Genomic DNA, 922,746 nt, shown 5'->3' with positions numbered 1-922,746 from the left:
CGGTTCGATGATCCGCCGGAAGCCACCGGAGACCACACCACAGTGATAACCCAGACGCCGCAATGTCCGTATCGTGGTCCGAGCGCCGGGCATCAGCTCCAGCTGATCGGCGACCTCGTCGATCACCGTGGCGGGTAGACCCGCCAGCGTCGCGACCCGCTGCTCGAGCGATTCCGCGAAATCCAGCTCGCCGCGCATCGCGGCCTCGGTGATCGCGGCGACCTTGCCCTCCGCGCCGGCCTTGGCCGCCAGCATCTCGATGACCTCGCCCTGCACCAGCGTCGAGTCGACGTCGAACACGATCAGCCGTTTGGCCCGCCGCTCCAGGCTGTAGTCCTCGACGGCCACGTCGACGCCCTCGTTGGAGGACACCTTGTTCAGCGCGGTCCGCAGCGTGCCGTCGGCTCCCGGCGGCACCGAGACCCGCAGTTCCAGGCCGGTCACCGGATAGTCGGAGACACCACGGATGAGGTCGATGTTGACGTCGAGCGCCGCCACTTCGCGGGCGACCGCGCCGAACGCCCCCGCCGTGATCGGCCGGCCGAGCACGAAGATGGTGTGCGTCGAGGGCTCGCGGATGATCGGCACGGCCTCGCTGCGCTCGATCGTGACGTCGAGACCCACCGCGTGGATGGCATCCTCGACATCGTCACCCAGCACGATGCTTTCGGCGACTTCCGGCGGGCAGCACAGCAGCACACCGAGCGTCAGGCGTCCCCGGATGACCACCTGCTCGACGTTGAGCAGGTCGATTCCGTGCCCGGACAGCGCGTCAAACAGTGCCGACGTCACACCCGGTTGATCCACGCCGGTGACGGTGATCAACACCGACACCTTGGGTGGTGTGTTCACTCGCGATTGCCCCCGCGATGGGCCATTAGCTGCGGACGTTTACGTCGTCGAGCTTGGTGACGTCGTGGCCCTCTTTGCCATGGGATCGACCGACGTGCGACTCGGCGCGCATGCGTTCCACCATGTGCGGGTAGTGCAGCTCGAACGCGGGACGCTCCGAACGGATGCGGGGCAGCTCGATGAAGTTGTGCCGCGGCGGCGGGCAACTGGTCGCCCACTCCAGCGAGTTGCCGTAACCCCACGGGTCGTCGACGGTGACCACTTCGCCGTAGCGCCAGCTCTTGAACACGTTCCACACGAACGGGAACATCGACGCGCCCAGAATGAATGCACCCGCCGTCGAGACGATGTTGAGGCCCTGGAAGCCGTCGGTGGGCAGGTAGTCCGCGTAACGGCGCGGCATACCTTCGTCGCCCAGCCAGTGCTGCACCAGGAACGTGGTGTGGAAACCGATGAACGTCAGCCAGAAGTGCAGCTTGCCCAACCGCTCGTCGAGCAGCCGCCCGGTCATCTTCGGGAACCAGAAGTAAATTCCGGCGTAGGTGGCGAACACGATGGTGCCGAACAGCACGTAGTGGAAGTGCGCGACCACGAAGTAGCTGTCGGTGACGTGGAAGTCCAGCGGCGGGCTGGCCAGCAGCACCCCGGTGAGACCGCCCAGCAGGAAGGTGACCATGAAGCCGACCGAGAACAGCATCGGCGTCTCAAAGGTCAACTGGCCCTTCCACATTGTGCCGACCCAGTTGAAGAATTTGATCCCCGTCGGCACCGCGATCAGATACGTCATGAACGAGAAGAACGGCAGCAGAACGGCTCCGGTGGCGAACATGTGGTGCGCCCACACCGCGACCGACAGGGCGGCGATCGACAGCGTGGCGTAGACCAGCGTGGTGTAACCGAAGATCGGCTTGCGCGCGAAGACCGGGAAGATCTCCGAGACGATACCGAAGAACGGCAACGCGATGATGTATACCTCGGGGTGCCCGAAGAACCAGAACAGGTGCTGCCACAACAGAACTCCGCCGTTGGCCGAGTCGTAGATGTGGGCGCCCAGGTGACGGTCGGCGGCCAGGCCGAACAGCGCCGCGGTGAGCAGCGGGAAGGCGATCAGCACCAGGATCGAGGTCACCAGGATGTTCCAGGTGAAGATCGGCATCCGGAACATCGTCATCCCTGGGGCGCGCATGCAGACCACGGTGGTGATCATGTTGACCGCGCCGAGGATGGTGCCCAGACCGGCAACGGCCAGGCCCATGATCCACAGGTCACCACCGGCGCCGGGCGAGTGGATCGCGTCGGTCAGCGGCGTATAGGCCGTCCAGCCGAAGTCGGCGGCGCCGCCCGGTGTGATGAAACCGGCCATCGCGATCGTGGCACCGAACAAAAACAACCAGAACGAGAAGGCGTTCAGCCGCGGGAAGGCCACGTCGGGTGCGCCAATCTGTATCGGCAGCACCAGATTGGCGAAACCGAACACGATCGGGGTGGCATAGAACAGCAGCATGATCGTGCCGTGCATGGTGAACAGCTGGTTGAACTGTTCATTCGACAGGAACTGCAGACCCGGCGCGGCAAGTTCGGTGCGCATCAACAGCGCCAGCAGGCCGCCGATGAAGAAAAAGATGAAGCAGGTGACGCAGTACATGATGCCGATCAGCTTGTGATCGGTCGTGGTGATCAGCTTGTAGATCAGGTTCCCTTTGGGACCGATCCGGGCCGGGTACGGCCGAACGGCCTCGAGTTCTCCCAACGGGGGCGCTTCGGCTGTCAACAGCTCCTCCAAACATCCATCCCAGACAGGGGTTCCCCCGAATCTTAGCCCCCGATCACGCCGCAGGCAGGCCTGGTCCTACAAACTGTCGTAATTGGCTCATCGCAGGCGTCGGGCCGCCGCGGTAGACCGGTTCTCAGCTGGCCAGATGTTAGCGTCGAACGCGTGCAATCCGGCGGTAGGCGACCCACCCTGAGGCCCATCGAGGGACGCCTGGTGGCCGCCGCCGCGATCGCGGCGGCGGCGGTCGTGGCATGCAGCGGTTGCGGATCCGGGCAGTCCGGTTCCGCAGGGCCGTCGACGCGGTCGCTGGTGACGCCCACCACGCAAATCGCGGGCGCCGGGGTGCTGGGCAACGACCGCAGGCCCGACGAGTCGTGCGCACGTGACGCGGCACCGGCCGATTCGGGGCCGACAACCCGGCAGGCCCACAACGCCGCCGGCGTCACACCGGACTCGGTCCAGGTGCCCGCGGAGGCGCAGCGCATCGTGGTCCTCGCTGGCGATCAGCTCGACGCCCTGTGCGCGCTGGGCCTGCAAGCGCGAGTGGTCGCCGCGGCCCTCCCGGATGACTCGTCGAGTCAGCCGTCCTATCTGGGCGGCGCCGTGCACGCACTGCCCGGTGTCGGCACCCGCGGCAATCCCGACGTGCGCGGGATCGCCGCGCTGCACCCGGATCTGATCCTGGGCTCGGTTGCGCTCACGCCGAATACGTATCCGAAGCTCGCGGCGATCGCCCCGACGGTGTTCGCGGGGGCACCCGGTGCGGCCTGGGAGGACAACCTGCGTGTGGTCGGCGCCGCGACGGCGCGCAGTGGTGCCGTCGACGGGCTGATCAACGGCTTCACCCAACGGGCCGGCCAGATCGGCGCCTCCCACGACGCCGCTCACTTCCAGGCGTCCGTTGTCCAGCTGACCACCGATAGCCTGCGAATCTACGGCGCCAACAACTTCCCGGCCAGTGTGCTCAGCGCGGTCGGGGTCGACCGGCCGGCTTCCCAGCGGTTCACCGACAAGCCGTACATCGAGATCGGCGCCACCGATGCCGACTTGGCGAAGGCGCCGGACTTCTCGGCGGCCGAGGCCGACGTCATCTACATGTCGTGCGCCACCCGGGCCGCCGCGGACCGCGCCGCGACGATCCTGGACAGCGCCCCGTGGCGCAAACTATCCGCCAATCGCGACAACCGCGTTTACATCGTCAACGACGAGGTATGGCAGTCCGGTGAGGGCGTGATCGCCGCCCGCGGCATCGTGGATGACCTGCGCTTGGTCAACGCCGCGATCAATTAGCGGCGGGCGGTCCGACACGCACACATGGTCATAAGCTCATGTGTGGATCGACTCGATTGGCCTAAAACCGTTACCTTAGCTAATCTTTTCTAGGACGCAACCGAATCGAAGAGGGATTGCTATGAGCACTGTTTCCGCGTATGTCGCCACTTCGGCGACGGAACCGCTGACCAAGACCACCATCACCCGCCGCGATCCGGGCCCGCACGACGTCGTGATCGACATCAAGTTCGCGGGGATCTGCCACTCGGACATCCACACCGCCAAATCCGAATGGGGCGTGCCGAATTACCCCGTCGTCGTCGGCCACGAGATCGCCGGCGTGGTGACCGAAGTCGGCACCGAGGTGACCAAACACAAGGTGGGCGACCACGTCGGCGTGGGGTGCATGGTGAACTCCTGTGGTCAGTGCAGCAGCTGCGAGGCCGGGATCGAGCAGTACTGCAAGCGGGGCGCGACCTTCACCTACAACTCCACCGACAAGGACGGCAGTCCGACGATGGGCGGCTACAGCCAGGCGATCGTCGTCGACGAGAACTTCGTCCTACGCATCCCGAGCTCGCTACCGCTGGACAAGGCGGCACCGCTGCTGTGCGCGGGCGTCACGCTGTTCTCACCCCTGCGCCACTGGAAGGCCGGCAAGGGCACCCGCCTGGCGATCATCGGCCTGGGCGGACTTGGCCACATGGGCGTCAAGCTGGGCGCGGCCCTTGGCGCCGACGTCAGTGTGCTGTCGCAGTCGCTGAAGAAGATGGAAGACGGGCTGCGGCTGGGCGCCAGCAACTACTACGCGACCTCCGACCCCGACACCTTCAAAAAGTTGCGCGGCAGCTTCGACCTGATCCTCAACACCGTCTCGGCGAACCTGAGCCTCAACGACTATGTGAACCTGCTCGATGTTGACGGCACGCTCGTCGAGCTGGGCATCCCCGAGCACCCCATGGAGGTGGGCGCGTTCCCGCTGGCGCTGATGCGGCGCAGCCTGTCGGGCTCGAACATCGGCGGCATCGCGGAGACCCAGGAGATGCTCGACTTCTGCGCCGAACACGACGTGACCCCCGAAATCGAGGTCATCGAAGCGGACTACGTCAACGAGGCCTACGAGCGGGTGCTGGCCAGCGACGTGCGCTACCGCTTCGTCATCGACATTTCAACCTTGTGAGACGCCCTCTGCCACGTCGTCGCGCCGCCACCCGATCTCCTCAGCCGCCGCGGCGTGCTCGTCGTCGGGAGCAACCGTGCTGACGCTGATACCGGCCAGCGGCCAGCCGGCGGAGGCCAGCGTGGCGGCCACCCGCTGAATGTCCTCTTTGCCGGGTTCGTGGTGGGTCACCTTGGTGATGAACTCCTCGATCTCCTGGCGGCTGACCACGCCGTCAGCGCCCGGCCGCGACTCCGCGACCGCGATCTTGTGAGCCACCTCTTCGAGCTGCTCTTGGGTCAGGGGTGTGCTCCGCAGCAGTGCGAACAACGCCACCTGGTCCGGGCCGGGAACGCCTTGCGGGTAGCCCACATCCAGCCACCGGATCACTGACTTGAGAAATTTCGCGTGCTTGTGAGAGTGATGTTCCGACACCCCCTCAGTCTCAGGGTAGGGGCGCCGCCGTGGTGTCGGACCATGGCGACAATTCACATGCCGTTCACGACCTGAACATCTGGTGCTAAGAAATCCGCGGCACCGGATGCCCACGGGCCATCCGCGCGAAATCCGCTGTCTTTGCTGCTCCAGCGAATTGCGATGAGCGCGCCGATAACGGCCGGGGCCCGGCACGGAAGACACGAGCAAACTCCTCGTCATCCCGGTTCTCGCCTTTGCCACCTCCGCGACCGCGGGATGCACGATCGACTGCCCGCCGGCTCGGGGTCTGCGGCATCACCTGAGAGCCCTTCGCTCCCATCAGCTGTTCTCGTCGCGGCCGGCATGCGATGACTTTGACTACTTGCAGAAGTCATAGTGCCGTCGGATCATGCGCGCCCCCGCTCAGCAAGGAGAACACCGGTGACCCTGTGGCCAATGGTCCACGCCGAACGTGCCGCGCTCGTCGAGGACCTCGAGGTCCTCGATGCGGCCCAATGGACCCAACAGTCGCTGTGCGGCCGATGGAACGTCGAAGAAGTCGTCGCGCACCTCACTGCGGCCGCGAGTATTGGCCGACTGCGTTGGCTCAGCAGTGTCTTGGGCGCCCGGTTCGACTTCGACCTGCACAACCAGCGTCGCTTGGCCGAACACCGAGGCACGAACCCCAGTCGAACGTTGGCGGCATTCCGCCGCATCGTTACGAGCACCACGGCGCCGTCCGGGCACACGGCGGCATTTCTCGGCGAGGTCATCGTGCACTCACAAGACATCCGCCGGCCCCTCGGAATCGGCCGCATGCCCCCGATCGACGCGGTCACCCGGGTCGCGGAGTTCTACGCCGGCCGCGACTTCGCCGTTCCGAGCCGCAGCGCCATCAAGCACCTTCGCCTGGAAGCCACCGACGGCACCTTTGCGACGGGGAACGGCCCGTTGGTCAGCGGCACGACGCTCGCGTTGACCATGGCCATGGCCGGTCGCGGTGCCTTCTGCGACGACCTCGACGGTGACGGCGTCGCGCTGTTGCGCAGCCGGTGTGCCGGCGAATCGCACCCCTAGCGGCGGAGCCCTGCCGTGGCCTCACAACGTTTGTCACGACCCGGAGGCACGAAGCCGGGTGGCCACGACGTTGCAGCGTCGTAATTGACGCACCTCAACACTGCGCCATTGAGATTGGCGGTCTTCAGATCGGCTCCGTATAACGCAGTTTGATCCAGGATCGACCCCGCAAGATTGGCGTGATCCAGGTTGGCGCGGCTCAGATCGGTGCCTTCCACCTGGGTTTCCGTGAGATCGACAGCAGAGAGATCCGCCTTGCTGAGACGGGCGTAATTGAGACTCGCGCGGTGCAGATTCGAGTTATTGAGTACTGCCCCCTCAAGGTCGGCGTCGTCGAAGTTCGCGTTGGCCAACTGAAGTCCGCGAAGGTGCTGCCCTCGAAGATCAAGACCTCCGAATGGTCGCGGCCGATTGGGGTCAACGGCGGAATGCTCGCGGACGAATCGAAGATTTTCCAGCCGCAATGCCCGGTCCTCGCGAGCGTCGTCCAGCAGGGCCTGTCCCTTGATGGTTCCAACCGCCACGATCGCGCCGGTGACGAGCGCGACAACGGTCGGAATGACGAGTTCGCTGAACCACCAAGGCATTTCGTGGCGCTTACGCGCGCCGGCCGGCGGCGGATTCGGGGAAGGCACCTGGATCGCCGGAGATCGCGCGCGGCCGGCCACCCCGGGTCGTTTGCGCCGTGGTCTAGCGCATTCGCGGCATTGACCGTTAGGCGGTGGCGCTTGCCCTTGGCGATGTCGTACGCCAGCAGCCTGCGCCATGGGCGAAGGTTATCGTCGTGCGCCTAAAACCGCGCGAAATGTGGGCAACCGGCTGGTTGCCGATCAGCCGTTCTCCTCGCGCAGCGCTTGCATCGCCAGGTTGTTGATCAGTTGGCGGCCAACATCGGTGCGTAGCTGAGGAAGCAGCGCGGAGACGACACCGGCGGCAGTGAGCGCGAGGCGGACCAGACCGTCAGGCGCCGTGGCTGCGTCGAGGAGCACCTCATCCTCGGCGTAGGGATCTCCCGAATGCTGCGCCATGGCCATCCGGGCCACCAGCCGGTTGTCGAGGTCAAGCTCAACCTCGTCGGCGGCACACGCCAAGGTCAGGGTTTCGCCGATCTCCGCGACTTCTTCCGGTTCGCACAGCTGAGCCACCAGCTGCCACAGGATCGACACGGCAGCGCGGATCAGCTGCGGAAGCCGGTCAGCTGGAATGACGTCGTCGTCGATGATGACGCGCATGGCCGATTCGTCGCCGCGCTCGCCGTGCTGAATAAGCGCCAATGCGCGACGGAAGTCCGCCGCGCCCACCCCGTTCTCACTGCCACCCATCCCATACATCCTGCCCCGTCGCCGTGTCGCAGGAAGTGTTCCGGTCGTGGCAGCGCCGGGACAGCGTCAATCTGATTGCAAGCACACAGGTTTCGCAAGCAGTCGCTGAGGTACCTTAGAAGTCCCAGTCCTCGTCTTCGGTGTTGACGGCCTTGCCGATCACGTACGACGAGCCGGAGCCGGAGAAGAAGTCGTGGTTCTCGTCGGCGTTGGGCGACAGTGCCGAGAGGATCGCCGGGTTCACGTCCGTCTCGTCGCGTGGGAACAGCGCCTCGTAACCGAGGTTCATCAGCGCCTTGTTTGCGTTGTAGCGCAAGAACTTCTTGACGTCCTCGGTCAGCCCGACTTCGTCGTAGAGGTCCTGGGTGTACTCCACCTCGTTGTCGTAGAGCTCGAAGAGCAGTTCGTAGGTGTAGTCCTTGAGTTCGTTCCGCTTGTCTTCGTCGACCATCGCCAGACCGCGCTGGAACTTGTAGCCGATGTAGTAGCCGTGCACGGCCTCGTCGCGGATGATCAGCCGGATCATGTCGGCGGTGTTGGTCAGCTTGGCCCGGCTCGACCAGTACATGGGCAGGTAGAAGCCGGAGTAGAACAGGAAGCTTTCCAGCAGCGTGGAGGCCACCTTGCGCTTGAGCGGCTCCTCCCCCTTGTAGTACTCCATGACGATCTCGGCCTTGCGCTGCAGGTTGGGGTTCTCCTCCGACCAGCGGAAGGCGTCGTCGATCTCGGCCGTGGAGCACAGCGTGGAGAAAATCGAGCTGTAACTCTTGGCGTGCACCGACTCCATGAACGCGATGTTGGTGTAGACGGCCTGCTCGTGCGGCGTCAGCGCGTCGGGAATCAGGCTGACCGCCCCGACCGTGCCCTGGATGGTGTCCAGCAACGTCAGCCCGGTGAACACGCGCATCGTGAGCTGCTTCTCGTTGGCGGTCAGCGTTCCCCAGGATGGGATGTCATTGGACACCGGCACCTTCTCGGGTAACCAGAAGTTTCCGGTCAGCCGGTCCCAGACCTCGGCGTCCTTGTCGTCTTGCAGCCGGTTCCAGTTGATTGCCGAAGCGCGGTCGATCAGCTTCATGTTTTCAGTCACCAGAACCCCACTTCACAGGCCAATTTGGGCTGACGGCGTAGTTGCCGCACTCAGGCTCCAGACACTACCCCTGGGGTGCGACATGCCGGGCCAACACAACACGTTGTGTCCACGTGTCGCGGCATTTAGTCCAATCCGGCGTGGCGCAGCGTATGGGTGAGGCCGTCTTCCAGCGCGCTCAGCGCGATGTTGGTGAGGCGGCTCAGTTCGTCGATGTCGTCTCCACCCTTGCCCATCCAGGCTTCCAGCGAGGCAAACACCGCCGTGGCCAAACTGTGTGCCGCGATCTCGGCGATCATTGCGCCGTCGGCGGTGGGCGCCGACCGTTCGTGGATGAAGCGGCTGATCTCGTCGGCAACCTGATCGCGCATCCGCCGGATGTGCGTCGTGATGATCTCCTGGTCGAGGTCGCGGGACCGGATGGTCGCGGCCTCGCGAACCATCGCGAAGTCGAAAGGGAAGGCGTCCACGGCTTTTCGTACCGAAGCGGTGATGGGTTCCCCGTGCGGACGCCGCGCCAGCGCGCGAGCGAACCATTCGAAGCCGATGTCGTAGTCGGCGAAGATCACCGCGTGCTTGGACGGGAAGTGCCGGTAGAAGGTTCGCTCGGTCACCCCGACGTCGGCGGCGATGTCGGCAACGCTCGTTTGGTGGACGCCGTCGGCGACGAAGCGCTTCATCGCGGCTTGCAAGAGTGCCTGACGCGTGCGCTGACTACGAGACTCCACGCTGCCAGCATCCATTAAATGTCACCATTGACGCAACAATGTCAGATGTGACATTGTGCCTGTGTCGAGCGCTCAGCACCGGAGGAGACAGCATGGCCGACTACGACGCGATCATCATCGGAGCAGGTCACAACGGTTTGGTGGCGGCGAATGTGCTGGCCAAGGGCGGCGCGAAGGTGCTCGTCCTGGAACGCGCGCATTTCCTCGGCGGGATGGCCGCGACCCGCGAACTCTTCGACGGCTACAAGCACAGCGTCGGCGCCTGGGCGGTGCTGATCTGGCGCCAGGAGATGACCGAACGGCTGGAGCTGACCAATTGGGGCTTCGAGCTGATGGGTCAGTGGACGTCGACGTGCACGTTCGGCGACGCCGAGGACACCCCGTTCGTGATGTACAACGACCTGGAACGGATGGGACGTCATCTCCTCGAGGATCACGGCGCCGAGGTCGCCACGGGCCTCGGCGGATTGTTCGCCCACATCGGGCGCTTCGCACCGTATTTCGTCGACTCGGCGTTCGGGCCGCCGCTGGACATCATCGAGGTGATCGCCGCCCAGCCCACGGCCGCTGATCGCCACGACTTCGCCCAGATGTGGTACGGCAGCACGATGGACACTGTCCGCCGCTTCTTGGCGCCCGACCAAGGCCGTTGCATCCAGGGCTCGCTGGCCGCGATGTCCATCGACGCGTTCGACGGCGGACCGTGGACCCCGGGCTCGAATGCGTCGACGCTGTACCACTACCTGATCGGCGGCGGCAACGTCGAATACATCATGCCGCGCGGCGGCATCGGCGCACTGAGTACGGCGCTGTGCCGGCGCGCCGAGTCGCTGGGCGCAGAGGTGCAGCTCAAGCAGCACGTCAAGGAAATCCTGGTTGAGAGCGGTCGCGCCACCGGCGTTCAGTTACGCGATGGCACAACGATTTCCGCGGACGCCGTGCTGTCGTCGCTCGACCCGTACACCACGTTCGTCAATCTGGCCGGCGCACAGAACTTTCCGCCCGACTACATCCGCAAGATCAAAGAGATCAATTTCAACCTCGGCTACATCCAGGCCCATCTCACCATCGACCAAGCGCCCCAATGGATCGATCGTCTGCAGCCCTACATGCAGGACAACGGGCAATGGTGTCCGACGGTCGCCTACGCGCCATCGCCGGAATACATCAGCGATGCGTGGGAGCAGTACCGCAAGGGGCAGCTGCCCGATGCGCCACCCACCTACCTGTACATCCCCAGCATGGTCGACTCTTCGCTGGCGCCCGAAGGCAAGCACAGCGCAACGATTTTCACGCCCTACTTCCCCACCGGTCTGGACGCCGACGAAAACCGGAGCTGGAAAGAGCAATACGCCGACACCTGTGTGAATATCTTCGACACGTACGCGCCCGGGTTCGCCGAGTCCGTCACTAATCGTGTGGTGTTCTCCAACCGCTACTTCGGCAGCACTTTCAGCGCACACGCCGGCGACTACTCGCACGGCCTGCTGCAGCCCAACCAACTGTGGACCGGCCGCGTGGTCGAGGGAGCCGACAAGTTCGCCACCCCGGTCGACGGGCTCTACCTCTGCGGACAGTGCACCCATCCGGGTCCGGGAGTGACCGGCATCCCCGGGTGGAACGGCGCCGAGGCCGCGCTCAAGCACCTCAACGCACGCGTCGCGCGGGCGTAGGGCTTCGCGCCGAGATCGACACTGGCGCGACGACGATCGGCGTGTCGCCACGCTGCCGTCGATGTCGGCGGCCTCGACCCTTTTCCACGCACACCCGCGCCATGTACCATTTGGTACATGTTTAATGAAGACAGCATCGAGATCAACGCGGCGCCGCAGCTGGTATGGGATGTCTTCACCGATGTCGAGCACTGGCCCGACTGGACCGCTTCGGTGACCTCACTGACCGGACTGGATGGGCCCGCGCTCGCCGTCGGCAAACGGTTCGCGATCAAGCAGCCCGGCATGGCGAAACTGGTCTGGCGGGTCACCGAGCTCGACGCGGGCTCATCCTGGACGTGGGTGCAACACTCGCCCGGCTCGCTGGTGACCGCCCGCCACGATGTGGTCGCTGCGCCCGGCGGCCGCACCCTGGTACACCAGCAACTCGACCAGAGCGGTCCACTCGGCGCGCTTGTCGGGCGACTGATGGCCAAGAAGACCAGGCGCTTTCTCGAGCTGGAAGCCCAAGGACTCAAGGCCCGATCGGAACAGCTCAGCCGCGCCAATGGTTCGCACGCCTGACCTTGCGCGGCGCCGGCAGCTCCTCGACGCGCTGATCGACGAGTTCGCCGACGGCGGCATCGGCGACCGCTCACTGCGCGAGGTGGCCGCCGCCGTCGGTACCAGCCATCGAATGTTGCTGCACCACTTCGGGTCTCGCGATGATCTGCTGCTGGCGGTCGTCGAGGAGGTCGAGCACCGTCAGATGGGCCTGCTTTCCGAATTGCCCACGGATCCGGCCGAAGGCTTCGCCGCGATGTGGGCCGATCTGCACCGACCTGAGCTGCGTCGACTGGAACGACTCTTCTTCGAGTGCTACGCCCGCGCCGCCCAAGGCGAAAAGCCTTTCGCCCGAATGGTTCCCGATGCGGTCAACGATTGGCTGAGCGCGGTGGATGCCACCGCGGAAGGGGCGGCAGACCCTGCGATGGTGCGACTCGGACTGGCCGTCACCCGGGGGCTGCTGCTGGACCTGGCGGCGACCAACGACGATGCCGGTGTGGATGCGGCCGCGAACGCGTTCGTGAGCCTGCTGCGCCGCTGAACGAGCTCCGCCCGGAGCTACTTCGCTTTCGGCAGCACCGAGATGAGGGTGTCGACCAGTTCCTCGGCATTGGTGTGCCACTTGTCCAGGTCCATGTGTCCGCTCAGGTCCAAACCGGTGATGCCGTGGGCGCTGGTCAAAATAAGCGCTCCGTAGCGTCGCGCGTGCTGCGGACCGGTGATGCGACCCACGATCTCGAGAAACAGGTCCTGGGCGCGTTCGGCGACCCGGATCGCTTCGGTCGGGTCCCCCGCCGGTGGGGTGAACATCAGCCGGTACAGGTGCGGGCGGGTGCGGCCGATGTCGATCAGCGAAAGCAGACCGGAGCGTAACGACTCCTCGGGCGAGTCTGCGCCGTTGGCCAAAACCTCTAGTGCGTCGCCCAATTCGCTCAACGCGTTCGTGGCCAGCACCGCGAGCAGGGACTCCTTGTCGGCGAAGTGGCGATACGCTGCCGAGCGCGACACGCCACTGCGAGCGCCCACCTCGCGCAGCGTCACCGCCCCGACTCCACCGAGGTCGAGCAACACCCCGGCCGCCTCGATCAGCGCGCTGCGGGTAGCCGCGGCGCTCTCGGCTCGTGTCGTCACCCGCCGAGCATAAGCCGGCGCTTGAGTTGACATTGTCAACTCAACTGTTATTTTGAGATGACAGCGTCAACTCAAGCACCGCCATCGGACGGAGACCCGCCATGAATTCCACGAATCGCCCCGACCGTCAGGAGCTGATCGTCGTGAGCGGTGCTTCGACCGGCATGGGCGCGGCCGCAGCTAAAGAACTGGCCCGCAAGGGGTTTCACGTGCTCGCCGGGGTACGCCGCGAGGTGGACGCCGAGGCGCTAGTGGCCGACGGCCTCGAGGGGCTAGAGCCGCACATCCTCGACATCACCGTGGAATCGGACGTGGCCGCGATCGCCGACCGTGTTGCCCGCGATCCCCTGCACCGTCCCCTGCGCGCGCTGGTCAACAATGCCGGGATCGCGATCAATGCGCCGGTCGAAACGCTGCCACTTACCCAATGGCGCCAGCAGTTCGAGGTCAACCTGTTCGGTCACATCGCGATGACGCAGGCGCTGCTGCCGTCCCTGCTGATCAGCTCGGGCACCGTGGTGAACATCAGTTCCGTCGGCGGGAAGGTGGTCTTGCCGACCTATGGCGCCTACGCCGGCTCGAAGTTCGCCCTCGAGGCCGTCAGTGACGCGTTGCGCCGTGAGGTCGCGGAGCTCGGCATCAAGGTGGTTGTCGTCGAGCCCGGCGCGGTCAAGACCGAGATGGCTGAGCGTGGAATCGCCACGGCGGAGGGCCTGATGGCGGACCTGACCGCGGCCCAACGCGCCCGTTACGGCGATCTCGCCGAGGCCGTCACGGCACAAGCGCGATCGTTCAGCGACATCGGCGTTTCGAGCGAACACGCGGCAAAAGTGATCGCCAAGGCCGCGACCGCGTCTCGTCCCCGAACTCGCTACACGATCGGACGCGACGCCGCGATCCTGGTGCGAGTCAGCCGCGTGGTCTCCGACCGGGTCCTGGACCGCATCGTGCGCCAGAACCTTCGGTCCTTCGCCAAAAGCGCGCAGCCCAGCGAGAAGCCAAGCGCTGCAACGACTTCGGCCGACGCCTAGGCGATCAGCCCGATGCTTCAGTCGGCGGTGTGGACGATCAGGACGTCGGTCTTGGCCCTTCGGGACACTTCGGATGGGACTGATCCCAGCAGGCGCCCGGCGACGCTGGCGAGCCCGACATTGCCGATGACCAGTAGGTCGGCACTGACCTCCTCGGCTAGGTGCACCAGCGCGGTGATGGGGGCACCGACGACCGACTTCTCCTCCACGTTCTTGGCCCCGGCTTTGCGCGCGCGGACCGCGGCGTCCCGCAGGATCGCGTAGAAGGGGGCTTCACCCACCAACCGGTAGTCCTCGCCGTGGGTGCTCCCCGGCGGGATGGCGTAGCGGCCCTTTTCCACGGGGACGGGGGGATGGGCGGTCGCGACGATCAATTTCGCGCCGTAATCAGCAGCGATCGCGCCCGCGCGGTCCACCGCACGCAGCGACGACTCCGAGCCATCGGTTCCCACCACGACGGTCTGATAGGCGCTCATTTCCCTCCCAGTGTCCCAGACGAACGCGAATTGGTGAATAGCCTGGGGTTATGCCTACCCGGCGGGGCTCAGCCCTGCGCGGCCACCGCCGTGCGGTTGGCACGTGAGCCGGTGCGTACCCCGAGGAACTCATACTCGTCGGGCTTGACCGAGCGGGTCGCCCGCCAGTACTGCCAGGTGTAGCCGCCCCACAGCACGGTGTTCTTGCCGTGCTCGTCGAGGTACCAGCTGCTGCAACCGCCGCTGTTCCACACCGAGTCCTTCAGCATCTCCTGCAGCTCATCGTTGAACTTGTCCTGCGCGGCGCGCGTCGGTGCCAGCGCCTGGGCGCCGAATTTGTCGCACTTCTTTATCGCGTCGGCGACGTAGCGAATCTGGGACTCGATCATGAACACCACGGAATTGTGCCCCAGTCCGGTGTTGGGGCCGAGCAGGAAGAACAGGTTCGGCATCTCGGCGACGGTGATACCGCGATGCGCGCCGATGCCCTCCCGGTTCCAGCGGTCGACGAGATCCTCACCGTGGCGTCCCTTGATCTGGACGTAGGTGTAGGAGTCGGTGACGTGGAAGCCGGTGCCGTAGACGATGACGTCCGCTTTCCTCAGGGTTTCACCGCCGGTGCCGTCGGCCGTCACGATGCCGTCAGGCGTGATCCGGGAGATGCCGGCGGTGACCAGTTCGGTCTTCGGGTCGGCGACCGCGCCGTAATATGTCGACGAGTTCAGGATTCGCTTGCACCCGATGCGGTAATTCGGGATCAGCTTGCGGCGTAGTTCGCGATCCTTCACTGAGCGGCGAATGTTGTATTTGCAGTACGCCTCAATGAATTTCAGCAGGTTCGGCCGTTTGGTCATGCCGATGGCCAGCGCCTCTTGCCCCCAGTAGATGGCCAGCCGCACCAGCGCCCGCAGCCCGGGAACGTTCTGCATCGCCCGGCGCAGCGCCGGCGGAAGATCGGGGTTGGAGCGCGGGACCACCCACGGCGGAGTGCGTTGGTAGAGCTGCAGTTCGCCGACCTGCCCGACGATCTCCGGCACGATCTGGATCGCGCTGGCGCCGGTGCCGATCATCGCCACCCGCTTGCCGGTCAGCTCGACGCTGTGGTCCCACTGGGCGGAATGGAAAGCCGGACCGCGGAATTCGTCACGGCCCTCGATTTCCGGGATGGAAGGGATGTGCAGCGCGCCGGCACCCGAGATCAGGAACTGGGCGACGTATTCGCGTCCGTCGGTGGTGAATACATGCCAGCGGTGCTCGTCGTCGTCCCAGTGGGCGCGGTCGACCAGTGAATTGAACTCGACGTGGCGGCGCAGGTCGTACTTCTCGGTCACTCCCTTGAGGTAGTCCCAGATCTCGGGCTGATAGGAGAACGGGTTCTTCCAGTCCGGCTTGGGCTCGAAGGAGAACGAGTACAGGTGCGACGGGATGTCGCAGGCACAGCCGGGATAGCTGTTGTCGCGCCAGGTGCCGCCGACGTCGTCCGCTTTCTCCAGGATGACGAAGTCCACCCCCTGCTGCTGCAGCTTGATCGCCATCCCCAGGCCGGAGAACCCGGTCCCGATGATCAGCGCCCGGGTGTGCACCGGTTCATGTGCCGACGATGTCGGTTCGGCTTGTGTCAATGCATCGGTCACAGTGGATCGGTCCTTCTATTGGCCTGTCAGCTCACGCGTTAGCTGGCGCACCTCATGCGTACTCCACCAAGTCAACGCGAATACCCAGTACCCACGGTATCGGATACGACGAGTGTTGCCGATGGCCGAGGCGATGTCAACGCCGTCGCCGCTGCTCAGCTGGCCGCCGAATTACTTCGCACGGCGCTGTGGACCGGCTGGTCGGGGTCCACCGCGATACCCAGCGCCTCAGCGGTGCCGACGATGACCCCCATCATGATCGTGGTCAGATGGGCGACGAACTGGTCGCGCGGCATGCGTCGTGGGCTGTCGGGTTCGGGACCCAACCACCACTCGGTGGACGAGGCGGCCGATCCGAAGGCCGCATGCGCGGCCAGTTCGAACGCCGCGTGGTCGAGCTCCATGTCCTTGAGTTCGTTGTCGAACATATCGGCCATGGTCAACGTGATCTGACGCCCCTCGTTGAGGGTGCGCACCGTCGACTCGGTGGTCGCCCCGGAGCGCGCCGAAATGAAGACGCGCAGCACGTTGGGATGCTTGTCGACGAGAGTGACGTACTCGTCGACACTGCGCCGGACGATCTCCCGGGCCGAGTCGGTGGCCAGGTTGATCGACGGGAAGATCGCCGCCCACAGCATGTCACGCAGCTGCACACCGATCGCCTGGAACAGGTCGGACTTGTCGTGGAAATGGCGATAGATCTTCGGCTTGGCGGTGCCGGCCTCTTCGGCGATCTCCCGCACGCTCAGCTCGGGCCCCAGGCGGTCGATCGCGCGGAATGCCGCCTCGACGATTTCGCCGCGAACCTTCTTGCGGTGTTCACGCCAGCGTTCGCTGCGCGCGTCGACCTTCGCCCCCGGCTTCACGCTCGGGTGGGGTCTAGACGGTCGGGGCATTCTCACCACCTAAAGCACCTTACCCGTTGTAGGCGCTGACCTGCGCAGACTCCTCGTCAGGCATTACAGCATGCAGCTGACACACCCCTCGACCTCGGTTCCTTCCAAAGCCATCTGGCGTAGTCGGATGTAGTACAGCGTCTTGATTCCCTTGCGCCAGGCGTAGATCTGCGCCTTGTTGACATCACGGGTAGTAGCGGTGTCCTTGAAGAACAGCGTCAGACTCAGACCCTGGTCCACGTGCTGGGTGGCCGCCGCGTAGGTGTCGATGATCTTCTCGTAGCCGATCTCGTACGCGTCCTGGTAGTACTCCAGGTTGTCGTTGGTCAGATACGGCGCCGGGTAATAGACGCGGCCGATCTTGCCTTCCTTGCGGATCTCGATCTTGCTCGCCACCGGGTGGATCGAGCTGGTCGAGTGGTTGATGTAGGAGATCGATCCCGTCGGCGGGACGGCCTGCAGGTTCTGGTTGTAGATGCCGTGCTGCTGCACCGACTCCTTGAGCCGCTTCCAGTCATCCTGTGTCGGGATGCGAATGTCCGCCTTGGAGAAGAGGTTGCGAACAACTTCCGTTTCCGGTTCCCACGCCTGCTCGGTGTACTTGTCGAAGAACTCTCCCGACTTGTACTTGGAGCGCTCGAACCCGCCGAACGCCGTACCCCGTTCGATCGCAATGCGATTCGATGCCCGCAGCGCGTGATAGAGCACGGTGTAGAAGTACATGTTGGTGAAGTCGATGCCCTCTTCGGAGCCGTAGCGGATGCGCTCGCGGGCCAGGTAGCCGTGCAAGTTCATCTGCCCCAGGCCGATGGCGTGAGAGGCGTTGTTGCCCTGCTCAATCGAGGGCACCGACCAGATGTGCGTCTGGTCGCTCACCGCGGTCAGCGCACGGATCGCCACCTCAATGGTCTGCGCGAAGTCCGGCGAGTCCATGGCCTTGGCGATGTTCAGCGAACCGAGGTTGCACGAAATGTCCTTGCCCACTTTGGCATACGACAGGTCCTCGTTGAACAGCGACGGCGTGGAGACCTGCAGGATCTCCGAGCACAGGTTGGAGTGGGTGATCTTGCCCTCGATCGGGTTGGCCCGATTCACCGTGTCCTCGTACATGATGTACGGATAGCCCGACTCGAACTGCAGCTCGGCCAGCGTCTGGAAGAATTCGCGCGCCTTGATCTTCGTCTTGCGGATGCGCGCGTCGTCGACCATCTCGTAGTACTTCTCGGTGACCGAGATGTCGGCGAACGGCACCCCGTAGACCCGCTCGACGTCGTACGGCGAGAACAGGTACATGTCCTCGTTCTTCTTGGCCAACTCGAAGGTGATGTCCGGAATCACCACGCCGAGGCTCAGCGTCTTGATCCGGATCTTCTCGTCGGCGTTCTCGCGCTTGGTGTCCAGGAACCGGTAGATGTCGGGGTGGTGCGCGTGCAGGTACACGGCGCCGGCACCCTGACGCGCACCGAGTTGGTTGGCGTAGGAGAACGAGTCCTCGAGCAGCTTCATGATCGGGATGACGCCCGAGCTCTGGTTCTCGATGTTCTTGATGGGCGCGCCGTGTTCACGAATGTTGCTCAGCAACAACGCAACTCCGCCGCCGCGCTTGGACAGCTGCAGTGCGGAGTTGATGGAGCGCCCGATGGACTCCATGTTGTCTTCGATACGCAGCAAAAAGCAGCTCACCGGCTCGCCGCGCTGCTTCTTGCCCGAGTTGAGGAACGTCGGGGTGGCCGGCTGGAATCGGCCGTCGATGATCTCGTCGACCAGCTTCTCGGCCAGCGTGGTGTCACCGGAGGCCAGCGTCAGCGCGACCATGACGACGCGGTCCTCGAAGCGCTCCAGGTAGCGCTTGCCGTCGAACGTCTTCAGTGTGTACGAGGTGTAGTACTTGAACGCACCGAGAAAGGTCGGGAACCGGAACTTCTTGGCGTACGCCCGGTCCAGCAGCGTCTTGACGAAGTTGCGCGAATACTGGTCGAGCACCTCGCGCTCGTAGTAGTTCTCCTTGATCAGGTAGTCGAGCTTCTCGTCCTGATTGTGGAAGAACACCGTGTTCTGGTTGACGTGCTGCAGGAAGTACTGATGTGCGGCCTCGCGGTCCTTGTCGAACTGAATCTTGCCGTCGGCGTCGTACAGATTCAGCATCGCGTTGAGCGCGTGGTAGTCCGTCTCCCCCGGCAACGCGTGGGCTCCGGTGGTTACAGGCTCTGCAGTGACGGTTGGTGGCACGTCTGGTCCTTCCAGAATTCTTCCAAGCCCGCGCGAACGGCTTCCACGTCGTCCGGGGTACCCATCAGTTCGAAGCGGTAGAGGTAGGGAACGCCACACTTACGGGAAATCACGTTGCCCGCGTAGGCGAATTCGGCACCGAAGTTGTTGTTGCCCGCGGCGATGACGCCGCGGATCAACGACCTGTTGTGCTCGTTGTTCAAAAAGGCGATGACTTGCTTGGGGACGTAGCCACCGTTGTCGATGTCCGGCGTCGCCCGGCCGCCGCCGTACGTGGGCAATATCAATACGTACGGTTGGTCGACCTCGATACGACCATGCAGCGGGATGCGGGTGGCGGGAGCACCCAGCTTCTGAACGAAGCGGTGGGTGTTCTCCGACACCGAAGAGAAATAGACCAGTGACGATCGCAAGCCCGGCGCCGCCGGGCGCTGCGGGTCGTCACTCATCCGTCCCCGGTTGCGCCGCGTGATGTCCATGGCACCGCAACCTTCCTACTTGCTCATCTACTGCATTACGCGCTGAGTGCGGCTCCGGCGAGCGCCTTGATGCGATCGGGCCGGAAGCCGGACCAGTGCTCGTTTTCAGTCACCACCACGGGGGCCTGTAGGTAACCCAATGCCATCACGTAATCACGCGCCTCGGTGTTCAGGCTGATGTCGACCGTGTCATAGGTGATGCCCTGCTTGTCCAACGCCTTGTAGGTGGCGGTGCACTGCACACACGCGGGCTTTGTGTACACGGTGATGGTCATATTGGCTAGCCCTCCTCAGCGAAAGTCTTGACGTAAGTGCGGACGAGACCAAAGCACTGCACTGCTCTGACTACAAACCGCGACCGTTGCTCCACAGAAGCTCCCCTTGTTAAACGCTCGACTCGCGACGTTCATGCCGTGAAACTAGCGGTTCGCGCCGGAAGTGATCTGTAGCACATCGGTCCAGCAGACACTACATGTTGTGGCTCGGTATCAACAGAGATACGACATATTCTAATCACAAAGTTGAAATTCGCAGGTAGGGAGCCCCCTAACTCATCCGCACGGCGTGTCGCGACACACGACAGGATTCGCTGTTCGGTGCCCATGACGACTGGTCTACCACGCAGCACTGACAAGTCGCGCCTTGTCGACCGGGCGTCGATGCCGACCCGCCTCCTAGCAAAGGCCAGCAAACCTCTGCGAGCCACCGAAATGCGCTGCTGGCATCGACAGAGAAAGACCATGGCCGCCAGCTACGACCGGCGGCCATGGTCTTTGGCCGAATTCAGCCGACTTCGGCCGCGAGCTTGCCGACCACGTCGCGGACATTCGCCACCAGCTCGGCATGCTCGGCGGGAGCCTTCCCCTCCAAGGTGCCGAACGGCACCGAGAGTTTGATCGACTCCACCACCCGGGCGCCGGCGATGCCGAACGACTTGCGGGTCTCGTCGTGCCCCCAGACTCCGCCGTACTGTCCGAAGGATCCCCCGACCACTGCCAACGGCTTGCCCTTCAGGGCGCCGTTGCCGAACGGTCGAGAGAGCCAGTCGATGGCGTTCTTGACGACGGCCGGAATGCTGCCGTTGTACTCCGGCGTGACCACCAGGGCCGCATCCGCCTCGCCCGCCGCGGCACGCAGTGCATCCACCGAAGCCAACGGTGGCGCGTCGGTGTTCATGACGTCGTCGATCTCCTCGTTGTAAAACGGCAGGTCCGCCAGCCCCTCGAACACGGTGACGCTGACATCGTCGGGAGCCACATCGACCGCCAACTCGGCTATCTTGCGATTTATCGACGCCGCACGCAGGCTTCCTACTAAGGCCAAGACTTTGATCTCTGCCACTGTTCCGTTCCCTTCGGTTGTTGGTCTACATCCTTCCACGACTTAAGCGGACTATAGTCCGTTTTATTCCGACCGCGTTAAAGTACCGCGTTAAAGTGCAGTGGTGAGCGGAGTAGAGCGATTGGGTGAGTTGACCGTGTCGGCTCCGCGCGACCTGCCCCACGAGCGGGGGGACGCCGCGCGCAACCGCGAACTGCTGCTGCAGGCGGCCCGCAGTCTGGTCGCCAAGCGCGGCGCGGACGCGGTCACGATGGACGACGTCGCGGCAGCCGCCGGTGTCGGCAAGGGCACGCTGTTCCGCCGGTTCGGCAGCCGCGCCGGCCTGATGATGGTGCTGCTCGACGAGGACGAACGCGCCAGCCAGCAGGCATTCCTGTTCGGCCCGCCGCCGCTGGGGCCCGACGCGCCACCGATGGATCGCCTGGCGGCTTTCGGCCGGGACCGCCTGTGCTTTGTGCACACCCACCACGCGCTGCTGTCGGCGGCCAAGGGCGATCCGCTGACCCGCCACGTGGGGGCGGCGGCGGTGCAGCGCACCCATGTGCGGGTGCTGTTGCAGACGGCCGACACCAGCGGCGATCTCGACGTACAGACCGACGCGCTGCTGGCCCTGCTCGACGTGGATTATGTTGAGCATCAACTGAATTACGGCGGGCATACTCTCGAGACCCTGGGCGACGCGTGGGAGAGCCTGGCCCGCAAGCTGTGCGGGCGGTGACCTGACCGACATGGTCGCACCGATGTCGACCTGGGTCCTGCATGTCGATCTTGACCAGTTTCTGGCCTCGGTCGAGCTGCGCCGCCATCCCGAACTCACCGGCCTGCCCGTCATCGTCGGTGGCAGCGGCGATCCCACCGAACCGCGCAAGGTCGTCACCTGCGCCTCCTACGAGGCGCGTGAATTCGGGGTACATGCGGGCATGCCGCTGCGCACCGCCGCCCGGCGCTGCCCCGACGCCACCTTCCTACCGTCGGATCCGGCCGCCTACGACGCGGCCTCCGACCAGGTGATGGGCTTGCTGCGAGACTTGGGGCACCCGGTCGAGGTATGGGGCTGGGACGAGGCCTATCTGGCGGTGGCGGCCGCAGATCCCGCCGAAGTCGCGGAACAGATTCGCGCCGTTGTCTTTTCGGAAACCGGACTGTCTTGTTCGGTCGGCATCAGCGACAACAAACAGCGCGCGAAGGTGGCCACCGGCTTCGCGAAACCGGGCGGCGTGTTTACGCTGACCGACGCGAACTGGATGGACGTGATGGCCGATCGCCCGGTCGACGCGCTGTGGGGCGTGGGTCCCAAAACCACCAAAAAGCTCGCGGCGCTGGACATCACCACGGTGCGGGAGCTGGCCCATAGCGACGCCGAGCTGCTGACGGCGACGTTCGGGCCACGGACCGGCCTGTGGCTACTGTTGCTCGCCAAGGGTGGTGGCGACGCGGAGGTCAGCGCCGCGCCATGGGTCCCGCGCTCGCGCAGTCATGTCGTCACATTTCCGCACGATCTCACTGATCGCGCCGAAATGGATTCGGCTGTAACGGAATTGGCGAGGCAAGCTTTGGATGAAGTCGTGGCCTCGACTCGCGTGGTCACTCGGGTGGCGGTTACCGTGCGCACCGCGACGTTCTACACCCGCACCAAGATTCGCAAGCTGCCGGCACCCACCACCGATCCCGACGTCATCGTCGAAGCGGCCCTGCGGGTGCTGGATTTATTCGAGCTCGACCGTCCGGTCCGGTTACTCGGGGTGCGGCTCGAGTTGGTCATGCCGGCCTAGCCGGGCCGGGCTGGGCCGAAGTGCCCGCGTGAAGATGACGTTCACCTGGCGCATCGCCACGCTGTAGGGCCACCACGCCAGCCGTTTGAAGGCATAGAGCGCCCGAATGTCCTGCGACGTGTAGATCAGGTACCTGTTTTTCGCCACTCCGGCCAAGATCTTCTCCGCGGCGGTTTCCGGCGATACCGCATGGCCGCTGAAGCGGTCGATCCACCGGCTGACCTTGGGGTCTTGCCGATCGACACCGGCGATTTCGACGGTGTCGACCAGCGGCGTCTTCACCGCCCCGGGCACCACGACCGAGACCCCGATGCGGTGCCGGGCCAGGTCGAAGCGCAGCACCTCGGACAGGCCGCGTAATCCGTACTTGCTGGCGCTATAGGCGGCGTGCCACGGCAGCGCGACCAGCCCGGCCGCCGACGACACGTTGACCACATGCCCACCGCGGCGGGCCGCCACCATCTCGGGCACGAACGTCTCGATGACGTGGATCGGGCCCATCAGGTTGATCGCGACCATCTTGGTCCACTGCTCGTGGCTCAGCCGATCGACGGTCCCCCAGGCCGACACTCCGGCGATGTTCATTACCACGTCCATGCCCGGATATTCGGCGTGGACGTCGGCAGCGAACGCCGCGACCTGGTCGTAGTCGGCGATATCCAGCACCCGGTGCACCGGCACCCGTGCGCCCAGCGCGCGGGCGTCGGCCACGGTCTGGGCCAGCCCTTCGGCGTTGCGATCCGTCAGGAACAACTCGGCGCCGTGCGCCGCCAGCAGCAACGCGGTGGCCCGGCCGATGCCGCTGGCCGCGCCGGTGATCAGACTGCGCTTCCCCGCGAAATACCGCGCGGATCCCCTCGGCGCCATGAGGTGACGATACCGCCGGTAACGGCTTAGCCGCGTTATCCGCGGTCGCCACCCCACAAGGAGTTCAGCCACAACTGCTCAAGGAGCCGGACGCGGCGATCGAGATCGTCGTCGCGGCCGACAAAGATCGGGTCGCCGGTCAGCATCAGGGAGGTGGTCCCGATCAGGGTGCGCACCAGCGTCGGGATGTCGTCACTGATGGGATTGGCGGTCCCGGCCTTCATCTCCGCCTCGATGATCGCGACGATATCGCGCAGCACCACCTCGAGCTGCTGCTCGAGCATGCTTTGGATCTCGACGTCGGTGTAGCGGGCGGCATTGCACGCGGTCATTACCGGGTCGTTGTGCGCATAGACCGCGGCGGCGCTGCCCACCATCCGCTTGGCGAACTGCTCCGGTGACTCGTCGGGCTGGCGAGGAGCGAAAAACTGGGTGAGTTCTTCAAGCTCTTGGGTGGCCTCGGCCACGATCTGGGCGAGCACCGCGTACTTGGAGTCGAAGTAGAAGTAGAAGCCGGATCGGCCCACCCCGGCCCGAAGACTGATGGTGCTGACAGACAGCTCCGCAAAAGGCCGCTCCTGCAGCAATTCACGCACTGCGGCCATGATCGCCTGCCGGTGTTTGTCGCCGCGTCGCCGCGTCGCCGGCTCGCCCGGCTCCGCGTGGCTGCTCATCCCCTGACCTTGCACCACACCACTCCAAAAGCAAACTTGACAGGCGTCAACTTTGTCCCCAAGGATAAGTGGCAAGTGACGGATGTCACCAGGCCCGGATCCGCAAAGGAGCGTCCATGCCCGCCACTATCAGCACCCCGCACTACCTGCTCGACCAGGCAAAGCGCCGGTTCACGCCGTCGATCAACAATTTTCCCGGGATGGGGATGGTCGAACGCAAGCTTCTGAACACCGAATTCCCAGCGCGCAAGCTCGCCGACCCGCCACCGGGCAGCGGGCTCAAGCCCGCCATGGGTGACGCGGGGCTGCCGATTTTCGGGCACATTGTCGAGATGATGCGCGGCGGTCCGGATTACCTGCTGCACCTCTACCAAACCAAGGGTCCGGTTATCTTTGGCGACTCGCCGGTGCTCCCGGGCGTCTCCGCGCTCGGCCCGGACGCCGCGCAGGTGGTCTACTCCAACCGCAACAAGGATTTCTCGCAGCAGGGGTGGGTGCCGGTGATCGGGCCGTTCTTTCACCGCGGGCTGATGCTGCTCGACTTCGAAGAGCACATGTTCCACCGGCGGATCATGCAGGAGGCCTTTGTGCGCTCCCGGCTGGTCGGCTACGTCGAGCAAATGGACCAGGTGGTTTCGCAGACGATCGCCAACGACTGGGTGGCCAACGACGCCCGCTTCCTGCTCTACCCGGCGATGAAGGAGCTGACCCTCGATATCGCGTCGATGGTGTTCATGGGCCACGAGCCAGGTACCGACCACGAACTGGTGACCAAGGTCAACAAGGCATTTGCGGTGACCACCCGCGCGGGCAATGCGATCATCCGGACTCCGGTGCCGCCGTTCACCTGGTGGCGGGGACTGAAGGCGCGCGAACTGCTGGAGAATTACTTCCGCGAGCGGGTCAAGGAACAGCGAGCCATCCAAGGCGACGACCTGCTGTCGGTGTTGTGCCGCACCGAAGACGAGGACGGCAACAAATTCTCTGACGAAGACATCGTCAACCACATGATCTTTTTGATGATGGCCGCGCATGACACGTCGACGTCGACGGTGACGACGATGGCCTACAACCTGGCCACCCACCCCGAGTGGCAGCAGCGCTGCCGGGAGGAATCCGACCGCCTCGGCGACGGACCGCTCGGCATCGATTCGCTGGAGAAGCTGGAGTCACTGGACCTGGTGATGAACGAGTCGATCCGGCTGGTGACCCCGGTGCAGTGGGCGATGCGGCGAACGGTGCGCGACACCGAGCTGTTGGGCTACTACATCCCCGAGGGCACCAACGTCATCGCGTACCCGGGAATGAATCACCGGCTGCCCGAATTGTGGACGGATCCAATGAAATTCGATCCGGAACGGTTCACCGAGCCGCGCAACGAGCACAAGCAGCACCGCTACGCGTTTAGCCCTTTCGGCGGCGGCGCCCACAAGTGCATCGGGATGGTGTTCGGGCAGTTGGAAATCAAGACGATCCTTCATCGCCTGCTGCGCAGATACCGGCTGGAGCCGCCCCGCCCGGGTTACAAGTGCGAGTGGGACTACGGCGGCATGCCGGTGCCGAAAGACGGCATGCCAATTCTGTTGCGGCCGCTGTGAACTCGAATACCGGCGAGCTCAGGCCAGCAGCCGATTCGCGCACGCGATCAGCGCGCGTAGCGCCGACTGCGTCGCATCCTCGCAGAGGCCCATCGCCCACTCGGTACGGATGCCGTCGCTACCGCAGATGAACGTGACGGTGCACTCATCCGAACTCATCTGATGAAACTTCACTGTCTCGATGGCGATCCCGCGCTCATGCAACATCGCGGTGAGTCCGGCGATCGGCCCGCTCGCGGCAGCGGTCGACCTGCTGAGGCAATCGCCGACGGCGAGCATCGCCCGGAAGTTGCGGGCTTGCGGACCGAGCCGCCCGCCGGACCGGCCGGTGTCGGTGCACGCCCAGTGCCCTAGCCGCAGCGGGCCGGCGGTGTGGCCGTAGGTCGCAACGAAGCTGTCCCAGGTCATCGCGACGGCCTGTTCGCGCAGGCCGCGTGGCAAGGCGACCCCGAAGTGATCGCCGAACCACGCGTTGGCGTCGCGCTGGGGCGCCGGGGGGCTCGGAGAATCCGGTGCCGGAAGGGAGAGCGGCTTAGTAAAAGGCTTCGCAAGAGGCTGTGTAACAGGCATTGTGTCGATCTTCTCTGGTCAGCAGGAGCGACCGACGGTATAGCTTCCGACCCACAGCGGGGGGTCGGTCTGGATCAGACCCCGCTGCGGGTGCTGGCTACTACGGCACTCTTCAGAAGACGCACGAGCGCGACACTAGACGCCGTTTGTCGATAGTGCAAATTCCTTCAGCGCCGGGCGGAAGTTGGACTCCATGGCGCCGAATAGGTATACAAGTGTCGAATAGCGGTTATCCGAACATCTCTCGAGCCGCATGCGGCTACCAATCCCTCAGACGAAAGTCCCTCAGACGAAAGGCGCGACAATGAAGTCGGCGACAGTCGAGAAAGCACTTGATGCGGCGGCAGCGGCCATTGGGCTGATCGAAGTGCTGCTGGTGCCGACGAGATTCTCCTCGGCCTGGCAACAGGTAGCGGCAACGGAGAACCGATAGCGCTCCGAGTACTAGGTATGCCGGCGGCCGATAGCGGGAACCCCTCTCGCCTCGGCCGCCTGCGGCTACGCAACTGGGTTAACTGCATCGATTAAGATCGTTCAGCCTTTCATGATGCTCAATTGCGTTGCGCCAGTGCAGATGTGACAAAACACAATTTTTTAACCAAATCGTGAAAAAGATCACGAAATCCGGTTTACGCGTGTGTAACAAGGGGGTATGACGGAGAGGTCATTGTCCGCAACGACTACTTGTCCCCTCTCGGAAAGGCTCGACGATGAAGTCGAAGTATGCCAAGAAGACCTTCAGAGCAGTCGCCGCAGCGACTGGTGCGGTCGCTTTGTTACTAGTACCGACGGGGTGCTCTACAGCCGCCGGTGGCACCGGCTGCTCCCTCGTTTGCGTCTAGCCAAATGAGCTAAGCGCATGCCCGCTGCGGGGTGATCCCCCCCGGGCATTACGTGTCACCCCAATTCGTACGTTCACTCAGATGTGCATCGGTGACACGTCTTCACTTATTCATTGTTTGACATGTGTGTAACAGTGCACGAAAGGAACGGTTATGAAGGGAAAGAGCACCAAGAAATCCGTTAAGGCCGTTGCGGCCGCCGCAGGCGTAGCCGCGGTGCTGCTCCTGCCGGGCTGCTCAACAGCCGCGGGCGGCACGGGTGCGCCCGTGGTCGGCGGCGGCAGTGGCACCTGCATTCTGATCATCTGCATCTAACCGTTCGGGCAAGCGGCCGGCCAGGGACCTCGGTTCCTGGCGGGCCGCCTCTCGTTCAGCTGATCGGCCGGGCCGAGGAATTCAACCGCAGGTACGCCTGAATCGTCGTCCCGGTGCTCGCGGTGTGCGTGCGCACCAGATCCGAGATGGCGTTAACCAGAAACAGACCGCGGCTGGCCGGGCCGGTCGGGCCCGGGTCCAGACGTCCCACCAGCGGATCGTCGAGCCGCCCACTGTCGCGCGCCTCGCACACCAGATGGTCGTCGTCGCGCCAAAAGGCCAGCCGGCAGGCGCCGTCGGTGTACATCAGGCTATTGGTGGCCAGCTCGGTGGCGACCAGTTGCAGATCTTCGATGCCGTCCTGGGACAGTCCGACCCAACCCGCGTAGTTGACGGCGAACGACCGCGCCGGCCGCAGGTCGGCGGATTTCCTGACCATGTATGTGACGGCACCCGGGTTAGCGGGCAGCGGCTGATTGCACTGTGCCAGCACGTCATCCGGCGCGTAGTCGGCGCTGTGTTGCAGCGAACCGCATTTCCACAGCAACGGATGAGTCGCACGGGCCCCGGCCAGCACGTCCCCGTCCAGTCGTTCCGCGTCGTAGAGACACAGCGCGGTCAGCTGGCGACCTTCAAACGCACTGTTGACCAGCGCCTCATGCTGCATGCAGGCCAAAAATTCGTCCGCACGACGACCGGGCCAGAAAATTTGGCTGACAATGCGCGCGCGCCGGTCGGCGTTCTCCTCGACAAAGGCGCCCTCCAGCGCCAGAAACCGACTCGGGTTGCGGGCCGCCTCGACGATGTCGACCAGCTGCAGTCCGGCGGTCGAGCCCTCGCCACCCAGCGCCTCGCGTAGCAAACTCAGATAGTCGCCGGGCACCGCGACGAGTACCGGCTCGTCCATCGCCAAACCCTCGAGCACGAAGGCCACCACGGCGTCCAGGTACTCCCGTTGCGAGTAATAGAGGAGCGCGGAGTGAACGAAGCCTTGACACCCGTCCTCCGTGCCCCTGATCATCTCGGCGCTCCCGCTTTCCATTACCAATGCCAACCCCCTGCTGGACCGGCCGTCCTGTCACGTACCCCCGCGCCCCATTACTCATCCCAGTACCCCGCGCGCGCGTTCCCTATGCAGGAAAGTGATCACGAACCGGCCTCGGATAGTCCAGACGCTCGTCACAGCCACCAGGAGGCGGCGGCGTCGAGATGACGCCGAACGCGGTAGCGCGCCAAGCTGTCGTCGCCGGCCACGATCGCGTCGAGAATCCGCAGATGCGCGTGCTCGACGGCAACGACGTCGTCCCGCGCCGGCGGCTCCTGCCCGGTGCTGGACCAGTGCCGACGAAACAACTCCACGATGATCCGGAGGAACAGGTCCAACAGCGCGTTGCCGGCCAGTTGCGCCAGTCCGTGGTGGAACCGCGATTCCTCGGATGCCGCCTGGCGCACATCGTCAGCGGTGTCCGAGGTGGCGTCGAGCGCGGACCGATGGGTGTGCAGGAAGGCCACCACCTCAGGCTCGGCGCGCCGTTTGACGACCTTGGCGACGTTGTCGATCTCGATGACGTCCCGAACGCAACGCAGGTCTTCGCGGCTCGGCTTTCGGAATTGCAGGTACAGCGCGATGGTGTCGATGCTGGCTTGCGCATGGGGCTTCGTGACGACCAGCCCGCCGCCGGGTCCACGGCGCATCTGCGCGACCGAGTGATATTCGAGCAGCCGCACCGCTTCGCGCAACACCGCGCGGCTCACCCGGTAGCGCTCCAGCAAGGCGGTCTCGGTGCCGAAGACCGAACCGGCCTGCCAGCCGCCGGAGCCGATCTCGTCGCCGATGGTGGCCGCCAGCCCCTCGGCCAACTTGCCGCGTGGGACGTCCCCGTCGACGGGGTCGCGTCTGCGGCCGGTTCGCACGTCGCCGCCCGTGCGCGGGTGATGCTCTTGCAGCCAGGCGTTCACCGCTTCGACGTGTCGCTCGCTCAGCGTCATGGCGCGAGCGGAATCGCCTGCGGTGACAGCGGCAACGATTTCGGAGTGGTCGTGGTGCATATAGTCGAGCGCCTCGATGGCCTCGGTTGCCGACTCGGTCCGCGACCGCAGCGCATACCGGGTGGTAAGCCTCATTAGTACGTCGATAAACAGTTGCAGGACAGGGTTTTTCGACTGCTCCGCCAGCGCGATGTGGAATTCGTCTCGCGGCGGCGGAAGACCTGGCCGCCACTGTTCCTCCGCACGCAGCACCCCGCGCAACCGCTCGATGCCGGCTTCGTCGATCCGCTCCGCCGCGAGCGAGGCGGCCAACGGTTCGAGCACCAGCCGCGCGTTGAGCAGATCAGGGAGGGTGGTGCCGAGGTATTCGAGATAAATCACCACGGCCCGAGTCGCGGGCCCCGCATCGGGTTCACTGATCAGCAGCCCGCCGCCCGGTCCGCGACGCATCCGGGCCACCTGATGGTGCTCGACCAGGCGAACGGCCTCCCGCAGCACCGACCGACTCACCCCGTAGCGCTGTTGCAGCGCGTGTTCGGAGCCCAGCGATTCTCCGACGGGCCAGCCGCGGCGCACGATGTCCGCCTCGATGCGCCGGGCAATTGTCGAAGCCAGCTTTTTTGTCCCGCCCGCGGGCGGGGTGGAGCTTACCTGAACCTCAATACTGCTCTCCCACAGTCCTTCTCAACAGCTGAGCAGCATGCAACCCGCGACCGGACCCCCACCCACGGTAACGACGGCGACCTCGGGGCGCTGCGACACCTGCCGCTCCCCCGCATCTCCGCGCAACTGCAGACATCCTTCGTGTAGCGCCCAGTAGCCGTGCATGCGCCCCGCCGAGAGTTGACCGCCGTAAGTGTTCAGCGGCAATTGCCCGTCGCGGGCGATCCGCGTACCGCCCTCGACGAATGGGCCGGCCTCGCCGTCACCGCAAATCCCCAGGGCTTCCAGCCAGGCGATGGTGAGATAGGTGAAGCCGTCGTACAGCTGGGCGAGCGCCAGGTCGGTGGGTTTCAGATCGGTACGCGACCACATCTGCGCGGTCGCATCCGACATCGCCATCTTCGGGTAGTCGTCGCGGTGGAACCACCCACCGGCACCGTCGGACCCACCGATCGCCTCCACCCGCACCGGCCGGTTCGGACAGTCGGGCCCGTACTCGGCGTTCGACACCACTACCGCGATCGAGCCGTCGATGGGCACATCGCAGTCCAGCAGCCCGAACGGCGTCGACACCGGCCGCGCCCCCAGGTAGTCGGCCATCGTCATCGGCTCGCGGTACACCGCAAGCGGATTCAGCGCGGCGTTGCGCCTGCCGTTCAACGCCAACCAACCCAGCTGCTCCTTGGTGGTTCCGTACAGCTCCATGTGGCGACGACAGTTCAACGCCAACCAGTTCGCGGCGGAATATGCTTGGGCCGCAACCAGATCGTTGATGTCGTCCATCGCGCCGACAGCGGGTCGCTCTGCGCCCTCGGCCGTTTCGAACATCCGCGCCAGCGGCGGAGCGGGCGCGTTCTCCTGCTGCTTGACCGGCACCGTGCCGCCGAGCATTTGGATGGTCCGGTACACCACCACATGCCGGGCGCGTTTTTCGGACACCGCGCGGCACGCCGACATCACCGGACTCAAGAGTCCGCCGGTGCCGAAGCCGCTGCCGCAGTCGGCCGCCTCGATCCGCAGTTCGACATTCACCTCTTCGGCAGGCGTGTCACCCAACGTCGCGATTCCGTCGATGTCTGCCGGGTCCAAGCCGGCGTCGGCGATAGCGCCGCGCACCGCCTCCATAGTCAGATCCCGCCCCGGGATGCCGGTCCGGCGGCCGATGCGGGAAATGCCGATACCGGACACGATCGCGTCTTTCTCGAAATACGTCATCTGCACCGCCCGTCAGACCGAACCCGTCGCACGCATTAGAACGAATTGAGTGTACTGTATTGCCCGTGTCAGCCGAGTCGACATCACAGCTGCTCATCGAGCATTGCGACGATTGCTCGCGCTGGGTGCACCCCGCGGCCGGAGCATGCCGCGACTGTGGCGGGGCGCTGGTCGCCCGACCGATTTCCGGACAGGGCACGGTGTTTACCTACACGGTCAACCATCATCCGTACAACCCGGAGATCCCGGTCCCCTACGTGATCGCCATCGTCGAGCTGGCCGAACAAGCCGGGCTCCGCGTAGCCGCCAATATCGTTGACTGCGAACCGGATTCGGTGGCATGCGGGATGCCGGTCAGTATCCGGTCCGAGAAGGGCGCCGGTGGGGCGCCGTTGTTCGCGCCGGCCGCCGGCCGACCAGCGCCCGCGCCGGTCCGTTAGTTGATCAGCGGGTCGCGTGGCATGCCGAGAATCCGCTCGGCGATCTGATTTCGGGTGACTTCCGAGGTACCGCCGGCGATCGCCATGCCGCGCGCACCCATAATCAGCCGACCCGGCGCCGCGCCGGCCCCGTCGACCAGTGCGACCTCGGGTCCGGTCAGGGCGGCCATGATCGCGGCGCCCTCCACCATGTGCTCGGCGAGCTTCAGTTTGGTGACGTTGCCTTCCGGGCCCGGGCCCGCGCCTTCGACACTGCGGGCCACCCGACGCAGGTTGAGCAGACGCAGTGCGGTCTCGTTGGCAAGGTAAGACCCGACCCGAATATTGCTGCCCGCCAGCCGATCTGCGTGCTGCTGGGCCAGCTCTACCAGCGCGGTCGCCAACCCTTCATAGAACGAGCCGCTGCCGCCGATGCTGACCCGCTCGTTGCCAAGCGTCGCCCGCGCGACGGTCCACCCCGAGTTGGGCGTCCCGACGACGTCTTCGTCGGGAACGAACAGGTCGTTGAAGAACACCTCGTTGAAGTCCGAGCCTCCGGTGATCTGCCGCAGCGGCCGCACCTCGACCTCGGGCGCCTTCATATCGACGATCACCGTGGTGATGCCGGCGTGCTTGCGCGCATCCGGGTCGGTGCGCACCGTGGCCAGGCCGCGTGCGCAGTAGTGGGCCCCGCTGGTCCACACCTTTTGGCCGTTGATCTTCCAGCCGCCCTCGACCCTGGTGGCCTTGGTCTTGATGGACGCCGCATCCGAGCCGGCCTCGGGTTCGGAGAACAATTGGCACCAGATCTCATCTTTGCGCAACGCCTTCTCGACGAATCTTTCGATTTGCCAGTCAGTTCCGTGCTGGATCAGGGTGAGGATCACCCATCCGGTGATGCCGTAGTCCGGGCGCTTGATGCCGGCCGCGCGGAACTCTTCCTCGATCACCAGCTGCTCCACCGCGTCGGCGGCCAGGCCCCACGGCTTGGGCCAGTGCGGCATCACATAGCCGGTCGCGATCAGCTTGTCGCGCTGGGCCTGCTTGTCCAGGGCGGCCAGCTCGGCGGCGTCAGCGTGAATCCGGGTGCGCAGTTCCTCGGCCTCGGGCGGCAGATCCAGGCTGTTTTCCCGGACGGCGCCCGCCGCGGTGCGTTCGAACACGTCGGCGGCCGGCGTGTCACCACCGAACAGCGCCGACGTCACGAGCGCCCGACGCAGATGCAAATGGGCGTCGTGCTCCCAGGTGAAGCCGATGCCGCCGTGCACCTGAATGTTGAGTTCGGCATTGCGGGCATACGCCGGAAATGCCAGTGCCGCAGCAACTGCGGCGATCAGACGGAACTGCGCTTCGTCCTCTGACGCCGCACGCGAGGCGTCCCAGACCGCGGCCGTTGCCGACTCGACGGCAACGAGCATGTTCGCGCAATGGTGCTTCACCGCCTGGAAGGTGGCGATGGTGCGGCCGAACTGCTGGCGGACCTTGGCGTAGTCGACGGCGGCATCGACGCAGTCGGATGCTCCACCCACCGCCTCGGCGGCCAGCAATGTCCGCGTCCGGGCCAGCGCCGATTCCCGCGCCCCCGCAACGATGTCGTCGGAACTGACGCTGACGTTGTCCAGGCGGACACGTCCGGAACGCCGAGTCGGGTCGAGATTCTCGGGCACGTCGACCGATACACCGGCCCGCCCGCGGTCTAACAGCAGAACGTCGTCGCCGGCCGTGATCAGCAGCAGCTCGGCGAGTCCGGCGCCCAACACGACACCGGCTTCGCCGTCGGCGATACCGTCTTTGACTTGTACCCGGCCGTCCAGGCCGATCCCCGCGGTGACGCTCCCATCGATCAGGGCGGGCAGGAACCGTGACTTTTGTTCGGCTGTACCGTCTTTGGCGATCACCGCCGATGCGATCACCGTCGGCACGAACGGCCCGGGGGCGACCGCGCGGCCGAGCTCTTCGATCACCACCACGAGTTCGGGTAACCCGTAGCCTGACCCGCCGTGCTCCTCCTCGACGTGCAGGCCGAGCCAGCCGAGTTCGGCGATGTCGGGCCAGAATGTGGGCCGGCTCTCATCGGGGCTGTCCAGCAGCGCGCGCGCCGCGGGGCGCGCCTTCTGCGAAGTCAAGAAAGCGCGAGCGACCTCGGCGAGCTCGCGATGGTCGTCGGTAAGTGCGATACCCATGGGGGACCTCCTCGCGCCAGCACCCGCCCCGCACCGTCGCCGGGTGGTTAGCCGCCCCGCTCCGAGGGAGAACGGGGCGGCTGACTAAAGAGTGTACTTATTGCGCGTGGACCGGTTGCGGGCCCCTGTCGTGGGTCTCTACTTGGGCGCGAACCGCTGTCCCGCGTCCAGCCGCAGGCATTGGCCGTTGAGCATCGGGTTGTCCACGATGGCCGCCACCAACTTGGCGTACTCCTCGGGCCGGCCGAGGCGCTTCGGGAAAGCCGCGTCCTTGGTCAGCGCCGAAGCGAATTCGTCCGGAATGCCCTTGGTCAACCCGGTGGCAAACAGGCTCGGGGCGATACCGAGCACTCGGATGCCGACCGAGCCCAGGTCACGGGCCATCGTCAGGCACATCCCGGCAATCCCCGCTTTGGCGGCGGTGTAGGCGACCTGCCCGATCTGGCCTTCGAAGGCCGCAATCGAAGCGGTGTTGATGATGACGCCGCGCTCGCCGGTATCGGGGTCTTCAGGCTCGTTCTTGGCCATGTGTGCGGCGGCCAGCCGGCTGATGTTGAAGGTGGCGATCAGGTTGAGGTCGATGACGGATTGGAAAGATTCGAGGTCATGGGGTCCCGACTTGGTCAGCGTCCGCTTTGCGATACCGCCACCGGCAGTGGTGATGATGACGTGAAGTCCGCCGAGCTTGTCCACCGCGGTCTGCAATGTTTGCTCGGTGCCGGCGAAGTCGGTGACGTCGACCGGGAGGAAGGTACCGCCGATGCCCTCGGCAACAGTCTTCCCGTCGGAGCCCTCGCGGTCGAGCACCGCGACATCCGCGCCCCGTTCGTGCAGCAGCTCGGCGCTGGCACGACCCATGCCCGACGCGCCGCCGATGACGACGACCTTCTTCCCGTTGATCTCCATCCGGACGTCTCCTTTTTGGGTTGTCAGATCCTGCGCAATCTGTAACGTTACGTAGGAACGCTAGCGTGTCCGCTCTGCAGCGTTGTCACCGAGCCATGCCAAGCTGGCGATCGTGCTCCTTCTCGAGGTGGTAGCCACATCGGCTGACGTCGGCGCCACGTCGTCACGGCTGACCAAGGTCGCGCGCATCGCCGACCTGCTGACCCGGGCCGCAGCCGACCCCGAACTGATCACGATCGTCGTGTCGTGGCTCTCCGGCGAGTTGCCGCAGCGTCAGATCGGCGTGGGCTGGGCGTCGTTGCGGTCGCGACCGCCGGCGGCGGCCCAGCCGGAGCTCACCGTCAGCGGCGTGCACACCACCTTCACCGCGATCGGCGCCGTCTCGGGCAAGGGATCGCAGGTGCGCCGGGCCGAACTCCTCACGACGCTGCTGGCTGCCGCGACCGAATCCGAGCAGACGTTTCTGGTGCGCCTGCTCAGCGGCGAACTACGCCAGGGTGCACTCGTCGGGATCATGGCCGACGCGGTAGCCAAGGCCGCCGATATCCCGGCCGCCGCGGTGCAGCGTGCGGCGATGCTGGGCGGAGAGCTGCCCGCGGTGGCGGCGGCCGCCCTGTCCGGTGGAGCAGTGGCGCTGCAGGCATTCACGCTGAAAGTCGGCCAACCGGTCGGGCCGATGCTGGCGCAGACCGCCTCCAGTGTGGCCGATGCACTCGAACGTCACGGCGGCACAACGATCTTCGAGGCAAAGCTGGATGGCGCACGAGTGCAGATTCACCGCGCCGGCGACACGGTCACGGTCTACACCCGTAGCCTCGACGACATCACGGCCCGACTGCCTGAGGTCGTGGCGGCAACGCTGGCGCTGCCCGTCACCGACCTCATCGCCGACGGCGAAGCGATCGCGTTGCGGCCCGACAACCGGCCACACCGCTTCCAGGTCACCGCCTCCCGGTTCGGGCGGTCGGTCGACGTGGCTGCAGCCCAAGCGGCGCAACCGCTTTCGGTTTTCTTCTTCGACATCCTGCACTGCGACGGCGTCGATCTGCTCGACGCACCGACCACCGAGCGGCTGGCCGCCCTGGACGCGCTGGTACCGCCCCGGCACCGCGTCGACCGGCTGGCCACCTCGGACCCGGACGCCGCCGCAGCCTTCCTGGAGGCGACGCTGGCCGCCGGCCACGAAGGCGTGATGGCAAAGGCGCCGGGCGCACCCTACCTGGCCGGACGGCGCGGCGCGGGCTGGCTCAAGGTCAAGCCCGTCCACACGCTCGACCTGGTGGTGCTCGCCGTCGAATGGGGCTCGGGACGGCGAAGCGGCAAACTGTCCAATATCCATCTGGGCGCGCGCGATTCGACAACCGGCGAATTCATCATGGTGGGAAAGACTTTCAAGGGCATGACCGATGCCATGCTGGACTGGCAGACGGCGCGGTTCACTGAGCTCGCCGTCGGTGGCACGGACGGTTACGTCGTGCAACTGCGCCCCGAGCAGGTCGTCGAAGTTGCGCTCGACGGCGTGCAGAAATCGACGCGCTACCCGGGCGGGCTGGCACTGCGGTTTGCCCGGGTGGTGCGCTACCGCGACGACAAGAGCCCGGCCGAAGCCGATACCATCGACAACGTTCGTGCGCTGTACTGATTCTCCCCAGGCGACGCTCTCCTCGTCGTCGTAGGGTTTGACCGTGACTGTGCACGACAAAGATGTCAGCTACATCCGCACCGACGACGACTTGCCACCCGTTGCAATCGTCGACCGCTCCCCCATCAGCCCCCGGCACAAGATCGTCTTCGGGATCATCGCGGTGGTCGGTGCCATCGCCTGGGCGATCATCGCGTTCGTTCGCGGCGAGGCGGTGAACGCGGTCTGGATCGTGGTCGCGGCGATCTGCACGTACATCATCGGATTCCGGTTCTATGCCCGGTTGATCGAAATGAAGGTCGTCCGCCCGCGTGACGACCACGCCACCCCCGCCGAAGTTTTCGACGACGGCTCCGACTACGTGCCGACCGATCGGCGGGTTCTGTTCGGTCACCACTTCGCCGCGATCGCCGGGGCGGGGCCGCTCGTGGGTCCGGTGCTGGCCACCCAGATGGGCTACCTGCCCTGCAGTATCTGGATCGTCCTCGGCGCGGTATTCGCCGGCGCCGTGCAGGACTACCTGGTGCTCTGGCTTTCGACCCGGCGCCGGGGACGGTCCCTGGGCCAAATGGCGCGCGACGAGCTCGGCGCGACCAGCGGTGCCGCCGCGATCGTCGGCGTCCTGGCGATCATGGTGATCATCATCGCGGTGTTGGCGCTGGTGGTGGTGCGTGGTCTGGCCCAAAGCCCGTGGGGCGTGTTCTCCATCGCGATGACCATCCCGATCGCGATCTTCATGGGCTGCTACCTGCGGTTCCTGCGACCGGGGCGGGTGGGGGAGGTATCACTGATCGGCTTCGCGCTGCTAATCGCCGCCGTCGCATCCGGTAGCTGGGTCAGCGAAACCTCTTGGGGCGCATCGTGGTTTACCCTGTCCGCGGTCACAGTCTCCTGGTTGATCATCATCTATGGCTTCGTGGCCTCTGTGCTGCCGGTGTGGTTACTGCTCGCGCCGCGCGACTACTTGTCGACGTTCATGAAGGTCGGCGCGATCGCCTTGCTGGCCGTAGGCATCTTTATCGCGCACCCGCTCATGCAGGCACCGGCGGTCTCGCGGTTCGCATCCAGCGGCGACGGCCCGGTGTTTCCCGGCTCGCTGTTCCCGTTCCTGTTCATCACGATCGCGTGCGGCGCGCTGTCCGGATTTCACGCGCTGATCTCCTCGGGGACGACACCCAAGCTGCTGGAGAAGGAAGGCCAGATGCGCTTCATCGGCTACGGCGGCATGCTGACCGAGTCGTTCGTCGCCGTCATGGCGCTGATCAGCGCGTCGATCCTCGACCAGCACGTGTACTTCGCCCTCAACGCGCCGGCCGCACAGACCGGCGGCACCGCGGCCACGGCAGCGCACTACGTCAATGGACTCCACTTGTCGGGTGCTCCGGCGACCGCGGACCAGCTCACTCAAGCCGCCGCCGGCGTCGGTGAGAAGTCGATCGTGTCGCGCACCGGCGGAGCACCGACACTGGCGGTCGGCATGTCGGAGATCCTGTACCGGGTGTTCGGCGGCGCGGGTCTCAAGTCGTTCTGGTACCACTTCGCGATCATGTTCGAGGCGCTGTTCATCCTGACCGCCGTCGACGCGGGCACCCGGGTCGCGCGTTTCATGATGTCGGACGCACTCGGCAACCTGGGCGGTCCGCTGGCGAAGCTGCAGAATCCGAGCTGGCGCCCGGGGGTATGGGGCTGCAGCCTGGCTGTGACCGCGGCGTGGGGCGGCATCCTGCTGATGGGTGTGACCGATCCGCTCGGCGGCATCAACACGCTGTTCCCGCTGTTCGGTATCGCCAACCAGTTGCTCGCGGCGATCGCACTGACCGTCATCACCGTGATCGTCGTCAAGAAGGGCCTGCTGATGTGGGCGTGGATTCCGGGCGCCCCGCTGCTGTGGGACTTGACGGTCACGCTGACCGCATCGTGGCAGAAGATCTTCTCCGCCGATCCAGCGATCGGCTACTGGTCACAACACTCCCAGTATTCGGCCGCCAGGGACGCGGGCAAGACCGCCTTCGGCTCGGCCAAGAATGTCCATCAGCTCGACGACGTCATCAGGAATACCTTCATCCAGGGCACCCTGTCGATTCTTTTCGCGATCGTGGTGGTCATCGTATTGGTCGCCGGAATTGTCGTGACGCTCAAGGTAATTCGTGGTGGTGGCCGGCCGCTGACCGAGGATGACCCGATACCGTCAAAAATATTCGCGCCCTCCGGCCTGATTCCGACCGCCGCGGAACGGGAAGTGCAACGGCAATGGGATGCGCCGCCGGCATCGATGTCGAGCGGGCGCCACGCCGGACAAATCTAAAGCCCCGAAGATCGCTGCACCGCCCTAAGATTGTGCGGAATGAGAGTCGGTATCGACTTCGGCACCACCCACACTGTCGTCGCGCTCGTCGACCGGGGTAACTACCCGGTCGTCTCGTTCGACGGCGTCGATGCCTGGCCTTCGCTCATCGCCGCCAATGCGGCCGGGGAGCTGCGATTCGGCGTGGACGCGGCCGCGCTCCGCCACGATCGCCAATGGTCGGTGCTTCGATCGATCAAACGTCTGCTCAACGACGCCGGGCCACAGACCGAGGTGACGCTGGCGGGTCGCAGCTACCGGCTGACCGACCTTCTCACCGGCTTCCTGGCCCAGCTGAAGAGCGACCTTCTGCAGCGCTCGAACGGCTGCCTGACTGCGAGCGACACCGTCGAGGCGGCCATCAGCGTTCCCGCCAACGCCTCCAGCGCCCAGCGCCTGCTGACGCTGGATGCCTTCGTGGCAGCGGGCTTTCACGTCGTCGCGTTGCTCAACGAGCCTTCCGCCGCGAGCCTCGAATACGCCCATCGATACCGCTCCACCATCACCGCCAAACGTGAATACGTCCTCATCTACGACCTCGGCGGCGGCACCTTCGACGCGTCGCTGCTCAAGATGACCGGCCATTCGAACGAAGTCGTGATCAGCGAAGGCATCCAGCGTCTGGGCGGTGACGATTTCGACGAGGCGATTCTGCGACTTGTGCTGGACGGCGCGAACCTGCGCGGCGTGGATGCCGCCGCGCTCGACGTTCTTCGGGAGGAGTGCGCGGTTCGCAAGGAGGCCGTCGGGCCACAGACGCGCCGCTTCCTGGTGGACCTGACGGGGATCGACGACAAGGTCGATCAGCCACCGTTTTCGTGCGCCGTCGACGACGTCTACTCGGCATGTACGCCACTGGTCACACCGACGATCGACCTGCTCAACCGCATCCTGCACGACGGTGACAGGGACGTGGCGTGGTCGGAGGTCGCGGGTATTTACGTGGTGGGCGGGGCGGGCGGCTTTCCCCTCATCTCCCGGATGCTGCGCACCACCTTCGGCGAGAAGCGTGTGAAACGCTCGCCGCACCCCTTCGCGGCCACGGCCATTGGTCTGGCCGCCTTCCTCGACAAAGAGGCCGGTTTCGCCTTATCCGAACGCTTTTCGCGACACTTCGGCGTCTTTCGCGAGGCCGAGGCCGGTGCCGGCGTCGTCTTCGATCCGATCGTGCGCAAAGACGTCTCGCTGCCCGCCGATCAGGATGCCCCACTCATCGTCAAGCGGACCTACCGAGCCGCGCACAACATCGGGCATTTCCGCTTCGTGGAGTGCAGCCGCCTGGTCAATGGCCGCCCCGACGGCGACGTGACCCCGTACGATCCGGTCCTTTTCCCTTTCGACCCCGCCCTCCACGACCGCGACGACCTCGGGCGCCAGGCGGTCGGTAGGTGGACGGACGGGCCCGACGTCGAAGAGTGCTACGTCGTCGCGCCCAGCGGTGCGGTGGAAGTGACCCTCACGACGCAACCGGGCGGCTTCATGCGCACCTTCCGCCTGGAGCGTTGCGCTTCTACGGGGTAGTGACACGGCTTCATGACATCGCGGCGGCCGCCGGCATACGTTCTCGAAGTCGATGGAATGAGCCAGTTCGCCAAGGTCTTTCGCGTACGCGCGGTAGCCGGCCTCGTCGCCCCCGGCGCGCGCCAACAGCGCGCGCAACCGCAGCACCGAAAGCTCATTGAACACGTAGCCCGGATCGGTGGGCACCGCGGTCAGCCTATCGATGGCGCGCCAACCCCATCGAGACCTTCAGCCTCGCCGCGTGCGCAGCAAAAGCTCCCCCAACACCTCGGCCGACATGCCCCGAGGTCGCGTACGAGTCATCGAACCCATTGCGGCACAACCCCATCGCTGCGTCAAGATGACCGGCATCTGCGTGCACGCGGGCAAGGTGAGTGTCGATCGATGGAAGCATCCTCATGCTGAGCCGTTCTTGTGCGCTCAACTCCCGAACCGCCCCGGTATCGCGTAGGGCATCGTCGCCAACCGTGATGGCCCCGTCTGCGTGTCCGGCGTGGACGGGGATAACGTCGGAATTATGGAAGAGATAGATCTCGAAGCCCTGTCGACTCCCGAACATGGCTACACCGTCATCGACGACGATGACGACGACCCGATCTTGCTCGACCGGGAGGGCAATCACGTCCAGACGTGGCGCGAGCGATATCCCTATGAGCACCGGATGCCGCGCGACGAATACGAGCACTTGAAGCGGCGACTGCAAATCGAGCTGCTGAAGCTTCAAAACCACAGCAAGCGCACCGGGACAAGGCATTTGATCCTGTTCGAAGGTCGTGACGCGGCCGGCAAGGGCGGCACCATTCAGCGATTCATGGAACACCTCAATCCGCGTGGCGCGCGGGTCGTGGCGCTCGAAAAGCCGACTGAGCGCGAGCAGACGCAGTGGTATTTCCAGCGCTATATCAAGCACCTGCCATCCGGCGGGGAGATGGTGCTGTTCGATCGGTCGTGGTACAACAGGGCCGGTGTCGAAAGGGTAATGGGTTTCTGTTCACCCGATGAATACTCCGAATTCATCCAGCAGGCACCGCTTTTCGAAGGGATGTTGGTCGCCAACGGGATCAGCCTGACCAAACTGTGGTTCTCCGTTTCTCCCGCCGAACAGCGCACCCGCTTCGCCATTCGGCTGGTCGATCCCGTCCGGAACTGGAAGTTTTCACCGATGGACATGGAGTCGATAGATCGGTGGGAGGACTACACCGCGGCGAAGGAAGAAATGTTCAAAGCGACCGATACCGATATCGCGCCGTGGATCGTGGTGCGCAGCAATGACAAAAAGCGGGCTCGTATCAACGCGATGCGCTTCGTCCTCGCCAAATCGGACTACGACGACAAGGACCATGAGGTGGTGGGTGAGCCGGATCCGTTGATTGTGGGCCGCGCGTTGACCGACTGAGCTAGAAACAATTCCGGGTGCTGATTGCGCCACGACTGGAAGAGGACCGCCCACGCCCACCTGGCTCATCACCGGCTGCTCAACCGGACTCGGCCGCGCGCTCGCCGAAGCCGTCATCGAAGCCGGCCACGACGTCGTCGTTACCGCGCGCGACGTCGCAAAGGTCGCGGATTTGGCCGGCACCGCACCCGATCGGGTGCTGCCCGCCGCTCTGGACGTCACCAAGCCCGACCAGGTCGGCTCGGCCGTACAGCGGGCCCAAGAGCGGTTCGGCGGCGTCGATGTGCTGGTCAACAACGCCGGTTACGGTTATCGCGCCGCGGTCGAGGAAGGCGACGACGCCGCAGTCCGCACCCTGTTCGAGACCCATTTCTTTGGCGCCGTCGCCATGATCAAAGCCGTCCTCCCCGGCATGCGGGCGCGTCGCAGCGGCGCGATCGTCAACATCTCCTCGATCGGCGCGCAGGTGACGCCGGTCGGCTCGGGCTACTACGCCGCCGCCAAGGCAGCGCTCGAGGGGATGAGTGGCGCGCTTCGCGGAGAACTGGCCCCGCTCGGCATCTCGGTGACGGTCGTCGAACCGGGCGCGTTTCGCACCGACTTCGCCGGACGCTCGCTCCTCCAGTCGGCCGCTGTCATCGACGACTACGCTGGTACGGCCGGACAGCGTCGCAAGGAAAACGACACCATGCACGGCAATCAGGCCGGCGATCCGGCCAAAGCCGGCGCGGCGATCGTCACCGCCGTCGACTCCAGCGAGCCGCCCGCGTTCCTGCTGCTGGGGCCGGACGCCCTGGCCCTGTACCGCTACACCGCGGACGCCCGGGCGAGCGAAATCGCGAAATGGGAACAGCTGACGAGCGGCACCAACTTCGACTGAGCGTCAGCGCCGGTCGTCACCGGCGATGCGCTTCGCCAGCGCCCGCGACTGTTTGGCCACGTAGCCGATCAACGCGGGCCGGGTCAAAAGCCCATGGAAGTACAGTCCGTCCGCGGCGGGCACCGGCGCCGCATGAACAGGTACGCCATTGGAGGCGAGCACGCCCAGGTGTCCGACCAACGGCTCCAGCGCGGTCCGGTAACCCGTGGCCGCGATGACGGCATCAGGGTTGATTCTGTTGCCGTCGCCGAGAACTACGTCGCTCCCGTCGAACGCGCTCAGCGCTGGCACCACCTCGACCGCGCCCGTGCGGATGGCGTCGATCACCTCGGGGTCGACGATCGTCGGCGCGACGTGCAGCCGGTGCGCTCTGGCGAACGGTCCTTCGGTCGGCACCGGCAGACCGAAATCGCTGATTTCCCCGAACGCCTTGAGGCGCGCGACGGTGGCAATCCGGTCGGATAGCCGTGCGGGCAGATGGTAGAACGGGATCGAGAGCACGTCGTTGGGAAGGCCGGCAGGACCGTTGCGGGGCATGATGTTCGGCGGTGTGCGCACCGATAGCCAAACTTTGACGGCAGCGCCCGCGCTCAGATCGTGGGCGATTTCCATGCCCGAGGACCCCGACCCGACGACGAGTACTCGCTTGCCGGCGTAGGGCCCAGGATTGCGGTAGGCACACGAGTGCGATAACTCACCGGCGAAGCTGCCCGGCCAGTTCGGCATGACCGGTGTGTGCAGATAACCGGTGGCAACGACGACGTGTCGAGCCTCGATCTCGCCGTCGGATGTGTTCACCGACCATCCCGACGGAAGCCGGTCGATCCGCTTGACCTCGGTATTGACCCGCAGCTCGACCCCCTCCTCGCGAGCGTGCCTCTCAAAGTGGTCGACGACTTGGTCGCGGCTCGGATAGACGGGAGTGCCATGGGGATAACGCCGGCCGGGCAGATGCGAGAACTGCCGGCCGGTGTTCAGTTTGAGCCGGTCGTACCGCCCGCGCCACGCCGCGGCCACTTCGCCGGCCCGCTCGACGACGAGCGACGGGACGCCCAGCTCGCTAAGGCTCAGTGCCGCGGAGATTCCCGCCGGTCCCGAACCGACGATCACGACGCCGCGGTCGCCCATGGTACGGATCCTTTCGTCCGCTCGTCATGATTGACGAGCGCGCAGATCTTTGCGCAGAATCTTGCCCGTCGGCGATTTCGGAATCTTGGTGACAAACTCGACCTGACGAATTTTCTTGTAGGGCGCAACTTTTCGGGCGACGAAGTCGATGATCTCGCCTTTCGACAGTGCGGCGCCGCCCTTCCTGACCACGAACGCCTTCGGGATCTCCTCACCCGAAACGTTATGGATGACACCGACAACCGCCACGTCGGCAATACCCGGGTGCGTCAACAGCAGCGCCTCGAGTTCGGCGGGTGCGACCTGGTAGCCCTTGTACTTGATGAGCTCCTTAAGCCGGTCCACGATGTAGACGCAGCCCGCGGCGTCCACCCGTGCCAGATCGCCGGTATGGAGGAAGCCGTCGGCGTCGATGATCTCCGCGGTCGCGGCAGCGTTGCCTAGATAGCCCGCCATCACGTTAGGCCCGCGAAAGCACAGCTCGCCCGGATTACTGAAGCCCGAAGAGGGAACGGGTATTTCGCCCCCCGTTTCGGGGTCGACGATCTTGCTCTCCGAGTTCGGCACGGTCCACCCACATGAACTCACGGGAGCCTCGATGCCTGCCGGATGCCGGCCTTCCAGCGGAATCACGTGGCTGGCGGGACTTAGTTCGGTCATCCCGTATGCCTGCACGATGCGGCACCCGATTCGCTGCGTCACCGCCTTGGCCAGTTCTTCGTCCAGCGGCGCGGCCGCCGATGTGAGGGTGTGCAGGGAGGATAGGTCAAAGGAGTCGACCATCGGGTCTTTGGCCAACGCGACGGCCACCGGCGGTACGATGTAAGCCTGTGTGCAGCGGTACTTCTCGATGGCGGCCAGAAACTCGGAAAGGTTGAAGGCCGGCATGACGATCAGCCGAGCCCGGTTCCGCAGTGCGGCACATAGGAGCCCGGTGAGTCCGTAGCTGTGAAAGAAAGGAACCACCGCGACCAGTGTCTCATCGGGACTCACTCCTGACACTGGGTGCAATTGGGCTACGTTGGCGACGAGGTTGCGATGGGTCAGCATCACACCCTTGGGTTTCCCGGTGGTCCCCGAACTGTAGGGAAGCACCGCCACGTGTGTCGCCGGATCGAATTCGACCTCCGGACCGCCGCTGCCCGTGGGAATTACGAGATCCTCACCATCCAGAAGCAGCACGTCGTCGCTGGATAAGCCCACCGCCTTCGCTGCCTCCTCGGCCTGCGCTTGCAATCGTGCGGCCACGATCAACAGTCGTGCGCCCGAATCCTCTAACTGACGGACGATCTCGTCCACGGTAGACAAGATATTGATCGGCGTGGCCGTTGCACCCGCCCGCAGGATTCCATGCAAAGCGACCGCGAACGCCGCACTGTTGGGCGACAGCAGAGCCACCACATCGCCGACGCCGATTCGTCGTTGAGCCAGCGCGCAGGCGAAGGATTCGATGCGGGCGACCAGCGTGCGGTAGCTGACTTCGGTTTGGGTTGCGGTCTCGACAAGAGCGACGCGATCACCGTCGGCCTCGCCGAGGTCGCCGAACACGTAGTCGTACACCGAAGTCTCGGGGATGACCACGTCAGGAAACGGACTGACGAAATTCATGATTCCTCCGCATCAAGGATGGATTAGTCGCGGCCCGCGTCGATAACCTTGTCGGCCAGACCAATTGGGTTGGAGAAGACGACCTCGTGGCTGCCCGGCATTTGGACGAGTCGGTGCAACCCGAGCCGGCTGGACATTCGGGGATGCCACGCCCACTCGCCGGGCGGCATCACTGTGTCCTCGGTGCACACCAGGTAGCTTTTCGGCGTGTTCAAGGAATAGAACTTCTTCAGGTCTAGCGGTTCGACAAGCTGCTGGAACGGTTCGGACGACCGTTGGTCGTAGGCCCAGCGTGCCGTTTCCAGGTCCGCGTCGTTGATGAAGTTCTCCCGCCACAACTCAAAGGGCAGCGTCACGGTGTCGTCGGAAGACTCAGCTGCCAACCGCGCGAGTACGCCGCGCTGGACCGGCGGAAAAGCGTTCAGCATGCATTCGCCGTCGTTGAGGACGAATCCGCTGTAGAACACCAGTCGCCGAATGTGTTCCGGAATCGACTCGGCCACCTTGCTGATGATTGTGCCGCCGTAGCTGTGACCGACCAGCACGATGTCGGTCAGCCCGTTATCGGCGATGAAATCCACGATGGACCGCGTCGACTCGGCATGGGTCACGGCTTTGCACACCCCTCGTCCGTGACCAGCCACCGTCGGACCGAATGCTTCGTGGCCCAAGCTATTCAGGCGTTCGATAACGCGGTTCCAGGCCGAGCCGTCACGACATGCTCCGTGAACCAAGACGAAAGTCGACATGCTTTCCCCTCACACCAGTGGGGCGATGCGCTCGGGCACGCCCAGCAGTGATTTGCCGTAGATCTCATAATCGACATAAACATTCAGCGCCGCGTGCCGTGCCGCGACGTTGGCGTCGCGCCAATATTGCTGCATTGCACTGGAATCAGCGAAGCTGGCCGCCCCGTGGACGTCGATCAGGATCTGTATCGCCTCGAGCACCTGCCGGGCGGCGTGGCCACACTGCGCTCGCGCCTGGGCACGCAGCGGGTATCCCGCCTCGCCATTGACGATCTCACCCGCGTCCAGCGCGTCGGCGACCTCGTAGGCGTGCAGTCTGGCGGTCCGCAGCTTTAGTTTCGCCTCGGCGACCTGTATCTGCACGCCGGACGAGTCGCTTTTATGGACAAAGAATGTGTGGGCCAACGGTTTTGACGGAGCTGCCGCAATCACCAGGTCCACGGCCGCTTGACCGATGCCGAGCAACGGACCAACCAGATGAAGAGCGGCCACCGGAGCCAACGGAAGCTGATGTTCGGACTCACATCCCGACATCCGCCCGTTCGCCAGTTTGTCGAATGCGACCGCCCGATGCTCCGGCACGAAAACCTCTTCGGCCAAAAATGTTTGGCTTGCGGTGCCGCGCATGCCGGTGGTGTGCCAGGTATCACGCAGCCGCACCTCCGACGCCGGCACGAAGCACAGAAAGGACTCCACGTCGCCCTCGCCGCGACCGGGCACCGCGACACCGATTAATGCCCAGTCGGCATCCGGGGCCCCGGATGCATATGGCCAGCTTCCGCTGATCGAGAAGCCGCCATCGACGCGACGCGCCTTGCCGGGGGCGAGTCCGCCGGCGATCCGGGAGTCGGGCGCGCCGAAGATCTCAGCTTGAGCGTGCTCGGACCCATACCTTGCCACGATCGCGCCGGTAGCTCCGATGCTCACCAGCCACGCCGCCGATGCGTTTGCCTGGCCGAGAGTTTCGGTGATCTCGAGTACCGTCCGTTGCCGGGCATGGTGACCGCCGAATCGACGCGGTTTGAGCAAGCGGAAGAAGCCGGCGTCGGTCAGGGCATCAATCGCCTCGTTCGGCAGCCTGCGCATGGCTTCGCTTGCCAATGTGCTTTCGCGAAGCAGCGGTTGCAATCGCACCGCGTTAGCCAACAGCTCCTCATGGGCTATGGGACACTGCGCTGACGTTGGTGTCATCTCACTCCGATCGAAGTTTACGAAATCGGTTGTCGGGTAACGCTTTCACAGCGAGGCTAAAGCCGCTAGGGCCCCGATACCTCTTATCAGTACAGTTCGCGCAACGTTTGAGACACTTTGCTACGCGTGCTGAGGTTCGGCCTCTCGCGGAGGCCGGAAATCCGGGAACTCCCGATTTGCGAGGCCCGCGATCGCGGATGTCGACGATGTGACGTCTGCCACATAAGCGATCCGTACAGGCGCCCGCCGCGAATGCCGAGTAGTCCGGTCAAGCGGACTACGAAGCAGGAGAAGCGGAGTTCGAAATGGGCGAGAAGAGCGGACCGTCAATCGTTGCGGAACTCAAGACAACCGACGCCTTCCGGCAGGTCGCGAAATTCTTTCCGTGTCTGAAAACACTTGGCCCCGTGGACCGCCGCAAGCCGTTTACGCTGACCCAACGGGCCGGCACCGTCGGACCCATTACCGTTATTGACCTGGCCTTTAACGTCGATGCCTGCATCCACTGCGACCAGGACCGGGCGTTTTATCAAGTCAATATTCTTGCCTCCGGACAAATGGAGCTATTCCAGCGCGGTTCTTCGATAACCTATGCGCCCGGTCTCGCCACTATTTGCCTCCCAGAGGGGGAACTCATCGTTCCCCGATGGCAAGCGGGCTGCCGAATGATTTCGTTGCGAGTGGGCCGCAATGCGCTCGAGAACGCGCTCAGTGAGGCGCTCGGGCGCCCGTTGACTACACAGATCGAATTCAAGCCGTCCATGGCCACCACCAAAGGGCCCGCACGCAGCTGGATGCACATGTTCACCGTGTTCGCTCAAGAGCTCTTTCGGACTGACAGCGCCCTGACGCAACCACTGGTGGCGACGCCATTCGTGGACAGCATGCTGCATGCACTCTTACTGGCCGCGGATCACCCTTACCGGGACGCACTTGGGGAGCGAACCAAACTTGTTGCACCCCATACTATTCGGCCCGCAGTCGACATCATCGAGTCGGAGCCCCATCTCCCCTTGACGGTTGCTTCCCTGGCCGCTGAATGTCACGTCAGCTCCCGCGCCCTGCAGCAGAGTTTCGTTCGCCACATGGGCATGTCGCCGATGACCTACCTGCGGCAGGTGCGGTTGCGGCACGCACACCGGGAACTGCTCGAGTCCGATCCCTCGGTCGAAACCGTGGCCTCCATCGCCAAGCGCTGGGGTTACTCGAACCCTGGACGGTTCGCCGCCGCGCACGCGACCCGGTACGGGGAAACGCCGGCGGCCACACTACGTCGGTCGAGAGGGGCAACCCCCGTCTCGCGGCTCAGGACAGCGGCACCCGCTGCCACGGCGTAGCCGACGGCGCGCGCCGCCACGGCATAACCCCGGGGCGGGTCGTCCCAACCTACCGAGAATGGCTTCGCCTTTTTGGAGAGGGTTGTTCTCCAACTCCGAGAGACATATTACGATCGGTACGAATCGGCCGTATCGAACCGTTCGAACAATGATCGGAGCCAACATCGACGCCTGGATACTCGATGCGGTACGAACGCCCCGTGGGCGGGGCCGCCCGGATGGCGGACTGCACAACGTACATCCGCAGACTTTGTTCGCCACCTGCCTCACGGCGCTGGCCAAACGCATCGGCTTCGACCCGGCCGACGTCGACGACGTGATCGCCGGCAACGGCATTCTGTCCGGTGACCACGGCGACGACATCGCGCGGCTGTCGGTTCTATTGGCCGGCTGGCCCGAGAGCGTGCCGGGAATGACACTGAACCGCTTCTGCGGATCGGGTCAGCAAGCCGTCACCGCCGCCGCGTCCGCGATCGCGGCGGGCAGTGAGGATCTGGTGATCGCCGGTGGAGTCGAATCGATGTCCCGGTGGGACGTCACGGCCGGAATACCGACGATCGACGGCAACAACGCGGCCTTCCGCGCGCTTTATCCGACGGTGCCACAGGGTATTTCGGCTGACCTCATCGCGACCCTCGAAGGTTTCACCCGCGAGATCGTCGACACGTACGCCGCGCAAAGCCAGAACCGGGCCGCCGCCGCCATCGAAGAGGGAAGATTCGATCGCTCCCTGATCGAGGTCGCCACCCCCGACGGCGCGTTCGCCCGCGACGAACATCCGCGTCCCGGGACGTCGGCCGACACGCTGGCGCGCCTGCGCCCGGCCTTTGCGGCGATGGGAGCCGCATGTGTCGACGGCGAGCGCCACACATTCGACGAAATATGCCGTGAACGCTATCCCGGGATCGACCACGTCGAGCATGTTCACCACGCCGGCAACTCCTCCGGAGTAGTCGACGGCGCGGCGGCCGTGTTACTCGCCTCCCCGAACTGGGCGCAGGTCAACGGTGTAAAACCGCGTGGACAGGTCCGGTCCGCCGCCGCGATCGGCAGCGAGCCGATCATCATGCTCACCGCACCCGGCCCAGCGGCGCAGCGTTGTCTGAAGCGCGCCGGCATAACCGTGGCGGACATCGACCTGTGGGAGATCAACGAGGCATTCGCCGCCGTCCCGCTCAAGACGATTCGCGACCTCGACATCGATCCCGACCGGGTCAACGTCAACGGGGGCGCGATCGCCCTGGGCCATCCGATCGGCGCCACCGGCGCGATCTTGATCGGCACCATCCTCGACGAGCTCGAGCGCCGCGACCTGACAATCGGACTGGTGACCATGTGTACCGGCGGCGGCATGGGCACCGCGACGATCATCGAGCGGGTGTGACGATGCCGAGCACGCTCGACCTCGACCGGCCGTCCGACGGGGTCGTCGTCCTGCGTCTGAATCGTCCCGAACGACTCAACGCGATCAACGAGGTCATGCAAGCCGACTTGATCCAGGTTCTAGGCGATTTGGCCGGCGACGACTCGGTGCGTGCCATCGTTCTCACGGGAGCCGGTCGGGGCTTCTGCGCGGGGATCGACATGCGTGACTTCGGGCCCGGCATGCTCGAGGCCACCGCACCCGCACTGGACCGGATGCACTTCCAAGAGCGGATGGCGGCGCTGGCCGAGGCCCTGCGGGCGTTGCCTGCTCCCGTGATCGCCGCGGTCAACGGCCCGTGCGTCGGCGCCGGATTCGCGTTATGCCTCGCCTCCGACATTCGGATCTGTTCGGTGGCAGCATCCTTCGGTAACGCCGCGATCCTGCTCGGCTTGTCGGGTGCCGAGATGGGCATGAGCTACCACCTGCCCCGCATCGTCGGGACCAGTGTCGCCGCCGACTGGATGCTCACCGGCCGTACGGTATCGGCGGCCGAGGCCGACCGCCGCGGTCTGATCAGCGAGCTCGTCGAACCAGATCAGCTGACCGACCGCGCGGTCGAGTTGGCGTCGCTGATCGCCGACCTGCCGCCGCTGGGCGTGCAGCTGACCAAACGTGCGTTACAAGTCAACACCGATGCGGCGAACCTGTCCTCGGCGCTGGAACTGGAGAACCGTAATCAGGTGATCGCGCACGCCACCGAAGAAGCGGCCGCCCGCCGCCGGAAGTGGTCTTCGGGACAGGGCCGGTGAGCGGTCTGCTGAACGAGGTCCGCATCGTAATGATGGGGACCCGGGGCTGGCACCGTTCTGCGGAATGTTGTTGGGAGACTTGGGTGCCGACCTCATCCGTGTCGATCCGCCGGTACGCGTGGACGGTCACTCCCGATTGATTGCGCGGTCCGCCGTACGTGGTGGCGCAACGCAACTCGCACTGAGGAACGAAGGGATGAGAGATGTCGTGGGATTTCTCCACCGATCCGGAGTGGGCGCAACAACTGAAATGGGTCGAGGAGTTTGTACGCACCGAGTGCGAGCCGATCGACCTGATCGTCAAGGAGTCACACGACCTCAACGATCCGGTGCGTCAGGCGCTGATCCCACCACTGCAGGAGATTGTCAAGGACCGCGGGCTGTGGGCCACTCACCTCGGTCCACATCTGGGCGGTCCGGGCTACGGTCAGGTGAAGTTGGCTCTACTCAATGAAATTCTAGGCCGCTCGGAGTGCGCGCCCATCGTGTTCGGTTCGCAGGCACCCGATTCCGGTAACAGCGAGATCCTCGCGCACTACGGCACGCCCGAGCTGAAGGCGCGTTACCTCGAGCCGTTGCTGGATAACCGCATCGTGTCCTGCTTCTCGATGACGGAACCGCAGGGCGGCGCGGATCCGAAGGTGTTCACCACATCCGCGGTCCAAGACGGCGATCACTGGATCATCAACGGGGAGAAGTGGTTCTCGTCGTTTGCCTCGATGGCCTCGTTCATCATCGTGATGGCGATGACCGACCCCGACGCGCCTCCCTATCAGCGTTACTCGATGTTCGTCGTGCCCGGCGATACGCCCGGCATCAACGTGATGCGCGACGTCGGACTGGGGTACCAGCCCCTCGGCGGCGGCCGCGAAGGCTACGTCCGCTACGAGAACGTGCGGGTGCCGGCCGATCACATGCTGGGCCCGCGGGGTGGGGCTTTCGTCGTGGCGCAGACTCGCCTCGGCGGCGGTCGCATCCATCACGCGATGCGCACGGTCGGCTTGGTTCGCCGGATCTTCGACATGATCTGTGAGCGGGCCGTATCGCGCTACACCCAGGGCGAGGTGCTCTCCAACAAACAACTCGTGCAGGAGATGATCGCCGACTCGTGGATGGAGATAGAGGCGTTCCGGCTGCTGACCCTGCAAACCGCTTGGAAGATCGACCAATTCAACGACTACAAGGCGGTTCGTGCCGACATCTCCGCGGTCAAGGCGATGATGCAGAAGGTGCTGCATGACGTGTCGGCGCGAGCGCTTCAGCTACACGGATCGTTGGGCACCACGCATGAGATGCCGTTCGTGCAATACCTGGTGGAGTCCTTCGTGCTCGGCCTGGCCGACGGCCCAACCGAGGTGCACAAAGTGACGCTGGCCCGCATCCTGCTCAAAGACCGGCAGCCCGCCCCCGATCTGTTTCCCTCCGAACACCTGCTGCGGCTGCGCGCGGCCGCCGAGGCCAAATTCGCCGACAAGCTTGCGGGCATCTCCCGCGGCTAGCCCTCACACGGCGGTGGTCACACCGACGTAGGACAACACCACGTCGGACAGGTCGGTCACCCGGGTCAGCGTCGCGTAGGAACGGATGAACGACTGGCCGACGCAACCATCGATCTTGACATGGAAGTTGCTGATCATCACCCACGGATTGGCGCCCCTGAACTGCTTTTTGGTTACCGGTACCACGATCACGAAACCGGGCTTGAGTCCCACGTTGATCGAGCCGCCCACCGGGGCGGAAATCACCGGCAGGAGGTTTCCCGGTATGGGAAACGCGCCCGTGAAGCCGAGCGACGGTGTGAGGCCGGCGTTACCGCCCAGCTCGACGCCATTGGACGTGCTCATGTCGATTCCACAACCGATCTCGTAACCCACTTCGAGGAGGCCCTGCGCCGGTTCGGGGCCCCTGAGCGAACCGACGAATATTCCGCTCGAAAGGTATTCGCGAGACGACACGGCGGTGGTCAACGACGCCACGGGGACTTGCATCTCGTCCTTCGCGCCGAGGCCAAGGATCCAGCCGTCGGGTGTATCGACGGTTGCGGGAGGATTCGACGGCACCCGTCCGTCGTTCGAGGCCGTGGCGGCAACGGGTTCAGCCTCCGGATCGCCACCCGCCGTCGGAGCCATGGTCACAGATAAAGCGACGCACACGGCAAGTGCACGACGTACGACCAGGGCAATCGGCCTCACGGCAATAAGGTATGCGCCGCGATATTCGAGCAGCACAATTTGCTGGCCGCCCCGGCAAAGTTGTTGTGCGTTCGTAACTCATACGCGACGTGTGTGCGGCAGGTATTTCCCCGGCTAGAATTACGGGAGTGCTGCACCGTGAACGATGGAGAGGGCGGGCGATGACAAAACCTTCGTACGCTCGCGGACTGATTGCCGGTGCGATCAGTGTCGCGACCCTCGGATTCGGAGGCGGCGTGGCGCAGGCTGCACCGGACCCGACTCCCCCGCCGCAGCCCCCCACGCTCAACCAGTTGGAGACGATCGACGCTCCATCCATTTATACGAATCCGGCCGACCGAGGCCGTCCGCTGGAGAAGAACTGGGACGGTTTCGGGATGTATTGCCAAAATCTTTTCGTCCGGTGCGGGTAATCGCCGGCCGACTTAGCCGACGATGGATTGGGCACGTTTCAGCAGCCTCGGGATGGTTGCTGCCATGGCCTCTAATTCGTGCCGCGGAGGACTTCTACGGCGGTTGTGTTTGACGATCAGCGACCAGGTCGCCGCCGACTTGAAGCATGCCAGCGCCCTGAACCAGGCCAGGTCGACGACCTCGTGTCCCAGCTCGTGTTGGTACATCTCGGCGAGTTCGGTGATCGGCGGTGCGATACCGGACGGCACCGGAACGCGTTGGTAGGTCTGCGGATCGCAGTTGATCAGAAACCAGCCCGCATCGATGCGCGGATCACCGATCGTCCAGATCTCCCAATCGATCACCGCGTTGATGCTCGCTCCGGCGGCCATCAAGTTGCCCAGCCGGAAGTCGCCATGCACCACACTGGGGCCGATAGCGGTTGGCGCACCACGTAACAATGCGTCGCGGATTTCCTGCCAGCCGGGAACGAGCCCCGGGTCGACGGTCTGCAGCGTCTGGCACCAGCGCTCGACCTCCGAGACCGGGTCGACCAGGGGTTCCCCGGCCAGCCCGAGGTCGCTCGGCGACAGACTGTGCAGCGCGGCCATGGCCCGGCATGCGTTGCGGTAGCGCTCGGCCACCTCGGGTGACGGCGCGCAACCGTCGAACACCGGCTCGACGCAGTCACCGTCGATGTGGGACATCACGAATAGCGGAGGCACAAGCGGTGGATCTCCCACGTTCTCCCACAGCACCTCGGGCACTGGAACCCCAGTTGCGGCAAGCGCTTTGAGAATGCGCGCCTGCCGCAGCACGTCCCGGTGCGCGATCGGTTCGACACCCGGAGGAGCGAGCTTGATCACCACTGGCCTGCCGGATCGCACGCCCCGAAACGTGAAGCTGGAGGCACCTCCGGCCAGTGCCGTTACGTCCGTGACGTCGGCAGCCGCGAGTCGTTGTCGCAGCTCGTCGAGATCGACCTCGACCATCAGCCGGCGGGTTGAAACCAGCCGACGTCCGCGAGGAAGGGCTGGGTATGCGCGATGCGGCCGGTCAGGGTTTTCGGGTCTCCCGTACACAGCCGGAACACCGTCTCGGTGATCAGTTCGATGTCCTCGGTGTCCGTCTTGGCCAGGTCGAGGGTGCCCGCCCCGGGGGTCGCCACGGGATTGGACGGAGCGGCGGCGTTGACCGCGATGCCGTCGTCGTACAGTTCTGCGGCAAGGCTTTTGGTCAGCCGGTTCAGCGCGGCCTTGACTGTCCCGTAAATGCCGAAGCCCGCGGTTCGGTCGAACTCGGAGAACGGCGGGCCGGGCGGTAGGTCGCCGCCGACCGAGGTCAGGTTCACGATCCAGCCTCGCCCCCGGTCGCGCATCGCGGGAATTGCTAACTGGCTCAGATGCAATGGCCCGAGCACGTGCATCTCCATCATCAGTCGGGCGCGCCGCTCAGGGAAGCCGTCGAGGGACCGCAGGAAAGTAACGGCGGCGTTGTTCACCAGGATGTCCGGGGCCCCGACGGTGTCCACCACTTCGCCGAACAGCCGTTCGCGTTCCTCGGCTTGCGATAGATCTGCTTGGACGGCGACGGCCCGGCCTCCCGCGGCGACTATCTCGTCAACAGTCTCGCGCAGCGACCCGCGGTATTTGGGATCCGGGTCCATCGTGCGGGCGGTCAGCGCGACCGTGGCGCCTTGTGCGGCAAACCGTGCGGCAATCGCTTTGCCCAGACCTCGGCTGCTTCCGGTGACCAAGGCCACCATCCCGTCGCATCGCTCGTGAGCGCTCATCGTCGACCTCCTTGGGACGGTCCGTAAACGGAAACGGCTTCTCCTAACTAGAGAATGTCATTATCACCGATCGATCCGGGCTATGGGCACGACCCCCGGCCGGTGGCTCAAATCGTGGGGTTCATGTCGTTTTAGCCACTCCCGAGAGGGCAGCCACGGCCCTAACGTTTTGGCCATGCAGGCTGTTTCAACTCTCCCCGACACCTCCGTCGCGAAGGCCGCCATCCGGTTGGCGCAGTCGACCGAGTCGCCCCCAGTGTTCAACCACAGCGTGCGCAGTTACCTGTTCGGTCAGCTGATTGCCGCTCAGGAAGGAATGCGGCCAAGCGCCGACTACGACGCAGAAGCCTTGTTTTTGGGATGCGTACTCCACGATCTCGGCGCCGGCTCCGCCGCACCCGGCAAGGAGAGGTTCGAAGTTGAAGGCGCCGACCTCGCGGCGGCACTGCTCACCGAACACGGCTGCGAACGCGCGCTCGTGGACGGTGTCTGGGAGGCCATTGCGTTGCACACATCGATGGGCATCGCCGACCGCCGCGGAGCGCTGTGTCACCTCGTGCGCAGTGGCGTGGGAGTGGACTTCGGCCGCAATGCCGAATTCATCGACGACGAAATTGCCACCGCGATCCACGCTCGCTACCCACGGCTATCCATGGCGCGCAGGCTGCTGGATGCGATCGCCGCGCAGGCACAGCGCAACCCCGATGCCGCGCCACCCTATACATTCCCCTATCAAGTGCTGCGGGAGCGCCAAACCGACGGTGTCACCCTGCTTGAACTCGCGGCCTCGCAGGGCCGGTGGGGCGACTAAGTCCGCTTGGCGTCGACCGAGTCCGATTTAACGTCGACGCCAAGCGTCGATCGAATAGCGGCCTCCGCCAACGAAGACCAACAGGAAAAAGCCAAAGCAGAACAGTATCGCCGGCGTCCCGCCGTTGCCGGCCGGCGGAGCACCAATGGGCCATAGCTCATTGGGCTGATGCATCCAGAAATAGGCGACCGCCATGTGACCGGAAGCGATGAATGCGGCTGGGCGAGTGAATAATCCGACACCGACCAGAAGGCCCGCGACGAGTTCGATGAGTCCGGCGTACCAACCCGGCCACGCCCCGACCTCGGCTGGCGATGCCGTGCGGACGGGCCAGCCGAACAACAGCATCGAGCCATACCCGGCGAACAGGAATCCGTAGACCAACCGAAACAGGCTCAGCACGGTCGGCGTGTAGCCGGCCAGGCGGTGGTTGAGTTTTGTCGTCACAGAGCAACGGTACGGCCACCGACAGACGGGTGGTGTAGACACATCCGTATGCAAGGAGGCGCATTGACGTACCTGCTCCTGTTCAGCGCGATCATCGCGGAGGTGGTGTCGACCAGCCTGCTCAAGAGCACCGAAGGCTTCACTCGCCTGTGGCCGACCGTGATCTGTCTGGTCGGCTACGGCGCCTCTTTCGCGCTGCTGGCGTGGTCGATCCAGCGCGGTATGCAGACAGACGTCGCCTATGCGTTGTGGTCGGCGATCGGCACGGCGGCCATCGTGTTGATCGCCGTGCTGTTCCTGGGCTCTCCGATTTCCGTGGCGAAGGTCGTCGGCGTCGGACTGATCATCCTCGGCGTGGTCACGTTGAACCTGTCCGGTGCCCATTGACCCCGAGGATCGCGATCGATGTGCCCAGGTAGCACAACACCGTCAAAGCCGCCGGTGCCCGAGCCCCGCGAAATTCGGCGCACCGGCTTTTCCGTCTGCCCGCCGCGGGACGCCGGTTAGCGCCGCTGCGATGAGCGCGATGACTGCGTATGCGATCCGGCGATGGCGCCCACGCGACTCCACCGGCTGTCTGGAACAGCTACCTCCGCGTAGCGGGCCCCGACTTGGCATGACACTAATCCGGGGCAAGGTCCCACCTGGCGGATTCGATTCCAGCGCCGTCACCTGCGCGTTCGACCGTCCGGACCAGGACTCCAAGAATCCGTAGAGGCCAGGAAGAGAACCTTCCGCTACTAGTCACCCCACATCGGGAAACTGTGGAACAGGACACCGGATGATCAGGATTGCGAGTGTGGCCCGCGCCGCTGCCGTTACGGTGCTGACCGGTGCGGCCGCACTGGGGTTGGCGGTGGGCACAGCGCAGGGCGCTCCCGGCGCCGCCGCCCCTTCCGGCATCGGGGGCGTCCTCTACGGCGATCCGACTGCGGCCGCCCCCTTCTGGCGTTACCAGCACTACGACGACGACTGCGTCGAGATGGCGGTCGCCGATGTGGTGGGTGAACTGACCGGCACACAGCCGACCGAGCAGGAAATCGTCAAGCTGGCCGAGGCGACTCCCAGCAGCGTCCACCGCGGACCGATCTACACGAAGGCGACAAAGCACGGCGGTGGCGAGGGCACCTCGTTCGACGATGAGCCGCGACTGCTGGCGCACTACGGAATCCACGCGATGAGCATCGATAAGGCAAGCGGCGCAACCACCCACGTCCCGGCCAGCATGAAGGCGCTGGAACAGGATCTGGCCGACGGCCGCAAGGTCATCGCCGGAGTCAACTCGGAAATCATCTGGGGCGAGCCCGTCGAAGACAAAACCTCGGCCGGAGAACCCGAGGCAAACCACGCCGTGGTGGTGACGGGCGTCGATACCGCGCGCGGCATCGTGCATCTCAACGACAGCGGCAGCGAGAAGGGCCGCGATGAGCAGGTCCCGATCGATGTCTTCGTCCGGGCGTGGGACACCGGCGACGACCAGATGACGGTCACGAGCTAGGCACGCGAGTCCGTCAACGGCGTGCTGAGCAAACCGATCACCGCAAGACGTTAGAGCGGCGCGGGTCCGACCAGGATTTGCCGGATGACCGGTGCTGCCCAGCGGCTGAGTTCTTCGCGGCTGAGGTTGGCCACCGGTGGATTCTTCAGAACGTATCTGGTTGTGGCCAACCCGATCACGAACGCACCCATCAACCCGATCCGTTGAACGGGATGGTCCGGGGTCGCGGTGATCAATTTGGGGGCGACCTGCGTCGCGAACACTCGCCGGAGCGCGTCCGCCGCGATTGGGCTCGTCATCGCCGCGCGCAACAGCGCCACAAACGTCTCGTCTTCCTCCCACACCGCAAAGAACCTCGGCAGCAGCAGGTCGGCAATCTCGTCGGGATCGACATTCGACAATTCGGGTAGTTCGATCGCAAACTCCGCTGCCTCCGCGAACAATTCCTGCTTGCTCCCGAAGTAGCGGATCACGAGCGCCGCATCGACACCGACCTCGGCGGCGACGGCCCGCAAGGTTGTCCGCTCGTACCCTTCAGCCGCGAAACGGCTGCGCGCCGCCGCGAGGATGTCGGCACGGGTTTGGCCGGCGTTGCGGGGCCGGGTCGCAGTCATTACGACGGCGCCGGCCCCACCAGCAGCTGGCGAAAGACCGGCCCCGCCCAGCGGCTGAGTTCTTCGCGGCTGAGGCTTGCCACCGGTGGATTGGCGAGCACCGATCGGGTCGCGGCAAGCCCGATGACGAACGCGTCTGTCAGGGCGATCCGCTGCAGGTGATGATCCGGCGTGGCGCCCATCAGCGTCGGCGCGACGTGTTTGGCCAGTGTTTCGTTCAGGATGTCCGCCGCGACCCGGCTCGTCATCGCCGCCCGCAACAGCGCGAGGAACGATTGGTCGTCCTCCCACACCGCGAAATACCTCGGTAGCAGCATGCCCGCAATGTCGTCCGGATCGGCGCCGGAGAGGTCGGGCAGCTTGATCGCGAATTCGGTAGCGGTCGCGAACAAGTCCTGCTTACTACCGAAGTAACGGATCACCAGCGCCGCGTCTACACCAACGTCGTTCGCGATCGCCCGCAAAGTGGTGCGGTCAAAACCTTCCGTGGCGAAACGCCGGCGTGCCGCCGCGAGAATGTCGGCGCGTGTCTGGGCGGCATTACGAGGTCTTTGGGCGCTCATCCTCAAACTCTATGTCAGCCGCTGTTGACTTTACGAAGCGACCACGCGTACTGTCCAAGTCACCGAATGTTGACAAAAGTCACCGATCGTTGATATCGGAGATTTTGAACGGTGGGTGGTCCCATGGCTGGTGGCATTGGGCGGTCAAGCACCGCGATTCCTCGGACTGAGTGCAGCGCAGTCACTCGCCGGCATCGGGGTGGCCTGCTGTATCGCGTCGCACGGCTCGCGATCGTCGCGCCGCGGCGAACGCTCACCATCGCGGTGCTGTTGCTGATGGCCGCGGGCATCTTCGGCATCCCGGTCGCCAAGAGCCTGTCGGCTGGCGGATTTCAAGACCCATCATCGGAATCAGCCAGGGCTGCAACAATTCTCACTGAGAAGTTCGGCCAGGGCGACGTGCAATTGCTGTTCGTCGTATCCGCTCCGGACGGTGTCGCCAGTGCGGCGGCCCGCGCGGTCGGCACCGAGATCTCCGACCAGCTGAGCCGGTCGGCCCACGTGACCAGCGTGACCTCAGCGTGGACCGCGCCGCCGGCCGCGGCCGCTTCGATGATCAGCAGGGACGGCAGAGCGGGGTTGATCGTCGCGGGTATCAGTGGCGGAGAAAGCAATTCGCAGCGCTACGCCACCGCGTTGTCGGAGCAGATCGCACACGACCGCAACGGAGTCAGCGTTCGGGCAGGCGGGATCGCGATGGTCAACGCGCAGATCACCGAGCAAGCACAGCGGGATGTGCTGGTGATGGAGGCGATCGCGATTCCACTCAGCTTCCTGGTGTTGGTCTGGGTGTTCGGCGGTTTGTTCACGGCCGCGTTGCCGGTCGCCATCGGCGGAATGTCGATTCTCGGCGCGCTGGCGGTGCTGCGTTTGATCGCGTTCACCACCGACGTATCGATCTTCGCGCTCAACCTCAGTACCGCGCTGGGTTTGGCCCTGGCCATCGACTACACCTTGCTGATCGTCAGCCGCTTCCGCGACGAGATGGCCGCTGGCGCCAGCCGCGACGATGCGCTGGTACACACCATGGCGACCGCGGGGCGCACGGTGTTGTTCTCGGCCACCACGGTCGCGCTGTCGATGGCCGCAATGATCTTGTTCCCGATGCATTTCCTGAAGTCGTTCGCCTACGCGGGCATCGCTACGGTTGCGTTCACCGCGATCGCGGCGGTGGTGATGACGCCCGCGGCCATCGTATTGCTCGGAGACCGGTTGAATGCGTTGGATGTCCGCCGGCTGGTGCGTCGCATGCGTGGCCGTCCCGGACCGGTCAGTATTCCAGGACATGATGAGTTCTGGTACCGCTCAACAAAATTCGTCATCCGACACGCCCTTCCCGTCGGAGTAGCGGTCGTGGTGTTGCTCCTGCTGGTGGGCACGCCGTTCCTCGGGGTCCGATGGGGTTTTCCCGATGACCGGGTACTGCCGAACACCGCTTCGGCCCGCCAGGTTGGCGACCAGATGCGACGTGACTTCGCCGACGACTCGGCGACGGCCGTCAGTGTCGTCATTCCAGATGTCGACGGCGTTCCGCGCGACGAAATCGCAAGATACGCAGCCGATCTCTCGCGGGTGCCCGATGTGTCGGCGGTGTCGGCCCCGGTGGGCACATTCGTAGCCGGGGCGCTGGTTGGGCCGCCCACGGCGCCAACCGGCCAGGCGAAGGGCAGTGCATTTCTCACCGTCCGGACCACGGCACCGCTGTTCTCCGACAGTTCCGAAACCCAGCTGCGACGCCTGCACCGGGTGGCTTCCCCTGCCGCTAGGACCGTCGAGTTCGCTGGGATCGCGCAGACCAATTCCGACAGCGTCAACGCGATCACGTCGCACCTGCCGCTGGTGCTGACCCTGATCGCTGCGGTGACTTTCGTCCTCCTGTTCTTGCTGACCGGCAGCGTGGTGTTGCCACTGAAAGCTCTTGTACTTAACGTTCTTTCGCTGACAACCGCATTCGGGGCGATGGTGTGGATCTTCCAGGACCACCATCTCGGCGGCCTGGGCACCACTTCCACAGGAACGCTGGTGGCCAACATGCCAGTGCTGCTGTTCTGCATCGCTTTCGGCCTCTCCATGGACTACGAAGTCTTCGTCGTTTCCCGAATCCGGGAGTTCTGGCTCGCATCCGGGCCAACTCGTGCCGACCACGACGAGAGCGTCGCACTGGGCATAGCCCGCACCGGTCGGGTGGTCACTGCGGCGGCGCTGGTGATGTCGATCTCGTTCGCCGCATTGGTCGCCGCGCACGTGTCGTTCATGCGGATGTTCGGAGTTGGCCTCACGTTGGCGGTGATCGCGGACTCCACGCTGGTGCGCATGGTGCTGTTGCCCGCGTTCATGCACGCCCTAGGCACGTGGTGCTGGTGGGCCCCCAGGTGGCTGGTACGGCTGCACGGGCGTTTCGGGATCAGCGAGGGTCACACCGCCCAAATTTCAGAAGCGGCAATGGCGCCTGCACCGCACGCAGTTCAAGAAAGGTGAGGGACATGAGGGGACCATTGAGCGGCAAGAGTTTTCGTGCTCAGAAACCCGGCGGGGTGATCGCGGGCGTGCAAGGCGTGCTCCCCGAGCATCGCTACGCCCAAGGTGAAATCACCGAATCGCTTGCCGCACTTCCGGCGTTCCGGGGTTGCGGGGACGCACTGCGGAAACTCCACGCAAGTTCCAAGGTGAACAGTCGCTATCTGGCACTGCCCCTCGAGCAGTACGCCACACTGACCGACTTCGGCGACGCGAACAACATCTTCATCGAAAGAGCCGTCGAACTCGGTTCTGCGGCGGTGACGGCCGCGCTCGAGGAGGCGGGATTGCGGCCGCACGACGTCGACGTGGTCATGTCGACGACCGTCACCGGTCTCGCGGTCCCCTCGCTGGAGGCGCGCATCGCGACACGCATCGGGCTGCGTCCGGACGTGCGTCGCGTGCCGATGTTCGGACTGGGTTGCGTCGCCGGCGCCGCCGGGGTGGGCCGGCTCAACGACTACCTGCGCGGCGCACCCGACGACGTCGCAGTGCTGCTGTCCGTCGAGTTGTGCACCCTCACCTTCCCCGCCGCCAAGCCGTCCTTGGCAACCCTGGTCGGCACCGCGCTGTTCGGTGACGGGGCCGCGGCCGTGGTCGCGGTCGGCAAACGCCGCGCGCAGAAGATCGGTGCGGCAGGGCCCGACATCCTCGGATCGCGCAGTCACCTCTACCCGGACTCGCAGGCGACGATGGGGTGGAACATCGGTTCCTCCGGATTTGGACTCGTCCTCTCTCCGGACGTGCCGACGATCGTCGAGCGGTACCTCGCCGACGACGTGACAGGGTTCCTGGCTACGTACGGCATCGACATCTCGGAAGTCAGCGCGTGGGTAAGCCACCCGGGCGGCCCGAAGGTCATCGAGTCGATCGTTGCCTCACTCGGTTTGCCCGACGACGCACTCGAACTGACGTGGCGCTCGCTGAGCGAGGTCGGCAATCTCTCGTCGTCGTCGGTGTTGCACGTATTGCGCGACACCATCGCCAAGCAACCCCGCAGCGGCAGCCCGGGAGTCATGCTGGCGATGGGCCCCGGCTTCTGCTCGGAGCTCGTGATGTTGCGGTGGAAGTGATCCGCAATGACTTGGTATGTGCTGTTGATCGGCGCGGTCGTCGTGGAGCGGCTGGCCGAACTTGCCGAAGCCAAACGCAACCGCTCGTGGAGCCTGGCCCACGGTGGCCTCGAGTTCGGGGCTAGGCACTATCCGGCGATGATCGCCCTGCACACCGGCCTGCTGGTGGGCTGTTTGGCGGAGCCAATCGCGTTGCATCGCCCGTTCATTCCGGCGCTGGGTTGGCCGATGTTCGCGCTCGTGCTGACCGCCCAGGCACTGCGCTGGTGGTGCATCACCACGTTGAACCGCCAGTGGAACACCCGGGTGATCATCATCCCGGGCGCGGACCGAATCACCGGAGGCCCGTATCGGTTTGTGCCTCATCCTAATTACCTCGCGGTGATCACCGAAGGGATTGCGCTGCCGCTGGTCCACACCGCGTGGATCACCGCGTGCGCGTTCACGATTCTCAACGCGATGCTGTTGCGCGCACGGATCAAGGTCGAAAACGTCGCCCTGGCGAGGCTGACATGATCGATCTTCTGGTCGTCGGCGGCGGCCCCGCCGGGCTGGCCACCGCCGTGTACGGCGCCAAAGCCGGCCTGGAGGTCGTCGTCGTGGAGCGACGCAGCGGACCGATCGACAAGGCCTGCGGCGAGGGGCTGATGCCGCACACCCTGCGGCATTTGGAAAGCCTTGGCGTTCATCCGCACGGCAAGCCGTTCCGCGGAATCAGCTACCGCGACGGCAACCGGCACGTTGCGGCGCCGTTCAAACACGGCGCCGGGCGCGGCGTGCGCAGAACGGTGCTACATGGCGCCCTTCTCGACGTGGCCGTGACTGCGGGCGTGCGGATCTGCCACGACGAGGTCGGCGAGATAGGCCAAGACGCCACCTCGGTTCAGGCAGGGCCGTGGCGGGCCCGCTATCTCGCCGCAGCGGACGGATTGCACTCGCCCATCCGCCGATCGCTCGGCCTGGAACAACCGAGCCCGGGCCCGCGCCGCTGGGGCATCCGCCGGCATGTGCGGATCGCACCATGGTCGGATTACGTCGAGGTGCACTGGGCGCCGGGCGCCGAGGCCTACGTGACGCCGGTCGCCGATGACTGCGTGGGGGTCGCGCTGTTGAAGTCTCGTCGCGGCGGATTCGACGACCACCTCGACGAGTTCCCCGCGCTGCGCGACCGGATAGCAGGCCGGCCGCACGAACCGGATCGGGCTGCCGGGCCACTGCGCCAACGGGTTTCGAGCCGGACGGCCGGGCGTATTCTGCTCGTCGGCGATGCCGCGGGTTACGTTGACGCGCTCACCGGCGAAGGCCTCGGCCTGGCATTCGGTGGCGCGGAACTGCTGGTGGACTGCGTGGTCGCCGACCGCGCGGACAGCTACGACCGCCGGTGGCGCCAGATGACGCGGCGCTACCGCATGCTGACCGCGGCATTACTTCAGGCGAGCTCACATCCAACCTTGCGCTCGAGCATCGTGCCGGCCGCAGCGGCGATGCCGGCCGTCTTCGCCGGGGTCGTCAACATGCTCGCGCACTGAACCTCACGCGTCCCTCATGCGCTGTCGCCAGTGCGATTGTTTGCTGGCATTCTCAGGATCACGTGCCGCACCGCCCGCACGACGCGGGGAATGATTTGCTAATGGGATTACTGTCGAAAGTATCTGTATCCCAATGCTTTCAAGTCTTCCCATATGCTTCGTCGCCGAGAAGGGGAAGGTCGTGACGATCCGGGCGGCTCGGATCCACGGATACAAGGACCCGTTGTGTCTCGAGGAGATCCACGCCGACGACGACCACGGCGACGGTGGTGAACGTCCAACCGCGAGAAGGAATTTCGATCAGCGCGTACACAGCCCCGGCCGAGCCGACTGCGCCACGACGCCGAGTCCACCAGCCAGCCGCCGATGAACGGCCCCAGTGCTGTCGTCACTGCGGACATGCCGGCCCGGGTTCCCACCGCACGGCCCCGGTCGTCATCGATGATTGCGGCGTCGATCAACGGGAACCATTGCGGTCGCCCCGACACCTTGCACGAGCCGGGCAGCCGCACCCGAGCCGAGTACGGCCGCCGTGATGAGCCGGCGCACCGGCCGACGCCAATGTCACTTGGCGTGGCTTGATGACTCCACCGCCCGTCGGGTGACCCACAGCAGAGAATTCCGCGCGTTCTTCGTCTCCGCGGGCAACGCCGTTTCGTCGCCAGTACGTGGGCTTGCGTTCACGCCGCGGTCGTCATTTTCGCGCCTGGTGTGCAATCACCGCTGCCAAACTGACGAACTGCGCGGCGCCGGGCACATCGGTGCGATACTGCCACCATTCTCTAGGGAGTAGGACTCACCATGACCGATCTCGATCAGACCCCCTCCGACGGATTGTCCGTCACCCCGTCGCGGCCCGCCGACCTGGCCGAGCACTCTCGCACCGGGATGGGCGCCCCCGCGCTGCAGCGTGCGATCACCGATCACCTGCGCTACTCGATCGGCCGCCCGGCCGCGGCCCTGCGGCCCGAGCACTACTACCGGGCGCTGGCACTGGCTGTGCGCGATCGCATGCAGGACCGCCGGGTGGTGTCGACGCAGACCTCACTGGATCTCGGCAGCAAGGTGACCTGCTATCTGTCGGCGGAATTCCTGATGGGCCCGCAGCTGGGCAACAACCTGTTGAACCTGGGCTTAGAGGGCGCGGCGAAGTCCGCACTGGCCGCCATGGGCCAGAAGCTCGACGAGGTGCTGGCCTGCGAGGAAGAGCCGGGACTGGGCAACGGCGGCCTCGGCCGGCTCGCCGCGTGCTACCTGGACTCGCTGGCTACCCTCGAGCGCCCGGCGATCGGCTATGGCATCCGTTATGAATTCGGCATTTTTGACCAGGAGATCCACGACGGCTGGCAGGTCGAGCAGACTGACAACTGGCTGGATCGCGGAAACCCTTGGGAGATCGCCAAACCCGACGTCAGCTATCTGGTCAAGTGGGGCGGGCACGTCGAGCGCTACACCGACGACGCGGGGCGCGAGCGCGCCCGATGGGTCCCCGGGTTGATGCTCAAAGGCGTCGCCTACGACACGCCCATTCAAGGCTATGGCGTCAATACCTGCAACGTGCTCACGCTGTGGAGCGCGCGAGCGGTCAAGTCGTTTGCGTTGGATGCCTTCAACACCGGCGATTACTACAAGGCCGTCGAGGACGAGGTCACCTCGGAGACGGTCACCAAGGTGCTCTACCCCAACGACGAGCCGGAGGCCGGCAAGCGGCTGCGTCTGCTGCAGCAGCACTTCTTCGTGTCCTGCTCGCTGCAGCACGTGCTGCACATCATGGATGATCTTGCCGACGCCGGCATCAGGGAGCTTCCCCAGCGGTTCGCCTTGCAGCTCAACGACACTCATCCGTCGATCGGGGTTGCCGAGTTGATGCGGTTGCTGCTCGACGAGCGGCTGCTGGAGTGGGAAGAGGCGTGGGACATCACGGTCGCGACCTTCGCCTACACCAACCACACCCTGTTGCCGGAAGCGCTCGAGACGTGGCCGCTGGACATGTTCGGCCAGTCACTCCCCCGCCACCTGGAGATCATCTACGAGATCAACCGCCGGTTCCTCAACGAGGTGCGGACCCGCTTCCTCGGCGACGCGGACCGCGTCCGCCGGATGTCGCTGATTGGTGAGGACGGCACCAAGAACGTCCGGATGGCGCATCTGGCCACCGTCGGCAGCCACGCCATCAACGGTGTCGCCGCCCTCCACAGTGAACTGCTGAAAGAAAGTGTGCTCAAAGATTTCTTCGAGATGTGGCCGGAGCGGTTCAGCAACAAGACCAACGGTGTGACGCCGCGACGCTTCCTCGCGCTGTCCAACCCCGGGCTGCGGGCGCTACTGGACCGCACCATCGGGGACGGTTGGCTGACCGATCTGGGCAGGCTGCGCGGGCTGGAGCCCTTCGTCGACGACTCCTCCTTCCGGGAGCAGTGGCGCGATATCAAGCGCAACAACAAAGCACGCCTGGCCTCTTTCATCCGCGAGGCGACCGGTGTGGAGCTCAACCCGCAATGGATTTTCGACATCCAGGTCAAGCGCATTCACGAGTACAAACGCCAGCATCTCAACGTGCTGCACATCATCGCGCTGTACTACCGGCTCAAGCAGAATCCCCAGCTCTCAATTCCTCCGCGGGCCTTCATCTTTGGCGGCAAGGCAGCTCCCGGCTACTTCTTGGCAAAGCGGATCATCAAGCTGATCAACGCCGTCGGCGAGACGATCAACAACGATCCGGAGGTCAACAAGTTCCTGAAAGTCGCGTTCATCCCGAACTTCAACGTGCAGAATGCGCACCTGATCTATCCGGCCGCCAACGTGTCCGAGCAGATCTCCACCGCCGGCAAGGAAGCGTCGGGCACCGGCAACATGAAGTTCATGATCAACGGCGCCCTGACGGTCGGCACCCTCGATGGCGCCAACGTCGAGATTCGCGAGGAGGCTGGAGCGGAGAACTTCTTCCTGTTCGGCCTGACCGTCGACGAGGTCGAGGCGCTCAAGGCGACCGGCTACCGTCCGGCGGACTACATCGACAGCAACGATGAGCTGGGCGCGGTGCTGAATCTGATTGCCGACGGGACGTTTTCGCACGGCGACACCGAAGTGTTCAAGCCGCTGGTGGACAACCTGCGCTACGACGACCCCTTCCTGGTGTGCGCCGACTATGCCTCCTACGTGGAATGCCAAGCGCGCGTCAGCGCCGCGTGGCAGGACGGGGAGTCGTGGACCAAGATGTCGATCCTGAACACCGCACGCAGCGGCAAGTTCTCATCGGATCGGGCCATCGCAGAGTACTGCGACGACATCTGGAAGGTCTGGCCGCTAACGGTCAAAATCTGAGTCGTTCGAGCTAGGGGCGCGGGCGTCTAAAGTTTCGGGAGGCCGATTCTTGGCGACGCAACTGCTGTCGCAGCGCGATTGACGAAGTCGACGTCGGCGGGTGCGCTCCTGAGACTCGGCGCGCCCGTCGCCCCAGAATGCGGACACGTCCCGGCCGCGGCGTGCGTTGACTGCTCGCTGATGCCCCGCGGGTACGTCGCGGCAGGCGCGACATGCCGTAGAGGGACTAGCCGGTCTCTTTCGTGACGTAGACGCTGATGTAGCCCATCGGAATGCCGGTGCGCGTGGCGATGCATTCTCGCGCCACCAACTCGATCGTCGAGCGGCGTCCGGTGCGGGCCATCGCAGCGATCTCGGGGATCCGGACGAGCCACCCGTCGGTCTCGCGGGTGACTTCGATGTCGAAGCACTGACCGATCTTAGGGAAGGTCACACGTTGAGCGCTGCGCGGCGATTGTGCCCGTCGCAGAGTGGGCTGAATAAGCATCTGCTTTTCCTGAGTCGACAATGAGCCGCGCGCAAGAATAATCCGTATTAGGGCAAAACACCTAATCGGCCGAGGCCGACGGTGTCACGGCGGTGACCTCACGGTTGTGTGACCGTAATCAGTGCCGGCCGGGCAGATCTGCTACGCCGTCGGCGAGTCGCTGCAGCCGGTGCGCGGCGTCGTCTTTTCCAAAGAACCGTGGGTCTCAAGCGCGGAGCTGCTCGCGTCGACACGCATCGCACCGTCGCCGTGATACGTCCTGACCAACTTGGCGCCACCTGGGCAGTCGACCGGGATTTGATGGTGGTTAACGCCCACCCGATAACGCGCCGCGTCGCCGTGGGACACACTCGATGGTTGTCATTGGTAGCCCGGCAAATCCGGCACGCCGCTGGACGTCAGCCAACCACCGCCGTCGACGACCAGTACCGCTCCCGTCACGTACGACGCCGCGTCGCTGGCCAGGAACAGCACCGTATCGGCAACCTCGGTGGTCGAGCCGGGGCGCCGTAGCGGGTTTTGGATGGCGCGGTGTTGGTCGTCGCCCGCGATTCTCCGGACCCCCTCGGTCCCCGACATCGCACCGGGAGCAACGACATTGACTCGGACCCCGTCGGGCCCCCATTCGATCGCACAGGCACGGGTGAACGCATCAACACCGGCCTTGGCCGAGACGACGTGCGCTTGCAGAGCCATGCCGCGGTACTGGATCGCCGCGCTGATATTCACCACGGCGCCGCCGTGATCGCGCAGCCAAAGGTCGTACGCCGCTTTGGATACGTTGAACGTTCCCACTAGGTCGATGTCGACCACCGCTTTGAATCCGTTCGGGCTGAGGTCGCTGATCGGGACCGGAAAGTTACCGGCGGCATTGTTGACGACAACGTCGAGTCGACCGAAGGTGGACAGCAGTTCCTCGACGATGGTAGTGACCTCGTCGTGCCGGCGGACGTCGCAGACTCCGTAAACGGCCTCAATCCCCTCTTGCCGCAACGTCATAACGGCAGCTTGAAGATTGGGTTCCTTTCGGCTGCAGATCGCCACGCGAGCGCCGTGATTGCCCAATACCCGCGCGATCTCGAGACCGAGCCCGGTAGCCCCACCGGTTACCAGCGCCACCTTCCCGTGCAGGAGATCCGCCCGGAATGGGCTCGGGCGGCCGGTCATTGGGATTCCAGTTCGGAAATGAGGTCAGCCAGGACAAGGATCCGCTGAGCGTCGCGCACGTGCAGGCTTTCGATCATGCGGCCATCGACGGTGATGACACTGTTCCCCGCGGCCTCGGCCTGCTCGTATGCCGAGACGATCTTGCGCGCGTCGGCCAACTCCTTTTCCGATGGGCCGAACAATTCATTCGCCGGGCCGACCTGGGACGGATGGATCAGCGTCTTGCCGTCAAAACCCATCTCGCGGCCTTGCCGGGCCTCGGCCCGGAAACCGGCCTCGTCGGCGATGGTGTTGAATACGCCGTCCAAGATGGCCTTGCCCGCCGCCCTCGCGCCCAACACTGCAAGCGACAGCGCGGGCGCAACCGGCGCACGCCCGGGGACGTGCAGGCCGTGCAGATCGTTCACCAGGTCGTTGGTGCCGACCACCAGCACCGTCAGCCGATCGCTGGCCGCAGCGATCTCCTCGGCCCGCAAGATGGCCCGCGGCGTCTCGATCATGACCCACAGTTGCAACGAGGGCGGCGCATCGAGCACGTCCAGCGCGTCCGCCAGCGCTTGGACCTCGTTACCCGTCTCGACTTTCGGCACGAGTACCCCATCGGCGGCCGAACCCGCCACGGCGGCCAGGTCGTCGTCGTGCCAGTCGGTGCCTGCGCCGTTGATGCGCACCACAACCTCACGGGGTCGATAGCCATCCAAAGAGACCGCGTCGCACACCCTCGCTCTGGACTCGGCTTTGGCGTCGGGACCAACCGCATCCTCGAGGTCGAATATCAGCACGTCGGCGGGTAGCGATTTCCCCTTCTCGAGTGCTCGATCTTTATTGCCGGGCAGGTAGAGAGCGGATCGGCGCGGGCGCGGCGGCGGTGCCATGGGGCCAGCGTAAAGCTTTCGCCTCGCCCGGCCAGAAAGTGGTGCCAACTTGAGTTGCGGAATCGCCACGGTTTTGTTGCGCAGTACGCATCATTTTCGGACGCGCGAAATAGGACGGTGAGAAACCGGGTTTACAGGTTTATGCTGATATTCGCGGCGCAGTGCCGACCGAAAAGGTAGGTCGAAGCATGAGCACGGAAAAAATTAATCGCGGCATCCTTCTCACCATGGTGGCGCTGGTGACGATCGCCTACATCGCGTTGTACGAGCACGCCTCCGCCAACTTCAGGCTGTACGTGCCTTTCTGCGTTGCGGCGCTGGTGGGCCTGCTGATCCACGACGCGGTAAGCAGCCACAGGCCCCGGAGGCACTGAGCCGATACTGTTGAATGTGCCTACGCCATAGGCATTCGGCGCGATGTTCTAAGCCGGGCCATTCGGGCGCGCCAAGTCACAGCGAAAGCACCGGGGAAGCCTGGGAACCCTGGCAGCGTTAATCCTTGCGTGACTATGACGGGTTTTCACGAAGGTGAAGTAGCTACCCAACGCCGAGCCGGTGTCGAAACTCACGCAAAACGGCTCGAAAAAATGCTCGATGCGACCGGGCTGTCCAAAGGTGCCACGCAATTTCTCGCATCCCAACGGTTTGCCGCGTTGACCGGACGCGATCGAGCGGGCGTCCTGTGGACCTCGCCGTTGTCGGCCGAGCCCGGGTTTCTGCGCGGCGCCGACGACACACTGCAGATTCTGGCGGTGCCTCGCGAGGGGGATCCCCTACAGCGGATGCCGCTCGGCCAGCAGGTCGGGATGATCGCGATTGACTTCCCCACCCGGCGCAGAATGCGGATCAACGGTGTTCTCACCGATGCCGACACCATGGGCATGAGCGTGCAGGTGGACCAGGCCTACGGGAATTGTCCCCAGTACATCCACCGGCACCAGGTGGATGCCGCGGCGATCACCGCCCCGTCGGACAACCCCCGGCGCACAACATCTTTGACCGCTGCAGATCAAGCGATGATCGTGGCAGCGGACACGTTTTTCCTCGGTACCACCCACCCCACCCGAGGCAGCGATGCGTCGCACCGTGGCGGCCCGGCGGGATTTGTCCGGGTCGACTCTCCCGGCCGGTTATGGTGGCCGGATTACCCGGGCAACAACATGTTCAACAGCTTCGGCAACCTGGCAGTCGACGATGAGGCGGCCCTGTTATTCATCGACTTCGCAACCGGCGCCACGTTGCACTTGTCCGGTACCGCACGAGTGCGGTGGACGAGCCCGGGCGCGGACGGCGACGACGGCGGCGGCGTGGGTCGTCGCGTTGAGTTCTCGGTCGGCTCCGTCGTTGCGGTGTGACTAGGCGCTGACTGGATGAGCCGCGAGGTGTCCGAGGCGAATGTGTAGAGACCGACGGTCAGCGAATATCAAACGCCCGCATCGGCTTTCGCCGGTGACGTGTCGTGTTTGACTCGAGAAGCTAGTCGCCTCACGCCCACGCGCGAAGGCACGCTCGGTCGCCTTTCACGCCTTGGCCTTTCGTGGCGGACGCGGCACGAACCGCGGCACCCGGTCGATGACGCTCTGATAGCACGGCCGGCGTTGCAGGCTGCGCTCCTCCATCATCGGAATGCTGGCGCCGAGCAGCATCGCCAGCATCGCGACCGCCCCGAGGATCAGCCACCACCAGTCACTGGGCGCCGCCGCAATACCGAAGAACGCGATCGCGACCCAGAAGCTGAACTCACCGAAATAGTTCGGGTGCCGCGACCAGCTCCACAGGCCTCGGTCCATCGCCTCATCACCGCGCCGCTGCGCCACAAATCGGTGCATCTGCAGATCGGCGACAAATTCCAGCGCCACCGCGGCCAGGCCGACGACGAAGCCGACCCAGCTGAGCCACACCCAGCCCGGGCCGGGCCGGCTCACCGCGACGTATGCCGGAACCATGCCCAGAAAGACCTGCAGTGTGGGGATCAGATGGATGGCCACCAGGTCCGTCAGAATCTCCCAGCGCCCGGCCCGCTGCTTGAACATCGGGTAGCGCCAATCCTCGTGGTGCAGACCCGGAAACGCGTACACCCAGTTCGCGGTCAACCGCACCGCCCACAGCACCACCACGATCGCCAAGAGCCAGCACCGCAATACGTCGACCGCCGGCGCGACCTGGCTCCACCAATAAATCAACAGCAGCGGCGGAACAACACTCCAGTAGGCGTCGTAGAAACTGGAGTTGCGGTAGGCCCGGCTGAACGCGAAAACGACGAGAGTCGCCAGCACGTCGGCGATCAGGGTGTCGAGCCAGAGCTGGCCGGTATGCGGGCCCCATGTCAGCCACACTGCCGCCAGCGCGATGGCGATGAGGTACGCGGCGGTGACAAGCCACAGGGACCGGGTCTTGCTGACCGTCGTCATCCTCGGAGCCTAGCGAGACGGTGAATGTGATTGTGCTGGGCCGTGATGCGTGTCGCGGCCGCCGCGCGCCTACCGACCGAGGGCCTTGACTTCCATCTTCCGCCGTACGGTCCGCTAGTGAAGAGGCGTTGGGTCGCTTGCGGCGCCGGCGTCGACGCACTTACTTAACCAGCAAACTGCCGTATGCCCTCTTCGCGCAGCGCGCGATGCTTCCCAGGACATCCTTCTGCCTCGTCGAAGAAGGAATTCATATGGATTCCATAGATTTTTAAATTGGATATGTGCGGAGTGTCGACAGCTTCCTGCACGCTCGACGTAGCGAGCTTTGATGGGACCGCTTATAGCGTCTAATCGCCACCAATACTTGCTGTCAAACTCAGCCGAAATGCAATCCAAAAGTCTAAATTCATAGAGCCCTCATATTTTATATGGGGGCTCTATGTGCGCCCTGATTTAGGAGTGGCTGAACGATCGCTTGCTCCGCACATCACGATCGTCGCTCAGCCCCCGATGGCCTGCAATCGGTCCCTGCACTACTGGAGCCCAGTTGGATCTATCGTTTCTCGCGAACCTCTACTAATACTTAGCTCTGCTTGATATAGCATTTGAACTGCTTATATGCCCAATACTCGCACTGCTAACGCCTGTCGGCCGGCGCTTAGTGCTCCTGCGACGAGTTGGATCCGGTCGTGCGGCGGCGCCCAAGTCTTATCCGCCCTCACGCAGCGCGTGGGGTGAGGACGTTTGATCGCGCGGGGTGGGGTCGTCGACCGGCGCGGTCCGATAGCCACGAGTTCATATTTTTGATCGCGAGATTTTTATTCGCCGACCGTCGACCATTGAGCCGAGTTTTAGTTCCTGCTCGGGATGTCTGATATTCGAGTTCGCACCAGGTAGAGAGTTTTTTGTCCTCCGGATTACCCAAAGCGCCAACTAACGGCGCTGTCCTCCGAGAGCGGCCACGGCGTGGCACCGGTGGACGTCGATCGAAATTTTTCCCGGCACGACCGGATAGTTTCTCCATGCGAGGAGATGAGCCTGGTTACCAGCAAACCATCTCTTCGGTGCTGGCGAACGCAGGGTCGCTCAATGTTGACGTTCAGCGCTATCGGCGAAGTTACGAGCGGGCCGGTGGTGATCGCAGGCTGGGGCGGAGGAAGCCAGTGGATTTCGGAGCGTTACCGCCGGAGATCAACTCCGGAAAGATTTATTCGGGCCCCGGGTCGGCGCCGTTGCTGTCCGCCGCCGCTGCCTGGGATGCGTTGGCAGCCGAATTACATTCGACGGCAGCGTCTTACGGTTCGGTAATCTCGGAGCTGATAACCACCTGGCACGGGTCCTCGTCGACGGCGATGGTCGCCGCGGCGGCACCCTACATCGCGTGGCTTGACCGTAGCGCCGTGCAGGCCGAGCAGACGTCGGTTCAAGCCAGGGCGGCGGCGACCGCCTACGAGGCCGTTTTTGCGGCGACTGTCCCGCCGCCGGTGATCGCGGCCAACCGAGCGTTGTTGGCGTCGCTGATTGCGACCAATGTTCTGGGTCAGAACACTCCGACGATCGCGGCCACGGAGGGCCAGTACGCCGAGATGTGGGCCCAAGACGCCGCCGCGATGTACGCCTATGCCGCCTCCTCGGCGACCGCGACCAGGCTGGCCCCGTTCACCGCGGCACCAACGACCGCCGACGCGGATGGGGAGACCGACCAGTCGGCCGCGGTCACCTCCGCGCTCCAGTCATCGGCTGCCTCTGACGTGGAATCTGCACTGTCAGAGGCGGTCTCGCAGGCTCCCCTCGGCGTCCAAGGTCTCGCCGTTAACGCGAACGCGGTGACGGCGGCGGCTCAGCTCCCGCTGAGCCTGACGGACATCACCGGGATTCTGAAGACTTTCAACAGTGTGATGGGCACTGTCTCCGGACCGTACACCCCGCTCGGGGTGGCGAACTTGATGAAGAACTGGTACCAGATTGCCGTCAGCATCCCGAACCTGGGTGTCGGGATCCAGGGTATTGGGCCCTTACTTCACCCGAAGCCACTCATCGGCGTTTTGGCGCCGCTGCTGCACAGCGATCTGCTGAGCGGCTCGACTGCGCTGTCGAGTGCGGGGACGGTTTCGGCGACGGCGGGCCGTGCCGGCTTGGTGGGGTCGTTGTCGGTGCCGGCGAACTGGGCATCAGCCGTTCCCGCGATCCGGATGGCCGCCTCCGAGCTGCCGGAGACGATGCTCGAGGCCGCTCCCGCGATGGCCGTGAACGGCCAACAAGGCATGTTCGCGCCGACGGCTCTGTCGAGTCTGGCCGGCCGTGCCGTTGGCGCATCCGCCACGCGTGCCGTCGCGAAATCCACCGTTCGGGTGCCCGGTGCCGTGGCTGCCGACAACATCGCGACAACGTCCACCGTCATCGTCATACCGCCGAACGCGAAATAAGGGAGAGTGCGGCAATGGTTTTCAGCGATTTCGCAGCGCTACCACCGGAGGTGATCTCCACCCAGATCTATACGGGCCCGGGCGCGGGTCCGTTGCTGGCCGCCGCCGCGGCCTGGGAAGGGCTGGCCGTCGAGTTGCACTCCACCGCGGCCTCCTACGGTTCGGTGATTTCGGAGCTGGTCGGCGAATCGTGGCAGGGTCAGTCATCGGAGTTCATGGCGGCCGCGGCGGAACCGTACGTGGCGTGGATGTCGGCCACGGCGGGCCAAGCCGAGACGACTGCCGCCCAGGCCCGGGCCGCGGCCAGCGCCTACGAGGCTGCCCTCGCGGCCGCCGTGCCACCCGCGCTGGTCGCGGCGAATCGTAGCCAGTTGGCAGCACTGCTGGAGACGAACATCTTGGGGCAAAACGACGAGGCGATCGCGGCGACCGAAGACGAGTACGGCCAGATGTGGGCTCAAGACGTCGCCGCCATGTTCAGCTACGCCAGCGCATCGGAATCCGCCGGTGAGTTGGCCGCCTTCGAGGAGGCACCCACGACCACCAATGACACCGGTCAGGTGACCCAGGCAGCCGCGGCGGCCACGGCGGAGTCGCAGTCGTTGTCGTCGTGGCTGAAACAGCTCGAGGACTACATCACCTCGCTCACCGGTCAATACACCCAGTTTTGGCAGAGCCTGATCGGGGGGGCCACGGGGAGTACGGAGATAGCTCCCTTCTGGGAGACGCTGTATTCGGCTATGAGCCAAGTCGGCACTCAGGCGACGTGGACCAACGTCGTCAACGCCAGTTCCAGCCTGGGCATCTCGCAGTGGAAAAACTTCTTCATCTATGCGCCGTGGAGCGCCGCGATGTCGAAAACATCGTTGGGCGCCGGCCTGGCGTCTCCAGGGCATATTGCCGCGGCAGTCCCGGTCAAGCCCGTTTCGGCGGTATTGGGCAACGCGCCGACGGTGGGCAAGTTGTCGGTGCCGCCTAGCTGGGCAACCGCCACCCCGGCGATCAGACTGGCCTCCACCGCGCTACCGACCACCAGCGTGGCTGCGGCTGCCGCGGCGGATATCTCCGCTGGCCTGGTCAACGAGGCGACCTTGGGCAGTCTGGCGGGCGGCGCGCTGGGCGGCCCGGCGTCGCGCGTCGTCAGCTCAACGGGCATCCAGGCCCGCGCGATCACCGGCGAGCGCCGCACGGGGCCGGTCAAGCTCGACCGCATCATCGCCCAACTGCAGGAGATGCCCGACCAAGTACAGCACTGGAATGTCGACGAGGCCGGCCTCGATGACCTGGTCGTCAAACTCAGAACAACACCCGGCGTGCACGCCGTGCACGTGACAGACGGTGAGGAGATCGCGGTCGGCCAATCCGGATCCACGCTGGGATAATGCGTTGCGGCACAGCATCTTACATGCTGCAACAAATATGAGACGCATCGAGGGAGGATTTGTGAAACCGCTTTTCGCACTTCTGGGCATATTGCTAGGCGGGATTGTTATCGCGGCGCCCGCGCACGCCATACCTGGCGAGGATGAGGAGGCCACCGATGAGAACAATGAAGTCTTCATCGCTGATCTATCAAAGGTGGGGATCAGCTTCAAGGACCCTGACCAAGCGGTCGCGGCCGGGAAGGCGGTATGCGGCTTACTTTCTCGAGGCGTATCCGGTCTTCAGCTCCTGAACGACTTGCGGGACAACAACCCCGCACTGACGACCAACGGCGCTGCCCAGTTCGCGACGATATCGGCAAAGTCCTATTGCCCAAGACAACTCGACGGTTCTGCGGGATCAAGTGTCAAAGGTAGTGGCGGCGGCTGATCTACCAAATACCATCCGCAGCCTTGAAGAAGGGCCCGACGTATCAGCACAACTGACCCAAGCTCGTGAACTGGACTAGCAATGGATTTCGGCACTCTTCCACCCGAAAGTAGTTCCGGGCAAATGCATTCCGGCCCCGGACCGGGATCACTGGCGCATGCCGCTAAGGCTTGGGCTGCGCTAGCCGCCCATCTCAATGACGTGGCAGCGGGCTACAGGTCGCTCATCTCCACGCTGGCTCTGGGATGGCAAGGCGTTTCGGCAAGAGTGACACTTCAAGCCGTGGCGCCCTACATAGCGTGGCTTGACGTTACTGCCGCGCAGGCCCGGCACACTGCTATCCAGGCCAACGCGGCTGCGAGCGCCTATGGTTCGGCGCTTGCTGCGATGGTGGCACCCAACGTGATCGTGGCCAATCGATTGCAGCGTATCTCGTTGGCCGAGATGAACGACCTCGGCCAAATCAGTGTGGCCATCGCGGACATCGACGCTGACTACGAACGGATGTGGGTTCAAGACGCCGTCGCCATGTACGCGTACGCCCGTGCCTCGGCCGATGCCACGAAGCTGACGCCGTTCGGTTCGCCTCCGCTCAGCAGCGATCCGATTCAGCCTGCGCGCCAAGGTGCGCTGGCTGTCCAAACACGCCGTAACTGGCCGCTGATGGCGGCTCCCGAAATCACATCGGCCGGCTACCGAGTGATGTCGACTATTCCCTCGGCCCTTGGTTCGCTATCGAACTCACCGTTGACGACCTTGGCTGCGTCCTTGTCGTCGGTAACGGCGCCGCTTTCCAAATTGACTTCACTCACGGCACCAGCCAACTTCGCACTCAGTCACCTGAATTCCCTCAATAAGGCTGCGGCGTTGAGTGAGGCGGCGGCCATGTGGTCGCTTTGCCCCGGTCTGGGTCGCACCAACGATGTGGCGCCCCATGTCAGCTTCGGTAGCGGCGCATCAATCGGAGCCTTGTCGGTGCCTCGGGCGTGGGGTCAGTCGACACCGCGCCCAGAGGGGCTGGATCCGAAACCGGGTCAGGTCGACCGAAGCCAGTGAGCCGCCCACGGCGTCGTCATCGCAAGTGAGCGCAGGCGGTGACAGGCACGTGGCCCGGGTGGTCATGGTTACCGGCGACGGCCACGAGCGGCGGGAGACCAGGCAAGCGTCGCCATGCGTTCTGTCGCTGGACCTTCTCATCGTGCCGATCGTGACCTCATCTCGGGCGATCTGGTTGCTGGACGATCGTGGCCAGCAACTTCCGCAGTGGCGCGGTGGCGATGCCGATGGCGCCGTCGGCGATCCCATAGGGGATCACCAAGGTGTCGGCGTGAACGAGCGCGCCGCAGGAGTAGACGACGTTGGGCACGTAGCCGTCCTGTTCGTCCTGAACGGGGCTGAGCAGCGGGCGTCGTAGCCGGCCAAGCACCCGGGCCGGATCGTCGAGGTCAAGCAGAATCGCGCCGATGCTGTAGGTGCGCATGGGGCCGACACCGTGGGTGAGCACCAGCCACCCTGCGTCGGTTTCGATTGGCGGGCCGCAATTCCCGAGTTGCAGCGCTTCCCATGGCTCGGCGGGCTGCTGGCAGGGTGACGCGCTCGTCCAGACCGCCAGATGGTCGGCGAAGGCGACGGTGTTGGTCTCGCGGTCCGATCGCGACATGGCGGCGTAGCGACCGCGTATTCGTCGGGGAAACAAGGCTAAACCCTTGTTTGCCGCGGCTTTCCCGACGAGCGGCCCGGACGTGAAGGACTGGAAATCCTTGGTCTTGAGCAGTTGTTGGCTGATATGGGATCCGCTGTAGGCCGTGTAGGTGGCGTAGAAGGTGACCGAGCCGTCGTCGTCGACGAAGCGAACGAAGCGGGCGTCCTCCATACCCGCCTGCTCTGCCTCCATCGACGGCCACAGCACGCGTTCGGAAACCGTTACGTCGCTCTGGAATTCGACGGCGTAGAACCGCGCGGCGATCGTGCGGATCAGGGCGACCGCGCGCTCACCGTGTCCGCGAGTGCTCAGGTTGGCCCGGAGACTGTCAAGCCGCTCGTCGAGGTCGGATCGCGTGAAGCGGTCGCCGAGCGCATCGAAGACGTAGTTCGCGGCCTCGCCGGCATTGCCAATGCGACCGAGTTCGCCACGGAACACCGCGGCGTCGAGCAATGCGCCCGAGATGCTTCCGGTGGTCGCGAAGGGGACCGGCTCGTCGATCGTGGCCCGGCCCGCGGCGTCGACGACACCGGTGCGGAATCCGATGGACGAGCGGTGCCCTTCCCCGATCCCGCGTACGCTCATCACGAATCGCAGGCTGCCTGCCGCGGTGCCGGTCTGATCGGGGTGGGCCACAATGCTGGGGTTGCACAGCGCCGCCCCCTCGATGGCGTACTCGCTGGTAAAGGTCGCTCCCAGCAACAGTATTCGCGCATCAGAGAGCTGGATGTCGGGATCCAGGCGGTCGGCGAGCTCGTGGGCGTGTCGACGGAACGTGCCCGCGAGGTCACGGTGGCGTCCGTCGAAGCGGACGATGACGTCGTCCAAGGCCGAACGGACGTCTTCGTCGGTCAGCGCGAGGATGCGCTTGAGCACCACTCCCGCTCGTGACTCCTGCAGCTCGAAGCCCTCCTGGCCGGGCACGAAGAGCCTGGTGATCACCCGTCCCGGATTGGCCGCGACCCGGTGAGGTTCGCGGCTGACGAGCCCGGTCCGCATCAAAGTCATTGCAGGACCGGCGAAAAGCGTTGCGCGTGCTGCAGAGTGGAGATCACCGCGAGGGTCGATTCGGCACCCTGGTTGAGGTTGACGCACTCGGCGAGCAAGCCATCGAAACCAGCACCGGTCTCCGTGTCCCACATGAGCAATCCGGAGTCATTGGCGCCCTGGAACCAGGCGACGGCCGACCGGATCCCTTCCGGCCAGAGCGCCCGCGGATCGGCGGCTGCGGCGCGTGCGCAGGCGTCGGCGAGGGTGGCCACCTCGATCGGCTGCTGATCGAAGCCGGGACGGTCATCCTGCGGTCCCCGGCCGCCCCCGGGGGTGGGCGACAGGTGGCCGTCCATCGTCTCGTGGTCCAGCAGCCACTCCAGCAGATCCAGGCCGCGCTGTTTCAGGTCCTGATCGTCCAGCGCGACACCGGCGGCGATCATCGCTTCGGGGAGAATCGCATTCGCGTAGGTGAGCCTCGGCTCGGGCCATGGCCAGCCGGACTTGGTCTCGGGTCTCGCGACCGTGGCGGCGTAGTCGGTGAGGAGTCGCAGGCCCGCGGAATTACCGGGCTCGAAGCGGAGTAGTTCGGCGGCGCCGACGGCGGCGAATGCCATCGCCCGGGGCCACGGTGACCTGGCTTTGGCAGCGCGCTGGAACTGGATCACGGCCAGTCGGCGTACCAGGCTGACGTCGCTGTGGGCGGCGGCGGTGCCGAGCCCCCAGAGGCAGCGGCCCCAATGGTCGTTTGTGGTGGGCTCGTCGGTCCAATGTCCAGCCTGGTCCATCCGGTTGCGGCAGGGGCCGTTGTACGACTGGGCGTCGTTCAAGAACTGCAGGGCCTTGCGGGCGAGGCCGTTCACGGCGCCGGGTGCGTCGGGCTCGCGGGTGGTGACGGCGAGCACCCTGGCCATGTCGTCGGTGCAGTACCCGTGTTCACGGCGCGGCTCGGTCATGCACGCGTGCTCGAAGGTGGCGCGATGGTCCGTCATTCGCAGCAGGTGCGCGAACACCGGGGTGGGCGCGGCGCCGGTCACGTCAGCGCTGACGGAGTAGCCAGCAGCCGTTGCGCCACACCGACGTAGGCGTTGGCGACGACGGGCCAGGCGATCGCCGGGGCCAGTCCGCGGGCTTCGGCAGCCATGGACTCGGCGACGTGCGGATCGGTCAACAGCCGGCGCAGCGCTGAGAGCAGTGCGTCGGGATCGTCGTGAGGGACGACGATGCCCGCGCCGCTGCCGAGGAGCTCGACCGCGTGTGGGAAAGCGGTGGCGACGATCGGGCGGCCACTCGCGACGGAGTCGACCAGCACACCGGAGGTGACCTGGTCTTCCGAGTCGTAGGGCAGGACGACGACGCTAGCCGTCTGGAGGAAAGCAGTGAGCTCTTCGGGGGTGCGGTACACCGCGTCGAAAGACACCGAATCGGCGACGCCGAGGCGTTTCGCCTGCGCGACAAGTGCTTCGCGATACCTTTCCCCCTGCGCGACGAGGATCTTGGGGTGGGTGCGGCCGGCGATGATGTACCGAGGCGGGTTGGGCAGGTTCTTGAGCGAAGTCATGGCGTCGATGACCCGCTCGATACCCTTGCCCGGCCCGAGCAGACCCCAGGTCAACATGGTCGGCCGGTCGGGATGCTGCACGCCGTTGGTGCTGGGGAGTGCCGCGCCGTGCGGGATCATGGCGATCTTGTGGCGGTCGACGGCGAAGCCTGCGCATAGGCGTTGGTGGGCCACCTCCGACATCACGATCACTTGATCGGCCAATACCATCACCGATTCGAGCACCGAAAGTTGGTGTGGTGTCGGGTATTTGAGCACCGTGTGGACGACGACGATCGACGGGACGCGCAATCGGGCCATGATCTGCACGACCTCGTCTCCGTCGGGACCGCCATAGATGCCGTACTCGTGCTGGATGATGGCGACGTCGCTCTGGTTGAGGAGCTCGGAGGTTGCCGCTACGGACGAAGCCGAGCCGTTGACGAGCTCGCCGGCGACGTTGGGCTCCTCGGAGATGTCACCGTCGGCGATGCGCACGACATTGACGTTGGCGCCTCTGGCTGTCAGTCCGCCTGCGAGGGCGGCGCTGAAGGTCGCCAGGCCGCATGGCGTCGGCGAGTAGGTGCTGAGGATGCCGAAGCTTGGTATGTACGAAAAGTGTTGCATCCCAAAGGGAGCAATCAACGGCTGAAACAACGATGGAACATTCAAAATTATCCCGACTGAACGGTTAAAAACGGTGTGTCCGGAGTGAGCGGATGCTCGGGCAGATCAGCGTCAGAAGCTGAGCCATTCCGGATGGACTGGGCGTACCAGCACTCCTAACGCTACACCCTCGCCGGCCGAAAGCCGTGGTCGTGGGTGCGCTGAGGTCGAAGAAGTGCCGGTGTCCAAAAAGTGGAGCTAAGGGGATTCGAACCCCTGACCCCCACACTGCCAGTGTGGTGCGCTACCAACTGCGCCATAGCCCCAAGTCGTGCCAATCGAAGCTACACCACTGGCCACTGTCGTTCAAAGTTGCTGGTCAGGCGGCATCCAGGTCCGGCTCAGACGGTACGAAATCCGGCGCCGGATCGATCATCGTCCTTGTTTCCGGCGATACCGCCCAGCCGACGGCAGCGATCAGCAGCACGATCCCGCTGATGGTGAAGCCCCAGCCGAAGTTCAGCTGCTCGGCGACCCAACCAACCGCCAGTGACCCGACGATGGCGCCCAGGTCCGTCACCATCTGCACCGCCGCGACCGGAAGGCCCGCCCGGGCCTCACTGCCCAGGATGTCGGCGACCGCGGCCTGCAGCGGCGACATGAAGATGCCCGTCGTCGCACCGCTCACAAACGCCGCGACCGTAAACGCCGGCAGCGACGACACGAGGCCAAGCCAGACGGTCGCCAGCCCGGACGCCGTCAGGCCGATGATCAACAGCGTGCGCCGTCCCATCCGGTCAGATAGGTAGCCGCTGGGGACGACAGCCAGCGCATTACCGCCCGCGAACGCCGCGAGCACCCAGCCGATGACGCCGACGCTGCCACCCATCACGTCGGAGACGAACAGCGGGACCAGCGCGATGCGCAGCCCAAAGGCCGCCCAGCCCGTCGCAAAATTGGACAGCAGCGCCGACCGATACGCGCGGACCCGCAGCGCCTCCCGCATTGTCACCGTTGACCGGGTCGGCGGCGGCGGCGCGGCCAGCACCGAATTCCGCAGGCTGTAGAACAACACCACCGCCACACCGAGCAGCGCGACGCCGTAGACGACGAAAGGAGCGGTCAGCCCCCAGCCCGCCGCCAGGCCGCCGACCGCCGGCCCACCGACCGCGCCCACCATGAATGAGGTGGTGAACAGGCCCGCGATCCGCCCACGCGCGTCGGGTGGGCTGATGTGGATCATCAGTCCCAGCGCCGAGACATAAAACATTGTCGATCCGATGCCGCTGAGAATCCGGAAGACGAGCAATTGCCAATAAGTCTGGGAAAACGCACACGCGGCGGTGGACAATGCCACGATCAGCAAACCGCCGATGTAGATACGCCGCTCACCCAACCGCTGGGCCAGTAACCCGCTTACCGGTGCAAAGCACAGCCGACTCAACGAAAAGACGGTGACCAAGAAAGTCACCGCCTTGATGCTGACCCCGAAAGTTCGCGCAAACGTCGGTAGCGCCGGCGATACGACGCCGTAGCCCAGCGCGACCATGATGTTCGCCCAGCTGAGGATCCAAACTTCGCGCGGCAACTGAACGGAATCGGACCCGCGCCCCCCTGCGCGGGCACGACAGAGGGTAAAGGTCACCCGATGACTTTATTGACTACCTCGCGCGCGCTTTCTTGTACCTCGGCCAAATGCTCGGGCCCGTTGAAGGATTCGGCATAGATCTTGTAGACATCCTCGGTGCCCGAAGGCCGCGCAGCAAACCACGCATTGGCCGTTGTCACCTTCAATCCGCCCAACGCTGCGCCGTTCCCGGGGGCGGCGGTCAGCTTGGCGGTGATCGGCTCTCCCGCCAACTCCGTCGCCGTCACCTGGTCGGCCGACAATTTGGACAGCCGCGCCTTCTGCTCGCGGTCAGCTGGCGCGTCGACCCGGGCGTAGTACGGCGTGCCGTACTTGCCGGCCAACGCTTGATACCGCTGCGACGGCGTGGCACCGGTGACGGCCAGGATTTCGGAGGCCAGCAGAGCCAGGGTGATGCCGTCCTTGTCGGTGGTCCACACCGATCCGTCGCGCCGCAGGAACGACGCCCCCGCCGACTCCTCGCCACCGAACCCGATGGTGCCGCCGATCAGGCCGTCGACGAACCACTTGAACCCGACCGGCACCTCGACGAGTTTGCGGTCGATGCCCGCGACCACCCGGTCGATGATCGACGAGCTAACCGCGGTCTTACCGACTGCGATGCCGGCCGGCCAGGACGGCCGATGGGTGTAGAGGTAGTCGATGGCCGCGGCCAGATAATGATTGGGATTCATCAACCCCGCGTCGGGAGTGACGATGCCGTGGCGATCCGAGTCCGCGTCATTGCCGGTGGCGATCTGGTAGCGATCCCGGTTGGCGATCAGCCCAGCCATCGCGTTCGGGGAGCTGCAGTCCATCCGGATCTTGCCGTCGTGGTCGAGCGTCATGAATCGCCATGTCGCGTCGACCAGCGGATTGACCACCGTCAAGTCGAGGTTGTGCCGTTCGGCGATTGCGCCCCAGTAATCGACGCTCGCCCCGCCGAGCGGATCAGCGCCGATCCGCACCCCGGCCTTGCGGATCACATCGAGATCGACGACGTTCGGCAGGTCCGCGACATAGGCGTCCATGTAGTCGTGGCGCCGAGCCGTCCGCAGCGCGCGGGCTAACGGCACCCGCTTGACCCCGGACCCGCCGGCTCGCAGTATCTCGTTGGAGCGCTTGGCGATTGCGTTCGTCGCGTCGGTGTCCGCCGGGCCACCGTTGGGCGGGTTGTACTTGAAGCCGCCGTCGGGCGGCGGGTTGTGTGACGGCGTCACCACGATCCCGTCGGCCAGTGCTTCGGTGCGGCCGCGGTTGTAGGTGAGGATGGCGTGGCTGACCGCCGGCGTCGGCGTATACCGGTCGGCCGAGTCGATCATTGCGACGACGTCGTTGGCGGCCAGCACCTCCAGCGCCGTGACCCATGCCGGCTCGGAGAGACCGTGCGTATCCCGGCCGATGAACAACGGACCGGTGGTGCGGTGCGCTGCTCGATACTCGACGATGGCCTGGGTGATCGCCAAGATGTGGGCTTCGTTGAACGCACCACCCAGGGCCGAGCCGCGGTGGCCCGAGGTTCCGAAGGCCACCTGCTGGGCGACGTCGTCGGGGTCGGGTTGGATGGAGTAGTACGCCGTGACTAAATGGGGTAGATCGACGAGGTCTTCGGGCTCGGCCGGCTGACCGGCTCGCGGGTTGGCCATGTCTACAGATTGTGCCTGTGTCGGACGCGCCCGTCGCTCTACGCTGCGTAGCGCATTGGCAAACGAAAGGGAACCAACGAGTGGCGCAACCCGACTATCGCGAGTTAGCCGCGGTTTTCGCCGGCGGAGCACTGGGCTCGCTGGCCCGTGCCGGGCTGAGCACCCTCTTGGTCCCCGACCCCGCCGCGTGGCCCTGGTCGACGTTCACCGTCAATATCGTGGGCGCCTTCCTGGTGGGCTACTTCACCACCCGCCTGCTGGAACGGTTGCCGTTGTCGAGCTACCGACGGCCGCTGCTGGGTACTGGACTGTGCGGCGGCTTGACAACTTTTTCCACGATGCAGGTCGAGACGGTGAAGATGCTCGAACACGGCCACTGGACGCTGGCGGCGGCCTACACCGTCACCAGCATCCTGCTGGGGTTGCTGGCCGTGCATCTGGCCACCGCGTTGGTGCGCCGAGCGCGGGTGCGCTCATGACCGCGACGACGGTGTTGGTCTGGGTGGGCGTCGCGCTGATCGGCGGCATCGGCTCGGTGCTGCGTTTTCTGGTGGATCGCACGGTCACCCGCCGGATAGCGCGGCCGTTTCCGGTCGGCACGCTGGCGGTGAACATCAGCGGCGCAGCGTTGCTCGGATTCCTCGGCGGCCTGGCGTTGAGCAAGGACGCCGCCCTACTGACCGGCACCGCGTTCGTCGGCGCTTACACCACGTTCTCCACCTGGATGCTGGAGACGCAGCGGCTCGGCGAGGAACGCCGGATGTGGGCGGGAATCGCCAACGTCGTGCTCAGCGTCGTGCTAGGCATTGGCGCGGTAGTGCTCGGACAATGGCTGGCGGATCAGCTATGAACCAGCCCTGCTTGAAGTTGACCGCGTACTTCGGTGAGCGCCAACGCGCCGTCGGTGACGACGGGCGCTTTCTGGCCGATGCGATGTTCGATGTGTTCGGCGCCAACGACGTCGCGACCAGCGTGATGCTGCGCGGTATCGCCAGTTTCGGGGCGAGCCAGGAGCTGCGCACCGATGTGTCGTTGAGCCTGTCCGAGGATCCAGCGATCGCGATCGCCGCGGTCGACGTGGAGCCAAAGATCCGCTCCCTGGTCGACGACGTCGCCGCGTTGACCGGCCGCGGGCTGCTGACGCTGGAGCGGGCTCGACTCTTCACCCGGCAACGGGGCGCGGACGCGCTCGGTGACCTCGACGCACACAACGGAGACGCCGCGAAACTGACCGTGTATGTCGGTCGCCAAGAGCGCATCGCCGGGAAGGCGGCGTACTACGCGGTCTGCGATCTGCTGTATCGGCACGGATTTGCCGGTGCCATAGCGCTTCTCGGCGTCGACGGCACGGCCCATGGACAGCGCTGCCGGGCGCGGTTCTTCAGCCGCAATGCCAACGTCCCGATGATGATCATCGGCATCGGGTCGACTGAGCAAATCACCGCTGCCACAACGGAACTAGCCGAGATATTGGCCGAGCCGCTGCTGACGGTCGAACGGGTGCGATTGTGCAAACGCGACGGCGAGATGTTCGCCCGCCCTCAACAGCTGCCGATGACGGACGGCCACGGGCGCACCTTGTGGCAAAAGCTGATGGTGTACACCGCCGAAACCACCCGGCACGATCAGCTGCCGATCCATCGTGCACTCGTGCAGCGACTGCTGCATTCGGGCACAGCCCGCGGGGCGACGGTGCTGCGCGGCATGTGGGGATTTCACGGTGACCATAAACCCCACGGGGACAAGCTGTTTCAGCTCGCGCGAGGAGTCCCGGTGACAACGATCATCGTCGACACGCCGGAGTCGATCGCGCGCAGTTTCGATGTCGTCGACGAGCTGACCGGTCGCCACGGGCTGGTCACCAGTGAAATGGTTCCGGCAGTCTTGTCGCTCGACGAAACGCGACACGTCGGGGACATCTCACTGGCAGAGCATGACTACTGAGCCGAACCTGTTGGCGTACAATCGCTTAGCGGCGTGGATGACACGGCGGAATGAGGGCCTTGTCCTCATCGATCAGCTGGCCGATGATTCCGTGGTAATCAGTTTGCCGGGCAAGTATTTCGTCGGTGGGCAGGGTTGCAAACGAGTCGCGTCGCGCGTCGGTCACCAGCGCTAGCGCACTTGCGGAGAGCCCGGCGATGCGGTGCAGGTGCGGCGCGAGATCGGGCCCCGACGCCTGACGCGAGTAGGCGCCGAGCTGATCTGACCAGTCCTGGTACTTGTCCAGACCTGGGCCGCCGGGAGTAATCAGCGTGGAATCGAGCATGTCGGGATGCGCGTGGATGAAGCCCACCACCGCGTCGGCGGTGCGGCAGTCCCGGCTGGGCCGTGCCCGCAGATACACCCCGACAATTCCGCCGGCGACGGCAACGGCGACGACTACCGCAACGGCCAGCCGAAACCGCAGGCTTGGCGGCGGGGCGGTGGAATCGTGCGCGTCGGCCAGCGCGCAGAGCGCCTGCGGGCTGGAGTCGGCCGCCGAACGGAGTAGCTCGAGGTGTCCCGGTAGCCGGCGTGCTTTGTGCGAGGCCCACGCCAGTCGAGCCGCGATCCACAGGGCCAGCACACCCCAGGTCAGCCCGCCTCGTGCGTTGTTGCCGACGAATGCCAGAACCCCTGCCATTACCCACAGAACCGGCACGCACCATGCGAGCCTTTTCTGCCACCGCGGCACCCGACGCCGGTAAGCCATCGTGAGGTTCCCAATGCGGATGGCGGCCGCCAAAACCGGCGGATCGGAGGGAACCTTACCGCGGCGCAGCGCGTTGATCGCTTGCGAGCGTTGCGGCAGGGTCAGTCCGTCGACCGTCCGCGCATAGCTTTGCTGCATGGGACGCCGGGCAATGGTCATCAGCGCGGTTATGACGAAGCTGAATCCCAGCACCGACAGCACAGGCCAGGTCCAGCCAGAGGCCGCAAAGCCGGGGAACCCCAACACACAAATCGCGAATACCGTGACCGTGAACGTCGTCGCATTCACCAGCCAGAGCACCCACCATGGCGCCACCACAAGCCGAGCCCACATGGCTACTTACTTTCGCAGAGACAGATCAGATCTCGCGGGGCCGGGGGACGTCGTCGGGCGTGCGGGGCAACACATACAGCGCCATCCGCCGGTTGGACATCTCGTGCTCGCCGAGGAATACGAGCCCGCCACGCTCACAGAACTTGCGCGCCAACACGTTGCGATGGTCGGGATCGAGCATGATCCGGCGACACTGCGGATCCAGCGTGAACACGCTGACCAATAGATGCGGCAGCAAGTAGCTGACATGCCCCTGACTCATGTACTCCACATCGGCTACCGCGACGTGCAGGCCCAAGTCGTGGGGGTGATAATCATATCTCGTCGCGATGGAATCCTTTGCCGCCCTATAGAGTTCGAGGTATCCGTGGTCGACCCCGTCCAAGCTGGCCACGAAGGGGCGGGAGAAGCTGCTCTCGAGTTGCGCACGCAGGTAGCGGCGCCAGCGCTCGGGCGGCCAGGGATACTCCCACGATTCGGCCAGGTGCGGCCGGTTCATCCACTCGGAGATCAGCTCGGCGTCAGTGTCCGGGTCAGCGAGACGCAACCCGTACGGCTCGGGCAGTTGCGGTATCGGCGGCGGCGCGACATCCTGGACCTCGGCGCTGATGTCGGCGAGTTGCCGGGGCAGGATCACTTCTGGGTCATTCATGTCAACCGGGGAGCCTACCCCCATCGTTCGATGCCCTAGCTGCGATGCGTGATCCACCGATCGGCGAGCGCCGACACCCAGTTGCCCGCGGCCTCCGGGCGGTCAGGCGGCGCGTCCACAAGCACCAATTCGTCGACGCCTGACTCGGCGAGCTCATCAAAATCCTCAACCTTTGGACTCCGCAATGCCACGGCCACCCGCAGCTCACTACGGTCACGATCCAAGCCGGCGCAGAGTTCATCCAGCTTGTCGACGCAATTGTGCACCGCTGCCACGTCGTCGAGGTTGAACCCGTACCAACCGTCGCCCCAGCTAGCCGCGCGCCGCAGTGCCGCTTCGCTATTGCCCCCCAACATAATTGGGATGCGGCGATCACGAACCGGCTTGGGATTCACCCGGATCGAGTCGAAGCCGACGAACTTCCCGTCGAACGAGGCGACGTCGTCGCGCCACAACGTGCGCATCGCGGCAACATATTCGGCTGTGCGCGCCGCGCGATGCTCGAATGGCACTCCAAGCGCGGCGAATTCCTCCTTCGACCAGCCGACGCCCACACCGAGCGTCAGCCGTCCGCCACACAACCGGTCTAGGCTGGCAGCCTGCTTGGCCACCACCACCGGATTGTGCTCGGGCAGCAGTAAGACACCTGTCGCGAGGGTGATCCGCGACGACGCGGCCGCGGCGAAGGCCAGCGCGATCATCGGGTCAAGCCAATCCGCTTGTGCCGGAACGGCGATGGCACCGTCGTCGGAGTACGGGTAGCGCGAGGCGGATCGGTCTACCATGACAACGTGCTCACCCGCCCACAGAGTGGCGAAACCGCATTCGTCCGCGGACGCTGCGACGGCGTCGATCACCGCCCGGTCGGCGCCGGCCCCGATTCCTAAAGCGTGCAATCCGAGCTGCATCGCACGATCGTCTCACGCAGGGATTCAGCGGCCGTTGAGCAACTTCGCCAAGACCGCGGCGTGGCTTATATCCAGGTCGTGGGTGGCGCTGACGAGGGTCACGACACCGCGTCTGGTCAGCTTGCGCAGTTCGTCCAGCGAAGCCGCGACGCGAAACCCGTGCTGATCAGGGCACTGGGCGTTTGCGTGCGCCGAGTCGGGGTACGTGAGACCGAACGGCGCACAGCTCCGCGCCAATACGCCTCAACGCCCCGATCCGGAGGTAACCCGTGGCCGAGATGATGATTGAATCGCCCGACGAAGTTGTCGCATTCCTCAAAGCGCAACACAACCTGATCGAGGACATGTTCGACGAAGTGCTGCTGGCGTCGGACCCCGAAGCACGTGAGAAACCATTCGCTGCGTTACGTCAATTACTAGCCGTCCACGAAACGGCCGAGGAAATGGTGGTGCATCCTCGCGTGCGACGCGAGGATGGCGGCGATGCGGTGGTCGACGCTCGACTCGAAGAAGAACACGACGCCAAGGAAGTGCTGTCACAGATCGAACAGCTGGACACCACTTCGCAGCAATTCATCGATGAGCTCACCAAGCTGCGGCAAGCGGTCCTGGACCACGCCGAACATGAAGAGCTCGACGAATTCCCATATCTGGAAAAGGGACTCGAAACCGACGACCTCAAGCGAATGGGCACAGCGGTGCGAGCGGCTCAGGCGATCGCCCCGACCCATCCGCATCCTGGTGTGGAATCAGCGAAGCTGAATTTTGCTGTCGGGCCATTCGCGTCGATGCTTGACCGCGCTCGCGATTTCATTCGGCACGCCACCGGCTAGGAGTCGAGCGTCCGTAGTCTGGACGACGTGAGTGTTGCCTCGGAGATAAGCGTCCCCCTGCAAGACCGGTTCGCCCGCGAGTTGCCCGAGATGGCGGTCCGCTGGCAGTCCGAGACGACCCCGGACCCGCGGCCGCTCGTCCTCAACGAGTCGCTGGCGACCGCGCTCGGCCTCGACGCGGCCTGGTTGCGGAGCCCCGAGGGGCTGCGATTTCTCGTTGGCAACCTGCTGCCCCCCGGTGCCGTTCCGGTGGCGCAGGCCTACGCCGGGCATCAGTTCGGCGGGCTCGTCCCGCAGTTGGGCGACGGACGCGCGCTACTGCTGGGCGAGCTGTCCGACAGGCACGGACGCGTTCGCGACATTCACCTCAAAGGGTCGGGGCCGACGCCGTTCGCCCGCGGCGGCGACGGCCTCGCGGCGGTGGGCCCGATGCTGCGCGAATACCTGGTCAGCGAAGCCATGTATGCCCTGAATGTACCGACGACACGCTCCTTGGCCGTGGTCGCTACCGGGCGGCCGGTGCGGCGCGAGACCCTCCTGCCGGGCGCCGTGCTCGTCCGCGTCGCCAGCAGTCACCTGCGCGTCGGGAGCTTCCAGTACGCTGCCCTCACCGGCGACGTCGACCTGCTGCGGCGGCTCGCCGACTACGCGATCGCCCGCCACCATCCCAGCGCGGCGGAGGCCGAGCATCCGTACCGCGCCTTGTTCGAAGCGGTGGTCGCCGTCCAGGCGGCATTGATCGCCCGATGGATGCTGATCGGATTCGTCCATGGGGTGATGAACACCGACAACACCACGATCTCCGGCGAGACGATCGATTACGGCCCATGCGCATTCATGGAGGCCTACGACCCCGACACGGTCTTCAGTTCGATCGACCAATGGGGGCGCTACGCCTACGGCAACCAGCCCGCGATCGCCGGGTGGAACCTGGCCCGATTCGCCGAGGCTCTGCTTCCGTTGCTTTCCGACCACGTCGAGGAGGGAATCGCGTTCGCCCAAGACGCGTTTGGGGCATTCCACACCGAATACGACGCCACGTGGTCGTCCGGCATGCGCGCCAAACTCGGTTTGCCCGCGGCTGTCGAAGCCGGGTTTGTCACGTCGTTGGTCGACGAGTTGCAGCGCCTGCTCAAGGAGAGCCACGTCGACCACACCTCGTTCTTCCGCCACCTCGGCCGGGCGGCGCGAGGCGATGCCGAACCCGCGCGCAGTCTGTTCATCGACCTCGCCGGCTTCGACGACTGGATGTCGCGCTGGCGCTCGTCGGGTCCCGACGCCGAATCGATGGATCGCGCCAACCCGATCTACATTCCGCGTAACCACCTCATCGAGGAAGCCCTGGCCGCGGCGACAGCAGGCGACCTCGCTCCGGTTGAGCAGCTCCTTGACGCCGTGACCGCTCCCTATGACGAACGGCCGGGCCTCGAGCGCTACGCCAGGCCGGCCCCGGAGGATTTCGGCGTCTACCAAACCTTCTGCGGTACTTAGCTTTACGCTACCTTCGCGAACTTGCCTGCAGCCCATCCAAGTGGCGAAGCCGATTCGCCTCGCGGCTCGGTCGGCAGCTCCACCAGGACGTGCTCGACACCGATATCGCGTTAGCCGTCAACGGCTTTCGCCGTCAATTCAAACCCCCGCACTGCTATTCGGCCCGCGGACCGGGTGCCGGGCCTCAGCCCGCCGGCGTCTCCGTCGCTTTAGGCGCGCGCCGTGCCGCGCCCCATAATCCAACGCCGATTCCGACGACGGCACCGCCCAGACCGATCAGTTGTTGCGATCGCTTGAGCTCGCTGTGGACACTCAGCCCGCCCAGCAGGTCCGCCGCGTCGGCCCCGCCGGATGCCAGGAACCAGCCGCGAGTGTTCTTGCCGCGCAGCGCCGCCGACGCGAGCAGGCCGCCGATCAAAGCGTCGCGGTAGCCCATTGATCGCAGCAGTAGCCGCGCCGTCGGGGTCGGCTCCCCGGGGTCTCCCCAGAGCCGGTTTGCACCGAGCGGATCGACGAGGAAATGGACGCCTGAGGCAAGTCGGATACTGCCCGCGACAAGCGCGGCACGATCGATCGGCATGGCCGCAGCCTAACCGCCCCTTACCGAGCCGCGGTAATTTCGTTGGCCCCTGCGGCGACGGCGTGTTCGGCAAGACGGGCCGCGCCGGGAGCGCAGCTTTCAACGACCGCCCGCAACTCCTCTCCGGACAACCGAGTAGAGGCGCCGCTGAACCTCGGGTCGATGACACCGATGCCGTAATCGAGCCACTTCGGATTCGCTTCGACATCCAGGAAGCTTGCCAGCCGCGCCAAGGATGATCGGGTGTCAGTGACCAGGTCCAGGTAGGACAGCGGAAGGTAGCGGTCTGCGGGTAGGTTGGCGAGTTCGGCTTCGCCCGTGACGATCAGCTCGCTCCACATGCGGGCGAATCGGGTAATGGGCAGGTTCTGGCTCATCAAGTAGTCGACGTCGCAGGTCTCACCGACCAGGGAAGCGAGCTCGATCGGTATAGCCGTGGGATCCAGCCGCAGACCAGGGTGTCGACGCTCCGGGTCGAGATCGAGCAACTCCAGCGCGTCTTGAATGAGCGCCATCAAGCGAAATCCGGTGTGTTCGCTCATCGAGACCGCCGTATCCGGGCCGTTCCGGAATAGGTGCACGAATTTCGCATCCGGGAAAGTCTCGCGTAGCCACGGGACGCTGCTCAGCGACATGGCCGACCGCTCGACTACTACAGTCCCACCGAAATGTGTTGCGAGCCAAGCGAAGAGGCGTTCGAAGTGCAACCTCGATGTTTGTCGTGGCCACGTCGGGACCTCGGCAGCCAGTGCGTCGAACACTCCGTCGGGGTCCGGCGACAGGTGCGGCAGCGTCATCATCGAGATGGCGGGGATCCCGGTCGTGTTCGCATCGAACCGGGATCCCTGCAATCGCGGATAGATGAACTCCGGCATGGCCGAACCACCCCGGACCATCGAGTCGAAGATTGGGTGGGGCTCGGCCAGCATCCGCCAGAACTGTTCGCCCGACAGCGCATGATCGGCCGCCGACGAAGCGCGCACCGAAAGGTAGAACTCGTTGAGGCTGAGCACATCTGGATGCGCACTGAGGATTCGCGACAGCGCGGTCGATCCGCTTCGTCCCACCGTGACGATGAATGTCAGGCCGCGCGTGGGACGAACCGCATCCGCGCTGTGGGCGGTGACGTCGAAGGGACCGTCGACAGATACCAGGGGGGCGACCAGCGGCGCCGACTCGCGAGGTTGGCGCTGTTCGGGTTTGAACGTCAGGTATCGCTTGTACCGCCCTACGCTTCCCAGCAGATAGTCGAAGTCGACCACGGTCCGGCGGTGCGGCTCGCCGATTACCGCTCGCGCATCGGTCGTGTCGTACGTTCGGCTGTGCTCCAGGTAGGGAAAAAATCCGCTGGCCCACCGCAGGCGCCGTTCCAGCAGATTGGGGTTCTCGATAGGGCCCTCGACCAGCGTCACGGGGATCGGCGACACCGCGTTGAAGAGCTCGACCAGAGTCTGCACTGCGACGTCGTGGTGGTGAACGACGTGGTAGGTGCTCAGGCCGTCGGGTGCAAGACGCATCAGACGGACCATCTCGTCGGCGGCCTCGTCGGCCGGCATGTAGTTCAAATGGCCGTTGAAGTCGCCTCGCAGGCGCATTGACAGGCTGGTGCGCAATGGCCGTCCGGAGACCGAGAACAGGCGCATCCCGCTATCTGCCGACGTCGACAGGAAGGAAAGCGGATGCAACGGGAAATCCGGATGCGGCGCCCGCTCGACGATCAGGGCGCTCGGCCGAAGCACCACGACCCGGCGTCCAGTACGCCGCGCCCAGTTCCGCACGATCGACTCGGCCTCGAATTTGGACTGCTCGTAGTTGTTCTCGAAGCCTTTGTCGCCCCCTAACTCGGTCTCGTAGATGAGACCCGTGCGGCGCTTCCCAGCGACGAAGGCGGTTGACACATGGAAAAGATCCGGCTCCCGGGCCCCGGCCTCGGCGAGTTCGAGGATCCGGGTGGTCCCGCCGACATTGGTACGGCGAAGTTCGTCGAGGTCGGCGTCCAGCTCGATGCTGCCGGCGCAATGCAGGATCGCATCGACGCTGTCTGCGAGCTCCCGGAATCGCTGATCGGACAACCCCAGTTTGGGCGCGGCGAGGTCCACGGGCACGACGGCGAGCCTTTCGCGCAACTCCGCTTCGGCCCACACCTGCCCGTCCATGACCGCCAGTGGGAGGGCCTTCTGGATGCGGGTGATCGGGTCGGACTGCGGCCGGGTCAGCAGGGTGAACGTTTCGTCCCCACGCAGGAGTTCACCGAGGATGTGAACCCCGAGAAACCCGGTTGCGCCGGTGATCGCCCAATGCATTGACACCCGTCCTCGCGCGAATCCCACGCCGAAACAGCCCCTGATAACCCCCACGCGAACTTACTTGCCCATCACCGGCACCGCCATCTGACACCCAAACTTCAACCCGTTACCGCAGGTCATCGCCTTGGCGATCGCTAGCGAGCGCCGTACGTTACCGTCGGCTGTAATAAGTTTCGTGTCGTCGCCGATTCATCAATGAGAGACTTTGGAAACGTTGCCTGGATTCACCTGCTCTCGCGGCGGGCTGACTGCATCACCGGAGGAGACGAGCGATAGTGACAGCGGCTGCTGGCGCACCGGGGTGGAAGGCGTGGTCACAGGGGATCACGGCTGACGTGAACGCCGACAAGTTCTGCTGGCTGAGGACCGCGTGAGCGATCAACGGGTAGACGGCGAACGTCGCACGCCCTTCGTCGCGCGGACAATCCATCGGTTGTCCGTGCCCATCATCCTGGCGTGGCTGGCCCTCACCGTCATCGTGACGATGGCCGTCCCCTCGCTGGAGAAAGTGGAGCACGAGCGGTCGGTATCGCTGAGTCCAAGAGATGCGCCGTCGATCCACGCCATGCAGCGTTTGGGACAAGACTTTAAGGAATCCAGTTCCGACGCCTTGGCGATGATCGTCTTGGAGAGCCAGCAGCCACTTCGCGACGATGCACACCACTACTACAACCAATTGCTCCGTCAATTGGAAAGTGATCCGGAACATATCCAGCACATCCAGGATTTATGGGGAAACCCGGTCACCGCGAGCGGCGCACAGAGCGAGGACGGTAAAGCCGCATACGTCCAGTTGAAGCTCGCCGGCAACCAAGGCACGAGTCGGGCGAACGAATCAGCCGACGCGGTCCGCGACATCGTGGAGCGGACGCCCGCGCCGGCAGGGCTCAACGTCTATGTCACCGGCCCCGCACCGCTCATCTCGGACCTGAATCACAGCGGTCAGAAGACAATCCTCAAGGTCACGCTGGTCAGCCTCGCGGTGATCTTCATCATGCTGCTGCTCGTCTACCGATCCATTGCCACGGTCATTCTTCTGCTGCTGATGGTCGGAATCGAACTGCAGGTGGCGCGCCAGATCGTCGCTTTCCTTGGGAACAACGGCGCAATAAGTCTGTCGACTTTCGCCGTGAATCTGCTGATCACTCTCGGGATCGCGGCGGGAACCGACTACGGGATATTTTTCGTCGGCCGCTATCAAGAGGCACGACAGGCCGGCGAAGATGTGGAAACGGCCTTCTACACCACCTACCGAGGGGTCGCCAAGGTGGTCTTGGCGTCCGGCTTGACGATCGCCGGGTCGGTCTTCTGCCTCAGCTTCACCCGGATGCCCTATTTCCAGACCATCGGAGTCCCCTGCGCGGTGGGCATGCTTGTTGCGGTGGCGATTGCGCTCACGCTGGTCCCCGCCGTCCTTGCCATCGGCGGCAGATTCGGGCTGTTGGAGCCCAAGCGAAGGCTCACCGTGCGGCGCTGGCGTCGGATCGGCACGGCGGTTGTCCGTTGGCCGGGGCCCATTTTTGCCGCAGCGTGCGCGGTCACTCTTGTCGGCCTGCTGGCACTGCCGGGATACACGACCAACTACCACGACCGGGTGTATCTCCCCGACGACCTGCCGACTAATCAGGGATATGCGGCGGCAAATCGACACTTCCCGCTGGGCCGGATGTTGCCCGAGTTCGTATTGGTCGAAGCCGATCACGATATGCGCAATCCGTCTGATTTTCTGATCTTGGAGCGACTGGCCAAGGGCGTCCTCGCGGTTCCCGGCGTGTCCCGTGTGCAATCAGTGACCCGACCCTCGGGGACCGCGATGGCGCACACGACGATTCCATTCAGGTTCGGCGTGATGAACGCGAGCCAGCTGATAAACATGGAATACCAGAAAGCGCGTATGAACGACATGCTCGTCCAGGCCGATGAGCTAGCCAAGACGATCCAAATTACGACAACTCTTTATCACCTGATATTGCAGCTCAACGCGCTGACTCATGACCTGGCCCGTAACACGCATGACGTTCAGGCAATCACGACCGATATCCGAGATCAAATTTCGAACTTCGAGGATTTCTTGCGGCCGCTCCGCAGTTACTTCTACTGGGAGAAGCACTGTTACGACATTCCCGTCTGCTTCGCGATCAGGTCGCTGTTCGATTCGTTCGACGGTATCGACGAGCTCGACGACAAGCTGGCCGAACTGGTCGTGAACATCGACAAAATCGACGTGTTGATGCCGAAGCTGGCCGCCGAGCTTCCGATTCAGATCGACACCATGAAGAGCATGCGGACCATGATGCTCACCATGCATTCCACCATGAGTGGAATCATTGGCCAGGCTGACTCGCAGGGTAATATCTCGACGGAGATGGGCGAAGCTTTCGACGCCGCGAAGAATGACGACTCTTTCTACCTGCCGCCGGAGGTTTTCCAGAACCCGACCTTCCAGCGGGTTATGGGCCTGTTCTTGTCGCCGGATGGCAAAGCGGCGCGGATGACCATTTCGGATAGGGGCGATCCCGCCACTCCCGAAGGCATCGCGCGGGTCGAGCAGATTAAAAACGCGGCCGAGGAATCACTCAAGTCCACCCCCCTGGAGAACACCAACGTTTATGTCGGCGGCGTCTCGGCGACGTATAAAGACCTGCACGATGGCTCCCGATACGATCTGATGATCGCGGGACTTGCTGCCCTCTGCCTCATTTTCGCGATCATGCTGATGATCACACGCAGTTTCGTGGCGGCGATGGTGATCGTGGGCACGGTAGTGATTTCGCTGGGAGCATCTATCGGACTGTCCGTGCTGCTCTGGCAGCACATTATCGGGCTAGGGCTGGAATGGCTCGTGTTGCCGATGTCGGTCATCATTCTGTTGGCAGTGGGATCCGACTACAACCTGCTGCTCGTTTCCCGGATGAAAGAAGAACTCGGCGCCGGCATAAATACGGGGATTATTCGGGCGATGGGCGGTACCGGCAAGGTCGTCACGGCCGCGGGCTTGGTATTCGCAATGACCATGGCCTCGATGGTGGTCAGTGACCTGCGGGTGATCGGCCAAATAGGAACGACAATCGGTCTGGGCCTGCTGTTCGACACCTTGATCGTCCGCGCGTTCATGACGCCGTCGATCGCCGCACTGCTCGGGCGCTGGTTCTGGTGGCCGCTGCGCGTGCGACGGCGGCCGGCCAGTTTCCTGCTTCGTTCCGAGGGGTCCCGCCCGATGGTCCGCGCTCTGCTTGGCACTCGGGCGGCCGACTAACGCCCCGACTCGTCGTTTGCGGCCGCTACCATGGCCGTCATGTCCGAGCCGGTACCAGCTACCGACAAGACTGTCGGGCTCAACGGCAGCGAGACCGTCGCAGCGCCCACTTCCGCCGCAGCAGAGGCGGCCACTGCGACGAACTCGGCGGGTCTCGCATGGTCGCGCGACGACGACGTCGACACCCCAAGCAACGCGGCGAACCAGCGCCAATCATGGCGTGCCACCTGGCGCACCGCTGCTGTCCTGCTCGCGGCCGGGCTCGCGATTGCCGGTGCGATTGTCCTTGGCCGTTCCCTCTTGAGCACGCCTCCCAAAGCACCAGCGCCCGCACCCACCGCAACCCCGACCTCTAAATCCGGCCCGCCTCCCGCCGCATCGGGGACGGCTTCAGCAGCTGCCCCATCCTCGATTGTGTCGACACCAGACCAGGACAATAGGTACGTTCAGGCCCTCAACGACCGGGGAATCTCCTTCGCCAATCCCGACGCCGCCATCTACAACGGCAAGATGGTGTGCGAGAACATCCGCCTGGGCATGACGGTGCAGCAGATCATCGTGGAATTCCGGGCGAGCAATCCGGCGCTCAGCAACGATGCCGATGCGTACGTAACCATCTCCGTTCGCACCTATTGCCCGCAGAACAGCAACCTGGTGGGAAACGGTCCCTAGCGAGGTCGTTGCGCCAGCGCCAGCAGTTGGATAACCGCGACGCCGGCGAATCCGACACCCACTCCGATCGCCGCGGAGACCCCGGCGTTGAGCTCATCGCGGTTGGTAACACCGGCCACGTGAGCACCAAAAGGGTTGGACTAGAACGCTTCTGAAATGCGATATCGCATGCGCTATCGTATTTCCCAACGAAGTGGCCCCACGTTTCGCGATGCTGATGTGGCGAGTGTGACTGCGCCGGATGTCGCGCCTGCGAATCGTTTATCGCAAACGATTGGGCCAGCAAACGCGGCCGCGGTGATCGCCGCGACCGCCGGCTCGGGGCGGCGCACAACGAGCTCCGGTGATATGTTCCGGCCACGAGTCTGACCACCGGACATGGGCGACGCCGAAGGAGGACCGCCATCCGGACGAGCATCTGGTTTCGCTGGATGGCGAGGTACGGTGCGCCGCGCGCCTTCTTGGCGGTGCAAGCTCGCCGCGGGCAACCCTTGGCCCGGATACTGCTGGGCCGTGCCCGTGGAGATGAGATGTATGGCCTGATCGAAGAGATCAGGCGACAAGGCCGGCTGGTGCGAAGGCCGTTCGTGTGGGTGAGCGCCGACCACGAAATCTGCCGGATGGTGTTGCGCGACGACCGATTCGGAGTCACCAACCTAGTGAATGCCCCTCTCCCGCAGCCATTTCCGGCTTTGCTGGAGCGGACAGATCCGGGACTGCCCAATCCGGTGGAGCGTCCGGCGATGGTGATGTCAAATCCTCCCGATCACACCCGTTATCGGCGCCTATTCGCGCAGAGCTTCACACCACGGGCCATCGAGAGGCTCAACGCTCGAGTCGCAGAGATCACGACGGAACTGCTCGATGCTTTAGAGCGCAACCCGCGGCCCGACCTGGTCACCGACTTCGCTACAGAGCTGCCGGTGGCTGTGATCGCCGAGATCCTTGGGTTGCCCACCGATGCACGCCCGCAGGTGCGCGAATGGGGCTACAGCTTGGCCCCGTTGCTGGATTTCGGTACTGGCTGGAAGACGTTTCGCCATGCGGTCGAGCAACTGCGGGAAGTCGACCGCTACGCCGCCCAATTCATCGAACGCGCGCGCAACGGTGAGTCCGGGGACGACCCGTTCGGCCGCGTGGCCGCCGGCGACGAGCTGACCCATCGCGAATTCGCGGCGAACGCCGCACTTCTGGTCGGCGCCGGGTTCGAGACCACGGTGAACCTGATCGGCAACGGAATCGTCCTGCTGCTTGAGCATCCCCAGCAGCTGGCCCTGTTACGCGATGATCCGGGTTTGTGGCCGGCGGCGGTCGAGGAGATTCTGCGATTCGAAAGCCCGGTGCAGATGCTGGTGCGCACCGCACGCCGCGACGCCGAAATAGCCGGGGAGCGCATCCCCGCCGGTGCGATGTTTGTGCTGTTGATGAACGGCGCCAACCGCGATCCGGGCGTATTCACCGATGCCGGCCGGTTTGACATCACCAGGCCCAATGCGCGAGACCACCTGGCGTTCGGTTCAGGCATACATGGCTGCCTAGGGGCGGCCTTGGCCCGCATCGAGGGCGTTATCGCCCTGCGCACGTTGTTCGAGCGATTCCCGACTCTGACCCTGCGCGAGCAACCTCAACCACTCGAGGTGGTCACCTTGCACGGGTTCAAGCGTCTACCGGCCGAATTGCGAACGCGGCCGACCGGAGAAGCGGAGTCCGTCAGGTAGCGCCGGCCACGGAATGCCGGACAGATCTACGATGACGACGACGGCTGGGTAGTCAGTTCCCCTGCGTGTTGGGGGCAGTAGGCGTTCACCGCGATCGTGGTGAACTGCACTGGGCTATCCCCCTTGAAGGCCGGATTGCTCTCCTCCAGGTCCTTGATGACCTCGGCCTCGGGCATGCCCTCATCCATCAGTTTGCATTCGCTCTTGCCAACGCCGATGGCTACGCCCGGCGTCTGATAGGTGATGCCGGCGTTCTTCAGCGCTGACAGAAAGTTCGCATCCGAACCCGGATCGGCATGTGCCGGTGCAGCAACGGCGATGACGGCAATAAAACTCGCAAGCACGATAACCCCTCGCATCGCTTCATCCTCCTACAAGCGGGCGCCGCTGTCCTGCCGACCGTATCGAACGGCGGTGAGGCTGCCGGCCCGGGGGCGCCGCCGGTTTTTGGGATCGGTAGTCGCGGCCGACCTAGGTACTCATCGCAATCGCAAGGCCACCCAGGTAGCAATGTGCAGACAAATCGGGACGATTTAAAAGGAGTCCAGCCATGACCAGCCTCACCCGCTCAAGCCGCGGTTCACCAAGCGGTTGACACCCATCGTCGACGCCAGTCGCGGCTCGGCAGTGGGCCCCGGACCTCTTTACCTCCGATCATCGACGCACTGTAGCCCTGGACAACCCCCGAGCCGGCTAATTGAGTGCTTTATACGTCGTAGTAGAGCTCGAACTCGTACGGGGTCGGTCGCAAGTTGAACGGCGCAAGCTCGTAATCGCGCTTGTAGTTGATCCACGTCTGGATTAGGTCGGGGGTGAAAACGCTTCCTTCAGTAAGGTATTCACTGTCTTCTTCCAACCGGTCTATCACCGCCGCCAACTGGGTGGGAGCCTGTGGGATCTCCGCGGCCTCTTCCGGCGGCAGCTCGTAGAGGTCCTTGTCGACTGGGGGTGGCGGCTCGATCTTGTGCTTGATCCCGTCCAGCCCGGCCATCAACTGGGCCGCGAACGAAAGGTATGGGTTCCCTGACGAGTCGGGGCAGCGGAACTCCAGCCGCTTGGTCTTCGGGTTGGTCCCAGTGATCGGGATCCGCACGCATGCCGAGCGATTGCGCTGGCTGTAAACCAAATTGATCGGGGCCTCATAGCCGGGAACCAGCCGCTTGTAGGAGTTGACGGTGGGATTGGTGAAGGCCAGCAGCGACGGCGCGTGGTAGAGCAGGCCGCCGATGTAGTGCCGCGCCGTGTCCGACAGGCCGGCGTAGCCCGTCTCGTCGTACATCAACGGACTGCCGTCCTTCCACAACGACTGGTGGCAGTGCATGCCGGAACCGTTATCGCCGAACAGCGGCTTGGGCATGAACGTCACGGATTTACCTGCTTGCCAAGCGGTTTGCTTGACGATGTATTTGAACATCTGATGGTCGTCTGCTGCGTGCAGCAACGTATTGAATTTGTAGTTGATCTCGGCCTGCCCACCGCTGCCCACCTCGTGGTGCCCCTTTTCCAGTAGAAAGCCGGCGTTGGTCAGATGGGTGAGAATCTCATCGCGTAGGTCGACGTAGTGGTCGGTGGGGGCCACCGGGAAGTAGCCGCCCTTGGGGCGGACCTTGTAACCAAGGTTCGGGCTGCCGTCCGATTCGTTCGCTTCTCCGGTGTTCCACCACCCGGATGTCGCGTCCACCTTGTAGAACGAGCCGTTGGTGCGCGAGTCGAAGCTCACCGAGTCGAAGATGTAGAACTCGGCCTCCGGGCCGAAGTACGCGGTGTCGGCGATGCCGGAGCTGATCAAGTAGTTCTCCGCCTTGCGGGCGACATTGCGTGGGTCGCGCGAGTACACCTCGAAAGTGAATGGATCGTGCACGAAGAAGTTCACGTTGAGCGTCTTGCGGGCACGGAACGGGTCGATGGTCGCGGTTTCCGGATCGGGAAGCAGCATCATGTCGGACTCGTGAATCGATTGGAACCCGCGAATCGAGGAGCCGTCGAACGCCAATCCCTCCTCGAATACGGTCTCGTCAAAGGCGTAGATCGGAATTGTGAAGTGCTGCATGGTGCCCGGCAGGTCACAGAAGCGGACATCGACATACTCAACGTGCTCATCGTTGGCGAGCTTGAAGATGTCGTCGGGCGTCTTTTCGAACAATGAGTGCTCCTTTGCTTGGTGGCGCGACAGCGCTTTCTACGCCTCAAGTATTTCGGCTGCGTGACGAGCCCAAGTCGAACCTGTTGCGCCTCAAAAAGAGTTGCGGGACACCGCTGTTGACCTCCCGGGGCAGGTTCGTTCCAGTGGCACGTTTCGGCATTGTGGCCGATAGTCATATGAGCCAGCGGACGCTGGTGTCAGCACAGGTCGGAGTGCTCATGGCGCAGAACAGTCGCGACCGAACCTGTCGACAAACGAACGAAACGACGGCGCGAGATGGGTGAGGTCTTTCAATTCCATCGCGAAATCATCGTCAGCGGCGACGATCCGCTGTCGAGGACGATCGCCGAGGAACTACGGGGCGCGGGCGCACGGATAATCAAGATCAACACTGCCGCCGATCTCCTGGGCGCCGGGGTACATCGCGCGCGCGCCGTCGTCTGCGCTGGGCCCAATGACGCCGTGAATCTCGAAATTGCTTTACTGGCAAGGGAATATAGCCAGAACGTCCGGGTGGTGGCGCGCCTGGCCAACGACGTGTTACGCGAGGCGGTGACCGTCGTCAATGGCCCCGGTGCGATCCTGGACGTCGCCGAGCTCGCGGCGCCATCCCTCGTCGAGGCAGTGCTGTCGCGCAACGCGCATCAGTTCGACACGGCCGGTATCGAATTCGTCGTCTGGGGATCCGAGGCGCCGTACGAGGCAACGCTGCGCGAGATCCACGCCGACCTGGCCCCGGTGGCAGTGGTCCACGGCAAGAACTCACCTACGCCGGGCGAGGTGGTCCCATGTCCGGGACGGGATCTGCAGGTCTACGCCGGCGACTGGACCTCGATGATCGGCGTCAAAGATGAATTGCAAGCCCGCGGGATCACGGTGCCTCCCGCGACTGCGACGCGCTCTCGCCACTCCAGGGTCCGGCGTTTCATCGATGCCGTTCGTGCCATGCGCGACGACGTGAATCCGATGCTTTTCCCCTCGTTGGCATTCGCGGTGCTTGTAACGCTCGGCTCAACTGCCGTGGTGCGGTTCAGCTACCAACACCCGAAGATGTCGTGGATCGACGCCCTGTACTTCGCTTCAGAGACCCTGACGACGGTCGGCTTCGGCGATTTCAGCTTCGCCCAGCAATCCCCGGTGCTGCGAATGTTCGCCGTCGGAGTGATGTTCGGCGGCGTGATCGTGACCGCCCTCCCCGTCGCATTCCTCGCGGACTTGCTGCTGTCGCGCCGCTTTGTCCAAACTGCCGGGCTCCGTCGGGCACGCCATATGCGCGATCACATCGTCGTGATCGGACTGGGGTCGATTGGCGTGCGCGTCGTCAGTGATCTGACCGCTGCCGGATACGACGTCCTCGTCATCGAGCCGGACGAGAACAACCGCTTCCTGTCGACCGTGGCCGAACTCGATGTGCCGGTGATCTTTGGGGATTCGGCGATGCGCCAGACGCTGGAATCGGCGCGTGTCGATCGCGCCCGCGGAGTGGCGGTGGTGACAAAGGACGACATGGAGAACATCGAGACCGGGATCGTCCTGCTGGAGATCTTGGGATCAGATACCAAGGTGCCGATCGTGATGCGCGTTCAAGGCCGGGCGCTGGGCACTGCGGTGAATCGGCGGTTCGGTTTCGAGAACGTGCGCTCGATCGTCGACCTGGCGGCCCCTTGGTTCATCGGCGCGGCGATGGGCCTGCAGGTGCTCGGTACATTCTGGGTCGGGCAACGCTCCTTTATGGTCGGCGGAATGCTCGTGGCGGCGGGCAGCGAGCTGGACGGACTGCGAATGGTGGAACTGTCGACGCAAACTCGGGTCATCGCGATCACTCGGCCGGAGGGACCAATCAGGTTGCGCCCCCGCCGCGACGCCCGGCTGAAAGCCGGCGACACCGTCTACCTCATCGGCCCTTACCGGGAGTTGATCGCGACGCTGCGGAAAGGCCAGCCTCCGCCGCTAACCGCGATCAACGGTGAGCGCGCTGCAACACTGGCCGCGGCGCGTTCGGTGGGTGCGGCGCGTTCGGCACACAGGCCGGACGTACGCCCGCCAAGATGGGCACCCGACCAGCAGGCTTGAGTCGCGGCGCAAATATAGTCGGACGGTCGACGGTGCCTGCGGAGGCGTGTGAACATGCCCTTTGACAATCCGGATGGGTCGCGCGTTTCGGCTGCCGAACACGCGCATTCGCTCGTCGCCGCCGCGCGGAACGATCCGGCGGCGCGGCTGGCGCTACTTCGTCGGCTATACGAGGTGCCGCGTGGCGTGGACCGGGGTTATTTGCCCTACCGGCGCGCGGCGTCGGCGTTCATGGGGTGGCAGCTGCGCCGCGGCCTGCTCAACCCCCACGAGCATTCCTGCCCGGGCATCCCATGGTGGCGGGCGGTGAACGAGACCCTGTTGCGCGACACAGCCGAGGCCCGGGCGATCGCGTTCGGGTATTCGGGCGTGCCGAGTTCACCCGCGTCAGCACATATCTCGAATTCATCCGGCAACCAACCGCACGCAACTGGTACCGCGCACATAACGCCTCAATCGCCGCGGCCTATTTGGCCAACCAAGAACTCGCCCGTAGGGAGGCGCGGGTGGAACGGTTCTTTATCAACGTCGTCCTGATCCGCGTGCTCTACGCCCACGCCCTCGTGGCCGCGCCGCGACTGGCGCTGAGCTGGCTCGCACCGTTCGGGCGACCCCTCGGTGACCCTCGCTTGGGCATGACCGGGATCTTCTTGTCGCTGTCGCGCATCCTTCCGGACCGCTATCCGCTGGGCGACGACGTGGAAACGTACATCGCACTCGAGTACGACTTCGGTCACATGCTCGACGTCGGAGTCATCCAGCCCAGATGGGTTCTGCTCTATGACTGGTCCTCGGATGAGCTGAGCCACCCGACGCTTCGCGACCTCTTGACCGATGGCACCCCCAGTTACGCGTGGGATATCGAGGATGCCGAAATCTGGCGGTTCGAACCTGCTCTACTGGCCCGTGCCGCGCGTCGAATCATCCGACCTTGAGCTTCCAGCCCTTTTAACCGCGGTAGCTGCCCACCTTCGCGGCGTAGTCATCGAGCAATCGAAGCGATTCGTCGAGCGGCTGGGTGGGCAAGAGCAGCGCGAGCCGCTCGAAACCCAAACCCTCGGTGGCGCTCCAATAGTCGGGGTCGATCGGCGTGCCGAACATTGCGAGTGGAACGTCGCGCCCGCTGCCCTCACGCAGCTGATCAATGCGTTTAGTCAGAAGCTCCACAGGGAGCGCGTTGGATATCCAACCGGCGTCGTGGCGGATCACCCGCTTGACCGTGGCGTCAGAATTGCCGCCGATGAAGATCGGCGGGTGCGGTTTCTGAACCGGCTTGGGCCGCGCGTAAGAAGCATCGAAGTTGACGTACTTGCCGTGGTACTCAGCGGGTTCGGCCGTCCACAGCGCCTTGATGGCTTCGATGCGCTCATCGAGCAGAGCGCCGCGCGTCTTCGGGTCGGTGCCGTGATCGCGCAGCTCCTCGATGTTCCAGCCGGCGCCCACGCCAAACACGAAGCGGCCGCCGGAGATCAGATCGATACTGGCGGCTTCCTTGGCCGTGATGATCGGATCACGTTGTATCAGCAGGGCGATCCCGGTGAACAGCTCGATGGACGAGGTCACCGCTGCCGCCGCGGCCAGCGTCACAAACGGATCGAGGGTCCGGTAATAAATTGACGGCAGCTCGCCGCCCTGCGGGTAGGCGGACTCCCGGCTCGCCGGAATGTGTGTGTGTTCTGCAATGACCAGCGACGCGAAACCCCGCTCTTCGATCGCGCGTGCCAGCGAAATCGTGTCGATAGTGTCATCGTTAACGAACGTTGCGATCCCGAACTTCATGCTCACACCTTGCCTGCCGTCGTTGATCTACCGTCTCGCGGACTACTAACGTCTGCGGGCACGCCGCTAATTCCGGTGGGGCGTCGCCTCCTGCGGACGCGGCGCTGCCTGCGGTTGTCAAAGTAGCCACACTGGCGCGCTAGCGGAGAACGTGAACTTGTGCCCGCCTCCGAGCGACAGGCCTCGCGACGTGTCGGTTGTCGCTTGAGGCGGGGCAAATCGAACGCCCACCACGCAAGGGACTCAGGCGAGGATCACAGCGGTTCGCCAATGTCGGGGAGCAATGATATGTCCTCCGGCTGACCGTATCGGCAGAATAATGCCGCAGTCTCCCGAACATTTCTCTTAGCCCATTCAACATTGAAATCACTCAGCGCCTGGTACTCATACGCAAAGCGTTGTTCTCGGTCTCCTACCCGTTTGACCGCTTGGTTTGTGATCACGTCTTGGGTGTACCAGTAGAGAAGATCGTCGAGGCTGCCTACCCGGTCGAAACCCAACGTTCCTCGCTCGTAGAACGTGAAGTGATACGAGCCGTCATCGGCAATATAGATATTGAGGCCATCCTTTGTTAGGAGGCCGATAGGGATGGGTCGGACGCCGAGCCTTTCCGACAATCGGTTTATCGCAGCTTGCAGGTCCGCAGATTTATCTTCCAAGGGGCGGCCCATATTCGTCCAATATGCCCAACCTAACTAGCTCCCAAACGCTAGGTTTCACGCCGTCCGGCCCCAAGACCATGTATTGACGGGAGCCGGTCGACGGCGTCTGGCCGTAATACGGTTGCACTGGTCCTTCGACGACTTGCCAGCCCGGCGGAAGTGGCTTTCCGGTCACCATGTATCGGTTGTAGTCCCCGCCAACCGATTCTGGCGCCAGAGCGCGATCCGCGAAAGGGGTGCCATCGGGCGCAAGGTAGCGGCCGTGCGGGGATCCGAACCGGTCGATGATGGTGCCCTCGGGAAGGTGCGCGGGCTGCGGAACATAGCCTGATGGAAAACCATCATTCAAAGGGTAGCTGCGCAATTCTGGAGTCCCGAACTGAGATGCGAAGTCCTCCCACGGCATGCCGCCAGTGGGGTGCCAGCCGCGCACAACGGCCAAAGGCGCACCGCCCGCGGTGACAGTTTCTGCGGGAAGACCTGCTCTAACCGCTGCCCCTTCCCCACCGAAGAGCAGCCCGGGCAAGGCGATGGCGCCGTCGGCAGCTTTACCCCCCAAAAAGTAGGCCGGACTCGGCGAGTTCAACGCATTTTGCGCTTCCCCGATCGCTGCCCCCGCCGGGTTTAGGGCCGTCTCGACGGTGCCGCTGAGCATCTGCTGCCACGACTGGAATACGCCGGGTGCTCCCGGTCCTCCTACCCCAAGAAGGTTATGAATGCCCTGTTCGGTGGCAAACCAGCGGTCAGCGAAGCCTTCGCCGAATCCCGGCGGTGGCGGGGGCTTTGGCTCTGGCGCGATGTAAGGAGGAATTCCTCCCTCGTCGATCCACCGCTGAGCGCCGGCCACGAGGTCGTCTAGCTTTGCCTCGACCTGATCCGGCGGGACACCATCGGCAATCATGGCTCGGCGGGCTATCGCCCTAGCGTTCTCCATTTCTGCCGGGCTCGGCTGAGGCAGCGGGACGCCGCCGGCGGGCAAGAGCATGTCTCTCAACGTCCGCGGCTGGCCGCCAGCACCCGCAGGAGCCGACGGACCCTTCGGGGGAATCCCGCCCGGCCCGGCGGCCACGGGAGTCGGCGAACCCTTTGGCGGAACACCATCCTGCCCAGGATCGGCGGCGCCAGCCGGCAGCAGCATGTCTCGCCAAGTCTTTGGCTTGCCTCCTGGCACCGCGGGAGCCGATGGATCACTCGGAGGGACACCGGCCGGCGGAGCCTCTGCGGCGCCAGGTGGCATCAACATGTCTTTCCAGGTCTGCGGCTGCCCTTGCGGCGGTGCGGCACCGCCTGGGGATCCGGCGGCATCGAGCGGGACGGCACCGACGGCAGCGCCGATCGCGGTGGCAAGTTCGTGGTCGGCGGTGTGAGCGTGCACCTTGCAGGTGTTGAGCTCGCCCTGCAATATCTGCAGCTGGGTGGCGAGGTCGATTCGATTGGCGGGGATCCCGGCCGCACCGACGTCGATTCGCCAGTCGGGCGTGATGAACCACCCGTTAGCCTGGGCGGCTCGTTCGACGTCGTCCAGCTCACGCTTGCACGCGCTCACGTCGGCCTCGGCCCGCGACACCGCCGCCGCCACCTGCTTGGATTCCGCGCCGTCCGCCTCGATGTCGCGGCGGATCTTGCCCACGTCGCCGCGAAACGCGTCCCCGGCCTCACCTTGCCAGTCGGCGAGAACATTGTGGGCTTGTTGCAGGCTATCCCCCAAGTGCTGCAACGTATTAGCGCGTCCGCTGGCCGTCTCGAACACCGTGTGGATCGCGTTGAGATCCCAGCGCTTGACGTCCGCAGGAGTCAGCGACCCCACCCTTTACTCCTACTTCTGCACCGACTTGAGAGCGCGGGCCGAAGCGTCCTCGTTCTTGGCGTAACCGATCATCGCCTCGGCGACGTGCGTACCCAAACCGCCCACTACGAGCTTGTGTTGGCTGTGGCGGGCCTCCCACCGGGCCGCGACCTGAGCCAACGCCAGCTGCGAGGAGCCAATCCACCCCGGGGCAGCGTCGGCTAAGCCGTCCTCGTGGCCGACGAAGTCCACCGCGGCCTCACCGATCGCATTCAGCACCTGGTTGCTCGCCACGTGCAGCGCAACGAGATCGACATCCAATTCGTCAGCCACGATGCCCCCTCGGTCGCCGGTGCGGTGAAGCGTAGCTCGTTTTGTGGTGCCACGCCCTTCACCTCAGTCCGCCGTAGCCGCCACGACATTCGCCCGGCATTGCTTGTCGTTGCCCATCTCTATCATCGGCTCATGCATAGGGTGCCCTCGATCATCGCCGCCGCGGCCGGCTTGCGAGACCTCTCCACCCCATGAAAACGGCGTTCGCCTTTCTCCCGCTCTACTTCGGGCTGCTCCTTGGTTTCTTCGCGCATCGCGTCTCAGTGGGCCTAGCAGGAGCTGCTTGCGGCCTGCTTTTCGCGGCTTTGATACAACCGGCCTACCGTCGGTCGCGGCGGCGACTGCGGACGGATGCGGGCATCAGGGAGATTGACGCGATGGAGGGCGTGGAGTTTGAAGACTATGTCGCCACACGTATGCAGCGCGCAGGCTGGCGGGTCAGCTTCACCCCTGCCGTCGGCGACTACGGCGTCGACCTGATCGCGGAAAAGGACGGCCAGTATGCGGCGATCCAGTGCAAGCGGCACGGCAAAACGGTGGGTATCGCCGCCGTCCAGCAGGTGGTGGCGGGCGCGCGTCATCACGGGTGTACGCGAAGCATCGTGGTGAGCAATCAGGAGTTCACCGCTGCCGCAAAGCAATTGGCCTACACCCATGGTTGTCAATTGATTGGCCGCAAAGCTTTGCGAAGCTGGGTCCCCGCGCCCACGGGAAAGGCGGCGCTCCCGCAACGACGTTGGGGTAAACAAGTTCGGTCTCTGGCCGACCCGTGACCCTCGCACCTCCCGATACCGGCGGTAGCAGCACTATGATCCTAAGCGCCTGCGGGCGAGGACTGACTACGTCGGCGCGGGCCGAAAATAAGGAGAACGAACATAGTGACAGCCCTCGTCGCGGGCGCTGCCGGGTTCTTGGGTTCCCACCTGTGCGATCGTCTTCGTCGCGACGGCATCGAGGTTCTCGGGCTGGACAACCTCTACACCGGCAGGCACGAAAACATCGAGCACCTCGAGGAAGATCCGGGGTTCAACTTTGTCGAGCACGACATCATCCAGCCGATAGGCGTGGCCGCGACGGGCCCGCTGGACGTCATCTTCAACCTGGCTTGCCCGGGGTCCCCGCGCGCCTACCAGCGCGATCCCCTGTTCACCCTTGAGACGAACTTCGTCGGGACGAGAAACCTCCTCGAACTGGCGCGCGAGACGGGGGCCGTCATTCTGCAAGCTTCCACCAGCGAGATCTACGGGGATCCCACGATCCATCCCCAGGTCGAGAGTTACTGGGGCAACGCCAACTGCTTCGGCGTGCGGGGCTGCTACGAGGAGGGCAAACGAGTCGCGGAGACGCTGATGCTCGAGTATGCGCGTCGCTACGACGTCAGAATCAAGGTCGTCCGCATTTTCAATACGTACGGTCCGAGGATGGCACCGGAGGACGGCCGAATCATCTCCACATTTATCGTCCAGGCGCTGCGGGGAGAGTCGATCACCGTCTTCGGGGACGGCACCCAGACCCGTTCCTTTTGTTATGTAGACGATCTCGTTGACGGGCTCGTGAAGATGGCCGCGAGCGAACCCTCCTTCACAGGACCAGTTAACCTGGGCAGCCACGCCGAACATTCCGTCCTTGAGATCGCAAGAATTATCAAGGAGATGACCGGATCCTCCTCGTCGACCGTCTTCGAGGCCCTGCCGCCGGACGACCCGAGGAAGCGCAAGCCGGACATCGCACTCGCCGAGTCCAGGCTCGGCTGGCGTCCACGAATCCCTTTCGAAGTGGGGGCCGCCCGGACTATCGAGTACTTCCGAGCCTCACCAGCTGGCGCTTCTCACGGCACACTGTGAAGCCGCCGTTTGGCAATATGGCGTGTAGTCGCGGCTGAATCCGTTGAAGCTGCTCAGTCCCACGACGCCCGAACGGGAAGGCTTATGGCTCATCATCTCCATCACCGCGGCAGCCGATGAGATTTCTGCTGGCAAGTTTGGGAAGTCGGGGCGATATCGAGCCGTGCGCGACCATCGGTCGGGAGCTGCATCGTCGAGGTCATGACGTATGCATGGCGGTCCCGCCTAACTTTCTCGGCTTCGTCGAGTCGGTGGGGCTTACCGCGGTCGGCCACGGCCCGGACCAGGTCCTTCACAACGCGGAGATCGAGCGCAAATACGGCAAGACGCCGCATCCCACGACGGCGGCGTGGGAAGTCTTCACCCATCTCGCCCAACTCTGGCCGGAGTTGGGAGACTCACTGAAGTCGCTGGCAGACGGGGCCGACTTGCTCTTGACGGACGCCAGCGAACAAGGGCTGGCCGCAAACGTCGCGGAGTACTACGACATCCCGCAGGCCGCGCTGCACATCTTCCCACTAGAGCCGGAAAATGCGGGTCCGCTGGTCACCAACAACGCTGAAGCAGCCCAGCGCCGGGCGCTAGGTCTGCCCGAGTTAGCGGCCCCTCGGACGCGGCGCCCCCTGGAGATCCAGGCCTACGACGAACTATTCTTCCCCGGGCTGGCAGCGGAATGGAAGAAATACGACCTACGGCGGCCTTTCGTTGGTGGCTTGACGCTGGCGTTGCCGGCGGAGGCCGACGATGACGTCTCGTCGTGGATTGCCGCAGGGACGCCGCCGATCTACTTCGGCTTCGGCAGCAGCGTGCGACTTCCATCTGCTGCTGAGACCGTCGCGGTGATCGGCGCGGCGTGCGGGCAGTTAGGCGAGCGGGCCTTGATTTGCAGTGGTTCGAGTGATTTCACCAATGTCCCGCATTTCGACCACGTAAAGGTCGTGGGCACGGTGAATCACGCGGCCGTCTTCCCGGTTTGCCGCGCGGCCGTCCACCATGCCGGACCCGGCACCACGTTCGCAGGTATACGCGCCGGAATTCCTACGCTGGCCCTTTCGGTCTCGGTCGATCAGCCACTGTGGGCCAATGCGGTCACCCACCTTGGAGTCGGCTTTGGGCGGCCCTTCTTTGAGGCAACACTGGATACGCTGGTCGCCGACCTGCGCTCCATTCTTAATCCACAATGCGTCACTCGAACCCGTGAGGTCGCCGCCCAAATGGCCACTCCCGCCGAAAGTGCCACTGCTGCCGCCGATCTCCTCGAACATGCCGCCCGTCTCGGGCACGTTGACTGAACGGCGAAGGAGCGGGTCATGACCGATCCCTGGATCCTCTATACCGAGGAGATGGACCAGGTCGACGGCTGGTTCTATCAGGCCGACGTTGAGCTCTTCGGCAATTTGCTGGCTCTCCAGACAGCCGAGGACATCAGGGGCGACTTGCTGGAGATCGGCGCATACCAGGGCAAGTCCGCCATCTTGATGGGATACGGCCTCCGGGACGAGGAAGAACTGGTGATCTGCGATCTGTTCGGAGCCGTGATGGATCACGCCGACATCGCGCGGGCCCCGCGCCAGGAGTACTCGGGCCTGGAGCAGCAGCAATTCCTGACCAACTGGGATCGGTTCCATACTCGCCGGCCCACGCTGGAAGTCTGCGAATCATCAGAGCTCGATCTCAAAGACCGCATACTCCGCTTCAGCCACATCGACGGCTGTCACAGCTACCAGTGCGTTGCCAAGGACATCAGCCTCACCGTGACTCACACCGCCAAGCGGGGCGTGATCGCGCTGGACGACTATCGCGGCGTCCAAACCCCCGGCGTGGCCGCGGCCGTCTGGCAGGCAGTGGGCAATGGCTTGTTGTTTCCCTTCGCGGCGACGTACACGAAGATCTACGCCTGCACGTCGGCCGCTGATCAGAAGTACTGGTTGGAGCGGGTGCGCGATCAGCGCGACAACGTGTACTTTCCCGACTTCGAATTGCCGTCATACCGCAGCATCACGGCGGCGCAACTTCGCGACTCGACCGGTGAGCACTAACAGGCACACTGCCAGCATCAGAATGGGCCGGTCGAAGGCCTCGACCGTTTCTCCGACTACGTCCACGTCTTCATTGAGGGGCAACCGGCCTACCCTCGACCTCAGCGGGGTTGAATTTCTCTACGGCAGAGGGATTTCCATTCTTGCCACGCTCGACAGCGACTGCCGTATCACGAGAACTCGCTGGGCAACTGTAGCCAGCCCAGCTGTCAGAGGGCTCCTAGAATCCAGCGGCGAGCCGGTTTCGGCATTCGATCACGGTCGTGATTGTGACGCCATTGGGGCATTTATCCCTTGTTTAGCAACAGCTTTGAGAGCTGGGCGCTCGGATTCACCATAGGACACGGATCACCCAGGTCAGCTATGTGGGAGCCGACACCGATCACGAGTAGAGTGATCTCTGGTTGACAGTCCAGCCGGCCCGGAACACGTCGCCCCTTTAGCGCAGCGTGGGAGCTATCGCTCACAACCGGGGGATTCGGTATTTCCCTTTCGAAAGTTCACAATGCAAACGCGTCCGAAGCGGACTGTCAATCAACGCCCCATGGCTCGGGAGCCTGTCGGCCCGATGCCTTCGACAGCCTCGACGGTGGAACACCGGATGCCGCTGAACGGCGGTGCGATCTCATACACCCAGTCCGGAACCGGACCGGTGGTACTCCTCATCCATGGTTTGGGCGGCACCCGCCGCACCTGGCAGCCCTTGATCCCCGGCTTGGCGCGAACCCACACGGTGATCGCGCCCGATCTTCCTGGCCATGGCCTGTCCGACCCGCCAACTGGGGACTATTCGCTGGGCACGCATGCCTGCGCGATGCGCGACCTACTGCTCACGCTGGGCCATCCTCGGGCAGCCATCGTCGGCCATAGCCTAGGGGGCGGTGTCGCGCTTCAGGTCGCTTATCAATTTCCGCAACGCATCGAGCGCGTCGTCCTTATCAGCAGCGGTGGTCTTGGCGCCGAAGTCACACCCATGCTGCGGGCAGCTGCCCTACGCGGCGCGGACACCGTCATCGCTAGGCTCAGCACGATGCCGGCCCCGCTCGCCCAACGATTGTTCGGGTTCTTACCGACGTTGATCGGAAACTCGGACGCCCGCGTGCTCGCCGACGTGCTCCGCGGGTTGACGGACGACCAGCAACGACGAGCATTCCTGCACACGGCGCGCATCGTCATCCACCGGCGGGGGCTGGCGGTCGGAGCCGGCCACCAACTGGGTGTGCTGCGGGAGATCCCGCTGCTAGTCGCCTGGGGTATCAACGACAAAACCATCGCCCCGCGCCACCACCGTGCCTTCGCGAAACGTATCCCCCACGCCGTGACCGCGCAGATCTCAGACGCGGGGCACTATCCGCACGAGACCGCTCCGGCACAGCTGCTTTCTGCGATGCAAACCTTCCTGGCCGCGACCCAGCCGTCCCGTTGCGTCGAGAACAGGCGGGTACGGCTGCTTTCCTCCCCCGAGCCGGTTGACACCCGCCACCCTGCGAACCCGCCCAGGGATGCCCCTTCCTCCGACTATCGGGTGCGGCAGTGATGGCGATTGCAGACATCGCAGAGTACGCGCATCTGAGCGCCGCAGATGTCGAGGCCCTCGCCCTCCAACTGGACGGCATCCGCCTCGAGATCGAGGAATCGCGCGGCGCGAATGACAGGGCTTATATCCAGCGCACCATCGCTTTTCAGCGTTGTCTCGACCTCGCCGCCCGTATCGCGATCGGCACCAGCCCAACCAGGGCCGGGTGGATTTTGGGAACGGTCGCCCTGGCTGCGGCAAAGAGCATCGAGAACATGGAACTGGGCCACAATATCGGCCACGGCCAATGGGATTGGATGAACGACCCCGAAATCCACTCCACCACCTGGGAATGGGACATGGCGGGCCCGTCCTCACAATGGAGGTACTCCCACAACTACCGCCATCACATGTTCACAAACGTTGTCGGCGTCGACGACGATCTTGGGTACGGCGTTCTGCGGGTCACCCGCGACCAACAGTGGAAACCCAGCAATCTGATACAACCGCTGCGGCATCTGCTGCTGGCGATTGTTTTCGAATGGGGTATCGCGCTGCACGGCTTGTACTCTGAACGAGATCGCGCGCAGACTGACGCCGACAAATCCTCTTGTGCACGGGATTTGCGCAGGAAGATTGTGCGTCAGGCAGCCAAAGACTACGTGTTGTTCCCGGCATTCGGCGGCCGGCGCTGGCGGCGCGTGTTAGTCGGCAATATGCTGGCCAACCTGCTTCGCAACGTTTGGGCATATGCGGTGATCTGCTGCGGTCACTTCACCGACGGAGCCGAGACGTTCGCGCCTGAGACCCTGGAAGGTGAGACCAAGCCGCACTGGTATCTGCGACAAATGTTGGGCAGCGCCAATTTTCACGCTGGACCGGTGCTCGCGTTCATGAGTGGAAACCTCTGCTATCAGATCGAACACCATCTCTTCCCGGATCTGCCCAGCAATCGCTATGCGCAAATCGCAAGCCAGGTGCAGGCCGTCTGTGCCGCATACGACCTGCCCTACACCACCGGCTCGCTGCCCCGGCAATACCTGCAAGTCCTGCGCACGATCGTCAAACTGGCTGTCCCAGACTGGTTTTTACGCGCCACCTCCGATGAGGCTCCCGAGACCACGTCCGAGAAGCAATTTGGCCGCGAATTCTCGATGACCACCACCGCCTGAACTGTCGCGACCCAGCAGGACGCGTCCCGAGGCCCGCCCTTACAGCTGGTCGAGTCGAGGAAAAAGGGTTTCCTGCGCCAAGAGCTGGAGGGCGGCTGCGATCGGAATGGCGACAAGGGCTCCGACAATCCCGAGTAGCGAGCCACCGATCAAGGCGGCCACCACCGTCATGAGCGCCGATACCTTGACCGCTCGCCCGATGATCTTTGGCACCAACAGATAGTCCTCGGCGAGCCGGAACACCACGAAGAACACGGTGGTACCGATACACACCGGAAGCGACACGGTGAGCGCGACGGCGGCGACGACGACACCAGCGATGGTCGACCCGACGACCGGGATCAAGTCGAAGACCGCTACGAAGATACCCAGCAGCAGCGGGTAGGGAACCGAGAATGCCAACAGCCAGATGAAGGTGGCGACCCCGGCGATGATCGAGATCAACACGTTGCCAAGAACGTAGGCGCCCACCTTGGCGAAGACCTCGTCGCCGATGAGGATGGCGCGGGGTCGGCGGCTGTGCGGCACCAGCCGGTACAGGGTGGTTCGGATACGGGGCATGTCGACCAGGAAGTAGACCATCAGTACCGCGACGATGACGATGTCGGCAATTGCTTCGAATACGGCGGTTCCCGCCGTCACCACATCGTTGAGGATCGACCCACCCGAGCCGTTGACGGCGTCGGTGATCCGCTGCTGCAGATGGAAGCGGTCGTTGAGCCTGCCGACCGCCGAGGAGTGGTCTTGGGCCTGCTGAATGTATTGCGGCGCTTGGTGTATCAGCTCAGCCGCCTGTTGGGCGAGCGGCGGGATTGCGGCCCCGATGAAGGCACCCAACAGCACAAGAAAGATGATGAACACCAGCGTGGTCGCGGCCCACCGCGGCAGCTTGTGATTCACGAACCAGGAAGCGGCCGGTTCCAGACCGAGCGCGAGAAAGAATGCCACGCCGATGAGGATCAGTATCGAGGACATGGATTCCAGGACACGCACTGCCCCGTAGGTGACCGCGACCCCGGCGGCCGCTGCCATCCCGACGAAGAAGGGGGATCGCCGATCGAAGCGGCGCCCCGGCCGACCGAGGGGCTGCTCTTCGGAACTCATCTCGGCGGCCGTCGTCTCCGCCTGGGCGACGGGACCGTTTTGCTGGTGGGGTTGGGCGACCAGATCGCGATCTACCTCGGCGTCTCGCCCCTCGGTGATGAGGTCGTTGTCAACTCGAGCCATTTGACGCCTCCGCTAATCCGTCCGTGGAATAACTCCGCTTTCCCGTGTACCCGCTTCCCGAGCGGCGAACAGCTGAGTCTCGATCAGGTGCACATCCTCTGCTTGCGTTCCTTTTATCGGGGTATTCACCGACGGACGCAGGAAATTTCGGACGTCCGACAGCGTGGCTACCGAAACGTCTCCTTTTCAACGCCCACTTTCACCAGGAGAACGCATGCCCGCCCCCCGTAAACCCGACCAGTCCAGTCCAAAGCTGACCAGCCCGACCGGCGTCACCAACGGCCAGACGCCCGACGTCGATCCCCGCGCCCAGTCCGGTAAATACCTGACCACCGCGCAAGGCTTGCGGCTGCCCGACACCGATCACTCACTAAAGGGCGGGGACCGCGGTCCGACACTGCTGGAGGACTTTCACCTGCGGGAGAAGATCACCCACTTCGATCACGAGCGCATCCCGGAGCGCGTGGTGCACGCCCGCGGGGCCGCAGCGCACGGTGTGTTCGAGTCCTATGGCACCGCGAAGTCGGTCACCAAAGCGGGATTCCTCGGCAAGAAGGGCACGAAAACCGATGTCTTCACCCGGTTTTCCACCGTGCTGGGTTCGCGGGGTTCGGCCGACACGGTCCGTGACACCCGAGGGTTTGCCGTGAAGTTCTACACCGAGGAGGGCACCTTCGACCTGGTAGGCAACAACATGCCCGTTTTCTTCATTCAGGACGGCATCAAGTTCCCTGACATCATCCACGCCGCCAAGCCGCAACCGGATCGGGAAATCCCGCAGGCGCAGTCCGCGCATGACACGTTCTGGGACTTCGTGTCGCTGCATACCGAGGCTACTCACCACGTGTTGTGGAACATGAGCGATCGGGGCATCCCGCGGTCTTTCCGGACGATGGAGGGGTTCGGAGTGCACACCTTTCGCCTCGTCAACGCCACCGGAGAAACCAGCCTGGTGAAGTTCCACTGGAAACCGGTCGCCGGAGTGCATTCGTTGGTGTGGGAAGAAGCGCAGATCGCCGCCGGGTGCGACCCGGACTTTCACCGCCGCGACATGGCCGACGGCATCGAGGCGGGTGCATTCCTCGAATATGAGCTCGGCATCCAGGTGATGCCCGATGACGGCAGCGACAGCTTCGAAGGAATCGATCTGCTCGACCCGACGAAACTGGTACCCGAGGAACTCGCGCCGGTGCAGCTGATCGGGAAGATGACGTTAAATCGCAACCCCACCAACTACTTTGCCGAAACCGAGCAGGTCGCCTTCCACACCGGCAACCTGGTGCCAGGTATCGAACCGACCAACGACCCACTCATGCAGGCGAGGTTGTTCTCCTACCTGGACACCCAGATCACCCGGCTCGGCGGCCCGAACTTCGCGCAACTGCCGATCAACCGGCCGCACTGCCCGGTCAACGACATGCTGCGCGACGGGATGCACCAGAGCGCCATCCATACCGGGACGGCCGCCTATCACCCCAACAGCATCGACGGGGACGAGCCGCTGCTGGCCAGCGAGAAGGACGGCGGGTACGTGGCGACCCCCCGGGTTATCTACGGGGCAGCGGTGCGTTCGCAGCCGGCCTCCTTCGACGACCACTTCTCCCAGTCGACGATGTTCTACCGCAGTCTGAGCCCGATCGAACAAGCCCACGTGGTGGAGGCGTTCACCTTCGAATTGGGCAAGGTCTATGAGCAGGAGATCAAGGAACGCGAATTGCAGGTGCTGGCCAACGTGGACACCGATCTGTGCGAGCAGGTGGCCGAGGGCCTGGGTTTGCCGGCCCCGAAAGGCAAGCCCGCAAAGGACGTCATCGTTTCGCCGGCGTTGGTCCAAATACTTGCCGAGCCCGGACCGATCGATGGACGCAAGATTGGCGTCATCGCCGATGCAGGCTCCGATCTCGCCGGCGTGTCGAAGCTGGTGAAGGCGGCCGCCGGGCTCGGTGTCACCGCACTGGTGATCGCCCCCGTCGGTGGCGTCTTGAAGGCCGGTCGCCGTAACGTCACGGTGGACCGGACGCTGTTGACGACGCGGTCGATCGAGTACGACGCGCTCGTCGTAGCCGGCGGTACGACAGCGACCGCCGATATCAAGCTGGTTGTCCTGCTTCAGGAAGCGTTCCGGCACTGCAAGGTAATCGCGGCGTGGGGCGACGGCACCGCAGTCCTGCACGCGGCGGGGATCACTCCGGCGGACCCCGGGATAGAGATCGCCGACACAGTGGACACGGCCTTCACCGCCGCGCTGGCGGCCGGATTGGGACTACACCGCGCCTGGGACCGAGCCGGCCTGGTGATGGCCTCGGCCGCGCCCCCAGCCGGCTGAGCCAACCAGCGCGAACGCCCCCGCAGAATGCTTACACGACTTGATAATTCACTCCGGGTGCTTAGGAGGCACTAGACATGAAGGCAGTCACCTGGCACGGCAAGCGCGACGTTCGCGTAGAGACCGTGGCAGATCCGCTCATCGAAGAACCCACGGACGCGATCATCGAAATCACGTCCACTAACATCTGTGGCTCCGACCTGCACCTGTACGAAGTGCTCGGCGCCTTCATGAATCCCGGCGACATCCTGGGCCACGAACCGATGGGAATCGTGCGCGAAGTGGGTCGCGATGTGACGAACCTGGTGGCTGGCGACCGTGTCGTGATCCCGTTCCAGATCTCCTGCGGCAGTTGCTATATGTGCAACCAGCAGCTCTATACGCAGTGTGAGACCACGCAGGTCCGCGACCAAGGGATGGGTGCTGCTCTATTCGGATACTCCGAGCTCTACGGCGAGGTCCCCGGCGGACAGGCCGAACTGCTTCGGGTGCCGCAGGCTCAGTTCACCCACATCAAGGTGCCTGAGGGGCCGCCGGATTCGCGATACGTCTACCTTTCCGACGTCCTGCCGACCGCGTGGCAGGCCGTCGCCTACGCCGATATCCCTGACGGCGGGTCGGTCACCGTGCTCGGCCTCGGGCCGATCGGCGACATGGCTACACGCATCGCCGCGCACTTGGGTTACAACGTCATCGCGGTCGACCGAGTCACGGAACGATTGGCCCGAGCCGAGGCCCGCGGTTACCGGACCGTCAATCTGGAAGAGGCCGGCGACAAGCTCGGCGACCTGATCCGCGATCTCACCGACGGCCGCGGCACCGACTCGGTGATCGACGCCGTCGGGATGGAGGCGCACGGATCGCCGGTAGCCAAATTGGCCCAAGATGTCACGGGCCTGCTGCCCGACGCATTGGCAAAGCCGATGATGCAGAAGGCAGGCGTCGACCGCCTCGGTGCGTTGTACGCAGCGATCGACATCGTCCGCCGCGGCGGCACCATCTCCTTGAGCGGGGTGTACGGCGGAATGGCCGACCCGATGCCGATGCTCACCTTGTTCGACAAGCAGATTCAGTTGCGGATGGGTCAGGCCAACGTCAAGAAGTGGGTGGACGACATCATGCCGCTGCTGTCCGACGGTGACCCGCTGGGTGTCGACAGCTTCGCCAGCCACACCCTGCCCTTGGCCGAGGCGCCGCATGCCTACGACATCTTCCAGAAGAAGCAGGACGGCGCAGTCAAGATCATCCTCAAACCCTGAGGCGGGAAAAGCCTTCTGCTTTGGTCGAATACGCTCGCCCGGCGTTTGGCGGGAATAGATAAGGGGAAACCCAGATCGGGGCGCACAGTGCGTGACCGGCCAATACACAAACCGTAAGGGGTAGGCCAATGGGAGAGCACAACAGTGGACCAGAAGAAGGTATCAAGGGCGTCGTCGAGGGCGTCAAGGGCAAGGCCAAGGAAGTCGTCGGCTCGGTCACCGGTCGTGACGACATTCAGCGCGAGGGGCAGGCCCAGCAAGACAAGGCCGATGCACAGCGCGATGCCGCCAAGAAGGAAGCCGAAGCCGAGGGTGCCCGCGGTGCAGCCGAGGCCAGTGAGGCTCGCGAAAAGGCTGAGCAGAACTAGACGTTCACCAGATAAGGCCCAGCCCCTGCATAGGGGCTGGGCCTTATCTGTTTGCCTATTCTTGCTCGGGTACAAGCGCTCTGCGCGTTTCGCGGAGGAACCGCAGGGTATCAGGCAACGATGACTTCTCTATGGCTTACCGACCGAGTCGAACAACCTTGGGCTGTAAGCCAGCTCGACGACGGCCCCCGGTCCGCCGACGTCGTCGTCGTGGGCGCAGGCATTACTGGGCTGATGACTGCGGTTCTGTTAGCCCGCGCCGGCAAGGACGTGTTGGTGTTGGAGGCACGCACCGTGGGGGCATGCGCCACCGGAAACACCACCGCCAAGATCAGCCTGCTGCAGGGCAGCAACCTATCGAAGATCCTGGCCAAGCACGGTAAGGGCGTGGCCCGTGCTTACGTGGACGGCAATCGTGAAGGGCAGCAGTGGGTTCTCGACCACTGCGAGTCCCGGGGTGTGGCGGTGCAGCGCGAGGATGCCTACACCTACGCCCAGTCCGCGAAGGGCGTCGCGACCGCTCGGGCCGAACTGAAGGCATGCCAGACGGTCGGGCTGCCCGCGGTGTGGGAAGACGACGCCAAGGTGCCGTTTCCGTACTACGGCGGCGTGCGCCTGGCCGAGCAGGCGCAGTTCGATCCCATGTCATTCCTGGACACGTTGGTCGTCGAATTACTCAGTCGCGGCGGACGGTTGGTCGAGCACACCCGGGTGCGGCGGGTGTCCGGCCCCGGAAGCAGCCTCCGCGTACACGTCAACGACGCCGCGCAGCAGGAAGTCGAGATCAAAGCCCCGCAACTTGTGCTTGCCACCGGGATTCCAATCCTGGACCGTGGCGGTTATTTCGCGCGTGTGAAGCCAAGTCGCTCTTACTGCTTCGCTTTCAAGGTCCCGGGCGACATCACCCGGCCGATGATGATTTCCACCGACTCCCCCACGCGTTCAGTGCGCTACGCGCCAGTCGCGGACGGGGAGCGATTGATCGTGGGCGGCGCCGGCCACACCGTGGGGCGCGAAAAGAGCCCCTCCGACGCGCTGGCGGAATTGTTGTCGTGGGCGCGTGCACACTACCCGGGCGCGGTCCAGACCCATTTTTGGTCGGCGCAGGACTACACCCCCATCGATGATTTGCCCTATGTCGGCCCAATCTTGCCGAAAAACGAATCCATCTTCATCGCAACAGGTTTCAACAAATGGGGCATGACGAACGGCGCCGCGGCTGCGCTAGCGCTGTCGAGCCGGATACTGGGTGGTCGGATGGACTGGTCCAGCGCCTTTGCCAGCTGGAGCCCGCACGAACTGTCGGGCCTGCTGACCGCCGTCCAATCCAACCTCGAGGTCGGCTTCAACTTGACCAAGGGCTGGGTCACCCCGGCGGCACGCACGGGCCGGCGCGGACCCAATGAGGACGAGGGCGGCGTGGTGAGCGGACCACCATGGCATCTGGAAGCCAGATCCCAGGTCGATGGCACAGCGTATCGTGTTTCACCGGTATGCCCCCACCTTGGGGGAATCGTGAATTGGAACGACGCCGACATGTCGTGGGAATGCCCGCTGCACGGCTCGCGGTTCGCGCCCGATGGCACCCTGCTAGAAGGACCCGCCACCCGCGATTTGACCGCACACCCTGCTAAATAACGACGGGTCGATGTTGGTGCACGCGGGACATTTTCGAACGACGTAGGCGACCGAAGCCGCTAGCGTCGCCCCACCCGATTGGTGATGCGACGCCCGGTGACACCCAGGTAGATACCGATGAGGATGCACGCGAAAACGGTGCCGACCAGGAAGGGGATGATCTTGAACCCGCCATTTTGGTTGGAGTAGCCCAGTTTGTAGGACACCCAGGTTCCAAGAAAGGCCCCGAGCGCGCCCAGGATCACCGTTACGATGACGCCGATGTTCTGCTTGCCCGGCATGATGAGCCTGGCCAAGGCGCCGACGAGAAGTCCTAGGACGACGGCACCAACAATTGTCCCGATCATACTGAACTCCTCTGCTGGGTAGGTCGGCACTGAATAAGTAGGGGGATACCCGCTTTTGTCTTGCTAACCCTGGTGATTCGCGCTGAGGCGAGACTCAGGAAAAACTTGCCGAAATGCACGGACTAGCGCGTCCTTTTGCGCTTACGGGGTACCGCTACATCCATGACCGTAACTCGAGACATCGCCGCGAGCCGTCATCGCGTGTGGGACGTACTGGCCGACGGGTGGACGTACTCAGGCTGGGTCGTCGGCAATAGCCGAATCCGCGCCGTGGACTCGAACTGGCCCGCGCCCGGCACCCGCATTCTGCATTCCATCGGCACCTGGCCGGCGGTGATCGACGACGAGACGGTGGTAGAAGAGAGCATTCCCGGTGAAAAGCTGGTCCTGATAGCGAAGATCCGGCCGGCAGCGGAGGCCCGAATCACATTGCAACTCAGCGATCTTGCCGATGGTGGGTGCCGCGTCGCAATGAGCGAGATCGTGGTGAGTCGCCCACTGCGCTGGATCCCCGACAGCGTGCAGCTGCTCGGAGTGGCTCCCCGCAACCGGGAATGTACCTGGCGGTTGGCCAATATCGCCGAACAGCAGGTCCCCGAGGTCCTCGAATAGCGGTCGAATAGCGGTCCCGCTCACGGTGCTCGCGGAGTACGGGTTGCCACCGGTTAGCCCGACAAGACCACCAACCGGATGGCGATGTAGCGCAAAACCGCCGCGTCCGCGGTGCGGCGTGGAATATCTCGTGGTAGCCGACAGCGCATAGAACACCGCACGAATGCTTAACAGCACGCCGCTGACGGCGAGTAGTACGGTCGCCACTCAGCAATCCACACTCCAACCGACATCGTTGCGCCACGGGCTGAGGAATCGCCGGGTCAGGCCTATGAATTACTGCGCCGCAGCGTCGAGCTGGCCCTGGGTCGCCTGCAGCAACTCCTCCCAGGACTTCTCGAATTTCTCGACCCCTTCGTTCTCCAGCACCAGGAACACATCACGCAGGTCGATACCGACGGCCTCGAGATTGTCGAATACCGCTTGGGCGCGCTCGGATGTCCCGGTGACGCTATCGGTGGTGATGACTCCGTGATCGGCGACCGCGTCGATCGTCTTCTCCGGCATAGTGTTCACGGTGTTCGGGGCGATGAGTTCGGTGACGTAGAGAGTGTCGGAGTAGTCGGGGTTCTTCACCCCGGTCGACGCCCACAGCGGGCGCTGCACCCGGGCCCCATCGCCCTTGAGAGTTTCGTAGCGGTCGCCACCTTCAAACACCTCTTGGTACGCGGCATAGGCCAGTCGGGCGTTGGCCACCCCGGCTTGGCCGCGCAGAGCCGCAGCCTCATCGGTGCCGAGAGCTTCCAGACGACTGTCGATTTCGGTGTCCACCCGGGAGACGAAGAACGACGCGACGGAGTGGATGGTGGACAGGTCGTGTCCGACCGCCTTGGCGGCTTCCAAACCGGCTAGGTAGGCATCCATCACGAGCTTGTGCCGCTCGACCGAGAAGATCAGCGTGACGTTGACCGAGATGCCTTGGCCGATCACGGCGGTGATCGCGGATAGACCGTCTTCCATCGCGGGAATTTTGATGAAGAGGTTGGGCCTGTCGACGATCTTCCATAGCTCGACGGCTTGCGCGATCGTTTTGTCGGCGTCATGCGCGAGGCGCGGATCGACTTCGATTGATACTCGGCCGTCGGCACCGTCTGAGGCCTTCCACTGCGGCGTGAGCAGATCGCACGCGGCGCGCACGTCATCGGTGGTTACCGCGCGAATTGTGGCCTCGACGTCGGTGCCGCGCTTCGCCAGTTCAGCGACTTGAGCGTCATAGGCGTTGCCCTGGGACAGGGCTGCCTGGAAAATCGACGGATTGGTGGTAACGCCGACGACGCATTTCGTGTCGATCAACTCGCCGAGACTGCCGGACGACAATCGCTCTCGGGACAGGTCGTCCAGCCATACCGACACCCCGGCCGCGGATAGCGCGGCGAGGTTGGGGTTCTGAGTCATCTTCGTTGCGTGCCTTCCTGACGGCGAGAATTGTTGTGTCGCAGTTATTTCCGCTTCGACGAGCTATTGCACGCCACGGACTTCGGGACTAGTCGCGCACTCGGCGGGCCAACGTATTGGCGACTCCAGACAAAACCTGTCCAGGACGTTGTTGCTCGCCCTGTTGGGCACCGAGAACCACGATGGCGCCGGTCAGCGCCGGCAGCGCCCACTGCAGGTAACGCAGTTGATGTTGCGCCTTGGCGACATCGTCTGGGGTCGACGGCGACGGCTCGGTAGCACCTTCCGCAAAGTGTCCGTCGCCCTGGGCGGTCTTCGCTCCCAGAATGCCGCTGTACACCGTGGCGCCCAGCGCAGCACCGGTGAGCAGGATCTTGGCGACAGTGTTGGCGGTGACGCCGGACTGGTTCTTGGCGCGATGCCGGTTGGCGTACAGCACACCGCTGCCGCCAATCAGATGCGCGCCGATGGCAAGCGCGCTGACGGGCGCCCATTTCGCCCAGCCCACTGCAGCAACCCGGGCTCGATCCTTCGAATCACGAACCTCGCCCGCGGCGCCGTTCACACCGACGGCGCCCATAAGCGAGCCGCCGAACCAGGCGGCGGAGCCGAGATCGTGAAGAGACCGCACAACGGTATTACGTGATGACATCTGAAGTTCCTTTTGACTAGACAGGCTTCGGGAGCCGGATCGACTATCCCGTCGGGACACGGAGATTCCCGGACCAGCAGCGCTACTCGTTCGAACGAACTGCTACCAGGCAGGGATACACCACATCGGGAACCTTGAAACGCAGGATTCGGTGATACTTTTCCACCTCTGGGCCGGTCCCATCGCAACCCGCCGGCGGCTCGCCAAATATTCTAGCGCAGGCCAATGTTCAAAGCGTGGAGTGTTGCCAGGCCAGCGCCAAACCAAATCAGGCCGGCACCGGGTGCCGGGAAGGTGAAAAAGTCTAAGCACCAATGTTTCTCGATGGGGTTACTGCATGTGATCGGTGTCAGGACGGCGGATTGCTAACCGCCGAAAGGGCCTTCAGGAGCTGCTCACGCGCATTGGGTCACTGACAAGACGCGCGACGCGACCGATCATGCAGCACAAGCAGATTCGTTGATACGCGGCGATCGGGTTCCCCCGCCGACCACCGCACGTTGATCGACAACCTCGAGTCGTGCAACCGGATCGAGGTGGCAATAGGGGTGCTCATGGGTCTGCGCGGATGCCCGCAGACCGAAGCGCTCAGTGGATTCGCCACCGCGATCCACGAAACCGGGCTTAGCCCAGCCGAGCTCGCCAGCGCTCTGATCGATGTGGCCAGCGGTAATGACACCTCGCCGCACCGCGCACAGGTACAGCATCGGTGGCGCCATCTACTTGCGCTGAGAGGGTTTCCCGGCGGCTCGAACGTCCTCGCCACGGTAAACCATTCCGTCCGCGTGCGATACGGCCCGGAAAACGACGCCACAATCTGCTGAGACTTCACCGCCCGACGGGGCCTCGCGTCGACAGCAGTAAACCCGCACCCCCATGGGTAAGCGTCGCATGCGACGCGCCAGCCATCGCCTTCGCATCGCTTTCGCCGCTCGAATGAACTGCAGCCCTTGGTTCGCCGATTCTCGCCGGTCCCAGTCTTCTTCAGTTCGGTGTCCGAGGCACCCAGCCCGCTCCACGTTTCGCTTCACTCATGGTGGAGCCGCGGCGCCGTGGCGGGCCGTTTGCGTTGAGGTGCAACGCATTGCGTCACATGGCTCAGCGATCGATTCCTCCGTGCCCGGAACGGGCCAGCGCATTGCGGGGAAGGAGGAAACCCGGCAGCTGGAGCTTGCGGACGGCCCGGAGCGTCCCTGAAGGGATCACCCGTTTGAAAAAGACGCTGGCGTCGAAAGCGCCGCGGACTTCCTCGACATAGGAACTGGGAATCCCGAATCGGATCCGGCCCTGGCTGACGTCGACGAGGTCGGCCCGCCGAAAGGCCTCCACCAGCGGCGCGTAGGCCCGGCCTGGGCCGTAACGGAAAAGCCGATGATGCTGCGCAACCATCAGCGCCAGCTCGTCGGACCAATTCTGCCGGCCGGTCACTTCTAGCCATGCGTCCTGCGCCTCGATCGACGGCACTAAGTAGTCGAGTGTGTCGAACGCGGCCAGGTCATGAAACGCTGCGGCGACCGCAAGCTTATCGTCACGGTCGGGTGCGGAGGGAGCGAGCGCGCGGGCGAAGTTCACGACGCGGTACACGTGCGCTTTGTAGGCGTCATAACCCGCGTCGTCGCCCTGGGAGTACTGGCGGTGAGATTCTAGGATCTCATCGACCAGGGGCAGGCTGCGGAGTATCTCCGGCGGGATCACAGCACGAGCGTACGTCCGGAGCCGCTTCACATCCCGGGACCGGTGGTGATAGGACCGGGGTGTGACCCAACCACGACCGCTCACCATTCCGGCACTCCTGGCGCGGAGCGCCCGCCTGTTCGGCCAGGAAACCTATGCGGTCACACCAACCGAGCGGCTCACATACGAGCAGGCGGAGCAGCGCTCGGCGCACATCGCGCGCTGGTTACTCCGCGAAGGCATCGGCAAGGGCAGCCGCGTGGGACTGTTCTTCACCAATGGCGTGGAATGGATCAACTGGTGGCTTGCTGTGTCGCGGATCGGCGCTCTGGCTGTCCCCTTGAGCACGCTGTATACGCCCGCAGAGATCGCAAAAGTATTGAGACTGGCTGACATTGGGGTGTTGGTTGCCCCCGGCCAGGTACTCAAGATAGACGTCGCCGAACTATTCGAAGCCGCACTGCCGCAGCTATCCGATCAGCGAGCCGACTGCCTAGCCCTGCCCGCCGTACCGTATCTGCGCCGTATCGTCCTCACCGGCGATGCGGACCGGCGGTGGGCGACACGCTGGGATGCGGATACTGCCGCAGGTGTCACCAACGATGTGCTGGCCGCGGTAGAGGATGAGGTGTCCCCCGCCGATCTGGCCATCATGGTGCACACCTCGGGATCCACCGCGGACCCTAAGGGTGTCCTGCACACCCACGGGACGGTGGTCCGGCAGACCTCGACGTGGCCAAGCGCCGTACGAGCGATCACCGGGCCGGCATCCCCCACCAAAATCTTGTGCGCGATGCCGTTCTTCTGGATCGGCGGATTGCTCGCCGTCACTGGGGCGCTACATGAACCCCTCACGCTACTGGTTATGCCGCGGCTCGACGCCGCCACGGCGCTGGACCTGGTCGAGCGGGAACGGGGTACCGGGATCGTCGGATGGCCCGCTTTCACCCAGCGCTTGCGGGAGCACCCGACCTTCGCGAGCCGCGACCTCAGCAGCGCGCCGATGCTGCGCGACGGTCCGCTAGACCTCGCGATGATCAACGTGCCCGACGGATTCCCGGTGCACCGCACCATGTCTGAGACCGCAGGCGGTTTCGCCTTTACCGATATGAGCATCGTGGACGAACAGGGCGCACCGGTCCCCGATGGGGCCACCGGCGAGCTACTCGTCCGCGGAATCGGAGCAATGGTCGGCTACAACAAGCGCGAGCAGTGGGAAACCTTCGACGCTGACGGCTGGTACCACACCGGCGACCGCGTCTATCGCCGAGAAAATGACCCACGAGTGTTTTACGTCGGACGGACCAGCGAACTCATCAAATCGGCGGGCGCGAATGTCTCCCCGCTTGAGGTCGAGGCGGTCATCGAGAAATTCGACGACGTCGCACAGTGCGTTGTCGTCGGGATCGACGATCCCGAGCGAGGCGAGCAGGTGTGCGCCGTCGTCGTTGCCGCGAAAGCGACGATTGACATTTCTTCCCTGGCTGCGCGGGCGCAAAATGAGTTGTCTGCCTACAAGGTTCCCACGCGCTGGGCGATCACGACCAGTGACCAGATACCCACTTTGCCCAGCGGCAAGCTCAACCGAAAAGCATTGCGAGCAAAGCTGATCGACGGGTCACTGGACTGACTGCCCGCCTCCTGCCGACTTTCCTGGTCGCACACGCGGGGCGGAAAACCCCTATTGCAATTGTTGTCTAATCCCGTTCCGAAAGTTTGCTGAAGGTGCTATCTTGCTAACCGATAGAGTGCCCGACTGGCCTTCGCGAGGGAACATGCTCAACTCTCGGGTCCCATCCGGGGTACTCATCGCACTGGTCGGCTTTTGCATTGGTGTGACCAGTATTTCGCCGATATCGGCGTGTAGCGCGGGACCGGCGACGATGCGTGCGGCGACGTCGGCCACCACCGCCACTGGCGGCGTCCAAGGCAACCCGCCGGCATCGCCACCAACGATGAGAAAGTTCACCTCAATGACCCGTACGCAGACAACGGCGACACGAAGGTCAGCGTCGCCACGTTCATGACGGCGTGGAAGACCGGGCAGGAAACGATCATCGTTACCGAGCCGGCCGGCTGGCGCCCGCTGCATCGACCGTCCCCGGCGGCTACCAATTGCTCGGCGAGTAATCCTTGAGGAAGCGGCCATACAGATCTTCGCCGGACTCCCCGCGCACGATTGGGTCATACACCCGAGAGGCACCGTCAACGAGGTCGAGCGGGGCATGGAAACCCTCGTCGGCGAGTCGCAGCTTGGTCGGGTGTGGACGCTCGTCCGTGATCCAACCCGTATCGACAGCGGTCATGAGAATGCCGTCCTGCTCTAGCATTTCGGCGGCGCTGGTGCGGGTGAGCATGTTCAGTGCGGCCTTCGCCATGTTGGTGTGCGGATGCCCCGGGCCTTTATAGGCACGGCTGAACTGCCCCTCCATTGCCGACACATTCACGACGTATTTCCGGCGCGAGGGTGAAGCGGCCATCGCCGGGCGCAGGCGACTCACCAAAATAAATGGCGCGGTCTGGTTGCACAGCTGAACCTCGAGCAGTTCCATCGGATCCACCTCGTGCACGCGTTGGGTCCAACTGTTGATAGGCGCGGTATCAGGCAGCAGACCACCCGCGTCAATGGCGGTGCCCGCGGCGATGCGCTCCGGGGACGCGCTTCGGGCGACGAGGGCTAATTCAGATAGGGCGTGCGGAGTTTGGTGCTCTGCGAGGCTGCCGGCAAGTGCCGCGGGATGGGCGTCGCTGACGCGGTCAAACGTGATCACGTCGGCCAGTCCCGGCGCCGGGGTCCGCTCCGCCTCGACGAGCGCCGCGTAGGAGCCGGGGGCTCGGCGCACGGTCTGGGCGGCGTTATTGATCAGGATGTCCAGCGGGCCCTGCGCGGCCACGGTGTCCGCAAGCGCGACGACCTGAGCCGGGTCTCGCAGGTCGATGCCCACAACGCGCAGCCGGTGCAGCCAGTCGGCACTATCGGGCATCGTGGCGAAGCGCCGCACGGCGTCGTTCGGGAAACGGGTGGTGACGGTCGTGTGGGCACCGTCGCGGAGCAGTCGCAGCGCGATGTACATGCCGATCTTGGCGCGGCCACCGGTGAGCAGGGCGCTTCGACCGGTGAGGTCGGTGCGAGCGCCGCGCTTGGCGCGGTTGAGCGCGGCGCACTCCGGACAGAGTTGGTGGTAGAAGGCGTCGACCACGGTGTAATGGTTCTTGCAGATGTAGCAGGCGCGGGACCGGAGCAAGGTGCCTGCGGAGGCTCCCAGCGCGGTGGACACGAGGGGCAGTCCCTGGGTCTCGTCATCGATGCGACCGGGCGCGCCGGTCGCGGTAGCGGCGACAACGGCGCGGTCGGCGGCCGCGATTTCGTCGCGCTTGGCGTGGCGGCGGGCTTTCTTCACCGACTTGAATATGCCCGCGGTGGCCCGACGCACCGTGACGGCATCGGGATGGTCGGGCGGCAGCGACTCGATGTCTGCCAGCACCTGTAGGCATATGTCGAGCTTGTCTGGGTCGATCGCATTCACGTGGGAAGACTACGGCCTTACATCACACCGTCCGACGCGAACAGGCCAGGCCTTCCGGCGTGGCCTGTGACTCTGGGTGGAGCTGCCGGGAATCGAAGTCGACGCTCTACCCAGCAAAAGGTGTTCTGAACTGCCGGTTCGCTTTATTTCGGTCCCGTTCACTCCCACCCGTAACCTGCCGTTTTGCTTTGGGGACTTGCCAGCGTCAATTGCGCATTAGCGCTGCTGAGGCAGACGGTAGCGAGCGCGACGTGGTTAGCCAAGGAGGTCCGTGTTGGAGGTTGTCAGCGATCCAGTCGTGGAAGCGCTTCAACGACCACCCACGGGTGATGACGGAGGCTGTGGTGTCGGCCAATCACAAAGTCGAAGATCACACGACGACGTCACACACCACGTCCCCGGAATCGACTGCTTCGCTCTCCCCGCACACGGAAGCCCCATCGGAGTCGAGTACACCAGTCAGATACCGCGCCAACGCTATTGGTGTCGGATGATCGAAGACAATGCTGGTCGGTAGCTTCAGGCCGCTGATCGATTTAAGCCGGTTCCGGAATTCGACAGCGCCCAGCGAATCGAAGCCCAAATCCTTGAACTCCTGATCGGCACCAACCGCGTCCGCGGAGGTGTACCCCAGCACGGCGGCCGCGTGCGAACGCACGATGTCGAGCAGTTCGCGTTCCTGTTCGGGTGTGCTCATCGACGCGAGCCGCTGTCGAAGATTGGAAACGGATTCGACTGCGGCAGCGGTGCGCCGGGTGGCACGGATGAGACCGCGGAACATCGGTGGCAGTCCCGTGCCCGCCGGATCGGACCGGATGGCGGCGCGGCTGATCTGGGCCGACATCACGAACGAGCGTGCCTGCCAGAGCGCTGCATCGAACAGCGCGAGGCCGTCCTCAGAAGACATCGGGATAAATCCCATGCGAGACAGGCGGGCCCGATCGCGCTCGTAGAGATGCCCTGTCATCCCGGTGGCTTGTGCCCACCATCCCCATGCCAAAGAAACACCCGGCAGTCCCCGGTGTCGGCGATGCTGCGCGAGCCCATCGAGAAACGCGTTCGCTGCCGCGTAATTGGCCTGACCGAGGGAACCGAACAAGCTGGCAACCGAAGAAAACAAAATGAACGCCGAAAGGTCCTCGCCCGCGGTGAGTTCGTGCAGGTTCCACGCAGCATCGATCTTCGGCCGCAGCACCGCTTCCAGGTGGCGTTGTGTCTGAGCCCCGAACACCGCGTCATCGAGCACCCCGGCGGCGTGAATAACCGCGGTCAATGGATGTGCGGCAGGTAACCCGGCCAGGAGCGCCTGTAACGCATCCCGGTCTGCCGCGTCGCACGCCGTGATCTGTACCGATGCGCCGAGCTCAGTTAGTTCGGATTCGATCGCGGCAGCACCGTCGGCCGCCGGGCCGCGCCGGCTGATGAGCAATAGGTTGCGCACGCCATGGCGAGTCACCAAATGCCTCGCCAGCAGCGCACCAAGCACACCTGTGCCACCGGTAATCAACACCGTGCCTTCGGATTTCAGCGGCGTGGGCACGCTGAGGACCAGCTTGCCGACGTGACGCGCACGACTCAAGAATCGATAGGCATCCAATGCGTGTCGGATGTCCCACGAATGCGCCGGAAGGGGGTGCAGCTCGCCGCTCTCGAAAAGCTGCACGAGCTCGCCGAATATCTCCTGAGCGCGGTCGGGGCCGGCCTCGAAGACATCGAAAGCTCGATATTGGACGCCCGGATGCCGTGCGGCGATCTCGCCGGATGCTCGGATGTCGGCCTTGCCCATCTCGATAAATCGCCCGCCGCGCTGCAGAAGTCGCAGCCCTGCGTCGATAAATTCGCCTGTCAGCGAATTGAGTACGATGTCAAAGCCCACCCCGCCTGTCACCTCGGAAAATTTCTGCTCGAACTCAACCGTGCGCGAATTCGCGATGTGGTCATCGTCGAATCCCATGCTGCGCAGGCGTTCCCATTTGGCCGGGCTGGCCGTCGCGTACACCTCGAGGCCCCAACGCCGGGCCAGTTGCACCGCCGCCATACCAACCCCACCGGTCGCGGCGTGCACCAACACCCGCTGGCCCGCGCTGGCATGCGCGAGATCTGCCAATCCGTAGTACGCGGTGAGGAACACCGCCGGCACCGCCGCTGCTTGCGCGTAGGACCAGCCCGACGGGATCGGCGCGATCATCCGATGATCAGCGACGACAGCAGATCCCGCGCCGTAGAACATACCCATCACCCGATCGCCAGGGACGAATCGGACCACATCCTCGGCGACCTCGAGCACCACGCCGGAGCCTTCGCCGCCGACGTCGGCATCAGGGTCCGGGTATACACCCAGCGCAGTCAGGACATCCCGGAAGTTCACTCCAGTGCACCGCAGGCCGATGCGTATTTCGCCGGACTCCAGCCGGCGATCGGACTCGGGCCACGGGCGAATGAAGAGGTTCCGCGAATCCAGCGTGCCGTTGCCGAGGGTGCTGAGTCGCCAGGTGGCGTCCGCCTCAACGAGTTGCGCGCTCCCGACGCGCTCGTCGCAGAGCCGCGCCAGCCGCGGCGCAAAGCAGACGCCATCGCGGAGGGCGAGTTGTGACTCATCACGACTCATGGCTTCGCCGACCGCAACATCGGCGTGGGACCAGTCGTCGATATCGACCAACCATATTTGGTTGGGATTCTCGGCCTGTGCGGTCCGCAACAAGCCCCATACAGCGGCCTGGGCGAGATCGGCGACGTCTTCGGATGAGTCGATCGCGATCGCCCCGCAGGTGAGCACCACCAGTCGCGCGTCGTCGCCGCGGTTTTCGTTTGACAGCCAATTCTTAACTCGATGCAGCGCATGTGTCAGCGTCTGTCGCGCCCCCTCGGGCAGCGCTAGATCGGTTGCAAACGTTGCCAGGCAACGCAATACGGTTACGTTATCCGTAGCGATCTCTTCCGTGCCAGCCTTGGGCGTTGCGAGCGCGACCCAGTCAAGTGCATACAGTGCGTCATCGGCCGCAGTGCTCACGCGAAACTGACTGGGAGAAACACCTTTCAGGGCGAGCGAATCGATACGGCCGATCGAACCCCCCCGTGTGTCCATCACCGTCATTGAAATCCGGTCGTCTTGATCAAACGCGATCCGTGCCCGCACCTGCGTTGCTCCGATCACATCCAGTGAGACACCGCGCCATTCGAACGGCAGCTTCGCGACCTCCGGTGCCGCGAGGAGGCCGCCAACAAATGTTCCGTGCAGGACGGAATCGAGTAGTGCCGGATGCAAACCGAACCGGCTCGCGTCTGACCTCTGCTGCATCTGCTCCGGCAGCATCGCCTCGACGAAAACTTCGCCATTATGACGCCACGCCGCGCGTAAGCCGCGGAAAGTCGGTCCGTATTCGTATCCCCGGCCGGCCAGCGTTTGATACAGCTGGGAAATATCGATACGTTCCGCGCCGGCAGGCGGCCATTGTTCGATCTCCGCCTGGACGGTCGGCGCGGCGTCCGGGCCGAGCGCACCCTCGGCGTGGCGCGTCCACCGCCGGTCCACACCATCGTCGATTCGCGAGTAGATTCCGATCGGACGTTCGCCGGACTCAGTCCACTCACCGACGACCACTTGCACTGCTACACCGCCGTGTTCGCTGACGACCAACGGAGCCAGCAGAATGAGCTCATCCACCCGCGGGCTCCCCGCGCATTCGCCCGCCTGTAGGGCCATCTCGACCATGGCTGCACCCGGCACTAGCACCGTCCCGAACACCTTGTGGTCGGCGAGCCACGGGTGAGTCGCGAGCGACAGTCGACCGGTGAGAATAATTTCGTCTGAATCTGCCCGCGCCACAACGGCACCGAGTAGGGGGTGCTCCGCACCGGTGATGCCGAGACCGCTCACGTTGACGATTCCAGGCCCGGTGTCCATCCAGTAGCGCTTGTGTTCGAACGCATAAGTAGGCAGGTCGATGTGACCCGCACCAGTGTTTTGGAACATGCTCGCCCAGTTGGGCGATTTCCCGTTCACGTGGGCCTCGGCAGCGGAAAGTAAAACCCTCCGCATGCTGCCTTCATTGCGTCGAAGTGTCCCAACGACGGCGTGGTCGTCGTTGAAATCCTCCAATGATTCCTGGATCCCGATGGTCAGCACTGGATGCGGACTGCATTCAATGAAGGTGTCGAAGCCGTGCTTGTACGCCCACCGGACGGCTTGGTCGAATAACACCGGTTGGCGCAAATTAGTAAACCAATAGTCGCCATCGAGGCTTGACGTGTCCACCTCGGTGCCGCTGACCGACGAGATCAACGCGATATCGCAGCTTCGCGGCCGCAACCCTGAAAGCGCCTCGCTCAGGGTCTCCCGCAACTGATCGACCTGAGCCGAATGGGAGGCGTAATCGACGGGAATCCGCTTGGCCTGCACCTCGTCTCGTTCGCATGCGGCAATGAGCTCGTCCAACGCCGCTGCATCCCCGGCGACGACGGTCGAACACGGACCATTATGCGCGGCAACGGAAATCGATCCAGCCCAAGGTTCGACGAGCGTTAGAACCCGTTCAATCGGTTGTGCGATCGAGACCATGCCACCGGACCCCGCCATTACGGTGAGAGCCCTGCTACGCAATGTGACTACCTGCGCCGCGTCTCGCAACGAAAGGGCGCCTGCGACGTAGGCCGCCGCTATCTCACCCTGCGAATGGCCGATCACCGCATCCGGTTCGATCCCCTGCGCTCGCCATTGGGCCGCCAGCGACACCATCACCGCAAAGAGGACCGGCTGCACCACATCGACCCTGTCGAGGTCCGGAGCACCGGCGCCCTTGCACACAACCTCAAGCAGCGACCAATCGACAAACTCAGCGAAAACCTTGTCGCAGAGGCGCATCTGGTCGCCGAACGCTGGTGCGGAGTCCAAGAGTTCGACCGCCATGTCCGCCCATTGCGATCCCTGACCGGGGAAGACGAAGACGGTTCGGCCCGCGGCAGTGGCGTTTCCGGTTACCACGTTGGGCGCAGGCACGCTGCCGGCGATCGCCGTCAACCCACTCAACAACTCGTCACGGCCGGCTCCAACCGCAACCGCGCGGTGGCCGAATAATGCCCGGGTGGTAATCAGTGAGTACGCCACATCGACCGGATCCAGGTCGGGGTGCTGCTCGACGAAGGACCGTAACCGAGCCGCTTGATCAGCCAGTGCGGGCGCCGACTTCGCGGATAATATCCAGGGGACGATGACTGGACGCGGGGCCGAATTCTCGGTCGCGAACTCCGCTGGCGCCTGTTCGAGTATCACGTGAGCATTCGTTCCACTGATGCCGTACGACGACACACCGGCGCGCCGCGGCTCGTACGGCTGGTCTGGCCACGCGCGCGCGCTACCGACCACCTCGATCGTTCCAGACGACCAATCCACTTGGGGTGTAGGCGAATCCAAATTCAGCGTCGCAGGCACCACCCCGTGCCGAATCGACTCTATCGCCTTGATCATCCCGGCGATGCCTGACGCCTGCTGCGAATGACCGATGTTCGATTTGACCGAGCCGATCAGCAGTGGCCGCGCAGCCGAGTGCGCATTGCCGTATGTCGCCTGCAGGGCTCTGGCTTCGATCGGGTCGCCCACCTTGGTTCCTGTGCCATGCGCCTCGACCACGGCGACATCGCCGGCACCCAGGCCTGCGTCCGCCAGAGCTCGCCAGATCACCCTTTGCTGTGCCGAACCACTCGGGGCGGACAGCCCGTCGGAGGCTCCGTCCTGGCCGACGGCGCTACCCCGGATCAGCGCTATCACTGGGTAACCGAGGCTGCGCGCCCACGACAGCGTGGCCAACACCAGCACGCCGGCACCCTCGGCGACGCCGAACCCGTCCGCCGCCGCCGCGAATGGCTTGCATCGGCCGTCTTCGGCCAGCGCGCCATGCCGTCCAAGGCCGACGAGGATGCTCGGTGAGCACACCACGGTGGCCCCACCCGCCACCGCTAAGCGACATTCGGCCGACCGCAACGATTGCATCGCGAGGTGTACCGCGACCAGAGATGACGAGCAGGAGGTGTCGACCGTCACTGCTGGCCCCTCGAGCCCGAGCGTATACGCCACTCGACCCGATGCCACGCCGGTCGTGGTGCCTGTCGCGAGATAGCCGGCGAATCCCTCGGTTTCGTCGCAGATACGCGGGCCGTACTCCTGTCCGCCCACGCCGAAGAAAACCCCGGTATCGCTGCCGTGCAGTGAATTCGGGTCGATTCTAGACCGCTCCAGAGCCTCCCAGCTCGCCTCGAGCAGCAGTCGCTGCTGGGGGTCAATGGCTTCGGCTTCGCGCGGACCGATCCCGAAGAACGCCGGGTCGAAGTCACCTGCATCTGTGAGGAACGACCCTGCCCGGACATAGGTGGCGCGTGGTGCGTCGGGGTCCGGGCCAAACAGCGCGTCGAGATCCCATCCGCGGTCGGTCGGAAACTCCGAGTGCGCCTCGTGCTCCTCAATTAACAGCTGCCACAGATCGTCCGGCGAGTTGACGCCGCCCGGAAAGCGACAGCCCATCCCGAGAATCGCGATCGGTTCGGCGCCGTGCTCATGCCCATCGGTAAGGGGGTGGTTTGGCATGTCGCTCCGTTCGGTTCGGGATCGCTTCCATGACGCAGTGGGCCTGATTTTTCACAGCAGATTCGTCGGCGCCGGGCGCCTGATCGCCGTTCGGAATCACAGACTTCCGCGCGACGGGGATGAAGAAAGTCTGGCGCTTTCTCCGTTTAGGTTCTCTGGAAGTCGCCATACGTGCACACCTGCGCGAAGCTACTTGACGCAGCTTGCCGGGCCATGCCCTCGACTCGAGTTTCCCCGCCGTGAACTCGCGCCTAGTCTCGCAGCTCCGCGAAACTAAGCCAGATGCCCTGACAGTACCGTGCTCTGTTGACGTAAAGGTGGTTTCGGCGAACTCAACGCTATGACCAGCGAATACTTGGTGGAGCTGCTGGAAGTCGAACTCGGCCGAGGAACCACTTTGAACAGCGAAACTACCGACATCGAGTATGCGAAGCCCCCGGCACTACCTGGCCGCGACCTGCGGATACGTGAACGGCCGATGCTGACTGGCCAACGTTTCGTCATAGGATTGAAGAGAACAGCAAGTCGAGCCTGCGAATGACCGCATTCCCGGCGACCGATCACTCGACGAGCGCCGCTGGATCGGCTGCACGATAGACGGCCTGGCTCCTGCCTCGCCACTGAAACCCACGAACCAGCCAATTACCTCGGCTTGGTCGCCTCCCAGACGAAGCTCTCGTCCGACCGCATTCTTCGGTCCAACCCCCATTGCCGGCCTAAAGCTGTTTACGAAGATCTGAGACGGCCAGAGATGTTGATGAAAAGAAGACTGGCCAGAGCTTGTGGCTATGACCAGCACTATCTCAGCGGAGCTGCCGGGAATCGAAATCGATGCTCTGCCAGTCATTTTGGCCATTTGACTGCCGATTCTTTCCACCCCGGTCCGATTCGGTCCCGCTCGTTACCTGCGGCTTCGTTTTCGAGTTTTGACGGCGCCAAGACCGGGTTAGTGGCCGGCCTCGATGGCGGCGACGGTTGTGGCCGCATCGGTCCCACAGACGCTCCGGAGGTTCACTGTTCCCGCAGCGAGCACGTCTTGGATGCGACGCTTGAGGTCGCCGGAGGAGATGCGGGCGTAGAGGTTTGCACCCGGGCATGAGGTCGGGGCTAGGTCGCGGTGGCCGGCCAGAGTGTCGGTGGCGATGTGAAAGGTTTGGGTTGCCCACGCGAACGCGAGAGCGGCCGCATGGAGTTGGGCCTCCGAGACGACTTCCTGGTCGAAGTCTCCCTCGCAGAGAACCAGGAAGTGGCCCGTCGTGTCGTAGTCCGTCGCGGTGTCACCCGCGATCTGTGGCGTACGCAGTTCGTAGATGTTGCCGTCGCGGTCGATGCCGACGTGATACGCGATGTCGACCCATCCCTTTTGGTCTTGGTGGTAGCGCTGATCTTGGCGGAGACGACCCGGGGCGTTGCGGTTGTCGCTGAGGACGACGGCCTCGTGGTGCAGGGTCATGCGAGTAATGGTGTGAGGCCTGCCGCCGGGTCGGGCGGGACGAGCGCCCCAGGCATCTCGACACAACATGTCGGCCGACGCTGCGCCCACTGTGAGCGCGGGTGTGCGCGTTGGCGCAGGAGACGGAAGTGCGGTTGCGGTCCCCGGAGACGAGGGGCTTGCCCGGCTAGGGCCAGGGGCGGACTCGGTCGCAGATTCCGAGCACGCACTCACGATCGCTGCGGCCCCCGCGCCACCGGCCAGGCGGAGCAGCCTTCGACGGCTGATCGGCTCGGGGCCGGCGCTGCACCGGCCACGCGTGTCTGCATCCATGTGGAACACCATACGAAGCGCTGTGGCGGCTGGACGTGCTACAGCGAAACACAACTACCCAGCTAGCGACCTCGTCGATGTCAGCCCTGCCCCCGCTACCGTGCGCCTGGGCGTCGCGGCGCGACGCGTCAGCTCTCGCGGTCAGAGCAACCCCGGTGCCAGCGCATGTGAATCACTCGGTCAGGAGCGTCGTGAGCGGCCCAACTGGCGTACGGGGTGGGTCAGGGTGGTCGCGACGGTCTGCGCGAGAAAACCTGTGGCATCGAAGTATTCACGCCAGTGCGTGATCTTCCCGGCGCCGAAGGTCAGCATGCCGGCCACCGGAGCCGCGGCAATAAGCGTACCGTCGGCTCGTCGAAGGCGATCAACGCGCGCGGTGTGCACAACGTCGTTCTTACTGGCGATGCCGAGGATCTCGACGTCGATCGTCGCAAGCCCCAGGACCCGATGTGCGATGCGGAGAAAACGCACCGCCTGACCCGGTCCGGTGAGCTTTGGGATGGGACGTTGATCCCAGACACATTCAGCCGCAAGCAAATCGAATGACGCGCACATCGCGTCGAACGACTCCCCCCATGCGGCGAAGAACCCCAGTACCCGCAGCTCGTGCTGATCGGGTCGCGCATCAATCGTCGTGTTGGTGGACACGTGGCTATCTCCTGTCCGGTTTCCGGCAACCGTTTGCCGATGGTTGTGATCACCCCGTCGAGAACCCCGCGGACTCGGTCCTGACGATTTGGTCCTTGACGACGCGAAGGGCGCACGCATCCTCATCCTTCCTCAGCCGCAGAGGTGGTGGCCAACAGGGCGGGGAATCCAACGTCACGACTATTTAGTGCAGATTCAACGCGTGGGTGGCGCGGACGGCTGAACTCATCCCCAACCGGCTTCCTTACCCAGGATCGCTGGCGATCCGCCCGCTGTGGCTGAACCGGGCGGCGCGGCGCTGGATGCGGTGCATCTGTCCCCGGGTGCGGTGTGGCCGCCCGGCCAGGTGCATCGGGTCGGCGTAGAAGACCGTCTTCGTTATCTCGACGACTACCAGGTAGACGATCGTGAACAGGACCAGCGCGGCGAAGAACAGCCACGGCAGCGGAGTGAACCCGAGTTGGTGGGCCACAGGTGAGACAGTGAGTGCAACGCCGATGACGACGACCGCCAACGCGGCCAGTGTTAGCACCAGACCGGGTCTGCTGCGGACGAACGGCACCCGCCGGGTGCGGATCGCGAAGATGATCAGCGTCTGGGTGGCCAGCGACTCCACGAACCAGCCGGTGCGGAACTCCACCGGCCCGGCATGCAGCACGCCCAGCATCAATCCGAACGTCAGGAAGTCGAACAGCGAGCTGATCGGGCCGAACGTCAGCATGAACCGGCGGATGAACGCGATGTTCCAGTGCGACGGTGCGAGCAACTGCTCCTTGTCCACGCGGTCGGTGGGTATCGCCAACTGGGAGCTGTCATAGAGCAGGTTGTTCAGGAGGATCTGGCTGGGCAGCATCGGCAGAAACGTCAGCACGGCAGAGGCGGCGGCTGCGCTGAACATGTTTCCGAAATTGCTTGAGGTGCCCATTAGTACGTACTTGATCGTGTTGGCGAAGATGCGCCGACCCTCGGCCACACCCATCGCCAGCACACTCAGATCCTTCTCCAGCAGCACCACGTCAGCGGCGTCTTTGGCGACATCGGCGGCGGTGTCCACCGAGATCCCGACGTCGGCAGCGTGCAGGGCTAGCGCGTCGTTGACGCCGTCGCCCAGGAAGGCGACCGACCGTCCGGTGCGGCGCAACGAGACGATCAGCCGTGCCTTCTGTTCGGGCGAGATCCGGGCGAAGATGGTGTTGTCGCGCGCCGCTTCGTCGAATCTGGCGTCGTCGAGGGTGTCCATCGCGGTGCCGGTGATCGTGCCCTTGGAGGGCAAACCCAAATCGGCGCATACCTTTTCGGCGACCTTAGGATTGTCCCCGGTAGCCACCTTGAGTTCGATGCCCAGCGCCGCCAGTTGTGCCAGCGAATCGCGCGCCGCGGCCTTCGGCTCGTCTGCGAACACCAAGAAGCCATCCAGCATAAGGCCGCATTCGTCTTCGGCAGTGAGGGCGGTCAGCTCCGGCGCGGGCTTGCTGGCCACCGCCACCACACGGCGGCCGCTGGTGAACAGTGCGGCCAGCGTGCCCTGCGCCGCGTCGGGTAGCCCCTCGCATTTTTGCAGGACTTGCTCGGGTGCGCCCTTGACCACTAGCACGCGGCGGCCGGCGTCGTCGAGGAGTGCTGAGGTCGCGCGGCGGGCATGGTCGAACGGCAGTGTGGCGACTCGGCGGACGCTTGCTGTCAGCAGGCCCTCAGCGGCTGGAGACTCCCAGAGTGCGGTGTCCATCGCGTTGGCGCTGACACCGCCCGATGCCGCGTCGACGTCGGTGGCCAGCAGACCCGCGCGCAGCACCGCGTCATCCCGCGTACCGCCCGGGTCGACGGCGTCGACCAGGCTGATGCGGCCCTCGGTCAGGGTCCCCGTCTTGTCGGTGATCAATATGTCGATGTCGCCGAGATCCTCGATGCAGACCAGCCGTTTGACCAGGACCTTGAGCCGCGCCAGCCGCCGCGACCCGGTGGCCAGGCTGGTGCTCACCACCGCCGGCAGCAGCTGCGGCGTGATACCCACCGCGATCGCGAGCGCGAACAACACCGAGTCGATAACCGGCCGACGCAGCAAGAGGTTGGTGACCAGGATGAGTACGGTCAGTGCCAGCGCCACCCACAGCAGCAGGTAGGAGAAACGGCGCAGACCGGCCTGGAACTCTGTTTCGGGTTGCCGTTCGCCCAAGCCGGCGGCGATACGGCCGAACTCGGTGTTCGCACCGGTCGCGTACACAACACCCAGGCCCTCGCCGGCACTGACGATCGTGCCCATGAATGCCAGATCGGTCGAATCAGCCAGGCCCACATCGGCGTTGACCGGCGGTACCGACTTCTCCGAGGCCGATGACTCGCCGGACAGGATGCTTTCGTTGCATTCCAGGCCATTGACCTCGATGAGCCGCACGTCGGCGGGGACCGCTTCCCCCAAGGCGAGCCGGATCACATCGCCGGGCACCAAGGCAGTCACATCGACCTTCATGAAGTGCCCGTCGCGGCACACCACGGCCGTGTGGTGTACTCCCGAATGTAGTGCAGCAGAGGCGCGTTCGGCGCGGTACTCGTTGACGAAACCCAAGCCGATGCTGGCAGCCAGGATGATTCCGATGATGATCGCCTGTTTGCTGTCTCCGAGGAAGAACGACAACACGGCGGTGACCGCCAGAAGGCCCAACACCGCGCTGCGCAACTGGCGTCCCAGCACCGCAATCGCGCTCACCTGATGGGTGCGAACAGCATTAGGGCCGTCGCGCAGCAATCGGGCCGATGCCTCCGCGCGGGAAAGCCCGCCTTCCGACGTATCGAGCCACCGCAGCACCACAGCGACCGGTGCGGAGCCCACCCGGCCGGTGGTCAGCGCCGCGTGTTTGTCCTCAGTCGTTGTCACCGCGTGTCCTTGCTAGCGCTGATTCGATGCGCAGCGTGCTCTCGGCAGACGCTTCTGCCTCGACGCCCTCATTGCAGCCACCGCCTAATGGTGTCAGAGGACTCCGCTGATGCCCACGCCGGTCGAGTTCAGGGATCGGGTCAGCAAGACCTATGGCCGCAGGGCAGTTGGACTCACTGCTCGCTCAGATGCCACATCGCTGCGGCAAACCAGGCCGTCCCCGGTCTCGTCAGCGATGAGCACGCAGCTGTCGCGGAGATCGCATCCTTCGGCGACTGACGCGCGCTTACTTGCCGGTGAAACGGGGTTCGCGCTTAGCCGCGAAGGCGGCCAGCCCTTCCTTGGCGTCGTCGGAACGCATCACCTCGACGACCAAGCGCTGCTCGATCCTGCGGGCTTCCTCCTCGTCGATCCAGCCGCTGTTGATCACCGAGGCCTTGGCGTTGCGGATCGCCAGCGGGCCGTTGGCCGCAACGCGGGCCGCGAGTTGACGTGCCTTGTCCAACGATTGACCTGTCGGCACCACATGCCCTACCAAGCCGAAGTGGTAGGCCTCCGCGGCGGTGAGCGGTTCGCCGGTCAGAATCATCTCCATCGCCTTGGTATACGGGATCTGCCGCTTGAGCCGCACGGTCGAACCCGCCCCGGCGATCAACCCGAGCTTGGCCTCGGGCAGGCCGAAAACCGCGTGCTCTTCCGCGATTCGGATGTCGGTCTGCTGCAACATTTCACAGCCACCGCCCAGACATGGCCCGTTGACAGCGGCAATCAGCGGCTTGGCCAGCGAGCGGCTCAGCAGTAGACCCTCACTGATGATGCTGCCAACGGATTTGCCCTCCGGAACGAGCGCAGAGCCCTTGCCGCCCTTGGCTCCCCGGACCATCCACCCGTCGGCGAGGTCGCCCCCGACACAATAGGACGATCCCTCACCCGTGAGGATGGCGACGCGGATGCCATCGTCGGCGTCGATCTCGTCCCAGGCCTGCGCCATCAAAGTGATCATCTCCGGCGTCAGGGCGTTCTTGCGACGCGGGTTGTTCATCGTGAGCACGACGACGTCGCCGTCACGCTCCACCTTCAATTGCGGTTCGTACGCCTGCGATTCGTCGGCCACGTTAGCTCCTCCACCTTCCGGTCGACACCCATAACCAGGACGCCATCAGCCTTCACTATCTATCAAGGCTTCACAGGAAGGGGCGGGGCCTGCGGCCGCCTGGACGACAGCGCTGCAAGTGGCTGCGATCGGCGTGTTCCGGCGGCAGCGATGCACAGGCCGGCAACAAGGAAACATCCGATCGTGTACCAGAGGCTGCCGGTGGGATCACCGCTTGGTGTAACGCCATTGACGGCCCGGAAGTACTCCGGGAGCGACATCGTCCACAGAATGCTCATAACCGCGAGGTAGGCGGTGGCGTAGCCGAGGATCGCCGGGTTGGAATAGCGCGTAGCCTCTGAGTCGTCGTCGCGGCGCGACCGGAGCCACTGCTTGATCAGGATCACGGTGGCAACGACGGCGAGGGCGGCCAGTTCAATGCTGTAGGTGATCACCACCACGATCGTGCTGTGCGATAGCGCACCCGCGATTGTGGCGGGCAGCGGTAGCACCGCAGTGCCGATGGACGCCAGGACACCGATCGTGATGGTGCGCCACAGCAGCTGCGACCCGGAAAATGTTCTGCCGTCTTCAACTTGACGGCCGACGAAAAGTTGGACGAAAAGCGCCAGCGACATCGGCCACAGCGCGGCGAACACCACGACACTGGGGAGGGGCACCGAATCGAAGAACGGCTTGTTCATCGGGTTGTCCAGAGTCCATTCCCACCACCGCAGTTGTGGCCCAAGTTGGTCGAAGATCTCGTAGAACACATGGTGGACAAAGCCGACGCAGACCGCGCCGATCAATACGCCGTAGTGGCGGAAAACCCCGAGCATACGGACGATCTCGTAGGCCACGGTCGCCATCATCGGGTAGACGGCGACGATGTAGAGGGGCAGCCGACCCCACAGGAAATCGACGGTGAATACGTTGTGGGCAAACATTGTGTCGACGTGGCTGCTGATCCCGAAGTCAGCCGGGAAGTACAAGGGCGGTTCAATGATGAGCAGGTACGCGATCGCCCCGAACCACAGCACCAGATTTGTCGGATCGTGATGACGACGCAGCCGCACGATGGCGTAGACCAGCGCCAGCAACGCTCCGGCGATCACCGTGACTTCCAGCACCGGCAGAGTCCAGTTCTGCAACCCAAATGGATTGCGGAACTCGAGGAGGCCACCCGCGGTTTGACACGAAAAGCCAAGTCTTGCAGCAAGGTCGACGAACGTCGGTGCACATGGGTCGGACATAGCAATCCTCACGCGTTCTGTTTATCGGCTGCGGTATACCAGTGAGTGACGTCGTAGCCAGCGTCATAACGCCTGAACCATTCTTCGGCCAGGGCGGGTAGTTTCTCGTGTGCAGGTTTGTGACCAGGGATCTGGCTGCGCACGATGCCCGACATGGCGACAAGCTGTTTGCGCAGCGGCAGATGCTTGAAGGCGTTTTCGAACGGGCCGTCGTCGGGGACATCGACGAACGGCAGTCGTTGCATCAGTGCCTTTTTGCGGCGCTGCATCCCGAACATCGATAAGGCGTCGATCTTGCGCTCCTCGACCGGAATGTGCTTGTTGAACCCTTCGCAGGCTATGCGTAGGACCGACCAGACGTGTTTGAAGATCGACGGCGCCGCGCGCATCCGGTACCAGGGGTCGTCGACGATCGAGTCGTAGATGATTAGTGCCGAGCTGCGGTGCTCGACCTCCTCGACGAAGTGCCACAAGAACAGTGATGCGACTCGATCGTCCCCGACGGCGAACAGCGTGTCGTCATGATCGAGCATCAGTTTGAACGCTGGCGTGAATGTCGCCTCAAGGTCAGCGGTGTACGCGAGCCGGTATTGCAACGGCGTGTTGGCAGTCAGATCGTCGAACGCCGCGATCACCTCATCGAGCGTCTCTTTGAGCGCCGGATAGCTTTTGATCAATCCCTTCGCGTGTTGGCGGTGAGCCATCGAATGCTGACCCTCTTGCCGGACAAACGCTTGCGCTTCCTCTGCCACCGTCGGATCAGTGATCAACGGCATGGCCTCGGTGATCATGTGGCCGATCATCTTCTCAAAAGCGATCGCCAGGAACGAAACCGCGTTAGCCATGCTGGAAAAGGCCGGATTGTGCTCGTTCCACAGGAAAGGAACGTGATGGTCGGCGAACGCGAACCGCATCTTGCGCACGACGAGATCCGTCATCAGGTGCTCCTCACTGGTTTCCTGCCCGCCGCCCACAGCAGCAGCAGCAGCTGGAAATAGTTATCATACATCGATGGCATACGTTGTATGATTACTTCAATGTCGAGCCTTAGTCAATGGCGCAGGCGAACCGCCGCTTCTGTAGCGGTTATGCGGAGCCGATATCCTGCGGGAATGTTGGTGCTTGGAGTTGTCGACCGTGGCGCGTAGGCGCGGCTGGGACGGGCATCCTCCGCTCACCGATGAGGAAGCCTCTCAACGCATTGTGGCCACGGCGGTCAAGTTGATCGCCGAGACCGGCTCCGATGTCAGCCTCGCTGAGGTAGCCGAGTCCTTGGGGGTCATCCGGCAGACGGTGTACCGCTACTTTCCGACCGCCGAAGCGCTGATGCACGCAGCGGCGGTGGCCTCAGTCGACGGCTTTCTCGATCGGCTCACCGAAGCCGTGCGCGGTATCGGCGATCCAGCCGAGGCGATGACGGAAGGCGTGTTGTACGCGCTCGAACAGGTAACGCGCACACCGCATTTGGGTATCCTGCTGTCCGAACAGTACCGCAACTCCCATACGCCGAACCTGGCATCCGATGAAGCCCAGACTTTTGGGATGCGGATGATTACCCGCTTCGACGTCGACTGGGCGCGATACGGCTACGACCAGGCGGCACTGCGCGAACTGGTGGAATTTACCTTACGCACGATGCTCTCGTTCTTCGTCGCGCCCAACGACCCCCATCGGAGCCGAGAAGAACTGCGGCGCTTCATCAAACGGTGGCTGGGGGGCGCTATCTTGGCCCAGCAGCACGGCGGCGCCGCTCCTGTCGCCAACAAGCACTAGCGGCGTTGGCAGTTTCGAACGGTACCGTCGAGATTGCTCTCGCTCAACGCGAACCGCACCAGAGGACTTCGTGTCACACCTTGCCTTTGAGGAGCTCACCGACAACGAGCTGGGTGTAATACCAGGCAGTCTTGCCGATCGTCGGCGCGTCGATGGTACTGAAGATGGCATCGGCGATACCGAAGGGCATCATGCCCGGTATCGGCCCGCGCGCGTACTCGAGCATGAACGCCGCGTCTGGCACGGCATAACCCTTTGCTCTGCCTCCCGCCAAATAGGCCACATCCCCAGGCCCGTACACGCTTCGCTCGAATTGACCCTCCTCGTAGCACCACACCTCGCCGTCGATGATGAAGTCCCACACCTCACTGGCGTAGCGGCCTGAGTGGCCTTCGGTGCCGATCGGCGTGCCGAAAAAAATGAGGTATTCCGACAGTGAGGCGTGCAGCAGCTTCATCTGCCCCATCGCGCCGCCGGCATTGTTGAACACCCAGGGGATGTCGTCACGGATGTGACCGGGATACTCGCCTTTCAGCTCGGCGATGATCTGCGAAAAGGCCGCATCCTTGGTGTCCAGACCCGTTGCGTTCTTTGCGATCGCGTGCAGAGTCCCGGAATCAAATATCGCTCCCATGGTCAATGACGCTATCCTATCATACACATTCTGTCTATCGTGTATGATGACTCTCGCGGTGCTGATTGCTGGGCACCGGCCCTGCTGCCGCGCGGCATTGGATAAATAAACCTGGCCAGAACTTGTGCTCTTGCCTGTTGATCCTCTGTAGAGCTGCCGGGAGTCGAAACCGACGCTCTACCAGTCAATTTTGCGCCTGAAATGCAGTTTCGCTTTATTTCGATCAACCTCAGAAACTCTCGTCACCCCCGTTTGGCTTTCGAGTCTTGACGGCGTCAATACCAAGACCTTGGGAAGATCGCCCGTCATCGCCGGAGCGGCAGGCTGAGCTTCGATATCTTCTAACGATGGACGTGGGGCACGACAAAAACCCCGCACGCCCGGCGGCTGAGCCGCAGACTCCCGTGAAACCAGAGGGCCCGGGACGTCCCCGCGACCTCCGCCGCCGGGCAGCGGTGATCAGCGCGACGCGTGCGCAACTGACATCTCGGGGCTACGACGACGTCACGCTGTCGGGGATCGCCCGTCAAGCCGGTGTGTCGCGCCCTTTCGTCTATCAACATTGGGGAAGCAAGGTCGCGCTCGTTGAAGAAGCCATCTTCACGACACCCGACGAATACGTTCCCGTCGACGACGATGCGCCGTTCGCCGAGGCGCTCACCAAGCTCGTCACCGCAATGGTTCAAGTGCAATCCGACTCTGCTTACCTGGCAGGCCTGCCCGGTGTCGCTGCAGAACTTTACAACCGTGCTGATCTGGTCGAACAAATTGAATCCCGCTATATCGCGCCCATCCGCGCGGTGTATGTCCGACTCATCGAACGCGGGAAGGCCGAGGGCCTGGTCCGACCCGATGTCGACGGAAGTGCGCTGCTTGACACAGTCCGAGGCGCGGTCATGCTCCACACATTGATCAATACGGCGCTGAAGCCGAAGGATCTAGTCGAGCACTTGTGCTCGCTGATCCTGCACGGGATTACGGTGACGTCGTGATCCTTGCCGCCGCGTCCCAGCCCGGGGTAAATGGTGGGACTCAGCGGGCGTTGAACCGCACCGGCATTGCGGTGATTCCGTTGATCCAGCCGTGCCGCATCCGCCGAGGTGCTGCCGTCACCTCGATGTCGGGCAGGTGATCGGCGACAGCGTTGAGCATAATGCCGAGCTCTTTACGGGCAAGATTGGCACCAATGCAGTAGTGCGGACCAGTGCCACCAAAGCCCAGATGGGGGTTGGGATTTCGCAGTATGTCGAAGGTGAAGGCATCGCTGAACACGTCCTCGTCGTAGTTTGCCGAACCATAGAAAAGGCCGACTCGCTGGCCTTTCTTGACGGCAACCTCGCCTACGGTGGTGTCGCGTCGGGCGGTGCGCTGGAAAGCGTTGACGGGACTGGTCCAACGGATGATTTCGTCGACTGCGGTAGTCGGCCGGTCGCGTTTGTACAGCTCCCATTGGGCCGGATGGTTGAGCAACGCCAGCATGCCAGCTGAGGTGGCATTGCGCGTTGTCTCGTTGCCGGCAACGACGAGTAACAGCATGAAATAACCGAATTCGAGCTCCGTGAGTTGATCGCCCTCATCGTCGACTGACACCAACCGGCTGATGATGTCATCGGCGGGCTCGCGCTTTCGTCGCGCCGCGATTTCGTAGGAGTACCCCATCAGATCGACCATCGCGAGCTTGGCGTCATCCTCGCAGTCGGGGTCCTCCGCGGCCATGATCGTGTTCGACCAATGAAATAGCTTGGCATGATCGTCTTCGGGAAAACCAACGAGGTCGGCAATGGCCCTGAGGGGAAGTTTGTGCGCGATGTCCTCGACGAAATCGCCCTCCACTTTGACCGCGGCCGCGCTGACGATCTGTCGTGCCGATGCGGTCAGGCCGTCCTCGAGAGCCGCAACATTGCGAGGGGTGAATATGCGGGAGATCAGCTTACGCAGCCTGGTGTGTACCGGCGGATCGGAGTTGTGCATCATCACCTTCGCCGCTTCGATTTCTTCGATCGGAACGTCATTGGCATAGCGCATGATGCAGCCGTTGTCGTGTGAAGACCAGGTATCCGGATCACGCGAAATCTCGCGTATGTGAACGTGTTTGGAGATCACCCAAAACCCTCCATCGTGGAAGCCGCCACCCCTGTTCGCATCCTGCTCGTTCCACCACACCGGAGCGGTGCGCCTGAGAGTGGCGAACTCGCGGACCGGCAACCCTTGGGCCAACAATCCGGGATCGGTGAAGTCGAAGCCTTCTCCAAAGCCGGGGTCGGCTCCCAGCGTCGGTGACGTCATCATGTTTTCCCGCTCCTTTGACGGATGTGGGCGCCGCGATCAAATCGGGTCCCGTCCGAACGCACGTGTATTACCTTACAATGTGTAAGATAATACGGAGAGGCCTGTAGGGCCACGCCAGACGGGACACCATCACGTGAGCAAGGACGCACTGCAGGCGCTCTTTGACCTCAGCGGCCGCACGGCCATCATCACCGGCGGTACTCGCGGGATCGGATATGTCCTCGCTGAGGCGCTGGTAGCAGCCGGCGCCAATGTTGTTGTGGCCAGCCGTAAACCCGACGCCTGCACCGCGGCGGCTGACAAGCCGCGATCCTTTGGCGGCAGAGCACTCGGAGTCCCGACCCATCTCGGTGACATTGAGGCGATCAACCGGCTGGTCGTTGCCACCGTCGACGAATTCGGCGGTGTAGACATCGTCGTCAACAACGCCGCCAACCCGTTGGCATTGCCGCTGGGCGAGATCACTGCCGAAGCGTGGTCGAAATCCTTCTCGGTCAACCTTCAGGGCCCGGTTTTCCTGGTCCAGGCGGCGTTGCCTTACCTGCGCGAAAGTAAGTATCCCGCGATCCTCAACATGGTGTCCGCCGGCGCGTTCATTTTTTCGCCGGTGGTGTCGATGTACTCCGCGGCCAAGGCCGCCATGGTGTCGTTCACCCGCTCGATGGCCGCCGAGTTTGCGTCGCAAGGTATCCGTGTCAATGCGCTCGCTCCCGGATCCGTCGACACGGACATGGTGCGCGGCAATCCTCCCGAGTTCATCGACGCGATGAAAGCCTCGACGATTATGGGCCGGATCGCCGATCCAACCGAAATGATCGGCCCCGCACTGCTTCTGGTGTCAGATGCCGGCAGCTTTATAACCGGGCAGACCATCATCGCCGATGGCGGCATGGTCGCGCGCTAGAACCCCCGACAACCCGTGCCCGGACTGAACTTCGTGGAGACCAGCCTGTAACAGGAGGACCGCAATGCCGCCAATCATCAACTATGAGAACAAGACTGTTGTCGTCACCGGCGCGGCGACCGGAGTCGGTGCCGCCTTGGTGGACAAGCTTCGCTCCGCCGGCGCGGCGCACATCGTCGCCCTTGACGTAAAGACGTGCGGCGACGGCGTCGATCAAACCATCGCTGTCGACTTGTCCGATCCGACGGCTGTCGACGGGGCCATCGCCCGTCTTCCCGACACCGTCGATGTCTTATTCAACAACGCGGGGGTCGCTGCGACTCAACCGTTGCCGGTCGTGATGGGCGTCAATGTCTTCGCGCCGCGCCGCCTGATTTCCTCGGTGCAGCATCGGATGCCCCCGGGCAGCGCGGTGGTCAATACCGCGTCGACCGCCGGGGGCGGATACCTCGAACGGCTAACCCCGATTCTCGAACTGCTGGCACTCGAGGACTGGGACGATTCCTTGAACTGGGTCTCGGCACATCCCGAACTCACCCAGAATGCCTATGGCTTTTCCAAGGAGTGTGCCCAAGTAATCACACTGCTGTGGGCGACCCCGCTATCCGGCCGAGGCATCCGCGTTAACAGCGTGTGCCCCGGTCTGATCGACACACCGCTAATGGTCGATTTCAAAGCATCCATGGGCGCACCGATCCTGGACTGGATGATCAGCCAAAGCGGTCAACGTAAAGCAGCGCCAAGCGAAGTCGCCGATGCCCTGGTCTTTTTGGGCTCCGATGCGGCCACCTACATCAACGGGACCAATCTGCTCGTCGACAACGGATTTTCCGCGGCAATACTGACGAATCAGATCGACTACACGAGTATGCCCACTGTCGACGGGCTGATGAACGCAACGGCATGACTGCCGGCGCGTTGGTGCGGCCACCCGCCGCCGATGATGTCGATGTCCCCGGAACTCGGCCCCCGCAATCCAACTGTCCGCCAGACAACTCACGCCGTCGCGCCCATCGTGGCAGGGGGCGGCGAGGAAGGCACACCGCGCTATGAACGAGCCCGGCTCCTCCGAACAGGCTAGGCCCCGCGCGTCTCAGCGTGACCCCGACCAGCTGGCCGAAGACTTCCAGCGATGGCTGCGCACCCACCAGCCCGACGCAACGGTCACCGAGGCAACGGCGCCGTCGTCGAATGGGATGTTTAGTGAGACATTGATAGTCAGGGCGCGCTGGTGTGACCAGCAGCATCTGTTGGTGCCCCACTGCATTTCGGCGATCGGTTCACCCATCTCGCGTTTCACGAACACGAAGACGGCCGCCGTTGGCTACAGACCGCACAGATCCTCGAGCCCATTCCTTCCGAAGCGTCGCCATGCAGCACCGTAGGTGTGCGCGAATGCCGCGACATCAGTTACGAACTCCTGTGGGAACCGGGACGACGCGAGATCCGGGCTGCACACTTGTGGTTTCAGGATCCCATTGACGGCGAAACGCATATCGAGGTGGAAAAACTCTTCACCTTTCGCATGCGTGGTATCGGCTACTGGCATCCTTACTGGGGGCACGGGTCGAACCACGGACAACTCGAGACAGGCCGAGAATCAATACATCTTGACGATTTCGACCCAACTGACTTCGCCTCCATACACATACAGAATGGGGTCCGGGCCACAATGGGTGACCGCCGCGGCATCGGAGTGGTCGAACAAATCGCACTCGGTCCTCACCGTCCCACCGGGCTTACCGGCTTCCTCGACGGGTATGGGCGATGACATAGTCCGGCAGCGGCTGCAATGCGCGCGGCGCGGAGCGGCCAGGAGTCGCCACAGTTCGCCGAGTTGAACCGGTTTGGTCGGGGCAACCCCGGCAGACCACCGAGGCCCGGCGACAACGAAGCCTCACGATGAGTTGGATCGGAACATTGTCCGCACCGCGGACCCCGCATCGTTTATCTCGGGGACGCGCGGCGTTGGATGATGTTCGTCCAAAGGCGTCGAAGGCTGTCCAGACCCCCGGCAGTTGAACTCCATAAGGTGGCGTCGCCGACGAGGACATCGCCTGCGAAAACCCCTATCCCGGAGTGCAGCAGGGCATCGAAGGTAGACCGCCCGCCGTGGAGGAAGGGATGCGCTGGTGCCGTCGGGTCGATGCGCTGACGAGCGAGCACGTTCATTTTCAGGACGGCATCGCCGAGCCTCTCGAAGTGCGGCAGATGGGGATGGACATTGAAAGTGCTTACCCCGTCGAGAAACTTCAACCGGTCGAGCCCACTTTCGATTTCGATCGGCATCGGCGAACCATCCGGTCCCGCGGCGGGGCGCAGCCCGAATCGGTTCTCCACCGGGACACCGAGTCCGGCCAGCAGCGAGCGTCCGAAACCGCCAAAGCCCTGCTGCGGCGGGATGGTCTTGTCGCCGTGATGAAAGAACTCGGCCTCCTGGCGCTGCAACCGGTCAAGACCCGAAAGCCCTTCCGCGCGACCGATATCGTGATGCGGGGAAACGACCAACAGGTTGCCGGGTGTCGCCAGGAAAGCCCGCACGGCGCTCAACTCGGATTCCGCTGCTTCCTGGTCGGTACGCAGCGAATCGAAACTAATAATGATGAGTGTGTCGACAGTGTCGAGCAGGTCGTCGCCGAGCAGAACCAGCGTGCCGTCGTCCTCGACGCGCTCTGACTCACTTACCGACCGCCCGGTCTGGGCGCGGGCCTGCTCGACGAAGACGGCGAAGTTCTTCTTCAGGATATGGTCGAGGAATCCGGCCACGGTCTGGTCGAACCGACTCGGATCCGAGAGCTCTTCCAAGCGCGGATAAAGCATCCGCCGACTTTCGAACAACGCCGGAAACCGATTTTCGATAACGGTAAGCGGAGCACCGGTTTCTGCTGGGCGGCTCCACGCGTAGTAGACAGCGACTCGACGACCGGTCATATCAGAGAGCCCAGCATCTGTCTGCGTACTGCGTCTAGGGTCGGTGTCGGTACCACTAGGAGGATTCGCCGATGAAGTGCCGGTGCAATTCCTCTGTGAGGATTTGGATTTGGCGGGTCAATTCGGTGTTGGCTTTGAGCTCCAGTTCCTGAGCTTCAAAGTCGTGGTCGGCTTGGGCCTGTTGGAAGGCGGCTTGGCGATTCTGGCCGATCATGACAAACGTCGACAAGAAGATCGCTTCAAGCGATACCACCAGAGCCAGTATCGGCCACGAGTACTTTTCCAATATGAATATCCACACGGCGAAAATGACCGCGTGAATCCAGACGAAGTTCATCGAGCCGGCGAAAGCGGTGATGCGATCGGCCATCCGCAAGTGCAGTCTCTCGCTTCGTCTCTTCGCCTCTGCCAGCACGGCCGGATGGTGGATTTGACTATCGCGCGGCAACCGGTGCGGGACGAGTTGAGGGATGTGCCGATCGGCGTTGAAGCTCCGGGTTGTCATGTTCCGTCCTTCCGAGTCCACAGGGCTCATTCTGACCTCGCTTCGCGGCATCGGCATAGCCAAATTGCCCCGGTCGCCCGAGATGTGAGCGATCGCGAAACCAAGCAGTCTGTTACACAGCGCCATTCACTGAGAGTTAGCAAATCCGACGCCCAACACCAGCCGGCCGCAACCGGGACCTTGCGGCAGCGGTTCTCAGTCCCGGCCCCTGCCTCCAAACAGCTGCAAGAAGAACGAGAACACATTGAGCGCATCCAGGAAGATCGATGCGGCGATAAGCGGTGCCGAGTCCATATCCGTAGATCGCCGGAGCCTCTGGAAGTCGACCATGGTGAGACCCGCAAAAACGACGAGCCCGAGAATCGAATAGATCACCGCACCGCCGGGAATGTGGACGAAGATCAACACGACCCCGAACCCGATGAGGGCAAGTAACGCCCAGAAGCCGACACGGGCGATCCCAGACAGGTCGGTGCGAGTGGCGTAACCGAAGGCGCCGCAGCCGGCAACGAACAGGGCCGTCGCACCGCCTGCCTCCCACAGTGCCTGGGGGTCCGCCTCTGCGTAGTAGACCAGCGTCGGCGACATCCCGAGCCCCATCAGTAGTCCCACACCCAACAGCAGTGCCATGCTTAGACCCGCCGAGCTGCGGACGGCGAACCGCATGCCGATCAGGCAGATGAACGCCAGAATGAAGAACACGAACGCCAGGCCGTTACCGAGGTTTCGGCCCAGGTAGGCGCCGAGCGCGAAAAGTCCCGCGGTGGCAGCCACCAACCACATGACCTGACCGAAGAGAGTACGAGTGCGATTCTGCGCCCCGACCGCGCTGAATTCGGCTGTGCTCATGACATGTCCTTGCCAAGTCGGGAGAAAGGATTCGGTGCTGCGGTGTCTAGCATGCGCGAAGTCTTTCACCGCGGCGAGCCGACGTCGATGGCATAGGAGACAACGTCGGCACCTGATCGGTGGGCCTCCGAACATTGCCTAGTGTGATTCGAAACGCGCCTGTCGGCGCGGGCGATGACGTCCGGCCCGACGACGCGTCCCACACCGTCAATCGCGGGTCCATCAAAGGACTTTTAACACGCCGATCGCCGTCACGACATCCCTTTCGCCGCGTCATTCGCGAAGACGATATCGCCAACCCGACCTGGCCAACGTCGGAAGGCGGATTGTTCCGATCAAGCCGATCGTGATCCTTCTGCACAAATAGCCCGGCCGCATACCGTTCCGGGATGACGTCGAACGCGGGCAGCATCCTGACCCAGGTGCCGCGAGCCACACCTGCGACTTTCAAACAGGCCCTTTTCGTCGCAGTGACGGCCGGACTGGGCTACGGCTTCGACTCCTACGCGGTGAACATCTACGGCCTGGTGCTGCCGGACATCAAAAAGACGTTGCACATCACCGACGCCGAAGCCGGATATATAGGTTCGATCTTTCTGCTCGGCTACACGATCGGCACGATCGGGTTCGGATACGCCGCTGACAGGTGGGGGCGTAAAGCCACGCTCGGGGCGTCGATCCTGCTCTACGGCGTAACTACCGCACTAGCAGGACTCACGACGAACATCGCCGCCTTCACGGGCCTTCGCTTCCTCACCGGCGTGGGCGGTGCAGGGGAACTCGCGGTCGGCGCCCCATACACTGCTGAAGTTTGGCCGACGAAGACCCGCGCCCTCGGCGTCGGTGGTGTGATCTTCTCCTTCTTCTCGTTGGGTTACGTTCTCGCCGCAGCCGTTGCGCTGGCCCTGGTCCCCCATTTCGGTTGGCAATCGGCGTTCATCGTGGCGATTGTCCCGGCCATCGTGTTGTTCCTTGTCCGACGAGGCATCACAGAGTCGCACCGCTATGCCGACGTGCAGGCCAAAATCGTGAGCGGCGTTGCGAAGCCGCGGCTTTGGCAACTTCCCGGGGTGCGGCGACGCCTCATCTCCGGCTGGCTCATCTACACCGCCAACGCGGTTGGCTTCTGGGGCGTGTCGATTTTCTTGACGACCTACATTGTGAAGAGATTTCATGCATCGCCCATCGAGGCAATCCGCTACGCGCTGGTCTTCTTCCTGTTGCAGGTCGTTTTCGTCTACCTCGGGACCGCGCTCGCCGATTGGGTAGGTCGTCGGCCCTCGGCGATCCTTGCCGCGCTTATTGAGATTGCCTCAACGGTCCTGGCTGCCACCTCTTACTCGCTAAACAGGTATCTGATCTTCGGCGCGATTGCCATCGCCACGATCGGCTGGCTTTGGGGCGTTGGCGACGCCTACATCTCGGAGCTTTTCCCAACGGTCTTGCGCGGCACCGGTTTCGGAATCGCTGTTGGCGGCGGTCGTGTCGTCTCCATCGCCGCGCCGACCATCGTCGGCTGGGCGATTACGCGGTATGGGCTAGAGACCCCATACCTGGCACTGGCCGGCCTCTGGGCCTTGACGCTGGTCGGCTACCTGCTGGGCCCAGAGACGAAAGGCAGAGAACTTGAAGACCTAGCCGACGAGGCCCTCACGGAAGACCTCGTACCCGTCGAGACGAAGAGATAGCTGAGCTTCCTGCCGCTGAGCTGGCGGGAATCGAGACCGGCGGTCTACCAGACGTTTTGGCGTCTGAACTGCCGGTTCGTTACTTCTCGTTCCCATTCACCAGTCGTTACCCCAAAGTTTCGCTTCGAGTCTTGACGGCGCCAAGTCGGCACGCACATCAGGGACCTTCGACCTTCGATCCCGCGGCGGCGGTTGTCGCCGCGTTAGAGACTTATTTCCCTGGGGTAAGTGACATAAGCCACTACCCCTAGGGGGTATCACTGGACCATGCTGAATCGGATATGTAGCCATCTGCGCTGCAGTAGCGAAGAGGTAGGCATCGTCATGGCGGCGTCCGGGCAGATCACAAGTCTTACAGGGCCACGCTGGTGATCGTTGTGCTACTGATGGTTACCTTCGTCGCGAGCGCCTGGATCGCGCGCATCTGCCGGGCGGATCGCAACGAAACGGGCCACCGGTGGGCTATCCGATCTAGTGCCGTTGGCTACGGGCACGAGCCTGCGGCGGTGTCGGGCCCTCATCGTCGAGGCGGTTATCGCCCGGCAGCGGCTGACTGGGGAGATCGATGCCGAGACGTATCAGACCCGGATGAACGAACTGGTACGGCAAGGCATTTCGGGGCGCCGTCCAGAGCACGACGTCTAATTCGTGTCTGCTGTTGAGGAGTTCATGATGTCCGGTGTTGATGCTGGCGTTCTGGTGGGCGCGGCGTTGGCGATCGCTGGGTTGGCGTGGTATTTCTTTGCCCCGCGACGCCCCCAGGCCGCCGTGGTCAGCGACGGGGTGCAGCGCATCGAGGTGACGGTGCGTGGTGGGTATAGCCCCAACGTCATAGAGGTGCGCCGCGGCATTCCCGTGGAGGTCGAATTCGACCGGCAGGAAGCCGGCGATTGCAGCTCGCGGGTGGTCTTTCCCGACCTCAATTTGTCGGCGACCCTACCTGCGCACGAGCGCACCATCGTCAGGTTCACCCCAGAACAGCCGGGGTCATTCGGGTTTAGCTGCGGGATGAATATGATTCACGGCACTGTGGTCGTAAACCCCAATGGAACGGCCGCTGCATCTCTCGGAGCCGAAAGACCTGACACTGCAATTGGTTACACCCCTTCTGCGGGTGCTAGTGGGCCGACTGCCGCCGAGGTCGAAGCTCCGCAGGCAGCAGAAAGACACACGGAAATCGCCGACCTGACCCGCCGGGTCGTGATCGGCGCGGTACTCACCGTCCCGGTGCTGTATGCGGTGATGGCTCAACCGTTGGGCGCCCACTGGGTGCCGTCGGTCTTGCTCAACCATTGGCTGCAGCTGACGGTGATCACCCCGGTGATGTTTTACGTGGGCTGGCCGATCCACCGCACCGGTTGGCTGGCGCTGGCGCACCGCAGCGCCGACATGAACAGCCTCATCACGTTAGGCACGCTGGCGGCCTACACCTATAGCCTGCTGGTCACGGTCGCTTCCTGGGCCTTGCCGGCCGGACTGCGCGATGTGTATTTCGAGGCAGTCGGAGTGATCCTGACCCTAATTATGCTGGGCCGGCTACTAGAAGCCCGCGCGAAGGCCGGGACCGGCGAAGCCATCCGTGCCCTGCTTGGCTTGCGCGCCCGTACCGCCCGTGTCCTGCGCGACAATGCCCAAACCGAGATCCCCGTCGATGAGGTTATCGTCGGTGACGAAATCCTGATCCGTCCCGGGGAGAAAATCCCGGTCGACGCTACCGTGTTGTCCGGGCATTCCGCCGTTGACGAGTCGATGGTGACCGGGGAATCCATGCCGGTGGTCAAGCACGCCGGCGACGTGGTCATCGGCGCGACGGTCAACACCACCGGCTCGTTGCGGGTGCGTGCGGCTAAAGTCGGCGCGGACACCATGCTGGCGCAGATCATCCGTATGGTGCAGCAGGCACAGGCGTCGCGAGCTCCGATCCAGCGGTTGGCCGACGCGATCTCGGCCTACTTCGTGCCGGTCGTGATCGCCACTGCCATCGCCACTTTCGCGATCTGGTTCGTCGTCGGGCCGGCACCCACATTGACCCAGGCGTTGGTATCGGCGGTAGCGGTTCTTATCATCGCCTGCCCCTGCGCACTCGGTCTGGCGACCCCCCTGTCGATCATGGTCGGCACCGGCAAGGGTGCCCGCGCGGGCATTCTGATCCGTTCGGCCGAAGCGCTCGAGACCGCGCATAAGCTCGACACCATCGTGATGGACAAGACCGGCACTATCACCGCCGGTAAACCGGCTCTTACCGATGTCCGCGTGACCGGAGCGGTCACGGAGAGCGAACTGCTCATGCTGGTTGCGGCCGCCGAAGCCGACAGCGAACACCCCATCGCCAGTGCGGTGGTTACCGGCGCCCGCGATCGAAGCATCAACCTTCCCGCCGTGTCGGCGTTTGAGTCAGTTACCGGCAAGGGCGTCCGGGCCACCGTCGCGGGGCTTAGCGTACTTGTTGGCACCGCAACGTTGCTGGCCGAAAATGGTATCGACACAGCTGAACTCGAGCACATCGGCGCAGAATTAGCCGCCGCAGGAAAGACCCCGATTCTCGCCGCCGTCGACAGCCACCCGGCAGGGGTCTTCGCGGTCGCTGACACCGTCAAGGAGGAGTCCGCGGCGGCTATCGCCGCCCTGCACAAGTTGGGCCTGCAAGTCGTGATGATCACCGGAGACAACGCGCGCACCGCCGCCGCGATCGCTCGCCAGGTCGGGGTCGAACGGGTATTGGCCGAAGTCCTACCCCAGCACAAGGCCAGCGAGATCCGCCGGCTGCAAAGCGAGGGCCGAAGGGTCGGGATGGTCGGTGACGGCATCAACGACGCTCCCGCCCTCGCCCAAGCCGACGTCGGCCTGGCTATCGGCACCGGTACCGATGTCGCGATCGAAGCCGCCGATATCACGCTGATTTCGGGATCACTCGCCGGTGTGGTCACATCGATCCGGCTCTCGCGCGCCACCATGCGCAACATCCGGCAGAATCTCTTCTTTGCTCTGATTTACAACGCCATCGGCATCCCGCTCGCCGCGGGGGTCCTCTATCCGCTGCTCGGGCTGCGGCTCTCGCCGATGATCGCCGCCGGCGCCATGGCCCTGTCCTCACTCTCGGTCGTCGGCAACGCCAACCGCCTACGCCGCTACCGGATCCAGCCAACGCGCGGTGCCGAACCATCAACGATTGAAGCTCGGGCGGAAACCGTTGCCGCCCAACACCAACCCATCACTGACCAAACCCGAGGATGACAGCACATCGGTCGGCGCTCCCGATCAATGCGATCTAGGTGGACGACCACGAGTCTCAATCGAATTATCGATACGCAAGCATGCGGTTTGACCGCGCGACGCGACCGACGGTCCTTGGAACGCTAGCGATCACATACCCGCTTTGCACGCAGGTTAATTACTGATGCCACCCGCGAGTGTCGAAATACTCAGGCCCCCAACGCCATTGCCGGCCCGGGGGTAACCCACATTTTGTTGCCGTCAACCTGCGTTTCTCAGCGGAGCTGCCAGGAATCGAAACCGGCTCTCTACCAGGCAATGTGCCTTTCGAACTACCGGTTCGTTCTATTTCGTTCGAGTCCAGTACCTCCTCGATACCTGCGGTTTGTTTCGAGTCTTGACGGCATCAATTCTCACGATCAACTGCCCGGACTGGTAGAGCTGGTCGGGCTCGTCGCGCTGGTCGTGCTCGTAGCGCTGGTCGGGCTCGTAGGACTGGGCGCGCTCGTAGGAGTCGTCGGGGTCGCGGGACTTGTCGAAGCCGTCCGGCTTGTAGGAGTCGTCGGGGTCGGGGGACTTGTCGGAGTCGTCGGACTTGTAGGAGTCGCCGGCGTGGGACTCGCAAGGCCTGGGCCTTCGCCACACCAGTCCGCCACATCTTTCGGGTACTGCTCGAGCGGTGGAGGACAACGCTGCCCCGGCGGGAAATTGGCGCCGGCGTTGAGCAGATCACAGGGCACGTAGACCTGCTTGCCTTTCGGGGTGTTGGTCAAACACTTCGTCGGCGGATCGGCATGGCCGTCGGCAGGGACGATGACTACCACCGCCAATGCGGCGAGCACCCCGATAGCAAGGCGATAGATCATGAGCACTCCTTGATGCAGAGCCCCTGTCAGGATTGAACTCTCCTGACGGCCCAGCGGGGAGGGCGAAACCCACCCTAGCAGCGAAAATTCATACCAAACATCACTCTAGATGCCTGTGACCGTAAGCCGATGGTGGCCAGTGTGGGGACGTCCACGCGCGTCGCAATTAACGAGACCCTAGAAGACGTTATCGTCGTCGAGCTGCCGCACGTTGAGCTACGTGTGGAGGTCCAGTCGCAACTTTGCATCGGTGAAATAGCTACATGGCCGTCGCTCCACAGCACATCTTGACGAGAAAGAAAACCGGCCAGAGCCTGGGCTCTGGCCAGCCGGTTTTCGGTGGAGCTGCCGGGAATCGAACCCGCCTCAAAAAATCCCCTTGAGCTGCGGAAACATGGAATTTGTTTACGCGAAAGTACGCGCAGTGACGCCAAAATGACCTGTGGAAACGCGGAAGGTGTTGATGGCATCAACACCTTCCGCGCAATAGTTCCCGTTGGTCGACAAGGTGGCGGTGCGGGTATACGTGCGTTTGTCACTCCTCATTGGCCGGGCGCGTGCTGGTCTTCCACGACGGTTAGCTTGATCTGCGCGTCCATCTGAACCCTCGTCCCTGCCGATGGCGACTGAGTCGCGATCTTCCACCACGCGAACGGGATAGGGGCTTTGATGGTGTCGTTCATTACGTCGTGGCCATCAGGCGCAATGGCCGAGATATCAGTAAAGCAGGAGCTAGTCGAGTCGGTCATGGTGTACTCCATTGACCAGCCGGTCAATGGAGGCATCGGGATGGGCCAGTTGTACGTCTTCCTGCACGCCTCCTCGGCGGTAATGCCATTCGCCAGGGGCGCACATCCAAACGTCGTGGCCACCATCGCCGCCGCAATAACCACGATTTTCATCTCTCTCCTTGCCCGGCTCCTGCAATACGGCGATTCCAACAGTCATCATCATCGCCCTGTTCTTACCGCACCTCGCAAAACCGGGAGTTCCCATGGCGCAAGCGGCCGTCAACGACGGGCCTCACCGACTCCGGGCAGACGCGTTCGTCTTCGTGCTCGCTCGAAGTCAGTCTGCTCCGATGGAGAACATGGCCTCTAGATCCAGTCGTGAGTAAGCTTGGAACGCAACATGAGTTCGTGTCGTGACCACTCCGGGTAATTTAGCGATGCCATTGGGAATCACTTCGGCCACCTCGTCGAATTCTGCGACACGGACGATTGCTACCAGATCGAATTCCCCAGTCACCGAATAGACCTCGCTAACCCCTTTGAGGTCGCAGAGTTGTCGAGCTACTTCCGGGATCGCCTCTTGCCCACAGTCGATCAATACGAAGGCCGTGACCATTGCCATCACCTTTATTTCCTTTATTTCCTACCCGTGGACATGACCGGACAGGCCTGATCTATACATAGCCCGCATCGCGCGTGATCGCAGCAAGCAAACCCGTTGAACTGCTGACATCCGGAACGACAGGTCGGCCCACGACTGAGCTGGATGTCCACCCGTGGCCCCGGACAGCACCGAGCCAGCTGGGCCGTGAAAACATGGTCTGACTTTACTTCAATCGCCGAGGACAGGCGGCCGCCAATGCAACCGGATTCGTCTAACCGTTAGGTGTGCTTACGTTCTAGGTGTCGGCGCCAGTTGCCCGGTGGCTGCGAGGGCTGTGGTTACCAGAATCGGGCCCAATCTTGCGTCCATTGCCGTCGTAGACGTACCAGCCGCGCCCCGTCTTGCGCCCGAGTTGGCCGAGCGCAACGAGCTCAATCACGCTCTTTGATGGTGCGTCGCGAGGATTTCCGGATTCGGCGAATCGTGCACGCTTGGTGGAGTACCCGATGTCAATCCCCGTGAGATCCATGAGTTCGAAAGGCCCCATTGGGTAGCCGAGCGCCGTTCGGCATGCGGTGTCAATAGCTTCCACGGACGCGATGCCGCTCTCGTAGAGGAAGATCGCTTCGTCGCGGACGGCGCCAAGAATTCGGTTAGCAATAAAGCCGGGAATCTCCTTATGGAGGACGATGGGTGTTCTGCCTAAGCGGCGTACCAACGCCACCGCAGTTGCCGTGGTCCTGTGTGCTGTCTCAGGCCCTGTCACGATCTCGACGCCCTTCATCACCAACGCAGGATTGAAGAAGTGGACGTTACAGACAAGCTCGACACGCTCGGTGGCATCAGCGATCCTCGAGGGCACGAAGCCGGACGAATTACTGGCCAGGATCGCATGTTTGGGCGTTACTCGATCAAGCCGGGCGAATAGCGCTCGTTTGACATCGAGATCTTCTACCGCGGCTTCGATGACGAAGTCAGCGTCCGTGGCCAACCTGGCGAGATCGGTGCCGAAAGTTAGTCGTTGAAGGGCAGCATCTTCATCACTCTGATTGCGCGAGCCCTTGGCGACATCACGCGCACTGCGGTCGGTCAGCTCACGATATGCCGCCTCGAGCCGATGTTGGTCGATGTCATGGCATGCCACCGTGAACCCTGCGCGTGAACACAGCAGTGCGATCTGTGATCCCATTGCACCGGCACCGACAACAAGTACACGCTCAATATCCAAGTCCCGCTCTACTTTCCGGTGAAGCTAGGGGGCCGCTTTGCGAAAAAGGCCTCGACCCCCTCGCGTTTGTCGTCGCTGTTGTAAAGCAGTGCTTGCGCAAGTCTTTCCATCATGAGGCCACTGCGCGGATCAACGTCAATACTGGCGCGCACTACCAACTTGGCCAGACGTATGGCAAGCGGGCCTTTGGCCATGATGGTTGCTGCCGTCTCCTTGGCCGTTACCAGTAGGTCGGCATCAGGGACTACTCGCGAAACCAGACCTGTTCCCAATGCTTCGCCTGCGGATATGTTCCGGCCAGTAAGGATCATGTCCAGGGCCCGTCCGGGCCCGATGAGCCGGGCCAGCCTTTGTGTGCCACCAGCGCCGGGAAGGATCGCGAGGTTGGTTTCGGGGAGGCCGAAACGAGCAGTCTGCGCGGCGATCCTGATATCGCATGCCATTGCTAGCTCGCAGCCCCCACCGAGGGCATGGCCATTGATCGCCGCGATGGTCGGCTTGTTTAACGCCTCGATGTCATCAAACAATCGCTGCATGCGCGACTGCATCGCGGTCTCGCTGGTGTAGTCGCGCAGGCTCTCGATGTCAGCTCCGGCGGCAAAGGCACGGTCTCCTGCGCCAGTGAAGATTACCGCCCGGACCCGGTCATCCTCCCCGGCTAAAGTAACCACCGAACGCAGCTCGGCCTGCATGTTCGAGTTGATCGCGTTTCGAACATCGGGTCGGTTCATCATGACCACAGCGACGCCGTCGCAGTCTTTGACAATCAGATTTTCGTACATCGGTCTGGTCACCGCCCTATGCGGCCGCAAGGAGCACCGCGATGCCCTGGCCCACGCCTACACACATGGTGACCAGCGCGCGACGGAGTTGCCGGTCGCTCATCTCGGTCGCCGCGGTCAGCGCCAAGCGTGCGCCGCTGGCCCCAAGAGGTGCCCGAGTGCGATTGCCCCCCATTAGGATTAACGTGCTCGGCGTCGTCTGGGAGTCCAAGGCCACGCAGCACTGCTAGCGCCTGGGCGGCAAAGGCCTCATTTAGTTCGACGAAGTCGATGTCACCGATCTTTAGTCCAGAGCGGTCGAGCAATCTGAGTGTGGCGGGAATAGGGCCGATTCCCATCGTGCGTGGGGCCACGCCGCTGGCCGCCCCCGACGTAAGACGCGCCAAGGGATTCAAACCATACTTCGCGACACCGTCTTCGGAGGCAACCAGCATTACGGCAGCGCCGTCGTTGATCCCCGACGAGTTGGCCGCAGTGACGCTTCCTCCCGGGATGATGCTTGGCAGCTTGGCCAGCTTGCTCAGCGTAGTTTCACGTGGATGTTCGTCGGCTGCGACTCGCTGGGCATCGGCACCTTGTCGCGGAACCTCGATCGGCGCGATCTCTCGGTCGAGTCGTTTCGAGGCGACCGCATACGCGGTCCGCTGTTGGGACCGAAATGCGAAGGCATCTTGGTCTTCTCGTGAGATTCCGTATTCATCGGCGACAATCTGGGCCGTCTCAGGCATCGAGTCGACGCCGAACCGCTCTCGCATACGCGGATTGACGAATCTCCAACCGATGGTTGTGTCGTACTGCTCGGGGGCGCGCGCCCAGGCGATGCCGGCCTTCGGGGAGACAAACGGCGCCCGCGTCATGCTCTCCACGCCTCCCGCAATTACAAGATCAGCGTCTCCCGCGCGAATGCTGCGCGCGGCCTGGGTGATGGCGTCGAGCCCTGACCCGCATAGCCGATTAACTGTTGTACCGGGAACTTCTATAGGTAGATCGGCGAGCAGCACCGCCATGCGTGCGATATTGCGATTGTCTTCGCCTGCCTGATTTGCGCAGCCCAAGATGACCTCGTCCACGGCGCTCCAGTCGACGCCGGGCTCTAGTCGTACCAGCTCTGCCACTACGTGCGCGGCCAAGTCGTCGGGGCGAGTGCCTGCCAACGCCCCTCCGTATCGACCGAATGCGGTACGCACGCCGCGCACTAAGAACGCTTCAGGCATATTTCCGGGCCACCTGCAAATATATCGTCATATTGACGATCGTAACGTATCCGTGGCATTGTCGGGAAGGTGTCAAACGAAGGATCGGTGTCCCTGGTGACCGGTGCTGGTCGTGGAATCGGTCGCGCGGTAGCGATACGACTCAGTTCGCACGGCTGCCGCGTCGCGCTGACCTCGCGGACGAAGGAAGAACTGAAAGAGACGGCGCGTCTGTGTGCGGGCGAGGTGCTGGTACTACCAGCGGACATCACGTCGAACGCCGCCATCGATAAGGTATTCAGCGCAGTTGAAAGTTATTGGGGGGCAGTGGAAATCCTCATTGCAGCCGCAGGGGTGTCGGCAGCGGCACCACTTGTGAAGACCACCGACACACAATGGGATCAGATGCTGGACGTGAATCTCACGGCACCGTTTCGCTGCATCCGACGGGCTGCGCCAGCGATGATCGATCGTGGCTACGGACGGATCGTGGTGATCGCTTCCGTCGCCGCCAAGAAAGGTGATTCCTACGTCAGTGCTTATACCGCCAGCAAACACGGTCTGCTTGGAGTAGTGCGTACTGCCGCCGCCGAACTGGCTACCAAAGGAGTCACCGTCAACGCAGTGTGTCCTGGATACGTCGACACCCCCATGACTGAGCGCACCATCGCCAATATCGCACAGACAACCGGCCGCACAGTCGAGGACGCACGGGCGGCACTGCAAATGAAGCAACCCAATCGACGATTGGTGACGGTGGACGAGGTAGCCGACGCGGTGTGGCTGTGCGTTACCAACGCTGCCATCAACGGGCAGGGCATCACGGTCGACGGCGGAGGAGTTCAATCGTGACTGCGCACAACAGCTCCGGGAGTGCCGCATGAGTCTTGAGTTCATCAATCCACCCGAACTCGGCACACCGAAAGGTTTCTCGCACGCCGCGGTAGGTTCTGGGACGATCGTTTTTCTAGCGGGCCAGACCGCACTGGATGCATCCGGGCGCATCGTTGGTACGACCGTGGCAGAGCAGTTCGAGCGGGCCCTCGGCAACTTGCTCACGGCCCTTGCCGCTGCCGGAGGCACCCCCACCGATCTCGCGAGCTTGACTATCTACATCGTCAATATTGACGACTATCGGGCCAGTTCGCATGCAATCGGAGCCGTGTGGAAACAACTCGTTGGCCGCAGCTACCCACCGACAGCCGGTATTGGGGTGGCTCGTTTGTGGGACGCCGAAGCTCTTGTTGAGGTCCAAGGCATTGCCGTACTGCTTGATTAGCCGCCGGACCAAGGGGCGAAGTTCGCAGAAATATTGCGTAGTAGTGATTACCGCTCTTTATACGAAATATCAGCTTCAGCCCCAGAAGGGACGCGATGAGACCGTCGTTTACTGCCCACATCGACACCTTCTGTCGGGACAACATGCCGGCAAAGGAGCTGTGGCCCGAGCTGCTGTTCAACCTGCCGGGACTCCAATACCCTGCGCGATTGAATTGTGCCGTCGAGTTGCTGGACAAGGTCGCTGACCGTATCGGCGTTGACCACCCGTGTCTGCTGACGCCCGACGCGCCCCCGTGGACATACGGCGACTTGCGTCGCGTCTCGAACCAGGTCGCCGCGGTGTTGGTCGAGGACTACGGAATTGTCCCCGGTAATCGTGTTTTACTCCGCGGTCCCAACAACCCGTGGCTGGTGGCCTGCTGGTTCGCGATCATCAAGGCCGGGGCCGTCGCAGTCACCACGATGCCGATGCTGCGCGAAGTCGAACTAACTAAGATCGCCAATGCGGCCAGCGTCGATTTGGCGTTGTGCGACGCACGCTTCACTGAGGCCCTCACTGCGTCGGATGTCGCAGGCCTGCGAGTCGCCGAGTTCGGCGGCGACGCCGGCCTCACCACTGCGATCGAGAGCAAGGCCGCCGACTTCACGGCAGTCGACACCGCCGCGGACGATGTTGCGCTACTTGCGTTTACGTCAGGAACCACCGGTCGCCCAAAAGCCACGATGCACTTCCACCGCGACGTGTTAGCCGTCGCCGATACATTCTCAGCACACGTGCTCAAACCCGTCACTACTGACATCTTCACGGGTACTCCACCGGTGGCGTTTACCTTTGGTCTCGGCGGTCTCGTCGTTTTTCCGCTGCGCGTTGGCGCCGCAACGCTGCTTCTCGAAAAGGCAACACCAGACGAGCTCGCTGACCACATCGCCCAGCATGAGGTCACTATTTGCTTCACCGCGCCAACGGCGTACCGCGCAATGGTCGCCTCGGGCAACGCGCACAAGATATCGACGTTGCGCCGCGCGGTCGCCGCAGGCGAGCATCTTCCTGCCTCCACCTGGCACGCGGTCTTCGACGCGACCGGCGTTAAGCTCATTAATGGCATCGGAGCCACCGAGATGTTGCACATCTTCGTTGCCTCCCCCACTGACGAGATAAAGGTCGGCTCCACCGGCCGCGCTGTACCGGGCTACGTCGTCGCGGTCCTTGACGATCAAGGCAAACCACAGCCTCCGGGAACGCCCGGACAGCTCGCAGTCAAAGGGCCAACGGGATGTCGTTACCTCGCCGATGATCGACAAGGCGAATACGTTAAAAAGGGCTGGAACGTCACCGGCGACACTTTTATTCAGGACGCGGACGGCTACTTGTGGTATCAGGCACGCAGCGACGACATGATCGTCTCGTCCGGCTACAACATTGCCGCTCCCGAGGTCGAAGAAGCTTTGCTGACCCATCCTGATGTCAGCGAGTGCGCCGTGGCAGGCGTGCCTGATATCGACCGAGGGCAGCTCGTGACGGCGTTCGTTGTACTGCGTGAGGGGGTCGACCGCGGCGCGCGAGTCGCAACCGGACTGCAGGATTTTGTTAAGCAACGAATCGCACCATACAAATACCCACGTCGCGTCGTCTTCGTAGACGAATTGCCCAAAACGTCAAGCGGAAAGTTGCAGCGCTCCCGGTTACCGGGCGTCGCACGGGATGGCGCGAAGCCGATCTAGCTGCAGGTAGTGCTCGCCAGGTACCCACCCACGGGCAGCGGCGGGCGCACCTCCCACGAGGATATGCTGTTTTCTTGACGGCCGTTGTTTTTTAAGAATATGATTCAAGTGTAGGCGGTACTGAGTGGGAGCGAATGTGCGTATTGCGGTTATCGGCGGCGGTCCGGGCGGCCTGTACTTCTCGGCACTAGCCAAACAGCTAGGCCCCGACAACGAGATCACCGTGTGGGAACGCAACGCGCCCGACGACACTTTCGGGTTCGGGGTTGTTTTCTCCGACGAGACTCTCGGCGGAATCGAGCACGCAGACATCGAGATCTATCGGCGGATGGAGCAAGAATTCGCCCGCTGGGACGACATCGACGTGCACTTCAGGGGTGAAACGATCACCAGCGGGGGCCACCGCTTCGCGGCCATGAGCCGCAAGCGGCTCCTCCAGGTTCTACAGGAACGATGCGCCAGCCTCGGCGTCAGCGTGCATTTCTGCAGGGAAGCCCCGAGCGTGAGAATCCTTGCCGCGACGAGTGATTTAGTCGTAGCGTCCGATGGCGTCAACTCGACGGTGCGTTCGACATACGCTTCGTCGTTCGAGCCACGGCTGGACCGCGGTGCCTGCAAGTACATGTGGCTGGGGACAGACAAGGTATTCGACGCGTTCAAGTTCTACATTCGCGAAACGCCCTACGGCGTGATGCAGGCACACGGTTACCCATTCGATGCCACGGGCAGCACCTTCATCATCGAGATGAAAGAAGGCGTCTGGCGCGCAGCAGGATTCGACGTCTTCGCGACACACGATTTCGCGCCCGGCCAATCCGACGAGAAGTCCATCGACGTGATCAAGGACCTGTTCGCAGACGTTCTCGACGGCCACGAGGTGATGGCGAACAACTCCAAGTGGTTGAACTTCACGACCGTGCACACTGAGCACTGGCGCCACGACAACGTTGTCCTCCTCGGCGACGCCGCACACACCGCACACTTCTCCATCGGATCAGGCACCAAGCTCGCGATGGAGGATGCGCTGTCCCTGGCGGCCTGCGTGCACGAACACGACGACATTCCGGTGGCACTGGACGAGTACGAAACCGAGCGCAAGGCGGTTGTTCTGTCCACACAGCGCGCTGCCCGGGCAAGCCTCGAATGGTTTGAAAATCTCGGCCAGTACGTCGAGCAGCATCCTCAACAGTTCGCCTTCAACATCATGACCCGCAGTCGCCGGGTGACCTACGAGAATCTCCAGCTGCGTGATCCCGAATTCGTTGAACACGTGAATGATTGGTTTACTGCTCAGCACCTCTCCCATCAGGCCGACACGCCGCCCATGTTTCAGCCGTTCCAACTCGGTGATCTGCAGCTGGCCAACCGGGTGGTGGTGTCCCCGATGGATATGTACCGTGCCGAGGGCGGCATGCCTAACAAATTCCATCTGGTCCATCTCGGCGGCAAGGCGCTGGGCGGTGCCGGACTGGTCATGACGGAGATGGTCTGCGTGAGCGAAGCGGGCCGGATCACCCTCGGCTGCACTGGCATCTGGTCCGACGAACAAGCTTGGGCCTGGCGACAAATCACGGACTTCGTCCATGAGGATTCATTCTCGAAAGTCGGTATCCAACTTGGCCATTCCGGCCGCAAGGGCTCCACAAAGCTCATGTGGGATGGCATCGACCAGCCGCTCGACGAGGGCAACTGGGAGATCGTCGCCCCTTCGCCACTGCCATACAAGGCGGACGTGAATCAGGTGCCCCGGGAGCTGACCGAAGCGGACCTCGCCCAAATCACACAGGAATTCGTCGACGCGGCAAGGCGGTCCGACGAGGCTGGCTTCGATCTGCTCGAGCTGCACTGCGCGCACGGCTACCTGCTCTCGTCGTTCATTTCGCCGGTCACCAACCGCCGCACCGACCAGTACGGCGGCGACCTAGCCGGTCGGCTGCGCTACCCGCTCGACGTGTTCCGGGCGGTACGAAAGGTGTGGCCAGAGAACAAGCCGATGACCGTGCGCATTTCGGCAACTGACTGGGTCGACGGCGGAATCACGGGCGATGATGCAGTCCTCATCGCCCAAGCCTTCAAGGACGTCGGCGCCGCCGCCATCGACGTCTCGTCGGGCCAAGTAACACCCGACGAGACGCCAGCCTTCGGCCGCTCCTATCAGACCCCCTTCGCGGACAAGATCCGCAACAACGTGGACATACCCACGATCGCGGTCGGTGTGATCTCGTCGCACGACGATGTGAATTCCATCGTCCTCGCCGGGCGAGCCGACCTGTGTGCCCTTGGGCGAGTTCATCTTTACGACTCGAACTGGACACTGCACGCCGCGGCCGAACAAGGCTACAGAGGCTCTGGCGCCGAATGGCCCAACGCCTGGAAAGCCGGTCGACGCAGACCCCAGGCCGGCCGCACCGACGGCCCCAAGCCGCGCTTGGAACTGATCCGCGAGGGCGTGGCCGGCACCCGACATGAGCGGTGGCGGCCAGCCGAACAGGAAGGTCGATAACCGTGCTCAGCGCTGAGGAAAGCGCATACGCAGAGCGGGTACGTGAGTTGGCACAGCGGGAGTTGCTGCCACTGGTCGACAAGCGCGACGAAGGCAACGTGAATCGCGCGCTCCTCGCGAAGATGGGTAGCCGCGGGCTGCTTCGCGACTTGTTCGGCGGATTGGCCGAGGAGCCCCCGACCGTTGCGGCGGCGATGCGGCTGTGCCTGCTCCGCGAGACCATTGCCGGTGTCTCCACCGGGGCGGAGACCGCGCTTGCCCTCCAAGGTCTCGGTTCCTACCCGATCCTGCAGTCCGGCCGACGCGAGACGGTCGAACGGTGGATTCCCGGGGTGGTGCGCGGCACCACGGTCGCGGCGTTCGCACTAACCGAGCCCGAGGCTGGTTCTGACGCAGCCGCTCTCGCGCTGACCGCGGCCCCCGACGGCGATGGCTGGCGATTGCGCGGGGAGAAGATGTGGATCTCCAACGCGCCGGAAGCCGACGTCTACACCGTGTTCGCCCGAACAACGCCGGACGCGGGCGCCCGCGGCGTCACGGCGTTCGCCGTCGCCGGCAATGCTGACGGCCTGTCCGGCGAGCACCTCGACTTGCTTTCACCGCACCCAATCGGCCAGCTTCATTTCGACGATGTCCGCGTCGAACCAACCGACGTCCTCGGCGAGGTCGACGCAGGGTTCAAGGTGGCGATGCGCACCCTCGACCTGTTTCGCCCCAGCGTGGGTGCCTTCGCCGTAGGGATGGCACAGGCGGCTCTCGACGTCACCCTCGAACACGTCGCCAACCGACATGCGTACGGCGCACCACTGGCGGCTCAGCAGTCGATCGCGCACCGACTCGCTGACCTGGCCACCCAGCTGGAGGCCGCTCGGCTGCTCGTCTATACCGCCGCACGCGCCTATGACGCCGGTGCCTCCCGCAGCGAAATTACCCGGCGCGCAGCGATGGCCAAGCTATTCGCCACCGAGGCCGCGCAGATCATCGTCGACGAGTGCGTCCAACTCCACGGTGCGTACGCCCTGCGGCGTGGTCACCTACTGGAGCACCTCTATCGCGATGTCCGCGCTCCCCGCATCTACGAAGGCGCATCAGAAGTGCAGCGCTCCATCATCTCCCGCGAGTTGTTCAGAGAAAGGGCGACACCGTGACCCGGTTCAGAGCATCCGTCCCGCTGACGACAACCTGGAAACACTTCGACTTCGCAATCGAGGGCCCCGTTGCCACCGTGACGCTGCGTCGTCCCGAGAAGTTGAATCCACTCACGTTTGAGAGCTACGCAGACCTACGCGACCTTATCGCGGAACTACCGCACCATAGCGGCGTCAAGGTTCTGGTAATGCAGGGCAAGGGGCGCGCGTTCTGCGGTGGAGGCGACGTCAACGAAATCATCGGCGAGCTGATCACGATGAAGGCCGCCGAACTGATGCAGTTCACGAAAATGACCGGCGACGTCATCCGCGCCATGCGCGAATGTCCGATCTCCATCATCGTCAAAATTCAGGGCATCGCGGCAGGAGCGGGCGCGGTCATCTCACTGGCAGCGGACTTTCGGATCGTGGGCCGGTCGGGACGTTTTGCTTTCCTCTTCACCAAGGTCGGGCTCTCCGGAGGTGACATGGGCGCGGCCTACCTACTCCCCCGTGTCGTCGGCTTCGGCCGTGCCACCCAGCTTTTGATGCTGGGCGACACAATCGATGCTGAGACCGCCGACCGCTACGGGCTTGTCTCACAGCTTGTCGACGACGATCGGCTCGACGATACGGTGACCGCTCTGGCCCACAGGCTGGCCAGCGGCCCGAGTCTGGCGCTGTCGCAGACCAAGTCGTTGTTGACGCGCGAGCTGGAAATGTCGCTCTCGTCTTCGATGGAACTTGACGCGATGACCCAAGCACTGTTGATGACCACGGACGACCACGCCGAGTTCCACGCGGCATTCAACGCCCGCCGCCCACCAGCGTGGAAAGGACAGTGATGGACCCCCTCGATTTCCTGCAAAGCGACCACCTGCTCTCCGACGACGAGCGAACCATTGGCCAGACCGTAAGCGACTATGCGAAAGCCGAACTCGCGCCGTATATCTCGGACTGGTACGAGGCGGGCAAGATCCCGACCGAAATCGTTCCGGCCCTCGGAAAGCTTGGGCTGCTCGGCATGCATCTCACGGGCTACGGTTGCGCGAACACAACGGCCACCGCCTACGGCGTCGCATGCCGGGAACTCGAGGCAATCGACTCGGGACTGCGCAGTCTGGTTTCGGTCCAAGGTTCACTCGCCATGTTCGCTATCCACCGTTGGGGCACCGAGGATCACCGCCAAGAGTGGCTCCCGCGGATGGCGGCCGGCGAGGCTATCGGCTGCTTTGGACTGACTGAAGCCGGCGCGGGCAGCGACCCTAGCTCTATGCGCACCAACGCGAGGCTTGACGGTGACGATTGGATACTCAACGGCTCGAAGATGTGGATCACGAGCGGCACGATTGCGGATGTCGCGGTCGTGTGGGCGCAAACCAATCAGGGTATCCGTGGCTTCGTCGTACCAACCGATACGCCCGGCTTCGCAGCGCATGAGATCGGCCGCAAGCTGTCCCTGCGGGCATCCGTTACGGCCGAGCTTGCCCTTAGCGACGTCCGGCTGCCCTCCACGGCGGTCTTTCCGGAAGTCCGCGGCCTGAAGGGACCACTATCCTGCCTGAACGAGGCGCGGTACGGCATCCTGTGGGGTGCGGTCGGAGCCGCCAGGGCCTGTTATTGCGAGGCCCTCGAATACAGCCTCCTCCGAACACAATTCGGCAAATCGCTGGCCGGGTTCCAACTCACTCAACGCAAACTCGTCGACATGTCGATCGCAGTTTCCAACGCCGCTCTGACCGCCGTCCAACTTGGCCGGCTCAAGGACACGCACTGCATCACCCCTGAGCAGATCAGCCACGGCAAGCTCGCCAACGTTCGCTCCGCACTCGAAGTCGCCCGCACCGCACGCGCCGTGCTCGGTGCAGCCGGCATCACTCTCGACCACTCGGTGATGCGGCACATGAACAACCTGGAGACCGTCTCGACCTACGAGGGCACCGAGGAGATGCACACTCTCAGTATCGGGCGAGCGCTGACCGGCATCGCGGCATTCCGCTGACCGGCCTCAACTCAGGCAGGAGACGACTTGCGGTGACGAGGTTGCGGCGCATCGGTTCTGACACGTCTTCCGTGGATGACCTCCAGGGCGCGCTTCTGCGCCAAGGGGCGCAGTATTTTGTTCAACTCGCCGAACAACTCACCGGCCGCCTCACCATTCCATGCCGGTGGCAACAGCGATAGCGGCAGGCCAGGATCGCGGTACGGAAGCTGACGCCACTGCGTCAGCATCTGCACGTACGTTTGAAACGCTTCCTCTGAGCTGAACCCTTCGGCCGACGACCGATATAGTGCCGAGCGATAGCGCTGCAGGAACTCTGCGTACAACTCGGCGAGTTCTTCCAGGTTCCACCAAACGTGGACCTTTGATCGAAGGTCGCTGAACGCGAGGTATTCACCGCGGAAAATGTCGACGTACTCAAACAACCCTCTGCGTTGCAGGGCATGCCGCGTCTCGTCCGCAAGGTTTCCCGGCGCCAGCCACACGCCCGGCGCCACGGTGCCGAAGCCGAGTCGGGTGAGGCTCGATCGAAGAGAATGTCGTTTGTCGCGCTCGGATTCAGGCACGGAGAACACCACCACCACCCATCCGTCCTCGACGGTTGCTCTCCGGCGCTCGAAGATCCGCACGTCTCCCTCGGCGAGCACTTCCAACGTCGACGCGGAAACCGAGTAGCCCGCGACACCCCCATGGCGTTCGCTGAGAAGGACGCCGCGCCGCTTCAATCGGGAGACTGCCGATCGCGCGGCCTGACCATCACCGCCCAGATCACCGATGAGGGCGACCACAGAAGCCACCGACAGCCAGTTCCCCTCGGCGCGGGCGTAGAGGCCAAAAAGTGTGATGATCAACTGGGCGACGCGACCATCCCGGCCGCCACCGGTACGAGTCGATTGATCTCCTGCCGTCATATAAGCACCATACCGATACAGGCGACGTCACTTGCCGACGGATAGCAGACGGACTGGATCCGTAGAGCGCAGCCGTGGCACCCACCCTCTCAGCTCGTTGCTACGCGCGAACCCACTTAACCCATGAGCTAGAGCTGATACAGCAGCCCTTGCATGCATGTCACGGTGTGCATCGTCGTTGCCGCCTGGACGCAAGAAGACCATTGAGTCGCCCAGAGTGAGTGCGTCACAACAGGTCACGGGAGAGTCGGAGCCGCGCGCACCGCCTTGGCGAATCCATCGGGATTCTCCACGTGCGTAAGATGCCCGGCATCGGGGATGTCCACGAGACGAAGGTCGGGCCGACGGCGAGCGACATGATTCCGCAGATTTGCGAACCACGGAAAGCTTTCCGCACCAATCAACCACGTCAGCGGCACCGGTAAGTCAACAACAGCCCGGGCCGGCAAATATTCGGCAAAGGTGCTATACGGGTTGCCCCATTCGGCGAAAACTGGCCCGGAGTTTTTCAGAAGATACTCGCGTAGCTCGTCACCTGCTGCGTCATAGCCGTTTCCGCCGGAACGCAGGGATGTCGCAAACCTGTAAAATGCCTCTAAACCGACGACTCGACGACCCAGCACTTGACCTATCTTGAGGCGCAACGCGGTCCGCAAAGCCGGCATATTAGCGTAGCGAAGTCCATGAAAAGGTGGCTCGACAACGCACACGGCAGAGAACAGTTCTGGGTTGTCTACTGCCGCCACAAGCGTTATGTTGCCGCCCGCGCTCCAACCGACAACCTTCGCTGGCTGCTGCGCAACTTGTTTGAGCAAAACCGCGAGATCGCGAGCATGGATTCTGCTATCCCGAACCGGCCGATGGTGCGACCGTCCGTAGCCACGACGGTCGTAAGTGATCACCCTGTGGTCGCTCGCCAAGTCATCGACGACGCAGTCCCACGTGGAGTGATCCGTCGATGCGCCGTGGACGAGAACCAGTGGAGGCCCCTCGCCCGCGACTTGGTAGTGCAACGTAGCTCCCTGCGTGGCTAGATCAGGCATTCCGTCTCCTCGGTGCGGTTTGGGCGGGCGTGAGTCGTAGCTCAAAAGACGAAGCCGCGCGTCTTACCGGACCGACGCATGGCCCAATCCCTGACCGAGCCACCCGAACGAGCAGGTCGCCGCCGTCATCTCCTCCGCGGTTCAAATCATCGTCCACGACACCGCAGAGCGCGCTACACAGCAAGATGATTGCTCTCAATTGGACCGTTCCGTCGCGACGTAGGACGTGGCGTATCGGCCCCCCGAGGCTCGGGGAAGCGGAGAAACGCCGGAACCGACGAATGTCTGACCACGAGTTGAAGTATGCCACGTTTACGTTACGATCGTCAATATGACAGCATATTGCATGCCTGCCAAACCCTGGTACCCACACCCAGCGCGCCGCCGCATAGGTGTTCGTTCAGTCCAGCGCCTTAGCACGCAGATGAGCGCACCGCGGGTGGTGCATATCTTCCGAAGAAGTGGCGTCGCAGCTTTCATCTGCGATCAGAGGCGCCGTCCAAATCTGGTTCCGTTCAAGCGATGTTGTCGCGATCGGGGATTCGACGCACGTCGCTCGAGTAGACCCGAGGGACAACCGTGAGCACAGAAGAGTGCTCGGTGCGGTCGATCATCACCACCTCGTGGCGGCGCGTCGCGATGACCGGACTGCGTCCATCGGCGTCTGTCGCTGATACCGAAATCGAGGCGGTGGACCTGGGCAGCAGATTCATACTCGCCTCCCGACCAGTAGTCGATGAGATAGCTGCTGAGCTCGTGGGAAGCCCCTATGCGGTCCTGCTCGCGGACCGCAAGGGGACCTTGACCGACCTTCGGTATGGCCAAAAGCCCATCCAAACCTTGCTAGAAGCCGGGGGCGCTATAGCGGGCCGTATTTTTCGTGAGGAGGTTACGGGAACGAATTCCATTGCAACGGCCCTTGAGATACGAAAAGGCTTGGCGGTGCGCGGCGAGGAGCACTATATCGAGTCGCTGAAGAGATTCAGCTGTTACGGCGAACCGATTATTCACCCGGTAACTCAGCGCATCGAGGGTGTCTTGGACATCACGTGCCTGGAGGAACACGACAATCCGCTCATAGCATCGCTCGTCCGGCGTTCTGCCCGGCAGATTGGTGAGCGTCTACTGGATCAGACGTGTGAAGCCGAAAAGTGCGTATTTAGCACCTTTAGACAAACAACAGCACACGAGAGATCACGTCCAGTGATCGCGGTTGGCGAAGACATCTTCTTGGCCAACGCCGCTGCGATGCAGATAGTTGAAGCGACTGATCACGCGACGTTACGTGCTATATCTCTCGATTTCGTCGACAACACGGAATTGATCAGGCATATCCAGTTGTGTTCGGGCCAGAGGGTAATCGCTTCGATCAACCCGATTCCGGGCACCGACGCCGCGGTCTTCTCGCTCAGCCCGGAGCGGTCTGAGCCGGCCCAGTGGCCCCCGAACGGCCGACGCCTCGACCCGGCGTGGACACTTATCTCCGGGGAGCCTGGGTCCGGCAGGACCACCACGGCGCACCAGGTCGCCGATGCATCCGCATGCTGGTTCGAAGCGGGAGACATCTTCGACATCGGTGAGCATGAGTGGGCGCGCCGACTCTCTGAAGCAGTCCACGAAACCTATCGCTCAGTCGTGATAGAAGCGATTGACGTGCTTCCAGAACGGTTAATCGCCCGAGTGTCCGAGCGGCTGCGGTCCACCCCCACCCGTGTCATATTCACGAGCAGCCCACCGGCTGGCCTTGGCCCAGCGCATGCGGCATTAGCCGCCCAAAGCCACGACACGATCGAATTGGTTCCCCTCCGGCAACGGCGTGCGGAGATTCCTGCGTTGGCCCACAACATTCTGAAGGGCTTCCACAACGGCGCTCAGATGCGTTTCACACCAAAGGCTTTAGAGGCTTTGGCGGCTCACCACTGGCCGGGCAACTTTCACGAACTCAATGCAGTTATCACCAGGGTGGCACACGCGCGCCGCGCGGGCGACATTACCGTCGATGACTTGCCCGCGGCTTATCGCTGCGGACTTCGACGTCGGCTTAGCCCCATCGAGCAGGCCGAGCGCGACGCGATCGTACATGCTCTCCGCACGTCCTCCGGGAATAAGAAAGCTGCTGCACAGACCTTGGGTATCAGCCGCACAACACTTTACAAAGCAATTCGGTCATACGGAATCCTCACTCCCTCAATGTAAACCGGTACCCGCCCGGATGACGACAGCGCGGACCGCAAAGGCTCAAAGAACGACACGCTTCTTGTTGCGCGAAGTCTCAGGCAGCGTCTTGCTCGGCTGCTCGACAACCCATCGGCCCCATATCTCACGCGGGTCGGGTATTTGCCTGTCGAAGGGATGGGTCAATCGCGTTTAACCGCCGCGCGCTCTTGAAACCGGGGTGGTCAGTTCAGACCTAGCATCCCAATCGCAATATCCCGCATCTCAGCTTTGCGGATCTTCCCACTGACAGTCATCGGGAAGTCCTCGACGACGTGGACGTAACGGGGAATTTTATAGTGCGCTAGCTTGTCAGCGCAGAAGGCGCGCATGTCCTCAACCGTGAGGGGCGCGGCACCGTCTCTCATACGGATCCAAACCATTAGCTCCTCACCGTACTTTTTATCCGGGACACCGATCACCTGTGCGTCGAGGATGTCTGGATGGCTGTAGAGAAACTCCTCGATCTCACGCGGATAGATGTTCTCCCCACCGCGAATCACCATGTCCTTGATCCGGCCGATGATGCTGACGTAGCCATCGGCGTCCATGATCGCCAAATCGCCCGTATGCATCCACCGCGCCGAGTCGATCGCCTCCTCCGACCAATCCGGCCGCTCCCAATAACCGATCATCACGGAGTAACCGCGCGTACACAGTTCGCCCGGTCTACCGCGGAGCACTGGAAGATTTGTTTCTGGATCGACGATCTTGATCTCAAGGTGTGGATGCACTGTACCCACAGTGGAGACCCGGCGCTCGATGGAATCGAGCGCTCTAGTTTGCGTGGACACTGGCGAAGTCTCGGTCATCCCATAGCAAATGGTGATCTCGGCTATTCCCATCCGTTCGATGACTTGCCTCATCACCTCTGCGGGGCACGGTGACCCGGCCATGATGCCGGTCCGCAGGCTGGTCAGGTCCAGGTCGTGGCATGCTGGTTCGGCCAGCTCGGCGATAAACATCGTCGGTACTCCGTAAAGCGAAGTGCACCGCTCTAAGGACACGGCCTCCAGCGTGGCTCGGGGTTCGAAGGATGGGGCTGGCATTACCATGCACGCACCGTGGCTCGTAGCTGCGAGATTTCCCATCACCATACCGAAGCAGTGATAAAACGGAACCGGTATACAAATTCGGTCGGCCTCGGAATAGCCGCAGATCTCGCCCACAAAAAATCCGTTATTCAGGATGTTATGGTGAGTCAGCGTGGCACCCTTCGGGAATCCGGTTGTCCCCGATGTGTACTGAATGTTTATGGGATCGTCGGCGCATAAGGTATCCATTACCGCCGCCAACCGAAGCGAGTCGGATCGCTGACCCGTCTCAAGCAACTCATGCCAGTCATCAGTTTGCAAGAGCACAACACGCTTAAGGGCCTCGCATCGTGGACGAACCTCATTGATCATGGCAGCGTAGTTCGAGCTCTTAAACGCCTCGGCGGCGATCAGCATGGTGATACCGGCCTGGTTGAGTACGTACTCCAGCTCGCGTGGGCGATATGCAGGATTGATGTTGACCAGGATCGCTCCGATCTTTGCCGTGGCGTACTGGATCAGAGGCCACTCCGCGCAGTTGGGTGCCCAGATGCCCACCCGGTCGCCCTTAGCGATTTCCCATTGCAATAGACCCATCGCAAGTGTGTCGACGCTTGAAACGAACTCACGATAAGTCCAGCGGCGGCCGCTCCAGCACTCAACGAGAGCCTCGCGATCGGGGAATAGTCGGGCCGCTCGATCTAGATTCTGTCCGATCGTTTCATACAGAAGTGGGACGTTGGCCACGCCCGAGGCATAACTTAGCTCAGTTGTCACGGGTGATGACGCCCCGGATGTTCTTATCGTCTCGCGGGTCCTGGTAGCCGTCGAGGTCGAGTTGGACATTCTCGAAGGGCTTACGTGATTCGAAGAACACTGCCGCTTTCGTCTTCATTGTCTTGCTCCTTATCCTTCGCCGAGTCAGTGCGAACCCGGGGCCGGTACTGCGTGGCGAAAATGCAAGCCTGTCTGCGCGTGGCGTCAGCGATATGATGCTGGAGAATCAGTCAAGTCGGGTGTCTAATATCCGAACATTGACTCACCTGCCCGCGTAGGTACGCACTGTGGAGCGCAGTCCGATACGCACGTCGAGGCGAACACGCGAAGAAATTACTCATGCTGGTCAGGGCCGAACTAGCCCGGTATCGGTATGCCGTTGGCTCCCGGGGGGATGTCTTCGCCGGCTGCGGAGATGAAGATGTTCAGCAGCTCGGTGGCCCCACCCCGTCTACAACGCTGAGTCCTAAGGTGTCTCGCAGTTTTTGGCCACGTTTCCTACCCACGCCGACCCTCGGCTGTAATGTACATTCTGCCTCCGACGGTGCCGCTGGTCGGCCGCCACCTCGGCGTAATCGGATCGCGCTCGCGCGTCGTTCCGCTGTGAGAAGTTGGGCGTCGAGGGCGGTCTGGGTTATTGCGGCGGGTTAGCCGGTGGTGGGTAGACGCCGCGCAGGATCCAGGGCAACCAGCGGATGCCAAACTCGAGTTCGTCGCTGGCGTCGTAGTCGGGGCTGGGATCGGGCGCCACATTTTGGCCTGTCGTGTTGATTGCGTGCTGCGGCTGCCCGTAGACGGCCACCACGACCGTGCGGTCGGGGCTATTTTCTGACCACACCCCCATCTGGCTATTCGCACAGGTGGACATGATGGCGAAATCAGCTGGGTTGGAATACCACTGCTTGATTAGCTCGACGCCACTGATGGCCAATGCGGGATTGATCGCCACCGTTTCAGCGACCTTACCCGGGTAGCCGGCCGCATTGGCGCGGTCTTGCGGGTTGGAGCCGTCGGAGCCGACGTCACCGTCAAGGGCGCGGTTGTTCAACACATCTCTGCTGTGCCGCTGCGCAGCGAGTTGCAACTGGGGGTTGGGGCTAATGTCGTTAGTGCAACCTGCCTGGTGCTGCACAGTGAAGACGTTGGCGATCACACCGTCGTTGAGTCGCTTGTTGTTGAGTACGAGCGTGTTGATGTCACCGTCGGCGTGCGCGACTGGGGCGCTCAGCAGGGTCCCGGCGGCGACAATTAGCGCAGACAAGCCCACTAGGCGATACTGCATCTCATCTTCCTCCTTCTCAGCCGCCGGTTGTCGGCGGGCGATAGTGCGCCGCGGAGTTGCGGAGTTGCCAAATCAGCGCGGGGCAAAGCAGATTGACCGCATAGGAAACGAGATAGTTCGCCGCGAACTCGTCGCTGGGACCGACGTCGCGTTTCGTGGCATCCAGTATCTGGGCGTAGCTGTCGCCTCGACTGACCTCGTCGCAGATGCCGTGGCCATAGCCGAGCGCGTCGTTGTCGGGAAAGCTGTAGTGGCGTCGCACGGTGACGTCATAGAGGTATTCGACCTCTGGTGCCGGCGCGCCGTAGGCGCGTGGAGTAGCGCAGAAAGTAAGGGCCAGCGCGGCTGTGGCCACCGCGCAGGCAGTCGCTCTTACTCTGAAGTCGGGCGTCGGCCGTTCCACTTTCGGCCTCACACGGGGGTGAAATCTGAGATGAGCCATCGTTGGCCAATCTTGTCCAGGATTACTCGCACGCTGGATGCGGTGCTAGTCGGGGGATCCTCGCCGACGGCGACGGTCTGATTGACGAACGCGAGGACCACGGCATGGTTTTCGGTCGCTGATACCGACGCCGCGGCCGGGACCGTGGCTACCGCTGAAATGTGCTTTTGTTTTGCACCAGGGATCACGACTTGGTTGACCAATGATGTGTAGGAATCGCGGAATCGGCCGGTCAAATGGTCCCCGGCCAGTCCGAGATCCTTGTCGATGGTGTCGGCCTTGTAGGAGAGCATCGCAATCGTGCTGTCGGTGGCTGCTCGCACGGATTCGCTGCGGGCGAGCGTGCTGTCACGGGCCGAGCCGTCCTGCCATTTCAAGTAGCCGGCGGTCACGGCCCCCACCAACGCCAACGCGGGCAGTATTCCGTAGGCGAGCGTCCGCCACCAGCGACCACCTCGCCGCACTTGCACAGGTGGGATGTCTGGCTCCTGGACCTGACTCGCGGCCTCGGTGCTCTCGCTGTTGTGCTGCACGTCGAGTGTTATTACCGGCTCAGCAGTGAATTCCGGCGCCGAGTCATTGTCGATGACGTCGTTCGCACGACGCGGATTGGGCCACCTCATGGCACGAACTCGACGTTACAGACCTTGGCGACGTCGCCGACCTTCTGCACCGAGACACGCATCCGCCACAACCGCACCGGCTGCTCGGCCGCAGCCGCACTCGAGGTATGCACCGATACTGCTACCAACACCTGCGCCTGATCGCCTTGCTGGGATTCCAAGCCTGCTTCGGTGATTGTGCCGACCGTCTTGGACTGTGTCTTGTTGACAACGTCGATGAACGGTTGGGAACGTTTTTGGAATTCTTCGTAGAAAGCGCCCGTCGAGGAATCCAGGATGCGCTTGATGTCGGCGTCGACCTCGGTGTAGCTGATAGTGGTCAAATTCAGTGCGCCTTGGCGACCGACCTCAAGAAGCAGGCTGCGCTGCTGCTGGCTTTGATGGTCTTGATGTAGTCGAAATCCAAGCCAGCCGATCAGCCCCGCAACCAACACGACAGCCGTCGTCGAGAGCGTAAGCGCCAGGCGGAGTTTCGATCCAGACTTCTCGGCAGAGGCGGGAGATGTCGTGGCCGCGTCGTGTTCGTCGTCGAAGGCCTCATCGCCGTCGAGCTCGGTTCCCTCGAGATCTACGCCACTACCGTCTGGGTCGATCCGATCGGCCGGCGCCGACTCGGTCACCTCCGCGGCGGCGGTGTCAACATTGACTGCCATGTCTTCTCCTTCGGTGCCGTTTGAGCCAGATCCGATTGGGTGTATTGATGTCCATCCGGTCCGAGATAGGTGCCGGTCGCCGGGTCATACCCGGCAGCCGGTATCGCGGCCGGCGGCGGGCTGGGTCCGAGTACACCAGCCGGTGGTGGTGTGCCCGGCGGCGGCTGCGGGATGTCCTGGCCTGTGTAGGTGGCGTTGGGATCGCCCTTCCAGTTGTAACCGTCATTGAGTGGCACGTATGGCTCGTCGCTTTCACACAACTTCACGGTCGGGGCACGCTTACCGCGGCGGGTTTCGCAAGGCAGGTTCCGCGCGCCGCGAACATTGAAAATGGAGTCTTGGGGAACGCGGCAGTAGATCTGACCGGGCGGACGAGCGGGAGAATCGACCTCACTTGGCGACCGCATCTGTTGGGCCGGCAGATATCCCGTGGTGCACGGGGGCGGTAAGTTCAGATTCAAATTGAATGACAGGTACAGGCCGCGGTAGGCCTGCTTCGTGTCACGGTTGGCGAGTCCAGCGCCCTGCATCATCTGCACCCCTGCGGGGAAGAGCACCAGGACCTCCTCGAGGTTGGGTTGGTAGACGAGTGCCACGTCGGCGAGACTGACCAAGTTGGCCATGATGATCGGCAGGGTTGGCCGCAGTCGGTCGAGTAATTGGCGCAGTTGGTCCGCGGCGGCGGGCCCATCTTTCACAATGCCTCTCACGGAGTCATTTTGGGCTTGCAGCTGGCCAGTGATCTGAGCGAGATTGGAAGCCCATGCCTGGATCGAATCCGAGGTGTCGACTTGGGTATCGAGGATTGGCTTGGAGTGGTCGACAACTGTGGTGAGCGCGTCCAGGTTCTTGCGGGCATCGATGGCCAAGGCGGTGCTCGATTTCACAATGCGCGACAATTCAGGGCCGAGACCACCGAAGGCGGTAAAGGATTCATCGATGGCGGTTTTGAGGTTGGCGTGCGGAATTGCCAGTAGACCGGTATTCGTCGCGCGAAGCAAGTTATTGATATCGGGGGGAACCGTCGTTCGGTCAGCGGGTATCACGCTGCCGTCCTTGAGGTTTGGACCGCCGGCACGCCTTGGTATGAGTTCGACGAAGTTTTCGCCTGCCGCGGTTTGGCTGTGCACCTCGGCATCGAGGTCGGCGGGAATTTTAACGGCCGACCGCAGTGACAAGACGGCATCGACACCGTTTGGGGTGAGTTGAACTGCGTCGACACGGCCGACTTCGGTGCCGCGGTAAGTGACGTTGCTGTTGGGGTAGAGTCCAGCAGAAGTGTTGAGAGCCAGCGTAACTCGGTATTGCCCAATACCAAACAGCTGACCGGGCAGTCGGAGGTATCCGAACATGACGATGCCTCCAGCCAGCAATGTGATCACTGAGAAGAAGGCCAGTTGCACCTGGACTCGCTTATTGAGATGCACGTTAGGGCCCCTGGTCCCGGTGATATGGAACGGTCAGCGGGTTGGCTGCGGTGTAAGGGCTGGGCAATTGGCCGATGGTGCGGCCCCACTGCAGCTCCAGCTCGGTCAAGTTGCCTTCCCAGCGTGTCCCGGTGAATAACGCCGAATCGATGCGGCTGAGCGTTAAGTCAGCGATGACGGTGAGGTTGCCGTAGTCACCACGCATCCACTTGGTCAGAGTGTCCTTGGGGAAGGGGAATGTTGTGAGCAGCCCCAGCGAACGGGTGAGGGCGGGTCCGGCATTGGCCAGCGATTCAAGCACCGGGCCGAGATCCTTGAGTTCTGAAACCAGTGCTTCTTTGGTCTGGCGGATGGAATCCGCGGCGATCGCGTTGAACTTCCCTAATTGGTCGACGGCTTCGATGAGGTCGTCCCTGTCTTTGTTCAACACCGCTAGTGCTTCGGGCAGGGTGTCAAGCGCCTTGTCCACCACAGGTTTTTGTGCGCCGAACTGTCCGACTAGCCGATTGAGACTGTCGGTGGCGGCGATGATGTCAGTCGTTTGATGATTGGTGCGGCCGATGAACGTCTCAAGCTGGTCCATCAAACTTCGCAGGTTGTCCTCGCGGCCACCGAATGCGGTACTGAGCGCTTTGGTGATGTCTTGGACCTGACCCAGCCCACCGCCGTTGAGCAGCAGCGAGACCGCCGCCAGGGTCTGCTCGGTGGAAGGATAGGCGCCACCCTGAGATAACGGTATTAACGAACCCTGGTGCAGCCTACCTTCGGGTGGTGCGTTCGTCGGCCGTCCCAGTTCGATGTGCAGTGACCCAAGCAAGCCGGTTTGACCGACCGAGATCGTGGAATTTGCGGGCATGTTCACGCCACCGTTGAGCCTGATCGTCAGCAACGCGTGCCAGGCTTGCCGTTCGATTCGGGTGACTGTACCGACGTTGACGTCACCGACACGGACACGTGAGTTCTCTTGAATATTGTTCACGTCCGGCATCTGGGCCTGGATGGTGAAGGAGTCGGGCCCGCGGCCCTGGGTGCCAGGTAGGGGAAGTGAGTTCAGGCCGTGCCAGTCGCATGCCGACGCCAGTGGCATCAGGAGAGAAGCGGTCACGAATGCAACGACACGGTGTGCGCGGGAGGTCATCATGATCCGCTCCCGGCGGGCACCATCATGCCCGATAGACCTGCAGCCGGATCGGTCTGCCTGGGTGAATTGACGGGCAAAACCGGTCCGTTGGTTGTCGCGTCGGTGGCAGGTGGCTGCGGGCCATCCGCCGGCGGAGTTGCTGACCCGGCCGAACCGGGCAAAGCGTCTGGCTTTGCCTGTGGCGGAACATAATCCGGTCGCATCCAGTCTTCGCTGTAGGTCATTTCATTTGGTCGCGCGGCGGCGCCGACGAAGGGATTGAGACCTAGAGGCAGGAAGTTGTACTGGCGGTTCTTGACGATCGGTGCCAGATACTGCACGCACAGCTTCGACGATTGCTCGGCGTTCAATCGCGATGCGGCTTGTATTGCGCCGCATAGGAAGCTAATCGGGTCGCTGAAGTTGTTCAACGCAAGTAGCCCGCTGAGAGTGCCTTGGGCAGGTTGATAGACGTTGATGAGGTTACCCAGGTTGGTCGGCGCGATGTGGAGCGCTTGTTTGATGTCGTCGAGACTGTCGGTCAAGGCCCGCGATATCGAGGCGAGTTTCTCCGAGGTTGTGCCCAAACTGTTGCGGTTATCGGCAACGAATGAAGTCACCTGGTTCACAGCGGAGTTGAAGTCCTTGACGGCGTTGGCGACTTCGTTGGGGTCGTTGGCCAGGAGTGCGGTGACCGACGCTAGGTTGTCGTTCAGTTGACGCATCAGGGTGGTGCTGTCTTGGAGAGCCGAGACCAGTGTGGACAGGTTCCTGACGCTGGTGAACGTGTCATCGCTGTGGTCCCCGAGCGACGAAAGCGCCTCGGAGAGTTTGATGATGGCATCGCGGATTGCCGGACCTTGCCCGCGCAAATTGTCGGCGGTGGTGTTGATGAAGGCGCCTAATGTACTGACTCCGCCAGGCTCTGTGGGCTGGAGGGTTTTGGTGAGGCGTTCCAATTGTGCGCGAAAGTCGTCCCATTCCACGGGAACGGCAGTGCGGTCTTCGTTAATGACCGCGTGGTCTGCCAGGGTGGGGCCAGTGCGGTAGGGAGGGGTCAGCTGGATGGCACGGGCGGTCACCAGGGTTGGTGAGAGGATCACGGCCTTGGCGTCGGCCGGTACTTTGTACTTGTCATCGACCCAGAACGTGATTTTCACTTGTATGGGTTGCGGTTCGATTGCCTCAATCTTGCCCACGTTGACACCGCGGATCCGGACATCGTCGCCGACGAACAGGCCGTTGCTATTGACGAAATAGGCAACGATGTTAGTTCGCGTCTTCGTCACCTCACGTAACGAAATAAAGCCTCCGCCAACGACTATCGCCACGAGTATGACAGCGAGAGCCACTCGAATCATGGATTGCCGCCGTATCATCGGCCCGCCTCCCTAGACGAGACGGCGAATGGTGGGTCATTTGGACCGAGGACGTCCATCGGGAAAGGGTTCGGTACATCGAAGGATGCCTGCCCAGGTATGGGTGGCGCGGGTGGACCAGGTGGCGGGCCTCCCGGCGGCGGGACCGGCGGCGGTTGACGGTAGGGGTAGCAAGAAGGGCCGGGTAGCGGTACGCCGGGCAGACCACATAGCTGATCGCCAGGGTTGCCTGTAATGGCGTCAGGCAGTGTCCGATTCGGCTCCCCGCCTTGGCCGGTGCGCGGGTAGGGCATCGGCAGCGGTGGCGTGCCGGGCTGACCTGTTTGGGGATCGTGGCGCTGGGAGGGTGCGAGCACGTGAGGGTCCAAGCCGAGATCTGAGAACGCGGCATCCACGAAAGGCTGAATGAACTGACCAGGGAACAGGTTCGCGAGATAGGCTTTGAAGAACGGGCCGGACGACACCGATTCGCCCAGCGCCATAACGTAGTCGTTGAATCCCTTGATGGATTTTTGCACCTGAACCTTGCGGTCATCGATGATCGCCAGAACGCTATTTAGCTTGTCCAATGCTGGTTTCAACGAGTCGCGGTTTTCCGCAATGAGGCCTCGGATCTGCTGGGCCAGAGCAGAGATATTTCCCGAGAGGCGATCCAATGCCGCGCTTTGCGTACGCAGTTGTGCGAGAAGGGCATTGGTGTCATGGACGAGTCGCACAATTTGATCGGCGCGCTCGGCTAACACACCTGTGGCCTTCCGCGCGTTGGTGAGCAACGTGCGCAGCTGCGCATCGCGCTCATTGAGTGTCTGTGAGAAGCGCGCAACGCCGTCAACGGCGACTTTGAGCTGAGGCGGGGTGTCGTGCAGCGTGTCGCTCAATGTTTGCAACGACTTTGACAGCTGCTCGGTATTAAGGCCGCTGATGGTTGCGGTGAGATCGCCGAGCGCGTCAGGCAGCTGATACGGGGAGGTGGTGCGCTCGATCGGGATGACGCCGGACAGGCGGCCCTTTCCGCGCGGTGTAACGGTCAAGATCTTATTGCCCAGCACGCCGATGGTCTTGATCGCTGCTTCTGTCTGCTCACCAAGGCGGATGTCTTCGGCCACTGTAAATGCGACCAGCACTCCGTGGGCTTCGAGGCTGATGCTTTTCACCTGTCCAGCCCGAAAGCCCGACACTTGCACTGGAGAGCCGGTCGTCAATCCACCGAGTTCGTCGAAGTATGCCGAATAGGTTGTGCCTGAGGAGAAGAAGGGCAGCTTGCTGTAATTGAAGGCGCCGACGATCGCGGTGATCAGTAGCGTCACACCGATGACGCCGATGACAATGAGGTTGCGTTCCCGGAATGGTTTCATCGAGGGGTACACCTGCCCGTGTCCTGGCCGGCGACCTTTACGTAGACCGGTTGGCCACCTTTGCCATTGACCTTCAGCACCAGGTCGCATAGATAGAAGCTGAAGAAGTCGCCGCTGATTGCCTGGCGGCCTAGGACCTGGTAGGCGTCGGGCAACGTGTTAAGCAGGTTGTCGAAGTAGTCGCGATCGGCAAGCACGGTTCCGGCTGCGCGGTCGGTTTCGCCGACCACTTTCTGTAACGGCGGTCGTGCCTGGCTCAATAGACCCGCGAGGGAGGCCGCGCCCTCGTTGGAGTAGGCCAGCGCGGTACTGAGGTCTTGCTTGCGGCCCTCGAGTGCATGCACGAGTTCTGAAAGGGACTGCACCGCCTTACCGAACTTGTCGCTGCGGTCGCCGAACGAGCCGAGCACCGTATTGAGGTTGACAACAACCTGGCCAATCAGGGCGTCTCGATCGGCCAATGTGTTTGTCAGACTTGCGGTCTGGACCAGGATCGATCCGATCGTGGCGCCCTGGCCTTGGAATGCGGCGATGAGCTGACTCGTCAGCGCATTGACTTGAGCTGGGTCCAAGGCCCGAAATAGTGGCCGGAATCCGCCAATTAGGGCATCGAGATCTAGGGCAGGCGCCGTTCGATCCAGCGGAATCGTGGCGCCCGGGGGCATCTTCTTGGTTCCACCTGCCCCTTCCTCTAGCGCCAGGTATCGACCGCCAATGAGGTTGTCATATCGAATCACCGCTTTAGTGCCTTCGGTTAGCACCACGGACTCGTCGGCGGTGAATTCGACCAGTGCCGTAGCGTCGTCTCTGATGCTGATGTGCTTGACTTTGCCGACCTCGACGCCGGCGATGCGGACGAAGTTGCCGCCCGCCAGGCCTGACACTGAAGTAAAGACGGCGTTGTAACTCTTTTCGTCCTGGAGTCGCAGTTGCGCAAAGATCGCGAGAAGCCCAAATGCACCCAAGACGCACACGATCACGAAGATCGACAGACGCACCACCAAGCCTGACAGGTTACGTCGCATGGTAATTCACCTCCTTCGTTGATCGTTCGACGTGGACATGTGGCCTGGCCTGGATCAGGGCGGTGGTCGTTGATCGGGTGGTGCGGTCGGGATTTCCGACGACGCTGAAGGTGGAGGCGGCGGCGGCTCGAACGCGTAGGTCGGTTGGGCCTGTGCCGGGAACGGAGGGCTGAACGGCTCCGCCCCGGGAGGTGGCGGCCCGGGTTCGTGCGGGCTGCCGGGTGGGGGTGCTGGCGGCAAACCGGGATAGAGCGGGGTTCCGTCCGGGCCGTAGAGCGAGGCCCCGTAGGGAGGCGCCCCGGGGTAGGGGATGGGTCCCGGCGCCGGCCCACCTGGGTGACGGATGCTGGGTGGTTCGGGAATCCCTCGGGTGACCGGGAAATAGTTGGCCCAACCGGGGAATCCGATTCCAGGGTTCGGGCGGATATCTACGCCACTGCCATAGCCGGTGTTGGTGACGAGATAACGCACCGGCCAGTTCTTGGCGACGTCGGGCAACGAGCCACAGCCCGGCTTACCGCCGGGTCCGCCCTTGGCGGCTGTGATCGGCAGATTCTGCGGGTATCGGTACGGGTCGTCGCCGAGGAGCAATGCTGCATCCATGATGACCGACTTGCCGTTATACCCTCCCGCATAATCCAACAGGCCCTTGTCCAGGGTGGTCTGGGCGCCTACGAGTAGGCAGGTCAGTTCGGGGTTGTAATTCATCAAGAGGTCGGCCGTTGGCCGCAGGGAGTTGAACCCCTTGATGAAGTTGTCTTTGCTTGGGCCCAATACGTTGATGCCGCTTTCGGAAAAGCCCGCGACTCCAAGCAGTAACGCGTCGAGTTGGCTGGCCTGGTTGGTGATGGTCACGCTGGTGGTGCTGACCGCAGACAATGTCTTGAGGATGTCCTGAGCGGCTGCGCCGTAGGTGTCGCTGACAGCCCTAACAGCGCGCCAATCGTCGCGGATGGCGTCGGTGCGTGGATTTAACGCCAAGAGAACCTCGTTGGCATCGGTCGTGGCTTCTCCGATGCGCTCGCTCTGGCCTCGTACACCTTCAGCCAGCGCGGAAAGTACTGCGTTCAGTTTGGCCGGATCGATCTGCTTGATGAGATTGACGAGGTTCTCGAATGCCGTGTTCACCTCGACGGCAACGTTTTGGGCCTTTAGTACCGCCCCGGCCGACAGCCGTTGCACACTAGCCTGTTTGGGGTAGACGAGGTCAACGAACTTCGCGCCGAACAGCGACGTGGAGTCGATGCGTGCCTCGACGTTGGCTGGAATGTAATTGATTTGGTCGGGATCGATATCCAATCGAAGACTTACCTGATTCAAGCCCCCTGTGACGGTGGCTACCCTTCCCACCTCGACGCCGCGCATCTTCACCTTGGCGTACGGTTCCATGACAAGCCCGGAGCGGTCCGAAGTCAGAGTCACCGGTACCGATGGCGTGAAGGATTGGTTGAATGCCGCGAGGCACACCCCCACGGCGACCATCACCGCGACAACCAGCAAGGCTGCCAACGCCTCCGAGGGAATCCGGGGTCTGTCCCTGCGCTTCGCCACCGCGTCACCCCGAGAAGTGGAAAAGACCGGTCTGGCCATATATCGCCAGAGAAGCGAACAGAATCAACAACGCCGAGGCAACCAGAGACGTACGGGTAGCACGTCCGACGGCCTCGCCGACGCCGGCCGGTCCGCCGCTGGCGGTGAACCCATAATAGGTGTGTACCAACATGATTATTGCCGCTGCCACGATCGTGACGGCGAATGAACGAATTACATCACCGGGCACCAAGAACGTGTTGAAATAGTGGTTGTAGACACCGGCCGACTGGCCATATATGGCTGTGGTGCCCAATCTTGCTGCGCTGTAGGACATTATGAGCGCCACACTGTACAGCGGGACAACGACGATTACCCCAGCCGCCAACCGCGTCGATGCCAGGTAGGCGATCGGGCGGACACCCATGACTTCGATAGCGTCGATCTCTTCGTTGATGCGCATGGCGCCAAGTTGCGCGGTGGCACCGGCGCCGATCGTTGCAGCCAGCCCGATCGCTGCGGTGACGGGCGTAATCACCCGACTGTTCAGAAAGGCCGATGCAAAGCCGACCAGGGCTTCGAATCCGATCTGCGAGAACTGGTTGTAGCCTTGTGCGGCAACCAGTCCGCCAGTTGACATCGTGAGAAAGGCAACGACTGCAACCGTACCCCCGATCACGGCAAGTGCGCCCGTTCCCAGGCTCATCGCCGCAACCTGCCGTAGCAGTTCAGCTCTGTACTTCACGACGACGTCGGCGAGCGACGCGATGGTTTTCCCGTAGAACCTCGTCTGCTCGCCAAGTTGACACCAACGAGACCTCGCCCTGCTCAATCCGCGCTTTGCGCTCGGAAACAGCTGCGCGCCAATGACTTCAACGCTCATTTGACGACCTCGTATCCGATGGCAGTAGCCACAAGGTTGATAATGAACAACAGGACGAACGAAAACACCACGGTTTCATTGACCGCGTTGCCCACCCCCGCAGGCCCGTTGTGAACCGTCGTGCCCTGGTAACAGGCAACTAGGCCCGCTGTTAGTCCGAACAGCGTGGCCTTGATCATGGAGACCAATACATCGCTTATTCCGGTGATCCAGGTCATGCCAGCGACAAAGGCGCCGGGCGTAACGTGCTGGAAGAACACTGAAAAGAGGAACCCTCCTGTGAGCCCGGTCAGCGTCACCAGCGAGGACAGCAGCAACGACACGACGGTCGCGGCTAGCACCCGGGGAACCAGTAACGCCCTGACCGGGTCAATGCCCATGACACTCAGGGCATCGAGTTCTTCGCGGATTGTGCGTGCTCCCAGATCAGCGCACATCGCGGCGGCGCCGGCGCCCGCGATTACCAAAACCGTTACTAAGGGCCCAATCTGATTGACTGCGGCGGTTGCCGCACCACTGCCGCAATAATCGGCAGCGCCAACCTCTATCAGCAATACATTGAAGGCGAATACCGTGATGACGACGTAGGGAATCGACAGCATCAGTGCTGGGACCAACGACACCCGCGCCACAAACCACGTCTGGTCAAGGAATTCGCGCCAGGCGAACGGGGGACTGAGCATCCCGACGAAGATATCGAGACTGAAGGCGAAGAAGCCGCCGATGTTGCGTAGCGGGGTCAAAGCGACGGCGACGGTAGCGCCAGGTCGCCAGCCTGTTGATTCACGGAGTTGATTGAGGGACATCGGATTACGTGTCTTCTCGTAGGACTGGCGGGCCGCTGAGTCTGTATCCGGGCGAGGCGCCGTATTTGACGATGGCGGTCGTCACGAGCTGGCCATGTCAGCGTGCATCAAGCGGAATTCCCCTTCAGGATCTCCAGCAGGGGCTTTTCGGCACCGCCGCGGCGAGAACTAAGAATTTGGGGCGCTTGTGATCCGATTGCGTTGAGCACCAATGCATCCAAGTCACTACCCTGATTGCTGATCGTCGCGGTGATAGTGTCCGTGGCGTGAAGCGTTGACGGAACGTTCTGCGCTGCAATGCTGTACGCGGTGTGGATCCCATCGACGACTGGAAGTCCTGCCGAAGTCTCGACGTCTGGGGAGTGAGCGCAGCTCACACCTCGTTGGTTGAGGTAGTCGCGTGCCAAAACCACTACAGCGTCACCCGCCCGGGCCCCGCGGCCCGCATGACGGACGCCTGGGTCGTCATCTCGTCCCACCCTTCACTCATCCGCGCCGAACTACCGCGACATAAGGGTCGCATGGGCGGAGCCGACGCGTTTGTTCAACTTCTGGACACAGGTTGTGTCACTTGGCAGTCGACGCGGTCGCTGCGTGAATCACTACCCGGAGTGGATGTCATTGTGCGCGAGGAGATGTCGGCGCTAGCGCAGCCCGACGTACTACCGACAGGTGACGTTGATCTGGCGGAACTACCGCCGGTCGAACACGCTCCACTGAACGTGCAGGCGGTGCATCGGAACTGGCTGTTTGTCGCGTTACCCAAAAGAACATCGGTCGGCTGACACAAGCTCGAGGAAGCCTCGACGTTGGTGACATCGGTCGCCGCGCGGCTTAGCGTCACGGCGGCGCCAGGCCGACAGCGGCGCTCAGCATCGCCGGCACCGGCCACTGCCCGCGCAAGGCCAAAGGGTTGGGTTTCGATTTAGTTGCCGCCCACCTCGATGATCCGCCGCTTATCAGGCCATGTTGGTGCTGTTGCAGCTGCCCGACCGGAAGAGCTCCGCGGTGTGATGTGTCCAGAAGTTAGACATCTGCGCCTAGTTTAAGGGCGGTACTTTCGGATTTGCTGCAAGCCTGGTCGCGCGTTACAAGGGCATTTCGGTGGGAGGTGAACCTGCCAGTGGGGTCGGCGGGTCGACGAGACCGGTCGTCTTTTCGTTCTCGGCTTTGTTTGTTATCACTCATTTGTGACCGCATCCTGCGCCAAAGTCACCGAATGAGACTTGTTGTAGCTTAACACTTCCCGCGGATTTACATCATGTCCGGCCCGCCGCCTTGTCGACGGATGGAACCGGACTATGCCTGTATGACGCGCCCCGCCTTTACGGCGACCGTGGAGGTCCGGCATTACTGTGAAGGAAACGACATGAAGACGCAAGCTGCCATCTTGTGGGAGCGCGGGGGCCCGTGGAGCGTCGAGGAGATCGACCTGGATTCCCCGCGGCATGGCGAGGTGCTCGTCGAGTTGGGCGGCAGCGGGTTATGCCACTCCGACGAACATGTACGCACGGCCGACCTACCCTGGCCGTTGCCGATGATCGGCGGTCATGAAGGGGCTGGGACAGTCGTCCAGACCGGAACCGGTGTGGACAACCTGAAGGCCGGCGATCGTGTGATCTTCGGTTTCATCCCCGCCTGTGGCAGGTGTTCAGCTTGTTCGGCGGGGATGCAAAACCTCTGCGAGCTGGGCCAATTTCTGGGTACTGGAACGCAGATCAGCGATCACTCCAGCCGCCACCACGCGCGAGGAACCGACCTGGGGTTGATGTGTTTACTGGGAACATTCGCTCAGCACACCGTGGTCAGCGAAGCCAACTGCATCAAGATCGATGACGACATTGCCCTCGACGTGGCATGTCTGCTCGGCTGCGGCGTGGTGACCGGTTGGGGGTCGGCGGTATTTGCCGGTGGCGTACGGGCCGGTGACACCGCAGTCGTTATCGGTGTGGGTGGGATCGGCATCAATGCGGTCCAAGGGGCTGTATTCGCCGGAGCCCAGCACGTGATCGCTGTCGATCCTGTCGCGTTTAAGCGTGATAAGGCACTCGAATTCGGTGCGACACACGCAGTGAGCTCGAGCGACGAAGCGGCACTACTGGTCCAAGACCTCACCCACGGACTCGGCGCCAACGTGGTGGTGAATGCGACCGGGGTGGGCGAGGGCCAGCAAATCGGGCACAGTCTCGCGATGACCGCCAAACGGGGTACCGTCGTCGTCACCAATCTGCATCGCGCCACCGAGGAGGTCGTGTCCCTCAACGCATTGGATCTGGTGTTAGCCGAAAAGCGGCTTGTCGGTTCACTTTTCGGGAGCGCAAACCCACGCCTTCACATACCCAAGATGCTCAGCCTCTACCGCAGCGGCCACCTCAAGCTTAACGAATTGGCTACTCGCACTTACAAACTCGACGACATCAATACCGGCTACCAGGACATGCGTGCCGGTCGTAACCTGCGCGGCGTAATCAGCTTCTGACCATCGGCGGCCGGCTCCTTCGCCCGGCAGTGCCGCTTATGCAAGTCTCACAATGAAGGTGGCTTTTGTGGTTATTGAGTACGACTCGATGTTCATCGGCGGCCAGTGGCGGGCGCCGACATCAGATCGGCGGATCACTGTCATCGGCGCCAATGACGAATTGGTCTGTGGCTCTGTACCCGAAGCCCACGAGGAAGATGTCGACGCCGCAGTAAGTGCTGCCCGCGAGGCGGTGCACGATCGGGCAGGACGGGCGCACTGGCCGGGAGCAAAGCGCCACAAAGCGATCAGAGATGAAGAGCAGATATGACGACATTTCGGCAACGGTCAGCGTTACTTGGGGCGTTCTGCGTTGCCGCGCTAGCATTCGGATTCGGCGGGGTGGCGCTGGGCGCGGGAGCCGTCGGTAAGGCCGCCGCGGCGGGATACGAGACGTTGATGGTGCCCTCGGGTGCCATGGGCCGGTCGGTCCCGGTGGCCTTCCTGGGCGGTGGTCCGCACGCGGTGTACCTGCTGGACGCCTTCAACGCGGCCCCGGACGTGAGCAACTGGGTGACCGCGGGCGACGCGATGAACACACTGGGGGGCAAGGGCATCTCGGTGGTCGCCCCGGCCGGGGGCGCCTTCAGCATGTACACCAACTGGGAGCAGGACGGCAGCAAGCAGTGGGACACCTTCCTGTCCAGCGAGCTGCCGGACTGGCTGGCCGCCAATAAGGGCCTGGCCCCCGGCGGCCACGCCGCGGTGGGCGCCTCGCAGGGCGGCTACGCGGCGATGGCGCTGGCCGCCTTCCACCCGGACCGCTTTGGCTTCGCCGGTTCGCTGTCGGGCTTCCTGTACCCGTCGAGCACCAACTACAACGGCGCGATCCTGGCCGGGCTGCAGCAGTCCGGCGGCGTAGACGGCAACGGCATGTGGGGTGCTCCGCAGCTGGGCCGGTGGAAGTGGCACGACCCATACGTGCACGCCTCGCTGCTGGCGCAGAACAACACCCGGGTGTGGGTGTGGAGCCCGACGACGATGGATGCCAGTGATCCGGCCGCGATGATCGGCCAGGCCGGCGCGGCGATGGGCAGCTCGCGAGAGTTTTACGCGCAGTACCGCAGCGTCGGCGGGCACAATGGGCACTTCGACTTCCCCGGCGGCGGCGACAACGGTTGGGGCTCGTGGTCGGGACAGCTGAGCGCCATGTCGGGCGACATCGTCGGCGCCCTCCGCTAACCACGCGACACCGCTAGCAGACCCGACGGCGCAGCCGAACACCTATTAGATCGCCTTTGTCGGCGCTACGCTACCCAATGTCATTGTGGCCAAGGCAGTTTCGGATGGCAAAGTACTTGACACATCGCGGTCCGTCCCGGCGAGGCGGAACTGAGCATCGATCGATTGATTGTGGGGCGTCGCTATATCGTGCATGGCGCCACCCCGGAAGTCGTCGCCGACCTGGCGGGCACGACTCCGATAGCCGCGAACATCGACGCACGAACCGCGATTGCTCTACGCCTTGCGCGTAAATTCATTGCGCACCGCGACCGTCGAGCAGTCCAACCGGTGATGGTCGCAACCCTGGTCACCTCGTTTGGAGCGATGACCAACAAGGCCTCCCCTAGCCAGGATGTCTGCCCGTGGGGTGTGTCCGCTTTCCGAACACCACTACCGTCGAACACCAACCAGAATCGTCAGTGTCCGGGTGTAGAAATCAGGAGCCGACGATGAGCGTTGAGATGCGGTCGATCCGAGTTGACGTGACGGCGGATTTTGTGATGACCATCGACGGGCGCCCTGTGGTTTCGCACAACACCGAACCGGTGTTCAACCCCGCGACTCGCCAAGTGCTGACTACGGTTCCGTCGGCGACACGAGAGCAGTTGGATGAAGCCGTTGCCGCCGCAAAGAGAGCGTTTCCTTCGTGGGCCGCCACCGATCTGGCACATAGACAGGCGGCTGTATCAACGATTGGCGACCGGCTCGCCGAACACGCGAACGAATTCATGGCACTGCTTACCTTCGAACAGGGAAAGCCACGCCCGATGGCCGAGTGGGAGGTCTACGGGTCCATCGCGTGGTTCCGCGAAATCGCCAAGCAGTCGCTCCCCGAAGAAGTTATCGATGACACCGGCCAGCGACGAGTGATCAGCAGGCACACGCCGCTGGGGGTCGTCGCGGCGATTGTGCCGTGGAACTTCCCTATTTTGTTGGCCGTGTGGAAAATCGCGCCAGCCCTGGTCGCGGGCAACACCGTTATCGTCAAACCGTCACCGTTTACCCCGTTGTGCGACTTGAAGCTGGTCGAGATCGTTCAGGACCTGCTGCCGCCCGGCGTGCTCAGCGCGGTGTCCGGAGGCGATGAACTGGGTAAGTGGATGACGGCTCACGACGAAATCGCCAAGGTCGCGTTCACCGGCAGCACCGAGACGGGCAAGCAAGTCATGCGTTCGGCGGCGGGAACACTCAAGCGAATCACCCTGGAGTTGGGGGGCAACGACCCTGCAATTGTCCTTGGCGACGTGAACCCCGAAAAAATGGCGCCGCAACTGTTTTGGGCCGCGTTCCAGAACAATGCTCAGTTCTGCAATGCCGCCAAACGGATCTACATCCACGACAGCGTTTATGACGAGGTGCGTGATGCACTGGTCTCATACGCACAGACCGTGGTTGTCGGCGACGGCTCACGAGCCGAGACCCAACTCGGCCCGATACAAAACGAGCCGCAATACCGGAAGGTCGCCGAGTACTTCGAAGATTGCCGAGCCCATGGCTACACCTTTGCGCTCGGCGGCCACATCGATACCGCAGCTGCGGGATGGTTTGTCCCGGTCACGCTAGTCGACAACCCTCCGGAAGATTCGCGACTGGTTGCCGAGGAACCGTTCGGACCGATCGCGCCGCTGCTGAGATGGTCGGACGAGGCCGACGTGATACGCCGCGCCAACGACACGCCGTGGGGACTCGGTGCGAGCGTGTGGGGTAAGGACCTGGATGCCATCCAGCGGATTGCGCGGCAACTCGAGTCGGGAACAGTTTGGCTCAACGAAGTTCACCAGTACTCCCCCCATCAGGTCTTCGGAGGCCACAAGCAGTCTGGGATCGGCGCGGAGAATTCCCTACATGGGCTCGCCGAATACGCCAACCATCAAACGATCACGCTCAACAAAGTACCCGGGACGGTGTCGTAAAGGCCCCAGCGAGTCGGGCTCGTTACGCGCCGCGGGCAAGTGAATTTTGGAGCCTACTTACCAAAAGCCCTGGGAACAACGAACGGGTCTGCTGCACGAATAGGTGACAGCTTGACCTGACCTACCTGTTGGGTTCCAGTGGTGGTGGCTAACTGACGGCGGTGAGGGTGTCGTTGGCAAAGGATAGTTCGTACTCGATCGGGGTGCGATAGCCCAGCGCTGAATGGCGCCGGCGGCGGTTGTGGAAGATCTCGAGGTAATCGAAGATCGCGTTGGCCAGCTCGACGTGGGTCCTCCACTTCCGGCGGTCGAGCAGTTCGATCTGCATGGAGGACCAGAAGCTTTCCATCATGGCGTTGTCGAGTCCGTCGCCGACTGTGCCGAAGGATGGGACGAGTCCAGCGGCGCGGATCTTTTCACCGAAGACCCATGAGGTGAACTGGGTTCCATGATCGGCATGGACAATTCCACCAGCCGGTGGGCGGCGGTTGCGGATCGCCATGTCCAACGCGTTGACCACCAGCGTGGAATTAGCCCGCGAATCGATCGACCAGCCAACGATTCGCCGGCTGAACGCATCGAGGACCGCGCAGCAGTACAGCCATCCTTCCCGGGTGCGGTGTTGGGTGATGTCGGTGACGCACAACTCATTTGGGCGCAGACGGTGGAATTTGCGATTGACCAGATCATCAGCGGTGACCACCCCGCGCAACCGTTTGAGGCGTGTCGGTCCGGGCAGCCCGTAGATACCGGCCTGAGTCATCAGGACCGACACCGTGCGCGGGCACACCGTGATACCCATGCCCAGGGTGAGCTCGGCGTGGATACGGCGATACCCGTAGGTGCCCCGCGAGGCGACGTGGACTTCGCGGATCAGTCCGGTCAGCCATTGGCGGCGCAGCTGGGCCGGGGTGGTCGGTGTGCGCTTGTGCTTGTAGTAGTTCTGCCGTGTGATGCCAAGGACTTTGCAGCAGCGGTCCAACGGTGCCCCGGCGTCGACGAGTCGGTCGATCACCGGGTAGAGCCTTTTGGGCGGGGCTTGTCCTCACCCAAGAACTTGGCCGCCTGTCGCACGATGGACAGCTCGCTCTCCAATTCGTGGATCCGACGCCGAGCGGCCTGTAGCTCGGCCGATTCGCCCGTTGGGACGCCGGGGCGGACGCCGTGGTCGATGTCGTCTTGTTTGAGCCACTTCGACAGCGTGACGGATGGATACCCAGATCATGGGCGGTCTGGTTCTGTGGCTTGCCGGCCCGCACGAGCGCGCAATTCAGCTGGATAGGGACGAGGCACGTCTTTCAGCCTTTCGCAGAGGCTGTCAGTTAGTCACCAAATCTGGAACCCAATCCATGGGGCAGGTCAAAGCTGTCACCTATTCGTACAGCAGACCCATGCCATAGTGGGAGCACAAACGATGAATGTTGATGGAAAAGAAAACTGGCCAGAGCTTGTGACTCTGACCCGCAAACGAAAAAGGGCCGCATCTCTGCGGCCCCTTTCTGTGGAGCTGCCGGGAATCGAACCCGGGTCCTACGGCATTCCCTCAAGGCTTCTCCGTGCGCAGTCCGCTATGTCTCTACTCGGATCTCCTAGTCACGCGAACTAGCCAGGATGACGATCCCAGTCGCTGTGAGTGTCCCGATGAGTCCCGCGACCGAACTCATCGGTGGATCCCTCTAGCTGATGCCAGGGTCCGGGTCGAGGGAACTCCCGGTCTGACAGACACGCAGTCGCTTAGGCAGCGAGTGCGTAGTCGCGCTGATGTGAATCGGCGCTTATATGGTTGCAACGACGCTTACGGTGGTCTCTTGCCTGCACCGGCACGCTTCCCTTGATTCGATGCGCGAAGTCGAAACCGTTCAGCCCCTTGTCTGTGCTTCTTCGTGCATCCCCACCGATTATCGGCAGGACACTCCATTGTACGGCTCTGCCAACCAGCGGCAACGGAATTATCTTCCCGCGTCCAGGCTGCGGTCAGATCACGAAGTTCAGCCGCTCGACGATCCGGGCGGCGACATCCGTGTCACCACCGAATTCGACGGCCTGCGGCCGCGCCGGGCACATCGGACGCCCCCCGGCGAGCCTGGTGAACTGAAGTGCGTCCACTCGGACCGTCGCCGTCGGCTCCAACTCGCCGAAGTCCTCCACCACCTGAGCGCGCCCTTCGACGTTGACGCGGATGCTGCGGTCCAGCGGCCCGGTCAGGTCGAATTGGATGCGTGAACCGTCGGGCGCTTTGGCGAGTTTGCCGACAACGAAGCCCAATGTGGCCGCGATCTCGTCGAGCGACAGTCGCGTCGCAGCCCCCTCCAGCTCGGCATCGGATGAGGGCCGCCGCAGCGCCAGGCGGATGTCTTGCTCGTGCATCCAGCAGTCGAAGACCCGGATCCGCATGAAGCGTCCATAACTCTCTGGGCCTGCGGGTGTCAGAGTTTCGGCGTTCCAGTCTTGGATCGACATGTCCTGCAGGACCTTGCGCCGACGGTCCGTCACCGCGCGGTATCGCTCCAGAACATTGCTGCAAGATTGTCCGCCGAGGTGGCGCACCCAGCACTCGTTCATCGCCCCGATGTCGTTGTGCACATGGTCGAGCGCCTTGACGTCGATGTCCGGTTCGGGCGCGGCGATGCCCTCGAGGAACGACTCAGTGCCGATGATGTGCGACACCACACCCTGCACGTTCCATCCCGGCAGCGGCGTCGCCGCGCGCCACTGGTCCTCGGGCAACCCGGCGAGCAGCCCGTCAATGGAGTCCCACACCGCGAACAGGCCGTTCAGCACATCCGGTTTGTCGAGCGTGGTGACAGAACGCGCGGCCATGGTCGGATGCTAGGCCGATTATCGGCCCAGCGTTAGCCCCACTCGCGTCAGAATCAGGCCGGCGATCGTCAACATCACGGCTACCGCGGTCGACCAAGTCAATCCGCCGAACGCGGCAACGCAAACTCCAAGGCCGATCACTAGCAGCGCATGGACGAGGCGAGCAACGACGAAGCACCGCTCGCGTAACACGGACACCAGCACGGAGCGAGGTATGGCGTGCAGGACCCGACCGAGAATGAAGATCAGCGCCGCCGTGAGCAATCCGGTGGCCACCTGCAGCGTCACTGTCGGATGACCGTCGTCGTGGGTAAACCCGACGATTTGGATCAGGACCGCCAGCACCGTGGCGACGACCGTCAGCCGCCTCAGCATTTTCGCCAGCACCGCGCCGATATTCCTGCGGACCAGATCACCTAGCGCCGGGTCACTGCCCGCGGCACCGAGAAACCCGCGCAGAGCATGGCCAAATTTGCCGCGCTGCAGCCGATTAACGGCCATATTGTTCAGCGCCGCGGCATGGTTTGCGTCCAACGCCAGCGCCTGCCGGTAGGAGTCAGTCGATTCCCGGATGCGGCCCATGTCATGCAGGATCGAGCCCCGCAGGACGAGCCCGTCAGGACTCGCGGGGTCGAGCCGTAACGCCTCGTCGACGACCATCAGCGCCGAATGTAACTGCCTGGACTTTTGCAGCAATCGAGCGTAAACCCGATGTTGCAGAGGCTCATTCGGATGGGTTCGCACTCCCTGCCAGGCCATCCACAGCGCGTCACCGCAGCGATCTAGACCATCGAGCGACAACGCATATATCCGCATGGCCAACTCATGCTGCGGCGCGGCGGCCAATGCGGCGTAGGCGCTGCGGGAGGCGCCGTCGTAATTTTCAAGCAGGTATTCAGCGCGCGCATGTTGCGCCAATAAGCCTGGATCGCTTGGGTATTGCGCCAGGGAACGGCGCAAAACCTCACGACCGCGCTCGTAATTCTCGGTGTCGAAGTACGCCTCGGCGATGTGGATGGCTTGGTCGACACCGGACTCCGATGTCATCGTTGGTTACCGAATTTTCCTGCGCCGCAAATATTTTGCTAGATCGTCGTAGGTTCCGTCGTTGTTGCCGAATTCTACGATGTTGCGCGCGACCTCGAACCACGGCCCAGTGCTGGGACGGATCTGCGCCGTCGCTTCGTCGACATCGGCCATCGTCACTGGACGAACCTGCCCGCTGCGCATCGACGCCGCCATGGCCAGTTGCGTTGCACTGTCACACACATGGGCAAGGTCGGCGCCCGAGAAGCCGTCGGTACGCTTCGCGATCGATTTAGGGTCAATGCCCGCCACTGGGCGATCTTTGAGGTGCGAGCGCAGAATTCCTGCCCTAGCTTCGGCGTCGGGCAATCCCACGAAGATCATCCGGTCGAACCGGCCGGGCCGACGCAACGCCGGGTCGACATCCCAGGGTGCGTTCGTGGCACCGAGGACATACACCCCGTCATTGGTCGAAGTCGCCGAGTCCATTTCTTCCAGCAAGGTATTGACGACGGGACGCATCCCGGAGCTTCCACTCAACGCCGAGCGCCGGTGCCCCAGGGCATCCAGCTCGTCGAAGAACAGCACGCAGGGCGCATTACGGCGCGCACTGTCGAAAACCGAACGGATGCTGCGTTCGCTTTCTCCAAACCAATGGTGCAGAACGTCGGCGATTCCAACCTGATAGAAATTCGCCCCGAGTTCACCCGAAATGGCCTTGGCAATATACGTTTTGCCACACCCCGGCGGCCCGTACAGCAACAGACCACCGCGTGCCGAGACCTTATACGCCTTCATCAGCTCTGGATTGCGGATCGGGCCGAGCAGCGAAAGTTCAATCTGCCGTTTGACATCGGCCATACCCGCGACATCGTTAAGCCGTATCCCGCTGCGCGCCACGACGTCGAAGTCGCCTTCGTTGACGACATCGGCGGACGGTTCGACGAACGCGGGCTCGATGATGTCGGCGACTTGTCGTTCCGCGCTGGACCAGTCGAATTGCTCGTCGCCGGCGGCCCGCCCCGCCACCGGCGCTGCCCCGGCTGCCGCCTGCGAGGTCGCCGCAAGCGCCGTGCTGCAGCGCTGCACCAGACTCAGCGCGCTGGCGTTGCCGGCGTCTTGGCTCAACGCCGCACTGCAATGGCCCAGCGCTTCCGCGTAGCGCCCGCGGTCCGCCAGCAAGCCGGCCAGATGCAACCGCAACTCGACCACATCGGGGCTGCGTTCCACGGCAGCGGATAGCTCCCGAATAACCGGGTCTTCACCCAACGTCTTCTCCCGACCTTGTCCCGCCGGGACCATAGTAGGTCGCGTCGGAGATGTTAGTTGGCGGCGATCATCGCCACGGATCCCATGGCCATCACCATGCCGATCCCCTGCCAACGAGTGACTCGCTCGCGCAACACCATCATCGCCAGCACGACGGTCGCGGCCGGATACAGCGAAATCATGATGCTAGCCAACGACAGCAGCCAGGACTGCAGCGCAATCAACTGCGTCACCAGGGCACAGATGTCCAGTAGCGCGATGGCCAGCGCCAGCTTCATCGACTGCCCCCGTGGCAGCCGCAAGGTACGTCTGGACGCGGCCAGCACAGTGATAACCACTGAGGCCGACAGCCGCGCGAACATCAGTGGCCACAGCTTGGAGTCGTGTGGCGACTGATGCAGGAACACCAAGTCGAGCCCGAAGGCACACCCGGCCAAAATTGTGAGCCAGGCCACTTTTGGGGTGAAACGGAACTGCGTCTTGCCCTCGACCGAGGCCTCACGGCTGACCAGCATCACCGCGACGATCGCCAGCACGACGCCCGCCGACGCGGCTGGACCGGGTCTCTCTCCCAGGGCGACGCCGACTGCTACGGGTACGGCGGCGTTGAGCACGCCCGCCAATGGCGCGACCACCGAGATCGGGCCGGAGCCGAGCGCGGCATAGAACGCCCACATGCCGAACGCCTGACCGACGCCGTACAGGCAGCCCCAGAAGATGGCGCCGGAATGAATCGGGCCGCCCACAGCCAGCGCCAGCAGGCCCAGCGCCACCGCCTCGACTGGGTATGCGGCCAGCATCACGCGGAGCGCCGCCACCCGGCGGGCTGCCACGCCGCCCATAAAATCGCTGACCCCGTACGAGACGGCGGACAGCTGGGCGTAAGCGGCTCCGATCAGTTCATACCCTTTGCTCGGCGACCCAGTTCACGCAGTACTTCACGCTGGGCGTCTCGGCGCGCCATGTCCTGGCGCTTGTCATGTGCCTGCTTGCCTCGCGCTAGCGCGAGCTCGACCTTGACCTTGCCCTCGGAGAAATACAATGACAGTGGCATTAGCGTGAGGTTACCATCCTGTATCTTCCCGACCAGTCTGTCGATTTGTGCCCTATGTAACAACAGTTTTCGGTTTCGACGCGGCTCATGGTTTGTCCAGCTACCGTGGGCGTACTCGGGAATGTGCAGATTACGCAACCACACTTCGCCGTCGTCGACGGTTGCGAAAGCATCGGCCAAAGACGCATGTCCCTGCCGCAGGCTTTTCACCTCGGTACCCTGCAGGGCCACCCCGGCCTCGAAGACCTCTAGGACCGTATAGTTGTGCCGGGCCTTGCGGTTGGTGGCCACAATGTGTTTGCTGCCGCCCTTGCCGCCGCCGGCCTTGCCGCCACGGGACTTGTCCGCCACAGCTAACGCCGTACGTACAGGCGCAGTGTCGCGTATGCCGTCAGCCCGGCCATCGACACGCCGAGCAGGAACAGAATCGGCGAGATGTAGAGAATGTCGGCGTAGTCAACCCGCGCGATAAGATTGGCTTGGTAGAACTGGTTTAACGCGTTGTCCAGGAACAGCGCCCGCACCACGATCAAGCCGCCGATCGCGATCGCCACACCAAGCGCCGCCGCGAGCATGGCCTCCACCAGGAACGGCAGCTGGGTGTACCAGCGACTGGCCCCCACAAGCCGCATGATCCCGATCTCCGTACGCCGGGTATACGCCGCCACCTGAACCATGTTGGCAATCAACAGGATCGCACCGACAGCCTGCACCAATGCGACAGCGAACGCGACATTACTCAGGCCGTCCAGGACCGCGAAGAGCCGGTCGATCAGGTCTTTCTGATTGAGCACGGAGAGCACCCCGGGCTGGCCCTGCATCGCCAGGTCAAAGTCCTTGTGCTGCTCGGGATTGTTCAGCTTGACGATGAACGACGCGGGAAAAGAATCCTTGCCGGCAACATCCTTGTACTGCGGGAACTTTCGGATGGCGTCGTCGTAAGCGTCTTGACGATTAAGGAACCGAACCGATTTGACGTCCTCGCGGCCCTCGATCTTCGTCCGCAACGCCTTACACGGATTGGTGCTGCAGGCCGGATCGTTGGCGGAGACGTCTTCGGTGAGAAACACCTGCGTCTCGACGCGATCGAGGTAGATGGCGCGGGAGTGCTCCGCCAACCGAACCACCAGTAGACCGCCGCCGAACAGGCCGACCGAGATCGCCGTCGTCAGGATCATCGCGACCGTCATCGTGACATTGCGGCGAAGCCCGGTCAGGACTTCGTTGAGTAGGAAGCCGAAGCGCACTAGCGGTCCATCCCGTAGACGCCGCGCTGCTCGTCGCGAACGAGCCGGCCCAGCGACAGCTCTACGACGCGCTGCCGCATCGAGTCGACGATGTGGTGGTCGTGCGTCGCCATCAGCACCGTCGTCCCCGTGCGGTTGATCCGCTCCAACAGGTCCATGATGTCGTTGCTGGTGTCGGGGTCGAGGTTGCCGGTGGGCTCGTCGGCCAGCAGCACCAGCGGCCGGTTGACGAACGCACGCGCGATCGCAACCCGCTGCTGCTCACCACCCGACAACTCGGTCGGCAGGCGGTTGGCTTTGCCGGACAGGCCGACCGTCTCGAGCACGTCGGGCACGACCCGGTTGATCTGATCGGCGCGCTTGCCGATGACTTCCAGCGCGAAGGCGACGTTTTCGTACACGGTCTTTTGTTGCAGCAGACGAAAGTCCTGGAAGACGCAGCCGATCACCTGTCGCAACTTGGGCACATGCCGGCCGGGCAGCTTGTTGACGTGAAACTTCGAGACGCGCACGTCACCTGTCGTCGGCGACTCCGCTGCCAGCAGCAACCGCATGAACGTCGACTTACCCGAACCCGACGGGCCGATCAGGAAGACGAATTCACCCTTGTCGATTTTGACGTTCACGTCGTCCAACGCCGGACGCGCCGACGCTTTGTACTTCTTACTGACATGGTCAAGGGTGATCATCACGGCACGCCAGTGTAGCGGTGAATTTCGCTGAACCGCGAAGATCAGCGCGCCGGTGGCGCCGATGTGGGCAACGGACCCGGCCCCGGGATCGGTTGCTGAGGGGGTGGCGAAGTCGGGCTGGCGCTGGGCGGACAGAAGGGCGGCGGCAGCAGGCAGGGCAGCTGGAAAGGCGGCGGCGCAGTGGTCGTCGGAGGCGGTGGCGGCGCCGTGGTGGTCGGGATCGTCGGCGTTGTGCTGGTCGGGGTCGGGGTCGGGACGTAAGTGTTGGTCGGTGCCGGCGGCGCCACCCTGGTGCGCGGCACCCAGGTGTAGTTCGGGTCGGGCACGAAACCCGGCGGAACTACCTGCGGCGCGGACGGCTTCGGAGCCGGCTCCGGGCGGTTGGCGTCATAGACCCACCAGATGGCAAGGAAGGCGACGATCAACGCCACCGTCGAGGTGCGCATCCGGCCGCCGAATATATAGCTCGGCCAGCGACGGTCCTCGTCGCGGTGCTTCTCGAGGACGTTGAGTGTCAGCTTCACCGCTGCACCGACCCGTGCGCGATCTCCCGAGCCGCCTCGGCGGCCTGCGCGGCCGGGACCCCAGGGTCATCCTCGACGACGCTCACCGTCGCGTCGGCCGTCGTGACGATGCCGGCCCGGGCGAGTGCTCGCATCACCAACACCCGCAACTGCCGGCCCGCCTCGAACTGTTTGCCGGGCAGGGTGCGGGCCACCATGCGCAGCGTGACAGTGTCGACTTCGATGCTTTCCAAGCCCATCAGGGTGGGTGCGTCCAGCAACAGCTCACCCAGCAACGGGTTGTCCATGGCGTGGTCGCAGACCTCGTGCAAGACCTCGTTGACCCGGTTGAGGTCGGCGCTGGTCGGCACGGGGATGTCCACCACCGCCCGCGCCCAATCCTTGGAGAGGTTAATCGTCTTGACGATCTGCCCGTTGGGGATGGTGTACAACTCGCCGTCTGACGAACGCAGCCGGGTCACCCGCAATGTCACGTTCTCGACCGTGCCGCGCGCCTCGGCGTTAATCCCCGCGACGGTCAACGAGACTAGGTCACCGAAGCCGTACTGCTTCTCGACGATGATGAAAAATCCCGAGAGTAGATCTTTGACCAGCTGCTGAGCACCGAAACCCAGCGCCGCACCGACCACGGTGGCAGGCGCGACCAGACCGCCGACGGAGAAGTTCAGTACGTCGCTGATCTGGACGACGCCCCAGATCGCGATCAGCACGATCGACACCCACTGGATCACCGACGCCACCGCCTGCCGGTGCTTGGTTGCCTCCGAGCGGACCAGGGCATCGCTTTCGGCGAAGCCGACGTCAAGGTGCCGAGTGACCTGCTGGGCCACCCAGGTCACGAAACGAACCGCCAGCACCGACGCGATCAGCAACATGACGATGCGCAGACCCTGGTCGAGGATCCAGCCGCCGATCTGGCCATGCCAAAATCCGTGCCAGCGCTGTGTCGCCGACATTGCAATAAACGTTGTGTTAGTCGTCATCTTTTCGATTGCGCCACCGGATCCCCGCTTCCAGGAACCCGTCGATGTCTCCGTCCAGAACCGCGGCGGGGTTGCCCACCTCGTACTCGGTTCGCAGATCCTTGACCATCTGGTATGGGTGTAATACGTAGGAGCGCATCTGGTTACCCCAGGAGCTGCCGCCCTCGCCTTTCAAGGCGTCAAGCTCAGCACGCTCTTCTAAACGCTTGCGCTCCAATAACTTTGCCTGGAGCACTCGCATCGCCGAAACTTTGTTCTGCAATTGCGACTTCTCGTTCTGGCAAGTCACGACGATACCGGTTGGGATGTGGGTTAGACGAACCGCGGAGTCAGTGGTGTTCACCGACTGGCCGCCTGGACCGCTCGATCGGTAGACGTCCACGCGCACATCGCCTTCTGGGATATCGATGTGATCGGTGGTGGCCACCACCGGCAGCACCTCGACTTCGGCGAACGACGTCTGACGCCGGCTTTGGTTGTCGAACGGGCTGATCCGGACCAGCCGATGCGTGCCCTGTTCCACCGACAACGTGCCGTAGGCGAACGGTGCGTGCACGGCGAACGTGGCGCTCTTGATCCCCGCTTCCTCGGCGTAGGAGGTGTCGAATACCTCGACACCGTAATTGTGTTGCTCGGCCCACCGGATATACATGCGCATCAGCATCTCGGCCCAGTCCGCGGCGTCCACCCCGCCGGCGCCGGAGCGGATGGTGACGAGAGCCTCGCGCTCGTCGTACTCGCCCGACAGCAGGGTGCGCACCTCGGCGGCTTCGATGTCGGCTCGCAAGGCTTTCAGCTCGGTGTCCGCCTCGGCCAGCTCGTCAGCGCCGCCCTCCTCTGCAGCCAGCTCGTAGAGCACCGGTAGGTCGTCGACCCGCTGCCGCAACTGTTCGATGCGGCGCAGCTCGCCCTGGGTGTGCGACAACTCACTGGTCACCCGTTGCGCGTTGGCCTGGTCGTCCCACAGTTTGGGATCGGACGCCTCGTGTTCCAGCTTCTCGATGCGGCCGCGCAGACCGTCCACATCGAGCACCCTCTCCACCGTGGTCAGGGCGGAGTCGAGGGCGGCGATATCGGCTTGACGGTCGGGTTCCACAGCCGACAACGTTACCGGCGCGCTGATCGGCGACGAATGCTCAGGTCGCGACGTGCAGCACTTTAGCCATCTGCGGGCGTTCAGCGTCTAGCATCGAATCACCATCATGTGCGCCCGCGACTGCGAAGCCCAGCCCATTCTCAGCCTCTTGCGTCGCAGCAGGGCATGAACAGAAGGCTTGGGTATGCGTCCATTTCATGTCGCCATCGTCGGCTCCGGACCGTCGGGTTTTTTCGCCGCTGCGTCTTTGCTGAAGGCCGCCGATACCTCCGATGAGATCGACGTCAACGTCGACATGCTCGAGATGTTGCCGACGCCGTGGGGGCTGGTGCGCTCCGGCGTCGCGCCGGATCACCCCAAGATCAAGTCGATCAGCAAACAGTTCGAGAAAACCGCCGGCGATCCCCGCTTCCGGTTCTTCGGCAACGTGGTGGTCGGCGAGCACGTCGAGGCCGCCGAACTCGCTGAGCAGTACGACGCCGTGGTCTACGCGGTCGGGGCGCAATCCGATCGTTCCCTCAACATCGCGGGCGAGGAGCTGCCCGGCAGTGTCGCGGCCGTCGATTTCGTCGGCTGGTACAACGCGCACCCGAACTTCGAGCAGATCTCGCCCGACCTCTCGGGCGCCCGGGCCGTGGTCATCGGCAACGGCAACGTAGCACTCGACGTCGCACGCATTCTGATCACCGACCCAGACGCATTGGCAGCCACCGATATCGCCGACCACGCGCTGGAATCGCTGCGCCCACGCGGCGTGGAAGAAGTGGTGATCGTCGGCCGGCGCGGGCCCCTGCAGACCGCGTTCACCACGCTGGAGTTGCGTGAGCTCGCCGACCTGGAAGGGGTCGACATCATCGTCGATCCCGCACAGCTCGAGGGCATCAGCGACGAGGATGCGGAGGCCGCCGGCAAAACCACCAAGCAGAACATCAAGGTGCTGCGCGACTACGCCAACCGCGAACCCCGCCCGGGACACCGTCGGATGGTCTTCCGCTTCCTCACATCTCCGATCGAGATCAAAGGCGACGAGAGGGTCGAGTCAATCGTGCTCGGTCGCAACGAATTGGTCGCCGACGAGAGCGGGCGGGTGTCGGCCAAGGACACCGGGGAACGCGAGGAGCTACCGGTACAACTGGTCGTGCGCTCGGTCGGCTATCGCGGCCTGCCCACGCCGGGGCTGCCGTTCGACGAAAAGAGCGCGACCATCCCCAACACCGGCGGCCGGGTGCAAGGCCGCCGCAACGAATACGTGGTCGGATGGATCAAGCGGGGGCCGACCGGAGTCATCGGCACCAACAAAAAGGACTCCCAGGAAACCGTCGACACCCTGATCAACGATCTGACCGGCGCCGCGGAGCTGTCCGACTTCCCCGACGACCATGCCGACAAGTTGGCCGACTGGCTGGCCTCGCGTCAGCCGAAGCTGGTCACCTCGGCGCACTGGGACACCATCGATCGCCATGAGCGCACGGCCGGCGAGCCGCACGGACGTCCCCGCGTCAAACTGCCGAGCCTGGAGGAACTGCTCCGGATCAGCCACGGCTGACCGCGGGCCGGCCAGCCAATCGTGTTGGGGTCGAGCGGGACTCAGCTCCGGAAGACGATGAACCCCGCGCTGGCGAGCAGCAGGGCGATTCCCGCGGCGATCGCCCAGCCGGCGCCAGCAAGCCACCAAATGACGCCCAGCACCGCGAGCGCGGGCGACACTGCGAAGAGCACCAGGACCGGGTGCTGCCTGATCACTTCGAGCGCGCTTTTGGCCCGGATCCGCCCGACGTCCTTGCCCGCCATGAGTTCATGGTGCCACCTGCCGCTCACAATGCAAGCAGGGTCGCGATCTCCACTCGAGCGGGCGGGTTTCACGCAGGTGATTCGGGCGGGGCGAACTTCCAATTGTCGGGATTTTTCGGGGAATAGACCACTTGATGCAGCTGGCCCATGGTCGGCCACTGGTCGACGTCGACTGCCATTCGACAGTAGACGGGGTGCTCGTTGACGGTGGGCCCGTTGATGACGCCGGCGATGGTGACGTACTGTTCGCCGCTGGTGTCCGGTCGCGGACTCACCCCGGTCACCAACAACGTGCCGTCGAGAATCTCACCGCGCAGGCCGCGCGTGATGAACCGCTGGGCAAGAAATCCCCCCAGCACCGCGACGAGCAGTAGCAGCAGACCGAATTCCCACACGCCGCCATGGTAGGACGGTCGGAGCTACCGCGGTCTGGCGCCACTGGCGACAGCTGCCTGAGTGGACCTACGGCCCTACTCTCCCAGCCGGATTCGCCGTAGCGTCGACAACAACTGATACGCCAAGGATAAGGTGAGGTCGATGACTGACGAGCCCTCGGTAGTTTTGTCGGAAGACGAGAGTTGGCGCAGGTTGGGCGGCGTCGCCCTGGGCCGACTGGTGACCAGCTTCGCCGGTGAGCCCGAAATCTTCCCGGTGAACTATGCGGTGCAAGATCGAACGGTGCTATTTCGCACTGCCGAGGGCACCAAATTGTTTTCCGCCGTCGCGAACAGCGTTGTGGTGTTCGAGGCCGACGACCACGACGTCGCCCAAGGCTGGAGTGTCATCGTCCGGGGCCGCGCACGCCTGCTGCGTACCGCGGCGGAGATCGAGGAAGCCGAACGCGTCGAGCTGATGCCGTGGACCGCAACCGTCAAGAAGCATTTTGTCCGGGTGACCCCGACCGACATCACCGGACGCCACTTCACCTTTGGTCCGGAACCCGACCCGAACGCATCCTTTGCGTGACGGGCTCAGCCCGCGAGCAGCGCGTCGAGGTCCTGTGCGTCAGCGCCGGTCAGCCGCCGGTGCATCGCCTCCGTCGACATCGTTGCGCCAGGCGGTCAGCCAACGCACGAAATGCTTGGCGGACAGCGGATTACGCTGGTGCACGACCCCGCGAGCGATCAGCACCCTGCCGTAGAAACGCCGCAACAGTGCCTCGACGTCGACGCGATCTGCGTGCGCGTCGCAGGGCGGCGGGCGAGGGCCAAGAGTCCTTGCGCGCCCGTCGTGGTAGGACTGCTGGCATGAGTCAGAACGATCTCGCGTTGGCGATGACGCTCGCCGACCGCGCGGACATGCTGACTCGCGACCGGTTCGGTGCGCTGGACCTGCGGGTCGACACCAAACCGGACCTCACTCCGGTCACCGACGCCGACCGGGCGGTCGAAGCCGACCTGCGCGACGTCCTCGGGCGCGAGCGACCGAACGACAGCGTCGTCGGCGAGGAATTCGGCGGGACCACCACGTTCACCGGACGGCAATGGATCATCGACCCGATCGACGGCACCAAGAACTTCGTGCGCGGTGTACCGGTGTGGGCCAGCTTGATCGCATTGCTCGACGACGGCGTCCCCTCGGTCGGCGTCGTGACTGCACCGGCGCTGCAGCGCCGATGGTGGGCGTCGCGCGGCCAGGGCGCCTTCGTCTCGGTCGACGGCCGCCCACCGCGAATGCTGTCGGTTTCCTCAGTGGCACAACTAGATTCGGCTAGCCTTTCGTTTTCCAGCCTGTCCGGCTGGGCGCAGCGCGGTCTGCGCGACCGCTTCATCGACTTGACCGACGCGGTATGGCGGGTACGCGCCTACGGCGACTTCTTGTCGTACTGCCTCGTCGCCGAGGGAGCCGTCGATATCGCGGCCGAACCAGAGGTTTCGGCGTGGGACCTGGCCGCACTCGACATCCTGGTGCGCGAGGCGGGCGGGACGTTCACCGGCCTGGACGGCGTCGCGGGACCGCACCGCGGCGACGCCGTCGCGACAAACGGCCTGCTCCATGCGCGCGTGCTCGCAGCCTTGGTGTGAATTAGTTAACAGGCCCTCTTTATCTTACTCCGGAGTAAGATAGGCTTTCAGTCGCATCGCCCCAACTACCGAGGCTGCTGAAATGACGGACACTTTCTCCGGCTCAAATACTCCAAACCCGCGCGCCAAACGGCGCGGCCGCAAAACCGGCGTCGGGATGCAACCGCACAAACGCACCGGAATCGACATCACCCTGGCGCTCCTCACCCCGATCGTCGGCCAGGACTTCCTGGACAAATACCACCTGCGCGACCCGCTGAACCGGGGCCTGCGCTACGGGACCAAAACGATCTTCTCCACCGCCGGTGCCGCTTCCCGGCAGTTCAAGCGGGTCCAGAACCTGCGCAGCGGACCGACCCGGCTCAAGTCCAGCGGCAAGGACTTCTACGACCTGCGGCCCGACGACGAACAGAAGATGATCGTCGAGACCCTCGAGGACTTCGCCGAAGAGGTGCTGCGGCCCGCCGCGCACGATGCGGACGAGGCGGCGAGCTACCCGCCCGACCTGATCGCGAAGGCCGCGGAACTGGGCATCACCGCGATCAACATCCCCGAAGATTTCGAGGGCATCGCCGCGCATCGCTCGAGCGTGACCAACGTGCTGGTGGCCGAGGCGCTGGCCTACGGCGACATGGGTTTAGCGCTGCCCATCCTGGCCCCGGGCGGCGTGGCCTCCGCACTGACCCACTGGGGCAGCGCCGACCAGCAGGCCACCTATCTGCCCGAGTTCGCCGGCGAGAATGTCCCACAGGCCTGTGTGGCCATCGCCGAACCGCAACCGCTGTTCGACCCGACCCGGCTGAAGACCACCGCGGTACGCACGCCGAGCGGATACCGACTCGACGGCGTGAAGTCATTGGTCCCGGCCGCGGCCGACGCCGAGCTGTTCATCGTCGGCGCGCAACTCAACGGCAAGCCGGCATTGTTCATCGTTGAGTCGGATGCCAAAGGCCTTACCGTCAAAGCAGATCCGAGCATGGGTATCCGCGCCGCGGCCCTGGGTCAGCTCGAGCTGTCCGGGGTTTCGGTGCCGCCGAACGCCCGGCTGGGTGAGGACGACGCCACCGACGGCGACTACTCCGAAGCGATCGCGCTGTCCCGGCTGGGCTGGGCGGCGCTGGCGGTGGGCACCTCACACGCGGTCCTCGACTACGTCATCCCGTACGTAAAGGAACGCGAGGCATTCGGTGAGCCCGTCGCCCGCCGTCAAGCCGTGGCGTTCATGTGCGCCAACATCGCCATCGAGTTGGACGGGTTGCGGCTGATCACCTGGCGCGGTGCCGCACGGGCCGAACAGGGGCTTCCGTTCGTCCGCGAAGCGGCGCTGGCCAAGCGACTCGGCACCGACAAGGGCATGCAAATCGGACTGGACGGCGTGCAGCTGCTCGGCGGTCACGGCTACACGAAAGAACACCCCGTCGAGCGCTGGTACCGCGACCTGCGCGCCATCGGCGTCGCCGAGGGCGTCGTAGTCATCTAGCTCCGCACTAGCGAAAGATCAATCATGGCAATCAATCTGGAACTGCCCCGCAAGATGCAAGCGGTGATCGACAAGGCGCACCAGGGCGCCGCCGAAATGATGCGCCCGATCGCCCGCAAGTACGATGTCCACGAGCACGCCTACCCGGTGGAGCTGGACACCTTGGCCAGTCTGTTCTCCGGAGCCGCTGAATCCAACGCCGTGGGGCTCGCGGGAGCCGAGGCGTTCCGTAGCAGCGAGAGCAAGGAAGAAAATCGCAACGGCTCCAACATGGCGGCGGTGCTGCAGACGCTGGAGGCCAGCTGGGGCGACGCGGCGATGATGCTGTCGATACCCTATCAGGGCCTGGGCAACGCGGCGATCAGCGGCGTGGCCACCGACGAGCAGTTGAACCGGCTGGGCCGGGTCTGGGCCGCAATGGCCATCACCGAGCCGAGCTTCGGATCCGACTCGGCGGCCGTGTCCACAACTGCCAAGCTGGACGGCGACGAATACGTCATCAACGGCGAAAAGATCTTCGTCACAGCGGGTTCGCGGGCCACACACATCGTGGTGTGGGCAACGCTGGACAAGTCGCAAGGCCGCCCGGCGATCAAGTCGTTCATCGTGCCGCGCGAGCATCCCGGTGTCAGCGTCGAGCGGCTGGAGAACAAGCTCGGCATCAAAGGATCCGACACCGCGGTGATCCGGTTCGACAACGTGCGGATACCCAAGGACAACCTACTGGGAAATCCCGAAATCGAATCGGGCAAAGGATTTTCCGGCGTCATGGAGACGTTCGACAACACCCGGCCGGTGGTTGCGGGCATGGCCATCGGTATCGCCCGGGCCGCCTTGGAAGAGTTGCGCAAGATCTTGACCGCGGCCGGAGTGGAGATCGACTACGACAGGCCCGCGCACGCCCAATCCGCCGCCGCGGCCGAGTTCCTGCGGATGGAGGCGGACTGGGAGGCCAGCTACCAGCTGACCCTGCGCGCCGCGTGGCAGGCCGACAACAAAATCCCCAACTCCAAAGAGGCGTCGATGGCCAAGGCCAAGGCCGGCCGGGTGGGCACTGACATCACTCTGAAGGCAGTCGAATTAGCCGGCACCACAGGCTATTCGGAGCAGACGCTGTTGGAGAAGTGGGCGCGTGATTCGAAGATCATGGACATCTTCGAGGGCACCCAGCAGATTCAACAGCTGGTAGTCGCCCGGCGCCTGCTCGGCCTGTCGTCCGCCGAGCTCAAGTAGCGACTGGGGCCGGGGGGTCGACCTCGTCGTCGGGCCCGAGCAGATCGAGCTGCCACCACTGGACGTCGTGCCACGCGCCGAGTTTCCATCCGACGCGCCGGTAGTGACCCGCCGGCCGGAAGCCGAATGCCGCGTGCAGGGCATTGCTGGCCTCGTTGGGTTGCGCGATACCCGCGAATGCCCGCCGGAAGCCGCGCTCGGCCAGACGTTCTAGCAATTCGGCGTAGAGCATCCGGCCACCACCAGCGCGTCGCCGATCCTGCGCGAGGTAGACACTCGTCTCGACCGCCCACCGATAGGCCGCGCGCGGATTGAACTGGTGCGCATAGGCATAGCCGATGATGTCTCCGTCCGCCTCGAGCACCAACCATTCGTGCGTCGCGAGTGTTTCGACGATGCGCTCGGCCATGTCCCGCACCGTCGGCACGTCGGTCTCGAACGTGATTGCGGTGTCCAGCACGTACGGCCGGTAGATGTCGACACAAGCCGCGGCATCGGCCGCGGTCGCGCGTCGAACACCTGGCGGCATCAGGCAGCGATTGCGTTCAGCTGCTCGCGGGCGTCATCGAGCTCGATCGAGGCGACGTCCAGATTGTCCTCGAGATGCCCCAGCGAGGACGTGCCCGGGATCAGTAGCACATTGGGCGCCACGCTCAGGGTCCATGCCAACGCGACCTGCGCGGGCGTGCGCCCGAGTCGCTTGGCAAGTTCGCTTCGATGTCGCGGCGCAGGTCGGCCGGTTCGCTGACCGACAGCCAGGCACCGTCGTCATCGCGACGGCCGCCGACCTTGCTCACCAAAGCCAAGTTCTCCGGGTAGGGGTGCAGCGCCTCACGGATGAGCTCGTTGGCGACGTCGGGGCCGTAGAACTGGGCGGTGTCGATGTGGTCCACGCCGCGTTCGACGGCCCTGCGCAATACCGCGAGCGCCTCGTCCCGATCGCGCGGCGGCCCCATCACACCGGGACCAGGCAGTTGCATAGCCCCGAAGCCGATCCGGGCTACCGAAAAGCGACCGAGTGGAAAGGGATCCATACGGTGAGGTTAGCGTCGTTGTATGGACTCTTTTCACGCGCTGGTAGCCCGTCAAGACGGTGACGGGATCACCGCGTCTGTCGAGACGCTCGGCCCGTCCGACTTGCCGCCCGGTGACGTGACGATTCGGGTGCTGTTTTCCAGCGTCAACTACAAGGACGCGCTGGCGCTGACGCCGAAGGGCGGCGTCGTGCGCGACTACCCGATCGTCCCGGGGATCGACCTGACCGGCGAAGTCGTCGAGTCGCAGTCACCGGATTTCAGCGTCGGAGCCTTGGTGCTGGCCCACGGGTATCAGATCGGCACCGGCCACCACGGCGGCTACGCCGAATACGCACGGCTGCCGGCTGACCAGGTGGTGGCGCTCGGCGCGTTGAGTCCACACGAGGGTGCGGCGATCGGAACCGCCGGCTTCACCGCCGCGATGAGTGTGCAAGCGCTGATCGACTGGGGCATCACGTCCGACGCCGGACCCATCGTCGTCACCGGCGCCTCCGGCGGTGTCGGCTCGGTCAGCGTGGACCTGCTCGCGGCCGCTGGCTACCAGGTGGTCGCCTCCAGCGGCAAGGAGCAGGCCGCCGGGCTACTGAAAGAGCTTGGCGCCACTGAAGTTATCGGCCGGCTGCCCGCCGATCCCGACGCCAAGCCGCGGCCACTGAACAAGGCGCGTTGGGCAGGCGCGGTGGACTGCGTCGGGGGCGCGACGCTGGCCGACGTGCTCAGCACCGTCGACTACGGCGGGGCTGTGGCGGCCAGCGGCCTCACCGGCGGGCCCGCATTGCACACCACGGTGATGCCGTTCATCCTGCGCGGCGTCTCGCTGCTGGGCATGGACTCGGTGCTGATGCCGATCGACCGGCGCCGCAAGCTCTGGGCGTTGCTGGGCGACTCGTTGCGGCCGCGGCATCTGGACGCGGTCACCAGCGATGTCGACGTCAAAGACGTCGTCGGGGTATTGGACCAACTGCGCGCGGGCACATTCTCCGGCCGGGCAGTGGTACGCGTCGCCGGCGGATTCTGAGCTGGCAGTACGCTATTCGAGCGCCGGCCGGAGGATTCCGGCCCGATCAATGACGGAGGCAACATGCGCGCAGCACGGGTGACTCGCCTTGATGGCCCAGACGCCATCGAAGTGGGCGAGGTCGACGAACCCACCGGCGATGGGATCGTTGTGGAGGTGCACGCCGCCGGTGCCGCGTTCCCGGACGCGTTGCTGACCCGCGGCCTCTATCAATACCGGCCCGAGCCGCCGTTCGTGCTGGGAGCCGAGATCGCCGGGGTCGTCCGATCGGCGCCGGACGGCGCGCATGTGCAGCCCGGCGATCGGGTGGTCGGTCTGACGATGCTCAACGGGGGCATGGCCGAAGTTGCCGTGCTCTCACCCGACCGGGCGTTCAAGCTGCCGGACAACGTGAGCTTCGAGTCGGGCGCCGGCCTGTTGTTCAACGGCCTGACGATGTACTTCGCGCTGACGGTGCGCGGCCGACTGCAAAAGGGTGAAACCGTGCTGGTGCACGGCGCCGCCGGCGGGATCGGAACCTCGACGCTGCGGCTGGCGCCGGCGCTCGGGGCGTCCCGCACCATCGCGGTGGTCAGTACCGAGCAGAAGGCCCAGATCGCTACGGCGGCAGGCGCCACCGATGTGGTGCTGGCCGACGGCTTCAAGGACGCGGTGAAGGAATTGACCAACGGCCGCGGCGTCGACATGGTCGTGGACCCGGTCGGCGGTGATCGCTTCACCGACTCGCTGCGCTCACTGGTTCCGGGGGGACGGCTGCTCGTCGTCGGGTTCACCGGCGGTGAGATTCCCACCGTGAAGGTAAATCGACTGCTGCTCAACAACATTGACGTTGTCGGTGTCGGCTGGGGCGCCTGGACGGCAACACACCCCGGGGCGCTCGACGAACAGTGGGCCGGACTCGAGCGCCTGCTCAGCTCGGGCCAGCTGGCTGCGCCGCAGCCGGAGGTCTACCCGCTGGAGCAGGCCGCCGCCGCGGTCGCATCCATGGAGAATCGCACCGCCAAAGGAAAAGTCGTCCTGCGCGTCCGCGGTTAGCTTCCGGCGCGAGCGCACCGGACGCATGGGCTCTTGTATACGCCCAAAAGAAAAAGTAATGTCACTTTCGGTTTTGTAGCCAATTCCCGGGAGTAAACCCATGGAATCGTTCGTTCACCTGCGCAAAGGCAAGACACCGCATCGCCTGCACGCCGACCTCGACGGCCTCAAGGACGACGAGTTAGGCCGCGGCGGATTCGCCGGACGGACGGCCAACATCTACCGCCGCCACGACCCCACCGCTTACCGGGCGGCCGGACCGCTGCGCCCCGTCGACGTGTTGTCCGGCGAACTCAAACCCAGCGATGCCACCGACGCCAGCGGTGGTCCCTTGCTGATGTTCAGCAACGACGACTGTCGCATTCTGCTGAGCCGTCGCCACGAGCCGATGCCCTACTTCGCCCGCCACGTCGACGGCGATCTGCTCTGCTTCGTCCACCTAGGCACCGGGCTGCTGGAGACCGAGTTCGGCCCGTTGCGCTACCGGGACGGCGACTGGGTCTACATCCCGAAGGCGTGCACGTGGCGCCAGGTGCCGGATCGCGAGACCACGCTGCTGATGATCGAGGCCACCGACGAATTCCGGGTGCCGCCGCCCGGCCCGCTGGGCCGGCACTTCCCGTTCGACCCATCGCAGGCCACCATCCCCGAGCCGGCGCCGGTCGACGACGACGGCCGCGACGAGTACGAAGTGCGGCTCGTCCATGATGGCGGGCCGACAACGCTTATCTACCAACATAATCCGCTCGACGTCGAAGGGTGGCGCGGTGACAACTTCGCCTTCACCTTCAACATCGACGATTACAACGTCATCACCTCCGACAGTGTCCACTTGCCGCCGACGGTGCATCTGTTCATGCAGGCCACCGGCGTCTACGTAATGAACTTCCTGCCCAAGCCCGCCGAGGGCGTCGCCGGCACCGAACGCACACCCTGGTATCACCGCAACGTCGACTTCGACGAAATCGCGTTCTTCCACGGCGGCTCGCTCTACGGCATCCCGATGCCCCCGGGCCTGATTTCCCATGCGCCGCAAGGAGTTCACCACGGCGCACCGGAGAAGGCGCGCGAACGGGCGCGCCGCAAATTCGCCGAGCACTCGCGCGTCGACTGGCAGGTCATCGCCGTCGACACCCGCCGGAGACTGACCCCGTCACCCGAAGTACTGGCACACGACCTGGGACAACACTGAGATGCGGAGCACGCCAACTGTGAAACGAGCCGTCAAGCACGACTACGAACGGATCCCGTATCTGGTTGCCTTCCAGAACAATTCCGGCGTCCGCGACGTCTACGGCGGCTTGGCCGAGATCACCGTGCTGGAGAGCTATTTGCTCAAGCCGAAAGACAGGCCGTCGGACACCGTGCTGGTGTTCATGCACCCGATCGGCGGCGGCGCATACCTGCCGATGATCAACGCGTTGGCCCGGGCCGGCCACCACGTCATCTACTGCAACAGCCGGTTCCGCGGCACCGATTCGGCGCTGCTGATGGAGAAGGTGGTCGAAGATCTCGGCGAGTGCATCAAGGACGCCAAGAACCGGCTGGGCTACACCAAGGTCGTGCTGGCCGGATGGAGTGGCGGCGGCTCGTTGTCGCTGCTCTACCAGCAGCAGGCCCAGCACGCGACGATCACGTCGAGCCCCACCGGCGACGGCCCGGACCTGACCGCGCTGGAACTGCCCGCCGCCGACGGAATCACGCTGCTGGCCGCGCACATCAGCCGGCACGGCACGCTGACCGAATGGCTCGACGCGTCCATCCTCGACGAATCCGATCCCAGCAAGCGCGATCCCGAGCTGGATCTGTACAACCCCGACAACCCCAACCAACCGCCCTACACCGAGGAATTCCTGGCCCGGTACCGTCAAGCTCAAATCGACCGCAACCGCCGCATCACCGCATGGGCCAAAGAGAAGCTGGCTGAATTGACCGCCCAAGGCCGCCCTGACGACGAGTTCGGATTCGTCGTGCACGGCACCATGGCCGATCCCCGATGGCTGGATCCCACGGTGGATCCCAATGAGCGCACACCGGGAACCTGCTATCTGGGTGACCCTCAAGTGGTCAACATGAGCCCGGTCGGGCTGGCCCGCTTCTCGACGCTGCGCGGCTGGTTGTCGCAATGGAGCTATGACGAGGCCCGCGGCGACGGGGTGGACTGCGGGCGTGACATCGCGATTCCTGCGCTGGTGATCGGGAACCTGGCCGACGACGCCTGCACACCCAGCCACACCCGGCGGCTGTTCGAGGCGATCGGTCACCCCGACAAAGAGATACATGAAATCCCTGGTGCCACACACTATTACGCTGGCCCGGACCAGCGCGACAAGTTACGCAGAGCCGTCGACATCGTCACCGACTGGCTGATCCGGCACGATTTCGCGAGCGGCGTATGACCCCGCCGGCCGGACCACTGGACGGCATCCGGGTGCTCGAACTGGGCACCTTGATCGCGGGTCCGTTCGCCGGCCGCTTACTCGGTGACATGGGCGCGGAGGTCATCAAAGTGGAACCGCCGGGTGCCCCGGATCCGCTGCGCACGTGGGGCCAGGCTGAACACGACGGGCACCGCGTGTTCTGGACCGTGGCCGCGCGCAACAAGAAAGCCGTCACGCTGGACCTGCGGCGGCCGCAGGGCCGAGAGCTGTTCCTCGAGCTCGTCGAGAAGTCCGACATCGTCGTGGAGAACTTCCGTCCGGGCACGCTGGAGAAGTGGAACCTGGGCTACGACGTGCTCAGCGCGCGCAACGCGGGCATCATCCTGGTCCGGGTGTCCGGCTACGGGCAGACCGGGCCCGACGCGCACAACGCGGGCTACGCCTCGGTGGCCGAAGCCGCCAGTGGATTGCGGCACCTCAACGGTTTCCCCGGCGGACCGCCACCCCGGCTTGCGCTCTCGCTTGGCGACAGCCTGGCCGGCATGTTCGGCGCCCAGGGCGCGATGGCCGCACTGTACCGCCGCACCGTGACCGGGCGGGGGCAGGTGGTTGACGTGGCACTGACCGAATCATGTTTAGCCATCCAGGAATCCACAATTCCCGACTACGATGTCGGCGGCGTGGTGCGCGGACCGTCGGGTACCCGGCTGGAAGGCATCGCGCCGTCCAACATCTACCGCAGCGCCGACAATTCGTGGGTGGTGATTGCCGCCAACCAGGACACCGTGTTCGCCCGCCTGTGCACCGCGATGAGGCGCCCCGAGCTGGCCGGCGACGACCGGTTCGCCACCCACACCGCCCGCGGCCGCAACCAGGACGAACTCGACAAGATCATCGGTGCCTGGGCCGCGGACCGACAACCTGCGGACATCGTCGAAACCCTCAGCGCCGCAGGCGTGATCGCGGGCCCCATCAACACCGTCGCGGAGGTGGTCGATGACCCTCAACTGCGGGCGCGCGGGATGCTGGTCGAGCACTACGACGAACGCATCGAACGTAATGTCTTGGGGCCCGGCGTCGTTCCGGTGCTGTCGGAATCGCCGGGCAGCGTTCGTCACGCCGGACCGGCCTGCCCGGGACGACACAACAACGACGTGTACGCGGGGCTGCTCGGTAAGACCACCGCAGAGCTCGAGGCGTTGCGCAGCGAGGGAGTGCTATGACTCAGCACGTCGATATTCGTGAGGTGGCGCTGCGCGACGGGCTGCAGATCGAAAAGCCAATCCCGTTGTCGGCCAAGTTGGAACTGCTTGCGGCCGTGGCTGCCACCGGTGTGCGCGAGGTGGAGGCCACGGCGTTTGTGTCCCCGACGAAGGTGCCGTCGATGGCCGACGCCGCGGAACTCGCCGCTCAGCTGCATAACTACCCCGACATCGAGTTCTCCGCCCTGGTCGCCAGCCCCAACGGGGCCAGGCGCGCCGTTGCCGCGGGGCTGCGGTCGATCGAATACGTGGTGGCCGCCGACGACACGTTCAGCCAGGCCAACGTCGGGCGCACCAGCACCGAGGCCACCGACCAGATCGACGAGATCGTCGCCATCGCGCATGGCAGCGACGTCACCGTCGAGGTCGTCATCGCCACTGCATGGGACTCACCGTTCGAAGGCCCGACCCCGCCACAGCGGGTACTCGAGATCGCCGCGGCCGCCCGCGAACGCGGAGCCGACCGCCTGTCGATCGCCGACACCATCGGCACCACCACCCCGGGCCGGGTGAGTTCGCTGATCGCCCAACTGCGTCCGGTGATCGGCGACTTGCCGTTGGGCGCGCATTTCCACAACACCCGCGGCGCCGGGCTGGCCAGTGCGTATGCGGCGGTCAGCGCTGGAGTCACCCGGTTGGACGCCTCGGTCGGCGGACTGGGCGGTTGCCCGTTCGCGCCGGGCGCCACTGGCAACATCGCTACCGAGGATCTCGTCTACCTGCTGACCGACAGCGATATCGATGTCGATGTCGACCTGCAGGCCGCGATCGCCGCAGCCGGTGTCGCGAAATCAGCTGTCCGACATGATCTGCCGGGCGCACTGATGCGCGCCGGCGACCGGATCCGGAACTGATGGCAATGTCCGCCCCCGAATCGTCGCGGGCGCTGACATCCAAAGGCCGCCAGACCAGGGAGGCCATCGAGCAGGCGGCGCGAAAACTGTTTGCCGAACGTGGCTTTCACGGCGCCACACTGGCCGACATCACGTCCGCCGCGGGAAAATCGCCAGCGGTTTTCTACCGGTATTTCGCCGACAAGGAGGACCTGCTGGCCGCCCTGGCGGAGTCGTTCCTGCATGAGGTCGTGGCCCCGTACGGCCTGAGCCTGCACCTGCCGGACTCCCCCCCGCAGGCGGGTGTGGGTACCTCCCGCTCGCGGGCGAGTACCCCCACCCAGGACGACGCCTTCTTCACCTCGGTGGTCACCGGATATTGGAACATCTTCAAGCAGAACATCGGCATCATGATCGCTGTCGCCCAACTGGCCACCACCCAGCAGCGTTTCGCGGCCGTACAGAACGAGTTTCGGCGTTTCGGCATGGACATCGTGGCCGCGTCGGTCCGACGCGCACAGGAGCAGGGTTACGGCAGCGAGCTCAACCCACAACACACCGCGGCGGCCATCGCGCTGCTGTTCGAGAACTTCACCACCGTCTTCGTCGGGGAGTCGGGTCTGGGAATGGAGATCAGCGACGAGGACGCCATCGCGATCCTGTCTACGGTTTGGAAGAAGACCCTCTACGGCGCGTAACGAGAGATCATGAGGAAATAGCTGTGGATTTTACCCTCCCAGAACATCTTCCGGGCCTGCTGGCGGAGATGGATGCGTTCATCGAGGCCGACATCAAACCGTTGGAACGCGAGCACATCCAGTATTTCGACCAGCGTCGAGAGCACGCCCGCACCGATTGGGACAACGACGGCATCCCGACCGAAGAGTGGGAGGAGCTGCTCGCCGAGATGCGCCGGCGCGCCGACAAGGCGGGCTGGCTGCGCTACGGGTTGCCGGCCGCGCTGGGCGGACGCGACGGCAGCAACATCGACATGGCCGTGATCCGGGAACACCTGGCGCACAAGGGCATCGGCCTACACAACGACCTGCAGAATGAGTCATCGATCGTCGGGAACTTTCCCCAGGTGATCATGATGGAGCGCTTCGGCACCGATGAGCAGCGGCGCCTGTGGTCGGAGGCGCTGATCACCGGGGAGCGGTCCATGGCTTTCGGACTCACCGAGCCACAGCACGGCTCCGACGCGACCTGGCTGGAGACGCACGCCCAACGTGACGGCGACAGCTGGGTGATCAACGGTTCCAAGCGGTTCAACACCGGGGTGCACCGAGCCACCCACGATCTGATCTTCGCCCGCACCTCGGGCGAACCGGGCCAAGCCCGCGGTATCACCGCGTTTCTGGTCCCGACCGACACGCCCGGATTCACGGTCCCCTACTACTGGTGGACGTTCAACATGCCCACCGATCATGGTGAAGTCGAGTTGACCGATGTGCGAATCCCCGCCGACGCGGTGCTCGGTGAGGTCGGCCGCGGCCTGGAGGTTGCGCAAACGTTCTTGCACGAGAACCGGATCCGCCAAGCCGCGAGCAGCCTGGGCGCGGCGCAATACTGCATCGACCGGGCCGCCGAATATGCCGGCAAGCGCACGGTGTTCGGCAAGCCACTCTCAGTCAACCAGGCCGTGCAGTGGCCGCTGGCCGAGCTGCAGACCGAAGCGCAGATGGTGCGGCTGCTGGTGCAATACGCCGCCTGGCATTTGGATCGCAACCACCACATGGAGGTGTCGGACAAAGTGTCGATGGCGAACTATCGCGCCAACCGACTGGTCTGCGACGCCGCCGACCGCGCGATGCAAATCTACGGCGGCCTCGGCTACAGCCGTCATGAGCAGTTCGAGCACATCTACCGCCATCACCGCCGCTACCGGATCACCGAGGGCGCCGAGGAAATCCAGATTCGCCGAGTGGCGCAGCGGCTGTTCAAGTTCGGCAAGCAATGACCGACGCGAAAGAGCTGGCCCCCAAATTGGCCACGGTGCTGGCGCCGACTCTCGGCCCCGGCACCACGATCGAGAACCTGCGTGCCCTCACCGGTGGGGCCAGCCGCACCACCTGGGCGTTCGATGCGGTCGCCGGCGCCCAACGCCTCGCACTGATCCTGCGCACCGGGCCGCCCGACGACATCCACGCCAGCATGGAACTCGAAGCCCGGTCGCAGGCCGCCGCTGGGGCCGCCGGGGCACCGGTCCCCCATATCCTGGTCGCCGACGATTCGCCTGCCGTACTGGGCAATCCGTTTCTGGTCTGCGATGAGATCAAGGGCGAGACCATCGTCCGGCGCATTGCGCGCCAGCTCGACACCGCCGACGGGTACGCACGTCGAACCGAATTGCTCCGGCAATGCGCGCAGGCACTGGCCGCCATTCACCATGCCGACTCCGACATTCCGGGCCTGGCCTACCAGGACCAGCTCGTGGAATGGCGCGAGCGGCTGGACGCGATGAATGACACCACCGCCACCTTCGAATGGGCGTTTCGCTGGTTGGCCGCGCACCGGCCGCAATCGTCGACAAGGGTGCTGGTGCACGGGGACTACCGGATGGGGAACCTCATCGTCGATGGATCCGATCTGGCCGCCGTCCTCGACTGGGAGCTGGTACATCTGGGTGAGGCGTACGAAGACCTGGCCTGGTTCTGTATCCGCGCGTGGCGGTTCGGCGCTCCGGCCAGCCTCGACGCCGGTGGCCTCGGCAGCATCGAGGGCTTCGTGCGCGACTACGAGCAGGCCAGCGCCACGACCGTCGACCGGGTGACACTGCACTGGTGGCTGGTGCTGGCCACGCTGCGCTGGGGCGTCATCTGCCGCTATCAGGCGGAGCGGCATTTGAGTGGTCAATCGCGCTCGGTCGAACTGGCCACGATCGGTCGCCGCGTGAGTGAGACGGAGTGGGACATCCTCAACCTGCTCGAGGAAGCGCCCGGCGACGGTGCGCGCCGCGCGGCGGCGCGAGAAGAAGCCGGGCAATCGGAGCTGGGTTCATGATCGGCGCCTACGGCCGCCCGCTGGCAGCCGAACTCGTGGCCGCAGTCGCCGAATTCCTCGAAACCGACGTCCGGGAGGCGACCAGCGGCCAGGTCAATTTCCACTCCCGGGTGGCCGCCAACGCTTTACGGATCGTGGAGCGCGAACTGCTCGACGAGAGCGAGGCGGAATCGCGAGCCGCACTGGCCGGCTTGGGTTTCGCCGACGAGGAACAACTCGCCGCCGCCATCCGGGCCGGCAAACTCGACGAGCGCGCCGGGGACGTCCTCGCCGGCCTGCGGACGTTGGTACGCAATCGGTTGGCGGTTGCCCACCCCGGATACGACAACGAATAGGAGCCCTGCCATGCCCGCTGCTAGCGCTCAGCTCGTCGTCGACACGGCCGACCGGCTGTTCATGTCGATCGTCAACGGTGACAAGGCCGCGGTTGATCAGCTGTGGAGCGAGGACATCGCGGTGTGGCGGGTGGGCGCCGGCCGGGACGACGCCAAGGCCCGCGCGCTGCGAGTCGTCCACTGGTTCATCGATGTGACCACCGAGCGTCGTTATGAGATCCTCGATCGTCGGCTCTTCGACGACGGATCGATCAGCGGCTTCGTCCAGCAGCACGTCCTGTACGCCACCGGCCATACCGGCCAATCGATCTCTATGCGCGTTTGCATCGTGATCAGGGTGGGCACAAACGGCCTGATCGACCGGATCGACGAGTACTTCGACCCCGCCGAGATAGCGCCACTGATGAGGTGAGACGGACAATGACAACGCTGGAAACACTGCTGAACGATCCCGACCTGGCCGGGGTGTGGAACATCGTCCCCGACCGGTCGACCGTCAGCTTCAAGATCAAAAACATGTGGGGCCTGGTGAACGTCAAGGGCCGCTTCACCGAGTTCTCCGGCGACGGACAACTCACCGGGACGGGCGCCGTCTTCGGCCGCCTCGACATCCGCACGGCCTCGTTGAACACCGGCATCGGCCGTCGCGACGAGCATCTGCGCTCGGCGGACTTCTTCGATGTCGAGCGGTTTCCCGAGATCAGCGTCGTCGTCACCGCGGTGCAGCCGACCGAAGGCAAGGCGGCGGAGCTGCGCGCCGACTTCACCATCAAGGGCGTGACCGCGCCGCTACTGCTGCCCATCACGGTCACCGAGGCCGGCGACGGCTCGATCCAGATCTCGGGCGAAACCAAGATCGATCGATCCCAGTTCGACATCGGCTGGAACAAGTTCGGCGTGATCGCGCCGACGGCCACGGCGGCGGCGCAGGCCGTTTTCGTGCGGTCTGCCCGATAAAGTCGGTCGGGCCGCAGTAGCATCTGCACCGTGCCCGACGCCACGATCGCTCTGCGGATACTCGTCTACAGCGACAACCCCAACACCCGCGAAAAAGTGAAGCGGGCACTGGGCAAACGCCTGCACCCGGATCTGCCCGAGTTCAACTACGTCGAAGTGGCGACCGGCCCGATGGTGATCCGCACCATGGACGAGGGCGGCATCGACCTGGCCATCCTCGACGGCGAAGCGACGCCGACCGGCGGCATGGGAATCGCCAAACAGCTCAAAGACGAACTCGAGACTTGCCCACCGATCCTGGTGCTCACCGGCCGCCCCGACGACGCATGGCTGGCGAGCTGGTCGCGCGCCGAAGCCGCGGTGCCGCACCCGATCGATCCCATCGTGTTGGGTCGCACCGTGCTCGGGTTGCTCCGAGCCCCCGCCGCCTAGCCCGCTGTCGCCGCGCCCGGACGAATGTCGTGCCGGCGCCGCCCGAAATCCACCGGATGCCGATGCCACAGCAGCCGGGCATTCCCGGCTGCCCGCCAATCAGTCGTTGTCTGAGCTCGGCGAAGACCACAGCCGAGTGATTAGCATCACCCCGACCACCTGCCCCAGCCACCTCAACGCTATGTTGAAGATCACTGCGACGGGCTACAGACCCAGCCCGTCACAGCAGCCCGGTCGCCGCCTGGTCGCTATATAGGCGGCCCCACGACGGATCTTGGAGCGAGTTGAACGTCTACATACCCATCCTGGTGCTCGGCGCAATTGCCACCGCCTTTGCTGTCGGCTCGGTCGGGATCGCGAGCCTGGCCGGCCCGTCGCGCTACAACAAGTCGAAGATGGCGGCCTACGAATGCGGAATCGAGCCGACCGAAACGTCGGTGAGCGGTCCGCATGCGACGCCCGGGCAGCGGTTTCCGGTGAAGTATTACCTGACCGCAATGCTATTTATCGTCTTCGACATCGAAATCGTGTTCTTGTATCCCTGGGCAGTCAGCTACGACGCGCTGGGATTATTTGCTCTGGTCGAGATGGTGGTGTTCATGCTCACCGTCTTCGTGGCCTACGCCTACGTGTGGCGCCGCGGCGGCCTGACATGGGATTGAGGTAACTCGTGGGCCTGGAAGAACAGCTACCCGCCGGCATCCTGCTGGGGACTGTGGAAAAGATCGCCGGCTACGTCCGCAAGAACTCGCTGTGGCCGGCGACGTTCGGATTGGCGTGTTGCGCCATCGAGATGATGGCAACGGCCGGGCCACGGTTCGACATCGCCCGCTTTGGGATGGAGCGGTTCTCGGCGACGCCCCGCCAGGCCGACCTGATGATCGTGGCCGGGCGGGTCAGCCAGAAGATGGCCCCGGTGCTGCGCCAGATCTACGACCAAATGGCAGAACCGAAATGGGTGCTGGCCATGGGCGTCTGCGCATCGTCCGGCGGGATGTTCAACAACTATGCGATCGTTCAGGGCGTGGACCACGTGGTCCCGGTGGACATCTACCTCCCCGGCTGCCCGCCCCGTCCGGAGATGCTCTTGTACGCAATCCTCAAGCTGCACGAGAAGATTCAGGAAATGCCGCTGGGCGTCAACCGCGAGCACGCCGTCGCCGAAGCCGAGCAGGCGGCGCTGGGCGCGCGGCCCACCATCGAAATGCGTGGACTGCTGCGATGAGCTCGCCGGAGCAGGACCCGAAAGTTGCCGCCAGCGAAGTGGGCGGCGCCCTTCCATCGCCCGACCAAGAAGTGATCAACGTGCGCCGCGGCATGTTCGGCATTTCGGGGTCGGGTGACACCTCCGGCTACGGACGTCTGGTGCGCGAGGTCACGCTCCCGGGCAGCAGCCCCCGGCCGTACGGCGGTTACTTCGACGACGTGGTCGGCCGGCTGGCCGAGTCACTGAAGGCCGGCGACATCGAATTCGAAAACGCCATAGAGAAAGTCGTCGTCGACCGCAACGAACTGACGCTGCACGTGCGCCGCGAGGCGCTGGCCCAGGTGGCCCAACGCCTCCGCGACGAACCCGAACTGCGCTTCGAGATGTGCCTGGGTGTCAACGGCGTGCACTACCCGCACGAGACCGGCCGCGAATTGCACGCCGTCTACCCGTTGCAGTCGATCACGCACAATCGCCGCGTCCGGCTGGAAGTGTCTGCACCGGATGGAGATCCGCACATCCCGTCGTTGTTTGGGATCTACCCGACCAACGACTGGCACGAGCGCGAGACATATGACTTCTTCGGCATCATCTTCGACGGGCACCCGTCGCTGACCCGCATCGAGATGCCGGACGACTGGCATGGCCATCCGCAACGCAAGGATTACCCGCTCGGCGGCATTCCCGTCGAGTACAAGGGAGCACAGATACCCCCGCCCGACGAGCGGAGAGCGTACAACTGATGAGCACAATCACTGACTCGACGCACGAGGGCGGCGCCGAAACTGTCGTCGTCGCCGGTGGACAGGACTGGGGGCAGGTCGTCGAGGCCGCCCGCGCCGCGGATCCCGGTGAACGCATCGTCGTCAACATGGGACCCCAGCACCCGTCCACGCACGGAGTGTTGCGGCTGATCCTCGAGATCGAAGGCGAAACCGTCACCGAGGTCCGGTGCGGAATCGGCTACCTGCACACCGGAATCGAGAAGAACCTCGAATACCGCTACTGGACGCAGGGCGTCACCTTCGTAACCCGGATGGATTACCTCTCACCGTTTTTCAACGAGACCGCCTACTGCCTCGGAGTCGAGAAGCTGCTCGGCATCACCGATGAGATCCCGGAACGGGTCAACGTCATCCGGGTCATGATGATGGAGCTCAACCGGATCTCCTCGCATCTCGTCGCGCTGGCCACCGGCGGTATGGAACTGGGGGCCATGACGCCGATGTTCGTCGGCTTCCGGGGACGCGAGATCGTCCTCACCCTGTTCGAAAAGATCAGCGGTCTGCGAATGAACAGCGCCTATATTCGCCCGGGCGGGGTGGCGCAGGACCTACCCCCCAACGCCGAGGCCGACATTGTCGAAGGCCTCAAGGGGCTCCGGCAAGTGCTGCGCGAGATGGGCGATCTACTCAATGAAAACGCCATCTGGAAGGCGCGCACCGAGGACGTGGGCTACCTCGACTTGGCCGGATGCATGGCGCTGGGCATCACCGGCCCGATCCTGCGAGCCACCGGTCTACCGCACGACCTGCGCAAGAGTGAACCCTACTGCGGATACGAGAACTACGAATTCGACGTGATCACCGCTGACACCTGTGATGCGTACGGGCGCTACATCATTCGCGTCAAAGAAATGTGGGAGTCGATCAAGATCGTCGAGCAGTGTCTGGACAAGCTGAGGCCCGGACCGACCATGGTCGAGGACCGCAAGATCGCGTGGCCCGCCGATCTGAAAGTCGGCCCCGACGGCATGGGCAATTCGCCCGAGCACATCGCCAAGATCATGGGCGGCTCGATGGAAGCGTTGATCCACCACTTCAAGTTGGTCACCGAGGGTATCCGGGTCCCGGCCGGTCAGGTCTACAGCGCGGTGGAATCACCCCGCGGAGAACTTGGCGTGCACATGGTCAGCGACGGCGGAACCCGTCCTTACCGAGTGCATTATCGGGATCCGTCCTTCACCAATCTGCAGTCGGTCGCCGCGATGTGCGAAGGCGGAATGGTCGCGGATTTGATCACCGCGGTCGCCAGCATCGATCCGGTCATGGGCGGAGTCGACCGATGACCGCGGCGGTGGGAGGCTCGAATTCAAACAGCGGCGAGCGGGTGTTCATCCGGCTGGGACCGCCGCCCGAGGAACCCAACCAGTTCGTCGTTGAGGGTGCGCCACAGTCGTATTCACCGGAGGTCCGGGCCCGGCTGGAGGTCGACGCCAAGGAGATCATCGGCCGCTACCCCAACAAGCGTTCGGCGCTGTTGCCGTTGCTGCACTTGGTCCAATCGGAGGACTCCTACCTGACACCGGCGGGCCTGGAATTCTGTGGCGAGCAGCTCGGACTGACCGGCGCCGAGGTATCGGCGGTGGGCAGCTTCTACACGATGTACCGCCGCGGCCCCACCGGCGAGTATCTGGTCGGCGTCTGCACCAACACGCTGTGCGCGGTGATGGGCGGCGACGCGATATTCGACTCACTCAAAGAGCATCTCGGCATCGGCAACGACCAGACCGCCTCCGATGGGTCGGTCACCCTGCAGCACATCGAATGCAACGCCGCGTGCGACTTCGCGCCGGTGGTGATGGTCAACTGGGAGTTCTACGACAACCAGACGGTCGAATCGGCGCGCGACCTTGTCGACTCGCTGCGGTCCGGAAAACCCAACGCGCCCACCCGCGGTGCGCCACTGTGCAAGTTCCGCGAAACGTCACGCATCCTGGCCGGTCTCGCGGACGAGCGTCCCGACCAAGGTCAGGGCGGCGCCGGCGCGGCCACGCTGGCCGGACTTGAGGTGGCCAAGGAGCACGGCATGCAGGCGCCCGATCCGGGCGCCACGCCCACCGGGGAGACCGAGTAATGGCCGCCCCCACCGCCCCCGGCGAACAGGCGACGCCGTTGACCCCGGTGATCAGCCGGTACTGGGACGACCCCGAGTCGTACACCCTGGCCACTTATCGCCGCCACGACGGCTACCAGGCCTTGCAGAAGGCGCTGGCGATGGAGCCCGACGCGGTGATCGGCACCGTCAAAGACTCCGGGTTGCGCGGCCGCGGCGGCGCCGGCTTCTCGACCGGCACCAAGTGGTCGTTCATTCCGCAGGGCGACAGTGGTGCGGCCGCCAAACCGCACTACCTGGTGGTCAACGCCGACGAGTCCGAACCCGGTACGTGTAAAGACATTCCGCTGATGTTGGCGACGCCGCACGTGCTCGTCGAAGGCGTCATCATCGCCGCGTACGCGATTCGGGCCAGCCATGCGTTCATCTACGTGCGCGGTGAAGTCGTACCTGTGTTGCGCCGCTTGCAGAACGCGGTGGCCGAGGCCTACGCCGCCGGCTACCTGGGTCGCGACATCAACGGATCAGGCTTCGACCTCGAGCTGGTGGTGCACGCCGGCGCCGGCGCCTACATCTGCGGCGAGGAGACCGCACTGCTCGATTCCCTCGAGGGCCGGCGCGGCCAGCCCCGGCTGCGGCCGCCGTTCCCCGCCGTGGCCGGGCTTTACGGCTGCCCGACGGTGATCAACAATGTCGAGACCATCGCCAGTGTGCCGTCGATCATTCTCAACGGCGTCGACTGGTTCCGGTCGATGGGCACCGAGAAATCGCCTGGCTTCACGCTGTATTCGCTGTCCGGGCACGTGACCCGCCCCGGCCAATACGAAGCCCCGCTGGGCATCACGCTGCGCGAGTTACTCAATTACGCCGGTGGGGTGCGCGCCGGGCACCGCCTCAAGTTCTGGACGCCCGGCGGGTCGTCGACACCGCTGCTCACCGACGAACACCTCGACGTGCCATTGGATTACGAGGGCGTCGGCGCGGCCGGTTCGATGCTGGGCACCAAGGCGCTGGAGATCTTCGATGAGACCACCTGCGTGGTCCGCGCGGTTCAGCGGTGGACCGACTTCTACCGACACGAGTCGTGCGGCAAGTGCACGCCCTGCCGGGAAGGCACCTTCTGGCTCAGCCAGATCTACGAGCGTCTGGAAACCGGCAAAGGTACTACCGAAGATCTCGACAAGCTGTTGGACATCTCTGACGCGATACTCGGAAAGTCGTTCTGCGCGTTGGGCGATGGTGCGGCCAGCCCGGTGATGTCCTCGATCAAGCACTTCCGCGACGAGTACATCGCCCACGTCGAAGGAGGCGGCTGCCCGTTCGACCCACGAGACTCCATGCTTACGGCGAACGGAAAGGCGTGAACGCGCTCATGACACGCGCCGGTGACGATGCAGAGCAACAGAGCGATGTGGGGGCACCTCCCGCTCGCGGGGGAGAGGAGCGGCGCTCATGACAAGTGCGGCCAAGACCCAGACGGGTGACGAGACGACTCCGCCCGACATGGTCAAGCTGACCATCGACGGCACTGAAATCAGTGTTCCGAAGGGAACTCTGGTGATCCGCGCGGCGGAGTTGATGGGCATCCAAATCCCGCGGTTCTGTGATCACCCGCTGCTCGACCCGGTCGGCGCCTGCCGGCAGTGCATGGTCGAGGTCGAGGGTCAGCGCAAGCCGATGGCGTCGTGCACCATTGTCTGCACCGACGACATGGTGGTGCGCACCCAGCTCACCTCCGAGGCCGCCGACAAGGCCCAGCACGGCGTGATGGAACTGCTGCTGATCAATCATCCGCTGGACTGCCCGATGTGCGACAAGGGCGGTGAATGCCCGCTACAGAACCAGGCAATGTCCAACGGCCGCAGTGACTCTCGTTTCACTGACGACAAGCGGACGTTCGCCAAGCCGATCAACATCTCCTCGCAGGTGTTGCTGGACCGCGAGCGGTGCATCCTGTGTGCGCGCTGCACACGGTTCTCCGAGCAGATCGCCGGCGATCCGTTCATCGACATGCAGGAGCGCGGCGCCCTGCAGCAGGTCGGCATCTACGCCAACGAGCCGTTCGACTCGTACTTCTCGGGCAACACCGTGCAGATCTGCCCGGTCGGTGCCTTGACCGGCACCGCCTACCGATTCCGGGCCCGCCCCTTCGACCTGGTCTCCAGCCCCAGCGTGTGCGAGCACTGCGCCGGCGGCTGCGCCGAGCGCACCGACCACCGCCGCGGCAAGGTGCTGCGCCGCCTTGCCGGTGACGACCCCGAGGTCAACGAGGAGTGGAACTGCGACAAGGGCCGGTGGGCGTTCCGGTACGACACCCAGCCCGACGTGCTCACCACTCCCCTGGTCCGCGACCCCGACGGCACGTTGCAGCCGGCGTCCTGGGCGCACGCGATCGTGGCGGCCACCCGGGGATTCGAAGCCGCTCGCGGCAACGCCGGCGTCCTCGTCGGCGGCCGAGGCACCTGGGAAGACGCCTACGCCTACTCGAAGTTCGCGCGAATCGTGTTGGACACCAACGACATCGATTTTCGCGCCCGTCCCTACTCGGCCGAAGAGGCGGAGTTCCTGGCGGCGCGCGTCGCGGGCCTGCCGCTCACCGTCAGCTACTCGGATCTGGAGTCGGCGCCGGTGGTCGTGCTGGTCGGGTTCGAGCCCGAGGACGAGGCACCGATCGTGTTCCTGCGGCTGCGCAAGGCCGCTCGCAAGCACGGCGTGCCGATCTACGCGGTCGCCCCGTTCGCCACTCGCGCACTGAACAAGATGTCGGGCCGGTTGATCCAAACGGTTCCCGGCGCGGAACCGTCGACGCTGGACGGTCTGGCCACCGGGGAGGTGGGCGACCTGTTGTCCACCCCCGGAGCGGTCATCATGGTCGGCGAACGTCTGGCCACGGTGCCGGGTGGCTTGTCCGCGGCGGCCCGGCTCGCCGATGCCACCGGGGCCCGGTTGGCCTGGGTGCCGCGGCGCGCCGGGGAGCGTGGCGCGCTCGAGGCCGGCGCACTGCCCGGACTGCTGCCCGGCGGGCGTCTTGTCGCCGATGACACCGCCCGCGCAGAGGTCGCAGCGGCGTGGAATGTCGATGAATTGCCTTCTGCCGCTGGGCGTGACGTCGACGGCATTCTGGCCGCCGCGAAGGACGGCACCCTGGGTGCGCTGCTGGTCGGCGGCATCGAACCCGCCGACTTCGCCGATCCGGATGCCGTGCTGGCCGCGCTGGACGCCGCCCGTTTCGTGGTCAGCCTGGAGCTGCGGCGCAGCGAGGTCACCGAACGCGCCGACGTGGTGTTCCCCGTCGCGCCCACGACGCAGAAGGCCGGCGCATTCGTCAACTGGGAGGGCCGATTCCGCCCGTTCGAGCCCGCACTGCACGGCAGCACTCAACAGGCCGCTCAATCCGATCACCGGGTCCTCGACACGCTGGCCGACGAGATGGGTGTGTACCTCGGCATGACCAGCGTCTCAACAGCCCGCGAAGAAGCGTCGGCGCTAGGAAACTGGGACGGCGAGCGCGCAAGCGGCACAACCGTGCAAGCCCCGGAGCCCCAGCAGCCCGGCCAGGGCGAAGCCGTGCTCACCGGCTGGCGGATGATGCTCGACAGCGGCCGCGCGCAAGACGGCGAGCCGTATCTGGCGGGGACGGCACGCAAACCCGTGGTGCGGCTGTCGGCCGACACCGCGACCGAAATCGGCGCAGCGGAGGGCGACACGGTCACGGTCAGCACGTCGCGCGGATCAATCAGCCTGCCGCTGGCCATCACTGACATGCCCGACCGCGTGGTGTGGCTGCCGCTGAACTCGCCGGGCTCGGCGGTGCAGCGTGACCTCGGCGTCACCATCGGCAGCGTCGTGAAGATCGGAGTGGGCGAATGAGCGGCTTCGGGCATGACCCCTGGTGGCTGGTGCTCGGCAAGGCGCTGGCCATCTTCGTGTTCCTGATGCTGAACGTGCTGTTGGCGATCCTGCTCGAACGCAAGATCCTCGGCTGGATGCAGTTGCGGCCCGGCCCGAACCGGGCCGGCCCGTGGGGCGCCCTGCAGAGCCTGGCGGACGGGATCAAGCTAGCCCTCAAGGAAAGCATCACCCCGGTCGGCGTCGACAAGTTCGTTTACTTTGCGGCGCCGGTCTTTTCGACGATTCCAGCCTTCACCGCATTCGCGTTCATCCCGTTCGGTCCCGAGGTGTCGGTGTTCGGCCACCGCACGCCGTTGCAGCTGACCGATGTGCCGGTGGCGGTCCTCTTCATCCTCGGTCTCTCGGCGATCGGCGTGTACGGCATCGTGCTGGGCGGCTGGGCGTCAGGGTCCACCTATCCGCTGCTGGGCGGGGTGCGTTCCACTGCCCAAGTCATCTCCTACGAAGTGGCGATGGGCCTGTCGTTCGCGGCCGTCTTCCTGTTCGCCGGCACCATGTCGACGTCCGGAATCGTCGAGGCACAGAACGGCGTCTGGTACATATTCCTGCTGCTGCCGTCGTTCGTGATTTACCTGATCTCGATGGTGGGCGAAACCAACCGGGCTCCGTTCGATCTGCCGGAGGCCGAGGGCGAACTCGTCGCCGGCTTCCACACCGAGTACTCGTCGCTGAAGTTCGCGATGTTCATGCTCGCCGAATACGTCAACATGATGACGGTTTCGTCGCTTGCCTCGGTCATGTTCCTCGGCGGCTGGCACGCCCCGTGGCCGCTGAACATGTGGGATGGCGCCAACACCGGCTGGTGGCCGGTGCTCTGGTTCACCGCCAAGATGTGGACCTTCCTGTTCATCTACATGTGGCTGCGCGCCTCGTTGCCGCGGTTGCGTTACGACCAATTCATGGGCCTGGGCTGGAAATTACTGATCCCCGTGTCGCTGGTGTGGGTGATGATCGCCGCCGTCATCCGCTCGCTGCGCAATCAGGGCTACGCGCATTGGACTCCGCTCCTGGTCGGCTGCAGCGTCGTTGTCACGATCGCACTGGTGCTGACGCTGCGAAAACCATTCAGCCCCCCAAACAATCGCGCACTGGCGCGCGAGCTTCGCAAGCGTCGCGACGCCATACCGCCACCACCGGCATTCCCGACACCACCGGTGCCGAGCCGGGCCCTGACGTCATCAGTCGGTGCGAGCAAGGAGAAAGCACGTGGCTAAATTCCTCGACGCCGTGGCCGGATTCGGCGTGACCTTCGCGGCGATGTTCAAAAAGACTGTCACCGAGGAGTATCCGGAGAAACCGGGTCCGGTCGCCCCGCGTTACCACGGCCGTCATCAACTCAACCGATACCCCGACGGCCTGGAGAAGTGCATCGGCTGCGAGCTGTGCGCCTGGGCTTGCCCCGCCGACGCGATCTACGTCGAGGGCGCCGACAACACCGACGAGGCAAGGTTCTCACCGGGAGAGCGCTACGGCCGGGTCTATCAGATCAACTATCTGCGGTGCATCGGCTGCGGACTGTGCATCGAGGCCTGCCCCACCCGCGCATTGACGATGACCAACGACTACGAGATGGCCGACGACAACCGCGCGGACCTGATCTACGAAAAGAACCGGCTGCTGGCCCCGCTGCTGCAAGACATGCTCGCGCCGCCGCACCCGCGGGCGGAAGGCGCCACCGACAAGGACTACTACCAAGGCAACGTCACCGCGGATGGCTTGCGCGAGAACCAGCAGGCGGGAGATGCCCGGTGAGCACCGTGCTTGCCACCACATTGGCGACCGACGCCATCGTTCGCACCTCCACCGGCGAAGCGGTGGCCTTCTGGGTGCTGGGCGCCCTGGCCGTGATCGGCGCGATCGGGGTGGTCACGGCCGTCAACGCCGTGTACTCGGCGATGTTCCTGGCGATGACGATGATCATCCTGGCGATCTTCTACATGATCCAGGACGCAGTGTTCCTGGGCGTGGTTCAAGTCGTGGTCTATACCGGCGCGGTGATGATGCTGTTCCTATTCGTACTGATGCTGATCGGCGTGGACTCCGCGGAATCACTGAAGGAAACGCTGCGCGGACAGCGCGTCGCCGCGGTGATCACCGGAGTCGGGTTCGGCATTCTTCTGGTCGCAGCCATCGGCCATGTGACGACCGGGGGTTTCGTCGGACTGACCACCGCCAATGCCAACGGCAACGTCGAAGGCCTGGCGGCACTGATCTTTTCGCGTTACCTCTGGGCGTTCGAGCTGACCAGCGCGTTGCTGATCACGGCGGCGGTCGGGGCGATGGTGCTAGCGCACCGCGAGCGTTTCGAACGTCGCAAGACTCAGCGCGAACTTTCCGAGGAGCGGTTCCGAACCGGCGCGCGCGCGACGCCGCTGCCCAACCCGGGCGTCTACGCACGCCACAACGCGGTGGACGTGGCCGCGTTGCTGCCCGACGGCTCGTACTCGGACCTGTCGGTGTCGAGCATGTTGCGAACCCGCGGTGCGGACGGCAAGTCGACCCCCACCCCGCAAGCCATCAAAGGCGGAGCGTCATGAATCCGGCTAACTACCTTTACCTTTCGGCACTGCTGTTCACCATCGGGGCCGCGGGTGTGCTGCTGCGCCGCAACGCCATCGTGATGTTCATGTGCGTCGAGCTGATGCTCAACGCGGTCAACCTGGCGTTCGTCACCTTCGCGCGCATGCACGGCCACCTGGACGGACAGATGATCGCGTTCTTCACGATGGTGGTGGCCGCATGCGAGGTCGTCATCGGCCTGGCCATCATCATGACGATTTTCCGTGCCCGCAAATCAGCGTCGGTCGACGACGCGAACCTACTCAAAGGGTAGAAGAACGCCGCCGTGACAAACATCGCACACTTCACCTGGCTGCTCGTGGCACTACCGCTGGCGGGCGCCACAGTCTTGCTGTTCGGCGGCAGACGCACCGACGCGTGGGGACATTGGCTGGGCGTCGTCGCAGCACTGGGGGCATTCGGGGTGGGCACCGCGCTGCTGTCGGAGTTGCTGAGCCGAGACAGTGAGCACCGCGCCATCCACCAGACAGTGTTCACCTGGATTCCGGTCAACCAATTCCAGGTCGACTTCGGGCTGCAGATCGACCAGTTATCCGTGTGCTTCGTGCTGCTGATCTCCGGCGTTGGATCGCTCATCCACATCTACTCGGTCGCCTACATGGCCGAAGATCCGGACCGCCGAAGGTTTTTCGGATATCTCAACCTGTTCCTCGCTTCGATGCTGCTGCTCGTCGTCGCCGACAACTACCTGGTGCTCTACGTCGGTTGGGAAGGCGTCGGTCTGGCGTCCTACCTGCTGATCGGTTTCTGGTACCACAAGCCGTCGGCGGCCACGGCCGCCAAGAAGGCGTTCGTGATGAACCGGGTCGGCGACGCCGGCCTGGCCCTGGGCATGTTCTTGATGTTCAGCACGTTCGGGACCCTTTCGTATGCCGGAGTTTTCGCCGCCGCGCCGGCCGCCAGTCGCGGCGTACTGACGGCGATGGGGTTACTGCTGCTGCTGGGCGCCTGCGCCAAGTCCGCCCAGGTCCCGCTGCAAGCCTGGTTGGGTGACGCGATGGAAGGCCCGACCCCGGTGTCCGCTCTGATCCACGCCGCCACCATGGTGACCGCCGGTGTGTACCTGATCGTGCGGTCCAACCCGCTCTATAACCTCGCTCCCGGTGCCCAGCTCGGCGTGGTCCTCGTCGGCGCGGTCACGCTGCTGTTCGGGGCGTTCATCGGTTGCGCCAAGGACGACATCAAGCGTGCGCTAGCGGCGTCGACGATGAGCCAGATCGGCTACATGGTGCTGGCCGCGGGCCTCGGACCGGCCGGTTACGCGTTCGCGATCATGCACCTGCTCACGCACGGCTTCTTCAAGGCCGGACTGTTCCTCGGGTCGGGCTCGATCATTCACGCGATGCACGAAGAGCAGGACATGCGCCGTTACGGTGGGCTGCGCGCCGCCCTGCCCGTCACGTTCATCACCTTCGGGCTGGGTTATCTGGCAATCATCGGTGTGCCGCCGTTCGCGGGCTTCTATTCCAAGGACGCCATCATCGAGGCGGCGCTGGGCGTCGGCGGCGTGCGCGGCTACACGCTGGGCGGAGCCGCGCTGCTGGGCGCGGGCATCACCGCGTTCTACATGACCCGGGTGATGCTGATGACCTTCTTCGGCGAAAAGCGTTGGGCGCCAGGTAGTCACCCGCACGAAGCACCGGCCCTGATGTCCGGCCCGATGATTCTGCTCGCTTTTGGCTCGGTGTTCTCCGGCGGCCTATTCGCCATCGGGGGCACCCTGCCGCACTGGCTGGAACCGGTCGTCGGTGCGCACGAGGAAAGCACACACATCCTGCCGGCCTGGGTCAGCACCACGCTGGCACTGGCGGTGGTGGCGGTCGGAATCCTGGTGGCTTATCAGAAGTACGGCAGGTCGGAGATTCCGAGAGTGGCTCCCGTTCAGGTGTCGGCACTCACCACGGCCGCACGTAGAGACCTATACGGCGATGCCTTCAACGAGGAGGTATTCATGCGCCCTGGCGCGCAGTTGACCGACGCGCTGGTCGAAGTCGACAACGAGGGTGTGGACGGTTCGGTCAACGCCCTGGCCGCACTGGTGGGCCGAACCTCGAATCGCTTGCGGGGGCTGCAAACCGGCTTCGCCCGCTCCTACGCATTAGAGATGTTGGCGGGCGCCACCCTGCTGGTCGCGGCGATCCTGGCGGTACAACTGTGGTGAACGTTCCGTGGCTGAGCGTGCTGTGGCTGGTCCCGCTGGCGGGTTCCGTGCTCATCATCCTGTTGCCGCCGGGGATGCGGCAGTTCGCCAAGTGGACCGGCGTGGTGGTCAGCGTCCTGACGCTTGCGGTCGCGCTCGTCGTCGCGCTCGGATTCAAGACCGGCGGCGCCCCTTACCAATTCCTGGAGAAGCACCCCTGGATACCCGCGTTCGGCGCCGGCTACAACCTTGGCGTGGACGGGATCGCGGTGGTCCTGGTGCTGTTGACCGCCATTCTGATTCCGCTGTTATTGGTGGCGGGCTGGAACGACGGCGGTGAGGGCACCCGAGGTGTGCACGCCTACGTCGCCTTGACGCTGGCCATCGAGTCGATGGTGCTGATCTCGGTGATCGCACTCGACGTCTTGCTGTTCTATGTGTTCTTCGAGGCGATGCTGATCCCGATGTACTTCCTGATCGGTGGCTTCGGTAAGGGAACCGGGCGGTCGCGCGCCGCGGTGAAGTTCTTGCTGTACAACCTGTTCGGCGGCCTGATCATGCTGGCGGCGGTGATCGGGCTGTATGTCGTGACCGCGCAGCACGGTTCGGGTACCTTCGACTTCCGCGAAATCGTGACCGGCATCTCCTCGGGCCGATTCGCCGGCGTGGACCCGGCCGTGTTCAAGGCGCTGTTCCTGGGTTTCATGTTCGCGTTCGCCGTCAAGGCCCCGCTGTGGCCGTTCCATCGTTGGTTGCCCGACGCCGCCGTCGAGGCGACTCCCGCGACCGCGGTGTTGATCACCGCGGTGATGGACAAGGTAGGCACGTTCGGGATGCTGCGCTACTGCCTGCAGCTGTTCCCTGATGCGTCAACATTTTTCCGGCCGCTCATCGTGACGTTAGCCATCATCGGGGTGATCTACGGTGCGGTCGTCGCGATCGGGCAAACCGACATGATGCGCCTGATCGCCTATACCTCCATCTCACACTTCGGGTTCATCATCGCCGGCATTTTCGTGATGACGACCCAGGGGCAGAGCGGTTCGACGCTGTACATGCTCAACCATGGGCTGTCCACGGCGGCGGTGTTCCTGATCGCGGGATTCCTGGTGACACGACGCGGCAGCAGGTTGATCGCGGATTACGGCGGCGTCCAGAAGGTCGCGCCGATTCTGGCCGGCACCTTCCTGGTCTCGGCCATGGCCACCCTGTCACTGCCCGGCCTGGCACCGTTCATCAGTGAATTCCTGGTCCTGCTGGGCACTTTCAACCGGTACTGGCTGGCCGGTGCGTTCGGGGTGACCGCGTTGGTCCTGGCGGCGATCTACATGCTGTGGCTCTACCAGCGGGTGATGACCGGGCCGGTGGCCGAAGGCAACGAGAAGATCACTGATCTGCGGGCCCGGGAGCTGCTCGTCGTCGCACCGTTGATGGCGTTGCTATTCGTTCTCGGCGTCTATCCCAAGCCGGTGCTCGACATCATCAATCCCGCCGTGGACCACACCATGGTCACCATCGGCCAGCATGATCCCGCGCCGAGGGTGACCCATCCGGTTTTGGGGGCGACCCCCCGTACAGCCGAAGGACCGCACCAATGACCCTTCCCACCCCCAGCATCGAGTACTTCCTGCTGTGCCCGATGTTGATCGTCTTCGGCATCGCAGTGGTCGGCGTGCTGGCTGAAGCGTTCCTGCCCAGAAACATTCGCTACCTCTCGCAGGTAACGCTGGCCCTCGCTGGTTTGATCGCGGCATTCGTCGCCGACATCGCGGTCAGCCGTTCTCTTCCGGCATCAGGTCGCAGCGCGGTGCTGGGCGCGGTGGCCATCGACCGGCCGACGCTGTATCTGCAAGGCACCGTGGTGCTGGTGGCCGTCATGGCCGTCATCTTCATCGCCGAACGCAGCAACATCGCCCAGACCGCCAACAAGGTCGCCGTCGCGACGGGAGTACCCGGGCATTCTTCGGGATTGGATTCCTTTACCCCGCAGGCATCCGCGGTCCCCGGCAGTGACGCCGAGCGCGAGGCCGAGCGCGCCGGAGCCGCGCAGACCGAGCTCTTCCCGCTGCTGATGCTGTCCGTCGGCGGCATGATGGTGTTCCCGGCGGCCAACGACTTGCTGACGATGTTCGTCGCACTGGAAGTGCTGTCGCTGCCGCTGTATCTGATGTGTGGGCTGGCACGTCACCGCCGACTGCTCTCGCAGGAAGCGGCGATGAAGTACTTTCTGCTGGGCGCGTTCTCGTCGGCGTTCTTCCTCTACGGGGTGGCGTTGATCTACGGTGCGACCGGCACGCTGCTTCTGCCCGGTATCCGGGATGCGTTTGCGGCCCATGGCGATAGCTCGATGGCGTTGGTCGGCGTCGCGCTGTTGTCGGTCGGCCTGTTGTTCAAAGTGGGCGCGGTGCCGTTCCATTCGTGGATTCCCGACGTGTACCAGGGCGCGCCCACGCCGATCACCGGGTTCATGGCCGCGGCCACCAAGGTCGCGGCATTCGGCGCGCTACTGCGAGTCGTGTACGTCGCGTTGCCACCGCTGCACGAGCAGTGGCGTCCTGTGCTGTGGGCGATTTCAATCCTGACCATGGCCGTCGGTACCCTCACCGCCGTCAACCAGGTCGATGTCAAACGGATGCTGGCCTATTCGTCGGTCGCCCACGTCGGTTTCATCCTCACCGGTGTGATCGCCGACAACCAGGCGGGTCTTGCGGCGACATTGTTCTACCTCGTCGCCTACAGCTTCAGCACGGTCGGCGCGTTCGCCATCGTCGGTCTGATTCGCAACTCCGACGGCGTCGAGGACGCCACCCTGTCGCACTGGGCCGGGCTCGGGCAGCGTTCCCCCATTGTGGGCGTGATGCTTTCGATGTTTTTGCTGGCCTTCGCCGGTATCCCACTGACCAGTGGATTCATCAGCAAGCTCACGGTGTTCAAGGCCGCCGCCCAGGGCGGTGCGGTGCCGTTGATCATCGTCGGTGTGATCGCCAGCGGGGTCGCCGCCTACTTCTATGTACGCGTGATCGTGCTGATGTTCTTCACCGAACCGACCGATGACACGCCGCAGGTTGTGGCGCCGGGCATCCTGAGCAAGATCGCGATCGCGCTGTGCGCCGCGATCACCGTCGGCCTGGGAATCTTCCCGCAACCGCTGCTCGACCTCGCCGATCACGCCGCACAGTTCCTGCAGTAACGCCGTTACGTTTCCGACTCGCGGGTGCTCCCGCGATCAGGTCGGATGCCTTCTCACCAATCATGATCGCCGGCGCGTTGGTGTTGCCACCCGTGATGGACGGCATGACCGACGCGTCGGCGACTCGCAGTCCATCGATCCCACGCACCTTGAGATCTGGTGCTACCACGGCGTCATCGTCGACGCCCATACGGCAGGTTCCGACTTGATTATGGTAAGTGCCGACGGCGCGTCGCACGTATTCGCGGAGGTCGTCACGCGTACGCGCTGCCGGCCCCGGTGCAACCTCCGCAGACCGCCAGTCGCTGAACGCGGGACCGGCCCCGATCTCGCGGCAGAGCTCCACCGCATCGACCAGCGCCTCGAGGTCGTATGGTTCGGCCAGGACATTGGGATCACACCACGGTGCGGCCGCCGGATCGGTCGACGCCAGCCGAAGTGTGCCCCGCGATCGGGGACGAATGATGCCGGGCGCAATCGTGTATCCGTTGCGGGGCACGGGATAGCCCTCGGCCGGGTACACCGTGTGGATGAACAGCGGCTGCAGATCGGGACCCGGGCCCCGCCAATATGCGCTGCAGGTGAACAGTTGACACTCGAGCAGGTTGTGATGTGCTGGCTCCATCGGCCGAGACGCCTCGTAGACATTGCTCACCAGAAGATGGTCGTGCAGGTTCTCCCCCACCCCGGGAAGATCGACGGAGACCCGCACGCCCATTTCAGCGAGATGCTCGGCAGGTCCAATGCCACTGAGCAACAACAGCTTTGGCGATCCCAGCGTGCCCGCACTCAGTACCACTTCGCACTCAGCCGAGGCCTGAAGAATCTGCCCGTCCACGCAGTATTGCACTCCGACCGCGCGACCGCCGCGGATCATGACCTGGTGCACAAGTGCGCCCGTGGTGACGGTCAGTCGCGGATTCTCCAGCACCGGGCCCATGAAGCTCTGCCATGCGCTGGCCCGGCGTCCGTTGCGGGTGGTCACTTGGGTGAAACCGACGCCGACCTGGTTCGGGCCATTGAAATCGTCGACGACCCGGTGGCCCAAGGCCTTCGCGCCCTCGATGAAGGCAATCGACGTCGGATTCGGTCGAGTGATGCGCTCCACCGGTAACGGTCCGCCCGAACCGTGCCAGGGATTCGCGCCGTCCACGTAGTCCTCCGAACGCAGAAACAGACCGAATACGCTGTTGAAATCCCAACCCGTACAGCCGAGTTGAGCCCACTCGTTGTAGTCGCTACTGTGACCCCGGACGTAGATCTGGCCGTTGAGCGAGCTGCTGCCACCCAACACCTTCCCTCGCGGCCAATACAGGCGCCGATTGTTGGCGTGCCGTTGCGGGGCAGTCATGAACGCCCAGTCCGCAGCGCCGTGCAGGAGCGCGGGCCATCCGGAACTGGAATGGATATCGGGGTTGATGTCGGCAGCACCGGCCTCCAGCACATGCACCGAGTAGCCGCGGTCCAGCAACCGGCGCGCAACGACACTGCCCGACGCGCCCGCGCCCACCACGATGAAATCGGTCCTCTGTGGCCGGTGACTCACTGTGACATTCCCCCTGTACTACGACGTCGCGTTGCCTACATCGCGTGCCACCACATATTGCGCATACGCGGAGCGGGCGGCCAGGACAAAAATCCTTCCAGGTACGTAGAACGACCTACCCAACCAAGCAAAGCCAGCGGGAACTCACGATGACTCGTGGGGTTGTCACGCCGAATTGATGATCAGCCCAAAAACGGCCGGGTCGCCAACACATAGATCGCCAGCACCGCCAGCGGCGCCGCTAATGGTATCCACGGCAAGTGCAAAGGAAACGACATCGCCACCACGCCCACAAAAGTAAATCCCACGGCGCCAACGATTGTGGGCCAACTCACCATAGCGAGCGCGTCCGGCAACGCCGCCGCGTGGCGGGAGATCAGGTAGGCAGCCGCACATAGCCCTGAGAGCCCCACGTACACATGGGGCGGATCGATCATCACGATCATGGTCACGGACAGCAACACGGCGAGCGTTGCGGCCGGCCGCAACACGACCCCAACCCCTACCGCAACCAGCGCTCCGATCCCAAGGCCCACCGCCGGTCCGTGGGCGTCCACTGCGGCCAAGCCGACCATCAGCAGGCCGAATACCGTTGCCAGAGCATGGACCCCGAATCGCGCACCGGATGACATCGCTACCCCCGCAGCCTTCCCCGCACCCGGTGGCGGCGATCCGGGAGTACGCCCATCGACTGCTCCAGGGGTTGATCCTCCTGCCAGGAGACGATGTCAACACCGATGGTCGCCATATCTCGATACATTGCGGAGCGCTGCAACGCCCACAGCCGATCCACCAGCGGGTCCTGTTCACCTTCGAACGGTGAAACATCAAGGGTGTCAACGGCGATCACGACGTGACCGCGTCTGCGCAAATCGATCAGCGCCAGTGCGAATTCCGTGTCGAGCAGCGTGGAGAAAGCGACGACGATCGCCCCGGCTGGAACGGCTGCACGCGGTGCCAGTGTCCCGGTGTTGTTTTCGAATCGATCACCCGCGCCGAGTACGGTGTCGAGCACACGATAGAATTGACGCTGGCCGATGTCGGCGCCGAGCCACCGCGGGCGATTACCGCCGAGCGCGACGATCCCGGCGCGATCGCCGTAGCGCAGCGCCGTCTGCACCACCTGAGCCGCACCGCGCACCACCCGTTCGGCGGCATCGGTCGCCGGGCCCGCCGGCTGCCGATACCCGTCGATCAGTACCACCACGTCGGCGGCACGGTCGGTCAGCCGCTCCGTCACATGCAGCTGGCCGCGACGCGCGCTCACCGGCCAATTCACCGTCCGCAGTTGGTCACCCGGAACGTAGGAACGAATATCGGCGTATTCGACTCCCGGACCGATATGCCGGGTTAGGTGGGCTCCGAGGCGGTCGAGCAACTCGGTTCGCGGGATCGGCGTCGACTGCGGCGGCGTCAGCGGAAACACGATCACATCGGCGGCATCGACGATCGCCGTGCCGGTGAGCAGCCCACCGCGCGCGACGGCGTCGACTCGGGCCCGGACCGGGTATCGACCCCAGCGTTGCGCCATTCCAACAACGGTTTTCGTGTGCCGCGAATCCGGATCGAGATAGTCGAGCTGCATGCCCTCGACCGCGGGTACGGTGAGTTCGACTGCCCAGGCGCCAGGCACCCCGGCTTCCTTCGTCACCGAGAGCGTCACTCGCGCGTGCTCTCCTTCGAAGCAACGCTGCGACGCCGGTTCCCCATGCACTCCGATCTTCGGCACACGGTGTTGCCAGCTGATCGAACACAGCACGCCGAGCAATGGCGCCGCGAACGCAACGAGCTGCCAATGCGCGCCGATCACGGCCGCAACCAGCGCAATACCCGCGCAGGTCGCGATCGACCGCGTCAGTGGCGATGCGCGCCAGCGGAACTCGACTTCGCGGCCGTTCACGGCAAGCTCATCCGGCGCCTTCGCTGGTACGGGGTACCGGCAAGCGCCGCAACAGTTCTCCGACCACGTCGGCGCCCTGGATCTTGCGCACCCACATCTCCGGGCGCAGGGTGATCCGGTGTGCGACCGCCGCGATGGCGAGAGCCTTGACGTCCTCGGGGATCACATAGTCGCGACCAAGCAGCAATGCACGAGCACGAGCGAGTTGAACCAAATCGAGTTCGGCCCGCGGGCTGGCGCCGACGGAGACCTGTGGATGATGCCGGGTAGCGGTGGCCAGCGAGACCACGTAGTGCAAGACATCCTCGTGCACCGACACCTGCTCGACCGATTCACGCATCGCCAGCAGGTCGTCGCCGTGCACCACCTGATTCACCGTCGGTTCGGCCGAACCACGTTCGAGACGGCGCCGTAGCATCGAGGTCTCGTCGCGCTCGGAGAGGTATCGCAGTTCCAGCCGCATCGCGAATCGGTCCAGTTGCGCCTCCGGCAGCGGGTAGGTGCCCTCGTACTCGATAGGGTTGTCGGTCGCCAGAACGATGAAAGGCGTGGGCAGCTTGTGGGTTTCGCCGTCGATGCTGACCTGGCCTTCAGCCATCGCTTCGAGCAGCGCCGCCTGCGTCTTTGGCGGAGTGCGGTTGATCTCGTCGGCAAGCAGCAGGTTGGTGAAGATGGGGCCGGCGCGGAACGCGAAGCGGCCCGACTGCATGTCGTAGATCGTCGAACCGAGCAGGTCGGCCGGCAGCAGGTCGGGGGTGAACTGCACCCGGGTGAATCGCAGACCCAGTGCCGCGGCAAAAGATCTCGCGATCAATGTCTTGCCCAGCCCCGGTAGATCTTCGATGAGGACATGGCCACGCGCGAGAACGGCGGTGAGGATGAGGGTCAGCGCGGAACGCTTGCCTACCACCACGCGTTCGATTTCGTCGAGCACGGCCTCACACTGTGCGGTGGTCGTACCGGCTGGCATAGCGACCGGCATCGTGGCGCCTCCTGTCATACCTGCTCCAACTTCTGCAGGATCTCTTCGAATGCGGTCCGGCCTGGACCCGGCTGGTGATCATCGCTGCGCCTGATGTTGTTGGGATTGACCCATTCCCACAGCTCGGCGCCGAATAGCATCCGGCCGGTCGACTGGAATGCCGCCGGGTCCTTGGCTTGTCGTTGGCCAGTGGCGATTTCGTACCGGCGGGCGAGCATAGGACGCAGATGCCGATCCCAGTCCGCTCGGGTGGACTCGGACCAGCGAATCGTCGTCTCGGTGGTGGCTAGCCACCGGCGCAACGTAGCACCGAGATCGTCGGGATCCTGGTCCGACGCGGGTTCGATCCTGTGCCCCAGCAGCCGACGAACGTCGAGCAGCACCAGGGCCAGGGCAACGCCCGACGCCGCCAACACAAACGGGCGATCCTGCACGATCAGCCCCAAAAGCTCCGCCCCGACGATGAAGCAAATACCCAGGGATATCAGCCTTTTCATACCGGGCTCCGAAGTTCCGCGAGAACCAACCGCAGTACCTCCACCGCGACGTCACGATGCCCCTCATTCATCACGTGCGCGCTGAACCGCGCCTCTTCGAACAGATTCACCAGGCGCACGGCGTTATCAATATGCAACGCACGGAGTTCGACGGCACGGGCCAACACCTCGGTCGGGGTGTCGAAGTCCTGGGGAGCCGCTCCGGGAACATTCGCGAGCTCACGTTCCATCGCGGCATAGCAAGCGATGATGGCCTCTCGTGGTTCGCGCCTGCGGTCCGCCATCTCGGCCAACCCGAGTTCGGCGGCACGCACCAGGGATTGCGAACGCCGCGCCGGCGGCCGGTATTTAACCTCATCATCGGCAAAGGGGTGCAGGCTCGTCGCGCGCGATCGCCGCCGCGACATGATGAGGGTTCCGACGACGATGATCAGCATCATCGGAACCGTGGCGGCCAGCAGGATTCCCAGCATGTCGCCGCTCTCCTGGTGCGGGGGCCGGTGCTGGGGTGGCTGCGCGGCGGTCGGTGGCTGCGCGCCGGCATCCGGTGCGTGCTCGGCGGGAGCAATACCGTGCGGCAGCGATAACCGGGCCAGCAGCATCGCAATCAACAGCCACGCGGCGATCACCGCGAGCCCGATCAACAACACCCGCCAACTCGGTCGCCCGATGCCGGTGCCGAGCATTTCGGACAGGTCCCCCGTCTTCGGCGCCGCCGCACGCGGATCTCGTAGTCGCGCGATAACCGCGACCGCCAGCAACGCGAGAGCCGCACTGAGCAGGACGACGACGAAGACCAGCGCCGCCCGCCCACTGCCGGATTCGGCGTGCGCCGCGCGATCGCGAGCCGGAAGATAGCCGTGCAGGGCACCGGCAGCGACGATCAACAGCACGATGAGGGCTACGACGCGCCCCGTCGGCTTATCGGGCATATGGCACACCACTCGCCGGTCTTCCTTGCCGTTGCGGCACAGGCTTGATTCATACTTGCACGTCAGGCGGGAAAATCGCTAGGCAGGCGTAAACGGCCGGAAGCTGCCGTAGCGAACCTCGCGGTGGCCGAGGGTGCGGCTCGTGACGGTGACCGGTTCCACGAACGTCAATTGCACTGCCGCCCGCGCGAATTCATCTTCCGACGCGGCCAGTCCCCACCCCCACCTCGATGGCGCCGACGGTCTCACCGATGGTTCCCGGCAGGCGGTCATCCCACACTTGTTCGGTGCCGATCGCCGCGCGCCCAGCAAGTCGCTGCGTCATCGCGTTACCCCATGCACGACGATGGCGGTGGTCTGCTCCACCCACGCGTCATCCAGCTTCTCGTCCGGGCGCAGCAACATCCGAAGCATCGTCGCACCCCCGATCAACTCGATCAAGCGGTCTGGATCCACGTCGGGATGCGCTTCACCTCGGTCGACGGCCTCGCCCAGCCGTGACCGCACCGCGGCGAACAGCCCGGTGAAGCGCGACATCACCCGCGCGTTGAGTTCGGGGTCGGCCGTCATGTCCGCCACCAGACCCGGCAGCGCGGCCCGCACCACCGGAGTGGTGAACACATCCCGTGTCGCCTCGATCATCATCCGCAGATCGGCGGCAAAGTCGCCGGCCGGGGCCTCGAGCGCGCTGGGCGCGGTCGGAAACGCCGCTTCATGCACCAATTCCGCCTTGCTCGACCACCGGCGATACAGCGCCGATTTCGTGGTGTCGGCCCGCTCGGCGACGGCGGCCAGGGTGAGGTTCGAATAGCCGATTTCCACAAGCAGTTCCGCGGTCGCCGCAAGGATGGCAGAGTCAATACGCGGATCCCGGGGGCGCCCGGCACCTGGGGCCTTGTCAAGGCCGGACGGGTCTGCTTTCATAACGCTACCTACCGTATCGTAATTGCCGCGAAAGGTCTCAACGAAGGAGGCACCCCGTGGCCAATGAACCCGTGCTCGACAACGTCGACCGACTTCAGCGCTCCAGCCGCGACGTCACGACGTTGCCGGCGGTGATGTCGAAATGGCTGTCCACAGTCCTGCCCGACGGAGCGTCGCCCGACGTCACCGTCGAGAGCGGCATCGACTCGACGGGCATGTCCTCGGAAACCATCATCCTGACCGCCCGCTGGCGCGACGGCGGTCAGTCGATCGAGCAGAAGCTGGTGACGCGGGTCGCGCCCAGCGTTGACGACGTGCAGGTCTTTCCCACCTATCGGCTTGACCACCAATTCGAAGTGATCCGGAAGGTGGGCGAGCTCACCGAGGTCCCCGTGCCGCCGGTGCGCTGGCTCGAGCCCACCGGCGAGGTCTTGGGTACGCCCTTCTTCGTGATGGACTACGTCGCGGGTGAGGTACCGCCCGACGTGATGCCCTACACGTTCGGCAACAACTGGTTCGCCGACGCGCCCGTCGAGCGGCAGCGCGAACTCCAGGATGCCACCACTGGGGTGCTGGCGAAGCTGCACTCAATCCCTAACGCGGAGAACACGTTCGGGTTCCTTTCCGAGGGCGAGGGTGATACTGCGCTGCGCCGGCACTACAACTGGGTGCGGGGCTGGTACGACTTCGCGGTGCCGGACATCGGCCCATCGCCGCTGCTGGAACGAACATTCGTGTGGCTAGAAGACAACTGGCCGACGGAAGTGGCCGCGCGTGAGCCCGTGCTGCTATGGGGCGACGCCCGAGTGGGCAACGTCTTGTACCGCGACTTCCAACCGGTGGCGGTACTGGACTGGGAGATGGTGACCCTAGGTCCGCGCGAGCTCGACGTCGCGTGGATGATCTACGCGCACATGGTTTTTCAAGAGCTCACCGGACTCGCAGGACTTCCGGGATTGCCCGATGTGATGCGCGAGGAAGACGTCCGCGCCACCTACCAGCGCCTGTCCGGCGTCGAAGTGGGTGACCTGCGCTGGTTCTACGTGTACTCGGGTGTGATGTGGGCTTGCGTGTTCATGCGCACCGGTGCGCGACGAGTGCACTTCGGCGAAACCGAAAAGCCCGACGACGTGGAGTCGCTGTTCTACCACGCCGGATTGATGAAACGTCTCATCGGAGAGGACCAGTAATGCTCGGACCGCTCGACGAGTACCCGGTACACCAGATTCCCCAGCCGATCGCCTGGCCCGGCTCCTCGGACCGCAACTTCTACGATCGGTCCTACTACAACGCCCACGACCGCACCGGAAACATCTTCTTGATCAGCGGCATTGGCTACTACCCCAACCTCGGTGTGAAGGACGCGTTCGTGCTCATCCGACGCGGGGACATTCAGACCGCGGTACACGTTTCGGACGCCATCGATCAGGATCGGCTCAACCAGCACGTCAACGGCTACCGGCTCGAGGTCATCGAACCGCTGCGCAAGCTGCGGATTGTCCTCGACGAAACCGAGGGCATCGCAGTCGATCTCACCTGGGAAGGCCTGTTCGACGTCGTCCAGGAACAGCCGCACGTCCTACGGTCCGGCAACCGGGTCACGCTGGACGCACAGCGGTTCGCCCAGCTCGGCAGCTGGAGCGGGAACCTCGTGATCGACGGCGAAGAGATCGCAGTCGACCCGGCGACCTGGATCGGCAGCCGCGACCGATCATGGGGCATCCGGCCGATCGGTGAGGCCGAGCCGGCGGGTCGGCCAGCCGACCCGCCCTTCGAAGGCATGTGGTGGCTTTACGTGCCAATGGCTTTCGACGACTTCGCCATCGTGCTGATCATTCAGGAGGAGCCCGACGGTTTCCGCTCGCTCAACGACTGCACCCGCATCTGGCGCGACGGCCGGGTCGAGCAAATGGGCTGGCCCCGGGTCAAGATCCACTACCGATCCGGCACCCGCATTCCGACGGGCGCCACGATCGACGCCATCACTCCCGACGGCGCCCCCGTCCGCTTCGACGTCGAGTCCAAACTGCCGGTGCCAATTCACGTCGGTGGCGGCTACGGCGGCGACTCGGACTGGATACACGGCATGTGGAAGGGCGAGAAGTTCGCCGAACGCCTGACGTACAACATGACCGACCCGGCGATCATCGGGCGGTCCGGCTTCGGGGTGATCGACCATGTCGGCCGCGCGGTCTGCCGCGAGGGCGACAAGGCTCCGGTCGAGGGCTGGGGCCTCTACGAGCACGGCGCGCTGGGCCGCCACGACCCGTCCGGATTCGCCGACTGGTTAACGGTGGCGCCCTAGCCTTTTCGGCGCCGATTTCGATTCGTCGCAGAAGTTCCAGTCACGCCGTCGTGGGGCGCGGTTGGACTTCCGTGGCAGTACGACATCACATGCTCGCGCAGTAATGCGTCGACGTTCGGATCTTGCCTCGCGAAGGCGTCGACGATCGCCGTGTGGTCGTCGGCGTTAGCGTGCAACTCGGTGCGCAGCAGGCGAATCGACAGGTTGGTCCACACCTCGATTCCGAGTGATTCCCATACAGCCAGCAGAACTCGGTTACCGGCGCTGGCGACTATCTCGCGGTGGAAGGCGACACCGGCGCGGACCTGCATGCCGATGTCGCCCAACTCCGCGGCCGTGCGAATCTCGTCGGCATGCCGCTGCAACGCGGTCACGTCTCCGCGGAGCCTGTCCACCGCAATCGAGGCGGCCAAACCCTCCAGGGCCGCCCGCACCGGATACATCTCCAACAGGTCATCCGGGCCGATGTCGCGCACCCGCGCGCCTTTGTTCGGCACCGAGCTGACGAGTCGCAGCGTCTCCAGATCTCGCAGCGCCTCCCGGACTGGGGCCTGGCTGACGTCCAATTCGGCGGCGACCTGCCGTTCAACGATCCGGTCACCTGGCTGCCAACGGCCGCTGATCAGCCCGTCGAGAAGCACACCCAGAATCTGTTCTCGAAGCGGCATGCCGCGGACTTCGGTCCGAGCGTCGGGAGTGTTGGACACTGCTTAACTTTAGGGTGCTACGCGCTGCGCACCACAGCTGCCGGGTCTAACGCCAAACCCTGTTCCGAACGTCCTGCAGAGTCGGACCCGGCTCTCGGTTGATCTGCATAACGCGGCACTTTATGCCTCCGCACGCCTTGCGGATCTCCGTGCCGGTCACCTCGATCACCTCCACGCCCGCGGCGCGGATTTTCTCGTTGGTGGTGTGGCAGTCCGCATGTGCGATCACCTTGCCGGGCTCGAGCAACAGCACGTTGCATGGCGCCAGAAAGTCGCGCTGCTCCTGCGGGTCGGCTTCGATCAGCTCGAAGTTATTGTCGTGCAACCAGGTACGCGCCTCCCAATCCAGCGCCGCCGGAGAGACGACCAGTTTCCCGACATCGATTGCGTTGATGTTGATGTCTGGGTGGGCGCAGGCGCCAGTAGCCTGATTGAAGAAGCCTTCTACGGCGGGCCGGAGTTGGAGGTTGTAAAACTCGGCCGTACCACTGGTCTTGGAGATCGCGTTGACGAACTGGTCGGTTCCTCGCTGATCGTAGGAGGCCGATAGGCAGGTGACCAAAACCTCCTCGGCGATCATGTTGCACGCCCCCGGCTCCATGGCGCCTTCGGTGATGGCGACAAGCGGAGGAATATTGAGCGTGTTCCATGCCCACTTAGCGAGGTACTCGCTGACCCCGACCATGCCGGGTAGGAACCCGAAACGCGAGATGACGGAGCCCCCGCGCCAGATCGAGCCCCAGGACAGGAATACGTGGCCCATCAGCGGTCCGTACGGATTGGTCGGCTCTTCCGGGTAATCGATCCAGTGCACGATGATGCCGTTATTCTCGAAAGCGGTTGCCAGTTCTTCGGTTTCTCGCCGGAACGCCGCGAGGTCGACGGGACCACGATCCGGCACCCCCATCAGTCGCTGGAAAAACGCTGGATTTTCCTTGTACTGGGAGCTCTGGTCGTGGAGCGTGTGCTCGGTCGGCATGTGCAGGGCAACCTCGGTCAGCCGACCGATTCCGTTGAAGCCGAACGACCGCCCGGCCACGGCCTCGGCCTGATACGTCCGGTAGTCCGCCTCATGCGTGGCGCGCACGAACTCGTAGGTGCTGATCCCCTCCCGGTAGTGCGGGATATCCGCGAGACGCCAATCGTCATAGGCACGCGTGGAATTGGGCGTGGTTATTGCTGTCATCGGTTCCTCGGCTCGAGTAGAGCGGATGTTGTTGCCTTCGGCTCGAGAGGCCGACCATCGGCCTCGCGCTGCCTACTTTGCGCAATGATCGATCATTTGTCAACCACCTTGGCGTGGGCCCGGACGAGTTGCGCCGTAGCTTTTTCGCGCCGAACGTCTTCAGCGCCGGTACCCCGCGCCGGGATGATCGTCCGGCAATAGCGGCCCCCTACCGCCGAGCCGTTCGCGCAACGTGGCGCGTGCGACGTGCTCTGGTACCCGCCCGCGCCGACGCAGTTCGGGCACAACCAGTCTCGCGAAGTCGACGAACGTCCCGGGGGTCGTCACGTAGGCGAGATTGAATCCGTCGACGTCGGCCTCGTCGACCCAACGCTCGAGTTCGTCGGCGACTTCGGTGGGCGAACCCACCAGCACCGGGCCACGACCGCCGATGCCGATCTCTTCGGCGAGTTCCCGCGCCGTCCATGTTCGCTCGTCGGTGGTGAAGGAGGCCAGCGCGGACCGGTTGGCATCGGTCTCGCTGTAGCGCAATGGATCGTCGTCACCAAGCTCGGCCAGGTCGACCCCGGTCCAGCCGCCGAACAAAGCCAATGCACCTGTGGTGCTGACGAATTGGCGGTATTCGGCCAGCTTCGCCAGCGCTTGCTCGTGCGTCTCGGCGACCACCGGGGTCACCATGGTGAACACCTTGATGGAGCGGGGGTCCCGGCCCAACGCGGCAGCGGCCTCCCGCAGCGCGCGCACGGGGCCGCGCACGATCTGCGGAGTCGGGCCGGAGATGAACGCGGCTTCCGCATTGGCGGCGGCGAATTTGACACCGCGCGGCGAGGCGCCGGCCTGGAACAGCACCGGTGTGCGCTGTGGCGACGGTTCACACAAGAACGGACCCGGAACCGAGAAGTAGCGTCCCTTGTGCTCGATGTCGTGCACCTTGGCCGGGTCGGTGAACACTCCGCGCGCGGGATCGCGCACCACCGCGTCGGATTCCCACGACGCTTCCCACAGCTTGTAGCAGACCTCGAGGTATTCGTCGGCGATCTCGTAGCGCTGGTCGTGCGGGATCTGGGCGTCCAGGCCGAGGTTGCGCGCCGCACTGTCCAGATACGAGGTGACGATGTTCCACGCCACGCGCCCGTCGGTGAGGTGATCCAGCGTCGACAACCTGCGTGCCAGCGCGTAGGGCTGCTCGTAGGTCAGCGACAGCGTGATCCCGAAGCCCAGCGTCTCGGTCACCGCCGCCATCGCCGAGACGGCGGCAGTCGGGTCGTTGACCGGGAACTGCGCAGCGTCGAGGACTGCCGCATCGCGAGACGCGCCGTAGACGTCGTAGACGCCGAGCACGTCGGCGAGAAATAGCGCATCGAAGCCACCGGCTTCCAGGATTCGGGCCAGGTCGGTCCAATAGCCGAGTTCGCGATATCGGTAACCCTGATCCTCAGGGTGACGCCACAGCCCCGCCGACTGGTGCCCGACACACGCCATGTCGAAGGCATTCAGGTAGATCCTGCTCATCGCGCTCACTCGATCTGATCCGCATACGTTTCCCGTGCCGCATAAGCCGCGGCGACTGTGATTGCCGCCAGTACCGCGAAATACCCCACGATCAACCACGGCCTACCGCCACCGGCGACCAGCAGAGCCGCCGCGATCAGCGGCGCGAACCCGCCCGAGAGCACGGCCCCGATCTGGTAACCCAGCGACGATCCACTGTAACGCACCCTGGTGTCGAAGAGTTCGGCGAACCACGCGGCCTGCGGCCCGTACATCGCGTCATGAACGACGTTGACGCCGAACACAATCGCGAACACCACAGCGATTGCCGACCCGCTTGCCGCGGCCACGAAGAACAACACCAGGGCCACCACCCCGGCCACCGCGCCGAACAAATAGGGCGGCCGCCGACCGAAGCGATCGGACAACACTGCCCAGCCTGGCGTGCTGACCAAACCGAGCGCCGACGATATCAGCACCGCGATCAAACCGACCCCACTGCCCTTGCCGAACGAATCTTGCAGGTAGGTCAGCGAATACGTGGTGAGCAATACGAACAGCGCGATCTGAGACATTCGCAACCCGGTAGTAATCAACACATTACGAGGCTGGCTGCGCAGCACATCCAGCACCGGAAGCGCCGAGAGCTCATCGCGCTTTTTGACGCGGTCGAACACCGCGGCGTCGGTGAGCCGCAGCCTGATGAACAACCCGAGCCCCACCAGAACGGCACTGAACAGAAAAGGAATCCGCCACCCGAACGCCAGGAACGCCGCGCTACCGGCGATCTTGCGGGTCAGATAGAAGACGGACGTCGCCAGCAACATGCCGGCGGGCGAACCCAGCTGGGTGAAGCTGCCGAACAGTCCACGGCGCCCGGGGGGCGCATGTTCGACCGATAGCACGGCGGCACCGCCCCATTCTGCACCCACCGCAAGCCCCTGCAGCACCCGCAGCGCCGCGAGCAGTGCCGGGGCAAGCAGCCCCGCCTGAGCGTAGGTGGGCAGCAGCCCGATCGCGGTCGTGACGAGACCCATCGTGAGCAGGGCGACGACGAGAACGGCCTTGCGCCCCAACCGGTCCCCGAAGTGGCCGGAGATGACGGCGCCGATCGGCCGGGCCCCGAAGCCTGCCGCATAGGTGGCAAAGGAGGCCAATGTTCCCGCCGTCGACGAGACATGAGGAAAGAACAGCGGTTTGAACACGAGCGCCGACGCTGTCGCGTACAAATAGAAGTCGTACCACTCGATCGTGGTGCCGATCATGCTGCCCAGAGCTACAGTTCGTAGCTGCGTTCTCGTGTCGGCAGTAGCGGCCGCCTCAGTGGTGATCACGTAATCGCAGATTAGCCGCGACATCGACGGCGGCATACGGTTGCTATCGCCGTGAGGCGAACGTCCGCGCCGACCGCGCTACCGCCGGCGCCTGATGATGCGGTTGACTAGAGGACGTGACAAGGCCGTCCTGGAGCATCGATGTTGTGGTGGTCGGCGCTGGCTTTGCCGGCCTCACCGCGGCGCGAGAGCTGGCGCGACAGGGTCATGACGTCGTTGTCCTCGAGGGCCGAGACCGCGTCGGCGGGCGTTCGTTCACCGGTAGCGTCGCCGGATTGCCGGTGGATATGGGCGGCGCGTTCGTGGGTCCGACCCAGGACGCTGTGCTGGCGCTGGCGGCCGAGCTGCAGATCCCGACCATACCTACTCACCACGCGGGCAAAAACGTCATCCACTGGCGCGGCTGGACCCGGTCATACCAGGGCACCATCCCCAAGCTTTCGCTGACCGGTTTGCTCGATATCGGCAGGCTGCGTTGGCAATTCGAAAGAATCGCCCGCAGCATTGCGGTGGACACGCCGTGGGATGCGCGCCGCGCCCCCGAGCTTGACGGCCTGTCGTTCGGACAGTGGTTGCGCTCGGTGCGCGCTACCGCTTCGTCTCGCGACCTGATGGCCATCATGGCCCGGGTGACCTGGGGATGCGAACTCGACGACGTGTCGATGCTGCACGCGGTGCGCTACATACGCGCCGCGGGTGGTCTGGACCGGATGCTCGACGTCGAGGACGGCGCCCAGCAGGATCATTTCCCGGGTGGTACCCAGCAGATCGCCCGGGCCGCGGCCGACGAACTGGGCGCGCGTGTGGTGCTGAACGCGCCGGTCCGCCGCATCGAGAGGCACGGTTCGGGCGTCACGGTCACTTCCGACCGCGGTGCGGCCGACGCCGGGTTCGTCATCGTCGCGATCCCGCCGGCTCATCGGGCATCCATCGAGTTCGCTCCCCCGCTACCCGCGCAGTACCAACAACTGGCCGGGCAATGGCCGCAGGGCCGGCTCAGCAAGGCTTTCGCCGCGTATTCGACGCCGTTCTGGCGGGCCAACGGGTTCTCGGGGCAAGCGCTCTCCGACAAGGGCCCGGTGTTCATCACCTTCGACGTAACCCCGCACGCCGACGGGCCGGGCATCCTGTTGGGCTTTGTCGACGCCCGGGCGTTCGACTCACTGCCCACCGATCAGCGCCGCCGCGACGCGTTGCGTTGCTTCGCGTCCCTGTTCGGCGACGAGGCGCTCAAGCCTCTCGACTATGTAGATCATCGTTGGGGCACCGAGGATTTCGCTCCGGGCGGCCCGACCGCGGCGGTACCGCCGGGATCATGGACGCGGTTCGGGCCGTGGCTGCGCGAACCGGTCGGGCCGATTCACTGGGCCGGTACCGAGACCGCCGACGAATGGACCGGCTTTTTCGACGGAGCCGTCAGGTCCGGCCAGCGAGCGGCCGCCGAGGTCACCGCCCTGCTATGAGCTGATCTGCGCGACCGGCAGGGTCACGGATTCGGCCAGCAACCGCAGCTGGCCGGTGACCTCACGATGGTGTTCCAACATCGAGCAGTGGCCGCCCGGCAGCTCGATAAGGCCGACGACGTTGGGCGCGGTCCGGGCGATCTCGCGGGACGCGCCGATAGGCGTCAGCCGATCGTGTTCGCTGCCGATGATCAGCGTCGGCACCGTCAACCCGGACAGGTCCAGGTGGCGCGAGCCGAGCGCTTCGACGAGCGTCCTCGCACAACCACCGCGCCCGGCGGGCGATGTCTGCGCGAACAACTCGTGGATGAGTTTCGCCGCGCTCGGGTCGGCACCCTTTCCGACCGCCAGCATCGCGACAAACGAGCGACTGGCGTACAGCGCCGCACTCGGAATCGGTAAGCCACCGAACGTGTTGATGACGTGCCGGGCGGCCATCGCTCTCGCCGGTGACAACTGGCCCGGCACCGACAACAGCTTCACCTGGCGGACCAGGTCGCCGGTGGTCGTGTTGATCAATGCGACGGCGTCGGCGCGCCGGTGGACCTTGTGGCGGTAACGCGCCGACCACGCGGCGATAGTGATGCCGCCCATCGAGTGCCCGGCCAGCACGGCGCGCTCATGCGGCGCCACCGTCGCCTCCAACACGCAATCCAGGTCGGACGCAAGGTGTTTGAGGCTGTAGTCGCGGCGCCGCGGAACGCCACTGCGGCCATGCCCGCGGTGGTCGAAAGCGATAACCCGATAATCGGCGGCCAAGTCCGCGATCTGGTACGCCCACGCTCGGATCGCGCAGGTGATGCCGTGGGTCAGCACAATCGGATAGCCGTCGGCCGGCCCGAAGATTTCCGTGTGCAGCGGGGTGCCGTCGACCGCGCGGACGGTCAGAGCGCGGCTCGGCGGCAATACCTCGGGCAGTGGGTCTAACACAGGTGTCGATCGCCGAGCACTCATCGCCAGCTCCCCCCTCGAACACGGCTCCGTCGCCGCACTCTGGATGCAGCGATCCTATATCGGCACGGGCGTCCAACAATGCAATTTCACCAAAGCCCGCGCGCCGAATCGCAGCACACAATTCTTCGGTAACGTGCAAACCGCGGCACGGCACCGGTTACCGTGTGAGAGGCTGATTGTCATGTCCCCGATGTCGCGTCGGGCGTTGCTCACAGCAACGATGAGCGCGGTCACTGGTGGCCTGGTGGCCGCCTGCCCATCGGGTCATCATTCGGCGCCGCCACCACCGCCGCCGGAGCTCAAGCCGGACACTCAGTCGGTCCTCATCGTCGGTGCCGGCATGGCGGGGCTTGCCGCGGCGCGCAGTCTGGTCGACGCGGGATGGCCGGTGCGCCTGATCGAGGCCCGCGATCGTATCGGCGGCCGCGTCTATACCAACCGCGACTGGGGCGTGCCGATCGAGATGGGCGCGTCCTGGATCCATGGCACGGCCAACGGGCCGATGATGAACCTGGCCCGCAAGGCGCGGGCCCAGGTCATCCCGACCGACTACAACGGATGGGCGAAGCTGGCGGTGGATCCCCGGCTCGCGCCGATGGACTACGACCCCGACCCCTGGCGCACCTTCGTCGAGCGGGCTTGTGACCGGGTCAACGGCGGGAGTGTCGGTGCCGCCGTCGACGCCGCGGCCAAACGCGAACAGCTTTCCACCTCGGACCGCGCCCAGCTGGCGTTCTTCGTCGCCACCGAGATCGAGGACGAATACGCGGCCGGCGCAGACCAGCTCTCCGCCACGACATTTGACGCCGGTGATTACGCGGACGGGGACCAAGCCGTCATCACCAACGGGTACGACGCCCTGCCGAAGTTACTCGCCGATGGCCTTCAGATCGTCCTCAATACGGCGGTGACTGCGATCACCCGACGAGACGACGCCGTCGTCGTGCACGCCGGAAACCAATCGTTCGAAGGGCCCGCCGCGATTGTCACCGTTCCCCTCGGGGTGCTCAAGGCCGGTTCGATAGCCTTCGACCCGCCGCTGCCCGAGGGACATGCCCGCGCGGTGAACGCGCTGGGATTCGGCGTGCTGTCCAAAAGCTTCTTCCGATTCGACCAGCGAACGTGGAAGACGGACAACGCCTTTTATCTCTTCATGGGTACCGACCCGGGCGCGTGGGCACAGTGGTTCACGTTGTCGAGCGCCGCCGGGCCGATCGTGGTGGCATTCAATGCCGGCGACCGCGGCCGGGGGGTGGAGACGTCGTCGGTCGCTGATGTGACGGCCCGGGCGCTGCCCATCGCTCGCCAGCTGTTCGGCGGCATCACCCCGGTGGAAGTCCGCACATCGAGTTGGAGCACCGACCCGTATGCGTGGGGCAGCTACTCATTCCACGCACCCGGTTCCGGTCTCGAAGACCGCCGGCGCCTGCAGGAACCGATCGGCGACCGGCTCTACCTGGCGGGCGAGGCGGTCGATGTCAAGAATCCGTCCACCGTGATCGGGGCCGTGCTCAGCGGCCGCAACGTCGCCGACCAATTGATCCAGCGACTCAAAGGTTAGTGGCGCCGCGAAACACGAAGACTTTCAATAGTTTTCCAGCGCGGTCACGTTGCGCCAGCTTGGCCAGGTCGTCTCCCAGACTCGGTGGATCCGGCCGTCGCGGAACGCGGCGATAAGCACGACCTCGATTCGGGTCGGCTCCTCCTCCGGGCGTGACGTGGTGATCCACACCCGGCCGGCGACCTTGTCTTCGGCCTGGACCCACGCCTGCTCGTCGTATTCGATCGCGTAGCTGATTCCGGTGGTGTAGATCTCGCGATGGCTGTCCCGAAATTCGGCGAAAGTCTGCGTCAACCCGTCCGAGGTCATCACGAAGTCGGGATGGTAATAGCGCTCGATGAGTTCGGCATTCTTTGCGACGACCATCCGATCGAACATCTCACGAAGCAACGCAATCGACACCCGGCGATCTTAGCTGCGCGATCGTTGCTTTGACGCGGTCCAGCTGGCCAGCAGCCGCAGTGCTTCGTCGGATGGTGACCGCGATTCGGCGCTATGGCCGATCAACGACAGCCCGCCGACGCCGGTGATATCGAAGACGTTGTAGGTCAGCGACAGTTCCCCGACGACGGAATGCCGGAATCGCTTGACGCCGTGGCGATGTGCCTTGACATTGTGGGCCGCCCAGCTGGTGCGGAATCGCTCACTGCGGGTAGCGAGCTCACCGACAAGGACGGAGACGGCCGGCGAGTCGGGCGAGCGTGCCGCTTCGGCGCGGAGCAGCGCGACCACATCGTCTGCTTCGCGGGTCCAGTCGGGAAAGAACTGATCGGCGGTGGCGTCGAGAAACATGAACCGGGCCAGGTTCGGCATCGCCTTCGCTCCGGCCAAGACGGGTGCGTACAGCGCACGCCCGAGCGCGTTGGCGGCTATCAGGTCGAGGTGGCCGTTGATCACGATCGCCGGCGCGGTGACCATGCTGTCCAGCAATTCCTGCACCCCGTCCGGCATGGTCGCCCCCGCGGTGCGCGCCGAAGGGGTCCGATCGCCCTTGCCGGTGGCTGCGCGAACAAGATCGAACAGATGGGTCTCCTCCGCCTCGCCGAGTCGGAGGGCGCGGGCGATGGCGCGCAGCACGTCGGCGGAGACGCCGGCTACATTTCCCCGCTCGACCTGCGTGTAGTAGTCGATGCTCACGCCGGCCAGTTGAGCGACTTCTGCACGCCGCAATCCGGGCACGCGGCGACGCCGGCCCGGGGGCAAGCCCACTTGTTCGGGTGTGATTCGCGCGCGCCGGGTCATCAAGAAGTCCTTGATGTCCTGGGCGAAGTTCACTCCGTCGGGATACCCCGACAGCGGCCAAACACGCGTGCGCCGCCAACCGACCACCGGTCTTGCATACCGACCACTGGTCGGTTACTGTACCGGCGTTCACCTTTTGGAGGTAGCAATGAGCCAGCCAGACCCCTCGCAGATTCGTACCCGAATGTTCGCGCGCGCGTTCGGGCCGTTCTTCTTGATCGTGCCGTCCATCATCGCCGTCCGAGCGGCATCGCAGATGCCGGTGCTGCTGGACGAATTCAGTCGTGATCCCATGTGGCAGTGGGAGCTTGGGGCGATTCTGCTGATGTGGGGCAGCGTCATCATCGCGTTTCACCAGTCTTGGCGAAGTGTCGCAGCGGTTCTGGTGTCGCTGCTGGGGTGGTTCCTCGCCGTCCGCGGAATCCTCATCCTGGCCATTCCGGACGTCTACGACTCGGCCGGCAAGTCTCTCGAGCACACCGCCTTGCCAATGGTGCGCGTCATCTTCGGCGTGCTGGCATTGGTCGGCGCGTACCTGACCTACGTGGGCTGGATCGCGAAGCCCGCCGAGCAGGATCGCGCGAATGCCGCGAGTAGTTAAGCATCCCGACATTCGCCGTGCCGAGATTCTGGACCGCGCGGCGGCGCTGTTCGTTGCGCGCGGCTACGACAATGTCAGCCTCAACGATCTGATCGCGGATGCCGGCGTCTCCAAAGGGGCCTTCTACCACTGGTTTCCGTCGAAGGAAGCGCTGATCACGATGCTGGCCGAACGCAGCGCCCGCCTTCAACTCGCGGCCATCGAAGAAGCGACTGCCCGGTGCCGCGGCAACGCCCTGGATCGACTGAACACCCTGCTGCAAGCCGGTTTTGATGTCAAGATGCAGACGGGGACACCCGAGCAATTGGCGGCGATGATCTCGCTGCTACGACCCGAAAACGCACATCTGTACGGACGCATCGTCGCGGCGGGCGAAGAGCTGAGCCGACCGTTCCTGACGCGAGTGATCGCCGACGGAGTAGCCGAGGGCGTCTTCCACACCTTCGATCCTGAAGGTGTCGCCGACATCATTCAGGGCCTGGCCGCACGCACCAGCTCCAATGTGGTCCAGATCGTCGACGCCACCGACGCCCCTGGCAGGGAGCATGCCATCGATGTGTTGACCGCCAGGTTCAAGCTGCACGGGCTGGCCGTCGACCGCGTTCTCGGTCTACCCGACGGCAGTATCACCGTGCTCAGCCGGGCCCAGGTCGAGATGATGGTCGCGCCTTTACCGCGTGATTACTGAGGCGCCGATTGGGCATAGCTGATACATGACGGCACCACAGACAAACCAGCGCTCGAAGGCCGACACCGTCGCCACAATCATCCTGTTCGTGCTCGCGGCGATCGCCGGGGTTCTCTCCGTTTCGTATTCCTTCTTTTTCGTGATGGCCACCGATTCGTGCACCGGCAAGAACTGCGACACGTCGGCCCTCGACTGGGCCTACGCGGTGACGTGGGGTGGCGTCGGGATCGCGGCGATCGTCGCCGTCGGCGGCATCATCATCGCGGCGGCGCGCAAGCGGATCATGTGGGTGTGGCCAACCATCGCACTGCTATTGATCATCGTCGCGGTCGCGATCGGCGCACAGCTGGCCAACTCCGTTGTTCCGCATCATTGATAAGCCCCGACCGCACCGCAGCGCGCGCCAGCTGGCAACGACGGATATCTTTGCCGTGAGGTATTCCGGGGTAATCGATGCCCATTTGGAACCGTAAGGGGATTTTGCTGGTACCCGCCTCAGCTGGTCACGATTAGGTCACGACGTGGCAGTGTTTACTGTATGGACGCGATAGCGACGAGACCTGCCGTCGATCCGGCCGTTAGCTACTGGCGCCGGCCCAGCATTGCCGGCGTGTAACTCAGCTACCTTGGATTCAGGGGAATCGGGAGTCCCCGCGAATCCACTGGGACCGATTCGAAGGACAACACTGATCATGAATTCCAGCAGTATCGTCGCGCGGCGGCGAGTCGCCGGCATCAGCGCCGGCTGCCTGCTCGGGGGAATGGCCATCGGCATCGTCGCCGCACCCGCGGCGGTTGCGGCACCCGACTGCAGCCCCGCAGGCGTCAACGCCACGGTTTCCTCGGTGCAGGGCGCGGCAGAGCAGTACCTCGCCGCTCACCCGGGAGCCAACCAGGTGGTCAGTGCCGCTTACGGACAGCCACGGGCGGAGGCCGCGTCGAACCTGCGCGGCTACTTCACCGCGCATCCGCAGGAGTACTACGACCTGCGCGGGATCCTGTCGCCGATCGGGGACACCGAGCGTCAGTGCAACGTATCGGCGCTGCCGGGCAATCTGGAATCGGCCTACCACGAGTTCATGGCCGGCTGATTGCGCCAGCAACGACCCGCCACCAAGCCGTGGCGGGTCGTTTTGCATTTGCGAGCAGCTGGTGTGAATCATCTCGGGGGCGGGTAATTCCCAGTCAGCCAATAGGACTGGGAGGCGAGGATGCGGCTGCGTCGAAGCGCGCTCGGCGGGCCCGGGATCGCGCGCAAACGCCGGGGCACGGGTTTCACCTATTACGGCCCCGACGGCAACCTGTTGGCCGACGATGCCGCCCGGCAGCGGATCAAGGAGCTGGTCATTCCACCGGCATGGCAGAAGGTGTGGATCTCGCCGCACCCCAACGACCACATCCAGGCCGTCGGCACCGACGCCGCCGGACGACGCCAGTATCTCTACCATTCCGCGTGGCAGCAGGAACGCGCCGAGGAGAAGTTCGACCGCGTCCTCGACCTGTCGACCCGGTTGCCGGATTTCCGCGTTCGCATCGTGGATGACCTCAGCCGCCGTGGTGCGTCGCGGGAGCGCGTGCTGGCGCTGGGGCTGCGCTTGCTGGACCGAGGCTACTTCCGCTCAGGAGGCGAGCAATACGCCGAGGAACACGAGTCCTACGGAATTGCCACCCTGCTGTGTGACCACGTGACCGTGCATCGTGATGCGGTTGAATTCGACTACCCCGCCAAGAGCGGCGTGCAGCGCACCGTGGCGGTCGAGGACGCCGGAGTGGTCCGCGCGGTGCGTTCGCTGATGCGGCGCGGCGAACGCGGTGAGCGATTGCTGGTGTACCGCAATGCATCCGGATGGATGGACGTGCGGGCCGAGGACCTCAATACCCGATTCAAGGAAATCGTCGGCGACGAATTCACGGTCAAGGACCTGCGGACGTGGCACGGGACGGTGCTGGCGGCCGCCGCATTCACCGACGCGGATCCCCCTGTCTCCCAACGCGTGGTCAAACGCGTCGAGGCGGCGGTGATGAAGGAGGTCGCACAGGAGCTCGGCAACACTCCCGCGGTGGCTCGCGGTTCGTACGTGGATCCGCGTGTCGTCACCGGCTATGAGCAGGGACTGACCATCGCCGCGGCCACCCAGCGAGCTGAGCGAGCGCGCCGTCCCGATGCCGCCCAGGAGATCCTGGAGAAAGCGACTCGCCTACTGATCCGCCGGGTGGCCAAGGCTGGCGGTGCATCCCAATTATCCGGCCTGGCCAAAAGCGCCTAACTGCGCCGCACTGAAATCCCGGCCGGTCCAGATGCTCGGGGTTTCACCACCCCCAGGTGGGGCATCCTCAGACAAGGCATCCAAAACGACTGGAGGGTGAATATCGTGCCGAACCCGTCGATCAAAAACGAAAAGCTCTATCGCGACCTGCGCAAGCAGGGCAATTCCGAGGAAAAATCGGCCCGGATTTCCAACGCTGCCGCGGCACGCGGCACGTCCGCGGTCGGCCGCAAGGGTGGCAAGGCCGGGTCCTACGACGACTGGACAGTTCCGCAATTGAAGAAGCGCGCTAAAGAGCTTGGCATGTCCGGATATTCCGGCCTGACTAAGGACAAGCTGGTTTCCAAACTGCGCAACCACTGAATCGGTGGCGGTCAGCCGGTGAGGCCAAGCCGTTCGGCGAGCACCAAAAAGGCGGCCGCGTAGTCGTTGGCATCGGTGTCTTTGATGATCCGATCCCAGTCCAAGTGTTCGCGGATGGCTCGAACGCCGGGCAGCAGTTTCGCGAAATCGCAGTGATGCTGGTTGAGGGCGCGCAGTTTCTGGGTGAGCACCATGGTGGGCGGCAGCACCGGCATCGAGATTGCCAGCACCTCGCGCTGCTCGGCGCGATCCAAGGTGCCCGCGTCCACCGCAACACCGTTGATGCGGTGCAACACGTCCACCAATGTGTCTGCCCGGCGAGCCTTGAACAGCCAATCCTCGGGCGGATGCTCGATGTCGAACCCGGCGTCCCGCAGGGTGGCGGTTGCCGTCGCCACATCGGATTCGGCAACCACCAGATCGACGTCATGACTGGGTTCAGGTGCGCCGTAAGCCCATAACGCGTAACTCCCGGCCAAAGCGAAGCGTGGCCCATTCTCCTTGAGCGCCGACGCGGCACGTCGCAGCGCCTCGCGCAGTTGCGCCGGGCAGTTCTGCGAATCTGGTGGGGTCTGCGTGAACGCCATCGTGACTTGGTCATACCCTGCCGACAGGGTGCGCAACCCGGAATGCACCTCGTTCGTCATCTGTTTAAAGAGCGGCGAATCGGGCAATCGCCAGGTATGTCTGCGTCAGCACTTCGCATCTACGACCGGGCTGTCGTGGTGATTCCCGCGCATAACGAGAAAGCGCATCTCCCAGCGTGTTTACGCGCGCTGCTGACCAGCGCATTGTGCTTGCCGATTCCGGTATCGATAATCGTCGTGCTGGACGCAACCGACGACGACAGCGCCAGACTGGCCGGCCAGTACGGGCCAGATGTGCACTTCATCAGCGTCGATGCCCACAATGTGGGCGCCGCGCGGGCGGCCGGGTTCGGCTATGGCCGCTCGCTGTGTCGCGATGACGACGAGTGCTGGTACGCCACCACCGATGCCGACAGCCGGGTGGACCCGGGCTGGCTGATCCACCAGCTCGGCCTCGGAGCGGACATGGTCCTGGGCGTAGTGCGCGTCACTAACTGGTGCCAGCACTCCCGAGACGTCGCTGAACGCTATCTGCAAGCCTACGAGTCGTACTCCGCGAATCGGGATGGGCAGCACGACCACGTGCACGGCGCCAACATGGGCTTCAGCGCCCGCGCCTACTGGCGGGTCGGTGGCTTTGACGCGCTTGCCTCCGGAGAGGATGTCGATCTGGTCGAGCGCTTCGAGGCCGCCGGCTATCGCATTCACCGCGACACCGACTTATCGGTCATCACCTCGGCACGAATCCAGGCTCGCGCCCCGCACGGATTCGCGCACTATTTAAGGCGACTGGGGAGATCGGCGGCGGGTGATCGCGCGTGACGGCGGGATTGATCAAGCACTGGCTGGATTCGGGACGACTCGACCTGCCACAACCCGCGTCGGGGCGCACGCTGGAACGCTGGCGACGCCTGGCCGTGCTTGCCGAAGAAGACATCGTCGCGGCCCGCATCGCCGAGGCTCACGTCGACGCCGTCGCGATCCTCGATGAATTGGGTGGCAAACCACCCGAACTCGGACAGCTGTGGGGTGTGTGGGCGGCCGAATCATCCGATGCGGTGGTGACGGCCACCAATGTCAAGGGTGCGTTCACCCTCGAGGGCACCAAGGCGTGGTGCTCAGGAGCCGGATTCTGCAGTCACGCACTCGTCACCGCACGACTGGACGACGGAAGCCGGGGCTTGTTCGCGGTAGCGGTCGTCGACCCCGCGGTCAAGGCATTGCCATCCACGTGGTGGAACGCCGGGATGGCCGGAAGCGATACCCGGCCGGTGCAGCTGACCCATGCCCACGCTGTCGCCGTCGGCGAGCCCGGTGAGTACTTGAGCCGGCCAGGCTTCTGGCACGGTGCGATCGGTGTTGCCGCTTGTTGGCTCGGCGGTGCGCGCAAGGTTGCCGAGCCGCTATATCGCCACGCCGCAAGCGAATCAGCGGATGCACACTCGTTGGCACATCTTGGCGCGGTCGATGCCGCGCTTGCGGCAGGCGACGCAATACTGGCCACCGCGGCAGCCCAGGTCGATGCCGATCCGTTCGACCGGTCCGACAGCGCCGAACTGATCGCACGCCAGGTTCGCGCGATCGTGGAACACGCTGCCGATGAGGCGATCACCCGCACCGGCCGCGCGCTGGGCCCCGGCCCCCTGTGCCAAGACAGCCGGCATGCCCAGCGGGTGGCCGACCTGAGCATCTACATACGCCAGAGCCACGCCGAGCGGGATCTGGCCGCGCTCGGGCGGCTGGCGGGAAACCATGCGCTGAGAGCGACGTGAGCACCGTATCGACTGGCAACTGTGCACGGTTTGCGGCCAAGCCACTGACCCACGGTGGCACACCGGCGCCGGTGTGGCTCGCTGCCCTCAACCGGGAACCCCTGGCGCCACTGGATTTCACCGAGTGTCCGGGCCTGGTCGTCGTCGCGCCCCACCCCGATGACGAAACTCTCGGCCTGGGAGCCACCATCGCCCGACTGGTCGAATCGGCAGTCGATGTGCAGGTGGTGTCGGTCAGCGATGGCGGAGCCGCGCAGCCCGGTGCGTCTCCGTCGGACCGGGGCCGTATGGCGGCCACGCGGCAGCACGAACTACGCAGAGCGACAGGTGTTTTAGGGGCTCCCTCAGTCGTGTCGCTGGGCCTGCCGGACGGTCAGCTGGCCGACCACGAGGGTAAGCTCGCCGATTCGCTCGTCGAGATCCTGGCCGCCTCCGCCTCGCGGCCCTGGTGCGCGGCTACGTGGCGCGGCGACGGACATCCCGATCACGAGGCCGTCGGACGCGCCGCGGCCGCCGCCTGCACACGCACGGACGCCGTGCTGCTGGAATATCCAATCTGGATGTGGCACTGGGCGTCTCCGAACGATCCCGCGGTTCCATGGGACCGTGCACGCTCGTTGCCCGCGCCCGACTGGGCGGTTCTTCGCAAACGCCGTGCCGCGCAATGCTTTCGCAGCCAGTTCGAGTCGAGCACCGGCTCGCCGCCCGTGCTGCCGTCGTTCGTGCTGCCGCGTCTGATGGCGTTGGGTGAGGTGGTGTTCCGATGAGCAGGCGCCTTCCCGACGTCTATTTCGACCAGATGTATGCCGACGCCGACGATCCGTGGCATCTGTCGACGCGGTGGTACGAGCAGCGCAAGTACGCGATGACCCTGGCTATGCTGCCCAATCGCCGGTACCGGCACGCTTTCGAGCCCGGCTGCTCGATCGGCACCCTGACCGCGCAGCTGACACTGCGCTGCGACCACGTGACCGCGGTGGACGTGGCCGAGGCGGCGGTGCGCAGCGCCGACGTGCGACTCCAGCACGCAGGCTGCCGGGACCGCGTAACGCTGGACCGCTCGTCCCTGGACGCGGCGTGGCCACCCGGCCCCTTCGATTTACTGGTGCTCAGCGAAGTCGCCTACTACCTCGAGGCCGACGCACTGGCCGGCGTATTGGAACGCGAATGCGCTCGGTTGCAGCCCGGCACGAACGTGGTTGCCGCACATTGGCGTCACCCCGTGGCCGACTATCCGCTGACCGGAGACGCGGCCCACACCGTCATCGCGAGAACACCGGGACTGATATCGCTGGGCCGCTATCAGGACCGCGACGTCGTCATCGAGGTGTTCGACATGGGTGATGGCCGGTCGGTGGCAACGCGCGACAAGGTGCCAGGAGCCCACTAGCCCAAAAGTGGGTATCGGGACCCTATGCGCGTAGCGACCTTCAACATCCTGCACGGCCGCACCGTGGGCGACGGGGTGGATCCGCAGCGGTTGCGGGACTGTGTCCGCCAGCTGGATCCGGACATACTCGCCTTGCAAGAAGTCGACTGTGACCAAGCCCGCTCCTCTCGCGCCGACCTCACCGCATTGGCCGCCGAAGCGATGGGAGCGATCGAACACCGATTTGTGGCCGCGATCTCCGGCACTCCCGGCGCGACGTGGATGGCCGCGACCGGCGACGAACAACCCGGGACTGCGGGATACGGGATCGCGCTGCTGTCCCGATTCCCCGTGGCCAGTTGGCAAGTGGTGCGACTGCCCCGGATTCCGATCCGATTCCCCATGTATCTGCCCGGCCCCAACCGGCTGATGATCGTCGACGAAGAGCCACGGGCGGCGGTCATCGCCCGGCTGGACACACCGCTGGGTCCGCTCACCGTGGCCAACACGCATCTGTCCTTTGTGCCCGGGTGGAATCGGCGCCAGCTGCTTCACCTGATTCACGACCTGCGCGGCTTCCCGGGGCCCCGGTTGCTGATCGGGGACCTCAACATGACTCCCCCGGCAGTGCACCGCTGGTCGGGCATGCGGCCGCTCGCGACAGCCGCGACATTCCCGGCGGCGGCTCCCGACCGCCAGCTCGACCACATCCTGACCGACGACCGCAGCCTGCGCGGCGGCGTCACCGAGGCTGAGCTGATGCCGATCTCCGACCACCGGCCGCTGGTGGTCGACCTCGACCACGGGTGAATGCCGTTTCACGGCCTGGTGAGCGGGTAGAGCCCCGCTATGTCACCGACACCGCTGCGAGCGCTGGCCCTGGTGTGCAGCCTCAAACCCAGCCCGGCGCCGTCGAGCAGCGAGCTGATCGCCGAGCATGTCTTCGCGACGTTGCGGGACCAGGGTGTCGCGTGCGCTGCGATCCGGTGTGTGGATTACGACATCGCCCCTGGTGTCGAGTCCGATATGGGCGACGGCGACCAGTGGCCGGAAATCCGCAGCCAGATCCTCGAATCCGACATCTTGCTGGTCAGCACCCCGGTGTGGCTCGGCCACCCCTCAAGCGTGACGCAGCGAGTGTTGGAGCGCTTGGACGCCGAACTATCCAACAGCGATGAGCAGGGCCGTCCTTCGTTGGCCGGCAAGGTCGCGATCGTCAGCGTGGTCGGAAACGAGGACGGGGCGCACAAAACCGTCGCCGACTTGTTCCAAGCCCTCAACGACGTCGGTTACAGCATCCCCGCCCAGGGTTGTACCTACTGGAACGGCGCGGCCATGGAGTCGACCGATTACAACGATCTCGACGAGGTCCCCGAGGCGGTGGCTTCGGCGACGGCTGCGGCCGCGCGCAATGCCGCGCATCTGGCCCGCGCCCTGAAGTCCACACAATATCCGCCCTACGAATGACGTTGGCACGCAAGCAGACCGGAAATTGCGAGGGATGCGCGAGCCGGAGAGAACGGCTACTTGCCGCACGGATCCGAGTGACTGCCCGGCTGTTCGCTCGCGGCCAGCCGGTGTTGGACGCGCTCGATGTCATCCAAGGAGGGCATCTCGTGAGTCAGCCGAGCGATCTCCACACCGATGTCGGCGTTGTCGATCGGATGACTCTGACGAAGCCTGAACCGGCGCACGATCGCTCTGATCTCTTCATCGGTAACTCGACGCGGCAACAGCGCTAACAGCGGGATATAGCTCAGCGCGGGTGCCCAGGTGGGATAGCCGGCGCGCAAGAACGCCACGACCCGCGAAGCCCGATCGCCCAGGCCCATCACTACCTCGCTAATTCCGCCGGTGCTGTACGTCGACAGTTCCTACTGGGAATAGCCCGGCGTCGGCATCTGAAACCTGGAGCACGGAAAGGCCGGCACCACATCGGACCGGCCCGTCCGCGCCTAGGGAGTTATTGGTGCTGCTTCTGGCGCTCTTCGGCGGCCCTAGCGCCACCACGTGCGGCCTCGGCTTCGGCTTCCTTCTTGGCTGCATCGCGCTCGGCATCGGCCTTATCCTGCTGGGCTTTGCCCTCTTCGACCAAGTCGTCGCGACCAGCCAGCGTTCCGCCAACCTCTTTGGCTTTGCCCTTGATGCCCTCGACGGCTCCCGAAACCGCTTCTTCCGCGCCGCTCTTGTTCTCGCCCATTACTCGATCCTCCCTCTCGGTGTTGTTGAGCTTGCACCCTTGATTGCGAGTCGAATTGGCCCCAACAGGCTTGAGTTCGACAGATCGCCTGCCGCGTGGACCAAGCCGTCCGCAATTCATCGGCTTCCCACCGTGCGCGCGGTCAAACTTCCGCTGCACCATCCGATCCCTTCCGCCTGGTCAACGGAGCTAATCTTTCGCATCACCACGATCCGGGCGCAATGCGCCCTGAACTCACGCGGACGCGTGTGTACCTTGCCGGTTTGCAATGGCTGTTCCTGGGTACCTATTTTTCCCGGCGAGCGTTTCGGGCCGGTAAGCAGCAGGAAGCAGGTGCGATCACGACCAGGATCGCTGTCATGGGGGCCACCGGCACGGCCGGGTATCGCGTCACCGCCAGCTCGCGGGGCCGCGGTGTCGCGAGGGCGGAGAACTCGCGTGCCGACGGCACCGACCTGATCGCCGGGCAGGGAGTTCCCCGGGCAATGGAAAGCGCCGACGTCGTCGTCGATGTGGCTAACACGGCCGACGCGGGTTCAGCGACGCGTACCCGCCGACCATCAGCTTGCCGAGCAAGCAGTCTCGGCCCCGATGTCGCGACGTGGCTGGAATCTTCGACATCCGATAACGCCGGCAACGCTGCGACGGTGGGTGGCACCACACACTGAACGGAGCCAACGCGCGGATCACTTACCGGCGTGAAAGTTCTTGCGCGGAAACGATTCGCGGTATCACAACATCTGGGCAACCGGAAACATCGAACTGTTCGGCTAGGGAGGGAATTCAGTGTCGAAGAACGAGGTCGGCGATTACCTGCTGGAGCGTCTGCGGGCCTGGGACGTTCGCTATGTTTTCGGGTATCCAGGGGACGGCATCAACGGGATCCTCGCCGCATGGGGTCGTGCGGACAACCAGCCCAGATTCATTCAGGCACGCCATGAGGAGATGAGCGCCTTCCAGGCAGTCGGTTATGCGAAGTTCACCGGTCGCGTCGGAGTATGTATAGGCACATCGGGGCCTGGCGCGATCCACCTGCTCAACGGCCTCTATGACGCGAAACTCGATCACGTACCGGTTGTGGCAATCGTCGGGCAGACCAACCGCAGCGCCATGGGTGGGTCCTACCAGCAGGAGGTGGACCTCCTGAGTCTGTTCAAAGACGTCGCCAGCGATTACATCCAAATGGTCTCCGTCCCAGAGCAATTACCCAATGTGCTCGATCGCGCCATCCGGGTGGCGATGACCCAGCGCACCCCGACCGCATTGATCATTCCGGCCGACGTGCAAGAGCTGCCATATTCCGCGCCTACGCACGCCTTCAAGATGGTGCCGTCGAGTTTGGGCATCGAGTGGCCGACCATCGCCCCCGACGATGCGGCGATCGCCCGTGCGGCCGAAATTCTCAATGACGGCAAAAAGGTTGCCCTGCTGGTGGGTACCGGCGCACGCGGGGCACGTGCTGAGGTGACCGAAGTCGCCGACCTGCTCGGCGCCGGAGCCGCCAAGGCGCTGCTGGGCAAGGACGTGCTGTCTGACGAATTACCCTGGGTCACAGGGTCTATCGGATTGCTGGGGACACGGCCGAGCTATGAGTTGATGCGCGACTGCGACACGCTGCTGACCGTCGGGTCCAGCTTCCCTTATAGCCAGTTCCTGCCGGAGTTCGGGCAGTGTCGAGCGGTCCAGATTGACATCGACGGCAAGCTGATCGGGATGCGCTACCCGTATGAGGTCAACGTGGTCGCCGACGCCAAAGCCGCACTGCAAGCACTGATTCCCCTCCTGCGCCGAAAGCAGGACAGGTCGTGGCGGGAGCGCATCGAGAAGAACGTCGCGCGTTGGTGGGAAACGATGGACAAGGAGGCGATGGTCAGCGCCCACCCGATCAATCCGCTGCGCCTGTTCTCCGAGCTCTCCCAGCAACTGCCCGAGAACGCGATCGTGACGGCGGATTCCGGCTCTGCGGCCAACTGGTACGCGCGGAATCTCAAGTTCCACGGCAACATTCGCGGGTCGCTGTCGGGAACCCTGGCGACAATGGGTCCGGCCGTTCCCTACGCGATCGGCGCCAAATTCGCCCATCCGCAACGGCCGGTCATCGCCTTCGCCGGTGACGGTGCCATGCAGATGAACGGCATGGCCGAACTGATCACGATCAAACGATACTGGCAGGAATGGGACGATCCGCGCCTCATTGTGGCCATCTTGCACAACAACGACCTGAACCAGGTGACTTGGGAAATGCGAGCCATGGGAGGGGCGCCGAAATTTGAGGAATCCCAGTCACTTCCCGATGTCGATTACGCCGGGTTCGCCTCGGCCCTGGGGCTCAAGGCGTTGGCCGTCCAGGATCCCGAGGAACTCGCGCAAGCCTGGCGCGAGGCTTTGTCCTCCGACCGTCCCACCGTGTTGGATGTCTACACCGACCCCGACATGCCGCCCATACCGCCGCACGCCACGTGGGAGCAGTTCAAGGCCACCACCGCCGCCGTGTTAGCCGGCGACGAAGACCGCGCTGGATTCATCAAGGCGGGCCTGAAGGCCAAAGCCCAGGAGTTCTTGCCGCACAAGAACAATTGATCGCCGCCGTTACTACCCCGGCCTAGCGGGCGGAAGCCGCACGAACAGACCGGGCGGTGTGCAGATCGGCGACGAACGCCGTGTAGGCGTCGTCGTGCCGGTCACTGCGATCACGCAGCACCGCCGACGGGTGAACGGTCGCCACCACGACAGGCTCAGGCGTCACGTGCACGCCCATCTCCGAGGGTAGCCGGAGAGTCTTGCCACGCTGGCTGGACACCCGAAATGCCACCCCCAGAAGCGATTGCGCTGCGGTCGCACCGAGGCACACGATCACCTGCGGCCGTACCGCCTCGATCTCGGCGATGAGCCAGGGCCGGCATGCGACGACTTCGGTGCGGCCCGGCTTCTGGTGTATCCGCCGTTTGCCACCCTTACGGGTGAACTTGAAGTGCTTGACGGCGTTGGTCTGATACGTCGACGCCGGATCGATCTCGGCGTCCTCCAATGCCCGGGCGAGCAATCTGCCGGCCGGGCCGACAAACGGCAGACCGGCCCGATCCTCTTGGTCCCCCGGCTGCTCACCCACCAGCATGATCGGCGCTTTCGCCCGACCATGACCAAAGACTGTTTGAGTCGCGTCCGCAAAAAGCAAGCAGCCTCGACACTTACCGGCCGCCGCTGCCAGCGAATCAAGCGATCGGTCTTCGGGTAGGTAGCGCGCTGCGCTGGTCTTGGTGGCGGTCATGGTCTCATCCGGCAAGCTCCCCAATGCGAGAGGTCACCCAGGGACATCATGCCCCCGGGCGTACCCCTGCGGACGCGCTAGCCTTTGCCGACGATGGCATCGCGAGCCCGGTCCAGCATCGCGGCGAACGGGCCGGCAACCAGATTCGCCACCTGCGACTCAACTCCCGCGTGTGGGCGAGTGGGCGCGATCGCCTCGGCGAGCTTGGCGGCGCGACCCATGCTTTCGAGCTCGTGGTTGCTCAATTCCTGACCCAGCCTGGCGAATTCGTCCTTCTCCTCTTTTGCGGCGTGCTCAAGTACGGCATCGCGGAGCTCGGTCAGCAGCCGGGTGAACTCGGCGCTGTCGACGTCGAGTTTCTCCAGCTTCTGCAGAACCGTCTTGGCTTCGTGCTCTTCCTCAAGACGTTGGCCCACCACGGCGGTGCCGTTAGCGATCTTGCGCTTGGCTCGTGGGTGAACGATTTCCTCTTCGACGGTTTCGTGCACGGCGAGCAGTCGACGCAGGTCGACGAAAGCCGTTTCGCGCGAGTCGCCGGATGACGCAAGCGTTTTCGCGAACAGCGACTCGATCTGCTCGTGCTGGTTGGAAAGAAAGTCGACCACATCGGTGGGCGACGTGATGGCGGCCTGAGCCATGGAGTCCTCCCCAATTCGTTCGATGGAAGCGCGCGGGCTGGTTTGCGCGCTCCCACTCGGCTACCCATCGACATGCTCACCAAACATGGTGCGGCTTCAGACGACCACCCCTGCGGTCTCACGTGCAGGTTCAACGAGCGCCCCGGCTTTCGCCAGAGTCTCGATCTCGTCGGCGGTCAGGCCGATCTCTTTGAGAATCTCGTCGTTGTGCTCGCCCTGGTGTGCGGGCACCTGGGTGGCCAGAGGGCCGGCGTGCCCGCTGAAGTGCCAGGGTGGCGCGGGAATCGTGATGCTGCCGCCGTGACGGTCGGAGACCTCGCGGGTGACGCCCCAGCTGTTGGCCCACTCGGTTTCGCTGAACTCGGCGATGCCGCGCAGTTGACCGGTGGCGATCTTGGCCTCATCGAACTGCGCGTCGAGCGAGTCCATGGAATCGAAAGTGTAGATCCAGGTCTGCACAATCGCGTGCAACGCCTGGAGGTGGAGGCGGCGCAGCTCGGGGGTGCGGAACCGCGGGTCGTCGGCGAGGTCGGGGCGCCGCATCGCGTGCAGGTAGAACGGGAAGCTCATGCTCCCTACCAGACTCATCGGGGTAACGAATTGGTGTCCTTCAGGACTGGTGAAGAACCCGCAATCGGTGGCACCCAGGATCGGCGTCTCGGCGCCGAGATCGACGTCCGAGAGGTCGTAATGCACACGCTCGTTGAGCGACGTCAGCACCGCGGCCATCGCCACGTCGATGTATCGGCCCTCGCCGGTGACCCGGCGGTGTTGCAGGGCCGCCAATACCGCGATCGTGGCGTGTAACCCGGCGTACACGTCGCCGTGCGACAGCGAATCCGACCGGCGATCAGCACCCTCAACACCGAACTGCTGCAATGTGTTCTGAGTGAAGCCGACTTCGGCTTGTACGGTGGGCGCATACGCCATGCGCGTTCGCCACGGTCCGCTCTGCCCGTATCCGCTGATGGACGCGTAGACGACTGCGGGATTGCGCGCGGCCACCGACTGATAGTCCAAGCCGAATGACGCCAGCGCGCCGGGGCGGAAGTTCTCGACGATGACGTCGGCGGTATCGCACAGCCGCAACACCGCGTCACGGGCCTCGGGCACGTTGAGGTCGATGCTCAGGTTGCGTTTGCCCGCGTTCTGTTGAGCGTAGTAACCGCTGATCCCGTCGCGACGAGGAAACGCGAAGCGACTGATATCCCCGCGGGGCGGTTCGATTTTGATCACTTCGGCACCCAAGTCGAGCAGGTGCTTGGTGCAGTGCGGACCAGCCAGCACCCGCGTGAAATCGATGACCCGGACGCCTTCGAGTGGCTCCCCTTGCTTCGAAGTCATGATCACCGTCCCACGAATCGCGCCGCGCCGGGACCTTCGGTGGCTAGCGACGCCAGCCCGATCTTCAAGTCTTCGGATTTCCAAATGCCGGATTGCAATTCCCGCATCGCTTCATCGGTCGCCGATACCCCATGCGAAACCGTGTGAGAGACAATAGCTTTGGTGGACGTATGCGCGATCGTCGGCCCGTTGGCAAGCTCATGGGCGAGCGTACTGGTGACCGCGGCAAGTTGATCGTCGGCGACGACGCGGTTGATGACGTTCCATCGTTCCAGCGTGCGGGCGTCATAGCGGCGGGCGAGCAGCGCCATCTCCTTGGCGCGCGCCGCGCCCGCGCGCTCGGTGACGCGTTGAATGCCCCCCATCAATGGGTTCAGCCCTATCGAAGCCTCGACGCTGCCGATCTTGGCCGACTCGCCGGCGACGATCAGGTCGCAAGCCAGCGCCAGTTCCAGGCCACCGCCGAGGCATACGCCGTGGACGGCGGCGACGATCGGAATGGGTAGCGCGTCGAATTCCCGCAGCAGCGCCACGACGTCCAGGCCGGGGGCCTCGCCGCTCTCGGCGCTCTCGAACAACGCGACGTCGGCCCCGGCGCAGAAATTGCGCAGGCTACTGCGCAGCAGCACCGCACGTGCTCGTCGTTCGGCCGCCCAGCGGACTCCATCGAGCAACGCATCGAACAGGGCGGTACTCAAAAAGTTGTGCGGGGCGTGCTGCATCGTGAGCACGGCGACGCGGCCGTCCATCTCGCGCGCGACCGGCGACGAATCCCGGTCCGGCGCGCTCACCGGCGGTATCGCGCCGACCGGCTGATCCAGGGTCTGCTCGGTCATCGAAATCCCCATAACTATATCGGTCGTCATACTTATTGATGGGCACTAAGCTAGAACTTCTTCGAATACTTAGTCAAGGACTATGTATGATGGGCGACATGCCAAAGCGAAGTGACAGCAAGGACCGGATGATCGCGGCAGCCCGCCGGCTCTTCCGCGAGCACGGATACTTCGGCACCGCGCTGTCCGACGTCGTCGCGGAGAGCTCGGCGCCCCGGGGGTCGCTGTACTTCCACTTCCCCCGCGGTAAAGAAGAACTCGCCACCGAGGTAGCGCTGATACATGCCGCGGACGCCATCGCCCACATCAACCGGGCCGCGGGCACCACCGGTACCGCGGCCGAACTGATCGCGGCGTTCATCGGCCGTTCTCGCGACGAACTCATCGCCAGCGGCTACCGCGCAGGCTGCGCCGTCGCCCCCATCGTCATCGAAGCCACCCCGGCTTCAGCTCAGCTCAGCGACACCGCCCGGCGCGGCTTCCAGGACATCATCGCGACGCTGGCCGCTCGTCTTGCCGAAAAGGGCATACCCGAAAGCCGGGCCGGGCGGCTCGCCCTCAATGCCGTCACCGCGATGGAAGGCGCGCTCATCCTCAGTCGGGTGCTGCGCAGCCCCGAGCCATTCGATGCGGCCACCGCCGAACTCACCGCCAGCGCCGCCGCCGCAGAAGGGACACCCGTCCAATGACATCGACAACAGTAAATGAATTGCGCACCAACCTGATTGGCGCGTGGACCCTGCAATCGTACGAAAGCACTGCCCTGGACGGGTCCGATGTGACCTACCCGCTGGGTGTTGATGCCCGCGGCATCATCATGTACACCCAGGACGGTTACATGTCGGCCCAGCTGATGCGCGCCGACCGAACACCGTTCGACCGCGATGATCCGCACCACGCCCACGACAACGAACTCGCCGCGGCAGCCGGTGGATATCTTAGCTATAGCGGCCCATTCTCCGTCGTTGACGACGGCCTGATCGCCCACCACGTCGAAGTCAGCTTGCTGCCCAACTGGATCGGTGGCATCCAATACCGCACCGCCCATTTGCAGGACTCGTGCCTGGTACTCGGCCCTCCCGAACCGATGATGATCAATGGCGTGCCCCGTTACGCCAAACTGGTGTGGCGGCGCACCTGACGGCGAAACTACCGATCGCGGAGGTGCCGGTACTACAGTCTGGGCAGGATCCCAGACCAAGGAGGCCGAGACGAACCCTCAGGATCCGTTCGGACACGGTCCCTTTAGCCCCCAGCCATTGAGCTACGATCCGCTTGGCCGCGTCCCCTACGCCGGCCCGCCGGCGGGACCGCCCGCGGGGCCGGCTGTTTTTCCACCCGCACCACCGCCGCCGCATCGCCCGCCCGTCAACAGCTTCGCGACGTTGTCGCTGGTGTTCGCGTTCGTGTGCGCCCCCGTCGGTGCGGTTCTCGGACATCTCGGCCTCGCGCAGATTCGCCGCACCGGTGAGCTCGGACGTGACCGCGCGCTCATTGGGTTGTCGATGTCGTATGCGTTCATCACGCTCACCGTCGTCGCGCTGACCGGGTGGACCACGCTGAACATGCTGGGTGCGGTCTCTCGGACCAACCAAGCCGCGGCGCCGGCGACCACCGCCGCACCCGTCACCACCAGCGAGTCACCGCCGGCACCCGCGGTGGCGCCGGACGACGTGATCAAGCTGCTGCCGACGCTGGATGCCCTCAAAAGCATTACCAACGACCAGAACCTGGAGGCCGGCGAGAGCTGGGACCGTCCCGCCAAAAGCGATCAGGTCGCGACCATCGACCGTCCGCAGTGCTGGGGCAGCATGACCCCGGGGGCTCCCGAGGCCTACACCCTCGACGCCATCCTCCGGTACCGCTCGGAGGAATTCTCCGATACGCAAACCTTCCTGAAGTCGATTCAGATCATCCAAGCGGTCATGGCGTTTCGCGATCCGCCCACCGCGCAATCACAAGTCGCGAAGCTGATCGACGGATGGCGCGACTGCGGCGGGGCACCCGTGACACTGACCGGCCGGGGCGGCCCGACGTACACGTTGTCGCTTAGCCCTCCCGCCGACGCCGGCAACGGCATCACCACGATGGATCTGGCGCCCAAGGGCCTGAAAGTGAGGTTTGTTCGGGCGGCGGCGGCCAAGGCCAACATCGTGGTCGACCTGTACGTCGTCAGCCTCGGCACGACCGATGCCAGCGGCCCTCGGCAAACGGCGGTGAGCATCGCGAATTACATCCTCAACAAGATCCCCGCCTGACCGTCACGCGTGATCGCCCGGCCCAGTACCGTGAGCTCATGAAATACCTCGATGTCGACGGAGTGGGACAGGTCAGCCGGATCGGCTTGGGCACCTGGCAGTTCGGCTCACGCGAATGGGGCTACGGCGACGAGTACGCCGCCGGCGCCGCCCGTGACATCGTGCAACGCGCTCGCGCTCTGGGCGTGACGTTGTTCGATACCGCCGAGGTGTACGGGCTGGGCAAAAGCGAGCGTATCCTCGGCGAGGCACTCGGCGACGAGCGCGCCAAGGTTGCGGTGGCCAGCAAGATCATGCCGGTCGCACCCTTTCCTGCGGTGATCAAGCAGCGCGAACGCGCCAGTGCGCGGCGGCTGCAGCTGGATCGCATCCCGCTCTACCAAATCCACCAGTCCAACCCGCTGGTTCCCGATTCGGTGATCATGCCGGGAATGCGTGACCTCCTCGACAGCGGCGACATCGGCGCGGCCGGCGTCTCGAACTATTCACTTGAGCGGTGGCAGAAAGCCGATGCCGCGCTGGGGCGTCCGGTCATCAGCAATCAGGTCCACTTCTCGCTCGCCTTTCCGAAAGCGCTCAAGAACCTGGTCCCATTCGCCGAACGAGAGAACCGCGTCGTGATCGCCTACAGCCCACTGGAACAGGGACTGCTGGGCGGCAAGTACAGCGTCGACAATCGTCCCGGCGGCGTCCGCGCGATAAATTCACTGTTCGGTACCGAGAACCTGCGCCGTCTCGAGCCATTGCTGCAGCTGTTGCGCGACGTCGCCAAGGAAGTCGACGCCAAGCCGGCGCAGGTGGCGCTGGCGTGGCTGATCAGCTATCCGGGCGTGGTCGCCATCCCCGGCGCGTCCAGCGTCGAACAGCTCGAGTTCAACGTGGCCGCGGGCGACCTCGAGTTGCCCACCGCTTCCCGTGACGCGCTCACCGAGGCGGCGCTGGCGTTCCGGCCGGTGTCACCCGTTCGCTTCCTCACCGACCTGGCGCGGGAGAAGCTAGGGCGTCGCTGATGCGGGGGCCAGTGCCGGGGTGCCGGCGGGGGCGCCCCTGGCGATGACGATCGGCATCGAGGTCGATGCGTTAGTGCTCAGGATCGTGTGCACGACTCCGATCAGGTCCTCGATGGGCATCAGCTTGCCGGGCATGCAGCGATCCGACACCCACACCGGGACCGCCTGCATGGCCAGGTCCATATCCCACCCGGCGTTCATGCCGGTTGCTGCCTCGCCCTCGCCGCCGGCGCACTCCCCCACGATGAGGTTGGTGAAGCCGACGTCGGGGTGTTCGGCGCGCCACGCGTCGACCAGTCGCTCGAGGGCGGCCTTGCTGACGCCGTAAGCGCCCAGCCCCTGCCAAGACGGCCCGTAGGGACCCGCGTCGGAGGACAGGTAGACCGCCTTGCCCGCGGACGCGGTCAAGTGCGGTATCGCTGCCGACGTCACCAGCGACGCCCCGATGACATTGGTGTCGAAGATCCGGCGCCACGTTGCGGCATCGGTGTCGACCAAGCGAACCAGCGGGCTGATCGCGGGCGTAAAGACCAGGTTGTCGATGCCACCGAGCGCGTCAGCGGTCTTCTCGATGGCCGATCGACACGAGGCCTCGTCGGTGATGTCGCACTCGACGGCGACCGCGCCGGGCCCGGCCTCCTTCGCGGCGGTCTCGAGGCGCTCGCGCCGGCGGGCCAGCAGCGCCACCTGATCGCCGCGCTGCGCCAGCCCGATTCCAATGCAGCGCCCGAGCCCGCTCGATGCACCAACCACCACTGTCCTTGACATATTTGCCCTCTCCTGTAACGAGCCCGCTGCAGGAACAGCGTATCCATCAAGTGCGGGGCATGTAACCGAAGGGCGGATTTTCGGTTGGGCGTGACGCCAAACATGATGGGCGCCTTAGGAAGTGAACCACGATCACGCTCCGCGTGACCGCCGCAGGATCGCTCGGCCGCAAATCGGGCGACGGTACGAACAGCGAGACCCACGCAACCTGCTCCCCGGAGCTTGTCGACCGCGGGAGACGCCCAACCGTCCCACCGGGTCGAACAAATTAGGCCGCGAAGGCCACCAGCGGCTTGGCCGCACTAGCCGGGTGTCACCCGAGCGTCAACCGTCGCGCGTCAGGCCTCGGTGGCGGGCAAAGCCTGCAACACCACGGCCGTATGTGCTTCCACGGTGAGCGTGCCGCCGCCGGGCACTTCATCCGCCGGCGTCGTCTCCTCCGGTCCGGTGTACACCACGAGGTTCCATGCAGCACCGAATTCTTTTGGGGGAAGCGTGAATTCAATCGGTTCATGGTGGGCGTTGAAACAGAGCAGGAAGGAGTCGTCGAGAAGCCGTTGACCCCGGGCATCGCGGTGGGAGATGCCGTGCCCGTTGAGGAACACCGCGACGGACTTGGCGAAGCTCGCGCCCCAGTCCTCGTCGGTCATCTCATCCCCGTCCGGGGCGAACCATGCGATATCGGGTAGGCCGTCCTGGCCGCGGCGGCCTACCGGCTTGCCGGAAAAGAATCGCCGCCTGCGGAACACCGGGTGATTGGCGCGCAGCGCCGACACCGCGCGGGTGAATTCCAGCAGGCCGGTGTCGGCAGCCGACCAGTCGATCCAGGTGAGCTCGCTGTCCTGGCAGTACCCGTTGTTATTGCCTTGCTGGGTGCGGCCGAGTTCGTCGCCGTGGCAGATCATCGGGACGCCCTGCGAGAGCAACAGCGTGGTGAGGAAATTGCGCTCCTGACGGGCGCGCAATTCGTTGATGCCTGCGTCATCGGTCGGGCCTTCGGCGCCGCAGTTCCAGGATCGGTTGTGGCTCTCGCCGTCGTTGTTGTCCTCGCCGTTGGCCTCGTTGTGTTTCTCGTTGTAGGACACCAGATCACGCAGGGTGAACCCGTCGTGAGCGATGACGAAGTTGATCGATGCCACCGGCCGGCGCCCGGTGTGCTCGTACAGGTCGGCCGATCCGGACAGCCGGTAGGCGAACTCGTCGAGAGTAGCCGGCTCGCCCCGCCAGAAGTCCCGGACGGTGTCGCGGTATTTGCCGTTCCACTCGGTCCACTGCGGCGGGAAATTGCCCACCTGGTAGCCGCCCGGTCCGACGTCCCACGGTTCGGCAATGAGCTTGACCTGGCTGACAGTCGGATCTTGTTGCACGAGTTCGAAGAATGTCGACAGTTTGTCGACGTCGTAGAACTCGCGGGCAAGCGTGGAAGCCAGGTCGAAGCGGAAGCCGTCGACGTGCATTTCGGTCACCCAGTAGCGCAGCGAGTCCATGATGAGCTGCAGCGAGTGCGGATGGCCGACGTTGAGGCTGTTCCCGGTGCCCGTGTAGTCCATGTAGTACTGCTTGTCGTCGTCGACCAGCCGGTAGTACGCGGCGTTGTCGATGCCACGCATCGACAACGTGGGGCCCAGGTGGTTGCCCTCGGCGGTGTGGTTGTAGACGACATCGAGAATCACCTCGATGTCCGCTTCGTGCAGGGCGCGCACCATCGCCTTGAACTCCTGCACCTGCCCGCCCGGGGAGGCGCCACCGTAGTACTTGAAGTCGGGCGCAAAAAACCCAATCGTGTTGTAGCCCCAGTAATTCGACAGACCCCGCTCGATCAGGGTGGCGTCATTGGCGAAGTGGTGCACCGGCATCAGCTCGATCGCGGTGACGCCCAGGCTCTTGAGGTGGTCGATGATCGCCGGGTGCGCCACGGCGCCGTAGGTACCGCGGATCTGCTCGGGGATGTCGGGATGGGTCTGGGTCAGACCCTTGACGTGCGCCTCGTAGATGACCGTGTCGGCATATTCGTGACTAGGCGGGCGGTCGTTGCCCCAGTCGAAGTACGGGTTGATCACCACGGACTTGGGCATGCTCGCCGCGGAGTCGTCGTCATTGCGGCTATCGGGTTCGCCGAAGTTGTAGCTGAACAGCGACTGGTTCCAGTCGAACGTGCCGTCGATGGCCTTCGAATACGGGTCCAGCAGCAGCTTGCTCGGGTTGCAGCGCAGCCCCTCGGCGGGCTCGTACGGGCCGTGGACGCGATACCCGTAACGCTGACCGGGTTCGATCGCCGGAATATAGCCATGCCAGACGTAGTAGTCGACCTCGGGCAGAGTGATCCGCGTCTCGGCGCCGTCGGCGTCGAACAGGCACAGCTCCACCCACTCGGCTACCTCGCTGAACAGCGCGAAATTGGTGCCCGCACCGTCGTAGGTGGCGCCGAGCGGGTACGGCTTGCCCGGCCACAGTTCACCGGTGGGTGTCGGAGCAGGCGCGTCTGCTCTGGCCACATCTGCTCTGGTCATGGCGCACTTGATACCCGAGCGAAACGACGTCCAAACAACAGTTCGAAATGCACTGACGCACTTGCCATTTCGGGACCAATCGAAGCCGGCAAGATCTCGCAGCCGTATGCGGCCCGGTCGAGCGGCAACGCACGAGGATGGAGGGCAGTTACCCGACTCGCCGTCGTCGAAACGACGCGGCCGCGGTTTAGTCCGCCGACCGCGGGTATCACGCCGTAGTGACCGAGTCGGGATTGATCGTGGTGGGTAGCGGCCCGGCCGGGATGGCCGCGGCGGAGTCTTTTCGCGAACACAACGCCCACCTACCGGTGCGGATCCTCACAGCCGACGTCGACCTTCCTTACGCACGACCACCGTTGAGCAAGGAGTATCTGCGCGGCCAGACCGATGACGTCGCGTTGCACGACGCGCAGTGGTTTGACGACCGGAATGTCGAACTCAGTCGCGGCGCGACAGTCGACCGGTTGGATCTGCGCGAACACGCCCTTTACGTCGGCGATGAGCGCCATTCGTTCGACACACTGATCTTGGCGTGCGGCGCGGCGCCGACGGCCCCATCGATTCCCGGTGGGCACCGGGCCCTGCTGCTGCGCTCCTTTGCCGAGGCCACCGCGCTGCGCCACGCCGCGGGCAGAGCGACTTCCGCGGTGGTGATCGGCTCGGGCTTCATCGGCTGCGAGGCGGCCGCTTCGCTGGCAATACGCGGCATACCGGTGACTTTGGTTGCCCCCGAAGAGCTTCCGCAGGAGAAGCGGCTCGGAACCGAGGCCGCCGCCCGTCTGCGTGATCTGGTGACCGACGCGGGAGCTCGCCACGTCGGCGGGGTGGCGGTGGAAGAGATCACCGATGCCGGGGTGCGACTGGACAACGGTGTCACCATCGACTGCGATCTTGTGCTCGCCGCGACGGGTGTCGCGCCGCGGAGTCGCCTCGCTTCCGAGGCGGGTCTGCAGATTCGTGACTCCCGCATCGTCGTCGGCTCCGATATGGGTACCTCGGCACCCGACGTCTACGCCGCTGGTGATGTCGCGCTGGCGCGGCACGAGGTCGCGGAACGCCACCTGGCGACCGAACACTGGCAGGACGCGACCGACCAGGGAGCGATCGCAGGCGCATGCGCGGCGCAGTCACCCGCCAGATGGGTTGGTGTGCCGGGATTTTGGACTTCGGTGGGCGATGCCACCCTGAAATACCATGCTTGGGGAGACGGCTACGAACGTAGCCGGCTACGCGACCATGCCGACGGGTTCACGGTCTGGTATGCGTCGGGCGATGCGGTTGTCGGGGTCCTCACCTACAACGCGGATGACGACTACGAACTCGGTGAGCGGCTCATCGCCGAACGCCGGCCGCCGCCCTTTCCGATCGACGGCTAGCGACCGAAGACCGGCCCGGCTCGTCCGACACTCGGGTTGATGACCTCGATCGTCATCGTCGAAAGCGGGTTCACCGGATTCCGCCGCGCTCATATCCTTCGCCGAAAGCACACGGCCGATCATGTTGTGCTCAGCGATGATTCGCACACCGACACGCACATGATCGCCTGGGTAACAGGTGTAACCGGTGCACCGCCGATCCAACAGCTGGGTCTGCCCACCAAAAGGGCCGGCTCAAAGTGCGGACCGACCTGCAGGTGCCCGCGCACTTCGGCGTCTCGCGGCAGGCGATGCGGCCCCGGCCCCCGACCAACCAGTAAAGATCACGCCGCCCACCGCACAACACGCGACCCGTCGGGGGAACTGCTGGCGCACAATGTGGCTGCGAGCCCCGGCCACGATCGGATCGTCCCCGCAGGAGGACGGCCAGTTCCCGCCCGCCCAGCGACGACAACCCGAAGATCAACTGAGGCGCTGTTTAGCGCCGCGCGATGAGGGGCAATCGGCCGTCGTGGAAAGCGACATCAACGACGACAACATGCTGGACCAGTCCGAAAGTCTGGACTCCGACGAGGTTCGCAACGACGACGGCGACGAGGTGGTAGATCCGCCCGACCGCTGGATCGAGGCGGAGGACCACGAGTCCCTCGACGAGAAGCTGGCGGCGGAGACGCCCGACAACTCACGCAACGACGAACCGTCCAGGCAGGCGCACGACTCCGACGAGGGGGGCGCACTCGAGGTTGTCGACGAAGACGACCTGGACCGCATCGATCCGAGCGAGCACGGTCGGGTGCGCGGCCAAATCGACGGCACACCGGAAGACGGTGACTCGTTCTTCGACGTCGAGCGGTGAACCGATCGCCGATTGACACTGGCAGCCGGGGGTAACCGATCACTTATGGATCAGTCGCAGGCACCCTTGCTCGACGCGCTGGCCGACTATCACCGCAGCAACCGCTACGGCTTCACCCCGCCGGGACACCGGCAGGGCAATGGCGCCGACGAGCGCGTGCTGGCGGTGTTGGGCAAGGAGCCGTTTCGCGCCGACGTGCTGGCCACCGGCGGCCTCGACGACCGAAGGACACGCGGGAAGCTTCTGGAGCGGGCCGAGGAGTTGATGGCCGACGCCGTGGGCGCCGAGACCGCCTTCTTTTCCACCTGCGGCAGCTCGCTATCGGTGAAGGCCGCGATGATGGCCGTCGCCGGCGGGACGGACGGCGGGCTGCTGGTCGCCCGCGACAGCCACAAATCCATCGTCGCGGGCTTGATCTTCTCGGGGGTGCGGCCCAGATGGATTGTTCCGCGATGGGACAGCGAACACCACTTCTCCCATCCGCCGTCGCCGGAACAGGTGCGCGCCGCATGGGAGAAACACCCCGACGCGGCCGGGGCCCTGATCGTGAGCCCCAGCCCGTACGGCACCTGTGCCGATATCGCGGCCATCGCCGACGTCTGCCATGAGCGCAACAAACCGCTGATCGTCGACGAGGCGTGGGGCGCCCATCTTCCGTTCCACGAAGACTTGCCGACGTGGGCGATGGATGCCGGCGCTGACATCTGCGTGGTCAGCGTCCACAAGATGGGCGCGGGGTTCGAGCAGGGGTCCGTTTTTCACCTGCGGGGCGGCCTTGTCGACCCGACGCGGTTGTCGGCGTGCGCCGACCTGCTGATGACAACCAGCCCGAACGTGATGCTCTATGCGGCCCTTGATGGTTGGCGACGCCAGATGGTCGAGCGCGGACACGACCTGCTCAGCGCCGAACTCGATCTCGCCCGCGATCTGCGGGGTCGCCTCGCGGAGATTCCGGACTTGAGGGTGCTCGAGGACGAATTGCTCGGCGCCGAGGCGTCGTGCGACCTCGATACGACGCAAATCCTGATGGATGTCTCGGGCACCGCAACATCGGGGTACCAGACCGCGGACTGGCTGCGCGAGAACTGCCACCTCGATCTGGGTCTCAGCGACCACCGACGGGTGCTGGCTACCATGTCGTTCGCCGACACCGAGTACACCGCGGACCGGTTGGTGGATGCGATGACGCAATGGCGCAAAGCCGCAACGACTTTCGAGGAGCAGCCGGCTATCCGGTTGCCCGCGCCGGAGGAGTTGCAACTAGAGACCGTCTGCCTGCCGCGTGACGCGTTCTTCGGGCCGACCGAGATGGTGCCCGCAGCCCAGGCCGCCGGCCGGATCGCGGCCGAGCAGATCACCCCCTATCCACCGGGCATCCCGGCCGTCGTACCGGGCGAGCGTCTCAACGACGGCGTGATCGACTACCTACGCTCGGGCGTCGAAGCGGGCATGACGCTTCCCGATCCAGCGGATAAGACCGCGCAACAGTTCCGGGTGGTCGCCTAGGTCGCACCGTCGCGTTTGGATTTCGCGGCGTTGCGCAACGTGCGGTTCGTGGAGCGAAGATCGGTGTTCGCAGCGAACAGTTCCGCATTGTCGTCTTCGAGGTCGAGGATGCGGGCGATACCGGCCAGGTTGACCCCGGCAGCAACGAGCGCGCTGATGCGGCGCAGCCGGGCCAAGTCGTCGGCACTGTAGCGACGGGTTCCCCCATCGCTGCGCGACGGCGTGAGCAGGCCGTAGCGCTCGTAGAGGCGCAGCGACTGCACAGCCACGCCGGAAAGTTCCGCAGCGACCGAGATGCCGTACACGCCATGGTCGGATGCTGGCGTACTGGACCCGTCCGGAAGGTCGACCATCGAGCACCTCCTCGCTTTGCTCGCACAGAAAACTTATTTATCATACTTGCACTGCTGTGTCGACCGTGATATATAAAACCTATGCCACACGGCATAGATAAATCAGGTCTTGCGGCGACAGATTGGAGTGAGAGATGACCGCAATGCTGATGCGTACCGACCCTTTCCGTGACCTGGACCGTTTCGCACAACAGGTACTGGGCACGGCCGCCCGCCCGGCCGTGATGCCGATGGACGCATGGCGCGAGGGCGAAGAATTCGTCGTCGAGTTCGACCTTCCCGGCATCAACGCCGACTCGTTGGACATCGACATCGAACGCAATGTGGTGACCGTGCGGGCCGAACGTCCGGCCGTCGACCCCGACCGGGAGATGTTAGCCACCGAACGTCCGCGCGGGGTGTTCAGTCGACAACTAGTGCTGGGCGAGAACCTCGACACCGAGAAAATCGAGGCTTCCTATACCGAAGGAGTTCTGCGCCTTCGCATCCCGGTTGCCGAGAGAGCCAAGCCGCGCAAGATTACGATCGGCCGCAGCGACGGACGCACGGCCGTCCACGACAACGCAGCAGCGCGGGAGGTGATAGACGCCTGATCGAACGATGGGGCGCAGGCGGCGGCGGTAATCGGCATCCGAACGTTCACAACCGCCGCCGCGCTCCGCCAGTCGCATACCGGCGCCTACTGTTATGACATATTTGAAACCGTCCTCGGCGTTGAACAGTCAGCGCCACCAAGGTCGACCGCCGCCCTTTCCGAGTCTTCGCGTCCGCAGTTTCGATGTGGGGCTCGCGACGGTCGTCGGTCACGTCCGGTGAACTGAACCCGAGGAGACGAAGTCCGCTATGAATTGGGACCTCAACGGCCAATCGGCCGATGTCGAACAAGCTCTGGCCGGCGGTGCGCCGCATCGGGCGGGTTGGTTCCGGTTCTACTTTGCCGACCAGCGCTGGGAGTGGTCCGAACAGGTGCAACGGCTGCACGGATATGAGCCCGGCAGCGTAACCCCGACGACCGAACTGGTCCTCTCACACAAACACCCCGAGGATCGCGGGCAGGTCGCCGCCACCATCGATCAGATCCTCAATACCCACGAGGCGTTCAGTACCCGCCACCGGATCATCGATACCGGCGAACAGGTGCGTCATGTGGTCGTGGTCGGTGACCAGCTGCATGACGACCGGGGCGCCGTGATCGGAACGCACGGGTTCTACGTCGACGTGACTCCACTGTCCAACCAGGAGCGCGAAGACCTCGTCACGGCGAAGCTGGCCGAGATCACCGAACAGCGAGCCAGCATCGAGCAGGCCAAGGGCATGTTGATGGTGGTCTATGGCATCGACGACGACGCGGCATTCGACCTGCTCAAGTGGCTGTCCCAGGAGGCCAACGTGAAGTTGCGGCTGCTGGCAGAACAGATCTGCGACGACTTCCGCGCCGACGGTCCACGGCTCATTGCGCAATCGGAGTTTGACCACCTTCTGCTCACCGCGCGCCAACGCGTCCGCTCGAATATTGCGCAAGAAGCGTAAGCGGACAGCGTCGCCTTTCAGGGCATGCGAAGTCGACTACGCATTACTTTTTGCTCGGAATGACGATAACGACGATCAGAGTGAGGATGGAGAAGAACAATCCGAGAATTCCCCATCCTAGCGGGTTGCGGCCTTTTGTTGCGGCAATCAGACCACAGATAATCGCCGCGATCACGCTGCCGATGGCGACAAAAATTCCCTTGATCCCACGCAGAATGAATCCCGCCGCAACTGGATCCGAACTAGCCAAAATCACCGAGTGCAACATGTCAGGTCCTTTCCTCGCGAGAAGTCGTTACCGAATACCCTCGCGAGGGCGCGCCAAACCGGAATTCGCAATCCGAGAATGGCGACTTTTACACCCGCAACCGTCGGCGAAACACCGTCTAATCGCGCCTAGAGTTCCCCGGAGAAATCAGCGGTGATCCAGCGGTCGGGCCGGATGGTGAAAAGCACGCTTTCTTGCCCCTCAAGGCTGCGGACGAAGGCGCGTCCGCCTTCTTCACCGAGGTAGCGGATGGCGATCTCCTCCCGCACCTCGATCGGGGCGGGCTTGGTGGTCTCGACGACCGTGCCCTCGACGACCACATATTGGTACGGCGGCTCCTCGCGCTGGACGACGAGCGTCACCACGCCGGCCCGCTCGATGAGTTTGGCCTTGCGAGACGACGCGCCGGTGTTAATTCGCACGTTTCCGCCAGGAACGTAGTCGTACCAAATCGGGACACTTGCCGGCGGCCGACCGTCCTCGGCAGCCACGGACAACACACCGACATGCAGTGCTGCGAGGAACTCTTCACGCTGGGGCACGCTGAAAGCAGTCATGGCCGGGTGAACGCGCCGGCCACACCGGCTATTCCCGTGCGCTCCGTTTGCCCGTCCGGTCAGCCTCCGCTGCCGGCGATCCAGGCCTGTTCCCGGCCGGATTCGGGCGGGACACGCCCGCCGTCGACGGCGAAACTGGCTGGGCTGCTTCGAAAAACACCAGAACCTGCTCGGCGGCCACAGCCGCGATGGAGGTCGTCACCGATAAGTATGCGGCCTCGCTGCTGGCTCAGCGCCTGCACGACAGCATCGATACCCGCTATGCGCCTGGCGACCGCAAGCCCTCACGCGTTAAGTCGTAAACAGCGCGGGAATCTTCACGACCAGCTCATAGAGGCCGTAGACGAAGGGCACTCCGACCCACACCCAGCTGACGATGCCCAGCGGCCAGACCCGTCGCGAGGTCGCCTCGATCGATCGTTCGGTCATTGTCCCTCCTCGCCAAAACTCACGGCCGCCGGCTTTCGCGTATCTACCGATGTGACAATGAAACTGGGCGGCCGCGGAGTACGAATCAGCTCATTACAGAGCACGCCGATCAGCAACAGGATCACCATGATCACGAATGACCATCGGTAACGCTCCGGGCCCACCACATGGGCGGCGATGCGATTGTCGGCGATCGCATTGACAATGACCGGTCCGAGCACACCCGCGGTCGACCACGCCGTGAGCAACCTGCCGTGGATGGCCCCGACTTCGAGGTAGCCGAACAGGTCGCGCAGGTAGGCCGGCGCAGTCGCGAATCCCGCTCCGTAGAAGGACAACAGCAGGATGCACACCACCAGGAACAGCGGCTTGCTCGCGTTTTGCGCGACGATCAAGACGACGTAGAGCACCGACCCTAAGCCTAGATAGAGCCGGTACATGTTCTTGCGGCCGGCCGCATCCGAGGCTGTGGACCACAGTATGCGCCCCAACGAGTTTGCCAACGATAACATTGCGACGAATCCCGCCGCGGCCGCCGTCAACGCCGCGGGAGAAGCCGCGCGGGGAAAGTAATCGCGGTAGATGGGTGCGGCCCGTTCCAGGATGCCTATTCCCGCAGTGACGTTGAAGCACAGCACTATCCACAGCAACCAGAACTGCGGCGTCTTGATCGCCTCATTGGCGGTGCGGTCGGGCCCCGCGGCGTGCGGCACCTTCGACGCGGCCACCCTGACGACGGGTGGCTCCCACCCCGGCGGCGGCAGCCGAACAAGGAAGACTCCCATCGACATGAAGACGGCGTAGACCGCCCCCATGACCAGGAAGGTCGCGGCCAGCCCGTGCCGGTCGGTGCCGAACCATTTCATCAGCTGCGACGACCACGGAGAGGCGATCAGCGCGCCACCGCCAAAGCCCATGATCGCGAAGCCGGTCGCCATGCCCGGCCGGTCGGGAAACCATTTCATCAAGGTGGAAACCGGTGAGATGTAACCGATTCCGAGGCCGATACCGCCGAGGACGCCGTAACCGAGGATGATCAGCCACATCTGGCCGATCTCGGCCGCCACGGCAGCGACGAGCAAACCTCCGCAAAAGCACGACGTCGCCACGAACATCGCCCAACGAGGCCCCCGTCGTTCGACCGCCGTGCCGAAGACAGCGGCCGACAGGCCCAGCATGACGATGCCTAACGTGAACGGAATGGCACTCAAAAGCCCTGATGCCTTTAATGTTTCGTGCAATGGGAGCTTGAACACGCTCCAGGAATAGACGCTACCGATCGCAAGGTGTATCGAGAGCGCCGCAGGGGGGACAAGCCATCTGCTCCACCCAGGGCTAGCAACGATTCGATCACGTGACAGCACTCCAGCAGACAACATTGTCCTCTTTTCACAGCGGGCTCCTGACGCATCAGAACGCTCGTCGGTGTCTCATCCGTGACCAATTGGCAAGCACGGTAAGAACATACGGCAGCGATATCATGATGTTTTACGGAGCAACTGCCGACGATTGTCGGCAGGTTCACTTGATGGTAGCGAGTTCACTTGATCGTAGCGAGCCAAATCAGGCGGCGAAGTCAAGGGAATGCTGTGAAAACGCGGATAGTCAAAGCGACTACCGAGTTGCCCGCCCCACGATGAGCGGACGGACGATGGGCGGCATGCCTCGCCACACGACATCGTCGGCCGTGACAGCAAATCCGCAGGCGCGGATCAACTCCCCGGTCGGGCGGTTGCAGCAGCACCCTCCGGCGAAGCCGCGCCATGGGCGGAAGAGGTAGTCCTGCCACAGCCTACGACGGCGTGTGTGGCCAGCGGAAGGACCGCGAGACGCCGGTTCTCGAATGGCTAGAGCAGTCCGATCAGCTGTAGGTCGGTGACGTATTTGAGGATGATCGGCGCCGAGATGTGTGGGATGTCGTTGTCGGGCCCGATTTTCGCTCCCTGGACAGCAACGCGGAATCGGTCGGTCGGCCCGTAGGACCCGTGCGTCGGTTCGAAAGGTTCCACGTGCGTTGGGCTGTGCAGCCGCAACTGCAATATCTGCAGTACCGTGTGCTGGCGCTGGCGATCGGGCAGGGCAGCTAGGGCGGTCTCAAACCGTTCCAACCACTCCCCGAAATCATCGATGCGCCGAATCGGGTAGCCGGCTTCGATCACCCAGTCGACGAATTCGTCGAACCCGATGCCATCGTCATGGGGGTTCATCACGTGGTAGGTGGCAAACCCGTCGACCACCTCGGCGCCCAGCGTGGCGATCGCCTCCGCGACGAACTCGACGGGCAGTGCGTCAAAGTGCGCACGCTGCCGGTTTCCCTCTGCGTCGAGCCGGTAGAACGAACTTGGCGCAACACCACTGGTCAGCAGGCTAAGCACCATCCGGGTGAACATGTCGGATAGGTTCAGCTGACCCCGAAAGCTGGTGTCCGCCAGGATCATGTCGCAGCGAAACACTCCAACCGGCAGACCGCACAAGTCGTTTGCTTCGCGCAGCAATACTTCGCCGGCCCACTTGCTATTGCCGTAGCCGTTGACGTAACTGCCATCGTTGACACGACTCGGACTGGCTACGCGGATGTCGGCATCCTCGGTGAACGCCGACGGCTCGACCTGATCACCTACGTTGGCAGTCGACACGTACGCATAGGATTTCAGCTTGGTGGTCAGCGCGATCCGGATCAGCTCAGCGGTGCCCGCGACGTTGGGCACGAACAGCTCGCTATAGGGCAAGACGCTGTTGACCAGGGCTGCCGAATCGACGATCAGATCGACGGTGTCGGCCAGTGTCTGCCAGCGTTGCTGGTCCAGGCCCAGATTCGCTTCACCCTTGTCGCCGGCGATGACCTGCAGATGGTCCGCGGCCAGTTCCCCATAGTGGCGCAACAGTTCTGGGTCGCCGCTGTCGAAGATCCTATCCAAACGCGCCCGCGCGTCCTCGTCGGAATTGGCCCGTACCAAACAGATCAACGTGCCGTCTGTGAGCTCCATGCGGCGCAGCCACTCCAGGACCAGGTAACGCCCGAGGAAGCCGGTCGCCCCGGTCAGCAGGACGGTGCGTGTCTCGGCGCTGGGACCGGGCAGCGTCGGTGCCGCGGTCAGCGTCGCAGCGTCGAGGAACTTGTCCAACGTGAGGTCACTGGCACGCACCGTGTTCGCGTCATGCCCGTGCACGGCGACAAAGCGCGGGTCGCCGGTATGTCTGTCCACCTGCTCACTCAGGCTGGTGACCGTGGGTGCGTCGAATAGGGCACGCACCGTCAGTTGGGTGTTCAGCGATTTGTTGATCGCCGCGATCAGGCGCATCGCCGACAGCGAATTCCCGCCCAGGTCGAAGAAGGAGTCATCGACTCCGACCCGTTCCAGCCCGAGCACTTGGGCATAGCTAGCGGCCAGGATTTCTTCGATGGCGTTGCCCGCAGCGCGATACTCACTCCCGGTGTATTCGGGCACCGGCAGGGCGCGGGTGTCGAGTTTGCCGTTGATCGTCAACGGCAACGCCTCGACCACCATGACCGCGGCCGGAACCATATACGCGGGCAGGCGCTCGGCCAGCTCGGCGCGTGACGTTGCGGGGTCGGCGGTGCCGGTGATGTAACCCACCAGGCGCTTGTCCCCGGGGCGGTCCTCACGGGCGATCACCGCCGCGGCGTCAACCCCGTCGAGTGCGGCCAACGCCGTGCGGATTTCACCGAGTTCGATGCGATACCCGCGGATCTTGACCTGCTCGTCGGCACGGCCGAAGTACTGCAGTTGCCCATCAGCACCCCAACACACCAAATCCCCGGTGCGATACATCCGCACCCCAGAAGCGAACGGACACGCCACAAACCGCGACGCCGTCAAACCCGAACGACCCAGATACCCCGCCCCCACGCCATGACCGGCCACATACAACTCCCCGACCACCCCCGCCGGCACCGGCCGCAACCACCCATCGAGCACAAACAACGCCGCACCACTGATCGGCACACCGATGGGCACCACATCGGCGCCGGCTTCCAGTGGCACGCTGACCGTCACACACAACGTGGTCTCCGTGGGCCCGTAGGCGTTGGTCATCACCCGCCCCGGCGCCCACCGATCGACCAACTCCACCGCGCACGGCTCAGCGGCCACCACCAACGCCGCCGACTCCAAACCCTCAAAAGACAGCGCCGCCAACGCCGACGGGGTCTGGTGCAGCACGCTGACCCGCTCGGCAACGAGCAGCGCCTGAAAGGCCTCGGGCAACGCCGCCACCGACTCGGGCACGATCACCAACCGCGACCCGTGCAGCAGCGCACCCCAGATCTCTTCTACCGAGGCGTCAAAGGCATAGGAATACCACTGCGACCACACCTGTCCAGGTCCGGAAGGCAACCCCAAATGCAGCGGCCCCAGCAGCTGGGTCACATTGTGATGGCTGGTGGCAACGCCTTTGGGCAGGCCGGTCGTGCCCGAGGTGTACACGATGTGGGCGATGTCGTCGCCGGCGGGCGCGGGCGGCGCGGCGCTGGATTGGGCCCCTACAACCGGATCACCGACATCGATGACCACCAACGCGTACCCGTCGAGCCGGCCCGACAGCTCGGCGTTGCTCACCGCGGCGATCGGCGCGGCATCGCCGATCATGAACTCGATCCTTGAGTCGGGCACCGCCGGATCGATCGGCAGGTAGGCCGCCCCGCTCTTGAGCACCCCCAAAATCGCGATGATCGCTTCAGCCGACCGGGTAAAGAGTACCGCCACGCACTGGCCCGGGCCCGCACCATAACCAATCAGCAACTGCGCCAACCGATTAGCGGCGAGATCCAGCTCGCGATAGGTCATCGTGTGGCCCGCGCAGCTGATGGCCGCCGCCTCCGGCGTACGCGCCACCTGCGCAGCGAACAGTTCCGGTATTGACGCTCCAATCACGCTCTGGGCCAACACCGCCCGATTACCGAGTTGGTCGAGCCGCACGTGTTCGACCTCGTCGAGCACGTCGATCGACGACACTCGCCGACTCGGATCGGAGGTCATCGCTACCAATACCCGCTCGAGTCGGTCGATCAGCGCCTCGACGCTTTCGGGGTCGAACAGGGCGGTGCGGAATTCCACCGCCCCGCCGATTCCGGCGGGCTCTCCGGCCTGAGTCCAGCGTTCTGCCAGGGCGAATGTCAAATCCATTTTCGCAGTGGGGTTGTCGAGCGGCATCTGCGTGATCTGCAGATCACCCAACGCCAGTTCGACGGCGGGATCGCCGTGCTGCCCGGGAAGGTTTTGCCAGGCCAGCGCCACCTGGACCAGCGGGTGGTGGCTCAGGGTCCGGATGGGGTTGAGCCGCTCCACCAGCACCTCAAAGGGTACGTCTTGGTGTTCGAAAGCCTCGAGACTGCGCGCCCGGACTTGGGCCAGCAGCTCGGTGACGGTGGCATCGCCGTCGACCGCCACCCGCAGTACCAAGGTGTTGATGAAGAAACCCACCAATTCGTCAAGCGTGGGGTCACCGCGCCCGGCGACCGCGAATCCCATTGGTACGTCCGGGCTGGCGCTCATCTTCGACAGCAGCACCGCAAGGGCAGCCTGCATCACCATGAAGCTGGTCACGCCGTGCTCACGTGCGACCGCCCGCACCCGCTGCTGCAACTCCGGCGGCCATTCGACAACCACACTGGCGCCGCGGTAATCAACCACCTGCGGGGAGGGCCGATCCGTCGGCAGCGCCAGCCGCTCGGGCATCCCGGCCAGCGCCTGCTGCCAATAGTCCAGCTGGACCGCGATGGGACTGTGACTGTCCTCGAGATCCCCGAACTGGGCGCGCTGCCACAAGGTGTAGTCGGCATACTGCACCGCCAACGGCGCCCAGCCCGGTGTCTGCCCAACACAGCGGCTGCCGTAGGCCACCCCCAGATCACGCATCAGCGGGGTGATCGACCAGCCATCGGCGGCGATATGGTGCACGGCCGCCACCAACACATGCTCGTCGTCGGCGACAGTGAAAAGCCTTGCCCGCAAGGGTATTTCTGCCGCCAGGTCGAATGTGTGACGCGCGGTGGCGTCGATGGCCTCGTCCAGCCGGGCCGCCGGCCATTGCGTCGCGTCGACCACATCCCAACCGAAACTTGCCTGTTCGGGCGCCATCACCTGCTGGTACGGCACACCGTCGACGTGAGGAAATATGGTGCGCAGCGATTCGTGGCGGCCCACCAGATCGGTGAGCGCGGCACCCAGCGCGTCGGCATCCAGCCGTCCGCGCAGCCGCAACGCCACCGCCATGTTGTAAACCGGTGAGGGCCCCTGGAATTGGTCAAGAAACCACAACCGGTTCTGAGCGAACGACAACGGCACCATCGCGGGCCGCGGCCCGGCCACCAATGGCTCCAGGCGAGCCTCATCCGCATGGAGGCGGGGCGCTAGTTGGGCAATCGTGGGTGCGTCGAAAAGAGCGCGCACCGTCCGATGTGTATCCAGCGATTTGTTGATCGCCGCGATCAGGCGCATCGCCGACAGCGAATCCCCACCCAAGTCGAAGAAGGAGTCATCGACTCCGACCCGTTCGACTCCGAGGATCTGTGCGTAGATGCCGGCCAGAATTTCTTCGACCGCGGTAGCCGGGGCGCGATACTCACTCCCGGTGTATTCGGGCACCGGCAGGGCGCGGGTGTCGAGTTTGCCGTTGACCGTCAACGGCAACGCCTCGACCACCATGACCGCGGCCGGAACCATATACGCCGGCAAGCGCTCGGCCAGCTCGGCGCGTGACGTTGCGGGGTCGGCGGTGCCGGTGATGTAACCCACCAGGCGCTTGTCGCCGGGGCGGTCCTCACGGGCGATCACCGCCGCGGCCTCGACACCCTCCAAACCGGCTAGCGCCGTGCGGATTTCACCGAGTTCGATGCGATACCCGTGGATCTTGACCTGCTCGTCGGCACGGCCGAAGTACTGCAGTTGCCCATCAGCACCCCAACACACCAAATCCCCGGTGCGATACATCCGCACCCCAGAAGCGAACGGACACGCCACAAACCGCGACGCCGTCAAACCGGACCGGCGCACGTAACCGACACCGAGGCCACGGCCGGCGACATACAACTCCCCGACCACCCCCGTCGGCACCGGCCGCAACCACCCATCGAGCACAAACAACGCCGACCCCGGCAACGGAGAACCGATCGGCACCACACCTGACCCCGCCTTGAGCGGCAGACTAGTCGCCACCCACATCGTGGTCTCGGTCGGACCGTATTCGTTGATCATCACCCGCCCGGGCGCCCACCGATCCACTAACTCGGCCGGGCAAGCCTCGCCGCCCACCAGCAAGGCCACCGACTCCAAACCCTCGGGCGAGAGCATCCCCGCCCCAGAAGGAGTTTGGCTGAGGACACTGACTTTTTCGGAGATCAGTAACGCGTGGAAATCCGAGGCCGAGCCAGCTACCGACTCGGGCACCACCACCAACCGGCCGCCATGCAGCAGGGCACCGAAGATCTCCCACCCCGAGATGTCAAAACTGTACGAATGCCACTGTGACCACACCTGCGTCGGTGCTGCCAAACCCGGCTCCAACGACGCCATCAGTTGAGTGACGTTGTGGTGGGTGACGGCCACCCCCTTCGGGATACCCGTGGTCCCCGAGGTGTAGATGACGTAGGCGATATCGCCTGGTCCGGGCACCGGCGGCGCGACGCCGAGCTGAGCATCGATACCCGGATCATCGACGTCGATGACCACCAGCTCGTGCCCGTCCAGCCGCGATCGCCACTCGGCGGTGGTGATCGCGGCGATCGGCGCGGCATCGCTGAGCATGAATCCGATCCGGGCGTCGGGCACCGCCGGATCGATCGGCAGGTAAGCCGCCCCGCTCTTGAGCACACCCAAAATCGCGATGATTGCCTCAGCCGAGCGCGAAAACAGCAGTGCTACAGATTGGCCCGCGCCCGCGCCGTGCCCAATGAGGATCCGCGCCAACCGGTTCGCGGCGAGATCGACCTCGCGGTAGGTCATCGAGCGGCCCGCACAACTGATCGCCACCGCCTCAGGCGCACGCGCCACCTGCGCGGCAAACAGTTCCGGAATTGACACCCCGACGACGGGCCGCGCCAACACCGCTCGATTACCGATCTCATCCAGGCGCGCGTGCTCGGGCTCGTCGAGCACATCGATCGACGACACCCGCCGCGTGGGATCGGCCGTCACGGCCGCCAATACCCGCTCGAACCGCGCGATCAGTGTCTCGATGCTCGCGGTGTCGAACACGTCGGTGCGGAATTCCACCGTCCCGGAAATCCCGGCCGGTTCACCGACCTCGGTCCAACGTTCGGCCAGCGAAAAGGTCAGGTCCAATCGCGCGGTGTGGGTATCTAGCGGCATTTGCGTGATCTGCAGATCACCCAGGGACATGTCGGCGGCGGGGTCGTTGTGCTGCCCGGGAACGTTCTGCCAGGCCAGCATCACCTGGATCAACGGGTGATGAGCCAGCGATCGGGCGGGATTGAGCCGCTCCACCAACACCTCGAAAGGCACATCCTGGTGCTCGTAGGCGGCCAGGCTGCGCTGACGCACCTGCGCCAACAGCTGCGCCACGGTGGGGTCATCGGCCAACTCAACCCGCAATACCAGCGTGTTGACAAAAAAGCCCACCAATTCGTCCAGCGCGGCATCACGCCGTCCGGCGATCGGGAACCCAACTGCCACATCGCTATTGGCGCTGAGCTTCGATAACAGCACCGCCAGCGCGGCCTGCATCACCATGAAAGTGGTCGCGTCGTTGTCCCGAGCTGCACCGCGCACCCGCTGCTGCAACTCGGCCGGCCATTGCACGGCCACACTGGCGCCGCGGTAATCGGCCACTGGCGGATAAGGACGATCCGTCGGCAGCGCCAGCCGCTCGGGCATCCCGGTCAGTGCCCGCTGCCAATAGGCCAGCTGGATAGCGATGGGGCTCTGACTGTCTTCGAGATCACCGAACTGGGCCCGCTGCCACAGTGTGTAATCGGCGTACTGCACCGCCAGTTCGGGCCAGCCGGGGGCCTCGCCCGCACACCGGCTGGCATAGGCCACCCCCAGATCCCGCACCAGCGGAGTGATCGACCAGCCATCGGCGGCGATATGATGCAGCGCCGCCACCAACACATGCTCGTCATCAGCGATGGTGAAAAGCTTTGCACGCAATGGGATCTCCGTGGACAGGTTGAACGCGTGGCGTGCCGCGGCGCCGATCTCCTCACCCAACCGGGCCGTCGACCATGCCGTCGCGTCGACCACATCCCAGCCGAAGTCGGCCCGCTCGGAGGCGACCACTTGCTGGAAGGGCACACCGTCAACGTCAAGAAATATCGTGCGCAGCGATTCATGACGGCTCACCACATCGCCCAGCGCCGCACCCAGTGCGGCGGTATCCAGCCGCCCACCCAGCCGCAACGCCACCGCCATGTTGTAAATCGGTGAGGGACCTTGCAATTGGCCCAAGAACCACAACCGGCTTTGCGCAAACGACAACGGCACCATCGCCGGCCGCGGCCCGGGCACCAATCGCTGCAGCCCGGGCCCATCCCCATCGGCACCGATGCGGGGCGCCAACCGGGCCACCGTGGGCGCTTCGAACACCGCACGCACTCCCAGGTCGGCGGCCAGGCCCGCGTTAATCGCGGCGATCAGGCGCATCGCCGACAACGAATCCCCACCCAGGTCGAAGAAGGAGTCGTCGACCCCGACTCGTTCCAGCCCGAGCACTTGCGCATAGATCCCGGCCACGATTTCCTCGATGGCGTTGGCCGGTGCGCGGTAGCGATCGGCATCTTGGAAGTCCGGCGCCGGCAGGGCGCGGGTGTCGAGTTTGCCGCTGAACGTCAACGGCAGCGCGTCGACCACCACGATCGCGGCGGGCACCATGTAGTCGGGCAAATGCGCGGCCAGTTCAGCGCGTGCCGTCGCGGGCTCCGCGGTGCCGCTGATGTAGCCGACCAGGCGCTTCTCGCCGGGGCGATCCTCGCGGGCGATTACCGCCGCGGTCTCAACCCCGTCTATATCGCTCAGTGCGGTGCGGATTTCGCCCAGTTCGATGCGATACCCGCGGATCTTCACCTGCTCGTCGGCACGGCCCACGTAGTGCAGCTGCCCGTCAGCTCCCCAGCGGACCAGATCCCCGGTTCGATACATCCGCACCCCAGAAGCGAACGGACACGCCACAAACCGCGACGCCGTCAACGGAGACCGGCGCAGATACCCGACCCCGAGCCCGCGACCGGCGACATACAACTCCCCGACCACTCCGACCGGCACCGGCCGCAGCCAGCCATCGAGCACAAACAACGCCGCCCCGGCCACCGGCGCACCGATCGGCACCACACCGGTCCCCGCCTGCAGTGGCGCGCTGATCGTTACGTCAATCGTGGTCTCGGTCGGGCCGTAAGCGTTGGTCATCACGCGCCCCAGCGCCCACCGATCCACCAGCTCGACCGAGCAAGCCTCACCGCCCACCACCAGCGCCACCGACTCCAGGCCTTCCGGAGGCAATAACGCTGCCGCAGAAGGGGTCTGGCTTAAGACGTTGACTTGTTCGGCAATCACCAAGGCATGCAAGTCTTCTGGAGAGCGGGCTATCGACTCGGGGACCACCACCAGCCGACCGCCATGCAACAACGCACCCCAGATCTCACGGACCGAGGCGTCGAAGGCATAGGAATGCCATTGCATCGACACCTTCGTCGGTCCCGGTGCCGTCAGGCCGGCATCGAGTCCCGCCATCAGCTGGGTGACGTTGTGGTGAGTGACCGCAACGCCTTTAGGCACGCCGGTGGTACCCGAGGTGTAAATGATGTGCGCGATCTCCTCGGCTGCCGGCGCAGGTAGCCCGACACTGGGCTGAGCATCGACGACGGGATCGTCGACGTCGACAACCCGTATCCCATACCCATCCAGGCGCCCAGCCAGCTCAGCGGTGGTGACCGCGGCGATAGGCGCTGCATCGTTGAACATGAACTCAATCCGGGCATCCGGCACCGCCGGGTCGATCGGCAGGTACGCCGCCCCGGTCTTCAAAACTGCCGAAATCGCTACGATCGCCTTCGCCGAGCGCGAAAACAGCACTGCCACAGACTGACCCGGGCCCACTCCGATACCGACCAACTGGTGCGCCAGCCTATTGGCGGCCTCCTCCAGCTCCCGATACGTCATCGCTTGGCCCGCGGAGCTGATCGCCACCGCCTCGGGTGTGCGAACCACTTGTGCGGCAAACAGTTCCGGTATCGACACGCCGTCGACGGGCTGGCTCAACACGGTCCGGTTGCCCATCTCATCCAACCGGTCGCGTTCATCGACATCGAGGACATCCACCGACGACAGCCGGCGGGTCGGGTCAGCGGTCATCGCCACCACCACTCGTTCTAGCCGCTCGACCAGTGTCGCAATGCTTTCCGCGTCGAAGACGTCGGTACGGAATTCCACCTCACCGGAGATTCCGGCGGGCTCTCCGGCCTGCCCCCAGCGTTCGGCCAGGGAAATGGTCAGGTCCATTCGTGCGGTGTGGGTGTCCAGGGGCATCTGGCTGATCTGCAGATCAGCCAACGCCAGCCCGGCCGCGGGGTCGGTGTGCTGCCCCGGAAGGTTCTGCCACGCCAGCGAGACCTGCACGAGCGGATGATGACTCAACGATCGGGTGGGGTTGAGCCGCTCCACCAACGCATCGAAGGACACATCCTGGTGTTCGAACGCGGCCAGGCTGCGCTGACGCACCTGGGCCAATACCTGCGCCACGGTGGGATCGCCGGCCAGCTCGACCCGCAACACCAACGTGTTGACGAAAAAGCCCACCAGCTCATCCAGCGCGGCATCACGCCGTCCCGCGACCGGGAACCCCACCGCCACATCACTGCTCGCGCACAGCTTTGACAGCAGCACCGCGAGGGCCGCCTGCATCACCATGAAGCTGGTCGCGTCATGCTCCCGCGCCACCGCGCGCACCCGTTGCTGCAACTCGGCCGGCCATTGCACGGCCACACTGGCGCCGCGATGATCGGCCACCGGAGGGTAGGGCCGATCGGTGGGCAGCGCCAGCCGCTCGGGCATCCCGGCCAGCGCCCGCTGCCAATAGGCCAGCTGGATTGCGATGGGGCTCTGGCTGTCTTCGAAATCACCGAATTGGGCGCGCTGCCACAGCGAGTAATCGGCATATTGCACCGCTAACGGCGCCCACCCGGGTGCCTGCCCGCCACACCGGCTGGCATAGGCCACCGCAAGATCACGCACCAGCGGGGTGATCGACCAGCCGTCGGCGGCGATATGGTGCACGACGGCCACCAAGACGTGCTCATCCTCGGATACGGCGAAAAGCCATGCCCGCAAAGGTATTTGGGTGGTCAGGTCGAACGGGTAGCGTGCCGCGGCGCCGATCGCTTCGACCAGCTGGGACGCCGGCCAAGCGGTCGCGTCGACCACATCCCAACCGAAGTCGGCCCGCTCGGGCGCCACCACCTGTTGGAAGGGCACACCGTCATTGTGGGGAAACACGGTGCGCAACGATTCGTGGCGGCCCACCACATCGGCCAGCGCTGCACCCAGCGCGGTAGCGTCCAGTCGCCCGCCCAGCCGCAACGCCACCGCCATGTTGTAAATCGGTGACGGGCCCTGTAATTGGGCCAAAAACCACAACCGGTTCTGGGCAAACGACAACGGGACCACCGCAGGCCGCGGAACGGCCACCAACGGCTCCCGCCCACCCCCACCTACTCCGATACGAGGCGCCAACCGCGCCACCGTGGGTGCCTCGAACACGGTGCGTACCCGAAGATCAGCACCAAGGCCCGCATTGATCGCGGCGATCAGGCGCATCGCCGACAACGAATCCCCACCCAGGTCGAAGAAGGAGTCATCGACCCCGACTCGTTCCAGCCCGAGCACTTGCGCATAGATACCGGCCAGGATCTCTTCCACGGCGTCGGCCGGGGCGCGGTACTGCGTACCGGCATATTCGGGAGCGGGCAGGGCGCGGGTGTCCAGTTTGCCGTTGACCGTCAACGGCAACGCCTGCACCACCACCACTGCTGCCGGCACCATATAGGCGGGCAACCGCTCGGCCAGCCTCGCGCGCGCGGTCACCGGCTCGATCGCCCCGGTCACCGATTCGGTGACGTAGCCCACCAGACGCTTGTCGCCGGGACGATCCACGCGGACGATCACCACCGCCTGATCCACGCCATCCAAACTGGCTAGTGCGGCTTGGATTTCGCCGAGTTCGATGCGATATCCGCGGATCTTGACCTGCTCATCCGCTCGGCCCAAGTACTGCAGCTGCCCATCGGAAAGCCAACGCACCAGATCCCCGGTGCGATACATCCGCACCCCAGAAGCGAACGGACACGCCACAAACCGCGACGCGGTCAATCCCGCCCGCCGCACATAACCGACCCCGACGCCGTGGCCCGCCACGTACAACTCACCAGCCACGCCCTGCGGTACCGGCCGCAACCACGTATCGAGCACAAAAAACGCCGCGCCGGGCACCGGCGCACCGATCGGCGGTGTCCCCGACCCCGCGGTCAGCGGCGGACTGACCGCCACACACATCGTCGTCTCGGTCGGGCCATAAGCGTTGGTCATCACCCGCCCGGGCGCCCACCGATCCACCAGCTCGGCCGAGCAGGCCTCAGCGGCGACCACCAACGCCGCCGATCCCAAAACGTCAGGAGATAACGCCGACACCGCGGAGGGCGTCTGATGGAGGACGCTGACCTGTTCGGTAACCAGCAAGGCCTGGAAGTCTTCCGGCACGGCGGCCACCGACTCGGGCACCACCACCAGCCGGGCCCCGTGCAACAACGCACCCCAGATTTCTTCCACCGAGGCGTCGAAGGCATAGGAATACCACTGCGACCACGCATGTCCGGGTCCCGACGGCAGGCCGACGTGCAGTGACCCCAACAGCTGGGTCACGTTGTGGTGGGTCGTGGCAACGCCTTTGGGCACACCGGTGGTGCCCGAGGTGTAGATGATGTGGGCGATGTCCTCTGCACCCGGCATCGCTAATGCGGTGCTGGGCTGGGCCTGCACCGCGGGGTCACTCACATCGACGACCCGTAGCCCGTGCCCATCAAAGCGGGAAGCCAGCCCCGCGGTGGTGACGGCCGCGACCGGGCGAGCGTCCCCGATCATGAACTCAATCCGGGCATCCGGCACCGCCGGGTCCATCGGCAGATACGCGGCCCCCGTCTTCAGCACCGCCAAAATCGCGATGATCGCCTCCGCCGACCGCCCAAACAGCACCGCCACACACTGCCCCGGGCCAGCGCCCGCACCGATCAGCAAGTGCGCCAACCGGTTAGCGGCCGCCTCCAGCTCACGGTAGGTGCACGACACCTCCCCGCAGCTGATTGCCACCGCCTGCGGGGTGCGAGCCACCTGAGCCGCGAACAACTCGGGAATCGACACCCCACTCATCGGCTGGGCCAGCATCGCCCGGTTACCGATCTCATCGAGGCGGGCGTGCTCACCGTCGTCGAGCACATCCATCGATGACAACCGCCGGGTGGGATCGGCAGTCATCGCCACCAATAGCCGGCGCAACCGCTCGATCAACGACTCGATACTTCGCGCATTGAAGACGTCGGAGTCGTATTCGATGCGCAGCCCGAGTGCGGCGCCCGGGACGGCCTGAATGGTCAACGGGTAGTGGGTGCATTCCCGGCTGGTGAAATCGGTGATGGCCAACTCGCCGAGGAACGCCGATGCCGCGCTGTCGATCGGGTAGTTCTCGTAGACGAACAAGGTGTCGAACAGCTGGTCATGACCCGTGAGGTGGTGGATCTCGGTCAGCGCCAGGTTTTGGTGTTCCATCGTGAGCTTGTAGGCACTGTGCAACTGGTCGAGCAGGTCCGCGGTGGTGGTTGTCGCGGTGATGCGCGCCCGCACCGGCACCGTGTTGATCAACAGGCCCACCATCGATTCGGCCCCGGCCAGCTCGGCGGGCCGTCCGGAGACCGCGGCGCCGAAGACCACATCACGCTGGCCGGTCAGCCACATCAGCAGCTGCGCCCAGCCGGCCTGCAACACGGTATTGACCGTGGTCTGGTGGGCACGGGCCAGCTGGTCCAGGGCACGCGTGGTCTCCTGAGGCAGCCGAAGCGATTCCACACTTTGCTGCCCCAGCCCCAGCCGCTGCGGGGAGCCCACCAGCGTGGGCGTGTCGAAGCCGGCCAGCACCTCCCGCCAGGCCGCCTGGGCGGCATCGAGGTCCTGGGCGGCCAGCCAGCTCACAAACCGGCGATACGGCACCGCGGGGGGTAGCCGCTGCCCGCCATAGCCGGCAAATATCTCCTGCAGCAGGATCGGCAGTGACGAACCATCGAGCACGATGTGGTGATTGGTGAGCACGAACCGGTAGTGGTTGTGCGCGGTGCGGATCAACGCCGCCCGAAAGAGCGGCGGGTTGGCCAGGTCGCAGACCGCGGCTCGTTCGGCCGCACACAATCGCCGGACCTGCTCATCGGCATCGCCGGCGTCGAGTTCGACATATTGCCACGGCACCGCGGGATCGGCGGGGACGATCTGCACCGGCTCGGCGAACTGATCTGCAAATCGCGCGGCCAGGTTGGGATGCCGCGTGACCACGGTACGCACGGCCTCGCGCAGCCGATGTGGGTCGAGCGGCCCGGTGACAGTGATGTCCAGCTGAATCGCGTACAGATCGACATCGCTGCTCCGCGCGGTGGCGGCGTGGAAGAGCAGCCCCTGCTGCAGCGGGGTCAACGGCAAGACGTCTGCAATGCGGTGGCGCTGCTCGAGGTCGTCGATCTGCTGCTGGGTCAGACGGGCGGGAACGATATCCGACGGGGTCAGGCCGCCTCCGCCGCGGCGCACGTGGGCGCAGATACCGGCCAGGGCCTGGAACCACAACTGGCTGAGCCGGTTGACTTGGGCGTGATCCATCGCCGAGGGTGCCCATGTCCAGTTGGCGTGCAGGTGCGGTCCGGCCTCGGTGTCGAGGGTGCCGGCGTTGAGCGCCACGGTGTGGGACAGCGGCATCGGCACCGCGGTCGTCACGGCGGTGGCCGACAAGCCCTCGGTGCTGGGTCGCCACACCTGATCGGACAGGTCGGCGGTGCCGCCCACCCGCCCTAGGTAGTTGAACCCGAGTACCGGGTCCGCTCCGCCCAGGTTGCGCTCACCGTTCGAATATCGCAACAACCCATAGGTCAGGCCGTCGGGCAGGGCGCGAAGCTGTTCCTTGGCGTCTTTGATCACCGCGCCCAGCGCGACATCGCCGGCTACCACCTGCGACCAGTCCAACCCGCCGACGCTCAACGCCACCGGATACTTGGCGGTAAACCACCCGACCGTGCGCGAGAGGTCCACGTGGGCGCCCAGCTCCTCTTGGCGCCCATGGCCTTCCACGTCGATGCCGATCGGCGCCCCGGCGTTGTCCAACAACTGCGCGACGGCCAATCCGAACGCGATCAGCAGAATGTCGCCCACCCCGGCGTGGAACGCCGCGGGCACCTCGCCCAGCAGCGTCCGGGTGGTCTCGACGTCCAACGACGCCGACATGTTTCCGGCGCTGGCGAAGGTGTCCTCGGCGGCGCGCACCGCCGGCAGCAAGGCCGGCGTCGCCAGCACCTGCCGCCACGCCTCGGCGTGCTCGGCCACCGCCGCGGTACGTGCCTGCTCGGCCAGTAGCGTCGCCCAGCGGGCAAACGAGGTCCCGCCGACGGGCAGCGCCACCGGCTGCCCGTTGTGATGCTGGGCCCAGGCGATGTTGAGGTCCTCGATCAACACCCGCCACGACACCCCGTCGACGGCCAGATGATGAACGATCAACACCAGCTGGCCGGTCGTGGCAGCCCAAAGCGCACTGAGCATCACTCCGGCGGCCGGGTTCAGCCGTGAACGTGCCTCGATCAGCGCCGCGTCGGACAGCGCGTTCACCGACTGCAGGCACCCACGCGCGTCCGCTGCACCGGGCTCGGGCACCTGCAGCGACCAGCCCCCGGCCCCGTCGTCATCCACGCACAGGCGCAACATGGCATGCCGATCCAGCAATGCCTGCAACACCACCACCACGTCGGCCTCGGTCACGCCCGCCGGAGCGTCCACCACCACTGTCTGGTTGAACTCATCGACGGGGCCATTGACGCTGTGCAGCCACCGCATGATCGGGGTCGCGACCACCGGCCCGGTGCCCTCGTCGACAAGGTCGTCAACGCCGGTGGTAATGGTCGCCACTCCGGCCAGCCGGGCCACGGTCTGCTCGACGAAGATGTCGCGTGGGCGACACAGCACACCAGCCGCCCGTGCCCGGGCCACCACCTGCATCGACATAATGCTGTCGCCGCCCAGCTCAAAGAATGAGTCGTCGACCCCGACCCGCTCCAACCCCAAAACCTGGGCATAAATCCCGGCCAGCATCTCTTCGACGAGGCTGGATGGCGCGCGGTAGCGATCGGCATCCCGGTATTCGGGCGCGGGCAGGGCGTTGATGTCGAGTTTGCCGTTCGCCGTTAACGGCAGGGCATCGATGACCACCACCGCGGACGGGACCATGTAGGCCGGCAGTCGATCACCGAGCTGGGTGCGGGTCTGGGCGGGATCAGCGGTGCCGGTGATATAGCCCACCAGACGTTTGTCGCCGGGGCGGTCCTCGCGGGTGGTCACCACCGCTGCGTTGACGCCCTCGAGCGCGGCCAGGGCGGCTTGTACCTCACCGGGTTCGATGCGATGGCCGCGGATTTTGACCTGTCCGTCGGCCCGCCCGAGGTAGCGCAGTTGCCCATCAGCGCCCCAGCACACCAGGTCTCCGGTGCGGTACATCCGTGCCCCCGCGCCGCCGTAGGGGTTGGCCACGAACCGTTCCGCAGTCAAGTCGGCCCGGCCCACGTAGCCGCGCGCCAGTGCGAGCCCGGCCAGATACAGCTCGCCCACCACTCCGACGGGCGCCGGGTCCAGCCGCGCGTCGAGCACCAACGCACACAGCCCAGGGATCGGTGAGCCGATGCTGACCGGCTGTCCCGCCGACAGCGGCGCGCTGCACGTGGCCCAGATGGTGGTCTCGGTGGGGCCGTAGGCGTTGAACATCCGCCGGCCCGGCGCCCACGCGGATGCCAACTCCGCCGGGCAGGCCTCCCCGGTGGTGATCAGGGCGCGTAACCCGTCCAGCCGGGTCCGATCCAGCGACGAGAGCACCGCAGGGGTCAACACCGCCGCGTTGACCCGCTGCTCCTGCAGCAAGGCGGTCAATGCCTCCCCGGCATAGGCGTCCGGCGGCACGACGACCAGCGCCGCCCGCGAACCGACCGCCAGCAACCACTCGCCGACGGAGACATCGAAGGTGGGCGAGGCTTCCATCAGCAGCCGCGTTTGTTCGCCCAACCCCAAGACGTTGTGCAGCGCGGCGACGCTCAGCAGGCCGGCGTGGTCGACCGCCACCCCTTTGGGGGCGCCGGTGGACCCCGACGTGAAGATCACATGGGCGGTGTTGCCCACCCCCAGCGGAGCCACCCGGTCGGCATCGGTAATCGGCTCCGCGCTCCGCCCGGACAGATCCAGACCGTCGACGTCCACCACCGGGCGCGCCCCGACCCCGGCCACGGTGTCGCGCCCACTGGTCAACACGCAGACCGCTCCCACGGTGTCCAACATCGTGGCGATCCGCTCAACCGGATGAGCTCGATCCAGCGGTACGTACACCCCGCCGGCCTTGAGCACCGCCCACCACGCCACCACCAATTCGGCAGATCGGTCCATCGCGACGCCCACCGCGCGCTCCGGGCCCACACCGGCTTCGATCAGCAGCCGAGCCAACCGCGTCGACGACTCATCAATCTCGCGATACGACAGGCTTCGGGCACCGTCGACGACCGCAGTCCTGTCGGGGTCGGCGGCCACCGCCGCGGCCAACAACTGAGGCGCCACCCCCACCGGTGCGCCCACACCGGCGCCGGCCCACCTGGACAACACCAGATCACGCTCGCCGTGGTCCAGCAGCGACACGTCGTCAACCACCGCCGACGCATCCGCCACCAAAAGGCGGTCGAACAGCAATTCCAGACGGGTGATGTGCCTGGCGATCTCGTCGACGGTGTAGCGATCCGGATTCCACCCGAACTGAATTCGCGGTGAGGTGTCACCCAGCCGCGGATAGATATTGATGGTGATGTCTTGAATGGGGAAGGTGGTCAAGACATTGCAGATTGCCTCCGAAGGCCCGAACCGAAGCGGGGCCACGAAGGCGAAAATGTTGATGGTCTGGCCGAACTCGACGTTCATGTCTGGCCGGTTCGCGTCGGCTACCAGGTCCGGCCAGCGCCGGAATTGTTGGTGCCGCAACGCACCGACCACGGCCTGGGCGACCCGATCGGTCACGGCGCCGATGGTGTCCCCGTCTTCGACACGGATCAGGAGTGGCACGAGATTCGACACCATGCCCGCGGATCGCTTCAGCGCCGCGGTGGTGCGCGCCGAAACCGGTAGCGACAACGAGACATCCTGGCGTCCAGTTGTTTTCGAAATGAAGACCGCCAGGGTTGCGATGACCCTGGCGATGTCGAACAAGTCGTGCCCGTCCTCCGCCAATAGCTGCGGGCACACCACTTCGCGCACCAGCGGATGGCGCGGCGCCACCCATCGCTGCGTGCCCGCCAGGTCGGTCAGTTCCAGTGGCCCGCGCACGACGGTCTTCCAGTACTCGGCGTCGGCAGCGCTGCGGGACGACTGCAGATACTTCTGATCCGCGTCACGGATCGCCGCGAACCCGGAGAAGTCGATTTCACCCGTGTCGGCGGGCGATCCGGAATAGACGTCCGCAACGTGCTGGAGGAAACTGTTGGTCGCGTACCCGTCTAGAAGAACATGGTGCGTCCGCAAGTAGAAGTACGACAAAACGTCGGTAATCCGTAGCAGCGCAATGTTTATCAGACGGTCGTGGAGCAGATCAACGGGTTGCCGGTAGTCATTGTCCATCCAGCTGCGCGCGGCGGCCACCGGGTCAGCCTCGGCACGCAGGTCGACACACTCCAGGGTTTGCGGGAGCGCACGATCGACCACGTAGACCGGTTCGCCATCATCGATGGATATCCGTGCGCACGGTGAGCCGAACCGGGTGGCCGCCGATTCGCATGCGGCGAAGAGCTTCTCGGCGTCGACATCGTGATCGAGTGCGAGAAAGCCGGCAAAGTTGTACGGCACGTCGGGCAGGAGTTGCTGCGCCGCCCATATCGACCACTGCGCGGCCGTCAACGGCCCCAGCTTGTCTGGTTGCGTACCGTAGTTGAGCATGACGACGACGAACTCTCTGGTTAGGCCGGGATGCTGGCGCCCGGAACGTTGGCATCGTTGAGTTGGCTTGTGTCACAGGCGAGCCCGACCAAATCCGCCAGTGCTGCGCGCGTTAGCGGAAGTGCCCAGGCAACGCTTTGCATCCGACTCCCAGCGCCAGTTCGCTACCCGGCAGCACGGCCCGCTGCCAGCCTCTCCTCAGCCATCCTGTTGGCCGAAATATGGGTGAGTGTCCAAGTAGCCCCCGCGCCGAAAGTACTTGTCCCCACTGCACTCGACTCCGTCCGAGGAGCGAACGCGAGTGATCAACAGGCCGTGGTTGCAGCCTCGATACGCATTGGGGCCGCAGACCACGGCGCCGCCTTCCTCCTGCACCATGACCCGGCCCTGCGTACCGCCGTAACGGGCGTCGGAAACGCGCGCCTCAAGGATCTCGATCCGTTCACCGCGGTAATAGGCGAACGCCCGGGGGTAGGGGTCGGAGAGTGCGCGGACGAATCGCTCGAGATCATCGGCCGGCCAGCTCCAGTCGATCAAACTGTCGCGCTCCGCACGTTTGTGGAAGTACGTCCGTTCGGCCTTGTTCTGCGGGCGCCAGACCGCGGTGCCGGACTCCAGCGCGCTCAGCGCTTCGGCCAGCGCACCTGGAATCAGCTCCATGCCTCGCATGACCAACTCGGTGCCGGTATCGGTGGGACCGATCGGCAGCGAATGCTGTACCAGGATGTCCCCGGTGTCCAGACCCTCGTCCATCCGATGGATGGTCAACCCGACCTCAGACTCGCCGCTGATCAACGCCCACAGGACAGGGGAAAACCCGGTGAGCTTTGGAAGCAGCGAATCGTGCAAGTTCAGGGTGCCGTGCGGCGGAATCTCATAGAGCTCTTCCGGCATCCGGTAGTACCAGCTATTGACGACGATGACATCGGGTTCAGCGCGCTTGACCAAATCGATGGTCTCGGCGTCAACCCGCCCAGTGAAATGGACTGGGATGTCGTGCTGGCGTGCGAGTTCTTCGACCGGCGCAGACCAGATCGCCTTGTAACATTCCTCGCTCGCAGGGTGGGTCACGGCAAGCACCACTTCGTGATCCAGGTTGATCAACGCCTGCAGGGTCTTGTACCCCCAGGTTTGGAACCCGAACGACACGATGCGCATTGAGGAAACCCCCTAACTGTTCGCGGCTGGCCGGCGGGCTATGCACTTTGCTCCGAGCGCCGCCTTGAGGAGCTTACGTTAGCCTCCCCTAAGTTGTGGAACCGGGGCGGTTGCTGGACTACTCCGCCAGGTCAGACGCCGGTCGGACCCGGTGCCGATGATCCGGCGACGAGATGCCGGCGTCTTCTTCTCCGCGCTGGGCGAATGCCGGCCGACCAGATCGCGCAGGCCAGGGGCGGCCGTGGCCAACCGCAATCGGCCGGCACCTCGTCCGGACGGGGCAAACGCTTGTCGGCCAGCTACCCGCCGAGCCGTCCGGCTTCGCCGCGGGCGTCACGGACTGAGGACTCGTCAGCCCGGACAATCGCCTGAGCCGGCCCGTCTCTGCGTGTTGCTAGGCGTTATCCGACTTATCGGATTTGTCAGATTCGTCGGACTTTTTGGATTTTTCGTCGGAGTCGTCTGATTCGTCGTCGGAGTCGTCTGATTTTTCGTCGGAGTCGTCTGATTCATCGTCGGAGCTATCGGAGCCCTCGGACTCGTCGAGCTTGTCGGCGAATTTCGTCAAAAGCCCCGCTAGGTTGCGGGCCTCCTCGGATGACAAAAAATCTTCGAATACCTGCTCGTCGCTGTCAGAGATGCGCTCAACATGCACCGCGTTGTTCTCAATTTCGATGTCCCACCGGCCACCTTCGTGACTACCCATGCGATCCGCCTTCCGACTAGCGACCTGTTGACAAAGTTGACGCTCCGCGCGCTACCGGGTCGTTTACCCACTTCTGACTGGCGGCGAACGGCCGCATTCCTTGGTCGTCGCCCCACAGCAGGCTGCCGACGGCCTGTTAGCGTCATCGCGTGACCCTCAAAGACATCGCCCTGATCACCCTCGACGGCAAATCGACCACGCTGGCCGAATTGTCAGACGGCGCAACGCTAGTCGTCAACGTAGCTTCCAAATGCGGGCTGACGCCGCAGTACACGGCGCTGGAGAAACTGGCCAAGGACTATGGCGACCGTGGCCTGACGGTCGTCGGCGTCCCGTGCAACCAGTTCATGGGCCAGGAGCCGGGCACGGCCGACGAGATCCAGGAGTTCTGCTCGACGACCTACGGAGTGACGTTCCCGCTGCTGGCGAAGACCGACGTCAACGGCGATGACCGCCACCCGCTGTACAGCGAGTTGACCAAGGCCGCCGATGCCGAGGGCGGAGCGGGCGACATCCAATGGAACTTCGAGAAATTCCTGCTCTCCCCCGACGGCGAGGTAGTCAACCGATTCCGGCCCCGCACCGCGCCCGACGCCCCGGAAGTCATCACCGCCATTGAGGCCGTACTGCCGCGATAGGCGGCACGAAAATGGCCCCCGGAAAGTTCTCGAGGGCCATTCGATTCATCACTGGATGATTGGCGCGCCTTTCCGATAGTCGTATGCGATGGATAATCGTCCTTATCGATAGCCAGCCACCGAATAGCGCATTAGGCGAATCACCGCGCGCTCGCGTCCCGGCCGTGTTCACTGACTCATATTCGCGCCGAATCCTATTGCGCTCGGGTGCAGGCGTTGACGCGGGTACACCGACTGCTCGACGCCGTATGGTGCTGTGATGGCCGAACCGACCAGCCGCCGAGAGCGCAAGAAGGCGCAGACGCGTCGCGCGCTGACCAAGGCCGCGCTCGACCTGTTCCTCGAGCGGGGGTTCGAAGCCACCACCGTCGAGGAGATCGCCGAGGCCGCAGATTTCCACCGGGCGACGTTTCATCGCATCTTCGCCAGCAAAGAGGACGTCGCGATGGGCGACATCCTCGAGCTCTTCGGGCTCGCGCGCGAGCGATTCCGCCAGGCGCTCCCGACGGAGGACCCGTGGTCGGTCGCGCGGGACGTACTGACCGGCACGATGGCCAGCTTCGAGGAGTCAGATGACGAACTCGTGGCCGCTCACGTTCAGGTATGGACCAGTGACCCCGCGCTGCAGGCTCGGTTCACGGCGATGATGCTCGACTGGGAGCACGAGATCGCACGATTCTTCGCCGAGGCTTGGGGGTTCGATCCGGAGTCCGACATCCGCTGCTACGTAATCGCGACGGCGATGATCGGGGTCACGCGCTCCGCGCTGCTCATGCGGCGCGCCAGTGGCCTGACCGTCCGCGAGACGATCGACACCGGGTTCGACTTCCTGGCAGCTGCCGGGCTGGGAAAACGTGCGACATATGATGCAGATTCGACACAAGGCGCATAATCGCCTATAGTCTCATGCCGTGAGCTCGAACGCGACGGTTGCGATGGGACGCAGGATTCAGCTGGTGTGCGTGGCAACCGGGCCAGCCCTGGCCGCGCTCTACGGCTTCGGCGTGATCCTCTTCGCACGCATGATCCCGGTGAACAGTCCCGAGAAGAGCGTCGCGGCGGTCGTCGCGTCGTACCAGGCACACGCCACCGGCATCCGCATCGGGATGGCCATGGTGGTGTTCGGCGCCGCCTTGATGATCACCTGGGGGGCCGCCGTGGCGACGCAGACGCGTCGGGCTTCGCCGGAGCACCCGATCCTGTTCCACATCCAGATGGCGTGCGCCGTGACGGCGTGCATCAACGGCGTGATGCTCTGTCTGGCGGGCGGACTCGCCGCGTTCCGCCCGGACACGGTGTCGGGCGAGAGCATTCGACTGCTCAACGACCTGTTCTGGCTGCTCTGGACGATTCCGGGCACCAGCTTCGAGGTCTGGTGCTTTGCCGCAGCGGCGGCGATCCTGACCGACAGACGTGCCAATCCCGTATTTCCGCGCTGGACCGGCTATTTCAGCGTCTTCGTCGGCTGCTCCTTCCTCCCCGGCGTCCTGGCGTTCTTCGCCAAGCACGGGCTGATCGCATACAACGGCCTGATCCCCTGGTGGATCCCCACGGTCACCTTCTTCTCCTGGGTGATCGTGATGACACCGCTGACGTGGAAGGCGATCGTCCGGGAGGCCGCCGAGCCCCCGGCCGAGCAAATCACCGACCCGGCGGTGATCGCTGAGTTCGCTCGGCTGCGCGCCGAGATCGCGGCCCGCGACTCGGGGACCCGCGAGCCGGTCGGTGTTCCCTCGCGCGGGTGATTACGTACAAGGCCGGGAGCGACTGATGCCGAGCGCCGCACTGCCGCTGCAGGTCGAGCAGATCACGCCGGAATGGCTCGGGGCGAGCATGTCGACCCCGGGCCGCGAGGTACGGGTCCGGGCCGCCTCGACGACGGGCGTCGTATGGGGTACCGCGACGAAGGTGATGCTCGACGTCGTCTACGCGTCCGGTGGCGACGAGTTGCCGTCGCGTCTGTGCGTCAAGGGTGGGTTCGTGCCCGAGATGCTCGCCTTCATGGCGCCCGGGTACCAGGCCGAGGCACGCTTCTACCGCGACGTCGCGCCGCTGCTGGGTGAGGGCCTGAGCGCCTGTCACTTCGCCGGGGTCGACGACGACTCGGGCCAGGGGATCGTGATCCTCGACGACCTCGCCACCCAGGGAGCGGCCTTCTGCGATGCGCGCCAGCCGCTTTCGGTGGACCAGGTGGGCGCGGCCCTCGAGCTGCTCGCCCGCTGGCACGCGCGGACCGATCTCGATGTGGACTGGCTCGACGCCCCGCCTCACTACCGGCCGATGGCGTATGCACTGGCCGCGGAGCAGCGCGACGGGCGCACCGACAATCTGCATGGCGCGGTCGGCCGAGTGCTGACGAGCCGCGAGCGCCTCCTCGCAGGGTTCCAGGCCATGTGGGCCGACGAGGACCGCAGGCCGCGCCGTTTCATCCACGGCGACGCGAACCTCACGAACGTCTACCTCGACGCGGCCGGCGAGCCACGCTTTCTCGACTGGCAGTTCGCCGGACGCGGTGACGCCTACCACGACGTCGCATTCTTCCTGATCGGGGCGCTCAGCAGCGAGGACCGGCGCAGCGCCGAGGAGCGCCTGCTCCGCTCCTACCTTGCGGCGCGCGGGTCTGCCGCGGAGACGTTCGACGTCGCGTGGGACGCCTATCGTCGCCACGCCCTGTACGGAATCATCTACGCCCTGACACCCGAGGCGATGCAGCCGGCCGAGATCCGCGATGCGATGAGCATCCGATTTGCCCAGGCTGTGCTCGACCACAACGTGCTCTCGCTGCTCGGCGTCTGACCGCGGAGTCTTCAACCGGCCCGGAAAGAGCGTCTCGATCGTCTCCGCAGCTGCGGGGACGGCGCGCAGCCAGAAGGGTCTACCGGGCTGTCCTCTCCGAACGTTGCGATCCCAGGTTGCGTGTGGATCTATTAGCTGGCGGGAACCGATGGATATGGCCACCGGCGAAACGGAAGATGCACTCACCGAGCGCAGGAAGCGAGCGCCCGACCCTGACGACCCGAGCAAGCCGGAGTCCCCGGACGACTTGACCAGGGCTTCATGGTTCTACGTGCTGCGAAAGACCGCCCGCGAAGTCACCAATGATCAATGCACCGATCTGGCCGCCGCGCTGACGTACTACGGGGTGTTGTCCGTATTTCCGGCGCTGCTCGTGATGGTGTCGCTGCTCGGTGTGTTCGGCGAAGGCCGGCGCACCACCAACGCCTTGCTGGACGCGGCGGGCGTTGTCGTCCCCGCCTCGGCAGTCGACATGCTCCGCCAGCCCATCGAGCAGATCGTGGACAGCCGTTCGGCAGGTTTCGCGCTGGTCTTCAGCATTCTGGGGGCGCTGTGGTCGGCGTCGGGATATATCGGCGCGTTTGGACGGGCAATGAATCGTGTCTACGGGATTGCCGAGGGCCGGCCCTTCTGGAAGCTGCGCCCGATGCAACTGGCGCTCACCGTGGCAGCCTTGATCCTGGCAGCGGCGGTGGCGTTCATGCTCGCGATCAGTGGCTCGCTCACTCAGGCCGTCGGAAGTGCGATCGGGCTCGGTCATGCCGCTCAGATGACCTGGTCCATTGCCAAATGGCCCATGATCCTGGTCCTGGTCACGCTGGTGGTGGCGATCCTGTACTACGTCACCCCGAACGTGCGCCAGCCGAAGTTTCGCTGGCTCAGCGTCGGTTCGACGATCGCCATTATGATATGGACGCTCGCCTCAGTCGGATTCGGCTTCTACGTCAGCGATTTCGGCAGCTACAACAAGACTTACGGCGCACTCGCCGGCATCATCGTGTTCTTGCTGTGGCTCTGGATAACCAATCTGGCTCTGTTGTTCGGCGCTGAACTCGACGCAGAACTCGAACGGGGGCGACAGCTGCAGGCAGGGATTGGCGCCGAACGAGAATTGCAGCTTCCTCCAAAAGACACGCGCGTCGTCGAGAAGAACGAGGCCGCTGAAAAGAAGGACATCAGACGCGGACGATACCTGCGCCGCACGCGAGGACGTCACGAGTAGCACCCGGCGGCCCCGACGCGTCGTGGCCTAACAGATGGGGCGGCGACCATCGTCACGTTGGCCCCTTCCGCAATCAGCCCGACTCGGCAGGCCGCTCAATTGGGGATTCGTGAGTGAGAGCTTGATAACTGCGAGCTCCGATCCGATCCACGGCGCCGCGGACTACGCCAAACAGCAAGCCTTGCAAGCCAGCAGCGACCAGCGCCGTCCTGGTCGAGCGACTCAGATCCTTGGGATCCGGTGGGGGCTGGTCAGCGTCACCAAACCGCTTCCAGAGCCGGTTGAACAGCGCGCCGGCCAACAGTCCGCCCGCCACGCTAGCGGCAGTTGATAGGGGAAGGTACAACGCCTTAGAACCTGCGCTCATGAACACCTCTCGAAGTCCGGGGTCTGCTCGGCCCTAGTACCCGGTAGCACGGTCATCAAATCGCGACAGTGACTGTCGAGCAGCCCACCCTTCGGGGCCAGCATGATTTGCCGCGCGGCTGCGGTCGGACGGCAAGAATCCGACGTTGACCTTTGCAGGAGGGCGGCTGGATCATTCGCAACGAAATCGTCTGGGCCAAGCCAAGTCCGGTGCCCAGCAGCGTGCCCGACCGCCTCAACTGCCCCTACGAAGTCGCCTACGCGCTCGCCGAGCAGCGAAAGCCCCACACGGAAAAGCCCCGAACCTAACGTAGGTTCGGGGCTATTCCGATGTCTTGCGACACCACATTGGTAGCGGGGACAGGATTCGAACCTGCGACCTCTGGGTTATGAGCCCAGCGAGCTACCGAGCTGCTCCACCCCGCGTCGGTAAATGCAAGGTTACCGGCCTGGTGTCGAGCCGACCAAATCGCGCGCTCAGCGGGGGTAACGGCCCCGGTCAGTGCTCACCTCAATGGGAAGGCGGGGTTCAGCCCGTATCGCTGCGCGATGTCGTCCATCCAAGCCGGCGACCCGTAGGTCAGCCCGTACTTGTCGGCGAGTTCGCCGAACTCGGGCAACTCGTGCGGCGGCTTGGCTTGGGGCCGCTATTCGGGCCAGGTGTTGCTGAGGATGATGTCGACGAAGTTCTCGCGGGTGAACGCCGGGTTGAAGTGCGCGAGCACGTCGTCGTTGACGGTGCCGAAGGTGCTGTGCGGGCGGTGCTTCATGCCGTCGTTGAACGCGGTCAGGATGCGCTGCTTGAAATTCGGGCGCGGATGAGCCGCGGTGACGGCGGCAAGAGCCTCCGGCGAAAGCTCGTCGCGGTCGATACCCAGCACGTCGGTTTCGACACCGGCTGTCACCAAGGCGACTTCAGGTTCCAGGAACTCGGGGATGCCAGGCGTGGTGTGCAAGGCGATGCTCAGCCACACCTTGTCGGCGTCGGCCTGATCAACGTCGTGCTCCAGCAGGAACTTCCGCGCCGCGTTGGCGCTGTCAACCTCGAAGCGCAGCGTCGAGGTGCGATAGCGCTCGGTGAGGCCCAGATCGTGGAACATCGCCCCGGCGTAGAGCAGCTCCAGGTTCGGTTCCAGCCCGCGGCGGCGGCCCTGCAGTGCCCCGAACAAGAACACCCGGCGGGAGTGATCGAAAAGTAGGTCGTCTTCGGCATCGCGGATGTGGGCAGTGATCTCGCGCACCAGCGGGGTGTCGGGTATCGCGATGCCGGCAATGGTCTCGATGGACTGAGTCATGGTCACGCCTTCTCGTTGGTCTTGGTAACCAGTGTGCGCGGGCCCGAGTGAACCGACCCTCGTCGTTCCGGACGTGTTTTCCACAGAAAGCGACACAATGGATGGGTGGCTGACGCCGGGACACGTTCGCGGGTGGTGGTCATCGTCGTCTTCGACGGGGTGACGCTGTTGGATGTCGCGGGAGCGGGTGAGGTCTTCGTCGAAGCCAACCGGTTCGGCGCCGACTACCGACTCAGAATCGCGTCGCTGGACGGGTCCGATGTGATCACCTCGTTCGGGACCCGATTGGGTGTCACCGACCGCATTTCGGCGATCGATTCCGCCGATACCGTGATGGTCGCCGGCAGCGACGACCTGCCGGGGCGAGCCGTCGATCCCGCACTCGTGGAGGCCATCAGAGCGGTGTCGGCCCGCACCCGGCGTCTGGCCTCCATTTGCACGGGCTCGTTCATCCTCGCGCAGGCCGGTTTGCTCAGTGGCCGGCGCGCCACCACCCACTGGCACGATGCACGCCGACTGGCCCGGTCCTTTCCGGATATCACCGTCGATCCCGACGCGATCTTCGTCCGCGACGGCGAGGTCTTCACCTCGGCCGGAATCTCGTCGGGCATCGACCTGGCGCTGGCGCTGGTCGAGATGGACTACGGGACCGAGCTGGTCCGTGACGTGGCCCGGTGGTTGGTCGTCTATCTCAAACGCGCGGGCGGCCAATCGCAGTTCTCGGTGTTGGTCGAGGCCGACCCGCCGCCGAGATCGCCGCTACGCGCGGTCACCGAGGCGATCGCGGCCGATCCTGCTCGTGACCACAGCGTGAAGAAGCTCGCGGACAAGGCGTCGTTGAGTACCCGTCAGCTCACCCGGCTGTTTCAGTCCGAGCTGGGGATGACACCGGCGCGCTACGTCGAGCTGGTTCGGATCGATTTCGCGCGGGCCGGGCTGGAAGCCGGCCGAAGCGTCACGGAGACGGCGCACCTCGCGGGCTTCGGCAGCAGCGAAACGCTGCGACGGGTATTCGTCAGCCATCTGGGCATCAGCCCGAAAGCCTATCGGGATGGGTTCCGCACCGCGTGTGCATGAAAACCGCTGTACTATAACGGATTAGCTAAAATCGCCGGCGTCAAGAGATCCGACAGGCCGACCCGATGCAGCATCTCGGCCTTGAGCCGATCGAGCACCGCGAAGCCGACATCGGCACCGTCCTGGGACGGGTCGATGGTAATCCGAAACGGCCGCTTGCCAAATGGAGTGTCGACCACCGCGACGAGCGCGGCGGCTACCTCGGCCACATCGGCGTCCGCGGGCACGATGGCGTTGAAGGCTTCCTGAACCCGGGCCCCGAAATCCGGGTAGGGACCCGCGTCGTATTCGTCGACGACCGACTGGTCAGCGGGCGAGCCGGCATTGGCAAAGTGGTTGGTACCACTGGTGAATGCACCCGGCACGATGATCGACGTCTCGATGCCCCAGCGGGCCACCTCGCGTGCATACGACACGGCCAGTGAGTCCATCGCGGCCTTGGCTGCGAAGTACGGCGCCAGATACGGCGGCGTGCCCCCGGCCGAGCTGCTGCTGGATACCCACACCAGCAGGCCCCGCTGCTGGCGCCGCAGGTGCGGCAGCACAGCCCTGTTGACCCGCTGCGTGCTCAGCACGTTGACGTCGTAGAGCTGCGCCAACTGTTCGGGCGTAAACGCTTCGGCCGGGCCGAACACCATGTGCCCCGCGTTGTGGACCAGCACATCGATGCGACCAGTCGCGTTGACGACCTCTGCAACCGCGGCATCCACCGACGCCTGCGACTGCACGTCCATTTCCACGGTCCGCAGGTCGACGCCATTCGCCCTGGCGAAGTCATTCGCGGATTCGACCTGAGCTGCGTTGCGGCCCTTGATGTCACGCATCGACGCGTAGACGGTGTGGCCAGCACGTGCCAGTGCTTCGGCGCTCAGCCTGCCGAACCCGCTCGATGCGCCGGTAACCACAATGACATGACCCATAGCGGCCTACTTCGTGTTGTTGTATTTGGTGATGGCGTCGTCGAGCCGCTGCAGCGCCGCTCCGTAGCCGGCGAAATCACCCTTCTTCTGCGCATCACGCGCCGCGCCGATCGCCGTCTGAATCTCCTGCAGGGCAGCAGCTTTGGCAGGCGACAAGGTCGTCGACCCGTCCGGAGCCGGGGGCACTGCCGCGGGGGGTGCCGGAGAGCCCGGTGCCGCGGCCGGCGTTGGCGGACTCGCGGGCGGGGTCTGGGGCCCACCGGCATCGGTGGGCACGATCCCGGTCGCGGCCGCGGCCGCACCGGGCCCGAACAACCCGGTGAGCGCGTCCCCGACGGTGGGGCCATAGCCGATCTTGTCGTTGTACATCATCGCGACCCGGATCAACCGCGGGTAGGACGAGGCGGCGTCGCTGGCCCCCGGCGAGGCGTAGACGGGTTCGACGTAAAGCAGCCCACCCTGAGCAACCGGCAGCGTCAGCAAGTTGCCCCAACGTATTCGGTTTTGGTTGTCTCGCCCGATAACCCCGAGGTCTTGGGATACCGCCGGGTCGGTGGTGATCGCGTTGTTCGCCAGCTTCGGACCGTTGACCTGACCCGGGATCGTCAGCACGGTGATCTTGCCGTACGTCGCGGGATCGGAGCTGGCGCTGATATAGGCGGCCAGATAGTCCCGCTTGAACCTGTTCATCGCGCTCGTCAACTGATACGAGGATGAGTTATCTTGCTTAGCAATGTTTTTCGCGACGATGTAATACGGCGGCTGATAGCTGCTAGCCGTCGGATTCGGGTCCAGCGGCACATCCCAGAAATCAGAAGTGGAGAAGAACGTCACGGGGTCGTTGACGTGATACTTCGCCAGCAGCATCCGCTGCACCTTGAACAAATCCTCGGGATAGCGCAGATGCTCGGCAAGCTCCGGGCTGATGTCACTCTTGGGCTTCACCGTCCCGGGGAACACCTGCATCCAGGCCTTCAGCACCGGATCCTGCTCGTCTTGCTGGTAGAGCGTCACGGTCCCGTCGTAGGCGTCCACCGTGGCCTTCACCGAGTTGCGGATGTAGGAGACCTGCTTGTCGGGACCGAGCTTGTTGAACGCCACCTCGGTGGAGTCGGCAGTCGCGGACTCCAGCGACGTGAGTTCGGAGTACGGGTAGTTGTCCAAAGTGGTGTAGCCGTCGATGATCCACACCAGGCGCTTGTTGACGATCGCCGGGTACACCGCGCTGTCGGTGGTCAGCCACGGCGCCACCGCCTCCACCCGGTCGGCCGGATCCCGGTTGAATAGGATTTTGCTGTTGGAGCCGATCACATTGGAAAACAAGAAGTTTCGCTCGGCGAACTTGGCCGCGAACACGCTGCGGGACAGCCAGTCGCCGATCGGGACTCCGCCGAGGCCGGTGTAGGTGTAGTTCTTCGTCTCCGTGTTGGTCTCGTAGTCGTATTCGCGGTCCGTACCGTTGCGTCCGACGATCGCGTAGTCGGCCGATGCATTGGCGATGACGGGCCCGAAGTAGACGCGCGGCTGGTCCAGCGGCGCGGGCCCGTCGGAGACGACGCTGCCATTGGCGCCGACGACGTTGACCAGGAACTCTGGATAGCCACCGTTCTGGGTGGGGTCGTTGGCGATGCCCCGCACGGTATTGGCCGGCGACGCGATGAATCCGTTGCCGTGGGTGTAGACGGTGTGCCGGTTGATCCAGTCGCGCTGGTTGTCGATCAGCCGGTCCGGGTTGAGTTCTCGGGCCGCGACCACGTAGTCACGCAGCGCGCCGTTGCGGTCCAGGTAGCGGTCGATCGACAGCTGGTCGGGAAAGTAGTAAAAGTTCTTGCCCTGCTCGAACTGAGTGAACGCCGGGCTGACGATCGTCGGGTCAAGCAACCGGATGTTCGACGTGGTCGCGCGGTCGGCGGCGACCTGCTGCGCGGTGGCCTGGCTGTCGCCGCTGTAATTGCGATACGTCACCTGATCGGCCGTCAGCCCATAGGCTTGCCGCGTCGCGGCGATGCTTCGGCCGATGTATTCGCTTTCCTTCTGCGCGGCATTGGGTCGCACGCTGATCTGCTCGACGATCAACGGCCACCCGGCGCCTACGATCAGCGACGAGAGCAACAACAGAACCAGGCCGATTGCCGGAATACGCAAGTCCTTCAGGACGACCGCGGAAAATACCGCGGCGGCGCAGATCAGCGCGATCGCCATCAGGATCAACTTGGCCGGCAGCACCGCGTTGATGTCGGTGTACCCGGCACCGGTGAACGGCTTGCCGCCGCGGGTATGTGACAGCAGCTCGTAGCGGTCCAGCCAATAGGCAAAAGCCTTGAGCACTACCAGCGTGCCGATCAGGCTGACCAACTGAATCCGCGCCGAACGGCTCACGGCGCCGGTGCGGCCGGACAGCCGAATGCCACCAAAGATGTAGTGCGACAGCAGGTTCGCGATGAAGGCTAAAAACACCGTCACGAACAGGTAGCTGAGCGCCAGCCGGTAGAACGGCAACTCGAACGCGTAGAAGCCGAGATCCTTACCGAACTGCGGATCCCTGATCCCAAAGTCTTGGCCGTGCAAGAACAGCTGGATACGCACCCAGTAGCTCTGCGCGATGATGCCGGCCAGCAGCCCGATTGCCGCCGGGATACCGATGGCCACCAACCGCACCCGTGACATGACCGCGGCGCGATACCGCGCCACCGGGTCGTTGTCGTTGCTCGGAACGAAGACCGGACGAGTGCGGTAGGCCACCGCGAGACCGGCGAACACGATGCCGCTGACCAGCAGGCCGGCGATCAGGAACACCACGATGCGGGTCACCAGCACGGTGGTGAACACCGAGCGGTAGCCGAGCTCACCGAACCACAGCCAGTCGACGTAGGCGTCGACGAGTCGCGGGCCGGCCAGGAGCAACGCGATCACACCAAGCGCGATCAAAATCAGAATCCGGCTGCGCCGAGTCAGCTTCGGCATCCTTGCGGTGGGACGCATCCCCACTAGCTACGCTCCCTGATCAATGTGACCTGGACGTCACAACTGTACGCAGAGTTGCGGGCTAGCAACTCGGCGCCTGAGCTCCTTGTTGGATCGCGTGCAGCGCGTCCACCGCTTGGCCGAGCGTCTCGACCTTGACCAAGCGCAACCCGTGCGGATTGTCCGAGGTCGCCTCGTAGCAATTCTTTGCCGGCACCAGGAACACCGTGGCGCCCGCCTCCTGAGCGGCAACCATCTTGTGCGTGATGCCGCCGATCTGGCCGACCTTTCCGTCGGACGAAATCGTGCCGGTCCCCGCGATGAACGTCGAGCCGGCCAGATCGCCGGTGGTGAGCTTGTCGACGACCGCCAGGCTGAACATCAGGCCCGCCGAGGGTCCGCCCACGTTGGCGAGGTTGAAGTCCACCGAGAACGGCGCCCAGGGTGCATCGAGCACCGCGACACCCATGAAGCCGTAGTCGCGGTCTTTGTTGGTGCCCAGCGTGATTTGCGCGACGCCGGCCGGCTCGTTCTTGCGGCGGAAGTCGATCGTCACCACCTGACCGGGCTTGGTGTTCTTCAGCAGTCCGGTGAACTGTTCGACATTGACCACGGGAGTGCCGTTGACCGCGTCGATCGCGTCGCCGGCCTTCAGCTTGTCCAGGGAAGGACCGGGGTCGGTGACGGTCGCGACGGTGACGGCCGGCGCGTATTTCAGATAGCCCAGGGCGGCATACGCGGCACTGTCCTCGGAATCTTTGAAGTCGGCGTCGTTGGCCTTGTCGACATCCTCGCGAGACTTGCCGGGCGGGTAGACGAGATCACGCGGGACGAGCTGTTCCTGTCCGGAGAACCACAGCGTGAGGGCTTCGCCGAGGGACAGATCGTCGCGCTGGGACACCGTCGTCATGTTGAGGTGACCGGTCGTCGGGTGGGTCTGCGTGCCTTCGATCGCGACCACTTGCTTGCCGTCGACCTCACCGAGCGTGTCGAAAGTCGGGCCGGGGCCCAGCGAGACAAACGGCACCGTCACCACCGCGAGCAACACGCCGAAGACCAGGATCGGCACCAGCGCGACCATCAAGGTCAGAATCCGCCTGTTCACGCCGATAACCCTAACGGGACACCCCGTTGGCTTGTTCAGCTACAAGCGTGACGGCGGATGGGGCCTTCTGTTCCGGCGTGAGTACCGTTGGTGTCATGGCTGACCTGCCTTTCGGCTTCTCTCATGGAGACGACCCCGAGCGCGACAAGCACGGGAAGAAAGATCCCGAGTCCGGCTCGGGCGCGTCCGATCCGTTCGGCGGGTTCGGCATGGGCGGGGATTTCAACGTGGGTGACCTCGGGCAAATCTTCACGCAGCTGGGTCAGATGTTCAGCAATGCGGGCACGATGGCGGCCGGGGGCACCGCGTCGGGACCCGTCAACTACGAGCTGGCTCGGCAGGTCGCGTCCAGCTCGATCGGATTCGTCGCACCGATCCCGGCCCCGACGAACTCCGCGATCGCCGATGCGGTACACCTCGCCGATACCTGGCTCGACGGTGTCACCGCGCTACCCGCCGGCGCCAGTAAGGCGGTCGGCTGGAGCCCCAACGACTGGGTGGACAACACCCTGGCGACCTGGAAGCGACTGTGCGACCCGATGGCCCAACAGATCTCGACGGTGTGGGCGTCTTCGCTGCCCGAGGAGGCCAAGGGCATGGCCGGTCCGCTCATGGCGATGATGTCGCAGATGGGCGGTATGGCGTTCGGCTCGCAGCTGGGCCAGGCCCTGGGCCGGTTGTCCCGCGAGGTGCTGACGTCGACCGACATCGGTCTGCCGCTGGGCCCTAAGGGCGTGGCGGCGATCATGCCCGACGCGGTGGAAGCGTTCGCCGCCGGGCTCGAGCTGCCCCGCAGCGAGATCATGACGTTCCTGGCCGCCCGGGAGGCGGCCCACCACCGGCTGTTCAGCCACGTGCCCTGGTTGGCCAGCCAGCTGCTGGGCGCCGTCGAGGCCTACGCCGCGGGCATGAAGATCGACATGAGCGGGATCGAGGAGCTGGCGCGCGACTTCAACCCCGCCTCGCTGTCCGATCCGGCCGCAATCGAGAACCTGCTCGGCCAGGGCGTTTTCGAGCCCAAGGCAACGCCGGCGCAGACCCAGGCGCTGGAACGTCTGGAGACGCTGTTGGCACTGATCGAGGGCTGGGTCCAGGTCGTCGTGACCGCGGCACTGGGCGACCGGATTCCGGGTGCGGCCGCGCTGAGCGAGACGCTGCGCCGGCGCCGGGCGAGCGGGGGCCCCGCCGAACAGACATTTGCCACATTGGTCGGCCTGGAGTTGCGGCCACGCAAGCTGCGGGAAGCCGCCGCGCTGTGGGAGAGCCTGACGGAGGCCGCCGGCGTGGACGCCCGTGACGGCGTCTGGCAACACCCCGATCTGTTGCCGGGTGCCGAAGACCTCGACGAGCCCGCCGGCTTCATCGACCGCATCATCGGTGGAGATACCAGCGGAATCGATGAGGCTATCGCACAACTCGAGCAAGACGACCCCGGCGCCCAGGGCGATTCTGCCGAGAGCTGAACGGGGCGTCCGGCCGGCGTAGCAAAAGGGCTCGCGCAGGGGCGCTGCCGGTTCTGTGGATAACTGAACGGGCCTGCGCCGGGCGCCTGGCACAGTCTGGTTTCATGCCACGGACCGCCATGTATGCGCTGGATCCGGCAATGCCGGTGCTGCTGCGCCCCGACGGTGCGGTGCAGGTGGGCTGGGATCCCCGCCGGGCGGTGCTGGTCCGTCCGCCGCGCGGGCTGGCCGCGGCGGCGCTGGCCGGACTACTGCACTCGATGCGATCACCCCAGTCGATCACCGAGTTGCAGCGCCAAGCCGTCGAGCGCGGATTGACCGACACCGAAGGCCTGGCACATCTCGTCGCGCAGCTGGTGAGCGCCCGGGTGGTGACCCGCGGTTGCCGGCAGACCGGCGGCCGGGCGGCCTCGATCCGGGTGCACGGCCGCGGGCCCCTGTCGGACCTGCTGATGGACTCGCTGCGTTGCTCGGGCGCGCGGATCGCGCACAGTAGCCAGCCGCATGCCGCGGTATCGCGTGCGGCGGTGGATCTGGTGATACTGGCCGACTATCTGGTCGCCGACCCGCGCATGGTGCGCGATCTGCACAGCCAGCGAGTCGCGCACCTGGCGGTTCGAGTGCGCGACGGCACCGGCCTGGTGGGGCCACTGGTCATCCCCGGCGTGACCAGCTGCCTGGGCTGCGCGGACCTACATCGCAGCGACCGTGACGCCGCGTGGCCGGCGGTCGCGGCCCAGCTGCGCGAGACCGTCGGCGTTGCCGATCGGGCCACCCTGCTGGCCACCGCGGCGCTGGCGCTCAGCCAGGTAAATCGCGTGATCGCCGCGGTGCGCGGCGACGATGCGGGACCCGACCCCGGGCCGCCGCAGGCGCTGAACACCACCCTCGAGTTCGACCTGCACGCCGGCGCCATCGTCACCCGGCAGTGGACCAGGCATCCGCTGTGTTCGTGCTGACGCCAGGTGTTAGGTAGATCAATCCCGAGACTGACCACCGGTCGTGGATGATGGGGATTGTGTCTGAGATCAAACGGGGGCGTGCCGCACGCAACGCGAAGCTGGCCAGCATTCCGGTCGGCTTTGCCGCGCGTTCCGCATTGGGCTTCGGCAAGCGGCTGACCGGTAAGTCGAAGGACGAAGTTCAGGCCGAATTGCTGGAGAAGGCCGCCAACCAGCTGTTTCAGGTGCTGGGCGAGCTCAAGGGCGGAGCGATGAAGGTCGGCCAGGCCCTGTCAGTGCTGGAAGCCGCGATTCCGGAGGAGTACGGCGAGCCGTACCGCGAAGCGTTGACGAAGCTGCAGAAGGACGCCCCACCGCTGGCCGCCGAGAAGGTGCACCGAGTGCTCGACGCGCAGCTGGGCACCAAGTGGCGAGACCGGTTCAGTTCTTTCGACGACACCCCGGTGGCCTCGGCCAGCATCGGCCAGGTACACAAAGCCGTGTGGTCCGATGGCCGCGACGTGGCCGTCAAAATCCAGTACCCGGGTGCCGACGAGGCACTGCGGGCCGACCTCAAGACCATGCAGCGGATGGTCGGGGTGGCCAAACAGCTCGCGCCCGGCGCCGACGTCCAGGGCGTCGTCGACGAGCTGATCGAGCGCACCGAGATGGAACTCGACTACCGGCTGGAGGCCGACAACCAGCGTGCCTTCGCCAAGGCTTACCACGACCACCCGCACTTCGCGGTGCCGCGCGTGGTGGCCAGCGCGCCCAAGGTGGTGGTCCAGGAGTGGATCCAGGGCGTGCCGATGGCCGACATCATCCGCGACGGGACGCGCGAACAGCGCGACCAGATCGGCACCCGGCTCCTGGAGCTCACCTTCGACGCGCCGCGCCGCGTGCAGCTGCTGCACGGCGACGCGCACCCGGGCAACTTCATGCTCCTGCCCGACGGACGGATGGCCGTCATCGACTTCGGCGCCGTCGCGCCCATGCCCGGTGGTTTTCCGGTCGAGCTGGGGATGACCATTCGGTTGGCCCGCGAGAAGAATTACGACCTGCTATTGCCGACGATGGAGAAGGCCGGCTTCATCCAGAAAGGCCAGCAGGTGTCGGTGCGCGACATCGACGACATGCTGCGCCAGTACGTCGAACCGGTCGAGGTCGAGGTTTTCCACTACACCCGTAAATGGCTGCAGAAGATGTCGGCCGTCGAGATCGACCGGTCGGTGTCGCAGATCCGCACCGCCCGGCAGATGGACCTCCCGCCCAAGCTGGTCATCCCGATGCGGGTGATCATGTCGGTGGCCGCGATTCTCTGCCAGCTGGACGCCCACGTGCCGATCAAGGCGCTGTCCGAAGAGCTGATCCCCGGGTTCGCCGAACCCGGCAGCGCGGCGACCTAAGCAGCGACCGCACCTTTTCGGGGCCGTCCGCGCGGACGTTTGTAGCTCACGATCGAGCCCCGCTCGAATATCTCACCGCCCCAGACCCCCCACGGTTCGGCACGGTCCAGCGCCGCGGCCAGGCACTGCCGTCGAACCGGGCAGTCCGTGCAGAGCGTCTTGGCGCGCTCCAGGTCCGCCGGGGTCTCGGCGAACCAAAGGTCGGGGTCGCCGGCGTGACATGGCAACACCGGCGGCGGTTGTCTGGGGACTGTCAGTGCCGACATGTCCTGCTCACCTGCTTCCTGGTTGGGTGTCCTTCTTCGGTGATCCGGACCAGGTTGCGGGCTTGCCGACCCAAAACTATGGCCACGGATCCTGGTGACTTCGGGTCCGTGGCCATGTGGTGTAGACGGGGTAGTTAGGTGAGACCCCAATCCACGGACGCGTCAGTCGCGGCGGCGGCGCGATGCTTGAGCGCGGCCGCCGGCGTAGCGGCGGCGGGGGTGGCGTGGGAGGTCCACGCGGTCAGCACCGCGCCGGCCACGGTTACCTCGAACGTGTCGTTGATCATCGTGGCCACCTCCCCTCAGCTAGACGTGCGCCGGCCGTGCGCCGACAGCAAAATGTGTTTCCGAGAGTAAATGGTAGCCGACCGTACTGACAACCGATTTTCTGACCTGCGCGTTTACCTTCAGCGGCCGCGAACCATACCCAGGACATCGGGCCCGTACTGCTCGAGTTTGCGTGCGCCGATACCCGGGATCGCGATCAGGGCCGCTTCGTCGTCGGGCAGCAGTTCGGCGATCGCGATCAGCGTGTTGTCGGTGAAGACGACATAAGCGGGCACCTTCTGCTCCTTGGCGACGTCCAACCGCCACTCCTTGAGCCGCAACAACAACTCCTCGTCGATGTCGGCGGCGCACGTCTCGCAACGCCGCAGCATGACCGCCGCCGGAGTGGTCAGGTTGTTATTGCATATCCGGCACCGCGAAGCGCCTTGTTTGCGCCGGGATTTGCCCGGCGCCGGTTCGGCACGGGTCTGGGGCGCGATACCGTTCAGAAAACGCGACGGCTTACGACTCTGCCGACCGCCCGGACTGCGCGATAGCGCCCAGGACAGCGCCAAATGCACTCGGGCCCTGGTGATTCCGACATAGAGCAGGCGACGCTCTTCCTCCACCGGCTCGCTCTCGGCACCGTGGGCCAATGCGTGCGAGATGGGGAGGGTGCCGTCGGCCAATCCGACCAGGAACACCGCGTCCCATTCCAGCCCCTTGGCGGCGTGCAACGACGCCAAGGTGACACCCTGCACCACCGGTGGGTGTCGCGAATCGGCCCGGATCCGCAGCTCGGCCACCAAGCCCGGCAGTTCCAGCTGCGGACGCTGCGCCACCTCGTCGTCCACCAACTCGGCCAACGCGGTCAGCGCCTCCCAGCGCTCCCGGGCCCGGGTGCCGACGGGTTCCTCGGCCGTCAGGCCCAGCGGTTCCAGCACCGCGCGAACCACCTCGGGCAACGGCCCCTCCAGGCCCTTTTCGGAGCTGCGCTCCGCACGGCGGTGCAGCGCCACCATCGCCTGCTTGATCTCCTGACGGTTGAAGAAGCCTTCGCCGCCGCGAACCTGGTAGGCGATGCCCGCCTCGGTCAAGGCTTCCTCGTAGATCTCGGACTGAGCGTTGACGCGATAGAGCACCGCGATCTCGGACGCCGGGGTGCCGGATTCGATCAGGGTGGCGATCGACCTGGCCACCGCGGCGGCCTCGGCGGTTTCGTCGGTGTGCTCGTGAAACGACGGCACCGGACCCGGTGCCCGCTGACCGGACAGTTGCAGCTTGCTGCCGGCGACCCGGCCGCGTGCCGCGGCGATCACCTGGTTGGCCAGCGATACGACCTGCGGGGTGGAGCGGTAGTCGCGCTCCAGGCGCACCACCGTGGCGTCCGGAAACTGCCGTGAGAAGTCGAGCAGGAAGCGCGGCGAGGCCCCGGTGAACGAGTAGATGGTCTGGTTGGCGTCGCCAACGACCGTCAGGTCGTCCCGGTCGCCCAGCCAGGCCGAAAGCACCCGCTGCTGCAGCGGGGTGACGTCCTGGTACTCGTCGACGACAAAGCAGCGGTAGCGATCGCGGAACTCCTCGGCGACCGCGGCGTCGTTTTCGATCGCGGCCGCGGTGTGCAACAGCAGGTCGTCGAAGTCGAGCAGCGTCACCGCTTCGTCGCGAACCTTGAGGGCCTCGTAGGCGGCGTAGACGTCGGCGACCTTCTTGGCGTCCAGCGGAATGTCGCGGCCCACGGCGGCGACCTCGTTCGGGTACGCCTCGGGACCGATCAGCGACGCCTTGGCCCACTCGATCTCACCGGCCAGGTCACGCACGTCGTCGGTGCTGACATTGAGCCTGATTCGGCTGGCCGCCCTGGCCACGACGGCGAACTTGGTGTCCAGCAGTTGCCAGCCGGTGTCACCCACCACCCGCGGCCAGAAATACCGCAATTGGCGGTGCGCGGCCGAGTGAAAAGTCAGGGCCTGCACCGCGCCGACGCTCGATCCGGTCTGCGCTGTCGCGGCGTCCAGCATCCGCAACCGGGATCGCATCTCCCCCGCCGCACGCTGGGTGAACGTAACCGCCAGCACCTGTCCGGCGGCGACGTGGCCGCTCGCCACGAGCTGGGCGATGCGGTGCGTGATGGTGCGGGTCTTGCCCGTTCCGGCGCCCGCGAGTACGCAAACCGGTCCGCGCGGTGCCAGCACGGCCTCGCGCTGTTCGTCGTCGAGTCCGGCGGTCAGGGGGTCGGCGACCATCGGCATGCCGTCCATCTTGGCAGCGGTCGCCGACAAACCGGGTGTTTCGCCACGCCGAACACGTGCCGTCCACCTACGTGCCCCCGGCGCGAGTGCCCCCGGCGCGGAACGCATCGTCGCCGGGTTACGTTATCGAGCTATGAGCAACGCTCCGATTATCGTTTACACGACCTCATGGTGTGGTTATTGCCACCGGCTCATGACCGTGCTCAAGTCCAACGGAATCCCCTACGAAACGGTCGACATCGAACACGACTCGGCGGCCGCGGAATTCGTTGGTTCGGTCAACGGTGGCAACCGAACCGTGCCGACGGTGAAGTTTGCCGACGGGTCGACGCTGACCAACCCGAGTGCCGCCGAGGTGAAAGCGAAGCTGGCCCAGGTCGCCGGCTGAGCCGCAGCAAACTTGACGCTGCTCAACAAGTCTCAAGCGCTTTACGATACGGACTATGGCGACGAATTCGCGGCGGCGAAAGAATCGCGCAATTAATAAAGCAGCGTTGCGGTCCGCCGGCCTCGCCTGCTGCGCGGTGATGCTGATGGCGGGCTGCTCGCATTCGAGCACTCCGGCCAAGTCGCACCCCACCGCCACCCATGTCGACGACATGATCGTCGGCCTCGACGACGTCCGGCGCATCGCCAAAGCCGACGATCTCGACCGCGCCGAGGCCGACCTCAATAAGCCGGCGCCTTCGGACGCCAATGCCCCGGGCCCGTGTCGGGTGGTGGGTCACAACGACCTCACGTTCGGCGCCAACTGGACGGAATTTCGCGCGGCGGGTTATCACGGGGTCACCGACGATATACAGCCGCTGGGCAGGGCCATGATCAATGGCGTCACCCAGGCGGCGGCGCGCTATGTGAACCCCGGCGCGGCGCAAGGCGCATTCCATCAGCTGGAATCGTCGCTGCAAGCGTGTATGGATCTGCACGATCCCAACTACAGCTTCACCCTCGACAGACCGGATCCGTCGACGCTGCGGCTCAGCGCCCACCAGTGGAGCCATCTGTACCGCACCGAGTCTGCTTATCTGGTGTCGGTCGGCGTGGTGGGTCTCGAATCGGCGGATCAGATCGCGAACTCGGTTCTGCAGATCATCGCCGACCGCATCCGTTAGCGCCTCAGTCGAGTGCGGCCCAGGATTCGATGATGACCCGTGCGATCGAAATCGAGCCGGGCAGAAGAAGTTTCGATTCCGAAGCACTGCTCCAATCACCGACGGCAAGCGCCGCGCGCACCTCGTCGCGAGTGAACCACGCCGCCTCGGCGATCTCACCGTCGTTGAACGAGAACTCCTGGTCGGGGTCGCCCAGTGCATGGAAACCGACCATCAGCGAACGCGGAAAAGGCCACGGCTGGCTGCCCAGGTAACGAACATCGCGCACGTTCAGGCCGATTTCCTCACGGATCTCCCGGACCACGCAGACCTCGAAAGACTCTCCGGCTTCGACGAATCCGGCCAGCAGGGAAAACATTCGCTCGGGCCACACGGCCTGGCGGGCCAGCACCGCGCGGTCACCGCCGTCGTGCACCAGGCAGATGACCGCCGGGTCGATGCGCGGAAACTCCTCGTGCCCCGTGACCGGGTTGACTCGCGACCACCCCGCCCTGGCCGGTTTCGTCAAGGAGCCGTCCACCGCGCTGAATCGGGCCTTGTCATGCCAATTCAGCAGCGCGATTGCCGACGACACCAGTTGGCTGCTGGTGTCGTCGAAGATCGGGCCGAGACTGCGCAGGTTCACGACTTCGGTTTGGACGTCAGGGTCCTCGGGCGCTTGCAGCGCTCCCCGGATGGCCCAGACGTGCTGGCCGTTCTCGATGCGGCCGAGGAACACCGCGTCAAGCGGCGGCTTGTCGCCCAGCTGGGACGCCGCACCGAGTACCACGCGGCCGTTGGCGACCAGCACCTGATTGCGCGAATCCACCCGCAGCAGCGCGGCTTCCGCCCATCCGACGGTGGCTGCTTCGACGTCGGTCCGCAATTGATCGGCCCGGTCGGCGCCGACGCGCGACAGTAACGGGACACTGCTCAGTTGAAAGTCCACTAGTACCCCGCGTCTCGGATGTAGAGCAGCCGGTCGGTGGCCTCGATGGCGTCCACTTCGGGTGCACCGATGCGAATCAGGTGTCCGTCACGCACCACGCCGAGCACGATGTCGCGCAGGTGTCGCGGTGATCCGCCGACCTCGCTCTGCTCGACTTCGCGTTCCGCGATGGCCAGGCCGGCATCCGGAGTCAGCAGGTCTTCGATCATCTCCACGACGGTGGGTGTGGTGGTGGCAAGACCGAGTAGCCGGCCCGCGGTCTCGGAGGAAACCACCACCGAGTCCGCGCCCGATTGCTGCAGCAGATGCGAATTCTCGGCCTCCCGGATGGCGGCCACAATTTTGGCCTTAGGCGCGATCTCGCGCGCCGTCAGCGTCACCAGCACGGCGGTGTCGTCACGGTTGGCGGCGACGATGATCGACGACGCGTGCTGAGCCCCGGCCAGCCGCAGTACGTCGGATTTGGTGGCGTCGCCGTGCACGGTGACCAGACCGGCGGTCGCGGCGTGCTCGAGAGCGCCGCGATCGGTGTCGACGACGACGACCTCACCCCCGGCGGCCTCATCGCTGACAATGGTTGCCACCGCCCGTTTCCCCTTGGTGCCGTAGCCGATCACGATGGTGTGGTTACGCACTCTGTTCCTCCAACGCTGAATCTTCCACCCTTGCCGCGACCGCTCGGAGAGCACTTCGAGCGTCGTGCCGACCAACACGACCAGGAACGCAATCCGCAACGGGGTGAAGACGACCGTGTTGACCAGGCGCGCGGCCTCGGCATACGGCGTAATGTCGCCGTACCCGGTGGTCGACAGCGACACCGCCGAGAAGTAGAGGCAGTCCAGGAACGTCAGCTGCTTGCCCCGCACATCGCGATAGCCGTTGCGGTCGAGGTAGACGACGACGGCGGCGCCGAACAATAGCAGCAGCGCGATGATCAGCCTGCGGGTGATGACTCGGGCCGGGCTGCCGTGGTCTTCGGGGATGCGCAGCACGCCGACCAGCAAGTGACCGGGCTGAGCGGTCAGTCTCTCGTCGAGACCCCGCAGCCGTCGCAACCTACCCGTGGGCACAGTGGTCCGTCATCGGCCGGACAACACCGCACGCCACACGCACGACTCAAATGTAACCACGATCGCCGGGCGGCAGACACTTGATCGCCTCAGACGGCGACATCGCGCCGGCCCGCGGAGTCGCTCTCGGGGTACCACCCGCTTGCCGGCGCCAGCCCGGCCAGCTCGGTGAGATCGGGCAATTCGTCGGGGACGACGGTGACGCCCGTGCGCACGTAATGGAACGCGGTCCGCACCGAGGATTCCGGGCATCCAGACAACGCCGCCCACGCCAAGCGGTAGACGGCGAGCTGGACGGCGGCCTGTCGCATCGCCTCGGGTCCGCGCGGGGGCTCGCCCGTCTTCCAGTCCACTACCGTGGCGCCGCCGTCGGGCTCGGCGAAGACCGCGTCGATGCGGCCGCGCACCACGGTGTCACCGATCGGCATCTCGAAGGGGACTTCGACGGCAACGGGACTGCGGGCCGCCCATCGCGATCGGGTGAATGCCGCCTGCAGCGCGGCCAATTCTTCGGTGTGGCCGAGATCGGGGTCCGCCGCACCCGGCAGGTCGCCAAGCTCGAACAACCACTCGGTTCCGTAGAACTGTTGCACCCAGGAGTGGAAGGCATTGCCCAGCAACGCATGTGGGTCCGGTCGCGTCGGCAGTCGATGCACCAGGCGCTGCACCGCCCCCTCCGGGTCGCGGGCCAGGTCCACCAGACCGCTGACCGACAACTGACTGGGCAGCTCGCGCGCGACCCGTCGTTCGCAGCGGGCGCGCTCGGCCAGTAGTGCGTCGACGTCGGCAGCCCAGCCGTCCACGTCGACACAGTCTTGCGTTGTGTTCGCGGCCATCGCCGTGGCCACCAGCTCGGCCCCGCGTTCGACGTCGGCACGGCGCCCGGAGAGCGGATCGGCGGGCCAAACGGCCTCGATGATATTGTCGCGCAGTGGATTTCGATCTCCGTCGGCCGGCGCCGGAGCCCACTGTTCCACCACCCCGCAGGGGTCACCAGCGGCGGTCGACCGGTCGATGACGTCCTTGAGTTCGCAGAGGAATTCCGACGGTCCCCGCGGTTTGATCCCGGTGGGACCCCAGTGATGCCCGGACACGAGAAGCGTGTCCTCGGCCCGGGTGATCCCGACATACAACAGTCGTCGCTCTTCGTCGATGCGCCGCTGATCCAGCTGCCGACGATGATCGGAGATCTTGTCCGACAGCTGCTTTCGATTGGTGACGTCCGATAGATCCAGAACCGGGATGCCCAGTGCGCCCGCCGAGGCGCGATCACCGCGCAGCAGCGGCGGCAGCTCGGCGGCATCGGTGAGCCAACTGCTGCGCGACGCGGTCGACGGAAACGTTCCGCCGGACAGGTGGGCCACCGCGACTACTTGCCACTCCAGACCCTTCGCGGAGTGCACGGTTAGCACCTGAACCCGATCGCGCGCGACCGTCAACGGCGCTGGCGCCAAGCCGTTTTCGACGGCCTCGGCCGCATCCAAGTAGGCCAGCAGACCCATGACCGGTCCCGCCGCCGACACGTCAGTCGCGCTTGCTCGTTCCGCGTAGCCGGCGACCACATCGGCGAAGGCGTCGAGGTGCTCGGCGCAGGCCCAGCCGTCGTGACCCGCCGCGGCGCGGACTTCGCAGTCGACGCCCAGCACGCGTCGCGTCTCGGCGACCAGGTCGGGCAGTGCATGACCGAGATGTCCGCGCAGGGTGCTCAGCTCGGTGGCCAGCGCGGTGATGCGTTGATATCCCGCAGGCGAATACGCGGCGGGCGGCCCGGGATCGCCGATCGCGTCGGCCAGGCACGCCGTGTCGGCTTCTACGTTGGAGGGGCCGGCTGCCATCGCGATCGACTGGGCCGAGGATGCCACGGTGGACCGTCCGGAGCCGAGGGCCGCCGCGCGCCGCCAGAGCGCGGCGATATCCCGGCCACCGAGTCGCCAGCGCGGACCGGTCAGTACCCGCATTGCCGCCGCACCGGCCGTGGGATCGGCGACCAGGCGCAGCATGGCCACCAGTTCGGCCACCTCCGGGATGGAAAGCAGCCCGGCCAGCCCGACGACCTCGACGGGGATCCCGCGCGCGCGAAGCGCGTCGGCGATGGGTGCGGCATCGGCGTTGCGGCGCACCAGCACCGCCGCGGTCGGCGGGCTGACGCCGTCGGCGTGTGCCCGCTGGTAGTGGGAGGACAGGTGGTCAGCGATCCACTCGCGTTCGGTCTGCGCGTCGGCAAGCAGGGCGGCGCGGACGGTGCCGAGCGGGGCGTCCGGGCGGGGCCGCAACGCGTGCACGGCCACCGATCGGCGTCGCGCCTCCGCCGAAATCGCGTTGGCGACGTGCAACGTGCTGGGCGGATTGCGCCAGCTGGTGCGCAGCTCCAGCACCGGCGCGGGAGTGCCGTCGGATCGAGGGAAGTCGGTGGTGAACCGGGGCAGGTTGGTCGCCGAGGCGCCGCGCCAACCGTAGATCGACTGAATCGGATCACCGACGGCCGTCAGCGCCAACCCGTCGTCGATGCCACCGCCGAACAGGGCCGACAGGGCGACGCGCTGAGCGTGGCCGGTGTCCTGATACTCGTCGAGCAGGACCACCCGGTAGCGGCTGCGTAGGTCGGCGCCGACCTGCGGGAAGTCCGCGGCAAGCCGTGCCGCCGAAGCCATTTGCACACCGAAGTCCATGACCTTCGCGGTGCGCATCCGTTCTTGCAACGCGTCGAGCAGCGGTACCAGTTCGGTGCGCTCGGTCTGCACGGTCAGCAGCCGAAGCAGCCATTGGCTCGGCCCACGGTCGCGTTGATAGGGCCCGGCGGGCAGGGCGTGAATCAACCTTTCCAGCTCCAGGTGGGTGTCGCGGAGCTGGTCGGTGTCGACCAGGTGCTCGGTGAGCTGGCCCCACAGCCGCAACACCATCGAGGTGACGGCGGCCGGCGTCTTGTCGGTGCGCAGCTGCCCGGCATGTCGGTTGACCACATCGAAGGCCAGCTGCCACAGCTCAGTCTCGCCGAGTAAGCGGGTGTCGGGTTCGACGGGCAGCAGCAGCCCGTGATCGCGCAGCAGCGAACCGGCGAATGCGTGATACGTGCTGACCGCCGGGGTTCCCGTGGAGTCGAGGGCGCCGGGGCTGGCCGCGCCCAAGCCGACACCGGCCAACCGGGCCAGTCGGGAGCGGACCCGGCGCAGTAGCTGTCCGGCGGCCTTGCGGGTGAACGTCAGTCCCAGTACCTGGCCGGGCTCGGCGTACCCGTTGGCGATCAGCCACACCACCCGCGCCGCCATCGTCTCGGTTTTGCCCGCACCCGCCCCCGCAATCACGACCAGAGGGCCCGGCGGCGCCGCAATGACGGCGGCCTGCTCGGCGGTGGGCGGGAAAAGCCCCAGCGCACAGGCCAATTCATCCGGACTGTAGCGCGGTGTCATGGTGTGGACCCTTCGGTGTGGGCGGGGCACGACGGCCGTATCGGGCAGTGCGAGCAGCCGTCGTTGCGCCGGGCGACGAACTGCGGACCGGCGGTCGCGTCGGCCGCCCGCATGACGAGGTCGCGCCATTCGTCGCGCGCGGCCGGTGTCAAGGGATCCTGCTCCCGGACGGTGGCGCCGCCCGCCCCGCTCTTGCCGATGTAGATCAGCCGCCCGCCACCGGGCTCCACGCCGGGCGCACCCTGCTGGACAAGGCCTTCGGCGACCGCGAGCTGGTACATCGCCAGCTGAGCGTGCTGTTGGGCATCGTCCTTGCTGACCGGTGTCTTGCCGGTTTTGATGTCGACGATCACCAGCCGCCCGGACCCGTCGCGTTCCAGCCGATCGACCCGGCCGCGCAACCGGACTTCGCCACCGTCCTCGCGCGACACCGCCAGGACTCCGTCGACGTCGACCTCGACGCCGACCTCCCGCAGCTCGCCTCGCGTCTGAGCTCGCCACTCGATGAACGCCTCGATCATGGCGCGGTGCCGGTTCAGCTCATTGGCCGAATGCCAACCGGCATCGAAAGGCAGGTGCTCCCAAGCCCGTTCCAATTCGGCTAACAATTGCGCTTCCGTTTTGCCCGGCTCGGCGATCAGCGCGTGCAACACCGAGCCGATCGTGGACCGCAGCTCCCGCGGGTTGGTTCCGCCGTGCCGTTCGACCAGCCAGCGCAGCGGACAGTCGTTGAGGGTCTGCAGCGTCGACGGCGTCAGCGTGACCGGATCGCTGCGATCGCACAGCGGCTCGCTGGTGCTGACCGCGGTCAAGCCGTGCCATCCGGCCGGGTCGGCGCCCGGGACACCAGCATCGGCCAACCGGGCCAATTGCATTGCCGCGCAACGGCGAGCTGCGTCATCCACCGCGCCGTCAGGCGCACAGACCACACCTCGCAACCGGCCGACCAGCACCGAGGCTGACAGCACTCGTGGCGCTGAAACCGGCGCCGCAACCAGATCGATGCCTTCGTCAGCCCACTGCGCGATCTCGAAGAAGAACGGCGAGGGCAGGGCGGCCTCTTGACCCTGGCCGCCGGTGTCGCTGTCGACGGCGGTCACCAGCAGCCGGTGCCGGGCCCGGCCCATCGCGGCCACCAACAGCCTGCGTTCCTCGGCGAGCAGCGGCGCACGTACCGAGGCAGCCGCGGACACGCCGTCCATGACATCGAGCAGCCGCTGCGTGGCCAGCACACCGCCGCGCGGAACAGTGTTGGGCCACAACCCATCCTGCAGGCCGGCGATGACCACCACGTCCCATTCGTGTCCCAGCGCGGCGTGCGCGCTGAGGACCCGGACCTGCTCGACCGTCGCCGACGGCTCGGTCTTGACGCTGGGCAGCCGCAGCGCCGAGACGTGCTCGACCAGGCTGCGCAACGAGGCGCCGGGTGTGCGAGACACGAACTGATCGGTGACGTCGAACAACGCGGTCACCGCCTCCAAATCCCTGGTGGCCTGGGCAGCGGCGGTGCCGCCGCGCTCGCTGGCCGTCAACCAGCGACGCTGCAGACCGGACCGATGCCACGCCGCCCAGAGCGTGTAGCGCGGATCTTGGCCGTCGCGGTGGCAACGTGCGGCCGCGTCCAGGACCGCACGCACCCGCTGCAGCGAGCGGGACCCCGAGCTCCGCGGCGCTCCGGCGCCAAGCGCGGCCACCAGCAGATCACCGAAACTCACTGTCTCATCGGTGGGTTTGCCGCGCATCAGTGTCCGGCGCAGCTGCCGCAGCGAGACCGGGTCGACGCGGCCGATGGGTCCGGTCAGCAGCGCCAAAGCCTGATCGCCGTCCAGCCCTTCGTCGGTCGCGGCCAAAACCGTGAGCATCGCCCGGACCGCCGGCTCTTCAGCCAGCGACCCGCCCATCGCGGGTGCGGCCACCGGCACTCCGGCGGCCGCCAGCGCCCGCGGCAACCCGGCGCCGACACGTGGCACCGACCGCACGATCACCGCCATCTGCGACCACGGCACGTTGTCCACCAGATGCGCACGGCGCAGCGCGTCGGCGATCATCGCGGACTCCGCGTGCGCCGACGCCGCCAGCCGCACCGTGACCGATCCCTCTTCCACCCCGGTGCCGTCGATCTGCCGACCCTCGCTGCTGCCCGGCAACCGTCGCGCGATGCCGCTGACGGCGCGCGCCACCGCCGGTGCACACCGATGCGATTCCGTCAGCGTCACCGAGGGTGCGTCGCCGTCCTGGGGGCACCACCCGCTCGCCGGGGACAGCCCGGCCGGCTCGCCGCCCCGGAAACCGAACACCGCCTGGTTGGGGTCCCCGGCGACCAGGACCAGTTCACTTCCCGCCGCCAGCACCCGAACCAGCAGGGCGGCCTGGGGGTCGAGTTGCTGGGCGTCGTCGACCAACAAGACCCGGACCCGGGCCCGCTCGGCGGCCAACAGCTCGGCGTCGACCGCGAAAGCCTCCAGCGCGGCGCCCACCAATTCTGCCGCTCCCAGCGCCGGCGTCGTCGCCTGCGGCGCTGCAGTCCCGACCGCCGCTCGTAGCAGCATCACCTGCTCGTACTGTTGCGCGAATCGGCCCGCCGCGGTCCATTCCGGTCGGCGGCACCGACGGCCGAGGCGCTGCAGCTCCTGCGGATCCACACCGCGTTCTGCGCAGCGCGCCAACAGGTTCCGCAGCTCGGTGGCGAATCCCGCGGTACTCAGGGCCGGTACCAGATGCGCCGGCCAAGCTGTGGTACCCGCGTCTTCGAGGTCGCCGGCCAGCAGTTCGCGGATGATGGCGTCCTGTTCGGCGCTGGTGACCAGCCGCGGCGGCGCGTCGCCGGCACGCTCGGCCGCCCGCCGCAAGACCGCGTACGCGTAGCTGTGCACGCTGCGTACCAACGGCTCACGGATCGCGGACCGGCCCGCGACGGTGGCCCGCAGCATCGCCATCGTCAACGCGCTGCGCTGCCGCATCCCGATCCGGCCCGAACCGGTAAGCAGCAGAACCGATTCCGGGGCGACACCGGCTTCGACTTGGGCGACCGCGGCGTCGACCAGCAGGCTGCTCTTCCCGGTGCCCGGACCGCCGAGGATTCGGATCAGGCCGCGTGCATCCGGCGCGAGAACGGCCCGCGCCTCGGCTCCCCAGGTCAACGACATACGGGCATGACATCACGAGGGTCTGACAAGTCGATCCGGCTGCGGCGGCGGCGGGTGGCGGGCCTGGCATCATCGACGCGTGACCACCGACCTTCACGTGCACCGCTTCGGTCCGTCTCGCCCGGTGCAGATGCTCGCCCTGCACGGACTGACCGGTCACGGCCAGCGCTGGCAGCACCTGGGCGACTACTTGCCCGAAATCGCCATCGCCGCTCCCGATCTGCTCGGCCATGGCAGGTCGTCGTGGGCCGCGCCGTGGTCCATTGACGCCAACGTCGCGGCGCTGGCCGCGCTGCTCGACGAGGTCGCCGAGACCCCGGTGCTGGTTGTCGGACACTCGTTCGGCGGGGGGCTGGCAATGCACTTGGCCGCGGTCCGGCCGGATTTGGTGGCGGCGCTAGTGCTGCTCGACCCGGCGGTAGGTTTGGACGGCGGGTGGATGCGCGACATCGCCGAGGCGATGTTTTCGTCGCCCGACTACCCGGATGCCGCGGAAGCGCGCGCTGAAAAGGCCAACGGTTCTTGGGCGGACGTCGACCCCGCCGTGCTGGACGCCGAACTCGACGAGCATCTGGTCCAGCTGCCCAGCGGGCGGTACGGCTGGCGGGTCAGCGTGCCGGCGATGATGTCCTATTGGAGTGAGTTGGCCCGCCCCACCGTGTTTCCGCCGGCGGGCACGCCGACGACGTTGGTGCGCGCGGCGTGGACGTCGCCGCCCTACGTCACCGACCAACTGGTCGCGGGCCTGACGGAACGCTTGGGATCCGATTTCGAGTTCCTGACCTACGAGTGCAACCACATGGTGCCCGTCGCCAAGCCGACCGAGGTCGCCGCGCTGATCCGCACGCGGTTGCGGGCGCGCTGACGTGGCGCCGGTGACCGAGGAGCAAGTCGAGCGGGTGCGTGCCTTGGTGGCGGCCATCCCCTCCGGCCGCGTCTCCACTTACGGCGACATCGCCGCTGTGGCAGGGCTTTCCAGCCCGCGGATCGTCGGATGGATCATGCGCACCGATTCTTCCGACCTGCCCTGGCATCGGGTGATCACCGCGTCCGGGCGCCCGGCCCGGCATTTGACGACCCGGCAACTGGAACTGCTGCGCGCCGAGGGCGTTCTTTCCATCGACGGCAGGGTCGCGCTCGGCGAGGTGCGCTACGAGTTTCCCGACTGAGCACGCCGTCGTTCACCGAGATCGACGTAATCGTGCAACGTCTCGGCGTGTCGCCGCGGTAACGTCGATGTCGGCGTGCGGCGGCTAGAGCGTCAGCGCCCGGCGTGCGGCGGCTAGAGCGTCAGCCTGATCAGGGCCGCCGTGCGAGCCAGGCCCGGGAAGGCCTCGGCCGTCGACCGCGGATGTAACGCATGTACCGCCAGACGAAACATCAACGCGCGCAACAACATCTGCGGCCACTCGGGCAAGGCGTTCCAGCGTTCGATGAGCCCGTCGTCGGCCTCACCCCAGGACAGGGCGTCGACGACGACGACACCGGCAGCCCACGATGCGGGCCGCCAGTACGGCGTGATGTCGGTGATCCCCGGCGCAGCGGTGCCGATGAAAAGCACCGTCCCGTAGAGGTCTCCGTGCACCAGCTGGTTCGGGCTCTTGGTCGGCTTGCGCAGCGTCGCGAGCTGGCCGATCAGCTCGACCGAGCGTTGGCCGTCTGCGGGCGACGGAGCGGTCCGCGCACCCGGCGGAATCGACTGCAGCGGCCGCTCTTCCCACGCGGCGCGGTCGGCGGCGATGAACACGTCGACGTCCGACCACGGAGTGGTGGGTCCCTGGGTCAGGAATCGGGGGCGCTCCAGTTTGCCGGTGGCCTCGTGCAGTCGCACCGCCGCCGACACGACTTCGTCATGCCTGGGCTCCGGCGTGCCGGCGACAAACGTGTCGGCTCGCCATCCCGAGACCACGTAGCGCCCGTCGGTCGAGCGGACCGGCCGGGCCAGCCGCACGCCGTCCACGAACAGCGTCTCGCGCACTCGCGCGGACCAGGCGGCGCGCGCGTGGTCGGCGACGATCGAGAGGACGACTTCGCCGCATCGCCAGCCGCCCTCCCAGCTGGCGCCCAGGGCGATGGGCTTGACCCCGGCCAAACCGAACGCCGAAAGCACGTGCTCCGGCGGTGGTTCGACACTCACGGGGGTTAGCCTAGCCGGGCGACAATGCGCGCCGTTACGGCGCGCTGAGGAGCTCGGCAATCCAGCTCAACCGGGCGACAATGCGCGCCGTTACGGCGCGCTGAGCGGGTCAGTACATCACCATGTCGGGCTGCATCTGCTGAGCCCACGCCACGATTCCGCCCTGCAAGTGGACGGCATCGGCGAAACCGGCCTTCTTCAGGACGGCCAACGCCTCGGCCGAGCGCACACCCGTCTTGCAGTACAGCACCGCCGTGCGGTCGTGCGGCAGCTTTGCCAGGCCCTCGCCGGAACTGATCAACGAATTCGGGATCAATTGCGCGCCGTCGATGTGATTGATGTCCCACTCGACCGGCTCGCGAACGTCGATCAGAGCCAGCTTCTTGCCCGAATCCAGCAACACCCGCAGCTCCCCCGGGGTGATCGTGGATTCGCTGGCCGCCTCGACCGCATTCTCGGACACCCCGCCGCAGAAGTCTTCGTAGTCGACCAGATCGGTGATCTTCGCGGTCGACGGGTCCTTGCGGATCTTGATCGTGCGGTAGCTCATCTCGAGCGCGTCGTAGATCATCAGCCGACCGAGCAGCGGTTCGCCGAGGCCGGTGATCAGCTTGATCGCCTCGGTGCCCATCACGGACGCGATCGACGCGCAGATGATGCCCAGCACGCCTCCTTCGGCGCAGGACGGCACCATGCCGGGTGGCGGCGGCTCCGGGTAGAGGTCGCGGTAGTTCAGCCCCATGCCGTTGGGTGCGTCCTCCCAGAACACCGAGACCTGGCCTTGGAAACGGTAGATCGATCCCCACACGTAGGGCTTACCGGCCAGCACCGCAGCGTCGTTGACCAGATACCGGGTGGCGAAGTTGTCGGTGCCGTCCACGATCAGGTCGTATTGCCCGAACAGGCCGACGGCGTTGCTCGCCTCCAGCCGGAACTCGTGCAATCGCACCTCGACCAGCGGATTGATCGCGAGGATCGATTCGCGCGCCGAGTGCGCCTTGGGCCGTCCGACATCGGCGACGCCGTGGATGATCTGGCGCTGCAGGTTCGACTCGTCGACGACGTCGAACTCGACGATGCCGATCGTCCCGACGCCGGCCGCGGCCAGATACAACAACGCCGGCGCCCCGAGTCCGCCGGCGCCTATCACCAGCACCCGCGCGTTCTTCAGCCGCTTCTGCCCGTCGACGCCCAGCTCGGGAATGATCAGGTGGCGGCTGTAGCGCGCCACTTCGTCGCGACTCAGCTCGCCGGCCGGCTCGACTAGTGGCGGCAACGATGTGGGCACCGGATATCTCCTCGGTCAGCTTCGCGACTCAGCATTTCAAGTAAACGCTTGGATCGCGGGCATTGCTTCCGGGCTAGGCGATCGGATACGGCCAGGGGTTGAAGCGGCAGGTCTTGCCGTCGGCCTTGACGTATTCGGGGTCGAACTTCGCGGCGTCGTCGTTGGAGGTGGAGAACGTCTGCTGCATCATCACCGGCGCCAACCCGCCCTGCTTGTCGCACGGTTCGTGGCGAACATAGCCGATGGCGTGGCCGACCTCGTGGTTGATGACGTACTGCCGATACGAACCGACGTCTCCCTCGAACGGCACGGCGCCGCGCACCCAGCGCGCCTCGTTGATGAACACCCGCGCCTCCCGGTTCGGTCCGTACACCGGGTTGTAGCAGGAGGTCTCCAGCCGGAACTCGTAGCCGCAGCCCTCGCGCACCGTCACCGGAGACACCAGTGAAATCCGGAAGTCGGGCTTGCCGGTGTCGATCCGGACGAACGCGAATTGCGGGTTGTGCGTCCAGCCTTTCGGGTTGGCCAACGTCTGATCGACCATCGTGGCGAATGCGTCGTCACCGCCGAACATCGCGGGATCCAGGCCGTTCTCGACCTCGACGGTGTACCTGAACACCTTGGCGGTGCCCTGACCGATCTGCGGTGTGGTGCCCGGCACGACGCTCCAGCTCTTGTCACCCGCTTCGATGAACGGGCCGCCGTCCGGCAGCGTCCCCGCCGGCAGATTGGCGTCGAAGGTCGCCAAGCCGCGCGGCGGTGCATCCAGGATCGCCGTGCCCACCGCCCCGATGGCCGGCGGCCCTTGGATCGGCTTGCTCGCCGTCGGTATCGGCGCGCCGACGCCGGTCACGGTCTGATAGATGACCACCGCAGTCAGCGCCACCAGGGCGGGAAGCGCATACGCACGCCAGCCGTAGGTGGAGATGAACCGGCCCAGCCACGTTTGTTTCCGCCATTGGCGAGGACGGTCGCGGTCGGCCCTCGGCCGTCCGACACCCCGCGCCGTCGGGTCCCGCAGGGCCCGAAGCGGTTCCCGCCACTCGTCACGTAGCACGGGCACTCGACCGGTGCCCGGCACGGGTGGCTCGGACGTCATTGCCCCAGGATGGCACAGCAGGGACCGCGGGCGTCCCTGGCGCGCCCGAGCGCACCCCACCACACCGGTTCAGCCTGCGCCGACGGCGCCGATGCCGGTCACGGGTACACCAGGGGTAGTAATGTCTGTGCGACGAGCGACGCGCGACTGGCCCGTCAGGATTTGATCGGCAGTCGCCAGAATTCAGATGAGGACCATGTGAGCGATCTCGCCAAGTCGGCGGCACGGCGTGCGGTCAGGTCGGCTGAGCGCGGTCGGCCCAGTGACGGCATAGCGACCTCGAATCGGCGGGGAAATCGGTTGCCGCGCGACGAGCGTCGTGGCCAATTGCTGATCGTGGCCAGCGACGTCTTCGTCGACCACGGCTACCACGCGGCCGGCATGGATGAGATCGCCGACCGGGCGGGGGTCAGTAAACCCGTTCTGTATCAACATTTCTCGAGCAAGCTGGAGCTGTATCTGGCGGTCCTCGATCGCCACGTCGAGAACCTGGTCTCGGGCGTGCAGAACGCCCTGAGCACCACGACCGACAACCGGCAGCGGTTGCGCGCCGCGATCCAGGCGTTCTTCGACTTCATCGAGCACGATGGCCAGGGCTACCGGCTGATCTTCGAAAACGACTACGTCACCGAGCCCGAGGTCGCCGCGCAGGTACGGGCGGCCACCGAGTCGTGCATCGACGCGGTTTTCGCGCTGATCAGCGCCGATTCCGGCCTGGACCCGCACCGCGCCCGAATGATCGCGGTGGGGCTGGTCGGCATCAGCGTCGATTGCGCGAGGTACTGGCTGGACTCCGACCGCCCGATCTCCAAGTCCGACGCCGTCGACGGCACCGTCGCGTTCGCGTGGGGCGGGCTGTCACACGTGCCGCTTACGCGCTCTTAGCGAGCCTTCCCACCCGACTTCGCGCCAACGTCGGCCCCGATTCCGAAGCCGACCCGACGAGAGTCGGCGACACCGATCTCGACGTAGGCGATGCTGGGCGTGTGGATCAGGAAGCGGCGGCCCTTCTCGTCGCTGAGGCTCAGCAGACCCGAGCCTTCACGCAGCGCGGCGCTCACGGCCTCTTCGACCTCCGCGGGCGTCTGCGTGCTGGAGAAGACCAGCTCGCGCGGGCTGTCCGTGATACCGACCTTGACCTCCACGATGGCCCCTTCCGTTGATATTCCGTCGCAAGCATGTCAGCAGCAGGTTAGTGGACGCGGCCGGTGCGCTACGAGCAGAGGGTGACCGCTTTGAGTTCGCGGTAAGCGAAACGCTGTCTAACGGCAGATAACGATTGGCTCCCAGCTGGATCAAGGTGGCGCACGGCGCCGGTTCGGGCGGTTTCACGTCAGTAACATCGGCATCATCAGAAACACGCTCGATGATCGCACCGGCCTAGATCGTGGCCTTGTCCACGACTACCCCGGTGACGACACTTACGACGGAGCCGACTACGACGGCTACGACGATGACGCGTACCCGGACACCGACGACGACTACACCGACGACGACTACGAGGACGAGGGCTACGGCGCGCTCCTCTGGCCCTCGAATGGCTGGCGTCCGGCGGTCGCGGTGCTCGGCGCGGTGGTGGCGATCGGCGCGATCGCGACCGCGGTGATCATCAACAGCGGCGACAGCGCCTCGACGAAGGGCACCGTGGGCCCGCCGGCTGCCACGAGCATCACGTCCGCGCCGCGGACCACTAGCCCGCCGAGCGCGTCGCTCAGCCCGGCACCGAGCACGTCGCAGGCGCCGCAGCTACCTCCGGAGACCGTCACCACCCTGACACCGCCGAGTGCCGCGCTGACGGCACCACCGCTGGCGGCGCCGCCTCCCGCGCTCGTAGCACCAAGGGCCACACTGAATCCCAGCACCGTCTTCTACAGCGTCACCGGGACCAAGGAACTCCTGGACCTGGTGAACGTCGTCTATACCGACGCCCGTGGCTACCCCCAGACCGAGTTCAACGTGTCGCTGCCCTGGTCGAAAGTGATCGTGCTCAACCCGGGGGTGACGACCCGATCCGTCGTCGCGACCAGCATCGTGGGCCGGCTCAACTGTGCGATCGTCAACGCCCAGGGCCAGGTCGAGGTGGCGTCGGCCAACAACTCCAACCTGGCGACCTGCACGAAATAGGGATCAGCTCAGACCGAGCTCGCGCATCCGTCGCTCGTGCGTTTGCTGCAGACGTTCGAAAAATGCACTGAGCTGTCCTAGACCACCGGTGCCGGTTACCACCAGGTCGACAAGTTCATCATGGTCAGCCAGCAAATATTGGGCCTGAGTGATCGCTTCGCCGTACAGCCGCCGGGCCCATAGCGCCAACCGGCTGCGTTGTTTGCCGCTTGCCGTCACGGCGGCGCGAACTTCGGCCACGACGAACTGCGAGTGTCCGGTTTGCGACAGCGCCTCGCGCACCACGTCGGCGATCTCGTCGGGCAGTCCGTCGGCAAGCTCGAGGTAAAGGTCGGCCGCCAGCGCGTCGCCGACATAGGTCTTGACCAATGCTTCCAGCCAGGTGCTGGGCATCGTCAGCCGGTGGTAGTTCTCGATCGCCGACACGTACCTCGCCATGGCCGTAACGACGTCGACGCCCCGGCTTTCCAGGGCGTCGTGCAGCAACTCGTAATGCTTCATCTCGGCGGCCGCCATGCTCGCCATCGAAATCCGTCCCCGCAGGTCGGGCGCCATTCGGGCCTCGTCAGTCAGCCGGTAGAACGCGGCCACCTCGCCGTAGGCGAGCACTGCGAACAGTTCGTTGACACCCGGATGATCCGCGCTGAGCCGGGTGGCGGGCGAATCGTCTACTTGGTCGGCAGAGGAGGCCGAAGTCATGGGCATCACTGTAGTCGGCGGACGTGGAAGAAGATGGGTGCCAGCTGTCGACCAGCTATCATGCTGGTAGATAGCGGCTGTATTTCTTCTACCGGCGCTATCGGCGAAATGTGCGTGCACAGCCGGCCTGCCCAAATCTCAGCAGGGCCCGGCGGACTCGGAGATCTATTCGGAGTCGGAACTCGTGCGCGCGTGACCGCGAGAAAACACCGATCCCAACCGAATACGTCACCGAAAGGTACATCACCCACGCATGACCGCATTGACTAGCAAAACTGAACCAACCTTTGCCGAACTCGGCGTCCGCGACGAAATCGTTCGGGCCCTCGCCGAAAAGGGCATCGAGCATGCCTTCGCTATCCAGGAACTGACCCTGCCGATGGCGCTGGCCGGCGACGACGTCATCGGCCAGGCCCGCACCGGCATGGGTAAAACCCTCGCCTTCGGCGTCCCGCTGCTGCAGCGCATCACCAACGGCGTCGGGGTACGGCCGCTCAACGGCACACCGCGCGCCCTGATCGTGGTGCCCACCCGCGAACTCTGCGTCCAGGTCACCGAGGATCTGGCCGCCGCTGCCAAACACTTGATCGCCGATGAAGGCCGCCGGCTTTCGGTGGTGTCGATCTACGGCGGACGAGCCTATGAACCACAGATCGACGCGCTGCGAACCGGCGCCGACGTCGTGGTGGGCACTCCTGGCCGGCTGCTCGACCTCTCCCAGCAGGGCCACCTGCAGCTCGGCGGGTTGTCGGTGCTGGTGCTGGACGAGGCCGACGAGATGCTCGACCTGGGCTTCTTGCCGGACATCGAGCGCATCCTGCGTCAGATCCCGGTCGACCGGCAGTCGATGCTGTTCTCGGCGACCATGCCGGACCCGATCATCACGCTGGCCCGTACCTTCATGGTCCAGCCCACCCACATCCGCGCCGAGGCACCGCATTCGGCGGCCACCCACGACACCACCGAGCAGTTCGTCTTTCGCGCCCACGCGCTGGACAAGGTGGAGATGGTCACCCGGATCCTGCAGGCCGATGGCCGGGGCGCGACGATGATCTTCACCCGCACCAAGCGCACCGCCCAAAAGGTCGCGGACGAGCTGGCCGAGCGGGGCTTCAAGGTCGGTGCCGTGCACGGCGATCTCGGCCAGATCGCCCGGGAGAAGGCACTCAAGGCCTTCCGCAACGGTGACGTCGACGTGCTGGTGGCCACCGATGTCGCGGCCCGCGGCATCGACATCGATGACATCACCCATGTCATCAACTACCAGATCCCCGAGGACGAGCAGGCCTATGTGCACCGGATCGGCCGTACCGGTCGCGCCGGCAAGACGGGCATCGCGGTCACCTTGGTCGACTGGGACGAACTGCCCCGCTGGACGGCGATCAACAAGGCCCTGAACCTGGGCTCCCCCGACCCCGTCGAGACCTACTCCAATTCGCCGCACCTCTACACCGAGTTGGGCATCCCGACCGAGGCCACCGGCAGCGTCGGTACCCCGCGGAAGTCACCGGTCAAGCGACGCGACACCGAAGGCGGCGCGACACCGGAGAGGCCGGCGCGCGACCGCTCGGCAAACCGGCGCCGCCGCACCCGCGCTGGCCAGCCCGTGAGCGGCCACCCGGGCGCCAACGGCGATGGGGAAGGCGCAGCGGAGACGCCGGCGGGTTCGGCATCCGGCGATGGCGCTAACGGGACCAACAACCGTCGTCGCCGTCGTCGTCGCAAGCCGACGGAAGCCACCACGCACGCCAACTGAGCCGCATGGTCAAACCCGAACGCCGGACCAAAGGCGATCTGTTGGCCGCCGCGGCGATCGCGGTCGTCGTCGCCGCAACCGCGTCCCTGATCTGGTGGACCAGTGATGCGCGGGCCACGATCAGCCGGCCCGCCGCCACGCCCGCGCCGAACCCGAGTTTGGCCAAGCAGGTGCCGGCCGGTCTGAAGCAGCTGTGGACCGCCCCCAGCACCGCCACCACGGCACCCGTGATCGTGGGCGGGACGGTGGCCACCGGCGACGGCCGCGAGGTGGACGGGCGCGACGCCGGCACCGGCCAGACGCGCTGGAGCTATGCCCGGGACAGCGACCTGTGCGGCCTTTCCTGGGTCTACCACTACGCCGTTGCGGTCTATCGCGACGACCGCGGTTGCGGTCAGGTCACCGCCATCGACGGGTCCACCGGCCGCCGGGGGGCCGCCCGCAGTAGCTACGCCGACCCTCAGGTGCGCCTCTCCTCCGATGGCACGACGGTGTTGTCGGTCGGCGACACCCGGCTGGAACTGTGGCGCTCGGACCTGGTCCGGATGCTCGCCTACGGCGAGACCGACGCCCGGGTGAAACCGTCGTCACGGGGACTGCACTCCGGATGCAAGCTGTACTCGGGGGCGGCCACCTCGTTGGCGGTGTCGGTGTTGGAGAGCTGCGCGAACCAGGCCGACCTGCGACTCGCCCTGTTGCGTCCCGGCAAGGAAGACGACGAGCCTGCGCAACACCTCGTCGCCGAGCCCGGGATCGGAGTCAACTCGGGTGCTCGCGTGCTGACCGTCTGGCAAAGCAACACGGCCGTGTATCTGCCGGTGCCGCGGCCCAGGGTCGACGTGGTCGATGAAATGGGCACCGTCGTGGCGAGCACGCCGCTGCCCAAGGCGCCGTCGAATTCGGCGGTGTCGCAGGCGGGCAACCTGGTGACCTGGTGGACCGGCGATTCCGTTCTCGTCTTCGAGGCCAGCAGTCTGACCCTGCGCTACACAATTGCGGCGGGCGAGAAGACAGTCCCGTTGGGTCCCGGCACCATGATGGCGGGCAAGCTGCTCATTCCGGTCACCGGCGCGATCGGCGTCTATGACCCCGTGACCGGAGCCAATGAACGCTACATTGCGGTGGACCGGGCCCCGAGCACCCGCGCCGTCGTCCCGGCCGTGTCGGGCTCCCGGGTGTTCGAGCAGCGGGGCGACACCGTGGTAGCCCTGGGCTAGACCTACACCCGGTGCGCGCGCCCGTCTCCGTCATCGCACACTGGGCGGCACGGACGCACACTCACGCCTCGATGGCGAACGTCGGCAGCGGTTTGCCGGACTTCCAGTGTTTGATCAACGCCTGTGCCAAAGCGGAGTAAGCCACCGCGCCTTTGTTCTTGCGCCCGGCCATCACCGACGAGCCCGACGCGCTGGCCTCGGCGAAGCGCACGGTGCGCGGGATGGGCGGCGCGAGCACCGGCAAGTCGTAGCGGTCCGCGACATCGAGCAGCACATCGCGGGTGTGGGTGGTGCGCGAGTCGTACAACGTGGGCAATGCGCCGAGTAGCCGCAGATTCGGGTTGGTGATCTGCTGGACATCGACGACAGTGCGCAGGAATTGACCGACGCCGCGGTGCGCCAACGTCTCGCACTGCAGCGGCACGATCACCTCGTCGGCAGCCGTCAGCCCGTTGAGGGTGAGCACTCCCAGCGACGGCGGGCAATCGATGACGATCACGTCGAATTGGTCGGAGACTTTGGCCAGTGCACGTTTGAGCGCGTACTCGCGGCCGGCCCGCATCAACAGCATCGCCTCGGCGCCGGCCAAGTCAATGTTGGCCGGCAGCAACGTCATTCCCTCCATGGTGGTGACCAGCGCGGCACCCGGCTCGATCTCACCGAGCAGCACCTCGTGCACCGACACTGGCAACTTGTCGGGATCCTGACCGAGCGAGAACGTCAGGCAACCCTGCGGATCCAGATCGACAAGAAGCACTCGCCGGCCTTTTTCCACCATCGCCGCGCCTAGCGAGGCGACTGTCGTCGTCTTGGCGACTCCGCCCTTCTGGTTGGCGACCGCCAGTACCCGCGTCTCACTCATCAGCGCCGCTCTCCCCCGCAAGCGGGAGGTACCCCCACCTCATCGCTCTTTGTCCCCTCGTCGTCGGCGCACTCACACCTGCCATCCTGGCACGTTCGCGGCCGGGAGCTAAGGACTTCTCCCGACGGGGACGGCAAGTCGTCAGGCAGAATCAGTCCACATGGGCTTGCACAACCACAGACTCGTACTCCTCCGCCACGGTGAGACCGAATGGTCGAAATCCGGCCAGCACACTGGCCGCACCGACATCGAATTGACCGATGCCGGCCGGGTCCAGGCCGAGCTCGCCGGGCACGTTTTGCGTGAACTTGAACTTGCCGACCCGCTGGTGATCAGCAGCCCCCGCATACGCGCCCTGACCACAGCAAAATTGGCCGGGCTCGCCGTCGACGAGGTATCTGAGCTGCTGGCCGAATGGGATTACGGCGCCTACGAAGGGTTGACGACCCCGCAGATCCGGGAATCGGTTCCCGACTGGCTGGTCTGGACGCACGGATGTCCCGGCGGCGAGAGTGTGGCGCAAGTCAGCGACCGTGCTGATCGGGCCGTCGCATTTGCGTTAGAGCACATGAGCTCGCGCGACGTGGTGTTCGTGGGCCATAGCCACTTCTCCCGATCGGTCATCACGCGCTGGGTAGAGCTGCCGCTCGTCGAGGGCAGCCGCTTCTGGATGCTCGCCGGCTCGATCGCCGCGTGTGGGTTCGAGCATGGCGTGCGACAGCTCGCTGCGCTCGGATTGACCGGCCAGCTGCAGGCGATCGCACCCGGTTGAGCACCACCGAACCGCCGTTCGCGCTGTGCGGTCCGCGCGGCACCCTGATTGGCGAAGGGGTGCGGACGCGCTACCGCGACGCGGGCGCCGCGTGGGCCGCGCTGATGTCCGGATCGGTCCCAATAGTGTTGGGCGCATTGCCTTTTGACATAGACCGACCAGCCGCGTTGCTGGTACCCGACAGGGTGCGGCGCGGTGCCGGGCCGCCCGACTGGCCGATGGGACCGCTGCCCAGCGTGCGAATCGCCGCTGCCATCCCGCCGCCGGCGGACTACCGCGTCCGGATCAGCCGCGCACGAGACGAGCTGAGGGCACCGGACACGGCACTGAGCAAGGTGGTGCTGGCCCGCGCGTTGCAACTGGCCGCCGAGGGTGCGCTGGACGCCCGCGTCATCATGCGCCGTCTGGCCGCCAACGATCCGGCGGCCTATTGCTATCTGGCCGACCTCACCCCCGCCGGCGCGGACTACGCGGGCGCGGCCCTGGTGGGCGCCAGCCCGGAGCTGCTGGTCGCGCGCTCCGGCGACCGGGTGATCTGCCAGCCGTTCGCCGGGTCCGCCCCACGCGCCGCGGATCCGGAAGTCGATACCGCCAATGGCGCCGCCCTGGCCGCATCCGCCAAGGACCGCCACGAGCATCAGCTGGTGATCGACACGATGCGGGCCGCGTTGGAACCGCTGTGCGACGAGCTGTCCATCGCAGCCGAACCGCAGTTGAGCCGCACCGCGGCGGTGTGGCATCTGTGCACGCCGATCAGCGGACGGCTGCGCGACAAATCAACTACCGCAATCGATCTCGCGTTGGCACTGCATCCCACCCCGGCGGTCGGGGGGGTGCCGGCGAAGGCCGCATCCGAGCTCATCGCCGAACTGGAAGGCGACCGTGGTTTCTACGCCGGGGCGGTCGGCTGGTGCGATGCCAACGGCGACGGCTACTGGGTGGTGTCCATCCGCTGCGCGCAACTCTCGGCGGATCGCCGCACCGCCCTGGCCCACGCCGGCGGCGGCATTGTCGCGGAATCGGATCCTGACGACGAAGTTGACGAAACCACAACGAAGTTCGCCACGATACTGAACGCACTAGGAATTGAGCAGTGAGCGAAAGCATCCGTCGCGCCGCACCCGGCGACACCGCCGACATTGCGGACATGATCCACGCGCTGGCCGAATTCGAAAACGCCGTCGATCAGTGCACCGTCACCGAAAAGCAAATCTCGGCAGCGCTTTTCGGTGATTCCTCAATCGCGTACGCCCATGTCGCCGAAGTTGACGGCGAGGTCGCCGCGATGGCGCTCTGGTTCGTCAACTTCTCCACCTGGGATGGCGCCGGGGGCATCTACCTCGAAGATCTGTTTGTACGACCGAGATTTCGCCGTCGCGGCCTGGCTCGCGGACTGCTTGCCGCCCTGGCGGCCGAATGCGTCGACAATGCCTACACGCGGTTGTCGTGGGCGGTGCTGAACTGGAACGCCGACGCGATAGCACTGTATGACGAGATCGGCGGGCAACCGCAACGAGAATGGACGACCTACCGGTTGTCCGGTCCGCCGCTGGCCGAGCTGGCCGGACCACGCTGATCTCCACCGGCGACCCAGCGCAGGGCCGAGGGGCTGAACAGCAAGAACAACGCCGTCAGCGCCACGACGGCCAGCGGAATGCCGAAGGCCGGGCGATTCGACCCCACCGCGAGGTACCAAGCCACCGGCAACAGCAGCAGCTGGGTAAACACCGCCAGCCCGCGCCCCCAACGCCTGCCGACCACCAGCGCGCGTCCGGCAGCCAACACCGCGCCGCCGATCACCAGGAACCAGAGCGCGGTACCCAGACCGTTGACCACCCGCTGGTCGGCTCCGGCGATCGCGCGCACAACCAGGACCACGGACGTCACCAGCGCCGCGAGACCCTGCGCCGCGACGATGAGTCCCGCGCCACGAACGACGGACGGAGGCGGTGGTTTCTCCCGGTTGCGGGGGACGCGGTTCACAGCGTCAGCGTAGCCAGGGCCGCCGCTATCCCCGGCGAGCCGGCGGTTGCCCCATAGCACCGCCTTAACCGTCCCGCATAAGCTCGTGCGTCATGCGAGCGGTGCTGATCGTGAACCCAACAGCCACTTCCACCACACCGGCCGGCCGCGATCTCCTGGCGCATGCACTCAAGAGCCGCCTCGAGCTCACCGTCGAGCACACCAACCACCACGGCCACGGAACCGAACTCGGCCACGCGGCCGCCGAGGACGGGGTGGATCTGGTCGTCGTACACGGCGGCGACGGCACGGTGAGCGGGGTCGTCAACGGCTTGCTGGGCCGTCCCGGCGCGGAGCGGTCTGGGCACGTCCCCGCGGTCGCGGTGGTGCCTGGTGGCTCGGCGAACGTGCTGGCGAGGTCGCTGGGAATCTCCCGCGATCCGGTTGCCGCCACCAACCAGCTCATCCAGCTGATCGACGATTACCGCCGCCACCAGACCTGGCGGCGGATCAGCCTGATCGACTGCGGTGAACAGTGGGCGGTGATCAACGCCGGAATGGGCGTCGACGCCGAAGTGGTCGCCGCGGTGGAAGCCCAACGCAATAAGGGCATCAAGGTCACGCCGTTGCGCTATTGGCGGGTGGCGGTGCCTGCAACGGTGCGCTACAGCCGCCGAGCGCCCGAGATGACGCTCGAGCTCCCCGGCCGCGAACCCGTCTCGGGAGTCCAATTCGCCTGGGTGTCCAACACGAGGCCATGGACCTACAGCAACAGCCGGCCGATGGTGACGAACCCGGATTGCAGCTTCGAGTCGGGTCTTGGCGTGTTCGCGGTCACCAGCATGAAGGTGATTCCCACACTTCGATTACTCCGCCAGATCCTCTCGAAGCATCCGGAGCCGGAAGCCAAACAACTTATCCGCGACGACGACACACCTTGCCTGCGAATCACTTGCAGCGGCGAGCCGGTTGCCAGCCAGTACGACGGGGAGTACCTGGGGCTGCGCGATTCCATGACGTTTCGTGCGGTGCGCGACGCGCTTCCGGTGGCGGCACCGCCGCAAAATAAAAGGCCCTGACCTGCGGCAATACCGGGCCGCGCGGCCCGGCCGGCCGAAAATTCATGGCAGGGTAATCGGCGAGTGTAGTACAACGGAGTGAGGGCTTGGCTAAGCCTTAATCAAAGTGAGATAGACCACGCGCTAACGCACGCTATTGACATCTGTTGTGCCTGTGAAACGATCGAAAGGTTGCATGCAGAGATTTGTGGGGGTACCAAACGGACCCTTACTCATGCAAGCGTTAAGAGCCGAAGAAAATAACGCCAGTGCGCGATGCTGCGCACATAGTGAGGAGTAACTACTTATGGATTGGCGCCACAAGGCGGTCTGTCGTGACGAGGACCCGGAGCTGTTCTTCCCGGTAGGGAATAGCGGCCCGGCGCTCGCACAGATCGCTGACGCGAAACTGGTCTGCAATCGGTGTTCGGTGACCACAGAGTGCCTCGGGTGGGCCTTGAACACCGGTCAGGACTCCGGCGTGTGGGGCGGTATGAGCGAAGACGAGCGGCGCGCGCTCAAGCGCCGCAACGCCCGGACGAAGGCCCGCAGCGGAGTCTGACCCCAGTCTCTAGACAGCGCGGCCCCGACAACTTGTCGGGGCCGCGCTGTTGCGTGGGCAGCTACAGCAACAACCTGGACCGCCGGCCGATCGGCACCCGCAGCACGACGTCGGTGCCGCCGCGGGATGCTTCCCGCATCCCCAGCGAGCCGTCCAGTTCCGCCGCCACCAGAGTGCGCACGATCTGTAGGCCCAGGCTGTCGGATTTCTCCAGGCTGAATCCGTCGGGCAGTCCCCGCCCGTCGTCATGTACCACCACGTCCAGCCAGCGCGCCGAACGTTCGGCGCGGATCGTCACGGACCCTTCCCGGGCAGCCGGGTCAAACGCATGCTCGATCGCGTTCTGCACCAGCTCGGTTATCACCATGATCAGTGCCGTGGCGCGGTCGGAGTCGAGCACGCCCAGATCGCCGACCCGGTTGATCCGAATCGGGCGATCCACCGAGGCCACGTCGTTCATGATCGGCAGGATCCGGTCGATCACCTCGTCCAGGTTGACCTGCTCGTCGACCGACATCGACAACGCGTCGTGGACGAGCGCGATCGACGAGACGCGACGGACCGACTCGATCAGGGCTTCGCGGCCCTCGGCGTTTGCCGTTCGGCGGGCCTGCAGGCGTAGCAGCGCCGCCACCGTTTGCAGGTTGTTCTTCACCCGGTGGTGGATCTCGCGGATCGTGGCGTCCTTGGAGATCAGGGCCCGGTCCCGGCGTTTCACCTCGGTCACGTCGCGGATCAGCACCGCGGCGCCCGTGCTGGCTCCGTGCACCACCAGCGGCAAGGTCCGCAGCAACACCGTGGCGCCGCCGGCGTCGACCTCCATCCGCATGCTCTTGCCGCCGGCCAGCAAGTCCTGGACGTGCTCGGCCATCTCTTGGGCTTCGAACGAGTCGGAGATCAGGGGGCGCGTGATCCGGATGAGGTTGTGCCCCTCCAACTCGCTCGTCAGACCCATGCGGTGATATGCGGACAGGGCGTTGGGGCTGGCGTAGGCGACCACGCCGTCGACGTCGAGACGGATGAATCCGTCGCCCACGCGTGGCGTCGAGCGTGACATGGCGACGTCACGGACATCGGGAAAGGTGCCCTCCGACAGCATGTACACGAGGTCGCTGGCGCATTCGCGATACGCGGTCTCCAGATGCCCGGAGTGCTCGTCGGGCGTCAGCGAGATTTGGTGCTGGGTGAGCACCGCCACCACCTGCTCGGCGTAGCGCACCGGGGACGCAGCGACGTGCGGTCCGGGAAGCTGCCACGAATCTTGTTGGCTTGCAGTGGTTTTCCGCTGCGCTGTGCCCGATGCGAAGGTCTCGGCGACCAGCGGTAGCCGCTGGGCGGCCACGACGCTACCCACAGAGTCCGTCTGCAGAACCGTGGGCGAGGTGTTGGGCCGGCACTGCGCCACACACACCAGCACACCGTCGTCGCGGCGAACCCACATCAGGTAGTCGGCGAACGACAAGTCGGCCAGTAGCTGCCACTCCCCGACCACCGCGTGCAGGTGGTCCACGGCGTTGCCGGGCAGCATCGTGTGTTCGGCCAGAAGATCACCGAGCGTGGACATCAATTACTCCCGCGTCGTCCCACGGCGGTATGTGCGAAGCGCCGACGACTAGCTGATGACGGCGATGAGGTCGCCCGCCTGAATGACATCGCCGACCGCGACGCTCACCTTGCTGACTGTGCCGTCGACTTCGGCCAAGACCGGGATCTCCATCTTCATCGACTCCAGCAGCACGACGATGTCGCCCTTGCCGATCTGGTCGCCCTCGCTGACCACGACTTCGAGCACGCTGGCCACGATCTCGGCACGAACATCCTCGGCCATCTTCACCCCACTCGTTTCGGCCATTGCGCATGCTGGCTGCTGGTCCGGGCTTCTCAAGCTCATGTATATCGAACCACAACATCATCAGGCACCGCGGCGCGCGCCCTGGCGCCGGTGGGGTGAATCACCGCCGCCGCCGCCATGAGATACTGGTTGGCAATCTGACGGGTGCCGAGCGCCCGAATCATGAACGAACGACGGAGGTTCTCCCCATGGCCAAGCGTGGCCGCAAGAAGCGTGACCGCAAGTACAGCAAGGCCAACCACGGCAAGCGGCCCAACGCCTAACACCTGGTAGTCGCGCTCGCGCGTGCTGCTATCGCACGTCCCGGATGATCGTGGTACGGCGGATCTCGAGCCGCAGGCGCTCCCTGAGGCCCTCCGGAGCTTTGTCACCGCTGCACTTGGTTGCGATCAGCGCCTTGAATTGCTCTTCAATCCCGAACAGCTGCAGACATGGCGGGCATTCGTCGAGGTGCTGCTGAAGCTTTTTCCGCGTCTCGGGCGTGCACTCGCCGTCGAGCAGGGTCCATACCTCGGCGATCAATTCGGCGCACTCGGCCTTCGTGCGCGGATCTGCACCTGCCGAGGGGACATCGGGCGAAAACTCGCTCATGACGGCACCTCCTCGTGCGCCTGCTGACCCCGGTTGAAGCCACGCTCCTCGGCCACGTCGGCCAGCAGGGAACGCAGCTGGCGTCTGCCCCGATGCAGCCGAGACATTACCGTCCCGATGGGAGTGTCCATGATTTCGGCGATCTCTTTGTACGGGAAACCCTCAACATCGGCGTAGTAGACGGCCATCCGGAATTCTTCCGGGAGCGCCTGCAGCGCCGCTTTGATCTCGGTGTCCGGCAGCGCCTCCAGGGCCTCGACCTCGGCCGAACGCAGCCCCGTTGAGGAATGCTCGGCGTTGGACGCGAGCTGCCAGTCGGTGATCTCCTCGGTCGGATATTCCGCGGGCTGGCGCTGCTTCTTGCGATAGCTATTGATGTAAGTGTTGGTCAGAATGCGGTACAGCCACGCCTTGAGGTTGGTGCCGGCCCGGAACGACCGAAATCCGGCGTAGGCCTTGACCATGGTTTCCTGAAGCAGGTCCTCGGCGTCCGCGGGGTTGCGCGTCATGCGCAGCGCGCCGCCGTAGAGCTGATCCAGCAGCGGAATCGCGTCGCGCTCGAAGCGCGCCGTCAGCTCCGCATCGGTCTCTCGAACCGGTGTGGGCTCGGCATTGTCTGAACCGCTGACTGCGTCCGGGCCATCGTCAGAGTCGGCCATCTCGTTCAACACGGTCCCTTCTGTTGCGGCGTCGCCGGGTAGCACCACTAGCGACACCGGACTCGCAAAGAACCGAGCCAACTGCTCCTGGCCTAGTGAATTGTCTAACAGGCACGTCGCCGTTGACACCAGATCCCCCTCCCAATCTAAAGGTTGCGACCGACAAAGTTTGCCCGGGTCGCCCGCACGCGTTTCAGAGACCTACAGAGTCAACAGCGCCAGCCGACGTGCTATTTCCTCTCCCGAGGCGACCGGCGCGGTCCCGCAATCCAGCCGGCTCGTGCGTGGCGTTAATGTGACGCCATGTCCCACGCCACGTCTCTGCAAGGCAAGACCATGTTCATCTCCGGCGCCAGCCGCGGTATCGGCCTGGCAATCGCGAAGCGCGCCGCACAGGACGGCGCCAACATCGCGCTGATCGCCAAGACCGCCGAGCCGCACCCGAAATTGCCGGGAACGGTGTACACCGCCGCCAAGGAACTCGAGGAGGCCGGCGGCCAGGCCCTGCCGATCGTTGGGGACGTCCGCGACCCGGAGTCCGTCGAATCCGCGGTGGCCAAGACCGTCGAGCAGTTCGGCGGCATCGACATCTGCGTGAACAATGCCTCGGCAATCAACCTGGGCTCCATCGCCGAGGTGCCGATGAAGCGATTCGACCTGATGAACGGCATCCAGGTGCGCGGCACGTACGCGGTGTCGCAGGCCTGCCTCCCGCATATGAAGGGCCGGGAGAATCCCCACATCCTGACGCTGTCCCCGCCCGTGCTGCTGGAAAGCAAATGGCTGAAGCCGACGGCGTACATGATGGCCAAGTTCGGCATGACGCTGTGCGCGCTGGGGATCGCCGAGGAGATGCGCGACGAGGGCATCGCGTCCAACACGTTGTGGCCGCGCACGCTGGTGGCCACCGCCGCGGTACAGAACCTGCTCGGCGGCGACGAGGCGATGGGGCGGGCGCGCAAACCCGAGATCTACTCCGACGCGGCCTACGTCATCCTCAACAAGCCATCGAAGGAGTACACGGGCCACTCGCTGCTGTGCGAAGACGTACTGCTCGAGTCGGGTGTGACCGACTTGTCCGTGTACGACTGCATCCCGGGTTCCAAGCTCGGCGAAGACTTCTGGGTGGAAGGCGTCAACCCGCCGGGATACACGGGCCCTTAATGTGGCCGCGACGCCGGCACTGGCGGCGCTGACCAGCGCCGGTGTGCCGCACGAGGTGGTGAAATACGGCCACGACCCGCGGGAACACTCGTACGGCGCGGAAGCGGTCAACGCGCTGACCAAGGCTTTTTCGGGGGTCGGCGCTATCGCCCCCGAGCAGATCTACAAGACGCTGGTTATCGCGGTGCCCACCGGGCTGGCCGTCGCGATCGTGCAGGCGACCGCCCGGCTCTCACTGAAGGCCGCCGCCGCGGCGCTGGGGGTGGCCAAGGTCGCCATGGCCGAACCCGCGATCGCCGAGCGGTCCACCGGGTACGTGCTCGGCGCGGTGTCGCCATTCGGTCAGCGCAAGGCGCTGCCGACGGTCCTCGATTCCAGTGCGCTCGCCTGGGAACGGATGTTTTGCAGCGCCGGTCGCCGCGGCTGGGATGTCGCGGTCGCCCCGCAGGACCTGATCCGCGTGACCGGTGCGGTCACCGCCGACATTCAGGTGTTGCGGTCAGCCTTTGGTGAGGGTGAATTGCGCGACGTCGGTGTAGCCCTCGCGGAATAGGTCGGCGCAACCGGTCAGGTACTTCATGTACCGGTCGTAGACCTCTTGCGACTGAATCGCGATGGCCTCGTCGCGACGCGCCTCGAGTGCGGCAGACCAATTGTCGAGGGTGCGGGCGTAGTGCAGACGCAGCGGCTGGTAGAGCTCGAGGCTGAAGCCGGCGCGCCTGGCGTGCTCTTCGACGGACTTGGCGTTGGGCAGGTCTCCGCCCGGGAAGATCTCGTCCATGATGAATTTCATAAACCGAATTTTCGTCATGGTGATGGGCAGACCACGCTCGGCGAATTCCTCATCGCTGGGCTTGATGATGGTGTGCAGCATCATCACCCCGTCATCCGGCAGCGCCTCGTACGCGGTTTTGAAGAAGTCGTCGTAGCGGTCGCGTCCGAAGTGCTCGAAGGCCCCGATTGACACGATGCGGTCGACCTTCTCGTCGAACTGCTCCCAGCCTTGCAGCAGCACGCGCCTGCTTCGCGCAGACGTTTGGCTGTCCAGACGCTGCTGGACGTGTGCCTGCTGATTGCGGCTCAGCGTCAAGCCGACGACGTTGACGTCGTAACGCTCGAGCGCACGGACGATCGTGGTGCCCCAGCCACAGCCGATGTCGAGCAACGTCATGCCGGGTTGCAGGCCGAGCTTGCCCAGCGAGAGGTCGACCTTGGCGAACTGGGCCTCCTCGAGCGACATGTCCTCGCGCTCGAAATAGGCGCAGCTATAGGTACGCGTCGGATCCAGGAAAAGCGCGAAGAACTCGTCGGACAGGTCATAGTGGGCCTGCACGTCCTCGAAATGCGGCTGCAAGCCGGAATTGGCGGTTTCATCTGAGGACAAGGCACAACCTTTTGGATAGTGGGCTAAGCGAGCTTTGCGGGGTGGGGTCGAAGTTGATCGGCCCTTCCGCCCTCCGACTCTATACAGCCCGTTCGACGGCAGCGTCCAGCGACTTCCGACAAACGCACTAAGACCCGTCAAGGAGCGCCCGACGATCAGCGGGTTCATCTCCCGGGTTCAGAAATCCGACGTATCGATAGCGTTGTGATTCATGGCCTTTCACCCGGATCATGCAAAAACGTATCGATGTCGGGAGCGAGTTCGACGGCATTGTGCACCAGGTCGATATGCCCACCGGAATGCAGACGTAGCCGCGAATGCGGAAGCAATGCATGCAGAATGTGAGCGTTGATCACCGGGATGATCGGGTCGTCGGTGCCCGCCACGATCAAGGTCTCCTGTCGCACCGCCGGCAGCGCGAACAGGCTGGTCCACACCGAACCCGCGAGCAGTTGGTGCAGGTAGCCGAGCCTGGAACCCGCGTGCAGCTGGCGCACGAACAGTTGCGCCACGTCGTCACCATTCGCGCGGACGGTACCTCCGTATAACTCGCCGGCGATGGACGCGGCGTAGCCCGGATCCGAGAACCTGCGCGGGGTAGCCATTTTCGCCAGCACCCGCGGGTGGGCGGGCACCATCAGCAGGCCCGTGCCTGTCGCCACCAGCACCAGACGCCGGCAGCGGCGCGGATTCTGGAAGGCGAACTGCTGGGCAAGGGCGCCGCCCCAGGACAGTCCGAGTACGTCCACGACGCCGATTTCCAGCTTGGACAGCACCCGACCGAGAACCCAGGCAAGGTAGGGAAAGCCATAGGGGGCAATCGACGTGGGCGATCCTCCGGTGCCGGGGACGTCGAATCGGACCACCATCAATTCTGGATCCAACTGCTCCACCAACGGATCGAGCACCTCGAGGCTGGCGCCGATGCCGTTGCAGAGCACCAACGGCACGCCGGTCCCGTGCCGGATGTTCACTCTGATCCGTTGACCGCCGGCGGTGATATATCGGTGTTCGCCAATACTGCTCACCGAGGTCAGCCGGCGCGCGGCACTCACTTTTCCATCACATAACTGCCCGGGGCCGGACCGAGGGGCGGAAGACCCTCGCCACCAAGTGCTTTCGGCGCGTCGACCTCCGGGCCACTGCGCTCGGCGAGCCACGCCATGTAGTCCGGCCACCAGGAGTCGGCAGACTTCTGCGCCGACTCCAGCCATTGTTCGGGATCTTCCGGACCTTCCGGGCCCACCGGTCCGGTCCGGTAGGACGCCTTCGGGTTGCCGGGCGGATTCACCAGTGCCGCGATGTGGCCGCTGGTCGACAGCACGTAACGATTGTCCTTGCTGCCGAGCAGCCGCGCGCTGCGATAGGTGGCTTGCCACGGCGAGATATGGTCGGCCACACCGCCGATCACGTACGCGTCCGACGTGATCTTGCCCAGGTCGACCGGGCTGCCCAGCATGCTGACCGCACCCGGGGTGACCAGCGAGTTCTGCAGGCCCATCAGCACCATGTCGCGGTGCAGGGCGGCGGACATCCGGGTGGTGTCGGCGTTCCAATACAACACGTCGAACGGCGCCGGCTTGCGACCTTGCACATAGTTGTTCACCACGTATCGCCACACCAGGTCGGTGGGCCGTAGCCAGGCGAACATCTCGGCCATGTCACGCCCGTCGAGATAGCCCTTCCGGCCCGAAACGCGAATCGCCGCATGCGCGGCGCGCTCGCTCATTGCCGCGGCCGCAAACCCCGCCCTGGTCTCGTCCAGCACCGTGACGGCCAAGTTGAGGCCCGCGATCCGATCACCCTCGCCGATCTCACCGAGGTGGGCCGCGGTCATCGCCGCCAGGATGCCACCCGAACAGGTGGCCAGCAGATGGGCGCTGTCCGTGCCGGCGATCTTCTGCACCGCGTCCATGGCCTCGATGATCGCCGTGCCGTAGGCATCGAATCCCCAATCGCGGTGGCGGGCTTGTGGATTGCGCCATGAGATGACGAAGACCTGTTGGCCCTGCGCCACGAAGTACTCGATCATGCTGCGCCCAGGAGCAATGTCCATGACGTAGTACTTGTTGATCACCGGCGGCACCATCAGCAACGGGATGGCGCGCACCTTGGGCGTTTGCGGGGCGTACTGGATCAGTTCGAACATCGAGGTTTGCAGGACCACCGCGCCCTTGGTGACCGCCAGGGTTTCGCCCACCGCGAACGCGTCGGGCTCAACCATCGCCGGCACCCGAGGTTTCGACACCATATCGCGGACAAAGGCTTTGGCACCCCGCACCGCGCTCAGACCGCCGGTATCGATCAGCGCCTTCCAGCCCAGCGGACTGATCAACGGGTTGTTGGTCGGCGCCAGACCTTCCACCAGGTTGTCCATCACGAACCGCATCTTCTCGTTGTCGCGCCAATTAAGTTCCGCGTCGCCGAGCAGCCCTTCGGCCGCCTCGGCACCCGCCAAATAGGCCTGCATGATGCGGTGCAGCAGCGGATTCTGTTGCCACGCAGGATCGCCGAAGCGTTTATCGGCCCGGGCCGGGACTCGGTGGGACTTTCCCACCGCAATGTCACCGAGTTCGCGGGTGAGCGTGCCGGCCCGGCCGGCGACGGCACCGGGATGCCGGGCCAGCCCGGCGCCGAAACGGGCCCAGGTGGCGTTCGGCATCATTCGGCTGGTGAATGGCTTGGTGGCACTGGTGAGCAGCAGGTCCAGCGGCGCGGCCAACTCGTCGGCCTTGGCCACCGTATTTGCAGAGGTTGCCATGCTTATCGCGTGCTTTCGCTTGTCGGAATGGTGATTTCGCGCTTGAGGAGCTTTCCGGTCGGCCCCTTGGGCAGAGCGTCGACCAGCCAAACCAGCCGCGGATACTTGTATGCGGCGACCCGAGCCTTGACGTACTCGCGCAGCTCATCGGCCGTGGCCGCGGCCCCCTTCTTGAGGGAGACGGCTGCCCCGACTTCCTCGCCGAGGGAGTCATGCGGCATGCCGATGACGGCGGCCTCGGCCACCGCCGGGTGCTCGTAGAGCACCTCCTCGATCTCGCGGGGATAAACGTTGTACCCGCCGCGAATGATCAGGTCCTTGGTCCGGTCGACGATGTAGAAATAACCGTCCTCGTCGATGCGGCCGACGTCGCCGGTGTTCAGCCAGCCATCGGGCGTGATCGTGGCCTCGGTGGCATCGGGGAGATTCCAGTAGCCCTTCATCACGTTGTGGCCGCGGATCTGGATCTCGCCCGTGTCCCCTCGTGGGACCTCGACACCGTCCAGGTCGACCACCCGCATCTCGACGCCCTCGATCGGGGTGCCGATCGAGCCCGCCTTGCGCTCCCGGTGCGGATGGTTGAACGCGGCTGCCGGAGAACTCTCGGAGAGCCCATAGCCCTCGAGAACGGTGCAACCAAAGGCCTTTTCGAAATCGGTGAGAACCTGGACAGGCAACGCCGCACCGCCGGAGACACACGTCCGCAGACTCCGCGTCGCTTCCGGTGCGGCCTCTTCGGCCACACTGAGCAGCGCGGAATACATCGTCGGCACCCCCTCGAACACCGTGACGGCGTCACGCTCGATCACTTCGAGCGCCTTGCGGGGCTCGAACCGAGGGATGAGCGTCAACGTGGCGCCGGCGAGGACTGAGCCGTTGAGCCCGCAGGTCAGGCCGAAGACATGGAACAACGGCAGGCAGCCCATCACCACGTCGTCGGGCCCCGTCTCGACCAGCGTGCGGACACTGACTTCGGCGTTTCGGCCGAGGTTGCCGTGAGTGAGCATGGCGCCCTTGGGCTTACCGGTGGTTCCGGAGGTGTGCAGGATGACCGCGACGTCGTCGTCGTCGCGTTGCACCGGTGTGTCCTGGGCAGCCAGGTCGGCAATCAGTTCCGCCAGCGTCGCGTCGTCGACAACCCAGCACCGCGAGCCCACCTCAGCGGCGCCGGCACTCGCCTCGCCCGCGAACGCCGGGGTGGCGAACAACGCCTTAGCGCCGCTGTTGGATAGGTAGTAGGCCACCTCACGGGCCTTGAGTAGCGGGTTCATCGGAACCGCGACGGCGCCACGGTACATGATGCCGTAGAACGCGATCGCGAACGCCGGAGTGTTAGGCAACATCACTCCCACCCGATCGCCCGGCTCGACCCCGGCTTGCGCCAACAGCGTCGCCACCCGGGCGGCCGCGTCGTCGAGCTCGGCGAAACTGAATTGCAAATCGTCACAGCGCAGTGCGATGCGGCTGGGGTTGCGGTCCTTTGATGCAACGAGATTGGCGCTAAGGGCGGTCATGATGTGCCTCTGGAATCTAGTTGAGGTGCCCGGTTCTGGGCTTGTCCTGAGGATTCCAATCGTCCCCGCGGTGACCTGGACCGACAATGTCGGTGGGCACAACAACCTGGCCGCTTTGGTGTGACGGCCCACAGCTGGGCGCGGACCGTCCGGCGAGGCGCGGCTTGGCGGACATTGGCCGATGAATCGATCGTGATGCGAACCTGCGCCGATGGCGATGTATTCTCCGACAACACATCCCGCCGTGATTTGTCTTCGTCGCCAACGCGCCACCCGCGCGGCGCTGCCGGCCCGCATGGCTGACCGGCTAGTCAGTGATGACCGAATAGAATCCCGGTGGTGGTCGGGGCGGGGCCGGACGCGCCAGGCGAGCACGTGATTGTTCGGTAGGACACCGCATAGCGGCGCTCGTTGTCATTGATTCCATCGACAGCCGGCCAAGCGCCTCCCATGGTCAAAGCATGGGAGGCAGCTCGCCCGGGAAATCTTCATGACCAATGTGAGCATGTATCTGGTCGAGTCGGCAGACATGTACCCCGATGGTTCCGCCCTGCGCTGCGACGAAGTCACGACAAGCTTTTCGGAGCTGGCCGACGGCGCCGCACGGTTCGCCGCCTACCTCGACGACCGAGGACTTCGTCCGGGGGACCGAGTGGGGGTCATGTCGGCCAACCGCCCTGAGTTCGCCATGGTTTTCTGGGGCGTGCTGTACGCCGGAGCGGTTGTGGTGCCGATGGATCCACTACACAGCGCAAGCGACGTCGAGTTCTACTTGACCAGCACCGGGGCACGCCTGCTGGTGTTCGCGCCGTCATCTGGAGCCGCGGCCGTCGCGGGTGCGCTGGCCGCCGGTGTTGTGCCAATCGCTGTCGGCGAGCACACCCTTGAACAGTTGACCGACGGCTTCCTCGGGAAGGCGTGGCCGGTGGCTCGCGCCGGCAACGACAACGCGGTCATCCTGCACACGCCTTGCAGGGCCGGGGCGCCCAAAGGTGCCCAACTCACCCACAGCCACCTTCTGAGCAGCCAAGCCGTCATCGCGAGCAGACTCCTCAACATCGGGCCCGCCGACGTCGTGCTGGGTTGCATCCCTCTGTTTCACGCGTTCGCGATGACATGTGTTCTAGGGGCGGTCATCTCGACCGGCGCGACACTCGTACTGTGTCCCACGTTCGACCCTGGCACAGCGCTGGAATTGGTTGCGGCCGAACGGGTCACTGTCTTGGAGGGTCTACCCTCCATGTTCGGAGCACTACTGGGGGCCAGCGCCGACCGCGACCTGGACTTCGGTTCGTTACGGATCTGCATCTCCGCGGGCGAGGTGATGCCGGTAGAGGTACTGCGCCGGTTCGAGGACACGTTCGATTGCGTGGTCCTCGAAGGCTACGGGCTGCCCGAAACCTCCGGGCCAGCCTGCTTCAATCATCCCGCCGCGGCGCGCAAGCTCGGGTCGATCGGCACGCCAATCGACGGCGTGCAGATGCGGGTGGTTGACGAACACGCCATCGAGGTGCCGATCGGGTCACCCGGCGAGATTCAAATCCGTGGGCACAACGTGATGAAGGGCTACTGGAACTCGCCGGAAGCCACCACGAAGGTCTTCGCTGACGGCTGGTTTTCGACTGGCGACATCGGCCGGGTCGACGAGGACGGCTACTTTTACCTCCTCGGCCGCACGGAAATCTAGACTATAGTTGTGCTACAACGGAATTCAGTTGCGTCTCTACGGCGGCAGCGAATCAATACTCGTGACGCAGCTTGCTCTGCTGTCGCAGCGGCTAATCTCGGCACGACGATTGTGTCTCTGCGAACAATGACCAGGCGCTCACGACCATCGACGCTCATAGTAGGCGGCTTTCAGCCGGCCACAAGGTGAGAACGGTTGGCGAAGAGCCAGCCTCGACAAAGGAGTTTCTGGTGGCAAACACCGATCTGAGCTCGGAGTTCGAGAAGATTTCCGAGCGGGCGAAAGTAGCGACAAACAATCTCCGTGCGGCCGGTCAGCGCACCAGAGATCAGCTTGGAGTCGACGCCGCGAGCGCCCGGAATAGGGCAACCGCGGCCGCTGATCAGTTGAAGGACAACGCATCCGATGCTCGCGACAAGGTGTCGTCACAGTGGCAAGAGATCCGCAGCAAATGGCAGGCACATGTCGCGAAGGTGCGGACAGATCTGAAAGAGAAGAAGGAACAGTTCGACACCGACACGGCGGAGGCGGACGCGAACATCGCCCTGTCTTACGCGCTTGACGCCATCGACTTTGCGCAGGCCGCTGTGGACGAAGCCGAGTCGGCGGCGCTCGATGCGATGTACGCGCGCGCCGGTGCGAATGCGCTCAAAACCGGGCACGCGAGCGGTTCGTGAGCCGAACACGATTCCTACATCAATCGGCGATGCACTTCGAAGGCCAGGCACAGCTCGGCCACATCCCGTGGCCGGGTGAGGGAACGGCCGGTGCGCTGCTCGATGCGGTGCAGTCGGTAGCGGACGGTATTCGGGTGACAGAACAGCGCTTCCCCGGCGGTGCGCACCGAACCGTCGTGCTCCAGCCACGCCCGAAACGTCGCAAACAGAACCTCCCGCTCGTCGTCGGCGAGATCTGCGAAACGTTCCACTACTGGGCTGGCGAGCTCGACCATCACGTCTGGTGCGCTGATGGCCGCGGTGGCCAGGATCGAGCCGTCGAACACTGACACCGGCGAGCCGGGGTCAGGGCGGCCCTGCAGCGTCACCCGGGCCTGACGTAGCGCCCGTGCGGCATCGCGCAGATCACCGAAGCGGGCGCTCACGCCCGCCCGGCCGATGGCCACTCGCGATACCAGCGCCAGCACCGCGGCCAGCTGACGCTCGGTCTTGACGTGCACGATCCCGACGTGCACGTCGGCCAGCGTCACCCAGGCCGACGACACATCGAGGCTGCGCAGCCGCGCTTCGACATCGGGCAGGGCGCCGACCTCCGACCATGCGGCATCAGCAGCGATCACCACAAACGGACCGGTACTCGGCATCCGAAGATAGTCGGCGGCCTCCCACAGGCTGCACCGCTCGAACAGCCTTCCGTGGATCAGCGCGTCGATGAGCACCGAGCGCTGCATTTCGTCGCCGGCGACGCGGCTGCTCTGCTCCTGTCGGTACCCGGCGGCCATCGCACCGGTGAACAGGTCCTGAGCGGTCAGTAACTTGGCGGTCAACGTGCGCAACGCATCGCCATTCAGGTGAGGGCGCGCGGCAGCCTCGTCGGCTATTACTTCCCACGCCCGGCGGAAACCTACCCGGTAGGCTTCCATCACCGACGGCAGCGGCACCCCGTCACGCGCCCGCTCAACCCCCGTCTGGGTGGCCACGGTCACGTCGAAATCGGTATCGCCGGCGACTGCGCCGAAGATCGCTCGCACGTTCGCGGCACAGCTCTGAGCCACCACGTCGAACGGTACTGCGACCGACCCGTAGAGCTGCACCTCGCGAATGATTGTGTGGGCGAGCAGGATTGACACTTCGTCGGTTCGCCGGTCCATCGCCGCCGCGACGTCAGCGACCTGTCGCAGCAGAATATCGCTCTTCATGCAACGGCACATTATGGGCCGACGGGCCCTCGGCGGTTGTTCTCCCAAGACGAAGATTGCCGCCACTGTTGTTGCCGGAGGCTGCGCCTCAGCTGTTTTTCCATTCCGGCTTGCTTGACCCGCGCACCACGAGTACCGGGTCTTGCCAGTAGGGCTTGGTTTCGGAGAACTGCACGGGTGGGGCCAGTCGGACCAGTTCCCCGTAGGGGGTTTGCGCGGTGATGCTGTCCGGTACCAGGATTCGGTGTTGCTCACCGGTCGACGCCGGGGCGTTCTTGTCGAAGGTGCCCAGGGACATGAAGAACATCGCGGCGCGGGCCAGGTTCACGCGCACGTGGTAGCTGCCGCCTTCTTTGGCCCGGCGGATGAGCGCGGCTTGGATGCCGGCCGCACCGAGGTAGCCGGCGATGTAGTCGTTCATGACGTGGGTCGGAGGAAACGCGGGCTGGTCGGGAGTGCCCTCCACGGTGGTGAATCCGGTGACGCACAGGGCTTCCATGTCGAAGCCCGCCCGGTTGGCCCATGGCCCGTCGTAGGTGTAGCACCGCGCCGAGGCGTAGACGATGCCGGGGCGCCGGGCGGCCAGTTCCTCGGGTGACAGCCCGAGGCTCGAAATCTTGCGGGTGCGGTAGCTTTCGACGAATACGTCCGCGCCGGCCGCCAGTTCGTAGGCCTTTTGCCGGGCGTCGGCCTGCTTGAGGTCCAGCCAGGCATTCGAGGTGAAGCCGGCACACGGGTCTTGGATCAGGGCCTCGTGTTCAAACTCTTCGGGGTGGGCGATCTGTAGCACCTCGGCGCCGTGCTCGGCCAGTGTGCGGGACATGACATTGCCGGCGATCACATGGGTTGCCGACAGCACCCGAAGCCCCGACAGCGGACGCGCCGCCGGTGTGAACGGCTCGGGGTCGCTGTCACCGATCTTGACGATTTCCACCAGCGGCTTTTCGGCCAGCTGTTTGCCTTGAGGGTGCGCCGCCCACTCTCCGGGCGTGCGGATGATGGCGAAGACGAGACCAGCCGCGGCGGCTGCCTCGTCGAGTTCCGCACTGTCCCACTTGGACACGGCGGTGGCGATGCTGTCCTTGTCCGGCGAGCACCGCAAAAACGTGCACATGCCGGCAAGCAGCCGCGGGTAGGCCCCCGTCGGCAGGAAGAATCGGCCGTCCTTGGTCCGGTACAGGTCGAACCCCATCGGGTTGCCGATGAAATACGGGAGCTGATAGGGGTAGCCGTTGATCGTCGGCATGAATTTGTACATGGGGTTGATTCCGTGGATGGCCTTGCGCAGGTCAAGGGTTAGGTCCTGACCGCGTCCACTGCGCTGGCGCCAGATATCGGCGATCCCCGCCGCCCCCGCCATGATCGGGATACCGATGCAGGCCCCGAGTCGGTGCACGCTCGGGAAAATCGGATCCTCGCCGACAAAGGTGATGGTGCCACCGGTGTCTTCGGGGGACAGCTCGAGTTCGTGCATGACGTCACGAAAGCGCGCGTTGACGTCGAAGTCCGCGACCGGCCTTCGGGTGGCCAAAGTATTGTCGCTCATATCGATTCCCTTCGTGGCACGGTTTCCGGACCGTCCTGCCCGGTCATGCCTTCGAGTATTTCTGCGTATCGACCCCGTGTCGTTGGCGCCGAAGACAGCACCGAACCCGCTTTCGTGTGCCGGCGAACAATGGCCTTTCAGGGCATCCAGAGGCCATGCACGAGTACGTCTGCCGCTAGCCGCGTGCAGTTTGGCATGTGCGCCAGCCGCGCCGTATAGACCACGACTGCAAGCGGTTTGGGTCGTCGTCAAATGCCGCGGTCCCGTCGCCGAGTTCGGCGGCGGCCTCCCACGTGGTTTGCAAGAACCGGCGCTGAAGCCCGAACGCCGCTCATAATTCTGCGAGATCCCTTGGGCGTCGCCAAAACAAGAGAGCCACTTGGATCGACTACTCACATCCGCCGGTGAGCAGGCCTATGGTTTCGGTATGAGCGCGACAACACACCCTGTCGGCGACTTGCGCGGCGCCGTACCGGATCCGCATATCGCCGAACTCGGCAAGCTCATGCTGGCCCGCGCCCCGACACTGGGAAAGGCGATGGCGGATCTGCTCTGCCGTGAGATCGACGCCTACCGCGACGGCGCCGTCGTTACGAAAGAGCAAGTGGCCGAAAGTTGCGTGGCGAATCTGACGTTCATCTTCGACTCGCTCGCCGCAGATGCGGATGTCGACGTGTCGCCTGCTGAATACACGGGCACCGCGCGCGCCCTCGCCGGAGTGCCGCTGCCGGCAGTCATGACTGCCTATCGCATCGGATTCCGATTCATGTGGGAGCAGACCATCGCCGCAGCGCGCGCCGCGGAGATACCTACCGATTCGATACTGGAGGCCACCGCACGGGTCTTCCTCGCGCAGGAAACCTTCACCCAGGCGATGAGCAATGCCTACCGTCAGCAACTCACAGCGCAGATCCTCGAGCGAGAAGAAGAGCGATCGGCGTTGGTGGAAGCGCTACTGTCCCATAGGATTACGGACAGCCAAAGCCTTTGGGAGGCAGCAGATCTGCTGCGTCTGCCCACTTCGGGACCCTACGTCGTCGTGGCCGCGGAGCTACCCGCGATCGGAAAACTGGGATTGCCGACGATCGAAAACAGGCTCTCCGTCCGCGACATCCGGTCGGCGTGGCGGCTACTGCCCGACGTCCAGGTCGGCATCGTCCATCTGCGCGGCCACCCGGCGACAGCCCTCGGCAAGCTCATCGATGTGCTCGGGCACGCCGCGACCGCGCGAGTCGGCATCAGTCCGCCGTTTCGCGAGTTGGCCGAAACCAGCGACGCACTGCGATACGCCCGATTGGCGGGCACCGGAAAGCCGTTGGACGACTCACTCGTCGCCGTCTTCGACGACACTCCCCTCGCCGTCGCAGCGGTGAGCGCCCCGGAAGTCATGGCGAAGATCGGGTCGTCAGTACTGGGGCCGCTGAACGCGCTGCCCAGCGAGGAACGCGCCGTCCTGCTCGATACCTTTCAGGCCTGGGTGGAGGCGGGCGGTTCGGCCAATGACACCGCCAAGAAGGTCTTTTGCCACCCCAATACCGTGCGACACCGGCTGCACCGCATTGAGGAGTTGACCGGCCGATCACTGTCCCGGCCCAAAGACATCGCCGAGCTGTGTCTGGCTTTCGAGGTCGAGCGGCGACTGCCCTAGTCGACCACCCGGAACATTCCGGTCAGGCAGCCTTCGCCCGGCTACGCACCTGCAGCGCACTGATCACGTCGACGATGCCGATGGCGATCAGCCAGCAGCCGACGACCAGGGTCAGGATCGCGATCGAGTCGAGCGGCGAGACGATGAGCACGGCGCCACCGATCACGATGATGAACCCGGACAGCACCTGCCAGCCGCGGCCGGGCAGGTGGTCGAAGGACAACGCCGCGGCGAGCAGGGTAAACCCGCGGAACAGCCAGCTGATGCCGATCCAGATGGCCAACAGCGTGACTGCCTCGAATTTGTCGCGGAAGCAGAAGAACCCGAGGATCACCGACACGACGCCGGTGATGAACGTCAACACTCTCATCGCGGCGCCGGCGTGCGTGCCGAAAGCGGCGAACACGTACCCGATCCCGGAAACCACCAGGTAGATGCCGAAAAGGACACCCGCCACGAATAGCGTCTTGCCTGGCCAGGCCAGCACAATGACACCCAGCGCAACCGCCAGAATGCCGGTGAGGAGAAGCACTTGCCATGCACTGCGGGCAAGCTGCTGAAGGGGACCTTCGAAAACAGTGTCGTCGCGAATAGCCATCTCAATATCATTAGCCACAATTGATGAAATTAAAATGTCCGCGGCGACACAATTGCGCATCGCGCACAGGTATAGCGAACAATGTGCGGCCAATGTCGCTGAGGTAGGGTGCACGGTCGCGCGGCAACGCCGCCCCTGCGCGAACCAATTTGTCGCCCGAAGACAAGCCCGCGTCGCAAGTTGGTCGGCGCAGGACATGACCGCACCGCGGTGGCGTCGGTACCTTTTGCGATGAACCCGATGATTCGGCACTGACAGCTCGAATCATTCAGTCCCACAATATATTCCGACTCCCCGCGTTGCGAGAAATCTAGGTGAAACCATGTTGCTGCCCATCCTCATCCTGCTGATCGTCCTGTCACCTGTGCTCCTGCCGGCGGTCATCACCGTCGTACATATGCTCACCGAACCCGCGCCGACGTCCACCCGGGACCGAGTCGCGGCCGACTTCCCGCGGCGCACGGCATCGCCGCGTCGCACCGCCCCCGCCGCGGCGTGAAATGTCGCTGGGCACAACCCCGTTATTCGGGTTGCAGAACGACGGGCCCATACCAATGGCAGACCAGCAACGCGAGTTCGACGTCGAGCCGGTCGTTGCCGATCTCACGACCGCGCCGGGCGACGGCCCGGCCCACCCGATACTTCACCGTGTTGAAGTGCAGATTGAGCTGCTCGGCAGCGGTCTTGTAACTACAGCCGCAGCCCAAATACACGCGCAATGTGTCCCGCAGCCGGGCGTCGTTCTCCCCGTCGCCCGCAAGGCCGCCAAGCACCTTGATCACCCAGACCCGGGTATCGGCAATGTCGGCGCTCAGCAGCGCCGCGATCGACACCCCGGGATCGGTCGCCGCGATCACCGTCGGCTCCCGCTTCGCGACCATCGCGACGCGGTAGGCACTTTCGGCCTCCCGGTGTGACTGACGAAAGCCCTCGACGCCGGCTGCCATCGCCCCGATTGCCACACTGGGAGACTCCGACCGCGCCTCGATGAACTGGCGGACCTTCGCCGGGGCATCGGCCGCTTCGCCGTTTGAAGCACGGTACGGCAGCCAACCCCATCCGCAGGTCCGATCGGCAGCGACGAAGAGCGAGCCGGCGGCCGCACCGGCCGCTTCGCCCAGTTCGCGCAGCAGTCGTTGCAGCCCGGCGAGTTCCTGACTTTCGGCGCTGGTCTCGGGATACCACATGACGAGCGCCAAGTGGTGCCAGCGCAGTGGATAGCGGATCGACGTGGAGACCGCATCCACGTCGATGGACTTGGATGCGGCCAGGACTTCGCGCACCCGCAAGGCGCGGACGCTGTTTTGGTTTTCCAGCCACCGTTCGCGTTCGTCTTCGTAAGCGGCGACCACCTGTTGCGAAACCCAGTCGATGTACTCGAACAGCGTCGCGGTGATCGCCTCGATCACCTGGTACCTCATCTGTTCTGAGATATCGAGTGCGCGCACTTCGTTGAAAACCAGCTCGTTCATCAGCCGCTGACCAAGCCGATAGGCGCGGACGAGCGCGTTGACGGGTACCCCGTGTTGCGCCAACCGCCGGGCGTATTCCAGTGCCGCGGTGGGCGCTTCGACCCGCTCGACGGCGATGTCGTAGCGCAACGCGCGCAGAACAGTATCCACGTTTCCCTCGACGCTGGGTCCCAGCAGTTCGGTGATTCGTTCCTCACCACGCAGCTCCGGGATCTGATCCTCGAGGGACCGGCGCATCACCGCCGACAGCCCTGCCAGCCGATTGTGCAATCGTTCGGCGGTCGCGGCGACGTGGCGGCTGACCTCAACGTCGCTGTCGAACTGCGCTTTCACCACCCTCCTGACGTTAGACCTCGGGTTGTCTTCCGGCGACAATTCCCGTTCGCAGATTCGTCGGCCGGCGACTGTTTCGCGCCCGTCCGATTTTTCTACGTTGTGGCCACAGCGAAAACCCACCAGCAAAGGAGCTACTCCAATGGGTTTCATCAAGCCGTATCTCCCCGATGTCGATCCGGATAACTTCTTGAAGCAGCCATTGATGGAACGAATGCGGATCCTCGCCACCGATTGGGCCGAAAACGGCTTCGGCTCACCGAAGATGATCCACACCATCTACATCGTGAAGCTGGTCGTGTTCTTCGCGCTCGGCGGCATCACGGTTGCGACGGCGACGTCGGGGCTGCCCGCCTTCTGGCACGTGAGCGCTTGGTGGAACCAGCCGATCGTCTACCAGAAGGTGATTCTGTGGACGGTGCTTCTCGAGGCGATTGGTGTGGCCGGCTCGTGGGGCCCGCTCGCCGGCAAGGTCAAGCCGATGACCGGCGGCATCCTGTTCTGGGCCCGGCCGGGAACCATCCGGCTACGCCCGTGGAAGTGGGTACCGTTCACCAACGGCGACCGCCGCACCTGGTTCGACATCGCGCTCTACCTGGCACTGCTGGTGAGCCTTGCCATCCCGCTGCTGACACCTGGCGTGCACAGCGATTCACTCTCAAAAGCGGTGCCGGACAACATATCCGGTCTGGTAAACCCGGCCCTGCTGGTCGCGCCGATCGCGCTGCTGGTGCTGATCGGCCTGCGGGACAAGACCATCTTCCTGGCCGCCCGCGGCGAGCAGTACCTGCCGGTCATGGTCATCTTCACGGTGCTGCCGTTTGTCAACATGATCATCGCGCTGAAGATGGTGATCGTGGTGGTATGGATCGGCGCCGGCTTCTCCAAATTCGGTAAGCACTTCTCCAATGTCATTCCGCCGATGGTGAGCAATACGATATTCGCGCCCACCTGGGTACGGCGAGCCCACTACCGCGAATTCCCACGCGACATGCGGCCGTCGCGGCTGGCGGACTTCATGGCACACGTCAACGGCACCACCGTCGAAATCCTGGCCCCGCTGGTCCTGTTCTTCTCCACCAACAAGTGGGTGACGCTGGCTGCGGTGCTCTTGATGGTGGGCTTTCACTTGTTCATCGTCTCGACGTTCCCACTCGCGGTACCGCTGGAATGGAACGTGGTTTTCGCCTACACGACGATCTTCCTGTTCCTGGGCTTCCCGAACTGGAACCGATACGCTCCGTGGAACATGACCCCGCCCTGGCTGGCCCTCGTCGTCGCCGCCGCGCTGCTGTTCTACCCGGTGCTGGGCAACCTGCGGCCGGACAAGGTGTCCTTCCTGCCGTCGATGCGGCAGTACGCGGGCAACTGGGCCTCGGCACTGTGGGCGTTCGCGCCCGGTGCCGAACGAAAGTTGAACAACGTCACCCGCTCGGCGTCCAACCAGCTCGACCAGTTCGTCGCGGCCGGGTACGAGCCGCGGTGGGCGGAGATCACCTTGCAGAAGACGACGGCGTGGCGAAGCATGCACAGCCAGGGCCGCGGCCTGTACTCGCTGCTGCTGACCCACCTGCCCGACATCGACGGCCGCGCGGTGCGGGAGGGCGAGTTCGTCTGCAACTCGCTGATCGGCTTCAACTTCGGCGACGGCCACCTGCACAACGCGGACATGATCCGGGCCGTGCAGCGCGAAGCCGCGTTCGAGCCGGGCGAGTGCGTGATCGCCTGGGTGGAGTCGGAGGCCTTCGGCAGCGGTGTGCAGCACTATCAGCTGATCGACGCCGCACTCGGGGTGGTCGAGCGCGGCACCTGGAAGGTGGCCGACGCGGTCGCCGACCAGCCCTGGCTGCCCAACGGCCCCATCCCGACTAACGTGGAATGGTCCCTGAGCGGCAGCAAACCGGCCGTCCGGGACGGCCAAGAACACGGTCACGGAGCGCTGGCATGAGTCGCGCCGGCGACGGTTCAGTGGGGGTACCTCCCGCTTGCGGGGGACGAAGCGATGCGGAGGAGCGGCGCCCATGAGCACGGCACTGGTGGTGGGCGGTGGGCCCAACGGGCTCGCCGCCGCGATCGCCCTGGCCGCCAAGGGCGTGCAGGTCACCGTGCTCGAGGCCGCCGACGAGGTCGGCGGTGGCGCCCGCAGCAGCGAAGCCATCATTCCCGGCCTGCTGCACGACCACTGCTCGGCGATCCACCCGATGGCCGTCGGCTCCCAGTTCCTCAGCGAGGTGAACCTGCAGCGGTACGGGTTGTCCTGGCGTTGGCCGGAGATCGATTGTGTGCACCCCTTAGACGGTGGCAGCGCCGGGGTCCTGCACCGCTCGGTGGAAGAGACCGCGGCCGGACTGGGTGCCGACGGAAAGCGGTGGCGCCTGGCGTTCGGCTATCCCGCCGCCCATTTCGACGCGCTGTCCGACGACATCATGCGGCCGCTGCTGCGGCTCCCCCGGCATCCGCTGATGCTGGCGCGATTCGGGGCACCCACGGTGTTTCCCGCGTCCACATTCGCCCGGGTGTTCCGTACTCCGGAAGGCCGGGCGTTGTTCGGAGGTGTTGCGGCCCACGCATTCCGGCCGCTGCACTACCCGATGACCTCGGCCATCGGGATGGGCATCATCGCGGCCGGCCACCGGCACGGCTGGGCGGTGGCGGCGGGCGGATCGCAGTCGATCACCAACGCGATGGTCACGCTGTTGGGCGACTTGGGCGGCAAGATCGAAACCGGCGTCCGGGTGCAGAACACGTCGCAGCTGCCGCCCGCCGACGTCACGATGTTCGATCTGGCGCCGAGCGCGGTCGCCGGAATCCTGGGAGACCGTCTGCCCCGCCGAATTTCGGCCGCCTTCACCAGGTTTCGCCGTGGCCCCGGTGCGTTCAAAGTCGACTTCGCCGTCGAGGGCGGCGTGCCCTGGACGAACCCGGAGGCCCATCGGGCCGGTACCGTGCATCTGGCCGGCACGTACGCCGAGTTGGCCGCGACCGAGCGGGACATTCACGCCGGACGGATGCCCGAGCGGCCTTTCGTGCTGATCGGCCAGCAGTATCTGGCCGATCCGCAACGCTCGGTGGGCAATACCCACCCGGTGTGGAGCTACGCGCACGTCCCCAACGGCTACACCGGCGATGCGACGCAGGCGATCATCGCCCAGATCGAGCGGTTCGCGCCCGGTTTCACCGAGCGCATCGTCGGCCACGCCGTTCGCTCGACGACGCAGATGGCCACCTACAACGCCAACTACGCCGGCGGCGACATCATGACCGGCGCCAAGGACATTCGTCAGCTGACATTCGGACCGCGAATCACGCTGTCGCCCTATATGATTGGCGTGCCAGGCATGTATATCTGCTCGGCCGCCACGCCGCCCGGGCCCGGCGCGCATGGCATGTGTGGGGCTAACGCCGCTCGCCTCGCACTCGACTATCTGGCCCGCGGCTAGTCTCACGCCGCGACCTGGGGCCACCGCGAGCTTGCGGGGGAACGCCACGGCGAAAAACCCGGCCATGTCTCGCCCTGGCGTTACGCTCACGCGCCAGCTACTAAAAAGTCACCACGACCTTATCGGCGGCGCCGGGTGTGCTGGCGAGCTCGAGCGCCGCGCCGACACTGACGAACGGGATGGTGTGGCTGACGATCGGCGCGTATTGCTCCCAGTTCGCGACGAGATCCTTGGTCACTTCGAAGATCTCGTCGGGGTATCCCATGGATCCGACGATGGTGATCTCGTTGCTCATGACGTTGATGAACTCGACCGGTACCGGCTCTTTGTGCACGCCAACGATTCCCAGGGTGGCGCCCTGCTGGGCTGCGGCCAGCGCGGTGTTGATCACCGCGGGCACGCCCGCGGCGTCCAGGTAGATATCGGTGCCGGCTTTTCCGGGGAACCTCGATTCACCCACACCGTGCAGTTCGATGAGGCGCGCCGCGACGTCCTCGTCGGCGAAGTTGATCACGGCGTCGGCCCCGATCCGCAGCGCCTTCTCCAGTCGGCCGGGAATCAGGTCCACAACCACGACATGGCTTACGCCAAGGGATTTGAAGGCCAGCGTCGCGCCCAGCCCGATCGGCCCCGCGCCGAAGATGGCGACCTTGTCCGATGGTTTGGGTTTGCACCGGTTGGCACCGTGCCGCGCGACAGCCATCGGCTCGTTGAGCGCGGCAACCTCCCATGGGACATGGCTCGGGATGACCTCGAGACTGGTTCCGCGGATGGCGTTTTCGATGAGCAGGTAGTCGGCCAGGGCGCCGGCGGCTCCCCCGTTGCCGATGATGCCGCTGGGCGCGGCCATCGGATTGATGACGACGTGGTCGCCCACCGCGATACCGGACACGTTCGCGCCGACCTCGACGACTTCGCCCGCCGGTTCGTGCCCGAGCGGCGTGTGCCCTTGGCGCGGGGGGATGCCGCCGATCGCGATGTAGAACGCGTCGGAGCCGCAGATTCCGCAGGCACGCATTTGGACGAGCACGTCGTCGGGACCGGCCTGCGGGCGGTCGGCGTCGAGGAGTTCCGCCTTACCCGGGGCGGTCACCACCGCCGCTTTCACGGCGCGGCCTCCAGTTCGATGTCGAAGGTGTCGAGGTATTCGGCGAAGACCGGCTTGAGTTGGTCGACACTCAGGCCATATTCGCCGAGGCTGTAGGTGTTGGGCGCGAACAGATCCTGCGGATGCTCGGCGAGCCAATTACGCATGCGCGCTTCGACTTCCGCGGTCATCGGCTTGTCCGCCCACTCGTAGATGCGACGCATCACGTCCATCGGGTCGCGCATCATCTCGTGGTAATACATGTGGAAGAAGCGGTCGTCGCCGATGCGGTCTCGGGCACGCAGCGGCCGGTCGACGTGGTAGCTCATCTGCCAGGTAGCCGCGCGCCCCATCTGCGTTTGATCCAGCAGCTCGGTGTTCATCACCAGGCGCTGCGGTAGCCGCCACAGATTGCACAGCGACGCGGTCGCCCGGTAAGGGTCGCGGTGCGCCCAGATCAGCCGCGCATCGGGGAACACCTTTAGCAGCGCTTCGATGTGCACCGAATGTGACGGCATCTTCAGGCTCCACGTGCCGGGCGCTTTCGACTGCAGCACTTGAAGATAACGCTTCTGGTATTCGTAGGTGCTGCTCATGTCGGCTTCGTCGAAAAGCCAGCGTGCGTAGCGATCCGTCGGGAGGAAGGAGTCCCAGGACAGGCCCTTGAAGTCCTGGTTATGAATGAACATGTCCTCGGTCGGGCCGTCGGCGTCTTCCCAGTGCGGCAGCGCCATTTTCGCCTGCTTGACGAACTCCAGGATGTTGCGCTGCTCCTCCAGCAGCGCCAGACACCGGGGATCGGTGCGCAGCGTCTCGCTGCTGGCCGGCGGTATCGGATGCACGCATTGCCAATGGAGAAGCGACCGGCGTGCGGGGTCCTGGTCGAGCAGATAGCTGATGACCGTGGTGCCGGTGCGGGGCATGCCGAGCACGAACAGTGGCCGTCGAACGGGCGAGTCGAGTACCTCGGGGTGAGCCTGAATGTAGGCGTGCACCTGCATGCGCCGCCCCAAGGCATTCGTCGCGTCGTCGAGGACACGTTCCCGGCCGGACGCAGTGAAGGCCGGCGAGTTGTTGAGGTCGTCGAACATCACCGTCAGCCCCTCTCGCCAGGAGTCGGAGTCGATCTCGCTCAGACCGGTGCGTTGGGCGGCTACCTTGAAGATGTCGTCGGCACCGGCAACGTTGTCGAAATCGCTCATGGTTCAGACCGTGAGGTATCCGCCGTCGACAGCGATGGTGCTGCCGGTGATGTACGACGCGGCGTCGGTACAGAGGAATAGCGCAGCGCCGGCGCAATCCTGCGGTGTTCCGGGTCGGCCCAGCGGGGTGTGGAAGCCGATCTCGACGTCCATCACCTCGGGAATGCCCATGGCCGGGTGCGTCATTCGGGTGTCGATCAGCCCGGGCGCGATGGCGTTGACCCGGATGCCGTCGTTGGCCCACCGGCGCGAGAGGTTCATCGTCAACGACAGCAAACCCATCTTCGATGAGCCGTAGCCCGGGACGAAGACCGCCGAGCGGAACGCGGACATCGAGACGACGGTGACGACACTCGCGCCGCCGGGGGCCTGGCTGGACTTGAGTCGCTCATGGCAGCGCATGGTTAACCGCATGGGGCCCAACATGTTCTGCGTCACCGATGCGACATAGCCGTCCGGGTCGTATTCGTCGCCCGCGGGGTAGGGGCCGCCCGCGTTATTGATCAGGATGTCGAGTTCACCCAGTGAGTCGGCCAGAGCGTCGACCGACTCGGGATCCTGAATCCGGCACTGCCGGTAGGTGAATACACTCAGGTCCGCCTCGGGGTAGTCCGCGGCCGATTCGCGGGTGCCGGTCAGCGTGACGGCAGCGCCGGCCCTCGCGAACTCGGCGGCGATCCCGTGGCCGATGCCACTGGTGCCGCCGGTCACCAGCACGTTGGCGCCGGTGAAGTCGAAGCTGATGGTGTTCACGTGTCGGTCCTCAATTCGTTGACGGATTTGGTGAGCCAGGCCTTTTCCCAAAAGTTTTCGGTACCGGCGAGCAGCACCTCGTGCGCGTCGGCGGCAACCGTGCGCGCAGCGCGGTGTGCGGGTTGAGCGGACAGGACAAGGTCGGTCAGGTGGATGGCCTGCAACGGCCGCCCGCTGCCGACGTGGCCACGGGCCGCCTCGACCAGCGCCTCGGCTCCGGCGGCGTTAACCACGTCCGCCGCAATGGAATCCGCTGCCACGCCGTAGAGCTCGGTGGTAGAGCGGTGCCGGAACCACCCGGTGTACATCTCCCAGATGGCCCGCACGTTCCAGGAAGTCTTGCCGTAACCCTCGCCGACATCGAGTTGCTCGGGTACCTTGACCTCCCGCATTGCGGTGTGGATGTCGGCGCCGGAGTTCATCAGCTCGGCGGTGCGATCGTGCACGGCCTGCATGGCGTCGCGCATCGCGGTGACTTCCTCGGCGATGCGATCGGCTCCTTCGATCGGGGCGAAGTGGCCGGTGACCAATCGTTGCGGGCGCAAGTCCAGCACCGTGTTCAGCGATTCGATGTAGAGAATCGGGTCGCGGTAGCGGTCGCCCCTGATGGTCATCAGGTTCGGTACATGGCCGAAGAGCGGACCGAACAGGTTGCCGGTGAACAGGATTCGATCCTCGGGCAGCCACACCACGATCGCGTCGGTGGTCTCACCGCCCGGGGTCCACGCCAGCTCGAAGGAGCGGCCGCCGACCGTGAGCTCGTGATGGCGGTCGAACGTCGTGGTCGGCTCGGGGAAGGAGAAATCGATCGTCGCCGGATCGATGGTCTTGAAATGCTCGAGCACGGCGTCGGAGAACTTCTGGAAGGCGAACGACGTCTTGGGCACGCGATAGCCCATCAGGAGGTTGTTGTCGTCGCGCCAGTACCGGTAGTTGCGGTGCATCACGATCTCGGTGCCCTCGTCGCGCAGCGTGTGCACCCCACCCCAATGGTCGGCATGTCCCTGGGTGACGACGATGGCCCGCACCGGGCCCGGCACATCGGCAAAGGCCTTGCGGTGCAAGGGCCCTTCGAAGACCAGCCCGGCGTTGACGATGACTCGGCCCTCGTCGGTGGCGACCGCGTAGGAGTTGGAGACGCCGGGCGACATCCAGATGTCGTTGCCGAGGGGCGTCGCAGGAGTGTCGGTTGCCGCCGCCAGATCGGCGGCCCCGGGACGCTCCCGGTGAATCCCAGCCATGACTTGCGATCCTCTACAGTTCTAGAGGTAAAGTCAACATCCATGGGACTGCGCGGCCTGAGCGAACGAGTTGCGGTGGTGGTCGGCGGCGCCACCGGCATCGGTGCCGCGACTGCCAGCCGACTCGGCGCGGAGGGCTGCCGGGTCATCGTCGGTGACGTCGCGGCCGCCGCGGCGGAGCAAACGGCCGCGCGCATCGCCGACGCCGGCGGGACGGCTTCCCACGTCACTTTCGACCTCGCGGATCCCGCTTCGGTTGCCGACCTGATCGACTCTGCCGCAACGACTTACGGTGGAGTCGACTTGCTGTTCAACGTTGGCGCGGACATGAGCACGATCCGTGCCGACACCGACGTGGTCGATATCGACTTCGACGTGTGGGATCGCGTGATGACCGTGAACCTGCGGGGCTATGTGGCCGCCATGAAGTACGCGATCCCGGAAATGCTCGAACGCGGCCGAGGCGCGATCGTCAACATGTCGTCGGCAGCGGCGTTCCAGGGCGAGCCCGCACGACCGGCCTACGCCACCGCGAAGGCCGGAATCGGCGCGCTGACCCGCCATGTGGCCTCCAGGTGGGGCAAGGAAGGCATTCGCTGCAATGCGGTGGCGCCGGGCTTCACCGCGACCGAGGCCATCCGGTCGGTTCCGCAGTGGCCGGACCTAGAAGCCGGAGCGCTCAAACGCATTCGGGGAACCCGGGTCGGCGATCCCGGGGACATCGCCGCCCTGGTTGCCTTCCTGCTGTCCGAGGAAGGCGAATGGATCAACGGTCAGGTCGTCAACATCGACGGCGGCACCGTCCTTCGGTGACCCATGACGGCCAGCTCACGATCCCGGAAACGCAACGGCGACGAACGCCGGCGCGAACTGTGTGACGCCGCAATCCAGGTGCTCGCCGAGCAGGGATCCCGCGGGCTGACACACGGACAGGTCGACCGCTGCGCGGGGGTTCCGGAGGGCACGACGTCGTATTACTACCGCACTCGAGCGGCGCTGTTGCGCGGTGTCGGCTGGCGGATCGCCGAAATCGATGTCGCCAACCTGCAATCGGTGATCGACGAGCCGCGCGACTCGCTCGCTCCGTTCGCGCACCTGGCGGAGTTGACCATGATGCAGGCCGACGGGCCCGGATTGATGCTCAACCGGGCGCGGCATGAATTGCTGCTGGGGGCGGTGCGCGATCCCGGTCTCGCCGAGACATCACAGACCTTCGTCGTCCGGATCAACGCGATGGCCCACGAGGCGATCGCCCACCTACAGCCGGGCACCGATGATCCCGAACTGCTCGACGCGCAGACGACGGCCGTCACCACGTTTATCGCGGGCGTGTTCACCCGGCTTGCCGGCGGAGACCGCACGATCAGCAACGCAGAGCAGCTCACCCGGCTACTGCAGGCCGTCGCCACCGCGGTCTCGCTGCAGCGGGAATAACCGTCCCGGCGAAAAGCCCCATGCAGTCGCCTGACAAGGCTTAACGTTGTCGCTGCCGTACCACAGAGGATTGGATGGACATGAAGCGACTTTTCGCCGCTGGCGTGCTGGCGTTCGCCGGCTTGATGACGGCCGGACTGGGCATCAGCAACGCCGACACGATTCAGACCGAGGGCAACTACCCGACCCGAGAGGCGTGCCAGAACGCCGGACCGGGCGTCAAGGCCACCACGCCGGGAAGCTGGAACAACTTCTGGTGTGTCCCGGATCGCAACGTCAACGGCAACTGGAAGTTGGTCCTCAGCAATTAGTAGGTGTAGAAGCCCTCGCCACTCTTGACGCCGAGCTTGCCGGCGTCGACGTAGGACTGCAGCAGGTCGCGGACGCTCTTCGGAAGGTGTGGAAACTCTGCGGCGTAGTGGTTCTCGATATCGAGGACCACGTCCAGGCCGACCAGGTCCATCATTCGGAACGGCCCGGCCGGCGCACCCAGGTTGATCGTGAACATCCCGTCGACGTCCTCGGGACGGGCGACGCCCTCGGCGACCACGGCCAGCGACTCGCGCTTGATGGCTGCCCAGATGCGATTGAAGATGAAGCCCGTGCACTCCTGGCGCGCTTCGAAGGGATGCACGCCGAATTCGGGCAGGACGGTCAGCAGCGTGTCGAGCAGGCCGCGGTCGGTCTGGCCGTCCGACATCAGGTCGACCGCGTTGACTTCCGGGGGCATGTAGAAATGCACGTTGCACAAACGTGTCTTGTCCCGGACGTTCTCGGCCATCAACCGCGACGGGATGGACGACGAGTTGGTGCCGAAGATGGTGTCCGGTGGCGCCGCTTCGTCGATCTCGCCCCACAACGGAATTTTGATCTCCAGCTTCTCCGGCACCGACTCCACGGCCAGCCAGGCGCCGTCCAGCGCCTCGTCGAGCGACCCCGTGGCCGTCACGGCGCCGGCTTCGCCGCAACCTCGCTGCGCCAGCACCCTCGGAAGGTTCTGCGAGACATAGTCGGTCGCTTCGGCGCGCTGCTCGGCACGCCTGGCGAAGATCCGCACCGTTCCCCCGCGGGTGGCGAACATCAGGGCGATGCGGCGGCCCAAGGTGCCCGCTCCGATCACCGCGACGGGGCGGTCTTGGATGTCTTCGAAAGTGTATGTGTACGAACCAGTCACACAGACATGCTAAGTCCCGGGCGCGCAGCGGGATCCGTCGTGAGCCGACAAAGATTCTCGCGGCATTGTCTCGCGCCGACAATCGGGAGCTTCGTGGTCGCCGGCGCCGGGCTGGACCCGGGTGACTTTTTGCCCGCCTCTGAGCGACAACCGGTGCTTTTCTTGATTGCTGAAAAAACTTGTACCACAGCGGTTTCAGGAGTCACAGGGCGACCATCCTTGTCGGTGGGTGTGTCTAGTTTCGTGGTATGAGTTCAGGTGTTGTCGCGGGTCGCCAAGCGCTGGTCGGCGCGCTCAATGCCGCGCTGGATGCGGTGGTGGGAATGGAGTCTGAGACCGCGCCACCCCCGGTTACGGGGGGACACGCGCACACAGATTTAGGCGATGCCGACGGCTAACAAGCTGCTGCTCCGGGATGAGGGCGATGAAGACGACGAGCTATAGCAGCGTGATCTGTTCGGGTTCCGGCTCGGCCGGCTCCAGCAGTTGGGGCCCGTTGTTGCGCACGCTGTTCACCAGCCTGGACACCTCGCGCAGTTCGATGCCGCGCACATCCGGCGCGTGCGCCAGCAGCTCGGCGTCCAGCGGGGCGTCGGGATTCAACCAGGTGTCCCAGTCGCGCTCGGTCAGGATCAACGGCATCCGGTCGTGGACCTCGGCCAGTTCGCCGACCGCGTCGGTGGTGATGATGGTGCAGCTCAACAGCGGATCAGCCTCTTTGCCGGGTCTCCAGACCGACCACAAGCCGGCCATGAACAGCGGCTCGCCGTCGTCGCGGTGCATGAAGAACGGTGTCTTGGCGGTCTTCTTGCCGGCGGCATTTTCGGGGTTGGGCCGCCATTCGTACCAGCCGTCCATCGGCACCAGGCAGCGCTTACTCTTGGCCGAACCGCGGAAAGCCGGCGAGGTCGCCACCTTGTCGGCCCGGGCGTTGATCAGCAGCGGGCCCTTGGTATCCGGGCCCCCGTCGGGACCGGCCTTGACCCACGGCGGAACCAGTCCCCAGCGCATCATCCGCACCCGGCGCGTCGGCTCGTCGTCCGGCTCACTGTGCCGGGACACCACCGTCGCGACCGTGGCGGTGGGGGCCACGTTGTAGTTGGGCTCCCCCGCGCGCTCCGAGGTACCGGTGGCTTCGTCGATCGCCTTGATCTTCTCGGCGAGCAAGGCCGGATCCGTCGTGACCGCAAACCTTCCACACATGTCTTCCATGGTGCCCGTTACCCACGACACCCACCGACACGGCAGGATGAAGCCGTGAGCATCAACCCCTGGACGGCACCCGTCGCGCCGACGCCGGTGCACGCGACCGTGACCGTGCCGGGCTCGAAATCGCAGACCAACCGGGCTCTGGTGCTCGCGGGGCTGTCGAGTGCGCAGGGTCAAAGTGCCTCGACCATCGGCGGCGCGCTGCGCAGCCGCGACACCGATCTGATGATCGGCGCGCTCGCTGCGCTGGGGTTGCGGGTGGACGGGAACGGTTCCGAACTGAAGGTCAGCGGCCGCCTCGACCCCGGCCCCGACGTGCGCGTCGACTGCGGCCTAGCCGGAACGGTGCTGCGATTCGTACCCCCGCTGGCAGCGTTGGCCGACGCGGCGGTGGTATTCGACGGCGACGAACAGGCCCGGGCCCGGCCGATCGCACCACTGCTGGATGCACTGCGCGATCTGGGCGTCCCGATTGAGGGAGCGAGCCTGCCGTTCCGGGTGCGGGGCAGCGGATCGGTCGCGGGCGGCACCGTGGCAATCGACGCATCGGCGTCGTCGCAATTCGTTTCCGGCCTGTTGTTGTCCGGTGCGTCATTCAGCGACGGCCTGACCGTCCAACACACCGGCGAGTCGCTACCGTCGCAGCCGCACATTGCGATGACGACCTCGATGTTGCGGCAGGCCGGAGTCGACATCGACGATTCGGTGCCCAACCGCTGGCGGGTACACCCCGGCACGATCGCTGCCCGGCACTGGGACGTCGAACCCGATCTCACGAACGCCGTTGCGTTCCTGGCGGCGGCCGTGGTCACCGGCGGCAGCGTACGCATCACCGGATGGCCGACGACCAGTGTGCAACCCGCCAAGGACATCCTTGACGTCTTCGGCAAGCTGAATGCTGTTGTCACCCAGACTGATTCAGACCTTGAAGTGCGGGGCTCGACGGACGGCTACGCAGGCTTTGATACCGACCTGCGCGCTGTCGGCGAGCTGACACCGTCGGTGGCGGCGCTGGCGGCGCTGGCAACAGAGGGGTCGGTGTCCCGGCTGAGTGGCATCGCCCATCTGCGGGGCCACGAGACCGACCGGCTCGCCGCGTTGAGGGCCGAGATCAACCGCCTGGGCGGCAACTGCCAGGAGACGGCCGATGGTCTGGTAATCACCTCGACACCACTGCATTCCGGCATTTGGCGCGCGTATGCCGATCATCGGATGGCGATGGCCGGCGCGATCATCGGGCTGCGCGTAGCCGGAGTCCAGGTCGACGACATCGACGCCACCACAAAGACATTGCCGGAGTTCGCGGCGCTGTGGGCGCGGATGCTGGGCGAGCCGGAGCGCAGCGGTTGAGACCAGGCGACTACGACGAGTCTGACGTCAAGGTCCGCTCCGGCAAGGGGACGCGGCCCCGCACCAAGACCCGTCCGGAACACGCCGATGCCGAGTCCGCCATGGTGGTCAGCGTCGACCGCGGGCGCTGGGGCTGCGTGCTGGGTGGCAGCCCCGATCGCCGGGTCATCGCCATGCGCGCGCGCGAGCTGGGCCGCACGCCGATCGTCGTCGGCGACGACGTCGACATCGTTGGCGATCTGTCCGGGCGCCACGACACGCTGGCCCGTATCGTGCGCCGGGGTCCGCGACGAACGGTGTTGCGGCGCACGGCAGATGACACCGATCCCACCGAGCGGGTGGTCGTCGCGAACGCCGACCAGCTGCTGATCGTGGTCGCGCTGGCGGATCCGCCGCCCCGCACCGGGCTGGTCGACCGGACGCTGATCGCCGCCTACACCGGCGGGCTGACACCGATTCTGTGCCTGACCAAGACCGACCTCGCCCCACCGGAACCGTTCGCCGAGCAGTTCGTCGACTTAGACCTGACGGTGGTGGCCGCGGGCGTCGACGATCCCCTGCTCGCGGTGGCCGAGTTGCTCCCCGGCAAGATCACCGTGCTGCTCGGACATTCCGGGGTGGGCAAGTCGACATTGGTGAATCGCCTTGTGCCCGAGGCAGATCGGGCGGTCGGCGTGGTCACCGACATCGGCAGGGGACGACACACCTCGACGCAATCGGTGGCAGTCCCACTAAGCAAGCCGCCAGGCTCCTCGCTGCCGGGTTCGGGCTGGGTGATCGACACCCCGGGCATCCGCTCGTTCGGGTTGGCCCACATCCGGCCCGACGACGTACTGTCCGCTTTCGCCGATCTGGCCGACGCGATACAAGATTGTCCGCGCGGCTGCGGCCACATGGGGCCACCGGCGGACCCGGAATGCGCGCTGGACACGCTCTCCGGTCCAGCCGTTCGCCGCGTCGAGGCGGCCCGCCGGTTGCTGGTGGCGCTCAGGGAGACTTAGCCAGCCGCATCCCGAGCTCGTCGGGCGGCACCCGATGGCCCTCGGTGCACCGAATCTCGACGCTCGCCTCGGCCCCGCACCCGAGATGGGTCAGCCGCAGCCGGTTGCGGCCGGGCAGATGGTGTCGTCCCCACTCGAACATCGCCCAGACCACCGGCATGAAGTCCGTGCCGGCCTCGGTCAGCACGTATTCCTCGCGGCTGCGCTGCCTTGGCACCTGATAGGGCCGGCGAGCCAGGAGCCCAAGGTCAACCAGCTCGGCCAGGCGCGCCGACGTGGCCGCCTTGGTGATGCCGACCCGGCGGGCGAAGTCGTCGAACCGGGTGGTGCCGTAGTACGCCTCGCGCATGATGAGCATCGCGGACTTGGTACCGACCACCGCCATCGTCTTCTCGATCGGGCAGTGGCCGATCGCCGACCATGCCTCACGGTCGGCCAGCGCACCTTGCAAAAGTGTCACGTAGATCACCTCCTGGTCTGGGTTGTTTTAAGTATACCTAGATGTTTACCTGAGTACATGAGGGCAAACTCAGCCCCGGACTCAAGGAGGAGTCATGACCGGTCTATCAGCTCGCTTTCCAGGCCGCGACGCCGTTATCGTCGGCGCCGTCCGCACCCCCATCGGCAAAGGGAAGGCCAGCGGCGCGCTGCACGACGTGCTGCCCGTCGATCTCCTGGCGCACAGCCTGCGCGAGCTTGTTGCTCGCACCGGCGTGGATCCGGCGCAGGTCGACGATGTCATCGCCGGCGCCGTCACCCAGGTCGGCGATCAGGCGGTCAACATCGCGCGCAACGCGCTGCTGGGCGCGGGCTTTCCCGAGTCGGTTCCGGGCGTCACGATCGACCGCCAGTGCGGCAGCAGCCAGCAGGCCATCAGCTTCGCCGCCCAGGGCGTTGTCGCCGGCGCCTACGACCTGGTCATCGCGGCGGGCGTGGAGTCCATGAGCCGCGTTCCGATGGGCACCCAGGTTTTGCCGGGCAGCGATCCCTTTGGCGAGGGCATGGCCGCCCGCTATCCCGACGGCTTGGTGCCGCAAGGCATTAGCGCCGAACTGATCGCCGCGAAGTGGGGCTTCTCGCGGACCCAGCTCGACGAGTTCTCCGCCGGCAGCCACGACAAGGCTGCCCGCGCCACCAAGGATGGATTGTTCGAGAACGAGCTGATCCCGATCGCCGGGCTGTATACCGACGAGATCATCCGTCCGACCACCACGGTGGAGACGCTGGCCACGCTCAAGCCGGCGTTCTACAGCGACAAGATGAAAGAGCGTTTCCCGCAGATCAATTGGGAGATCACGCCGGGCAACTCGTCACCGCTCTCGGACGGCAGCGCCGCGGTGCTGATCACTACCAGCGAGGTCGCCAAGAAGCTGGGCCTGCGCCCGTTGGCTCGCATTCACACCACGACCGTGGTGGGCGACGACCCACTCTTCATGCTGACCGGTGTCATCCCGGCGACCGAAAAAGTGCTGCAGCGGGCCGGCCTGACGCTGGCCGACATCGACCTGTTCGAGGTCAACGAGGCGTTTGCCCCCGTCGTACTCGCCTGGGCTCATGACACCGGCGCCGATCTGGCAAAGACCAACGTGAACGGCGGCGCGATCGCGATCGGCCACCCGCTGGGCGCCAGCGGTGCCCGCATCATGACCACCCTCGTCAACGCGCTCGAACAGCGCGGCGGTCGCTACGGCCTGCAGACCATGTGCGAGGGCGGCGGCATGGCCAACGCCACGATCATCGAGCGCCTCTACTAGCAGGGAGCAGGAAAATGACCGAAATCCGGTCAGCCGCAGCGCAACTCAGTCCCGTGCGGTACAGCCGGGAGGGCGAGGTGATCGGCGATCTCGCCTTGTCGCTGATCGACGGCCGAAAGGTGCTGATGGATTCCGTCGGCCACTACGGTCGACCTGACTTACTCAGCCTGGTCGTCGATCGCACGCCCCACCGGTACGTGCATGAGCACCTCGTGCAACTCGCCGGCATCGCGGTCGAGGAGGCCGAGCATGCCCACGTCTGATCCCCACGAAACTCGGTTCGACGGCGTGCGGGTGCGCTACGACAGCCCGAAAAGCTACGACGAGTTGGTCGCCGCGCTGCTGGCCGACATCGGCGAACGGCCCGTCGCGATCGACGACATCGGCAAAACGTCGAACACCTGGGACTCATATGAGCAGGAGGTTCAATCTCACGTCGGGCCAAGCGGTTTCATGTTGTTCGGCTTGTTCGACCATAGCGGCTGGATCGGCAAAGCCGGCATCAACCGAAAGGTGTTGCGCGTCATCCTCGGCAACCCGTTGATCGCCATCACGATGTTGCGTCACGACGTGAGTGCTGGCCTCTTCGCGCCCGTCGAGGTGCTGATCACCGACGAAGGCTCGGGCACCAGCCTGACCTACGTCAAGCCGTCCTCCCTGATGGTCGTCGAGCCAAACCCGGAACTGCTCAGCGCGGCAACCGAACTCGACGCCAAGCTGGCGGCTCTGGCCGCGAAGGTGACCAGCGGCTAGGTCGCCGGGGAGGTGCGGCTCCCTCGAGATCAGAGCCAGCCGGTGCGGGCGGCGGCAACCGGCTCGGCGGGGGCCGGGGCCAGAGCGCCGTCCCGCACGCCGTCGAGCATCCGCTTCACCGCGCCGACAATCTCCGGCGCTGCCGCTGCGAGTCCGGCCTTGTCAGCCTCGGGAACCTCATCGGCGTCGACACCCGCGCGGGCCAGCACAGCGGCCGGATCGGCAAGCTGTTCGGTCAACCAGGCCACCGGGTCGGCGGACAGCTCGGGGACGAAGTGCCGGCGTCCGGGCTCCCAGCCGTTGAATCGCGGATGGTGATGGGCCCGGTCCAGCGTCCCCGGCGGGCTCTCGGTGGATCCGAAAAGGTCTACCCGCCACACCGGGCGGTTGAAGGCGATCGGGATGCCGGCGTAAATCGATCCCTGAGGCGCGGCCCGGTCGACAACACGGAGTTCCAGCCTGACTCCCCGTTCCGGGGTTTCCTGACCTTCGTTCGGGGTCGGGTCGACGAAGAACATGTCCCCGACGACTACGCCCAGGGTTTCGAATCCAAACGCTGCAAGCATATTTCCGAGAGTAGACCTCGCCGGCATCCGGGCCTTGAGAAGTAACGGACAGGGCGGCGTCCAACAGCCCGGTAAGGTGTTTCCAGTAAAGCCAGTCGGCGACCGCGCAGCGCTGCTCAACGGGGTCGGCTGCGGTGTGCGCCTCGTTGCTGGCGACGTGTTGGGCGTGGCCGACGTAGGCGTGGAAGGCCCGCAGGTGTGGCGCCTGGCGGCGAGGGTCATCGTGGAATATCAATTTCACGACCGCCAACCACTTCATGAAGCGGTCGTCCTCGGGCGCCGTCGCCGGTGCCGGCGGCAGCAGGGCGAGCAGTCGCAAACGACGCACCTTGGTCCTCTTGCTCGAGTTGCCACGCTATGTCTTCGATAGAATGCAACCCATCGATTATCTGGTCCCTCGTAGGATCGACGTCTGGCCCAGGTCCGCCAACGCCGAGCATTGCCGGCCCATCCACCGGATCGGGCGTGACCACCCCCGACAGCGGCGTTAGGTTGGTCACGGCGTGGGCGGCGTCCTCGTCGACTTGTCGATACGCTTTGGCCGCGTTCCGCAGTGACTGACCGGCATCGCTGAGATTTCAGCACATATGGCAAGCGCCAACCGATGAATCGCCAACGTCGACCATGGGCCAGCTGGGCGACTCTTGGATGACGGCTCAATGTCACCGGAAACTAGCCTGACCCGAGTTCGCAGTAGCTACTCGCGGCAAAAAAGTCGAGTTGCTCAGCGGCGCTGAGCAACTCGACTTATTAGCTGGTTAAGCCGCCCGGTTATCGGCGTGGGCCGTCGCTTGTTCGGCCTGCTTGATGGCGCGCTTGTTACGACGCCAACCCCGAACGGTGGCAATAGCGGTCTTGAGCCCGCGCCGCCGGCCGGTCGCCGGATCGGTACCCCCAAATCCGGGCTCCAGTTCGGCGAACATCCGCTCGCTGCGGGTTTCCGGCGCGTTGTCGGCGCTGTCGAGCAAGTACTTGTTGGGCAACGACAGCTTGGCGATCGTGCGCCATGTCTTGCCGTACTGCACCAGGAACGATCCTGTGGTGTAAGGCAAGTCGTACTTGTCGCACACCTCGCGCACTCGCACCGAGATCTCGTGCAGCCGGTTGCTCGGCAGGTCCGGGTACAGGTGGTGCTCGATCTGGTGGCACAGGTTGCCGCTCATGAACCGCAGCAGCCATCCGCCCTCGAAGTTGGCACTGCCCAGCATCTGGCGCAGGTACCACTGGCCCTTCGTCTCGCCGATCATGTCGGTCTTGGTGAATTTCTCTGCGCCGTCAGGGAAGTGGCCGCAGAAGATCACCGCGTTGGCCCACACATTGCGGATCACGTTGGCAACGGCATTGGCCTTCAATGTGGACTTGTAGGTAGCACCGGGCGACAGCGAGGTCAGCGCCGGGAACGCGACGTAGTCCTTCAGCACCTGCCGGCCGGCCTTGGCGAAGAACTCTTCTGTGCGCTCCCGGGCTTCGTCCTGATCCATCCGCTTCTTCAGCATCCTGCCGATTTCCACGTGCTGAAGACCGACGCCCCATTCAAAACCAAGGGCCAGCAACGAGTTCCACACCAGATTGAAGAGGTTGTACTTCTTCCAGCGTTGATCGCGGGTGACCCGAAGCATGCCGTAGCCGACGTCGTCGTCCATCCCGAGAATGTTCGTGTACTTGTGGTGCACGAAGTTGTGGGTGTAGCGCCAGTGCTTGGACGACCCGCTCATGTCCCACTCCCACGAGGAGGAGTGAATCTCCGGGTCGTTCATCCAGTCCCACTGGCCGTGCATGACGTTGTGGCCGATCTCCATGTTCTCGATGATCTTGGCCACGCCCAGGGTCACGGTTCCGGCCCACCACGCCGAACGCCGCGAACTCGCGGCCAGCATCAGTCGGCCGCTCACCTCCAGCGCGCGCTGGGCGGCGATGGTGCGACGGATGTAGCGGGCGTCCCGGTCGCCACGCGAGTCTTCAATGTCCTGGCGGATAGCATCCAGCTCAACGCCCAGGCTCTCGATGTCTGCGTCGGTCAAATGCGTGAATACGTCGACGTCTGTGATCGCCATGGTTCTCACCTCCCGGCGTTAGTTCTGTGGTCAGTACCTACGCTATCGTAACCTACGACGCCGTAGGTTACCTATGAGTAGCGTCTAAATGTCGAGCACACAATCGCCGGAGGCGGCCGAGACGCAGGTCTGCACTCGACTCCCGGGCTCGTGTCCCTGCCCGGTACGCAGGTCACGGACGTGGCCTTCCACCAGGGGTACCACGCACGACTGGCAAATACCCATCCGACAGCCGAAGGGCATCTGGATTCCCGCGCCCTCCCCCGCGTCCATCAGCGATGTCGCGGCGTCCGCGGCCACCGTGCGCCCGGTTCGGGCGAACGTCACCGTGCCGCCGGCTCCCACGGGTGCGGCCTTGGCCGCTGCGAATCGCTCCAGGTGCAGCCGCCCGCTGAGGCCCGCGGATGTCCAGACCTGCTCGGCCTGGGCGAGCATCCCCTCCGGCCCGCAGGCCCACGTCTGCCGTTCGCGCCAGTCCGGCACCTCGTCGTCGAGCCGGGCGAGGTCAAGCCGGCCCTGCGCCCGGGTCTCGCGCACCTGCAACCGGTAACCGGGGTGAACCGATGCCAGCGCGGCCAATTCGGTGCCGAACATCACGTCCGATTTCGTGGGCGCCGAATGCACGTGCTGGATATCGCCAATTTGATTGCGACGCACCAATGTTCGCAGCATCGACATCACCGGCGTGATCCCAGACCCCGCGGTGAGGAACAGAACCGACGGCGGGGCCGGGTCGGGCAACACGAAATTGCCCTGGGGTGCGGCCAGCCGCACGATCGTCCCCGGCTCGACACCGGCCACCAGGTGCGTGGACAGGAAGCCTTCCGGCATCGCTTTCACGCTGATGGTCACGGTGCGCTCGGGGCCGGAGCCCGATCGCGCGACCGGGCTCGACGTCAGCGAATACGACCGCCAGCGCCAGCGGCCGTCCACCAGCAATCCGATCCCGATGTATTGGCCCGGCTCGTAGTCGAAGCTGAAGCCCCAGCCCGGCTTGATCACCAGGGTCGCGGAGTCCTCCGTCTCCCGGCGAACCTGCACGATGCGGCCCCGCAGTTCCCGCGCCGACCACAGCGGATTGGCCAGGTGCAGATAATCGTCGGGCAGCAACGGCGTGGTGATGCGCGCAGCGATCTTGCGCAGCGCATGCCAGCCGGGATGCCGCTCCGCTCCCACGACCGTGGGGCGCCTGGTCTCGACAACGTGTGCGGTGAGTGACTGATATTTCTTACCCATTAGGAAGCTCCTGCTCATGCAGCGGGGGTTTGGCTTCCGCTCGATTTTCGCCCGGGGCTTCCGCGCCCCGTCACAAAGGCTACGGTACCGTAAGTTACGGTATCTTTGCCAGGCTCGCGGGCGCGATTTCATCACATTCGGCGGCGCGTCGTTGCACTCACAGCAAGTCGAGCAGGAACGCCAGCTCCTGGTTCGCGTACCAGGCCAAATCGTGGTCCTGCGCGTCGCCGACGATCAGGTCGGCATCCTCATCCCCCAAGTCGGCGGCGTCGATCGCCTCAATCGCCCGCACGACAGCCTCCTCCGCGCCGGAGTTGTCGACGTAGGCCGCGATCACCCGGTCCATCGGGACGGGACCGGCCAGTCTGACCACCGCATCGTCGAGATCGGGACGCAAGGTGACGTCATCGACTTCGGCGGCCAGCACGACGCGTCGCGGCCGCGTCGGCCCGTCGGCTCCCCCGGCGTCATGGGCAGCCAACAGACGCAGCGAGGCCAACGCCGCCTCACGCAGCGCCACGTCCGAGAGTTCGTCGTCATCGCCCTCCGCATAGGCCTCACGCAGTTTCGGTGTCACCGCGAATGCGGTGCCGTTGACGGGCCACAACGAGCCATCGGCGACAAGCTGCTGCAGCATCGCCAACGTGGCCGGAATGTAGACCTGGATCGCACCAGCGCCCATCGCTAGCTCTCGATCAAACTGGCCGCGTAGTCGTCGACATACCTCGACAGCTCGCGCGGCGGGCGCTGGTAGTTACCGCTGACAACCGGACGTTCCGGCAGGTCGACCTTCGGCTCTTCGACATCGTGGTACTCGATGCTGGACAGCAGGTGGTGCATCATGTTGAGCCGCGCACGTTTCTTGATATCGGATTCCACGACGTACCAAGGGCTTACCGGCGTATCGGTGTGCACCATCATCTCGTCTTTGGCGCGCGAATAGTCCTCCCATCGATACACCGATTCCAGGTCCATCGTGGACAGTTTCCAGCGTCGGACGGGGTCGTTGCGGCGCGACCTGAAACGGCGTAGCTGTTCGGCTTCGGAAACCGAAAACCAGTACTTGCGCAGCAGAATCCCGTCATCGATCAGCATCTGCTCGAATATCGGAGTCTGTCGCAAAAACAGCGCATGTTCTTGCGGCGTGCAGAATCCCATGACTTTTTCGATGCCCGCGCGGTTGTACCACGACCGGTCAAACAGCACGATTTCGCCCTTGGCAGGCAGATGGGCGATATACCGCTGGTAGTACCACTGGCCGCGTTCCCGGTCAGTGGGTACCGGCAACGCGGCGATGTGGGCGGTTCGGGGGCTCAGGTACTCGGTGATCCGTTTGATGGCACCGCCCTTGCCCGCGGCATCCCGGCCTTCGAAGAGGACCACGATTCGTGCACCGGAATGCCGCACCCACTCCTGCAGCTTCACGAATTCCGTTTGTAGCCGGAATAATTCGGCCGTATAGACGGCATCGGAGAGCCTAGGTGCGGCCCGCGCAGCCGATTTCTTTTTCTTGGCCTTTGTCGGCGCGCCGTCGTTCGAGGTACTCACAGCAACGAATGGTATCCCCACACACCAATTTTCACCGCCAACAACTAGCGGGAAGCGTCGAGAAGTTCCTCGAGTGATTGCTTCAACAACGCCGGCAGCAGGTCGACGTCGCTCATCGCGTCGCGGTCTGCATTGATTCCGAAATACAGCGTGCCGTTGTAGGACGTCACACCAATGGCCAGCGCCTGATTGTGCAGCAGCGGCGGTACCGAGTAGGTCTCCAGCAGTTTGGTACCGGCGACGTACATCTGCGACTGGGCTCCAGGCGCATTGGTGATCAACAAGTTGAACAGCCGCGCCGAGAAGCTGGTCGCAACCCGGATGCCCATCGCGTGCAGGGTCGGTGGCGCGAAGCCCGACAGCGTCACAATGGTCCGGGCGTCGACCAGACGAGCGGCCGAGGGATTCGATTCGGTGGCGTGCGCAATCTGCGACAGCCGCACCACCGCGTTGCGCTCACCCACCGGCAGGTCGACCAGAAACGGAGTGACCTGACTGATCATCTGGCCGGGGCCCGTCGAATCGTGTTGGTCCTCGGCATAAACCGAAAGCGGTGCCATCGCCCGAATAGTCGCGCTCGATGACACCCCTTCCCCGCGGGACATCAACCAATTGCTCAACGCGCCGGTTATGACGGCCAGCACCACATCGTTGATGTCGCAGTCATAGCGTGCCCGCACCGCGCGGTAGTCCTCGAGACTTCCGCGGGCGACGGTGAACCGCCGATGGCGCGAAACCCTGGCGTTGAGGGGGCTACTGGGTGCGGTGCCGCGCGCGACGGTGCGCGCTACGTCGTAGACCCGGCGGCCCACGTTCAGCAGCTCGCCGTAGTTGGTGGCCAACCCGGCTACCGCGGAGCCGACCGCCTGCAGCTGCGTGCCCGGCCCCACCATCCAGTCGGTGAGCGCCCCCACCAGCAGCCGGGTCGAGCCGGGTTCTCGTTCCGGGATCCAGATGTCCTCGGGGAACGGCGCCGGATGCCGCGTCCGGTCGGCGATCACGTGGCCGATCTCCAGCGCGCTCATCCCGTTGATCAGCGCCTGGTGCGACTTGGTGTAGATGGCGACCCGGTTTTTGGCCAAGCCCTCGACCAGGTACATCTCCCACAGCGGCCGCGTCTTGTCCAGCGGCCGTGCGGCCAGCCGGGCGATCAGTTCGTGTAGCTGCTCCTCGCTGCCCGGCGAGGGCAGCGCCGAGCGCCGCACGTGGTAGGTGACGTCGAAATCGGCGTCGTCGATCCACACCGGCCGGGCCATGCCGACGCGCACTTCGCGGACCTTCTGGCGGTAGCGCGGTATTTGCGGCAGTCGGCGTTCGACGGCGGCCAGCACCGTCTCGTAGCTCAGTCCGGCGCGCGGGCGCTGCAGGATGGACAGCGATCCGACGTACATCGGGGTGGCGCTGTTCTCCAGCCGGTAGAAGGAAGCGTCCGCTGGGGACAACCGGGTCACCATTGCGGGCCTGGCCTCCTTGGTTTCCTTCGGGTTCTCGCCCACGGTAATCGTCGGCCAGGGCCGAACAAGGCGCGGGTACGCGCGATGTCGAATTGTGCGATGATGACCGGCAATTGAAAGACCAATTGTCTGTCACTCTCCTGCAGGCCGCTCGTTCACCGATGACTTGGAGAGTGCGCGTTGACCGTCAGTCCCGTAAACCCCGCTCACCGTGACGCTTTCGCCGTCGTTCCCGTCGTCGAGTACGAACCGCCGCCGCGAGATGTGTCGCGCAACGCCGCGCCGTGCCGGCAGTCCACCGTGGTACGCCGAGCCGGCGCCGGGCCGCGCCGGCCCTACACCAAGCGGGCCGTCCGGCGACCGGAACCGACGGCGTGGTCCGCGGCGATGCGCGAGGCGGCGATCTTCGCCGACGCCGCCTTGCGCCGGGTGCTGGAAGTCATCGACCGCCGCCGTCCGCTCACCCAACTCCGGCCGCTGCTGGTGCCCGGCCTGGCCGACTCCGTGCAGTCGGTCAGCCGGTCCGCCGCCGGATGCCAGGGCGCCGCGGTGTTGCGCCGGATGCGGCTGCAACCGGCCGGTTGCCGGGATCCGGAGAGCGCCGCCGAGGTGTTCGCCTCCTACAGCCGCGGGGACCGGATCCACGCCATTGCCGCCCGGGTGGAGAAGCTGCCCACCAGCACTGGAGTCCGGTGGCAGGTGGTTGCCCTGCACATCGGTTGACGCGCTAGACCGGTGATCCGGCTCCCTCGGGCGCCGGGGCGCCGGAGAACCGGGCCAGCACCGGACCCAGGATCGCCATCACGAACACATACGCCGTCGCCAGCGCGGCCACGGCGGGGATCGCCGCACCGGCCAATCCGATGATGATCAGCGAGAACTCGCCCCGGGCGACGAGTGCGGTGCCGGCGCGCAATTGCCCGCGGCGGGCCACGCCGTCGCGCCGGGCAGCGAAGATACCGGTGGCCACCTTCGTCGCCGCGGTGACCGCGGCCAGCATCAGCGCGACCGGCAGCATCGGGACCAGCTCCTTCGGGTCCACCTGCAGACCGATCGCCACGAAGAAGATCGCGGCGAAAAGATCCCGCAGCGGACCCAGCACCTTGCGCGCCCGTTGCGCGGTGCCACCGGTCAGGGTGAGCCCGACCAGGAACGCGCCGACGGCGGCCGAAGCGTGCAGCGATTCGGCCAGCGCCGCGACCAGCAGGGTGAGGCCCAGGACCCGCAGCAACAGCTGCTCGGAATCGGGATGCGCCACCAGCCGGCCCACGTGGTGGCCCCAGCGATAGGAGCCAGCGAACGCCGCGACGAGGGCACCGAGCGCCACGGCAACCCCGCCGACCGCCTCCAGCCAGGTGCCGCCAGAGGCGAGCACGGCGAACAGCGGCAGGTAGGCGGCCATCGCGAAGTCCTCGAGCACCAGCACCGACAGCACGGCCGGCGTTTCGCGGTTACCGAGCCGGCGCAGGTCCTCGAGCAGGCGCGCGATCACACCCGAGGAGGAGATGTAGGTGACGCCGGCCAGGGCCAGGGTCGCGATACCGTCGAAGCCCAACAGCCAGCCCGCCACCGCTCCGGGCGTGGCGTTGAGGACCGCATCGACACCGGCTGACGGCAGGTGGTGACGCAAGCTGGCGGTGAATTCCGTGGCAGAGAACTCCAGGCCCAGGGTCAGCAAGAGCAATACGATGCCGATGGGCGCGCCCGTCGTGACGAACTCGCCGGCGGCGGCCACCGGCCAGATGCCGCCTTTGCCCAGCGAAAGACCCGCCATCAGATAGACCGGTATCGGAGACAGCGCGAATCGCCGCGAAACCGCCCCCAGCACCGCCAGTGCGGTCAGGAGGGCGCCTAGCTGAAATAACAGCGCCCCCGAAACTTGCATTGGCTCAGCCTTTGTCGACGATCCGCTGGACCGAGGCGATGCTTTCGTCGGTGCCGATGACGATCAAGACGTCTCGCTCGCGCAACATTTCCGCCGGGCCCGGTGAGGCGAGCACATCCTCGTCGCGCACGATCGCGACAATCGACGCCCCGGTGCGGGTGCGAGCGTGGGTGTCACCCAACGGACGGTCGACGAACGGACTGCCCGGCTCGACATTGGCCTGGCCCGCCTCGAGGCCCGGCACTTCGCGGGTCAGCTCGGTGAACCGCTCGGCGATGCGGGGAGCGCCCAGAATCTGGGCGACGGTATCGGCCTCTTCGTCGGTCAGGTGGAACACCGGCCGTGCCTGGTCCGGGTCGTCGGAGCCATACAGGACGACGTCGAAGTCGCCGCCGCGCCGTGCGATGATGCCGATCCGGTCGCCCTTGTGGCTGACGAACTCGTACCGCAGCCCGACGCCGGGCAGCAACACCTCCTTGACATCCATATCCGCAACATACCGGGAACTCGCAACGAAATACCGCAAAGATTGCCGCCATACAGACCGACCTCATATCCCCCCCGCAAGCGGGTGGGGGTAACTCCCAGCCGCGCGGCGGTAGAGGGGCCGTGTCCGAGGACAAGCAGCAGGCGATGGTCACCAGCGCCTGCACCTTTCGGCGACGAAATGGGGATGTTTCTCGCGCGAGGGAGCGGCCAGCCGCACACTCGACGACGAACGGGCGGCCAGCCGCACGCTCGGCGACGGGGAAGCAGGCTAGCGCTTCTTGACCGACTTCGGCGGCTTGGCGCCCCGGCCTTGCTGCCGGGCGGCGGCGCGCCGCTCGCGCCTGCTGGCACCGGCGGGCACACCCGCCGGAGTCTTTTGTGCGCCACCGCCGTTGCGCTGGACCTCGGCCGAACCGTCCTCGGCCGGACCGGAATACGTCAGAGCCGGTGCCTCGTTGTCGATACCCTTGGCGCGCAACGTGCTTGGCGCCTGTTCACGCACCGCGGTGGGCGTCGGGGCGGAGGTGTCGTCCTGCTCTTCGGCGGCCGCGGCGGCAGTCGCGAATTCCGCCAGGCCCTCCGGCGCCTGCACCGGCGCGACCTGCGGAGCGGGCACCGCCTCCACGCTCACGTTGAACAAGAAGCCGACCGACTCCTCCTTCATGCCGTCGAGCATGGCCATGAACATGTCGTAGCCCTCGCGCTGGTATTCGACCAGCGGGTCGCGCTGCGCCATCGCGCGCAGCCCGATCCCCTCCTTGAGGTAGTCCATCTCATAGAGGTGCTCGCGCCACTTGCGGTCGATCACATTGAGCAAGACGTTGCGTTCCAGCTGGCGCATCGCACCTTCGCCGGCGATCTCCTCCAGTTCGGATTCCCTTGCGGCATATGCCCGTTCGGCGTCTTTGACCAGTGCATCCAGCAGCTCCTCGCGAGTGAGATCATCATGCTCGGAGTCCGCGTCCCGACGCGTGAGCGACTCGTGGTCGATCCCGACCGGGTACAGCGTCTTGAGCGCCGACCACAACGCCTCGAGGTCCCAATCCTCGGCATAGCCTTCGGTTGTCGCGCCGTTCACGTAGGCGGTGATGACATCACGGACCATGTCGAAAGCCTGCTCCTGCAGGTTCTCGCCCTCGAGAATGCGGCGGCGCTCGGCGTAGATCACCTTGCGCTGCTGGTTCATTACCTCGTCGTACTTGAGGACGTTCTTGCGGACCTCGAAGTTCTGCTGCTCGACCTGGGTTTGGGCGCTCTTGATGGCCCGGGTGACCATCTTCGCTTCGATCGGCACATCGTCGGGCAGGTTCAGCCTCGTCAACAACGATTCCAGGGCGGCACCGTTGAACCGGCGCATCAGCTCGTCACCCAGCGACAGATAGAAGCGCGACTCGCCCGGGTCACCCTGTCGGCCGGAACGACCACGCAGCTGGTTGTCGATGCGGCGCGACTCGTGGCGTTCGGTGCCCAGCACATACAGGCCGCCGGCCGCGATCACCTCGGCGGCCTCGGCAGTGGCCTCCTCCTTGACCTTCGGCAGTTCCTCGTGCCAGGCCGCTTCGTACTCGTCGGGCGTCTCCACCGGGTCGAGGCCCCGGGCCCGCAGTCGCTGGTCGGTGAGGAAGTCGACGTTGCCGCCCAGCACGATGTCGGTACCGCGGCCGGCCATGTTGGTGGCGACGGTGATACCGCCCCGGCGGCCGGCCACCGCGATGATGCCGGCTTCCTGCTCGTGATACTTCGCGTTGAGCACGTTGTGCGGGATGCGCCGCTTCTGGAACTGTCGCGACAGGTATTCCGAGCGCTCGACGCTGGTGGTACCGATCAGGACCGGCTGGCCCTTCTCGTAGCGTTCGGAAACGTCGTCGACCACCGCGATGTATTTGGCTTCCTCGGTCTTGTAGATCAGGTCGGACTGGTCTTCGCGGATCATTTCCTTATTGGTGGGGATGGGGATCACGCCGAGCTTGTAGATCTCGTGCAGCTCGGCCGCCTCGGTCTGGGCGGTACCGGTCATCCCGGCCAGCTTGTCGTAGAGCCGGAAGTAGTTCTGCAGCGTGATCGTGGCCAGCGTCTGGTTCTCGGCCTTGATCTCGACGTGCTCCTTGGCCTCGATGGCCTGGTGCATGCCTTCGTTGTAGCGACGACCGATCAGCACGCGACCGGTGAACTCGTCGACGATGAGGACCTCGCCGTCGCGGACGATGTAGTCCTTGTCGCGGTTGAACAGTTCCTTTGCCTTCAGGGCGTTGTTCAGGTAGCTGACCAGCGGTGAGTTGGCGGCCTCGTACAGGTTGTCGATGCCGAGCTGGTCCTCGACGAACTCGACCCCGAGTTCGTGCACACCGACGGTGCGTTTGCGCAGGTCTACCTCGTAGTGGGTGTCTTTTTCCATCAGTGGGGCCAGCCGGGCGAACTCGAGGTACCAGTTGGACGCGCCGTCGGCGGGTCCGGAGATGATCAGCGGCGTGCGTGCCTCGTCGATCAGGATGGAGTCCACCTCGTCGACGATGGCGAAGGTGTGTCCGCGCTGCACCATGTCGTCGACCGAGTGCGCCATATTGTCGCGCAGGTAGTCGAAGCCGAATTCGTTGTTGGTGCCGTAGGTGATGTCGGCGTTGTAGGCCACCCGGCGCTCGTCCGGGGTCATGTTCGCCAGAATCACCCCGACCTGCAGGCCGAGGAAGCGGTGCACCCGGCCCATCCACTCGCTGTCGCGTTTGGCCAGGTAGTCGTTGACGGTGACGATGTGCACCCCGTTGCCGGCCAGCGCGTTGAGATAGGCCGGCAATACACAGGTCAGGGTCTTGCCCTCACCCGTCTTCATCTCGGCGACATTGCCCAGGTGCAGGGCGGCGGCACCCATCACCTGAACGTCGAACGGGCGCTGGTCCAGCACCCGCCAGGCGGCTTCGCGAGCCACCGCGAATGCCTCGGGCAGCAGGTCATCGAGTTCTTCGCCCTGTTCGAGTCGCTTCCTGAACTCGTCGGTCTTGGCTCTCAGCTCGGCGTCGGAGAGTTTCTCGACGTCGTCGGACAAGGTGTTGACATAGTCGGCCACCTTCCGGAGGCGCTTGACCATGCGACCTTCACCAAGGCGCAGCAACTTCGACAGCACAGCTAGGTCCCCTGTTGGTAGGAGTCTTCTTCTTTCGAGCGACTCCCATGGTAGGGGACGACCCCGTGATGACCGGCGACGCGGCGATCGCGAGCGCGGCACTGCCGGGCGTAGCGGGTCGCCGCCTGACGACCCGTCAGGAGAGCCTGATCAGTCCGTAGTCATAGGCGTGACGGCGATACACGACGGATGGCCTCTCGGTTTGCTTGTCGTAGAACAAGAAGAAGTCGTGTCCGACGAGTTCCATCTCGTAGAGCGCGTCGTCAACCGACATCGGGGTGGCTTCGTGTTCTTTGGTGCGCACCACCCGCCCCGGCTGATGGTCTAGATCGTCGTCGCGGGCGTCGTGTTGGTGCGGCTCCGCGTTGTCGCGGAAGGCCTTCTCCGGCGGCGGCGCCACCGCGGTGGCCTCGGCCAGGGAAACCGGGGTCTTTTCGCCGTAATGCACCTTGCGGCGATCCTTGCCGCGGCGCAGCCGGCTCTCCAGCCGGACCACCGCGGACTCGAGCGCGGAATAGAAGCTGTCGGCACACGCCTCGCCGCGGACTACTGGCCCACGGCCCCGCGCGGTGATCTCCACGCGCTGACAGGACTTACGTTGGCGACGGTTGCGTTCATGCTTGAGTTCGACGTCGAAGAGGTAGATGGTTTTGTCGAATCGTTCCAAGCGGGCGAGTTTCTGCGAGACGTACACCCGGAAGTGATCCGGAATCTCGACATTGCGCCCCTTGAAGACGACCTCGGCGGTGGCTGTCGGTTCTTGCGTATCGATTCCGACCGGAGGTTCGTCCAGAAGCTGAGTGGAATCCACGGTTAGCCTTGACATACGTGACAACTCATTTCTCTTTTCACGTCGCACGCGCCCTGCGTGCCGGCTTTCTCCAGAAAGCGCCGACGGGGTGGGAGCGGTCTAGAAGAGTGACCGCCGCAGGCAGCCCGCCGGTGCAAGGTGTCGATTACTCACCCCCTCCGCAAGTGGCGTCTCAACCTGGGCAATCGCGGCCCGTGAATCGGAACCAGCGGGTCCCGAAGAGTTGTTGAAGGTTGTCCTCGACGTTAGCTCGTGTTCGCCTCGCCGTGCCACCGATTTGACGAACCCGTAGCGAGTTCTTCACGTCTTCTTGGCAATTTCACTGGTTTACGCCGAGATTCGCCGATTCAGGCGACTGCGATCGCCAACACCGCGCTGACCCGAACTCCGGCCGCGGACAGAATCCGTACCGACTCACCCGCGGTAGCGCCCGTGGTGACGATGTCGTCGACGAGCAGGACCTCGGTGTGCGGCCGCCGGCCCCGCAGCTGCACCCGGCCCGCGACATTGCGTTCCCGCTCGGCAGTGCCCAGGCCCACCGAGTCGCGGGTCAGCGCCTTCATGCGCAACGCCGCCACGACAGTGACGTCCGGGTGTCGGGCGGTCGCAGCCGCCGCCAACCGGGTGACGGGATCGCCGCCGCGCCGGCGCGCCACCGAGCGCCGGGTCGGCGCGGGCACGATCGTCAACGGGGTTTCGATGATGCCCCAGGACAGCAGCCGGTGTACGCCGACCGCCAGCGCCTGGGCCAGCGGCGCGACCAGGTCGGCGCGCCCGCGCTCCTTCACCGCGAGAATCGCCTGGCGACGGGCACCGGCATAGCGGCCGAGCGCAAACACCGGCGCGCGCGGGTCGATGCGCGGACTGATCAGGTGCGGTTCGTCGGGCTTGACGACCAGCTCCGTGGCGCACGCGCCGCACCAGCGGGTCGACGGCACCCCGCAGCCTCCGCATTCCAGCGGCAGGATCAAATCGAGCACGACGTCAGTGTCGCCGGTAGGGGTGACATCACCCGTCCGCGCGGCCCCGCCATCCGTTCGTCTTCGCGATGACGGACAGCTTGGTGCCCATCGACTTCGGCATTGACGAGGACCTAAGAAAGTCATCCGTCGGTTGGGTCCGGGGCGTGGCGACGGTGTCCAACATGTAGGCCGCCTACCCGCCGAACGCGTCGGTCACCGAACCCGCTGCCGGGTCGACGTCTAGGCCTAGAGCCACGCTCTCTCGTACGCCGCGCCGGCCGTCAGCCCGCCAGCTCTTGCACGATGTCGGTGGCCGAGCCCGCTCGGACATTGCGGAAAGCAGCGCCGGTCCACATGCCGACACCGTGTGGGTCGCCCAGCTTCACCGCGGCCGCCTGGATGGGGCCGGTGATCATGGCGGCGTGGGGAAACCCGAATATCGCGTGAGCGTCGTGCTTGTCGACGAATCGATTTCGCAATGCACGTGCGTACCGCCCGGTGAACGCTCGCGTCATCACGGTCTCGGTGAACTGCGGATCACGCAATGCCGCGCGGTGCACCGGGTTGGTGCCGGCTTCGTCGGCGAGCAAGAATGCCGTGCCAAGCTGCACCGCGGTGGCGCCGAGATCGCGCGCACGTCGCACAGCCGCTGGAGTCCCCAATCCCCCGGCCGCGACGACAGGGCAGTCGAAGCAGGCGACCAGCGTTGGGACCAGATCGTCGAGAGGATCGCCGGGGGGCGTGGTGCGCGCGTCGAACGTGGCCCGATGCCCACCCGCATCCGGACCCTGCGCCACCAGCGCATTCGCTCCAAAGCTGATCGCGATCAACGCTTCTCGAACAGTCGTCACCGTGGCGAGAGTCAGGATGCCGGCGTCACTGAGCCGACGGCAAGCCGCCTCGCTCGGCGAACCGAAGGTGAAGGAAACCACCTCCGGCCGCAGATCGCACACCACATCGAGCTTTGCCGCGTACTCGTCGTCATCATCGTGCGGTTCACCCAGCGCGACGCCGTAGTGTTCGGCCTCGTCCTCGAGCGCTCTCGCGAACGCTTCCAGCTCTTGGCTGGCGGCCAGCGGAGCTTGCGGCACAAACAGATTGACTCCCAGTGGGCCGGATGTCAGCCTGCGTGCCGCGAGGATCGAGTCGGCCAATTCTTCCGCGGATATCATGCCCCCCGCGAGAAATCCCAGACCGCCGCCATTGGAAATGGCGGCGGCCAACGCCGGCGTCGACGGACCGCCCGCCATCGGCGCGCCGAGCACTCGAACACCCAGATCTCCCAACGCAAACCGATCAAACACCACAAACCTCCCCCATACGTACCCTTCGCACCTGACTAAGGGCCTGCCCGTCGACGATGACGATGCTGTGGTCCTCCAGACGTATCCAGCCGTTGGCCTCGAATCCACGTAACGTCGCTGCGATCGACTCCGGATCGACGCCGGCGAGACGCGAAAAGTCGTCCGCGGTGAGATCGTGCACCACCCGCACGACGTCACCGTCCTGCTGGCCAAAGCGTTTCCTCAGGTCCAACAACCGGCTCGCGACGCGACCCTGCGCGTCGGCGAACGCGAAGTCGACCAGCGAATTCGTTATCGCTTTCACCCACCGCGCGAACAGACGCAGCACCTGATCGCAAACCTCCGGGCGTTCGGCCATCCACGTCAGGAGCTGGTCGCGGGCAATCGGCACCGCCAGCACGTCGGTGAGCGTGGTCATGCTCATGTCTTGCGGTCCGGGATCGAAAAGCGCTATGGCGCCGAAGATTTCCGATGGTCCCAGAATCCTCAGCACGATCTCACCACCGTCGCGGCGCTGGTAAGAAACCTTGACCTTTCCGGAGATGATCACGTAAACGCAGCCCCCGAAGTCGCTATGAGCGCCCATGACACACCCAGCAGAGATGCGCTCGGGATGCAGCGCCTTGGACAAGGCGGTGACTGTGTCGGGACTCGTCCTGCTGAATATTCCGGACGCGATCAGCGCGCCGTGCGCCTCGCCATGCTCCGGGCCCGGCGGCGCAGCTGAACTCTCGGTTGCGACCAACGGCTGCGCATCCGACACTTTTCCGTCGTGCCGCTTCTTGTCTAACCCCAGCCCGATGAGGCTGGTCGTCTCCCACCACAACAACGCGACCGCCATGAACATCGGCGCGAGAGCGATCGCAGCGGGACTATGCACGCCCTTAACGCTATGCGGGACAACGCAAATAGGGTAGCCGCCGGGCGCGGCCTACAGGACAGATTGCGTCGCCCACTCGCCGAGCCACCGCACGCACAGTTCTAGCCAAAATGCGCAAGCGGCGCTCTCCCAGATGCCCGCGGCCACCGGCGAGCGTACTCTCAACAGAGCATGACCCACCGACGGCCAGCTGCCACTTCGGATGGCAGTGCAGGGATGACGGCGAAAGCGCTCGACGACTTCGCCGTCCTGTGCTGCCGCGAACCCCACGTCACATTGCGCAGCAATCCAGATTCGTTTTCCCTCGGCCAACGCGCGGGTCGCATCGGTCCGGTCATTCTCTCCCAACTCGTTGTCCGAACCGACACGTCGCTGGATTGCGGTGAGCGATGCAGCGGGTACCGCGTCAACGTCGTGCAAGCGGGTTGTTTCGAGTCGACGCACCGGGGTTCGTTCCATCGCGCGGGGCCGGGCACTGTCGGTGTGTACCAACCGGAGGGTCACACCGCGGCGCGATGGACGGCGGGCACCCGGATGCTAGGGGTGAAGCTCGATCGCAGCGCTGTCGAAGATGCGCTGAGCGACACGCTGGGCCGGCAGGTGACGTCGCAACTCGATCTTGCACCGTTCATGCCGACCACGACGGCAGCGGGCCGCGACTGGATCAACATGTTGTTGCTGTTCTACACGCAGATCTCCCGTCCGGATGGCCTGTTCACTCAGCCGTTGGTCGCATTGCCGTTCGCCGACAGTCTGATCCGTGGATTCCTGCTGGCCGTCGATCACCCCGACCGCGATGCCGTCGCGGCAGACGCGCTCCAGCCGGCACCGCGCACTATCCGCGCCGCGCTCGAGATCATCGACACGGAGGCGCACCTGCCGTTGACGGTCTCGGCGCTCGCCGCGCGGACCCACGTCAGCGCCCGCTCGCTACAGCAGGGCTTTCGCAGTCATCTGGATGTTTCACCTATGGAGTATCTGCGGCAAGTGCGGCTGCGCCGAGCACACCAGGAATTGCTCGATTCGGACCCCTCGTCGGTCACCGTGTCCGCGGTCGCCTACCGATGGGGCTTTACCAATCCGGGACGATTCGCCGCCGCGCATGCCAAGCAGTACGGCGAGTCTCCGTCGGAGTCCTTGCGCCGCACACAATTCCGCGCGCCCAGAAATTCCTCCCGGCTGAGTAGCCGAGCCTAGCTCCGCCGCACCGTTCTGACCTGAACCCGTTCTTCGGCGGTGAGGCGGTGGAATGTCCTGCGGCGCAAGGTCTCCGTCGGCGTCTCGCGGTAACGGGCGGAGTGCGCCGCGGCGAACCTGCCGAGATTGCTGAAGCCCCATCGGTAGGCAACCGAAGCAACCGTCACCGTCGAGGGATCCGACCTCAGCAGCGTCTGGTGTGCTCGGCGCAGCCGGACCTCGCGCAGATATGCCATCGGCGACGTATCGAGGTGGCGCTGGAATCCCTGTTGCAGCGTACGGACACTGATGTGGGTACGCGTGGCGATCGACGTCAACGTCAACGGCAAATGCGCTTCTTCTTCGATGATTTCGATTGCGGAACGAATCGCACGCGGCGCAAACAGCCGTACGTCTTTCGTCAGAGCCTCACGATGGGGATGATCGGCAGCCAGCAGAAACCCGCGGACCAGGCTGTCGACGAACGGCAATCCGACCAGCGGTTGAGTTAGCACGCTGTCGGGCCGGAAGACCTGGTCCTTGAACAGAGCCATCATATTGATCCAGGTTCGGGTCGTGGCCGAATCGGTTGACATGACCGGCATGAAATCGGGCTGAGACATCACCTGCCAGCCGAGTGCATCGCTGAGCGCATCGTGGACCGCGGAACACTCGAGCTTGAAAGAGATCAATCTGCTGCCGGCGCCCCATCGCCCCACGACGCGTCCCTGCGGGGGATATACCATGGCACAACCGGGCCCGCCGGTGAAGGTGAGGTTGCGGTATCGCCCCTCGGCGCGTCCCGACCGCAGCACAACGATTCGGTAGGCGCCACACGCCTCGCCGGCATCCAGCGCCAGTTCCGACCCGATGGCGACTTCGGTCACGGTCGCCGCACCGATTCGGCCCACCCGGTGGGACAACGAGAATGAGTCGGGATCGTTCAACAGATGCATGTGGAGTCGGCCGCAGCACACCGTGGCAAAGTCTTCGAACTTCTTCGCCTGCTTCCAGATATGTACATCCGAAGCGTCCGCTGTCGGTAGTTGCGTCACTCGGTCGCCTTCCTCCCCCCAATCCACTGATGTCCCTTCCGCACCCACGCACCAACAAGCTAACGTTGCTGAACTCGAGGCCGCCATGCTGCGCTTGGGGCCGTGCGCAATCCGGCCGATCAGCTGCGTAATCAGGCTAGCCGAGCCGGGGGCTCGCCACTACGGTCTAGCGTGGGTATCGTGCCGAGCGACCCCTTAGTCGAGACCGGAAGGGTGCCCTTGATCGGCATGGAATCAGTTCCTGTTCAGCGCTTTTCGGATCAGCAACTTGGCACGTTGGACGCTCGGCTGGCTGGTGACATCGTGCACTGTCGACACCCGGAGTATCAGCAAACCCGCCGCATCTGGAACGCAATGATCGACCGCCACCCCGCAGTGGTCGTCCGCTGCCACACCGATGCCGATGTCGTCATCGCAATCGAATTCGCGCGTGAGCACGCCGCTCCCCTCACCGTCCGAGGCGGCGGCCACAGCGTCGCAGGGCATTCCATGATCGATAACGGTGTCGTCATCGATCTCGGCCGGATGCGCCAGGTCACCGTGGACCCCGAGGCGAGGACCGTACGGGTCGGTGGCGGCTGCCGGCTCGCCGATATGGACCGGGCGACGCAGATCCACGGTCTGGCAACGCCGGCCGGTGTGATGTCAGAGACCGGGGTGGCCGGCCTGGCACTGGGCGGCGGCACCGGCTGGCTGACCCGAAAGTACGGCCTCACCTGCGACAACCTGATTTCGGCGCGAGTGATTTTGGCCGACGGCAGCGCCGTCCGCGCCAGCGTGAACGAGAATCCTGACCTGTATTGGGGCCTGCGCGGCGCGGGAACCAACTTCGGCGTCGTCACCGAGTTCGAGTTTGCAACACACGTTGTCACCCAACCACTTCCGGTCGGCACCGCGCTATATCGCCTGGACCAGGCGGCCGACGCGATCGCACACTACGACCAGATGATGCGAAGCGCGCCCGATGATCTGAAGGTCGTGGTGTATCTGCGGCGCGCCTTCGCCGAGCCGGGTGTGCCCGACGATGTGGTCGGCGCGCCGGTGTGCGTGATGGTCAGCGTGTGGACCGGCGACGCCGCGGATGCCCCATCGATCAACCGGGAACTGTTCAGCGGTGCGCCACAAGTGTTCTCAGGCATTCAGGCGACGCCTTTCCTCCAACTGCAATCGGTCAACGATGGCTTGCTCGGCGCCGGCGCCTGCAACTACACCAAAGGCGGTTATCTCGGTGAAATCACCGGCGACTGTATCGGCGCGTTGATCGACTCGGCGCAACGGCTGCCTTCAGAGATTTCGGTGCTGGAGATCTCTTACCAGCACGGCGCCCAGGATCGGCCGGCCGAAGACGACACCGCGTTTCCGGATCGTCACGCCGATCACTTTTTGAATGTGCTGACCCGGTGGCACCCCGACGACGACGGCCGGCCCCATATCGATTGGGCACGAGAAACTTTCGCAACGACTTCCAACTGGCACAGTGGCGGAATCTACTCGAATTTTCTGGCCTACGACGACGACGCTTGCGTGCGGGAAGCCTACCGCAACGGCAAGTACGAGCGTCTGGCCAGAATCAAGGCCAGATACGATCCGGACAACATCTTCAACAGCAACCCGAACATTGTTCCCGCCAACATGATTGAACGGCACGCCTAACGTGCACCTGGGTATGATTCCTGATGACCCGGCGGAATGGAAGGCACTGGCGTCCCGCCAACTACCGTTGCCATTCTTCGGAACCCACTACGCAATGGCCCTTGCGCGCGCGATCATGGCCGCGACCAAACTCGGCGTGTTCGAGTCGTTGAGCCGGGAGGCGGCGACGCCCGCCGAAATCGCCCGGCGGTGCGGGACAGACACTGTCGCAACGCAGAAGCTGCTAGTCGCCCTGGCCGGGTCGGATTACCTGCAATATTGCGATGGCCGGTACACGTTGACGCCGAACGCGCGCACCTGGTTGCTGACGGGAAGTCCCCGCTCGATAGTCGACGTGGTGCTGTTCGCGTTCGACGAATGGGAGCTCATGACGCACGTCGAAGACTATGTGCGCACCGGTGTCCCCCTCGAACTGCACCAGACCATGACCGGTGTGCAGTGGGACCACTACCAAAGATCCATGCGGGCCCTGGCCGGCCTGACGGCGCATGAAGTCGCGGAAGTCATCCCGGTGCCGAGCGGCGCCACCGACATGATCGACGTCGGCGGCTCGCACGGCCACTACTCGGTTGCGCTGTGCCGGCGTCATCCCCACTTGCGTTCGGTGGTCCTGGACCTGCCCGAAGCGGTCCGGGTTTCGGCGCCGCTGTTGGCCACGGAGCAGATGGGCGCTCGCGTAGCCCACCTCGAAGCCGACGCGCTGACCCACGATTTCGGTGTCGAGTCCTACGACGTGGTGCTGCTGTGCAATCTCGCACACCACCTCAGTGCGGCCGAGAACGCCATGCTGTTCCGGCGATTGGGGCGGGCACTGCGACCGCGCGGTGTCTTTGCGATGATCGAGCCCTTGCGACTCGAACCAGGTTACGGTGCAAGCCAATTCGCCGCACTCAACGAGCTGTACTTCGGGGTCACCAGCCGATCCGGGACTTGGACCGCGAGTGACACCGCGGGATGGCAGCGTGATGCGGGACTGCAGCCCGCAGCCGAGCCGGTCACGCTGAGCGGCGGCGATATCGGCCTACAGATCGCGACGAAGATCTAGCGGTTATCCCGGCAGCACCGGAGCGGCGCCACCGGTCATCAGGCCCGGCACGTCCGACCAGGTCTGCTGGCTTTCCGAAGCGGACGCCGAATACTGCAGCACGCCTTGCGGAGCGGCGACGTAGACGGTCGACGGGTTGGCCGCGATCGCGGTCAGCGGAATCTGCAAACCGTGCGCGGGCGCGTCGGAGTTCACCCCGTCAAGGTTCACGTACGAAACCGGATGCGCAAGGTCATTGCGCGTTACCACCATGTCGTCGCCGGTGCGCCAGTACAAGGACACCACCGTGTTGCCCAGCCCGAAACCCAACCGCCGGGGGTAAGTCAGCGCGTACTGCCCGGCCTGCGTCTGCTCGACACCGGCGAGAATGACCTCGCCGCCGATCACCATCGCCGCCCGCGTGCCGTCCCGGGACAATTGCAGGTCGGTGATCGGCCCCGGGAATTTGCTCGCCAACGCCCCGGAATCCACCGGGAGGCGCGCGGGTTGTCCGGACGCCGGTTCCTGAATGGCCCGCAGCACGTTGTTGCCGTCCACCACCACCCAGACCGCGTCGTCCAGCGACCAGCTGGGACGCGACAGGCTGTGCCCGTCGGCGGATTGCACCGCCTCGCCACCGAGATCACCGATCCACAGCGACTCCGCCATGTCCGGGGCGCCGCGGTGCAGGGTCACGACCGACGCCACCTGCCGCCCGCTGCGGGACAACGCAGCGAGCGTCTGGTCACCCATCCGGCCGAAGGCGCCGGGCACCGTGGTGGAATGCTGCCCGTCCAGGCCGACCAGCGATCCGTTGATCAGCGCGTGCAGCCCCGCGCCGGCACCGTCGGCCACGCCCGGGTCGGTGGCGGCGACGTCGGAGGTGGTCCACCCTTCGGCGAACCTGTCATCCAGCGGTGCCCCGTCGGCGTTGATCACATACGGGCCCCGGATGTCGGCTCTGGCCAACGTCCAAATGATCTGTGCGGCAAGTAGTTGCCTACTGTGCGGATCGGTGGTGGAGAGCTTCTGCAAATCGATGCGTGCGCCGCCGTAACCGCGCCCGATCCCGTTCTTGCCGCCGTCGGCCCGGGTCACCGGCCCCCGCAGCCGCAGCGGCGGGGCGAGCAGGTTGCGGACGGTGTGAGCCATCTCGGGCCTGGGTCCGGCCAGCAGCTTGGACATGAGTTCGGTGGCCAGCTGATCGTGATCGGCGACCGCGACATAGCGCGGGTCGGGTACCACCGTCTTCCCGGTCGGGTCGGCGAAGTACAGGGTGTTGCGCTTGTAGGTCGCCTGAAACTGTTGCCAGTCCAGGAAAACGCCATTGGGCAGCTTGTCGATCCGCCAGCCGCCGGACGTCTTGACCAACTCGATCGGTCCCGGGTCGGGCAGTATCCCCTCGGCCGTTTCAAAAACCCCGACGTCGGACAGCGAGCCCAGGATGTCGGCCCGCATGGTCGCCGAAACCCGTTCGGCGCCCCGGGTTTCGACGAACACCACGTGGTCGATCAGCAGCGCGCTACCGGCGTCATCCCAGGCATTGGACGCCGACTGGGTGAGGAACTGCCGCGCCGCCAAATGCCGGTTGGCCGGATCGGCTGTGGCCTTGAGGAATTCGCGCAGCAGCACGTCGGGATCCATGCCGGGGGTCGGCTTGGGCAGGTTCGACGGCGCCGGACGTTCGACGGTGCCGATGGCTTGCGGCGCCGACGTGCTGGGCACTCCCGCACAGCCGGCGAGCAGCATCGCCAGCAGCGCGACGTAAAGCCGCCGCATCACCCGCCCCTCTCGGCGTGCTCATGTTGGCGCGGCCGCTCTTTGCCCGATGGTTGACCGGGCGCCCCGTCCGGCGGTGCCGGCTGCGGAATCGGTTTCATCGGCAACGGACTGGTCGTGACCTTGTGACCGCGGATCATGGGAAGGGTCAGCCGGAAGCAGGCACCCTGACCGGGCTCGCCCCACGCCTCCAGCCGGCCCTGGTGCAGCCGCGCATCCTCGACGCTGATCGCCAACCCCAGCCCGGTGCCCCCGGAGCGCCGCACCCGCGACGGGTCCGACCGCCAGAACCGGCTGAACACCAGCTTCTCCTCGCCGGGCCGCAGCCCGACCCCGAAGTCACGGACCGTGACGGCGACGGTGTCCTCGTCGACCCCCATCCGGATCCGCACCGGTTTGTGCTCGGCGTGGTCGATGGCGTTGGCGATCAGATTGCGCAGGATGCGCTCCACCCGCCGCGGATCCACCTCGGCGATCACCTCTTCGTCGGGCATGTCCACCAGCAGCTCGATGCCGGCGTCCTCGGCCAGGTGGCCCACATTGCCCAGCGCGCTCTGCACCGTCGTGCGCAAATCGACTGCCTCCACGGACAATTCGGCCACACCGGCGTCGTGCCTGGAGATCTCCAACAGGTCGCTGAGCAGCGACTCGAAGCGATCGAGCTCGTTGACCATCAGCTCGGTGGAGCGCTGCAGGGTGGGGTCCAGTTCGGAACTGTGGTCGTAGATCAAGTCGGCGGCCATCCGCACCGTGGTCAGCGGAGTGCGCAGTTCGTGACTGACATCGGAGGTGAACCGACGCTGCAGGTTGCCGAACTCCTCGAGCTGCGTGATCTGCCGCGACAGGCTCTCGGCCATGTCGTTGAACGACACCGCCAGCCGCGCCATGTCGTCTTCACCGCGCACCGGCATCCGTTCGGACAGATGCCCCTCGGCGAACCGTTCGGCGATCCGCGATGCCGAGCGCACCGGCACCACCACCTGACGCGAGACCAGCAGCGCGATCCCGGCCAGCAACACCAGCAGCACCGCGCCGCCGGTGATCATCGTGCCGCGCACCAGCGTGATCGTGGCTTGCTCGCTGGCCAACGGAAAGATCAGGTACAACTCCAGGTTGGCCACCTGCGACGACGCCGGCGTACCGATGATCAGCGCGGGCCCCGAGAAGCCTTCCGTGTGCACCGTGGCGTACTGGTAGGCCGCCTGCCCGGCCTTGACGAAGCCGCGCAACGAGGCCGGCACCTGATCGACCGGGCCGGCCGAGGTCGCGGGCCGCGGGCCGTCGCCCGGCACCATCAGCACCGCGTCGAATGCGCCGGCGAAACCGGCGCCCGAGGCCGGGTCGGTTTTCGACGTCAACGTGTTACGGGCCAGCTGCAGGCTGCTGTCCAGCGAGCGCGTCTCCTCGCCGTTGACGATCCCGCCGACAGTGGTGCGCGCCCGGTCGATCTGCTCGATACCCGCCTTGACCTTGACGTCAAGCACCCGGTTGGTGACCTGGCTGGTCAGCACGAAGCCGAGCGCCAGGATCACCGTCAACGACAGTCCGAGAGTGAGTGCCACGACTCGCAGTTGCAGCGAACGGCGCCAGGCAACGCCGACGGCTCGACTCAACGCACTCATGCCCCGAGTCACGGGGCCGGTGCGCCCCCAGCGGTGACCGTGAATACGTCGCCGCGAGCCCCAAATCAATGGCGCTGCTCCTCACCGTCGCGACGTCTTACACCGGCGCCGACAGTGCATAAGCGCCGCTCCTCAGCATCGCTGCGCTCTGCATCGTCGCCGGCGCGGATCACGGAGGTCCGGCCTTGTAACCCACTCCTCGAACGGTCAACACCACAGTCGGGTTCTCCGGGTCCTTCTCGACCTTGGCCCGCAGACGCTGGACGTGCACATTCACCAAGCGGGTATCCGCTGGGTGGCGATATCCCCACACCTGTTCGAGCAGCACATCACGAGTAAACACCTGACGCGGTTTGCGTGCCAGCGCTACCAGCAGGTCGAACTCCAGCGGCGTCAGCGAGATCTGCTCGCCGTTACGAGTGACCTTGTGCGCCGGCACGTCGATCTCGACGTCGGCGATGGAGAGCATCTCGGCGGGCTCGTCGTCATTGCGACGCAGCCGCGCCCGCACCCGGGCGACCAGCTCCTTGGGCTTGAACGGCTTCATGATGTAGTCGTCGGCCCCCGACTCCAGACCGAGCACCACATCGACGGTGTCGGTCTTGGCGGTGAGCATCACAATCGGAACGCCGGAATCGGCGCGCAACACCCGGCATACATCGATGCCGTTCATGCCGGGCAGCATCAGGTCCAGCAGCACCAGGTCGGGCCGCAGCTCGCGCACCGCGGTCAGAGCCTGCGTGCCATCACCGATGACCGCAGTGTCGAAACCCTCCCCACGAAGAACGATGGTCAGCATCTCCGCAAGCGAAGCGTCGTCATCGACGACCAGAATCCTTTGCCTCATGGCGTCCATGGTGTCACCAGATCGGGACAAAACTCGGGCGCCACACGGGCGTTTCTTCTTCGATAAGGGCGAATCGTGACAAATCTGTGCTATTCGCGGCTTATTTGGAGGTCAAATCGGCCGCCAAGCGCCCCGGATCGACGTCCGCATCGACCACCAGCCACCGCCCGCCCCAGCCCGCGTCGGCGAGTCCGGCGTACACCGCACGGGTGCGCTGCTGAAGCCCGTCGTCGCGTTCGTAGCTGTCGCGTGGCCGCAGCGGATCGGTCTCGGCCCGGCGACGGGCCCGCTGTCCGGCCAGCTCGGCGGACACCCCGAGCAGCACCTGCCAATCGGGCGCGGGCAACCCGAGCCGCTGGAACTCCAGCGCGTGCACCCAGGCGGCCGCTTCTCCTGTCGCGTCCTGATGCAGGCGCGCGGCGCTATAGGCCGCGTTGGAGGCGACGTAGCGATCGAGAATCAGCACGTCGTGGTGGCGCGTGAGCCGCTCGATGTCCTCGATCGCGCCGGCGCGATCGAGCGCGAAGAGCATCGCCATCGCGAACACCGATGACGCGAGGTCCCCGTGCTCGCCGTGCAGCGCCTCGGCCGCGATGTCGGCGGTCACCGACTGCCCATAGCGCGGGAAGGCCATCGTGGCCACCGACCTGCCCGCGCGCTCGAGAGCTGCCTGCAACCCTTCGGTCAGCGTCCGCTTGCCGGAGCCGTCGACGCCCTCGATCGCGATCAGCACGCCGCGAGCCCGAAGCTCGTCAGTAGCGGTAGTGGTCCGGCTTGTACGGGCCTTCGACGTCGATGCCGAGGTATTCGGCCTGCTCCTTGGTCAGCTTGGTGAGGGTGCCACCCAGCGCCTGGACGTGGATGCGGGCCACCTTCTCGTCGAGGTGCTTGGGCAGCCGGTACACCTCGTTGTCGTACTCGTCGTTCTTGGTCCACAGCTCGATCTGGGCGATCGTCTGGTTGGCGAAGCTGTTGCTCATCACGAACGACGGGTGCCCGGTGGCGTTACCCAGGTTCAGCAGCCGACCCTCGGACAGCACGATGATCGACTTGCCGGAGTCGCCAAACGTCCACAGGTCGACCTGCGGCTTGATGTTGAGCCGCGTGGCGCCCGAGCGCTCCAGCGCCGCCATGTCGATCTCGTTGTCGAAGTGACCGATGTTGCCCAGGATGGCGTGGTCCTTCATCGCCTTCATGTGCTCGAGCGAGATGATGTCCTTGTTGCCGGTGGCGGTCACGACGATGTCCGCGTCGCCGATCGCCTCCTCGACCGTCACGACGTCGAAGCCCTCCATCAGCGCCTGCAGCGCGTTGATCGGGTCGATCTCGGTGACGACGACCCGGGCGCCCTGGCCCTTGACCGCCTCCGCGCAGCCCTTCCCGACGTCGCCGTAGCCGCAGATGAGGACCTTCTTGCCGCCGATCAGCGCGTCGGTGCCGCGGTTGATGCCGTCGATCAGCGAGTGCCGGGTGCCGTACTTGTTGTCGAACTTGGACTTGGTCACCGAGTCGTTGACGTTGATCGCCGGGAACGCCAGGTCACCGGCCGCGGCGAACTGGTAAAGGCGCAGCACGCCGGTGGTGGTCTCCTCGGTGACACCCTTGACCGACTCGGAGATCTTGGTCCACTTGCCCTTGTCGGTCTCGAACCGGCTCCGCAGCAGGTTCAAGAAGACCTTCCACTCCGCGGAGTCGTCCTCCTCGGCGGGCGGCACCACGCCGGCCTTCTCGTACTGCGCGCCGCGCAGCACCAGCATGGTGGCGTCGCCGCCGTCGTCGAGGATCATGTTGGCGGGCTTGTCCGGGTCCGGCCAGGTCAGCATCTGCTCGGCGGCCCACCAGTACTCCTCGAGCGTCTCACCCTTCCAGGCGAACACCGGAACACCCTTGGGCTCCTCCGGCGTGCCGTGCGGACCGACGACGACCGCGGCCGCCGCGTGGTCCTGCGTCGAGAAGATGTTGCACGAGGCCCAGCGCACCTCGGCGCCCAGCGAGGTCAGCGTCTCGATCAGCACCGCGGTCTGCACGGTCATATGCAGCGAGCCCGAGATCCGGGCCCCCTTCAGCGGTTGCACCTCGGCGTACTCGCGACGCAACTCCATCAGGCCGGGCATCTCGTACTCGGCCAGGTCCAGCTCTTTACGGCCGAACTCCGCAAGCGACAGATCGGCGATCTTGAAGTCGATGCCGTTACGAACGTCGGGCGTCAGCGAGCTTTCGGTCATGGCGTGTCTGTTCCTTCTGCGGCTCAGGGGGCTCAAGGGCAACGAGCGGACTACGTGGCTTTCGTTAGCTTGGGTACGCTCTTCCGCCACTGTAGTCGGCGGTCGAAAGCCAACCAGGTCAGGGGACGTTGATAACGCCGTGACGCTCCGCGAAGGGCGTCATCAACCGGGCGAGATCGCGGGCGACGTCGTGATCGGCCTCCGGCGGCATCGATACGTAACTCAACGCCAGCCGCACGATGGCGCGCGCCAGCACGCCGGCGTCCTCGTCGCTGGTGGCCACCCACGTGCTGGTCAATGCGGAGCTCAGCCGGGCCGAAGCGCGGGTGATGATGGGCGCACTGTCGGTGGTGATGAGCTGCAGCAAATCGGGCTTGGCGACTCCGCTCAGCAGCGAGATCACCAGCGGGTCCGCCGCCGACTCGGCGAAAAACGACCGGAAGCCCGCCAGGAAGGCTTCGAAGAAGTTGCCGACATTCGCGTCCAGTGCGGCGTGGATGGCGTCCACCAGGCGATCGGCCAGGCGCAGGGCGTACCCCTGCGCCAGACCTTGCCGTGAGCCGAACTCGTTGTAGATCGTCTGCCGGCTGATGCCGGCGGCCCGCGCCACGTCGGACAGGGTGATCGCGGACCAGTCCCGCGTCAGCAGCAAGTCGCGCATCGCGTCCAATACCGAGTCACGCAGCAGAACCCGCGACGCCTCGGCGTAAGGAATCCGCTTCACAGGCGCGACAATAGCTCGTACCACTGCGCCGCTCCTCCTCATCACTTCGTTCTGCATCGTCGCTGGCGGCTACGGCCGCGCTACCTCCACCATCTCGAAGTCGGACTTTGCCGCGCCACAGTCCGGGCAGCTCCAGTCGTCGGGAATGTCGTCCCACCGGGTGCCCGGGGCGATGCCGTCTTCCGGCCAGCCCTTGGCCTCGTCGTACTCGAACCCGCACTGCACGCAGACAAAAAGCTTGTAGTCGCTCACTGGTTCACTCCCATCCAATTGTCCGGCTCCTTCTCACCCGCTCGCGCGGCCGCATTGTCGCCGGACGCCGTTTCGAAATCGATCTTTTCGCGCACCGCACAATCGGGGCAGCACCAGTCGTCGGGGATATCACTGAAGGGCGTGCCCGCGGGAAAGCCTTCCCGCGGAGCGCCTTTCGTCTCGTCGTAGGTGTAGTCGCAGCCGGGGCAACGATACGCGGTCATGCCGCCACCCCATACTTGGCGAGCAGCTTCTCCCGCAGCCGCGGCTGCAGGTTGACCTTGGTGATATCGCCGTCGTAGTGCGCCAACACCCGGTGGTCCATCACCTTGCGCCACACCGGCGGCAAGTAGGTCAGCGCGATCATCGACGCGTACCCGCTGGGCAGGCTGGGCGAGCCCGCCATGCTGCGCAGCGTCTGGTAGCGCCTGGTGGGATTGGCGTGGTGATCGCTGTGGCGCTGCAGGTGGTAGAGGAACAGGTTGGTGACGATGTGGTCAGAGTTCCAGCTGTGCACGGGGGCGCAACGCTCGTAGCGCGTCTTTCCAGAAGGCGAGTCAACTTTCTGCCGCAGTAGGCCGTAGTGCTCAAGGTAGTTGACGGTTTCCAGCAGGGAGAAGCCGAACACCGCCTGGATGACGAGGAACGGAATCACACCCGCGCCGAAGACCACGATCAGCGCGCCGAACAGCATCACCGACATGGCCCAGGCGTTGAGCACGTCGTTGGACGCATACGTCCTGGGGTCCCACGGGCTCTTGCCGAGCCGGCGGATCCGCTGCGCCTCGAGATGAACCGATGAGCGCAGGCTGCCGAACACGCTGCGGGGCAGGAATTCCCAGAACGTCTCGCCGAAGCGGGCCGACGCCGGGTCCTCGGGGGTGGAGACGCGCACGTGATGGCCGCGATTGTGCTCGATGTAGAAGTGGCCGTAGGCGGTCTGCGCCAGGGTGATCTTGGACAGCCAGCGCTCCAGCGAGTCCTTCTTGTGCCCCATCTCGTGCGCGGTGTTGATGCCCACGCCGCCGAGTACACCGACCGACAGCGCGACGCCGATCTTGCCGACCCAGCCCAGGCCGCCGGCGGGCCCAGTTTCGAAGCCCAGCCAATGCAGGTCCGGCGCGGTGAACAGGTAGGCACCCAGCACGACGCTGAGGTACTGGAACGGGATGTAGATGTAGGTGCAGTAGCGGTAGTACCTGTCGTTCTCCAGCCGCTCCATCACCTCGTCGGGCGGGTTCTGCCCGTCGGGCCCGAAACGCAGGTCCAGAATCGGCAGCAGGATGTAGAGCAGGATCGGGCCGATCCACAGCGGCACCTGGGCGCCGGCGTGCCAGCCGAGTCGGTTCAGTCCCCAGACGATCGGCAGCATCACGAACAACGCGGTCGGCGGGATCAAGCCCATCAGCCACAGGTAGCGCTTCTTGTCGCGCCACTCGGTGCCCTCGACTTCTTGGGCCGCCTGGATCTGTGTGGTCATATGCCAAACCTCCTTGTGAGTCACACCACGTGAGATTGGACAATACAGGCGTTTGCGTCTCGTGTCTAGACATACAACGTACATTTGTAAAGACGGCCTAGGTCGCCTGCTCCGCTTGTCGGCGGCCCTGCACCGAGTGCCGGTAGCCGTAGCCGAAGTAAATCCCGGTACCCACCACCAGCCACACGCCGAACCGGACCCAGGTCAGCGCGGTGAGGTTCACCATCAGCCAGACACACGCGCAGATCGATGCGATCGGGAGTACCGGCACCCACGGCGCCCGGAAGCCGCGCTCCAGGTCCGGCCGGGTCCGGCGCAGCACGATGACTCCGGCGGACACCAGGACGAACGCGAACAGCGTTCCGACATTCACCATTTCCTCGAGCTTGCTGATCGGGAACACCGACGCCGTGGCCGCGATCACCAGCGCGATGAGCACGGTGATGCGGACCGGCGTCCCCCGCGAACTGGTCTTGGCCAACGCTCGCGGCAGCAAACCGTCGCGCGCCATCGCGAACAGCACCCGGCACCCCCCGAGCACCAGCACCATCACCACGGTGGTCAGCCCGGCCAATGCCCCGATGGCGATGATCTCGCTCGCCCAATGGATCCCGTTCGCGGTGAACGCGGTGGCCAGGTTCGCCGGCTTGCCACCGGGCATGGTCTTGAGCTGGGTGTAGGAGACCATGCCGGACAACACGACGGAGACCGCGATGTAAAGGACGGTCACGACCGCCAGCGACGTGAGGATCCCCCGGGGCACGTCGCGCTGGGGCCGTTTGGTCTCCTCGGCCATCGTGGCGACTATGTCGAAGCCGATGAACGCGAAGAACACGATCGATGCGCCGGCCAGCACGCCGTACCAGCCGTAGTGGCTGCTGTGCGCCCCCGTCAGCAGCGACAGCACCGACTGGTTGATGCCGCCGGCCTCGCGCCCGGCTTCCGGCTTGGGGATGAACGGCGAATAGTTGGAGCCTTTGATGTAGAAGACGCCGACCACCACGACGAAGATCACCACCGACACCTTGATCGCGGTGATCACCGCGGAAATCCTCGACGACACCTTGGTGCCCGCGGCGACCAGCGTCGCCACCAGAAAGACGATCAGCAGCGCGCCCCAGTCCAGGTTCACCGAGCCCAATTGGACTGTGCCTCCGCCGAATCCGAATACCGTCCCCAAGTAACTGGACCAGCCTTTAGACACCACGGCGGAGCCGATTGCCAATTCCAGCAACAGATTCCAGCCGATGATCCAGGCCAGGAACTCGCCGAAGGTGGCATAGGAAAAGGTGTACGCGCTGCCCGCGACGGGCAGGGTGGAGGCGAATTCGGCATAACACAAAGCGGCCAGCGCGCAGGTGACCGCGGCGATCACAAAAGATATCCAGATCGCCGGACCGGTGATATCGCCGGCGGTCGACGCGGTGACCGTGAAGATGCCGGCGCCGATCACCACCGCGACGCCGAATACCGTCAGGTCCCACCAGGTGAGGTCCTTACGCAACCGGGTGTCTGGCTCGTCGGTGTCGTCGATCGACTGTTCGACTGACTTGGTGCGCCAGCGGTTGGCCATATGCCGCCTCTCGTAGACCGTCAGAAGCCATTGGACCGCACAGTACTGGGTACTCCCCCCGGATGGCGGACTGCGCAGGCACCCGAGACCACGCCGTGGTGATCGGCGCCAGCATTGCGGGTTTATGCGCCGCGCGGGTTCTCTCGGATTGGTATTCCCAGGTCAGCGTCTATGAGCGGGACGAACTGCCGAACACACCGGCAAACCGCGCGACGACCCCGCAGGATCGGCACCTGCATTTGCTGATGGCACGCGGAGCCACGGAATTCGACGCCCTGTTCCCGGGCCTGCTGAAGGACATGGTGGCCGCGGGCGTGCCCATGCTCGAAAACCGGCCGGACTGCATCCACCTCGGTGCCGCGGGCCATGTGCTCGGCACCGGACACACGCTGCGCGACGAATTCACCGCATATGTGCCCAGCCGGCCGCATCTGGAATGGCAGCTGCGCAGCCGCGTCCGCGACATCGACAACGTCGTGATCGTGCGGCGATCCGTCGCGGAACCGCGGTTCGACCGCGGGCAGCAGCGAGTGACCGGCGTGCTGCTGGACGCCGTCGACGGCGGCGAGCCGGAATTCGTGCGTGCCGGCCTGGTTGTCGACGCGGCGGGCCGTGGCACCCGGCTGCCGGTTTGGTTGACGCAGTGGGGATATCAGCGTCCCACCGAGCAAACCCTGGACATCGGCATCCACTACGCCAGCCATCAGTTCCGCATGCCGGAGGGATTGATTCCGGAGAAGGTTGTCGTGGCCGGAGCCTCGCACCAGCAGTCGCTGGGGATGGGCATGCTGTGCTACGAGGACGGCACCTGGGTGCTGACCACCTTCGGCGTGGCCAACGCCAAGCCGCCGGCGACGTTCCCGGAGATGCTTGCGCTGGCCGACCAGCTACTCCCGGCGCATTTCACCGACGCGCTGACGCAGGCCGAACCCGTTGGCGCGCCGGCATTTCATGCCTTCCCGGCCAGCAAATGGCGTCGCTACGACAAGCTGGACCGGTTCCCGGCCGGAATCGTCCCCTTCGGTGACGCCGTGGCCAGCTTCAATCCCACCTTCGGACAGGGCATGACGATGACGTCGTTGCAGGCCGGTCATCTGCGGCGGGCGTTGCGATCCGGGGATCCGGACTTGGCCGGCGAACTCAATCGGGCGACCGCCAAGACCACCTTTCCGGTGTGGACGATGAATGGCATCGGCGACGTTGCTTTTCACCACGCGGACAGCAGCGGGCGGATCCCCTGGTGGTGGCGGCCGTCGGGCGCGTTGTTCGACCAATTTCTCGGGGCCGCCGAAACCGAACCCGTTCTCGCCGAATGGTTTCTGCGAAGATTCTCGCTGCTGGACAGCCTTTATATGGTTCCGCCGCCGCGGATCATCGGCCGCGCCATGGCCCATAACCTGCGACTGTGGCTACGCGAGCGCCGCGAGTTGCGTGAGGCCGCCCACGTCACAAACCCACAGTCGCCCTGAACAACTTCGCGGGCGCGTGCGCGACCAACCCCACCGGGCCGTCGTCGGCCGCCACCCAGGCGGCCATCCCGCGTCCCAACTCAAGTGACCCGGATTTCCCGTGCACCACCGCCGAACCCTCGGCGCACAACAGGATCTGTGGGCCGTCATGGCTGGGGGATGCGTCGACCTCGTGGCCGAGATGCTCGCCTTCGAGGAGCAACAGTGCGACCGCGAATTCGTCGGCCGGGGTGTCATAGGTGAGCCCGAGCCCCTCGCGGCGGACCTGCGGCCGCAGCTGCGCCTCGGCGGTGGGCGTAAAGTCCAACACCCGCAGCAACTCGGGCACATCGACGTGCTTGGGGGTCAGGCCGCCACGTAACACGTTGTCGGAGTTGGCCATAACCTCGATCGCGAAACCACGCAGATAGGTATGCAGGTTGCCGGCCGGCAAGAACAGCGCCTCGCCCGCGGCCAGGCTGATTCGGTTCAGCAGCAACGACGCCAGCACTCCGGCGTCACCGGGGTAGCGTTCACCGAGTTCCAGCACTGTCTTGGCTTCCGCCGCGAACTCCGTTGCGCCGGAACTGACGTACTGGATCGCGCCGTCGATCACCGCGGACACCAGCACGTCGATATCGGGCTGCGGTGCGGTGATCCAGGTGGTGAACAACGCACGCAGCCCGTCGGCGTCGGACTGGTCGTTCAGCAATTCGATGTAGGGGTCGAGGTCGGTGACGGCCAATGCCCGCAGCAGCTCGATAGTGCGAGCAGCCTGACGAAATCCCGCGAGTGCCTCGAACGAGTGCAGCGCCACCAACAATTCGGGCTTGTGCGAGGTATCGCGGTAGTTGCGGACCGGCGAGGTCACCGGGATACCCAATTTCTCCTCGCGCAGATAGCCCTCGATGGCCTGTTCGGCACTCGGATGGGCCTGCAGCGAGAGCGGTTCGTCGGCGGCGAGCACCTTGACCAAGAACGGCAGCACGTCACCGAACCGTTCGCGCGACGCGGAGCCGAGCTGTCCCTCCGGATCGGCGGTCACCGCCTCCAGCAAGGAGAGTTCGCCCCGCTCGGTTTCCAGGAAGGCCGGATCCCCCGGATGCGCGCCGAACCAGAGCTCGGCTTCGGGATGAGCCGCGGGCACCGGCCGGCCGGTGAATTCGGCGATGGCGGTACGCGACCCCCACGCGTACGTCCGTACGGCACCGCGAAGCACTTCCACTTGTCTATCTATCCCCGCACCAGTCGCAAGTAAACGGCGGCCATCTCCAACCGAACCGCCAATACTGCCAGTTGCTGCTCGGCGCGCCCGGCACCGGCCGGCTCGCGCGGAGCGGCGGGTCCGGCCAGGCCGTCCGACCCGTCGCCGACCTCGGGTACATCCTGGGCCGCGACCAGATAGGCGTCGTCGAGCCCGGCAATCCGCGCGGCCGCGACCGTGCGGTCGCCGGACAACGTCAGCGCCAGCACCCGCAACCGCTGGGGCAACGGTCCGTCGATCTCGTCGTCGTGGAACAGCGCATCCACCGACGACGGGCCGGATCCGAACTCGGCGGGCTCGCGCAGCGCCACCACCGCATCCGCCAGGCTGCTCGCGGCGACCACCTGGCGCGCGATCCGCAGCAGAGTCGAACTGCCGTGCCGGGCCAGCGCCAGTGTCGCGGGACAGTCGCCGGCCAGCGCGACCCGGTGATCGGACAGTCGCGCGGCAATCGTCTTGGCCGGGTTGGTGAATAGCTCACGGCCAGCGCTGTTGCGTAGCGCTTCGGCATCCAGCTCATCAGCGAGCGTCGCCACGTCGATGTCCAGCCGGGGGTCCACCGTTTGCAGCGTCGCCAGGCCGGCGGCTAGATACCGGCACAGCCCGAACTCGTCGGGAACCCGCAGCCGCGGAGCCAGCACCGCGACCCGGCCGGCGGTGGAGTCGCGCAGCGGACCCTCGTACGGGGCGACGACGACAACCCGGGCGCCGCGGCGCACCCCGGTCGCGGCGGCACCCACGAGGGCCGGATCGCCGGGGTCGTCGCCCGCGACGATCAGCACGTCGAGCGGACCCACCCACGGCGGGGCCTCGTTGAGGATCGCGATCGGCGCCGGCGCCGCGCCGCCCTGCGTCGCGGCCAACATCGCACCGGCCGTCTCGGCGGTCCCGCGTCCGGCCACCCAGATCACGCTGCGCGGGCGGTCGCCGGTACGCAGTGAGTTCAGCTCTCCTTCGTCAACGGCCGAGGCGATGGCGCGCACCTGCGCGCCGGCCGACGAGGCGGACCGCAACAGGCCCTGTCCGTCGGCGCCGAGCAGGCCGTCGGTGTCTTCGAGGTCGATCGCCCCGATGGCGTTCACGGCACGCTCTCGCTGCGCTGCACCTGGCTCGTGATCTCCGCGATCATCGCCTCGACATCCTCTGCGGTACGGCCCTCCGCGTTGAGCCGCAGCAGCGGCTCGGTGTTGGAGCTGCGCAAGTTGAACCAGCTGCCGTCGCCCAAGTCGACTGTCACCCCGTCCAGGTGATCGATGGAGTGGATCCGGCTGCCGAACGACTTCAGCACGGCGTCCACACACTGTGCGGCGTCCGACACCGTGAAATTGATCTCGCCGGAGGATTCGTAGCGGTGGTAGTCCGCGGTCAGCTCGGACAGCGGCCGGTCCTGCTCACCGAGGGCGGCCAGGACATGCAGCGCCGCCAGCATGCCCGAGTCGGCGCCCCAGAAGTCGCGGAAGTAATAGTGCGCCGAATGCTCGCCACCGAAAATCGCGCCGGTTTCGGCCATCAGCGCCTTGATATAGGAGTGTCCGACGCGCGAGCGCAGCGGTGTACCGCCGCGCTCGGAGACGAGTTCAGGCACCGCACGGGACGTGATCAGATTGTGGATGACGGTGGCGCCGATCTCCCGGCCCAGCTCGCGGGCGGCCACCAGGCTCGTCACCGTCGACGGGGAGACGGCCACGCCGCGCTCGTCGACCACGAAGCAGCGGTCGGCGTCGCCGTCGAAGGCCAGTCCGATGTCGGCGCCGGTTTCGCGCACATAGAACTGCAAGTCCAGCAGGTTGGCCGGATCGAGCGGATTGGCCTCGTGATTGGGAAACGAGCCGTCGAGCTCGAAGTACAGCGGTAGCAACGTGATCGAGTCGATCGCGCCGAGCACCGCCGGAGCCGTGTGACCCGCCATCCCGTTGCCGGCGTCCACCGCCACCCGCAGCGGTCGCAGACCGGCTGTCCGGACCAGCGAGCGCAGGAAGTCGCCATAGTCGGAGAGCACATCGCGATCGGCGATGGTCCCCGACCGCCCGGCATGGGCCGGGATGCCGGCGATCAGCCGGTCGCTGATCTCTTTGAGCCCGGTGTCCGCGCCGACGGGTAGGGCGGCGGCCCGGCAGAGCTTGATGCCGTTGTAGGCGGCGGGGTTGTGACTGGCGGTGAACATCGCACCGGGGCAATCGAGCAAACCCGAGGCGAAATACAGCTGATCGGTGGACGCCAACCCGATGCGCACCACGTCGAGGCCCTGGTCGGTCACCCCGGCCGCGAAAGCAGCGGCGAGCGACGGCGAGCTGTCGCGCATGTCCTGGCCGATTGCCACGCGTTGCGCGCCTTCACCGCGCATCAACGCGGCGAAGGCGGCCCCGATGTCGGCGACCAGCAACTCATCGATCTCTTCGCCGACCAGCCCACGGATGTCATAAGCCTTGATGACACGGTGGACAGTCGCGGCAGGCCGAGACATGCGGGGCCTCCTTGACGCCATGGATTGATTTGCCTCTTGGCGTCAGCCTATCGGCCCGCAGAAGTTACGGTTCCAAACGGTTTGGCAGAAAACCCCGGCGGAGCTAGTCCGACGGATCGGGTAACACCCGCAGATGCCCGCGGCGACGTCCGGATCGCTTGTCGGGCGGCGCGAGCAGATGGCTGCTGGGTGCGGTGGCCTGGGCTCCGGTGTGGTGCAGATGCGGAGCCGTGGGGGTACCTCCCGCTTGCGTGGGAAAGCCGTTCAACGGCATGCCGGTGCCGCCCGCGAACGGCACGGCCGCCTCCCCCGCACCGCCTTCGCGCACGGCGTCGGCGAGTGCGACCAGGTCGTCTTCATCGGGATTGGCCGGCTCAGTATTGAGGGGCCCGGCGTGGCGCACCAGATCCCAACCGCGGGGCGCGGTGATCCGGCCGGCGTGGCCGACGCACAAATCCCACGAATGCGGTTCGCGCGCGGTCGCGAGTGGGCCTACAACTGCCGTCGAGTCCGAGTAGACGAACGTCAAGGTCGCCACGGCGTAATGCGGGCACCCGGGCCGGCAGCAGCGACGGGGAACGTTCACGTCGGAAAGGCTATCGTGCGGAAACGCCGCCGAAGCGCCGGACACGCGCAACCGTTCGGCCCACGATGTTCAACCGTTACCATCGGCGCGTGGGTGATTCGCGCAGTTTCCCGCGGAACGGACGGCCGTCGGGCCGAGCGGCGCCGCACCGGGCAACTCGTCGCGGCCGCGATATGCGGGGTCCTTTGCTGCCGCCGACGGTGCCGGGATGGCGCAGCCGGGCCGAGCGGTTCGACATGGCGGTGCTGGAGGCCTATGAGCCGATCGAGCGGCGCTGGCAATCACGGGTGTCGGACCTCGACGTGGCGGTCGATGAAATCCCTCGCATCGCCGCCAAGGATCCCAACAGCGTGCAGTGGCCGCCCGAGGTCGTCGCCGACGGACCGATCGCGCTGGCCCGCTTGATCCCAGCCGGGGTGGATGTCCGCGGCAACGCGACGCGAGCACGAATTGTCTTGTTCCGCAAGCCCATAGAACGACGCGCCAAAGACACCGTCGAACTTGGCGAGTTACTGCACGAGATTCTGGTGGCGCAGGTGGCCATCTATCTCGACGTCGAACCCACGGTCATCGACCCGACGATCGACGACGAATAACCTCAGCAGGGTTGTCGAGTCAGATGATGCCGCGTTTGAGGCGGCGGCGCTCACGCTCGGACAGGCCACCCCAGATACCGAAACGCTCGTCATGCGCCAGGGCGTACTCGAGGCATTCATGACGTACCTCGCAACCCAGGCAGATCTTCTTGGCCTCGCGGGTGGACCCGCCCTTCTCCGGGAAGAAGGCCTCGGGGTCGGTCTGCGCGCACAGGGCGCGGTCCTGCCATTGGTCCGGAGTGAGCTCGGGTTCCGGTAACGGCTCGGGCTCGAATGCGACTGGCGCATCAGGGACCACGGTCAAGTGGGGCCGGGCAATCGGTGCCGGCGCGGAGCTGATCGTGGCGCGCTCAGTGCTTGGCATGACGCCCCATATGTGCTCGTAAGACATGAGTCGTACGCCTCCTCAGCTTCGTTGTTTGAGTGAGTGGAGATTTCCGCTGTTCTGATGTACAGACAAATCAATTCGAACAAGTGATCGAATCACGGTCTGCGACACCGGAACCGGCCGGCCAACCGGGAAATGACACTGATGTGATTAGACACGGGTTGACCAGCCGGGTCAAGCTTTTCGCGGCATTTCCATACCATCTCGTGACCAAATTCCGGCGTTTCTGTTATTCCGCCCTTCCGGCGTGTCGATCACAACCCCTCCCAACTGTTCGTTGCGGTCACCGAATTCGACATCTCGCAGGCCGGTACTGTCGTCCGGTGTGAAGGTCACCGTACTGGTCGGCGGCGTCGGCGGTGCCCGGTTCCTGCTGGGCGTCCAGCAGTTACTCGGTCTGGGTCAGTTCAGCACCGAGGGACAAACCGCGGGCCACGAGCTGACTGCCGTCGTCAACATTGGCGACGATGCCTGGATCCATGGGGTTCGGGTTTGTCCAGATTTGGACACCTGCATGTATACCTTAGGTGGAGGCGTCGACCCGGAGCGCGGCTGGGGTCACCGCGACGAAACCTGGCACGCCAAAGAGGAATTGGCGCGCTACGGCATGCAACCGGATTGGTTCCAACTCGGCGACCGCGATCTGGGGACCCACTTGGTGCGCACCCAGATGCTGCACGCCGGCTACCCGCTGTCACAGATCACCGCGGCCTTGTGCGACCGATGGCAACCGGGCGCGCGGTTGGTGCCGGCCAGTGACGACCGTTGCGAAACACATGTGGTGATCACCGATCCGGCCGATGACAGCCAGCGCGCGATCCACTTCCAGGAGTGGTGGGTGCGCTATCGGGCCCAGGTGCCCACCCATAGCTTTGCGTTCGTCGGCGCTGAAACGGCCAGCGCCACAACCGAAGCGACCCAAGCCATCGGCGACGCCGACATCATCCTGCTGGCACCGTCGAATCCGGTGGTCAGCGTCGGCGCGATACTGGCCGTCCCCGGCATTCGCGGCGCGCTGCGCGCCGCCGCCGCACCGATCGTCGGCTACTCGCCGATCATCGGCGGAAAGCCGTTGCGCGGCATGGCAGATGCCTGCCTCGAGGTGATCGGGGTCGAGTCCACGGCGGAGGCGGTCGGGCGGCATTACGGGGCGCGCGCGACCACCGGGATATTGGATTGCTGGCTGGTACACGAGGGCGACCACGCCGACATCGACGGCGTTGCGATCCGCTCGGCGCCGCTGCTGATGAGCGACCCGAAGGCGACGGCCGAGATGGTCCGGGCCGGACTGGACATCGCGGGCGTGGCGACATGACCCGTTCTCCGAAGGAGCATGGCACCGCCGCGGCGATCGAGATCCTGCCCGTGGCCGGGCTTCCCGAATTCCGCCCCGGCGACGATCTCGGTGCCGCGGTCGCGTCGGCCGCACCGTGGCTGCGTGACGGCGACGTCGTGGTGGTCACCAGCAAGGTGGTGTCCAAATGCGAGGGCCGGCTGGTGGCCGCACCCGAGGACCCCGCGGAGCGCGACGAGCTCCGCCGCAAGCTGGTCGAGGACGAAGCGGTCCGGGTGCTGGCCCGCAAGGGCCGCACGCTGATCACCGAGAACCGGCTGGGGCTGGTCCAGGCCGCCGCCGGGGTCGACGGATCCAACGTCGGCCGAAGCGAACTCGCGCTGCTACCGGTCGATCCCGACGGCAGTGCCGCGGCACTGCGCGCCGCACTGCGCGAGAAGCTCGGCGTCGACGTCGCGGTGGTGATCACCGACACCATGGGCCGGGCCTGGCGCAACGGCCAGATCGACGCCGCGATCGGGGTGGCGGGTCTGGCTGTGCTGCACGGCTATTCGGGCGCGGTCGACGAGCACGGCAACGAGTTGGTGGTCACCGAGATCGCAGTGGCCGACGAGATCGCGGCGGCGGCGGATCTGGTCAAGGGCAAGCTGACCGCGATGCCGGTGGCCGTCGTGCGCGGGCTCACCGTCGTCGACGACGGCACGAGCGCCCGGCACCTGCTGCGGCCCGGGCCCGAAGATCTGTTCTGGCTGGGCACCGCCGAAGCCATCGATATGGGACGGCAGCAGGCCCAGCTGTTGCGAAAGTCGGTACGCCAATTCGGCGCCGAGCCGGTGGCACCGGAACTGATCGAAGCGGCTGTGGCCGAGGCCTTGACCGCGCCGGCGCCGCACCACACCCGTCCGGTGCGCTTCGTCTGGCTGCGGACCGCGGCCACCCGAACGCGGCTGCTGGATCGCATGAAGGAGCAGTGGCGTTCCGACCTCGCCGGTGACGGCAAGCCCGCCGACGCGATCGATCGGCGGGTGGCACGCGGCCAGATCCTCTACGACGCACCCGAGGTCGTCATCCCGATGCTGGTCCCCGACGGCGCCCACACCTATCCCGACGCGGGGCGCACCGACGCCGAGCACACCATGTTCACCGTCGCCGTCGGAGCGGCCGTGCAGGCACTGTTGGTCGCGCTGGCCGTGCGGGGAGTCGGCAGCTGCTGGATCGGCTCGACGATCTTTGCCGCCGATTTGGTCCGCGCCGAGCTCGAGCTGCCGCCCGATTGGGAGCCGTTGGGCGCCATCGCGATCGGCTATGCCTCCGAAGGAGCAGGGGCCGAAGGGTTGCGCGACCCGGTGAATCCCGGAGATCTGCTGATCCGCAAGTAATACTGGCCCGGTGAAGACATTCGCGAGCAAGGCGGCCGCATCGGCCGACAAGGTTCGCGGCGGCTACTACACGCCGGCCCCGGTGGCCCGATTCCTGGCTCGCTGGGTCCGCCAGGCCGGTCCCCGAATTGTCGAGCCCTCGTGCGGCGACGGCCGCATCCTGCGCGAGCTGGCCGCGCTCAGTGGGCAAGTGCGAGGCGTGGAACTCGTCGATGAAGAGGCCGCGAAGTCGCGAGCGTTCGCTCCGGTCGACACCGCGAATCTGTTCACCTGGCTCGCCGACAACGAAGCGGCCGGCTGGGACGGGGTCGCGGGCAACCCGCCCTACATCCGGTTCGGCAACTGGGCACCCGGGCAACGAGAGCCGGCGCTGGAGCTGATGCGCAGCGCGGGGCTGCGCCCCAGCAGGCTGACCAACGCCTGGGTCCCGTTCGTCATCGCGAGCACCGCATTGGTGCGCGACGGCGGACGGGTGGGTTTGGTATTGCCCGCCGAATTGCTGCAAGTCGGTTATGCCGCACCATTGCGTGACTTTCTGCTGACCCGGTATCGCGAAATCACTCTGGTCACATTTGCGCGGCTGGTGTTCGGCGGCATCCTGCAGGAAGTCGTGTTGTTCTGCGGGGTCGCCGGTACGGGCCCCGCGCGGATTCGCACGGTCAATCTCACCGATGCCGACGCGCTCGACAGCGCGGATCTCAACGTCGATTCCGCGCCCGCGCTGCTGCACGAAAACGAGAAGTGGACAAAGTACTTTCTGGAGCCCGCCGCGATCCGGCTACTGCGCACACTCAAGCAGTCCGGCGCCATGACCCGGCTCGGGGCCATCGCCGACGTCGACGTCGGCATCGTGACGGGCCGCAACAGCTTCTTCACCTTCACCGCGGCACAAGCCGACGAGCTGGGACTGCGGCCACATTGCGTGCCGCTCGTCTCGCGCAGCAGCCAGCTGTCCGGCCTGGTCTACGACACCGATTGCCGGGCAAGCGATGTCGCGGCCGGGCACCGGACCTGGCTGCTCGACGCCCCGGCCGAGCCCGCTGATCCCGCCCTGACCGCTCACATCGACGCCGGCGAGGCCGCCGGTGTGCACCGCGGCTACAAGTGCTCGATCCGCACGCCGTGGTGGCGCACTCCGTCGCTGTGGGTGCCCGACCTGTTTCTGCTGCGCCAGATCCACCTGACCCCGCGGTTGACCGTCAACGCCGCCGCGGCGACCAGCACCGACACCGTGCATCGGGTGCGGCTACTGGGCCCTCCCGATAGCCGGGCTGACCCGGCGGCGGTTGCCGCGGTGTTCCACAACAGCGCGACGTTCGCCTTCGCCGAGATCATGGGCCGTAGTTATGGTGGAGGGATCTTGGAACTGGAGCCGCGGGAAGCCGAGCAGCTACCCATTCCCGCACCAGCGCACGCCGGCGCCGAACTCGCCGAAGACATCGATCTGCTGCTGAAGGCCAACGAAATCGAGAAGGCACTCGACGCGGTCGACCGGCACGTCCTGATCGACGGGCTCGGCTGGTCGCCGGACGTCGTCGCGCAGTGCCGAGCGGCGTGGCACAGGCTGCGCGATCGCCGGACCAGGCGCGCGGCCCGATGAGCATCCGCGACTCGGCCATCTCAATCCTCACCGACTGGCGGGCACCCGACCCGGCGCAGGATTCGTTGCGGCACGCGGTGCTGGCCTTCGTGCACGGGCGCGACGACGCCTGCCGCCGCGAGTGCGAGGCCGGCCACGTCACGGCGTCGGCGATCGTGCTCGACGACACCGGCACCCGGGTGCTGCTCACCCTGCATCGTCGGCTGCGCCGCTGGGTGCAGCTCGGCGGCCACTGCGACGACGACGACCCGGACATCGTGACCGCGGCGCTGCGTGAAGCCGTCGAGGAATCCGGCGTGCCCGATCTGCGGATCGCCGCGGACCTGGCCGCAATTCACGTCCACCCGGTCACCTGCTCGCTGGGTGTCCCGACCCGCCACCTGGACCTGCAATTCGTCGCGCAGGCGCCGGCGGGCGCGCGGATCGTGGTCAGCGACGAATCCGAGGACCTGCGGTGGTGGCCGGCCGACGCGTTGCCGCCCGGCACCGATTACGCGCTGGCCCATCTGGTTTCGCGGGCGCAAGAGACGGGATCGCCCGCCTAGACGTCGCTGGAGTAGCGGATCCCGCCGTCGGGAATGGAGACGCCGGGCCAAACCCGGGCGCCGCGCAGCAGCTCGCAGCGCGCACCGATGTCGGCGCCGTCGCCGATCACACCGTCGCGGATCAGCGCCCGCGGACCGATGCGGGCCCCGAAGCCGACGATCGAGCGCTCGATCACGCTGCCGGCTTCGATCTTGACGCCGTCGAAGATCACCGCGCCGTCCAGCCGCACACCGGGACCGATCTCGGCGCCGCGCCCGACGACCGTGCCACCGATCAGCACCGCGCCGGGCGACACCGCCGCGCCCTCGTGCACGAGCTGCTCGCCGCGATGTCCGTGCAGCGCCGGGGACACGGCGATGCCGCGCACCAGGTCCGACGATCCGCGGACAAAGTCCTCCGGGGTGCCCATGTCGCGCCAATAGGTGGCATCGACGTAGCCGCAGACCTTGACGTCTCGGTCGGCGAGCAGCGACGGGAACACCTCGCGCTCGACCGACACCGGCCGACCCCGCGGAATCCGGTTGACGATCTTGCGCTCGAAGACGTAAGTGCCGGCGTTGATCTGGTCGGTCGGCGGATCCTCGGTCTTCTCCAGAAAGGCGACCACGCGGTCGTTTTCGTCGGTGGGCACGCAACCGAATGCGCGCGGATCGCCCACTCGCACCAGGTGCAGCGTCACGTCGGCTTCGTTGGCGCGGTGGGACTCCACAAGCTGGCCGAGGTCGACCCCGGAAAGCACATCGCCGTTGAACACCATCGCCGTGTCGTGCCGCAATCTGTCGGCGATGTTGGCGATGCCGCCACCGGTCCCCAGCGGTTCCGCTTCGGTGACGTAGTCGATCTCCAGGCCGAGCGCAGAGCCGTCACCGAACTCCGCCTCGAAGACCGCGGCCTTGTAGGAAGTGCTCAGGATGACGTGCTCGATGCCCGCCGCGGCAACGCGCGACAACATATGGGTGAGAAAAGGCACCCCGGCGGTCGGCAGCATCGGCTTCGGCGCCGACAGTGTCAGCGGCCGCAAGCGCGTGCCCTTGCCGCCGACCAGAATCACCGCATCCACCGGGAGAATCGCCAACTCAGTGCCGCCCTTCTGCCGGCTTCTCGGAACGCTGCCGGCGCGAGCTGCGCACCATCAGATGGGAACGCAGCGCCAACGATGCCCGCAACGTCCAGCGCAGCGGAGCCAGCCACCAACCGGAATGCCGGTCGGCCAGAAAGATATAGGTGCTCCGGTGATGCGCCGCGAGGTGGCTTGCCGGATCGTGTCCAGTGGAGTGGCCCTTGTGGTGCAGCACTTCGGCCGACGGCACGTAGACGTTGAGCCAGCCGGCCTTGCCGAGCCGGTCCCCCAGGTCGACGTCCTCCATATACATGAAGTAGCGCTCGTCGAATCCGCCGATCTGAGCGAAGGCCGAGCGACGCACCAGCAGGCACGATCCGGACAGCCAGCCCACCGCCCGCTCGCTGGGTTCCTGCCGCTCCTGGCGGTAGGCCGCCGTCCACGGATTGCGTTTCCAGAACGGTCCGATCACCGCGTGCATGCCGCCGCGGATCAGGCTGGGCAGATGGCGCGCCGACGGATACACCGAGCCGTCCGGGTCGTGGATAAGCGGGCCCAGCGCGCCGGCCTGCGGCCAGCGGGTGGCCGCCTCCAGCAGTGCGTCGATGCTGTTCGGGCCCCACTGCACGTCCGGGTTGGCCACCAGGACCCAGTCGTCGATCTCCCCGCGCTCACCGAGGTGTTCGATCGCGCGATTGACCGCGGATCCGTAGCCGAGGTTGGCTCCGGTGCTGAACAACCGCACGTTCGGGTAGCGCTGGACCGCCGCCTGCGGGGTGCCGTCGGTGGAACCGTTGTCGGCCATCAGGACGCTGACCGGGCGCTCGGTGGCCAGCGACAGCGAAGCCAGAAAACGTTCGAGGTGGTGGCCCGGCGAGTAGGTCACCGTCACGACCGGCAGGACGTCAGTCACGCGTAGAGATTATCGGTCGTTCGGCCGCGACCGGCCCCCCAGACGAGGCGCGCGCGGCCAGCGCGGCGACAAGCGCGGGGCGCCAGGGCCGTAACGGCGTCATACCCGCCGCGACCGACTGCCGGCTCGACAGCGCGGTGTAAGGCGGCCGCGGTGCGGGACGGGGAAATTCTGCGGTACTCACCGGGGTCACCCGCTCGGGGTCGGCGCCACACTCCTCGAACACCGCGCGGGCCAGCCCGAATCGGGAGACGACACCCTCGTTGGCGGCGTGCAGGATGCGGCCGGTGAGGCCTCCAATGACAAGGTCGACGACCTGGAGCAGTGCGGCGGCCAGGTCGGCGACGTAGGTCGGCGAACCGACCTGGTCGTCGACGACCTTGATCGGGCCGTTGACATCACTGCCGGCCGCGAGCCTGCGCATGACCGCTACGAAGTCCTTGCCGGTACCGCCCGTGTAGACCCAGGCGGTCCGGAGCACGATGGTCTCCGGCAGCGCCGCCAGTGCGGCCACCTCGCCGGCGCGCTTGCTGCGGCCGTACACGCCTTGCGGCACGGCCGTGTCGCTGGGCTCGTAGGGGTGGGGCGCGGCGCCGCCGAAGTCGCCGTCGAACACGTAGTCGGTCGAGACGTGGATCAGCCGGGCGCCGGCTCGCGCGCAGGCCCGCGCGATGTGCGCCGGCGCGGCTTCATTGACCGCGTACGCCCTGGCGACGTCGCTTTCCGCGCCGTCGACATCCGTGTACGCCGCGCAATTGACAATGACATCGCCGCTTTTAACGATCGCCTCGGCGGCGGCCGGGTCGGTGATGTCCCACTGCGCGGACGTCAGCGCGAGGACATTGCGCCCCTGGTCAGCGCCTTGCCTCGCCAGGCAACCGCCCAGCTGCCCGCCGGCTCCGGTGATGACGATCCTGCCTGACATGGTTCGAGTCTGGCATGTCCCGAAAAGGACGGGCCACGCCGCTGCCGGCTACGCGAGAAGCGCCTGTGTCGCAAGTAATCTAATGTGATGCCTGTGCAACGTGTGGTTCGTGTTGTTGCCACTGTGCTAACCGTCGCCGTCGTCATCGGCACCGGTGTGGCGTGGAATAACGTGCGCGCATTTGAAGACGGCATCTTCCACATGTCGGCCCCGTCACTCGGTAAGGGCGGCGACGACGGCGCGATCGACATTCTGCTGGTCGGCCTGGACAGCCGCACCGACGCCCACGGCAACGCGCTGACACAAGAGGAACTGGCAACCCTGAGGGCCGGTGACGAGGAAGCCACCAACACCGACACCATCATCCTGGTCCGGATACCCAACAGCGGGAAGTCGGCCACCGCGATCTCGATTCCGCGGGACTCCTATGTCACCGCCCCCGGCCTGGGCAAGACGAAGATCAACGGCGTCTACGGCCAGACCCGGGAAGCCAAGCGGGCCAACCTGGTCAAAGCCGGCGACTCGGCCGACGATGCCGCCATCCAGGGGACCGAGGCCGGGCGCGAGGCCTTGATCAAGACCGTCGCCGACCTCACCGGTGTCACCGTCGACCACTACGCCGAAATCGGGCTGCTCGGCTTCGCGTTGATCGCCGACGCGCTCGGTGGTGTCGACGTGTGCCTCAAAGACGCCGTCTACGAACCACTTTCGGGTGCCGACTTCCCGGCCGGTCCGCAAAGACTCGACGGCGCGGAGGCGCTGAGCTTCGTGCGCCAGCGCCACGACCTACCCCGCGGCGACCTCGACCGGGTGGTGCGCCAGCAAGTCGTGATGGCATCGCTGGCCCATCGGGTGATCTCCGGCAAGACGCTGTCCAGCCCCGCCACGCTGAAGCGGCTGGAGGCGGCGGTGCAGCGCTCGGTGGTGATCTCCCAGGGTTGGGACGTCATGGATTTCGTCCAGCAGCTGCAAAAGCTGGCCGGCGGTAACGTCGCGTTCGCCACCATCCCGGTGCTGGACGGAGCCGGCTGGAGCGACGACGGCATGCAAAGCGTGGTGCGGGTGGACCCGCACCAAGTCCAGGACTGGGTCGCGAGCCTGCTGCACGAGCAGGATCAGGGCAAGACCGAGGAACTCGCCTACACACCCGCCAAGACCACCGCCACGGTGGTCAACGACACCGACATCAACGGACTGGCGGCAGCGGTGTCAGACGTGTTGAGCTCCAAGGGATTTACCACCGGCTCCGCCGGCAACAACGACGGCGGCCACGTCAAATCCAGCCAGGTGCGCGCCAACAAACCCGACGATATGGGAGCGCAGGAGGTCGCCAAGCAACTGGGCGGACTGCCCGTCGTTCCCGATGCGTCGCTGGCGCCCGGTGCGGTCCGGGTGGTGCTGGCAAGCGACTACACCGGACCAGGCTCCGGCCTGTCGGGCTCGACGACAGCACCCGCGCGGGTGACGAACCAGTCGGCCACCGACCCCAATGTTCCCGCGCCATCACCGATCCTGACGGCCGGCAGCGACAAGCCGGAGTGCATCAACTGAGCACGCTGTCCGGGGCGATCCTCGATCCGATGCTGCGGGCCGACCCAGTCGGACCGCGCATCACCTACTACGACGACGCAACCGGCGAGCGCATCGAATTGTCCGCGGTGACCCTGGCGAACTGGGCCGCCAAGACCGGCAACCTGTTGCGCGACGAGCTGGGCGCCGGCCCGGGCAGCCGGGTGGCGATCTTGCTGCCGGCGCACTGGCAGACCGCGGCGGTCTTGTTCGGGGTGTGGTGGATAGGCGCCGAAGCCGTCCTCGACGGTTCCGGACCGGCTGATCTCGCCCTGTGCACCGCCGAGCGGCTGGACGAGGCCGACGGGTCGATCGAGCCGGGTGGCGAGGTTGCGGTGCTGTCGCTGGATCCGTTCGGCCGGCGCGCGCCGGACCTGCCGATCGGCGTCACCGACTACGCCACCGCGGTGCGGGTGCACGCAGACCAGATCGTTGCCGAACGCCACCCCGGCCCGGCGCTGGCCGGCCGCTCCGTGGACGAAGTCCTGGCTGACTGTGAAAATTCCGCGGCGGCAAGGGGTTTGACGCCTAAAGATCGGGTGCTTTCCACCGCCTTGTGGCCCGGCCCCACCGAGTTGGTCGACGGCCTGCTGGCGATCATGTCCGTCGGCGCGTCGCTGGTGCAGGTGGCGAACGCCGATCCGGCGGCGCTGCAGCGCCGAGTCGAAACCGAGAAAGTCACCCGCGTTCTCTGAGGTCGGGCGCTGCCGGGGCCGACCTCAGCCTGCATTCATATTGATATGGCAATACGTAGTTGTTAACGTCGAACAAGCATTGGCTAAACGCTTCGACAACACGTGGTCGCTTGGCCTACGCGTGCCAGGTAACGTACTGACAACGATTGTCATTAACAATCGAGTGGCAGAACCGGACGATTGACGGCCCGGTAACCGGATGAGGAAGGTTCAGACGATGGCGGTGTACGGGCTCTTGGCGAAGGCAGCCGGAACGGTATTCACCGGCCTGGTGGGGGTAACGGCCTACGAGGTGGTGCGCAAAGCCGCGGCGAAGGCACCGCTGCACCAGACCGCGGTAGCGACCGCGGAGCTCGGTCTGCGCGGCACCCGCCGGGCCGAAACGGCCGCGGAGTCGGCGCGCCTACGGCTCTCCGATGTGATGGCCGAAGCCCGCGAGCGCATCGGCGAGGAGGCGCCCACCCCGTCCCTGGGCGACACCCACGACCACGACCACTGATCGCTCGTCATGAGCCTCGCGATCGTTGAAGACGTCGCACCTACCGAAACCCCTTCCCTAGAAATACGTTCCGATGCCGCAGGGCGCATGCGGGTCTTGGCCCCGTGGGTGCGTGCCGACACGCGGCGAGCCGTCGCGGTCGAAGAGGCCGTGGCCAAACAGGCCGGCGTACGCGCCGTACACGCCTACCCGCGCACCGGTTCCGTCGTCGTCTGGTATTCGCCGCTCCGCTGCGACCGTGCCGAGCTGCTGACGGCGATCAGCGGTGCCGAACACGTCGCCGCCGAACTGATTCCGGCGCGCGCGCCGCATTCGTCGGAGATCCGCAACTCCGATGTGCTGCGCATGGTCATCGGCGGCCTCGCCCTGAGCTTGCTCGGGGTGCGCCGCTACGTGTTCGGCCGGCCACCACTGCTCGGCCCGAGCGGCCGGGTGGTCGCCACCGGCGTCACGATATTCACCGGCTACCCGTTCCTGCGCGGTGCGCTGCGGTCGCTGCGGTCCGGCAAGGCCGGTACCGACGCACTGGTCTCGGCCGCGACCGTCGCGAGTCTGATCCTGCGTGAGAACGTGGTCGCGCTGACTGTGCTGTGGCTGCTCAATATCGGTGAGTACCTCCAAGACCTGACGTTGCGAAGGACCCGCCGGGCCATCTCGGAACTGCTGCGCGGTAGCCAGGACACGGCGTGGATTCGGCTGACCGACGGCCCGCAGAAGGGCACCGAAATCCAGGTACCGATCGACAGTGTCGAGATCGGCGACGAGGTGGTGGTGCACGACCACGTCGCCATCCCCGTGGACGGCGAGGTGGTCGACGGCGAGGCCGTTGTCAACCAATCCGCGATCACCGGGGAAAACCTGCCGGTGAGCGTCGGCGTGGGAACACACGTGCACGCCGGCTCGGTCGTGGTGCGTGGACGCGTCGTGGTGCGCGCCGAGGCCGTCGGCAACCAAACCACTATCGGGCGCATCATCACCCGCGTCGAGGAGGCGCAGCACGACCGGGCGCCGATCCAGACGGTCGGCGAAAACTTCTCTCGCCGTTTCGTTCCCACCTCGTTCATCGTTTCGGCGATCACGCTGGCGATCACCGGAGACGTCCGGCGGGCGATGACCATGCTGTTGATCGCCTGCCCCTGCGCGGTCGGTTTGGCCACCCCGACCGCGATCAGCGCCGCGATCGGCAACGGCGCGCGCCGCGGCATCCTGATCAAGGGTGGATCCCACCTCGAACAGGCGGGCCGGGTCGACGCGATTGTGTTCGACAAGACCGGGACGCTGACCGTCGGGCGTCCGGTAGTCACGAATATTGTTGCCATGCATAAGGATTGGCAGCCCGAGCAGGTCCTGGCGTACGCGGCCAGCTCGGAGATCCACTCCCGTCATCCGCTCGCCGAAGCGGTGATCCGTTCCACCGAGGAACGTCACATCAGCATCCCGCCGCACGAGGAGTGCGAGGTGCTGGTGGGCCTGGGCATGCGGACCTGGGCCGATGGCCGCACCCTGCTGCTGGGCAGCCCGTCGCTGCTGAAGGCCGAAAAGGTGAGGGTGTCGAAAAAGGCGACGGAGTGGGTGGAGAAGCTGCGGCGCGAGGCCGAGACTCCGCTGCTGCTGGCGGTGGACGGCAAGCTGGTGGGGCTGATCAGCCTGCGTGACGAGGTCCGGCCCGAGGCGGTCGAAGTGCTGACAAAGTTGCGCGCCAACGGGATTCGCCGCATCGTGATGCTCACCGGCGACCATCCGGACATCGCACAGGTGGTCGCCGACGAGCTGGGCATCGACGAGTGGCGCGCCGAGGTGATGCCGGAGGACAAGCTCGAGGTGGTACGCGGGCTGCAGAACGAGGGCTACATCGTCGGCATGGTCGGCGACGGCATCAACGACGCCCCGGCCCTGGCCGCCGCCGACATCGGAATCGCCATGGGGCTGGCCGGAACGGACGTCGCCGTCGAAACCGCCGACGTGGCGTTGGCCAACGACGACCTGCATCGCCTGCTCGACGTTCGGGACCTGGGCGCCCGGGCGGTCGACGTGATCCGGGAGAACTACGGCATGTCGATCGCCGTCAACGCCGTTGGGCTGATCATCGGGGCGGGCGGCGCCCTGTCCCCCGTGCTGGCCGCGATCCTGCACAACGCGTCATCGGTTGCGGTGGTGGCCAACAGTTCCCGGCTGATCCGCTACCGGCTCGACTGAGCGCCGCGGCGAAGTCCCGGCATATGCACCTTGTGCTATTTGAAAATTATTTTCAATAAGGGTTGACTGCAGCCATGACCGGGCCGCTGGACAGACTGGTGTTGGGTGCCGATGGCGTTGGTAACGCACACGATCCCGACCGGGGAACACGCGCCATCCACCTCGCCCAACTAGTCCGTTCCAGCTTGAAACTGGATGATGGGGTGGCCGTGACAGTGCAGCAACTGAGCTGCCGCGAGCCAGGCTGCCCGCCGGTCGAGACCGTCATTGCTGTGTTGGCTGCGCCAACCCGGCGCTGGCATGTCCACTACCCGTTGACCGCCATCACCGACCAGATGATGGCGCGCCTGCTCCTTGAAAATCCCCACGGAGACCCTCATGGCAACGACTGATCAACGTATTCCTGTGACGGTGCTGACCGGATTTCTCGGCTCCGGCAAGACAACACTGCTCAACCGCATCCTGAGCGAGCGCCACGGCAGGCGTATCGCGGTGATCGAGAACGAATTCGGTGAGGTCGGCGTGGACGACGCACTGGTGCTCGATGCCGAGGAGGAGGTGTTCGAGATGAACAACGGCTGCATCTGCTGCACGGTGCGCGGTGACCTTATCCGGATTCTCGGCGCCCTGATGCGTCGTAAAGATCGCTTCGACGCCATCATCATCGAAACCACCGGGTTGGCCGATCCTGCCCCGGTCGCCCAGACCTTCTTCATGGACGACGCACTGCGCGCACAGCTGCGCCTGGATGCGATCATCACCGTCGTCGACGCCAAACACGTGCTCACTCACCTCGAGGAAGTCAAGCCGGACGGAGTGGAAAACGAGGCCGTCGAGCAGATCGCGTTCGCCGACAAGATAATTCTCAATAAGCAAGACCTGGTGGATGCCGGGCAGATCACCACCGTTGGCCGTCGTATCCGTGGCATCAACGCTGCTGCGACGGTGCTGCCCGCTGTGCGCTGCGACGTCAACCTGGCCGACGTGCTCGATGTGCATGCCTTCGACCTCGCACAAGTCTTGGCGGGCGAACCGGGATTCCTCGATCCCGATAGTGAGCACCGCCATGATGACTCGGTAAGTAGCGTCGGCATCGACGTCGAGGGCACCGTCAACGTCGAAAAGCTCAACGAGTGGCTCGGTCGGCTGCTCGCTGAGCGGGGCCCAGACCTGTTCCGCAGCAAGGGCGTACTGAATCTGGCCGGTACGGAGCGACGTTATGTGTTCCAGGGCGTGCACATGCTGCACGATGGCGAGTTGAGTGCCCCGTGGCGTCCGGGTGAGTCCCGGCGAAACCGGATGATCTTCATCGGCCGCAATCTGGATCGTGCCGAGCTCGAGGCGAGTTTTCGGGCGTGCATCGCCGAAGCACCCGTGACCGCATGGCGGTCGAAGTGACTTCCGGCTCGGTCACCCAAGAGGCGCTGTGGCAGATCGACATCGGCGAGCCGGTGTTGGCGATCGCTTCGCTTGCGGGCAGGGTGATCATCGGAGGCTCAGAGGGCCGAATTCTTGTCGCGGACACCGACGGCCGCGCACAGTTGCAGCTGGCGCTCGACGACTTCCTGCTGGCCATGGCCACCAGCCCGGACGGCGCCCAGCTTGCCGCCGGCGGCTCCCAGCGACTCAGGCTATTCGACCTCGTCACCGGCTCGCCGCTGGCCGACCACCCGCACAATTGGTGTGGGTGCCTGGCCTGGGCTGCCAAATCCGGCAGCCTTGCGGCCGGCGACGCCCGCTTGGTGCGGATCTACGCGGCCGACGGGCGATTGCGCTGGACTTCACCACCGCTGCTGAGCACGGTAGCCGGGCTGAGCTGGATGCGCGATGACGGGCGCCGGTTGGCAGCAGCCGCCTACCAGGGTGTCTCGATCTTCGAGCCCGACGCCGATCGCGCCACCGCGCATCTCCCCGCCCCAGGCGCGATCGCCGGGATCGCCGTCTCCCCCAACGGGCGATGGGTGGTCGGCGGCAGCCAGGATGCCACCTTGCATGGTTGGAATGTGCGGGACGGCAGCGACTTTCGGATGAGCGGCTTCCTGAAATCGGTGTCACGGCCGAGCTTCGAACCGTCCGGTCGCTGGATGTGCTGCCACAGCGGCGACACCGTCGTGTGCTGGGATTTCTCCGGTTCGGGACCCACCGGCCGGGACGGCGTGCTCGCTGAGGGCCACCGCGCCAACGTCACGGCGCTGACCTGGGCACGCACCGGGAGCTCTGTCCCGATCCTGGTCTCCGGTGACGCCGCCGGCGATGTCGCACTATGGCGACTGGGGCCAACCGCTCGCTCAGGGGGGCAGATCAGCCCGATCTGGACGACGGCCACCGGCGACCCCGTCGACGCACTGGCCGCCACCAGCGATGGAATCTTTTCCGGACACCGCTCCGGCGCCGTGCGCTACTGGTTACCCCCTTGGCCCCGCGGCTCCCGCTGACGACTCAAAGCACAGAGGGCAGGTTCCGTAGAAGTCGATCTGGTGGGTGACGTCGGTGTAGCGGTGTTTCTGAGCGAGTTGGCTTGTAAACTCTTCGATTTCGTCTGCGGTGAAGCCGATCGCCCGCCCGCAGCGTCGGCATAGTAAGTAATGCCGGTGTTGGGAAGTGGTGCGCAGCCGGTACAGCATCTCGCCGTCTTCAGCGCGCTGGGTTTCGGTGATTTTCTTGTCGGTGAACAGGCCCAAGATCCGGTAGACGGTCACCAATCCGATCCGGACGCCCTGTACGTGGCGAAGATCGTCATAGAGTCGCTGGGCACCGCGGAAGCGGTCGCTGCGATGCAGCAGATCGAGCAATGCTCGTTGCTGGGCGGTCATTCGGGTCCGGCGTAGTACCCGCGGCGCGGGCATCGTTGCGCTCCTCGGCTTGCTTGTCTTACTGCGCCGCCGGTGTATCGCGCGGCCGGCGCCCTCGGGCGCTGATCACGGCGGCGACGAGGTAGGTCGTTGCGGCGGTGCTCATGATGGTGAAGGTGGCCGGCGCCGCAGGAACGGCGTAGGCGATGGTGACCCCGATCCAGATCGCGGCGGTGGCCAAGACCGCAGACAACCAGAATCCCCGCCAGGGATGGGTCGTCAGCCGCACGGCGGCGGCGGCCGGCGCGGCGAGCAGGCCCAGGACGACGAGTGCTCCGATGATCTGGGTGGCCTCGGCGACCGTAATCCCCACGATGACCAGGAAAAGCGTGCTCAGCAGCCGGGTCGGTACGCCGGCGGCCTGGGCGACGCCCGCATCGATGGTAGCGAACAGCAGCGGTCGCGCGATCGCGATCAGAACGGCGCCCACTGCGGCGGCGACCCCCACCGCGAGGGCACTCGCTTGGTCATTGATCCCAAAGATGCTGCCGAACAAGACATTAACGTTGGCCGTACCGTTGGTACCGCTGCCGTGAGTGGTGTAGTAGGTCAAAAACAGCGCGCCCAAGCCCAGTATCCAGGAGAAGAACGAGCCGATCGCGACGTCGTCGGCGCCGCGCCGGTTGATCAGACCCAACGCGATTCCGGCAATGATGGTGGCGGCGAACAACCCCACCCGGGGGTCCAGCCCGGCCACCAGAGCCGCCATGGCGCCGGTGTAGGCGATGTGTCCTTGCGCGTCGCCGGCGAATACCTGGCCGCGCAACACCAGGAAGAAGCCGGCCAGCCCGCACACCACCGCCACCGCAGTCCCGGCCACCAGCGCATGGGTGATGAAGGGGTGGGCCAGCATATTCGTGAGCCCGGCGAATGGCCCCGACGCGCTGGCGCGTCCACCGAGGATTGTCATGCCGCCACCGCCGGGCGAGTTGGCGACTGCCGTCGGTCGATCCGACGCAGTGTCCGCTCGACGCTCGCCCGATAGCCGACGGCCACCAAATAGACGCCGAACGCGAGGCTGCTCACCCAGAACCCGATCGGATACGGCGAATAGAAGGCGCAGCCGATCCCCGCCCAGGTCACGGTGACCGCTATGAGCACCGAGATCGCAATGCCCATCGCGGGACGGGCGGTGAAGTGGAATGCGGCCGCCGGTGGGGCGACCAGCAGCGCGAATACCAAGAGGCTGCCGGTGATCTGGCTGGCACCGGCGGCGGCGGCGCCGAGCACCAGCAGGAACACCCCGGCGACCAATCGGGTCGGGACCCCGTTGGCGGCGGCGGCGTCGGGGTCGATCGAGGCCCATAGCAGCGGGCGCCCGATGGCGGCCAGCACGATCAGGCAGACCAGTGCGGCGATGACCAGCACACGAAGCTGCTGAGAGCTGACCCCGGCGATCGTGCCGAACAGCAGATTGGTCAGCCCCGAGAGGAATCCGTGATAGAGGCTGACGAACAGAAACCCGGTCGCCAACGCGAGAGCCTGAATCGTGCCGATCCCGGCGGACTCGTCGCTGAGGCCGCCCATGCCGCGCGCCTGGGTCGACGTGGGCAGCAACGCGATCGCCGCCGCGGCACCGATGCAGGCCGCGAAGTACCCGTAGCCGGTGGCCACGCCGAGCCAAGCCGCGGCGGCGGCGCCGGGGAAGCCGACGATGGCCAGGGTGTGCCCGGCGAAGCTTTCCTTGCGCAGCACCATCACCCAGCCGACCACACCGGCAAGCACGGCGACGACGGTGCCGGCGCGCACCGCGGTGACCATGAACGGGTAGTCCCACATCTGTTGCACATCGGCGATCAGATCCCAGGTCAGCTGCGGATTCATGCCCGCACTCCGGCGATCTGCGAGGGAGCGGCATCGGGCTGGCCGACAACGAACAGGTGCCCGGCCCGGTCGTGAAGCACTTCGATTGGGATGCCGTAGAGCGCGCTGAGCTGATCGGCGGTGATCACCTCCTCGGGGGATCCGATCACGGCCGACCCGCCGGCGATGTAAATGACGCGATCCAGGTAGGGCAGGATCGGGTTCACGTCGTGGGCCACCATGACCACCGCGACGCGCTCTCGGCGGCAGATGTCGCCGACCAGAGCACTGATCCCGGCCTGGCTGGGCACATCGAGGCTGTCGAGCGGCTCGTCGAGCAACAGCAGTTCCGGCCGGCGGATAAGGGCTTGGGCGATCAGCAGCCGCTGCTGTTCACCACCGGAGCAGCGCCCGATCGGACGCCGGGCATAGTCGGTGGCACCGACCAGTTCGATTACCTGCTCGAGCCGTCGTCGCCGTTCCGCGAACCGTCGCGGGGCGATAACCCGGGTGAACCAGGGCAACGGCGTTCCCCACCGCGCACCGTCCAACCCCAGGGACACCACGTCGATGCCGCGGATGGGCACGCTGGCGTCGAATGCGCGCCGCTGTGGCAGGTTCCCGATCCGGTTATTGCGCCGGCCGGGGCGCGCACCCAGGACCTCGACCACGCCGTGCGACGGTGTCAGCCCCAGAAGCACTTTCAGCAGCGTCGACTTTCCGCAGCCGTTAGGCCCCAGTACCGCAACGAACTCGCCTGCGGCGACGTCGAGGGACACGTCCGACCACACCGTCTTGCCGCCCACCACGGCCGAGGCACCGCGCATCCGGACCGCGATCTCCCCGGCCGGCGGCGCCGGGTTGACCTGCTGGCCGGCTGGTCCGGGATCCGCGACGGTCATCTATTTTCCTATGGCCGTATGTAGAGCATCCGCCAGTGCGGACAACTGCGCGGATTGCCAATCTTGAAACGACGCGCTTGCCGGCGACAGTGTCTCGGTCACAGTGGTGACGGGAATGCCCTGATTCTTGGCCGCGTCGACCTGGGCCTGCACGTCCGGGGTGTTGTTTTGGCTGTTCAACACATACACCTTGATCGCCTTTGTTGCGATCTGGTGGTCAATGGTCGCCTTGTCCGGCGGTGCCGGATCGGTGCCTTCACTGATTGCCTTGAGGAACTCCGGTGGCGTAATCAGGTTCAGCCCCAACGCATCTGAGAGGGGGGAAAAGATCGATTCGCTGGCACCGACCGGCGTCCCGGCGTACTTGGCTTTGATGCTGGCGATCAAGCTGTGGTAGTTGGACAGGCCCTGGTTGAGGAACTGCTGGTTCTGCTGATCGAAATACGCCGAGTCGTTCGGGTCCGCCTTCTTGTAAGCGGCGGTAATCGCGTTGGACACCTTGGTGACCGAGTCGGGTGAATACCACTGGTGCGGGTTGCCTCCCGCAGGGATCCCGACGGTGTCACCGACATTGACAACTGCTCGCCGCGGATTCGGGTCGGCCGCAATCATTTTGTCGGCCCAGGCGTCGTAGCCGATGCCATTTTCGACCACGATCGCCGCGTCGGCGACCATGCGCGCATCAGCGGCCGACGGCTCATAGCTGTGCGGGTCGGTGTTGGGATTGGTGATGATGCTGGTCAGCTGGACTCGGTCACCACCGAGCTGTGCGGCGATGCTGCCCCACGCGTTGATCGTCGCGATGACAGCGATTTTGGAGCCGGCCCCGCTGCTGCTCGTGCCATTGGATCCGGATTGCGGCCCGTTGCCGCCGCTACACGCAACCGTACCGAGCAGTATCGCGACCATGCCCAGCGCTGCCGATACCGTGAACCTGTGCCGACCGGGTCGACCGTCCATCAAACCTCCCGAGCATGGAGTAATGAAAATGGTTTTCATTAGCGATACCGCGCGATCCTAACACGGGACTGCGGCATTCGCACGGGCCGAGTTGCCGACGACGCCGCACGCGGCGGGGCGAGGTTACCTATGCGGCACGGCCGGCGACAGCATCAACGACGCCGGCTGGTCCGCGACCGGCGTCGGCCAAGCGCCGCAGGGAATGCTCGAAACATGCTGATAGCCAACGTCTCTCAGCTGATTGATTTGCCACCATACTATGCACTGGCCCGCTCCGATCAGCTGCTGCGATGACTTCCATCGATAACACTCATGGCGTCGCACTGGTACCCATACCAAGGAGGTGGATACCGTCGGGTAAGCAGAGCGAGGCGAGGGGGCCGAAATGCTTACCGCCGTCGCTAAATCGATGACCAACCGAAGCCAAACAGCGAGGCTGCGCTGATGTCGAATACCGTAGCTTCCGTCTTCGACAGACTGGTCAACGCCGAGCCACCCGGCCGGAAGCGACTTGTATTCGACACCGCCTGCGTGGTCGGTGGCAGCATCGCCGGGCTGCTCGCCGCCCGGGTACTTTCCGACTTTGCCCGCCACGTCGTCATCATCGAGCGCGATGAACTCGGCGATCGAGCGTCGCGCCCCGGCGTGCCCCAGGGACATCAACTACACGTGGCGTTGGCGGCCGGGCGGCGGTGGATGGACCGATGGCTTCCCGGTTTCAGCGAAGAGGCGCTGGCACGAGGGGCCGTCAGGATCACTTCCGAGGATCAGACACTCGACGGCGATTTGGTGGCGCGAAGTTCCCCCCACTACGAAATGCTCGGCGCCACGCGGCCCTTGCTCGAGTCAGCGGTTCGTACCAAGGTGTTGTCACTGGCCAACATCTCCGTGCAGCGTGCACAGGCGAGGGGTCTGCGATATCGAGACGGCGCGGTAGCGGGGATCGAGTTCGTCGGTCGTTCCGGTGCGGCCGTATTGGAAGTCGACTTTGTCGTCGACGCGATGGGTCGGTCCAGCCGGCTATCGCGTTGGGTCAGCGATGCCGGCTTCGACCGTCCGCGACTGGAGCGGTTGGCCCTCCCCATCAACTACGCGACGGCCATCTTCGAGCGCTCCGAGGCATCGGCGGATTCCGGTGGCACCTCAACCTTGTCGATCTTCAGTCCAGGTAACACCGTCGACGGTGTCGCCATTGCGAGCGCCGCCGAGGTCGAAAATGACCAATGGATGGTCTGTTTGATCGGTTGCGGGGATGACCGGCCGGGGCAGACGGCCGACGATTTCCGGGCTAAATGCGCCCAACTCGAATCCGTTTATGCGACAGCGACGGCCGGAAGGATCAGCCGTGACGTCGCCACATACCACCAGACAGAAAGCAGGCGGCGGCATTTCACCGGCCTGGACAACTTTCCGGCCAGGCTGGTCTGCGTCGGAGACGCGGTGGCGTCCTTCAATCCCGTCTACGGGCAGGGCATGTCCTCGGCCGCGCTGCAGGCATCCTGCCTGTCCTCGTATTTGTCGGATGCCGGTGGATTCGACTCCGTTGCACGGGATTTCTTCCGCCTTCAGCGGGTAGTGGTGGACGCGGCGTGGGACGTGTCGACCGCCGGTGACCGTGCGCGTCTAGATTTCCTGAACGGCGCGGCGATAACCGAAGTCACGCGTCACCAGCGATGGAGTCAGGATCAGATAGTACGTGCCACGCTTGCCGACAGCAGCATCGCGGAACTCTATAGCGACGTTCGGTACATGCTGCGTCATCCGTCTGCGCTCGCGCATCCCGCGCTCTTGGAGCGGGCCGTGGCAATCAACTCGGCCTCGTCTTCGGCGGCGTCGTAACCACCGGTGAAGCGGGCTGAAACGTCGTGCCGTCGCGCCGGATGAGGGGCGCCTGTTGTAGCGCGCTCATGCGGTCGCGGAATTCCTCGATCAAGTAACGCTGCCGCTGCACGGCTGCCTGCGCAGCCGCCTGCGCGGTGTCGACGATCAGCCGTGCCAGTGCTTCAGATCCGTTGTGGTAGGCGTTATCTCCTAGCCATAACCCCGTCATCGCACCCAGGCCGTCGACTTCGACACTCACCGACTCACACCTACTCGTGGCACGCACCGAGATGGACTTGCAGTGCTGGTCCATCGCTTGGAGCAAGTCGCGCTGCTTCTCGATGCGCGCGATCAACGAATCCGCAAGTCCGCCGGTCAAATCGGGGTCATCCAGGTATCGGGCACGCCGTCGGAGTCTTCGCCTCGCAGCTCCGCCTCGGCCTGGGTCAAAGCCTCCTCGGTGCTGAGATCAAGGCCGCGAATGGCGTTTGGGCCAAAACCACGAGCAACAAGGTCGCGACGACGCGCGACCTGCATACGCCGGGCAGAAAGCTGACACAGCAAAAGAATCTCACGTGCCAATTGCGTTGGAGGTTTTGATAGTTCGCGTTGATAGATCTTGAGTCCTATCGGCAGTCCGCGCTCGGTCGTTCGAACGACGATCCCCCCGTTCGAGGAACTCAGCGATCCATCCATCTTGGTTACCCTCGCCAAAGCTTCGAAACCCTATGCCCTGCAGCTTAGTACAATCGCAGTCGACCCCGTTGTAGTCATCTGTCCGGCAAACGTCGACGCTATCTGTGTCACCGTTCCCCGAACCGAGGCCGAACGAAAGGGAGTTGGGGGCACCGATGAGTGGTGAGAACAGGAACGCGCAGCGTGTCTTCGATGCGGGGGTGCTCTCGATGGGCATTCAGATTGATGGTCTGGAGGTGGACCGCGATATCGGCTACGCGGCACGGGCATTCCAGCGGGCAACCGAGTACGACCCGGACATGTGCGACGCCTGGCTTGGCCGCGCGGCCGCGGGCGAGACCACCGCGGAGGTAATTCACCATCTGCACCGGACCAGCAAGTCGCTGGGACGCGAGCAGCGTCGGCTGGGGCTGCCACCGCGGGCGCTCTGCGGGCGTTTCGAAACCGGTCTTTACGTGGATTACACGTTGAGTTCGATGACCGAAGTCAAGCTGGCCTACGTGGCAAGCCTAATTCAGGGCAAAGACTATGACGAAGCCGAGCAGACGCTCGACGAACTCGCTGCCACACGCGCCACCATGCCCGATCCGGCCACCGACGATATCTGCGCCTACATGCGCGGCATCCTGTACTTCACCACCCAACGCTGGCCCGATGTACTGACGGCACTGGCACATTCCGCGGACTTCACCGACCCGTACCTGGCCGCGGGAGCCCACCTCATGGTGGGCTCCGCGTGCGCACAGATGGGTTTGTTCGGCGAAGGGCTGCGACGCCTCGACCAAGCGCTCGAAGGCCCGATCCCGGCTGCTCGCCGGGCCGCCGAATTCTGCAAGGGCCTCACGCTGCGGGAAATGGGCGACGAGCCCGAAGCGCGGAAGATCTTTGAGCGAATCTACAGTGAAGAGCCCGCGTTTGAGGCCAATTACGCGGCCCTCAAAGACCCCAAGTACCGCCTTGTCATCACGACCAACGAAGTGATCGAATCCCGTACCGACAAATGGGATCCCACCAGCTCGCCCACCTCGGCTGACCTTGACGCCGAGAGCATGACCGAACGCGGTAACGAACACCTGCGCGCCGCCCAGGAAGAGCTCGACCGCCAGGTCGGCCTAGCCGAGGTCAAACTGCAGGTGGCCAAACTCCGATCGGCGGCGCAGCTGGCGAAAATGCGTGAAGACAAAGGACTCAGCACCGGTTCACGTAGCCTGCATCTGGCGTTCACCGGTCCGCCGGGAACCGGTAAGACGACGATCGCACGCGTGGTAGCTAAAACCTATTGCGGGCTCGGGCTTCTGGAATCGCTGAATGTCGTCGAAGCAAAGCGGCAGGACTTCGTCGGTCAACACCTCGGCAGCACCGCGATCAAGACGAGCGCGTTGATCGACACCGCCATGGGCGGTGTGCTTTTCATCGACGAGGCTTACACGCTGATTCAAACCGGTCTGTCGGGCGGAGACGCGTTCGGACGCGAGGCGGTCGACACGCTGTTGGCCCGGATGGAAAACGACCGTGACCGCCTGGTGGTGATCATCGCCGGGTACGACGCGGAGATCGACCGCTTCCTGGCGTCTAACGAAGGCCTCTCCTCGCGATTCACCAAACGGATCAGGTTCCCGTCCTACGGCCCGACCGAGTTGGGCGACATCGGTCGGCTGATCGCGAAGTCGCGCGACTCCGAGCTGTCGCCGGACGCCTACGACGAATTGGTGAACGTCTGCACGCGGTTGTGCGGCGAGCAGTCCACCGATCACGACGGCAACGTCCGCAAGAGCATCGATCTGGCCGGCAACGGGCGCTTTGTGCGCAACGTGATCGAGGTGGCCGAGGAGGAACGCGCCTACCGACTCACCGAGGGTCTGGACTCGGGGCTGCACAGCCTCGACGAGGATGCGCTGGTGCGCATCGAAGGAAGCGACATGAAAGCGGCGTTGGCCGGCATTCTGCAGACGCTGAATCTGAACTAGCACTGGAGATCGTGTGACATATCGTGATTACGCCGGTGGGGCCAATGGATCCGACGGTAGTGCCACCGGCGGCCCGTCCCGACCAGCGTCGGCGCCGCCGCGCCCACCGCACGACACGCACTTCACCACCGCCACACCCGACGACCCGTCGCCGACGGACGCCATGAGTTCACCGGCCGCCGACGAGCTCGGTCTCGTCCGCCCGACGAGGCGCGCGCCCCGTCACGGTTGGCGAAAGACGTTGCACCGCATGACCGGCGGCTCGGTGAACCTCGGCGAATCCGGGGCGGAGGAAAGTTTCCGGAGATTGTCCGAACGTGCCAATCAGCCGGTGCGGGGTTCCTACAGCATTGCGGTGCTCTCCCTCAAAGGGGGCGTCGGTAAGACCACGACCACCGTCGGGTTGGGCGCGACCTTTGCGTCGCTGCGGGGCGACCGGGTGATCGCGGTTGACGCCAATCCCGACTTCGGGACGCTCGCCCAACGGGGTCCGAACGAGACCCGCTCGACGGTGCGCGATCTCTTGAGCGACGGCGACGTCGTTCGCTACCCGGACATGCGGCGGCACACCTCGCAAAGTCCCAGCCGCTTGGAGTTCTTGGCCTCGGAGCGAGATCCCGCTGTCTCCGAGGCATTTTCGGAGCGCGACTACCGCGCCGTGCACCGAATCCTGGATCGCTTCTACAACATCATCCTCACCGACTGCGGGACGGGCATGACGCACTCGGTCATGCGCGGCGTTCTCGACACCGCCGACGCGCTGATCGTGGTTGCCTCGCCGGCCGTGGACTCCGCGCGAAGTGCCCTGGCGACGCTGGATTGGCTGCAGCACCACGGTTATGCCCATTTGGTCCCCGATGCCAGGGTGGTTCTGAGTTCGGCCAGGCCCGGCGCGATGCCGCTCGACCTCGACAAGCTGGCCGAGTATTTCCGATCGCGGGTGCGCTCTCTGTTCGTCATCTCCTACGACCAGCATCTCGGCGAGGGCGGAGAAATCTCGTTGGAACTGATGAAGCGCAAGACCCGGCTCGAATACATGGAGCTGGCCGCCTCGGTCGCCGACGGATTCGGCCGGAGAAATCGTCCGTAGGGAGACGCCGCAATGGATTATCTACTCGATCCGGAGCTTGCGGCCGTGGCGAGCGCCGTGCCGACGATGGACCTCGCCGACCTGGCGTCCGCACGTGAGAGCCAACGGCTCGCGGTCGCGCAACTGCCGAAATACGAGTCCCGGACGCCGATCACGACGACGGATGTCGTCGTCGCGGATCGACATGACTTCGCGGAGGTACCGGTTCGGATCTATGCGTCGGCTGATCGGGTAACCCCTGCGGCCACACTGCTGTACCTGCACGGCGGCGCCTACGTCATGGGCGACCTGACCCTCGCGGACTCCACCGCGCGAATGCTCGTCGAACGGGCCGGAGTCACCGTCGTGGCCGTCGATTACCGGTTGGCACCCGAACACCCCTACCCCGCGGGCTTAGCGGACAGCTACGCGGCCCTGCAGTGGGTCGCCGATCACGGCGGAGACTTCGGGTTCGATCCGGACCGTCTCGGTGTGTTGGGCGAGAGCGCGGGCGGCGGCCTTGCCGCGGCACTCACGCTACTCGCCCGCGATCGCGAGGGGCCTGGCCTGAGAGCTCAATTTCTCGACGCGCCAACCATCGATGATCGACTGAACACCCCGTCGATGACGACGCTTGTCGACACGCCCGTCTGGCAGTCCGTCAACTCCCCGCACAGTTGGCGCTATTACTTGCGCGGCACCGCGGAGCCGGGCGGCGCCGGCGTCCCGCTCTACGCGGCACCCGCCCGCGCCACGGTCGACGACCTGGGCCGGCTTCCGCCCGCGTTCGTCACCGCCTACCAGGTCGATCCGACCAGGGACGAGGGTCTCGACTACGCGCGCATGCTGATTCAGGCCGGCGTACCCACGGAGGTCCACCACTACGCTCAAGCGTTCCACATGGCCCACATCATCCCGGGAACCGCCATCGGGGTCCGCATCATCGCAGATCGAATCGGGGCGATCCGGCGGATGCTGAATGCGTGAAAGCGGGCGGCGTCAGTCGTCTGGATAGTCCCGGCGAGGCCGTTTCGCTGAACCGGCTAGGGCCCGGTGGGCTCGACGGTGCCGGTCCCGGAATTCTGCCGGTAGGAGCGGTAGGGGTCTTCCGGTGCGCCACGATTCGCGCCGGGCATACCGGGATCGGTCACCGGTCCTGCTACCCGGGCGCCGCCCGAGCCACGCGAGTGCTGAGCAGGGGCGCCCACACCGTGCCGGGCGTATCTGGCCTGCAGTTCCGCGAAGGATTCCCTGGCCACCTCCGCGGCATCGACGCTGGCGCCGGCCTGGCCGCGTGCGGCAGCTTGTCCGGGACCGGTCTCCGGTTCCGGGGGCGGCTGCTGGTATTGCGTCGTGTAGGCCTGGTATGCCTGGTAGGCCTCGACCAGGCGGATGTACGCCGAATAGTCCGCTGTTGTCGCGAGTTTGGCCGACCGAACAACTCTGGCCTCGTGGAGCATTGCGCCTGCCGCGACGAGCGCCTGCAGTGCGTTGAGCACTGTGACGACGGTCAGCGCCCAGTGCGGATTGCCGACCCTGATCGAGGTGAGCAGCGCGTCGGAGAAGCCGGTGACGGCGAGCACGACGACGAGCCAGGCACGGCGGGGCTGGCCGGACAGCAGGCTCACCGCCGACACGGTTGCGGCCAGCACGCCGAACCGCACCGGAAAGTCCAGCACCACCGGTGAGTCGAGGCTGACCGCGAAGATCAGCGGCCCGAGGACGGTGACCGCGATCCACAGTGCCCGGTCCAGCTGGTCCGGCTGTTCCCCGGACGCCTTGTCCCCCGGCGAATTCCAGCCATATGTCCCGTAGCCCGGATAGTCCGGGTGGTCCGATGTCCCCGTCATGGGCGCTCCTTGCTCACGTCAGTCCGCGATGTCGAGCGACGACTTGATGTAATGCATCTCGTCATCGGTGGCCACCATGGTTACGATGGCCGACTCCGAGCGGGTGCCCACGCGCACCAGATCGCGATCGTGGTCGAGCAATTGCAATGTCACATCAGCATTCTCGGCGAGCGGCGCGTGCGATGGTTTGACCACCATGGTTGTCACCGCGTCCCGCACAATGCGCTCGGCGACGCCGTCGAACATTTCCACCGAGTATTCACTTGCCCTGCCCGTCGGGGCCGCCTCCGCGTTGTGGCCGTTGATATTCAGCAGCTCGTGGTCACCGACTTGCTCTGCCATCGCGCGCCAGGCGGCGGACCGTCCGGTGTGGACGCGAACGCGGGCGCCCAGCGCCAAGGATCGCAGCACCACTTGCTGGGCCAGGTGCAAGGTGCCACACATCTCGACTCGTTGCACGCGCGGACCGAATAGCGGCACCGCGACCGCGCGCCCGCGCTCGTCGGCCCCGACCAGCTGGCCGCATCCGGACGCCGGCAACGCGAGTTCCCCGACGGACTCGAGCCCTTTCCCGAACACCCAGTGCCGCAGCGCTCGTCGCGGCGACGGCACCGGCAGGGCGCACACCAACGCGGCGTACTGCCTGCCGGGCAGCTGCCCGAGACCGGGCAGGTCGACCCGGGTGCGTCCATACGTGTCGAACCGCACCAAGCCACGAAGCTTGATCAGGTCGTCGCGCTCTTCGCGGCGCAGTGTCACACAGATCGTCGTCGACTGGGTCGGCACAGTCCACAACAGACCGAGACCCGAGGCGGTGAACATCGACGGCTTGAGGAAGAAGGTGCGTAGCTCCAACCGTCCATTGCGGCAGGCCTGCCACGTCTCATCCAGGTCATGCAATTCCATTCCGCCCGACAGTTCTTCGGTTACCGCAGCGATCTCGGCCGCAGTCACGATGTGTGGCCGCAGCCCGGCGTCGACCAGCCGGTTGCCGACCCGGCGGGTGGCTGTGGCGGCGGTTCGCACGATGCCTTCCCATCCTCCGCCTCGGTGTCGCACTGCGGCGGGACACCGGGTCGGATCCATACGTACGGCTACGTAGACCGTACGTGCAGCGATTGCCGGCAACGGTCCAAGGACGGCGTCGTAAACCGCTCCGATGTGGTCGCGGCTTCGCACTCGCACACCGCGGCTGACCACGTCGATGGACTCCAGCGAAATGTCGAACTGTTGCAGGCATTCCGCGAGCATTCGCAGCGAGATCATTTCCCCCGAGACGGTCATGGCGGGTTCCATGATCGTCAACGCCTGCGGATTCTGCTCGATGCGCATCAGCGATACCAGGACCTTGCCGTCCCAATGGAATCCGATCTGTGCGCCTTCGGACAGTTCGGCGTCGAAAGTCTCGAAACTGTGGGGCCGGCGCCCGCGACGGCGACGGTCATACCAGAAGCCGAGCCGTTCCACCACATGGTGCGGCAGAGATCCGCCGCGGACGGGGACGAGCATTGCCACCGCGATGACCAAACCGACTGCCGCGCCGTACCAGCCGGGTCGGTGTAGCAACTCTTCGCCGGCGACGCCTGCCGCAACGAAGAATTGCCCTGCCAGCAGGTTCGATATCGGCAAGATGCGCTGCGGCGTGATCGCGGTCGTCGCCACCAACCGTGACAACGCCTCCGGTTGCGCTCGGACTGGGCGGGTTGCGCTCCGAGTGGTCACTGGTTGCATCCTTGTCTACGTCTTTGCTTCGTTCGAAATAGGTTCGGAGGCAATGCCTGTCGGGACGGGCTAAACTTGCCTTGACTTCTCGTACTCCCCCGAATCCCGATAGGGGCCACCATGCCGGCGCAGGTCACGACGCGCGCGCAGGTCAGCGGGTACCGGCTTCTGGTCCGCCGTTTGGAACACGCACTGATCCGCGCCGACTCCCGGATGATCCACGATCCGATGCGTGGGCAGATCCGCGCGCTGCTGGTCGGGTTGGTCGTCGCCATTCTGATTTGCGGCGGGGCCGGCGTGCTGGCGTTTTTCAGGCCGGCCCCCAACTTCGGCGATTCGACAATCATGCTCAGCAAATCCAACGGCACGCTTTTCGTGCGGATCGGCGACCGCCTGCATCCGGTGCTCAACCTGGCCTCGGCCCGGCTGATCGTCGGAAAGAACGACCCGCCAAAGCAAGTCGACGACAAGTTCCTGAACACTGTTCCGTTAGGCCCGGCGGTCGGCATCGTCGGCGCCCCCGGCGCTATCCATGGCCCCGAAGACGCAGCCGTGTCGTCGTGGGCGGTGTGTGATTCCACGCAACTACCCTCCGTCACGGAGCAGGCCCGCGCATCCATTGTCGAGACCACGGTGCTGGCCAACAACCCGGTGCTTGGTGACGGGATCCGTGCGGCGTCACCCGAGCAGATGATCCTCACCCGGGCCGGTAGCTCCACCTACCTTGTCTACAACGGCGTTCGCGCCGCCATAAACCCAAGTGATCCAACCCTATACAACGCACTGCACCTGAACGACAGTGAAGTTCGCGAGGTCTCGCCGGGGTTGCTTAACTCTTTTCCGTTGGTCGATCCTATCGAGCCGATCGATATCCAGGGAGCGGGAGAACCGACCGGCTATCTGCCCGACACATATCGGGTGGGCGCCATCCTGAAAGCCGTCGATTCGCGGGGAGACCAGCTCTACGTAGCGCTGCACGAGGGATTGCAGCCGATCTCCGCGACCGCCGCGGACATCATCCGCTACGGCAACCGGCAATCGCCCACGGCGGCCGCCCCGATCGGGATTTCCCCCGCGTTGGTCGGTACGGCACCCATCGTTCACACATTGCACGTGGATAAATACCCGCCGACTCCGGCGCAATTCATCCACGCCGATCCCGACCGAGTGGTGTGTATGTCGTGGCAGCGCAACAACTCCACGACCGCGGCAACCACCCGCATGCTCGTCGGTAACCGCCTGCCTCTTCCCGACGACGCGCAACCGGTGCGGCTGGCCACCGCGGACGGCGGGGGTCCCGGCCTGGACACCGTCTACCTCAGGCCCGGCACGGGCGAGTACGTGCGGGCCGCCGGCGAAGAGCCCGACGGCCAAGCCATGGGTCAGTTGTTCTACGTCGACGACGTGGGGGTGCGCTTCCACATCGCCGACGAGGCTGCCGCGACAGCCCTCGGCGCCGTCGGTGTCAAGGCGGCGGGCAACGCGGGAGAAAAACCGAAGTCCGCTCCGTGGCAGGTCCTGGCGCTACTCCCGCCCGGCTCTGAGCTTTCCCCGCAGGCGGCACTGATTGCCCACGACGGAATAGCCGCCGACGCCGACGGTTCCAAGATCACGCCGCCGCGGGGCTGACCCCGTGCCGGTCGTCATATTCGCAATCCGCGGAATAGTGTGTAAAGCCGGATGATTGAGCACGCCAGCGGAAAAACCATCCCAATCGCGACGTACTCCAGCATCTCGACCCGGCGGCGCAATACCGGCGAGAAGTCCACTTGAGGTGCGACCAATCCGCACAACACCATCAGCACGGTCAAGGCAACAAGTGCTATGGCGGCATTGACGCGCCACCCGTCGACGAAGGTAGCGGTCTTGACGATGAGGACCAGGCCGATCACCAAACCGCCACCGATCAATACGGCGGACTGGAGCAGGTCGTGGTGGCTTCTTCCGCGCAAGCAAAGTACAGTCGCCACAACGACGCCGAACAACGTCCCTTGCCAATAGAATTCGTTGCTGACGTCAAGCGCAAGGTAACAGCCGATGACGGCGAGGATGGCCGCAGCGGCGACGAGTCCGGTCAGGTGTTCCCTGGCCCGCCGAACCTGTTCGGTCATTCCTTCCTCGGTCGGAATGACCTGCTTCCCGATCGCATTGACACCATCGACGGCGGTCCCGCCCTGCGTTTCGATGTCGTCGAGCGGCTCACCTGCGGTCGGAACGCGCGGCACGGGAAGTCTGGACAGTAAGATCGTCGTCCTGGGTGCGAGGTAAACCATGATGACAGCCACCGTTGTCAAGATGGTCCCGATCGCTCGCGGTTCGGGATGAAAAAGTAACTGCGCCAGGGCGGCCGGCGTGCCGAACACCCCGATCGCGACGACAGCACTGTAGAGCGACCGGCCCCGGCGGGACGTAATGAGGTGAAAGAGCGCCACCAGAGCCGTCAACGCCAACGCCATGGGCACCGCGTCGGTACCGCGCGCGCCCGGCACAACCAATAACGATCCACCGAAAATCAGCAGCAGCCCCATGCTGGCCAACCATGTGGTGTCCTCCGGGTCGCCGGACCGCATACCAGCGAGGAAAGAGACCAGGGCACAGCCGATTCCGACTACCAGAACCGCGAGAGCGGTAATCGGAATGCCGATGATCGACGGCGTGGCGGCTGGAAGCCGAAGCAGCAGCACGGTCGCGAACGCCAGCGCCATGCCGAGCGCGAAGTGAGCCGCTGTTCGGCCGTGCTCGGCAAACCACCCGCCGCCAACGGATTCAGCCACGCCCTCGATGTCGTCGACCAGAGGCGGTGGCCCTAGCGGCCCGGCTTGACGGACGAGCAGGACTTCACCATCGCAAACACCGGCGTCGGTCAACGACCTGGCCGGGTCGATGGTCTCGCCGGTGAGGCGTGACAACGTCCAATGTCCTTCGGCCTCATCGAATTCGACGTCCGAATCGCCCCGCGCGGTAAGCTGGTCGTTGGCCAATCGGATGACGTCGCTGACGAGCGCCGCGACACTGGCGGTGGTAGGCACACCCACGTCCAGGAGTAATTCGCCGACCACCACGGTGATTCGGCTGAGCTCCTGCTCGTCGTCCCACGCGAGATCCGGTTCGGTCAGCGACAGCGCTACCGCCATCGCGCACCACCCACGGGGCTACGCATACTGTAGACATTACCTGGGGCTCGTGACGCCGGGCGAGGATCGGCACGGGAGGCGACTTGGCTAAAGAAGGTTACGTCCGGCGCCTGCGCGTTGCGCCGCCGCGAATGCCCGGCGGTGAGGTCGCCCTCCAGTCGCCACCGGAAGTGCCGCGCATCATTGCGGGCAACCTATTGACCAAGCTGATGCCGCTCATGATGGTCGTCGCCAGCGTGGGCATGATCGCGTTGATGATCACGGTGGGTGGTCGCGACATCACCCGGAACCCGACGTTCTTGATTTTTCCCATGATGATGGTCATGTCGATGGCCGGCATGTTCATGGGCGGTGGCGGCGCGGGCAAGCCGGGCAAAGCCGCGGCCGAACTCGACGAAGAGCGTAAGGATTTCTTCACCTACCTGGCCGGCCTCCGGGAGGACGCCGAGGAAACCGGCGACGCGCAGCGCGCCGCACTGGAGTGGAGTCACCCCGATCCCCGTACTCTCATCGACGTTGCGGGCACGCGGCGCATGTGGGAACGTCGGCCCACCGACCACGACTTCTGCCACGTTCGTGTCGGTGTCGGCACGCACCGTCTGGCCACGCGCCTGATGGCACCCGAGACGGGGCCACCGGAAGACTTAGAGCCGGTGTCCACCAACGCTTTACGGCGCTTTGTCAGTGCGCATTCGGTGGTGCACTGCCTGCCCACAGCGGTGTCGCTGCGCGCTTTCCCCATCATCAGCGTGCAAGGCGACCGCCAGCTTGGCCGGCAGTTGGTGCGCTCGATGATTTTGGAGTTGTGCGCCTTCCACGGCCCGGATCATCTGCAGGTCGCCGTAGTGACGGCCAATCCGGACGACGCCAACTGGAGCTGGGCGAAGTGGTTGCCGCAGGCACAAGACGCGTCGGCGCGCGACGGGTGCGGCAGCATGCGGATGCTGTTCCCGTCGCTGGAACTGCTGGAGAACTCGCTGGCGTCGGATCTGGCCGAACGCGGCCGCTTCACCAGAAATGCCCCGCCCAGTCAGGGTATTCGCCAGTTGGTTGTCGTCATAGACGACGGATATGTCACCGGCGACGAGAGGCTGGTCACAGACGCCGGCCTGGATAGCCTCACCGTGCTCGACCTCAACGGCCCTCGCGAGGGGCCGGCGTCGCGGCGCGGCCTGCAATTGGTGGTCGAGGGTGACGACGTCGGTGCCCGCACGGCCGCGGGAACCGAACGATTCGCCACCCCGGACAGGATCACGCTGGCCGAAGCCGAGGCCACCGCGCGCGCGTTCAGCCGCTACCAGCTCGGCGGCGCCGCTCACATCGTCAACTTGGAATCAGACAGCCGAGCAACCGATCCGGGCCTGATGGCGTTGCTGAACATAGCCGACGCCGCCGCAATCATCCCCGAAGAAGTGTGGCGTCAGCCCACCCCCCGCAACCGCCTCCGGGTGCCCGTCGGTTACACCCCGGCCGGGCAGCCGCTCGAGTTGGACATCAAGGAGTCCGCAGAGGGCGGCATGGGCCCGCACGGCCTGTGCATCGGTGCCACCGGCTCGGGCAAATCCGAATTCCTGCGCACGCTGGTGCTGGCGATGATCACGTCGCACTCACCGGAGGTGTTGAATCTGGTCCTGGTCGACTTCAAAGGCGGGGCAACATTTCTGGGGCTCGAGGGCGTCCCTCACATCGCCGCGATCATCACCAACCTCGAAGACGAGCTCACGATGGTCGACCGGATGCGCGACGCTCTCGCCGGCGAGATGAACCGTCGTCAGGAGTTGTTGCGCTCGGCAGGAAACTTCCCCAACGTCACCGAATACCAACGGGCGAGGGCCAACGGCGCGGAGCTTGACCCATTGCCGGCGTTGTTCATCGTGGTGGACGAGTTCTCCGAGTTGCTCTCGCAGAAGCCCGATTTCGCGGAGCTGTTCGTGATGATCGGTCGACTCGGCCGGTCCCTGCACATTCATTTGCTGCTGGCTTCCCAGCGCCTCGAGGAGGGCAAGCTGCGGGGGCTGGACTCGCACCTGTCCTACCGAATCGGCCTCAAAACTTTCTCGGCCGGCGAGTCACGCAGTGTGCTCGGTGTGCCCGATGCCTATCACCTGCCCAGCGTGCCGGGCTCTGCCTTTCTGAAATGCGATGCCGACGAGCCGATTCGCTTCAATTCCTCCTACGTTTCCGGTGAGTACGTCAGCCCCCGGATATCGTCGCGGACCGGCAGGACGTCACTGCTGGGCGCCCTGGCACCGAAGCTGTTCACCGCCACGCCGGTCGAGAAGGATCCCGCGCCGGCCGCACCGGTCGAGGAGACCACCGGCGATGTCGATGCGGCGACGTCATCGGGGCCCACGAAGACCACCCTGCTCGATGTGGTGGTCGGCAGGCTGCGCGGACACGGACGACCCGCGCACGAAGTTTGGCTCCCGCCACTGGAGGCCAGTCCTGCGGTGAACCTCCTCCTGCCGAACCCGAGGTGGAGCGATGCCGGCAACCTCAACGCAAGGCTGTGGCTGCCGATCGGAGTGGTGGACCGTCCCTACGACCAGCGCCGCGACGCCCTCGTGATCGACCTCTCGGGGGCCCAAGGCAACGTCGCGGTGGTCGGCGGTCCGCAGTCGGGTAAGTCGACGACGATCCGGACCCTCATCATGGCCGCCGCCGCCACCCACACTCCCGAGCAGCTGCAGTTCTACTGCCTGGACTTCGGCGGCGGCACCCTGGGCAGCCTCACGAATCTGCCACACGTCGGCAGCGTCGCCGGCCGCATGGACGCCGACCGCATCCGTCGCACCGTAGCCGAGGTCAGCGGGCTGCTGCGCGAACGTGAGTTGCGGTTCAGGGATTTGGGCATCGAATCGATGCGCGACTTCCGCCAGCGCAAAGCCCAGTTGGCCGGGCTGCCGGAAGACGCCGCCGCCCGGGACCCGTTGAACCAGGACAAGTTCGGCGACGTGGTATTGGTGGTCGACGGTTGGGCCACTATCAAAAGCGACTTCGAGATGTTGGAGCCGGCGTTGCAGGCTATCGCGATTCAGGGCCTCTCGTACGGCATCCACCTGGCCATCACGGCCAGCCGCTGGATGGAGATCCGTCCGGCCGTCAAGGACATGCTGGGCACCAGGGTCGAACTACGGATGGGTGACCCGGTCGACAGCGACATCGGGCGCAAATGGGCTGAACTCGTTCCGGTGGGCCGGCCCGGCCGCGGCATGAGCCCGGAGCGGCTGCACATCCTGATCGGGTTGCCTCGCCTTGACTCCAGCTCCAACATCGAAGATCTGCCTGCCGGTGTTGCCGGGGCGTGCGCGGAGGTTCGCCAGGCATACGGTGACAGGCAAGCGCCACGGGTGCGGATGCTTCCCCACAGCGTTGACCGCCTTGCCGTCGTCGATGCCGCGCGCCGGGCGGGCATTCTGGGCGAGAAGGCCAAGGTCGCCATCGGCATCAACGAAACCGAGTTGGCGCCCGTGATCATCGATTTCGATTCCCAACCGCATCTCGTTGTGTTCGGCGACAGCGAATGCGGCAAGACCGGTTTGTTACGCAACATTGCCGAGGGATTGATGGAGAACACTTCGCCACAGGAGTGCAAGATTGTGCTGGTCGACTTCCGGCGCACCTTGCTGGGAGTGGTCGAGAACGAATACCTCGGCGGTTACGCGACGGCCGCGCAGTCCTGCGGGGAGCTGATGACGGCGTTGGCGGCATCGATGAAGGACCGGCTACCGCCTAGTGACATTACCCAGCAACAGCTCAAAGAGCGCTCGTGGTGGCACGGCCCGGATGTGTATGTGCTGATCGACGACTACGACCTCATCCCGGGTGGATCGCTCAATCACCCGTTGGGACCGATCGTCGAATACCTGCCGCAGGCAAGGGACATCGGTTTGCGCGTGATCGTTGCCCGCCGTATCGGCGGCGCCGCGCGCGCGATGATGGATCCCATCATCGGGCGGCTCAAGGACTTGTCGTGCAACGGTCTGGTAATGAGCGGCACCAAGGAGGAAGGCGCTCTGTTCGGCTTCAAGGCCCAGCCCATGCCGCCCGGTCGCGGCATGCTGGTCTCGCGCACGATCAAGAGTGACGTGATTCAGCTGTCCCGGATGCCCGACCTATGAGCGGCACCCGTGAATCCCAGACCGTCCGGGTGATCTCCCCGGCGGCCCAACTGGTGCGATTGTCGTTCTTGTGCAGCCAGACTCAGGTGGACGTCTCGGTGCCACTTGATGTGCCGATCGCGGGGTTAACGCCGGACTTGGTCAAACTCGCGCGGGTGCGTGAGGCCGCCGAGGCCTCCGCGGTCGACGAGCCGCTCAAAGACGCCAACCGCAACGTATGGGTGCTGAGCCGGCGCGGTGAAACCACTCCGCTGCCGCCGGACGTCACGCTGCGCGAAGCCGGCGTCGCCGAGGGTGAACTGCTGCGGATCCGCGCACAGCCCGCGCTGTCTCCGCCGACGCTGTACGACGACGTGGTGGACGCCGCCGCGCGCCTGAACAAGGCCGGCTACGCCGGCTGGGACGGGGTAGCCGCCCGCTGGATGACGTTCGCCGGCGTGTACGGTGCCGCGGCGGTATGGGTGTACTTCCTGCTGGCTCCCACCTTTATGGCGAATCATGCTGCGCTGGTGGGGCTTTCGGCGGTCGCCGCCCTGGGGTTGGCGGGCGTCGCCGCAATAGCCCATCGCTCGCACGGCCGGTCCGACATCGGGGCCGCACTGGGATGGGCGGCGATTCCAGTCGCGGCCGCGATCGCCTGGACGGGGCTGCACACCTGGGGCGGGTACGCGCAGGCCGCCGGATGTGTAGCCGTAGCGGCCTTTTCGGCGGCCCTGTTCCGCGGCGTCGGAACGGGGCACTGGGGTTATCTGACCGCCGCAGTGGTCTGCATCTTCGCCGGACTTGCACTGGTCGCACACACCACCGGGATCAAGGCCGACCTGACGGGTGTCGTGCTGGCACTGGTCGCCACGCTGGGCTGTCGCGCGGCGCCCGCGTTCACGCTGTTGTTCACGAGCCGCAGGCCGCGCGGCTCCGGTAAGCATGCCGACCTTCTCAAAAAGTCGTCAGCGGAGGATCTTTGGGCCCGGGTACGGTCCGATGACCTGACCCGCGCGGCGTTTCGTGCCGGCCTGGCGGTGAGTGCTGCCCTCGGAGCGCTGGTCGTCCTTGCCTCGCAGCACCCGACCAAATGGTCCGGTCTGGTGTTTGCGATCGGTTGCGCGGCGGCATTGGGACTCTACGCACGCGAGCCGGTCACCGCCGTGGAACGCGCCGCGTTGGGCGTACCCGCTGTCGCTCTTGCACTGGTGGCCTGTGTCTTGGCCCAGCGCGGCGGCCCGCCGTTGCGGCTGACGGCTTTTGGGTTGCTGCTGGCTGCGACCGTCGCGTTCGCCGCGGCCGGGACCGCCCGCTTGTGCGGGCGGCTGGCAACCGCTGCGGCGTATTCCGCTTACCTGATGACCGCGGCGTTGATCCCGCTGGCGTTGTGGGTGCTCGAAGCCTACCCGCGTTGGTACGGCACGTGAAGATCGTGGTGGCGGCGATGGCCCTGATGCTGTCTGTCGAGAGCACGTTGGTGATGCCGGCGTCGGCACTGGCCGTCGAGCCCCCGGCAGTACCCCCGGGAAGCCCGCCCATCGGACCCGTCGCACCGCCGGAACCGACCGAACAGCGAACCGCCTGCGGTCTCGGGACCGTGTTCCCCGGCAGCCGGTTCCAGCAGCGTCCCGCCGCCGACACGATGCTCAATTTCTCGGCCGCGTGGGCTTTCTCCCGGGGAGCCGGGCAGAAGGTCGCGGTGATCGATACCGGCGTGGCGCCCAATCCTCGGCTACGTGCGCTGGAACCGGGTGGCGACTACGTCTCGACGTCGGACGGCTTAGTCGACTGTGACGCCCACGGCACCCTGGTCGCCGGCCTGATCGCGGCGGCTCCCAGCCCCGACGACGCCTTCGCCGGCGTCGCACCGGACGCGGCCATCTTGTCGATCCGGCAGAACAGCGATCTGTATGCGGTGCACGGACCGGGGTCAACGCAGAACGATCCGAACGCGGTGTCCCCGGGCTACGGAAACACCCACACATTGGCGTTGGCCATAGCGCACGCGGTGGACATGGGGGCGACGGTGATCAACCTCTCCGAGGCGGCCTGCGCGCCGGTGGGCGCCGGTTTGGACGACGGCGACGTCGGTCAGGCGGTTCGGTATGCGTTCGAGCGAAACGTCGTGGTGGTCGCCGCGGCGGGCAACGTCGGCGCGCAAGGACTGTGCAGCGCCCAGAACGAGGTGCGCGACCCGAATCTTCCGCTTGCAGACGCGTGGCATGCGGTACGGACCGTCGCCAGCCCCGCGTGGTTTCGCGACTACGTCCTCACGGTCGGTGCGGTGGCGCCGGATGGAAAGCCGAGCGATTTCTCGCTGCATGGGCCATGGGTGAGCCTTGCCGCTCCCGGCGAGCAGCTGACGTCGTTGAGCCCCAACGGTCCCGGATTGATGAACGCGTGGCAGGACCCCCAACACGGTTTGGTGCCGATCAACGGAACCAGCTTCGCCGCTCCCTTCGTTTCGGGCATCGTTGCCCTGGTCCGGTCCCGGTTCCCCGCCATGTCGGCCGCAGAGGTGGTCCAACGCATCGAGCGCACCGCGCGGACAACGGGTGCCGGACCCAACGCGGCCACCGGCTACGGGGTCGTAGACCCCGTCGCGGCATTGACGTACGACCTGCCGTCTGCTGCAAAAGAGCCGGCTCCCTTCGCCGGCCATGCGATTAGCTTTCCGCGACAACGCGATCCGGGGAGCCATCGAGCGCGGGACATCGTGCTCGTCGTCCTAGGGGCATGTGTGGCGCTGGCCGCCGTCACCATTGTCATCAGCAACGGCACAGCCCGGAGACGCAAGTGAAGGCGACGCCGCACGTGGCCGGCGTCGCCGTGGAAGCCGAGGTGTGACACTGACGATGGATCCGTACCAAGATGAACCGGTCGAGCCGGAGGCCGAAGGGCCGACCGAGTTCGACGAAATCGAGGGCAGGGCAGCACAACTGCTGGCCCGAATGGCCGCGCAGCGTTCGCAACAACGGCAGGAACCAGAGCCCGAGCCGGTCCACGACGTCCCAGCGCCGGCGGACGACAAACCACCCGTCGCCGCGGATGAGCCCGAAACCATCGGACATCCGACCCCGCATTTCAACGAGCCGATACCGGACGTCGGCGATATGGATTCCGACGAATCGTTTGCCCAGCAACCGACGACGGCATCCGACAACGGCGTCACGCGCGATGAACCGGGACGGCCGCGCCACGCGCGGCGGATGGCGTTGCCGCCATGGCAGACGTCACCGGCGCCGACCGATGCGGATTTCGATGCGGCCGTGGATGACTCACCGGAGACCGACTCGCCGGCGACGGAACCCGAGGAGCGGCCCGCGAGCCCGGTGCCGCCATTCGCCGAGACATTGGCGCCGCCGCCGTGGCCCCCCGGCTTGCCATTGCCCGAGTCCGGTTGGCGGGGAGGCCCTCCGGGATGGCCCCCTGCGCTGCCGCCGCCCCCACCGCCCGGATGGCAGGGTCTTCCGCCGTGGATGTCGCCACCAGACCAGCAGCATGCTGAGGCTCCGGGGCGCGACAGTCCCCCGTCACCGCGGACGCCGGCTGGGACCCGTTCCCGCCGCGACGAATACGCTGCCTCCCAGGCATACCGGATGGCGCCATCACTTGACGAAGCCGAGGTCTTGAGCCGCGATCCGCATGCACCGGAGTCGGGTTGGCGGCGTGCGGTGTACACACTCACCGGCCGACGGGTCAATCCGCGTATCTCACGCAAGGAACGCGAACGCAAGCAACTGTTCGAACAGATCCGGCAACCGATCAGCGGTGATTTCCGCATCGCAGTGCTGTCTATCAAGGGTGGCGTCGGAAAGACCACCACCACACTGGGTCTGGGCTCTGCGCTGGCATCGGTGCGCACCGACCGTGTCATCGCCGTCGACGCCAATCCTGACCGCGGCACACTGGCCGAACGGGTCTTGGATACGTCGACGACCTCGACCGTGCGTGATCTGCTACGCGACCCCGACATCAAACGGTACGCGGACGTACGCAACCACACTCGCATGGCGCCGAGCCGGCTGGAGGTGCTGGCGAGCGAGCAGGACCCCGCGGTCGCAGAGGTGTTCGGCGAGAACGACTATCGGCAAACCATGGACATCTTGCGCCATTACTACAACATCATCCTCACCGACTGCGGCACCGGCATCATGCATTCCGCGATGGCCGGTGTGCTGGATCTGGCCAATGCCATAGTGCTGGTGAGTTCGCCCGCCATCGACGCGGCCCGCAGCGCCTCGGCGACACTGGACTGGCTGACCCAGCATGGGCATGGGGCGCTGGTACGCGACGCACATGTCGTGTTCAGCGCGTCCAAACCCGGCTCAGCAGCCCTGAAGCTGGACAGGGTCGTCGAACACTTTGAGGCGCGGTGCAAGTCGATACACGTCATCCCGTTCGAACCGCACCTGGCCGAGGGCGCCGACTTCGATTTCGCCGCACTCAAACCCGCGACCGCGCACGCCTACCTGGAACTCGCCGGTGCGGTGTCGGAGAAGTTTTCGCGCAGAGCGTGGCCCCACGAAGTGCGCTGACTACTTGCGCTTGTTGGGTTTTTTAGGGCCGGGCTTCTTCTTGTCCTCGTCGGGTTCTGAGTCACTGTCAGTGTTGTATTCGGTGGTGATCTTGCCGTCCCGCGTCCGCGTGACATAGCTGCCGATGGATCCGTTGACGTTGTCGTTGATGATCCGATCGCCGTCGAGGCGGTAGCTCGACGCATTTGTCTGCCAGAATGGTCCGCGCGACCGCTCGTCGTCGAATTCCAAGGCGCCGGCGCAGAAGCCGCAGGCTCGCATGGTCCCCGCGAGCAGGTCGAGGTCTATGTCGTGGCCGTCCTCTTGCAGCGCCTCATGGATCCGGCGTTCGGCATGCACATCGACGGGACTGCCATGGTCGAAGACTCTCTTGTTGGGGACTCGGAAACGTTTCTGTTCGATGGCCCTGAGGATTTCGTCGACGGTCGCATCCTCGTCGCGCCGGGAAGAGCCCGACAGCGTGCGTCTGAGCTTTCTCCAGTGGCGGGTCTCCCTGCTCGACTGACCACCGGTCCGGCGGCTTTCCACCAGATCTCGCAGCCCGGACCCGTTGAGCAGCTGTCGAATTCGGTCATTGACGACCACGTTGTTCGATGACACGTAGATCGTCCTGTTCGGCGCGTGGTAGTACGATTGCACCTCGGTCCCATCCGGGAATCTCTCCCCAAGCACGGTCGACACCCAGCGCAGTAGCTGCCTCGGCCGGTCGTCGGCGTAGGACCGCGGACCGCGCACCAGGTTCGGGTTCTGCGCATAGAGCCGCGTCACCTGGTTGGCCCCCCTCGGGCCGCGTTCCCCTTCAGCAGCGTTTCTCTCGACGAGGAACAGGCGAGACGGCGCGTATGCGGCTCCGGGAACCGTCACTCTGGTCATGCGTGCCGCGGGCGAGCCGTCGATCAGCTCGCCCCGCGCCAGGCGGTCGAGCCGCGACAACGTTTCCAGGAGGCCCCTTTGCACATGGGGTTGGACGTCCTGCAATTGAGACTCAACCCGAGTCTGACTGCGAATCGCGCCACCGGCGTCCACCGCGATCGAAAACGCCTCCCACGGCACGCCTGCAGCCACTGCGGCATCGCGTGCCGACAAGTCCGGGTTCTCCCGCATCCGCCGGATGGCGTCGGCGACCCGCACACCACCGTCGCGCACCGCACTGTCGAATGTTCGAACGAATTCCGCTGCGGTGACCGCCCTGGGCGGCAGGGCGTCGGCCTGTTCGTGTTGCCCCAGCGCATGCAGGGAAGCGACAATCGATTCCCACCGCTGGGCGTAATTCTCGAGTCTGACCAACTGCGGCACATCCGCGCGAAGCTCCCAGCTACCAGAAGCGATGAACAACCGCAGAACGCCCGCGCTGATCCCAGCCCGATCCGCGATGGCTTGCAGCGTTTCGCGCGGGCTTGCTACTGCCTCGGCCAGCGCATCGGCCAAGTGATCAGCCGTCATTGCGACACGACCCGTTGGGGCACCCGGATCGGGCAAGTTGTTCGCCGTGCTGCGATCACCGAGGTCGGTGAAGGCTTCGCGCAATTCGTTGCGGTGTTCGGCGTAACCATGCAGCTTGGCTAGTTCCCGCGGAGGCCTTCTGAGCGCACCGCTGGCGTTCACCCAGTTCTGCAGATCGGTCCGTTTGACACCGGCCTTCGCCGCCATCTCGTCCCTAACGCCCTCTCCGCGTTTGGTTTTGGATTTCTTCTTCTCGATCAGGAACTGCAGCGCCTTAACCAAATTCTCGGCGGTCATACTCGGCTTCTCGGGTTCGGGAAGTGTCGCTCCGTGTAGACCCAGGCTGCGGAGCATGCCCTGGATAGCTTCGCGATGTTCGCTGTAGTCTTCCATCCGACTCAGCGAGCGAAGCCGGTTCTTGGACCCGTCTTTCCAACCCGTTGCCCTCATCCACGCTGATGTGGATTCGAGGGTCCCGCGCGACGGATTGCCGCTGAGGTATTCCCTTGCGATGTCGGCCGCTGTCTGGCGTTCTTTTTCCGGCTTCTTCAGTTCTGCTGTCAAGGCGGCAAGCAATCGGCGTACATGTGCCGCACGACTGACTCTGTCAAAGCGCTCACCATGACTCGGTGTCAATGAGCCGCCCGCTCCGGACTCCGTTTTCGGCCGCTTTGGCGGTCGACCGCGCCGCCTAGGCGTTTCGGCATGGTCGTCGCGAATCCGTTTCGCCGAGCCCGCTTGCTGTTCGGCATGCCCGCGCTCTTCCTCGACGCCGGACATGGCTGATAGCGAAGACAACTCCGAGAGTTCGGTGGTGTCCGGAGAGGGCTGTCGTGACAACACGTTGGGGTCGACGTCGGCCGAGTGACGCGATGGTCCGGCCGCCCCCGAAAAACGCCGAGCGGGTCCGGGGACCCGCGGACGTCCCGCCGGCTGCTTACCCTTACCCGCGTCGGGTTGCGTGCGCGGCGGCGCGTCGGAGTCCGTCGTCTCAGGATCACCCTCGCCGTCCGAGTAATCGCTATCCGGCACAACCACTTTCTGCCGCTTCGACGGCTGCCCAGCCGGCTGCTTACCCTTCCCAGCTTGCTCCCCGTCCGAAGACTCCCCCTCCGACGAAATTACTCTTGGCCGCTTCGACGGGCCCCAGGCACGCTGCTTGCCCTTGTCCCCCGGCGGCGGCTCGGGCGAGTCGTCCTCCACTCCGTCACTGTCCTGGTCGCTGTCCGGCAAGTCCGACAGCTCGGATTCAGTCTCCTCGTGCGGATCCACACTTCGCGCAATAGGCAGCCCCGGCGAGCCAGGAAGCTGGGACGGCCCTGCCTCAGCGTGGCCGCGCGTGGCCGCCACCCTGACGCGCTCTGGCACCGGGAAACCCAACGCCGTCACGCGCCGGAATTGGCCCTCACTGATCGAGTCGACGTCCTCGAAAGTCATTGCGAGCGCGGCAGCGTGGTCGGCGGAAAGCGCGTTCTGCCCCCTAGCCTGCTCCTCCACGAACCGCAAGGCCCCTTCCAAATGGGCATTGTGGCCGTCGCGCGCCCCGCCCTTACCCCCCGGATACGACTGACCGGTTTTGACTCGGTGGAAAAGAACCTCAGCGAGGGCCCGAGAATTAAGACGACGCTGATAATCCGGAAGCTCCCGGTAGGCTCGCTGCACCCACTCTCTGCCATCGCCGGCCCCGGCAGGATCCAGCCTCGCCGCCGCGTCAGCCAAAACCTCCCGGGCGCGCTGCGGATCAGTGACCTCAAACCCACGCCAATCATCAAACGGCGTACTGACACCCTCATGACTCCCACCGGGTTCCCGGAATTCCCCCGAGGCACCCCGCGACAAACCCCCCGTGCCCGGCGATGCCTTCCCTTTCTCTTTGCCCTGCGGCACGGCATCGTCCGCCTGCTTGTCGGGCGAGGCGCCGCGGCGCGGGGGCTCGGTGGTCGGCAGCCGATGCGCAGCGTCGGCCTTCGGCGGCAGTCCGGCCCGCTGCTTGCCCTTGTCACGGCGCTCCACAGCAGGCACGTCCTCATTCGGCGCGTCACGGGTGCTCCCCGCATACAACGTCGCGGAGCGGACCACACCCGAATCCACAACTCGGGCGATGGGCAAGCCGGTGGAGTTCGAGGCATTAACGCCGCCCAGCCGAGAGGGCCGGCCCCCCACGCTGGCGCCGTGGGAGGCCGGCCGCAACCGGTCTGGCACCACCGCGCCCAGAGCACTCAACCGGTGGAATTGACGCTCGCTCATTGATCGGAAGTCCTCGAGCTGCACGACCAGTGCCGCAGCCTCGCCCGCCGAAAGCCCATCGTGAGCCGCAGCCTGTTGCTCCAGGTTCTGCAAAATCGCTTCCAGCTGAGGATCTGCACGGCCGCCCCGCGCACCACCTTTACCTGCCGGATACGATTGGCCAGTCTTCATCCGGTTGAACAACACCTGCGCTAGGGCTTGCGTATCCAGCCGGCCCTCGGTATCCGAAAGCCCCTGATAGGCCCGCTGAACCCACTCCACGTCCTCGTCGGTAGGGTCCTCACCCAGCTTGGCCGTCGTAGCATCCAACACTGCCCGGGCACGGTCCGGATCGGCCATCTCAAACCGACGCCAGTCATCAAACGGCGTCGTCACGCCCATCGGCAGGCCTTCAGCCTCGGCGGATCTCAAGTCTTGCTCGGACACACCGCGCGACTGACCAAGCGACCGAGACCTATCTGACACCGCCACGGAATGCACCAAATCAGCCACTTGGTTGGTCACCGGCAAGGCCGGGTCTGGCGACTCGGGCGCGAGCGGCAGCGGCAGCGGCAGCGGCCGAGCTCTAGGTGTATTCGTGGGAGTGAGGTCGTCGTCGCTGAGATCCGGCGGCTCTGCCTCTTCTTCAGAATCGGTGGGTAAGTGCCGGTTTGGCGCACTGGGATCGAAGTTGGGGTTGCGCACGAATTGCCCAACCCGAAGAGGCTCAGTTCCCCCGGCAAGCACCGATTCGGCTCCCAAAATGTTTTCCCGCCGGATGCCACCGGGGAACACAATCTCACGCTCATGCACGTCCTGGTGATGAGGGAGCGTCGCGTTTATGTCGATACCACCCGGCGCATAGATGTGGTAACGAAAGACACTGGGGCGAGCCTCGGTTGGCGGTCCGAGGTGGTTTAACTCCGGCTCACGAGTCGTCGAGACAAAAGCGGCGGGGCGCCCGAGGCCGAAACTCGTAAGGTTCGTGTTGGTCGGATCGAGAGGTTCAAAGCCTGTTTCGAAGATCTCCCTCGGGTCACGGGTGTCGTCACGGAAGAGACGGCCACTATCGGTGCGAAATTGCACGCTAAGCCCGTCAGCCAGACCGGTGATGTGGTGTTGATCCACCGTCGGATCGAGCTGGGCGCTCGGCAATCTCGTATGAGAGGCCATTCCCGATCCGTCGATATTCAGCTCCGGCACGTTCCGGTCGCCGTCGCGGAGCTCATCGATAGTTTCACTCGCGCTTCGGGCGGACATAGCATCGTCGCCGCTGGAAGAACTTTCCGGCGGCATGGCCCTGCCGGTAGCGGGAGTGTCCGTCTTGTTGGTGTGCCCCGAGATTTCCCCGTCGGTTAGCAAGCGTCCGCCGTGTGGTAGTCCCACACCTGGCGTCAAAGGCAACATCGCCAAAGCGCTTGCCCCGGCGGGGTCGACAGCCAGCGTGCCGCGCTGGGGATCAAGGAAGCTCACTCCAAGATCGTCGACGACCGCAACATAGACGTGGTTAATTTCAGCGTCCTCACCGCCGACGGCGATCAGCGCCATGGCACCGGTTCCGGCTTCGGCCAGTGCGTGAGCGGCCGAGTCGAAATCCGGGATCAACGAGGCCTGATGCTCGTTGTCGTCAAGTCCCAGCGACTGGCGGTGGAAGTTGACCAAATCCGAGCCGGGCAGCCGATCGGTCTGCGGCACTTCGAACGAAGCGCCCTCACGCTCCGAGATGACGAACCCGATCGCGCTCATCACACAATTGGTCGTCGCCAATTGCGAATCTCGCTGCGGGTTCACCTCGGCCAGCCATGGATACCGCTGCGCGAGCGACTCCGGGGTGTGCCTGCTCGGCAGCAACGGCCCAACCGGTTCGACCGGCGCCGCACCAAACCGGCTCCGCGCCAGGTCCCACGGCCGGCTGACGGCGCGTCCGAACCGCCTCAAGGTGCCGGCCCGGCGCGATCCTTCTGCGTCGTCGTCCGCACCGTCTGTACCCACCACGGCGGTAGGCCGATCCTCGGTCTGCGCAGGCCGCCGCGGCTGGGGTGAGTCGTCGCCTGTCGCGCCGCCCACTGATGGCGCGTGCTCAGGCGTCCCGGCGGCCGGCGGGGGTGCGGGTTGACGCCTGAGCCGCGATAGCAGCCCTGGCCTCGCCGTTGGCCGCGGCTGCAGCCTGTCACGCACCCGGTAGTACAACTCTTCCTCGATTGCGCTCCTACTAACGCCCCGCGTGTACCGGTCGCGCAACCCTGCGGGTAGCTCCCGGTACGCGCTGACGACGTGGTTCGCGACATCGTCGGGCAGCTCGAGACCCGCCTGGACCAGCCGGTCTCTGACCCTGTTGACCATTGTTGTGAAGGCGTCCGGTTCACGCTGATAGGGAGTGGGCACGATTTCGCGATATTGCGGGGGCGGCTCGTTGTCGTCGCCCGGGCCCATGTTCGCCGGATCGTCCCAGTCGAAGTCGGCTTGCGGGCGCGCGTCTGGGTCCTGACCGTCATAGGGCGGGGGCAGGTCGGGGGCACTGGAGATCCGGCCGTCCCGATCCAATGCGTCGATACCCTGCTCCACTGGTAGATCCAGTGGCCCACCGGCCGCGTCCCCCCGCTGACGCGATGGCCCGGCTTCGGCGTTGGAGTGTCCGGGCGCGTGCGGCACGCGCGACGGCACAAAGACACCCTGGCGCATGAGACGCTCGGCCTGCTCGGCACTCGGCACGACATCACCGCGTTGCACCGCCGCGATCCACTGGACCGCTGCGCTGCTGGGGTCTTGTCCGGGCGGTAGTGACTCCAGTTCCGCCAGCGCGGATTCCATGTCCATCGGGTTAGACATTCCCGCGTCATCGGGCCGCCGGCTCCCGCCGGGCAGACGGCCTCGTGAGCGCCCGGTCTCGGCGCGGCTCTGCGGCGGGCGGTCGGTGATCCCCAGCCTCGAAAGTTGAGCCCGGGCCGAACCCGCCGCCGGCCTCGAAAGGGTCGCCGCCCCAGGGTCCGCCGCGGCGCCCAACCTCGCGTCCACCGTGTCCTCGCTCGGCGGCTCAGCTGCGGGCCTGCCCTGCGACTGCGGCTCGGCATCGCCGTGGGGGGCGTCCCGCGGTCCAGAGATCATGCGGGCAAATCGCCGACTCAGCGTGGCGATGGTGCCCGGCTCCGCCGTTTGTACCGCGTCCCGCACGATCGTGGTCAGCTCGTGGTACTGAACAGAGAGTTGATCGGGTGTGATGAGGCGTTGGCCGTCGTTGCGCAATTCCAGCAACAGCAGGCCGCGTTCACCGACCCGTGCGCGGTCCAGATCGTCGAAGTGCGTGCGTACGCCGAACGCCTCGTTTTGATTGACGATGACCTCAGGGTCATGCAGAAGCATGGTGTCGAGGTAGTCGCCGACCGTCAGGGTGTGTCGACCGTGTGTTTCCGGCAGGCGCGCGTAGCGGACCGCCTGCAACGGCCGGACCTGTTCGTCTTCCCCCAGCCTTGGTGGCGCGGTGTGATAGCGCGGGGAATCGGCGTGCCTGTCGTGGGCGAGGTTGCGGGCGTTCACGTAGCGCGCGCTGAAGTCGCGTACCCGCGTCAAAAAGTGGCTTTCGAAGGTCAACCGGATCAGATCGGCATTGTCATGAAGGAAATCTTGCGCCCGCGGCGACAACTCGCCGCGCAAAGTTCGCAGACTCTGCCTCATCGCCACCGCGCTGAAAGCTTTGCCCTTGTATTCAGCCGTGGTGGCCACCGCCAGCCCGGCGACGTGGGTATAAGTCAGCCACATCGCCCCCTCGAGGTCACGCAATTCGGCGGGACCAGGTGGTCGTGGCTCTGCGGAGTGCGCTCCTCCGTCATCGAACACTTGACCACTTGCGTTGCGGAAGTTTTCCACCACCGACGCGGCAAAGGCGGCGCCGTCGCGGTGGAGGTCGCGCGCCTGCGGATCCCAGATTCGCTCACCGATGCCGCGCATGAACTGAGCGACTGCACCCAGTGGCACCCCTTTGGTGTGGTGCGTCGCCGTCGTCGCCGAGTCGCCAACCCAAACCGGGACGAAGGTGATCTCGGCGGCATTCGGATGCGGCGTCCATCCCTCTGACTCGGGGAGAATCTCAGCGAGGCTGTACGCACCGTACTGGGCCGGGCCTGTCGATCGAGCCAGACCGTCGAGCCGAGTCAACGCTCGCTGAGCCACCGTCAGCGCCGCGGTGGTGTTGGTCGGGGGGTCCTTGCGTAGCTCCGCCAGCGGACGTTCGGTAACGAATTCCAGAATCGGTTGGGTGTCGATATCGACCCGATCGTGCGCGGTTCCGCCCATCGCGACACCGTCGTTAGGCGTCAGGTCGAAAGTACCGACGTCAAGCACGACTTTGAGCCCGTAGCGGTCGTTTTTTGCGAGCCATGGCACGTGTTCTTCCAGGTCAGCGACCGGTGTGACCGAGTCCGGGTCGACCAGGTGCTCGGGGTAGTCGAGATAGCCTCCGTGAAACTCGGCTTCGACCCCGCCCCGCCCGTACCGGGGATCACCTGCCGGGTCGATCAGCGCATCGACGATTGACGCGTGTCCTGCCACCTGCGGCTGCACCTCGTTGCCGGCATCGTCGAGAACGATCATCGACGCGCGCGCCAGGCTCACCCTCGGCGGCCGATCCACGAACACCCGATGACCCGGCGACGCGTGCAAATCGAAATACGCGATGCGCCCGTCAGCGAAACGGTGGGCACCCAGCGCATGGCCCACCCCGTTGGCGTGGCGGACGAGGACCAACGCGGTGCTCCGCCCCGTCTCGCCGGCCACGTCGTGCAGCTGGGCCGCCACGTCTTCCCAGGAGCTGACGGGCATCGGCTCCGCACCGCCGAGGAGCCGATCGACCGGTCGGCCCCTGAGCACTGAGTCGTCCAATGTCCGGCCGGTCGCCGGCGTGGCGGCCGACCGGTCCGGATATAAGGCCTCTACTGTTTCGGCCAGCAAAACGGTGCAGGCGGCGGGATCCGTATGGGGATCGTCACCAGGCACGACCCGATCGGGACCGGCGATCCGATCGACAACGCGCTCCAAGTCATCGGGCGTCGCTACTTTGGCCCCGCGGGGGCGATGCGCCGCCGGGGAAACGTCGCGAGCAGGGTGAGTGGGCTCGGCCGGTGACGGGGCGGCAGAGTGCGCTGGGCCCTCGACGCGCGGCGGGGAGGCCACCGACCTGTCATCCGGTTGATCGTGCGGCCGCTGCTCTGATCTGCCCTCCGCCTCGGGCGATGGCGTCAGCAACACGTCGGACCCAGTCGCAGGCTCGTGCCCGCCAAGACTCTCGCGGAAATTGTGATAGAGGGCCAACTCGACGCGCCGCTCTGAACCGCCGCGCTGCTGCGGTGTCAGCGATGAGTAGGTTCGTTTGAGTTGATCCTCGACGCCGGTGATCCCCTCGCGATTTAGTACCTGCATTACCCGGCCAAGGATCCTGTGGGCGCTTTCCGGCGCGCGAGCCGCGAAATCGTCCCAGGTGCGCGGCACGAGGCCGGGCGCGATTAACTCAGCACGCGTCGCGAGGTCTCGCCACCGATCGAACGGCGGCAGGGCCCGCTCGGCAGTCCGGACCTCGTCTCGGGTAATGGCAGAGAACCCGGGCGTCCGCCTTACGGCGTCGACAAGATGAGCGAGCTGCCCCTCGTTAAGCTCCGGCGGCTGTGCCGAGAATGCTTCTCTCGAGGCGGGCAGCGGTCCGCCGAGATTCTCGTAGAGCTGTTCGAGCCGGTTCGCGAGATCCGGGTCGTCATACGTACGCCCCAGAAGCCGGCCCAGTCCGTACTCCGCAACGAACTCGTGGGGATTCTTGAGGGCGTAGGAGCTGACGTCGTCTACACCTCTGCCTTCGGTAGGCCGCAGGGATGTCCACATCAGATCAACAAATCGCGTCGGTCGCTGCTGGAAGTGCAGCCAATGCATCATCTCGTGCAAGACAGCGCCGAACCCCGTTTCGTGCATCTGCTCGAAGACACTGTGTGCGTGCCCAGGTCGGGAGTCCGAGAGTTCACCGGGGACGGCCGTCAGAGGAGTTACCACCATCCGATCTGGTGCGGCGAAGGCGGCGCCGTCCCTGGCGCCGATCAGGGCGCTCACCGGGGCAGCGGAGATCTCGATTTCGGGAGTTCCCCGGCTGTCGGCGACGCGATGCACGAACAGCGTGCGTTGATAACGCGGGAGGTCAACGTTGAGGGTCCGCGGTAAGGCGTATCCGCCGGCCCGCAGAGTGGTTAGCCCCCGCAGGACAAGTTCCCGACGCGAGTTCGCCGTGCGGTCGCCGTCCGAGGAATGGAAATGAACCTGTACGTCCTCATGTTGGTGCGTCTCGTGCATGTTCAGGTCGGTCTTCGAATCGGCCTGCATGCCGTGATCGGTGCGCTCGAGGTAAGTCGATAGTTCCGGGTACCGCGTGCGAATATTCGGATTGCGCTGGAGCAGAGCGGCCAGCTCTTTATCGTCGACACCCTCGACGGTCACCCCGGCGCGCTCCACGAGATCCGTCACGGCTTCGTTGACGTGGTCCCGCATCAGGTCGGCATAGTCCCGTATCGCGTCCTCGGACAGCTCGCCATTCCGGGTGCGGGGGAACTCAGTGAAAGGTCGGTACTCACGACCGCCAAGGTGGCCCGACGGCAACGTACGCGTGACAAGGTGCGCCAGATCCGGCGCGATCATCTGGAAGGCGGTCAGCTTGGACGGATTTGGCGAGGTGATTTCCGATTCAGCCGGGTCCTCCGGCTCTGGCGGATCACTGTCGTCGTGCGGGTCTCCCGCGCGAGGGACGGCCGTCTCCGCCGTCCGATCCACCGTGGCGTGGTCCGGCGGCAGCAGGCTGCCGGAGATGCTGCGCGACGCCGACCCGGCACGGCCACCCGAGCCCTCCTCGCGCTCAGCTGGGTCTGGTTCTTCCGGTGACGGACGCGCGGGCCTCTTATGCGGATCTGGGCGGTCGCCGAACGCAATCTGGGATATCGCCTCGTCGAGTGGGGACGGCGTCGGCGGCTCGACCGAAGGTCCCGGCTCCACAGGAGCGTTCGGCTCCGCAGCAGGTCCCGGCTCCGCAGGAGGGGTCCGCTCGGCCGGCGGTGGCGGAGGCGGCTCGACCGGAGGGGGCGGAGGTGGAGGGTCGACCGGGCGGGTCTCGGTTTCCGGAATCAGGATCGGGCCATGGACGTCCACCGGAGGCAACTCATGGTCGACGCCCGCGTGGTGCGCGGTCAGGATGATGCGGGTGGTCCCGTCGAACACGGCGTACGAGCGAGCGAACTTGGCGTTGGCCGACAGGCGGGCGGCTTGGCTGGAAATGGCACCGGACCTTCTCCGCTCGTTGGCGCCGCCACCGGCCAGCAGAGTGCCCTGGATGCCGTCGAAGCGTGCGTGCGGTCCCAGCAGCCCCCGGATGCCCCGTTCCCGCGATTTCATCGGCTGGTTCAGCCGGCTCTGGCTGACGTCGTTTATCACGTAGGCGTTGCCGCCTTTGTGCTCGATCTCAGTGAAGTCCAGGTTTCGCACTTCGGCACGTCCGGTGATGCGCACGGATCCCTGCCGCAGGAGTTCGATGCCCTCACTTCCGTGCTCGACGCGGGTCATGGCGCCAATCTTGCTGGCCAGAACTGTGTCGTTCAGGTATGTGTGCACGTGATGATCGACATTCGGGATCGTCAGCGCGTGCAGGCTTTCCAGCGTGCGCGCCCGGAAGTCCGCACCATCGGTGATCCCGCGGACAATGGTGTCGCGGCTGAGCCCGCGCGGGGGCAGATCGGGATCCTCATGCGGTGCCGGCCCATCACTGCCGGGGATGATCCCGTCGCGCGGAGCGTAGAACGGATGCTCTTGTTTGTCCGTCGGGGACTCGTGCGTGACGAAGTCGATGTGGGCGGTGCCGGAACGCTGGGCGGGGACGCCGCCGATGCCGAACAAACCACCCGGCGAATGCATGTCCGCCCTGATGATCGCCGTGCCGACGTGGGTTAACGTGTCGACCTTCTTGCGAAACAGCGTGCCGGTGGCCGAGTTCTTCGTGCGGGTGTCGATCGTCTCCCTGCCGGTCGCGCCGGAGATGCGACCCAACGCCGAGACGTTCACGGCGTCGCCGCTGGGCAACACGTCGACCTGCGCTTGGATATAGCCCTGCCAGTTGCTGGTCTTAGGGTTGGAAACGCCTGCGCTCAGGGACTGTTGGCCGCCGCTGTAGAACTCGGTGGTGGATTTCGAGTCGGCCCGGTTCATAGAGGCGACACGGCCGGTCAGCACCACCGTGCCGCCGCGCACCGACTTCAGGTGGATGGTGTCCTCGTGGCCGCGGCTGTAATCGCCGAGGCCCCGCTGGATCGCCATGGTCTTGACGTGGTCTGCGAGCTCGGCGCGGACCGCGGGCCACTTGGCGCCAAACACCACGACGCCCTGAGGGGTCATCGAGTCCAGGACGTGGGTGGCCACCAAGTCCTCGCCGGGCGTGCGCTGATCGCCGTCGGGCGCGGGCCCGTCGGGGACGATGTGCGGGCGTATCTTGACGACCGTCTGGTCGACCATGATGCGCTGGGTGACGGGCTCACCGGAGGTCGAGGTGCGCTTCGGGTAGGAGAAGACGCCGCTGAGCCGGACTGGTTCCGGCTCCGGTGGGAGGCCGGTCCCCCGACGGCCGCTGACGTGCTGCTCGTAGCTGATGTCGAAACGGATCGGCTGGCGGAATAGGTCGTGTTCTTCGACGGTGCGCACCCGCACCGGAATTCGATACTCGACCTCGCCGGTCAAGTTCGGGAAGTCGACATTGCTCAGCGGCCCGACACCCTGGTCGGCCCGCCCCGTGATTTCTTCGTTGCCGCGTGGTGAGGTGGTGTGTGTGACCTGCGCACTGACGGAACCGTGCGGTACGGGGACCTGGAGCCGGCCGCCTACCACCCTGCGCACCGCGTCGCCGTGGATGCGTCCCGTCGAGGACTGCGACTCGACGGACAAGTCGGTCTCGAACTTCTTGGAGGAGCCGACGTAGTGGAAGTCGTCACGGTTCCCGCTGCGTACCGGCCGGACCTTGACCGTGATCCTGCCACCGGGAACGGGTATGTCGTGGCTCCACTGCTGGCCAGATTCGTGGGTGAGGCGGGTGAGCAACACGTGCGGGCCGAACTCGTTGGACAGGCTGGTCATCGCGTCGTCCAGGGAGCCGCCAAGGGCCGGGCCGAGATCATGGCGGATGGCCTCCACCAGCCCAGAGGCCGGGTCGACGCCGACCAGCATGTCGGACGGATGCCAGGCCTCCTCGAAGGCGTGGTCCGGCGGGCGCGGTTGCTCCCCGGCATGCGGGGGTGTCCAGTCCAGCTGTTCGCGCGCCGGTTCGACTGCGCGTTCGGGCGCGGCGCCGTCGGCGATGTCGGTGAGCCCGGGGTCAGCATCGTCGACCGTGTTGTGACGGGTGGGCGCGTTGTCGAGCGTCGCCTCGCGGTTCGCGATCAGCGGCGTCCTGCTGTCCATCGTCTCCGTACGGGACGGCCCGCTCGCCATCGTCTCCGTACGGGACGGACCGCTGTCGAGCGTCGCGTCGCGGTTCGCGATCAGCGGCGTCCTGCTGTCCATCGTCTCCGTACGGGACGGACCGCTGTCCATCGTCTCCGTGCGGGACATTCCGCTGTCGACCGTCCCCCGGTGGGCGGGCCACTCATGGTGTGTGACATCTGATATCGGGCTCTCGCTCAGCGCAAAAGCCTCCGGATTGTCCCGGTCTTCCTCGTCGACGACGTAGCTGATGTTTCGGGTGCGGGCTTCCGGGCGGGACGACGACGTCCGTCGTTCGCCCGGGTGCACCAACGGATTTCTGGTCCGGCGGGGCGGCTTGGGACGCGGTTCATCGACGAAACCTGTCGGCACGTCCCTGGTGAAGGTGGGCGGCAAAGACGACTTCCATCTGGAGGGCTCGATGCTGCCCTGGAGTTCGGTGAGCGGGATGGCGATCTCCACCGGGAACAGACCGGACTCGTGCACGGTCGCCTTGGAGCCGGTCATCGTGCCGTCGAGCCGCAGCCAACCCTCGAAGACCGCCATGGGTTGATCGAACTTCGTTGCCACGGCCACACGTTCCTGGTTGCGCACGCGCTCCCCATCGCGGAGGTTGCGCGTCCCCCCGACGATGACCTCCCCCAGGGCGGTGCTGCCGGCGATGTGCCCGAAGCGGCCGCCGAACGCGCCCTGCTCGGACAGTTGCCGGCTGCGCTCGGTCGTGACCGCCGCACCCTGCGTCAACTCGGCACTCGGGCTCGACAGTGTCTTGATCACCCGGCGGAACGTGAGCCGCTCGATGTCCGCGGTCAGCGCGAATTTCGTCTTCGAGCCGGGGCCCGACAGATGCGTCTCCATCAGTGGACTGTGCTGCGTCATGGCGGGCACGGCGGCACGTACCCGGTTGAGGTGATACCGCGATGAGACGCCCGGGCGAACGCTCTTCCAGTCGCTGCCGAACGCGCGATGCCCCATCGAGTCGAGCATGCCGTGGAAGCCGCTCAGGTCGAGGTTGGTGACGCGGTCCATGCTGCCCAGACCACGCAGTGGTGCGGTGCTATCCGCGCCCCGCGGCACCGGCGCGGGCTCCGGCCGAAACGCTGGACGCGGCTGCCCGCCGTCCCGCGTACCGACAACGGTGCGAAATTTTGTACCCGGTCGCCACCACGGCGACTTGGCAACGGAATTTCGCTCGGTCGGGGGTCCGTCGCCCCAGATACGCTGCGGCGGCGCCCACACCTCCTTGCCCGAATAGTCCTCGGTCGGCTGGGTCTCGTACTGCTCCATCAACACGTCGAAACGGGCGCGGGTCTCGTGGACCCCGCCCTTGAAGGGCACGTCGCCCTCGGCGGGTGAAACCGCGCCGGGGGCGTGCATCTCGAACCGAAGTCGGGCCTGCCCGTGCCAGCCCTGCCCGGGAGCGGGGTTCTTTAAAGTGTTGCGGACACGGAATTGGCGACTTTGCGTCTCGTTCTGCGTCTGGCCGCGGGTCGCCGTGCCATCCACGCCACCCTCAACCTCGCCGTGGTCGTTGCCGCCCTGCCCACGTAACCGGCCCGGCAGCGGGAGCTGCGCCGACCACGTCACCGCGTCCTGCCGCACCCGGGAGGTGTCGGTCTCCGTACCGAAGTGGAACTCGGTCTCCTTGGTCTTTCCGGTGGGTCGCAGCATCGGCGGCAAATCGGCGTGCTCAGTACCTGCGTCGGGAGCGCCTACCTTCGAGGGAGTGCCGAGCGGCTCCAGGAACGCGTGGATTGCCAGGTATCCGCCGGGAATACCCTCGAAGTTGAGGAACAGCGGCTGCTTGTTGGTGGCGCCGTGGATGGCCGCCTGCAACTGTTCGACGGTGAGCCAGTTTTGGCTCTCCTTGATCGCCCGGTCAGCCAACTTGCCGTAAGCCTTCTTGAATGCGTCCCGCATGGGTTCGCTGGCGAGAAACTCGGCGATGTTCTGCGGCCGTGGACCTGAGGACGCGGGCACGGTGCCGCCGTCGTGGGAGGTCTGCGCGGGCTCGTGCTCGGCTGGCGAAGCGTCGTCGGGCATCAACCACAGGTTGGTGACGACATCGGAGCCGCTGAGCGCTCGGGTGGATCGAACCCGCGGCGGTTCCCCCGGCGCCGCGTGCTGAGCCGAGGGCCCGGGCAACGGACCGACCGTGTCGCGCGCCTCCGATTCGTCGTCTCCGCCATGGTCATCGACGTCGCGTGTGGGCACTACCACTTGGGTCCGGTAGTCGAGCTCGTGATCGTGGACTCCGCCGGGCGTGTGGCTGAGCGTGTGCGAGATGACGGCCCGGATCTTGCCGTGGAACCGGGTGCCCGGTTCGGCCGTCTGCCCGCCGCTGATCTGGCGGTCCGCGCGCTGCTCGGTCAATGCCCTGGTGTGCTCCCGGGACCCGATCAGGGCGGCGGTCTCAGTGACTTGGGGATGTGTGATGTTTCCCTGAATCGCCCCGTAGACGACGGTGCGGCGCTCATCGACGGAGCCCGTGGTACTGGTGGCATCGGACGTGTGCTCGAACTCGTACTTCTCGACGTCCTCTTTGAAGTGCAACTCGGAGTGTTCGGAAGCGCCGTCCAACCGAAGTTCGATAGCCAAGGTACGGCCAAACCCGAGTTCGATCACCAGACGGGGCGCGCGGCCCCCGCGCAGAATGCCGGGCACTTCGGGGCGAAGTCCATCATCGGAGAACATCGCGGCGATCTGCTCCCGGTTCGCCGTCCACGCACCGTCACCGCCCAGACGACGAACCTCTCCCTCGATGTGTCTGAGCCCTTCATCGTCCGAGCTGAACCGCTCGAGCACGTCGGTGCCACCGAGGACCAGGCTGTCCCCGATCCGCGCAGGCAACCGCTTTCCCGGATCAGGGTCCGCGGGGGGCGGCGGCGCGTCATCCGGCTTTGGAGTGTCGGATTTCGGCGGCCCGATTGCCGACTCGGCCGGCTTGTTGACGTCCCCGGGCACATCGGGCGCCGTGGCGACCGGCTCCGCCGGCCGCGACGCTTCCGGCTCGCCCTGGCCGGTGTCCACTCGCAAATGGACAGGGGGAGGCTGCTTTTCGGGGACGACGGAACCCGCTTGGTAGTCCGGTACCTGCGGTGGCGGGGCTTCATCGAGCTTCGCCGGGGTGGAGGTAGCCGGCGACGGCTCTCCCGCTCGCCTCCCCCGGGTGAGATGTGTCGCGCTGTCGGGCGGGACCGGAACCGAATCGGCCGGTTGGTTTGTCCGCGTTGCTGATTCGTCGACGGGCGGGTGCTGTGCTACTCCTCGGTGCCCCTCGGCGACCGTAGGGTCGTCGTTGGCGGCAGTGGGTGCGGCATCCTCGGAGGGCGAGCCACCCAGCACGCTGCGAGCGGGTCCGGCCCCCTGCGCGGAACGACCACCGCTCGGCGGCGGCTCGGCGCGTGATTGGTCCGCGGAGTTCGGTTGCACGCCAGTCGTTTCCACAGTTCGCGCCGGGTCGTCGTGGGTAGGCTCATCCGCGGGGGGCAGGCCGCCGAGCACACTGCGCGGCGGTCGTGGTCGTGATACGGACCCTCCGCCCGACGAGGAATCAGACGATGAGTCAGAACTCGGCTCCGAGTCCGGCAGCGCGGGAAACCAGCCGCGGGCGTCGCCGGCGAGCTGCCACGGGGCCGACTCGCCCATGTCGTCCAATCCGCTTGACAGGTCTCGGTCCTGACCCCACCGCAACGCCGCCGCGATGTGATCCAACGAGAACCCACCGGAGAACAGGTGCGCCATCGACGGCGTGATGACGGGACGAAATCCGTTGGCCTGGAGCAATCGCGGCAACAACAGATAAACATTGAGCCGACCGTTGCCCTCGTTGAACGGGTGCATCACGTGCAGCGTGCGCACCACTCGCCCGATCGCACGCAGCCGCTCTTGCTCTGAACGAGCGGCGGCGAGATCTTGGCGATACTGGTCGAATACCGCGTCCACCATCGCGGGCACCCGATCGGCCCGGTAGGCAGTCGTCAGTTGCAGGTCATGGTCGTCGTCTCGAGCCAAGGTAACGATCACGTCCATGCGCTGCAGCAGCGGGACATCGCGCAGCCGGCCTTCCCTCACCAGTGGCTGGCTTCCGATCCGCTCGCTCAGCAGATCGGGGGCCACCCGGTGAGTACCGACGTAATGGTCCATGCCCCTGCCGAGATCGGTGCCGGTGATCCGGAAGTCCTGGTCGGTATCGGCGTCGCGGGCATGCCCGGTGACCAGCGTGTGCATGCGCTGATATTCGCCCCAGTCGATGCGCTGTTGCAGGACGTCCCGGTCGTCGAGAACGGACAGGTAAGCGAATTCCATATCCGCCTGGAAGCCAGGTGATTCGTCGGTGTCGTAGAGGCTTCCCGGATTGTCTGGGTTCTGTTCCAGCGCAGCGGCATGATCACCGCTGTCCAGATACATCCGCCACCGATCTTGTTCCGGCAGCACATCGCTCAGCACGACGGGTCGGTCTTGCGCCACGTCGGGCCAGTCATTTCCGCCGATAGACTGCAACCACGTACGCACACCGTCGTTCGCATAGGTCGTTTCGATGAACGAGTCAATCGACGCGTCATCGCCCACGCCATAGTCAAAGCGAGACTCTGGCTCGGCTCCGTAGTCCGTCTCGGACGACTCTCGAGAACCATCGGACCCATTGTGCGAGTTGGTATCCCGGACAGAATGCTCGCCGGATGCAGATGATCGTCCACTCGATCCGTGCGGCTGTGTTGTCTCTTCACCCGCGGCGAGGGGTGCGTGTTGCGGAGCAACCTCGGCCACTTGGCTACCCGTATCGTCGTTGGCTTCATCCGCACCAGCATCGTCAGAAGGCAAGCCCCACATCTGGCTTCGCGGGGGAAGCAATGACGACGGTGCATCTGTCGCATCGGCGTCCGCTCCCGGCGCAACAGGATCGTCATCCGGTCGTCCGTGTTCGGGCGGTTGCGCCGGCGCGAGCACGTCATCGTGGGGTGCATGGGTCGGGGCTGTGTCGACAGGCGGGTGTTCTGACGGTGGATCGATTGGCGGTGCGGTGCGCTCGATCGTCGGAACATCACCGGGGCGCTCCCCGTGGAGAGCGGGCGCCGGTCCGTCTGGCCCGGCGACCGGCTGAGCTTGAGCCGGGGCGTCGGCGTGCTTGAGCAACTTGGCTCGCACCGGCTCACCAAGATGCGCTGACAGCCGGGCGGCCACATTATCAACCCAACGCTGCATGTCTTCCTGGTCCGGCAGTGGAACCCGGACCTTCTCGCTCATGTAGCGACCGGACTTGTCGTTGACCTCCCACTGCTGAGCCTCGGCGTTCCAACCGATTTCACCGCTCACCCGCGACCGTGGGCGCGTATTCGTAACCGCACCCGTGTCGTCGAATTCCACGGCGATTGTCGGATGGCCTTGGCCATGGAGGAGATTACGGAAATTCTGTAACTGCTCGTCGGACTCCGGCGGGCCGCCGTGATAAGTGCGGTAATGCTCGGTGAGCTCCTCGTCTGACAGCAAGGTGCCCAGTTCTTCGCTGCCGATCCGAATCCCGCCCACAGCGTCCACCGTGTAATGCCACCGCGCATCGCTATGCGACAACAACACTCTCGGCGGTAAATCCGAGAGCTGGTAAAACACCGGATTGAGGCGAGGCGTGCCATCCGAGGCGGCCTCCTCGGGCTTAACCCGCTTCGGCTCCACCAAAGGCCCATACTCATGATCAAGATCAATGCCCGTCGGAAGCGTATCCCGGACCGGGCCAACATGTTCCGCTGTAGCATCGGCAGACGCATCCGTATGCGCGGGTGCATCGTCCGGTTGTCTGGGAGCGTTCGGGTCAACAGGCGCCGGCGACTCTCCCAAGCCGTGGACTGAACTCCGCTGCGGCGGCTCGGGATGGGGCTCCGGCGCGGTAGAAGGATCCTGCGAAGGGAAATGGGCGTTCGACGCAGCGGGATCAAACCTCGGATTGCGCACGAATTCGCCGAGCCTCAGCGAAATCGGCCGGCCAAAGACCCGGTCGATCGGATTAGCCGCGCCAATCACTTCTTGGGCTCCGACGATGTTCTCGGTTCTGATTCCGCCGGGGAAAGCGACTTCAGCCTCGTGCTCACCGCCGTGTTCGCCGCCGCCGAAGGTGGCGTTGATGTCAACCCCACCGGGCGCGTCGACCAGATAGCGGTATACCCTTGCCCCGGAACGGGATTGACCGAGATGATTGTGCAGCGGGTCCCGGGTGGTCGAGACGAACGCGCTCGGAACGTCGTTGATCATCTGCGAAAGATTGGTATTGTTCGGCCGGCGGGGCCTGAACCCGTTTTCGAAGATGCGACCCGGCCTGCGCGAATCATCACGGAACAATAGGTTGTCGTCGGTCCGGAAATGGATGTGCGCCTGTGGGTTTGCGCGGCTTGGTGGCACACCGCTGATGTCGTCGATACGCACGGCGGGGTCGACTTGGGCGTTGGGCCGGTCTGCGCCGAAGGCCGGACGCTCGATACTCGTCGTCCCCGGCAGCGCCGCGGCCGGGATGATCGGGTCGCCGTGCTCATCGAAGATTCTTGCGTGCGTGGGTTCCGCCACGTCCACCGACTGCGGCGAATCCTCCGAGTGTGCGGCACCAGCTGCGTCATCGGCAGCGAGGGGATCGCGATCGAGTTCGTTCACATGGTCGGGTCCGAACCTGGAAACCGGCTCCCCTCCAAAGCTCGACATCGAGGAGTCCGATGACTGACCGGATGCCGGGCGGGGACGCGAGCGCCGCAGCGGCCTCGGATCCGCGGGTTGGGGTTGCGCACCCTGGCCGTGGTCGCCGTGCAACCCCGCTTCACCGCTTGCACCACCGTGCTGCGAGGGGCCCGGGTCTGGGCTGTCGGCGTGTAGCACCGACCGCGTGATGTCGGAGCTTTCCGCGGCGCCGTTCCGGCGCGCCGAACCGGTCGAATCCGTGGAGTTACTTGTCGCCTCGGGCAAGTCGAAGAGGGACCGGTCACCGTGAAACGGTGTGCCGACGAACCAGTGGGCCACCGGATTGTTTTGGCGATCCAAATTTGGTGGCCACGACTTAACGGTTCCGTGCTGGCCGTCCAGCGCGTAAACGTTCATGCCGTCGAAAAACACGTTGAAGCTGTGCTGCTGGCCCTCGGCATACCTGATGGCGACCACGGTGTGAGCGCCTTTGCCCTCGTTGACCAGCCGCTCGCCGATGCCGTGGGGTGTATTGGGGACCAACGCCAGACCGGTGGCCGCACCCAGATCGTCGGGAGTCAGCTCCGCGATGTGTGCCCGCGCGAAACTCGGTGTCCCCGAAAGCCGGTCGAACACCACCATGGTGGCGGCACCACAGTTGAGCAACCGGTCACCCGTCGGCGGCACCCGTTGATCCCCGTCATTGTTAACATCAGCGATCCACGTCCGAACATCGTTGATCGTGGTGTCGGAGTGCGGGATGGCGGCCAGCAACGGCCGATCATCAGGCGGTTCCGGCAGCGGCCGACCAGGCACCGGCTGATCGGGTTCAACACCCTGCAGCTCGCGGTCGGCCGCATCCCGCTCATGAGAGTCCGCGGACAGGTCCGGTGTGATGGCGGAGTCAAGCTGGCCGCTGTCGTCCGCGCGGTTCCTGTCGGAGTTCGGGGACGGAACTGACTTCGCTTCAGTGCCGTGCTTCTGCACATCAAGCTGGTCAGCCGTGGAGGTCGCATCGGCCGAGACCGGGATACCATGCAGCGCGCCGGGCGTTGGGCGCGACGGGTCGGCCTGCGGGACCGGATGGGTCACGGTCCCGCTTCGACGTCGTTCCCTGATGCCGAACGTCGAATCACCGTCGCTATCGGTGTCAGGCGGATCCTGGAAACTGATGTGCTCGTCATTGCCCGACAGCACTGCCCTGGCGGCAGGGCCCCACTCCCCCGAGTCAATGTGCGCCGAAAAAGCCGCTCGACGCCAGGTGCCCTTCATACCGATCACAGATCCACGCGTTGGTAACCCGAACGTTTTCATCACGGAGTCCGGCAGATCGAGCTGGCGGATTCTGAGGCGATCGCCGATCAGCGGTATGTTTGACTTCGGCCGCAGGTACGCATATGTCACCGTCCGTACCTGATCGCGCAACTCCGGGACGCTACGCATGAAGTCGACGACGGCTTCCCAGCCCGCCTTCGGATCGGGCAATCCCTCGATGAGGGGCGCCACCGCGGCGAGGTTCAGATCTCCCCGCCGGTTACGGAGATCCCAAATCAAGCCGCTGACAGCATGTTCCAACACCTTGGGCGTCTGTTCGGGCGTGAATCGCAGCGGCTTGGTGCTCAACCATGTGTGCGCAGAACCGATCTCGAGCTGGTCGGAGTGGATGCGCGGTATCCCGGCGTTGGGCAGCCTCATCGACGCAGCTAGATCTTCAAAGTTGAACGGTCCCGTCCGCTCGATCACCGACCGTCGTCGGATGGCGAATCGATTTTGGACGACGTACGTTTTGTGATGCGCCTCCGCGTTGTTATCTACACGACCGTGCACATCGGGGTGCAATTGATCCTGGGCCAACCGGTAGTTGACCTTGATCTTTTCCAGGTATCGCTTGATGAAAGGGTGTCCTCGAGCAGCCAGCAGAGCCGAGTTGTTCAGGGATCTGCCGCCATGAGAGTGTAGGGCGAAACCGGGCGCTCCTAAAAGATTTCGCATCCCGTCGATGCGACGAACCCGATTGTCGTGATCGGTGTAGATGCCACCGAATCGGTCGAGGATCTCCAGCCGCAAAATATCGCTGGCCGCGGTATATCCGGCGGCAGTGCCTTTGGCGTTCTCCAGTCGGTACTCGGCGGCCAGGGTCATCGGCTCCTCGCCGTGGAAGATTTCATCGGGGCTAAGCAGAGAGATGTTGTGGCGTCGCGCCCACGAGCGCATCCGGGCGGCGTCGCTCCCGGGGCGATCGAAATCCGCGCGGGGGACGTCGGTCCACAGCACCACCCGAATGTCTTCACGCTGCGCAACGTTGCTGAGCCTCTCGAGGTTGCGGCGAACGAGATCGGTCGTTTTGCGGCCGTCGGTCACCGGGCCGCCCAACCAGATCGAGTGGAACACCTTAGGCATCTCCAGGCGCTCCGGTAGGGGGTCGGTAGGGCCGAAGTAGTCCCTGTCGGGAAACCAGCGTCCGTCGGAGGGAGCCAGTTCCGACCAGATGCCTAAATCTGTTGGTATTAAATCATTTTCGATCCTAGCCATATCCATCCGATGGATGTGCGCACCGAGTGTTTGAGCCGGCACCTCGGCCAACTTGACACCGACTAAGTCGCGCGGCGTGGGGCTGGGATCGCGCAACCCGAACGGGTCAGGGCCGAAATCATCGCGGGAATGAGGGTGCGAGTGGGCTGCCCGGTCGGATCGCACCCGTTCGGCTTTGCCCTTCAGCCCATCGACCAGTTCCTTGCTGTCGGTGTGGGTTTGCGGACCGAACAGGCGGCGTGCATAGTCGTTCAGCGCTTGTTTGAACTGACTGCCGCCGGCACCGCCACGAAGGCGCAACGGCGGAGTCGACGTGTCCGTCGAGTCGTGGGAAGCTGACCGTTCGTCGCCGTTGCCGCCCGAGTGCGAGCGATCGGACGCCGGGGCATCGTCCGAGGGGAGCCCACGCAGCCGGCTCCGCGGAGGCACCGGATGTGTCGACGATTGCTCATGGCCCGCCCCGCTGCCCGACGTCGGCCGCTTAGAACCATCGCGTTCAGACGAAGGAGTTTCTTTGCGGTTCGCGGACCGTGCCGCGGTGCTATCAGCGTTCCGTACAACTGCTTCCGCTTTCGAGTCAGACTCCGGCGGACCAGCAGAGGCGGTCCCCGAGGATCGATTCGGCTGTTCCGGCGGGGCCAGGCGCGACGCGTCCTCGGCAGCCTCGCTGACCGGGTGGCTTGCGCTCGCCTCCACGTCCGATTTGCTTGCCGGCGCAGCGGATCGCCTAGCGGGATCCGACTCGGGTGCCACGCCACGAAGGGCACCATCACCGTCAGGACGCGCGACGGGCCCACTGGCAGAGGACGTCTCGGACGGCGTCGGTTGTGGCGTTTGGCGGTCATCGGCAAGTTCCGGTGCGTCCGGTTGCGTCGTCCGCTCTGGGCCGTCGCTAACGTGTTCAGGACCGACCGATTGATCGTTACTGTCGGCGTGACTCTCGTTGTCCGAGAGCGGTATTGCGTCGTGGCTGGATGGCGTGGTGGTGACCGGCGCGGGAGCGACCGTAGTCGACAATTCCGTGTTGTGATCGGTTGCGATGTCCGGCACGGATCGCCCCGTTGGCGGTCCACCACTTTCGACGGTTGCGGTCGAGGCCAGGCCATCCCCTGGAAGGTCACCGGCGCTTATCGGCTCGTTGTCACGACCGGCCTGGCTTGGCGTGGGTCCGCGATCGGACGGGCTCGACATCTCCGAGACAGAGATATCCGCGTGCGACAAGATTGGTTGCGCTACAGGGCTATCCGCCGTTTGCACCACCACCCTCGGCTTGGACAGGGATGACCGCCCAGGGGCCGAAGCACCCGCGGACGCGGCGCCGGGCTTTTCCGTCGGCGTGGCGCGGGACGTGCCCTCTGTGGCGTCCGCTCCCGACGGGCGTGCGCTGGGTCTGCCCTCGGGTGCGCCCGAAGACGACGACGTGGTCGCCGGTTCGTGTGAGATCGTGGTGCCGGAGTGCGAGCCGCGTGCCGCGGCGGTCTGCTGACCAGTGGGGACGGCGGGGCCGGTCGAGGTTGGCGGTGGTTTAGCCCCGTCGGCCGAGTTGCTTGACGCTGGCTGCTGTGTGCTGTGCTCTTGCCCGGGCTCGGGTTGCGGTGCGCTCGAATGCTGTGCGTCGCCTGTCGCCCCGGACATGTTGTCGGAGAAGACAACACCATTCGGGAGAGTAGACGGTGCTGCGCTGCCTGATCCGAAAGCCTGGTCGTCGGCAGGGGCGGTTTCCGGCGGGGGTGCCTGCGCACCAGTTTCAGGGGGCGTTGACGGCGGCGGCGCGACGCTCTCCTCGTCTGACAACCGATGGTCGTTCGCGCCGTTCGGCGAGGGCGCGCTCGGCCTTGCTGAATCATCTGACTCCTCAGCCGAATCGGCTGTACTGCTTAAGTTCCGTCCCTGTGACGGGTCAGAGGCTTCATCAGCCGGAGGGACTTTGATGTCATCGTCGTGCGGGCCGCCGTTGATATCGGCAGGTCCGCCCTTACCACTGGTTGATTCGTCGTCGTCTCCGTGGCCGCCGCCGTGCGGATGTTCGGTGCCGCCGCTGATCCCTCCCGATATGGCCCCGCCACCGGCGCCACCAAAGATGTCCGCCGCGTCCATGCCACCCCCGGTGGCCACCCCGCCGGCGACATTTCCCACCACGCCCGTGCCGAAGTGAGTGGTCGCGCCCTTGACGAGTTTCGAGGCAATATCGGTGGACTCTCCAAGTGCTGCCCCGATCGCGGTGTGCACCAGGGGACTTACAACCCCACCCACAACGGCGCCGAGGGCGATTTCGAATGTCTGGCCCAAATCGATCCCACCATCGCGGAACCCGTGCTTGATTTGCCATTCCTGGATGGCCACATCCTGGACCACCGATATCCCGGCCCCGATAGCTGCGCCCTTAGCCATCTCGGGAGCCAGCTTCCGCGCCGTAACCGCGGCCTCCTTTGCGAGCTGTTGCAATCCCTTCTTGGTCAACGTCTCGGCCAGGAACGTAACGATTCGGCGTACCAGCGCCGTGACCAGCGCGCGCACCGTCGCCATCGTGATGGCCTCGATAGGCGGGATCCAGGCCAGCGATGCACCGAAAGTCCACTCGACAGACGCCAGCGCATAAGCGATCTCCGCGGCAGCGATCGCCAAAGAACTCAAAATTTGCAGCTTCGTGTACTGGATTTCCGTGCCGGTCTGCCGGGCAAGGCTGCCCAGCGACGACATCTGGTCGGCCAGATTCTGGATGGATGAATCCCCCGACAGCAGCGACTGAAACTGCGCCGCAACCGCACTCGCCGTCTGACCCGACACCGCTGACAACGTCTGCGACTGCACCTGTTCGAGCTTGGGGACCAGCGCCGACATTTGTTGTGACGAGTTGATCCAGTCGTCGCCGAGTTGAAACATGGCGGTCTCGTCGCCCTTGGGCCACGCCTCGCCGGCTAGATACGAAACCCACTGCAGGCCGGCGGGGATCTCAATGCCCATCCGAATTCCTCATGCCCGTAAGTGCATTCTCCGAACGCCCACTCAGAATCGCTATCTCGCCGACCCTGGGGTGTGGTCGGCCCCCGTCGGGTCGACCGGGGAGGCCGGTTCCGGCTTCGAACCGGACTGGATTGCTTCCATTGCCCCGCTTACACCTTCACCTGCCGGCTGGCTCAGGCCCTCGACGAGCTGCATGAGCGAGTTGAGGGTTCCGGGCGCTGCCGTTGTGGGCGTCGGCACCGCACCGGTCAAGACGTTGCCGAAATCGGCGGTCGGTCCGGGAGGCGGAGGTGTCACGCCGGTCGGAGGTACCGGAGTCCCCGGCTGCGCCGACTGCGTGAGCAGCATTTCCGCCGGCGTGCCCACCTGAGCCAGCGTGCCCGGCTGCCCCGAAACCTCAGGCGACAACGTGCCCGGCGCAACCGGCAACCCCGACGCCAACACCGGGCCCGCCGGCGTACCCGACTGCAGCGGCTGCCCCGAAACCTCAGGCGACAACGTCCCCGGCGCAACCGGCAACCCCGACGCCAACACCGGACCCGCCGGCGTACCCGACTGCAGCGGCTGCCCCGAAACCTCAGGCGACAACGTCCCCGGCGCAACCGGCAACCCCGACGCCAACACCGGACCCGCCGGCGTACCCGACTGCAGCGGCTGCCCCGAAACCTCAGGCGACAACGTCCCCGGCGCAACCGGCAACCCCGACGCCAACACCGGACCCGCCGGCGTACCCGACTGCAGCGGCTGCCCCGAAACCTCAGGCAACAACGTCCCCGGCGCAACCGGCAACCCCGACGCCAACACCGGACCCGCCGGCGTACCCGACTGCAGCGGCTGCCCCGAAACCTCAGGCAACAACGTCCCCGGCGCAACCGGCAACCCCGACGCCAACACCGGACCCGCCGGCGTACCCGACTGCAGCGGCTGCCCCGGAACCTCAGGCGACAACGTCCCCGGCATCTCGGGCGACAACGTGCCCGGCTGCGCCGACTGTGCCGCCTCGGCCGGTATCTCCGGCAACAAATTACGCGACAGCTCGGGCAGCAGCGGGGCCCCAGTCGTCGTGAGTACCTGTCCACCTCCGCCGGAACCGTTCGAGCCCGATCCCCCTGAACCGCCAGAATTTCCGGATCCGTTGGTGAGCAAGACATTTCCCGCTCCACCGCCAGAGCTGGGCTGCCCGTCCAGGTTTTCGAAGTTGCTCGCGGCCGCCGTCAAGGATTGAGCGATGCTGTCCAGTTGCTCGGCCGAGCTTTGGATCGCTTGGTTAACTTCGTCAACTTGTGCGAGGTAACCGCTAGGACCATTAGCGAATTGGTGGCCGGTCGAATCGTCCCCCCACGGTGAACCCAGAGCTGTCAGCTGACTGTTCAGCGAGGAGAGCACCTCCTTCATCTGCGTGGCGACATCCTCGACGTTGGCGGCTGCCGTCCGCATCCCGTCCGGGGTGACGCTGAGCGAATCTGACATGGTTATCTCCTCACCGTCGGATACGACGAACCGTCTTCGATGCCGTCGTCTTCGTCGTCGACATGCCGAGGTTCTGGCACGGCAGACGAAAGCGGGTTGAGCCCGGAGATGAGATCCCCGAATTCGGGGACGTCGACGACCAGGTTGGACAGGGACGAAATCTCTTGGCGCCGTTCAGTTAAGGGCGCTAACAGAGCGGCTGCCTGGCGTTCGATCTCCTGTACGGCCTCCTGCGCCGCAGTCGTGATGTGTCCGCCGAGATCGGTGAACTCGTAATCGTCGAGATACGACTCGTCGATGACTGTCTTGGTCACCATGCGTTGCGCGTCAACCGTCACTTGGACGGTCCCGTCAGCAGCGGTCGCCGTGGCAGAGAGTGCCGCCCGTTTCCGCTGCATTACTGAGAGTTCTTGCATCTGATCCTGCACCAGCGAGAGCACATGAGCAAAGTCATGGCCCGTAGCATCGTTGTCCACGCTAACCCTCTCTCTCGCAGAACTTTTGACCACTTACGTCATCGTCAATCACGTCGGAACTCCCGCAGGATTGCGATGTCGTCGGCAATGAGCCGATCAATTTCGTCACGCAGCGCGGGCCTGGTCATGGGCCTGGCGTGAGATTGGTCAGCCGCGTACAGGTACTCCCCGTCTTCGTTAACCCGCACCCACACCAGGGCCCGTTTGCCTCGGTCCAATCCCCATCTTCGCGTTGGCCGCCAATGGCTCTGAACCGTTGCGTAGACCGTCACTTCGTTTGCAGGGACGCTGACGCCGGTTTCCGATGCCAGCCTGTGCTGCACCACGAAGTCCTCGCGGTCGTACTCGGCTTTGCCTCGCGGCACATATTCCGGAATCACGATTGCGTTATGCATGCCCGGCTGGGTCAAGGTGACGGCGTCGGCAATCGCGGGGCCCAAATCGTATGGCGACAGGGTATAGACGTCGATCAGATCGGCATCCGGGCGCTGGGACGCAAAAAAACCGAGATGTCCTGCGCGATAGGCTATTAAACGCAGGCTCGGCGTGTCCGCCGGTATATATTGCACGCGACACTCCACCCGAATATCGGCGGCGTCGTAAGCCGCCACGCATTCCATGAAGGAATTCAGGTCCCCATGGAGAAACCGATCGGGAACCGCGCCGGCGTATGCGGTGGCCTCGTCCCTGGTGGCAAAACGCGGGCCCTGGGTGAACATGAAGGGGTACGGCAGGAAGTCGCTGCCGTAGAACTCGCTGATCGCATTCAGGTCGAGGAGATCGAGGGTTCCGAGCTGACCCGTCAGTACTCCGCTCATGAAATCACCTGCGTCATTCCCTCCGCCTGCACCTGTGGCGGACGGGCGACTCGCAGGACGACCGCGGTGGCGCTCAGCTGGTACTCGGCGGCCAATAGCAAGACGATCGAGTCCTTCTTGAGCCTGCCAGCGCGGGCGAGGAAGATAAGTCCGTCCGCCTGGGTGCTCACACCGAGATAACCGTGGTCGAGGGTGTGGCGGTGCAGTTCTTCCGACCACGGCAGTCCGAGGAGTTTCGCCAGCGCCCGGAACGGCTGTCCGGTGTCTGATCCCTGCGGCACGAAATAATCGACGTATTGCGCGCTTACCCTCGCGTCGGCTAGGGCGGCATTGATCGCGCACCCGAACATCTGAAACGACTGGCGTAATGACTCATCGGATCGCAACGCGGTCGCGCGGGTATACGCATTGTAAAAGTCGTCTGTCCTGGTGTTCTCCCAGAACGAATCATGGACTCGCCAATCATCTGCCATGTCAGGGCAACTGGCGGTTCCACTGCCCATCAGCTTCGCGAATCCCCCGCGCTTCGAGATGACGGTCGAATAAGCGACATCCGAGAAGGGTTCGCCCCCAACGGCTCTGCAGGTGGCCAATCGGTCGCTCCACGACCAGTTGTCAGCACCGGTGCATATCGCGTAGCCGGCCTCATCGAGCAGTCGCGACGCCAACAACCAAGAGGTCAGCCCACCGGCGCAGTTCTGCTTCACTTCCAGCGCATTGCCGTGGCTGCCGACGACGCCGTTTTGAATGTGGTGGTGTACCGGCCAACCTTGGCTCCCCTGCGGCCCGACCCCGGCGTGCAGCAGCCAGCGCGCGCTGTCGACGTCGGCGTCGGCTGCCGCGAGCGCAGCCTTACCCACCTGGACCGCCATGTCCGCCGGAGTGCCGCCGTGATACTCACAGACGGCGCGCCAGTGGCAATCGGGCCCCAGGTCACCGGCCGCGATGGGTCGTGGAGTCGGCCGGAGCACCGCCACCGATCGCAGCGATGTCACCGACCGACCTCCGTCCGTTGTTCGAACGCAGCTCTACGGGTGGTGCCCGCCGTTGACGGCCGAGGCGTCTGAGGCACCGGTGGCGCCGGGGTGCGCTGGGGCGCCTCGGCCTCCTCCGGACCGTCATCACCGATCACGGGGACGACAGCATCCACGTCGCCGAGGACGAGTTCGCCGTTTTTCTTGCGGCGCAACGCCTTGTTCGGCTTGTGTTCCTTTCCGCCGGGCCCGCGCTGTCCGCCGCCACCGCCGCCCGGTGGCGCCCCAGCGGGAGAGCCACCGGCACCCAACGGCACCCCACCCGGACGCGCCAAAGCGCTGTCCAACGGTGGGATTCCCTTGCTTGCGGCGGCCACGGGCGCGCCTGCCGGTGCCAATGTGTCGCGTCCCTGAGGCCCGATGCCCGCACCGCCGCCCGGACCATGACCGGCGCCTCCGCCTGGCTTGCCGAGCGCATCGAGGTCTTTGGGGCCAAGGCCGCCCGGCATGCCGCTCTCCGGCATGCCACCCGGGTGGCCTTGCGCTGCGCCCAACGCCTGCTGAAGTGGTTCTCCGAGCCCCTGGGCGGCTTGGCCCAATCCGCTAAGTCCGGCAGCCGGGTTCCCCGAGGCGCCAGCGGGATTGGACAAGCCGCTCAGCGGGTTATTCGTCCCGACACCACTGGGCGGCACGAAGTTGCCAGCCCCCCCGGCGGGATTACTGGCGTCCACGAAGGGATCGGTATTGGCGGCACCATTGGGCACTGCCGGCCCGCCTGGCACGCCACCGGGGACACTGGAACCGCTGGCGGAGCCACCGGACCCGCCGAACGGGTTAGCAAGGCCAGTAGCGTTGGGCAGCGGGAAATTGCCAGAGCCCACACCTGGGACACCGCCGGGCATCACAAAGTCACTCGAACCGGCCCCCGGATCACCACCGGGCAACGCAAAGTCACTCGAACCAACCCCCGGGACACCACCGGGCAACGCAAAGTCACTCGAACCAACCCCCGGATCACCACTGGGCAACGGGAAATCACCGGAGCCCGCACCCGGGACACCACCGGGCAACGCAAAGTCACTCGAACCGACCCCCGGATCACCACTGGGTAACGGGAAATCACCGGAGCCCGCACCCGGGACACCACCGGGCAACGCAAAGTCACTCGAACCGACCCCGGGAACACCACTCGGCAACGGGAAATCACCGGAACCCGAGGCAGAATTATTCGAACCACCAAACGGGTCGGCGCCTGCCGGGTTACCGAGAAGATCTCCGGGCGCGGGGATGGAACCGTTCGGCCCGAGGTTGGTGTTGAGTACCGGCGGCGGAGGGTTGCCGCCCGGGTCGGGCGGCGGCGGCACGTTCGGGGGTGGGGGTGGAGGGGTGTTGTCAGGCGGCGCCGCCGCCGCGTCACTGTTATTGGGTGGTGGTGGCGGCGGCGGATCGGGCGGCGGCGGAGGCGGATCGGGCGGTGGAGGCGGAACCGATGAGGGGTCGGCCGAGGACGTGGGCGTCGAGAAGCCGGGATTGTTGCTCGCGATACTCGTGATATTCGGCGCGTAGACGGTGTTCATCACGTTTTGGGCAAACGAGTCGTAGACCTGGTTGATCTCATCGATCTCGTTCGGCCACCTGGTCACTGACTCGTTGTAGCCGTCAGCGTTCTTGAGCAAATACCATTGGGTCTGAAAGATGGTGTGCGAGAACGCATCTATCAACAGGCCTAACGCATTGGCCCCCATCCCGATATTGCTTACGTCCGGAAGCGACTGGTTGATGTTCGCTATCGCGGCGTCGTGCGTCTTACCCACCCACTGATTCGTGGCTTCTTGCTTCATCAGCGCTTGTTGGAATGTATCCGACGCATTGATGATGCTGGCCGAGATCTGTTGTAAAGCATTGCCGTTGCCGTTGTCGAGGGTTCCGGAAGCATTCTGGAAGTCGTGGAGCATAGTGGTAAAGGAGACCCCGGTGAAGTCTTCAACGGCAACGGTGGCGGGACTCGCCGTGGTTCCGGTGATCGCCTGGATTTCGTCCTGCGAGGTGGTCAGTGACGAAACGTCACTGTTTGTCAACGCTTCGAACAGACTCCAGTCCGCCCCCGGCGTATTCGCCGGGAGCTTTCCGGAGTTGATCATGTCGTCGATCTGCTCGGGTGTGGGCGGTTTCTTATGGTGAGACACAGCTGCATACCCCGGCGTTATCCGGATTGGAGAAGGCGATCGGCGGCTTTCTTCACCGTTGTCGAGAATTGGTCCAGGTAAGAGAGGTATTGCGTGATGGATTGTTCGATGCCACCAAGACCGGAAATATCCATCTCTAGGTTGGTCTTCGTCTCATTCGCCGATCCCAGCGATCCCGGGCTGCCCAACGAGCCCAACTTGCCGATCGCCGTGAGCTGATCGTTCAGCTGGTCCCGAAACGTCTTGATGATGTTCAGATACGCGTCGCGAGTCGCTTCGGACAGCTTCACATCTGCTGGCCCGCTGTCCTGAAGTTGCTTCAGCTCACCCACCAAATCGGTGATGTTCGACCCGCCGGCGCCACCGCCCGAACCGCCGGGATTACCGTTGGTCGACCCACTGCTCGCCATTGTCGTTGCAGTCCTTTCCATTTAGCGGCCGGAATTGCCCGGGCTCGCCGTTTGGACGAACCCGGGCCTCCGCGGCGGTTCTCAGAATGCGGCGGCGTTCTGCTGGTCCAGAGCCTGCATGGCCGCCTGCTGATCCTGCGCCTGCTTCTGCGTGATGGACATGTTGTTGAGCATGTCGTCCAACATCGAGTCGATGTTCTGATGCGCCTGGGTCAGCGCGGTCGCGCCCGCGCCTTCGTAAACGGTTGCCAACACACTGAACAGGTTGTTGATGTCGGAGCGGACTTCTTGAATGCTGTTGATATTACTGTTGACATCGTCCAACGAGGCGTTGTTAGCGCCGAAATTGTAGAGAATTTCACTCATGGTGTCACTGCTCCTTTTAGCTGTTGTCCATGTTGGCCACGCTGCGGATCTGCGCTGATCCTGTGTCGACGATCTGGTTGAGATAGTTGATGATCTGCTGGGCGTCTTCTTGCTGTTGCGATGACGTGTTGCCGTAAGTGCTTGCGCTGCCGCCTTTCCAGCTCGCACCGAGCATGGACTGCTGCGTGTCGGCGATCTTCCCCAGAATCGCTACCGCCTGATTGCGGGCGTCCTGGATCTGGGAAAGCTTCGACTGCGCTTCCGCCTGTGTAAGGGACAGTGTCATTTTCGTTTCCTTAACCTTTCTCATTTATCGGTTGCTGCGCCCGCGGGAATGGCGAACAGCGCTGTGTCAAAATCCATTCCCGCCAAGATTCGACCAGTTCTCGTCGGCAAGTTCGACTAGTTGGCTGATCGCCTGCCCCAGTGCATGGTCGGAGCCGGCCTTGAGGGTGCTCCACAGTTGACCTGTGGGAGAGGCACTGGGCACCCCAATGATGCGTCCCCGTTTGGTGTAGAACACCCCGACCGCCGCGGGGCCCCGGGAAATCCTGTCCTCGGCGTCGGCGAGCGCGTGATAGACGATTTCGCCAAAAGCCTGCCGCGAGGACAGCGCCGCGCCGAGCAACATCGCGGCGTGCGGTTCGGCGCCCAAGGCCCGAATTCGATCCGCGAGTTCCATGGGATCGTGTGTGCCGGTGAGGCTTTCCACTAATTCCTGCAATGGTGCCGCCACAGGATGGACATCGGCCGGCCTTGCCTGGGGCAGCTCGGCGAGCAATGCCGACGCCACGTCGCGCAATTCGATCCCGTGTCCGACGGTCCGCAACAGAATCTCATCGGCAATCCGGCGCACGAGCACGCACAGTGTGCCTCGTCGCACGAGACTGATGCGTGCTATGCCATCGGGTGTCACCATCCGCATGGCTAGTTCACGATCGGGCCGGTGCAGTGCCTGTAGTACCGAGACCAGCTCTGGATGCACGGTGTCGCCGACGATCAGGTTGCGCGCGAATAGATCCCGAGCGGCCCGCTCATACACAGCCTCCCGGTCGGCGATCGTCTCGTAGCGAGGCCGCGACGCCAGAACCGTCGGGAGGTCGTGTACGCCGGCGCGGGGCGCCACCACCCGCAGTTCATCGTCGGTGAGCGTTACCTGGTGCGACAGCGCCGTACTCACAGCGTCAACCCCTTGTCGACCCCGATCACCGGCGGCGACACCCAGCGATCGGAAACCTGCTCGAGCGTCGGCTGCGGCGCGTCGGCGAACTGCGGCGGCTCCGGCTGGACAGGCCCCGCGGGCTGGTCGAAGACGGAAGTGTTCGGGCCCCAGCTCACGTGGGACACGGTGAACGGCGCATCGCTCTGTTGGGTTGCGGGCAGCCAGGACGACTCAGCGGGGGACAACCCCGCGCCCGGCTCGCCACCACCGTCAAGTGTCGCCTCCAAGGACGATGGGTGCTCGCGAGTATTGGTGCCACGCCCCAGGGCCCCCATCGGGCCGTATCCGGTACCGACCGGACCAGCACCTGACGCGCTCGCCATGGACTCGATCTTGTGTGGTTCTTTTGCGGCGCTGGTGGACCTGACCTCGGCGGCCCGGAACGACGCGAGCGGAGGCGGCGGCAGACTCGCACCGCCACCACCCTTGGCGCCGGCACCCGTGCCTTCGTCGGCAGCCTTCGCGGCCTGTTCGGCCTTCACCGCGCGGTCGCCAAAAACCGCGGGTGGAATGGGTTGATCCCATGGCTGCGCGAGCGCGGCGCATGCCTCCTCGTATTGGTACATCACCGCTGAGGCATTGGCCTGATGAGTCGCCACCGTTTGGTCGAATTCGGCAAACTGCCCGTTGAGTATCGCTCCGTTGTACGCGGCGAGCGACGCCATCACGTCATGGGTGGTTCGAGCGTCGATCGCTTCGGAGACGCTCGGCATCCCCAGCACCGCAACGCTATAAGCAACCGCCGCATCCTCGGCACGCTCACCGTTGCCCGCCGCGCTCAGGCTGACGGACTGCAGCCACCGGCCGAAGTCCTCGAGTTTGCGCGCCCCCACGTCTGCTCCTCGGCTGGTGAACGCACTCTTGATCTTCTCGACGATTCTGTCGTATTCCTCTGAAATGCTTGCCCATTCGTCGGCGACGCGCACCCAGGCAGCACCCGCCTGACCGACCGACATTGGCCCTGGTCCATCGGTGAGGTCACGGGCAAGCTGCTCCGCACTGCGCGACTCCCATGCCACATTCGTGAATCCCATACCCTGACCTCCTTTCCGAGACGAGCCGGCATTGCCTAGTTAGACGGCGAAGTCTTCTTCGGCCGCAACGACATTGTCGGTGTGGGCCCGCAAAGACGCTGCCATTCTCCGTATCTCGGCTTTCGCCTGGTCAGCGGACTTGCTGAACTGAGAGTGAACGTCGTTGAGGGTTGAAGCCACCCGTTGGGATACCTCGTCGCGCGCCGCCGCCGTCACCGTGAGGTTCGGCGCCTCGGTCTGCATGAGTTTCTCAGCCCGGCTGGCTAACGCGTCCAGTTGGTTGGTGGCGTCGGTGACCTCTTGCGGCTGCATCCGGAAATCAGCTGTACTGTTCATGCCGAAACTCCTTCTCTAGATTCTCAATTCGATGTCTGGGCTGGCGACTTGATCTGCGTGACCAAGCACTGCAGGGGCGACGCTGCCCAAATCACCGACGATCTCATCGCCTTGGTCAGAGGTGTGCAGGAAAGCTGCTGCACTGTGGGTGCGCCCGGCACCAGCCCGCGCTCCGGCTGCCATTGGCGCGCCCCCCATCATTGGGGACCCGCTCATGCCGGACTGCGCAACGGCATCGGTGTTCATCACCGCTGGGGCTGCGTCAGTGACAGGGACCGCCGGAGCCGAAGCCATTCGCGAGGGAAGGGTCTCAAGTGAAAGATCGCCTGGCACAGTAATACCCGCGCCACCACCGGGCGCGGCTTTGCCGAGCGCCTGGGCAGCCGCGCCGCCAGCCGTCAGAGCGCCCCCGGCCCCGGGAGCACTTGCCGCGGCAGGCGCGCCCTGTCCGCCGGCTTGCATCGCGCCCATCGCACCCTCCATCGCGGGCATCGCGGCCTGCATCAACATCGGAGCGAAGCTCGAAGCGGGCGTCGATGCTGCGGCCGCGGGCGCGCTGGCGAATGCCGCCGGAGCGTTCGCTGCGGCAGGCGGAACCGCCGCGAGATTGGTACCGAAATGCGATGCCGAGTTGCCAGCTGCCGCAGCGAGACTAGAGCCTGCCTGCGGCGGCGAGGTCACCGACACCGGCGCGCCGACCGCCGTGGTGTTAGCTGATTCGGTGGCCAGTGTGCCCTGCAATTCGGTCATGACGGCGGTGGCCGACGTAACCGCTTGGTTCGCTGCCGCGATAGCTTGGGCCATACCCCACGGAAAGATGATGTTGGGGCCTATCGCGGCTATCGTCGCGGAAAATTCGTTGAGAATCGCGACGAGTTGCGCCTGGGCCTGCTGCACACTGGCGGCCGCAGCGGACAAGCTGTTCTTCAAGGCCGTCGCCTGGCTGGCTACCTGCGCACCGTTGGCAAGCGCCGCAGTGGTTTTCGTGCCGGCCGCCGACGAGGCCACACCTTGCCACGCAGCATTGACGCCGGCCATGGCGGGCTGCACCTGCTGACCCGCCGAATCCAGAGCCTGCGAGATGCCACCGAGCATCTGCGTGGGGTCCAGGTTGCTGAACATTCCCGGGCCAAGCATTCCGAGCGCATCGGTCACGGGCTGGATCATCTGGGTCAACAGATTGGTCAGCATGCCCGTCATCCCGTTGTTGGGTGCGCCTGCGGGCGCACCATGGGGATCCGCCGGGTCTGGCGCTGCCGTTGTCTGCGGCAATGGCGGCACGCCCAGACGGGCGAGGATGCTTTGGACAGGCTGATTCAAGTAGTCACCGAGGTTCGATTCGCTCGCGTTGATGGCCGGTCCGGGGTCAGACCCGGGCAATGCCTGCGCAAATTGACGGCTTTGCACAGCCGACGGTACGGGCTCCGGCGGCGAAGCCGGGGTCGCTTGTTGCACGAATGCCATTGCCGGCCAACGTCACGAATCGTCGGCGGCAACGAAGGACATGCTCGCCACCTGCGTTGCCGCTGCGATGCCCTCGTGTACGCGCCCCACCATCAGGGCGGCGGTCACGTTGTTGGCCTGCGCCGGCCCGTAGGCCGCTAGATAGCCGGCACCAATGGGACCGAGCGCGGCGGCAGCAGCATTCAGCATCGCCGCGGAATCAGCGGAGCTAGCAGTCGAGATCTCCTCTGCAGCAGCATTGTTGGCGGCCGCGAAAGCCGTTAGCGCCTGCGGAACGACTGATAGGACCATTGCGCACCTTCCCCTCCCCTAAGTCGCGGCCGGCTGACCCGCTACCCTGAGCCGTCATCATCAGGAGTACGAGATCGTTCGACCGCTCGTATGTCACCCATGGTGGCGACGGCTCGGGGGCGGCGCTACGACGCGTTACCTATCAGATGCGAGTCACGGCCTCGCACTGAGCTTTTCGCGCCGTCGAGCACGCGCGATCGGCGCTTCTGTCACTATCGCTCTCACCTGAGAATCCCCAGGCTGTGGAGTCGGCACGGATGAAGCCCGCTGGTCGGGTTTCGGTCGCGTGGGTGTGATCCAACAAGCAGCGGATTTTCCGCTTCGGGCACGGTCGGTAACTGAACGTGGGGCAGCGTTGCAAACCGTCAGCAGCAGCGGTCGTGGCCACGCCAGAACCGTCCGACGAGCCGTCGCGGGCCACCAACCCGAACGACCTCTCTACCGGCCAACAGCTCTCAACTAATTAGCTACCATCTGGATCCCAGGTGCCTGGTAGCATCGGCAACGTTGGGCCACTACCGAATTCGTCGCCGGCCAGAGAGGTCAAGCCCGACGCGGTGGCTGCTGTGCGTGCAGTCCCGGCGAATCCGAGACTGCCGGCGCCGCGATCTGATGTCGTCACCGACGGCTGGTCCCAGTCCGGCTCGACGTCGACGTTCATGTCCATGAACTCGTCGCCGTAGTCTCGCTGACGCGCCCGCTGACGCCGGCGGGCCCGGGCCGCCTCCCCCGCACTCGCAGCCGCGGTGGCTGCGGCGCCATCAGGCTGCGGCGCCTTCTTTTTCGCACCGGCACTCGCGCTGGCGCTCATCCCCGACGCAGACCCGATCCCGGGAGGAGCGATGGCGTAGGGCGGCGCAAACCCGGGTCCGCCCGCAGGGGGCGGCGCGGCAGGCGCAGCGCTCGGCGCCACGGACACCGTGGGCGCGGCCGCCGGTGCCGTCGCGGGGGCCGGGGCAGGCGCGGCGATCGGAGCGTGTCCGAGCGCTGCCGCAATGCCGGGCGCGGCCGGAGCCGGTGGCGGTGCCGCCGCGACCACAGGGTGCGGCAGCGCAGCTAAGCCGGCCAGCCCCGCGAGGCCGCCGACGGCCCCGAATGGGGCAACCGTCGCGATGAACGGAACCAGCAGCAACTGCGGCGTGCTCGAGAGCCAACTGGCGATCTCGGCGATGTGAGTAGGCCAGTCCACTGCCTCGAGGAAGGCGATGTATTGCCAGGCCATCGCCGGGTTTGTCTGCAGGTACTGGCCGAACTGCTCAAAATCCTCAAGAAGCTCCAGCGCGCGAACCACCCAGAAGATCAATTGGCCCGGGTTCGTATATTCGTCGTACGGGATCCCATTCACGGTCGCTTGTCCAGGATTCCAATCGATCCCGAACAGCCGCAGAATCTGCGCAAGGAATTGGTTGAACGGGTTGTCTACGGTGGGATCGGGAAACTCCTCGTCGTCGTCGCCACCACCGGCATCCTGGACGGCTGCGACATCGGGTTTCACGATCTGCGGTGCCGGGTCGGCCGGCGCTGTCGCCGCCACCGCCGCGGTGGAGACCGATTGATAGCTCGTCATCGTGGCGGCGGCCTGAACCCACATCCGCGCATAGTCGGCCTCGTTGACAGCGATCGGAATAGTGTTGATGCCAAAGAAATTGGTCGACACCAAGGCTCCGTGCACGACGTGGTTGGTGGCCAGTTCGGGCAGGGTCGGCATCGCCGTCAGCGCGGCGGTGTAAGCCGCGGCCGCCGTCTCATGGTGAGCCGCGGCCGCGGCGCTGTCCGTGCTGGCCTTCGTCAACCAGGCCAGATACGGCACATGCGCGGCCACATACGACTCGGCGCTCGGTCCCTGCCATGCCCCGGCCTGGGTCGACGCCAACAAAGCACTGAGTTCTTGTGCTGCCGAGGCATATTCGGCGCTCAGCGAATTCCATGCGGCCGCGGCCGCGAGCAACGGCCCGGGCCCCGGACCGCTACTGAGGAGCGCCGAGTGCACCTCCGGCGGTGAGGCCATCCACATCGGGGCCGTCACGCTACGCGGCTCGCAACATCGGCGATGACCTGGTCATTTGTCGATACCCCTTGGGCTGAAAGGTCCATGACCTCAGCTAACTTAATGCAAACGATTTTCATTATCAACACGCCGGCCCGGACCCGGGACGACGAACCCGCCGGAGACCGTATCGTTAATCTGTCTAACCAGTACACCGGCGGAAGGGGCGCATCCGTGGCGCGCAGCGATAACGACACCTGGAACCTGGCGACCAGCGTGGGAGCCACCGCAACCATGGTTGCCGCGGGGCGGGCCCGGGCCACCAAGGACGCACTGATCGACGACCGGTTCGCCGAGCCGCTGGTGCGCGCCGTGGGTATCGACTTCTTCACCCGGTGGGCCAACGGCGAAATCGATGGCGCCGTCGTCGACGAGCCCGGCGCCGCGTGGGGCATGCAGCGCATGACCGACCTGCTGGCGGCCCGCACACGCTATATCGATGCGTTCTTCGCCCGGGCCGCGACGGCGGGTGTCCGCCAGGTCGTGATCCTGGCTTCCGGCTTGGACGCACGCGGATACCGACTGAATTGGGCGCCGGGCACGACGGTGTTCGAGATCGACCAGCCGGAAGTCATCGAGTTCAAGACGGCCACGATCGAGGCGCTTGGCGCCGAACCCACCGCTGAGATCCGGGCCGTCCCGATCGACCTACGCCACGATTGGCCGTCGGCGTTGCAGGAGGCCGGATTCGATACGAGCCGACCGGCCGCGTGGGCCGCCGAGGGACTATTGGGCTTCCTGCCGCCCGACGCTCAGGATCGCTTGCTGGACAAGATCACCGAGCTGTCCGCCGACGGCAGTCAGCTGGTGGCCGAAGTGTTTCTGAACACCGGCTGCAACCAGGACGCCTTGGACGGCGCCAGCCAACGGTGGCGGGAGCACGGCCTCGACGTCGTACTCGACGATCTGGGCTTCCCCGGGGAGCGCAGCGATGCCGCCACCTATCTGCGCGACCACGGCTGGCAGCCGGTCAGCACCCCGCTGAATCAGTTGTTGGCGGACAACGGGTTACCGCAACAGCCCGACGGCGAGGACGCGCCGTTCGCCAAGAATTACTACTGCACCGCAGTTCTGCACAAGGCAGGTTAAAGGAAGGCCCCACCGATGCCACACAGCCAGCCGCCCAAGCCACTTGACGGATACCGGGTACTCGATTTCACCCAGAACATCGCCGGGCCGCTCGCTGGGCAGATCATGGCCGACCTTGGTGCCGAGGTGATCAAGGTCGAGGCGCCCGGCGGTGAGGCGGCGCGGCAGATCGTCGCGGTCCTGCCCGGCCGGCCACCACTGCCCACGCTGTTTTGGCCGCATAACCGGGGCAAGAAGTCGGTGGCGGTAGACCTGACCGACGATGCGGCCAAGCAAAAAGTACTCCGGCTCGTCGACACCGCGGATGTCGTGCTGGAGGGTTTTCGCCCCGGGGTGATGGAGCGGATGGGTTTGGGCCCCAACGAGTTACGGGCTCGCAACCCGAAGCTGGTCTATGCGCGCCTGTCCGCCTACGGGGGCAACGGTCCCCAGGGCAGCAGGCCGGGGGTCGACCTGATGGTCGCTGCCGAGTCGGGCATGACCACCGGAATGCCCACGCCGAGCGGCAAACCACAGATCATTCCGTTCCAGCTCGTCGACGCCGCCAGCGGCCACGTGCTGGCCCAAGCGGTGCTGGCGGCGCTGCTCAACCGCGAGCGCCACGGCGTGGCCGACGTGGTCCGGGTCGCAATGTACGACGTCGCGGTGGGGCTGCAGGCCAGCCAACTCACGATTCACCTGAACAAGCCCAGCGAGCAGCCCAAGCCGAAACCGGATGCCGCGCCGAATACCAAGAAGCGCAAAAGCGTTGGCTTTGCCACGCAACCGTCGGATGCTTTCAAGGCCGCCGACGGGTATCTGGTGATCAGCGCCTATGTACCCAAGCACTGGGCGAAGCTGTGTCAGATCATCGGCCGGCCCGACATGCTGGAAGACGAACGGTTCATCGATCAGCGCTCTCGCGCGATGAATTACCCCGAGTTGACCGAGGAACTCGAGTCGGCGCTTGCTGCCAAGACTGCCGCCGAATGGGTTGAGCTGCTGCAAGAAGGCGGCTTGATGGCCTGCCTGGCCTACACCTGGAAGCAGGTGGTCGGTACCCCGCTGTTCGCCGAGAACGAACTCGCTCTCACGGTCGGCAGTGGTAACGATGAAATCACAGTGATCCGCACGCCGGCCCGCTACTCCAGCTTCGACGCGGCGGCCGCCGATCCCCCACCCGCTACTGGCCAGCACAACGAACTGTTTCTGGCCGAGTCCTGATTTCCTGCGGCGACTTTCTTTGAATCGCCCATGAAACTTCTTGTTGTCAACGCGTAGGCACCTGGCTTTCTTTGAGTTGTCGATGAATCAACGGGCCTTTTTCACGGTTAATGGCTAGCTGCGCCAAGCTTCCTCACACGAACTAGCCGCAGGCGGCACAATGTCTTGCCGTCCGCTGATGTGACTTGTCTTGGTTGCCAGGGCCGGTCGGCGCACGATTGACACGCGACGTTCTACCGGTCATAAAGAGTCGTCAGCCCGCGGTAGCGGACCGCCGCTTGCCGACTTCCGAACCGTTGGAGGAGTCGACTTATGAACGCGCCTATCAGCGACCTTGCGGAAACGACCAGATCTGGGTCGCTTCTGAAGAATCTGCGGCACGACGTTCCCGCATCGCTTGTCGTCTTCCTTGTGGCCCTGCCGCTTTCGCTGGGCATCGCGATCGCCTCCGGCGCCCCGCTCGCCGCCGGCTTGATCGCCGCGGTAGTGGGCGGCATCGTCGCCGGAACATTCGGCGGGTCGTCCGTCCAGGTCAGTGGCCCAGCCGCGGGTCTCACCGTCGTTGTCGCCGGATTGATCGATGAGGTCGGATTCCCGATGTTGTGCCTGATGACCATCGGTGCGGGCGCGCTGCAGATCGCGTTCGGCCTGAGCCGGCTCGCACGCGCCGCGTTGGCGATCGCGCCGGTGGTCGTGCACGCGATGCTGGCGGGCATCGGTATCACGATCATGCTGCAGCAGGTTCACGTTCTGATGGGCGGATCGTCGCACAGCTCTGCGTGGCAGAACCTGGTGGCGCTGCCGAACGGCATCCTGCATCACGAACTACATGAGGTGATCACCGGCGGGACGGTCATCGTCATCTTGTTGCTGTGGTCAAGGCTGCCCGCCAAGCTGCGAATGATCCCCGCGCCGCTGGTGGCAATCGTGGCCGCGACCGCACTGGCGATCGCGGCCGGCCTGGATACCGATCGAATCTCCCTGTCGGGCAACTTCTTCGATACCCTCAACCTACCCAAGATCTCGGGGGCGTCCCCGAAAGGCAAGCCGTGGATCGAGGAGACCAGCGACATAGTCGTCGGTGTCCTCACGATCGCCCTGATCGCCAGCGTCGAATCGCTGTTGTGCGCGGTCGGTGTCGACAAGCTACATAACGGGCCGCGCACGAACTTCGACAAGGAAATCATCGGGCAGGGCGCCGCGAACGTGATGTCCGGGTTGGTGGGCGGCCTGCCGGTCACCGGTGTCATCGTGCGCAGCTCGGCCAACGTGGCCGCCGGCGCCCGCACTCGAATGTCGGCCGTGCTGCACGGCGTATGGATCCTGTTGTTTGCCTCGCTGTTCACCGAACTGGTGGAACTCATCCCCAAGTCAGCACTGGCCGGACTGCTGATCGTGATCGGCGCCCAGCTCGTCAAGCTGGCTCATGTCAAACTGGCTTGGCGGACAGGTAATTTCGCGGTCTACGCGGTCACCATTTTGTCGGTGGTGTTCCTCAATTTGCTGGAGGGTGTGGCCATCGGACTCGCGGTCGCGATCGGCATCCTGCTGATCAGGGTGACGCGCGCGCCCGTTTCCGTGCACCCGGTTGGCGGCGAGCAGTCCAAGCAGTGGCGGATCGACATCGACGGCACGTTGAGCTTCTTGCTGCTGCCGCGCCTGACCAAAGCGCTCGCGTCGGTGCCCCAGGGGTCCGAGGTCACGTTGAATGTCAACGCGGACTACATCGACGACTCTGTCTCGGAGGCCATTTCCGATTGGCAGCGCTCCCACGAAGAACGGGGCGGAGTGGTGGTCATCGTCGAGACGTCGCCGGCGAAGCTGCTGCAGAACGCGAATGCCAGTCCGCCGAAACGTCACTTCGCGTCCGCTCCGATCGGGCTGGTGCCGTGGCGCTCGGCGCGCACCAATCACCAAAACAACGGCGACGCTTCCATTCTCGACCGCGTCGACGAGTACCACCGCAATGGTTCCGCCGTGTTGCACCAGCACATCACCGGACTCGGCGGTGCACAAGACCCGTATGCGCTGTTCCTCACCTGCGCGGACTCACGGATCCTGCCGAACGTCATCACCGCCAGCGGCCCCGGCGACCTGTACACGGTCCGCAACTTCGGCAATCTGGTGCCGACCGACTCGGACGACCGATCCGTCGACGCCGCACTCGAATTCGCCGCCAACCAGTTGGGCGTGCGTTCGGTTGTCATCTGCGGGCATTCGTCGTGCGCCGCCATGAAGGTGCTGCTCGAGAACACCGATCAGCCCGCGACGTCGATGGGCCAGTGGCTCGAATATGCCGGTGAGAGTCTGGACGCCTACCGGGATCACCATCCGGCACGCGCGAGCGCCGAACACGTCGGGTACTCCGAGATCGACCAGTTGAGCATCGTCAATGTCGCTATCCAGCTGGAAAGGCTGGTCCACCACCCGATCCTGGCAACCGCCGTCGCGTCCGGCGACGTACAGGTGGTCGGCATCTTCTTCGACATCACGACCACCCGGGTGTACGAGGTGACTCCGCGTGGCATCGTGTGTCCCGAAGAACCGGTCAGACCACAGGCCTGACGGTCATTGCGGGCTAGACGCCCGGAAGACGCACCACCTGAAGGAAGAATTCGTCGATCTGCCTTACCGCACTGATGAATTGGTCGAGGTCGACCGGTTTGGCGACATAGGCATTGGCGTGCAGCTTGTAGCTGCGCAGGATGTCTTCCTCGGCAGAAGAAGTGGTGAGCACGACGACCGGGATGCGGGCGAGATCGGCGTCGGACTTCACCTTTTCCAGCAGCTGGCGACCGTCGTACTTCGGCAGGTTCAGATCGAGCAGGATCAGATCTGGTCGCGGCGCGCCCTCGAACTCGCCGCGCCGGTAGAGGAAGTTCAGCCCCTCTTCTCCGTCGTGCGCGACATGCAACCTGTTTTGGAACTTGTTGTGCTCCAATGCTTCCCGGGTAATGAGTTCGTCTCCCGGGTCGTCTTCGATCAGCAGAATCTCGACAGCTCTGCCGGCTGGTGTCATCGGTGCGCTCCTTCCAGGGCGGTTGGGACTTCCGCGCCCACCGCAGCGGGGAGTGTGAACTCGAAGCGGGTTCCGTCGGTGTAGGTCGTGTCGATCCGAATGGCGCCGTCGTGATATTCGACGATCTTTTTCACCAGTGCCAGGCCGACCCCCGTTCCGGGGTATACGTCGCGGCCGTGCAGACGCTGGAAGATGACGAAGACCTTTTCGGTGAACTCTTCGGCAATGCCGATGCCGTTGTCCGACACGGTCAACAGCCACTGGCGCGTATCGGAGCGCAACTCGCAGTCGATGACGACCCGGGGCGCCCGATCAACGTGCCGGAACTTGATCGCGTTGCCAATCAGGTTCTGCCACAACATCGTCAACAGTGTCGGGTCCCCGACGACCTGGGGCAGCGGCTGACTCGGGCGCACGATCTCGGTGTGTGATTCCTCGATGGCCGCGCCGAGGTTGGCCACGGCCACATCCAGCGTCGCGTCCAGCTCGACCTCGGTTTGCTTGATGCCCACCCGGCCGACTCTGGAGAAGCTCAGCAAGTCGTTGATCAGCACCTGCATGCGTTTGGCACCGTCGACCGCATAGCCGATGTATTCGGCACCGCGCTCGTCGAGTTGGTCGCCGTAGCGTTTCTCGAGCAACTGGCAGAAAGAGGCGACCTTACGCAGCGGTTCCTGCAGATCGTGGGAAGCGACATAGGCGAACTGCTCGAGTTCGGCGTTGGAACGCTTCAATTCGATTGCCTGCTCGTCCAATCGCGCCTCGGCCGCCCGCGATATGTCGAGTGCCGAGACGATGCGTTGCCGCATGTTCTCCACATCGATGGCCATATCCTGAATGTCCTTGGGCCGCCGCGGGGGCATGATGGTTTCGGTGAAGCTGCCCTCGGTGATCCGCCGGCAGGAGGCGGCCAGCGCCGCGAGCGGAAGCGTGATCGCGGCCCGGGTCAGCACTCCCAACGTGATCGCCAGACCGAAGAACACCAGCACCACCGCACCCAGCACCCGGTCGCGCCAGGCGGACATGTCTTTCAGTTCGTCAGTGGCGTGCGCGGACGCCGCGGTGAAATCCACATTTTGCGTATCGAAAAGCTCTCGCAAATGGTCGAATTCGGCTTTGCCGCGGTCGGCGTCCCTACTGTTCACCACATCAGGCGAGTTGGGCGTCACGCTCGCGATCAGCGGCTCCGCGGAGCTGGCCCGCCAGTTGTCGGCAGCCCGCTCGATCGCATCCAGGTCGTTGATCAGGTCCACCCGCCCGCCGAGCAACCGCCGAATCTCTTCGGCCGCCGCGTGTTCTGCGTGCTGCCCGTCGTAGTACGGCGTGAGGAACTGCCGATCGGCGGCGATCGCGTAACCGCGCACCCCGGTCTCCTGGTCGCGCAACGCCGCCTGCAGCTGGAAGGCGGCCACCCGCGCCGGCGCAATCTGGTCGCTCAGGCTACGGGAGAGCTCGTCGGTGCGATTCAACAACAGCGTGCCCCCCACCGCCCCGAGGAGCACCAGCACTCCCATGCTGAGCAACACGAGGAACAGCCAGCCCCGGACGGTGAGCTGAGCTCGCAGGTGCGGCCCGGTCATCACGTCGCCGTCCGCTCTACGCGCACAATGGCGATGTCATCGGTAAGGCCGCCGCGCGGCTGAGCGAGTTGCTCGGCGCCGTCAATCAATGCATCGACGAACGCCGGACCCGGCAGATCGTGGTGGCTACGCGCCAGTGCCAGCAAACCATCCTCCCCAAGTCGCTCGTTGCCGGTTCCGGAATATCCCTCGAACAGTCCGTCGGTGAGTAGCAGCAGCCCCTGCCCCACCGGCAATTCCAGCTCGTGCTGCGGCCAGTCGTCGCCGCTGAGGCCCAGCGCCGGCCCGGCCGGCGGCTCCACCCATTCCACCGTTCCGGCGCCTTGGCGCAACATACCCGGATGGCCGGCCCGGATGGAGGTGATGCGCGAGGTGTCGGGCGCAATCTCGAGGGACAGGACGGTCGCGAAGATCCCACTGCCCGTTCGTTCGGCGTGCAGTATCCGCTCGAGCTGGCGCATCAGCTCAGCGGCGCGCACGCCGGCGAATGTGAGCGCGCGCCAAGCGATCCGCAACGCCGCGCCCAGCGCCGCCTCATCGGGCCCGTGCCCGGCGACATCTCCAATCAGCACGTGCACAACCCGGTCCGCCGTCTGCACGACGTCATAGAAGTCACCGCACAGCAGCGCGTCCGCGCGGCTCGGCCGGTACCGGGCCACGATCTGGACACCCGGGTTGTCCAACAGCAACGGGGACGGCAGCAGGCCGCGTTCCAGCAGAGCGTTCTCGCGGGCTCGAAGCTGACTCGCGTACAGGTCCGCGGCGATGAGCTCGACGCGCTTGCGCTCGATCGCGTAAAGCAGTGCACGGCGCAGCATGTCGGGTTCGACGCGGCCCTTGACCAGATAGTCCTGCGCCCCGGCCGCGACCGCGGAGGCGCCGAAGAACTCGTCATTCAAACCGGTCAGCACCACGATCGGCACCGTCGCGTCGTGCTTGGCGATACGGTCCAATGCCTCGATACCGTTGGCGTCCGGCAGGTGTAGATCCAGCAGTACGCAATCGGGCCGGGCCGAGGCCAGCTCGCGCTCGGCGTGCGCCATCGACTGTGCCCACGTCACCTTGATGTCGTCGACTGCGCTGGAAATCAGGTCTTCGACGAGCACGGCGTCGGCCCGGTCGTCTTCGACCAAGAGCAACGACAATGTCTGCCAGTTCGCGGCGGGGGTCACCGGGCTATGCACGGGCACCGATCCCGGGCGGGGGCCAGTGGGGAACCAAGTCCGTCATCTGCGCACCCCTCGCCGCGTTCGGGCCCTTACCCGGTAGCGCACGATCCTATTAGGCGACCTGAGTTTCTGGCCATCGGGCCCCGGAAAACGTTCAGCGCAGCAGCGCCCGCGACATCACCACGCGCTGAATCTGATTAGTACCCTCATAGATCTGGGTGATCTTGGCGTCGCGCATCATTCGCTCGACGGGGAAGTCGATGGTGTAGCCGGCACCGCCGAACAGCTGCACGGCGTCGGTGGTGATCTCCATCGCGACATCGGAGGCAAAGCATTTCGACGCCGCCGAGATGAATCCCAGATTCGACTCGCCACGTTCGGCTCGCGCGGCGGCGCTGTAGACCATCAGCCGCGCGGCCTCCACCTTCATCGCCATGTCGGCCAACATGAACTGCACGCCCTGGAAACTACTGATCGACTCGCCGAACTGCTTGCGATCCTTCGTGTAGGCGATGGCGGCGTCTACCGCGCCCTGCGCGATGCCCACGGCTTGCGCGCCGATGGTGGGCCGGGTGTGGTCCAGAGTGGCCAGCGCCGTCTTGAACCCGGTGCCGGGCTCGCCGATGATCCGGTCGCCCGGGATACGACAGTTCTCGAAGTACAGCTCGGTGGTCGGCGAACCCTTGATCCCGAGTTTCTTCTCCTTCGGCCCGACGGTGAAGCCCTCGTCATCCTTGTGCACGATGAACGACGAGATGCCGTTGGCGCCCTTGTCGGGATCGGTCACCGCCATCACGGTGTACCAGGTTGACTTGCCACCGTTGGTGATCCAGGCCTTGGCGCCGTTGAGGATCCAGTCGTCCCCGTCGGCCTTGGCGCGGGTGCGCATGGATGCCGCGTCACTGCCGGCTTCGCGCTCGCTCAAGGCGTAGGACGCCATCGCGGTGCCATCGGCGATCGACGGCAGCACCTGCTTCTTCAGTTCGTCGGAGCCGCGCAGGATCAGCCCCATGGTGCCGAGCTTGTTCACCGCCGGAATCAGCGACGCCGACGTGTCGACCCGGGCGACCTCCTCGATGACGATGCAGGCCGCGACCGAGTCCGCGCCCTGGCCGCCGTACTCCTCGGGCACGTGCACGGCGTTGAAGCCCGAGGCGTTCAGCGCGTCCAGCGCCTCGGACGGGAAGCGGGAATTCTCGTCCACATCCGCGGCGTGCGGAGCGATTTCCTTTTCCGCCAGCGCCCGAATCGCCGCCCGCAGCTCCTGGTGTTCCTCGGGCAACTGGAACAGATCGAAGTCGGGGTGTCCCGCCCATGCAGCCATCGTCGGCCCTCCTTGCTACTCGCCGGTAACTTTACCCTGCAGCTCCTGCAGGGCCGCATCCTTGGCCCGCACGCTCTCGGCCAGCTGGTCCTGGAACGCGACGATCCGGGCTCGCAGCGCCGGGTCGGAGGAGCCGAGAATCCGCACCGCCAACAAGCCGGCGTTGCGGGCGCCGCCGATGGAGACCGTGGCCACCGGCACACCGGCGGGCATCTGCACGATCGACAGCAGCGAGTCCATTCCGTCCAGCCGGGCCAGCGGCACCGGCACGCCGATCACCGGCAGCGGCGTCGCCGACGCGACCATGCCGGGCAGGTGAGCCGCGCCCCCGGCGCCGGCGATGATCACCTCGAGGCCGCGGTCGGCCGCACCGCGGGCGTAGTCGAACATCACGCCCGGGGTGCGATGCGCCGAGACCACCCGGACCTCGGCCGGGATGTCGAACTCGGCCAGTGCCGCGGCGGCGTCGGCCATCACCGACCAGTCGCTGTCGCTGCCCATGATCACCCCCACGCGGGCGTCGTTAGCCATTGGCGCCGCTCCTCCTCATCACAGCGTTCTGCATCGTCGCGGCGCTAGCCATGTGGATCCCATCCGTCCGTCCACTGCCCCTGGGACAACCAGTGTGCCGCCAGCTCGGCACGTTCACGCAGCTTCGGCAGGTCCGCCACGGCGTCACCCAGGAAATTGATATGCCCGACCTTGCGGCCCGGGCGCTCGGCCTTGCCGTACAGGTGCACCCGGGCGTCGGGCATCCGCGCGTAGAGATGGTGCAAGCGCTCATCAAGGGACATCGCGGTCATCTCCGGCGGGTGCGCGGCGCCCAGCACGTTGGCCATCACTGTCACCGGAGCGATGGCATCGGTGTCGCCGAGCGGGTAGTCCAGCACCGCCCGCAGATGCTGTTCGAACTGGCTGGTGCGCGCGCCGTCCATGGTCCAGTGCCCGGAGTTGTGCGGCCGCATCGCGAGCTCATTGACCAGCAGTGCACCCTCGCGGGTCTCAAACAACTCGACGGCGAGCACACCGACCACGCCGAGTTCCGCGGCCAGCCGCAGCGCCAACTGCTGCGCGGCCGCGGCCACGCGCTCGGACAGCTCCGGCGCCGGCGCGATCACTTGGACGCAAATCCCGTCGCGTTGTACCGTCTGGACCACCGGCCAGGCCGCCCCCTGCCCGAACGGCGAACGGGCCACCAGCGCCGACAATTCGCGGCGCAATGCCACCCTCTCCTCGAGCACCACCGGCACGCCGTCGGCCAGGTAGGCGCGGGTGATCTCGCGGGCATCCGCCAGGTCCCGCGCGAGCCGCACGCCACGGCCGTCATAGCCCCCGCGGGCCGCCTTGACCACCAGCTCAGCACCGACACGGCGCGCGAAGGCATCCACCTGATCGATGTCCTCGAGCGAATCCAGGCCGAGATAACGCGGCACGGCGGCGCCGAGGCCCTCCAGCCGGTGGCGCATCACGAGCTTGTCCTGGGCGTACAGCAAGGCCTGCGGCGCCGGTGCCACGTTGACGCCCTCGGCGACCAGCTTCTCCAGCAGCTCCGTCGGGACGTGCTCGTGGTCGAAGGTCAGCACGTCGGCGCCCGCGGCGACGCGGCGCAGGTCTTCCAGATCGGTGTGCGAACCGATCACCACATCGGGCGTGACCTGCGCGGCGGGCTCGTCGTCGGAGCCGGCCAGCACCCGCAGGCGCTGGCCCAGTGCGATCGCGGCCTGATGCGTCATCCGGGCTAGTTGACCGGCGCCCACCATGGCGACCAACGGGGTGCGTGTATTCGGCACGGCAATCATGGTGTCACGGCACCTGACGGCGTGTTGACCGGCTGCGACGCGAAATCGTTATGTACCATTTTGCGCCGTTTTCGCGTCCATCCGTACACTCACGTCTTGTGTCCTTCGCCGATGCCACAATCGCGCGCTTGCCTGCGGCCTTTCAGCCCTATGCGGAGCGCCATCATGAATTCATCAAATTTGCCATCGTCGGGGGCACCACCTTCATCATCGACTCGGCAATTTTCTACACCCTCAAGCTGACGATTCTCGAGACCAAGCCGGTGACGGCCAAGGTGATCGCGGGCATCGTCGCGGTCATCGCGTCCTATGTACTGAACCGGGAGTGGAGCTTCCGCAACCGCGGCGGCCGCGAGCGCCACCACGAGGCGTTGCTGTTCTTCGCGTTCAGCGGGGTGGGGGTGCTGCTGAGTATGGCGCCGCTGTGGGTTTCCAGCTACATCCTGCAGCTGCGGGAGCCGATGGTGTCGCTGACCGTGGAAAACATCGCCGACTTCATCTCGGCCTACATCATCGGCAACCTGCTGCAGATGGCATTTCGCTTCTGGGCGTTCCGGCGCTGGGTGTTTCCCGACCAATACGCCCGCAATCCCGACAAGGCACTGGAGTCCGCCCTCACCGCGGGCGGCATCGCCGAAGTTTTCGAGGACGAGGTGGAGTCCGGCAACGTCACGATGTTGCGCGCGTGGCGCAACCGGGCGAGCCGGAGCACTCAGGTCGCCGACTCCTCGGACCCCAGGGTGTCGAAAACTTCGTGATACAGCAGCGCGTGTACCTCGCGCAGCCGCGGAATGTTGTGGAACTCCAACGGATCTTGTGACGCCGATTCGATAATCAGCGTCCCGGTGCGAAACATCCGCTCCCAAATCTTGTCCCGGAATTCGACACTGTTGATCCGCGCCAACGGAATATCGATCCCGCTGCGGGTCAGCAATCCTTGCCGATACATCACCCGGCGATTTGTAACGACGAAATGTGTGGTGAGCCAAGTCAAAAACGGCCACAGCGTCAGCCAGCCGACGATCACCAACCAGATCCCCCAGATGACGCCGTGGATGATGTTCTTGGCGACCTGTTCCCAATGCGTGGAGTTGACGTAGCCGGACCCGAACGCCGCCAGGCCCGTCACCAGGATGAAAATCACGACGGGCCAGATCAATCGCTTCCAGTGCGGATGGCGATGGATGACGACCTGCTCCCCGGCGGCCAGGGCGTTATCGGGATAGCTCATGTGGTGACATTAGCCCCGCAGATGTACGACGTCACCGGCCGAAACGACGACGGTCTCGTGACCGGTCTCCAAACAGAGCCGGCCGTGATCGTCGATGGCGCTGGCGGTCCCGACGATTTCCTTGCCGCCCGGCAGCGCGGCGCGCACCCGGGTGCCGATGGTCAGGCTGCGCGCCCGGTAGTCGGCCGCCAACTTCCAGTCGGCCCCGCGTGCGGCCTGCCACCCGACGATCCGCCCGCCGAGCTCTCGCAGCACCGCGCGGACCAGCTGGTCGCGGTCGGGCGCGGCCACGCCAAGATCGAGCAGCGAGGTCGCACCCGCCCCGTCGATCTGGTCGGGTGCCTGAGTTACGTTGAGCCCCAGGCCAATTACCACTACCGGCCGCGCGACCTCGGCGAGGATTCCGGCCAGCTTGCCTTTGGAATCGGGCGGGCCGGCCAGCACGTCGTTGGGCCACTTGAGGCCCAATTCCACCCCGGCCCCCTGCAGCAGCGGGGCGACGGCGTCAACTACCGCCACACCGGTCGCCAGTGGCAGCCAGCCCCACCCCGTGACCGGGACGTCGACAACGCTCACCCCAACCGACATCGTGATCTGCGCCCGCGGAGAAGCGATCCAGCCGCGCCCGTGCCGGCCGCGACCGGCGGTCTGGTGCTCGGCGATCAGCACCGCCCCGGTGACATCGGTGCCGGCCGCCGCGCGGGCCAGCAGATCGGCGTTCGTGGAACCGGTCTGCTCGACGACATCGAGCTGCCGCCAACCCAATCCGGTCCCGACGAGCTCATTGCGCAGTGCGGCCGCGTCCAGGGGCGGCCTCAGTGAGTCCCGGTCCATCGCCGTCCAGCCTAGAGGTCAGCGGCGGCGATCTCGCATGTCTAGCACCGCCAAGTGGCTGAACAGCATGCTGGTCCCAATCGGGTTGCCGCCACCGGGATAGGCCAGGCCGCTGGGCGCGGCCATCGTGTTGCCCGCTGCGTACAGGCCGGGGATGGGGTTGCCGGAGGTGTCGAGCACCCGCGCCGCGGAATCGGTGCGCAGGCCCCCCTTGGTGCCCAGATCGGAGATGCCGAACGCCGCCGCGTGATAGGGCGGTGAGTCGATCGGTACCAGCGGCGAAGCACCTGCCGAGAACGCGCGATCGAATGCCTCGTCGCCCCTGCCGAAGTCCTCGTCGACGCCGGCGGCGGCAAAACCGTTGAAGCGGGCCACCGTTGCCGCCAGCCGCTCGGGCGGCACCCCGATCTTGGCGGCCAGTTCTTCGAGGGTGTCGGCGGTGTGCCACAAGCCGGCGGCGACGTACTTCTCGGTCTCGACGATGCTGACGTTGGCCGCCTTCACCGGCGGCACCTCGCCCTCTTTGTCGTCGTAGATCATCCAGTACGGCAACGTGATCGACCCGTCTTGCAGCTGCGCGATGATCTCGCGGCCGGCCCGGTCGTAGGCCCGGGACTCGTTGACGAACCGGTTGCCGGACTGGTTGACGAAGATGCCGCCGGTGAACCACAGCGCGAACGCCGAGCGACCGTCGGGATGGGTCATGCCCGGTGACCACCACGCCTGATCCAGTAGGTCGGTGTCCGCGCCCGCGGCGATGCCGGCCTGCAGCGCCAGACCGCGACTTCCCGGGCCGCCCATGGTGTCTCGCGCCACACCCGGCACGCCGTACCGGGCGCGCAACTCCTCGTTGGCTTCGAAACCGCCGGCGGCCAGCAGCACGCCCAATCGGGTGCGGATCGCCCGGCGCTGCCCCGCGTTCTCGACGATGGCGCCGATGACCCGTCTTTCCGGCCCGTCGGACACCACTAGCTCGACCAGAGCGGTGTCGCGGTGCAGCGACGCGGTCGGGTACTGCTCGATGGCCTTGAGGAATCGCGCGATCAGCGCACGGCCGCCGAGATAGTAGTCCGATGGAGTTTCGGCGCCCAGCCGGTCGGTGTCCAGCGGGCCGCGGATCATCTCGCGCAGTTCGGGAGCGGCGGCCACTTTCAGGGGCTTGGCGGCGATGTGGCGCTGACCATCCAGGCGCGCCTTCGGCGCCTTGCCGTAGTAGTCGGGCCAGGGCAACGGCACGAACTTCAGGAGCGGGTCTTGTTCGAGGTACTCGATCAGCGGCGCGCCGCCGCGCACGAACGTCTCTTGCAGTTCGCGAGGCGTGCGCTCGCCGACCACGGCCCGGTAGTAGGTGAGCGCGTCCTCGATGGTGTCGTCGGTGCCGGCCCGCACCAGCACCGGATTGCCCGGGAACCAGACGCCACCCCCGCCGGAGTACGCCGTGGTGCCACCGAATTTCGACGTCGCCTCGACCAGCAGCACCTCGAGGCCTTCGCGTGCCGCGGTGTAGGCGCCGGTGACCCCGCCGCCACCCGATCCCGCGACCAGCACGTCATGCTCTTCCGTCCAGTCGACCATCGTCCACTCCTACTGGTCCTGCCCGGCGACCAACACGCTTTGAATCCCGGGCGCCACAAGGGCGATCAGCGTTTCGCCGTCCGTGTCCGCCAGAACGGGCACGCCCACGATGCGTCGTCCGACGACGATACCGACCAGCATCGAGGACGCCAGTCCGGCACGCAGGGCGGCGTCTTCGTGGTCACCCGGTCGCGAGCGGACGCCGTCGATCAGCCGGGCCTGGATGAACTCGCGCAGCTGCGCAGTCCCACGTTCGTTGGCTATCGCGCCCCGCAGCATCGCCATCAGCGGTTCGGAATCGCGCGGTTCACCCTCCCAGACACCGAGGAAGGCGCGGACCACCCGCTCCCCCAGCCGTTCATCGGGCCCCTCGAACGCCGATCCCAAGCGCTGCAGCGCTTCCGGCAAGATCGACATGACGGCGGCGAACAGCTCCTCCTTCGTGCGGAAGAACTGCATGACCAGCGACGCGTCCACCCCGGCGTCGGCGGCGACCCGCCTGATCGTGGTCGCGGCGAAACCGTCGGCGGCGAACCTGGTGCGGGCCGCGTCAAGGATGGCCCGCCGAGTGGTGCTCGCACCGGGCCGACGCCCCCTGCGCAGTCCGGTCGGCGCGCTCATCCGACCGTCTGGACCGGCAGTTGCAGATACGAGGCATGGGATCCTCCGGTGTGGACGAGGTGCCGCCCACTGTTGCGCGGCGTGTATTCGCGCAGCCCGGGCATCCAGGGACCAAAAAGGTTCTGGGCGCTCACGACCAGCCGAAGCTGCTCGCCGGGGTGAAACACCAGACCGATCGGCAGCAGGTCGATGTCGATCTCGACGGCGGTGCCGGGGCTCAGCTTCTCGACTCGGTCAAAGCTGTGGGCGGGGACTTCGTCGGTCGACAGCTCCTCGTCCAGGTGCCGCATCGACACGCGCAGGCGCCCCTCAGAACCCTTGTAACGCAGGATCGATGCCCCCCGCTCGGTGACGTCGTGGATGCGCGCGCCGCGATTGGGCACGGTGAACTGCTGCAGCGGCGTCCCGTGCTCGTCGAGCTTCTGGACGAACACAAACAGGTCCATGTCGTCGGCGCCGTCGGCCTCGACCCACAGCCGCGCCTTCGGGTAGCCGACCATCGTGGTCTGCTCGTCGAAGCCGACCAGGAAGGAGGCGAAGTTCGGCTCCGCTTGGTTGGCCGCCTCCGCGTCGTACGCCACCGTCGCCTCCTGAACGGGCGGTCGCGTGCGCAGCGTGCGCGACGCTGCGTCCAGGTAGTACTTCGCGTAGGCGACGCCCGCCGGCGGGAACCGATCCGCGGGCAGGTTGACTCGGTCGCCGCCGCGCAGGTCGAGAATGGCGTAGCGAACACGGGGGGTCAGCTCCCATCCGTTGTCGTCGCCCTTCAAGAAGTGATCGAAGAATCGGCGCAGATCCTCCCGGTTGGCCTCGTCGTAGTAATCCGGCCACTCCTGGCTGTTGTGGATGCGCAGCCACTTGTCCTTCGACCCGATCCGACGCCAGGCGCGGAAGGTGCCGGCCGTGTGCAGGGTGTTGGAGTAGCTGGCTACGACATACGCCGGCACCGTGATTCGGTCCACGCGCGGGATCTTGTTGCGCCACAGGTCGTTGACGAGCGGGTAGCGCTCGGCCTCGGCGAGGATGTCTTCCTTCCGGTTCATGCCCCAGTAACTGTTGTCCCGGAGCTGCCTGGCGAAGCCGGTGTCGGGTATGCCGCCGCGCATCACCAGGTCGCGGTAGACGTCGCTCACCCCCTCCCAGGGGTTGATCGCCGTCAGGTGCTGCGGTTGTTCGGCGGCGGCGAACCATTGCGCGACCGCAAGGTAGGAGGTGCCGCTCATCGCGACCTTGCCGGTGCACCACTCCTGGACGGCCAGCCACTCGATCAGGTCGTGGCAGTCCTGGCCCTCCTGGCGATCCCACAGGACGCTGTCGCCCTCGGAGTCGGAGACGCCCCGAGCATCCGGATTGCAGATCGCGTAACCCTGCGCGCACCAATAGGCCGGGTCGGGGCCCTCGAACTTGTGCAAGCCCGACACGATCTTGTTGTCCAGGCCGACCAGGCCGAATACGCCCATCGCGGCCGGGGCGCTCCCCTCACCCTTGCCGTACGGGCTCCAGGCCACGATGACCGGGACCTTTTCGGTGCCGTTTTCGGAGCCCACCGGCCGCAGGATGTCGACGTAGATCGTCACGCCGTCGCGCATGGTGACCGCCACGTCCTTGTCCAGCACGATGTCGACCGGCAGCTCCCTGAATTGGGGCGCGAGCCGAAATCCCGTCCGCAGGATCCGGGTGCCGGGATCGAAGCCGCTCAGCACGCCGTACCTCGCACCCGGTTCCAGCGGATGCGACGGCATGAACACCTTGTCTTCCCGCGCCGGCGGGTGCTGCTGAGCCACTCATGGACACTACGGCCCGTAGACCACAAAAATCAACGTCTGTTTATATTCTGAACGCCGACGACTACTTAAGGGCTGCTTAAGGGAGACCGATGGGGCTGCCGATAACATCGCTCCCATGACAAGCGTTACCGACCACACCGCGGAACCCGCTGCCGAGCACACCATCGACATCCACACCACCGCAGGCAAGCTGGCCGAACTGCACAAGCGCCGGGAAGAGTCGCTGCACCCCGTCGGTGAAGAGGCCGTCGAGAAAGTGCACGCCAAGGGCAAGCTGACTGCCCGCGAGCGCATCCTCGCGCTGCTCGACGAGGACTCGTTCGTCGAGCTCGACGCGCTGGCCAAGCACCGCAGCACCAACTTCGGCCTGGAAGCCAACCGGCCGCTCGGTGACGGTGTGATCACCGGTTACGGCACCATCGACGGTCGCGACGTGTGCATCTTCAGCCAGGACGCCACGGTGTTCGGCGGCAGCCTCGGCGAGGTGTACGGCGAGAAGATCGTCAAGGTCCAGGAGCTGGCCATCAAGACCGGCCGCCCGCTGATCGGCATCAACGACGGCGCCGGCGCGCGCATCCAGGAGGGCGTCGTCTCGCTCGGTCTGTACAGCCGCATCTTCCGCAACAACATCCTCGCGTCGGGCGTGATCCCGCAGATCTCGCTGATCATGGGCGCCGCGGCGGGTGGGCACGTCTACTCCCCCGCCCTGACCGACTTCGTGGTGATGGTCGACCAGACCAGCCAGATGTTCATCACCGGGCCCGACGTGATCAAGACCGTCACCGGCGAGGACGTCACCATGGAGGAGCTCGGCGGGGCGCACACCCACATGGCGAAGTCGGGCACGCTGCACTACGTCGCCTCCGGTGAGCAGGACGCCTTCGACTGGGTCCGCGACCTGCTGAGCTACCTGCCCCCCAACAACTTCACGGACGCGCCGCGGTTCGCGGTGCCCGCGCCGGAGGGTCCGATCGAGGAGAACCTCACCGACGAGGATCTCGAGCTGGACACGCTGATCCCGGACTCGCCCAACCAGCCCTACGACATGCACGAGGTGATCACCCGCATCCTCGACGATGACGAGTTCCTGGAGGTCCAGGCGGGTTACGCGCAGAACATCGTCGTCGGATTCGGCCGCGTCGACGGCCGGCCGGTCGGGATCGTGGCCAACCAGCCCACCCAGTTCGCGGGCTGCCTGGATATCAACGCCTCGGAAAAGGCAGCCCGGTTCGTGCGGACCTGCGACTGCTTCAACATCCCGATCATCATGCTGGTGGACGTGCCGGGCTTCCTGCCGGGCACCGGCCAGGAATACAACGGCATCATCCGGCGCGGCGCCAAGCTGCTGTTCGCCTACGGCGAGGCCACCGTCCCCAAGATCACCGTCATCACCCGCAAGGCCTACGGCGGTGCCTACTGCGTCATGGGCTCCAAGGACATGGGCTGCGACGTCAACCTGGCCTGGCCGACCGCGCAGATCGCGGTGATGGGCGCCTCCGGCGCCGTCGGCTTCGTCTACCGCCAGCAGCTCAAGCAGGCGGCCGCCGAAGGCAAGGATGTCGACGAGCTGCGCCTGCAGTTGCAGCAGGAGTACGAGGACACGCTGGTCAACCCGTATGTCGCCGCCGAGCGCGGGTACGTCGACTCGGTCATCCCGCCGTCGCACACCCGCGGTTACATCGCCACGGCGCTGCGCCTGCTGGAACGCAAGATCTCCCACCTGCCGCCGAAGAAGCACGGGAACATACCCCTATGAGCGACGAGACCGCCGAGGCCGTGGACACCGCGGCGCCGCACCAGCCGCACATCCGGATCCTGCGGGGCCGCCCGACCGACGCGGAGATCGCGGCGCTGATCACCGTGCTGGGCAGCGTCGGCGGTGCGCCGGCACCCGAGCAGCCGGAGAAGACCCGCTGGGGCCTCCCGGTCGACAAGCTGCGCTACGCGATCAGCAACTACCAGCGAATCACCCTGCAGGAACGCGTACACATGCAGCGATGACCCGGGTCGTCCTCGGGTCGGCGTCAACCGGGCGCCTCAAGGTCCTGCGCCAGGCGGGCATCGACCCATTGGTCACCGTCTCCGGCGTCGACGAAGATCGGCTGATCGCCGAACTGGGGCCGAAAGCCTCGCCGGATCAGGTGGTGTGTGCGCTGGCTCAGGCCAAGGCCGAGGATGTCACAGCCGGCCTGGAACGCGCCGTGGCAGCCGATTGTGTTGTCATCGGCTGTGATTCGATGCTGTACCTCGACGGCCGGCTATGCGGCAAACCGCCATCCGTCGCTGCCGCGCGCCGACTCTGGGGTTCGATGGCCGGGCGGTCCGGCCAGCTGCATACCGGACACTGCCTGGTGCGGTTGATCGACGGCACCGTCACTCATCGAGAAGTCGAATCAGGCTGCACCACAGTGCATTTCACTACGCCGAACGAGGCAGATCTGGATGCTTACATCGACACCGGCGAGCCGCTGCGGGTCGCCGGCGGATTCACCCTGGACGGCCTGGGCGGCTGGTTCGTCGACCGCATCGAGGGCGACCCGTCCAACGTGATCGGGCTGAGCCTGCCCGTGCTGCGCACGCTGTGCAGCCGTGCGGGCGTGTCGGTTGTCGCGCTGTGGGCAGACAATCCGCTCGGCTAAGGCATGCGCAGGAGGTTCGCGGCCCCCTGAGGACTGGGAATCGTCAAGCTATATTGATGGCCATGTGGATGGCACCGCCGCGGTCCGTATGTCCGCAGACGGTACCGCCTGAAGTGACAGATGGCTGTGCGCCGTGGCCGCGCGACCGTTACCGCATGCGTGCGTGCGCTAGATCGACTGCCAGGCGAAATCTCCGCTGCAGTGGTTGAGACGGGGCGCCGCGCTGAGCTCGGCATGGCGTTCGACGAACTCGACGCCAAGATCGACGCGGGCATGGACGCCTATGCGATTCCGGGCGTCGCGGTTGCGATCTGGGCCGGCGGGCAAGAATATGTGCGGGGCTACGGGGTCACCAATGTCGACCACCCGACGCCCGTCGACGGCGACACTGTCTTCCGAATCGGTTCCACCACAAAGACCTTCACAGGCACAGTGTTGATGCGGCTGGTTGAGCAGGGCAAAGTGGACCTGGATTCACCTGTGCGCCGCTACATCCCCGACTTCGCGGTCGCCGATGAGTCGGCCAGCGCCACGGTCACGGTGCGCCAACTGCTCAACCACACCGCAGGCTGGGATGGTCGCAATGGGCAGGACTTCGGGCGCGGCGACGACGCGGTGGCGCGCTACGTCAACTCGATGAAGCGTTTACCGCAACTGACTCCTCCGGGTACCGCTTTTTCGTACAACAATGCAGCTCTTGCGGTGGCGGGCCACATCATCGAGCTTGTCACCGGAACAACCTACGAGTCCGCGGCGCAGACGCTGCTGCTTGATCCGCTGCAGTTGGCTCACACCCGCTATTTTTCCGATCAGATAATCGGCCTGAATGTTGCGGCGTCGCACCAGGTGGTCGACGGCAAACCCCTGGTCGATACCGAATTTTGGCCATTCCCTCGCAGCTGCAATCCCACCGGTGGGTTGATGTCCACGGCGCGAGATCAGCTGCGCTACGCACAGTTTCACCTCGGCGATGGCACGGCGCCTGGCGGCGAGCAGATTCTGAGCCGGGAGTCGCTCGAGGCAATGCGCTCGAACCCGGGGGCGGGCGGAACACTTTGGGTCGAGCTGACGGGGATGGGCGTCACCTGGATGCTGCGGCCCTCCGCGCAGAACGTGACCATCGTCGAGCACGGCGGCACCTGGAAGGGACAACGTTCTGGTTTCTTCATGGTGCCCGATCGCGGCTTCGCCATGACCGTGCTCACCAACTCTGATGGCGGATTCGATCTGATCAACGACCTTTTCTCCTGCGACTGGGCATTGCGCAGATTCGCCGGGGTCACCAACATGCCCGCCACGCCGCGACACATGGACGCCGTCGACCTGGCGCCCTATGAGGGCCGGTACATCGCCGAGCAAGTCTCCCAAGATGGCAGCGTCGAGCAAACCGTCATCGACTTTCGGGCTAGCGACGGCCAGCTCACCGGAAGCATGAGCGTCCGCGAAGCCAACCAGGACGGCGAAAATAGCGTCAGACTGGGCCTCGCCTTCTACCGACCTGACTATGGGCTCGACCTCGGACCCGACAACAAACCCACCGGCAGTCGATCCAACTTCGTCCGCGGACCGGACGGCAAGATCGCCTGGCTCTGCAGCCAGCACGGTCGCCTGTTCCGACGCCAATAGCACCGAATGCCGGTTCGGTTTAGGCAAGTGGCCAGCAACGGTAGCGGCTAAGGTGGGCACATGCCCCGCACCGACGACGACAGCTGGGATCTGGCGTCAGGCGTCGGCGTCACCGCGACCATTGTCGCGGCCGGGCGCGCGATGGCCACCAGAGATCCACGCGGTTTGGTCAACGATCCGTTCGCCGAACCTCTGGTCCGCGCAGTGGGGTTGGATTTCTTCACCAAGATGATGGACGGCGAACTCGACCTGGCCGCGATCGCGGACGTCTCACCGACCGTGGCACAGGCGATGGTCGACGGAAACGCGGTGCGCACGAGGTACTTTGACGAATACTTCGGCAACGCCACCGAGGGGGGGATTCGGCAAGTGGCGATCCTCGCGTCCGGGCTGGACGCGCGGGCCTACCGTCTGCCGTGGCCGACCGGGACGGTCGTTTACGAGATCGACCAACCACAAGTCTTGGAGTTCAAGACGACGACCTTGGCCAACCTGGGCGCCGAACCCTCCGCCACTCGGCGCGCCGTGCCCATCGACTTGCGCGCGGATTGGCTAACGCCATTGCAAGCCGCGGGCTTCGACCCGGCAGCACCGACGGCATGGCTGGCCGAGGGGTTACTGATTTATCTCAAGCCGGAGGCCCAGGACCGGCTGTTCGACAACATCACCGCACTCAGCGCCCCCGGAAGTAGGGTAGCCACCGAATTCGTTTGCAGTATCGTCGATTTCGACGCCGAGCGGGCGCGGACCATATCCGACCCGTTCCGCGACAACGGCGTCGACGTCGACTTGGCTTCGTTGATCTACGCCGGCCAACGCAACCACGTCCTCGACTACCTCGCCGCCTTGGGCTGGCAGCTCGAAGGCGTTCCGCTAACCGAGCTGTTTCGGCGCAGTGGCATCGATGTGCTCGCACCAGACGACGACGACACCATCTTCATCAGCGGCGCCCTGACCGACCAGCCGCGGTGAACTGCATGGCTGTCAGCGGCGCATCAACGACAACCAGCGCCGCAATCCCTGCCGCGCGGCCGAGCGCCTGCTATCGCCGCACTGCCTGCGCGCCGCACACCCTTGTCCCCCGATCGGGGGACACCAGCGTTCATCACCTATGCAGGCCGATCGGCGGAGTCCCGCCAGGGCAAATCTTCCTAGTCTCGAAACATGCAACTCGGCGACCGAATCGCGGCTGGAAGGGCGGATTTGTGATGCGTACAGACGGCGATAGCTGGGATCTCGCGAGCCATGTCGGCGCGACAGCCACGCTGGTGGCCGCAGGCCGCGCCAGGGCCACCAGTTCGCCCGACGCGTTGATCGAGGACCCGTTCGCCGAACCACTGGTCCGCGCGGTGGGGATCGAATTCCTTGTCAGATGGGCCACCGGAGAGCTCCGCGCGTCCGACGTCGACGATCCCGAAGCGGCTTGGGGTCTCGAGCGCATGACCACCGATTTGGTGGCCCGCACTCGCTACTTCGACGACTTCCTTGCCGACGCAACAGCCACCGGAATTCGGCAGGCCGTGATCCTGGCGTCAGGACTCGACGCGCGCGGCTACCGACTGCCGTGGCCGCCGGGGATGGCAGTGTTCGAGATCGATCAGCCGGACGTGCTGGCGTTCAAGGCCGAAACGCTGGCACGGCTGGGTGCCGAGCCCACGGCGCAGCTGCGGATGGTGCCAGCCGACCTGCGGGACGACTGGCCGGTCGCGCTGCTGCGCAGCGGATTCGACCCGACGTTACCGACCGCCTGGATCGCCGAAGGATTATTCGGTTATCTGCCCCCGGAAGCTCAGGATCGCTTGCTGGACAACGTTACCGGTCTCAGCGCGCCGGCAAGCCGGATGGCCATCGAGGCGTTCGTGGGGTCGCCGGAACTGGACTCCGGGCGGGTCCAAGAGATCATCCGCAGTGCGACTCGCAGCTGGCGTGACCATGGATTCGACCTGGACATCTGCTCGCTGAATTATCCCGGGGCCCGCAGCGAGGTCTCGGGCTACCTCGACAACCACGGGTGGCAGTCGGTCGGGACCACGGCCGCGCAGCTGCTGGCCGATCACGACCTTCTCGGGATGCACGGCGATTACGTAGCGCCCTCCGACAAGCCCAGCTACTACAGTTCGGTTCTCGCGGCTTAATGGACAGGGGCCTGCGGATTCTGGCGGTTACGCGTGCCCACAACGCCGGGGAGACCTTGGCCAACACCTTGGACTCGCTGGCCACCTTCTGCGACGACATCTACGCGATCGACGACCGCAGCACCGACGACACCGCTGCGATTCTGGCGAACCACCCGGCGGTCACGAATGTTGTTCGCGCGCGGGCAGATCTACCGTCCACACCATGGTTGATCCCCGAGTCCACTGGGCTGGAGCTGCTGTACCGGATGGCCGATTTCTGTCGCCCGGACTGGATCGTGATGGTCGACGCCGACTGGACTTTCCAGATCGACGTCGACATCCGTGATGTGCTGGCCCGCACACCGCAGGACGTAGCGGCGTTGATGTGTCCGATGGAGTCCCGCTGGGACGATCCCGAATACCCGGACATGGTGCCCGTGATGGGCACCGCCGAGGCGCTGCGCGGGCCGTTCTGGCGTTGGCGCCCGGGGCTGTATGCGGGAGCCAAGTTGATGCACAATGCGCACTGGCCGGCCAACATCACCGATCACGGTCGGATAGGGCAGCTGGACGGAACCCGCTTGACGCACAACGGATGGTCGACGCTGGAGGAACGGATCTCCCGAGTCCGGCACTACATGCGGCTCGATCCGGATTCTCGGCACAACTTCGGCGTCGCCTACGATCGGTCCCTGTTGTTCGGCTACGCGCTCGACGAGGTCAGCCTCCTCAAAGCGGACTACCAGCGGCGGGTGCGCGGCGACTTCGACCGCATCGAGCCGCGGGCGCGGCTGCCGATCGAGGCGGAGCCACGCGCGATCGGCCGCGGATACGGACCCCGCCCGGACGGCTTCCATCCCGGCGTCGACTTCGCCGCCGACCCCGGCAGCCCGATCTACGCCGTCATATCCGGAACTGTTTGCTGCGCAGGCGATGTCGATCACCTCTACTCGGTGACCATCGCAGAGGGCGATACCGAGATCCGCTACGTGTTTCGGCCCGGTGACGACACACAAATCGCGCTCGGTGATCGAATTGATGCGGGAACCAGGATCGGCAGCATCGGCGCCGAAGACCAATCAAGCGACGGTTTCCTGCATTTTGAGACCAGGGTTGGGCGCGCACACGTCAATCCGCTGCGCTATCTGGGCAACATGGGGCTGCGGCCTTGGCCGCCGCCGGGGCGGCTGCGCGCAGTGGCGGGCCACTACCCGCCCGCCACACCATGCACAATCACCGCCGACGAGTGATCTCGGGCAACCTCGGCGCGGCACGTTGGGCTGTTCGCTGGCACGCCTCGACCCGTTCCAGCAGACTGCGGCCGGCCCGGATCGTCGAGCGGACCTCCTGCAGCAGTTTGGCGGGATGCTGCCGGTCCATGTCATGCAGTCCTTCGTACCGGTCGATGCCGAAACCCACCGCCTCGACGCCAATTCCGAAGGGCAGCGCCAGAGTTCGGAGCGCGTCGAAGTTCTGAGAGCGGACGAACGGCTGACCGGTCACCAGCAGACAACTCGATTGCCGCATATCCAGCGTCCGCGCGGTAAAGGTGAAGGTGTCCGCGGAGGTGGCGCGGCGGTTGTTCGGATCCGGCGACGGCGCCTCGAGCAGTGTGATCGGCAGTCCGAGGTCATTGCTGTCTTCGCCGAAGCACCAGACCATCTGGCCCCGATGCGGTTCGCCGACCCGCTGCCGCCCATGCCGTATCACTTCGCGGGTATCCAGTCCGAACGCGTCGGCCGCGGCGGCCGCGAGCAGGTCGAATTCGGTACGCGCGCCTGGCGCACACGCCGAGACCGCACCCTCTTCCGACGACAACAACCGCCGAGAAGCCGCAGCCAGTACCACATGACCGACGCGGTTCTCGGCAGCCAGGTCCCGCGCCCACCGGGCCCTGAGCAGGTTCGAGTAACGTCCGGTGCCGATCACCAGCAGATAGTCGAATGTTGTTGCAGTGGGCAATGATTCGTCTGTGAGGCCCAACTGTTGTGCCAGCGCTGTGATCGTCTCCAGGTCCCCGTCGGGCAAGTCCAGACGGGGAATCATCCACCGCGCCCCGCCGTCGGCGTCTTGGCACCGCACCCGCTGCCCGCTCGGACGTGCCCTGGCCCGCCCCCGGTAATCCCATACCCCACTGAACTCGTCCAGGAAGGTCAACCGGGCAGCCAGATTGCCGTGCCGCGGGAGCGCTCCGCCGAACATCGCGACCAACTGCGCCAGCGCGTCGTGCGAGCTCCACGCGTCGACCTCGCCACGCAGCGACGTCAAAAACTCGCTATCGAACTCGCCGCCACGCACCGACACCTCAGCCGGACCGGTCACTCCAAATTCCCTGCTCTCGGAAAACGCCACAACGCCCGCCGCTTGCACGAATGCGGCCGTCCACCAGCCTAACTGGAGTGAACCGGGCCTAGACGCAGTTTTTTCGGAGACCCCGGTCGCGAAGAGTTCACCGAAAGACGCCGCTGAACCCGTCTTATAGCGGTCGATACCTTCCCGGTTTTCTGCCGCACCCCGAAGATGTTGAGTGGCGGGGGGCGCGAGCACGCTGACGTCGGTCGAAATCGTTGCGCCGGTTGGGAGCTAGGCCAGGTGGCTCGTCAGGACCTGAGGCGACCACCCGCGGCGATCCGTCGGGATGGCACCGAGGCTTCGCGGCGGCAGTATGGCCGGCGGGCCGCGCGGCGATTGAGGCAACGGCCCTGACGGTAGGCTTTGGCGTGTGTCGCTTCCTCCCGATTCAAGCCCGACCTTGTCGGGCTACGCCCACCCCGAACGATTAGTCACGGCTGACTGGTTGTCCGGCCACATGGGCTCGCCCGGTCTGGCGATCGTCGAATCCGACGAGGACGTGTTGCTCTACGACGTCGGCCACATCCCCGGCGCGGTCAAGATCGACTGGCACACCGACCTCAACGACCCCCGGGTCCGCGACTACATCTCCGGTGAGCAGTTCGCGGAGCTGATGAACCGCAAGGGGATCGCCCGCGACGACACCGTCGTGATCTACGGCGACAAGAGCAACTGGTGGGCGGCCTATGCGCTGTGGGTCTTCACGTTGTTCGGCCACCCGGACGTGCGACTGCTCAACGGCGGGCGTGACCTTTGGCTGTCCGAGCGACGCGACACCAGCTTGGAGGTGCCGACCAAGACCTCTACCGGCTACCCCGTCGTCGCACGCAACGACGCGCCGATCCGTGCCTTCAAGGACGACGTGCTGGACATCCTGGGCACCCAGCCGCTGATCGACGTGCGCTCACCCGACGAGTACACCGGCAAGCGCACGCACATGCCCGACTACCCCGAAGAAGGCGCGCTGCGCGCCGGCCACATTCCCACCGCCCGGTCGATTCCGTGGGGCAAGGCGGTCGACGAGAGCGGCCGGTTCCGCAGCCGAGAGGAACTCGAAGAGCTCTACGGCTTCCTGCAACCCGACGACAAGACCGTCGTCTACTGCCGGATCGGTGAGCGCTCCAGCCACACCTGGTTCGTGCTCACCCATTTGCTGGGCAAGGCCGGAGTCCGTAACTACGACGGCTCGTGGACCGAGTGGGGCAACACCGTGCGGGTGCCGATCGTCGCGGGCGACAGCCCGGGAGCAGTACCGGCCTGATGGCTCGCCCATGAGTCTGCCCGCTGCCTTGGCCGAGGTGGTGTCCGACTTCGCCGAAGTCCAGGGCCAGGACAAGCTGAAGCTTTTGCTGGAGTTCGCTGACGAGCTGCCGGACCTGCCCGACGATCTGGCCGAAGCGGCGATGGAACCGGTTCCCGAGTGCCAGTCGCCGCTGTTTTTGCATGTCGACGCGCACGACCCGAACCGGGTGCGGTTGTATTTCAGCGCTCCCGCCGAGGCGCCGACGACGCGCGGATTTGCCTCGATCCTGGCCGCGGGCCTCGATCGGCAACCCGCCGCCGACATCCTGGCGGTGCCCGAGGACTTCTACAGCGAGCTGGGCCTGGCGGCTCTGATCAGCCCCCTGCGGCTGCGCGGCATGTCGGCGATGCTGACCCGGATCAAACGACGATTGCGCGAGACGGGTTGAGAGGGACCGGGTATCAGCGCTATCGGCGCGCCGCCTAAACTTCCCCCGACAAGACTTGTAAGAAATTCTCTTAAAGACGAACGTCCAGTCCCACAGGAGGCGCAGTGGCTAGTCACGCCAGCTCAAGGATCTCCAAGGTTCTCGTTGCCAACCGCGGCGAGATCGCTGTCCGGGTGATCCGGGCGGCCCGCGATGCGGGCCTGTCCAGCGTGGCCGTCTACGCCGAACCCGACGCCGAGGCGCCGCACGTGCGGCTGGCCGACGAGGCGTTCGCGCTGGGCGGTCAGACGTCCGCGGAGTCCTACCTGGACTTCGGCAAGATCCTCGACGCGGCGGCCAAGTCCGGCGCCAACGCCATCCATCCCGGCTACGGCTTCCTGTCGGAGAACGCCGACTTCGCCCAGGCGGTGCTGGACGCCAACCTGATCTGGATCGGGCCCAGCCCGCAGTCGATCCGCGACCTCGGCGACAAGGTCACCGCCCGCCACATCGCCGCCCGCGCCCAGGCCCCACTGGTGCCCGGCACCCCCGACCCGGTCAAGGACGCCGACGAAGTGGTGGCCTTCGCCAAGGAGTACGGCGTGCCGATCGCGATCAAGGCGGCCTTCGGCGGCGGCGGCCGCGGCATGAAGGTGGCCCGCAGCATCGAGGAGATCCCCGAGCTGTTCGAGTCGGCCACCCGTGAGGCCGTCGCGGCGTTCGGTCGCGGCGAGTGCTTCGTCGAGCGCTACCTGGACAAGCCGCGCCACGTGGAGGCCCAGGTGATCGCCGACCAGCACGGCAACGTCGTCGTCGCCGGCACCCGCGACTGCTCGCTGCAGCGCCGTTTCCAGAAGCTGGTGGAAGAGGCCCCGGCGCCGTTCCTCACCGACGCGCAGCGCAAGGAGATTCACGAATCCGCCAAGCGCATCTGCAAAGAGGCGCACTACTACGGCGCGGGCACCGTCGAATACCTGGTCGGCCAGGACGGCCTGATCTCGTTCCTGGAGGTCAACACCCGGCTGCAGGTCGAGCACCCGGTCACCGAGGAAACCGCGGGCATCGACCTGGTGCGCCAGCAGTTCAAGATCGCCAACGGCGAAAAGCTGGACGTCACCGAAGACCCGACGCCACGCGGGCACGCGATCGAGTTCCGGATCAACGGCGAGGACGCCGGCCGCGGCTTCCTGCCCGCTCCCGGTCCGGTCACCCGCTACGACATCCCCACCGGGCCCGGTGTCCGACTGGACTCCGGTGTCGAGGCCGGGTCGGTGATCGGCGGTCAGTTCGACTCGATGCTGTCCAAGCTGATCGTGTACGGCGCCACCCGCGAGGAGGCCCTGGCCCGTTCCCGCCGGGCGCTGGACGAATTCCACATCGAAGGCCTGGCGACGGTCATCCCGTTCCACCGCGCCGTCGTGTCCGACCCCGCGTTCATCGGCGACGACAACGGCTTCACGGTGCACACCCGCTGGATCGAAACGGAGTGGGACAACACCGTCGAGCCATACACGGCCGGCGAGCCCCTCGACGAGGAGGAGGCACGGCCGCGGCAGAAGGTGGTCGTCGAGGTCGACGGCCGTCGCCTCGAGGTGTCGCTGCCCGGGGATCTGGCGCTGTCCAATGGCGCCGCCGATCCGGCCGGTGTCGTCCGCAAGAAGCCGAAGCCCCGCAAGCGCGGCGCGCACGGCGGTGCGGCGGCCTCCGGTGACGCGGTCACCGCGCCCATGCAGGGCACCGTGGTCAAGGTCGCGGTCGAGGAAGGACAGCAGGTCGCCGTCGGCGACCTGGTCGTGGTCCTCGAGGCGATGAAGATGGAGAACCCGGTCACCGCGCACAAGGAGGGCACCATCACCGGCCTCGCGGTCGAGCCGGGCGCTGCCATCACTCAGGGCACGGTGCTCGCCGAGATCAAGTAGCTGCCGACCAGGGTTCCTGGGAATACGCTAAGAACGGCTGTCGTGGTCGCTGCACCGGGGGTAGGGTTGACAGCAGGTTGAGTTCACAGCCGCCCGGACATCGTCAGCGCCGTGCGGGGGGTGAATTCCCTACTTTCAGCAGCAACGTTGGCGTAGTCCTCACACCAATCCTCGGTTGAGGGAGTGAAGTAATGTCTGTGGCCCAATCCTGGCAGCAATGCCGAACGGCTCAATTCAGCGCCATACGGAGCGCGTCGGGCACCGTCATCACCGTCGACGGCGAGCTCGACGCCGCGAATTCGGATCAGCTGGCCGTCTACGTTCAGCGCAATGCGCGACGGGCCAAGCGAGTGATCCTCGACCTGCGTGAGCTGGATTTCATTGGCACTGCTGGCTTTTCAGCGCTGCACCGCATCAACGTAGTGTGCTCGGGTACCGACGTGACCTGGGCGATGGTGCCGAGCCAGGCGGTCCTGCGGCTGTTGCGCGTCTGCGACCCCGACGGCACCCTGCCGGTGACGACGCCGATAGAGGAGCCGCTGCTGGAACCGGGCGCTTGGACCACGGGCCCCCACCCGCGGCCGCTACTCCAACTGGTCGCGCAGGCGCGTTAGGGATTTAGCCAGCAGCCGCGATACGTGCATCTGCGAGATGCCGACTCGCTCCGCGATCTGCGTCTGGGTCATCGACTCGAAGAACCTCAGCACCAATACCGTTCGCTCCCGCTCGGGCAGGCTCTCCAGCAACGGGCGGAGCGACTCGCGGTCCTCGATGCGATCGATGCTGGCGTCGACGTCGCCCAACGTGTCGGCAATGGCGCGGGCATCGTCATCGTCGCTGCCACCGCCACCGCTGTCGATCGACAGCGTGTTGTAGGAGCTGCCCGCGACCAGACCCTCGACGACCTCGGCGCGGTCCATATCCAGTTCGGCCGCGAGTTCGGTAGCGGTAGGTGCCCGGCCGAGACGCTGCGACAGGTCGGCGGTGGCGCTGCCGAGCCGCAGATGCAGCTCTTTGAGACGCCGCGGAACCTTGACCGACCAGCTGTTGTCGCGGAAGTGACGGCGAACCTCACCCATGATCGTGGGCACCGCGAACGAAACGAAGTCCGAACCGGTCTCGACGTCGAAGCGCACTACGGCGTTGACCAATCCGACCCGCGCGACCTGAACCAGGTCGTCGCGTGGTTCGCCCCGGCCCTCGAACCGCCGGGCGATGTGATCGGCGAGCGGCAGGCACCGCTCCACGATCTTGTCCCGCTGGCGCTGGAACTCCGCCGAGTCGTCGGAGACGGTCGCCAGCTCACGGAACATGTCCGGAACATCGGCGTATTCGTTTGGGCGTGACGAGCCCGAACCGCGGTCAGCTTGCGCTGTCACCGGCCAGCGGCCGCCCGTCGCGCCGTCAGCGAGATACCGAAAACGCTGCCGGTTTCATTGGGCTCGCGACCATCATGGAAAGTCTGAACGTCGTCCGCCAGCGACGTCAGGACATGCCAGCTGAAGCTGCCGGGCGACACCACGTCGTGAGTGTCGCAGGCGGCGGATGCCTCGACCACCAATTCGTCGTCGCGCGGGTCGACCACCACGATGAGCGTCGCGTCCGGGGTGGCCGACCGGATCAACCGGGTGCACACCTCGTCGACCGCGAGCCGCAGATCCGCCACCGCGTCGAAATCCAGGTCCTCGTAGGTGCCGATAGCACCGACCAGCGTCCGCAGCATGGCCAAGTTCTCCAGGCGCGCCGCAACGTGCAATTCAACGGCCCTGAGGCCGCGTTGGCGCTTGTCAGCGCGCGATCCAAGATCGGTCACCTGGTCTCCCGGCAAAGTTTGACTCACACTACCCCTCGCTTTGGAGCACGCCATCGGACGCAACAACACTGATCATCATCGCAGTAGGCATCTACGTCGGTGCTTTCATGATTCTTTCGCCATGATGGGGTAGGCGCCACGCGGGAATCGTCGCCGGCGCTCATCATGGTTTACACCTGATACCCGCTCGACGAGGCACATAACCTACGAATTTCGGCGAGGTGCCCGGCCGTCAGCTCGCCGGCCGCAACGCTCGCGCATACCGCGATCACGCCGAAAAGCACCACCAGGTATCCCGGGCAGAGCAATACATCGATCAGCGATTCGCGGGCCAGTGGCCGCGTCGTCCGCAGATGGTCGACGGGGTCGCAATTACGAGAGTCCGAGCGCCGGGCCCGCAATTGCCGGAACACCCATGGAGAGCGAGACGATCATCAGCGTCAGCAAAAACCAGCCCGCGCCGTGCCAGCCCCACCAGGTGCCTTCGGTGCGCCAGACCCGGTACGTGCGAACGAACGCCCACAGACCGGCGGCCAACAGGATCAGCGGTCCCCCGACCGCCAGCAGGATTCGCTGCGGCGCGCCGCACGCCACCGTGTCCAGGCCCGTTTTCGGGCAGGTGCTGACCCACAAGGCGGCCATCACGATGAATCCCACGGCCGCGGTCGTCGCCAAGACGGCGAAACGGATGGCGGCGCGGACCTCGCCGTCTTCCTGTCCCAGGCGATCACCACGTGATCGCTCATCTGCTTTCGGCATAGGAGAACCTCCCGCGTACTGCCTGCGTTGAGTTATTCGCCCGCGACGAAGAATTAGTTACACGCCGTCAGGTACCCGCATTGACAGCCGCCAACACTCTCCGAACGGCGGTGACGGCCAGGTCGATTTCCGACCGCGAAACGGTGAGCGCGGGACGGAATCGAATGCCGTCTTTGCCGGCGGGCAGCACGATCACGCCCTCGTGCCACAGCCGGCCGATCAACTCGTCGCGGTCGGCGGTGGTGGACAGGCTGAACGCGCACATGAGTCCGCGGCCGCGGGGGTCGAATACCAGCGCCGGGAACTCGTCGGCGAGTTCGTCGAGCCGGTCGCGCAGGTAGCGGCCGTGCTCGGCGGCACGGTCGAACAACTCGTCGGCTTCGATGACCTCGAGGATGCGACGCGCCCGCACCATGTCGGTCAGATTGCCGCCCCACGTCGAGTTGATCCGTGACGTGACCGCGAAGACGTTGTCGGCGATCTCGTCGACCCGTCGGCCGGCCATCACGCCGCACACCTGCGTCTTCTTCCCGAACGCGACCACGTCGGGCTGCACACCCAATTGCTGGTAGGCCCAGGCGGTTCCGGTCGACCCGCAGCCGGTCTGCACCTCGTCGAAGATCAGCAGGGCGTCGTACTCGTCGCACAGTTCGCGCATCGCCTTGAAGAACTCCGGCCGGAAGTGCCGGTCGCCGCCTTCGCCCTGGATCGGTTCGGCGATGAAGCAGGCGATGTCGTGCGGGTGGGCCTCGAACGCGGCGCGGGCCTGGCGCAGCGACTCCGCTTCCAGCGCGTCCATCGCCGGTCCGTCCAGGCCCGGCCGCAGGTAAGGCGCGTCGATGCGCGGCCAGTCGAACTTCGGGAAGCGGGCCACGGTGACCGCCTTGGTGTTGGTCAGCGACAGGGTGTAGCCGCTGCGGCCGTGGAACGCACCGCGCAGGTGCAGCACGCGGGTGCCGAGCTCGGGATCGATGCCGCGTCGCTCGTTGTAGCGGCTCTTCCAGTCGAAGGCCACCTTGAGCGCGTTCTCCACCGCGAGTGCCCCGCCGTCGACGAAGAACAAATGCGGCAGCGCCGGGTCGCCCAGCACCCGCGCGAAGGTGTCGACGAAGGTTGCCATCGCCACCGTGTAGACGTCGGCATTGCTGGGCTTGTTCAGCGCGGCCTGGGTGAGCTCGGCGCGGAATTCCTCGTCGTCGGCCAGTGCCGGATGGTTCATCCCCAGCGCCGACGACGCGAAGAAGGTGAACATGTCGAGGTAGCGCCGGCCGTCGCGAGCGTCGACCAGATACGAGCCGGCCGATTGCGCCGGGTCGAGCACGAAATCGAAACCGTCGACCAGCAGGCTGCGCGACAACACCTCATGGACCCAGTGAGCTTCGTTCAGGACGGCAGTCATGCCGCCCATGCTAGCTTGATTTTTACGGAATCATGACACTTTTACAGTAAATATTATGGTACATATTGCCTGTCACTGTAAAAAGTATTGAGGATGATGGTGCTGCGGGTCTGCACGTTGGCCGCTGTCCGGATCCTTTGCAGCAGGTCCTCGAGCGTCCGGGCGGACGCGACGCGCACCAGCAGGACGTAACTCTCCTCGCCGGCCACCGAGTGGCACGCCTCGATCTCCTCGATGTGCGCCAGGCGGGCGGGCGCATCATCGGGTTGGGAAGGATCAAGAGGAGTGATTGCCACGAACGCCGAGAGCAGGTGCCCGACCGCCTCCGGGTTGATTCGCGCGGAATACCCCGAGACCACACCGCGGGCCTCCAACCGGCGCACCCGGGACTGGACCGCCGAGACGGATAGCCCGGCGCTGCCGGCCAGCTCCGCCAGCGTCGCGCGTCCGTCCGCGACCAGCTGGCGCATCAGGATCCGGTCGATGTCGTCGAGCGACTCACTCATGGGCGGGAATTATCCATGAGCCGCCCCAGAAGGCTCGTGACCTGGCAGCTTCGCGAGCGCTTCGCGGCCGGGCTCTCGGCCATGTACGCCGGCGAGGTGCCCGCCTACGGCACCCTCGTCGAGGTCAGTGAGCAGGTCAACTCCGATTACGTGGCACGCCGTCCGGGCGCCGAACGGTTGGGTTCGTTGCAGCGGGTCACCGCCGAGCGGCACGGCGCCATCCGGGTGGGCGGCCCGGCCGAACTGGCTGCCGTCGCCGACTTGTTCGCGGCATTCGGCATGCTGCCGGTCGGGTACTACGACCTGCGTTCGGCGGCCTCGCCCGTTCCCGTGGTGTCGACGGCTTTTCGGCCGATCGAGGCAAACGAGCTGGCACACAATCCGTTTCGGGTGTTCACATCGATGCTGGCCACTCGCGATGGCCGCTATTTCGATTCCGACCTGCGGACCCGCGTCGAGACGTTCATCGCGCGCCGCCAGCTGTTCGACCCCGCGCTGCTCGATCGGGCCCGGCTCATCGCCGCCGAGGGCGCCTGCGACGCCGAGGAGGCCGACGCATTCGTCGCCGCCGCGGTGGCCGCGTTCGCGCTGTCGCGCGAACCGATCAACAGATCCTGGTACGACGAGTTGTCGCGGGTGTCCGCGGTGGCCGCCGACATCGCCGGCGTGTGTTCCACCCACATCAACCACCTGACGCCACGCGTCCTCGACATCGACGACCTGTACCAGCGCATGAGCGGGCGCGGCATCACGATGATCGACGCCATCCAAGGCCCGCCCCGCACCGAGGGGCCCGCAGTGTTGTTGCGCCAGACGTCGTTTCGCGCGCTCGCCGAGCCACGTCTGTTTCGCGGCCGGGACGGCACTGTGAGCGCGGGCAGCCTGCGGGTCCGCTTCGGCGAGGTCGAGGCGCGCGGTGTCGCACTGACTCCGCGTGGGCGCCGGCATTACGACGCGGCCATGGCATCCGGCGATCCCGCCCGGGTCTGGGACGACTACTTCCCGTCGACCGACGCAGAGATGGCCACCGCGGGACTGGCCTACTACCGCGCTGGCGACCCGGCCGCACCCGTCGTCTACGAAGACTTCTTGCCGGCCTCGGCGGCGGGCATCTTCCGGTCCAACCTGGACCACGACGGGTCCGAAATCGGGAACGCCGGCGACGATTCCGGCTACGACGCCGAGTGGCTGGCCGGCGCGATCGGCCACCATATCCATGACCCCTACGTTCTCTATGAGGAGGCATCGGCGTGACGACCCATGATGAGTTGCGGAACCGGGTGCTCAAGGCCTTCGAAGCCATCGGCGCCGGAGTCAGCCTTGGCGACCCCGGCGGCCCTGGCCTGGCGGCCGGCACGCCGATCACCGGTGAGGTGCTCTTCACCGTCGCGCCCAGCTCATCCGAGCAGGCCGACCGCACGATCACCGCGGCCGCCGAGGCGTTTACGACGTGGCGAAACACCCCGGCCCCGGTGCGGGGCGCGCTGGTGGCCCGCCTCGGCGAGCTGCTCGCCGAACACAAGAACGAGCTGGCGACGTTGGTGACGTGCGAGGTCGGCAAGATCACCTCCGAGGCCCTGGGCGAAGTGCAGGAAATGATCGACATCTGCCAGTTCGCGGTCGGCCTGTCGCGCCAGCTCTACGGCCGGACCATCGCCTCCGAGCGCCCCGGTCACCGGCTGGCCGAGACCTGGCATCCGCTGGGCGTGGTCGGGGTGATCAGTGCGTTCAACTTCCCGGTGGCGGTCTGGGCGTGGAACAGCGCGGTGGCGCTGGTGTGCGGGGATACGGTGGTGTGGAAGCCCTCGGAACTGACGCCGTTGACGGCGTTGGCCTGTCAGGCGCTGATCGGGCGGGCCGCGGCCGACGTCGGTGCGCCGCCCGCGGTGAGCGGGCTGCTGCTGGGCGATCGCGACCTGGGCGAGCGGCTGGTCGACGACCCTCGGATCGCGCTGTTGTCCGCGACCGGTTCGGTGCGGATGGGCCGGCAGGTCGGTCCGCGGGTGGCCGCGCGCTTCGGGCGGTCGCTGCTGGAGCTGGGCGGCAACAATGCGGCGATCGTGACGCCGGCAGCCGACCTGGAGCTGGCGGTGCGCGCCATCGTCTTCGCCGCCGCCGGCACCGCCGGTCAGCGCTGCACCAGCCTGCGCCGGCTGATCGTGCATCGTTCGGTGGCCGACTCGGTCGTAGAGCGGGTGGCGTCCGCTTATCGGCAGTTGCCCATCGGCGACCCGTCGGCGCCCGGCACGCTGATCGGGCCGCTGATTCACGAGACCGCCTACCGCGACATGGTCGGGGCGCTGGAGCAGGCCCGCGCCGAGGGCGGCGAGGTGATCGGCGGCGACCGTCAGCAGGTCGGCGACCCGGGCGCGTACTACGTCGCGCCGGCCGTGGTGCGAATGCCCGCACAGAGCGACATCGTGGCGGCCGAAACGTTTGCGCCGATCCTCTACGTGCTGACCTACGACGAGCTGGACGAGGCGATCGCCCTCAACAACGGCGTGCCGCAAGGGCTCTCGTCGGCCATCTTCAGCACCGACCTGCGCGAGGCCGAACGCTTCCTGAACGGGTCGGACTGCGGTATCGCCAACGTCAATATCGGCACGTCGGGCGCCGAAATCGGGGGTGCCTTCGGCGGCGAGAAGCAGACCGGCGGTGGTAGGGAATCCGGTTCGGACGCGTGGAGGGCCTACATGCGACGCGCCACCAACACCGTCAATTACTCCAGCGAGCTGCCGCTGGCACAGGGCGTGGAGTTCGGATAAACGCAGTCTGAATTGTGGCCTGCCCTTCGTGGGTACTATCTGACACATGCCAACGGCTAGGAGGCGGTTGTCCCCTGAGGATCGACGCGCCGAACTGCTTGCGTTAGGGGCGGAAGTCTTCGGGAAGCGACCCTACGACGAGGTCCGCATCGACGAGATCGCCGAGCGCGCCGGCGTCTCCCGGGCCTTGATGTACCACTACTTCCCCGACAAACGAGCGTTCTTCGCCGCGGTGGTCAAGGACGAGGCCGACCGGCTCTACGAGTCCACTAATAAAGAGCCCGTCACCGGCCTGACGATGTTCGAAGAGGCGCGGATGGGTGTGCTGGCCTACATGGCCTACCACGAGCAGAACCCGGAAGCCGCGTGGGCCGCCTACGTCGGCCTGGGCCGGTCCGACCCGGTCCTGCTCGGCGTCGAGGACGACGCGAAAAACCGCCAGCTGGAGCTCATCATGACCCGGATCGGCGAGGTCGTCGCCAAGGTTCCCGGGCAAAAGGCGCTGCACGCGGATGTCGAGCGAGACCTGCGGGTGATCCTCAACGGATGGCTGGCCTTCACCTTCGAGCTGTGCCGGCAGCGCATCATGGATCCCACGACCAGCGCCGAGCGCCTGGCCGACGCGTGCGCGCACACGCTGCTGGACGCGATCACCCGGGTGCCCGAGATCCCCGATGAGCTCGCCCACGCGATGGCGACCGCCCGTCACCAACCGCAGTAACGACGCTTTTGTCGGTGTCTGTTGGCACCATGACTAGGTGAGCACCGAAGCACTCGAGAAGTTCAGCGCGATCACCCGCGAGTGGTTCAGCAGCACCTTCCCCGCACCGACCACCGCGCAGGCGGCGGCCTGGGACGCCATCGCCGACGGCAACAACACGCTGGTCATCGCGCCGACCGGATCCGGCAAGACCCTGGCGGCCTTTCTGTGGGCCCTGGATTCCTTGGCCAAACCCGCTCCCTCGGCCGAAAGGCCGGCCGGCCGCACGCGGGTGCTCTACGTGTCACCGCTCAAGGCGCTCGCGGTCGACGTCGAGCGCAACCTGCGCACCCCGCTGGCCGGGCTGACCAGAATCGCCGAGCGCCATGGTCTGCCCGCCCCCGACATCAGCGTCGGGGTCCGTTCGGGTGACACCCCGCCCGCGCGCCGGCGCCAGCTCATCACCTCGCCGCCCGACGTGCTGATCACCACCCCCGAGTCGCTGTTTTTGATGCTGACCTCCGCCGCGCGCGAAACCCTGGCCGGCGTCCAGACGGTGATCGTCGACGAGGTGCACGCCATCGCGGCCGGCAAGCGCGGCGCACACCTGGCTCTGTCGCTGGAGCGCCTCGACGACCTGCGGGACGGACCGCCCGCCCAGCGCATCGGATTGTCGGCGACGGTGCGTCCGCCCGAGGAACTCGCACGGTTCCTGTCCGGGCCCGCCCCGACCACGATCGTGAATCCGCCGTCGGCCAAGTCGTTCCAGCTCACCGTGCAGGTGCCGGTGCCCGACATGGCCAACCTGACCGACAACACCATCTGGCCCGATGTCGAGGCCCGCCTGGTCGACCTGATCGAAGCGCACCGCTCGACCATCGTATTCGCCAACTCGCGCCGGCTAGCCGAGCGACTTACCGCACGGCTCAACGAGATTCACGCCGAACGTTGCGGTGTCGAACTGGCGACCCCGGATAATCAGAGGGCCAACCGGAAGGTGCCCGGCGGGGCGCCGGCGCACATCATGGGCAGCGGCCAGACCTACGGTGCCGATCCGGTACTGGCGCGCGCGCACCACGGTTCGGTCAGCAAGGAGCAGCGCGCTCTGGTCGAAGACGACCTCAAACGCGGACTACTCAAGGCGGTGGTGGCCACGTCGAGCCTGGAACTGGGCATCGACATGGGCGCCGTCGACCTGGTGATCCAGGTGGAGGCACCGCCCTCGGTGGCCAGCGGCCTGCAACGAATCGGGCGGTCCGGCCATCAGGTCGGGGAGGTCTCGCAGGGGGTGCTGTTCCCCAAGCACCGCACCGACCTGATCAGCTGCGCGGTCACCGTGCAACGGATGCTGGCCGGCCAGATCGAGACGATGCGGGTGCCCGCCAACCCGCTCGACATCCTGGCGCAGCAGACCGTCGCGGCCGCCGCGCTGGAACCGCTGGACGCCGACCGGTGGTTCGACACGGTGCGCCGGGCTGCCCCGTTCGCGACCCTGCCGCGCAGCGTGTTCGAGGCCACCCTGGACCTGTTGAGCGGCAAGTACCCGTCCACCGAATTCGCCGAGCTGCGGCCGCGGCTGGTCTATGACCGCGACAGCGGAACGCTGACCGCCCGGCCCGGGGCGCAACGGCTGGCCGTCACCTCCGGCGGCGCGATCCCCGACCGCGGGATGTTCACCGTCTACCTGGCCAGCGAGGCCGAAAAGCCTTCTCGGGTAGGCGAACTCGACGAGGAAATGGTCTACGAGTCGCGTCCCGGTGACGTCATCTCATTGGGCGCGACCAGCTGGCGGATCACCGAGATCACCCACGACCGGGTGCTGGTGATTCCCGCGCCGGGCCTGCCGGCCCGGCTGCCGTTCTGGCACGGCGACGGCGTTGGTCGCCCGGCCGAGCTCGGCGCCGCACTGGGCGCGTTCACCGGCGAGCTGGCCGGCCTGGATCGCGAAGAATTCGGAAAACGTTGCGCTGCATTGGGTTTCAACGACTATGCGACCGATAATCTGTGGGTGTTGCTCGACGACCAACGGGCCGCCACCGGGACGGTGCCCACCGATACCACGCTGCTGGTCGAGCGATTCCGCGACGAGCTGGGCGACTGGCGGGTGATCCTGCACTCGCCGTACGGGCTGCGGGTGCATGGACCGCTCGCGCTGGCGGTGGGCCGGCGGTTGGCCGAACGCTATGGCATCGACGAAAAGCCGACCGCCTCCGACGACGGCATCGTCGTGCATTTGCCCGATACGTGCGAGGAAACTCCGCCCGGCGCAGAGCTTTTCGTCTTCGACGCCGACGAGATCGATCCGATCGTCACCGCGGAAGTGGGCGGCTCGGCGTTGTTCGCGTCCCGGTTCCGGGAATGCGCGGCGCGGGCACTGCTGCTGCCCCGCCGGCACCCGGGCCGGCGCTCGCCGCTGTGGCACCAGCGCCAGCGCGCGGCCCAATTGCTGGAAGTGGCCCGCAAATACCCCGACTTCCCGATCGTGCTGGAGACCGTCCGGGAATGCCTGCAGGACGTCTACGACGTGCCGGCGCTGGTCGATGTGATGACCGGTATCGCGGCGCGCCGGGTGCGGGTGCTCGAGGCCGAAACGGCCACGCCGTCCCCGTTCGCGGCGTCGCTGTTGTTCGGCTACGTCGGCGCCTTCATGTACGAGGGCGATTCCCCGCTTGCCGAGCGCCGCGCCGCGGCCCTGTCGCTGGACAGCACGCTGCTGGCCGAGCTGCTCGGGCGCGTTGAACTCCGTGAATTACTTGATGCCGAGGTTGTGGCCGCGACCGGTCGGCAGTTGCAGCATCTGTCCGCCGACCGGGCTGCCCGCGATGCCGAGGCGGTCGCGGACCTGCTGCGGCTGCTGGGCCCGCTGACCGAAGACGAGGTCGCCGCGCGGGCCGATGTCGCCGACGGCATCGATATTGGCGGCTGGCTGGAAGGCTTGCGCGCCGCCCGGCGCGCGCTGACCGTATCGTTCGCCGGCCGCAGCTGGTGGGTGGCCATCGAGGACATCGGCCGGCTGCGCGACGGGGTCGGCGTGGCCGTCCCGCTCGGCGTCCCGGCCACGTTCACCGAGCAGGTGGCCGATCCGCTGGGCGAGCTGCTGGGCCGCTATGCGCGTACCCGCACACCGTTCAGCACGGCCGAGGCCGCCGCCCGGTTCGGCCTGGGGTTACGGGTGACCGCCGACGTGCTGAGCCGGCTGGCCGGCGACGGCCGACTGGTGCGGGGCGATTTCGTGGCTCCCGAAGCCGTGTCCGTAGGTGTCGGCGGCGAGCAATGGTGTGACGCCGACGTGTTGCGGATTCTGCGGCGGCGTTCCCTGGCTGCGCTGCGCGCCCAGGTCGAGCCGGTCAGCACGGCCGCCTACGGGCGGTTCCTGCCGGCCTGGCACCACCTGGGCACCGCCAGCGGCACCGACGGGCTGATGTCCGTCATCGATCAGCTGGCCGGCGTCCGGATACCGGCATCGGCGCTCGAGCCGCTGGTGCTGGCACCGCGGGTCCGCGACTATGCACCGGCCATGCTTGATGAGCTGCTCGCGGCCGGGGAGGTCACATGGTCGGGCGCCGGCTCGATCTCGGGCAGTGACGGGTGGATCGCGCTGCACGCCAGCGATTCCGCCCCGTTGACCCTGGTGGCCCCCGACGAGATCGACTTCACCGAGGCCCATCGGGCGATCCTGGAAACGCTGGGCGGTGGCGGCGCGTACTTCTTTCGGCAGCTCACCCGGGACGGGATCACCGAAACAGCCCTCAAAGATGCCCTGTGGGAACTGATCTGGGCCGGTTGGATCACCGGCGACACGTTCGCGCCGGTACGGGCGCTGCTGACGGGCACCGGCGCCCGCAAGCGTTCCGCCCCCGCCCATCGGACCCGCCGGCCGCCACGGCTGAGCCGCTACAGCGTCGCGCATCCCCAGGCTCGAACCACCGACCCCGCGGTGGCGGGCCGCTGGTCGGCGCTGCCGGCCCCGGAACCCGAATCCACCCTGCGCGCCCACTACCAAGCCGAGCTGCTGCTCAACCGGCATGGCGTCCTGACCAGAGGCGCGGTGACGGCGGAGAATGTGCCGGGCGGATTCGCCACCTTCTATAAGGTGCTGAGCACCTTCGAAGAGGCCGGCAGGTGCCAGCGTGGGTACTTCGTGGAGTCGCTGGGCGGCGCCCAATTCGCCGTCGCCTCGACCGTCGATCGGCTCCGCAGTTACCTCGACGGGATCGACCCGGAGCGCCCCGAATACCGGGCGGTCGTGCTGGCCGCCGCCGACCCGGCGAACCCGTACGGTGCCGCGTTGCCCTGGCCCGCGACGGACGCGGCACGCCCCGGCCGCAAGGCCGGCGCCCTGGTCGTACTGGTCGACGGCGACCTGGCCTGGTTCCTCGAGCGGGGCGGACGATCGTTGCTGACGTTCACCGACGATCCCGGCGCCGACCATGCGGCGGCTCAGGGACTGGCCGACCTGGTCACCGCCCGGCGCGTCGAGTCGATCCTGGTCGAGCGGATCAACGGGGTGCCGGCGCTGCAGCCGCTGGCCGGCGGGCCGAGTCCCGTGGCCGAGGCGCTGTCCGAAGCCGGCTTCGCCCGCACCCCACGCGGAATGCGGCTGCGGTGAGGATGCCGAAGAACCATGCCCGAGGGTGACACCGTCTGGCATACCGCGGCCACGCTGGCCGAGCACCTGGCCGGGCAGACGCTGACCCGCTGCGACATCCGGGTGCCGCGATTCGCCACCGTCGACCTCACCGGCAACGTGGTCGACGAGGTGCTCAGCCGGGGCAAGCACCTGTTCATCCGGGTGGGGCGGGCCAGTATTCACTCGCATCTGAAGATGGACGGCAGCTGGCGAGTCGGAAGACGCCCGGTGCGGTTAGATCACCGGGCCCGCATTGTCTTGGAAGCAAACGATATCCGTGCGGTCGGCGTGGACCTGGGAGTGCTCGAAATCCTCGACCGCGACCACGACGGCGAAGCGGTCGCGCACTTGGGGCCCGATCTGCTGGGCCCGGATTGGGATCCCCGGGTCGCCGCGGCCAACCTGATCGCACGCCCGGAGCGGCCGATCGCCGAGGCGTTGCTGGACCAGCGGGTGATGGCCGGGGTGGGAAACGTCTATTGCAACGAGTTGTGTTTCGTCAGCGGACATCTGCCGACCGCGCCGGTCAGCGCGGTCGGCGACCCGCATCGTTTGGTGTCGCTGGCCCGGGACATGCTGTGGGTCAATCGCTTCCGCTGGAACCGCTGCACCACCGGCGACACCCGGGCGGGGCGGCAGCTGTGGGTCTACGGCCGCGCCGGGCAACATTGCCGTCGCTGCGGCACGCGCATCAACGTCGACGACACCGGTGCGCGGGTGGCCTATTGGTGCCCGTCCTGTCAACGCTGAATTCCGAATTCTCGGCGAACTTTCGGAACATTTCGATTAACCACCCCGGGAATTCCTGCGGAACAAATGCGTCGGCTAGTCACGGGCATGCGCGAGGAAAAACTGCGCAATCGATTCCGATCCGTCCAGCGCGCGCGATGTCGGCCCGATCACCGCCTTCGGCAGATACTGCTTGCCGCCCGGCCAGGTGTGCCCGCCATTGTCGATCTGATAGAGAACCACCTCGGTGGACGCCGCACACGCCGTCGAATCGAATCGGTGCACGACGGTGCCGTCCCCGACGTTGGGCAATAACTCGACCACCGGGTCGCCCTGGCAGCCGTCGGCCGAACGCCATTTGTCCACCATGCTTTTGACCGAGATGGAGTGGCTCAGCCCACCGCGGCCGCGTACGTCCCCGCCTTTGAAACGCACCAACGGATCTCCGGTCCCGTGCGCCTCCCAGACCGAAACCGGTTGCGAGGGGTTGCATACCACCCCGATGCCCAGCGTGCCCGCGACCGGCGCGATCGCCGAAAAAACATCAGCGCGATCGCAAGCCAGCCGGTTGGACATGAAGCCGCCGTTGGACATTCCGGTGGCGAAGACGTGCCCGGGGGCGATGTTGTAGTCGTTGCGCAGCTTGTCGGCCAACGCGACCAGAAACCCCACGTCGTCGATGTGGCGGCGATCGGCCGGCGAGGCTCCCCTTCCGTCGGCCCAGCTCTTGTCATAACCGTCGGGATAGACCACCAGCAGTTTGTTGGCGTCGGCGACGGCATCGAACTCGGTCAGACCCCGCTGTCCCTTTCCGGTACCACCGCCTCCGTGCAGGCTGAGCACCAAGCCGACGGGATCGCCGGGCGGCACGTGCAATACATAGGTCCGGTCCATACCGCCGGACCGGAACGTCCCGGTCAGATCACGAGGCGTGGCCGCCGATACGGGTTGCACGCCACAGCCGACGAGACAGACCGCCAGCAGCGCCAGCGATAACCATCGTCCGTACGGCATGGGGTCAAATTACCGACCCGCTGTCCCCGCGCTGAAAACGGTCATGTTCAACTGTTCGCCCGAATTGCTCACGTTGGCAATGATCGCGATTTGAGCGATGATTACGGACGTGAAAATTGGCAAGCCCGGCTCCCTACACGTGCCGTCGGGCACCCGACTCGTAGTTGCGATGGCCGTCTCGCTTGGCGTGCTCGGCGCAGGCGTAGCCCCTGCCGCCCACGCCGACGCGAACGACGACAAATTCATCCAACTGCTGATCTCCGACGGCATCACTCACGACTCCGTCCCCGCTGCCATCGCGGCGGCCCGGAAGGTCTGCGAGTTCCTTGCGCAAGGCCAGACGCCCAACGAGGTCGTCATCGATGTGATGAACAGCAGTAGCCTGCCCGACTACGACGCGGGCTACTTCGTCGGCGCGGCCATCCGCGCCTACTGCCCGCAATACAAGCCGCCGCCGGAACCCCCGGCGCCCCCGGCACCCCCGCCGACGACCTAACGAAACAGCGTCGCAGCCCTAACGAAACCGCGAGCCGTCAACCTTTAACCTCCGCCTGAGTGTAATGTTTAACGCCAGGTAAACAAATGGAGGCTTAAAAATGATCACAAAGATAATTATCGGTAGCGCGGTCGTTCTGGGTGCCACCGTTGGGCTTGCCGCACCGGCCAGCGCCGACGTCGTGTTCAACCAATTTTCCTGTACCTGCGGGGCACCGCCCCCATTTGCCAGCCCACTGGCAGCGGATCGCATCAACCAGGGCATCAACGACGCCTTAACCCGTGTGCTGCCTGGCGATTGACGCTCAGCCCGGCGTACCCCTGGTACTGACGAACGTGCGGCGTGACCCGGTCAGCGGATCGTCGAACTCGATGCGCTGCGCCAGCAGTCGCAGCGGAGTGCTGAAGTCATCGGCGGGCACTTCAATAACCTTGGGGTACAACGGATCACCGATGATCGGCAGTCCCAGCGACGCCATGTGCACCCGCAACTGGTGGGTCCGCCCGGTGCGCGGCGTCAGCCGGTACAGGCCGTCGGGAGACAACAGTTCCACCAGCGTCTCCGCGTTGGGCACTCCGGGCTCGCAGACAGCTTGTAAGTGGCTGCGGTACTTGATGATTCGGCTTTGCACCAGGCGCGGCAGCACCAGGTCCGGATCGACCGCCGCGCGGGCCAGGTACGTCTTGCGGACCTCGCCCCGGGCGAACAGCGTCTGGTAGGCACCGCGCACCTCGCGCCGAGTGGTGAACAGCAGCACCCCGGCGGTCAGCCGGTCGAGCCGGTGCGCGGGGCTCAGCTGGGGCAGTCCCAGGTCCCGGCGCAGCCGCACCAGCGCGGTCTGTGCGACGTGGCTGCCCCGGGGCATCGTCGCCAGGAAATGCGGCTTGTCCACGACCACGATGTCGTCGTCGCGATAGAGCACCGGGATGTCGAACGGCACCCGCACTTCATCAGGAAGGTCCCGATACAGGTAGACGCTGGCGCCGGCGGGCAACACGCTCGCCTCGTCGATCACCACCCCGTCGGCGTCGACGACCTCTCCGGCCTGAACCTTGGCGCGGGCCTGCTCGCCGAACCGCGCGGTCAGCTCGGCCAGCACCGCCCCGCCCTGCAGCCGCACCCGCGCGGGCCCCAATCCGTCGCGCACCGGAAGCGGGGCGGGCCTCAATTGAGCGGGACCGGCTCGAGGATCTCGGCGCGCGCTTCTGGCGCGCTGGCCCGCAGCTCGTCTGCCGAGACGTCGTCGGGCTGAGCCTGCGAGAGGATCTCGGCCTCGACCCGCGCGGTGTAGTTGGCAACCTCACGATTGACGTCACCGGCGCTCCACCCCAGCACCGGAGCGACCAGCTCGGCGACCTCGCGAGCGCAGTCGACGCCGCGGTGCGGGTATTCGATCGAAATCCGCATCCGGCGGGCCAGAATGTCCTCGAGGTGCAGGGCACCCTCGGCTGCGGCGGCGTACACGGCCTCCACCTTCAGGTAGCCCGGCGCTTCCTTGATCGGGGTCAGCAGCTCGGGACGATCCGCCGCCAGCGCCAGCACGTCATCCATCAGCGAGCCGTAGCGGTCCAGCAGGTGACGGACCCGGTACGGGTGCAGGCCCACCAGCTCGCCCACGTGTTCGACCTGGTTGATCAGGGCGAAGTAGCCGTCGGCGCCCAGCAGGCCCACCTTTTCGGTGATCGACGGCGCGACCCGGGCCGGGACGAACTGCACGGCCGTGTCGATCGCGTCGGCGGCCATCACCCGGTAGGTGGTGTATTTGCCGCCCGCAATGGCCACCAGGCCGGGCGCGGGCACCGCGACGGCGTGCTCCCGGGACAGCTTGGAGGTTTCCTCGCTTTCCCCGGCCAGCAGCGGACGCAGGCCCGCGTACACGCCGTCGATGTCGGCATGCGTCAGCGGAGTGGCCAGCACGGCGTTCACGGTGGTCAGGATGTAGTCGATGTCGGCCTTGGTGGCCGCCGGGTGGGCCAGGTCGAGATTCCAGTCGGTGTCGGTGGTTCCGATGATCCAGTGGCTGCCCCACGGGATGATGAACATCACCGACTTCTCGGTGCGCAGGATGATCGCGGCATCGCTGACGATCCGGTCCCGCGGCACCACCACGTGCACGCCCTTGGACGCGCGCACCTGAAACCGCCCGCGCTGCTTGGACAGAGCCTGGATCTCGTCGGTCCACACCCCGGTCGCGTTGACCACGACGTGACCGCGAACCTCGGTGATCGAGCCGTCTTCGGAGTCGCGGACGCGCACCCCGATCACCCGGTCGCCCTCGCGCAGCAGCGCGACCGCCTGGGTGGAGCACCGCACGACGGCGCCGTAATGCGCGGCGGTGCGCGCGACCGTCATCGTGTGCCTGGCATCGTCGACGACGGTGTCGTAGTAACGGATCCCGCCGATCAGCGAGCTGCGCTTCAGGCCCGGACTCAACCGCAGCGCGCCGGCGCGCGTCAGATGCTTTTGCGCGGGAACGGATTTCGCGCCGCCGAGGCTGTCGTAGAGGAAGATGCCCGCCGCGGTGTAGGGACGCTCCCACCACCGATGGGTCAACGGGAACAAGAACGGGAGCGGTTTGACCAGATGCGGCGCCAACCTGGTCAGCGACAGCTCGCGCTCGTGCAGCGCCTCGCGTACCAGTCCGAACTCCAGTTGTTCGAGATAGCGCAACCCGCCGTGGAACATCTTCGACGAGCGGCTCGAGGTGCCGGAAGCGAAGTCACGCGCCTCGACCAGGGCGACCTTGAGGCCGCGAGTCGCGGCATCCAGCGCGCATCCGGAGCCCACCACCCCGCCGCCGATGACGACGACATCGAACTGCTCACTGCCCAGCCGCTCCCAAGCCGCCGCGCGTTGCTGCGGTCCCAAGTTGGAAACCGGATCATTCACGACAAAGGACTCCTCCCCTTGGCAAGGCTAGTCCAGATCGTCATGGGCCATCAGCCGCCGAGCGGCCTCGGTGATCGACCCGGACAACGACGGGTAGACGGCCAGCGTCTGCGCCAGCTCGTTGACGGTGATGCGGTTTTGCACGGCCACGGCGATCGGCAGGATCAGCTCGGAGGCGATCGGCGCCACCACCACGCCGCCGATGACGACGCCGGTGGACTTGCGGCAGAAGACCTTGACGAAGCCTTGCTGCAACCCGGACATCTTGGCGCGCGCGTTGGTCCGCAACGGCAGCATGATGGTCCGGGCCGGCACCGAGCCGTCGTCGATCATCGTCTGCGGCACCCCGACGGCGGCGATCTCGGGCCGGGTGAACACCGTCGAGGCGACCGTACGCAGCCGGATCGGGCTGACGCCCTCACCCAGCGCGTGATACATCGCGATCCGGCCCTGCATGGCGGCCACCGACGCCAGCAGCAGCAAGCCGGTGCAGTCGCCCGCGGCATAGATGCCCGGAACCGACGTCCGTGACACCCGGTCCACCTTCAGGTAGTCCCCAGGGCCCAGCTCGATGCCGACGCGTTCCAGGCCGAGACCGCTGGTGTTGGGCACCGATCCGATGGTCATCAGGGCGTGGCTGCCCTCGACGGTGCGGCCGTCGGTCATGGTGACCAGGACCCCGCTCTCGGTGCGAGTGACCGATTCCGCGCGGGCGTTCTTGATCAGCTCCACACCGCGTTCGGCGAACGCCTCCTCCAGCACCAGCGCGGCGTCGGCGTCCTCGTAGGGCAGCACCCGGTCCCGGCTGGCCGCCACCGTGACCGGCACGCCGAGCTCGGTGTAGGCGTGCACGAACTCGGCCCCGGTAACCCCCGAGCCCACCACGATCAGGTGCTCGGGCAACGCCTCCAGGTCGTAGAGCTGTCGCCAGGTCAGGATGCGCTCGCCGTCTGGCTGGGCCGACGGCAGTACCCGCGGGCTGGCGCCGGTGGCGATCAGGACGACATCGGCGTCGTGCTCGGTGACGACGGGGCCGTCGGGCCCCTCATCGGAATGGGTCACCTTGATGCGGTGCCGGGCCAGGCCGGGCGCGGAATCGCACAGCTCGCCGCGACCCGCGACCACATGCACACCCTCGGCGAGCAGCTGGGCGGTGATATCGGCCGACTGCTCGGCGGCCAGCGCCTTGACCCGTTTGTGGATCTGCGGCAGCGAGATCTTGGCGTCGTCGATGTCGATGTCGAAGCCCAGCCGGGGAGCGCGGCGCAGTTCGGTGCGCAGCCAGGTCGAGGCGATGAACGTCTTGGACGGCACGCAGTCATCCAGCACGGCCGCCCCGCCGATGCCCTCGGAGTCGATCACGGTGACGTCGGTGCTATCAGGGTGTCTAGAAGACAGGGTGGCGGCCACCAGCGCGGCTTCGTAACCGGCCGGGCCTCCACCGAGGATCACGATGCGGGTCACCACAGCCCTAACCTATCCAAGGACCATCGGAACCGCCGGATGAATACCGGGTGAGCGTCCGCCGTTTAAGCTTTCACCCGTGCCGCTCTACGCCGCCTATGGCTCGAACATGCATCCCGAGCAGATGCAGAAGCGTGCACCCCACTCGCCGATGGCCGGAACGGGCTGGTTGCACGGGTGGCGGCTGACCTTCGGCGGCGAAGACATCGGCTGGGAAGGCGCGCTGGCCAGCGTCGTCGAGGATCCCGATTCCAAGGTGTTCGTCGTGCTCTATGACATGACGCCGGCCGACGAGATGAGCCTGGACCATTGGGAGGGCTCCGAGTTCGGCATCCACAAGAAGATCCGATGCCGGGTGGAGCGCACGTCCTCCGACACCGACACCGATCCGGTGCTGGCCTGGCTCTACGTGGTCGACGCGTGGGAGGGCGGGCTGCCGTCGGCACGGTACCTGGGCGTCATGGCCGATGCCGCGGAAATAGCCGGCGCACCAGGGGAATACGTGCACGACCTGCGGACGCGGCCGGCCCGCAACATCGGCCCGGGGACTACGGCTTAAGTGTCGGTTTTCTCCCTACCGGTGGTCGCCGACGCCCTGGCGCGGTTGTTCGCCGTCGCGGTCGACCCGGCTCCAAAGGCCGCCGTGCGCTTCCCCGAACTGCAGGGACGAACCTCGAGCGCCAGCATCCCCACCCGGCACGGCCCGGCGTCAGCAACCGTCTACCACCCGCCGGCTGACATCGGCCGCCCGGCCGTCTACGTCAATGTGCATGGCGGCGGATTCGTGGTCGGACACCCTGAGCAGGACGATCCGTGGTGCCGCTACCTGGCCGCGCACGCGAATGTGGTGGTGATCAACCCCGATTACGTCCTGGCGCCGCGTCACCGCTTTCCCGCAGCACCGCACCAGATCTACGACATCGTGTGCTGGGCGGCCGACCCTGACCGCGACTGGGACGGCCGTCGGTTGTGCATCGGTGGACAAAGCGCGGGCGGCAATCTCAGCGCCGCGGCGGCCCGGCTGTCTTTGGAGAACTCCGGCCCCCGCATCGCTCTGCAGGTGCTGCACTATCCGCCCCTCGACCTCGTGACACCCACCCGCGATAAGCCGTCCACAGCAGGCTCGCGAGCGGTCATGAAACCGTGGATGGGCGAGGTCTTCGACACCGCCTACATACCCGACCCGGCACAGCGTCGCGACCGCCTCGCCTCTCCGGCGTGGGGCGATAACGCCGACCGAATCGACGGCATCGCGCCCGCACTGATCGTGACGGCCGAATACGATCGACTTCGCGACGAAGCCCGCAAATACGCCGAAAAGCTCGACGCCGCAGGAGCGTTGGCGGAGTACTACGAGGTGGCCGGTGTCGACCACGGCTACAACATCATGAGCCAGGCCGCCGACGTAACCCGCCGAACCTACGCCCGCATCGCAGAACACGTCGCGCGCGCGACGGGCTAAGTCGACGGGCTAAGTCTCGGAGAAGGCGGCCGACTGTTCGATGATGTTGACCATCACCCGCAGTCCCACCCCCAGCGCCCGCTCGTCGAGATCGAAATTCGGCTGGTGCAGGTCCAGCTGCGGGCCCTCACCCGGCCACACGCCCAGTCGCGCCATCGCGCCGGGGACCTCCTCCAGATACCAGGAGAAATCCTCACCGCCGCCGGACTGGCGGGTGTCGGCCAACGCATCGGGTCCGACGGCCTCGATCGCGTGGCTGAGGATGCGGGTCGAGGTCTCCTCGTTGACCACCGGGGGCACCCCACGCCGGTATTGCATCGTGTGCTCGATGCCCAGCGGCAGCAGCAGCGCGTCGACGGCCTGACGGATGATCTCCTCGAGCTCGAGCCAGGTGTGCCGGCTGGCGGTGCGCACTGTGCCGGACAGCTGGCCGTTCTGCGGAATGGCGTTGGCGGCCACACCGGCGTTGACCGCACCCCATACCAAGACGGTCCCGTTGCGTGGGTCCAGGCGCCGCGACAGCACCCCGGGCACCCCGGTGATCAGCGTGCCGAGCCCGTAGACCAGGTCTGAGGTCAGGTGTGGCCGCGAGGTGTGCCCACCCGGCGAGTACAGCGTGATGTTGATGTGGTCGGCCGCCGAGGTGATGGGCCCTTGCCGGACCGCGACTTTGCCGACCTCCAGCCGGGGGTCGCAATGCAGGGCGAAAATCCTGGACACCCCCGCCAGCGCTCCGGCCGCGATGGCGTCGATCGCGCCGCCGGGCATCAGCTCCTCGGCGGCCTGAAAGATCAACCGCACCCCGACCGGCAGTTCCGGCACCGCCGCCAGCGCCTGCGCGGTGCCCAGCAGGATCGCGGTGTGCGCGTCGTGCCCGCAGGCATGCGCGACGTTCGGCATGGTCGAGGCGTACGGCGCGCCGGTCCGCTCGGCCATCGGCAGCGCGTCCATGTCGGCGCGCAGCGCGATCCGGGGCTCGTGTTGGGGACCGAAGTCGCAGGTCAGCCCGGTGCCGCCGGGCAGCACCTTGGGATTGAGCCCCGCTTCGGCCAACCGCTCGGCGACGAACTGCGTGGTGGCGTATTCCTGCCGACCCAACTCCGGATAGCGATGGATGTGCCGGCGCCACTCGATCAGGTCGTCGTAGTGGGCGGCCAGCCACGATTCCGCGGCGTCAACCAGGCTCATGTCGCGGCCCGACGTTCCAACGCGGCCAATACCCGGTCACGTTCGGCGCTGTCCTGGGCGAGGTGGACGACCGTGCGCGCCAGCATGACCGCGCCCTCGACCACGGCTCGGTCGGCGCTCGGGCCGCCGGCGGCGGCGGCGAACGCGCGCTGATGCACGGTGGCACCGCCGGCGTCGACGCCGATCACCGGGTGGATCCCCGGCAGCACATGCGTGAGGTTGCCCATATCGGTGCTGCCCATCGGCAGCGCCTTCTCGTACTCGGGCGCCACCGGCTCGCGTCCGAGTCGGCGCATCTCCTCCCGGCATACTTCGGCCAGCCACTCGTCCGGCCTGAGCTCTGCGTATGCCGGTGATGGCGTGTTGATTTCGTATTCGCAGCCGGTACCCAGTGCGCCCGCGGCAAAGCACGCGAACATCCTGCCCTCCAACTCTCGCAGCGAGTCCACCTCGAAGGCCCGCATCGCGTACTGCAGCGTCGCGTGACCGGGGATGACATTGACCGCCTGCCCGCCGTTGGTGACGATCCCGTGGACCAGCTGCCCAGGCGCCAATTGCTGCCTTAGCAAGCCGATGGAGACCTGCGCGACGGTGACGGCGTCGGCGGCGTTGACGCCCAGATACGGAGCGACGGCGGCATGCGATTCTCTGCCCCGGTAGTCGACGACCACCTCGGACAAGGCGAGCGAGCGAGCGGCGGCGATGTCGGTCGGCCCGGGATGCAGCATCACCGCCGCCGCGACGTCGTCGAACGTTCCGGCCTCCAGCAGCAGCGCCTTGCCGCCGCCGGCCTCCTCGGCGGGGGTGCCGATCAGGGCAACGGTCAGGCCCAGCTCGTCGGCCACCTCGGCGAGCGCCAGCGCGGTTCCGACCGCCGACGCGGCGATGATGTTGTGGCCGCAGGCGTGTCCGATCCCGGGCAGGGCGTCGTACTCGGCGCAGACCCCGATCACCAGCGGTCCGCTGCCGAAGTCGGCGCGGAAGGCGGTGTCCAGGCCGCCGGCGGCAGAGGTCACCTCGAAGCCACGCTCGGCGACCAGGGCCTGCGTCTTGGCGCAGCTACGGTGCTCGGCGAAGGCCAGCTCAGGCTCGGCGTGGATTGTGTGCGACAGTTCGACAAGATCGACGCCACGACGCCGCACTGCGCTCTCGACGCTGTCCAATGCGGTGTTGGTGGCCATCCTCGCAGTATCTCACCGACCGAAGCCGCGGCTGACCGCCCCGGCCGCCGCTACACCCGTCCGGCGATGAAGCTCGCCGCCTGGCCGGGGTAGGGCGGTATCGAATAGTCGTGGTGCGCATCCCGGTCGCGACCGCCGACGACGCAGACCGGGTCACCGGGGCTGCACAGGTCGATGGCACGGCCGGCGAACTGCCCCGCCGTCGACAGGGGCGTGTTGAACCGGTTGCCGGGATTGCCGAACACCGCGACCGCCCTGATCTTGCTGGCCAGGCCGGGGTCCAGCGCCGGAGCCGACCCGAAGTCACCGATCGTGTTGCCCAGTGGCGGTACCCCGGCCAGCATCGAGACCGCGGCGGCGCCCTGCGAGAAGCCGCCGAGGATCAGGTGGGTGCCCGGGCACTGGTCGACCATCGCCGCGATGTGATCGCGGGCGTCGTTGGCGCCGTCGCCGGTGGTCAGGAAGTTGTAGCTGGCCGGATAGTTCACCGCGTAGTTGTCGAAGTTGCGTCCGCCCAGGACGGGCTGCAGCGCGGCGAACAACGCATCACCCACGACGCCCAGGCCGGGCGGCTCGTTGGTACCGCGGGCGAAGATCAGCTGAACGTCGGGACAGTCGGCCAGTGCCGTCGGCGCGGGGCCACTGACGAGCGCGGCCACCGAGACCGCCACAGCAACGACCACGCCGACAATCGGCCACCTACCAAAACTCATGCGGGAGATCCTGACATATGTAGCGAAGCTAAGCTCGCGCAGTGTGTCCGACGTTGCATCCGAGAAGCTTCAACTCGCGCGGCGTGCGGCGCATTCCATCCGCGAGCGCACCGGGGTCGATCAGCATGACATCGCCATCGTGCTGGGTTCGGGATGGTCGCCGGCGATCGCGGAACTGGGCTCTCCAGACGTCGTGTTGCCCCAGGCCCAACTTCCGGGCTTCGCGCCGCCCCGCGCGGCCGGCCATCCCGGTGAGCTGTTGTCGGTGCGCATCGGTGAGCACCGGGTACTGGTGTTGGCCGGCCGCGTGCACGCCTATGAGGGTCATGACCTGAGCCACGTCGTGCACCCGGTCCGGGCGGCCTGCGCGGCCGGGGCGGGCATCGTCGTGCTGACCAACGCGGCCGGCGGATTGCGCACCGACATGCGGGTCGGCCAGCCGGTACTGATCAGCGATCACCTGAACCTGACCGCACGCTCGCCGTTGGTCGGTGCGCAGTTCGTCGATCTGACCGACGCCTACGCGGCGCGGCTGCGCCGGCTCGCCCGCGCGGCCGATCCCGAGCTGACCGAAGGCGTGTACGCCGGCCTGCCCGGGCCGCACTACGAGACGCCGGCCGAAATCCGGATGCTGCAAACGCTGGGTGCCGACCTGGTCGGCATGTCGACGGTGCACGAAACGATCGCGGCCCGCGCGGCCGGTGCCGAGGTGTTGGGCATTTCGCTGGTGACCAACCTGGCGGCCGGTATCACCGGCGCTCCGCTGAGCCATGCCGACGTGATGGCGGCCGGGGCAGCGTCGGCATCGCGGATCGGTGCACTGCTGGCCTTGATCATCAAGCGGATCGCCCGGATTTAGCAGAATGATCGGGTGGGACAACCGCTGAAGTTCGGCACCGCAGGATTGCGCGGCCCGGTGCGCGACGGCCCGGACGCGATGAACGTCGCGGTGGTATCGCGCGCCACCTGGGCAGTAGCGCGGGTGCTCACCGATCGAGGCCTGGCGGGTTCGCAGGTGATCGTCGGACGTGACGCCCGGCACGGCTCGGCAAGCTTTGCCACGGTTACCGCGGAAGTACTTGCGGCCGAGGGCTTTTCGGTACTTCTGTTACCCGGGACGGTGCCGACGCCGGTGGTCGCCTACGCGGTGCGTCACACCGGCTCCGCTGCCGGGATCCAGATCACGGCCTCGCACAATCCGCCGGCCGACAACGGCTACAAGGTGTTCTTTGACGGCGGCATCCAAATCGTCTCCCCCACCGACACCGAGATCGAAACCGCAATGGCGACAGCGCCTCCCGCCGACCGGATCGCCCGCAAGCCGGTGGCGCCCGCGGACACCCACCTGGTCGGGCGCTACATCGAACGCGCGGCCGGGGTACGGCGCGCCACCGGTTCGGTGCGTGTGGCCCTGACCCCGCTGCACGGGGTCGGTGGTGCGGTGGCCGTCGAGACGCTGCACCGCGCCGGTTTCGACCAGGTGCACACCGTCGGTGCCCAGTACGCGCCGGACCCCGACTTCCCCACCGTCGCGTTTCCGAACCCCGAGGAGCCCGGCGCCACCGACGCGCTGCTCGCCCTGGCCGCCGATATCGAGGCCGACGTCGCGATCGCCCTGGACCCCGACGCCGACCGTTGCGCGGTGGGCGTACCCACCACGACGGGATGGCGGATGCTATCCGGCGACGAAACCGGTTGGCTGTTAGGCGATTACATCCTTTCTCACCAGCGACCGGATACCGCCGTGGTGGCCAGCACCGTGGTGTCGTCACGGATGTTGGCGCAGATCGCGGCCCGCTACGGCGCGGTCCACGTCGAGACCCTCACCGGCTTCAAATGGCTGGCGCGCGCCGATTCGCAGGTGCCGGGCGGCAACCTGGTCTACGCCTATGAAGAAGCGATCGGCCACTGCGTCGACCCGGCCGCCGTGCGCGACAAGGACGGGATCAGTGCCGCGGTGCTGGTGTGCGACCTGGTCGCCGCGCTCGAACAGCAGGGGCGTTCGGTGCCTGACGCGCTCGACGACCTCGCCCGCCGCTATGGCGTACACGAAGGCGCCGCGGTGTCACGCCGGGCCGCCGACACCGCCGAAGCCGCCGGGCTCATGCAGCGGCTGCGTACCGAACCGCCGAGCCAACTGGCCGGGTTCGCGGCGAGGATCACCGATATCACCGACGCGCTGATCTTCACCGCCGGTGACGGCAGCACCTCGATCAGGGTGGTGGTGCGGCCCTCCGGGACCGAGCCGAAGCTGAAGTGCTACTTGGAGATTCGCTGTTCGGCTTCCGATGACCTGACTTCTTCCCGGACTTATGCCGACGCGTTGCGTGCGGAGTTGGTCGCTGCGGTGGCGCACTGGTGAATACCCGCGGCCCGAACTGGCGGTCGCCCGCATCCCCGAGTCCCGGCACGATAAACGCCGACTTGTTGAGCCCCTTGTCGACCGCCGCGGTGAACACTCGCACGTTCGGCGCTATTTTCTCCACTGCCGCAAGGCCTTCCGGCGCGGCCACCACGCAGAGCACGCTGATGTCGGTCGCACCACGGCGCAGCAGCAACTCGATCGCGTAGGTCATCGACCCGCCGGTGGCCAGCATCGGGTCGAGCACCATGACCGGGCGGTGTTTGAGCTTCGCGGGCAGCGACTCCAGGTACGGGAATGGTAGGTGGGTGTCCTCGTCGCGGGCGACGCCGACGAAGCCGACCTCGGCCTCGGGAATCGCGGCGTGCGCCTCGTCAACCATCCCGAGCCCGGCCCGCAACACCGGAACCAGCAGCGGCGGACTGGACAATCGCCGCCCGACGGTCTCGGCCAGTGGCGTCCGGATCCTGACCGGCGCGGTGGCCGCCTCCCGGGTGGCCTCGTAAACCAGCACCAGCGTCAGCTCGCGCAGCGCGGCCCGGAAGCCGGGGGCATCAGTGCGTTCGTCGCGCAACGCCGTCAGCCGGGCTGCGGCCAACGGGTGATCGACTACTCGCACTTCCATGCGTTCGAGGGTATATAACGATCTGACCTCGGTTGGCTAAAGTGCAGCTCACACGCGTGCGCGCCTGCCGTCGATCCCGCGCGTCGGCCCATATGCTCCCCGGGTGTTTCGCGCGATTCGAAGTCCCCTGATCCTGGCCGGCGCGGTGACGCTGACCTGGCTGGCCGCTACCCCGTTGGCTCCCCGCGTGACCGCCGCGGCTGCGCTTCCCCGGCCCGCGCACATCGTAATTGTGGTGGAAGAGAACCGTTCTGAGGGCCACATCATCGGCAGCCCGCAGAACCCGTTCATCAACGCCCTTGCCGCCCATGGCGCCAACATGGTCGCGTCGTTCGCCGAAACTCATCCCAGCGAGCCGAATTATCTGGCACTGTTCGCGGGCAACACGTTTGGAGTGACCAGAGACTCGTGCCCGCTCAACGCCGGCAATGCACCCAACCTGGGCTCCGAATTGCTCGGCGCCGGCTACACATTCATCGGTTATGCCGAAGACCTGCCCGCCGCCGGCTCGCCCGTGTGCAGCGCGGGCAAGTACGCGCGCAAGCACGTGCCGTGGGCCAATTTCACCAATGTGCCGCCGGCGAGCTCGGTGCCGTTCTCCGCGTTTCCGCAGGGGAATTACGCCAGCCTCCCGACGGTGTCATTTGTCATTCCCAACAACGACAACAACATGCACGACGGCTCCGTCGCCCAAGGCGATACCTGGCTGAATCGACAGCTGTCCGGCTACGCCAACTGGGCGGCGGCGAACAACAGCCTGCTGATCGTGACCTGGGATGAGGACGACGGATCCGGTTCGCAAGGAAATCGCAACCAGATCCCGACGATCATCTACGGCGCGCACGTGCAGCCGGGCAACTACAGCGAGCAGATGAGCCACTACAACCTGCTGTCCACGATCGAGCAGATGTACGGGCTGCCCAAGACGGGAAACGCGGCCAACGCTCCCGCGATCGCCAGCATTTGGGCGGGATAGTCCCAACCGGGCCGGGCGCGCTCGTCGACCGTCGCTATTCTGTGCCGCATGGCTGCTGACCTCGTCCCCGTCCGTCTGAGCCTGTCCGACGGGGACCGCTACACCGTGTGGGCACCGCGCTGGCGCGACTCAGGCGACGAGTGGGAGGCGTTCCTGGGCAAGGACGACGACCTGTACGCCTTCGAGGCCGTTGCCGACCTCGTCGCGTTCGTGCGTTCCGGCGACGACCACGACCTGGTCGATCACCCGGCGTGGAAGGACCTGGCCACGGCCCACGCGCACAGTTTCGAACCCGCCGAGGCCAAGCAGTTCGACCTGGTGGCGGTCGAAGAGCTGGTGGCCGAGAAGCCGTCCGAGGAGTCGGTGACGGCGCTGGCCGGCGTGCTGGCGATCGTGTCGTCGATCGGGTCGGTGTGTGAGCTGGCGGCGGTGTCGAAATTCTTCAACGGCAACCCCAGCCTCGGCACGGTATCCGGCGGCATCGAACTCTTCACCGGCAAAGCGGGTGCCAAACGCTGGAATTCGATCGCCGAGATCATCGGACGCAGCTGGGACGACGTGCTCAGCGCGGTCGAGGACATCGTCAGCACTCCCGAGGTCGACGAGGCGGCGGCGCAGAAGGCCGCCGACGAGCTGGCCGAAGAGCGTGAAGAGCCCGAAGACGAATCCGAAGGACAACCCGAGGACGAGTCCGACGGCGAAGCCGTCGACGAGGAAGAGGCCGAGCCCGTCGATGAGTCCGTCGACGAGGAAGACGAGGAAGAGGACGAGGCGGAGGTCCGCGCGCCCGGCGACACCGTGGTGCTGGGCGGCGACGACGACTTCTGGCTGCAGGTCGGTATCGACCCGGTCCGCATCATCACGAGTTCGGGCACGTTCTACACGCTGCGCTGCTACCTCGACGACCGCCCGATCTTCCTGGGACGCAACGGACGGATCAGCGTGTTCACCTCCGAGCGGTCCCTGGCGCGCTATCTGGCTGACGAGCACGACCACGACCTGTCGGATTTGAGCACCTACGACGACATCCGCACCGCGGCGACCGACGGATCCCTGTCCGTGGAAGTCACCGACGAGAACATCTACGTGCTGTCCGGGCTGGCCGACGACTTCGCCGACGGGCCCGACGCGGTGGATCGCGAGCAACTCGACCTGGCCGTCGAACTGCTCCGCGATATCGGTGACTACTCCGAGGAGAGCACCGTCGACAAGGCGCTGGAAACGGGCAAGCCGCTGGGCAAGCTGGTGGCCTACGTGTTGGAGCCCGGTTCGGTGGGCAAGCCCGCGTCGCCGTATTCGGCGGCGGTGCGGGAATGGGAGGAACTCGAGAAGTTCGTCGATTCGCGCCTGCGGCGCGAATAGCGCGCGAACAGTGCGCGTTTGACGGGTCCTCAAGTCTCCTCTTTACTGGCGGCAGCGTCCGCCGGAGGTCAGCGGCGGCCCGACGGGGAGGTGAATTGAATGTCGCTTCCCGTGATCGGCCCACTGCCGTTCTACGGATTCCAACGTCCGGAGCTGTTGCTGTTCGGGCTGATCCCGCTGGCATTGCTCGCCGTGTATGTCCTCGTTCAGTCCCGCCGGCGACACCGCTTGCGCCGCTACACCGACGCCGAGGTGCCGCAGTCGTTGTGGCGGCACCTGCCGATAGCCGTATCGCTGCTCAGCCTGGCGCTGTTGACCATCGCGCTGGCCACCCCGACCCATGACATGCGCATACCGCGCAACCGGGCCGTCGTCATGCTCGTGATCGACATGTCGCATTCGATGCGGGCCACCGACGTCGAGCCCGATCGCCTGCGGGCCGCGGAGCAAGCCGCCAGCAAGTTCGCGACGGCGCTGACGCCGGGCATCAACCTCGGGCTCGTCGGGTTTGCGGGAACGCCGTATCTGCTGGTGCCGCCGACCCCGCAGCACCAGGCGACCATCGATGCCCTGCCGAAGCTGCAGTTCGGCGAGGGCACGGCCACCGGTGAAGCCATCTACACCGCCCTGCACGCGATCGATGCGTCGAACACGACCGGCGGGGACACTCCGCCGCCGGCCCGGATCGTGCTGCTGTCCGACGGCGGCGAGAACAGGCCGACGGATCCCAGCGATCCGCACGACGGCGTCTACACCGCGTCGCGACTGGCCAGGGACCAGGGCGTGCCCATCTCGACGATCTCGTTCGGCACCAAGACCGGGAGCATCACCTTGGACGGAGCGCAGGTGAATGTCCCCGTCTCGACGGATCAGATGAAGAAAGTCGCGCAGCTGGCCGGCGGGCAGGCCTACACCGCAGCAAACCTCGACGAACTCAACAAGGACTACCAAGCCATCCAGAAGGAGATCGGGTATCGCACCGTCCCCGGGCCTGGAGGTTCCGGGTGGTTGCGCCTCGGGGTGCTGACCGCGTTGGTCGCGACGGCGTTGGCGCTGCTGATCAACCGCAGGCTGCCTACTTAGACCGTCAGGCGGGCAGCCTGCGGTTGAGGAACAGGCCGGCCAACACCGCGGCGGCCATCACGACGGAGCCGAGCAGCAACCACGCCAGGCTCGCGTCGCCCTTGACGGTCTCGTAGCCGATCTGGCGTTGCAGCGTCCCGTAGACCTCCTTGAGCGACTCCAGGCTGTTGGCATGGAACGCCTGGCCGTCGGTGATCTTGCAGATTTCCTGCAGGGTCTGATCGTCGACCGGAACCGGAATCGTGGCGCCCTGATAAGGGACGGTGCCGTCAGGCGTACCGAAGGAGATCGTCGATATCTGAACGCCCTCAGCCTTGGCCGCGCGCGCCGCGGTGAACGCTCCCTGCGGAGCGTTGGGATCCAGTGGCACGTTCTCGGCGCCGTCGGACTCCAGCACGATGCGTGCCGGTGGCGGGCCGTCGCCGCCGCCCATCACCGCACCGACCGTCGCGATCGCCTGCAGCGCGGTGAAAAGGCCCTCTCCGGTAGCGGTTTTCGGCGCCGGCTGCAGCCCGTCGATCGCGGCTTTGACGGCGCCGCGGTTCGTCGTCGGAGACACCAGCAGGGTGGCGTTGGCCGCGAACGCCACCAGCCCGAGGTTGATGGCCGGCGTCAACTCGTCGGCGAATTGCTTACCGGCTTCCTGCGCGGCGGCCAGCCGGGTCGGAGCCACATCGGTGGCGGCCATGGACTCCGAGACGTCGATGACCAGCATCACCACCGCGCGGTTGAGTGGAATCCGGACATCGGTCGTCGGCCCGGCCATCGCCGTCGTCAGCAGCACCAGCGAGGCGGCCAGCAGGATCGTCGGGATGTGGCGCCACCGGGACAGCCGGGCCGGGGCGACGCGCTCGAGCACTTCCATGTTGGCGAACGGCAACACGCGACGCCGTCGCGCGAATTGCTGGACGACATAGAGCCCTATCACCAACAGCACGGCCAGCAGGAACAGGAAGAACCAGCCGTTCTGAAAGCCCGTGAGCGACACCGGACCCAGCAGTGGCAACTTCATGCCACGTCACACTATTCACCAAACCTCGACGGCGCACGGGCCCCGGTTCAGCCAGCAGCTTCAGCCGGCAACGAGGTCGCGTCGCTGGGTGAATTTGATGTCGAGACTGCGCAGGTGGGTCTGCAGCCCCGCATCCTGAACGGGAATCAAGTGGGCCGGCTGGTCGGTCTCGTTGAAGTGGGCGTGCCACATCCCCGGCGGAGTGGTGAACGCACCACCGGCCTGCCAGTCCACCCGGATCGGGTCGACAATGTTTCCCCGCTCGTCGAGACGAGTTCCCAGCAACGAGTAGCAGCCGCTGGGCGGTGCATCGAGAATGAGATCCAATGCGACGGACTGGTGCCGGTGGGGACGCTGCTCCTGGTTGGGGGGCAGCACACCGAACATTGCCCACAGGACGTGGGTGATGGTCAGCGTCTGCTCCTGGTTCTCGTTGGCCAGCAGCACGCTCACCCGGCTCTTGTCGTTGGCGCCGGGACGCGAAGCGATCTCCTCCAGCTTGGACACCGCGTCCGACCGCCGGAACTTGGTCGCTCGAAACCTCGGCTCACGCGCTTCGGCGCCCAGGTAGCGCAGCAGCGGCTCGTCGTGCACCCAGTACATGGCCGCCTCGGAGTCGGCGTAGAAGACCGAGCGGGCACCCGCGGGCAGGGTGAGGAAGTCACCCTTCTCCCACTTGACCAGCTGGCCGTTGACCGCGGCGAAGCCGTGCCCGAAGAGCACGTAGTACAGCTGCGAGGTGGCGTTAGGACTGGTGTCGATCTGCTCACCAGCGCGGATCCGCAGGAAGTTGGCCAGCAGTGCGGGACTGGTCGCGGCGCCCGCGATGCCCAGGTCCGAGGACAGGTCCAGGGGCAGCACGCCTGTCGGCTGGTCCATGTAGACGTCGGGCCCGAACTGGGTAACCGGCACCTGCGGCGCAAATCCGGATCCGATCGGATTGGCCGCCTTGGAGTACTCGAAGTAGCAGGCGTCATCGGCCCAGTCGGCGAACCGGCCCTCGAATCCGTACTCGGCCACGTTGGTCATCGGTGCGGGGATCGTCGGGTCCAGGTTCACGGCCACTGTCTGGGCTGGGTTCGCAGTGGACATTGTGCTTCTCCTTAGTGCTTAAGTGCATCTTGTGTTTGAATCGTATCTATCTTGTATCTCAGTGTCAATCCGAGCGTGGTGTACGGTCATAGACGCACTTGAGATACGACTGAGCTACAAGGGGGCGCCGTGGCAGCGAGCGCCAAGGACCGGGCGCTCGAGTATGTCAAAACCCAGGTGCTCACCGGCGTGTTTCCCGGCGGCGAGTTGATCAGTGAGGGTGACGTCGCCAGCGCGCTGGGGATGTCGCGGACTCCGGTGCGGGAGGCGTTCCTGCGTATGGAGGCCGAGGGCCTGCTGCGCCTGTATCCGCAACGCGGGGCGCTCGTCGTCCCGGTCTCTGCTGACGAGGTCCGCGCGGTCATCGAGGCCCGGCTGATATTCGAGCAGTACGCGGCCCGCAAGGTGGTCGATCGTGGGCCCGCCGCCTGCGCCGCGGTGTTCGAGCGGTTGTCGGCCGAGTTGCAGCGTCAGCATGACGCCGCCGCTGCGAGCGATTGGCGAGAATTCCTCGACTCCGACCGCGCCTTCCACGCCATCACCCTGGACGAGTCGCAGAACGCGATTCTGTGCGGCTTCTACTCCTCGCTGCGCGACCGCCAGATGCGGATGACCGGCGAATCGGCGTTGCGCGAACCGGATCGAGTGACGACGATCATGCACGAGCACCTCGGCATCGCCGAAGCGCTGCGCGATGGCGATCTACCACGGGCGTTGCAGGCCGTGCAGACCCACCTCGCCGGCACCGTGCGCGCGATCGGCCTTGGCGCCGAACTGGTTTAGCTCTTGCCGTTCTTACCGTTGACTTCGTCGCCGGCTTGGAGTTGGCGCGGGCAATACGATTTCGCCGAGAGCGTGGCGAACTGCGCAGCACCGCTGGTACTCAGCCCCGGGTTGTTGTCCTTGAGATCGTTGAGGAGTTGCAGACCGGAGACACCGTGATGGATCAACCCGCACACCGTTTTTCCGGCGCTGACGGCTTGGGCCGGGTCCTGAAAGTTGATGCCCACCTTGTGTAGGTCGGCAATGAACGCGTCGTTGTTGTCGTCGTTCGGCGGTTCCTCCATGCCCGGGTCGGCGTGCGCGGGCACCGCGAAGATTATTCCCATCGAAATGCCAAGTAGTGCAGGCCATTTCTTCATGGATCCTCCTTCGGTTATTCGGACCGCGCGGCCGCGGTCTCTTTGCCTTCGTTGACGTGTACCGCGTGCACACCAGGCGTGGTTCGCAGTCGCGCGACCAACTCGTCGAGTCCGGACTCGTCGACGTTCCAGTGCTGGACCTGATCGGGCATCTCCTGCAGTTGCGCGATGACGCGGTCGAGCTTGACCGGCTCCTGCCGGCGCTCACCGGTGACGGCGCGCCTCTGTATTTCGGTGGATCGCACGGCGCGGGAAGCCGGGCTGCCCAGCGCGCCGCCCGACAAACTGCCCAGGGTCGCCTCGTTGACCAGGTTTCCCGGAAACACTCCGGTGGCGGACGCGGCGGCGCTGGTCGCCGGTAGCGCGGTGGCGGCCAACCTCATCGCCGGGGTGGCGGTTGCCCAGCTCGCCGGCACCGACAGTCTCCCCACGGTGGGCGCATTACCCAGACTGGCCGATGCGACATGCGGTGCAATGTGGCCAGGCGACGAAAGACCCGCCCCCAGACCAGATTTCGCGATGCCGGCGCTCCACGGCCGATAAATGAAGAAGTTCTTCCACTGCGAAATGCCAAGGCTGGAACTGCTGTTCACGACGTTGGTCCAGGTGCCCTGGCTGCCGATTCCCGAAATGCTGGAGTACAGCGTCTCCCAGAGCGGGGCGATCTGTGAATTACCGGTGGCTCCGGTGATCAAATTCTCCCAGGAGTCGGTGTATTGGGTCGTGAGCGAGGTGATGTAGTTCTCGATCTGGGTGAGCCACGACGTCGACGAGCTGCTGGAGGCCGTGCTCGATGAGGTGGTCGCCGCCGACTGCGCCGCCTGAGCGTCATCATTGGTGGTCTTCGGCGGGTCGGTGAACGAGCTCAGGTCGCCCGCGTCCGACGAGGCGCTGGCATAGCCGAACATCGCGTCGACATCCTGGGCCCACATCTGGCCGTACTCGGCTTCGTTGGCCGCGATCGCGCCACCGTTTTGTCCGAGGACATTGCTCGCCAGCAGCGATTGCAGCTCGCTGCGGTTCGCCGCTACGAGTGCCGGCGGCACCGTGGCTGCCAGCACTGCCTCGTAGGCGCCGGCCGCGACCCGCGCCCCGGCGGCCGCCTCCTCAGCCTGACCGGCAGTGGTCGACAGCCACGTCACATAGGGTGCGGCCGCGGCCGCCATGGACTCCGAGGACGGACCCGCCCACGAGTCGTTGGTCAGCCCCGAGATCGCCGATTCGTAGGAGGCCGCGGTGGAATGCAGCTCGGCAGCCAGCCCGTCCCAACTCTCCGCCGCAGCCAGCAGCGATCCCGCGCCCGAGCCCGAGTGGATCTGGGCGGAGATGATCTCCGGTGGCAATAACGCGAAATCTCCGAAAATCATTGCTGTACTCCTTATTTCGCGTTCGGTGGGATCACGATGACGGTGGAAGTGGTGGCGATGTCGTCGATGGCTACGGCACCGGGCACTCGAACGGGCCCAGCGACGGCACGCGTGGCCGTCCCCCCAGCAGCGCGTCCGGCCAGGCTGGACAGCGCCGTCGGGCCGAACATGCCTTGCAGACCCGACTCCGGCGCGGTTTCGAGCAAGGTCTCCGGGAGCTCCGAGGCGACCGTTCTGACCGCCGGCACGGACGAGGCCCAGTTGGCGGGCACGGACAACGATCCGACCAGGCCGGCGCGACCCGTCGCGGCCGACGCCGCACCCGCCGACTCCCAGGAGCCGGCCAGCAGGTCGCTGTGCAAAAGCGGTGCCAGCGCTCCGCTGATGGGTTTGGGATTCAATAGGGGGCCGATGCCCTGGATGCCGACACCAAGGTTCGGAATACTGATCGACACCTGGTACCAGTTCTTCATCAGGCCCGCTACGCCCAGCGGCGTGTACGGCCCCGCCACCGTGTTGAGCACGCTGTTGAACGTTTTCAAAACCCCGTTGAGGTCCGAAACGATTCCGGTCGACGACGTCGAGCTCGCGGTCGCGGTCGCCGCCGACGTCGTCGTGGCCGCCGCGTTGATGGTCGCGCTTTGCGCCGTGGACGAGGTCTGAGATGTCAACTGCGACAACGCCGATTGCACATCAGAGCCGGGCGAAGACTGCGTTGCGGCGTTGGTCGCGGCCTCCTGGTCGGCCTGGCCACTGGTGTCGGTGTTCGTCGTTGGTTCGCTGAACGTGCCCAGCCGGGTCGCGGCCGTCGACGAGCCGGCATAGGTGTACATCGCCGCGGCATCCTGGGCCCACATCTCGGCGTACTGGGCCTCCGTGGCCGCGATCGACGGGGTGTTCTGACCGAGGACGTTGGTCGCAATCAGCGACGCCAACAGCGAGCGATTGGCTGCAATCACCGGCGGCGGCACGCTGGCCGCGAACGCGGCCTCATAGGCGCCCGCCGCCGCATTGGCTTGACCTGCCGTCTGCTCGGCCTGCGCGGCGGTTCTCCGCAGCCACCCGATGTAGGGTGCCGCGGCGGCCGACATCGACATCGACGACGGCCCATGCCAGCCGGAGCTCGTGAGGTCCGAGATCGCCGACCCGTAAGCCGCCGCCGTCGAATGCAATTCGGTGGCCAACCCGTCCCAGGCGGCCGCGGCGGCCAGCAAGGGAGCCGACCCCGGCCCCGCGTAGATTCTGCCCGAGTTGACCTCCGGCGGTAACGCTCCGAAATCCATCGCCTTCCCCTGCCCCGGCCGTACCGACGTCGTTTGAGTCATCGAAACGCACTGAACATCAACATGATTGAGCGATGCGCCACCAGTCGGCCATCCCGACGATTGCCCACTCGCTCACGCCTTCAGAACGCTAAACAGCCGTGCTGGGAATCAACTGCGGCCGCTGCCGGCCGGCCCCACCCGGCGGGCTCACCCCGGGAACGCGGGCCCGGATTCGGCGGAGCGACGAGCAAGGCACCTGCGGGCCCGCTCACCTCGTGCAAGTCCCGAGGGAGCAAATGGTTAACCTAAGATGAATACGAGGGAAACGCAGTCTTAATTACGAGTGAACGGAATAAAATCTCGTCCGTCAAAAAGCGGACGCCGAACGCGGCCCGGGCGGATCCCCGAGGGCGCGTGCACGACATTAGCGAGCTTTCCTGTCGGAATGCTTGAGGATTTCTGGCGCTCGGGGCTCCGCCGCTGTCGCAGCGGCCTAGGAAGCGGCGTTCGCCGGCGAGGCGACCGCGGCTTTGGGTTAAGGCACTTGTCGGAGCCCTTCGGCATACTCGAACACATGTTCGATGCACCGAGCTTGCTCCGCCAAATCGGCGACGCGGCGCGCGCGGAAGCCCAGGCCGCTGCGGCGCGCCTACTCGCGATCGGCGACCTATTCCGGTTGCGGCTGGCCCAGCACGGCGACCGCGCGCCCTGGGCGGCCGACACTTGTGATGCGGTGGCCGCCGAAATCGCCGTCACGCTCGGCACCAGCGTGGCGATGGGCCATAGCAATCTGCGTTACGCGCGGGCCATGCATGAACGGTTGCCGGAAGTAGCTGCCATTTTTCGGGCCGGCGATATCGACTTCCGGCTGTTCCGGACCATCGTCTTTCGCACTGACCTGATCGTCGACGCCGAGGCGCTGGCCGCCGTAGATGCCCAGCTGGCCATCAAGGCACCGCGCTGGCCGTCGATGACCAGCTGGAAGCTCGCGACGGAGATCGATCGCATAGTCGCCACGATCGACCGGGACGCGGTGCGCCGATCGCGCGAATACGCGGCGGACCGCTATTTCCAGGTCACCCCGATGGACCCGGGCATGGCGCTGATCAACGGCACGGTTTTCGCGACGACGGGGCAAGCGCTCGATCGCCGGCTCGACGAACTCGCCAGGACAGTGTGCGCCGATGATCCACGCACGATCGGGCAGCTGCGCGCCGACGCGTTGGGCGCACTCGCGGCCGGCCACGACCGGCTGACGTGCGGGTGCGACGGGGCCGACTGCCCGACCGCCTCCGCGCCTCGGCAGCCAGGTTCCGTCGTGATCCACGTCGTGGCCGACCGCGATACCGTGCGCGGGTCCGGTTCGGCTCCGGGATTTCTCTACGGCGACGGCATCGTCCCCGCCGAGATCGTGCGAGAGTTGAGCAAAACTGCTAAATCGCAACCGATTACAACGTCGTTCACACCAGAGTACGGGTACACACCGTCCCGGGTACTGACGGACTTCGTGCGGGCGCGCGACCTCACCTGCCGGGCACCGGGTTGCGATCGACCCGCTACCGAGTGCGATATCGACCACACCGTGCCGTACGGCGACGGCGGTGCCACCCACCCGTCGAATCTCAAATGCCTGTGCCGAAAACATCACCTGCTCAAGACCTTTTGGGGCTGGCGCGATCAGCAACTGCCCGACGGCACCATCATCTGGACACTGCCCGGCGGGCAAACCCACGTCACTACCCCCGGCAGTGCACTGCTCTTCCCCGCCCTGTGCGCCAGCGGTGACGCGCCGCCGGTCGTTCGGAAGCCAAATACCCAGTGCGACAACCGCGACGCGAAGATGCCGACCCGGACCCACACCCGCGCGCAGAACCGCGCTGCGTGCATCTCCACCGAACGCCGGCACAACCGAACCGCCCGCGAAGCGCGCAAAAACCGCTGGGCCGCGCTGATAGCCGCCGCCCCACCCGACGACGAGCCGCCCCCCTTCTAGCTGATGCGCACCCCCCGACGCCATCGTCGGACGGCTGCGATCGCTGTTTTGAGGCCGCGGCGGCGGCCTGTCGCGGGGTCGGTCCCGCCGAAACCCGGCCCCAGTGCCGCGAACATCCGCTCACTGCGGGTCTCCGCCGCGTCGTCGGCGGTATCGCGCAAATAGCGATCTGGCAGCGACAGTTTGGCAATGGTGCGCCACGTCTTGCCACACTGCACCAGGAACGAACCCGTGGTGTAAGGCAAATCGTACTTCTCACACACCTGGCGCACCCGCACCGAAACCTCGTGCAAACGGTTGCTCGACAGATCGGGAAACAGATGATGCTCGATCTGATAGCACAAGTTGCCACTCATGAACCGCAACACCGGCCCCGCCTCAAAGTTGGCACTGCCCAACATCTGACGCAGATACCACTGCCCCTTCGACTCGCTCGCCATGTCAATCGTGGTGAATTTCTCCGCGCCATCAGGAAAATGACCACAAAAAATCACCGCATCGGCCCAGATATTGCGGATCACATTAGCCACCACATTGGCCCTGAACGTCGATCTGTACGTCGCGCCCGGCGACACCGAAGTCAGCACCGGAAACGCCACGTAATCCTTGACCACCTGCCTGCCCGCCTTGACCGCCAGCTCACGCACCTGCACCAACGTGATGTCGCGCTCCGCACCAGGCTTCAACAGCTTGCCGAGCTCGATGGGCTGAAAACCGATTCCCCACTCGAATCCCAACGCCAGCGTCGTGTTGAACACCAGATTGCCGACGTTATACGGCTTCCACGGCTGGTCACGGGTAACCCGCAAGATCGCGTAGCCGACATCATCGTCCATGCCCAAGACATTGGTGTACTTATGGTGCTGAAAATTGTGGGTCGACCGCCAATGCTTCGACGCCGCACTCATATCCCACTCCCACGTCGAGGAGTGAATCTCAGGATCGTTCATCCAGTCCCACTGACCGTGCATCACATTGTGACCGATCTCCATATTCTCGATGATCTTCGCCACCCCAAGCGTCACCGTCCCCGCCCACCACACCGGCCGCTTCAAACCACCGGCCAACAACAGCCGACCGGCCAGCTCAAGGGCGCGTTGCGCGGCGATGGTGCGGCGGATGTAGCGCGCATCGCGCTCGCCACGAGATTCCTCGATGTCCAGCCGGATCGCGTCCAGCTCAACGGCGAGCGTCTCGATGTCGGTATCGGTCAGGTGAGCGAAGGCCGCAATGTCGGTAATCGCCATGGTGTCCCTTTAAGTCTGGTTTCTGTTCCGGGTTCCCAGCGTTGATTGGCAACGATGAGCTCAGCATCACCGCAGCCGTTGCGTCCAAGCGGCTACGGCTGTTGAGGTCCTTCTAGACGACGGGCTCAGCCTTTTCCGATGCCCGTTCGGATTGCCCCAATTTGTCAGCCGGCCAATATTATTCGCTGTTTGATCGAGGCAGGTCGCTGTTTCAGGGCGACCACTGGATACATCTTGCCGGTTAGTAGTAGTGGCGGCGGCCACCGACAGCGTGTCCCATCCGTCCCGCCAACGCGAGTATCACGCCGACAATAAGGAGGATGACCCCGATGACCAAGCAGATATGGGCGTAGGCGAAGGTGGGGACGAGGGCAGGGAGGAGCAGCCCGAGGACAATGAGGACGATTCCGAGAGCGATCATGGCATTACCTAGTTTCTGTGTGGAAGTTTGAGAGGAGAACTGCCCGGCGTGAAGGCGTCATTCGGCTTGCTCTGCAACTGATTTGGCGTTGCGTGCCGATCGTCAAGGCCGTGCGGTTGCGACGCGGCTTTGTCGCACCGACGCCGGTCACATGGTCGACGAACCGACAGGCGAATCAGGTGAACGCGGAGTTGGTGGCCGTCCGAGTTCGGGGATAATTTGCATGCTGCCTTGACCGCAACGGGTAGAAATCGGGATGTACGGCACGAGCAGACGCTCATCAAGTTCAGCGGCGTACAGCTAAACTCTCACCGGACTGGCTGAAGGACTCAGCAACAACAACATTACCCCTCTCGGGGACCTCCGGCTAGTTGGCCGCCGAGCGCGGTGGTGCCTGTGCTTAATAAGCTTGCTGGAACTGAGCATCCACGCCGAAGCGCGTCGGCATCTTCAACCGCGAGGTGGCATTCGGCTGGCTCTGGCGTGTAGCCCCGGCCTACGAGGACTCCGATAGCTTGATTAATGACCGACACCTCTAAAGAGCTTGTCGCGGAACATCGTTCGGCAGGGACTGGCGGGTGCTGATCGAGACAAGTCACTCAGGGGCCGGACGGTGAGCCACGCGAGGTCCGCCGCGAGCCTGAGCGAGGTGCGGACAACACCCGTCCCGGCACTTTCGCCGAATTACGGCACGCCGGATGAGCTCTCCGGCGTAGGTCGGGCGCGGGCGTGGGCCCGGCGCACGGCTTCATCGACAATGTGCTGGGCCACATCGGCCAATTTGCGGTGCTGAGATTGGCTCATCGCCCGCAGCTGTCTGAACGCATCCTCGGCGCTGCGCCCGGTACGTCCGCGGATGAGGCCGATCGCTTGATCGATCACCGGGCGGGTGGACAACGCCGTCTGCAACTGGGCAGTCAGAGCAAGCGCGTCCGCGAGAATCTGCGCGTTGTGCACCGCGACAGCCGCTGGTTTGGCAAACAACTCGCCTAATTCAGCGGCATGCTGATCGAAAACGTCTTTGCCGTGGGCATATACGTTGATCGCACCGACCACCCGATCTGGCAGTACCAGCGGCAGCGACAGTGCGCTGTGCACCCCCATCCTGCCCACTCGCGGACCGAACCGCGGCCACATCTTCTCCCCGCCCAGCGACCCGGAGCGCACCGTGCGCCGCTCCAGCGCGGCGGTGATGCAGGGGCCCTCATTGAGGGTCACATACTGGATTTCGTCAATTTCGGCGACAAAGGGAGCGCTGGCCGCCAACGCCGCGACCATGTTGTCTACCCGGTCGACATTCAGCAACGTCACCCCGGCACCGTCGGCACCCGGTATCGCGCGCACAGCGAACGCCGCCACCTCCGCCAGCAACTCGGGCAAGCGTCGATGATTGGCGACCAGACCCGCGAGATTGTCGATAGCCGTCCGCAAATCGGCGTCGTCGGCACTGAGTTGCGCCGGTGTTCGCGATCGCAGCGGAGGGCTATCAGCATGCTCGGTGAACTCCACCATTGCCGGTACCTACCTCATGATCCGCTGGCGTCCGGCGGCACCGGCGACCAGCCACATACCCGGGGCGTTGCCCGCCACGAGATAACTCCCATCCTAGGGCGCAGCCGGCCGGCCGGAGGCGAGGTCGGCTGGTCGCTTTCCCACGTTCGGCACTCCGCCCGAACACGGTGTAGCGTGAGAGTCGCTGAGAATCTCAGCTGGTCCGGGACGGGTTTCAGCCGCACGCTGCTAAACCCAAGGAGCGCAGCTCCGAGGCCCTGACATTTAGGTGATCGTCCGCACCACTGGATCACCATGTCCGACAAATCGTTTCACTCGTCCGCTCCGCCGGGCGATGCCATCTTCTCGACACCTTTCGCCAAGCGGCGCAACAGTCAATTGGTGCATTGGGACGCTCATTGGATGGGGTCGTCGGTGATCATCGTCAGCGCCCGCGGCCACATCGACATTACGAACGCGCATACCCTGACCGGGTATCCACTCGCCCACCTAATGCGTTGCCGCGGACTGATCCTCGATCTGGCCCGTTTGGAATTCTTTGGTGCCGCGGGCTTCTCGGCGCTGCACAGAATCTCGGTGCGCTGCGCGGGCGCTGGAGTCGACTGGGGGTTGGTTCCGGGTGCCGCGGTATCCAAGTACATGTACCGCGGGCTCGGCCGCCGCTGCGTCGCCGAGGCGCTTTTCCTCAGGCGTGCGCAGTGTTGACTCAGAAATCATTGGGCTGGCGGTGCCACTCGTTGAAGACAAATCCGCCGGCTGAATGTAATCCCGCAACAAGAAACGCCGAATCAGGATAAATTAGTCAGAAGTGTCTGATATCCGGCGGACCATCGGTTACTTCGCCGGAAGTTGAATAACGCGATTTCGGATATGCCGAAACCCCTGAGGTTGACCGACAGAGGTGTCCGCGACGAAGCGAGACAAACCCAATCAGCCCCAGGGGTTTACGTGCATCGCTAGACGGCGGTCACTCCCACCGCCTGAGGACCTTTAGCCCCCTGGGTGATCTCGAACTCGACTCGTTGATTCTCCTCAAGCGAGCGGAAACCGCTCGATTGGATCTCAGAATAGTGGACGAACACGTCCTTTGCCCCGCCGTCAGGGGCGATAAAGCCAAAGCCCTTTTCGCCATTGAACCATTTCACGGTTCCCTGTGTCATACTAAATTTCTCTCTTCTTCAAGTGGATGCAATTCAGATACATCCCTCGTTTACTATAACACATCAAGAAAAGTGCATTGCCAAGCAAGATTCCCCGCGACCTTCAGGGCTGCAACAGCCTATTTGGGACATCGATACCGGCAGCTAGCCGATCAGCACCGCGTACCGCGGCTTGATCACCTCGTCGATGACCGCCAACCGCTCGTCGAACGGAATGAACGCCGACTTCATCGCATTGATGGTGAACCGCTCGAGATCACTCCACCCGTAGCCGAAAGCCTCTACCAATCGGTGCATTTCGAGGCTCATCGTGGTGTCACTCATCAGCCGGTTGTCGGTGTTGACGGTCACCCGGAACCGCGCCCTGGCCAGCAGATCGAACGGGTGGTCGGCAATGCTTTTGACCGCGCCGGTCTGCACATTCGAACTCGGGCATAACTCCAGCGGAATTCGCTTGTCGCGCAGAATCGATGCCAGCCTGCCCAACTCCACGCGGCCCCCCTCGACGATCTCGATGTCGTCGACGATTCGCACCCCATGGCCAAGCCGGTCGGCACTGCAGAACGCGATCGCCTCGTGAATGGACGGCAAGCCGAATGCCTCACCGGCATGAATAGTGAAGCGCGCATTGTGATCTCGCATGTACTCGAATGCGTCCAGGTGTCGCGTCGGCGGGTATCCGGCCTCGGCACCGGCGATGTCGAATCCGACGACGCCCTTGTCCCGGAACCGGATTGCCAGCTCGGCGATCTCTCGGGACATCGCGGCGTGGCGCATCGCGGTAACCAACAGGCGCACGATGATCGGGCGTCCGGCCGCGGCGGCGGCCTTCTCGCCGGCGGCAAAACCCTCCAGCACGGCGTCGACGATCTCGTCGAAGGACAATCCGCGGTCGATGTGCAGTTCGGGCGCAAAGCGGATCTCGGCGTACACCACCGAATCCGCGGCCAGGTCTTCCACGCACTCGTAGCCGACGCGGTACAACGCGTCGGGCGTCTGCATCACCGCCACAGTGTGCGAGAACGGCTCGAGGTAGCGCTCCAGCGAACCGCTGTGCGAACGGGTACGAAACCAGGTCGCCAGCTCGTCGGCGTCGGTGGCGGGCAGTTCGTCGTAACCGATCTGGCCGGCGATGTCCAGCACGGTCGACGGGCGCAACCCCCCGTCGAGGTGGTCGTGCAGCAAGGCCTTCGGCGCCTGCCGGATCTGCCGCAACTCCAACGGAGCGGTCACTGGGTAATCCGATCGATAATCAGCGGCCGCGACGCCGGTGCCGTGTCGCCGACACTCCAGCCGCCGTCCAGCTCGGCCATCGCGGCGCCGAAGCGTTCGGGAGTGTCGGTGTAGAGGGTGAACAGCGGTTCACCGGCCGCGACCGGCTGGCCCGGGCGCCGGTGGATCCGGACGCCGGCGCCGAATTGCACCTGCCCACCCGGGCGGGAACGACCCGCGCCGAGTCGCCAAGCTGCCAGCCCCACTGCCATAGCGTCGATAGTTCCCATTGTGCCGCTGCGCGCGGCAATCACGGTCTCCGAATGCGAACCGATTGGCAACGGTACCGACAAGTCGCCACCCTGCGCGGCCACCAGCCGGCGGAATCGGTCCATCGCGCTGCCGTCGCGCAGCGTCTGGCCAGGGTCGCGGCCGTCGATCCCGGCCAGTTCGAGCATCTCGGCGGCCAGCCGAATCGTCAGCTCAACGACATCGAGCGGTCCGCCGCCGGCCAGCACCTCGAGCGCCTCGGCAACCTCGAGCGCGTTGCCCACCGTCGCGCCCAGCGGGCAGTTCATGTCCGTCAGCACGGCGCGCGTGGGAACGCCGTGCGCGGCGCCCAACGCGACCATGGTGTGGGCCAATTCGCGGCACTGCGCCTCGGATTCCATCAGCGCCCCGTCACCGACCTTGACGTCAAGCACCAACGCGCCGATGCCCTCGGCCAGCTTTTTGCTCATGATCGAACTGGCGATCAACGGCAACGAGTCGACCGTCGCGGTGATGTCGCGCAGCGCATAGAGCTTCTTGTCGGCGGGTGCCAGCTCGCCGGCCCCGAAGATCGCCGCACCAACGTCGAACAGTTGTTGGCGCACTTGCTGATTGGAGATTTCCGCGGTGAAGCCCGCGATGGATTCCAGCTTGTCCAGCGTGCCGCCGGTATGGCCCAGCCCGCGGCCGGAGACCTTGGGTACCGCGCCACCACAGGCGGCGACCACCGGCACCAACACCAGCGTGGTCTTGTCGCCGACCCCGCCGGTCGAATGCTTGTCCACGGTGGCCAACGATTTCCCGCCCACGCGCAGCTCGCTGAAATCCAAGCGGTCGCCCGATGCCACCATCGCCGCCGTCCACCTGGCGATCTCGCCGTGGTCCATGCCGCGCCAAAAGATCGCCATCAGCAACGCCGCCATCTGTTCGTCGGCAACGCGGCCATCGGTGTAGGCGTCGATGACCCAGTCGATCGCGGCATCGGACAACCGGGCCCCGTCGCGCTTGGTCCTGATCACCGTCGGGGCGTCGAATGCGAAGTCGGTCAAGGACGTTCCCGGGCCAGATCGTCGCCATCGAACGGATCGGGCAGCAGCTGCTCGAGGCGACGGGGCCCGGCCGGATGCGCGATCAGCATCTCTCGTCCGCCGTGCTCCAGCAGCACTTGCCGGCAACGTCCGCATGGCATCAGCAACGCTCCTTGTGAGTCAACGCACACCAGGGCAATCAGCCGGCCGCCACCGGTCGCATGCAGGGCAGACACCACTCCGCATTCGGCACAGAGACCTAGGCCATATGAGACATTTTCCACATTGCAGCCGGTCACCACGCGGCCGTCGTCGACCAACGAGGCCGCACCCACCGGGAATTGCGAATACGGGGCATAAGCCCCCGCCGCTGCCTGTATTGCTTTGTCCCGCAGTAGATCCCAATCAATATCAGGCATTCCGCACCCCAATCACCGATCGGTCCACTCGAGAAAAGCCAACCCTAACCCTGGCAAGAAAACACCGTTCGCGAACGACGTTGGTTGGTTCCGGTCGCATCGTTACCGAGCTAAGCTCGATTGCCCGACTTTAGTCACGTTATTAGCGGTTTTGAAGACGGTGAGGACCGGTTTGAGCACTGAGACGACGGAGTCGTCACGCAAGCGGCGGCCGCCCCGCACGCTGTATCGGGGAGACCCGGGCATGTGGTCGTGGGTGCTGCACCGCATCACCGGCGCGACGATCTTCTTCTTCCTGTTCGTGCACGTCCTGGATACCGCCCTGGTCCGGGTGAGCCCGCAGACGTACAACGAAGTGATCCAGACCTACAAGACGCCGATCGTGGGCCTGATGGAGTTCGGCTTGGTCGCCGCGGTGCTTTTCCACGCACTCAACGGGATCCGCATCATCTTGATCGACTTCTGGTCGGAAGGTCCCCGCCACCAGAAGACGATGCTGTGGGTCATCGCCGCCATCTACCTGTTGGTCATGGTGCCGGCCGCAGTGACCATCGGCATTCACATGATGGAGCACTTCCGATGAGCAGCCCCGATCTTCAGCTCGGCCGCGGCGAGGTGGCCCCGGTCGTGCAGCGCAGCCACGATCGCCCGCCCAGCTTGGACAATCCGCGCTCACCGCGGCGGCGCGCCGGCATCCCGAACTTCGAGAAATTCGCGTGGCTGTTCATGCGGTTTTCCGGCATCGCGCTGGTGTTCCTGGCGATCGGGCACTTGTTCATCATGCTGATGTGGGAAAACGGCGTGTACCGCATCGACTTCAACTATGTGGCGCAGCGCTGGGCGTCGCCGTTTTGGCAATTCTGGGACCTGGCCTTGTTGTGGCTGGCGCAATTGCACGGCGGTAACGGCCTGCGCACCATCATCGACGACTACAGCCGCAAGGACAGCACCCGGTTTTGGCTGAACAGCCTGCTGCTGTTGTCGATCGGGTTCACGTTGGTGCTGGGTACCTACGTGTTGATGACGTTCGACGCCAATGTTGGAGGTTGACCGTGATCCAGGAACACCGATACGACGTGGTGATCGTCGGCGCGGGCGGCGCCGGAATGCGCGCCGCCGTCGAGGCCGGCCCCCGCGCGCGCACCGCGGTGCTGACCAAGCTCTACCCCACCCGTAGCCACACCGGCGCCGCCCAGGGCGGCATGTGCGCCGCGCTGGCCAACGTCGAGGACGACAACTGGGAATGGCACACCTTCGACACCGTCAAGGGCGGTGACTATCTCGCGGATCAGGACGCCGTGGAGATCATGTGCAAGGAAGCCATCGACGCGGTGCTCGACCTGGAGAAGATGGGGATGCCGTTCAACCGCACCCCCGAGGGCCGCATCGACCAGCGCCGGTTCGGCGGTCACACCCGCGATCACGGCAAGGCCCCGGTGCGCCGCGCCTGCTACGCCGCGGACCGCACCGGTCACATGATCCTGCAGACGCTGTACCAGAACTGCGTCAAGCACGACGTGCAGTTCTTCAACGAGTTCTACGCCCTGGACCTGGTGCTCACCCAGACGCCGAGCGGCCCGGTGGCCACCGGCGTGGTCGCCTACGAGCTGGCCACCGGACGCATCCACGTCTTCCACGCCAAGGCCATCGTGCTCGCGACCGGTGGTTCGGGCCGCATGTACAAGACCACCTCCAATGCGCACACGTTGACCGGCGACGGCATCGGCATCGTGTTCCGCAAGGGACTTCCGTTGGAAGACATGGAGTTTCACCAGTTCCATCCGACCGGCCTGGCCGGGCTGGGCATCTTGATCTCCGAGGCGGTGCGCGGCGAGGGCGGCCGGCTGCTCAACGGCGAGGGCGAGCGTTTCATGGAGCGCTACGCGCCGACGATCGTCGACCTGGCTCCCCGCGACATCGTGGCCCGCTCGATGGTGCTGGAGGTTCTGGAGGGCCGCGGCGCCGGGCCGCACAAGGACTACGTCTACATCGACGTCCGCCACCTCGGTGAGGACGTGCTGGAGTCCAAGCTGCCCGACATCACCGAGTTCGCCCGCACCTACCTGGGCGTGGACCCGGTCAAGGAGCTGGTGCCGGTCTACCCCACCTGTCATTACGTGATGGGCGGCATCCCCACCACGGTCACCGGGCAGGTGTTGCGGGACAACACTTCTACCGTCCCCGGCCTGTACGCGGCCGGTGAGTGTGCCTGCGTGTCCGTGCACGGCGCCAACCGGCTGGGCACCAACTCACTGCTGGACATCAATGTCTTCGGCCGCCGCGCCGGTATCGCCGCGGCCAGTTATGCCCAGGGCCACGACTTCGTGGACATGCCCCCGCAACCGGAGGCGATGGTGGTCGGCTGGGTGGCCGACATCCTCTCCGAGCACGGCAACGAACGCGTCGCCGACATCCGCGGTGCGCTGCAGCAGACGATGGACAACAACGCCGCGGTGTTCCGCACCGAGGAAACACTCAAGCAGGCGCTCACCGACATCCACGCGCTCAAAGAGCGTTACTCCCGAATCACGGTGCACGACAAGGGGAAACGGTTCAACAGCGACCTGCTGGAAGCTATCGAACTGGGCTTCCTGCTGGAGCTGGCCGAAGTCACCGTCGTCGGCGCGCTGAACCGCAAGGAGTCCCGCGGCGGGCATGCCCGCGAGGATTACCCGAACCGCGACGACGTCAACTACATGCGCCACACGATGGCGTACAAGCAGGGCAGCGAGCTGTTGAGTGACATCGCGCTCGACTTCAAACCCGTCGTGCAGACGCGCTACGAACCCAAGGAGCGAAAGTACTGATGTCTGTCGAAGCACCGGACGCACCAGAAGCCCTATCCGGGGAACCGCCCCTGCCCCAGGTCCCGGACGGCGCGGTCATGGTGACGCTGAAGATCGCCCGCTTCAACCCGGACGACCCCGACGCATTCGCGAAAACTGGTGGCTGGCAAAGCTTTCGGGTTCCCTGCTTGCCCAGCGACCGGTTGCTCAACCTGCTGATCTATATCAAGGGCTACCTGGACGGCACGCTCACCTTCCGGCGCTCCTGCGCCCACGGCGTGTGCGGGTCGGACGCGATGCGGATCAACGGGGTGAACCGGCTGGCCTGCAAGGTGCTGATGCGCGACCTGCTGCCTCAAAAAAAGAAGGGGCAGACGGGCAAGGCGCTGACCATCACGGTCGAGCCGATCCGCGGGCTACCCGTGGAAAAGGACCTGGTGGTCGACATGGAACCGTTCTTCGATGCCTACCGCGCGGTGAAGCCGTACCTGATCACCACCGGCAACCCGCCGACCCGGGAGCGAATCCAAAGCCCGACCGACCGCGCCCGTTACGACGACACCACCAAATGCATCCTGTGCGCGTGCTGCACCACCAGCTGCCCGGTGTTCTGGAGTGAGGGCACCTACTTCGGCCCCGCCGCGATCGTCAACGCGCACCGATTCATCTTCGACAGCCGCGACGAGGCCGCCGGTGAGCGCCTCGACATCCTCAACGAGGTCGACGGCGTCTGGCGCTGCCGCACCACGTTCAACTGCACGGAGTCCTGCCCCCGTGGCATTCAGGTCACGAAGGCGATCCAGGAGGTCAAGCGCGCGCTGATGTTCTCACGCTGAGAGCACCGGCCTTGCACGCGGCGACCACGTCCTCGACCACGGTCAGCCAGGACTGTTCATCCACGCAGAGCTGGCTGGCGGTGAGCACCAGGCGATCGGGATGTCCCGGCAACAAGGAGGCCGCGAACAACCTGCCGGTGTGCATGTCGAAGCTGGCCAGCTGCCGCGCGACGATGTCGTCGACGGAGCCGCCGGGGGGTTCGACGCCCCAGGCCCAGCCGCCGCCCGGACGAGTCATCCAGATGTTGCGCCTCGACTCGAACACCGTGCCGAGGTCGGGGTGGGCGGTGAAGACAGCGTCCACCGCGGCGCGGATGCGCGGCTGGTCCAGTCGCGATTCGGCGACCAGCACCTCCGTGTGGGTGGCGGGCTCGATGTCTTCCAGTCGGGGCGGCTCGTCGAAATAGCAGTAGGTCATCGCCACAGCCTCGGCGGCGATCCTTGTCGGATTCTTGGAAGATCTTTGGTCACACTTCGCACAGCTGTGTCGTCTGATGGGTATGACACAGAAAACACGCATCGAGCCCCTAGCACCCAAGAACGCCGGCCCGCTGACCCGCGCCATGTACCGGTACGCCAAGCGCCGCTACGGCCAGGTTCCCGAACCGTTCGCGGTGGCCGCACACCATCGCCGGCTGATGATCGCCGGCGCCGTGCACGAGACGATGATCGACCGGGCCTCGCGCACGCTGCCGGTCAGCGTGCGTGAGCTGGCCGTGTTCTGGACCGCACGCGCGATCGGCTGCTCGTGGTGCGTCGACTTCGGAGCCATGCTGCAGCGCTTGGACGGCCTGGACATCAAGCGGCTCAAGGAGATCGACGACTACGCCACCTCGACGGCCTTCACCGGCGATGAGCGCGCCGCGATCGCGTATGCCGACGCGATGACCACCGATCCGCACACCGTCACCGACGAGCAGGTCGCCGACCTGCGGGCGCGGTTCGGCGATGCCGGGGTGATCGAGCTGACCTATCAGATCGGGGTGGAGAACATGCGGGCCCGTATGAACTCCGCGCTGGGTATCACCGAGCAGGGCTTCAATTCCGGTGACAGCTGCCGAATTCCGTGGGCGACCGCCTAGCGGCGCTAAGGTGGCTTATGCGTGTCTGGGAGCTGGGGCCGGGTCGGCTGATGGTGTCCGGCGCGTTCTCCGACCTCGCCGTCCACCATCACGCCGCGGTTCAGATCACCGTCGGCGCGCGTGGCCCGTTGGCGATCACCCGCGACGGCGACGCGCATGACATGTGCCGGGTGGTCGTGGTCGGCAGCGGGGCACGCCACGCGGTGCGCTCGGCCACGACATCCGAGCCGTTGACGCTGTACTTCGGGCTGCAGACACCGCAGGGCGCCGCACTGAACGCCAGGCCACGCCACGGTGTCTGGCTCGTCGACGATGCACAGGACCTGGCCGAGACGGCGGCCGCGCTGCTGGACGCCGACGGCCCGGACACCGCTGCGGATTTCCTCGTCGAGCGGCTCGCCGGGACACAAGACGCGCGGGGATCGGTCCACCCGCAGTTGCGGCAGGCGATCGAAGTCGTGTCCAGCCGGGTACCGGACCACATCGACGTCGCGTCGGTCGCCGGTGCCGTCGCGTTGTCGCCCGACTACCTCGGGCGACTGTGCAAACAGCAGACCGGTGTCTCGTTCTCGGCCACGATCCGCTGGGAGCGGCTGGTGACCGCGGTGGGCCATCTCGTCGATGGCCGCTCCGTCACCGATGCCGCACACCTGGCCGGGTTCGCCGACGGCTCGCACGCCAACCGGGTGTGCTGGGAGATGACCGGGCTGACGCCACGGGATTTCGCCCGCGCGGTTCGCGACTCGATCTGACGGATCCATACAAGCGCACCCCGGCACGGGCGGGCCACGCTTGTTGGCATGCCTGTGATGTCAGACTTCGAACGTGCCTTCTGCTGTGGCGCCCTGTGGCGTTCCAGCAGTACGGCGATCGCCCGTGAACTTCGCGCTCAACGACTGGGCCGCGACGTTCTCGAAATTGGTTCGGGCAGCGGATCCGTTGCCCGGCAAGTACTTTCGTCGTCCCCTGAGCTTTGTTGGGTGGCAATGGACCTCGATCCGCAGATGACACGGGCCGCCGCCGGCCGGCTGCGTGAATTCCCCAACGCGTCGACGCAAACCGGTGACGCCACCGTCATGCCCTTTCTCGACGAGTCGTTCGACTCGGTTGTCAGCTGCCTGATGCTGCACCACATCATCGACTGGGAACGCGCGCTCGCCGAGGTGGCGCGCGTGTTGCGTCCGGGCGGGACCTTCGTGGGTTACGACCTGGTGCGAACCCCGCTGGCCAGCGTTTTCCACCGGATGGACGGCTCGCCGCACCGGCTGATCACGCCGACCGAATTCCAGGCCGAGTGCGCACGACACGGGCTAGCGGTCACCCTGAGCCCGCGGCTGCTCGGCCACGTCATGCGTTTCTCTGCACACAAGAACAGTAAGGAAATCTGATGACACCGTTGAGTATTCGCGCCAAAGCCGCAGTGGTCCGTGGCCTTTTCGCGTTGCCGAAGCCCGCCCGCAGGTTGATAGCCGGCGCTCCGCTGCGAATCGATGGGCAGGAACTGGATCTCGACGCCCAGCTCGCAATCAGGCTCAAGAATGGCTCGGGCTCCGATGTTTTCGATGGGGCGGTGGAAGTGGCCAGGGCGCAGTACGATGCACTGCCGGAGCTGATCGGGTACCGATCGCCTATTCCAATTTCATTGCAGGAGATCGTCATTCCCGCCGAGCACGCTGACATCCCGGCCACCCTCTACGCTCCCGAGGGTGTGCCCGCACCGTCGGGCCTGCTGGTGTATTTCCACGGCGGTGGTTTCTCGGTCGGTTCACGACGAAGCCACGACCCGGTCGCCCGCTACCTGGCCCACCACGCCGCGGCGCGGGTGCTGTCGGTCGAGTACCGGCGCGCGCCCGAGCACCGGTTCCCCGCCGCCGTCGACGACGCGATCGCCGCCTTCGAGTACGCGCATGGCCACGCCGCCGATCTGGGTGCGGATCCCGACCGCATCGCGGTCGGGGGCGACAGCGCCGGCGGCAATGTCGCGGCCGCGACCGCGCAACAAGCGGTGCGACGCGGCGGCGCCGTCCCGGCGTTTCAGCTGCTGATGTATCTGCCAACGGATCTCGGCACACGCCGCCCGTCGCGGGACCTGTTCGCGCGGGGCTCGACCTTCACCGACCAGAACTATCGTTGGGCGTTATCCAATTACGTGCCGACGGGAAGCGACCTGACCGATCCGCGACTCTCACCGTTGCACGGCGACGTCACCGGCCTACCGCCCGCGTACATCGCAAGCGCCGGTTTCGACCCGGTTCGCGACGACGCCGTGGCCTACGCGGACAAACTGCGCGCCGGCGGAATCCCGGTGGCACTCAGCCGCCAGCCCGACCTGCCGCACGGGTACCTCAACTTCGTCGGCCTGGGCGGCCGGTTCGCCGAAGCGGCCAGCGAGGCCGCGGGAGCACTGCGACTGGGCCTGGCCGCGATCCGCGGCACAACGCCAGCCGAGCGTCAGGCGATGGTCTCCTCGTGAATCAACAACGGGGTGGGGTCGAGGCGGGCGACCTGAAAGTAACGGGCCCGCATGGGTTGTCCGGCTCCGCGCAGGTTCAGAATCTGAAAGCCGCGGTGGTACCAACCCCCATCCTGGCCGAGCTGAAGGTCGGGCTGCTTGAGTGGCACCGGATACCGCGTCGCGTACGGCCGATCGCTGATGTTGACCGACATCGCCGCGTGACCGCAGCAGCGCCCCTTGGGCAGGCTCCGCAACGTGGGCGCATCGGTGGCCAGGTGTGGGGGCCAGTCCCGCGGCAGATAGTCGTCAGCGAAGATCCCCAAGTTGTGCTCGTGACCCCAAAACCAGGCAGCCGCACGCAGGCCCAGAATGGGGCCGAGCTGGCACCACAGATCAGTGTCGACCCAGATTCGGTTGAGGTCGGCAGGGTCGGCGTGGATCCCGCCGTCGGGCGCCGTCACCTGCCGCTGCGCCTTTCCGATCTCCCATCGGGCCGTATACAGCTGATGATGCGAGAGCAGCACCGATCGGCCGGGGAAAGACGTCGCGTGCCGGATGTGCCAGGCCGCTTCGTCATCGCGCAGTCGCACCATCTCTACGGGGGGCGTCGGCAGCGCGACGGCAGGCGACGAGGGATCGAGCGGGACGTCGGCCCGGCGGCGGTGCAACACCGCGAGTGCCGCCTTTTGCGCCGCCACCGGCATGCTGATCGTGTGGCCGAAGAACCCGGTGTCCATCCCTAGGAACTGCCACCCGTCGTCCGCCGAACGCAGCGCAAAGTAGCTGGCGAGCTGGCGCTGGTCCGCGGTCACGCACAACGCTCCGCCGTCCAGGCAGGCCAGGTATGCGTGCCCGCCCGTGAAGTACTCGTGGTTGCCCGGCACACCGAACACCGGTGCGCGGTGGCCTGTCGCAGCGAACACCGACTCGAACAGCCCGATGAAGCGATGGTCGAACTCGAAATTGGTTCCCGCGTAGTAGACGTCCCCGAGGTGCAGAATCGCGTCCGGCTTGAACGACAGTGCGGCTACCAGCGTCGCGGCGGCCAGATCAGTACCGGTGCCGACATCGCCGACGAGGGCGATCGTCGCGTCGGCGGGAAGCCGCCAATCGATCACCCCGAAATGGGTGTCGCCGTTGCCGCCCTCGGGCGACTGCCAAGAGCGGTACGCGGGAGTGCCGCCCAGGTGATGGGGGTACTTCGCGTAGTACTCGAAGTACTTCTCTCCCAACCGATCCAACGCCGTGTCGTGGTGGGCAAGTGTTTTGAGCTGCCGACGAAGTTGGGATACCAGGACGGGATCGTCGTTCAGCCTCGCGTGTGCGATCCGCTGCTGGAGCTCGGACAGGTAGGCAGCGACACCCGAGTCGGGTTCGTCGGGCCGGGGCCGCCGGACCGGAAGGCCGGCTTCCAACGCCCGCAGATGCCGATCGACGCCCGCGAGGGTGGAGTTGGCGCCCCAATCGACATCGGCTGCGCGGCCGGCCGAACCGCCCAGCACCTCGGCGGCCACCGAACGCCACAGCGCCGCATGAAGATTCTCCGAGTAGACGACGGGTCGGATCGTGCAGGCCGGCTCAGCGGCTGTCGCGGTGTCATCCGGCACCTTGGCGAGTCTAAACATCTCAAGGCGGATTGACGGTTCGCCCTGATAGTTAAGGTTTATCCAGCTTTTCGTCGACGTCGCGCAAGGGAGAGCCGGTGAATTTGTCGGGGTTGGCGATATCCCATAGCGCGCAGACCTTTCCGTCGCGCACCGTCATGGCCGTGATCCGCGGCAACATCTCCCGATAGCCATCGCTGGCGGGGCAGCCGGGCGTGTACATGCCCAGTTCGCCGTTGACCAGCCCGAATTGATACGCGGTGTACATCGCCGGGCCGTAACGTTGCGCCAGACCGAGGATGAACCGGACCACTTTGTCCGCCCCATGGATGACGTTGATTGCCGTGGGCGCCTTGCCATTCGAATCGCCGGTGAACGTCACGTCCGGATGCAACAGGGACACCACGGTTTCCAGGTCGCCCTCGGCCATCGCGGCCAGCAGCCGGCCGACCACCTCGTTGTGCGACGGGTCGGGTTGCCCGGATATGGAGGGCGGCTGTGCGCTGACGGCCTTGCGGGCCCGTGACGCCAGCTGCCGGGCGGCGGGCTCGTTGGTGCCCAGCACCTGGGACACTTCCGAGAAGGGCATCGAGAACCCGTCGTGCAACACGAACGCGACCCGCTGATCCGGGGACAGCCGCTCCAGCACCACCATCGCCGCGAACCGAGCATCCTCGCGGGCCACCACGGCGGCCAGCGGATCGGTACCGTCGAAGCCGGTCACCACCGGTTCGGGCAGCCAGGTGCCGGTGTAGCTCTCCCGGCGCTGGGCGGCCGACCGCAACCGGTCCAGCCCGAGCCGGCTCACCACGGTGGTCAGCCAGGCGCGCAGGTCGGCGATCTCTGTTCCCTGTTCGGGGTCCTGTTTGTCCCAGCGCAGCCAGGCTTCCTGGACGATGTCCTCCGCGTCGGCCACGGTGCCCGTCACCCGGTAGGCGACCGCCATCAGATGTGGTCGCAGAGCTTCGAAATCGGTGACCCGCGTTGCGGTCATGGCCCGAGCTTATGCGCACCTGAACAAGTTCTGTGCGCGGATCAACAACCACGTGACCGGGGTTTGACCACACAGTGGTGGCAGACCACGACAAGTCGAGCACCGGGGGATCCATGCCAGGACGGTTGGAGGGCAAAGTCGCGTTCATCACCGGCGCCGCACGGGGGCAGGGCCGTGCGCACGCGGTGCGATTCGCGGAGGAGGGCGCGGACATCATTGCCGTCGACATTTGTCAGCAGATCGACACTGTCGCCTATCCGATGGGCTGCCCGGAGGATCTGGACGAGACGGTCAACCTGGTGGAGAAGACCGGGCGTCGTATCGTCGCCGAGCACGCCGACGTCCGTGACTTCACTCGTCTCGAGTCGGTCCTGGCTAACGCGGTGGCCGAGCTCGGTCGCCTTGACTTTGTCCTGGCGAACGCCGGCATGGGGCCGGGCATCGGCCTCGCCGAGCCAAAGGCGAATTCGTATGTCGATGCGATCGACGTCATGGTCAACGGCGTCTACTACACCATCGAAGCAGCCCTGCCCCATCTCCTCGAGCATGAAGACGGCGGGGCGATTGTCATCACCAGCTCGGTGGCGGGTCTCAAATCCCTCGGGCGCGATTTCGACACGCGCAACCCGGGTCTGGCCGGATACACCGCGGCCAAGCACGGGGTGATCGGGCTGATGCGCTACTACGCCACCACCCTGGCGGAGAAAATGATTCGAGTGAACTCCGTGCATCCGACCGGGGTCGCGACGCCGATGATTCAGAACGACATAATGGATGGGTTGCTGGCACGGCAGCCGGCGCTCGCGGCGGCGTTCACCAATCTGCTGCCCGTCTCGGTGATCGATCCCGAGGACGTCAGCGAGGCGATGGTCTACCTGTGCGGCAGGTCTGGGCGCTACATCACCGGCACGACGCTGTCAGTGGATGCCGGGATACTGCTCAAGTGAGCGCTGCCCCACGATTACGCTCACTGGCAGGATGACTGACAACCTTTGGCTGCACTTCGCCCGGCACGGCCCCGGGATCACACCGCCGATCATCACCCGTGGCGAGGGCGTCACCATCTACGACGACCGAGGCAAGAGCTACCTGGACGGGCTGTCCGGACTGTTCACCGTGCAGGTCGGCCACGGCCGCACCGAACTGGCGGAGGTCGCGGCGCGCCAAGCCGGCACGCTGGCATTCTTTCCGCTGTGGGGATATGCCACCCCGCCCGCGATCGAGCTCGCCGAGCGCCTGGCTCGCTACGCCCCGGGCGATCTGAACCGGGTCTTCTTCACGACCGGCGGCACCGAGGCCGTCGAGACCGCGTGGAAAGTGGCCAAGCAATACTTCAAGCTGACCGGCAAACCCGGTAAACACAAGGTGATTTCGCGCGCGGTCGCCTACCACGGCACCACCCAGGGCGCGCTCGCGATCACCGGCCTGCCCCGGTTCAAGGAGCCCTTCGAACCCGTGACGCCGGGCGGCTTCCGGGTACCCAACACGAACTTCTACCGCGCGCCCGAACCGTTCGGAGCCGGTCTGGAAACCGACGAAAAAGCCTTCGGGCAGTGGGCGGCCAACCGGATCGCCGAGGTGATCGAGTTCGAAGGGCCCTCGACCGTGGCGGCGGTATTCCTGGAGCCGGTGCAGAACGCCGGCGGCAGCATCCCTGCTCCCGCAGGCTATTTCGAGCGGGTCCGGGAGATCTGCGACGCCTACGACGTGCTGCTCGTCTCCGACGAAGTGATCTGCGCGTTCGGCCGGATCGGGTCGATGTTCGCCTGCGACGACGTCGGCTATGTGCCGGACATGATCACCTGCGCCAAGGGGATGACGTCGGGCTACTCGCCGATCGGCGCGATGATCGCCAGCGACAAGGTGTTCGAGCCGTTCGACGACGGCGCCACGATGTTCCCGCACGGGTATACCTTTGGCGGCCACCCGGTTTCGGCCGCCGTCGGGCTGGCCAACCTGGACATCTTCGAGCGTGAGGGTCTCAACGATCACGTCAAGACCCACGCCCCCGCCTTCCGCGCCACCCTGGAGAAGCTGTACGACCTGCCGATCGTCGGCGACGTCCGCGGGGAGGGGTTCTTCTACGGCGTCGAGCTGGTCAAGGACCAGGCGACCAAGCAGACCTTCACCGACACCGAACGCCGGTCACTGCTGAGCCACGTGTCGTCGGCCCTGTTCGAGGCGGGGTTGTACTGCCGCACCGACGACCGCGGCGATTCCGTCGTCCAGTTGGCGCCGCCGCTGATCAGCGGTCAGGCGGAGTTCGACACGATCGAATCGATCCTGCGCGGCGTGCTCAGCGAGGCGTACACGCGGCTCTAGCGGTCCCGGTGGCCATCACCAGCTGGCGGGCATGCGCCGCACTCGGGTTACTCACGAACCGCGACAGTGAGTTGCACAGCCACGCGAGCGCGGACCGCGCATCGGGATCTTGGGTGCCGTCGCGATGCATCTCCAGCTCGGCCAACACCTGTTCCAGTCCGGTGCGCCGTACCTGGGTCGACTTCTCCACCAGTTTGAGTAGCTGTTCCAGCGATCGCGGAGCGGTACCAGATTCACCATCGCGGTGGCGCCGCCACTTTGACCACAATCGCTCGTTTGAAATGGCAATCCTCAAGTCGGTGGACGTTGGCTCTCGCCAGCGTAGTGCGTCGGCCCGGCCGGCATGCGGACGAGAGTGTCACTTCCGCCCCAGCAGTCACAGCGCGGCTCCCGCGCATCGGGCCGCCAATCGCTTAGTCTGCACGACAATGAGCTTCTTACGTTCTGCATCCTGCCTGGCAGCGGCGATTTTCATGATCGCCGCCCCGGCCGCGCTGGGCGTGCCGGCCGCACTCGCGGAGCCGGGCCCCGGGCCCAATGCCGGGGCGCCAAACTGCCCGTACAAGGTGAACACCCCGGCCGCGGTGGACTCGTCGGAGGTGCCGCAAGCCGGCGATCCGCCGATGCCGCTGGCGGTGCCCCCGAAGCCGGTGGGCGGCGAGGCCCTGTCCAGCTGCGGCATCGTCGCGGCACCCGACACCCCGGCGTTGCCCACCGACGTCTCCGCCGAGGCCTGGCTGGTCGCGGATCTGGATAGCGGTGCGGTGATCGCCGCCAAGGATCCGCACGGCCGCCACCGCCCGGCCAGCATCATCAAAGTGCTGGTCGCGATGGCGGCCCTGAACGCATTGCCGCTCAACAAGTCGGTGACCGGAACGGCCGACGACGCGGCCGCCGAGGGCACCAAGGTCGGCGTCGACGAAGGCGGCGTCTACACCGTCAACCAACTGCTGCACGGGCTGCTGATGCACTCCGGCAACGACGCGGCGCACGCGCTGGCGATGCAGCTGGGCGGGATGCAGCAGGCGGTGGAGAAGATCAACGTCCTGGCCGCCAAGCTCGGCGGCCGCGACACCCGCGTGGCCACACCGTCGGGCCTGGACGGGCCCGGCATGAGCACCTCTGCCTACGACATCGGCCTGTTCTATCGATACGCCTGGCAGAACCCGACTTTCGCCGACATCGTCGCGACCCGGACGTTCGACTTCCCCGGCCACGGCGACCACCCGGGCTACGAGCTGGAAAACGACAACCAGCTGCTCTACAAATACCCGGGCGCCCTCGGCGGCAAGACCGGCTACACCGACGACGCCGGCCAGACCTTCGTGGGCGCGGCCAACCGCAATGGCCGACGGCTGGTGGCGGTGCTGATGCACGGCACCCGGCAGCCGATCGCACCCTGGGAGCAGGCGGCGCACCTGCTGGACTACGGCTTCGCCACCGCCCAGGGCACCCAGGTCGGCGCGCTGATCGAGCCCGACCCATCGCTGGCACCCAAGCAAGACAGCGCCGCCGACCGGCCCGGTGCCGGCGCCCAGGCCGCCGCATTGCTGCCGTCGGCCGACGCGTTGCCGGTGCGGGTGGGTGTGGGCGTCATCGGCACCATCGTGGTGTTCGCGTTGATCATGGTTGCGCGCTCGATGAACCGCCGGCCCCAACATCAGCACCGTTGACCGCCGAACCTCGCTGTGGCAGCGTCTCTCGGGTGACTGAAGCCCCATCCGAGGACTCCGGCCACCAGAAGCGGATCGCGTACGGCGACACCCTTGCCATCGAGTTGCTCCGCGATCGGGTGCCGATCACTTGAGGGGTCCGCGCATTGGGCTCACCGGCGCCAGTGTCGGCCTCATATACGGATACGACCTGTCCATCATCGCCGGCGCGCAGCTGTTCGTCACCGAGGATTTCGGGCTCACCACGTCCCAGCAAGAACTGCTGACGACGATGGCGGTGATCGGGCAGATCGCCGGAGCGCTCGGTGCCGGCGTGCTCGCCAATGCGATCGGTCGAAAAAAATCCGTCGCGCTGATCCTCGTCGCTTATGCGGCATTCGCGCTGCTGGGCGCATTCTCGGTCGCGCTGCCGATGCTGCTGTCGGCACGACTGCTGCTGGGCCTGACCATCGGTGTGATGGTGGTGGTCGTGCCGGTATACATAGCGGAATCGGCTCCCGCGGCGGTGCGCGGCGCGCTGCTGACGACCTATCAGCTGGCGATCGTCAGCGGCCTGATCGTCGGGTACCTCGTCGGTTACCTGTTGGCCGGCGCCCACAGCTGGCGCTGGATGCTGGGGCTGGCCGCTGTGCCGGTGATGCTGTTGCTGCCGTTGGTGATTCGGCTGCCCGACACGGCCCGGTGGTACCTGCTCAAAGGCCGGGTCGACGATGCGCGGCGCGCGCTGCTGCGGGTGGAGCCCGCCGCGAACGCCGACGAAGAGCTGGCCGAGATCGGCCGCGCGGTAAGCGAAGGCAGTGGCGGCATCTCCGAGATGCTACGACCGCCGTACCTGCGGGCCACCATGTTCGTGATCACGCTCGGCTTTCTGCTGCAGATCACCGGCATCAACGCGATCATCTACTACAGCCCCCGAATATTCGAAGCCATCGGATTCAGCGGCAACTTCGCGCTGCTGGGCCTGCCGGCACTGGTCCAGGTCGCCGGTTTGGCAGCGGTGGGCGCCGCGTTGACGCTCGTGGACCGAGTGGGTAGGCGCCCAATCCTGTTGTGCGGCATCGCCATGATGATCCTCGCCGACATCATCCTGACGGTCGTGTTCGCCAGGGGCCTCGGCGGCGCGATTCTCGGGTTCGCCGGCATCCTGTTGTTCATCGTCGGTTACACCCTGGGTTTCGGCTCCCTGGGCTGGGTGTACGCGAGCGAGAGTTTCCCCACGCGGCTGCGGTCGATCGGGTCGAGCGCGATGCTGACCTCCAACTTGGTTGCCAACGCGATCGTCGCGGCGGCTTTCCTGACCCTGCTGCATTCCCTGGGCGGCGCGGGCACTTTCGCCGTGTTCGGGGCCTTGGCCGTCGTCGCGTTCGGCTTCGTCTACCGGTATGCGCCGGAGACCAAGGGGCGCCAGCTCGAGGAGATCCGGCACTTCTGGGAAAACGGTGGCCGCTGGGAAGACCCGTGCCCCTGATCCGCGCCGGCGCGGTCGTCCTGGACGGGCAGGTCCGCCGGCCGGGATGGCTACAGATCGCCGGCCACCAGGTTCTCGCCTGTGGGGCCGGCACACCACCCGGGCAGCCCGATCGGGATTTCCCGGATTGCCTTGTGGTGCCAGGCTTTATCGACATCCATGTGCATGGCGGCGGCGGCGCCTCTTACCTGGAGGCCGAGCGCATCGCCGAAGCCGCGGAGTTTCACCGGCGACACGGCACCACCACGACACTGGCCAGTCTGGTCACCGCCTCGCCCGACAACCTGATCGGGGGGGTACGTGCGCTGGCCGACGCCACCCGGTCCGGAACGGTCGCGGGCATCCACCTGGAGGGGCCATGGCTATCCGCCGCACGGTGCGGAGCGCACGATCCTGCCCACATGCGCGATCCCGAGCCCGGCGAGATCGACGACGTCCTGACCGCCGGCGAGGGCGCGATCCGGATGGTCACGCTGGCACCGGAACGACCCGGCAGCAGCGAGGCGATCCGGCGATTTCTGGAAGCGGGTGTTGTTGTCGCCGTGGGACATACCAATGCGACCTATGAGCGAACCCGACAGGCGATCGCCCTGGGCGCGACGGTCGCCACGCATCTGTTCAATGCAATGCCGCCCCTACACCATCGCGAGCCCGGACCGGTACTGGCGCTGCTGGAGCACGCCGACGTGACCGTCGAGCTGATCCCCGACGGCGTGCACGTGCACCCCGCCGCGGTGGCTGCGGTTGTCCGGGCGGCCGGGCCCGACCGGGTCGCCGTCGTGACCGACGCCATCGCCGCGGCGGGATGTGAGGACGGAGCGTATCGGCTTGGCGCGGTACCGATCGACGTGCAGTCCGGCGTGGCCCGGGTGCACGCGACGTCGACGATCGCCGGCAGCACCGCCACGATGGATCAGCTGTTCCGCACGGTCTCGCGGCTCGGCCAGGACGCCGATGCCGCGCTGGCCGCCGCGGTACAGATGACGTCGACGACGCCGGCGCGCGCGCTGGGCCTCGAGCGGGTGGGTGCACTGCAGGCCGGCTACGACGCCGATCTTGTTGTGCTGGATCGCGATTTGCGAGTCACAGCCGTCATGGCCCACGGCGCCTGGCGCTAACGCAGCCGGCGAATCAGCCTGGAAAAGGTCAGCGCTCCAACGGCTCCCATGACCATCGCGGTCAGCGTCTGACGCGTGCTGATGCCCTCGTCCAGCAGGATCCGCGGGGCGATGATCGCGGGTGCCGGAGGCGGGGCGTACTTGCTGCGCGGATCATTGGAAAGCGTGGCCGCCCAGGCGGTGGCGAAGAGCACCAGATACCCCGTGATGTAGGCGAACACCATCAGGCCCAGCACCGGCCCGAAGGTCGCACCCGCCGGACTGCGCAACACGACCCGCAGGTAGATCGAGGCCACCTGTTTGAACAACTCGAAGCCGATCGCCGCGAGCAAGCCGGCCCGCGCCGAGCCGGCCAGGCTGACCTTGTGTCGCGGCAGCCGGCCGATCATCCAGGTGAACAACATCCACGACACCAGCAGCGACACCAATATCGACAGGCCCCTGAAGATCTCGCCGAAGACCGAGAAAACGGGCACGCCTGCCCATTTCAGTACCGCGCGCATCGGTGCCGCGTGCCCGAGCGCGGTGAGCGCGAGGGTGGCGAGGATGACCACGAAGGTCCCCAGCATCGCGACCAGATCGGACAACTTTCCGCGCACGAAGCCAGCAGACTTCAGCGGTTCGTCCCACCACATCTCGGTCACCGCCGCGCGCATGTGGGACATCCAGCCAAGGCCGGCCCACGCCGAGGCACCCAGACCGATGACACCGACCGACGTGCGCGCGTCGATCGCCGAATTCATCAAGTCCACCAGCTGCTGCCCGAGCGCGCCCGAGACCGCGTCGCGGATGTGGTCGTCGATGCTGACGAGCAGCTTTGGATCCTGGGCCAGCATGAAACCGACGACCGCGAAACTGACCATCAGCAAAGGAAATAGCGCGAAGATCGTGTAGTACGTGAGACCGGCGGCCAAGAAGCCGCCATTGCGCTCGTCGAAATGTTTGTAGGCGCGGATCGCATGGTCGAGCCAGCCGAACCGGGCCCGCAACCGGTCGAGGATCCCCGGCTTGGCCGGTTCGTCCATGAACGCCCTACCTTCGTTGCGGGAGGAACCCCAGCCGATCGTAAACCCGCCGCACCGTTTTCCCGGCCACCTCATCGGCGCGCTCGGCCCCGGCCGCCAGCACGGCTTCCAGTTCGGCCAGATCCGCCGTCAATTCGTCGACCCGGGCCTTGATCGGGGCGACGAACTCGACGACGGCGTCGGCGGTCTGCTTCTTCAGATCGCCGTAGCCGCGCCCGGCGTAGCCGTCGACCAGCTTGTCGATGCCGACTCCGGTGACCGCCGATTGGATGGTCAGCAGGTTCGATACGCCGGGCTTGGCCTCGCTGTCGAAGCGGATCTCGCGCTCACTGTCGGTGACGGCCGAGCGAATCTTCTTGGCGGACAACGCCGGATCGTCGAGCAGGTTGATCAATCCGGTATCGGCGGCCGCCGACTTGCTCATCTTCGACGTCGGGTCCTGTAGGTCGTAGATCTTTGCGGTGGCCTTCGGAATGAGCATGTCGGGCACCACGAAGGTGTCCGGGAAGCGGCCGTTGAACCGCTCCGCGATGTCGCGCGCCAGCTCGAGGTGCTGCCGCTGGTCCTCACCCACCGGGACCAGATCGGTGTCGTAGGCCAGCACGTCGGCGGCCTGCAAGACCGGATAGGTGAACAGTCCGACGGTGGTGGAGTCACTGCCCTGGCGCTGCGACTTGTCCTTGAACTGCGTCATCCGCGAGGCCTGCCCGAAGCCGGTGAAGCAGCCCAGCACCCACGCCAGCTGGGTGTGGGCGGGCACGTGGCTCTGCACGAAGACGGTGCTGCGCGCGGGGTCGATGCCCAGCGCCAGGTACTGGGCCGCGGTGACCAGGGTCCGGCGTCGCAGCGCCTCGGGATCCTGCGCGACGGTGATCGCGTGCAGGTCGACCACGCAGAAGAAAGCGTCGTGGTCATCCTGCAGCGCGACCCACTGGGCGATCGCGCCCAGTGCGTTGCCGAGGTGAAGCGAATCAGACGTGGGCTGCACGCCGGAGAAAATCCGGCTGGGTCCGGTAGCGGTGCTCATGATGTCCCGATCTTTTCACGCGTGGTTTCCCGGCCGTGCCGTTGCTTGCGGTACCGGCGGTACCACCTTTAGTGTCGGCACTATGCGACGTCTGCTCGGCTCCTCACTCGTGAGCTCCGCTCAGTCGCCGTCGCCTTCGGCGGCGACTCGAGCGCCGATCCACCTGGGCTCTGGAGAGCCGGTGCTGCTGCTGCACCCGTTCCTGATGTCCCAGGCGGTATGGGAGCAGGTGGCCCGGCAGCTGGCCGATACCGGCCGTTACGAGGTATTCGCCCCCACGATGGCCGGCCACAACGGTGGACCGTCGGCGCGAACCTGGCTGCTGAGCTCGTCGGTGCTGGCCGATCACGTGGAACGCCAACTCGACGAACTGGGCTGGGAAACGGCCCACATCGTGGGCAACTCACTGGGCGGCTGGGTCGGCTACGAGCTCGAGCGCCGCGGTCGGGCGCGCAGCGTCACCGGCGTGGCCGCCGCCGGCGGATGGACGCGGTGGAGTCCGATCAAATTCGAGGTCATCGGCAAGTTCATGGCCGGAATGCCGATTTTGCTGCTGACCCGGCTGCTCGGCCAGCGGACGCTGCGCCTGCCGTATAGCCGCCTGCTGGCCACCCTGCCGCTGAGTGGATCGCCGGACGGCGTGAGCGAGCGCCAATTAAGCGCCATCGTCGACGACGCCGCGCACTGCCCTGCCTACTTCCAGCTGTTGATCAAATCGCTGTTACTGCCCGGATTGCTGGAGTTGGCGCACACCGCGGTCCCGGCGCATGTGGTGCTCTGCGAGAAGGATCGCGTGGTCCCGCCGCGCCGGTTCGGCCGGCATTTCACCGACTTCCTGCCCGAGGGTGCCAAGGTGACCACACTCGACGGCGTCGGTCACGTTCCGATGTTCGAGGCACCCGAACGGGTCACCGAAGTGATCGTGGACTTCCTCGATCAATGCACCCAGCCGGAGCGGGCCATCAATCCGCCGGCAAGCTAAGCGAGCGCCTTCGTCAAGTTCTCGGCGATCGAGCCGAGGAATTCCTCGCTCTGTTGCCACTGCTGGTCGGGACCGATCAGGATGGCGAGGTCCTTGGTCATTTTCCCGCTCTCGACGGTGGCGACGACGACGGCCTCCAGCTGCTGGGCGAATTCGATGACCTCGGGCGTCTTGTCCAGCTTGCCGCGGTGCGCCAGCCCCCGCGTCCAGGCGAAGATCGAGGCGATCGGGTTGGTCGAGGTCGGCTTGCCGGCCTGGTACTGCCGATAGTGCCGGGTGACGGTGCCGTGAGCGGCCTCGGCCTCGACGGTCTTGCCGTCGGCGGTCATCAACACCGAGGTCATCAGGCCCAGCGAGCCGTAGCCTTGCGCGACGGTGTCCGACTGGACGTCGCCGTCATAGTTCTTGCAGGCCCAGACGTAGCCGCCCTCCCACTTCAGGCACGCGGCGACCATGTCGTCGATCAGCCGGTGCTCGTACGTCAGACCCTCGGCTTCGAACTGCTCCTTGAACTCCTCGTCGTAGATGCGCTGGAATTCGTCTTTGAACATGCCGTCGTAGGCCTTGAGGATGGTGTTCTTGGTGGACAGGTACACCGGCCATTTGGCGTTCAGACCGTAGGAGAACGACGCCCGCGCGAAGTCGCGGATAGAGTCTTTGAAGTTGTACATCCCCATCACCACGCCGCCGTTCTCGGGGATCGACACCATCTCGTGCACGATCGGCTCGCTGCCATCCGACGGCGTGAAAGTTATTGCGACGCTGCCGGGCTTGTCGACCTTGAAGTTGGTCGACCGGTACTGGTCGCCGAATGCGTGACGGCCGATGACGATCGGCTTGGTCCAGCCCGGAACCAGCCGGGGCACATTCGATATCACAATGGGCTCACGGAAGATGGTGCCGCCCAGGATATTTCGGATCGTCCCATTCGGCGAGAGCCACATCTTCTTGAGGTTGAACTCGGCGACGCGTGCCTCGTCGGGGGTGATCGTCGCGCACTTGACGCCGACGCCGTGCTTCTTGATCGCATACGCCGCGTCGATCGTCACCTGGTCGTCGGTGCGGTCGCGGTGCTCGATGCCCAGGTCGTAGTAGTCCAAGTTGATGTCGAGGTGCGGAAGGATCAGCATGTCTTTGATCAGCTTCCAGATGACGCGGGTCATCTCGTCACCGTCGAGCTCGACGACAGGGCCTTTGACTTTGATCTTGGGTTCAGTGGACATTCGAGTCCGACCCTCCTTGCCGCGTCGTTGCGGCGTCAGCCTTGCGAAGCCGCTAGCGCTTCATTGAACGTCTTGCTCGGCCGCATCACTGCAGTCGTCTTCTCGGTGTCCGGCTGATAGTAGCCGCCGATGTCGACCGTCTCGCCCTGCACCTCGGCCATTTCGGCCACGATGGTGTCCTCGTTCTCGCTCAACGAATCGGCCAGTGCCGCAAAGTGCTTGCGCAGCTCTTCGTCGTCGGTCTGTGCACCGAGCTCCTGGGCCCAGTACAGCGCCAGATAGAACTGGCTGCCCCGGTTGTCGAGTTCACCGGTCTTGCGCGACGGCCCCTTGTTGTTGTCCAACAGCTTACCGATCGCGGCATCCAGCGTCTTGGCCAGTATCTTGGCGCGCTCGTTGTCGGTCTTGATCGCGAGGTCTTCGAAACACGCTCCGAGAGCAAGGAATTCACCGAGGGAATCCCAGCGCAGGTGATTCTCTTCGACGAGTTGGTGGACGTGCTTGGGCGCCGAACCGCCCGCTCCGGTTTCGTACATTCCACCGCCGGCCATCAACGGCACGATGGACAGCATCTTGGCGCTGGTGCCCAGCTCCAGGATCGGGAACAGGTCGGTGAGGTAGTCGCGCAGGATGTTTCCGGTCGCGGCGATGGTGTCCTGCCCGCGCATCGCGCGCTCGATCGTGTGCCGCATGGCGCGTTCCTGCGACATGATCGAGATGTCGAGGCCCTCGGTGTCGTGGTCGGCCAGGTAGGTGTTGACCTTCTTGCGCAATTCGTTCTCGTGCGGGCGCTCCTGGTCCAGCCAGAACACCACCGGCATGCCCGAGTTGCGCGCCCGGGTGACGGCCAGCTTGACCCAGTCGCGGATCGGCTCGTCCCGGACGATGGGCATGCGCCAGATGTCACCGGCTTCGACGTTTTGGGTCAGCAGCACATCCCCGGTGTCGAGGTCGACGATGTTGGCGACGCCGTCCTCGGGAATCTCGAACGTCTTGTCGTGCGAGCCGTACTCCTCGGCCTGCTGCGCCATCAGCCCGACGTTGGGGACGGTGCCCATCGTGGTCGGATCGAATTGCCCGTGGGTCTTACAGAAGTTGATGATCTCTTGGTAGATGCGGGCAAAGGTCGACTCCGGATTCACGGCCTTGGTGTCCTTCGGCCGCCCGTCGGCGCCGTACATCTTGCCGCCGGCACGGATCATCGCCGGCATGGACGCATCCACGATCACGTCGCTGGGCGAGTGAAAGTTGCTGATGCCCTTGGCCGAATCGACCATGGCCAGCTCGGGACGGTGTTCGTGGCAGGCATGCAGGTCACGGATGATCTCGTCGTGCTGCGTCGCGGGCAGCGACTCGATCTTGTTGTAGAGGTCGACCAATCCGTTGTTGACGTTGACGCCGAGTTCGTCGAACAGCGCCTGATGCTTGTCGAACGCGTCCTTGTAGAAGACCTTCACGGCGTGGCCGAAGACGATCGGATGGGAGACCTTCATCATCGTCGCCTTGACGTGCAGCGAGAACATCACGCCGGTCTTGTAGGCGTCGTCGATCTCCGCTTCGTAGAACTCGCAGAGCGCCTTCTTGCTCATGAACATGCTGTCGATGACGTCGCCGTCGCGCAGCGACACCGTGGGCTTGAGCACGATCTTCTCGCCGCTCGTGGTCTCCAGCTCCATCTTCACGCTGCGCCCGCGATCCAGCGTCAACGACTTCTCGCCGTGGTAGAAGTCGCCGTGCTTCATGGTCGCGACGTGGGTGCGCGACGCCTGAGACCACTCCCCCATGCTGTGGGGATGCTTGCGCGCGTACTCCTTGACGGCGTTGGGTGCGCGGCGGTCCGAGTTGCCTTGTCGCAGTACCGGGTTGACCGCACTGCCGAGACATTTCGCATAGCGCTCGCGAATTTCGAAGTCCTCGTCGGTCTTCGGACTCTGCGGATAGTCCGGAATTTTGAAGCCCTTGCCTTGCAGTTCCTTGACGGCAGCGACCAGTTGGGGCACCGACGCGCTGATGTTCGGCAGCTTGATGATGTTGGTGTCGGCCAGCTTCGTCAGCCGGCCCAGTTCCGCCAGGTTGTCCGGAACCCGCTGCTCCTCGGTCAGATCCTCGGGGAACTCGGCGAGGATCCGGGCGGCCACGGAAATATCACTGGTCTTGATCTCGATGCCCGCCGGCTCGGCGAACGCGCGCACGATGGGCAAGAACGCGTAGGTCGCCAGCAACGGCGCCTCGTCGGTCAGCGTGTAGATGACGGTCGGCTTCTCTGCGCTCACGGACGGTCCCTCTCCCGATCAGATTTTTGGGGGGCTCAGCGTTGTCGTTGCCACGTTATCAAGGGTGTTTGAGCAGGTGTCGACCTGCCATTGGCACGGAGTCGGCACAGTAAGATAGTCTTCGAATTGGTCATGAGCGCCAGCATCAAGCCCCGGCTTGCTGGCCGGCAACCCTCCAACCGCGGTGGGGTGCCCCGGGTGATGACCAGGTTGAGTAGCCATAGCACCGGCTATCCGGCAAGCGCGGGTCCGCCATGACGGGCCCCTGAGTAGACAGGGAAACGTAGGGTGAGCTCCGACAACAACGATTCCGAAACGGATCCGACCGCGCATTGGTCGTTCGAAACCAAGCAGGTTCACGCCGGTCAGCAGCCCGACCCGGCCACCAACGCGCGTGCCCTGCCGATCTACCAGACCACGTCGTACGTCTTTGACGACACCACCCACGCCGCGGCCCTGTTCGGGCTCGAGGTCCCGGGCAACATCTACACCCGCATCGGGAACCCGACCACCGATGTCGTCGAACAGCGGATCGCGGCGCTCGAGGGCGGCGTCGCCGCACTGTTCCTGAGCTCCGGACAGGCCGCTGAGACATTCGCCATATTGAACCTCGCGGGTGTCGGGGATCACATCGTGTCCAGCCCGCGCCTCTATGGCGGCACCTACAACCTGTTCCACTATTCGCTGGCCAAGCTCGGTATCGAGGTCAGCTTCGTCGAGGATCCCGACGATCTCGATTCGTGGCAGGCGGCCGTACGGCCCAACACCAAGGCCTTCTTCGCCGAGACGATCTCCAACCCGCAGATCGACATCCTGGACACCCCGGGAGTCGCCGGGGTGGCGCACGCCAACGGTGTTCCGCTGATCGTCGACAACACCATTGCCACGCCGTACCTGATCCAGCCGTTCACGCAGGGCGCCGACATCGTGGTGCACTCCGCCACCAAATACCTGGGCGGCCACGGCTCCGCGATCGCCGGGGTGATCGTCGACGGCGGCACCTTCGACTGGACGCAGGGCCGCTTCCCCGGGTTCACCACACCCGACCCGAGCTACCACGGCGTGGTGTTCGCCGAGCTGGGGCCGCCGGCGTTCGCGCTGAAGGCGCGCGTGCAATTGCTGCGCGACTTTGGTTCGGCGGCCTCGCCGTTCAATGCGTTCCTGGTAGCCCAGGGCCTGGAGACGCTGAGCCTGCGGATCGAGCGCCACGTCGCCAACGCGCAACGTGTCGCGGAATTCCTCGAGGGTCACGATGGCGTGCAGTCGGTCAATTACGCGGGACTGCCCAGCTCGCCGTGGTACGAGCTTGGAAAGAAGCTGGCGCCCAAGGGAACCGGTGCCGTACTGGCGTTCGAGCTGGCCGGTGGCGTCGAAGCCGGCAAGGCATTCGTGAACGCGCTGCAACTGCACAGCCACGTCGCCAACATCGGCGACGTGCGTTCGCTGGTGATTCACCCGGCGTCGACGACCCACGCTCAGCTCAGCCCGGCCGAGCAGCTGAGCACCGGCGTCACGCCGGGACTGGTGCGGCTGGCCGTCGGCATCGAGAACATCGACGACATCCTGGCCGACCTCGAGCTCGGGTTCGCCGCAGCTCGGAAATTCGGCACGTCCGCCGGCGCCAGTGGCGATCCGCAGGCCGTGGCAGCCTTCTGAGGGACTCTGGACATGACGATCTCCGACGTGCCCACGCAAACGCTGCCCGCCGAAGGCGAGGTCGGCTTGGTCGACATCGGCTCGCTGACCACCGAAAGCGGCGCGGTAATCGACAATGTCTGTATCGCCGTGCAGCGCTGGGGCGAGCTGTCGCCGACGCGCGACAACGTCGTGGTGGTACTGCACGCTCTCACCGGCGATTCCCACATCACCGGCCCGGCCGGCCCGGGGCATCCCACGCCCGGCTGGTGGGACGGAATCGCGGGGCCGGGGGCACCGATCGACACCAACCGCTGGTGCGCGGTGGCCACCAATGTGCTGGGCGGCTGCCGTGGCTCCACCGGGCCGAGTTCGCTTGCCCGAGACGGAAAGCCATGGGGCTCCCGGTTTCCGCTGATCACCGTGCGCGACCAGGTGGAGGCGGACATTGCCGCGCTGGACGCACTGGGCATCCATCAGGTCGCCGCCGTCGTCGGCGGATCCATGGGCGGCGCACGGGCTTTGGAATGGATGGTCGGACACCCCGAGCGGGTTCGGGCCGGACTACTGCTGGCCGTCGGGGCGCGTGCCACCGCCGACCAGATCGGCACCCAGACCACCCAGATCGCGGCCATCAAGGCCGACCCGAATTGGCAGGGCGGCGACTACCACGACACCGGGCGCACCCCGGAGGCCGGACTGGCCATCGCCCGCCGCTTCGCGCATCTGACCTACCGTGGCGAGCTCGAGCTCGACAACAGGTTCGCCAACGACAGCCAGAGCGACGAGGACCCGTCCGACGGCGGGCGGTACGCGGTGCAGAGCTACCTGGAACACCAGGGCGACAAGATCGTGGCCCGTTTTGACGCCGGCAGTTACGTGATCCTGACCGAGACGCTGAACAGCCACGACGTCGGCCGCGGCCGCGGCGGGGTGGACAAGGCGTTGCGCAGGTGCCCGGTGCCGGCGGTGGTCGGGGGCATCGACTCCGACCGGCTTTATCCGCTCCGTTTGCAGCGGGAGCTGGCCGAGTTACTGCCGGGCTGCACTGGGCTGGCGGTTGTCGAATCCATCTGCGGGCATGACGGCTTTCTGGTGGAGACCGAGGCGGTGGGCGAATTGATCCGCGCGACATTGGATTTGGCCGCGAACGAAGGTGCGTGTCGACAGTGACCCGCTCTCAGCACGACCGCTCGCTGTCGTTCGGTTCGGCGGCCGCAGCCTATGAGCGTGGACGCCCCTCCTATCCGCCGGAGGCGATCGACTGGCTGTTGCCGAGAGGCGCCCGCAAGGTACTCGACCTCGGTGCGGGCACCGGCAAGCTGACCACCCGGCTGGTGGAACGTGGCCTCGACGTGGTGGCCGTGGACCCGATTCCGGACATGCTCGAAGTGCTGAGCGCATCGCTGCCGGAGACTCACGCGCTGCTGGGCACAGCCGAAGATATTCCGCTGGAAGACAACAGCGTTGACGCCGTGCTGGTTGCCCAGGCGTGGCACTGGGTGGATCCGGAACGAGCGATTCCCGAGGTGGCACGCGTGTTGCGGCCCGGCGGCCGGCTGGGCCTGGTGTGGAACACCCGCGACGAACGGCTCGGCTGGGTTCGGGAGCTCGGTCAGATCATCGGCAGCGATGGCGACGGCCGCCGGTTCGACGTGGCGCTGCCGCCACCGTTCGGCGAACGCCAGCGCCATCAAGTCGAGTGGACCAATTACCTGACGCCGCAAGCGTTGATCGATCTGGTCGCCTCGCGCAGCTACTGCATCACTTCGCCGGCCGACGTCCGCACGCAAACCCTCGACCAGGTGCGCGAGTTGCTGGCCACCCACCCGGCGCTGGCGAATTCGACCGGCCTGGCGATGCCCTACGTCACCGTGTGCATCCGGGCGGCGCTGGCCGGTTGACGCGCCGATGCGGCCTGCGACTCGAGGCCGTCGGGGGCAATCCGCGCTATCCGGGACTCGATATCGTAGGGCACGATGATGGCGGTCGCGTCCCGGATGCGGCTGACGGCGCGGGCCATCTTGTCCGCGGTCCGGTCGTGCAGCAATCGGCCCAGTAGCGGCGAATAGGTTCGGCGCGGCAACAACACCGTCACCTTGCTGTCGGGGTGATCAGTAAGCACCCGGCAGACCAATTCGTGTGCGGCCCGACTCAAGTGCCGATCCGGGCAGTTGATCAGCCACATCGGTGTGTCGTGTTCATAGCGGTCCCAGCGCTCCCGCAGCCGCGTCGCATGATCGATGTCGATCACGAAATGCACGGCCGTGAGCTCGTCGGCATGCAGGCCGTATCCAAGCCGCAACGCCTCGACCTCGGCGAGGTCGACCGAATCGACGAACACCAGGACCTGAAGTCGCGGATGCCGATCAATGTCGATGTCTGCCCCATGCGACATCTCCAGGACGGAAGCCTCGGCACGGTACTTCTTGTTGAGCCGCATCAAGGCGAACACCAGCAGCGGGAAGACGACGACGACCAGCCAGGCCCCTTCGGTGAACTTGGCGACCGCGAAGATTCCCACCACGACCGTCGACAAGATGCCCGCCGACACGTTCACGACGAACTTGGACCGCCAGGCTCGTCCTCGTTGCGTCAGATGGTATTTGGCCATGCCGTAGCCGGCCATCGAGAATCCGGTGAACACCCCGATCGCGAAGAATGGCACCAGGTGGCTCACCTTGGCTTCGGTGATGACGAGGAGCGTCAGAGCCAGCCCCGCAAGGACCAGGATGCCGTTGGAGAAGACCAGCCGATGACCCCGCTTGGTAAGCGGGCGGGGCAGGAAACGGTCCTCGGCAACAAAACTGGCCAAGGCGGGAAAGCCATTGAAACTGGTGTTGCAACCCGTGAACAAGATCGCCGCGGTAGACGCCTGCACCAGCAGGTACAGGATGTGGCCGATCACCCCGTTGCCGAACACCGCGTGGGCGATCTCGGACAACATTGACGGATATTCGTCGAGGTAAGGCACCGCGTGCGTGACATGCGCCAGCCAGGCGACTCCCGCCAGCAAGAAGCCGAGGATGCACGCCATCACGGTGATGATCCGGCGGGCGTTGACACCTTGGGGCTTCTGCAATGTGTCGACGCTGTTGGAAATCGCCTCGATGCCGGTCAACGAGGCGCCGCCGTTGGCGAACGCGCGCAACACAACCAGGACTGTCGCTCCCATCACCAGCCCACCACCGTGGTGAACCGGCACTGCACCCGCGATGTGATGAGGATCGTATTTCGGTAATCCCCAGATGATTTCACGAACGAAGCCGGTCAGGATCGTCACGATGATCATCGCGACGAAGGCGTAGGTGGTGATCGCAAATGCCCGGCCGGAGCGTCGCAAACCACGCAGGTTGACAATACAGATGAGGACCACCGCGGCCAGCGTGATTTCCAGGTGGTAGGGGCGTAGGACGGGAACCGCCGAGACGACCGCCACGGTCGCGGCCGCAGGTTGCACGGCCACCGTGACCACGTAGTCGATCAGCAGCGCTGCCGCGGCGACCTGGGCAACCCGGGGACCGAAGTTTTCCCGCGCGACCGTGTACGCACCCCCCGATCGCGCGTAGGTCATGACGACCTGGCGGTACGACGCGGACACCAACGCCAGAATCACCAGAATCACACCGGTGATCGGAAGCAGCAACGCGAATGCGGCCATCCCGGCTGCGGGAAGCAGTTCGATCATGATCTGTTCAGGACCATAGGCGGTCGAAGAGATCGCGTCAGGGGAAAGTGCCCCGAGCGCAACATGATTGGACAACCGTTCGGCATCTAACTGATCCGTGGTCAAGGGTTCACCGAGGAAGATTCGCTTACACCTATCGGAGAACGACAGTGGAATCGCCGCAGTCGACGTCGTCACAACGCATCCCTTCTTCGGGGCTTTCAACGAAATAGCTTGAGATGTGTCTATGCTGCTACCCGGCGCGAGTCACTTCCGCGATCCGCGACTCGATGTCGTAGGGCACGATCTGGGCAGTCGCCCCCGGAATGCGGCTGACCGCACGGGCGATCTTGTCCGCGGTGCGATCATGCAACAGCCGCCCTACCCACGCTGAATAGGTCCGGCGCGGCAACAGCACAGTCACCTTGGTATCTGGGTGGTATTCAAGCACCGACAACACCAATTTATGTGCGGCCCTGGCCAAGTGACGGTCTTGACAGTCGACCAGACGCAGCGCTGTGTGGTGTTCGAACCGCTCCCAACGCATCCGGAGCCGCTCAGCGCTCGCGGCATCGAGCATGAAGTGCACCGCCGTCAACTCGTCGGCATGCAGTCCGTTCGCATACCGCAGCGCCTCGATTTCGGCGAGATCGACGGAGTCGACGAAAACCATGACGCGATGTCGGGTGTATCGAGACAGCACGGGGCTTTCCGTGTGCGACATCTCCAGAACGGAGGCCTCGGCGCGGTATTTCTGGTTGAGCCTCATCAACGCGAACACCAGGAGGGGAAAGACCACGACGATAAGCCAAGCCCCCTCGGTGAACTTAGCCACCGCGAAGATTCCCACCACGACCGTCGACAAGATCCCCGCCGACAGATTGACCATCAGCTTGCGCCGCCACCCGGGGCCGCGCTTGGTCAGGTAGTGCTTGGTCATGCCGTAGCCGGCCATTGAGAATCCGGTGAAGACGCCGATCGCGTAGAACGGCACCAGAGCGTCGACCGAGCCGCCGGTGACGACGAGCAGCGCCACCGCCAGTGCGGTAAGGGTGATGATTCCGTTGGAAAACACCAGTCGGTGACCGCGTTTCATAAGCGGACGCGGCATAAACCGATCCTCGGCAACGAAACTCGCCAAAGCGGGAAACCCGTTGAAACTGGTATTACCACCGGTGTAGAGAATCGCCGCAGTCGATGCCTGCAACAAGAAGTACAGAACATGCCCGATCATGCCGTCTCCGAAGACCGCCGATGCGATTTCGGAAAGCATCGACGGATAGCCGTCGACGTACGGCGCGGCATGTGTCACGTGCGTCAGCCATGCCACTCCCGCCAGCAAGAACCCGAGAATGCAGGCCATTACCGTCATCACCCGGCGGGCATTGATGCCTTCGGGTTTGCGCAGGCTGTTGACCGTGTTGGAGATGGCCTCCACGCCGGTCAGGGACGAGCCGCCGTTTGCGAACGCGCGCAACACGATCAGCACCGTCGCCCCCATCACCAACCCGCTGCCCTGGTGCACCGGCACCACGCCGGCCATATGTTGCGGATCGTAGATCGGCAGGTTGCCCAGGAATTCGCGAACAGCCCCCACGACGATCGTCAGCGACACCATGCCCGCGAAGGCGTAGGTGGGCACGGCGAATCGAACGCCGGCTTCGCGTAATCCACGCAAGTTCGCGAAGCACATCAACAGCACGACGCCGACCGTGATCTCCAGGCTGAAGGGCCCCAGCGCCGGTAACGCCGAGACGACGGCGACTGTCCCGGCAGCGCATTGCACTGCGACGGTGACGACGTAGTCGATCAGCAGCGCGGCCGCGGCGACCTGAGCCACCCGCGGGCCAAAGTTTTCCCGCGCGACCACGTACGATCCGCCCGACCGCGTATAAACCATGACTACCTGGCGATACGATGCGGACACCAACACCAGGATCAACAAGATGACGCCGGTGATCGGAAGCAACAACGCAAACGCGGCCATGCCGGCCGCCGGCAACAGCTCGATCATGATCTGTTCGGAACCGTAAGCGGTCGAGGAAATCGCATCCGGCGAAAGGACACCCAGTGCAACCGGATTCGACAATCTCTCGTGCTGCAGCTGGTCGTTGATTAACGGCTTTCCGAGGAAGCTGCGTTTGCACACGTCAGAGAATGACGACCACGCTCTCTGTTCGTCAGCCAAAGGTGTTGCCACAGGCCATATTCCTTACCCCCGATGCTTGAATACCGGCGAAAGCCTAGCGCCTCCAACATGCCGTGTCTCGTCCCCGATGAGCGTCATGGAACGGGAAAGTCCGTAAAGACACAGAATGTTGCCAGGGATACTGGCAGCACATTCGCAGTTTGTTATCTCGGCGTAACAAAGAAAGTCCGACGGGTAACGGAGAGGCCAGAATCCGCAGGCATTTGAGCAACAACGCAGGTGCTCGCCAAGATTACTGTGAGATGAGCCACCTACTAGCGAGGGCTCCTCGCCGGAAATGCGGACAGCTGTCGCAACCGCCCGCCACTCGGCATATTTTCTGTTAAATACGTTGCGGTACAGCATATTTAAGTTCCTGAGAGATATCCCAGGAAACGGACAGCGAATTTTACTGCTGCTCACAGTGATTCATTGGCTGTTACGATCGCCAGAATCTTCTGGAGTAATTCAGTCCAGACCAAGAATTCGTGAAGGGGTCGAATCCTATGGACCAGTGCGTCATCGTCAGCGGTGATGACGCGCTGGCGACGACGATCATCGAGGAGCTGGAAAGAGCGGGCGCAAGCGTTGCCAAGCTCCTCGATTCTGAACTCGCCGGCGCTCGCGTCAAGACCGAACTCGCAGCTGCCGGTGTGGGGCACGCGTCGGCTGTCGTCTGCGCTGGAATCGACGACGCGACGAACCTCGAGATCGCACTGCTGGCGCGAAAGGCGAACCCCGACATTCGCGTCGTCGCCCGCCTGGCCAACGATGTGTTGCGGGAAGCAGTCGCCGCCGACGACGGGCCGAGTGCGATCCTTGGCGTCGCCGACCTGGCGGCGCCCGCAGTCGTCGAGGCGTGCCTTGCGCGCACCACGCACCCCTTCGAGGCGGCCGGGATGCAGTTCGTCGTCTTCGGCGCCGAGGCACCATACGATGCAACCCTGCGCGAGATCTACGGTGACCTCGCCCCAGTTGCAATTGTCAAGGGCGAAAATACTTTTAACCCCGGCGAGGTGCTGGTATGCCCGGGACGCGATATGCGGGTCAATGCGGGCGACTGGACGGCGATGATCGGCACCACCGACGAGGTGGCCGCCTGCGGCATCAAGGCCCCACGCCAGACCAGAACGCGTTCCCGCCAGTCTCGGCCGCGACGCCTGCTCGTCGCCGCGCGCGCCCTATCCAGTGAAGTCAACCCGGCGTTCTATCCGGTGATAGCCGCCCTGGGGATTCTGATCATCGGCTCGACGACGTTGCTGCACTTCTCCTACACACATCCGGGAATGTCGTGGGTCGACGCTTTCTATTTCACCAACGAGACGATCACCACGACGGGCTACGGTGACTTCAGCTTCGCCAGCCAGCCGACATGGCTGCGGATATACGCCGCCATTTTGATGTTGGGTGGCGTGACCACCACCGCGCTACTGGTCGCCTTCGTCGCCGACGTGATGCTGTCACGCCGGTTCGTCTGGTCATCCGGACGCCCACGGGCACGGCACCTGCGCAACCACGTCATCGTCGTCGGGCTCAGCGCGCTCGGCATCCGGGTCGTCAGCGATCTGACCTCGGAAGGATACGACGTGGCGGTGATCGAACGCGACCAGGGTAACCCATTCTTGTCGACGATGGCCGAACTCGACGTACCAGTTATCTTCGGGGACGCCACTTTACGACAAACGCTGGAAGCGGCCCGGGTTGAAACCGCCCGTGCGGTGGCCGTGTTGACCCGCGACGACATGGTCAACATCGAGACCGGGATCGTGCTTCGCGAGATGTTGAGCTCTGACGAGGGACCGGCCGGCAACCGGTGGGGTGGGGTCCCGGTGGTGCTGCGTGTCTACGACCACGACCTCGGATCCGCGGTCGCGCAGCGGTTCGGTTTCGAGAATGTTCGATCGACCGTTGAACTGGCCGCGCCGTGGTTCATCGGTGCCGCCATGGGTCTGCAAGTGCTGGGGACTTTTTCGGTGGGGAGCCGGTCTTTCTTGGTTGGCGGAATGCATGTGCAGGCCGACAGCGAGCTCGACGGGATGCAGATGTTCGAGTTGTCGACGCAGACCCGTGTCATTGCGATTACCCGGGAGGATGCCCCGGCCAATCTGCACCCGCGCCGCGATGCGCGGCTCAGCGCGGGAGACACCGTGTACCTCGTCGGCCCGTACCGGGAACTGCTGGCAACCCTGCGTAAGGGGCAGCAGTCAGCCGCCGCCAATGATGGGGACTACGAAGTCAAACGCCAGTCTGCATAGGCAGATACAGACTGATCGACTGTATTCCTAAGGGGGCATCCATATTGTTTTCGAATAGGCCTGGCATGTGATGGACTTCGCGACCTTACCGCCGGAAGTCAATTCCGCTCGCATGTACGCCGGGCCCGGTTCGGGACCCATGCTCGCGGCTGCCGAGGCCTGGGAAACGCTGGCGGCAGAACTGCATTCGACGGCCAACTCCTATGAATCGGTGGTGTCCGGGCTCACCGCGGGACCGTGGCTAGGGCCGTCCTCCGTGTCGATGGCAGCCGCCGCATCTTCGTATGTGACGTGGCTGAGCCGCACCGCCGCGCAGGCCGAACAGACGGCCAGTCAGGCCAGGGTGGTCATCGCCGCGTACGAGGCAGCGTTCGCCGCGACCGTCCCGCCGCCGGAGGTTGCGGCCAACCGCACCCAGCTGATGTCGTTGATTGCCACGAACGTGTTGGGGCAGAACACCCCGGCGATCGCGGCCACCGAGGCCCAGTACAGCGAGATGTGGGCGCAGGATGCCACCGCGATGTCCGCCTACTCGGGCTCGACGGCTTCGGCCATGCAGCTCACGCCGTTCGGCGCACCGCAGCAGACGACGAATCAAAGTGGCTCGGCGAGCCAGGCGAGCGCCCTCGAGCAGGCCGGCCAACTGGCGGCGGGGAATACGCAGGGCACAGTATCGCAAGCGTCGCAATCTCTTTCGGCAGTGCCGGCGCAACTGAGTGAATTTCTGACCGGCGGTTCATCCGAATCATTGTCACCTTTGGATGTGCTGGACGTGGGCGCCGACGTCATTGCGTACGGCTTGGACGCCCCGATGTCCCCGATGGGGGCGATATCGCTGCCGATCGACCTCGTCGGCGCTCAAACCGGTTTGCACACCGACGACATTGTCAGCGGCTGGGACGCCACGGGGGTTCCGTCGGCGGCCGTTGCGGAGACCGTGCCATCATCGGCGCCGGGGGGCGCCGCGAACCTTATTTCGACGAGGGTGGCCGCGGGATTGGGTGAGGCGAATACCGTCGGATCGCTGTCGGTACCGCCCACCTGGGCCGCGGCGACGCCGGCGGTGCGCCCGATCGCGCTGGCCTTGCCGGCGTTGCCGGCGGGCTTCGCACCGCAGGCGATGGCGCCCAGTTTGGAGAGCTCGTTCGGAGAGATGGCCCTGGCCGGCACGGCCGGACGTGCCATTCGCGATGGCTTCGGCGCCCGCGATCGTGAGCAACGCGCCAAGAATGCGGTGGAAATTCAGGCAGTTAGCGCGGCAGCCCCGAAGGTCGGGGATGAAGACACTGTCGCCGGGGGCGAGCCACGCACCGTGGTGACGGGAATCGCGGCCGAAATCCGTGACTTCGCCAGGCTGCGCGACGAAGGCCTGTTGACCGACCAGCAATTCATCGAGCAGCGAAATCGCCTGCTCGGGCTTTGACGTTAATGCACCGTCGACCGGCGACATCCAGCAATGGAATTGAATCTTAACGTCTGGCAAGGGAGCCGAATCGCTCCGTTCTCGCAGCTAAAAGTGCTGTCCCGCAGGGTATCTTGACCTCGTGCCGACGGCCGCAGAGTACGCCTCCGCGGTACAGGAGTATCCAGCCGCGCGGACCGCGGATCCCCCGCGTTGGAAGCCGATCGTGCTGCTCGCTTTGGCGGTGGGGCTGCAAAGCGCCGATGCCGGCACCGTGGGAGCCCTCGTTGTCCCGCTCACACAGTCATTTCACATCAACAACATTCAGGTCGGGCTGCTGGTCACCGTGTCGACAGGTGTGGGTGCTTTGGCCACGCTGCTGGCCGGGCCGCTCGCCGATCGCACCGCGCGAGTTCGCCTGCTGTGGATAGCGCTGCTGGCGTGTTCGGTCGCCATGGCGTTGAGCGCGGCCAGTCCCAACTACGGGTGCCTGCTGGCCTGCCGGGTGGGCCTGGGCGCCGGGATCGCGGTCTCCGGACCCGTGGTCGCCTCGCTGGTCGGTGATTACTTCAGGCCGGCCGAGCGCGGTCGGGTGTACGGGCTGGTGCTCGCCGGCGAAGGGACGTGTACGGCGATCGGGCTGCTGGTCGCGGGCGAACTGGGTGCGGTCAGCTGGCGGCTGGGTTTCGGTTGGCTGGCCGTGGTGGGGCTGCTACTCAGCATCGCCGTGGCGACGCTGCTGCGCGAACCGTTGCGCGGCAGCGTGGAGAATGCGCGGCGTCGCTCGGTCTGGCGGGACCTGCGCTGGCTGCTCTCGATCCGTACCAATGTCGTTCTGATCGCGGCGTCCTCGTTCGGCTACTTCTTCTCCACCGGGTTGAGCACCTTCGGGGTCGCATTGCTGTGCGGCCGGTTTCATATCGGCCAGTCGCCGGCGACGATGCTGATCGCCGTCCTCGGCGTCGGAGCGCTGACCGGCGTGCTCAGCACCGGACGTCTCGCCGACTGGCTGACCGACCGCGGTTACGTCAGCGCACGAATTGTGGTGGGCGGGGCGGCTTTTCTTGCAGCCGCGGTCTTGATGCTTCCCACGCTGCTCGCGGAGGACCTGCCGCTGGCGCTGGCATTCGCGTTTTTCGCCGGGGTCGCGTTGGGCGGAGTCAACCCGCCCCTCAACGCGGCAAGGCTGGACATCGTGGACTCGCGGCTGTGGGGCACGGCCGAGGCGCTGCGCAGCACCCTGGTCTCGGTATCGACGGGCTTGGCGCCGGTGGCGTTCGGCGCGGTGTCCACGGCACTGGGCAGCAGCCCGAGCGCGTTGGGCGACACCTTCCTCATCATGCTGGTCATGCCGATCGTCGCGGCGGGGCTGCTGATATGCCTGGCGCGCCGTACCTATCCGCGCGATGCCGCAACGGCGATGGCTTCCGAGCTGCTGACGGCGGCTTGTTGGTTGCCCAGGGTTACACCGCGGCGGTGGGCGCGGTCGTCGTCGTCGGTGAAGTTGCCGTCGGGGTTGAGGCAGTCGGCGAGGCGCTCGGCCAGGACGATCAACTGGTCGGGCTGGTACTGCGACGCCTGGCGGGCCAGGTCGGCTTCGGCGTGCGCGCGGGTGTCGGCATCGGCCCAGCCGGGCAACCGGTGATAGAAGCGCCGGATCACCGCGCCGTGTTCGACACCTTTTCCTCGGCGGTGGCTTCGCGGCAGCGGTGGCCGCCAACGCCGGCGGTAGGCGTCGTCGCAGCGTCTCGTAGCGCTCCAGCAATGCGAAGCACTCCTGAGTCGGCGCGGTCTCACAGTCCATCCCCACCACGGCATCCAACGTGGTATCGAGCGCGTCGAACAGCGCCTGGCGATCCGTGACAACACCTGAACTCATACCTCGAAACTAGACCAACCCACCGACAGAAACCGATGCCCAGAGATCACTGAATATAAGTGAAACAAGGGGTTTCGAAATGAATGTGGCAGCAGTATTGTCGCTCGGAGCCGGGCAAAAGCCACCAGGCTCAACTCCGCCAAAGGCGCCGGTGCTCAGAATTTGAGGCCGGAGAACATGATCTGGTTGGGGTCGTACTTCTGCCGCACGGAGGTCAGTTGCGACAGATTCGAGCCGAAGTAGCGCAACGCCGCGCTGTTGGGTTCCAGGTAGTTGACGTATCCGCCGACCGAAAACTGTTGTACCGCTTTGTGAGCAGAGCCCAGCCACTGCGTGGCGGCGGCAACCTGGTTGGCGGCGGGCTCGACGTACCACTGCAGCACCGCCGAGTGCTTGCGCCACGGGAATGCCGAATCTCCCGGAGCCACATCGGCGATCGCGCCACCTAGTGGATCCACCAGCAGCGAAGCCTGCCCAGCGGAGGCGGGCCATTGTCCGATCGCGGTGGCAATGGCGTGGGCCGCAGCAGAATTCACCGTCGGGATCACGTCGGATCCGGCCACGAAGCCCCGCGGCGGCGATGTCGAGCTGCCACCCGCCAGATACGTCACCAGATCCATGCGGTTCATCGTCTTGTTGGTCACCGCGCTGGGCTGCAAACCGACCGCGGCCTTGATCGCGTCGGTCACCCCGGCGGCACCACCGGCGGGACAGGTCGCCAGGATATGGCAGTCGGGCTGGTTCCCGCCGACCGCGAGATCGACCATGGCCCAAGCATTTCGGTCGGCGCTGCTCAGCCAGCTCTGCCAGCCGACAAGCACCTGGATCGCCGACGACGGGGCGAATTCAAGCCGAATGACGTCGGTGTCGCCGGTCGGGAAGGTCGCGAAGGTCATCGACGTCGTCACCCCGAAATTACCGCCACCGCCGCCGCGAAGTGCCCAGAACAGATCCGGATGATCGCTGGCGGACGCGGTCACCACGTCGCCGCTCGGAAGCACCACTGTCGCCGACTGCAGCGCGTCGCACGCCAGGCCGGCGTGCCGGGAATCGGCCCCTATCCCCCCGCCGAGCGTCAGCCCGGCGACACCGACGGTCGGGCAACTGCCCGTCGGGACGCCGCGACCGGCGCTGGCGCAGGCTTGGTGCACCGCCCACAGATTCGTCGCCGACGTGGCCGTGACATTGCCGCCGTCAAGGTTCACCCCGCCCGGAAGTCCGCGTAGGTCGAGCACCATCGTTCCGTTGGCGCTCGACGCGCCGGCGTAGGAATGCCCACCGCCACGCGGTGCGATCTTGAGCTTGTTGGCCGTGGCGAAGGCGACCGCCTTTTGCACGTCGGCTTGTGACGACACGGTGACGACGGCCGCCGGCTTGGAGTTGTTGTAGAACGAGTTGAATACCTGCTTGCTCGACGAGAATTGGGCTCCGCTCGCCGGCAGCAGAACACTGCCACCGATGGTGGATGCCAAGCCATTCCAGCCGGCGGTAGCGGCGCCGGGGTCTGCGGCAGCCCGTGCGGTCCCAAACACCGCGCCCGTCGCCAACATCGAAACGGCGCCGCGAAGAAACGTCTGGCGCGAGATCCCGTGATCCAGCGGACGGCTGCGATTCGTCGTCATAGGCCGGATTCTTAACCATTTCTCACTGAAGAGACCGACGTGGTGGCACGTGTCGGATCACAGTGTGGCCTCGATTGCCAAGGACGCGATCCGCCTTCGCCCGTGACGGTTCCCGCGTAATAACCGATGTCTCAGATGCGTCGCCCTCATGAAACGCATAGTGTGCAAACCTTGATCTCCCCGTGTCGCAAACGTGACCGCCATGGATCAGTCTTCCTAGTGTGATTCGAGTGCCTTCAGAGCACTCCGCGACAGATGGGGAAGCTGTCATGAAAGCAGTTGCTGCTGCGCATGGTTGGGTCTGGACGTTTCGCCATCAACCCCTGACTATCCGCTTGCTGGCCGCGGTGGCCGGCCTGCTCACGGTCGCCGCGGCCTTTGGGGCGCCGCCGGCAGAGGCGGATGCGCACCAAGACGACGACTTCATCGACGCGCTGAACCACGCCGGCGTCGACTTCGGCCAGCCCGGGAACGCGATGGCAGTGGGGGAATCCATCTGCCCGATGCTGGCCCAGCCCGGCGGCAGCTTCGCCGGGGCCGTCTCGAGCATCAGGCGCCAGGGCATGTCACCGGCGATGGCTCGGACGTTCACCACGATCGCGATTCAGACGTACTGCCCACAGGCGTTGGCAAACCTGGCCAACGGCAATATGCCCAACATGCCGGGCGGGGCCATGCCCAACACGCCCAACGGCATGATGCCCAACATGCCGGGCCGGGTCATGCCGAACATGCCGGGCGGGGCGATGCCCAACCTGCCCCAAATTACGGGCCCGGGGATCTAGCCCGTACCAAGCGGATCGATGGTCCAGGCGATATAGACCATCGCGGCCCCGACCGTCGCGGTGGTCATGAAGTCAATACCCTTGCTGCGCACCACCAATAGGCCCGCGCGATCATCGGACAGCGCCAACCGCAGCACCGCCGCGACGCCGACGGCGATACCGAGCAGCAGGGAACCGCGACGCCAGAAGTTGGTCCCCACCAACGCAAAAGCCATCGCGAAGATCAGTCCGACCAGCAAGATAGGCCACTGAGCTTTCGCTGCGGTCTTCGCCAGACTCATTGCCGCTCGGCCAGCTCTACGACGTTCGTCAGCAGGAAGGCCCGGGTCAACGGGCCGATGCCGCCGGGATTCGGCGACACATGCCCGGCGACCTCCCAGACGTCGGGATGCACGTCGCCGGCCAGTTTGCCGTCCACCCGGCTGACGCCCACGTCGAGCACCGCGGCGCCAGGGCGCACCATGTCGGCGGTCAGCAGGTGGGGCACACCGACGGCGGCGACGATGATGTCGGCCTGCCTGGTCAGCGCCGGCAGGTCACGAGTTCCGGTGTGGCACAACGTCACTGTCGCGTTCTCGGAGCGGCGCGTCAGCAGCAGTCCCAATGGGCGACCCACCGTGACACCGCGCCCGATGACGACCACGTGCGCACCGGCGATCTCGACGTCGTAGCGGCGCAGCAGGTGCACGATGCCGCGCGGGGTGCACGGCAGCGGGGCCGGGTTGTTGAGCACCAGCCGGCCCAGGTTGGTCGGGTGCAGGCCGTCGGCATCTTTGGCAGGGTCGATGCGCTCCAGCGCGGCGTTTTCGTCGAGATGCTTGGGCAGCGGCAACTGCACGATGTAACCGGTGCACTCGGGGTTGGCGTTCAGCTCGTCGATCGTTTCGTTCAGCTTGGCCGTCGAGATGTCGGCGGGCAGATCGCGGCGTATCGAGGTGATGCCGACCTTCGCGCAGTCGGAATGCTTGCCGCGCACGTACGCCTGGGAGCCAGGATCGTCGCCGACCAGGATCGTAGCCAGCCCGGGCGTGCGCCCCGCCGCGGTCAGTGCCGCCACCCGTTCCTTGAGGTCGACGAAGATCTCGTCGCGGGTGGCCTTGCCGTCCAGTGTGATTGCGCCCACGTCTCACAGTCTTCCATGCCAGAGGTTTAGGCTCCTCGCATGCCCGCTGACCAGCCCAGTCCCGCCGATGTGTTCAGCCCCGCGAAGCTCGGACCGATAACGCTGCGCAACCGGACGATCAAGTCCGCGACATTCGAAGCGCGCACGCCCGGCGCGCTGGTGAGCGACGACCTGATCGAATACCACCGGCTGCCGGCCGCCGGCGGGGTCGGCATGACGACCGTCGCCTACTGCGCCGTCTCGCCCGGCGGACGCACCGAGGGCAACGGACTCTGGATGCGCCCGGAGGCGGTGCCCGGGCTGCGCCGGCTCACCGACGCGATCCACGCCGAAGGCGCGGCGGTCAGCGCACAGATCGGCCACGCGGGTCCGGTCGCCAATGCCAAGTCCAACAAGGCCAAGGCGCTGGCGCCGGTGCGGTTCTTCAACCCGATCGGAATGCGGTTCGCCCGCAAGGCAACCCGCGACGACATCGAGGACGTGATCGCCGCGCACGCCGACGCGGCCCGGTTCGCCATGGAAGCCGGCTTCGACGCCGTCGAAATTCATTTGGGCCACAACTATTTTGCGAGTTCGTTCCTGTCTCCGCTGATCAACCGTCGCGACGACGAGTTCGGTGGATCGCTGGAGAACCGGGCCAAGGTCGCCCGCGGCATGGTGATGGCCGTTCGGCGCGCGGTGGACAAAGAGGGAACGCCGATCGCGGTCACCGCCAAGCTCAACATGGCCGACGGCGTGCGCGGCGCCATCACCACCGAAGAGTCGCTGACCACCGCCAAGTGGCTGCAGGACGACGGCGGCCTGGACGCGATCGAGCTCACGGCCGGCAGCTCGCTGGTCAACCCGATGTATCTGTTCCGCGGCGACGCCCCGCTCAAGGAGTTCGCCGGTGCGTTCAAGCCGCCGCTGCGCTGGGGCATGCGCATGACGGGCACCAAGTTCCTGCGCGAATACGCTTATCGCGAGGCATATCTGCTGCGTGATGCCAAGCTGTTTCGCGCCGAGCTGTCGATGCCGTTGATTCTGCTCGGCGGCATCACCAACCGGGAGACGATGGATCTCGCGATGTCCGAGGGATTCGAGTTCGTCGCGATGGCCCGGGCGTTGCTGGCCGAGCCGGATTTGATCAATCGACTCGCCGCCGACGGCGCCCGGCACAGCGTCCATTCGGCGTGCACGCACTGCAATCGCTGCATGCCGACGATCTACACCCGGACCCGGTGCGTCGTCACCGGGGCGCCCGACTCGGTCGCGTAACAGGCCCGACGTGCCGCATCGGTGCGGATGGTCAACGAAGTCCACGGGCTAGAGTTGTGGCGATGAACGCACCAGCCGCGCCGACGTTAACCGTTCGGTACGACGGGTCGGAACGCACCTTCGCAGCAGGTCACGACGTGGTGGTGGGGCGCGACCTCCGGGCCGACATGCGCATCACGCACCCGCTGATTTCGCGTGCCCATCTGCTGCTTCGCTTTGACCAGGGCCGGTGGCTGGCGATCGACAACGGTTCCCTCAACGGCACTTTCGCCAACGGCCGGAAGGTGCCGGTCGTCGACATCCATGACGGCCAGAGCGTCAACATCGGAAACCCGGACGGGCCGTTGCTGACCTTCGAGGTCGGCCGGCACCAGGGAATGGCCGGGCGGCCGCCGCAAACCGAGTCGATGGGCATCCCGGCGGCGCACGCCGCGGCAGCCTGGCCTTCGTCACAGGCGTCGGGGCAGCCGGGGCATCCGCTGGCCGCTCCGCCCGGTCCGCCGCCGGGCCGACAGGCCAACTGGGGCGGACCGCCACCACCACGGCCGCATCCCGGCGCGCCCGGTCAGCGGCCGGGCCCGCCGGGACAGCCGGTTTACCCGACCTCGGTGGCGCGACCGCCCGCCTATCCTCCCGGTCCCCCGCCCAACTACCCCCCGCCGCAAATATCCGGTGCGGCGCCGATGCCTGCCGCACCACAGACCCAGATGTCGCCCGTCGTCGAGGCCAAACCTGCCGAGGTGGGGAACCTGGCGACCAAGATGTTCCAGGCGTTGCTGCCTTCTCGGTCCGGAGCGATGCAGAAGCCGACCGGCTCGCTGACGATCGGCCGCGCCACCGACAACGACATCGTCATCCAAGACGTGCTGGCCTCGCGCCATCACGCGTTCTTGACCCAGACACCACTGGGCACCGAGATTCGCGACGCGCACAGCATCAACGGGACCTTCGTCAACGGCGTCCGCGTCGGCTCGGCGGTGCTGACCGAGGGTGACGTGGTCACGATCGGCAACGTCGACCTGGTCTTCACCCGCGACACCCTGGTCCGGCGCACCGAAGCCGCCACGCGCACCGGCGGGCTCGAAGTGAACTCGGTCTGTTTCACCGTCGATGGCGGTAAGCAACTGCTCGACCACATCTCGCTGACCGCCCGCCCCGGCACGCTGACCGCCATCATCGGCGGGTCCGGGGCCGGTAAGACCACGCTGTCGCGGCTGATCGCCGGATACACCAGCCCCAGCTCCGGCACCGTGACCTTCGAGGGCCACAACATCCACACCGAATACGCGTCGCTGCGCAGCAGGATCGGAATGGTCCCCCAGGACGACGTCGTGCACCGGCAGCTGACGGTCAACCAAGCCTTGGGCTACGCGGCCGAGCTCCGGCTGCCCCCCGACACCAGCAAGGCCGACCGCGAGCGGGTGGTGTCCCAGGTGCTCGAGGAACTCGAGCTGACCAAGCACGCCGACACCCGCGTCGACAAGCTCTCCGGCGGCCAGCGCAAACGCGCCTCGGTGGCCCTGGAACTGCTCACCGGGCCGTCGCTGTTGCTTCTCGACGAACCCACCACCGGCCTGGACCCGGCGCTGGACCGTCAGGTGATGATGATGCTGCGCCAGCTGGCCGACGCCGGCCGCGTGGTGCTGGTGGTCACCCACTCGGTGTCTTACCTCGACGTCTGCGATCAGCTGTTGCTGGTTGCGCCCGGCGGCAAGACGGCGTTTCTGGGTCCGCCCAGCCAGATCGGCGCGGCGATGGGCACCACCAACTGGGCCGACATCTTCGCCAAGGTGGGCGCCGACCCCGACGAAGCCAACCGCCGCTTCCGGGAGGAAAACCAGCAGCAGCCGCAGGTACCCGCCGAACACAGCCCGGCCGCCGATTTGGGCGAGCCGGTACACGCCGACATATTTCGCCAGTTCTCCACGATTGCGCGCCGCCAGATACGGCTGGTCATCTCCGACCGCGGTTACACGGTGTTCCTGGCGCTGTTGCCTTTCCTGATCGGCATCCTCACCCTGACCGTTCGTGGCAACAGCGGATACGGCATGTCCGACCCGCTGGGCAACAATCCCGCTCAGCCCGACCAGATTCTGGTCATGCTCAACGTCGGCGCCGTGTTCATGGGTACCGCGCTGACGATCCGCGACCTGATCGGCGAGCGACCCATCTTCAAACGCGAACAGGCGGTCGGCCTCTCCACGGCCGCCTATATGGGCGCCAAGATCGTGGTCTTCTCGACGTTCGCGATCGTTCAGGCGGCGATCGCCACGGCCATCTCCGTGATCGGGTGGGGCCAACCGATCTCGAATGCCGTGATCCTGGGCAACGTCAACTTCGAACTGTTCGTCACCGTGGCCGCGACGTGTGTGGGTGCGGCACTGCTCGGCATGGCGCTGTCGGCGCTGGCCCAGTCCCAAGACCAGATCATGCCGATGCTGGTGGTGTCGATCATGAGCCAGCTGGTGTTCTCCGGCGGCATGATCTGGGTGACCAACCGGGCCGTGCTCGATCAGTTGTCGTGGGTTACGCCGGCCCGGTGGGGCTTCGCGGCGTCGGCGTCGACGATCGACACCCACCGGTTGATCCCGGGTCCGACCGACCCGAAGGACCAGCACTGGAATCACACCAGGGGCGCCTGGCTTTTCGATATGGCCATGCTCGGCCTGCTGTGCATCGGCTATAGCGCGATCGTGTGGTGGAAGATCCGGCTGAAGCGACGCTGACCTGATGAACGGCCCTTCGCAACCGGTGCTGACTGTTCGGTCCAACCGATCCGAAGTCAGTTTCGCCCCCGGCGGCGAGGTGATCGTCGGGAGCGACGTGCGCGCCGACCTACGCGTGGCACACCCGCTGGTTAGCCGCGCACACTTGTTGCTGCGCTTCGATCGCGGCAGATGGGTTGCGCTGGACAACAACTCGCGCAACGGCGTCTTCGCTGACGGCCGGCGGGTGCCGACGCTCGACATCCATGACGGCCAAGCCCTCAACCTCGGCGCCCCCGATGGGCCGCGGATCACCTTCGCGGTCGGACATCACCGGGGCACGGTCGGTCTGCTGCCGCCGACGTCGCAGGCGGTCCCGACGATCCCGCCGCCGCCCGGCGGATACCAGGGTCGGCCCACCGACGCGCTGCACACCACCGCCGTGCCGATCGTCCGGCCTACCGTGACGACCCGGGCCGTCCCCAACCATGCGACCCGAGGGCCGCAACCCGCGGGGGCCGACACATCGCGGCTTCCAACCAGGGGATGGAAGGTCGTCGGACCCGGTGGGCACGGGCGGACCGGGGGTACCGCCTGGATCGGTCGTGAGCTGGACAACGACATCGTCATCCATGACGTGCTGGCGTCGCGCCATCATGCGTTCCTGGAACCGACACCCGGGGGCATCGAGATCCGCGACGCCAACAGCATCAACGGCACGTTCGTCAACGGCATCCGGGTCGGGCAGGCCCTGCTGTCCGAGGGCGACGTGGTCACCATCGGCAACGTCGACCTGGTGTTCACCGCCGGCATGCTGGCCCGCCGCCGGGAAGCGGCGACCCGCGCCGGCGGCCTGGAGGTGCGGCAGGTCGGCTTCGCGATCAACGGCAAGGACCTGCTCCAGCAGATCTCGATGACGGCCCGGCCCGGCACGCTGACCGCCATCATCGGCGGGTCCGGCGCGGGGAAGTCGACGCTGTCGCGGTTGATCGCCGGCTACACCACCCCGACCGCCGGGGCGGTCACCTTCGAGGGCCACAACATCCACACCGCTTACGCGTCGCTGCGCAGCAGGATCGGCATGGTCCCGCAGGACGACGTCGTGCACCGCCAGCTGACGGTCAACCAGGCGCTGGGCTACGCCGCCGAACTCCGGCTGCCGCCCGACACCAGCAAGGCCGACCGCGACCAGGTCGTCGCGCAGGTCCTCGACGAACTGGGACTGACTCCGCACGCCGAGACCCGCGTCGACAAGCTGTCGGGCGGGCAACGCAAGCGCGCCTCGGTGGCCCTCGAGTTGCTGACCGGACCGTCGCTGCTGATCCTCGACGAGCCGACCTCGGGGCTGGACCCGGCGCTGGACCTGCAGGTGATGACGATGCTGCGGCAACTGGCCGACGCCGGCCGCGTCGTCCTGGTCGTCACGCACTCGCTGACCTATCTCGACGTCTGCGACCAGGTGCTGCTGATGGCGCCCGGCGGCAAGATCGCGTTCCTGGGCCCACCCGGCCACATCGGCGACGCGATGGGAACCACCAACTGGGCCCAGATCTTCGCCAAGGTCGGCGCCGATCCCGACGAGGCCAACCGCCGCTTCCTGGAACGGCAGGAACGCACGCTACCCACCCGCGCGCAGACGCCGGCCGATCTGGGCGCCCCGGCGCGCACCAGCAGGCTGCGCCAGTTCTCCACGATCGCGCGGCGCCAGATCCGGTTGATCATCTCCGACCGCGCCTATTTCGCATTCCTGGCCGTGCTGCCCTTCATCCTGGGTGCGCTGTCACTGACCGTTCCCGGCGATACCGGGTTCGGCGTCGCCGACCCGAACGGCGAGACCCCCGACGAGGCCGCACAGATCCTGACGCTGCTGTCGATCGCCGCCGTCTTCATGGGGACCGCGTTGACGATCCGCGACCTGATCGGCGAGCGTCCGATCTTCCAGCGCGAGCAGGCGGTGGGCCTGTCCACCGGGGCCTACCTGAGCGCGAAGATCAGCGTGTTCTGCGCCTTCGCCATCGTCCAGGCGGTGATCGTGACAGGCATCGTGCTGCTGGGCAAGGGCGCGCCCACCCAGCCGGCGCTGCTGCTCGGCAACCCTGGTTTCGAGCTGTTCGCCACCGTCGCCGCGACGTGCGTGGCCTCGGCGATTCTCGGCATGGTGCTGTCGTCGATCGCCCGGTCCAACGAACAAATCATGCCGCTGCTGGTGGTCTCGCTGATGCTGCAGCTGGTGCTCGCCGGCGGCTTGATTCCGGTGACCGGCCGGATCTTCCTCGACCAGCTGTCCTGGCTGATGCCGTCGCGCTGGGGCTACGCGGCATCGGCGGCCGCGGTCAATCTGCGGGCCCTGGCACCGGTCGGCCCGAAGGACAGCCACTGGGCGCACCAGGACAGCGCGTGGCTGCTCGACATGGGGATGCTGGGCGCGCTGTCGGTGATCTACTCCGTCATCGTGTGGTGGCGCATCCGGCTGAAGCGCTAGTCGGATGCGGCATCCAGCCGTAACCCGTGCGCCAGGGCGAACGCCATGGCCTGCGGGACATCCACCCGCGCCCCGGTCAGTGTCGCGGTACGCCACAACGCGGGATCCGCGGTCGCGCCGCGCAGATCGGCGTCGTCGAGGCGGGTGCCGGTCGTCCGAGCCCCGGACAGGTCGGCGCCACGCAACAGGGCCTTGCGCAGGTCGGTCTCCACCAGGCTGGTCTCCCGCAGCCGGCAACCGCTCAAGTCGATGCCCCGCAGGTCGTTGCCGCCGAGCACCGCGAGCGTGAAATCCACCTCGTCGAGCTTGATCGGCCGCAGCCGGCAGTGCACAAAGATCGATCCCAGCATGCTGCACTGCGCAAATATGCTGTGCCACAAGGTTGTTCGCTCGAATTTGCAGTTGCGAAAGGCCGATGCCCGGTGCCTCGACTCCGCCAGATCGGCGCCGCTGAAATCACATTCGCTGAACACGACCCGTTCCGTGCACAACCGGCTCAGGTCTTCGTCGCGGAAATCGCGGCCCGTGAACTCGCAATCGGCCCACTGCTGCAACGCGGTCAGCTACCCACGGGCGACGAGAGCCGGTGCAATGCGTATTCGCTGACCGCGATCAGCGCATCAGTCGCCGAACGCCGATCCCTGGCATCGACGTTGATCACCGGAATGTGCGGGGGCAGGATCAGTGCCTCGCGCACGGCGTCCACGGGATACTTTGGCGCACCGTCGAATTGGTTGACCGCGATCAGGAACGGCAGCTTGCGGTGCTCGAAGAAGTCGACCGCGGCGAAGCTGTCCTGCAGGCGGCGGCAGTCGACCAGGACGATCGCGCCGATGGCACCACGTACCAGGTCGTCCCACATGAACCAGAACCGCCGCTGCCCCGGGGTGCCGAACAGATAGAGCACCAGGTCCCGGTCCAGCGTGATCCGGCCGAAGTCCATTGCCACCGTGGTCGTCCGCTTCTGGGGCGTGGCCTCGAGCATGTCGACGCCGGCCGAGGCATCGGTGACGATCTCCTCGGTGCGCAGCGGCATGATCTCCGAGACCGCCCCGACGAACGTGGTCTTGCCGGCGCCGAACCCGCCCGCGACGACGATCTTCGTCGAGGCGCTGGCGCCGGACTCAGAGTGCTTTAAGGCCACGCAGCGTCCTTCCTATGAGTTCGTGGCGCTCATCACGGGTCGACTGCTCGGTCAGCGTTCTATGCACCCGAAGGTAACCGGACAGGACCAGATCACCGACCAGCACCCGCGTGACTCCGACCGGCAGATTCAGCCGTGCCGAAATCTCCGCGACGGACGGGCTTTTGACACACAGTCCGATGATCTTGCCTCTCGCATCGTCGATCGGCCACCGGTGAGCCCGCCCGGCCTGCAACGTCTGAATCGGCGCCTCCAGCGGGAGGTCGACGCCGGCGTTGGTCCGCCCGCCCGTCAGGGTGTACGGGCGGACCAGGCTCGCCTCAGGTGAGGACGGCCCGGGTTCGCGTTTGTCCATCGCGGCTCACGAGTGCCGGGTGCTCGGCGACGATGCAGGCCGTGTCGCGGCCTGAGGAGGAGCCGAGCGATCGGGTACAGAACGGCGGGTGGACTGCACGACGCCGCCCACCCGTTCGACAAGGATGGCCATCTCGTATCCGATCTGGCCGATATCGCATGACGTCTCGGCCAGCGTCGCCAGGTGCGAACCGTCGCCGACGCGCATCAACAACAAATAGCCGTTCTGCATCTCGACCACCGACTGCAGCACCTGCCCACCGTCAAACAGCTGCGCGGCACCGGTCGCGAGGCTGGCCAGCCCGGACGCGACCGCGGCCAGCTGGTCGGCTCGCTCCCGGGGCAGCAGCTCGCTGGCGGCGATGGGCAGACCGTCCACGGACACCAGCAGCGCATGCGCGACACCGGGGACCTCGCGGGCGAACTTCGTCACCAGCCAGTCCAGGGAGCTGCCGGGAGACGTCATTCCTCGTCGGGTCCTTGACTCGAGTGGCGGGCGTGCGACCGTCCGCTGCGCACACCGCCGAAATGGCTGCTGAACGAGGCGCGGACCGCCTCGGGATCGCGGGCGGCATGCAGGCCGTTGCTCGATCCTACGAGGGATTCGTCGGCGTCCTGGCTGCGGTGCTGCTGGTCGGAGACGCCGACGCCGTTGGCCGCTCCCGGCACCAGCCGGGCCCCGGGCGTGCGCACCGGCAAGCCGTGCTCGGCCGTGCGCTCCTCGACGGGTTTGTGCTCGGCCTCGGCGGCCAGCGACCAGCCGCGGTCCCACACCGATTGCCAGTCCAAGTCCGGGCTGTTGACCAGGTCGTGCGGGTCACCCATCATCTCCGAGAGCATCCGCCGGTAGATCACATCGTCCTTCGACCCGCCGGCAGCGGGGCCTTGCGGCGGGGCGGGCGGAGCGACTGGGGTGGGTGGCGGGTTGCCGGGCCCGCGCGGCCGCGCCGCGAAGAACGCCGAGGTGTCCGACACCGACGGGGTCGGCTTCGGTGCTTTCGGCGGTGGCGCCGCCTCCGGCCGCCGTTGGTTCTCGTTCTCCCAATAGGGAGTAGCCAGCTCACGCCGGGGTGACTGCTGCGCGGCGGGTGGAGCGGGAACGTCGGTGATGCCGCTGGATCCGGGGCTGCGGCGGGGCAACAACGAGATCGGCGGAGGCGCCTCACCGGCTCCGTTGTCGGCTGCCGGCGCGGCGGGGCGCTGCCGCGTCCCGCCGTTCACACCGTCGGGCGCCGCGATCGCACTGGCCAGTTTGGCGCTCGGCGACGAGACCGCGCGGATTCGTTCCCGCGGCACCGCGGAGGCTTCGGCCGGGCCGTCGTGGAAGCCCTCCAGCAACGCCGGCGGCAGGTAGATCTCGGCGGTCGTGCCGGAGCCCGCCTCGTCCGGTGCCGGACCGCGCAGCCCGACCCGGATGCCGTGCCTCGCGGCGATCCGGCCCACCACGAAAAGCCCCATGTGGCGGGCATTGTCGGGGGTGACCTCACCGCCGGCCTGCAGCCGCATGTTGGCCATGCGCCGATCGGCGTCGTTCATCCCCAGGCCCGAGTCGGCGATGCGCAGCACCACGCCGCCGTCGCCGCCCCGTGCCGCGGAGATCCGGGCGAACGTCGACGGCGGCGAGTAGCGCAGGGCGTTGTCGATCAGCTCGGCGAACAGATGGATGGCCCCACCGGCGGCCGCACCGATCAGCATGCAGTCGGGCAGCCCGGCGATTTGGACCCGGCGGTAATCCTCGACCTCGGACACGGCGGCGTTGATCACGGTCGATAGTCCGACCGGCTCACGCTGGTCGCGGGCCAGCTGGGCACCGGCGAGCACCAGCAGGTTGGCACTGTTGCGGCGCAGCCGCGCGGCCAGGTGATCCAACCGGAAGAGGCTGTCGAGGCGCTCGGGATCCTCTTCGTTGCGCTCCAGCCGGTCGATCAACGATAACTGTTGATCGACCAGTGACCGGCTGCGCCGCGACATCGTCTCGAACATGTCGTTGACCAGCAGTCGCAGGCGCGCCTCGTCGCCGGCCAGCAACAGGGCCTGGGTGTGCAGTTCGTCCACCGCGTGCGCAACCTGGCCGATCTCCTCGGTGGTGTACACCGGCAATGGAGCCGGAATCGGTTCGGCGCCACCGGCTTTGACGTGGGCGATCTCCTCCTCGAGGTCGGTATGGGCGACCTTGAGCGCGCCGTCGCGCAGCGCTCGCAGCGGCACCACCAGCGCACGCGCCATCAGCAAGACGATGATCAGTGCGATCACGATGGCGGCCAGCACCAGGACGCCGTCGACGATCGCGGCGTTACGCCGGTCGCTGGCTTGGGTTTGCACCGACTTGGTCACCGACGCGGTGGCGTCGGCGATGACCCGCTCGGCGATCGAGTCGGTGGTTTGGATCGAGCGCAGCAAGTCCGGGTTGTCGACGAGCACGCTGGCCGGATCGGACATGATCGCCATCCGGGTCACCATTTGCTGCTGCAGTGTCTTGGCGTCGGGCGAGCCCACACCGAGCACTTGGCTCATGCCGAACAGCGTCGACGGTTCGGTGCCGGCCAAGGTGATCATCGACGTACGCAGCTGCGGCTCGGGCAGCTCGGCGCCGCGGGTCACCAAGATCTCCTGCATCGTCATCTGGCCGCGGGCGCCGACTGCCCGGCTCAAACCCTGTGCCTGCGCACGGATCTGCTCGTCGTCCACGCGTACCGAGGCGTTGATGACGTCCTCGGCCGTCAGCAGCAGCGGCGCATAGGTGGTCACCCGGTCCCGCAAACCAATGCTGTTGTCGGCCACCTTGTCCAGCAGCGATTGACCGCCGCCCAGCAGGGTGCTCACCCCCGAGCGGACGTCGGGAATGACGTCGGTGTCGGCCAGTCGCTGCTGCAGTTCGCCCTTGCGCGCGGCGTAGTTCTTCTCGGCACCCCCGACATCGCGTCCGGTGGAGTTCGCCAACAACGCGACATCCAAAGCCGACATGTATTTGGTGAGCGTCGGCAGCAAGTCGGCGCGAGCGGCGGCAAGGCGTAGACCGCTGGAGCTCGACATTGCGGTGTTGACGCGTAGTCCGCCGAACACCGCCGCCAGGACCAGCGGGACCAGCACAATCGCCAGGACCTTCCACCGGACCGGCCAGTTGCTCGGCGACCAGGTCGGCGGGCGTTTCGCGGGGGCCGCCGCGGTGGCGTGGACTTTGGCGGACTCGGGGGGCGCCGCCTCGACCGGCGTGGCCGGGCGATTGAACATGGTCATGCGGTGCCGCCCGTTGCGCCGACACTGCGCGTCGAATGAAACGAGAGACTCATGAACTTCCTGCTTTTATTCCGCTCCCCCCGCGTCGATACTCGCGAGCGGTGAACGCGTGGCAATTCGACGAGTATGACAGCCCGCGGCCCGGGTCACCAGAATCCCTACTGAGCAGACAGCACACCTCAAGGTGTTGGCACACACCGGCGCGCAACTCTGGCAAACGGGCAGCGGCGTGGAATGCCTACGCGGGCCGAAGGATCGCGACGAGGAAGTCGGAGTCGTCGGCGAACGGTCGCAGATCCCAAGTGGACAGCAGCAGATCGGGCGCGAACCCCGCGTCCGATGCGTGCCCCAGAAACTCGGTGAACTCGTAGTCGCGGCCGGCACCGAAGCCGATCGCCGCCCGGCCGTCGTCGGCGACGTGGGCACGCAGGCGGTTCAGCACCTGGGCCCGGGTGCTCGGGGCAAGGAACGCCATGACGTTGCCGGCGGACACGACGACGTCGAACGGTTCGACGATGCCGCGCGCGGGCAAGTCCAATTCGGCGAGGTCGCCGACGAGCCAGCGCGGTCCGGGATAATCCTGCTCGGCGGCGGCGATGAGCGCCGGGTCTACGTCGACGCCGACCACCCGGTGGCCGACCTGGGCCAGATATCCGCCCAACCGGCCGGGGCCGCAGCCGGCATCGAGGATGTGGGCACCGCGGGGCGCCAAGGCGTCCACCAGGCGGGCCTCCCCGGCCAGATCGTCACCGGCGCGGGCCATGGCACGGAAACGCTCGATATACCAGTTCGAATGGCCGGGATCGGCGGAAACCTTCTGCATCCAGAGACTCTGCTCGACCATCTGACCATCATTCCAGGACGAATATCGGGATCGTCCTGTCCGTCAGCTTCTGCAACTCGACGTACACGGGGTAGGCCTCGACCGCCGTCTGCCACCACTCCTCGCGTTCGGCGCCGTGGACTTCGCGTGCCGTCAACTCGAAGACCTTGTCGCCGTCTTGCACAGTCACATTCGGGTTGGCCTTGACGTTGTGGTACCACGTCGGGTGCTTCGGGGCTCCTCCGATGGAGCCGACCATCGCGTAGCGTCCGTCCTTTTCCACGCGCATCAGTGGCACGTACCGTTTGAGCCCACTCTTCGCGCCGATCACCGTGAACAGGACGACGGGCCGGTCCAAGATCTCAACGCCATCCGTGGTGCCCTGCGCCAGAATTTGTTCGGTCTGCTCGCGCACCCAGTCGGTAGTGCTGAGCTGTACTTGATCCGTCATGCCCTGCTCAACAACAAAGGGAGTCTGCTGTGTTCCGGCTGATGTTCGTGTCGCCGCGGATCCCGCCGAATACGGGCAACGCCATCCGGACGGCCGCGGCTACCGGCGCCGAATTGCATCTGGTTGAGCCGATGGGCTTCGACCTGTCCGAACCGAAGGTCCGCCGCGCTGGATTGGACTACCACGATCTTGCGTCGGTCACGGTGCACGCGACCCTGCAGGACGCCTGGAGTGCGCTGCTGCCGGCGCGGGTGTTCGCCTTCACCGCGCACGCGTCGACGTCGTACGCCGACGTCGCCTATCGGCCCGGTGACGTGTTGATGTTCGGCCCGGAACCCGACGGGCTGGACGCGGCGACCCTGGCCGACACGCACATCACCGCGCAGGTGCGCATCCCGATGCTGGCGGGCCGGCGCTCACTGAACCTGTCGAACGCCGCGGCGATCGCGATCTACGAAGCGTGGCGCCAGCACGGCTACCCCGGGGCGAGGTAGGGATAATCCCGGGCCCCTTGCCTCGTTCGGCGCCGCCGATCGCGGGGTTCGCGGCCGAGGATCTCGAGGTCCGGCCATCGCAGACCTGAGTTACCAGGTGTTCCAGTGCGTCAGGGTCTCGGCGGGCAGCCGCTTCGCCGGCTTGAAGTCGGTGCCTTTGGTGTAGGCGATCGGGAACAGCCCACCCTGGCTGTAGTCGTCGTAGGGGATGCCGAGCACCTCGGCGGCTTCGCGTTCGCCGTCGCCGACCAGATGCAGCGTCGTCCAGCACGAGCCCAGCCCGCGGGAACGCAGCGCCAGGCAGAAACTCCAGACGGCCGGGAACAGCGAGGCCCAGAATGACACCCCGCCCAGCGGCGACTTGTCTGGACGGCCTTCGAGACACGGGATCAGCAGCACCGGCGCCTCGTGCATGCGCTCGGCAAGGTACAGCGCCGAGTCGACGACCTTGGGCATCCGTTCGCCGCGGGTGTCGCCCTCCGGGTATGCGGGCTTCGGCGTGCTGAGGTAGAGCCGGGCCCGCTCGAGGTAGATGTCGCCGATGGCCTTCTTCTTCTCGGCGTCTTCGACGAACAGCCACTGCCAGCCCTGCGCGTTGGAGCCGGTCGGCGCCTGCAACGCCAGCTCGAGGCATTCGGTCAGGACTTCACGGGACACCGGCTTGTCGAAGTCCAGGCGTTTGCGAACCGAGCGGGTGGTGGTCAGGAGTTCGTCGACGGACAAGTTGAGGGTCATGTATTGGACTCTAGGTCGGTCGACGTCGAGAGTGTCCGCCACGCGTCGATGTCGGCCTCGAGGTCGTCGATCTTGGCCTCCACCGCGGCGACGCAGTCGGTGCCCAGCAGCAGATGCAGGGGCGGCTCGGCGGCCGACGCGATGTCGACGATGGCCGCGGCCGCCTTGATCGGGTCACCGGGCTGGGCGTGGTTGACGTCCGCCGCGTGCGCGCGCACGGCCCCGGCGGTGGATTCGTAGTCGGCGATGACGGTCTCTTCGGTGCCGAGGCTGGACACGTCGAGGAAATCGGTACGGAAATAGCCGGGTTCGACGATCGTGACCCAGATCCCCAGCGGCCGAACCTCTTTGGCCAGCGCCTCGCTGAACCCTTCCATCGCAAACTTGGTCGAGCAGTAGATGCCCCACCCGGGCGAACCGAGCAGTCCGCCGACCGAGCTGATGTTGATGATGTGACCGCAGCGCTGCCGACGCATGATCGGCAGCACCGCCCGCTGCATCGTCAGGGTGCCGAACACGTTGACCTCGTAGACGGCTCGGACCGAGGCGTCGGAAGCCTCCTCGACGGCGCCGAGCAGTCCGCGGCCGGCGTTGTTCACCAGCACGTCGATCCGGCCGAACGCGTCGACCGCCGACCGGACCGCCTGGGCCGCTTGATCGGCATTGGTGACATCGAGGTCGATCGGGAGCAGGGCGTCGCCGGCGTCGGGAAGGTGGGTGAGGATCTGCTCCGCGCGCCGCGCGGTGGCCACCACCCGATCTCCTTGAGCCAGGATCTTGCGGGCGATCTCAAGCCCAAATCCACGAGACGCTCCGGTGAGAAACCACACCTTTTCCGACACTTCTGCTCCTTCTTCTCCCGAGCGTGCCTAGCTCCGCCGTCAAACGGCGCCCAGCGTGCGTTGGCATTGAATCAATACAGCCGATTCCAAGCGATGATCAGAACTCCGATTCGTTCTGAAAGGCACAACCGTCTCTTCGAGTAGTTTACGACGCGCCGGATCGGCGATGCCAACGGCGGCGTGTTCCAGGCGCGAAGAGGGTCTGCAGGTCAAGACCCGAGCGCGCCGAGCCGGCCCCGGGGCGAATTTGATTGCAATAGAATATGTTTCGGTCTACAGCCCGCCGGTCCGAGGGTTGGCTCAACGGAAGTCGCGGGACTTCGAGCCGACGGCCAGGGTGATGCGGCCCAACCGCTCGGCCACGACGGTGACTGCGCCGCTGGCGTTTTGGACCTGACCGCGGACCAGCAGTGCCGGTGCGGTGTTCGCCAGCCTGCGGTGCCGGGCCCACACCCCAGGCGTGCAGAGCACGTTGACCATCCCGGTCTCGTCTTCGAGGTTGATGAACGTCACCCCCTGCGCCGTGGCGGGGCGCTGCCGATGGGTCACCGCGCCGGCGATCAGCACGCGATCGCCGTCGGGCACGCTGAGCAGCGACTCGGCGGGCACGACGCCCATCGCGTCCAGGTCGGCCCGCAGGAACTGCGTCGGGTAGCTGTCCGGGGAGATGCCGGTGGCCCACACGTCGGCGGCGGCCAGCTCCAGCTCGCTCATTCCGGGCAACGCCGGGATGTGCGACGACGACCCCACGCCGGGCAGTCGGTCCGGCCGTTGGGTGGCCGCGGCCCCGGCCGCCCACAGCGCCTCGCGCCGCGACGTCCCGAAGCAGCCCAGCGCCCCGGCCGTCGCCAGCGCTTCGGTCTGCGGCACGGAGAGCTGCAGCCGGGTGGTCAGGTCCAGCAGGGAATCGAACGGGCCGTTGGCTTTTCGCTGCTCGACCAGCTGCTCGGCGAGGTCGTCGCCGATATGGCGAACGGACCCAAGGCCCAGCCGGACGGCGTTCCCCGAATCTTCCAAGGTGGCGTGCGCCAGGCTGGCGTTGACGTCCGGGCCGTGCACCAGCACGCCATGCCGGCGCGCATCGGCCACCAACGACTGCGGAGAATAGAAACCCATCGGCTGCGCGCGCAGCAGCGCGGCGCAGAACGCGGCCGGGTGGTGCAGCTTGTACCAGGACGAGTAGAAGACCAGCGACGCGAAGGACAGCGCATGGCTTTCGGGGAAGCCGAAATTGGCGAAGGCTTCCAGCTTTTCGTAGGTCCGGTCGATCACCTCGTCGGAGGCGCCGTGCAGCCTGCGCATGCCGTCGTAGAACCGGCCACGCAGCCGTCGCATCCGTTCGGTGGAGCGCTTGGACCCCATGGCGCGCCGCAGCTGGTCGGCCTCGGCGGCGGAGAAGCCGGCGCAGTCGACCGCGAGCTGCATCAGCTGCTCCTGAAAGAGCGGCACCCCCAGCGTCTTTCGCAAAGCCGATTCCATGGACGGATGGTCGTAGACGACCGGGTCCATGCCGTTGCGCCGCCGGATGTAGGGATGCACCGACCCGCCCTGGATGGGCCCGGGGCGAATCAGCGCGACCTCGACCACCAGGTCGTAGAACACCCGGGGTTTGAGCCGGGGCAGGGTAGCCATCTGCGCGCGCGACTCCACCTGGAACACCCCGACGGAATCGGCGCGCTGCAGCATCTCGTACACCGCGGGCTCGGAGAGGTCCAGTTTGGCCAGGTCCACCTCGATGCCTTTGTGTTCGGCCACCAGATCTTTCGCGTAGTGCAGCGCCGAGAGCATGCCCAGCCCGAGCAGGTCGAACTTCACCAAACCGATGGCCGCACAATCGTCTTTGTCCCATTGCAGGACGCTGCGGTTCTCCATCCGCGCCCACTCCACCGGGCAGACGTCGGCGATCGGGCGATCACAGATCACCATGCCGCCGGAATGAATGCCCATGTGCCGCGGCAGATTCCGGATCTGGGTGGCCAGTTCGATCACCTGCTCGGGAATACCGTCGAGGTCCGGCGCTGGGTCATTGGAGTCGGGGCCATGCCCGTTCCAGTGGCTGATCTGCTTGCTCCAGGCGTCCTGCTGGCCCTGCGAAAAGCCCAAGGCACGGGCCATGTCGCGCACCGCAATTCGCCCGCGGTAGGTGATGACGTTGGCGACCTGGGCAGCGTAATCCCGGCCGTATTTGCGGTAGACGTACTGGATGACCTTTTCGCGCTGATCCGACTCGATGTCCATGTCGATGTCGGGCGGCCCATCGCGGGCGGGCGACAAGAAGCGCTCGAACAACAGCTCGTTGACCACCGGATCGACGGCGGTGACGCCCAGGGCGTAACAGACCGCGGAGTTGGCCGCCGATCCCCTGCCCTGGCACAGGATGTTGTTCTCCCGGCAGAACCGGGCTATATCGTGCACCACCAGGAAGTAGCCCGGAAACGTCAGTTGAGCAATGACTTTCAGCTCATGCTCGATCTGGGAGTACGCACGCGGCGCGGCCTCGGGGAGGCCGTAGCGGTCGCGCGCTCCGGCCATCACCAACTGCCGCAACCAGCTGTCCTCGGTATACCCGGCGGGCACGTCGAACGGCGGCAGCTGCGGCGCGATGAGTGCCAGCCCGAACGCGCACTGCTCGCCGAGTTCGGCGGCGGCGGTCACCACCTCGGGCCGCTGCGCGAACAGCCGGGCCATCTCCGCACCGGACCGCAGGTGCGAGCCGCCCAGCGGGGCCAGCCATCCGGCGGCCGAGTCCAGCGACTGCCGGGCCCGGATCGCGCCCATCGCCATGGCCAGCCTGCGGCGCGACGGATGGGCGAAATGCGCTCCGGTGGTGGCGACGACGCCGACCCCGAACCGCGGTGCCAGGGCGGCCAGTGTCGCATTGCGCTCGTCGTCGAGGGGCTGGCCGTGATGAGTCAACTCGATGCTGACCCGATGCGCCCCGAAGCGGTCCACCAGATCGGCCAGCGCCTGCGCCGCCGCGTCCGGACCGCCGTCGGAAAGCGCCTGGCGCACACTGCCTTTACGGCATCCCGTCAGGATGTGCCAATGCCCGTCCGCGGCTTCGGTCAACGTGTCGATGTCGAGGCGCAGCTTGCCTTTCTCACCGCCGGCCAGATGTGCGGCGGCCAGCTGCCGCGACAGCCGACGGTAACCCTCCGGGCCGCGGGCCAGCACCAGCAGGTGCGGGCCGGGCGGGTCCGGCTTCTCGGTACGAGCCCCCGAAACCGACGAGGCGCCCAGCGACAACTCGGCGCCGAACACGGTACGCACGTCGAGTTCGGCGGCCGCCTCGGCGAACCGCACCGCCCCGTACAGACCGTTGTGGTCGGTCAGCGCCAGCGCCCGCAGATCCAGCCGGGCGGCCTCCTCGACCAGCTCCTCGGGCGTGCTGGCCCCGTCCAGGAAGCTGTACGCCGAATGCGCGTGCAGCTCGGCATACGGAACGGCAGCAGCGGCGGACGAGCGAGTGCTCCCGGGTTCTCGCGGCGGCGTGTACGTCCCGCGTTTGCGTGACAGCGGACCGTCTTCCGCCGGGCCGGAAGGGGTGGGTGCGCCGGCATGACGCGGCTTGCCGTCGAGCACCCGCTCCATTTCCGCCCAACTCGGCGGCCCGTTGAACCAACCCACTCGTACAGTCTATCGAATGTATGTTCGATTTCGTGCACGGTTGTTAAAGCAGTTGTTAAACGGGGCTTCAACTTCTAAACACAGTCTTAACGGACTTGGATCTACCGCGATGGGGGCGCCGCGACAGATACTGGTACGGGGCAACTAGGGCGGGGTATGAAAATGGTACAACTGACAACGGCTTTGGATACGGGCTTTCGCACGGCCGCGGACCCCGACCGGCAGGCGAGCATGGCGACCGGCGCCGTCGCCATCGTCGACGGCGCCGTACCCAATCTGGAGCAGCTCAAAGCGCTTCTCGCGGAACGAATTCAGTCGATACCGCGATGCACCCAGGTATTGCGAACGCACCCGCTGCGCGGCACCCAGCAATGGATTGACGATCCGGGCTTCGACCTCTCCCATCACCTGCGCCGAGTCGCGGTTCCCCGCCCGGGCGATGAAGCCGACCTGTCGCGGGCGATCGCCTACGCCCTAGAGCGACCCCTCGAGTTGGACCGCCCGCTGTGGGAGTGCTGGCTCATCGAAGGCCTGAAGGGCAAGTGGGCGATCTTGATGAAGGTCCACCACCACCTCGCCGACGCCACTCCCGCGGCCCACCTCCTCACCAGGCTCTGCGACGACGCCGACAGTGAGATGTTCACCAATCCCCCAGCGCCCAAGCAGGATTCGATGCCAGTCCAGAAGTCGGGCTGGGCAGACGCGCTGCTGCGTGCCTCAGCCGTCGCCGGCACCGTCACGAGCACCATGGCCGGTACGATCTGGTCGGCGGCCCGGCTGTCGTCGACCGGCCCGGCGGTCACCATGCGGCGCTACAGCACGGTGCGCGTCCCCCTTGCCGCCGTCGACGCGGTGTGCGGCAAGTTCCGGGTGACCACCAACGACGTCGCACTCGCCGCCATCACCGAGGGCTTCCGCGCCGTGCTGCTGCACCGCGGCGAACAGCCGCGCGCGGGTTCGCTGCGCACGCTGGAGAAGGCCGACGACATCTCGGGCAAGCTGCCGTACCTGCCCGTCGAGCACGAGGATTCGGTGCAGCGCCTGCGGATTGTGCACAGCAGCCTGAACCAGCCCAAGCACCAGAACACCGGGCCGACCATCACGGAACTGGCCGCCAACTACATGCCATTTGCGCTGTGCGCCAAGGCGCTTCAACTGGTACTGAGCCGGCTTCCGCAGCCGGGCATCGTGACTTTGGCCACAAACGCGCCCGGGCCACGCCACCAGTTGGGGCTGATGGGCGCAACGGTGGAACGCTTGCTGCCGATCCCTCCGACCGCTTCGCAGCTGTCCAGCGGAGTCGCGGTGCTGAGCTACGGCGGCGAGCTGATTTTCGGCATCACCGCCGACTACGACGCCGCACCCGAACTCCAGCAGCTCGCGGCCGGCATCGAACGGGAAATGGCGCGACTGACCGCACTGAGCCAAGATTCCGTCCTGCTGTTCACCAAGGATCGGCGCAAGCGACGGACCCGCGCGCTGCGGGGCGGCGTACCCCCGAGCCATCCGACCGCGCGAGCACGCCACTGACCCAACCCGGGCGGCATCGACCATCGTGAGAAGGTTGGTCGTGCCCACATTGGAGCCGGTCACCATCGACCCGCGCCGCCACGATGCGGTGCTGTTTGATCCCGCGTTGCACGTTCCGCAAGCGCTGATCGCCCAGCTGCGGGACGCCGGCGTCGACACCGGCGTCTTCGGGTCGGCCGAGGTCGGGGCACGACCGGGACGCTGCGTCGTCGTCGCGGCGAGCCCGGCGGTGGCCACGGCGGCGCGCGAGGCCGGGTTCGCGCTGGTGATCGAGGTCGGGGACCCGCAGGACTTCAGTGAAATCACCGTGCGCGGCGGGGACCTGCGGATGTCGCAGCTTCCCGACGCGTCGCAGCTCCTCGGCGAGGACATCGCCGCCCGGCAGCCGGCGGTGTTCTTCGACTTCGACGGCACGCTGTCGGACATCGTCGACGATCCGGATTCGGCGCAGCTTGTCGCCGGCGCGGCCAATGCGCTGCAGCGGTTGGCCACCCGCTGTCCGGTCGCGATATTGTCCGGCCGCGACCTCGCCGACGTGACGGCTCGGGTCGGCCTGCCCGGTATCTGGTATGCCGGCAGCCACGGATTCGAACTGACCGCACCCGATGGAACACATCACCAAAACGACACCGCGGCCACGGCCATAGCGGTGCTGGATTCCGCGGCCGCTCAGCTACGCGAGCGACTCGGGTCGATTCCGGGTGTCAGGGTCGAGCACAAGCGGTTCGGCGTTGCCGTGCACTACCGCAACGCGGCGCGAGACCGCGTGGGCGAGGTGACGGCAGCGGTGCGCGCGGCGGGTCAGCGCGACGCGCTTCGGGTGACCACCGGCCGCGAAGTCATCGAGCTGCGTCCGGATGTCGACTGGGACAAGGGAAGAACCCTGCGGTGGGTGCTCGATCACCTGGAGGGCTCGGCGGCCCTGACACCCATCTTTCTCGGCGACGACATCACCGACGAGGACGCGTTCGACGCCGTGCGCGCGGACGGGATACCAATCCTGGTGCGGCACAACGACGACGGCGACCGAGCCACCGCCGCGCTGTTCGCGCTGGACAGTCCGGCCGCCGCCGCCGAGTTCGTCGACCGGCTGGCGCAGCAGTTGAACCGCTAGCTCTGCACGTATTCGACCGCGCCGTCGTCGAGCACCACCCGCGCGGCCTCACCCCCAGCACCTTCGACGCCAGAAGCCGCCTCCGTGCGAAAGACGGCCTTGCCCGGTTCGGTACGCCAGATCAGCGTCGTCAGCGTCTCACCGGGAAACACCGGCGAGCTGAAGCGTGACTCGATCGAGGTGATGTTGGCCGCGACCCCGTTGCCGAGCCCGGCGACCAGCGCGCGGCCCGACACCCCGTAACTGCACAGCCCGTGCAGGATCGGCTTGGGAAACCCGGCCAACTCCCGGGCGAACCACGGGTCGCTGTGCAGCGGGTTGCGGTCACCGGACAGCCGGTAGATCAGCGCCTGGTCCTCGCGGGTGGGCAAAGCGAGGCTGATATCGGGCTCACGATCCGGGAATTCCGGGGCAATGGGACGCTGACCCGGGTGCCCGCCGAATCCGCCCTCGCCGCGGAGCACCAGCGTGGTCAACGTCTCGGCGACCAGCTGCCCCGAGTCCGGGTCGGTGCCGCGGCCGCGCAGCATCACGATCGCGTTCTTGCCCTCGCCCTTGTCCTGCAGGTCGGCGACCTCGGCCACCACCGAGAGCTTGCCCGCCGCGGGCAGTGGCGCGTGCAGACGGATTCCTTGCGAGCCGTGTAACAGCTTGGCCCAGTTGAACTTTCCTATCTTGCTTGCCGCCGCGAACGCGGGGCAGCAGATCACCGCATAGGTGGGCAGCACCTGCTGGGTGATCTCGTGGCTGTTCTCGGTGGTGAGCGACAGGTCGTCGAGTCCCGCGCCGACGCCGAGGGCGTAGAGCAACGTGTCCCGATCGGTCCATTCGAACAACGTCGGCTCGGTCACGGCGCCGATAGCACTCGGGTCAATCGCCATACGGGGCTCCTCTCCATCGACAAGATTCCGGCTTTTCTGCACTCAACCATTGCAAACCCTTCCCCCTGGGGCCGTCGGCAGGGCAGGCTATCGACATGGCCACGCGCAGCATGATCGGAAAGGCGTTCTGGAAAACAGGAGCCGTACTCGTCGTAGCGCTCGTCGTCGGTGCGTGCGGCGGATCGGCGCAGGCGCGCGCCATCACGGTGACCTTCATCCGCAACGCGCAGACTCAAGCCGACGCCGACGGGGTGATCAACACCGACCCGCCCGGCCCCGGCCTCACCGCCGAGGGCAAGGGACAGGCCCAGCAGCTAGCGCATCGGAGCGGCCGCAACGACTTCGACGCCGTCTACGCCTCCGCCATGGCCGAGGCACAGCAGACCGCCGGGCCGCTGGCCGGCGAACTCGGCAAGCAGGTCGAGGTCCTGTCCGGCGTGCAGTCACTGGGCGCCGGCTGGTACAACGGCAAACCCGAAACGATGGCGGGTTCGACGTACTTGTTGGCGCCGGTGGACTGGATCAACGGCGACGTCGCGGACAGCATCCCGGGATCGATCAGCGGGAAGCAGTTCAACGACGAGTTCACCGCCGCGGTGAACAAGGTCTACAACAGCGGCCACAGCAAGCCGGTCGTGTTCTCCCAGGGTGCGGCGATCATGGCGTGGACGCTGATGAACGCCAAAAACGGCAAGAACACCCTGCTGACCAGCCATCCCCTGCCGAACACCGGTCGCGTGGTGATCACCGGCAACCCGACGGACGGCTGGACGCTGGTCGAGTGGGACGGCATCCGCAACTTCAGCTGATCCCCGCTACCATGACTCCATGCGGTATGTCGTTACCGGCGGTACCGGGTTTATCGGTCGCCGCGTCGTAGCTCGCTTGTTGGATACCCGGCCCGATGCGCAAGTGTGGGTCCTGGTCCGGCGCCAGTCGCTGGGACGCTTCGAACGGCTGGCCTCCCACTGGGGTGAGCGCGCCAAACCGCTGGTCGGCGAGCTGCCGGAGCTGGAGCTGTCCGACCAGACGGTCGCCGAGCTGGGCCGGGTCGACCATGTGGTGCACTGCGCGGCGATCTACGACGTCACGGCCGGCGAGGCCGAACAGCGCGCCGCCAACGTCGAGGGCACCCGCGCCGTGATCGGGCTGGCGCAACGGCTCGACGCCACGTTCCATCACGTGTCGTCGATCGCGGTGGCCGGGGATTTCGCCGGCGAGTACACCGAAGACGACTTCGACGTCGGCCAGCAGCTACCCACCGCGTACCACCAGACGAAGTTCGAGGCCGAGTTGCTGGCGCGGTCGCAACCCGGACTGCGCTACCGCATCTACCGCCCGGCCGTCGTGGTCGGCGATTCGCGCACCGGCGAGATGGACAAGATCGACGGCCCCTATTACTTCTTCGGCGTGCTGGCCAAGCTGGCCGTGTTGCCGTCGCTGACCCCGATCCTGCTGCCTGACACCGGGCGCACCAACATCGTCCCGGTCGACTACGTCGTCGACGCGCTCGTAGCACTGCTGCACGCCGACGGTTACGATGGCCAGACGTTCCACCTGACCTCGCCGGAAACCATTGGGCTGCGCGGCATTTACCGCGGCATCGCCAAGACCGCGGGACTGCCACCGCTTCGCGGCTCGTTGCCTCGTTCGATCGCCGCGCCGGTGCTGAAGGCCCGTGGACGCGCCAGACGGGTGCGCAACATGGCGGCCACCCAGCTCGGGATTCCCGCCGAGGTGCTGGACCTCGTGGACCTGGCTCCCACCTTCGTCAGCGAGGCGACGCAAAACGCGTTGCGCGGCAGCGGAATCGAAGTCCCCGATTTTGCCAGCTACGCACCCAAGCTGTGGCGGTACTGGGCCGAGCATCTCGATCCCGATCGCGCCCGCCGCGACGACCCGCAGGGTCCGCTGCAGGGCCGGCACGTGATCATCACCGGCGCATCCAGCGGTATCGGCCGCGCCTCGGCGATCGCGGTCGCCGAGCGCGGGGCGACGGTGTTCGCGCTGGCCCGCAACGGCTCCGCACTCGACGAGCTGGTCGCCGAGGTTCGCGCCAACGGCGGCCAGGCCCACGCATTCACCTGCGACGTCACCGATTCGGCGTCGGTGGAGCACACCATCAAGGACATCCTGGGCCAGTTCGGTCATGTCGACTACCTGGTGAACAACGCGGGCCGTTCGATTCGCCGTTCGGTGGTCAACTCCACCGATCGGCTGCACGACTACGAGCGGGTGATGGCCGTCAACTACTTCGGCGCGGTCCGAATGGTGCTCGCGCTGCTCCCGCACTGGCGGGAACGCCGGTTCGGTCACGTGGTCAACGTCTCCAGTGCGGGCGTGTTGGCCCGTAATCCGAAGTACAGCTCGTATCTGCCGACGAAGGCCGCGCTGGACGCGTTCTCCGACGTGGTCGCCTCGGAGACGCTGTCCGACCACATCACATTCACCAACATCCATATGCCACTGGTCAAGACGCCCATGATCGTGCCGTCGCAGCGGCTCAACCCGGTGGCGCCGATCAGCCCCGAACGGGCGGCGGCGATGGTGGTGCGCGGGCTGGTCGAAAAGCCGGCGCGCATCGACACTCCGCTGGGCACGCTCGCCGAGGCGGGCAACTACCTCGTGCCCAGGACTTCGCGGCGAATCCTGCACCAGGTCTATCTGGGTTACCCTGATTCTGCTGCCGCGCTGGGAGTTTCGCCGGACAGCAGCGACGCAAAGAGCGTACGCCGGCGACCCAGGCGCCCGGCGCGCGGCGTCGGCCGCATCGGGATCCCCCGACCGGTCCGCAAGGCGGTCCGCCTGGTGCCCGGAGTTCATTGGTGACCGAACCCTCGCCGGTGTTCGCCGATGTCGACACCGGTGTCGACGACGCGTTGGCCTTGATATACCTGCTGGCCAGCCCGGACGCCGACCTGGTCGGCATCGCCTCGACCGGTGGAAACGTCGGTGTACAACAGGTTTGCGCCAACAATCTGGGCCTGCTCGAGCTGTGCCGGGTCACCGGCGTCCCGGTGTCGAAGGGGGCTGACGAAACCCTCACCGGCCCACTGCGCACGCCCTCGCAAGTCCACGGCCCGCGGGGCCTGGGGTATGCCGACGTACCGCCGAGCGACGCTGCGCTGACCGAGCACGACTCGGCGACCGCCTGGGTGCGCGCGGCACAGGCGCATCCCGGCGAGCTGATCGGCGTGGCGACCGGCCCGCTGACGAATCTGGCGCTGGCGCTGCGTGCCGAGCCCGCACTGCCGAACCTGTTGCGCCGGTTGGTCATCATGGGCGGCTCCTATGACCACATCGGCAATACGACCGCCGTGGCGGAATGGAATATCAGCGTGGATCCCGAGGCGGCCGCCGAGGTGTTCGCGGCCTGGTCGGCTGAAAATGTTGGACCGCAGCGGCTTCCGATCTTGTGCGGCTTGGACCTGACCCGCAACGTAGCGATCACACCGGAAATCCTGGCGAGATTGGCGGACGCCGCAGGATCGACGTCGACGATGATGAGCGTCGACGACAAACGGGGAACCCGCTCGACGGCGTCCAATCCGGTGATCCGGGTAATCGAAGACGCGATGCGGTTCTATCTCGAGGGCTACTACGACAACGGGCACGGATTTCTGGCGCATCTGCACGACCCCCTGGCCGCGGCGGTGGCGTTGGACCCCGAACTCATCGCAACCCGTTCCGGCCGGGTGGACGTCGAGTTGGCCGGGACGCTGACCCGCGGCATGACGGTGACCGACTGGCGCCGGGAACCCAACGCGCGCATCGGTGTTGGCGTCGACCCGGCGGTGTTCTTCGACCGGTTCATCGAACGCGTGGGGCCGTTCGCGCGTCGACTCTCCCCGTGACTTCAGCAACTATGGAGTGACTTCAGCGACTATGGAATAGTGGCGTACCTGCGCGGGGTTGCGTTAGTCAGCACGGAAGGACCTACGCAATGACAGAGCTGGTCACGGGGAAAGCATTACCGAATGTGGTGGTTACCGGCATCGCCATGTCCACCGCACTGGCTACCGACGCCGAGAGCACTTGGAAGTTGTTGCTGGACAGCCAAAGCGGCATCCGCACTCTTGAAGACTCGTTTGTCGAAGTCTATGACCTGCCGGTACGCATCGGCGGGCACCTGCACGAGGATTTCGACCACGGATTGACGCGCGCCGAGCGGCACCGGATGGGGTGGCTGCAGAAGATGGCAGCCATCTTGAGCCGCCGGGTGTGGGAGAACGCCGGTTCACCCGAGGTCGACCCCAACCGGTTGCTGGTTTCTGTCGGCACCGGCCTGGGCTCGGCCGAACAAATCGTCTTCAGCTACGACGACATACGCGCGCGCGGCGGCAAGGCGGTCTCCCCGCTTGCGGTGGCCAAGTACATGCCTAATGGCCCCGCCGCGGCAATCGGCCTGGAACGACGCGCCAGGGGCGGGATACTCACCCCGGTTTCGGCGTGCGCGTCCGGTTCGGAAGGCCTCGCCCAGGCCTGGCGCAATATCGTCCTGGGCGAGGCCGACATCGCGATTTGCGGCGGCGTCGAGGTCAGGATCGAGGCGGTGGCGATCGCGGCGTTTGCCCAGATGCGCATCGTGATGTCGACCCGCAACGACGACCCCGCCGGGGCCTGCCGACCGTTTGACCGGGATCGGACCGGCTTCGTGTTCGGCGAGGCCGGCGCGCTGATGGTGATCGAGACCGAGGAGCACGCGAAAGCCCGAGGCGCCAACATCCTGGCCCGGATCATGGGCGCCAGCATCACCTCGGACGGCTACCACATGGTGGCACCGGACCCCAACGGCGCGCGCGCCGGGCACGCGATCAGCCGGGCGATTCAGCTGGCCGGGCTGACACCTGAGGACATCGATCACGTCAATGCCCACGCCACGGGCACCTCGGTGGGTGATCTGGCCGAGGGCAAGGCCATCAACAACGCGCTGGGCAGCACCAGGCCGGCGGTCTACGCGCCCAAGGCCGCGCTGGGCCATTCGGTGGGTGCGGTCGGCGCGGTGGAGTCCATCCTGACCGTGCTGGCGCTACGGGATCAGGTGGTGCCGCCGACACTGAATTTGGAAAATCTCGATCCAGAGATCGACTTGGACGTGGTGTCCGGCAAGCCACGGCCCGGTGATTACCGGTACGCGATCAACAACTCGTTCGGCTTCGGCGGCCACAATGTGGCCATAGCTTTCGGCCGGTACTGACAGCTCCTTACTCGTAGATCCCTTCGAGATACCACCGGCGCCGGCGATAGCACAGCAGCAATGCCCGCTCGCTCTCCAGCAATACCTGGACGCGGGCGGTGTGGCCCGTCGATCGATCCGGATCCCACCATCGCTCGTCGACCGGCCACGGTCCGGCCCACCAGCGCAGCGGATCGTCCTGGCCGCGGGCGACCAGGCGCGCCGGGTCCGCGGAGAACATCCCCCGGCTGGTCACCCGTATCGGATTCCCGTGGGCATCGAGCAATTCCACCGGATCGTCGAGCAATACCGCCGGTGACGGATCTGGCAGCTGACCGGGCCACGGCAACCCCGGGTCGGCGTGCGGCACCGGCTCATCACCCAGCGGAGTCAGCGTGATGCGTTCGGCCGGTCCGCGGCCTCCGGACAACACCGGTACCCGCACCGCCTCCGGGCCGAGCAGGCCCTGCACCCGCACCAGCGCCCGGCGGGCCCGCAGCCTGTCCTCCTCACCGAGGCCACCCCACAACGGCAGCTGCAGCGCCTCGGCGGACACCACCTCTACCGCCCGCAGCCGCAACAATGTCACCGCCGCGGTTGGGCGGGGGTTGCGGGTAGTCCGGTTGCTCAACCACCCGTCCAGTTGCCAGCGCACCCGATCGGCGGTGGCGTCCTCGGTCAGCGGCTCGGCGCACCGCCACACCCGGTTCAGTTCTTCGCCGTTGGCGGTGACGGCATGAATGGACAGCCGGGTGCATCCCACTCCGGCGGACATCAGCATCTGGTGCAGCGTGCCGGCCAGCGAACGTCCGGCGAATGCCGCGGCATCGACCCGGTCGATCGGCGGATCGCAGTCCAGCACGGCCTCGAGTTCGGCCGGCGGCTCCCGCCCGGACGGCCCCCGCTCGGGTTCGCCGCGCGCGAACCGGTGCGCGCTCACCCCGTCGGCGCCGAATCTGGAAGCCACGTCGGTAGCCGGCAACGCGGCGAACTGCCCGATAGTGCGAATCCCTAACCTCCACAACAGATCCGTGAGTTCCTCTCGCCCCGGACCGGACAGGCTCGGCTCGGTGGCCAGCTGCCGGATCGACAGCACCGACAGAAACTTCGCGTCGCCGCCCGCTCGGACGACACGGCCGACACGGGCGGCGAAGACCGCGGTGGACAGCTGGTCGGCGATCCCGACCTGACACTCGGCGCCGGCCACTGAACTCACCGCCACCGCATCGACCAACCGCTCGGCGGCCTGAACCTCGGACCCGAAATAGCGGGCCGCCCCGCGCACCGGCAACACCAGGAGCCCGGGCCGCAGCACCTCGGCACGGGGCACCAGATCGTCGACCGCCGCGACCACCCCTTCGAAAAAGCGGGCATCGCGGTCAGCGTCGGCGGTGGCGACATGCAGTTGCGGGCAACGGGCCGCCGCCTCCCGGCGTCGCAACCCTCGCCGCACTCCGGCCGCACGGGCCGCCGACGAGCAGGCGATCACCCGGTTGGCCAGAGTGACCGCGACCGGGGCCGTCACCGATTGGCCCGCTGCTGCCGCCGCCGCAACCGCGGGCCAGTCCATGCACCAGATAGCCAGCACCCGGGAAGACATCCGATTCACCCGGTTCGCGTTCGGCCGATCACCCGTCTCCCCGCGCACACCCCGCTGACCTGCAGCCGCACTCCGCTGATTCGTCCGAATCCGCAGACGGGGGCGCCCCGATCACCCGCCGTGATCTCGTAGCCGCAGACCCGGGCCTGAAGCCGCGTCGGCGCCCCTTGCCAGTCGCCGTCGGTGACCAGGAGCGTGCAGCCCTTGAGGCGGGCGCGTGCCACGACTGCCCGCGCCCGGGTCAGCGGCACCCGGCGCCCACCCAGACCGAGCACCACCAGATCCATACCGTCGATGAGCACCGCGGCCACCTCCACCGGATCGGTCCCGGGATCCGGTATCACCGCGAGCCGGCTCAGATCCGCCCCCATCTCCACCGCGGCCAGCAGCCCGATATCGGGCTGACCGACGATGGCCGCGTTCCCTCCGGCCGCCGTGACCGCGGCGACCATGCTCAGCAGTAGCGACCGTGCTCCGGACAGCACCGCCACCGTCCCCCGGGGCAACTGTGTGGGCAGCGCGTCGGCCAGCCACGCCGGGACCGGCAGTTGGGATTCCGATTCCGGCAGCAGATCATCGGCACGGGCAACGGCCGCCGCGGGCGCCTTCCCGGACAACACCGCGATCTGCCGGCGTAAAGATTCGAGCTGTTGAGCGCGATCCTGGTCGGAGGCGACAGCCGCCGTCATATAGCCTCCTACCAGCGGTTCCTGCACTATATTCGAATATATGTTCGATTGATTCGAGTAAACACCCACCCGCCGACAACCGTCAAGAAACGGGAGATGCTGCTTATGCGGTCGGTGCTGCTGTGGCTCCTGGTGCTACTTTGTGCCGCCATCGTGACGGCCACTCCGGCCCAAGGTGACTGTCAACCGGCCGAGTTCTTCGTCACCGACAATGCCGATCCCCTGTTCGAGACGCAGGCCGACGTGACGATCACCCAGGGCGGTGTCGCGACGACGGGATCGACGCCGCTCGACGGGGTGTACTGGTCCACCGCGCTGCAGCGGGTCACCGCTGAGCGTTCGCGCGAATTCCATCTGTGCGGCGCCGGCGAGCCCGCCCTGCACGTCGCCGCCGAGGCACTGCGCCGTCAGTTCGATCAGGAATCGGTGCTGTCTTTCGACTACCTGCCGCAGCACGCACCGGAACAGAACGCGATCATCATCACCGTCCCGGACGTCGACATCGAGCGACTCGGCACCGCGCTGGGCGCCGACCCGGCGGCTCGCACCCGGCTGCGCGGCGGATCCGTCACCGCGACCGACCACACCATGATCCTGGTCGCCGGAAACGACGATCGCGATATCGCCCGCCGGCTCGTCATCCAGGCCGGCGGCAACTGGAGCGCGGCCGGCATTGCTTATGGCAGAAGCGAATTCGTGGAATAGCGCAGAGCGGCGGGTTACTCCCACTCGATGGTGCCGGGCGGCTTGCTGGTGATGTCCAGCACCACGCGGTTGACCTCGGCCACCTCGTTGGTGATCCGGGTCGAGATGCGCTCCAACACCTCATAGGGCACCCGGGTCCAGTCGGCGGTCATGGCGTCCTCGCTGGACACCGGCCGCAACACGATCGGGTGCCCGTAGGTGCGACCATCGCCCTGGACGCCGACCGAGCGCACCTCACCCAGCAGCACCACCGGGCACTGCCAGATCAGGTTGTCGAGGCCTGCGGCGGTCAACTCCTCGCGGGCGATCGAGTCGGCGCGACGCAGCGTGTCCAGCCGCTTGGCCGTGACCTCGCCGACGATCCGAATGCCCAACCCTGGACCCGGAAATGGTTGGCGCCCAACGATTTCCTCCGGTAACCCCAGCTCCCGCCCGACAGCGCGCACCTCGTCTTTGAACAGCAGCCGCAGCGGCTCGACGAGCTTGAACTTCAGGTCGTCGGGCAGACCGCCGACGTTGTGGTGGCTCTTGATGTTCGCGGTACCGCTGCCGCCGCCAGACTCCACCACGTCCGGATACAGCGTGCCCTGCACCAGGAAATCGACGCCAGAACCGTCCTGTGCCCCCTCGTCTTGCAAGATGTCTCGCACCGCGCCCTCGAAGGCCCGGATGAATTGGCGACCGATGATCTTGCGCTTGCCTTCGGGGTTGGTCACGCCCGCCAGCGCCTCGAGGAAGGTGTCGGCCGCGTCGACGGTGACCAGGTTGGCGCCGGTGGCGGCGACGAAATCGCGCTGCACCTGTGCGCGCTCACCGGCCCGCAACAGCCCATGGTCGACGAAGACGCAGGTCAGCCGGTCGCCGATGGCGCGCTGCACCAGCGCGGCAGCCACCGCGGAATCCACCCCGCCGGACAACCCGCAGATCGCATGGCCGTCGCCGATCTGGGCCCGCACCTGTTCGGTCAGCGCCTCGGCGATGTTGGCGGCCGTCCACTGGGCACCGATACCGGCGAAGTCGTGCAGAAATCGGCTGAGCACCTGCTGCCCGTGCGGGCTGTGCATCACCTCCGGGTGGTACTGCACGCCGGCCAGTCGCCGGGCCCGGTTCTCGAAGCCGGCAACCGCCGCACCCGGGCTGCTGGCCACCACGTCGAATCCCTCGGGCGCCGCCGTGACCGCGTCACCGTGGCTCATCCATACCGGCTGCACCGCGGGCAGGCCCGAATGCAGTTCGCCGCCAACCACTTTCAGTTCGGTTCGGCCGTACTCGCTGGTGCCGGTGTGGGCGACGGTGCCACCCAGCGCCTGGGCCATCGCCTGAAACCCGTAGCAGATGCCGAACACCGGAACACCGAGATCGAACACGGCCGGGTCCAGTTGCGGGGCGCCTTCGGCGTACACACTGGCCGGCCCGCCGGACAGCACCAGGGCCACCGGATCCTTGGCTTTGATCTCGTCGACCGAGGCGGTGTGCGGAATGACCTCCGAAAAGACCCGCGCTTCCCGGACGCGACGGGCGATCAACTGCGCGTACTGCGCGCCGAAATCGACCACCAGTACCGGTCGGGTCGCCGGGGCGGGATTGTCGAGATCAGCAGGTTCAGCCACGCTCACCGAGTTTAGTGGAGCCAAAACACGGCGCGCACGGCGTCGATGGCGCGCCGGTCGGCGTCGAAGTTGACGCGCCGCAGGGCCGCGTTGCCGGCCGACGTCAGATCCGCGATACGCAACTCAATGGCGTTAGCACACAGGGTGATCGAACAGCTACCCGCGGGGCGCGCGGTGCGGTGCGCGACGCCGTACACCACGCGTTCCCGGACGGCCCGCAAGTGGGTTCGCCGGTCTGCTAGCGGCACGTCACTGGGAAAGGGAAAGAATATGACTCAGAACGGAACTCAGCGTTCGAACGGCCTGTCGCGGCACAACTTCGAGCGGGCATTGCTCGCCGCCGGAAGTGGGCTCGGCGGCACCGCGCGCCACCTCGCCGGGCGCTGGTCAATCGCGGCCGCCTTGCCTTGTGGGACAACGTGATTGGATGGCTGCGAACTCTCGTATCCCTGCCGTGGGCCCAGCGGGCCGCGCACAGCCATCTGGCCGGCCGATGAATTGAGGAGTCGTGCGGCTTCACCATCGAACACTCGGGCACGCCTTCGTGGCCGACTGCGCCCGCACGGCCGAAAACCCGACCACCGCGTTGTCGGACGGGCGGCTTCGGGTCTGCAAGGAGTCGCGCGCGAGTTGAACAACACGGGCGTTCGCTGGCGGCCCACGGGCAAGCATGGTGGAGTGGTATCGCCCAACTACTCCGACAGTGAGGATCCTCTGTGCTGGGTCTGCCAGAGAAGGTGCGCGCCTGTCTGTTCGACCTCGACGGCGTGCTCACCGATACCGCAAGCGTGCACACCAAGGCCTGGAAGGCCATGTTCGACGCTTACCTGTCCCAGCGAGCCGAGCGCACCGGAGAGAAGTTCGTCCCCTTCGATGCCGCGGCGGACTACCGGACCTACGTCGACGGCAAAAAGCGCGAAGACGGAGTCCGGTCGTTTCTGGGCAGCCGGGGAATCGAACTGCCCGACGGCAATCCCGACGACTCCGGCGATGCCGAAACCGTTTACGGCCTGGGCAATCGTAAGAACGACATGTTCCAAACCGTCCTCGCCAAGGACGGCGTCGAGGTGTTCGACGGGTCGCGGCGCTATCTGGAGGCGGCCTCGGCCGCGGGCCTGGGCATCGCCGTCGTGTCGTCGAGCGCCAACACCCGCGAGGTGCTCGAGATCACCGGGCTGGACCGGTTCATCCAGCAGCGGGTGGACGGGGTGACGCTGCGCGAGGAACACATCAAAGGCAAACCCGCTCCCGACTCCTATCTGCGGGGGGCGCAACTGCTCGACGTCGCCCCCGACGCGGCCGCCGTGTTCGAGGACGCGCTGTCGGGTGTGGCAGCCGGTCATGCCGGTAACTTCGGCTACGTGGTGGGCGTCGACCGAGTCGGCCAGGCCGAAGATCTCCGGAAAAGTGGCGCCGATGTCGTGGTGACCGACCTCGCAGAATTGCTCGCGGATTCAAACGAGGCCAAGGCATGATCACCCAGGAAGCCTTCCCCGTCGAACCGTGGGCGATCCGCGAGACGCGGCTCGACCTGAACCTGATCGCCCAGTCCGAATCGTTATTTGCCTTGTCCAACGGGCACATCGGGCTGCGCGGCAACCTCGACGAGGGCGAACCGTACGGCCTGCCGGGCACCTACCTGAACTCCTTCTACGAGATCCGGCCGCTGCCCTACGCCGAGGCCGGCTACGGCTACCCGGAGGCCGGCCAGACCGTCGTCGACGTGACCAACGGCAAGATCATTCGCCTGTTCGTCGAGGACGAACCCTTCGACGTCCGGTACGGCGAGCTCATCTCCCACGAGCGCGTCCTCGATCTGAAGGCCGGAACGCTGACCCGCAACGCGCACTGGCGTTCGCCGGTGGGCAAGGAAGTCAGGGTGACCTCCACCCGGCTGGTGTCGCTGGCCCATCGCAGTGTGGCCGCCATCGAGTACATCGTCGAGGCGGTCAACGAATTCGTCCGCGTCACGGTGCAGTCGGAGCTAGTCACCAACGAGGATCAGCCGACGACGTCGGCCGACCCCCGGGTGGCGGCCATCCTGGAGAACCCGCTGGAGGCCGTGGAGCACGACGAGACCGACTGCGGGGCGCTGCTGATGCACCGCACCAGGGCGAGTCAGCTGATGATGGCGGCGGGCATGGATCACATCGTCGAGGTTCCCGGACGGGTCGAGGTCACCAACGACTCCGGTCCCGACCTGGCACGAACCACCGTGATCTGCGGGCTGCGCCCCGGGCAGAAGCTGCGCATCGTCAAATACCTCGCGTACGGCTGGTCCAGCCAGCGCTCCCGGCCCGCGCTGCGTGACCAGGTCGCCGCCGCGCTGCACAGCGCCCGCTACAGCGGCTGGGACGGGTTGGTGAAGGCCCAGCGGGAGTTCCTGGATGATTTCTGGGAAAACGCCGACGTCGAGGTCGAAGGCGATTCGGAATCCCAGCAAGCGGTGCGGTTCGGGCTGTTTCACCTGGTGCAGGCCAGCGCCCGGGCCGAGCGCCGTGCCATCCCCAGCAAGGGGCTGACCGGAACGGGATACGACGGCCACGCCTTCTGGGACACCGAGGGTTTCGTGCTTCCGGTGCTCACCTACACGCTGCCGCACGCGGTCGCCGATTCGCTGCGGTGGCGGGCGTCGACAATGGACATGGCCCGGGACCGCGCGAAGGAACTCGGCCTCGAGGGCGTCAGCTTCCCGTGGCGGACTATCCGCGGCCAGGAGTGTTCCGGCTACTGGCCGGCGGGTACCGCGGCTTTCCACATCAACGCCGACATCGCGATGGCCTTCGAGCGGTACCGCGTCGTCACCGGCGACCAGTCGCTGGAGGCGGATTGCGGCATAAAGGTACTCGTCGAGACGGCCCGGCTGTGGATGTCGATCGGGCATCACGACCGCCACGGCGTCTGGCACCTCGAGGGCGTCACGGGGCCCGACGAGTACACGGCGATCGTGCGCGACAACGTCTTCACGAACCTGATGGCCGCGCACAACCTGGTCGTCGCCGCCGATGCCTGCAACCGCCACCCCGAGGCGGCCGAGGCGATGGGTGTCACCCACGAGGAGACGGCCTCCTGGCGCGACGCGGCCGATGCCGTCAACGTTCCGTACGACGAGGAACTGGGTGTGCACCAGCAGTGCGAAGGCTTCACCAAGTTCGCGGAGTGGGATTTCGAGAACCGGCACAAATATCCGCTGCTGCTGCACGAGCCGTATGTGCGGCTCTATCCGGCGCAGGTGATCAAGCAGGCCGACCTGGTGCTGGCCATGCAGTGGCAGAGCCACGCGTTCACACCCGAACAGAAGGCCCGCAACGTCGACTACTACGAGCGGCGCACGGTGCGCGACTCGTCGCTGTCGGCCTGCTGCCAGGCCGTGATGTGCGCCGAGGTCGGACATTTGGAGCTGGCGCATGACTATGCCTACGAGGCCGCGCTGATCGACCTGCGCGACCTGCACTCCAACACCCGCGACGGGTTGCACATGGCATCGCTGGCCGGCGCCTGGATGGCGATCGTCGCGGGCTTCGGCGGCCTGCGCGACGACGACGGCATCCTGGAAATCGATCCCGCCCTGCCCGACGGCATCACCCGGCTGCGGTTCCGGGTGCGGTGGCGCGACTTTCGGCTGATGGTCGACGCCAACCACAACGACGTCACCTACACCCTGAGCGACGGCGACACCGGTGAGTTGACCATCCGGCACGCCGGCGAGGAGGTCGTGCTCAAGACGGATGCGGCGACGTCATTCGCGGTGCGTCCGCGCAAGGCGCTGCTGCCGCCGCCGCCGCAGCCGCCGGGGTGCGCGCCCACCCACCGGCGGACGGTCGCCCACCAGCTCAGGGGCAAGTAAGCGCGGTACGGCGGCTGGTTGCCGAATCTGTATACAAGCGACTACACTCGGGGCTTAGTCAACTGACTACACTCGATGTTTCTGCAAGGACGACAGCCATGACAGACCAGATAACCGTCACCAAGCTGGGGAGCCGGATCGGCGCCCGGGTCGACGGGGTGCACCTCGGCGGCCACCTCGACCCGGCCACCGTCGACGACATCCGCGGGGCGTTGCTGACCCACAAGGTCATCTTCTTCCGCGGCCAACACCACCTCGACGACCAGCAGCAACTCGCCTTCGGCGGGCTGCTCGGCACGCCCGTCGGGCATCCGGCCGCCGGCGCACTCGCGGCCAAAGGCGCACCGGTCATCACGCCGATCAACTCCGAATACGGCAAGGCCAACCGCTGGCACACCGACGTGACCTTCGCCGCGAACTACCCGGCGGCCTCGATCCTGCGTGCCGTCACCCTGCCCAGCTACGGGGGATCGACGCTGTGGGCCTCGACCGCCGCGGCCTACCAGGACCTGCCCGAGCCGCTCAAAAGCCTGGTCGAGAATCTGTGGGCACTGCACAGCAACCGCTACGACTACGTCGCCCCCCAAGCCACCCTGGCGATGACCAACGCTCAGCGGGAGTTCCGGCAGGCGTTCGAGAAGCAGGACTTCCAGACCGAGCACCCGGTGGTGCGCGTGCACCCGGAGACCGGCGAGCGCACCCTGATCGCGGGCGATTTCGTGCGCAACTTCGTCGGCCTGGACAGCGGCGAGTCAAGCACCCTGCTGGAATTATTGCAGCGCCGAATCACCAAGCCCGAGAACACTATTCGCTGGAGCTGGGCGGCAGGCGACGTGGCCATCTGGGACAACCGGGCCACCCAGCACCGGGCGATCGACGACTACGACGACCAGCCGCGGCTGATGCATCGGGTCACGCTGATGGGCGATGTGCCGGTCAACGTGCACGGCGAGCGCAGCCGGGTGGTCAGCGGCGCCCCGCTCGAGGTGATCGCCAGCTAACCCGCCCCGGCCGTCGAGCCGACCGGGTCGATCGGCAACCAGCGCAGCGCGCCGGGCGCGTCCGCAGGCACCACCGGGTACTTCGGCGGGATCGGGTCCAGCCTGCGGTAGGTGTCGCCCTGCAGCGGCCGTTGATCGTTCTCGCCCTTGTTCGGCCACAGTGAGGCGGCCCGCTCGGCTTGCGCGGTAATCGACAGCGACGGGTTGACGCCCAGATTCGCCGAGATGGCGGCGCCGTCCACCACCAGCAGCGACGGATAGCCGTAGACGCGGTGATAGGGATCGATGACGCCCCGCTCGGGGCTGTCGCCGATCACCGCCCCGCCGAGGAAGTGCGCGGTCAGCGGAATGTTGAACAGCTCACCCCAGGTGCCGCCGGCAACTCCGTCGATCTTGTCCGCGATACGGCGGGTGACCTCGTTGCCGACCGGGATCCACGACGGGTTCGGCTCGCCGTGCCCCTGCTTGCTGGAATACCAGCGGATGCCCAGCTTCCCGCGCTTGGTGAACGTGGTGATCGAGTTGTCCAGGTGCTGCATCACCAGCGCGATCACCGTGCGCTCACTCCAGCGGCTGGGGTTGAGCAGCCGCAACATCTTGCCCGGATCCTCGCCGGCGGTGTCGAGCAGCTGGCGCCAGCGCGGCACATCGGTGCCTTGTGGGCCGGGACCGTCCGTCATCAACGTCTGCAGCAGCCCCATCGCGTTGGAGCCCTTGCCATAACGGACGGGTTCGACATGGGTATCCGACGTCGGGTGGATCGACGACGTGATCGCCACGCCGTGCGTCAGGTCCAGGTCCGGGGAGACCTTCAACCGTCCGGCACCGACGATCGATTCGGAGTTGGTCCGGGTCAAGACGCCCAAACGTGTTGAGAGACGGGGCAACAGGCCCTTGTCCCGCATCTTGAACAGCAGATGCTGCGTTCCCCAGGTGCCCGCGGCCAGGATGACATGGTTCGCGGTGTACGTGCGCCGGTCCCGGCGCAGCCAGCTTCCGGTGCGAACGGTGCGCACCTTCCACAAGCCATCGGACCGCTGCTCGAAACTCTTCACCGTAGTCATCGGAATGACTTGCGCCCCAGCCGATTCGGCGAGGCCGAGGTAATTCTTCAGCAAGGTGTTTTTGGCGCCGTAGCGGCAGCCGGTCATGCAGCAACCGCATTCCAGGCAACCGGTGCGGTCGGGGCCCGCTCCGCCGAAGAACGGGTCCGGCACCGTCTTCCCGGGTGCCTTGGTGCCGTCGGGGCCGAAGAACACCCCGACCGGGGTGGGCACGAAGGTATCTCCGCATCCCATCTCGTCGGCGACTTCCTTGACGATCCGGTCTGCGTCGGTGAACGTCGGGTTGTCGACCACGCCCAGCATCCGCTGCGCCTGCCGGTAGTGCGGCATCAGCTCGCTGCGCCAGTCGGTGATGTGCTTCCACTGCTGGTCGTTGAAGAACGGCTCCGGCGGCACGTACAACGTGTTCGCGTAGTTCAGCGAGCCGCCGCCGACTCCGGCACCGGCCAGGATCATCACGTTCTTCAGCGGGTGAATCCGCTGGATGCCGTAGCAACCCAGCCGGGGCGCCCAGAGGAACTTGCGCAGATCCCACGACGTCTTGGCGAACTCCGCGTCGGCATAGCGGCGGCCCGCCTCCAAAACGCCTACGCGGTAACCCTTTTCGGTCAACCGCAGCGCGCTGACGCTGCCGCCGAAACCCGAACCAATGATCAGGACGTCAAAATCTGGCTTCATCCCCACCAGTATGAACTTACCGGCCAGTAACGTGCTAGCGGCTCGCTCGCCGGCCAAAAGACCTCAGATTCCGACGGTCAGGCCGACCTTCTGGAATTCCTTGAGGTCGCAGTAGCCGGCCTTGGCCATCGATCGGCGCAGGCCACCGACCAGGTTGAGGCTGCCGAACGGGTCGTAGGACGGCCCGTTGAGCACCTGCTCGAGCGGCGGCCGCTCGCCGACCGCGATCTGCAGCAGCGCCCCGCGCGGCAACGACGGGTGCGCCGCCGCGGCCGGCCAGAACCACCCGTCACCGAGCGCCTCGGCGCTTTCGGCCAGCGGCGTGCCCAGCACCACGGCGTCCGCGCCGCAGGCGATGGCCTTGGCCAGCTCACCCGAGGTGTGAATGTCACCATCGGCCAGCACATGCACGTAGCGGCCGCCGGTCTCGTCGAGGTACTCGCGGCGCGCGGCCGCGGCGTCGGCGATCGCGGTGGCCATCGGCACGCTGATGCCGAGCACCTCGTCGCTGGTGGTCACGCCCCGGGTGGAGCCGTAGCCGACGATGACGCCTGCGGCGCCGGTGCGCATCAGGTGCAGCGCCGTGCGGTGGTCGAGCACCCCGCCGGCGACGACCGGAATGTCGAGTTCGGAGATGAAGGTCTTCAGGTTGAGCGGCTCGCCGGCCCCTTCCCGATCCAAGGCCACTCTTTCGGCCGAGATGATGGTGCCCTGGATGACCAGCAGATCGATACCGGCCTGTAGCAGTACCGGCGTAAGCGCCTGGGCGTTCTGCGGGCTGACCCGGACCGCGGTGGTCACGCCGGCCTCGCGGATGCGGGCGACCGCGGCCCCGAGTAGCTCCGGGTTGAGCGGCGCCGCGTGCAGCTCCTGCAGCAACCGGATCGACGCCGAGGGTTCGGGCTCTTTTTCGGCGGCCTCGAGCAGCTGCGCGATCTTGGCCCCCACGTCGGCGTGCCGGCCGATCAGCCCCTCGCCGTTGAGCACGCCCAGCCCGCCGAGCCGGCCCAGCTCGATCGCGAACTCCGGCGACACCAACGCGTCGGTCGGGTGGGCCAGCACCGGGATCTCGAAGCGGTAGGCGTCCAGCTGCCAGGCCGTCGACACGTCCTGCGACGAGCGGGTGCGCCGCGACGGGACGATGCTGACTTCACTGAGCTCGTAGGTGCGACGGGCCACTCTGCCCATCCCGATCTCGACCATGTTCAGTTCGCTGTTCACCGCGCGTAGTAGTTGGGTGCTTCGACGGTCATCGTGACGTCGTGGGGGTGGCTTTCCTTGAGTCCGGCCGACGTGATCCGGACGAACTGCGCCTGCTGCAGCACCTCGATGGTCGGGGAGCCGGTGTAGCCCATCGCGGCGCGCAGGCCGCCCGTCAGCTGGTGGATCACCGACGACAACGGACCGCGGAACGGCACCCTGCCCTCGATCCCCTCGGGCACCAGCTTGTCCTCGGAGAGCGCGTCGTCGGCGAAGTAGCGGTCCTTGGAATACGACTTCGCTCCGCTGCGGCCCGCCATGGCCCCCAGCGACCCCATGCCGCGGTAGCTCTTGAACTGTTTGCCGTTGACGAAGATCAGCTCGCCGGGCGCCTCGGCGGTGCCGGCCAGCAACGAGCCCAGCATCGCCGTGGAGGCGCCGGCCGCCAGCGCCTTGGCGATGTCGCCCGAATACTGCAGTCCCCCGTCGGCGATGACCGGCACCCCGTGCGGCCCGCAGGCCGCGACGGCTTCCAGGATCGCGGTGATTTGCGGGGCGCCGACACCGGCCACCACGCGGGTGGTGCAGATCGAGCCCGGGCCCACGCCGACCTTCACGGCGTCGGCGCCCGCCTCGACCAGCGCCAAGGCGGCCGAGCGGGTCGCGACGTTGCCGCCGATCACCTCGACCTTCTCGCCGACTTCGGCCTTGAGTTTGCCGACCATGTCGAGCACCAGCCGGTTGTGGGCGTGCGCGGTATCCACGATCAGCACGTCCGCCCCGGCGTCGACCAGCATCATTGCGCGGACCCAGGCGTCACCGCCGACCCCGACGGCGGCGCCCACCAGCAGCCGGCCGTCGCTGTCCTTGGTGGCCAGCGGGTGCTGTTCGGTCTTGACGAAGTCCTTGACGGTGATCAGCCCGGTCAGCCGGCCGTGGCCGTCGACGATAGGCAGTTTCTCGATCTTGTTGCGGCGTAACAGGCCCAGCGCCGCGTCGGCGCTGACACCCTCGCGCGCGGTGATCAGTGGGGCCTTGGTCATCACCTCGGCGACCGGCCTGGTCTGGTCGACCTCGAACCGCAGATCGCGGTTGGTGATGATCCCCACCAACGTGCCGGAGTCGTCGACGACGGGCAGTCCGGAGATCCGGAACCGGGCGCACAGCGCTTCGACCTGGGCCAGCGTGTTGTCCGGCCGGCAGGTGACCGGGTCGGTGACCATGCCGGCTTCCGACCGCTTGACCATCTCGACCTGGCCGGCTTGTTCGGCGACCGGCAGATTGCGGTGCAGCACGCCCATGCCGCCGGCCCGGGCCATCGCGATGGCCATCCGCGACTCGGTGACGGTGTCCATCGCCGAGCTGACCAGCGGCACCTTGAGCCGGATCTTCTTGGTTAGCTGGCTCGAGGTGTCGGCCGTGGCGGGAACCACATCGGACGCCGCAGGAAGCAGCAGCACATCGTCGTAGGTCAGACCCAGCATTGCCACCTTGTGCGGGTTGTCTCCCCCGGTCGGCACCGGATCGTCGGCGAGGCCGCCGACGCGCAGGTACGGACTTGCGACCAGGTCGGAGCTGTCTTCGAGGTGGGACGTGCCACGGGACATCGGTGAAACCCTCCATACGCGCGCGCAGCGAGAAACCCATCCTATCGGTCGCGGGCATTCGGGGAGTCGCACCTGTTGGCGCGCCGCACGAGCCAATCGGCGCGCGGCCTCCCTGCTGGCGTTTCCACGGCCCGCTTGCGTAGGCTAGGGGCGTGCGTGACCACCTTCCCCCGGGTTTGCCACCCGACCCGTTCGCGGATGACCCATGTGACCCGTCGGCGGCGCTGGACGCCGTCGAGCCTGGACAGCCGCTGGATCAACAAGAGCGGATGGCGGTCGAGGCGGATCTGGCCGATCTGGCCGTATACGAAGCTCTGTTGGCGCACAAGGGAATTCGCGGACTTGTGGTCTGTTGCGACGAGTGTCAGCAAGACCACTATCACGACTGGGACATGCTGCGGGCGAACCTGCTGCAACTGCTGATCGACGGCACCGTGCGCCCGCACGAACCCGCGTACGACCCGGAGCCGGATGCCTACGTCACGTGGGATTACTGCCGGGGATACGCCGACGCGTCGCTCAACGAAGCGACTTCGGACGCCGACGGATTTCACCGGCGCCACTGAGCGATTAAGCGGCCCGCTTTCTAGGGCGTTTTCTAAGGCGTATTGGTTGGCGCGACCGAACGGTGTCGGTGGTGGCCCGCCGCAGGGCTCGGAGTTTGGGCGGGCGCAGGCGAGGTTGTGCTCGGGCTGATTGCCTTTGGCGGCGCCGAGCCCGGAGCCGACGAGATTTGGGACTGCGGAGCCGGCAGAACCGCGGAGCTCGGCGGCGGCGCGGCCGGCGGCACCGTCGCATTCGGGTCGCGCGAGTCGACTTTCGCGTTCAGCAGATTGATCTCGTCCAGCAATTCTTTTCGGCCGGCACTGTCGTTCATCGACTGCACGGTGCTGCTGACCTCGGCCAGCTGGTTCTCGGCCTGCGTCCATTGGCCTTTGTCGATCAGTTGCTGAACCTTTGCCAGATCGGCCTTGGCGGACAACATGGTCTGGTTCTGGTTGACCCGGGGCTCGTCGAAGAACATCGAGTGCAGGCCATAGAGCGTCCCGCCGGGACGGGCCTCGACCACCATGGCGCCGAACCCGCTGAGGGCCAACAATGTCGCCGCCACCGACCCGATCGTTACCAGGCCGCGCCGGCTCCGCCGCTGCTCCAACATTCCGGCACGCAGCGCCCCGACCGCCTCTTCCGGCGAAACCAGCGCACTGGCCGGGGGCCACCTCAAATCGTCACGCCAATCCCCCAGCAGGGTGGCCAACGCGTCGTCGTTGGGATCGTCGACATCGATCGGCTGACGCTCGGCGAGCGCGTCGAGGAGCAGATCGGTTCGGCTCACCTCGTCGAGCCCCGGCCGTTCTGAGAATCCAAATTCAGGCATAGTCACCTGCTGCAACCATCTCGGACTTGAGCCGCGACAAAGCTCGATGCTGAGCTACCCGGACGGCTCCTGGCGTTGCGCCGACAGCGGCGGCGGTCTCTTCGGCAGACAAGCCGACAACGACGCGAAGAATCAGAATCTCGCGCTGTTTTGCCGGCAGGATGTCGAGTAATTCGTTCATCCGGCTGACCGAATCGGCTTCGAGGGCCCGCTGCTCGGGCCCCGCTTCGGACGACCAGCGCTCGGGAACGGAATCGGAGGGGTAGGCAAGATCGCGGCCGGCGGCGCGATGGGCGTCGGCGACCTTGTGGGCCGCGATGCCGTACAGGAAGGCCAGAAAGGGACGTCCTCGATCCCGATAACGCGGCAGGGCTGTCAGAGTCGCCAAGCACACCTCCTGAGCCACATCGTCGGCTGTCTGGCCCCCCCGCTCGACCGTGCCAACTCGTGCCCGGCAATATCGCACCACAATCGGACGGATGGTCTCCAGCACCTCCCGTAGGGCGTTTCCGTCTCCCGCTACGGCCTCCGCAACCACAGCATCGAGACGTTCCGCTTGAATTGTCATCGACGGGGGTCTCTCCAACGTTACAAACGGGGCACATCGCGGGCCAACTCTCGCAATGACAATAACGGCCGAACGCGGTTTCAAGCGGAAGGCCAGGTTCCACCGGCGCGCCGCACCTGGCCTGCGCAGACATCCCGAATTTGGGCCAATTTCGGCCCGGAAATCGTGACGCTAGCGATATCGAACAGCAAGCATGCCGAGGCCCAACGAAGCGGTATCAGTCCCAGACGGCCCGTGGCGTCCAGCGCGGCCTCTGCGACTGTGCGGGCGCGGTCAACCGAACCGGCACTGCACAGCGCGGCCGCCAGCACGACGTCGCTCTTGACGCGGTGCCGCGTCGAGGGGTGTTCCATGGCCTGCGCGAGCTCGACGGCCTCCTCGGCACGACGGACCGCGACGGCGCCGTCACCGGTGGCCATCGACAACTCCGCGGCGACCCACCGGCGCCGCACCAGGAGCCGCTCGGGCACGTTTTCGGCCACCAACACCTCGTCCGCGCGCGCCAGCAATGTCGCTGCGGCAGCGAAGCGGCCGACGCCCAAAGCGTCCGCCGCCAGCCCGATCAGAGCATCGGCACGGGCTTCGGAATCAGTGCCGGCCAGTGCGAGGGCACGACCGTCCCAGCCGCGGGCCCTTGCGTGCCAACCGAGTTGGCGCAGAAACGATCCCTGCGTGCTGTGGGCCAACGAGACAAGCCGGCCGGACGCCGCGCCGCCCCGTAACATCGCCAGGTCTCGGTAGGCACTGCCGTAGCGGCCCTGCCCGCCGGCCGCCACCGCACGCAACCAGAGTTCGCTCGGTGTTCTCGCCGTCGGCAACGGCCAGTGTGCGGGCTGGTCGCCGAAGGCCGCCGCCACCAGCGTCAGCTCAATCTTCGAAGGGTGACGAGTTTCAATCACGGTGATAGTAGTAAACAGTTCATGGTGTTGGTGTTACCGAAATGTTAATCACGATCATCTCTGTAATAAAAGGCGCTTACCCAGCTTTGTGCCCTGAGCTGGGAAATCTCAGTTTGGTCAAGTGCCTGGTAGCACCGTTCTCCTACGCGAAATGCGTAGGAGATGAACGCAGAGTTAATTCTCCTCCAACCCCGATATATTTTGTCACACTAAGCGCCTATTGACGGAAATTCATCGACGCACCTAAGTTCTAGCAATGACGGGTAGTCATCGGTGACGCCGCCCTTAAATCAGTTGCACACTCACTTTGCGAACCCAACCCCCCGTGGGCGCGCCGTGCAGAAGGGAACTAGCCATGCCACAGCCGGAGCAGCTACCTGGGCCCAACGCAGATATTTGGAGCTGGCAACTGCAAGGACTGTGCCGCGGCGTGGACTCCTCGATGTTCTTTCACCCCGACGGCGAGCGTGGCCGTGCCCGCATGCAGCGTGAGCAGCGCGCCAAGGAGATGTGCCGGCAGTGCCCGGTGATCCAGCAGTGCCGGTCGCACGCACTCGATGTCGGTGAACCCTACGGGGTTTGGGGCGGCCTGTCGGAATCGGAGCGCGACATGCTGCTCAAAGGTGACATCGGCCGCAACCGCGGCATCCGCCGCTCGGCCTGATCGGCGCCGCATCCACCGCGGCGCGCGGTGCCGGTGAACTCGTGCGTTGTCAGTCGACCTGACCTCGTTGGTTTTGGGCGTCGATCTTCAAAGATGCCGATCCCTGAGCCATCCTCACTAAAGTTCGAGGATGGACATCTCCTGTGCGTTCGCGACGTCGTCGAACACCCCGGCTCACGCGGAACTAGCCGAAACTCTGGGCTACCAGCGTGCGTGGCTTTACGACTCTCCCGCGCTCTATCCGGACGTGTGGATGATTCTCGCCCGGTGTGCGGAGCGCACCTCGCGTATCGGACTCGGGCCCGGCGTGCTCGTTCCCAGCCTGCGGCATCCGATGGTCAACGCCGCCGCGATCGCCGAGCTGGAGAGCCGGGCGCCGGGGCGCGTCGCGGTGGCCATCGGTTCAGGATTTACCGGCCGGATGTCCCTGGGCCATCGAGCCATGCCCTGGCGGCTGGTGGCCGAATACGTCCGATGCTTGAAGGCTCTTCTCGCCGGCGAAACGGCTGAGTGGGAGGGGACGAAAATCGGTATGTTGCAGCTGCCCGGCTTCGGGGCGCCGCGTCCGATCGGCGTGCCGATACTGATCGGCGCCGACGGCCCGAAGGGGCTGGCCGTCGCGGCCGAGTTGGGCGACGGCGTCTTCTCCGCGGCCGTACCGCAGGCCGACGCCACCAAGATCTCAGACTGGCGAGCGCTGCTGTGCTTCGGGACAGTGCTCGACGAGGGTGAGGAGCTGACCTCGCCGCGCGCCATCGATGCCGCGGGACCCGCCGCGGCGGTGCTCTATCACGCGATGTACGAGCGCGGGGGTGCCGAAGCGGTCGACGCACTGCCCGGTGGACAACGCTGGCGTGCGACGATCGAGGCCTACCCGCCAGACGAGCGGCATCTCGCGATCCATACGGGGCACCTCGTCAAGGCAAATCCGAGCGATGAGCCGCACATTGCCGAGCTGATCCCGTTTGCCAGCTCGATGGCGTTGACCGGCACTGCCGACCAATTGCCGGAGAAGATCGCCGGGCTCGCCGCGCTGGGGGTCACCGAGATCGTCTACCAGCCAGCCGGATCCGACATCGGGCGGGAACTCACGGTATTCGCGTCCGCCGCCGGCCTCGCGTGAACTGACGCTAGGCCGTCGACTTCTCCAGGACGTGCACGCCGCACGCCGAACCGAGTCCGATCACGTGGGCCAGGCCCACCTTCGCGCCGGCAATCTGGCGCTCTCCGGCCTCGCCACGCAGGTGGTGGCAGATCTCCCATACGTTGGCGATCCCGGTGGCCGCGATGGGATGGCCCTTGGACTCCAGCCCGCCCGACACGTTCACCGGTGTCGATCCGTCGCGCCACGTCGCACCCGAGTTGAAGAAGTCGGCCGCACCGCCCTCTTCGCACAGCATCAAGTTGTCGTAGTGCACCAGTTCGGCGGTGGCGAAGCAATCGTGCAATTCGACGAGATCGAGATCGGCCGGGCCGATGCCGGCCTGCTCGTACGCGATCGTCGCGGCCTTGCGGGTGAGCGTGTTGACGTTCGGCAGCACTTGACAGCCTTCTTCGTACGGGTCGGTCGTCAGGACCGACGCCGACACCTTCACGGCGCGCCGACGCTGCTCGAGCGACAGCGACTTCAGTGTCTCACCACTGCACACGACGGCGGCCGCGGCACCGTCGCAGTTCGCCGAGCACATCGGCCGCGTGTTCGGGTAGGCGATCATCACGTCGTTCATGATCTGCTCGAGGGTGAACCGCTTTTGGTAGGACGCAAGGGGATTCAGCGTCGAGTGGGCATGGTTCTTCTCGCTGATCTTCGCGAACAACTCGAAGCTGGTGCCGCCGTACTTGTGGCCATACTCGACCCCGATCTGGGCGAAGACGCCCGGCATCGTCTCCGTGCCGATCCTGCCGTCGATCCCCGCCACCGCGCCATACCGGCCCGCCGGCGTCCAGGTATCCGCGTCCTTCTTCTTCGCCCCGCCGGCCAGCAGACCGGCGCCCGCGAGCTTCTCGACACCGACCGCCAGACCGTAGTCCACCTCCCCGGCCTTGACGGCCATGATGGCGGTGCGCAGCGCGGTCGCGCCGGTCGCGCACGCATTGGCGACGTTGTACACCGGGATGCCCGTCTGGCCGATCTGCTTCTGAAGCTGTTGCCCGACACTGGCATTCGCGTTCATCAGGTTGCCCGCGGCGAGCACGCCGACGTCGGCCATCGTGACGCCCGCATCCGCGAGCGCGCCCATGGCAGCCTCGGCAGCCAAATCGACCGTGTCGAGTTCGGGATGCTTGCCGAACTTGGTCATCTGGATCCCGAGGATCCAGACCTCATCGCTTGCGCTCATCGCTGCTCCTTTGTTGCCGAGACGGGCTCGAAGCCGAACCCGACCGCCTCCGTGCCCTCGGAGTCGGTGCCGATCGATTGGGTGGCGAGACGCACCTTCATGCCGTCGAAAACGTGCTCGGGGTCGGGCTCGACGTTGATGAGGTTGGCGCGCACCTGGGTTCCGCCGCAATCGACCACGGCGGCCACGAACGGGGTCGGAATCCCGGGTGCTGCGAACGTGACGATGGTGAACGCGCGCACGGTGCCCTCGGTCTCGATCGGGACGGTCGTGAATTTGGTGGCAAAGCATTTGGCACACGCGTTTCGCCGGTCGAAGTATCTGGCACCGCAGTTGACACACTCCTGGGCGACCAGATGCGGATGGTTCCCGTTCAGCACCAGGTAGTCGACTAGCGGGATCTGGCCGGCCATGCGCACCTCCATCGTTGGCGGCTTCGACCGTATCGCCTGACGGCTAACCCCCGATAGCCTGGGCCGCATGGCAAGCAACCAGGGCGACCACGTCGGGACGTCGCCGGAGGGCACGGTGACCGTCACGGAGGCAGGGTCAGGAACGTACACGCAACAGATCACCGCGGGGCAGCACCGGCTGGTCGCCGACGAGCCACAGCCGGTTGGCGACGACGCCGGGCCGACGCCCTACGATCTGTTGCTGGCCGCGCTGGGTGCTTGTACCTCGATGACGGTGCGGATGTACGCCGAGCGCAAGGGCTGGCCACTCGAGGGTGTTCGAGTGACGTTGCGGCACTCGCGTATTCACGCGCAAGACTGCGCGGAGTGCGAAACCAAAACCGGATGGATCGATCACATCGATCGCCACATCGAGTTCGCCGGCAACCTCGACGACACTCAGCGGCAACGGTTACTGCTCATCGCCGATCGTTGCCCGGTGCATCAGACCCTGACCTCGGAGGTCCGGATCGCCACAACCGCGGGGTGATTACGGCACCCACTATGCGTCCAGGAGCGGCTTGAGCGCGTCGCCCACCTCGGTGATGACACCCGGCGTGTAGCCGTGCGTCGGCAGGTTGACGATCACGCCGCCGACGCCCACATCGAGGACCCGGCGTTTGATCTCGTCCGCCACCTGATCGGGCGTGCCGACGACCGCCCGGCCGCCGCGTGCCTCGCCGATGTCGCGGGGCGCGTCGTAACCATCCAGCACGACGGTCAGCAAGGTACTGGTCGCCAAAGTCGCGGGGTCACGGTCGATTTCGGCGCAGCGCTGCCGTAGTACGTCCAGCTTGCCGGGCAGCTCGTCGATGTCGGCGAGGAGGTTGAGGTGGTCGGCGTAGCGGGCGGCCAATCGGAACGTCTTCTTCTCACCGCTGCCGCCGAGCATGATCGGGATGTGGTCGCGGTAACGGGGCTCGTTGATCGCGCTCTCGGTGCGATACCACTTGCCGGAGAAGGTGGGTCGCTCACCGTGCAGCATGGGCGCGATGATCTGCAACGCCTCCTCGAGCTTTTCGAACCGCTCGGTGAACGTGTCGTAGTCAAAGCCCAGCTGGCGGTGCTCGAGCTCGAACCAACCCGCCCCGATACCAAGAATTGCCCGCCCCGCACTGACGACGTCCAGTGTCGTTATCGTCTTGGCGAGCAAGGTCGGGTTGCGATAGGTGTTGCCGGTCACCAACGTTGACAGCTGCACCCGCTCGGTGGCCGTGGCCAAAGCGCCGAGTGCGGTATAGGCCTCGAGCATGGGTTCGTCGGGTTCACCCAGTCCCGGCAATTGATAGAAGTGGTCCATCAACAGCACGGTGTCGAATCCGGCAGCCTCGGCTTCCCGGGCCTGGGCCTGGACGGCGGGGAACAGTTCGGCGACGGACGTGCCGTAGGAGAAGTTCGGGATCTGCAATCCGAGTCTGATAGTCACGCCCTCCTACAACGGTACCGGTGGTCCTTGCATTCCGATCTGGGCGATTCATCGGGTCAGAGCGGCGGCATTGCGGCATAGGATCGACTCCCGGGTGGCCGCATCAAGGCCGGAATCCGCAATGTCGGCGAGAGCTCGCTCGACCGGTCCGCGGAACGGGTAGTCCGACCCGAGGACGAGGCGACCGGGTCCAACGGTGTCTAGCGCGCAGCGCAACGCGGGCCGGTGAAACGAGCAGGTGTCCAGGTAGGTCCTCGTCCGCAGATAGGTCGGAATATCGTGGCGCGCGGCCCCGCGGTCGCTCTGGTCGACGAGCCGTTGCGCGAGGTAGGGCAGGACCCCGCCGAGATGTGGAATCACGAGCGTAAGGCCCGGATGCTCGTCGAGGGTTCCCGACAGCATCAGTCGTGCCGCAGCGATACTCGTCACGACCGGCGGACTGAGACTTGCGTTCAGGTTCCAGTCCGTGGCTCCACCGACAGGCGGTTCCAACGCCGGGTGCAGGAACAACGGCAGCTGCCGGGCGGATAGCTCTGCGTAAAACTCGGCGCAGCCGTTGTCGTCAAGTCTGCTGGTGGGGGACACATAGATCATTACGCCGGCGATCATTACGCCGGCCGGAGCTTCGCACACTCGGCCTAACTCGGCGACCGCCGTTGCGGGATCAGTGAGGTCCACCGTGATCATCGCGCCCGCGTATTCGCCATGCTCGGCCGCGGTGGCCAAGAGCTCGTCATTGCACAGGCGAACCGCTGCCGTGGTTTCTTCGATATCCGCACCGGGCAGTACCGGCCACGGAAGCGAGATGACCGCCTTGCCGCCCGTCGCGGCAAGCTCACGGCGGCCTACGGCTCCGTCGCGCAGCTGCGGGAAGGCGTCGAGACCCGGGCCGGGGTCTGGGCGCGCGAGCCCAAGAAACCCCGCGGGCGCGACGTGGAAGTGCAGGTCGACGAAGTCCATCGTGGCCTCAGTTGGCGCGAACCGGCGGCCGGACTCGCCCGTCGGTGGCGGTGTCGGCGCCGCTCCAGATGGGCAGTTCGCTGCGGCCAGAGCGGTACCGGACGCTTTTGATACGGGCGAACTCGTCGAGCGTGCTTGCCGCGTGTTCACGGCCGAACCCACTGGCACGGTTGCCGCCGAACGGAATGCCGACGAAGCCCCGGTTGTAGTTGTTGATCATCACCACGCCCGCGTCGATGTCACGGCCGGCTCTCTTGGCCACGAGCTCGTCGCTCGTGAATACCCCTGCCACTAAGGCGAATTCGGTCGAGTTCGCGATCTCGATCGCCTCGTCGTAGCGGGTGAACGTGAGAATCGAGATCACCGGCCCGAAGATCTCTTCCCTGGCGATCCGCATGTCGGGGGTGACGTCGGTGAAGATGACCGGTGGCACGAAGTATCCATCCGCCAGCTCAGGGTCGGTCGGTCGCTGGCCCTCGAAAGCCACGGTTGCGCCGTCGGACTTGCCGATGTCGATGTAGCCCCGGACGCGCTGCATGTGCTCACGAGAGACCAACGCCCCGATTTGAGTGCGGCGGTCCAGTCCGTTCCCGATGACCAGCTTGGACACCGCGGCGATGTATCGCTGCGTGAATTCGTCGGCCAGTGACTCATGGACCAGCAGACGCGACGCCGAGGTGCACGCCTCACCCTGGTTGAACAGCGACCCTTCGAGGGCCCCCTCGACGGCGGCGTTCAGATCGGCGTCGGCGAAAACGATGAACGGGTCCTTGCCGCCCAACTCCAACATGGCGCCAGTGAGATTGTCGGCGATCGACTTCAGGATGCTGCGGCCGCTGTCCGGGGAGCCGGTGAACGTCACCCGCCGGACCAGTGGATGGCTTACTAGCGCCTTTCCGGTAACCGCTCCCGTTCCGGGCAGAGCCTGGACGACGTTCTCGGGAAAGATCGGCTCGAGCAACTCCACGATCCGCAGCACCGACAGCGGGCATTGTTCCGGCGGCTTGAGGATCACGGTGTTGCCGGCCGCCAGCGGTGGCGCGAGCTTGGCACCCACGTGAGCCGGCGGCCAGTTGAACGGAATGATCCCGGCCACCACCCCATAGGGCTCCTTGACCGTGTAGGTGTCGATCGGACCACCGGGAAAGAACGCCCCGTGATAGTCCGCAACCACCGACGCGAAGAACTCGAAGGACTCGACCAAACCGACGAGGTCGAAGTTTCGGGCGATCTCCCAGGGCTTGCCGACCTCCCGGCACTCGATCTCCGCGATCTCGTCACTGTGCTCGCGCAACACTCGGGCGGCTTCCCGCAGCAGTAGGGCCCGCTCGCGGGCCGTCGTCTGCCCCCAACCGCCGACGAACGCCGCGTGCGCATCGCGCACCGCTGCGTCGACCGCGGCTTCGTCGGCGAGCACGAAGTCGGCCAGCTTCGCCCCGGTCGCGGGCTCGTAGACGGCGAACGAGCCGGCCGGGTCATCAGATACCCAGCGGGCGGCCTGTTGCTGATAGACGGGCATCTCGCCCTCCTCACTACTTTAATGGTGATCGCCTGTTGATTAATGTTGTTAAGGTATAATCGAACGCTGGTAGGCTGTCAAGCATGAAACCCAAGCGGACGGAGGCCCCCAATCGGGTCACCCAAGACGCGATCGCGGATGCAGGGCTGGCGCTCTTGAACGAGGTCGGTCTGCAAGGCCTGACGATGCGAAAAATCGCCGACCGACTCGGCGTCGCACCCCCCGCGCTCTACTGGCACATCGAGAACAAGCAGGAACTACTGGACGCGATGGCGACGGTGATGTTTCGGCGGGCAATGGTTGGACTCGAGGCCCCACGGAAGGGCGAGAGCTTCGACGACTGGGCTGCGGACTGGGCGCGCAGGCTGCGCACCAGCTTGCTGCGCTACCGCGATGGCGGACGAGTGTTCGCGGGCACGGCGATCGCCGACGACCTCATGTATCGAACCGTCGAGTTGTTTCTCCGCGCCCTGCAGGATGCCGGCTTTGCTCCGCGCGAGGCCGCTCGTGGCGCGCACCTGTTGTTGCACTACACGACCGGGTTCGTCATCGAGGAACAGGCATCGAAGGGGTTGGACTACGACGGCGGGAACCCCTATGCGGCGGACGCGACCGACGGACTTCGGAACAAGGTGGACGCGCAGCGGTATCCGCTGATGGCGCAGGTGCTCGACGACCTGTTCGTGTACGACCCGACGGCAAGCTTCGAGCACGGACTCTCGGTCATTCTCGCCGGGCTGCGAAGCCTTGCGCCCCGGCGGTCGCACCCGTAGCGCCGAGCATCGGTAGGTCAATCGGCAGCCGAGCGCCGATACTTTCGGCATGCAGACTGTGCTGTTCGCGCTGGGGCTGGTTCTGTTCCTGCTCGGCCTGCTCACCGGCCTCGCCGTTCCGGCGCTCAAGAATCCGCGGATGGCTCTGTCGAGCCACCTCGAGGCGGTGCTGAACGGTATGTTCCTCGTGCTACTGGGCCTGCTCTGGCCGCACCTCCACTTGTCCGGCGCCCTGGGGCTCACCGCGGTCGTGCTCATCGTCTACTCCGCCTACGCGAACTGGCTGGCGGGGCTGCTCGCGGCAGCATGGGGCGCCGGCCGCCAACTCGCGCCGATCGCGACGGGCGACCACCAGGCCTCAGCGCCAAAAGAGCGCGTCGTCAGTTTCCTGCTGGTGTCCCTCTCCCTGTCGATCGTGGTCGGTGTGGGCATCGTCATCGCCGGTCTTTGAAAGGCTCGCGGCAGACCAACGACGGAATAGGCGCTCGCGACGCGGGGGTTGCAGTGGCGGTGAGCACACCAGAAACCAACACAGTCGACCTCGGCCGATTCGGTTACTTCGGCCTGGCCGCCACCCCTGAACAGGCCCGGGAAATTGAACGGCTGGGCTACGGCACGATTTGGGTCGGCGGTTCGCCGCCGGCGGAATTATCTTTCGTTGAACCACTTTTGGAGTCGACTAACGCGCTGAAGGTGGCCACCGGCATCGTCAACATCTGGACGGCGGCCGCCAAGCCCGTCGCCGAGTCGTTCCATCGCATCAACACCGCCTACCCTGGCCGATTCATACTCGGCGTCGGGGTGGGCCATCCCGAGGCCCAGGCACAGTACCGCAAACCCTACGAGGCGCTGGTGTCATACCTCGACGAGCTTGACGACTACGGCGTACCCGCGGCTCAACGTGTGCTCGCCGCACTCGGGCCGCGAGTGCTGAGGTTGTCGGCCGAACGCTCCGCCGGGGCGCACCCGGCTAATGCGACACCCGAACACGCCGCCCGGGCTCGCGCGATCATCGGGCCGAACGCGCTGCTGGCACCCGTGCACAACGTGGTGCTGACCGCCCCGGGCGAACAGGGAGCCGAGGAGGCGCGCGCGATCGGCCGCAACGCGCTGGAACATTATTTCAACCTGACGAACTACGTGAGCAATTGGAAGCGGCTGGGTTTCACCGACGCTGACATCGCCGCGCCGGGCAGCGACAAACTGATCGACGCCGTGATCGCCCACGGCACGCCGGAAAGCATAGCCACGCGGTTGGGCGAGTATCTGAGCGCCGGAGCCGACCACGTCGCGATCCTCGTCCACGGGGGACCGGAGAGGGTGTTGCCGACACTGTCGGAACTTGCCGGGCCGCTGGGCCTGTCAGGTTAGTTCAGGATGCCGACTGTGGGGCGTGGGCACGAAAACCGTTGGGAGTTCGTACGTCAGCCCCACAGTCGGGTAGCAACGCCTAGTGATGGTGACCGTGGCCGTGGTCGTCTGCCTCTTCGGCCGGCTTTTCGACGATCGCCGTCTCGGTGGTCAGCACCATGCGGGCGACCGACGCCGCGTTCAGCACTGCCGACCGCGTGACCTTGACCGGGTCGATGACGCCGTCTGCGACCAGGTCGCCGTACTCCAGCGTGGCCGCGTTCAACCCGTGCCCCGCCGGCAGCTCACGAACCTTGCTGACCACGACCGCACCGTCCAGGCCCGCGTTGGAAGCAATCCAGTACAGCGGCGCGCTCAGAGCGTCGGCGAACACGTCGACGCCCGTAGCCTCGTCGCCTTTCAGCGACTTACGTAGCTTGTCCAACACCTTGCCGGCCTGGATGAGCGCCGATCCGCCGCCGGTGACGATGCCCTCTTCGACAGCCGCCTTGGCGGCCGCGACAGCATCTTCGACGCTTTCCTTGCGCTCCTTCAATGCCGTCTCGGTGGCGGCGCCGACCTTGATAACGGCCACTCCACCGGCCAGCTTGGCCACCCGCTCCTGCAGCTTTTCGCGGTCCCACTCGGAATCGCTGTTCTCGATCTCGCCACGCAGCTGCTTGACGCGCTTGGCCACCGCATCTGCCGGGCCGCCGCCCTCGACGATGATGGTGTCGTCCTTGCTGACCACCACGCGCCGGGCCGAGCCCAGCACCTCGGTGCCCACCTCGCGCAACACCAGACCGGCGTCGGGATTGACCACCTGACCGCCCGTCACGATCGCGAGGTCTTCGAGGAAGGCCTTGCGCCGGTCGCCGAAGAACGGAGACTTCACCGCGACCGCCTTGAGCGTCTTGCGAATGGAGTTCACCACCAGCGTCGCCAGCGCTTCGCCCTCGATGTCCTCGGCGATGATCAACAGCGGCTTCCCCGACTCGGCGACCTTCTCCAGGATCGGCAGCAGGTCGGGCAGCGAGCTGATCTTCTCCTGGTGCAACAGGATCAGCGGGTCGTCGAGCACGGCTTCTTGCGAATCGAAGTCCGTCACGAAATACGCCGACAGGAAGCCCTTGTCGAAGCCGACGCCCTCGGTGAACTCCAGTTCGGTGTTCAGCGTCGACGATTCCTCGACGCTGACCACGCCGTCGGTGCCGACCTTGGACATCGCCTCACCGACCAGCTCACCGATCACCTCGTCGCGCGACGAGACGGTGGCCACCTGCGCGATGCCTTCCTTGCCCGACACCGGGATGGCCGCCTTCAGCAGCGCCTCGGACACGGCGTCGGCGGCCTGGCTGATTCCGGTACCCAGCGAGATCGGGTTGGCGCCCGCGGCCACCTGCCGCAGGCCAGCCTTGATCAGCGCTTGGGCCAGCACGGTCGCTGTCGTGGTGCCATCGCCGGCGACATCGTTGGTCTTGGTGGCCACCGACTTCACCAGCTGGGCACCCAGGTTCTCGAACGGGTCTTCCAGGTCGATCTCACGCGCGACGGTGACGCCGTCGTTGGTCACGGTGGGCCCGCCGAATGCCTTCGCCAGCACCACATGCCGGCCGCGCGGCCCTAGTGTCACCCGTACCGCATCGGCGAGCTTGTTCACGCCCGCCTCGATGCCTCGACGTGCGGTTTCGTCGTACTCAATCAACTTGCTCATCAGATTCCTTTATGAGGCGCGATAACGAATGTAAGTGGCGCAGTAACGCATGCCGCCCCGGAAATCACCCGTGTTTGCACACGGGGATCGCCGGGGCGGAACACGGATCTTTACTTGGATACGACGGCCAGCACGTCACGTGCCGACAGGATCAGGTATTCCTCGCCGTTGTACTTGATCTCGGTGCCGCCGTACTTGCTGTAGATGACGGTGTCACCCTCTGACACGTCCAGCGGGATCCGCTTGTCGCCATCCTCGTCCCATCGGCCGGGGCCGACTGCGACGACGGTGCCTTCTTGCGGCTTCTCTTTGGCGGTGTCAGGAATGACCAGACCGGACGCGGTCGTGGTCTCGGCCTCATTGGCCTGCACGAGAATCTTGTCCTCGAGTGGCTTGATCTTCACCTTCGCCACGATTGGGGCCCTCCACTATTTGGATCGGGTCCGGGACGCTCGCCCGGACTGGAGTTGGCGGTCGGTCCAGGGGTTGCCCGAACCGTCCATTTACCAGATGATTCGGCATTCGGCCGTGCCCTTGGGCCGTCGTCGCGGGTGCCGACACAGGGGATCGTCCGATTGCCACCTAGCACTCTATACACGAGAGTGCTAGCACTCAAGACCGCCCCGCTGCTTCCCGCGAATTTATGCTGTGAGCTCAGCCCACCTGGCTTTTTATCACCGGCAGTCCGGGGTCGCTGGGCACGTCCAGCGGTGACGGCGCCGCGCCGGCCCCAACCAGGTGCGCGGCGAACGACGCGATCATCGCGCCATTGTCGGTACAGAGCCGTGGCCCGGGGATGCGCAGCGTCAGGCCCGCCTCGGCGCAGCGCCGGGTGGCCAGCTCGCGCAGCCGCGAGTTGGCGGCCACACCCCCGGCGATCAGCAGGGTCTGCACGCCCAACCCGGTCGCCGCGCGCACCGCCTTGCGGGTCAGCACGTCGGCGACCGCTTCCTGGAATCCGGCGGCGATGTCGGCCGTCACCGCGTCCGGGTGGCCCTCGACATACCGCGCGACAGCGGTCTTGAGGCCGGAGAAGCTGAACATGGACGGGTCATCTCTGGGACCGGTCATGCCGCGCGGAAACACGATGGCGCCGGGGTCGCCGGTGCGGGCCAGCTCATCGAGCACCCGCCCGCCCGGATAGCCCAGCCCCAGCAGCCGCGCCACCTTGTCGTAGGCCTCGCCCGCGGCGTCGTCGACGGTGCTGCCCAGTTCGAGGATCGGCTCGCCGAGCGAACGTACGTGCAGCAGATGCGTGTGTCCGCCGGACACCAGCAGTGCCACACACTCGGGCAGCGGCCCGTGCTCGTACACATCGGCGGCCAGGTGCCCGCCCAGGTGGTTCACGGCGTAGAACGGAACGCCCCACGCGGCCGAATACGCTTTGGCCGCAGCCACTCCCACCAACAAGGCGCCCGCCAGCCCGGGCCCGATGGTGGCGGCGACGATGTCGGGCCTTTTCAGGCCGGCGGCCGCCAGCGCGCGGCGCATGGCCGGGCCGAGCGCCTCCAGGTGTGCCCGGGAGGCGATCTCGGGGACCACGCCGCCGAACCGGACGTGCTCGTCGACGCTGGATGCCACCTCGTCGGCCAACAGTGTGACGGTGCCGTCGGCGTCGAGCCGTGCGATACCGACTCCTGTTTCGTCACAAGAGGTTTCGATAGCCAAGACAATCGTCATCGGCGCCACTCTCCCCCACCGGCGCGAGGTGCCCCCACCCCATCGCTTCGCTCTGCATCGTCGCCGGCGCGCGTCATAGCGCTTCCCGCCGCATTGTGTAGGCATCGGCGCCGCTGACTCGGTAGTAACGCTTGCGCAGGCCGATCTGCTCGAAACCCACGCTGCGGTACAGCGCGATGGCCGCCTCGTTGTCGGTACGGACCTCCAGGTAGACGACACCGCCGTCGGCGAATCCCAGCAGCTCGTCGAGCAGCCGGCGGCCGATGCCCTTGCCCTGGAAGGCCGGGTCGACGCCGATGGTGTGCACCTCGTATTCGAACGGCGGTCTGCGGCCCAGCCTGGAGATGCCCGCGTAGCCAACGAGCGTGCTCCCGCTGCGTGCGCCCACGTAATGGTTGTGGACGCTTGCCAATTCGCGGTTGAACGCCGCCGCCGGCCAAGGGTCGTCGCCGTCGAACAGCTGAGCTTCCAGCTGCGCGCACCGCTCGGCGTCGGCGCCTGTCAGGGCGCCGATCGTGACGAGCTCGCTGCAGTCGGTCATTGGCGGGCCGCCAGGGGCTTGGCGTCCGGACGGCGCAGATACAACGCCACCAGCGGCGCCGGGTCGGCGGACCAGTCGGGCACCGCGGAGGCTGATGGCGCGGCTCCTCCCGCCGTTCCGGCCGGCATCGTCACCGCGCGCACCAGGCCGGCCGGCGTCGGGTGGACGGGCTCGCAGACCGGCAGACCGAACAGCGCCGCGTGTTCGGGCGAGCCGGCGACCGCCTGGGCCGCGCCGGGGTCGACGTCGGCGGGGGCGCTCACCGCCGGGCCGTCGGTACGGACCCCGTCGCGGTAGCGGGCCCAGTAGACCTCGCGGCGGCGGGCGTCGGTGACCACCAGCACGTCACCGCTGGTGAGCACGCCGATGGCGTCCAGGCTGCACACGCCGTGCACCGGGATGTCCAGCGCATGCCCGTAAGCCGCGGCGCTGGCCATCCCGGCCCGCAGACCCGTAAAGGGGCCGGGGCCACAGCCGATCACGACCGCGTCCAGGTCGGTCATCGTCAGCGCGGCATCCGCCAGCGCGGCCAGCACGTTGGGAGTGAGCCGTTCGGCGTGCGCCCGTGCGTCGACAGTGACCCGTTCGGCCAGGACCGTGTGGTCGGGCAGCCGGACCAGGCCGGCCGTGACGGCCGGGGTGGCGGTGTCCAGGGCAAGAATCAGACTCACGAACAGTTCCACTTCCAGGTCGCGATGCGCACGTCGGAGTGGCTGACACGCTCCAGCCTGATGTCGAGATGAGTTTCGGAGAGGCGTTCGGCAAGGCCCTCGCCCCACTCCACCACGACGACCGCATCCTGCAGGTCAGTGTCGAGATCCAGCGAGTCGAGTTCGCCGAGCAGGTCGGCACCCTGGTGGTCGAGCAGCCGGTAGACGTCGACGTGAATCATCGCCGGCGCGCCCGCCCGTCGCGCCGGGTGCACCCGGGCCAACACGTACGTCGGTGACGTGACCGGACCGTCGACGTCCATCGCCGCGGCAATTCCCTTGGCCAACACGGTTTTTCCCGCTCCAAGCGGACCGGAGAGCACAACGACGTCCCCGGCGCGCAGCTGCTGGCCCAACTGCGACCCGAGCGCAATCGTGTCCTCGACGCGTTCGCAGGTGGCCGTGCCCGAACCCGAGCGCCGCTCAGCCACGGCGCCGCAACCGTTCTCGGGTTCGCCGGTACCACAAGGTCATTCTGCCCGGAATGGCCCGGTTGACCAGCCGCACCAGTCCGTCATTGATGGCCTCGGGCTTGTCCAGCAGGGCCAGGTGACTGGCCCCGCCGACGATGACCAGCTCCGATCGCGGCAACGAGGCGGCCATCCTCCTCGAATACTCGTCCGGCGTGATCAGATCGTGGTCGCCGCAAGCGATCATCGTCGGGATTCTCAGCAGAGTCCACAACCCGGCGGTTTCGTCGTGCACCTCCAGCGCCTGCAGGAATCCCACCAGAGTGGGGATCGGGGTGCCGTTCATCATCCGCTGGGAGAACGCGTCGAGGCTGCGGCTAACGTGCAGATCGCTGTAGGACGCGGCCCGCAGAATCGGCGCGATGAGTGCACGCGACACATTGCGGCCGCGGTGCATCAGCTTAGGGGCCGATCGTGCCGTGAACCGGAACGCTTCCACCGCAGGGTTTTTCAGGATCTCGCCCAGCGGGGATCGGGTAACTCCCTCGGCGGCAGAGGAAATCAGTGCGGCACCGACGATCCGGTCGCCGTAGTGCTCGGGGTACTGCCGCGCATGCGATAACACCGTCATGCCGCCCATCGAGTGGCCGACCAATACGATCACGCCGCGTGCTGCGACAGTGGTCAGGAGGCTTTGCAGATCCTGCCCCAGCTGGGTCAGTGTGTAGGTCTCGGGCGAAGCCTCGCCGGAGCGGCCGTGCCCGCGCTGGTCGTAGAAGACCATACGCACTCGCGGTCCCCATTTCTCGGCGAGCCGCTTGCGCTGAAAGTAGAAGGAGCCCATCCGCAAGCAGAATCCATGCACGAAGACCATGGTCAGCGGGGCGTCGATCGGGCCGACTTCACGGACCGCCAAGGGCACGCCGTCGGGCGTGGTCACCACATAGCTGCGATCGCTGTCCATGCGTTCGAAATCCTCGTCCGCATAAGGATCTTCGACGAGAGTGACCCGCTGGGTCATCGACCGGCGGACCGAAGCGCCGACGATGGTGGCGACCGCGGTCAGCCCCGCCCCTCCCGCAAGCCAAGCCCTTTCCCGCTGGCGCCTGCGAGTTTCCTCATCGTTCAACGGTTTCGGCCTCGCGGTAGGTCCTGGTGATGCGCCCCCGTGGGCTGGTGACCACTTCGTAGTGAATGGTGCCGAGCAGATCGGCCCAATCCTGTGCGGTGGATTCACCGTTGCCGCCGGGACCGAACAGGATTGCCTCGTCACCTTCAGCCACGTCGGCCTGACCGGGACCGAGGTCGACAAGGAATTGGTCCATGCAGATTCGCCCGATGCCGGGCCGTCGCCTGCCGTTGATCAGCACGTCGAGCCGCCCGCCCAGCGATCGGAAGACACCGTCGGCGTATCCGATCGGCATCAGCGCCACGGTGGTGTCCTGCTTCGCGATCCAGGTGTGGGCGTACGAAACACCCTCGCCGGCGCGAACCGACTTGACCAGCGCGACAGCACATTTCACCGTCATCGCGGGCACCAGGCCCATGTCGCCGAGCTCGGGAACGGGACTCAGGCCGTAAACCGCGATCCCGGGCCGCACCATGTCGAAGGCGAGGTCGCGACGAGACATCGTGGCCGACGAATTCGACAGGTGGGCGATCTCGAATCGCACGCCCTGGTTCTGCGCCTCGGCCAGCATCTCGCGGAACCGTTGGGACTGAACATCATTGATGGAGTTGTCCGGTTGGTCGGCGAAAACCATGTGCGACATCAGCCCTCGCAACCGGATGGCGTCCTCGGCGACGGCCTGGCGCAACGCGGTCAGCATCGCCGCGTACTGGCCCGGGGCCACACCGTTGCGGTTCAGCCCAGTGTCGACCTTGACGCTCACGGTCGCGGTCCGGCCGGTCCGGCGCACCGCATCGAGCAACTCGTCGAGTTGCCGCACCGAGGACACCGCGATCTCCACGTTGGCCATCAGCGCGGGCCCGAAGTCGAGGCCGGGGGGATGCAGCCAGGCCAGCACCGGTGCGGTGATGCCGTCGGCGCGCAGCGCCAAGGCTTCGTCGACGGTCGCCACACCCAGCTCGGCCGCGCCGGCGGCCAATGCGGCGTGGGCAACCCGGATGGCGCCGTGCCCGTAACCGTCGGCCTTGACGACAGCCATCAGCTGAGCGGAGCCGGCGTGCTCACGCAGCACCCGGACGTTGTGTGCAATTGCACCCAGGTCCACCACGGCCTCCGCAAGGACGCCCGGCGTCAGGGATATCGGCGTAACTGCCACGGCCGCCATTGTCCCAGAAGCCGAAACCGTGCCGCGGTGGAAAGGGTTTTAGTGTGCGAAGTGCTCGGCGGTGTAGTGCCCGCGGGGCTTGAGCTTGTCCAGCGAGGCCAGTGCGGTGCGGGCGTCGTCGTGCAGGGCCCGGGCCAGGTCCGCGGACAGGCCCTCGCGCACCACGATGCGCAGCACTGAGACGTCGGTGGCGTTGTCGGGCATGGTGTAGGCGGGCACCTGCCAGCCGTAACCGCGCAGCTCGTGGGAGACGTCGAACTCGGTGTAACCCAGGCCGCGGGCCAGCCGGAAGCTGACCACCGGAATCGCCGATCCGTCGGAGATCAGCTCGCAGTGGTCGCCGACGCGCAACTGTTCACCCAACCATCGCGCGGTCGACGACAGCGACTGCATGACCTGGATGTAGCCCTCGCGGCCCAGCCGCAGGAAGTTGTAGTACTGGCCGATCACCTGGTTGCCGGCGCGCGAGAAGTTCAGCGTGAAGGTCGGCATGTCGCCACCCAGGTAGTTGACCCGAAAGACCAGGTCCTCGGGCAGATACTCCTGGCTGCGCCACACCACGAACCCGATACCGGGGTAGGTCAGCCCGTACTTGTGGCCGCTGACGTTGATCGACACCACCCGGGGCAGCCGGAAGTCCCACTTCAGCTCCGGGTGCAGGAAGGGCACCACGAAGCCCCCGCTGGCGGCGTCGACGTGCACCGGAACATCCACGCCCCCGTCGGCCGCCAGTTTGTCCAACGCCGCGCAGATTTCGGCAGTCGGCTCGAGCTCGCCCGTGTAGGTGGTGCCCAGGATCGTCACCACCCCGATGGTGTCCTCGTCGACTGCGTCGACGACCTGTTCCGGCGTGATCACGTAGCGTCCCTCCTCCATCGGCAGGTAACGCGGTTCGACATCGAAGTACCGGCAGAACTTCTCCCACACCACCTGGACGTTGGAGCCCATCACCAGATTGGGGGTGCGGCCCTTCCAGTCCTTACCGACCTTTTCCCGCCAGCGCCATTTCAGGGCCAGGCCACCCAGCATCACCGCCTCACTGGAGCCGATGGTGGAGGCCCCGATGGCGCTGGACGGATCGTCATCGCGCAGATGATCGGCATGAAAGAGGTCGGCCACCATGCAGACGCAGCGTTGCTCGATGGCCGCGGTGGCCGGATATTCGTCCTTGTCGATCATGTTCTTGTCGAACGTCTCGGCCATCAGCCTTCCGGCCTCGGGATCCATCCAGGTGGTGACGAAGGTCGCCAGGTTCAGCCGAGAACTGCCGTCGAGCATCAGCTCGTCGTGGATGAAGCGGTAGGCGGCCTCCGGATCCATCGACTCCTCGGGCAGCCGCAGCGCCGGTACCGGCGTGGTGAACATGCGGCCGGTGTAGGCCGGGGCGATGGAATGCGCGGGCACGGACGGGTGGCTCAGGGTCACGGCGGTTCCTTATGTTGGCAGGGTCTATTACAGGGCGGCCAGGGCGGCGCGGATATGGCCGACGATGCGCGACGCCGAAGTGGGCGCCTCACCGGGGCCCGGGTCGGCGGCCGACAGCGCCGCGGCGTGCGCGTGGACGAAGGCGCCGGCAGCGGCCGCCTCTGCCGGTGGCAGTCCCGCCGCCAGCAGCGCGCCGATCATCCCGGACAGCACGTCACCGGACCCTGCGGTGGCCGCCCAGGACTGCCCGGCCGGGTTCAGGTAGACCGGGCCGCCGGGGTCGGCGATGACGGTGACATTCCCCTTGAGCAGCACGGTGGCGCCGAACATGTCGGCCAGCTTGCGGCAGGCCGAGATCCGGTCGTCCCCGGGCGGCGCCCCGGCCAACCGGGCGAACTCCCCCGCGTGCGGGGTCAGCAGGGTCGGCGCGCGGCGGTTGGCCACCAACTCGGGGTGAGCCGCCAGAATGGTCAGCCCGTCGGCGTCCACCAGCACCGGCAGGTCGGTGTCCAGTGCGAACCACAACGCGGCGGCGCCGACGTCATCGGTGCCCAAGCCCGGCCCGACAACCCAGGCCTGCACTCGCCCGGCCGCCGCGGCGGTGGGTGTCGCGATGACCTCGGGCCATACCGCGAGCACCTGGCTGTGTCCGCTGCCCGCGTAGCGGACCATGCCCGAGGTGGCCGCGACCGCGGCGCCGGTACACAGCACCGCGGCGCCCGGGTACGTGGATGAGCCGGCCAGGACGCCGGTCACTCCCTGCGTGTACTTGTCGTCGTGCGGACCCGGCACCGGCCAGCGGGCGGCGACGTCGCCGGCCTCGAATCCCAGCACTGATGTTTTCGAGGCCTCCGGCAATCTGAGCCCGATGTCGACCAGCGTGATGTCGCCACAGTCGGCCAGCGCGTGCACGGGCTTGAGGCCGCCGAAAGTCACGGTTGCCGCGGCGTGCACCGCGGGCCCGGTGATCGCGCCGGTCGCCACGTCGATGCCACTGGGGATGTCGACGGCAACCACCGGGATGCCCTGCTCGTCAACCGCGGCGAACACCTCGGCCGCGGCCGGCCGCAGCGGACCCGAGCCGGAGATCCCGACCACCCCATCGATCACGAGATCGGTTGTCGTCGAGACACTGTCCACGACGCGGCCGCCGGCCTTGCGGAAGGCGGCCAGGCCCTCGCGGTGGGTGTGGTCCGGGCTGAGCAGGATCGCATCCGCGGCCGCACCGCGACGCAGCAGGAAGGTCGCCGCCCACAGCGCGTCGCCGCCGTTGTCGCCCGAGCCGACGACCGCGCATACCCGTCGGCCGGCAACCCCGCCCGTACGGGCCGTTAGCTCGCCGATGATCTCGGTGGCCAGCCCGAAGGCGGCACGCTTCATCAGGGCGCCGTCGGGCAGGCTGGCCAGCAGCGGTGCTTCGGCGTCGCGGATCGCATCTACGGAGTAGTAATGCCGCATCGAATTCAGCATTCCATGCTCGCCTGTGTTTGCGCACAGCGCTCGTTCAGGAGCCGTCCGTACATTCGGTGGGAGCGACGAATTGGAGGGGCGATGGCACGCACGGATGACGACACCTGGGACCTGGGAAATGGCGTGGGAGCCACCGCAACCGGCGTGGCGGTGGGCCGCGCGCTGGCCACCCGCGCCCCCCAGCCACTGATCAACGACCCGTTCGCCGAGCCGCTGGTGCGCGCCGTCGGCGTGGACTTCTTCACTCGACTGGCCAGCGGCGAATTGGATCCGGCCGGGGTCGACGACAACGGCGACTTCGGGATGCTGGGGATGGCCGACATGATGGGCATTCGCACCCGGTTCTTCGACGACTTCTTCGTGACCGCGGCCGCCGCGGGCGTCCGCCAGGTGGTGATCTTGGCTTCGGGGCTGGACGCCCGCGCCTACCGCCTGCCCTGGCCGGACGGAACGACGGTGTTCGAGATCGACCAGTCCCAAGTCATCGAGTTCAAAAGCGCGACCCTGGCCGAGCTGGGCGCCACCCCGACCGCCGATCGGCGCGCGGTGCCCGTCGACCTGCGCCACGACTGGCCCGCTGCGCTGCGCGCCGCGGGACTGGACTCCGGCGAACCGACCGCGTGGAGCGCCGAGGGTCTGCTGCCGTTCTTGCCGCCCGAGGCCCAGGATCGGCTGCTGGACAACATAACCGAGCTCAGCGCGCCGGGAAGTCAGTTAGCCACCGAAAACGTGCAGGGCGCGGGTGACGCCGTACGGACGATGGCCGACCGCATGCGTGAGGTCACCGAGCAGTGGCGCGAACACGGCTTCGACATCGAAATGACCGACCTCTGGTATGCGGGTGACCGCAACGACGTGGTCGAATACCTGCGCTCGCACGGCTGGCAGACAGCCGCCAGCGGGGTCGCGGATTTAGCTGCGAACTATGGTGTTTCGCTGCCGCCGAGGCCGGCCGCACCCGATAAACAGGAGACGCTGTCGGCGCTGCAATACGTCACCGCCACGCGCAGCTAGGCCGACTCCCGCCCGGCGCCTTTCGCGGTGTCGAAGGCCCTGATCATCCATTCCGCCATCGCCGCGGCCAGCGCTGCGCGATTCTCGCGTTTGATGATGCCGTGTCCGTCATTGTCGAAGAGCAGGTAGCGCACGTCGCGACCGAGCCGGCGCAGCGCGTCGACGATCTGCTCCGATTCGCTGACCGGCACGTTGGTGTCATGGGCGCCGTGCACCACCAACAACGGCGCCGTCAACTTGTCGGCTCGCAGCAGGGGCGACAGCTGCTCGAGTAGTTCGCGCTCGCCGATCGGATGGCCGTATTCCGGGTATGCGGAGTCGGCGATCCAGGGCTCGGTGTTGCGGTAGAACGTGCTCAGGTCGCTCATTCCGCAGATACTGATTCCCGCCGCGAACAGGTCGGGGTGAAACGTCAGCGCGGCCTGCGTCAGGTAACCCCCGTACGACCAGCCCGCACAGGCAATGCGGTGAGGTTCGGCGACGCCGTTGTCGATCAGGTAGCTCGCGCAGTCGGCGACGTCATCGATGGCGGCGAAGCGCTTTTCCTTGTCGTCCGCGTGCACGAACGTCTTCCCAAAACCACCGGAGCCGCGGACATTCGGCGTCAGCACGACAAAGCCGTCGTTCACCAGTTGCGAGAAGATGTCGTTGTAACCAGGCCGGGCCTGACCTTCCGGACCTCCGTGCAGGAAGATGACCGCGCCGGCCGCGGCTTCGTCCTTCATCGGCCGGTACAACCAAGCGTTCAGGCGCAGCCCGTCGCGCGCGGTGATCGTCTGCGGCTCGGCGAAGATGGTGGGGATCACCGCGGGGTGCGCGCCTTCGGTGTCGATGGTTTCCCATTCGCGCGACCGCGGGTCGACCAATTCGACGGTTCGCGGCAGGTCGGGCCCCTCGACGGTCATCGCGACCATCGAGCCACCCGCGCTGATGGACAGCTCGCTCGCGACCGGCCCGGGCAGCGGAATCGGCTCGGACAGTGTGTAATCGGTGTATTCGAGAATCTGTAATTCGCTGCGGCCCTGCAGGTTCCACAGTAGCGCGACGGTGGACACGTCGTCGCTGACGGCGAACTCGGCGAGGTCGCAGTCCGGGCGCTCGGCCACCACGATATAGCTGACGCCGTCCAGCGTGACGGTCACTTCCAGCAAGCGGGCATGCTCACAGCCATTGTCGCTGCGGATCAGTGCCCGTACGTATCCGTCGGCGCCGGTGCCCGGGTAGTACAGCTTCGTCTGCTCGCCGGACTGTCCATGGCGCAGACGACGCGGTTGGTGGTCGTCGAGAATGATCCCCTCGGCGGTCGTCGAGCCGGGATCGGAAGGGAGCAGGCCGATTTCGGTCTGCCCGAACAACATGATCATCTCGTGGTAGCCGCGCGGGCCGACCCGAATCAGTGACGCACCGGCCCAGGCATCGACCAGCCGACCACCGGATCGACGGTCCAGCACGGTGTGACGACCGTCGGTCGGATCGATCAGGCAAGACCGCCCAACCCCGTCCTCACCGGTCAGGATCGCCGCCACCAAGGTGCCGTCCCACGCGATCAGCTCGGCGGTCCCCGCTTCTTCAGCGTCGATGCGCCAGGCCATCCGGTCATCGGGATCGGTGGTGACGACCCAGATTTGGCCGCGGGATCCGCTCCCGTCGAGCGTTACCTCACACGCCAGCCACTGGCCGTCCGGGGAGTGAATGACGCGAGAGACCGGACCTTCGACCGGAAGCTCCACGTCCCGCGACGAGCTGGCCCGCCAACCGCGCAGAAAGCGTTGCACCGCGCGGGGGTAGCCGCCGTCGTCGACGATGTGGGCGAACGCGGTGGCGTCCGGGGACAGTGACGCGCCGTAGACCTCACGCAGCTGCTGCCCCATCGGCTCAACCCTCCGTGCTCTGCAGCCACATTTCGAGCACCGCCAACTGCCACAATGCGTTGGAGCCCAGCGTGGTCCGTGTTTCGTTCGGTGCCGACAGCAGCGCATTGACGGTCTCGGATCGATACAGCCCGCGGGCGCGCGCAGCGTCATTGGTCAGCGCGTCGCGAACCATATCGAGCACCTCACCGCGCAAATAGCGGATGCCCGGCACGAGGAAGTGGCCCTTGGTCCGGTCGATTACGTCCGAGGGTAGCAACGCTCGCGACGCGTCCTTGAGCACACCCTTGCCACCCGAGGCCAGCTTCAATTCGGGCGGGCAGGCCGCCGCCAATTCGATGAAGTCATGATCGAGGAAAGGTACGCGGGCCTCCAGACCCCACGCCATGGTCATCGTGTCGACCCGTTTGACTGGATCGTCGACGAGCATGACCTGGGTGTCGAGCCGCAGTGCCGCATCCACCGCGGAGTCGGCCCCGGGCGCCGCATGGTGGGCGGCCGCGAACTCACGACTGACGTCGGCAGCAATCCCGTACTCGGGAGCGAAGATTGACTGCACATCGTCGTGGCTGCGATCAAAGAACACCTTGGCGTAGGCCTCGGTGGTTTGGTCGCGGGCGATGTTGGCCAGCGGCGGGTACCAGGAGTAGCCGGCCAGGATCTCGTCGGCACCCTGGCCGGACTGCACCACTTTCACCGACTTGCTCACTTGCTCCGCGAGCAGGTAGAAGGCGACGCAGTCGTGGCTGACCATTGGTTCACTCATCGCGGCAATGCATTTCGGCACCGCGGGCACCAGCCGCGATTCATCGATATGGATTTTGTGGTGGTCGGTGTCAAACTTCTTCGCGATCAGGTCGGAATAGAAGTACTCGTCTCCGGACTCACCGTCGGAGGAGTCGAATCCGATGCTGAAGGTCGCCAGCCCGTGCTGTCCCTGCTCGGCCAGCAACGCGACGACAATCGAGGAGTCGATGCCACCGGACAGCAACACGCCAACGGGTACGTCGGCGACCATCCGGCGTTTTACCGCCACGCGCAGCGCGTCCATCAACGCGACTTCCCAATCGCTAACCGACCAGGACACTTTGGTCGGGTCGCGGCCGAAATCTGGCGTCCAGTAGCCAGTGTCGGCGTGGGAACCGTCGGGTTGGACCACTCGTACGGTTGCCGGCGGCAGTTTGCGCACATTGCGGAATATCGTCAGCGGTGCCGGCACCACGGAATGGAAAGTCATGTAGTGGTGTAGCGCTTCGCGGTCCAACTCGGTATCCACGCCGCCGGCGTCGAGCAGCGCCCGCACCGAGGATGCGAACCGCAGCCGGCCGGGCGACGACGCGATATAGAGCGGCTTGATGCCGAGCCGGTCGCGCGCCAGCGTCACCACCCCGGAGTCCCGGTCGACGATGGCAAATGCGAACATCCCCTTGAACTGCTCGACGCAGCGCTCGCCCCACTTGTGGAACGCCTTGATCACGACCTCGCTGTCGGAGGTGGAGAAGAATCGGTACCCGTCGGCTTGCAGTCGCTTGCGCAGATCCTGGTAGTTGTAGATGCAGCCGTTGAACACCAACGTCAACCCGAGATCGGGGTCAACCATCGGCTGGGCGCCGCGGGCGGACAAGTCGATGATCGACAGGCGCCGGTGCCCGAGAGCCACGGGTCCCTGAGCAACCACCCCGTCGGCGTCCGGTCCGCGCGATGTCATCGCGCCGGTCATTCGAGCGACGGCCCCGACGTCCGCCGCGTGCCCATCCCAGCGGATCTCACCGCAGATACCGCACATGTCACCGGCTTCCGTTCCGTGGTCCGCTGAGAATCCAGGTGTCCTTGCTGCCCCCGCCGGACGACGAGTTGACGATTCGCGATCCGCGGCTCGCTACTCGCGTCAACGCCACCGGCATCACGTGCGTCGACACTGAACCGTTCCCGCCGGCCCGAAGATGGACGAACGCCCGCAGGTCGACGTGATGAGGGTATAGGCCGTCGCCGTCGAAGGTGGGATGGGTGGACAGGTTGATCGTCTCTTGGGCGATGAACCGCTCGGGTTGGATCTCCAGTTCTCGTCGGCGCACCTCCAGTGCGGACTCGCTGGCTTCGGGCCCGATCAGCACCCCGCTGCCCCCCAAACCGTCGATCGGTTTCACCACCAGGTCGCCGAGGTTGGCTAATACGTAGTCACGTTGTTCGCGCTCAGCGCAGATCCAGGTCGGCACCTGGGCGAGCTTGGGTTTCTCGCCCAGGTAGTACTCGATCATGGCCGGGACGTAGGCGTAGATCGCCTTGTCGTCGGCCACTCCATTGGCCAGTGCATTCGCGATGGTGAGATTGCCGTCGGTGATGGCACCAAGCAGGCCCGGCCGCAGTGGCGCACCGTCGTGTCCGGTGGACGACAACAGCATGTCCTCGTCCATCCGCGCATAGACAACGTCGATAGGACGGATGCTGGAACCGATGTGCTGCACCAGCTTTCCGTCGCGCACCGCCAGGTCCGACGGCTGCACCAGCGAAGTACCCATTTCCTCAGCCAGAAAGGTGTGCTCGAACCATGCGGAGTCCGTCCAGCCGGCGGACAGGATCACCACGGCAGGGTTGTCGGACGCGTGCGCCGGTGCGGCCGCGCGCAGGGTTTCGAGCAGCATCGCAGGAGCCTGGCCGGCGTCCTCGATCGCTGCGGGCGGCTGCAGCTCGGGGAGGTGCTTGCGCAGCAACCGGTGGCTGACGACCGCGTATGCCACGCCCGACGGCACCCGCAGATTGTCTTCCAGCACCATCCAATTGCCGGCGCGGTCGCACACGATGTCGGTGCCGCTCACGTGCGCCCGCACCGTGTTACCTGCCGGGCGGCCCGTCGACCGGAAGCCGGGGGCCCGGTCGAGGACCTGCGGACCGATGATGCCGTCGCCCACGATCGCCTGCTTCGAGTAGATGTCGCGGAGGAACGCGTCCAGTGCGCGCGCCCGCTGAGCCAGGCCGTCGGACAGCCGCGCCCACTCGTCCGCGGCGACCATGCGCGGTACCAGGTCAAGCGGCAGGAGTTGGGCACGGCTTTGACCGGTAACGCGGAAGGTGACGTTGTCGGCGCGCTGCTCCTGCTCGATGTCCGATTCCCGGGACCGCAGCGCCGCCGCCCCGAGCCCGGCGATGGCCTCGAGGATCGCCCGATAGTGCTGTCGCGGCCGGCCTTGGGCGTCGACAGCCTCGTCGTAGCCGTCGTCGAGCCGCTCATCTGGGACTATGACCGCCGGCTTGTTGCCGGGCTGATAGCCGTACAGCAGCGTCGGGTCGTCACTGACGATCATCAACGTCGGACCGCGGGCGGCCGTTTCGACGATCAGCTGGTCGACCACATCGGTGAGACGCCCGCGACGGCGCAGCGCCCGCCGTTGCCGGGCAGACGAGCTGCCCACGACCAACGCTTGACGACTCAACTCGCTGACGGTTTCCCAATCGCCGCTTTGTTCCAGTTGTGCGCGCAACGCGTCGACCAGCTCGCCGACGACGTCTGATGCGGGGCGGCTGGCCGGCCCTCGCACGTCGACCAGCTGACCCTCCAACCCCGACCGGGCAGCTCGCCACAGCGCGGCCCTGGCCAGTGCCGGGGAGAGGACCGTCGCCGGAGTGCCCGCGTGCACGGCGTCGGCCTCGCGGTCGACCAGAGCCCTGAACATTCCGGCGATCAACACGACGGTGTCCACCGACGGGCAGCTGTCGCACACTCGCAGTTCGAGGGTAGGCACGGAGTTCGCCGGTCGGACATCGAAATAAACCATCCCGACGTCGGAGATGACCCCGCTGGCGACCAGGTCGGCGACCAGTTGGTCGTATTCTGCGGCCGAGTGCACCGGCGCGGCCGGCCCGGTCGTCGGCCAGCGTTGCCAGACCAGGGTGCGCATGCTCGCGTAGCCGGTGTCGGACCCGTCCGACGCAAAAGGCGAGCTGGCCGACAAAGCGAGCAGAGTCGGTAGGTAGGCGGCCACCCGGTGGGCGATCTCGACCGCTTCGTCGCGATCGGCGACACCCACGTGTACCTGTGTGCCGCAGATCAGCTGTTCTCGAGCCAGCAGTTGATAATCAGCGAGCATTTGCCGGTAGCGCGGCGTCTTGGTCACCCGCATTTCGGCCGGTACCGCCAGCGGCACCGCCCCGGCGGCAACGACCCCCATGCCCAATTCGGTGGCGGCCTCGACCAGGACCTTGCGCTGGCGGACGAGTTGCTCGCGTAGCCCACCGAGCGAGTCGACCACTTGGGTATTTGTCTCGACCACACACCGCTGCAGCTCGGCAACGTAGTCCTCGGTCAGCTCGGCCAGCAGCTCGGGTGCGCGCGCCGTGAGTCGCCTTGTCTTCAGGTCGACAAGGTGGAACTCCTCTTCGGCACCGAGCGTCCGCCGCGGCACACGTCTCATTCCGCCACGCTATGGGCTCGCAATTACCGTGGCGTTAAACGCAGATCGCGGTCACGACAGCAAATCAGCCGGCCGTCACAGCGGCTCCCCGCGGGAACGGTATCGCCGGAACGCGGCTCTGGCGCGTGCCGGACTCCATGGGCGGCCGTGTGTCGCCCGGGCCATCGGATAAAAGCAGAGCCCGATCAGAATCGAGGTGAAGTGACCTATCGCGGTGAAGTTCAGCCCGTGGCGGGTCATCGTGAGCAGCGGAAAGCCGAAGATGATCAGCAGCACGCCGAGATACAGCCAGCGCCATGGCCGCGCGATGCGATAGGTCAGCACGGCCATGATGCCGACGAGGAAATAACTGACTCCGATATCGCGCGAGAGCACCAGCCGTTCCGACGCGTCGTGTTCCTGGATCGCGTAGTACAGGATGCCTTCGCTGATATAGGTCGAAAGGATGTGGCTGGTCAATCCCACGGTGAGCCAATTCAGCTGACCGAGCCAGTGTTCGGCCGGGGCGAGAAACAGGGTGAAGAGCAACAGATAGGGCTCCAGGCTTTTGCCGTCGAGCCACAGCAGGCTGGAAAACAGCACATTGAGCGGATCGGTTCCCAGCTCGTGAATGTTGGTGGAGCGGTGCAGCAACACCGAGCGCAATTGCCGCCCCGGGAGTTGGTGTTGGATGATCGTCGTGATCAGCAGTGCGAATAGCCAGCCGTAGGTTAACGGCGCGCCGCTGACGAAATGCCAGACCGCGAGCGCCAAGCTCCGTAGTCGCACCCCGACCGACACATCCGCCACGGCGTCAACCTTCGCATGGCTGGCGGGTTCGGCAAACTTATGCCGGCTTTTCGGGTTCGCGTCTAGGGTGCCGCCACCCCGCGCGACGCGAAACTGCCGGGAACTAGTGCGGCTGGTGCGCGTGCTCCTTCTCGTGGCGCCACCAGCAGAAGATGTAGAGCGCCATCGAGGCGACCAGCACGACGATCACCCACAGCACGACCGTGATGTCGATCCAGAATCCGATGGGTGGTGAATCTGGGAGCGCGTTTCGCAGGGGCACCACCGCGAACAGTATCGCGGCGTACCAGGGAATCATCACCGAGTTGAATCTTGCTCGGTCGCGTACCGTCTGAAATGCCACGAAAAGACCCAGCACCGCGATCACGATCATGGCAGCGACCATCACGGAAGCGAACGCCGCGGTGCTCGGCGACCGTTGGAACTCCAATCGGTATCGCGCATCCGTGGCGTTGCCCACCGGAACGGTAATGGTCCAGCCGGGAAGACGGTCGACGAAAGTCACCGGAACCCGTTCCGGCAGTTGGGCGGGACCGCGCAACAGTTCGACGATGATTTCCTCGGAACGGTAACTGTCGAAGGGCCATTCGGAAGGATCGCCATAAATTGCCAGCGCGACGGGAAGTACGCCCGGCACCATGCCCTTCGCCCAGTTCTGCTTGGTCGTGACTTCGGAGGCGACCGCGACGCTGAGGTCGTCTTTGAGGGTGTGAGTTATCGGGTCCAGCAACCCTTTCCCGGGTGTCACGGTGAGGTTGGCCACCACTGTGCCCTTCACCGAATGCAGCTCTTCCACATCGATGGTCACCGTCGTTCCGTCGGCGGTGGGGCGAACATCGGTGATTCGGTCAGGACGGCCCAGACCGGTGCTGGCATACAGCGCAATCGTGATGGCATACGCCCCAACGAGAACGACGGCACCGGTGATGGCCCATCTCACGATGCCTCCCCACCCAACGAGCTGCCTGGAATGCGCTGCAGTCAGGATTGTAAGAAGCCGTGCCGCGCGGGGCTACTCGACGGTGACGGGCGCGGGCAGCTCGTCGGCTTCGGGCCGCAGATGCCGCCACCAACAAGAGATGTAGAGCCCCATCGCGATCCCCAACAGGATGATCACCCACAGCACGATCGTGACGTCGATCCAGCTTCCGAACGGAGGCGCGTCGGGCAGCGCGTTGCGCAGCGGCATCACCGCGAACAGCATCGCCGCGTACCACGTCGTCATCGGCGGTTGGAACTTTCGCCGGTCGCGCGCCGTCTGGATGGCGACGAACAACCCCAGCCCGGCGAGCCCGATGAGGACACACAGGACGGCGACACCGAATGCCACGGTGCTCGGCGACCGGTACAGATCCACCCGGTACGGGCCGGTGGGGTCGGCTTCGTTGACGCGAGTCACGTCCACCTTCCAGCCGAGCAGACGGTCGACCAAGGTCACCGTCGCGGGCACCGGTGTGTGCCCGGAACCGGACGACAGCTGAGCGACGACGGGCCCCGAATGGTATTCGTCGAACGGCCAATCCGCGACTTCGCCGGTCAGGACCAGCGACACCCGAAACACGCTGGGCAACGTGCCTTTTGGCCAGGTCTGCCTGCTGGCTGTCACCGTGGAGGCGGCGACGATGTTCAGGTCGTCCTTGAGCGCGTGGGTAGTCGGGTCCAACAGACCGGGTCCGGGCAGCACGCTGATGTTGGCAACCAGGACGCTGTTGTCCGATTGAATCTCTTCGACATCGGTGATCATCCTGGTTCCGTCGCTCGCCGACGGATCGTGCACCACTACGTGGGGGTGGCCCATACCGCTGTTGACGTACAACAGAATCGAGCCGATATAGGCGATGACCAAGAGTGCGATGCCGCCGACGCCGAACCTCAGGCGTCGACTATTCCACCGTGACCGATTTGGCCAGGTTGCGTGGTTTGTCAACGTCGTAACCTCGGGCCTGGGCAACCGACGCGGCGAACACCTGAAGCGGGATGGTCGACAGCAACGGCTGCAAAAGGGTTGATACCGAAGGAATTTCGATCAAGTGGTCAGCGTAGGGTCGTACGGTGTCATCACCCTCTTCGGCGATAACGATCGTCACCGCGCCGCGGGTCTGAATTTCTCGAATGTTGGACATCAGCTTGGCGTGTAGCGTAGCCGAACCCTTGGGCGACGGCATGACGACGATGACCGGCAGGTTGTCTTCGATCAGTGCGATCGGGCCGTGCTTGAGCTCACCGGCGGCGAATCCCTCGGCGTGCATGTAGGCCAGCTCTTTGAGTTTCAGCGCGCCCTCTAGCGCGACCGGATAGCCCACATGGCGCCCCAGGAACAGCACGGTCGAGGATTGGGCGAACCGATGAGCCAGGGCGACAACCGGTTCGATCGTCGCGAGCACCCGCGACACCAAAGCCGGCATCGCTTCCAGCTCACGGTATTCGCGCTCGACCTCGTCGGGGTACTTGGTGCCGCGAGCCTGCGCCAGCGCCAGACCGACGAGGTAGTTAGCGGTGATCTGGGCCAGGAACGTCTTCGTCGAAGCCACCCCGATTTCCGGCCCGGCGCGGGTGTAGAGCACCGCATCGCACTCGCGCGGGATCTGCGAACCGTTGGTGTTGCAGATCGCGAGCACCTTGGCTTTCTGCGCCTTGGCGTGCCGCACCGCTTCCAGGGTGTCCGCGGTTTCCCCGGACTGCGATATGGCCACCACCAGTGTGCTGCGGTCCAAAACCGGGTCTCTGTAGCGGAATTCGCTGGCCAGCTCGACTTCCACCGGCAGTCGCGTCCAGTGCTCGATCGCATATTTGGCCAACAGCCCCGAGTGATACGCCGTGCCGCACGCGACCACGAATACCTTGTCGACCTCGCGCAGTTCCTGATCGGACAGCCGTTGCTCGTCGAGCACGATGCGGCCGTCCACGAAATGGCCGAGCAGAGTGTCGGCTACCGCAACGGGTTGCTCGGCGATCTCCTTGAGCATGAAGTACTCGTAGCCACCCTTCTCCGCGGCGGCCAGGTCCCAATCAATGTGGAACTCGCGATATTCGACGTCCTCGTTGCCGTCGAAGTCGGTGATCCGGTAGCCGTCGGCGGTGAGCACCACACATTGGTCCTGGCCGAGTTCGACGGCGTTGCGGGTGTGCGGGATGAAGGCGGCGACGTCGGACCCGACGAACATCTCGCCGTCGCCGACGCCGACCACCAGCGGCGTCGACCGCCGGGCAGCCACGATGGTGCCGGGCTCGTCGGCGTTGGCGAACACCAGAGTGAAGTGGCCCTCGAGCCGACGCAGCACGGACAGCACGGATTCGGTGAAGTCACCGGCCGTCTCGCCATGGTGATACGCCTGGGCGACCAGGTGCACGGCGACCTCGGTGTCGGTATCACTGGCAAACTCGACGCCGGCCGCTTCCAGCTCTCGACGCAGGGTCGCGAAGTTCTCGATGATGCCGTTGTGGACGACGGCGATTTTGCCGGCGGCGTCGCGGTGCGGATGGGCGTTGCGATCAGTGGGGCGACCGTGGGTGGCCCAGCGGGTGTGGCCCAGACCGGTGGTGCCGCCGAGGTCCTCCGCCGGCATTTCGGCCACCGCCCGGTCCAGGTTTTCCAGGCGGCCGGCGCGACGGCGAACGATGAGTCTGCCCGTGCCGTCGACGAGTGCGATGCCCGACGAGTCGTAGCCGCGGTACTCCATGCGACGAAGTGCGTCCATAACGACCTGGCAGGCAGGGCCCTGCCCGACGTAGCCGACGATTCCGCACATTCTGACCAGAATAATGCAGCCGTGCGGCCGGGCCCCTCCCCGCGACGCCGGCCGCGTGCCGAAACGGCGTCACGCTCGTCGGCCTGACGGTATCGTTGGGCCGCCCACCTGCGCGAAAGGCCTGTTTTGACCGACCCGCACCGCCGCTTCTCCGTCAAGCTCCGCGAGCACACCGGCGCGGTCGTCATTTGGCTCCAGCGCGGCTACACCTTCACCGGCACGCTCGAGCAGTGTGAGCAGGCATACCGCAAGGCGCAGCTGCATTGTCTGCTCGCCGGCTGGTGGGGCCTGGTGTCGCTGTTCCTGATGAACCCGATCGCGCTGATCTGCAACTACGGGGCGATCCGCCGAGTGCGCGCCCTGGCCAAGCAAGCGCCGGCGCCCTACTCCGGGACCCCCTACGCTCCCGCCGTCCCGGCCGTCCCACCCAGCCCGGCCGTCGCGCCTCCCCGCCCGGCCGGGCCGCCGCCGGGGTGGTATCCCAATCCGGGTGGGCCGGGGCAGCGGTACTGGGACGGTGTCACGTGGACTCACTGGACCCATCCCCGCTAACGTCAACGGGTGGCCCGCATCCGCAAGCTCTACGCCGCCCTCAGCCGCCCTGGCCCGCACCGGGTTCTGCGTGGTGACCTGGCTTTTGCCGGTTTGCCAGGAGTGGTCTACACCCCCGAGTCCGGCCTGAATCTCCCCGGAATCGCCTTCGGCCACGACTGGCTCACCGGGACCGCCCGCTATCGCGGCCTGCTCGAGCATCTCGCGTCGTGGGGCATCGTGGCCGGCGCTCCCGACACCGAACGGGGGCTGGCGCCTTCGGTGCTCAATTCGGCCTCCGATCTCGGCACCGCGCTCGACATCGTGGCCGGCGTGCGTCTCGGACCGGGCAACATCAGCGTGCACCCCACCAAGCTCGGGGTGGTGGGCCACGGTTTCGGAGCCTCGGCGGCGGTGTTCGCCGCGGCCGGAATGCCGAACACCCTGGCGGCCGCGGTCGCATTGTTCCCGACCGTCACGACTCCCCCGGCCGAGCAGGCGGCCGCGTCACTGAAAGTTCCCGGCTTGATCTTGACCGCACCGGGAGATCCAAAGACGTTGAACGCCAACGCGCTGGCGTTATCCAGCGCGTGGAGTTCGGCCACGCTACGCATCGTCAGCAAAGCCGAACCCGGCGGGTTGAGCGAAGGCCGGCGGCTGGCGCCGGTGTTCGGGCTGTCCGGTCCCCACCGCCGCACCCAGCGGTCGGTGCGAACCCTGCTGACGGGATATCTGCTCGCCACCCTGGCCGGCGACAAGACCTACCGTGACTTCGCCGATCCAGATGTGGTGTTGCCCAAGACAGCTCAACTCGATCCGGAAGCGGAGCCGGTCGCCCTCGAGGAAAAGATCGTCGCGCTGCTGAAGTAACGCGCGCCCGGCGGCCATGCCGTGTTCTTGACCGCCCCGTCACCGGGCTCCCTCGGCGGCGTGATTAAGTGTCGTTCATGCGAATCGGAATCGCTCTGGACTATTCGGGCGGCTTCCACGAGGCCGTCGACCGCATCGTCGAACTCGAGAAGGCCGGCATCGACATTGCCGTGGTTGCCGAGGCGTATTCGTTCGACGCCGTCAGCCAACTCGGGTACCTGGCCGCCAAGACAAACAACATCGAACTGGCCTCCGGGGTATTGCCCATCTACATCCGCACGCCGTCGCTGCTGGCGATGACGGCCGCGGGTCTGGACTTCGTGTCCGACGGCCGCTTCCGCCTGGGGATCGGCACGTCCGGGCCCCAGGTGATGGAGGGCTTCCACGGCGTGGAGTTCGACGCCCCGATCGGTCGCACCCGCGAGATCGTGGAGATCTGCCGGCAGGTGTGGCGCCGCGAACGGGTGCAATATGACGGCAAGTACTACCAACTGCCACTGCCGGCGGACCGCGGAACGGGCTTGGGGAAGCCGCTGCAGCTCATCAATCATCCTGTGCGCGAACGTATCCCGATCACGATCGCCGCGCTGGGCCCGAAGAACGTCGAGCTCACCGCCGAGATCGCCGAGGGCTGGCAGCCGGTCTTCTACCTGCCGGAGAAGGCCGAGTCCGTCTGGGGCGAAGCGCTGGCCGCCGGCGCCGCCAAACGAGATCCGGCTTTGGGGTCGCTGGACATCATGGTGCACGCGTCGACGGCCATCGGCGACAACGTCGAGGAGCGGCTGTCCTGGGTCAAGCCGCAGCTGGCTCTCTACATCGGTGGCATGGGCGCCAAGGGCCGCAACTTCTACCACAACCTGGCGACGCGCTACGGCTACGGAGAAATCGCGGACAAGATCCAAGAGTTGTACCTGTCCGGCCAAAAGCGTGCCGCCATCGACCTGGTGCCCGACGAGCTGGTGCGTGGGATGTCACTTATCGGCCCACGCGGTTTCGTCGCCGAACGCATCGCCGCGTTCGCCGAGGCCGGTGTGACGACTCTGTTGGTGAGCCCCGCGGCGAGCGACCCTAAAGAGGTCGTGCGCTTCGTCGAAGAAGTACTCGAGCTGCGCGGCGCCTGAGACGTCACTGCCCAGCCTGCGGAACCTGGTCTGCGGCAATCTCACACGGCGTTGATCCATCCGTCGGCGGCGAGGGCGCCGGCGCGGCCGCGGGAACAGGCGTGGCTGCCGGGGCAGGCACGCCAGCCGACGGTGGGTTGTCGACCGGTAGTGGCGGCGTGTCAGCGGGCGGCGAATCGTTGGACGGTTGAGCATTCACGGCTTCGTCTGGCCCAGCAGCCTTTTCGGCCTCGGCATCCTCGCGGTCTTCGTCATCGTCGTGATGCTTGTCGTCGGGCTGGAACGGATCCTCGCCGAAGGGGTCCTCGCCGACCGGATCGTCAAGCCCGGCCGAACCGCCAAGACCGTCTGTCGCCGAACCCAGCAGGCCACTCATGGCATCGACAATTCGGCCGGCCAGGCCGCCGAGCCCACCCAGACCGCCGGCTCCCCCACCGAGATCGCCGAGTCCGCCGGCACCTGTTGGGAGGGCCGAAGCATCACCCAGCCCGGCGCCCATGTCCGCCAGCGGTGTCGGAGTCGCGGCGGGCGCGGAAGCTGTCGGCGCGGGCGCCGGATCCGCGGGGACGCCGGGAAGCACAGCGGCCGGTGCCGTCACTGCCGGAGGCGGCGACACCGGGGCAATCGGCGGAGCAGTCGGAAGTGCCGGCGAAGGCGGGGACGGTGCAAAGCCGGGACCGAGGTCGCCGGGCACTTCGAAGTATGCCGACGGCGCGGCGGCCAACCGGTCGTTCACCATGTCGTAGGCGGTGCCGAACGCGGCGGCCGAGGAGCGCATGGCGTTCAACCAGTCGTTGCGAATGTCGCTGTCCACGTAGGGTTGTATCTGGCCATAGACGACCTGTTCGGCCGTCGATCGCTCTCCTGACCCCGCCGTCACAACCGCCGCGGCGGCCAGCCAGACCGATCGCTGTGCCTGGCTGCGATCGTCGATCGCGATGGCGGTCCCCACCTTTGAGTCGAGCAAGTACCAGAGATTGTCGCGGAGCGATTCGCATCGCTGCGCGGCGGCCCGTACCTCGGTGGCAACCATGCTGGCGGTATCGCAATGGCGTTGCAAGAAAGCAATAGCGGCATCGCTTCCTGCCCCCACCCATGCCGCTGTCAGCTCGGCAACCTGGTCTTGCTGGATCCGTAAGCCTTCCCCGGCTGCGGCGCCGGCGGCCCGCAGTTGCGCGCAGTCGCGGTCCAGAACATGAAGCTCAAGGCCGTCTTCGCTGTCGAGCCAGTCGCGGATCTGCGACGGGTGCGACGTCAGATCCGGATGCTCGTAACCCGTTGTCTGGCAAGCTCGTACGTAGGCCTGGGTGTGCTCGATCGCGACGCGGCCCTCGACGAGGCGCTGCGCGACGTCCAATCGGTCGGCCACGGTCAGGCGATTCGCGCCGCGGCATACCGTTCGGCGTCGGCATAGCGCTGCGCGCCGGACCGCAGCGCGACCGCGATCGCGACCGATGCCCGCGACCATTGCGACAGTTGCGCCACCAGCCGCTCCAGCTCGGCCCGCAACGCGTCGCCGCGCGCGGTGTACGCCCGACCGGCCGTTGCTCCGCTAAAAGCCAACGCCGCCAGGTGATCACAGACGGCGCTGTCGATCACGTCGGCGGCGGCCCGCAGTTGATCGGCAACTCGATGCACCGCCGCGACGTCGATTACGGTGCGGTCGAAAGTGGCGTCTCGTATTCCCATGCCTAATCCGACGCCCGACTGCGCGTCGGGGTTCCAAGAGGATTAGCGTGCGGCGCTGACCGCTTCGGCGACGCGAGTGGCCACCCGCTGAGCAACGTCCTCTTCGGGCGCTTCCACCATAACCCGGATCATCGGCTCGGTTCCCGAGGGGCGCAACAGGATTCGACCGGTGTTCCCGAGTTCGGCCTCGGCCTCGGCGACCGCGCTGCGCACCGAGGGCGCGGCGGCCGCGGTGGCCTTGTCGGCGACGTCGACGTTGATCAGCACCTGCGGGAACGACTGCATCGGCGCGGCGAGCTCGGCCAGCGACGAGCCCGTCTGCACCATGCGGGTCATCAGGCGCAGCCCGGTGACGATGCCGTCGCCGGTGGAGCCCAGCGCGGGCATCACGATGTGGCCGGATTGCTCGCCGCCCAGGCTGAATTCGCCGGACCGCAGCTCCTCCAAAACGTAGCGGTCGCCGACCCCGGTGGTGCGGACCGTGACGCCCGCGGTGCGCATCGCCTGGTGCAGCCCGAGGTTGCTCATCACCGTGGTGACCAACGTGTTGGACGCCAGTTCGCCGGCTTCTTGCATCGCGAGCGCCAGCACGACCATGATGGCGTCGCCGTCGATCAGTTCGCCCGTAGCGTCCAGCGCGAGGCACCGGTCGGCGTCCCCGTCGTGCGCCAGGCCCAGGTCGGCACCGTTCGCGAGCACCGCGGACCGCAACGAGTGCAGGTGGGTCGATCCGCAGCGGTCGTTGATGTTGAGCCCGTTGGGCTCGGCGTTGATCGCGATGACCCGGGCGCCGGCGGCGCGGTAGGCGCGGGGCGCAGCCGAGGATGCCGCGCCATTGGCGCAGTCGACGACCACGGTCAGGCCGTCGAGCGGCAGTGTGCTGGCCTTGCTCACATGGCGCAGGTAGCGATCGGCGGCGTCTTCGGCGTCGATGACACGGCCGAGTCCGGCGCCGACCGGGCGCGATGCGGGTCCCGCCGCGACCAGTCGCTCGATCTGGTCCTCAGTCTCGTCGTCCAGCTTGCGGCCGCCGGGGCCGAAGATCTTGATGCCGTTGTCGGGCATCGGGTTGTGCGACGCCGAGATCATCACGCCGAAGTCGGCGTCATAGGCGCCGGTCAGGTAGGCCACCGCGGGGGTGGGCAGGATCCCGACCCGCAGCGCGTCGATACCCTGGCTGGTCAGGCCGGCGATTACCGCGGCTTCCAGCATTTCGCCGCTGGCCCGCGGATCGCGGCCGATCACGGCGACGTGCCGGCCCGGTTTTCCCGGAGCCGCCAGGCGCCGTGCGGCCGCTGAGCCCAGCGATAGTGCCAGCTCAGGGGTCAGTTCATGATTGGCGACTCCGCGTACACCGTCGGTGCCGAATAGTCGAGCCATCGGACAAACCTCTCACAGTGACGTTGTGCGCACAAAGTGCACTTTCTTTTGTGACCGCAACCGCGCACGTTTGTGCGACGACACGCCGAAGACGGCGGAACAAAGACGCACAAGATGCGCGGTTGCGGCCAGAAAGTGATCGCCGATCAGCGCTTGCTGTACTGAGGTGCCTTACGGGCCTTCTTGAGGCCGTACTTCTTGCGCTCGGTGGCACGCGGGTCACGGGTGAGGAAGCCGGCCTTCTTCAGCGGCGGCCGGTCCTCGGGCTGGACCAGGATCAGTGCCCGGGCGATGCCCAGACGCAGCGCGCCGGCCTGCCCCGACGGGCCACCGCCGTGCAGCAGGGCGTAGACGTCGAAGGTTTCCACCCGATCGACGGTGACCAGCGGGGCCTTGATCAGCTGCTGGTGCACCTTGTTCGGGAAGTAGGCCTCCAGGCTGCGGCCGTTGAGGTCGAACTTGCCGGTGCCGGGCACCAGGCGCACCCGCACCACGGCCTCCTTGCGGCGGCCGACGGTCTGGATGGGCCGCTCGAGCACGATCGGCTCGCTGGGCTGGGCCGCGGGAGCCTCCGCGGCGGTCTCGGCCGGGGTCTCCTCGGTGATCACCTCGATCACCACTTCGGCCGTTTCCTCGGGTGCTGCCTCGTTGGTCTCGGTCACTGGGCCACCTGCTTGATCTCGAACGGAGCCGGCTGCTGCGCGGCGTGGGGGTGCTGCGGGCCGGCGTAGACGTGGAGTTTGCGCTGGATCTGACTGCTGAGCTTGTTGTGCGGAAGCATGCCGACGATCGCGTTCTCGACGACGCGGGTGGGGTGCTTTTCCAGCAGCTCGCCGATCGTGCGGCTGCGCAGACCGCCGGGATAGCCCGAGTGGCGGTAGGCCAGCTTGCTCTGCAGTTTGTCGCCGCTGAGGGCGACCTTTTCGGCGTTGATGACGATGACGTAATCGCCGCCATCGACATTGGGGGCGAACGTCGGCTTGTGCTTGCCGCGCAACAGGGTGGCTGCCGCGACGGCAAGGCGGCCAAGCACTACGTCCGTGGCGTCGATGACGTACCACGACCTCGTGGTGTCACCCGCCTTTGGCGCGTAGGTGGGCACAGCGCTTACCTTCTCTTCTCTCGGGTGGATCCCGGTTCGAGCCGGGGGCCGGTCAGGCGTTCCACGGTGGGGTTTGGTCTCGGCGACCGACATTGACCCGAGTCCCCGGCGTACCGCACGCCAACGGAGCAGCTTACCGACCCACATCCCCGCAGGTCAAAATGACTACGAGCCGCTAGCAACCAGGCGGTTGATGTGCGCCAGCTCGTCGCCCTTTTCGAGGCGAACCCGGTCGGCGTCGTAGCGTGCCTGCAGGTTGATCCAGAACATGTCGCTCAGCCCCAGTGCCCGCGAGAGCCGCAGCCCGGTGTCGGCGCTAATCCGGCGCTTGCCGGCAAGAATCTCACCCACACGCGTCTGCGATACCCGGATCTCTTTGGCGAGACGGTAGGGGGTAATGCCCAGTGGTCCGAGGAACTCCTCGGCGAGGATCGCGCCGGGGTGAGTAGGTGCGAAATCGGCCGTCGCGCCCCTCCCCTTCGGACAAAGCAGCTCCCAGATCTTCTGGTATCGCCGCCGCTGAACGATCGGACCAACGCCTGATGCTAACGCCATACGTTACTAACGTTGATCGAGACTAATCCAAAAATGACTGTGCGGTCCCGACGGCTCTCCTTTCCGCCGGGACCACACAGTGGCTCATAATTTCCGCTACCTTGCCCAGACGCCGGCGGCCCGGCGATCGGCGCTAGCCACCTCATCCGCGCCATCGCGCACCGCGTTGCCCAGGTCGACCAGGATCTCGTTCAGCGCGGTGGCGGCCTGGTGCCATTTGAGCTGCTCAGCCTGGTAGGCCGCCGCCGCTTCGCGGGTCCAGAGCTGCTGCAGCGGGGCGATTTGCGACCTCAGCTCATCAAGCGCGGCATTGAGACGAGCCGAGGTGGAGTGGATCTCCTGGCGCACCGAGTGCTCGATTTCGCCGAAGTTGTAGGAAAGCACTGGGTCCACGGGGAACGTCCTCTCACAGTTCTGCGCCGGCAACGCCGATGTGGTGTGCATGGTTCTGGCCGGCGTCTTGCAGCGTGGCCTCGTTGTGCCGGATGGTGTCGGCGATCGCGTGCAGCACGTGGTAGAGCCGCAGCGACTCGGCATTCCAGCGGTCCACCACATCCTTGAACCGGGCAGCCGCCAGCCCGCCCCACACCGACGGGGGCACGCTGCTCATGCGTCCGATGAATGCCTGCAGCAGCGCCCGGATCTCTTCGTTGCGGGCGTCGGTCGTGCCCGCGACCGAGCGCATCAGGTCAAAGTCGGCGCTCAGCGTGTTCGCACCCGGTGGTGTAGTCACCCTTCTCCTTCCCTTCTGATACCAAGTACGACCGCGCCAGCCCCGATTCGGTTCCATCCGATTTCCGCGGCTCGTCTCGGAGACTCATCCGATCGCGTGGGCAGACCGCACCGCCTGCGCGCACACATCGCGAACGGCATCCTCGCCGCCCGGCCGGCTCTGGCATCCGACACTGATCCGAACCGATCCATCAACCAGCACCGTCCAGCGCACGTGGTGGGTGGGGCGTACTTCTCGATAGGTCACCGCCGGCCGACCGGCGGTAAACCCGGCCGGGTCGAAGTCGACAAACACACCGGCGGGTTCGGTATCGATCGCGCGCCTCAACCGGTCGGCGGTGGCACTGAGCGTCTCCACGGGAATCGGCGACTGTGTGACGTGCAGCGCCACTTCGGGATCTGACGGCGACGAAACCTGCACCCGGGCCGAACCGGGCCCGGCGACCACGCGCTGTGTCGGCCACTGCGCCGGAACCGTCAGCGCAACCCGGCCTTCCACCAGATATGTCGTCGGCGCCGCATTCGTCGGCGCGACGTCGCGATGCCGACCGGCCGTGATCGCCGGCATTGTCGTGGCGAACACGGCAGCGGCAACGGCAAAACCGGCAAACATCGGTCGGCGTGATCGCACTCGGTGGCCATCGACATCCGACTGCGGCCGCAGCACCTCGTCCTGAGCGCTGAAGGTCCCCGACCCCGTCAGCCGCAACAGCCGGGCCCAGTCGACCTCCACCACTTTTTGGCCACTTCGGCGCAGACCGGCCGCGATCACCGTCGCAAGCGCCTGCGCCCCGGAAACCGCTGCGGGCACATCGATCAGCACGGTGGCCGCTTTCCCCTCGGTCATTTCGGCGACAAGGCGGGTGATCTGCTCGGCCGCACAATGGTGCTCTACCCCGCGCGCTACGGCCACGACATCGTCAGCTGCGATCGCTACCAACCGCTCAGCAATCTCCACCACCACCGCTGCTTGCTGACCCGTTGCCTGCCTGAGCAACCACGACCGCGGGCGTACCTGCACGTCGTCGGACAGGGCCGCCGCGGCCGCGGCGACTACGTCGACCCGCGACGACGGCCACCACGACGGGTGTACCACCTGAATTGCCTTCTGCGCGTCCAGGTTCCCGCAGTGCAACGACCGCAACCCGCCGCGCCACAACGAATCGACGGCGAGCGGCCGCCCGTCGACCAGCGCGACTTGATCGTCAATCGCATCCAGAGCCGCGTGCAGAATCTCGGCGATGTCGTCGTCGACCGTTCCTGTGCCGCAACATAACCGGCTGATTCTGCCCAGGCCTGTCGCGATGACGGCGCGGTGGCCGCTCACGATTCCGGACTCCAGCCCACCTGGACGACCTGTTCGTCGCCGCCGGCGGTGACCAAAACGCCCCGCCCCGGCGGCAACCGCGCCGGACGTCCCGGACCCAATAGGGAGCCGTCATCCGGGCGCGTACTCATCATCAGCCCCAGGCAGCCGATCTCACGCAACCCGGCCAGTAATGGTTCGAAGAGCCCGCGCGCCGCGCCCCCGCTGCGCCGGGCCACAACCACATGCAATCCCAGATCCCTTGCATGCGGCAAGTATTCGAGCAGGCCCAGCAACGGATTTCCGGCCTGAGTGGCGACCAGGTCGTAGTCGTCGACCACGACGTAAACGTCGGGGCCGGACCACCAGGATCTGGCCCGCAGCTGTGCCTGAGTCACGTCCGCAGGGGGCATCCGGGACTGCAGCAGATCGAGCACGTCCGGCCACAGCGCCCTGAGCGCGGTTGGCGACATGGCATAACCCGCGAGATGTTGCGACTCCACAACGCCGAGCAGGGTGCGCCGAACGTCGACGAGAAGTAATTGCGCCTCGGCAGCCGTCTTCGTCCGAACAATTTCGCGGCACAACGCGCGCAGGGTTGCGGTCTTTCCGCATTCGTTGTCCCCGATGATCAGCAGATGCGAATTACGCACGAAATCGACTGCGACGGGCCGCAGTCGACGCTGCTCGAGACCAAGGAGTATGCGCCCGCTGAATTCGTCGCCCGCCTGATCCACGACGACGTGGTGGTCTACGTGCGTGGGCAGTAGCGGTACCGGCGGGGCGGCTAACTCACCATGGTCGCATCGCAGCTCGTCTACGTCGATCGGCAACGAAATGACCATGTGCAGTCCATCGTGGGACAAACCGCGGCCCGGCCGGTCACGGGGCACCTCGTGCGCTCGTTTTCGGTCCAGCTCGGAATCGGCGGGATCGCCCAGCCGTAATTCGATGCGCGTGCCGATCTGATCCTTGAGCGACGGCCTGATCTCCGCCCAGCGCGAGGCCGACAGCACGACGTGCACACCAAACGAAAGGCCCTGGCCCGCAATAGCGGTGATCGCTTCCTCGACTTCAAACTCGTGGCGCAGGTTCGCCCAGCCGTCGATGACGAGAAAGACATCGCCGAATGGGTCGCCGCCATCGGTGTCGTGCTCGCAACAGGCGACCTCCCGGGAGCGCACGATGGATTCGATCTCGGCGATCATGCGCGCGACGAGCGGGGGTTCGGCTCTGGTCGCGATCGCGCCGACATGTGGCAACGTGCGTAGCGACGCCAGCGTTCCACCGCCGAAGTCCAGACAGTAGAACTGCACCTGACCCGGATCGTGAGTGTGAGCCAACGCGGTGATCAGCGTCCGCAGTGTGGTCGACTTACCCGATTGCGGTGCACCCACGATCGCGACATTTCCCGCGGCCCCGGACAACTCGACCACGAGCGGAGTGCGGCGCTGCTCGAACGGGCGGTCGACAATTCCGATGACTACAGTCAGAGGTTTCCATTCGGCATCGCGCAACAAGCTGTCCAATGGCGGCGCTGAACCGAGCGGTGGTAGCCATACGCGATGTGCGGGCGGCCCGTGTCCGGACAGCCGGTCCAGCACCGTCCGCAGCATGGTGGGTGCCGGTGAGCTGTCCAAATCGGCGACCCGGGCGATCGATCCCACGGCCTGTGCGGTGAACATCCGAACCGACGCCGACGTCTCCAGATGTGCCGGTCCGGTGTCACGAGCCGATCCGTCTGCGGACAGCGGACCCGACACGAATGTCGTTTGGAACCGCATCAGCTCACCGCTGCCGGGACGCAGCAGTCCCGCTCCAGGTGTGTTCGGCAGCTCGTAGGCGTCGGCCGTTCCCAAGACGATTCGCGATTCGCTGGCGGACAGAGTCTTCAAGCACACCCGATACGACAGGTGGGCTTCCAGCCCGCGCAATCGGCCTTCGTCGAGTCGCTGACTGGCGAGCAATAGGTGCATGCCCAAGGACCGCCCGAGTCGACCGATCGCGACGAACATGTCGGCGAAACCGGGGTGCTGGCTGAGCAGTTCGGAGAACTCGTCGACCACGATGAACAGCGCGGGCAGGGCGGTCAATCCCGCGCCGGCCCGACGAGCCTGCTCGTATGCCGCGACGCTCGCGCACCCTGCCGTCCGCAGCAACTCCTGCCGACGGTTCATCTCACCGGCTAGCGCGTCTTGCATCCGCGCGACCAGTGGCGCTTCCTCACAGAGATTCGTGATCACCGCGGCAACGTGCGGAGCGCGTGCCAGGTCGAGAAACGTTGCACCCCCTTTAAAGTCGATGAGGAGCAGGTTCAGAACTTCCGGAGAGTTGCGCGCCATCATGCCCAGTGCGACCGTGCGCAGCAGCTCCGACTTGCCCGAGCCGGTCGCACCCACACAGAGCCCATGCGGCCCCATGCCGTTTTCCGCGGGCTCCTTGATATCCAGCTCGAGCGGCACGCCATCGATCGTGCTTCCGATCGGAACACGAAGCCGAGCACGCTGATCGTTGCTGCGCCACAGCGTGATCGGGTCGAATTGGGCAATGTCGTCGATTCCGACCAGACCCGGCCACCCCGGTCCGACAACTCGGTCGCACCGCGCATCGACCCGATATGCGGCAAGCCGGCGCGCACAAATCAACGCGTCTACCGGATCCATCTGGTCGGGGTGCGTCAACGCCAGAACCCCGCCGGCATGCTCGATCGTCAACGGCGAGCCGATGCGGCACGGCCCGGTCTCGAGAACGATCGCGCCGGTGATGATCCCCGCGCTGTCAAGGTCACCGCGCCCCTCCAGGTCACCGATCACCACCACGCGCGGCGGCAGTCCGGCACCGGTCAGTGCGCACTTTGCCTCCGCCACGGTTTGATACACCATGCGGGCAGTGCCCGCCGAATCGCTGACGGCGGGATGTTGGTTGTGCGGCAACCACTTCAACCAATCCCAGTGTGATCGGTTCCGGGCCTCGATCACGCCGACAATCCGCAACTGATCCGGAGAGTGCAACACGACCAGCTGGCAGATCATCGCGCGCAGCAGTCCGCGCACTTCGGCCAAATTCCCGTCGATGGTCACCGGCGTACTCGCGGTCAGGTCAACCGTGACGGGCACGTTCGCGATCGTCGCGTGTGTGCGGATGAAGCGATTCGCGGCCGCGACGGTGACCGGATCCGCCCGCTCTCCGGCGTGGAGTTCAGGGGCCAACAACCTGGTCGAAAGTGGCTGAGTACCAAGCCCGACCCGAACCAGGCAGAAGTCGCGGTCAGTCGCTCGACGCTCCCACATCCGCGGGCCGCCGATCAAGGTCCATAGCGCCGCAGGGTCGGGATGACTCCAGTTGAGTGCGGCGCGCTGCGCCGCAGCCGTTTCGGCAACCGTACGGCGCAGACGCGTCAGGTAGCCCAGGTAGTCGGCTCGGCCCGCGTCGATCTCGCCACCATGGCGGCGGCCGCGTTGGGTGAGCGATGTCAGCGCAAAAGAAACCAGCATCATCATCGGCAAGGCCAGGAAGGCCGGGTTGCGAGTGACGGCCGAGCCTGAGAAGAAGGTCGTCGCCGTCACGCCCACGGTTGCGATGGACATGCCCACCGGTAGCACGCGCATCAGCAGGCTGGGTGTTGTCGAGTGCGGCAGCTGCGGCGGCGCGGCAACGATGATGTCCGCGGTCGCGACTTCGGGCAGCACCTGCCGCACCACAGGCACGAATCCCTGAGTCATCCCGGCCCCTCCCCAGCGTGCGACGACGGTAAGCAGCGGCAGAACTGAGCGCAACTCGCCTGTGGACAACCGGATACCGGCGTGTCGGAATTGGCTTAGCGTTTTGATCATCCGAATCTGAAGAGGTTGAGGTTGTCTGTGTCCGATCCGGGGCTACGCCGCGTGTCCGTGCATGCCGGCACTGCCGTCGTCGACCTGACGCTGCCATCGGGAATGCCGGTGGCCACCCTGATCCCGCCAATCGTCGACACCCTCAAGGCCCACGGCATCAGCGATCCGATGGCGCGCTACCGGCTGTCGGTCCCCGGTTCGGTCGCTTTGGATTCGTCAACGACTCTGGCGCAGAGCGATATCCGAGACGGCGACGTTCTTGTCTTGAGCAAGTGCGGAACTCCGTCACCCGCATTGCGCTATGACGACCTAGCGGAGGCTGTGTCGGAGATACTTGACGGGCAGAACTGGAATCCGTCCCAGAATCGCCGGGCGATGCGGCTTACCGCCGCGGTGGCGGCCGGCTGCCTGACCGGTATTGGCGGCCTGGCACTGGCGCGAAATGCCCTCATCGACAACACTGTTCGTGACTTTCCTACGACAGGAATGGTGGCGCTTGTCGCGGTCGCGGCCACGCTGCTGGCGGCACTCGCGCAGCGCGCATACCGTGACGCGATGGCCGGTCTCACGCTGAGCCTGGTCGCTACGACGTTCGCCGCGATTGCGGGTTTTTTGGCGGTCCCGGGCACCCCGGGTCTCCCCAATGTGCTTCTGGCAACTGCTGCGGCGGCGGTCACGGCCGTGCTGGTGATGAACATATCAGACTGTGGGACAACCACATTGACCGCAGTGTCGTGCTTCGCCATGGTCGCCGGTGTCGCAGCGTTCGCGGGTATGATCACCGGTGCTTCGTTGCGCGTGGTGAGTCCGCTTTTGACGCTGGTATCGCTTGGCCTGCTTCAGATAGCGGCACGCGCGGCGGTTGTCCTGGCCGGATTATCGCCGAAGCCAACCGACCAGAATGCAGCGGCAGACTGTTTGGTTGCCAAGACTCTCCGTGCTGATGCCTGGTTGGCCAGTCTGTTGGCCGCATTCTCATCCACAGCGGCCGTCGGCGCGATCGTCACTGTATTGGTGGGCGCACCGCGGCCCGGTTGCATCGCCTTCGCGGGCGTCACCGGCGGGCTCCTGCTGCTGCGCGCCAATTCGCTTGATAGAAAAGGGACGTTGGTGGGTGTCATAAGCGCAGTGGCCGTTATCGCGACGACGTTAGGCGTTGCCGCGCTCGGTGCTCCAGAGCATGGCCCATGGATTGTCGCGGCGACGGTGTCGCTCGTCGCCGGGGCAGTCTATCTCGGGTTCGTCGCTCCTGGGATGTCGCTGTCCCCCCTGGCGCGAAAGGGCATCGAGCTATCGGAGTGTGTGCTCCTGATCGCGATGGCGCCCCTGACCTGTTGGCTATGCGGCCTCTACGGCGTCGCCCGCAGTCTGCATCCGACGTGGAGCTGAGCACCTCCCGCGCCGCGCGACTGATGGCGGTATCGGTGCTGATGGCACTGTCGGGCTTTGGAACGCCTTCGGCACAAGCAGTTTCGCCGCCGGAAATCGACGACAGGTTGCTGCCCAAGCCGGCGTTGCCGGCGCCGCCGAGGCCAACGGTGCAACGCGAGGTTTGCACGATGGGGACGGGGGACCCGAGACCAGGCCCGAATCAGCTCGCAGCGCTCGACTTACCGCGTGTCTGGCAGCTCACCCGCGGCGCAGGCCAACGAGTCGCGGTTATCGACACCGGCGTTTCGCGACACCATCGGCTGCCCGATGTGGTGGCGGGCGGCGACTATGTGTTCACCGGTGACGGCACCCAGGATTGCGACGCCCACGGGACCCTGGTCGCCGGAATCATCGCCGCTGCAACAAATTCCAAAACCGACAGCTTCAGCGGCGTGGCGCCCGACGTCACGTTGATCAGCATCCGTCAGTCCAGTTCGAAATTCGCTCCGGCAACCGACCCGTCGACCTCGGGGATCGGCGACGTGGACACCATGGCGAGAGCGGTCCGGACCGCCGCCGACCTTGGCGCGTCCGTCATCAACATTTCATCGGTGGCGTGCGCGCCGGTGACGTCGGCCCTTGACGACCGGGCGCTGGGCGCCGCTCTGGCCTACGCGGTCGACGTCAAGAATGCGGTCGTCGTGGCCGCGGCCGGAAATACCGCCGGCGGGGGACAGTGTCCGCCACAGCGCCCGGATGCGACCTGGCAGACCATCTCGGTCGCCGTCAGCCCGGCCTGGTACGACGACTACGTGCTGACCGTCGGTTCGGTCAACGCCGACGGAGCGCCGTCGGCCTTCACCCTTGCCGGCCCCTGGGTCGACGTCGCCGCGAACGGAGAGGCGGTGACCTCGCTGAGCTCTGCACCACTGTCCGGAACCAGTTACGCCGCACCCGTCGTCAGCGGACTCGCGGCGCTGATTCGGGCCCGGTTCCCGGCGCTGACTGCGCGGCAGGTGATGCAACGCATCGAAACGTCGGCGCATCATCCGCCGGCCGGGTGGAATCCGTTGGTCGGCAACGGGACAGTCGATGTCCTTGCCGCGGTGAGCACCGACTCGAGTCCTCCCGGCAGTATCGCCAAACCACCGTCGGCGCCGTTGCCGGTCGCGGCGCCCCCACCCAGCCCAACGAATTCTCGTGCGCGGGACACCGCGTTGCGCGGGACGATCATGTGCTTGATCGCTCTGATGGGCGCCCTGGTCTTCGGTGCGGCCAAGCGTCGGCTACGGAGCGCCAGCGACGACGTCGCGGGCGACTGACGCCTTCGCCCTGCTCAGCTCCGGCCCGGATGGCAGCGCCGCAAGCATCGGCCATGGCACCGGGATCGGGTCCGTGTGCAGACCGAGGTCATGCGCGGCGTCGTTGTCATGGATCGCGAACCGCACCCCGGTGTCGGTGACCAGGTAGCGGGTGCCGTCCCCGCCGCTCCCGCGCACGTAGGCACTTCGGCCAGGCGGTAGATAGACGCCATCGAGCGCAGGACCCCGACCGTCGGCTTGTGACAGGGCCACTGGAGCCTGACCGACCGGCAGCGGTAGGCCGTTCGCAGTGAGCAACGCGGCCCCGGATGTCGCGCACACGGTGGTAGCGGCGCCGCCCTGGCCGCCGTCTGTAGGCGCGCGTTCGGGGAAGGTGCCCACCGGCAGCGTGTTGACGATCTGCGCGCCACGAATCGCGTCTGGCGGAACCGCGATCATGGTGGCGGTGCCCCGCGAGTCGCTGAAACGCAACAGATCCGCAGCGACCTGTCCGACGCGCTGGACCCCGGTGCTCAGGACGGCGTAATACTCGTCACCGTCCCCGCGTGTGATGCGCAGCACACTGCCGACGGGAAAGTCGGGGAGCCCGGCCGCCTTGCCGCCCGCGCCAGGAATCCGGGGAGCGGTGATCGGGGGCCCCTCCGGAACCACATTGAGCAACGACTGCGAGACGACAACCGGGGCGTGACCTTCCAGTCGCAGTGCACGCACTACCGCCGTGTCCGCGAGATCCACCACGGCGCGCTGCCCGTTGTAGAGCAGATACGACGGCGGGCCCGTACCCGGTGTGACCAGGACAGCCTGATCGCGGGCCAGGCGATGGACCGACAGGCCCGGGGTAGGCCCGACGACGACCGTCGTCGGCGTCGCACCGTCGGTGTCGCAGATCGTCCACACCGCATCGTCGCCTGACAGCGGCGCACCAAGAAGCTGCGGTGCACCCGGAATACCCAGCAGCGGACCACGTTTGGTGTGGCGCAATTCAGACTCCGACACGGGCTGCGGATTGGCATCGGTCGCCGCGATCAACCGCGCTGAAGCCAGATTCAGTACCGGGTGCCAGGTGTCGCCGACTCGCACATAGAGCGCTCCGGAATCCCTGCCCATCACGATCTGGGCGCGATCGAGCCGCGCCTGGGGCCGCAGCAAGCCAAAAAACACACCTGCCGCCACCACGACGGCAGCCAGGACGCAGCCGATCGTCAGCGGCGCGGCGCGCGCTCGCAGGGGTTCGCTGGACGCCCCGGTATCACCGCTCAGCAACGCACGCTCGATGCGACGCAGCAGGAACCGGTAACCGCTGACGTGCGCCCAGGTCGTCGGTTGGTGGGGCACTAACCTCCCAAAATCGGCGATTCCGCTGGTCACGCTAGACGCGGACCAACGGCCGCGCCCCCGGTTATCCACAGGAGGACACGTTTCGACAGGTCACAAACTGGGTAAAATTGCCCGGTGATTTCACACCGCATCCGTACCCGTCGGGAGGGCATCGTGCGGTTAGCCGGTCGCTGGGTCGGCCTGGGTGCTGCCGCCCTGGTCACGGCCGCGGGCCTGCTCGCCACGCCGAGTGCCCCCGCCGCCCACGCCTTCGACTGCCCCGACGTCGAGGTCATCTTTGCCCGCGGCACCAACGAGCCACCCGGCCTGGGCAAGGTGGGCGACGCGTTCGTCGACTCGATACGCCAGCAGACCGGCGGATTGAACATCCTGCCCTACGGGGTCAACTACGCCGCCAGCAAACTGCAGCTGCACGGCGGTGACGGTGCCAACGACACGATCGACCGCGTCAAGAAAAGCGTGGAAACCTGCCCGAACACCAAGATCGTGTTGGGCGGCTACTCGCAGGGCGCGTCCGTGATGGACATCGTGGCCGGCGTCCCGATCGGCGGCATCAGCTGGGGCAGCTCGCTGCCACCGCAGTACGCCAACAACATCGTGGCCGTCGCCACCTTCGGCGACGTGGCCGACCGCTCCGGCGGAACCCTGCCGAGCCAGAGCGCGCTGCTGGGCTCCAAGGCCATCGACCTGTGCAACCCCAACGACCCGATCTGTCACGCCGGACCCGGCAACGAGTGGAGCGGGCACACCGAGGGTTATGTCCCCGTCTACACCACCCAGGCGGCGGCGTTCGTCGCGTCCAAGCTGGCCGGCACCGGCCAGTCGATGCCCGGGTACGGGCCGTCGGTCCCGGGCGTCGGCCCGCAATCCCCCTACGGCCCGCAAACGCCCGGCTACGGCCCGCAGACTCCCGGGCAAGCGCCCATCCCCGGCCCGCTGAGCCCGCAGGCGCCCGGCCCGTTGGCACCGAGCTACGCCCCACAGCCGCCTGCCCCGTCGGTGTCCGGGTCACCGGCACCGGAGACCGACGTGGTTGCTGCCGTTCACTAATTCGTTGTAAACAACCCGTACGATCGCGGCATGAGCCTTGCGAAAACATCACGGGCGCATAAACATTCAAGCTTGGCGGTCGCCGCATTCCTCGTAGCGGCCGCGATGCTATTGGGCGCCCCGCTGATTCCCCGCGCCTCCGCCGCGTGCCCGGACGTCGAGGTGGTGTTCGCCCGGGGAACCAACGAGCCCCCCGGTGTCGGGAAGGTGGGTGGCGCGTTCATCGACTCCCTGCGCAAGAAAACCCGCGTCGATGTCGGGGCGTACGGCGTCAACTACCCCGCCAACGACGACTTCCTGGCCGCCACCCAAGGCGCCAACGACGCCAGTGCCCATATCCAGCACATGGCCGCCACCTGCCCCAACACCAAGCTGGTACTCGGTGGCTACTCCCAGGGCGCCGCCGTGGTCGACATCGTCACCGCCGCACCCTTGCCCGCCCTCGGCTTTCAGAAGCCGCTGCCGGCCCGCGCCGCCGATCACGTCGCCGCGGTCGCCCTGTTCGGGAACCCGTCGGGCCGCGCCGGCAATCTGATGACCGCCCTGAGTCCGGATTTCGGCGGCAAGATCGTCGATTTGTGCAACCGGGGTGACCCAATCTGCTCCCCCGGCAACTCGTGGCCGGCTCACCTCAGCTACGTGCCCGGATTGACCAATCGGGCCGCACATTTCGTTGCCGCCAAGGTGTAGCCGCACAAAGATCCGGTCTCACTGCGGTCGCGGAGTGGTCACAGCCGTTCACTAATGCCGGGTGAAAATGCGTACCATCGGTTCATGGGGGTTAGTCCGATTCATGCAGTCAAACGCTCGGCAGGCATCGCGGGGTCCGCGATTCTCGGGGCAACGTTGATGATCGTCGGTCCCAGCGTGGTGTCGTCGATTCCGGTCGTATCGGCGGCGCCGCCGTGCCCGGGTGCCGAAGTGGTGTTCGCCCGGGGCCGTGAGGAACCACCGGGCGTCGGCCTGGTCGGCGATGCGTTCGTCAACTCGCTGCGCGCCAAGACCCCGATGCCGGTCGGCGAGTACGGCGTCAACTACCCCGCCGACGTCGATCCCGCCAAGGGCTCGAATGACATGAGCACCCATGTCCAGTGGATGGCCAAACACTGCCCGAACACCCGCGAGGTGCTCGGCGGCTATTCGCTCGGGGCCGTGTCGGCCGACCTGGTGGTCGCGGTGACCCAGCCCTCGTTCGGGTTCAAGAACCCGCTACCGCCGGGCATGGATCAACACGTCGCCGCCGTCGCGTTGTTCGGCAACGGCACCCAGCGCGTGCTCGGACCGGTCCCCAGCTTCAGTCCCGCCTTCGCCGGCAAGACGATCGAGCAGTGCGCCCCCGGCGATCCGATCTGCTCGGGCAACGGGAAGGCGGTGTGGGCGTCGCATCTGCAGCCCTCCTACATCGACTCTGGGCTGGTGGATCAGGCCGCCGCCTTCGCCGCCGGCAAGCTGTAGCCGGAATCCTCAGCCGCACAGACACTGCCCAGGCGCCTCAAGTGGCGCCGTCGGTCGCGTGACCGGACAATGCTGACGTGACGACCACCGCCGCGACCGGCTCCGACACCTCGCCAGCTGCCCGGGAGACGCTCGAAGACTACACATTGCGCTTCGCCCCGCGCAGCTACCGCAGGTGGTCCACTGCGGTGGTGGGGATCTCCGCACTGGGCGGCATCGCGTACCTGGCCGATTTCGCGATCGGCGCCAACCTCGGCATCACCTACGGCACCGCGAACGCGTTGTGTGGAATCGGGATCTTCGCCGTGGTGATCATCGCGACCGGCTTCCCCCTGGCTTATTACGCCGCGCGGTACAACATCGACCTCGACCTGATCACGCGCGGCAGCGGTTTCGGCTACTACGGCTCCGTGGTGACCAACGTGATCTTTGCGACGTTCACGTTCATCTTCTTCGCGCTCGAAGGCTCGATCATGGCCCAAGGCCTTCAGCTCGGCTTACACATTCCGCTGTGGATCGGCTACGCATGCTCCACGCTGATCATCTTCCCGCTGGTGATCTACGGCATGAAAGTCCTTTCCCAACTCCAACTTTGGACCACCCCGCTGTGGCTGGTCCTGATGGTCGCCCCGTTCATCTATCTGGTGACCAGTCATCCCGAGTCGGTCGGCGAGTTCTTCTCCTACACCGGCAAGGCGGGCCACGGCGGGGTTGATGCCGGCTCGGCGTTGCTGGCCGCGGGCGTATGCCTGGCGCTGATCGCCCAGATCGCCGAACAGATCGACTATCTGCGGTTCATGCCGCCACGCACCCCGCAAAACGCCCGCAGCTGGTGGACCTGGGTGCTGTTGGCCGGCCCCGGTTGGGTGCTGTTCGGCGCGATCAAGCAGATCGTCGGGCTTTTCCTGGCGGTCTACCTGGTCTTCCACCACGCGGGGGCGATCTCGATCGCCAATCAGCCGGTGCACCAATTCGACGAGATCTACCGGAACTTCATGCCGGATTGGCTCGCGCTGACACTGGCCGTGATCCTGGTGGTGCTCAGCCAGGTCAAAATCAATGTGACGAACGCGTATTCGGGTTCGTTGGCCTGGACCAACTCGTTCACCCGCATTACCAAGCATTACCCCGGCCGCGTCGTCTTCCTCGGCGTGAACCTCACGATCGCGCTGATCCTGATGGAAGCCAACATGTTTGACTTCCTCAACACGATCCTGGGCTTCTACGCCAACTGCGGCATGGCGTGGGTGGTCGCGGTGGCGTCCGACATCGTCTTCAACAAATACCTGCTGGGCCTGTCGCCGAAGGCTCCCGAATTCCGCCGTGGCATGTTGTATCCCGTCAACCCGGTCGGCTTCGGCTCGATGCTGCTGGCCGCGGGCCTGTCGATCATCGCGTTCTTCGGTGGCCTGGGTGAGGCGCTACGGCCGTATTCGCCGTTGGTGGCGATCGTCGTCGCCCTGGTGATGCCGCCCATCCTGGCCGTCGCGACCCGGGGCAAGTACTACCTTCGTCGCACGGACGACGGCATCGATCTGCCGATGTACGACGAGCACGGCAACCCCGCAGCCCACCACTTGACGTGCCACGTCTGCCACCACGACTTCGAACGGCCCGACATGCTGGCCTGCCGGGCGCACGACGCGCACATCTGCTCGCTGTGCCTGTCCACCGACAAACACAGCGAACACCTGCTGGACGCCCAGCGCTAGCGCGTGCGCAGATCCCGGGTGATCAGGATCCGTGACGCGAGCTCGTCGTCGGGCGGATAGTCCACCCCCACCAACGTCAGGCCCTGCGCCGGCGCGGCCGCGAAATCGCTGGAACGAGCTGTCGCGCTGAGCAATTCACGACACCACTGCCGCGTGCGCCGCTGCTCGCCGACGGCCAACAGCGCCCCGACCAGTGAGCGCACCATCTGCCAGCAGAACGCATCCGCACTCACCTGCGCGGTGATCAGGTCGCCCTCGCGCGACCAGTCCAGCCGCTGCAGGTCACGAATCGTGGTGGCACCGGGACGATGACGGCAGAAGGCCGCAAAGTCATGCAGCCCCAGCAGATCTTGTGACGCGGCGAGCATCGCATCCACGTCCACCTCCCGCGGCCACGCGGTGATGTAGCGCGCCTGTTGTGGTTGCACACCGAAGGCTGCCGTCGACAACCGGTATTGGTAATGGCGCCGCAACGCAGAGAACCGCGCGTCGAAACCCGATGGAGCACGGACGATTCCGAGCACCCGGACGTCGGTGGGCAGGAAACGGCTCAGGCGGCGCAGTAACGGCAGGAATTCCGGTTCACCGGCGCGCGCCGACCGCGGGTAGGCATTCGACAGGGCGGTGGCCGGCACATCGACATGGGCCACCTGTCCGGTGGCGTGTACCCCCGAGTCGGTGCGCCCGGCCGCCCACAGCCGTACCGGTGTGCGGAAAACCGTCGTCAGCGCGTCATCGATGACGCCGGCCACAGTTCGCTGCCCGGCCTGAGTTGCCCAGCCCGCGAAATCGGTTCCGTCGTAGGCGATGTCGAGCCTAAGACGGACGTCTTCGCTACTTCTCGGTGGACTCGTCACCCTCGCCGGCGGCCTCAGCCCCGGGCTCCTCGGCCGCTTCGGCCTCGGCGGCAGGTTCAACCGCTTCGGAAGTGGTCTCTTCGGACTCGGCGTCCTCGACCGCGGCCTCTTCGGCCGGTGCCGCCGCGGCGACGGGTGCCTCCGTAGTATCCGAGGCCTTCTTCGAAGCCTTCACCCGACGCGCGCGGTCGGCCTCCGCCGTCACGGTCTTTTCCTGCACCAGCTCGATCACGGCCATCGGGGCATTGTCGCCCTTGCGTGCCTCGACCTTGATGATGCGGGTGTAGCCGCCGTCACGATCGGCAAAGAACGGCCCGATCTTGTCGAATAGCTCGTGCACGACGTCCTTGTCGCGGATCTTCTTCAGAACCTCTCGACGGTTGTGCAGCGTGCCCTTTTTCGCGTGCGTGATCAGCTTCTCCGCGTACGGCCGAAGCGCACGCGCCTTCGGCTCGGTCGTCTTGATGCGACCGTGCTCGAACAGCGACGTGGCCAGGTTGGCCAGCAGAGCCTTCTGGTGCGAAGACGACCCGCCGAGGCGAGGGCCCTTGGTGGGCTTGGGCATTGCAGACGCTCCTGTCTAGGGGTTCAAAAGCTTTAGAGCTGTTCGGTTTCGGCGTAGTCCGCGTCGTCGTAAGCAGCCTCGGTGGACCAGGTGCCGGTGGCGACGTCGTAGCCCGCGACCTCGGACGGGTCGAAGCTCGGCGGGCTGTCCTTGAGCGACAGGCCCAGCTGGTGCAGCTTGACCTTGACCTCGTCGATGGACTTCTGGCCGAAGTTACGGATGTCGAGCAGGTCGGACTCGGTACGGCTCACCAGCTCGCCGACGGTGTGCACACCCTCGCGCTTGAGGCAGTTGTAGGACCGTACGGTCAGATCCAGGTCGTCGATCGGCAGCGCGAACGAGGCGATGTGGTCGGCCTCGGCCGGCGACGGCCCGATCTCGATGCCCTCGGCCTCGATGTTGAGTTCCCGTGCCAGGCCGAACAGTTCGACCAGGGTCTTACCCGCCGACGCCAGCGCGTCGCGGGGGGTGATCGAACTCTTGGTCTCGACGTCCAGGATCAGCTTGTCGAAGTCGGTGCGCTGCTCGACACGAGTGGCATCCACCTTGTAGGTAACCTTGAGCACCGGCGAGTAGATGGAATCGACTGGGATACGGCCGATTTCGGCACCGGAGGCACGGTTCTGCACGGCCGGCACGTAACCACGACCGCGCTCGACGACGAGCTCGACCTCGAGCTTGCCCTTGTCGTTCAGTGTCGCGATGTGCATGCCGGGGTTGTGCACCGTGACGCCGGCGGGCGGCACGATGTCGCCCGCGGTGACCTCACCCGGGCCCTGCTTGCGCAGGTACATGGTGACCGGCTCGTCCTCCTCGGAGGACACGACCAGACCCTTGAGGTTCAGGATGATGTCGGTGACATCCTCTTTGACGCCGGGCACGGTGGTGAACTCGTGCAGCACGCCGTCGATGCGAATGCTGGTGACGGCCGCGCCCGGAATCGACGACAGCAGCGTCCGCCGCAGCGAATTACCAAGCGTGTAACCAAAACCCGGCTCCAGCGGCTCGATGACGAACTGGGACCGGCTGTCGGTGAGGATTTCCTCGGACAGTGTGGGTCGCTGAGAAATCAGCATGGTGTTTCTTCTTCTCCTTCTCGGCACCCGCTATTTGATGCCGTTAGGGTTTTCGAGCCGGCCGGCCCGAAAGTCCGTTACTTCGAGTAGTACTCGACGATGAGCTGCTCGGTGAGCGGCACGTCGATCTGTGCCCGCTCGGGCAATTGGTGAACGAGGATGCGCTGACGCTCCCCCACCACCTGCAGCCAGCCCGGGATGGGACGGTCGCCCGCCGTCTCCCGCGCGATCTGGAACGGCACGGTGTTCAGCGAACCCTCCCGCACGTCGATGATGTCGTGCTGCGACACCCGGTAGCTGGGGACGTTCACGTGCACGCCGTTGACGCTGAAGTGCCCGTGGCTGACCAGCTGGCGGGCCATCCGGCGGGTGCGTGCGATGCCGGCGCGGTAGATCACGTTGTCCAGCCGGCTCTCGAGGATCTTCAGCAGCTCCTCACCGGTCTTGCCGGATTGCCGCGTGGCCTCTTCGTAGTAGCGACGGAACTGCTTTTCCATCACGCCATAGGTGAAGCGGGCCTTCTGCTTCTCCTGCATCTGCAGCAGATATTCGCTTTCCTTGATCCGCGCGCGACCGTGCTGGCCGGGCGGGTAGGGACGCTTCTCGAAGGCCTGGTCGCCACCGACGAGGTCGGTGCGCAGTCGACGCGACTTGCGCGTCATGGGTCCGGTGTAACGAGCCATTATCTTCCTACCTAGACCCTTCTGCGCTTGGGCGGACGGCAGCCGTTGTGCGGCTGGGGGGTGACGTCGGAGATCGCGCCGACCTCCAGGCCGGCGGCCTGCAACGACCGGATCGCGGTCTCCCGGCCCGAACCCGGGCCCTTCACGAACACGTCGACCTTGCGCACCCCGTGCTCCTGGGCCTTGCGCGCGGCGTTCTCGGCGGCCAGCTGCGCGGCGAACGGAGTCGATTTCCGCGAGCCCTTGAAGCCGACGTGGCCCGACGACGCCCAGGCGATGACGTTGCCCTGAGGGTCGGTGATGCTCACGATCGTGTTGTTGAACGTGCTTTTGATGTGCGCGGCGCCGTGCGGGATGTTCTTCTTTTCCCGCTTACGAGTCTTCTGCCCCTTCTTGGGGGCCGAAGATGCTGCCTTCTTGGCTGGTGGCATGGGCGATTACCTGGCCTTCTTCTTGCCGGCGATGGTGCGCTTGGGGCCCTTGCGGGTACGCGCGTTGGTCTTGGTGCGCTGGCCGCGCACCGGCAGCCCGCGACGGTGCCGCAGACCCTGGTAGCAGCCGATCTCGATCTTGCGGCGGATGTCTGCCTGCACCTCACGGCGCAGGTCACCCTCGATCTTGAGGTTGGCCTCGATGTAGTCGCGCAAGTGGGTCAGCTGATCGTCGGTGAGATCCTTGGTGCGAAGGTCCCGGTCGATACCGGTCGCTTCCAAGATCTCGTTGGAGCGGGTACGGCCAATGCCGAAGATGTACGTCAGCGCGATCTCCATCCGCTTGTCACGCGGCAGATCGACGCCTACTAGTCGAGCCATAGGTGGCGTTTCCTCTTTTTCTCAGCGGAGGTCTAATCCCAGCCCGTTCCCGATTCGATCGGGGCCCGGCCTCCGTCCGGGCGTGGGTGAGCTGCGCTGATTCGTCTTTTTGGCGCTTGACGCGCCGGGCAGCTCAGTGGTGCTGGGAGGTCATCATTCAGTTGTGCACAGCGGGCCGGGTCTTAGCCCTGACGCTGTTTGTGACGCGGATCGGAGCAGATCACCATGACCCGCCCATGCCGACGGATCACCCTGCACTTGTCACAGATTGGCTTGACGCTGGGGTTCACCTTCACGGCCGTATCGATCCTGTCTGTCTTCTCGTAGGTTCTGTTGGGGTGGGCTTTTTACTTGTACCGGTACACAATGCGGCCCCGGGACAGGTCGTAGGGAGACAACTCCACCACCACCCGGTCCTCGGGCAGGATGCGGATGTAGTGCTGCCGCATCTTGCCGCTGATGTGGGCAAGCACCTTGTGACCGTTCTCCAGCTCAATGCGGAACATCGCATTGGGCAGGGGCTCGACCACCCGGCCCTCGACCTCGATGGCGCCGTCCTTCTTGGCCATACTTCTCGTCAAATCCTCGTCGTTTAGTTTCGTTCTCGTCTGCGCCAACAAAGGCACAGCATTCACACCGACTTTGGAACGTGAGCCGGTGACAGGAAATTCCTAGGGAACGGACACACAAGAAAGCCGGCGCGGAATGTCGCACCGTCGGTCCATGGTACCCGCTTGGGCGGCGTGGCCAAAATCCGCGATCACAGCGGTCGTGGGCGCGACCTCGACCCGCCACACCACGCCTGACGAGCGCATACTTGACCCCGATGACAAATCCCGCACGTCCCATTGATGGCGCCGAGCAGTCACGCAAGCCGGTGATCTTGACCGTCGACGACGATCCCTCGGTATCCCGCGCCGTGGCCCGGGACCTGCGGCGCAAATACGGCGAGGCGCACCGCGTCGTGCGCGCGGAATCGGGTCCCGAGGCGTTAGACACCCTGAAGCAGCTCAAACTGCGCGGCGAAACGGTCGCCGCGATCGTCGCCGACTACCGGATGCCCCAGATGACGGGCATCGAGTTTCTCGAACAGGCCATGGACCTGTACCCGGCGGCACGACGGATCCTGCTGACCGCCTACGCCGACACCCACGCCGCGATCGACGCGATCAACGTCGTCGACCTCGACCACTACCTACTCAAGCCGTGGGATCCGCCGGAGGAGAAGCTCTACCCGGTCGTCGACGCCTTGCTGGAGGCCTGGCGGGCGGCGCCCCAACACGCTATTCCGCACACCAAGGTGATCGGGCACCGCTGGTCGGCACGGTCCTGGGAGGTCCGCGACTTCCTGGCCCGCAATGGGCTGCACTACAACTGGTTCATGGCCGACGAACCCCTCGGCCAACAGCTGCTCAAGGCGGCCGGCGAGGACGGACTGCGACTGCCCGTCGTCGTCACCGAACACGGCGATCCGCTTGTCGAACCCACCGACGCCGAACTGGCCGACACGCTGGGGCTCTCGACCCAGCTGTCCCAGGAGTTCTACGACCTGATCGTCATCGGCGGCGGGCCCGCGGGCCTGGCCGCTGCCGTCTACGGCGCCTCCGAGGGGCTGCGCACGGTCCTCATCGAAAGCACCGCGACCGGCGGCCAGGCCGGCCAGAGCTCCCGGATCGAGAACTACCTCGGCTTCCCGGACGGGGTGTCGGGTGGTCAGCTGGCTCAGCGGGCCCGTCTGCAAGCCGAGAAGTTCGGTGCCGAGCTCATCACCGCCCGGACGGCCACCGCTTTGGAGATCAACGGGCCGAAGCGCACCGTGCGGTTCGCCGACGGCGGTTCCGTCGACGCCCACGCGGTCATCCTGGCCACCGGCGTGTCCTACCGGCAACTGGACGCGACCGGGTGCACGGAGCTGACCGGCCGCGGCGTCTACTACGGCGCCACCACCTTCGCCTCCGACTGCGAGGACGAAGAGATCTACGTGATCGGCGGGGCCAACTCCGCCGGCCAGGCTGCCATGCACCTGTCCCGCGAGGCCAAATCGGTGACCATCCTGGTGCGCGCGCCGTCGCTCGAGGCGTCGATGTCGTACTACCTGATCCAGCAGATCGAACGGAACCCCAAGATCACCGTCCGCACCTGCACGGAAGTCGGGTGCGCCACCGGCACCGATCACCTGGAGAAGCTGACCCTGCTCAACAACCGCACCGGCACCAGCGAGGAGGTCACCTGCGCCCGGATGTTCATCTTCATCGGGGCCGCCCCGCGCACCGACTGGCTGGACGGCGTGCTCGCCCGCGACGACCACGGCTTCATCCTGACCGGCCCGGACCTGCGCAACGTGTGCGGCTGGACATTGGACCGCCCACCGCACCACCTGGAAACCAGCGTGCCGGGCGTGTTCGCCACCGGCGACGTCCGCTCCACGTCCGCCAAACGGGTCGCGGCCGCCGTCGGTGAGGGGTCGATGGCCGTGATGCTGGTCCACCGCTACCTCGCCGAGTCGTAGAAGGGGCGCACGTCATGACCGCCAAGACGCCGTGTGAGCCCGACGAACTGCGCAGCCTGTTCCTGTTCGAGGCCCTGACCGACGAACAGCTCGCGGTGTTGTGTAGCCAGGGGCACATCGCGAACTATCCGGTGGGCCCCATCTGCGTCGAGGGCGAGCCGGCGACGTGCTTCTACGTGCTGATCGAGGGCGAGCTGATGATGTCCAAGCTCTCCGGCGGGCAGGACATCGAAACCAACCGCACCTCGCAACGCGGCGTGTATTGCGGCGCCTGGCGGGCGTTCACCGGCGGGGCACAGAAGAGCTACGACGCCTCGGTCCACGTGACCAAGCCGTCGCGCTTCTTCGTGATGGACGCGCCGATCTTCGCGCAGTTCATGCGCGACCAGTTCCCGATGGCGGTCCACCTGCTCGACGGGATCGCCGTCGGCACCGACCGGACCCGCCGGATCATCGACAACCGGGAGAAGCTGCTGGCGTTGGGACGGCTGTCGGCCGGGCTCACCCATCAGCTCAACAATCCGGCCGCGGCGATCTCACGGGCCGCGTCGGACCTGCGCGAACGAGTGGCCAACATGCGGCAAAAGCTGGCGATGCTCGCCGACGGCACCGTCACGCCCGAGGCGTTGAGCGCGTTGGTGCGGTTGCAGGAGCGGGTCGCCGAGCAGGTCACCAAATCGGCGTCGCAGCACCTGAGCGCGCTCGAGACCTCCGACCGCGAGGACGCCGTGGGCGACTGGCTAGAGGACCACGGCATCGACGGCGGATGGGACATCGCGCCGACGTTCGTCGAGGGCGGTGTCGACACCGCGTGGCTGGAGCGGATATCCACGGTCACCGACGAGCTCGCATCGGCGTCGTTGGAGCAAGCGATCCGATGGATCAACTACACCATCGAAAGCGAACTGCTGATGAACCAGATTCTGGAAGCCAGCAAACGGATCTCGGCACTGGTCGCCGACGCCAAGCAGTATTCGCAAATGGATCGGGCCCCCTTCCAGGTGGCCAACGTGCACGACCTGCTGTACAGCACGCTGGTGATGTTCGCCGACCGATTGACCAAGGACGGCGGCAAGGACGGCAAAGCGATCAGCCTGGTGAAGGATTTCGACAAATCGCTTCCTGAAATCCCTTGCTATCCGGGCGATCTCAATCAGGTATGGACCAACATCATCGACAACGCGATCGCCGCGATGCGCGACACGGGTGGCACCCTGACCGTCCGCACCTGCCGATACGGCGAGAACATGGCCCGGGTGGAAATCTGTGACACCGGGCCGGGAGTCCCGGCCGATATCCGCGAGCACATCTTCGAGCCGTTCTTCACCACCAAGCCGTTCGGGGAGGGCACCGGCCTCGGGCTGGATCTCGCGTTCAACATCGTCGTCAAGAAACACCGCGGCGATCTGCGGGTGGAGTCGGTGCCCGGCGATACCCGGTTCATCGTGCTGCTGCCGCTGGAGAAGCCGCCCGTCGCGGACGTCGCCGTCACCGACGAAGACGTGGATGAAGACGAGCCGCAATAGCGTGGAATAGCGTCACCACGGGCCGGGTTAGAGACGGCATGACCGACGCAGCTGCAAGCAAACCCAATCTCGGCCGGTTCGGAGTGTTCGGACGTGGCGTAACGCCCCAGCAAGCCAAGGAAATCGAGTCCCTGGGCTACGGAGCCGTCTGGGTGGGCGGTTCGCCGCCTGCCGAGCTGGAATGGGTGGAGCCCATTCTGGAAGCGACGACGACGTTGCAGGTGGCCACCGGGATCGTGAACATTTGGACCGCGGCGGCCAAGGCGGTATCGGAGTCGTTCCACCGGATCGACAAGGCCTACCCGGGCCGCTTCCTGCTCGGGATCGGTGTCGGCCACCGCGAGATGATCAGTGATTACCGCAAGCCCTACGACGCCCTGGTCGAGTACCTGGACTCACTCGACGAGTACGGGGTGCCCGCGCATCGCCGAGTGGTGGCGGCCCTGGGCCCGCGGGTCCTGGGACTCTCGGCGCAACGCAGCGCCGGCGCGCATCCCTACCTGACCACTCCCGAGCACACCGCACACGCACGCGAGCTGATCGGTCCGTCGGCGTTTCTGGCACCCGAACACAAGGTGGTGCTGACCACCGACGCGGACAAGGCTCGGGCGGTCGGACGCCAGGCCCTGGACATGTACTTCAACCTGGCCAACTACCGCAACAACTGGAAACGCTCGGGCTTTGCCGACGACGAAGTCGTGCGGCCGGGCAGCGACCGGCTGGTCGACGCGGTGGTGGCCTATGGCACTGTGGACCAGATCGCGGCGCGGCTGAACGAGCACCTCGCCGCCGGCGCCGACCACGTGCCCGTGCAGGTCCTCACCAAAGATGAAAACCTGGTTTCGGCGCTGGCTGAACTAGCGGGGCCGCTGGGACTGAACCGCTCGTAACCAACCGCGGAGGCAAACCTCGATGACAGACGCCGTATCGCTCAAGCCCAACCTCGGCCGTTACGGGGTGTGGCTGCCCACTCGTTCGGTCACACCCGAACTGGCGGCCGAGATCGAAGCGCTGGGGTACCCCGCCGCGTGGATCGGGGGGTCACCGGACGCCGAGCTGGCCTGGGTGGAACCGGCATTGGCGCAGACCAGCTCGCTGCAGCTGGCCACCGGGATCGTCAACATCTGGACGGCGGCGGCAACACCGGTCGCCGAGTCCTTCAAACGCGTCGAAGGTGCTTACCCCGGACGGTTTTTGCTCGGTCTCGGAGTGGGCCACCCCGAGCACACCCAGGAGTACGCCAAGCCGTACGCCGCACTGGTCGGTTACCTCGATGCCCTGGACGAGGCGCTGGTGCCGACCAGCCGGCGGGTGCTCGCGGCGCTGGGGCCCAAGGTGTTGGCGCTGTCCGCGGAACGCAGCGCCGGCGCCCACCCGTACCTGACCACGCCGGAGCACACGGCCAAGGCGCGCGACCAGCTGGGCAACACGGTGTTCTTGGCCCCGGAGCACAAGGTGGTGCTGACCACCGACCGCGACGAAGCGCGCGCCGCGGGACGCCAGATCGTCGAGCACTACCTGGGGCTGAGCAACTATGTGAACAACTGGCTGCGGCTGGGCTTCACCGAAAGCGATGTGCGCAAGCCGGGCAGCGACAAGCTGATCGACGCGGTGGTGGCCTACGGCACCCCGGAGGCGATCGTGAAGCGTCTCAACGAGCACCTGGAGGCCGGTGCCGATCACGTGGCCATCCAGGTGCTGGGCGGCTACAACGCAGAAACACTCCTGCCCTCGCTGAGGGAACTGGCCGGGCCGCTTGGGCTAACCCCCGCCAGCTGACCGGGACCCTCGGTTAGGGTTTCTCCATGCGTCTGCTGGTCACCGGTGGCGCCGGTTTTATCGGCGCGAATTTCGTGCACAGCACGGTGCGCGAACGTCCCGACGTTTCCGTGACGGTGCTCGACGCCCTGACCTACGCCGGACGGCGCGAGTCGCTGGCCGACGTCGACGACGCCATCAGGCTGGTCGAGGGCGACATCACCGACGCCGAGCTGGTGTCCCAGCTGATCGGGGAGGCCGACGCGGTGGTGCACTTCGCCGCCGAGAGTCACGTCGACAACGCGCTGGACAACCCCGAGCCGTTTCTGCACACCAACGTGGTTGGCACGTACACGATCCTGGAAGCGGTACGACGTCGCGGCGTGCGGCTGCACCACATTTCGACCGACGAGGTCTACGGTGACCTGGAACTCGATGATCCGCAGCGGTTCACCGAGTCGACGCCCTACAACCCGTCGAGCCCCTATTCGGCGACCAAGGCCGCGGCCGACATGCTGGTCCGGGCCTGGGTGCGGTCGTACGGCGTGCGCGCGACCCTGTCCAACTGCTCGAACAACTACGGGCCGTATCAGCACATCGAGAAGTTCATCCCGCGGCAGATCACCAACGTGCTCACCGGGCGACGGTGCAAGCTCTACGGCAAAGGCGCCAACGTCCGCGACTGGATCCACGTCGACGACCACAACAGCGCGGTCTGGCAGATCCTGGACAAGGGCCAGATCGGCCAGACCTACCTGATTTCCGCCGAGGGTGAGCGCGACAACCTGACCGTGCTGCGCACCGTGCTGCGGATGATGGGTCGTGACCCCGACGACTTCGACCACGTCACCGACCGCGTCGGCCACGACCTGCGCTACGCCATCGACCCATCGCTGCTGTATGACGAATTGCACTGGGCGCCGAAGCACACCGACTTCGAGGAGGGCTTAAGCGAGACCATCGACTGGTATCGTGCCAACGAATCCTGGTGGCGCCCAATAAAAGACGCGTCGGAAGCCCGCTACGAAGAACGGGGTCAATGAGATGGAAGCCCGCGAACTCAAAGTCCCCGGCGCGTGGGAAATCACCCCGAAGATTCATGGCGATTCCCGCGGCACCTTCTTCGAATGGTTTACCGACCGGGGGTTCAAGGGCTTCGCGGATCATCGGTTGGATCTGCGGCAAGCCAACTGCTCGACGTCGGCGGCCGGCGTGCTGCGGGGTGTGCACTTTGCCCAGGTACCACCCAGCCAGGCCAAATATGTGACCTGCGTGCACGGCTCGGTCCTCGACGTGGTGGTCGACGTCCGGGTCGGCTCACCGACGTTCCTCCAATGGGACTCGGTTTTGCTCGACGACAAGGACCGCAGGTCCATCTATGTCTCGGAAGGGCTCGGGCACGGTTTCCTTGCGCTGCAGGACAATTCGACCGTCATGTACTTATGCTCGGCGGAATACAACCCGCAGCGAGAACACACCATCCTGGCCACCGACCCGACCCTGGGCATCGACTGGCCGCTGGCTGACGGCGCCGCCCCGAATTTGTCCGATCGCGACGCCGCCGCCCCCAGTTTCGACGAGGTACGCGCGGCGGGCCTGCTACCCACCTGGGAAGAGACGCAGAAATTCGTCGGGGATTTGCGCAATAAAGGCTGAGATAGTCACAGCAACGTCGGGCTGACATCGAACCCGCGTTTGTCGGGACTCATCGACTACCTTGGGGATTCCGCGGGGAAATTCTGGCCGCTACGCGCAGTCGACGACAGATACGGATGGGACACATGAAGCTGGCGCAGGTGTTCGATCCACGACGCAACGCACTGAACCTGTTTCGGCTGTTGCTGGCCGCCGAGGTCATGCTGTTTCACTCCTGGCCGATCACGGGCCACCTGCCGCCGCACGCGCTGCTTCAGCTCATGTTCTCGGTGGGCGTCGACGGATTCTTCGCGATCTCCGGATTCCTGATCACCGCGAGTTGGCTCAACGATCCGAAACTGCGTGACTTCCTCACCGCTCGAGCGCTGCGGATCCTGCCAGGGTTCTACGTCTGCCTGATCGTCACCGCGTTCGTGTTCGCTCCGCTCAATGTGGCGATCACAGGCGGTTCGGCGGCGAAGCTGCTGACGTCCTTCGCGCCGATCGAGTACGTCCTGAAGAACAGTGCGGTGGCCTACATCCAGCATTACGTCGGCGGAACACCGGTCGGTGTGCCCTTTGCCGACGGCGGCTGGAACGCTTCGCTGTGGTCGCTGATCTGGGAGCTGATGTGTTATCTCGCCGTCGCTGGCCTCGGGTTGGCCGGGCTGGCCACTCGCCGGTGGGTTTCGCCAGTGCTGCTGGGGGTGGCGGCGATTGGCGCGACGTTGGTGCCGCCGCTGACCTTCCCGGGAGTGTGGACCATCCCGCAGCTCGCCATCCGATCCGCCATCATGTTCGCGGCAGGTGCGCTGCTGTATCAATGGCGCGACGTGATTCCCGCTCGGTGGTCACTAGTCGCGGTGAGCGTGGTCATCGTGATCGCCGCCGCCGCTTTGCTACCCGATTACAGAGTGGTCGCTGCACTTCCGCTGGCATACGCCGTCGTCGTTTCGGCCACCATGATCCACAACGAGCGCTTGAGATTGCGCACGGATCTCTCCTACGGCGTCTACATCTACGCATTCCCGACTCAGCAATTGCTGGCAAGCTGTGGGCTCGCGACGCTGAATCCGGTTGTATTCGCCGGACTTTCGACGTTGGCCGTCATACCGCTGGCCGCGCTGAGCTGGTTCCTGATAGAGAAGCCCGCGCAGTCTTTCAAAACGCGGCTCAAGCGGAAGTGGTCGGGCTCCGAGCTTTCCGAAGCCGGCCGTTCGTGACTAGGACAGGCATTCGGATCCGCGGAAAAATGCACTGGACGCCTTCCGGTTGATGCTGGCGGCCGAGGTGATCCTCTGGCACTCCTTGGCCGTCACGGGTCGGGGCTCGATGGTCACTCGTCGCGGTGAGCGTGGTTGTCGTTCTCGCAGCCGGGCTGCTGCCCGATTACCGTCTCTTGGCGCGATTCCGCTCGCTACGTTTCCGGTGCGCTGGTTCACAACAATTACTCACGGTTGCCAACCTGTCCATGGCACCTACGTTTACGCGCTTCCGCCAGCAGTTGCTGGTGATCTGCGGGCTGGTCAGTCTGAATCCATTCGTGTTCGCGATCGTTGCGACGGTAGCGACCCTGCCGCTGGCCGCGCTGAGCTGGTTTCTGATAGAGAAGCCGTCTCAGTCGCTGAAGTCGCGACTCAAGCGGAAGCGGTCCGGCTCTGAGCTCGCTGAAGCCGAGCAGCCCGCCTAGTCGCTGTCGTTGCTGCACCAAAGGTTTTCCCACCGCACGCCGAGCCGACCCCGACAATCACGTTATGATGGCGCCACATGGGATATGGGACGGCGGCGCGACCGCGCACGAAACTGGCGCAGGTATTCGATCCAAGACGGAACGCACTGAACGCTTTCCGGTTGGCGTTGGCGGCTGAGGTAATTCTGTGGCATTCCTTCTCCGTCACCGGCCACAGCGTGTCGTCCAAGCCGCTTCTCCAGCTTCTCTTCTCGGTTGGGGTTGACGGGTTCTTTGCGCTTTCGGGATTCTTGATCACGTCGAGTTGGCTTCGGAACCCTCAACTGCGTGACTATCTCCTCGCTCGAGCTCGTCGCATCCTCCCCGGGCTCTATGTCTGCCTGGTGGTGACCGCCTTCGTGTTCGCCCCGCTCAGTCTGGCAATTCAGGGTCGCGCGGTTACGCCGCTTCTATTGTCCAGTGCGCCAGTCCAGTACGTCTTGAAAAACAGCACACTGTTGTCGGCGCTTCAGCTGGATATCGCGGGGACACCGAGAGGGGTGCCTGACGCCGGGATCTGGAACGCTTCTACCTGGACGCTGATATGGGAGGTGCTGTGCTATCTCGCCGTTGCCGGCATCGGCCTGATCGGACTCGCTAATCGCCGTTGGGTTTCTCCGGCAATCTTTGCGCTCGCAGTGCTTGGGGCAGCATTGTTGCCACCACTTACCTTCCCGGGGGAATGGACCAACTTGCAGCTAGCTGCGCGCTTCGCGATCATGTTCTCGGCTGGGGCGCTGCTATATCAGTGGCGACACGTCATCCCCGCTCGGTGGTCGCTCGTCGCGGTGAGCGTGCTCATCGTTCTGGCGTCGAGCCTGCTGCCCGACTACCGGCTGGTCGGTGGCCTTCCGCTGGCGTACGCCGTCATCGTTTCGGGTTCGTTGATCCGCAACAAGCGGTTGAGATTGCGTACAGACCTTTCCTACGGAACCTACATATATGCATCCCCGACTCAGCAATTGCTGGCCGTCAGTGGGCTTGCCGGCTTGAACCCCTTGCTGTTCTTCGTCATTACGACCACCGCAACGCTGCCGCTGGCCGCGCTGAGCTGGTTCCTAATCGAGAAGCCCGCACAGTCCCTCAAATCCCGAATCACGCCGAAGTGGTCTGCTCCCCAGCTCTCCGAAGCCTCCCGAACCTGACGCCAGCGGGGTAGCCCCGAATGCGTCAACAGCAGCACGGTCAGTACTTCGGCCCCACGCTGATCGCCGCATATGGCACTGGGTTCCAACCACGCTCGGTAAAGCCGACGACACGCTGGCCTGCCCCAGCCCCGATCCGGATACATCGCGAACAACGGGATATGGCTGAACACGATGATCGGGGTATCGCGCCAGCCGCAGCCAAGGCCCGGTGTTTTCGAAACATGATGGCAGTCATGCCATCTGATAGCAGGGGTGTCACACGGCTTAGGCCGGCTGTTCGGGGTGCGGCGGGGCGAACACCTCGATGACCCCATTCGTCTCACGAACCATCAATCTGGGCAAGGGCTTTGGCGCGATCGGCAGTTGATGGGCGAGCACCTCTCCCGCGGGAGAAAACGAGGTCGAATGGCAGGGGCAGCGCAATCTGTCGTCCGGCGCGTCGAACCACAACCGGCACCCCTGATGCGTGCATACTCCGGATACGGCCTGCGGCTTGCCGTCGACGCGGCGGACGAATCCGCTGACCGAACCGAGATCAAACGCGTGCATGCGCCCGTCGGGTACGTCCGAACTGACCGCGATCCGTTGCCAGCTTCCATCATTGGGCGTCAGTTGCCCGGCGACGGCGGGGCCTTCGGTGACGCTTCCCGTCACGGCCCGGTCAATGGAGACCGCGGTGACCGCGGCGGCCGCCGCGGCGGACGTACCGACGATGACCTGACGGCGCGTCGTGTTCGGCGTGGGAACAGGCTGCGCGGGGACGCCGGACATTTGTTCGGCCAGGCGCCGGTGCAGATCGTCAAGGAATTCCTGGCGCGGAGCGTCGTCACCCTGTCCGGCTGCGCACAACTCGATCGCCGTACGGATCTGTGCGGCCTCAAAGTCGTCGGGCGCAAACGGTTTTGGCCGGCGTCCCCGCAACAGATCGTCGACGTAACGGCGAAACCCTCGCGCATTCATAACTGGCCCCCATCGTTGACCTGCGCCGCCAGCCGCAGCGCCCGATGTTGGAGCACTTTGGCGTTGGCGACGCTTATTCCGAGTTCCGCGGCTGACTCCTTGATCGAATTGCCTTGCAGGAAACGTAGTTCCAGAATATGGCGATAGCGGTCCGGGAGGTTGTCGAGAACCTGGGCGACGCGTGCCGGTGCGGTACTGATCGCTTCCTCGCTATCGGGTGGTTGCTCGATGTCCTCCTCGATCGAGGTTATCTCCCGCCCCAGGGTCTCGCGCCAATGCGCGGCCAGCACCGTTCGCGCGGTGGCGCGCAGGTACGCGCGCACTTCGCCGATACTCGCGGTCAGCCGCAGCGGCCGCAGCGCGGCGAGAAACACCTCGGCGGTGAGGTCCTCGGCGTCCGCCCGGTTACCGACCCGGGCGAACAGCGTCCGGTACACCCAGGTCGCGTTGTCCTGGTACACGGTCTCCCAGTCGGTGTAGCCGTCGTTGGGCACCGCGCGCAGGGGGCGTGGGCTCGCGGGTTCGTTTGGTGACGTCACGTGCCTCCCTCACCCGATCAATAGCTGCGGGGGTTACACCCGTTCCGGGCACGGCCTCTATGCATCGTTCTAGCAAAAGAAGTCCGGATGGTCGCGCGCGGTGGACCATGGTCGCGTTCTGTGTGCTCGTCCAGACCAGCGACCTTCTTGGCCGCTGCCTTGCTCGCCGGTCGGGCCAGGACGGCGGCACGCGACGGAGCGGCAAGCTGAAGGGAATTTGCCCGGGGTGTTCGTCTGGTGACCTTGACGACCGCCGACGCGACAGCTCCGCCACCGACCATGGCCTGGCGCACGCTGACGTCTGTCGTGGTTGCCGCGGCGCTGCTCCTGACCGTAGTTTCACTGCTCGACTATTCAGTCGCATAGCGGCGGTCGACGAGACTCTGCCTGCACCCACAGGGACGCCGGTCTCGAATTCGCGGCGGTAGGCGGAGCCTGAACAGTAGCCAACCCATCATTTTCTCCTGATTAACCGCGGGCCGGCCACCTAACAATCGCCGTACAGAGCAAACTCATAGAAGCTGCTGACTTCGAGGCCAACTTGACCCCCATGGATCACCGATTTGCTTGCACCGCAAGGCAAATACCTCTACCTTGACTTAGGTTGACGCGACCGCGCTACGACGTATGGCAACGCGAAGACGACACGAGGGGCGCAGTCGGATGAAACTGGGTCAGGTATTCGATCCGCGAAGCAATGCGCTCAACGCGTTCCGGCTCGCGCTGGCGTTCGAAGTGATCGTGTTCCACTCCTACCTGATCCCCAACCGCACCGTCTCGTCCAAGGCGGTTCTCCAGCTTCTCCTGTGCGTGGGAGTCGACGGGTTCTTCGCGATATCCGGATTTCTGATCACCTCGAGTTGGCTGCGCAACCCGCGACTGCGTGATTATCTGACCGCTCGAGCGCTGCGCATCCTGCCCGGCCTCTATGTCTGCCTGGTCATCATCGCGTTCGTCTTCGCCCCGCTCAGTGTGGCGATTCAGGGAGGTTCACCCGCAAAACTACTCATGTCCAGCGCGCCGTTCGAATACGTCGTGAAAAACGCCACCCTGGTGTCGGTGTTTCAGTTCGGCATCGACGGAACCCCACGAGGGGTCCCGGATCCCGGCATCTGGGACGGCGCCCTGTGGTCGCTCATCTGGGAGGTGATGTGCTACCTCGCCGTTGCCGCCTTGGGCATCGTCGGACTCGCCCGTCGCCGGTGGACCTCGCCCGTAATCTTCGCACTCGCCCTGGTCGGCTCGATAATGGTTGCGCCGCTTGAATTTCCGGGGGCATGGAGCATTCCGCAGCTCATTGCGCGCTCCGCCATTACGTTTTCGGCCGGAGCCATGATGTATCAATGGAAAGACCTGATTCCCGCGCGGTGGTGGCTCGTCGCGGTCAGCATGGTCATCGTTCTCATCTCCGGTCTACTGCCGAATTACCGTGTCCTCGCGGCTATTCCGCTGGCGTACGCCATCATTGTTTCGGGGTCGCTCCTCCACAACAAGCGCCTGAGTCTGCGTACGGATCTGTCCTACGGCATGTACATCTACTCGTATCCCGCTCAGCAGATGCTGGCCGTCTGCGGGCTTGCCAGCCTAAATACGTTGGCGTTCTTTGCCCTTGGGGTGCTCACTACCCTGCCGCTCGCCGCGCTGAGCTGGTTCCTGGTGGAAAGGCCCGCGATGTCGCTGAAATCCCGCCTCAAGCGCCGGTGGGCCACCGGTGACCGCGATGCGGCGGTGGGTCAATCCGGTCCGTCGGCGACCAGCTCGTCGAGCTTCGTGGCGGTCGCGGAAAGCACTGATTTGGCTACGCCCAGTATCCGCTCGCGCACCCGAGGCTTGGCCGACTCCGGGGGTAGTAACTGGCCCACAAGATGACCGAAGAGATCCAGCCGGACCGCGGCCAGCCAGGCGGTCAGGTCCGCGTCGTCGAACCAGCGCAGCTGATTGCTGTAGTCGGCGAGCGCGATACGGAGCCAGTCGAGGTCGGTGTCGGGGTGCGGCAACGGCACACACACCTGGTTCTTGCTGACATCATCGGGATAAGCCGCCTCCACATGGGCGATCAGCGAGGCGCTGAATATCTGTTGGCAGCCGCGAACGCTTTGCAGTGTGATTCGCCCGTCATCGAAAATTGCTGTCGCAGGGCGCTTTTCAGCGCCGTCGGCGGTGCAATCGATGTAGAGCGCGCGCCCGTCCATCGCCACCTCACCGCCGTCGAGGACCATTTTGTCGCTCTCGATGGCCAGCAGGTGGCCCTTGCGAACGACATCGCCGATGCGACGCAACTGGTCCAGTTCGGCCAGGGTGACGGTCGCGCAGCGGTACATCGTGGGGCGCACCGCCGGGTCGATCCGCAGCAAGGTGCCGGCGTCCTCAAGGCGCGCGAAAAGATCATCGGGTGAGGTGGCGTCCCTGATCGCCCGCAGCTGTGCGATGAAGCCGGCTTTGATCCGGTCGGCGAACATGGACCCGGGCTGCATCGTCGCGCGATCCAGGAGCCAGGAGTCGCGGGGCACGATCCAGGTGAGCCGTTGCGGCGCGATGCCATGGCCAAGCAGCCACAGGCAGGTGTCGATGCCGGTCTTGCCGGCCCCAACGACGACGTAGCGTTCGTGCGCGGCGCGGCCGGGCAGCTGGTTGGGCGGGACGCAGGCGATGCCCGGCGCGACCCGATACGGCGGTGGGCGCATCGCGGGCACCGTGACCCGCATGTAGGTGGCGTCGACGACGCGGCACGTCACTTCAACGGTGTACTCCGCCCCGGCCAGGGTGACGAAGCGGCCCGCACCCTGGTATTCACTCTTCGGGAAGTAGCGGACGCGCCCGGTCGCCACCAGCTGCTGGCGCATGACGTGGTCGTAGTAGGCGCAGACTTCTCCGGCGGTCGCTAGCTCGTAAAGCCCCTCGTTCCAACCGCTCTGGTCGATCGTGTCGCGCCCGAGCCGAAGCGAGTTGACACCGTAGAAGACCGAAGGCTGATGCAACCGGACGAACGGGTACGCGACCGTCCAATGGCCACCCGGCGCATCGTTGCGGTCGACCACCACGACGCGGGCCTTTGTCGCTGAAGTCTCTGTGACCAGCGTGTCGACGAACGCCATGCCCATGGCGCCCGCGCCGATCACGAGGTAATCGGCCTCGATCGTGTGCATCGGGATAAAGGCTAACCCCACCCGCCGGCGTCCCACGTGGGTTGGGCCGCGAGCGCCTCGACCGCGCCGAGGGGTGAAGCGGTTTGCACACCCGGGTCATTGGAGTCCGGCTTGACTGAGCAGATCTCGGCATTGGGCGGCGGTGCGTTAGCGGACGACCCCTGCGCGATACGTGCCCCGCCGGCGACCGTCCGGACGTCGACGCTGCCCGGGCTCCCGGCTGACCCCGCGGGTGAACCAAACGGACCCGTCGATCGTTTTGCCAGCAAGGAGGTGAATCCAGTGCCTATTCTCACCGGCACTGGCCGTTCACCATCGCCCGCAACGCAATTATCGACGAGAGCCGCACAGCACCGGCCCGCAAGCCCCGGGCAGGTCGCTGATCGCCGACGCGATCGCGCGCTCATTGGCCGTCCGACGGCCAACTACCGATCTGGCCTACCAGGAGATGAGAGTTACACGATGATGCCGCTACGGCGGCCCGGGACGCCGCACGGCGGCGACCTCTCCGGGCATGACGAGTACGCGATGTGGGATGCCGCATACGTGCTCGGATCACTGTCGTCGGTCGGACGGCAGGAATTCGAAGCGCACCTGGCCGGCTGCCCGTTGTGCCCGAGCGCCGTCGGCGAGCTCAGCGGCTTGCCGGCCCTCCTATCGCAGCTCGATCGTGACGAGGTGGCGGCAATCGACGAGGCAGACCGCAGTGGCGACGAACCGGTGCCGCCCGACGAGTTGCTGCCAACCCTGCTGGCCAAGGTGAACTGGCGGCGGCGCCGGTCGGCCATCGTGACATGGACGACTGGGGCCGCCGCCGCCGCGGTGCTCGCGATCGGCGTGTTCGTCTGCATCGCGGCCCCTTCTCCGACATCCGCGCCTACGCCGCAGGCGAGCGTGGCGGTTGCGCCGATGGCGCAGGTCGGGACGAACAGACTGGCCTCGACGGTCTCGCTCAGCAGCCAGCAGTGGGGAACGCTCATCGCGATGAACTGCGTCTGCCTGGCTCCGGTCAACTCCGATCACGACACGCTCGCGATGGTCGCGGTAGGTCGCGACGGTAGCCACACTCGGTTGGCAACCTGGGTGGCAAATCCGGGCCATACCGCGACGGCGACCGGCAGCATTTCCACGCCTGTCGGTGAAATCGCCGCTGTGCAGGTGGTTTCCGCCGACAGCGGCCAGGTGCTCCTGCAACGTTCACTGTAGATTTCGCCGGGCGCCCCATCGTGTGCTTGCTTGCCAACCCCGACTCATTGTTACTAGGATATGCAAGTAATCTGAGCTTAGCCCGTCCGCGATCAACCTGAGGACAGTCATGACCACACAGATCCCGCACTTCATCGACGGGAAGCGCGTCGCCGGGCAGTCCACCCGCACGGCCGACGTCTTCAACCCCAGCACCGGCCAGGTGCAGGCGAAAGTCCCGATGGCCTCGTCGGCCGACATCGATGCCGCGGTATCATCGGCGGTTGAGGCGCAAAGGGGCTGGGCCGCAACGAATCCCCAGCGCCGCGCGCGGGTGATGATGCGGTTCATCGACCTGGTCAACAAGAACATCGACGAGCTGGCCGAGTTACTGTCCCTCGAGCACGGCAAAACGGTGGCCGATGCGCGCGGCGACATTCAGCGCGGCATCGAGGTGATCGAGTTCTGCGTCGGGATCCCCCACTTGCTCAAGGGCGAATACAGCGAGGGTGCCGGTCCGGGCATCGACGTCTACTCGCTGCGTCAGCCCCTGGGCGTGGTCGCGGGCATCACCCCGTTCAACTTCCCGGCGATGATTCCGCTGTGGAAAGCCGGGCCCGCCCTCGCCTGCGGGAACGCATTCGTGCTCAAGCCGAGCGAACGCGACCCGTCGGTCCCGGTGCGCCTGGCCGAACTGTTCCTCGAGGCCGGCCTGCCGCCCGGAGTGTTCCAGGTCGTCCATGGCGACAAGGAAGCCGTCGACGCGATCCTGCACCACCGGAACATCAAGGCGGTCGGCTTCGTCGGCAGCTCAGACATCGCCCACTACATCTACTCGACCGCCGCGGCCAACGACAAGCGATCGCAGTGCTTCGGCGGCGCCAAGAACCACATGATCGTGATGCCCGACGCCGACCTCGACCAGGCCGTCGACGCGCTGATCGGCGCCGGGTACGGCAGCGCCGGCGAGCGCTGCATGGCAATCAGCGTCGCGGTGCCCGTCGGCGAGCAGACCGCAGACCGGTTGCGCGCCCGGCTAATCGAGCGGATCAACAACCTGCGGGTGGGACACAGCCTGGACCCCAAGGCCGACTACGGCCCACTGGTCACCGAGGCCGCGCTGGCCAGGGTGCGCAACTACATCGATCAGGGAGTGGCCGCCGGCGCCGAAATCGTGATCGACGGCCGCGACCGCCGCAGCGACGACCTGACCTTCGGTGACGCCAACCTCGAAGGTGGCTTCTTCATCGGGCCGACCCTGTTCGACCACGTCACCGCCGACATGTCGATCTACACCGACGAGATCTTCGGGCCGGTGCTGTGCATCGTGCGGGCGCACGACTACGAGGAGGCGTTGCGGCTGCCGTCCGAGCACGAATACGGCAATGGCGTGGCGGTCTTCACCCGCGACGGCGACGCCGCACGCGATTTCGTGTCACGAGTGGAGGTGGGCATGGTCGGCGTCAACGTGCCGATCCCGGTCCCGGTCGCCTATCACACCTTCGGCGGCTGGAAGCGCTCCGGCTTCGGCGACCTCAACCAGCACGGCCCGGCTTCGATCCAGTTCTACACCAAGGTCAAGACCGTGACATCGCGGTGGCCGTCCGGCATCAAGGATGGCGCCGAATTCGTCATCCCGACAATGGATTAGGGCCATGTTCGCCCTGAATGACGACGAACGGGTCATCAGCGAAACGGCGGCCGCGTTCGCCGCCAAGCGCATTGCCCCGTACGCCTTGGAATGGGAAGCGACCAAGCACTTTCCGACCGAGGTGTTGCGTGAGGCCGCCGCGCTCGGCATGGCGGCGATCTACTGCCGCGACGACGTCGGCGGCAGCGGGCTGCGCCGGCTCGACGGGGTGCGGATCTTCGAACAGTTGGCCATCGCCGATCCCACCACCGCCGCATTCCTGTCGATCCACAACATGTGCGCATGGATGATCGACAGCTTCGGCACCGACGAGCAACGCAAGGAATGGATTCCGCGGCTGGCGCCGATGGATGTCATCGCCAGCTACTGCTTGACCGAGCCCGGCGCCGGGTCGGACGCCAGCGCATTGAGCACTCGCGCCGTCAAGCAGGGCCCCGAAAAAAACGCAGACTACGTGCTCGACGGCGTCAAGCAGTTCATCTCAGGCGCGGGCGCCTCCGACGTCTATCTGGTGATGGCCCGCACCGGCGGCGAGGGCCCGCGCGGAATTTCGGCCTTCATCATCGAGAAGGGCACTCCGGGACTGAGTTTCGGCGCACTCGAGGAGAAGATGGGCTGGCACGCCCAACCGACCGCACAGGTGATCCTGGAGGGAGTGCGGGTTCCCGCCGACGCGATGCTGGGCGGTGCCGACGGCGAGGGCGCCGGCTTCGGCATTGCGATGAAGGGCCTCAACGGGGGCCGGCTCAACATCGCGGCCTGCTCGCTCGGCGGCGCGCAGTCGGCCTTCGACAAGGCGGGAGCGTATGTGCGTGAGCGCCAGGCGTTCGGCTCCGCGCTGCTCGACGAGCCCACCATCCGCTTCACCCTGGCCGACATGGCGACCGGCCTTCAGACCTCGCGAATGATGTTGTGGCGCGCTGCAAGTGCGCTGGACGCCGACGACCCCGACAAGGTCGAGCTGTGCGCGATGGCCAAACGCTATGTCACCGATACCTGTTTCGAGGTGGCGGACAAGGCGCTGCAACTGCACGGTGGCTATGGCTACCTGCGCGAGTACGGTCTGGAAAAGATCGTCCGGGATCTTCGGGTGCACCGAATTCTCGAGGGGACCAACGAAATCATGCGGGTGGTCATCGGTCGCGCCGAGGCCGGCCGATTCAGGGCCACCGCTTAGGAAGGCAGCAATGACGGAGCCTTTTAAGATCGCCTTCTTGGGGCTGGGGAACATGGGCGGCCCGATGTCGGCGAACCTGCTCGGCGCGGGACACACCGTGCGCGGCTTCGACCCGGTGCCCGCGGCGGCGGCAACCGCGGCAGAAGGCGGCGTCGAGGTCTTCGACAGCGCGGCTGACGCGGTCGCCGAGGCCGACGTGGTGATCACCATGCTGCCCAACGGAGACATCGTCAAACGCTGCTACGCCGAGGTGCTGCCGGTTGCGCGCGCCGGTGCGCTGTTCATCGACAGTTCCACGATCTCGGTCAACGACGCCCGCGAGGTGCACTCACAGGCGTCGTCGCACGGGGTTGCGCAGCTGGATGCCCCGGTCTCCGGCGGAGTGAAGGGCGCCGTCGCCGGGACGCTGGCATTCATGGTCGGGGGCGAAGAGCCGGCGGTGCAACAAGCACGGCCGGTGCTGGAACCCATGGCGGGCAAGATCATTCACTGCGGCGACGCCGGGGCCGGCCAGGCCGCCAAGGTGTGCAACAACATGGTGCTCGCGGTGCAACAGATTGCGGTCGGCGAGGCGTTCGTGCTGGCCGAGAAGCTCGGGCTGTCGGCGCAGTCGCTGTTCGACGTGATCACCGGCGCCACCGGCAACTGCTGGGCGGTACACACCAATTGCCCGGTGCCGGGTCCAGTCCCGACGTCGCCGGCCAACAACGACTTCAAGCCGGGCTTCGCGACCGCGCTGATGAACAAGGACCTGGGCCTGGCGATGGACGCGGTGACGTCAACGGGTTCAGCCGCCCCGCTGGGCACGCACGCCGCCGAGATCTACGCGAAGTTCGCCGCCGACCACGCCAACAAAGATTTCAGCGCCGTCATCGAGCTGCTCCGCAACAGCTGAGTCAGAAATCACCGGCGTTGCGGCGCAAGGTATCAATCGACTCCACCAGCGCCTGCGATTCGGCGGTGTCCATGCCGATATCGGCGAACACCTGCTCGTTGAGCGTGACGGTGGCATCCTCGACCGTCGAGCGGCCGAGGTCGGTGATCTGCACCAGCGTCGTGCGCCCGTCGGTGGGGTGCGGCACCCGCTGAACCAGTCCGTCAGCTTCCAGCCGGCGAATCGCGTGGGTCACGCTGGTGACATGGACCTGCAGCCGGTCCGACGCCTTGGTGATGGGCAGCGCCCCGGTCCGGCTGAAGGCCAGCAGGCGCAGCAATTCGTAGCGCGAGAAACTCAGGTCATAGGGTCGCAGCGCCGTCTCCACGCGGGCCAGCAGGATCTGATGGGCACGCATCACCGAGGTCACCGCGACCATGCCCTGCGAAACATCTCCCCAGCCCGCGCGCTCCCAGTTGGTACGCGCCGCGGCGATCGGGTCGCGCTTCTTGTCCGGGGCCACGCCTTTTCTTACCGCACTCGCGGTAAAAGCGGGTCAACCGGCGCGATTCAGTGAGTGATCATCTGCCGACCGCGGACAGCACCGCGAGAGTGGATACGCGGCTGCCCACGGTAATCCGCGCGCCGCCGTCCGGATAGCAGCGCACCCGAAGCCCGCTTTCGGCGAATACCTCACTCCATTGCCGCCCCTGCCCGGTCTTCGACGGCAGGTAGGTGAAATTCGCGTGCGCGTCGGTCGTGTATATCCCCAGCCCGGACAGCCGCATCCGAAGGTATCGGCGCTCGGAGATGATCATCCGAATCCGTTGCAGTAGTTCATCTTCCGCGTCATAGGACGCCGCGACCGCGGGCAAGCTGGTCATCGCGATGCCGAACGGCAGCTGGTGGGACCACATCGTGGCGGCCAGCTCGGGCGCCGCGACCCCATAGCCGACCCGCAGCCCGGCCAGCCCGTACGCCTTGGAAAAGGTCCGTACCACCACCACGTTGGGGAATCGCCGCGTCAGCGCCGAAACCTCGATCTGGTGTTCGGGTTCGGCGAATTCGATGTACGCCTCGTCAAGCAGCACGATGGTGTCGCGGGGCACCCGGCGCAGGAACCGGAACAGGTGTGACGCCGGCTCCAGCGTGCCGGTGGGATTGTGCGGGCGGCACACCACCACCACACGGGCACTCGCGGCGGCATTAGCCAGGCGATCGAGGTCGTTGTGACCGCCCTTGTAGAGCGGCACGGTCACCGAGTTCAACCGCGCCATCTGCGCGATGATCGGGTAACCGTCGAAGGTGGGCGTCGACATGACCATCGTGTCACCCGGAACGGTCAGTGCCTGCAGGGTCTGCAGCACCACGCCCGTCGCTCCGGCGCCCAGCACCACCTGATCCGTACCGACCCCGATGCGACTCGCGATCAGGTTGCGCAGCCGATCGGGCACGAATTCCGGATACCGGTTGACCGCATCGATCGACTTGACCAACACCGATCGCACCGCGGGAAGCGGAGGGAATGGATTTTCGTTGAGCGACAAGGCCAGTGGATCGATCCTGGGCGCGACCGCTCCATCGGCCTGCGCCGTGTCGGAAACTACGCTGGGTTGCATCAGTTTCGCCCGCCCCAGCGCACCGCCGCCGCGGCGGCGAAGTCACCGGCGTGGGCGAAGCCCGCCATCAGCACCACATCGCCGGACTCGAGTCGACCGTCGGATATCGCACGCTCCAGATCGATCGGGATACCGGCAACGGACAGATTGCCGCACTCGTCAAAGGTGTCGCGGTGGCGTTCCGGCGGCGGGTCGAGCGCGTCACGCCAGTTGCACAGAAATGCCATGTTGGGCTGGTTGGTGATCATCAGACCGATGTCTTTGGCGGGCAAGCTGATTCGGTTACAGACCGCGAAAGCCACGAGGTCGCGGCCCCCACCCCCAGCCCGGCCCCACTGCGGCTGTACCCGTCAGCCATCGTGGCGGAGAACTCGTGCTTGGCCAGGACGGCGGTGAGGCTGGAGCGGAAATGCGCGGCGCCATAAGGATTTTCGGTGTTGGCGCCGTCAATGCCGAGGATGTGGTCCACGCCGATTGACGCAAGACATTCGACGATACTGCCAACCACCCGCTGCTTCCGAGGCATCTGCTCACCTAAGTTCGATTGAGACGATGCCTAGGGCACGAACCAGGTGAGCCACCGGTTCACCTGACGGCGGTCTTTACAGTGAACGCTCCAACAGAACCTGGCCGCTATCGGCGGCGACGATCTGCACGGCCGCAATCTGCTCGATTGGCGTCGAGATGCTCGCGGCCGGCGTCGCGGTGTGGCCGGGTTCGGCGACCCAGGTCGCCAACCGAGTCTGGCTGCCGTCGCGACCGACCACCACCATCGCCAGCGTGTCATGGTGCGCATACGGCGGAGCCAGGCAGACGCACTTCAAGTTGATGGACGTCCCCCAGTGCTGGCTGGAAATCTGCACCGTCGACGTCAGCAGGTTGGTACCCACCTGCGCCATCTCCGACGAGGCGGCCACCGGCTGCGTCGGCGTCGCCGACGGGGAATGAGTCTGAATGCCGACGAACACGCCTACCGCCAGCACCGCGGCCGCGGCGGACGAGGCCACCCAGGTAATCGCGCGCGTGCGGCGTCGGCGCCAAGCCACCTTGGCCAGCAGCGACGGCAACAGCTCGGGCGACATCTCCGGTGTCGCGGGCGGCACGTCGCCGGACTGGGCGATCGCGGTCGCTTCTTCACGATCAAGCTGCGAAAGCAGGGCCGGCACTCCGCTGAGCTCAGCGACGGCCTCCCGGCATGCCGCGCAATGGGCCATGTGACCCTCGAATTCGCGGCGGTCCACGGACGACAACGACCCCAGCACGTACGCGGCATCCCACATCGCGTAGCGGTGATTGTCACCCATGATCAGACCCAAGACCTCGTTGTCGCCTGGCGGGCCTACACCTCGCATCGGCGTCTTCATTTCATCCATCTCCTGTCACCCTTCAAGCATTCGGAGCCGATGACCACACGGATTGGTGCCCCGAAAAGGCATCGCGCTGTCATCGTGTAACTCCGAGTTCCTGCAGAGTGAGCCGCAAAGCCCGCACGGCATAGTGTAATCGCGACTTCACGGTTCCTTCGGCAATCTCAAGGTCCGCAGCAATCTGCGCGGTGGTCCATCCGCGGTAGTAGGACCGCTCGATGACGGCCCGGTGCTCCGCGGACAGCTGCGTCATCGCGTCGGCGATCAGCAGCCGGTCCAGCGCCGCATTGACCTCGTCGGGCGTGGCCTGCTCGGGCGCTCCCTCTGTGTCGAGGGAGCCGACGACGTTGCGATACCGCGCGCTGCGCCGATCGTCGATGATCATGTTCCGGGCAACGGTGAACAACCAGGCGCGCGCCGACCGCTCGGTGTCGCCGATGACTTCCGGGTGCTGCCACGCCCGGAGCAGCGTTTCCTGAACAACATCCTCGGCGTGGCTAGCATCGCCGGTCAGCCGCAGCGCATAGCGCCACAAGACGGCGGCGTGCTCGTCGTAGAGCGCCTTCATCAACGCGGCTTCTGCAGCCGCAGTACCAGCACCCCGAGCCACTCGATCACCTCCTGCCCATTGACACGAGTCGAGTAGGTGTTTAGTTCGAGATTCAGCTCAGGGTGAGAATGCGGGGCCCGTCGTCGGTGACCGCCACGGTGTGCTCCCAGTGCGCCGCACGGGATCCGTCGGTCGTCGTGACCGTCCAGTCGTCCTCGAGCACCCTTGTTTTACCTGTTCCGAGGGTCAGCATCGGCTCGATGGCCAGCACCGAACCGGGCGCAAGCAGCGGTCCACGGCCTGGAGCGCCCTCGTTGGGCAGGAATGGGTCCATGTGCATCTGCCGGCCGATGCCGTGGCCGCCGTAGCCCTCGACGATTCCGAACGCGCGCCGGTGGCGGACCTCCGCCGCACGCGTTCCCATTTCGATGGCATGCGCGACATCGGTCAACCGGTTGCCGGGGATCATCGCCGCGATTCCGGCTTCCAGCGACTCTCGGGTCGCCGCGGAGAGCGCGTCGTCGGCGGGATCGAGTGACCCGACCCCGAACGTGATCGCGGCGTCACCATGCCAGCCGTGCAGCACCGCGCCGCAGTCGATGGACACCAGATCACCGGGGGCCAGTATTTCCGCCGCGGAGGGGATGCCGTGCACCACCCGGTCGTTCACGGATGCGCAGATCGACGCCGGGTAGCCGTGATAGCCCAGGAAGGAGGGGGTGGCGCCGGCCCCCCGGATGACCGACTCGGCGATTTCGTCGAGGCTCAGCGTCGACGAACCGGAGACCGCGGCCGCATGCACCGCCTGCAGCGCGGCGGCAACCACGGCGCCGGCCGCGGCCATCGCGTCGAGTTCGCCGGCGCTGCGCTGCGGCACCACCTTGCGACTCCGCAGCCGCGCCAGCGGGTTCATCGTTACTTGCCCAGCGCCCGCAGCGCGCGGGCGAATACCTCGTCCACCGTTCCGATGGCGTCGACGGTCTTCAATGCGTCGCGGTAGTACTCCAGCAGCGGAGCGGTTTCGTCGCGGTAGACCTTCATCCGGTTGATGATGACTTCTTCGGTGTCATCGGCGCGGCCGCGGCCCTTGAGCCGCTGCAGCAACTCGTCCTCCGACACCCGAAATTCCAGCACCGCGTCGATGTCCGTGCCGCGGCGTCCGAGCATGTCGTGCAGCGCTTTGGCCTGCTCGATCGAGCGGGGATACCCGTCCAGGATGAAGCCGTTGGCCGTGTCCGGGGCGTCCAACCGGTCGTCGACGAGCTGGTTCGTCAGCTCCGAGGGCACCAGGTCACCGGCATCCAGGTAGCGCTTGGCCTCCAGGCCCAGCTTGGTGCCTTCCCCGATGTTGCTGCGGAACAGGTCCCCGGTGGAGATCTGCGGGATCCCGAGCTTCTCGCTGAGCTTTTCCGACTGTGTGCCCTTACCTGCCCCCGGTGGCCCCAGCAAAACGACTCTCACTTGAGGAACCCTTCGTAGTTGCGCTGCATGAGCTGACTCTCGATCTGTTTGACGGTATCCAACCCGACGCCAATCATGATCAGAACCGCCGTCCCGCCGAACGGCAGATTCTGCACCGCCCCGGCGTTGCCGATCTGCAGGAACAGGTTGGGCAGCACCGCGATCGCACCGAGGTAGATCGAGCCCGGGAGCGTGATCCTGCTCAGCACAAAACGCAGATAGTCGGCGGTGGGCTTGCCCGGCCGGATGCCGGGGATGAAGCCGCCGAACTTCTTCATCTCGTCAGCGCGCTCGTCGGGATTGAAGGTGATCGACACATAGAAGTACGTGAAGAAGATGATCAGCCCGAAGTAAATGCCGATGTAGACCGGATCGCTCGGGTCGGACAGGTAAGTGCCGACGAACTTGTCCCACCAGCCGTTGCCCACGCCGCCGCTACCGCTGCGGACCAGCTGCGTGACCAGGTGCGGAATGTAGATCAGCGACGACGCGAAGATGACTGGGATAACACCGGCCTGGTTGACCTTGAGCGGCAGATACGTCGAGGTTCCGCCGTACATGCGCCGGCCCACCATGCGCTTGGCGTACTGCACCGGGATCCGGCGCTGGCCCTGCTCGACGAACACCACGCCGACGATGATCAGCAACGCCGCGAGCAGGACCGCGGTGAAGATCATCCCGCCGCGGCTGTCCAGGATCGTCTTGCCCTCGGAGGGAATGCGCGCGGCGATGCCGACGAAGATCAGCAGCGACATGCCGTTGCCGATGCCGCGTTCGGTGATCAGCTCGCCCATCCACATCACCAGCGCCGCGCCGCTCGTCATCACCAGCACGATGACAACCAGGGTGAAAATGCTCTGGTCGGCGATGATGTCCAGCGAGCAGCCCTGCAGCAGGCCGCCGTTGGCCGCCAACGCCACGATGCTGGTGGCCTGCAGCACGGCCAGGGCGATCGCCAGGTAACGCGTGTACTGCGTCATTTTGGCCTGGCCGGACTGGCCTTCCTTGCGTAATTCCTCGAACCGCGGGATCACCACGGTCAGCAGCTGCACGATGATGCTGGCGGTGATGTAGGGCATCACGCCCACCGCGAACACCGTGAGCTTGAGCAGCGCGCCGCCGGAGAACAGGTTGATCAGCGAGTAGATCTGGCCGGCTTCGCCACCGCTGGCCTCTTTGATGCACTGCTGCACGTTCGGGAAGTTGACGCCGGGCGACGGCAACGCCGCACCGACGCGATACAGCACGACAATGCCGAGCGTGAAGAGGATCTTCCGTCTCAAGTCGACTGTTCGCAGCGACGAGATGAAAGCCGAAAGCACTCTATCCTCCTGCGCGGCCGGGGGTCATCCTGCGTTACGCGCCCAACACCCGCAGGCCAGGACGTACGGCGTCACGCGTCAAATCGAGTTCGAGACTAACAGCTGGCCGGACTGGATCCTTAAAAGGGCGTCACGGAGCCGCCCTAAACGGGCTGAAAAAAATTCAGGAAGCAGACAGCCACGGGGCGTAGAGTTTTGACAGCTCGTTGCATTTGCTAAGTATCAAAGCTGGCTGCCGAGGATTAAGGAGCACCATGACACGCACTGACCAAGACAGTTGGGATCTGGCCTCCAGCGTCGGCGCGACGGCCACGATGGTCGCCGCGGCCCGCGCGGTGGCCAGTAACGAGGCCAACCCGATTATCAACGACCCGTTCGCCGGGCCCTTGGTGCGCGCGGTCGGGCTCGACTTCTTCCGCCGGGTGGTCGACGGCGAGCTCACCACCGCCGAGACCGACGGCGGCCAAGGGGACCTGCGGCTCGAGACCGACTCGATTGCGGTTCGCACCCGCTTCTTCGACGACTTCTTCCTCAACGCCGCCCGTGACGGGATCCGCCAGGCGGTGATTCTGGCCGCCGGGCTCGACGCGCGCGCCTACCGGCTGTCCTGGCCGAACGGCAGCGTGGTCTACGAAGTCGACCAGCCTCAAGTCATCGAGTTCAAGACCGCCACAATGTCGAGCCTGGGCGCCGCACCGTCGGCCGAGCGGCGCACCGTCGGCATCGATCTTCGGGAAGACTGGCCCGCGGCCCTGCGCAGCAGCGGCTTTGACGTGACCCAGCCGACGTCGTGGAGTGCCGAGGGGTTGCTGATGTATCTGCCCCCCGAAGCTCAGGACCGGCTCTTCGACAACATCACCTCGCTGTCCGCGCCTTCAAGCAAGCTGGCCACCGAGTTTCATCCGCCTTCCGACACGACGATGTCCGAGCGTGCACAGCAATTCAACCAGCGGTGGCTCGACTTGGGTTGCGACATCGACCTGTCGGGATTGTTCTTCGAAGGTGACCGCAGCGATGTCATCGAATACCTGAGCGACCGGGGCTGGCAGGTGAATTCTCGGCCACGGCGCGAACTGTTCAGCGATTACGGCCTCGACTTCCACGACAGCGAGGCGCTGGGCCAGCTGCGCAACATCGTCTCCGTTACCGCGACTCTCAGTTAGGAAGTCAACATGACGAATACCGAAGGCAGCGATACCAAGCGATTTGATGGCGACAGTTGGGATTTGGCGTCCAGCGTGGGAGCCACCGCCACCGCGGTGGCGGCCCGCCGCGCCATGGCCTCGAGGGGCCCCAACCCGTTGATCGACGATCCGTTTGCCGAGCCACTGGTCAACGCCGTCGGCGTCGACGCGTTCATCCGGATGATGAACGGCCAGGTCGAACTGTCCGAGGACGATCCCGCGTTCACGCCGCAGCGGCTCAGCGAAGGCATGGCCGTGCGCACCCGGTACTTCGACACGTTCTTTCTCGAGGCCACCGAGGCCGGGGTGCGCCAAGCGGTCATTCTGGCATCCGGGCTGGATACCCGTGCTTACCGGCTGCCGTGGCCGGACGGCACCGTGCTCTACGAGATCGACCAGCCGCAGGTGATCGAGTTCAAGACCCGCACCCTGGCCGACCTTGGAGCGGCCCCGACCGTCGATCGCCGTACGGTCGCGATCGACCTGCGTGACGACTGGGTGGGTGCGTTGCGCGGCAACGGATTCGACTCGACCCAGCCGACGGCCTGGATCGCCGAGGGACTGCTCGGGTACTTGCCGCCGGACGCGCAGGATCGCCTGTTCGACAACATCACCGCACTGTCGGCCCCCGGCAGCCGCATCGGCACCGGCTACGTTCCCGACATGCGCGACCGCGTCGAAAAGCGGGGCCGCGAGATGAGCGAACGCTGGCGCCGGATGGGCCTGAATCTCAACTGGTCCGAGCTGGTCTACACCGGTGAGCGCAACGACGTGGCGGCCTACCTGACCGAACGTGGCTGGCAGACGGCGGTGCGCAGCACACCGGAGATGTACGCGCACAATGGTTTTGAGTTCCCCACCGAGCCATCCATGGTCGCCTTCGGCGACATCAAATACCTGTCCGCGACCCTGGGAGCCAGAGCATGACACGCACCGAACAAGACACCTGGGATCTGGCCTCGAGCGTGGGGGCGACCGCGACCTGGGTCGCCGCCTGCCGGGCTCTTGCCAGCCAGCAAGCGGGCGCCCTGATCGACGATCCATTCGCCGACCCGCTGGTTCGCGCGGTGGGTGCGGATTTCTTCATCCGAGTGCTCGACGGCGAAATCACCGATGAGACCGGCGGTATCGACCCCGACGCGGACCCCGAGGTGGAGTTCAACCTGCAGCGGATGGTCAACATGATGGCCGTACGCACCCGGTATTTCGACGATTTCTTCACCGACGCGACCGCCGCCGGCATCCGTCAGGTCGTCATCCTGGCCTCCGGCCTGGACTCGCGCCCCTACCGACTGGCCTGGCCCGAGGGCACCGTCGTGTACGAAGTCGACCAACCGGCGGTCATCGAGTTCAAGACCGAAGCCTTGTCGAAGTTGGGCGCCCAGCCCACAGCGGAGCGCCGAACCGTTGCGGTGGACCTGCGCGACGATTGGCTAAATGCGCTGCGCCAAGCCGGCTTTGACGAGACGAAGCCCGCGGCGTGGAGCGCTGAAGGCCTGCTGATGTACCTTCCCCCGGACGCGCAGGATCGGTTGTTCGACGCCATCACCACGCTGAGCGCACCGGGCAGCCGGCTGGCCACCGAATACCACCGTGACGGCATGCCCCTGCTGGAGAAACGCGCCAAGGCGATGGCCAAACGCTGGGGGCAATTCGGCTTCGACACCGACGTCTCCGCCCTCGTCTATCACGGTGAGCGCACCCCGGCCGCGGAATACCTGAGCGCGGCCGGCTGGCAGATTACCGCGCGCACCCGCGCCGATCAGTTCGCCAAGGCCGGTCTGCCCGTGCCGCCGGGCCAGGGCCTCCAGGCGCTGGAGAACCATATTTCGGTGATTGCCGTCCTGCAGTAGCGCTTAGCTGGGTTTGGCGGCCGGCGCGCGCACCACCAGGGGCACGGCGGGGAAGCACCACGCCAGCTCCGAGCGCGACTTGCGCAGGACGGCGGTGCCGTAGCCCCGCTTGCGGTGGTCGGGGTGAATCCAGATCCGCACGTTGACTTCGCCGTTGGCGAGCTCGCCGAACACCATGCCGACTTTCTCGCCGGAATCGACGGCGACGAACCAGGCGGCCTCCTCGTCGTCGACACGGCTCAGTGCCGCACGGATCTCGTCATCGAGGTCGCCCGGCGGTCCGCCGGAGCCGTCGCCGGCCGCGCCGATCTCCTCGGTGCGGGTCGCGAACAGGTCGCGGTCCTCGTCGGCGGAGAATGGCCGGAGCTCCAGGCTCTCGCCCGAGCTCGCGGGCCGCTCCCCGAGCGTGAAGCTCAGCTGCTTGTTCAGGTCTTCGAGTTCGGCGAGGATCTTCCGGCGCGAGTCGATGGTGAGCTGCTCGAAGCACATGCCCATCACCGCTTCGGCAGCGAGGTGGGACGTGTCGAGCAACTTGACGATCGCCTCGACGGCGACTTCCTTGTTTTCCGACTCCACCACGACATCGGCAATTTCATGCCGGCGTTCAAGAGCTTTCAACAGTGCGTCTGCGATCTCTCTGCGGGCGGCTTTGCGGTCCTGGTCAGTCATTGCACCAGACTAGAACGCCGAGCCGGTCGCCGCGCTAGATCCTCGGGTCCGACGCGCGCGATGGCCGTCCTCCCAGTTCCAGGAAACGGCGGTAGCGGTCCTCGACCGCGGTCGTCCAGGCGCGATCGGGGTCGACGATGCGCTCGGTCGAGACCCAGCGATCGGCGTCGGCGATCGACGTCTCCAGCCCGGCCGCCATGCGGCCCAGGAAAGCCGCTCCCAGTGCCGCGCCCTCGGCCACCCCAGATACCTCCACCGGCCGGCCGGTGGCGTCGGCGATGGCCTGCATCCATGGCTGCAACCGGGTCCCGCCGCCGGTGGCCACGATGCGCGACACCGGCGCTCCACTGAGCTCGATCAGCTGACGGACGACGAAGCCGGACGCCTCGTAGGCGGCCCTGCGCAGCGCAGCCGGGCCGTGGGTGAGATCGACGCCGTCGAGCACGGCCCGCCGGTCCGGGTCGTGGAACGGGGTGCGTTCCCCGCGGATGTACGGCGACCACACCGGGACCCGGTGCGGATCGACCGACCCCGGATCGGCCGGCCCGATCACGCGGTCCACCCAGCCAAGAAACAGCCCACCGGCGTTACTGGCGCCGCCGACCTGGCTCTTGGGCGCCTTGGTGTGCGGAATGGTCCACAGCCCCGGCACCTGACGGGCCTCGGGGATGGTCACCCAGACGATCAGCGTGGTGCCACACATCACCAGCACCTCGCCGTCGCGATCGGCACCGGCCACCATCTGCTCACACAGCGCGTCCACCGCACCGGTCGCGAGCACCGCACGGGTTCCGTGCACCTGCCCGGCCGCGGCGCCGATCGTCTCCACCCGGGGCATCTGTCCGGCGCTGGCGCCGCGCTCGGCGCAGGCCGCCGGGTTCCAGCCGGTCCCGTCGTAGAGCGGGAAAGAGGTGGCCGCGGTGGCGAAGTCGATCACCGCCTCGCCCGCCAGGGCATGGTTGGCCACCGCCGGCGCCGGCCAGTATCCGGCCGCCCCAGGAACTTCGGCAGCCGTCCAGCGCAGGAACTCGGCGGCTTCGCCCAGCGCGGGAAGCGGCTGATCGCCCGCTACCCTGCCGCGCTCGTCGCCGTACAGCAGTCCCGGACTCAGGGGCCGGCCCGCGGCGTCGACGGCGGCCAGCGACGGAACCATCGCCGACACGGCCACCGCGCGGACCTCGGGCCCGGGAACCAGCCGCTGCAGCTGCTCGAAGGCCGTCAAAGGGCCGCGCCGCCACGCCTCGTCGGCGTCGTGCTCCAGCCGGTCGGGGCTCGGCACCCGCACCCGGTGCGGGATCCGCACCCGCGCCGTAACGCGGCCGTCGGCGTCGGCGGCGACCGCTTTGACCGCGGTGGTCCCGATGTCGATGCCGACCGTGACGCCGTTGCGTGACACGGGCGTCACCGTACGCCAGCATTGGCACTCGTGACATCAAGACCGCGTGCCCTGGTAACCGCCCCGCTGCGTGGTCCGGGATTCGCCAAACTCCGGCAGCTGGCCGAGGTGATCTACGACCCCTGGATAAGTGAACTCGATCAGACCCCGCTGCGGATCTACAGCCCGGAGCAATTAGCCGAACGGGTCAGCGCCGAAGCCGCCGACATCGTTGTCGTGGAGAGCGACTCGGTGCGCGGCCCGGTGTTCGACTTGGGTTTGCGTGCGATCGCCGCCACCCGCGGCGACCCCAACAACATCGACATCGCCGGAGCCACCGCGGCGGGCATCCCGGTACTGAACACCCCGGCCCGCAACGCCGACGCGGTCGCCGAGATGGCGGTGGCGCTGCTGCTGGCCGCCACCCGTCACCTGCTGACCGCCGACGCGGATGTGCGCAGCGGCAACATGTTTCGCGACGGCAGCATTCCCTATCAGCGCTTCCGGGGTGCCGAGATCGCGGGGCGCACCGCGGGGCTGGTGGGCCTGGGCGCCGTCGGCCGGGCGTTGCGATGGCGGCTGTCCGGCCTGGGTCTGCGGGTCATCGCCCATGACCCGTACCACGACGAAGCCCACCACAGCCTCGACGAACTGCTGAGCCAGGCCGACGTGATCTCGCTGCACGCACCGGTCACCGACGACACCACGGGGATGATCGGCGCGAATGAATTCGCTGCCATGCGCGACGGTGTGGTTTTCCTGAACACCGCCCGCGCGCAGTTGCACGACACCGACGCGCTCGTCGATGCGCTGCGCAGCGGCAAGGTGGCCGCGGCGGGGTTGGATCACTTCGTGGGCGAATGGCTGGCGACGGATCATCCGTTGGTGGGCATGCCCAACGTCGTGCTGACCCCGCACATCGGCGGGGCCACGTGGAACACTGAGGCTCGGCAGGCGCAGATGGTCGCCGACGATCTGGAAGCGTTGCTGACCGGCAACAGACCCGCCCATATCGTCAACCCGGAGGTGCTCGGTCCATGACGTCCGTGAAATCCGTTGACAATGCCGAAACCGCGGTACTGGACGCGGCCAAGGACATGCTGCGCCGCGGGCTGGTCGAGGGAACCGCCGGCAACATTTCGGCGCGGCGCTCCGACGGCAACATCGTCATCACCCCGTCGTCGGTCGACTACCGCGACATGGAGCTCGACGACCTGGTGCTCGTCGATCCGGACGGCGCTGTGCAGCACGCCAAGGACGGTCGGGCGCCGTCGTCGGAGATGCAGCTGCACCTGGCGTGCTATCAGGCGTTCGGCGACATCGGCAGCGTCATTCACAGCCATCCGGTGTGGGCGACGATGTTCGCCATCGCCCACGAGCCGATTCCGGCCTGCATCGACGAATTCGCGGTCTACTGCGGCGGCGATGTCCGGTGCACCGACTACGCGGCGTCCGGCACACCCGATGTCGGGGCTAACGCCGTCAAGGCGCTGGAAGGCCGCGGCGCCGCCCTGATCGCCAACCACGGCCTGGTCGCGGTGGGGCCCCGCCCCGACAAGGTCCTGCACATCACCGCCCTGGTCGAGCGCACCGCTCAAATTGTCTGGGGTGCGAGAGCTCTCGGCGGCCCGGTCCCGATTCCCCAAGAGGTGAACCGCAACTTCGCCGGCGTCTACGGCTACCTGCGCGCCAACCCTCTATGAGCCGCGTTCAGCTGGGCCGCGCGTGCGTGACGCGCGTCGTGGAATTTCAGTTCGAGTTGGGCACTCGGTCTTTCGCCGACACCCCTGGGTCCGGATGGCACGACAACGCCGACCTGCTGGTGCCGGACTTCTTCGAACCCGAGACCGACAAATGGCGGATCGCGGTGCAAAGCTGGGTCGTCGAGGTGGACGGGCTGACCGTCGTCGTGGACACCGGCGTCGGCAACGATCGCCAGCGCCCGCACATGCCGCCGCTGGATCATCTGGACACCGCGTTCCTCACCGCGTGGGAGTCGGCCGGCATCGACCGCGACGCCGTCGATGTGGTGATCAACACCCACATCCACTCCGACCACGTCGGATGGAACACCATGCTGGAAGACGGCAGCTGGGTACCGACCTTTCCCAACGCACGATATCTCGCGCCCGCAGACGATTACCGCTATTTCGCACCGGACGGACCGGTGGCACGCCGGTCGCCGCGCACCGAGCAGGAAGCGACCCAGCAGCGCGGCGATCAACTGGTGTTCGCCGACAGCGTGTCGCCCGTCGACGAGGCGGGTCAACTCGTCTGCTGGTCGGACGACCACGAGATCAGTCCGTCCCTGCGGCTGCGGCCCGCTCCGGGACACACCCCCGGCTCCTCGGTGCTGTGGCTGGAGGCGGGGATGCCCGCGGTGTTCGTCGGCGACCTCACCCACAGCCCGATGCAGGTGCGTCGCCCCGCCGAGGCCTGCGCCTTTGACGTCGACGCCACCGCTGCCGCCGCGACTCGCCACCGGATCTTCACCGAGGCCGCGCAGGCCCATGCCACGGTGATACCCGCGCACTACCCCGGTCACGGTGGCGCAAAAATCCGCGCGGTCGCCGACCAATTCGACGTCGACGAGTGGATGGACATCGAAAAGCTCTGAGCAAGAACCGATTACACCATTTGGCGGCCTCGCCATCTGCGAGGCGAGATGCCGTGTATCCGGGTGAACATCCGGCTGAAGTAGCCGGGATCGACAACCCCAACCCGCCGGGCGATCTCGGCGACTGGAAGATCCGTCTGCTCCAGCAAGGTGCGCGCCTCGGCCATCCGGCGTTCGATGATCCACTCCTGCACGGTGCGTCCGGTGCGACGGCGCACGACCGTGGTGAGATGTCCCGGCGTCATGCCTAGTTCGGCGGCCACGTCGCGCAGCGACAGCGGCTCGGCGCGCCGGCGGTCGATCACCGCGAACACGTCGGCCAGCAGCGGTTCGCCGCTGCGCCTCAGATCGGCCACCACATCGCGGGTCAGCCGCGCGAGCTCGATCAGCAGTAGCGTCAGATGTGCCAGAGCCGCCTGTCGATGGCCCTCCTGCCGATCGGTGACCTCGGTTTCGATCGACCGGATCATGTTTTCCCACAGGGACTGTCGATCCTCGGACACCTCCAGCCGCAATACCCCGCCCGCACGCCCGTGCAGGAACGGGAAGAGCAGCGGATGCCCTCGCCACGCCGGCCACGGCGAGCGTCCGTCCTCACCGAGCGCGGCGGGATCGAAGAACACCGCGACCCCGGTCTCCAGGCCTTCCAGTTGCCCCGGGTCGAGCACCACACCGGGAGCAGCCACGAACACCACGCCCGCCGCGGGGACGTACCACAGTGCCGGGAAATCGTGAATGTGACGGCCTCGCTCGCCGACGTCGCCGAGGTGGCGGTGCAGCGACACCGGCGAGGTGTCCGGGTCGGTCCGATATTGGTAGATGGGCACACCGCCGCGATGGCCGATCACTCGGGTAGCCAAAGATAATCCTACTTTCAACAATGATCGCCCAATTACCAAGCAATATAGCGGTGCAGTATTGCTTCTATGCTCAAACATCATCCACATGACTACATTCCCGCCGCCGGCCACGACGCATTCCTGCCCGGCTACGATGTGTTGACCCGCCTATCCGGCTTCCGTCGGGTCCACGACCGGCTCGTCGGACAGGCCGAAATTGCCGACGGTCACCGCGTGCTGGAAATAGGCTGCGGCACCGGCAATCTCACCATTCGGGCCAAGCGAGCTCATCCGTCGATCGAGATCATCGGGTCCGACCCCGATCCGCTGGCACTGCGGCGCGCTCAGCGAAAGGCAGCCCGGCTGACCGGGATTCGCTTCGAGCGCGGCTACGCCCAACGGCTGCCCTACGCCGACGGCGAATTCGACCGGGTCTTGTCGTCGATGATGCTGCATCACCTGGACAGTGCCGCGAAAGCGGCCGCGGCGGCGGAGGCGTTTCGCGTGCTGCGCCCCGGGGGGCGGCTGCACGTGGTCGATATGGGCGGCAACATGACCGCGCACGACGGCCTGTCGGCCCGGCTCACGCTGCGCAGCCCGCTGGCGGCCGGCAATCTGGGCGACGCAATTCCCCGGGTATTGCGCTCAGCGGGCTTCGACTGCGCCGAGGTCGACACCCACCGACAGCGCTTCGTGGGACGCCTGACCTATCTGTCCGCCACGCGGCCCGGCTAGCACTGGTCGACGGCGACGTCGACGGCGCCGCCCTGGGCCTGGTTGGCAATCGCCAAAATGGCGGCGCGCCAACTATCCGGCCCGCAGCGGGGGAAGCCCCCCTGATGAGCAACCGGTTCCCGGCCGCCGCGTACGTCATTCGTCAAAGTTGCCCCGAATCGCGGGAAGCGTACAGTGGTGGAAGCTTGTTATACTGGCTAAGTATTAACTAAGGCAAGCTAAATACATCTGATTTAGGGGGACGAATGACTTCCACCAGCTCAACCAGATATGAGGGCGATACCTGGGACCTGGCATCCAGCGTCGGGGTGACCGCCACGATGGTCGCCGCCGCGCGCGCGATCGCAACCCGGGCCGATCGTCCGCTGATCAACGACCCGTTCGCCGAACCGCTTGTCAAGGCCGTGGGCGTGGACCTGCTGACCCGGCTGGCGAGCGGCGAACTGGATCCCGCCGAACTGAATGACGTCGCCGATGTTCAGGACGGGGCTGCGGGATCGGCTGGGGCGATGTCCCGGATGGCCGACAACATGGCCGTGCGCACCAAGTTCTTCGACGAGTTCTTTCTCGACGCGGTGAACGCGGGCATCAAGCAGGTTGTGATCCTGGCGTCCGGGCTCGACTCCCGCGCTTACCGGTTGGCCTGGCCCGCCGGCACGGTGGTCTACGAGGTCGACCAGCCTCAGGTCATCGAATTCAAGACCCGAGCGCTATCCGACCTGGGCGCCGCGCCGACTGCCGACCGCCGCGTGGTGGCCGTCGATCTGCGCGACGATTGGCCCACCGCACTGCGCACCGCCGGCTTCGACCCGGCCCAGCCGGCCGCATGGAGCGCCGAGGGCCTGCTCGGCTACCTGCCTGCGGAGGCTCAGGACCGGTTGCTGGACACCATCACCGCCCTCAGCGCGCCGGGCAGCCGGCTGGCCACCGAGAGCGCGCCCAACCCCGAGCCCGGCGAAGAGGACAAGCTCCGGGAGCGCATGCAGACCATCACCGAGCGCTGGCGCGCGCACGGTTTCGATCTCGACATGGCGGGTCTGGTCTACCTCGGCGACCGCAACGAGGCGGTTCCGTATCTGGCCGACCGCGGCTGGTCGCTCAACAGCAGCAGCATCCGGGAGTTGTTCGCGGACAACGGCTTTGATCCACTCGACGATGACGACATGCGGATGGGCGAGATGCTCTACACCAGCGGCACCCTGGACAGGAAAGGAAAATAGATGACCGCCGACACTGGACGCACCGAAGGCGACAGCTGGGACCTGGCCAACAGCGTGGGAGCGACGGCCACCATGGTGGCCGCATCCCGCGCCGTGGCGTCGCAGGGGCCCAATCCGCTGCTGGACGATCCGCTGGCTGATCCGCTCGTCCGGGCCGTGGGGTTGGATCCCTTCGTCCGGATCATCGACGGGGAGATCGACCTCGAGGACGACGCCCTGCTGAACCGCAAAGTGCACAGCGAGCAGATCACCGTGCGGACCAGGTTTTTCGACGAGTTCTTCACCGACGCGACGAAGGCCGGCATCAGGCAGGCGGTGATCCTGGCATCCGGCCTGGACACCAGGGCCTACCGCTTGGACTGGCCGACGGGCACTGTGGTCTACGAGATCGACCAGCCACAGGTCATCGCATTCAAAACCGACACGCTGGCGGGCATCGGCGCCGCTCCGACAGCCGACCGCCGCACGATCAGCATTGACCTCCGGGGCGACTGGCCAGCGGCGTTGCGAGAGGCCGGTTTTGACATCACCCAACCCGCCGCGTGGAGTGCCGAGGGTCTGCTGCCCTACCTGCCGCCCGAGGCTCAGGACCGGTTGTTCGACCACATCACCGCGCTCTCCGCGCCGGGCAGCCGGCTGGCCACCGAGCATGTCTCGGACCCCAACGCATTCTCCGATGAGCGTTTGCAGCGCATCAGCGAGCGGTGGCAGAGCTTCGGCTTCAGCCTCAACGCGGCCGACCTGTTCTACCGGGGCGAGCGCAACGTCGTGGTGGACTACCTGAGCACTCACAACTGGGAGGTCACCGCGCACTCCGCCAAAGAGTTGTATGCGCGCAACGGGTTCGAGTTCCCGGAGAACGAGCTGATGGCCGCCTTCGGTGACTTGAGCTATGTCGCCGCCACGCTGAGGTAGGGCATGGCTAGGGTCGTCTCATGCCTCGTGCACACGACGACAACTGGGATCTGGCGTCCAGCGTGGGCGCGACCGCGACCATGGTCGCGACCGGACGCGCCATGGCGACGAAGGATCCCCGCGGTTTGATCAACGATCCGTTCGCCGAGCCACTCGTGCGCGCGGTGGGGGTGGATTTCTTCACCAAGATGATGGACGGCACGCTCGATCTGTCGGCCATCGAGAACGCAACGCCGATCCGCATGCAGTCGATGATCGACGGAATGGCGGCGCGCACGAGGTATTTCGACGATTACTTCATCGCCGCCACCGCCGCAGGTGTGCGACAAGTGGTGATTCTCGCGTCCGGATTGGACGCACGCGCCTACCGGATGCCGTGGCCCACCGAAACGGTCGTGTACGAAATCGACCAGCCGCAGGTAATCGACTTCAAGACAACCACTTTGGCCGGCATCGGGGCCCAGCCCACCGCAACCTGGCACCCCATTCCGATCGACCTGCGTGCGGACTGGCCGGCGGCACTACTAGCCGCCGGATTCGACACCTCGACACCGACCGCGTGGTTGGCCGAGGGCCTGCTGATCTATCTGCCGCCGGAGGCCCAGGACCGGTTGTTCGACAACATCACCGCACTCAGCGCGCCGGGCAGCACCATCGCCACCGAATTCGTGCCGGGCATAGTGGATTTCGATGCCGACCGGGTGCGGGAGATGTCCGACTCCTTCCGCGACCACGGCGTGGACATCGACATGGCGTCGCTGGTTTACGCCGGACAACGCAACCACGTCGTCGACTACCTGGGGGTTAAGGGCTGGGCTGTCGAGGGTGTCACGCGTACCGAGCTGTTCAAACACCACAACATGGACGTCCCCGCACCGGAAAACGACGACCCGCTGGGTGAGATCATCTTCATCAGCGGCCCGCTCACCGGTTAGAAGCGTGACCCCCCCAGCCACAGCGCGCTGGCGCCGCTGACCGCCTGCTCGAGGTTTTCCACGATCGCGGCCACCGAGCGGCCGAGCAGTATGCCCAGCGCGTCCGGCAGCGACGCGGCGGCCGGTTGCGAGGACGCCCGGGGTCGCACCAGCTGAAGCAGCGAGGATCCCGGGAAGCTGGCCACCCGGACTTCGCTGTCCTCATCCAGGCCTGCCAGGACTTTGGCTCGGCGTACCGCGGTGCGAAGCCCCCCGAGTTCGTCGACCAAGCCATGCTCGAGGGCGTCGGCGCCCGTCCACACCCGGCCCTGGGCAACCGCATCCACGGCCTCGGTGCTCAGCTTGCGGCCTTCGGCGACGCGCTGCACGAAGTCGGCGTAAATCAAGTCCGCCTCGGCCTCTCGATCGGCCCGCTGCTGCGCCGTGAACGGCACATCGGTCGACCACGCGTCGGCATTGGCGTTGGTGCGCACCGCATCTGAGATGACTCCCAGCCGTTCCTTGAGATCCCGGAACACCAGCTTCCCGGTGATCACACCGATCGAACCGGTGATCGTGGCAGGGTTGGCCACGATCACGTCAGCGGCCATCGCGGCATAGTAACCACCCGAGGCGGCCACCGAGCCCATCGATGCCACAACCGGTTTGCCGCGTTCGCGGGCCCGGGCCACCTCACGCCAGATGGTCTCGGACGCCGTGACCGAGCCTCCGGGGCTGTCGATCCGCAGCACGATCGCCGACACCGAATCGTCGGCCGCCGCCTCACGCAGAGCCGCCGCGATTGTGTCACCGCCGACGCTAGAATTGCCGAACGGCAGGAACTGGGGCCCACCGCGCCCGTTGACAATCGGACCCTGCAGGGTGATCACGGCGAAGGTGGGCTTGGACCGGCGGCCGGGAATCGGCGGCGCCGGCGGGACCAGCCGCGACCGCGAGGCTGCGGCGTAGCGTGCCAGATTCAGCCGCGGTGCCAGCTTTTCCGGGTCGGCCTCGGCGTCGCCTTCGTCGACCGAAACACCTTCCACGCCAATCAGTTCCGCGATGCGGGTGTGGGCCTGGTCACGGAAGCCGATCCGGTCGACCAGACCCGAGGCCACGGCGTCATCGCGCAGCAGCGGGGCCCGGTCGGCCAGCGCATCGAGCGCGGTGGACTCGATGTCGCGAGATTCGGCGATCGCCCGCCACACCTGGTCTTGCAGGCTCTCCAGCATCCGGGTCACGGCTTCGCGGTGCGCGTCGGTGAAGCCGTCCTCGGTGAAAACGTTTGCCGCCGACTTGTATTCGCCTCTGGCGACGAACTCGGCGTCGATCCCCGCCTTTTCCAGCGCGGCCCGCAGAAAGGTCGCTTCGCTCGCGAAGCCGATCAGCCCCACGCTTCCCGAGGGCTGCATCCAGACCTCGCTGAACGCCGACGCCAGGTAGTAGGACAGCGTGCCCGGGTAGGTCTCGGCCCAGGCCAGCGATGGCTTGACGGCGCTGAACGCCGCGATCGCCTCGCGCAGCTCCTGGACCGCCGCCGGTGGCGAGGCCGCGAGCTGCACGCGAGCGATCAGCCCGGCCACCCGAGGATCCTCGGCGGCGCGGTGGATCGCGGCAACCGCCTCACGCAAAGTTAGCGGCCGCTCCGCGCCGGTGATGAGCGCCACCGGGTCGAAGCCTGCCGTCTCGGGCGGCACCGAACGCAGGTTGAACTCGAGCACACATCCGGCGGGGACGCCGTGGTGGCGGACCGTATCGACGCGGCCGGCCAGGGCACGCACGTCGTCGACGCCGGGCAGCGAAGGCAGAAACGCGAACATGCTCTGCAGCGTACCGACCGACGACCGTAGGGTGAGTTCGTGAGGTTCTCGATCGCGATTCCGCAGTTCGACTACGACGTTTTCGACGGCGATGGGCTGCGCTCATACCTGGTGCGCGCCGAGGAGCTCGGGTTCGACGGCGGATGGGTGCTCGAGCAGACCGTCGGCGCCGCGCCGCTGCTAGCCCCACTGGAGCTGCTCTCCTACTGCGCTGCTTTCACCGAGCGGCTGCGCCTCGGGGTCGCGGTTCTGGTGACCTCGCTGCACGAGCCGCTGCAGCTGGCCCAGTCGGTGGCCGCCCTCGACCGGATCAGCCATGGACGGCTGGACATCGGCGTGGCACCCGGTGGCGGCGGCCGCCAATTCGCCGCCTTCGGGGTGGACAAGGAACACTTCATCTCGTATTTCACCGAGGGCCTCGACCTGATGAAGGCGGCCTGGTCAGATCAGCCCACGGTGACGTTCCACGGCCGGTTCCGGGACGTCGACGGCCTGGCTTCCAACCCGAAACCGGTGCAGCGACCGCACCCGCCGATCTGGTTCGGCGGTCTCGCCCCGAAGGCCTTGGCCAGGGCGGTGCGCCTCGGCGACTCGTTCCTGGGCGCGGGATCGTCGACGACTGAGCACTTCGCCGGCGCGGCCGCCATCGTCCGCCGCGAGGTCGACGAACAACAGAAGGACCCGGCACACTTCACCATCGGAAAGCGCGTCTACCTGATGGTCGACGACGACGCGGCACGCGCCCGCCAGCGGGTTCTCGACGGGTTGCATCGCATCTACGGCAACCTGATTCCCGGCATCGAAGCGGTACCGGTGTCCGGCACCCCCGACGACGTCGCCCGCGGGCTACGAGAGGTGATCGATGCCGGCGCCGAGATGCTACTACTCAACCCCGTCGGACCGGACGTGCCGCAGAACCGCGAGCAGATGGAACGCCTTGCCGCAGAGGTGATTCCGCAGCTAGGTTAGTCAACGCCCCAGTTTCGAGCGTAGCCAGTCGCCGATCTCGGCGATCGCTTCATCGACCTCGGGCACCCAGCCGGCGCCGATGATGAACGAGTGCTGCCCCTCTTCAACGGCGCGTACCAGGACGTCGTTGCCGGCCGCCTCGGCGCGACGGGCGAACTCCGCATCCTCGCCGGCGAGCAGTTCGTCGGTGCCCCAGGACACCGCGATCGGCGGCAGCCCGGACAGGTCGGCGAAAAGCAGGCTCACCCGCGGGTCTTCGGGGCTCACGCCGGTTCCGTCCAGCCAGGATGACCGAAAGAACTCCGCCAGCGGAAGCGAGAGCAGCCGGTCGGAATCCGCATTGCTGGTGTAGGTCTCGTTAGTCAGCGTCAGGTCGACCCACGGAGAAATCGCCACGATCGCACCCGGCAGCGCGGCTCCTTCATCCCGCAGGGCGATCGCAAGGCCGACCGCGAAGTTTCCGCCGACCGAATGCCCAACGCTGGCAATGTTTTCGGGCCGGTAACCCTGCTGCAGCAGCCAGTTGTAGGCGTTGCGCACATCCTCGATCTGGGCGGGGAATTTGTTTTCCGGCGACCGCCGGAAGTTGAGCACCAACGATCGCGCGCCCGCGGCCTTCGCGAGGTGCGCCGCGGCCTTGCGGTCAGAATGCATGGACGCGACGACGGTGCCGCCCAGGTGGTTGTGCAGCAGCACGCGGTCCGGGTCGCTGTCGACGGGAATGCACCAGAGCGCCTCCACGCCGCCGGCGTCCACTTCGGCGTAGGTGACCCCCTCGGGTTCCTTGGTGGCGACGTGCATGGTCTCGATGACGTCGCGGATCGTGTCCAGGTCGAAATTGGGGTTGGCGGACCGCGCGCTCAGAGCGCCGAAGAATTCGGCGAAGTCTTTTGCCTGCGTGCTGGCCATCGGGGTTGCCTTTCGCTGAAGTTTATTGAATAACGGTCGTTATCGTAACGGACGTTATACTATGATGGTGTGAGCGTCAAGCCGGAAGGGCGAACCCGTGAGATACCCAGCAGATCAGAAGGCACGCGCGCGCGACGCACTGCTGCGCGCCGGCACCCGCTCGCTCAAGACGAGCGGGTTCAACGGCGTCGGGGTGGACGGACTGGCCGCCGCCGCAGGCGTTACGTCGGGCGCGTTCTATTCGAACTTCCCGAACAAGACGGCGATGCTCGAGGCCGTCATCGAGGCGGGGCTGGGCGAACCGTTGGTGTCGACAACCGGTGCGCTGACCCACGCCGAGGGGCGGGCGCACATGATCGCGTTTCTCCGCGAATACCTGAACGCCGATCACAGTCTCGACGTTGCGGGAGGGTGCGTGATGCCGGCGTTGAGCGCTGACGTATCGCGCGCCGAACCGTCCGTCAAAGATGCCTACCAGCGCAAGATGATCGCACTGATCGATCGGATCACCGAACTGCTCGACGGAGAACAGGCCGACCGGCGCCGACGCGCATGGAATATTGTCGCCTTGATGGTGGGATCGGTCCTGATTTCCCGGGGCATGCCCGAAGACAGCGAAAACCGAAACGCACCACTAGAAGCCGCCCTCAGTACGGCATCCGCCCTGATGGACGCGGAGGCCGAACCGGAAGGCTAGGAGACCTCGGTGGCCGAGCCGCCCGCGGCGGTGATCTTCTCGCGGGCGCTGCCGCTGAACTTGTGCGCCGACACGTCGGCCTTGACGGTCAAGTCGCCGTCGCCGAGCACCTTCACCAACGAGTTCTTGCGAACCGCACCCTTGGCGACCAGCTCGGCGACGCCGATGGCACCGCCCTCGGGGAACAGCCGGCCGATGTCGCCGACGTTGACGATCTCGTATTCGGTGCGGAACCGGTTCTTGAATCCCTTGAGCTTGGGCAGCCGCATGTGGATCGGCATCTGACCACCCTCGAAGGTGACCGGCACGTTCTTGCGCGCCTTGGTGCCCTTGGTACCACGACCAGCCGTCTTACCCTTTGAGCCCTCACCGCGACCGACGCGGGTGCGCGCCTTCTTCGACCCGGGAGCGGGCTTCAGGTCGTGCAGTTTGATGGTCATTTGGTCTCCTCCACCTCAACCAGGTGGTGTACCACGGCGATCAGCCCGCGGGTCTGTGGGTTGTCCTCGCGGACCACCGACTGGCGAATCTTTCGCAGCCCCAGCGTGCGCAGGGACTCACGCTGCTTCCAGCGCGCCCCGATCGTGCCGCGCACCTGGGTGATCTTCAGCTGGCTCATTGGTGTGCCGTTCCCTCGCGCGCGGCACTGGCGGCCAGCGCTTCACTTTCCCGTCGTGCCTTCAGCATCCCGGCCGGGGCGACATCCTCGATCGGCAGACCGCGTCGGGCGGCCACCTCCTCCGGGCGCTGCAACAGCTTGAGCGCGGCCACCGTGGCGTGCACCACGTTGATCGCATTGTCACTGCCCAGCGACTTAGCCAGGATGTCGTGCACCCCAGCACATTCCAGCACGGCGCGCGCCGCGCCTCCGGCGATCACACCGGTACCAGCGCTGGCCGGGCGCAGCAGCACCACACCAGCGGCCGCCTCACCCTGCACCGGGTGCGTGATCGTGCCGCCGATCAGCGGGACCCGGAAGAAGCCCTTGCGCGCCTCTTCCACACCCTTGGCGATCGCGGCCGGAACTTCCTTGGCCTTGCCGTAACCGACACCGACCATGCCGGCGCCGTCGCCCACGATGACCAGAGCGGTGAAGCTGAATCGCCGACCACCCTTGACCACCTTGGAAACACGGTTGATGGCGACGACCCGTTCCAGGTAGTTGCTCTTGTCGCCGTCACGGTCGCGGCCGCGACCGCCGCCGTCGCGACGACCCCTGCCATCCCGGTCACCGCGCGAGTCGCGGCTGTCGCGGTTGTCTGGGCCTTGGCCCCCCGCCGACTGTTCCGCCATTATGCGGTCCTTCCAGTTGTCATCAGAATTTCAATCCGTTCTCGCGGGCGGCATCGGCCAGCGCCGCGATCCGTCCGCCGTAGCTGTAGCCGCCACGGTCGAACACCACGTTGTCGATGCCGGCGGCCTTGGCGCGCTCGGCGATCAATTGACCGACCCGCACGCTGTGGGCTTTCTTGTCCCCGTCGAGACCGCGGACGTCCGCCTCGATGGACGACGCGGCCGCCACCGTGGTGCCGTTGAGGTCGTTGACCAGTTGCACGTGGATGTGTCGCGCCGACCGGTTCACCACCAGACGCGGACGCTCCGAGGTGCCGGCGATCTTCTTGCGCAGCCGCGCGTGCCTGCGCAGCCGCGCGACCCGTCGAGTCGCGGAGATGTTCTTGCCCGCCGGCTTTTGCGTGTCAGCCTGTGCTTTCGCCATGACTACTTACCTGTCTTTCCGACCTTGCGGCGGACCTGCTCACCCTCGTAGCGCACGCCCTTGCCCTTGTAGGGGTCGGGGCGGCGCAGCCGGCGGATGTTCGCCGAAATCTGGCCGACCTTTTGCTTGTCGATCCCGGTGACGCTGAACTTCGTCGGCGTCTCCACCGCGAACGTGATGCCCTCGGGGGCCTCGATCAACACCGGGTGGCTGTATCCGAGCGCGAACTCGAGGTTGGCGCCCTTGAGCTGCACCCGGTAGCCGACGCCGAAGATCTCCATCTTCGTGGTGTAGCCCTGCGTGACGCCGGTGACCAGATTGGACACCAGCGTGCGCGAAAGCCCGTGCAGCGAGCGGTTTTCCCGCTCGTCGTCCGGGCGGTTGACCACGATCGCACCGTCTTCGCTGCGTACCACCGTGATCGGCTCGGCGACGGTCAGGTCGAGGGTGCCCTTCGGGCCCTTCACCGAGACCGTCTGGCCGTCGATCGTTACGTCGACTCCGGCGGGAACCGGAATCGGCCTCTTACCAATACGCGACATGGTTACCCCCTCACCACACGTACGCGAGGACTTCGCCGCCCACGCCCTGTCGAGCAGCCTGGCGGTCGGTCAGCAGGCCCGAGGATGTCGAGATGATCGCCACACCCAGGCCGCCGAGAACACGCGGCAGGCCGGTGGATTTCGCGTACACCCGCAAACCGGGCTTGGAAACCCGGCGCAGCCCAGCGATGCTGCGCTCCCGGCTGGGCCCGTACTTGAGCTGGACCACCAGCGATTTACCGACCCGAGCATCTTCGGTCCGGAAATCGCTGATGTAACCCTCGCTCTTGAGGATCTGGGCGATGTTTGCCTTCAGCTTGGAGTGCGGCAACGTCACCTCGTCGTGATACGCCGAATTGGCGTTGCGCAGACGCGTTAAGAAGTCTGCGATCGGGTCCGTCATTGTCATGAAAGCGTCTGTAACCTTCCTCGCGATGGTTCCCGTTAGGGGCCTGTCGCGCACCTGTTCTGGGGTTGGTCTCTCGTCCTGTGCCTGTTACCAGCTGCTCTTTTGCACGCCGGGCAACTCGCCCGCGTGCGCCATCTCGCGCAGGCAGATCCTGCACAGCCCGAACTTGCGGAAAACCGCGCGCGGGCGACCACACCTTTGGCAGCGGGTGTAGCCGCGCACCGCGAACTTCGGCTTGCGTGCGGCCTTGTTGACCAGTGCCTTCTTAGCCATCTACTCAGTTCTCCTTGAACGGAAAGCCGAGGGCCCGCAACAGCGCTCGTCCCTCGTCGTCGGTCGTCGCCGAAGTGACGACGTTGATGTCCATGCCGCGGACGCGGTCGATCTTGTCCACGTCGATCTCGTGGAACACCGACTGCTCGGCCAGCCCGAAGGTGTAGTTGCCGACACCGTCGAACTGCTTGGGCGAAAGCCCGCGGAAGTCACGAATACGCGGCAGCGCAATGGAAGTGAGCCGGTCGAGGAACTCCCACATCCGGTCACCCCGCAAGGTGACCCGCGCACCGATCGGCATGCCCTCGCGCAACTTGAACTGCGCGATGGACTTGCGAGCCTTGCGGATTTCGGGCCGCTGACCGGTGATCAGCGCGAGGTCGCTGACCGCGCCGTTGATCAACTTGGCATCCCGGGCCGCGTCGCCGACGCCCATGTTCACGACGACCTTGGTCACCGTCGGGATCTGCATGACGTTGCCGTAGGCGAATTCCTTATGCAACGCATCGCGAATCTCGTTGCGGTAGCGCTCTTTCAGGCGCGGCTGCACCTTCACATAGGCCTCTGTTGTGGTCATGTTAGATGTCCTTGCCGTTGCGCTTGGAGATACGAACGCGCTTACCGGTCTCCTCGTCGACCCGGTAGCCGACGCGGGTCGGCTTACCGTCGGAGTCGACCACCATCACGTTGGAGATGTGGATCGGCGCTTCCTGGGTGACAATTCCGCCCGACCGGGCTCCGCGCTGGTTGGTCGAAACCGCGGTGTGCTTCTTGATCGCGTTGACACCCTCGACCAGCACGCGGTCGCGGTCCGGGTACACCTTCAGCACTTTGCCCTTGGCGCCCTTGTCCTTGCCCGCGATCACCAGGACGGTGTCGTCCTTTTTGACCTTCATTTACAAAACCTCCGGAGCCAGCGAGATGATCTTCATGAATCGCTTCTCGCGCAGTTCACGCCCGACGGGCCCGAAGATGCGCGTCCCGCGCGGGTCGTTGTCGGGCTTGATGATCACCGCGGCGTTCTCGTCGAATTTGATGTAGCTGCCGTCGGAACGGCGGCGCTCCTTGACGGTGCGCACCACGACGGCTTTGACGACGTCGCCACGCTTGACGTTGCCGCCCGGGATCGCGTCCTTGACGGTGGCGACGATGACGTCACCGATGCCGGCGTAGCGTCGCGACGAACCACCGAGCACCCGGATGCACAAGATCTCCTTGGCGCCGGTGTTGTCGGCGACCTTCAGCCGCGATTCCTGCTGAATCACTCGATCTCCTGACTGAGTTCACGTGTGCACGGCAGGAAAACGCGTCGGCGGGCCTCCAACAAGCAAGGCTCACCACAAACCTGACGTGCGCGGTCTTTGTTGCCGAAGGGCACGCAGGGCCTGTGACGCTTGCACGCACCGGCCGAGGTCTGCCCAAGGCAACCCCTAGAGTCTAGGTGAATACCTGCTCAGCGCCAAATTTCGGGCGGGGCAGACCCCGGTGGGCCCGTGGGCCGTCGATGCCGCTCCGCCGCACATCCATCTAGCTGCGGCGATACCAGCCGTCAGTCGCCTTGCCGGACCCACGCGATGATGTAGAGGCTCATCGCCACCACCAACGCGATCAGCACCCACTGCACGACGGCCTGGTCGATCCAGGAGCCCGGCGGTGGCGAGCCGGGCAGGATATTGCGCAGCGGGACGATCGCGAACAACATCGCGGCATACCAGGTGCCGAACGGCGGCACGAACTTTCTCTTGCCCATCACCATCGGAATGGCCACCAACAACGCCAAGGTCGGCAGGGTGACGAGTACGACGCAGATGAAGATGTCGAACACCAGCGGACCCTTCGCCCGCTTCATCGTGATGACCAGCTGAGCGTCGTCGAGACCGCGCGAGTTCACGTCGCTGGTTTCATCGACGCGATTGACGTCGACGTCCCAGCCGTCCAACCCCCCGGTTACCTCGACCCGGGCGGCCAGTTTTTTGCGGTCCTCGCCGGAGCCGACGAAGGTGTCGGCCGAGATCTTCTCGGTCTTGTAGGTGTCGAGCGGCCAGTTGGCCGGATCGCCGTGGGATTCGATGGTGGTTTCGACCTGCGCCGGCGCCTTGCCTTTCGGGAACTGCAGATCGCCGAGGTCGTTCGTCGGATACAGGCGCACGGCGACGTCGGTGTTCAGTACGTCGAACCGCTTGTCGTACAGCGAATCCGGGGGATAGACGAGCACATCCACCTTGAGCCGATTAGAGGTGGTTTTGAAGTCGTCGAGGCGCAACTGCACGATCGTGTCGTTGCCCCCACCCTGGCTCAGGTCCAGCGGCGGCAGCGGCCCCTCCGATCGCTGCAAGTAGTGGACACCGAACAGCGAGAAGGCATAGACGCCGATGACGACCGCCAGGATGAACGCGCCGAGTGAGAGGCGCGGCCGGTGCCTGCTGAGAAAGCTGGAGGGGCCCGACTTCGCCGGCTTGTCCGGCTCGGCGGACGCCGGGGCCGACGGTGTTTCCGTCGTCATTGGTCCCGGCCAGCAATTCGCTGGCGAAATCCGGCTTTCAGCGGCGACACGGGCAGATGGTAGCGAACATCGGGGCCCACCGCGCAGCGAAATCGCATGCCCCGGGGAGTTCTGTCACCTGCTCGAAAGCCGTCGTTAACGCGCGGCGGCGGATCCGGAGTCGGCCACGCAGCGAAACCCGATGTGGGTGGTCGCGGTGTCTTGGGATTGGGGGGAACGGGCCGCCGGACGGTAGCGGTGGCAGTACTCCGGCGCACACAGGTGCGAACCACCCTTCAGTGCCTGGCTGACGGCCGGGTCTGCGGGTCCCGAGGGTGCGCAACAGGCTTTCGGCGGCGCGTCGAGGCGATGGTGCGCGGAATACGCGGTGGCGGTCCACTCCCAGACGTTGCCGATCAGGTCGTGCAGTCCGAACGCGTTGGGCGGAAACTCCCCCACCGGCGACGTTCCCACCCAGCCCAGCGCCCCGTCGTTGCGGTACGGGAAGCGGCCCTGCCAGGTGTTGGCCATCAGGCGCCCGTCGGGACTGGGCTCCTCACCCCACCCGTAGGTCGACGTGCTGCCGGCGCGGGCCGCGTACTCCCACTCCGCCTCCGTCGGCAGCCGCCGGCCGGCCCAGCGCGCGTAGGCGGCAGCGTCCGGATACGCGACCTGCACGACCGGATGATCGCCCCGGTCCGCGACACCGCTGTCCGGCCCGAAGGGATGGCGCCAACTCGCGCCCGGCACCCAGTCCCACCACTGCCGCCAGTCACGCAGGTCGACGGGACCGGGTGTAGGGCGGAAAACCATCGCGCCCGCACGTAGCTCGCCGGGATCCACGCCCGGGTACAGCGCCGGGTCGATCGGCTGCTCGGCGACCGTCACATAGCCTGTGGCGGCAACGAATTCGGCAAACTGTGCGGTGGTCACCGGGTGCCTCTCCACCGCGAACGAACTCACGGTGACGGTGTGGATCGGAGCCTCTTCCGGGTAGAAGCTCGTCGAGCCCATGCGGAAGGTGCCGCCGGGTAGGTCGACCAGCTCGGTGAGCACCGTTTCAGGGTAGGCCGCGCCCAACCTGCGCTATGCCCGGCGTGCTAATCCGACTTCCGGTACCACGTGAACATGTAGGTGATCATCGCCGCGACGAGTGCGATCAGCACCCAGATCACCAATGCTTGGTCGATCCACGCACCCGGCGGTGGGGCCCCCGGCAGGAAGTTGCGGATCGGGATGACCGCGAACAGCAGCGCGGCGAACCACCCGCCGAACGGCGGCACCAACTTCCGCTTACCGAGCGCCATCGGAACGACAACCGCCAACGCCAAGGTAGCCAGGGCGAACAGGACCCGGCGAGCACGTCGGCCTAGAGGGTGTCGGTCTTGTAGGAGTCGAAGGGCCAGATCTCGGGGTCACCGTGGGCGTCGACCGTGGTGGCTACCTGTGCGGGCGACTTCCCCGCCGGATAAACCAAGTCCCCCAGGTCGTTCGGCGGGTCCATGCGTACCGCGGTGTCCTGTTTCAAGACCTCCAGGCGCGAGTCCTACAAGGCGATTGGCGACGGTCTTGAGCTCCTCGAGGCGTACCAGAACGACGGTGTCGTCGGCCGCGTTGAGATCCGGGGCCTTAAGGGGCGCTGCCGATTCGCCGAGGAGATGGAAGCCGAACAACGACAAGCGGCCTTTCGGCATGGGCGGCGGCGGGGCCGCGTGCGTGCGCGGGGCCTGGGTGGTCGTTGCTCAGCACCGAGGCCGACAATTGGCAGCTGACTCACATCGCTGGTTCATTCCAGCTAACCGCGACGACACGAAATCAAATGCTATCCAACTCGCGCCGATCACGCGGGAAATGCGACTTTTCGCAAACTGCATTGGTCACGTCGTCACCCGCGAGTGGCCGTGCAACCTTCAATTCACCTGATGTTTGTTTGCGCGTCGCTTCGATAGCTGCAAATGTCGACGTGTGTCGAAAGCGGGGCGGACATGCACCCCGACACCCGGGCTCGTCGCCGATGCCGGGCGCCGTCTTGCCCGTCCAGGCTACCTGTACCAACCTGCCCGACTTCTATGCTGCCCGAGGCCGACTGCCCACCTGCCGGCCCGTCCGCCGTCGGCATGATTACCCCAGGTCACCGCCGCCACGAACGAAACCGCATCGCTAGACTTCGATCACAGCCCAAGGCCGTGTCACCAGCTGCCGTTCCCGAGGAGGAAACAGAAGTGAAGCACAACAGATCGGGTGCCGCCATAAGCGTGCTGGCCGCGACCGCACTGGTGCTTTCCGGATGCGGCAAACCCCACACGTCCCTTTCTTACGCCAACGGAGCGCGGGTCGATTGCGGCGGCAAACAAGAAATCACCGCCAGCGGTTCGACCGCGCAGGCAAATGCGATGAGTCGATTTGTCGACGCATACGCGAAGGCCTGCAAGGGACAAAGTCTCTCCTACACCGCAAACGCATCGGCCGCGGGTGTCGTCGACTTCCTTGCGGCCAAAACCGACTTCGCCGGATCCGACATCCCCTTGACCGGTGACCAATACGCGGCCGCTAAACAGCGCTGCGGCGGCGCCGACGCCTGGAACCTGCCTGTGGTCTTCGGCCCAATCGCGATCACCTACAACCTCAACGCCATTGACTCGCTGGTGCTCGACGCGCCCACGCTGGCCAGGATTTTCAACGGCAGCATCACGCGCTGGGACGACCCGGCCATCACCGCGATGAACGCGTCGATGCCGCCGGAGAACATCCACGTGGTCTACCGCGCCGACCCATCCGGCACCACCGCCCACTTCCAGGCCTACCTGCAGGCCGCCTCCGGCGGGGCCTGGGACAAGGGCACCGGCAAGATATTCAACGGTGGTGTGGGCACTAGCGCCCACGGCAATATCGGCACCTCGGCAGAGGTGAAGAACACCGAGGGCGCGATCTCCTACAACGAGTTGTCGTTCGCCATGGACCAGGGACTGTTCGCCGCCCAGATCAAGACCCCGGCGAGCCGGAAATCGTTGCGGCCGGTGCGCATTGGCACCGACACCGTCGGCAAGACCATCACCAACGCCAAGATCATCGGCAAGGGTAACGACCTCGTGCTGGATACCACGTCCTTCTACAACCCCGCCCAGCCCGACGTGTACCCGATCGTGATGGTGACCTACGAGGTCGTCTGCTCGAAATATCCTGACCCCAGTGTCGGCCAGGCGGTCAAGGCGTTCCTGCAGGCGGCCGTGGGCCCCGGCCAGGCCGACCTCGACAAGAACGGCTATATTCCGTTGCCGGCCGACTTCCAATCACGGGTCTTCACCGCCATCGATGCCATCACCTCTGCGCCGATAGCGAATGCCGGGTAAGGCTTTTCGAGTTCTAGGTCTTTCTCGGCGACTTGCGGTCTCGATGCCGCCACCAGGCGGAGACGAATATCGTCATCGCGGCGACCAGGCCTATCAACACCCATAGCACGATGGCTTGGTCGATCCAGGAACCGTACGGCGGATTGCCGGGCAGGATGTTGCGCAGCGGGACAATGGCGAACAGCATCGCGCCATACCAGGTGATGAACGGCGGAATGAACGAAGTCCTGCCCAACGCCATCGGGATGGCCACCCACAACGCCAGAATCGGCAGGGTGATCAGCACCAGGCACACGCCGACGTCGAAGATCAGCGGCCCCTTGGCCCGGTGCAACGTGATGACCACATCGTCCATGACATTGGGATCGGCGTCATCGGCGTCGTGAACGCGGGTGACGCTGGCGTCCCAACCGTCCAACTTTCCGGTCACTTCCAGACGGGCCGGCGCTTTTTCGCGGTTCTGGCCGGTTCCGGTGAACACGTCGGCCGCGATGACATCCGTCTTGTAAGAGTCGAATGGCCAGTTACCGGGATCGCCTTGAGCCTGGATGGTGGTGGTGACTTGCGCCGGCGCCTTTCCGACCGGGTACTGCAGATCGCCGAGGTCGTTGTCGGGATACAGTCGCACGGCCGCGTCGGTGGTGAGCACACCGAAGTTTTTGTCGTACAACGAATCCTTCGGGTAGACAAGTACATTCACCGTCAGACGATTCGCCACCGTTTTCAGTTCGCTCAGGCTCACCTGCACGACGCTGTCGTCGGCCTCGACCTTGGTGAAATCGACAGCGGGCAGCGGCGGCGCCGATTTGGCCAAGAGGTGCATCGCAATCAGCGAGAGGACATAGACACTGATGAGCGCGACCAGAATCCCGAAGGCGATCGCGATTTGCCGTCCGCGCGACTCGGGTTTCGACGGCGGCAGCGGCGGAGCTTCAGCAGTCATCGGACATCACCACCACGAGTAGAACGGATAGTTTCACGCCTGCCCGGCAGGCAGGGGTCCGATGCTAGCAGTCGGGCACTCCTATTCAGGGGATAACGACCGCAAATTGCTGCATCACCGTGGCTTTCGCCGCGCTGAACCCGGGTGCGCCGCCCGGCCCCTCCAGATGGACGACCACCAGGAACGCCTTGGTGTTCGTCCAGATGTGGGTGATGCGGTCGGCGAGGACGAGGCCAGCGGGTCCTCCGACGCTGCCACTGAGCACTTGACTGCTGTAGCCGCAGAACTGGGCCGCGTCCACGCTGACCTGGACACCCGGCTTGGTGGTGCGCAGTTCCGCGTCGTAGCGCAAGAACGCCGCGCCAGGTCCGAGGTCGGTCGGGGTGATGGTCACCGTGGCCGACAACCCGTCGGGCCCGGTCGCGGTCAATGCGACATCACCGGCGCCGGGGGCCGAGCCCCAACCCTCCGGTAGCGGCACCGTGAGCCTGGGCGCCAACGGATCCGACACCGCAGCCGTGGTCATCCGGCCGTGACCGGAGGCCGGTGGCAAGCACGCCAGGGCGTTGGGCGGAATGTGGTCGGGCATTGTGGTCTCGACGCCGGGCACCGGCTCGGCCGGGTCTGATCGGCGCGGTTCGCGAGACGGCGTCACCGAGGTCGTCGACGACGACAGGGTTGTACTGGCCCGGACTGCGTTGCCGCCCGTGGTATTTCCGCATCCCGCGACCATGCTCGTCAGCACACAAATCACACCCGCCGTGACAAGCGGGACGGATATGGCTCGTCGTGAGCGTTCAGTCGCGCGAAAATGCAAGTGCAAGTTCAGATTCCACGTCTCTGTAGGGACGTCCGGACAAGTCGATAGTGACCGCGGCGATCGTTCCGCCGGTGAAAGTGAACGGCGCCTTGTACCGGCTGGATACGCCGGAACCTCCGTTTCGGCCGACGGTGATGCCGGCACCCGCCAAGCCGAAGGTTCCCGGGTGGGTGATCACCTCCGAGAGCGTGCCGACCACATCGTCGTCGATGAACAGGGTGACGCCACCCACCGGCGTGTGGCTGTTCGGCAGCGTCCCGGTCCGCGCGTAGCTGGCGCCGAGCAAGTGTCTGCCCAACGGCACCGCGTCCGAGGAGGACACCAGCTGCTGGCGCTCGCCCAGGAAGTTGTAGACGTAGTGCAGGCGTCCGTCCTGGATGAACAGCACGTGCCCGCCGTGGGCACCACCCTGCTTGAACAACACCCCCTCGGCGCCGGTGGTATCCACGGTCGCGTCGGCCAGCACGCCGAACGAGCGGCCACGGATTTCGGCGGCGGCGCCGATGCCGACGTCCGCGCAGTCTGGGTAATAGGTGTAGCTGGCCCGCTCGCCGGCCAGGTAGGGCCGGAAGCGGGTCAACGTTTCCATCAGGTTCAGGTCCGCCAGCGGCAGGCCGTTGTACTTGGCAGCCTCGGAAAACCACAGCGCCTTGAGCTCTTCCAGCTTCTCGGGATGCTCGGCGGCCAGGTCGTGGCACTGGCTGCGGTCGGCCTCGATGTGGAACAACTCCCATTGATCGGCATCGAAGTGCGACCATCCCGCCGGTGTGGCGGCGTGCACGCTGTTGGCGAACCAGCCGTCGTGCCAGATCCCACGGGTGCCCAGCATCGTGTAGAACTGCGTCCGCTTTCCGGTATTGGCCTTCGAATCTGCAAGAGCCGCTTTGAAACTCACGCCGTCAAGCGGCTTCTGCGCAATGCCCTTCACCGCGTCAGGTGCTGCCATGTTCAGCAGGTCATAGACCGTCGGGGTGATGTCGGCAACGTTGACGTAGTTGTCGCGGACCTCGCCGCGCGCCGCAATCCCGTTGGGCCAGGAGATGATTGCCGAATCGGCGATACCGCCCTCATGCGAGGCGTAGCGCTTGTAAAGCTTGTAGGGCGTGTTGAAGGCCATCGCCCAGCCGATCGGGTAGTGGTTGTAGGTCTCCGGTCCGCCCAGGTGGTCGAAGAGCTTCATGCTCTCTTCGACGGTGTCGATGTACCCGTTGAAGAACTTGCCCTCGTTCACCGATCCGTTCGGACCGCCCTCGCCGCTGGCGCCGTTGTCGGAGATCACCACGATGATCGTGTTGTCCAGCTGGCCGGATTCCTCGAGATAATCCAGGATGCGGCCGATCTGGGCGTCGGTATAGCTCAGGAAGCCGGCGAACACCTCCGCCATCCGCGAAAACAGCGTCTTCTCTTCGTCATTGAGCGAGTCCCAGGGCCGGACCGTGTCCTGCAGCGGCCACGCCTCGCCGTTGGGCCCCTTGACATCCAGATAGGGATTGACCGGGGACAGTTCGGTGTCCGGTGGCACGATCCCGATCGCCTTCTGCTGGTCCAGCACGACCTCGCGGTAGCGTTCGTAGCCCATGTCGAACTTGCCGGCGTACTTGTCGGCCCATTCTTTGAAGACGTGATGCGGCGCGTGCCCGGCGCCCGGGCACACGTAGGAAAACCACGGCTTGTCGGGCGCAATCACCTTGGCATCGCGGATGAATTCGATTGTCTTGTCGGCGATGTCCTTGGACAGGTGGTAGCCGTCGTCTGGGGTGCCGGGCGGGTTCACCGGGTGGTTGTCGTAGACCAGGTCGGGGTACCACTGGTCGGTCTCGCCGCCCATGAATCCGTAGAATCGCTCGAAGCCGCGTGAGGTCGGCCAGTGCCGTTTCGTCGAGGCCATGCTGCACTCTTCGAGCGGCGTGAGGTGCCACTTGCCGACACAGTAAGTGTTGTAGCCACGTTCGGCGAGCACCTCGGAAACCAGCGCGGTGTCGGTCGGGATCCGGCCGTTGCAGTTCGGGAAACCGTCGGTGAATTCTTCGATGGTGGCCATGCCCACGGTGGTGGCGTTGCGACCCGTCAGCAGCGACGCCCGGGTCGGTGAGCACAGTGCGGTGGTGTGGAATTGCGAGAGCCGGACCCCGCGTTCGGCAATCCGCGACATCGCGGGCATCTCAACCAGTCCGCCGAAGCAGTCCCAGGTCGCGATGCCGGTGTCGTCCCAAACCAGATACAGGACGTTCGGCGAGTTCTCCGGCGCGGTCGGCGCAGCGTACGGCCCCCAGTCCGGCTCCGAATCGCGAATGTCCAGCTCGATCTTGCCTTGAAACGCTCGGGAGTCAGGAGACATGCGCCGAGCGTAACGCTGCGGCGAAAATCCCGACCATATTTCGCCGTGGCGCTGCCCCGGTGCACCCAGCTCGGCAAAGCAAAACGCCCGAGACCGTCGGGTCCCGGGCGTTTCGATGTCAGCGGGGAGCTACTTGGCCTTCTCCAGCACCTCGACGAGACGCCACCGCTTGGTGGCCGACGTCGGGCGCGTCTCCATCAACGACACTCGGTCGCCGACGCCGGCGACGCTGTCCTCGTCGTGCGCCTTGACCTTCTTGGTCGTCCGGATGATCTTGCCGTACAGCGCGTGACGCATACGGTCTTCCAGCTCGACCACGATGGTCTTCTGCATCTTGTCGCTCACCACGTAGCCGATGCGCGTCTTGCGACGGCCACGCGGCTTCGGTGTAGCCGGAGTGTGCTGGGGGCCCTTCTCTTTAGAAGCGCCATCCTTTGCGGCGGCTTGCTTGGGGTCGGCCTTAGCTTCTGCCATTACGATTCCTTATTTCCGTCGGACCCGTCAGGACCACTGGCCAGGCCCAGCTCTCGTTCACGCAGCACCGTGTACACACGGGCGATTTCCGAACGCACCGTGCGCAGCCGGCGGTTGTTGTTGAGCTGTCCCGTCGCCATCTGGAAGCGGAGGTTGAACAGCTCCTCCTTGGACTCGCGCAGGCGGTCGGTCAGCTCATCATCGGTGAGCTCGCGCAGTTCGCCAGGCGAAATACCCACTGCCATCAGAACTGATCCTCTCGGGTGATGATGCGTGCCTTGATCGGCAACTTGTGGATTGCCCGGGTGAGCGCCTCCCGGGCGGTCTGCTCGTTGGGGTAGCTGAGCTCGAACAGCACCCGGCCCGGCTTGACGTTGACCACCCACCACTCCGGCGAGCCCTTACCGGAACCCATCCGGGTTTCCGCGGGCTTCTTGGTCAGCGGGCGGTCGGGGAAGACGTTGATCCACACCTTGCCGCCACGCTTGATATGCCGGTTGATCGCGATACGCGCGGACTCGATCTGCCGGTTGGTGACGTAGGCGTGCTCGAGGGCCTGGATCCCGAAGTCGCCGAAGTTCACCTCCGTGCCACCGCTGGCGATGCCGCGCTGGCGAGGATGGTGTTGCTTGCGGTGCTTAACTCTGCGGGGAATCAACATGATTCAGCTCTCCGTGCTCTGCGGTTCGGGGGCAGGCGCCGCCTCCGCCGGGGCGGCGCTTTCCTCCGCTCCAGCTGCCCGTCCAGCCTCAGTGCTGGTGGCCGTGGTACCCGATGCGCCACTGCGGCGCGGGCGGGTGCCCGACGGCCGTTCGCGGCGCGGACGGTCGGCGCCCGCCGGTGCGGCGGCGGCCAACTCGCGCTTGCCGCCGACGATGTCGCCCTTGTAGATCCACACCTTCACACCGATCCGGCCGAAGGTGGTCTTGGCCTCGTACAGGCCATAGTCGATGTCGGCACGCAGGGTGTGCAGCGGCACGCGGCCCTCGCGGTAGAACTCCGAGCGGCTCATCTCGGCGCCACCAAGGCGGCCCGAGCACTGCACCCGGATGCCCTTGACGTTGGGCTGCCGCATCGCCGACTGGATCGCCTTGCGCATCGCGCGACGGAACGCCACCCGGTTGCTCAGCTGCTCGGCAACGCCCTGCGCCACCAATTGTGCTTGCGACTCCGGGTTTTTCACCTCGAGGATGTTGAGCTGGACCTGCTTCTTGGTCAGCTTCTCCAGATCGGCGCGGATGCGGTCGGCCTCGGTGCCGCGGCGCCCGATGACGATCCCGGGACGCGCGGTATGGATGTCGACACGGACCCGGTCGCGGGTGCGCTCGATCTCCACGTCGGCGATGCCGGCGCGCTCCAGACCGGTGGACAGCAGCCGGCGGATCGCGACGTCTTCCTTGACGTAGTCGGCGTACTGCTTGTCGGCGTACCAACGGGACTTCCAGTCCGTGGTAATCCCCAGCCGGAAGCCATGCGGATTGATCTTCTGGCCCACTAGTCTGAGCCTCCCTTCGCGTCAGAAGTCTCAGACGTTGCCTTGGCAGCTTGAGCAGTTTCTGCCTTAGCCTCAGCCGATTTCGCCGCAGCCTTCTTGGCGGGCGCATTCTTCGCCGGCGCCTTGTTGGCGGGAGCCTTCTTGGCCTCGGAACCGGGTCCAGCCTTCGCGGCGGCCTTGCTGCCCTCGGCGCGACGGGTCCGCGACGACTTCGCCGACTGCTGGTCCTTGCTCGGGCGGCTTTCCAGGACAACGGTGATGTGGCTGGTACGCCGGCGGATCCGGAACGCACGACCCTGGGCGCGCGGACGGATGCGCTTGGCGGTGGGGCCCTCGTCGGCGAAGACCGTGGCGACCACCAGGGTCGCCGGGTCCAGGCCGTCATTGTTCTGCGCGTTGGCCGCAGCGCTGGCGATCACCTTGGCGACCGGCTCACTGGCGGCCTGCGGCGCCCAGCGCAAGATGTCGAGCGCGTCGGCCACCGACTTGCCGCGCACCAAGTCGATCACCCGGCGCGCTTTTGTCGGCGATACCCGCACAAACCGTGCTTTGGCTGTTGCCGATGGGAAGGCCGACGGGTATTCCGTCGTCGTGGTGCTCATCGGCGCTTGGCCTTTCGGTCGTCCTTGATGTGGCCCTTGAAGGTACGCGTCGGCGCGAACTCACCGAGCTTGTGGCCGACCATCGCCTCGGTGACGAAGACCGGGACGTGCTTGCGGCCGTCGTGCACCGCAAAGGTGTGGCCGATGAAGTCCGGGATGATCGTCGAACGACGCGACCAGGTCTTGATGACCTGCTTGCTGTTCTTCTCGTTCTGCACGTCCACCTTCTTGAGCAGGTGGTCGTCGACGAACGGACCCTTTTTCAGGCTGCGTGGCATGTCTTACTCCTCGACTTCCTAGCGACCGTGCTTCTTGCCGGTGCGCCGGCGTCGGACGATGAGCTTGTTACTGGCCTTGTTCGGCTGCCGGGTGCGGCCCTCGGGCTTACCCCACGGGCTGACCGGGTGGCGACCACCGGAGGTCTTACCCTCGCCACCACCGTGCGGGTGGTCCACCGGGTTCATCACGACACCCCGGACGGTCGGACGCTTGCCCTTCCAGCGCATGCGACCGGCCTTGCCCCAGTTGATGTTCGCCTGCTCGGCGTTGCCCACCTCGCCGACGGTGGCGCGGCAGCGCACGTCGACACGGCGAATCTCACCACTGGGCATACGCAGCGACGCGTAGGTGCCCTCTTTACCGAGCAACTGAATGCTCGACCCGGCAGAACGCGCCAGCTTGGCGCCACCGCCCGGACGCAGCTCCACGGCGTGGACCAACGTACCGGCCGGGATGTTGCGCAGCGGCAGGTTGTTACCGGGCTTGATGTCGGCATTAGCACCCGACTCCACCACATCGCCCTGTCGAAGTCCTTGCGGTGCAACGATGTAGCGCTTCTCGCCATCCAGAAAGTGAAGCAGCGCGATATTCGCGGTGCGGTTGGGGTCGTACTCGATCTGCGCGACCTTGGCGTTGACGCCGTCTTTGTCGTTGCGCCGGAAGTCGATCACCCGGTAGGCGCGCTTGTGTCCACCACCCTTGTGGCGAGTGGTGATGCGCCCGTGTGCGTTGCGTCCGCCGTGACCGTGCAGCGGGCGCACCAACGACTTTTCCGGCTCCGTCCGAGTGATCTCGGCGAAGTCGGACACGCTTGAGCCGCGACGACCCGGGGTCGTCGGCTTGTATTTGCGAATTGCCATGTCTTATCAGGTCTTTCTCTCGCGCGCGGCTAGGCCGGTGCTCCGAACAGGTCAATCGGCTTGCTGCCCGCGGCCAGGGTGACAATCGCGCGCTTGGTGCTCTTGCGCTTGCCAAATCCCGTCCGGGTGCGCTTGCGCTTGCCCTGCCGGTTCGCGGTGTTCACCGATGCGACCTTGACGGAGAAGATCTTCTCGATAGCGATCTTGATCTGCGTCTTGTTCGAATCGGGGTGGACCACGAAGGTGTACACGTTGTCGTCGAGCAGTGCGTACGACTTCTCCGAGATAACCGGAGCCAGGATGATGTCGCGTGGGTCAGTGACGGTCGCCATCAGGCCGAAACCTCCACATCATTGTTGTCTGCGGTTCCCGTCGCTGCCGCGATATAGGCGTTGAGCGCCTCGACGCTGAACACCACGTCGTCGGAGCGCAGCACGTCATAGGTGTTGAGTTGACCCGGCGACAGGATGTGCACACCGGGCAGGTTGCGCACGCTCTTGGCGCCGGCCTCGTCGGTGTGGCCGATGACGACCAGCACCTGCTTGCGATCGGTCAGCGTGTTCAGAAATGCCTTGGCGCTCTTGGTAGACGGAGTCTGACCCGACACCAGCTCGGTGATCGCGTGGATGCGGCCGTTGCGTGCCCGGTCGGAGAGCGCCCCTCGCAGTGCCGCCGCGATCATCTTCTTCGGCGTGCGCTGGCTGTAGTCGCGCGGCTTGGGGCCGTGCACGACACCACCGCCGGTGAACTGCGGGGCGCGGGTCGAACCCTGCCGCGCGCGTCCGGTGCCCTTCTGCCGGTAAGGCTTACGGCCACCACCACTGACCTCGCCGCGCGTCTTGGTCGAGTGCGTGCCCTGGCGGGCCGCCGCCCGCTGCGCGGTGACCACCTGGTGCATCAACGCGATATTGGCCGGTGCGTCGAACAGCTCGGCGGGCAGCTCGATAGAGCCGTCGACCTTTCCGTCCGGCGTCTTGACGTCAATCTTTACCGCTGCCATTACTTCTCACCTCGTTTGATCGCGGTGCGAACCACAACGAGTCCGCCGGTACGGCCGGGAACCGCACCCTTGATCAACAGCACGCCATTCTCGGCATCGACCTTGTGCACCACCAGGTTCTGCACGGTCACCCGGTCGCTACCCATCCGGCCCGCCATCCGCGTGCCCTTGAAGACGCGCGCGGGAGTGGCACAGCCGCCGATGGAACCCGGACGGCGGTGCACCGCCTGGGCACCGTGGCTGGCGCCCTGGCCGCGGAAGCCGTGGCGCTTCATGGTGCCGGCGAAACCCTTGCCCTTGGAGGTACCGGTCACGTCGACATAGGCGCCGTCGGCGAAGATCTCGGCCGTCAGCTCCTGACCGACCTCGTATTCGGCCGCCGCCTCGGGGTTGTCCAGACGCAGCTCGGCCAGGTGCCGGCGCGGGTTCACGCCCGCGGCGGTGTACTGGCCCGTGACGGGCTTGGTGACTTTGCGTGGGCTGATCTCGCCGTAGGCCAACTGCACGGCGCTATAGCCGTCGAGTTCCGGGGTGCGGATGCGTGTCACCACGTTGGGCCCCGCCTTGACCACCGTCACCGGCACGACCCGGTTGTTCTCGTCGAACACCTGCGTCATGCCCAGCTTGGTACCCAGAATGCCTTTTCTTGCCATGAGTTCGCCGATCCCCTACTGGATGTTGACGTCGACACTGGCCGGAAGATCGATGCGCATCAGCGCGTCAACGGTCTTCGGCGTCGGATCAAGAATGTCGATCAACCGCTTGTGGGTGCGCATCTCGAAGTGCTCCCGCGAGTCCTTGTACTTATGCGGGGAGCGGATGACGCAATACACGTTTTTCTCGGTCGGCAGCGGCACCGGCCCTACGACGCTGGCACCCGTACGGACGACGGTCTCGACGATCTTGCGCGCCGAGGCGTCAATAGCCTCATGGTCGTAGGCCTTAAGCCTGATGCGGATCTTCTGTCCCGCCACGCTTCTCCTACCCTCACTCCTCTTGAGACCCGTATTCGGGCCTGGTGCCCCCGGCGCGCTTCGACTCGGCCGTCTGAAGGCCGATCGAGCGTCGCGCCGGTTAATGCGCCGCTGTTTACCTGTCGTGGTCCACCGGCCCCCGCGGTCGGGTGTGTCACCCGCACGCAGCCTCATCCGCGGCCAAAATTCGTCGCCAACAAGGATGGGACCGGACGCGCCCGTTTGGGCGCTGGTCGTATGCCCGGCCAAGCGCGAACCCGGCTCAAGGCAACCCGAACAGTATGCCCTAGATCATGGCTACGGCCAAATCCCGGCTCAAATCGCGCGACCAGGTCAGATAGGCGTTTTCGAATAGGTGGAAGGACAGCGGTCCTTCGCCGGCGGTCACCCCGCACTTACCGTCGGATGAGGGAGCAAATCCGGTGCGAGGGGGGCAATGAGCACACCGATTGCGGATGCGGCGGCCAACGTGCTCGCCGACCCCATCGCCTACACCGACGAGCCCCGATTACATGCGGCGCTGAGCCACTTACGCAGCCACGCGCCGGTGTCCCTGGTCGACTGCGCGCCCTACCTACCGTTCTGGGCGATCACCAAGCACGCCGACGTCATGCACATCGAGCGGTCCAACGAGCTGTTCCTCAATGAACCCAGGGCGGTGCTTCTCCCCGCGGAGACCGACGCTCTTACCCGCGCCCGGATGGACGCCGGGGTGGGGCTGCGCACGCTGGTCCACATGGACGGCGCCGAACACCGGGCGTTGCGCGCCATTGGTGCGGACTGGTTTCGGCCCAAGGCGATGCGAGCGCTGAAGGCTCGCGTCGACGAGCTGGCCAAGATGTATGTCGACATGATGATGGTCGCGGGCAACGAATGCGACTTCGTCCAAGAAATCGCCGCGGACTACCCGCTGTATGTGATCCTGTCGCTGCTCGGCCTGCCCGAATCGGACTTTCCGCGCCTACTCACCCTGACCCGGGAGCTCTTCGGCAGCAGCGACGCCGAACGTCGCCGGGGCACCACACCCGTGCAGCAGCTCGAGGTGGTGCTGGATTTGTTCGACTATTTCACCGCACTTACCGCGTCGCGGCGCGAACAGCCCACCGACGACCTAGCCTCGGCGATCGCCAACGCCACGGTCGACGGCAAGCCACTGTCCGACGTCGACGCCGCGTCCTACTACGTCATCGTCGCCACTGCCGGCCATGACACCACCAGCTCGACGATCGCCGGCGGTCTGCGGGCGCTGATCGAAAACCCGGATCAGCGCAAGCGATTGACCGACGACCTGAGACTGATGCCGAGCGCCGCCGAAGAAATGATCCGCTGGGTCACGCCGGTCAAGGAATTCATGCGCACCGCGGTCGAGGACACCACGATTCGCGGCGTGCCGATCGCCAAGGGCGAATCGGTCTACTTGTCATACGTATCGGCCAACCGTGACGAGGAGGTATTCGACGATCCGTTCCGCTTCGACGTCGGCCGGGATCCGAACAAGCACTTGGCATTCGGCTACGGCGTGCACTTCTGCCTGGGCGCGGCCCTGGCCCGCATGGAGCTGAACGCCCTTTTCGCCGAACTGCTGCCACGGCTGAAATCCATTGAACTGGCCGGAGAACCGGAACTGATCGCCACCACGTTCGTCGGCGGGCTCAAGCACCTGCCGATTCGATATTCGCTGCGTTAACCCTGCCCTGGGCACGCTGCACGTGCAGGAAACCGTCGACCGCCGCGAGCGCACACTCCCGATAGTCGAAATCCGGCAACGTCGACAGCCGCCCCAGCACCAGCGGGCCGATCAGCAGGGCGATGGCCCGGGATCGGTCCACCTCCCCCAGTTCCGCCGCCTCCGGACTATCGAATAAAGCGTCGAACGGCGCCGCGTACTGCTGGGCGATGCGTTCGCGAAGCGTGGTGATCGCCGGGCTGTCGGAGCTGGCGTGGTGAGGTTCTGGCAAACCCTCCAAGTCGCGCCCCAACGCCAACCAGGACATGGCCGTCATGACCGCGGGCGCTTGGGCCACCGATTCGGCTTGGGCGAGCACCAGGGCGACCAGCCGATCCCGCAGCGAGCCCTCGTCGGGTGGCGTCGGGGAAGGCGGTATCAGGCTGTTGAATGCCGCGGCCAGCAAATCATTTCCACTCGGAAAGTGGCGATACAGGGTCGCTCTCGCTACGTTGGCGGTGCGGGTGACCGCTTCCACCGTCACCGCACTGGGACCTCCGGAGCGCAGCAGCGCCGCGGCGGCTTCCAGCAAACGAGCCCGCGACCGTGCCGGCCGGGGGTCCGTACTTCCCTCGGTGATTGTGACTCACCTCCCTGTTTAGAAACAAGACTATCGGTCTATCTACGAGACCATTGGTCTCGGAACTTCGCACGCCCCCGAAGGGAGGCGCATCTCATGGTCGACGTCCTGCTCCAGCCTGACCAGCGTACTGATGCGGTGAGCATTGGCGGTAGCCCTCGTGCGCGAGCCTGGACACTCGCGGTCGCGTGCATGGGGGTCGCCCTGGTCGTCGCATCGATGACGGCACTGAACACCGCTTTGGGTGACCTCGCGGTGGCGACCTCCGCAACACAGTCGCAGCTGAACTGGGTCGTCGACGGTTACACCGTGGCTCTCGCCTGTCTACTGCTGCCCGCCGGAGCGATCGGTGATCGCTACGGCAGGCGCGGTGCGCTACTGACCGGTTTGGTGGTGTTCGCGCTCGGCTCGGTGGCGCCGGCGATCTTGCACAGTCCCCCGCAGATCATCGCGGGGCGGGCGGTGGCCGGTGTCGGCGCGGCCTTCGTCATGCCCGCGACGCTGTCGCTGCTGACGGTGGCCTACCCGAAAGACGATCGGATGAAAGCCGTCGGCATCTGGGCCGGTACGGCCGGATCCGGCGGGGTCTTCGGCCTGATCGGTTCCGGCCTGCTGCTTCGCTTTTGGGATTGGCACGCGATTTTCTGGTCACTGGGCATCGCCGGGCTGGTGATCTTCGCCCTGGCGTGCACCGTCTCACCGTCACGCGACAACTCCGCTCCCCGCATCGATTCGCTGGGTGCGGTGCTGATCGGAGCCGCCGTCGCGATTGCGGTGGCCGCCATCCTGGAAGCCCCTGATCGGGGCTGGGATGACCCGCTGGTGTGGGGCGGCATTGTCGCGGGGGCGATCATCGCGGCGCTGTTCGGCGTCGTCGAATTCAGGCGGCAGCACCCCCTTCTCGACGTACGACTATTCGCCGACCCCAATTTCGCCACTGGAGTGGCAGCGATCGTGGTCCTATTCGGCGCGACGTTCGGGTTCTTCTACATCGGCATGCAGTACGTGCAGCAGATCATGGGCTATTCGCCGTTGACAACGGCAATCGCGTTTGGCCCCTTCATGATTCCGTTGGGCATCTTCTCGGCGCTGTCCTTTTGGTATGTGCCGAAGCTCGGGCTGCGGCTGGTGCTGTTCATCGGCACCCTGCTGATGGCGGTTGGCTTCGCGTGCATGTACGGACTGGACCTGCAGTCAAGTTACGCACAATTCGCCTGGCCGACGTTGATTCTGGCCACCGGTATCGGAATCTGCACGGCACCAACGACTTCGGCGATCATGGGTGCGGTTCCCGACGAAAAGCAGGGCGTGGCGTCCGCGGTGAACGACACCTCACGAGAGATGGGCGGGGCGTTGGGCATCGCCGTGGCCGGTTCGATCCTGGCCGGACGCTATTCCCACGAGCTGGCGCCACAGTTGGCGAGCTTCCCCCCGGCAGTGCGCGGCCCGGCTACCGACTCCCTCGCCAAGGCCGTCGAGGTGGCCGGCCAGCTCGGGCCGCAAGGAGCCAAACTCGCCGAGCTGAGCAAGACTGCATTCCTGGTGTCCATGCACGCGTCCACGATCGTGATGGCCGTGATCGTCGCCGTGATTTCGGTCCTGATCGGGTTGTGGGCTCCCGGACGGGATGGCAAACAGCTACGCCCGGTACGCCGGCTCCTGTCCCGAACCGCGATTCAGCCACGAAGCTAACCGGATCGGCGCGGCAGCTCAGCGGACGAATTCCGCCGCGCGGTGCCCGAGCATCACAATGGTCGCGTGCGGTCCCCGGCTGGTGATGCTGGGCAGGACAGAGCCGTCGATCACCCAGAGGTTTTCCATCCCACGCACCCGGCAGCGCGGGTCGACGACCGCGTGCGGGTCTCCGTCATCGCCCATCGGGGCGCTGGCACACAGGTGCTGCGATGTCGCCCACGCTGGTGGCCCGACATATGTTGCCGCACTGGCAAGTTCACGCACCAACTCACTGCCGCGGCGCAGCGCTGCGACATCCTCGGGCTCGCTGTCGTAACGATGTTCGATCCGTGGGGGCACCGCCGAATCCGCCGACACCAACGAGATGCGCCCGCGTGCCCGCGGCTGCATCAGCGCGACGCCGAGATGCGGCCAGTCGGGATGACCCGCCGTGCCGTCCCCGGTCATCGCGACGAAGCCACCCGTGTACGGTCTGATCTCGATGTCGTCGGCGGTGTTGAGCACCACTTCCAGCACGGGCCGGCCGGTGGCCACCGTCCAGTCGGTGGGCAGCACCCATTCGGGGTGATCGCTGCAGAACATCCCCACCGGAAGCGGTGCCACCACCGGTACGCCCAGCGCCCGCAACATCAGCTCATCGCCGATGCCGGATAACATCAGCAGATGCGCCGATTGAATAGCACCGGCGCACAAGACGATTCGGTCTGCCGTGAGTGTCAGCGGGCCCTGCGGGGCCACCGCGTCCACTCCCACCGCGACGGTACCGGCGAACCGCAGTTGCACGGCCCGAGTCTGCGACAGCAATGTCAGGTTAGGTCGCTTTAGCGCCGGAAGCAGATACCCGGCGCCCGACCCGATCCGCACCCCGTCGACGATGTTGAGCGGGACGGCGCCGACCCCCGGCACCAGCTCGGGCCCGCAATCATTGAGGTCGGTAATCCAGGAAAACCCCACGCCCCGCGCGGCGGCGATGAAACGTTCAGTGGTGCCGGTCATTTCGTGCGTCCGGCGAACAAGAATCGGGCCGCTATCGCCGTGAGCGGGACCTGCGAAATCCAGATCGGTCTCGATGGCCCGGAAATGGTCGATCACATCTGTCCATGCCCAACCCGGTATCGCCGCCTGATCGAAGTCGCGTGGCAATCCGCGACAGAAATATCCACCATTGATCGCCCCCGAGCCCCCGACCGTCGCCCCCCGCACGATCGGCAGCTCGCGAACGGGCTGATCGGTGATTCGGGCCTGATAGCGTTGCACCAGCGGACTGCCGGCCCCGATCGGCAGCTGCAGCCCATTACTGGTTCGAGCCAGCAACCCCGGATCGGCGAGCGCGGGCCCGGCCTCGAGGACGGTCACCGTGCAGCCGGGTTCGGCGGAAAGACGTTCGGCAACAACCGATCCAGCACTTCCGGCGCCGACGATCAGCACATCGCTGTGCGTGGTGGTCAAGGCGGCGGCTAGCTCCGGATCTGCGGTTTGAGCGCGCGCAGGTTGCGTTCGCGCACCACGCCCCACCACAGCCCGAGGCCATAGGCCAGGTCGTCAACGCGCTTGAGCAACAGATAAGTCAGCAGCCCGATCGGCTCGGCCTCGTCGCCGGTGGCGTCCCGGCGGCGAAGCCAGTCGACCACTCCGTCCATTACGGCCGCGACCACGATGACCCGTCGGCAGTGGCGCGACGCGATCGCCGCGAGCAACGCCACCGGCCAGTAGTGCCGGCAGATGGCCGAGGCCAGCTGCAGCGCCGCCGACCACAGACCACGCGCCGCGATCACCACGACATCGGCAAACGAGGTCTCCGCGCTGCGCATGGCTTTGGCGATGCGCCGGCCGGTCAGGATCGCGATCACGATCGAGGCCAGCCGGGACACGCTTGTCCCGAGCGCCACCAGGATCCACGCCATCAGCGTCCACCCCGAGATCACCACCGGAGCGGTCTTGTCGGGATGGCGCACCGACAGGGGAGCCGCGGAACCACCGTAGAATGCCTTGCGCGCGAGCCAATCCCGCAGTTGTGTGCGGTGATCGTGCGCGACCAGAGCAATCGGCTCGTAGCGCAACCGGGCGCCCGCCTCGATCAGCCGCCAGCACAGATCGACATCTTCACCGGACTGCATGGTCTCGTCGAAGCCGCCGACCTCGCGCAGGGCCGAGCGCCGGCAGATGATTGCCGCGCTCGGGACGTAGGACACCGTGCTGTGGGGCAACACCGGCGCCTCACGCTGCCCGAGGTCCAGTGAGGAGTGCACCGCCTCATACCGCGCCACCACGTTCTCGCTGTGGGCCAGGCCCACGATGCGCGGCGCCACCAGCGCGACGGTGGGGTCGCAGAAATGACCGAGGAGAGCCTCGAGCCACCCACGGCGCGGTGCGACGTCGGAGTCCATGAACGCGACGAAGTCGGTGGTGCACGCCGCCAGTCCGGTGTTGCGCGCAGCCGCCGGACCCTTGCTGCGCGGGTGGTGCAACACCTCGATGTCACAGTGCATGCCGGCGAAGTCTTCCGCCTCGATCGGCGACAGCGAAGCGTCGTCCACCACGATCACGCGCAGGCCGCGCAGCGAGTTCAATAGGCGTCGTACGCCAGAAATGTTGTCCCGCACCGGGATTACGATGGTGACGTCACGGTGCGACGGGCCGCCGGCGGGTCGCGGATGTGCGACGGTAGCGTCCAGCAGGGTACGGGCCAGCTGGGCACTGACGTCGTCGCGAACCTTCAGCCGGCCATCCGAGAGCATGTCCTGGGCGGCGGGAGCCAGCTTGAGCAGTCGGGTCGGTGAGCCGCCGAGCAGGGCCGAGCCGTCGCCGAGCACCCGCACGCGGCGATCGACCTGGACGGCGAATCCGTCCGGCAATCGGGGCGCCGTCATATGCGCCGCTCTCCCCCGCGAACGGGTGGTATCCGGACCGCATCGCTATCGCTCTGCATCGTCGTCGGCGCACTCATGTCAGCATCCCGTCGAGGCCCGGCGACCAACGCACGATGCGGCGCACACAGCCGTCGACCATTTCGGAGAAGATGCGCTTGCCCTCGGCCGCGGTCGCGGTGGTCGGGTCCCCCAATACGCCGGCCGCGCTTACCGCCGCGACTCCCCCGGTGCGCATCGCCGGAAGCAACTCGGGCAGCGGCGCCCGATTCCCGGCGAGCCACCGGTCAGTCAACACATCGGACGGCGAGATATGCAGCAACACCGATGTTTCGGTATGACCGGCATGGGCGTCGCCGCCGGCGGTGGCGCAGGGACACCAGGCGATGTCGCGGCCTTCGCTGCGAAGTGTGGTCGCGGCGCGGCGCAACGCCTCGGTGTTGCCGCCGTGGCCGTTGACGAACACCAGGCGCTGGGCCCAGCAGCAGGCCGACCTGCCGTACTCGACCAGCAGCGACGTCAGGGCTTCGGTGCCGATGGAGATCGTTCCGGCGAAACTCTGATGCTCACCGCTGGCGCCGTAGGCGATGGCCGGCGCCACCAGCCAGGCCTGCTCGAGACTTGCCCTGGCCCCCTTCGCGACGGCCGTCGCGATCCTGGTGTCGGTGTCCAACGGAAGGTGCGGACCGTGTTGCTCCGTCGACCCCAGCGGGATCATCACCGACGGCGAGGTGCCTAATAGCTGGCTCGACGCCGCAGCTCCTAATTCGCCGAGTACGGGCACTCGGTGATGGTAGGCCGAATTCACCTGGCGTGCACCAATTGTTGAGCGGTCAAAGTTAATTTTTTTCTGGGCTGTTCATCGAAGGGCCGAAACTCGGCTCGTCCGTCACGGTTGCCACGCGCGTACCACAATTTTCGCACACGTCGATTTTCGCTGGCAATCCCACATCCGCGCGATTTCGCCGGTGATACTGGGCAAAGCCGCCCGACTTGCCCGGAATTCAGTCGGGCGCCGACGAGATCGGCTAAGGCCGCCCGACCCCAGGCACGCCGAGTGCCCGGGTGAAGCCGTCCGGGACCAGAATGTCGTCCGGGCCCACGTCGTGGATCGAGGCATGCCCAAGCGCCATCAGCGCCGAGTCGATACCCCCGCGCAGGACGTCGAGCACGTTCTCGACGCCGGCTTGACCGTTCGCGGCGAGGCCCCACAAGTACGCACGGCCGATCATCACCGCCCGCGCCCCCAACGCGACGGCTTTCACTACGTCGCTACCGCGCCGGATGCCGCCGTCCAGCAACACCTCGACCTGTTCGCCCACCGCTGCCACCACCGGGGACAGCGCGCGGATCGACGCCGGCGTCCCGTCTAGGTTGTTGCCGCCGTGGTTCGACACCGAAATCGCCGAAACACCAGTATCCACAGCTCTTTTCGCATCATCGACGCGCATGATGCCCTTGAGCATGAACGGCCCGCCCCACAGCTCACGCAGCCACGCGATGTCTTCCCAGGTCGGCGGAGGTGTGCCCATCCACTCTCCGTAGGCAGCGAAGAAGGGCGGGCCCAGTTCGCCGCGGCGGGCCTGGTTGGGCACCCGTAGGTCCGGTGGCCGCAGGGTCTTGCCGTACTTCCATAGCCAGCGTGGCTTGAAGGCCGCCTCGGGAGACAACCGCAGGATGGTCCGCAGGTTCATCGCTTCGGGAATCTTGGGGCTGCCCCAGTCGCGCCCGTGTGAGAAAGACCAGTCGGTGGTGACGATCAAACCGACCGCGCCGGCCTGACGCGCTCGCTCCACCCGCTCGGCGATCGCGTCGCGGCCGCCCAGCCAGTACACCTGGAAGAACAGCTTGGAGTTTGCGGCGATCACTTCCTCGATCGGCTTGCTGGCGAACGAGGACAGACCCATCGCCGTTCCCCGTGCCGCAGCAGCCCGCGCGACGGCGACCTCACCATCCGGGTCGACCGCCTGAACACCGGTCGGCGAAATCAGTACCGGCATGGAAATATCTTGTCCCATAACGGTTGTCGACAAGTCGCGCTTTTCCTGGGCACCTACGACATGGGGCGCGAACCCGAGCTCTCCAAAAGCTTCGACGTTGTCGGCGACCGTAATTCCCTTTTCGCTGGCTGCAACCAGGGCTGAATAAACGGATTTCGGCAAGCGGCGCTTCGCGCGCTGCTGAGCGATGGCAACGGTTTCAAACCACTCGTCGGCCATCGCTACACCGGGCTTTCGTTACACAGCCGTGCCGGTGGTTGCTGCGGCGGCCGCACGGACAGCGTCAGCGGCACCGGCTGGCGAACTCGCTGCCCGCGCGAGTGGTCGGCACGTGGGCGCGGGGTCTCCCGGTCGCGTGCCAGCGCCGACGTGCTGTGCCCCTGAACGCACTCGGGATCCGGCCCGTCCATCGGCAGGCCGGTAAAGAATTTAGCCGCCATGCAACCGCCGCGGCAGCTGTCGTAATGCCCGCAACTGCCGCAGGCGCCCGCCGACTGCGGCTCGCGCAGCTCGCGGAACAGCGGGGCGTTTTTCCAAACGTTGTCAAAGCCATTATCAGACAACACATTTCCAGCCAGAAACCGGTCGTGGATGGCAAAGGGGCAAGCGTACACGTCGCCCACCGGGTCGATCAGGCACACCACCCGACCGGCTCCACACATGTTCAGGCCGGCCAACGCGCCGGACTGCCCGAGTGGGGCCAGATGGAAGAACGAGTCGCCGGTGAGCACTCCGTCCCCCTTGGCCACCAGCCAGTCATACAGCTGAACCTGCTGGGCCGCGGTGGGGTGCAGATCTTCCCAGACATCGGCACCACGCCCCGAGGGCCGTAGCCGGGTGATCCGCAGCGTCGCGCCGTAACGGCTTGCCAGGGCGGCGAATTCGTCGAGCTGATCGACGTTGTGCCGGGTGACCACCACGGAGATCTTGGCGTCGGAGAATCCGGCCGCGGCCAGGTTTTCCAGCGCGCGCACCGCCATGGCGAACGACCCGGGCCCGCGCACGGCGTCGTTGACCTCGGCGGTCGCACCGTCCAGCGAGATCTGGACATCCACGTAGTCGCTGGCCGCCAGTCGGGCGGCGACCTCCGGCGTGATGCGGACGCCGTTGGTCGAGAACTTCACCCCGACGTGGTGCTCGGTGGCGTAGTCGACCAACTCCCAAAAGTCCGGGCGCACAGTGGGTTCCCCGCCACCGATGTTGACGTAGAACACCTGCATGCGTTCCAGCTCGTCGATGATGTCCATGCACTGCCGGGTGGACAGTTCGCGTGGGTCGCGCTTACCCGACGAGGAAAGACAGTGCACGCAGGCCAGGTTGCAGGCGTACGTGAGCTCCCACGTCAGGCAGATGGGCGCGTCCAACCCGTGCTCGAATTGCTCGATGAGCCGCGGTACGGCTGCTGTTGTCATTGATGGTCCTCCTGGGGCACCAGCATGCGGGAATCGACCAGTACCCCCAACGCGTGCAGGTAAGGCCCCTGCTCGGAGTCGTCGACCCCCGCAGCACGCAAGGCCGACCGGACGTCGGGATGGTCGGACAGCGACCGCACCACCGCGAGGATGGTGCGGTTCTTCAGAAAAGACAGCTTGCGGGTGCCGAAGTGATAGAGCAGTGCGCCAAAAGGTTCGGGTCGAACCGCGACCTGCGGGTGCAATCGCCAACCGCGATCGGGGTCGAACCGGCCTTCCGCCTGTCCAGCCCTCGCGGGCGCGGACACGGTCAGTAGACCCCGCACATTCCGTCGATGGACACCTCTTCAACCAGAGTCTCGGTGACGAGTTCGGCGTCGGTTTCGATCTCGCGGTCCATGTGAATTACCTCTCCTACGGTCTCGACAACGAAGGTCGATCTTGTCACAATCGTCGTCAGAATATGGCATCGAGTGCCTAAATGGAAGGGCGGGTCTGATGCATCCGCAGTCGCGGTTGGGCCGACGCCGCTCGACGACACCAGACCACATCACCGACGTCGCGATCGAGCTGTTCACCGCGCGGGGATTCAGCGAGGTGAGTGTCGACGATGTGGCGCAGGCCGCCGGGATCTCGCGGCGCACATTGTTCCGCTATTACGCCTCCAAGAACGCCATCCTGTGGGGCGAGTTCGACAGCCACCTCGCGCATCTGCGGGAACTGCTCGACACGGTCGGCCCGCAAGTTCCGTTGGGCGAGGCAATGCGGGCAGCGCTGTTGGCGTTCAACACCTTTGACGACTCCGAGACAGCCCAGCACCGGCAGCGGATGCGCGTCATCCTGCAGACCGCAGAACTGCAGGCATATTCGATGACGATGTACGCGGGCTGGCGTGAGGTGATCGCGGAATTCGTCGCCCGGCGGTCCGGCGCCAAGACAACCGATCTGCTACCCCAGACCGTCTCGTGGACGCTGCTCGGAGTCGCGCTCTCGGCCTACGAGCATTGGTTGCGCGACGAATCCGTCCCGTTGCCGGTGGCGCTCGGCAACGCCTTCGACGTCGTCGGTGCCGGGCTGGAACGGCTGAAATCATGACCGCCGACACCGAGCATCTGCTGCACACCCTGCGCTCGCAGGGGCGGTTCTGCGGCGCGTCGGGCTCCACGATGTACGACGAGTTGTTCGAGTTGGTGGCCTGCGACGTCGAAGCCGGCGGCATCTTCGCGGCGATCTTGGCCGGCCATGAAGACGTCCCGGCGCGGGAGGCGGTGCCGCTGCGGCTGCTGGGTGGTTTACACCGATTGGTGCTCGACGGCCGTGCTGCGGCATTGCGCCGCTGGTATCCCAGCACCGGCGGCTCCTGGGATGCCGGCGCCGCGTGGCCCGAGATCAAGCTCGTCGCGGCCGGTCACGCCGAGTCGTTGCGCGCGTCGCTGAGCCGGCCACCGCAGACCAACGAAGTGGGTCGATCTGCCGCGCTGATCGGCGCGTTGTTGCGCATCAACCACGAAATCGATTTGCCAATACGACTTTTCGAGATCGGATCGAGCGCCGGGTTGAACCTGCGGGCCGACCACTACCGCTACCGCTATGACGGCGGGCAGTGGGGACCGACCGACTCGCCGGTGCTCATCGACGACGCGTGGCACGGTCTCTTGCCGCCAACGGCGTCGGTGCGGATCGCCGAACGGCGCGGGTACGACATCGCGCCCTTAGACGTCACGGGCGTCACCGGTACCGACGGGGAGCTGACCGCGCTGAGCTACGTCTGGCCCGACCAGGCCGCCCGCCTGGACCGGCTACGCGGCGCCATCGCGGTCGCCCGGACGGTACCGGCGCAGCTGGTGCGGCGGACCGCAGCCGACGCCGTCGCCGGCCTGACGCTGGCCGACGGCGCCCTCACCGTGCTCTGGCATTCGATCACCTGGCAGTACCTGTCCGAAGACCAACGCACGGCCGTGCGCGCTCGCGTCAACGCATTGGGCGCACGCGCCGAGACCCGGTCGCCGTTCGCGCACCTGACGATGGAGCCGGCGCGCGACGGCCCGGGCGGCCCACTCAAGTTTTTGGTGCGCGCACGTCGGTGGCCCGTCGGCGAACTTGTGATTCTGGGCGAATGCCATCCACACGGCCCACCCGTGAACTGGCAATAGACAATCCGCGAGAATTTTTTGCCCACAACCCGTCGGAGTTCGCGCGGCCGCGGCGACGATAAGGGTGTGAGCGCCGAAACGGGTCACCAATCCGACGCTCGACGGGCGCTTTTGGCGCTCTACGACGAGGCGTTGCCGGTGGTCTACGGGTACTTCATCCGACGCTGCGGCGACCGTGGCGCGGCGGAGGACCTGACGTCGGAGACGTTCCTCGCGGCGATGGACGCCGCGCGGAGAGTCGATCCGCCGCCGATCTCGATTCCGTGGTTGCTCGGCGTGGCACGTCACAAGCTGGCCGATCACTATCGACGCGGCCAGGACCGGCTCAGTGTGCCGGTGGCCGAGCTGCCAGAACGCGTCGACGCGGCCGACAACTGGGACGCCGAGCTGGATCGCATGCTTGCCGAGGCCGTGCTGGCCAGGCTGGCCGAGCCGCACCGCACGGTGCTGGTGCTGCGCTATATGGACGACTGCAGCGTCGGCGAATGCGCCGAGCTGATCGGGCGCACCGTGCACGCCACCGAAGCGCTACTGGTCCGGGCGCGCCAGGCATTCAAGAAGCAGTATCCGAAGGGAGGCGTGTGATGAACCAGCGCGACCACTCGGATCCATTGAAAGATCCACTCAGCGTGCTGAGCACCGATGACCTTCCGGTTCAACCCGATCCGACTTTTACCGCGCGGCTGCGCGGGAAACTGGAATCCGCACTTTCGCTACCGGAAGGAGTTGTCATGAGCGGCACCACAAGTGCGCTTGCCGACCTGGCCGAATCCGTTGCACCCCTGGCACCGCGGCCGGCGGCAGTGCCCTACCTGAGCGTGGCGGACGCGCGCGCGGCCATCGCCTGGTACGCGGACGCGTTCGGCGCGGTCGTGGTCGGTGAACCAATCGCCATGGACGACGGCAGAGTTGGGCACGCCGAAATAGCGATCGCCGGTGGCATCCTGTATCTGGCCGACGAATACCCGGAATTGGGATTGAAAGCTCCCGTGCAGGAAGCTGTTTCGGTTAGCTTGATGTTGCACGTCGCCGACACCGATGCGGCTCTGCAGCAGGCCCGCGAACGCGGTGCGACGGTCGTGCAAGAGATCTACGAGAATTACGGAGCGCGTAACGCCACGATCATCGACCCATTCGGGCACCGGTGGATGTTGTCGGGGCCGACGGCGCTGCCCAGTGCCGGCATCGCGCACGGCGACATCGCCTACGTCTCCGTCTGGACCCCGGACGCCGACCGCGCCGCCGCCTTCTACGGCCACGTCCTGGGCTGGACCTACGACCCCATCTCGCACCGGGTGACCAACACCGACCTGCCGACCGGAATTTTCACCAGCGATGAACCCGCCACATTGTTCTGCTGCTACGCCGTCGAGGACGTGCAGGCCGCTCGCCTCGCGATAGCCGAGGCGGGTGGCGTGCCGGGCGAGATTCAGCAGACCGAGTTCGGCACCCTGCTCGATGCCACCGATCCGCAAGGCACGGCGTTCGCTGTTCATCAGCCCACCGCCGCCCGAAAGCGCCCGGAACTCAATGGCTCTGGACCCGGCGAGCTGTCCTACGTCACCTATCAGGTGCCGGATTCGGCCGGGTTCCGCGATTTCTATGGCCGGTTGTTGCGGTGGACCTTCGAGCCCGGACGCGTGACCGACGGCTGGCAGGTGGTGGGCACTCATCCGATGGCCGGTGCCGCCGGCGGCAGTGAGCGTCCCACCACCGTGCCGATGTGGACAGTGGCTGACATCGACGTGGCGGTCACGCGGGTTCGCGAAGCCGGCGGCAGCGTGCTTGCCGAGCCGGCCGGTCAGCCCTACGGCGTGACCGCCGAGTGCACCGACGATCAGGGCGCGCGGTTCTACCTAGGAAAGTTCTAGGTCCCGGTGAAGGTCATCGGGTCGTGCAGCACCCGAGTACCGTCGTGCAGCGCCTCGATGGCCTCCATGTGATCGGGTGCCAGCGCGAAATCGAAGACGTCGAGGTTCTCCGCGACGCGCTCGGGCTTCGATGACCGTGAGACGACAACGTTGTTCAGCTGCAGGTTCCACCGAACCAGCACCTGTGCGGGCGAACGACCGTACTCGGCCGCGATCGACGTCACGACGGGTTCGTCGATCAGCCTGCCGACTCCCAGCGGACTGTAAGCCTGAGTGACAACGTCGTGTTCGGCGTGGGTCTGCCGCAGGTCGGCCTGGTTCAGGCGCGGGTGTAACTCGATCTGGTTGACGGCAGGCACCTCGCAGGTTCGGTCGATGACCATCGACAGGTGTTCCTCGGTGAAGTTCGAGACCCCGATCGAGCGCACATGGCCCTGCTCTTTGGACTGGATCATGCCCTCGAAACTCTCGACGAACTTCCCCAGCGTCGGGGCGGGCCAGTGGATCAGATACAGGTCAAGGTAATCCAGCCCCAACCGGTCCAGGCTCGCTTGACAGGCGGCTTGCGCGCTTTCGAAGCCCTGGTTGGACGTACCGAGCTTGGTGGTGACGAACAGCTCGTCGCGACCGAGTCCCGACTTGGCGATCGCACGGCCGACGGCCTCCTCGTTTCCGTAAGCCGCCGCCGTGTCGATCAGTCGGCAGCCGGCCTCCAGTGCGGCGATGACCGAACCCTCCGTCTCCGCGTCGGACAACTTGGCGACGCCCAGCCCGAGGACCGGCATTTTCGCTTCGTCGTTCAGCGTGATCGTCGGGATCGAACTTGGCGTACTGCAAACATCGTCAATCACGGTCATTACACATCACCTACCTGCAACGTTGTCCTGCAATTCCTCAATTGGAACCGGGCCGACAGCAACCGTTGAGTCGGACTTCGTTGTCCACAACTCGCGAATGTTCAACAGGCCGAGCCCATCTGGATTCCACGAGGTCCACCGGCACCGATCGCCAAGAAAGCTAGCCGAACCGGCCAGCCCGCGCCCAATCAACGAGGCACGGCGTGTCGACGGGCAAAAGCATTGATACGTTATGCGTTAGCTTTCGCCAGCGCATACCAAGCCTGTGAGCTTTTTAGGCTATCGCTGTGACATCGGCTACACCCGCGGGCAAATCGGCACCGTCACAACGAAACGAGTGACTCGTGAGGTGGGTCACCACCAAATCCCGTTGCGACATGTGGCGTGTTTCCATGAAAAGCTTTGTGTAGCAGCGCTGTTCGCGATTCATCCGACGACGGACGAAATACCGACGCACCGCCGAACGCGAAGCACAATCCGACACCCCTTATGCTAGGGAAACTCCCAACAGACGCCTAGATCCTGGAAGCGAGGCAAGCCTGTCAGATGAAAACCCATCAGGACTTTCTCAAGATTGCTTGCGACGCAACACAAATCGGTGCGACAATGCTCGGCACATCGAATCCGGCCGCTGTGCATCACAAGGGTGATCGTGATCTGGTGACCGACATCGATCTCGCGATTCAGCGCGAAATCGATGACCACCTGCGCACAGCCACACCCGACATCCCCCTACTCGCCGAAGAATCGGTGGAACAGCCCGACATCGACTCCGCGGAGTGGCTGTGGGTTCTCGACCCGATCGACGGGACGTCCAACTTCGTCCATGGGCTACCGCTGTGCTCGGTATCGCTGGCCTTGCTGCACCGCGGTACCACCGTCGTCGCCGTCACCCATGCCCCGCTGCTCGGCCGCACTTATCACGCCGTCGAAGGCAAGGGTGCGTTCCTCAACGGCGAGCCGATCAACGTCAGCCGCGCCACCAGCCTCGCCGAAGCCATCGTTTCCCTCGGCGACTACGCCGTCGGCCGGGACGCTGCCGCGCTCAACGAGTCCCGGCTCGCACTCACGGCCGAGCTGGTACCCCGCGTCGAGCGCATCCGTATGATCGGCTCCGCAACGCTGGACCTCGCGTTTGTCGCCGAGGGCGCGCTCGACGCCTGCGTCATGATGTCCAACAAGCCCTGGGACACCGCCGCGGGAACGCTGATCGCGCGGGAAGCAGGAGCGCGTCTTGTCGACGCACAGGGCGACCCGCACACCCACCGATCCGCCTCGACGATCGCCACCGCGCCGGGCATCGCCCGCGAACTCGCGACCGTCATCGAAACCGCCTGCGCCCCTGTTGTTCTGCAAGCGGCAACCTGACTCCTAGCTCAGCGCCTCGGGGTTGGCAATCCTGATCGGCGTTCCGTCCAGCCAGGCCGCGACGGCTTCGACGCTGTCCGAGTAGAAGGCGCCCAGCATTTCGCGGGTGACGTACGCCAGATGGGGGGACAACGTCACATTCGGCAGACGTCGTAACGGATGGTCCGTCGGAGGCGGTTCGACGTCGAAGACGTCGAGTCCGGCTCCGGCGATACGCCCCGTCTGCAGCGCCGCGATCAGCGCAGCCTCGTCGACGATCGGACCCCGCGACGTGTTGATCAAGTACGCGTGGGACTTCATCAGAGCCAGCTCGGGTGCGCCGACCAAACCTCGCGTCCGCTCCGAGAGCACCAAGTGGATGGAGACCACATCGGAGGATTCGAACAAGTCCGCTTTCTCGACGCGGCGCGCACCGGCGGCCGTCGCGGCCTCCTCGGTGAGGTTCTGGCTCCACGCAATGACTTCCATGCCGAACACGCCTCCGTACTGAGCCATTCGCTTGCCGATCCTGCCCAGACCCAGCAGCCCGAGCGTCTTACCGGACAGCGTCACGCCGACGCTGCTCTGCCATCCGCCCTCCCGCATCCGCCGATGCTCCTCGGCCAGGTTGCGCACCGTCGCGATCAGCAGGCCCCAGGCGAACTCGGGAGTGGCGTCGCGGACGGAGGTGAATCGGGGGTGAGCGAAATCCGAATGGGCAACCAGGACACCGGATTCGCTGGCCGCGGCCATGTCCAGGTTCGGCAGGCTCCTGCCCACGATGGTGATCAGCTTCAGGTTCGGCAGCCGCTCGATCAGGGTACGCGGCAGCGCCATCCGTTCGCGCACGGTGCAGATGACGTCGAACGGCTGCAGGAGCTCCCCCGCCTCCGCTTCGGACAGATGCCGGTCGAAGACGGTGATCTCGGCTCGGCTCTGCACCGGCGACCAGTCGGCGAGTTCGAGCGCCATGCCCGCGTAGTCGTCGAGGATCGCCACCCGGGGCATAGATATCAGCCCAGAATTTCCGAAATCGGTGTTGCGGCAGCGATTTTGGCCCGGGCTTTCATGACTTTGCCCGGCAGGCCACCGCCGACCACGCCGACCACTGCCCCGGCACGCTCGTAGTAGGCCAGGAACTTGCGTCCGTCGTCCTCGACCAGATGCACGATGTCGGTGGCTTCCGGCTCCCCCAGGCACTGGATCTTGACATCGTATTGGTCGCTCCAGAAGTACGGTACGACCGTGACCGACGGCACCTCCCGACCAAGCATCGCGGGCACCACCACCCGGGCCTGATCGGCCACGTTGCTCCAATGTTCCACGCGCGCTTGATGTCCCGTCGCATCACGCCAGGAGGCGACGTCACCGAGCGCCCACACGTTGGGCGCACTGGTACGACCGGCCTCGTCGCAGATGACACCGTTGTCGACATCGACGCCGCTGCCTTCCAGCCATTCGGTAGCCGGCCGCGATCCGATACCGACGACAACCAGGTCGGTCGCCAACTCGGTGCCATCGGTGAGCACCACCGTCTCGACGTGGCCGTCACCGCGCACCTCGGCGACGCCGATGCCGGTGCGCACGTCGACGCCCTCGGCACGGTGCAGCCGCGACACCAGTTCGCCGATCTGTTCGCCGAGCACCGAGGCCAACGGTGTCGGCTGTGGCTCCACCAGCACGACGTCGACCCCCAGGCTGCGCAGGCTGGCCGCGACCTCGCAGCCGATGAAGCCGGCACCGATTACCACGGCGTGCTGCGCTTTACCGGCGTGCTCGCGCAGGGCCATGCTCTCGTCGAATGACCGCAGCACCCGAATGCCGTCGAGATCCGGAAACGCCGGTATGCGCCGCGGCACCAACCCGGTCGCGATCACCAGCTCGTCGTAGCGCAGCGACGTTCCGTCGGAAAGCGTCAGGGTCTGTGCTGCGGTGTCCAGGGCGGTGGCGGCCGCGCCGAGCCGCAGCGTGATCTCGTTTTCGTCATAGAACTCGCGTGGCTTGAGCGCTACGTCGTCGACCTCTTTGCGCAGCACTTCCTTGGACAGCGGCGGGCGGTCGTAGGGCAGATGCACCTCGTCGCTGACGATCGTGACGGGCCCGGTGTACTCCGACCGGCGCAATTGCTCGGCCGTACGGGCAGCAGCGAGTCCACCCCCGACGATCACGATTCCGTTATTGCTCACGTGGAGTTCATAGCACGCGGCGCGGTCAGTACTTTAGGGCACCCTTATCAACGGGGATCTGCATGCCGGTCACCGTGCCCGAGCCGTCGCCGGCCAACCAGGCGACGACGTCGGAAACCTCGTCGGCTGCCATGAATCCCTTGTACTGCATCGGCATTGGCGGGAAGCTGTGCACGAAGCGGGGGTGTTTGGCGAAGATTTCCATCATCGCTTCGGGTTCGATCATCGGGGTGTCGATCGAGTAGGGGTGGATGGAGTTGACCCGGATGTCATATTCGCCGAGCTCGATCGCCAGGCTGTTGGTCAGCCCGGTCAGGCCGAACTTACTGGCCGCGTAGTGGCCGTTGCCGGGCGTGGCCTTCAGGCCGGCCGACGAGCTCACCACCACGATGGAACCGCCGTTGCCGGCGTCGATCATCGCCGGAATCGCGGCACGCAGGGTGCGCCAGGTGCCGGTCAGATTGACCCCGATCACGGTGTCCCACTGCTCGTCGGTGAGTTCCCAGACCCGGCCCCAGCCCAGCACGCCGGCGTTGGCCACCACGATGTCGAGCCGGCCGAACTGCTCCACGCCGTCGACCACCAGTTGGCGCACGGTGGCGTCGTCGCGGATGTCGCCGGCGCGGGCCAGTATCTTGCGGCCCTCGGCCTCCACCAACCGGACGGTCTCGTTGAGATCCTCGGGGGTGGCCGGTGCGTACGTCACGGTGTCCGACACCGGCGCGCAGATATCGAGCGCGATGACATCGGCGCCCTCTCGCGCCAGCCGCACCGCGTGCGCGCGCCCTTGCGCACGGGCAGCGCCGGTAACGAACGCCACCCGTCCTTGCAGTGATCCCTCACGTCCCGACACGGCACGCCCCTTTCGCCGGCACCTCGCCGCATCACAGGCTAGCAGCGAAACTGAAACGTGTTCTAACTTGGTTCGAAGACTGGCGGCCTCAGATCTCCGAGATGATCTGGGTCCGGCGCGCGTGGTATTCCTCGTCGGTCAAAGCGCCACTGGCGCGCAGGGTCTCGAGATGTTGGAGTCGCTCGGCGATCGATGGCTGCGGGGGTGTGCCGACCGGTCCGACCCCGGCCGGGGCCCCTTGCGCCGCGGGTGCCTGCTCGGCCGCGCGGAGCACCACCGCTTGGATCTGGTGACGCAGCCCCGGATTTGACCGGATGTCGACCATCCGGTTCAGCGGGACATTGTTGTCCTTGAGGATCCGCAGAATCTCCATCAGCGGCCCGGCTTGCCCGCTCAGGTCATAGGTCCTGTTGTCCTCGGCCACGGTAAACTGAGCGGGCATTAGCCCGTTGACCAAAGCGCTTCGCTCCCAGTCGATTTGGTATTCCCGCGTGGTGGGGTCAACCAGTACCACGAGCTTGCGCGCGGTGAGATTGCCCAACCGGGTGACGTTGGCGATGACCCGGTCTTGACTGTCGAACGCCGCGATCCCCGGCCCGCAGATGTGCAGGTCGACCTTCACCAGCGGCTGGTCGTTGATCCGGGTTCCCGTCTCGGCGAGCCCGGTGATCTGCGCGAGCGCCAGCACCCCGTGCTGCTCCAGCAAGGCCGATTTGGCCGCCGACTTCGCGCCGTAGTTGGTCAGCGCAAGCGCGATGAGTACGTCGGCCACGGTGATCAGCAGCCCGACATAGAACATCCACTGCAGCACGCTGCCCAGGCCGAGGGTGAAGTAGACGACCAGGAAGATCGGCCCGACCAATCCGCCGCACAGCAAAACCACCAATTGGGTCTTCAGATAACGCGCCAACACGTGTCGCTCCTCGCCTCGCCGGGCAGTTTCGTGTCAGATTAGCCCCGTCGGGTGCGCGGTAGGCGCGAACCGCATCCGCGGTCAGCCCGAGGCCGGTCAGCGCGAGGGTGTTTGCTGCGGACCTTTGGGAGTGGCTGTCGGGGGCGGCGTGGCCGGCCTGCTCGACGCTGCCGGTATCGCCGCAGGCAGCATGCTGGCCGACGAGAGCTCCGCGGTTGCCACGTCCACCGGGGCGGTCGAGGCGCTCACCGGGCCGGAGACGTCCGCTGCCGGCGTCTCCGCCGCCGGCGTATAGACCGGCGTTTGCGCGCTCGGCGCCGCGGCCGCGGTGGCCGGGGCCGCCGATCCCGCCGGCGCGGCCGCAGCCACCGTACTGGTCGCCGCCATCGGTGTCACTGTCGCCGCCGCCGGCGCGGCCGCCGGTGCCGCCACGGCCGCCGGTGCCGCAGCACCCGGCTGCACGGCCGCCGCCACCGGCACCCCGGATGCCGCGGCACCCGCCTGTGCCGCAGCCCCGATGACCGGCTGCTGGGTGCTCACGGCATGACTGGCCGCACCGAGCACGGGCTGCGCGCCCGCCTGCAACGGCGCGGCGTTGACGACCTCGGTGTCCGCATATTGCGTCGCGCCACCGCTCATGAGCTGCACAAATTGCTGATGGAACAGGGCCGCCTGATCGCTGATCGCCTGATAGGCCGCGGCGTGTGCGCCGAACAATTGCGAGATGCTCGTCGATACAGCGTCAGCACCGGCGGCCTCAACGGCCGAGGTCACTGCCGACGCTGTCGAGTTGGCGTAGGCGATGGCGGACCCGATTTTGGCCAAGTCTGATGCCGCGGCCGCCACGTACTCCGGCGTCGCATTTACGAACGACATCCGAACCTCCCGGCCAGGCCGCGACGGTCAAACTCCGCAACCGTCAATTTCAGACTGGACATCGTCAGATCTTACCGGAAATTGGCTGACCAGGTGTGCAGCTTTATGCGGGGCCGAAATACAACGGGCCCGGACCGCCCAATCGGCAGTCCGGGCCCGTTGCTTTAGAGCTAGTTGATGATCTTGACGACCCGGCCGGCGCCGACGGTACGGCCACCCTCGCGGATCGCGAACCGCAGACCGTCATCCATGGCGACGGGCTGGATCAGCTTCACCGAGATGTTGGTGTTGTCACCGGGCATCACCATTTCGGTGCCCTCCGGCAACGTCACCACACCGGTCACGTCGGTGGTGCGGAAGTAGAACTGCGGACGGTAGTTGTTGAAGAACGGCGTGTGCCGGCCGCCCTCGTCCTTGGACAGGATGTAGACGCTGCCCTCGAACTCGGTGTGCGGCGTGGTGGTGCCGGGCTTGACCACGACCTGGCCGCGCTCGACGTCCTCACGCTTGATACCACGCAGCAGCAGCCCGACGTTGTCGCCGGCCTGGCCCTGGTCCAGCAGTTTGCGGAACATCTCCACACCGGTGACCGTGGTCTTGGTGCTGGTCGGCTTGATGCCGACGATCTCGACTTCCTCGTTCACGTTGATCACACCGCGCTCGACACGACCGGTGACCACCGTGCCGCGACCCGTGATCGTGAAGACGTCCTCCACGGGCATCAGGAACGGCTTGTCGGTCTCACGAACCGGGTCCGGGATCGACTCGTCGACGGCGTCCATCAACTCCTCGACGGACTTGACCCAGTCCGCGTCGCCCTCGAGCGCCTTGAGCGCCGAGACCCGGATCACCGGAGCCTCCTCGTCGAACTCCTGGGCGGCCAGCAGCTCGCGCACCTCGAGCTCGACGAGCTCGAGCAGCTCCTCGTCGTCGACCATGTCGGCCTTGTTCAGGGCGACCAGGATGTAGGGCACCCCGACCTGACGGGCCAGCAGCACGTGCTCACGGGTCTGCGGCATCGGTCCGTCGGTGGCGGCAACCACCAGGATCGCGCCGTCCATCTGGGCCGCACCGGTGATCATGTTCTTGATGTAGTCGGCGTGACCCGGAGCGTCCACGTGGGCGTAGTGACGCTTCTCGGTCTGGTACTCCACGTGAGAGATGTTGATCGTGATACCGCGCTGACGCTCCTCGGGCGCGTTGTCGATCTGGTCGAAGGCGCGCGACTCGTTCAGGTTCGGGTACTTGTCATGCAGAACTTTGGTGATCGCCGCGGTCAGCGTGGTCTTGCCGTGGTCAACGTGACCAATGGTCCCGATGTTGACGTGCGGCTTCGTCCGCTCGAACTTCGCCTTCGCCACTTCTGTGTCCTCCTGGACTAATTGGTGCTTTTGAAAAGCAGTGTTGATGTTGTTGTAAGTGCCGCGGTGGTAACCGGGCCAGGTTACTCCGAGCTGATGTTCACTCGCCCGTCGCCTTGGCGATGATCTCCTTCGAGACGTTCGCCGGGACTTCGGCATACGAGTCGAACACCATGGAGTAGTTCGCCCGGCCTTGAGTCTTGGACCGCAGGTCGCCGACGTAGCCGAACATCTCCGACAGCGGCACGTGCGCCCGAACGACGCGCGCACCAGCCCGCTCCTCCATGGCCTGGATCTGGCCACGGCGGGAGTTCAGGTCGCCGATCACGTCACCCATGTAGTCCTCGGGTGTGGTCACTTCGACCGCCATGATCGGCTCGAGGATCACCGGCTGGGCTTGCTGCGCAGCCTTTTTCAGCACCTGTGAACCCGCGATCTTGAACGCCATTTCCGAGGAGTCAACCTCGTGGTAGGCACCGTCGAGCAAGGTGACCTTCAGGTTCACCAGCGGGTAGCCGGCCAAGACGCCGTACTGCATCGCGTCCTGGGCGCCGGCGTCCACCGACGGGATGTACTCGCGAGGGATGCGCCCACCGGTGACCTTGTTCTCGAACTCGTAGGTGGCGCCGTCCTCGCCGTGGAACGGCTCGAGGCTGATCAACACCTTGGCGAACTGGCCGGAACCGCCGGTCTGCTTCTTGTGGGTGAACTCGACCTTCTCGACTGTCCGCTTGATGGTCTCCTTGTAGGCGACCTGCGGCTTGCCGACGTTGGCCTCGACCTTGAACTCGCGGCGCATGCGGTCCACCAGGATGTCCAGGTGCAGCTCGCCCATGCCGCCGATGACCGTCTGTCCGGTCTCCGCGTCTTGGTGGACCTTGAAGGTGGGGTCCTCTTCGGCGAGCTTCTGGATCGACAGCGACAGCTTCTCCTGGTCGCTCTTGGTCTTGGGCTCGATCGCCACTTCGATGACCGGGTCGGGGAAGGTCATCGACTCCAGCACGATCTGCTGGTTCGGGTCGCTCAGGGTGTCACCGGTGGTGGTGTCCTTGAGCCCGATCACCGCATAGATGTGCCCCGCCGAGGCGGTCTCCACCGGATTCTCCTTGTTGGAGTGCATCTGGAACAGCTTGCCCAGCCGCTCCTTCTTGCCCTTGGTCGCGTTGATGACCTGGCTGCCGGAGTCGACCTTGCCCGAGTACACCCGGACGTAGGTCAGCTTGCCGAAGAACGGGTGCGTGGCGACTTTGAACGCCAGCGCGGAGAACGGTTCGTCGGTCGACGGCTTGCGGACGATCTCTTCGTCCTCCTTGCCCGGCGGGTGGCCGACGGCCGGTGGCACGTCCAGCGGCGAGGGCAGGTAGTCGATGACCGCGTCCAGCATCGGCTGCACGCCCTTGTTCTTGAACGCGCTGCCGCACAGCACCGGGTACGCCTCGGAACTGATGGTCAGCTTGCGGATCGCGCCCTTGATCTCGGCGACAGTGAGCTCTTCGCCACCGAAATACTTCTCCAGCAGCGCCTCGTCCGTCTCGGCGACGGCCTCGAGCAGCTTGGTGCGGTATTCGTCGGCCTTCTCCTGCAATTCGGCAGGAATGTCGATGGTTTCGTAGGTCTCGCCGAGCTTGGTCTCGCCCCGCCATACCTTGGCCTTCATCTCGACCAGGTCGACGATGCCTTCGAAGTCGCCCTCGGATCCGACCGGGAGCTGGATCGGGATGACGTTGGCGCCCAGCCGCTCTTCCATCGTGCGGACGGAGAAGTAGAAGTCGGCGCCGATCTTGTCCATCTTGTTGACGAAGCAGATTCGCGGCACGTCGTACTTGTCGGCCTGCCGCCACACCTGCTCGGACTGCGGCTCGACGCCCTCCTTGCCGTCGAACACAGCAACGGCGCCGTCGAGCACGCGCAGACTGCGCTCTACCTCGACGGTGAAGTCGACGTGCCCGGGGGTGTCGATGATGTTGATCTGGTTGTCATTCCAGAAGCAAGTGGTGGCCGCGGAGGTGATGGTGATCCCGCGCTCCTGCTCCTGCTCCATCCAGTCCATGGTGGCGGCGCCGTCGTGGACCTCACCGATCTTGTAGCTGATACCGGTGTAGTAGAGGATGCGCTCCGTCGTCGTCGTCTTGCCAGCGTCGATGTGCGCCATGATGCCGATGTTGCGGACCTTGGTCAGGTCGGTCAGCACGTCCTTCTGTGCCACAGAAGTTTTCCCACTCTTTCGATTGCGTAGTTAGTTCGCTTCGGTTTGCGCCCCGGCCACTCTGCCGATCGGCGCCGATTCCGGCTCCTACCAGCGATAGTGCGCAAAGGCGCGGTTGGCCTCGGCCATCTTGTGGGTGTCCTCACGCCGTTTGACGGAAGCCCCGAGGCCATTGCTGGCGTCCAGGATCTCGTTCGCCAGCCGCTCGATCATCGTCTTCTCCCGGCGCTGCCGGGAGAAGCTGACCAGCCAGCGCAGCGCCAGCGTGGTGGACCGGTCCGGACGCACCTCGACGGGCACCTGGTAGGTCGCACCACCAACACGGCGGCTGCGCACCTCCAGGGCGGGCTTGACGTTGTCGAGAGCACGCTTGAGCGTGATGACCGGATCCGTGCCGGTCTTGTCACGAGCCTGCTCGAGCGCACCATAAACAATGCGCTCAGCGACCGATTTCTTCCCTTGCAGCAGAACCTTGTTCACCAGCTGGGTCACCAGCTGCGATCCGTAGACCGGGTCGTTGACCAGCGGACGCTTCGGCGCGGGCCCCTTGCGCGGCATTAGCTCTTCTCCTTCTTGGCGCCGTAACGGCTGCGAGCCTGCTTGCGGTTCTTGACACCCTGGGTGTCGAGCGAGCCGCGGATGATCTTGTAGCGCACACCGGGCAGGTCCTTCACACGACCACCACGCACCAGGACCATCGAGTGCTCCTGCAGGTTGTGGCCTTCGCCCGGGATGTAGGCGGTGACCTCGACCTGGCTCGTCAGCTTCACGCGCGCGACTTTCCGAAGAGCCGAGTTCGGCTTCTTCGGAGTGGTGGTGTACACGCGAGTGCATACGCCACGGCGCTGCGGGCTGCCCTTCAGGGCCGCGGTCTTGACCTTGGCGATCTTGTCGCGGCGACCCTTGCGGACCAGCTGCTGAATGGTTGGCATCTACCGGCTTTCTGTGTTCGACGTCTTCTTGCTGCTTTTAAGTCTCTGTACTGCAGTTATGCCCCGCCGCATTACCCCGCGGCCGGGTGTGTCGCACGCGCTCAGCACCGGATTCATCCGATGCGTGGTGGACATGCGAATTCGCCCGGCATTCACTTCCTTACGTCAGGCGCCGTAAGCCGCCAGGCACGAGCTACCACAATACCCGCCGCTGGTCTGGCAGGTCAAAGCGGCGGTTCGGCTCAACCGCTCACCCGAGCGCACGCGCCTGCCGGCCCGCTATTTCGGCGGGGTGCCGCCCGCTGGGTTGCGCGTGTCCAAGCCGGTGGCCAGGCGCAACACCATCTCGGCGAACAGCGCATCGGTGTCGATGTCGTCCATGACACCAGTCATTTCCAGCAGGACGAAGCCGTGCAGCGCAGACCAGAATTCGAGCGCGGCGAAAAAAGCGGCTTCGCCGTCGAGACCATAGGAGTAAAGCACCGAGATCACCGGCGCGGCCGCAGCCCGAGTAGCCGCGGTGTACTCCGGGTCGTCGCCGCCCAGTGGCATCCGAGTGAACGCCGAGTACCGCCCGGGGTGGTGATGGGCGTAACTACGGTAGGCGCCGGCCATGACCAGCACCGCGTCGTCGCGGGCGCGCCCCTCGCCGACCCGGTTCAGCATCGTGATGATGTCGTCGATAACCCGGATCCGCACCGCGCGACGCAGGTCTTCCAGGCTGTCCACGTGGTTGTAGAGGGACGGACCCTTGGTGCCCAACTGCATCGCCAGCGCGTTGATCGTCAGCGAGTCCCAGCCCTCCCGATCCAAGAACGTCAGTGCGCCATCGACGATCCCGTCGCGGCTCAGCTTGGCCGGCCGGGACGGGGATCTGCCGGCACGTGGGCGCCCACCGGCCGACGGCTGTTCCGGATGAACTGCCATGGCGATCGCCCTTCGATTGCGGTAGATAGATGAAGCTCAACTAATGACTCTAGTTGACGGAGTCGCCAATCTACTCGCGGCGGATCCGGGGCGGCCATGGTCGACCACGACGAAAGATATTTGCCATCGTGAAGGCAAATGCACGTAGGCTCAGCCCAGCAGATACCCGCCACAGACATACCCAGCGAAGGGGGCCGCGGTGCACTGGAGAACCGTCGCCGGGTCGCTTGCAACCTGTGTTGTCACGATCGCAGTCACTCCCGCCGCGCCGTCGCCGGCCGCGCACGCCAAGAACGGCGACACCCACGTCATCGGGGAGGGCATTCAGCAGACGTTGGACTGCAACGACGCGACCCTGGTCGTCAACGGCACCAGGAATTACGTCAACGCGCTGGGCAACTGCTGGGCGGTGACGGTGATGGGCTCAGGCAACACGATCATCGCGGATTCGGTTACCCACGACATCACGGTGTACGGCTATGACGAGACCGTCTTTTTTCACAATGGCGCGCCGGTCCTCTGGGACCGCGGCCGCGAACTGGGAATGGTCAATCGGCTGCAACAGGTGCCCGCCTGAGACGCAGTCTCCGCACTGAGGAGGGGAATATGCGCGTCCACATCACTGAAAGTGCCTGCGGGTTCGCGGTACTCGCCGTGGCGCCGGTCGTCGCGGCCGTCGTGTTGGCCGGCTGCAGTTCGACCGCCAATCCACCCGGGGGCCCGAGCACGACGACGAAGAGCAGCGCACCCACGACGACGAGTGGCGCGGCCGCTCCGACGACGGGGACGAGCGGCGAAAGCACCACCGCATCCGTCGAGATCGGGAACACGCTGAACTACGGGTCGATGGGGACGACGGCGACGCTCGACTGCGCCAGCGGCAAATCGCTGAATGTCGCCGGCTCCAACAACACGCTGACCGTCACCGGCAGCTGCGCGACGGTGAGCATCGGCGGAGCCAACAACAAGATCACGATCGACAAGGTCGATACCCGCATCACGGTGCTGGGGCTCGACAACACCATCACCTACAAAGACGGCGAGCCGAAGGTGGACAACCTTGGCTCGGGCAACACCATCAACAAGGCGAGCTGACCCGGCTAGCCTGCGGGCGCACCGTGGCGGCCGGCGCCTGCGGCGAACCGCCCCGCCCCTTCATTGGCCTCGACCGCAACTTTGGCGATGCTGGCGAATTCGGCGTCGATTGCCTCCGCTTCCGCCAACCCCCATTGATGTAGCGCCGAAAGCCGGTCCGATCGCAGGCACTGCTGAGGCAGGGCGGCCAATTCAGCGGCCAACTCCTCGGCGGCCTGTCGTGCCTGACCTTGGGGGACAACGCGATTGGCCAGCCCGATCGCGAGCGCTTCGTCGGCTTTGACAGCACGACCGGTGAGGATCATGTCCATCGCCCGGCTGTGCCCGATCAGGCGCGGCAGCCGCACGGTGCCGCCGTCGATCAGCGGCACTCCCCAGCGGCGGCAGAACACACCGAACACGGCGTCCTCCTCGGCCACCCGCAGATCGCACCAAATGGCCAGCTCCAGACCGCCGGCGACGGCGTAGCCGCTCACCGCGGCAATCACGGGCTTGGACAACATCATTCGCGACGGGCCCATCGGGCCCGGGCCGGTCCGGTGCACCGCGTTGGCCTCCGGCGTGCCGAATGCCTTCAAATCGGCTCCCGCGCAGAAGGTTCCGCCGTCGCCCCACAGCACAGCCACCGACGCGGAATCGTCGCGGTCGAATTCGTCGAACGCCGCGTAGAGCGCGGCGGCCGTCGGGCCGTTCACGGCGTTGCGCGCGCCCGGCCGATCGAGGATCACGGTGGTCACCGGGCCCTTGCGCTCCACTCGCACCGGGTCGCTCATTTCGCCTCCAGAAGTTGAGTTGTATCGCGGCGCTGCAGCAGTTCGGTCGCGAAGTCGTGATAGACACCGCGCAGCCGCGCCCCCGGCCAATCCTCGGGCAGCAGTTCGGCGGGCAGCATCGGATCGGTGAGCAGGTGGCGCACTATCGCCGCGGCCACCACAAACCGGCCGGGAATGTCGCAGGCTTCCGCCATTTCGTCGAGCAACCGCTGACCGGCCGTCGCCCACGCGGGCAGATCCCACAACTCGGCGGCCAACTGCTCGGGTGCGTCGTCGCGCGCCTTGAGCACCCGCACCCGGTCGGCAACGTCGGGCTCCAAGTCGACGTCGAGGTTGTCGGGCCGCATCCAAACACCTTCGCGCAGTTCGCCGAAACGCTTGCGGTACATGCCGGCTCGTTGCGCGGCCCGGGTGCGGGCATCGGTGCCCACACTGGTGACGATCACGACATGCCAGTTTCCGCGCCAGGCCCGGGTCCGCGGCCGCATCGCCTCATCCTGGCGGCCCTGGCGGGCCAGCAGCCGATCGGACAGCCGGTAGCCGTCGGCGGACCGGATCAGGTCGCCGGCACTGACCATGCGGGTCAACGCCACCCGCAGCGTCGTCTCCTTGATTCCGAAATCGGCTGTCAGTCTGATCAATTCGCTCGCCGTTGCCCAGGCCGGATGCGCGCCGAGCAACACGCTCAGCACCACGGACCGCGCCGTCATGTTCGGCATGGCTACACCTGGGAGGCGCGGCGGCCGTAGTCGCCGAACGGCTCGTCGCGATGCCGTACCGCTTCGCGGAAGCCGTGTTCGATTGAGTCGGCGACGAAATCGTGCCCTTCTTGCGTGTGCCGGGCGACACCGTCGAACACCGTGCTGACCATCCGGCTGGTGGCCACACCCTGTTGCAGCAAAGCAGAATTCAGCGCAAGTTTGACCATGATCAGCTGATTGACCGGAACCGCGGCGATCCGCTGTACCAGTCGCTCGGTGCGCTCGTCGAGGTCTTTCGGGTCCGGCGCCTCGACGGCCAGCCCCCATTCGGCGGCCTGCGCACCGGTGATCGAATCACCGGTGAACAGCAGACGTTTGGCGCGCTGGTCACCGAGCCGGTGAGCCCAGAGGCCCGCCGCCGGGACGCCCCACACCCGCGTGGGCGGGTAGCCGATTTTGGCGTCCGCGGCGGCGATCACCTGGTCGGCGTGCAGCGCGATGTCGGTGCCACCGGCGACGCAGTAGCCGTGGATCTTGACCACCGTCGGTTTGTCGGCGTGCATCAGGCTGGAGAAGCCGCGCACGAATCGGCTCATCATCTGATAGTCGATCATCGGGTCCCACGGGCGGTCCGGCATATGGTTGACGCCCTGGGTCTTACCGTCCAGGACGGTACCCGCATACGCGCCTTTGAGACCCGCGTCGCCGGCCGAGCCGGTGCGGTCGGCATAGGCGGACAAATCGAATCCCGCACAAAAGCCTTCGCCGCGGCCGGATACCAGAATGACGTGCACGTTCGGATCGAGATCGGCCCGCTCCACCAACGCCGAGAGCTCCAGCGGGGTGTCCGCGACGATCGCGTTCCCCTTGTCCGGCCGGTTGAAGGTGATCCGCGCAACCCGGTCGGTGACCTCGTAGGTCATCGTCTTCAAATTGTCGAAATCGACCGGCCTGATCGCATGAGTCATGTTGTGACTCAGCCCTTTACCAGAGCTCGCTCCAGGATAGGCGCTAGATCCAGCCCGGTCGGCATGGTGCCGAACGCGCCGCCCCACTGACCGCCCAGCCGGCTCGCCAAGAATGCCTCGGCGACGGCGGGATGGCCGTGCCGCACCAGCAGCGAACCCTGCAGTGCCAGGCAGATGTCCTCGGCGACCTTGCGGGCGCGGTACTGGATGGTCTCGAAGTCGCTCAGGTCTTGACGCAGCCGCTCGACGTGGCTGCCCAGTCGCGGATCCTGGCGGGTGCTCTCGTCCAACTCGGCGAAGAGCACCTCGACGCATTCCGGGCGAGTTGCCATGGCGCGCAAGGTGTCCAGCGCGCTGACGTTGCCGGAGCCTTCCCAGATGCCCATCAACGGGGCTTCGCGGTACAGGCGCGGCATCCCGGACTCCTCGACATAGCCGTTGCCACCCAGGCATTCCAGCGCTTCGGCGGCGTGCGGGGTGGAGCGCTTGCACACCCAGTACTTACTGGCCGCAAGGCCGATCCGGCGCAACAGCGTTTCTTTTTCGTCGCCGCGCAACGCACTGTCGGTAGCACCGGCCATCCGCATCGCGACGATCGTGGCGGCCTCGGCCTCGACGGCCAGGTCGGCCAGCACGTTGCGCATCAGCGGCTGGTCAATCAGGTAGGCGCCGAACGCTTTCCGGTGTTGGGCATGGTGGATGGCCCGGGTCAGGCCGGTGCGCATGCTGGTGGCTGAGCCCAGGGTGCAGTCCAGCCGGGTGAGGTTGACCATCTCGATGATGGTCGGCACTCCGCGGCCCTCCTCGCCCACCAGCCAGGCGATGGCGCCGTCGTATTCCACCTCGCTCGAGGCGTTGGCGTGATTACCGAGCTTGTCCTTCAGGCGCTGCAGGAACATCCGGTTGCGCGTGCCGTCGGGCAGGATGCGCGGCAGCAGGAAACACGACAGCCCACCCGGCGCCTGCGCGAGGACCAGGAAGATGTCGCACATCGGCGCGGAGGTAAACCATTTGTGACCGGTCAGGCTGTAGGTGCCGTCGCCGGTGGGGGTCGCCTGCGTGGTGCCGGCGCGTACGTCTGAGCCGCCCTGCTTCTCGGTCATCGACATGCCCGCGGTGATGCCGGGCTTGGCGGTGGCCAGCTTCAGCTCCGGGTCATACTCGCGACTGGTCAGCAGCGGCTCGTAAACGGCAGCCAACTCTGGGTTATAGCGCAACGCCGGGACGACCGCGTAGGTCATCGAGATCGGGCACACGTGGCCGGGCTCGACGTTCCACGCCGAGGTCTTGGCGGCCCGGACGACATGGGCGCCCGGGCGTTCGTCGGCCCACGGCGCGGCGTGCATGCCGTGCGCGATCGCCGCGCGCATCAACTCGTGGTAGGCCGGGTCGTACTCGACCTCGTCGACACGGTGCCCGGTGCGGTCGTGGGTGTGCAGGATCGGCTGATTGCGGTCGGCGAGCTCACCCCAGCGCTGGGCCTCCCGGCTGGCCGACAGCGCTCCGACCGCGTTCACCTCATCCAGGCCCCACTGCCCGCCCTCGCGGATCAGGGCCTCGACCAGCATCGGCGATGTTGCGGGGTTGTAGTCCTCCAGCGGAGGAACCTGGTTGGTGACGACATGCGTGTCTGACATGCCACTCATATTACAGTTTTCCAACAACCGCACAAGAGGTGTAATACCCCTGTCGATGGCCGTCAGCCGCTGGTGTTCTCGCGCAGGAAGGCGATGTCGTCCTTGCGGCCCTCGTCGGCGGTTTCGCAGATCACCGGCGCGCCGGCGGCTTTGACCGCGGCGACCAGCAGGTCGGGATCGATCTGGCCGGTGCCCAGATTGGCGTGGCGGTCGCGGCCCGACCCCGCCGCATCCTTGGAGTCGTTGCAGTGCACCAGATCGATCCGGCCGGTGATGGCCTTGATCCGATCGACGGCATGGATCAGCGCCTCACCGGCCGCCCAGGTGTGGCAGGTGTCGAGGCAGAACCCAATTCCGCTGTCGCCGATGACATCCCACAGCCTGGCGATGGTGTCGAAGTGGCGGGCCATCGCGTGGTCGCCGCCCGCGGTGTTTTCCAGGTACACCGGAACGTGGGATTCCAGCTGATCGAGCGCCTTGCGCCAACGCTGAAAACCCTCATCGAGGTCGTTGTCGTCGGCGACGTGGCCACCGTGCACGATGACCGCCGCCGCACCGATGTCGGCTGCCGCCTCGCAGGTCTGCTGCAGAATTTTGCGCGACGGGATCCGTACCCGGTTGTTCGCCGAGGCGACATTGATCAGGTAGGGCGCGTGCACGTAGATCGGCAGCACCGCGGCCTTCAGCACGGCGGCGTCCTCGCGGGGCTTGGGCGCCTTCCAACTCTGCGGGTTGCCGAGGAATATCTGTACCACGTCAGCACCCTCGGCTTCCGCAGCGGCCAGCGGGTCTCGCGGACTGACATGTGAACCGATCAGCACGCTGGCCAGTCTAGTAAGTCCCGCCGACGCAAGTGCCACCGCCGGACCGCACGGCCCGAACGTGAAATCGTCTGCGCAAACACGGATGCTCGACGGATTCAGCGGTGTCCCCTGGCTGAAGAGCCACGGCACTACAGCCGATTCCACGCCTCCCCGAGCACCCCGCGTAGAACCTGCTCGATCTGATCGAACTCCTTTTGACCGCTGATCAATGGGGGCGCCAGTTGCACGACTGGATCGCCCCGATCGTCGGCGCGACAATAAAGACCCGCCTCCATCAGCGCCTCGGACACGAATCCGCGCAAGATCCGTTCGCACTCCAGGGTGGAAAAGGTCTCCTTTGTCGATTTGTCTTTAACCAACTCGACACCATAGAAGAACCCCTCGCCGCGCACGTCACCGACGATCGGGAGATCAAGCAACTTCTCCAGAGTGGCACGAAAGGCGGGTGCGGCCTCCTTAACATGGTCGTTGAGTCTTTCCCGCTCCATGATGTCCAAATTGGCTAGCGCCACCGCACACGAAACCGGATGGCCCCCAAACGTGTAGCCGTGCGTGAATGTCGTTTTGCCATCGTTGAATGGCTCAAAGAGCTTGCCACTAGCGATCATCGCGCCCAGCGGAGAGTAACCGGAGGTCAGCCCCTTGGCACAGGTGATGATGTCGGGGACGTAGCCAAATTCGTTGCACGCGAAGGTCGATCCAAGTCGACCGAACGCGCAGATCACTTCATCGGAGACAAGCAAAACGTCGTATTCGTCGCAGACTTCGCGCACTCGATCGAAATAGCCTGGCGGCGGGGGGAAGCAGCCGCCGGCGTTTTGCACCGGCTCCAGGAAAACCGCCGCCACCGAGTCGGGTCCCTCAAACTCGATCGCCTCAGCAATGCGGTTCGCGGCCCATTGCCCGAACCCCTTGAGGTCGTCTTGATATGGCGCGGGCGCACGGTAGAAGTTGGTGTTCGGGACACGCACGGCGCCGGGGGTCATGGGTTCGAACGGCGCCTTGAACGCCGGCACACCGGTGATGGCCAACGCACCGTGTGTGGTGCCGTGATAAGCAACGGATCGCGAAAGCACTTTGTATTTCCCGGGTTTGCCGGTCACCTTGTAATACTGTTTGGCTAGCTTCCAAGCCGCTTCGACGGCTTCGCCACCGCCGGTGGTGAAGAACACGCGATTGCCTTCACCCGGGGCGCGGTTGGCGAGTCGTTCGGCAAGCTCGACAGCGGTCGGCGTCGCGTACGACCACAGTGGGAAGTAGGCAAGTGTCTGCGCTTGCGCGGCGGCCGCTGCAGCGAGCTCGTCGCGGCCGTAACCGACCTGCACAACGAACAATCCCGACAGGCCGTCGAGGTAGCTCCTACCCTGATCGTCCCAGATCGTGACGCCTTCGCCGCGGGTGATCACGCGCGGGGTGATGCCCTGGCCGTGCCGGGCGAAGTGTCCCCATAGCCGACTGTCGGTGGCTGTCGAGCGGGTCGTCATCGGGCCCCCCAGTTGTATTGCTGCTTAATGAGTTTCAAGTAGACGAAGGTTTCGGTTGAAATAACGCCGGGCAGTGACCGAATCCTGTCGTTAAGCAGGTCGAGCAATTGCTCATCGTCTTTGCAAACGAGTTCGACAATGATGTCGAACGACCCCGCGGTCAGCACCACGTAATCGATTTCGGGCAGCTCCGCAAGGCGTTCGGCAAGCTCACGGGTGTTCCCCGCGCAACGGATGCCAATCATGGCTTGACGGGCGCAGCCGAGCTGCATTGGGTCCGTGACCGCAACGATTTGCATCACGCCGGTGTCGGTCAGTCGTTGAATTCGCTGGCGAACTGCGGCCTCGGACAATCCCACTATCTTGCCGATCGCCGCATACGAGCACCTGCCGTCCTTCTGCAGAACCTCGATGATCTGTCGAGAGAGCTCGTCAAGCTGGAGCGGTGCACCTTGGTTCGAACGCTCGCGTGCGCGAGGAGTTTGCGGCGCAGGGTCGGAAGCCGCAGCGCTAGAGGTCACAACTACATTTGTACGGAATCCATCGCGGTAATGCAATATCACTAAGGAAAACCTATGATATTCGCAGATATGATGCGCTATCCGTGGACGGAGGCAGTGAGTTCGGCTATGTTGGCCCGATGACAACGACCGAATCGCTGGCCGGAACTTGGATCAAGGGCGCCGCCGAGTTCACCCGCGGTCGCGCGCACGCGGTGGTCAATCCAGCCAACCTGGAAACGGTTGCGGAGTTAACGCTCGCAACACCCGCTGGCGTCGATCGAGCCGTAGCCACCGCTCGCCAGGCGCTGCCCGGATGGTCTACCGCGACACCAGCAGAACGCTGCACCGTGTTGACCGAGCTCGCGGCATTGACTGAGCAGCACGCCTGCGAACTGGTCGCAGACGAGGTGCGCCAGACCGGCAAGCCAGTGCGGTTGGCTGAGCAATTCGACATTCCGGGCAGTGTCGACAACATCGCGTTCTTCGCCGGTGCAGCCCGGCATCTGCAAGGACAAGCGACGGCCGAGTACTCTGCCGACCACACCTCGAGCATCCGGCGCGAGGCAGTCGGCGTAGTAGCCACCATTACGCCGTGGAACTACCCGCTGCAGATGGCGGTGTGGAAGACGATGCCTGCCCTGGCCGCCGGATGCACCGTCGTCATCAAGCCCAGTGAGCTCACCCCGCTCACCACCCTGACCCTGGCGCGGCTGGCGACCGAAGCGGGGCTGCCCGACGGCGTCCTCAACGTCGTCACCGGCTATGGCGCCGATGTAGGGACCGCACTGGCCAGCCATTCCGGAGTAGACATGGTGACCTTCACCGGCTCGACGGCGGTGGGCCGCAAGGTGATGGCTGCGGCCGCCGTCCACGGTAACCGCACCCAGCTCGAGCTCGGCGGCAAGGCCCCATTTGTGGTGTTCGACGATGCTGACATCGATGCCGCGGTTCAAGGCGCAGTGGCCGGTTCGCTGATCAACTCGGGACAGGATTGCACCGCGGCAACGCGCGCGATCGTGGCTCGCAACCTCTACGAAGACTTCGTCTCGGGAGTGGCAGAGGTGATGGCGAAGGTCGTGGTCGGCGATCCTTGCGACCCGGAAACCGATATCGGCCCACTGATTTCAGTCGCGCATCGCGACAAGGTAGCGGACATCGTCGCCAGAGCACCCGGTGAAGGTGCCCGCGTGGTGACCGGTGGCAAGGCATTGGACTCGGCCGGCGCGTTCTACCTTCCGACGCTGCTTGCCGATGTCGACGAACGCTCGGAGGCCTATCGAAGCGAGATCTTCGGACCTGTACTCACCGTCCGCCCACACGATGGCGAAGACGACGCGCTACGTCAGGCCAACGACACCGACTACGGCCTTGCCGCCTCCGCATGGACGCGCGACATCTACCGCGCACAGCGGGCTTCGCGCGCAATCAAGGCGGGCTGCGTCTGGATCAACGACCACATCCCGATCGTCAGCGAGATGCCGCACGGCGGCGTCGGTGCATCCGGATACGGCAAGGATATGTCCGACTATTCCTTCGAGGAATACCTGAGCATCAAACACGTAATGAGCGATATCACCGGAGTCGCCGAAAAGCCCTGGCATCGAACAATATTCACCCATACCAAGTAATACGGACGGCCGTTATCTTCCAACGAAAATCGACGCCCTTCAGCGCGCAGACCGAAACTGGAGAAACTGCTCGATGCGAATTCTATTGGTAGGAGCCGGCGGTGTGGGAGCAGCATTCTGTTCGGTTGCCTTGCGCCGCAACTTTTTCGACCATGTGGTGGTCTGCGACTACCAGCAGGTAAAAGCCCACCGAGTCGCTGCACTGACGGCAGATTCCAGGTTTACCGCGGATCACCTAGATGCTGGATCTGCCGCCGCCGTAGCCGCCGCAGTGCGACGTCACCGGATCACTCACGTGGTGAACGCGATTGACCCGCGGTTCGTGATGCCCATCTTCACCGGAGCCCTGGCTGCCGGGGCGGACTATCTGGACATGGCCATGAGCTTGTCGCGCCGACATCCCGAACAACCCTACCGGCTAACTGGAGTGAAACTCGGCGACCAGCAATTCGCTACCGATGAGCAATGGCGTGCGGCGGGTCGCCTAGCCCTGGTGGGCATGGGAGTAGAACCGGGCCTTTCGGACGTGTTCGCCCGATACGCCGCCGATCACCTCTTCACCGACATCGACGAGCTTGGCACCCGCGACGGTGCAAACCTCACCGTGGACGGACACGGCTTCGCTCCATCGTTTTCGATTTGGACCACCATCGAGGAATGCCTCAACCCACCCGTCATCTGGGAGCGCGATCGCGGCTGGTTCGTTACCGAACCATTCAGTGAGATAGAGGATTTCGATTTCCCCGAAGGTATCGGCCCGGTGGAATGCGTCAATGTGGAGCACGAGGAAGTTCTGCTGATGCCTCGCTGGATCGAGGCCAAGCGCGTTACCTTCAAGTACGGTCTTGGCACCGAATTCATTGACGTGCTTAAGACATTGAACAACCTCGGCTTGGACCGTACCGATAAGATCACGATCGGCGAAGCCCAAATTAGCCCTCGCGACGTGGTTGCGGCCTGCCTACCCGAACCGGCCACCCTGGGACCGAAGATGCGCGGTAAGACATGCGCAGGAGTGTGGATAACCGGAACTGGCAAAGACGGCAACCCACGGTCAACCTACCTGTATCACGTCGTCGACAACCAGTGGTCGATGGCCGAGTACGGGCATCAATGCGTCGTATGGCAGACCGCGATCAATCCTGTTGTGGCACTTGAGCTCTTAGCCACCGAGACATGGCAAGGCTCGGGCGTGCTCGGCCCCGAAGCATTCGACTCAGTGCCCTTCTTAGAGTTACTCAAAGCCTACGGATCACCGTGGGGCATACAAGAGCTACCCGTACGGAATTGAACCTCGGATAGCCCAGCTCGGTCGCGGGTACCTGACTCCGGCGAGCCGGTTCACGGCAGAGGAGACTCAATGAGCAGCGGCAAGAGCACGAGTATCACTGTGCCGAGCAAAGGTCTGAAAAAAGGCGCGATGGGGCTGCTCTCCAGCGTCGTCATCGGCACCGCCTCCGCCGCGCCCGCCTACAGCCTGGCGGCGACGTTGGGGCTCATCGTGGCACGCCGTGGCGAATTGCTTTGTGGCGTGAAAACGCCTGCGATCGTTTTGATCTCGTTTATCCCAATGTTCATGATCGCGGTCGCTTACCAAGAGCTCAACAACGCCGAGCCCGACTGCGGCACCACGTTCACCTGGGCGTCGCGCGTATTCGGGCCGGTCACCGGCTGGCTCGGGGGGTGGAGCATTATCGCCTCCGACGTGATCGTAATGGCCAACCTGGCGCAAATCGCCGGCACCTATTCGTTCACGTTTATGGGGGACCTCGTCGGCTGGCGGCCGGTGGCAGATCTGGCCCACAGCACGCTGTGGTCCACGGTCGCTGGCGTGGCGTGGATCGCGGCAATGACATATATCTGCTACCGCGGAATCGAGGTATCAGCCCGCCTGCAGTGTTTTATGCTATCGATCGAACTCGTTGTGCTGGCTGCGCTTTCGATCGTGGCCCTAATTAAGGTGTACACCAATCATGCCGCATCGGGCTCGCTGCGACCGTCGCTGTCGTGGTTGTGGGTCGACGGATTGAGCTTCAGCTCTGATATCGCCCCGGCGGTGCTCATCGCAATCTTCATCTACTGGGGTTTTGACACCGCCGTAGCGTGCAACGAGGAAACCGCCGATCCCAGTCGCACGCCGGGGCGCGCCGCGGTGCTGTCTACCTTGCTGCTCTTGTCGACCTACGCCTTGGTCACGGTGTCGAGCATTGCATTCGCCGGGGTAGACACGGAAGGTATTGGCCTGGGCAACGAACACAACTCTGCGGACGTGTTCGCCGCGATTGGCCCGACGTTGTTCGGTGACGGCTTCTTCGGCAAGGTCGCATTATTGCTGCTGTCTGCCTCGATCTTGACGTCGGCATCGGCCTCGACGCAGACGACAATCCTGCCCACCGCACGGACAACGCTGTCGATGGCGGCACGTAAGGCCCTACCCGACGTGTTCGCCAGGATCCATCCTCGATTCCTCACCCCGACCGTTTCGACTATCGTGATGGGAACCGCATCGGCCCTCTTTTATGTGTTGTTCACGCTGATCAGCGATAGTTTGCTCAGTGCCGTCATCGGTTCTGTCGGGTTGGTGATCGCGATCTACTACGCGCTCACCGGCTACGCCTGTGTCTGGTATTACCGCAAAGTTCTCACCAGATCACTACGCGACTTCGTGATGCGCGGCGTATTGCCCTCGCTGGGCGGGGTGCTCCTAACGATCGTCTTCGTCTTCGGCCTGGTCCAATACGCCAGGGCCGATTGGCTTGTCGAAGACGGCCACAACGTCACGATTTTCGGGATCGGCGCAGTGGCCGTAGTCGGCATCGGCTCAATAGCACTCGGAGTGGTCATGATGTGCATCTGGTGGGCGGTCTCCCCCGGCTTCTTCCGAAATCGAAAGTCTGCAGTCTGAGGCCCTCTCCGCACGGCAAGCATACGAAAAAGCCCCGGGCGCAAACCCGGGGCTTTTTCGATTGTTGACTTACCGGTAGTCGCTGTAACCGTAGTCGTCCAGCGGAACCGCGGCACCGGTGGCCTGACCGAAGTCCGGGCTGTAGTACTGATCCTCGTAGGACGGGATCGTGTACGCAGCAGCACGGGCCTCCTCGGTCGGCTGCACCTGGATGTTGCGGTACCGGTTGATACCGGTACCGGCCGGGATCAGCTTTCCGATGATCACGTTCTCCTTCAGACCCTGCAGCTTGTCGCTGCGGCAGTTGATCGCCGCATCGGTCAGCACACGCGTGGTCTCCTGGAACGACGCCGCGCTCAGCCACGAGTCGGTGGCGAGGCTCGCCTTCGTGATACCCATTAGCACCGGGCGACCGGCGGCGGGCTCGCCGCCCTCGGCCACCACCCGGCGGTTCTCCGCCTCGAACCCGGCACGTTCGATCAGCGAGCCAGGCAGGAACTCCGTCGCGCCCGAGTCGATGATCGTGACGCGGCGCAGCATCTGACGAACGATCACCTCGATGTGCTTGTCGTGGATCGACACACCCTGGGCGCGGTAGACCTCTTGGGTCTCCCGGACCAGGTGAATCTGCACCTGACGGGGGCCTTGCACACGCAGCACCTCGTGCGGATCGGCCGAGCCTTCCATCAGCTGCTGGCCCACCTCAACGTGGTCACCATCGGAAAGCACCCGCTCGGAACCGTCTTCGTGCTTGAACACCCGCAGCCGCTGACGCTTGGAGAGCTTGTCGTAGACCACTTCCTCGCCGCCATCATCGGGGACGATGGTGATCTTGTAGAAGCGCTCACCGTCCTCGAGCTGAATCCGCCCGGAGACGTCGGCGATCGGCGCCTTGCCTCGCGGCACCCGGGCCTCGAACAGCTCCTGCACACGCGGCAGACCGCCGGTGATGTCTTCACCGACACCACCCTGGTGGAAGGTGCGCATGGTCAGCTGCGTACCGGGCTCACCAATGGACTGTGCGGCCACGATGCCGACCGCCTCGCCGATGTCGACCAGCTTGCCGGTCGCCATCGAGCGTCCGTAACAGGTCGCGCACACACCGGTTCCGGTGGTGCAGGTCAGCACCGAGCGGACCTTGATCTGCGTGATGCCCGCAGCCAACAAGGCTTCGATCGACGGGTCGCCCAGATCCTCACCACGCGCGACGACGACGTTGCCGGCCTCATCGATCGCGTCGGCGCCCAAAGTCCGTGCGTACGCCGAAGTTTCGATGTACGGGTCGCGGATCAGGGTGCCGTCCGGCTGACGCTCGGCGAGCTCGACGTTGATGCCGCGCTCGGTCTCGCAGTCGTGCTCGCGGACGATGACGTCCTGCGACACGTCCACCAGACGACGGGTCAGGTAACCCGAGTCGGCGGTACGCAACGCGGTGTCGGCCAAGCCCTTTCGAGCACCGTGCGTGTTGATGAAGTACTCCAGCACGGTCAGGCCCTCACGGAACGACGACTTGATCGGACGCGGGATGAACTCACCCTTCGGGTTGGTCACCAGGCCCTTCATGCCGGCCAGTGTTCGCGTCTGGGTGAAGTTACCCGTGGCGCCCGAGTCGACGATCGTGATGATCGGGTTGTCGTTGGGGTAGTGCTCCCGCAGCGCCTTACCGACCTCGTCGGTGGCTTCCTTCCAGATCTCCACCAGCGCCTCGTTGCGCTCGTCGTGGTTCAAAGCACCACGCTGGAACTGCTTTTCGACCTTGTCGGCCCGATCCTCGTAGTGGTCGAGGATCTCCTTCTTACGCGGCGGAACCAACACGTCGGCCATCGAGACCGTGACACCGCTTCGGGTCGCCCAGTAGAAGCCGGCGTCCTTGAGCTTGTCGACGGTCTGTGCGACCACGATCATCGGGTAGCGCTCGGCCAGGTCGTTGATGATGGCCGCCTGCACCTTCTTGTGCATCTGCTTGTTCACGAACGGGTAGCCCAGCGGCAGCAGCTCGTTGAACAGCACCCGGCCCAGGGTCGTCTCGGCCTTCCACGAATCACCTGGCCGCCAACCGTTCTGACCGAACAGCGCGGCCTCGATCTCGGCCGGGGGACGCAGCTGCGTCAACCGGACCTTGATCTTGGCCCGCACCGAGAGCAGACCGCGGTCGGACGCCATGATCGCCTCGGCGGGTGAGGAGTACACGCCCTGCTCCGGCTGGTCGTCCGCGGCCGCGCGGTATTCACCATTGGCCCCGTCCACCTCGGTGGTCAGGTAGTACAGCCCGGTCACCATGTCGAGTCGCGGCATGGCCAACGGGCGGCCGGACGCGGGCGACAGGATGTTGTTGCTCGACAGCATCAGGATGCGAGCCTCGGCCTGCGCCTCGGCACTCAGCGGCAGGTGCACCGCCATCTGGTCACCGTCGAAGTCGGCGTTGAACGCCTCGCACACCAACGGGTGCAGCTGAATAGCCTTGCCCTCCACCAGCATTGGCTCGAAGGCCTGAATACCGAGTCGGTGCAGGGTGGGCGCGCGGTTCAGCAGCACCGGGTGCTCGGCGATGACCTCTTCGAGCACGTCCCACACCTGGGGACGCTGGCGCTCCACCATGCGCTTGGCGCTCTTGATGTTCTGCGCGTGGTTGAGGTCGACCAGCCGCTTCATCACGAACGGCTTGAACAGCTCCAGCGCCATCAGCTTGGGCAGGCCGCACTGGTGCAACTTGAGCTGCGGACCGACCACGATGACCGAACGGCCAGAGTAGTCGACTCGCTTACCGAGCAGGTTCTGACGGAACCGGCCCTGCTTACCCTTGAGCAGATCCGACAGCGACTTGAGCGGACGGTTGCCCGGCCCGGTGACCGGGCGACCGCGACGGCCGTTGTCGAACAGCGCGTCGACCGACTCCTGCAGCATCCGCTTCTCGTTGTTGACGATGATCTCGGGCGCGCCGAGGTCGATCAGCCTCTTGAGGCGGTTGTTGCGGTTGATCACACGGCGGTACAGGTCGTTGAGGTCGCTGGTGGCGAACCGGCCACCGTCGAGCTGCACCATCGGACGCAGCTCCGGCGGAATGACCGGGACCGCGTCGAGCACCATGCCCATCGGGGAGTTGCCCGACTGCTGGAAGGCCGCGACGACCTTCAGCCGCTTGAGCGCACGAAGCTTCTTCTGCCCCTTGCCGTTTCGAATGACGTCACGCAGGATGTCGGCCTCGGCGTCGATGTCGAAGTTCTCGATCAGCTTCTGGATCGACTCCGCACCCATCGCCCCGGTGAAGTACTCGCCGTAGCGGTCGATGAGCTCGCGGTAGAGGTTCTCGTCGACGATCAGCTGCTTGGGGGCCAGCTTGGTGAAGGTGGTCCAGATATCCTCCAGCCGGTCCAGCTCACGCTGGGCACGGTCACGGAGCTGGCGCATCTCACGCTCGCCGCCGTCCCGAACCTTGCGCCGCGCATCGGCTTTCGCGCCCTCGGCCTCCAGCTCGGCCAGGTCGGCCTCCAGCTTCTGCGCCCGGGCCTCCAGGTCAGCGTCGCGCTGGTCCTCAACGCCCTTGCGCTCCACCACCATTTCGGCCTCGAGCGTAGACAGCTCGTTGTGCCGCATCTCGTCGTCGACCGCGGTGATCACGTAGGCGGCGAAGTAGATGATCTTCTCGAGATCCTTCGGCGCCAGGTCCAGCAGGTACCCCAAGCGCGATGGCACGCCCTTGAAGTACCAGATGTGCGTGACCGGTGCGGCCAGCTCGATGTGGCCCATCCGCTCGCGACGCACTTTGGCGCGAGTCACCTCGACGCCACAGCGTTCGCAGATGATGCCCTTGAAGCGCACGCGCTTGTACTTGCCGCAGTAGCACTCCCAGTCGCGAGTCGGTCCGAAGATCTTCTCGCAGAACAGGCCGTCCTTCTCGGGCTTCAGCGTGCGGTAGTTGATCGTCTCCGGCTTCTTGACCTCGCCGTAAGACCATTGCCTGATGTCCTCCGCGGTGGCCAGACCAATACGGAGCTCATCGAAGAAGTTGACGTCGAGCACGTAACTCCCTTTCCCCTTGCGGGTTTAGTAACTAATTAGTGCCGTGGCTTTCGCCACGATCAGGCCAGGTCCTCAACGGACGCAGATTCGTTGCGGGACAAGTTGATTCCCAGGTTTGCCGCAGCACGCTCCAAGTCCTCGTCCTCGCCCTCGCGTAGCTCGATCGCTGCGCCGTCCGACGACAGCACCTCAACGTTGAGGCACAGCGACTGCAGCTCCTTGAGCAACACCTTGAACGACTCGGGGATACCCGGCTCCGGGATGTTCTCGCCCTTGACGATCGCCTCGTACACCTTGACCCGGCCGACGGTGTCGTCGGACTTGATGGTCAACAGCTCCTGCAGCGTGTAGGCGGCACCGTAGGCCTGCATGGCCCAGCACTCCATCTCACCGAATCGCTGACCACCGAACTGCGCCTTACCACCCAACGGCTGCTGAGTGATCATCGAGTACGGACCGGTGGAGCGGGCGTGGATCTTGTCGTCCACCAGGTGGTGCAGCTTCATGATGTACATGTAGCCAACGGTCACCGGGTACGGGAACGGCTCGCCACTGCGGCCGTCGAACAGCCTGGACTTGCCGTCCGCGTTGACCATCACGTCACCGTCGCGGTTGGGCAGCGTGCAGGACAGCAGACCCTGCAGCTCCTCCTCCTTGGCGCCGTCGAACACCGGAGTCGACACGATCTGGTCCGGCTGAGCGTGGCGAAGGTCCTCCGGCAGGTTCGCCGCCCAATCGGGGGCACCCTCGATGTTCCAACCGGCCTTGGCGACCCAACCGAGGTGCGTCTCCAGGATCTGACCGATGTTCATCCGTCGCGGCACACCGTGGGTGTTCAGGATGATGTCCACCGGAGTGCCGTCCGGCATGAACGGCATGTCCTCGACCGCCAGGATCTTGCCGATGACGCCCTTGTTGCCGTGGCGTCCGGCCAGCTTGTCACCGTCGGAGATCTTGCGCTTCTGGGCCACGTAGACACGGACCAGCTCGTTGACACCGGCGGGCAACTCATCGTCGTCCTCGCGAGAGAACACCCGAATGCCGATCACCTTGCCGGATTCGCCGTGCGGCACCTTGAGCGAGGTGTCGCGGACCTCACGGGCCTTCTCACCGAAGATCGCCCGCAGCAGTCGCTCTTCCGGCGTCAGCTCGGTCTCACCCTTCGGGGTGACCTTGCCGACCAGGATGTCGCCGTCGCGAACCTCGGCGCCGATCCGCACGATGCCACGCTCGTCCAAGTCGGCGAGCACCTCGTCGGAGACGTTCGGGATGTCCCGGGTGATCTCCTCGGCGCCCAGCTTGGTGTCGCGGGCATCGATCTCGTGCTCCTCGATGTGGATCGAGGTGAGCACGTCCTCCTCAACCAGGCGGTTGGAAAGGATGATCGCGTCCTCGTAGTTGTGGCCTTCCCACGGCATGATCGCCACGAGCAGGTTCTTGCCCAGCGCCATCTCACCGTTTTCGGTGCAGGGACCGTCGGCGATCACCTGGCCGGCCTCGACCCGGTCTCCCGCGTCCACGATCGGCGACTGGTTGGCGCAGGTGCCGTGGTTGGACCGGGCGAACTTGCGCATCCGGTAGGTGTGCCGGGTGCCGTCGTCGGCCATCACGGTGATGTAGTCGGCGGACACCTCCTCGATCACCCCGGCCTTGTCGGCCACGATCACATCGCCGGCGTCGATCGCGGCGCGCAGCTCCATACCGGTGCCGACCAGCGGCGCCTCACTGCGCACCAGCGGAACCGCCTGGCGCTGCATGTTGGCACCCATCAGGGCACGGTTGGCGTCGTCGTGCTCGAGGAACGGGATCATGGCCGTGGCCACCGACACCATCTGGCGCGGCGAAACGTCCATGTAGTCGACCTCGGACGACGGCACGTACTCGACCTCGCCCGCCTTCCGGCGAACCAGAACGCGCGTCTCTTCGAAGCGGCCGTCGGCATCGATCGGCGAGTTGGCCTGCGCCACGACGTGGCGGTCCTCCTCGTCGGCGGTCAGGTACTCGATCTCGTCGCTGACCACACCGTCGACCACCTTGCGGTACGGCGTCTCGATGAATCCGAACGGGTTGACCCGCGCGTACACCGACAGCGAACCGATCAGACCGATGTTCGGACCCTCCGGGGTCTCGATCGGACACATCCGGCCGTAGTGCGACGGGTGCACGTCCCGGACCTCGAGGCCCGCGCGCTCACGCGACAGACCGCCCGGCCCCAGCGCCGAGAGGCGACGCTTGTGGGTCAGCCCGGACAGCGGATTGTTCTGGTCCATGAACTGGGACAGCTGGCTGGTGCCGAAGAACTCCTTGATCGCCGCCACGACGGGACGGATGTTGATCAGGGTCTGCGGCGTGATGGCCTCGACGTCCTGCGTGGTCATCCGCTCGCGGACGACGCGCTCCATCCGCGACATACCGACCCGGATTTGGTTCTGGATCAGCTCACCGACGGTGCGCAGGCGGCGGTTACCGAAGTGGTCGATGTCGTCGGTCTCCACCGGAACCTCGGTGCCGCCGGGAACCGTCATGGTCACCTGGCCCTCGTGCAGGCGCACCAGGTACTCGATGGTGGCGACGACGTCTTCCTCGGTCAGCGTCGACGACGTGATCGGCTCGCCGGCGTTCAGCCCGAGCTTCTTGTTGACCTTGTAGCGACCGACGCGGGCCAGGTCGTAGCGCTTCTCCTTGAAGAACAGGTTCTCCAGCAGGGTCTGCGCGGATTCCTTGGTCGGCGGCTCGCCCGGACGCAGCTTTCGGTAGATGTCCAGCAGCGCCTCGTCGGTGCCGGCGGTGTTGTCCTTCTCCAGCGTCGACATCATGATCTCGGAGAAGCCGAACCGCTCGTGAATCTGCTCGTTGGTCCAGCCCAGCGCCTTGAGCAGCACGGTGACCGGCTGACGGCGCTTGCGGTCGATGCGCACACCGACGGTGTCGCGCTTGTCGACGTCGAACTCCAGCCACGCACCGCGGCTCGGAATCACCTTGACGCTGTGCAGCAGCTTCTCGGTCGACTTGTCGATCGACTCGTCGAAGTACACACCGGGCGACCGGACCAGCTGGCTGACCACGACGCGTTCGGTCCCGTTGATGATGAACGTGCCTTTTTCGGTCATCATCGGGAAGTCACCCATGAAGACCGTCTGGCTCTTGATCTCACCGGTGTTGTTGTTGATGAACTCAGCCGTGACGAACAGCGGAGCCGCGTAGGTCATGTCCTTGTCTTTGCACTCGTCCACCGGCGCCTTGACTTCGTCGAAGCGGGGGTCGGAGAACGACAGCGACATCGAGCCCGAGAAGTCCTCGATCGGGGACAACTCGTACAGCACCTCTTCGAGGCCACCGACCGGGTTGACATCTCCCCGCCCGGAGGCGATCTCGCGCCAACGCGGCGAGCCGATCAACCACTCAAACGAGTCCGTCTGCACGTCAAGCAGACCGGGAACCTCGAGCGGTTCACGGAGCTTGGCGAAAGAAACTCGGTCAGGTGCTCCAGGCACGGAGTTGTTAGAAGAGGAGTCCGTCTTGCTCTGGCGAGAAACTGCCAAGATGCATCCTTCCAGCACCTCGTGCGACTCACGAATGCCGGGGCTACCGGACCTGTTCGCCGCGAATTTTTTCGGTTAAGCCGGCGAACGATCTACCCGTATCTCACGCGCGCAACTAAATAGCTGAGCCTCAACAGGGCTCAGGCTAAGACCACGGTGTCAGGTGGCGGGTGAGGTGGGCAGGAAGTAGCCAGCGCAACGTCCAACAATAGCGCAGGCGCGCGCATTCCTCAACTACCCATCCAGGGGGTATCGACGCTGGCTGGCATCTCGACTTTCCCGTGGGTACATGCTGCCCAACAGATTGACCTGTTGACGCCCTTGTCGTCAAGAGGAAGCCACGGCAAGTTGCCACCGAATTCCTCTGGCTGCGGGTTCCGGCTGCACGCGCGGCTAAAACCCGAACCGGCGAGCCGGGTGATCGGGCTGGGATCAGGCGATTGCGACTATTCGCCGAATTCGCGCGTTTGGTATTTGTGGGTGCCCTCGAGATCGTCGAGGATCGCCGTCTGCGCCTTCTTCGGCAGCGTGTGCAGCATTTCGCGCACCCGGGCCTGGCGCCGTGCCACCGCTTTGCGTTCCGGCATCCCCGGTGTCGCGACGATCTGGGGCGGCACCCCCTCGATCTCCTCGGTGCCGCCGGAGTGGTGACCCGCATCGACCATGGCCTGCTCTTCGGCCATGGTCGCCTCGTCCTTCTCTTCGGACATGCCGATCGGACCGATGCGGCGGCCGTTGAGGAACTGACGCACCACCGGCTCATCGCTGGTCAACAGCACCTCACGAGGGCCGAACATCACCAGATGCTTGCGGAACAGCATGCCGATGTTGTCCGGCACGGTGCGGGCAACGCTGATGTTGTGCGTGACGATAAGAATGGTCGCGTCGATCTGGGCGTTGATGTCGAGGATCAGCTGGCTCAGGTAGGCGGTACGGACCGGGTCCAGACCGGAGTCGGGCTCGTCACACAGAATGATCTGCGGATCCAAGACGAGAGCGCGGGCCAGGCCGGCACGCTTACGCATACCGCCGGAGATCTCGCCGGGGAACTTCCGCTCGTCCCCGCCCAGGCCCACCAGTTCGAGCTTCTCCATGACGATGTCACGGATCTCGCCTTCCTTCTTCTTGGTGTGCTCACGCAGCGGGAAGGCGGTGTTGTCGTACAGATTCATCGAGCCGAACAGCGCGCCGTCCTGGAACAGCACGCCGAACAGCGTGCGGATCTCGTAGAGCTCCTTAGCCGAGCATTCGATGATGTCGGTGCCATCGATGACAATCGAGCCACGTTCCGGACGAAGCAGGCCGATCAAGGACTTCAAGAAGACGGACTTGCCGGTACCCGACGGGCCCAGCAAAACGCTGACCTCCCCAGAAGGGATGTCGAGGGTCACGTCTTCCCAAATCCTCGAGGAACCGAAGGACTTGGTCAGCCCGCTGACCTCGATAGCGACGCCCATAGGGAATCCTTCCGTCTACGCACCAGCTGCCACCTGGCCCTTTGTGTGGCATGAGTCACTGTAGCGCACGCCCGGGACCACACAGCATGGTTGCACAGCACCGCAGCGAAAAATTCGCCGACCTGAGACCCACCCCTGCAAGCAGGGTAATGGCCCTGCAAGCAGCGGTAAAGCGGTCAGATGGTCGGAGCCCAGTTACCGTGGAAGCCCATCGGTACGCGCTGCGGCAGATGCACGGTCGCAATCGACTCGAGGGTCTGGGCGTCCAGCATCAGCAATTGCCCTTCGTCGCGGCCACGGTGATAGGCGTAACCCATCAAAACGCCGTCGTCCTCGGCACGCTGCCGCGAGCCGCTAACGGGGTTCGGGACAAAGGACATCTCGCCGAGCAAAAGGTCGGGTTCGAGGGCCGCGGCCACACTGGAACCCGACGCGTAGTCGTGCTTGTAGAGCGCCGAGGTCATCTCGGTTGCGCCACCGGACAGGTACCCGCCATCCATGCCGACGGTGTAGCCGAATCGGTGTCGTGCGCCCAGCAGGGTCTCGTCGATGCGGGGAAACTCCTGCGGGCGATCGTCGCGACGCTCCGTGCTGAGCGCACCGGTCGTCAGGTTGATGGTCCAGCGGTCCAGTACGGGCCGGCTGTCGCCCGGGCCGCGCAGGTCGTGGTCGAACATCCGCGCGTAGCTGACCACGTCGAGCACCAGGACCTCCGCTCCGTCGCGCATCTCGGAGTAGGCATTGAGCGGGTGAAAGACGTAACAGGGTTCGATGTCAAACCAGCGCACCGGGGGGTTGGCGGCGCTACCACCGGTTTCGCGGGGCATCACCCCGACGCGCGCCGGGTAGGTGTCCTTCCAGCTGTAAGGCATCCGATGCATGGGCTGCCGATTGCTGTTGATGGCCGTCACCATCGGACCGGGAATCCGGACCCGACCGAGCACCGACTGCACGACCAGGCGGGCCGGCAAACTCAGCCAGCGCGGCACATTGGCCGGCACGACCTGCGCCGGGTCGAACGTCACCGGCAGGTCGTAGATCACCACATACTTATCCGTCAGCGAGAAGTCGTGCATCATCGGCGAACCGCTCACCTCGATGTCGACGGTGCGCCGCGCGTGCCCGGCGGTGTCGATCACCGAGTACTGCACGGTGCGCCCGCGCCCGAAGCTGTAGGACACCGCGTGCAGTTCGCCGGTGTGCGGATCCCGGTGCGGGTGGGCGGTGTAGCCACCGAACAGGGTGCCGTCGAAGTCGCAGGGCCCTACCGTGTCCAGCTCGTCGGTGAGTTGGTAGTTGGCACCGCCGCCCTCGACGAGCGCCAGCGTCCGCCCGGCGTGAGTCAGCACGTTGGTGTTGGGGCCGACCGACAGCATCCCGGCGCGCGGGTTCAGCCCCTCGGGCTGGGGCTCGCCCAGCGCAGCGCTGGTGGCCGGGGTGCGGACCCAGCGGTTGCGGTACCAGCAGGCCTTGCCGTCGCGCAGGGCTACCCCGTGCACCATCGCGTCACCCGTGAACCAGTGATAGGTGGCCGGGTCGACCTCGGCGGCCGGGTTGGGCCCATTGCGCAGGTAGCGCCCGTCCAGGTGCTCCGGGATCTGTCCGGTGACCTCGAGATCGGTCGCGGTCACTTCGGCGCCCACCGGCGCCAAGAAGCCGTCGAGATAGGGGTTCTCGGACTTGACTGCTTGTGTGGAAGTCATGGGCTGAGCTCCTATAACATTGTTATTGCAGCGTTATTGAGACCGTACGCCGGTGATGAGAAGATGGCAAGGCCCCGGCAGAGATGGTTGGAGAGATGACTTCGGAAGTTCAGCGCAGTGTGCGCGACGAGATGCTGCACGCCGCCGTCGGCCTGCTCGACGAGCACGGGCCGGACGCCCTGCAGACCCGCAAGGTGGCCGGCGCCGCAGGAACGTCGACGATGTCGGTGTACACGCACTTCGGCGGGATGCAGGCGCTGATCGCTGCGGTCGCCGAGGAGGGGCTGCGGCAGTTCGATGCCGCCCAGACGGTGCCGCAGACCGCCGATCCGGTGGCCGATTTGTTTGTCGTCGGCGGCGCCTACCGCCGCTACGCCATCGACCGGCCGCACATGTATCGGCTGATGTTCGGCAGCACCAGCGCGCACGGCATCAACGCGCCGGCTGGCAATGTCCTCACGCTCACGGTCGCCGAGATCGAGCGGCACCACCCCAGCTTCGCGCACGTGGTGCGCGTGGTGCGCCGATGCATGCTGGCCGGCCGGATCACCGTAGGCGGTGCCGACGACAACGCGTCCGTCGTGGCCACCGCGGCCCAGTTCTGGGCGTTGATCCACGGGTTCGTGATGCTCGAGCTCGCCGGATACTACGGCGACGAGGGCTCGGCCGTCACGCCGGTGCTCGAGGCGATGACATCGAATCTTCTTGTCGCCCTGGGTGATTCAGCGGAACGCGTGGCGCAGTCGCTGCGGTCAGCGAACCCCTGAGCACACGAAACCCCCGGGGAGATGACCCCGGGGGTTTCGTGTGAGTTGAACTACTTGACGGTGACGGTCGCGCCGGCAGCCTCGAGCTTGCCCTTGGCCTCCTCGGCGGCTTCCTTGGCGACCTTCTCCAGCAACGGCTTGGGTGCGCTGTCGACCAGGTCCTTGGCCTCTTTCAGGCCCAGGCCGGAGACGATCTCGCGGACCACCTTGATGACGCCGATCTTCTTGTCGCCGGCGGCCTCGAGGATGACGTCGAACTCCGACTGCTCCTCGGCGGCCTCGGCGGGCGCGCCGGCGGCGGCACCGCCGGCAGCGGCGACCGCAACGGGGGCGGCCGCGGTGACCTCGAAGGTCTCCTCGAACTTCTTCACGAACTCCGAGAGCTCCAGCAGGGTCATTTCCTTGAAGACGTCAAGCAGGTCGTCGGTAGAGATTTTGGCCATGGTGTGGGTCCTTCCTTGTTTTCCCTGGTAGCGGGGTGGTTTTTATTCGGCTTCAGCCGGGGTCTCGACGGGTGCCTCCGAAGCGGGTGCCTCCGACGCGGGTTCTGCGGCCGGGGCCGCCGCGGCAGCCGGGTCGGCCGCCTTCTTCTCCTGCAGTGCGGCCGCCAGGCGGGCGAACTGCGAGGCCGGCGCATTGAACAGACCGGCCGCCTTGGCGAGGTTGCCCTTCATGGCACCGGCCAGCTTGGCCAGCAGGACCTCGCGGGACTCCAGGTCGGCAATGCGCTCGACCTCGGCCACCGTCAAGGCGTGGCCGTCCATGTAGCCACCCTTGATGACCAGCGCCTTGTTGTCCTTGGCGAAGGTCTTGATGGCCTTGGCGGCGTCGACGGGCTCGCCGCTGATAAACGCGATGGCCGTCGGGCCCGCGAACAGCTCGTCGAGACCCTCGATCCCCGCCTCCGAAGCCGCCCGCTTGATCAGCGTGTTCTTGGCCACGGTGTAGGTGGCCGAACCCGCCAGCGAGCGGCGCAGGTCGGCCAGGTTGGCCACCGTCAGGCCGCGGTATTCGGTGATGACGGTCGCGGTCGAGGCGCTGAACTGCTCGACAATGTCCGCAACGGCGGTGGCCTTGTCGGCTCTGGCCATGCATACCTCCTCGGTGAATGTCACGGTTAAACGTGTCGTGTGTGATCACCCGAGGAACGACGAACGCCCCGGCGCAGGAAGCGGCACGGGGCGTTTGGGGTACACCGGCGCGGGCGCCGGCGGTAATGCCTCGTCCTCCTGCGTGGGCCGCCGGGATGTTCCCGGACCTTCGACCGATTGCTCGGCGACCGACGGTCTTCGGTGGATCGGCACCAAGGATAGCGTGACAACCCGCGATCAGCCAAAACGGCGGACGTCAGGTGACAGCGACGGTCAGCAGCGCAAAGAGCACCAGCAGAACGACGACCCGCAGCCAGTGCAGGCGGTCCCATCGCGCCGCGAGCTCACGAGACATCTCGCCGGTGACGGGCCACTTGGCGATGCGGTTGTTGATCGGCACCAGCATGGTCACGGTCAACAGCACAACGGCCGCCATCAGGCCCGCGGCAATGCCACACAGCCAGCCAGTCGTCCCGCCCCAGCCGCGGACGGCCGTGACGGCCAAGACCACCAGGGTGCCCACGTACCAGAACGGCATCACCGCACCCAGTACTCGACTGGCCCGGCCACGGGCCGCACGGAAGGCGTCGTCGGGTAGCCGCGCGAAAAGCGGATTGAAAAACGCCGCGACCGACAACTCCACCCCCACCATCGGGCCGGTGACTACAACTGCAAGCGCGTTCAAGCTGTCCCTCATGAAAACGACCCTGGCTGTTAAGCTGCCAAATATCAAGGTACTGACAAATTAGTCAGCACGGCTACGAGGCTGGGAACTGCGATGGCGGTATCGAAAAAAGAAGTCGGCGACTGCCCGATCGACGCCGCACTGTCGGTGATCGACGGCCGCTGGAAAGGCACGATCCTCTGGCGACTGTGCGACGGCCCGATGCGAACTGCCGAGCTGCGGCGCAGCATCCCGGGTATCACCGAGCGGATGCTGATCCGTCACCTGCACGAGCTGGTCGACGCCGGAATCATCGACCGCCACGACGCTCGCACGGTTCCGCCCTGCGTGCACTATTCGATTTCCGAGTACGGCATGACGCTGGCGCCGGTGCTGGCGAGTTTGTGCGACTGGGGTCGAAAGCATATGCAGCGCAACGCCGTTGGCTAAGCCTCCGCGAGCCGGGCCGCGCCGACCAGCCCGGCATTGCCGCCGAGGGCGGCGGGCACCACGCGCAACCCGGCCAGAAACTCCAGCCCGGCGTAGCCGGTCAGCGCCGCGCGCAGCGGGTCGAAGAGCAGGCGGCCGGACTTGGCCACGCCTCCCCCGATGACGACGAGGTCCAGGTCGCATACCGCCGCCACCGACGCGATCATCATCGCCAGCGCGGTGGCCCCCCTGACGAACGCCCGCACCGCGACCTCATCGCCGGCCATCGCCGCGGCGGCCAGCTCGCGCGCGTCGGCGCCGGGTGCCGCCGACCACCCGTTGGCCCGCGCCCAGTGCACCAGCCACGGCCCGGCCGCAACCGTCTCGACACAGCCGCGGCCCCCGCACGTACAAGGCTGGCCGTCACGTTCCACCACCACGTGACCGACGTGCCCGGCATTGCCGCTGCGGCCCGCATAGGGCGCGCCGTCGAGCACCAATCCACCGCCGACGCCCGTCGACACCACCATGGCCAGCAGGAAGCGCGCGCCCCGGCCCGCGCCGAGCCAGTGCTCGCCCAAGGCCATACATACGCCGTCACCACCGAGTCGTACCGGTACGCCCGGCAACGCGGCGGCGACCCGGTCCCGCAACGGAAACCGTTGCCAGCACTTGATGTTGATCGGACTGACGGTTCCGCTGTGTAGGTCGATCGGGCCGGCCGAAGCGATACCCGCGGCGCGGACCGTACCGCCGGCCGCCGCCGACGCGTCGGCGATCATTGCGGCGACCACGTCCCAGACCTGTTCGGCAGACCCGGCCGCCGGGGTGGGCCGAGTCGCGGTGTATACCAACGCTCCCTCCGAATCAGCAAGGCCCACAGCTATTTTCGTGCCGCCGATATCGAGGCAGAGGGTAAGCATGGCCGCTCAGTGCCGGTGCGTGTTGTCAGGTTGGCGCGGGTCGCCGGGATGCTCGTAACCGGGAGCTAGCCGGACCAGCGCCGCGCGGCGCTCATCTAGCCACACCCGGAAGGCGCGTCGCCGCGCGGCGCCGCCCAGATGCTCGGCGATCGCGGACTGGACCTGTGCCAGCGGCGGTCCGACGCTCGAGGGCGCGCACCAGCCGTGGCCGTCGGGGTGCGGCGCGGCGAATCGCAGCGGATTGCGGGCGTGGTAGCCGGCCACCTCGAGATCGCCCACCCGGACCGCGGCGGTCACGTCGGCGAACAGCGCCCGGGCCCGCGGATCAGCCAGCGCGGCCGCGGCCACACTGCCGATCTCCAGTCGGGCCGTCATGTCGGGCAGCAGCTGGGCCTCGGTCGGTGCGCCGCGCTCGGTCAATCCCCGGGCGGCGACTTCGGTGGCGACCACGCGTTCGGTCACCAGGAGTTGGGTGAGCCAGCGCCGCAGTTGGCGACCCTCGCTGGTGCCGGTGGCCGGCAGCGCCGCCGCGCGGGGGCCGCTGCGCAATCGCGCCTCGGCCGCGTCGAGCTCCTCGACCGCGACCGGAATGCCCGCGACGGCGGCAACCGCATCAACGCTCATGTCACGGTCACCTTGACCGCTGGTGAATACACCAGCCGTCCGGCGCAGCCGACCCGGACCAGGGCCCACCACTGGCCGGGTTCCAGCCACACCGGTGGGCAGACGTCGAAGCCGAGTTCGACGGTGCCGCGGGCCGGCAGCACCGCACCGAGCGAGGCCGGGCCGATCCACTCCCAGGTGCCCCAGGGGCTGATCAGATGCGCCTCGGCCGACAGGTCCGCCCCGGCATTGCTGCCGATCGTCACGGCCAGCCGGGCCGTGTGGCCGGCACGCAGCGCGATCGCGTCGGGCCCGCCGGCGAGGTAGACCAGCTCGGTCTCCCGGTCCGCTCCTACTTCCACGACACACACGTCCTCGACCGTCTGCCCCCAAGCGGCCGGGACCTTGTCCCCGGTGACGCATAGCTGCGCCCGGATCGGGTACCGGCCGGGCTCGGCACCGGCCGGTATCGCCAGCACCACGTCGGCCTCCCGGTACTCGCCGCCGGCCAGCGTGAACGGCAGCTCGGCGGGTGTGGCCGACCAGCCGTCCGGACACACCAGCACAACCGCACCGGTCAGGTCCGCATCAGTGCAGTCGCTGGCCGCGGTGAGTCGCAGCGTCAGCTCGCCGCCCGGCTCGGCGGTGGCTCGCTGCGGGTGCAGGTGCGCGACGGCCGGCAGCCCGCCCAGCGGCGCGGGGCCGCGATTGTGCAGCCAATAGCGCGCATACAACGGCTGGGCGATCTCGGCTTCCGGGCCCAGCGCGCTGTCTTCGTCGAATGCCTTGGCGATATCGAGCCGGGCCAGCACGGTGGCGACCTGGTAGCCGTGCAGCTCGAGCGATCGCTTGCGCGCTTGCGGTGTCTCCAGCAGGTCGGCGAGCCGCATCGCGCCCAGCTTGCCGACTGCCGAGCCGATCTCAACTCGGGTAGTGGCACCGGTAGTTTCCACCAGCCGCAGCGCCACCGTCCCGGGGTCGACCGGCTCGGTGCGCCCGGCCGTCAGCGGGTTGCCCGCCGCCTTGAACGCCCCGACGTGCACCGTGCCGGCGGGTTCGACGTGCAGCAGCGATCCGGCGGCCGCCAGGTTGCCGCGCCGACGGCCGGGGAAGACGGCGCGCAGCGGATGGGAGAACTGCGCGCTGCGGGTCGGGATCTCGGCGCGCCGCCAGTCGCCGTCGCCGCAAGCCAGCGCGTAGTCGAAATGGTGTGTCCAGTGCTGGAGTTGGAAGTTCGAGCCGTCGGGCGCGGTGCGGCGTGGTTCGTCGATCCAGGTGCCGGACGGCCAGCCGGTGCAGGACCGCAACAGCGCGGTGTGCAGCGTGCCTTCGGTGTCGACGGCGAAGCTCGGCACGCCGCGGTTGAACAACGCGACGGTGCGGGATTCGAAGGGTTCCGTCCCCGCTGCGGCCTGCTGCGTCACGGCGATCTCAGCGCCTTCGAGATCGGCTGCCACCGAAGCGATCTCGGCGTCGAGGCGCTTCTCGTCGGCGCCGTCGATCACCAGCACCGGGAGCGCGTGCGCCGCACGCAGGTCGGCGCCGGGGACCCAGGCGGCCGCCAACGGCGTCGCCGCGGGCACCCACACCCTGGCCCGGCCCGTCTCGGCGAGCTGACGTTCGAGTTCTTTCGCGTACACCGGGTCGGCCTCGGCCAGCACCGCTTCGGTAAAGGCGTTGCGGTCGGGGCCGCCCAGCGCGATGCGCACGTCGGGCAGGTTGGAGTCGACCTCGAGGTTGCCGTAGCGCGGTTTGTCGGCCCCGCTGCAGGTCGCGGTGACGCCGGCGCGGACCAGCGCGACCATCAGCTCACGCGCCAGCGGTCCGGACGACGCTTCCGACGGCGACACCACCTCGGCCACGGATACCGCGCGAATATCGTTGTCTCCCAGACGGACCCGGGCAGCCGATGACAGACCGAACCAGCTGTAGGCCGGGTTGTCCAGCGTCCACGGCTGGTGCTCGGTGTCCACGGAGCGAGATCCCTCGTGCAGCAGCGCGAAACCTCGGCCGACGACGGCATCGCCCACCTCGCTGACCGGCATGGCGCCCGGCACCGGACACGGCCAGCGCAGCCGCAACAGGCGGTCCTCGCCGGTGAAGTCGTCGATGGTGGTGCGGCAGTCCAGCCGCGCCACGCCGCGCCACAGCGTGATGGTCTGGGTGTAGCGCAGCAATTCGCCGATCCGGCCGTGCACGACCAGGCGCTGGCCGAGCGGTCCTCGGTAGGCCCGGACTTGCGCCGGCGATTCCGACGAGCACACCACCGGCCCCTTGGGCAGCAGATGCCACGGGCCCTCCCCCTGCCCAGGGTGCGCCGGGTATTCCTCGTAGACGGCGAGCTCGTTGCCCACCCGCCCGTCGGCGATCAACTGGCGGGTGTCCTGAATCAGGGATACGACTCCCCCACCCCGGGCCGGGTCAGCCGCCAACCGGTAGTGCTCGTTTTCGATCGTGTGCCCGGACAGCGGCTCCCAACCGGTCACCTGGTCGGCGGGAATCAGCCGGTAGGCCCGCCAACCCAGTGACGGGACGTCGCGGGCCAGCCAGGTGACCGACCGCCCGTCGTGCTCGACCAGCGCCGCCAGTTCGGCGCCGTCGGCGTCGAACACCCGCGCACCCGCGGCCAGCGGCGGATCGACCTGGACGGTGACGACGTCGGTGCGCTGGTGTGTCAACGCGTTCCACACCACGACGGCGCCCCGGGCTCCGTCTGGAACGTTGACGGCACCAGACAGCAGCGCCAAGGAGTTGTCGCGGGCCGCGCCACCCAGCTCCCACGCGTCGCGCCACCCGGTCAGCAGGTCGAGGTAGACCTGGTCGGATTCGGAGCCGGTGATCGCGTCGTGGTGCGCGCCGTAGGCCAGTTGCACCCACGCCTTGGCCAGCGCGGCATGCGGGTAATCGGCGCCGGTCATCAGCGCCGCGAACACCGCGTAGCGCTCGGCGTCCAACACGGCGTTTTCGGCGGCCCGGTTGGCCTGCTTGGTGTCGATGTAGGAAACGTCCTTGCCGGTATAGATCGGGTTCATGTCGCGCGTTTGCGGCGACGCCACTTCACCCCGCTCGTCCAGCTCGGCGCGCACCGCGGCGAAGAACTCCCGCGGCAGCGCGCACACGAATCGCGGCCAGGTGTAGCGGGCGGCCCAGTCGCGGTGGATTTCGGTGACCCACTTGTTCGGCGGCGTGTAATCGGTGCCCACCGGCAACAGCACGTTGCGAGTCAGGGCGACCTTTTTGAGCTGGTGGAACAGCCCGTGGGTGGCCTCTTCCGCCTCGGCCAACGACGGGCACGAGTCCATCCACCAGCCCGCCGAGTAGTGCGCCGGCATGTAGTGCGTGAGCAGGCCGCGGCCCGACGGCGAAATCCATTCGAACTCGCTGCAGAACTGCATGCGCTCGAGGTCGCCGTCTTCGGAGGCGTCCTGTCCCGGCCCCCACTGGTGGTGCGGGCCCCGGGCCCACGAGCTCGACGTCAGCCCGGCGTCGGCAGCCATCCCTGGGAACTGCGGGTCGTGACCGAACACGTCGAGCTGCCACGCGGTGGCCGGGTCGGCGCCCAGCACGTCGCGCTGAAACCCGATGCCGTGCACCAGGTTTCGGATCGTCGTCTCCGGGCTGGTGAGGTTGGTGTTGGGTTCGTTGTAGGTGCCGCCCATCACCTCGACGCGGCCGGCGGCAAGGAAGCGGCGCAGATCGGCACGGTCCTCGGGGTGGGTGTCCCAGTACGGCTTGAGGTAGTCCACCTCAGCCAGCACGAACTTGTATTCGGGCTCGCGGCGCGCCATTTCCAAATGCGCGTGGACCAACTCGAAACCGTTGGTCTGCCGGGCCCGCCCCGGCGGGTCTTCGGTCCACTCGCTGGTATAGGCGGCCTGCGTGTTCCACCACACCGGGTCGTAATGGAAATGGCTGACCATGAACATCGTCCAGCCGGGCTCGGCCACAGTGAATTCGAACTGCGCACCGGCGCCGCCGGCGTGTACCCGAGCGGCCCGCCGCTCGCCGACCACCGGATTCTGCACCCTCACCGCAATCTCGAGGACCTCATCGCCGGTCTCGGCGAGTACCTCCCCGCGCAGACGGTCGCCGTCGATGCGCACCGGTGTCGGCTCGGTTACGCCGCCGACGGTGACCCGGGCCAGCTGTAGCGGTGTATCCGGCGGCCCAACGAACAGTTCAGTCGAGTGCGCCGAAATCAGCTGCATGCCCGCACCTTACGCGCGACCGCCCCGCGTCGGAGGATAAGCCGTCGGGGTAGCAGACGGGTGTCACCGGTAGCTGGAACACTCGGCGCCATGGCGGAGGAGACCACACAGCTGGCCGATCAGCTCGACTGGCATTGGCGCACCCAGCTACGCCCCCGCCTGGACGGACTGACCGACGACGAGTACTTCTGGCAGCCGGTGCCCAACTGCTGGACAGTGCATCCGGACGGGTCTATCGACTTCGCGTTCCACGCGCCCAGCCCGCCGCCGTTCACCACCATCGCCTGGCGCCTGGCCCACGTCATTGTCGGCGTGTTCGCGATGCGCAGCCACAGCCACTTCGGCGGTCCGGCCGCCGACTACCAGAGCTGGACCTACGCGACCGATGCCGGCACCGCCCTGCGGCAACTCGACCTGACGTACACCGCGTGGACCACCGGCGTGCGGTCGCTTTCGGCCGCCGACCTGACCCGGCCCTGCGGCCCGGCCGAAGGTCCGTACGCCGAGTACGCGCTCAGCGAGCTGGGGTTGCACATCAATCGGGAAGCGATCCACCACGGCGCCGAAATCGCTTGCCTGCGCGACCTTTACTTACATCGTCAAACCGTCAACCAGGAGAAGTGACATGCCAGCCCTCGCCCCACCAGTGGCCGACGAGCGCAGTGCCCTGCGCGAATACCTGGCCTTCCACCAAAGGTCCTACTTCGCCGTGGCATACGGCCTCACCGACGAACAGGCCCGGTCGTCGCCGTCGGCGAGTGCCCTCTCGATCGGCGGACTGGTCAAGCACGTGACACGGATGCAACGCAGCTGGATGACACGAGTCGCGGCCGCCCCGGACGCACCGCCCAAGGACGCCCGGCCGGTCGGCGAGGAGTTCGAGGACCAGCACGTGATGCGGCCCGACGAGACGCTGGACGGGCTGCTGCGGGCATTCGGGGAACAAAACGCGACGTCGCTACGGCTGGTGGAGACCGCGGACCTCGGCGCGGCGGTGCCCGTGCCCCACGACGTTCCCTGGTTTCCCAAAGACATCGAGGCGTGGTCGGTGCGATGGGTGATCTTGCACGTCATCAACGAGTTGGCGCGCCACGCCGGGCACGCCGACATCGTCCGCGAGACCCTCGACGGGGCCACGTTGTACGAGCTGCTCGCCGCGCTGGAAGGCTGGGAACTCGAGGGCTGGGTCACGCCTTGGAAAAAGGCGTGAAGTCCCCCACCCGGACACGTAAAAAGCCTGCTCAACGGACGACGAATTGGGATTTGACACCATAGGTTTGGCAGACTGCACAGATGAGCTCTACCAAACACCGAGAGGCGGCCAGGCTTGATCGGGTGCCCTTGCCGGTCGAAGCGGCCCGGGTCGCCGTCACTGGTTGGCAGGTCACCCGCTCCGCCGCTCGCGTCGTCGGCACGCTGACGGGCAAGGGGTCATGGCAGCAGAAGGTGATCAAGCAGCTGCCCCAGACCTTCGCCGATCTGGGCCCGACGTATGTGAAGTTCGGGCAGATCATCGCCTCCAGCCCAGGCGCGTTCGGCGAATCGCTGTCCCGCGAATTCCGTGGCCTGCTCGACCGGGTGCCGCCGGCCGACTCCGACGAGGTGCACAAGCTGTTCGTCGAGGAACTGGGAGCCGACCCGGCCGAGCTGTTCGCGAAGTGGGACGAAACACCGTTCGCCTCGGCCTCCATCGCCCAGGTGCACTACGCCACGCTGCACAGCGGTGAGGAGGTCGTCGTCAAGATCCAGCGCCCGGGCATCCGCCGCCGGGTCGCCGCCGACCTGCAGATCCTGAAGCGCTTCGCCCAGGCCGTCGAACTGGCCAAGCTGGGCCGACGGCTCTCGGCACAAGACGTGGTCGCCGACTTCTCCGCCAACCTGGCCGAAGAGCTGAATTTCCGGCTCGAGGCGCAGTCCATGGAGGCATGGGTCTCGCACCTGCACGTGTCACCGCTGGGCCGCAACATCCGGGTGCCGACCGTGCACTGGGACTTCACCAGCGACCGGGTGCTGACGATGGAGCGGGTGCAGGGCATCCGCATCGACGACGTCGCCGCCATCCGCAAGGCTGGATTCGACGGCGTCGAACTGGTCAAGGCGCTGCTGTTCTCGCTTTTCGAAGGCGGCCTGCGGCACGGGCTGTTCCACGGCGACCTGCACGCGGGCAACCTGTACGTCGACGACCAAGGCCGAATCGTGTTCTTCGACTTCGGAATCATGGGCCGCATCGATCCCCGAACCCGGTGGCTGCTGCGGGAGTTGGTGTACGCGCTGCTGGTCACGAAGGACCACGCCGCGGCCGGCAAGATCGTCGTGCTGATGGGGGCCGTCGGCACGATGAAGCCCGAAGCCGAGGCCGCCAAGGATCTGGAGAAATTCGCCACCCCACTAACCATGTCGACGCTGGGCGACATGTCCTACGCCGACATCGGAAAGCAGCTGTCGACGCTGGCCGACGCCTACGACGTCAAGCTGCCGCGCGAGTTGGTGTTGATCGGCAAGCAGTTCCTCTACGTCGAGCGGTATATGAAGCTGCTCGCACCGAAATGGCAGATGATGTCCGATCCACAGCTGACGGGGTACTTCGCCAACTTCATGGTCGAGGTCAGCCGCGAGCATCAGTCCGACGTCGAGGTCTAGGGAGCCCTCTGGTGGAGATCCGCACCGGCTTTGCGTCATCAACGGCGAGTTCGGGGGCCGCTGCGAGCGACCTGAAGCTCTACTACGAGGACATGGGCGATATCGGCGCCCCGCCCGTACTGCTGATCATGGGGCTAGGCGCTCAGCTGCTGCTGTGGCGGACCGAGTTCTGCGAGCGGCTGGTCGGCCACGGCCTGCGCGTAATCCGGTACGACAACCGGGATGTCGGGCTGTCCAGCAAGACCGAGCGTCGCAGCGTCGGCCAGCCATTCGCCACGCGGTTGCTCCGCTCCTGGGTGGGGCTGCGCAGCAGGGCGACGTACACGCTCGAGGACATGGCGGACGACGCCGCGGCCGTGCTCGACCATCTCGGCATCAGCCAGGCTCACATCGTCGGGGCATCGATGGGCGGAATGATCGCCCAGGTCTTCGCCGCACGATTCGCCCAGCGGACCAGGACCCTCGGGGTCCTGTTCTCCAGCAACAACTCGGCATTCCTGCCCCCGCCGGCGCCCCGCGCACTGCTGGCGCTCGTCAAAGGGCCGCCCCCGGGCTCGCCCCGCGACGTGATCATCGACAACGCGGTGCGGGTGAGCAGGATCATCGGCAGCCCGCGCTACCGCACACCCGAGGGCCAGGTTCGCGCCGAGGCCGCCGAGGGATACGACCGCAACTACTACCCGCAAGGCATCGCCGGGCAATTCAGCGCGATCTTGGGCAGCGGCAGCCTGGCACACCACGACCGGCGGATCGTGGCACCCACCGTCGTCATCCACGGTCGGGCCGACAAACTCATGCGGCCTTTCGGCGGACGTGCGATCGCGCGGGCAATAAGCGGCGCCCGATTGGTGTTATTCGACGGGATGGGACATGATCTGCCCCAACAGCTGTGGGATGCGGTGATCGGGGTTTTGACGGGGAATTTCGCCGAGGCCAGCTGAGCCGGAGTCGAGCAGGCGGCTTAGGCGTTTCAGTCGGTCGCGAGTTTCGCGCGGAGTCTCACGGCGTTGTAGCGTTAATACTTTGGGAGGATGTGATGGTGGCGAAGCTGAAGCCGTATTACGAAGAGTCGCAGGCTACCTACGACATTTCGGACGACTTCTTCGCGTTGTTCTTGGACCCCAACATGGTCTATACGTGCGCGTACTTCAAGAACGACGACATGACGCTGGAAGAGGCGCAGCTCGCCAAGCTGGATCTGGGGCTGGGCAAGCTGGACCTCGAGCCCGGAATGACGCTGCTCGACGTCGGTTGCGGCTGGGGCGGAGCCGTGGTGCGAGCGGTTGAGAAATACGACGTGAATGTCATCGGCATCACGCTCAGCCGAAATCACTACGCGCGCACCAAAGAAAGGCTGGCCGCGATCCCGACTACGCGGCGGGTCGAGGCCCGTCTGCAGGGCTGGGAGGAGTTCGACGAACACGTCGACCGGATCATTAGCTTCGAGGCCTTCGACGCGTTCAAGAAGGAGCGTTGGCCGGCGTTCTGGGATTGGGCCTACAAGGCACTCCCCAGTGACAGCCGGGTGCTGATGCACAGCATTTTCACGTATCCGCAGTCGCACTGGAAAGAGCACGGCATCCCGATCACGATGAACGACCTGAAGTTCTTGCACTTCCTCGGGAAGGAAATCTTCCCCGGCGGTCAGATGTGCGGGGAGGCCGATATCGTCGACCTTTCCCGGAACAGCGGATTCTCCCTGGGAGAAGTCCAGTTGCTGCCGACCCATTACGCGCGGACTTTGGACATGTGGGCAGCCAATCTGGAAGCCAACCGCGACCGCGCCATCGCCATCCAAAGCGAAGAGGTCTACAACCGCTACATGCGCTACCTGACCGGCTGCGCGGCCCTCTTCCGCAAGGGCATCTCCAACGTGGGGCAATTCACCCTCATCAAGTGAGGCGATCGCCCGCCGCGACGCACTCTCGGCGATTTCCGTGTTGAACTGCGCGGTTTCGCCACCCGTAAAACCGGAAAGCTGGATAATAAAGTCTTGCCCGGTTCGGGCTCGGGGGACGTTCAGTGGGATGCGTGGGGAGGGCATAACGCTCATGACTCAAAAACTGGAACCGCACTTCGCCGATGTGCAAGCGCATTACGACCTGTCCGACGATTTCTTCCGCCTGTTCCTGGATCCGTCCCAGACCTACAGTTGTGCCTATTTCGAGCGCGACGACATGACGCTGGAAGAAGCCCAGCTCGCCAAGATCGATTTGTCGCTGGGCAAACTCGGGTTGCGGCCGGGGATGACGCTGCTCGACGTCGGCTGCGGCTGGGGCGCCACTATGCGGCGCGCCGTGGAGAAGTACGACGTCAACGTCGTCGGGTTGACCCTTTCCAAGAACCAGGCCGCCCACGTCCAGAAGTCGTTCGACGAAATGGACAACCCGCGCAGCAAGCGAGTCTTGCTGGCCGGCTGGGAGGAGTTCGACGAGCCCGTCGACCGCATCGTGTCGATCGGCGCATTCGAGCACTTCGGCCCCGACCGCTACGGCGATTTCTTCAAGATGGCCTACCACGCTCTGCCCGGCGACGGTGTGATGCTGCTGCACACGATCACCGATCTGACGAAACAGGAATGCATCGACCGGGGCCTACCCATCTCCATCGAGCTGCTCCGTTTCATCATTTTCATCCAGCGGGAGATCTTCCCGGGCGGCCGGCTACCCAAGATCCCGACGGTCGAGGAGCACTCCAGCGACGCGGGTTTCACGCTGACCCGCCGCCAGTCGCTGCAGCCGCACTACGCCCGTACCCTCGACTTGTGGGCCGAGGCGCTGCAGGCCCGCAAGGGCGAGGCGATCGAGATCCAATCCGAAGAGGTCTACGAGCGCTACATCAAGTACCTGACCGGCTGCGCCCAGAGGTTCCGCGACGGCTACGTCGACGTCAACCAATTCACCCTGGCGAAGTAGTCCGGCAGTCTTGACCTGCTGGATCGAATAACCCGTCCCGGGGCGTGCGCGGGGTATCTTTACTGCGTTTCGTCAGGAAGGTATACCGTCATGGCTCGAAAGCTGACACCGCACTTCGCCGATGTGCAGGCGCACTACGACCTGTCCGACGACTTCTTCCGGTTGTTCCTGGATCCCACCCAGACCTACAGCTGCGCCTACTTCGAGCGCGACGACATGACGCTGGAAGAAGCCCAGCTCGCCAAGATCGATCTGGCGCTGGGCAAACTCGGGCTGCAACCCGGGATGACGCTGCTCGACGTCGGCTGCGGCTGGGGTGCCACCATGCGGCGCGCCGTCGAGAAGTACGACGTCAACGTCGTCGGCTTGACGCTCTCCAAGAACCAGGCCGCCCACGTCCAGCAGTCGTTCGACGCAATGGACAACCCGCGCAGCAAGCAAGTGTTGCTGGCCGGCTGGGAGCAGTTCGACGAGCCGGTCGACCGCATCGTGTCGATCGGCGCATTCGAGCACTTCGGCCACGATCGCTACGACGACTTCTTCACGATGGCCCACAGCGTGCTGCCGGATGACGGGGTGATGCTGCTGCACACGATCACCGGTTTGACGGGACCGCAGATGATCGAACGTGGCATACCGCTGACGTTCGAAATGGCCCGCTTCATCAAGTTCATCGTCACCGAGATCTTCCCGGGCGGCCGGCTGCCGTCTATCGAGAAGGTGGAGGATCACTCCTCGAAGCACGGTTTCCGGCTGACCCGCCGCCAGTCACTGCAGCTGCACTACGCCCGAACCCTCGACCTGTGGGCGGCGGCTCTGGAAGCGCACCGAGACGAGGCGATCGAGATCCAATCCGAAGAGGTCTACGAGCGCTACATCAAGTACCTGACCGGCTGCGCCAACGCGTTCCGGGTCGGCTACATCGACGTCAACCAATTCACGCTGGAGAAATAGCTCTCGCATCCGTCACACTGGCGTGTAACGGGATCTGCCATTGGGACAACAGTGGCGTCACGCCTCAAATACCAGAGATGCGTCCCACGGCGTGTAGGGTCCCCGGGATATGGCCTCCCGTTGGGACGCCAGTCCATTCGGGGGATACATGTCAAATAGTTCACCGGCCGCCACGCGGACGCGGTCCAACGCCGACGATGTCCGAGCGCACTACGACCTTTCCAACGAATTCTTCGCGCTGTTCCAGGATCCAACCCGCACCTACAGCTGCGCATACTTTCCCCACGACGGCATGTCGCTGCAGGAGGCGCAGGTCGCCAAGCTCGACATGACACTGGACAAGCTGGGGCTCGAGCCGGGGATGACCCTGCTCGACATCGGTTGCGGCTGGGGTTCGGTGATGAAGCGCGCCGTCGAGAAGTACGACGTCAACGTCATCGGGTTGACCCTGTCCAAAAATCAGCACTCGTACTGCCAGGAAGTTCTCGACACGATCGACTCGGATCGCTCGCACCGGGCGCTGCTGAGCGACTGGGCGGAGTTCACCGAACCGGTCGACCGAATCGTCATCATCGAAGCGCTGGAGCACTTCGGCTTCGAGCGCTACGACGATTTCTTCAAGTTCGCGTACAAGGTCATGCCGTCAGACGGCGTGATGCTGCTGCACGCGATCACCGCGCTGCACCCGAGGCAGATGACGGAGCGCGGCATACCGATGACCATTGACATGGCGAAGTTCATCCGTTTCATCCTGACCGACATCTTCCCGGGTGGGCGGCTGCCGTCCATCGAAAAGGTCGAAGAGCACTGCGCGAAGGTGGGTTTCGACGTCACTCGCCGTCACTCGTTACAGTCGCACTTCGCGACAACCCTGGACATGTGGGCACAGGCCCTGGAGGACCAGAAGGCCCAGGCCGTCGAGATCCAATCCGAAGAGGTCTACGAGCGGTACATAAAGTTCCTGACCGGCTGCGCCAATGCGTTCCGGAAGGGCTACATCGATTGCAACCAATTCACGCTGGAAAAGTAGACTCATCTGTCGGGCTGCCGGAGGCCCGGCGAGCGACGCCAGCAGCGAATGAGCATTCCGCCTAATTGTGGGTATCGTTGCTGGTCAACCAGTCGGCGATGGGTAACGGGTTTGAAGCAGTGAATTCAGGAGAACTAAAAGACAATGGCAGAGCAACCGACTAGCTCGACGAAGATCCGGACGCGTTCTGAGGATATCCAGGCGCACTACGACGTGTCCGACGACTTCTTTGCCCTGTTTCAGGATCCGACCCGGACCTACAGCTGCGCGTACTTCGAGCCGCCGGATCTCACCCTGGAAGAAGCCCAGTATGCCAAGATCGACCTCAACCTGGACAAGCTTGACCTCAAACCCGGCATGACCCTGCTCGACATCGGCTGCGGCTGGGGCACCACGATGCGGCGCGCCGTCGAGAAGTGCGACGTCAACGTCATCGGCCTGACGCTCTCCAAGAATCAGCACGCCCGGGCCGAGCAGGTCCTGGCCTCCGTCGACACCGACCGCTCTCGCGAGGTGCGGCTGCAGAACTGGGAGGACTTCGCCGAGCCGGTCGACCGAATCGTATCGATCGAAGCGTTCGAGCACTTCGGACACGAAAACTATGACGACTTCTTCAAGCGGACTTTCGACATCATGCCGGAGGACGGCAGGATGACCGTGCAGAGCAGTGTCAGCTACCACCCCTACAACATGAACGCTCGAGGCAAGAAACTGACGTTCGAGACGGTGCGCTTCATCAAGTTCATCATCACCGAGATCTTCCCCGGCGGCCGCCTGCCGACCACCGAGATGATGGTCGAACACGGCGAGAAAGCGGGATTCATTGTCCCCGAACCACTTTCGCTGCAGCCACACTATGTCAAGACGTTGCGCATCTGGGGCGACGCCCTGGAGTCCAAACGCGAAGAGGCCATCGAGATCACTTCAGTCGAGGTCTACGAACGCTACATGAAGTATCTGCGCGGCTGCGAGCACTACTTCGGCGACGAGATGCTGGACTGCAGCCTGGTGACCTACCTCAAGCCGGGCGCCGCGTCCTGATTTTCCGCGGCTGTCGGATTAGGGCTGCGTCGTTCGTCGGGTAGGTAGAGAGTGGAGCACGAGGCTCCGCTCACTACCGGAGGTGGCTAACGTGCAATATTTCGCGCTGTTGATCAGTAAAGAGCAAGACCGTCCGGCCGATGATCCAGCCGCCGCGATGGCAGCCTGGCAGAACTTCCACGCCAAAGCCGGCCCGGCGATCAAATCCGGAGACGCGCTGGCCCCGGCTGCCGCTGCGGCGGTCATCACCGGCGGCCCGGATGCGCCGATCGTCACCGACGGCCCCTTCGCCGAATCCGCCGAGGTGGCCTGCGGCTACTACGTGTTCGAAGCGGAAAACCTCGACCAGGCGCTGGCCCTGGCGCGCGACATCCCGCTCGCCACTTATGGGGCCGTGGAAGTGTGGCCCGCGGTCCACTCGATTGAGCCGTCCCGCCGGCTCACCGGCAACGACTGGCTCGCGCTGCTGCTGGAACCCGCCGCTTCCGCGCACACACCCGGCACACCGGAATGGGAGGCAGTGGCGGCAAAGCACGCAGATCTGCACGCGGCCGCGGGCGATCACGTAGTCGGCGGCGCCGCACTGCACGATCGGTCCACGGCGACGACGGTACGGGTGCGCGATGGACAGGTCCTGATCACCGACGGTCCATATGTGGAGGGCGCCGAAATCGCCACCGGGATCTACCTGCTTGCCGCGGCGGATCGCGACGAGGCCATCAAGGTCGCTTCCATGATCCCCGCCTCGACGGTGCAGGTGCGGCAATTGGCTGGAATCTCGGCACTCTAATCGCCGCAATGTCCACCCTGGACGGCGTCTTCCGCCGGGAATGGGGTCCCGCCGTAGCCGCGCTCGCGCGGTGGTCCGGCGACCTCACCATCGCCGAGGACGCCGTCCAGGAGGCCTGCGCCGAGGCGCTGCGCAGCTGGCCCCGCGACGGCATGCCCGATAGCCCCGGCGGGTGGCTGGTGACCGTCGCCCGTAACCGTGCGCGGGACCGGCTGCGCCGCGAATCTATCCGTGCCGGAAAGGAATTGGCGGCCTTGAGAAGCTACCTGGACGACATCAGGGCGCGTACCGACCACACCGACCCGCATCCGGTTCGCGATGACGAGCTGCGGATGATGTTCACCTGTGCGCATCCGGCGCTGGACCGGCCGTCGCAGTTGGCCCTCACGCTGCGGTTGGTGTCCGGGTTAACCGTCGCCGAGATCGCCCGCGCACTGCTGCAGACGGAGCCGGCCATCGGTCAGCGAATCACGCGCGCCAAGAACAAGATTCGCCATGCCAACATCCCGCTGCGGGTGCCGCCGGCGGAGCTGTTGGGCGAGCGGACACCGCACGTACTCGGTTGCGTGTATTCCGTCTTCACCGAGGGCTATTGGTCGACCGCGGGCTCGTCGGCGATTCGTGACGAACTGTGCGACGAAGGCGTTCGGCTGGCGGGCGAGCTGTGCAGTCTGATGCCAGACGAACGTGAGGCGCACGCGTTGGCCGCCCTGACGCTGTTGCATGACTCGCGGCGGGCAACGCGGATGGACGGCACGGGGATGCTGGTGCCACTCGAGGACCAGGACCGCCGCAAGTGGGACCGCGGCCGCATCGCCTGCGGCCTGGACCGGCTGCGGCAGGCCGAGGGTTCGACGGGCCCCTACCTGCCTCAGGCGGTGATCGCCGCGCTGCACGCGACGGCGCCGTCGTGGGAGCAGACCGACTGGATAACCATCTGCCTGGCCTATGACCGGCTCTTGGACCTCACCGGTTCGCCGGTGGCGGGCGCCAACCGCGCGCTGGCGGTGGGCCTGCGCGACGGCCCCGACGCCGGTCTCGAGGCGCTGGACGAAGTGGCGCGCGATCCCCGGCTGACCCGCTCGAATCTGGTCGCGACGGTCAGGGCCGATCTGCTGCGGCGCGCGGGACGTCCCAGCGAAGCGCTCACCTGGTATCGAACGGCGTTGGAGGCAGGCGGTTCTGAGCCGGGCCGCGACTTCTTGCGGCGACGTATCGCCGAATGCGGTGGATAGCCCCCCGAGACTCAGCCCCCGACCCCGCCTCAGCCGGCGCCGACTGTGAATCTGACGACGCGACACGCCGTTCGGACGTCGCAGGGTTCACAGTCGGCCGCGGAGATTTAGGCCTCGGCGAAGTTGCGGGTGACCGACGGGTCGACCGGAATGCCCGGGCCGGTGGTCGTCGACACGGTGATCTTCTTCAGGTACCGCCCCTTGGACGACGACGGCTTGAGCCGCAGCACCTCGTCGATCGCGGCGCCATAGTTCTCCGCGAGGTTCTTCTCGTCGAACGAGGCCTTGCCGATCACGAAGTGAAGGTTGGCCTGCTTGTCGGTGCGGAAGTTGATCTTTCCGCCCTTGATGTCGGACACGGCCTTGGCGACGTCGGGCGTCACGGTGCCGGTCTTGGGGTTCGGCATCAGGCCGCGCGGACCCAGCACGCGCGCGATACGACCCACCTTGGCCATCTGGTCAGGGGTCGCGATCGCGGCGTCGAATTCCAGCCAGCCGCCTTGGATCTTTTCGATCAGGTCGTCACTGCCGACAAGGTCGGCGCCGGCGGCCTGCGCCTGCTCGGCCTTGTCGCCGACGGCGAACACCACGACGCGGGCGGTCTTGCCGGTGCCGTGCGGCAGGTTGACCGTGCCGCGGACCATCTGGTCGGCCTTGCGCGGGTCAACGCCCAGCCGGATCGCCACCTCGACGGTGGAGTCCTGCTTGGTCGAGGCCGTCTCCTTGGCGAGCTTGGCCGCCTCGAGCGGGGTGTACAGGTTGTCCCGGTCGACCTTCTCGGCGGCGGCGCGGTAAGCCTTGCTGTTCTTGCTCATAGGTCTATCCAATCTGGTGTTGGGTCGTGGTTGACTCGGGCCGAAGCTGGCCCTCCCACGGTTGTCGAACTATTCGACGGTGATGCCCATCGACCGAGCGGTGCCGGCGATGATCTTGGCGGCAGCATCGATGTCGTTGGCGTTGAGATCGGTCTTCTTGGTCTCGGCGATCTCGCGCACCTGATCCCAGGTGACCTTGGCGACCTTGGTCTTGTGCGGCTCGGCCGAGCCCTTGCCCACGCCGGCGGCCTTGAGCAGCAGCTTGGCGGCGGGCGGCGTCTTGAGCGCGAACGTGAAGCTGCGGTCCTCGTAGACCGTGATCTCCACCGGGATGACGTTGCCGCGCTGGCTTTCCGTCGCGGCGTTGTATGCCTTGCAGAACTCCATGATGTTGACACCGTGCTGGCCCAGCGCGGGTCCCACCGGCGGCGCAGGGTTGGCCTGCCCCGCGGTGATCTGGAGCTTGATCAGCCCAACGACTTTCTTCTTCGGGGCCATGAGATTTGTGCGTTCCTTCCTGGTTTATGCGTCCAGCCGTTCCCGCGAACGGGCCGGCTGGCTAGATCTTGGAGACTTGGGTAAAGGTCAGTTCCACCGGCGTTTCGCGGCCGAAGATGGACACCAGCACCTTGAGCTTCTGCTGTTCGGCGTTGACCTCGTTGATCGTGGCCGGCAGCGTGGCAAACGGTCCGTCCATGACCGTGACCGATTCGCCCACTTCGTAGTCGACCTCGACCACCGGGCGTTCCAGCCCACCGGCCTCGGCGGCGGCGGCGGTGGTGGCCGCACCCTTGGCGGGCTTCTTGGCCGCACCCGGCGGCAGCAGGAACTTCACCACGTCGTCGAGCCGTAGCGCCGACGGACGAGACGTCGCACCGACGAATCCGGTCACGCCGGGGGTGTTGCGCACCGCGGCCCACGAGTCGTCGGTCAAGTCCATGCGCACCAGGATGTAGCCCGGCAGCACCTTGCGATTGACCTGCTTGCGCTGGCCGTTCTTGATCTCGGTGACCTCTTCGGTGGGCACTTCCACCTGGAAGATGTAGTCGCCGACATCCAAGTTCTGCACACGGGTCTCGAGGTTGGCTTTCACCTTGTTCTCGTATCCCGCGTAGGAGTGGATGACGTACCAGTCGCCGGGCTTGCTACGCAGGTCTGCCTTGAGTGCGGCGGCCGGGTCGGCGTCCTCGGCCGATTCCGCGGGCGCAGGGGCCTCCTGGGCCGCGTGGTCCTCTGCGGTCTCAGTGGCCTCGACGACCTCGGCGGGCTCGTCTACGTCCACCGCTTCACCGGCGGACGTGTCACCGTCGAAGGTGGTCACGGTATTCAGTCCTCTCTATCACTTGCTCAGCCGAACACCAGCAACACCAGCTTGGTCAGGCCAAGATCTGTAAGGCCGACCAGCGCCACCATGAAGGCGAGGAACACCAGCACGACGGAGGTGTAGGTGAGCATCTGCTTGCGGTTCGGCCAGATCACCTTCCGCATCTCTGCAACGACCTGCTTGAGGTAGCTGTAGACGAAAACGAACGGGTTAGCCGTACCGTCCCCGGATTTCTTCGGCTTCTTGGCCTTCTTGTCAGCTCCGGCCTTCTTGGCTGCCGGAGACTTCTTGGCCTCCTTGGAGTCCTCGACCTCGTCCGAGGACTCTTCGTCGACGTCGGTATCGGCCACTCGTTGCCGGGACCGCTTACCGGTCGGGCGTTGCGGACGGCTCACGGGCTTGGTCACGACGGCCGTCCGACCACCGGTCGTGCTGTCGTCGGTGTCACCGCCGTCGCGTGCGGCGTCGTTGGCAGCAGGGACGTCGAGGCCCTCGTCGCTCACCGCATGCTCCTTTGTTCACTCGCCATCTCACGATGCGTCCCGCGCTGAATCGGTTACTGTCCAGCATGGCACGGATCCCATTGTCCGACTCCTCCTCAGGCCGTTCCGGCCTGCATCGTCGTCGGACGTTCGCCTTCTGCAGGGGCGACAGGACTTGAACCTGCAACCTGCGGTTTTGGAGACCGCTGCTCTGCCAGTTGAGCTACGCCCCTTCGCGGTTGGCAGGCCAACCTGTGCTTACCTACGGGGCCTACATGACACGCGCGCTCTCCGTTCGGTGATCGCCGAACCTACGGACAGCGCGCTGTAATGGGAAAACCCCGAGGTCCGAGTGTACATCGGCACGTGAGTCAGATACTAATTACACCGTTCTGACGACCTGCCCGGATTCACTGTCCCATCTGAGCTGGATGTCGTCGTCCTCGGTGGTCGGGGCCCGGTATTGCCCCATCAACGTGGTATAGGCCTCCATCACCACTTCACCTTCGTCGTCGGTGCAGATGTTTTTGGTAAGGACGATGTCGGCGCCGAAACGCTCGTTGACCGACACGACGTCCATCCGCCCCCACAGCTTGTCGCCCGCCAGGATCGGCCTGTTGAAGACGAACCGCTGTTCAACCTGGACAATCACCAGGCTCTCCATGCCCAGGTCGACGTGGCGGAAGAAATCCAGCTGCACGTACTTGGCGAAGATCGTGACGAGGGTCAGCGGCGCGATGATCGCGTCGTAGCCGAGCTCGGCCGCCGCGGCCTCGTCGTAGTAAGCGGGGTGTTCGTTCTTGATGGACCGGGCGAACTCACGTAGCTGTTCGCGGCCCACGACGAAGTAATCCGGATACCGCCAGACCATGCCGCGGATGTCGGTTTTGAGCGCCATCGGGCTACGCCAGCTTGGCCGACGCGATGGCCCGTCCGAAGATCTTCTTGCCCCCGGTAGTGGCGCTGATTGCGATGACCACCGACTTGCTCTCCGGATCGACAGACTTCACCCGACCGGTGAAGACCAGCTCGGCGCCCTTCCCGTCGTTGGGCACCGGCACGACTGCCGTGAATCGCACGTTGTATTCGGTGACCGCACCGGGATCCCCGACCCACGCGGTGACGTAACCGCCGCCAATTCCCATGGTCAGCATGCCGTGCGCGATCGCGGTGTCCAGTCCGACGACCTTGGCGATCTCGTCGTCCCAGTGGATCGGGTTCAAGTCACCCGAAACTCCCGCATAGCTAACCAGATCCTGGCGCGTGAGCGGGTAGGTCTTCTCCGGAAGCTGGTCGCCCACCTTCACCGAACTGAACTCACGCAGTGGCATCAGTAAATCCCTCTTCTCCATCCTCGCCCGCACGGCCCGCCAGGGTCGTGTAAGTCTCCTGGATAGTCTCCCCGTCTTCGTTGGTGATGATGTTCTTGGTCACGATGATCTGCGTGCCGTGTGAAATCCGCATCGAATCGACGTATACGTCGCAGTAGAGCCGGTCGCCCGCCACCAGCGGCTTGAAGTACTTCAGCACCTGGTCGACCTGGACGATCTGGGCATCCTGGACCGCGACATTGGCATGCTTGAAGAACGCCGTCTGAGCCTGGTAGCCGAACACACAGCAAAACGTCAGCGGGGCCACCAGGCCCTTGTATCCGAGTTCGGCCGCGGCGTCCTCTTCGAAGAACCACGCGTCGCGGTTTTGCACGGCCGACGCATACTCGCGGATCTTCTCCCGCTCCACCTCGTAGTAGTCGGGATAGCGATAGTGCATCCCGACGATGTTTGCGGTCAACGGCACGGCTCTAAAACCTAACTGGTCAATCTCGTCTAAACAGCCAGAGCTAATTAGCGCGTCTCGCGATGCGCCTGGTGCTGGCCGCAGTTCGGGCAGAACTTCTTCAGCTCCAGCCGGTCCGGGTCGTTGCGGCGGTTCTTCTTGGTGATGTAGTTGCGGTGCTTGCACACCTCGCAGGCCAAAGTGATCTTCGGCCGCACATCCGTACTGGAAGCCATATCAGTTCTCTCTCACACTTCACATTGTTGTGTTGTAGCGATGGCCGGACTCGAACCGGCGACCTAACGATTATGAGTCGTTCGCTCTAACCGACTGAGCTACACCGCCTCTGGTACCCGCCGTCCGCCTGTTCGGCGTCCGCCGAGCCCCCTAACGGAATCGAACCGTTGACCTTTTCCTTACCATGGAAACGCTCTACCGACTGAGCTAAGGGGGCCTGAAACCCGTAGCGACCAGTCGTGCCGCGGGCCTAAAAGAGGGTACAGCGCGACGCGCGACGGCACCAAACCACGTGCGGAAGTTCAGCCACCATCGCTATTGCGATGCGGTAGCCACGCGCTGAGGTCGCTGAACTCGTCGTAAACGTCCTCTTGGTCGCCATCTGCGTCCGGGGTGTCGTCGAGCAGAGTCCGCAGCGCGAGGTGGACGGCCTCGCGCGCATCAGACAGGTGATATCGACGTTTTGCTTCTTGGACCAGATCGTCGTCGATCTCGATCTCGACCTTCTTCAACATGAACCAACAATACCCACCGGACACCAGCCAGGCGTTCGCCAGAAAGCGCGATTGACAGGCCGCGATGCGCCCGAACTACGAGGTTGCTCGACCGGGTCATAGTCTGATGCGGTGACAGAATCGTCAGCGGACCGATTGTATTTCCGCCAACTGCTCGCCGGCCGCGATTTCGCTGCCGGCGACGTGTTCGCGACACAAATGCGCAATTTCGCATACCTGATCGGTGATCGTCAGACCGGGGACTGCGTCGTAGTCGACCCGGCGTATGCCGCCGGCGAGCTGGTCGACGCGGTGGAAGCCGACGGCCTGCACTTGTCCGGGGTGCTGGTCACTCACCACCACCCGGACCATGTGGGCGGCTCGATGATGGGCTTCGAACTCAACGGACTCGCCGACTTGCTGGAGCGGACGAGTGTGCCGGTGCACGTGAATACCCATGAGGCGCTCTGGGTTTCGCGGGTCACCGGGATTAGTGTCGACGACCTGACCACCCACGAACACGGCGACAAGATCAACATCGGCGATATCGAGATCGAGCTGCTGCATACCCCGGGTCATACGCCGGGTAGTCAGTGCTTTCTGCTCGACGGCCGGCTGGTTGCCGGTGACACGCTGTTCCTGGACGGCTGCGGACGCACCGACTTTCCGGGCGGCGACTCCGACGAGATGTACCGCAGCCTGCAGCAACTGGCCGCGCTGCCCGGCGATCCGACCGTCTTCCCGGGGCATTGGTATTCCGTCGATCCCAGCGCGTCACTGACAGAGGTCAAACGCTCCAACTATGTGTATCGCGCCACCAATCTTGATCAGTGGCGAATGTTGATGGGCGGCTAGCTGATTGAGCGGGCGTTTCTCGCGTTCGATATTTGCGCCAACATGATTAATCACATGGTCATTGCGATTCCGCAGCCGGGCCAGCAGAATTTCGGATGCACATCGCTGTGATATAAGCGGAGGGATGGATTCAATGGGGTGGATCCAGGGCAGCTGGCACGGGGTCACCAATGTTGAGTCCAGCACCTGGTTGGCGTGGGCTGCCTGGGCGGCGATCGCGCTTGGCGTGGTCGCGCTGGTCTTCGCCAACCACCAGATCGGCCGAAACCGCCGGTTGGTCGCCGAGCAGACGCGCCCACACGTCGGCATGTTGATGGAACCGCATGCCGCGGACTGGCATGTGATCGAGCTGGTCGTCCGGAATTTCGGCCGAACCGCGGCCTACGACATCCGCTTTTCATTTCCGACTCCGCCAACGGTGGCCGAATACGAAAATTCCACCGACGGATATGCCGAAGTCGTCGAACTGCAGCTGCCCCGCGAATTGCCGGTACTCGCGCCGGGCCAGGAGTGGCGGTTGGTCTGGGATTCGGCGCTCGACCGCGCGGAAATCGGCGGTGCCATCGAATCTCGCTTCACCGGGTCGGTGACCTACTACGACCGCCCGGACAAGCCGCGCGGGTGGCGGTTCTGGGAGCGCGAGCGCCAGCCGCTGGAGACGAACGTGGTACTGGACTGGGATGCCCTGCCGCCCGTTCAGCGCATCGAGCTGATGACGACGCATGACCTGGCCAAGAGGGAAAAGCAGAAACTGGAACTGCTACGCAGCCTGCTGACCTACTTCCACTACGCGAGCAAGGAAACTCGTCCCGACGTGTTCCGCGCCGAGATCGAACGAATCAACAACGCGGTGGCCGAAACTCAGGACCGCTGGCGCGCCCGGCAGCTCGACGCACCCACTGACGTCGGCCTGCGCTGGGCTAACTCCCCGGACGATCTCGGTAAACATCGCGGCGAGCAGGTCTGACCGTCGTACGTCCGGCCCCGCGGGGTTCAGGCAATGTCAATCTGATTCAATCGATTGCCTGTAGCGAAGGAGTTCTCATGAGCGGACCGGTCACCTACAGCCGCAAGGATGCCATCGCGGTCCTCAGGATGGACGACGGCAAGGTCAATGCGCTCGGCCCGACCATGCAGTCGGCGCTCAACGAGGCCATCGACCAGGCCGACAGCGATAACGTGGGCGCGATCGTCATCACCGGCAATGAGCGAGTATTCAGCGGCGGATTCGACCTGAAGATCCTGACCTCCGGCGAGACGCAGCCCGCGATCGACATGCTCAGGGGCGGCTTCGAGTTGTCTTATCGGCTGTTGTCGTACCCGAAACCGGTGGTGATCGCCTGTACCGGACACGCCATCGCGATGGGGTCGTTCCTGTTGTCCTCCGGCGACCACCGGGTGGCGGCGCACGCCTACAACATCCAGGCCAACGAGGTGGCGATCGGCATGACGATCCCCTACGCGGCCCTGGAGATCATGAAGCTGCGGCTGACCCGGTCGGCCTATCAGCAAGCCACGGGGCTGGCGAAGACCTTCTTCGGTGAAACGGCGCTCGCCGCTGGCTTTGTCGACGAGATCGTGTTGCCCGAGATGGTGGTCAGCCGTGCCGAGGAAGCCGCGCAGGAATTCGCCAGCCTGCACCAGCACGCCCACGCCGCAACGAAATTGCGGGCCCGCGCCGACACTCTCAAAGCGCTGCGCGCCGGAATCGACGGCATAGAAGCCGAATTCGGTCTGTAGGGAGAAGGCGACGCGGTTGCCGTGGCAACCGCCCCACCTCCCGTCGCCTCCTCCATCCCGAAGTCTGGCACGCTGGCGCCCAGCCGTCACTTCACCCTTGGGCTGGATCCGATAGCGGCCAACCGCCGCCGCGGAAGTGTTTCAGATACGTCGGCCAGTCCCACGTCGAAAGGAACTCCTGGGCGGCCTCATAGCCATGGTCGTAGAGCTCTTCCAGGCGCGCCCTCGGGACATCGAAGTCGAGCACGCCCACATTGGTCGATTCGACCGCGATCGCGCGGGCAGCGACCCACGGCTGGTTGAGGTGGGTCTGGTCGTGGCCGGCCAGCATCGTGGTGAGCAGGCTTTCCAGCAATGCCGTCTGTGCAAAAAAGCGCAGCGGCTTCAACGCCGGCATCACCGCACCGATGCCCTCGGTAGGCCTCGGCAAAACCGTGATACCAAACGTGGGCCACCGCGGAGCTTTGCCGTCCGGGCGGTCGAAGGTGTCGATCGGGAAATTCGACAGCACGCCACCGTCGACGAGTGTCGATGTCGCACCGCTGACACCCTCCAGCTTGACCGGGCGGTAAAAGAACGGGATCGCCATTGAAGCGCGCACCGCTTGGGCGACCGGCTGCTCATCGGGGTCCAGTCCATAGAGCCGCCGGTAATCCCACGGCAACCTGACCAGCTGCGCCGCAGTCAGGTCGGCGACTGTGACCACCAGCCGAGAGCGCCGCGCCTTGGGAATCTGTTCCTCGTCGAGGAGTAGATCTCCAAAGGAGGTGACACCCAGGTTCTTCAGCTCGCTGCGGATCCAGTCGTGCGCCACATCGCCCCGGTACAGGCTGGTTCCCCTCACCAGCCCCCAGGCTTCACCGAGCACCGGGACGGATCCCGCGTCCCGCCACTTGTCCAGCGGTACCGAGAACGCGAGGTCCTTCACTTCCTGGCTGCTCAGCCGGTCAGCTCCGGCAGACAAAATCGCGGCGACCACCGAGCCGGCCGAAACACCGGACACCCTCCTGATCGAATATCCGGCATCCATGATGGCCACGACGGCGCCCACCAGGCCGATGAATTTCACTCCGCCGCCGGAGAGCACGAGATCGACAGTGTTGCATTGGTCCGCTTTCGCCATCTAGCTTTCCGCCGAAACCCAGTCGTAGGCAAGATATTTGCCGTCGAAGGTCACGACGATACGGTCGCCCGAGGGGTGAGGTTTCTTCTCCAGGTCGACGCTGAAGTTGATCGCGCTCATGATGCCATCACCGAACTGCTCGTGGATGAGTTCCTTGATGGCGGGGCCGTACACCTGAAGCGCTTCGTAGAAGCGGTAGATGGTGGGGTCGGTCGGCACCGCCGTGGGCAGCCCGCCGCGCATCGGCGGCGCCGCCAGCACGGGCACCGCCGACTCCTCGAGACCCAGCATCTCGGCCAGCACCTTGCCGAGCTCCGCTGGAATCGGATGCTGGCCGAGCAACGCCGACGTGGTCCACACCACCGGCCGGTCGATGGCATCGGCCAGCTCCTGCCACGTCAAGCCGCGCGTCAGGCGCGCAACGACGATCTGTTCGGTGATCTCGTTTCTGTTCATGACATTCAGCATGCCCTAGCACTGCGTCGACCACGACTCGCAATCTCTACTCCCGCCCGCGAAAGGGTTTCGAGAACACCGTGATTCGCGTTGCTACCACCGCCGTGTCGCCATCAGCCGAGTGTTCCGCGGCCCAAGGCATCTGCTCGTCGACTACGACGCGATCCTGCCCTGACCCGCCGCTGGCATCAGCCCGGTTTCGTCGCGGTGACCAAACGGGTGGCGAACCAGGGACCGCCGAACCACATGCGCCAGCCGAGGTTGCGCCGCCGCACGTTGTGCCAACCCAGTTGGCGCAAATGAGCGGCGTGGCGATTCGTTTCCCAGAGGTCGGCGATCGCGAGTCGAGCACCCGGGCGCAGCACTCGAACCGCTTCGTCCAGCGCCTTTCGCCGGCCCTCGTGGGTCCCAATGTTGTGGATGGCCAAACTGCTGACGATGGCGTCCACGCTCTCGTCGGCCAAGGGCAGCGCGGTCATGTCCGCGGTGTGCACCTCGATGAGCTCGGCGACGCTTTCCAGGTCCGCGTTGGACAACGTTGCCTGCTGCGAATTGTCGGTCTGGTCGGCACGCCACAGATCGACGCCGATCGCGCGGCCGCGCGGCACCCGCTTCGCGGCGGCGAGCAACACCGCACCGCGCCCGCATCCGAGATCGAGCACGGTTTCGTCGCCCCGCAGCCCCAGCTCGTCGAGGATCCGCTCCCACGCCACGAACTTGCCCCGTCTCGTCGCGTAGATGTAGGACGCGGTCGTCGCGAGCACCTGGACTGCCGAGGCCGCACCGAGCGCCGCCGCCAGCCGGTTGCCGCGGGCCAGGGCGACACCGGCGGCCGCGAACAGGACGGCAGAAATGCCGGCCACGCCGCCGACCTGCGCCCTGGGCGAAACCCTGTTGAAAGACCCGTCGTATCCGTATTCGCCTTGGTGCTCGCGCGTCAGTCCCGTGTCCGCCACCGTGTCACCTACCAGCGTCCGCGGTGGACGACCTCGTCGAACGGGCGCCGGTCCGGCTTACGGATCGGGGTGATCGGACGGTCGGCCGGATATCCGACGCCGAGCATGAAAGCCACCAGGTAGTCGTCCGGGACGCCCAGGATCGCGCGCGCCTTCTCCTGGTCACCGACCGACGAATGGCCGGTGCCGATACCCAGGTCGGTGGCCGCGATCATCATCGCCATCGTCGCCTGACCGACGTCGTAGTTGTCGGTCACCAGCCGGCGCTCGTCCGGGGGAACCGGCACGACCAACACGATCGCGGCCGGAGCCGACGCGATATGACCGGCGCCGCGCCAAACCGTGGACAGCTCCTGCAGCTGAGCCGGATCGGTGACGATCACGAAGTCCCACGGCTGGCGGTTTTTCGCCGACGGCGCCCGCCATCCGGCCTCGGCGATCCGATTCAGGTCGTCCTCCGGCACCGGTCGCGGCTGGTATTGACGAACATTGCGCCGAGCGCAGATAGCGTCCCAGGTTTCCATCTCGTTCCTCTCTCGTCTGCGCGCGCCCACACCGCGAATGCTGGTGTGCTCTACCCGTTCTCAGGCTAGCCACACCGGATTCGTCAAGGCGACCATCGCGCCGAGCCGGCCGCGCCGCCCGTCGCGTACCTCGAGTCGGGCAAAGCGCGCCGACGTGGCGTCGAACTCCCATTGCAACCTGCTCCGTGCCGAGGTTACCGGCGCTCGGCCGATGCAGCCGGTTGCGGTGATCAGGGCGGCACTGGCACCGGGCGCTCCGCTGATGACCGCGGTGACCGTCGCCGCGGCGCCGGGCGGTACCCGCAGCTGCTGGCCGGGGCCGGCCACGTCGCCGCCGCTCGCGCGGGACGCGGTCAGTTCGCACGCGACCTCGCGTGAACCGACGATGTACGAGCGGCCGCGGCGCAGGCCGTCGACGATCGCGGGGACCGACAACTCGGCCGCGTGCACGGCCGTCTGCGGCGCGCCGACCAGCTGGCGTTTGGCGTGGGAGTCGCTGCCGCCGACCGCGGCGACGCGCCGGCCCTGCCGCAGTAGTCGTTGCCAAATACGAAGGGCTACTTCATCATCGACGTTCCACCGGCCATTCCACACCTCCAGCGCGTCCACGTCGGTGAAACCGAATTCCCACGCCGAGCCCGGCACCGGCGCGGCGGGGTGGGCAGCGACCACCAAGCCACCGTCTTGGCGAACCTCGGCAGCGAAGCGGGGAAACACCCCGTCGCGCGGCCCGTATCGCCAGTCGACCCAGCCGCGCGGAGGCAGGCCGACGGCGAGCCAATGACCGTGGCGGGTGGTGACCTCCACGCCCGGAATCACCAGGAGCGATCCGGTGCGGCACGCGGGCCAAACCCGGTTGGCCGAGTTGGTGTTGTGCTCGGTCGAAACGATGAAGTCGAGCCCGCCGGCGTGCGCGTCCGACACCAGCTCAGCGGGATCACGCTCACCGTCGGAATGCTCCGTATGCAGATGCAGGTCGCCGCGGTACCAGCGCGCACCACCGACCGAGGCGGGTATGAACGCCGTCGGCAAACCGTCCGGCGCGACCGGCGGCGCGGGTGGCGTGGCGGGCTGGTCGCTGTCCAGCGTGACCCGCACCTGCCATGCCATCCCCCACGGACTGAGGACCACGGGGCCCAGCGCCACCGCCCATACGCCCGGCTCGATGGGGCCGGCCAGGTAACCGGGCGTGGCATAGGCACTGGAGATCACAAAGCCGTCGCGGGCGCCGCCGGACCAGCCCTTGAACCCGGCCGCATTACCCATGTCGTAGCCGGCCGGCCCAAACATCCCTAGATCCAACACATTTCGTGCCGGGCCACCCACACCGAAGTCGTGGGAGGTGGCCACCCGAATTTGTTGCACGCCGGGCGGCACGTCGAACGGCAGGTAAGCCCAGCGGTAGATACCAAAACCAAATCGTCCCGAAAACGCTATCTCGATCGGTTTGCCCGCGGTGATGGCGCCGGGCGCGACCTTGGCAATGCTCATGGCTTCTCCTGTCGGCGTGTCGCCACTCCGACCCACCCCAATTGACGGCGTCGGTTTCGCCCACAGCATTCGCCATCAAGGTCTAACCAGCCGTTACATCGACACGAACACCCGCTGTAGGGCTGATGAGTTCGCAGCTACGCCGATGAGATTCGGCGGCGGTCCGCTACCTTGCCGAGCGCTGCGCGGCCACGAACAGGTTCCCGGGGACGTCATTCTCGACCTCTTCGGACGGCCTGCGGCCATACCCGGCCATCAGTTCCAGCGACGGGGTCACCGTCACATCCCAGCCGTGGCGACCGAACCACTCGCCCACGTCCTCGCGCTCTTCGAAGTACCACAGTTCGTCGGTGCTGGGCACGTCGCGTTGCAGGTCCGCTTTCGCGAACGCCGCGCGGACGCGATCCATCCGTTCCCGCCGGCGCGCCCGTGCCTCGGGGTCCAAAAACTGCGGCCCCAGCGCCTCCACGCCGATCCGGCTGCCGGTGACAGTGAGCCCCTGGATGCGCTCGAACAGCAGCTCCTGGGCCGCGGCCGGCAGATACGGCATCAGCCCCTCGGCCGACCAGACACTCGGTGCCGAAGCGTCAAAACCGGCCTCCTGCAACGACTTCGGCCAATCCTGGCGCAGATCAACCGGGACGGCGACCCGGTTGCAGGCGGGTTCTGCCCCGTGTTCGGCCAACGTCGAGGCTTTGAAATCCAGCACCCTGGGCTGGTCGAGTTCGTAGACCGTCGTTCCGTCCGGCCACGGCAACCGCCACGACCGCGCGTCCAGGCCCGCCGCCAGGATCACCGCCTGGGAGATGCCCGCCGTCGTCGCATCCAGAAAAAACGCGTCGAAAAAAGCGGTCCGGGAAGCCATGTAGCCGACCATCGCCTGCATCTGCTGCGCCAGATTGGGTTCGGCCTCGAGGAGCTCGGCGGGCAGCTGCGGGGCTGAGTACCAGTTCCACACTCCGTCGCCGGCGGCGTCGAGGAAGACGCGCGCGTACGGGTCACGGATCAGTGGATTGTCGCTCTCGGTCTCCGCCGCGCGGGATGCCGCGACGCCCAGCGCCGTCGCCCCCACGCTCTCGGTGATCTCCCAGCTGTCGTTATCGGTTCTGGCCACGCTCACATCCTCCCGGTTGACACATGCCTTGGGCGACCCTACGTGAGCAAGCTGTCCGCGGGCTGTGTCCGTTGGGGCCTCCCGGCTACCGTTTACCCGCAGGTGAACAAGCTGTCCACCAGGTTCATGCACGCTTGCCCGGAGGTATCCGGTTAAGTTGTCGGCGGGCCGCTAACAGCGCGACCCCCGGTCCCAGGGATCTCGAAGGATCATGGCCATGCGAGTTGACGGGCGCGACATCAGCGTTTCGGGCAGCTTGCTGCAACCGGTGAACCGGCGGACCAATGACATTCTGCGGCTGATCCTGGCTACCGCCTTTCTCGCTTCGGTGATCACCGGTTCGCTGATCACCCGCCCGCGCTGGATCCGGCTGGAGAAATCGGTCTCCGAAATTGTCGGGGTCTTGTCACCCACGCAATCCGATGTGGTTTACCTGCTGTACGGATTCGCGATTCTGGCGTTGCCGTTCATGATCCTGATCGGCCTGATCGTCGCTCGGCAATGGAAACTGTTGGGCGCCTACGGGGCTGCCGCGATTCTCGCGGCACTGCCGTTGTCGATCAGCAGTAACCGTATCGCCGCCCCCCGATGGCACTTCGATGTCTCGGACCGGCTGAGCACGCTGCCGGCCCAGGTCCTCGACGATCCCCGCTGGATCGCCATGCTGGCCGCGGTGCTGACCGTGTCGGGTCCCTGGCTACCCGCGCGTTGGCGGCACTGGTGGTGGACGCTGCTACTCGCCTTCGTGCCGATTCACCTCGTCATCAGCGCCATCGTCCCCGCCCGGTCTTTGGTAGGGCTGGCGGTGGGCTGGTTCGTCGGCGCGGTGGTGGTGCTGGCCGTCGGCACTCCAGCGCTGGAGGTGCCGCTGGTGGGCGCGGTCCGGGCGATGGCCAAACGGGGATTCGTCGTGTCGCGGCTGATGGTGATCCGGCCCGCCGGACCCGGTCCGCTTGTGCTGTCGACCGATTCCGGGGATCCCGCGTCGACGGCGGCGATCGAGTTGTACGGCCCGCACCAACGCAGCGGCGGCGCGCTGCGCGAGCTCTGGCGCAAGCTGCGGCTGCGCGACGCCGAGACCGCACCCCTGCAGGCCTCGATGCGTCGCGCCGTCGAGCATCGCGCGCTGATGGCCATCGCCATCGGTGAGGCCGGCGTCGCGAACACGTCGACGATCGCCTTCGCGGCTCTGGATCGGGGATGGACGCTGTACGCGCACCGGCCCGTCCGGGGAATCCCGCTCGACGAATGCACAAAGACGACGCCGGTCGCGCGGGTGTGGGAATCACTGCGAAAGCTGCACGACTATCAGATCTCACACGGCGACCTGCGCTGCAACGAGATCACGGTCGACGACGGCACGGTGCTCTTCGGCGGCTTCGGCAACGCCGAGTACGGCGCCACCGACATCCAACTCCAATCGGATCTGGCCCAGCTGTTGGTGACGACGTCGGCGCTCTACGACGCGAAGTCCGCGGTGCGGGCGGCGATCGACACGTTCGGCAAAGACAGCATCTTGACCGCCTCCCGTCGGCTCACCAAATCCGCTGTGCCCAAACGAGTCCGACAGTCGGTGGGCGACGCGGCCGACGTCATCTCCGCCGCCCGGGCCGAAGTCAAGTCGCAAACCGGTGCGGATGAGATACAGAAGCAGACCATCACCCGCTTCACCCGCAGCCAGGTCGTTCAGCTCGTCTTGCTCGGCGCGCTGGTCTATGTCGCGTACCCCTTCATCAGCACCGTGCCGACGTTCTTTTCCGAACTCCGAACGGCGAACTGGTGGTGGGCGCTACTGGGCATCTTTGTTTCGGCCGCGACGTATGTGGGCGCTGCTGCGGCATTGTGGGCCTGCACCGACGGGACGGTGAACTTCTGGAAGCTATCGATAGCCCAGGTAGCCAACACCTTTGCCGCCACCACCACCCCGGCGGGAGTTGGCGGGCTGGCACTGAGCACCCGGATTCTGCAGAAGAGCGGTCTGTCCGTCATGCGGGCCACCGCGGCGGTGGCGCTGCAACAATCGGTGCAGGTGATCATGCACCTGGTATTGCTGATTTTGTTCAGCACCGTGGCGGGCGCTTCGATGGACCTCTCGCATTTCGTGCCGGATGCCACGGTGCTCTACCTGATCGCCGGCGTGACCCTCGGCATTGTGGGGACGTTTCTGTTCGTGCCCATACTCCGGAGCTGGCTGGCGACCGCGGTGCGCCCGCGGCTGCAGGAGGTGGCCAAGGACCTGATCGAGCTCGTCCGTGAGCCCAAGCGACTCGTGCTGATCGTACTCGGTTGCGCCGGAACGACTCTCGGTGCAGCGCTGGCACTCTGGTGCAGCGTCCAGGCCTTCGGCGGCGGCGCGACGTTCGTTACCTGCACCGTGGTGACGATGGTCGGCGGCACCCTGGCCTCGGCCGCGCCGACACCGGGTGGGGTGGGTGCCGTCGAGGCGGCGTTGATCGGTGGGCTGGCCGCCTTCGCCGTGCCCGCCGCCGTCGGAGTGCCGTCGGTGCTGCTGTACCGGGTGCTCACCTGCTGGCTGCCGGTCTTCATCGGCTGGCCGGTGATGCGCTGGCTGGCCGACAACGACATGGTTTAGCCGACCCGACCAGCAACTTTGCCCGGCGATGTCGGCTCATCTCATTCCGCGTGGCCAGCCCAGGCGCCGGCCAGACGACGATTACCCCTGACAGCACGACGAGCCGCCCGATCGCGCCTTTAAGGTAGGGCGATGTCAAGCCGCCTGGCCATCGCGGTAGCCACGGTGCTGGTCGCATGTGGATGCCACACCTCGCACCCCGGCCCGGGCACTCCAGCGGTCCGCCCGACCCCGGTTCCCAGTCGCCTCTGCAACGACGTGCACGGGGTGTGGGACGCCAAAGCCGCACAGTGCAAATTGAGCAAAGACGTCAATGGTGCGCACCTCGAGGTGACCGCCGCGTACCCTGTCGACCTCGTCGACAACCCGCCGGACGGCCCGGTCCTGACATCATTCGTCCGGAAATTCTTCACCGACTACGGCGAAACAGACACCAACGGGGCGGGAAACGCCAACCTCACCTCGCAAGTTTTCACGCATACGCCGGGCACGAAAACGGTGGTATTCCAGTCGGATTGGTATTTCAGCAGCATGCCCCACCCCAGCGCCGCGATCACCACCTTCACCTTCGACGCGAAACGTCAGCTGCAACTCGCCGATCTGCTCTGCCCCGGGGTGGACCCGCTGACGGCGATCCCGCCCATCGCGCATCCCTTTGTGCAGCAGGCGCTGAGCGGGACGCCGTTCCAGGTTGAGCAGTTCGAACCCGACCACGCCGAGGGCGCTTTGGCCGACAACTATCAGGCCTGGGCGTTGGACGGTGATGACCTCGTGCTGTACCTGCCGGCAGAACGCGGCCCGGGCGGGATTTCGCCCGGCTCCGTCGCGCCACACATTCCGCTGGCCCAGCTCGCGCCGATCTTGCGCGGACCAGGCTGCTCAACCTAGCCGGCCTGAAACCACGCACCCGAATCCCGACGAGTGTGCGGCCAGCCGCACATTCGTGCCGAGGCAGCCTCGTAGAACGAATCCTCGCCTCGCTGTAGCGATTGGTCTTACGGTGTGTGCATGGCAGAACAGTCGTACGCGATCGATGCCGGGCACCCGCCCTCGGCCCTGCTCAAACTCGTCAACCCGGTGCTGGGCCTGCTGCTGCGCACCCCGCTGGCCGGCCCCGCGGGCAAGCGGCTGATGGTACTGAGCTTCACCGGGCGAAAGACGGGGCGGTCGTTCAAAGTTCCGGTGAGCGCGCATGTGATCGACGGCGATCTCTACGCGCTTACCGGTGCTGCGTGGAAACAGAACTTCCGCGGCGGTGCGCCGGCCCAGGTCGTCTACGACGGCAAGACGACCGCGATGCGCGGCGAGCTCCTCCGGGACCGCGCAATCGTTTCCGATCTCTACAAGCGATGCGTCGATTCCTACGGACTGCGGCGCGCGCGAACCATGCTCGGGTTGAAATTCCGTGACCAGCGGATCCCGACTCTGGACGAGTTCGGCGAGGCGGTCGACCGGATGCACCTCGGCGCGGTTCGGCTGACCCCGGCCGAGTAGCCATCACCCGGCCGGCCCCGCGCCCGCGCCGGCACGCGTGCGGGTGATCACCGGCTCGCCGAACCCGGCATCAGAGACTGCTCGTCGCACTGCCTCGCCGACCACCTCCGCCCGGTCGGTGGGTGACAGGGCGATCACACAGCCCCCGAACCCGCCGCCGGTCATCCGCGCGCCCAGGGCACCCGCGCGGACCGCGGTGTCGGCGATCCGGTCGATGTGCTCGGTAGTGATTTCGAAATCGTCGCGCATCGACGCGTGCGAGGCGGTCATGATCTGACCGGCCGCGCCGAGGTCCGAATCATGCAGCGCAGCAACGAAATCCATAACGCGTCGGTTTTCGGTCAGTACATGCCGGGCCCGACGGAGGTCGATCGGATCGGTAACTGCGGCCAACGCCGCGGGCCCGCGGTCTTGAACCTCGCGCAGTGACGACACTTCAAGCTGGGCCGCCGCCCGCTCGCACGACGCACGCCGGGCCGCATACTCGCCGCCGGCATGCCGATGCCGCGCCCGGGAGTCGATCAGGAGCAGCGCGACGCCGCACGCGTCCGGGTCGAAGGCCACCGGCTCGACAGTCACATCGCGGAAGTCGATCAGCATCGCGGTCGACGGCTGCCCGAAAAGTGCGGACAGTTGGTCTAGTAAACCCGTTGGGGCACCGACATATTCGTTTTCGGCGCGCTGGGCCAGCCGCGCCTGTTCTTTGCGGTCGATGTGGACCCCGGCGACTGCGGTGATCGCGCCCAGCGCCGCGCATTCCAACGCGGCGGAGGAAGACAAGCCCGACCCCATCTCCACATCGCTGGTGACCGACATCGCGCCGCCCGGCACCCGGTGACCCGCTTGGCGCAGCGCCCACATCACCCCGGCGACGTAACCGGCCCAGCCGTGCAGGTCACCGGGAGCGGTGCCGAGCGGAATGCGCACTGCGCCGGCCGCGCGGTCACTGCTGACGGTAATCGCGTCGCCGCGGTCGGGGGTGAAGGTCACGACCGTGCGCTGCGGGAGGGCGATCGGCAGCGCGAACCCGAGGTTGTAGTCGGTGTGCTCGCCGATCAGGTTGATCCGCCCCGGCGCGGCGTACCGGATCGTCACGCGAGCCCCCGCAGCCGCTGGGCCACACTTTCGGGCGTGACGTCGCTGATGAACGCGTCCATCGCCGATTCGGAAGCCGCCAAATACTTGAGCTTGGTGGCGCTGCGCCGGATCGACATCAATTCGACGTGAAAGTAGCCATCTGCCTGAGCCGCGGTGTCGGCGAACTGGTGCAGCGCCGAAATATAGGGCAGCGGAGTGGAATACATCCGATCGAACCGACCCAACACGTCTAGGTATACCCGCGCGAACGCGTCGATTTCGTCGTCGGTTAGTTCGATGAGATTGTGCACGAATCTGTTCGGGTAGATGTGCACCTCGACCGGCCAGCGGGCCGCGAACGGCACGAACGCCGTGAACAGCTCGGTGCGCGCGACGACGCGACTGCCGTCGGCGACCTCGCGCGCCAGCAAGTCAGCAAAGAGGTTGCCGCCGTACCGCATTCGGTGTTCGCGGGCCTGACCCAGCATGGCTGCCGTCCGCGGTGTCAGGTAGGGGTAGCCGTAGATCTGACCATGCGGATGGGCCAGCGTCACCCCGATTTCCTCGCCGCGGTTTTCGAAGCAGAACACCTGCTCGATGCCCGGTGCGGCCATCAGGTCGGCGGTACGGTGCCGCCACGCCTCGACAACCAGCCGGGCATGAACCGGTGCCAACTCCGCGAACGACCCGGTGTGGTCGCTGGAAAAACAGATCACCTCGGTCCGGCCATGTCCTGCTGCCAAGACAAATTCGTCACCGGCGGGCGCACCCATCGGCTGGCCGGAGCCCGAGAGGCTCGGGAACCGGTTCTCGAAAACGACGACGTCGTAGTCCGGCGCGGGCACCTCACTGGTCAGTCCGCTCGGCCCCGGACACAGCGGGCACTGGTCGGCGGGCGGCTTGTAGGTGCGGTCCTGGCGCAGTGCGGCGACGATCACCCACTGTCCGGTCGACCGGTCGAACCGCAGCTGCGACTGGTTCGGCACGAACTCCGGCAGGGGCCTGCGATCGGTGACCGGCGCCGGCCGGTGCCCGGGCAACGTGAAGAACAAGAGGTCACGGCCGTCGGCCAGCTTCGCCCGCGTCGGCGCAGTCACGACCACGAAGACTAGCGTGGTGCGCGGGGTGCTGTCCGTAGCAAGAGCAGAAGAGAGGCGGTGCGGGTGTCGGGTCAGGACGGCGCGCCTGAGCGTGGCGTTGCAGATGCCCGGCCGGACGGTGTGGATTTTCCCCCGTCGGGCGGTCTTCGCGAATCGGCGATGGTGCTCTACGAGCGCGCCCGAAATTGGTGGATCGGCTCCGATCCTGGATTGCTGCGACTGCGGACGGCAACGCGAACGACGGCGGCGCTGGCGTGCTCGCTGGCGATGCTTTTCGTGCTGACCCGGGCGACGGGGCAACCCCTGACCGTCGCGTTGCTGGGCGTCGTCATCACGATGATCGCGGCCCGATCCGTCAACGAGCCGGACCCGCGCCAGCAGCGAATCACGATGGCGCTGCTGCCCGTACCCGCCGCCTTGTCCATCACCGCGGCCGCGCTGCTCGCGCCGCACGCGGTTGCGGCCGACGCCGTCTTCGTAGTGGTCGTCTTCGTCGCGGTCTACGTCCGCCGCTTCGGGCCCCGGGGCCGGGCACTCGGCATGGTCGCGTTCATGGCCTATTTCTTCACTTTGTATCTGCGAGCGGCTATTTCGGAGTTGCCGTGGATGATCGGCGCTGTCGTGGTGGGGACGGTCTGCACGTTCGTGATGAGCACCTACGTACTGCCCGATCGGCCAGAACGTGTGCTGCGCGCCACGATTCGGGCGCTGCGCGCTCGGATGGCCATCCTGGTCGGCACCACGGCCGAGGCGGTTCGTACCGGCCGGCTCGACGAACGGCAACGACGTCACATGCGGGCCCGCACTATTCGGCTCAACGAAACCGCCCTGATGGTGCAGAGCCAGATCGAGGACAAGGCCCATCCCGCCATCCTGTGGCCCGGCGTGACCAGCCAGCAACTGGCTCCGTGGTTGTTCGACGCCGAACTCGCCATCGAATGGGTCGCCAACGCCGGACGCACGGTGGCAACCGTCATCACGGAAGATCCCGCCGCCATCCCGGTCGGCACGCGCCTCGAACTGGTCGGGGCGCTCACCGAACTCGCGCGGGCGATCCGTATACCGGCGCCCGGTGGCCTGCAGCTGGCCGCGGATCACGCCCAGCGGGTTCTCGACGAGCAGCCGCGGCCCACCGCCGACGACGACCCCGGTGAAGCCGCGGTACGCCGCCTTGCGCTGGCAATCATCAACGCCGCCAACGCAACTGCCGAAATCCGCGCCATCGTCGAGCGGGCCACCAGCGGCGCGGTGGAAGACACCGGCACCACGAAGCCGCCGGAATCCGACGCTCTTCCGGAAGAAGACGACGCCGGTGCCGAGAAAGCGGGCAGCGGGCTGTCGCAGACCACGCGGCAGGCCATTCAGGTGACGATCGCCGCGTCATTGGCCATCGTCACCGGCGAGTTGGTGTCGCCCTCCCGTTGGTTCTGGGCGGTGATCGCGGCATTCGTCATCTTCGCCGGCACAAACTCGTGGGGCGAAACCCTGACCAAGGGCTGGCAGCGGCTGCTCGGCACCATGCTGGGTGTGCCGTCGGGCATGCTGGCGGCCACGCTGTTCGCCGGCGACAAGACCGCTTCGCTGGCGGCGGTCTTCGTCTGCCTGTTCTGCGCCTTCTATTTCATGACCGTCACGTATAGCCTGATGACCTTCTGGATCACCACCATGCTGGCGCTGCTTTACGGCTTGCTCGGCGAATTCTCTTTCGGCGTACTGATGTTGCGCATCGAGGAGACCGCGATCGGCGCCGTGATCGGGGTGACCGTCGCGATCCTGGTGTTGCCGACGAACACCAGAACCACGATCCGCGAGGACACCCTCGCCTTCCTGACGGCGTTGACCGCACTGATCGAGACCTCCACCGCGACGATGTTCGGCGAGGACGAGCCCGTCAGCCCGACCGAGCAAGCACGCGAGCTCGACCGAAAGCTGCAGCAATTCCGGATTACCGCCAAGCCGCTCCTGGCGGGCGTGGCCGGTCTTGCCGGGCGTCGGAGCATTCGGCGTGGCCTGAACATCTTCACGGCCTGCGATCGTTACGGACGAAGCCTGGCACGCAGCAGCGAGCGCTACCAGGACCCCGTCGGATCACAAGAGCTCGTTGATGCCTTCACCGCCGCCACCGACCAGACGCGGCGCAACATCGACGCACTGGTCGCGCTCGTCGGCGGGGCGGCCGCGGCGACGGTCAACTCCACGACCGACGCGCTCGACGCCGCCGAGGCCCTGGCTCGCCATCAGGACAACGCGGACGCACCGCGTCCCGACACCCGACGATTCCTCACCGCGGTGCACGCGCTTCGCCAGATCGAACGGGCCGTTATCACCGCGGCGACCAACCTCGGCGCGCACGAGACCCCCGCGGTGTCCAGCTCGAACGCGAGCTAGGCATCACCGACTCCATTGCGCGGTGCGCTTCGGCGTTGACGACCAAACGATCCCGCACCCGGCCCCGCCAGGTGCGGGTCAACGAGCCGAACCCGGCGTGCCGCCCGAACCAAAGCGGCCAGGAAAATTCCGATCCTGAGTTTGCCGAGGACTCGCGCAGCGCCCGCCGAATTGGCAAGCTCTACCTACACCAGGAAAGGGGAGCGCATGAACATCTCCGGCAACACAATCTTCATTCCCGGCTCGACCAGCGGCATCGGTTTGGCACTGGCACTGCGGCTGCAGGCCAAGGGCAACACCGTCATCGTCGGGGGCCGGCGGACCGAGTTGCTCGAGCAGATCGCCGCGGAACATCCCGGTTTCGACACGGTGCAGATCGATACCGCCGACGCCGACAGTGTGCGCTCGGCGGCCGATGAGGTGATCGGGCGTCACCCCGACCTCAACGTCGTCATCACGATGGCGGGCATCATGAAAATCGAGGACTGGCATCACCCCGACACGTTTCTCGAGTCCGCCGAATCGACGATCATCACCAACGTGCTCGGCCCCATCCGCCTGATCGCGGCGTTCGTCGAGCACCTGCAAAAGCAGCCGGCAGCAACCATCATCACCGTCTCGTCGGGCCTGGGCTTCGCGCCGCTGCGGGTCACCCCCAGCTACAACGCCTCTAAAGCCGCCATTCACATGCTCAGCGAGTCGCTGCGGCTGCAACTGGCCGACTCCACGGTGCAGGTCAAAGAACTTGTCCCGCCGTCCGTGCAAACCGAATTGATGCCCGGACAAAGCCAGAACGAGGCCGCGATGCCGCTGGACGAATTTCTCGACGAGGTCATGCAGCTCTTGGAGAACGATCCCGAAGGCAACGAGATCCAGGTGGAGCGCGTCAAGTTCCTGCGCTACGGCGAGGCCCGCGGTGATTACGACCAGGTGATCGCGGCGCTCAATGCCAGCGACCCGCACGGCAAATAGCCGACATCTTGGTCTGATGTGTATGCCCAGCCGCGTCTGAGCGCTAGCGTCTCCTCACCGCCCGCCATCCCCGAAGAGCACATTCGTTGCCGCTGTAAGCGGCCGCGGTTGACAATGCCGCCAACTCGCGCCTCGTTGACACCTGTACAACGTGGCCATACATTATCTGAAAGTTGTCCGCGAGCTTCGCGTCGCGGGTCCCGGGCTAAGGAGAACACCATGGCCGTCGGTACCGCTCCCGCAAGTGTTTTCGACGCGGACCTCCCCGCGGTCACGTACGACGCTGTGGAAACACCGGCAGACATCTATCCACGCCTTCGGGCCGCACAACAGCAGGCCCCGATCGCATTGGGACCGTACGGGCCCGAAGTGCTCTCCTACCAGCTGGTCCGATCGATATTGCGCGATAGCCGTTTCCAAATTCCACCCGGCCTGAACCTGCTCGTCCAGGGCATCACGTCGGGACCGTTGTGGGACAAGGTGGTCAACAGCCTGCTGTGCCTGGAAGGGGACGCCCATCATCGGCTGCGCAGCCTGACGTCCAAGGCGTTCACCCCTCGGGCGACCCTGCGGCTGCACGACACGATGGTCGACGTGATGAACGGTCTGGTCGATCGGGTGGCCGACGCGGGCCGTTGCGACGTCGTCACCGACATCGCACGCCCCTATCCCGTTCCGATCATCTGCGCGTTGCTCGGGGCGCCCCGCGAGGACTGGCAGCAGTTCTCACTGTGGGCCGACGAGGTCTTCAAAGCGTTCAGCTTCACCGTCGACGTCAGCGAAATCGAGCCGGACGTCATGCGCGCCTGGGGCGAGCTCGACGATTACGTCGACGACATGGTCGCCCGGCGCCGGCACAGCCTGACCGATGACCTGCTGTCCGACCTGATTCGCGCCGAGGACGACGGTGACCGCCTCGACGCCGCCGAGCTGCGCATGCTCGCCGGGGGCCTGCTGTTGGCGGGGACGGACACCACCCGGAATCAGGTGGCCGCCGCGATACAAGTGCTCTGCGAACACCCGGATCAGTGGGAGCTGCTCAGGGAGCGACCCGAATTGGCGATGCCCGCGGTCGAGGAGACCATGCGGCATTCGCCGATCGTCTGCGCAACCCTTCGCCTGGTGAGCGAACCCGCCGAGATCGACGGGTACCTGTTTCCCGCCGGCACGGCGGTGCTGCTGAATACCCTTGCCGCCAACCGCGATCCGGCCGTCTATGACGACCCCGACCGCGTCGACATCACGCGCGAGGGCGCGCCCGCGATATTGACGTTCGGCGGTGGCGCGCACTACTGCCTGGGCGCCAACCTGGCCAGGCGCGAAATCGCCGAGGCACTCAGCGTGCTCACCCAACGGTTGGTGAATCCGCGCACCGCCGGACCGGTGCCATGGAAACCCATGGCGACCCTGAGTGGACCGACAACGCTGCCCATCGAATTCGAAGCGGCACCATAGTCATCCGTCGGTTACCCGCGTAGGGTCCGAATGGTGGCAGACCGCAAGACATCCGACGGCGCGGTGCCGGTGTCACCAGACAACGTCGTCCGAGCCGAAACCGGCCTGTGTTTCGGCAATGCGGTCAGGGAAGCCGGGTTCGACAAGTTCCTTCACATCCGCGAGCTGGTGCCGCGGGACATGGACATTTCAGGAGGCGCAACCGGTTTCGTGATCGCGCTCTTGTGAGAAAGACCGCACGATTCGCGGTGCCAGCGAACCCGCCCTACGCTGCTTGGTTACACGAAGTTAACGGGGGTTACTGATGCGTGGGTGCACGGGGCGAAGCATGTCCGGATATCGGCTTGCCCTGTTCGGGCCGGCGGTCTGCCTGGCCATTGCGTCCTGTTCGGAGACGGCATCTCCACCAGCGCCAACACCAACGACCTCGACCTCTGCGTCGACGACCACCACGAGTTCGATTCCGCCACCGCCACCGATCACCGGCCCGCTGGAGAAGGACTGGAAAAGCTATGGCGGAACGGCTTACTTCGGCTGCCCCGAGGAATTCTCCGTCAGCAAATCTGCACTCGAGGATATTCGCCCCAAGATATTCGATACGAAAACAGGGCAATACGTGGCGCCGGCCCTACCCGCGATTCCCCCCGGTGAGAATGTCAGCGGAGCCATCTGCGCACTATCGGGCACAGCGGACGACTTGAAAGTCGTCTACGTGGTGACGACGCTGAAATCGGCGCAGGCACCGCAGCCCGAAGTAACCGAAACCACCGCATACGCCGTCGATTTCAAGACCGGACAACAGGTCGCGACGAAAGATCTGCAACCACCGACTCCCGACTTGAAATTGACCGAAGCGAAGCAATGGCGGCTTGGCGCAACGACATCCGGCGCGGCATGGCTCAACGCGTTCACCGATGGGCATGCCACCGCCTCACTGCCACGAACCGTCATTCTTTCCGACACTGATTTGTCCATGGCATGGAACGACCCTGCCCCCGGTCGCGTCTGGCCGGACGTGTTGTCGTTTCAACGAAACACGCAAGCCGGCAAGACGTCTGGTGCGGAGCTGCGCCGCCCGTCGGGCGAAGCGATCTATCAGGACAACGAGGTGGTCACCGTCGACGCCGAATTGTCCGACGGGCCTGACAAATTGGTGAAGATCACCCGTCGAGACTCTGCGACGGTCGTGTCGACCATGTTTTTCGACCTGAACGCCAAGGCCGTCATCAAGGTTGGCGATTCCGACCGGATCTCCGGCGGCGGATTGGCCGCGACGCTGTCGGACGGAAAGCTCTTCGTCGATGGTCGGGAGTCGGCTGATTCGCAGTTCGGCTTTGGAGTGTGGAACCTGCGCACCCAACACTGGGACCTGCTGAAGAATCGGGAGGACGCCAAGAAGATGCCGATCTCCAAAATGGCATTCTTCGGCGACCACCTCTACATCACCAACATCGGCGGAACCTACTCCGTGCTCGCCTTGCCCGCGCCCGATCCCGTCGCGACAAACTGGTCCATCCGGCCTTTCGAGCGGATATCGGGATGGACGCTGGTCTGCCGCGGCGAGACCACCGCAGGCGGAGAGTGCAAGGAAATCGTCATGGTGCAAGACCAGGACGGCCACTACCCCGGTCCCTGGTTCTAGACTTTCGCGCGCTGCGAAATGCCGTTACGTCGTCGGTGTGCGACATCGACGTGGTGACCGGCAGCGTGCGCCACTCCGGCATCGGCCGGTGGGCCCCCGGGTCGCGCTCGCCCCGATACCTGTTGCAGCAATAGCCATTCCACACAACGCCGTAGCCCCCGGCAATCGACGGAGCTTGACGGTTGCGCAACGGCATCCGTTTTCCCCTTCGTCGGCGCGGCAATATCGACGCTATCCACCGACGGTTAGGGACGCATTTCGAGCAGCTAGGCATCCTCCACGTCCGATCTGAGCTGCGGGGATGGCGTCCAGCCGCTAAAGTTATAAGCCTCTCGGCGCGGGAAAGCGCCGAACGAATTACGCTGGTGTAATTTAAATTCATGTCGCCCAGCGTTGGACGATTCCCCCCGCTCCTCAGGATGGAGGACGCCAATGTACAAACGTGAAACCGACAAATGCCGCAAGTGCCATGGGCTCGCCGATGCCCTGGTCTGGTACCAGTACTCCTCGCGGGGAGACACGGTCGGAAGGATCATCCACCGAATCCGGTGCCGTAGTGGCTGCTCGGGTTTGGTAGTGGATGGACCCGGAGCTCGCAGCTAGCCCGATCGACCGAAGATAGGCGACCGGTCGGCTAATATCGATGGCATGCCACGGCCGCCGAACCCTGAGGTGCGCCGTCGCCTACTGGCCGCGGGACTCGACCTCGTGCATGCGCGTGGCTTTGCCGCCAGCGGCGTCAAGGACATCACCGATGCGGCCGGCGTGCCGAAGGGCTCGTTCTACGCCTACTACGCCAGCAAAGAGGCTTTCGCGGCCGCGATCCTCGATCACTACTGGTCCGACATCGAAGCGCGGCTCCTGCCAATCCTTGGCGCGGAAGGATTGGCCCGGGAGCGAATCACCCGCTTCTTCCATGCGCTGGCCGACGAACACGAGTCAGGCGAGTTCCTGCTCGGCTGCCTTGTCGGCAACCTCGCACTCGAGCTCGGCGGTTCCAGCGAACGGGTACGCGTCGAACTTGTCCGCATTCTCGACCGCTGGGACGCGGCGCTCACCGCTTGTGTACGCACCGGCCAGGACAGCGCCGGCGACGTCCGAGCGGACGTCGGTGCCGACGAACTGGCCTCCCTGCTGATCGAATCGTGGGAAGGCGCGGCCCTGCGCGGGAAGGTGACCCGCAGTCGCGCCCCGTATGAACGGTTCGAAACCATCACCGTGCCGGCGCTGCTGAGCTGAATCGCAACAGCCGAACAGACGGCGGCACCGTCTGTTGATTTATAGACGACTGGTCATCTATTGTAGATTACCGTGAGTGGAGGATGCCGAATGACAGACCTGGCCAACTACGCCGAACCGCAAAACCCCGCGCTGCCGAGGTCCAACTTCGAGTTTGATCACCGGCACGCCGCACTCGTCGTCACCGATCCGCAGGTCGATTTCCTTAGCCCCGAAGGGGTTTCGTGGTCGGTTTTCGGCGACAGCGTCCGCGACAACAACACCGTCGCTCACATCGGCGAACTGTTCAGTGCCGCGAAGCTCGCGGGTATCACCGTCGCGGTATCGCCGCACTACTTCTATCCGACCGACAGCCAGTGGCGGTTCGGTGATCCGCTCGAACAATTCATGACCAAGGTCGGCATGTTCGAGCGCCGGGACGCGTACACGAGCGACGGCTTCGCCGGCTCCGGTGCCGACTTCCTGCCCGACTACCAGCACCATATTCACGACGGGCGAACCGTGATCGCCTCCCCGCACAAGATCGTCGGGCCCGAGTCGAACGACCTCGTGCTGCAGTTGCGCAAACGCGGCGTGAACCAGGTTCTGCTGGCCGGCATGGCCGCGAATCTGTGCGTCGAAGGCCATCTGCGCGAACTCATCGAGCAGGGCTTCGAAGTCGCCGTCGTCAAGGACGCCACTGCGGGTCCCCGCCTGCCGGAAGGCGACGGCTATCTAGCCGCGCTGATCAACTTCCGATTCCTTGCCAGCGCGGTCTGGACTACCGACCAGGCCGTCGCTCGACTAAAGCAAACCATTGTCGCCGAACATCTTTCACCCCGTAACAAGGGGCACCAACAAACCATGGAAACCAAGAGACTCGGCTCGACCGGTATCTGATGCACGCGCCGTTCGTTCCAGCTCGGCGACGACCAAGATCCCCGCGATGCGCAGGGAGCCGCATGCGGTTGCCGAGGTCGATTTGACCCATGGGACGGTTCGCAACATCAGGTAACGAACGGTATTGGCAGACGCACCAAGATATTTGACCAACGCCGCTGGTAGGGTGCCGCTCCATGGAGAAAGCCGTCCAGTGAAGGCTTGGCAGGTTCACGGCATCGGCGAGCCGATCGATGTGCTGCGCCAAGTGGACCGGGACCCGCCGGACCCGGGCGCCGAACACGTCAGAATCAAGGTTGCGGCGGCCGGGCTCGGACTGCCCGATGTGCTGATGTGTCGCGGCACCTATCCGCTGACACCCCCGCTGCCATTCACGCCGGGGCAGGAGTTCGTCGGCACCGTCACCGCGGTCGGGCCGGGCGCCGATATCGCGATCGGCACCCGCGTGCTGGGGGTCAGCGACTTCGTCAGCGGCAATGGATCCTTCGCCGCCGAAGCTCTCGCCCATGCCAGCAACGTCTTCCCGGCTCCCCCCGGCCTGGACGACTCCGCCGCCGCCGGTTTCTGGATTCCTAACACGACTGCCTGGATCGGTCTGGTTGATCGGGGCGGACTCGGTGCGGGACAACGGCTTACGGTGCTCGGCGCCGCGGGCGGGAGCGGGATCGCGGCAGTCCAACTCGGCAAGGCTTTGCACGCGGAGGTGCTTGCCGTCGTCAGCGACGACAGGAGGGCCGAATTCTGTCGGTCACTGGGTGCGGACCACGTCGTCGTGGCCCATGGCGACACCACCGCCGACGGAGCACCACTCGCGCAGGCACTGCGAGAAGCGACCAATTGGGCTGGTGTCGACCTGGTCTTCGATCCCGTCGGCGGTGCGCAGGGCACTGCGGCCATGGGCGCCCTGGCTCGTGACGGCCGGCATCTGGCCGTCGGTTTCGCCAGTGGTGCGTGGCCGACCCCCGACGTCCAAATGATGGTCCTGACCAATACGACGCTGGTTGGTGTGCTTGCGGCCGGCTACAGCCGTGAGCATGTCGAAGAGATCCTGCGGGGTCTCGCGCAATTCGTCGACGCCGGCGCCATCCAGCCCACGGTAAGTGAAACGGTGTCGTTCCAGGACATTCCCGAGGCGCTCGCGCGGCTCGGCGGACGAAAAGTTCTCGGCAAGATCGTCGCTGAAATCGACGGCAGCTGAGTGGCAGACACCGTCCGGGATCGCGCGAATCAACGACTCGCACAGCGGGTTTCGCCTCAGGACGGAGGCGGAAGCTGGCCCTTGTGGCTTGGGCAGTAGTTGTCCACTGATGCGGTGATGAATTTGACCGCGGTACGGGTAACCCGATCGGGAACCATGCGTAACGACGGATTGTCTTGATACGTCGTGTTCGTCACCTCGTCCACTACGCCCTGGAACGAAGTACCGCGATCGAGTTCGCCACAGAGTTCATGAGCTCGGTAGACGAGTCCCGGCACGTTATCGACGACGGGAATCTGTAGTTGCGAGAGCTCCGCCACAAACTGATCTTCCTGGGAGTCGGCAGCGGCCGCGCCAGCGCAGATAATTGCGGCGGTCAGCATCACCGAGACGCCAGCCAGAGCGCTGGCAAGGCTGGTGATGCCGGTACGCACGGCGCGGTTTCCATTTCTTCGGTGTCATCTGCCAGGTATCAAGTTCAGTCGATACCTGGCGTTAACTGCGCAGCCGTCTGGCGCCTGCAATGATGAAGATCGTAGCTGGTTGTAACCCCGAGTCACCACTGGGCTTTCGCGCAGACCCGCAGATTGAGGGCGCGGCGCGACGGCCATGTTGGCGTCGAATACGGGCTGTGTGTGCGGTGCCCATCGCCGCGCTAGGCAGCGCCTTGAGCGTGGTCGGTGCAGCACACTTGCCGGTGCCGATGCTCCGAGTTGCTGCGGACATGCCAAACGGAGCCTGTTGCGCTACCGGACCTATCCGGCCAATCCCGTTGGGGGAACTTACGCCTGACCCGCCGCCACCGCTGCCGGCACCGACGGCAAATCCGATCGCGCCGCCGCCTGTCGCGCCACCACGGCGGGTCGCGCCACCGGCACCTCGGGCAGAACAGCCGTTGGCGCCGCCGCCCCACCCACCGGAGGGACCCGCTCCGGAACCGGAGGCACCCCCCGCACCTCCGCCGCCCCCACCGTCGCCGCCGCCGCCTTCCCCGGCTCCGCCGCGGGGCCATGTCCAGCTCGCACCGTGAGGCACGACCATCGGGGTGAACGCCCAAGTGGTGCAACGACTTCTGGGGCCAAGACGGCGGTGCTCGATGTCGACCGATACGGGCCGACGAACGCTTGCGGATCACGGCTGTGAAGGCCTGGTTTCCTGCGCCCTGAACTCGGGTAGCTGACACCCATCAATCACCGCGGGAATGGAGAACTAGCGTGACGACCTCCGAGCAACCACCGCCAGAAGGGGACGAACAGCCCCCTCAAAAGGGCGAGCAGGAAAATACAGAAACCGATGTGTCCCCCGACGATAATCCCGCCTCGGCTCCGCCGGGCGAGACCACAACTGCAGGCGAGTGAGACTCGACCGGGGCCGTGACAGCTCGCTTGCCGGTCGCTACAACGCAGGTAGCGTGACCTAACCTTCGTTGACCCGCGCCATCCCGACTCCATGCATGGGCTACAGCCAAAGGCCGAGGTGTTCAAACCTGTTGCAGTAGGCGAAAATGCCCTCTGCCCTGTGGTGGCAGGTACTGGATTCGAACCAGTGTAGGCGTTAGCCGACGGATTTACAGTCCGCTCCCATTGGCCGCTCGGGCAACCTGCCGCCTAGCAGGTTACAACGAGCGGGTAGACAATTCACAAACGGCTAGGAGCAACGAGGAAGGGCGATCGCATGGCGGACTCATCGTTCGACATCGTCAGCAAGTTCGACCGGCAAGAGGTCGACAACGCGCTAAACCAGGCCGCCAAGGAGTTGGCCACCCGCTTCGACTTCCGGGGTACCGACACCACGATCGCGTGGAAGGGCGAGGAGGCCGTGGAGCTGACCTCGTCCACCGAGGAGCGCATCAAGGCCGCGATCGACGTGTTCAAGGAGAAGTTGATCCGTCGCGACATCTCGATGAAGGCTTTCGACGCCGGCGAGCCGCAGGCCTCGGGCAAGACCTTCAAGGTCACCGGGACCCTCAAACAGGGCATCGACAGCGAGAACGCCAAGAAGATCACCAAGCTGATCCGCGACGAGGGACCGAAGGGCGTCAAGTCCCAGATCCAGGGCGACGAGATCCGGGTCAGCAGCAAGAAACGCGACGACCTGCAGGCGGTTCAAGCGCTGCTGCGCAGCGCCGACCTGGAGGTGGCGCTGCAGTTCGTGAACTACCGCTAGGTCCTGCCGGGCGCGCCGAGCGTAACGCCACGGCGAAATTGCGCGCGACTTTTCGCCGCGGGGTTACGCTCGCGGTTTGAAACGCCGGACATTCGTTTCGTGCACTAAACTGAAGTGCACGAAACGAATGTAGGAGCTTGCCATGACCCCCACGGTTGCCGAGCTGGACGCCGCGAACCGGCGGCTACGCGAGAGCGTGCATGCCGTCGGTGTCGCCCTGTCGTCGGTCACGGTGTACACCGAGCCCGCCGTCGCGCGGGCCGTTCAGGCCGAGCTGAACCTCTATGCCCGCATCGAGGCCGAATTCGGGATGCTGACCAGCACCGAGGCGGGCAAGCGGATGGGGTCGCGGTCCAGCGCACCGCGCAACCTGGCCACCACCGCGCGCCGCAACAAGACGCTGGCCGCGGTCCGTCAGGGCAATTACCTTTCCTATCCCGGCTTCCAGTTCGGCCCGGACGGAAAGCCGTTGGCCGTGATCGGACGCCTGCTCGCGATCGCCGACGACAGCGGCTGGTCGGAGGCGGGTCTGGTGCAGTGGCTCTGCTCGCCCACCACCTACCTGGACGGGGACCGGCCCGTCGACCACCTCGCCACTGATCCGGACCGCGTCGTGGCGGTCGCCGGGGAGGCCCTGGCCGTGTCTTGGTGACAGGACCAGTGATGCAACCGCCGGACCCTTTCAACCCGGTCACCGCCGCCCTGCCGGAGGGACACCTGCTCTACCGGGTCCTGTCGGCCACCCGAACCGCCACCGACTTCAACCCCGGCTTCGGCGCGCGGACCCGGTTCGGTTTCTTCGGCAAGCCGGTGGTGCCGATCATGTATGCGGCGGACACCGAGGACGCGGCCATCGCCGAGACGCTGCTGCACGACATTCCGGCCGCCGGCGGCCTGCTCCCCTACGACCAGTACGCGGCCAAGGTGCTGGTCCGGCTCAAACTCGAGCAAAGTGTGCGCGTGGCCGTGCTGCACGGCACCGCGTTGCGCCGCCTCAAGGTCACCGCCGACGAACTCACGTCCGGCCCGGCCTCGACGTATGCCGCGACGGTGCGCTGGGCGCAGGCCGCCCATGACGCCGGGTTCGACGGGCTGGTGTGGATGTCGCGGCAATGCAACGACACCAAGGCCTACGTCTTCTTCGGCGACAGGTGCGCCCACGCATTTAGTCAGGACCCGTCGCACGCGCGCATCTTCGCCAGTCCGGCCGACCAAATCTGGCTGATCGACCGATGCGCGCCCCTGCACGTCGACGTGTTGATGGAGCCACCGTGACCGATGAATGTGCACAGTGCGGTTTCGTTTACGACCTCAGTCGGGCCGCGACCGCCGGGGACGCCATCACCGAGCGGGTCGGTACGGTCGTGACCATCTTGCGTCGCCGCGATGTTGACCTGCGATCTAGGCGGCAACCCGCCCAGTGGTCCCCGCTGGAGTACGGATGCCATCTGCGGGACATGCTGCTTGTCCAGCGCGAGCGCGTGCTCGCGGCGCTGCGCGTGGATCGGCCCGACTGCACCGCAATGGGACGCGACGAGCGGGCCGTGCACGACGGGTATGCCGACCAGGAGCCTGTCGACGTGGCCCGCCAACTCGCCGACGCCGCGCAGATGCTCGGCAACGTCCTCGGCCGGCTGTCCGACGGCGACTGGAACCGCACAGTTCGCTACCACTTCCCCGAAACCAGCGAGCGATCGTTGCGGTGGCTTGCTGTGCATACGGCGCATGAGGCGCAACACCACCTCGGCGACATCAGCAGCCAGCTGTGATTAACCGGGTCCGCTGATCCGACCAACCAGTCGGTCCTACGCTAGTGACGAGTCCCACACCGCAAGCGAGGTTCACGATGACCGTGACTCCCCAGGAAGCCAGCGGCCGCCCACCGGCCGGGGCCGGTTACTTCGACGTCGTCATCGTCGGCGCCGGCATCTCCGGCATCGGCGCGGCCTACCGGATCGCCGAACGCAATCCTCATATGACGTACGCGATCCTGGAGCGCCGCGAGCGGATCGGCGGCACCTGGGACCTGTTCCGGTATCCCGGGGTGCGCTCGGACAGCAGCATCTTCACGCTGTCGTTTCCCTTCGAGCCCTGGACTCGCAAGGAGGGCGTCGCCGACGGAGTGCACATCCGCGAGTACCTCTCGGCCACCGCGCGCAAGTACGGCATCGATCGCCACATCCAGTTCGACAGCTATGTCCGTTCCGCGGACTGGGATTCGTCCACCGACACCTGGACCGTCACCGTCGACCAAGGCGGCTCCGCCACGATTTATCGCAGCCGATTCGTGTTCTTCGCTTCTGGCTACTACAACTACGACGAGGGCTACACCCCGGAATTCCCCGGCATCGAGCAGTTCGGCGGCCCCGTCGTCCATCCCCAGCACTGGCCGGAGGACTTGGACTACACCGGCAAGAAGGTGGTGGTGATCGGCAGCGGTGCCACCGCCGTCACCCTGCTCCCCTCGCTCTCGGACCGGGCCGCGACAGTGACGATGCTGCAGCGCTCGCCAACCTATCTGGTGTCGGCGTCGAAGTACCGAAAGCTCGACGACGTTATTCGTACTCTGTTGCCCCGCAAGGCTTCTCACCTGGTAATCCGGATGTACAACGCCTTGACCGAGGCGGTGTTCTTCTTCTTGTCCCGCAAGCTACCGGGCGCGATCAAGTGGCTGCTGCGGCGCAAGGCGATCGACAGCCTGCCCGACGGGTACGAGGTCGACGTCCACTTCAAACCGCGCTACAACCCGTGGGACCAACGCATGTGCCTGATCCCCGACGCCGACTTGTACAACTCGATCACCCAGGGCCGCGCCGAGGTCGTCACCGATCAGATCGACCATGTCGACGCCACCGGTATCGCGCTGAAAACCGGCACGCACCTCGACGCCGACATCATCGTCACCGCCACCGGCCTCCAACTGCAGGCGCTGGGCGGGGCCGCGATCAGCCTGGACGGCGAAAAGGTCGATCACCGAGAGCGTTTCGTCTACAAGGCGCACATGCTCGAGGACGTGCCCAACCTGTTCTGGTGTGTGGGCTACACGAACGCGTCGTGGACGCTGCGGGCCGACATCACGGCTCGTGCCACCGCAAAGCTGTTGGCTCACATGTCTTCTCACGGCTACACCCACGCCTACCCACACTTGGGCGACGAGCCGATGGCCGAGAAGCCGTCCTGGGACATCGCGGCCGGATACGTGAAGCGCTCGGCGCATCAGCTGCCCAAATCGGGCACCAAGCGGCCGTGGAACGTGCGGCAGAACTACCTCGCCGACGCCCTCGATTACCGGTTCGACCGCATCGACGAAGCAATGGAGTTCGGCCGCGTTGCCGACCGGGCACCCGTGGCGGGTTAGGCCACGCTTTGTCCGGCGCCAGACCTTTCGTGAGCTATTGCGACGTGAACTGCTATTAAATGTGAGGTTTCGGCAATACGCTGGCTCCATGGCAGCCGAGAAGCGCGAACCCAAAGTCGTTGTCCTTGGAGGTGGTTCCTGGGGAACCACGGTGGCGTCCATCTGTGCACGCCGTGGGCCGACATTGCAGTGGGTGCGCTCCGAAGAGACCGCCAAGGACATCAACGAGAACCACCGCAACTCCCGCTACCTCGGCGATGACGTCGAACTGAGCGACACCCTGCGCGCCACCAACGATTTCGCGGAGGCCGCCAACTGCGCCGACGTCGTCATCATGGGTGTGCCCTCACACGGGTTCCGCGGCGTGCTCACCGAACTCGGCAAGGAATTGCGACCCTGGGTGCCGGTGGTGTCGCTGGTCAAGGGGCTCGAGCAGGGCACCAATATGCGGATGTCGCAGATCATCGAGGAGGTACTACCCGGTCATCCGGCGGGCATCCTGGCCGGCCCGAACATCGCCCGCGAGGTCGGCGAGGGCTATGCCGCCGCGGCCGTGCTGGCCATGCCCGACCAACATCTGGCCACCCGACTGGCAGCGTTGTTCCGCACCCGGCGGTTCCGCGTGTACACCAGCGACGACGTCGTCGGTGTCGAGATGGCCGGAGCGCTGAAGAACGTCTACGCCATTGCGGTCGGAATGGGTTACTCGCTGGGCATCGGCGAGAACACCCGCGCGCTGGTCATCGCGCGGGCGCTGCGCGAGATGACAAAGCTGGGCGTGGCATTGGGCGGAGATCCGGAAACCTTTCCCGGACTGGCCGGCCTGGGCGACCTGATCGTCACCTGTACCAGCCAGCGCAGCCGCAACCGTCACGTCGGGGAACAACTGGGCGCGGGCAAGCCGATCGACGAAATCATCGCATCGATGAATCAGGTCGCCGAGGGGGTCAAGGCCGCCAGTGTCGTCATGGAATTCGCCAATGAATTTGGCCTGAGCATGCCGATCGCCCGAGAGGTCGACGGCGTAATCAACCACGGTTCGTCGGTCGAGCAGGCCTACAGCGGGCTGATCGCCGAAGTCCCCGGCCATGAGGTGCACGGCTCCGGGTTCTAGTCGAGGCCGAACAGCCCCAAGCCGCTGGGCAATTCGCGACCGCTGAGCTTTTGAACCACCCACTGGTTCATCGAGACGTGTTGCTCGATGGCCTCGCGGGCCAGGCGCGCATGCAGTTCGCGCGAGGTTCTGACGACGAACGTGCCGGTGTATTTGCGTTCGCTCAGGGGTGGCGGCGCCGGGCGCTCGAACTCCCGCATTTCGACCAGTCTTTGGTCGACGGCCGCGGTGATCGCGGTGATCGCGTCGTGCGCTGTTGCGGCGCGTTCGTGCAGGAACGGCAACTCGAGACAGACGCCGATGTAGTCGTCGTAGTCGGGCGACCATTCCACCCGGTAGGTGTAGTGGTTCACGCAAGGAACGAGAACGCACGCATGGTCCCGGCAGCGCCGGGCGCGGGCTAGGCAGATCGGAAGCGCAGCGCCACGCCGTTCATGCAGTAGCGCAGGCCGGTCGGCGCTGGGCCATCGTTGAAGACGTGACCGAGGTGGCCGCCGCAACGGCTGCAGAGCACCTCTGTGCGCGCCATGCCCATGGTGTTGTCCGACTGCTCGAGTACCGCGCCGCTCAGGGCTCTCCAGAAGCTCGGCCAGCCGGTGCCGCTGTCGAACTTGGTGGTCGACGAGAACAGGTCCTGTCCACAGCCCGCACATCCGAAGGTCCCGGACCGGTGCTCATCGTTGAGCGGGCTGCTGTAGGGCTGCTCGGTGGCCGCGGTACGAAGCACGGCGTACTGCTGTGGCGTCAGAAGTTGCCGCCACTCCGCGTCGCTGTGATTGACCTCGAATGTTTTGGGCGAGGGCGCGCCGGCCGCGCTGGCTGCAGTCACTACGCCACTCCCGACGAGCACGCCGAGACCCGCGGTACCGAGCAGCATCCGCCGCCGGGTCAGAGCGGGTCGCGGTGGTATCGGGGCGGTCATCTTGCCAGCATAGGCCGATCGCGCGGCGGGTCGACCGAGCTCGATCACGCGAGCGATAGCGGCCGCGTCAGCCCCGCGCCATCGCTTCCAGGCGGCGGATGCGGTCTTCGATCGGCGGATGCGTAGAGAACATCGACCCGATGCGCTCACCCGCACGGAACGGGTTGGCAATCATCAGGTGCGCCTGGCTGGCGAACTGCGGCTCGGGCGGCAACGGGGCCGCCTGCACGCCGGCGGAAATCTTGCGCAGGGCCGACGCCAAGGCCAGCGGGTCGCCGGTCAACAACGCGCCCGACTCGTCGGCCTGGTATTCCCGCGACCGTGACACGGCCAGCTTCACGACGGTCGCCGCGACCGGGCCCAGTAGCGAAACCAGCAGCAGCGCAAAGGGATTCTCGCCATCGCGGTTGCCGCCGAACATGCCGGCCCACAGGGCCATATTGGCCAGGGCGGTGATCACACCCGCCAGCGCGCCGGCCACACATGAAATCAGGATGTCGCGGTTGTACACGTGCGACAGCTCGTGGCCCAGCACGGCGCGCAGCTCACGTTCGTTGAGAATGTCCAGAATGCCGGTGGTGCAGCAGACCGCGGCGTTGCGCGGGTTGCGTCCGGTGGCGAACGCGTTGGGCGCGTTGGTGTCGCTGATGTACAGCCTGGGCATCGGCTGGTGTGCGGCGGTGGCCAGCTCGCGCACGATCCGGTAGATCACCGGCGCCTGGAGTTCGGAAACCGGCTGGGCATGCATCGCGCGCAATGCCAGCTTGTCGCTGTTGTAGTACGTGTAGACGTTCATGCCGATGGCGAACATCAACGCCAAAAACATCGCCGTCCTGCCGAACAGCGAGCCCACGAACACGATCATCGTGGACATACCGGCCAACAGCAGGAAGGTCTTTAGCCGGTTGGCATGCGGATGCCAGGTCATCGCCGTCCTCCTTGAAAAGACCGGGGGAACTCGTTCATCGCTTGACTGCTGTCAATTGAACGCACCGGATGACCGTCCGGGTTCCACGACCCGCTAGCCGTGCCGGCTGATCGTGTAGTCGACCAACGTCTCCAGCGCCCGCCGGCCGGCGACGTCGGGCAAAAATCCCAGCTCTTGGCGGGCTTTAGCGGCGTACTGCGCCAGAAATTCCTTGGCCTGGGCCATCCCCGGCGACGCCCGCAAGAGCGTCAGCGCCTCGGCCACCGCGGCGTCGTCCTCGACGGGCCCGGCCAGCAACTCGCGCAGGCGATCGCCGTCGGGCCCGGGTTGCTGCAGCGCGTAGACCATCGGCAGGGTGTGCACGCCTTCGCGGATATCGGTGCCGGGCAGCTTTCCCGATTCGTGCGAGTCGCTGTCGATGTCGATGATGTCGTCGGAGATCTGAAACGCGGTGCCCACGATGCCGCCGAGCCGGCTCAGCCGGGCGACCTGTTCGTCGTCGGCTCCGGAGAACATCGCGCCGAACTGACCGGCCGCGGCGATCAGACAGGCCGTCTTCTCGTACACCACCTTCAGGTAATGCTCGATCGGATCCTTGCCTTCCACGACACCACGGGTTTCGCGCATCTGCCCGGTCACCAGCTGAGCGAATGTTTCGGCGATGAGCCGCACCGCGTCGGGCCCCAGCCGCGACACCAACCGCGACGCCGTCGCAAAGAGGTAGTCGCCGGCCAGGATCGCGACGTTGTTGCTCCAGCGCACATTGGCGGTCTGAGCACCGCGGCGGACCTCGGCCTCGTCCATCACGTCGTCGTGGTAGAGCGTGGCCAGGTGCACCAGCTCGATGACCGCGCCGGCGATCGTCACCTCCGGCGCATCCGGGTTCGGCCCGATCTGCGCTGATAGCACGGTGAACAACGGCCGGAACCGCTTCCCGCCGGCCTTGAACAGATGCGTCAGCGAATCGGTCATGATCTCGTCGGCACTGCGCAGCTCGACATCCATGAGCTGCTCGATCTTCGCGACGCCGTCTCGCACCGTCGTGGCGAACGCGGCGTCGCCAAAATCAATACCCGCCACCACCGTCGCGGGAGCCTTCACCCGACCAGCCATATTCGCCGGAGTACTCACGCGACCAACATACTGGTGAGCGTGGACACGAAGGCCTCCGGAGCCGAAGTGGTGGTCGTGGGTGCCGGACCTGCCGGCTCGGCGGCTGCCGCCTGGGCCGCTCGCGCGGGCCGCGACGTACTCGTGGTCGACTCGGCCAGCTTTCCGCGCGACAAGCCCTGCGGCGACGGGTTGACACCGCGCGCGGTCGCCGAATTGGAGCGGCTGGGCCTGGGCGACTGGCTGGACACCCGCATCCGGCATCGGGGCTTGCGGATGAGCGGGTTCGGCAGCGAGGTGGAAGTGGATTGGCCCGGCCCGTCGTTCCCGTCGACCGGTAGCGCGGTGGCCCGCCTAGAGCTGGACGACCGGATCCGCAAAGTCGCCGAAGAGTCCGGGGCGCGCATGATGCTTGGCATCAAAGCCGTTGGTGTGCACCATGACTCATCGACGCGGGTGACCTCGGTGCTGTTGGCCGACGGTACCGAGGTGAGTTGCCGCCGGCTGATCGTCGCCGACGGGGCCCGCTCCCCGCTGGGCCGCAAGCTCGGCCGGCGCTGGCATCAAGAGACGGTGTACGGCGTCGCGGCCCGCGGGTACCTGACCACCCCGCGCAGCGAGGACCCCTGGCTGACATCGCATCTGGAGCTCCGGTCCCCCGACGGCGCCGTGTTGCCCGGCTATGGCTGGATCTTCCCGCTGGGCAACGGTGAGGTGAACATCGGCGTCGGCGCATTGTCGACGTCGAAACGGCCGGCCGACCTGTCGCTGCGACCGCTGATCTCCTACTACACCGACCTGCGCCGCGACGAGTGGGGCTTTAGCGGTGAGCCGCGGGCAATCTCGTCGGCGCTACTGCCGATGGGCGGAGCGGTTTCCGGTGTGGCCGGGCCGAACTGGATGCTGATCGGCGACGCGGCGGCCTGCGTGAACCCGTTGAACGGCGAGGGCATCGACTACGGACTGGAGACGGGACGGCTGGCCGCCGAGCTGCTGGACTTAGGCGACGTGTCCAAGGTGTGGCCGTCGCTGTTGGCCGACCACTACGGCCGCGGCTTCTCGGTCGCGCGCAGGCTGGCGCTATTGCTGACCTTCCAGCGGTTCCTGCCCGCGACGGGGCCCATCGCGATGCGGTCCAGCACGCTGATGACCATCGCGGTGCGGGTGATGGCCAATCTGGTCGCCGACGAGGATGCCGACTGGGTAGCGCGAGCGTGGCGCGGCGGCGGGCGATTCTCCCGGCTCGTCGATCGCCGAACACCGTTCAGCTAAACCAACTTTTCTACCCGGTAATGCGACATGCGCACAATATCAACTTTGTTGACATATATCAGGGTGGTTGATATATCTGGAGGTATGACTCAGCCAACTGATTTCGAGTTCGAAACGGCCTACCGCGGTGAATCCGCCCAATTCGGCGCGGGCGCCCGCCCGCCCTGGAGCATTGGCGCCCCGCAACCGGAACTGTCCGCGCTGATCGACCAGGGCAAGTTCCACGGTGACGTGCTCGACGTGGGCTGCGGCGAGGCCGCCATCTCACTGACACTGGCCGAGCTCGGCCACAACACCCTGGGGCTCGACCTCTCGCCCACCGCCATCGACCTGGCTCGTCGCGAGGCCGAGAAGTGGGGCCTGACCAACGCCACCTTCGAGGTCGCCGACATCAGCTCGTTCACCGGGCATGACGGCCGGTTCGGCACCATCGTCGACAGCACCTTGTTCCACTCCATCCCGGTCGAGGCGCGCGAGGGTTACCAGCAGTCGATCAGCCGCGCCGCCGCTCCCGGCGCCTCTTACTTCGCCCTGGTCTTCGACAAAGCGGGCGCACCCGAGGGCCCAGTCAACGCGGTGACCGCCGACGAGCTACGCGACGCGGTGTCGAAGTACTGGGTCGTCGACGAGATCCGGCCGGCCCGCATCTACGCAAATCTCCCCGACAACGCGCCCGATATGCCGTTCGTCGGAGTGCGCGATGAACCCAATGGTTTGAAGTCGGTCAGCGCTTGGCTGTTGACCGCTCATCTTGGCTGATCGGCCGTGAGCGAGTCGTTATCGCGGTGTATAGTCCGGCTAATGAGGGGTACCAAGCTGCTTGCAGGCGTCGCCGTGGCGGCGGCCGCCACCATCACGCTGGGCGCGCCGGCACTGGCCGACCCGACGACGCCGCCGCTGCCGCCGCCGGCGCCGACGCCGCTGCGGACTCCGTCGCCACCCAGCGACTACGACGCCCCGTTCAAGCAAACCGTCAACGGCTTCGGCATCTACCAGCCGCAGGACCAGCTCGCGTGGCTGGGCAAGATCACCTGCGATCGGCTGGGCAGGGGCGTGGACCACGACGCGTACCAGTCCGCCAACTTCATCCAGCACAACCTGCCGCGGGGCACCAGCCAGGGCCAGGCGTTCCAGTTCCTCGGTGCGGCCGTCGACCACTACTGCCCGGACCAGGTGGGCGTGGTCCAGGCGGCCGGCAACCACCCCAACTAGTCAGCGCAGGGGCTTATGCCCCGCATGTAGGGCCACGATTCCGCCGGTCAGATTGCGCCACCGCACGCCCGACCATCCCGCTTGCGTCATCTGCTCCGCCAATGCGGCCTGATCGGGCCACGCCCTGATCGACTCCGCGAGATACACGTAGGCATCGGGATTGCTGGACACCGCCCGGGCCACCCGCGGCAGCGTCCGCATCAGATATTCCTTGTAGACGGTGGCGAACAACGCGTTGGTGGGCGTGGAGAATTCACACACCACCAGCCGACCGCCGGGCCGGGTGACACGGGCCATTTCCCGCAGTCCCGCCCGCGGGTCGGCCACATTGCGCAACCCGAAACTGATTGTGACGGCGTCGAATACGCCGTCGGCGAACGGCAGCTTGGTGGCATCCCCGGCGACCTTCGGCACCTTGCGCGCACCGCCGGCTGCGAGCATCCCGACCGAGAAATCGGCCGCCACACACCAGGCCCCGGATTTCTCCAGCTCCACCGTGGACACCGCGGTACCCGCCGCGAGGTCGAGCACCTTGTGGCCGACTCCGATGCGCAGCGCCGAGCGAGTGGCCCGCCGCCAATACCGGTCCTGGCCTAGTGACAGCACGGTGTTGGTCAGGTCGTAGCGACGGGCGACGCCGTCGAACATCGACGCGACCTCACGGGGATCCTTGTCCAGGGCCGCTCGACTCACGACGATGACGCTACCCGGCCCAATCTCACCGGTTCGGGAATGGTGCGCCGACGAATGCGTTACACAACGGCGTGAGCGAAAAAGTTTGGTTTATCACCGGTACATCACGTGGCTTCGGACGGGAGTGGGCGATCGCCGCCCTGGAGCGGGGCGACAAGGTCGCCGCCACCGCGCGCAACACCGCATCGCTGGACGACTTGGTCGCCAAGTATGGCGACGCGTTATTGCCCATCCGGCTCGACGTCACCGACCGCGACGCGGATTTCGCAGCGGTCAAGCAGGCCCATGACCACTTCGGACGGCTGGACATCGTGGTGAACAACGCCGGCTACGGCCAGTTCGGGTTTGTCGAGGAACTATCCGAGCAGGACGCACGCGATCAGATCGAGACGAATGTGTTTGGGGCCCTGTGGGTCACCCAGGCTGCGTTGCCGTACCTGCGCGAGCAGCGCAGCGGCCACATCATCCAGGTGTCGTCGATCGGGGGCATCACCGCGTTTCCCCTCGTCGGCATCTATCACGCGTCCAAGTGGGCGCTGGAGGGCTTCTCGCAGTCGCTGGCCCAGGAGGTCGCGCCGTTCGGTGTGCACGTCACGCTGATCGAGCCGGCCAGCTTCGCCACCGACTGGTCCGGCCCGTCGGCGAAGACCGCCGAGCCGCTACCCGCCTACGACGAGCTGCGCGCCACCGTTCACGCCGAACGCAGCCGGCGCTGGGCTGCTGCGGGCAACCCGGAAGCATCGGCCGCCGCGCTGCTGAAAGTCGTAGACGCCGAGGAGCCGCCGCTGCGGGTGTTCTTCGGTGCTTCGCCGCTGCAGACCGCAAAAGCCGACTACGAGAACCGGTTACGGACGTGGGAGCAGTGGCAGCCGGTCGCCGAATTGGCACAGGGCTAGCGTCGAATCGTCACTCGCCTTGCGCGTAGCGCCGTTGCGAGATGCGGGCCCGCGCTCTGGCGATAGGGGATTGCACGGCGGTGTAGTGGCCGAGCAACTCCTCACAAATGGCGGGCCAGGTGCGGGCGAGCACGCTCTTGCGGGCGGCTTGCGAGTAGCGAGCGCGTTCTTGCAACAGGTGGCTCACCGCGTCGGGTAGTCGCTGCTCGAATTCGTCGACCCCCAGCAGCAATCCGGTGCGCCACGGGGTGACGAGGTCACGCGGTCCGCCGGCGTCGGGAGCGATCACCGGCAACCCGGAAGCCAGCGCTTCCTGCACGACCTGGCAAAAGGTTTCGTGTTCGCCGGTGTGCACGAAGACGTCCATGCTGGCATACGCCGCGGCGAGGTCGGCCCCGTACATGGCACCGGTGAAACGCGCTGTGGGCATTGTTGATCGGAGTTTTTGTTGGTCGACACCATCTCCGACGATGACGACTTGCACGTCGCCTGCGGCCGCCAGTCCGGCGAGGCGCTCCACGTGCTTCTCCGGCGCCAGCCGGCCAACGAAACCGACGATCGGTTTGCCGTCCGGCGACCAGTGCCGCCGCAGCTCCTCGTCGCGCGCCGACGGCGCGTACCCCATGATATCGACGCCGCGAGCCCAGTGGTGGACCCGCGGAATTCGATGCGCGACAAGCGATTCCATCGTCGCGGTGGATGGCGCCAGAGTGCGGTCGGCCAGGCGGTGCAGGTGGCGGAACCACGCCCACGCCGCCCGCGTCGTGATTCCGATTCCGTAGCTCTCGGCGAAACCCGGAACGTCGGTCTGGTAAACGGCGACCGTCGGCACCCCGAGGTGGCGCGCGGCCAGCACCCCGCCATAGCCCAGCAATGCGGGCGACGCGAGATGCATCACATCAGGCTGGAATCCGCGCAGCACCTTCAGCAGTCGAGGCCTGGGCACGCCGAGCGGCAACGTGGTGACCTTCGGGAACATCCGCGACGACACCCGGTGGACCCGGATGCCGTCGTGAATACGTTCGGCGGGCGGTTCACCGGGCGGGGTGTCGGGAGCAACGACGAGTGCCTCGTGGCCGGTTCGACGCAAATGCTCCAGCACTCGAATTACTGAATTACTGACACCGTTGACATGTGGCAGGAAAGACTCTGCGACGATCGCAACGCGCACAGGACCATAGTGTCAGCACTGCCTGTCGATAAGGTTGCGGACGGGCATACGGGGCGCGAAATCTGCTGCTTAACGCGTTATGCAGCTTTGCTGTCCACATTTTCGGCCGCATCGCGGCGGTCCAATCGCTTGTCGAGCAGCGCCAGGCCTACCAGCACAACCATCGCGACCAGCCAGCTGACGACCGCGATCGACCCCGCCGGGATTATCGCCAGCCCCGCGTTGCGGTGCTGTACCCGTACCAAGTTCGGGTCATTTTTGTTGTATTCGACGTATATCCGCATACCCGTGGCTAATTCGGACGGATACAGCACGCCGAGCTCGGGTCGGTAGGTGACTCGCTCGGGTGTGACGAATTCGATGGTGGACCGGCGCGGGCCCGCGCTGAGCACCTCCGCCTGCGCGACACCCATGTTGTGCCGAATCGCAAGGTCGTTTCGCCAGGCGCCGGCCACCAGCAGCACCGACTGCAGCGTGACCAGACAAGCGATGATCAACACGGCGATCCGGCTCAGCCGCAGCGCAATTCGCGCCGGGGTGGTCGGCGGTTCATCGTTTCGGCCTTGGATCAAAATGCGCAGCAATGTTTTTAGCGACTTCACAGCGCGGCCTTGATGGCGGCATGGAGCCCTCGCAGCGAGGACCGGTCCGCCTTGACCTCCAACACCCGCATGCCTGCGCCGGATTCGTTGAGCACCGCGTCCAACTCGTCGACCTCGATCTGGCGGCTTTCGACATGATATGCGCGGCACAATGCGCCGACGTCCACATCGTGCGGCGTGCCGAAGATCCGCGCGGACACGTCGGAGAACCTCGGGTCGCCCTGCTCGAGCAATTCGAAGATGCCGCCGCCATTGTCGTTGGACACCACGATGGTCAGGGCCCGCGGCGTCGGTTCGGTGGGACCGATCAGCAGCCCGGAGCTGTCGTGGACGAACGTCAGGTCGCCGATCAGCGCGACGGTGCGGGCCGGGTTGTCCCCGACGCCGCTGCGTTCGTGGGCCAGTGCCGCCCCGATCGCGGTGGACACCGTGCCGTCGATGCCGGCGACGCCGCGATTGGACCGGACCCGGATGCCGTCGGTGGACAGGCCCACCAGGGCGGCGTCGCGGACCGGGTTGGAGGCCCCGAGCACGAGCTGGTCTCCCGACCGCAGCGCATCCGCCACGGCCGCGGCCACGTGCAGGCCGGTGGTCAACGGGTGCGCGGCAAGCTGGTCCCGGACCGCCGCGACCGCGTGCCGGTTCACCTCCGCGCACCGATCCAGCCACGCCTGACTGGGCGTCCCGGCCGTGACCGCCCGGGTCCCGGTTGCCTGCGAATTGCCCGACACGTCCGGCCAGCGCGGTCCGGTGGTCAATGCGTACACCGGCACTTGGGGGTCGGCCAGCAGTGCCGACACCGGGCGATGCAGGGTCGGGCGGCCGAGCATGATCACCTGCTTCGGGCGCAACAGGCTCAGCGCCAGCGGGTGCAGCGGATTGGCCGCGGCCGGGGCGGTCGGTTCGGCGACCGTCGGCAGCTGCGCGAGGGTGGGCTGCACGCCGGCGCCGTGGCCGGCGATGACGACGGTGTCGGGCGTCAGGTCGATGTCCAGCGGCTGGTCGAAGGTGACCGGCGGCATGTAGGTCCACGGCAAGCCGGCGGGGCGGCCCTGCGGCAGCACCGCGCTGTGCGGTGCCGGATCCGGCACCAGGGGCTCGCGCAGCGGGATGTCGAACTGCACGGGCCCGGCGTTGGCGGTGCGAGAACCCGTGGCAGCCGCCAGTACCCGGCAGGTGGCCGACCGCCAGGTCGCGTTCAGCGAGTCCAGCCGCTCCGGCGCGTCCTCGGCCAGACCCAGGCTGATGGTGGCGCGCACCTGGGTGCCAAAGTAGCCAAGCTGCTCCATGGTCTGGTTGGCCCCGGTGCCCAGCAATTCGTAGGGCCGATTGGCCGACAGCACGATCAGCGGCACCCGTGCGTAATTCGCCTCGACGACCGCCGGGCCGAGGTTGGCCACCGCGGTGCCCGAGGTCATCGCGATACACACCGGCGCGCCGGCGGCGATCGCCAGGCCGATGGCCAGATAGCCGGCGGTGCGTTCGTCGATGCGTACGTGCAACCGGATCCGGCCGGACCGATCGGCGTCCTGCAATGCGAACGCCAGCGGGGCGTTTCGCGAGCCGGGGCATAACACCACGTCGCGGACGCCACCGCGGATCAGCTCGTCAACGACGACGCGAGCCTGGGTCGTCGAAGGATTCACCCTTACAGGGTGTCACAGCCCGCTCACCGCGCGGCGAGCGTGGAGAACTCACACCTCGGAGAAGAACTTCAGCGCCACGCTGTTGACCGCGTCCGGTCGCTCCAGGAACCCGAGATGGCCGGCGTCGGGTATCTGCACGTAGCGGCCGTTGGGCAAGGCGTCGGCAACCTCGCGCCCGAGGTGGGGCGGCGTGATCACGTCGTCGGCGAAGCCCATCACCAGCACCGGGGTGGCAATGCCGCGATACGCCGCGAGACGGTTGGTCTGCGGCGACACACTCAGCTGAGTGCGCAGCCCGGGGGTGCGTTTGACCGGCCAGGTCCGAAACATTGTGATCCAGTCGGCGACGAGCACGTCGTCGTTGATCGTCTTGCGCGAAAAGTTTTCGAGCACACGCACTTTCGCTTCGTACGCGGGCGGCAGCTCGGTGTTCGACGCGTAGAGCTGGGACTCGCCGTCGTGAAAACCCTGTCGAGCTCGGTCCAGGCGGCCGCGGGTGGCCATCAGCACCGCGGCCCGCACCAGCTCGGGGCGCACCACCATGAGTTCCTGCGCGATGTAGGCGCCCATCGACACCCCGACAATGCGCGCCGGGGCGGCGCCCAGGGATTCGATCAGGGCCGCGGTGTCGTCGACCATCGTTTGCGTGGTGAACCCTTCGGCGCTCTCCGTGGCACCGATGCCGCGATTGTCGAAGGTGATGACGCGATATCCCGCAGCCGTAAACGCCGGAACCTGATGCGGTAGCCAGGTGCGCCCGGGTCCGCCACTGCCGGCGATGAAGACCACGGGCTCACCGCTGCCGCGGTCGTCGTAAGCCAGGTTGATCACTCGAACGACGGTACAAGGAACGGATAGCAGGCCTTGACCCGGTCGATCCACCACTGCCGGCGCGCGGGCGGTGCCTGCAGCTCCCGCAACCGCGCGGGATCGGGCGTGACGGGCCCGACGGCCAGAGCTCCGTCGACGGGCACACCGGCGACCACGTCTTCGAGGAACAGTCCACCGGTGCCGAGCCCGCAGGCATGCCGCAGTTCCGGTAGCGCCGCCGCGGCGGTCAGCCCGGCCGCGATGCCCACCGCCGAGTCGAGCGCGCTGGAGACGACGATCGGGACGTCGATTTGCGCGGCGATGTTCAGCAGGGCCGAAACCCCGCCCAGCGGAGCGACTTTCAGCACCGCGATGTCGGCGGCGCCGGCGCGGACCACGGCCAACGGGTCGCCGGCCTTGCGGATGCTTTCGTCGGCCGCGATCGGCACGTCGATCCGCCGTCGCAGCTCGGCCAGTTCGTCGACGGTGGCGCAAGGCTGTTCGAGGTATTCCAGCGGGCCGTAGGCGGTCAGCACGGCCGCGGCCTGCACCGCCTGTTCGACGGTCCAGCCGCCGTTGGCGTCCACCCGCACCGTCGGAATCAGTGCGCGCACCGCATTGACCCGGGCGATGTCGTCGGTCAGCGCCTGTCCAGGTTCGGCGACCTTCACCTTGGCCGTCCGGGCGCCGGGAAAACGGGCCAGCACCTCGCTCACCTGGACGGCGGGCACGGCGGGCACGGTGGCGTTGATCGGGATGCGCTCGCGGCGCACCGGCGGCGGCTCCCGGTAGGCGCCCTCGATGCCCGACGCCAGCCACGCCGACGCCTCCGCGGGCCCGTATTCGATGAAGGCCCCGAATTCGCCCCACCCCGCGGGGCCCTCGATCAGCGCGACCTCGCGGGTGGTGATGCCGCGAAACCGCACGCGCATCGGGAGCGCCACCACATGCAGGCGCTCCAAAAGGTCCCGCAGCTCCGGCAGAAAAGGGTGAGTCACCGCGGGTAGACCTGGCGGCCCGCCAGATACGTCGCGCGCACGTCGAGGTCGGCGATCTGCTCGGGCGGCACCGTGCGGGGATCGGCGGACAGCACCACCAGGTCCGCGTACTTGCCGACCTCGAGCGAGCCGATGACGTCGTCGGCGAACAATTGCCAGGCGGCGTCGATGGTCTGGGCCCGGATCGCCTGATCGACGGTCAGCCGCTCCTCGGGTGCCAGCACCCGGCCGCTCGGCGCCGTCCGGGTCACGGCCACGCTGATATTGCGCAGCGGCTCCTCCGGCGTCACCGGCGGGTCGTTGTGCAACGAAATGCGCATCCCGGTGGCCACCGCGGATCCTGCCGGCATCCATCGGGATCCGCGCTCCTCGCCGAACAGCCCGTCGACGATGACGTCGCCCCAGTAGTGGATCTGGTCGACGAAGATGCTGCAGGTGACCCCGAGGTCGGCGGCCCTGCGCAGTTGCTCGGGCCGGATGGCGCCGACGTGCTCGAGCCGCAGCCGGTGGTCGTCGCGCGGATTGCGGCGCAGCGCCTCTTCGTAGACGTCGAGGATGGTGTCGACGCCGGCGTCGCCCTGCACGTGGCAGGCCATCTGCCAGCCCAGCGGGTAGTAGGCGGCGACGATCTCGCGCAGTTGCTCGGCGGTGTAGTTGGCGCATCCACACGAGCCGGGCGGGATGCCGATCGACCGGGTGGCCTCGGTGTCCAGGTAGGGAAACGACAACGCGATATTGCCGATCCAGGGCGACCCGTCCACCCAGATTTTGATGCCGACCTGACGCAGTATGTCGTCGCCCTGGCCGGGCGTGGCGGCCGTGGACATCTGCGGGTTGGAGACCTCGTAGGTGCGCAACCGGACGGTGAGCTGGCTGTGCAACTGGGCGACCAGCGGCCCGAAGTTCGGGTCGAACGCCATCTCCGAACAGGTGGTCAATCCGGCCCGGTTGAGCCGGTCGCACTCGGCGAGCAGCATCGCCGGGTAGCTGTCGGCCGAGACGGCGCCGCCGAGCAGCGGGAACACCGCGGCAATTTCCTCGGCAGTCCCGTCGAGCTCCCCGTCGGCGTCGCGGCCGTACTTGGCGCCCTTAGGGTCCGGGGTGTCGCGGGTCAGGCCGTTGAGTTGCGCGGCGTGCGAGTTGAAGAAGGCCTTGTGCCCGGAGTTGTGGATGATCACCAGCGGGCCGTCCGGCGCGATGTCGTCGAGCCAGGCCAGCGTCGGCTCGGGCAGGCCCGACTGCAGCAGCGCGTCCCAGCCGTTCAGGTAGGCGCCCGCCGTTCCGCGTCGCGCAACCTCGCGACGGATCGCCGCGACGACGTCGTCGGGACTCGGGAGGGTGACGGGGCGGATATCCACGATCCGGTCCGACAGCGCGACGGCCTCCATCAGCGGATGGCCGTGTGCCTCGATGAATCCCGGCATCACGCACCCGTCGCCGACGTCGATGGTTTGGGTGTCCGGGCCGATGAAATCGGCGACGTCAGCGCGGCTGCCGACGGCGACGATACGGCCGTCGGCGATGGCGAGCGCCTCGGCGGTGGGCCGCGCGTCGTCGACGGTTAACACGGTTCCGGTGATGACGACATCTGCGGCGGCCATGAGCCCAGAGCCTAGTGATGGTCGCGGTGTGTCAGGGTCTTGCTGACCGGAATTGCAACACGTTCTAGTCTGACCCAATGAGTGACGATCTGTTGCGCCATCCGACCCACAACGGCCATCTGCTGGTGGGCGCGCTCAAGCGCCACAAAAACCGGCCGGTGCTATTCCTCGGCGACACCACGCTGACCGGAGGACAACTGGCCGAGCGAATCAGCCAGTACACCCAGGCGTTCGAGGCGCTCGGCGCCGGCACCGGCGTCACCGTCGGGCTATTGGCGCTGAACCGCCCCGAGGTGCTGATGATTCTCGGCGCCAGCCAGACCCAGGGCTATCGGCGCACGGCCCTGCATCCGCTCGGCTCGCTGGACGACCACGCCTATGTGCTGTCCGACTGCGGTGCCAGCTCGCTGATCGTCGATCCCAACCCGGCGTTCGTCGAACGCGCGCTGGGACTGCTGGAAAAGGTCGACTCGCTCAAGCAGATTCTGACTATCGGCCCGGTTCCCCAGGCCCTCGACGGGGTGGCCGTGGACCTGTCGGCCGAGGCGGCCAAGTACGAACCCAAGCCGCTGGTGGTTGCCGAGCTGGCGCCGGACCACATCGGCGGTATGGCCTATACCGGCGGCACTACCGGCAAGCCGAAGGGCGTGCTGGGCACCACCGGGAACATCGCCACGATGACGCAGATTCAGCTCTCCGAATGGGAGTGGCCGGAAAGTCCGCGGTTCTTGATGTGCACGCCGCTGTCGCACGCCGGCGCCGCATTTTTCACCCCGACCGTGGTGAAGGGCGGCGAGATGGTCGTGCTGAGCAAGTTCGATCCGGCCGAGGTGCTGAAAACCATCGAGGAGCAGAAGATCACGGCCACCATGCTGGTGCCGTCGATGCTGTACGCGCTGATGGATCACCCGGATTCGCACACCCGAGACCTGTCGTCGCTGGAGACCGTCTATTACGGCGCGTCGGCGATGAACCCGGTCCGGCTGGCTGAGGCGATCCGGCGATTCGGCCCGATCTTCGCCCAGTACTACGGACAGTCCGAGGCGCCGATGGTGATCACCTACCTGGCCAAGGGCGAGCATGACGAAAAGCGGCTCACCTCCTGTGGACGCCCGACGCTGTTCGCGCGGGTGGCGCTGCTCGGCGAGGACGGCAAGCCGGTCCCCCAGGGCGAACCCGGCGAAATCTGCGTCAGCGGGCCGCTCTTGGCGGGCGGGTACTGGAACCTGCCGGAAGCGACCGCGGAGACGTTCAAGGACGGCTGGCTGCACACCGGCGATATGGCGCGCGAAGACGAGGACGGCTTTTACTTCATCGTCGACCGGGTCAAGGACATGATCGTCACCGGTGGTTTCAACGTCTTCCCGCGCGAGGTCGAGGACGTCATCGCCGAGCACGCGGCCGTCGCCCAGGTGTGCGTGGTCGGCACCCCGGACGACAAGTGGGGCGAGGCCGTCACCGCGGTGGTGGTGCTGCGCGCCGACGCACCCCGCGACGATGCCGCCATCGAGGCCATGACCGCCGAGATCCAGGCCGCGGTCAAGGACCGCAAGGGCTCGGTCCAGTCACCCAAGCGCGTGGTCCTCGCGGACTCACTGCCGCTGACCGGGCTGGGCAAACCGGACAAGAAAGCCGTCCGGGCGCAGTTCTGGGAAGGCGCCGCCCGCTCCGTCGGCTAGTTTTCTTCACCACCGCCGAGTTCCCGGCTAGCCGGGAACTCGCGGCCCAGCGCCCGCCTAGCCGGGCGTTGGCTGGGGCTTATCGCGCGAAGCGGGCGATTACCTGGCCGGCGAAGTCAAGCATCTGGTCAAGGGTGGGGAACATTGCGAAGGCATCCACGATCGCCTCATCAGCACCGGCCGCGGCGAGGCGCTCGAGCCTGCCGGCAACCGAGTCAACGGACGTGCCTGTTTCGAGGTTGATCCGCATGGCCGTCTTCAGCGCGTCAGGATCGCGGCCTGTGTCCTGAGCCGCACGACGCGCAACCGACCACAAGTGGTCGGTGACCTCGTCCTGCAGCCCCTCGACCCCGAGCCAGCCGGTGCCGCTGCGGCCGACCCGGCGCATCGCGGCCGCACTGGCACCGCCGATCCAGATGGGCGGACCGCCAGCCTGGGCCGGGCGCAGATCGGCGTGGACCGGCGGTAGCGAGAAGAACTCGCTGTCCCACGACACCGGAGTGGTCGTCCACCACTCGTGCAGGAACGCCAGCACGTCGTCGAGCATCTGCCCGCGCCGGTGCCAGTCCGCGCCGCGAGCGATGTCGTGTTCGTCCTTCATCCATCCGATTCCCACGCCCACGTCAAGGCGGCCGTCGCTGAGCACGTCGAGCGTGGTCAGCAGCCGCGCCAGGTGAACCGGCTCGTAGTAGAACGTGCTGAGCGTGCTGGCGTTGAGCCGCATCCGGCTGGTCGCCGTCGCGGCGACCGTCCACAGCAAGACCGGATCGAGGTAGCGGGTCATCTGCGGCGGGTACGGCTGCTCTTTGCCCGGGTAGACGCTGTGCATGTCAACTGGCGTAACCAGGCGATCGCCGACCCACACCGTGTCGTAGCCGAGGTCTTCGAGTCCTCGGCAGAACTCACTCAGACCAGCGGCGCTGCTGATAGCCGGCCCGACTATGGGAAGCGCGAAACCAAGCTTCATGGCGAGAGTCCTCCCTATTTTTAGGTGATCCATCAACTATTGCTAATGCCCACGGCGTCCCTGTTCGTTAACGGCCTGGAACCCGGGCGGTGCGGCTCAACCGGGAACCGTGACGCCGAGGGCGAAGTCGAAGTTCCCCACCCCGTGTCGGGCAAGGCCCATCATGACCAGGCCCGTTCCTTCCAGCCAGTGCGCCATGTTCAAGCCGCCGACGTCCAACGGGCGCAGCCCAAGGCTCTTGATGAACTCCGCCACACCCGCCTTGACAGGCGCGTCGTCGCCGGCGATGAAGACGTCGAGCGGCCGGCCTTGGGCCAGGACGACACCGAAGATGGTGTTGAAGGCCTTCACCACGCTGGCGCTGGCCGGGGCCGCCTTCGCAACCTCCTGCGCGATCGAGGTGTCATCGGCGATGGCCAGCCCGTCGGCCGCGGAGTTGAAGGGGTTGCTGATGTCGACGATCACCTTGCCCGCGAGGGCATCTCCATACTGCGCGACCACCGGAACGACGTTGGCGTAAAGCAGGGCCACGATGACGATGTCCCCGGCCGGAACGGCGCCGAACTCTCCTGTCGTGGCACTTCCGCCGAGAGCCTTGGCCAGGTCGGCGGCCTTGGACTGATCGCGGCCGATGACCTCGACGGAGTTGCCGCCCGTTACTGCCAGCGCGCCGATGGCGCGGGCCATGTTCCCGGTGCCGATGATGCTGATGCTGCTCATGAGTTGTCCCGTCCTAACTGACGATCCAAAAAGGTTGACAGCTCAACCTTAAAGGAGGTTTGTTGATGCGTCAACCAATCGGATAGCATGGGGCTGATGGAACCGAACTGGCTGAGCCCCGACGAAGACCGCGCCTGGCGGGCCTTCCAGCACGCGAATCATCAGCTCGCCGTGCACCTGAACCGGGGCCTGCAGGAGTCGGGCCTGTCGGGGGCCGACTACCAGGTCCTGGCGGTGCTGTCGGAGCACGAAGGGGACCGCATGCCCGCGCGCGACCTGTGCAACACATTGGGCTGGGAGAAGAGCCGTGTCTCGCACCAGGTGCGGCGCATGCAGAGCGACGGGCTGATCTGTCGCGAGCCCAACCCCGACGACGCCCGCAGCACCATGGTCTGTCTGCTGCCGGCTGGCCGCGCCGCCATTGAAAAGGCGGCGCCGCGGCACGTGGAGGACGTCCGCCGGAACTTCATCAACCTGCTCACCCCGGCTGAGCTGGATATGCTCGCCGCCCTCAACGAACGAGTCCTACGCCACCTGGCCACCAAAGACGACGACTCCCCCGCTGAGGACGAGCCCGCATAGCCGGGCGTTGGCTTGGGCTTATCGCGCAATGCCGGCGACCAGCAGGTCGAGCATGCGGCCCGTCTGCTCCGGCGAACCGCTGGCCAGAAAGATGCCGATCAGGCTGGACACCACGTCGTCGGCCTGCACGTCGGCTCGCAGGGTCGCGTCGTCGGCACCGGCCCGCAACAGTCTCTCGACTGCTCCGACGATGCTGTGGCGAGTTTGACTGGGCTCCATCGCGCCGGAGTCGAAGATCGCGTGCAAGGACTCCGCCATCCCGCGCTTGGCCGCGACGAAGTCGGCATAGCGGTCCATCCAGTGCCGCAGCGCGGTCGCCGGCGGATGCCGCCCGATTAACTCCTCAGCTGCCGCCGCCACTTCGGCGAGCTCAGCCCGGTAGATCGCCTCGACCAGGGTCTCGCGGTTCGGAAAATGGCGGTAGAGCGTGCCGATGCCGACACCAGCGTCGCGGGCGATCGACTCGAGCGATACCGGCCGCCCTTGCGCCGTGGCGAATGCCGCGGTAGCCGCCTCCAGCAGCCGTTCGCGGTTGCGGCGCGCGTCCGAGCGTTCGGCCAAGCGGAGGCTCCTCCGGTTTTGTTAGGCTGACGGAAGCGGAGGGTCCTCCGCATTTTTCCAGTCTGGCACAAGGGAGCACCATGACGGACGCACCACGGACCGGCGGTACCGGCGGCCTCGGTACCGCGACAGTTGCCCGGGTCGGCTACGGCGCCATGCAACTGTTCGAGGCCACGCCCGAGGATGCGGCGGCCGTGCTGCGGCGCGCCATCGAGCTCGGCGTCAACCACATCGACACCGCGTCGTTCTATGGCCCCGGCGAGGTGAACCGCCGCATCCGCGACGCGCTGGCCCCCTACCCGGACGAGCTGGTCATCGTCAGCAAGGTCGGTGCGCGATACACCGGCGAAGAACCGATACCGCTGGCCGCCGCCCAGAAGCCCGCCGAACTCCGCGCCGCGGTCGAAGACGATCTACGCCAACTCGGCCTCGAGCACATCCCCGTGGTGAATCTGCGGCGCCTGGACCTCGGTCCGGGTTTGGCTGCCGAGGGCGACCAAATCGTCGACCTCGACGACCAACTGGCGGAGATGATCGCGCTGCGTGACGAGGGCAAGATCGGCGCGATCGGCGTCAGCGCCGTGCCGCTCGACGTGGTGCGGCGCGCGGCGCCGGCGGGCATCGCCTGCGTCCAGAACGCCTACAGCCTGCTTGACCGCGCCCAAGAGAACACGCTCGGCTTCTGCGCCGCCGAGGGCATCGCCTGGGTGCCCTACTTCCCGCTGGGGTCGGCCTTCCCGGGCTTCCCCAAGGTCGCCGACAACGCAGTGGTGGTCGACATCGCCGGCACACTCGGCGTCACCGCCTCCCAGGTCGGACTGGCCTGGGTGTTGGCGCATGCGACCAACGCGTTGCTGATTCCCGGCACCCGGTCGATCGCGCACCTCGAAGAAAACATCGGCGCCGGGCACGTCGCGCTGGACGCCGAGGCTCTGGCCCGGCTGGACGCCGTCGGTACTACGGAGCCCCGGCCCCGCGGTGCCGAGCCCTTTCAGAGGTAACGTCGCTGCCTATGGCAAGTGGCAAACCGATCAAGCCGCCCTGGTGGCTGAAGCCGGCGAACAAGCTCTTCATCCAGATGTCGCGGCTGGGAATGAGTTTCGGCGGCGAAAGCCCCGTCGTGCTGACCGTGCACGGACGTAAATCGGGACGCGAGCGCTCGACCCCGGTGACGCCGATGACTGTCGACGGCAAGCAGTACGTCGTCGCGGGATTTCCCGGCGCCGACTGGGTGGCCAACGTACGGGCCGCCGAACAGGCGACCGTGGCCCGCGGCCGCCACACCCAGCGGGTGCGGATGGTCGAGTTGTCCGCCGCCGATGCGCGACCGATTCTGCGGCTGTTCCCGACAGAGGTGCCCACGGGTGTGGGATTCATGAAGCGGTCTGGACTCGTCACCGAGGGCAGTCCCGACGAGTTCGAGAGTCTGGCGGGCCGCTGCGCGGTCTTCCGCCTGGACCCCGCATAGGAGCTGAACAGCCTTGAGCGACAACCCATTTGATCCGCAGGCGTGGCGGCCCGTCGACGGTTTCGACGACCTGACTGACATCACGTATCACCGGCACGCGGACGACGCCACGGTGCGGGTGGCATTCAACCGGCCCGAGGTGCGTAACGCGTTCCGGCCGCACACCGTCGACGAGCTGTACCGGGTGCTCGATCACGCCCGCATGTCTCCCGACGTCGGCGTGGTGTTGCTGACCGGCAATGGCCCGTCGCCGAAAGACGGCGGCTGGGCGTTTTGCTCAGGCGGTGATCAGCGCATCCGCGGGCGCTCGGGGTATCAATACGCCTCCGGCGAGACTGCGGACACCGTCGACGCCGCCCGCGCCGGCCGACTGCACATCCTCGAGGTGCAGCGGCTCATCCGCTTCATGCCGAAAGTGGTCATCTGCCTGGTCAACGGGTGGGCCGCCGGCGGCGGCCACAGCCTGCACGTGGTCTGCGATCTGACCCTGGCCAGCCGCGAGCACGCCCGCTTCAAGCAGACCGACGCCGACGTCGGCAGCTTCGACGGCGGCTACGGCAGCGCGTATCTGGCCCGTCAGGTCGGCCAGAAGTTTGCCCGGGAGGTCTTCTTCCTGGGCCGGCCCTACACCGCGGAGCAGATGCACCACATGGGCGCGGTCAACGAGGTCGTCGATCACGTCGACCTCGAACGCACCGGCATCCAGTGGGCGGCCGAGATCAACGCCAAATCCCCGCAGGCGCAACGAATGCTGAAGTTCGCGTTCAACCTGCTCGACGACGGCCTGGTGGGCCAGCAACTGTTCGCCGGTGAGGCCACCCGGCTGGCCTACATGACCGACGAGGCCGTCGAGGGCCGCGACGCGTTCCTGGAAAAGCGCGCCCCGGACTGGAGCCCCTTCCCGCGCTATTTCTAGGGCCGCGCCCATCGACTTCCGGGGCCGAGCCCATCGAGACTGTAAAGCTGCGGCGGAAGTTCGAGTAGCGGGCTGCAGGGTTACAGGCTCGCGAAACTAGACTTCGGGCCTGTGAGCAAGAGTCCGCTTCGCCGGTTCGCCGACCAGATCGTGCTGGCCAGCATGCGGCCGCCCATCTCGCCGCAAGTGCTCGTCAACCGGCCCGCCATCAAGCCGATCGACCTGGAGGGGAAGCGGATCCTGCTGACCGGGGCATCCTCGGGAATCGGCGAGGCCGCGGCCGAACAGTTGGCCGGCCGCGGCGCCACCGTGGTGGTCGTCGCCCGCCGCCAAGAACGTCTCGACGCGCTGGCGGACCGGATCACGTCGGCGGGCGGAACGGCCCTGTCGATCGCGTGCGACGTCTCGGACATGGACGCCGTGGACGCCCTGGTCGCCGAGGTCGAAAACCGCCTCGACGGGGTCGACATCTTGATCAACAATGCCGGCCGGTCCATCCGCCGGCCGCTGGCCGAGTCGCTGCAGCGCTGGCACGACGTCGATCGGACCATGGTGCTCAACTACTACGCGCCGCTGCGGCTGATGCGCGGGCTCGCGCCGGGAATGCTGCAGCGCGGCGACGGCCACATCATCAACGTCTCCACCTGGGGAGTGTTGTCGGAAGCCGCGCCGCTGTTCGCCGTCTACAACGCGTCGAAGGCCGCCCTGTCGGCGGCGAGCCGCATCGCCGAAACCGAGTGGGGGCCACTGGGCGTGCACTCGACGCTGCTCTACTACCCGCTGGTGGCCACCCCGATGATCGCTCCCACCAAGGCCTATGACGGATTGCCCGCGCTGACACCCGAGGAAGCCGCCGAATGGATGGTTACCGCGGCCCGCACCCGGCCGGTGCGGATCGCGCCGCGGATGGCGATCGCCGCCAGGGCGCTGGACATCGTCGGCCCGCGCGTGGTGAACACGATCATGCAGCGCCAGAACCTCCAACCCAGCCGCGAACCCGGCAGCTGAGCCGGGCCGTCGCCTCGGGCGGGGCGACCCGAGACCAACGTGATAGACACGAGCTATGGAGATCCTGTTCAGCCGGATGCTGCTTCGGCCGGCTGACTATCAGCGGTCGCTAGCGTTCTACCGCGACGAAATCGGCCTGGCCATCTACCGCGACTATGGCGCGGGCACAGTCTTTTTCGCGGGCCAGTCTTTGCTGGAACTGGCCGGCTGGAGCGACACCGACGATTCCCGGGGGCCCTTCCCCGGTGCGCTGTGGCTGCAGGTCCGCGACATCGAGGCAACCCAGGCCGAACTGACGGGCCGCGGAGTGCCGATTGCCCGCGAGGCGCGTCGCGAACCGTGGGGCTTGAAAGAGATGCAGGTGACCGATCCGGATGGCATCACGCTGATCTTCGTCGAGGTCCCCGGAGACCACCCCTTACGCCGCGACACCCGAGGTGAACAGCAGGGAACGTCCGGTTAACTGACAGGTAACATCTGGCGACTAGTCGAGATATACCTGCGATTACGTTCCGCGAGCATTCGACAATTTAATTCCCCAACCATCAGAATCAGGCGCTGTGGACATACAACTGTTCCTCTTGATCATTGTCGTAGTAACGGCATTGGCTTTCGATTTCACCAACGGCTTCCACGACACCGCGAACGCCATGGCGACCTCCATAGCCAGCGGCGCGCTGAAGCCCAAAACAGCCGTCGCGCTCTCCGCTGCGCTCAACCTGTTGGGCGCCTTCTTGTCGACCACGGTCGCGGCAACGATCGCCAAGGGCCTCATCGATTCCAGCATCGTGTCGCTGGAGCTGGTGTTCGCCGGGCTGGTCGGCGGCGTCGTCTGGAACCTGCTGACCTGGCTCCTCGGCATCCCCTCCAGTTCCTCGCACGCCCTGATCGGGGGCATCGTCGGTGCCACGATCGCGGCCGTCGGCGCGCATGGGGTGATCTGGTCAGGCGTGATGTCCAAGGCGATCATCCCGGCCATCGTGTCGGTGTTCCTGGCCCTCTTCGTCGGCGCCGTCGCGACCTGGGCGGTCTTCCGGATCACCCGCGGCCTGCAGCAGGAGCGCACCGAAGCCGGGTTCCGGCGCGGCCAGATCGGCTCGGCGTCGCTGGTCTCGCTGGCGCACGGCACCAACGACGCGCAGAAGACGATGGGCATCATCTTCCTGGCGCTGATGTCCTACGGCTCGGTCAGCAAGAGCGCCGCGGTCCCGCCGCTGTGGGTCATCGTGGCCTGCGCCCTGGCGATGGCCACGGGCACCTACCTCGGCGGCTGGCGGATCATTCGCACCCTGGGCAAGGGACTCGTCGAAATCACGTCGCCGCAAGGCATGGCTGCCGAATCATCCTCGGCCGCAGTCATTTTGCTGTCAGCTCACTTCGGCTACGCACTGTCGACCACCCAGGTCTGCACCGGCTCGGTGATGGGCAGCGGGCTGGGTAAGCCCGGCGGCGAGGTGCGCTGGGGTGTGGCCGGCCGCATGGCGGTGGCATGGCTGGTGACGCTGCCGTTGGCCGGACTGGTCGGGGCGGTCACCTACTGGATCGTCCACTTCATCGGCGGATACCCCGGCGCCGTCGTCGGCTTCGGCCTGCTGGTCGCCGTCTCTGCCGTGATCTATGTGCGGTCGCGCAAGAACAAGGTCGACCACAACAACGTCAACGCCGAGTGGGAAGGCGACCTGACCGCCGGTCTCGACGACTCCGATAAGCCGCCCAGCGGAAGCGCCAAAGTAGGCGCCTCGTCCGGCTCCGACGACGTGAGCGTGGGGAACCTCTGATGAGTCAACTGAGCGAGTGGTTCAACTACGAGGCCACCCTGAAGATCCTGCTTTTCAGCATGCTGGCCGGCGCTTTCCTGCCGGGGCTGTTCGCCGTCGGGATCCGGCTGCAAGCGGTGGGCGCGGGAGATACCGCCAGCGGCGGCGAGAAGAATCCGGTGCTATCCGGCCTCGCCTGGGTGATCTACGGGCTGGTTGTCGCCGTGATCGTCATCGGTGTGCTGTTCATCGCGCGCGATTTCATTGCGCATCACACTGGGTATCCGTTCCTGGGGGCCAAGCTTAAGTAGCATCGAATCGTCGTCCACCGAACTACCGAGCCCCCGGGCGGAGTTGATTTAAGTGAACCGATTCCTCACCTCGGTTGTCTCGTGGTTGCGTGCGGGTTATCCGGAAGGCATCCCGCCGACCGACACCTTCGCCCTGCTGGCCCTGCTGGCCAACCGATTGTCCAACGACGAGGTGAAGCTCGTCGCCAATGCGCTGATGGAGCGCGGGGACTTCGACAAGATCGACATCGGCGTGCTGATCAGCAAGCTCACCGATGAGCTGCCGTCCGAAACGGACATCGAGCGGGTGCGTGACCGGTTGGCCGCCCAAGGCTGGCCCCTCGACGATCCGCACGACGACGAGCGCGACGGACAGCCCGGTAATGGGGCCCACGGATAGCTGTTCTACGAGCGCTGCGCCTCACGCCCGGTTCCGCCGCGGCAACGATGCTGCCCGCCCTGGAACGGGTGCTGGCTGGTCGTGATGCGGCCTTCGTTGCGGCGCAACCGGGTTGCGACGCCGATCTGGACGCCTTGCGCGTCGGCGAAACCATCGACGACGACGTGGCTTTGGTTGCGACGACATCGGGAACCACCGGAGCGCCCAAGGGCGCTTTGCTCACCGCCGCGGCACTGGCCGCCAGTGCGGCCGCAACGCATCACCGCCTCGGCGGACCGGGCCGTTGGCTGCTGGCCTTGCCGCCGCATCATATCGCCGGAATCCAGGTGCTGGTGCGCAGCGTGCTCGCCGGTTCCGAGCCCGTCGAGCTAGACGTCTCGTCCGGATTCGACGTCGCCGAATTGCCCGGCGCGGTAAGCAGATTAGGGGCCGGCCGACAATACACGGCGCTGGTCGCGGCTCAACTGGCCAAGGCGCTCACCGATCCGGCGGCCGCGGCCGCACTGGCCGAATTGGACGCTGTACTACTCGGCGGTGGGCCGGCTCCACGGCCGGTGCTGCACGCCGCGGCGGCCGCCGGGATCGCCGTGGTCCGTACCTACGGCATGAGCGAGACCGCGGGGGGTTGCGTCTACGACGGTGTCGCGCTGGACGGTGTGCGGTTGCGGGTGCGGGCCGATGGCCGCATCGAGATCGGCGGCCCGACGCTGGCCAAGGGCTATCGCAATCCGGTTGACCCCGACCCGTTCGCCGAATCGGGCTGGTTCCGCACCGACGACCTGGGCACCATCGACGAGTCCGGCGTGCTGACCGTGCTGGGCCGCGCCGACGACGCGATCAGCACCGGCGGGCTGACGGTGCTGCCACAGCGGGTGGAGGCCGCGTTGTGCACCCACCCCGCCATCGGCGACTGCGCGGTATTCGGACTCACCGACGACCGATTGGGGCAGCGGGTGGTCACGGCGATCGTGGTGCGTGACGGTTTCGGGGCGCCGACGCTGGACGCGCTGCGGACACACGTGGCCCAGACGCTGGACGGCACCGCCGCGCCACGCGAGCTGCACATCGTCGATGCGCTGCCGCGCCGCGGCATCGGCAAGGTCGACCGGAGCGCGTTGGTACGCCGATTCGCCGCCGGTCAATAGGCTGGTCGACCGTGAACATCGCACGCCGGGAGATGGCGGCCGTTGCGGCCGGCGCTGTCCTGGTGGCGGCCGCGGTCGTGTTGCCGTCGCTCGATTGGGGAATCAGGCCGCGCCTCGACATCGGACCGCAGCGATTTGCCACACACGAACAAGCGGCCCCGTTGTTCGGCACCTGGGAGATCCACGCCAGCTGGGGAACGGGGCCGGCGATTCTGCTCGCCGTCGCCGCTGTGGCGTGGGGACCTGTTGTAGCGCAACGTCTTTCGTGGCTGACCTTGACGCTGTGCACCTGGTTTGTGGCCTGCGGGTGGGCGTTCGCGCTGGCGATGATCGACGGTTGGCAGCGCGGGTTCGCGGGCCGGTTGACCACCCGGGACGAATACGTGACCCAGGTGCCCGGCATCACCGATATCCCAGCGGCGGTGCGTACGTTTTCCGGCCGGATTCTCGACTACCAGCCCAACTCCTGGGTCACCCACGTTTCGGGGCATCCGCCGGGCGCGCTGTTGACTTTCGTCTGGCTGGACCGGCTCGGCCTGCACGGCGGCGCGTGGGCGGGCCTGCTGTGCCTGCTGGTCGGCTCCAGCGCGGCGGCGGCCATGGTGATCGCCATCCGCGCGTTGTCCGACGAGCGCACCGCGCGGCTGGCCGCCCCGTTCGTCGCGATAGCGCCGACGGCGATCTGGGTGGCCGTCTCGGCCGACGGCTACTTCGCCGGCGTCGCCGCGTGGGGTATCGCCCTGTTGGCCGTGGCGGTGCACGGCCGGGTTCGGTTTCCCACGCTGATCGCGGCCGCCGCCGGGCTGCTGCTCGGCTGGGGCGTCTTTCTGAGCTACGGTCTGCTGTTGCTGGGCCTTCCCGCCGCGGCGGTGTTGATTTCGGCCACCGGCGCCTCCGCGGCGCTACGGGCACTGGGCCCCGCCGCTGTGACCGCGATAGCGATGGCCGTGATCTTCGCCGCCGCCGGATTCTGCTGGTTCGATGGCTATACGCTTGTGCAGCAACGCTATTGGCAGGGTAACGCGATCGCCAATTACCGGCCATTCCAGTATTGGTGGTGGGCCAACCTGGCGTGTGTGGTGTGCGCGATCGGGTTGGGCAGCGTTGCGGGAATCACCAGGGCGTTCGACGTCGCCGCCGTCCGCCGCCGCTCGGGGTTCCAGTTGCCCTTGTTGGCCATGCTGGCCGCGATCGCCTGCGCCGACCTAAGCATGCTGAGTAAGGCCGAGGTGGAACGGATCTGGCTACCGTTCACGATCTGGCTAACCGCCGCACCCGCGCTGCTGCCGGTGCGGTCGCACCGGCTGTGGCTGGGGGTCAACGCCGCCGGCGCGTTGCTGGTCAACACGGTCATGGTCACCCACTGGTAGGTGGACATGGAGGACCAACCCGAGCTTGCGCGCCGGCTCACGACGACCGACGCGGTCGTCATTGGGTTGGGTTCGATGATCGGCGCCGGGGTGTTCTCCGCGTTCGGCCCGGCCGCCCGGGCGGCCGGCGCGGGCCTGCTGATCGGGCTGGGGCTGGCCGCGGCGATCGCTTACTGCAACGCCACCTCGTCCGCGCAACTGGCCGCGGTGTATCCGACGTCGGGCGGAACGTATATCTACGGCCGTGTTCGCCTCGGACCGTGGTGGGGCTTCGTCGCCGGGTGGGGATTCGTGATCGGCAAGACCGCGTCGTGTGCGGCAATGGCCCTCACCGTCGCTGCCTACGCTGTTCCCGCGGCGGAGGTGTGGGTGCAGCGGGTCGTCGGGGTCGCTGCCGTGGTCCTGCTGACCGCGTTCAACTACCGCGGAGTCACCAAGACCGCGGTACTGGCCCGAATTCTGTTGATGTGCACCATGATCGCATTGGCGACCGTGGTGATCGGCATCGCGGTGAGCAAGCCGAACCCGTCGCATCTGAGCGGCGGCTGGTTCACCGGCTCCGGCTACGGGGTGCTGCAGTCGGCGGGACTGCTGTTTTTCGCGTTCGCCGGGTATGCGCGGATCGCGACGATGGGCGAAGAGGTCCGCGACCCCGCCCGCACCATCCGCCGGGCGATCACCGTTGCCCTGGCGATCGCCGTGGTGATCTATCTGGTTGTCGGGGCTTCCGCGCTGTTGGCGGCGGGACCCGACCGCCTCGCGAGTGCCGCTGCGCCACTGGCCGAGGCGGTCCGCGCCGCCGGCGCTCCGGCACTGGTCCCGGTGATCGCCGTCGGGGCCGTGCTGGCCAGCCTTGGTGCACTGCTGGCCCTGGTCGCCGGGCTCGGGCGCACCGTGCTGGCGATGGCCCGGCATCGGGATCTGCCGGGCTGGCTTGCGGCTGTTCACCCGGTTCACCGGGTGCCCCACCATGCCGAGATCGCGATCGGCGTGGTGGTCTGCGTCCTGGTGAGCGCCGTCGATTTGCGTGGGGTGATCGGCTTTTCGTCGTTCGGAGTGCTGATCTACTACGCGATCGCCAACGCCGCTGCCATCACGTTGCCCGCTTCTGCTGTGGCACGGCGCGTGTGCAATGTCGTCGGCCTGGCCGGGTGCCTGCTGCTGGTCGCCACCTTGCCGTGGGAGTCGGCGGTCGCGGGGCTGGCGGTGTTCGCCGTCGGGATCGCCGGGCGCGCCGCGGTGCTGCGCCGCCGCGCCTGAGCTTCGCGCATCGAGTGTGCGACGACGACGCAGAGTGTGCGTGCGGGTCACCCTGGGCGCACACTCGACGACGGCTACAGTCCCGCCGCGCGGGTGACGCGCGCGAAGCGGCTGTCGGGCCCGCAGGCCGCTCGCACCGCGGCGACGTCGTCGACGACGTCGAAGTCGCTCAGCCGCGCTACCGAGACAGCGTCAATACCGTTGTCGTGCAGCGCTTTCCAGGTCAGTTTCCCGGTGCCGGGTTGAGACATCGGCACGGTCCGCAGGCATTGAGCCATCGCCGGGTGCTGCACGCCGAATATCCACCAGCCACCGTCGACGGCCGGCCCGAGTACGGCCGGCGCCAGCAATAGCCGGCCCGCGCAGTCGGCCAGCAGGTCGGCGGTCACCTGCGGAGTGTCCATGCCGATTTGCAGCACCGGAAAGCCCTCGGCCGCGTCGGCGTGGGCATTGACGAGCCGGTCCGCGAAGCCGTCGCCCCGTTGCTCGATCACGGTGAACGACGCGAGCCGCTGGCGGATCTGCATCGCACCGGCGGCCGCATTCAGCTCGCCGGTCAACGCCACGACCCGCGAGGCCACCGGGGCGGCCGCCACCGCATCGAGGGTGTCCAGCAAGGCCGCGGCGGCGATCTCGGCCGCGAGCCGATCGCCGACCGTGGCGGCGAGCCGCGTCTTGGCCCGGCCGGGCTCCGGCGCTTTGGCGACCACCAGCAGCGTCACCGGCAGGTTCATCACGAGATCACTTTCCAGAAGTCCAGGATCGCGGTCACGCTGCCCCGCAGCGAACCGCTGACCTTGGACTTGCCCCCGGTGCGGGGACCGTAGCTGACGTCGAACTCGACCACGCGCCAGCCCGCGGCGGCGGCGCGCACCAGCAGTTCCAGCGGATACCCCGACCGCCGATCGACGATGCCGAGACCCAGCAGCGCTTCCCGGCGGGCGACCCGCATCGGCGCGATGTCGTGAACCGGCAGGCCGTGGCGAGTGCGCAGCCGCCAGCTCATCACGACGGTGCCCACCCGCGCGACCCACGGCCAGTGCAGCCCCGCGACTGGCCGGCGCCGGCCGATCACCAGATCCGCATCCTGCCCGAGCGCGGCGACCAGCCGCGGCAGGTCGCCGGCATCCATCGAACCGTCGGCGTCGATGACCGCCACGATCGGAGTCGTCGCGGCGACCACACCGGCGTGCACCGCCGCCCCGTATCCGGGCCGCGGTTCGGCGACGACATCAGCGCCGTGCCGAGCGGCGACGCCGGCGGTGTCATCGGTGCTGTTGTTGTCCACCACCAGGGCTCGATAGCCGGCCGGAATGGCCGCCAGCACCGCCGGCAGCGACTCTTCCTCGTTCAGACACGGCAGCACCACCGTGACCAGATCGTCGGGCTTCCCTGTCGACCCCAGGGCGATCAGTTCCCCGACGAAGAGTGGCCACCACCACCACCGCCCCCGGACGGCGCCCTGGGGGCCACGGGCTGCTGAGGCTTCGGCGCGACGGTCGGCTGCTGCGTGGGCGGCTTCGGCGCCACCGTCTGTTGCTGGGTGGGCTGTTGCTGGGTGGGCTGTTTGGTCGGTGCAACCGTCGTCGGTGCCACTGTCGTCGGCGCGACCGTGGTGGGGGCGACCGTCGTCGGCGCGACCGTGGTGGGAGCAACCGTCGTCGTGGGGGCGACCGTCGTGGTGGGGGCAACCGTCGTGGTGGGGGCAACCGTCGTCGTCGGCGGCGTGTACGGCGTGGTCGTCGGCGGCGCGGACGGGGTGGTGGTCGGGGTTGTCGGTGTCGTCGGCGGAGTGGTCGTCGGCGCAGTCGTGGTCGGCGTGGTCGGCGTCGTGTACGTCGGCGGCGTATACGGCGGATACCAAGGCGGTGGCTGCGGTCGCCAGCCCGGGTACGGAACGATGATCGGCAAGGGGATCGGGATCGGAATCGGCCCATTGGGGTTCGGCACCAGACCGGGAACAACCGGCTCGACCGGCGCACCCGGAACGGGTGCCGGGCCGGCGCCGGGCACCGGCGCCGGCTGGACCGCCGGGGCCGGGATGATGCCGCCCTGGTATCCCGCGTTGGGCGCTTCGGGCGGCGGCGGGGGTACCGGCGCCTGCTGCTGGGTCGGCAACAGCGGCATGAACTTGCCCGGGGCGGCGTTCTGGTGTCCCACCACCGGTTCCTGGCTGGCGGTGGGCCGCACGGCGACGACCACCGCAACGGCCAGCGACGCCACGCCGACCACCGCGAACGCGATCACGGCATTGCCGATCAGCAACGACCGTCTGCTGAGTTTCAGCGGGCCGGTCTCGGCGTCGGGATCGTCGTCGTAGTAGTCGTCGAATTCGTCGACCTCGCCCGGAAGCAGGTCGCCGTCGTCGTCGGCCAGCGAGTACGCCAGCTGCTGGTCGGCCGCATCGGGATCGCCGAATCCGGCCGGAGCCAACGCGGTCGCGTCGCCGGTGAGCCCGGCGGCCGGCGCCATCGCCGTGGCATCGCCG

At 65.6% G+C, this 922,746-nt stretch carries 826 protein-coding genes, 6 tRNA genes, 1 other RNA gene, 21 pseudogenes and 1 riboswitch (2 of these 855 only partly in view); of the genes and pseudogenes, 379 read left to right on the top strand and 475 right to left on the bottom strand.

Annotated features, from left to right (window positions below):
- Together serB and ctaD are read right to left on the bottom strand one after the other, a co-directional pair.
- Positions 1-852: the 5' portion of a phosphoserine phosphatase SerB gene (gene serB / locus OK015_RS10020; RefSeq protein WP_268131087.1), read on the bottom strand. The gene continues 384 nt to the left of window position 1, outside the view; the window shows 852 of its 1,236 coding nt (coding positions 1-852); it begins with the start codon at positions 850-852; the stop codon falls past the left edge of the window.
- Positions 853-877: 25 nt separating this feature from the next.
- Positions 878-2,623: an aa3-type cytochrome oxidase subunit I gene (gene ctaD / locus OK015_RS10015; protein WP_268131085.1), complete on the bottom strand. Its 1,746-nt coding sequence runs from the start codon at positions 2,621-2,623 to the stop codon at positions 878-880.
- 213 nt (positions 2,624-2,836) lie between these two features.
- Between ctaD and OK015_RS10010 the strand changes: the two genes are divergently transcribed.
- Positions 2,837-3,916, top strand: a complete 1,080-nt coding sequence (locus OK015_RS10010) for an iron-siderophore ABC transporter substrate-binding protein (protein WP_268132592.1) — start codon at positions 2,837-2,839, stop codon at positions 3,914-3,916.
- A 121-nt stretch (positions 3,917-4,037) separates the two neighbouring features.
- On the top strand, positions 4,038-5,078 hold the full coding sequence (locus tag OK015_RS10005; protein ID WP_268131084.1) for an NAD(P)-dependent alcohol dehydrogenase: 1,041 nt from the start codon (positions 4,038-4,040) through the stop codon (positions 5,076-5,078).
- Here OK015_RS10005 and OK015_RS10000 read toward each other — a convergent pair.
- A complete protein-coding gene (locus tag OK015_RS10000; protein WP_268131082.1) occupies positions 5,067-5,492 on the bottom strand; it encodes a DUF3349 domain-containing protein in 426 nt (141 codons plus the stop codon). The genes OK015_RS10005 and OK015_RS10000 overlap by 12 nt on opposite strands.
- A gap of 423 nt (positions 5,493-5,915) precedes the next feature.
- On the opposite strand from OK015_RS10000, the gene OK015_RS09995 reads away from it, so the two are divergent.
- Positions 5,916-6,551 (top strand): maleylpyruvate isomerase family mycothiol-dependent enzyme, encoded by a 636-nt coding sequence (locus OK015_RS09995; protein ID WP_268131080.1) that lies wholly within the window; start codon positions 5,916-5,918, stop codon positions 6,549-6,551.
- Here OK015_RS09995 and OK015_RS09990 read toward each other — a convergent pair.
- From OK015_RS09990 to OK015_RS09975, 4 genes are all read right to left on the bottom strand, one after another.
- Complete coding sequence (locus tag OK015_RS09990) at positions 6,548-7,219, bottom strand: pentapeptide repeat-containing protein (protein ID WP_268131079.1); 672 nt, start codon at positions 7,217-7,219, stop codon at positions 6,548-6,550. The genes OK015_RS09995 and OK015_RS09990 overlap by 4 nt on opposite strands.
- 162 nt (positions 7,220-7,381) lie before the next feature.
- Entirely contained in the window at positions 7,382-7,873 is a 492-nt protein-coding gene (locus OK015_RS09985) for a hypothetical protein (protein WP_268131077.1), read from the bottom strand.
- A gap of 115 nt (positions 7,874-7,988) precedes the next feature.
- Complete coding sequence (nrdF, locus tag OK015_RS09980) at positions 7,989-8,963, bottom strand: class 1b ribonucleoside-diphosphate reductase subunit beta (protein WP_268131076.1); 975 nt, start codon at positions 8,961-8,963, stop codon at positions 7,989-7,991.
- 125 nt (positions 8,964-9,088) lie between these two features.
- Positions 9,089-9,706 (bottom strand): TetR/AcrR family transcriptional regulator, encoded by a 618-nt coding sequence (locus tag OK015_RS09975; RefSeq protein ID WP_268131075.1) that lies wholly within the window; start codon positions 9,704-9,706, stop codon positions 9,089-9,091.
- A 77-nt stretch (positions 9,707-9,783) separates the two neighbouring features.
- Between OK015_RS09975 and OK015_RS09970 the strand changes: the two genes are divergently transcribed.
- The 3 genes from OK015_RS09970 (at position 9,784) to OK015_RS09960 (ending at position 12,451) form a co-directional block, all read left to right on the top strand.
- Positions 9,784-11,364 carry a phytoene desaturase family protein gene (locus OK015_RS09970; RefSeq protein WP_268131074.1) on the top strand — a complete coding sequence of 527 codons (1,581 nt, stop codon included), beginning with the start codon at positions 9,784-9,786 and terminating at the stop codon, positions 11,362-11,364.
- Positions 11,365-11,481: 117 nt separating this feature from the next.
- Positions 11,482-11,928, top strand: a complete 447-nt coding sequence (locus tag OK015_RS09965) for an SRPBCC family protein (protein ID WP_268131073.1) — start codon at positions 11,482-11,484, stop codon at positions 11,926-11,928.
- On the top strand, positions 11,912-12,451 hold the full coding sequence (locus OK015_RS09960) for a TetR/AcrR family transcriptional regulator (RefSeq protein WP_268131071.1): 540 nt from the start codon (positions 11,912-11,914) through the stop codon (positions 12,449-12,451). The genes OK015_RS09965 and OK015_RS09960 overlap by 17 nt, the downstream gene beginning before the upstream one ends.
- A 17-nt stretch (positions 12,452-12,468) precedes the next feature.
- On the opposite strand, the gene OK015_RS09955 is transcribed toward OK015_RS09960, so the two are convergent.
- Complete coding sequence (locus tag OK015_RS09955; protein WP_268131069.1) at positions 12,469-13,041, bottom strand: TetR/AcrR family transcriptional regulator; 573 nt, start codon at positions 13,039-13,041, stop codon at positions 12,469-12,471.
- A 101-nt stretch (positions 13,042-13,142) separates the two neighbouring features.
- Here OK015_RS09955 and OK015_RS09950 point away from each other — a divergent pair, with 101 nt between their 5' ends.
- Positions 13,143-14,072 carry an SDR family oxidoreductase gene (locus OK015_RS09950; RefSeq protein WP_268131068.1) on the top strand — a complete coding sequence of 310 codons (930 nt, stop codon included), beginning with the start codon at positions 13,143-13,145 and terminating at the stop codon, positions 14,070-14,072.
- 17 nt (positions 14,073-14,089) lie between these two features.
- On the opposite strand, the gene OK015_RS09945 is transcribed toward OK015_RS09950, so the two are convergent.
- From OK015_RS09945 to OK015_RS09915, 7 genes are all read right to left on the bottom strand, one after another.
- Positions 14,090-14,548, bottom strand: a complete 459-nt coding sequence (locus OK015_RS09945) for a universal stress protein (protein WP_268131066.1) — start codon at positions 14,546-14,548, stop codon at positions 14,090-14,092.
- A gap of 68 nt (positions 14,549-14,616) precedes the next feature.
- Positions 14,617-16,182 carry a flavin-containing monooxygenase gene (locus OK015_RS09940; RefSeq protein ID WP_268131065.1) on the bottom strand — a complete coding sequence of 522 codons (1,566 nt, stop codon included), beginning with the start codon at positions 16,180-16,182 and terminating at the stop codon, positions 14,617-14,619.
- 155 nt (positions 16,183-16,337) lie between these two features.
- A complete protein-coding gene (locus OK015_RS09935; RefSeq protein WP_442791232.1) occupies positions 16,338-17,078 on the bottom strand; it encodes a TetR/AcrR family transcriptional regulator in 741 nt (246 codons plus the stop codon).
- Positions 17,079-17,141: 63 nt separating this feature from the next.
- Positions 17,142-19,307, bottom strand: coding sequence for a class 1b ribonucleoside-diphosphate reductase subunit alpha (nrdE, locus tag OK015_RS09930; RefSeq protein WP_268131061.1), 2,166 nt, complete (start codon positions 19,305-19,307; stop codon positions 17,142-17,144).
- Positions 19,277-19,756: a class Ib ribonucleoside-diphosphate reductase assembly flavoprotein NrdI gene (nrdI, locus tag OK015_RS09925; protein WP_268132590.1), complete on the bottom strand. Its 480-nt coding sequence runs from the start codon at positions 19,754-19,756 to the stop codon at positions 19,277-19,279. The genes nrdE and nrdI overlap by 31 nt, the downstream gene beginning before the upstream one ends.
- Before the next feature lie 65 nt (positions 19,757-19,821).
- Entirely contained in the window at positions 19,822-20,061 is a 240-nt protein-coding gene (gene nrdH, locus OK015_RS09920) for a glutaredoxin-like protein NrdH (RefSeq protein ID WP_268131060.1), read from the bottom strand.
- Between the two features lie 508 nt (positions 20,062-20,569).
- Positions 20,570-21,166, bottom strand: coding sequence for an NAD(P)H-dependent oxidoreductase (locus OK015_RS09915; RefSeq protein ID WP_442791231.1), 597 nt, complete (start codon positions 21,164-21,166; stop codon positions 20,570-20,572).
- Positions 21,167-21,230: 64 nt separating this feature from the next.
- Between OK015_RS09915 and OK015_RS09910 the strand changes: the two genes are divergently transcribed.
- Together OK015_RS09910 and OK015_RS09905 are read left to right on the top strand one after the other, a co-directional pair.
- Positions 21,231-21,845 (top strand): TetR/AcrR family transcriptional regulator, encoded by a 615-nt coding sequence (locus OK015_RS09910; protein WP_268131057.1) that lies wholly within the window; start codon positions 21,231-21,233, stop codon positions 21,843-21,845.
- Between the two features lie 10 nt (positions 21,846-21,855).
- Complete coding sequence (locus OK015_RS09905; protein WP_442791230.1) at positions 21,856-22,899, top strand: DNA polymerase IV; 1,044 nt, start codon at positions 21,856-21,858, stop codon at positions 22,897-22,899.
- Here OK015_RS09905 and OK015_RS09900 read toward each other — a convergent pair.
- A complete protein-coding gene (locus OK015_RS09900; protein ID WP_268131053.1) occupies positions 22,861-23,766 on the bottom strand; it encodes an SDR family oxidoreductase in 906 nt (301 codons plus the stop codon). The two genes, OK015_RS09905 and OK015_RS09900, sit on opposite strands and share 39 nt — an antisense overlap.
- A gap of 35 nt (positions 23,767-23,801) precedes the next feature.
- Positions 23,802-24,440, bottom strand: coding sequence for a TetR/AcrR family transcriptional regulator (locus tag OK015_RS09895; protein ID WP_268131051.1), 639 nt, complete (start codon positions 24,438-24,440; stop codon positions 23,802-23,804).
- 116 nt (positions 24,441-24,556) lie between these two features.
- Here OK015_RS09895 and OK015_RS09890 point away from each other — a divergent pair, with 116 nt between their 5' ends.
- Entirely contained in the window at positions 24,557-26,038 is a 1,482-nt protein-coding gene (locus tag OK015_RS09890) for a cytochrome P450 (RefSeq protein WP_268131049.1), read from the top strand.
- Between the two features lie 18 nt (positions 26,039-26,056).
- On the opposite strand, the gene OK015_RS09885 is transcribed toward OK015_RS09890, so the two are convergent.
- Complete coding sequence (locus OK015_RS09885) at positions 26,057-26,608, bottom strand: homocitrate synthase (RefSeq protein ID WP_268131048.1); 552 nt, start codon at positions 26,606-26,608, stop codon at positions 26,057-26,059.
- 304 nt (positions 26,609-26,912) lie between these two features.
- On the opposite strand from OK015_RS09885, the gene OK015_RS09880 reads away from it, so the two are divergent.
- Together OK015_RS09880 and OK015_RS09875 are read left to right on the top strand one after the other, a co-directional pair.
- Entirely contained in the window at positions 26,913-27,041 is a 129-nt protein-coding gene (locus OK015_RS09880; RefSeq protein ID WP_268131047.1) for a hypothetical protein, read from the top strand.
- 562 nt (positions 27,042-27,603) lie between these two features.
- Entirely contained in the window at positions 27,604-27,765 is a 162-nt protein-coding gene (locus OK015_RS09875) for a hypothetical protein (protein WP_268131046.1), read from the top strand.
- 55 nt (positions 27,766-27,820) lie between these two features.
- On the opposite strand, the gene OK015_RS09870 is transcribed toward OK015_RS09875, so the two are convergent.
- From OK015_RS09870 to OK015_RS09860, 3 genes are all read right to left on the bottom strand, one after another.
- Entirely contained in the window at positions 27,821-28,786 is a 966-nt protein-coding gene (locus tag OK015_RS09870) for a sensor histidine kinase (RefSeq protein ID WP_268131045.1), read from the bottom strand.
- 158 nt (positions 28,787-28,944) lie between these two features.
- A complete protein-coding gene (locus OK015_RS09865) occupies positions 28,945-30,417 on the bottom strand; it encodes a FadR/GntR family transcriptional regulator (RefSeq protein ID WP_268132588.1) in 1,473 nt (490 codons plus the stop codon).
- Positions 30,418-30,438: 21 nt separating this feature from the next.
- Positions 30,439-31,632: a thiolase family protein gene (locus tag OK015_RS09860; RefSeq protein ID WP_268131044.1), complete on the bottom strand. Its 1,194-nt coding sequence runs from the start codon at positions 31,630-31,632 to the stop codon at positions 30,439-30,441.
- Positions 31,633-31,697: 65 nt separating this feature from the next.
- On the opposite strand from OK015_RS09860, the gene OK015_RS09855 reads away from it, so the two are divergent.
- The gene (locus OK015_RS09855; protein ID WP_268131042.1) at positions 31,698-32,072 is read left to right on the top strand and encodes a Zn-ribbon domain-containing OB-fold protein; all 375 of its coding nucleotides are present in this window, start codon (positions 31,698-31,700) and stop codon (positions 32,070-32,072) included.
- Here OK015_RS09855 and OK015_RS09850 read toward each other — a convergent pair.
- Complete coding sequence (locus OK015_RS09850) at positions 32,069-34,234, bottom strand: acyl-CoA dehydrogenase (protein ID WP_268131041.1); 2,166 nt, start codon at positions 34,232-34,234, stop codon at positions 32,069-32,071. The two genes, OK015_RS09855 and OK015_RS09850, sit on opposite strands and share 4 nt — an antisense overlap.
- A gap of 138 nt (positions 34,235-34,372) precedes the next feature.
- A complete protein-coding gene (locus OK015_RS09845) occupies positions 34,373-35,140 on the bottom strand; it encodes an SDR family NAD(P)-dependent oxidoreductase (RefSeq protein ID WP_268131039.1) in 768 nt (255 codons plus the stop codon).
- Positions 35,141-35,252: 112 nt separating this feature from the next.
- On the opposite strand from OK015_RS09845, the gene OK015_RS09840 reads away from it, so the two are divergent.
- The 5 genes from OK015_RS09840 to OK015_RS09820 all read left to right on the top strand — a co-directional run bounded on the left by OK015_RS09840 (position 35,253) and on the right by OK015_RS09820 (position 42,923).
- Positions 35,253-36,782 (top strand): ATP-dependent DNA ligase, encoded by a 1,530-nt coding sequence (locus OK015_RS09840; protein ID WP_268131038.1) that lies wholly within the window; start codon positions 35,253-35,255, stop codon positions 36,780-36,782.
- Positions 36,783-36,819: 37 nt separating this feature from the next.
- Positions 36,820-39,087, top strand: a complete 2,268-nt coding sequence (locus OK015_RS09835) for a carbon starvation CstA family protein (RefSeq protein ID WP_268131036.1) — start codon at positions 36,820-36,822, stop codon at positions 39,085-39,087.
- Positions 39,088-39,126: 39 nt separating this feature from the next.
- A complete protein-coding gene (locus OK015_RS09830) occupies positions 39,127-40,647 on the top strand; it encodes an Hsp70 family protein (protein ID WP_268131035.1) in 1,521 nt (506 codons plus the stop codon).
- Between the two features lie 517 nt (positions 40,648-41,164).
- On the top strand, positions 41,165-42,043 hold the full coding sequence (gene ppk2 / locus OK015_RS09825) for a polyphosphate kinase 2 (protein ID WP_268131034.1): 879 nt from the start codon (positions 41,165-41,167) through the stop codon (positions 42,041-42,043).
- 10 nt (positions 42,044-42,053) lie between these two features.
- A complete protein-coding gene (locus tag OK015_RS09820) occupies positions 42,054-42,923 on the top strand; it encodes an oxidoreductase (RefSeq protein WP_268132586.1) in 870 nt (289 codons plus the stop codon).
- A gap of 3 nt (positions 42,924-42,926) precedes the next feature.
- On the opposite strand, the gene OK015_RS09815 is transcribed toward OK015_RS09820, so the two are convergent.
- The 4 genes from OK015_RS09815 to OK015_RS09800 are packed head-to-tail and all read right to left on the bottom strand — an operon-like array spanning position 42,927 to position 47,599.
- Positions 42,927-44,051 (bottom strand): flavin-containing monooxygenase, encoded by a 1,125-nt coding sequence (locus OK015_RS09815; RefSeq protein ID WP_268131033.1) that lies wholly within the window; start codon positions 44,049-44,051, stop codon positions 42,927-42,929.
- 24 nt (positions 44,052-44,075) lie between these two features.
- Positions 44,076-45,659 carry an AMP-binding protein gene (locus OK015_RS09810; RefSeq protein ID WP_268131032.1) on the bottom strand — a complete coding sequence of 528 codons (1,584 nt, stop codon included), beginning with the start codon at positions 45,657-45,659 and terminating at the stop codon, positions 44,076-44,078.
- A 23-nt stretch (positions 45,660-45,682) separates the two neighbouring features.
- Positions 45,683-46,408 carry an alpha/beta fold hydrolase gene (locus OK015_RS09805; RefSeq protein ID WP_268131030.1) on the bottom strand — a complete coding sequence of 242 codons (726 nt, stop codon included), beginning with the start codon at positions 46,406-46,408 and terminating at the stop codon, positions 45,683-45,685.
- Positions 46,409-46,417: 9 nt separating this feature from the next.
- Complete coding sequence (locus tag OK015_RS09800) at positions 46,418-47,599, bottom strand: acyl-CoA dehydrogenase family protein (RefSeq protein ID WP_268131028.1); 1,182 nt, start codon at positions 47,597-47,599, stop codon at positions 46,418-46,420.
- A gap of 305 nt (positions 47,600-47,904) precedes the next feature.
- Between OK015_RS09800 and OK015_RS09795 the strand changes: the two genes are divergently transcribed.
- From OK015_RS09795 to OK015_RS09780, 4 genes are all read left to right on the top strand, one after another.
- Positions 47,905-48,936 carry an AraC family transcriptional regulator gene (locus OK015_RS09795; protein ID WP_268131027.1) on the top strand — a complete coding sequence of 344 codons (1,032 nt, stop codon included), beginning with the start codon at positions 47,905-47,907 and terminating at the stop codon, positions 48,934-48,936.
- Between the two features lie 148 nt (positions 48,937-49,084).
- Complete coding sequence (locus tag OK015_RS09790) at positions 49,085-50,320, top strand: acetyl-CoA C-acetyltransferase (RefSeq protein ID WP_268131025.1); 1,236 nt, start codon at positions 49,085-49,087, stop codon at positions 50,318-50,320.
- Positions 50,317-51,111: an enoyl-CoA hydratase/isomerase family protein gene (locus tag OK015_RS09785; protein ID WP_268131024.1), complete on the top strand. Its 795-nt coding sequence runs from the start codon at positions 50,317-50,319 to the stop codon at positions 51,109-51,111. The genes OK015_RS09790 and OK015_RS09785 overlap by 4 nt, the downstream gene beginning before the upstream one ends.
- A 203-nt stretch (positions 51,112-51,314) precedes the next feature.
- Complete coding sequence (locus OK015_RS09780) at positions 51,315-52,610, top strand: acyl-CoA dehydrogenase family protein (protein WP_268131022.1); 1,296 nt, start codon at positions 51,315-51,317, stop codon at positions 52,608-52,610.
- Between the two features lie 3 nt (positions 52,611-52,613).
- Here OK015_RS09780 and OK015_RS09775 read toward each other — a convergent pair whose 3' ends face one another.
- Positions 52,614-53,288 (bottom strand): MspA family porin, encoded by a 675-nt coding sequence (locus OK015_RS09775; protein ID WP_268132584.1) that lies wholly within the window; start codon positions 53,286-53,288, stop codon positions 52,614-52,616.
- Between the two features lie 176 nt (positions 53,289-53,464).
- Here OK015_RS09775 and OK015_RS09770 point away from each other — a divergent pair, with 176 nt between their 5' ends.
- On the top strand, positions 53,465-53,716 hold the full coding sequence (locus OK015_RS09770; protein WP_268131020.1) for a hypothetical protein: 252 nt from the start codon (positions 53,465-53,467) through the stop codon (positions 53,714-53,716).
- Positions 53,717-53,728: 12 nt separating this feature from the next.
- On the opposite strand, the gene OK015_RS09765 is transcribed toward OK015_RS09770, so the two are convergent.
- Positions 53,729-54,688: a phosphotransferase family protein gene (locus OK015_RS09765; RefSeq protein ID WP_268131018.1), complete on the bottom strand. Its 960-nt coding sequence runs from the start codon at positions 54,686-54,688 to the stop codon at positions 53,729-53,731.
- A complete protein-coding gene (locus tag OK015_RS09760; protein ID WP_268131017.1) occupies positions 54,688-55,488 on the bottom strand; it encodes an SDR family NAD(P)-dependent oxidoreductase in 801 nt (266 codons plus the stop codon). Before OK015_RS09760 ends, OK015_RS09765 begins: the two co-directional genes overlap by 1 nt.
- Before the next feature lie 175 nt (positions 55,489-55,663).
- Between OK015_RS09760 and OK015_RS09755 the strand changes: the two genes are divergently transcribed.
- Positions 55,664-56,299, top strand: coding sequence for an HD domain-containing protein (locus tag OK015_RS09755; RefSeq protein WP_268131016.1), 636 nt, complete (start codon positions 55,664-55,666; stop codon positions 56,297-56,299).
- Between the two features lie 27 nt (positions 56,300-56,326).
- On the opposite strand, the gene OK015_RS09750 is transcribed toward OK015_RS09755, so the two are convergent.
- Positions 56,327-56,746, bottom strand: coding sequence for a DoxX family protein (locus OK015_RS09750; protein WP_268131014.1), 420 nt, complete (start codon positions 56,744-56,746; stop codon positions 56,327-56,329).
- A 63-nt stretch (positions 56,747-56,809) separates the two neighbouring features.
- Between OK015_RS09750 and OK015_RS09745 the strand changes: the two genes are divergently transcribed.
- On the top strand, positions 56,810-57,133 hold the full coding sequence (locus OK015_RS09745) for a DMT family transporter (RefSeq protein ID WP_268131012.1): 324 nt from the start codon (positions 56,810-56,812) through the stop codon (positions 57,131-57,133).
- Between the two features lie 394 nt (positions 57,134-57,527).
- Entirely contained in the window at positions 57,528-58,244 is a 717-nt protein-coding gene (locus OK015_RS09740; protein WP_268131011.1) for a hypothetical protein, read from the top strand.
- 50 nt (positions 58,245-58,294) lie between these two features.
- Here the strand turns inward: OK015_RS09740 and OK015_RS09735 are convergent, their stop codons facing one another.
- On the bottom strand, positions 58,295-58,858 hold the full coding sequence (locus OK015_RS09735) for a TetR/AcrR family transcriptional regulator (RefSeq protein ID WP_268131010.1): 564 nt from the start codon (positions 58,856-58,858) through the stop codon (positions 58,295-58,297).
- The gene (locus tag OK015_RS09730) at positions 58,858-59,421 is read right to left on the bottom strand and encodes a TetR/AcrR family transcriptional regulator (protein ID WP_268131009.1); all 564 of its coding nucleotides are present in this window, start codon (positions 59,419-59,421) and stop codon (positions 58,858-58,860) included. Before OK015_RS09730 ends, OK015_RS09735 begins: the two co-directional genes overlap by 1 nt.
- 204 nt (positions 59,422-59,625) lie before the next feature.
- Between OK015_RS09730 and OK015_RS09725 the strand changes: the two genes are divergently transcribed.
- Genes OK015_RS09725 through OK015_RS09710 form a run of 4 tightly spaced genes read left to right on the top strand, consistent with a single transcriptional unit; the run spans position 59,626 to position 64,540 of the window.
- Complete coding sequence (locus OK015_RS09725; protein ID WP_268132582.1) at positions 59,626-61,899, top strand: MMPL family transporter; 2,274 nt, start codon at positions 59,626-59,628, stop codon at positions 61,897-61,899.
- A gap of 5 nt (positions 61,900-61,904) precedes the next feature.
- Positions 61,905-63,011, top strand: a complete 1,107-nt coding sequence (locus OK015_RS09720) for a type III polyketide synthase (RefSeq protein ID WP_268131007.1) — start codon at positions 61,905-61,907, stop codon at positions 63,009-63,011.
- A gap of 6 nt (positions 63,012-63,017) precedes the next feature.
- Entirely contained in the window at positions 63,018-63,527 is a 510-nt protein-coding gene (locus tag OK015_RS09715) for an isoprenylcysteine carboxyl methyltransferase family protein (RefSeq protein ID WP_268131005.1), read from the top strand.
- A complete protein-coding gene (locus OK015_RS09710) occupies positions 63,524-64,540 on the top strand; it encodes an NAD(P)/FAD-dependent oxidoreductase (protein WP_268131003.1) in 1,017 nt (338 codons plus the stop codon). The genes OK015_RS09715 and OK015_RS09710 overlap by 4 nt, the downstream gene beginning before the upstream one ends.
- 241 nt (positions 64,541-64,781) lie before the next feature.
- Here OK015_RS09710 and OK015_RS09705 read toward each other — a convergent pair.
- Positions 64,782-65,044: pseudogene (locus tag OK015_RS09705) on the bottom strand (MFS transporter); the annotation flags it as partial.
- A gap of 384 nt (positions 65,045-65,428) precedes the next feature.
- On the opposite strand from OK015_RS09705, the gene OK015_RS09700 reads away from it, so the two are divergent.
- Complete coding sequence (locus OK015_RS09700; protein ID WP_268132580.1) at positions 65,429-67,864, top strand: glycogen/starch/alpha-glucan phosphorylase; 2,436 nt, start codon at positions 65,429-65,431, stop codon at positions 67,862-67,864.
- 226 nt (positions 67,865-68,090) lie between these two features.
- Here OK015_RS09700 and OK015_RS09695 read toward each other — a convergent pair whose 3' ends face one another.
- The 4 genes from OK015_RS09695 to OK015_RS09680 all read right to left on the bottom strand — a co-directional run bounded on the left by OK015_RS09695 (position 68,091) and on the right by OK015_RS09680 (position 70,393).
- Entirely contained in the window at positions 68,091-68,297 is a 207-nt protein-coding gene (locus OK015_RS09695) for a long chain fatty acid-CoA synthetase Faa4p (protein WP_268131001.1), read from the bottom strand.
- A gap of 195 nt (positions 68,298-68,492) precedes the next feature.
- Complete coding sequence (locus OK015_RS29240; RefSeq protein WP_442791285.1) at positions 68,493-68,669, bottom strand: hypothetical protein; 177 nt, start codon at positions 68,667-68,669, stop codon at positions 68,493-68,495.
- Positions 68,670-68,711: 42 nt separating this feature from the next.
- Positions 68,712-69,518 (bottom strand): SDR family oxidoreductase, encoded by an 807-nt coding sequence (locus OK015_RS09685; RefSeq protein WP_268130999.1) that lies wholly within the window; start codon positions 69,516-69,518, stop codon positions 68,712-68,714.
- Positions 69,515-70,393, bottom strand: coding sequence for an HpcH/HpaI aldolase/citrate lyase family protein (locus OK015_RS09680; RefSeq protein ID WP_268130998.1), 879 nt, complete (start codon positions 70,391-70,393; stop codon positions 69,515-69,517). The genes OK015_RS09685 and OK015_RS09680 overlap by 4 nt, the downstream gene beginning before the upstream one ends.
- Positions 70,394-70,581: 188 nt before the next feature.
- Here OK015_RS09680 and OK015_RS09675 point away from each other — a divergent pair, with 188 nt between their 5' ends.
- Positions 70,582-70,767, top strand: a complete 186-nt coding sequence (locus tag OK015_RS09675; protein WP_268130997.1) for a hypothetical protein — start codon at positions 70,582-70,584, stop codon at positions 70,765-70,767.
- Between the two features lie 213 nt (positions 70,768-70,980).
- Entirely contained in the window at positions 70,981-71,748 is a 768-nt protein-coding gene (locus tag OK015_RS09670; protein ID WP_268130995.1) for a pyridoxamine 5'-phosphate oxidase family protein, read from the top strand.
- A gap of 165 nt (positions 71,749-71,913) precedes the next feature.
- Here the strand turns inward: OK015_RS09670 and OK015_RS09665 are convergent, their stop codons facing one another.
- Entirely contained in the window at positions 71,914-72,804 is an 891-nt protein-coding gene (locus OK015_RS09665; protein WP_268130993.1) for a DUF1295 domain-containing protein, read from the bottom strand.
- 1,163 nt (positions 72,805-73,967) lie between these two features.
- Between OK015_RS09665 and OK015_RS09660 the strand changes: the two genes are divergently transcribed.
- The 4 genes from OK015_RS09660 (at position 73,968) to OK015_RS09645 (ending at position 78,098) form a co-directional block, all read left to right on the top strand.
- Complete coding sequence (locus tag OK015_RS09660; protein WP_268130991.1) at positions 73,968-75,230, top strand: PPE family protein; 1,263 nt, start codon at positions 73,968-73,970, stop codon at positions 75,228-75,230.
- A gap of 14 nt (positions 75,231-75,244) precedes the next feature.
- Entirely contained in the window at positions 75,245-76,612 is a 1,368-nt protein-coding gene (locus tag OK015_RS09655) for a PPE family protein (protein WP_268130990.1), read from the top strand.
- Between the two features lie 61 nt (positions 76,613-76,673).
- Complete coding sequence (locus OK015_RS09650; RefSeq protein WP_268130989.1) at positions 76,674-77,042, top strand: DUF732 domain-containing protein; 369 nt, start codon at positions 76,674-76,676, stop codon at positions 77,040-77,042.
- 81 nt (positions 77,043-77,123) lie between these two features.
- A complete protein-coding gene (locus OK015_RS09645; RefSeq protein ID WP_268130987.1) occupies positions 77,124-78,098 on the top strand; it encodes a PPE family protein in 975 nt (324 codons plus the stop codon).
- A 157-nt stretch (positions 78,099-78,255) separates the two neighbouring features.
- Here OK015_RS09645 and OK015_RS09640 read toward each other — a convergent pair whose 3' ends face one another.
- The 6 genes from OK015_RS09640 to pgm form a co-directional block, all read right to left on the bottom strand.
- Entirely contained in the window at positions 78,256-79,752 is a 1,497-nt protein-coding gene (locus tag OK015_RS09640; RefSeq protein ID WP_442791229.1) for a glycoside hydrolase family 130 protein, read from the bottom strand.
- A complete protein-coding gene (locus OK015_RS09635) occupies positions 79,749-80,771 on the bottom strand; it encodes a glycosyltransferase (RefSeq protein ID WP_268130983.1) in 1,023 nt (340 codons plus the stop codon). Before OK015_RS09635 ends, OK015_RS09640 begins: the two co-directional genes overlap by 4 nt.
- Complete coding sequence (locus tag OK015_RS09630) at positions 80,768-81,901, bottom strand: glycosyltransferase (protein ID WP_268130981.1); 1,134 nt, start codon at positions 81,899-81,901, stop codon at positions 80,768-80,770. The genes OK015_RS09635 and OK015_RS09630 overlap by 4 nt, the downstream gene beginning before the upstream one ends.
- A gap of 232 nt (positions 81,902-82,133) precedes the next feature.
- Positions 82,134-82,206, bottom strand: a tRNA-Ala gene (locus tag OK015_RS09625).
- A gap of 53 nt (positions 82,207-82,259) precedes the next feature.
- Entirely contained in the window at positions 82,260-83,429 is a 1,170-nt protein-coding gene (locus OK015_RS09620) for an MFS transporter (protein WP_268132578.1), read from the bottom strand.
- 92 nt (positions 83,430-83,521) lie between these two features.
- A complete protein-coding gene (pgm, locus tag OK015_RS09615) occupies positions 83,522-85,153 on the bottom strand; it encodes a phosphoglucomutase (alpha-D-glucose-1,6-bisphosphate-dependent) (RefSeq protein ID WP_268130979.1) in 1,632 nt (543 codons plus the stop codon).
- An 80-nt stretch (positions 85,154-85,233) separates the two neighbouring features.
- Here pgm and crcB (OK015_RS09610) point away from each other — a divergent pair, with 80 nt between their 5' ends.
- The 3 genes from crcB (OK015_RS09610) to OK015_RS09600 are packed head-to-tail and all read left to right on the top strand — an operon-like array spanning position 85,234 to position 87,097.
- Complete coding sequence (gene crcB, locus OK015_RS09610; protein WP_268130977.1) at positions 85,234-85,632, top strand: fluoride efflux transporter CrcB; 399 nt, start codon at positions 85,234-85,236, stop codon at positions 85,630-85,632.
- Positions 85,629-86,003, top strand: a complete 375-nt coding sequence (gene crcB, locus OK015_RS09605; protein WP_268130975.1) for a fluoride efflux transporter CrcB — start codon at positions 85,629-85,631, stop codon at positions 86,001-86,003. The genes crcB (OK015_RS09610) and crcB (OK015_RS09605) overlap by 4 nt, the downstream gene beginning before the upstream one ends.
- Positions 86,000-87,097, top strand: coding sequence for a DUF190 domain-containing protein (locus tag OK015_RS09600; protein ID WP_268130974.1), 1,098 nt, complete (start codon positions 86,000-86,002; stop codon positions 87,095-87,097). Before crcB (OK015_RS09605) ends, OK015_RS09600 begins: the two co-directional genes overlap by 4 nt.
- A gap of 25 nt (positions 87,098-87,122) precedes the next feature.
- On the opposite strand, the gene OK015_RS09595 is transcribed toward OK015_RS09600, so the two are convergent.
- The 4 genes and pseudogenes from OK015_RS09595 to OK015_RS09580 form a co-directional block, all read right to left on the bottom strand.
- Positions 87,123-88,181 (bottom strand): hypothetical protein, encoded by a 1,059-nt coding sequence (locus tag OK015_RS09595; RefSeq protein WP_268130973.1) that lies wholly within the window; start codon positions 88,179-88,181, stop codon positions 87,123-87,125.
- A gap of 25 nt (positions 88,182-88,206) precedes the next feature.
- Positions 88,207-88,833, bottom strand: coding sequence for a GNAT family N-acetyltransferase (locus OK015_RS09590; protein ID WP_268130972.1), 627 nt, complete (start codon positions 88,831-88,833; stop codon positions 88,207-88,209).
- 35 nt (positions 88,834-88,868) lie between these two features.
- Positions 88,869-89,741: an LLM class F420-dependent oxidoreductase gene (locus OK015_RS09585; RefSeq protein ID WP_268130970.1), complete on the bottom strand. Its 873-nt coding sequence runs from the start codon at positions 89,739-89,741 to the stop codon at positions 88,869-88,871.
- A gap of 24 nt (positions 89,742-89,765) precedes the next feature.
- Positions 89,766-89,888 (bottom strand): annotated as a pseudogene (locus OK015_RS09580) (DUF488 domain-containing protein); the annotation flags it as partial.
- A 131-nt stretch (positions 89,889-90,019) separates the two neighbouring features.
- Between OK015_RS09580 and OK015_RS09575 the strand changes: the two are divergent.
- On the top strand, positions 90,020-90,574 hold the full coding sequence (locus OK015_RS09575; protein ID WP_442791228.1) for a hemerythrin domain-containing protein: 555 nt from the start codon (positions 90,020-90,022) through the stop codon (positions 90,572-90,574).
- 90 nt (positions 90,575-90,664) lie between these two features.
- The gene (locus OK015_RS09570; RefSeq protein WP_442791284.1) at positions 90,665-92,065 is read left to right on the top strand and encodes a protein adenylyltransferase SelO; all 1,401 of its coding nucleotides are present in this window, start codon (positions 90,665-90,667) and stop codon (positions 92,063-92,065) included.
- Between the two features lie 184 nt (positions 92,066-92,249).
- Here the strand turns inward: OK015_RS09570 and OK015_RS09565 are convergent, their stop codons facing one another.
- Both OK015_RS09565 and OK015_RS09560 read right to left on the bottom strand, forming a co-directional pair.
- Positions 92,250-92,645, bottom strand: a complete 396-nt coding sequence (locus OK015_RS09565) for a DUF4267 domain-containing protein (RefSeq protein ID WP_268130966.1) — start codon at positions 92,643-92,645, stop codon at positions 92,250-92,252.
- Positions 92,646-92,665: 20 nt separating this feature from the next.
- A complete protein-coding gene (locus OK015_RS09560) occupies positions 92,666-94,948 on the bottom strand; it encodes an SDR family oxidoreductase (RefSeq protein WP_268130965.1) in 2,283 nt (760 codons plus the stop codon).
- A 373-nt stretch (positions 94,949-95,321) separates the two neighbouring features.
- Here OK015_RS09560 and OK015_RS09555 point away from each other — a divergent pair, with 373 nt between their 5' ends.
- Together OK015_RS09555 and OK015_RS09550 are read left to right on the top strand one after the other, a co-directional pair.
- Positions 95,322-98,207, top strand: coding sequence for an MMPL/RND family transporter (locus OK015_RS09555; protein ID WP_268130963.1), 2,886 nt, complete (start codon positions 95,322-95,324; stop codon positions 98,205-98,207).
- 39 nt (positions 98,208-98,246) lie between these two features.
- The gene (locus OK015_RS09550; RefSeq protein ID WP_268130961.1) at positions 98,247-98,879 is read left to right on the top strand and encodes a DUF732 domain-containing protein; all 633 of its coding nucleotides are present in this window, start codon (positions 98,247-98,249) and stop codon (positions 98,877-98,879) included.
- On the opposite strand, the gene OK015_RS09545 is transcribed toward OK015_RS09550, so the two are convergent.
- Positions 98,876-98,998 carry a hypothetical protein gene (locus tag OK015_RS09545; protein ID WP_268130959.1) on the bottom strand — a complete coding sequence of 41 codons (123 nt, stop codon included), beginning with the start codon at positions 98,996-98,998 and terminating at the stop codon, positions 98,876-98,878. The two genes, OK015_RS09550 and OK015_RS09545, sit on opposite strands and share 4 nt — an antisense overlap.
- Positions 98,999-99,310: 312 nt before the next feature.
- Between OK015_RS09545 and OK015_RS09540 the strand changes: the two genes are divergently transcribed.
- Positions 99,311-100,597 (top strand): cytochrome P450, encoded by a 1,287-nt coding sequence (locus tag OK015_RS09540; protein WP_268130958.1) that lies wholly within the window; start codon positions 99,311-99,313, stop codon positions 100,595-100,597.
- Positions 100,598-100,623: 26 nt separating this feature from the next.
- Here OK015_RS09540 and OK015_RS09535 read toward each other — a convergent pair whose 3' ends face one another.
- Both OK015_RS09535 and glnA read right to left on the bottom strand, forming a co-directional pair.
- On the bottom strand, positions 100,624-100,956 hold the full coding sequence (locus OK015_RS09535) for a DUF732 domain-containing protein (RefSeq protein ID WP_268130956.1): 333 nt from the start codon (positions 100,954-100,956) through the stop codon (positions 100,624-100,626).
- A gap of 347 nt (positions 100,957-101,303) precedes the next feature.
- Entirely contained in the window at positions 101,304-102,740 is a 1,437-nt protein-coding gene (glnA, locus tag OK015_RS09530) for a type I glutamate--ammonia ligase (protein WP_268130955.1), read from the bottom strand.
- Positions 102,741-103,016: 276 nt separating this feature from the next.
- Between glnA and OK015_RS09525 the strand changes: the two genes are divergently transcribed.
- Together OK015_RS09525 and OK015_RS09520 are read left to right on the top strand one after the other, a co-directional pair.
- Positions 103,017-104,813, top strand: a complete 1,797-nt coding sequence (locus tag OK015_RS09525; protein WP_268130954.1) for an NAD-binding protein — start codon at positions 103,017-103,019, stop codon at positions 104,811-104,813.
- A 236-nt stretch (positions 104,814-105,049) separates the two neighbouring features.
- Positions 105,050-105,748, top strand: a complete 699-nt coding sequence (locus OK015_RS09520) for a hypothetical protein (protein WP_268130952.1) — start codon at positions 105,050-105,052, stop codon at positions 105,746-105,748.
- Between the two features lie 13 nt (positions 105,749-105,761).
- Here the strand turns inward: OK015_RS09520 and OK015_RS09515 are convergent, their stop codons facing one another.
- From OK015_RS09515 to OK015_RS09500, 4 genes are all read right to left on the bottom strand, one after another.
- Positions 105,762-106,592: an LLM class F420-dependent oxidoreductase gene (locus tag OK015_RS09515; RefSeq protein ID WP_268130950.1), complete on the bottom strand. Its 831-nt coding sequence runs from the start codon at positions 106,590-106,592 to the stop codon at positions 105,762-105,764.
- Between the two features lie 254 nt (positions 106,593-106,846).
- A complete protein-coding gene (locus OK015_RS09510) occupies positions 106,847-107,182 on the bottom strand; it encodes an Imm63 family immunity protein (protein ID WP_326498544.1) in 336 nt (111 codons plus the stop codon).
- Positions 107,183-107,240: 58 nt separating this feature from the next.
- Positions 107,241-109,061, bottom strand: a complete 1,821-nt coding sequence (locus tag OK015_RS09505) for a TNT domain-containing protein (RefSeq protein WP_268130946.1) — start codon at positions 109,059-109,061, stop codon at positions 107,241-107,243.
- A gap of 9 nt (positions 109,062-109,070) precedes the next feature.
- A complete protein-coding gene (locus tag OK015_RS09500) occupies positions 109,071-109,373 on the bottom strand; it encodes an RNA 2'-phosphotransferase (RefSeq protein WP_268130943.1) in 303 nt (100 codons plus the stop codon).
- Positions 109,374-109,564: 191 nt separating this feature from the next.
- Between OK015_RS09500 and OK015_RS09495 the strand changes: the two genes are divergently transcribed.
- The 6 genes from OK015_RS09495 (at position 109,565) to OK015_RS09470 (ending at position 115,944) form a co-directional block, all read left to right on the top strand.
- A complete protein-coding gene (locus OK015_RS09495) occupies positions 109,565-110,146 on the top strand; it encodes a restriction endonuclease (protein ID WP_268130941.1) in 582 nt (193 codons plus the stop codon).
- Between the two features lie 105 nt (positions 110,147-110,251).
- Positions 110,252-111,217 carry a UDP-glucuronic acid decarboxylase family protein gene (locus OK015_RS09490; protein WP_268130939.1) on the top strand — a complete coding sequence of 322 codons (966 nt, stop codon included), beginning with the start codon at positions 110,252-110,254 and terminating at the stop codon, positions 111,215-111,217.
- Positions 111,218-111,333: 116 nt separating this feature from the next.
- Positions 111,334-112,509 (top strand): glycosyltransferase, encoded by a 1,176-nt coding sequence (locus OK015_RS09485; RefSeq protein WP_268130938.1) that lies wholly within the window; start codon positions 111,334-111,336, stop codon positions 112,507-112,509.
- A gap of 18 nt (positions 112,510-112,527) precedes the next feature.
- Positions 112,528-113,256, top strand: coding sequence for a class I SAM-dependent methyltransferase (locus tag OK015_RS09480; protein WP_268130937.1), 729 nt, complete (start codon positions 112,528-112,530; stop codon positions 113,254-113,256).
- Between the two features lie 568 nt (positions 113,257-113,824).
- Positions 113,825-114,793 carry an alpha/beta fold hydrolase gene (locus OK015_RS09475; protein WP_268130935.1) on the top strand — a complete coding sequence of 323 codons (969 nt, stop codon included), beginning with the start codon at positions 113,825-113,827 and terminating at the stop codon, positions 114,791-114,793.
- Positions 114,793-115,944 carry a fatty acid desaturase family protein gene (locus OK015_RS09470; protein WP_268130934.1) on the top strand — a complete coding sequence of 384 codons (1,152 nt, stop codon included), beginning with the start codon at positions 114,793-114,795 and terminating at the stop codon, positions 115,942-115,944. The genes OK015_RS09475 and OK015_RS09470 overlap by 1 nt, the downstream gene beginning before the upstream one ends.
- Before the next feature lie 39 nt (positions 115,945-115,983).
- Here OK015_RS09470 and OK015_RS09465 read toward each other — a convergent pair whose 3' ends face one another.
- Positions 115,984-117,171: an AI-2E family transporter gene (locus tag OK015_RS09465; protein WP_268130933.1), complete on the bottom strand. Its 1,188-nt coding sequence runs from the start codon at positions 117,169-117,171 to the stop codon at positions 115,984-115,986.
- Between the two features lie 214 nt (positions 117,172-117,385).
- Here OK015_RS09465 and OK015_RS09460 point away from each other — a divergent pair, with 214 nt between their 5' ends.
- The 4 genes from OK015_RS09460 (at position 117,386) to OK015_RS09445 (ending at position 122,762) form a co-directional block, all read left to right on the top strand.
- Complete coding sequence (locus OK015_RS09460; protein WP_268130932.1) at positions 117,386-119,497, top strand: catalase; 2,112 nt, start codon at positions 117,386-117,388, stop codon at positions 119,495-119,497.
- A 77-nt stretch (positions 119,498-119,574) separates the two neighbouring features.
- Entirely contained in the window at positions 119,575-120,756 is a 1,182-nt protein-coding gene (locus OK015_RS09455) for a zinc-dependent alcohol dehydrogenase (protein WP_268130931.1), read from the top strand.
- A 128-nt stretch (positions 120,757-120,884) separates the two neighbouring features.
- Complete coding sequence (mbp1, locus tag OK015_RS09450; RefSeq protein ID WP_268130929.1) at positions 120,885-121,124, top strand: microaggregate-binding protein 1; 240 nt, start codon at positions 120,885-120,887, stop codon at positions 121,122-121,124.
- Between the two features lie 120 nt (positions 121,125-121,244).
- Complete coding sequence (locus tag OK015_RS09445) at positions 121,245-122,762, top strand: FAD-dependent oxidoreductase (RefSeq protein WP_268130928.1); 1,518 nt, start codon at positions 121,245-121,247, stop codon at positions 122,760-122,762.
- A gap of 59 nt (positions 122,763-122,821) precedes the next feature.
- Here the strand turns inward: OK015_RS09445 and OK015_RS09440 are convergent, their stop codons facing one another.
- Positions 122,822-123,109 carry a GlsB/YeaQ/YmgE family stress response membrane protein gene (locus tag OK015_RS09440; RefSeq protein WP_268130926.1) on the bottom strand — a complete coding sequence of 96 codons (288 nt, stop codon included), beginning with the start codon at positions 123,107-123,109 and terminating at the stop codon, positions 122,822-122,824.
- A 162-nt stretch (positions 123,110-123,271) separates the two neighbouring features.
- On the opposite strand from OK015_RS09440, the gene OK015_RS09435 reads away from it, so the two are divergent.
- On the top strand, positions 123,272-123,721 hold the full coding sequence (locus OK015_RS09435; RefSeq protein WP_268130924.1) for an SRPBCC family protein: 450 nt from the start codon (positions 123,272-123,274) through the stop codon (positions 123,719-123,721).
- 276 nt (positions 123,722-123,997) lie between these two features.
- Here the strand turns inward: OK015_RS09435 and tal are convergent, their stop codons facing one another.
- A complete protein-coding gene (gene tal, locus OK015_RS09430; protein WP_268130923.1) occupies positions 123,998-125,116 on the bottom strand; it encodes a transaldolase in 1,119 nt (372 codons plus the stop codon).
- A gap of 88 nt (positions 125,117-125,204) precedes the next feature.
- Positions 125,205-125,768 carry a hypothetical protein gene (locus OK015_RS09425; protein WP_268130921.1) on the bottom strand — a complete coding sequence of 188 codons (564 nt, stop codon included), beginning with the start codon at positions 125,766-125,768 and terminating at the stop codon, positions 125,205-125,207.
- Positions 125,769-126,268: 500 nt separating this feature from the next.
- Between OK015_RS09425 and OK015_RS09420 the strand changes: the two genes are divergently transcribed.
- The gene (locus tag OK015_RS09420) at positions 126,269-126,592 is read left to right on the top strand and encodes an ANTAR domain-containing protein (protein WP_268130919.1); all 324 of its coding nucleotides are present in this window, start codon (positions 126,269-126,271) and stop codon (positions 126,590-126,592) included.
- A gap of 274 nt (positions 126,593-126,866) precedes the next feature.
- Here the strand turns inward: OK015_RS09420 and OK015_RS09415 are convergent, their stop codons facing one another.
- Positions 126,867-127,463 carry an HD domain-containing protein gene (locus tag OK015_RS09415; protein ID WP_268130917.1) on the bottom strand — a complete coding sequence of 199 codons (597 nt, stop codon included), beginning with the start codon at positions 127,461-127,463 and terminating at the stop codon, positions 126,867-126,869.
- Positions 127,464-127,524: 61 nt separating this feature from the next.
- Here OK015_RS09415 and OK015_RS09410 point away from each other — a divergent pair, with 61 nt between their 5' ends.
- Positions 127,525-129,072, top strand: coding sequence for a class I adenylate-forming enzyme family protein (locus tag OK015_RS09410; RefSeq protein WP_268130915.1), 1,548 nt, complete (start codon positions 127,525-127,527; stop codon positions 129,070-129,072).
- 478 nt (positions 129,073-129,550) lie between these two features.
- Here the strand turns inward: OK015_RS09410 and OK015_RS09405 are convergent, their stop codons facing one another.
- From OK015_RS09405 to OK015_RS09370, 8 genes are all read right to left on the bottom strand, one after another.
- Complete coding sequence (locus tag OK015_RS09405) at positions 129,551-130,969, bottom strand: SDR family oxidoreductase (protein WP_268130914.1); 1,419 nt, start codon at positions 130,967-130,969, stop codon at positions 129,551-129,553.
- Between the two features lie 370 nt (positions 130,970-131,339).
- Positions 131,340-137,546, bottom strand: a complete 6,207-nt coding sequence (locus tag OK015_RS09400) for a type I polyketide synthase (protein WP_268130913.1) — start codon at positions 137,544-137,546, stop codon at positions 131,340-131,342.
- A 946-nt stretch (positions 137,547-138,492) separates the two neighbouring features.
- On the bottom strand, positions 138,493-138,999 hold the full coding sequence (locus OK015_RS09395) for an N-acetylmuramoyl-L-alanine amidase (RefSeq protein WP_268130912.1): 507 nt from the start codon (positions 138,997-138,999) through the stop codon (positions 138,493-138,495).
- 492 nt (positions 139,000-139,491) lie between these two features.
- Positions 139,492-139,959 (bottom strand): limonene-1,2-epoxide hydrolase family protein, encoded by a 468-nt coding sequence (locus OK015_RS09390; RefSeq protein ID WP_268130911.1) that lies wholly within the window; start codon positions 139,957-139,959, stop codon positions 139,492-139,494.
- 244 nt (positions 139,960-140,203) lie between these two features.
- Positions 140,204-142,831: a magnesium-translocating P-type ATPase gene (gene mgtA, locus OK015_RS09385; RefSeq protein WP_442791227.1), complete on the bottom strand. Its 2,628-nt coding sequence runs from the start codon at positions 142,829-142,831 to the stop codon at positions 140,204-140,206.
- A gap of 286 nt (positions 142,832-143,117) precedes the next feature.
- Positions 143,118-143,873 carry an enoyl-CoA hydratase-related protein gene (locus OK015_RS09380; RefSeq protein ID WP_268132574.1) on the bottom strand — a complete coding sequence of 252 codons (756 nt, stop codon included), beginning with the start codon at positions 143,871-143,873 and terminating at the stop codon, positions 143,118-143,120.
- Between the two features lie 134 nt (positions 143,874-144,007).
- Entirely contained in the window at positions 144,008-145,177 is a 1,170-nt protein-coding gene (locus OK015_RS09375) for a DUF7802 domain-containing protein (protein ID WP_268130909.1), read from the bottom strand.
- An 8-nt stretch (positions 145,178-145,185) separates the two neighbouring features.
- Entirely contained in the window at positions 145,186-146,115 is a 930-nt protein-coding gene (locus tag OK015_RS09370) for a metal-dependent hydrolase (RefSeq protein ID WP_268130908.1), read from the bottom strand.
- A gap of 199 nt (positions 146,116-146,314) precedes the next feature.
- Between OK015_RS09370 and OK015_RS09365 the strand changes: the two genes are divergently transcribed.
- On the top strand, positions 146,315-146,950 hold the full coding sequence (locus tag OK015_RS09365; RefSeq protein ID WP_268132572.1) for a TetR/AcrR family transcriptional regulator: 636 nt from the start codon (positions 146,315-146,317) through the stop codon (positions 146,948-146,950).
- A 73-nt stretch (positions 146,951-147,023) separates the two neighbouring features.
- Here OK015_RS09365 and OK015_RS09360 read toward each other — a convergent pair whose 3' ends face one another.
- The gene (locus OK015_RS09360; RefSeq protein WP_268130906.1) at positions 147,024-147,584 is read right to left on the bottom strand and encodes an ERG2 family protein; all 561 of its coding nucleotides are present in this window, start codon (positions 147,582-147,584) and stop codon (positions 147,024-147,026) included.
- A gap of 347 nt (positions 147,585-147,931) precedes the next feature.
- Between OK015_RS09360 and OK015_RS09355 the strand changes: the two genes are divergently transcribed.
- Complete coding sequence (locus tag OK015_RS09355) at positions 147,932-148,576, top strand: TetR/AcrR family transcriptional regulator (RefSeq protein ID WP_268130904.1); 645 nt, start codon at positions 147,932-147,934, stop codon at positions 148,574-148,576.
- Positions 148,577-148,616: 40 nt separating this feature from the next.
- Here the strand turns inward: OK015_RS09355 and OK015_RS09350 are convergent, their stop codons facing one another.
- A complete protein-coding gene (locus OK015_RS09350; protein WP_326498528.1) occupies positions 148,617-149,873 on the bottom strand; it encodes a cytochrome P450 in 1,257 nt (418 codons plus the stop codon).
- 133 nt (positions 149,874-150,006) lie between these two features.
- On the opposite strand from OK015_RS09350, the gene OK015_RS09345 reads away from it, so the two are divergent.
- Together OK015_RS09345 and OK015_RS09340 are read left to right on the top strand one after the other, a co-directional pair.
- On the top strand, positions 150,007-150,777 hold the full coding sequence (locus OK015_RS09345) for an SDR family NAD(P)-dependent oxidoreductase (protein ID WP_268130902.1): 771 nt from the start codon (positions 150,007-150,009) through the stop codon (positions 150,775-150,777).
- A 64-nt stretch (positions 150,778-150,841) separates the two neighbouring features.
- The gene (locus OK015_RS09340) at positions 150,842-151,684 is read left to right on the top strand and encodes an SDR family oxidoreductase (RefSeq protein ID WP_268130900.1); all 843 of its coding nucleotides are present in this window, start codon (positions 150,842-150,844) and stop codon (positions 151,682-151,684) included.
- Between the two features lie 1,040 nt (positions 151,685-152,724).
- Here the strand turns inward: OK015_RS09340 and OK015_RS09335 are convergent.
- The 3 genes from OK015_RS09335 to OK015_RS09325 all read right to left on the bottom strand — a co-directional run bounded on the left by OK015_RS09335 (position 152,725) and on the right by OK015_RS09325 (position 155,062).
- The gene (locus OK015_RS09335) at positions 152,725-153,597 is read right to left on the bottom strand and encodes a hypothetical protein (protein WP_268130899.1); all 873 of its coding nucleotides are present in this window, start codon (positions 153,595-153,597) and stop codon (positions 152,725-152,727) included.
- A 166-nt stretch (positions 153,598-153,763) separates the two neighbouring features.
- A complete protein-coding gene (locus OK015_RS09330) occupies positions 153,764-154,213 on the bottom strand; it encodes a DUF1003 domain-containing protein (protein ID WP_268130897.1) in 450 nt (149 codons plus the stop codon).
- A 195-nt stretch (positions 154,214-154,408) separates the two neighbouring features.
- Entirely contained in the window at positions 154,409-155,062 is a 654-nt protein-coding gene (locus OK015_RS09325; RefSeq protein WP_268130895.1) for a Bax inhibitor-1/YccA family protein, read from the bottom strand.
- A gap of 389 nt (positions 155,063-155,451) precedes the next feature.
- Between OK015_RS09325 and OK015_RS09320 the strand changes: the two genes are divergently transcribed.
- Together OK015_RS09320 and OK015_RS09315 are read left to right on the top strand one after the other, a co-directional pair.
- Positions 155,452-156,750: an MFS transporter gene (locus OK015_RS09320; protein ID WP_268130893.1), complete on the top strand. Its 1,299-nt coding sequence runs from the start codon at positions 155,452-155,454 to the stop codon at positions 156,748-156,750.
- A gap of 672 nt (positions 156,751-157,422) precedes the next feature.
- Entirely contained in the window at positions 157,423-159,984 is a 2,562-nt protein-coding gene (locus tag OK015_RS09315; protein ID WP_268130892.1) for a heavy metal translocating P-type ATPase, read from the top strand.
- A gap of 324 nt (positions 159,985-160,308) precedes the next feature.
- Here OK015_RS09315 and OK015_RS09310 read toward each other — a convergent pair whose 3' ends face one another.
- From OK015_RS09310 to OK015_RS09285, 6 genes and pseudogenes are all read right to left on the bottom strand, one after another.
- A complete protein-coding gene (locus OK015_RS09310; protein WP_268130891.1) occupies positions 160,309-160,608 on the bottom strand; it encodes a hypothetical protein in 300 nt (99 codons plus the stop codon).
- 763 nt (positions 160,609-161,371) lie between these two features.
- Positions 161,372-161,731, bottom strand: coding sequence for a hypothetical protein (locus tag OK015_RS09305; protein ID WP_268130889.1), 360 nt, complete (start codon positions 161,729-161,731; stop codon positions 161,372-161,374).
- 166 nt (positions 161,732-161,897) lie between these two features.
- A complete protein-coding gene (locus tag OK015_RS09300; protein ID WP_268130887.1) occupies positions 161,898-162,176 on the bottom strand; it encodes an Lrp/AsnC family transcriptional regulator in 279 nt (92 codons plus the stop codon).
- Between the two features lie 283 nt (positions 162,177-162,459).
- A complete protein-coding gene (locus tag OK015_RS09295; RefSeq protein WP_268130885.1) occupies positions 162,460-163,392 on the bottom strand; it encodes a 3-hydroxyacyl-CoA dehydrogenase family protein in 933 nt (310 codons plus the stop codon).
- Positions 163,393-163,400: 8 nt separating this feature from the next.
- A complete protein-coding gene (locus OK015_RS09290) occupies positions 163,401-164,174 on the bottom strand; it encodes an enoyl-CoA hydratase/isomerase family protein (protein ID WP_326498527.1) in 774 nt (257 codons plus the stop codon).
- 16 nt (positions 164,175-164,190) lie between these two features.
- A pseudogene (locus OK015_RS09285) lies at positions 164,191-165,388 on the bottom strand (acetyl-CoA C-acyltransferase).
- 69 nt (positions 165,389-165,457) lie between these two features.
- Here OK015_RS09285 and OK015_RS09280 point away from each other — a divergent pair.
- The 7 genes from OK015_RS09280 to OK015_RS09250 all read left to right on the top strand — a co-directional run bounded on the left by OK015_RS09280 (position 165,458) and on the right by OK015_RS09250 (position 174,002).
- The gene (locus OK015_RS09280) at positions 165,458-166,219 is read left to right on the top strand and encodes an SDR family NAD(P)-dependent oxidoreductase (RefSeq protein WP_268130884.1); all 762 of its coding nucleotides are present in this window, start codon (positions 165,458-165,460) and stop codon (positions 166,217-166,219) included.
- A 28-nt stretch (positions 166,220-166,247) separates the two neighbouring features.
- Positions 166,248-166,646, top strand: coding sequence for a RidA family protein (locus tag OK015_RS09275; protein WP_268130882.1), 399 nt, complete (start codon positions 166,248-166,250; stop codon positions 166,644-166,646).
- 95 nt (positions 166,647-166,741) lie between these two features.
- A complete protein-coding gene (locus OK015_RS09270; protein WP_268130880.1) occupies positions 166,742-168,370 on the top strand; it encodes an AMP-binding protein in 1,629 nt (542 codons plus the stop codon).
- Positions 168,371-168,506: 136 nt separating this feature from the next.
- Positions 168,507-170,873, top strand: a complete 2,367-nt coding sequence (locus tag OK015_RS09265) for a bifunctional salicylyl-CoA 5-hydroxylase/oxidoreductase (RefSeq protein WP_268130878.1) — start codon at positions 168,507-168,509, stop codon at positions 170,871-170,873.
- 2 nt (positions 170,874-170,875) lie between these two features.
- The gene (locus OK015_RS09260) at positions 170,876-172,021 is read left to right on the top strand and encodes an acyl-CoA dehydrogenase family protein (RefSeq protein WP_268130876.1); all 1,146 of its coding nucleotides are present in this window, start codon (positions 170,876-170,878) and stop codon (positions 172,019-172,021) included.
- A gap of 77 nt (positions 172,022-172,098) precedes the next feature.
- Entirely contained in the window at positions 172,099-172,845 is a 747-nt protein-coding gene (locus OK015_RS09255) for an enoyl-CoA hydratase family protein (protein ID WP_268130874.1), read from the top strand.
- Positions 172,845-174,002 carry an acyl-CoA dehydrogenase family protein gene (locus OK015_RS09250; RefSeq protein ID WP_268130872.1) on the top strand — a complete coding sequence of 386 codons (1,158 nt, stop codon included), beginning with the start codon at positions 172,845-172,847 and terminating at the stop codon, positions 174,000-174,002. Before OK015_RS09255 ends, OK015_RS09250 begins: the two co-directional genes overlap by 1 nt.
- Before the next feature lie 11 nt (positions 174,003-174,013).
- On the opposite strand, the gene OK015_RS09245 is transcribed toward OK015_RS09250, so the two are convergent.
- Together OK015_RS09245 and OK015_RS09240 are read right to left on the bottom strand one after the other, a co-directional pair.
- Complete coding sequence (locus OK015_RS09245; RefSeq protein WP_268130870.1) at positions 174,014-174,913, bottom strand: PaaX family transcriptional regulator; 900 nt, start codon at positions 174,911-174,913, stop codon at positions 174,014-174,016.
- Positions 174,914-175,149: 236 nt separating this feature from the next.
- On the bottom strand, positions 175,150-175,956 hold the full coding sequence (locus OK015_RS09240) for an alpha/beta fold hydrolase (protein ID WP_268130869.1): 807 nt from the start codon (positions 175,954-175,956) through the stop codon (positions 175,150-175,152).
- A gap of 579 nt (positions 175,957-176,535) precedes the next feature.
- Here OK015_RS09240 and OK015_RS09235 point away from each other — a divergent pair.
- Entirely contained in the window at positions 176,536-178,152 is a 1,617-nt protein-coding gene (locus OK015_RS09235) for a sigma-54-dependent Fis family transcriptional regulator (RefSeq protein ID WP_268130867.1), read from the top strand.
- Between the two features lie 203 nt (positions 178,153-178,355).
- Here the strand turns inward: OK015_RS09235 and OK015_RS09230 are convergent, their stop codons facing one another.
- The 14 genes from OK015_RS09230 to OK015_RS09165 all read right to left on the bottom strand — a co-directional run bounded on the left by OK015_RS09230 (position 178,356) and on the right by OK015_RS09165 (position 192,506).
- Positions 178,356-179,981, bottom strand: coding sequence for an AMP-binding protein (locus tag OK015_RS09230; RefSeq protein ID WP_268130865.1), 1,626 nt, complete (start codon positions 179,979-179,981; stop codon positions 178,356-178,358).
- On the bottom strand, positions 179,971-180,099 hold the full coding sequence (locus OK015_RS09225) for a hypothetical protein (RefSeq protein WP_268130864.1): 129 nt from the start codon (positions 180,097-180,099) through the stop codon (positions 179,971-179,973). Before OK015_RS09225 ends, OK015_RS09230 begins: the two co-directional genes overlap by 11 nt.
- A gap of 516 nt (positions 180,100-180,615) precedes the next feature.
- The gene (locus tag OK015_RS09220) at positions 180,616-181,263 is read right to left on the bottom strand and encodes a CAP domain-containing protein (RefSeq protein ID WP_268130862.1); all 648 of its coding nucleotides are present in this window, start codon (positions 181,261-181,263) and stop codon (positions 180,616-180,618) included.
- 16 nt (positions 181,264-181,279) lie between these two features.
- Positions 181,280-181,618, bottom strand: a complete 339-nt coding sequence (locus OK015_RS09215; protein WP_434086260.1) for a DUF732 domain-containing protein — start codon at positions 181,616-181,618, stop codon at positions 181,280-181,282.
- Between the two features lie 56 nt (positions 181,619-181,674).
- The gene (locus tag OK015_RS09210) at positions 181,675-182,328 is read right to left on the bottom strand and encodes a hypothetical protein (RefSeq protein WP_268130861.1); all 654 of its coding nucleotides are present in this window, start codon (positions 182,326-182,328) and stop codon (positions 181,675-181,677) included.
- A complete protein-coding gene (locus OK015_RS09205; RefSeq protein ID WP_268130859.1) occupies positions 182,325-182,981 on the bottom strand; it encodes an Mce protein in 657 nt (218 codons plus the stop codon). Before OK015_RS09205 ends, OK015_RS09210 begins: the two co-directional genes overlap by 4 nt.
- On the bottom strand, positions 182,945-184,408 hold the full coding sequence (locus tag OK015_RS09200) for an MCE family protein (RefSeq protein ID WP_268130857.1): 1,464 nt from the start codon (positions 184,406-184,408) through the stop codon (positions 182,945-182,947). The genes OK015_RS09205 and OK015_RS09200 overlap by 37 nt, the downstream gene beginning before the upstream one ends.
- A 1-nt stretch (position 184,409) precedes the next feature.
- The gene (locus OK015_RS09195; protein WP_326498543.1) at positions 184,410-185,495 is read right to left on the bottom strand and encodes an MCE family protein; all 1,086 of its coding nucleotides are present in this window, start codon (positions 185,493-185,495) and stop codon (positions 184,410-184,412) included.
- Between the two features lie 50 nt (positions 185,496-185,545).
- On the bottom strand, positions 185,546-186,907 hold the full coding sequence (locus OK015_RS09190; protein WP_268130855.1) for an MCE family protein: 1,362 nt from the start codon (positions 186,905-186,907) through the stop codon (positions 185,546-185,548).
- Entirely contained in the window at positions 186,904-188,262 is a 1,359-nt protein-coding gene (locus OK015_RS09185; RefSeq protein WP_268130854.1) for an MCE family protein, read from the bottom strand. Before OK015_RS09185 ends, OK015_RS09190 begins: the two co-directional genes overlap by 4 nt.
- Positions 188,259-189,287 carry an MCE family protein gene (locus OK015_RS09180; protein ID WP_268130852.1) on the bottom strand — a complete coding sequence of 343 codons (1,029 nt, stop codon included), beginning with the start codon at positions 189,285-189,287 and terminating at the stop codon, positions 188,259-188,261. Before OK015_RS09180 ends, OK015_RS09185 begins: the two co-directional genes overlap by 4 nt.
- Positions 189,288-189,341: 54 nt before the next feature.
- On the bottom strand, positions 189,342-190,838 hold the full coding sequence (locus OK015_RS09175) for an MCE family protein (protein ID WP_442791226.1): 1,497 nt from the start codon (positions 190,836-190,838) through the stop codon (positions 189,342-189,344).
- A 4-nt stretch (positions 190,839-190,842) separates the two neighbouring features.
- Positions 190,843-191,700, bottom strand: coding sequence for an ABC transporter permease (locus OK015_RS09170; RefSeq protein WP_268130850.1), 858 nt, complete (start codon positions 191,698-191,700; stop codon positions 190,843-190,845).
- Positions 191,697-192,506 (bottom strand): MlaE family ABC transporter permease, encoded by an 810-nt coding sequence (locus OK015_RS09165; RefSeq protein ID WP_268130849.1) that lies wholly within the window; start codon positions 192,504-192,506, stop codon positions 191,697-191,699. Before OK015_RS09165 ends, OK015_RS09170 begins: the two co-directional genes overlap by 4 nt.
- A 1,369-nt stretch (positions 192,507-193,875) precedes the next feature.
- Here OK015_RS09165 and OK015_RS09155 point away from each other — a divergent pair.
- From OK015_RS09155 to OK015_RS09140, 4 genes are all read left to right on the top strand, one after another.
- The gene (locus OK015_RS09155; RefSeq protein ID WP_268130848.1) at positions 193,876-194,985 is read left to right on the top strand and encodes an NDMA-dependent alcohol dehydrogenase; all 1,110 of its coding nucleotides are present in this window, start codon (positions 193,876-193,878) and stop codon (positions 194,983-194,985) included.
- A 52-nt stretch (positions 194,986-195,037) separates the two neighbouring features.
- A complete protein-coding gene (locus tag OK015_RS09150) occupies positions 195,038-195,295 on the top strand; it encodes an aldehyde dehydrogenase family protein (protein ID WP_268130847.1) in 258 nt (85 codons plus the stop codon).
- The gene (locus tag OK015_RS09145; protein ID WP_268130846.1) at positions 195,292-196,206 is read left to right on the top strand and encodes an esterase family protein; all 915 of its coding nucleotides are present in this window, start codon (positions 195,292-195,294) and stop codon (positions 196,204-196,206) included. The genes OK015_RS09150 and OK015_RS09145 overlap by 4 nt, the downstream gene beginning before the upstream one ends.
- A 404-nt stretch (positions 196,207-196,610) precedes the next feature.
- The gene (locus OK015_RS09140) at positions 196,611-198,161 is read left to right on the top strand and encodes an aldehyde dehydrogenase family protein (RefSeq protein ID WP_268130844.1); all 1,551 of its coding nucleotides are present in this window, start codon (positions 196,611-196,613) and stop codon (positions 198,159-198,161) included.
- Positions 198,162-198,309: 148 nt separating this feature from the next.
- Here the strand turns inward: OK015_RS09140 and OK015_RS09135 are convergent.
- The 12 genes and pseudogenes from OK015_RS09135 to prfB all read right to left on the bottom strand — a co-directional run bounded on the left by OK015_RS09135 (position 198,310) and on the right by prfB (position 208,872).
- A pseudogene (locus tag OK015_RS09135) lies at positions 198,310-199,454 on the bottom strand (IS3 family transposase).
- Positions 199,455-199,660: 206 nt separating this feature from the next.
- Positions 199,661-200,028, bottom strand: a transfer-messenger RNA (tmRNA) gene (gene ssrA / locus OK015_RS09130).
- A 107-nt stretch (positions 200,029-200,135) separates the two neighbouring features.
- On the bottom strand, positions 200,136-200,981 hold the full coding sequence (locus OK015_RS09125; RefSeq protein WP_268130843.1) for a maleylpyruvate isomerase family mycothiol-dependent enzyme: 846 nt from the start codon (positions 200,979-200,981) through the stop codon (positions 200,136-200,138).
- Positions 200,982-200,999: 18 nt separating this feature from the next.
- Positions 201,000-202,028: a tetratricopeptide repeat protein gene (locus tag OK015_RS09120; protein ID WP_268130842.1), complete on the bottom strand. Its 1,029-nt coding sequence runs from the start codon at positions 202,026-202,028 to the stop codon at positions 201,000-201,002.
- Positions 202,029-202,034: 6 nt separating this feature from the next.
- Positions 202,035-203,276, bottom strand: a complete 1,242-nt coding sequence (locus OK015_RS09115) for an ATP-binding protein (RefSeq protein WP_268130841.1) — start codon at positions 203,274-203,276, stop codon at positions 202,035-202,037.
- A gap of 53 nt (positions 203,277-203,329) precedes the next feature.
- Entirely contained in the window at positions 203,330-204,118 is a 789-nt protein-coding gene (locus OK015_RS09110; protein ID WP_268130840.1) for an EamA family transporter, read from the bottom strand.
- Positions 204,119-204,171: 53 nt separating this feature from the next.
- On the bottom strand, positions 204,172-204,681 hold the full coding sequence (smpB, locus tag OK015_RS09105) for an SsrA-binding protein SmpB (RefSeq protein ID WP_268130839.1): 510 nt from the start codon (positions 204,679-204,681) through the stop codon (positions 204,172-204,174).
- Between the two features lie 2 nt (positions 204,682-204,683).
- A complete protein-coding gene (gene ftsX, locus OK015_RS09100) occupies positions 204,684-205,577 on the bottom strand; it encodes a permease-like cell division protein FtsX (RefSeq protein WP_268130838.1) in 894 nt (297 codons plus the stop codon).
- Positions 205,577-206,266 (bottom strand): cell division ATP-binding protein FtsE, encoded by a 690-nt coding sequence (ftsE, locus tag OK015_RS09095; protein WP_268132562.1) that lies wholly within the window; start codon positions 206,264-206,266, stop codon positions 205,577-205,579. The genes ftsX and ftsE overlap by 1 nt, the downstream gene beginning before the upstream one ends.
- Positions 206,267-206,310: 44 nt before the next feature.
- On the bottom strand, positions 206,311-206,793 hold the full coding sequence (locus OK015_RS09090) for a hypothetical protein (RefSeq protein WP_268130837.1): 483 nt from the start codon (positions 206,791-206,793) through the stop codon (positions 206,311-206,313).
- On the bottom strand, positions 206,790-207,776 hold the full coding sequence (locus OK015_RS09085; protein ID WP_268130836.1) for a mechanosensitive ion channel family protein: 987 nt from the start codon (positions 207,774-207,776) through the stop codon (positions 206,790-206,792). Before OK015_RS09085 ends, OK015_RS09090 begins: the two co-directional genes overlap by 4 nt.
- Positions 207,766-208,872 carry a peptide chain release factor 2 gene (gene prfB, locus OK015_RS09080; protein ID WP_268130835.1) on the bottom strand — a complete coding sequence of 369 codons (1,107 nt, stop codon included), beginning with the start codon at positions 208,870-208,872 and terminating at the stop codon, positions 207,766-207,768. Before prfB ends, OK015_RS09085 begins: the two co-directional genes overlap by 11 nt.
- Before the next feature lie 184 nt (positions 208,873-209,056).
- Here prfB and OK015_RS09075 point away from each other — a divergent pair, with 184 nt between their 5' ends.
- Positions 209,057-210,418 (top strand): FAD-dependent oxidoreductase, encoded by a 1,362-nt coding sequence (locus OK015_RS09075; protein WP_268130834.1) that lies wholly within the window; start codon positions 209,057-209,059, stop codon positions 210,416-210,418.
- Positions 210,419-210,459: 41 nt separating this feature from the next.
- On the opposite strand, the gene OK015_RS09070 is transcribed toward OK015_RS09075, so the two are convergent.
- Positions 210,460-210,663: a hypothetical protein gene (locus tag OK015_RS09070; RefSeq protein WP_268130833.1), complete on the bottom strand. Its 204-nt coding sequence runs from the start codon at positions 210,661-210,663 to the stop codon at positions 210,460-210,462.
- Between the two features lie 68 nt (positions 210,664-210,731).
- Positions 210,732-211,058, bottom strand: coding sequence for a hypothetical protein (locus OK015_RS09065; RefSeq protein ID WP_268130832.1), 327 nt, complete (start codon positions 211,056-211,058; stop codon positions 210,732-210,734).
- 142 nt (positions 211,059-211,200) lie between these two features.
- Between OK015_RS09065 and OK015_RS09060 the strand changes: the two genes are divergently transcribed.
- The 4 genes from OK015_RS09060 (at position 211,201) to OK015_RS09045 (ending at position 215,400) form a co-directional block, all read left to right on the top strand.
- The gene (locus OK015_RS09060; protein WP_268130831.1) at positions 211,201-211,629 is read left to right on the top strand and encodes a pyridoxamine 5'-phosphate oxidase family protein; all 429 of its coding nucleotides are present in this window, start codon (positions 211,201-211,203) and stop codon (positions 211,627-211,629) included.
- A 281-nt stretch (positions 211,630-211,910) separates the two neighbouring features.
- Positions 211,911-212,687: a histidinol-phosphatase gene (hisN, locus tag OK015_RS09055; protein WP_268130830.1), complete on the top strand. Its 777-nt coding sequence runs from the start codon at positions 211,911-211,913 to the stop codon at positions 212,685-212,687.
- 82 nt (positions 212,688-212,769) lie between these two features.
- Positions 212,770-214,167: an acyl-CoA dehydrogenase family protein gene (locus OK015_RS09050; RefSeq protein WP_268130829.1), complete on the top strand. Its 1,398-nt coding sequence runs from the start codon at positions 212,770-212,772 to the stop codon at positions 214,165-214,167.
- Between the two features lie 24 nt (positions 214,168-214,191).
- Positions 214,192-215,400: an acyl-CoA dehydrogenase family protein gene (locus OK015_RS09045; RefSeq protein WP_268130828.1), complete on the top strand. Its 1,209-nt coding sequence runs from the start codon at positions 214,192-214,194 to the stop codon at positions 215,398-215,400.
- Here OK015_RS09045 and OK015_RS09040 read toward each other — a convergent pair.
- Both OK015_RS09040 and OK015_RS09035 read right to left on the bottom strand, forming a co-directional pair.
- Positions 215,393-215,929 (bottom strand): arsinothricin resistance N-acetyltransferase ArsN1 family B, encoded by a 537-nt coding sequence (locus OK015_RS09040; RefSeq protein WP_268130827.1) that lies wholly within the window; start codon positions 215,927-215,929, stop codon positions 215,393-215,395. The genes OK015_RS09045 and OK015_RS09040 overlap by 8 nt on opposite strands.
- Positions 215,929-216,434, bottom strand: a pseudogene (locus OK015_RS09035) (aldo/keto reductase). The gene OK015_RS09040 and the pseudogene OK015_RS09035 overlap by 1 nt, the downstream one beginning before the upstream one ends.
- Before the next feature lie 22 nt (positions 216,435-216,456).
- Between OK015_RS09035 and OK015_RS09030 the strand changes: the two are divergent.
- The 27 genes from OK015_RS09030 to nuoN all read left to right on the top strand — a co-directional run bounded on the left by OK015_RS09030 (position 216,457) and on the right by nuoN (position 243,557).
- Positions 216,457-217,455 (top strand): acrylyl-CoA reductase family protein, encoded by a 999-nt coding sequence (locus OK015_RS09030; RefSeq protein WP_268130826.1) that lies wholly within the window; start codon positions 216,457-216,459, stop codon positions 217,453-217,455.
- Positions 217,456-217,518: 63 nt separating this feature from the next.
- A complete protein-coding gene (locus OK015_RS09025; RefSeq protein ID WP_268130825.1) occupies positions 217,519-218,490 on the top strand; it encodes an NADPH:quinone oxidoreductase family protein in 972 nt (323 codons plus the stop codon).
- A 100-nt stretch (positions 218,491-218,590) separates the two neighbouring features.
- A complete protein-coding gene (locus OK015_RS09020; RefSeq protein WP_268130824.1) occupies positions 218,591-219,682 on the top strand; it encodes a homogentisate 1,2-dioxygenase in 1,092 nt (363 codons plus the stop codon).
- A 19-nt stretch (positions 219,683-219,701) separates the two neighbouring features.
- Positions 219,702-220,889 (top strand): alpha/beta hydrolase, encoded by a 1,188-nt coding sequence (locus OK015_RS09015; protein ID WP_268130823.1) that lies wholly within the window; start codon positions 219,702-219,704, stop codon positions 220,887-220,889.
- On the top strand, positions 220,886-222,094 hold the full coding sequence (locus OK015_RS09010; protein WP_268130822.1) for a CaiB/BaiF CoA transferase family protein: 1,209 nt from the start codon (positions 220,886-220,888) through the stop codon (positions 222,092-222,094). The genes OK015_RS09015 and OK015_RS09010 overlap by 4 nt, the downstream gene beginning before the upstream one ends.
- Positions 222,091-222,987: a hydroxymethylglutaryl-CoA lyase gene (locus OK015_RS09005; protein WP_268130821.1), complete on the top strand. Its 897-nt coding sequence runs from the start codon at positions 222,091-222,093 to the stop codon at positions 222,985-222,987. The genes OK015_RS09010 and OK015_RS09005 overlap by 4 nt, the downstream gene beginning before the upstream one ends.
- 5 nt (positions 222,988-222,992) lie before the next feature.
- Positions 222,993-223,664, top strand: a complete 672-nt coding sequence (locus OK015_RS09000; RefSeq protein ID WP_268130820.1) for a TetR/AcrR family transcriptional regulator — start codon at positions 222,993-222,995, stop codon at positions 223,662-223,664.
- 23 nt (positions 223,665-223,687) lie between these two features.
- Positions 223,688-224,926 carry an acyl-CoA dehydrogenase family protein gene (locus OK015_RS08995; protein ID WP_268130819.1) on the top strand — a complete coding sequence of 413 codons (1,239 nt, stop codon included), beginning with the start codon at positions 223,688-223,690 and terminating at the stop codon, positions 224,924-224,926.
- Positions 224,923-225,969 carry a phosphotransferase family protein gene (locus OK015_RS08990; protein ID WP_268130818.1) on the top strand — a complete coding sequence of 349 codons (1,047 nt, stop codon included), beginning with the start codon at positions 224,923-224,925 and terminating at the stop codon, positions 225,967-225,969. The genes OK015_RS08995 and OK015_RS08990 overlap by 4 nt, the downstream gene beginning before the upstream one ends.
- Positions 225,966-226,304, top strand: a complete 339-nt coding sequence (locus OK015_RS08985; protein ID WP_268130817.1) for a DUF6285 domain-containing protein — start codon at positions 225,966-225,968, stop codon at positions 226,302-226,304. Before OK015_RS08990 ends, OK015_RS08985 begins: the two co-directional genes overlap by 4 nt.
- A gap of 10 nt (positions 226,305-226,314) precedes the next feature.
- A complete protein-coding gene (locus tag OK015_RS08980; RefSeq protein ID WP_268130816.1) occupies positions 226,315-226,716 on the top strand; it encodes a nuclear transport factor 2 family protein in 402 nt (133 codons plus the stop codon).
- Between the two features lie 8 nt (positions 226,717-226,724).
- A complete protein-coding gene (locus OK015_RS08975; protein WP_268130815.1) occupies positions 226,725-227,261 on the top strand; it encodes a YceI family protein in 537 nt (178 codons plus the stop codon).
- 30 nt (positions 227,262-227,291) lie between these two features.
- Positions 227,292-227,693, top strand: a complete 402-nt coding sequence (locus OK015_RS08970) for an Rv3143 family two-component system response regulator (RefSeq protein WP_268130814.1) — start codon at positions 227,292-227,294, stop codon at positions 227,691-227,693.
- Positions 227,694-227,977: 284 nt separating this feature from the next.
- Positions 227,978-228,355 carry an NADH-quinone oxidoreductase subunit A gene (locus tag OK015_RS08965; protein ID WP_268130813.1) on the top strand — a complete coding sequence of 126 codons (378 nt, stop codon included), beginning with the start codon at positions 227,978-227,980 and terminating at the stop codon, positions 228,353-228,355.
- A gap of 8 nt (positions 228,356-228,363) precedes the next feature.
- Positions 228,364-228,918 (top strand): NuoB/complex I 20 kDa subunit family protein, encoded by a 555-nt coding sequence (locus tag OK015_RS08960; RefSeq protein WP_268130812.1) that lies wholly within the window; start codon positions 228,364-228,366, stop codon positions 228,916-228,918.
- Entirely contained in the window at positions 228,915-229,643 is a 729-nt protein-coding gene (locus OK015_RS08955) for an NADH-quinone oxidoreductase subunit C (RefSeq protein WP_442791225.1), read from the top strand. The genes OK015_RS08960 and OK015_RS08955 overlap by 4 nt, the downstream gene beginning before the upstream one ends.
- The gene (gene nuoD, locus OK015_RS08950; protein ID WP_268130811.1) at positions 229,643-230,968 is read left to right on the top strand and encodes an NADH dehydrogenase (quinone) subunit D; all 1,326 of its coding nucleotides are present in this window, start codon (positions 229,643-229,645) and stop codon (positions 230,966-230,968) included. Before OK015_RS08955 ends, nuoD begins: the two co-directional genes overlap by 1 nt.
- Positions 230,965-231,756, top strand: a complete 792-nt coding sequence (gene nuoE, locus OK015_RS08945) for an NADH-quinone oxidoreductase subunit NuoE (protein WP_268130810.1) — start codon at positions 230,965-230,967, stop codon at positions 231,754-231,756. The genes nuoD and nuoE overlap by 4 nt, the downstream gene beginning before the upstream one ends.
- Positions 231,756-233,099 (top strand): NADH-quinone oxidoreductase subunit NuoF, encoded by a 1,344-nt coding sequence (nuoF, locus tag OK015_RS08940; protein ID WP_268130809.1) that lies wholly within the window; start codon positions 231,756-231,758, stop codon positions 233,097-233,099. Before nuoE ends, nuoF begins: the two co-directional genes overlap by 1 nt.
- Before the next feature lie 88 nt (positions 233,100-233,187).
- Positions 233,188-235,605 (top strand): NADH-quinone oxidoreductase subunit G, encoded by a 2,418-nt coding sequence (locus OK015_RS08935; protein ID WP_268130808.1) that lies wholly within the window; start codon positions 233,188-233,190, stop codon positions 235,603-235,605.
- Complete coding sequence (gene nuoH, locus OK015_RS08930; RefSeq protein ID WP_268130807.1) at positions 235,602-236,861, top strand: NADH-quinone oxidoreductase subunit NuoH; 1,260 nt, start codon at positions 235,602-235,604, stop codon at positions 236,859-236,861. The genes OK015_RS08935 and nuoH overlap by 4 nt, the downstream gene beginning before the upstream one ends.
- Positions 236,854-237,399, top strand: coding sequence for an NADH-quinone oxidoreductase subunit NuoI (gene nuoI / locus OK015_RS08925; RefSeq protein ID WP_442791224.1), 546 nt, complete (start codon positions 236,854-236,856; stop codon positions 237,397-237,399). The genes nuoH and nuoI overlap by 8 nt, the downstream gene beginning before the upstream one ends.
- A gap of 5 nt (positions 237,400-237,404) precedes the next feature.
- Entirely contained in the window at positions 237,405-238,184 is a 780-nt protein-coding gene (locus tag OK015_RS08920) for an NADH-quinone oxidoreductase subunit J (protein ID WP_442791283.1), read from the top strand.
- Positions 238,181-238,480, top strand: coding sequence for an NADH-quinone oxidoreductase subunit NuoK (gene nuoK, locus OK015_RS08915; RefSeq protein WP_008259456.1), 300 nt, complete (start codon positions 238,181-238,183; stop codon positions 238,478-238,480). Before OK015_RS08920 ends, nuoK begins: the two co-directional genes overlap by 4 nt.
- 21 nt (positions 238,481-238,501) lie before the next feature.
- Positions 238,502-240,388: an NADH-quinone oxidoreductase subunit L gene (nuoL, locus tag OK015_RS08910; protein WP_442791282.1), complete on the top strand. Its 1,887-nt coding sequence runs from the start codon at positions 238,502-238,504 to the stop codon at positions 240,386-240,388.
- A complete protein-coding gene (locus OK015_RS08905; RefSeq protein ID WP_268130803.1) occupies positions 240,382-241,965 on the top strand; it encodes an NADH-quinone oxidoreductase subunit M in 1,584 nt (527 codons plus the stop codon). Before nuoL ends, OK015_RS08905 begins: the two co-directional genes overlap by 7 nt.
- The gene (nuoN, locus tag OK015_RS08900; protein WP_268130801.1) at positions 241,962-243,557 is read left to right on the top strand and encodes an NADH-quinone oxidoreductase subunit NuoN; all 1,596 of its coding nucleotides are present in this window, start codon (positions 241,962-241,964) and stop codon (positions 243,555-243,557) included. Before OK015_RS08905 ends, nuoN begins: the two co-directional genes overlap by 4 nt.
- Here nuoN and OK015_RS08895 read toward each other — a convergent pair.
- The 8 genes from OK015_RS08895 to OK015_RS08860 form a co-directional block, all read right to left on the bottom strand.
- On the bottom strand, positions 243,484-245,103 hold the full coding sequence (locus OK015_RS08895) for a GMC family oxidoreductase (protein ID WP_268130800.1): 1,620 nt from the start codon (positions 245,101-245,103) through the stop codon (positions 243,484-243,486). The two genes, nuoN and OK015_RS08895, sit on opposite strands and share 74 nt — an antisense overlap.
- Before the next feature lie 182 nt (positions 245,104-245,285).
- Positions 245,286-245,735: a hypothetical protein gene (locus tag OK015_RS08890; protein ID WP_268130798.1), complete on the bottom strand. Its 450-nt coding sequence runs from the start codon at positions 245,733-245,735 to the stop codon at positions 245,286-245,288.
- A 2-nt stretch (positions 245,736-245,737) separates the two neighbouring features.
- A complete protein-coding gene (locus tag OK015_RS08885; RefSeq protein ID WP_268130797.1) occupies positions 245,738-247,003 on the bottom strand; it encodes a DUF58 domain-containing protein in 1,266 nt (421 codons plus the stop codon).
- A gap of 7 nt (positions 247,004-247,010) precedes the next feature.
- Entirely contained in the window at positions 247,011-247,973 is a 963-nt protein-coding gene (locus OK015_RS08880) for an AAA family ATPase (protein ID WP_442791281.1), read from the bottom strand.
- Between the two features lie 26 nt (positions 247,974-247,999).
- Positions 248,000-248,482 (bottom strand): hypothetical protein, encoded by a 483-nt coding sequence (locus OK015_RS08875; RefSeq protein ID WP_268130794.1) that lies wholly within the window; start codon positions 248,480-248,482, stop codon positions 248,000-248,002.
- On the bottom strand, positions 248,479-249,414 hold the full coding sequence (locus tag OK015_RS08870; RefSeq protein ID WP_268130792.1) for a DUF4129 domain-containing protein: 936 nt from the start codon (positions 249,412-249,414) through the stop codon (positions 248,479-248,481). Before OK015_RS08870 ends, OK015_RS08875 begins: the two co-directional genes overlap by 4 nt.
- A 193-nt stretch (positions 249,415-249,607) precedes the next feature.
- Positions 249,608-249,739, bottom strand: a complete 132-nt coding sequence (locus OK015_RS08865) for a hypothetical protein (RefSeq protein WP_268130791.1) — start codon at positions 249,737-249,739, stop codon at positions 249,608-249,610.
- Entirely contained in the window at positions 249,736-250,338 is a 603-nt protein-coding gene (locus tag OK015_RS08860) for a TetR/AcrR family transcriptional regulator (protein WP_268130790.1), read from the bottom strand. Before OK015_RS08860 ends, OK015_RS08865 begins: the two co-directional genes overlap by 4 nt.
- 56 nt (positions 250,339-250,394) lie before the next feature.
- Between OK015_RS08860 and OK015_RS08855 the strand changes: the two genes are divergently transcribed.
- On the top strand, positions 250,395-251,528 hold the full coding sequence (locus tag OK015_RS08855) for a phosphotransferase family protein (protein WP_268130789.1): 1,134 nt from the start codon (positions 250,395-250,397) through the stop codon (positions 251,526-251,528).
- Positions 251,528-252,643, top strand: a complete 1,116-nt coding sequence (locus OK015_RS08850) for a hypothetical protein (protein ID WP_268130788.1) — start codon at positions 251,528-251,530, stop codon at positions 252,641-252,643. The genes OK015_RS08855 and OK015_RS08850 overlap by 1 nt, the downstream gene beginning before the upstream one ends.
- On the opposite strand, the gene OK015_RS08845 is transcribed toward OK015_RS08850, so the two are convergent.
- The 4 genes from OK015_RS08845 to OK015_RS08830 all read right to left on the bottom strand — a co-directional run bounded on the left by OK015_RS08845 (position 252,640) and on the right by OK015_RS08830 (position 257,292).
- Positions 252,640-253,350 carry a GntR family transcriptional regulator gene (locus OK015_RS08845; protein WP_268130787.1) on the bottom strand — a complete coding sequence of 237 codons (711 nt, stop codon included), beginning with the start codon at positions 253,348-253,350 and terminating at the stop codon, positions 252,640-252,642. The two genes, OK015_RS08850 and OK015_RS08845, sit on opposite strands and share 4 nt — an antisense overlap.
- 46 nt (positions 253,351-253,396) lie before the next feature.
- A complete protein-coding gene (gene nnhA / locus OK015_RS08840; RefSeq protein ID WP_268130785.1) occupies positions 253,397-254,536 on the bottom strand; it encodes a 2-nitroimidazole nitrohydrolase in 1,140 nt (379 codons plus the stop codon).
- Positions 254,537-254,695: 159 nt separating this feature from the next.
- Positions 254,696-256,048 carry an LLM class flavin-dependent oxidoreductase gene (locus OK015_RS08835; RefSeq protein ID WP_268130783.1) on the bottom strand — a complete coding sequence of 451 codons (1,353 nt, stop codon included), beginning with the start codon at positions 256,046-256,048 and terminating at the stop codon, positions 254,696-254,698.
- A gap of 5 nt (positions 256,049-256,053) precedes the next feature.
- Positions 256,054-257,292 carry an MFS transporter gene (locus OK015_RS08830; RefSeq protein WP_268132558.1) on the bottom strand — a complete coding sequence of 413 codons (1,239 nt, stop codon included), beginning with the start codon at positions 257,290-257,292 and terminating at the stop codon, positions 256,054-256,056.
- Positions 257,293-257,477: 185 nt separating this feature from the next.
- Here OK015_RS08830 and OK015_RS08825 point away from each other — a divergent pair, with 185 nt between their 5' ends.
- Positions 257,478-258,824 (top strand): flavin monoamine oxidase family protein, encoded by a 1,347-nt coding sequence (locus tag OK015_RS08825; protein ID WP_268130781.1) that lies wholly within the window; start codon positions 257,478-257,480, stop codon positions 258,822-258,824.
- On the opposite strand, the gene OK015_RS08820 is transcribed toward OK015_RS08825, so the two are convergent.
- Positions 258,819-259,778 carry an alpha/beta fold hydrolase gene (locus OK015_RS08820; RefSeq protein ID WP_268130780.1) on the bottom strand — a complete coding sequence of 320 codons (960 nt, stop codon included), beginning with the start codon at positions 259,776-259,778 and terminating at the stop codon, positions 258,819-258,821. The two genes, OK015_RS08825 and OK015_RS08820, sit on opposite strands and share 6 nt — an antisense overlap.
- A 220-nt stretch (positions 259,779-259,998) precedes the next feature.
- Here OK015_RS08820 and OK015_RS08815 point away from each other — a divergent pair, with 220 nt between their 5' ends.
- Positions 259,999-261,339, top strand: a complete 1,341-nt coding sequence (locus OK015_RS08815; protein ID WP_326498526.1) for a flavin monoamine oxidase family protein — start codon at positions 259,999-260,001, stop codon at positions 261,337-261,339.
- A 24-nt stretch (positions 261,340-261,363) separates the two neighbouring features.
- Here the strand turns inward: OK015_RS08815 and OK015_RS08810 are convergent, their stop codons facing one another.
- Entirely contained in the window at positions 261,364-261,741 is a 378-nt protein-coding gene (locus OK015_RS08810) for a nuclear transport factor 2 family protein (RefSeq protein ID WP_268130778.1), read from the bottom strand.
- A gap of 9 nt (positions 261,742-261,750) precedes the next feature.
- Positions 261,751-262,614 carry a helix-turn-helix transcriptional regulator gene (locus OK015_RS08805; RefSeq protein ID WP_268130776.1) on the bottom strand — a complete coding sequence of 288 codons (864 nt, stop codon included), beginning with the start codon at positions 262,612-262,614 and terminating at the stop codon, positions 261,751-261,753.
- 115 nt (positions 262,615-262,729) lie between these two features.
- Between OK015_RS08805 and OK015_RS08800 the strand changes: the two genes are divergently transcribed.
- The 6 genes from OK015_RS08800 (at position 262,730) to OK015_RS08775 (ending at position 266,500) form a co-directional block, all read left to right on the top strand.
- On the top strand, positions 262,730-263,182 hold the full coding sequence (locus OK015_RS08800) for a hypothetical protein (RefSeq protein ID WP_268130774.1): 453 nt from the start codon (positions 262,730-262,732) through the stop codon (positions 263,180-263,182).
- The gene (locus OK015_RS08795) at positions 263,166-263,870 is read left to right on the top strand and encodes a TetR/AcrR family transcriptional regulator (RefSeq protein WP_268130772.1); all 705 of its coding nucleotides are present in this window, start codon (positions 263,166-263,168) and stop codon (positions 263,868-263,870) included. Before OK015_RS08800 ends, OK015_RS08795 begins: the two co-directional genes overlap by 17 nt.
- Before the next feature lie 25 nt (positions 263,871-263,895).
- A complete protein-coding gene (locus OK015_RS08790; protein ID WP_268130770.1) occupies positions 263,896-264,246 on the top strand; it encodes a hypothetical protein in 351 nt (116 codons plus the stop codon).
- A gap of 316 nt (positions 264,247-264,562) precedes the next feature.
- Positions 264,563-264,961 carry a heme-binding protein gene (locus OK015_RS08785; RefSeq protein WP_268130768.1) on the top strand — a complete coding sequence of 133 codons (399 nt, stop codon included), beginning with the start codon at positions 264,563-264,565 and terminating at the stop codon, positions 264,959-264,961.
- Between the two features lie 120 nt (positions 264,962-265,081).
- Positions 265,082-266,137: a DNA topoisomerase IB gene (locus tag OK015_RS08780; protein WP_268130767.1), complete on the top strand. Its 1,056-nt coding sequence runs from the start codon at positions 265,082-265,084 to the stop codon at positions 266,135-266,137.
- Between the two features lie 105 nt (positions 266,138-266,242).
- Positions 266,243-266,500, top strand: coding sequence for a DUF7218 family protein (locus tag OK015_RS08775; RefSeq protein WP_268132556.1), 258 nt, complete (start codon positions 266,243-266,245; stop codon positions 266,498-266,500).
- Positions 266,501-266,511: 11 nt separating this feature from the next.
- On the opposite strand, the gene OK015_RS08770 is transcribed toward OK015_RS08775, so the two are convergent.
- Entirely contained in the window at positions 266,512-267,087 is a 576-nt protein-coding gene (locus tag OK015_RS08770; RefSeq protein ID WP_268132554.1) for a nucleotidyltransferase, read from the bottom strand.
- 96 nt (positions 267,088-267,183) lie between these two features.
- Here OK015_RS08770 and OK015_RS08765 point away from each other — a divergent pair, with 96 nt between their 5' ends.
- From OK015_RS08765 to OK015_RS08740, 6 genes are read left to right on the top strand one after another with little or no spacing between them, the layout of a single operon-like run.
- Positions 267,184-267,909, top strand: a complete 726-nt coding sequence (locus tag OK015_RS08765) for a glycosyltransferase (protein ID WP_268130766.1) — start codon at positions 267,184-267,186, stop codon at positions 267,907-267,909.
- A complete protein-coding gene (locus tag OK015_RS08760; RefSeq protein WP_268130765.1) occupies positions 267,906-268,859 on the top strand; it encodes an acyl-CoA dehydrogenase in 954 nt (317 codons plus the stop codon). Before OK015_RS08765 ends, OK015_RS08760 begins: the two co-directional genes overlap by 4 nt.
- Positions 268,856-269,626, top strand: a complete 771-nt coding sequence (locus tag OK015_RS08755) for a PIG-L deacetylase family protein (RefSeq protein WP_268130764.1) — start codon at positions 268,856-268,858, stop codon at positions 269,624-269,626. Before OK015_RS08760 ends, OK015_RS08755 begins: the two co-directional genes overlap by 4 nt.
- Complete coding sequence (locus tag OK015_RS08750; RefSeq protein WP_268130763.1) at positions 269,623-270,249, top strand: SAM-dependent methyltransferase; 627 nt, start codon at positions 269,623-269,625, stop codon at positions 270,247-270,249. Before OK015_RS08755 ends, OK015_RS08750 begins: the two co-directional genes overlap by 4 nt.
- 24 nt (positions 270,250-270,273) lie before the next feature.
- Positions 270,274-271,038, top strand: a complete 765-nt coding sequence (locus OK015_RS08745; RefSeq protein WP_268130762.1) for an endonuclease/exonuclease/phosphatase family protein — start codon at positions 270,274-270,276, stop codon at positions 271,036-271,038.
- Positions 271,039-271,077: 39 nt separating this feature from the next.
- A complete protein-coding gene (locus tag OK015_RS08740; RefSeq protein WP_268130761.1) occupies positions 271,078-271,695 on the top strand; it encodes a flavodoxin family protein in 618 nt (205 codons plus the stop codon).
- 56 nt (positions 271,696-271,751) lie between these two features.
- Here OK015_RS08740 and OK015_RS08735 read toward each other — a convergent pair whose 3' ends face one another.
- Positions 271,752-272,060 carry a DUF3349 domain-containing protein gene (locus OK015_RS08735; RefSeq protein WP_268130759.1) on the bottom strand — a complete coding sequence of 103 codons (309 nt, stop codon included), beginning with the start codon at positions 272,058-272,060 and terminating at the stop codon, positions 271,752-271,754.
- A gap of 131 nt (positions 272,061-272,191) precedes the next feature.
- The gene (gene mbp1, locus OK015_RS08730; RefSeq protein WP_268130758.1) at positions 272,192-272,428 is read right to left on the bottom strand and encodes a microaggregate-binding protein 1; all 237 of its coding nucleotides are present in this window, start codon (positions 272,426-272,428) and stop codon (positions 272,192-272,194) included.
- A gap of 263 nt (positions 272,429-272,691) precedes the next feature.
- Between mbp1 (OK015_RS08730) and OK015_RS08725 the strand changes: the two genes are divergently transcribed.
- Together OK015_RS08725 and OK015_RS08720 are read left to right on the top strand one after the other, a co-directional pair.
- The gene (locus OK015_RS08725; RefSeq protein WP_268130757.1) at positions 272,692-273,096 is read left to right on the top strand and encodes a hypothetical protein; all 405 of its coding nucleotides are present in this window, start codon (positions 272,692-272,694) and stop codon (positions 273,094-273,096) included.
- 118 nt (positions 273,097-273,214) lie between these two features.
- Entirely contained in the window at positions 273,215-275,008 is a 1,794-nt protein-coding gene (locus OK015_RS08720; RefSeq protein ID WP_268130756.1) for a thiamine pyrophosphate-requiring protein, read from the top strand.
- Positions 275,009-275,030: 22 nt separating this feature from the next.
- Here OK015_RS08720 and OK015_RS08715 read toward each other — a convergent pair whose 3' ends face one another.
- The 4 genes from OK015_RS08715 to OK015_RS08700 form a co-directional block, all read right to left on the bottom strand.
- Positions 275,031-275,696, bottom strand: coding sequence for a UdgX family uracil-DNA binding protein (locus OK015_RS08715; protein WP_268130755.1), 666 nt, complete (start codon positions 275,694-275,696; stop codon positions 275,031-275,033).
- A 77-nt stretch (positions 275,697-275,773) separates the two neighbouring features.
- Positions 275,774-276,334 (bottom strand): hemerythrin domain-containing protein, encoded by a 561-nt coding sequence (locus tag OK015_RS08710; protein WP_268130754.1) that lies wholly within the window; start codon positions 276,332-276,334, stop codon positions 275,774-275,776.
- A gap of 96 nt (positions 276,335-276,430) precedes the next feature.
- Positions 276,431-277,678: a CaiB/BaiF CoA transferase family protein gene (locus OK015_RS08705; protein ID WP_268130753.1), complete on the bottom strand. Its 1,248-nt coding sequence runs from the start codon at positions 277,676-277,678 to the stop codon at positions 276,431-276,433.
- 2 nt (positions 277,679-277,680) lie between these two features.
- On the bottom strand, positions 277,681-278,514 hold the full coding sequence (locus OK015_RS08700; protein WP_268130751.1) for an enoyl-CoA hydratase/isomerase family protein: 834 nt from the start codon (positions 278,512-278,514) through the stop codon (positions 277,681-277,683).
- Positions 278,515-278,612: 98 nt separating this feature from the next.
- Here OK015_RS08700 and OK015_RS08695 point away from each other — a divergent pair, with 98 nt between their 5' ends.
- The 4 genes from OK015_RS08695 to OK015_RS08680 all read left to right on the top strand — a co-directional run bounded on the left by OK015_RS08695 (position 278,613) and on the right by OK015_RS08680 (position 281,782).
- Positions 278,613-279,203 (top strand): TetR/AcrR family transcriptional regulator, encoded by a 591-nt coding sequence (locus tag OK015_RS08695; protein WP_268130749.1) that lies wholly within the window; start codon positions 278,613-278,615, stop codon positions 279,201-279,203.
- Entirely contained in the window at positions 279,200-279,655 is a 456-nt protein-coding gene (locus tag OK015_RS08690) for a lipocalin-like domain-containing protein (RefSeq protein WP_268130747.1), read from the top strand. Before OK015_RS08695 ends, OK015_RS08690 begins: the two co-directional genes overlap by 4 nt.
- A 118-nt stretch (positions 279,656-279,773) precedes the next feature.
- On the top strand, positions 279,774-280,772 hold the full coding sequence (locus OK015_RS08685; protein ID WP_268130745.1) for a sensor domain-containing protein: 999 nt from the start codon (positions 279,774-279,776) through the stop codon (positions 280,770-280,772).
- Between the two features lie 38 nt (positions 280,773-280,810).
- A complete protein-coding gene (locus tag OK015_RS08680) occupies positions 280,811-281,782 on the top strand; it encodes an aldo/keto reductase (RefSeq protein ID WP_268130742.1) in 972 nt (323 codons plus the stop codon).
- On the opposite strand, the gene OK015_RS08675 is transcribed toward OK015_RS08680, so the two are convergent.
- Together OK015_RS08675 and glgX are read right to left on the bottom strand one after the other, a co-directional pair.
- Positions 281,768-282,538 carry an SDR family oxidoreductase gene (locus OK015_RS08675; protein ID WP_268132552.1) on the bottom strand — a complete coding sequence of 257 codons (771 nt, stop codon included), beginning with the start codon at positions 282,536-282,538 and terminating at the stop codon, positions 281,768-281,770. The two genes, OK015_RS08680 and OK015_RS08675, sit on opposite strands and share 15 nt — an antisense overlap.
- Positions 282,539-282,888: 350 nt before the next feature.
- Positions 282,889-285,060: a glycogen debranching protein GlgX gene (gene glgX / locus OK015_RS08670; protein ID WP_268130740.1), complete on the bottom strand. Its 2,172-nt coding sequence runs from the start codon at positions 285,058-285,060 to the stop codon at positions 282,889-282,891.
- A gap of 218 nt (positions 285,061-285,278) precedes the next feature.
- Here glgX and OK015_RS08665 point away from each other — a divergent pair, with 218 nt between their 5' ends.
- From OK015_RS08665 to OK015_RS08650, 4 genes and pseudogenes are all read left to right on the top strand, one after another.
- Entirely contained in the window at positions 285,279-286,436 is a 1,158-nt protein-coding gene (locus OK015_RS08665; protein ID WP_268130738.1) for an NAD(P)/FAD-dependent oxidoreductase, read from the top strand.
- 96 nt (positions 286,437-286,532) lie between these two features.
- Positions 286,533-286,835, top strand: a pseudogene (locus OK015_RS08660) (NAD(P)/FAD-dependent oxidoreductase); the annotation flags it as partial.
- Between the two features lie 139 nt (positions 286,836-286,974).
- Entirely contained in the window at positions 286,975-287,292 is a 318-nt protein-coding gene (locus OK015_RS08655; RefSeq protein ID WP_442791280.1) for a hypothetical protein, read from the top strand.
- A gap of 45 nt (positions 287,293-287,337) precedes the next feature.
- Positions 287,338-288,798, top strand: coding sequence for an aminotransferase class I/II-fold pyridoxal phosphate-dependent enzyme (locus tag OK015_RS08650; protein WP_268130735.1), 1,461 nt, complete (start codon positions 287,338-287,340; stop codon positions 288,796-288,798).
- Here OK015_RS08650 and OK015_RS08645 read toward each other — a convergent pair.
- Complete coding sequence (locus OK015_RS08645; protein WP_268130733.1) at positions 288,795-289,151, bottom strand: MerR family transcriptional regulator; 357 nt, start codon at positions 289,149-289,151, stop codon at positions 288,795-288,797. The genes OK015_RS08650 and OK015_RS08645 overlap by 4 nt on opposite strands.
- Positions 289,152-289,294: 143 nt before the next feature.
- Between OK015_RS08645 and OK015_RS08640 the strand changes: the two genes are divergently transcribed.
- A complete protein-coding gene (locus tag OK015_RS08640; RefSeq protein WP_268132550.1) occupies positions 289,295-289,744 on the top strand; it encodes an Hsp20/alpha crystallin family protein in 450 nt (149 codons plus the stop codon).
- Between the two features lie 250 nt (positions 289,745-289,994).
- The gene (locus OK015_RS08635; RefSeq protein ID WP_268130732.1) at positions 289,995-290,681 is read left to right on the top strand and encodes a PAS and ANTAR domain-containing protein; all 687 of its coding nucleotides are present in this window, start codon (positions 289,995-289,997) and stop codon (positions 290,679-290,681) included.
- 43 nt (positions 290,682-290,724) lie between these two features.
- Here the strand turns inward: OK015_RS08635 and OK015_RS08630 are convergent, their stop codons facing one another.
- The 7 genes from OK015_RS08630 to OK015_RS08600 form a co-directional block, all read right to left on the bottom strand.
- A complete protein-coding gene (locus tag OK015_RS08630; protein ID WP_268130731.1) occupies positions 290,725-290,949 on the bottom strand; it encodes a deoxyribodipyrimidine photolyase in 225 nt (74 codons plus the stop codon).
- 128 nt (positions 290,950-291,077) lie between these two features.
- Complete coding sequence (locus OK015_RS08625) at positions 291,078-291,506, bottom strand: pyridoxamine 5'-phosphate oxidase family protein (protein ID WP_268130730.1); 429 nt, start codon at positions 291,504-291,506, stop codon at positions 291,078-291,080.
- A 291-nt stretch (positions 291,507-291,797) separates the two neighbouring features.
- Entirely contained in the window at positions 291,798-291,935 is a 138-nt protein-coding gene (locus OK015_RS08620) for an MFS transporter small subunit (protein ID WP_268130728.1), read from the bottom strand.
- Positions 291,932-293,314 (bottom strand): OFA family MFS transporter, encoded by a 1,383-nt coding sequence (locus tag OK015_RS08615; RefSeq protein ID WP_326498525.1) that lies wholly within the window; start codon positions 293,312-293,314, stop codon positions 291,932-291,934. Before OK015_RS08615 ends, OK015_RS08620 begins: the two co-directional genes overlap by 4 nt.
- 468 nt (positions 293,315-293,782) lie before the next feature.
- The gene (locus tag OK015_RS08610; RefSeq protein ID WP_442791223.1) at positions 293,783-312,157 is read right to left on the bottom strand and encodes an amino acid adenylation domain-containing protein; all 18,375 of its coding nucleotides are present in this window, start codon (positions 312,155-312,157) and stop codon (positions 293,783-293,785) included.
- A gap of 198 nt (positions 312,158-312,355) precedes the next feature.
- On the bottom strand, positions 312,356-313,315 hold the full coding sequence (locus OK015_RS08605; protein ID WP_268130726.1) for a methionyl-tRNA formyltransferase: 960 nt from the start codon (positions 313,313-313,315) through the stop codon (positions 312,356-312,358).
- A 394-nt stretch (positions 313,316-313,709) separates the two neighbouring features.
- The gene (locus OK015_RS08600) at positions 313,710-314,021 is read right to left on the bottom strand and encodes a hypothetical protein (protein ID WP_268130724.1); all 312 of its coding nucleotides are present in this window, start codon (positions 314,019-314,021) and stop codon (positions 313,710-313,712) included.
- A gap of 149 nt (positions 314,022-314,170) precedes the next feature.
- Between OK015_RS08600 and OK015_RS08595 the strand changes: the two genes are divergently transcribed.
- From OK015_RS08595 to OK015_RS08575, 5 genes are all read left to right on the top strand, one after another.
- Positions 314,171-314,659, top strand: a complete 489-nt coding sequence (locus OK015_RS08595) for a glutathione peroxidase (RefSeq protein ID WP_268130722.1) — start codon at positions 314,171-314,173, stop codon at positions 314,657-314,659.
- 259 nt (positions 314,660-314,918) lie between these two features.
- Positions 314,919-315,551 carry a TetR/AcrR family transcriptional regulator gene (locus OK015_RS08590; RefSeq protein ID WP_268130721.1) on the top strand — a complete coding sequence of 211 codons (633 nt, stop codon included), beginning with the start codon at positions 314,919-314,921 and terminating at the stop codon, positions 315,549-315,551.
- A 19-nt stretch (positions 315,552-315,570) separates the two neighbouring features.
- Positions 315,571-316,404: a hypothetical protein gene (locus OK015_RS08585; protein WP_268130719.1), complete on the top strand. Its 834-nt coding sequence runs from the start codon at positions 315,571-315,573 to the stop codon at positions 316,402-316,404.
- A 25-nt stretch (positions 316,405-316,429) separates the two neighbouring features.
- Positions 316,430-317,455, top strand: coding sequence for a phosphotransferase (locus tag OK015_RS08580; protein WP_268130717.1), 1,026 nt, complete (start codon positions 316,430-316,432; stop codon positions 317,453-317,455).
- Positions 317,456-317,609: 154 nt separating this feature from the next.
- Complete coding sequence (locus OK015_RS08575) at positions 317,610-318,677, top strand: YihY/virulence factor BrkB family protein (RefSeq protein ID WP_268132544.1); 1,068 nt, start codon at positions 317,610-317,612, stop codon at positions 318,675-318,677.
- 73 nt (positions 318,678-318,750) lie between these two features.
- On the opposite strand, the gene OK015_RS08570 is transcribed toward OK015_RS08575, so the two are convergent.
- The 3 genes from OK015_RS08570 to OK015_RS08555 form a co-directional block, all read right to left on the bottom strand.
- Positions 318,751-319,044 (bottom strand): DUF4235 domain-containing protein, encoded by a 294-nt coding sequence (locus OK015_RS08570; RefSeq protein ID WP_268130715.1) that lies wholly within the window; start codon positions 319,042-319,044, stop codon positions 318,751-318,753.
- 348 nt (positions 319,045-319,392) lie between these two features.
- Positions 319,393-319,469: transfer RNA gene (locus OK015_RS08560), tRNA-Met, on the bottom strand.
- Positions 319,470-319,690: 221 nt separating this feature from the next.
- Positions 319,691-320,344, bottom strand: a complete 654-nt coding sequence (locus OK015_RS08555) for an HD domain-containing protein (RefSeq protein WP_268130713.1) — start codon at positions 320,342-320,344, stop codon at positions 319,691-319,693.
- Between the two features lie 126 nt (positions 320,345-320,470).
- On the opposite strand from OK015_RS08555, the gene OK015_RS08550 reads away from it, so the two are divergent.
- The gene (locus tag OK015_RS08550; RefSeq protein ID WP_442791279.1) at positions 320,471-321,415 is read left to right on the top strand and encodes a GlxA family transcriptional regulator; all 945 of its coding nucleotides are present in this window, start codon (positions 320,471-320,473) and stop codon (positions 321,413-321,415) included.
- A gap of 11 nt (positions 321,416-321,426) precedes the next feature.
- Here OK015_RS08550 and OK015_RS08545 read toward each other — a convergent pair whose 3' ends face one another.
- The 3 genes from OK015_RS08545 to OK015_RS08535 are packed head-to-tail and all read right to left on the bottom strand — an operon-like array spanning position 321,427 to position 326,404.
- Positions 321,427-322,335 carry an SDR family oxidoreductase gene (locus OK015_RS08545; protein WP_268130709.1) on the bottom strand — a complete coding sequence of 303 codons (909 nt, stop codon included), beginning with the start codon at positions 322,333-322,335 and terminating at the stop codon, positions 321,427-321,429.
- A 6-nt stretch (positions 322,336-322,341) separates the two neighbouring features.
- Positions 322,342-325,323, bottom strand: coding sequence for a UPF0182 family protein (locus OK015_RS08540; RefSeq protein ID WP_268130707.1), 2,982 nt, complete (start codon positions 325,321-325,323; stop codon positions 322,342-322,344).
- A 58-nt stretch (positions 325,324-325,381) separates the two neighbouring features.
- Positions 325,382-326,404, bottom strand: a complete 1,023-nt coding sequence (locus OK015_RS08535; RefSeq protein WP_268130705.1) for a YlbL family protein — start codon at positions 326,402-326,404, stop codon at positions 325,382-325,384.
- A gap of 77 nt (positions 326,405-326,481) precedes the next feature.
- On the opposite strand from OK015_RS08535, the gene OK015_RS08530 reads away from it, so the two are divergent.
- The 3 genes from OK015_RS08530 (at position 326,482) to OK015_RS08520 (ending at position 330,214) form a co-directional block, all read left to right on the top strand.
- The gene (locus OK015_RS08530; protein WP_268130704.1) at positions 326,482-327,867 is read left to right on the top strand and encodes a zinc-dependent metalloprotease; all 1,386 of its coding nucleotides are present in this window, start codon (positions 326,482-326,484) and stop codon (positions 327,865-327,867) included.
- Positions 327,868-327,971: 104 nt separating this feature from the next.
- Positions 327,972-328,826 (top strand): cyclodehydratase, encoded by an 855-nt coding sequence (locus tag OK015_RS08525; RefSeq protein ID WP_268130702.1) that lies wholly within the window; start codon positions 327,972-327,974, stop codon positions 328,824-328,826.
- Between the two features lie 47 nt (positions 328,827-328,873).
- Positions 328,874-330,214: a macrolide-binding ATPase MABP-1 gene (locus OK015_RS08520; RefSeq protein ID WP_442791222.1), complete on the top strand. Its 1,341-nt coding sequence runs from the start codon at positions 328,874-328,876 to the stop codon at positions 330,212-330,214.
- Here the strand turns inward: OK015_RS08520 and OK015_RS08515 are convergent.
- From OK015_RS08515 to OK015_RS08505, 3 genes are all read right to left on the bottom strand, one after another.
- A complete protein-coding gene (locus tag OK015_RS08515; protein WP_268130698.1) occupies positions 330,211-330,480 on the bottom strand; it encodes a WhiB family transcriptional regulator in 270 nt (89 codons plus the stop codon). The genes OK015_RS08520 and OK015_RS08515 overlap by 4 nt on opposite strands.
- Before the next feature lie 134 nt (positions 330,481-330,614).
- Positions 330,615-330,767 carry a hypothetical protein gene (locus OK015_RS08510; protein ID WP_268130696.1) on the bottom strand — a complete coding sequence of 51 codons (153 nt, stop codon included), beginning with the start codon at positions 330,765-330,767 and terminating at the stop codon, positions 330,615-330,617.
- Between the two features lie 120 nt (positions 330,768-330,887).
- Complete coding sequence (locus tag OK015_RS08505) at positions 330,888-332,999, bottom strand: ATP-dependent DNA helicase UvrD2 (protein WP_268132542.1); 2,112 nt, start codon at positions 332,997-332,999, stop codon at positions 330,888-330,890.
- A gap of 133 nt (positions 333,000-333,132) precedes the next feature.
- Between OK015_RS08505 and mrx1 the strand changes: the two genes are divergently transcribed.
- Positions 333,133-333,387, top strand: coding sequence for a mycoredoxin Mrx1 (gene mrx1 / locus OK015_RS08500; protein ID WP_268130694.1), 255 nt, complete (start codon positions 333,133-333,135; stop codon positions 333,385-333,387).
- A gap of 55 nt (positions 333,388-333,442) precedes the next feature.
- Positions 333,443-334,111 (top strand): sensor domain-containing protein, encoded by a 669-nt coding sequence (locus tag OK015_RS08495; RefSeq protein ID WP_268130693.1) that lies wholly within the window; start codon positions 333,443-333,445, stop codon positions 334,109-334,111.
- Positions 334,112-334,115: 4 nt separating this feature from the next.
- On the opposite strand, the gene nudC is transcribed toward OK015_RS08495, so the two are convergent.
- The 4 genes from nudC to OK015_RS08475 form a co-directional block, all read right to left on the bottom strand.
- A complete protein-coding gene (nudC, locus tag OK015_RS08490; protein WP_268130691.1) occupies positions 334,116-335,039 on the bottom strand; it encodes an NAD(+) diphosphatase in 924 nt (307 codons plus the stop codon).
- Positions 335,039-336,109, bottom strand: a complete 1,071-nt coding sequence (locus OK015_RS08485) for a potassium channel family protein (RefSeq protein WP_268130689.1) — start codon at positions 336,107-336,109, stop codon at positions 335,039-335,041. Before OK015_RS08485 ends, nudC begins: the two co-directional genes overlap by 1 nt.
- Positions 336,110-336,198: 89 nt before the next feature.
- On the bottom strand, positions 336,199-339,516 hold the full coding sequence (locus OK015_RS08480; RefSeq protein WP_268130686.1) for an ATP-dependent helicase: 3,318 nt from the start codon (positions 339,514-339,516) through the stop codon (positions 336,199-336,201).
- Complete coding sequence (locus OK015_RS08475; protein ID WP_268130684.1) at positions 339,513-342,662, bottom strand: ATP-dependent helicase; 3,150 nt, start codon at positions 342,660-342,662, stop codon at positions 339,513-339,515. The genes OK015_RS08480 and OK015_RS08475 overlap by 4 nt, the downstream gene beginning before the upstream one ends.
- Positions 342,663-342,741: 79 nt before the next feature.
- Here OK015_RS08475 and OK015_RS08470 point away from each other — a divergent pair, with 79 nt between their 5' ends.
- Both OK015_RS08470 and OK015_RS08465 read left to right on the top strand, forming a co-directional pair.
- A complete protein-coding gene (locus tag OK015_RS08470) occupies positions 342,742-343,527 on the top strand; it encodes an alpha/beta fold hydrolase (RefSeq protein WP_268130682.1) in 786 nt (261 codons plus the stop codon).
- A 1-nt stretch (position 343,528) separates the two neighbouring features.
- Complete coding sequence (locus OK015_RS08465; protein ID WP_268130680.1) at positions 343,529-343,831, top strand: MGMT family protein; 303 nt, start codon at positions 343,529-343,531, stop codon at positions 343,829-343,831.
- 113 nt (positions 343,832-343,944) lie between these two features.
- Here the strand turns inward: OK015_RS08465 and OK015_RS08460 are convergent, their stop codons facing one another.
- The 3 genes from OK015_RS08460 to OK015_RS08450 all read right to left on the bottom strand — a co-directional run bounded on the left by OK015_RS08460 (position 343,945) and on the right by OK015_RS08450 (position 347,186).
- Positions 343,945-344,799 carry a TIGR02569 family protein gene (locus OK015_RS08460; RefSeq protein ID WP_268130678.1) on the bottom strand — a complete coding sequence of 285 codons (855 nt, stop codon included), beginning with the start codon at positions 344,797-344,799 and terminating at the stop codon, positions 343,945-343,947.
- Between the two features lie 109 nt (positions 344,800-344,908).
- A complete protein-coding gene (gene moeZ, locus OK015_RS08455) occupies positions 344,909-346,087 on the bottom strand; it encodes an adenylyltransferase/sulfurtransferase MoeZ (protein WP_268130677.1) in 1,179 nt (392 codons plus the stop codon).
- Positions 346,088-346,160: 73 nt separating this feature from the next.
- The gene (locus tag OK015_RS08450; RefSeq protein WP_268130676.1) at positions 346,161-347,186 is read right to left on the bottom strand and encodes a DUF3152 domain-containing protein; all 1,026 of its coding nucleotides are present in this window, start codon (positions 347,184-347,186) and stop codon (positions 346,161-346,163) included.
- A 198-nt stretch (positions 347,187-347,384) separates the two neighbouring features.
- Here OK015_RS08450 and OK015_RS08445 point away from each other — a divergent pair, with 198 nt between their 5' ends.
- Complete coding sequence (locus OK015_RS08445) at positions 347,385-348,071, top strand: TetR/AcrR family transcriptional regulator (protein WP_268130674.1); 687 nt, start codon at positions 347,385-347,387, stop codon at positions 348,069-348,071.
- Here OK015_RS08445 and OK015_RS08440 read toward each other — a convergent pair.
- Positions 348,068-348,331 (bottom strand): DUF3107 domain-containing protein, encoded by a 264-nt coding sequence (locus tag OK015_RS08440; RefSeq protein WP_268130672.1) that lies wholly within the window; start codon positions 348,329-348,331, stop codon positions 348,068-348,070. The two genes, OK015_RS08445 and OK015_RS08440, sit on opposite strands and share 4 nt — an antisense overlap.
- 196 nt (positions 348,332-348,527) lie before the next feature.
- On the opposite strand from OK015_RS08440, the gene OK015_RS08435 reads away from it, so the two are divergent.
- Positions 348,528-349,310 (top strand): MmpS family transport accessory protein, encoded by a 783-nt coding sequence (locus OK015_RS08435; protein WP_268132540.1) that lies wholly within the window; start codon positions 348,528-348,530, stop codon positions 349,308-349,310.
- 3 nt (positions 349,311-349,313) lie between these two features.
- Here the strand turns inward: OK015_RS08435 and OK015_RS08430 are convergent, their stop codons facing one another.
- On the bottom strand, positions 349,314-350,009 hold the full coding sequence (locus OK015_RS08430; protein ID WP_268130671.1) for a ferritin-like fold-containing protein: 696 nt from the start codon (positions 350,007-350,009) through the stop codon (positions 349,314-349,316).
- 253 nt (positions 350,010-350,262) lie between these two features.
- Between OK015_RS08430 and OK015_RS08425 the strand changes: the two genes are divergently transcribed.
- Together OK015_RS08425 and OK015_RS08420 are read left to right on the top strand one after the other, a co-directional pair.
- Complete coding sequence (locus OK015_RS08425) at positions 350,263-351,765, top strand: DEAD/DEAH box helicase (protein WP_268130669.1); 1,503 nt, start codon at positions 350,263-350,265, stop codon at positions 351,763-351,765.
- A 5-nt stretch (positions 351,766-351,770) separates the two neighbouring features.
- Positions 351,771-352,982, top strand: a complete 1,212-nt coding sequence (locus tag OK015_RS08420; RefSeq protein WP_268130667.1) for an Rv3212 family protein — start codon at positions 351,771-351,773, stop codon at positions 352,980-352,982.
- 61 nt (positions 352,983-353,043) lie between these two features.
- On the opposite strand, the gene OK015_RS08415 is transcribed toward OK015_RS08420, so the two are convergent.
- On the bottom strand, positions 353,044-353,844 hold the full coding sequence (locus tag OK015_RS08415) for a ParA family protein (protein ID WP_268130665.1): 801 nt from the start codon (positions 353,842-353,844) through the stop codon (positions 353,044-353,046).
- Positions 353,845-354,004: 160 nt separating this feature from the next.
- Between OK015_RS08415 and OK015_RS08410 the strand changes: the two genes are divergently transcribed.
- From OK015_RS08410 to OK015_RS08400, 3 genes are read left to right on the top strand one after another with little or no spacing between them, the layout of a single operon-like run.
- Positions 354,005-354,616: an acid phosphatase gene (locus OK015_RS08410; RefSeq protein ID WP_268130663.1), complete on the top strand. Its 612-nt coding sequence runs from the start codon at positions 354,005-354,007 to the stop codon at positions 354,614-354,616.
- Entirely contained in the window at positions 354,613-355,713 is a 1,101-nt protein-coding gene (locus tag OK015_RS08405; protein ID WP_268130662.1) for an isochorismate synthase, read from the top strand. Before OK015_RS08410 ends, OK015_RS08405 begins: the two co-directional genes overlap by 4 nt.
- The gene (locus tag OK015_RS08400; RefSeq protein ID WP_268130660.1) at positions 355,710-356,192 is read left to right on the top strand and encodes a GNAT family N-acetyltransferase; all 483 of its coding nucleotides are present in this window, start codon (positions 355,710-355,712) and stop codon (positions 356,190-356,192) included. Before OK015_RS08405 ends, OK015_RS08400 begins: the two co-directional genes overlap by 4 nt.
- Here OK015_RS08400 and OK015_RS08395 read toward each other — a convergent pair.
- Positions 356,144-356,599 carry a hypothetical protein gene (locus tag OK015_RS08395; protein ID WP_268130658.1) on the bottom strand — a complete coding sequence of 152 codons (456 nt, stop codon included), beginning with the start codon at positions 356,597-356,599 and terminating at the stop codon, positions 356,144-356,146. The two genes, OK015_RS08400 and OK015_RS08395, sit on opposite strands and share 49 nt — an antisense overlap.
- A 92-nt stretch (positions 356,600-356,691) precedes the next feature.
- Between OK015_RS08395 and OK015_RS08390 the strand changes: the two genes are divergently transcribed.
- Together OK015_RS08390 and whiB1 are read left to right on the top strand one after the other, a co-directional pair.
- A complete protein-coding gene (locus OK015_RS08390; RefSeq protein ID WP_268130656.1) occupies positions 356,692-357,657 on the top strand; it encodes a diacylglycerol/lipid kinase family protein in 966 nt (321 codons plus the stop codon).
- Between the two features lie 286 nt (positions 357,658-357,943).
- Positions 357,944-358,198, top strand: coding sequence for a transcriptional regulator WhiB1 (gene whiB1, locus OK015_RS08385; RefSeq protein ID WP_036467351.1), 255 nt, complete (start codon positions 357,944-357,946; stop codon positions 358,196-358,198).
- Positions 358,199-358,259: 61 nt separating this feature from the next.
- Here the strand turns inward: whiB1 and OK015_RS08380 are convergent, their stop codons facing one another.
- Positions 358,260-359,762 carry a sensor histidine kinase gene (locus tag OK015_RS08380; protein WP_268130653.1) on the bottom strand — a complete coding sequence of 501 codons (1,503 nt, stop codon included), beginning with the start codon at positions 359,760-359,762 and terminating at the stop codon, positions 358,260-358,262.
- 48 nt (positions 359,763-359,810) lie between these two features.
- The gene (locus OK015_RS08375; protein ID WP_268132538.1) at positions 359,811-360,026 is read right to left on the bottom strand and encodes a biotin/lipoyl-binding carrier protein; all 216 of its coding nucleotides are present in this window, start codon (positions 360,024-360,026) and stop codon (positions 359,811-359,813) included.
- A 212-nt stretch (positions 360,027-360,238) separates the two neighbouring features.
- On the opposite strand from OK015_RS08375, the gene OK015_RS29235 reads away from it, so the two are divergent.
- A complete protein-coding gene (locus OK015_RS29235; protein WP_089025046.1) occupies positions 360,239-360,313 on the top strand; it encodes a 50S ribosomal protein bL37 in 75 nt (24 codons plus the stop codon).
- Positions 360,314-360,341: 28 nt separating this feature from the next.
- Here OK015_RS29235 and rsrA read toward each other — a convergent pair whose 3' ends face one another.
- Together rsrA and OK015_RS08365 are read right to left on the bottom strand one after the other, a co-directional pair.
- Positions 360,342-360,641 carry a mycothiol system anti-sigma-R factor gene (gene rsrA, locus OK015_RS08370; protein ID WP_268130651.1) on the bottom strand — a complete coding sequence of 100 codons (300 nt, stop codon included), beginning with the start codon at positions 360,639-360,641 and terminating at the stop codon, positions 360,342-360,344.
- Complete coding sequence (locus tag OK015_RS08365; RefSeq protein WP_268130650.1) at positions 360,638-361,300, bottom strand: sigma-70 family RNA polymerase sigma factor; 663 nt, start codon at positions 361,298-361,300, stop codon at positions 360,638-360,640. The genes rsrA and OK015_RS08365 overlap by 4 nt, the downstream gene beginning before the upstream one ends.
- Before the next feature lie 303 nt (positions 361,301-361,603).
- Here OK015_RS08365 and OK015_RS08360 point away from each other — a divergent pair, with 303 nt between their 5' ends.
- Both OK015_RS08360 and OK015_RS08355 read left to right on the top strand, forming a co-directional pair.
- Positions 361,604-362,464 carry an SDR family oxidoreductase gene (locus OK015_RS08360; protein ID WP_268130648.1) on the top strand — a complete coding sequence of 287 codons (861 nt, stop codon included), beginning with the start codon at positions 361,604-361,606 and terminating at the stop codon, positions 362,462-362,464.
- 1 nt (position 362,465) lies between these two features.
- On the top strand, positions 362,466-363,017 hold the full coding sequence (locus tag OK015_RS08355; RefSeq protein WP_268130646.1) for a YbaK/EbsC family protein: 552 nt from the start codon (positions 362,466-362,468) through the stop codon (positions 363,015-363,017).
- On the opposite strand, the gene OK015_RS08350 is transcribed toward OK015_RS08355, so the two are convergent.
- The 4 genes from OK015_RS08350 to OK015_RS08335 form a co-directional block, all read right to left on the bottom strand.
- The gene (locus OK015_RS08350; RefSeq protein WP_268130644.1) at positions 362,964-363,848 is read right to left on the bottom strand and encodes a cyclopropane mycolic acid synthase family methyltransferase; all 885 of its coding nucleotides are present in this window, start codon (positions 363,846-363,848) and stop codon (positions 362,964-362,966) included. The two genes, OK015_RS08355 and OK015_RS08350, sit on opposite strands and share 54 nt — an antisense overlap.
- A 209-nt stretch (positions 363,849-364,057) precedes the next feature.
- A complete protein-coding gene (gene phaZ / locus OK015_RS08345; protein ID WP_442791278.1) occupies positions 364,058-364,885 on the bottom strand; it encodes a poly(3-hydroxyalkanoate) depolymerase in 828 nt (275 codons plus the stop codon).
- A 14-nt stretch (positions 364,886-364,899) separates the two neighbouring features.
- Complete coding sequence (locus tag OK015_RS08340) at positions 364,900-366,609, bottom strand: PHA/PHB synthase family protein (RefSeq protein WP_268130643.1); 1,710 nt, start codon at positions 366,607-366,609, stop codon at positions 364,900-364,902.
- Positions 366,610-366,611: 2 nt separating this feature from the next.
- On the bottom strand, positions 366,612-368,123 hold the full coding sequence (locus OK015_RS08335; RefSeq protein WP_268130641.1) for a long-chain-fatty-acid--CoA ligase: 1,512 nt from the start codon (positions 368,121-368,123) through the stop codon (positions 366,612-366,614).
- A gap of 490 nt (positions 368,124-368,613) precedes the next feature.
- On the opposite strand from OK015_RS08335, the gene OK015_RS08330 reads away from it, so the two are divergent.
- On the top strand, positions 368,614-369,810 hold the full coding sequence (locus OK015_RS08330) for an AMP-binding protein (RefSeq protein ID WP_268130638.1): 1,197 nt from the start codon (positions 368,614-368,616) through the stop codon (positions 369,808-369,810).
- Between the two features lie 230 nt (positions 369,811-370,040).
- Complete coding sequence (locus OK015_RS08325) at positions 370,041-370,487, top strand: hypothetical protein (RefSeq protein WP_268130636.1); 447 nt, start codon at positions 370,041-370,043, stop codon at positions 370,485-370,487.
- A gap of 14 nt (positions 370,488-370,501) precedes the next feature.
- On the opposite strand, the gene OK015_RS08320 is transcribed toward OK015_RS08325, so the two are convergent.
- Positions 370,502-371,686, bottom strand: a complete 1,185-nt coding sequence (locus tag OK015_RS08320) for a PucR family transcriptional regulator (RefSeq protein ID WP_268130634.1) — start codon at positions 371,684-371,686, stop codon at positions 370,502-370,504.
- An 88-nt stretch (positions 371,687-371,774) separates the two neighbouring features.
- Positions 371,775-373,232 (bottom strand): CoA transferase, encoded by a 1,458-nt coding sequence (locus tag OK015_RS08315; RefSeq protein ID WP_268130633.1) that lies wholly within the window; start codon positions 373,230-373,232, stop codon positions 371,775-371,777.
- A 427-nt stretch (positions 373,233-373,659) separates the two neighbouring features.
- Here OK015_RS08315 and OK015_RS08310 point away from each other — a divergent pair, with 427 nt between their 5' ends.
- Entirely contained in the window at positions 373,660-374,880 is a 1,221-nt protein-coding gene (locus OK015_RS08310) for a PucR family transcriptional regulator (protein WP_268130632.1), read from the top strand.
- A 22-nt stretch (positions 374,881-374,902) separates the two neighbouring features.
- On the opposite strand, the gene OK015_RS08305 is transcribed toward OK015_RS08310, so the two are convergent.
- Complete coding sequence (locus OK015_RS08305) at positions 374,903-375,478, bottom strand: HdeD family acid-resistance protein (RefSeq protein WP_268130630.1); 576 nt, start codon at positions 375,476-375,478, stop codon at positions 374,903-374,905.
- A gap of 322 nt (positions 375,479-375,800) precedes the next feature.
- Between OK015_RS08305 and OK015_RS08300 the strand changes: the two genes are divergently transcribed.
- Complete coding sequence (locus tag OK015_RS08300) at positions 375,801-375,977, top strand: hypothetical protein (protein WP_268130629.1); 177 nt, start codon at positions 375,801-375,803, stop codon at positions 375,975-375,977.
- Between the two features lie 22 nt (positions 375,978-375,999).
- On the opposite strand, the gene OK015_RS08295 is transcribed toward OK015_RS08300, so the two are convergent.
- Positions 376,000-377,286: a PucR family transcriptional regulator gene (locus tag OK015_RS08295; RefSeq protein ID WP_268130627.1), complete on the bottom strand. Its 1,287-nt coding sequence runs from the start codon at positions 377,284-377,286 to the stop codon at positions 376,000-376,002.
- Positions 377,287-377,425: 139 nt separating this feature from the next.
- Here OK015_RS08295 and OK015_RS08290 point away from each other — a divergent pair, with 139 nt between their 5' ends.
- Together OK015_RS08290 and OK015_RS08285 are read left to right on the top strand one after the other, a co-directional pair.
- Positions 377,426-379,231, top strand: a complete 1,806-nt coding sequence (locus tag OK015_RS08290) for a DUF3556 domain-containing protein (protein ID WP_268130626.1) — start codon at positions 377,426-377,428, stop codon at positions 379,229-379,231.
- A 73-nt stretch (positions 379,232-379,304) separates the two neighbouring features.
- Complete coding sequence (locus tag OK015_RS08285) at positions 379,305-380,723, top strand: phytoene desaturase family protein (protein WP_268130624.1); 1,419 nt, start codon at positions 379,305-379,307, stop codon at positions 380,721-380,723.
- 100 nt (positions 380,724-380,823) lie between these two features.
- On the opposite strand, the gene OK015_RS08280 is transcribed toward OK015_RS08285, so the two are convergent.
- Genes OK015_RS08280 through OK015_RS08265 form a run of 4 tightly spaced genes read right to left on the bottom strand, consistent with a single transcriptional unit; the run spans position 380,824 to position 385,006 of the window.
- Positions 380,824-381,831, bottom strand: a complete 1,008-nt coding sequence (locus tag OK015_RS08280; protein WP_268130622.1) for a zinc-dependent alcohol dehydrogenase — start codon at positions 381,829-381,831, stop codon at positions 380,824-380,826.
- The gene (locus OK015_RS08275; RefSeq protein ID WP_268130620.1) at positions 381,828-383,012 is read right to left on the bottom strand and encodes a sulfotransferase family protein; all 1,185 of its coding nucleotides are present in this window, start codon (positions 383,010-383,012) and stop codon (positions 381,828-381,830) included. The genes OK015_RS08280 and OK015_RS08275 overlap by 4 nt, the downstream gene beginning before the upstream one ends.
- A gap of 3 nt (positions 383,013-383,015) precedes the next feature.
- Positions 383,016-383,765: an SDR family NAD(P)-dependent oxidoreductase gene (locus OK015_RS08270; protein WP_268130618.1), complete on the bottom strand. Its 750-nt coding sequence runs from the start codon at positions 383,763-383,765 to the stop codon at positions 383,016-383,018.
- On the bottom strand, positions 383,762-385,006 hold the full coding sequence (locus OK015_RS08265) for an alkyl sulfatase dimerization domain-containing protein (RefSeq protein ID WP_268130616.1): 1,245 nt from the start codon (positions 385,004-385,006) through the stop codon (positions 383,762-383,764). The genes OK015_RS08270 and OK015_RS08265 overlap by 4 nt, the downstream gene beginning before the upstream one ends.
- Positions 385,007-385,048: 42 nt before the next feature.
- Here OK015_RS08265 and OK015_RS08260 point away from each other — a divergent pair, with 42 nt between their 5' ends.
- The 3 genes from OK015_RS08260 (at position 385,049) to OK015_RS08250 (ending at position 386,751) form a co-directional block, all read left to right on the top strand.
- On the top strand, positions 385,049-385,819 hold the full coding sequence (locus OK015_RS08260; protein WP_268130615.1) for an SDR family NAD(P)-dependent oxidoreductase: 771 nt from the start codon (positions 385,049-385,051) through the stop codon (positions 385,817-385,819).
- A gap of 3 nt (positions 385,820-385,822) precedes the next feature.
- Complete coding sequence (locus tag OK015_RS08255; RefSeq protein WP_268130614.1) at positions 385,823-386,440, top strand: TetR/AcrR family transcriptional regulator; 618 nt, start codon at positions 385,823-385,825, stop codon at positions 386,438-386,440.
- A gap of 74 nt (positions 386,441-386,514) precedes the next feature.
- Positions 386,515-386,751 (top strand): hypothetical protein, encoded by a 237-nt coding sequence (locus tag OK015_RS08250; RefSeq protein ID WP_268130612.1) that lies wholly within the window; start codon positions 386,515-386,517, stop codon positions 386,749-386,751.
- Here the strand turns inward: OK015_RS08250 and OK015_RS08245 are convergent.
- Positions 386,748-387,614, bottom strand: coding sequence for a 3-hydroxyacyl-CoA dehydrogenase family protein (locus tag OK015_RS08245; RefSeq protein ID WP_268130611.1), 867 nt, complete (start codon positions 387,612-387,614; stop codon positions 386,748-386,750). The two genes, OK015_RS08250 and OK015_RS08245, sit on opposite strands and share 4 nt — an antisense overlap.
- 248 nt (positions 387,615-387,862) lie before the next feature.
- On the opposite strand from OK015_RS08245, the gene OK015_RS08240 reads away from it, so the two are divergent.
- A complete protein-coding gene (locus OK015_RS08240) occupies positions 387,863-388,012 on the top strand; it encodes a hypothetical protein (RefSeq protein ID WP_268130610.1) in 150 nt (49 codons plus the stop codon).
- A gap of 40 nt (positions 388,013-388,052) precedes the next feature.
- Here OK015_RS08240 and OK015_RS08235 read toward each other — a convergent pair whose 3' ends face one another.
- Positions 388,053-388,817: an SOS response-associated peptidase gene (locus OK015_RS08235; RefSeq protein WP_268130609.1), complete on the bottom strand. Its 765-nt coding sequence runs from the start codon at positions 388,815-388,817 to the stop codon at positions 388,053-388,055.
- A 60-nt stretch (positions 388,818-388,877) separates the two neighbouring features.
- On the opposite strand from OK015_RS08235, the gene aroA reads away from it, so the two are divergent.
- Both aroA and rsgA read left to right on the top strand, forming a co-directional pair.
- Positions 388,878-390,173, top strand: coding sequence for a 3-phosphoshikimate 1-carboxyvinyltransferase (gene aroA / locus OK015_RS08230; RefSeq protein ID WP_268132534.1), 1,296 nt, complete (start codon positions 388,878-388,880; stop codon positions 390,171-390,173).
- Complete coding sequence (gene rsgA, locus OK015_RS08225) at positions 390,170-391,174, top strand: ribosome small subunit-dependent GTPase A (protein WP_268130608.1); 1,005 nt, start codon at positions 390,170-390,172, stop codon at positions 391,172-391,174. The genes aroA and rsgA overlap by 4 nt, the downstream gene beginning before the upstream one ends.
- On the opposite strand, the gene OK015_RS08220 is transcribed toward rsgA, so the two are convergent.
- On the bottom strand, positions 391,161-391,634 hold the full coding sequence (locus tag OK015_RS08220; RefSeq protein ID WP_268130606.1) for a winged helix-turn-helix transcriptional regulator: 474 nt from the start codon (positions 391,632-391,634) through the stop codon (positions 391,161-391,163). The two genes, rsgA and OK015_RS08220, sit on opposite strands and share 14 nt — an antisense overlap.
- 94 nt (positions 391,635-391,728) lie before the next feature.
- Between OK015_RS08220 and OK015_RS08215 the strand changes: the two genes are divergently transcribed.
- Genes OK015_RS08215 through OK015_RS08205 form a run of 3 tightly spaced genes read left to right on the top strand, consistent with a single transcriptional unit; the run spans position 391,729 to position 393,681 of the window.
- Positions 391,729-392,928 carry a thiolase family protein gene (locus OK015_RS08215; protein ID WP_268130605.1) on the top strand — a complete coding sequence of 400 codons (1,200 nt, stop codon included), beginning with the start codon at positions 391,729-391,731 and terminating at the stop codon, positions 392,926-392,928.
- 14 nt (positions 392,929-392,942) lie between these two features.
- Positions 392,943-393,191 (top strand): hypothetical protein, encoded by a 249-nt coding sequence (locus OK015_RS08210; RefSeq protein WP_442791221.1) that lies wholly within the window; start codon positions 392,943-392,945, stop codon positions 393,189-393,191.
- Positions 393,178-393,681 carry a DUF302 domain-containing protein gene (locus tag OK015_RS08205; RefSeq protein WP_268130604.1) on the top strand — a complete coding sequence of 168 codons (504 nt, stop codon included), beginning with the start codon at positions 393,178-393,180 and terminating at the stop codon, positions 393,679-393,681. Before OK015_RS08210 ends, OK015_RS08205 begins: the two co-directional genes overlap by 14 nt.
- Before the next feature lie 29 nt (positions 393,682-393,710).
- Here OK015_RS08205 and OK015_RS08200 read toward each other — a convergent pair whose 3' ends face one another.
- From OK015_RS08200 to OK015_RS08175, 6 genes are all read right to left on the bottom strand, one after another.
- Positions 393,711-394,247 carry a hypothetical protein gene (locus OK015_RS08200; RefSeq protein WP_268130602.1) on the bottom strand — a complete coding sequence of 179 codons (537 nt, stop codon included), beginning with the start codon at positions 394,245-394,247 and terminating at the stop codon, positions 393,711-393,713.
- 758 nt (positions 394,248-395,005) lie between these two features.
- The gene (locus OK015_RS08195; protein ID WP_268130600.1) at positions 395,006-396,301 is read right to left on the bottom strand and encodes a fatty acid desaturase family protein; all 1,296 of its coding nucleotides are present in this window, start codon (positions 396,299-396,301) and stop codon (positions 395,006-395,008) included.
- An 84-nt stretch (positions 396,302-396,385) separates the two neighbouring features.
- Entirely contained in the window at positions 396,386-397,537 is a 1,152-nt protein-coding gene (locus OK015_RS08190) for a ferredoxin reductase (RefSeq protein ID WP_268130598.1), read from the bottom strand.
- Positions 397,538-397,694: 157 nt separating this feature from the next.
- Complete coding sequence (locus OK015_RS08185; RefSeq protein ID WP_268130597.1) at positions 397,695-398,219, bottom strand: DUF6912 family protein; 525 nt, start codon at positions 398,217-398,219, stop codon at positions 397,695-397,697.
- Between the two features lie 2 nt (positions 398,220-398,221).
- Positions 398,222-399,085: a polyphosphate kinase 2 gene (gene ppk2 / locus OK015_RS08180; RefSeq protein ID WP_268130596.1), complete on the bottom strand. Its 864-nt coding sequence runs from the start codon at positions 399,083-399,085 to the stop codon at positions 398,222-398,224.
- A gap of 44 nt (positions 399,086-399,129) precedes the next feature.
- Positions 399,130-400,539 carry a WS/DGAT/MGAT family O-acyltransferase gene (locus OK015_RS08175; protein WP_268132532.1) on the bottom strand — a complete coding sequence of 470 codons (1,410 nt, stop codon included), beginning with the start codon at positions 400,537-400,539 and terminating at the stop codon, positions 399,130-399,132.
- 180 nt (positions 400,540-400,719) lie between these two features.
- Between OK015_RS08175 and OK015_RS08170 the strand changes: the two genes are divergently transcribed.
- Positions 400,720-401,262 carry an Rv3235 family protein gene (locus tag OK015_RS08170; protein ID WP_268130595.1) on the top strand — a complete coding sequence of 181 codons (543 nt, stop codon included), beginning with the start codon at positions 400,720-400,722 and terminating at the stop codon, positions 401,260-401,262.
- Between the two features lie 4 nt (positions 401,263-401,266).
- Here the strand turns inward: OK015_RS08170 and OK015_RS08165 are convergent, their stop codons facing one another.
- From OK015_RS08165 to OK015_RS08135, 7 genes are all read right to left on the bottom strand, one after another.
- Entirely contained in the window at positions 401,267-402,424 is a 1,158-nt protein-coding gene (locus OK015_RS08165) for a cation:proton antiporter (protein ID WP_268130594.1), read from the bottom strand.
- A 4-nt stretch (positions 402,425-402,428) separates the two neighbouring features.
- Positions 402,429-402,911, bottom strand: a complete 483-nt coding sequence (locus tag OK015_RS08160) for a cation:proton antiporter regulatory subunit (protein ID WP_268130593.1) — start codon at positions 402,909-402,911, stop codon at positions 402,429-402,431.
- 270 nt (positions 402,912-403,181) lie between these two features.
- Entirely contained in the window at positions 403,182-406,031 is a 2,850-nt protein-coding gene (secA, locus tag OK015_RS08155) for a preprotein translocase subunit SecA (RefSeq protein WP_268130592.1), read from the bottom strand.
- Between the two features lie 136 nt (positions 406,032-406,167).
- Positions 406,168-406,842 (bottom strand): ribosome hibernation-promoting factor, HPF/YfiA family, encoded by a 675-nt coding sequence (gene hpf, locus OK015_RS08150; protein ID WP_442791277.1) that lies wholly within the window; start codon positions 406,840-406,842, stop codon positions 406,168-406,170.
- Positions 406,843-407,189: 347 nt separating this feature from the next.
- A complete protein-coding gene (locus OK015_RS08145) occupies positions 407,190-407,822 on the bottom strand; it encodes a ComF family protein (protein ID WP_268130588.1) in 633 nt (210 codons plus the stop codon).
- A 263-nt stretch (positions 407,823-408,085) separates the two neighbouring features.
- Complete coding sequence (locus tag OK015_RS08140; RefSeq protein WP_268132530.1) at positions 408,086-409,054, bottom strand: nitronate monooxygenase; 969 nt, start codon at positions 409,052-409,054, stop codon at positions 408,086-408,088.
- Positions 409,055-409,100: 46 nt separating this feature from the next.
- Positions 409,101-409,988: a Crp/Fnr family transcriptional regulator gene (locus OK015_RS08135; RefSeq protein ID WP_268130586.1), complete on the bottom strand. Its 888-nt coding sequence runs from the start codon at positions 409,986-409,988 to the stop codon at positions 409,101-409,103.
- A 216-nt stretch (positions 409,989-410,204) separates the two neighbouring features.
- Between OK015_RS08135 and OK015_RS08130 the strand changes: the two genes are divergently transcribed.
- Entirely contained in the window at positions 410,205-411,185 is a 981-nt protein-coding gene (locus OK015_RS08130) for an AraC family transcriptional regulator (protein ID WP_268130584.1), read from the top strand.
- On the opposite strand, the gene OK015_RS08125 is transcribed toward OK015_RS08130, so the two are convergent.
- Positions 411,182-412,219 carry an AraC family transcriptional regulator gene (locus OK015_RS08125; RefSeq protein WP_268130582.1) on the bottom strand — a complete coding sequence of 346 codons (1,038 nt, stop codon included), beginning with the start codon at positions 412,217-412,219 and terminating at the stop codon, positions 411,182-411,184. The two genes, OK015_RS08130 and OK015_RS08125, sit on opposite strands and share 4 nt — an antisense overlap.
- 228 nt (positions 412,220-412,447) lie before the next feature.
- On the opposite strand from OK015_RS08125, the gene OK015_RS08120 reads away from it, so the two are divergent.
- Together OK015_RS08120 and OK015_RS08115 are read left to right on the top strand one after the other, a co-directional pair.
- A complete protein-coding gene (locus OK015_RS08120; RefSeq protein WP_268130580.1) occupies positions 412,448-413,872 on the top strand; it encodes an FAD-binding oxidoreductase in 1,425 nt (474 codons plus the stop codon).
- Between the two features lie 13 nt (positions 413,873-413,885).
- A complete protein-coding gene (locus OK015_RS08115; RefSeq protein ID WP_268130579.1) occupies positions 413,886-414,917 on the top strand; it encodes a class I SAM-dependent methyltransferase in 1,032 nt (343 codons plus the stop codon).
- Positions 414,918-414,920: 3 nt separating this feature from the next.
- Here OK015_RS08115 and lpqB read toward each other — a convergent pair whose 3' ends face one another.
- From lpqB to OK015_RS08065, 10 genes and pseudogenes are all read right to left on the bottom strand, one after another.
- Entirely contained in the window at positions 414,921-416,675 is a 1,755-nt protein-coding gene (gene lpqB / locus OK015_RS08110) for an MtrAB system accessory lipoprotein LpqB (protein WP_268130578.1), read from the bottom strand.
- The gene (gene mtrB / locus OK015_RS08105) at positions 416,675-418,366 is read right to left on the bottom strand and encodes an MtrAB system histidine kinase MtrB (protein ID WP_268130577.1); all 1,692 of its coding nucleotides are present in this window, start codon (positions 418,364-418,366) and stop codon (positions 416,675-416,677) included. The genes lpqB and mtrB overlap by 1 nt, the downstream gene beginning before the upstream one ends.
- Before the next feature lie 100 nt (positions 418,367-418,466).
- Positions 418,467-419,153 carry a two-component system response regulator MtrA gene (gene mtrA, locus OK015_RS08100; RefSeq protein ID WP_067925378.1) on the bottom strand — a complete coding sequence of 229 codons (687 nt, stop codon included), beginning with the start codon at positions 419,151-419,153 and terminating at the stop codon, positions 418,467-418,469.
- Between the two features lie 84 nt (positions 419,154-419,237).
- A pseudogene (locus tag OK015_RS08095) lies at positions 419,238-419,877 on the bottom strand (dTMP kinase); the annotation flags it as partial.
- Positions 419,878-419,896: 19 nt separating this feature from the next.
- Positions 419,897-421,369, bottom strand: coding sequence for an adenosylhomocysteinase (gene ahcY, locus OK015_RS08090; protein WP_268130570.1), 1,473 nt, complete (start codon positions 421,367-421,369; stop codon positions 419,897-419,899).
- A 118-nt stretch (positions 421,370-421,487) separates the two neighbouring features.
- Positions 421,488-422,135, bottom strand: a complete 648-nt coding sequence (gene alkX / locus OK015_RS08085) for a TetR family transcriptional regulator AlkX (protein WP_268130568.1) — start codon at positions 422,133-422,135, stop codon at positions 421,488-421,490.
- Between the two features lie 27 nt (positions 422,136-422,162).
- Positions 422,163-422,345, bottom strand: coding sequence for a rubredoxin (locus OK015_RS08080; RefSeq protein ID WP_024448548.1), 183 nt, complete (start codon positions 422,343-422,345; stop codon positions 422,163-422,165).
- Positions 422,342-422,569, bottom strand: coding sequence for a rubredoxin (locus OK015_RS08075; RefSeq protein WP_268130562.1), 228 nt, complete (start codon positions 422,567-422,569; stop codon positions 422,342-422,344). The genes OK015_RS08080 and OK015_RS08075 overlap by 4 nt, the downstream gene beginning before the upstream one ends.
- Positions 422,566-423,825 (bottom strand): alkane 1-monooxygenase, encoded by a 1,260-nt coding sequence (locus tag OK015_RS08070; RefSeq protein WP_268130560.1) that lies wholly within the window; start codon positions 423,823-423,825, stop codon positions 422,566-422,568. The genes OK015_RS08075 and OK015_RS08070 overlap by 4 nt, the downstream gene beginning before the upstream one ends.
- 97 nt (positions 423,826-423,922) lie before the next feature.
- On the bottom strand, positions 423,923-425,398 hold the full coding sequence (locus tag OK015_RS08065; protein WP_268130558.1) for an amino acid permease: 1,476 nt from the start codon (positions 425,396-425,398) through the stop codon (positions 423,923-423,925).
- 95 nt (positions 425,399-425,493) lie between these two features.
- Between OK015_RS08065 and OK015_RS08060 the strand changes: the two genes are divergently transcribed.
- Positions 425,494-426,867, top strand: coding sequence for an FAD-dependent oxidoreductase (locus OK015_RS08060; protein WP_268132528.1), 1,374 nt, complete (start codon positions 425,494-425,496; stop codon positions 426,865-426,867).
- Here OK015_RS08060 and manA read toward each other — a convergent pair.
- The 4 genes from manA to OK015_RS08040 form a co-directional block, all read right to left on the bottom strand.
- Positions 426,845-428,071 (bottom strand): mannose-6-phosphate isomerase, class I, encoded by a 1,227-nt coding sequence (gene manA / locus OK015_RS08055; protein WP_268130556.1) that lies wholly within the window; start codon positions 428,069-428,071, stop codon positions 426,845-426,847. The two genes, OK015_RS08060 and manA, sit on opposite strands and share 23 nt — an antisense overlap.
- Positions 428,072-428,079: 8 nt before the next feature.
- Entirely contained in the window at positions 428,080-429,192 is a 1,113-nt protein-coding gene (locus OK015_RS08050; protein ID WP_268130555.1) for a TobH protein, read from the bottom strand.
- The gene (locus OK015_RS08045; RefSeq protein ID WP_268130554.1) at positions 429,189-430,574 is read right to left on the bottom strand and encodes a phosphomannomutase/phosphoglucomutase; all 1,386 of its coding nucleotides are present in this window, start codon (positions 430,572-430,574) and stop codon (positions 429,189-429,191) included. The genes OK015_RS08050 and OK015_RS08045 overlap by 4 nt, the downstream gene beginning before the upstream one ends.
- 103 nt (positions 430,575-430,677) lie before the next feature.
- The gene (locus OK015_RS08040) at positions 430,678-431,160 is read right to left on the bottom strand and encodes a DUF3499 domain-containing protein (protein ID WP_268130552.1); all 483 of its coding nucleotides are present in this window, start codon (positions 431,158-431,160) and stop codon (positions 430,678-430,680) included.
- A gap of 173 nt (positions 431,161-431,333) precedes the next feature.
- Between OK015_RS08040 and OK015_RS08035 the strand changes: the two genes are divergently transcribed.
- The gene (locus OK015_RS08035; RefSeq protein WP_268132526.1) at positions 431,334-431,756 is read left to right on the top strand and encodes a metallopeptidase family protein; all 423 of its coding nucleotides are present in this window, start codon (positions 431,334-431,336) and stop codon (positions 431,754-431,756) included.
- A gap of 19 nt (positions 431,757-431,775) precedes the next feature.
- Here the strand turns inward: OK015_RS08035 and OK015_RS08030 are convergent, their stop codons facing one another.
- Positions 431,776-432,147, bottom strand: a complete 372-nt coding sequence (locus tag OK015_RS08030) for a WhiB family transcriptional regulator (protein WP_326498524.1) — start codon at positions 432,145-432,147, stop codon at positions 431,776-431,778.
- Positions 432,148-432,469: 322 nt separating this feature from the next.
- Here OK015_RS08030 and cofD point away from each other — a divergent pair, with 322 nt between their 5' ends.
- From cofD to OK015_RS08010, 4 genes are read left to right on the top strand one after another with little or no spacing between them, the layout of a single operon-like run.
- Positions 432,470-433,459, top strand: coding sequence for a 2-phospho-L-lactate transferase (cofD, locus tag OK015_RS08025; RefSeq protein ID WP_268130551.1), 990 nt, complete (start codon positions 432,470-432,472; stop codon positions 433,457-433,459).
- On the top strand, positions 433,456-434,817 hold the full coding sequence (locus tag OK015_RS08020) for a coenzyme F420-0:L-glutamate ligase (RefSeq protein ID WP_268130550.1): 1,362 nt from the start codon (positions 433,456-433,458) through the stop codon (positions 434,815-434,817). Before cofD ends, OK015_RS08020 begins: the two co-directional genes overlap by 4 nt.
- A gap of 10 nt (positions 434,818-434,827) precedes the next feature.
- The gene (locus tag OK015_RS08015; RefSeq protein ID WP_268130548.1) at positions 434,828-436,417 is read left to right on the top strand and encodes a class I SAM-dependent methyltransferase; all 1,590 of its coding nucleotides are present in this window, start codon (positions 434,828-434,830) and stop codon (positions 436,415-436,417) included.
- The gene (locus OK015_RS08010) at positions 436,414-436,962 is read left to right on the top strand and encodes an NUDIX domain-containing protein (RefSeq protein WP_268130546.1); all 549 of its coding nucleotides are present in this window, start codon (positions 436,414-436,416) and stop codon (positions 436,960-436,962) included. The genes OK015_RS08015 and OK015_RS08010 overlap by 4 nt, the downstream gene beginning before the upstream one ends.
- Here OK015_RS08010 and OK015_RS08005 read toward each other — a convergent pair.
- Genes OK015_RS08005 through rfbD form a run of 3 tightly spaced genes read right to left on the bottom strand, consistent with a single transcriptional unit; the run spans position 436,959 to position 439,861 of the window.
- Positions 436,959-438,038, bottom strand: a complete 1,080-nt coding sequence (locus OK015_RS08005) for an NDP-sugar synthase (protein ID WP_268130544.1) — start codon at positions 438,036-438,038, stop codon at positions 436,959-436,961. The two genes, OK015_RS08010 and OK015_RS08005, sit on opposite strands and share 4 nt — an antisense overlap.
- A gap of 1 nt (position 438,039) precedes the next feature.
- Positions 438,040-438,936: a glycosyltransferase family 2 protein gene (locus OK015_RS08000; protein WP_268130542.1), complete on the bottom strand. Its 897-nt coding sequence runs from the start codon at positions 438,934-438,936 to the stop codon at positions 438,040-438,042.
- Positions 438,929-439,861 carry a dTDP-4-dehydrorhamnose reductase gene (gene rfbD, locus OK015_RS07995; RefSeq protein ID WP_268130541.1) on the bottom strand — a complete coding sequence of 311 codons (933 nt, stop codon included), beginning with the start codon at positions 439,859-439,861 and terminating at the stop codon, positions 438,929-438,931. Before rfbD ends, OK015_RS08000 begins: the two co-directional genes overlap by 8 nt.
- A gap of 84 nt (positions 439,862-439,945) precedes the next feature.
- Here rfbD and OK015_RS07990 point away from each other — a divergent pair, with 84 nt between their 5' ends.
- The 7 genes from OK015_RS07990 (at position 439,946) to OK015_RS07960 (ending at position 447,255) form a co-directional block, all read left to right on the top strand.
- A complete protein-coding gene (locus OK015_RS07990) occupies positions 439,946-441,412 on the top strand; it encodes an LCP family protein (RefSeq protein WP_442791220.1) in 1,467 nt (488 codons plus the stop codon).
- Complete coding sequence (locus OK015_RS07985) at positions 441,400-442,125, top strand: TIGR03089 family protein (protein ID WP_268130537.1); 726 nt, start codon at positions 441,400-441,402, stop codon at positions 442,123-442,125. The genes OK015_RS07990 and OK015_RS07985 overlap by 13 nt, the downstream gene beginning before the upstream one ends.
- A 217-nt stretch (positions 442,126-442,342) precedes the next feature.
- A complete protein-coding gene (locus tag OK015_RS07980; RefSeq protein WP_268130536.1) occupies positions 442,343-442,624 on the top strand; it encodes a DUF1490 family protein in 282 nt (93 codons plus the stop codon).
- Between the two features lie 9 nt (positions 442,625-442,633).
- Complete coding sequence (gene ctpC / locus OK015_RS07975; RefSeq protein WP_268130535.1) at positions 442,634-444,820, top strand: manganese-exporting P-type ATPase CtpC; 2,187 nt, start codon at positions 442,634-442,636, stop codon at positions 444,818-444,820.
- A gap of 74 nt (positions 444,821-444,894) precedes the next feature.
- Positions 444,895-445,212: a hypothetical protein gene (locus tag OK015_RS07970; RefSeq protein WP_268130534.1), complete on the top strand. Its 318-nt coding sequence runs from the start codon at positions 444,895-444,897 to the stop codon at positions 445,210-445,212.
- Positions 445,199-446,218 carry a CobW family GTP-binding protein gene (locus OK015_RS07965; RefSeq protein WP_268130533.1) on the top strand — a complete coding sequence of 340 codons (1,020 nt, stop codon included), beginning with the start codon at positions 445,199-445,201 and terminating at the stop codon, positions 446,216-446,218. Before OK015_RS07970 ends, OK015_RS07965 begins: the two co-directional genes overlap by 14 nt.
- Entirely contained in the window at positions 446,203-447,255 is a 1,053-nt protein-coding gene (locus OK015_RS07960) for a WD40 repeat domain-containing protein (RefSeq protein ID WP_268130532.1), read from the top strand. The genes OK015_RS07965 and OK015_RS07960 overlap by 16 nt, the downstream gene beginning before the upstream one ends.
- On the opposite strand, the gene OK015_RS07955 is transcribed toward OK015_RS07960, so the two are convergent.
- Genes OK015_RS07955 through OK015_RS07935 form a run of 5 tightly spaced genes read right to left on the bottom strand, consistent with a single transcriptional unit; the run spans position 447,226 to position 451,337 of the window.
- Positions 447,226-447,666, bottom strand: a complete 441-nt coding sequence (locus tag OK015_RS07955; RefSeq protein ID WP_268130530.1) for a Fur family transcriptional regulator — start codon at positions 447,664-447,666, stop codon at positions 447,226-447,228. The genes OK015_RS07960 and OK015_RS07955 overlap by 30 nt on opposite strands.
- 25 nt (positions 447,667-447,691) lie before the next feature.
- Positions 447,692-448,582 carry a metal ABC transporter permease gene (locus OK015_RS07950; RefSeq protein WP_268130528.1) on the bottom strand — a complete coding sequence of 297 codons (891 nt, stop codon included), beginning with the start codon at positions 448,580-448,582 and terminating at the stop codon, positions 447,692-447,694.
- Positions 448,579-449,496, bottom strand: coding sequence for a metal ABC transporter permease (locus tag OK015_RS07945; RefSeq protein WP_268130527.1), 918 nt, complete (start codon positions 449,494-449,496; stop codon positions 448,579-448,581). The genes OK015_RS07950 and OK015_RS07945 overlap by 4 nt, the downstream gene beginning before the upstream one ends.
- Positions 449,493-450,377: a metal ABC transporter ATP-binding protein gene (locus tag OK015_RS07940; protein WP_268130526.1), complete on the bottom strand. Its 885-nt coding sequence runs from the start codon at positions 450,375-450,377 to the stop codon at positions 449,493-449,495. Before OK015_RS07940 ends, OK015_RS07945 begins: the two co-directional genes overlap by 4 nt.
- The gene (locus OK015_RS07935; protein ID WP_268130524.1) at positions 450,378-451,337 is read right to left on the bottom strand and encodes a metal ABC transporter solute-binding protein, Zn/Mn family; all 960 of its coding nucleotides are present in this window, start codon (positions 451,335-451,337) and stop codon (positions 450,378-450,380) included. It abuts the gene before it with no gap.
- A 444-nt stretch (positions 451,338-451,781) separates the two neighbouring features.
- Here OK015_RS07935 and OK015_RS07930 point away from each other — a divergent pair, with 444 nt between their 5' ends.
- Entirely contained in the window at positions 451,782-453,176 is a 1,395-nt protein-coding gene (locus OK015_RS07930; protein WP_268130523.1) for an FAD-dependent oxidoreductase, read from the top strand.
- Here OK015_RS07930 and OK015_RS07925 read toward each other — a convergent pair.
- Positions 453,145-453,537 carry a YbaB/EbfC family nucleoid-associated protein gene (locus tag OK015_RS07925; protein ID WP_268130521.1) on the bottom strand — a complete coding sequence of 131 codons (393 nt, stop codon included), beginning with the start codon at positions 453,535-453,537 and terminating at the stop codon, positions 453,145-453,147. The genes OK015_RS07930 and OK015_RS07925 overlap by 32 nt on opposite strands.
- The gene (locus OK015_RS07920; protein WP_268130520.1) at positions 453,534-453,854 is read right to left on the bottom strand and encodes a hypothetical protein; all 321 of its coding nucleotides are present in this window, start codon (positions 453,852-453,854) and stop codon (positions 453,534-453,536) included. Before OK015_RS07920 ends, OK015_RS07925 begins: the two co-directional genes overlap by 4 nt.
- Before the next feature lie 155 nt (positions 453,855-454,009).
- Here OK015_RS07920 and eccA point away from each other — a divergent pair, with 155 nt between their 5' ends.
- The 3 genes and pseudogenes from eccA (at position 454,010) to OK015_RS07905 (ending at position 457,877) form a co-directional block, all read left to right on the top strand.
- Entirely contained in the window at positions 454,010-455,821 is a 1,812-nt protein-coding gene (gene eccA / locus OK015_RS07915) for a type VII secretion AAA-ATPase EccA (RefSeq protein WP_268130518.1), read from the top strand.
- Positions 455,822-455,909: 88 nt separating this feature from the next.
- A pseudogene (locus OK015_RS07910) lies at positions 455,910-456,911 on the top strand (MinD/ParA family ATP-binding protein); the annotation flags it as partial.
- Between the two features lie 12 nt (positions 456,912-456,923).
- Positions 456,924-457,877: an alpha/beta hydrolase gene (locus OK015_RS07905; protein WP_268130516.1), complete on the top strand. Its 954-nt coding sequence runs from the start codon at positions 456,924-456,926 to the stop codon at positions 457,875-457,877.
- Positions 457,878-457,933: 56 nt separating this feature from the next.
- Here the strand turns inward: OK015_RS07905 and OK015_RS07900 are convergent, their stop codons facing one another.
- Together OK015_RS07900 and eccE are read right to left on the bottom strand one after the other, a co-directional pair.
- A complete protein-coding gene (locus OK015_RS07900) occupies positions 457,934-458,740 on the bottom strand; it encodes a DUF5336 domain-containing protein (RefSeq protein WP_268130514.1) in 807 nt (268 codons plus the stop codon).
- Positions 458,741-458,758: 18 nt separating this feature from the next.
- Positions 458,759-460,462 carry a type VII secretion protein EccE gene (eccE, locus tag OK015_RS07895; RefSeq protein WP_268130512.1) on the bottom strand — a complete coding sequence of 568 codons (1,704 nt, stop codon included), beginning with the start codon at positions 460,460-460,462 and terminating at the stop codon, positions 458,759-458,761.
- 120 nt (positions 460,463-460,582) lie between these two features.
- Between eccE and eccB (OK015_RS07890) the strand changes: the two genes are divergently transcribed.
- A complete protein-coding gene (eccB, locus tag OK015_RS07890) occupies positions 460,583-462,091 on the top strand; it encodes a type VII secretion protein EccB (RefSeq protein WP_268130510.1) in 1,509 nt (502 codons plus the stop codon).
- 14 nt (positions 462,092-462,105) lie between these two features.
- On the opposite strand, the gene eccD (OK015_RS07885) is transcribed toward eccB (OK015_RS07890), so the two are convergent.
- Entirely contained in the window at positions 462,106-463,596 is a 1,491-nt protein-coding gene (gene eccD / locus OK015_RS07885) for a type VII secretion integral membrane protein EccD (protein ID WP_268130509.1), read from the bottom strand.
- 83 nt (positions 463,597-463,679) lie between these two features.
- Between eccD (OK015_RS07885) and eccCa (OK015_RS07880) the strand changes: the two genes are divergently transcribed.
- From eccCa (OK015_RS07880) to OK015_RS07865, 4 genes and pseudogenes are all read left to right on the top strand, one after another.
- On the top strand, positions 463,680-467,717 hold the full coding sequence (eccCa, locus tag OK015_RS07880; protein WP_268130508.1) for a type VII secretion protein EccCa: 4,038 nt from the start codon (positions 463,680-463,682) through the stop codon (positions 467,715-467,717).
- On the top strand, positions 467,714-469,126 hold the full coding sequence (gene eccD, locus OK015_RS07875) for a type VII secretion integral membrane protein EccD (protein ID WP_268130506.1): 1,413 nt from the start codon (positions 467,714-467,716) through the stop codon (positions 469,124-469,126). The genes eccCa (OK015_RS07880) and eccD (OK015_RS07875) overlap by 4 nt, the downstream gene beginning before the upstream one ends.
- A 17-nt stretch (positions 469,127-469,143) precedes the next feature.
- Positions 469,144-470,499, top strand: coding sequence for a type VII secretion-associated serine protease mycosin (gene mycP, locus OK015_RS07870; protein WP_442791276.1), 1,356 nt, complete (start codon positions 469,144-469,146; stop codon positions 470,497-470,499).
- Positions 470,500-470,788: 289 nt separating this feature from the next.
- A pseudogene (locus tag OK015_RS07865) lies at positions 470,789-472,237 on the top strand (AAA family ATPase); the annotation flags it as partial.
- Here OK015_RS07865 and OK015_RS07860 read toward each other — a convergent pair.
- The 15 genes from OK015_RS07860 to OK015_RS07790 form a co-directional block, all read right to left on the bottom strand.
- On the bottom strand, positions 472,238-497,545 hold the full coding sequence (locus OK015_RS07860) for a scabin-related ADP-ribosyltransferase (protein WP_268130501.1): 25,308 nt from the start codon (positions 497,543-497,545) through the stop codon (positions 472,238-472,240). It lies immediately after the preceding pseudogene.
- Between the two features lie 51 nt (positions 497,546-497,596).
- Positions 497,597-499,015, bottom strand: a complete 1,419-nt coding sequence (locus OK015_RS07855) for a WXG100 family type VII secretion target (protein ID WP_268130498.1) — start codon at positions 499,013-499,015, stop codon at positions 497,597-497,599.
- A 2-nt stretch (positions 499,016-499,017) separates the two neighbouring features.
- Positions 499,018-499,491 carry a YbaB/EbfC family nucleoid-associated protein gene (locus OK015_RS07850; protein ID WP_268130497.1) on the bottom strand — a complete coding sequence of 158 codons (474 nt, stop codon included), beginning with the start codon at positions 499,489-499,491 and terminating at the stop codon, positions 499,018-499,020.
- Positions 499,492-499,535: 44 nt separating this feature from the next.
- On the bottom strand, positions 499,536-500,309 hold the full coding sequence (locus tag OK015_RS07845) for an ESX secretion-associated protein EspG (protein WP_268130496.1): 774 nt from the start codon (positions 500,307-500,309) through the stop codon (positions 499,536-499,538).
- Positions 500,306-501,304: a hypothetical protein gene (locus tag OK015_RS07840; protein WP_268130494.1), complete on the bottom strand. Its 999-nt coding sequence runs from the start codon at positions 501,302-501,304 to the stop codon at positions 500,306-500,308. Before OK015_RS07840 ends, OK015_RS07845 begins: the two co-directional genes overlap by 4 nt.
- A complete protein-coding gene (locus tag OK015_RS07835; protein WP_268130492.1) occupies positions 501,301-503,469 on the bottom strand; it encodes a hypothetical protein in 2,169 nt (722 codons plus the stop codon). The genes OK015_RS07840 and OK015_RS07835 overlap by 4 nt, the downstream gene beginning before the upstream one ends.
- Positions 503,470-503,486: 17 nt before the next feature.
- Entirely contained in the window at positions 503,487-503,879 is a 393-nt protein-coding gene (locus tag OK015_RS07830; protein ID WP_268130490.1) for a hypothetical protein, read from the bottom strand.
- A gap of 81 nt (positions 503,880-503,960) precedes the next feature.
- Positions 503,961-504,245 (bottom strand): hypothetical protein, encoded by a 285-nt coding sequence (locus OK015_RS07825; RefSeq protein WP_268130488.1) that lies wholly within the window; start codon positions 504,243-504,245, stop codon positions 503,961-503,963.
- Between the two features lie 16 nt (positions 504,246-504,261).
- Positions 504,262-504,531: a hypothetical protein gene (locus tag OK015_RS07820; RefSeq protein ID WP_268130487.1), complete on the bottom strand. Its 270-nt coding sequence runs from the start codon at positions 504,529-504,531 to the stop codon at positions 504,262-504,264.
- 66 nt (positions 504,532-504,597) lie between these two features.
- On the bottom strand, positions 504,598-505,425 hold the full coding sequence (locus tag OK015_RS07815) for an ESX secretion-associated protein EspG (protein ID WP_268130486.1): 828 nt from the start codon (positions 505,423-505,425) through the stop codon (positions 504,598-504,600).
- Positions 505,422-506,501 carry a PPE domain-containing protein gene (locus OK015_RS07810; protein WP_268130485.1) on the bottom strand — a complete coding sequence of 360 codons (1,080 nt, stop codon included), beginning with the start codon at positions 506,499-506,501 and terminating at the stop codon, positions 505,422-505,424. The genes OK015_RS07815 and OK015_RS07810 overlap by 4 nt, the downstream gene beginning before the upstream one ends.
- A gap of 39 nt (positions 506,502-506,540) precedes the next feature.
- Positions 506,541-506,837 carry a PE family protein gene (locus tag OK015_RS07805; RefSeq protein WP_268130484.1) on the bottom strand — a complete coding sequence of 99 codons (297 nt, stop codon included), beginning with the start codon at positions 506,835-506,837 and terminating at the stop codon, positions 506,541-506,543.
- Between the two features lie 15 nt (positions 506,838-506,852).
- Complete coding sequence (locus tag OK015_RS07800; protein WP_268130483.1) at positions 506,853-508,157, bottom strand: hypothetical protein; 1,305 nt, start codon at positions 508,155-508,157, stop codon at positions 506,853-506,855.
- Positions 508,158-508,313: 156 nt separating this feature from the next.
- Positions 508,314-508,592: a type VII secretion target gene (locus OK015_RS07795; RefSeq protein WP_268130481.1), complete on the bottom strand. Its 279-nt coding sequence runs from the start codon at positions 508,590-508,592 to the stop codon at positions 508,314-508,316.
- Positions 508,593-509,055: 463 nt separating this feature from the next.
- Positions 509,056-510,618, bottom strand: coding sequence for a PPE family protein (locus OK015_RS07790; RefSeq protein ID WP_268130480.1), 1,563 nt, complete (start codon positions 510,616-510,618; stop codon positions 509,056-509,058).
- A gap of 195 nt (positions 510,619-510,813) precedes the next feature.
- Here OK015_RS07790 and OK015_RS07785 point away from each other — a divergent pair, with 195 nt between their 5' ends.
- The 3 genes from OK015_RS07785 to OK015_RS07775 all read left to right on the top strand — a co-directional run bounded on the left by OK015_RS07785 (position 510,814) and on the right by OK015_RS07775 (position 515,496).
- Complete coding sequence (locus OK015_RS07785; RefSeq protein ID WP_268130479.1) at positions 510,814-511,728, top strand: class I SAM-dependent methyltransferase; 915 nt, start codon at positions 510,814-510,816, stop codon at positions 511,726-511,728.
- A gap of 15 nt (positions 511,729-511,743) precedes the next feature.
- Positions 511,744-512,931 (top strand): CoA transferase, encoded by a 1,188-nt coding sequence (locus tag OK015_RS07780; RefSeq protein ID WP_268130477.1) that lies wholly within the window; start codon positions 511,744-511,746, stop codon positions 512,929-512,931.
- Between the two features lie 312 nt (positions 512,932-513,243).
- The gene (locus OK015_RS07775) at positions 513,244-515,496 is read left to right on the top strand and encodes a SulP family inorganic anion transporter (protein WP_268130476.1); all 2,253 of its coding nucleotides are present in this window, start codon (positions 513,244-513,246) and stop codon (positions 515,494-515,496) included.
- A 13-nt stretch (positions 515,497-515,509) separates the two neighbouring features.
- Here OK015_RS07775 and OK015_RS07770 read toward each other — a convergent pair whose 3' ends face one another.
- From OK015_RS07770 to OK015_RS07745, 6 genes are all read right to left on the bottom strand, one after another.
- The gene (locus tag OK015_RS07770) at positions 515,510-515,950 is read right to left on the bottom strand and encodes a response regulator (protein ID WP_268130475.1); all 441 of its coding nucleotides are present in this window, start codon (positions 515,948-515,950) and stop codon (positions 515,510-515,512) included.
- Entirely contained in the window at positions 515,947-517,530 is a 1,584-nt protein-coding gene (locus tag OK015_RS07765) for a sensor histidine kinase (RefSeq protein ID WP_268130473.1), read from the bottom strand. The genes OK015_RS07770 and OK015_RS07765 overlap by 4 nt, the downstream gene beginning before the upstream one ends.
- Positions 517,530-518,675: a PP2C family protein-serine/threonine phosphatase gene (locus OK015_RS07760; RefSeq protein ID WP_268132522.1), complete on the bottom strand. Its 1,146-nt coding sequence runs from the start codon at positions 518,673-518,675 to the stop codon at positions 517,530-517,532. Before OK015_RS07760 ends, OK015_RS07765 begins: the two co-directional genes overlap by 1 nt.
- Positions 518,676-518,853: 178 nt before the next feature.
- The gene (locus tag OK015_RS07755) at positions 518,854-520,023 is read right to left on the bottom strand and encodes an acyl-CoA dehydrogenase (RefSeq protein ID WP_268130471.1); all 1,170 of its coding nucleotides are present in this window, start codon (positions 520,021-520,023) and stop codon (positions 518,854-518,856) included.
- A 15-nt stretch (positions 520,024-520,038) separates the two neighbouring features.
- On the bottom strand, positions 520,039-520,554 hold the full coding sequence (purE, locus tag OK015_RS07750) for a 5-(carboxyamino)imidazole ribonucleotide mutase (protein WP_268130469.1): 516 nt from the start codon (positions 520,552-520,554) through the stop codon (positions 520,039-520,041).
- Between the two features lie 44 nt (positions 520,555-520,598).
- Positions 520,599-521,822 carry a 5-(carboxyamino)imidazole ribonucleotide synthase gene (locus tag OK015_RS07745; RefSeq protein WP_268130467.1) on the bottom strand — a complete coding sequence of 408 codons (1,224 nt, stop codon included), beginning with the start codon at positions 521,820-521,822 and terminating at the stop codon, positions 520,599-520,601.
- A 98-nt stretch (positions 521,823-521,920) separates the two neighbouring features.
- On the opposite strand from OK015_RS07745, the gene OK015_RS07740 reads away from it, so the two are divergent.
- Positions 521,921-522,580: a GtrA family protein gene (locus OK015_RS07740; protein ID WP_268130465.1), complete on the top strand. Its 660-nt coding sequence runs from the start codon at positions 521,921-521,923 to the stop codon at positions 522,578-522,580.
- On the opposite strand, the gene OK015_RS07735 is transcribed toward OK015_RS07740, so the two are convergent.
- Genes OK015_RS07735 through OK015_RS07715 form a run of 5 tightly spaced genes read right to left on the bottom strand, consistent with a single transcriptional unit; the run spans position 522,535 to position 527,867 of the window.
- The gene (locus OK015_RS07735) at positions 522,535-523,053 is read right to left on the bottom strand and encodes a PH domain-containing protein (RefSeq protein ID WP_268130463.1); all 519 of its coding nucleotides are present in this window, start codon (positions 523,051-523,053) and stop codon (positions 522,535-522,537) included. The two genes, OK015_RS07740 and OK015_RS07735, sit on opposite strands and share 46 nt — an antisense overlap.
- Positions 523,054-523,062: 9 nt before the next feature.
- Positions 523,063-523,887, bottom strand: coding sequence for a biotin--[acetyl-CoA-carboxylase] ligase (locus tag OK015_RS07730; RefSeq protein ID WP_268130461.1), 825 nt, complete (start codon positions 523,885-523,887; stop codon positions 523,063-523,065).
- Between the two features lie 18 nt (positions 523,888-523,905).
- On the bottom strand, positions 523,906-525,462 hold the full coding sequence (locus tag OK015_RS07725) for an FAD-binding protein (RefSeq protein WP_268130459.1): 1,557 nt from the start codon (positions 525,460-525,462) through the stop codon (positions 523,906-523,908).
- Between the two features lie 9 nt (positions 525,463-525,471).
- Complete coding sequence (locus OK015_RS07720) at positions 525,472-526,083, bottom strand: TetR/AcrR family transcriptional regulator (protein WP_268130457.1); 612 nt, start codon at positions 526,081-526,083, stop codon at positions 525,472-525,474.
- Positions 526,080-527,867 (bottom strand): CocE/NonD family hydrolase, encoded by a 1,788-nt coding sequence (locus OK015_RS07715; RefSeq protein WP_268130456.1) that lies wholly within the window; start codon positions 527,865-527,867, stop codon positions 526,080-526,082. The genes OK015_RS07720 and OK015_RS07715 overlap by 4 nt, the downstream gene beginning before the upstream one ends.
- A 118-nt stretch (positions 527,868-527,985) precedes the next feature.
- Here OK015_RS07715 and OK015_RS07710 point away from each other — a divergent pair, with 118 nt between their 5' ends.
- The 7 genes from OK015_RS07710 (at position 527,986) to OK015_RS07680 (ending at position 535,502) form a co-directional block, all read left to right on the top strand.
- Positions 527,986-529,626, top strand: coding sequence for an acyl-CoA carboxylase subunit beta (locus OK015_RS07710; protein WP_268130455.1), 1,641 nt, complete (start codon positions 527,986-527,988; stop codon positions 529,624-529,626).
- Positions 529,623-529,871 (top strand): acyl-CoA carboxylase subunit epsilon, encoded by a 249-nt coding sequence (locus OK015_RS07705; protein ID WP_268130453.1) that lies wholly within the window; start codon positions 529,623-529,625, stop codon positions 529,869-529,871. Before OK015_RS07710 ends, OK015_RS07705 begins: the two co-directional genes overlap by 4 nt.
- Positions 529,868-530,509 (top strand): Maf family protein, encoded by a 642-nt coding sequence (locus tag OK015_RS07700; RefSeq protein WP_268130452.1) that lies wholly within the window; start codon positions 529,868-529,870, stop codon positions 530,507-530,509. Before OK015_RS07705 ends, OK015_RS07700 begins: the two co-directional genes overlap by 4 nt.
- A 120-nt stretch (positions 530,510-530,629) precedes the next feature.
- Positions 530,630-532,135, top strand: coding sequence for a serine hydrolase domain-containing protein (locus tag OK015_RS07695; protein WP_268130450.1), 1,506 nt, complete (start codon positions 530,630-530,632; stop codon positions 532,133-532,135).
- Between the two features lie 60 nt (positions 532,136-532,195).
- The gene (locus tag OK015_RS07690; RefSeq protein WP_268130448.1) at positions 532,196-533,107 is read left to right on the top strand and encodes a class I SAM-dependent methyltransferase; all 912 of its coding nucleotides are present in this window, start codon (positions 532,196-532,198) and stop codon (positions 533,105-533,107) included.
- 233 nt (positions 533,108-533,340) lie between these two features.
- The gene (locus OK015_RS07685) at positions 533,341-534,270 is read left to right on the top strand and encodes a class I SAM-dependent methyltransferase (protein ID WP_268130447.1); all 930 of its coding nucleotides are present in this window, start codon (positions 533,341-533,343) and stop codon (positions 534,268-534,270) included.
- Between the two features lie 11 nt (positions 534,271-534,281).
- Positions 534,282-535,502 (top strand): peptidoglycan DD-metalloendopeptidase family protein, encoded by a 1,221-nt coding sequence (locus tag OK015_RS07680; RefSeq protein ID WP_268132520.1) that lies wholly within the window; start codon positions 534,282-534,284, stop codon positions 535,500-535,502.
- Here OK015_RS07680 and OK015_RS07675 read toward each other — a convergent pair.
- Positions 535,486-536,556: a hypothetical protein gene (locus OK015_RS07675; RefSeq protein ID WP_268132519.1), complete on the bottom strand. Its 1,071-nt coding sequence runs from the start codon at positions 536,554-536,556 to the stop codon at positions 535,486-535,488. The genes OK015_RS07680 and OK015_RS07675 overlap by 17 nt on opposite strands.
- A gap of 418 nt (positions 536,557-536,974) precedes the next feature.
- Here OK015_RS07675 and OK015_RS07670 point away from each other — a divergent pair, with 418 nt between their 5' ends.
- The 4 genes from OK015_RS07670 (at position 536,975) to OK015_RS07655 (ending at position 540,807) form a co-directional block, all read left to right on the top strand.
- Positions 536,975-537,865, top strand: a complete 891-nt coding sequence (locus tag OK015_RS07670) for a sulfurtransferase (RefSeq protein ID WP_268130445.1) — start codon at positions 536,975-536,977, stop codon at positions 537,863-537,865.
- 10 nt (positions 537,866-537,875) lie between these two features.
- Positions 537,876-538,295: a SufE family protein gene (locus OK015_RS07665; RefSeq protein ID WP_268130444.1), complete on the top strand. Its 420-nt coding sequence runs from the start codon at positions 537,876-537,878 to the stop codon at positions 538,293-538,295.
- A 104-nt stretch (positions 538,296-538,399) separates the two neighbouring features.
- Positions 538,400-540,193, top strand: coding sequence for an acetyl/propionyl/methylcrotonyl-CoA carboxylase subunit alpha (locus OK015_RS07660; RefSeq protein WP_268130442.1), 1,794 nt, complete (start codon positions 538,400-538,402; stop codon positions 540,191-540,193).
- A gap of 191 nt (positions 540,194-540,384) precedes the next feature.
- Entirely contained in the window at positions 540,385-540,807 is a 423-nt protein-coding gene (locus OK015_RS07655; protein ID WP_268130440.1) for an STAS domain-containing protein, read from the top strand.
- Here OK015_RS07655 and OK015_RS07650 read toward each other — a convergent pair.
- From OK015_RS07650 to OK015_RS07630, 6 genes and pseudogenes are all read right to left on the bottom strand, one after another.
- The gene (locus OK015_RS07650; protein ID WP_268130438.1) at positions 540,778-541,572 is read right to left on the bottom strand and encodes an RNA polymerase sigma factor SigF; all 795 of its coding nucleotides are present in this window, start codon (positions 541,570-541,572) and stop codon (positions 540,778-540,780) included. The two genes, OK015_RS07655 and OK015_RS07650, sit on opposite strands and share 30 nt — an antisense overlap.
- On the bottom strand, positions 541,569-542,060 hold the full coding sequence (locus OK015_RS07645) for an ATP-binding protein (protein ID WP_442791275.1): 492 nt from the start codon (positions 542,058-542,060) through the stop codon (positions 541,569-541,571). Before OK015_RS07645 ends, OK015_RS07650 begins: the two co-directional genes overlap by 4 nt.
- 158 nt (positions 542,061-542,218) lie before the next feature.
- Positions 542,219-542,407 (bottom strand): annotated as a pseudogene (locus OK015_RS29230) (hypothetical protein); the annotation flags it as partial.
- On the bottom strand, positions 542,379-542,765 hold the full coding sequence (locus tag OK015_RS07640) for a hypothetical protein (protein ID WP_268130434.1): 387 nt from the start codon (positions 542,763-542,765) through the stop codon (positions 542,379-542,381). The gene OK015_RS07640 and the pseudogene OK015_RS29230, both read right to left, overlap by 29 nt.
- 67 nt (positions 542,766-542,832) lie before the next feature.
- A complete protein-coding gene (gene lat / locus OK015_RS07635; RefSeq protein WP_268130432.1) occupies positions 542,833-544,164 on the bottom strand; it encodes an L-lysine 6-transaminase in 1,332 nt (443 codons plus the stop codon).
- 53 nt (positions 544,165-544,217) lie between these two features.
- A complete protein-coding gene (locus OK015_RS07630) occupies positions 544,218-544,670 on the bottom strand; it encodes an Lrp/AsnC family transcriptional regulator (protein ID WP_268130430.1) in 453 nt (150 codons plus the stop codon).
- 15 nt (positions 544,671-544,685) lie between these two features.
- On the opposite strand from OK015_RS07630, the gene hglS reads away from it, so the two are divergent.
- Genes hglS through nei2 form a run of 5 tightly spaced genes read left to right on the top strand, consistent with a single transcriptional unit; the run spans position 544,686 to position 553,515 of the window.
- Positions 544,686-545,924 carry a 2-oxoadipate dioxygenase/decarboxylase gene (gene hglS / locus OK015_RS07625; RefSeq protein ID WP_268130428.1) on the top strand — a complete coding sequence of 413 codons (1,239 nt, stop codon included), beginning with the start codon at positions 544,686-544,688 and terminating at the stop codon, positions 545,922-545,924.
- Positions 545,921-547,435, top strand: a complete 1,515-nt coding sequence (amaB, locus tag OK015_RS07620) for an L-piperidine-6-carboxylate dehydrogenase (protein WP_442791219.1) — start codon at positions 545,921-545,923, stop codon at positions 547,433-547,435. The genes hglS and amaB overlap by 4 nt, the downstream gene beginning before the upstream one ends.
- Positions 547,436-547,481: 46 nt before the next feature.
- Positions 547,482-548,156 (top strand): TetR/AcrR family transcriptional regulator, encoded by a 675-nt coding sequence (locus OK015_RS07615; protein WP_268130426.1) that lies wholly within the window; start codon positions 547,482-547,484, stop codon positions 548,154-548,156.
- 37 nt (positions 548,157-548,193) lie between these two features.
- Complete coding sequence (locus tag OK015_RS07610; protein ID WP_268130424.1) at positions 548,194-552,744, top strand: ATP-dependent helicase; 4,551 nt, start codon at positions 548,194-548,196, stop codon at positions 552,742-552,744.
- 15 nt (positions 552,745-552,759) lie between these two features.
- A complete protein-coding gene (gene nei2, locus OK015_RS07605; protein WP_268130423.1) occupies positions 552,760-553,515 on the top strand; it encodes an endonuclease VIII Nei2 in 756 nt (251 codons plus the stop codon).
- Positions 553,516-553,590: 75 nt separating this feature from the next.
- Here the strand turns inward: nei2 and OK015_RS07600 are convergent, their stop codons facing one another.
- On the bottom strand, positions 553,591-554,508 hold the full coding sequence (locus tag OK015_RS07600; RefSeq protein ID WP_268130421.1) for an alpha/beta hydrolase family esterase: 918 nt from the start codon (positions 554,506-554,508) through the stop codon (positions 553,591-553,593).
- A gap of 109 nt (positions 554,509-554,617) precedes the next feature.
- On the opposite strand from OK015_RS07600, the gene OK015_RS07595 reads away from it, so the two are divergent.
- The gene (locus OK015_RS07595; protein ID WP_268130419.1) at positions 554,618-555,004 is read left to right on the top strand and encodes a DUF732 domain-containing protein; all 387 of its coding nucleotides are present in this window, start codon (positions 554,618-554,620) and stop codon (positions 555,002-555,004) included.
- Positions 555,005-555,104: 100 nt separating this feature from the next.
- Positions 555,105-555,305 (top strand): hypothetical protein, encoded by a 201-nt coding sequence (locus OK015_RS07590; protein ID WP_268130417.1) that lies wholly within the window; start codon positions 555,105-555,107, stop codon positions 555,303-555,305.
- Positions 555,306-555,308: 3 nt separating this feature from the next.
- Here the strand turns inward: OK015_RS07590 and OK015_RS07585 are convergent, their stop codons facing one another.
- Genes OK015_RS07585 through OK015_RS07575 form a run of 3 tightly spaced genes read right to left on the bottom strand, consistent with a single transcriptional unit; the run spans position 555,309 to position 559,360 of the window.
- Entirely contained in the window at positions 555,309-556,172 is an 864-nt protein-coding gene (locus tag OK015_RS07585) for a pseudouridine synthase (protein ID WP_268130416.1), read from the bottom strand.
- The gene (locus OK015_RS07580; RefSeq protein WP_268130415.1) at positions 556,169-557,893 is read right to left on the bottom strand and encodes a glycerol-3-phosphate dehydrogenase/oxidase; all 1,725 of its coding nucleotides are present in this window, start codon (positions 557,891-557,893) and stop codon (positions 556,169-556,171) included. Before OK015_RS07580 ends, OK015_RS07585 begins: the two co-directional genes overlap by 4 nt.
- Before the next feature lie 27 nt (positions 557,894-557,920).
- A complete protein-coding gene (locus OK015_RS07575; protein ID WP_268130414.1) occupies positions 557,921-559,360 on the bottom strand; it encodes an NAD(P)H-quinone dehydrogenase in 1,440 nt (479 codons plus the stop codon).
- A 76-nt stretch (positions 559,361-559,436) separates the two neighbouring features.
- Here OK015_RS07575 and OK015_RS07570 point away from each other — a divergent pair, with 76 nt between their 5' ends.
- Positions 559,437-559,916 (top strand): gamma-glutamylcyclotransferase, encoded by a 480-nt coding sequence (locus OK015_RS07570; protein ID WP_268130413.1) that lies wholly within the window; start codon positions 559,437-559,439, stop codon positions 559,914-559,916.
- 84 nt (positions 559,917-560,000) lie between these two features.
- Entirely contained in the window at positions 560,001-560,819 is an 819-nt protein-coding gene (locus OK015_RS07565; protein WP_268132516.1) for an alpha/beta hydrolase, read from the top strand.
- A 9-nt stretch (positions 560,820-560,828) separates the two neighbouring features.
- On the opposite strand, the gene OK015_RS07560 is transcribed toward OK015_RS07565, so the two are convergent.
- Genes OK015_RS07560 through OK015_RS07550 form a run of 3 tightly spaced genes read right to left on the bottom strand, consistent with a single transcriptional unit; the run spans position 560,829 to position 563,901 of the window.
- Positions 560,829-562,007, bottom strand: a complete 1,179-nt coding sequence (locus OK015_RS07560) for an amidohydrolase (RefSeq protein ID WP_268130412.1) — start codon at positions 562,005-562,007, stop codon at positions 560,829-560,831.
- Positions 562,004-563,188, bottom strand: a complete 1,185-nt coding sequence (locus tag OK015_RS07555; RefSeq protein WP_268130410.1) for a M20 family metallopeptidase — start codon at positions 563,186-563,188, stop codon at positions 562,004-562,006. Before OK015_RS07555 ends, OK015_RS07560 begins: the two co-directional genes overlap by 4 nt.
- Before the next feature lie 50 nt (positions 563,189-563,238).
- Positions 563,239-563,901, bottom strand: coding sequence for a cutinase family protein (locus tag OK015_RS07550; protein WP_268130408.1), 663 nt, complete (start codon positions 563,899-563,901; stop codon positions 563,239-563,241).
- A gap of 43 nt (positions 563,902-563,944) precedes the next feature.
- Between OK015_RS07550 and OK015_RS07545 the strand changes: the two genes are divergently transcribed.
- Positions 563,945-564,760, top strand: a complete 816-nt coding sequence (locus OK015_RS07545; protein WP_268130406.1) for a purine-nucleoside phosphorylase — start codon at positions 563,945-563,947, stop codon at positions 564,758-564,760.
- A gap of 9 nt (positions 564,761-564,769) precedes the next feature.
- A pseudogene (locus OK015_RS07540) lies at positions 564,770-566,263 on the top strand (phospho-sugar mutase); the annotation flags it as partial.
- Positions 566,264-566,267: 4 nt separating this feature from the next.
- Here the strand turns inward: OK015_RS07540 and upp are convergent.
- Positions 566,268-566,888 (bottom strand): annotated as a pseudogene (gene upp / locus OK015_RS07535) (uracil phosphoribosyltransferase); the annotation flags it as partial.
- A 73-nt stretch (positions 566,889-566,961) separates the two neighbouring features.
- Here upp and OK015_RS07530 point away from each other — a divergent pair.
- From OK015_RS07530 to OK015_RS07520, 3 genes are all read left to right on the top strand, one after another.
- Complete coding sequence (locus OK015_RS07530) at positions 566,962-567,864, top strand: alkaline phosphatase family protein (RefSeq protein ID WP_442791274.1); 903 nt, start codon at positions 566,962-566,964, stop codon at positions 567,862-567,864.
- 48 nt (positions 567,865-567,912) lie between these two features.
- Positions 567,913-569,226 (top strand): protein export chaperone SatS, encoded by a 1,314-nt coding sequence (satS, locus tag OK015_RS07525; RefSeq protein ID WP_268130403.1) that lies wholly within the window; start codon positions 567,913-567,915, stop codon positions 569,224-569,226.
- 99 nt (positions 569,227-569,325) lie between these two features.
- A complete protein-coding gene (locus OK015_RS07520) occupies positions 569,326-570,309 on the top strand; it encodes a VWA domain-containing protein (protein WP_268130402.1) in 984 nt (327 codons plus the stop codon).
- 4 nt (positions 570,310-570,313) lie between these two features.
- Here the strand turns inward: OK015_RS07520 and OK015_RS07515 are convergent, their stop codons facing one another.
- The gene (locus tag OK015_RS07515) at positions 570,314-571,321 is read right to left on the bottom strand and encodes a VWA domain-containing protein (protein ID WP_268130400.1); all 1,008 of its coding nucleotides are present in this window, start codon (positions 571,319-571,321) and stop codon (positions 570,314-570,316) included.
- Between the two features lie 60 nt (positions 571,322-571,381).
- On the bottom strand, positions 571,382-572,413 hold the full coding sequence (locus OK015_RS07510) for a cupin (RefSeq protein ID WP_268130398.1): 1,032 nt from the start codon (positions 572,411-572,413) through the stop codon (positions 571,382-571,384).
- 129 nt (positions 572,414-572,542) lie between these two features.
- Here OK015_RS07510 and OK015_RS07505 point away from each other — a divergent pair, with 129 nt between their 5' ends.
- Entirely contained in the window at positions 572,543-573,196 is a 654-nt protein-coding gene (locus tag OK015_RS07505; protein WP_268130396.1) for a GntR family transcriptional regulator, read from the top strand.
- Here OK015_RS07505 and OK015_RS07500 read toward each other — a convergent pair.
- Genes OK015_RS07500 through OK015_RS07490 form a run of 3 tightly spaced genes read right to left on the bottom strand, consistent with a single transcriptional unit; the run spans position 573,193 to position 576,205 of the window.
- Positions 573,193-573,555, bottom strand: a complete 363-nt coding sequence (locus OK015_RS07500; protein ID WP_268130394.1) for a DUF732 domain-containing protein — start codon at positions 573,553-573,555, stop codon at positions 573,193-573,195. The genes OK015_RS07505 and OK015_RS07500 overlap by 4 nt on opposite strands.
- Before the next feature lie 14 nt (positions 573,556-573,569).
- Complete coding sequence (locus OK015_RS07495) at positions 573,570-574,922, bottom strand: PPE family protein (protein WP_268130392.1); 1,353 nt, start codon at positions 574,920-574,922, stop codon at positions 573,570-573,572.
- Positions 574,923-574,933: 11 nt separating this feature from the next.
- Positions 574,934-576,205, bottom strand: coding sequence for a PPE family protein (locus tag OK015_RS07490; RefSeq protein WP_268132514.1), 1,272 nt, complete (start codon positions 576,203-576,205; stop codon positions 574,934-574,936).
- A gap of 556 nt (positions 576,206-576,761) precedes the next feature.
- Between OK015_RS07490 and OK015_RS07485 the strand changes: the two genes are divergently transcribed.
- Positions 576,762-578,180 carry an HNH endonuclease signature motif containing protein gene (locus tag OK015_RS07485; RefSeq protein ID WP_268130391.1) on the top strand — a complete coding sequence of 473 codons (1,419 nt, stop codon included), beginning with the start codon at positions 576,762-576,764 and terminating at the stop codon, positions 578,178-578,180.
- On the opposite strand, the gene OK015_RS07480 is transcribed toward OK015_RS07485, so the two are convergent.
- The 3 genes from OK015_RS07480 to OK015_RS07470 form a co-directional block, all read right to left on the bottom strand.
- Positions 578,177-579,427, bottom strand: coding sequence for a fatty acid desaturase family protein (locus tag OK015_RS07480; RefSeq protein WP_268130390.1), 1,251 nt, complete (start codon positions 579,425-579,427; stop codon positions 578,177-578,179). The genes OK015_RS07485 and OK015_RS07480 overlap by 4 nt on opposite strands.
- A gap of 241 nt (positions 579,428-579,668) precedes the next feature.
- Entirely contained in the window at positions 579,669-579,848 is a 180-nt protein-coding gene (locus OK015_RS07475) for a DUF6131 family protein (protein ID WP_268130388.1), read from the bottom strand.
- A gap of 684 nt (positions 579,849-580,532) precedes the next feature.
- Complete coding sequence (locus OK015_RS07470; protein ID WP_268130386.1) at positions 580,533-581,360, bottom strand: GAF and ANTAR domain-containing protein; 828 nt, start codon at positions 581,358-581,360, stop codon at positions 580,533-580,535.
- 294 nt (positions 581,361-581,654) lie between these two features.
- On the opposite strand from OK015_RS07470, the gene OK015_RS07465 reads away from it, so the two are divergent.
- Positions 581,655-582,065, top strand: a complete 411-nt coding sequence (locus OK015_RS07465; RefSeq protein WP_268130384.1) for an STAS domain-containing protein — start codon at positions 581,655-581,657, stop codon at positions 582,063-582,065.
- A gap of 251 nt (positions 582,066-582,316) precedes the next feature.
- Here the strand turns inward: OK015_RS07465 and OK015_RS07460 are convergent, their stop codons facing one another.
- The 4 genes from OK015_RS07460 to OK015_RS07445 form a co-directional block, all read right to left on the bottom strand.
- On the bottom strand, positions 582,317-582,520 hold the full coding sequence (locus OK015_RS07460) for a cold-shock protein (RefSeq protein ID WP_268130382.1): 204 nt from the start codon (positions 582,518-582,520) through the stop codon (positions 582,317-582,319).
- Between the two features lie 144 nt (positions 582,521-582,664).
- A complete protein-coding gene (locus tag OK015_RS07455) occupies positions 582,665-583,753 on the bottom strand; it encodes an adenosine deaminase (RefSeq protein ID WP_268130380.1) in 1,089 nt (362 codons plus the stop codon).
- Positions 583,750-585,051, bottom strand: coding sequence for a thymidine phosphorylase (locus tag OK015_RS07450; RefSeq protein ID WP_268130378.1), 1,302 nt, complete (start codon positions 585,049-585,051; stop codon positions 583,750-583,752). The genes OK015_RS07455 and OK015_RS07450 overlap by 4 nt, the downstream gene beginning before the upstream one ends.
- Positions 585,048-585,449 (bottom strand): cytidine deaminase, encoded by a 402-nt coding sequence (locus tag OK015_RS07445; protein WP_268130376.1) that lies wholly within the window; start codon positions 585,447-585,449, stop codon positions 585,048-585,050. The genes OK015_RS07450 and OK015_RS07445 overlap by 4 nt, the downstream gene beginning before the upstream one ends.
- A gap of 244 nt (positions 585,450-585,693) precedes the next feature.
- Here OK015_RS07445 and sdhC point away from each other — a divergent pair, with 244 nt between their 5' ends.
- The 4 genes from sdhC to OK015_RS07425 are packed head-to-tail and all read left to right on the top strand — an operon-like array spanning position 585,694 to position 589,071.
- Entirely contained in the window at positions 585,694-586,032 is a 339-nt protein-coding gene (gene sdhC, locus OK015_RS07440; RefSeq protein WP_268132512.1) for a succinate dehydrogenase, cytochrome b556 subunit, read from the top strand.
- Positions 586,029-586,499: a succinate dehydrogenase hydrophobic membrane anchor subunit gene (locus OK015_RS07435; RefSeq protein WP_268130374.1), complete on the top strand. Its 471-nt coding sequence runs from the start codon at positions 586,029-586,031 to the stop codon at positions 586,497-586,499. Before sdhC ends, OK015_RS07435 begins: the two co-directional genes overlap by 4 nt.
- 2 nt (positions 586,500-586,501) lie before the next feature.
- Positions 586,502-588,256, top strand: a complete 1,755-nt coding sequence (sdhA, locus tag OK015_RS07430) for a succinate dehydrogenase flavoprotein subunit (RefSeq protein WP_268132510.1) — start codon at positions 586,502-586,504, stop codon at positions 588,254-588,256.
- Entirely contained in the window at positions 588,256-589,071 is an 816-nt protein-coding gene (locus OK015_RS07425) for a succinate dehydrogenase iron-sulfur subunit (RefSeq protein ID WP_268130373.1), read from the top strand. Before sdhA ends, OK015_RS07425 begins: the two co-directional genes overlap by 1 nt.
- Here OK015_RS07425 and OK015_RS07420 read toward each other — a convergent pair.
- Positions 589,043-589,489, bottom strand: coding sequence for a hypothetical protein (locus OK015_RS07420; RefSeq protein ID WP_268130371.1), 447 nt, complete (start codon positions 589,487-589,489; stop codon positions 589,043-589,045). The genes OK015_RS07425 and OK015_RS07420 overlap by 29 nt on opposite strands.
- Positions 589,490-589,559: 70 nt before the next feature.
- On the opposite strand from OK015_RS07420, the pseudogene OK015_RS07415 reads away from it, so the two are divergent.
- From OK015_RS07415 to OK015_RS07400, 4 genes and pseudogenes are all read left to right on the top strand, one after another.
- Positions 589,560-590,153 (top strand): annotated as a pseudogene (locus tag OK015_RS07415) (carboxymuconolactone decarboxylase family protein); the annotation flags it as partial.
- Positions 590,154-590,170: 17 nt separating this feature from the next.
- Positions 590,171-590,905 carry a helix-turn-helix transcriptional regulator gene (locus tag OK015_RS07410; protein WP_268130370.1) on the top strand — a complete coding sequence of 245 codons (735 nt, stop codon included), beginning with the start codon at positions 590,171-590,173 and terminating at the stop codon, positions 590,903-590,905.
- A gap of 48 nt (positions 590,906-590,953) precedes the next feature.
- Positions 590,954-591,541: a class I SAM-dependent methyltransferase gene (locus OK015_RS07405; protein ID WP_268130369.1), complete on the top strand. Its 588-nt coding sequence runs from the start codon at positions 590,954-590,956 to the stop codon at positions 591,539-591,541.
- Entirely contained in the window at positions 591,541-592,626 is a 1,086-nt protein-coding gene (locus OK015_RS07400; protein WP_268130367.1) for an alpha/beta hydrolase, read from the top strand. The genes OK015_RS07405 and OK015_RS07400 overlap by 1 nt, the downstream gene beginning before the upstream one ends.
- Here the strand turns inward: OK015_RS07400 and OK015_RS07395 are convergent.
- Both OK015_RS07395 and OK015_RS07390 read right to left on the bottom strand, forming a co-directional pair.
- The gene (locus tag OK015_RS07395) at positions 592,605-594,215 is read right to left on the bottom strand and encodes a metallophosphoesterase family protein (RefSeq protein ID WP_268130365.1); all 1,611 of its coding nucleotides are present in this window, start codon (positions 594,213-594,215) and stop codon (positions 592,605-592,607) included. The genes OK015_RS07400 and OK015_RS07395 overlap by 22 nt on opposite strands.
- Before the next feature lie 49 nt (positions 594,216-594,264).
- A complete protein-coding gene (locus tag OK015_RS07390; RefSeq protein WP_268130363.1) occupies positions 594,265-595,206 on the bottom strand; it encodes a sigma-70 family RNA polymerase sigma factor in 942 nt (313 codons plus the stop codon).
- A gap of 113 nt (positions 595,207-595,319) precedes the next feature.
- Here OK015_RS07390 and OK015_RS07385 point away from each other — a divergent pair, with 113 nt between their 5' ends.
- Together OK015_RS07385 and OK015_RS07380 are read left to right on the top strand one after the other, a co-directional pair.
- Positions 595,320-596,153: a mycofactocin-coupled SDR family oxidoreductase gene (locus tag OK015_RS07385; RefSeq protein WP_268130361.1), complete on the top strand. Its 834-nt coding sequence runs from the start codon at positions 595,320-595,322 to the stop codon at positions 596,151-596,153.
- 31 nt (positions 596,154-596,184) lie between these two features.
- Positions 596,185-597,528 carry an aspartate aminotransferase family protein gene (locus OK015_RS07380; RefSeq protein WP_268130359.1) on the top strand — a complete coding sequence of 448 codons (1,344 nt, stop codon included), beginning with the start codon at positions 596,185-596,187 and terminating at the stop codon, positions 597,526-597,528.
- Here OK015_RS07380 and OK015_RS07375 read toward each other — a convergent pair.
- Positions 597,503-597,718, bottom strand: a complete 216-nt coding sequence (locus OK015_RS07375) for a hypothetical protein (protein ID WP_268130357.1) — start codon at positions 597,716-597,718, stop codon at positions 597,503-597,505. The genes OK015_RS07380 and OK015_RS07375 overlap by 26 nt on opposite strands.
- A 238-nt stretch (positions 597,719-597,956) precedes the next feature.
- On the opposite strand from OK015_RS07375, the gene OK015_RS07370 reads away from it, so the two are divergent.
- The 3 genes from OK015_RS07370 (at position 597,957) to nagA (ending at position 601,787) form a co-directional block, all read left to right on the top strand.
- The gene (locus OK015_RS07370; protein ID WP_268130356.1) at positions 597,957-599,201 is read left to right on the top strand and encodes a D-alanyl-D-alanine carboxypeptidase family protein; all 1,245 of its coding nucleotides are present in this window, start codon (positions 597,957-597,959) and stop codon (positions 599,199-599,201) included.
- A gap of 130 nt (positions 599,202-599,331) precedes the next feature.
- Complete coding sequence (locus tag OK015_RS07365; protein WP_268130354.1) at positions 599,332-600,669, top strand: sugar porter family MFS transporter; 1,338 nt, start codon at positions 599,332-599,334, stop codon at positions 600,667-600,669.
- A complete protein-coding gene (gene nagA / locus OK015_RS07360; protein ID WP_268130352.1) occupies positions 600,660-601,787 on the top strand; it encodes an N-acetylglucosamine-6-phosphate deacetylase in 1,128 nt (375 codons plus the stop codon). The genes OK015_RS07365 and nagA overlap by 10 nt, the downstream gene beginning before the upstream one ends.
- Here the strand turns inward: nagA and yhjD are convergent.
- On the bottom strand, positions 601,784-602,812 hold the full coding sequence (yhjD, locus tag OK015_RS07355) for an inner membrane protein YhjD (protein WP_268130350.1): 1,029 nt from the start codon (positions 602,810-602,812) through the stop codon (positions 601,784-601,786). The two genes, nagA and yhjD, sit on opposite strands and share 4 nt — an antisense overlap.
- A 7-nt stretch (positions 602,813-602,819) precedes the next feature.
- Positions 602,820-603,839 (bottom strand): tryptophan--tRNA ligase, encoded by a 1,020-nt coding sequence (gene trpS, locus OK015_RS07350; protein WP_268130348.1) that lies wholly within the window; start codon positions 603,837-603,839, stop codon positions 602,820-602,822.
- 184 nt (positions 603,840-604,023) lie between these two features.
- Here trpS and OK015_RS07345 point away from each other — a divergent pair, with 184 nt between their 5' ends.
- Complete coding sequence (locus OK015_RS07345; RefSeq protein ID WP_268132509.1) at positions 604,024-604,821, top strand: alpha/beta fold hydrolase; 798 nt, start codon at positions 604,024-604,026, stop codon at positions 604,819-604,821.
- On the opposite strand, the gene OK015_RS07340 is transcribed toward OK015_RS07345, so the two are convergent.
- Together OK015_RS07340 and OK015_RS07335 are read right to left on the bottom strand one after the other, a co-directional pair.
- Complete coding sequence (locus OK015_RS07340) at positions 604,818-606,044, bottom strand: NADP-dependent isocitrate dehydrogenase (protein ID WP_268130347.1); 1,227 nt, start codon at positions 606,042-606,044, stop codon at positions 604,818-604,820. The two genes, OK015_RS07345 and OK015_RS07340, sit on opposite strands and share 4 nt — an antisense overlap.
- 35 nt (positions 606,045-606,079) lie before the next feature.
- Positions 606,080-608,317, bottom strand: a complete 2,238-nt coding sequence (locus tag OK015_RS07335; RefSeq protein WP_268130345.1) for an NADP-dependent isocitrate dehydrogenase — start codon at positions 608,315-608,317, stop codon at positions 606,080-606,082.
- Between the two features lie 128 nt (positions 608,318-608,445).
- Positions 608,446-608,567, top strand: a riboswitch (SAM riboswitch).
- Between the two features lie 38 nt (positions 608,568-608,605).
- Here OK015_RS07335 and OK015_RS07330 point away from each other — a divergent pair.
- The 3 genes from OK015_RS07330 to OK015_RS07320 are packed head-to-tail and all read left to right on the top strand — an operon-like array spanning position 608,606 to position 611,856.
- Positions 608,606-609,973, top strand: coding sequence for a bifunctional o-acetylhomoserine/o-acetylserine sulfhydrylase (locus tag OK015_RS07330; RefSeq protein ID WP_268130343.1), 1,368 nt, complete (start codon positions 608,606-608,608; stop codon positions 609,971-609,973).
- 12 nt (positions 609,974-609,985) lie between these two features.
- Positions 609,986-611,125, top strand: coding sequence for a homoserine O-acetyltransferase MetX (gene metX / locus OK015_RS07325; RefSeq protein ID WP_268130341.1), 1,140 nt, complete (start codon positions 609,986-609,988; stop codon positions 611,123-611,125).
- Entirely contained in the window at positions 611,122-611,856 is a 735-nt protein-coding gene (locus OK015_RS07320) for a class I SAM-dependent methyltransferase (protein WP_268130339.1), read from the top strand. The genes metX and OK015_RS07320 overlap by 4 nt, the downstream gene beginning before the upstream one ends.
- 8 nt (positions 611,857-611,864) lie before the next feature.
- Here OK015_RS07320 and OK015_RS07315 read toward each other — a convergent pair.
- Positions 611,865-613,817 (bottom strand): annotated as a pseudogene (locus OK015_RS07315) (APC family permease); the annotation flags it as partial.
- A gap of 73 nt (positions 613,818-613,890) precedes the next feature.
- Positions 613,891-615,807, bottom strand: a pseudogene (locus OK015_RS07310) (APC family permease); the annotation flags it as partial.
- 506 nt (positions 615,808-616,313) lie between these two features.
- Here OK015_RS07310 and OK015_RS07305 point away from each other — a divergent pair.
- The 3 genes and pseudogenes from OK015_RS07305 to OK015_RS07295 form a co-directional block, all read left to right on the top strand.
- Positions 616,314-618,062, top strand: a complete 1,749-nt coding sequence (locus OK015_RS07305) for an NAD-binding protein (protein ID WP_268130335.1) — start codon at positions 616,314-616,316, stop codon at positions 618,060-618,062.
- Between the two features lie 70 nt (positions 618,063-618,132).
- Positions 618,133-619,485, top strand: a complete 1,353-nt coding sequence (locus OK015_RS07300) for a PPE family protein (RefSeq protein ID WP_268130333.1) — start codon at positions 618,133-618,135, stop codon at positions 619,483-619,485.
- 121 nt (positions 619,486-619,606) lie between these two features.
- Positions 619,607-620,584 (top strand): annotated as a pseudogene (locus OK015_RS07295) (MFS transporter); the annotation flags it as partial.
- A gap of 275 nt (positions 620,585-620,859) precedes the next feature.
- Here OK015_RS07295 and OK015_RS07290 read toward each other — a convergent pair.
- Positions 620,860-621,282, bottom strand: a complete 423-nt coding sequence (locus OK015_RS07290; RefSeq protein WP_442791218.1) for a DUF222 domain-containing protein — start codon at positions 621,280-621,282, stop codon at positions 620,860-620,862.
- Between the two features lie 216 nt (positions 621,283-621,498).
- Positions 621,499-622,941 carry an FAD-dependent oxidoreductase gene (locus OK015_RS07285; protein WP_268132508.1) on the bottom strand — a complete coding sequence of 481 codons (1,443 nt, stop codon included), beginning with the start codon at positions 622,939-622,941 and terminating at the stop codon, positions 621,499-621,501.
- A 293-nt stretch (positions 622,942-623,234) separates the two neighbouring features.
- On the opposite strand from OK015_RS07285, the gene OK015_RS07280 reads away from it, so the two are divergent.
- The gene (locus OK015_RS07280; protein ID WP_268130331.1) at positions 623,235-623,750 is read left to right on the top strand and encodes a DUF732 domain-containing protein; all 516 of its coding nucleotides are present in this window, start codon (positions 623,235-623,237) and stop codon (positions 623,748-623,750) included.
- Here the strand turns inward: OK015_RS07280 and OK015_RS07275 are convergent.
- On the bottom strand, positions 623,747-624,031 hold the full coding sequence (locus tag OK015_RS07275) for a DUF3017 domain-containing protein (protein ID WP_442791217.1): 285 nt from the start codon (positions 624,029-624,031) through the stop codon (positions 623,747-623,749). The two genes, OK015_RS07280 and OK015_RS07275, sit on opposite strands and share 4 nt — an antisense overlap.
- Positions 624,028-624,873 carry a bifunctional methylenetetrahydrofolate dehydrogenase/methenyltetrahydrofolate cyclohydrolase gene (locus OK015_RS07270; protein WP_268130329.1) on the bottom strand — a complete coding sequence of 282 codons (846 nt, stop codon included), beginning with the start codon at positions 624,871-624,873 and terminating at the stop codon, positions 624,028-624,030. Before OK015_RS07270 ends, OK015_RS07275 begins: the two co-directional genes overlap by 4 nt.
- A 39-nt stretch (positions 624,874-624,912) precedes the next feature.
- On the opposite strand from OK015_RS07270, the gene OK015_RS07265 reads away from it, so the two are divergent.
- The 3 genes from OK015_RS07265 to OK015_RS07255 all read left to right on the top strand — a co-directional run bounded on the left by OK015_RS07265 (position 624,913) and on the right by OK015_RS07255 (position 631,317).
- Entirely contained in the window at positions 624,913-626,130 is a 1,218-nt protein-coding gene (locus OK015_RS07265; protein WP_268130327.1) for an NADH:flavin oxidoreductase, read from the top strand.
- Between the two features lie 62 nt (positions 626,131-626,192).
- Complete coding sequence (locus tag OK015_RS07260) at positions 626,193-628,856, top strand: ATP-binding cassette domain-containing protein (RefSeq protein WP_268130326.1); 2,664 nt, start codon at positions 626,193-626,195, stop codon at positions 628,854-628,856.
- A gap of 4 nt (positions 628,857-628,860) precedes the next feature.
- Positions 628,861-631,317, top strand: a complete 2,457-nt coding sequence (locus tag OK015_RS07255; RefSeq protein WP_268130325.1) for an ATP-binding cassette domain-containing protein — start codon at positions 628,861-628,863, stop codon at positions 631,315-631,317.
- On the opposite strand, the gene OK015_RS07250 is transcribed toward OK015_RS07255, so the two are convergent.
- The 7 genes from OK015_RS07250 to OK015_RS07220 all read right to left on the bottom strand — a co-directional run bounded on the left by OK015_RS07250 (position 631,314) and on the right by OK015_RS07220 (position 637,326).
- On the bottom strand, positions 631,314-631,871 hold the full coding sequence (locus OK015_RS07250) for a pentapeptide repeat-containing protein (RefSeq protein WP_268130323.1): 558 nt from the start codon (positions 631,869-631,871) through the stop codon (positions 631,314-631,316). The two genes, OK015_RS07255 and OK015_RS07250, sit on opposite strands and share 4 nt — an antisense overlap.
- A 5-nt stretch (positions 631,872-631,876) precedes the next feature.
- The gene (locus tag OK015_RS07245) at positions 631,877-632,461 is read right to left on the bottom strand and encodes a GTP-binding protein (RefSeq protein ID WP_268130321.1); all 585 of its coding nucleotides are present in this window, start codon (positions 632,459-632,461) and stop codon (positions 631,877-631,879) included.
- The gene (locus OK015_RS07240) at positions 632,442-632,816 is read right to left on the bottom strand and encodes a DUF742 domain-containing protein (RefSeq protein ID WP_268130320.1); all 375 of its coding nucleotides are present in this window, start codon (positions 632,814-632,816) and stop codon (positions 632,442-632,444) included. Before OK015_RS07240 ends, OK015_RS07245 begins: the two co-directional genes overlap by 20 nt.
- 6 nt (positions 632,817-632,822) lie before the next feature.
- Positions 632,823-633,281 carry a roadblock/LC7 domain-containing protein gene (locus tag OK015_RS07235; RefSeq protein WP_268130318.1) on the bottom strand — a complete coding sequence of 153 codons (459 nt, stop codon included), beginning with the start codon at positions 633,279-633,281 and terminating at the stop codon, positions 632,823-632,825.
- Positions 633,278-636,052, bottom strand: a complete 2,775-nt coding sequence (locus OK015_RS07230) for a sensor histidine kinase (RefSeq protein ID WP_268130316.1) — start codon at positions 636,050-636,052, stop codon at positions 633,278-633,280. The genes OK015_RS07235 and OK015_RS07230 overlap by 4 nt, the downstream gene beginning before the upstream one ends.
- Before the next feature lie 238 nt (positions 636,053-636,290).
- A complete protein-coding gene (locus OK015_RS07225; protein ID WP_268130315.1) occupies positions 636,291-636,896 on the bottom strand; it encodes a class I SAM-dependent methyltransferase in 606 nt (201 codons plus the stop codon).
- Between the two features lie 7 nt (positions 636,897-636,903).
- Positions 636,904-637,326 carry a nitroreductase family deazaflavin-dependent oxidoreductase gene (locus OK015_RS07220; protein WP_268130314.1) on the bottom strand — a complete coding sequence of 141 codons (423 nt, stop codon included), beginning with the start codon at positions 637,324-637,326 and terminating at the stop codon, positions 636,904-636,906.
- Positions 637,327-637,355: 29 nt separating this feature from the next.
- Between OK015_RS07220 and OK015_RS07215 the strand changes: the two genes are divergently transcribed.
- On the top strand, positions 637,356-637,820 hold the full coding sequence (locus OK015_RS07215; RefSeq protein ID WP_268130313.1) for a tRNA (cytidine(34)-2'-O)-methyltransferase: 465 nt from the start codon (positions 637,356-637,358) through the stop codon (positions 637,818-637,820).
- Between the two features lie 90 nt (positions 637,821-637,910).
- Here the strand turns inward: OK015_RS07215 and OK015_RS07210 are convergent, their stop codons facing one another.
- The 3 genes from OK015_RS07210 to OK015_RS07200 all read right to left on the bottom strand — a co-directional run bounded on the left by OK015_RS07210 (position 637,911) and on the right by OK015_RS07200 (position 643,024).
- The gene (locus OK015_RS07210; RefSeq protein WP_268130311.1) at positions 637,911-638,555 is read right to left on the bottom strand and encodes a nitroreductase family protein; all 645 of its coding nucleotides are present in this window, start codon (positions 638,553-638,555) and stop codon (positions 637,911-637,913) included.
- Positions 638,552-639,397, bottom strand: a complete 846-nt coding sequence (locus OK015_RS07205; protein WP_268130309.1) for an oxidoreductase — start codon at positions 639,395-639,397, stop codon at positions 638,552-638,554. Before OK015_RS07205 ends, OK015_RS07210 begins: the two co-directional genes overlap by 4 nt.
- Positions 639,398-639,697: 300 nt before the next feature.
- Positions 639,698-643,024, bottom strand: coding sequence for an error-prone DNA polymerase (locus tag OK015_RS07200; RefSeq protein WP_268130307.1), 3,327 nt, complete (start codon positions 643,022-643,024; stop codon positions 639,698-639,700).
- A 162-nt stretch (positions 643,025-643,186) separates the two neighbouring features.
- On the opposite strand from OK015_RS07200, the gene OK015_RS07195 reads away from it, so the two are divergent.
- Together OK015_RS07195 and otsB are read left to right on the top strand one after the other, a co-directional pair.
- Positions 643,187-644,554, top strand: a complete 1,368-nt coding sequence (locus OK015_RS07195; protein WP_268132505.1) for a wax ester/triacylglycerol synthase family O-acyltransferase — start codon at positions 643,187-643,189, stop codon at positions 644,552-644,554.
- Between the two features lie 40 nt (positions 644,555-644,594).
- On the top strand, positions 644,595-645,668 hold the full coding sequence (otsB, locus tag OK015_RS07190; RefSeq protein WP_268130306.1) for a trehalose-phosphatase: 1,074 nt from the start codon (positions 644,595-644,597) through the stop codon (positions 645,666-645,668).
- Here the strand turns inward: otsB and OK015_RS07185 are convergent.
- Positions 645,665-646,549 (bottom strand): MaoC/PaaZ C-terminal domain-containing protein, encoded by an 885-nt coding sequence (locus OK015_RS07185; protein WP_268130305.1) that lies wholly within the window; start codon positions 646,547-646,549, stop codon positions 645,665-645,667. The genes otsB and OK015_RS07185 overlap by 4 nt on opposite strands.
- A 95-nt stretch (positions 646,550-646,644) precedes the next feature.
- Between OK015_RS07185 and OK015_RS07180 the strand changes: the two genes are divergently transcribed.
- The 4 genes from OK015_RS07180 to kasB all read left to right on the top strand — a co-directional run bounded on the left by OK015_RS07180 (position 646,645) and on the right by kasB (position 651,746).
- The gene (locus OK015_RS07180) at positions 646,645-647,358 is read left to right on the top strand and encodes a histidine phosphatase family protein (protein ID WP_268130303.1); all 714 of its coding nucleotides are present in this window, start codon (positions 646,645-646,647) and stop codon (positions 647,356-647,358) included.
- 19 nt (positions 647,359-647,377) lie between these two features.
- The gene (locus tag OK015_RS07175) at positions 647,378-649,378 is read left to right on the top strand and encodes an SDR family oxidoreductase (protein WP_268130301.1); all 2,001 of its coding nucleotides are present in this window, start codon (positions 647,378-647,380) and stop codon (positions 649,376-649,378) included.
- On the top strand, positions 649,375-650,403 hold the full coding sequence (locus OK015_RS07170; protein ID WP_268130300.1) for a nucleoside hydrolase: 1,029 nt from the start codon (positions 649,375-649,377) through the stop codon (positions 650,401-650,403). Before OK015_RS07175 ends, OK015_RS07170 begins: the two co-directional genes overlap by 4 nt.
- Before the next feature lie 89 nt (positions 650,404-650,492).
- The gene (gene kasB / locus OK015_RS07165) at positions 650,493-651,746 is read left to right on the top strand and encodes a 3-oxoacyl-ACP synthase KasB (protein WP_268130298.1); all 1,254 of its coding nucleotides are present in this window, start codon (positions 650,493-650,495) and stop codon (positions 651,744-651,746) included.
- A 7-nt stretch (positions 651,747-651,753) separates the two neighbouring features.
- Here kasB and OK015_RS07160 read toward each other — a convergent pair whose 3' ends face one another.
- Both OK015_RS07160 and OK015_RS07155 read right to left on the bottom strand, forming a co-directional pair.
- Entirely contained in the window at positions 651,754-653,325 is a 1,572-nt protein-coding gene (locus tag OK015_RS07160) for a DNA polymerase Y family protein (protein ID WP_268130296.1), read from the bottom strand.
- 5 nt (positions 653,326-653,330) lie between these two features.
- On the bottom strand, positions 653,331-654,014 hold the full coding sequence (locus OK015_RS07155) for a hypothetical protein (protein ID WP_268130294.1): 684 nt from the start codon (positions 654,012-654,014) through the stop codon (positions 653,331-653,333).
- 96 nt (positions 654,015-654,110) lie between these two features.
- Between OK015_RS07155 and OK015_RS07150 the strand changes: the two genes are divergently transcribed.
- Positions 654,111-654,719, top strand: a complete 609-nt coding sequence (locus tag OK015_RS07150) for a hypothetical protein (protein WP_442791216.1) — start codon at positions 654,111-654,113, stop codon at positions 654,717-654,719.
- A gap of 14 nt (positions 654,720-654,733) precedes the next feature.
- Here OK015_RS07150 and guaA read toward each other — a convergent pair whose 3' ends face one another.
- Together guaA and OK015_RS07140 are read right to left on the bottom strand one after the other, a co-directional pair.
- Positions 654,734-656,329, bottom strand: coding sequence for a glutamine-hydrolyzing GMP synthase (guaA, locus tag OK015_RS07145; RefSeq protein ID WP_268130292.1), 1,596 nt, complete (start codon positions 656,327-656,329; stop codon positions 654,734-654,736).
- Positions 656,330-656,340: 11 nt separating this feature from the next.
- Positions 656,341-656,577 (bottom strand): hypothetical protein, encoded by a 237-nt coding sequence (locus tag OK015_RS07140; RefSeq protein WP_268130290.1) that lies wholly within the window; start codon positions 656,575-656,577, stop codon positions 656,341-656,343.
- A 22-nt stretch (positions 656,578-656,599) separates the two neighbouring features.
- Here OK015_RS07140 and OK015_RS07135 point away from each other — a divergent pair, with 22 nt between their 5' ends.
- The 4 genes and pseudogenes from OK015_RS07135 (at position 656,600) to OK015_RS07120 (ending at position 661,177) form a co-directional block, all read left to right on the top strand.
- Entirely contained in the window at positions 656,600-656,752 is a 153-nt protein-coding gene (locus OK015_RS07135) for a hypothetical protein (RefSeq protein ID WP_268130289.1), read from the top strand.
- Between the two features lie 247 nt (positions 656,753-656,999).
- Positions 657,000-657,804, top strand: a pseudogene (locus OK015_RS07130) (beta-phosphoglucomutase family hydrolase).
- Entirely contained in the window at positions 657,801-660,176 is a 2,376-nt protein-coding gene (locus OK015_RS07125; RefSeq protein WP_268130287.1) for a glycoside hydrolase family 65 protein, read from the top strand. The pseudogene OK015_RS07130 and the gene OK015_RS07125 overlap by 4 nt, the downstream one beginning before the upstream one ends.
- Positions 660,177-660,274: 98 nt before the next feature.
- Entirely contained in the window at positions 660,275-661,177 is a 903-nt protein-coding gene (locus OK015_RS07120) for a TauD/TfdA dioxygenase family protein (RefSeq protein ID WP_268130286.1), read from the top strand.
- Here OK015_RS07120 and OK015_RS07115 read toward each other — a convergent pair.
- From OK015_RS07115 to guaB, 3 genes are all read right to left on the bottom strand, one after another.
- On the bottom strand, positions 661,174-662,919 hold the full coding sequence (locus OK015_RS07115; RefSeq protein ID WP_268130284.1) for a GMC family oxidoreductase: 1,746 nt from the start codon (positions 662,917-662,919) through the stop codon (positions 661,174-661,176). The genes OK015_RS07120 and OK015_RS07115 overlap by 4 nt on opposite strands.
- Before the next feature lie 63 nt (positions 662,920-662,982).
- The gene (locus OK015_RS07110) at positions 662,983-664,122 is read right to left on the bottom strand and encodes a GuaB3 family IMP dehydrogenase-related protein (RefSeq protein WP_268132501.1); all 1,140 of its coding nucleotides are present in this window, start codon (positions 664,120-664,122) and stop codon (positions 662,983-662,985) included.
- Positions 664,123-664,136: 14 nt separating this feature from the next.
- Complete coding sequence (gene guaB, locus OK015_RS07105; RefSeq protein ID WP_268130283.1) at positions 664,137-665,726, bottom strand: IMP dehydrogenase; 1,590 nt, start codon at positions 665,724-665,726, stop codon at positions 664,137-664,139.
- Positions 665,727-665,878: 152 nt separating this feature from the next.
- On the opposite strand from guaB, the gene OK015_RS07100 reads away from it, so the two are divergent.
- Positions 665,879-666,292, top strand: a complete 414-nt coding sequence (locus tag OK015_RS07100) for a DUF5319 domain-containing protein (protein ID WP_003879523.1) — start codon at positions 665,879-665,881, stop codon at positions 666,290-666,292.
- Positions 666,293-666,324: 32 nt separating this feature from the next.
- On the opposite strand, the gene OK015_RS07095 is transcribed toward OK015_RS07100, so the two are convergent.
- The 3 genes from OK015_RS07095 to OK015_RS07085 form a co-directional block, all read right to left on the bottom strand.
- On the bottom strand, positions 666,325-667,104 hold the full coding sequence (locus OK015_RS07095) for an anti-sigma-D factor RsdA (RefSeq protein WP_268130277.1): 780 nt from the start codon (positions 667,102-667,104) through the stop codon (positions 666,325-666,327).
- Complete coding sequence (locus OK015_RS07090) at positions 667,097-667,672, bottom strand: sigma-70 family RNA polymerase sigma factor (RefSeq protein WP_268130276.1); 576 nt, start codon at positions 667,670-667,672, stop codon at positions 667,097-667,099. Before OK015_RS07090 ends, OK015_RS07095 begins: the two co-directional genes overlap by 8 nt.
- 80 nt (positions 667,673-667,752) lie before the next feature.
- Positions 667,753-668,571, bottom strand: coding sequence for a hypothetical protein (locus OK015_RS07085; RefSeq protein WP_268130275.1), 819 nt, complete (start codon positions 668,569-668,571; stop codon positions 667,753-667,755).
- A 355-nt stretch (positions 668,572-668,926) separates the two neighbouring features.
- Between OK015_RS07085 and OK015_RS07080 the strand changes: the two genes are divergently transcribed.
- Together OK015_RS07080 and OK015_RS07075 are read left to right on the top strand one after the other, a co-directional pair.
- Positions 668,927-669,235: a WhiB family transcriptional regulator gene (locus tag OK015_RS07080; RefSeq protein WP_036466967.1), complete on the top strand. Its 309-nt coding sequence runs from the start codon at positions 668,927-668,929 to the stop codon at positions 669,233-669,235.
- A gap of 130 nt (positions 669,236-669,365) precedes the next feature.
- Complete coding sequence (locus OK015_RS07075) at positions 669,366-670,358, top strand: LLM class flavin-dependent oxidoreductase (RefSeq protein ID WP_268130273.1); 993 nt, start codon at positions 669,366-669,368, stop codon at positions 670,356-670,358.
- A 7-nt stretch (positions 670,359-670,365) separates the two neighbouring features.
- On the opposite strand, the gene OK015_RS07070 is transcribed toward OK015_RS07075, so the two are convergent.
- Both OK015_RS07070 and OK015_RS07065 read right to left on the bottom strand, forming a co-directional pair.
- On the bottom strand, positions 670,366-671,574 hold the full coding sequence (locus OK015_RS07070; protein ID WP_268130272.1) for a thiolase family protein: 1,209 nt from the start codon (positions 671,572-671,574) through the stop codon (positions 670,366-670,368).
- The gene (locus OK015_RS07065) at positions 671,571-671,987 is read right to left on the bottom strand and encodes a Zn-ribbon domain-containing OB-fold protein (RefSeq protein ID WP_268130271.1); all 417 of its coding nucleotides are present in this window, start codon (positions 671,985-671,987) and stop codon (positions 671,571-671,573) included. The genes OK015_RS07070 and OK015_RS07065 overlap by 4 nt, the downstream gene beginning before the upstream one ends.
- Before the next feature lie 67 nt (positions 671,988-672,054).
- Between OK015_RS07065 and OK015_RS07060 the strand changes: the two genes are divergently transcribed.
- A complete protein-coding gene (locus tag OK015_RS07060; protein WP_268130269.1) occupies positions 672,055-672,516 on the top strand; it encodes an OsmC family protein in 462 nt (153 codons plus the stop codon).
- 12 nt (positions 672,517-672,528) lie between these two features.
- On the opposite strand, the gene OK015_RS07055 is transcribed toward OK015_RS07060, so the two are convergent.
- From OK015_RS07055 to OK015_RS07045, 3 genes are read right to left on the bottom strand one after another with little or no spacing between them, the layout of a single operon-like run.
- Positions 672,529-673,452 (bottom strand): LLM class F420-dependent oxidoreductase, encoded by a 924-nt coding sequence (locus tag OK015_RS07055; protein ID WP_268130267.1) that lies wholly within the window; start codon positions 673,450-673,452, stop codon positions 672,529-672,531.
- 48 nt (positions 673,453-673,500) lie between these two features.
- Positions 673,501-674,412 (bottom strand): amidohydrolase family protein, encoded by a 912-nt coding sequence (locus tag OK015_RS07050; protein ID WP_268130265.1) that lies wholly within the window; start codon positions 674,410-674,412, stop codon positions 673,501-673,503.
- Positions 674,413-674,419: 7 nt separating this feature from the next.
- Positions 674,420-675,931: an aldehyde dehydrogenase family protein gene (locus OK015_RS07045; RefSeq protein WP_268130263.1), complete on the bottom strand. Its 1,512-nt coding sequence runs from the start codon at positions 675,929-675,931 to the stop codon at positions 674,420-674,422.
- A gap of 83 nt (positions 675,932-676,014) precedes the next feature.
- Between OK015_RS07045 and OK015_RS07040 the strand changes: the two genes are divergently transcribed.
- From OK015_RS07040 to OK015_RS07030, 3 genes are read left to right on the top strand one after another with little or no spacing between them, the layout of a single operon-like run.
- Positions 676,015-676,704, top strand: coding sequence for a TetR/AcrR family transcriptional regulator C-terminal domain-containing protein (locus OK015_RS07040; protein ID WP_268130262.1), 690 nt, complete (start codon positions 676,015-676,017; stop codon positions 676,702-676,704).
- 49 nt (positions 676,705-676,753) lie between these two features.
- On the top strand, positions 676,754-677,155 hold the full coding sequence (locus tag OK015_RS07035; protein ID WP_268130260.1) for a hydrogenase: 402 nt from the start codon (positions 676,754-676,756) through the stop codon (positions 677,153-677,155).
- 59 nt (positions 677,156-677,214) lie between these two features.
- A complete protein-coding gene (locus tag OK015_RS07030; protein WP_268130258.1) occupies positions 677,215-678,075 on the top strand; it encodes an LLM class F420-dependent oxidoreductase in 861 nt (286 codons plus the stop codon).
- Between the two features lie 79 nt (positions 678,076-678,154).
- Here the strand turns inward: OK015_RS07030 and groL are convergent, their stop codons facing one another.
- From groL to OK015_RS06980, 10 genes are all read right to left on the bottom strand, one after another.
- Positions 678,155-679,768 carry a chaperonin GroEL gene (gene groL, locus OK015_RS07025; protein ID WP_268130257.1) on the bottom strand — a complete coding sequence of 538 codons (1,614 nt, stop codon included), beginning with the start codon at positions 679,766-679,768 and terminating at the stop codon, positions 678,155-678,157.
- A 110-nt stretch (positions 679,769-679,878) separates the two neighbouring features.
- On the bottom strand, positions 679,879-680,181 hold the full coding sequence (gene groES / locus OK015_RS07020; protein WP_036466886.1) for a co-chaperone GroES: 303 nt from the start codon (positions 680,179-680,181) through the stop codon (positions 679,879-679,881).
- Positions 680,182-680,422: 241 nt separating this feature from the next.
- A complete protein-coding gene (gene tsaD, locus OK015_RS07015) occupies positions 680,423-681,448 on the bottom strand; it encodes a tRNA (adenosine(37)-N6)-threonylcarbamoyltransferase complex transferase subunit TsaD (protein WP_268130254.1) in 1,026 nt (341 codons plus the stop codon).
- Between the two features lie 73 nt (positions 681,449-681,521).
- Positions 681,522-681,989, bottom strand: coding sequence for a ribosomal protein S18-alanine N-acetyltransferase (gene rimI, locus OK015_RS07010; protein WP_268130253.1), 468 nt, complete (start codon positions 681,987-681,989; stop codon positions 681,522-681,524).
- Complete coding sequence (gene tsaB / locus OK015_RS07005; protein ID WP_442791215.1) at positions 681,986-682,660, bottom strand: tRNA (adenosine(37)-N6)-threonylcarbamoyltransferase complex dimerization subunit type 1 TsaB; 675 nt, start codon at positions 682,658-682,660, stop codon at positions 681,986-681,988. Before tsaB ends, rimI begins: the two co-directional genes overlap by 4 nt.
- Positions 682,657-683,130: a tRNA (adenosine(37)-N6)-threonylcarbamoyltransferase complex ATPase subunit type 1 TsaE gene (gene tsaE / locus OK015_RS07000; protein WP_442791214.1), complete on the bottom strand. Its 474-nt coding sequence runs from the start codon at positions 683,128-683,130 to the stop codon at positions 682,657-682,659. Before tsaE ends, tsaB begins: the two co-directional genes overlap by 4 nt.
- Positions 683,123-684,175: an alpha/beta fold hydrolase gene (locus tag OK015_RS29225; protein WP_442791273.1), complete on the bottom strand. Its 1,053-nt coding sequence runs from the start codon at positions 684,173-684,175 to the stop codon at positions 683,123-683,125. Before OK015_RS29225 ends, tsaE begins: the two co-directional genes overlap by 8 nt.
- A gap of 52 nt (positions 684,176-684,227) precedes the next feature.
- Positions 684,228-685,394, bottom strand: coding sequence for an alanine racemase (gene alr, locus OK015_RS06990; protein ID WP_268130251.1), 1,167 nt, complete (start codon positions 685,392-685,394; stop codon positions 684,228-684,230).
- A gap of 48 nt (positions 685,395-685,442) precedes the next feature.
- Positions 685,443-686,828, bottom strand: a complete 1,386-nt coding sequence (locus OK015_RS06985; protein ID WP_268130249.1) for a glutamate decarboxylase — start codon at positions 686,826-686,828, stop codon at positions 685,443-685,445.
- A gap of 27 nt (positions 686,829-686,855) precedes the next feature.
- Positions 686,856-688,286, bottom strand: a complete 1,431-nt coding sequence (locus OK015_RS06980; protein WP_268132499.1) for an NAD(P)H-hydrate dehydratase — start codon at positions 688,284-688,286, stop codon at positions 686,856-686,858.
- A gap of 93 nt (positions 688,287-688,379) precedes the next feature.
- Here OK015_RS06980 and OK015_RS06975 point away from each other — a divergent pair, with 93 nt between their 5' ends.
- On the top strand, positions 688,380-689,312 hold the full coding sequence (locus tag OK015_RS06975; protein WP_268130248.1) for a class I SAM-dependent methyltransferase: 933 nt from the start codon (positions 688,380-688,382) through the stop codon (positions 689,310-689,312).
- Here OK015_RS06975 and OK015_RS06970 read toward each other — a convergent pair.
- The 7 genes from OK015_RS06970 to glmS form a co-directional block, all read right to left on the bottom strand.
- On the bottom strand, positions 689,309-691,183 hold the full coding sequence (locus OK015_RS06970) for an alpha/beta hydrolase family protein (protein ID WP_268130246.1): 1,875 nt from the start codon (positions 691,181-691,183) through the stop codon (positions 689,309-689,311). The two genes, OK015_RS06975 and OK015_RS06970, sit on opposite strands and share 4 nt — an antisense overlap.
- Before the next feature lie 4 nt (positions 691,184-691,187).
- Positions 691,188-692,969 carry an N-acetylglutaminylglutamine amidotransferase gene (locus OK015_RS06965; RefSeq protein ID WP_268130244.1) on the bottom strand — a complete coding sequence of 594 codons (1,782 nt, stop codon included), beginning with the start codon at positions 692,967-692,969 and terminating at the stop codon, positions 691,188-691,190.
- Position 692,970: 1 nt separating this feature from the next.
- The gene (locus OK015_RS06960; RefSeq protein WP_268130242.1) at positions 692,971-695,592 is read right to left on the bottom strand and encodes a carboxylate--amine ligase/circularly permuted type 2 ATP-grasp protein; all 2,622 of its coding nucleotides are present in this window, start codon (positions 695,590-695,592) and stop codon (positions 692,971-692,973) included.
- A 75-nt stretch (positions 695,593-695,667) separates the two neighbouring features.
- Positions 695,668-696,381, bottom strand: coding sequence for a rhomboid-like protein (locus OK015_RS06955; RefSeq protein WP_268130240.1), 714 nt, complete (start codon positions 696,379-696,381; stop codon positions 695,668-695,670).
- 103 nt (positions 696,382-696,484) lie between these two features.
- The gene (locus tag OK015_RS06950; protein ID WP_268130239.1) at positions 696,485-697,321 is read right to left on the bottom strand and encodes a DUF4436 domain-containing protein; all 837 of its coding nucleotides are present in this window, start codon (positions 697,319-697,321) and stop codon (positions 696,485-696,487) included.
- 72 nt (positions 697,322-697,393) lie between these two features.
- On the bottom strand, positions 697,394-698,257 hold the full coding sequence (locus OK015_RS06945; RefSeq protein WP_442791272.1) for a DUF4436 domain-containing protein: 864 nt from the start codon (positions 698,255-698,257) through the stop codon (positions 697,394-697,396).
- Positions 698,258-698,264: 7 nt separating this feature from the next.
- The gene (gene glmS, locus OK015_RS06940) at positions 698,265-700,130 is read right to left on the bottom strand and encodes a glutamine--fructose-6-phosphate transaminase (isomerizing) (RefSeq protein WP_268130235.1); all 1,866 of its coding nucleotides are present in this window, start codon (positions 700,128-700,130) and stop codon (positions 698,265-698,267) included.
- 126 nt (positions 700,131-700,256) lie between these two features.
- Between glmS and OK015_RS06935 the strand changes: the two genes are divergently transcribed.
- The 3 genes from OK015_RS06935 (at position 700,257) to OK015_RS06925 (ending at position 702,652) form a co-directional block, all read left to right on the top strand.
- Positions 700,257-700,682 carry a DUF2510 domain-containing protein gene (locus OK015_RS06935; RefSeq protein ID WP_268130234.1) on the top strand — a complete coding sequence of 142 codons (426 nt, stop codon included), beginning with the start codon at positions 700,257-700,259 and terminating at the stop codon, positions 700,680-700,682.
- Positions 700,683-700,691: 9 nt separating this feature from the next.
- Positions 700,692-701,531 carry a dienelactone hydrolase family protein gene (locus tag OK015_RS06930; RefSeq protein WP_268130233.1) on the top strand — a complete coding sequence of 280 codons (840 nt, stop codon included), beginning with the start codon at positions 700,692-700,694 and terminating at the stop codon, positions 701,529-701,531.
- A gap of 77 nt (positions 701,532-701,608) precedes the next feature.
- On the top strand, positions 701,609-702,652 hold the full coding sequence (locus OK015_RS06925) for an LLM class F420-dependent oxidoreductase (protein WP_268130231.1): 1,044 nt from the start codon (positions 701,609-701,611) through the stop codon (positions 702,650-702,652).
- A 4-nt stretch (positions 702,653-702,656) separates the two neighbouring features.
- Here OK015_RS06925 and OK015_RS06920 read toward each other — a convergent pair whose 3' ends face one another.
- The 10 genes from OK015_RS06920 to eccCa (OK015_RS06875) form a co-directional block, all read right to left on the bottom strand.
- Positions 702,657-704,021, bottom strand: a complete 1,365-nt coding sequence (locus OK015_RS06920; RefSeq protein ID WP_268130229.1) for a hypothetical protein — start codon at positions 704,019-704,021, stop codon at positions 702,657-702,659.
- A 2-nt stretch (positions 704,022-704,023) separates the two neighbouring features.
- On the bottom strand, positions 704,024-704,341 hold the full coding sequence (locus OK015_RS06915) for a type VII secretion target (RefSeq protein WP_268130228.1): 318 nt from the start codon (positions 704,339-704,341) through the stop codon (positions 704,024-704,026).
- 42 nt (positions 704,342-704,383) lie between these two features.
- Positions 704,384-705,721, bottom strand: a complete 1,338-nt coding sequence (gene glmM, locus OK015_RS06910) for a phosphoglucosamine mutase (RefSeq protein WP_268130227.1) — start codon at positions 705,719-705,721, stop codon at positions 704,384-704,386.
- A gap of 146 nt (positions 705,722-705,867) precedes the next feature.
- Positions 705,868-706,326 (bottom strand): 30S ribosomal protein S9, encoded by a 459-nt coding sequence (gene rpsI / locus OK015_RS06905; protein WP_268132498.1) that lies wholly within the window; start codon positions 706,324-706,326, stop codon positions 705,868-705,870.
- Positions 706,327-706,379: 53 nt separating this feature from the next.
- Positions 706,380-706,823 carry a 50S ribosomal protein L13 gene (gene rplM, locus OK015_RS06900; RefSeq protein WP_268130226.1) on the bottom strand — a complete coding sequence of 148 codons (444 nt, stop codon included), beginning with the start codon at positions 706,821-706,823 and terminating at the stop codon, positions 706,380-706,382.
- Between the two features lie 165 nt (positions 706,824-706,988).
- Positions 706,989-707,378, bottom strand: coding sequence for a HigA family addiction module antitoxin (locus OK015_RS06895; RefSeq protein ID WP_268130225.1), 390 nt, complete (start codon positions 707,376-707,378; stop codon positions 706,989-706,991).
- A 96-nt stretch (positions 707,379-707,474) separates the two neighbouring features.
- Positions 707,475-707,822 (bottom strand): WXG100 family type VII secretion target, encoded by a 348-nt coding sequence (locus tag OK015_RS06890; RefSeq protein ID WP_268130224.1) that lies wholly within the window; start codon positions 707,820-707,822, stop codon positions 707,475-707,477.
- A complete protein-coding gene (locus OK015_RS06885; RefSeq protein ID WP_442791271.1) occupies positions 707,785-708,063 on the bottom strand; it encodes a WXG100 family type VII secretion target in 279 nt (92 codons plus the stop codon). Before OK015_RS06885 ends, OK015_RS06890 begins: the two co-directional genes overlap by 38 nt.
- Positions 708,064-708,195: 132 nt before the next feature.
- Positions 708,196-709,437: a type VII secretion-associated protein gene (locus OK015_RS06880; protein WP_268130220.1), complete on the bottom strand. Its 1,242-nt coding sequence runs from the start codon at positions 709,435-709,437 to the stop codon at positions 708,196-708,198.
- Positions 709,434-713,138, bottom strand: coding sequence for a type VII secretion protein EccCa (gene eccCa, locus OK015_RS06875; protein WP_268130218.1), 3,705 nt, complete (start codon positions 713,136-713,138; stop codon positions 709,434-709,436). The genes OK015_RS06880 and eccCa (OK015_RS06875) overlap by 4 nt, the downstream gene beginning before the upstream one ends.
- 138 nt (positions 713,139-713,276) lie before the next feature.
- Here eccCa (OK015_RS06875) and eccD (OK015_RS06870) point away from each other — a divergent pair, with 138 nt between their 5' ends.
- Both eccD (OK015_RS06870) and mycP (OK015_RS06865) read left to right on the top strand, forming a co-directional pair.
- Complete coding sequence (eccD, locus tag OK015_RS06870) at positions 713,277-714,638, top strand: type VII secretion integral membrane protein EccD (RefSeq protein ID WP_268130217.1); 1,362 nt, start codon at positions 713,277-713,279, stop codon at positions 714,636-714,638.
- 23 nt (positions 714,639-714,661) lie between these two features.
- A complete protein-coding gene (gene mycP, locus OK015_RS06865; protein WP_268132496.1) occupies positions 714,662-715,942 on the top strand; it encodes a type VII secretion-associated serine protease mycosin in 1,281 nt (426 codons plus the stop codon).
- Here mycP (OK015_RS06865) and eccB (OK015_RS06860) read toward each other — a convergent pair.
- Positions 715,907-717,277 carry a type VII secretion protein EccB gene (gene eccB, locus OK015_RS06860; protein ID WP_268130215.1) on the bottom strand — a complete coding sequence of 457 codons (1,371 nt, stop codon included), beginning with the start codon at positions 717,275-717,277 and terminating at the stop codon, positions 715,907-715,909. The genes mycP (OK015_RS06865) and eccB (OK015_RS06860) overlap by 36 nt on opposite strands.
- 153 nt (positions 717,278-717,430) lie before the next feature.
- Here eccB (OK015_RS06860) and OK015_RS06855 point away from each other — a divergent pair, with 153 nt between their 5' ends.
- The 4 genes from OK015_RS06855 (at position 717,431) to OK015_RS06840 (ending at position 721,497) form a co-directional block, all read left to right on the top strand.
- The gene (locus tag OK015_RS06855) at positions 717,431-718,330 is read left to right on the top strand and encodes a cutinase family protein (protein WP_268132494.1); all 900 of its coding nucleotides are present in this window, start codon (positions 717,431-717,433) and stop codon (positions 718,328-718,330) included.
- A 30-nt stretch (positions 718,331-718,360) separates the two neighbouring features.
- Complete coding sequence (locus OK015_RS06850) at positions 718,361-719,020, top strand: cutinase family protein (RefSeq protein WP_268130214.1); 660 nt, start codon at positions 718,361-718,363, stop codon at positions 719,018-719,020.
- An 84-nt stretch (positions 719,021-719,104) separates the two neighbouring features.
- The gene (locus tag OK015_RS06845) at positions 719,105-719,785 is read left to right on the top strand and encodes a cutinase family protein (protein ID WP_268130213.1); all 681 of its coding nucleotides are present in this window, start codon (positions 719,105-719,107) and stop codon (positions 719,783-719,785) included.
- Positions 719,786-719,862: 77 nt separating this feature from the next.
- Positions 719,863-721,497: a purine-cytosine permease family protein gene (locus tag OK015_RS06840; protein ID WP_268130211.1), complete on the top strand. Its 1,635-nt coding sequence runs from the start codon at positions 719,863-719,865 to the stop codon at positions 721,495-721,497.
- Here OK015_RS06840 and truA read toward each other — a convergent pair.
- The 8 genes from truA to infA form a co-directional block, all read right to left on the bottom strand.
- Positions 721,494-722,354, bottom strand: coding sequence for a tRNA pseudouridine(38-40) synthase TruA (gene truA / locus OK015_RS06835; protein ID WP_326498523.1), 861 nt, complete (start codon positions 722,352-722,354; stop codon positions 721,494-721,496). The two genes, OK015_RS06840 and truA, sit on opposite strands and share 4 nt — an antisense overlap.
- Positions 722,332-722,919 (bottom strand): 50S ribosomal protein L17, encoded by a 588-nt coding sequence (gene rplQ / locus OK015_RS06830; RefSeq protein ID WP_268130210.1) that lies wholly within the window; start codon positions 722,917-722,919, stop codon positions 722,332-722,334. The genes truA and rplQ overlap by 23 nt, the downstream gene beginning before the upstream one ends.
- Positions 722,920-722,951: 32 nt before the next feature.
- Positions 722,952-723,995 (bottom strand): DNA-directed RNA polymerase subunit alpha, encoded by a 1,044-nt coding sequence (locus OK015_RS06825; RefSeq protein WP_268130208.1) that lies wholly within the window; start codon positions 723,993-723,995, stop codon positions 722,952-722,954.
- A 77-nt stretch (positions 723,996-724,072) separates the two neighbouring features.
- Entirely contained in the window at positions 724,073-724,678 is a 606-nt protein-coding gene (gene rpsD, locus OK015_RS06820) for a 30S ribosomal protein S4 (RefSeq protein ID WP_268130207.1), read from the bottom strand.
- Between the two features lie 11 nt (positions 724,679-724,689).
- Positions 724,690-725,109, bottom strand: coding sequence for a 30S ribosomal protein S11 (rpsK, locus tag OK015_RS06815; protein WP_268130205.1), 420 nt, complete (start codon positions 725,107-725,109; stop codon positions 724,690-724,692).
- A 6-nt stretch (positions 725,110-725,115) separates the two neighbouring features.
- Positions 725,116-725,490 (bottom strand): 30S ribosomal protein S13, encoded by a 375-nt coding sequence (rpsM, locus tag OK015_RS06810; protein WP_268130204.1) that lies wholly within the window; start codon positions 725,488-725,490, stop codon positions 725,116-725,118.
- A gap of 182 nt (positions 725,491-725,672) precedes the next feature.
- The gene (gene rpmJ / locus OK015_RS06805; RefSeq protein WP_003879483.1) at positions 725,673-725,786 is read right to left on the bottom strand and encodes a 50S ribosomal protein L36; all 114 of its coding nucleotides are present in this window, start codon (positions 725,784-725,786) and stop codon (positions 725,673-725,675) included.
- 51 nt (positions 725,787-725,837) lie between these two features.
- Positions 725,838-726,059, bottom strand: coding sequence for a translation initiation factor IF-1 (gene infA, locus OK015_RS06800; protein ID WP_003418601.1), 222 nt, complete (start codon positions 726,057-726,059; stop codon positions 725,838-725,840).
- Positions 726,060-726,316: 257 nt separating this feature from the next.
- Between infA and OK015_RS06795 the strand changes: the two genes are divergently transcribed.
- From OK015_RS06795 to OK015_RS06755, 9 genes are all read left to right on the top strand, one after another.
- Positions 726,317-727,999, top strand: a complete 1,683-nt coding sequence (locus tag OK015_RS06795; RefSeq protein WP_268130201.1) for an FAD-dependent oxidoreductase — start codon at positions 726,317-726,319, stop codon at positions 727,997-727,999.
- A 14-nt stretch (positions 728,000-728,013) separates the two neighbouring features.
- Complete coding sequence (locus OK015_RS06790; protein ID WP_268130199.1) at positions 728,014-729,525, top strand: ATP-binding protein; 1,512 nt, start codon at positions 728,014-728,016, stop codon at positions 729,523-729,525.
- 38 nt (positions 729,526-729,563) lie between these two features.
- Positions 729,564-730,415: an LLM class F420-dependent oxidoreductase gene (locus OK015_RS06785; protein WP_268130197.1), complete on the top strand. Its 852-nt coding sequence runs from the start codon at positions 729,564-729,566 to the stop codon at positions 730,413-730,415.
- A 22-nt stretch (positions 730,416-730,437) separates the two neighbouring features.
- Complete coding sequence (locus OK015_RS06780) at positions 730,438-731,304, top strand: LLM class F420-dependent oxidoreductase (protein ID WP_268130196.1); 867 nt, start codon at positions 730,438-730,440, stop codon at positions 731,302-731,304.
- A 26-nt stretch (positions 731,305-731,330) separates the two neighbouring features.
- Positions 731,331-732,326, top strand: a complete 996-nt coding sequence (gene rfbB / locus OK015_RS06775) for a dTDP-glucose 4,6-dehydratase (protein WP_268130194.1) — start codon at positions 731,331-731,333, stop codon at positions 732,324-732,326.
- Between the two features lies 1 nt (position 732,327).
- On the top strand, positions 732,328-732,939 hold the full coding sequence (gene rfbC / locus OK015_RS06770) for a dTDP-4-dehydrorhamnose 3,5-epimerase (RefSeq protein WP_268130192.1): 612 nt from the start codon (positions 732,328-732,330) through the stop codon (positions 732,937-732,939).
- Positions 732,940-733,064: 125 nt separating this feature from the next.
- The gene (locus OK015_RS06765) at positions 733,065-734,141 is read left to right on the top strand and encodes an acyltransferase family protein (protein WP_268130190.1); all 1,077 of its coding nucleotides are present in this window, start codon (positions 733,065-733,067) and stop codon (positions 734,139-734,141) included.
- Positions 734,142-734,389: 248 nt separating this feature from the next.
- Complete coding sequence (locus OK015_RS06760; protein ID WP_268130189.1) at positions 734,390-734,608, top strand: hypothetical protein; 219 nt, start codon at positions 734,390-734,392, stop codon at positions 734,606-734,608.
- Positions 734,609-734,685: 77 nt separating this feature from the next.
- Positions 734,686-735,792, top strand: coding sequence for an acyltransferase family protein (locus tag OK015_RS06755; protein WP_268130188.1), 1,107 nt, complete (start codon positions 734,686-734,688; stop codon positions 735,790-735,792).
- A 267-nt stretch (positions 735,793-736,059) separates the two neighbouring features.
- On the opposite strand, the gene OK015_RS06750 is transcribed toward OK015_RS06755, so the two are convergent.
- Together OK015_RS06750 and OK015_RS06745 are read right to left on the bottom strand one after the other, a co-directional pair.
- On the bottom strand, positions 736,060-736,755 hold the full coding sequence (locus OK015_RS06750; protein ID WP_268130186.1) for a Rieske (2Fe-2S) protein: 696 nt from the start codon (positions 736,753-736,755) through the stop codon (positions 736,060-736,062).
- Entirely contained in the window at positions 736,752-737,294 is a 543-nt protein-coding gene (locus OK015_RS06745; protein WP_268130185.1) for an RNA polymerase sigma factor, read from the bottom strand. Before OK015_RS06745 ends, OK015_RS06750 begins: the two co-directional genes overlap by 4 nt.
- A gap of 237 nt (positions 737,295-737,531) precedes the next feature.
- On the opposite strand from OK015_RS06745, the gene OK015_RS06740 reads away from it, so the two are divergent.
- The 6 genes from OK015_RS06740 to mmsB all read left to right on the top strand — a co-directional run bounded on the left by OK015_RS06740 (position 737,532) and on the right by mmsB (position 745,348).
- On the top strand, positions 737,532-737,660 hold the full coding sequence (locus tag OK015_RS06740) for a hypothetical protein (protein WP_268130183.1): 129 nt from the start codon (positions 737,532-737,534) through the stop codon (positions 737,658-737,660).
- Between the two features lie 297 nt (positions 737,661-737,957).
- Positions 737,958-739,163, top strand: a complete 1,206-nt coding sequence (locus tag OK015_RS06735) for an acyltransferase family protein (RefSeq protein WP_268130181.1) — start codon at positions 737,958-737,960, stop codon at positions 739,161-739,163.
- A 1,742-nt stretch (positions 739,164-740,905) separates the two neighbouring features.
- A complete protein-coding gene (locus OK015_RS06730) occupies positions 740,906-741,646 on the top strand; it encodes an anti-sigma factor family protein (RefSeq protein ID WP_442791270.1) in 741 nt (246 codons plus the stop codon).
- 109 nt (positions 741,647-741,755) lie between these two features.
- On the top strand, positions 741,756-743,276 hold the full coding sequence (locus OK015_RS06725; protein ID WP_268130178.1) for a CoA-acylating methylmalonate-semialdehyde dehydrogenase: 1,521 nt from the start codon (positions 741,756-741,758) through the stop codon (positions 743,274-743,276).
- Positions 743,277-743,280: 4 nt separating this feature from the next.
- Positions 743,281-744,453: an acyl-CoA dehydrogenase family protein gene (locus tag OK015_RS06720; RefSeq protein ID WP_268130177.1), complete on the top strand. Its 1,173-nt coding sequence runs from the start codon at positions 743,281-743,283 to the stop codon at positions 744,451-744,453.
- A gap of 10 nt (positions 744,454-744,463) precedes the next feature.
- Positions 744,464-745,348 carry a 3-hydroxyisobutyrate dehydrogenase gene (mmsB, locus tag OK015_RS06715; protein WP_268130176.1) on the top strand — a complete coding sequence of 295 codons (885 nt, stop codon included), beginning with the start codon at positions 744,464-744,466 and terminating at the stop codon, positions 745,346-745,348.
- A gap of 1 nt (position 745,349) precedes the next feature.
- On the opposite strand, the gene OK015_RS06710 is transcribed toward mmsB, so the two are convergent.
- The 9 genes and pseudogenes from OK015_RS06710 to secY all read right to left on the bottom strand — a co-directional run bounded on the left by OK015_RS06710 (position 745,350) and on the right by secY (position 751,646).
- Positions 745,350-745,850 (bottom strand): MarR family winged helix-turn-helix transcriptional regulator, encoded by a 501-nt coding sequence (locus OK015_RS06710; protein ID WP_268130174.1) that lies wholly within the window; start codon positions 745,848-745,850, stop codon positions 745,350-745,352.
- 58 nt (positions 745,851-745,908) lie between these two features.
- Positions 745,909-746,946 (bottom strand): pyridoxal phosphate-dependent aminotransferase, encoded by a 1,038-nt coding sequence (locus tag OK015_RS06705; protein ID WP_268130173.1) that lies wholly within the window; start codon positions 746,944-746,946, stop codon positions 745,909-745,911.
- Positions 746,946-747,248, bottom strand: a pseudogene (locus OK015_RS06700) (3-oxoacyl-[acyl-carrier-protein] synthase III C-terminal domain-containing protein); the annotation flags it as partial. The pseudogene OK015_RS06700 and the gene OK015_RS06705, both read right to left, overlap by 1 nt.
- Positions 747,248-747,472: pseudogene (locus OK015_RS06695) on the bottom strand (thiamine pyrophosphate-binding protein); the annotation flags it as partial. The pseudogenes OK015_RS06700 and OK015_RS06695, both read right to left, overlap by 1 nt.
- Positions 747,473-747,548: 76 nt before the next feature.
- Positions 747,549-748,319 (bottom strand): anti-sigma factor family protein, encoded by a 771-nt coding sequence (locus OK015_RS06690; protein WP_326498522.1) that lies wholly within the window; start codon positions 748,317-748,319, stop codon positions 747,549-747,551.
- A gap of 70 nt (positions 748,320-748,389) precedes the next feature.
- Positions 748,390-748,923, bottom strand: coding sequence for a sigma-70 family RNA polymerase sigma factor (locus OK015_RS06685; protein ID WP_268130171.1), 534 nt, complete (start codon positions 748,921-748,923; stop codon positions 748,390-748,392).
- A gap of 52 nt (positions 748,924-748,975) precedes the next feature.
- Positions 748,976-749,776, bottom strand: a complete 801-nt coding sequence (gene map / locus OK015_RS06680) for a type I methionyl aminopeptidase (RefSeq protein WP_268130169.1) — start codon at positions 749,774-749,776, stop codon at positions 748,976-748,978.
- 2 nt (positions 749,777-749,778) lie between these two features.
- A complete protein-coding gene (locus OK015_RS06675) occupies positions 749,779-750,324 on the bottom strand; it encodes an adenylate kinase (RefSeq protein WP_268130167.1) in 546 nt (181 codons plus the stop codon).
- Positions 750,321-751,646 (bottom strand): preprotein translocase subunit SecY, encoded by a 1,326-nt coding sequence (secY, locus tag OK015_RS06670; RefSeq protein WP_268130165.1) that lies wholly within the window; start codon positions 751,644-751,646, stop codon positions 750,321-750,323. The genes OK015_RS06675 and secY overlap by 4 nt, the downstream gene beginning before the upstream one ends.
- A 254-nt stretch (positions 751,647-751,900) precedes the next feature.
- Here secY and OK015_RS06665 point away from each other — a divergent pair, with 254 nt between their 5' ends.
- The 3 genes from OK015_RS06665 to OK015_RS06655 are packed head-to-tail and all read left to right on the top strand — an operon-like array spanning position 751,901 to position 754,683.
- Positions 751,901-752,809, top strand: coding sequence for a class I SAM-dependent methyltransferase (locus OK015_RS06665; RefSeq protein ID WP_268130163.1), 909 nt, complete (start codon positions 751,901-751,903; stop codon positions 752,807-752,809).
- Positions 752,810-752,818: 9 nt separating this feature from the next.
- On the top strand, positions 752,819-753,757 hold the full coding sequence (locus OK015_RS06660) for a class I SAM-dependent methyltransferase (protein WP_268130161.1): 939 nt from the start codon (positions 752,819-752,821) through the stop codon (positions 753,755-753,757).
- Positions 753,754-754,683, top strand: a complete 930-nt coding sequence (locus tag OK015_RS06655; protein ID WP_268130159.1) for a class I SAM-dependent methyltransferase — start codon at positions 753,754-753,756, stop codon at positions 754,681-754,683. The genes OK015_RS06660 and OK015_RS06655 overlap by 4 nt, the downstream gene beginning before the upstream one ends.
- Before the next feature lie 3 nt (positions 754,684-754,686).
- On the opposite strand, the gene OK015_RS06650 is transcribed toward OK015_RS06655, so the two are convergent.
- Both OK015_RS06650 and OK015_RS06645 read right to left on the bottom strand, forming a co-directional pair.
- Complete coding sequence (locus OK015_RS06650) at positions 754,687-755,352, bottom strand: GNAT family N-acetyltransferase (protein WP_268130157.1); 666 nt, start codon at positions 755,350-755,352, stop codon at positions 754,687-754,689.
- Between the two features lie 34 nt (positions 755,353-755,386).
- On the bottom strand, positions 755,387-756,748 hold the full coding sequence (locus OK015_RS06645; protein WP_268130155.1) for a xylulokinase: 1,362 nt from the start codon (positions 756,746-756,748) through the stop codon (positions 755,387-755,389).
- 30 nt (positions 756,749-756,778) lie between these two features.
- Between OK015_RS06645 and OK015_RS06640 the strand changes: the two genes are divergently transcribed.
- The 3 genes from OK015_RS06640 to OK015_RS06630 are packed head-to-tail and all read left to right on the top strand — an operon-like array spanning position 756,779 to position 759,344.
- Positions 756,779-757,768, top strand: coding sequence for an NAD(P)-dependent oxidoreductase (locus OK015_RS06640; protein WP_268130153.1), 990 nt, complete (start codon positions 756,779-756,781; stop codon positions 757,766-757,768).
- Complete coding sequence (locus tag OK015_RS06635; RefSeq protein ID WP_268130151.1) at positions 757,765-758,430, top strand: L-fuculose-phosphate aldolase; 666 nt, start codon at positions 757,765-757,767, stop codon at positions 758,428-758,430. The genes OK015_RS06640 and OK015_RS06635 overlap by 4 nt, the downstream gene beginning before the upstream one ends.
- A complete protein-coding gene (locus tag OK015_RS06630) occupies positions 758,427-759,344 on the top strand; it encodes an MBL fold metallo-hydrolase (RefSeq protein WP_268130149.1) in 918 nt (305 codons plus the stop codon). The genes OK015_RS06635 and OK015_RS06630 overlap by 4 nt, the downstream gene beginning before the upstream one ends.
- Positions 759,345-759,355: 11 nt before the next feature.
- Here the strand turns inward: OK015_RS06630 and OK015_RS06625 are convergent, their stop codons facing one another.
- Positions 759,356-760,204, bottom strand: coding sequence for a helix-turn-helix transcriptional regulator (locus OK015_RS06625; protein ID WP_268130147.1), 849 nt, complete (start codon positions 760,202-760,204; stop codon positions 759,356-759,358).
- A gap of 66 nt (positions 760,205-760,270) precedes the next feature.
- Here OK015_RS06625 and OK015_RS06620 point away from each other — a divergent pair, with 66 nt between their 5' ends.
- The 4 genes from OK015_RS06620 to OK015_RS06605 all read left to right on the top strand — a co-directional run bounded on the left by OK015_RS06620 (position 760,271) and on the right by OK015_RS06605 (position 763,988).
- The gene (locus tag OK015_RS06620; RefSeq protein ID WP_268130145.1) at positions 760,271-760,918 is read left to right on the top strand and encodes a class I SAM-dependent methyltransferase; all 648 of its coding nucleotides are present in this window, start codon (positions 760,271-760,273) and stop codon (positions 760,916-760,918) included.
- Between the two features lie 245 nt (positions 760,919-761,163).
- On the top strand, positions 761,164-762,138 hold the full coding sequence (locus tag OK015_RS06615) for a class I SAM-dependent methyltransferase (protein ID WP_268130143.1): 975 nt from the start codon (positions 761,164-761,166) through the stop codon (positions 762,136-762,138).
- Complete coding sequence (locus OK015_RS06610; protein ID WP_268130141.1) at positions 762,139-763,053, top strand: class I SAM-dependent methyltransferase; 915 nt, start codon at positions 762,139-762,141, stop codon at positions 763,051-763,053.
- Positions 763,054-763,073: 20 nt separating this feature from the next.
- A complete protein-coding gene (locus OK015_RS06605; protein ID WP_268130139.1) occupies positions 763,074-763,988 on the top strand; it encodes a class I SAM-dependent methyltransferase in 915 nt (304 codons plus the stop codon).
- On the opposite strand, the gene sppA is transcribed toward OK015_RS06605, so the two are convergent.
- On the bottom strand, positions 763,985-765,787 hold the full coding sequence (sppA, locus tag OK015_RS06600; protein WP_268130137.1) for a signal peptide peptidase SppA: 1,803 nt from the start codon (positions 765,785-765,787) through the stop codon (positions 763,985-763,987). The two genes, OK015_RS06605 and sppA, sit on opposite strands and share 4 nt — an antisense overlap.
- Before the next feature lie 39 nt (positions 765,788-765,826).
- On the opposite strand from sppA, the gene OK015_RS06595 reads away from it, so the two are divergent.
- A complete protein-coding gene (locus OK015_RS06595) occupies positions 765,827-766,756 on the top strand; it encodes an LLM class flavin-dependent oxidoreductase (RefSeq protein ID WP_268130135.1) in 930 nt (309 codons plus the stop codon).
- Here the strand turns inward: OK015_RS06595 and OK015_RS06590 are convergent, their stop codons facing one another.
- Positions 766,757-767,665 carry an alpha/beta hydrolase fold domain-containing protein gene (locus OK015_RS06590; RefSeq protein WP_268130133.1) on the bottom strand — a complete coding sequence of 303 codons (909 nt, stop codon included), beginning with the start codon at positions 767,663-767,665 and terminating at the stop codon, positions 766,757-766,759. It lies immediately after the preceding gene.
- Positions 767,666-767,762: 97 nt separating this feature from the next.
- Between OK015_RS06590 and OK015_RS06585 the strand changes: the two genes are divergently transcribed.
- Positions 767,763-768,362 carry a TetR/AcrR family transcriptional regulator gene (locus OK015_RS06585; protein ID WP_268130131.1) on the top strand — a complete coding sequence of 200 codons (600 nt, stop codon included), beginning with the start codon at positions 767,763-767,765 and terminating at the stop codon, positions 768,360-768,362.
- On the opposite strand, the gene rplO is transcribed toward OK015_RS06585, so the two are convergent.
- The 13 genes and pseudogenes from rplO to OK015_RS06520 form a co-directional block, all read right to left on the bottom strand.
- Complete coding sequence (gene rplO / locus OK015_RS06580; RefSeq protein ID WP_268130129.1) at positions 768,359-768,802, bottom strand: 50S ribosomal protein L15; 444 nt, start codon at positions 768,800-768,802, stop codon at positions 768,359-768,361. The two genes, OK015_RS06585 and rplO, sit on opposite strands and share 4 nt — an antisense overlap.
- Positions 768,799-768,981, bottom strand: a complete 183-nt coding sequence (rpmD, locus tag OK015_RS06575) for a 50S ribosomal protein L30 (protein ID WP_268130127.1) — start codon at positions 768,979-768,981, stop codon at positions 768,799-768,801. Before rpmD ends, rplO begins: the two co-directional genes overlap by 4 nt.
- Positions 768,978-769,655, bottom strand: a complete 678-nt coding sequence (rpsE, locus tag OK015_RS06570; RefSeq protein WP_268130125.1) for a 30S ribosomal protein S5 — start codon at positions 769,653-769,655, stop codon at positions 768,978-768,980. Before rpsE ends, rpmD begins: the two co-directional genes overlap by 4 nt.
- 22 nt (positions 769,656-769,677) lie before the next feature.
- A complete protein-coding gene (gene rplR / locus OK015_RS06565; protein WP_268130123.1) occupies positions 769,678-770,079 on the bottom strand; it encodes a 50S ribosomal protein L18 in 402 nt (133 codons plus the stop codon).
- Positions 770,080-770,081: 2 nt separating this feature from the next.
- Positions 770,082-770,621 carry a 50S ribosomal protein L6 gene (gene rplF, locus OK015_RS06560; protein ID WP_268130101.1) on the bottom strand — a complete coding sequence of 180 codons (540 nt, stop codon included), beginning with the start codon at positions 770,619-770,621 and terminating at the stop codon, positions 770,082-770,084.
- A gap of 10 nt (positions 770,622-770,631) precedes the next feature.
- Positions 770,632-771,030 carry a 30S ribosomal protein S8 gene (gene rpsH, locus OK015_RS06555; RefSeq protein WP_268130100.1) on the bottom strand — a complete coding sequence of 133 codons (399 nt, stop codon included), beginning with the start codon at positions 771,028-771,030 and terminating at the stop codon, positions 770,632-770,634.
- Between the two features lie 87 nt (positions 771,031-771,117).
- Positions 771,118-771,303, bottom strand: a complete 186-nt coding sequence (locus OK015_RS06550) for a type Z 30S ribosomal protein S14 (RefSeq protein ID WP_268130099.1) — start codon at positions 771,301-771,303, stop codon at positions 771,118-771,120.
- 4 nt (positions 771,304-771,307) lie between these two features.
- Positions 771,308-771,880 (bottom strand): 50S ribosomal protein L5, encoded by a 573-nt coding sequence (gene rplE, locus OK015_RS06545; RefSeq protein ID WP_268130098.1) that lies wholly within the window; start codon positions 771,878-771,880, stop codon positions 771,308-771,310.
- Position 771,881: 1 nt separating this feature from the next.
- On the bottom strand, positions 771,882-772,199 hold the full coding sequence (rplX, locus tag OK015_RS06540; protein ID WP_036466721.1) for a 50S ribosomal protein L24: 318 nt from the start codon (positions 772,197-772,199) through the stop codon (positions 771,882-771,884).
- The gene (rplN, locus tag OK015_RS06535; protein WP_085233453.1) at positions 772,200-772,568 is read right to left on the bottom strand and encodes a 50S ribosomal protein L14; all 369 of its coding nucleotides are present in this window, start codon (positions 772,566-772,568) and stop codon (positions 772,200-772,202) included.
- Positions 772,569-772,852: 284 nt separating this feature from the next.
- Positions 772,853-773,806 (bottom strand): DUF4436 domain-containing protein, encoded by a 954-nt coding sequence (locus OK015_RS06530; RefSeq protein WP_268130096.1) that lies wholly within the window; start codon positions 773,804-773,806, stop codon positions 772,853-772,855.
- A 135-nt stretch (positions 773,807-773,941) separates the two neighbouring features.
- Entirely contained in the window at positions 773,942-774,841 is a 900-nt protein-coding gene (locus OK015_RS06525; RefSeq protein ID WP_268130095.1) for a formylglycine-generating enzyme family protein, read from the bottom strand.
- A gap of 44 nt (positions 774,842-774,885) precedes the next feature.
- Positions 774,886-775,479: pseudogene (locus OK015_RS06520) on the bottom strand (DUF4436 family protein).
- 528 nt (positions 775,480-776,007) lie between these two features.
- Here OK015_RS06520 and pstS point away from each other — a divergent pair.
- Positions 776,008-777,135, top strand: a complete 1,128-nt coding sequence (gene pstS / locus OK015_RS06515) for a phosphate ABC transporter substrate-binding protein PstS (protein ID WP_268130094.1) — start codon at positions 776,008-776,010, stop codon at positions 777,133-777,135.
- A gap of 13 nt (positions 777,136-777,148) precedes the next feature.
- Here the strand turns inward: pstS and OK015_RS06510 are convergent, their stop codons facing one another.
- The 14 genes from OK015_RS06510 to rpsJ all read right to left on the bottom strand — a co-directional run bounded on the left by OK015_RS06510 (position 777,149) and on the right by rpsJ (position 786,920).
- Positions 777,149-778,078 carry a DUF4436 domain-containing protein gene (locus OK015_RS06510; RefSeq protein ID WP_268130093.1) on the bottom strand — a complete coding sequence of 310 codons (930 nt, stop codon included), beginning with the start codon at positions 778,076-778,078 and terminating at the stop codon, positions 777,149-777,151.
- 85 nt (positions 778,079-778,163) lie between these two features.
- Positions 778,164-778,811, bottom strand: coding sequence for a hypothetical protein (locus tag OK015_RS06505; RefSeq protein WP_268130092.1), 648 nt, complete (start codon positions 778,809-778,811; stop codon positions 778,164-778,166).
- 64 nt (positions 778,812-778,875) lie between these two features.
- Positions 778,876-781,236 carry an arylsulfatase gene (locus tag OK015_RS06500; RefSeq protein ID WP_268130091.1) on the bottom strand — a complete coding sequence of 787 codons (2,361 nt, stop codon included), beginning with the start codon at positions 781,234-781,236 and terminating at the stop codon, positions 778,876-778,878.
- Between the two features lie 129 nt (positions 781,237-781,365).
- Positions 781,366-781,710 (bottom strand): 30S ribosomal protein S17, encoded by a 345-nt coding sequence (rpsQ, locus tag OK015_RS06495; RefSeq protein WP_268130090.1) that lies wholly within the window; start codon positions 781,708-781,710, stop codon positions 781,366-781,368.
- Entirely contained in the window at positions 781,710-781,955 is a 246-nt protein-coding gene (gene rpmC, locus OK015_RS06490) for a 50S ribosomal protein L29 (protein ID WP_268130088.1), read from the bottom strand. Before rpmC ends, rpsQ begins: the two co-directional genes overlap by 1 nt.
- Positions 781,955-782,371, bottom strand: coding sequence for a 50S ribosomal protein L16 (gene rplP / locus OK015_RS06485; RefSeq protein WP_096284779.1), 417 nt, complete (start codon positions 782,369-782,371; stop codon positions 781,955-781,957). Before rplP ends, rpmC begins: the two co-directional genes overlap by 1 nt.
- Before the next feature lie 3 nt (positions 782,372-782,374).
- The gene (gene rpsC, locus OK015_RS06480; RefSeq protein ID WP_268130087.1) at positions 782,375-783,205 is read right to left on the bottom strand and encodes a 30S ribosomal protein S3; all 831 of its coding nucleotides are present in this window, start codon (positions 783,203-783,205) and stop codon (positions 782,375-782,377) included.
- Positions 783,205-783,807, bottom strand: coding sequence for a 50S ribosomal protein L22 (gene rplV, locus OK015_RS06475; protein WP_268130085.1), 603 nt, complete (start codon positions 783,805-783,807; stop codon positions 783,205-783,207). The genes rpsC and rplV overlap by 1 nt, the downstream gene beginning before the upstream one ends.
- Positions 783,804-784,085 (bottom strand): 30S ribosomal protein S19, encoded by a 282-nt coding sequence (gene rpsS / locus OK015_RS06470; RefSeq protein WP_025738376.1) that lies wholly within the window; start codon positions 784,083-784,085, stop codon positions 783,804-783,806. The genes rplV and rpsS overlap by 4 nt, the downstream gene beginning before the upstream one ends.
- Positions 784,086-784,103: 18 nt before the next feature.
- Positions 784,104-784,946, bottom strand: a complete 843-nt coding sequence (gene rplB, locus OK015_RS06465; RefSeq protein WP_268130082.1) for a 50S ribosomal protein L2 — start codon at positions 784,944-784,946, stop codon at positions 784,104-784,106.
- A 29-nt stretch (positions 784,947-784,975) separates the two neighbouring features.
- Positions 784,976-785,278 (bottom strand): 50S ribosomal protein L23, encoded by a 303-nt coding sequence (rplW, locus tag OK015_RS06460; protein ID WP_268130080.1) that lies wholly within the window; start codon positions 785,276-785,278, stop codon positions 784,976-784,978.
- Entirely contained in the window at positions 785,278-785,946 is a 669-nt protein-coding gene (rplD, locus tag OK015_RS06455; RefSeq protein ID WP_268130078.1) for a 50S ribosomal protein L4, read from the bottom strand. The genes rplW and rplD overlap by 1 nt, the downstream gene beginning before the upstream one ends.
- Entirely contained in the window at positions 785,946-786,599 is a 654-nt protein-coding gene (gene rplC / locus OK015_RS06450; protein WP_268130076.1) for a 50S ribosomal protein L3, read from the bottom strand. Before rplC ends, rplD begins: the two co-directional genes overlap by 1 nt.
- Positions 786,600-786,614: 15 nt before the next feature.
- Positions 786,615-786,920, bottom strand: a complete 306-nt coding sequence (gene rpsJ / locus OK015_RS06445; protein WP_003873519.1) for a 30S ribosomal protein S10 — start codon at positions 786,918-786,920, stop codon at positions 786,615-786,617.
- Between the two features lie 436 nt (positions 786,921-787,356).
- Between rpsJ and OK015_RS06440 the strand changes: the two genes are divergently transcribed.
- The gene (locus OK015_RS06440) at positions 787,357-788,607 is read left to right on the top strand and encodes a cytochrome P450 (protein ID WP_268130074.1); all 1,251 of its coding nucleotides are present in this window, start codon (positions 787,357-787,359) and stop codon (positions 788,605-788,607) included.
- On the opposite strand, the gene OK015_RS06435 is transcribed toward OK015_RS06440, so the two are convergent.
- Positions 788,573-789,130: a TetR/AcrR family transcriptional regulator gene (locus OK015_RS06435; protein WP_268132489.1), complete on the bottom strand. Its 558-nt coding sequence runs from the start codon at positions 789,128-789,130 to the stop codon at positions 788,573-788,575. The genes OK015_RS06440 and OK015_RS06435 overlap by 35 nt on opposite strands.
- 288 nt (positions 789,131-789,418) lie before the next feature.
- Between OK015_RS06435 and OK015_RS06430 the strand changes: the two genes are divergently transcribed.
- Positions 789,419-790,918 carry an MFS transporter gene (locus tag OK015_RS06430; RefSeq protein WP_326498521.1) on the top strand — a complete coding sequence of 500 codons (1,500 nt, stop codon included), beginning with the start codon at positions 789,419-789,421 and terminating at the stop codon, positions 790,916-790,918.
- A gap of 18 nt (positions 790,919-790,936) precedes the next feature.
- Here OK015_RS06430 and mftG read toward each other — a convergent pair whose 3' ends face one another.
- From mftG to mftA, 7 genes are all read right to left on the bottom strand, one after another.
- Positions 790,937-792,370: a mycofactocin dehydrogenase MftG gene (mftG, locus tag OK015_RS06425; protein ID WP_268130072.1), complete on the bottom strand. Its 1,434-nt coding sequence runs from the start codon at positions 792,368-792,370 to the stop codon at positions 790,937-790,939.
- Positions 792,371-792,378: 8 nt separating this feature from the next.
- Positions 792,379-793,791, bottom strand: a complete 1,413-nt coding sequence (gene mftF, locus OK015_RS06420) for a mycofactocin biosynthesis glycosyltransferase MftF (RefSeq protein ID WP_268130070.1) — start codon at positions 793,789-793,791, stop codon at positions 792,379-792,381.
- A 73-nt stretch (positions 793,792-793,864) separates the two neighbouring features.
- Positions 793,865-794,596, bottom strand: coding sequence for a mycofactocin biosynthesis peptidyl-dipeptidase MftE (mftE, locus tag OK015_RS06415; RefSeq protein WP_268130068.1), 732 nt, complete (start codon positions 794,594-794,596; stop codon positions 793,865-793,867).
- A gap of 220 nt (positions 794,597-794,816) precedes the next feature.
- Entirely contained in the window at positions 794,817-796,007 is a 1,191-nt protein-coding gene (mftD, locus tag OK015_RS06410; protein WP_268130067.1) for a pre-mycofactocin synthase MftD, read from the bottom strand.
- Positions 796,008-796,009: 2 nt separating this feature from the next.
- On the bottom strand, positions 796,010-797,200 hold the full coding sequence (gene mftC / locus OK015_RS06405) for a mycofactocin radical SAM maturase (RefSeq protein WP_268130065.1): 1,191 nt from the start codon (positions 797,198-797,200) through the stop codon (positions 796,010-796,012).
- Positions 797,197-797,526, bottom strand: coding sequence for a mycofactocin biosynthesis chaperone MftB (gene mftB, locus OK015_RS06400; RefSeq protein WP_268130063.1), 330 nt, complete (start codon positions 797,524-797,526; stop codon positions 797,197-797,199). Before mftB ends, mftC begins: the two co-directional genes overlap by 4 nt.
- The gene (gene mftA / locus OK015_RS06395; protein ID WP_036466690.1) at positions 797,511-797,600 is read right to left on the bottom strand and encodes a mycofactocin precursor MftA; all 90 of its coding nucleotides are present in this window, start codon (positions 797,598-797,600) and stop codon (positions 797,511-797,513) included. The genes mftB and mftA overlap by 16 nt, the downstream gene beginning before the upstream one ends.
- A gap of 98 nt (positions 797,601-797,698) precedes the next feature.
- Between mftA and mftR the strand changes: the two genes are divergently transcribed.
- The 4 genes from mftR to OK015_RS06375 all read left to right on the top strand — a co-directional run bounded on the left by mftR (position 797,699) and on the right by OK015_RS06375 (position 801,224).
- Positions 797,699-798,295 carry a mycofactocin system transcriptional regulator gene (gene mftR / locus OK015_RS06390; protein ID WP_268130060.1) on the top strand — a complete coding sequence of 199 codons (597 nt, stop codon included), beginning with the start codon at positions 797,699-797,701 and terminating at the stop codon, positions 798,293-798,295.
- On the top strand, positions 798,292-799,353 hold the full coding sequence (locus OK015_RS06385; protein ID WP_268130058.1) for a DUF2332 domain-containing protein: 1,062 nt from the start codon (positions 798,292-798,294) through the stop codon (positions 799,351-799,353). The genes mftR and OK015_RS06385 overlap by 4 nt, the downstream gene beginning before the upstream one ends.
- A gap of 66 nt (positions 799,354-799,419) precedes the next feature.
- Positions 799,420-799,938 (top strand): RNA polymerase sigma factor, encoded by a 519-nt coding sequence (locus OK015_RS06380; RefSeq protein ID WP_268130056.1) that lies wholly within the window; start codon positions 799,420-799,422, stop codon positions 799,936-799,938.
- A complete protein-coding gene (locus OK015_RS06375) occupies positions 799,938-801,224 on the top strand; it encodes a VOC family protein (RefSeq protein ID WP_268130055.1) in 1,287 nt (428 codons plus the stop codon). The genes OK015_RS06380 and OK015_RS06375 overlap by 1 nt, the downstream gene beginning before the upstream one ends.
- On the opposite strand, the gene OK015_RS06370 is transcribed toward OK015_RS06375, so the two are convergent.
- Positions 801,221-802,081 (bottom strand): aldo/keto reductase, encoded by an 861-nt coding sequence (locus OK015_RS06370; protein ID WP_268130054.1) that lies wholly within the window; start codon positions 802,079-802,081, stop codon positions 801,221-801,223. The two genes, OK015_RS06375 and OK015_RS06370, sit on opposite strands and share 4 nt — an antisense overlap.
- A 546-nt stretch (positions 802,082-802,627) precedes the next feature.
- Between OK015_RS06370 and OK015_RS06365 the strand changes: the two genes are divergently transcribed.
- Positions 802,628-803,449, top strand: a complete 822-nt coding sequence (locus OK015_RS06365; RefSeq protein WP_326498520.1) for an inositol monophosphatase family protein — start codon at positions 802,628-802,630, stop codon at positions 803,447-803,449.
- Positions 803,450-803,452: 3 nt separating this feature from the next.
- Here the strand turns inward: OK015_RS06365 and OK015_RS06360 are convergent, their stop codons facing one another.
- From OK015_RS06360 to OK015_RS06315, 10 genes are all read right to left on the bottom strand, one after another.
- Complete coding sequence (locus OK015_RS06360; RefSeq protein ID WP_268130052.1) at positions 803,453-804,436, bottom strand: D-2-hydroxyacid dehydrogenase family protein; 984 nt, start codon at positions 804,434-804,436, stop codon at positions 803,453-803,455.
- A gap of 5 nt (positions 804,437-804,441) precedes the next feature.
- Entirely contained in the window at positions 804,442-805,614 is a 1,173-nt protein-coding gene (locus OK015_RS06355) for an FAD-dependent oxidoreductase (protein ID WP_268130050.1), read from the bottom strand.
- A 25-nt stretch (positions 805,615-805,639) separates the two neighbouring features.
- The gene (locus tag OK015_RS06350) at positions 805,640-806,467 is read right to left on the bottom strand and encodes a mycofactocin-coupled SDR family oxidoreductase (RefSeq protein ID WP_268130048.1); all 828 of its coding nucleotides are present in this window, start codon (positions 806,465-806,467) and stop codon (positions 805,640-805,642) included.
- A gap of 88 nt (positions 806,468-806,555) precedes the next feature.
- Complete coding sequence (locus OK015_RS06345) at positions 806,556-807,380, bottom strand: SHOCT domain-containing protein (protein ID WP_268130046.1); 825 nt, start codon at positions 807,378-807,380, stop codon at positions 806,556-806,558.
- Positions 807,381-807,476: 96 nt separating this feature from the next.
- Positions 807,477-808,256: a PE family protein gene (locus tag OK015_RS06340; protein ID WP_268130044.1), complete on the bottom strand. Its 780-nt coding sequence runs from the start codon at positions 808,254-808,256 to the stop codon at positions 807,477-807,479.
- A gap of 170 nt (positions 808,257-808,426) precedes the next feature.
- Positions 808,427-809,617 (bottom strand): elongation factor Tu, encoded by a 1,191-nt coding sequence (gene tuf / locus OK015_RS06335; protein ID WP_163790664.1) that lies wholly within the window; start codon positions 809,615-809,617, stop codon positions 808,427-808,429.
- A gap of 100 nt (positions 809,618-809,717) precedes the next feature.
- Positions 809,718-811,823 carry an elongation factor G gene (fusA, locus tag OK015_RS06330; protein WP_268130042.1) on the bottom strand — a complete coding sequence of 702 codons (2,106 nt, stop codon included), beginning with the start codon at positions 811,821-811,823 and terminating at the stop codon, positions 809,718-809,720.
- An 87-nt stretch (positions 811,824-811,910) separates the two neighbouring features.
- A complete protein-coding gene (gene rpsG, locus OK015_RS06325; RefSeq protein WP_025738357.1) occupies positions 811,911-812,381 on the bottom strand; it encodes a 30S ribosomal protein S7 in 471 nt (156 codons plus the stop codon).
- Positions 812,381-812,755, bottom strand: a complete 375-nt coding sequence (rpsL, locus tag OK015_RS06320; protein WP_007167812.1) for a 30S ribosomal protein S12 — start codon at positions 812,753-812,755, stop codon at positions 812,381-812,383. Before rpsL ends, rpsG begins: the two co-directional genes overlap by 1 nt.
- A gap of 279 nt (positions 812,756-813,034) precedes the next feature.
- Entirely contained in the window at positions 813,035-813,682 is a 648-nt protein-coding gene (locus OK015_RS06315; RefSeq protein WP_268130040.1) for a TetR/AcrR family transcriptional regulator, read from the bottom strand.
- A 199-nt stretch (positions 813,683-813,881) separates the two neighbouring features.
- Here OK015_RS06315 and OK015_RS06310 point away from each other — a divergent pair, with 199 nt between their 5' ends.
- Both OK015_RS06310 and OK015_RS06305 read left to right on the top strand, forming a co-directional pair.
- Positions 813,882-814,259, top strand: a complete 378-nt coding sequence (locus tag OK015_RS06310; RefSeq protein WP_268130038.1) for a DUF3060 domain-containing protein — start codon at positions 813,882-813,884, stop codon at positions 814,257-814,259.
- 29 nt (positions 814,260-814,288) lie between these two features.
- Positions 814,289-814,777: a DUF3060 domain-containing protein gene (locus OK015_RS06305; RefSeq protein WP_268130036.1), complete on the top strand. Its 489-nt coding sequence runs from the start codon at positions 814,289-814,291 to the stop codon at positions 814,775-814,777.
- 5 nt (positions 814,778-814,782) lie between these two features.
- On the opposite strand, the gene OK015_RS06300 is transcribed toward OK015_RS06305, so the two are convergent.
- The 7 genes from OK015_RS06300 to OK015_RS06270 all read right to left on the bottom strand — a co-directional run bounded on the left by OK015_RS06300 (position 814,783) and on the right by OK015_RS06270 (position 821,685).
- Positions 814,783-815,550, bottom strand: coding sequence for a crotonase/enoyl-CoA hydratase family protein (locus OK015_RS06300; RefSeq protein ID WP_268130035.1), 768 nt, complete (start codon positions 815,548-815,550; stop codon positions 814,783-814,785).
- The gene (locus OK015_RS06295; RefSeq protein WP_268130033.1) at positions 815,547-816,269 is read right to left on the bottom strand and encodes a PaaX family transcriptional regulator C-terminal domain-containing protein; all 723 of its coding nucleotides are present in this window, start codon (positions 816,267-816,269) and stop codon (positions 815,547-815,549) included. Before OK015_RS06295 ends, OK015_RS06300 begins: the two co-directional genes overlap by 4 nt.
- Before the next feature lie 2 nt (positions 816,270-816,271).
- A complete protein-coding gene (locus OK015_RS06290) occupies positions 816,272-817,219 on the bottom strand; it encodes a crotonase/enoyl-CoA hydratase family protein (protein WP_268130031.1) in 948 nt (315 codons plus the stop codon).
- A gap of 8 nt (positions 817,220-817,227) precedes the next feature.
- Positions 817,228-818,856 (bottom strand): acyl-CoA dehydrogenase family protein, encoded by a 1,629-nt coding sequence (locus tag OK015_RS06285; RefSeq protein ID WP_268130030.1) that lies wholly within the window; start codon positions 818,854-818,856, stop codon positions 817,228-817,230.
- A 62-nt stretch (positions 818,857-818,918) separates the two neighbouring features.
- Positions 818,919-819,677: a deoxyribonuclease IV gene (locus tag OK015_RS06280; protein WP_268130029.1), complete on the bottom strand. Its 759-nt coding sequence runs from the start codon at positions 819,675-819,677 to the stop codon at positions 818,919-818,921.
- Positions 819,678-819,808: 131 nt separating this feature from the next.
- A complete protein-coding gene (locus OK015_RS06275) occupies positions 819,809-821,164 on the bottom strand; it encodes an aspartate aminotransferase family protein (RefSeq protein WP_268130027.1) in 1,356 nt (451 codons plus the stop codon).
- Complete coding sequence (locus tag OK015_RS06270) at positions 821,161-821,685, bottom strand: Lrp/AsnC family transcriptional regulator (RefSeq protein ID WP_442791213.1); 525 nt, start codon at positions 821,683-821,685, stop codon at positions 821,161-821,163. Before OK015_RS06270 ends, OK015_RS06275 begins: the two co-directional genes overlap by 4 nt.
- Positions 821,686-821,804: 119 nt before the next feature.
- Here OK015_RS06270 and OK015_RS06265 point away from each other — a divergent pair, with 119 nt between their 5' ends.
- The 3 genes and pseudogenes from OK015_RS06265 to OK015_RS06255 all read left to right on the top strand — a co-directional run.
- A complete protein-coding gene (locus OK015_RS06265; protein WP_268130026.1) occupies positions 821,805-823,295 on the top strand; it encodes a gamma-aminobutyraldehyde dehydrogenase in 1,491 nt (496 codons plus the stop codon).
- A 73-nt stretch (positions 823,296-823,368) separates the two neighbouring features.
- A complete protein-coding gene (locus tag OK015_RS06260) occupies positions 823,369-824,586 on the top strand; it encodes a saccharopine dehydrogenase family protein (protein ID WP_268130025.1) in 1,218 nt (405 codons plus the stop codon).
- A gap of 69 nt (positions 824,587-824,655) precedes the next feature.
- Positions 824,656-826,185: pseudogene (locus tag OK015_RS06255) on the top strand (APC family permease); the annotation flags it as partial.
- A gap of 84 nt (positions 826,186-826,269) precedes the next feature.
- Here OK015_RS06255 and OK015_RS06250 read toward each other — a convergent pair.
- From OK015_RS06250 to OK015_RS06235, 4 genes are all read right to left on the bottom strand, one after another.
- Complete coding sequence (locus OK015_RS06250; RefSeq protein ID WP_268130024.1) at positions 826,270-830,220, bottom strand: DNA-directed RNA polymerase subunit beta'; 3,951 nt, start codon at positions 830,218-830,220, stop codon at positions 826,270-826,272.
- A gap of 59 nt (positions 830,221-830,279) precedes the next feature.
- Entirely contained in the window at positions 830,280-833,762 is a 3,483-nt protein-coding gene (gene rpoB / locus OK015_RS06245) for a DNA-directed RNA polymerase subunit beta (protein ID WP_442791212.1), read from the bottom strand.
- A gap of 446 nt (positions 833,763-834,208) precedes the next feature.
- Positions 834,209-835,219 (bottom strand): ABC transporter ATP-binding protein, encoded by a 1,011-nt coding sequence (locus tag OK015_RS06240; protein ID WP_268130022.1) that lies wholly within the window; start codon positions 835,217-835,219, stop codon positions 834,209-834,211.
- A gap of 176 nt (positions 835,220-835,395) precedes the next feature.
- On the bottom strand, positions 835,396-836,922 hold the full coding sequence (locus tag OK015_RS06235; RefSeq protein WP_268130021.1) for a carotenoid oxygenase family protein: 1,527 nt from the start codon (positions 836,920-836,922) through the stop codon (positions 835,396-835,398).
- Positions 836,923-837,017: 95 nt separating this feature from the next.
- Here OK015_RS06235 and OK015_RS06230 point away from each other — a divergent pair, with 95 nt between their 5' ends.
- Positions 837,018-837,689: a TetR/AcrR family transcriptional regulator gene (locus OK015_RS06230; RefSeq protein ID WP_268130020.1), complete on the top strand. Its 672-nt coding sequence runs from the start codon at positions 837,018-837,020 to the stop codon at positions 837,687-837,689.
- A 50-nt stretch (positions 837,690-837,739) separates the two neighbouring features.
- Here OK015_RS06230 and rplL read toward each other — a convergent pair whose 3' ends face one another.
- From rplL to OK015_RS06215, 3 genes are all read right to left on the bottom strand, one after another.
- On the bottom strand, positions 837,740-838,132 hold the full coding sequence (rplL, locus tag OK015_RS06225) for a 50S ribosomal protein L7/L12 (protein WP_268130019.1): 393 nt from the start codon (positions 838,130-838,132) through the stop codon (positions 837,740-837,742).
- Between the two features lie 42 nt (positions 838,133-838,174).
- A complete protein-coding gene (rplJ, locus tag OK015_RS06220; protein WP_268130018.1) occupies positions 838,175-838,780 on the bottom strand; it encodes a 50S ribosomal protein L10 in 606 nt (201 codons plus the stop codon).
- 256 nt (positions 838,781-839,036) lie between these two features.
- Positions 839,037-839,477 carry a DUF1772 domain-containing protein gene (locus OK015_RS06215; protein ID WP_268130017.1) on the bottom strand — a complete coding sequence of 147 codons (441 nt, stop codon included), beginning with the start codon at positions 839,475-839,477 and terminating at the stop codon, positions 839,037-839,039.
- An 81-nt stretch (positions 839,478-839,558) separates the two neighbouring features.
- On the opposite strand from OK015_RS06215, the gene OK015_RS06210 reads away from it, so the two are divergent.
- A complete protein-coding gene (locus OK015_RS06210; RefSeq protein ID WP_268130016.1) occupies positions 839,559-839,894 on the top strand; it encodes a winged helix-turn-helix transcriptional regulator in 336 nt (111 codons plus the stop codon).
- Here OK015_RS06210 and OK015_RS06205 read toward each other — a convergent pair.
- From OK015_RS06205 to OK015_RS06195, 3 genes are read right to left on the bottom strand one after another with little or no spacing between them, the layout of a single operon-like run.
- A complete protein-coding gene (locus tag OK015_RS06205) occupies positions 839,891-840,796 on the bottom strand; it encodes an ROK family protein (protein WP_268130015.1) in 906 nt (301 codons plus the stop codon). The genes OK015_RS06210 and OK015_RS06205 overlap by 4 nt on opposite strands.
- A 6-nt stretch (positions 840,797-840,802) precedes the next feature.
- Positions 840,803-841,420 (bottom strand): DUF7158 domain-containing protein, encoded by a 618-nt coding sequence (locus OK015_RS06200; protein ID WP_268130014.1) that lies wholly within the window; start codon positions 841,418-841,420, stop codon positions 840,803-840,805.
- Complete coding sequence (locus OK015_RS06195) at positions 841,417-845,607, bottom strand: NEW3 domain-containing protein (protein ID WP_268130013.1); 4,191 nt, start codon at positions 845,605-845,607, stop codon at positions 841,417-841,419. The genes OK015_RS06200 and OK015_RS06195 overlap by 4 nt, the downstream gene beginning before the upstream one ends.
- 90 nt (positions 845,608-845,697) lie before the next feature.
- Between OK015_RS06195 and OK015_RS06190 the strand changes: the two genes are divergently transcribed.
- The 11 genes from OK015_RS06190 (at position 845,698) to OK015_RS06140 (ending at position 856,212) form a co-directional block, all read left to right on the top strand.
- A complete protein-coding gene (locus tag OK015_RS06190; protein WP_268130012.1) occupies positions 845,698-846,231 on the top strand; it encodes a DinB family protein in 534 nt (177 codons plus the stop codon).
- A 22-nt stretch (positions 846,232-846,253) separates the two neighbouring features.
- On the top strand, positions 846,254-846,817 hold the full coding sequence (locus OK015_RS06185; RefSeq protein WP_268132485.1) for a DinB family protein: 564 nt from the start codon (positions 846,254-846,256) through the stop codon (positions 846,815-846,817).
- 83 nt (positions 846,818-846,900) lie between these two features.
- Positions 846,901-848,247, top strand: coding sequence for an ABC1 kinase family protein (locus OK015_RS06180; protein ID WP_268130011.1), 1,347 nt, complete (start codon positions 846,901-846,903; stop codon positions 848,245-848,247).
- 92 nt (positions 848,248-848,339) lie between these two features.
- Positions 848,340-849,188 carry an alpha/beta fold hydrolase gene (locus OK015_RS06175; RefSeq protein ID WP_442791269.1) on the top strand — a complete coding sequence of 283 codons (849 nt, stop codon included), beginning with the start codon at positions 848,340-848,342 and terminating at the stop codon, positions 849,186-849,188.
- 98 nt (positions 849,189-849,286) lie between these two features.
- Entirely contained in the window at positions 849,287-850,147 is an 861-nt protein-coding gene (locus OK015_RS06170; RefSeq protein ID WP_268132483.1) for a cyclopropane mycolic acid synthase family methyltransferase, read from the top strand.
- A gap of 151 nt (positions 850,148-850,298) precedes the next feature.
- Positions 850,299-851,162, top strand: coding sequence for a cyclopropane mycolic acid synthase family methyltransferase (locus OK015_RS06165; RefSeq protein WP_268130009.1), 864 nt, complete (start codon positions 850,299-850,301; stop codon positions 851,160-851,162).
- Positions 851,163-851,252: 90 nt separating this feature from the next.
- Positions 851,253-852,116 carry a cyclopropane mycolic acid synthase MmaA2 gene (gene mmaA2, locus OK015_RS06160; RefSeq protein WP_268130008.1) on the top strand — a complete coding sequence of 288 codons (864 nt, stop codon included), beginning with the start codon at positions 851,253-851,255 and terminating at the stop codon, positions 852,114-852,116.
- Between the two features lie 148 nt (positions 852,117-852,264).
- Entirely contained in the window at positions 852,265-853,146 is an 882-nt protein-coding gene (locus tag OK015_RS06155) for a cyclopropane mycolic acid synthase family methyltransferase (RefSeq protein ID WP_268130006.1), read from the top strand.
- A gap of 144 nt (positions 853,147-853,290) precedes the next feature.
- A complete protein-coding gene (mmaA4, locus tag OK015_RS06150) occupies positions 853,291-854,187 on the top strand; it encodes a hydroxymycolate synthase MmaA4 (RefSeq protein ID WP_268130005.1) in 897 nt (298 codons plus the stop codon).
- A 91-nt stretch (positions 854,188-854,278) separates the two neighbouring features.
- Positions 854,279-854,977, top strand: coding sequence for a YciI family protein (locus tag OK015_RS06145; protein ID WP_268132481.1), 699 nt, complete (start codon positions 854,279-854,281; stop codon positions 854,975-854,977).
- An 8-nt stretch (positions 854,978-854,985) separates the two neighbouring features.
- Positions 854,986-856,212 (top strand): RNA polymerase sigma factor, encoded by a 1,227-nt coding sequence (locus tag OK015_RS06140; protein ID WP_268130003.1) that lies wholly within the window; start codon positions 854,986-854,988, stop codon positions 856,210-856,212.
- Between the two features lie 107 nt (positions 856,213-856,319).
- Here OK015_RS06140 and rplA read toward each other — a convergent pair whose 3' ends face one another.
- The 12 genes from rplA to OK015_RS06080 all read right to left on the bottom strand — a co-directional run bounded on the left by rplA (position 856,320) and on the right by OK015_RS06080 (position 861,361).
- A complete protein-coding gene (rplA, locus tag OK015_RS06135) occupies positions 856,320-857,027 on the bottom strand; it encodes a 50S ribosomal protein L1 (RefSeq protein WP_268130002.1) in 708 nt (235 codons plus the stop codon).
- A 69-nt stretch (positions 857,028-857,096) separates the two neighbouring features.
- Positions 857,097-857,525, bottom strand: a complete 429-nt coding sequence (gene rplK / locus OK015_RS06130) for a 50S ribosomal protein L11 (RefSeq protein ID WP_267732036.1) — start codon at positions 857,523-857,525, stop codon at positions 857,097-857,099.
- Positions 857,526-857,586: 61 nt separating this feature from the next.
- A complete protein-coding gene (nusG, locus tag OK015_RS06125) occupies positions 857,587-858,348 on the bottom strand; it encodes a transcription termination/antitermination protein NusG (RefSeq protein ID WP_268130000.1) in 762 nt (253 codons plus the stop codon).
- Between the two features lie 26 nt (positions 858,349-858,374).
- Positions 858,375-858,854, bottom strand: coding sequence for a preprotein translocase subunit SecE (gene secE / locus OK015_RS06120; RefSeq protein WP_268129998.1), 480 nt, complete (start codon positions 858,852-858,854; stop codon positions 858,375-858,377).
- Positions 858,855-858,993: 139 nt separating this feature from the next.
- Positions 858,994-859,066 (bottom strand) — tRNA-Trp (locus OK015_RS06115).
- A gap of 149 nt (positions 859,067-859,215) precedes the next feature.
- On the bottom strand, positions 859,216-859,731 hold the full coding sequence (gene hadC, locus OK015_RS06110; protein WP_268129996.1) for a (3R)-hydroxyacyl-ACP dehydratase subunit HadC: 516 nt from the start codon (positions 859,729-859,731) through the stop codon (positions 859,216-859,218).
- 4 nt (positions 859,732-859,735) lie between these two features.
- Complete coding sequence (hadB, locus tag OK015_RS06105) at positions 859,736-860,164, bottom strand: (3R)-hydroxyacyl-ACP dehydratase subunit HadB (RefSeq protein ID WP_268129994.1); 429 nt, start codon at positions 860,162-860,164, stop codon at positions 859,736-859,738.
- Entirely contained in the window at positions 860,151-860,630 is a 480-nt protein-coding gene (gene hadA, locus OK015_RS06100; RefSeq protein ID WP_268129992.1) for a (3R)-hydroxyacyl-ACP dehydratase subunit HadA, read from the bottom strand. Before hadA ends, hadB begins: the two co-directional genes overlap by 14 nt.
- A 47-nt stretch (positions 860,631-860,677) precedes the next feature.
- Positions 860,678-860,845 carry a 50S ribosomal protein L33 gene (rpmG, locus tag OK015_RS06095; RefSeq protein WP_112707785.1) on the bottom strand — a complete coding sequence of 56 codons (168 nt, stop codon included), beginning with the start codon at positions 860,843-860,845 and terminating at the stop codon, positions 860,678-860,680.
- 35 nt (positions 860,846-860,880) lie between these two features.
- Positions 860,881-860,954 (bottom strand) — tRNA-Met (locus tag OK015_RS06090).
- Positions 860,955-860,990: 36 nt separating this feature from the next.
- Positions 860,991-861,063, bottom strand: a tRNA-Thr gene (locus OK015_RS06085).
- An 85-nt stretch (positions 861,064-861,148) separates the two neighbouring features.
- Positions 861,149-861,361, bottom strand: coding sequence for a type II toxin-antitoxin system VapB family antitoxin (locus OK015_RS06080; RefSeq protein WP_268129989.1), 213 nt, complete (start codon positions 861,359-861,361; stop codon positions 861,149-861,151).
- A gap of 111 nt (positions 861,362-861,472) precedes the next feature.
- Between OK015_RS06080 and OK015_RS06075 the strand changes: the two genes are divergently transcribed.
- The 3 genes from OK015_RS06075 (at position 861,473) to OK015_RS06065 (ending at position 863,935) form a co-directional block, all read left to right on the top strand.
- Positions 861,473-862,195, top strand: a complete 723-nt coding sequence (locus OK015_RS06075; RefSeq protein WP_268129988.1) for an MBL fold metallo-hydrolase — start codon at positions 861,473-861,475, stop codon at positions 862,193-862,195.
- A gap of 124 nt (positions 862,196-862,319) precedes the next feature.
- Positions 862,320-863,162: a hypothetical protein gene (locus tag OK015_RS06070; protein WP_268129987.1), complete on the top strand. Its 843-nt coding sequence runs from the start codon at positions 862,320-862,322 to the stop codon at positions 863,160-863,162.
- A 77-nt stretch (positions 863,163-863,239) separates the two neighbouring features.
- Positions 863,240-863,935, top strand: a complete 696-nt coding sequence (locus tag OK015_RS06065) for a crotonase/enoyl-CoA hydratase family protein (RefSeq protein WP_268129986.1) — start codon at positions 863,240-863,242, stop codon at positions 863,933-863,935.
- A 91-nt stretch (positions 863,936-864,026) separates the two neighbouring features.
- Here the strand turns inward: OK015_RS06065 and OK015_RS06060 are convergent, their stop codons facing one another.
- From OK015_RS06060 to OK015_RS06035, 6 genes are all read right to left on the bottom strand, one after another.
- Positions 864,027-865,058 (bottom strand): patatin-like phospholipase family protein, encoded by a 1,032-nt coding sequence (locus tag OK015_RS06060; protein ID WP_268129985.1) that lies wholly within the window; start codon positions 865,056-865,058, stop codon positions 864,027-864,029.
- Positions 865,059-865,514, bottom strand: coding sequence for a cyanase (gene cynS, locus OK015_RS06055; protein WP_442791211.1), 456 nt, complete (start codon positions 865,512-865,514; stop codon positions 865,059-865,061). It lies immediately after the preceding gene.
- Positions 865,515-865,702: 188 nt separating this feature from the next.
- Positions 865,703-866,470: a class I SAM-dependent methyltransferase gene (locus OK015_RS06050; protein ID WP_268129982.1), complete on the bottom strand. Its 768-nt coding sequence runs from the start codon at positions 866,468-866,470 to the stop codon at positions 865,703-865,705.
- An 8-nt stretch (positions 866,471-866,478) separates the two neighbouring features.
- Positions 866,479-866,994 (bottom strand): nitroreductase family protein, encoded by a 516-nt coding sequence (locus OK015_RS06045; RefSeq protein ID WP_268129981.1) that lies wholly within the window; start codon positions 866,992-866,994, stop codon positions 866,479-866,481.
- 60 nt (positions 866,995-867,054) lie between these two features.
- The gene (locus tag OK015_RS06040) at positions 867,055-868,485 is read right to left on the bottom strand and encodes a CehA/McbA family metallohydrolase (RefSeq protein WP_268129979.1); all 1,431 of its coding nucleotides are present in this window, start codon (positions 868,483-868,485) and stop codon (positions 867,055-867,057) included.
- A 166-nt stretch (positions 868,486-868,651) separates the two neighbouring features.
- Positions 868,652-869,599 (bottom strand): class I SAM-dependent methyltransferase, encoded by a 948-nt coding sequence (locus OK015_RS06035; RefSeq protein ID WP_268129977.1) that lies wholly within the window; start codon positions 869,597-869,599, stop codon positions 868,652-868,654.
- 217 nt (positions 869,600-869,816) lie between these two features.
- Here OK015_RS06035 and OK015_RS06030 point away from each other — a divergent pair, with 217 nt between their 5' ends.
- The 3 genes from OK015_RS06030 to OK015_RS06020 all read left to right on the top strand — a co-directional run bounded on the left by OK015_RS06030 (position 869,817) and on the right by OK015_RS06020 (position 873,686).
- Positions 869,817-872,192 carry a lysylphosphatidylglycerol synthetase family protein gene (locus OK015_RS06030; protein ID WP_268129976.1) on the top strand — a complete coding sequence of 792 codons (2,376 nt, stop codon included), beginning with the start codon at positions 869,817-869,819 and terminating at the stop codon, positions 872,190-872,192.
- A 132-nt stretch (positions 872,193-872,324) separates the two neighbouring features.
- Complete coding sequence (locus OK015_RS06025; protein WP_268129975.1) at positions 872,325-873,080, top strand: hypothetical protein; 756 nt, start codon at positions 872,325-872,327, stop codon at positions 873,078-873,080.
- 120 nt (positions 873,081-873,200) lie between these two features.
- Positions 873,201-873,686, top strand: coding sequence for a hypothetical protein (locus OK015_RS06020; RefSeq protein ID WP_268129974.1), 486 nt, complete (start codon positions 873,201-873,203; stop codon positions 873,684-873,686).
- Positions 873,687-873,689: 3 nt separating this feature from the next.
- On the opposite strand, the gene OK015_RS06015 is transcribed toward OK015_RS06020, so the two are convergent.
- Both OK015_RS06015 and galT read right to left on the bottom strand, forming a co-directional pair.
- On the bottom strand, positions 873,690-874,781 hold the full coding sequence (locus OK015_RS06015) for a galactokinase (RefSeq protein ID WP_268129973.1): 1,092 nt from the start codon (positions 874,779-874,781) through the stop codon (positions 873,690-873,692).
- Positions 874,778-875,860: a galactose-1-phosphate uridylyltransferase gene (galT, locus tag OK015_RS06010; RefSeq protein WP_326498519.1), complete on the bottom strand. Its 1,083-nt coding sequence runs from the start codon at positions 875,858-875,860 to the stop codon at positions 874,778-874,780. Before galT ends, OK015_RS06015 begins: the two co-directional genes overlap by 4 nt.
- Positions 875,861-876,022: 162 nt before the next feature.
- Between galT and OK015_RS06005 the strand changes: the two genes are divergently transcribed.
- The 8 genes from OK015_RS06005 to OK015_RS05970 all read left to right on the top strand — a co-directional run bounded on the left by OK015_RS06005 (position 876,023) and on the right by OK015_RS05970 (position 885,636).
- Positions 876,023-878,251, top strand: coding sequence for an FUSC family protein (locus OK015_RS06005; RefSeq protein WP_268132479.1), 2,229 nt, complete (start codon positions 876,023-876,025; stop codon positions 878,249-878,251).
- 207 nt (positions 878,252-878,458) lie between these two features.
- Entirely contained in the window at positions 878,459-879,223 is a 765-nt protein-coding gene (locus tag OK015_RS06000) for an SDR family oxidoreductase (protein ID WP_268129971.1), read from the top strand.
- Positions 879,224-879,442: 219 nt separating this feature from the next.
- Entirely contained in the window at positions 879,443-880,678 is a 1,236-nt protein-coding gene (locus tag OK015_RS05995; RefSeq protein ID WP_268129970.1) for a cytochrome P450, read from the top strand.
- A gap of 33 nt (positions 880,679-880,711) precedes the next feature.
- The gene (locus OK015_RS29220) at positions 880,712-880,906 is read left to right on the top strand and encodes a hypothetical protein (RefSeq protein WP_268129969.1); all 195 of its coding nucleotides are present in this window, start codon (positions 880,712-880,714) and stop codon (positions 880,904-880,906) included.
- Between the two features lie 100 nt (positions 880,907-881,006).
- Positions 881,007-882,320: a hypothetical protein gene (locus OK015_RS05985; RefSeq protein WP_268129968.1), complete on the top strand. Its 1,314-nt coding sequence runs from the start codon at positions 881,007-881,009 to the stop codon at positions 882,318-882,320.
- A 648-nt stretch (positions 882,321-882,968) separates the two neighbouring features.
- The gene (locus OK015_RS05980) at positions 882,969-883,559 is read left to right on the top strand and encodes a TetR/AcrR family transcriptional regulator (RefSeq protein ID WP_268129967.1); all 591 of its coding nucleotides are present in this window, start codon (positions 882,969-882,971) and stop codon (positions 883,557-883,559) included.
- A 90-nt stretch (positions 883,560-883,649) separates the two neighbouring features.
- Positions 883,650-884,438 (top strand): cysteine hydrolase, encoded by a 789-nt coding sequence (locus OK015_RS05975; RefSeq protein WP_268129966.1) that lies wholly within the window; start codon positions 883,650-883,652, stop codon positions 884,436-884,438.
- Between the two features lie 193 nt (positions 884,439-884,631).
- Complete coding sequence (locus OK015_RS05970) at positions 884,632-885,636, top strand: zinc-binding dehydrogenase (protein WP_268129965.1); 1,005 nt, start codon at positions 884,632-884,634, stop codon at positions 885,634-885,636.
- A 56-nt stretch (positions 885,637-885,692) separates the two neighbouring features.
- Here OK015_RS05970 and OK015_RS05965 read toward each other — a convergent pair whose 3' ends face one another.
- The 3 genes from OK015_RS05965 to OK015_RS05955 form a co-directional block, all read right to left on the bottom strand.
- Positions 885,693-886,070 (bottom strand): DUF732 domain-containing protein, encoded by a 378-nt coding sequence (locus OK015_RS05965; protein ID WP_268129964.1) that lies wholly within the window; start codon positions 886,068-886,070, stop codon positions 885,693-885,695.
- A gap of 348 nt (positions 886,071-886,418) precedes the next feature.
- Complete coding sequence (locus OK015_RS05960; protein WP_268129963.1) at positions 886,419-886,583, bottom strand: hypothetical protein; 165 nt, start codon at positions 886,581-886,583, stop codon at positions 886,419-886,421.
- Positions 886,584-887,155: 572 nt separating this feature from the next.
- Positions 887,156-887,241: transfer RNA gene (locus tag OK015_RS05955), tRNA-Tyr, on the bottom strand.
- Between the two features lie 69 nt (positions 887,242-887,310).
- Between OK015_RS05955 and OK015_RS05950 the strand changes: the two genes are divergently transcribed.
- The 6 genes from OK015_RS05950 to OK015_RS05925 all read left to right on the top strand — a co-directional run bounded on the left by OK015_RS05950 (position 887,311) and on the right by OK015_RS05925 (position 892,274).
- On the top strand, positions 887,311-887,802 hold the full coding sequence (locus tag OK015_RS05950; protein ID WP_268129962.1) for a YajQ family cyclic di-GMP-binding protein: 492 nt from the start codon (positions 887,311-887,313) through the stop codon (positions 887,800-887,802).
- 142 nt (positions 887,803-887,944) lie between these two features.
- The gene (locus tag OK015_RS05945) at positions 887,945-888,454 is read left to right on the top strand and encodes a hypothetical protein (protein ID WP_268129961.1); all 510 of its coding nucleotides are present in this window, start codon (positions 887,945-887,947) and stop codon (positions 888,452-888,454) included.
- Between the two features lie 11 nt (positions 888,455-888,465).
- A complete protein-coding gene (locus OK015_RS05940) occupies positions 888,466-889,077 on the top strand; it encodes an RES family NAD+ phosphorylase (protein ID WP_268129960.1) in 612 nt (203 codons plus the stop codon).
- The gene (locus OK015_RS05935; protein ID WP_268129959.1) at positions 889,074-889,571 is read left to right on the top strand and encodes a DinB family protein; all 498 of its coding nucleotides are present in this window, start codon (positions 889,074-889,076) and stop codon (positions 889,569-889,571) included. Before OK015_RS05940 ends, OK015_RS05935 begins: the two co-directional genes overlap by 4 nt.
- Positions 889,572-889,648: 77 nt before the next feature.
- The gene (locus OK015_RS05930) at positions 889,649-891,160 is read left to right on the top strand and encodes a flavin-containing monooxygenase (protein WP_268129958.1); all 1,512 of its coding nucleotides are present in this window, start codon (positions 889,649-889,651) and stop codon (positions 891,158-891,160) included.
- 88 nt (positions 891,161-891,248) lie between these two features.
- A complete protein-coding gene (locus OK015_RS05925; protein ID WP_268129957.1) occupies positions 891,249-892,274 on the top strand; it encodes an NAD(P)H-dependent glycerol-3-phosphate dehydrogenase in 1,026 nt (341 codons plus the stop codon).
- Here the strand turns inward: OK015_RS05925 and OK015_RS05920 are convergent.
- The 4 genes from OK015_RS05920 to grcC1 form a co-directional block, all read right to left on the bottom strand.
- Complete coding sequence (locus tag OK015_RS05920; RefSeq protein ID WP_268129956.1) at positions 892,271-892,627, bottom strand: type II toxin-antitoxin system HicB family antitoxin; 357 nt, start codon at positions 892,625-892,627, stop codon at positions 892,271-892,273. The genes OK015_RS05925 and OK015_RS05920 overlap by 4 nt on opposite strands.
- Positions 892,628-892,674: 47 nt before the next feature.
- Positions 892,675-893,196: a peptide-methionine (R)-S-oxide reductase MsrB gene (gene msrB, locus OK015_RS05915; RefSeq protein ID WP_268129954.1), complete on the bottom strand. Its 522-nt coding sequence runs from the start codon at positions 893,194-893,196 to the stop codon at positions 892,675-892,677.
- Between the two features lie 67 nt (positions 893,197-893,263).
- A complete protein-coding gene (gene htpX, locus OK015_RS05910; RefSeq protein ID WP_268129953.1) occupies positions 893,264-894,124 on the bottom strand; it encodes a zinc metalloprotease HtpX in 861 nt (286 codons plus the stop codon).
- A 93-nt stretch (positions 894,125-894,217) separates the two neighbouring features.
- Positions 894,218-895,225 carry a nonaprenyl/(2E,6E)-farnesyl/geranylgeranyl diphosphat synthase gene (gene grcC1 / locus OK015_RS05905; RefSeq protein WP_268132477.1) on the bottom strand — a complete coding sequence of 336 codons (1,008 nt, stop codon included), beginning with the start codon at positions 895,223-895,225 and terminating at the stop codon, positions 894,218-894,220.
- 51 nt (positions 895,226-895,276) lie between these two features.
- Here grcC1 and menJ point away from each other — a divergent pair, with 51 nt between their 5' ends.
- From menJ to OK015_RS05890, 3 genes are all read left to right on the top strand, one after another.
- Positions 895,277-896,506: a menaquinone reductase gene (gene menJ / locus OK015_RS05900; RefSeq protein WP_268129952.1), complete on the top strand. Its 1,230-nt coding sequence runs from the start codon at positions 895,277-895,279 to the stop codon at positions 896,504-896,506.
- Between the two features lie 84 nt (positions 896,507-896,590).
- On the top strand, positions 896,591-897,265 hold the full coding sequence (locus OK015_RS05895) for a class I SAM-dependent methyltransferase (protein ID WP_268129951.1): 675 nt from the start codon (positions 896,591-896,593) through the stop codon (positions 897,263-897,265).
- A gap of 42 nt (positions 897,266-897,307) precedes the next feature.
- On the top strand, positions 897,308-897,718 hold the full coding sequence (locus OK015_RS05890) for a DUF732 domain-containing protein (RefSeq protein WP_267732083.1): 411 nt from the start codon (positions 897,308-897,310) through the stop codon (positions 897,716-897,718).
- Here OK015_RS05890 and OK015_RS05885 read toward each other — a convergent pair whose 3' ends face one another.
- Entirely contained in the window at positions 897,719-898,411 is a 693-nt protein-coding gene (locus tag OK015_RS05885; protein ID WP_268129950.1) for a demethylmenaquinone methyltransferase, read from the bottom strand.
- 71 nt (positions 898,412-898,482) lie between these two features.
- Here OK015_RS05885 and OK015_RS05880 point away from each other — a divergent pair, with 71 nt between their 5' ends.
- Entirely contained in the window at positions 898,483-899,307 is an 825-nt protein-coding gene (locus OK015_RS05880; protein ID WP_268129949.1) for an SDR family oxidoreductase, read from the top strand.
- A 10-nt stretch (positions 899,308-899,317) separates the two neighbouring features.
- On the opposite strand, the gene OK015_RS05875 is transcribed toward OK015_RS05880, so the two are convergent.
- The 6 genes from OK015_RS05875 to OK015_RS05850 all read right to left on the bottom strand — a co-directional run bounded on the left by OK015_RS05875 (position 899,318) and on the right by OK015_RS05850 (position 906,135).
- Positions 899,318-900,478, bottom strand: coding sequence for a glycosyltransferase family 4 protein (locus OK015_RS05875; protein WP_268129948.1), 1,161 nt, complete (start codon positions 900,476-900,478; stop codon positions 899,318-899,320).
- Between the two features lie 77 nt (positions 900,479-900,555).
- Complete coding sequence (locus OK015_RS05870) at positions 900,556-901,080, bottom strand: DUF3592 domain-containing protein (protein WP_268129947.1); 525 nt, start codon at positions 901,078-901,080, stop codon at positions 900,556-900,558.
- Positions 901,077-902,726: a 2-succinyl-5-enolpyruvyl-6-hydroxy-3-cyclohexene-1-carboxylic-acid synthase gene (gene menD, locus OK015_RS05865; RefSeq protein ID WP_268129946.1), complete on the bottom strand. Its 1,650-nt coding sequence runs from the start codon at positions 902,724-902,726 to the stop codon at positions 901,077-901,079. Before menD ends, OK015_RS05870 begins: the two co-directional genes overlap by 4 nt.
- Positions 902,727-902,774: 48 nt before the next feature.
- On the bottom strand, positions 902,775-903,557 hold the full coding sequence (locus OK015_RS05860) for an alpha/beta fold hydrolase (RefSeq protein ID WP_268129945.1): 783 nt from the start codon (positions 903,555-903,557) through the stop codon (positions 902,775-902,777).
- Positions 903,554-904,468 (bottom strand): o-succinylbenzoate synthase, encoded by a 915-nt coding sequence (locus OK015_RS05855; protein WP_268132475.1) that lies wholly within the window; start codon positions 904,466-904,468, stop codon positions 903,554-903,556. Before OK015_RS05855 ends, OK015_RS05860 begins: the two co-directional genes overlap by 4 nt.
- Positions 904,469-904,530: 62 nt before the next feature.
- Positions 904,531-906,135 carry an amidohydrolase gene (locus OK015_RS05850; RefSeq protein WP_268129944.1) on the bottom strand — a complete coding sequence of 535 codons (1,605 nt, stop codon included), beginning with the start codon at positions 906,133-906,135 and terminating at the stop codon, positions 904,531-904,533.
- A gap of 77 nt (positions 906,136-906,212) precedes the next feature.
- Here OK015_RS05850 and fadD8 point away from each other — a divergent pair, with 77 nt between their 5' ends.
- Positions 906,213-907,814 carry a fatty-acid--CoA ligase FadD8 gene (fadD8, locus tag OK015_RS05845; RefSeq protein WP_268129943.1) on the top strand — a complete coding sequence of 534 codons (1,602 nt, stop codon included), beginning with the start codon at positions 906,213-906,215 and terminating at the stop codon, positions 907,812-907,814.
- A 79-nt stretch (positions 907,815-907,893) separates the two neighbouring features.
- Here fadD8 and OK015_RS05840 read toward each other — a convergent pair whose 3' ends face one another.
- The gene (locus OK015_RS05840; RefSeq protein WP_268129942.1) at positions 907,894-908,781 is read right to left on the bottom strand and encodes a TIGR03619 family F420-dependent LLM class oxidoreductase; all 888 of its coding nucleotides are present in this window, start codon (positions 908,779-908,781) and stop codon (positions 907,894-907,896) included.
- Between the two features lie 96 nt (positions 908,782-908,877).
- Complete coding sequence (locus tag OK015_RS05835) at positions 908,878-909,501, bottom strand: NADPH-dependent F420 reductase (protein WP_268129941.1); 624 nt, start codon at positions 909,499-909,501, stop codon at positions 908,878-908,880.
- Positions 909,502-909,597: 96 nt separating this feature from the next.
- On the opposite strand from OK015_RS05835, the gene OK015_RS05830 reads away from it, so the two are divergent.
- Positions 909,598-910,083 (top strand): MarR family winged helix-turn-helix transcriptional regulator, encoded by a 486-nt coding sequence (locus OK015_RS05830; RefSeq protein ID WP_268129940.1) that lies wholly within the window; start codon positions 909,598-909,600, stop codon positions 910,081-910,083.
- 18 nt (positions 910,084-910,101) lie between these two features.
- On the opposite strand, the gene OK015_RS05825 is transcribed toward OK015_RS05830, so the two are convergent.
- Positions 910,102-910,644, bottom strand: coding sequence for a TetR/AcrR family transcriptional regulator (locus OK015_RS05825; RefSeq protein WP_268129939.1), 543 nt, complete (start codon positions 910,642-910,644; stop codon positions 910,102-910,104).
- A gap of 80 nt (positions 910,645-910,724) precedes the next feature.
- On the opposite strand from OK015_RS05825, the gene OK015_RS05820 reads away from it, so the two are divergent.
- The 11 genes from OK015_RS05820 to OK015_RS05770 all read left to right on the top strand — a co-directional run bounded on the left by OK015_RS05820 (position 910,725) and on the right by OK015_RS05770 (position 920,258).
- Entirely contained in the window at positions 910,725-911,645 is a 921-nt protein-coding gene (locus OK015_RS05820) for an aldo/keto reductase (RefSeq protein WP_268129938.1), read from the top strand.
- 11 nt (positions 911,646-911,656) lie between these two features.
- Positions 911,657-912,112 carry a nitroreductase family deazaflavin-dependent oxidoreductase gene (locus OK015_RS05815; protein ID WP_268129937.1) on the top strand — a complete coding sequence of 152 codons (456 nt, stop codon included), beginning with the start codon at positions 911,657-911,659 and terminating at the stop codon, positions 912,110-912,112.
- 13 nt (positions 912,113-912,125) lie between these two features.
- Positions 912,126-913,028 carry a 1,4-dihydroxy-2-naphthoyl-CoA synthase gene (locus OK015_RS05810; RefSeq protein WP_268129935.1) on the top strand — a complete coding sequence of 301 codons (903 nt, stop codon included), beginning with the start codon at positions 912,126-912,128 and terminating at the stop codon, positions 913,026-913,028.
- Positions 913,029-913,139: 111 nt separating this feature from the next.
- Positions 913,140-914,036, top strand: coding sequence for an SDR family oxidoreductase (locus OK015_RS05805; protein ID WP_268129934.1), 897 nt, complete (start codon positions 913,140-913,142; stop codon positions 914,034-914,036).
- A 55-nt stretch (positions 914,037-914,091) separates the two neighbouring features.
- A complete protein-coding gene (locus tag OK015_RS05800) occupies positions 914,092-914,499 on the top strand; it encodes a VOC family protein (RefSeq protein WP_268129932.1) in 408 nt (135 codons plus the stop codon).
- Between the two features lie 97 nt (positions 914,500-914,596).
- On the top strand, positions 914,597-915,814 hold the full coding sequence (locus tag OK015_RS05795; protein ID WP_442791210.1) for an anion permease: 1,218 nt from the start codon (positions 914,597-914,599) through the stop codon (positions 915,812-915,814).
- Positions 915,814-916,104 carry a hypothetical protein gene (locus tag OK015_RS05790; RefSeq protein WP_268129931.1) on the top strand — a complete coding sequence of 97 codons (291 nt, stop codon included), beginning with the start codon at positions 915,814-915,816 and terminating at the stop codon, positions 916,102-916,104. The genes OK015_RS05795 and OK015_RS05790 overlap by 1 nt, the downstream gene beginning before the upstream one ends.
- Before the next feature lie 52 nt (positions 916,105-916,156).
- Entirely contained in the window at positions 916,157-916,483 is a 327-nt protein-coding gene (locus OK015_RS05785; protein WP_268129930.1) for a DUF3349 domain-containing protein, read from the top strand.
- Positions 916,484-916,551: 68 nt separating this feature from the next.
- On the top strand, positions 916,552-917,628 hold the full coding sequence (menE, locus tag OK015_RS05780) for an o-succinylbenzoate--CoA ligase (protein WP_442791268.1): 1,077 nt from the start codon (positions 916,552-916,554) through the stop codon (positions 917,626-917,628).
- A gap of 11 nt (positions 917,629-917,639) precedes the next feature.
- Positions 917,640-918,998, top strand: coding sequence for a hypothetical protein (locus tag OK015_RS05775; protein ID WP_268129926.1), 1,359 nt, complete (start codon positions 917,640-917,642; stop codon positions 918,996-918,998).
- A gap of 6 nt (positions 918,999-919,004) precedes the next feature.
- The gene (locus tag OK015_RS05770) at positions 919,005-920,258 is read left to right on the top strand and encodes an APC family permease (protein WP_268129925.1); all 1,254 of its coding nucleotides are present in this window, start codon (positions 919,005-919,007) and stop codon (positions 920,256-920,258) included.
- A gap of 74 nt (positions 920,259-920,332) precedes the next feature.
- Here OK015_RS05770 and OK015_RS05765 read toward each other — a convergent pair whose 3' ends face one another.
- The 3 genes in view from OK015_RS05765 to OK015_RS05755 are tightly spaced (at most 5 nt apart) and all read right to left on the bottom strand, a layout consistent with a single transcriptional unit that may run on beyond the window.
- Positions 920,333-920,995 (bottom strand): TIGR04282 family arsenosugar biosynthesis glycosyltransferase, encoded by a 663-nt coding sequence (locus tag OK015_RS05765; protein WP_268129924.1) that lies wholly within the window; start codon positions 920,993-920,995, stop codon positions 920,333-920,335.
- Positions 920,992-921,663: a glycosyltransferase family 2 protein gene (locus OK015_RS05760; protein ID WP_442791267.1), complete on the bottom strand. Its 672-nt coding sequence runs from the start codon at positions 921,661-921,663 to the stop codon at positions 920,992-920,994. The genes OK015_RS05765 and OK015_RS05760 overlap by 4 nt, the downstream gene beginning before the upstream one ends.
- A 5-nt stretch (positions 921,664-921,668) precedes the next feature.
- Positions 921,669-922,746: the 3' portion of a hypothetical protein gene (locus OK015_RS05755; RefSeq protein WP_268129923.1), read on the bottom strand. The gene runs 680 nt beyond the window's last position; only the last 1,078 of its 1,758 coding nucleotides appear in the window; the start codon falls outside the window, past its right edge — the gene reads right to left on this strand; its stop codon occupies positions 921,669-921,671.

This window comes from Mycobacterium sp. Aquia_216, assembly GCF_026723865.1.
GTDB lineage: Bacteria > Actinomycetota > Actinomycetes > Mycobacteriales > Mycobacteriaceae > Mycobacterium.
Note: the sequence above shows the minus strand (reverse complement) of the source record. Positions and strands in the feature narration are given on the sequence as shown.

What these genes read in the sequence shown, in the direction of transcription:
- OK015_RS08705 (WP_268130753.1), bottom strand. Translation starts at nt 277,678, where the DNA reads ATGACTTCGAAGCAAGGGGAGCCACTCGAAGGCGTCCGGGTCATCGAT.
- eccA (WP_268130518.1), top strand. Translation starts at nt 454,010, where the DNA reads ATGAGTGGTGAGAACAGGAACGCGCAGCGTGTCTTCGATGCGGGGGTG.
- OK015_RS08200 (WP_268130602.1), bottom strand. Translation starts at nt 394,247, where the DNA reads ATGCTTGCAGCGTTTGGATTCGAAACCCTGGGCGTAGTCGTCGGGGAC.
- OK015_RS06730 (WP_442791270.1), top strand. Translation starts at nt 740,906, where the DNA reads ATGCCGCTACGGCGGCCCGGGACGCCGCACGGCGGCGACCTCTCCGGG.
- OK015_RS09760 (WP_268131017.1), bottom strand. Translation starts at nt 55,488, where the DNA reads ATGAGCGCTCACGAGCGATGCGACGGGATGGTGGCCTTGGTCACCGGA.
- OK015_RS08070 (WP_268130560.1), bottom strand. Translation starts at nt 423,825, where the DNA reads ATGACCACACAGATCCAGGCGGCCCAAGAAGTCGAGGGCACCGAGTGG.
- OK015_RS07075 (WP_268130273.1), top strand. Translation starts at nt 669,366, where the DNA reads ATGGACATCTCCTGTGCGTTCGCGACGTCGTCGAACACCCCGGCTCAC.
- OK015_RS06850 (WP_268130214.1), top strand. Translation starts at nt 718,361, where the DNA reads ATGAGCCTTGCGAAAACATCACGGGCGCATAAACATTCAAGCTTGGCG.
- OK015_RS06610 (WP_268130141.1), top strand. Translation starts at nt 762,139, where the DNA reads ATGACCGCCGACACTGGACGCACCGAAGGCGACAGCTGGGACCTGGCC.
- OK015_RS09875 (WP_268131046.1), top strand. Translation starts at nt 27,604, where the DNA reads ATGAAGGGAAAGAGCACCAAGAAATCCGTTAAGGCCGTTGCGGCCGCC.
- OK015_RS06605 (WP_268130139.1), top strand. Translation starts at nt 763,074, where the DNA reads ATGCCTCGTGCACACGACGACAACTGGGATCTGGCGTCCAGCGTGGGC.
- OK015_RS09060 (WP_268130831.1), top strand. Translation starts at nt 211,201, where the DNA reads ATGACTGACGAGCCCTCGGTAGTTTTGTCGGAAGACGAGAGTTGGCGC.
- OK015_RS08075 (WP_268130562.1), bottom strand. Translation starts at nt 422,569, where the DNA reads ATGACCGCGTATCGTTGCCCCGGCTGCGACTACACCTACGACGAGACG.
- OK015_RS06385 (WP_268130058.1), top strand. Translation starts at nt 798,292, where the DNA reads ATGACCGCCGACACCGAGCATCTGCTGCACACCCTGCGCTCGCAGGGG.
- OK015_RS09950 (WP_268131068.1), top strand. Translation starts at nt 13,143, where the DNA reads ATGAATTCCACGAATCGCCCCGACCGTCAGGAGCTGATCGTCGTGAGC.
- OK015_RS07240 (WP_268130320.1), bottom strand. Translation starts at nt 632,816, where the DNA reads ATGGACAAACGCGAACCCGGGCCGTCCTCACCTGAGGCGAGCCTGGTC.
- OK015_RS05850 (WP_268129944.1), bottom strand. Translation starts at nt 906,135, where the DNA reads ATGGCCGCCGCAGATGTCGTCATCACCGGAACCGTGTTAACCGTCGAC.
- rplL (WP_268130019.1), bottom strand. Translation starts at nt 838,132, where the DNA reads ATGGCCAAAATCTCTACCGACGACCTGCTTGACGTCTTCAAGGAAATG.
- OK015_RS09005 (WP_268130821.1), top strand. Translation starts at nt 222,091, where the DNA reads ATGACTCAGCACGTCGATATTCGTGAGGTGGCGCTGCGCGACGGGCTG.
- OK015_RS06750 (WP_268130186.1), bottom strand. Translation starts at nt 736,755, where the DNA reads ATGAATGCGCGAGGGTTTCGCCGTTACGTCGACGATCTGTTGCGGGGA.
- OK015_RS09120 (WP_268130842.1), bottom strand. Translation starts at nt 202,028, where the DNA reads ATGACATCGGAGTCCGGTGTCGACCAAGCCATCCACATCGCCGAGGCG.
- OK015_RS08620 (WP_268130728.1), bottom strand. Translation starts at nt 291,935, where the DNA reads ATGACCGAACGATCGATCGAGGCGACCTCGCGACGGGTCTGGCCGCTG.
- OK015_RS06965 (WP_268130244.1), bottom strand. Translation starts at nt 692,969, where the DNA reads ATGTGCGGTATCTGCGGTGAGATCCGCTGGGATGGGCACGCGGCGGAC.
- OK015_RS09850 (WP_268131041.1), bottom strand. Translation starts at nt 34,234, where the DNA reads ATGGGTATCGCACTTACCGACGACCATCGCGAGCTCGCCGAGGTCGCT.
- OK015_RS07235 (WP_268130318.1), bottom strand. Translation starts at nt 633,281, where the DNA reads ATGACGTCTCCCGGCAGCTCCCTGGACTGGCTGGTGACGAAGTTCGCC.
- OK015_RS09795 (WP_268131027.1), top strand. Translation starts at nt 47,905, where the DNA reads ATGGGCGAGAAGAGCGGACCGTCAATCGTTGCGGAACTCAAGACAACC.
- OK015_RS08175 (WP_268132532.1), bottom strand. Translation starts at nt 400,539, where the DNA reads ATGGTGACCCGGTTGTCCCCAGCGGACGCTTCCTTCTACCGGCTGGAG.
- OK015_RS08215 (WP_268130605.1), top strand. Translation starts at nt 391,729, where the DNA reads ATGACCGGTCTATCAGCTCGCTTTCCAGGCCGCGACGCCGTTATCGTC.
- rplJ (WP_268130018.1), bottom strand. Translation starts at nt 838,780, where the DNA reads ATGGCCAGAGCCGACAAGGCCACCGCCGTTGCGGACATTGTCGAGCAG.
- OK015_RS05895 (WP_268129951.1), top strand. Translation starts at nt 896,591, where the DNA reads ATGACTCAGCCAACTGATTTCGAGTTCGAAACGGCCTACCGCGGTGAA.
- hadC (WP_268129996.1), bottom strand. Translation starts at nt 859,731, where the DNA reads ATGGCGCTCAAAACCGACATCCGCGGCATGGTCTGGCGGTATCCGGAT.
- hglS (WP_268130428.1), top strand. Translation starts at nt 544,686, where the DNA reads ATGAGCCGCCCCAGAAGGCTCGTGACCTGGCAGCTTCGCGAGCGCTTC.
- OK015_RS09905 (WP_442791230.1), top strand. Translation starts at nt 21,856, where the DNA reads ATGGTCGCACCGATGTCGACCTGGGTCCTGCATGTCGATCTTGACCAG.
- OK015_RS09020 (WP_268130824.1), top strand. Translation starts at nt 218,591, where the DNA reads ATGGAATCGTTCGTTCACCTGCGCAAAGGCAAGACACCGCATCGCCTG.
- tal (WP_268130923.1), bottom strand. Translation starts at nt 125,116, where the DNA reads ATGACTCAGAACCCCAACCTCGCCGCGCTATCCGCGGCCGGGGTGTCG.
- OK015_RS09670 (WP_268130995.1), top strand. Translation starts at nt 70,981, where the DNA reads ATGCTCGATGCGACCGGGCTGTCCAAAGGTGCCACGCAATTTCTCGCA.
- OK015_RS08425 (WP_268130669.1), top strand. Translation starts at nt 350,263, where the DNA reads ATGACCGCATTGACTAGCAAAACTGAACCAACCTTTGCCGAACTCGGC.
- OK015_RS08605 (WP_268130726.1), bottom strand. Translation starts at nt 313,315, where the DNA reads ATGCGCATCGTGTCGTTCGGGTTCCAAACCTGGGGGTACAAGACCCTG.
- OK015_RS09350 (WP_326498528.1), bottom strand. Translation starts at nt 149,873, where the DNA reads ATGATGACGTCACCGACGCTGGGAGCCGACCCCGGCTTTGGAGAAGGC.
- rplV (WP_268130085.1), bottom strand. Translation starts at nt 783,807, where the DNA reads ATGAGCACCACGACGACGGAATACCCGTCGGCCTTCCCATCGGCAACA.
- hadB (WP_268129994.1), bottom strand. Translation starts at nt 860,164, where the DNA reads ATGCCACTGCGTGAGTTCAGTTCGGTGAAGGTGGGCGACCAGCTTCCG.
- OK015_RS06030 (WP_268129976.1), top strand. Translation starts at nt 869,817, where the DNA reads ATGCGAGTTGACGGGCGCGACATCAGCGTTTCGGGCAGCTTGCTGCAA.
- OK015_RS07155 (WP_268130294.1), bottom strand. Translation starts at nt 654,014, where the DNA reads ATGACGGCGGCTGTCGCCTCCGACCAGGATCGCGCTCAACAGCTCGAA.
- OK015_RS09900 (WP_268131053.1), bottom strand. Translation starts at nt 23,766, where the DNA reads ATGGCGCCGAGGGGATCCGCGCGGTATTTCGCGGGGAAGCGCAGTCTG.
- OK015_RS08415 (WP_268130665.1), bottom strand. Translation starts at nt 353,844, where the DNA reads ATGAGTGAGACGCGGGTACTGGCGGTCGCCAACCAGAAGGGCGGAGTC.
- rplD (WP_268130078.1), bottom strand. Translation starts at nt 785,946, where the DNA reads ATGGCAGCGGTAAAGATTGACGTCAAGACGCCGGACGGAAAGGTCGAC.
- OK015_RS09945 (WP_268131066.1), bottom strand. Translation starts at nt 14,548, where the DNA reads ATGAGCGCCTATCAGACCGTCGTGGTGGGAACCGATGGCTCGGAGTCG.
- kasB (WP_268130298.1), top strand. Translation starts at nt 650,493, where the DNA reads ATGACAGAGCTGGTCACGGGGAAAGCATTACCGAATGTGGTGGTTACC.
- OK015_RS09895 (WP_268131051.1), bottom strand. Translation starts at nt 24,440, where the DNA reads ATGAGCAGCCACGCGGAGCCGGGCGAGCCGGCGACGCGGCGACGCGGC.
- OK015_RS08935 (WP_268130808.1), top strand. Translation starts at nt 233,188, where the DNA reads ATGACAAGTGCGGCCAAGACCCAGACGGGTGACGAGACGACTCCGCCC.
- OK015_RS06000 (WP_268129971.1), top strand. Translation starts at nt 878,459, where the DNA reads ATGAACATCTCCGGCAACACAATCTTCATTCCCGGCTCGACCAGCGGC.
- OK015_RS09150 (WP_268130847.1), top strand. Translation starts at nt 195,038, where the DNA reads ATGAAGGTGGCTTTTGTGGTTATTGAGTACGACTCGATGTTCATCGGC.
- OK015_RS06210 (WP_268130016.1), top strand. Translation starts at nt 839,559, where the DNA reads ATGGCGGTATCGAAAAAAGAAGTCGGCGACTGCCCGATCGACGCCGCA.
- OK015_RS08830 (WP_268132558.1), bottom strand. Translation starts at nt 257,292, where the DNA reads ATGATCGGCACCACGATCGAGTGGTACGACTTCTATTTGTACGCGACA.
- OK015_RS05790 (WP_268129931.1), top strand. Translation starts at nt 915,814, where the DNA reads ATGAGTCAACTGAGCGAGTGGTTCAACTACGAGGCCACCCTGAAGATC.
- OK015_RS07180 (WP_268130303.1), top strand. Translation starts at nt 646,645, where the DNA reads ATGGCCACGCGCAGCATGATCGGAAAGGCGTTCTGGAAAACAGGAGCC.
- OK015_RS07920 (WP_268130520.1), bottom strand. Translation starts at nt 453,854, where the DNA reads ATGGATGGATCGCTGAGTTCCTCGAACGGGGGGATCGTCGTTCGAACG.
- OK015_RS06765 (WP_268130190.1), top strand. Translation starts at nt 733,065, where the DNA reads ATGAAGCTGGCGCAGGTGTTCGATCCACGACGCAACGCACTGAACCTG.
- nuoF (WP_268130809.1), top strand. Translation starts at nt 231,756, where the DNA reads ATGGCCGCCCCCACCGCCCCCGGCGAACAGGCGACGCCGTTGACCCCG.
- OK015_RS07555 (WP_268130410.1), bottom strand. Translation starts at nt 563,188, where the DNA reads ATGGCCACCAACACCGCATTGGACAGCGTCGAGAGCGCAGTGCGGCGT.
- OK015_RS08035 (WP_268132526.1), top strand. Translation starts at nt 431,334, where the DNA reads ATGCGGGGTCCTTTGCTGCCGCCGACGGTGCCGGGATGGCGCAGCCGG.
- OK015_RS05980 (WP_268129967.1), top strand. Translation starts at nt 882,969, where the DNA reads ATGCCACGGCCGCCGAACCCTGAGGTGCGCCGTCGCCTACTGGCCGCG.
- OK015_RS07940 (WP_268130526.1), bottom strand. Translation starts at nt 450,377, where the DNA reads ATGACCGTCGCGGATCCCGGACCAGCCGGCCAGCAGGTCAACCCGGCG.
- OK015_RS09495 (WP_268130941.1), top strand. Translation starts at nt 109,565, where the DNA reads ATGAAAACGGCGTTCGCCTTTCTCCCGCTCTACTTCGGGCTGCTCCTT.
- OK015_RS07175 (WP_268130301.1), top strand. Translation starts at nt 647,378, where the DNA reads ATGCGGTATGTCGTTACCGGCGGTACCGGGTTTATCGGTCGCCGCGTC.
- OK015_RS08330 (WP_268130638.1), top strand. Translation starts at nt 368,614, where the DNA reads ATGACCAATGTGAGCATGTATCTGGTCGAGTCGGCAGACATGTACCCC.
- OK015_RS06260 (WP_268130025.1), top strand. Translation starts at nt 823,369, where the DNA reads ATGCGAATTCTATTGGTAGGAGCCGGCGGTGTGGGAGCAGCATTCTGT.
- OK015_RS08745 (WP_268130762.1), top strand. Translation starts at nt 270,274, where the DNA reads ATGCGCGTAGCGACCTTCAACATCCTGCACGGCCGCACCGTGGGCGAC.
- OK015_RS07550 (WP_268130408.1), bottom strand. Translation starts at nt 563,901, where the DNA reads ATGAGTTTTGGTAGGTGGCCGATTGTCGGCGTGGTCGTTGCTGTGGCG.
- OK015_RS07090 (WP_268130276.1), bottom strand. Translation starts at nt 667,672, where the DNA reads ATGACAATTCAAGCGGAACGTCTCGATGCTGTGGTTGCGGAGGCCGTA.
- rplF (WP_268130101.1), bottom strand. Translation starts at nt 770,621, where the DNA reads ATGTCGCGTATTGGTAAGAGGCCGATTCCGGTTCCCGCCGGAGTCGAC.
- OK015_RS06440 (WP_268130074.1), top strand. Translation starts at nt 787,357, where the DNA reads ATGAGCACACCGATTGCGGATGCGGCGGCCAACGTGCTCGCCGACCCC.
- OK015_RS07845 (WP_268130496.1), bottom strand. Translation starts at nt 500,309, where the DNA reads ATGAGCGGAGTACTGACGGGTCAGCTCGGAACCCTCGATCTCCTCGAC.
- OK015_RS07710 (WP_268130455.1), top strand. Translation starts at nt 527,986, where the DNA reads ATGACAAGCGTTACCGACCACACCGCGGAACCCGCTGCCGAGCACACC.
- OK015_RS09935 (WP_442791232.1), bottom strand. Translation starts at nt 17,078, where the DNA reads ATGCCCCGACCGTCTAGACCCCACCCGAGCGTGAAGCCGGGGGCGAAG.
- OK015_RS06890 (WP_268130224.1), bottom strand. Translation starts at nt 707,822, where the DNA reads ATGCACACCACATCGGCGTTGCCGGCGCAGAACTGTGAGAGGACGTTC.
- rplA (WP_268130002.1), bottom strand. Translation starts at nt 857,027, where the DNA reads ATGAGCAAGAACAGCAAGGCTTACCGCGCCGCCGCCGAGAAGGTCGAC.
- OK015_RS07490 (WP_268132514.1), bottom strand. Translation starts at nt 576,205, where the DNA reads ATGGATTTCGGAGCGTTACCGCCGGAGGTCAACTCGGGCAGAATCTAC.
- OK015_RS08255 (WP_268130614.1), top strand. Translation starts at nt 385,823, where the DNA reads ATGACGGCCAGCTCACGATCCCGGAAACGCAACGGCGACGAACGCCGG.
- OK015_RS08210 (WP_442791221.1), top strand. Translation starts at nt 392,943, where the DNA reads ATGACCGAAATCCGGTCAGCCGCAGCGCAACTCAGTCCCGTGCGGTAC.
- OK015_RS08260 (WP_268130615.1), top strand. Translation starts at nt 385,049, where the DNA reads ATGGGACTGCGCGGCCTGAGCGAACGAGTTGCGGTGGTGGTCGGCGGC.
- rpsL (WP_007167812.1), bottom strand. Translation starts at nt 812,755, where the DNA reads ATGCCAACCATTCAGCAGCTGGTCCGCAAGGGTCGCCGCGACAAGATC.
- rplE (WP_268130098.1), bottom strand. Translation starts at nt 771,880, where the DNA reads ATGACCACAACAGAGGCCTATGTGAAGGTGCAGCCGCGCCTGAAAGAG.
- nuoH (WP_268130807.1), top strand. Translation starts at nt 235,602, where the DNA reads ATGAGCGGCTTCGGGCATGACCCCTGGTGGCTGGTGCTCGGCAAGGCG.
- OK015_RS09710 (WP_268131003.1), top strand. Translation starts at nt 63,524, where the DNA reads ATGATCGATCTTCTGGTCGTCGGCGGCGGCCCCGCCGGGCTGGCCACC.
- OK015_RS09180 (WP_268130852.1), bottom strand. Translation starts at nt 189,287, where the DNA reads ATGCGACGTAACCTGTCAGGCTTGGTGGTGCGTCTGTCGATCTTCGTG.
- OK015_RS08185 (WP_268130597.1), bottom strand. Translation starts at nt 398,219, where the DNA reads ATGGGCGCTGGTGCGATCCAGGTCTACATTCCGGCCACGTTGGCGATG.
- OK015_RS08770 (WP_268132554.1), bottom strand. Translation starts at nt 267,087, where the DNA reads ATGGCGTTCACGCAGACCCCACCAGATTCGCAGAACTGCCCGGCGCAA.
- OK015_RS09885 (WP_268131048.1), bottom strand. Translation starts at nt 26,608, where the DNA reads ATGCCTGTTACACAGCCTCTTGCGAAGCCTTTTACTAAGCCGCTCTCC.
- OK015_RS08115 (WP_268130579.1), top strand. Translation starts at nt 413,886, where the DNA reads ATGATTCCTGATGACCCGGCGGAATGGAAGGCACTGGCGTCCCGCCAA.
- mbp1 (WP_268130929.1), top strand. Translation starts at nt 120,885, where the DNA reads ATGGGAGAGCACAACAGTGGACCAGAAGAAGGTATCAAGGGCGTCGTC.
- OK015_RS06825 (WP_268130208.1), bottom strand. Translation starts at nt 723,995, where the DNA reads ATGCTGATTTCTCAGCGACCCACACTGTCCGAGGAAATCCTCACCGAC.
- OK015_RS07700 (WP_268130452.1), top strand. Translation starts at nt 529,868, where the DNA reads ATGACCCGGGTCGTCCTCGGGTCGGCGTCAACCGGGCGCCTCAAGGTC.
- OK015_RS08570 (WP_268130715.1), bottom strand. Translation starts at nt 319,044, where the DNA reads ATGAGCGCAGGTTCTAAGGCGTTGTACCTTCCCCTATCAACTGCCGCT.
- OK015_RS09330 (WP_268130897.1), bottom strand. Translation starts at nt 154,213, where the DNA reads ATGACAACCCGGAGCTTCAACGCCGATCGGCACATCCCTCAACTCGTC.
- OK015_RS06550 (WP_268130099.1), bottom strand. Translation starts at nt 771,303, where the DNA reads ATGGCTAAGAAGGCACTGGTCAACAAGGCCGCACGCAAGCCGAAGTTC.
- OK015_RS09880 (WP_268131047.1), top strand. Translation starts at nt 26,913, where the DNA reads ATGAAGTCGGCGACAGTCGAGAAAGCACTTGATGCGGCGGCAGCGGCC.
- OK015_RS08790 (WP_268130770.1), top strand. Translation starts at nt 263,896, where the DNA reads ATGACGGCACCACAGACAAACCAGCGCTCGAAGGCCGACACCGTCGCC.
- OK015_RS08795 (WP_268130772.1), top strand. Translation starts at nt 263,166, where the DNA reads ATGCCGCGAGTAGTTAAGCATCCCGACATTCGCCGTGCCGAGATTCTG.
- crcB (WP_268130975.1), top strand. Translation starts at nt 85,629, where the DNA reads ATGACCGCGACGACGGTGTTGGTCTGGGTGGGCGTCGCGCTGATCGGC.
- OK015_RS06200 (WP_268130014.1), bottom strand. Translation starts at nt 841,420, where the DNA reads ATGAGCGTTGATGCGGTTGCCGCCGTCGCGGGCATTCCGGTCGCGGTC.
- OK015_RS06655 (WP_268130159.1), top strand. Translation starts at nt 753,754, where the DNA reads ATGACACGCACCGAACAAGACACCTGGGATCTGGCCTCGAGCGTGGGG.
- OK015_RS09515 (WP_268130950.1), bottom strand. Translation starts at nt 106,592, where the DNA reads ATGAAGTTCGGGATCGCAACGTTCGTTAACGATGACACTATCGACACG.
- rplR (WP_268130123.1), bottom strand. Translation starts at nt 770,079, where the DNA reads ATGGCGAAAGCACAGGCTGACACGCAAAAGCCGGCGGGCAAGAACATC.
- OK015_RS07515 (WP_268130400.1), bottom strand. Translation starts at nt 571,321, where the DNA reads ATGAAGTTGCCACTGCTGGGTCCGGTGTCGCTCACGGGCTTTCAGAAC.
- OK015_RS09470 (WP_268130934.1), top strand. Translation starts at nt 114,793, where the DNA reads ATGGCGATTGCAGACATCGCAGAGTACGCGCATCTGAGCGCCGCAGAT.
- OK015_RS07965 (WP_268130533.1), top strand. Translation starts at nt 445,199, where the DNA reads ATGGCAACGACTGATCAACGTATTCCTGTGACGGTGCTGACCGGATTT.
- metX (WP_268130341.1), top strand. Translation starts at nt 609,986, where the DNA reads ATGACGATCTCCGACGTGCCCACGCAAACGCTGCCCGCCGAAGGCGAG.
- OK015_RS09535 (WP_268130956.1), bottom strand. Translation starts at nt 100,956, where the DNA reads ATGCGAGGGGTTATCGTGCTTGCGAGTTTTATTGCCGTCATCGCCGTT.
- OK015_RS09290 (WP_326498527.1), bottom strand. Translation starts at nt 164,174, where the DNA reads ATGTACGAAAATCTGATTGTCAAAGACTGCGACGGCGTCGCTGTGGTC.
- OK015_RS09010 (WP_268130822.1), top strand. Translation starts at nt 220,886, where the DNA reads ATGACCCCGCCGGCCGGACCACTGGACGGCATCCGGGTGCTCGAACTG.
- OK015_RS06530 (WP_268130096.1), bottom strand. Translation starts at nt 773,806, where the DNA reads ATGACGACGGAAACACCGTCGGCCCCGGCGTCCGCCGAGCCGGACAAG.
- OK015_RS07465 (WP_268130384.1), top strand. Translation starts at nt 581,655, where the DNA reads ATGTCCGACAAATCGTTTCACTCGTCCGCTCCGCCGGGCGATGCCATC.
- rpsH (WP_268130100.1), bottom strand. Translation starts at nt 771,030, where the DNA reads ATGACAATGACGGACCCGATCGCAGACTTCTTAACGCGTCTGCGCAAC.
- OK015_RS07405 (WP_268130369.1), top strand. Translation starts at nt 590,954, where the DNA reads ATGCCTGTGATGTCAGACTTCGAACGTGCCTTCTGCTGTGGCGCCCTG.
- OK015_RS09985 (WP_268131077.1), bottom strand. Translation starts at nt 7,873, where the DNA reads ATGGGTGGCAGTGAGAACGGGGTGGGCGCGGCGGACTTCCGTCGCGCA.
- OK015_RS08380 (WP_268130653.1), bottom strand. Translation starts at nt 359,762, where the DNA reads ATGTCCACGCTCGGTGATCTTCTGGCCGAACACACGATGCTGCCCGGC.
- OK015_RS09000 (WP_268130820.1), top strand. Translation starts at nt 222,993, where the DNA reads ATGTCCGCCCCCGAATCGTCGCGGGCGCTGACATCCAAAGGCCGCCAG.
- OK015_RS08195 (WP_268130600.1), bottom strand. Translation starts at nt 396,301, where the DNA reads ATGGCGATCACAGACGTCGACGTATTCACGCATTTGACCGACGCAGAC.
- OK015_RS09680 (WP_268130998.1), bottom strand. Translation starts at nt 70,393, where the DNA reads ATGGCACCGCCGCCGCGCCCGCGCCGATCCGCTCTCTACCTGCCCGGC.
- OK015_RS06635 (WP_268130151.1), top strand. Translation starts at nt 757,765, where the DNA reads ATGACGTCCGTGAAATCCGTTGACAATGCCGAAACCGCGGTACTGGAC.
- OK015_RS06340 (WP_268130044.1), bottom strand. Translation starts at nt 808,256, where the DNA reads ATGTCGTTCGTAAATGCGACGCCGGAGTACGTGGCGGCCGCGGCATCA.
- OK015_RS09805 (WP_268131030.1), bottom strand. Translation starts at nt 46,408, where the DNA reads ATGTCGACTTTCGTCTTGGTTCACGGAGCATGTCGTGACGGCTCGGCC.
- OK015_RS08700 (WP_268130751.1), bottom strand. Translation starts at nt 278,514, where the DNA reads ATGACCGAGCAGACCCTGGATCAGCCGGTCGGCGCGATACCGCCGGTG.
- OK015_RS09585 (WP_268130970.1), bottom strand. Translation starts at nt 89,741, where the DNA reads ATGCAGCTCGGATTGCACGCTTTAGGAATCGGGGCCGGCGCCGACCGG.
- OK015_RS06025 (WP_268129975.1), top strand. Translation starts at nt 872,325, where the DNA reads ATGTCAAGCCGCCTGGCCATCGCGGTAGCCACGGTGCTGGTCGCATGT.
- OK015_RS07040 (WP_268130262.1), top strand. Translation starts at nt 676,015, where the DNA reads ATGAAACCCAAGCGGACGGAGGCCCCCAATCGGGTCACCCAAGACGCG.
- OK015_RS07275 (WP_442791217.1), bottom strand. Translation starts at nt 624,031, where the DNA reads ATGAGTCTGGCGAAGACCGCAGCGAAAGCTCAGTGGCCTATCTTGCTG.
- OK015_RS08630 (WP_268130731.1), bottom strand. Translation starts at nt 290,949, where the DNA reads ATGTTGCACTCGGTGATTTTGGCTAGTTCGGATCCAGTTGCGGCGGGA.
- OK015_RS07265 (WP_268130327.1), top strand. Translation starts at nt 624,913, where the DNA reads ATGCCCGCTGACCAGCCCAGTCCCGCCGATGTGTTCAGCCCCGCGAAG.
- glmS (WP_268130235.1), bottom strand. Translation starts at nt 700,130, where the DNA reads ATGTGCGGAATCGTCGGCTACGTCGGGCAGGGCCCTGCCTGCCAGGTC.
- OK015_RS07210 (WP_268130311.1), bottom strand. Translation starts at nt 638,555, where the DNA reads ATGACCCTCAACTTGTCCGTCGACGAACTCCTGACCACCACCCGCTCG.
- OK015_RS07825 (WP_268130488.1), bottom strand. Translation starts at nt 504,245, where the DNA reads ATGAGTGAAATTCTCTACAATTTCGGCGCTAACAACGCCTCGTTGGAC.
- OK015_RS08890 (WP_268130798.1), bottom strand. Translation starts at nt 245,735, where the DNA reads ATGTCATCCGGTGCGCGATTCGGGGTCCATGCTCTGGCAACGGTATTC.
- OK015_RS08735 (WP_268130759.1), bottom strand. Translation starts at nt 272,060, where the DNA reads ATGGGCCTGGGCGATCGGGCTTCGCGGGTCGTGGCGTTCTTGCGCGCC.
- OK015_RS08410 (WP_268130663.1), top strand. Translation starts at nt 354,005, where the DNA reads ATGGGCTTGCACAACCACAGACTCGTACTCCTCCGCCACGGTGAGACC.
- OK015_RS06720 (WP_268130177.1), top strand. Translation starts at nt 743,281, where the DNA reads ATGTTCGCCCTGAATGACGACGAACGGGTCATCAGCGAAACGGCGGCC.
- OK015_RS06915 (WP_268130228.1), bottom strand. Translation starts at nt 704,341, where the DNA reads ATGGGAATACGAGACGCCACTTTCGACCGCACCGTAATCGACGTCGCG.
- OK015_RS06925 (WP_268130231.1), top strand. Translation starts at nt 701,609, where the DNA reads ATGCGAATCGGAATCGCTCTGGACTATTCGGGCGGCTTCCACGAGGCC.
- OK015_RS07110 (WP_268132501.1), bottom strand. Translation starts at nt 664,122, where the DNA reads ATGGTCGAGATCGGGATGGGCAGAGTGGCCCGTCGCACCTACGAGCTC.
- OK015_RS08160 (WP_268130593.1), bottom strand. Translation starts at nt 402,911, where the DNA reads ATGGATGTCAAGGAGGTGTTGCTGCCCGGCGTCGGGCTGCGGTACGAG.
- OK015_RS08315 (WP_268130633.1), bottom strand. Translation starts at nt 373,232, where the DNA reads ATGAGCGACAATACTTTGGCCACCCGAAGGCCGGTCGCGGACTTCGAC.
- OK015_RS08205 (WP_268130604.1), top strand. Translation starts at nt 393,178, where the DNA reads ATGCCCACGTCTGATCCCCACGAAACTCGGTTCGACGGCGTGCGGGTG.
- OK015_RS08695 (WP_268130749.1), top strand. Translation starts at nt 278,613, where the DNA reads ATGCCAAAGCGAAGTGACAGCAAGGACCGGATGATCGCGGCAGCCCGC.
- mycP (WP_442791276.1), top strand. Translation starts at nt 469,144, where the DNA reads ATGGCCCTGATGCTGTCTGTCGAGAGCACGTTGGTGATGCCGGCGTCG.
- OK015_RS08360 (WP_268130648.1), top strand. Translation starts at nt 361,604, where the DNA reads ATGTCCCACGCCACGTCTCTGCAAGGCAAGACCATGTTCATCTCCGGC.
- OK015_RS09755 (WP_268131016.1), top strand. Translation starts at nt 55,664, where the DNA reads ATGCAGGCTGTTTCAACTCTCCCCGACACCTCCGTCGCGAAGGCCGCC.
- OK015_RS09250 (WP_268130872.1), top strand. Translation starts at nt 172,845, where the DNA reads ATGGACCCCCTCGATTTCCTGCAAAGCGACCACCTGCTCTCCGACGAC.
- OK015_RS07460 (WP_268130382.1), bottom strand. Translation starts at nt 582,520, where the DNA reads ATGACACAGGGAACCGTGAAATGGTTCAATGGCGAAAAGGGCTTTGGC.
- OK015_RS09645 (WP_268130987.1), top strand. Translation starts at nt 77,124, where the DNA reads ATGGATTTCGGCACTCTTCCACCCGAAAGTAGTTCCGGGCAAATGCAT.
- OK015_RS07225 (WP_268130315.1), bottom strand. Translation starts at nt 636,896, where the DNA reads ATGGTCGAGCAGAGTCTCTGGATGCAGAAGGTTTCCGCCGATCCCGGC.
- OK015_RS08990 (WP_268130818.1), top strand. Translation starts at nt 224,923, where the DNA reads ATGACCGACGCGAAAGAGCTGGCCCCCAAATTGGCCACGGTGCTGGCG.
- OK015_RS10005 (WP_268131084.1), top strand. Translation starts at nt 4,038, where the DNA reads ATGAGCACTGTTTCCGCGTATGTCGCCACTTCGGCGACGGAACCGCTG.
- OK015_RS07905 (WP_268130516.1), top strand. Translation starts at nt 456,924, where the DNA reads ATGGATTATCTACTCGATCCGGAGCTTGCGGCCGTGGCGAGCGCCGTG.
- OK015_RS08365 (WP_268130650.1), bottom strand. Translation starts at nt 361,300, where the DNA reads ATGGCCGACTCTGACGATGGCCCGGACGCAGTCAGCGGTTCAGACAAT.
- rpsK (WP_268130205.1), bottom strand. Translation starts at nt 725,109, where the DNA reads ATGCCACCAGCCAAGAAGGCAGCATCTTCGGCCCCCAAGAAGGGGCAG.
- OK015_RS09765 (WP_268131018.1), bottom strand. Translation starts at nt 54,688, where the DNA reads ATGGTCGAGGTCGATCTCGACGAGCTGCGACAACGACTCGCGGCTGCC.
- OK015_RS06365 (WP_326498520.1), top strand. Translation starts at nt 802,628, where the DNA reads ATGAAAACCCATCAGGACTTTCTCAAGATTGCTTGCGACGCAACACAA.
- OK015_RS08835 (WP_268130783.1), bottom strand. Translation starts at nt 256,048, where the DNA reads ATGAGCAGGATCTACCTGAATGCCTTCGACATGGCGTGTGTCGGGCAC.
- OK015_RS06060 (WP_268129985.1), bottom strand. Translation starts at nt 865,058, where the DNA reads ATGGCGAAAGCGGACCAATGCAACACTGTCGATCTCGTGCTCTCCGGC.
- OK015_RS08275 (WP_268130620.1), bottom strand. Translation starts at nt 383,012, where the DNA reads ATGAGCGATTTCGACAACGTTGCCGGTGCCGACGACATCTTCAAGGTA.
- OK015_RS08450 (WP_268130676.1), bottom strand. Translation starts at nt 347,186, where the DNA reads ATGACGTCCGAGCCACCCGTGCCGGGCACCGGTCGAGTGCCCGTGCTA.
- OK015_RS05925 (WP_268129957.1), top strand. Translation starts at nt 891,249, where the DNA reads ATGGCAGCCGAGAAGCGCGAACCCAAAGTCGTTGTCCTTGGAGGTGGT.
- OK015_RS07230 (WP_268130316.1), bottom strand. Translation starts at nt 636,052, where the DNA reads ATGACCATGTTCAATCGCCCGGCCACGCCGGTCGAGGCGGCGCCCCCC.
- OK015_RS09815 (WP_268131033.1), bottom strand. Translation starts at nt 44,051, where the DNA reads ATGGGCGACCGCGGCGTCGTGATCGTCGGTTCGGGACCGGCGGGAATC.
- OK015_RS08610 (WP_442791223.1), bottom strand. Translation starts at nt 312,157, where the DNA reads ATGCTCAACTACGGTACGCAACCAGACAAGCTGGGGCCGTTGACGGCC.
- mycP (WP_268132496.1), top strand. Translation starts at nt 714,662, where the DNA reads ATGGCGGTATCGGTGCTGATGGCACTGTCGGGCTTTGGAACGCCTTCG.
- OK015_RS07445 (WP_268130376.1), bottom strand. Translation starts at nt 585,449, where the DNA reads ATGCCTGATATTGATTGGGATCTACTGCGGGACAAAGCAATACAGGCA.
- OK015_RS09110 (WP_268130840.1), bottom strand. Translation starts at nt 204,118, where the DNA reads ATGGGCGGCGTGGCAGCCCGCCGGGTGGCGGCGCTCCGCGTGATGCTG.
- OK015_RS05930 (WP_268129958.1), top strand. Translation starts at nt 889,649, where the DNA reads ATGACCGTGACTCCCCAGGAAGCCAGCGGCCGCCCACCGGCCGGGGCC.
- OK015_RS07115 (WP_268130284.1), bottom strand. Translation starts at nt 662,919, where the DNA reads ATGAAGCCAGATTTTGACGTCCTGATCATTGGTTCGGGTTTCGGCGGC.
- nuoE (WP_268130810.1), top strand. Translation starts at nt 230,965, where the DNA reads ATGACCGCGGCGGTGGGAGGCTCGAATTCAAACAGCGGCGAGCGGGTG.
- OK015_RS07070 (WP_268130272.1), bottom strand. Translation starts at nt 671,574, where the DNA reads ATGAGCGCAAGCGATGAGGTCTGGATCCTCGGGATCCAGATGACCAAG.
- OK015_RS06140 (WP_268130003.1), top strand. Translation starts at nt 854,986, where the DNA reads ATGTCCACCCTGGACGGCGTCTTCCGCCGGGAATGGGGTCCCGCCGTA.
- OK015_RS07485 (WP_268130391.1), top strand. Translation starts at nt 576,762, where the DNA reads ATGTTCGATGCACCGAGCTTGCTCCGCCAAATCGGCGACGCGGCGCGC.
- OK015_RS06080 (WP_268129989.1), bottom strand. Translation starts at nt 861,361, where the DNA reads ATGTTGAAGAAGGTCGAGATCGAGATCGACGACGATCTGGTCCAAGAA.
- OK015_RS09595 (WP_268130973.1), bottom strand. Translation starts at nt 88,181, where the DNA reads ATGTGGGCTCGGCTTGTGGTGGCGCCATGGTGGGTGCTCTGGCTGGTG.
- OK015_RS07185 (WP_268130305.1), bottom strand. Translation starts at nt 646,549, where the DNA reads ATGGCGATTGACCCGAGTGCTATCGGCGCCGTGACCGAGCCGACGTTG.
- OK015_RS07720 (WP_268130457.1), bottom strand. Translation starts at nt 526,083, where the DNA reads ATGAGCGCGCCGACCGGACTGCGCAGGGGGCGTCGGCCCGGTGCGAGC.
- OK015_RS09965 (WP_268131073.1), top strand. Translation starts at nt 11,482, where the DNA reads ATGTTTAATGAAGACAGCATCGAGATCAACGCGGCGCCGCAGCTGGTA.
- OK015_RS09085 (WP_268130836.1), bottom strand. Translation starts at nt 207,776, where the DNA reads ATGACGACTAACACAACGTTTATTGCAATGTCGGCGACACAGCGCTGG.
- OK015_RS09400 (WP_268130913.1), bottom strand. Translation starts at nt 137,546, where the DNA reads ATGCCAAACCACCCCCTTACCGATGGGCATGAGCACGGCGCCGAACCG.
- OK015_RS08130 (WP_268130584.1), top strand. Translation starts at nt 410,205, where the DNA reads ATGACGGCGAAAGCGCTCGACGACTTCGCCGTCCTGTGCTGCCGCGAA.
- OK015_RS08640 (WP_268132550.1), top strand. Translation starts at nt 289,295, where the DNA reads ATGCTGATGCGTACCGACCCTTTCCGTGACCTGGACCGTTTCGCACAA.
- OK015_RS09240 (WP_268130869.1), bottom strand. Translation starts at nt 175,956, where the DNA reads ATGCCTGATCTAGCCACGCAGGGAGCTACGTTGCACTACCAAGTCGCG.
- OK015_RS06180 (WP_268130011.1), top strand. Translation starts at nt 846,901, where the DNA reads ATGAGCTCTACCAAACACCGAGAGGCGGCCAGGCTTGATCGGGTGCCC.
- OK015_RS09475 (WP_268130935.1), top strand. Translation starts at nt 113,825, where the DNA reads ATGCCTTCGACAGCCTCGACGGTGGAACACCGGATGCCGCTGAACGGC.
- OK015_RS09125 (WP_268130843.1), bottom strand. Translation starts at nt 200,981, where the DNA reads ATGGCCGCGCGTTCTGTCACCACGCTCGACAAACCGGATGTGCTGAAC.
- OK015_RS05835 (WP_268129941.1), bottom strand. Translation starts at nt 909,501, where the DNA reads ATGAGCAGCATCAGCATCATCGGCACCGGGAACATGGCCCGCGCCATC.
- whiB1 (WP_036467351.1), top strand. Translation starts at nt 357,944, where the DNA reads ATGGATTGGCGCCACAAGGCGGTCTGTCGTGACGAGGACCCGGAGCTG.
- OK015_RS09210 (WP_268130861.1), bottom strand. Translation starts at nt 182,328, where the DNA reads ATGAGGTGGCCCAATCCGCGTCGTGCGAACGACGTCATCGACAATGAC.
- OK015_RS08480 (WP_268130686.1), bottom strand. Translation starts at nt 339,516, where the DNA reads ATGACACCGCGCTACAGTCCGGATGAATTGGCCTGTGCGCTGGGGCTT.
- OK015_RS06235 (WP_268130021.1), bottom strand. Translation starts at nt 836,922, where the DNA reads ATGACTTCCACACAAGCAGTCAAGTCCGAGAACCCCTATCTCGACGGC.
- trpS (WP_268130348.1), bottom strand. Translation starts at nt 603,839, where the DNA reads ATGAGCACCGCTACCGGACCCAGCCGGATTTTCTCCGGCGTGCAGCCC.
- OK015_RS06760 (WP_268130189.1), top strand. Translation starts at nt 734,390, where the DNA reads ATGGCACCTACGTTTACGCGCTTCCGCCAGCAGTTGCTGGTGATCTGC.
- OK015_RS07125 (WP_268130287.1), top strand. Translation starts at nt 657,801, where the DNA reads ATGATCACCCAGGAAGCCTTCCCCGTCGAACCGTGGGCGATCCGCGAG.
- rpsD (WP_268130207.1), bottom strand. Translation starts at nt 724,678, where the DNA reads ATGGCTCGTTACACCGGACCCATGACGCGCAAGTCGCGTCGACTGCGC.
- OK015_RS09730 (WP_268131009.1), bottom strand. Translation starts at nt 59,421, where the DNA reads ATGAGCGCCCAAAGACCTCGTAATGCCGCCCAGACACGCGCCGACATT.
- OK015_RS08870 (WP_268130792.1), bottom strand. Translation starts at nt 249,414, where the DNA reads ATGCCCGATAAGCCGACGGGGCGCGTCGTAGCCCTCATCGTGCTGTTG.
- OK015_RS07480 (WP_268130390.1), bottom strand. Translation starts at nt 579,427, where the DNA reads ATGGCGATTACCGACATTGCGGCCTTCGCTCACCTGACCGATACCGAC.
- rpmG (WP_112707785.1), bottom strand. Translation starts at nt 860,845, where the DNA reads ATGGCTTCCAGTACGGATGTGCGGCCGAAGATCACTTTGGCCTGCGAG.
- rplX (WP_036466721.1), bottom strand. Translation starts at nt 772,199, where the DNA reads ATGAAGGTCAAAAAGGACGACACCGTCCTGGTGATCGCGGGCAAGGAC.
- OK015_RS06265 (WP_268130026.1), top strand. Translation starts at nt 821,805, where the DNA reads ATGACAACGACCGAATCGCTGGCCGGAACTTGGATCAAGGGCGCCGCC.
- OK015_RS09525 (WP_268130954.1), top strand. Translation starts at nt 103,017, where the DNA reads ATGGGTGAGGTCTTTCAATTCCATCGCGAAATCATCGTCAGCGGCGAC.
- OK015_RS07930 (WP_268130523.1), top strand. Translation starts at nt 451,782, where the DNA reads ATGTCGAATACCGTAGCTTCCGTCTTCGACAGACTGGTCAACGCCGAG.
- OK015_RS08335 (WP_268130641.1), bottom strand. Translation starts at nt 368,123, where the DNA reads ATGACCGCCCTTAGCGCCAATCTCGTTGCATCAAAGGACCGCAACCCC.
- OK015_RS07510 (WP_268130398.1), bottom strand. Translation starts at nt 572,413, where the DNA reads ATGTCCACTGCGAACCCAGCCCAGACAGTGGCCGTGAACCTGGACCCG.
- OK015_RS06065 (WP_268129986.1), top strand. Translation starts at nt 863,240, where the DNA reads ATGAGCGGACCGGTCACCTACAGCCGCAAGGATGCCATCGCGGTCCTC.
- OK015_RS07690 (WP_268130448.1), top strand. Translation starts at nt 532,196, where the DNA reads ATGCCCCGCACCGACGACGACAGCTGGGATCTGGCGTCAGGCGTCGGC.
- OK015_RS09395 (WP_268130912.1), bottom strand. Translation starts at nt 138,999, where the DNA reads ATGACCCTGCACCACGAGGCCGTCGTCCTCAGCGACAACCGCAACGCC.
- OK015_RS08750 (WP_268130763.1), top strand. Translation starts at nt 269,623, where the DNA reads ATGAGCAGGCGCCTTCCCGACGTCTATTTCGACCAGATGTATGCCGAC.
- OK015_RS07615 (WP_268130426.1), top strand. Translation starts at nt 547,482, where the DNA reads ATGCCAACGGCTAGGAGGCGGTTGTCCCCTGAGGATCGACGCGCCGAA.
- OK015_RS08785 (WP_268130768.1), top strand. Translation starts at nt 264,563, where the DNA reads ATGAATTCCAGCAGTATCGTCGCGCGGCGGCGAGTCGCCGGCATCAGC.
- OK015_RS06240 (WP_268130022.1), bottom strand. Translation starts at nt 835,219, where the DNA reads ATGGGCGTCGCTATCGAGGTCAGCGGGCTGACCAAGTCCTTCGGTTCC.
- OK015_RS09190 (WP_268130855.1), bottom strand. Translation starts at nt 186,907, where the DNA reads ATGATACGGCGGCAATCCATGATTCGAGTGGCTCTCGCTGTCATACTC.
- OK015_RS08525 (WP_268130702.1), top strand. Translation starts at nt 327,972, where the DNA reads ATGCCACGGACCGCCATGTATGCGCTGGATCCGGCAATGCCGGTGCTG.
- OK015_RS06430 (WP_326498521.1), top strand. Translation starts at nt 789,419, where the DNA reads ATGGGGGTCGCCCTGGTCGTCGCATCGATGACGGCACTGAACACCGCT.
- ppk2 (WP_268131034.1), top strand. Translation starts at nt 41,165, where the DNA reads ATGGAAGAGATAGATCTCGAAGCCCTGTCGACTCCCGAACATGGCTAC.
- mmsB (WP_268130176.1), top strand. Translation starts at nt 744,464, where the DNA reads ATGACGGAGCCTTTTAAGATCGCCTTCTTGGGGCTGGGGAACATGGGC.
- OK015_RS07435 (WP_268130374.1), top strand. Translation starts at nt 586,029, where the DNA reads ATGAGCAGCCCCGATCTTCAGCTCGGCCGCGGCGAGGTGGCCCCGGTC.
- OK015_RS08120 (WP_268130580.1), top strand. Translation starts at nt 412,448, where the DNA reads ATGGAATCAGTTCCTGTTCAGCGCTTTTCGGATCAGCAACTTGGCACG.
- mrx1 (WP_268130694.1), top strand. Translation starts at nt 333,133, where the DNA reads ATGAGCAACGCTCCGATTATCGTTTACACGACCTCATGGTGTGGTTAT.
- ftsE (WP_268132562.1), bottom strand. Translation starts at nt 206,266, where the DNA reads ATGATCACCCTTGACCATGTCAGTAAGAAGTACAAAGCGTCGGCGCGT.
- OK015_RS07655 (WP_268130440.1), top strand. Translation starts at nt 540,385, where the DNA reads ATGTCTGTGGCCCAATCCTGGCAGCAATGCCGAACGGCTCAATTCAGC.
- OK015_RS06315 (WP_268130040.1), bottom strand. Translation starts at nt 813,682, where the DNA reads ATGGCAGTTCATCCGGAACAGCCGTCGGCCGGTGGGCGCCCACGTGCC.
- OK015_RS05855 (WP_268132475.1), bottom strand. Translation starts at nt 904,468, where the DNA reads ATGCGCGTGCGGTTTCGCGGCATCACCACCCGCGAGGTCGCGCTGATC.
- OK015_RS06215 (WP_268130017.1), bottom strand. Translation starts at nt 839,477, where the DNA reads ATGAGGGACAGCTTGAACGCGCTTGCAGTTGTAGTCACCGGCCCGATG.
- OK015_RS09740 (WP_268131011.1), top strand. Translation starts at nt 57,528, where the DNA reads ATGATCAGGATTGCGAGTGTGGCCCGCGCCGCTGCCGTTACGGTGCTG.
- rsrA (WP_268130651.1), bottom strand. Translation starts at nt 360,641, where the DNA reads ATGAGCGAGTTTTCGCCCGATGTCCCCTCGGCAGGTGCAGATCCGCGC.
- sdhC (WP_268132512.1), top strand. Translation starts at nt 585,694, where the DNA reads ATGTGGTCGTGGGTGCTGCACCGCATCACCGGCGCGACGATCTTCTTC.
- OK015_RS07035 (WP_268130260.1), top strand. Translation starts at nt 676,754, where the DNA reads ATGCAGACTGTGCTGTTCGCGCTGGGGCTGGTTCTGTTCCTGCTCGGC.
- OK015_RS09685 (WP_268130999.1), bottom strand. Translation starts at nt 69,518, where the DNA reads ATGACCGGCCGCCCGAGCCCATTCCGGGCGGATCTCCTGCACGGGAAG.
- OK015_RS07855 (WP_268130498.1), bottom strand. Translation starts at nt 499,015, where the DNA reads ATGTCAGATTCGCTCAGCGTCACCCCGGACGGGATGCGGACGGCAGCC.
- mmaA2 (WP_268130008.1), top strand. Translation starts at nt 851,253, where the DNA reads ATGGCTCGAAAGCTGACACCGCACTTCGCCGATGTGCAGGCGCACTAC.
- OK015_RS07765 (WP_268130473.1), bottom strand. Translation starts at nt 517,530, where the DNA reads ATGACCGGGCCGCACCTGCGAGCTCAGCTCACCGTCCGGGGCTGGCTG.
- OK015_RS06615 (WP_268130143.1), top strand. Translation starts at nt 761,164, where the DNA reads ATGACTTCCACCAGCTCAACCAGATATGAGGGCGATACCTGGGACCTG.
- OK015_RS06725 (WP_268130178.1), top strand. Translation starts at nt 741,756, where the DNA reads ATGACCACACAGATCCCGCACTTCATCGACGGGAAGCGCGTCGCCGGG.
- rpsE (WP_268130125.1), bottom strand. Translation starts at nt 769,655, where the DNA reads ATGGCGGAACAGTCGGCGGGGGGCCAAGGCCCAGACAACCGCGACAGC.
- OK015_RS07260 (WP_268130326.1), top strand. Translation starts at nt 626,193, where the DNA reads ATGAACGCACCAGCCGCGCCGACGTTAACCGTTCGGTACGACGGGTCG.
- OK015_RS07705 (WP_268130453.1), top strand. Translation starts at nt 529,623, where the DNA reads ATGAGCGACGAGACCGCCGAGGCCGTGGACACCGCGGCGCCGCACCAG.
- OK015_RS09575 (WP_442791228.1), top strand. Translation starts at nt 90,020, where the DNA reads ATGATGATTGAATCGCCCGACGAAGTTGTCGCATTCCTCAAAGCGCAA.
- OK015_RS08510 (WP_268130696.1), bottom strand. Translation starts at nt 330,767, where the DNA reads ATGATCAACGACACGTTCGAGGTAACCGTGGCCGGCGCGGTGCTGACC.
- OK015_RS07725 (WP_268130459.1), bottom strand. Translation starts at nt 525,462, where the DNA reads ATGGTCGACTGGACGGAAGAGCATGACGTGCTGGTCGCGGGATCGGGT.
- OK015_RS05830 (WP_268129940.1), top strand. Translation starts at nt 909,598, where the DNA reads ATGGAACCGAACTGGCTGAGCCCCGACGAAGACCGCGCCTGGCGGGCC.
- OK015_RS09145 (WP_268130846.1), top strand. Translation starts at nt 195,292, where the DNA reads ATGACGACATTTCGGCAACGGTCAGCGTTACTTGGGGCGTTCTGCGTT.
- OK015_RS08580 (WP_268130717.1), top strand. Translation starts at nt 316,430, where the DNA reads ATGCCGAGCGCCGCACTGCCGCTGCAGGTCGAGCAGATCACGCCGGAA.
- OK015_RS08430 (WP_268130671.1), bottom strand. Translation starts at nt 350,009, where the DNA reads ATGACTTCGGCCTCCTCTGCCGACCAAGTAGACGATTCGCCCGCCACC.
- OK015_RS07400 (WP_268130367.1), top strand. Translation starts at nt 591,541, where the DNA reads ATGACACCGTTGAGTATTCGCGCCAAAGCCGCAGTGGTCCGTGGCCTT.
- mftF (WP_268130070.1), bottom strand. Translation starts at nt 793,791, where the DNA reads ATGACGGCGCCCCGATTGCCGGACGGATTCGCCGTCCAGGTCGATCGC.
- OK015_RS09960 (WP_268131071.1), top strand. Translation starts at nt 11,912, where the DNA reads ATGGTTCGCACGCCTGACCTTGCGCGGCGCCGGCAGCTCCTCGACGCG.
- OK015_RS06175 (WP_442791269.1), top strand. Translation starts at nt 848,340, where the DNA reads ATGGGCGATATCGGCGCCCCGCCCGTACTGCTGATCATGGGGCTAGGC.
- OK015_RS07770 (WP_268130475.1), bottom strand. Translation starts at nt 515,950, where the DNA reads ATGACACCAGCCGGCAGAGCTGTCGAGATTCTGCTGATCGAAGACGAC.
- OK015_RS07150 (WP_442791216.1), top strand. Translation starts at nt 654,111, where the DNA reads ATGCTGCTTATGCGGTCGGTGCTGCTGTGGCTCCTGGTGCTACTTTGT.
- OK015_RS06230 (WP_268130020.1), top strand. Translation starts at nt 837,018, where the DNA reads ATGACTTCGGAAGTTCAGCGCAGTGTGCGCGACGAGATGCTGCACGCC.
- OK015_RS07300 (WP_268130333.1), top strand. Translation starts at nt 618,133, where the DNA reads ATGGACTTCGCGACCTTACCGCCGGAAGTCAATTCCGCTCGCATGTAC.
- OK015_RS07600 (WP_268130421.1), bottom strand. Translation starts at nt 554,508, where the DNA reads ATGCCGTACGGACGATGGTTATCGCTGGCGCTGCTGGCGGTCTGTCTC.
- OK015_RS08875 (WP_268130794.1), bottom strand. Translation starts at nt 248,482, where the DNA reads ATGAAAAGGCTGATATCCCTGGGTATTTGCTTCATCGTCGGGGCGGAG.
- OK015_RS08740 (WP_268130761.1), top strand. Translation starts at nt 271,078, where the DNA reads ATGTCACCGACACCGCTGCGAGCGCTGGCCCTGGTGTGCAGCCTCAAA.
- OK015_RS09275 (WP_268130882.1), top strand. Translation starts at nt 166,248, where the DNA reads ATGAGTCTTGAGTTCATCAATCCACCCGAACTCGGCACACCGAAAGGT.
- OK015_RS09830 (WP_268131035.1), top strand. Translation starts at nt 39,127, where the DNA reads ATGAGAGTCGGTATCGACTTCGGCACCACCCACACTGTCGTCGCGCTC.
- OK015_RS07380 (WP_268130359.1), top strand. Translation starts at nt 596,185, where the DNA reads ATGACTGACAACCTTTGGCTGCACTTCGCCCGGCACGGCCCCGGGATC.
- eccCa (WP_268130218.1), bottom strand. Translation starts at nt 713,138, where the DNA reads ATGACTCAGGGATTCGTGCCTGTGGTGCGGCAGGTGCTGCCCGAAGTC.
- OK015_RS05975 (WP_268129966.1), top strand. Translation starts at nt 883,650, where the DNA reads ATGACAGACCTGGCCAACTACGCCGAACCGCAAAACCCCGCGCTGCCG.
- OK015_RS07095 (WP_268130277.1), bottom strand. Translation starts at nt 667,104, where the DNA reads ATGCCTGAATTTGGATTCTCAGAACGGCCGGGGCTCGACGAGGTGAGC.
- OK015_RS06360 (WP_268130052.1), bottom strand. Translation starts at nt 804,436, where the DNA reads ATGCCCCGGGTGGCGATCCTCGACGACTACGCGGGCATGGCGCTCGAA.
- cynS (WP_442791211.1), bottom strand. Translation starts at nt 865,514, where the DNA reads ATGAACAGAAACGAGATCACCGAACAGATCGTCGTTGCGCGCCTGACG.
- htpX (WP_268129953.1), bottom strand. Translation starts at nt 894,124, where the DNA reads ATGACCTGGCATCCGCATGCCAACCGGCTAAAGACCTTCCTGCTGTTG.
- OK015_RS06665 (WP_268130163.1), top strand. Translation starts at nt 751,901, where the DNA reads ATGACACGCACTGACCAAGACAGTTGGGATCTGGCCTCCAGCGTCGGC.
- OK015_RS09425 (WP_268130921.1), bottom strand. Translation starts at nt 125,768, where the DNA reads ATGTCATCACGTAATACCGTTGTGCGGTCTCTTCACGATCTCGGCTCC.
- OK015_RS06885 (WP_442791271.1), bottom strand. Translation starts at nt 708,063, where the DNA reads ATGCGCTCGGTCGCGGGCACGACCGACGCCCGCAACGAAGAGATCCGG.
- msrB (WP_268129954.1), bottom strand. Translation starts at nt 893,196, where the DNA reads ATGACCGCCCCGATACCACCGCGACCCGCTCTGACCCGGCGGCGGATG.
- OK015_RS07810 (WP_268130485.1), bottom strand. Translation starts at nt 506,501, where the DNA reads ATGGGATTCACGAATGTGGCATGGGAGTCGCGCAGTGCGGAGCAGCTT.
- OK015_RS08515 (WP_268130698.1), bottom strand. Translation starts at nt 330,480, where the DNA reads ATGTCGGCACTGACAGTCCCCAGACAACCGCCGCCGGTGTTGCCATGT.
- OK015_RS08880 (WP_442791281.1), bottom strand. Translation starts at nt 247,973, where the DNA reads ATGCCAGCCGGTACGACCACCGCACAGTGTGAGGCCGTGCTCGACGAA.
- OK015_RS09620 (WP_268132578.1), bottom strand. Translation starts at nt 83,429, where the DNA reads ATGGTCGCGCTGGGCTACGGCGTCGTATCGCCGGCGCTACCGACGTTT.
- OK015_RS08020 (WP_268130550.1), top strand. Translation starts at nt 433,456, where the DNA reads ATGACCCGTTCTCCGAAGGAGCATGGCACCGCCGCGGCGATCGAGATC.
- OK015_RS09325 (WP_268130895.1), bottom strand. Translation starts at nt 155,062, where the DNA reads ATGAGCACAGCCGAATTCAGCGCGGTCGGGGCGCAGAATCGCACTCGT.
- OK015_RS08655 (WP_442791280.1), top strand. Translation starts at nt 286,975, where the DNA reads ATGCTGGACCAGTCCGAAAGTCTGGACTCCGACGAGGTTCGCAACGAC.
- OK015_RS06660 (WP_268130161.1), top strand. Translation starts at nt 752,819, where the DNA reads ATGACGAATACCGAAGGCAGCGATACCAAGCGATTTGATGGCGACAGT.
- OK015_RS07645 (WP_442791275.1), bottom strand. Translation starts at nt 542,060, where the DNA reads ATGGCGTGCTCCAAAGCGAGGGGTAGTGTGAGTCAAACTTTGCCGGGA.
- OK015_RS09045 (WP_268130828.1), top strand. Translation starts at nt 214,192, where the DNA reads ATGGCAATCAATCTGGAACTGCCCCGCAAGATGCAAGCGGTGATCGAC.
- OK015_RS07900 (WP_268130514.1), bottom strand. Translation starts at nt 458,740, where the DNA reads ATGACGGGGACATCGGACCACCCGGACTATCCGGGCTACGGGACATAT.
- OK015_RS07745 (WP_268130467.1), bottom strand. Translation starts at nt 521,822, where the DNA reads ATGATTGCCGTGCCGAATACACGCACCCCGTTGGTCGCCATGGTGGGC.
- OK015_RS08615 (WP_326498525.1), bottom strand. Translation starts at nt 293,314, where the DNA reads ATGTTGTCTGCTGGAGTGCTGTCACGTGATCGAATCGTTGCTAGCCCT.
- rpsQ (WP_268130090.1), bottom strand. Translation starts at nt 781,710, where the DNA reads ATGGCAGAAGCTAAGGCCGACCCCAAGCAAGCCGCCGCAAAGGATGGC.
- OK015_RS08140 (WP_268132530.1), bottom strand. Translation starts at nt 409,054, where the DNA reads ATGGCGGGCGGTCCGTCGACGCCGGCGTTGGCCGCCGCCATTTCCAAT.
- OK015_RS06690 (WP_326498522.1), bottom strand. Translation starts at nt 748,319, where the DNA reads ATGGATGAAATGAAGACGCCGATGCGAGGTGTAGGCCCGCCAGGCGAC.
- OK015_RS06630 (WP_268130149.1), top strand. Translation starts at nt 758,427, where the DNA reads ATGAGCCGCGTTCAGCTGGGCCGCGCGTGCGTGACGCGCGTCGTGGAA.
- OK015_RS07950 (WP_268130528.1), bottom strand. Translation starts at nt 448,582, where the DNA reads ATGACAATCCTCGGTGGACGCGCCAGCGCGTCGGGGCCATTCGCCGGG.
- OK015_RS06375 (WP_268130055.1), top strand. Translation starts at nt 799,938, where the DNA reads ATGAACCAGCGCGACCACTCGGATCCATTGAAAGATCCACTCAGCGTG.
- OK015_RS06005 (WP_268132479.1), top strand. Translation starts at nt 876,023, where the DNA reads ATGGTGCTCTACGAGCGCGCCCGAAATTGGTGGATCGGCTCCGATCCT.
- OK015_RS09720 (WP_268131007.1), top strand. Translation starts at nt 61,905, where the DNA reads ATGAGGGGACCATTGAGCGGCAAGAGTTTTCGTGCTCAGAAACCCGGC.
- OK015_RS09560 (WP_268130965.1), bottom strand. Translation starts at nt 94,948, where the DNA reads ATGCATTGGGCGATCACCGGCGCAACCGGGTTTCTCGGGGTTCACATC.
- OK015_RS06755 (WP_268130188.1), top strand. Translation starts at nt 734,686, where the DNA reads ATGGGATATGGGACGGCGGCGCGACCGCGCACGAAACTGGCGCAGGTA.
- OK015_RS07305 (WP_268130335.1), top strand. Translation starts at nt 616,314, where the DNA reads ATGGACCAGTGCGTCATCGTCAGCGGTGATGACGCGCTGGCGACGACG.
- purE (WP_268130469.1), bottom strand. Translation starts at nt 520,554, where the DNA reads ATGGCTAACGACGCCCGCGTGGGGGTGATCATGGGCAGCGACAGCGAC.
- OK015_RS09370 (WP_268130908.1), bottom strand. Translation starts at nt 146,115, where the DNA reads ATGACGGATCTCGTCGTGCGCAAGATGCGGTTCGCGTTCGCCGACCAT.
- OK015_RS06510 (WP_268130093.1), bottom strand. Translation starts at nt 778,078, where the DNA reads ATGACTGCTGAAGCTCCGCCGCTGCCGCCGTCGAAACCCGAGTCGCGC.
- rplW (WP_268130080.1), bottom strand. Translation starts at nt 785,278, where the DNA reads ATGGCGACCGTCACTGACCCACGCGACATCATCCTGGCTCCGGTTATC.
- OK015_RS09590 (WP_268130972.1), bottom strand. Translation starts at nt 88,833, where the DNA reads ATGAATGACCCAGAAGTGATCCTGCCCCGGCAACTCGCCGACATCAGC.
- glgX (WP_268130740.1), bottom strand. Translation starts at nt 285,060, where the DNA reads ATGACCAGAGCAGATGTGGCCAGAGCAGACGCGCCTGCTCCGACACCC.
- OK015_RS08975 (WP_268130815.1), top strand. Translation starts at nt 226,725, where the DNA reads ATGACAACGCTGGAAACACTGCTGAACGATCCCGACCTGGCCGGGGTG.
- OK015_RS09735 (WP_268131010.1), bottom strand. Translation starts at nt 58,858, where the DNA reads ATGACTGCGACCCGGCCCCGCAACGCCGGCCAAACCCGTGCCGACATC.
- rpmD (WP_268130127.1), bottom strand. Translation starts at nt 768,981, where the DNA reads ATGAGCCAGCTGAAGATCACCCAGGTGCGCGGCACGATCGGGGCGCGC.
- OK015_RS06790 (WP_268130199.1), top strand. Translation starts at nt 728,014, where the DNA reads ATGACCGCCAAGACGCCGTGTGAGCCCGACGAACTGCGCAGCCTGTTC.
- OK015_RS07080 (WP_036466967.1), top strand. Translation starts at nt 668,927, where the DNA reads ATGCCACAGCCGGAGCAGCTACCTGGGCCCAACGCAGATATTTGGAGC.
- OK015_RS08065 (WP_268130558.1), bottom strand. Translation starts at nt 425,398, where the DNA reads ATGGCCAACCGCTGGCGCACCAAGTCAGTCGAACAGTCGATCGACGAC.
- guaB (WP_268130283.1), bottom strand. Translation starts at nt 665,726, where the DNA reads ATGTCCCGTGGCACGTCCCACCTCGAAGACAGCTCCGACCTGGTCGCA.
- OK015_RS09185 (WP_268130854.1), bottom strand. Translation starts at nt 188,262, where the DNA reads ATGAAACCATTCCGGGAACGCAACCTCATTGTCATCGGCGTCATCGGT.
- OK015_RS09300 (WP_268130887.1), bottom strand. Translation starts at nt 162,176, where the DNA reads ATGGTCACGGCCTTCGTATTGATCGACTGTGGGCAAGAGGCGATCCCG.
- OK015_RS09340 (WP_268130900.1), top strand. Translation starts at nt 150,842, where the DNA reads ATGCCGCCAATCATCAACTATGAGAACAAGACTGTTGTCGTCACCGGC.
- lpqB (WP_268130578.1), bottom strand. Translation starts at nt 416,675, where the DNA reads ATGCGGCGGCTTTACGTCGCGCTGCTGGCGATGCTGCTCGCCGGCTGT.
- OK015_RS09550 (WP_268130961.1), top strand. Translation starts at nt 98,247, where the DNA reads ATGTCCGAGCCGGTACCAGCTACCGACAAGACTGTCGGGCTCAACGGC.
- OK015_RS07470 (WP_268130386.1), bottom strand. Translation starts at nt 581,360, where the DNA reads ATGGTGGAGTTCACCGAGCATGCTGATAGCCCTCCGCTGCGATCGCGA.
- OK015_RS09770 (WP_268131020.1), top strand. Translation starts at nt 53,465, where the DNA reads ATGACAAAACCTTCGTACGCTCGCGGACTGATTGCCGGTGCGATCAGT.
- OK015_RS06590 (WP_268130133.1), bottom strand. Translation starts at nt 767,665, where the DNA reads ATGGCCAGCACGCAGGCAAAAGACTTCGCCGAATTCTTCGGCGCTCTG.
- OK015_RS08375 (WP_268132538.1), bottom strand. Translation starts at nt 360,026, where the DNA reads ATGGCCGAGGATGTTCGTGCCGAGATCGTGGCCAGCGTGCTCGAAGTC.
- OK015_RS06500 (WP_268130091.1), bottom strand. Translation starts at nt 781,236, where the DNA reads ATGTCTCCTGACTCCCGAGCGTTTCAAGGCAAGATCGAGCTGGACATT.
- OK015_RS08420 (WP_268130667.1), top strand. Translation starts at nt 351,771, where the DNA reads ATGGTCAAACCCGAACGCCGGACCAAAGGCGATCTGTTGGCCGCCGCG.
- lat (WP_268130432.1), bottom strand. Translation starts at nt 544,164, where the DNA reads ATGACTGCCGTCCTGAACGAAGCTCACTGGGTCCATGAGGTGTTGTCG.
- OK015_RS09890 (WP_268131049.1), top strand. Translation starts at nt 24,557, where the DNA reads ATGCCCGCCACTATCAGCACCCCGCACTACCTGCTCGACCAGGCAAAG.
- nuoD (WP_268130811.1), top strand. Translation starts at nt 229,643, where the DNA reads ATGAGCACAATCACTGACTCGACGCACGAGGGCGGCGCCGAAACTGTC.
- OK015_RS06205 (WP_268130015.1), bottom strand. Translation starts at nt 840,796, where the DNA reads ATGCTTACCCTCTGCCTCGATATCGGCGGCACGAAAATAGCTGTGGGC.
- OK015_RS09165 (WP_268130849.1), bottom strand. Translation starts at nt 192,506, where the DNA reads ATGTCCCTCAATCAACTCCGTGAATCAACAGGCTGGCGACCTGGCGCT.
- OK015_RS06785 (WP_268130197.1), top strand. Translation starts at nt 729,564, where the DNA reads ATGACCGACGCAGCTGCAAGCAAACCCAATCTCGGCCGGTTCGGAGTG.
- OK015_RS05800 (WP_268129932.1), top strand. Translation starts at nt 914,092, where the DNA reads ATGGAGATCCTGTTCAGCCGGATGCTGCTTCGGCCGGCTGACTATCAG.
- rfbC (WP_268130192.1), top strand. Translation starts at nt 732,328, where the DNA reads ATGGAAGCCCGCGAACTCAAAGTCCCCGGCGCGTGGGAAATCACCCCG.
- OK015_RS06780 (WP_268130196.1), top strand. Translation starts at nt 730,438, where the DNA reads ATGACAGACGCCGTATCGCTCAAGCCCAACCTCGGCCGTTACGGGGTG.
- rpmC (WP_268130088.1), bottom strand. Translation starts at nt 781,955, where the DNA reads ATGGCAGTGGGTATTTCGCCTGGCGAACTGCGCGAGCTCACCGATGAT.
- OK015_RS07290 (WP_442791218.1), bottom strand. Translation starts at nt 621,282, where the DNA reads ATGCCGTGGTGGGGATGGACTGTGAGACCGCGCCGACTCAGGAGTGCT.
- tsaD (WP_268130254.1), bottom strand. Translation starts at nt 681,448, where the DNA reads ATGACGATTGTCTTGGCTATCGAAACCTCTTGTGACGAAACAGGAGTC.
- OK015_RS07970 (WP_268130534.1), top strand. Translation starts at nt 444,895, where the DNA reads ATGACCGGGCCGCTGGACAGACTGGTGTTGGGTGCCGATGGCGTTGGT.
- nuoN (WP_268130801.1), top strand. Translation starts at nt 241,962, where the DNA reads ATGACCCTTCCCACCCCCAGCATCGAGTACTTCCTGCTGTGCCCGATG.
- OK015_RS09675 (WP_268130997.1), top strand. Translation starts at nt 70,582, where the DNA reads ATGAGCACGGAAAAAATTAATCGCGGCATCCTTCTCACCATGGTGGCG.
- OK015_RS08240 (WP_268130610.1), top strand. Translation starts at nt 387,863, where the DNA reads ATGAGTTCAGGTGTTGTCGCGGGTCGCCAAGCGCTGGTCGGCGCGCTC.
- rplO (WP_268130129.1), bottom strand. Translation starts at nt 768,802, where the DNA reads ATGACCATCAAACTGCACGACCTGAAGCCCGCTCCCGGGTCGAAGAAG.
- rplC (WP_268130076.1), bottom strand. Translation starts at nt 786,599, where the DNA reads ATGGCAAGAAAAGGCATTCTGGGTACCAAGCTGGGCATGACGCAGGTG.
- alkX (WP_268130568.1), bottom strand. Translation starts at nt 422,135, where the DNA reads ATGAGGAGGAGCGGCGCAGTGGTACGAGCTATTGTCGCGCCTGTGAAG.
- OK015_RS07045 (WP_268130263.1), bottom strand. Translation starts at nt 675,931, where the DNA reads ATGCCCGTCTATCAGCAACAGGCCGCCCGCTGGGTATCTGATGACCCG.
- OK015_RS09270 (WP_268130880.1), top strand. Translation starts at nt 166,742, where the DNA reads ATGAGACCGTCGTTTACTGCCCACATCGACACCTTCTGTCGGGACAAC.
- mftD (WP_268130067.1), bottom strand. Translation starts at nt 796,007, where the DNA reads ATGGCCGACGAGTGGTTTGAAACCGTTGCCATCGCTCAGCAGCGCGCG.
- OK015_RS07410 (WP_268130370.1), top strand. Translation starts at nt 590,171, where the DNA reads ATGCGTGTCTGGGAGCTGGGGCCGGGTCGGCTGATGGTGTCCGGCGCG.
- OK015_RS09225 (WP_268130864.1), bottom strand. Translation starts at nt 180,099, where the DNA reads ATGAAGACGAAAGCGGCAGTGTTCTTCGAATCACGTAAGCCCTTCGAG.
- rplP (WP_096284779.1), bottom strand. Translation starts at nt 782,371, where the DNA reads ATGTTGATTCCCCGCAGAGTTAAGCACCGCAAGCAACACCATCCTCGC.
- OK015_RS08290 (WP_268130626.1), top strand. Translation starts at nt 377,426, where the DNA reads ATGGGTTTCATCAAGCCGTATCTCCCCGATGTCGATCCGGATAACTTC.
- pgm (WP_268130979.1), bottom strand. Translation starts at nt 85,153, where the DNA reads ATGGCCAACCCGCGAGCCGGTCAGCCGGCCGAGCCCGAAGACCTCGTC.
- ctpC (WP_268130535.1), top strand. Translation starts at nt 442,634, where the DNA reads ATGAGCCTCGCGATCGTTGAAGACGTCGCACCTACCGAAACCCCTTCC.
- OK015_RS09315 (WP_268130892.1), top strand. Translation starts at nt 157,423, where the DNA reads ATGTCCGGTGTTGATGCTGGCGTTCTGGTGGGCGCGGCGTTGGCGATC.
- OK015_RS05950 (WP_268129962.1), top strand. Translation starts at nt 887,311, where the DNA reads ATGGCGGACTCATCGTTCGACATCGTCAGCAAGTTCGACCGGCAAGAG.
- OK015_RS09195 (WP_326498543.1), bottom strand. Translation starts at nt 185,495, where the DNA reads ATGCCACTGGCGTCGGCATGCGACTGGCACGGCCTGAACTCACTTCCC.
- OK015_RS05945 (WP_268129961.1), top strand. Translation starts at nt 887,945, where the DNA reads ATGACCCCCACGGTTGCCGAGCTGGACGCCGCGAACCGGCGGCTACGC.
- OK015_RS08710 (WP_268130754.1), bottom strand. Translation starts at nt 276,334, where the DNA reads ATGGCTCAGGCCGCCATCACGTCGCCCACCGATGTGGTCGACTTTCTT.
- OK015_RS07860 (WP_268130501.1), bottom strand. Translation starts at nt 497,545, where the DNA reads ATGGGCATTGAGATCCCCGCCGGCCTGCAGTGGGTTTCGTATCTAGCC.
- OK015_RS07730 (WP_268130461.1), bottom strand. Translation starts at nt 523,887, where the DNA reads ATGGACCGGGACTCACTGAGGCCGCCCCTGGACGCGGCCGCACTGCGC.
- OK015_RS06045 (WP_268129981.1), bottom strand. Translation starts at nt 866,994, where the DNA reads ATGGAAACCTGGGACGCTATCTGCGCTCGGCGCAATGTTCGTCAATAC.
- OK015_RS07220 (WP_268130314.1), bottom strand. Translation starts at nt 637,326, where the DNA reads ATGACGGATCAAGTACAGCTCAGCACTACCGACTGGGTGCGCGAGCAG.
- mbp1 (WP_268130758.1), bottom strand. Translation starts at nt 272,428, where the DNA reads ATGGGCGAGAACAAGAGCGGCGCGGAAGAAGCGGTTTCGGGAGCCGTC.
- OK015_RS09790 (WP_268131025.1), top strand. Translation starts at nt 49,085, where the DNA reads ATGATCGGAGCCAACATCGACGCCTGGATACTCGATGCGGTACGAACG.
- OK015_RS09665 (WP_268130993.1), bottom strand. Translation starts at nt 72,804, where the DNA reads ATGACGACGGTCAGCAAGACCCGGTCCCTGTGGCTTGTCACCGCCGCG.
- OK015_RS07830 (WP_268130490.1), bottom strand. Translation starts at nt 503,879, where the DNA reads ATGGCGAGCAGTGGGTCGACCAACGGTAATCCCGGCGGTTCGGGCGGT.
- OK015_RS08235 (WP_268130609.1), bottom strand. Translation starts at nt 388,817, where the DNA reads ATGTGTGGAAGGTTTGCGGTCACGACGGATCCGGCCTTGCTCGCCGAG.
- OK015_RS06290 (WP_268130031.1), bottom strand. Translation starts at nt 817,219, where the DNA reads ATGACTCATGCGATCAGGCCGGTCGATTTCGACAATTTGAAGACGATG.
- OK015_RS06300 (WP_268130035.1), bottom strand. Translation starts at nt 815,550, where the DNA reads ATGAGCGACCCGGTGCGAGTGGAGCGCAAGGGCCCGGTGACCACCGTG.
- OK015_RS05890 (WP_267732083.1), top strand. Translation starts at nt 897,308, where the DNA reads ATGAGGGGTACCAAGCTGCTTGCAGGCGTCGCCGTGGCGGCGGCCGCC.
- OK015_RS09485 (WP_268130938.1), top strand. Translation starts at nt 111,334, where the DNA reads ATGAGATTTCTGCTGGCAAGTTTGGGAAGTCGGGGCGATATCGAGCCG.
- OK015_RS06020 (WP_268129974.1), top strand. Translation starts at nt 873,201, where the DNA reads ATGGCAGAACAGTCGTACGCGATCGATGCCGGGCACCCGCCCTCGGCC.
- OK015_RS06650 (WP_268130157.1), bottom strand. Translation starts at nt 755,352, where the DNA reads ATGACTGACCAGGACCGCAAAGCCGCCCGCAGAGAGATCGCAGACGCA.
- OK015_RS07475 (WP_268130388.1), bottom strand. Translation starts at nt 579,848, where the DNA reads ATGATCGCTCTCGGAATCGTCCTCATTGTCCTCGGGCTGCTCCTCCCT.
- OK015_RS05770 (WP_268129925.1), top strand. Translation starts at nt 919,005, where the DNA reads ATGGAGGACCAACCCGAGCTTGCGCGCCGGCTCACGACGACCGACGCG.
- OK015_RS08475 (WP_268130684.1), bottom strand. Translation starts at nt 342,662, where the DNA reads ATGTCGTTGACCTGGGGAGCCGAGGCGCGGGCCGTTCTCGCGCCGGAT.
- OK015_RS09565 (WP_268130966.1), bottom strand. Translation starts at nt 92,645, where the DNA reads ATGCCGATCGATCGTGCCGCGCTTGTCGCGGGCAGTATCCGACTTGCC.
- rpsG (WP_025738357.1), bottom strand. Translation starts at nt 812,381, where the DNA reads ATGCCGCGCAAGGGGCCCGCGCCGAAGCGTCCGCTGGTCAACGACCCG.
- mftC (WP_268130065.1), bottom strand. Translation starts at nt 797,200, where the DNA reads ATGACAACAGCAGCCGTACCGCGGCTCATCGAGCAATTCGAGCACGGG.
- rpsM (WP_268130204.1), bottom strand. Translation starts at nt 725,490, where the DNA reads ATGGCTCGACTAGTAGGCGTCGATCTGCCGCGTGACAAGCGGATGGAG.
- OK015_RS09870 (WP_268131045.1), bottom strand. Translation starts at nt 28,786, where the DNA reads ATGATCAGGGGCACGGAGGACGGGTGTCAAGGCTTCGTTCACTCCGCG.
- OK015_RS08800 (WP_268130774.1), top strand. Translation starts at nt 262,730, where the DNA reads ATGAGCCAGCCAGACCCCTCGCAGATTCGTACCCGAATGTTCGCGCGC.
- OK015_RS06895 (WP_268130225.1), bottom strand. Translation starts at nt 707,378, where the DNA reads ATGGCGTTAGCATCAGGCGTTGGTCCGATCGTTCAGCGGCGGCGATAC.
- OK015_RS09220 (WP_268130862.1), bottom strand. Translation starts at nt 181,263, where the DNA reads ATGCAGTATCGCCTAGTGGGCTTGTCTGCGCTAATTGTCGCCGCCGGG.
- OK015_RS07280 (WP_268130331.1), top strand. Translation starts at nt 623,235, where the DNA reads ATGAAAGCAGTTGCTGCTGCGCATGGTTGGGTCTGGACGTTTCGCCAT.
- OK015_RS08190 (WP_268130598.1), bottom strand. Translation starts at nt 397,537, where the DNA reads ATGGGTAAGAAATATCAGTCACTCACCGCACACGTTGTCGAGACCAGG.
- OK015_RS07795 (WP_268130481.1), bottom strand. Translation starts at nt 508,592, where the DNA reads ATGGTCCTATCAGTCGTTCCGCAGGCGCTAACGGCTTTCGCGGCCGCC.
- OK015_RS08250 (WP_268130612.1), top strand. Translation starts at nt 386,515, where the DNA reads ATGGACATGAAGCGACTTTTCGCCGCTGGCGTGCTGGCGTTCGCCGGC.
- OK015_RS09025 (WP_268130825.1), top strand. Translation starts at nt 217,519, where the DNA reads ATGCGCGCAGCACGGGTGACTCGCCTTGATGGCCCAGACGCCATCGAA.
- OK015_RS06960 (WP_268130242.1), bottom strand. Translation starts at nt 695,592, where the DNA reads ATGAGACGTGTGCCGCGGCGGACGCTCGGTGCCGAAGAGGAGTTCCAC.
- OK015_RS08865 (WP_268130791.1), bottom strand. Translation starts at nt 249,739, where the DNA reads ATGACGCAGCGACTTGCTGGGCGCGCGGCGATCGGCACCGAACAAGTG.
- OK015_RS08045 (WP_268130554.1), bottom strand. Translation starts at nt 430,574, where the DNA reads ATGTCTCGGCCTGCCGCGACTGTCCACCGTGTCATCAAGGCTTATGAC.
- OK015_RS07560 (WP_268130412.1), bottom strand. Translation starts at nt 562,007, where the DNA reads ATGAGCCTGGTTGACGCCGCGGAATCGTGGCTGGCCGCCCACTACGAC.
- OK015_RS06285 (WP_268130030.1), bottom strand. Translation starts at nt 818,856, where the DNA reads ATGTCAGACACGCATGTCGTCACCAACCAGGTTCCTCCGCTGGAGGAC.
- OK015_RS07820 (WP_268130487.1), bottom strand. Translation starts at nt 504,531, where the DNA reads ATGACACTGTCCCTTACACAGGCGGAAGCGCAGTCGAAGCTTTCCCAG.
- OK015_RS08300 (WP_268130629.1), top strand. Translation starts at nt 375,801, where the DNA reads ATGTTGCTGCCCATCCTCATCCTGCTGATCGTCCTGTCACCTGTGCTC.
- OK015_RS09540 (WP_268130958.1), top strand. Translation starts at nt 99,311, where the DNA reads ATGGCGAGGTACGGTGCGCCGCGCGCCTTCTTGGCGGTGCAAGCTCGC.
- OK015_RS09040 (WP_268130827.1), bottom strand. Translation starts at nt 215,929, where the DNA reads ATGCCGCCAGGTGTTCGACGCGCGACCGCGGCCGATGCCGCGGCTTGT.
- OK015_RS07060 (WP_268130269.1), top strand. Translation starts at nt 672,055, where the DNA reads ATGGCAAGCAACCAGGGCGACCACGTCGGGACGTCGCCGGAGGGCACG.
- OK015_RS09070 (WP_268130833.1), bottom strand. Translation starts at nt 210,663, where the DNA reads ATGGCGGGCAAGGACGTCGGGCGGATCCGGGCCAAAAGCGCGCTCGAA.
- OK015_RS07640 (WP_268130434.1), bottom strand. Translation starts at nt 542,765, where the DNA reads ATGCCGAAAGCAGATGAGCGATCACGTGGTGATCGCCTGGGACAGGAA.
- OK015_RS09630 (WP_268130981.1), bottom strand. Translation starts at nt 81,901, where the DNA reads ATGCAACACTTTTCGTACATACCAAGCTTCGGCATCCTCAGCACCTAC.
- mftA (WP_036466690.1), bottom strand. Translation starts at nt 797,600, where the DNA reads ATGGACCGCGAGATCGAAACCGACGCCGAACTCGTCACCGAGACTCTG.
- OK015_RS05840 (WP_268129942.1), bottom strand. Translation starts at nt 908,781, where the DNA reads ATGAAGCTTGGTTTCGCGCTTCCCATAGTCGGGCCGGCTATCAGCAGC.
- rplQ (WP_268130210.1), bottom strand. Translation starts at nt 722,919, where the DNA reads ATGCCCAAGCCCACCAAGGGCCCTCGCCTCGGCGGGTCGTCTTCGCAC.
- OK015_RS07160 (WP_268130296.1), bottom strand. Translation starts at nt 653,325, where the DNA reads ATGTCTTCCCGGGTGCTGGCTATCTGGTGCATGGACTGGCCCGCGGTT.
- OK015_RS08690 (WP_268130747.1), top strand. Translation starts at nt 279,200, where the DNA reads ATGACATCGACAACAGTAAATGAATTGCGCACCAACCTGATTGGCGCG.
- OK015_RS09075 (WP_268130834.1), top strand. Translation starts at nt 209,057, where the DNA reads ATGCGTCCATTTCATGTCGCCATCGTCGGCTCCGGACCGTCGGGTTTT.
- rplB (WP_268130082.1), bottom strand. Translation starts at nt 784,946, where the DNA reads ATGGCAATTCGCAAATACAAGCCGACGACCCCGGGTCGTCGCGGCTCA.
- OK015_RS08285 (WP_268130624.1), top strand. Translation starts at nt 379,305, where the DNA reads ATGAGCACGGCACTGGTGGTGGGCGGTGGGCCCAACGGGCTCGCCGCC.
- OK015_RS07735 (WP_268130463.1), bottom strand. Translation starts at nt 523,053, where the DNA reads ATGAGCTATCCCGATAACGCCCTGGCCGCCGGGGAGCAGGTCGTCATC.
- OK015_RS06040 (WP_268129979.1), bottom strand. Translation starts at nt 868,485, where the DNA reads ATGAGCATTGCCAAGGTCGCGCCCGGCGCCATCACCGCGGGCAAACCG.
- OK015_RS08715 (WP_268130755.1), bottom strand. Translation starts at nt 275,696, where the DNA reads ATGACCGCCACCAAGACCAGCGCAGCGCGCTACCTACCCGAAGACCGA.
- OK015_RS06195 (WP_268130013.1), bottom strand. Translation starts at nt 845,607, where the DNA reads ATGCAGCTGATTTCGGCGCACTCGACTGAACTGTTCGTTGGGCCGCCG.
- OK015_RS09355 (WP_268130904.1), top strand. Translation starts at nt 147,932, where the DNA reads ATGGACGTGGGGCACGACAAAAACCCCGCACGCCCGGCGGCTGAGCCG.
- infA (WP_003418601.1), bottom strand. Translation starts at nt 726,059, where the DNA reads ATGGCCAAGAAGGACGGCGCCATCGAGGTCGAGGGCCGGGTGGTCGAG.
- OK015_RS07960 (WP_268130532.1), top strand. Translation starts at nt 446,203, where the DNA reads ATGGCGGTCGAAGTGACTTCCGGCTCGGTCACCCAAGAGGCGCTGTGG.
- eccD (WP_268130509.1), bottom strand. Translation starts at nt 463,596, where the DNA reads ATGGCGGTAGCGCTGTCGCTGACCGAACCGGATCTCGCGTGGGACGAC.
- groL (WP_268130257.1), bottom strand. Translation starts at nt 679,768, where the DNA reads ATGAGCAAGTTGATTGAGTACGACGAAACCGCACGTCGAGGCATCGAG.
- OK015_RS09050 (WP_268130829.1), top strand. Translation starts at nt 212,770, where the DNA reads ATGACGGACACTTTCTCCGGCTCAAATACTCCAAACCCGCGCGCCAAA.
- nei2 (WP_268130423.1), top strand. Translation starts at nt 552,760, where the DNA reads ATGCCCGAGGGTGACACCGTCTGGCATACCGCGGCCACGCTGGCCGAG.
- rplK (WP_267732036.1), bottom strand. Translation starts at nt 857,525, where the DNA reads ATGGCCCCGAAGAAGAAAGTCGTTGGGCTGATCAAGCTCCAGATCACC.
- OK015_RS08980 (WP_268130816.1), top strand. Translation starts at nt 226,315, where the DNA reads ATGCCCGCTGCTAGCGCTCAGCTCGTCGTCGACACGGCCGACCGGCTG.
- mftR (WP_268130060.1), top strand. Translation starts at nt 797,699, where the DNA reads ATGCATCCGCAGTCGCGGTTGGGCCGACGCCGCTCGACGACACCAGAC.
- OK015_RS09715 (WP_268131005.1), top strand. Translation starts at nt 63,018, where the DNA reads ATGACTTGGTATGTGCTGTTGATCGGCGCGGTCGTCGTGGAGCGGCTG.
- OK015_RS08860 (WP_268130790.1), bottom strand. Translation starts at nt 250,338, where the DNA reads ATGAAAGCAGACCCGTCCGGCCTTGACAAGGCCCCAGGTGCCGGGCGC.
- OK015_RS07630 (WP_268130430.1), bottom strand. Translation starts at nt 544,670, where the DNA reads ATGAGTGAGTCGCTCGACGACATCGACCGGATCCTGATGCGCCAGCTG.
- OK015_RS06305 (WP_268130036.1), top strand. Translation starts at nt 814,289, where the DNA reads ATGCGCGTCCACATCACTGAAAGTGCCTGCGGGTTCGCGGTACTCGCC.
- map (WP_268130169.1), bottom strand. Translation starts at nt 749,776, where the DNA reads ATGAACCCGCTGGCGCGGCTGCGGAGTCGCAAGGTGGTGCCGCAGCGC.
- OK015_RS07755 (WP_268130471.1), bottom strand. Translation starts at nt 520,023, where the DNA reads ATGGCTGCATGGGCGGGACACCCCGACTTCGATCTGTTCCAGTTGCCC.
- OK015_RS09970 (WP_268131074.1), top strand. Translation starts at nt 9,784, where the DNA reads ATGGCCGACTACGACGCGATCATCATCGGAGCAGGTCACAACGGTTTG.
- OK015_RS09700 (WP_268132580.1), top strand. Translation starts at nt 65,429, where the DNA reads ATGGGCGCCCCCGCGCTGCAGCGTGCGATCACCGATCACCTGCGCTAC.
- OK015_RS09465 (WP_268130933.1), bottom strand. Translation starts at nt 117,171, where the DNA reads ATGGCTCGAGTTGACAACGACCTCATCACCGAGGGGCGAGACGCCGAG.
- OK015_RS07935 (WP_268130524.1), bottom strand. Translation starts at nt 451,337, where the DNA reads ATGGACGGTCGACCCGGTCGGCACAGGTTCACGGTATCGGCAGCGCTG.
- satS (WP_268130403.1), top strand. Translation starts at nt 567,913, where the DNA reads ATGGCTGCTGACCTCGTCCCCGTCCGTCTGAGCCTGTCCGACGGGGAC.
- OK015_RS09440 (WP_268130926.1), bottom strand. Translation starts at nt 123,109, where the DNA reads ATGATCGGGACAATTGTTGGTGCCGTCGTCCTAGGACTTCTCGTCGGC.
- OK015_RS07120 (WP_268130286.1), top strand. Translation starts at nt 660,275, where the DNA reads ATGACAGACCAGATAACCGTCACCAAGCTGGGGAGCCGGATCGGCGCC.
- OK015_RS09845 (WP_268131039.1), bottom strand. Translation starts at nt 35,140, where the DNA reads ATGGAGATCAACGGGAAGAAGGTCGTCGTCATCGGCGGCGCGTCGGGC.
- OK015_RS09810 (WP_268131032.1), bottom strand. Translation starts at nt 45,659, where the DNA reads ATGAATTTCGTCAGTCCGTTTCCTGACGTGGTCATCCCCGAGACTTCG.
- nrdH (WP_268131060.1), bottom strand. Translation starts at nt 20,061, where the DNA reads ATGACCATCACCGTGTACACAAAGCCCGCGTGTGTGCAGTGCACCGCC.
- hisN (WP_268130830.1), top strand. Translation starts at nt 211,911, where the DNA reads ATGAGTCAGAACGATCTCGCGTTGGCGATGACGCTCGCCGACCGCGCG.
- OK015_RS08985 (WP_268130817.1), top strand. Translation starts at nt 225,966, where the DNA reads ATGATCGGCGCCTACGGCCGCCCGCTGGCAGCCGAACTCGTGGCCGCA.
- OK015_RS07945 (WP_268130527.1), bottom strand. Translation starts at nt 449,496, where the DNA reads ATGAATCCGCAGCTGACCTGGGATCTGATCGCCGATGTGCAACAGATG.
- OK015_RS05815 (WP_268129937.1), top strand. Translation starts at nt 911,657, where the DNA reads ATGGCAAGTGGCAAACCGATCAAGCCGCCCTGGTGGCTGAAGCCGGCG.
- OK015_RS09455 (WP_268130931.1), top strand. Translation starts at nt 119,575, where the DNA reads ATGAAGGCAGTCACCTGGCACGGCAAGCGCGACGTTCGCGTAGAGACC.
- OK015_RS09975 (WP_268131075.1), bottom strand. Translation starts at nt 9,706, where the DNA reads ATGGATGCTGGCAGCGTGGAGTCTCGTAGTCAGCGCACGCGTCAGGCA.
- OK015_RS06155 (WP_268130006.1), top strand. Translation starts at nt 852,265, where the DNA reads ATGTCAAATAGTTCACCGGCCGCCACGCGGACGCGGTCCAACGCCGAC.
- OK015_RS07425 (WP_268130373.1), top strand. Translation starts at nt 588,256, where the DNA reads ATGTCTGTCGAAGCACCGGACGCACCAGAAGCCCTATCCGGGGAACCG.
- OK015_RS09380 (WP_268132574.1), bottom strand. Translation starts at nt 143,873, where the DNA reads ATGAACAACCCGCGTCGCAAGAACGCCCTGACGCCGGAGATGATCACT.
- OK015_RS07390 (WP_268130363.1), bottom strand. Translation starts at nt 595,206, where the DNA reads ATGACCGCAACGCGGGTCACCGATTTCGAAGCTCTGCGACCACATCTG.
- OK015_RS09170 (WP_268130850.1), bottom strand. Translation starts at nt 191,700, where the DNA reads ATGAGCGTTGAAGTCATTGGCGCGCAGCTGTTTCCGAGCGCAAAGCGC.
- OK015_RS07500 (WP_268130394.1), bottom strand. Translation starts at nt 573,555, where the DNA reads ATGAAGAAATGGCCTGCACTACTTGGCATTTCGATGGGAATAATCTTC.
- OK015_RS09800 (WP_268131028.1), bottom strand. Translation starts at nt 47,599, where the DNA reads ATGACACCAACGTCAGCGCAGTGTCCCATAGCCCATGAGGAGCTGTTG.
- OK015_RS09780 (WP_268131022.1), top strand. Translation starts at nt 51,315, where the DNA reads ATGTCGTGGGATTTCTCCACCGATCCGGAGTGGGCGCAACAACTGAAA.
- OK015_RS09205 (WP_268130859.1), bottom strand. Translation starts at nt 182,981, where the DNA reads ATGGCAGTCAATGTTGACACCGCCGCCGCGGAGGTGACCGAGTCGGCG.
- glmM (WP_268130227.1), bottom strand. Translation starts at nt 705,721, where the DNA reads ATGGCTCGACTATTCGGCACCGACGGTGTACGCGGAGTCGCCAATCAT.
- OK015_RS06735 (WP_268130181.1), top strand. Translation starts at nt 737,958, where the DNA reads ATGAAACTGGGTCAGGTATTCGATCCGCGAAGCAATGCGCTCAACGCG.
- OK015_RS09335 (WP_268130899.1), bottom strand. Translation starts at nt 153,597, where the DNA reads ATGCTTTATCCGCGCTTGGAAGAGCTCTCGGATCCGAGTCGGTTCGAC.
- OK015_RS08305 (WP_268130630.1), bottom strand. Translation starts at nt 375,478, where the DNA reads ATGGCTATTCGCGACGACACTGTTTTCGAAGGTCCCCTTCAGCAGCTT.
- nrdI (WP_268132590.1), bottom strand. Translation starts at nt 19,756, where the DNA reads ATGAGTGACGACCCGCAGCGCCCGGCGGCGCCGGGCTTGCGATCGTCA.
- OK015_RS07370 (WP_268130356.1), top strand. Translation starts at nt 597,957, where the DNA reads ATGAGCTTCTTACGTTCTGCATCCTGCCTGGCAGCGGCGATTTTCATG.
- OK015_RS08520 (WP_442791222.1), top strand. Translation starts at nt 328,874, where the DNA reads ATGATGGGGATTGTGTCTGAGATCAAACGGGGGCGTGCCGCACGCAAC.
- nnhA (WP_268130785.1), bottom strand. Translation starts at nt 254,536, where the DNA reads ATGACAGCAATAACCACGCCCAATTCCACGCGTGCCTATGACGATTGG.
- OK015_RS05940 (WP_268129960.1), top strand. Translation starts at nt 888,466, where the DNA reads ATGCAACCGCCGGACCCTTTCAACCCGGTCACCGCCGCCCTGCCGGAG.
- eccD (WP_268130506.1), top strand. Translation starts at nt 467,714, where the DNA reads ATGAGCGGCACCCGTGAATCCCAGACCGTCCGGGTGATCTCCCCGGCG.
- OK015_RS08650 (WP_268130735.1), top strand. Translation starts at nt 287,338, where the DNA reads ATGGATCAGTCGCAGGCACCCTTGCTCGACGCGCTGGCCGACTATCAC.
- rpsS (WP_025738376.1), bottom strand. Translation starts at nt 784,085, where the DNA reads ATGCCACGCAGCCTGAAAAAGGGTCCGTTCGTCGACGACCACCTGCTC.
- OK015_RS07255 (WP_268130325.1), top strand. Translation starts at nt 628,861, where the DNA reads ATGAACGGCCCTTCGCAACCGGTGCTGACTGTTCGGTCCAACCGATCC.
- OK015_RS08030 (WP_326498524.1), bottom strand. Translation starts at nt 432,147, where the DNA reads ATGTCTTACGAGCACATATGGGGCGTCATGCCAAGCACTGAGCGCGCC.
- OK015_RS09305 (WP_268130889.1), bottom strand. Translation starts at nt 161,731, where the DNA reads ATGAAAATCGTGGTTATTGCGGCGGCGATGGTGGCCACGACGTTTGGA.
- OK015_RS08320 (WP_268130634.1), bottom strand. Translation starts at nt 371,686, where the DNA reads ATGAAGAGCGATATTCTGCTGCGACAGGTCGCTGACGTCGCGGCGGCG.
- OK015_RS08645 (WP_268130733.1), bottom strand. Translation starts at nt 289,151, where the DNA reads ATGGTCGACCTTCCGGACGGGTCCAGTACGCCAGCATCCGACCATGGC.
- OK015_RS09640 (WP_442791229.1), bottom strand. Translation starts at nt 79,752, where the DNA reads ATGACTTTGATGCGGACCGGGCTCGTCAGCCGCGAACCTCACCGGGTC.
- OK015_RS08820 (WP_268130780.1), bottom strand. Translation starts at nt 259,778, where the DNA reads ATGAGTGCTCGGCGATCGACACCTGTGTTAGACCCACTGCCCGAGGTA.
- yhjD (WP_268130350.1), bottom strand. Translation starts at nt 602,812, where the DNA reads ATGGACGAACCGGCCAAGCCGGGGATCCTCGACCGGTTGCGGGCCCGG.
- OK015_RS08265 (WP_268130616.1), bottom strand. Translation starts at nt 385,006, where the DNA reads ATGGCTGGGATTCACCGGGAGCGTCCCGGGGCCGCCGATCTGGCGGCG.
- OK015_RS07780 (WP_268130477.1), top strand. Translation starts at nt 511,744, where the DNA reads ATGCCACACAGCCAGCCGCCCAAGCCACTTGACGGATACCGGGTACTC.
- ahcY (WP_268130570.1), bottom strand. Translation starts at nt 421,369, where the DNA reads ATGACCGAAAGCTCGCTGACGCCCGACGTTCGTAACGGCATCGACTTC.
- OK015_RS07195 (WP_268132505.1), top strand. Translation starts at nt 643,187, where the DNA reads ATGGTACAACTGACAACGGCTTTGGATACGGGCTTTCGCACGGCCGCG.
- OK015_RS06190 (WP_268130012.1), top strand. Translation starts at nt 845,698, where the DNA reads ATGGCGGAGGAGACCACACAGCTGGCCGATCAGCTCGACTGGCATTGG.
- OK015_RS09860 (WP_268131044.1), bottom strand. Translation starts at nt 31,632, where the DNA reads ATGACGTATTTCGAGAAAGACGCGATCGTGTCCGGTATCGGCATTTCC.
- OK015_RS09155 (WP_268130848.1), top strand. Translation starts at nt 193,876, where the DNA reads ATGAAGACGCAAGCTGCCATCTTGTGGGAGCGCGGGGGCCCGTGGAGC.
- fadD8 (WP_268129943.1), top strand. Translation starts at nt 906,213, where the DNA reads ATGAGTGACGATCTGTTGCGCCATCCGACCCACAACGGCCATCTGCTG.
- OK015_RS06620 (WP_268130145.1), top strand. Translation starts at nt 760,271, where the DNA reads ATGCTCAAACATCATCCACATGACTACATTCCCGCCGCCGGCCACGAC.
- OK015_RS09435 (WP_268130924.1), top strand. Translation starts at nt 123,272, where the DNA reads ATGACCGTAACTCGAGACATCGCCGCGAGCCGTCATCGCGTGTGGGAC.
- OK015_RS08815 (WP_326498526.1), top strand. Translation starts at nt 259,999, where the DNA reads ATGAGCGCGGTCACTGGTGGCCTGGTGGCCGCCTGCCCATCGGGTCAT.
- OK015_RS08780 (WP_268130767.1), top strand. Translation starts at nt 265,082, where the DNA reads ATGCGGCTGCGTCGAAGCGCGCTCGGCGGGCCCGGGATCGCGCGCAAA.
- OK015_RS07980 (WP_268130536.1), top strand. Translation starts at nt 442,343, where the DNA reads ATGGCGGTGTACGGGCTCTTGGCGAAGGCAGCCGGAACGGTATTCACC.
- nuoK (WP_008259456.1), top strand. Translation starts at nt 238,181, where the DNA reads ATGAATCCGGCTAACTACCTTTACCTTTCGGCACTGCTGTTCACCATC.
- OK015_RS09030 (WP_268130826.1), top strand. Translation starts at nt 216,457, where the DNA reads ATGGACTCTTTTCACGCGCTGGTAGCCCGTCAAGACGGTGACGGGATC.
- OK015_RS05985 (WP_268129968.1), top strand. Translation starts at nt 881,007, where the DNA reads ATGTCCGGATATCGGCTTGCCCTGTTCGGGCCGGCGGTCTGCCTGGCC.
- OK015_RS09570 (WP_442791284.1), top strand. Translation starts at nt 90,665, where the DNA reads ATGGCGGTCCGCTGGCAGTCCGAGACGACCCCGGACCCGCGGCCGCTC.
- OK015_RS07775 (WP_268130476.1), top strand. Translation starts at nt 513,244, where the DNA reads ATGAACGCGCCTATCAGCGACCTTGCGGAAACGACCAGATCTGGGTCG.
- rfbB (WP_268130194.1), top strand. Translation starts at nt 731,331, where the DNA reads ATGCGTCTGCTGGTCACCGGTGGCGCCGGTTTTATCGGCGCGAATTTC.
- OK015_RS06070 (WP_268129987.1), top strand. Translation starts at nt 862,320, where the DNA reads ATGGATTCAATGGGGTGGATCCAGGGCAGCTGGCACGGGGTCACCAAT.
- OK015_RS05995 (WP_268129970.1), top strand. Translation starts at nt 879,443, where the DNA reads ATGGCCGTCGGTACCGCTCCCGCAAGTGTTTTCGACGCGGACCTCCCC.
- eccB (WP_268130510.1), top strand. Translation starts at nt 460,583, where the DNA reads ATGCCGGCGCAGGTCACGACGCGCGCGCAGGTCAGCGGGTACCGGCTT.
- OK015_RS07520 (WP_268130402.1), top strand. Translation starts at nt 569,326, where the DNA reads ATGTCGCTTCCCGTGATCGGCCCACTGCCGTTCTACGGATTCCAACGT.
- mtrA (WP_067925378.1), bottom strand. Translation starts at nt 419,153, where the DNA reads ATGGACGCCATGAGGCAAAGGATTCTGGTCGTCGATGACGACGCTTCG.
- OK015_RS08165 (WP_268130594.1), bottom strand. Translation starts at nt 402,424, where the DNA reads ATGCAAGTTTCGGGGGCGCTGTTATTTCAGCTAGGCGCCCTCCTGACC.
- OK015_RS07135 (WP_268130289.1), top strand. Translation starts at nt 656,600, where the DNA reads ATGACTCAGAACGGAACTCAGCGTTCGAACGGCCTGTCGCGGCACAAC.
- OK015_RS08955 (WP_442791225.1), top strand. Translation starts at nt 228,915, where the DNA reads ATGAGCTCGCCGGAGCAGGACCCGAAAGTTGCCGCCAGCGAAGTGGGC.
- OK015_RS06980 (WP_268132499.1), bottom strand. Translation starts at nt 688,286, where the DNA reads ATGCGGCATTACTACTCCGTAGATGCGATCCGCGACGCCGAAGCACCG.
- OK015_RS08310 (WP_268130632.1), top strand. Translation starts at nt 373,660, where the DNA reads ATGAGCGCGACAACACACCCTGTCGGCGACTTGCGCGGCGCCGTACCG.
- OK015_RS08765 (WP_268130766.1), top strand. Translation starts at nt 267,184, where the DNA reads ATGTCTGCGTCAGCACTTCGCATCTACGACCGGGCTGTCGTGGTGATT.
- OK015_RS08390 (WP_268130656.1), top strand. Translation starts at nt 356,692, where the DNA reads ATGCGAGCGGTGCTGATCGTGAACCCAACAGCCACTTCCACCACACCG.
- OK015_RS06275 (WP_268130027.1), bottom strand. Translation starts at nt 821,164, where the DNA reads ATGACGACCCGCTCGACAGCCACCGACAGTCGGCTATGGGGACACTTC.
- OK015_RS07695 (WP_268130450.1), top strand. Translation starts at nt 530,630, where the DNA reads ATGGCTGTGCGCCGTGGCCGCGCGACCGTTACCGCATGCGTGCGTGCG.
- rimI (WP_268130253.1), bottom strand. Translation starts at nt 681,989, where the DNA reads ATGACCGACTGCAGCGAGCTCGTCACGATCGGCGCCCTGACAGGCGCC.
- OK015_RS07065 (WP_268130271.1), bottom strand. Translation starts at nt 671,987, where the DNA reads ATGGCCGGCCAGATCCCGCTAGTCGACTACCTGGTGCTGAACGGGAAC.
- OK015_RS07385 (WP_268130361.1), top strand. Translation starts at nt 595,320, where the DNA reads ATGCCAGGACGGTTGGAGGGCAAAGTCGCGTTCATCACCGGCGCCGCA.
- OK015_RS07420 (WP_268130371.1), bottom strand. Translation starts at nt 589,489, where the DNA reads ATGACCTACTGCTATTTCGACGAGCCGCCCCGACTGGAAGACATCGAG.
- OK015_RS05820 (WP_268129938.1), top strand. Translation starts at nt 910,725, where the DNA reads ATGACGGACGCACCACGGACCGGCGGTACCGGCGGCCTCGGTACCGCG.
- OK015_RS06165 (WP_268130009.1), top strand. Translation starts at nt 850,299, where the DNA reads ATGACTCAAAAACTGGAACCGCACTTCGCCGATGTGCAAGCGCATTAC.
- OK015_RS07495 (WP_268130392.1), bottom strand. Translation starts at nt 574,922, where the DNA reads ATGATTTTCGGAGATTTCGCGTTATTGCCACCGGAGATCATCTCCGCC.
- OK015_RS07340 (WP_268130347.1), bottom strand. Translation starts at nt 606,044, where the DNA reads ATGTCCACTGAACCCAAGATCAAAGTCAAAGGCCCTGTCGTCGAGCTC.
- OK015_RS06795 (WP_268130201.1), top strand. Translation starts at nt 726,317, where the DNA reads ATGACAAATCCCGCACGTCCCATTGATGGCGCCGAGCAGTCACGCAAG.
- OK015_RS06845 (WP_268130213.1), top strand. Translation starts at nt 719,105, where the DNA reads ATGGGGGTTAGTCCGATTCATGCAGTCAAACGCTCGGCAGGCATCGCG.
- OK015_RS08545 (WP_268130709.1), bottom strand. Translation starts at nt 322,335, where the DNA reads ATGGGTCATGTCATTGTGGTTACCGGCGCATCGAGCGGGTTCGGCAGG.
- OK015_RS07805 (WP_268130484.1), bottom strand. Translation starts at nt 506,837, where the DNA reads ATGAACAGTACAGCTGATTTCCGGATGCAGCCGCAAGAGGTCACCGAC.
- OK015_RS09320 (WP_268130893.1), top strand. Translation starts at nt 155,452, where the DNA reads ATGACGTCGAACGCGGGCAGCATCCTGACCCAGGTGCCGCGAGCCACA.
- OK015_RS07590 (WP_268130417.1), top strand. Translation starts at nt 555,105, where the DNA reads ATGATCACAAAGATAATTATCGGTAGCGCGGTCGTTCTGGGTGCCACC.
- OK015_RS09445 (WP_268130928.1), top strand. Translation starts at nt 121,245, where the DNA reads ATGACTTCTCTATGGCTTACCGACCGAGTCGAACAACCTTGGGCTGTA.
- mmaA4 (WP_268130005.1), top strand. Translation starts at nt 853,291, where the DNA reads ATGGCAGAGCAACCGACTAGCTCGACGAAGATCCGGACGCGTTCTGAG.
- OK015_RS08495 (WP_268130693.1), top strand. Translation starts at nt 333,443, where the DNA reads ATGGCGACGAATTCGCGGCGGCGAAAGAATCGCGCAATTAATAAAGCA.
- OK015_RS06295 (WP_268130033.1), bottom strand. Translation starts at nt 816,269, where the DNA reads ATGCCGAACATGACGGCGCGGTCCGTGGTGCTGAGCGTGTTGCTCGGC.
- OK015_RS08680 (WP_268130742.1), top strand. Translation starts at nt 280,811, where the DNA reads ATGAAATACCTCGATGTCGACGGAGTGGGACAGGTCAGCCGGATCGGC.
- OK015_RS08010 (WP_268130546.1), top strand. Translation starts at nt 436,414, where the DNA reads ATGAGCATCCGCGACTCGGCCATCTCAATCCTCACCGACTGGCGGGCA.
- OK015_RS08505 (WP_268132542.1), bottom strand. Translation starts at nt 332,999, where the DNA reads ATGCCGATGGTCGCCGACCCCCTGACCGCCGGACTCGACGACGAACAG.
- OK015_RS06370 (WP_268130054.1), bottom strand. Translation starts at nt 802,081, where the DNA reads ATGACCGTGATTGACGATGTTTGCAGTACGCCAAGTTCGATCCCGACG.
- OK015_RS07665 (WP_268130444.1), top strand. Translation starts at nt 537,876, where the DNA reads ATGAGTCTGCCCGCTGCCTTGGCCGAGGTGGTGTCCGACTTCGCCGAA.
- sppA (WP_268130137.1), bottom strand. Translation starts at nt 765,787, where the DNA reads ATGTTCGCGTTTCTGCCTTCGCTGCCCGGCGTCGACGACGTGCGTGCC.
- OK015_RS07050 (WP_268130265.1), bottom strand. Translation starts at nt 674,412, where the DNA reads ATGGACTTCGTCGACCTGCACTTCCACGTCGCGCCCGCGGGGTTTCTT.
- OK015_RS08600 (WP_268130724.1), bottom strand. Translation starts at nt 314,021, where the DNA reads ATGGGTAGTCACGAAGGTGGCCGGTGGGACATCGAAATTGAGAACAAC.
- OK015_RS09655 (WP_268130990.1), top strand. Translation starts at nt 75,245, where the DNA reads ATGGTTTTCAGCGATTTCGCAGCGCTACCACCGGAGGTGATCTCCACC.
- OK015_RS09600 (WP_268130974.1), top strand. Translation starts at nt 86,000, where the DNA reads ATGAACCAGCCCTGCTTGAAGTTGACCGCGTACTTCGGTGAGCGCCAA.
- OK015_RS08340 (WP_268130643.1), bottom strand. Translation starts at nt 366,609, where the DNA reads ATGGCAACCTCTGCAAATACGGTGGCCAAGGCCGACGAGTTGGCCGCG.
- OK015_RS09480 (WP_268130937.1), top strand. Translation starts at nt 112,528, where the DNA reads ATGACCGATCCCTGGATCCTCTATACCGAGGAGATGGACCAGGTCGAC.
- OK015_RS08850 (WP_268130788.1), top strand. Translation starts at nt 251,528, where the DNA reads ATGCTCGGACCGCTCGACGAGTACCCGGTACACCAGATTCCCCAGCCG.
- OK015_RS06505 (WP_268130092.1), bottom strand. Translation starts at nt 778,811, where the DNA reads ATGGTCGCGGGATGCGGAAATACCACGGGCGGCAACGCAGTCCGGGCC.
- OK015_RS08635 (WP_268130732.1), top strand. Translation starts at nt 289,995, where the DNA reads ATGAATTGGGACCTCAACGGCCAATCGGCCGATGTCGAACAAGCTCTG.
- OK015_RS09375 (WP_268130909.1), bottom strand. Translation starts at nt 145,177, where the DNA reads ATGTCCGACCCATGTGCACCGACGTTCGTCGACCTTGCTGCAAGACTT.
- OK015_RS06970 (WP_268130246.1), bottom strand. Translation starts at nt 691,183, where the DNA reads ATGGGGCAGCAGCTGCGTGAGGTCTACGGCGCGTCACTGTCCCCGGAC.
- OK015_RS06975 (WP_268130248.1), top strand. Translation starts at nt 688,380, where the DNA reads ATGGCACGCACGGATGACGACACCTGGGACCTGGGAAATGGCGTGGGA.
- OK015_RS08575 (WP_268132544.1), top strand. Translation starts at nt 317,610, where the DNA reads ATGGCCACCGGCGAAACGGAAGATGCACTCACCGAGCGCAGGAAGCGA.
- OK015_RS09460 (WP_268130932.1), top strand. Translation starts at nt 117,386, where the DNA reads ATGCCCGCCCCCCGTAAACCCGACCAGTCCAGTCCAAAGCTGACCAGC.
- OK015_RS09245 (WP_268130870.1), bottom strand. Translation starts at nt 174,913, where the DNA reads ATGACGGCAGGAGATCAATCGACTCGTACCGGTGGCGGCCGGGATGGT.
- OK015_RS08590 (WP_268130721.1), top strand. Translation starts at nt 314,919, where the DNA reads ATGGCCGAACCGACCAGCCGCCGAGAGCGCAAGAAGGCGCAGACGCGT.
- OK015_RS09360 (WP_268130906.1), bottom strand. Translation starts at nt 147,584, where the DNA reads ATGGGAGCGATATTTGATTCCGGGACTCTGCACGCGATCGCAAAGAAC.
- OK015_RS06705 (WP_268130173.1), bottom strand. Translation starts at nt 746,946, where the DNA reads ATGCAACCCAGCGTAGTTTCCGACACGGCGCAGGCCGATGGAGCGGTC.
- OK015_RS08625 (WP_268130730.1), bottom strand. Translation starts at nt 291,506, where the DNA reads ATGACTGCTTTCAGCGTGCCCCAGCGTGAAGAGTTCCTCGCAGCACTG.
- rfbD (WP_268130541.1), bottom strand. Translation starts at nt 439,861, where the DNA reads ATGTCAGGCAGGATCGTCATCACCGGAGCCGGCGGGCAGCTGGGCGGT.
- OK015_RS07955 (WP_268130530.1), bottom strand. Translation starts at nt 447,666, where the DNA reads ATGCCCGCGCCGCGGGTACTACGCCGGACCCGAATGACCGCCCAGCAA.